The sequence below is a fragment of the Cupriavidus nantongensis genome (assembly GCF_001598055.1).
GTDB classification, from domain to species: domain Bacteria; phylum Pseudomonadota; class Gammaproteobacteria; order Burkholderiales; family Burkholderiaceae; genus Cupriavidus; species Cupriavidus nantongensis.
In genome coordinates this window covers 565,567-1,468,296 of the sequence record NZ_CP014844.1, presented here as the reverse complement: position 1 = coordinate 1,468,296, position 902,730 = coordinate 565,567, and the positions used below count along the sequence as shown (strand labels likewise).

The following is a 902,730-nucleotide window of genomic DNA, read 5'->3' as shown; positions in this document are numbered from 1 at the left end:
CTTCAGGTAGCTCAGCAGCATGTCGATGTGCAGTTCGGCAAAGCGCTCGTGCTCCTGCTGCGACGCCACGTCGCGGCCGATCACGGCGCTGATGGTGTAGCGGTTCGACAGCACGTAGTAGCCCAGCGCGGAAATCGTCAGGTAGAACTGCGGCACGTCGATCTGGTCGCGGAACAGTCCCTGCTGCTGGCCGCGCCGGATCACGTCGGCGAGCACGTCGACCACCGGGTTGATCAGCTGCTGCAGTTGCGACGACTTCTTCAGGTGCCGCGCCTCGTGCAGGTTCTCGCTGTTGACCAGGCGGATGAACTCGGGGTGCTCGTAGTACCAGTCCCAGACGAAGCGGGCCAGCGTGCGCACGCCCTCGACCGGGTCTTCGTCGACCAGGTGCAGCTGCTCTTCGGCGGCGCGGAAGTTGGCGTATTGCTTCTCCAGCACCGCCAGGAACAGGCCCTCCTTGCTGCCGTAGTAGTAATACAGCATGCGCTCGTTGGTTTCCGCGCGCCGGGCAATCTGGTCGACGCGGGCGCCGGCCAGACCACCCTTGGCGAATTCCTCGGTGGCCGCAGCGAGGATGCGTCGGCGCGTCCCTTCCGGGTCGCGTTTGGTCTTGGGCTCTGTTGACATGAGGTGTGGTCGATCGTTGCGCGGATTATGGCACAGGCCGGAATGCGGCAATCCGGCCGCGCGACGCGCATCATCGCCGTTTCTGTCCGCCGGCGAAATCGGGGATAATCCTTGCGGCGCGAAAACCGCAGGGTCCGCAGAGACCCCGGTGCGGAAGGTGCCGAAGGGGGTCGCCAGCACATTGTCCGCCCCGTAAGGGCCGCCGTTATGTCGCCAACCGCTCACAGCATCGCGCAAATTTCGTGCTTTGCCCGAGGCCGCGCCGCGCCGTGAAGCGCTGGCGCTGGTTTTTGACCCCGCTCTTGTCCCCCTGAATTGCTGTCCGTTGTCGTGAATCCCGCCGTCAAGTCCCTCGCTGACCGTCTCGAGGCGCTGCTGCCGCAGACCCAGTGCACCAAGTGCGGCTTCAGCGGCTGCCGCCCTTATGCCGAGGCCATGGCCAGCGGCGCGGCCGCCTGCAACCGTTGTCCGCCCGGCGGCGCGCAGGGCATCGCGCGCCTGGCCGCGCTGCTCGGCACCGAACCGCTGCCGCTCGACCCGGAGCGCGGCAGCGAGCAGCCGCGCGCGCTCGCCCGCATCGACGAGAGCCTGTGCATCGGCTGCACGCTCTGCATCCAGGCCTGCCCGGTCGACGCCATCGCCGGCGCCGCCAAGCAGATGCATACCGTGATCCCCGAGCTGTGCACCGGCTGCGACCTGTGCGTGCCGCCCTGCCCGGTCGACTGCATCGACATGGTCCCCGTCACCGGCACGCGCACCGGCTGGGACGCGTGGTCGCAGACGCAGGCCGATGCCGCGCAGGCGCGCTACCTGGCGCGCAACGCGCGGCTGGTGCGCGAGCGCGAGGAAAACGATGCGCGCCTGGCCGCCAAGGCCGCCGCCAAGCTCGCCGCGGTCCAGGCCGAGGCACCGGAGAACGACGCCGAGCGCGCCGCGCAGGAACGCAAGCGCGCCATCATCCAGGCCGCGATCGAACGCGCGCGGCAGAAGCAGCAGGCCGCACGGCCGCGCAATACCGACAACGTGTCGGCCGCGGTGCAGGCGCAGATCGACGCCGCCGAAGCGCGCCGCGCGCGCGCCGGGCTGACGCCGCAGGCCGATCCCGATACCGCGCAGGACCCGGCCATCGACCCGAAAAAAGCATCATGAACGCTGCCAAGTGCCGTGCCATCTTCGAGACGCTGCGCGAAGTCAATCCGGCCCCGACCACGGAACTGGAGTACAGCTCGCCGTTCGAGCTGCTGATCGCCGTGCTGCTGTCGGCGCAGGCCACCGACGTGGGCGTGAACAAGGCCACGCGCCGGCTGTTCCCGGTCGCGCATACCCCGCAGCAGATGCTGGAACTGGGCGAAGCCGGGCTGAGCGAATACATCAAGACCATCGGCCTTTACAAGACCAAGGCCAGGCATGTGATCGAGACCTGCCGCATCCTGGTCGAGCGCCATGGCGGCAAGGTGCCGGCGGAGCGCGAAGCGCTGGAGGCGCTGCCGGGCGTGGGCCGCAAGACCGCCAACGTGGTGCTCAATACCGCGTTCGGCCAGCCCACCATCGCGGTCGACACGCATATCTTTCGCGTCTCCAACCGCACCGGCCTGGCGCCGGGCAAGAACGTCGACATCGTCGAGCAGAAGCTGCTCAAGTGCGTGCCGCATGAGTTCCTGCACGACGCCCATCACTGGCTGATCCTGCACGGCCGCTACGTGTGCAAGGCGCGCAAGCCGGAATGCTGGCACTGCGCGATTGAAACGCTGTGCGAGTTCAGGGAGAAAACCCCGGCGCCGCAGCTGTAGCCGCTGCCAGGTCAGGTGCCGGGTCGGGCGCCGGGTCGGACGGATGCGCCAGCACCAGCGCCAGTTGCAGCGCGGTGCGCGCGACCACGTCGACATCGGGGCTGTAGCCGTGGCGGATCCAGCGCACCGCAAGGTGGACCACGCCGCCCGCGACGCCCGCCGTCAGCAGCGGATCGCGCTCGCGTCCCGGCGGCAGCAGCGCCTGCGCCAGCAACCCGCCGAATTCATCCAGCGAATCGGCCAGCGCGCCGTCGACCAGCTTGCTGACGCCGCGGATTTCCACCAGGAACACCCGCGCCGAGCGCGGTTCGCGCTGCAGCGCGCCGAAGTAGGCGCGCAGCATCGCCAGCGCCCGTTGCGCGCCGTCGTTGCCGGCGGCCTCGCCCGCCTGCGCCAGGGTGTGCAGCAGGCGCTGCGTCACCGTTTGAAACGATGCCAGCAGCAAGGCCTCGCTGTTGGCGAATGACTCGTAGAAATAGCGCTCGGTCAGGCCCGCGGCCTCGCACACTGCCTTGACGGTGGCGTTCTGGTAACCGCGCTCGCCGTAGACCTGCACGGCCGCGGCAATCAGTTGCGCGCGGCGCTGGGCACGGCGCTCTTCGGCTTCGGCGCCACGATAGCGGCGCGCGGGGGTCAGCTCGGGGGTCATGCGCGCCATTATGGCATTCCCTATGGTCACGAAACTTGCCGGATCGCTTCTGACAATCTATGTTGTCAGAAGTGTCACTGACCGGATGCCCCCCATGCGCGATGCCAGTTCCGATGACGCAGTTCTCGATGTGCTGATCGTGGGCGCCGGCCTGTCCGGCATCGGCGCGGCGCGCCAGCTGCAACGGCGCTGCCCCGGCAAGCGCTACGCCATCCTCGAGGCGCGCGACGCCATCGGCGGCACCTGGGACCTGTTCCGCTACCCCGGCATCCGCTCGGACTCGGACATGTACACGCTGGGCTACCGCTTCAAGCCCTGGCGCGGCGCCAGGGCCATCGCCGACGGTCCGTCGATCCGCGCCTATATCCGCGAGACCGCCACGGAAGCCGGCATCACGCGCCAGATCCGCTTCGGCCACCGCGTGGTCAGTGCGGCGTGGGACAGCGCCGACGCATGCTGGACCGTCGAAGCCGACCGCAGCGCCGACGGCAGCCGGGTGCGGCTGCGCGCGCGCCTGCTCTATGTCTGCGCCGGCTACTACAGCTATGCCGAGGGGCATCGTCCCGCGTTCGACGGCGAGGACCGTTTTCGCGGCCGCATCGTGCATCCGCAGTTCTGGGACGAGTCGCTGGACTACGCCGGCAAGCGCGTGGTGGTGATCGGCAGCGGCGCCACCGCGGTCACGCTGGTGCCGGCGATGGCCGGCCGCGCGGCGCACGTGACCATGCTGCAGCGCTCGCCCACCTATATCGTGTCGCGCCCCGGCGAAGACGCCATTGCGCGCACCCTGCGGCGCGTGCTGCCGGAGCGGCTGGCCTACACCGCCACGCGCTGGAAGAACGTGCTGCTCGGCATGACCTTCTTCCAGCTGGCGCGGCGCCGGCCGGAACGCGTCAAGGCGCGCCTGGTCGGCATGGCCGCCGCGCAGCTGCCGGCGGGCTTCGACGTGGCGACGCATTTCACGCCGCGCTACAAGCCCTGGGACCAGCGTCTGTGCCTGGTGCCCGACGGCGACCTGTTCCGCGCGCTGCGCGACGGCCGCGCCTCGGTGGTGACCGACACCATCAGGCGCTTCACCGAACACGGCATCGAGCTGGCCAGCGGCAAGTCGCTCGACGCGGACATCGTGGTGACAGCCACCGGGCTGAAGCTGAACATGCTGGGCGACATTGCGCTCACCGTCGATGGCCAGCTGCGCCGCCCCGCCGACTGCCTGGCCTACAAGGGCATGATGCTCAGCGACGTGCCCAACCTGGTGCTGGCGTTCGGCTACACCAACGCCTCGTGGACGCTCAAGGCCGACCTGACCGCCGAATACGTCTGCCGCCTGCTGCGCCACATGGACCGCCATGGCCATCGCATCGCGGTGCCGCGCGCGCCCGCCGCGGTGCAGCCGACGCCGTTCCTCGATTTCACCTCGGGCTATGTGCAGCGCGCCGCCGGCGTGCTGCCGCGCCAGGGCGACCGCAAGCCGTGGCGCGTGCACCAGAACTACCTGAAAGACCTACTGACGATACGGCACGGACGCATCGCCGATGGCGTGCTGCAGTTCGGCGCGCCACTGCCGCTGCGCGAGCCGCGCAACGCGCACGAGGCAACCGGCGCCAACACCGTCGCAGCGGTCGCCGCCAGCGAGGTGCAGCCATGACTGTCGCGCTCATCGCGCTCGCCGTGCTGCTGGCGCTGCTCCTGCTGTCCGGCATCGCACTATGGCTGTACACGTGGCGCACCGCCCGGCGCATCGAAGCCGCGATGCCGCCGCCGGGCCGCTTTGTGGACGTGCCCGGCGCGCGGCTGCATGTGGTCGAGCGCGGGCAAGGCCCGGCGCTGCTGCTGGTGCACGGCCTGTCGGGCCAGCTCGAGAACTTCGGCTACGGCATGATCGCGCCGCTGGCCGAGAGCTTCCGCGTCATCGCCGTCGACCGTCCCGGCGCTGGCCATTCCACGCGCACGCCGGGCAGCGCCGCCGACCTGCCCGCGCAGGCCGACGCGCTCGCCGCGCTGTGCGACCGGCTGGGCCTGGAACGGCCACTGGTGGTGGGCCATTCGCTGGGCGGCGCCATCGCGCTGGCACTGGCGATCCGGCACCCGGAACGCGTCGGCGGCCTGGCGCTGATCGCGCCGCTGACGCATCCGCCCAGGGAGATCTCGCCGGTGTTCAGGGCCATGACCGTGCCGCGCGCATGGCAGCGCTGGCTGCTGGCGTGGACCCTGGTGGTGCCGATGTCGATCCGCCATCGCGCCGAGGTCATGGACATCGTATTCGGCCCCGACCCGGTGCCGGACGACTTCCCGACCCGCGGCGGCGGCCTGCTGGCCTTGCGCCCGCGCCATTTCCTGGCGGCGTCGGAAGACCTGATCGGCGCCGCGCACAGCCTGCCGGCGCTGCTGCCCAACTACGGCACGCTGCGCGTGCCGGTCAGCGTGCTGTTCGGCCGCGACGACCGCATCCTGGACTTTGCCGAACATGGCGAAGCGCTGGTGGCCAGGGTGCCGGGCGCCACGCTGACGCTGGTCAACGGCGGGCATATGCTGCCGGTGACCGCGATCGATACCACTGTCGACTTCGTGCGTGCCGCCGCGGCGCAGATGCAAGTGCCCTCGCCGCGGCCGCGTCAATTCGCTTGATCCAGGGAGACCGCCCATGACCACCGCGACCGCTTCCAACCCCTACAAGCAGGATCTCTTCGCCGCATTGCGCGCCGTGCGCAAGCTGATGGCGGACGGCAACGACACCGAGCAGGTATTCCGCATCATGCGCGCGCTCAACGGCCCGTCGATGCCGCGCAACTTCAGCCGCCTGCTGGCCACGCACGACGGGCGCCGCATGGTCTACCAGCGCATCGAACTCGCCGAACGCCTGTCCGATCCCGCTTACGTGGCGCGCTTCGCGCCGGGCACGGTCGGCGCCGCCTATCGCGCCTTTCTCGAACAGACCGGATACAGCGCGGACGGCCTGGCCAAGGTGTCGAACCTGGACCAGGAGCCGGTGCTCGAGGACGCCTACCTGTGGTTCGGCCGGCGCACGCGCGATATCCACGATATCTGGCACGTGCTGACCGGCTACCGCGCCGACGAAAGCCTGGGCGAAGCCGCGCTGGTGGCGTTCAGCTATGCGCAGACGGGCGGCAGGGGCTGGGCCATCATCGCCATCGCGGCGTCGCTGAAGAGCCTGCGCGTGACCGGCAGCCTGGCCTTTGCGCGCGCCGTGCTGGAGGGCTACCGGCTGGGCCGCCGCGCCAGCTGGCTGCTGGGCGAGGATTACGAGAAGCTGCTGCACGAACCGATCGACGCGGCGCGCGCACGGCTCGGCATCGGCGAGCCGCGCCGCTATCTGGCCTGCAACCCCATGCAGGAATGGACCGCCTGATCGCTGCGCCAGGCAAGGCTCAAAAAAAAAAGCGACCACCGCGGGTCGCTTTTTTTGTTCGCTGGCAAGCAGCGCGCTCAGACGATGCGGCAGGCTTCGTCGAACGACAGCCGCGGGCCGCGCGGGAACAGCTTGTCGGCCACGCCATAGCCCAGGTTGCACAGGAAGTTGACCTGCCACTTGCCGTCCGGGAAGAACGCCGCGTTGACCTTGTCGGCATCGAAGCCGCCCATCGGGCCGCAGTCCAGGCCCAGCGCGCGTGCCGCGAGGATAAAGTAGCCGCCCTGCAGCGAGCTGTTCATCAGCGCGTCGCGGGCGATCTTGGCGTCGTTGCCGGCGTACCAGGAGCGGGCGTCGGCGTGCGGGAACAGCTTGGGCAGCTGGTCGTGGAAGGCAGTGTCGAAGGCGATGATCGCGGTCACCGGCGCCGAGCGCGTCTTGTCGACGTTGCCGGCCGACACGCACTCCACCAGGCGCGCCTTCTCGGCGGCGCTCTTGACGAACACGATGCGCGCGGGGCTGCTGTTGGCAGCGGTCGGGCCGAACTTCATCGCTTCATAGATCTGGTGCAGCACGGCGTCATCCACATGGCGGTCCTGCCACACATTGTGCGTGCGGGCCTCGGTGAACAGTTGCGCCAGCGCGGCTTGGTCGATCTGGGACATGCGCGTCCTTTCTGAACGAGAGGTGGAAGAAGGCAGCGATTGTACCCAAGCGCCGGTGCGCCCCACGCCAGCGCCTTTGAGCAACCTGTTCAATTCTCTTGCATGTCCGCCCGCGCCGGCGCCGGGGCGCTGCCGCGACGGGTCAGCCACAGCACGCCCGCCAGGATCAGGCCGCCGCCCAGCGCCTGCGCCGCGCCCAGCCGCTGCAGCCCGGCAAAGAAGGTCAGGATCGCCAGCACCGTCGACAACAGCGCGATCCCCGCCAGCGCCAGCCAGCCGCCAGCATCGGCCGGGAACTGCGGCGGCGTGCCCGCGCCGGCGCGCAGCGCGCCGACGACGCCGTAGACCACTGCCGCCGCGGTGCAGATCACGGTGGTGGTAGCGATCGGGTTGACGCCGGCGGTCAGGCGCGCGCCGACGATGATGTAGACGGAATAGATCACCGCCGCCGCCAGCCCCAGCGCGATCCCCAGCGGCGAGCCGGCGCCGCCGCCGACGGTCAGCCCGGCACCCACCGAGCACAGCACCAGCGCCACCACCGCGGCGGTGGTCAGCCGCTCTTTCAGGAAGACGGCGGCGAGGATGGTCACGAACAGCGGGTACAGGTACAGCAGCAGCGCCACCAGGCTGGCCTGCGCATGGTTGAGCGCGCTGAAGAAGCAGAACGACTGGCCGACATAGCCGATGCCGCCCATCGCCGCCAGCGCCAGCACGCGCCGCCACGGCGGCAGCGCGATGCCGCGCGTGCGCATCACCCACGCCAGCGCCGCGGCGGCCAGCAGGAAGCGCACCAGCAGCAGGCCGTACACGTCCGCGCCGGCGGCGTAGGCAAAGCGGGCGAAGATGGCCATGGCGCCGAAGGCGCTGGCCGAGACCGCGATCAGCAGCACGCCGGCCAGCTTGTCGCGGGCAGCGGTCGGGGCGGTGGGGGCGCTGGGGGCGGCAGGGCTCATCGGGCAGGCAGGAAGTCGGCGATCCCGCATTCTACTTGGGACCATCGCCGTCATTTCGGCCACCGGTCGGGCCGCCGGCAAGGGTCGCCCCCGTCGTCTACAATGGCGCCACCATGTTCAATCCCTCACGAGAAGAAGTCCGCCGGTTCTTCTGCGATGCCTGGCAGAAGCAGATCGCAGGCGGCGTGCTGACCCCGCTGGAAGCCATCGCCGTCGACTGGATCGGCGAGCACCCCGAGTACCACGAGCTGTTGCGCGACACCGAAGGCGCACTGGCGCAGGACTACACACCCGAGCAAGGCCAGACCAATCCCTTCCTGCACCTGGCAATGCACCTGTCGATTTCGGAGCAGGTCTCGGTCGACCAGCCGCGCGGCATCCGCCAGGCCTACGAGGCGCTGGCGCGCCGGCTCGATTCCCCGCACGAAGCCCAGCACCAGGTGATGGAATGCCTGGGCGAGATGCTGTGGCAGGCGCAGCGCAGCGGCCAGCCGCCGGACGGCGACCACTACGTCGACTGCGTCAGGCGCCGCGCCAACCGCTGACGGCGCACCACGGGTACGCGCAAAAGTGCAGCGTACAATTCCTCACAACCCTTTTGGGCGTGCGTGGTAGGCTTTGGGCTCCGAGTTTTCCCCTAGTTGCGTTGCCATCACCCGGCAACGTCGCGCATCTTCATGCCCCCTACTGCATTTTTCTCGCGGCAGCGCCTGGCGCCAGCCAGCCGCGCCGTCGCCCCCCTCTGCCTGTCGCTGATGCTGGCCTGGCCGCTGTCCGGCCATGCCGGCGTGGCACTGCTGCAGCCGCCGCGCGTGATCGACGGCAACCAGCCGCTGACGCTGACCCTGGTGGTGTCGGCCGACACCGCCACGCGCCGCTACCGTATTCCCGACACACTCGAGGTGACCGCCTCCGGCGACCTGCTGGCGCCAGTGCGCCTGGTGCTGTGGCGCGAAGTCTCCGGCCCCGCCGTGGTCAACCTGCGCCGTGGCGAGCATCGCGCCATCCGCTACACCGTGACACTGCCGCCGGTGCTGCGCGGCCAGGTGCGGCTCGATGCCACCGGCATCGACGCCGCGCCGGTGCTGGTCACGCTGAACCGGCTGCCGCAGCCGGGCGAAGCGGCCACGTCGACGCCACCGGTGGCCAGCCAGGCGCCGGCCGCGGCAGACACTCCCGACGCCGCCGACAGCGCGCCCGTGCCGGTGACCGGGATCACCACGGCCGAAGCCACGGCCCCTGCCCCGGCCGACCTGCGCGACAGCGCCCGGCTGTCGTTCCACGACCCGATGTACTTCATGGTCGGTGCGAACGGCGGCGCCAACGCAAAATTCCAGTTCAGCTTCAAGTACCGCATCTTCGAGGGCGAGGACCCTGCCTCGAAGCGCCTGTTCGACAACCTCTACTTCAGCTACACCCAGTTCTCGCTGTGGGACCTGAACGAGGATTCGGCGCCGTTCCGCGACACCAACTACCGGCCCAGCCTGTTCTACTACCTGTCGGATACCGGCGTGCGCAACAGCGTGATCAGCCGGATGTCACTGGCCACCGGACTGGAGCATGAATCCAACGGCCGCAACGGCGTGGAGTCGCGCAGCATCAATACGGTGTTCGTCAAGCCGACCTTCTATTTCGGCGACCAGAACGACTGGCACTGGCGCGTCGCGCCCAAGCTCTACGCCTATGTGGAAAAGGCCGACAACCCGGACATCGCCCACTACCGCGGCTTCATGGACCTGGGCATCGCCTATGGGCGGCCGGATTCATGGGAGTTTTCGGCGACGCTGCGCAAGGGCACGCGCAAGTGGTATGGCAGCGTCGACGCGCAGCTGACCTACCCGATGGCGCGGCTGATCCCCGGCACGGCCGGGTACCTGATGGCGGGATATTTCGTCGGCTATGGCGAGAGCCTGCTCGACTACAACCACAAGCTGCCGTGGCAGTTCCGCATCGGCTATGCGCTGACGCGCTGATGCGCTGATGCAATGAGACGCGGCCCGCGCTAGCCCGCCAGCGGCTTGCCGCTGGCCTTCAGGCGCGCATTGGCCACGGCCGCGGCAAACTCCCCGTGGCCGTGCCAGCCGGTGGCGCGGCCGAGCTTCTTGCCGTTCTGGAAGAACATGAACACCGGGATGCCGTGCAGGCCGAAGCGCCGCCCCAGTTCCGGGTGCGCATAGACGTTGGCGTGCAGCCAGTGCAACTCCAGCGCGCGCACCGGCCCGGGATTGGCCAGCATGGCCTTCTTCGCCATTTCGCAGTTGAAGCAGTCCACGCCCCAGAAGAACACGCACACCAGCGCATCGCCGGCCGCGGCGATGGCGCCGTCGATGGAGGCGTCGTCGACCTCGCGCATGGCAAAGGCGTCAAAGGCGCGGTGGTCCAGATGCGGGGCCGCGGACGGGTCCGGCGCGCCGGCTTGCGGTTCGGTGCTCATGGTTGGCTCCTGATGCGGTTCGGCCCGGATGCGGCGCTCGCCGATGACGAACGCCCGGGGCTGCAAGCACCGGGCGTCGCGTCGTGACGGGACGGCGTTGGCGGCGGCTTACTTCGGCGCCGCCACCGTGACCAGCGCCGGGCGCAGCACGCGGTCGGCAATGGTGTAGCCGCGCTGGAGCACGGTCACCACGGTATTGGGCTCCTGCTCCGCCGGCACCATCGAGATGGCCTGGTGGCGGTGCGGGTCGAACTTCTCGCCTACCGGGTTGAGCTCGACGATCTTGCCGCGCTCGAAGGCGGCGGCCAGCTGGCGCGCGGTCAGTTCCACGCCTTCGCGCAGCTTGGCGATATCGCCGGAGCCGTCGGCCAGCGCGGCCTGCAGGCTGTCCATCACCGGCAGCAGGTTGTCGGCAAAGTTCTCGATCGCGAACTTGTGCGCCTTGGCGACATCTTCCTGGGCCCGGCGGCGGATATTCTCGCCTTCGGCCACGGCGCGCATGTACAGGTCGTAATGCTCGCTGGCCTTGGCTTCCAGGGCGGCCAGCTGGGCCCCCACGTCGTCCGCGGCGGTCGCCGCAGTGTCGGGCGCGCCGGTCTCCGGGCTGGCGGTGGCGGCGTTGGTGGCATTGGCCGCCTCATCGCCCGCAGGCGTCGCAGTCTGGTTGGATGGCGTCTGCTTCTGGTCTTCCATGTCGATCCGTATCAATGCAGTGTCGCGGCCCGCCGAGGGGCTGGCCGCGGGTGGTAAATCGGCGTGTGCCCGACACAGGTGGTGGCAGCCCGCCGCATTTCAAGAGTGGCGCCGGCGCGACGCCGAAACACACGGTTACAAAGCGTCGCCTGTTGCAATCGACGCCTTATTGCTTTGCGTCAGCGCGCTCACTAAGATTCTTAGTAAGAAAAATGACAAAAATGGCGAGGGCCCAGGAGATGGTTCATTTTTGTGCCGCTTCCGAAAGGTTGGCCATGCATAAGCTCCCAGTCGTGACGCTGTGCCTCGTGGCCGCACTGGCGGTCATGACCGCCTTTATCTGCCTGTCCGGCGCCTTCACCCCGCGCGATACGGAGTATGGCAGCGGCAAGGCGGTGTTCAAGCACTACATCGTTCCCTTCGTCAGCCCGGGCGTGGCGCAGGAATAAGCTGTCCCCAACTGGCTGTCCATCGCGCGGCGGCACCGGCAACGGTACCGCCGCGCTGCCGTCTCAGCCGTTGAAGTCGTCGATGCGGCGGCGGTCGCGCTTGGTCGGCCGGCCCTGGATCTGGGCCGATGGCTCCGGCTGCAGGCGCCGGCGCTCGGCGTCGGCGGCCCGGCGCGACTGGCTCTCGGCACTTTCCTGGTACAGCGTCTGCGCCACCGGCGCCGGCCCGCGCGCCGCGGCGATGCCCTTCACTTCCAGTTCCCAGCGCTGCTGGTGTGCCTCCAGCGCAACCTTGTCGCCGGGCTTGACCTCGCGCGAGTTCTTGCACAGCTGGCCATTGACCGTGACCTTGCCGCGCTCCACCGCTTCGGCCGCGAGCGAGCGCGTCTTGAAGAAACGCGCGCACCACAGCCATTTGTCGATGCGCTGGCGCGCATCCGCGTCGAAATCCACGTTCATGCCGCCGCTCCCCGCGCCTGCGCACGCGTGCGCCGCGCTTCCAGTTCATGCGCATGCGGCGTGGCCAGCGGCCAGCCCTGCAGGTGCTGCAGCGCGATCTCCGCCATCGCCGCTACCCACGGCGCGGCATCGTTCATGCATGGAATGAAATGGAAATCCTTGCCGCCCGCGACCTTGAACTCAGTCTGGCCTTCCATGGCGATTTCTTCCAGCGTTTCGATGCAGTCGGCCGGAAAGCCCGGGCAGAACACGTCGACGCGCCCGGCGCCGACCTTGCCCAGTTCCGCCAGCGTGGGCGCGGTATAGGGCTGCAGCCACTCGGCCTTGCCGAAGCGCGACTGGAACGTCACCTGGTACTGCCCCGGCTGCAGGCCCAGTGCCTCGCCCAGCAGGCGGCCGGTCTTCACGCACTCGCAGTGGTAGGGATCGCCCAGTTCCAGCGTGCGCCGCGGCACGCCGTGGAACGACAGGATCAGCTTGTCGCCCCGGCCGAAATCCGGCATGCCATGCTGGGCCCAGTACGCGCCGACCTGCTGCTGCAGCGCCGCGATATACGCTGGATGGTCATGGAAATGCTTGACCAGCCGCAGCTCCGGCTGGTTGCGCCACTGGCCCATCACCCGGAACACTTCGTCGAAAGCGGTGGCCGTGGTGGTGCCCGAGTACTGCGGATACATCGGCAGCACCAGCACCTGCTCGCAACCCTGGCGGCGCAGCGCTTCCATCACCGAGGCGATCGACGGGTTGCCGTAGCGCATCGCGCACGCCACCGTCACGTCGTGGCCGTTCTGGTGCAGCAGCCGCTGCAGCGCGTGCGCCTGGCGCTCGCTGTAGACCAGCAGCGGCGAGCCCGTCATATGGGCCTCGCGCAGCCAGATCGATTCGTACTTGAGCGCCGACGCGCGCGAGCGCAGCGGCAGGATCACGCCGTACAGCAGCGGCAGCCACGCCGCGCGCGGGATCTCGACCACGCGCGGATCGGACAGGAATTGCTTCAGGTAGCGCCCCACCGCCTTGGGCGTGGGGGCATCGGGGGTGCCCAGGTTGACCAGCAGGATCGCCGTGCGCGGCGCCTGGCCGTGCTGGTAGGCCGGTTCGGGAGAAAACGTCATGTCGCTTCCGGGGTGGCGCGATGCCGGGACGGGGCGGGCCCGGCGGGGATGGTGCCGCCGCTCAGAGCGGAACGCCGGACCACTAGTTCTGGCTCAGCGCGCTCGACAGCAGCCGCGCGGTAATGTCGACGATCGGGATCACGCGCTCGTAGGCCATGCGCGTGGGGCCGATCACCCCCAGCGTGCCGACGATCTGCCCGTCGACCTCGTACGGCGCGGTGATCACCGCCATGTCTTCGATCGGCACCAGCTGGCTTTCGCCGCCGATAAAGATCTGCACGCCCTGCGCATGGCTGGACACGTCCAGCAGCTGCAGCAGGCTGGTCTTGTGCTCGAACACGTCGAACAGCCTCCGCAGCTTGTCCATGCTCGAAGCCAGGTCGTCGACTTCGAGCAGCTTGCGCTCGCCGCTGATATAGACGTGGTCGTCGTCCTCGTCCTCGGCGGTGCTGCCGGCCTCGACCGCGGCCTGCATCAGCTGCGACATGTCGCGGCGCAGGTCCTGCAGCTCAAGCCGCAAGTGGCTGCGCACGGTGTCGAAGCTCATGCCGGCATAGTGCGAGTTGAAGAAATTGGCGGCCTCGATCAGCTGCGCCGGCGTGTAGGGGAGTTCGGTCTGGATGATGCGGTTCTGCACGTCGCCCTCGGGGCTGACGATGATCAGCAGGATGCGCTTGTCCGACAGCCGCATGAACTCGATCTGCCGGAACGCCTGCGCGCGGCGCGGCGTCATCACCACGCCGGCAAAGTGCGACAGGTTGGACAGCGTGCGCGCCGCCGCGGTGATCATCCGCTGCGGGCCCAGCTGCTGGCCGCCCAGCTGGTCCTGGATCTGCCCGGTCAGCTCGGCCAGGTCGGCGTTGCGCTCGAGCGGCTTGGCGGTCAGCATCGAGTCGACGAACAGCCGGTAGCCGCGCGGCGTCGGGATGCGGCCTGCCGACGTGTGCGGGCTGGCGATAAAACCCATTTCCTCGAGATCGGACATCACATTGCGTATCGTCGCCGGCGACAGGTCCAGCCCCGAGTACTTGGACAGGGTGCGGGAACCGACCGGCTGGCCCTCGGCAATGTAGCGCTCGATCAGGGTCTTGAGCAGCGTTTTGGAACGTTCATCCATGATGCCCCGATTTTACGCAAGTTTTGGACCTTCTGGCGGACCGGCCCGATGTGCCGCCAGATGGGCTGTCGGATGGGCCGCCGGCGCCTGCTGACAACGGTCACGGCGGTATGGTCTAATCCCGGCATGTCCGCCCCAGCCAAAGCCAGCGCCGTGCGCACTCCATTCAAGACCGTCGCCCTGGTGGGCAGGTACTCCACCGCCGGCATCGAAGGGCCGCTGGAAGAGATCGCCTCCTATATCCTGCGCAACGGCCAGGATGTGGTGTTCGAGCGCGAGACCGCGCTGGCCACCGGGCTGACCGCCTACCCCGCCCTGTCCGCCGAAGAGATCGGCACGCAGGCCGACGTCGCCGTGGTGCTGGGCGGCGACGGCACGCTGCTGGGCATCGCGCGCCAGCTGGCCGGTTATGACGTGCCCCTGATCGGCGTCAACCACGGGCGGCTCGGCTTCATGACCGATATCGCGCTGGAAGACGCGCACACCGTGCTGCCCGACATGCTCGACGGCCGCTACGAGTCCGAGACCAGGCTGCTGCTGGCCTCGCGCGTGGTGCGCGACGACATGGACATCTTCTCCGCGCTTGCGCTTAACGATGTGGTGGTGAACCGCTCCGGCATCTCCGGCATGGTCGAGCTGGCGGTTTCGGTCGACGGCCACTTCATGTACAACCAGCGTTCCGACGGCCTGATCGTGTCGACCGCGACGGGCTCGACGGCCTACGCGCTGTCGGCCGGCGGGCCGATCCTGCATCCCACGCTGTCGGGCGTGGTGCTGGTGCCGATCGCCCCGCATGCGCTGTCGAACCGGCCGATCGTGCTGCCGCACGACGCCGAGGTCACGATCGAGGTGGCGAGCGCGCGCGACGCCAGCGTCAACTTCGACATGCAGTCGCTGACCTCGCTGCTGCCGGGCGACCGCATCGTGGTGCGGCGCTCGCACAAGACCATCAACCTGCTGCACCCGGTGGGCTACAACTACTACGCCACGCTGCGCAAGAAGCTGCACTGGCACGAATACCCGTCCGAAGACAACCGCCTCTGAGCGCCATCCAGCCGCCCCTCAGCCCGAGCCCGACCGTTCATCGGACCGACCACCCTTCTCCGCCACGATGCTGCGCAGCCTGTCCATCCGTGATTTCGTCATCGTCGACACCCTCGACCTGGACTTCGCCTCCGGCTTTACCGTGTTCACCGGCGAGACCGGCGCCGGCAAGTCGATCCTGATCGACGCCCTGGCGCTGGTGCTGGGCGAGCGCGCCGATGCCGGCGTGGTGCGCGAAGGCGCGCCGCGCGCCAGCGTCAGCGCCACCTTCTCGACCCATCCCGCGCTCGATGCCTGGCTGGCCGAGCGCGAGCTCAACAGCGAAGAAGACGGCGGCGTGCCGACCGTGCTGCTGCGACGTACCGTCGATGCGGGCGGCCGCAGCAAGGCCTTTATCAACGGCGCCGCCGCCACCCTGGCGCAGCTGCGCGAAGTCGGCGACCAGCTGGTCGACATCCATGGCCAGCATGCGCACCAGCAGCTGCTGCGCCCCGATGCGCAGCGGCTGCTGTTCGACGCCCACGCCGGCCTGACCCAGCAGGCCGCCGCGGTGGCCGAGGCCTGGCGCGCCTGGCGTGCCTGCGTGCGCCAGCGCGAAGCGGTCGAGCACCAGTCGCGCGAGATGCAGCTCGAGCGCGAGCGGCTTGAATGGCAGGTGGGCGAGCTCGACAAGCTCAATCCGCAGCCCGGCGAATGGGACGAGATCCAGTCGGAGTACAACCGGCTCTCGCACGCCGCCGGCCTGATCGACGGCAGCCGCGCCGCGCTCGACGCGCTGTCCGAGGCCGACGGCTCGGTGCTGTCGGCGCTCAACGGCATCGTGCACCGGCTGCAGCAGCTGGCCGATGTCGACCCCGCGCTGCGCGACGTGCTGGCCGCGCTCGAGCCGGCGCAGGTGCAGGCCGAGGAAGCCGCGCATTCGCTGACGCGCTATGTCGACCGGCTCGAGCTCGACCCCGAGCGGCTGCAGGTGGTGGAAGAGCGCATGCAGGCGCTGCACGCGACCGCGCGCAAGTACCGCCTGCCGCCCGAGCAGCTCGCCGACGAGCTGGTCGCGCGCCGCCAGCAGCTCGACGACCTGCAGGCCGCGCAGGACCTGAACAAGGTGATGGCGCGCGAGGCCGCGGCCAAGGCCGCCTACCTGACGCTGGCGCAGCATCTCAGCCATGCCCGCAAGCAAGCCGCGCAGGCGCTGTCGGGCGCGGTCACGGACGCGATGCAAGGCCTGTCGATGGCCGGCGGCAGCTTTGTCGCGGCGCTCAATGCGCTCGACGAAGGCCAGAGCTACGGCCTCGAGCAGGTCGAGTTCCTGGTGGCGGGCCACGCCGGCGTCAGCGCGCGCCCGCTGGCCCGGGTCGCGTCCGGCGGCGAACTGGCGCGCATCAGCCTGGCGATCTCGGTGATCACCAGCGAAGCCTCGCCCACGCCGACGCTGATCTTCGACGAGGTCGACACCGGCATCGGCGGCGCGGTCGCCGAGGTGGTCGGCCGGCGCCTGCAGGAACTCGGCCGCGCGCGCCAGGTGCTGTGCGTGACCCACCTGCCGCAAGTGGCGGCGCAGGCCGGCACGCACCTGCTGGTCAGCAAGGAAACCACGGCCGAGGCCGACGCCTCGGTGACGCGCTCGCGCATCCGCGTGCTCGACCCGGCCGGCCGCGTGGTCGAGACCGCGCGCATGCTGGGCGGCGCCACCGTCACCGCCACCACGCTGCAACATGCCGAGGAGATGCTGGCGCAGGGCATGGCCGACAGCGGCGCCGGCCAGCCCGCGCGCGCGGGCAAGGACGGCAAGCGCAGCCGCCGCGCGGCCGCCGGCTGAGGCTCGCGCCACCTTGCGTGGCATCGCGCTAATTTACTTATCGACAGGAGCTTCCCATGACCCGCCCAGTGCCGCATACCGGCCACCGCCCGCGCGCCTCGCTGCGCGCGGTGCTGGCCATTGCCACCGCCGCCTCGGCCGCACTGCTGGCGCTGTCCGCCTGCCAGGCGCAGCACAGCGCTTCGGCACCGCCGCCCGGCAGCATCAGCGACGACCGTGCGCTGGGCGACATCATGGTCCGCTTCAAGCCGCCCGCGGTGGACATGTCCGAAGACGCGGGCAAGCTGCTGGCCGAGATCAAGGGCCCGATCCGCTACGTGGTCAAGCGGCCGATGTCGGGCGGGGTCTGGCTGGTCACGGCGATCTCGCCGTCTGCCGACGCCACCATAGACCAGGCCGTCGACACGCTGCGCGCGACGCCGCGCATCGAGACCGCCGAACCCGACCGGCTGCTCAAGCCCAGCCGCAATATCCCCACCAGCCGCGACATGCCGGCGCGCTAGCGTGGGGCCGAATCTGTACGGAATGCCGCATTAACGAACGCGAACGATGCCAAAGCCGCCCTTGCACAAGCCGGCGGCATCGTATTCGCTACATAACATGCCCACGCGCCGGCCCGGCCCGCGCGCGCTACGCCCCAGGGAGGAGAAATCCATGCCGCACTCCGCGCTGTCCGCGCTGTCCGCGTTGTCCGTTCCTTGCCGCAGCTTCGCGGCCCGCCGCTGGCGGGTCATCGCCCTGGCCGCCGCCGCTGCATGCGGCGCGGTCCCGACCGGCACGGCGCTGGCAGCCGGCGTGCAGTCCGCACCGGCCTATACCGGCCATATCATCGTGCGCTGGCGCGATGGCAGCACCGCGGTCGACGGCAGCGGCAAGTCGCCCGCCGCCGCCGAGGCCCTCAAGCAGCTGAGCGAACGCACCGGCATCGCCTTGTCGCAACGCCGGGCCATGGGCGGCAACCTGCAGCTGCTGCAGGTCGCCGACGCCCTTGCCGCCGACCCCGAAGCCGCAGCGGCGCGGCTGCGCCAGGACCCGCGCGTGGCCGACGCCGTGCCCGACCGCTGGCTGCGCCTGCACGACACCCTGCCCGACGATCCCGAGTTCCAGGTCAACCAGCCGTACCTGAAGGGCACCGGCACCGCGGTCGGCGGCGTCAACCTGCCGCGCGCATGGGACCGCACCCGTGGCAGCACAGGCATGGTGGTGGCGGTGGTGGACACCGGCATCCTGCCCCATCCCGATCTGCAGGGCCGGCTGCTGTCCGGCTTCGACTTCATCAGCACCACCACGGTTTCCAATGACGGCACGGCCGCGACGGCGATCCGACCGATGCCGGCGACGGCCTGCCGGCTGGCTTCACCTGCCCGGGCAGCAGCACATCCACGCCCGAGCCCACCAATAACAGCTGGCATGGCACGCGCGTGGCCGGCGTGCTGGGCGCAGCGACCAACAACGCGCGCGACATCGCGGGCGTCGACTGGAATGCGCGCATCCTGCCGGTACGGGTCTCGGGACGCTGCGGCGCGCTGCTGTCCGACACCGTCGACGGCATGCGTTGGGCCGGCGGCCTGCCGGTGCCCAACGTGCCGGACAACCCGAACCCGGCGCGCGTGGTCAATATCAGCCTGGGCGGCGGCACCTGCAGCAGCATCGAACAGCAAGCCGTCAACGACCTGAATGCGCGCGGTGTGGTGGTGTTGGCCGCGGCCGGCAACAACCGCGGCGCGGTCGAAGCGCCGGCCGACTGCAACGGCGTGATCGCGGTCACCGCGCACGCCAACGACGGCGAGAACGCGAGCTATGCCAACGTCGGTCCGCAGGTGGCGATCAGCGCGCCGGGCGGCGGCTGCGGCAACTCCCAGGTGGTCGACGGCTCCCCACCCCGCTGCACGGTCACGCCTTCGGTGATCCGCACGCTCAGCAACGACGGCAAGACATCGCTGGGCAACTACGTGGTGGCGTCGTCGGCAGGCACCAGCTTCGCCACGCCAATGGTCTCGGGCGTGGTGTCGATGATGTTCGCGCTCAACGGCTCGCTGACGCCCGCGCAGGTCACCGCGGCGCTGAAGAGTTCGGCGCGCCCGCATCCCTCCGGGACGTTCTGCACCACCAATCCCGGTGTGTGCGGCGCGGGCCTGCTCGATGCCGACGGCGCGCTGCTGGCCGCGCTGGCCATGCCGCCGGCCCCGGCCGCGCCGGCACCGGCTGCGGATGGCGGCGGTGGCGGCGGCGCGGTGCCGCTGTGGAGCGCGTTGCTGCTGGCGGTAGCGGGACTGTTCAGCTTCGCACTGCGCCGTCGCGGCTAGCGGCCACGGTGATAATCAGGCGGCGGCGTCGTTATCGCCCGCCGGCCGCCGCGCCAGCCACCACTCCTGCAACACCCAGCACAGCAGGCCGGCCACGGCGCCGGCCGCATGCGCCACGCGCACCACGCCGAAGCCCCACGCCGGATCGAACACCACCGGCGCCAGCCACGACTGTTCCACCCAGACCTTGGCCAGCACGCCCAGGCACAGCAGCACGCCGGTGATGCGCGCCAGTCCCGGCGCGCGCAGCAGCCCCAGCGCGCCCCACAGCGCCAGCCCGTGCAGCGCGCCCGAGAGCCCGCCGTACCAGGCAATCGCCGGCACGCGCAGCAGCACCAGCTGCACCGCAATGCCGCACGCCACCAGCACCAGCAGCAGGCTGCGCACCCGCGCCACGCGCGCGCAGATCGCCAGCACGCCGGTGGCGGCAAGCATGTCGGCCAGCCAGTGATGGCCGTCCAGGTGCACCCACATCGCCGTGGCCAGGCGCCACCACTGGCCGTCCGCCCGCACCGCATCGCGCAGGTACAGGCCATGCGCGTGCCACCACGGCAGGAAGGTGAACGCCGCCGACAGCGCCCATACCAGCGCCACCGCCGCCAGCAGCCCCGGCCACGATGCGCCGGCCGGTGCCGGCGGCGCCGCGGCGTCAGTCCTCACCGAACACGGCCCGCCACAGCGTGCCCACCGCCGCGACCTGCGCGGCCATCGACGCCGGCGCCACGCGCGCATGGACCTGGCCGTCGAGGCGCAGCTGGTGCTGGCGCGCGCGGAACAGCCGGTAGGCGTCGCCCACCGCCAGCGCCAGCGTGGCATCGATCAGGCCCAGCTCGCCGGCCTCGCGCAGCAGCGCGATATTGCCGGCGTTGCGCGTCAGCTGCGGATGCGCGCGGCTGTGCAGCAGCACCAGGTACTGCACCGTGAATTCGATATCGACCATGCCGCCGCGATCGTGCTTCAGGTCGAACAGCTCGGTGGGGTTGGGATGGCCTTCGGCCACCTTGCGGCGCATCTGCGCGATCTCGGCGCGCAGCGCCGCGGCGTCGCGCTCCTGGCACAGCACCTCGCCGCGCAGCGCCTCGAAGCGCGCGCCGATGGCGGCGTCGCCGGCGCAGAAGCGCGCGCGCGTCAGCGCCTGGTGTTCCCACACCCACGCGGTGTTGTCGCCTTCGCGCAGCTGGTAGCGGCGGAACGCGTCGAAGCTGGTCACCAGCAGGCCGGCCGCACCATTGGGGCGCAGCCGCGTGTCGACGTCGAACAGCGCGCCGGCCGCGGTATGGCTGGTAAGCCAGGTGATCAGGCGGCGCGCATAGGCGGCATAGACCTCGGGCGCGCGCTCGTGCTCGTCGTCGTAGAGGAAGATGATGTCGAGGTCCGAGGCATAGCCCAGCTCCTTGCCGCCCAGCCGGCCATAGGCGATCACGGCGAAGCGCGGCACCTCGCGGTGGCGCGTGGCGAGCTGGCGCCACACCGTTTCCAGGGTCGCGTCGAGCATGGCGTCGGCCAGGTCCGACAGGCGGTCGGCCACCTGCTCGACGGTCAGCATGCCCTGCAGGTCCTGCAGCAGAACGCGGAAGGTCTCGGCATGGTGCTCGCGGCGCAGGATGTCCATCTGCTGCTCGACCTGCCCTTCCGCAGCCAGCAGCCGCTCATGCAGGCGCTTGCGGAACGCGGCCCAGTCGGGCGCGCCGGCGAGCGCGTCGCTGTCGAGCAGCTCGTCCAGCAGTTGCGGATGGCGCGTCAGGTAGGCCGCGGCCCAGCGCGAGGCGTGCAGCGTCTGCGCGACGCGGTCCATCGCCTGCGGGTATTCGGACAGCAGCGACAGGTAGGAGGCGCGCCGGCTGATCGCCTCGAGGAAATCGATAAAGCGCCCGATGGTGCTGTCGGGATCGTCCTGGCGCGCGGCCAGGTCGAGCGCGCGGTTGACCAGCTGGTCGAAGCGCGCGCGGCTGGCTTCGGACAGCGCGCGATAGCGCAGCGACGCGGCGATCGCGCGCAGCCGGTCCAGAAGCGCGTTGCAGTCGGTAAAGCCGGCAGCCTGCAGCCGCGCGCACGGCACCGCGCTGTCGTCCGCGCTGTCGGCCGCACCCTGCGACGGGTCCTGCCGCGGGTTGTCCTGCGCACGCGCGGCGCTGTGTTCCATGACGATGTCCGGCCACAGCGCCTCGCACGGGCCGGCGTCGGGGTCGGAGAAGGTGGCTTCGAACTGCTGCGCGACCGGCTCCTGCAGCTCGGCCAGCCGCGCCAGCAAGGCCGCCCAGTCGGCGCAGCCCATCATCTGCGCCACCGCGCGCTGCTCGTCGGGTGAGGTCGGCAGGTGATGGGTCTGGGCGTCGTCGCGGTATTGCAGCCGGTGTTCGAGCTGGCGCAGGAAGCGGTAGGCGTCGCCCAGCTGGGCCGCCTGGCCGGCTGGCAGCAGGCCGCGCTCGACCGCCACCGCCAGCACCTCGAGCGTCGGCCGGATGCGCAGCGCGGGATCCTGGCCGCCGCGGATCAGCTGGAACACCTGCGCCATGAATTCGATCTCGCGAATGCCGCCCCGGCCCAGCTTGATATTGAACGAGCGCTGGTTGACCCCATGCCCGGGCAGGCCGCCGCTGCGCTTGGCGGCCTCGCTGCGGATCTGCGCATGCAGCGAGCGGATCGCCGCGATCACGCCGTAGTCAAGGTAGCGCCGGAACACGAACGGCGAGGTCAGCCGCGCCAGCAGCCCGGCGGTGCGCTGCGCGTGGGGCGAGTCCAGCGCCGACACCACGCGGCCCTTGATCCAGGCATAGCGCTCCCACTCACGGCCCTGCACCACCAGGTATTCCTCGAGCATGCCCAGGCTGCAGGCCAGCGGCCCGGCATCGCCGTTGGGACGCAGCCGCATGTCGACGCGGAACACGTAGCCATCGGCGGTCACGTCGGCGAGCAGGTTGATCAGCCGGCGGCCGAGGCGGATGAAGTACTCGTGGTTGGACACGGTGCGCGGGCCGCCCTGGGTCTCGCCATCTTCGTCGTAGAGGAAGATCAGGTCGATATCGGACGAGACATTGAGCTCGCGCCCGCCCAGCTTGCCCATGCCCACCACCACCAGCTCCTGCACCTCGCCACTGTGGGCGCCGACCGGGCGGCCGAAGGTGGCGGCCAGATCATCGCCCAGCACCGCGAGGCCGTGCTGGATCGCCAGTTCGGCCAGGTCGGTCATGGCGCCGGTGACCTCGCCCAGCGTGGCCAGGCCGCGCAGGTCGCGCTCGATCACCGCGCACATGACCTCGGCGCGCAGCCGGCGCAGCGCGCGCTTGGCGGCATCTTCGACGTCGGCCGACGGTGCGTGCAGCGCCTGCAGCCGGGTTTCCATCCAGGCGCGCGTGAGCGGCTGCGTCACCGCGGCGGCGAGGATTTCCGGCAAGTCCGGGCGCGCCTGCAGCACGCGCCGCGCGTAGTGCGAGTACGCGGCCGAGTACAATACGTCGCCGCCTGCCCGGGCGCCTGCGCCATCCGGCTGCAGCGCCTGCGCCGCGGTGACGGCAAAGGTGCCGGCAGACATGGTGCCGGGGCCCTGCCCCGGTGCGACCGGCGCCGCCTGGGCGGGTTCCGGTGTGGCGCGCGCGCCACGTTGGTCAGCGGCGTCGCCGGCGGCGGAACTCGTCGGATCAGAGGCAGTCATTCCAGTATTTGAAATGCGAGCAAAAGTGCGAAAGGTGCGGCCAGGGGTACCCCGCCGCGGTGCGCGCAGCTTGCATTTCTTGTTTTAGCCGGCCGGGCACCAGATTGGAGAGCGGCTAGTATTGTCGGATAATCTGCGCATGTCCAGCCGCGCCCCACAACCCGCTGACGGTTCTCCCCCCAATGGCGGCGCGGGCGGGCACGAGGCCGCCACCACGCTGCCCGCCACCCCCGCCGGTTCCCTTGGCATTGACACCCCTGACGCCCCCCGGCGGAACTCCGCGTGGGCGCGCGCCGGGGCGCTCGGCCGCGCCACCGCGCGCGCCGCCGCGGCGGCGGTGCGCCACCCGTTCTGGCGCGGCCTGGCGCGCGCGCTGGTGCGCGTGGCGCTGGTGCTGGCGGTGCTGGCGCTGGCGGCGGGGCTGCTGATCCGCTTCGTGCTGTGGCCGCAGGCCTCGGCCGCGCGCGAGTGGCTGGAACAGCGTGGCTCGCAGGCGCTGTCGGCGCAGGTCAGGATCGGCTCGCTCGATACCTATTGGGACGGCTGGCACCCCGCCTTCCGCGCGCGCGGCCTGAGCGCGGTGGACGGCCAGCAGCGCGCGCTGGTGTCGGCGGCCACGCTCGACGGCAAGCTGGCGTGGCGCTCGCTGGTCAGCATGAACCTGCAGTTCGTCAGCCTCAGCGCCAGCGGCACCGACATCCTGGTGCGCCGCACACCCGAGGGCCGGCTGCTGGTCGCCGGCATGGTGGTCGATGCCACCGGCGGCCAGCAGGACGACGACCGCTTCCTGGGCTGGCTGATGTCGCAGGGGCGCGTGGCACTGTCCGACGGCAAGCTGCGCTGGCTCGATGAAAAGGCGCGGCTGCCGCAGCTCGACATCGGCGAGATCCGCCTCGACACGCGCCGCGACGGCGCGCGCCACAGCTTCCACCTGGAAGCGCGCTCGCCGGCACTGGGCCCGCGCCCGCTCGAGGTGAACTCGACCTTCCGCGACGACTACCTGCACAGCGCCGGCAACTGGCGCCACTGGACCGGCCAGGCCAGCTGGGACCTCGGCCAGCTGCAGCTGCCGGTGCTGCAGCGCTACCTGGCGATGTTCGAGCGCGTCGCCAGCGGCACCTTCAGCACCGACGGCAGCATCGAATTCCGCGACGGGCGCATCGTGCGCAGCCAGACCCGGCTGCGCGCCAGCGGCGTCGACCTGCAACTGGCCGGCGCCGCCGCGCCGCTGCGGCTGGCCAATGCGCAGGCGCTGCTGCTGCACCGGACCGAGCGCGACGGCAGTAACCTGCTGACGGTCGACACGCTGCTGTGGCAGCCGCTGCAGCCTCAGCAGCCGGCGCTGCCCGACGCCGCCAACGCGCCCACGGCGGCCGACGGCAGCTGGCGCGAAGGCATGCGCAAGGTCGCCATCGGCTGGGCCCGAGCCAGGGACGGCACGCTGAGCAAGTTCTCGCTGAAGGCGCCGTCGCTGGACCTGAACACGGTGCGCGCGCTGGCCACCTCGATGCCGATCGATACCGCGGTGCTGCGCCAGCTGCGCGCGCTGCAGCCGGCGGGCCATATCGACAACCTCAACGTCAGCTGGACCCGCGCGCGCACCGGCATGCTCGAGCGCGGCGGCGGCAAGCCCCACTACAGCATCCAGGGCACGCTGCGCGAGGTCTCGGTCAACGGCCAGCCCGCGGTGCCGGCGCTCGACGCCGCCGGGCATCCGCGCCTGGGCACGCCGGGCTTCTCGCGCCTGTCCGGCACCTTCAGCCTCGACGACCAGCAGGGCACGGCGCGCTTCGAGGGCAACGACGCGGCGCTGGTGCTGCCGGGGCTGTTCGAAGACCCGCGCCTGCCGTTCGACCAGATCGCCGGCGACGTGCGCTGGCAGCACCGCGACGGCAAGCTCGCGGTGACGCTGGACGGCGTGCGCTTTGCCAATGCCGACGCCGCCGGCTCGGTGCGCGGCACCTGGCGCGAAGGCGGCGACGGCGTCTCGGGCATCGCCAACCTGGCCGGCGAGATGAGCCGCGCCAGCGTCGCGCGCGTGCCGCGCTACCTGCCGCTGAGCATTCCCGCCGCGACCCGCCATTACCTGTCCGGCGCGCTTGCCGGCGGCGAAGCCGCCGGGGTCAGCTTCGTGCTGCGCGGCGACCTCGCGCACTTCCCGTTCCACGCGCCGCACGAGAAGGCGGGCGAGTTCCGCGTCGAGGTGCCGATCGAACGCGTCAGCTACCAGATCGCGCCGCACGACGCGGGCCACGCGCCGGCCCACGCGCCAGCCCACGGCGCCAGCGCATCGTCGTGGCCGGTGTTCACCGACATCGCCGGGCGCGTGGTGTTCGACCGCGGCGGCATGACCTTCCTGGCGCGACGCGCCACGGTGCAGGACATTGCCGGCGTCACGCTGCACGATGTCAGCGGCCGCATCGACGACCTGAGCCCGCGCGGCAAGCTCGCCATCGACGGCAGCGCCACCGGACCGGTGCAAGGCTTCGTGCGCTACATCAACGCGTCGCCGGTGCGCGAATGGACCGGGCACGTCGCCGACGCGGCCCGGGCCGGCGGCAATGGCGACCTGAAGCTCAAACTCGAGATGCCGCTGGAGCACGCCGACGCCGCCAGGGTCGATGGCCGCTTCCGCTTTCCCGGCAACGATGTCGTGCTGAGCCCGCAGCTGCCGCCGCTGGGCAATGCCAGCGGCGTCATCACCTTCAACGAGCGTGGCTTCGGGCTCGAGAACCTGCGCGCGCGCTTTCTTGGCGGCGAGCTGCGCCTTGCCGGCGGCACGCAGCCGGACGGCGCCACACGCGTGAGCGCCACCGGCCAGGCCTCGGCCACGGGGCTGCGCGAGGCCGCCGCGGGCACGGCGCTGGCGCCGCTGGCGGCGCGGCTGGAAGGCGCCACCGGCTACAGCGCGGTGATCGGCGTGCGCGAACGGCAGTTGCAGATCCAGCTGAACTCTGACCTCAACGGCATGGCGCTGCAGCTGCCGGCGCCGCTGACCAAGGCCGCCGCGCCGTCATTGCCGCTGCGCGTGGAGCTGCGCCCGGCCGCGCATGGGGCGAATACCGCCGGCAGCGCGCGCGCCGGCACCGACGAGCTGGCCGTGCAAGTGGGCAATGTGCTGAACGCCCGCTACCTGCTGCGCCGCGATGGCGGCGGTAACAGCAGTAGCGCCAGCAACGGCTTCGAAGTGCTGGCAGGCGGCATCGGCGTGCAGCAGGCGCCGCCGCCGCCGGCGGCCGGCGTCAGCGCCGCGGCCACCTTCGACCGGCTCGATATCGATGCCTGGCGCGCGGCCTTCGCCCTTGGCGGCGGCAGCACGGCTGGCGCGGGCGCGGGTGCCGACGAGGCGCCCTCGCCATTCCTGCCCAACCGCATCGCGCTGCGCGCGCGCACGCTGCACGGCATGGGCCGCACGCTGGACGAGGTCGCGCTCGATGCCAGCCGCGAGGCCGACGGCTGGAACGCCAGGATCGAGTCGCGCCAGGTGGCCGGCGCGGTGCAATGGCGCCCGGGCGCGACGGCTGCCGCCGGTTCGCTGCGCCTGCGCCTGGCGCGGCTGAACGTGCCCGATGCCAACGACGAGCACAACGTGGTCGATGCGCTCGCCAGCAGCATCGACACCTTGCCCGCGATCGACCTGGTCGCCGACCAGTTCATGCTGCGCGGCCACGACTTCGGCAAGCTCGAAGTCAGGGCGCATACCGAGACCGGCGCCGGCGGCACCGATCCGGTCTGGACCCTGGACAAGCTGCAGATCGAACAGCCCGGCGCCACCCTGACCGGCAACGGCAGCTGGCGCGTGCCGCGCCGCCTGCGCGCCGACGCCAGCGCCGAGCGCCGCACGCTGCTGTCGTTCGCCATCGACGTGCGCGATGCCGGCGCGACGCTGGACCGGCTGGGGCTGCCGCATACGCTCAGCGACGGCAAGGGCAAGCTCGAGGGCCGCGTGGCGTGGCGCGGCTCGCCGCTGTCGATCGACTACCCGACGCTGACCGGCAAGCTGTCGCTGGACCTGGAAAACGGCCAGATCCTCAGCGTCGAGCCGGGCGCGGCGCGCCTGCTGGGCGTGCTCAGCCTGCAGGGCCTGCTGCGCTTTGCCACGCTGGACTTCCGCACGCTCTCGGGGCGCGGGCTGCTGTTCGACAGCATCGCCGGTACCGGCACCATCGAGAACGGCGTCGGCACGATCCAGGACTTCAGGCTGCGCAGCCCGCAGATCATCGCCAGCATGAGCGGCACCGCCAACCTGCTGCGCGAGACCCAGGACCTGCACGTGGCGGTGGTGCCGCGCATCAACGCCACCACCACGTCGATCGCCGCGGCCTTTATCAACCCGGCGCTGGGCATCGGCACGCTCGCGGCGCAGCTGCTGTTCGCCGACGAGTTCTCCAAGATGTTCACCCAGCACTACCGGATCTCGGGCAGCTGGGCCAACCCACAGGTCGGCAAAGTGGAGGACAATAAGGCGCAAGGCCCGACCTTCCAGAACCGCGCGGACCCGGCCTTCCCGCGCTAGAAGAAGATGCCGCCCCCCATGACGCCTGCCACTCCACCCAGCCCTGCCCCGTTCCGCGTTGCCGCCGTGCAGACCGTGACCGGCACTTCGCTCGACGCCAACCTGGCGCGCGCCGAGGCGCGCATCGCCGAGGCCGCCGCCGGCGGCGCCGAGCTGGTGCTGCTGCCCGAGTACTTCTGCATCATGGGCCGCGCCGAATCCGACAAGGTCGCGGTGCGCGAGCACGACGGCGACGGCCCGGTGCAGCAGTTCCTGGCCGACGCGGCACGCCGCCATGGCATCTGGCTGGTCGGCGGCACGCTGCCGATGTGGTGCGACGACCCGCAGCGCGTGTACAACACCTCGCTCGCCTTCAACCCGCGCGGCGAGCGCATCGCGCGCTACGACAAGATCCACCTGTTCGGCTTTACCCGCGGCACCGAAAGCTATGACGAATCGCGCACCATCCTGGCCGGGCGCACGCCGGTCAGCTTCGACGCGCCGTGCGGCCGGGTGGCGATGTCGGTGTGCTACGACCTGCGCTTTCCGGAGCTGTACCGCGGCCTGGCCGCCGACGGCGGCACCAGCCTGATCCTGATGCCGGCCGCCTTCACCTACACCACCGGGCAGGCCCACTGGGAAATCCTGCTGCGCGCCCGCGCCATCGAGAACCAATGCTATGTGCTGGCGGCGGCGCAGGGCGGCAAGCACGAGAACGGCCGGCGCACCTGGGGCCATTCGATGCTGGTCGACCCGTGGGGCGAAGTGCTGGCGATGCTGCCCGAAGGCGAAGGCGTGGTCGGCGGCGTGATCGACCCGGCGCGGCTGGAGGAAGTCCGGCAGAACCTGCCGGCATTGCGGCACCGGGTGCTGTAGCATGTACGCAACTGCGGGGGCCGATGGCGCCCCCGCCAACAGGATCGATTGCCGCGCCGGCCAGCCCGCGCGGCCCAAGGAAAAAAAGGACCTCTCATGAACGCCGGCGATCTCGGAATCCGCAACCTGGCCACCGCGCAGCAACTGCTGCTGGCACCGTACGGCCTGGACGAAGCCAGGCTCCAGCGCGTGCTGGCCGATATCTTCACGCACAAGGTCGACTACGCCGACCTGTACTTCCAGTACACCCGCAACGAGGCCTGGAGCCTGGAAGAAGGCATCGTCAAGTCGGGCAGCTTCAGCATCGACCAGGGCGTGGGCGTACGCGCGGTCTCGGGCGACCGCACCGCGTTCGCGTATTCGGATGAGATCAGCCTGCCCGCGCTGTCGCAGGCGGCAGCCGCCACGCGCACCATCGGCCGTGCCGGCAGCGGCCGCGTCAAGGTTGCCGGCCAGCTGGCCACGCATGCGGGCCGCAACCTGTACACGCCCAACGACCCGCTCGACTCGATGAGCGCGGCGGAAAAGGTGGCGCTGCTGGAGCGCATCGAGCGCATGGCGCGCGCCAAGGATCCGCGCGTGGTGCAGGTGATGGCGGGCCTGGCCGGCGAGTACGACGTGGTGCTGGTGGCGCGCAGCGACGGCGTGATCGCCGCCGACGTGCGCCCGCTGGTGCGGGTCTCGGTCACGGTGATCGCCGAACAGGGCGGGCGCCGCGAGATCGGTTCGTCCGGCGGCGGCGGCCGCTATGCCTACGGCTATTTCACCGACGACCTGCTGCAGCAGTACGTGGACGAGGCGGTGTCGTCGGCGCTGGTCAACCTGGATGCGCGCCCGGCCCCGGCCGGCGCCATGACGGTGGTGCTGGGCCCGGGCTGGCCCGGCGTGCTGCTGCACGAGGCGGTCGGCCACGGGCTGGAAGGCGACTTCAACCGCAAGGGCTCGTCGGCGTTCGCCGGGCGCATGGGCGAACGCGTCGCGGCCAAGGGGGTGACCGTGGTCGACGACGGCACGCTGGCCAACCGCCGCGGCTCGCTCAACCTCGACGACGAAGGCAACCCGACCCAGTGCACCACGCTGATCGAGGACGGCATCCTGCGCGGCTATATCCAGGACACGCTCAACGCGCGCCTGATGAAGATGCCGGTCACCGGCAACGCGCGCCGCGAAAGCTATGCCGCGCTGCCGATGCCGCGCATGACCAACACCTACATGCTCAACGGCGACAAGGATCCGCAGGAGATCATCGCCAGCGTCAAGCGCGGCCTGTATGCGGTCAACTTTGGCGGCGGCCAGGTCGACATCACCAACGGCAAGTTCGTGTTCTCGGCGAGCGAGGCCTACATGATCGAGGACGGCAAGATCACCTACCCGGTCAAGGGCGCGACGCTGGTCGGCAACGGCCCCGAATCGCTCAAGGACGTGACCATGATCGGCAACGACATGCGGCTCGATTCGGGCGTGGGCGTGTGCGGCAAGGAAGGCCAGAGCGTGCCGGTGGGCGTGGGCCAGCCGACGCTGCGCATCGAGAATATGACGGTGGGCGGGACCGCCTGAGGCCGCTGGCGAGCTCCCTGTCGCGCTTGCGCGAGAGGGAATGGCCCAGCAGCGGGCAAGACCGCCGCACGTCCTGCCATGGCTGCGGCGACACTTGCCAACCCTGGCAAAAGGCGCTATAAAGATGCTTCGTCGCGCGGCCAGCAGCCAATGCGCAATGAAAATTACCGAAGCGCCGCGCAATTTCCTGCCTTTCTGCCACGCAGTGCAGCATAAATCCGGCGCCCGCGAAGTAAATCGTTTCAAGCTGACCCAAGCCAACGCCTTTTCCCGCCATGTCCGCTAAGTTTTACTTTTACTTTTTTGGCGATCTCACACCGCTGGCGGATAGGGAGGGATGGCTGTAAGCAGCGCCCCGAATACAAAAAAAACCGCCAGCGACCCTGGCGGTTTTTTTATGCCCTTTGTTTTCCCACACCCTCACGACCTCACAAGAATCCTGGAGCCATCATGCTGAAGAACACCGACGACCTGCGCATCCGCGAACTCAAGGAGCTGCTGCCGCCCGCGCACCTGATCCGCGAGTTCGGCTGCTCCGAACAGGCTTCGGACGTCATCTACGGCGCGCGCCAGGCCATGCATCGCATCCTGCACGGCATGGATGACCGGCTGATCGTCATCATCGGCCCGTGCTCGATCCACGATACCCGCGCCGCGCTCGAATACGCCAAGCTGCTCAAGGTGCAGCGCGAGCGCTTCGCCGGCGAGCTCGAGGTGGTGATGCGGGTGTATTTCGAAAAGCCGCGCACCACGGTGGGCTGGAAGGGTCTGATCAACGACCCGCACATGGACGGCAGCTTCAAGATCAACGACGGCCTGCGCACCGCGCGCGAGCTGCTGCTGACCATCAGCGAAATGGGCGTGCCGACCGGCACCGAGTACCTCGACATGATCAGCCCGCAATACATCGCCGACCTGGTCAGCTGGGGCGCGATCGGCGCGCGCACCACCGAGTCGCAGGTGCACCGCGAGCTGGCGTCGGGACTGTCGTGCCCGGTCGGCTTCAAGAACGGCACCGACGGCAACGTCAAGATCGCGGTCGACGCGATCAAGGCCGCGTCGCAGCCGCACCATTTCCTGTCGGTGACCAAGGGCGGGCACTCGGCGATCGTGTCGACCTCGGGTAACGAGGACTGCCACGTGATCCTGCGCGGCGGCAAGGCGCCCAACTACGATGCCGCCAGCGTGCAGGAAGCGTGCGACGCCATCGCCAAGGCCGGCCTGGCCTCGCGCCTGATGATCGACGCCTCGCACGCCAACAGCAGCAAGAAGCACGAGAACCAGATCCCGGTGTGCGCCGAGATCGGCCGCCAGATTGCCGCCGGCGACCAGCGCATCATCGGCGTGATGGTCGAATCGCACCTGGTGGCCGGGCGCCAGGACCACGTGCAGGGCCAGCCGGTCGAAGAGCTGACCTACGGCCAGTCCGTCACCGATGCCTGCATCGGCTGGGACGACTCGGTCAAGGTGCTCGAGGGCCTGGCCGAATCGGTGCGCCAGCGCCGGCTGGTGTCGGGCAGCGGCAACTGAGTCGCCATTGCAGTCACGACGGCGGGCACCCGGCCCGCCGTGCTACATCCGGCTGTCGTGCATCGCGCCGCCGCTGAGGTCGGCCAGTTCCGGCGTCACCTCGGCGTAGCGCAGCAGTTTCCCGCCATGGCGGGCAGCGAAGGCGGCTGCATCGCTTTCCGTCCTGAAGCTCGCCAGCGTCGGCCCCATCGCGCCGTGGCGCCGGCTGCCGGCGACGTAGATGCCAGTGGTGGCGTCGAACCAGTGGCCGCGCGGCTGCTCCCAGTCGGCGCGCGCCATGTCCTGCACGAACGCCGCGCGCACCGGCCGCAGCTGTTCCGGCCGCAGCAGCGCGTGGAACATCTCTACCGGATCGCAGAACCAGTGCGGGCGCGCCTCGCCCGCATAGAACACCTGCGCCTTGGGCCCGGCGTAATCGGCCAGCAGCATGCCGTCCAATGCGCAGGCGGTGGCGGCGTCGAATTCCTGCGGCTGTGCCGGGGCCTCCGGCTCGCGGCCGCAGCCGGCGAGCAGCACGGCGCCGCCGGCAAGGGTCAGCAACAGGTGGCGGCGATGCCATGAGAACTGGGAACACAGCGGGGTACACATTAGCGGAAACTCCTGGCGGCAAGGCCCAGCGGCACGGCGATCCACGCCAGCAGCGCCGCGCCGGTCGGCCACGGGCTGGCCAGCGCGGGCGGCACGATGCTGGCAACGCCCCCGGCGCTGCGCAGCTGGTCCAGTGAAAAGGCATTGACGATGCGAAACAGGTCGGCGGGGTTGAGCAGCAGCAGCCACGCGATCCAGTCGGTGGCGGCATGCTGCGCGTCCGCGCCGCTGCCGGCGACCAGCATGCCGAGCAGCAGCAGGTCGAACACCAGCACGAAGAAGAACCACAGCCCGATCGCCAGCCCCGACGCCTGCGCGCGGTCGCGGCTCAGCACCGACAGCCACAGCGCCAGGCTCAGGAACGCCAGCCCGAGCAGCACCGCGCTGGCGACAAAGCCGAAGTAGTGATACAGGCCCGCCCAGCCGAACTGGCGCGCCAGCAGCAGCGCCATCAGCGCAAAGCCGCCGGCCGTGGCCAGCACCAGCGCGGCGGCCAGGCCGAGGTACTTGCCCAGCAGCAGCTCGCCGCGCGTCAGCGGCAGCGACAGCAGCAGGTCGAGCGAGCCGCGCTCGCGCTCGCCCACCACGGCGTCGAAGCCGAGCAGCAGCGCGATCATCGGCACCAGGTAGATCACCAGGCTGGCCAGGCTGGTGATGACGAACTCCAGCGAGCGCGGGCCCAGCACGCCCTGCTCGGCCCCACCGAAATAGCCGATCGCCAGCGACAGCGCGGTGAACACCGCCGCCACCGCCAGCACCCAGCGGTTGCGCATGCGGTCGCGGAATTCCCTGCCGGCCAGCGTGGCCACCTGCCGCGCGTCGAACCAGTCGCCCATGCCTACCCCTTCATTCCGAGAAAAAGATCCTCGAGCGACGGCTCGTGGATCTCCAGGTCCAGCAGCCGGCCGGCGAGCGGCTGCAGCGCGGCCAGCACCGCCATCTTGGCGGCGGGCGCACAACGCACGGTCAGCGCGCCGGGCGGTGCATCGTCGATATACAGCGGGGGCAGCGCAGGCAGCGCGCGCAACCGGCGCAGCGCCTCGTCGCGCGCGCCGGCCTCGGTCCGCAGCACCAGCGTCAGCGGCAGGCCGGCCCGGGCGCGCAGCGCCTCGAGGCTGCCGGCGGCCTGCAGGCGGCCTGCGGACAGGATGGCGAAGCGGTCGATGCGCTGCTGCAGCTCGGCCAGGATGTGCGAGGTGATGACGATGGTGACGCCACGTTCGCGCAGCGTGTTCAGCATGGCGTAGAAGTCGCGGATCGCGGCGGGGTCGAGGCCGTTGGTCGGCTCATCGAGGAACAGCACGCGCGGCGTGCCCAGCAGCGCCTGCGCAAAGCCCAGCCGCTGGCGCATGCCTTTCGAATACTCGCGCACCGGGCGCGCGGCGGCAGCGCACAGGCCCACCTGCTCGAGCATCGGCGCGCACGCTTGCGCCTGCACGCCCTTCAGTCGCGCAAAGAAGCGCAGCGTCTCCAGGCCGCTCAGGTTGTCGTGCAGCACCAGGTGTTCGGGCAGGTAGCCGATGCCGCGGCGTGCCGCACGAAAGGCGCGGCTGCCCACGTCGGCACCCGCCACGCGCAAGGTGCCGTGCGTCGGCGGCAGCAGGCCCAGCATCATCCGGAACAGCGTGCTCTTGCCCGCGCCGTTATGGCCGATCAGCCCGAGCAGCTCGCCCTGCCCCACGCTCAGGCTGACATCGTCGACGGCGCGCAGCGCGCCGAAGTGCTTGCTGACGCCGGACAGCACGATCGCATCCATGGCCGGATCAGCGGCTGGTGTCGGCGGGCTCATGCCATTGCCTCCAGTTGGCGCGGGCCGGACGCATGCGCGGATATTCGTCGACTACCCCGGGCGCCCGGATCACCGGAAACTGGCGCCCGGCCAGCCGCAGCGCCTGCAGCGCGGGGCTGCCCAGCAGCAGCGTCACGCCCGGATAGCGCCAGCTGAGCCGGTCGACCAGGTCGTTGGCCCGGTACGGGATATCGCCCACGCCATCGGCATCGCGGTCCCAGCCCAGGTAGTTGCTCCAGTAGTTTCCCAGCTGCTTTTCAGCCGGACTGCGTCCGCCCCAGGCCTCGTCGCGCGCGCCGACATAGCGCACCGGCTCGCGATTGCCGATGAAGTCGTTGCCCTGCACCACGTTGCGCGTCGATCCCGCCGACAGGTGCACGCCGATGGCGTTGCCGAGCACCAGGTTGCCGCGCAACTGCGCATACTCGACATCGTAGATAAAGAAGCCGCGCTGGTTGTGCGCGACCACATTGCCTTCGATCACCGAGTCCTGCAGCGTGCGCAGCATGATGCCGTGGTCGGCATTGGCCCAGGTGCGGTTGTTGCGCACCACCTGGTCGCGCACTTCCATCAGCGCCAGTCCGCCGCGGTTGCGGTAGCTGTCGTTGTGCTCCCACAGGTTGTGGTACGAGTTCATGTAATGGGTGCCGTAGCGGCTGTGGTGCAGCCGGTTGCCGCGGAACACGGCATGGTGCGAGACATCGACGTAGAGCGCATCGCGCACGAAGCTGATGTGGTTGTCGAGAATGCGCGCGCCGCGCGTGTTGTAGAGCTGCACGCCGTTGCCGCGCTGCGCCGAGTTGTAGTCGCGCTTGCCGGTGATGGTGTTGGCCTCGACGCGGACCTCGTCGGCCTTTTCGATCCACAGGCCGAACAGGTTGTAGGTCAGCTCGCAGTGCCGCACTACCGCGCGATGCGCGCCGGGCTGGATGTAGATGCCGGCGTTCTGGTCCTTCAGGCTGTCGCCGGAGTCGCGCACGATCAGTCCCTCGACGGTCACGTCGGGCGCCGCGATGCGCAGCGTATCGCCACGCAGCGCGCCGCTGAGCGTGGGCCGCGCGATGCCGCGCAGCACCAGCGGCCTGGCGACGGTGAAGTTGCCGGTGTAGTGGCCGCGCGCGATCTCGATGGTGTCGCCGGCGGCCGCCGCATCGATCGCCGCCTGCAGCGACTGGCCGGGCTGCACGCGCCACGTCGCGGCCGCCGCGCCGGTCATGCCGCAGATCAGCCATAGCAACGGGATACCGCACTGCAGCCTCATGCGCCCAGCATCCCCATCGCCTTCAGCGCCAGGAACAGCGCGGCACCGATCAGCAGGTTCTTGAAGCCGACATAGCTGAGCATGTCCATCACGGTGGCGCGCCGATGGCGACCGCGCCACCATGGGCCATCCTTGACATAGCGCTTGGCCGACAGGCGGATCAGCACTTCGTAGAGGCTCCAGCCCAGCCACCAGCCGATCACCGCGCCGGCGCGCAGCTGCCCGCTGGCTGCCAGCGCCCACGCCACGGTTGCCGCCAGTGCCACCGCCACGCCCGCCAGCTGCAACGCCGCGGCGGAGCGCCAGCCCTGGCCGCTCCAGGGCCACAGGTGGTCCCACAGCTCGGCGAAGCAGCGCGCGGCGCCCGTGGTGGCGGCGTAGGGCGGCGTCACGGGATCGGTCGGCAGGCGCGGATCGGGGCCCGACGGCTGTGCCGCGGCGGCCGCCACCGGCACCAGCGGAATGAAATACCCGTCGCGCCCCACCGGCGTCAGCGGCAGCCCGTCGCGCTCGCGCCGCTTGCGCTCGCGCGCCAGCGGCGGGCAGCCGTGCGTATCGGTGTAGAGCACCATGCAGTCGAGGCAATGCAGGCATTCGCGCTGGTCGATGCGGCCATCGGCATCGATCGCCTGCGCGCCGCAGCCCGCCGCGCATGCCTTGCAGCGGTTGCAGTCGGGCTTGCGCCGCAGGCCAAACCAGCGGAACGTGCTCGGCATGGCCAGCGCCGCGCCGAGCGGGCACAGGTACTTGCAGTAAGGCCGTTCTATCAACAGCGACAACCCCAGCAGCGCGCACGCGAACAGGCCGTAGGGCCACGCGCGGTTCGCGATGCCGACCAGGAAGGTGGTCTTGAACGGCTCGATCTCCGCCAGCCGCTCGGCCAGCCCCATCGAGAACACCGACACCGTCAGCAGCGCGAAGAACACGCCATATTTGACCCACTTGAGCCGGTCGTGCCAGCGCCGCGGCAACTGCCGCTGCCAGCGCTTCAGCCCGATCAAGCCGCCGAGCTTGTAGATCGCCTCGGACAGCGAGCCGAACGGGCACAGCCAGCCGCAGAACAGCCCGCGCCCGAACAGCAGCACCGTGACGATGATGAAGATCCAGAAGCAGAAGATAAAGGGATCGCTCAGGAACAAGGCCCAGTCCCAGCGCAGCAGCAACGCATGGAACCACGTCAGCACCTGCGTCACCGAAGGCTGCGCCATCGCGCCAAACCCGACGAAGACGATGCTGATGGCCCAGACCGTGTACTTGAACGCATTGACCGGCCACTTGCGCTTGTGGGTGGCGCGCCGCGTCAGGCGGTCGCGCAGCGCGTAGACCAGCGTGACCGCGCCCAGCAGCGCCACGAACAGCGCGATGGCGCCGGCCTGCCGGCGCCACACCTTGCGCCACGGCGCCTCGGGCACGTCGAGATGGGGGCGGCCGCCCTGCAGCAGCGCCGCCGGCAGCCAGTACGGCGCGTCGAAGCTGGCAAAGCTGCGCGTGCCGGTGGCGCGGTCGACCCGGTTGCCGAGGAACGACAGCTTCCACGGATACGCCGCCGAAAACGCCGGCGAACGGATCACGAAGATCGCCGACTCGGTCGGCGCCGGCGCGCCCGCCGCGGCCACGCCATAGAGGTTCAGGTAGTCGAGGTCGCGGAAGGTGAAGGCGTCGGCGTCCTGGCGCACCTGCACCCGGTCATAGATGCCGCCACGCACGAAGCCCGAGCCCTTGAACGACTCGTTGCCGGCGGTGCGGATCACGAAGATGGCGTGCTCGCCTGGCCGCAGTTGCGCGCGCAGGCCCTGCCAGCCGGCATCGCCGAGCACGCTGCGCGCGATATCGGGATGATTGAGGTCGCCGAACCACAGCTCGATAAACGGCCCGCCGCCGCCCGGCAGGCCGACCTGCGCAGGCTGCACCAGCAGGCGCTGCACCGCGCCCATCGCCACCAGTTGCGACCAGCTGTAGTGCGTGCCGCTTTCAACGTAGCGCGCCGGCGCGCGCTGCGTCGGCGCCAGGATGCCGACCTGCCGCGCCACCGCCGCACCCGCCGTGGTCAGCACCTGGTTCTGCGCGATCACCGTCACCGTGGCGCCGGAAATCGCATCGACGCCGACCACGCCTTCGTCGGGTCGCGACTGCCCCACTTCGATCTTGTCGGCGACCGACTTGCCGACGTACTGCCGGTTGAAATCGAGCAGCGCCGACTCCGGAATGCCCAGCAGCAGGATCGGCTCCGAATGCTTCAGCACCTTGACGCCGGCATAGCGGCCCTGCGTGTCCATGCCGATCAGCGTCACCACCGGCTTGCCCGAATATGCCGGCGTGTCGGTGATGTCGGTCGACAGCATGACGTAGCCGAGCAGCTCGCGCTTGCCGCCGGAGCCGGTGCGGTAGCCCTCGACATAGGGCGGCTGGCCCATGCGCTGCGAGAATTCGGTGGCGCCGGGCAGCACCTGCGCGCATGGCACCAGTGCGCACAGGTCGGCAGCCGTGGCCAGTTGCGGCGGCAGCTCGGCCTCGTAGGCGCCCGCATGCGCCGGCGCGACCAGGCCAAGCGCGAGCAGCCACGCGGCCACGATCGCGACCAGTCCTTTGAAGATTGCGTCCATCATGGAAAGGCAGCAGGCATGGCGTCGCGCGCGGCCGATGCGCCGCGCGCAACGCTACGCCAGGCCGGCTCAGGCCTCGACGATCATGCGACTGCGCATCTCGAGATGCAGCGCGTGGCAGAAGTGGGTGCAATAGCACCAGAACACGCCGGGCTTGTCGGCAACGAAGGTCACCGACGCGGTCTCCTGCGGATTGACGATGAAGTTGATGTTGTACTTCGGGATGGCAAAGCCGTGCGTCAGGTCCTCGATCTTGTCGAGGTTGGTCAGGACCAGCGTGACCTCGTCGCCCCGCTTCAGCTTGATCTCGCGCAGGCTGAACACCGGCGCCTGCGAGGTGAGCTTCACCGTCACCTTGCGGCCGTTGCGGAACACGCCCGATTGCTGCGCATCCTTGATTGCCAGCGGGAAATCGTCGAGCGCGTAGACCTGCTTCGGCCGCAGCAACTCGCGCCGGAAGATGATGAAATCGTGCGGTTCGCTGTGCACGGGATGGTCCGCCAGCAGCACCATCTTGTCGCCGGAGATATCGATCAGCTGCTCGTTCTCGGCGTGCAGCGGGCCCACGGGCAGGAAGCGGTCCTTCGAGAACTTGCAACCCACCGCCAGCAGTTTGCCGTCGGCGGCGACGGTCTCGGATTGCGAGGCATTGAGGTGGCCGGGCTGGTATTGCACGTCGAGCCGGTCGACCACGTACTTGGCGCTCTTGTCGCCACGGTGGAAGCGGATCGCCGCGTCGATATTCCACTTGACCACCTGGCTGTCCAGGAACAGCGTGGTGTAGGCATTGCCGCGGCCGTCGAAGGCGGTATGCAGCGGCCCCAGGCCCAGTTCGACTTCCGCGACGATGGCGTCGTCCAGCTTTGCCAGCTTGCCGTCGAACCAGTCGAGCACCCTGGCCAGCTCGATCACCGTGGCGGTCGGCGACAGCTTGCCGGCGCAGACGAAGTACTTCTGGTCGGGGCTGGCGTTGACCCCGTGCGGGTTCTTCGGCACCGACACATAGGCGGTCAGCGCCGTGGCCGGGTCCTGGTTGGCGGCATGCGTGCCGTCGACAACCGGCACCTTGGAATCGCCGATGGTCCTGAACTTGCCGGCCTTCACGGCTTCTTCGATGCGGGCGATGTTGAAGAACAGGCAGGCATCGCGCTCGGCCGACATCATGTCCTCGAAGCGCACGCCCATTTCCACGTTGTACTGGTTGGTCGCGGCCAGCTTGCCATCGTACGAGGTCGCCACCAGGTCGCAGTTGCCGTCGATCAGCACCTGCCAGCGCACCGCCATGGTCTCGGCGTCGACGCAGGTGAACAGCGAGCGGTACTTGCTGCCGTCCTCGGTCGGCGTATTGGGCAGCGGCACGCCGAACTCGGCGCCGCAGAACACGCGCGTGGTGTAGTTGATGCTGGCGTCGACCGGATCGCGCTTGTCCGGGAAGATGCCGTGGAAGCCCTGCACATTGGGCAGCTCGGTGATCTTGTCGCAGATGAAGTAGTCGAGCCGGATGCGCGCCAGCCGGGCATTGATCTTGTCGTTGATCCAGGCGTAGCGGCCGTCGTAGTTGCCGTCCTTGTACGAGGCATGCACGTGATGGGTATCGCCGACGGTGTACTGCAGGTGGCCGTCGGCGCGCGTGCCCATCACGCGCTTCGATTCATTGGTGATGCCCCACCCCGTCAGCGCGTCCGGCACGAAGCACGGAATCCGGTGCAGCTCGCGCCCGGACGGCAGGCCCAGCACGCGCATGTCGCCGGCATGGCCGCCGCTCCACAGCCCGTAGTAGGTGTCGAGCTCGCCGGGCTTCAGGTGCACCGTGGTGGCCGTGGTGGCCGTGTTGCCGGCATGGCCGGCATGGCCGGCGTGGGCACCGGCGCCGCTGGCGGCCGTGGGCGCGACCGGCGCGCCGCCGTTGTCGGTGCACGCCGCCACGCCGGCAAGGCCGGCGAGCGCCGCGGTATTGATAAAGCGCCGCCGTCCGGGCGCGGCCGGTGCATCGTGGGGTGGCAGGGGATGCTGCGTGTGCCTGGTCATCTTCGTTCCTCGAACCGTCATGGCAAAGGCGGAGTCCGCTCCGCCGGCTTGCTGCTTGCTTTGTGTTGTGGTGGCTTGCTGCTGCCGGCTACAGATGGTCGAAGCAGATGGCGCGATCGAGCTTGATGATCGTCATGGTTCTTTTAAATATTCATTATCGATGCATGTTTTTCTCCGGCGGCGCGGACAGAATGGCGGCACGGCAAGGCTCACCGCCGCTTTCGCGATCGATACCCTCCTCGTCATGCGCTTCAAGACCCTACTGCCTGCACAGTCTTCCCTCCACCCCATCGACCACAGGCGCCGCGCGCTCGTCCGCGGCGCCGCGAGCGTGCCGCTGCTCGCCACCGCAATGTTCGTGCGGCCGGCGCTGGCCGATCCCTCGGTCACGCGTGCATCGCGCCGCCTGCTGGGCACGCGCGTCGACATCGTCGTGCAGGACAGCTGCCACGCTGCGGCGCAAGCCGCCATGTCGGCAGCCTTTGCCGAGATGGCGCGGCTGGAACGGTTGATGAGCCGCTATCGACCCGACAGCCAGGTCAACGCGCTGCAGCGCGCGGCCGGCCGCCACGCGCTGCACGTGGCGCCGGAACTGATGGCGGTGCTGCAGGCCGCCGCGGCGGTTTCGGCTCGATCGCGCGGTGCCTTCGATATCACCGTCGGCGCGTTCGCCGGCTGGCGCTTCGGCGCGGATGGCAACCGCTTGCCCGACGCCGCCGAACTGGCGCGCGAGCGCCCGCTGGTGGACTACCGGCAGGTGCGGCTCGACGCCCGGCGCGGCACGGCCATGCTGGCCCGCCCGGGCATGCGGCTGGACCTCGGCGGCATCGCCAAGCTGCCGATCCTCGATGCGGGGATGCAGGTGCTGCGGCGGCACGGGCTGGCCAACGCGATGATCAACGGCGGCGGCGATGTGCTGGCGATGGGCCAGTTGCAGGGGCGCGACTGGCGCATCGGCCTGCGCGATCCGCTCGCGCCGGCGCGGCTGCAGGGCGTGCTGCAGGTGCGCGATGCCGTGGTGGCGTCGTCAGGCGACTACGAGCGCTGCTTTGTCTCTGGAGGGCGGCGCTATCACCATGTGCTCGATCCCGCCACCGGCCTGCCGTCGGCCGGGCCGCACGGGATCACGCTGGTGGCACCCACCGTGGCCGCGGTCAACGGACTGGGCGCCGCGCTGATGGTGGCCGGCCAGGCGGCGTGGGCACGGCTGGCCGGCGGCAGCGCCGGCATCGACGGGCTGATCGTGGGCGACGGCGGCCGATGGATGTCCGCCGGCATGGCGCAACGGCTGCGGCAGGCCTGAGCGCGCGCGCCGCGGGCGAAAAAAAACCGCTTCGGGCGAAGCGGCTTCGTTGCCTGCAGGCGGCCTGGCCGCCGGCGGTTACTTCTTCAGCACCAGGTCGCCCGGCAGCGACTCGATGTAGGCGGCCATGTCCTTCAGTTCCTTGCGCGTGAACGGACGCGGCTTGCCGTCCTTGTCGGTGACCGCCGGGTTGGCGTTGACCTGGCCGGCCATGATCGCGTTGGAGCGGCCCACCAGCGCATTGCCCGACACCTGGTAGGACATCAGCGCGTGATACAGGTAGTCGGCATGCTGGCCGGCCAGCTTGGGGTAGTCGGGAGAGATCGGCTTGTTCATGCCGGCGCCATGGCAGGCCACGCAGTTGCCCTTTTCGACCAGGGTCTTGCCGTTGGCAAGGTCGGCGGCAAAGGCCGGCATGGCGGCAGCACCCAGCACGAGTGCGCCGAGCGCGAACGAAAGCGTCTTGAGCGTCTTCATGTGGGGTCTCTTACTTGAGGGAATTGTTCTGCGTGCCGGCGTTCTGCTGCGAGTAGTAGGCCGCCACGTTGGCGATGTCCTGCTCGGTCAGCGTCGCGGCGATGCTGCGCATGGTGGGGTGCTTGCGCTCGCCCTTCTGGTAGGCCTTCAGCGCGTTCTCGATGTACTTGGCGCTCTGGCCGCCCAGCAGCGGCACTTCATAGATCTCGGGGAAGGACGCACGGTAGCCCGGAATGCCGTGGCACCCGATGCACATTGCAACCTTGTCCTTGGCAGCGTCTCCATTGCCCTTGACTTCCTGTGCCTGCACGGCCGTTGCAGCCGCGCCCAGCACCACCATCGTGAGGAGCTTTTTCATTGTCTTTGCGGATTGGAAGTTAAACCGTGTGACCTGCCCTGCCGGGCGGAGACGGTTTCAGAATGCTTCTGCGGAGCAACCAGGGCGGCCGGTCGGTTGGCCGGGGTGCAACCCGCCAGAGATGTCGCATCCGGTCGGTTTGCCGGGGAGTGGAACACCATTCTGGAACCACCTCGCGCAATCGCCGCGACCCGGAAGGGCCGCTGGGACTTCTGAACGCGGACTGCCGGATACTGGAGAACTGGACGTGGGGGCGCGTCAAACCGCCGCATTGTACCGCAGCCGGCACCTGCCAGTCCAGCCAGCGGCCGGTGCCGGCGGAACCCTGTCGGCGCGCCCCAACACGAACCGCAAAGGTCTTTTATACTGGCCCATTCCGGGAATCCGCACGACCGTTCGCGAACGCTGCGCCAGCGGCACGCGGGCACCCGCCAGGAATCCTGTTTTCCATAACGAAAGCGCGCATCACAGCGCGAAGAGACCGCGCCCAGCACGCCAACCCGGCCCTCTCCCGCGAGCGGCCGCCACCTCAGGTTGCCTCATGTCAAACACCGCCAACGCCCAAGCCTCCTCCCAGCCGGTCCGCTTCGAAGGCAGCGACCAGTATGTTGCCACCGACGACCTCAAGCTCGCCGTCAATGCCGCGCGCACGCTGCAGCGCCCGCTGCTGATCAAGGGCGAGCCCGGCACCGGCAAGACCATGCTGGCCGAGGAAGTCGCCGCCGCGCTGGGCATGCCGCTGCTGCAATGGCATATCAAGTCGACCACCAAGGCGCAGCAGGGCCTGTACGAGTACGACGCCGTGTCGCGCCTGCGCGATTCCCAGCTGGGCGACGACCGCGTCCACGACATCCGCAACTACATCGTCAAGGGCGTGCTGTGGCAGGCCTTCGAGGCCGATGAGCAGGTCGTGCTGCTGATCGACGAGATCGACAAGGCCGACATCGAATTTCCCAACGACCTGCTGCGCGAACTCGACCGCATGGAGTTCTATGTCTACGAGACCCGCGAGCTGGTCAAGGCCAAACACCGGCCGCTGGTGATCATCACCTCGAACAACGAGAAGGAGTTGCCCGACGCCTTCCTGCGCCGCTGCTTCTTCCACTACATCAAGTTCCCCGATGCCGAGACCATGCAGCAGATCGTCGACGTGCACTACCCCGGCATCAAGCGCGAGCTGGTCGCCGCCGCGCTGGAATCGTTCTACGAGATGCGCAACCTGCCGGGCCTGAAGAAGAAGCCGTCGACGTCCGAGCTGATCGACTGGCTCAAGCTGCTGATGGCCGAGGACATCCCGCCCGAGGCGCTGAAGAGCCCGGACAAGAAGGCCGCGATCCCGCCGCTGCACGGCGCGCTGCTGAAGAACGAGCAGGACGTGCACCTGTTCGAGCGCCTGGTGTTCATGAACCGCGCCAACCGCTGAGCGCACGGCCAAGCCCGATGACCGACACGACCACCACCCCCGCATTGGCCCAACCCGTGACCCTGGTGGGCCGGCATGCCACGCTGGAACCGCTGCGCCCCGAGCACGCCGACGGCCTGCGCGCCGCCTGCGCCGATGGCGAGCTGTGGAAGCTCTGGTACACCAGCGTGCCGGCGCCCGAGCGCATGGAGGCCGAGATCGCGCGGCGCCTGGACCTGCAGCAGCGCGGCACCATGCTGCCGTTCGCGGTGCGCGACGCGGCCGGCGAGCTGGCCGGCATGACCACCTACATGAATATCGACGCGGCCAACCGGCGCGTCGAGATCGGCTCGACCTGGTATGCGCGCCGGGTCCAGCGCACGCCGCTGAACACCGAGTGCAAGCTGATGCTGCTGGGCCATGCCTTCGACCATCTCGACTGCATCGCGGTGGAATTCCGCACGCACTGGATGAACCAGCAAAGCCGCGCCGCGATCGCCCGCCTGGGTGCGCGGCAGGACGGCGTGCTGCGCAACCACATGCGCATGCCCGACGGCACGCTGCGCGACACCGTGGTGTTCTCGATCATCGCCAGCGAATGGCCGGCGGTGCGGCAACACCTGCAATTCCAGCTCGAGCGCCCGCGCTGACGCGGCGCGCCGACTGAAAGCGAGGCACCATGCTGATCGATTTCTTCTTCTCGCTGCGCCACGCCAAGCTGCCGGTATCGGTCAAGGAATACCTGACCATGCTGGAAGCGCTCAAGGCGCAGGTCATCACGCCCTCCATCGACGAGTTCTACTACCTGTCGCGGATGACGCTGGTGAAGGACGAGAAGCACTTCGACAAGTTCGACCAGACCTTCGCCGCCTACTTCAAGGGCGTGGAGAGCCTGGTCGACTGGAAGTCCGACATCCCGCTCGACTGGCTGCAGAAGACGCTGGAGCGCGAGCTGTCGCCCGAGGAAAAGGCGAAGATCGAGGCCATGGGCGGCCTCGACAAGCTGATGGAGCGCCTCAGGCAGCTGCTCGAGGAACAGAAGGAAAAGCACGAGGGCGGCAACAAGTGGATCGGCACCGGCGGCACCTCGCCGTTCGGCCATGGCGGCTACAACCCCGAGGGCATCCGCATCGGCGGCCCGTCCAAGGGCAACCGCACCGCGATCAAGGTGTGGGAGGCGCGCACCTACAAGGACTATGACGACCAGGTCGAACTGGGCACGCGCAACATCAAGGTCGCGCTGCGCCGGCTGCGCCGCTTTGCCCGCGAAGGCGCCGACACCGAACTGGACCTCGACGACACCATCCACTCCACCGCGGCCAACGCCGGCCTGCTCGACATCAAGCTGCGGCCCGAGCGCCACAACAAGGTCAAGGTGCTGATGCTGATGGACGTGGGCGGCTCGATGGACGACCACATCAAGCGCGTCGAGGAACTGTTCTCGGCCACCAAGACCGAGTTCAAGCACCTGGAGTACTACTACTTCCACAACTGCCTGTACGACTACGTGTGGAAGAACAACCGCCGCCGCCACGCCGAGAAGCTGGCAACCTGGGACCTGCTGCACAAGTACACGCCCGACTACAAGATCATCTTCGTCGGCGACGCCACCATGAGTCCGTACGAGATCCTGCAGCCCGGCGGCTCGGTCGAGTACAACAACGCCGAGGCCGGCGCGGTGTGGCTGAACCGGATGACCGAGCAGTTCCCGCACTTCGTCTGGCTCAACCCCGAACCGGAAGGACTGTGGCAGTACCGGCAGTCGATCACCGTGATCAACCAGCTGATGAAGGGACGGATGTTCCCGGTCACGCTGGCGGGGCTGGAGCAGGCGATGAAGGTGTTGTCGAAGTAGGGCTGGTCACTGCCAGCGCCTGCCGGTTTTGCTCCCTCTCCCGCTTGCGGGAGAGGGAGCACCCCAGCGCAATTCGAATTCCCTGGTTGTTCTCTTCTCGCCTCAGTCCACCGAAATCCCAGCCTGCCGGATGAACTTGCCATAGCGCGCACGATCCGCATTCTGCCGCTCGGCAAACGCCTGGATGCTCAGCGGCGCCACGGCGCCACCCAGCTTGTTGACGTTTTCCTGCAGCTGCGCGCCGGCGAGGGTGCGGTTGATCTCGCGGTTCATGCGCTCGACGATCTCCGGCGGCGTGCCGGCGGGCGCATAGACGCCGAAGGTCGAGTCGCCGTCCACCTCCGGCAGGCCGGCTTCAGCCAGCGTCGGCACGTCCGGGTATTGCGCCGCGCGCTTCGCGCTGGCCACCGCCAGCAGCCTGAGCTTGCCGCTGGCCACGTGCTGCAGGCCAGGGCCGGGATCGAACATGAACTGCACCTGTCCCGCCAGCAGGTCACTCAATGCCGGCGCGGCGCCCTTGTACGGCACGTGCACGGCGTCGAGCTTGCCGGCGCGCTTGAACATCTCGGCAGCGATATGCGGCGTGCTGCCGTTGCCGGCCGAGCCGTAGCTGAGCTTGCCCGGATGCGCCCGCAGATAGGCGATGAACGCGTCCAGCGTCTTGGCCGGCACCGACGGATGCACCAGCAGGTAGACCCGCACCAGCGCCACCGACGCGACCGGGGTCAGGTCCGCGAGCGGGTCGTACGGCATCTTCTTGTAGAGGAAGGGGTCGATGGCCACCGCTCCGCCCGAGGTCAGCAGGAAGGTATAGCCATTGGCCGGCGCCTTGGCCACGGCATCGCCGCCAACGATGCCGTTGGCGCCGGGGCGGTTGTCGATCACCACCGGGCGCTTCAGCGCCTGCGACAGACCGGGCGCGATGCCGCGCGCCAGCGTATCCGCGGCGCCGCCGGCCGGGAAGTTGACGACCAGCCGGATCGGCTTGTCCGGCCACGCCTGCGCAGCGGCCGGCGCGCTCGCGCCAGCCAGCAGGCCCAGCGCGCACGGTGCGGCGCAAAGGGCGCGCGCAATACGGTGGGGGAATCGCATGATGGTTGTCTCCTGTCTTCTGTTTTCTTTTCTGTGCTGCCTGCCCGTGCGCCCTGCGGCGATCCTCAGAACGGATACTGCCGGGGCGTGGTCTGCACCGTGATCCAGCGCAGCTCGGTGAAGGCATCGATGCCAGCCTTGCCGCCAAAGCGGCCATAGCCGCTCGCCTTGACGCCGCCGAACGGCATCTGCGCCTCGTCGTGCACGGTCGGGCCATTGACGTGGCAGATGCCCGATTCGATGCGGCCGGCCACCCGCAGCGCGCGCGCCACATCGGCGCCGAACACGGCCGCCGACAGCCCGTAGGCCGAATCGTTGGCGCAGGCAATGGCCGCTTCCACGCCGTCCACGCGCACGACTGCCTTGACCGGCCCGAACGATTCCTCGCGATAGATCTCCATCTCCGGGGTCACGTGATCCAGCACCGTGGCCCGCATCAGCGTGCCGGTCGCCTTGCCGCCGCACACCAGGCGCGCGCCCTTGGCCAGCGCGTCGTCGATCATCGCGTTGCAGCGCTCGACGGTGCTGATGTCGACCACCGAGCCCAGCACCGCCGGGCCGGTGCGCGGATCCGCCAGCGGCAGGGCGTCGGCGCGCGCGGCAAAGCGCGCCACGAAGGCGTCCGCGATGCTGGCATCGACCACGATGCGCTCGGTGGACATGCAGATCTGGCCCGAGTTGGCAAAGGCGCCGAAGATGGCGCCGTCGACCGCGGCCTCGAGGTCGGCATCGTCCAGCACCACCAGCGGGGCCTTGCCGCCCAGTTCCAGCACCGCGGGCTTCAGGTGCCGCGCGCAGGTCTGCGCGATCAGCCTCCCCACGCGGGTCGAGCCGGTAAAGTTGACGCGGCGCACGCCCGGGTGGGCGATGATGGTTTCGACCACCGCGGCGGCATCGGCCGGGGCGTTGGTGACAAAGTTGACCACGCCTGGCGGAAAACCCGCTTCCGCCAGCGCATCGACGATCAGGCCATGCGTGGCCGGACAGACCTCCGAACCCTTCAGGATGACGGTATTGCCGCAGGCCAGCGCCGTGGCCACGGCGCGCACGCCGAGGATCACCGGTGCGTTCCATGGCGCGATGCCCAGCACCACGCCCGCGCCCTGCCGCACCGCCATGGCCAGGCTGCCCGGCACGTCAGAGGGGATCACCTCGCCGTTGATCTGCGTGGTCAGCGCGGCGGCCTCCTGCAGCATGCCGACGGCAAGGTGCACATTGAAGCCGGCCCACATCGCCGACGCGCCGGTCTCTGCCGCCATCGCGGCGGCGAGCGCTTCGGCCTTGCCTTCGAGCGCCTGCGCGGCGGCCATCAGCAAGTCGCGCCGTTGGCCCGGACCGGTGTCGCGCCAGGCCGGGAAGGCGCGCGCGGCAGCGTCGGCTGCGGCCAGCGCATCGGCGGCCGTGGCGGCCGGCGCCCGCGTGGCCACGCTGTGATCGAGCGGGTTGCGGCGCTCGAAGGTGGCGCCGTCGGCGGCCTGGCTGCGCTCGCCGTTGATCAGCATGGTGATGCTTTGCATCGTCTCGTCTCCTGGAAGGGGTACTTGGTCTGTCGTCCGGTGCCGCGGCTCAGGCCACCTCGATTTCCACCACGGTCGGCACACGCATCCGCAGGGCCGCCGCCAGCGTTTCTCGCAATGCGGCGGCGTCGGTCACCCGTGCCGCCTCGCAACCATGCCCGAGCGCGATCGACACGAAATCCAGCTCGGGCAAGGCCGTGCCGACCAGCGCAGCGCCGCTGCCAAAGCCAAAGCTCGGCGCAAATTCCTGCAGGGCGGCATAGCGCCGGTTGTTGAGCACGACGAACGTGATCGGCAGGCCGAGTTGCGCGGCACTCCACAGCGCCTGGATCGAATACATGCTGGAGCCGTCGCCGACCAGGCCGATCACCTTGCGCCCCGGCTTGCCCAGCGCGACGCCGACTGCCGCGGGCAGGCCGTAGCCAAGCCCGCCGCTGCACATCGTATAGAAGGTCTCGCTGCGCAGGATGGGCAGGTGGCGTTGCATCACCGGGCGCGCGCTGGGCGCTTCCTCGACCACGATGGAATCGGGCCCGCGCAGTTCGGCCAGGGTCTGCAGGGCATAGGCGACGCTGATCGGCGCGCCGCGCGCCCCGGGCTCGGCGCGCGGGGCCGGCACGCGCGGGCGCGGGGCTTCGCGCCGCGGCGGCGCGGGGCGCGCCAGCAGGTCGGCCACGCCCTGGCGGATGCTGCCGACTGCGGCAGTGCCCACCGGCGCCCATGCGGCGATATTCGGATCGTCAATCAGTTGCACCACCTGCGCCCCCGCTGGCGCATGGGGGCCAAACCCCTCGACGTGATAGGTGAAGGCCGGCGCGCCCAGCGCGAACACGAGGTCGTGGCCCGTCAGCAGCCCGACGATCTTCTCGCGCATCGCCGGCAGGAAGCCGGCAAACAGCGGATGGTCTTCCGGAAAGCCGCAGCGCCCCGACATCGGCGCCACCCACACCGCCGCCTGGTGCCGTTCCGCCAGGCGCACCACATCGTCCCAGGCGCCATCGCGGTCCACCGCGGCGCCCACCACGAACGCCGGCCGGCGGCTGGCATCCAGGGCCGCGCCGATCTGCGCCAGCAGCCCGGGCTGTACGCGGCTTTCCGTGCTGACCGTGCGCGGCTGCACCGGCTCGCATGGACGGGCCCAGTCATCGACGGGAATCGAGATCAGCACCGGCCCGCGCGGCGGCTGCATGGCGATGTAGTAGCCGCGGGCAATGGCCAGCGGCACGTCTTCGGCACGCGCCGGCTCGCAACTCCACTTCACATAGGGCTTGGGCAGCTCGGTGGCCTGGGCCGAGAACAGGAAGGGCTCGAACGGCAGGATCGAGCGCGCCTGCTGCCCGGCCGTGATCACCATCGGGGTGCGGTTCTTGTGCGCGGTGAAGATGCTGCCCATGGCATGGCCGACACCGGCCGCCGAGTGCAGGTTGACGAAGGCCGCATTGCGGGTGGCCTGCGCATAGCCGTCGGCCATGCCCACCACCACGGATTCCTGCAGGCCAAGGATGTAGCGGAAGTCGTCGGGGAAATCGAGGAACAGCGGCAACTCGGTGGAGCCGGGATTGCCGAAGATGGTGGTCATGCCGAACGCGCGCAGCAGGTCCAGCACCGCGGTCCGCACGGTGGTGGCTGCGGCGCAGGTGGCAGGCAAGGCGGAACTGTTCATGGTGGCGGAAGCTCCAGTGCGGATCAGGAAACAAGGCTTGCCGGCCAGTATGGACAATCAACCCTTGCCCTGTAATTGCCGTTTTGGGGCAAAGTCATTACGATTCGGCATGACCCTCGATCTGCGCCAGCTCCTCGCCTTTCTCGCGGTGTGCGAACACGGCAGCCTGGGCCGCGCCGCCGCCCAGCTGAACGTGACCCAGCCGGCCCTGAGCCGTACCATCCAGCGGCTGGAAGCCCAGCTGGATGCGCCGCTGTTCGAGCGCTATGCCACCGGCATGGTGCTGACAGCCTATGGCGAAGCGCTGCTGCCGCATGCCAACCTCTTGCGCCACGAGGCCGAGCACGCCACCGAGGCCGTGCGCGCGCTGCGCGGGCTGGCCGCCGGCACCATCCGCGTGGGCGCCGTGGCCAGCGTCGCCAGCGTGGTGCTGCCGGAGGCGATCGAGGCGGTGCTGGCACGCTGGCCGGGGCTGCGCGTGCGCATCGTCGAAGGGGTGGGAGACTTCCTGGCCGATGCGCTGCTGCGGCGCGAGATCGACCTGGCCATCGGCATCGCCCTGCCGGAAAACGAGGAAATCTGCGCCGTGGCGGATGTGGCCTGGAGCGACAGCAGCTTCGTGGTCGCCGCCGCCGGGCATGCACTGATGGCCCGGCCGGCGCTGCGGCTCGCGGATACGGCCGGTTGCCGCTGGGTCATGCCGCCGCGCGGCACCGCGCCGTTCGACGAACTGCAGCGGCTGTTCGCGCGGGCCGGGCTGGCGCCGCCGGACATCGTCGCCGAAACCCGCTCGATCATTGCGCTCAAGGCGCTGGTGGCACGCGCGGGCTTCCTCAGCTGGATGGCCGCGCCAATGTACGAGGCCGAGCAAAAGGCCGGCATGATCCTGCCGCTGCCCATCGAAGGCGCCCGGGCCCCGCGCCGGCTGGCAGTGTACCGGCGACGCCACGGCATCCTGCCGGCGCCGGCAGCGAAGCTGCTGGAGCAGTTGCGCCGGCTGACCTCGGATGTGGACTGACGTTCAGGCGGGCCGCGCCAGGTCCGCCCCCTCCATCACCCACGCCCTGAACGTGCGCAGCGCCGGCAGGTGCTGCTTCTGCTCCGGATAGCAAAGGTAATAGCCCTTCTTGGCCAGCACCTGCGCGGGATGCGCCACCACCAGCGCGCCGCTGGCCAGCTCTGCCTCGATCAGGCAGCGCGGGATCAGCGCGATGCCCAGCCCCGACAGCGCCGCCTGCGTCAGCAGCGAGAACTGGTCGAAGCGCGCCCCGCTCCACGCGTCGCGCGTGGGCAGGCCGAGCGTGGCGAACCAGTCGGGCCAGGCCTCGGGCACGGTGGTGTGGTGCAGCAGCGGATAGCGCAGCAACGCCGCCGGCGTCGGCGCGACGCCATCGGGCTCGGCCGCCAGCAGGCCGGGCCGGCATACCGGCAACACCTCGCGGCCGGTCATGTAGTCGGCCAGGCTGCCGGGCCAGACGCCATCGCCGAAGCGGATCGCGGCATCGAGCTCCGGCTCGGAAAAATCGTAGCCTTGCGCATGCGGCACGAACTCCAGCGTCACCTCCGGATGGCGCGCGAAGAACTGCGGCAGGCGCGGGATCAGCCACTTGGCGCCCAGCGTCGGCATGCTGGCGATATGCAGCACGCCGCCCCGCCCCTGCCCCGCCATCAGCTCCACCGTGGCGGCTTCCAGCTCGTTCAGGCTGGGCCCGATGCGCTCGAGGTAGCGCTCGCCCGCGGGGGTCAGCACCAGCCGCTGGCGCACCCGCTGGAACAGCTCGACCCCAAGGTAGGCCTCGAGGCTGCGCACCTGCTTGCTGACCGCGCCCTGCGTGACATGCAGCTCGCGGGCGGCTACGGTAAAGCTGTTGTGTCGCGCCGCCGCCTCGAAGGCGTGCAACTCGGTCAGCGACGGACATAGGCGTCGCATAAATCACCTCTACTTCACGACCAAATGGAATGAGCTAGGGATTTTATTTCGTTTGCGAGGGTCGTGCTTGCACGAGCAGAATCGTGAAAACGCCTTTGTCTCTTACTTGATACCTTTCGCCACAAAGACCATGCAACGTCGCCACCTGCTCCGCGTCCTGGCCGCCGCCTCGGCCACCCTTGCCACCGGCCTGTCGTTCAGCGCCGCCGCCCAGTCCGGCTACCCGACCAAGCCGATCACGCTGGTGGTGCCGTTCCCCGCCGGCGGCACCACCGACATCGTCGCGCGCATCGTCGCCGACAAGCTCGGCCAGCAGCTGGGCCAGGCCGTGGTGGTCGACAACCGCGGCGGCGCCGGCGGCAGCATCGGCACCACCTTCCTGTCCAAGGCCGCGCCGGACGGCTATACGCTGGGCATCGCCACGGCCTCGACCCACGGCATCAACCCGGCGGTGTACCCACGCCTGTCCTACGATGCCACCAAGGACTTCACCACCATCACCAACCTCGCCTCGGTGCCGAACGTGATGAGCATCCACCCGTCGGTCAAGGCCACCGACATGAAGGCCTTCATCGCGCTGGCGCAGGCGCAGCCCGGCAAGCTGGCCTATGGCTCGGCCGGCAACGGCAGCGTTTCACACATGATGGGCGAGCTGTTCAAGCTGAGCAGCAAGACCGACCTGCTGCACGTGCCGTACAAGGGCGTGGGCCCGGCGCTGAACGACGCGCTGGCCGGCCAGGTGCAGGTGCTGTTCGACAACCTGCCGTCGTCGCTGCCGTTTATCGAGGGCGGCAAGCTGCGCGCGCTCGCGGTGGCCGCACCCAAGCGCGTGGCCGCGCTGCCCAATGTGCCGACCTTTGCCGAACTCGGCCTGGGCGAAGTCAACGACGCCGCCTGGTTCGGCCTGATCGCGCCGGCCAACCTGCCGGCCGACCTGCAGAACAAGCTGCATGCCGCCGCGGTCAAGGTGCTGGCACTGCCGGAAGTCAAGGCCAAGCTGGAGAAGCTCGGCGCCACGCCGGTGGGCGACACCCCGGCGCACTTTGCCGCGCAGATCAAGAGCGAAGTGGCCAAGAACAAGCGCGTCGCCGCCGCCGCCAAGATCTCGCTCGACTGAACGCACCGCACACCATGACCGACACCGACCGAACCAGCGCGGACAGTCCGTTCTGCCTGTACCAGCCCGAGGGCGAGCCCGCGGCGCTTTTCCTGGACTCGCCGCACAGCGCGACCACCTACCCGACGGACTTCCGCCCCGATCCCGCGCTGCCGCTGCCGCTGCTGCGCCAGGCCGAGGACACCTTTGTCGACGAGCTCTACGCCGGCGCCCCGGCGCGCGGCATCCCGCTGCTGTGCGCGGGCTTTCCGCGCAGCTACCTCGACGCCAACCGCGCGCTCGAGGAAATCGACGAAGCGCTGCTCGACGCGCCCTGGCCCGGTGCGAAACAGGAGACGGCCAAGACCCGGCTGGGCAAGGGCCTGGTCTGGCGCGTGCTCGACACCGGCGAAGCGATCTACGACCGCAAGCTGAGCGTGGCCGAGGTGCAGGCGCGCATCGAGCGCTGCTACCTGCCCTACTACGCGCAGCTGCAGAAGCTGGCCGAGCGTGCCGTCGCCAGCCATGGCAGCGCCTGGCATATCAACTGCCACTCGATGCCCAGCCACGCCGCGCCGTTCGCGACCGAATTCCCCGGACTGGAGCATCCGGATTTCGTCGTCGGCGACCGCGACGGCACCACCTGCGACAAGCGCTTTACCGACCGGGTCGAGGGGCTGCTCAAGGAGATGGGCTACGAGGTCTGGCGCAACCACCCGTACAAGGGCGTCGAGATCGTGCGCGTGGTCGGACAGCCGCAGGCCGGCCGCCACAGCCTGCAGCTGGAGGTCAACCGCAAGCTCTACATGGACGAGGCCGGCCTCACGCATACCGCCGGCTTTGCCAAGCTGCGGCACGACCTGAACAGCCTGCTCGACGAACTGCTGCGCTTTACGCGCGCGATGCCGTCGCGCGTGGCCTGAAACCGCCGCGGCCTCGGGCACGGCTTCGCCGCCGGAGCCCGGGTCAGAACATTCCTGCGCGCGCCGGGATCACTTCGCGCAGGCGGTGGCGTGTCGGCCGGGCTTTAGAAGAATGGGTAACAAGATTTAGGAACTTTGGCAGATGGGTTTCCTCTATCATGGCAATCCTTTGCGAACCCATCCTGGCTGCCGGCCCCTGGCGCCGGCAGGCAATCCCAGGCAAGCCCACACGCTCACAACGCTAACACCGTGATCCGACGAATCTCCGCAATGCTCGGCAGCCGGCTGCGCATGGTGGCCGCCGCCGTAGCCGGTGCGATCGCGCTGGCAGGCTGCGCCAACCTGCCGGACGAAGCCGCCGGCACCGCCGCCACCCCGGCGCCCGCTCCTGCAACCGCCACACCCGCACCGGTCCCAGCCCGCCCCGCCGCTGTCCCCGCCCCGGCAGCCTCCGCTTCGCCTCCCACCAAGACCATCAACCTGCCCGACCGCGGCCGCGTCAGCCTGTCCGAGTACCGCGCGCGCATGCGCGAACAGCTGATGAAGACCGAGAACGCCAGCAGCGACGTGGCCGACTGCGCCGCGCACGCCAGCTGGGTGGTGCCGCGCTCGGCCACCTACGATGCGCTGAAGATCCCCACCGGCGCGCTCGCCGCCGGGCAAGCCACCACCGAACCCTGGAGCGGGCGTTTCTCGCCGGGCAAGCAGGCGGTGCCGGTCAGCTCGGTGGTCACCTTCGCCGCCACCGCGCACAAGCGCAAGGGCAGCGACGACTGGCAGCCGGTCAAGGTGCGCTGCGGCTATGACGACGGCATGATGCTGGCGTACGAGCTGCTCGACAGCAGCGGCGCCACCATCAGCGAGCCCGCCGCCGCACCGGCGGTGCCCACCGCCACGCGCACCTCGGCCAGCAAGAGCCGCAAGGCGGCCAAGGGCAAAAGCACGGCGTCGAAGTCGGGCAAGGCTTCGGCATCGAAGTCGGTGAAGTCCTCTTCGACCAAGTCGACATCGGCGAAGGCGGGCAGCAAGAGCAAGAAGAAGCAGTAGGGCCTCCGTGCAAGCGCATCATGCTTGCCATGCGCCTGCCCTCACCCCCTGCCCCTCTCCCGCAAGCGGGAGAGCAACTGTGTTTAAAGTCAAGGTTTGACGGACGGCATAGCATGCTTAGTCGGGTCCCACACTGCGCCGTCTCTGGCCATCGCATTCAGGATGGTAAGGAGCTTGCGCATGCAGGCAACGATGGCAACTTTCTTGGCCTTGCCGGCCGCCAGCAGGCGCTGGTAGAACGAAGCAATAGCCGGGTTATAGCGCTTGGCCGACAGCGTAGCCATGTACAGCACCGCGCGCACTTCGCCACGTCCGCCCCAGATGCGGCGTGGACCTTGCCGTTTGCCAGAGTCATTGGCCAGCGGAGCAACACCGACGAGCTTGCCGATGGCCCTTCGCCCCAGCTTGCCCAACTCCGGCAGTGCCGCCAACAACGTCATGGTGGTCACCGCGCCGACACCTTTGACCGCTTCAAGCAGCGCACGCTGGTCTTTGAAGTGCTTTTCGATGTGCCAGTCCACATCCTTGTCGATTTGGCCTATCTGTTTGTCCAGCGTGCGAATCACCGCCCGGATGCTGCGTGCTGCCTCTGGCGACGCCTTTTCCAAGCGATTGCCTTCGGCCACACGCATCTCCAGCAACTGCCTGCGGCGCGTCATCAGCGATGTCAGTTGCTCGCGATGCGCTTCCAACCGGGCTGTGACGTACTTTTGGCGGTCCTGATGGCGCGCCAGCACGTTGGCGAAGTCTCGCAAACACCGGGCGTCCACCTGGTCGGTCTTGGCCAACATGCCCATCGACTTGGCAAAGTCGCGGGCCTGGCGCGGATTCACGCGCGCAACTTCAAGACCGGCCTGCTGGAGCGTACAAACCAGCCCACGCTCATAACCACCGGTGGCCTCAATCACCACCAGATCAACTTCGGACGCTTTGAATTTCCCGGCCAGCTCGTTCCATCCCGAGGCGTCATTGCTCAAGCGCAGACACTGATCGTTCCAGGAAGCATCGAGATGCTCTTTGGATACGTCAATTCCAGCGTTGGGCCGTGGTCCTTGGTTCGATTCCCTGCCTTGCGGATGCATACTCGGTATTGCCAACTGTTCGGGTTACACGAATTGGATAGAACGGGCCGGTGCGTTGACCAAGTGCTCTCCCACGAGCTGCGAACTCTGAGGGGTTTCAGGTTTGGCGCACCAACCACGAAAAACAAGCAATCCTACATTGACGACTCTGCCGGTCGCTACTCTTCTTGAATGCCTTCAGAACAACGTTCCGAGAACATACAAGGGGAGAAAACCACCAGCAAGCCGATGCCTCAGCCCAGGTAATCCAATATCGCCTGCAGCATCGCCGTTCCCAGCAGCGCGCTGCGCGCGCCATTCCATCCCACCGCCGGATCCGGCAGGTCGGCGTTGTCCTTGAACGGCATCTCCAGCGTCAGCGCCAGGCAGCCGTAGGTATGGCCGATGTACTTCGACGCCAGCTTGAGCGCGTCGGCGTTGTACTTGCTGGCCGCATAGCCATGCACGTCCTGGAAATCCGGCGAGGCCCGCTTGAAGGCCTCGATAAAGCGCTGCTGCTCGCGCCGGCGCGCTTCGGTGAAGCCCGGCAGCATCTCGCTGCCGGCGACGAAGTTGTACGGCAGGCCCTCGTCGCCGTGGATATCGAAGAACATGTCGCAGCCGCTGGCCTCGATCGCGCGGCGCACGTGGTAGACCTCGGGGCTGGACTCCGGGCTCGGCGCCATCCACTCGCGGTTCAGGTTGGCACCGGCGCCGTTGGTGCGCAGGTTGCCGCGCGCCGAGCCGTCGGGGTTCATGTTCGGCACGATATGGAACACCGCGCGCTCGAGCAGCTTGCGCGCGACCGGGTCGCCCGCCCACATGCCGGTGCCGGTCAGCCGCTGCAGCACGCCTTCGACGAACCACTCGGCCATGCTCTCGCCCGGGTGCTGGCGCGCGATCATCCAGATGGTGGACTTGCCCGGACCGGGTTCGCCGATGGTGACGCGCGTCATGTCGCGGCCGTCGACGGTGCTGCCCAGGTGCGACAGCCGCGCCAGCGGCGAGCGCTGGCAGCTTGCCAGCAACGACAGGTGGCGCTCATCCGGATACGGCTCGAAATACGCGAACCAGATGCTGTCGTGCTCGGGCGTGACTTCCACGGTCATCACCTGGCCGTCGAAACGCGTCGGCACGCGGAACCAGTTGGCGCGGTCGTACGACGCCACCGCGCGGTAGTCGCGCCAGCCGTCCGGATAGGTGCAGTCGCCCGCGTTCAGGAAATGCATGCGGCAGGCCTGCCCGGCCGCGCCCTGCAAACGGAAGTGGAACCACTGGCGGAAGTCGGCATGCGAATCGGCACGGATGCGCAGGCGGATATCGTCGGCGCGGTCGAGCGCCTCGACCTCGATGGCTCCGGAATCGAAATGCGAAGAGATATGCAGCATGGCTGGCGGTCTCGTGGCGATGGGTTCAGGACCCGTGGTCAGTCTTCGAGGCGACGGCGGAACACCCAGCGGGTCGCGTCCGAGGCCGCCTGGTCGAAGGCATAGCCATCTTCGGCGAAGCGCTTGAGCTTGTCCGGCTCGGTCACGCGGTGCGTCACGGCGTAGCGCGCCATGGTGCCGCGCGCCCGCTTGGCGTGGAACGAAATGATCTTGTAGCGGCCGCCCTTCCAGTCCTCGAACACCGGCGTGACGATGCGCGCCTGCAGCACCTTGGGCCGCACCACCTTGAAATACTCTTCCGAGGCCAGGTTGACCAGCACCGGCGCGCCTTCCTGCTTGAGCTGCGCCATGTCGGCGTTGAGCAGCTGCGTGACGTCGTCGCCCCAGAACGCGTACAGGTCCTTGCCGGCGGCATTGTCCAGGCGCGTGCCCATTTCGAGCCGGTACGGCTGCATCCAGTCGAGCGGGCGCAGCACGCCGTACAGGCCGGACAGGATGCGCAGGTGCTTCTGCGCAAAGCCAAGCTCGTCGGCCGACAGCGATTTCGCGTCGAGGCCGTCGTAGACATCGCCGTTGAAGGCCAGCACCGCCTGCTTGCTGTTGGCCGCGGTGAAGTTCGGCGACCAGTCGGCGTAGCGCGTCACGTTGAGCACCGCGAGCTTGTCGGAGATGTCCATCAGCGCGCCCACGTCCTGCGGCGCGAGCCGGCGCAGGCGCTCGATCAGCGCGGCGGAACGGTCGATAAAGCGCGGCAGCGTGTGGGACTTGATGCGGGCGGGAGTCTCGTAGTCCAGCGACTTGGCGGGAGACAAAACGATGAGCATGGCAAAATCGCGGCAGTAGCCAAGGACAAACAAGCCCAGATTGTAGCGAATGCGCCTCGACACCACCGCAACCATCCCGCCCGCCGGCACTGCCGGGGACGCCGGCCGCCCCGCCGGCATCACATCCGCGCCGCGCGTGGTGCTCGACTCCAATATCTGGGTGGACCTGCTGGTGTTCCAGGACCCGCATGTCGAGCCGATCCGCGCCGCGCTGGAAGCCGGCACCATCGCCCCGGTGATCCGCGCCGACTGCCGCGAGGAACTGCGCCGGGTGCTGGCCTATCCGCAATTTGCCCGTTTTGAAGTCGATATCGGCGCCGCGCTGGCCACCGTCGACCGCCTCGCCAGTCTCGAAGCGCCGCCGCCGCAGGCCGACTGCGATGCGATCCGCCTGCCGCGCTGCAAGGACACGGATGACCAGAAGTTCGTCGAGCTGGCCCACTTTGCCGGCGCCGCCTGCCTGGTGTCGAAGGACAAGGCCGTGCTCAAGCTGCGCAGCCGCCTGCGCCGCAGCAGCGGCGTGGAAGTGATGACGCCGCCGGCATTCGGCGCCTGGCTGGCCGCGCTGGGCCCGGCCACGGCCGCCGATCCGCTTTAGAATGGCGGCTCGCGGCGCCGCCCTGCGCCGCCGCACGCCTGACCGCCTACCGTTCCCACTGCATTGACTCGCGCTCTATGTCCGCAGACACCACGCTCGCCCCACTGACGCCGCCGCCGTCGCGCCTGCCCAACGTCGGCACCACCATCTTCACCGTGATGTCGGCGCTCGCCGCCGAAAAGAACGCGGTCAACCTGGGCCAGGGCTTCCCGGACTTCGACTGCGACCCGAGCATCGTCGATGCCGTGGCCGCTGCCATGCGCGCCGGCCATAACCAGTACCCGCCGATGGCGGGCGTGCCGCGGCTGCGCCAGGCCATCGCCGCCAAGATCGCCAGCCTGTATGGCCACCAGTACAGCTGGGACACCGAGATCACTGTCACCGCTGGCGCCACGCAAGGCATCCTGACCGCGATCCTGTGCGCGGTGCATCCGGGCGACGAAGTGATCGTGCTGGAGCCGTGCTACGACAGCTACCTGCCGGCGATCGAACTGGCCGGTGCCACCGCGGTGCCGGTCGCGCTGGAAGCGCCGGCGTTCCGCGTGCCCTTCGACAAGCTCGCCGCCGCGATCACGCCGCGCACGCGCATGATCCTCGTCAACACGCCGCACAACCCTACCGGCACGATCTGGCGCGCGGGCGACATGGACCAGCTGGCGCAGATCCTGGCCGGCACCGACATCCTGCTGCTGTCGGACGAGGTCTACGAGCATATGGTCTACGATGGCCAGCAGCATCAATCGGTGTCGCGCCATCCCGAGCTGGCGCGCCGCAGCTTCGTCATCTCGAGCTTCGGCAAGACCTATCACGTGACCGGCTGGAAGGTCGGCTACGTCGCCGCGCCCGCCGCGCTGATGGCCGAGTTCCGCAAGGTGCACCAGTTCAACGTGTTCACGGTGAATACGCCGGTGCAGCACGGCCTCGCCGACTATATGGCCGACGCCGCGCCCTACCTGCAGCTGTCGGCGTTCTACCAGGCCAAGCGCGATTTCTTCCGCGCCGGGCTGGCGGGCTCGCGCTTCAAGCTGCTGCCGTCGGACGGCACGTATTTCCAGTGCGTCGATTATTCCGCGATCTCGGACCTGAGCGAGGCCGACTTCGCCATGTGGCTGACGCGCGAGATCGGCGTGGCCGCGATTCCGGTCTCGGCCTTCTACTCGCAGCCGCGCGAATCGGGCGTGGTGCGGTTCTGCTTTGCGAAGAAGGAAGAAACACTGGCGCTGGCGCTGGAGCGGCTGGCGAAGCTTTGAAGTGAAACTAAAACGCCCGCTGACCGCGGGCGTCTTTGCAGCTGAGGGCTTTCGCCCAGCAGGCGGTTTGCTCCCCTCTCCCGCTTGCGGGAGAGGGGCCGGGGGAGAGGGCAGGCGTACGCCAAGCACGACGCGCCTGACTTCGTGGAAGCTCCGGCCCTCTCCCCCACCCCTCTCCCGCGCGCGGGAGAGGGGAGCTTCCACTACGGACCGTGGCTCTTGCCATCGCTGGCGCAACGCTAGCCGCCTGCGCTTACTTCCTCCGACTCATCATCAATTCCGTATTCGCCTTGCGGTCCGCATTGACCTTCTGCACCGACTCGCGCTGCGACAGCGTCTTCAGGTAGTCCTTGACCGGCAGGTCCGCCAGCATGTCGGTGCCGTAGATAATCTTGGTGCACGACGACACCAGCGGCAGGTGCACCGCGGCAGCGCAATCGGCCAGCGTGAAGCGGTCGCCGGCGATGTACGGCGAGAACTTCGCCAGGCTGGCGAAGGCGGGGATATAGCGGCTCAGCAGCTTGTGCTGGCGCTCCTTGACGCCGTCGCTGACCTTGCCGCCGAAGAAAGCCTCCGGGTACAGCTCGCGCGCGGTCAGCTCCAGGTAGAGCTCCAGGAACACGATGATTTCGCGCACCTTGGCCGCCTGGTACGGGTCAGCCGGCAGCAGCGGCGTCTGCGGATAGGCCGCTTCGACGTATTCGGCGATGGCCTCGGACTCGCACAGCGGGCCGGATTCGGTGATGATGTAGGGCACCTTGCCCGCGGGCGTGGCCGCCGGGTCGGTCTCGCCGATCCAGGCCAGTACCTCTTCGAACGGCACGTTCTTTTCCAGCAGCGCCAGCTTCACTTTGTTGTAGTAGTTGCTGGCGGCAAATCCGCAGAGCTTCAGCATGTCGTCTGTCTCCGTTATGGGAAGGGTCCCCGCATCGCATCGCGTGGAACGGGGGATTGTGGACCATCCGGCGTCTGCAGAGAACCGGCTGGCCGATCAGCGCACGCCGCCTGCCCTGCCGGTCTGTCGCGGAAGGTGCAATAAACGTACGATCGTGCTAATTTAACCACAACTTTTGGGACCAATGATGAGCACTTTCACCATCGACACGCTGGGTATCGTCGGCACCGGCGCCATGGGCCGGGGCATCGCGCAGATCGCCGCGCAGGCAGGCCTGACCGTCAACCTGTACGACGCCAACCCGCAGGCGGTGGAAGCCGCGCGCAAGTACCTGCAGGACACGCTGGCCAGGCTCGCCGACAAGGGCAAGCTCAGCGCCGCCGACGCCGAGGCCACGCTGGCCCGCGTCAAGCCGTGCGGCGCGCTGGAAGACCTGGCCGGCTGCGACATGGTGCTCGAAGCCATCGTCGAGAAGCTCGAGGTCAAGCGCGATCTGATCGCCAAGCTGGAAGCGATCGTGCGCGAGGACGCCATCATCGCCTCGAACACGTCGTCGCTTTCGATCACCGCGATCGCGGTCGGCTCGAAGCACCCCGGCCGCATCGCCGGCTATCACTTCTTCAACCCGGTGCCGCTGATGAAGGTGGTCGAGGTCATCGACGGCCTGTCGGGCAATCCGGCGGTGGGCGACGCGCTGATGGCGCTGTCGCGCCGCATGGGCCATACACCGGTGCGCTGCAAGGACATGCCGGGCTTTATCGTCAACCATGCCGGCCGCGGCATGAATATCGAAGGTCTGAAGGTCGCGCAGGAAGGCGTGGCCGGGTTCGCCGACATCGACAACATCATGCGCGAGCAGGCCGGCTTCCGCATGGGCCCGTTCGAGCTGATGGACCTGACCGGGCTGGACGTGTCGCACCCGGTGATGGAATCGATCTACAACCAGTTCTACCAGGAGCCGCGCTACCGTCCGTCGCCGATCACCGCGATCCGCGCGGTCGGCGGGCTGATCGGGCGCAAGGCCGGCGCCGGCTTCTACGCCTACGCCGATGGCCAGAAGCAGGTGCCGGCCGCCGCCGCGGTGCCGGCCGCGCGCCCGTCGAGCGTGTGGGTCAGCCACGTCAGCGAGCGCGGCCATGCCATGGTGACCAAGCTGCTGGGCGCACTCGGCGTGACCCCGGAAGGCGGCAACCAGCCGTCGGCCGAGGCGCTGATCATCGTCACGCCGCTGGGCCTGGACGCCACCACCAGCGCGCTGCAGCAGGGCCTGGACCCGGCCCGCACCGTTGCCATCGACACGCTGCTGCCGTTCGAGGCCACCAAGCGCCGCACGCTGATGACCACGCCGGCCACCAGCGCCGCCGCGCGCGACGCCGCGCACGGCCTGTTTGCCAGCGACGGCGTGCCGGTCACGGTGATCCGCGACTCGGCCGGCTTCGTGGCCCAGCGCGTGCTCTGCTGCATCATCAATATCGCCAGCGATATCGCGCAGCAGCGCATCGCGACACCGTCGGATATCGATCTCGCCGTGAACCTCGGCCTCGGCTATCCGAAGGGCCCGCTGGCACTGGGCGACGCCGTCGGCCCGCAACTGGTGCTGGAGACGCTGCGCAACATGGAAGCGCTGACCGGCGACATGCGCTACCGCCCGAGCCCGTGGCTGTGGCGCCGTGCCGGCCTGGGCCTGTCGCTGCTGGCCGAAGAGCAGTAACCGGTCCGCCATCCTGGCTTCCCGGCCTCAACGCCCGCCCCCACCAAGCCCCCGCCATGCCCGCACAGCTCCTTTCCCGCCGCGTCGATTCGACGCTGGTGCTGACCATCTCGAACCCCGAGGCGCGCAACGCGCTGCACCCGGACATCTACGCGGCCTCGCAGCAGGCGCTGGCGCAGGCCGCTACGGATGACTCGCTGCGCGCGGTCATCATCACCGGTGCCGACGGCGTGTTCTGCGCCGGCGGCAACCTGAACCGGCTGCTCGGCAACCGCAGCCAGCCGCCCGAGGTGCAGGCCGCCAGCATCGCGCTGCTGAATGGCTGGATCGAGTCGCTGCACGCCTTTCCCAAGCCGATCATCGCGGCAGTGGAAGGCGCGGCCGCGGGCGCGGGCTTCTCGGTGGTGCTGGCGTGCGACTTCGTGGTCGCGGCCAGCGATGCGAAGTTCGTGATGGCCTACGTCTCGGTGGGCCTGACGCCCGACGGCGGCGGCTCGTACGAGATCGCGCGCGCGCTGCCGCGGCCGCTGGCCAGCGAACTGATGATGGAAGGTCAGCCGGTCGACGCCGCCCGGCTGGCGCAGTTCGGGCTGGTCAACCGCGTCACCGAGCCCGGCCAGGCGCTGGACGAAGCGCTGCGCCTGGCAGCCGGCCTGGCGCGGCAGTCGCCGCACGCGGTCGGCCGCATCAAGGCGCTGATCAACCATGCCGCCACCGCGTCGCGCGCCGAGCACCTGCTGGCCGAGCGCGACAGCTTCGTCGCCGCGCTGCACCACCCCGACGGCGGCGAAGGCATCAGTGCCTTCCTGGAGAAGCGCAAGCCGCAATACCGCTGATCCGCGCGGGCGGATCACCAACACGGCGAGCCCGCGCAGACGGGCATGCCGGCACAATGCAAGGAGACCACGCATGGAATTGCCGCCGTCGTCGCGTCGCCGCATCTACCTGATGCGGCATGGTGCGGTTTCCTATTTCGACGACGCCGGGCGCCGCACCGCCCTGCCCGAGCTGGTGCCGCTGAACGAGACCGGCCGCATGCAGGCCAGCGCCGCCGGCCGCGCCTTTGCCGCCGAGCAGATCCGCTTCGACCGCGTCATCGTCAGCGGGCTGCCGCGTACCGTGGAGACCGCGCAACGCGTGCTGGCCGAGCTGCCGGAGATGGACGGCATCGTCCCCGAAGTCTGGCCGGAACTGCAGGAAATCCGCGGCGGCGACCTGTCCGCGATTGCCGATGAAAACCTGCGTGACGCCTTTGTCGGCGCCTTCGAAGGCGAGGTGCCGGAACACAAGCGCTTTCTCAACGGCGAGACCGTCGGCGCCTTCCTCGACCGGGTGCTGCCCGCGCTGGCGCGGCTGCGCGACGACCCCGACTGGGATACGGTGCTGATGGTGCTGCATGGCGGCACCAACCGCGCCATCCTGTCGCAGGCCATCAGCTGCGGGCGGCGCGTGTTCTTCGGCTCGCTGCTGCAGACCGCCGGCTGCATCAATGTGCTCGACATGGGCGACGGCCCGCTCGACTGGGTGGTGCGGATGACCAACTACTCGCCGCCCACGCCCGTGCACAGCGGCTCGCGCCACACCACCATGGAAGTGCTGCTGCACCAGTATTTGCGCGGACGCCAGCCGCCCGGCTGAGGGTCCCCGTCCCGATTCCCTTATCGAACCCGAACAGAAAACCAACGGAGACAGCATGACCAGCAACGTATCGCACTTCGAAGGCACGCGCCCGGTGGCCGACCAGCAGCGTTTCGACACCGCCGCGCTCGAGGCCTGGATGCGCCAGCACGTGGAGGGCTTTGCCGGCCCGCTGACCGTGGAGCAGTTCAAGGGTGGCCAGTCCAACCCGACCTTCAAGCTGGTCACGCCGGGACAGACCTACGTGATGCGCGCCAAGCCCGGGCCCAAGAGCAAGCTGCTGCCGTCGGCGCACGCGATCGAGCGCGAGTACCGCGTGATGGCCGCGCTGGCCGGCACCGATGTGCCGGTGGCACGCATGTATGCGCTGTGCGAGGACGAATCCGTGATCGGGCGCGCCTTCTACATCATGGAGTTCGTCGCCGGCCGCGTGCTGTGGGACCAGTCGCTGCCCGGCATGGGCACCGCCGAGCGCAGCGCGATCTACGACGAGATGAACCGCGTCATCGCCGCGCTGCACTCGGTCGACTACAACGCCATCGGCCTGGGCGACTACGGCAAGCCCGGCAACTACTTCCAGCGCCAGATCGAACGCTGGACCAAGCAGTACAAGCTGTCCGAGACCGAATCGATCCCGGCCATGGATGCGCTGATGGACTGGCTGCCGCAGCATATCCCGCAGGAAGACGCCGACCTGACCTCGATCGTCCATGGCGACTACCGGCTCGACAACCTGATGTTCCACCCGACCGAGCCGCGCGTGCTGGCGGTGCTGGACTGGGAGCTGTCGACGCTGGGCCACCCGATGGCCGACTTCAGCTACCACTGCATGAGCTGGCATATCGCCCCGGGCCAGTTCCGCGGCATCGCCGGCCTCGACTTCGCCGCGCTCGGCATCCCCGATGAAGCCAGCTACCGCCGCCTGTACGAGCAGCGCACCGGCCGCCCCATCACCGGCGACTGGAACTTCTACCTGGCCTTCAGCATGTTCCGCATCGCCGGCATCCTGCAGGGCATCATGAAGCGGGTGGTCGACGGCACCGCCTCGTCGGCGCAGGCCACCGACGCGGGCAAGCGCGCGCGGCCGATGGCAGAGATGGGGTGGGAGTATGCGAAGAAGGCGAAGGGCTGAGGCTAAAGGCTAGAGCCTAACGGCTTGCCGACGGTTTGCTCCCCTCGCCCGCTTGCGGGAGAGGGGCCGGGGGTGAGGGCAGGCGGTGGCAATAGCGACGGCTTTTACTTCGTTGATATTCCGCGCCCTCACCCCAACCCTCTCCCGCAAGCGGGAGAGGGAGTACACAGTCGGCATCTGGCAGACCGAGCTGCGCATAGCACGCCGCCAGTCTCAATCCCCCAGCGCCACCCCCTCCCGCCGCGGATCCGCCCCGCCAGCCCAAACCATCTTCCCATCCGGCCCCTGGCGGCGCACGATGGCCTGCGTGCCGCTGGTCATCTCGATCGCCGTCACCTGGTGGCCGCGCGCCTGCAGTGCCTGCACCAGCCCCGGCGACACCAGGCCCTGCTCGACTTCGGTCGGGCCGTTGCGGCTGCCGAAGTTGCCCATGCCGATCGCCGCCTGCGGGTCCAGGTTCCAGTCGAGCATGCCGACCAGCGCCTTGGATACGTACTCGATGATCTGCGAGCCGCCCGGCGAACCGACCGTTGCCACCAGCTGGCCGCTCTGGCGGTCGAACACCAGCGTCGGCGCCATCGATGACCGCGGGCGCTTGCCCGGCTGCACGCGGTTGGCCACGGGCTTGCCGTTTTCGCTGGGCACGAAGGAGAAATCGGTGAGCTGGTTGTTGAGCATGAAGCCGCGCACCATCAGATGCGAGCCGAAGTACGACTCGATCGTGGTGGTCATCGAGATGGCGCCGCCGCGGTCGTCGACCGCGACGATCTGCGAGGTCGAAACGCGCGGCGGCGAGCGGTCCGGCGCGTAGGCCAGCGTGGCGCCCGGCGGCGTGCCCGGCTGGGCCTTGCCCATGCTCTGCTCGCCGATCAGTTCGGCGCGCGCGGCAAGGTAGGACGGGTTGACCATGCCGCTGACATCGACCGGCACGAAGTCCGCATCGGCAACGTACAGGCCCCGGTCGGCATAAGCCAGGCGGTCGGCCTCGGCAATCGCATGGACTGCGTCGGGATGGGCTTCCAGCTGCGCCGGCGTGTTCACGGGCTGCGGCTTGAGCGCCGCGAGCGCGTACCTGGGATTTTTGCTTTCCAGCGCCTGCAGCGTGCCGAGGATCTGCGCGATGGCGATACCGCCCGACGACGGCGGCGGCATGCCGCAGACCTTGTAGCGCTTGTAGTCGGTACACACCGGCACGCGCTGCTTGGCGCGGTAGCTGCCCAGGTCGGCCAGCGACAGCGAGCCGGCATTGCTGCCGCTGTTGACCTTGGCCACGATATCGCGCGCGATCGGGCCGCCGTAGAGCACGCCCGCGCCGCGCCGGGCGATGTCGCGCAGCGTCTGCGCCAGCTTCGGGTTCTTCAGCACCGTGCCGGCCGGCTTGGGCTTGCCCTGGGCATCGAGGAAATAGGCGGCCATCTCCGGCGAATTGGCCAGGAACTTGTCGGCCGCCACCTGCGTATAGAGCCGCTGCGAGATCGGGAAGCCCTTTTCCGCCAGCTCGATGGCGGGCTGGAACAGCCGGGCCCAGGGCAGGCGGCCGTGCTTGCGGTGGACCATCTCCAGCGCGCGCATCACGCCCGGCGTGCCGACCGAGCGCCCGCCGATCTGGGCCTCGCTGAACGACATCGGCTTGCCATCCGGGCGCATGAACAGGTTTTCGGTGGCGCCGGCGGGCGCGGTCTCGCGGCCGTCGAAGGCCTGCACGTTCTTGCCGTCCCAGTACATGATGAAGGCGCCGCCGCCGATGCCGGTGGCCTGCGGCTCGACCAGCGTCAGCACCGCCTGCATGGCGATGGCGGCATCGATGGCCGAGCCGCCCTGGCGCAGCATGGCGCGGCCCGCCTCGGTGGCAAGCGGATTGGCCGCGGCTGCCATATGGCGCTGCGCGTAGACCGTGGCCATGCCGGGTCGGTAACCCGACGCCACCTCCGGCGCCGGCGGCATCGCCGCGGGCGGAGTCGCTGCTGCCGGCGCAGCAGAGGCGTCCGGGGCGGCAGTGCTTCCGCCCGGGGTACCGCAGGCACCGAGCAGCGCCGACAGGGCCAGCGCCAGCGCACCGCGCCACGCCATCGAAGTGAGGTCAGGGATAGCCATGCGAGATCTCCGGCAGAAGGATCCAACGATTGTAGTGGCGATCCGGGCATCCCGCGAGGACGGAAGTCTGGCGTGCGCCACACCCGGCGCTGGCATCGGATGCGATGCAGGCCGATCCCACGCTGGCCTTGGCCAAGTGAGGATCAAACTGCGGGGAGAGTTGCCGCCGGGCGCGCCGCGATGGCGGCGCCCGGTGCATGACTGCCAGCGCAAGCGCTGGCGTGAAAATCAGCGCGTCGTAAACGACCAGCTCAGGTCCACCGGCTGCGCGCCGAGCCGGCCCGTGACCCGCACGGTATAGCGCTGCTGGCTGGCCAGCGGCGCCATCGGCGTGCACACCGCCAGGCCGCGCGCGGCGCTGCTCAGGCCCGAGGAACGGCTGTCGACCTTGATGCAGTCGACGGTGCCGCCTTGCGCATCGGTGATGACGAAGTTGTCGGCATCGAACTGCAGCGAGGTATTGATCGCCTGCAGCGACACCGGATAGCCCATGGTGCGGTTTTCATAGCCCGGCGCCGGATTGGGGCTTTCGGTGTTGACCCAGTTCACCGGCACGTCGTTCTGGCCGTCGAACGGATAGGCCACCATCTGGTTGTCGCTGCCGCCCTTGACCCGGTCGGCAAGGTCGACGGTCTGGTAGTAGCTGGCCGAGGTGCCGCTGCCGTTGGCGCCCACGCGCTCGGCAAAGCCGCTGCCGGCCGAGCCATAGCTGCCCAGCAGCGCGGCGCGGTGGAACGGCGCGTCGACCAGGTCCGACACCAGTGCGTCCTTGGGAGACATCGACAGCTGCGCGTTGGCCACCGAGGTCCAGCGATTGGCGCCGGCCACCACTTCGGCGGTGGCGTCGGTCGGATAGGCTGCCTGGATGCGGTCGTGGGCGGTGGCGCCGGTGTAGCCCGGATTGCCGCTGCTTTCGTCGTGCGTCAGCGTGGCATTGGCCAGCATGTAGTCGGTATGCGCCTGCGCGGCGGCATTGAGCGGGTCGCGCGCCGCCAGCGGCGGCAGGCCCACCTGCTCGCGACGATAGTTGGCGTAGCACAGGCCGGCGGTGCGCGGCTCTTCCAGCACGCGGTAGTTGCTGACCGCGCTGCCGCGCGCCGGCAGCAGCGAGATGCCGCTGCCCGGCGCGGCGGCCGGCGCGGGACCGCTGACGGTGTAGCAGGCCCCGGCCGTGGTAGTGGTGGCGGAGCCGGTTGGCGAGGTCGGAGAGGTCGGCGAGGACGGGGACGTGGCTGCGCCCTGGCCGCCGGAAGGCGCGCTGCCTTGCGCACCGGCCGGGGCCGAGCCGCCGGGCGCGGCACTGGCCGTCGTGCCACCGTCGCCGCCATCGCCGCCGCAGGCAGCCAGCGCCAGCGCGGCGGCGGTACAGAGCGTGGTCAGCGCCAGTGTGGTGTGCCGCGCGCGGCGCGGCGGCATGGAAGTGCAATCGGCAGGCAAGCGTTTCCCAATCATCGGTCTGAGTCGTCGTGGTGGAGTTCGGCGGATTGTTCTGCCCGGGGTCTGCCCGGGGGATCCGCGATTGCGGACAGCCGGCGCGTCTACCATCGCGGGCGCCGTGCAGCACGGGCTCGCGGAGGCTTTGCCGGGGGCAGAAAGACCGGACGATGGTATGGGCCGCGACCGCGAGGGTCTAGCCCGCGAACAATTGCTTACGTGTGACCCGCGCGCGCCGCACCTGAATGAATGCGAACGGAATTCGCGCTGCGGCAGCGCGGGTTGAGCCCCGTCAGCCCGCTGCGGCCACGTCGGCCATGCCGCTGCCAAGCGAAGCCATCACCGCCATCAGCTGCTCGCGCAGCCAGCGGTTGGCGCCGTCGTTCTCGCCGCCCGCATGCCAGTACAGGTGAAGCTCCAGCGACGGCACCTTGAACGGCAGCGACAGCAGCCGGTTGGCATAGGGCTCGTTGGCGATGCGCGCATAGCGCAGCGGCAGCGTGGCCAGCAGGTCGGTGCAGCTGACCACGCGGCACGCCGCGGCGTAGTGCTGGCAGCGCAGCCGCACGCGCCGCGTCAGGCCCATGCGATGCAAGGCCTGGTCCTCCAGTCCGGCGCCGCGGCGGCGCGACGACACATGCACGTGCTCGGCCGCGAGGTAGCGCTCCAGCGTCAGCTCCTTCTTCACCAGCGGATGGTCGCGCCGGGCCAGCACCACCATCGGGTCGGCCATGAACGGCGCATGGTGGATCGCCGGCGACACCGGCAGCAGGATGTCGAGCGCGGCGTCGAGCGTGCCGGCCAGCAGTTCCGATTCCATCTCGCGCCGGTCGAAGCGGATCGCGGCAATCTCCACCTGCGGCGCCACCGCGGTGACGCGGCTCATCAGCGGCGGCAGCAGCGTCGACTCGAGCGCGTCGCGCATGCCGATGGTGAAGCGGCGCACGGTGTTGGTGGGATCGAAGTGCGGCGTGTCCTGCAGCGTGCGCGCGAACGACTGCAGCGCGCTGCGTACCTCGGCCGCCAGCGAGCGGGCCAGCGGCGTGGGCGCCATGCCCTGCCCGCGCCGCTCGAACAGCGGATCGTCGAACAGCGTGCGCAGCCGCCCCAGCGCGTGGCTGACCGCCGGCTGCGTCAGGTTGAGCTGGCGCGCGGCCGCGGTGATGCTGCCTTCGCTGTAGATGGCGTCGAACACGACGAAGAGGTTGAGGTCGATGCGGGAGAGCTGCATGCTGGGGATTCTGGCATGGAATGCAGGGAATTGATACTGGCAAATCCAGAAAATTCATTTTTCTAATTACCAGCTTTCAGATAGAGTGCATTCCATCGGCAAGGGATTTGCCTTGAAGACCCAGCCAACCGGCGCCGGCGGCAGCCCGCGCCCACCGATCCCGTAGCGAGGAGACCACATGGATTTCGAGTACAGCCCGAAGGTCAAGGAGATGCAGGCCAAGCTGCTGGCCTTCTTCGACCAGCACATCTATCCGAACGAAAAGCGCTTCGCCGAGGAGATCGACGCCAACCGCCGCGCCGGCAATGCCTGGATCCCGACCAAGGTGATCGAGGAACTGAAGCCGCTGGCGCGCGAAGCCGGCCTGTGGAACCTGTTCCTGCCGCGCTCGCCGCGCGCGCCGCAAGGCCTGTCGAACCTGGAATACGCCACGCTGTGCGAGATCATGGGCCGGGTGCCCTGGTCGGCCGAGGTCTTCAACTGCGCCGCCCCCGACACCGGCAACATGGAGACGCTGGAGCGCTACGCGTCGGAAGAGCTGAAGGACCAGTGGCTGGAGCCGCTGCTGGCCGGCGAGATCCGCTCGGCCTTCCTGATGACCGAGCCGGCGGTGGCCTCGTCGGACGCGACCAATATCGAATGCCGCATCGAGCGCGATGGCGACCACTACGTGATCAACGGCACCAAGTGGTGGTCGTCGGGCGCCGGCGACCCGCGCTGCAAGGTCTATATCGTGATGGGCAAGACCGATCCCGAGGCCGGCCGCCATGAGCAGCAGTCGATGATCGTGGTGCCGGCCGATACCCCGGGCATCACCATCAAGCGCTTCCTGCCGGTGTTCGGCTACGACGACGCGCCGCACGGCCATATGGAGATCGAGCTGAAGAACGTGCGCGTGCCGGTCTCGAACATCCTGCTGGGCGAAGGCCGCGGCTTCGAGATCGCGCAGGGCCGCCTCGGCCCGGGCCGCATCCACCACTGCATGCGCAGCATCGGCGTGGCCGAACGCGCGCTGGAACTGCTGTGCAAGCGCGCGCTGTCGCGGGTGGCGTTCGGCAAGCCGGTGTCGGCCCAGGGCGTGACGCAGGAGCGTATCGCCGAGGCCCGCTGCGAGATCGAGATGGCGCGCCTGCTGACGCTCAAGGCCGCGTACATGATGGACACGGTCGGCAACAAGGTGGCCAAGGCCGAGATCGCCATGATCAAGGTGGTGGCCCCGAACGTGGCGCTGAAGGTGATCGACTGGGCCATCCAGGTCCACGGCGCCGCCGGCGTTTCCAGCGACTTCCCGCTGGCCAACTGGTGGGCGCATCAGCGCACGCTGCGCCTGGCCGACGGTCCGGACGAGGTGCACCGCAACGCCATCGCCAAGCTGGAGCTGGCCAAGCACATGAACGTCAACCCGGACACCATCAAGATGCCGGTGGCGCGCGGCTTCTGAGTGTCCCGGGGCACCCGGTAGCGCCGGCGGGGGGCCGCCCCTGCCGGCATTGTGGAAAACGCGCAGCCGGCCTGCGCGTTTTTTTCTTCTGTGCTTAAATCGCGCGGTTCGCCACGTCGGTGGTTGATGTGGCCGTTCCCATGAATGCAGCCAGGAGATCCCTGCAATGATCGACGTCTACAGCTGGGCCACGCCCAATGGCCACAAAGTCCACATCATGCTGGAGGAATGCGGACTGGAATACCAGGTCCATCCGATCAACATCGGCGCCGGCGACCAGTTCGGCGAGGACTTCCTGAAGATCAGCCCCAACAACAAGATTCCCGCCATCGTCGACCCCGACGGGCCCGACGGCAAGCCGATCTCGCTGTTCGAATCGGGCGCGATCCTGCTCTACCTGGCCGGCAAGACCGGCAAGTTCCTGCCCGAGGACGTGCGCGGCAAGTACGAGACCCTGCAGTGGCTGATGTTCCAGATGGGCGGCGTGGGCCCGATGCTTGGCCAGGCGCACCACTTCCGCATCTATGCGCCCGAGCAGATCGAGTACGCCGTCAACCGCTACACCAATGAGGCCAGGCGCTTGTACGGCGTGATCGACACGCAGCTGTCGAAGCACGAATGGCTGGCCGGCGACCAGTACACCATCGCCGACATCGCCACCTTCCCGTGGCTGCGCAGCTGGCAGAACCAGGGCGTGGACCTGGACGACTACCCGCACCTGAAGCGCTGGTTCAACCAGATCGCCGAGCGTCCCGCGGTCAAGCGCGGCGTGGAGGTGCTGGCCAGCGCGCGCAAGGCGCTGCAGGACGACAAGGCGCGCGAAGTGCTGTTCGGCGCCACGCAGTACCAGCGCCACTGAAAGACGCGCGGCGGCCACGGCGCCCCCGTCCGCGGCCGCGGCCCTCAGGCCAGCGCCAGCGCAGCGCGCGCCACGGCGTGTCCATCCGCGCGCCGGCCGCCACAGGTGGCCACGCCATCCTGCGGGGCATCGCCCGCGCCGAAGCAGCACAGCAGCCCGGTGCCCGGCACCAGCACGTCGAGCCGGCATGACTCGTGCGCATCCGGCGCGTAGAGCGCGCCGGGCTGCAGGAAGGCCATGTCACCGCCGCTGCGCACCAGCGCGCCATGCCAGTGCAGCGCCAGCGCGCCCCGGTAGCACAGCGCCCAGCGCAGCCCGCGCGCCTGCAGGTGCCGGCCCCAGTCATCCATCGAGCCATCCAGCTGGACAAACTCCGGGCGCATGCCCGGCTGCGCCTGCCAGTCATCCGCTGCCAACGCGTCCGCCGGCGCATGCGGCGCGGCCACGCCGTCGGCATCGGCCCCGGCACCGACGGGGGCAATGGCGCCCAGCCCGCACTGCCACGCGCCCGCGGGCATGGCCACGGGTCGCGAGGCCTCGGCCGGGCCTTGCGGCACCGCGCGCACCAGGATGGTATCGGCCACCGCCTGCACCTGCATCGGCACGCGGGGCGCGGGCGCGAACAGTTCGCCGCCCCCCACCAGCAAGCTGCCGCGGCCGGGCGAAGACAGCCGCAGGCCACCGCGCAGGCAACCCCACCATTCATGGCAATCCGCTGAAAATTCGGGCTGGCGCTCGCCGGCGCAGAGGAAGATGTAATCGCAAGTGCAGCCGAGACCGGCAGCGGCGGCAAGCACGCGTGGCTGGAATCCGGGAAGGAAATCCGACGGCGCTTGCCGGTCGGCATCGATGGCGCGCATGCGCGCGTCGAACAGCGTGAAGATCTGCATGGCTATCCCCCTGCAGGGCGACAGGCGCGCTGCGCCTGCCAGCGCAGCCGGCGCACGCGTGGCAGCGTGACGCACGGTCTTGCGCAATAACCCGTCTGGCACGGCGCTGCGATGCAGCCCGCCCGGTTGATGCCATCGTGCCGCGCCATTGCCTGGCGCGCCCCTCAATTTGCGGATCGGACACCGATAGTGAGGATGAGGATAAGTTGTCGTGGCCTCAAGGTCAAACCCTTAGCCTCAGACCACTCCGAACTTTTGTTGATCCCATGACCTCTCGAAATCTCAGACTTTTCGGATTGCATCTCGCCTGGCTACGCAAACAACGAGGCTGGTCCCAGGAGACGCTTTCGCTCGAAAGCGGGCTGTCGCGCTCCTACCTGAGCGGCATTGAAAGCGGCAAGCGCAACCTCGCGCTGGCCAACATCTGCAGGCTGGCCGAGACGCTGGCCGTACCTACCGCCGAGATGCTCGACTTCAGCCGCCACGATGCCAGCCAGCTGCAGGTCGAGCAATCGCGCGCGCCGTTCGGCAACCGCCAGCGCGCGGCGATCGAAGCCACGGTGCACCATATGGCGGAGCTGAGCGAGCCCGAGCTCAACCTGGTGGCCGCGGTGGCGCGGGCGCTGGCAGGCAAGGGCAGCTTCCGCCCGGCGCTCGGGCACGGCAGCTCCGGCACCAGGCCGGCACCCGATGCCGACGCTGCACCTGAAGGCTAGAGCCCCAGCATGCCCTGCCGTTCGATGAAGCCGATCACCTGGTCCAGCCCCTGCCCGGACTTGACGCTGCCCATCACGAACGGCCGGCTGCCGCGCATCTTGCGCGCATCGCTTTCCATCACCGGCAGCGATGCGCCCACATACGGCGCGAGGTCTGTCTTGTTGATCACCAGCAGGTCGGACTTGGTGATGCCCGGCCCGCCCTTCCTAGGAATCTTCTCGCCCCCGGCGACGTCGATCACGTAGATCGTAAGATCAGAAAGTTCTGGGCTGAAGGTCGCGGCCAGGTTGTCGCCGCCGGACTCGATGAAAACCACGTCGGCATCCGGGAAGCGCGCCAGCATGCGATCGACCGCTTCCAGATTGATCGATGCATCCTCTCGGATCGCGGTGTGCGGACAGCCGCCGGTTTCCACGCCCAGGATGCGCTCGGCCGGCAGCGCGCCGGAGATGGTCAGCAGGCGCTGGTCTTCCTTGGTGTAGATGTCGTTGGTGATCGCCACCAGGTCATAGCGGTCGCGCATCGCCTTGCACAGCATTTCCAGCAACGTGGTCTTGCCGGAGCCGACTGGGCCGCCGACGCCAACGCGCAGCGGAGGGTTTTTCTTGGTACGGGCGTGGGTCATGGTGCGGTATCGGTTCAGGATCGGAACAGCCGGGAGTATTGGGTTTCGTGGCGTGCGCACAGCAGTCCCAGCATCGGGGAAAACGTCGACAGTTGCGGCGGCGTGGCTTCGGCGCGGCGTTCGGCTTCATCGACGGCATCGAGCACGGCGCCATGCAGTCGGCGCAGCATGTGCTGCCCCGCCACCTGCCCCAGCGGCACCGCCTTGATCGCCGCGGCCACCTGGTTCTCGGCCCAGTTGAAGCAGTAGGCCGCCAGGCCATCGCGCGCACCGATCTGCAGCGCCACGCAGGCCGCGGTGAACGCGGTCGGCAGGCACACCGGCGCCAGCGCGGCCAGCGTGCCGCGCAACGCCGGCGTGCCCCATTCCATCTGCGCGATCAGCCGGGCCAGCGACCAGCCCATCTGCTCGGTCTCCAGCCGCAGTTCCGAAGTCTCGCGGGTGGCGTGGAACCAGTCGTTCCAGGTTCGGACCTGCGCGGCATCGCCCGCCTGCCAGTGGCGATGCAACACCAGCCACAACGGCGCCTCGCATTGCGCCTGGACATGCCGCAGGTTGTCGTGAATCCAGCGCTCGGCGGTCTGCGCATCATGCACGCCGACGCATTCGATCGCGGCCTCGAGGCCTTGCGAGTAGCTGAACCCGCCGATGGGCAGCGATGGCGAGGCGAGGTGCAGCAGGGAGATGAGTTGGTGGAGGTGGGTCATCACACCACGCCTCGCCTTGCGATGGTTTGCTCCCCTCGCCCGCTTGCGGGACAGGGGAGCGCGGTGTCGGTATTGGTAAGGTTCTTTGCCAGACTCACAATCGCGCCTTCATGTCTTAAGCATCATTGGCAATCAATGCTTATGCATGCAGCCTGCATCGTCAACATGATGCACGTCGCCATGCCCATGCCCATGATGCTCATGAAACACCGCCTGCGCCGCCGCATAATCCTCCGCGAAGGTCGCGTCGTGCCCGTGCTTGTGCCCGCCGCCATAAGCGCCCGCCTCCGGCTCGAACGGCAGTTCAGCGGGTTCTGCCTGTACGCCCAGCCGCCGCAGCATGTCGGCCAGCACCGCGTCATATTCGAGCCGCAGGTAGTCGCGTCCGATCTCCACCGGCGTGTGGCGGTTGCCAAGGTGGTAGGCCGCGCGCATCAGCGCGTGCGGGTCTTGTGCGCGCACTTCCAGCACGGACTCGGCGGCGGCCTGGACCTCGATGAAAGTGCCGTCTTCGGCCACCAGCAGGTCGCCTCCGCGCAGCACGGTGCCGCGCGGCAGGAACAGCGCGGCGTCGGTGCCGTTGTCGAGCACGGCGCGCAGGCGGCTCTTGCTGCGGTCGGCGAACGGCAGCACCAGCTTGGGTGCGCGGCGCACCAGCACGCTGGCGATGCCGTGTGGCGCGGTCAGGTGTTTGTCGATCTTCAGCATGGCAATTCCGCACCCATCAAAACAGGAAATAGCGCTGCGCCATCGGCAGCTCGGTGGCGGGCTCGCAGGTCAGCAGCTGGCCGTCGGCGACGACCTGGTAGGTCTCGGGATCGACCGTGACGTGCGGCTGCCAGTCGTTGTGGACCATGTCGCGCTTGCTGACGGTGCGGGTGCCGTGCACCGCGGCAAGGGTCTTGGCCAGCCCGTAGCGTTCGCCGATGCCGGCCGCCAGCGCCGCCTGCGAGACGAAGGTCAGCGACGAACGATGCAGCGCGCCGCCGGCCGCGGCGAACATGGGCCGGTAGTGCACCGGCTGCGGCGTCGGGATCGAGGCATTGGGATCGCCCATCGCGGCCGCGGCGATCATGCCGCCCTTCAGGATCAGGCTGGGCTTGACGCCGAAGAATGCGGGCCGCCACAGCACCAGGTCGGCCCACTTGCCGACTTCGACCGAGCCCACTTCATGCGCGATGCCATGGGTCAGCGCCGGGTTGATGGTGTACTTGGCGACATAGCGCCGCACGCGGAAGTTGTCGTGCCCGCCGCGCGCATCGTGCGGATCGCCCGGCAGCTTGCCGCGTTGCGCCGCCATCTTGTGCGCGGTCTGCCAGGTCCGGATGATCACTTCGCCGACGCGCCCCATCGCCTGCGAATCGCTCGAGATCATCGAGAACGCGCCGAGGTCGTGCAGGATGTCCTCGGCGGCGATGGTCTCGCGGCGGATGCGGCTTTCGGCGAAGGCGATGTCCTCGGCGATCGACGGGTCCAGGTGGTGGCACACCATCAGCATGTCGAGATGCTCGTCCAGCGTGTTGACGGTGTACGGGCGCGTCGGGTTGGTCGACGACGGCAGCACGTTGGCCTCGCCGCACACCTTGATGATGTCCGGCGCATGGCCGCCGCCGGCGCCTTCGGTGTGGTAGGTATGGATGGTGCGGCCCTTGAACGCGGCGATGGTCGCCTCGACGAAACCGGCCTCGTTGAGCGTATCGGTGTGGATCGCCACCTGGGTGTCGGTCGCGTCGGCCACCGACAGGCAGGTGTCGATCGCCGCCGGCGTGGTGCCCCAGTCCTCATGCAGCTTGAGGCCGATGGCGCCGGCTTGCACCTGCTCCAGGATCGGCCCCGGCTGGCTGGCGTTGCCCTTGCCCAGCAGCCCGATATTCATCGGGTAGGCATCGGCCGCCTGCAGCATGCGCTCCATGTACCAGGGCCCCGGCGTCACGGTGGTGGCGAAGGTGCCGGTGGCGGGCCCGGTGCCGCCGCCGATCATGGTGGTGACGCCACTCATCAGCGCCTCGTCGATCTGCTGCGGGCAGATGAAGTGGATATGGCTGTCGATGCCACCGGCGGTGACGATCATGCTCTCGGCCGCGATCACCTCGGTGCCGGGGCCGACCACGATGGTGACGCCGGGCTGGATGTCGGGATTGCCGGCCTTGCCGATCGCCGCGATGCGCCCGTGCTTGAGCCCGATATCGGCCTTGACGATGCCCCAGTGGTCGACGATCAGCGCATTGGTGATCACGGTGTCGACGCAGTCCTGCGCCATGCGCTGGCTCTGCCCCATGCCGTCGCGGATCACCTTGCCGCCGCCGAACTTGACCTCCTCGCCGTAGACGGTGAAGTCCTTCTCGACTTCGATGATCAGCCCGGTATCGGCCAGCCGCAGGCGGTCGCCGGTGGTGGGGCCGAACATCTCGGCATAGGCCTGCCTGGAGATCGATGCCATCACAGCGCTCCCATGATCTTGCCGTTGAAGCCGTAGACGATGCGGTCGCCCGCCAGCGCCACCAGTTCAACGGTGCGGGTCTGCCCGGGCTCGAACCGCACCGCAGTGCCCGCGGCGATGTTCAGGCGAAAGCCGCGCGCGGCCTCGCGCTCGAACGCCAGTGCCGCGTTGGTCTCGTAGAAGTGGAAGTGCGAGCCGACCTGGATCGGCCGGTCGCCGGTATTGGCCACCGTCACGCTGACGGTGGCGCGGCCGACATTGAGCGCGATCTCGCCGTCGGCGGGCATCAGTTCACCGGGGATCATGGCGCTCCTCCTCAGGCCACCAGCAGGCCGGCGCCGTACAGCGCCACGCCCGCGCCGGCCGCGCGCGCGAGCCAGCCGGCGCGGCGGCGCAGCAGCGTGCCGGCGCCAATGCCCAGCAGGTGCAGCGCCATGGTGGCCGCGGCAAACCCGCCCACGTAGGCCAGCACCGCCGGCAGCGCGCCCGCGCTGGCGGGCAGTTCCGCGCCATGCGCATAGCCGTGGAACACGGCGAAGCCGCCCACCAGCAGCGTGCCGGCCCATGCCGGCAGCTGTGCGCGCAGCGCCAGCAGCAAGCCGATCGCCAGCAGCGAGGCCGCGATCATCGGCTCCACCGCAGGCAGCGCCATGCCGGCAAGGCCGAGCGCGGCGCCTACCAGCATCAAGCCCACGAAGGCCAGCGGCAGGCGCAGCGTATCGGCGGCGGAGCGCGCCACCAGTGCGCTCCATACGCCCACCGCGGCCATCGCCAGCAGGTGGTCGGCACCGGTGAACGGATGCGCCAGGCCGGCCCACAGGCTGGCGCCGACGGTGGCGGCATCGTGGCCGGGATGCGCCAGCGCGGCGCCGGCGGCAACGGTCAGGGAAGCGCCCAGGGCAAGGCGCAGGCAAGCGGTACGGGTGTTCGTCGTCATTGGATTGGCGCCATGTTGGCTTCGGTGGTCAATGCGTTTCAGACAATGGGATGGTGGACGGTGACCAGCTTGGTGCCGTCCGGAAAAGTAGCCTCGACCTGGATCTCGGGAATCATTTCGGCGACGCCATCCATGACGTCCTCGCAGCTCAGCACGGTGGTGCCCTCATGCATCAGCTCGGCCACGGTGCGGCCGTCGCGCGCGCCCTCCATGATCGCGGCGGTGATCAGCGCCACCGCTTCCGGGTAGTTCAGCTTCAGGCCGCGGGCCTTGCGCCGCTCGGCCAGCAGCGCGGCGGTGAAGATCAGCAGCTTGTCTTTCTCGCGCGGCGTCAGTTCCATCTGTCGTTCCTGTTTGGTGTTCGATTGCGTATTGGCGGGCTACGTCGCCCACAGCCGCAGCGGCCGCGCCGCGACACCATGGAGCGGCAGGCGCAACGCCTGCCAGGTGTCGGTCATGACCTGGCGCACCGCTTCCATGTGCCGGCCCAGCACACGCAGCAGCAGCATCGACTGCCCGTGGGCGGCGAGGCAGGTCACGCCGGCGCGCAACGCCGGCGTATAGGGCAGCTGCTCGGCCAGCGTTTCGGCAAGGTCTTGCGTGGCGCCTGCGCCGACGGCCCACAACGTGCCCAGCACGTTCAGCCCGTCCAGCCCGGGCACGGCATGGCGCAGCGGCGATGCCGCGTCGATCCGCGCTTGTTCGATCCACAGCGCGCGCTCGCCGGCGCCGATGCGCGTATCCAGCCACAGCGCACCGCGCGCCCACTGCTCGCCCGATGCCTGGCGGCCCAGCACCACGGCATCCCAGCCGATCGCGCTGCCGCCCGGCGCGACCTCGAGTACGGTGGCAATCCGCGCGCGCGCGTCGTCGAAGACGATGTTCTCCTGCGGCAGCCAGTCCAGCCGCGCGCCCTCGCCCACCGCCAGCCGCACCCGCTGAGCCGCGTCGCGGCCGAGCGACTTGTACCACTTGGTGGCGCCCGGCGTGGCCAGCACCGCGTGCGCGCCGGCCTCAACCGTCACGTCGATCTCCAGGCTGTCGCCACCGGCCACGCCGGCCGGCGGATGCAGGATCACCGCGTGGCAGATGCCACCTTCCGGGTACAGCGCCTTCTGCACCAGCAGCGGCCCCTGGTGGCGCCGCCCGGCCAGCACGGTGCGCTCGCCGCGCGGCGCAAAGCGCAGCTGCAGCGTGGCCTGCCAGGCCGCCGGCATGGCGAGAGACGAAGGGAAATCGGGGTGGCGCATCGATGCGAACGGACCTGCGCGTGCTACACGGCGATCAGCTCGCGCACGCCGTCCTGCTCCATGCTGGCGCCGGCGCCGCGCGCTACCACTTCGCCGCGGCTCATCACCACATAGTGGTCGGCAATATGGCGCGCGAATTCGTAGTACTGCTCGACCAGCAGCACCGTCATGCCGAACTCGTCGACCAGCAGCCGCAATGCGCGGCCGATGTCCTGGATGATCGAGGGCTGGATGCCCTCGGTCGGCTCGTCGAGGATCAGCAGTTGCGGCTCGCTCATCAGCGCGCGGCCGATCGCCAGTTGCTGCTGCTGGCCGCCGGACAGGTCGCCGCCGCGCCGCAGCCGCATGGTGCGCAGTACCGGGAACAGCTGGTAGATGCGCTCCGGCACGCCTGCCGGCCGCGCGCGGCTGGCAGCGCCGATCAGCAGGTTCTCCTCGACCGTCAGCCGCGGGAAGATCTCGCGCCCCTGCGGCACATAGGCCAGGCCGGCCGCGACGCGCTCGTACGGCGCCTTCTTCTCCAGCGGCTTGCCGTCCCAGTGGATGCTGCCGCTGCGCGTCGGCACCACGCCCATCAGGCATTTCAGCAGCGTGCTCTTGCCGACGCCGTTGCGGCCGAGCAGCGTGGTCAGCTTGCCCGCCGGCACCTCGAAGCTGACGTTGCGCAGGATATGGCTGCCGCCGTAGTACTGGTTCAGTGCATTGACCTGCAGCATGCCTATCTCCCCAGGTAGGATTCGATCACGCGTTCGTCGCGCTTGACGTTGTCGAGCGTGCCTTCGGCCAGCACGCTGCCCTCGGCCAGCACCGTGACCTTGCCGGCGGCGCCCGCCAGCGCGGCGACGAACTCCATGTCGTGTTCCACCACCATCATCGAGCAGCTGCCGCGCAGGCCATTGAGCAGGCTGGCGAGCTGCATGGTCTCTTCATCGGCCATGCCGGCGACGGGCTCGTCGAGCAGCAGCAGTTGTGGCTGCTGCATCAGCAGCATGCCGATCTCGAGCCGCTGCTTCTGCCCGTGCGACAGCAGCCCGGCGGGCCGGTAGGCCTCGGCCTCGAGGCCGGTCAGCGCCAGCGTTTCCTCGATGCGGCGATGCCCGGCCGCGGTCAGCCGCGCACGCAGCGACGACCACCAGCGCTTGTCGGCCTTCATCGCCAGCTCCAGGTTTTCCCACACCGCGTGCTGCTCGAACACGGTGGGCTTCTGGAACTTGCGGCCGATCCCGACCTGCGCGATGCGCGGCTCGGTCATCCGCATCAGGTCGATGGTCTGGCCGAGGAACACGCGCCCGCTGACATTGGCGTTACGCGGCCCGGTCTTGCCGGTGATGACATCCATCATGGTGGTCTTGCCGGCGCCGTTGGGGCCGATCACGCAGCGCAGCTCGCCGTGGTCGATCGACAGGTTCAGCTGGTTCAGCGCGCGGAAGCCGTCGAACTGCACGGTGACGTCTTCGAGGTAAAGGATCGGGCCGTGCGACACATCGATGGTGCCCGGCTCGACGATGCGGCCCAGGCCGGTGGCGTCGCCGCTTTCGGCCTGGCCGTGTTCGAGTGCGGCGTTCATGCTTCACCTCCGCTGCGGCCGGCAACCGCCGGCGTGGCCACCGGCTCCTGCGCGGCCGGGCGCGCGCGGCGCTCGCGCCAGCGCTGCCACAGGCCGGTCACGCCGTCGGGCAGGTACAGCGTCACCAGCACGAACATCGCGCCCAGCAGGAACAGCCAGTATTCGGCGAAGTGCGCGGTGAACAGCGTCTTGGCGCCATTGACCAGGAACGCACCGATCACCGGCCCGACCAGCGTGCCGCGCCCGCCCACGGCCACCCACACCGCCATCTCGATCGAATTGCCGGGCGACATCTCGCCCGGGTTAATGATGCCGACCTGCGGCACGTACAGCGCGCCGGCGATGCCGCACAGCACCGCCGAGAAGGTCCACACGAACAGCTTGTAGCCGAGCGGGTTGTAGCCCGAGAACATCACGCGCATCTCGGCATCGCGCACCGCCGTGACCACGCGGCCGAGCTTGGAGGTGACGATGTAGCGGCAGGCGATGAAGCCGGCCAGCAGCGCCAGGAAGGTCAGCACGAACAACGCCGTGCGCGTCTGCGGCGCGGCGATGGCAAAGCCGGCGATGCGCTTGAAGTCGGTAAAGCCGTTGTTGCCGCCGAAGCCGGTCTCGTTGCGGAAGAACAGCAGCATCGCCGCATACGTCATCGCCTGCGTGATGATCGACAGGTACACACCCTTGATGCGCGAGCGGAAGGCAAAGAAGCCGAACAGCCACGCCAGCACGCCCGGCACCAGCACCACCAGCAGCAGCGCATAGCCGAGGTGATCGGTGCCATGCCAGAACCACGGCAGCTCCTTCCAGTCGAGGAACACCATGAAGTCCGGCAGGTCGCTCTGGTACACGCCTTCGCGCCCGATCGAACGCATCAGGTACATGCCCATGGCATAGCCGCCCAGCGCGAAGAACAGCCCATGGCCGAGGCTGAGGATGCCGCAGTAGCCCCACACCAGGTCGAGCGCGATCGCCGCCAGCGCGAAGCACATGATCTTTCCGACCAGCGTCAGCGCATACGCCGACAGGTGCAGCGGATGGCCCTCCGGCAGCAGCAGCGCGCACACCGGCACGCCGATGCCGACGATTGCGGTCAGCGCCAGCAGCGCGATCCAGCCGCGCGGCGAGAACAGCGACTGGCGTTCGGGCACGGCCAGCCGGAACGGTGCCGCGGAAGAGTTCGGTTGGAATCGCTGCATCATGCCTCCGCGCTGCGCCCCTTGAGCGCGAACAGTCCCTGCGGCCGCTTCTGGATAAACAGCACAATCAGCACCAGGACCAGGATCTTGGCCAGCACCGCGCCATAGAAGGGTTCGATGAACTTGTTGAGGATGCCCAGCCCGAACGCACCGACGATGGTGCCGGCCAGTTGCCCCACCCCGCCCAGCACCACCACCATGAACGAATCGATGATGTAGGCCTGGCCCAGGTCGGGACCGACATTGCCGATCTGCGACAGCGCGCAGCCGCCAAGCCCGGCGATGCCGGCACCGAAGGCAAAGGCATAGCTGTCGACCTGCCAGGTGCGCACGCCCACGCACGCGGCCATGGTGCGGTTCTGCGTGGTGGCGCGCACGAACAGGCCCAGCCGGGTGCGGTTGAGCACCGCCCATGCGATGGCCACCACCGCCAGCGCGAACAGCACGATGACGATGCGGTTGTAGGGAATCACCAGCCCCGGCATCCACTCGAAGCCGCCGCTCATCCATCCGGGGTTGGACACTTCCACGTTCTGCGCACCGAACAGCGTGCGCACCGCCTGCATCAGCAGCAGGCTCACGCCGAAGGTGGCCAGCAGCGTTTCCAGCGGGCGCCCGTACAGGTGGCGCAGCACCAGCCGTTCCAGCACGAAGCCGACCACCGCGGCAGCCAGGAACGAAGCCGGCAGCGCCGCGGGCAGATACCAGTCGAGCGCGCCCGGCGCATAGGCACGGAACAGCGACTGCACCACGTAGGTGGCATAGGCGCCGATCATCAGGAATTCGCCGTGCGCCATGTTGATCACGCCGATCAGGCCATAGGTGATGGCGAGTCCTAGCGCGGCCAGCAGCAGCACGCTGCCCAGGCTCAGCCCGGCGAACAGGTTGCCGATCACTTCGGCGCGGCGCTGGTCGCGCTGCAGCGTGTCCAGCGCCTGCTGCGCGGCCAGCCGCACGCTGCCGTCGGGCTCGCGGTAGCGGCCGGCGCTGTCGCGCTCGACCAGCGGCGCCAGCTTCTGGCGGTTCTGCGGGTTGCTGTCGCTGGCCAGGATGCGGATGGCTTCGAGCCGCGCCTCGCGCGCGGCAGGCTCCGGCGTCTCGCCCAGCACCAGGTTGGCCCAGATCACGTCGAGGCTGGCGCGCAGTCCGGCATCGGCCTCGGTCTTGCGCGCGGCCTCCACCGCGGCCAGCGACGCGCTTTCGGGCTGGTCGCGCAGCGTGGCCACCGCCTGCGCGCGCACCGCGATCTCGGGCGACTGCAGCAGCAGGCTGCTGGCGGCGCTGTCGACCAGCGCGCGCAGGCTGTTGTTCAGGGTCAGCGCTTCGAGTTCGTCGGCGTTGACCGAGACCGGCTTGCCGGTGATCGCATCGACCAGCCTGTCGCCGTCCTGCCGCACCATGCCGACCGACGGCGCGTATTGCAGGGCGTCGTCCTGCAGCGCTTTCAGGATCGGGCCGGCCTCGGCGGGCGCTGCCTTGGCCAGCGCAGACAGCGCGGCGGTTTTGGCGTCGAAGTCGTCCCCGGCGAGTGGCTTCAGGTCGGCCTGCGTCAGTGCGCTGGCCCATGACGCCGCGGCCAGCAGCAGAGCTGCCAGCAAGGCACGCAGCCAGGACCTGGCGGGAAAGGATATCGAATGGCGCATGAGGGCTGGCAGTGACGAAAGTGAATGACCAAGCTGCGGATGTGCTCCCCTCTCCCACACAGTAGGAGAGGGGAGAAAACCAGCGGTAGGCGACCGTTCCTTACATCGCCTTGTCCGGCTTCCCTTCATTGCCCGCGATGAACGGGCTCCACGGCTGCGCGCGCACCGCCTTCGGCGTCTTCCACACCACCGCGAACTGGCCGTCGGCCTTGACCTCGCCGATCATCACCGGCTTGTACAGGTGGTGGTTCTCGCCCATGGTCAGGGTGAAGCCGTCCGGCGCCTTGAAGGTCTGGCCGTACATGGCCGCGCGCACCTTGGCGGTGTCGGTGCTGCCGGCCTTCTTCACCGCCTGCGCCCACATATGGATGCCGACGTAGGTGGCTTCCATCGGGTCGTTGGTCACGCGCTTGTCGCCGCCGGGCAGGTTGTTGGCCTTGACCCAGGCTGCCCACTGCTTGCGGAAAGCGTCGTTCTCGGGATTCTTGACCGACATGAAGTAGTTCCACGCGGCCAGGTGGCCCACCAGCGGCTTGGTGTCGATGCCGCGCAGCTCTTCCTCGCCGACCGAGAACGCCACCACCGGCACGTCCTTGGCCTTGAGCCCGGCGTTGCCCAGCTCCTTGTAGAACGGCACGTTGGAATCGCCGTTGATGGTGGAGATCACCGCGGTCTTGCCGCCCTGCGAGAACTTCTTGATATTGGCGACGATGGTCTGGTAGTCGCTGTGGCCGAACGGGGTGTAGACCTCTTCAATGTCCTTGTCGGCCACGCCCTTGCTCTTCAGGAACGCGCGCAGGATCTTGTTGGTGGTGCGCGGGTAGACGTAGTCGGTGCCGAGCAGGAAGAAACGCTTGGCGCCGCCGCCCTCCTTGCTCATCAGGTATTCGACCGCGGGGATGGCCTGCTGGTTGGGCGCCGCGCCGGTGTAGAAGACGTTCTTCGACATCTCCTCGCCTTCATACTGCACCGGGTAGAACAGCAGCGAGTTGAGCTCTTCGTAGACCGGCAGCACCGACTTGCGCGACACCGAGGTCCAGCAGCCGAAGGTCACCGCCACCTTGTCCTTGCTGACCAGCTGGCGCGCCTTCTCGGCGAACAGCGGCCAGTTCGATGCCGGGTCCACCACCACCGGCTCCAGCTTGCGCCCGAGCACGCCGCCGCTCTTGTTGATCTCGTCGATGGTCATCAGGGCCACGTCCTTCAGCGACGTTTCCGAGATTGCCATGGTGCCGGACAGCGAATGCAGGATGCCGACCTTGATCGGCTCCTTGGACTGCGCCAGCGCCAGCGGGCTGGTACCGATCATTGCCGCGGCGGCTATCGCCGACAGCTTCAGCATGTCACGTCGTTGCATTTGCAGCTCCCGTTTATGGTGTTGGTCAGGGACTACGCTCCCCGGGGTGATGCATCTGCAACTAGCGTGCCACGGCGATATCGCGCGCGCGGCGCGGCCACACGCGGCGCGTGCGGCGGATCGTTGCCCGCCGGGCGCGCTCGCACCATCGCCGTGCAACGCCGGCCCGCACTGACTCAGTGCGTATCTGCCGCCGCGGGCGATGACGGTGCATGGCGCCCGCATCGGGGCATCGCGCTCGCGGTTTGCGCCACGGTGGCGCCGGCTGGAGTAACGGCACTGTGGCGCGCACCGTTTAAGCGAACGCTTAAACCCGGATTCGAATGCATGTAAATCCGTACATTCAATGATTAAGGCCGGCGCGCCGCGGCACTACGGTGAAAGATGGCCGCGGTCCCACCCGACGACCCGGCCCTGGCATTTCCCGGACCCCCATAAAAGGAAGGAGAAACCATGCCGTACGCTGCCGACCCCCATGCATCCCCCGCCGAGCCGCAGCCGCAGCCGCGCGCCACCCCGTACTGGCGCCCGCGCCGCGGCAAGCTGGCGCTGGCGGCGCTGGCGCTGACCCTGGGTGCCTGCGGCGGCGGCGACGATCCCCCGCCTCCGCCACCGCCCCCGCCGGTCACGCCGACCGCAGGCTGCGAGCTCGACGGCAGCACCGGCGGCCAGGCCGTGGTGCTGCCGGGCGACCCCAACGCGCCGGAACAGGCAACCGGCTATGCGCCCAAGGTCACGGTCTACAGCAAGACCTATATGGCGGTGACCAACAACCCGGTCTCGACCAAGGCGGCATGCGACGTGCTGAAGGCCGGCGGCACCGCGATCGACGCCGCGGTGGCGGCGCAGATGGTGCTGAACCTGGTCGAGCCGCAATCGTCCGGCATCGGCGGCGGCGCCTTTATCCTGCATTTCGATGCGGCGACGCGCCAGCTGACCGCCTACGACGGCCGCGAGACCGCGCCGGCCGCGGCCGACGAGAACTACCTGCGCTGGAAGTCAGCAAGCGACCAGACCACGCCGCTGCCCAATCCCCAGCGCAGCGGCCGCTCCATCGGCACCCCGGGCACGCTGCGCGTGCTCGAGATGGCCCACCGCGACTACGGCAAGACCGCGTGGAAGGAACTGTTCGCGCCGGCAATCAAGCTGGCCACCGACGGCTTCGCGATCCCGCCGCGCATGGCCGCGGCGATTTCCGACAGCGCCACCGTCGCCAATATCAAGCGCGATCCGGAAATGGCCGCCTACTTCCTCAATCCCGACGGCACGCCGCGCGCGGTCAACACGGTGCTGCGCAATCCCGCGCTGGCGGCGGTCTTCAGCGCCGTCGCCGCGGACGGCGCCGACGCCTTCTACAAGAACGGGCCGATCGCGCAGGCCATCGTCGCCAAGATCCAGACCACCTACGACGGCAATACCACGCCTGGCGTGACCACGCTCGACGACCTGGCCAACTACCAGGCCAGGAAGCGCACGCCGGTGTGCACCACCTACCGGCAGTACGAGGTGTGCGGCATGCCGCCGCCGTCGTCCGGCGGGATCGCGGTGGCGCAGATCCTGGGCATCGTCGAGAACTTCGACATGGCGGCGCACAAGCCCACGCTGGTCGACCAGAACGGCGGCCGGCCGAGCGTGCTGGGCGCCCACCTGATGGGCGAAGCCGGGCACCTGGCCTATGCCGACCGCAACAAGTACGTGGCCGACACCGATTTCGTTCCGTTGCCCGGCGGCACCTGGGACACCATGCTGAACAAGCCCTACCTGAGCCAGCGCGCCGGCCTGATCAGCACCACCGGCTCGATGGTCACGCCGGTGGCGGCGGGCAACCTCGGCGAGGTGCCGCTGGCGCCGTCGATGGTGCAGGAGCGCGGCACCACGCACCTGTCGCTGCATGACAAGTACGGCAACGTGGTGGCGATGACCACCACGATCGAGGCCGGCCTGGGCTCGTACCACATGACCAACGGCTTCCTGCTCAACAACGAGCTGACCGACTTCAATGCCGATCCCGCGCCGGGCGGCGTGCTGGTGGCCAACCGGCTGCAGCCGGGCAAGCGTCCGCGCAGCTCGATGGCGCCAACGGTGGTGTTCCGGCGCAACAGCGACGGCTCGCGCGGCGAGTTCTACATGACCACCGGCTCGCCGGGCGGCGCCACCATCATCCAGTTCGTCGCCAAGACCCTGGTGGCTTCGCTGGACTGGGGCCTGGATGCGCAGCAGGCGGTGTCGATGATCGACTTCGGTGGCAATAACGCGAGCGCGGGATCGCCCATGATCGTCGGCGGCGAGCATCCCAACGTCGACACCAGCACGCCGGCCGGCGGCCTGCCGGGCGACAACGACCCGCTGGTCAGGGGCCTGCGCAACCTCGGCCACACCGTCAACACCGCGGCGCAGTCGAGCGGGCTGAGCGCCATCATCCGCACCACCATCGGCGGCTCGGCGGTGCTGGTGGGCGGCGCCGACCCGCGGCGCGAGGGCGTGGTGCTGGGGGATACGTTCAAGCCCTGAGCAAGCCGCGGCAAAAAAGAAAGGGGCCCCGCGGGGCCCCTTCTTTTCGATGCCAGGACGCCGGTCCTTACATCACCATCATGTTGGCGTTCAGGTTGTGCATGATCCACAGCGAACCCGCCACCACGATCACCAGGATCAGCGCCGTGAACAGCAGCGCGATCACGTTGCTGCGCTGTTCGGACGACGAGTCCAGGTGCAGGAAGTACTTCAGGTGCACGATCATCTGGACCACGGCCATGCCGAGGATGGTCCACAGGATGGTGGCCTTGTCCATGGTGCCGTCCATCACGATCTTGAACGGGATCACGGTCAGGATCACGGCCAGGATGAAGCCGATCGCGTAGCCCTTGAAGCTGGCGTGGCCGCCAGCGTGGCTGTCATGCGCGTGCGAGTCGTGGGCGCCGTGCGCCGCCGGTGCGTTGTGTTGTGCCATCACAGATGTCCCATCAGGTAGACCACGGTAAACACGCCGATCCAGACCACGTCCAGGAAGTGCCAGAACAGCGACAGGCACATCAGGCGCTTGGTGAGCGTCGGGGTGATGCCCTTCTTGCCGAGCTGCCACATCAGCACGATCATCCACAGCATGCCGCTGGCGACGTGCAGGCCGTGGGTGCCGACCAGCGTGAAGAACGACGACAGGAACGCGCTGCGGCCCGGGCCGGCGCCTTCGGCGATCAGGTGGTGGAACTCGTTGATTTCCATCGCCATGAAGGCCAGGCCCAGCAGGAAGGTGATGCCGAGCCAGGTCTGCACGTGCTTGAGGCTGCGGTTCTGCAGCGAGATCATCGCCATGCCGTACGTGATCGACGAGAACAGCAGGATGAAGGTCTCCACCAGCACGTAGTTGAGCTCGAACAGCTCCTTCGCCGACGGGCCGCCTGCCACTTCGCCGCGCAGCACGGCGAAGGCCGCGAACAGTCCGGCGAAGATGATGCAGTCGCTCATCAGGTAGATCCAGAAGCCATACACCGTATTGGCACTGGTATCGTGGTGCGCATGGTCATGGCCGTGGCCGTGCGCGCCGGCGTGAGCCGGGGCGCCTGCCTGCGCGGGGATGCGGTCTAGGACTTGAGTCGACATGGTTCTCAGGCTTGCGAAGCAATGCGCTGCAGATGGCGCGTTTCGATCTGCTCGACCTCGGTGGCCGGCACGTAGTAGTCGATGTGGTCGTCGTTGCTGCGGTGGATGAACGCCCAGATCATACCCACCAGGCCAACGATGGCCAGCCACCAGATGTGCCAGGTCAGGGCGAAGCCGAACACCAGGCTGAAGGCGCCGATGATGAAGCCCGCGCCCGTGTTCTTGGGCATGTGGATCTTCTCGTAGCCTTCGGTCGGCAGGGTCTCGCCGCGCGCCTTCATGTCGGCGAACGCGTCCAGGTCACGCACCACCGGGGTGTGCGCGAAGTTGTAGAACGGCGGCGGCGACGAGGTGGCCCACTCCAGCGTGCGGCCGCCCCACGGGTCGCCAGTGACGTCGGCCAGCTTCTTGCGGTCGCGGATCGACACCACGATCTGCAGCACCTGGAAGAAGATGCCCAGCGCGACGAACACCACGCCCACCACGGCCAGGTACAGCCACGGCGTCCAGGCCGGGTTGTCGGTGTGGTTCAGGCGGCGGGTCATGCCCATCAGGCCCAGCACGTACAGCGGCATGAAGGCGAAGTAGAAGCCCACCAGCCAGCACCAGAACGAAGCCTTGCCCAGGCGCTCGTTCAGCTTGAAGCCGAACGCCTTCGGCCACCAGTAGGTGATGCCGGCCAGGTAGCCGAACAGCACGCCGCCGATGATCACGTTGTGGAAGTGGGCGATCAGGAACAGGCTGTTGTGCAGCACGAAGTCGGCCGCCGGCACCGCCATCAGCACGCCGGTCATGCCGCCGATCACGAAGGTGATCATGAAGCCCAGGGTCCACAGCACCGGCGAGGTCATCTGCACGCGGCCGCGGTACATGGTGAACAGCCAGTTGAAGATCTTCACCCCGGTCGGGATGGAGATGATCATGGTGGTGATGCCGAAGAACGCGTTGACGTTGGCGCCCGAGCCCATCGTGAAGAAGTGGTGCAGCCACACGATGAACGACAGCACCATGATCGCGGCGGTCGCGTACACCATGCCCTTGTAGCCGAACAGCTTCTTGCCCGAGAACGTGGCGATGACTTCAGAGAAGATGCCGAATGCCGGCAGGATCAGGATGTACACCTCGGGGTGGCCCCAGATCCAGATCAGGTTCACGTACATCATGGCGTTGCCGCCACCGTCGTTCGTGAAGAAGTGCATGCCGAGGTAGCGGTCCAGGCCCAGCAGCGCCAGGGTCACGGTCAGCACCGGGAAGGCGGCAACGATCAGCACGTTGGTGCACAGCGCGGTCCAGGTGAACACCGGCATGCGCATCAGCGTCATGCCAGGCGCGCGCATGCGCAGGATCGTCACCAGGAAGTTCACGCCGGTCAGCAGCGTGCCCAGCCCTGAGATCTGCAAGCTCCAGAGGTAATAGTCCACCCCTACGCCCGGGCTGTAGTCGATTCCCGACAGCGGCGGGTAGGCCAGCCAGCCGGTCTTGGCGAACTCACCGACGCCCAGCGAGATGTTGACCAGCATGGCGCCCGCCACGAACAGCCAGAACGACAGCGTGTTCAGGAACGGGAACGCCACGTCGCGCGCGCCGATCTGCAGCGGCACGACCAGGTTCATCAGGCCGGTCATCAGCGGCATGGCCACGAAGAAGATCATGATCACGCCGTGGGCGGTGAAGATCTGGTCGTAGTGCTCGGGCGGCAGCACGCCGGTGGCGCCGTTGGTGGCCAGCGCCAGCTGGGTGCGCATCATGACCGCGTCGGCAAAGCCGCGCAGCAGCATGATCAGCGCCACCAGGCAGTACATCACGCCGATCTTCTTGTGATCGACCGAGGTGAACCACTCGTTCCAGAGATAGCCCCACTTCTTGAAATAGGTGATCGCGCCCAGCAGCGCGGCACCGCCCACGGCGACACCGGCCAGCACGACCATGATGATCGGCTCATGAAACGGAATCGCCGACAAACTCAACTTGCCAAACATCATTGCTCCCAGGATTACGCGCCTGCCGGCTGCGCGGCCGGCGTGGTCAAGGACAGCTGCTCTTCACCGAGGGTGTTGCGCGACGTGCAGATCGGGCCGCCCTTGAACCCGTCGGCGGCCAGTGCGGCGCCGCCGTGGCCCATGTACTTGTGCAGGATGTGGCGGAACAGCTGGTCTTCCACCTTGCCGTAGTACGCGACCGGCTCCTTCTCGCTGGGTTGCGCCAGCGTCTGGTAGCCTTCGACGCCCAGTTCGGTCGACGAGGCGCGAACCTTGGCCACCCACTGGTCGAAGTCGTAGTTCGACATGGCGATGGCCTTGAACTTCATGCCCGAGAAGCCGCCGCCGCTGTAGTTGGCGGACACGCCGTCATAGCTGCCGGCTTCGTTGGCGATCAGGTGGAGCTTGGTTTCCATCCCGGCCATGGCGTACACCTGGCTGCCCAGTTGCGGGATGAAGAACGAATTCATGATCGAATCCGAGGTGATCTTGAAGTTCACCGGGGTGTCGACCGGGAAGGCGATCTGGTTGACGGTGGCGATGTTCAGTTCCGGATAGATGAACAGCCACTTCCAGTTCAGCGCCACCACTTCGACCGTGACCGGCTTCTTGCTCGATTCCAGCGGCTTGTACGGGTCGAGGTCGTGCGAGGACTTCCAGGTGATGATGCCCAGCGCGATGATGATCAGGCAGGGGATCAGCCACACCACCACTTCGATCGCGGTCGAGTGCGACCAGTCGGGTTCATAGCGTGCCGAGGTATTGCTGGCGCGGTACTTCCAGGCGAACACCAGCGTCAGCACGATCACCGGCACCACCACCAGCAGCATCAGCCAGGTGGCGATCAGGATGATGCCTTTGATGTCGACGCCGACCTGCCCTTTCGGGTCGAGCAGCGTCATGTTGCAGCCGGCGAGCAGGAGCAGGCCAAGGCAAGGCAGGAACCGCGTCCACCGCGGCAGTATGGGTTTCTTCATGTCACGACTGGTTTGGTTACACCGCGCTTCGGGCAAAAGCGTGGCTAAACCGCCTGATGCTTGCGCAAGAGGCGTGGGGCTATGGGAAAACCGGAAGGACGTGTCCTTAGCTGGCGTTGCGGTCGGGCGGCGGATCTAACGCCGGAGGACCATGCGGCCTTGCAACGCCATGAACACGGAAGGACAACTGACTGCGCGCGCTGCAGGCCCTGTGGGACCTTGCCGGCGCTGCGGCACCTGATGGCCGAAACCGCGAACGGTCCCGGCTGAATACTGCGGCCGGGTAGCGTTGGAATACGAGGCTTTTGCGCCTCCCGACAGACCTGCCGTCATGACAGGCGCGGTTTTCGGCCGGGGAGCGCAACACGTAAAACATCGTGGGCGCGACTGTACCGCAACGCAACATTAGGGGTAAACCCAACGCTACGGAACACACTGTTCATTTAAACGGACAATCAGCACATTGGTGCACTGCGCAGTCTTTGATCCACATCAACATCACAAAAACGCACCTAAATATGCAGAAAGCCGCGCTTTGCGCGGCTCTCAGGGGTGCGTCAGGGGTGCGACACCGCGCTGTGGCATATTGTCGCAGTGCCGCATGCGACGCTGCAATTCAGCCCGCAGGTCAACCGTAACGGCGGGTGATCGACTCGGCGATGCACACCGGGCGCTCGCTGCCCTCACGTTCCACCGTGACCTCCCAGGTGGACTGCGCGCCGACCAGCTCGGGCGATTTCGGCAGCGGATCCAGGCGCTCGACCTTGAGCAGCTTGATGCGCGCGCGCAGCTTGCTGCCGACCGGCACCGGTGCGGTAAAGCGCACCCGGTTGAGCCCGTAGTTGACGCCGATCTTGGACGGCATGCTGAGCGCGTTGTGCATGAACTTGGGCAGCAGCGACAGCGTCAGGAAGCCGTGCGCGATCGGGCCGCCATAGGGCGATTCTTTTTTCGCGCGCTCCACGTCGATGTGGATCCACTGGTGGTCGCCGGTGGCCTCGGCAAACTGGTTGACCTGCTGCTGGGTCACCTCGATCCAGTCGCTGACTGCGACTTCCTGGCCCTGCAGCCCTTCCAGTTCTTCCAGCGTTGCGATGGTACGCATGTCGATCGTCTCCTCGTGACGGTTAAGTGTTGTTACGCCGGCCGGCGGCCGTACATGCCCATGCCCTTGACGGTGCACACCAGCTCGCCGCGCTGGTTGGTCGCCTCCCACTGGGTATGGACCACGCCGCGATCCGGCTTGGACTGCGACGGCCGGCTGTCGAGCACGTTCAGCACCACGGTGAGCGTGTCGCCGGCATAGACCGGCTTGAGCCAGCGGATCTCGTCGACGCCGGGCGAGCCCATGCTGGCCGACTTGCCGGTGGTGCTCAGCACCAGCAGCCGCATCATGATCGAGCACGTCATCCAGCCGCTCGAGATCAGGCCGCCGTAGATGCTGTTGCTGGCGGCTTCCTTGTCGATATGGAACGGCTGCGGATCGTACTGGCGGGCGAAGCTCAGGATCTCTTCCTCGGTGACGAGGTAGGAGCCCAGTTCACGGCGGCTGCCGACTTCAAAATCCTCGAAATACAGCATGGGGCGTCTCCGTTGTGGATGCGGTTGACTGGTTCGCACTGATGATCGCATGGCGGGCGGGCGCGCGCGTCCGTATTTGCCGAACCCGCCCCTAACAGCGCGCAAAGAAAAAAACCGCGCCTGGACTGCAGCGCGGTTTTGACTGGACTAGCCGGATCAGGCAGCTTCCTGGAATCCGGGCTGGGCGGCGAACCGGCCCAGGTGATGGTCCACGTCGCCGAAGGTAGTGTTGATCATGGTCAGCCGCTTGAACATATGCGCGGCCGGCAGTTCGTTGGTCACGCCCATGCCGCCGTGGATCTGCACCGCCTCCTGGCCGACCGTGCGCGCGGCCTGGCCCACGCGCGCCTTGGCGGCGGAGACGTAGCGGCGCCGCTGTTCCGGCGTGGCCTCCTCGAAGCGCGCCGCGGCCAGCAGCGTGATCGAGCGCGACTGCTCGGCGTGGATGAACATCTCGACCATGCGGTGCTGCAACGCCTGGAAGCGCGCGATCGGCACGCCGAACTGCTGGCGCGTCTTGGCGTACTCCAGCGTCGCGGCATTGAGCGTGTCCATCACGCCCACGGCCTCGGCACACAGCAGCACCGCGGCGTAGTCGGCCGCCTGCTCGACCAGCGCGAAGCCCTTGCCGGCTTCGCCCAGCAATTGCGCGGGCGCGTCCTGGAAGGTGATATCGGCGGCGCGCAGGTTGTCGATGGTGCGGTAGTCCTTGATGCTGACGCCCGCGCCCCTGGCATCGACCAGGAACAGCGAGATGCCGTCCCGGTCGGCATCGGCGCCGCTGCTGCGCGCCGACACGATCAGCTGGTCGGCCTGGCCGCCGTGCACCACCACGGTCTTGCGGCCGTTGAGCTTGCCGTCGCGCGCGGCAACGCGCACGTTGTTCAGCTCATAGCGCGCCTGCGGCTCGTTGAATGCCACCGCCAGCTTCAGCCCGCCGCCGGCGACCTGCTCCAGCAGCGCGTCCTGGCCGCCAGCCAGGCCCAGCGCGTAGGCGCCCACCACGGTGGCCAGGTAGGGCTCGACGATCAGGCCGCGGCCCAGTTCCTGCTGCACCACCATCATGTCCAGCGCCTTGCCGGCAAAGCCGCCCTGCGCTTCGGGCACCGGCAGCGCGGTCAGGCCGAGCTCGGCCAATGCGCCCCATGCGGTGTCGCCGTAGCCGGCGGCGCTTTCGTAGCGCTTCTTGCGCTCCTCGAAACCGTAGTCCTTGTCGATGAAACGGCGGACGGCGTCGGCCAGCTGCTTCTGTTCGTCGCTGAGATTGAAGTTCATGATGCGTGTCTCCTCACAGCCCCAGAATCATCTGGCTGATGATGTTCTTCTGAATTTCGTTGGACCCGCCGTAGATGGAGGTCTTGCGATAGTTGAAGTAGTACGCGGCCAGCGGCGCGGCGTCGTCGTAGCCGGTCACGGCGTGCTCGGTCTCGCACTCCAGGTAGGCGGTGTCGAACGGCTGCGCGTACGGGCCGACGGCCTCGACCATCAGCTCGGTCAGCAGTTGCTGGATCTCGGTGCCCTTGATCTTCAGCATCGAGGCCTCGGGGCCGGGGCCCTTGCCCGCCGCTTCGCTCGACACCACGCGCAGCACGGTGATCTCCAGCGCCATCAGCTCGATTTCCAGCGCGGCCACCTTGGCGCCGAACACCGGATCTTCCAGCAGCGGCTTGCCGTTCTTCTGCTGCTGGCGCGCCACGCGCTTGAGGAAGCCCAGCTCGCGCTTGGAATTGCCGACGCGGGCAATGCCGGTGCGCTCATGACCGAGCAGGTACTTGGCGTAGGTCCAGCCCTTGTTCTCTTCGCCGACGCGGTTCTCGACCGGCACCTTGACGTTGTCGAAGAAGACTTCGTTCACCTCGTGCTCTTCGTCGAGCATGATGATCGGGCGCACCGTGATGCCCGGGGTCTTCATGTCGATCAGCAGGAACGAGATGCCCTCCTGCTTCTTGGCTTCGGGGTCGGTGCGCACCAGGCAGAAGATCATGTCGGCGTGCTGGCCGAGCGTGGTCCAGGTCTTCTGGCCGTTGACGATGTAGTGCTTGCCGTCGGAGGTCAGTTCGGCGCGGGTCTTCAGCGAGGCCAGGTCCGAACCCGAGCCCGGTTCCGAATAGCCCTGGCACCACCAGTCGGTGCAGTCGAGGATGCGCGGCAGGTAGTACGACTTCTGCTGCTCGTTGCCGTACTTCATGATCACCGGCGCGACCATGGCCACGCCGAACGGCAGCACGCCGGGCGCGCCGACGCGGGCATTCTCTTCGTCCCAGATATGGCGCTGGGTGGCGTTCCAGCCGGTGCCGCCGTACTGCACCGGCCAGTGCGGCGCCGACCAGCCCTTGCCGGCCAGAATCTTGTGCCAGCGCACCAGGTCGTCGCGGTTCGGACGGCGGTGGTTGAGAATCTTGCTGCGGATGTCCGCCGGCAAGTTGGCTTCGAGCCAGCTACGCACTTCCTCGCGGAAGGCATCGTCGGACGCCGAGTAGTTGAGATCCATGCCCGTCTCCAGTGGTGCCGGCATGGCGCGGGCCGCCGGCGGTTTGTTCTGCCTGCGCGTCATGCGCCGACAGCAACGGGCACAGGACGCAATTCAGTGAGCCGTCTGCTTCAGCGCATCCGGCACCACGAGCGGAAAGGTCTCGATGCCCTCCTCGGCCAGCGCCTGCACCTCCTCCGGCGAGGCCGAACCGCGGATGCCGCGTTCCGGCGCCTCGTCATAGTGCATGCGCCTTGCCTCCTCGGCAAAGCGGTCGCCAACGTCCTCGGTCTGCGCCAGCACCTGCTTCACTGCCTTCATATAGAGCGCTTGCAGTGTCACCGGTGCGGCTGCCGGCGGCGCCGGCCTGGCCTTGCCCTCGCGCGCGGTCGCACCCGACAGGTTCAGGCGCGGCGCGCTGGGCAGCCGGGTCACGGCGTGGTCGCCACAGACCGGGCATTGGACCAGGTCACGCGAGATTTGCGACTGCGCCTCTTCCTCCGAGGCAAACCAGCCCTCGAAACGATGGTCATGCGCGCAGCGCAGGTCGAGCACCTTCATGATCTTTCCAGCCCGTCAAAAGCTATATTATCCGCGAATCGAAATTTTGTGAACGGTCGTGCTAAATTTTCTCGAACGACCGTTCGGAACGATGCTGCGGCGCCTTCGCCGCGCCGCTCACCGTTGTGCCGCCCCATACGCCGGCATGGGCTGTTCCCCCGGCTGCCAGGCTCCGGAGATCACTTTTTCCAGCCAGAATGCGCCGATGATGGTCTTCACGTCGGTGATGCGGCCGCTCCGCACCCAGTCTATGACTTGCCCGGCCGGCGCGATGAAGGTTTCCAGGAATTCACCGTCGTCCAGCTGCGCCTCGCCATGCGTCAGGTCTCGCGCCAGCAGGATATCGATGAACTCGGTCGAATACGAAATCACCGGATGGATGCGCGTCAGGTAGTCCCAGCGCGCGGCGCGGTAGCCGGTTTCCTCGAGCAGCTCGCGTTCGCCGCAACGCTGCGCGCCCTCTTCGGGATCGAGCTTGCCTGCGGGGAATTCCAGCATCACCTCTCCTATCGGATAGCGGAACTGGCGCTCCAGCAGCACGCTGCCATCATCGAACAGCGGGATCATCATCACCGCGCCGGGATGGACCACGTACTCGCGCCCGGTCTGCTTGCCGTCGGGCAGCCTGACGATGTCCTGCTTCAGGGTAAGGAACTTGCCGCGATGGACCGTGGCCGACGCCACGCACACTTCCTTCAGTGCGTCGTCGTTCTCGGACAGTCCGGGGGATGTGGCGGGAAGTTGGGTACCGCGTTGGGTCTTGTCGGTCATGGACGCTCCGGATCAGGCAGGGCCCGGCGCCGACAAGACCGGCTTCAGGCCGTGCGGTGTTTGACGAGGTATTGCCAGGTGAAGCCGGGGAAGGCAAACACCAGCATCATGCAGGCGGTGATGGCGTAGAACTGCCAGCCCTGCGTAAATGTGCCGCCCAGGTTGGCTTCCACCGCAAAGCCCGCTGCGCCGGCCACGCCGAACCAGACGATCAGTTCGAGCAGGCGCAGCCACAGCGGCTTGCGCGCCTGCCGCAGCGGAATCACCACGAACAGGCGCTGGTTGACGAACGGTAGGTTCGCACAGACCAGTGCCAGCAGGATGACAAACCAGCCGCTTGCGGAGGCGCTCATATTGCGTGCCGGATCAGGAACCCAGCGACGAGCGGATGGCCTGGTAGCACAGGTTCATCAGCGCGGCCGGGAACAGGCCCAGCAGGATCACCGCGGCGCCGTTGACGCTCAGCATCGAACGCAGGCCGAAGGTGGCTTCCAGTTGCTCTTCGCCGGCGGGCGCGTCGAAGTACATCAGCTTGACGATGCGCAGGTAGTAGAACGCGCCGATCAGCGAGAACAGCACCGCCACCACCGCCAGCCAGGTCATGCCGGCCTTGACCACCGCGTCGAGCACCGCCAGCTTGGCGTAGAAGCCCACGGTCGGCGGGATGCCCGCCAGCGAGAACATCATCACCAGCATCAGGAAGGCAAACCACGGGTTGCGGCGCGACATGCCCTTCAGGTCTTCCAGGGTCTCGGCCTCGAAGCCCTTGCTGGTGCGCAGCAGGATGATGCCGAAGGTGCCCAGCGTGGTCAGCAGGTAGGTGACCGAGTAGAACATCGCCGAGCTGTAGGCATCGGCGGCGCCGTCGGCCTTGTTGGCGACCACGCCCGACAGCAGGCCCAGCAGCACGAAGCCCATGTGCGAGATGGTCGAGTACGCCAGCATCCGCTTCAGGTTGCTCTGCACGATCGCGGTCAGGTTGCCGATCGCCAGCGAGATGATCGACAGCACCACCAGCATCATCTGCCAGTCGCTGGCCAGCGGCAGCAGGCCTTCGACCAGCACGCGGATGAACAGCGCGAACGCCGCCACCTTCGGGCCGCCGGCGATCAGCAGCGTCACCGCGGTCGGCGAGCCCTGGTAGATATCCGGAATCCACATGTGGAACGGCGCGGCGCCCAGCTTGAACGACAGGCCGGCGACGATGAAGACCACGCCGAAGGCCAGCATGGTGGTGTTGATGCGGCCGGACTCGACCGCGCGGAACACCTCGCCCAGGTTCAGCGAACCGGTGGCGCCGTACATCATCGAGATGCCGTACAGCAGGAAGCCCGAAGCCAGCGCGCCCAGCACGAAGTACTTCATGGCCGATTCGGAGGTCACGCGCGACTCGCGGCGCAGCGCCACCAGCGCGTACGACGACAGCGACAGCAGTTCCAGGCCCAGGTACAGGGTCAGGAAGTTGTTGCCGGTGATCATCACGATCTGGCCGCCCAGCGTGAACAGCGCCAGCATGTAGAACTCGCCGGCGAACATGTCGCGCTCGGCCAGGTAGCGGCGCGTATAGACCAGCGTGACGAACAGGCCGGCGGCGCAGAATGCCGACAGCACGTTGGCCATCGGGTCGATCACGACCAGGTTGGCGAACGCGTAGTGGGTCTCGCCAGTGGCGGCGTTGATGCCGAACCAGGCGGTCAGCACCAGCGTGGTCAGCAGCGACAGCGGATACGCCACGCTCTGCTTGCCCTTGCCGCGGGCCAGGTCGATCCAGTTGATCGCGGCGATGGCGATCGCCAGGAAGATGATCGGCGCCACGGGGGCGAGTGTCGAGGACGGTTGCATGTTGATATCTCTCCCCGATTACAGCTTGGACTGCGCCGCGTGCTGCAGCAGGTTGACCACGGACGGGTGCATCACGTCGGTAAAGGGCTTCGGGTGCAGGCCCATGTACAGCGTCATGATGGCCAGCAGGCCGAGCATGACGAACTCACGCTTGTTCAGGTCGGCCAGCTCGCGCACGTGCTGGTGCACGACGTCGCCGAAGATGACGCGCTTGACCATCCACAGCGAGTAGGCGGCGCCCAGGATCAGCGCGGTGGCGGCCAGCAGGCCGATCCAGAAGTTGAACTTGACCGCGCCCAGGATCACCATGAATTCGCCGACGAAACCGGAGGTGGCCGGCAGGCCGCAGTTGGCCATGGCGAAGAACACCGACAGCGCCGCGAACTTGGGCATGGTGTTGACCACGCCGCCGTAGTCGGCGATCTGGCGCGAGTGCACGCGGTCGTACAGCACGCCGATGCACAGGAACATCGCGCCCGAGATAAAGCCGTGCGAGATCATCTGCACGATGCCGCCTTCGACGCCGATGTCGCTGAAGATAAAGAAGCCCAGCGTGACGAAGCCCATGTGGGCGATCGACGAGTACGCCACCAGCTTCTTCATGTCGGCCTGCACCAGTGCCACCAGGCCGATGTAGATCACCGCGATCAGCGAGATGGTGATGATGAACGGGGCCAGGTAGTGGCTGGCGTCAGGCGCGATCGGCAGCGAGAAGCGCAGGAAGCCGTAGGCGCCCAGCTTCAGCATGATCGCGGCCAGCACCACCGAGCCGCCGGTCGGCGCCTCGACGTGGGCGTCGGGCAGCCAGGTGTGCACCGGCCACATCGGCACCTTGACCGCGAAGGCGACGAAGAAGGCCAGGAACAGCGCGATCTGCTCGTTCATCGACAGCTTGGCCTGGTGCCACTGCAGGATCTCGAAGGTGCCGGTCTTGTTGTACAGGTACAGCAGCGCGACCAGCGTCAGCAGCGAGCCCAGCAGCGTGTACAGGAAGAACTTGAAGGCCGCGTAGACACGGTTCGGGCCGCCCCAGACGCCGATGATGATGTACATCGGGATCAGCGTGGCTTCGAAGAACACGTAGAACAGCATGCCGTCGAGCGCGCAGAACACGCCCACCATGAGGCCCGACAGGATCAGGAACGACGCCATGTACTCGGCCACGCGCTCGGTGATCACTTCCCAGGCCGAGATCACCACGATCACCGTGATGAAGGCGGTCAGCACCACGAACCACATCGACAGGCCGTCAACGCCCAGCAGGTAGTGGATGTTGAAGCGCTCGATCCAGTTCGCCTTCTCGACGAACTGCATCGCCGCGGTGGCGCGGTCGAAGTTGAACACCAGCGGCAGCGTGACGACGAAGCTGGCGATCGAGCCGAACAGCGACATCCAGCGCACGAAGCCGGGGCTGCGGTCCGAGCCGAAGGCCAGGATCAGCAGGCCGAAGAAGACAGGCAGCCAGATTGAGAAAGACAGAACCATTTCTATGTTTTCCTTACTTGGTGCCTATCACTTGGTGCCGATCACGCCCGTGATCGTCAGCGTCAGCAGCACCAGCATGCCGACGATCATCGCGAACGCGTAGTGGTAGATATAGCCCGACTGCAGGTAGCGGCTGGCCGAAGCGAACGATGCCACCACGCGTGCCGCGCCGTTGACGAACAGGCCGTCGATCAGGCTCTGGTCGCCGCCCTTCCACAGGCCGGTACCGAGCAGGCGTGCGCCGCGGGCGAACACGGCCTGGTTGATGGCGTCCATGTAGTACTTGTTGTCGAGCAGCTTGTACAGGCCCGAGAAGCGGTTCTTGATCGCTTCCGGAATATCCGGGCGCTTCATGTAGAAGAACCACGACAGCACCACCCCGGCGATGGCCAGCCACAGCACGGGCGTGGTCAGCGAGTGCTGCGCCATCGCCACCCAGCCGTGGAACGCTTCCTTCAGCTCAGCCATGGCGTGGTGGTTCTCGCCGACGAAGATCACTTCCTTGAAGGCGATGCCGTTCTTGAAGAAGTCGCCGAACAGCATCGGCTCGATCGCGATCGCACCGATCACCACCGACGGGATCGCCAGCAGCACCAGCGGCAGCGTCACCACCCACGGCGACTCGTGCGGCTTCTCGCCGGCGGCCAGGCCGTGATGATGGTCGTGCGAGACTTCCTCGTCCTCGTGGTCGCCCTCATGGTGCTGGTGCGCGTGGTTCTGGCCCCAGCGCGACTTGCCATGGAACACCAGGAAGTACATGCGGAACGAGTAGAACGCGGTGACGAACACGCCCGCCAGCACGGCGAAGTAGGCAAAGCCCGAACCGGCGATATGCGACTCGGCCACGGCCTCGATGATCGAGTCCTTGGAGTAGAAGCCCGAGAAGAACGGCGTGCCGATCAGCGCCAGCGAACCCACCAGCGAGGTGATCCAGGTGATCGGCATGTACTTGCGCAGGCCGCCCATGTTGCGGATGTCCTGGTCGTGGTGCATGCCGATGATGACCGAGCCCGCGCCCAGGAACAGCAGCGCCTTGAAGAACGCGTGCGTCATCAGGTGGAACACCGCCACCGAGTAGGCCGAAGCGCCCAGCGCCACGGTCATGTAGCCCAGCTGCGACAGCGTCGAGTACGCGACCACGCGCTTGATGTCGTTCTGGATGATGCCCAGGAAGCCCATGAACAGCGCGGTGATGGCGCCGATCACCAGCACGAACGACAGCGCGGTGTCCGACAGCTCGAACAGCGGCGACATGCGCGCGACCATGAAGATGCCGGCGGTCACCATGGTGGCCGCGTGGATCAGCGCCGAGATCGGGGTCGGGCCTTCCATCGAGTCGGGCAGCCACACGTGCAGCGGGAACTGCGCCGACTTGCCCATCGCGCCGATGAACAGGCAGATGCACGCGACGGTGATCATCATCCAGTCGGTGCCCGGGAAGATCACGGTGGCGAGCTGGTCGCGCGCGGCGAACACTTCGGTGTAGTTCATGCTGCCGGCGTAGGCCAGCAGCAGGCCGATGCCCAGGATGAAGCCGAAGTCGCCGACGCGGTTGACCAGGAACGCCTTCAGGTTGGCGAAGATCGCCGTCGGACGGGTGTACCAGAAGCCGATCAGCAGGTACGACACCAGGCCCACCGCTTCCCAGCCGAAGAACAGCTGCAGGAAGTTGTTGCTCATCACCAGCATCAGCATCGAGAAGGTGAACAGCGAGATGTAGGCGAAGAAGCGGTTGTAGCCGGGGTCCCCGTCCATGTAGCCGACGGTGTAGATATGCACCATCAGCGAGACGAAGGTCACCACGACCATCATCATCGCGGTCAGCGAGTCGACCAGGAAGCCGACCTCCATCTTCAGGCTGCCGATCGCCATCCACTCGTAGACGGTGCCGTTGTAGCCCGCGCCGTTCATCACGTCGAGCAGCACCATCACCGACAGCACGCAGGCAATGGCCACGCCTAGGATGGTCGAGGTGTGGGCCAAGATCCGGCCGCCGCGCGACTCCGAGGAAAACAGGCCAAAGAACTTGGTACCGAACAGGCCGGCGATCGCGGAGCCGACTAGCGGCGCCAGCGGGATCGCAAGCAGCAGGTTGGGGTTGAGCGTGGTTGCCATAGGACGCTTAGTGGTGTGCGGTCGGTGAGTCTTGGGTATCTACGTAGTGCGCCACGGCTCAGCCCTTGAGGGTGTCCAGGTCGTCCACGTTGATCGTATCCAGGTTGCGGAACAGCACAACCAGGATGGCGAGACCGATTGCCGACTCGGCGGCGGCCACCGTGAGGATGAAGAAAACGAAAACCTGTCCTGCCAGGTCGCCCAGGTAATGCGAGAAGGCGACGAAGTTGATGTTCACCGCGAGCAGCATCAGTTCGAGCGCCATCAGCAGCACGATCACGTTCTTGCGGTTCAGGAAGATGCCGACGATGCTGATCGCAAACAGGATCGCACCGAGCACGAGGAAATGAGCGAGAGAGAGCACAGCGATTTCTCCGGGCTTTAGTTCTTATTGGCGGCAGCCGCGGCTTCCGTCTGCTGGGTCTGGTCTTCGGCGGCCATCGGCACCAGGCGCACGCGCTCGTCGCGGCGGGTGCGCAGCTGTGCCGACACGTCCTGGGCCTTGACGTCCTTGCGGCGGCGCAGCGTCAGTGCCACGGCGGCAATGATCGCCACCAGCAGGATGATGCCGGCCACTTCGAAGGCGTAGATGTAGTCGGTGTAGATCAGCTTGCCCAGCGCGGCGGTGTTCGAGTAGCCCGGCTCCTGCGAGCCGCTCGGCGCCACCGGCGTGGTGGTGCCGATGAAGTTGCGCACCAGCACGATCGCCATCTCGGCGATGATCAGCGCGCCTACGATCGAAGCCATCGGCACGTAGGTCCAGAAATCGCGGCGCAGGTGCTCGATATCGATATCGATCATCATCACCACGAACAGGAACAGCACCATCACCGCGCCGACGTAGACCAGCACCAGCAGGATGGCGAGGAATTCCGCCTGCAGCAGCATCCAGATCGCCGCGGCCGTGAAGAACGACAGCACGAGGAACAGTGCGGAGTGCACCGGGTTCTTCGCGGTGATGACTTTCAGTGCGGAGAGCACCAGCACCAGCGCAAAGACGTAGAAGATGGTGGTCGTGAGTTCCATGGTCCCTATCGGATCCTCTCTGGGCCGTCCGGCACAAGCCAACCCCTCGGGTGGCCCGCTCCTGCGGCATCCTTGCATTGGCCCCTGACATTGCAGGGACCGCATTTCGATTCGGTGGCGGCGGCTGCCAGGTCTGCTGCTTGCGGCAGCCGCCAACCGGCGTTACGTCGGCGGCCGAAACTTCCGGCCGCTGTCCGGCTGAGTGTTGCTGGCTTAGCGGTACTTCGCGTCGGCCGCCTTGGCCGCGGCAATCTGCGGCTCGTAGCGGTCGCCCACGGCCAGCAGCATGTCCTTGGTGAAGTACAGGTCGCCGCGCTTTTCGCCGTGGTATTCCAGGATCTGCGTCTCGACGATGGCGTCGACCGGGCAGGCCTCTTCGCAGAAACCGCAGAAGATGCACTTGGTCAGGTCGATGTCATAGCGCGTGGTGCGGCGCGTGCCGTCGGCGCGCGCGTCGGACTCGATCGTGATGGCCAGCGCCGGGCACACCGCCTCGCACAGCTTGCAGGCGATGCAGCGCTCTTCCCCGTTGGGGTAGCGGCGCAGCGCGTGCAGCCCGCGGAAGCGCGGCGAGATCGGCGTCTTCTCTTCCGGGAACTGGACCGTGATCTTGCGCGCGAAGAGATAGCGGCCGGTCAGGGCCATGCCCTTGAAGAGTTCCTTCAGGAGCAGGCTGTTGAAGAAGTCCTTGATGGCGAGCAGCATGATGCTTCCTAGTATTTCCACACGGCGCGCGCCCTGCCGGGCAGGCGCACCGTCGTTTGGCCGTTCAGTGCCAGATGTTCCACGGCGACTTGATCCAGATCGCCACGATGATCAGCCAGGCCACGGTCAGGGGAATGAACACCTTCCAGCCCAGGCGCATGATCTGGTCATAGCGGTAGCGCGGGAACGAGGCACGGATCCAGATGAACACCGACAGCAGCAGGAAAACCTTGATCAGCAGCCAGAAGAAGCCCGGGATCGCGTTGGTCACCACGCTCTCGAACGGAGGCGCCCAGCCGCCCAGGAACATCAGCGCGGTCATCGTCGAGATGACGATCATGTTGATGTACTCGGCCAGGAAGAACAGCGCGAAGCCCATGCCCGAGTATTCGATCATGTGGCCGGCGACGATTTCCGATTCGCCTTCGACCACGTCGAACGGGTGGCGGTTGGTTTCGGCCACGCCCGAGATGAAGTACACGCCGAACATCGGCAGCAGCGGCAGCCAGTTCCACGACAGGATGTTGATGCCCATGTCGGCGAAGTAGCCGGTGTTCTGGCCGTTGACGATGGCCGACAGGTTCAGGCTGCCGGCAACCATCAGCACCGTCACCAGGGCAAAGCCCATGGCGATTTCATACGACACCATCTGCGCCGCGGCGCGCATCGCGCCGATGAAGGCGTACTTGGAGTTCGAGGCCCAGCCGGCCAGGATCACGCCGTACACGCCGACCGAGCTGATCGCCATCACGTACAGCAGGCCGGCGTTGACGTCGGCCATCACCACCTCGGCCTGGAACGGAATCACCGCCCAGATCGCCACCGCCGGCATCAGCACCATCAGCGGGGCGATCAGGTACATGCCCCGGCTGACCTGCGTGGGCATCATGACTTCCTTGAGCAGCAGCTTCAGCACGTCGGCGATCGGCTGCAGCAGGCCGAGCGGGCCGACGCGGTTCGGGCCGATGCGCACGTGCATCCAGCCGATCAGCTTGCGCTCCCACAGGATCAGGTAAGCCACGCACAGCAGCAGCGGCACCACGATGATCACGGCGCGGATCAGGATCCACAGCGGCGTCCAGTACGCGCCCAGTACGCCCTGCCCTTGCGAGGTAATCCAGTCAATCATGTCTTGTTCTCGCTCTTGTTCTTACGCCGTGGCCACGGCGCCGGTGGCCGGCGCCAGGTCAATGGCCTTCTCTACGGTGACGGTGCCGAACATCGCGCCCAGGCTCATCGCCGCCGGCGTTGCCGCCGGCACGCGCACGGTGTTGGCAGGCAGCGTCGCCTCGAGCACGGCCGGCAGCACCACGCTGCCCTGCCCTTGCGTGACCCGCACCGGATCGCCGGACTGGATGCCCAGGCTAGCGAACAGGTCGGCCGGCAGCGCGATCTGCATCGCGCGACGCGCGGCGGCGCTCAGCTGCAGCGACTCGGCGCGGCGCACGATCGGGTCGGCATGGTAGATCGGCACGTCGGCGATGCGCTCGATGCCGTTGCCGGCAGCGGCGGCCACGCGGATCGGCGCGTCGGTGGCGTTGTCCAGCTGCGCGTCGACCGGGGCCGACAGCACTTCGGCGCGCACCGCCTCGGCGGTGTCGTAGTCGAAACCGGCCACGTCCAGCAGGTTGCCCAGCACGCGCAGCACCTTCCAGCCCGGGCGCGCTTCGCCCAGTGCGCGCACCACGCCGTTGAAGCTCTGCGGCTTGCCTTCGCAGTTGACGAAGGTGCCGGCGGTTTCGGTGAACGGCGTCACCGGCAGGATCACGTCGGCGTACTGCATCGCCGCTTCCGAGCGGAACGGCGACAGCACCACCACGGTGCCGGCCTGGGCCAGCGCGGCCAGCGCCAGGCGCGGGTCGGCGGCGTCGAACTCGGGTTCGGTGTTCAGCAGGATGTAGGCCTTGCGCGGCGTCTCCAGCATGGCCTGCGCATTGGCGCCGCCCTGCTTCGGCAGCGCGCCGGCGATATAGCCGCCGACGGTGTTGGCCGCTTCGGTCAGGAAGCCCAGCGTGGCGCCGGTTTCGGTGGCGATCCACTGTGCCAGCGCATGCAGCGCCGAGAACTGCGGATGACGCACGGCCTCGTTGCCGAGGAATACGGCACGGCGCTCGCCCGACAGCAGCGACTCGGCGGCCTTGGCAGCGGTGTCGCCACCGTCGAAGCCGTCGGTGCCGGCCGGGGCGGCCACGCCCTTGGCTGCAGCCACGGCACGGGCCACGCCGGCCAGCGCGGCGGTCCAGCCCGACGGGGCCACGTCGATACGGGTGGCGGGCATCAGCAGGTCTTCACCACCGGCACCCAGCACGGTCACGCGGGCGCCCTTCTTGGCCGCCTGGCGCAGGCGCGAGGCCAGCAGCGGATGGTCCTTGCGCAGCGACGAGCCGATCACCAGCGCGCGTTGCAGCGTGGTCACGTCGGCCACCGGCATGCCCAGCCAGGGCGTGCCCTTCAGCGCGGCCGAGAAATCGGTCTGGCGCAGGCGGAAGTCGACGTTGTCGCTGCCCAGGCCGCGCATCAGCTTGCCCAGCAGGAACAGCTCTTCCAGCGTGCTGTGCGGGCTGGCCAGCGCGGCGATCTGGTCGGCGCCGTGTTCGCGCTTGATGCCGGCCAGGCCATTGGCCACGTATTCCAGCGCGGTCTGCCAGTCGGTTTCCATCCACTCGCCGCCCTGCTTCAGCAGCGGGCGGGTCAGGCGGTCGGCGCTGTTCAGGCCTTCATACGAGAAGCGGTCCTTGTCGGAAATCCAGCACTCGTTGATGTCTTCGTTTTCCAGCGGCAGCACGCGCATCACGCGCTGGTTCTTGGTCTGCACCACCAGGTTCGCGCCGAGGCCGTCGTGCGGCGACACCGACTTGCGGCGCGCCAGTTCCCAGGTGCGGGCCGAGTAGCGGAACGGCTTGCTGGTCAGCGCGCCGACCGGGCACAGGTCGATCATGTTGCCCGACAGTTCCGAGTCGACGGTCTTGCCGACGAAGGTGGTGATTTCGGAGTGCTCGCCGCGGTTGAGCATGCCCAGCTCCATCACGCCGGCCACTTCCTGGCCGAAGCGCACGCAGCGGGTGCAATGGATGCAGCGGGTCATCTCCTCCATGGAGATCAGCGGGCCCACGTTCTTGTGGAACACCACGCGCTTTTCTTCCTTGTAGCGCGACTCCGAGGCACCGTAGCCCACGGCCAGGTCCTGCAGCTGGCACTCGCCGCCCTGATCGCAGATCGGGCAATCCAGCGGGTGGTTGATCAGCAGGAATTCCATCACCGACTTCTGCGCCTTGACCGCCTTCTCCGAATTGGTGAAGACCTTCATGCCGGGGGTCACCGGCGTGGCGCAGGCAGGCAGCGCCTTCGGGGCCTTCTCGACCTCGACCAGGCACATGCGGCAGTTGGCCGCGATGGACAGTTTGCGGTGGTAGCAGAAGTGCGGGATGTAGGTGCCCAGCTTGCGGGCGGCTTCCATCACCAGGCTGCCCTCAGCAACCTCAACCTTCTTGCCGTCGATCTCTAGTTCAACCATGTTCTGCCACGCTTAGATGTAGGCCGGAACCATGCACTGCTTGTGTTCGACGTGATATTCGAACTCTTTCCAGTAGTGCTTGAGCATGCCGCGGACCGGCATCGCCGCGGCATCGCCGAGCGCGCAGATGGTGCGGCCCATGATGTTTTCCGCGACGTTGTTGAGCAGGTCCAGGTCTTCCTGGCGCCCTTCTCCGTGTTCGATGCGATTGACCATGCGGTACAGCCAGCCGGTGCCTTCGCGGCACGGCGTGCACTGGCCGCACGATTCCTCAAAGTAGAAGTACGACAGGCGCAGCAGCGAGCGGACCATGCAGCGCGTCTCGTCCATCACGATCACCGCGCCCGAGCCCAGCATCGAGCCGGCCTTGGCGATCGAGTCGTAGTCCATGTCGGACGCCATCATCAGGTCGCCCGGCACCACCGGCGCCGACGAGCCGCCCGGGATCACCGCCTTGATGCGCTTGCCGCCGCGCATGCCGCCGGCCAGTTCCAGCAGCTTGGCGAACGGCGTGCCCAGCGGGATCTCGTAGTTGCCGGGACGCTCGACGTCGCCCGAGATCGAGAAGATCTTGGTGCCGCCGTTGTTCGGCTTGCCCATCTTCAGGTAGTTCTCGGGGCCGACCGCCAGCAGGAACGGCACCGCGGCGAAGGTCTCGGTGTTGTTGATGGTGGTCGGCTTGCCGTACAGGCCGAAGCTGGCCGGGAACGGCGGCTTGAAGCGCGGCTGGCCCTTCTTGCCTTCCAGCGATTCGAGCAGCGCGGTTTCCTCGCCGCAGATGTAGGCGCCGTAGCCGTGGTGGGCATGCAGCTGGAAGCTGAAGCCCGAGCCCAGGATGTTGTCGCCGAGGAAGCCGGCGGCGCGCGCCTCTTCCAGTGCCTGCTCGAAGATCTTGTATTCGTTCCAGATCTCGCCGTGGATGTAGTTGTAGCCCACGGTGATGCCCATCGCGTACGCGCCGATGGCCATGCCCTCGATCAGCGCATGCGGGTTGTAGCGGATGATGTCGCGATCCTTGAACGTGCCGGGCTCGCCCTCATCGGTGTTGCACACCAGGTATTTCTGACCCGGGAACGTGCGCGGCATGAAGCTCCACTTCAGGCCGGTCGGGAAGCCCGCACCGCCGCGGCCGCGCAGGCCCGAGGCCTTGACGTCGGCGATCACCTGCTCGGGCGGGATCTTCTCGGTCAGGATGCGCTTCAGCTGCTGGTAGCCGCCACGCTTGACGTAGTCTTCCAGGTGCCAGTTGTTGCCGTCCAGGCCGGCCAGGATCAGCGGCTGGATATGGCGATCATGCAGACAGGTCATGTTACTTGCCCCCCTTGGCAGCCTCGGCCTTGAGCTCTTCGACCAGGGCGTCGAGCTTGTCGTCGCTCATCCAGCTGCACATGCGGGTGTTGTTGACGATCATCACCGGGGCGTCGCCGCAGGCGCCCATGCACTCGCCTTCCTTCAGCGTGAAGCAGCCGTCCGCGGTGGTTTCGTTGTAGTCGATGCCGAGCTTGCGCTTCAGGTAATCGCCAGCCCGCTCGCCGCCCGACAGGGCGCACGGCAGGTTGGTGCAGACGGTGAGCTTGTACTTGCCCACCGGCTTGGTGTCGTACATGTTGTAGAAGGTCGCCACCTCTTCCACCCACACGGGCGGCATCTCGAGGTAGTTGGCGACGAACTGCATGACTTCGGGGGAAACCCAGCCCACCTCGCCCTGCGCCACGGCAAGCGCCGCCATCACGGCCGACTGCTTCTGGTCGGCCGGATACTTCGCGATCGCGCGATCGATTTCCTTGAGAGCTTCTGCTGATAGCATGGTCATTGCAGTAAAACGCCGGAGACAGCGCCACCGGGCGTCTCTCCGCAGGTTTGCAGCCGTCGCTGCCGTTCCGCCGGCGGGCCTGAGGCCGTGCCGGTCCGCCGCGGGTCTTCCGGGCCGCTCCGCACAGCAGAGCTCCTCGGAAAGCGCCCGGATCGTCGTCCGGGCCGGCGGTCCGTGATTAGCGGTCGATCTCGCCGAAGACGATGTCTTGCGTGCCGATGATCGTTACCGCGTCAGCAATCATGTGTCCCTTGGCCATTTCGTCCAGCGCGGCCAGGTGGGCAAAGCCGGGAGCACGGATCTTCAGGCGGTACGGCTTGTTCGCGCCGTCCGAGATCGCGTAGATGCCGAACTCGCCCTTGGGGTGTTCCACCGCTGCGTACGCCTCGCCTTCGGGCACGTGGATGCCTTCGGTGAAGAGCTTGAAGTGGTGGATCAGTTCTTCCATGTTGGACTTCATGTCCACGCGCGAGGGCGGCGCCACCTTGTGGTTCTCGGTGATCACCGGACCGGGGTTGCGGCGCAGCCATTCCACGCACTGCCTGATGATGCGGTTGGACTGGCGCATCTCTTCCACGCGCACCAGGTAGCGCGCGTAGCAGTCGCCGCCCACGCCCACCGGCACGTCGAAGTCCAGCTTGTCGTACACCTCGTACGGCTGCTTCTTGCGCAGGTCCCAGGCAATGCCCGAGCCGCGCAGCATCGGGCCGGTAAAGCCCATCTGCAGCGCGCGTTCCGGACTGACCACGCCGATGTCCACCAGGCGCTGCTTCCAGATCCGGTTGTCGGTCAGCAGCGTCTCGTATTCGTCGACGTACTTCGGGAACCGGTTGGTGAAGTCCTCGATGAAATCCAGCAGCGAGCCCGAACGGGCTTCGTTCATGGCCTTGATGGCGCGCTCGTTGTGTACCTTGGACGCGCGATATTGCGGCATCGTGTCAGGCAGGTCGCGGTACACGCCGCCCGGACGGTAGTAGGCCGCGTGCATGCGCGCGCCCGACACCGCCTCGTACATGTCGAACATGTCCTCGCGCTCGCGGAACGCGTACAGGAACACCGCCATCGCGCCCACGTCGAGCGCGTGCGAGCCGATCCACATCAGGTGGTTCAGCAGGCGGGTGATCTCGTCGAACATCACGCGGATGTACTGCGCGCGCACCGGCACCTCGAGGCCCAGCAGCCGCTCGATCGCCATCACGTAGGCGTGCTCGTTGACCATCATCGACACGTAGTCGAGGCGGTCCATGTACGGCACGCTCTGGATCCAGGTCTTCTGCTCGGCCAGCTTCTCGGTGGCACGGTGCAGCAGGCCGATATGCGGGTCGGCGCGCTGGATGACTTCGCCGTCCAGTTCCAGCACCAGGCGCAGCACGCCGTGCGCGGCCGGGTGCTGCGGGCCGAAGTTCAGGGTGTAATTCTTGATATCTGCCATGACGCGTTCTCAGTACTCCACGCCGCCGTACTTGTCCTCGCGGATCACGCGCGGCGTGAGTTCGCGCGGCTCGATCGTGACCGGCTGGTAGATGACCCGCTTCTGCTCGGGGTCGTAGCGCATCTCGACAAAGCCGGAAACCGGGAAGTCCTTGCGGAACGGATGGCCGACGAAACCGTAGTCGGTCAGGATGCGGCGCAGGTCCGGATGGCCGTCGAACACGATGCCGTAGAAATCGAAGGCTTCGCGCTCGAACCAGTTGACCGAGTTCCACACGTTGATCAGCGACGGCAGCACCGGGAAATCATCGTCGCTGGCGAACGCGCGCAGGCGCAGGCGCCAGTTGTGCGTGACCGACAGCAGCTGCGACACCGCGGCAAAGCGCAGGCCGTCCCAGGCGCCGTCGCCGTACTCGGAATAATCCACGCCGCACAGGTCGATCAGCTGCTCGAAGCGCAGCGACGGATCGTCGCGCAGCATCTGCGCGACTTCGAGGTAGTCGTCGGCCTTGACCACCAGCGTCAGTTCGCCGGTCGCCTCGACCAGTTTCTGCACACGCTTGCCGAGAACTTTCTCGAGCGCGGCCTTCAGGGTATCGAGCTTCGCCATTTCAGCCCTTGCGCGCGATGGTGTTGGTACGCTTGATCTTGTTCTGCAGCTGGATCACGCCGTAGATCAGCGCCTCGGCCGTCGGCGGGCAGCCCGGCACGTAGATATCCACCGGCACGATGCGGTCGCAGCCGCGCACCACCGAATATGAATAGTGGTAGTAGCCGCCGCCGTTGGCGCACGAGCCCATCGAGATCACCCAGCGCGGTTCCGCCATCTGGTCGTAGACCTTGCGCAGCGCGGGGGCCATCTTGTTGCACAGCGTGCCGGCCACGATCATCACGTCCGACTGGCGCGGCGACGGGCGGAAGATCACGCCGAAGCGGTCCATGTCGTAGCGCGCGGCGCCGGCATGCATCATTTCCACGGCACAGCAGGCCAGGCCGAAGGTCATCGGCCACAGCGACCCGGTGCGGGTCCAGTTGATCAGCTTGTCAGCGGTAGTCGTGACGAAGCCTTCGTTGAGAACGCCTTCGATTGCCATTTCACATCACTCCCAATCGAGCGCGCCCTTTTTCCAGATGTAGACGAAGCCCACGATGAATTCCAGCAGAAACACGCCCATGGCGATGAAACCCGGCCAGCCGATATCCTTCAGGGCAACACCCCACGGAAACAGGAAGGCGGTTTCGAGATCGAACAGGATAAACAGGATGGCGATGAGGTAGTAGCGCACGTCGAACTTCATGCGCGCGTCCTCGAACGCTTCGAAGCCGCACTCGTACGGAGACAGCTTCGCGGGATCGGGCTTGTTCGGACCGAGGATCCGACCGATCGACATCAGTGCCACGCCAAGCACGACACCGAAGATGATGAAGATGAGAACGGGGAAGTAGGCTTCGAGATTCAAGGTACGGCCAGCCTTATCTGGAATGTTGTCAACAGCACCAGCTGAAGCGGCGTCCTGTTGCCCACCCCAGGCGCTAAGCCACGAGAATCATGGCGCGCCGCCTTGCGGACTGCCGGAGCCCCATGCGCGGGTGCATTGCCCGGCCAGGGACTCCGATCAAGTTGTTTGGTGCCGACGGCGAGACTCGAACTCGCACAGCTTTCGCCACTACCCCCTCAAGATAGCGTGTCTACCAATTTCACCACGTCGGCTGGGGGAGAAACAATATTGCCTGGCGCCGGGTTTTCAGGCCCTTCAGGTCCGTTACAAAGGCTTTCGTCTTTGCGCGGAACCCATCGCTGGGGAATCGTTTCAAGCCTTGCATTCTAACCCAAATTTCTTGCTTTGTTCAACGCACAACTGCAAAAAAACTCAGGAATCCGCCGCAAGGCAATCGGATTATTTCGGTACCGCAGGGGCTGCCGGCGCCGAAGCGTCCGCGGCAGCGGCCGGGGCTGCTGCGGCGGGTGCCGAAGCACCGGCCACGGCGGGCGCCGATGCCGGCGCCGCGCCCATCACGCCCAGCGACGCCGCGGGCTTGTAATTGCCCAGCAGCGTCAGCGCCAGCGTGCAGACGAAGAACAGCGTAGCCAGCACGGCGGTGGTGCGCGACAGGAAGTTGGCCGAGCCGGTGGCGCCGAACAGGCTGCCGGAGGCGCCCGAGCCGAAGGCCGCGCCCACATCGGCGCCCTTGCCATGCTGGATCAGCACCAGGCCGATTACGCCCAGCGCCGACAACACCTGCAGCACCACCAACAAAGTCTTGAAGATTGCCATTTGATTTAAATAAGCTTACTTGCCTGATCGGTCGATCGGAACGGCCGGCATTCAGGCGTTGCCGATCGCGAGAAAATCTTCCGACTTGAGCGAGGCGCCGCCGATCAGGCCCCCGTCGATATCGGTCATCGAAAACAGTTCGGCCGCATTGTCGGGCTTGACGCTGCCGCCGTACAGGATCGCCATGCGCCCGGCCACGCCCGCATCGCGCGCGGCAACCTGGCCGCGCAGGAAGGCATGCACCGCCTGCGCCTGCGCGCTGGTGGCGGTCTTGCCGGTGCCGATGGCCCACACCGGCTCATAGGCCAGCACCACGCGGCCCAGCTGCTCCACCGTCAGCGCCTCCAGCACCGCCTGCAGCTGCCGGCCGACCACGGCCTCGGTCTCGCCAGCCTCGCGCTGGGCCAGGGTCTCGCCCACGCACACCACTGGGACGATGCCGAACTCGAGCGCCCGCAGCGCCTTGGCCGCGACCGCCTGGTCGGTCTCGCCATGGTAGGTACGGCGCTCGGAGTGGCCGACCAGCACATAGGTGCAGCCGAACTCGCCCAGCATGGAAGCCGCCACTTCGCCGGTGAAGGCGCCGCGCGCCTCCGCCGACACGTCTTGTGCACCCCAGGCCACCTTGGAGCCGTTCAGCAGCGCCTGGCATTGTGCAAGATAGGGGAACGGCGCGCAGACCGCCAGCGTCGCGCCGGTCACACCAGCGCCAGCCTGAATGCCTTCCAGCAGTGCCGCGTTGGCAGCCAGGCTGCCGTGCATCTTCCAATTGCCGATGACGAGCTTGTGTCTCACGAGGTGCCCCTCCCAAATCAAACCCGCTATTGTAGCGTGTGGCAGGGGCAAGGCGCTATGCCCGCCGGTATACCGGCCGCTACGTCCGCCGATTTACCAGGTCAGCACGATCTTGCCGATATGCTCGCTCGACTCCATCAGCCGGTGCGCGTCGGCCGCCTGCGCGGCCGGGAACACCTGGTGGATCACCGGCTTGATCTTGCCTGCCGCCAGCAGCGGCCACACCTGCTCGTGCAGCGCCGCGGCGATCTTGCCCTTGAACGACGCCGGGCGCGGACGCAGCGTCGAGCCGGTCACCGTGATGCGTCGGCGCAGGATGTCGCCCAGCGGAATCTCGGCCTTGGCGCCGCCCAGCAGCGCAATGATGACGATGCGGCCATCGTCGGCGATGCACTTGAGCTCGCGCGCCAGGTACGGGCCGGCGACCATGTCGAGGATCACGTCGACGCCCTTGCCGCCGGTCAGCGCAGCAACTTCGGCAACGAAGTCCTGAGTCTTGTAGTTGATGGCGCGATCGGCGCCGAGGTCTTCGCAGGCCTTGCACTTGTCGTCGGTACCGGCGGTGACGAAGACCTTGAAGCCCAGCGCCTTGGCGATCTGGATCGCGGTGGTGCCGATGCCGCTGGAGCCGCCCTGGATCAGCAGGGTTTCGTCCTTGCCGCGCGGGCCCTGGCCCAGGTAGCCGCGATCGAACACATTGCTCCACACCGTGAAGAAGGTCTCCGGCAGCGCCGCGGCCTCGATATCGCTCAGGCCCTGCGGCGCGGGCAGGACCTGCGCCAGCGGCGCGGTGCACAGCTGCGCGTAGCCGCCGCCCTGCACCAGCGCGCAAACGCGGTCGCCCGCCTTCAGGCCGAAGCGGTTGTCGGCATGGCCGAGGTCGCCGCCCACCACCACGCCCGCCACTTCCAGCCCGGGCAGGTCGGACGCGCCCGGCGGCACGGGGTAGTTGCCGGTGCGCTGGAACACGTCGGGACGGTTGACGCCGGCGGCAGCCACGCGGATCAGGACTTCCCCCGCGCCCGGCACAGGGTCGGGGCGCTCGGTCAGCTGGAGGACTTCGGGGGCGCCGTATTCGCGGATCTCGATGGCTTGCATGCTTGCTGCTCCTTGTCTGCTGTCAGGTCGGTGTGAGCTTGCGCTCGTCAGGGTTGCCCGGCAGTGTAAACAAAAAAACGGCCGGACATGGTCCAGCCGTTTTGTGGTGGCGCCCCCGTTCCCGGAGGCGCCGGCGGGCACGACTGCCCGTGGCGTTACTGCTGTTCCGAGCCACCGGCCGGCGCTGCCGGCGCGGCGCTTTCGCCGGCGTTGATCGGGCTGATGCTGCCGCCCTCTTCCGCCAGCGCGGCCTTCAGCGACAGGCGCAGGCGGCCCTTCTCGTCGGCCTGGATCAGCTTGACGCGGACCTGCTGGCCTTCCTTCAGCCAGTCCTTGATGTCCTTGACACGCTCGTTGACGATTTCCGAGATATGCAGCAGGCCGTCCTTGCCCGGCAGGATGTTGACGATGGCGCCGAAGTCGAGCAGCTTCAGCACGGTGCCGGCGTAGATCTTGCCCACTTCGGCTTCCGCGGTGATGCCCTCGATGCGGCGCTTGGCTTCGGCCATGCCTTCGGTCGAGGTCGAGGCGATGGTGATGGTGCCGTCTTCCTGGATGTCGATGGTGGTGCCGGTTTCCTTGGTCAGCGCCTGGATGGTCGAACCGCCCTTGCCGATCACTTCGCGGATCTTGTCCGGGTGGATCTTCATGGTGATCATGCGCGGGGCGTGTGCCGACAGCTCGGTGCGGGCGTGGCCCATCGCTTCCTGCATGTTCGACAGGATATGCAAGCGGCCCTCCTTGGCCTGCGCCAGCGCGACCTGCATGATCTCCTTGGTGATGCCCTGGACCTTGATGTCCATCTGCAGCGCGGTGATGCCGCTGTCGGTGCCGGCCACCTTGAAGTCCATGTCGCCCAGGTGGTCTTCATCGCCCAGGATATCGGTCAGCACCGCGAACTTGTTGCCTTCCAGGATCAGGCCCATGGCCACGCCGGCCACGTGCGCCTTGACCGGAACGCCGGCGTCCATCAGCGCCAGGCAGCCGCCGCAGACCGAAGCCATCGACGACGAGCCGTTGGACTCGGTGATTTCCGAAACCAGGCGGATGGTGTAGGCGAATTCGTCGTCCTTCGGCAGCACCGGGATCAGCGCGCGCTTGGCCAGGCGGCCATGGCCGATTTCGCGGCGCTTGGGGCTGCCCACGCGGCCGGTCTCGCCGGTGGCGAACGGGGGCATGTTGTAGTGGAGCATGAAGCGGTCGCGGTACTCGCCGGCGAGCGCGTCGATGATCTGCTCGTCGCTCTTGGTGCCCAGCGTGGCCACCACCAGCGCCTGGGTCTCGCCGCGGGTGAACAGCGCCGAGCCGTGCGCGCGCGGCAGCACCGACGAACGGATCTCGATCGGGCGCACGGTGCGGGTGTCGCGGCCGTCGATGCGCGGCTCGCCGTTCAGGATCTGGCCGCGCACGATCTTCGCTTCCAGGTCGAACATGATATTGCCGACTTCCACCTTGTCGGCTTCGACGCCGGCCTCGGCCAGCGCCGCGGCGACGTTGGCCGACACTTCCTTCAGCTTCTGGCTGCGCGCCGACTTCTGGCGCAGCTGGTAGGCTTCCTGCAGCAGCGGCAGCGCGACTTCGGTGACCTTGGCGATCAGCGGCTCGTTCTTGGCCGCCTGGGCCCAGTCCCACTCCGGCTTGCCGCCTTCGCGCACCAGTTCATGGATGGCATTGATGGCGGTCTGCATCTGCTCGTGGCCATAGACCACGGCGCCCAGCATCACGTCTTCCGACAGCTGGTTGGCTTCCGATTCGACCATCAGCACGGCGCGCTCGGTGCCGGCGACCACCAGGTCGAGGTCCGAGGTGGCGATCTGCGAGCGGGTCGGGTTCAGCAGGTACTGGCCGTCCTTGTAGCCGACGCGCGCGGCGCCGACCGGGCCGCTGAACGGGATGCCCGACACGGCCAGCGCGGCCGAGGCGCCGATCAGCGCCGGGATGTCGGCGGGGACTTCCGGGTTCAGCGACACCACGTGCACCACCACCTGGACTTCGTTGTAGAAGCCTTCCGGGAACAGCGGACGCAGCGGACGATCGATCAGGCGCGAGGTCAGGGTCTCGTTTTCCGACGGACGGCCTTCACGCTTGAAGAAGCCGCCGGGGATCTTGCCGGCGGCGTAGGTCTTCTCGATGTAGTCGACCGTCAGCGGGAAGAAGTCCTGGCCCGGCTTCGGGTTCTTGGCGGCGACCACGGTCGCCAGCACCACGGTGTCTTCCACATCGACCAGCACGGCACCGCCGGCCTGGCGGGCGATTTCGCCGGTTTCCATGCGGACCGTGTGCTGGCCCCACTGGAATTCCTTGACGACCTTGTTGAACATGGACATATGCATTCCTTGACTTGCGTGCTGGCCGCGCAATCTGCGCAATGACACGCGCGCGGCCGGCGACGCCTGCGTTCTCAGCCGCAGGCAAACTGCCGGGTTGCCGGTCGCGGTCGCAGGGAAGTGCTATGCCATTCCAGCGCGGCACCGGCGTTGCCGATGCCGTGCTGGAATGACACAAAGCCCTCACAAAGCCCTGTTTCCTTGCCCGATCCGGGTGTTGGATAAAAAGAACAACTTACTCCGTTGCGCCGCTTGCCGCAACGGCGCCCGCGCCATCGACATGGCCGGGCGGCGTGAAGCGAAAATCACTGCATTCACAGTCTGCACCCTGGCGGCACGGAATCGCCCCGCCAGAAATGCAAAATGCCTGCCCAGCAGTGCTGAAGCAGGCATCGAGGCCTCACGCGAAACCGTGCAAACCCAGGAATCGCGCTGCCATCGGACGCAACCTTACTTGCGCAGGCCCAGCTTTTCGATCAGGGCGCGGTAGCGGTCGGCATCGTTGGACTTGAGGTAGTCCAGCAGGCGGCGACGGCGGCTCACCATGCGCAGCAGACCGCGGCGGCTGTGGTGGTCCTTCATGTTGGCCTTGAAGTGCGGGGTCAGTTCGTTGATGCGGGTGGTCAGCAGGGCCACTTGCACTTCGGGGCTGCCAGTGTCGTTGGCGCCACGTGCGAATTGCTTGATGACTTCGGACTTGTTGATATCGGCGACTGCCATGATGATTTCCTTTCACTTGCGAACGCCACAGCGCGGGATGCGCCGCATGCGTCGTGCCATGTATTTGACTGGCTGCTGCCGCCACCGGGCCGGGGCCAGGTAACGACAGCCGCGGATTATAGCCGAAAAGCCGGCGCAGGAGTACCCGGCGCCCGGCCGCTCATGGACGTTCCATCACGGACGCTCCATCCGGCAGGTGGTCGGCAGCGTGGTCTGCGCCGCCTTGAGCTTGCGCACGGTGCGGAAGCCATAGCCCGAGCCCTCGTTGTCGAAGCGCACCGCGCCGCCCTGGCGCTCCATCACCGATACGTACAGCGGCTGCAGCACCTGGTGGTCGTCGGCCCGCACCGTGGCTTCGTGGAAGTCGTTGACGTAGCGCATGTGCTCGAGCGCGCGCGCCACCTTGACCGCGTCGGTGGAGCCGGCCTGCGTGATCGCGCGCGCCAGCATCTCGACCATCATCTGCATGCGCAGGTGGACGTAGTCGTCCTTCGGCTCCGGATAGCGCGCGCGGAATTCCTGGTAGAACGCGTCGGATGCCGCCCCGCCCACATTGGGATGCCATTCGGCCACCGCCAGCACGCGCCCGACCCCGGCATCGCCCATCGCCGCCGGCGCGCCCAGGCCATTTCCGTAGAAGGTGTAGAACTTGGCCCGCAGCCCGCCCTCGCGCGCGGCCTTGACCATCAGCGTCAGGTCGTTGCCCCAGTTGCCGGTGATGACCGCATCGGCGCCACTAGCCTTGATCTTGGCGATATACGGCGCGAAGTCCTTGATCTTGCCGATCGGGTGGAACTCGTCGCCGACGATCTGGATATCGGGCCGGCGCGCCGCCAGCATCTCGCGCGCCGAGCGCGCCACCTGGTGGCCGAAGCTGTAGTCCTGGTCGATCAGATAGACGCGGCGCACCGCCTGGTCCTGGCGGATGACCTCGGTCAGCGCCTGCATGCGCATGTCGGCGCTGGCATCGAAGCGGAAATGCCAGAAGCTGCAGTTCTCATTGGTCAGGCTGGGATCGACCGCCGAGTAGTTCAGGAACAGCACGCGCGCATCCGGCTGGCGCGCGTTATGGCGGTTGATGGCCGCCACCAGCGCCCCGGCCACCGCCGAGCTGTTGCCCTGCAAGACAAAGGGGATGCGCTTGTCGGTCAGCGCGCGCAGCTGGATCAGGCTTTCATCGACATTGCCCTTGCTGTCGAAGGTGACCAGCTCGAGCGGGCGCGCGCCTTCGGCGGTCTTGACGCCGCCGCGCGCATTGATGCGCTCGATCGCCAGGCGCAGGTTGCGCGCCACCGCTTCGCCGGCATTGGCGAACGGGCCGGACAGGCCGTCGATCATGCCCAGCCGGATCGGCTCCTGCGCCGACGCGCCCGCCGCTGCCGCCAGCAACAACCCGCCCAGCCATCCCCGCCACCGTGCCGCAACCGTCATTCGTCTCTCCTGGAAAGCGCTGGATAGTACGGCAGCGTCCCGCTGCGGGCAAATGCCGGCGCGGTCCGCATCCGCGCCACAAATTCCGGGCAGAACCGGCACGATTAGCGGCAGATCCGCACAAAAGCAGCGCCGAATGCACACACCGCCCGCCACCGCACTACACTGGCGGTATCTACAGTCCAAACATCGATCGAGGACCAGCCATGCATTCCGTCATCGCCAAGGGCGCGCGCCGTCTCGTGCTGGCGCTGGGCGTCGCCATGCTGTCGGCCTGCGCCACGCTGATGCCGGAGCAGGAAGGGAGCCGGCTGGTGGGCCAGCCGCAGGCCGCGGTGCAGGCCATGTTCGGGCCGCCCACCGACGTATTCCCGCTGCGCGACGGCACCACGCGCTGGATCTACTCGAAGCAGCCGATGGGCCAGTATGCCTATGGCGCCGACTTCGACCGCAACGGCAACCTGACCGCGTTCCGCAACATGCTGTCGACGCCCGAGCTGTACAAGGCGCAGGTCAACACCTGGACCAAGCGCGACGTGGCCGAGCACTTCGGCATGACGCGGCTGCCGGTCAGCTACTTCCCGCGCATGCGCAACGAGGTCTGGTCCTACCGCTTCCGCCACGAAGACGTATGGCCGTCGCTGTTCCACTTCTATTTCGACGATGCCGGCGTGCTGCGCCGGACCCAGATCACGCCCGACCCGCTCTACGATCCCGACGAGCGCCGCCTGTTCTGACCGTGCCCATGAAAAAGCCCGCCATCCCCGGGTCGGGAATGGCGGGCCTGGTCCGTACGTTCGGGCCGGGTAGGCCTTCCGCCGTCAGCGCAGGAATCCAGATCAGATCTGCGGGTTGATCTTCTGCACGGCCTTGTCGTGCAGCTTGTTCAGCGCGGCAAGGTAGGCCTTGGCCGAGGCCGCGACGATATCCGGGTCGGTGCCCACGCCGTTGACGATGCGGCCGGCCTTGGACAGGCGCACGGTCACTTCGCCCTGGGCCTCGGTGCCGCCGGTGATGGCGTTGACCGAATACAGCACCATCTCGGCGCCGCTGCCCACGCGCGACTCGATCGCATGCAGGGTGGCGTCGACCGGGCCGTTGCCCTCGCCCTCGCCGCTCTGCTCCTGGCCGTCCATGCTGAACACCACGCGCGCGTGCGGACGCTCGCCGGTCTCGGAGCGCTGCGACAGCGAGATAAAGCGGAAGTGTTCGTTGGCATCGTGCTGGGCCTCGTTCGAGACGATGGCCATGATGTCTTCGTCGAAGATCTCGGCCTTCTGGTCGGCCAGCTCCTTGAAGCGGGCAAAGGCGGCGTTGACCTCGCTCTCGCTGTCGAGCTCGATGCCCAGCTCCTGCAGGCGCTGCTTGAAGGCGTTGCGGCCCGACAGCTTGCCCAGCACGATCTTGTTGGCGGTCCAGCCCACGTCTTCCGCGCGCATGATCTCGTAGGTGTCGCGCGCCTTGAGCACGCCATCCTGGTGGATGCCCGAGGCATGCGCGAAGGCATTGGCGCCGACCACGGCCTTGTTCGGCTGCACCGCGAAGCCGGTGATCTGCGACACCAGCTTCGAAGCCGGCACGATCTGCGTGGTATCGACGCCGACGTCGAGGTTGAAGTAGTCGCGGCGCGTCTTCACCGCCATCACCACTTCTTCCAGGCTGGTGTTGCCGGCACGCTCGCCGAGGCCGTTGATGGTGCATTCGATCTGGCGCGCGCCGCCGAGCTTGACCGCCGCCAGCGAGTTGGCCACGGCCATGCCGAGGTCGTTATGGCAGTGCACCGACCAGACCGCCTTGTCCGAGTTGGGAATGCGCTCGCGCACCGAGCGGATCAGCGCGGCATAGCCTTCCGGCACGGCGTAGCCGACGGTATCGGGCAGGTTGATGGTGGTGGCGCCCTCGGCGATCACGCCTTCGAGCACGCGGCACAGGAAGTCCATGTCCGAGCGGCTGCCGTCTTCCGGCGAGAACTCGATATCGTCGGTGAACTGGCGCGCAAAGCGCACCGCCAGGCGCGCCTGCTCGTACACCTGGTCCGGCGTCATGCGCAGCTTCTTCTCCATGTGCAGCGCGGAGGTGGCGATGAAGGTGTGGATGCGGAACGAGTTGGCAGGCTTGAGTGCCTCCGCCGCGCGGGCGATGTCCTTGTCGTTGGCGCGCGCCAGCGAGCAGATGGTGGAGTCCTTGACCACCTGCGCGATCGAGCGGATCGCCTCGAAGTCGCCGTTGGAGCTCGCGGCGAAACCGGCCTCGATCACGTCGACCTTCAGGCGTTCCAGCTGGCGCGCGATGCGGATCTTTTCCTCGCGCGTCATCGAGGCGCCGGGCGATTGCTCGCCGTCACGCAAGGTGGTGTCGAAAATGATCAGTTTGTCAGACATGGTGTGGAGCTCCTGATTGCTTGTCGTGTGCTGTCCCCGGCATGCTGCGTCCGGGGCTTTACCGCCTGTTCCGCGCTCCACGGCTGTGGAATGCAAAACGCCCCGGCGTGCATGGAGCAGGCCGGGGCGTTGGAAAATTCCTTGCGGATTCCGCGCTAAGGGGTAAGTCCGTCCTTAGCGCGCGCGCGTCCCGACCTGATGGCCTAGTAGGCCACCTAGGGTGGTGCGGGCGATTAGGACTTGGCGCGAAATCATGGCTGCGACTATAGCCGACTTGGCGCGCACGCGCAACACAGGGTTTTGCCGCACGCGCCCCCCTGCAGAAGTCTCAGCCCTTGGGCGGGATGCGCAGCTTCTGGCCCGGGTAGATCTTGTCCGGATGGCTCAGCATCGGCTTGTTGGCTTCGAAGATCTTGTTGTACTCGGCACCGTTGCCATAGGCGGCCTGCGCGATCGCCCACAGTGTGTCGCCCTTGACCACGGTATGCCATTGCGACTCGGCGGACTCGACGTTGACCGACATCTTGTCCTCGACCTTGTCGACGCCCTCGACATTGCCGGCGCACAGGATGATCTTCTCGCGCGTGGCCTGGTCGGGTGCCACGCCGAACACGGTGACGAGACCCTGCGAGCCGTCGACCTGCACCATCAGCCCGGTCGCGTCCAGCCCCATCTTCCTGATATACGCCTCGATCGCGTCGCCCGCGGCGCGATTGGCGGCATCGACCTTCTCCGCCGATGCATCCGCCGCGGCCGCTGCCTGCGCGGCCTTGGCCTCGCCGGTGCCGAACAGCTTTTCTCCCGCTTCCTTGATGAAGTCGAACATGCCCATGACATCCTCCTGACGGTGGGTGGAAAACACTGCAGAGTGCCACGCCCGGATGGCCGCGGCATGAAAACAATTGTGAATCCAGCAATGCATGAAGGGCGCCTGAGCGCCCTTCTGCGATTTATTCGCGCGGCTTCTTCTCGATCGCCGGCTTGCCATGGATGGCCCGCCAGGCCCACAGCACGTAGCCCGAAATCGCGTAGGCCACGAACAGCCCGAACAGCGCCACCGGCGGATCGGTCGAGACCACCACGAACAGCACCAGGACCAGCACCATCATGCCGAACGGCACACGGTAGCGCACGTCGAGCGCCTTGCCGCTGTAGAACGGCGCGTTGGACACCATCGACAGCCCCGCGTACAGCGTGATGCCGAACGCCACCCACGGCATCCACAGTTCCTTGACCGGCAGCTTGTTGTCGATCACCAGCCAGACGAAGCCGGCCACCAGCGCCGCCGCGGCCGGGCTCGGCAGGCCCTGGAAGAAGCGCTTGTCGATGACGCCGATATTGGCGTTGAAGCGCGCCAGCCGCAGCGCCGCACAGGTGCAGTAGACGAACGCCGCGATCCAGCCCCACTTGCCCAGGTCATGCAGGATCCATTCGTACATCACCAGCGCCGGCGCGACGCCGAACGAGGTCATGTCCGAGAGCGAGTCATACTGCTCGCCGAACGCGCTCTGCGTATTGGTGATGCGGGCCACGCGCCCGTCCATGCCGTCGAGCACCATGGCCGCGAAGATGGCGATGGCGGCGGCGTCGAAGCGCATGTTCATCGCCTGCACGATGGCGAAGAAGCCGGCAAACAGCGCCGCCGTGGTGAAGGCGTTGGGCAGCAGGTAGATGCCGCGCCGGCGCGGACGCTGGTAGGCGATATCGTGGTCGTCGACGGCTTCGTCGTCGAAGTCGTCGTCGGCGCCGCGCAGCTGGTTGTGGCGGAACGGCCGCAGGTGGGTCACGTTGCCGCTGCCGCTGCGCTTGTTACGTCGATGGAAGGCAACCATCACTGTGCTCCGGTCAGGCCGCCGCTCACTGCACGTCGAGTTCGGCGAGGATGGTCGACGAGGCCGACACCTTCTCGCCGATGGTCACGCGCGGGCGTGCGTCGAGCGGCAGGTACACGTCGACGCGCGAGCCGAAGCGGATAAAGCCGTAGCGCTGGCCGCGCGAGAGGTTGTCGCCGGGCTTGGTGTAGCACAGGATGCGGCGCGCCACCAGGCCCGCCACCTGCACCAGCGTCACCAGCTGGCCGTCGGCCGAGCGCCGGATCAGCACGGCGTTGCGCTCGTTTTCGGTCGAGGCCTTGTCAAGGTCGGCATTGACGAACTTGCCGGGAAAGTATTCGACCTTCTCCACCGCGCCGTCGACCGAGACGCGGTTCGAGTGCACGTTGAAGACGTTCATGAAGACGCTGATCTTCAGCGCCTCGCGCTGGGCGTACGGGTCCATGGTCTTCTCGACCACGACGATGCGGCCGTCGGCCGGGGCCAGCACGGCATTGGGCTGCGACGGGATCGGACGCGGCGGGTCGCGGAAGAACTGCAGCACGAACACCGTGATGATCCACAGCGGCAGCGCCCACCAGAAGCCCGCGCTGGCATGCACCAGCAGCGAGATGACAAAGGCGCCGGCCAGGAACGGCCAGCCTTCACGGGCGATCAGCGGATGAGGATAGTTCATGCAGTACGTGTTTCGGTGGATACAGGCCAGGGCAAGGCGGCCTGGCCGCGGCACGCAAGTGCCGCGCGCCCTGCCGGCCGCCGCGGGGAGCAGCATCCGGCACGCCTTGCCCGAAAAGTTCGACAAGGATAACAAAAAGCCGTTCAGGTCCCGGCAATCCCCTTCCGATGATAGAAGGGCAAGGCACGGAACGCTGAACGGCTTCGGCCCGCCGCCGTGCGGCGCGGGCCATCAGGCAGCGCTGCTAGATCAGTTCTTCGACTGGTCGACCATCTTGTTCTTGGCGATCCACGGCATCATCGCGCGCAGCTTCTCGCCCACCACTTCGATTTCGTGCTCGGCGTTCAGGCGGCGGCGCGAGATCAGGGTCGGGGCGCCGGCCTTGTTCTCCAGCAGGAAGCTCTTGGCGTATTCGCCGGTCTGGATGTCCTTCAGGCACTGCTTCATCGCCTTCTTGGTCTCCTCGGTCACCACGCGCGGGCCGGTGACGTATTCACCATATTCGGCGTTATTGGAGATCGAGTAGTTCATGTTGGCGATGCCGCCTTCGTAGATCAGGTCGACGATCAGCTTCAGTTCATGCAGGCACTCGAAGTAGGCCATTTCCGGCGCGTAGCCGGCTTCCACCAGGGTCTCGAAGCCGGCCTTGATCAGCTCGACGGTACCGCCGCACAGCACGGCCTGCTCGCCGAACAGGTCGGTCTCGGTTTCTTCGCGGAAGTTGGTCTCGATGATGCCGGCACGGCCGCCGCCGTTGGCGGTGGCGTAAGACAGCGCGATGTCACGGGCGGCGCCGGACTTGTTCTGGTGCACGGCGATCAGGTGCGGCACGCCGCCACCTTGCGTGTAGGTGGCGCGCACGGTGTGGCCCGGGGCCTTCGGCGCGATCATGATCACGTCGAGGTCGGCGCGCGGGATCACGGCACCGTAGTGCACGTTGAAGCCGTGGGCGAAGGCCAGCGCAGCGCCTTCCTTGATGTTGGCGTGCACTTCGTTCTTGTACACGTCGGCGATCTGCTCGTCCGGCAGCAGGATCATGACCACGTCGGCGTTCTTGACGGCCTCGGCCACTTCCTTGACCTGCAGGCCGGCGTTGACGGCCTTGTTCCACGACGCGCCGCTCTTGCGCAGGCCGACCGTCACGTTGACGCCCGAATCCTTCAGGTTCAGCGCGTGGGCATGGCCCTGCGAGCCGTAGCCGATGATAGTGACGTTCTTGCCCTTGATCAGGGAGAGGTCGGCGTCCTTGTCGTAAAACACTTTCATGATGATTCCTTCAATCTCTGTCTTTTGTATGAGAGGAGCGGCATCCTCGCGCGCATCGTGTGCGCCCGGATCGCGCCGCCCCGGGGATACTGCGTGAAGCCGTCGGGTGAGCCGGGGCCGGGTCAGACCTTCAGGATGCGCTCGCCGCGGCCGATGCCCGAGCCGCCGGTACGGACGGTCTCGAGGATGGCGGTACGGTCGATCGCGTCCAGGAACGCATCGAGCTTGACGCCGTTGCCGGTCAGCTCGATGGTGTAGGTCTTCTCGGTGACATCGATGATGCGGCCGCGGAAGATGTCGGCGGTGCGCTTCATTTCCTCGCGCTCCTTGCCCACCGCGCGCACCTTGACGAGCATCAGCTCGCGTTCGATGTGCGCGCCTTCGGTCAGGTCGACCACCTTGACCACTTCCACCAGCCGGTTCAGGTGCTTGGTGATCTGTTCGATCACGTCGTCCGAGCCGGTGGTGACGATGGTCATGCGCGACAGCGAGGCATCCTCGGTGGGTGCCACGGTCAGCGTCTCGATGTTGTAGCCACGGGCCGAGAACAGGCCCACCACGCGCGACAGCGCACCGGCTTCGTTTTCCAGCAGGACCGAAATGATGTGTCGCATTACAGGTCCTCCGCGCCGAGCAGCATTTCGGAAATGCCCTTGCCAGCCTGGACCATCGGCCAGACGTTTTCGGTGGGATCGGTCTGGAAGTCCAGGAACACGGTACGGTCCTTCAGGCGGAACGCCTCGCGCAGCGCCGGCTCGACGTCCGAGGTCTTCTCGACGCGCATGCCGACGTGGCCATAGGCCTCGGCCAGCTTGACGAAATCAGGCAGCGCATCCATGTACGAGTGCGAGTAGCGGTTGTCGTACTCGATCTCCTGCCACTGGCGCACCATGCCCAGGTAGCCATTGTTGAGCGAGCAGATCTTCACCGGGGTGTCGTACTGCAGGCAGGTCGACAGCTCCTGGATGCACATCTGGATCGAGCCTTCGCCGGTGATGGTGACGACTTCCTTCTCGGGGAAGGCCTTCTTGATGCCCATCGCGTACGGCAGGCCCACGCCCATCGTGCCCAGGCCGCCGGAGTTGATCCAGCGGCGTGGCTCGTTGAACTTGTAGAACTGCGCGGCCCACATCTGGTGCTGGCCGACGTCGGAGCAGATGAAGGCGTCGCCGTGGGTCAGTTCCCAGATCTTTTCCACCACGTATTGCGGCTTGATGATCTCGGAACTGCGGTCGTACTTCAGGCAGTCGACCGAGCGCCATTGCTCGATCTGCTCCCACCACTTTGCCAGCGCTTCGCGCTTGGGCTTGATGTCGCTGGCCTTGATCTGGGCGATCAGTTCCTGCAGCACGTCCTTGACGTTGCCGACGATGGGGATATCGACCTTGACGCGCTTGGAAATCGACGACGGATCGATGTCGATATGGATGATCTTGCGCGCCTGCGAGGTGAAGTGCGACGGGTTGCCGATCACGCGGTCGTCGAAGCGGGCGCCGATGGCAATCAGCACGTCGCAGTTCTGCATGGCCATATTGGCTTCATACGTGCCGTGCATGCCGAGCATGCCGACGAACTGCTTGCTGGTGCCGGGAAACGCGCCCAGGCCCATCAGCGTGTTGGTCACCGGGTGGCCGGTCATCGCCGCCAGCTGGCGCAGCTCGTCGCTGGCATTGGCCAGCACCACGCCGCCGCCGGTGTAGATGTACGGGCGCTCGGCGTTCTGCAGCAGCGCCACGGCCTTGCGGATCTGGCCCGAGTGACCCTTGTTGACCGGGTTGTACGAGCGCATGTCGATCGACTTGGGGTACTCGTACTTGCAGGCATTGCGCGAGACATCCTTGGGGATGTCGACCACCACCGGGCCGGGACGGCCGGTCGAGGCGATGAAGAACGCCTTCTTGATGGTCGCGGCGAGGTCGCGCACGTCCTTCACCAGGAAGTTGTGCTTGACGATCGGGCGGGTGATGCCGACAGTGTCGCACTCCTGGAAGGCGTCCTGGCCGATGGCGTGGGTCGGCACGTTGCCGGTGATCACCACCATCGGGATCGAGTCGAGGTACGCGGTGGCGATGCCGGTGACGGCATTGGTCACGCCGGGACCGGAGGTCACCAGGGCAACGCCCACCTTGCCGGTGGCGCGTGCGTAGCCGTCCGCGGCATGGACCGCGGCCTGCTCGTGGCGCACCAGGATGTGCTCGAACTTGGTTTGCTTGTGGAGCTCGTCGTAGATATACAGCACTGCGCCGCCGGGATAGCCCCAGACGTACTCGACGCCTTCTTCGGCAAGTGCGTGAACGAGAATTTCCGCCCCGATCATTTCGGGTGCGGCAGATGAATTGCTGTCGGCGTGGGAGAATTCCGCGCTGGGCATGTTCATTTCAGTCCTTTGCAATTTTCGGCAAAAAATTGTTTGGATGCTCTCTGCCGAACTTGTGGCTCGGGTTCAAGCGATGCGCGTCTGCATGGAAGACCGCCTCATAAGCGGCCGGATGAGACAACCACTGATGTCGTGTGAACCGTCGATGATACTGCAATGCACCAGCGCGGTCTACGGTTGTTTACGCCGCCGGCGTCGGCAAGTTCCCCGGATTTGCAAAAACTTTTGCGCAGCGCCATGTATGTCCCGCCATACAAAACGGTACAGCGCGGCCAAATTTTGCTAGCATCCCACCACCTTGGGGCGCCGCGCGCCCCCGGCAGCACATTCACCAGAACCGGGCCCGGGTCCCGGCGCAACAAGCCCCAACCGCCTGAATGGCCACCGACCAGGAACTGTCCGCCTTTCTTGCCAGCGTCGAGCGGCGCGCCTTCAAGCAGGCCGTGTTCGCCGTCCGCGACGACGAGGCCGCGCTGGACATCGTCCAGGACGCCATGATCAAGCTGGCCGAAAAATATGGCGACAAGAGCGCCGCGGAACTCGCGCCGCTGTTCCAGCGCATCCTGCAGAACACCATCCATGACTGGTTCCGGCGCCAGAAGGTGCGCAATACCTGGGTCTCGCTGTTTTCCAGCCTGCGCGACGACCGCGACGGCGGCGACGACAGCGACCTGCTGGAGACGCTAGAGGCGCAGGCCGGCTCCGAATCGGCCGAAAGCAGCGCCGACAAGGTCGAGCGGGCCCAGGTCATGCACATCATCGAGCAGGAGATCCAGCGCCTGCCCACGCGTCAACGCCAGGCATTCCTGATGCGTTACTGGGAAGATATGGACGTCGCCGAAACCGCGGCCGTGATGGGCTGTTCCGAAGGCAGCGTCAAGACGCACTGTTCCCGTGCCACGCACACGCTTGCGCAGGCCCTGCGCGCACGGGGGGTTCGACTATGAGCAGAAACGACAAAGAAATCCGCGAGCGCCGGTTTGCGCATGAGGTTCGCGCGGCACTCGACGCCGGCGCCGATGCCCTGCCGGCCGACATTTCCGAACGGCTCGCCGCCGCGCGCCGGATGGCGGTCGCCCGCAAGAAGGCCGAGGCGCCCGTGCTGGTGCCGCAACTGGCCATGCCGGGCGCGCACGCGCCGCTGTTCGACGACGACGCCTCGCCGCTGCACCGCGCGGGCGCCTGGCTGCGCCGGCTGGGACTGGTCTGGACGCTGGTTGCGCTGGGCGCCGGCCTGGTGGGCATCTACCACTGGCAGGAGCAGAAGCGCATCGAGGAACTGGCCGATATCGACGCCGCCATGCTGCTCGACGACCTGCCGCCCACGGCCTATGCCGACGAGGGCTTCCACGTGTTCCTGAAGCACGGGCAATAGCATGGCGCCCCCGCTGCCCTACCCCGACGCCCCGCGCCGCCGGCTGGTCGCCCTGCTGGCCGGCGCGGCCGCCTGCTGGGCGCTGCTCTCCGCCCCGGCGCAGGCACAGGGAGCTTCCGCGGTGGCCGGAGCCGCGCCCACCCATCCGGCCCGTCCGGCCCAGCCCGCCAGCGCCAAACCGGCCTGGGCCGACCTGAGCCCCGTCAACCAGCGCATCCTGGCGCCGCTGCAGCCGCTGTGGGATACCCTGCCGGAGCTGAACCGCCAAAAGTGGTTGCGCATCGCCGCGCGCTATCCGAAGTATTCGCCGGCCGAGCAGGCCCGGCTGCAGGCACGCATGACGGAGTGGGTCAGGATGACGCCGCAGCAACGCCGGCTGGCGCGCGAAAACTACCAGATCACCCGCTCGCTCCCCACCGAGAAGAAGGCCGAAGCCTGGGACAAATACCAGCAGTTGCCCGAAGAGCAGAAGAAGAAGCTGGCCGCCGCCGACCAGGTGCCGCGCCGGCCCGGCGCCGTCAGCGCGCTGCCCAGCGGCAAGCGCCTGCCCAGCGACACCAGCCGCCAGCTGCGCCATGAACACAAGGCGGGCGCGAGCCACGCTGCCCATCCGGCCCATCCAGCCCATCCAGCCCATCCGGCCCCTCCGGCGCCGGCCAGCGACGGCGCGGCGCTGCCCGTGGCTTCCGCAGCTGCCGTCGAGGCGGCGTCCGCCCCCGCCGCTGCCACTGCGGCAACGCCAGCGAGCGCAGCACTCCCCGCGTCCGCGGCTGCCCCCGGCCCCGCCGAAGCGACGGCCGCGGCGTCCGACGCCACCGTGCGCCAGTAATTCCAAGGCCATTTGGCATAATGGCCGTTTGCGGCCGGCCAGCACACGCGGGCCGGCCTTGCCAGGCCCGCGCCGGCATCTGACTGCCGCGCGCCGGCGCACTGCTCCGATCGCCATCCATGCCCGCTGCCACCCTCGACCCCGTGCCCCCCGCCGCCGCCACGCCGCCGGCCGCGCCGCCGCTGCGCCGCCGCATCGCCTGCATGCTTTATGAAGGCGTGCTGCTGTTCGGCGTGCTGAGCGCCTCGACCGCCGCCTACCTGCTGCTGCGGCCGCTGCTGCAGAAGCTGGGCGTGGACGGGCCGCTGGCGATCCAGCTGTGGAGCTTCCTGGTGATGGGGCTGTACTTCACCTGGTTCTGGCAGCGCAACGGCCAGACCCTGGCGATGCAGACCTGGCGCATGCGCGTCGAAAACTCTGCCGGCGTGCCGCCGCGCTGGCCGCAGGCGGCGCTGCGCTACGTGCTGGCGTGGCTGTGGCTGCCGCCATCGGCCGCGGTCGGCCATCTGCTCGGGCTGGTCAAGGGGCCGTTCGTCGGCGTGCTGTGCGCCGGCCTGCTGATCTGGATCCTGCTGGCCTGGCTGGACCCGCGCCGCCAGTTCCTGCATGACCGCCTGGCAGGCACGCGCCTGACCGACCTGCGCCCCAAGCCATGAGCCTGGGCGCCGCCGGCATCCGCCGCGTCGCGGTGACCGTGCAGGCGGCCGCAGCGCTGGGCATTGCCGCGGCGCTGGTACGCACCGCCGCCTGGCCGTGGCCCGGCGCGCTTGCCGCCGGCGCGGGGCTGATCCTGGGCGGCTTCGCCTGCGGCATTGCCATCGCCTTCGCGCTGAGCGGGCGCGGCCTGTGGGTCGCACGCGGCGACCACCCGCCCGCGCCGCCCGCCGAACTTGCCGCCACGCGCAGGCCGCTGCGGCCGGCGGAGGCGTTGCGCTGCTACGCAACTGAATGCCTGGCGGTGCTGCGCATGTTCGACTGGCTGCAGCCCTTCCGCGCGCGCGCACCGTTCGCGCCGGCCGACCCTGCACGGCCCGGCCGCGATGCCCCGCCGGTGCTGCTGGTCCATGGCTACGCCTGCGGCCAGGCGATCTGGCTCGACATGCAGCCGGCGCTGGCCGCCGCCGGCTACCGTTGCCACGGCATCGACCTGGAACCCGTGTTCGGCGACATCGACGACTACGCGCACGCGCTGCTGGCCGCGATGCGGCGCATCCGCGCCGAAAGCGGACGCGCGCCGCTGCTGCTCTGCCACAGCATGGGCGGGCTGGCCGCGCGCGCCGCGCTGCAGCTGGCCGGCGACGAAGACCTCTGCGCCGGCATCGTGACGCTTGGCAGCCCCCACCACGGCAGCGCGCTGGCGCGCTTTGGCGGCGGCCACAATGCGCGCCAGATGCGCTGCGGCAGCCCCTGGCTGCGCGCGCTCGCGGCCGCCGAAACACCGCGGCTGCGCGCGCGCATGATCTCGATCTTCAGCTGGCACGATTCGATCGCGGGGCCGCCCTGCACCGGGTGGCTCGACGGCGCCGGCCATATCCCGCTGTCCGGCATCGGCCATGTGTCGCTGCTGCGCCATCCCGCCGCGGTGCGTGCGGCACTCGACGCACTGGCAGAGCTGTCCGCGCGCGGCCGCTGAACCGGTCGCGAGCGGGCCCATGCAGCGGCTGTCCCGCGGCCGCAACGATTCACATGTCAGTCATGTTTTCGTCACCGTCGCGTCATTGCTGGCTGGCTGAATGCAGCCATCGCCGCAACCGGGACTGGCATGGTGCAAGCAATCCGATCTGCCCGCGGGTATCTGTCGAAGGCCTCGCAACTGGCGCCATGGCTGCGCCGCAGCGCTGACAGCGGCCCCGCCGCGCCGGTGACCGCCTTCATGGCGCCGGCCATCGATGGCGCCGCGCTGGCGCCGCCGCGCGAAACGCAGGAAACCTATCCCCCCGAGCCGCACCCGATCCAGCGCTACCGCGCCATCTGGCTGTCTGACATCCACCTGGGCACGCCCGGCTGCCAGGCCGACTACCTGCTCGATTTCCTCAAGCACAACGAATCCGACCAGCTCTACCTGGTCGGCGACATCATCGATGGCTGGCAGCTGCGCCGCGGCTGGTACTGGCCGCAAAGCCACAACGACGTGGTGCAGAAGCTGCTGCGCAAGGCGCGCAAGGGCACCGAGGTGATCTATGTGCCCGGCAACCACGACGAAGCCGCGCGCCAGTTCGACGGCATGGCCTTCGGCGACATCACCGTGCGCGAAGAGGCGATCCACGTCACCGCCAGCGGACGCCGCCTGTGGGTGGTGCACGGCGACCTGTTCGACGGCGTGGTGCAGCACGCGCGCTGGCTGGCCTACCTGGGCGATTCGCTCTACACCATGATCCTGGCGCTCAACCGGCACTTCAACCGGCTGCGCGCGCGCCTGGGCTTTCCGTACTGGTCGCTGTCGCAGTACCTGAAGCACCAGGTCAAGAACGCGGTCAACTACATCGGCGCGTTCGAGAGCGCGATGGTCGACGAGGCGCGCCGCCGCGGCTGCGACGGCGTGGTCTGCGGCCATATCCACAAGGCCGAGATCCGCGAGGTCAACGGCCAGCTCTACTGCAATGACGGCGACTGGGTCGAAAGCCTGTCGGCGCTGGTCGAAACCCTGGAGGGCGAACTCAAGATCGTCTACTGGACCACGCTGCTCGACGCGCCCGCGCCCGCCGTGCGCCGCCGGCGCCGCGCTGCCGTGGCCGGCTGAGCCGCACCGGTCCCGCTTTTCCGCATGGCCCGGTCCGCCCGGCGCCGTCTGCACTGCCCTTCCACCGCGCCCAAGGAGGCTGCATGAAGATCCTGATCGTCACCGATGCCTGGGAACCGCAGGTCAATGGCGTGGTGCGCACGCTCAAGTCCACGCGCCGCGAACTGGAGGCGATGGGCCACACGGTCGACATGATCACGCCGCTGGAATTCCGCACGGTGCCGTGCCCGACCTACCCCGAGATCCGGCTGTCGCTGCTGCCGGGCGCGCGCGTGCGGCGGCGCATCGAGGCCTTCGGCCCCGACGCCCTGCACATCGCCACCGAAGGCCCGCTGGGGCTGGCCGCGCGCAGCCATGCGCTGCGCCGCAAGCTGCCCTTCACCACCGCCTACCACACCCGCTTTCCGGAATACGTGCAGGCCCGCTTCGGCATTCCGCTGGCGTGGACCTACCGTTTCCTGGGCTGGTTCCACAAGCCCGCGCAGGCGGTGATGGCGCCCACGCCGGTGGTGCTGGACGACCTGCGCCGCTACGGCATCACCAACGCCGTGCTGTGGACGCGCGGCGTGGACCTGGACGTGTTCACGCCGCAGCGCGCCAATGTGCTCAACACCGCCCACCCGATCTTCCTGTACGTCGGCCGCGTGGCGGTGGAGAAGAACGTCGAGGCATTCCTGGCGCTGGACCTGCCCGGCTCCAAATGGGTGGTCGGCGACGGCCCGGCGCTGCCGGCGCTGCGCGCGCGCTATCCCGGCGCCAACTACCTGGGCGTGCTGAGCCAGCCCGAGCTGGCGCGGGTGTATGCTTCCGCTGACGTGTTCGTGTTCCCGAGCCGCACCGACACCTTCGGGCTGGTGCTGCTGGAAGCGCTGGCCAGTGGCCTGCCGGTGGCAGCGTATCCGGTCACGGGCCCGATCGACGTGCTCGGCGACAGCCCCGCCGGCGTGATGCACGAAGACCTGCGCGAGGCCTGCCTGGAAGCGCTGCGGATCGACCGCGCCACGGCCCGGGCCCACGCCGAGCGCTTCTCCTGGCGCGCCGCGTCCGAGCAGTTTCTGGCCCACCTGCGGCCGTTCGCCGCTGCCAGGCCAGGCCGGGGCGGCGCAGCGGCCTCACCCGCCACAGCCCAGCCTTCCGCCCCGCACACCCATGCCGAAACCGCATCCGGAACTGCCGTCCGACCCGCCAATGCAGAGGCCGCCGCCCACAATGCAGAGCGCTGACTACTCCGTCGACCAGAATCCGCACAAGGGCAACCGGGGCCTGGCGCGCGCCTGGCATGCGGCCATCAATTCGCTGTCGGGGCTGCGCTATGCGGTGCTGGAGGAGAGCGCGTTCCGCCAGGAGCTGACCCTGGTGGTGATCCTGACGCCGTGCGCCTTGCTGCTGCCGGTGACGGCGGTCGAGCGCATCCTGCTGCTGGGCACGCTGCTGGTGGTGCTGATCGTGGAGCTGCTCAACTCCAGCGTCGAGGCCGCGGTCGACCGCATCTCGCTGGAGCGGCACAGCCTGTCCAAGCGCGCCAAGGACTTCGGCAGCGCCGCGGTGATGCTGGCGCTGGTGCTGTGCGGCGGCACCTGGATCACCATCGCCGGGCCGCATGTGGTGCGGTGGGTGCAGGCGCTGGCGGGCTGATCCGGCCGGGACAGGCGCGGGGGGCGCGGCGGGGGCGCAGCATGGGCAAGGCAGGCCGATTGCTTATAATCGCTACCCTGCCCCCGACTTACCGATCGCACCGATCGCCCGGACGCCCATGGAACCGAAACCGCAAACCGGACCCCGCCGCACCAGGGACCGCATCCTCGACGTCTCGCTGCGCCTGTTCAACGAAGTCGGCGAGCCCAACGTCACCACCACCACGATCGCGGAAGCGATGGAGATCAGCCCCGGCAATCTCTACTACCACTTCCGCAACAAGGACGACATCATCAACTCGATCTTCGTGCGCTTCGAGCAGGAGATGGAGCGCCGCCTGAAGATGCCGGACGACCACAAGGCCACGCTCGACGAAAGCTGGGGCTACCTGCAGTACATGTCCGAGTTCCTGTGGAACTACCGCTTCCTGTACCGCGACATCAACGACCTGCTGGCGCGCAACCGGATGCTGGAGACCAACTTCAAGCGCATCGTCGAGCAGAAGCAGCGCTTTGCGCACGAGATCTGCCGCCAGTTCATCGAGGACGGCGAGATGGAAGCCACGCCCGAGCAGGTCGAGGCCATCTGCACCAACATGGTGGTGGTCGCCACCTACTGGCTGTCGTTCCAGTTCGTGCAGCATCCGCGCCAGTACAACGATCCCGAGCAGATCCGCGGCTACCTGCACGGTTCGAGCTACCACATCTTCTCGATCCTGGCGCCCTACCTGCGCGGCCGGGCACGGGAGGCATTCGACCAGCTGGCGCGCGACTACGCGGCAGCCAAGGCCGCCGGCGCGGCAAAGGAAACGAAGTGAAATCCGTCTGCGTGTATTGCGGGTCCAGCCCCGGCAACCGTCCCGAATACGCCGAGGGCGCGCGCCTGCTCGGCCGCACCCTGGCCGAAAACGACCTGACGCTGGTGTACGGCGGCGGCAAGGTGGGCCTGATGGGCATCGTCGCCGATGCCGTGCTGGAACATGGCGGCCGTGCCATCGGCATCATCCCGGAAGCGCTGATGCAGAAGGAAGTCGGCCACCGCGGACTGACCGAGCTGCACGTGGTGCGCAACATGCACGAGCGCAAGCAGATGATGGCCGACCGCGCCGACGCCTTTGTCGCCATGCCCGGTGGCGTGGGCACCTTCGAGGAACTGTTCGAGACCTTCACCTGGCTGCAGCTGGGCTACCACGCCAAGCCGGTGGGCCTGCTGAACCTGGCCGGGTTCTACGACGGCATGCTGGGCTTCCTGTCGCACGCGGTGCGCGAAGGCTTCCTGAAGCAGGTGCACGCCGACCTGCTGCACGTGGGCGACACGCCCGCCGGCCTGCTGGCGCAACTGGCGGCCGCGCCGCACGTGCGCGTCGACAAGTGGCAGCAGGCGCGCGACCAGACCTGAGCGCGCGCCGGCTTCCGGGCCGGGTTCAGAACGAAGAGCCCGGCTGCTGCAGGAATGCCTGTTCCTCGGCCGTGCTGTGCCGGCCCAGCACCGCATTGCGGTGCGGGAAGCGGCCAAAGCGCGCGATGATGACGCGATGCTTCTCGGCCCACTCCACCACGTCGACCACGCCACCGCTGGCCTCGCGCAGCTGCGTCATCAGGCGCACCGCCTGGTCCTGGTCTTCCAGTGCCTCGGAATGCTCGAACGGCATGTAGCAGAACATGCGGTGATAGTCAGTTGGCAGCGCGCGGTCCATGCCAGTGGCGACGATGCGCCTCGCCAGTGCCAGCGCCTGCGCATCGGTGCCGAAGCTGCGCGGGTCGTTGCGGAACATGTTGCGCGGGAACTGGTCCAGCAGCACCACGCGCGCGCAGGCGCCCTCGGGCGTGACCGACCAGTCATCAGGCGCCCCGTCGCAGGCCACCTGCCAGGCGGACAGGAAGTTCGCGCGAATCTGCGCATCGAATGCATCCGACTTGGTGAACCACTGCGGGCGCGCCGTATTCCAGGCGGCCGAACCGGGCTGGTCGAACCAGAAATCCAGCACACGCAGGGCGTCTTCAGGCAGTTGGGCTGTCATCGGCGGGGCAACCTTTCGAGGTAGAAACGGGCGCGTTGGCGCCTCAGCGCGCCACGTTGCGCATCCAGTCGGCGGTCTGGAAGAAGGCCTGCATCAGCCGCAGCTGCAGGTCTTCGGGCAGGCCGATGTCCTGCATCGCCAGCGCCATGCAGCGCATCCACTGGTCGCGCTCGCTGATGCCGATCTCGAACGGCATATGGCGCGCGCGCAGGCGCGGATGGCCGAAGCGCTCGATAAAGTGGTTGGGGCCGCCCAGCCAGCCGCACAGGAACCAGAACAGCTTGTCGCGCGAGCCCTCCAGCGACGGCGGGTGCAGCGCGCGCAGCCCGGCGAACTGCGGCTCCAGGTCCATCAGGTCGTAGAAGCGGTCGACCAGTTCGCGCACGCGCGCCTCGCCGCCCACCAGTTCAAAGGCAGTGACCTCGGCATTGCCGGGCTTGTCATCGGATTCAGTACTCATCACACACTCGGTCTGGGGCGGCGCCGGCACGCGCGCTCAGGCATCGCGCAAGGTCGCCAGCGCGGGCTGGCGCAGCACTTCGCGCAGGCCCAGCCAGCCGCCGGCAAAAGCGCACAGCATGCCAGAAACCACGCCGACCGGCACGATCCACGCATTGAAGCGGTACGGGAAGTCGAACACGAACTGCGACAGCCCCCAGCCCACCGCGATCGCGCCGAGGCTGGCCAGCAGGCCGGCGAGCCCGCCCACCACCAGGAACTCGGCATACTGGGTCTGCCGCACCAGCGCGGCCGAAGCGCCCAGCGCCTTGAGCAGGCCCGCGTCGCGCATGCGCTCGTCGCGCGCACCCGACAACGCCGCGTACAGCACCGTCACCCCCGCGGCCAGCGTGAACACGAACAGGAACTCCACCGCCGCGATCACCTGGTCCAGGATGTCCTGGATCTGGCGCAGGATCATGTCGGTGTTGACCACGGTGATGTTGGGAAACGCCGCGATCAGCCGGTTGCCCAGCGCGGCGCTGGCGGGCGGCAGGTGGAACGAGGTGATGTAGGTCTCGGGCATGCCCTGCATCGCCCGCGGCGGCAGGATCACGAAGAAGTTGACCCGCATCGAGCCCCAGTCGAGCTTGCGCAGCGAGGTCACGCGCGCCTGCACCGGCTGGCCCGCCACGTCGAAGCGCAGTGTGTCGCCGAGCCGGATGCCCAGGGTCTTGGCGATGCCCTCTTCCACCGACGCGCCCGCCTCGGCGCCGTCGGACCCGTTCGACCAGCGTCCGGCGATCACGCGGTTGCCCTCCGGCAGCGCATCGGTATAGGACAGGTTGAACTCGCGCTCGACCAGGTTGCGCGCGCGCCCGTCCTCGAAGCTGTCGCCGCGGATGGTGCGCTCGCCGATATGGGTCAGGCGTCCGCGCACCATCGGGTAAAGCAGGTCGGTGATGCCGGCGCCGGCCAGCATCTGGCGCAGCGGCTCGCGCTGGTCCGGCTGGATATTGATGATGAAGCGGTTGGGCGCGTCGGCCGGCGTGGCGCTGCGCCAGGAATCGACCAGGTCATTGCGGGTCATGCCGAGCAGCAGCAGCGCCATCAACCCCACCGCCAGCGCCACGGTCTGCAGCACCGTGACCGTGCGGCGGCGCTCGAGCACCGCCAGCGCGAAGCGCCACCCCATCGCCGTGCGCCCGCGCAGGCGTCCGCGCAGCAGCCGCGACAGCAAGGTCAGCAGGCCCAATGCCAGCACGCCGAACACCACGCCCGCGGCGACAAAGCCGCCGGCGGTGGTCAGTCCCAGCCGCAGGTCGCGCGCCGCCACCAGCAGCAGCGCGACAAAGGCGCCCAACCCGAGCGCGTAGGCCACCCACGCCGACACCGGCGGCAGCCCGATATCGCGCCGCAGCACCCGCAGCGGCGCCACCCGCGTCAGCGCCAGCAGCGGCGGCAGCGCAAACCCGGCCAGCAGCACCAGCCCGGCCAGCACGCCCACCAGCGCCGGCAGCAGCGACGGCTGCGGCAGCGACACCTTGAGCAGCCCGCCCAGCGACAGCAGCAGGCCATAGTGCGCCAGGTAGCCGAGCAGCACGCCGGCCAGCGCGCCGGCCGCGCCGACCAGCAGGAATTCAAACCCGAAGGCGCGCAGGATCTGACCGCGCGACAGCCCCAGGCACTTGTAGACCGCGCAGGCATCGGTGTGGCGCTGCATATAGCGGCGCGCCGACATCGCGATCGCCACCGCCGCGATCATCGACGACAGCACCGCCACCAGCGACAGGAAGCGCTCGGCGCGGTCGAGCGTGGCGCGCATCTGCGGCTGGCCGGATTCGAGCGACTCGACCCTCGTATTGCGCAGCTGGCGGCGTTCGATCTCGTCCTGCGCCCATTTCTGGAAGGCCGCGCCGGCGGCGTCGGGGCCGGCCACCAGCAGCCGGTAGGTAACGCGGCTGCCCCAGCCGATCAGCCCGGTGCTATCCAGTTCCGACAGCGGCATCAGCACGCGCGGCGCGAAGTTCATGAAGCCGGTGCCTCGGTCGAGTTCCTGCGTGATGATGCGGTCGATGCGGAAGCTGCGGCTGCCCAGCCGCAGGCTGTCGCCCACCGCTACGCCCAGCGCGCCCAGCAGCGCCTCGTCGACCCATACCGTGCCCGGCGCGGGAATCCCGTCCGCGGGCGCGTCCGGCGCGCCCGGCGCGCCGGTCACCCTGAGCCGGCCGCGCAGCGGATAGCCGTCGGTGACCGCCTTGAGCGCCGCCAGCTGGCTGGGCGGCTCGGCGCCGGCCTGGGCCTTGCCCTCGGCGGTGGCCATGCTCGGGAAGGTGACGGTCTGCGCCACCGCCAGGCCGGCGGCGCGGGCGCGCTGTGCGAACGCGGCGTCGAAGGGCTGGTCGGCCACCAGCAGCACGTCGGACGCAATCATCTGGCGCGCGTCGCGCTCCAGGCCCAGCCGCATGCGGTCGGCCATAAATCCCACGCTGGTCAGCGCGGCCACTGCCAGCACCAGCGCAAACAGCAGCAGGTAGAGCTCGCCTGCCAGCCAGTCGCGTCGGGCCATGCGCAGCGCCTGGCGCCAGGCGGAGAATTTGCCGCCGGTGGCGGCATGCAATCCTGTGGGTTGGGCGGTAGTCGCAGGGACGTCGATGGCGGACTCGGAGGGCATCGGTTGCTTGGTTCTTGGTTGCTGGCGCCGTTGCGCCTCGGGTCACTCAGTAATGCAAAAAAAAGCTGGCCGCGCCGCTAGCGCGGCACATCATGCCGGGTTCCGCCGCGCAGGCTGGCATGGAGCCGGCGCACGCCGCGCCACAACTTCGGCAGCAGCCACACCGCGCCCACCAGGAACACCGCCAGCAGCACCAGGAACAGCACCGGCACGAAGAACGCCAGCAGCAGGCTGCCGGTGGCGGTCAGGTCCTCAGTGAATGAGGCCGTCCAGTTGGAAAACGGTTCCGGCGACACGTTGATCAGCGCGCGCGTGCCGGCCTTGACCGCATGCGCGGTGCCGGCCAGCGTACCGCCGATCAGGCCCGCCGCCACCACCCATTGCGGATCGAGCTGGCCGAACGCGGCGGCCGCCAGGATCGCCCCGGCCGGAATGCGGATAAAGGTATGGATGCCGTCCCAGACGGTGTCGAAGGCAGGCACCTTGTCGGCGACGAACTCGGCCACCGCCAGCACCGCGGCCACGCCGATCACCCACCACGACTCCAGCGGCTGCAGCCCGGGCGGCAGCTCCAGCCAGCCCAGCCGCGCCAGCACCCCGGCGGTCAGCACGGCAAGATACAGGCGAAAACCGCTGGCCCAGGACATGCCCGCGGCCAGCGCGGCGGTTTCCAGCATGGCGCTCCTTGCAAGGGTCCGGCGCGGGACGGTGCGGAGACCGGCGCGCCCTGGCTGGGAGTGTAATACGGACCAGGCCGGCCGGTCCGGGACCGGCCCCGCCGTGGCTCAGCTGCCTTCCTTGCCGTCCGGGCCGAACCACGGCAGCGCCTCCTGCGGGGTCAGGATGCCCGCCGGCTCGGCCATGGTATAGCCGGGCAGCGCCTCGACGCGCCGCGCAAAGGCCGGATCGGCCAGCAGGGCCAGCAGCGCGGCCATCCAGCCGGCGGTCTGGTCGTTCTTGCGCAGCGCCAGGTAATAGGCTTCGCGCGTCAGCGGCACGAACGCCAGCCCGTGGGCCTCGGCGTTCATGCGCAGCCCGAAACCGGCCTGGGCGCGGCCGCTGTGCACGGCTTCCGCCACTTTTTCATTGCTGAACTCGGTCTCGTCGTAGCCGTTGACCAGGTCGGGATACAGGCCCTCGGCGGCCAGCAGCTGGTCGAACAGCATGCGCGTGCCCGAGCTGCGCTGCCGGTTGACGAAGCGCGCCTGGCTGCGCGCCAGGCCGCGCAGGTCGTGCACCTCGCGCGCCAGCTCCGGCGCCAGGATCAGGCCCTGCTCGCGCCACGCCAGCCGCAGCAGCCGCACGGCGCCGGGCCGCAGCCACTTGCGCAGGGTCACATGCGCCACCGAGCCCGCGGTCTGCACCGGCGACACATAGAACCCGGCCAGCTCCGACTGGCGCTCCTGCAGGCAGATCAGCCCTTCGACGCTGCCGCAGAACACGGTGTCGAGCTGCAGCGGACTGCCGGCCCTGCCCAGCGCGGCGGCCAGCACTTCCACCGCCGGGTCATGGCTGCCGGTGAAATGCACGCACGACTGCGGCTGCTGGGCGTCGTCCAGGTCGGCGATGAACTCCGCCATGGCGCGCTGCACCGCCGGCTCGATCGACTCGCGCAGGCGCAACTCGGCGCGCAGCAGGCGCTCGCCGAAGCGCGTCAGCGAGGCGCCGCGCCCGCGTTCCATATCCAGCATGCTGCGGCCGAGCATCTCTTCCCACGACCGCATCACGCCCCAGGCGTGGCGGTACGACAGCCCGATCTCGCGCGCGGCGCGGTGCAGCGAGCCGGTTTCGCGCACCGCCTTGAGCAGCTGGAACACCTTGGCATTGGCGCGCGGATTGTCGTCGGAGGCGATCACCGGAAACAGGTCGAAGCGGAACGTCATAGGTTCCCCGCTACATATTTACTTGCCGATCTGGGCTGGACCACAATGAATACCCCATTCTTATGTTGTTTTGCCGGATTCTCCCCGAGATCCGAAGGCAAAATCAATTATGTCCGTAAGAACATAACATCGAGGAGACTGCCCATGCCCCGCCGTGCCCAGGTTTTGCGCCACCGCGCGCGCCACCTCGTCGTGTCCATCGTGCCGCTGCTGTGCCTCGGCCTGCTGCCGGCCGCGCAGGCCGGCGAGATCAGGCTCGCCACCACCACCAGTACCGAGAACTCCGGCCTGCTGAAGCACCTGCTGCCGCGTTTCGAGCAGAAGTCAGGCGTCAAGGTAAAAGTCATCGCCGTCGGCTCGGGCAAGGCCATGAAGATGGGCGAGATGGGCGATGTCGACGTGCTGCTGGTGCACGCGCGCAAGATGGAAGACGCCTTCGTCGCCGCCGGCTACGGCGTCAACCGGCGCGACGTGATGTACAACGATTTCATCGTGGTTGGACCGGCCAGCGACCCGGCCGGGATCAAGGGCGGCAAGGACGTGCTGGCCGGGTTCCGAAAGCTTGCCGCCAGCGGCAGCAAGTTCATCTCGCGCGGCGACAATTCCGGCACCGACGTGATGGAGAAGGACTACTGGAAGCAGCTCGGCATCGAGCCCAAGGGCCAGCCGTGGTACGTCAACGCCGGCCTGGGCATGGGCGAGGTGCTGACCATGGCGGCGCAGATGCCGGCCTACACGCTGTCGGACCGCGCCACCTACGGCGCCTACCGCGCCAAGACCGGGCTGGCGATCGCCATCGAGGGCGATCCGAAGATGTTCAACCCGTACGGGATCATCGCGGTCAACCCCGCCAGGCATCCGGGCATCAACTACAAGGATGCGATGAAGATGGTGGAGTGGATCACGTCAAAGGAAGGACAGGACGCGATCGCGGGGTACAAGGTCGAGGGCGAACAGCTGTTCTTCCCCACTGCCCACGCAAAGTAGAGTCGCGGCCGCACTGGCCCGGGCTCAACCTGCCTCGGCCTCGAGCCGGGGCAACTGCGGCAGATCCGCCGCCACCTCCGCGATCATGCGCCGGATCCACATCACGTCCGGCGCGGCATGGCAGCGCTCGTGCCAGAGCTGGTAGAAGCGCATACGCGGGAACGACACCGGCGACGGCACCATGCGGATCGGCAGGTACTGGGCGTAGTGCGCGGCGAACTGCCGGCCGGTGGTGAAGACCATGTCGGTCTTCATCAGCACATAGGGCACCAGCCCGAAATACGGCAGCGTGACCTGGATATTGCGCTTGTAGCCCTGCTCGGCAAGCGCCTGGTCGATCATGCTGCGCTGCATCGACGCGTAGGGCGCCGGCGCCAGGTGCGGCATTTCCAGGTAGTGCTTGAGCGTCAGTCCCTTGCGCGCCAGCGGGTGCTGCGCGCCCAGCATGCATACCACCTCGTCGTCGAACAGCGGCGAGATATGCAGGTGTTCCGGCGGCGACAGCCAGTTGCCGACCACGATATCCAGCTGTCCCTGCTCGAGGTCGTCGAGGAAGTCCGACGACGACGTCATCGGGTGCACGAACAGCTTGGCGCCCGGCGCCAGCCGGCGCACGCGCTCGACGATATTGGGCAGGAAGAACGCGTCCAGGTAGTCGGGCGCGCCGAGGTGGAAGGTGCGCGTGGTGGTGGCCGGGTCGAACTGCTGCGGCGGCCGCGCGATGCGGTCCATCGCCGCCAGGCTCTGCTCGGCCAGCGCCAGCAGTTCGCGGCCGCGCTCGGTGGGCACCATGCCGTTTTTGCCCCGCACCAAAATGGCGTCGCCGGTGATCTCGCGCAGGCGCTTCAGGGTGTTGCTGATGGCGGGCTGGGACTGGCCTAGACGCACGGCGGTGCGGGTCACGCTCTGCTCGGTGAGCAGGGTGTGGAGCACCCGCAGCAAATAGGTATCGAGATGGTCGCGTCCGTGCATGGCGATGGCGGCCCTCCGGCGCGGCCGGATGGGTGGCGTGGGGGATGGGAACGGCGCATAGTGTATGACAGGCACCCCACAATCGGTCAAATCACCCTCTGCCGAGGGGCGCCGGCTGGTGCGGCGGCGCACGTCCGGTGGCGCCCGCTGATGGGGCATATCACTTGGGCCGAATATTGCTGGAAAGGCCCGGGTGCTATGTTTCCGCCATCACCAAGAGAGAGAAGACCATGGAGACGCAAACCATCCGCTTTTTCCACCGCGGCCAGGTCAAGGAAGTATCCGACGCCCCCATTACCCGCACCGTGCTGCAGTACCTGCGTGAAGACGCGCGCTGCACCGGCACCAAGGAAGGCTGCGCCGAAGGCGACTGCGGCGCCTGCACCGTCGTGGTCGGCGAGCTGCAGGACGGCGGCGACGTCGAATTCAAGGCAGTCAACGCCTGCATCCAGTTCCTGCCCACGCTCGACGGCAAGGCCCTGATCACGGTCGAGGACCTGCGCCAGGCCGACGGCACCCTGCACCCGGTGCAGGAAGCCATGGTCGAGTGCCACGGCTCGCAGTGCGGCTTCTGCACCCCGGGCTTCGTGATGTCGCTGTGGGCGCTGTACCAGCAGCACACCCCGGGCGGCGCGGCCCCGTCGCGCCAGACCATCTGCGACGCGCTGACCGGCAACCTGTGCCGCTGCACCGGCTACCGCCCGATCATCGACGCCGGCGAACGCATGATGGCCCTGCCCGCCCCCAGCGCGGACAAGCTCGACCCGCGCCAGATCGCCGACGCGCTGCGCAACCTCAAGCGCGGCGAAACCTTCCGCTACCGCGCGCAGGGGCAGGAGTTCTTCGCCCCGCGCACCGCGGCCGAGTTCGGCGCGATCAAGGCGGCGCAGCCCGAGATCCGCATCCTGGCCGGCAGCACCGACGTCGGCCTGTGGGTCACCAAGCAGTTCCGCGAGCTCGGCAACCTGCTCTACGTGGGCCAGGTCGAGGACCTGAACCAGATCGAGCAGCGCGACGGCATGATCGAGATCGGCGCCGCCGTGACGCTGGAAAAGGCCTACGCCGCACTCAACGCGGCGCACCCGGAGCTGGAAGAACTGTGGAAGCGCTTCGCCTCGCTGCCGATCCGCAATGCCGGCACGCTGGGCGGCAATATCGCCAACGGCTCGCCGATCGGCGACTCGATGCCGGCATTGATCGCGCTGGGCGCGGAAGTGGTGCTGCAGCACGGCGAGACGCGCCGCACGCTGCCGCTGGAAGACCTGTACCTGGCCTACCAGAAGACCGCGATGCAGCCGGGCGAGTTCGTCGCCGCGCTGCGCGTGCCGGTGGCCGGCCCGCAGCACTTCCGCACCTACAAGCTGTCCAAACGCTTTGACGAGGATATTTCCGCCGTGTGTGCCGCGTTCGGCATCACCGTGCAGGACGGCATCGTCACGCAGGCCCGCATCGCCTTCGGCGGCATGGCCGCGACGCCCAAGCGCGCCGCCGCCACCGAGGCGGCGCTGACCGGCCAGCCGTGGAACGAAGCCACCGCGCGCGCCGGCATGGCCGCGCTGGCACAGGACTACACGCCGCTCACCGACATGCGCGCGACCGCGTCGTACCGCAGCCGCGGCGCCGCCAACCTGCTGTACCGGTTCTGGCTGGAAACCAACGCCGACGCGCTGCCCGCCGCAGCCGTCAATGTCCGCGCCCCCGGCGCCGGCATCAAGGCCATCGCAACCGCAACCGCCACGGCCTGAGCCGGAGAACAAGGAACGAAATCGGCATGAACAAGCAAACCGAACCCTTCCTGCTCGACGCCGCCGCCGAACAGGTACCGCAGGTCGGCATCTCGCGTCCGCACGAATCCGCCCACCTGCACGTTGCCGGCACCGCGACCTACACCGACGACATCCCCGAGCTGGCCGGCACGCTGCACGCCGCGCTCGGCATGAGCACCCGCGCGCACGCGCGCATCAAGTCGGTCTCGCTCGACCAGGTGCGTGCCGCGCCGGGCGTGGTCGACGTGCTGACGGTGGACGACATCCCCGGCACCAACGACTGCGGCCCGATCATCCATGACGACCCGATCCTGGCGCGTGGCGTGGTGCAGTTTATCGGCCAGCCGGTCTTTATCGTGGTGGCGACCTCGCATGACGCCGCCCGCCGCGCCGCCCGCCTCGGCGTGATCGACTATGAAGACCTGCCGCCGGTGCTGTCGCCGCAGGCCGCGCACCAGGCCGGCAGCTACGTGCTGCCGCCGATGCACCTGACACGCGGCGAACCGGCCGCGCGCATTGCGGGCGCGGTCCATCAGGACAGCGGCACGATCCACCTCGGCGGCCAGGAGCAGTTCTATCTCGAAGGCCAGATCTCGTACGCCGCGCCGCGCGAGAACGACGGCATGCACGTGTGGTGCTCGACCCAGCACCCGACCGAGATGCAGCACGCGGTCGCGCATATGCTGGGCTGGCATGCACACCAGGTGCTGGTCGAATGCCGCCGCATGGGCGGCGGCTTCGGCGGCAAGGAGTCGCAGTCGGCGCTGTTTGCCTGCTGCGCCGCGCTGGCGGCGTGGAAGCTGATGTGCCCGGTCAAGCTGCGCCCGGACCGCGACGACGACATGATGATCACCGGCAAGCGCCATGACTTCGTGTTCGACTACAGCGTCGGCCACGACGACGAAGGCCATATCGAAGGCGTCAAGGTCGAGATGGTGTCGCGCGCCGGCTTCTCGGCCGACCTGTCGGGCCCGGTGATGACCCGCGCCATCTGCCACTTCGACAACGCCTACTGGCTGCCGAACGTGCAGATCGACGGCTACTGCGGCAAGACCAACACGCAGAGCAACACTGCCTTCCGCGGCTTCGGCGGCCCGCAGGGCGCGTTCGCGGTCGAGTACATCCTCGACAATATCGCCCGCACCGTCGGCAAGGATGCGCTCGACGTGCGCCGCGCCAACTTCTACGGCAAGGGCGAGAACAACGTCACCCCCTACGGCCAGACCGTGGAAGACAACGTCATCCACGAGCTGATCGACGAACTGGTGGCCAGCAGCGAATACCGCGCCCGCCGCGAGGCCACGCGCGCGTTCAACGCCAGCAGCCCGGTGCTGAAGAAGGGTATCGCCATCACCCCGGTGAAGTTCGGCATCTCGTTCAACGTGGCCCACTACAACCAGGCCGGCGCGCTGGTGCACGTCTACAACGACGGCTCGGTGCTGGTGAACCACGGCGGCACCGAAATGGGCCAGGGCCTGAACACCAAGGTGGCGATGGTGGTGGCGCACGAGCTCGGCATCCGCATGGAGCGCGTGCGCGTGACCGCGACGGATACCAGCAAGGTGGCCAATACCTCGGCCACCGCGGCATCGACCGGCGCCGACCTGAACGGCAAGGCCGCGCAGGACGCGGCGCGGCAGATCCGCGAGCGCCTGACCGCGTTTGCCGCGCGCAAGGCCGGCGTGGAGCCGTCCGAGGTGCGCTTCAACGATGACCTGGTCAGCGCCGGCGAGCTGCGCCTGTCGTTCGGCGAGCTGGCGCGCGAAGCCTACGTGGCGCGCGTGCAGTTGTGGTCCGACGGCTTCTACACCACGCCCAAGCTGCACTGGGACCAGAAGACGCTGCAGGGCCGCCCGTTCTACTACTTCGCCTACGGCGCCGCGTGCTCCGAGGTGCTGGTGGACACGCTCACCGGCGAATGGAAGCTGCTGCGCGCCGATGCGCTGCACGACGCCGGCCGCTCGCTGAACCCGGCGATCGACATCGGCCAGGTCGAAGGCGCCTTTATCCAAGGCATGGGCTGGCTGACTACCGAGGAACTGTGGTGGAACAAGGACGGCAAGCTGATGACGCACGCGCCGTCCACCTACAAGATCCCGACGGTCAACGACTGCCCCGAGGAATTCAACGTGCGCCTGTTCCAGAATCGCAACGTCGAGGACAGCATCCACCGCTCCAAGGCGGTGGGCGAGCCGCCGCTGCTGCTGCCGTTCTCGGTGTTCTTCGCGATCCGCGACGCCGTGGCGGCGCTGGGCGACTACCGCATCAACCCGCCGCTGAAGGCGCCGGCCACCAGCGAGGCGATTCTCGACGCCGTCGATGCGGTGCGCGCGGCGGCGGCGCAAGGGGCTGCTCGGGTGGCTGCTCCCGGGGCCTGAAACGGTGGCAAGGAAGCGCGCGCCTGCAGACGCCCCGGACTTTCCCCCCTCGACTGCGTTGACAGGCGAGGGGCCGGCGGAAGAAGCAGGCGCGCGCCACCACTGACGCAAGCGATACCCCAAGCCATACCACGCATCACACGCATCACACGCATCACCACGAGGCCCCCGACCATGCAGGACGCACCGCTCAAACCCTTCCGCTTCGCCGACGCCGCCCGCATGGTGCGTGCCGGCGTGCCGGTGGCGATGGTCACCATCGTCGAGGTCAAGGGCTCGGCGCCGCGCGAGGCCGGTATCCGCATGCTGGTCAGCGCCGACGACCTGGTCGGCACCATCGGCGGCGGCCACCTGGAATGGCGCGGCATGGACATCGCGCGCGAGATGCTGGTGCGCGGTGAGCCGCGCCGGATCGAGCGCATTCCGCTGGGCCCGGCGCTGGGGCAGTGCTGCGGCGGCGTGGTGCAGCTTGCGTTCGAGGTGCTGGGCCCGGCCGACCTGGCTTGGCTCGATGCGGTCGAGCGCAATTTCGCCGCGCAGCGCGCGCTGCAGCGGCAGGTGCCGGCCCGTGGCGCGGTGACTTTTTGCGACAGCCGCGCGGTGCTCGCCGGCGTGGAGCTGCAAGCGGACGGCAGCTGGATCGACACGCTGGTGCCTGACACCATGCACGTGGTGCTGTTCGGCGCCGGCCATGTCGGCCATGCGCTGGTCAAGGTGCTGGCCACGCTGCCGTGCCGCGTGCACTGGGTCGACGAGCGCGACACGCTGTTTCCGGGCGGCCTGCCCGACAACGTCGAGGCCGAGGCCAGCGACACGCCCGAGGCCGTGGTTGCGCAGGCGCCGGCGGGCAGCTATTTCCTGGTGATGACGCACAGCCATGCGCTCGACCAGACCCTGTGCGAGGAAATCCTCAAGCGCACCGATTTCGCCTACTTCGGCCTGATCGGTTCCAAGACCAAGCGCGCGCGCTTTGAACACCGCATGGCCGAGCACGGCATCGACCCGGCCCGGTTTGCGGAAATGACATGCCCCATGGGGGTTCCCGGGATCACCGACAAGGCTCCGGCTATGATTGCGGTTGCCATCGTCGCCCAGCTGCTCCAGGTCCGCGAACAGCGCCTTGCCGCGCTGCGTGCTGGCCGCACGGAGACGGTGCATCCCTGAACCCGTGCCGCCGGTGCTGCCGGCCGGCACAGAAAAGCCCAGAAACGAGGCCCCCATGACCATCGATGCCGCGCTCGCGGAACAGATCCGCCGCACCCCCAAGGCCGAACTGCATGTGCATATCGAAGGCACGCTTGAGCCGGAACTGATCTTCCGGCTGGCGCAGCGCAACCAGGTGGCGCTGCCCTACCCCAGCGTCGACGCGCTGCGCGCCGCCTACGCCTTCACCGACCTGCAGTCGTTCCTGGACATCTACTACGCCGGCGCCAGCGTGCTGCTGACCGAGGAAGATTTCTTCGACATGACCATGGACTACGTCAAGCGCGCCGTCGCCGACAACGTCCGCCACGCCGAGATCTTCTTCGATCCGCAGACCCATACCGCGCGCGGCGTGCCGATCGGCGTGGTGATCGACGGCATTGCCGATGCGCTGGCGCAGGCGCGCACCGAGTACGACTTCTCCAGCAGCCTGATCCTGTGCTTCCTGCGCCATCTGTCGGAGGAAGACGCGTTCGCCACGCTGGAAGCGGCGCTGCCCTATCGCGACCGCTTCGTCGGCGTCGGGCTCGATTCGTCGGAGAAAGGCAATCCGCCCGAGAAATTCGCGCGCGTGTTCGCGCGGGCGCGCGAGCTGGGCCTGCACCTGGTGGCGCACGCGGGCGAGGAAGGCCCGGCGCAATACGTGACCGATGCGCTCGACATCCTGAAGGCGGAGCGCATCGACCACGGCGTGCGCGCCATCGACGATGCCGCGCTGGTCGAGCGCCTGGCGCGCGAGCGCGTGGCGCTGACGGTGTGCCCGCTGTCGAACGTCAAGCTCAAGGTCTATCCCGACCTGCGCGACCACCCGCTCAAGCGCATGCTGGATGCGGGCGTGGCAATCACCCTGCATTCGGACGATCCGGCCTATTTCGGCGGCTATATGAATGCGAACTGGGAAGCCACCTTCGACGCGCTGCCGCTGGACGCGGCCGACGCGCACAAGCTGGCCCGCAACAGTTTTGAAGCGGCTTTCCTGCCTGCCATGCAGAAGGCCGAGTTCCTGGCGGAAGTCGACCACTTCTGGTCCGCTCCGCCCAAGTCCCCGCCCGCGACGGCCCCCGCGGCCTGAGCCCGGCGCATGCCAATAGCCCGGCCTGCTGCTTGCACCATGCGGTGCCGCGCGGGCCGGCCACGAGAGACAAACCATGACGACCCACCCCACCACTGACTCCCGTACCCGCGCCATTCGCGGCCGCGTGCTGCATTTCCTGCGCGACCCGCAATTCCATGAGGACGCGTATCAGTATTGGGACGACGGGGTGCTGATCGTCACCGACGGGCGCATCGCCGCCGCCGGCGACTACGCGCAACTGGCCGCACGCATCCCGGCCGGCGCCGAGGTCATCGACCACCGCGGCAAGCTGATCGTGCCCGGCTTTATCGATACCCACGTGCACTTCCCGCAGACCGACATGATCGCGTCGCCGTCGCCGGGCCTGCTGCACTGGCTCGACACCTACACCTTCCCCGAGGAGCGCCGCTTCGCCGATCCCGACTACGCACGCGGCGTCGCCGGCTTCTTCACCGAGGAACTGCTGCGCAACGGCACCACCAGCGCGGTGGTCTGGAGCACGGTGCACAAGGCTTCGGCCGACGCCCTCTTCGCCGAAAGCGAGGCGCGCAACCTGCGCATGGTCACCGGCAAGGTGATGATGGACCGCAACTGCCCCGAATTCCTGCGCGACACCGCCGAAAGCGGCGCCCGGGATTCCGCCGACCTGCTGTCGCGCTGGCATAACAAGGGGCGGCTGTCGTACGCGATCACGCCGCGCTTCGCCCCGACCTCGACCGAGGCGCAGCTGGCCGCCTGCGGCGAGCTGGCACGCGCCTATCCGGACGCGTTTATCCAGACCCACGTGGCGGAGAACCGCGACGAGGTCAAATGGGTGGCCGAGCTGTTCCCGAACGCGCGCAGCTACCTGGATGTCTACGACCGCTATGGCCTGCTGCGTCCCGGCGCGATGTACGGCCACGCCATCTACCTGGACCAGGACGACCGCCGCCGGCTGGCCGACAGCGGCGCCGCGGTGGCGCACTGCCCGACTTCCAACCTGTTCCTCGGTAGCGGCTTCTACGACTTCCACCAGTCCGATGCCAACCGCCTGAACGTGACGCTGGCCACCGACGTCGGCGGCGGCACCTCGTTCTCGATGTTCCGCACCATGAACGCCGCGCACAAGGTGGCGCGCATGGGCGGCTACTACCTGACCGCGCTGCGCATGTTCTACCTGGCCACCCGCGCCGCGGCCGAGGCGCTGGGCTGGACCGGCCGCGTCGGCAGCTTCAGCGAAGGCTGCGAGGCCGACTTCATCGTGCTGGATCCGAAGGCGACGCCGCTGATCGCCCGCCGCAGCAACCGCTCGGAAACGCTGGAAGAAGAGCTGTTCGCCTTTGCCATGCTGGGCGACGACCGCGTGATCGACAGCGTCTACGTGATGGGCGAGCCGGCCAGCATCCCGGCAGCCTGATCCGCCACACTTCCCGCACCCCTGACCCGCCGCACTTGCGGCGGGCGCGCCCTTACCGCTTCCGCCGTCCCACCGGCTTGACGACCGTCAAGACTGCCTTCGACAAAGCCTTCTAACCTTGCGGTTCCGCCGCGGCCACGCTGTTTTGCCGCGCACGCATACCCATCGACCGCAATCAGAAGGTTCTGCATGACCGCTTACCACACCGCAGATTCGCCCGCCGAGCATGCCGCCGCGCATGCCCGCGCGCGCCCCCAGGCACCGCATCACGCCCCGCTGCCCGAACCGATCGCGCCGGACGCGCCGCTGCCGTCGCGCAAGATCATCCGCGGCTGGCTGATCCCGCTGGGCCAGCGCAGCACGCCGCGCGCGCTGATGCTGTTCGTATTCGATTACCTGCTGTTCGGCGCCGTGCTGGCCGGCGTGGTGCTGTCGCCGCACTGGGCCGCCAAGCTCGCGCTGGGCGTGCTGGCGGGGCTGGTGATCGCGCGCCTGTTTATCATCGGCCACGATGCCTGCCACCAGAGCCTGACCCCGCGCCGCGGCCTGAACAAGTGGCTGGGCCGGCTGACCTTCCTGCCCTCGCTGACGCCGTACAGCCTGTGGGAAGTCGGCCATAACGTGGTCCATCACGGCTACACCAACCTGAAGGGCTTCGACTTCGTCTGGGCGCCGTATTCGCTCGAGGAATTCAACGCGCTGCCGCGCTGGCGCCGCGTGATGGAGCGCATCTACCGCACCGGCTTCGGCCCGGGGCTGTATTACCTGGTCGAGATCTGGTGGTGCAAGCTGTTCTTCCCCAGCAAGCGCCAGATGGCCACGCGCCGGCCGATCTTTACCGGCGACTGCGTGCTGGTGGCGGCGTTCGGGCTGGCCTGGATCGGCGCGCTGGTCGGCCTGGCGCTGGCGACGCAGCAGTCGGTGTGGATGCTGGTCGGCGCCGGCTTCGTGCTGCCCTTCCTGGTGTGGAACGTCACCGTCGGCTTCGTGCTGTACGTGCACCATACCCACACCAGCGTCGCCTGGTACGACACCAAGACGATGTGGGCCCGCGCCCAGCCCTTCGTCTCGACCACCGTGCACCTGCGCTTCCGCCATGGCATCGGCGCGGCACTGCACCACATCATGGAACACACCGCGCACCACGTCGACATGAGCGTGCCGCTGTACCGCCTCAAGCGCGCGCAGGCGCTGCTGGAGCACGCCCTGCCGGGCCGCATCATTATCGAGAACTTCTCGTGGCGCTGGTATTTCGACACCGCGCGCCGCTGCAAGCTCTATGACTTCAAGGCGCTGTGCTGGACCGACTTCCGCGGCCGCCAGACCAGCGACAACGCGCCGGTGCCGGCCTGAGCGCCGTGCCGGCCGCCAGCGGCGGTGGACAAGCCACCGCCGCCGCGGTTATAATCGCCGCTTCCATTGGGGAGTAGCCGCCCTGCTCTCGCCGCGCCGCGCAATGCGGACTCCGGCAGACAGGGGCGTACGTCAACAGACTTGACCGCTTGCGGTTATGGCGTGCGCAGCTCCGGACCCGCCTGGCCAGACCGGCCCAGGCAGCGTCCATGCCTGGCGAGACCGATGACCATCCCTTTCTGGCCGGGCCGGGAAAGGGTTGCGTCATTGGCATCTCGCGATGCATTGCGGCCCGGTTACCCCACAAGACCAATATGGAAGCCTTCCTCGTCTCCACAGGCATCGTCGCCCTCGCAGAAATGGGCGACAAGACGCAGCTGCTGTCGCTGGTACTGGCCGCGCGCTACCGCAAGCCGGTGCCGATCATCCTCGGCATCCTGATCGCCACGCTGTTCAACCACGGCTTTGCCGGCGCGCTCGGCGGCTGGATCACCCACGTGGTCGGTGAAAGCCTGCTGCGCTGGATCCTGGGCCTGGGCTTTATCGCCATGGCCGCGTGGATGCTGATCCCCGACAAGCTCGACGACGCCGAGCAGTCCAGGCCGGTCAAGGGTTTCATCGGCATCCTCGGCACCACCCTGGTCGCCTTCTTCTTTGCCGAGATGGGCGACAAGACCCAGATCGCCACGGTCGCGCTGGCGGCGCGCTTCAGCGACGCCGTGCTGGCGGTGGTCATGGGCACCACCTTCGGCATGATGATCGCCAATGCACCGGCCGTATTGCTGGGCGACCGGTTCGCCAACAAGATGCCGATCGGGCTGGTGCACAAGGTTGCGGCTGGGATCTTCCTGGTGCTGGGGGTGCTGGCGCTGCTGAATATCGGCGGATAAGCGCCAGGCAATCGGCATAGGGGGCAGCCCATCAGGGCTGCATCCCCTGCCACACCACCCGGCATGCGGGTCCGCACCGGGCGGTTCGAGAGGTTGAGGTCAGACGAGACGGGGCAGGCCCAGGCTATCGAAGTAGGCAGTGGTCAGCACCCGATGAATCGCCGATAGGCTGTTGTGCCACCAGCGACGGCTTAACGCCGCCACCGACTGCGCCACCGGTAGTGAGGCCCCCAGGCGAAGCAGTTCACGGTGGATAGTCTTGCCCCTGCGCCACTGTTTGAGTTGCAAGGCCCGAAGCCGCCGCCTTATCCAGCTATCTAGCTCGCGCCAGATTCTGGAGGTCTGCGCCAGCCCGAAGTAGGCTTTCCAGCCCAGCAGGTAGGAGCGCAACTGATCGACCACGGCCTGGAGGCTGCGCCCACCATTGCGCCGCGTCAGGTTCCTGACACGCTGTTTGAACGCCGCCATCGGCTTGGTAGCCACTACACGCTTAATCGCGCCGTCCGGTGCTTGCCATAGGGCATACCCTAGGAACTTACGACCAAACACAAGCGCCACCGCGCTTTTGGTTTCGTTGACTTTCAGCCTGAGGCGGTCATAGAGCCTTCGTAGCAGAACCATCACCCGCTCACCTGCATGACGACTGCCAACGTAGATGTTGCAGTCGTCGGCATATCGTGCAAAGCAATGGCCCCGCTTCTCTAACTCCTTATCCACCTCGTCTAGCAGGACGTTGGCCAGCAGCGGCGACAGAGGGCCACCTTGCGGCGTTCCCTGATGCCGTTCCATGACCACCCCGCCATCCATGATTCCCGCGTTCAGGTAGGCTCGTATCAGCCGGATGATCCCGGCGTCGGCGATGCGTTTCCTTAGGCGGTCGATCAGGATGTCGTGGTTGACTCGGTCGAAGAACTTCTCCAAGTCCACATCCACCACCACATGCCGGCCCGACTGCACGAACGACTGAGCGGCTAGCACCGCATCATGTGCTCGCCGTCCAGGCCGAAATCCGTAGCTATGCTTGCTGAAGGTCGGGTCAAGCAGCGGTTGCAGGACTTGCAACAGCGCCTGCTGGATCAGCCGATCCGTCACCGTCGGGATGCCAAGCTCGCGCTCGCCACCTGCCGCCTTCGGGATCATCACCCTTCGTACCGGACTGGGCCGGTACGTCCCCCGCAGCAGTTCCTCGCGGATACGGGGCCACTCGGACACCAGTTTGCGCGACGTCTGGTCAATGTCCAGCCCGTCCACACCCGCCGATCCCTTGTTCGCCCGCACCCGTTTGAATGCCTGCCGCAAGTTCTCGCGCGTCAGCGCCGCTTCCAGCAGCGCCGACCCTGTGCCGTCCGCTTCATGCCGCGGGATTTCGGCTTCGCCACGGCCCACTCCAGCCGGGGCTTCACCCCTGGCTTCGGTGTCCCGCCCCGCTCGCACGGGCTTCTGGCGCCTGGCCTCCATCATCGTCATGGCTTCCGACACTTCCTCTCGTTCGGCCCTTCGCCAATAGCTCCAACCTTGCCGGTCTGTCCTCTGGCTACTACAGCCTCTGCTGACTCCTCACTCCGGCTCGACGCCGTTACCCTTTCAGGATTGAGGTGAGGTCTCCCCAGGTAAGAACGCACTCCTTCATCGCACAGCCGCCACATTTACGCTGCCTCGCCTTGATCACAAGAGCTTCGCGGTTTCTCGCCCGCTCGCCCTGCTCAGCCGCGCCTTCTATGTGGTTCTTGTTCATCGGCTCACGATTTACGCTCTACGCTTCCTCCCCACGCTCGGTCGCCCTCACGCAGTTGCGCTTCGCTTCGTTCGCTGTGATCAACTTACGGTGGGACTTGCACCCACAAGAGTGCGCCCATGCTGGGCGCACAAAAAAACGGGGCACAAGGCCCCGTTCAAACCCTCGCCGGTCCGGTACTGACGGTTGCCAACCGCTCAACCCTCCGGACCGTCGATCACCGATGCTCGGATTTCGCGGGCTGGCTCTGCACGCGCCAGCCCCAATGCTTCCCGGTTCAGACCACGTTAGTTCGTAGTCTTGGCACCGCCTTCGAACCACTGCCCCAGCAGCGCGCGTTCGTCGTCGGTAATCTGCGTCACGTTGCCCAGCGGCATCGCCTTCTGCTGCACCGCCTGCTGGTAGATCAGCTGGGCGTGGGCCTTGATGTCCTCGGGCGTCTCGAGCTTGATGCCCTTGGCCGCGGTCGGCATCATCTTCGGCTGCTCGGCGTGGCACTGCACGCAGCGCGCGTTCATCACTTCCTGCACCTTGGCGAAGCTGACCGCCGTGGCGGCCTCGCCGTCGGCCTTGGCCACGGCCGGGCGCGGCTGCGGCGCGATCATCACGGCGACCACGCCCAGCGCGGCGACGCCGGCGGCAGGCCACAGCACGTTGATCTTGCCCTTGTGCTTCAGGATGAAGAACTGGCGGATCAGCACGCCCGACAGCATGATCAGGATCAGCACCACCCAGTTGTACTTGTGGGCGTAGGTCATGCTGTAGTGGTTCGACAGCATCGCGAACAGCACCGGCAGCGTGAAGTAGGTGTTGTGCACGCTGCGCTGCTTGCCGCGCTTGCCGTGGATCGGGTCCACCGGCTGGCCGGCCTTCAGTGCCGCGACCACCTTGCGCTGGCCCGGGATGATCCACGCCAGCACGTTCGCGCTCATGATCGTCGCGATCATCGCGCCGGTCAGCAGGAACGCCGCGCGGCCCGAGAAGATATGGCACGCGACGTAGGCGGCGGCGGCGATGTAGATCGCCACCAGGATGCCGACCAGGCGGTCGTTCTTGTTGAACAGGCGGCAGATGCTGTCATAGACGATCCAGCCGATCAGCAGGTACGACACCGCGAAGCCGACCGCCGCGCCGGGCGACATGTCGTACACGTTCTTGTCGATCAGGAACGTGCTGGCATTGAACAGGTACAGCACCACCAGCAGCGCAAAGCCGCTCATCCAGGTCGAATACGACTCCCAGTAGAACCAGTGCAGGTTCTCCGGCAACTGCTTGGGCGCGGTCAGGTACTTCTGCGGGTTGTAGAAGCCGCCGCCGTGCACGGCCCACAGTTCGCCGTCGACACCCTTCTCCTTCAGGTCCGGCGCGGTGGGCTTGGTCAGGCTGTTGTCCAGCCACACGAAATAGAACGAAGAGCCGATCCATGCGATGGCGGTGATGACGTGCACCCACCGCAGCAGCATATTGGCCCAGTCGAGGATATAGCCTTCCATGTCTTGTCTCCTGTTTCCCTATGCCACCGCTTCAGCTGCCGCGGTAGGTCGAGTACGACCAGGGCGAAACCAGGAGGGGCACGTGATAGTGCGCGTTGACGTCGGCAATGCCGAAGCGCAGCGGCACCACGTCCAGGAAGGCCGGCTCGGGCAGCTTCACGCCCTGCGCGCGGAAATAATCGCCGGCGGCGAATTCCAGTTCGTACACGCCCGCGGCGAGGTCGGCGCCTTCCAGCAGCGGCTGGTCGCAGCGGCCGTCGTGGTTGGTGACCACGGTCTTCAGGGTTTCGCGACGATTCTCGACAATTTTATGGAGAGTAATCGACATGCCCTGCCCGGGCGTGCCCGCAGCGGTGTCGAGAACATGGGTGGTCAAGCGTCCCATCGTATTTGTCCTTTTGCGATTGGGTTGTGAGGGGCGCCGCTGCCTTCACTAGCACCATGTGTGGGAATGGTGCCCGCTCGGTACGTCTGGTAACGCATCCCGGCGCTGGGTTGGTGCGTGGCGACAATGCGCCTGCACTTCCCCGTTGGCAATTCAGGGATTACCCTGAGTTGTCGAAAACCTGAGTTGGTTTTGTTGACAATATTGAGGCCGTAACCAAATAATTGTCAACAATTTTTGGATCACCGTACCCTGATACGCAGGATTTACGGTGCCCTGCCTGACCTGCCGGTGCCACGATGTCCAAGAGCCTGAAGCTGATTGCCGCCAACGCCGAATCCAAGGCCGAATCCAAGGCCGAATCCAAGGCCCACCGCGAGGCCGGCGACCCGACCGAGATCCCGGGCAAGCCCGCCAGGCCTGCGCGCAAGGGCTCGGTCGAGGAGCGCATGTACCACGAGATCTACGACGCGATCATGGAGCACCGGCTGCCGCCGCGCACCAAGCTCACCGAGCATTCGCTTTGCGAGATCTATGCCACCGCGCGCCACACCGTGCGCAAGGTGCTGTCGCACCTGGCGGCGGACGGCATGGTCGACCTCGAGCCCAACCGCGGCGCCTTTATCGCCAGCCCGTCGACCGACGAGGCGCACGACATGTTCGAGCTGCGCCAGATGCTGGAGCGCGCGGTGCTGGAAAAGCTGGCCGCCATGCCCGACGTCAAGGCCGTGATCGCGCCGCTGCGCCAGATGGTCGCCAGCGAGCGCCAGGCCTTCCTGACGCACGACCGCCCGAAGTGGATCCGCCTGTCCGCCGAATTCCACACCGCGCTGGCGGAACTGTCGGGCAATGCGCTGCTGGTCAACATGATGCGGCGCCTGGTGTCGCGCACCACGCTGATGATCGCCAGCGTGGAAGCGCCGGGCAACAACGCCTGCTCGTTCGACGAGCACGAAGAAATCCTCGACGCCCTCGAACAGGGCAACGCCGCACTGGCCCAGTCGCGCATGGCGCACCACCTTGGCGCCTGCGCCGACCGCGTGCAGCCGGACGAACCGGGCAGCTTCGATCTTCGCAGCGTACTAGGCCGCTCCACCTAGCACGGTGTTCCCGTCACGCCCCCGCAAGAAGAAGGCAGCAGGCCCGTCGTCAGTACCGCGCCCAGGCAGTGCAAACGAGAGCGCGGCAACGGCGGGCCCATAACAACACCATTCAACTGCCGGCACGGACGTGGCGTTCCCATCAAACCAAAGGAGAGGAGACGCACCAATGAATTCCGCAAGCACCACGGTCCCGACGGACCTCACCAACGAGCGTTTGCCTTCCGGGCGCCTGCTCGCGCTCGGGTTGCAGCACGTTCTGGTGATGTACGCCGGCACGGTTGCCGTGCCACTGATCGTGGGTGGCGCGCTCAAGCTGCCCAAGGACCAGCTGGCCTTCCTGATCAACGCCGACCTGTTCGCCGCCGGCCTGGCCACGCTGATCCAGGCGATCGGCTTCTGGAAGTTCGGCATCCGCCTGCCGGTGATGATGGGCGTGACCTTCGCCTCGGTGGCGCCGATGATCGCCATCGGCACCGACCCCAATGTCGGCCTGCTCGGCATCTACGGCGCGGTGATCGCGTCAGGGATCTTCGGCATCCTGATCGCGCCGCTGATGGGACGCATGCTGGGATTGTTCCCGCCGGTGGTGACCGGCACCGTGATCACGCTGATCGGCGTGTCGCTGATGCGCGTGGCCATCAACTGGTCGGCCGGGGGCCAGCCCACCACGCGCGCCGTCATCGACGGCGTCGTCAAGGAAGTGCCGAACCTGGCCTATGGCGACCTGGCCAACCTTGGCATCGCCGGCCTGACGCTGGTCATCATCCTGCTGCTGACCAAGTACGGCCGCGGCCTGGTCGCCAACTGCGCGGTGCTGCTCGGCATCATCATCGGCACGCTGGTGGCGATGGGCCTGGGCAAGGTGTCGTTCGACGGCCTGGACGAAGCCAGCTTCGTCGCCGTGATCACGCCGCTGCATTTCGGCATGCCGACCTTCCAGCTGACCGCGATCCTGTCGATGTGCATCGTCATGCTGATCACGCTGGTGGAGTCGACCGGCATGTTCCTGGCGCTGTCGGACATCACCGGCAAGAAGCTGAGCAACGAGGACCTGACCCGCGGCCTGCGCGCCGACGGCCTGGGCACGGTGATCGGCGGCATCTTCAACACCTTCCCCTACACCTCGTTCTCGCAGAACGTGGGCCTGGTCACGGTGACTGGCGTGCGCTCGCGCTATGTGGCGGCGGCCGGCGGCATCATCCTGATCGCCTTCGGCCTGTTTCCGAAGATGGCCCACGTGGTGGCCTCGGTGCCGCAGTTCGTGCTGGGCGGCGCCGGCATCGTGATGTTCGGCATGGTCGCCGCGACCGGCATCCGCATCCTGGGCTCGTGCGATTTCAACCGCAACCGCCACAACCTGTTTATCGTCGCGATCTCGATCGGCTTCGGCATGATCCCGACGCTGGCGCCGACGTTCTTCCAGTACCTGCCCAAGTGGACCGACCCGTTCACGCACAGCGGCATCGTGCTCGGCACCATCGTCGCGGTGGCGCTGAACCTGTTCTACAACGGCATCCAGTCGCGCGAGGAGGCCATGCGCAACGCCGCGGCCAACTCGCACGGCACCGAGTAATCGAAGTACCGGCAACGCAGGGCCGGCCCGCAAGGATCCGGCCCTGGATGCAGACCGGCGCCGCCGCCGGCACGACTGGCATGTTCATTGCATGACGATCGGCGCCTGCGGCGGGACGGCGGTGCCGGGTGGTTTCCCTGAAGCAAGCAACGACACATGACAAACGATAACTATCCACGCGATCTCATCGGTTACGGCGCCCGCCCGCCGCACGCCCGTTGGCCGGGCGGCGCGCGCGTGGCGCTGCAGTTCGTGCTCAACTACGAAGAAGGCGGCGAGAACTGCGTACTACACGGCGACGCCGCTTCCGAGCAGTTCCTGTCCGAGATCGTCGGCGCCGCGGCCTACCCCGACCGCCACATGAGCATGGAGGGCATCTATGAATACGGCTCGCGCGCCGGCGTCTGGCGCATCCTGCGCGAGTTCGAAAAGCGCGGCCTGCCGCTGACGATCTTCGGCGTATCGATGGCGCTGCAGCGCCATCCGGAACTGACCCGCGCCTTCGTCGAGCTGGGCCACGAGATCGCCTGCCACGGCTGGCGCTGGATCCACTACCAGAACATCGACGAAGCCACCGAGCGCGAGCACATGCGCATCGGCATGCAGATCATCAAGGAACTGACCGGCGAACTGCCGCTGGGCTGGTACACCGGCCGCGACAGCCCCAACACGCGCCGCCTGGTGGTCGAGCACGGCGGCTTCCTGTACGACTCCGACTACTACGGCGACGACCTGCCGTTCTGGACCGAGGTCGAGGTTACCGGCGGCGAGAAGAAGCCGCACCTGGTGGTGCCGTACACGCTGGATTCGAACGACATGCGCTTCGCCACGCCGCAGGGCTTCAATACAGGCGAGCAGTTCTTCCAGTATCTGAAGGACGCCTTCGACGTGCTGTACGACGAAGGCGACCCGAGCGGCCAGGACAGCCCCAAGATGCTGTCGATCGGCATGCACTGCCGCCTGCTCGGCCGCCCGGGCCGTTTCCGCGCGCTGCAGCGCTTCCTCGACTACGTGCAAGGGCACGACAAGGTGTGGATCTGCCGCCGTGTCGATATCGCCCGGCACTGGGCCGCCACCCATCCCTACACTCCCCGGAACAAAGCATGAGCCAGACCTACACCATCGCCCAACTCAACACCATGCCGGTCGCCGAATTCGTGCAGGTGCTGGGCGGCATCTATGAACATTCGCCGTGGTTTGCCGAGGCCGCCGCTGCGCAGCGGCCCTTCGCCGACGGCGCCGCGCTGGCGCAGGCGCTGCGCCAGGCCGTCGATCAAGCCGGCGAGGCGGCGCAGCTGAAGCTGGTGCGCGCCCACCCGGAGCTGGCCGGCAAGGCCGCCGTGCGCGGCGAGCTGACTGCCGAGTCGACGCGCGAGCAAAGCGGTGCCGGCCTGAACCTGTGCACGCCCGAGGAGTTCGACCGCCTGCAGTCGCTCAACGCGGCGTACAACCAGAAATTCGGCTTCCCGTTCATCCTGGCGGTGCGCGGCTACGACCGCCACGGCATCATCGCCGAGTTCGCGCGCCGCATCGAAAACACGCCGCAGCAAGAGTTGCAAACTTGCATCAACCAGATCCATCGCATTGCACAGTTCCGTCTTGACGACTTAGTATCCGCCTGAGCAAAAAAGCGTCACCTGTATAACAAAAAACGCTGTACCCCGATGCCGCCGGCCTCCCTTGCAACACACACCGAGCCCTGGCCAGGCGGCACGAATAAAAGCGCAAAGACATGACAAGAACCCGTCAGGGACCCAGTACACAACGTTCCAAGCAGGATCAAAACCACGGAGGTCTAACAATGCAGAAGCAGTACAAGCCGGCGCTCAAGCTGGCGGCGGTAGCGGCTACCCTTTTTTCCGGCGCGGCCATGGCCCAGTCCAGCGTCACGCTGTACGGCCAGGCTGACATGTTCGTCGGCGGCGTGAAGAGCCCGGGCTCGGGCGAGCGCGCCTGGGTAGCCAATTCGGGCGGCATGCAGACGTCTTACTGGGGCATCAAGGGCACCGAAGACCTGGGCGGCGGCACCAAGGCCATCTTCGACCTGAACGGCTTCTTCCGCACCGACGCCGGCCGCAGCGGCCGCTTCGAAGGCGACTCGATGTTCAGCCGCAACGCCTATGTCGGCCTGCAGAACGACAAGGCCGGCACCATCAAGCTGGGCCGCAACACCACGCCGTACTTCATTTCGACCATCCTGTTCAACCCGCTGGTCGACTCGTACGTGTTCTCGCCGACGATCTTCCACACCTACTTCGGCGCGGTCAGCGGCGCCGTCGCCGATCCCGGCATCATCGGCGATTCGGGCTGGAACAACTCGGTGGTGTACAGCACGCCGAACTTCGGCGGCCTGACCGCCAACTTCATCTACGGCTTCGGCGAGCAGCCGGGCGCCGCGGGCAAGCAGAAGTTCGGCGGCAACGTGCTGTACTTCAACGGCCCGTTCGCCGCGACCGTGGCCTACCAGCAGGTGCGCTTCAACAGCGTGCCGACCGACATGTCCGACATCGGCCTGTCGCGCCAGGACGCCGCGCAGATCGGCCTGTCCTATGACTTCAAGGTGGTCAAGCTGTTCGCGCAGGGCCAGTACATCAAGACCCGCGCCACCACCGCGCCGTCGGGCGACATCAAGCACATCGACGGCCAGTTCGGCGCCTCGGTGCCGATCGGTGCCGGCAACCTGCTGGCGTCGTACGCCTACGGCAAGGTCGACAACTCGCTGGGAGACTTCAAGCGCAATACCTTTGCCGTCGCCTACGACTACAACCTGTCCAAGCGCACCGACGTGTACGCCGCCTACTACTACGACAAGATCACCGGCATCGAGCACGGCGATACCTTCGGCGTGGGCGTGCGCCACAAGTTCTGATGCGCTGAGCGCGTCACCGCAGCACTGGAGCCCGCCTTTCCGGCGGGCTTTTTCATGGCAAGACAGGCGCCGCGCGCGTCACGCCAGCCGCCTGGCAATGCTGCGCTGCGCCACGCCGAACCCGGCCCCGCGCCAGATGGAAAGCTGCCGCTCCATAGGCGGATTCAATTGGCTTGGCCCCGGCGCGCTTCCTAGATTGGTGTTCCAAGCCTCATAAACCCATGACAGCGAGGTGACACATGCGGCGCTACGCGAAGACCCGGTCTGAACTGATGGCCATCCTGAACCAGTGCCTCGACAACAACCCCGAGTGCGGCGAATGCGAACTGCACGCGGTGCGAATGCACCAGCCTGACCATACCGGATGCAACTGGAGCGCCGAGGTCGATTTCCCGCAGGAGTCCGTCGACAACCTGGGCCACCAGCTGGCCGCGGCAAAATCCATAATCGTGGTCATGCGCGAGCAGTACAACGTGCTGCAATAAGCACCACCCCAACCGCCCCTGGCCGCGCGAATGCGGCGGGGCAACAAACAAAAAGGCCGGGTCATCGCGACCCGGCCTTTTGCTTGGCGGACACTACGCAGCGGATCAGCGCACCGCGTTGCACTCGGCCACGGCAACGGCCGTCATATTGACGATCCGTCGCGTGGTGGCCTGCGGGTTCAGGATGTGCACCGGCTTGGCCGCGCCCAGCAGGATCGGGCCCACCGTCACGCCTTGGCCGCCCGTGATCTTGAGCAGGTTGAAGGCAATGTTGGCGGCGTCCAGCGTCGGCATCACCAGCAGGTTGGCGCTGCCGGCCAGCTTGGTCGACGGCAGGAAGTGGCGGCGCACGTCCTCGACCAGCGCGGCATCGCCCTGCATCTCGCCTTCGACTTCCAGGTGCGGCGCCTCGCGTTCGAGGATCTGCGCGGCCTCGCGCATCTTGCGCGCCGACGGCCGCGTCGACGAGCCGAACATCGAGTGCGACATCAGCGCCACCTTGGGCTGCAGGCCGAAGCGCGCGATCTCTTCCGCGGCCAGCTGGGTGATCGCCGCCAGCTGTTCCGCGCTGGGGTCGTCATTGACGAAGGTGTCGGTGATGAACAGCGTGTACTTCTCCAGCATCAGCGCGTTCATCGCGGCGAACACATGCGCGCCCGGCGCCAGGCCGATCACGTCGCGCACGTGCTCGAGGTGGGCCTCGAAGCGGCCCACGGTGCCGCACAGCAGCGCGTCGGCATCGCCCATATGCATCAGCATGGTGCCGATCAGCGTGTTGGAGCGGCGCAGCGCCACCTTGGCCATGTCCGGGGTCACGCCATCGCGGCCGCGCAGCGCGTGGTAGGCCTCGTGGTAGGCGCGGTAGCGCGGATCGTCCTCGGGGTTGATCAGCTCGAAGTCCACGCCCGGCTTCAGGCGCAGGCCGGCCTTGTCGATGCGCATCTGGATCACGTGCGGGCGGCCGATCAGGATCGGACGCGCCAGGCCTTCGTCGACCACCGACTGCACCGCGCGCAGCACGCGCTCTTCCTCGCCCTCGGCATAGGCCACGCGCTTGGGCGCGGCCTTGGCGGCCGAGAACACCGGCTTCATGATCAGGCCGGTGTGGTAGACGTAGGTCGACAGCTGCTGGCGGTACGCCTCCAGGTCCTTGATCGGGCGCGTGGCCACGCCGGATTCTTCGGCGGCCTTGGCGACCGCGGGGGCGATCTTCTCGATCAGGCGCTGGTCGAACGGCGTCGGGATGATGTAGTCGGGGCCGAACTTCAGCTCGCGGCCGCCGTAGGCCGCGGCCACGGCATCGTTCAGCTCGGCTTCGGCCAGCTCGGCGATGGCCTTGACGCAGGCCAGCTTCATCGCTTCCGTGATCTTGGTCGCGCCGCAATCGAGCGCGCCGCGGAAGATGTACGGGAAGCACAGCACGTTGTTGACCTGGTTCGGGTAGTCCGAACGGCCGGTGGCGATGATGCAGTCCGGGCGCGCGGCCTTGGCCACTTCCGGGCGGATCTCGGGCTCGGGGTTGGCCAGCGCCAGGATGATCGGCTGGTCGGCCATGGTCTTGACCATCTCGCCGGTCAGCACGCCGGCGGTCGAGCAGCCCAGGAAGACGTCGGCGCCCTTGACGATATCGGCCAGCGTGCGCGCCGAGGTGTCTTGCGCGTAGCGGGCCTTGTTGGCTTCCATGTTGGCGTCGCGGCCCACATAGATCACGCCCTTGGAATCGACCACCGAGATGTTCTCGCGCTTCACGCCGAGGCTGACCATGGTGTCCAGGCAGGCGATCGCGGCAGCGCCTGCGCCCGACACCGCCATCTTCACCTTGGCGATATCCTTGCCGACCACCTTCAGGCCGTTCAGCAGCGCTGCCGCCGAGATGATCGCGGTGCCGTGCTGGTCGTCATGGAACACCGGAATATTCATGCGCTCGCGCAGCTTCTGCTCGATGTAGAAGCACTCGGGCGCCTTGATGTCTTCCAGGTTGACGCCGCCCAGCGTGGGCTCGAGCGCGGCGACGATCTCGACGATCTTGTCCGGGTCGCGCGCGTCGAGCTCGATGTCGAACACGTCGATGCCGGCGAACTTCTTGAACAGGCAGCCCTTGCCCTCCATCACCGGCTTGCCGGCCAGCGGGCCGATGTCGCCCAGGCCGAGCACGGCGGTGCCGTTGGTGACCACGGCTACCAGGTTGGCGCGCGAAGTGTACTCGGCGGCGGTGGCGGGATCCTTGGCGATTTCCTCGCAGGCGTAGGCTACGCCCGGCGAGTAGGCCAGCGACAGGTCGCGCTGGTTGGACAGCGCCTTGGTCGCGGTGACCTGGATCTTGCCCTTGGTCGGGCTGCGGTGGTATTCCAGCGCGGCGAGGCGCAGCTGCGCTTCAGGACTGTTCGGGGCATGTTGCGGTGCATCACCGCTGGTCTTGCTGCTCATTGGCTCGTCCGGAAAATGGCCCGGACCGGAAGCGCCCCTCTCCCGCCATGGTTCGGCCCGGCTCAAGCGACAAGCCGGCAGCGAAGGACAAGCTCTGGCAGCGAAACTGACGACTCCGGCAGCCAGGCCGGAAAAATCGAGCAGCTATTCTAGCCCACGCGCCCGCGCAAAGTACCACCGCGGCACGCCCGCAGGCCGCATTTTGCGCGGTTTCTGCCCGTTAAACAGCTTTTACCATTGGGTATGCAATGGCGGTGCAGAAGCATGCTCCTGCATGCATCCGCACGCATTGCACTGCCGGGCCTGGGACGGCCGGTGACGGCTGATGGCGGTCGCGCTACTTGGCGTTCTTCTCCACCTCCAGCGTCACGCGGCGCGGACGGCCGCTGTCGGAAGGAAAGTCGGTGAAGGCGCTGCGGATCAGGTACGGCATCATCGTCGGCAGGCTGGCGTTCTCGGCCTGGTTCTGCGCGGTGACCTGGTAAACCCGCTTGCCGCTGGCCGCATCCTTGAAATACACCCGCAGGCTGGAGAATGTCACCGGCACGTCGCGCACCACCGTCTGCGGCGGCCAGTAGCCCGGACCCCACGGGCCCCATGGCCCCCAGGGACCCCATGGCCGGTAGTAGCCCGGGCCCCAGTACGGGCCCCAGGGGCCGTACCACGGGTCCGGATAGACCGTCTCGGCCACGCGCACCAGCCCCGGTGCGGAGTCATAGTCCATGCTGACCAGATAGCGCGCCTGCCGGGCCGGCACCTGCTCGAAGCCGACGCCCGCCAGCGCCGCCGCCAGCCACTGCTCATAGGTCTGCCGGTCGAGCTGCGCGGCCTGCTCGGCGCTGCGCTCGAAGCTGTAGGTGCGCGGCGCATCGTTTTGCCAGCCGGGCTGGCGGAACGCCGTGACATCGGTGGTCACGGTGGTGGCGCACCCCGTCAACAACAGCCCTGCCAGCAACGCCAGCGCGCCCCATACCCTGCGCAGCCCGGCCCACCGGCCCGCTGCCCCTTCATCGTCGACACCGCCTGCGCGCTGCCACATAGTGCTACCTCGCTCTTCTGTCTACTGAAACCCTGCGTGTCTCTGAGACCACGCCGGCGCCGCGGAATTCCCCGCGCCCGCTTGGTGCGGCGCCCGCCAGACCGCGCCCCGACCCCTTGGCTACAATGAGGACTTCAGCGCCATGCTTTGCCTGCACGCGCGTGGCCGCCCCGGCCGTCCCTTTTCCTAACGGTCTTCCGAAGACAGGATCCCTCATGCTGCGCACCGACACGCCCGTTACCGTCTATCGCAAGGACTATACCCCGCCGCCGTTCGCCATCGACCACGCCGCGCTGGTGCTCGAGCTCGATCCCCAGCGCACCGTGGTCACCAGCACGCTGCGCTTCGCGCGCACCGCCGGCGCGCCCGACGCGCCGCTGGTGCTGGCCGGCGAAGAACTCGAACTGATCGGCGTCAGCCTGGACGGCAAGCCGGTGGCCAACGCCACCCAGGACGGCGGCACGCTGACGCTGCCCGGCCTGCCGGCGCAGGGCACGCTGGAGATCACCACCGCGTGCCAGCCTGCGGCCAACACCACGCTGTCGGGGCTCTATGTCTCCAACGGCAACTTCTTCACCCAGTGCGAGGCCGAAGGGTTCCGCCGCATCACCTATTTCCTCGACCGCCCCGACGTGATGGCGACCTACCGCGTCACGCTGCGCGCCGACCGCGCCGCCTATCCGGTGCTGCTGTCCAACGGCAACCTGGTAAGCCAGCGCGAACTGCCCGACGGCCGCCACGAGGCCGTGTGGGAAGACCCGTTCCCCAAGCCGTCGTACCTGTTCGCGCTGGTCGCGGGCAAGCTCGAATGCATCGAGCAACGGATCCAGTCCGCCTCCGGCAAGGACAAGCTGCTGCAGGTGTGGGGCGAGCCGCGCGACCTCGACAAGACCCGCCACGCGATGGATTCGCTGGTCCATTCGATCCGCTGGGACGAGCAGCGCTTCGGCCTGGAGCTCGATCTCGACCGCTTCATGATCGTCGCCGTCGGCGACTTCAACATGGGCGCGATGGAGAACAAGGGCCTGAACATCTTCAATACCAAGTACGTGCTGGCCAACGCGGAAACCGCGACCGACACCGACTTCGCCAATATCGAGGCGGTGGTCGGCCACGAGTACTTCCACAACTGGACCGGCAATCGCGTGACCTGCCGCGACTGGTTCCAGCTGTCGCTGAAGGAAGGCCTGACGGTGTTCCGCGACCAGGAGTTCTCGGCCGACATGATGGGCTCGGAATCGGGCCGCGCGGTCAAGCGCATCGAGGACGTGCGCGTGCTGCGCCAGGTGCAGTTCCCCGAGGACGCCGGCCCGATGGCGCATCCGGTGCGCCCCGACAGCTACGAAGAGATCAACAACTTCTACACCGTCACCGTGTATGAGAAAGGCGCCGAGGTGGTGCGCATGTACCAGACCCTGCTGGGCCGCGAAGGCTTCCGCAAGGGCATGGACCTGTACTTCCAGCGCCACGACGGCCAGGCCGTGACCTGCGACGACTTCCGCGCCGCCATGGCCGATGCCAACGGCCGCGACCTGAGCCAGTTCGGGCTGTGGTACAGCCAGGCCGGCACGCCGGTGGTGACCGCGCGCACTGCGTGGAACGGCGACGACGGCAGCCTGACGCTGACGCTGACGCAACGCTGCCCCAAGGTCGGCATCGAGACCCGCGCCGGCACGCCCGACAAGCAGCCCTTCCATATCCCGTTCGCACTCGGCCTGCTGGGCGCCGACGGCAACGACCTGCCGCTGCAGCTCGAAGGCGAAAGCGCGCCCGCCGGCACCACGCGCGTGCTCGACTTCACGCAGGCCGAGCAGAGCTTCCGCTTCATCAACCTGCCGCGCGGCGCCGAGGCCCCGCTGCCGTCGCTGCTGCGCAATTTCTCCGCGCCGGTGATCGTCGATGCCGAGTACACCGACGCGCAGCTGACCTTCCAGCTGTCGCACGACAGCGACGCCTTCAACCGCTGGGAAGCCGGCCAGCGCCTGGCCACGCGCGCGCTGCTGCAGCTGGTCGCCGACGTGCAGGCCGGGCGCGAGCTCAGGCTCGATCCGGCGCTGGTCCGCGCCATGCGCGCGGTGCTGACCGACGACACGCTCAACCCCGCCTTCCGCGAGCAGGCGCTGGTACTGCCGGCCGAGGCCTACCTGGCCGAGCGCATGGGCGTGGCCGATCCCGCCGCCATCCACCGCGCCCGCCAGTTCATGCGCGAAGGCCTGGCGCGCGCGCTGCAGGCAGACTGGCTGGCCGCCTACGAAGCCAATGCCACGCCCGGCCCGTATTCGCCCGATGCCGCCTCGGCGGCGAAGCGCGCGCTGCGCAACCTCGCGCTCGGCTACCTGGCCGACAGCGGCGACCCCGCGATGCAGGCGCTGGCCGACCAGCAGTACCAGAATGCCGACAACATGACCGACCGCTTCGCCGCGCTGTCGGCGCTGGTCAACAGCTTCGCGCCCGGCCGCGAGCATGCGCTGGCGGACTTCTACCAGCGCTTCGAAGACGACGCGCTGGTGATCGACAAATGGTTCTCGCTGCAGGGCATGCAGCGGGGCGAGGTGGGCCCGCACGCCGGCAAGCGCACCATCGACACCGTGCGCGCACTGATGGAGCATCCCGCCTTCAACCTGCGCAACCCCAACCGCGCGCGCTCGCTGATCTTCAGCTTCTGCTCCGGCAACCCGGCGCAGTTCCACGCCGAAGACGGCTCGGGCTACCGCTTCTGGGCCGACCAGGTGCTGGCGCTCGACGCCATCAACCCGCAGGTGGCGGCGCGCCTGGCGCGGGTGATGGACCGCTGGCAGAAGTACGAACTGGCGTTGCGCGACCGCATGCGCGCCGAGCTGGAACGCGTCGCCGCGTGCAGCACGCTGTCGCGCGACGTGCGCGAGATCGTCGGCAAGGCGCTGGCCGGCTGAGCGCGACCGGCCCACGCCCCCGATGCCCGGCCCCGGCGCGGCCGGGCATGTAGAATTGCGGCCATCCAAGGAGAACCAACCATGACTCGCATCAGCCTGACCCGCTACCTGGTCGAGGAACAGCGCAAGCACAACACCATCCAGCCCGAACTGCGGCTGCTGATCGAAGTGGTCGCGCGCGCCTGCAAGGCCATTTCCAACGCCGTCAGCAAGGGCGCCCTCGCCGGCGTGCTGGGCTCGGCCGGCACCGGCAACGTCCAGGGCGAAACCCAGCAGAAGCTGGACGTGATCGCCAATGAAGTGCTGCTCGACGCCAACGAATGGGGCGGCCACCTGGCCGCGATGGCGTCGGAAGAAATGGAATCGTTCTACGAGATTCCCAACCGCTACCCGAAGGGCGAATACCTGCTGATGTTCGACCCGCTCGACGGCTCGTCGAACATCGACGTCAACGTCTCGATCGGTACCATCTTCTCGGTGCTGCACATGCCCAAGCCCGGCCAGACCGTGACCGAGGCCGACTTCCTGCAGCCCGGCACGCACCAGGTCGCCGCCGGCTATGCCGTGTACGGCCCGCAGACCACGCTGGTGCTGACGGTCGGCAACGGCGTGCACATGTTCACGCTCGACCGCGAGGCCGGCAGCTTCGTGCTGACCCAGTCCAACGTCACGATTCCGGAAGACACCAAGGAATTCGCCATCAACATGTCGAACATGCGCCACTGGGCCCCGCCGGTGCGCAAGTACATCGACGAGTGCCTGGCCGGCGACGAAGGCCCGCGCGGCAAGAACTTCAACATGCGCTGGGTGGCATCGATGGTCGCCGACGTGCACCGCATCCTGACCCGCGGCGGCATCTTCATGTACCCGTGGGACAAGCGCGAGCCGGAAAAGCCCGGCAAGCTGCGCCTGATGTACGAAGCCAACCCGATGGCGATGCTGGTCGAGCAGGCCGGCGGCGCCGCCACCAACGGCGAGCAGCGCATCCTCGACGTGCAGCCGACCAAGCTGCACCAGCGCGTGTCGGTGATCCTGGGCTCGAAGAACGAGGTGGAGCGCGTCACGCGCTACCACCAGGAAGCGCAAGCCAAGGCCTGATCGCAGCCGGACTTGCCTGAAACGGGGTGCCCCGCGCCCCGTTTTTCGTGCCGGCGCCGGATGGCACCGGCGACACAAAAGGGCTTCACAAGGCCGGAAAACGCTGCTACTATTGCGGGCTGTTCCAGATCGCCGGAACATGTTGCCGAAGTAGCTCAGTCGGTAGAGCAGCTCATTCGTAATGAGAAGGTCGGGGGTTCGATTCCTCTCTTCGGCACCATCGCCTAATTTCCCTTGGTTCAACCAAGTACAGAAACCCGCTATAGCTCAAGGCTTGGCGGGTTTTTTGTTTTCCAATCAAGTACCATCGGATGCACCCGGATCCAAACAATTCTGGGGGCACATCTGGTGGCCTATTCCGCCGGCCCGAGATCGATGCCCCCAAAGGTCGATCGAACGATGCCGTTGACGGACGCAGAGGCCCGCAAGGCCGCCCCCAGGGAAAAACCATATCGGCTGGCCGATGCGGCAGGCATGTACTTGGAGGTGACCCCCTCCGGCTCGAAATACTGGCGGCTCAAGTATCGGTTTGCCGGCAAGGAAAAAAAGCTCGCCCTGGGTGTTTATCCCACCGTGTCCTTGGCCGAAGCACGCCGCAAACGTGATGATGCTCGACAGAAGCTGGCCGCCGGCATTGATCCAGGCGAAGCACGGAAGGCTGAGAAGCGGACCTTGCTGTTAAACGCGGAAAACAGCTTCGAGGCAGTGGCTCGAGAATGGCATGCACGGTATGCCCCGACCTGGTCGACTGGCTATGCCGAGAAGATCTTGCGGCGCCTGGTCCTTTATGCATTCCCGTGGCTCGGCCCAAAACCTATCATCCGACTGCAGCCCGTCGACGTGCTGGCCATCCTGCGTCGGGTAGAAACTCGCGGCAAGTTGGAGACGGCCCATCGCCTTCGAGAAAACGTTGGCCAGGTAATGCGGTACGCGGTGGCGACTGGCCGCGCAGAGCGAGACATTACTGCGGACCTCCGTGGCGCGCTTGCGCCAGTTCAAAAGCAGCATTTCGCAGCCATTACGGACCCCACTGCCGTTGGGGAGCTGCTCCGCGCCATCGACGGCTACACGGGCACCTTTCCAGTACTGTGTGCCCTGAGACTGTCGCCGCTCGTATTCCAGCGCCCAGGCGAACTACGCTTGGCCGAATGGAGCGAGTTCGACTTCGACGGGGGCATGTGGGCAATTCCCGCCGCTCGTATGAAGCGAACGAAAGCAGCAAAAGCTGCAGGGGCAGACCACCTCGTGCCGCTTTCCTCACAAGCCATTTCCATCCTGCGCGAACTACAGGCGCTGACCGGCCGCGGCCGATACCTCTTCCCAAGCGTCCGGACCTCAGCTCGCCCGATGAGCGACAACACGGTCAACGCCGCGCTGCGCAGGCTCGGATACGACAACGAGACTATGACCGGTCACGGCTTCCGTGCGATGGCACGAACAATCCTTGATGAGGTGCTCAGCGTGCCCGCGCACATCATCGAGGCGCAGCTCGCGCACACGGTCAGAGATCCGCTAGGTCGGGCCTACAACCGAACCACCCACCTGCCACAACGCAAGGAGATGATGCAGCGCTGGGCGGACTACCTGGACGGCTTGCGACATCTCGCCGACCACGAGGTTGACCGGCAGCCCCTTCCGATCGCGCAGAACGCAGCTTGATCTTTACGCAGAGTCGAGGCGTCGCGCCCCTTGCCTCCGCAAAAAAGAGGCCACACCCAAACGCTGTGTGGCCGACGTCGCAGACCGGATCGCTAAGGGAAGCCAGCCGGTCAGCGAAAACTCTGGCAGGAAAGACCGGTGGCGTGAATCACCCGAATGAGGGAAATCGGGCAACGGCGTTGCCTCTGCTGCGCGGCTGCCGACTGCAGCCGGCGGCCGCGCATGGCATGGAGTCAGAAGTGGTAGGAACACGAGCGAAATATGCTGCTCAATTCACAATCCCGCCCTCATGGCAAAAATAAAGTTGGCCTCCGGAAAAAGGTAATCTTGGTAATCTGTATCGCAGAATCGCCCGGAAACCGTTGTGGGACAAGGCTTTGCGGGTTTCGAGCAAAAGGTAATTTTTGGGTAACCAAAAGGTGATGTGGTTACCTTTGTGAAAGGTGATTTCGCCTCTTTGTCGATCCCTTATAAATCAATGACTTAGCAGGAAATTACCTTTTGGATTACCCTAGATTACCTTTTATGGGTAATTTTTTTGTCATTTAAAATCAATCACTTACGACCGATTTCTGGGCCCAGTTACCCAGATTACCTTTTTCCGGAGGCCGCCTGGGAAAACAGTCGCCAGCCCTGCCCTCTCCGCCGCCGCTTCCATCTGCCCCGCGCCGGACCCGCTTGCCACTGGCCACAGCGCGCAGAACTTGGCAAATCTCGTCAGATTCTTCATCGCGCCGATCGCCAGCGGCCCCAGGCCGGGCCTAGCCCGGCCGCATCCTGGCAGACCTGGCAAAAGAGACCCTTTTAGCCCGCAGGCGCGGCGGGGTCGTGTCTGCGCGCCAGCATCTTGTGTGTGATGTTTTGGGCATTTTTGCCTATTTTTTGAGCATAAGCGTCAAAATTGCGCTTATGTTCGGAGCGCTTCGGTGGATGGGCGCAGGCTGCGTGCCGCGGGGCTGGCGGGCGTCGTCCGCAAGGCGGAACGGGGGGATGACTGCGGGGGAAGTGGTTGCGAGGGGTCAGTCGGCTATTTCTGCCGGCGGACGCCGCCGACAAGAAAGCCGCCCGGAGGCGGCTGGGATTGGTACAGGGCGGCAGGCTCAGACCATGCCGATCGGCGGGGCCTCCTGGCTGACACCCACCTCATAGGGCTCGAAGTCGACCACCATCTGGCCCAGCCAATCGTTGATCTCGCGGAAGCGGTCCTGCAGTGGCTGGATCTCATTGCGAGCGAAAACCTGGGCGGCCGGCACCACGGCGCCAAAGCCGCCGGTATTACTCGGCACCACGCCGAGCAGCTGCGGCGGGATCCGGTGGGCTGCCAGCACGTCGTCGCGGCTCGCCCCCTTGATGTTGAAGAAATCGTCCTTGGCAGCCACCTCGGACACGGGGATCAGCTGCACCCCGTCCTTCTTGCCATTGGGCGAGTACAGGAACAGGTTACGGAAATTTCCCGGCCCCTTGGCTCCTTTCAGCGCTGTACGGATATTGCTAATGTCCTCTTCGTTTTGTGCCGGATCGCAGATGTACAGGATGAAACCGGCATGGCTCCCGTTGTTGTAGTACTTGCGCCGGAATAGGGTTGCGGACTCATTTAGCCAGGCTGCCTGCAGCGCGCTCATGTATTCCGGCACGCCGTAGATTTCCTGGTTGATGTCGGGCTCACGCAGATGGAACACCTGGCCAGGCGGGAACTGGTGCTCGTCTCGCCAGCCACGCACAAACCAATAGGTATCCAGGTCGGCCCCTCGCCTGGTGTACTTGGCCAGGGAATGCAGCAACGGCAGTGTGCGGCCAGTTGCGCTGGTACGTCGCTCCAGGTAGCCGTTGCCGAAGGTGAGATAGTCCAGCGCCATGGCCCCGAAGACCCCGCGCGGCAGCAGCGGGTGCGGGATGAAGGTCGACGCTAGGATGTTGCGTTTGAAGTAGATCGATGAGCTGTGGTGCGGGCTGGCGCGGAACGACTTCGCCAGGCCGTCCAGGCTGACCGGTGTCTCGTACCACTTCCCGTTATTCCAGCACTCGATGTAGTCGAGGATCTCGCGCTTGTCCATCACCGGCTCGGGATCGCCAAAGGTGAAGGCTTCCATGCGACCGGTCGCCGCGCCAGCGCCCTCCGGTGCGGTATCGATTGCGGGTTCCATCACATGATCTCCATAATGCCGCGATTCTGCGGCGTGGCGCCCTCCAGGGGCTCGTTGTCCAGTGCGTGCATCACCGCCCACGCCAGGTCAGCATGGCCAGTGACTTCAGTGCGGCTAGCGTCATAGGTGACATTGCGGCCGCTCGCGGTAAGCGTCTTGCGGATAGTCAGAAAGGCATGCGCGATCTCGGTTGCACCGGCATCGAATTCAAGGCGTCCTTTCGCGATTACGTCCTTTGCCTTAAGCACGAGGCGCGTCTTCACATCCACCGAGTACTGGTACTCGCGCACGGCCGGGAAGAACTGCCGCACCAGCTGCAGCACGCCCTGCCCCATCCCTGTCGAGTCGATCCCGATGTACGCCACGTTATAGCGCTCAGTCAGTTTCTGGATGGCGTCCGCCTGGGCTGCAAAGTCCATGCCGCGGAACTGGTGATGCTCCAGGATCCGGAACTTGCCGCCGGGCCTTGTCGGTGGCGCCACGACCACGCAGCCGGCCGTGTCACCGGTATAGGATGGGTCGTACCCAATCCATACGGGGCGATTGCCATAGGGCCGCCGTGCGTACGGCTTGATGTCTGTCCAGGTCTCCCATGAATCGACCATGCAGCGCTGCAGCTCGGCCAGCGGGAAGATCGACGCCGTGTCGTCGATGAACTCGCACATGAACAGATTGGCGAACTCTTCCGGGGTGTACTCAAACCGCAGCTCATCGATGTCGAAGAGGTCGCAGCCGCCGCGCTCTGCATCCAACAGGTTGCAGATCAAGCGCCAGATCTTGTCCTCGCCTGTGAAGCCGCTCGACAGACGCTTGTGCGAGAGATCCAGCTCGATGCGCTGATCCTTCGGACGCTTCTTATTGAAGCGCTCGCCGCTCCACAAGGCGTACGCCTGGTGCTGCATGCTCGATGGCGTCGAGAAATAGGTCTTGCGGTACTGCTTTTGCGACGCCATCGCCGACGCGACCTTGTTGAGCGCCTCAAATTGGTGCGTCCAGAAGAACTCGTCGAAGTAGAAGTTTCCGTGGTAGCCCTGCGCCGTCAGCGCATTCGTGCCGAGGAAATTCAGCTCGGCACCGTTGGCCAAGACGATGGGATCTCCCGAGAGCTTCACCCCCGTCGCCTCAAAGGCGAAGCGGGTGATGTAGTTCTTAAAGACGTGTGCCTGCTTCTTGCTGGCCGACAGGAAGATCTGGTTGCGCCCCGTCTTGATGGCATCGAGCAGCGCCTCGCGTGCGAAGTACCAGGTTGCACCGATCTGCCGCGACTTAACGATGATGCGCGTGCGCTTCTCACCGTTGCGAAACCACACCTTCTGGTATTCAAAGAGCGAGTCATTGAACGCCTCTTCCAGCTTCTCGACCTGCTCTTCCGTGAAGTCATTGCGCAGCGGCCGGCGTTTCGGCCCCGCGTTGCGCGCGTCAATGTTCGGATTGAGATCCGCCTCTCTGCCGGAGTCCGAATACTTGTGAACGCGGGCAATGCGCTCGATCTGCCGGCCTAGCAGATCAATTTCTTTGAAGTCACCACCCGTCTTCGCGTCCTTCGAGATCAACTGCACCAGGCGCGCTTCCAGTGCAGATTCCACACGGTGGATCGGGGTCGCCTTATCCCACTCTTCTGCATCCTTCCACGCCTGAACCGTGGAGCGGGCAATACCCAAGTGCTTGGCGATATAGGACACCCGCCAGCCCTGCCAGTACAGGCTGCGCGCTTGGGCCTTGGCGGACAACCTCGGGTCTAGGGTCGGGACTTCGTCGGCGGTGTCGAGCATGCCGAGAGGGTAAGCGTCCCTCGCGCGCGGGCGAGACCAGCTGAGGTTTGCTCGCCCCCAGCAAACCTATGGCTCATTGAACGATGCTTGGCACACGCCGACCATGAGCGCATTCCATTGTTCCGCCAACGACCCAGAGGCCAAGATGACGAAGAAATTCAAGAGCAAATCCTTCCGCGTTGCAACCGAGGGCGCAACGACCGATGGCCGCAACATCGAACGCAGCTGGATCGAGCAGATGGCCAAGAACTTCGACCCCAAGAAGTATGGCGCGCGCATCTGGCTCGAACACCTGCGCGGCATCCATCCGGAAAGCTCCTTCCGAGCCTACGGCGATGTGGTCGCGGTCGAATCCCGCAAGGTTGAAGACAACAAGCTGGCCCTCTTCGCTAGCATCGAACCGACCGACGATCTGATCGCCATGAACAAGGCGCGCCAGAAGATCTATACCTCGATCGAGATCGACACGAACTTTGCGAAGACCGGCGAGGCATATCTGATCGGCCTGGGTGTCACCGACTCGCCCGCCAGCCTGGGCACCGAGGTGCTGTCATTCGCGGCGAAGCAACCCGACGCCAGCCCGTTTGCCTCGCGCAAGCAGTCCAAGGAAAACCTCTTCTCTGTCGCTGTCGAAACTGACCTGGAGTTCGAAGAGGTCGATGACAGCGATGGGGACCGCGAAGCTTTTAAGACTGGCATCCTCGACAAGGTTAAGCAGATGTTCGGTCGCAAGAGCCGCTCCGACGATGCTCGCACCGGCGAGCTGACGGAAGCCATCGAACTCGTCGTCGAGGAGTTCAGCAAACAGGCAAAGACCACCGACGCATCACTTGCCAAGCTGCAAAAGCAGTACTCCGACCTGGAGGCCCAGCACAAGACCACCGCCGACGATCTCAAGGCGCTGCGCGACACGCTTGACAAGACCGACGCCAACAAGCACTCCAAGCGCCCGCCTGCGACCGGGGGCGATGGCGCCGAGAAAACCGACTGCTGATTCCGGTCAGCCCGCCCCACCCAATCAGCATCGATCGAGGAACCACCATGCAGAACGATACCCGCGTTGCCTACAACGAACTCACGGCACGCATCGCCGAACTGAACAGCGTACCGAGCGCCGCGAAGACTTTTAGCGTCACGCCGACCGTCCAGCAAACGCTGGAGACCCGCATCCAGGAATCGAGCGATTTCCTTGGGCGCATCAACATCATCGGTGTCACCGAGCAGGAGAGCGAAAAACTTGGCCTGGGCATCTCGGGCCCGATCGCGAGCCGAACTAACACGGACAATGCCGATCGCCAGCCACGGGATCTGATCGGCCTGTCGCCGGATCGGTATCGTTGCGAGAAGACCAACTACGACACGTCCATCAAGTACGCAACGCTTGATGCCTGGGCCAAGTTTAAGGACTTCCAGGCCCGCGTACGCGACATCATCATCAAGCGCCAGGCGTTGGATCGCATCGTCGTCGGCTTCAACGGCACGAGTGTCGCGCAAACCACGAACCCGGCCACGAACCCGCTGCTGCAGGATGTCAACATCGGCTGGCTGCAGAAGATGCGCACGCACGCACCGGATCGCGTGATGGACGAAGGCAGCGTGGCCGGCAAGGTACGCATCGGTGCAGCGGGAGATTACAAAAACCTCGACGCCGCTGTCTTCGACGCCGTGCAGTTGCTAGACCCTTGGTACCGCAACGACACGGCTCTCGTTGCCATCGTCGGGCGGAATCTGCTGCATGACAAATATTTCCCGTTGGTCAACGACACGACCGCGCCAACCGAGAAGCTGGCGAGCGACATCATCATCAGTACCAAGCGCGTCGGCGGCCTGCCTGCGGCCACCGTGCCCTACTTCCCCGAGAACGCGGTGCTCATTACCCGCTATGACAATCTGTCGATCTACTGGCAGACGGGTGCGCGCCGCCGCATGATTGAAGACAACCCGAAGCGCGATCGCATCGAGAACTACGAGTCCTCGAACGATGCCTATGTGGTCGAGGACTACGGTCTGTCCGCGATGATCGACAACATCGAAGCCGTCTGACGGGAAGCGACCGACTATGTCGAAACTGAGCCCCGCACTGCGCCATCAGGCCCGCGTGCGCGCAGAACTCGCTGCTGCGCACGCCGAGCCCGAATCCGAGATGGAAGGCAGTGCCTACGACCTGATGATGGCGCAGCTCATCGAGCATCGCCGCCGCCTGAAGGCAATCCAGTCGATCGAGCAAAAGATCAAGGTCAAGCGCGAGATCCTGCCGGTCTATGACGAGTGGGTCAACGGCGTGCTGGCCGCCGGCAACGGCGCCCAGGACAACGTGCTCACCACGGTGTTGGTGTGGTACATCGACGTCGGCGACTTCGCCCGCGCGCTGGACATTGCTGCCTACGCGCTGCGGCACAACCTGAAGCTGCCCGACCAGTACGACCGCAACCTGGCCACGATGCTGCTCGACGAGATTCCCGGCGCCTACTTGGCCGGCAAGATCCCGGCAGAGCCAGCGCCCGAGATCCTCGCGAAGGTCGGCGAGCTGACGCAGGACTTCGACGCGCCCGACCAGGCGCGCGCCAAGCTCTTCAAGGCATTCGGCTACGCGCAGCTCGGCAAGGTGAACGGCGGCGACACCGACATCAGCCAGGTGGCCCTGGACCGTGCCGAGATTGCTATCGTGGCGCTGCGCCGCGCCCTGGAGCTATTCGAGGGCGTCGGCGTGAAGAAGGACATCGAGCGGCTGGAGCGCCGGTTGAAGGACAGCAAGCCGGCCGACATCGGCCCGGAAAGCCCGCCCGAAGGCAACGCTGCGCCGGCGGGCGAAGCTGGCTCGACCGACACCGAGAAACAGGATTCCAGCCCGCCCGGCTGACCCGAGCACCACCCCGGCGCACGGCGGCCCGAGCGGATTGTGATGGGTTTCCTTTCCCTCCCACATGACGCTCGGCCACCGCCGTCTTTTCCAGGACCGCCATGAGCTTTGTATCCCTCGCCCCTTCTTCCACGCCCGCGGCTGATACCAGGGTCGAGAACGATGGCTGGTTTCCGGACATCGATCTCGACAAGGCCCGCAAGGCAGTTCGCCTCGACGGCTCCATCACGCCGGAGCGCTTGCTGCACGCCGCCATCAACGCGGTGATCGCTGTCAATGCCGAGCTGGCCGAGTGGAAGGCGCTGCAGCTGGCGCAGGAGCGGCCATCGCTCGGCGACGTGCCCGCGTCCAAGGTCAACGGAGAGAGCGTCCAGGTGGCTCGCTACCTGCGTGCGGTCTACAGCTTCATCAAGGCCGAGCTGGCCGAGCGGTACCGGGACTTCGACACCACCGGGGCCGGCGAACGCAAGGCGGACAACCTGGTCGAGACCGCCGATGACTACCGGCGCGACGGGCGCTGGGCCATCCGGGACATGCTGGGCGTCGGCCGCACCACGGTGGAGTTGATCTGATGCAGGTCCGCGCCGAACAGGGCGACACGCTCGATCTGCTGTGCTACCGGCACCTCGGCCACACGACCGGCGTGGTGGAGGCAGCGCTGGCGCTCAATCCCGGCATCGCGGCCCATGGCCCGATCCTGCCGCACGGATTGCCGGTCGAGCTGCCCGAGTCGAGCGCTGCGCCTGTCATCGTCCCGACCATCAAGCTATGGGATTAACGCGACCATCATGAGTCTCGAATTCGAAAAGAAGATCACCTTGGGCAACGTCCTCACGATGGCGTCGATGCTGGTCGCCACCGCGGTGGCGTATGCCAACTATCGCGCCGACATCACGGCGCACGAGGTCCGCATCGACGCGCTGGAAAAGAGCCGCACGTCGAGCGACCAGCGCATCGATCAGCATCGCGCGGAGTTCCTTGCGCAGCTGCGCGACACCCGAGCGGAAGTCAAGGAAGTCAACCATAAGCTCGATCGCCTGATCGAGCGCGGCGACAACAGGAGGTAACACGTGGAACACATCAAGAACCGTCTACGAGCCACCATTGACGCTGGTGCGTGGTATCTCATCCTGATCGGCATGGTGCTCTTCACCGTCCGGATCCCGCTCAACGCCTGGGCCGCGATCAACCTGCCGGTCGCGGTGTCGGCGCTGCAGATCGGTGGCTTCATGTTCGTGCTGGGCGGCCTCCAGACCATCATCAGCATGGTCGTCTGGCCGCAGGTCAGTCTGCGCGAGCTGATCTACGAAGCCACGCACGGGCGGAACATGGGCGCGGCACTGACGATTGTCGGCCTGATGCTCTACAACGGCCTGGGCATGCTCGCCATTGCCGTGTGGGTGTCGGGCGGCATGGGCTTCGCCGCGGGCGGCCGATGATCCCCGCCCACGCGCCGGCCGTGCTCGCGCAGCTGCTGGCGATCCTGCCCGCCTACTGGCCGGACATGCCGCTGCCGAGCTTTCTCGCCGCGCAGATCGAGCAGGAGACCTGCATCACGCTGCAGCACGGCAAGTGCTTTTCCGAACGCGCCGAGCTGAAGACCAGCCGCGAGTACGGCTTCGGGTTGGGCCAGCTGACCATCACCGCGCGCTTCAACGCCTTCCAGGAAGTGAAGGCGCTCCACCCGGATCTGCGCGACTGGCCCTTCGAGGCGCGCTACGACCGACGGATGCAGCTGATCGCCCTGGTGGTGAAGGATCGGCATCACTATCGCGGCTGCGCACCGCTGATGGCCACCGCGCGCGACACGCTCGCCTGCGTGGCCGCGCAGTACAACGGCGGCACTGGTGGCTTCCTGGCCGACCGCCGCTTGTGCGCCAACACGGCCGGATGCGATCCGCGCGTGTGGTTCGGCCACATCGAGCACACCAGCCTGAAGGCCAGGCGGCTGGCCTCCGGCTACGGCAAGAGCTTCTTCGAGATCAACCGGGAGTATGTGCGCAACGTGCTCCTGGTGCGCCGCCCGAAGTACGCGGCCCTGATGGATGACGTCAGGGGGAACCGATGAACCCGCTCACCAAGGTACTCGCCGCGGCGCTGGCCGTCCTCGCCATCCTTGGCGCCTTCTATGTCCAGCACCAGCAGCTGCAGGAAGCCACCACCCTGGCCGCCGATGAAAAGCGGCGCGCTGACAGCGCCGAGCGCATTGCCAAGGACCGCAAGACCGATACGGTGGTCGTGACCGAGTATGTGGATCGCGTCCAGGTCGTGAAAGAGCGCGGCCGGGACATCATTGTGAAGGTGCCCGTCTATGTCCCCAAAGAAGCCGATGATCGCTGCATTGTCAACGCTGGCTTTGTGCGCGTGCACGACGCCGCCGCCGCCAACGTGCAACTGGGAGATCCCGGAGACGCTGATGCGGCCCCCTCGGGCATTGCACTCTCTACCGTCGCCGCCACCGTCGCCGGCAACTACACCGCCGCTCACGAGACCGCCGAGCAGCTGATCGCGCTGCAGACGCTGCTCAGACGCCGCCAGGAAAACCATGCTCAAGCCGAATAGCCTGCGCGCCCACCTAACCGGCGCTAATCCCGACCTGCAGGCCAATCCCGACAAGCTGTCGGTCTTCATCGACCAGGGCCGCTTGGTCAGCACCGGCACCGCCTCGCTGTCCTGCGAATACCGCTACACGGTCAACCTGGTGCTGCAGGACTACGCTGGCACGGCCGATGCCGTCATGCTGCCGATCCTGGCCTGGGTCAAGGTGCACCAGGCGGATCTGCTGGCCAACCAGCAGTCGCGCGAAAAGGGCATCCGCTTCCTGGTCGACGTACTCGCCAACGACAGGTGCGACTTGAGCATCGAGATCGACCTGACCGAGCGCGTGATCGTCAAGCCCGGGACAGGGGCCAATGCCAACCGGCTTGAGGTCAAGCATGCGGCCGAGCCGCAGCTGGCCGCGCCCTACGCCGACGAGGCGACCTGGGCGCTATATTCGGGCGACAACCTGCTGGCGGAGTGGCAGGTGCCGAAGGTGCTCGGCTGATGGAAGACCTGCAGGCGCTCGCGACCTGGCTCGCGCCGCAGCTGGCTGCGCTCACGCCGCAGGAGCGCCGCGGCCTCGCGCGCCAGGTTGCCCAGGACATGCGCCGCGCCAACCAGGCGCGCATCAAGGCCCAAGCCGATCCCGACGGTGCCGCGTTCGTGCCGCGCAAGATCCCGCGCGCACCGATCCGCGGCAAGGCCGGGCGGATCCGGCGGGCGATGTTCGAGAAGCTGCGCACGGCGCGCTTCATGAAGGCGAAGGGCGAGGACGCCGCGGCCGTGGTCGACTTCGCCGGCTCGGCCGGGCGCCTCGCGCACGTGCACCACTTCGGCCTGCGCGATCGCGTGAACCGCAGCGGCGGGCCGGAGTACTCCTACCCCTCCCGCCGCCTGCTGGGCTTCGCGCCGGAAGACATCGAGCGCGTCACCGACCTGCTGTTGGATCACCTGGCGAGGTAGCCTGAAGGCGCTCGGTTGCCACCAAGTAGTAGTGCGGATTCAGCTCGGCGCCGATCCAGTTGAGACCCGCCTCCTTCGCGGCGACCAGGAACGTGCCGGAACCCGCGAAGAGATCGCACACGGTGCCCTCGGGCCGCACCAGCCTCACCACTTCGCGGGCCAGCTCGAGCGGCTTCACGGTCAGGTGGATCTTGTCCCGGTGCAGGCGCACCGGGAAGACGCCGGGCAGGTATACCGCCTGCGCCTCCATCTTGCCGCGGCTGGCCCACACGATGAACTCGGCTTGCTGCGTGAAGCCGCCCTTGCGCGGCCTGGCGCCGCCCGCCGTCTTGTCCCACACCGCCACGCCGCGGATGGTGAAGCCTGCCGCCTGCACGGCATCGGTCAGCGCCGGCAGCTGGCGCCAGTCGATGAAGCACACCAGGTAGCCACCAGGACGTGCCGCGCGATGGGCGGCAGACAGCCACGTCGTGCACCAGAACACCCAGGATCGCTGATCCATGTTGTCGTGGTCGAAGTCCTCATAGGTCACGGACTTGCCGGCGCTGTACTTGCTGACCGGCGCTTGCTGGCGCGTGCCGGCGTGCAGGCCACCCGACGAGTACGGCGGATCCGTGAAGAACATGTCGATCGAAGCGGGCGGCAACGCGCGCACGAGCTCGAGCGCGTCAATCTTGTGCAGGGCGTTGAGGTGAAGGGTTTTGGGGTGTTTCTTCGCGGGCATGAGCGTCCTCTGCGTTGGACGCTCGGTGGCGTGCGGATGAGGGGCGCGTGGCCCTCAAGCTGTTGATCGTGCCGCAGCGCGGGCACTTGATGACGAGGTGGACGTAGACGCCCACCCCGAGTTTGCGCGAACACTGTCCGCAGCGGATCTCCTGCATCGGGGTACCTTCCGACATGTGATAGCCTTGTGCCGCCTGTGCACAGGTGGCGCGGCCTCGGCCAAACTGCAGGATCCTCTGCGGTGCGGTGGCGTGCCCGGTGTTCCACCACCGGACACGTCGCCGCGTCTTAAATCGCACTGTCTCATGGGTCGCGCGCGCGCGACATGACGCGCAAGTTTGTCCGCATCCGGCAAACTTCCCTCTACGTGCGTCGCACGTAGGCTCCCGGCACCATCGCTGCATGGAGCCGATCACCGACCTTCTCGAACTTTCCCGCCTGCTGCACAACCTGGTGCGCCTCGGCACGGTCGCCGAGATCGACCCGGCCCGCCCTAAGCGCGTGCGCGTGCAAAGCGGCACGCTGCTCACCAACTGGCTGCGCTGGATCACGCCACGCGCGGGCGACACGCGTGACTGGGATCCGCCGACCCGTGGCGAGCAGGTGATTCTGTTCTCTCCGAGCGGTGATATCGCCGCCGCCCTGGTGCTGCCCGCCGTCTACTGCGACGAGCATGACGCCCCGACGCTCGATCGCAACAAGACCTTGCGCCGCTTCCCCGACGGCGCCGAGGTGGAGTACGACCACGTCGAGCACGCAATGCGCATCACGTTGCCCGATGGCGGCACGGTGGCGGTGATCGCGCCGATCAAGATCACGCTCGACACGCCGCTCGTGCACTGCACAGGCAACGTGCGCGTCGATGGCGATGTCATCGCGGGCGAGGAAGGCGTGAGCCAGCTTCACCACAAGCACGACGAGGTGCGCCGCGGTACCGAAGTCAGCGGGGAGCCCGTCGTATGAGCGGCATGCACGCCAGCACCGGCCGCGCGTTATCTGGCGTTGCCCACATCGAGCAGTCGGTCGCGGACATCATCACCACGCCGATCGGCACGCGCGTCGAGCGCCGCGACTACGGCAGCAACGTGCCCTTCCTGATCGACCAGCCGAACAACGGCGCCACCGCCGTGCGCGTCTACGCGGCCACCGTGGCCGCGCTGTGGCGCTGGGAGCCGCGCGTGCGCGTGGCCCGGCTGAACCTGACCCGCGACATGGATGGCAGCGCCGCCCTGACGCTCGACGGCTCTGTCATCGATCGCGCCGGCCGCCAGGTGCCGCTACGCCTCGATGTCCCACTCACGGCGGCGCCATGAACGCGATTGATCTCGACCGCCTCCCTGCGCCCAAGGTTATCGAGGAGCTCGATTTCGAGGTGCTGCTGGCCGCGCTGATCGCCAAGGCCATTGCCCGGTATCCCGAGTTTGCCGACGTGATCGGCCTCGAGTCCGAGCCTGCACGCAAGTTGCTGGAAGTCGCGGCCTACCGTGACATGCTGCACCGCGAGCGCATCAACGATGCTGCGCGCGCGCTGCTGCTCGCCTACGCCATGGATTCGGACCTCGACCACCTCGGCGCCCGCGTCGATGTGGAGCGCCTCCCCGGCGAAAAGGACGAGCGGTTCAAGCCGCGCGTCAAGGCCGGCAACTCGCTGCTGGCCGCGGCCGGACCCAGCAATGCCTACCGCGCCCACGTGATGCGCGTCTCGACCGATATCGTCGACGTCAACGTCGACTCGCCGATCGACGGCCAGGTCGCGGTCGCCGTGCTGGCGCGCGAGCGCGTGCCTGTGTCCGAGGCCACCGAGGTGGAGATCCGCCACGGCCGCGCGGCTTTCCCGGATCAGCCGGAAGACGAGACCCTGGTCGACATCATTGCGCGCAGCGGCTCACGCGTCATGAACGCCGTGCGGCGCGCACTCAACGCTGAGGAAGTCCGTCCGCTGACCGACTGGCTGGTCGTGGCGCCGCCGAGCGTCATCGAGTACCAAACGCACGCCACGCTGACCCTCTACCCAGGCACCGAGCCAGACCTCGTTGTGGTCGAGGCCCAGCGGCGCTGGGCGACCTACCGCGACAGCACTCGCAAGATCGGCTACGACGTGACGCGCGCCGGCATTACGGGCGCCGCTGCTGCGCCAGGCGTGCAGAACGTGCTTCTGTCCGCCCCGGCGGCGGACGTGGTGACCAGCCCGCTGCAGCTCGCGCTGTGCACGGCCGAGCAGATCCTGCCCGGAGACACCCGTGTCTGAGCGCGTCGCGTCGCTGCTGCCGCCCAACGCCACGCCGCTGGAGCGCGCCATCGAGCAGGTCACGGTCACCGAGCCGGATCCGGGCATCCTGCGTCTGCTGTACCAGCCTCACGCCATTCCCTTTCGGCTACTGCCGTGGCTGGCCTGGGCCGAGGACGTTCCCATCTGGCCGAAGCGCGACAACGCGGCCGCCGACGAGGCGATCAAGCGCGACCTGGTCGCCAACAGCTGGCGCCTGCATCGGCTGCAGGGCACGCTGGCCGGTCTGCGCCGCATGGCGCATTACGCGGGCGCGCGCATCGTCGGCGTCTTCACGCCACCGTCAAAGAACTTCCTCGCGCCAGCCCTGACGAACGCCGAGCGCGCCGCCTTCCGGGCGCTCTACCCGCAGCTGCGGATCTACCGCTATCGCACCATCGGCCAGCGCCAGGGTGCGATGCTGCACGGCGCCCACCTGGGCCACGGCGTGTTCCCGCTGATCTCCGATGCGATCGCACGCATCGCCCCCCGCGCGTACCTCTACCGCGACGGCGTGGAATCCGAACTGGCCATTCTGCAGCGCTCCAGCACCACCAGCACGCGCACCGCCATCACGGAGGTCGAGGTGCGCGCGCCAGGCGTACGCCGGCACGTGTCCTTCATCGCTGGGCATCCTCGGTACCTGGCAACCAGCGACGCGCGCCAGCGGATCTACAACCTGCAGCTGGCCGATGCCTACCAGCAGACCGACGACGCGCTGTCCTACACCACGATCACCCCGTCACTCACGCCGATCGACGTGCGCTTCGACAACGTGGCGGAGATCGGGCACGCGCGGGGCGTCTTTCTCGGCGCGGCGCAGCTCGGGCAGTCCTACCGGGTGCTGGCGCTCAGTACAGCCCGCGACCGGCTGTACCAGCGGCTGGCCGTCTTCGACCCAGACATCGAGGTCTCGCGCGTGCGCGCCGCCCTGCATTTTGGCGGCCAGCACCGGCTCGGCTTCCCCGCCCACAACGCCGAGCTGCGCGTCGAGATCCGCGGCCGGCGCACGCTGCGGCACGCCGGCCGCTTCGTCGTCGGCCACACCGTCACATCCGACCAGCGACCGCTTTCCGAGGCGCTGGCGGCCATGCGCTGGGCCAAACGCCTGTCCGATCGGATCGCGATCGATACCGCGATCCGACGCCCCGAGGCCGCAGGCGCGCACCTGGTCGCTGGCGATGTCATCGCAGGCGAGTGGAACGAACGCTAGTCACCCAACACCGGAGCCACCATGGAAAAGAAAGTCCTCTTCCGCGACCGACAGGAGTTGCAACAGTCGGATCTGAACAACATCGAAACCTATGCGGCCGACTCCATCCGGCACATCGTCGCGGACGGCATCGCCGCCGGCCTGCGCTTTACCGGCGGCGCCGTCACCAGCACCGCGGCGACCGAGGTGACCGTCGCCCCGCTGCGGCTGTACGCCGATGGCCAGGTCTACGTGTCGGAGCAGGAGGAAACGCTCAACCTCTTCCAGTACCTGCCGCTGGTGGCAAAGCGCATTGTCACGGTGGTCGTGTTCGGCACGCCCGTGGAGACCCTCGTCGAGCCGCGCGACTTCCTGATCGACCTGACCTCGGGCGCCACGCAGCCGCAGGCCGTCGCCATGCAGCAGCTGCACAAGGCCAACGTCAACCTGCTCGCCGGTGCCGAGTCCGCTGATCCGCAGGCGCCTGCGCTGCAATCCGGCACGCTGGCGATCGCCGATATCGTACTAATCCCCACCGGCGTCGAGCGCATCGACGTGCGCGTCGCCGCGCGCCTGCCGAACCTGGCGGAGCAGGCATCCCGTGTGCGGGATCTCGAAACGTGGCGCGCGCGCACCGACCCGCGTGTGTCGAGCATCGCCACCGATCTGGCTGCGCTGTCGACCAAGACCGAAGGGCTGGCACAGCAACGCCAGGTGGTGGAGCTGGCCGCCGAGCTGGCTCGCGTGCGCGGCAAACTGAATCTGCCGGCCACCTTCATGGCGGCCGATAGCGACTTCTTTGAAGACGACGGCCACACCGACACCGCGGCAACCGGGCAGACCGCCATCGTGCAGGCCGGGCTGCAGTTCCCGCTCGCAGCCAGCTACCAGGTTGCCATCGCGCTCTTCAACCCTTTCGAGCCGGCCGTCAGCCGCTCGGCCAGCGACCAGGTGCTACCGGCGTATCAGGAAGCCGTGCGGATCGCCACGACCGGCTACGCGGGCGATATCAGCTTGTCGCAGTACCAGGTCCAGACTCACACGCTGCGCGAGTACACCACCACGCGGTGGGAATACCGCTACGGCTGGCACTGGAACTACTACGCGAACTGGTACCTCAGCCGGTACTACAAGGCGCGCGGGGACTATCGATACCTGTTCCGCCATGACGAGCCGAAGCGCTATGGCTATTACGTCGAGCGCAAGGAGACCAACTACGAGCTGGAGACCAGCACCACGAACTACAACGGCGTGTTGCTGGCGCAGACCGTGCTGGTCGCCAATGCGATGTGGCTCACCAAGGTGGGCCTGTACTTCACCCAGGTGGCCGCTGCCGGCGACGTGCACCTGGTCGTCTGCGAAACCGAGGGCGGCAAGCCGGATCTGGGCAAGGTTGTCAGTCGCGTCACGGTGCCGGCGGCAAACCTGAAGCGCTACCCCGTCGAGACCACCATTCCGGTCGAGCCGGCGCTGCTGGAAGCCGGCAAGCGTTACGCCATCGTCCTCATCACCCAGGGTGACCATCGCGCGGCCGTCGTCTCGGGCAACAACTACACGCAAGGCACGCTCTTCTTCGGCACGGACGGCGACTACTTCACGGGCGACATCACCAAAGACCTGATGTTCTCGCTCTACTCCGCCGTCTTCCGCCAGCCACGCACCGAGGTTTCCCTCCAGGCGATCTCCCTGGCGGGCGGCATCAGCGATCTGACCCTGCAACCCAACCAGGTGGTCCCGGAAGGCACGTCGCTGCACTACGAGATCCAGGTGGGCGGCAAGTGGTACCGGCTCGATGACGACACCGCCAATCGGCTGGCCGATGCACCGGACATCGTGCCGCTGCGCGTGGTCATGATCGGCACGTCGGACCTCGCGCCCGCCCTGGTGCTACGTGCCAACGCGGTGCGCGGCTCGCGCGCGGCCACGGCCTTCACGCACTGGAGCAAGCTGCGGACGCTGGCCGCGCCCAGCACCACGATCCAGGTGCAGGTAGTCGTGGCGCAGTGGGATGCGGCGAACCACACCCTTTCGGCGCAAATCAAGAGCGGCGCGACCACCTACAACCCGACCGCAACCGCCACCAAGGACGAACCGGATGGCAAGGCCAAGCGCATCACCTTCACCTTTGCGCCGAACCCTGGCATCACCGAGTACCAGATCAAGCTGGCCGGCTCGCGCAACGCGGCATCGGCCCCATTCGTCGTCGTCGAGCGCACCGACGTGGCGCTGTGATCGCCTAGCCCTGACAGGAGAAACCCATGGCAACCAAAACGACCCCCAAGCCAGCGCCGGCTCCCTCCCAGTTCGCCGACCTCGACGACGCAGGCCAGTACCGCGTCACGCTGTCCGACCGCCTGCCGGTGTTCGGCCAGGTCTTCTATCCGGGGCAGGACCTGGTGCTGCGCGGCGATGTCGTGAAACAGCACGCGGACGTGATTCTGACCGCGGAATCGGCCTCTACCGAAGCGAACTGACATGCCGCGCAACTTCGACCGGTACCGGATGATTGACGGGCGGACCCGGCTGGGCGCCGCCTACTTCAATGCGATCTGGACGGACATCGACCTTCGCCTGGCCGAGCTCGAGCAGATCGAGATCACTTGGGAAGATGCGGTGCGCCAAGTCTCCGAGTTCGGACTGGTCCGCATCAACCAGGTGCTGGCTGGTCCGATCCAGGAGATCAATACGGAGATGGGAAAGCTGCGCACGGCGCTGGCCGGCTTGCCGTACGCGGTGACGTCGGCCGAGCTGGCGACCGCGCTGCAGCAGCAGGACCAGGCGCGCGCACAGCTGGCCAGCACGATCAATGCGGCGATCGCCGAGATCAATACCGACCTGGCGCAGCTCGGCGGCCCGCAGCTGCCGCTGCTCCCGACCGGCGTCGACGCCGGCATCTACGGCGGCGCCGCGGCGATCCCCGTGCTGCAGATCGGTCCGGACGGGCGCGTGGTGCATGCCGAGAACATCGCCATCGAGGTGCAGTCGAGCGTCGTCGTGTCGGTCCCGCAGGTGAGCGCACCAGCGGTTGCCGGTGCCGGCTACCCGCACACCATCACCGCCTCCGCGCAGAGCCTGCTGGCCGCCCCGACTGCGATCGCCAGCTTCGACTTTGTGTTGCCAGACGGCAGCGTCGTGAATCGCCCGGCCGCCAGCGGCAGCGCGACCTGCATCTTCACGGTAACCGCCGCGGTGGGGTCGACCATCACGATGAAGGCACGCGCGATCGACACGCTGGGCAACCGCTCCGCTCCCGCGCAGACCACCAGCTCGGTGGTCAGTGCCGGTGTGCAGCAGCCGGCGATCACGGCGCCGGCATCGGGCGCCACGACCAACCTGACGCCGTCCGTCACATCCAACGCCTTCACGCCCGTCGGGCTGTCTGACACGCACGAGATGTCCGACTGGGAGATCCGCAACGCCCCGAACGGCGGCGGCGCCGTGGTGGTCAGCAGCTCGAGCAGCACGGCGAACAAGACCACCTGGACAGTTCCTGCCGGCAATCTCGCCGATGGCGTCACCTACTACGCGCGCGTGCGCCACAAAGGCACAAATCTCGGCTGGTCGAGCTGGTCGGCCGATCTATCCTTTGTCGCGCGCGTACCCAGCGTTGCCAAGCCCTCGATCGTTGCTCCGGTGGACGGCGCCACGGGCGTGGGCCGGAAACCGACCATTACGTGCAGCGCATTCTCGGTAATCGCTGGCACCGATACGCACGCGGCGACCGAATGGGAATTGGTAGAGACGTTGGGCGGCACCAATTACCTGTCGGGTTCGACGGCAGCCGTAACCAGCGTCGCTCTCTCCATGACCGGCCTGAAGTTTGAGACGACTTACAGTGCGCGCGTCCGCCACAAGGGCGCCAGTCTTGGCTATTCGGAGTGGTCAGACTATGTCAGCTTCACCACGCTCGCCGACCCATATCCGGACAGCATGATCGGGACGGCAATGCTGGGTGGGTATTTGGCAGGCAAGCGGACCTACGGGACCGACCTGTACGCAGTCATCGTCGCCCCCAAGTCGACCGAGGTCTCGCGACAGTACTTCAGCAGCGGAACGGACAACAGCAACACCACCGCTACCGGCTGGATCGATGGCCTCACCAACTCCAACGCGATCAATGACTCATCCCACCCTGCCGCGCAGTACTGCCGCAGCCTGAGCACTGGGGGCTACAACGACTGGTATCTGCCGGCGCGGGCAGAGCTGTCGTATGTCTTTACCCAGTTCAAGCCATCCACCACGCAGAACTACGATCAGCGGCCATATCGCAACACCACCTATTTCTCCGCTGGCAACGGTTTGGATGGCGGCGGAAACGGTCAGGAGAACACGTTCGGCGTGAATCCCTATTCGACGACTGACCCCGCGCAGACAGGGATTGCGGCGTTCAAGAGCGGCGGCGCGCAAGCCTACGGGACTGGCACGTACATCGCATCAAACAGCCACACGACCAGCAATTGTTGGGGGCAGCAGTTCAGCGATGGGAAGCAGGTTTCCGTTTCCAAGACGACCTCGTCGACGGTCCGTGCGATCCGGAGGGTTCTCGTATGAGCCTGCACGTTCGCTACACCTACATCGACCGCGACAGCGGCCTGGACGGTGCCAGCGGCCCCGTCGCAATCCCAACCGAGCCGGCGTTGCCAGGCCTGCAGTTCGTCTTCGCGAGGGAAAGCCAGTACCCGGCCGTCGTGCCCGAGCTGTTTGGCACCTGCGACGCGGCGCCGGCCGATACGCCTGGGCTGCTCGCCGTATTGTCAGAGGCGGAGTTCGAAGCCGCGCTTGCCGCCGAGCTCGCGGCGCGGCTGGCAGTCGCCCAGGCCCGCTTGATCGAGCAGATCGAGATCGAGCGGCGCACGGCCGAACGGCGCCCCTTCGCCTTCCGGGGTGTCCTGGTCGACGCGGACCCCGCGTCAGCGCTGCGCATTCTGGCTCGCGCGGAAGCCGCGCGGGCGGCCCTGGTCGCGGCCGAGCCGTTCGCCGTGCGCTGGGAAGCCAGCGGCACCACGCTCGACCTGGACGCCGCCGGCGTGCAGGACATGGCCGTCGCGCTCGCCGCCCACCACGAGGCCGCGCACGCCAACGCACGCGCGCTGAAAGCGGCCGTGCGCGCCATCACCGACCCCGCCGATATCGACCACCTCACCGACATCGACGTCTTTGCCGGCTGGCCCGGCGCCGCTTCGTAATTCCCTTCCACCACTGGAGCACAGCACCATGCCCACCCAATACCATCACGGCGTCCGCGTCATCGAGCTGAACGAAGGCACGCGGCCCATCCGCACGATCGAAACGGCTGTTATCGGCCTAGTGGCCACCGCTGACGATGCCGATGCCGTCACCTTCCCGCTGAACAAGCCCGTGCTGCTGACCAACGTGCACACTGCGGCCGGCAAGGCCGGCGACACGGGTACGCTGGCGCGCACGCTGGAAGCGATCGGGAACCAGGCCAAGCCTCTTACGGTCGTCGTGCGCGTCGACGAAGGCGCCGACGAAGCCGAGACCACCAACAATGTCATCGGCGGCGCCACGGCGAACGGCGAATACACCGGCATCAAGGCGCTGCTGGCGGCCCAGGCGAAGCTCGGCGTGAAGCCGCGCATTCTCGGCGCACCGGGCCTGGATACGAAGGCCGTCACGAACGCCATGGTATCGGCCGCCCAGCAGCTGCGTGCCTTTGCCTACGCGAGCACCTGGGGTGCCAAGACGAAGGAAGAGGCCACCGCCTACCGCACGGAGTTCGGTCAGCGTGAGTTGATGCTGCTCTGGCCGGACTTCCTGGGCTGGGATACCGACGCCGCGGCCGAGAAGACCATTCCGGCCACCGCCTACGCGCTCGGCTTGCGCGCCAAGCTCGACGAGGAGATCGGCTGGCACAAGACGCTCTCCAACATGGTGGTCAATGGCCCCACGGGAATCTCGCGCGACGTGTTCTGGGATCTGCAGGATCCGGCCTCCGACGCAGGGTACTTGAACGGCCGCGAAGTCACCACGCTGATCCGCAACGGCGGCTATCGCTTCTGGGGGTCGCGCACCACCGACAAGGACGGGTTCTTCTTCTTCGAGAACTACACCCGCACCGCGCAGGTGCTGGCCGACACGATTGCCGAAGCGCATTTCGCCTTCGTCGACAAGCCGCTTCACCCATCGCTCGCGCGTGACCTGATCGAGAGCATCAACGCCAAGTTCAGCGACTTGCGATCGAAGGGCTACATCCTCGGTGGCAGCGCCTGGTACGACGAAGAAGCCAACAGCAAGGAGACCCTCAAGGACGGCCAGTTCTGGGTGGACTACGACTACACGCCGGTCCCGCCGCTGGAGAACCTGAATTTCCGCCAGCGCCTCACCGACCGCTACCTGGCCGACTTCGGCGCGCGTATCGCGGCTTCGGTCTGATCGCTGCCCGCTACCCAACACACTAGGAGCCAACATGGGACTGCCCAGAAAACTGAAAGACTTCAACCTGTTCAACGACGGCGAGTCGTATGCCGGCGATGTGCCGGAGCTGACCTTGCCGAAGCTGTCGCGCAAGATGGAGGAATACCGCGCCGGCGGCATGCCTGGACCCATCGAGATCGACTTCGGCAACGAGCTGATCGTGCTCGAATGGACCGCTGGCGGCGTGCTGGAAAGCGCGCTGAAGCAGTATGGACTGGCGACCCACAACGGCGCACTGCTGCGCTTCTCGGGCGCCTACCAAAGCGAGGACAGCGAAGAGGTCGATTCCGTCGATGTGGTCGTACGCGGCCGTCACAAGGAAATCGACTTTGGCAACGCGAAGCCGGCCGAAGACACCCAGCACAAGTACACGACCACCTGCAGCTACTACAAGCTGACTGTCAACGGCGAGACGCTGATCGAGATCGACATTCCGAACCGGATCGTTATGGTCGGCGGCGTCGACCGCTACGCGCGCATCCGCAAGGCCATTGGCCTGTAACTCGCGGGGCGCGTTGTTCGCGCCCCTTCCTTCCCTCACCTATCAGGATCACATCATGGCTACCCCTGTTACCGAAACCATTGCCCTCGACGAGCCGATCAAGCGCGGCGAGCAAGTCATCGAGTCGCTCACCGTGCGCAAGCCGCTTGCCGGCGCGCTGCGAGGCGTGTCGCTGGTCGCACTGTGCAACATGGACGTCGTGGCGCTGCAGACCGTGCTGCCGCGCATCACCACACCCACGCTGACGGCCGCCGATGTGGCGAACATGGACCCGGCGGATCTGCTCGAGGTCGGCACGGCGGTGGCCGGTTTTTTCGCGCGGAAGGCAGAGCGGCCTCCGGTGCCCGACTCTGCGACCGCGTCGAAGACGCCTTCGCCGACATCGCTGTGATCTTCCATTGGCCGCCCGCGGCCATGGATGAGATGGAGCTGGTTGACCTGATGGCTTGGCGCGAGCGCGCCAGGGTGCGCAGCGAAGCGGAATAGCATGGCAAGCGAACGCGAACTCAAACTCAAGGTAGTCCTCGACACGATCGACCGTGCCACCGCGCCGCTGCGCAAGATCTCCGCCACCAGCGCGGAGACGGCTCGCGCGCTCAAGGCAACCCGTGACCGGCTGAAGTCGCTCAACGAGCAGCAGCGTGTGGTTGATGACTTCAGCAGCACGCGCGGCGCGCTCAAGCAAACGGCTGCCGACCTGTCCACCGCCCAGCAGCGGGTGCGCCAGCTCGCCCAGCAGCTCGACGCTGCAGGCGTGCCCACGCGTGCGCTGCAGCGCGAATTCCAGGCGGCCCAGCGGGACGCCAAGACCCTGGCGATGCAGCACGACAGCCAGGCCATCAAGCTGCAGGGCTTACGCGACAAGCTGTCTGCCGCCGGCATCAGCACGTCTGACCTCGCCTCCCACCAGCGTCAGCTGCGCTCCAGCATCGCCAGCGCGACGCAGCAGATGGAGGCGCAGAAACAGCAGGCAGCGGCTCTCGCGGTGAAACATCGCAAGTGGGCCGCCGCCACGCGGCAGTACCAGGACACGCAGCAGATCGCGTCGCGCACCGCCGCGGCGGGCGCGGCGACCACCGGGGCCGGCGCGGCGCTGGGCCTGCCGGTGGTCAAGGTGGTCCGCGACTTCTCCTCCCTGGAGACGGCGACCACCGACCTGCACGCCTCGATGATGGACAAGGGCGGCAAGGTCGGTGCCGAGTTCGACAACATCCGCCTGCGCGCCAAGCAGCTCGGCGACAAGCTGCCGGGCACGACGCGTGATTTCATGGAAGCCGCCGAAGCGCTTGTCTCCCAGGGCATGGACCACAAGAGCATCGCCAACGGCGGCCTGGACGCCTCGGCATACCTCGCCGTGCTGCTCAAGCTGGACAAGGCTCGGTCGGCCGAGTTCATCGCCAAGGCCCGCGAGGCGCACGGCCTGAAGGATGAGCAGTTGCCGCTGGCGGCCGACATGATCCAGCGCGCGCGCTACGGCTTCGGCCTGAAGGTCGACGACATCTACGAATCGATGAAGTACGCGTCGACCGACATCAACATCAAGGGCCAGGTCGGCGACATCGGCAAGATGCGCGAGTACATGGCCCTGCAGGGCATGGCCGCCCAGGTCGGCCTCGAGGGCAGTTCCTTCGGTACGAACTTCTCGCACATGCTCAAGGCGATGGCCTCGCTCGGCAACAAGCTGGAGGGCGCCAAGAGCGAGGAAGGCAAGTACGTCAACAGCCTGCTGGAGGGCAAGGGCGTCGAGCTGCAGTTCTTCAACAGCAAGGGCGAGTTCGCCGGCTTCAAGCACATGATGCAGGAGCTGGAGAAGCTGCGCGTGTTCACGCCGCAGGAGCAGGAGCGGATCCTCAAGAAGATGTTTGACACCGAGGGCGGCCGGCCCGCCTCCATCTTCCTGCAGCGTGGCGTTGCCGGCTTCGAGGAAGCGCTCAAGCGCATGGAAGACCAGGCCAGCTTGCAGCAGCGCGTCGACGATGTGCTGGGCACCCTGAAAAACCGCTGGGACGCGCTCGGCGGCACGGCCACCAACCTCTCCACCACCCTGGGCGAGACGCTGCGCCCGCAGCTCGTCGACGTGATGGACACCGCCGGCCGCGTGATCGAGCGCACGACGGCCTGGGTCGAGCGCAACCCGATCCTGGCCGGTACGCTGGTCAAGATCGCCGCCGCGCTTGCGATCGTGCTGACCGTCATGGGCACGTTCACGATCGCGCTGGCGGCCCTGATCGGCCCCTTCGCCATCCTGCGCTATGGCATGGCGCTGGTCGGCCTCAACGGCGGGATCCTGGCCACAGTGTTGGGCGGACTGGGCGCCGTGCTGCGCGGCTTCGCCGGGCTGCTGTTCGGCCCCGTCGCCAAAGCGATCGGCCTGGTCGGCAACGTGCTGCTGTGGCTCGGCCGCGCGCTGATGCTGAACCCGATCGGCCTGGTGGTCACCGGCATCGCGGCAGGCGCCTACCTGATCTGGAGCAACTGGGAGACGCTCGGCCCCAGGTTCGCCGCCTTGTGGGCGTCGATTCAGGGCTTCACGGCCAGTGCCTGGGGCCAGGTCGTTGCGACGCTCGGCGGCATGTGGGCGCAGATCCAGGCCGCGACGGCGGGTGGTATCGGCAAGGTGTCCGCGCTGATCCTGGACTGGTCGCCGCTGGGCCTGTTCTACCGTGCCTTTGCTGGCGTGCTGAGCTGGTTTGGCATCGAACTGCCCAGCCGGTTCTCCGAGTTCGGGGCGAACATCATCCGCGGCCTGGCTAACGGCATCACGGGTGCCCTGGGCTCCGTCAAGGCGGCGATCTCTGGCGCGGCCGACGCGGCGATGACCTGGTTCCGCGAGAAGCTGGGCATCCGCAGCCCGAGCCGCGTATTTGCCGGGTACGGCGGCGACATCTCCGAGGGCACGGCCCTGGGCATCGCCCGTAATGAGGCACTGCCGGCGAACGCCGCGCGCCGCATGGCCGCAGCCGTCGCCACGGCCGGCGCGCTGGCGCCGCTATCGGTGGCCGCCGGTCAGCCGCCGCAGGCTATCCCCTCGCCCAGCGTGCCCGCAGCCAGTCAGCGCCCCGCCCTGGCCGCGCTGGCCCCCCTGGCGGCGCGAATTGATCTGCCGGCATTTACAGCGCCCGAGCCGATCAAGGCGGACACGAGACCGCCGATCGTGCCGCGTCAGCAGCGAGCCGTGGTGGTGGACAGCCACGACACGGTGCAGATCAACCTGCATTTCGCCGCGGGCGCCGACGAGCAGGCCATCACGCAAGCGATCCGGGCAGAACTCGACCGGCGCGAGCGCGAGAAGGCTACTCGCCTGCGCAGCCAAATGGCCGACTATCACCACTGAGCCACGATCATGATGATGTGCCTTGGCAGCTTCGTTTTTTCGCTGCCCACCCTCGCCCACCACGAGCTGCAGCGCCAGGCGGAATGGAAGCACCCGAACGTGTCGCGCGTCGGCACCCGGGACGCTCACCAGTACACCGGCCCCGGCGACGAGACCATCACGCTTCCCGGCTGGATTGCGCCCGACGAAGGGTTCGCGGGTAGCCCGATCTCCCTCGATATCCTGCGCTACATGGCCGACGCAGGCGACGCCTATGCCCTGGTGGAAGGCTCCGGCCGCATCTACGGCGCGTTCGTCATCACCACCATGAGCGAGACGCGCAGCTATCTCAACGAGGATGGCTCGTCCAAGCGTATCGAGTTCTCCATTTCCCTCAAGCGCGTCGACGAGAACCTGGTCGGCGTCCTCGGACTATTCTGATGGCACACCCTCGCCCGGCCGTGCGCGTGACGCTCGACGGCCTCGACATCACCAGCAAGGTCATGCCGCGCCTGGTCAGCCTCACGCTGACCGATTGTCGCGAGAACGAAAGCGACCAGCTCGACCTGACCATCAGCGATCACGACGGGCGGCTGGAGATCCCACCGCGCGGTGCCGAGATCACGCTCGCGATCGGCTGGCAAAGCACACCACTGGCGGGCTTCCCTCCCGGCTTTCCGGCAGGCGTGATCGACAAAGGCAAGTACATCGTCGATGAGGTGGAGCACAGCGGCGCGCCAGATGTCCTGGTCGTGCATGCACGCGCATCGAACCTGCTGCATGAGTATCGAGAGCTGAAGGAGCGCAGCTGGCATAAGACAACGGTCGGCAAGATCGTGGAGGCGATCGCCGCCGAGCACGGCCTCACCGCGCGCGTGGCGGCCGGGATCGGCAGCCGCCCGATCGACCACGCGGACCAGACCAACGAGAGCAACGCGAACTTCCTGCGCCGCCTGGGCAAGCAGTTCGACGCGGTGGCCACCGTTAAGGCCGGCGTGCTGCTCTTCCTGCCGGCATCCGAGGCACGTGCAGCCAGCGGGAGGGATCTGCCGGCGCTGCACATCGTGCGGCGGGATGGAGACGGGCACCGCTACCACACCGCCGACCGGGACAGCTATACGGGCGTACGTGCCTTCTGGCACGACCCCAAGCAAGCGAAGCGCCGCAGCGTCGTAGCAGGCGTCAGCGGCAACGCGAAGCGGCTGCGCACGACCTATGCCAGCGAGAAGGACGCGCTTTACGCAGCACGGTCGGAATGGCAGCGGATCCGGCGCGGCATCTTTTCGTTCGAGTACACCTTGGCCTATGGCCGCGCCGACATTGCGCCACAGACTCCCGTCACCGTCAGCGGCCTAAAGCCGCAGATCGACGCCACTGACTGGCTTGTCTACCGCGTGCGGCATTCGCTGAGCAAGACCGGCTTCACCACAGCGCTGGAGCTGGAAACGAAGCAGGAAGAGGCGGACGAAGGCGACCAGGGCAGCGACGTGCTGGCCGGCGACTGAGCGCACACGCCGGCAATTTCCCTTGCCATTTATACAAGTATTTGTATAATTCAACTCATGGCACACGACGACATCAAACCGGTTGAATTCCTCGGCACCTCGCTGGACGATCTGCGGGAGTTCCCGACGACCGCTAAGCGCCAAGCCGGCCTGCAGCTGGACCGCGTGCAACGCGGTTTCGAGCCGGACGATTGGAAGCCGATGGCGACCGTTGGCGCTGGCGTGAAAGAGATCCGTGTCAGCGACGCCGCCGGCATCTTTCGCGTGATGTACGTCGCCAAGTTCGACGATGCGGTCTACGTGCTGCACTGCTTCCAAAAGAAGACGCAGCAGACCGCCAAGCGCGATATCGATCTGGCAGCAGCGCGCTACAAGGAACTGCTCAAGGAGTTGAAGAAATGACCAGCAAGAAACGATTTGACAGCGTGTGGGATGCGCTGGAGGACACCCCTGGCGAGGCCGCTAACATGAAGGCCCGTGCGTCGCTCATGATCGCCATCGCAGAGCGGATCAAGGCCGAGGGACTCACTCAGGCCGAGGCCGCAAAGCGGCTCGGTGTCACGCAGCCGCGCGTTTCCGATCTGATGCGCGGCAAGATCGACCTCTTCAGCTTAGACATGCTGGTCAACATGCTCGCGCAGGCTGGTCTGCGCGTCGATATCAGCGTGCACGAAGGCGCTGCCGCGTAGCTGCGCCCTTTCCATTGCCACCACCCGGCGCACAAAAATTACCAGATGCCGGATGGTGGTCCGCCGAGCTATACGGCCAATTTCAAACTACGTCTAGCTTGCGCTAGCTACTCGCGAGATCCATAGTCTAAGCACGCGAGAATCGGGGCGAATCAGCCACCGACAGTCATCTTAATGCCGAGGCTTAGGGCTTCTTTCACGGCGGCACGCATGACCTCTTTGCCTCCCGCTTTGGTCGCACCCAGCATGCGCTCCCCAAGTGTTGGCGAGTTCGTCAGGCTGCCCGGCACCGCCTTCAGCACCTCCAAGCCTTTGGGCGTAAGGATGATGTCGTGCGGCCGCGGCTCACGCTCCTTCGAGACTCCCTGGATGTAGCCCGCTGCAGTTAGCCAAACTATGGTCGACTCAAAGAAGTCGCCCTCTTTGGTTCGCAAATGCAGGCCAGTTCGCTCCTGCACGAAGTAAGCAGCATCGAAGCCGCCTTCAACAAATTCCTTGGCGTCTAGCTTTCGTGCCACGGGGAAACTCTCATAGAGGGCGGCAAATATCTTGCCGGCAATCTCGTCAAACTTTTCAATATTCTGAGGTGTCATGTCTAAGCAAATCGGATTGAGCGCGGAACAGACGCGCGAAGAAAATCTGCGGATCTTGATCCAGGTACTCGAGCGTCAAATTCGTGGCGACATCGATACCATGCGGGCGAGGGCTTCGTGGGAGTACATGCTGAAATCCATGCCGCACGACGATATCGCCGAAGCACTATCCATGACCCTTACGCACCACAACTACCAGGAAGCGTCACCGCGCTGCTGCTGCGGATGCCGGCATACTGCCGTCAATGCAACGTGACGGGCTCGACCAGCTCGAGCAGCTCGCGCAGCGGCTCAACCTGGTCGACGATCAAATCGTCAATCTCCACGTGCATCGTTCCATCGGCGAGCTGCTCCCACGATTCCACAATGGGAACGCGTTGGGCAGTGCCATCCGACGCGACGTAGTGGTATGCACCAGAGGCCAACTGTCGAACGGCAGCGAGCAGCTGCGCCGCTGACTCGTCGGTCGACGGGCAGAAGATGAACTTCATGGGACTTCCTTGTGATGGCGGCCGCTGTCGCGACCTGGTTGCGCACTACTAGAGCCAGGCCATAGCTCGCCCGGCGAAGCTGTTCTCGCCAAACACCTCTTCAAAGCGAAGCGGTGCCTCAATGGCGTACAGCCAGATGTCGGTCTCGTTAGCCGACTTTCTTTCCCATTTCCTTTGGCTGCGCGAGCGCATCAAGCACTTTTCGCGCCGCCGCCTGTCCTTCCGCGCCTGCGTGCTTGTAGTTGTCCAGCAGAGCACGCTCTTCGGCCGTGATCGTTGCCGCGGGCGTCCTATTACCAGTCAGGACATAAAGCACGTCGACCCCGATGCCGCCGATCGCGGCGAGATACACCGCGTCCGGGCTTCTCTCGTCGGACTCATAGCGCATCTGTGCAAGGCGTTTCACTCCCCCAACTTCGCCGAGTTGTTCCTGGCTCATGCCGAGCCGAACCCGCTCCTCTTTGAGCCGCCCCCCGATAGTTTCCATTTGGATGCACAAATCTCTTGACGAGTATCCGTTCGGATACTATATTCACTACACACACAACCGACGACAAATCATAACTTATGACTACTTTCCGCCCCGGGGCTCCCCGCGGCAAGCAGACGCAGCCACTTGCGTTGCGCTTGACCCCGGAAGAGGTCGCAAAGGCCGACAGATATGCATCCGAAGACTCTCGCTCTCGGGCTGCTTTTGTCCGTCTGATGTTTCTGCGCGGCATGCAGGAATATGAGCGCGAACGCTCCCACGCCTAACGGCGCCAGCACCACCAGGAGCCACCATGTACCCCGACCCCAAGCGTGTCCGCCGCTACCGTCTCACGTTGAGCCTGGACCAATACGAGCACGACCTGCTCGTTGCCTTGGCGAACTACCAGGGCGAACAGTTGGCACCGATGGCTCGGATGCTCGCTGTTGCCGAAGCAGAACAGCGCCTCGGCATGGAAAGCAGTGTGGCCCAACAGACGGCATAAAGACAGGCGCTTAGTAGCGGCTTTTGAGCTGCTCAAAAGTTGCTCATCAGCCGACAGATCGATGCCCGACGAAACCATCACCATCAGCGAGCAGGAATACGAGATGTTCGAGCGCATCCGGCAACAGCAAGGTCTGGACACCATCGAGCAGACCGTCGAGTGGCTGGCAAAGGCCAGGATTCAGCGCCTAGCTAAGCAGGCCGGCGGGAAGCGGCGTGCTCTGGCCCTGGTGCAGAGGCAAGACCAATGAGGCTCTCCATCAAATGCCCGCATTGCCGTGCGCGCGCTGCATTCGTGAAGAGCCGCGAGATGTCCCTGACCATGCGCGAGGTTACCTATCGATGCACGAACGAGTACTGCGGCCATGTGTATGTGGCCAATCTAGAAGTCTGCCGCACGTTGTCGCCTTCCTCGATCCCGGATCCGCAGGTGCACATCCCCTTATCGCGCCACGTGCGCCGCGATCGCCTGCACGCCGTCCTCGAGGGGGCAGCTGCTGCTCCCGACAACGATGCAGCGGCGGGCAGGCAGCTGGCGCAGCTTGATATCGAATTTGATTCCCCTATCGGAGGCACCTCCGAAACGATCGACCAAGACTGAAGGAGCGACCGATGATGAACAACCACACTTCGCAAGATGTCCACTATGCCGCGCTCGCTTTTCTCGCCGGCCAGGACGCGCTGCACGCGGATCGGCGCGCGATGATCGATCAGGCCATCTCGCACCTACAGGAGCGCTTCAGCATGTCCGAAGCACGGGCAGAGATCGCCGTCCTGCAGGCGCTCGGCGAGCACGACAGCTGCCGGCGGCAGGAGTACATCGACCTAAGCCTGTCCACCAGCTTTTTGCTGGTGATCGTGGACCCCGTCAGCGGCCGGAAGCGGGGCATTACCCTCGCGACTCTGATGGGCCTAATGAAGACCCCGGCGCTGTCCGCCGAGCCCCTGCCGAGTACGCGGCACCTCCTAGCCACGGGCCAACTAGTCTGCTCGGCAGAGACGCAGCACTAAACCTCCCCTAACGCTGCAAACCGAATGCACTACCGCCCCTGCGGGCGGTAGCGGGATTCCTTTTGCCCATTTTTCTTGTGTCAATGATGAATCGAATGAACTGGTATGCGCTGCTGGGTCACGCCCTCCAGGCGCTGACATTGGACCGTAGGTACCCGCAGCTCTCGACTCCGATGCAGACAGCCACTGCGGGTAAAGCTGCGGCCTCCAGCCTGGTGCAGCTCGGCGGCCTAATGGGGGAATGGTGATGTCAAGCGTAACGAGCTTTGTTGATAAGGAAACGCAGATGCTGGTGTTGCATAACCAGGGGTCTTCGTCGATCGCGAAGTATGACGCTCTGGTCGAGGCCGGCAAGGAAGCAGCGAAGCTGGCCGATGAGTTGAAAGGCGCGGCTTCGCGCAAGGTGCGAGATTTTTCCTACGCGCTGCACGAGCAGGCCTCGGCTGCCTACCAGGACTACCGGCGGTCGTACGATCGGGTCCGTTTGGATAGCTGGCTGAGCACCAGGGACGCGGACTATTTCTCTCGTGTTGACGAGGCACTGGTGGCCACGATAGCGGCTCTGGGCGGCTTGATGGGGGAATGGTGATGGCTCAGCAAATCTATGCGCGGATCAAGCGCACCAGCAAGTATTACGGGCAAACCGAGAAAGGTGCCATGTTTCCTGTCCAGCTCGATCCGCATAAGGGCAAGTCGGAGTACGTGGTGCACGGCAACAGCAATGACTACAGGCTGGCTGACGTGCAACTGTTCATCGTCGGTGGCGATGGCACAGAACTTCGGATTGCCTGACGTGATGGGGGAATGGTGATGGAAACCATCGAGACTAAGCGCGCGGTGTTCTCCAAGGTGCTGGAGTGGCATCAGGCGGGGCAAACTGCGTATGAACTTTGCGGGCGCATGTATCCATGGGATGGTCGGCTTGCGTGCGCCAAGTCGCTTGATGATCTCGGCGGCTTGATGGGGGAATGGTAATGGCTGCCGCCCGCGCTAACGCCAACCACCGCCGCTGCCTGCTGCAGGATCTGGCCTCACGCCAGCACGCGCAGAAGATGCGCAGCCGTCGCAACGTCAGCTATCAGGCATGGACCGTGGCCAGCTGTGCCGAGACCATGCTCGACGCTCGCTTGAGGGCCAACATTGATTGGCTCGGCGGCCTGATGGGGGACTGGTGATGTGCACAAGTTGGTTTTCCGATGCGAGGTACAGCAGTCCGAATCCTGAGCTAAACGATGCCGATGGCGATATCGATGGCTTCAAGTATTCGCTGCATTGCCGCGATCACGGCATCTGGTTCGATGACTGCCTGGCTCAGATCCTGGATGCTCGTGGCGGTCTGATGGGGCAATGGTGATGGTAACCGCCGCGCCCCGCAGACCCTATCCCCACGACGTGAGCCGCGAAGACCTGGAGCGGGTGCACCGCGAGATGGGTATCACAGTCCCGCTCGACCAGGCCTCGCCACTACTGCTCGCCACTCTCGCCGTGGTTGCCCATTGTTGGCTACCCAAGGAACGAAAGTTCGCTGCCGAACCGGCCCACACCTTTAGAAACCTGAATGTCCCCGCTCGACGCCGCTCGGGCGCGGACCTCAAACGACTCGCCGCCAATGACTTCGATTGACTCAACCACAATGCCTGCAAAAGACTCCGTATTCACGCGAGAGCGCCTCGTCGTCGTCACAATGGGCGACCGCGCGCGCTTCGATGTCATCGGAATACCCGCAAAAGAGAATGTATCCCTGCTGACAGGCGAGACGTATCTCTCAAAGAGCGTCGAAGAGGGCGAGATGCTCGTTCTCTTTATCCACAATCTCGCAGGTACAGCGGCACGATGACGCCCGACCTGCACCAGGACGTTACATCGCGTCTGCTCGCCGAGTTCTCATTCAAAGAGAAAACATCAGGCGGTAGCCGATGGCTGCGTGAAGGCGTTTGCCCTTCTTGCCAAAAGAAGGAGCTGTACACGAATGCAGATCATCCCTGGGTGATCCGGTGCGGCCGGCTCAACAATTGCGGCTTCGAAGCGCACGTCAAGGATCTATACAAGGATCTCTTTGAGCGCTGGAGCGACCGCTATGTCGCCGCGCCGTCGAACCCAAACGCTGCAGCCGATGCCTATCTGCAGCACGCGCGCGGTTTCGATCTCGACCGGATCCGCGGCTGGTACTCCCAAGAGACCTTCTTCGACCACCATGCCGATGGTGGCAAGGGCGCTGCAAGCGCAACGGTGCGCTTCCCCTTTGGTGTCGCGTGGTGGGAGCGCTTGATCGATCAGCCGAAGCGCTTCGGCAAGATGAAGGCTCGCTTCAAGCCTGGCAGCGGCTATGCCGGCATGTGGTGGCAGCCGCCCTCCCTGGACGTGACGACAGTGAAGGAGATCTGGATCACCGAGGGGATCTTCAACGCGATCGCGCTGATACATCACGACATCGCCGCCGTGTCGGCCATGTCGAGCAACAACTACCCCGAGCAGGCGCTGGACGCCCTGCTCGCCGCGCGCGGCGGCAAGCGCTGCAAACTGGTGTGGGCGCTCGACTCCGACAACGCCGGCCGCAGTTTCACGCGAAAATGGGCCGCGCGCGCTAAAGAAGCCGGCTGGGAGTACGAGGCGGCGCAGGTGCCGGTACGCGGCAACGTCGCGCTCGACTGGAACGACATGCATCAGCGCGATGCCTTCAAGCCTGACGACTTGAAGGAATACCGCTACCAGGGTGCCCTGCTGCTCGCGGAGAGCGCCAACGAGAAGGGCTTGCTCATCTACCGCCACAGCGGCGGCAAGCGGCTGGAATTCGACTTCGAGTTCGGCAAGAACCTGTACTGGTTCAAGCTGGATCTGGACCGTTACAACCGCGCCTATGCGGAGATCGAGCGCAACGACGAGACACACAGCCTGACCGCCGACGAGCTGCGCGACCAGGCACTGGACAAGGCGAGCACGATCCGTTCGATCGCCAACTGCGTGCCGCGCCCGCTCTATTTCCAGGAGAACAAGCTCACCGACGAGAGCTGGTACTACTTCCGCGTCGAGTTTCCGCACGATGCGTCGCCGGTCAAGAACACTTTCTCCAGCGGCCAGCTGACCGCAGCCAGCGAGTTCAAGAAGCGTCTGCTCGGCATCGCCCCAGGTGCAATGTTCTCCGGCACCAGCCAGATGCTGGAACGGATGATGGAGCGTCAGCTCTACAACATCAAGCGCGTGGAGACGGTCGATTTCATCGGCTACAGCCGCGACCATGGCTGCTATGTCCTCGGCGACTTCGCGGTAAAGGACGGCGCGATCTTCAACATCAACAAAGAGGACTACTTCGATGTCGGGAATCTCGCAGTTAAATCCCTCAACCAGTCCGTCCACCTGACGATCAACCGCGACGAATCGGCCTACCGGCGCGACTGGGTGAACCTGCTCTGGCTGTGCTTTGGCGCCAAGGGCTTGGCCGCGCTGACCTTCTGGCTCGGGACGCTGTTCGCCGAGCAGATCCGCGCGACACAGAAATCGTATCCGTTCCTCGAGGTGGTCGGCGAAGGCGGCTCGGGTAAATCGACCTTGATCGAGTTCCTCTGGAAGCTGTTCGGCCGCAGTGACTACGAAGGTTTCGACCCATCGAAGTCTTCCCTGGCGGCTCGGGCGCGGAACTTCGCTCAGGTTTCCGGCCTGCCGGTCGTACTGATCGAGTCCGACCGCGAACGCATCGGCGAGGACAAGACACACGTTAAGTCTTTCGATTGGGATGAGCTCAAGACCGCCTACAACGGCCGCAGCGTGCGCGCGCGCGGCGTGGCCACGGGTGGCAACGAGACCTACGAGCCCCCCTTTCGTGGCGCGATCGTCATCAGCCAGAACAACGAGGTCAACGCGTCAAATCCAATTCTGCAGCGGATTGTCCATCTCACTTTCGACAAATCGACGCATACGCGCGAAAGCTACGCCGCTGCGCGCGAGCTGGAGAGCGTTCCGACCGAACAGGTCTCAGGATTCGTCCTGCAGGCCGCCCGGCGAGAGAAGGCCATCCTGGCGACCGTGGAGGCGCGTATCGCGCACCACGAGCAGTTCCTGTTGGCCCAGCCCCAGGTGAAGTCGACACGGATCGCGAAGAACCACGCGCAGTTGCTGGCGCTGGGCGAGGCGCTGCGCGACCTGGTGGGCCTATCCGTTGAGCAATCCGAAGCCCTCGAAGAGCAGATCGTCACGATGGCTTTTGAGCGCCAGGAGGCGATCAACAGCGATCACCCGATCGTCACCGAGTTCTGGGAAGCCTTCGAATACTTGGACGGTCAGGACCAGCCCGTGCTGAACCATTCCCGCGACGAGAACCTGATCGCGGTCAACCTCAATCACTTCATCCAGGTCGCCACCGACCGCCGGCAGCAGGTACCCCTGCTGCGCGACCTCAAGCGCGTGCTCAAAGCCAGCCGCCGGCACAAATTCCTCGAGATCAAACCAGTCAACAGCGCCATTCGCGGCATCGAGCTGACGAAGGGCTCCACGGTCAAGTGCTGGGTCTTCCAGCGCGGCAAATAACTTTTCACCACCCAAAGGAGATCCACATGGAAAACCAACCCCAAAAGCAGTACGCCATCATCGAACTGTTCGGCCACGCTCGCATTGCAGGCCAGATCAGTGAACAGACCTTCGGAGGCACAACGTTTGTTCGCATCGACGTGCCAGAGATCACGTACTGCGTCTCGGGTCAGAAAGGCGACGAGCGCGCCGTTATCCCGGCCCACACCGTCACCTTCGGACCAGGCTCGATCTACGCGATCAACTGGTGCGATGAGGCCGCCTCCGTATTGGCCGCGCACAGCATTCGCCGCGAACCGCTTTATCTCTACGCCCTCCAGGATGCCCTGCGGCGCATGCCCGAGCAGTCGCGCGCGCCGATTCTTGAGGGCATTGATTCCGACGACATTCCGTATTGAGGTGCCGCCGTGCTGACCTTTATCCAGATCTTGATTTTCCTGACCAGCGTGTCAGCCGTGTACCTGCTGACCGGCCGACCAGCCCAGCACCGCTGGGGTGCTCTGGTAGGGCTGATCGGCCAGCCGCTATGGCTATACGTCACCATCCGCGCGGAAACCTGGGGCATCGTCGCTGTGAGCGCGTGGTTCCTGGTCTGCTACGCGCGCGGTGTCTACCTCGGTTTCTTCCGCGACGCTGCGGCTAAGACTCGCTGATCGGGGGAATCGAATGAAGGATCTGCACAGCAAGAATCCCGGCCAGCGCGCACGCGAGATCCCATCGTTTGGCTTCATCAGGCTTCCCCAAGTCCTAGCAGTCTTTCCGGTCTCGAGGACCACCTGGCTGAACGGTGTCAAGTCGGGGAAATTCCCCAAGCCGGTACGTTTGGGACCGGCTACAGTCGCGTGGCGAGTCGAGGACATTCGTGCCCTGATCGATTCCGTCTCGCAGGCCGGCGGGCAAAGTGGGGGCTCTTCTGGGGGCACCGACCGCACGTGACGAGAGAATTTCCTGATGAAATAATGACTTACGTCGATTTTACGATTCCTCTCTTCGGCACCAAAAGCATTCCAAAGTTTGACCAGCATTGCCCAGAAACCCGCTCAGCGTAAAGCTCTGCGGGTTTTTTGTTGCCCACGGTTGCCCATCGTCACCTAACGATAACCACACTTTTTCGGGGTATGGTTGGGGGTATGGGGTATATTTTTGGGGGTATGGACTTCTGATGGCCCGAAATGCCGAAGCGAATCCTTCCCCTGACCGATGCGGACTGCAGGCAAACCAAGTACGACAAGGAGGGCAGCAACCGTCTTCGTGATGGCGGCGGCCTATATCTGGAACTCCTCCCTTCTGGCGCCAAGAAATGGCGCATGAAGTACAAGCGCCCCGGCACAAAGCAGGAGAACCTGCTGTCCTTCGGCGATTACCTCCCGAACTCCCGCGGCGTCAGCCTGGCTGAAGCCCGAGAAAAGCGGGCCGAAGCCAAGAAACTGCTTGCCAGCGGGATCGATCCGGCCCTGCACCGCGACATGGAGCGGGAGAAAGCCAAAGTCGCTGCCCTCAACACCTTCGAAGCCGTCGCCGAGGACTGGCTCAGCACCAAGCGCAAAGGCTGGAGCGCCAGCCACGACAAGCGCGTGACAGCCATCCTCAAGAACGACATCTACCCACAGATCGGGAAACGGCCGTTCTCAGAGATCAGCGGCCCCCTCATCCTGGCCGTGCTGCGCAAGATCGAGCAACGAGGGGCGCACCACATTGCCCTCAAGGCACTGGAGGCCTGCGGGGGTATTTGCCGGCGCGCGAGTGCAATCGGCGCGGCCGACCGCGACCCGAGCGTCGGGCTACGCGAACACCTGGCCCCCAAACCCCCGACGAAGAACTATCCGCGCGTCACGGAAGCCGAACTCCCTCACCTCTTGGAGTTAGTCAGCGGCTACAAGGGAGCGCCGGAAACGCGCCTGGCCATCAAACTGATGATCCTGACGTTTCTTCGCACCAATGAATTTCGCTGGGGCCGCTGGGATGAGATCGACTGGGAAGCGCAGGAATGGCACGTCCCCGCGGCGAGGATGAAAGGCAGCCTTGAGCAGAAGGCATCGGACGACACCCATGTAGTACCGCTGTGCACCCAGGCCATTGCCATCCTGAAGGAATTGCGCGAGCTGACCGGCCGCTATGCCCTGCTCTTCCCCGGCACCAAAGACCCCGGGAAGGTGCCCATCTCAGCGGAGACCATCAACAAAGCGCTGAAGAGCCTGGGCTTCGAAGGCAAGCAGACTGGCCACGGCTTCCGCGGACTGGCGTCCACCATCCTGAACGAGCGCAGCGGGTTTGATCACCGGGCAATCGAGTTGCAGCTAAGCCATGCGATCGGCAACAAAGTCAGCCGCGCCTACGACCACTCCGAGCGGTTGGAAGAGCGCCATCGGCTTATGCAGTGGTGGGGAAACTATATCGACCAAAAGAGCGGCGCGAATGTGGTGCCTATTCAGCGATCAGCATAAAAGTCCTTTCCCCTACAGTCGTCACTAGCTCGGTCTTCGTCACCGACCAGGGACGACAGCGCATCGCAGCTATGCTCATAGCTTCTTGACCAATTACGCGAATACAACATGCCCTTACTGAGACAGCTCATCCCAGAAGCTGACGCACTTCTGGCCTTGGAGATTCCCGATCTTGCTGGATACATGCTCGAGACGTTGCTGCCGGTGACAAATGACAATCGAGGCAACTGGAATCGGCACAACTTCTGCTTAAACGCGATGCGCGAATATAGCGACAACGGCCAGCAGCGCAACGACATTGGCATAGCCTGCTCGACTGCCTGGTCGTGGCTGGAGGCCAATGGACTGATTTGTCACGCCCCCGAACAAGAACACTGGTACGTACCGACGCGACGCGCAGAACAAATCGGGAATTACCGCGGCATCCGTCAGATGATCAGCCAACGCGAACTGCCGCCCGAATTTCTGCACCCATCGATGCTGGAAAATGTTCGACCGCTTTTCCTGCAAGGCAAGTTCGATACCGCGGTCTTCGAAGCGTTCAAGGCGTTAGAAGTTGCGATCCGTTCGGCCTGCGGTTTCGGTGCAGACCAGATTGGCGTCCAACTGGCAAGCAAGGCCTTCCACCCGGAGAGCGGGCCGCTGACTGATCAAGACCAAGAGAAGGGGGAAAGGGTCGCCCTTATGAATTTGATGACGGGCGCATTGGGAAGCTATAAAAATCCGGTCTCACATCGACATGTTCAACTCGGCGCCGAAGAAGCGCGCGAGATGGTCATGCTGGCGTCGCATTTGCGCAAGATCGTGGATGCACGGGCGGGCAAGCTGTTCGAAACGACGTTCGCAGCGATAGAAGATCAGCCCTCCTAGCACCGCCCCTCGACGTCTGGACAATAGACGGAAATAGAGGGATCGCGAAACCCGCCACCAGCTTGGGTTTGACGGCCATTCTGCGCAACGAATTGCAATAGACAGCATCGCCTAAATTTTCCGTGCGGCAGGAAAACAACGCTTCGTGACACCAATGTCTCTTAGCTTCTGTCCCCAGAAAAAATAGGTGAAGGGACTTGCATCGCGCTCGAAAGGCCGTGCCTAGAATCGCCGCAGGTTGTGAGAGACCAGTCCTCGCTACCCGCACCGCCCGCGCCACTAGACGCGGTCCTCCCACGATTCTCGACCGTGAATGCCGAAGCTGAACACGATCTACACCTCCTCTGGCCCCATCCTCACCACGAAGCAGAGGCCGGCGCGGCGCGCTGCCGCCGCAGCGCATGGCCGTCAAACCCAAGAAGCGGTATCAGAGCGCCAGCAGGTGCCGGCACTTGAAGGCACTCAGCCCCAGACCTTGCCACGCGATGGCTACTCCCGTTTCAAACAGCTTCAGCCCTTCCTGCCGGTCAGCCGCGAAAAGTGGCGGCAGTTGACGCGCGATGGCCGGGCGCCTGCACCGGTCCGTCTGGGCGCTCGATGCACGGTCTGGAAGAACAGCGACGTGCATCAGTGGCTTGCTGACCCGCTGAACTACAAGGCAGTGGACTAGCCTCAGGCAGCAGCTATTGGTCAACGCTTGCAAATACTTGTAAACCGCGGCCAATTAGATATACTGCAGTTGTCTTCGAGACAAAGAAGACCGGGTTTGGCGACCTGAATTACCTACGGCGGACTGCCGCTCTTGCGGCTTTTTTTGTCCGTGCATGCGCTCGCGCGCGCCTCTCCAATGGCGGGCCGGGTGGGGCAGCCTTCGGGCTGGCCGGTTTCCGTAGGTACCGGTTCGCCAACCCCGCCGTCCGGCCCGCCGCCTCACTACTGCGCTCAACAGGCTGCAGGCCTTGTACCCCAAATTGGAGGTTGCAATGCCCAAAGTCACTCAAATCACCGACCCTACCCAACCAGCGGTATCGATGGATATCGATCGCCTGGATCGCATTGAGACGGCCTCGATGCAGTTGCATTCCCTGCTCGCCCCGATCTCGGGCGAACTCTCAAGCCTTGTTGGGAGCAAGCAATGAACCCGCATGCGACGCGCAATGTTGTCAGCCTTGTCGAGTACCGTGCCCAGAGGGCACCAGAGCCTCTGACAACGATCAGCATCAACCTCAACCCCGACGGGACGGTTGGTTACAGCCACAGCAATCTTCGAGACGAGGATGCATTCAGAGCTTTGGTCGGTTGTTACTGCTTGATGGGCCAATTCATGAAGCAACTCAGGGACAAGCTGGAAATCGAAGCCTGAGCAATCCATCTGAAGACCACGCTCTTGAAACACACAACATAACCCGCGATTCGCGCTCCCCCATTGCCGGGCGCGCCTTTCTCTTGGAGCTGACCATGAGGCTCGAGCAATTTCATACTCGCGATAGGTCCTATGGGGCCTGGCATCGGGCGCCGTCTATCCAACGTTTCATCGCGCCGAACGAGGCAGAAGCGCTGACGATGGTGGACCTGGACTCTGTCGTGTTCACCGAGTATGAGGATCGCGGGAAAGTGCCGCTGGTGCTAGTGGAAGTTGCCCGAGATATCGGCCAGGACAAGCCGGCGGGTGTGCTCCAGGGCCTGGCACGGCTGGCCGATGTGCCCGCATACGTCGCCCTCTACACCCCATCCGACCTACCAAACCCCGCGAATCCGAACTGGTCGGACATCGATCATTTTCGAGTTCGAAGACTATGGCCACACCCTGAGCATCGCTGGCGGGAACTCACTCCGACGGAATGGGCGCGAGCACTGCTGCAGATTCGTGGGTGGCAACTCCAGCGATTCGCCCAGCGCAGCGCAGCCAACGATGACCACTACTAGGAAACGACATGGAACAGTCAAACGAAGCAGTGAGACCATCGGCGTCTACCCTCCGATGGCTCGGCGACAACATCTCCTTCGATGCCAGCAGGCCAGCCACAATCGAATTCGAGGACGCCAATGGCAAGCCTTTGTACCTGAGCCTTGCTGAAGCATTGGCACGCGCCGAGGAGGTCGACAACTACGGCCTGGGCCGGATCGTCGCCGGCGCCGGCTTCGCCGCCGAGCGCGGCTACCTGTGCACGGCCGACGCCGAATCGTGGCGACGCTGGCGGTTACACGCGCGCAACTAGGTAGCCAAGCAACGAGGAATGCCGGCGGAATGCCGGCTTCCACAAGGAAGGACCATGAGTGAGACCAGTGACCAGAAGCCGCGAGCCGACACCGCCGAGAGCAATGGCGAATCACCTTACGACCAATATCTCAGGGCGAAGGAGAAACGCCTGGAGACCGGCGCCTTCTCCCGTGACATTGTCCGTACGATGCAGCAAGCCTTTGCGCGCGCGCTCAAGTCAGGCGAGCCCATACCGGAAGAAATGCTGGTCGAGCTCCGCTTTGCCTTCGAGGACCTTTGCACCGGGATCAAGCCCGATCTCTTCTCTGTCATCGCGGCGGGCGGCGCAGAGCCTCCGATTGCTAAATACCTGCAACAGGATGGCCTGCGGTATATCGAGTGGGCGCAAGACGGGCGCATCGACGACGCCACACCGGTAGCGACCGTCGCAAAGGCCTATGGCGTCACCCAGAAAACGGTTCGTAAGTGGCGACAGAAGCAGCAGGAAGACGGAATCGCATTGCCAAAACTCGTGTTCGACAACGCCGAGCATGTGCGCCGGATGCTAAAGATCGCATCGGACCAGTACAAGGCGCGGATACCCAAGCGAGGCCGACAACCCACCTGACGAACTCTAGTCGCCCATATTAAGTTCCCTGCCAACAGCCAAGAATGCTTCCACCGCCAACAAACTACGGCAAGTGAGGAAGCAAGATGGCAAAGAAGAAAGACCAGAGCCAAACCCCCACCATCCTTCCCAAGGACGGGGTCTCGCGGTTCGGACAGATCGCTCCCTTCATCCCGTTCTCCCGGGAAACCTGGCGAAAGCTCGTGCAGGCTGGCAAGGCACCGCAGCCAATCAAAATGGGCGACCGCTGCACTGTCTATCGCAATGCGGAAGTGCATGCTTGGCTCGCTGATCCGGTGAACTACCGCGCCGCCCAGTGAGGTCGGCCATGAACGCGATCTCGACCAGCGCCAGCCGGCATCAGCCCGGCCAGCGCTCGCCCCAAGCTCAATCCACCCCTCGCCGCTTCGGTGGCCCAGGGTGGCCACCGGTACGTCGTACGCAAATCCGCGGCGAATGGCGGGTCACCAAGGACATGATCTGGCCGGCAGTCGTCTGGAACGACGGGTACTGCTGGGCCTACTTCCACGATCTCACTCCGGACACCCTGCAGTGGGTGATGGACATGCTGCGCGAAGCCGAGTTTGACCGGCATCCGCCGGGCATTGTCAGGTGGGGAGGGGAATGATGGCGACTACTTCCGAACAGCAAGCAGCACCGCGCGCTCGCTATCGCAAGATTGAAGTGCGAATGTGGGGCGATGAGAAATTCCGCGCGCTGAGCCCGTTGCAGCCGTCCGCCCAGGCGCTGTGGGTCTTCCTCCTGACTGGCCCACACACGGGCCCCATCCCGGGTTTGTTCCGCGCCGGACGCGCCGCGCTCGCCGAGGAACTGGATTGGCCGGTGGAAGCCTTCGACGAAGCCTTCCGGGAAGTCTTTCGGGAAGGCATGGCGAAAGCCGACTGGAAGGCCAAAGTTGTGTGGATCCCAAACGCCCTGAAATGCAATAAGCCCGAGTCGCCAAACGTGGTGAAGTCGTGGGCTTCGGAATGGTCACAAATCCCGGAATGCGCACTCAAGCGAGAGGCCTTTGAATCCCTGAAAGCCAATACCTGCGCGCTTTCCGAGGCTTTCGGGAAGGCTTTCGCTGAGGCTTTCGGTATGGCTTCCGGAAAGGCTAGCGGGAAGGCATGCGGTAATCAGGAACAGGAACAGGAACAGGAACAGGAACAGGACAACTCTGGCGACCCTGCCGGGTCACCTGCCGGCAGCAAGACTGCCAGCCTGCAGAAGCCGGCATGCCCTCATTCCGAAATCGTGGAGCTATACCACGAGATTCTGCCGATGTGCCCAAGCATCCGTGACTGGACGAAAGCACGGCAAACCAACCTGCGCGCGCGTTGGAACGAAGAAGCCAAGCGCCAGAACCTCGACTATTGGCAGCGGTTTTTCACCTACATCGCAGAGTCCGACTTTCTCACCGGCAGGTCCAAGACCCAGGAGGGGCGCAAACCCTTCGTTGCCAGCCTGGACTGGATCGTCAAGCCCGAGAACTTCACGAAGATCCGTGAGGGGCGCTATCACCACGAGGACGCTTCAGCATGACCACACCAGACGATTTCCCGCAGACGAGGGCGCTGTACAGCCTGGAAGCCGAGCAGGCAGTCCTTGGGGGCCTTCTGCTCGACAACAACGCCGTGGACCGCATCAACGGCCTGGAGCCGGCGCACTTCTACCGCGACGACCACCGCGAGGTCTTCGGAGCGATCTACCGCCTGGTGGTTGCCAATCGACCTGCCGACATCGTGACGGTGTTCGAGATGCTTCAGTCGCAGGGCAAGGCCGAGCGCGTTGGCGGGCTGGGCTATCTAACCGAACTGGCTCACCGCACTCCCAGCACCGCGAACATTGCCCGATATGCAGAGAGCGTGCGCGAGCGCGCCCTGCTCCGCGAGACGCTGGCAGTGGCGCGGAAGGTGCAGGAAATGGTCGAGACGCCGGGGCCGATGAAGGGCCCCGAGATCCTCGATCGCGCACAGGGCATGCTGGCCAAACTGGCCCAGATCGGCGTGCGCAAGGAGCCGAAGATGCTTCGCGAGCTGCTGGCCGAGTTTTGCGACACCGTGGACGCCCGAGCGCACGGCTCCGGGGAAATGGCAATCCGGACGGGTTTGGAACCGATGGACAAGGCTCTGAACGGTGGCCTGCGCCGCGGCAATCTGGTGATCGTCGCCGGTCGACCGTCGATGGGTAAGACTGCCCTGACCACTGACATTGGGCTGAATATCGCCTCCAGCCACAGCGTCCTGCTCCTGTCGATGGAGATGTCAGACCAAGAGATCGTCGCGCGCGCCGTCGCAAACCGTGGCGGGCCGTCGCTGGCCAAGCTACTCGGCCAGCTCGATCCGGGCGATACGGCTGCCTGGCAGCGGTTCACCCAATCGGTGCAGCACGTCGACGGCCTCAACTTCGCAGTGGACGACTCGCCAGCCCTGACGCTGCTCGAGGTGCGCATGAAGGCCAAGGCCCACCAGCGCAAGCACGGCCTGGACATGCTGATTGTCGACTACCTCGGCCTGATGACTGGCGGCGAAGAAAAGATGCGCACCCAGCAGATCGGCGCCTACTCGCGCGGCCTGAAGGCGCTGGCGAAAGAGCTGAACGTCCCTGTGGTGGCTCTGGTGTTGACGGCGGTGTAAAAGCGACAGTAAATGGCGGCGTATGGTTGGGTCAGAAGGTCAACAGCAAGGGGCCGCATGCGGCCCCTTGCTGTTTGGGTTGGATGGTGCAGGCTAGAACGGATCGTCGAGGCTTTTCTCGGGGGGCGAGCGCTGCTCACGCAGCAGGTCATGCAGTGCGAGCTGGTAGTGCGCGCAGATTCGCTCGCGTAGATCGTCGATGAGTTCGACGACGGCGAGGGCCTGTTCTGGGGACCAGTTGTCTGGGATCAGGAAGTCCAGCCCGTTGGTGATTCCTGAAGGCAGGTGCAGATGCGTCATGATGGCTTTTTCTCCGCCCGGGCCACGCTGCGTTTCTTTGCTCGCTGATCGGCCCGCTCACGCGCTTCCTTGACGCGATACGACTCGCCCTCGATCGCGATGACTTCGGCACGATGCACCAGTCGGTCAACCAGCGAGACGACGCAGGCGGCGTTCGGGAACACCTCCGACCATTCGGCGAATGGTCTGTTTGTTGTAACCACCGTACTGGTGGCGCCATATCGGCGACTGATGAGCTCGAACAGCAGATCGGCATGTCGGTTCGAGTACGACAGGTAGCCGACCTCGTCGATGACCAGAACGTCCGGCGAGGCATAGCGGTGCAGGCGTCGACGCAAGGCCGAATCGCTGTCGAGGGCGGCCAGCTCGCCGAGCATCTGGCCGGCGGTGGTGAACAGCGCTGTGTGCCCTTGGACGAGCGCCTGATAGGCCAGATTCAGCGCCAGGGTCGATTTGCCGACGCCGTTCGGGCCGATCAGCACGACGTTGGCCGAGTCCTTGACGAACTCCAGCGACATCAATTCTTCGACGGCGGCCCGGTCGCAGCGCGTCGGCCAGGCCCAGTCGAAGTCGCACAAGGGCTTGAAGTTGCCCAGTCGGGCATCCCGGATGCGTCGCTCCAGCGAGCGGCGCGAGCGCTCCTCTTCTTCCCATTGCAGCAGCGGCGCCACCCAGCCGGCGTCGGCGACCTCCGGCCAGTGTGCCAGTAGCCCATGCAGGCGCAAGGCGTTCGCACGGCTTTGCAGGTTCTCAGGCGTGTTCATTGGCATCTCCCGTGAGCTGATCGTAGATGTCGAGGCGGTGGGGTATCACCAGCTTGTCCTTGTGCCGGACGTGTTCAGGTAGATGGATACCCACGGGCGGCGGTGCCTGGCGCGCCTCGCGCCGGCGCTCCAGCGCCAGGCGCACCGGATTCTGGTGAGGCGCCGCATCGCTGGCGAGGATTTCCTCGATCGCCGCTTGCAATTCAGCGGCGCCATAGCGGTCGAGCAGCCGCAGCAGGTGGGTGGTGATGTTGCCCAGATTGCCGCCCCGTTCCGCTGCGCGCTGCAGCAGCGCCTGGCTGGCCGGCGCCGCCCGAGCCAGATGGTCAAGTCCGCGATGGTGGCGGGCTTCGCGTTTGCGTTCGACCAAGGCATTGATGTGCGCGGCAATCTCTATCTGCGCGCCGCGATCGTAACTGCGCTCATGAGTGGCGAGCAGTTCCGTGCCATCGAGGATGCGTACCTGCCGGGGACTGGCCCGCACCGTGAGCGTGCGTCGCACATGCGTATGCGGGATCGTGTAGTCATTCAGATCGAAGCGCACATACGGTGTCTTGCCGACCTTGACAGCCAGTTGCAGTTCGCATGGATAGGGATTCTCCGGCAAGGCGAGCAGGCTGGGCTGCTCGCGGGAGAACGCCTCGCGTACGCTGATCGTCGGTTCTTCCCGGCAGGGACGATCGGCCGCAAGTCCCGCACACCAATGGGCGGCTTGGGCGTTGAGCTCATCGAGGTCGGTCACGGTGCGTCCGGCGAAGAAGCTCTCGCGTACATAGCGGATGGCGCGCTCGACGCGCCCCTTCTCGTTGCCACGGGCGACGGCAACCGGCCGGGGCTCGTAGCGGTGATGCGCCGCGAACGCGAGCAGTGTCGGATGGAAACGGATCGCATCGCCCTGGCGTTCCAGCACGGCACTCTTCAGGTTGTCGTAGAGCAGGACCCTGGGAAGGCCGGACCAGGCTTCGAAGGCACCGGCATGGCCGGCCAGGAAGCTGTCCATGCGTGCATCAAGGTAGAAGCGCAGATAGATCTGCCGCGACCATGACAGCACCATCACGAAGGCCATCAGCGGCCGGCGTGCGCGGCCGATCTGCAGATGGCCGAAGTGACCCCAATCGACTTGCCCTTGTTCGCCCGGCAAGGTACGCAGACGCAGATAGGCTTCCGGCTGTGGGCGCGGCCGGTGCAGCGCGATCATGTGCCGGAAGTGGTGCTGGCTCCCGCGGTAGCCGCGTTCGGTCACCATCGCATACAGGCGGCTGGCCGTGAGCGACGGGAACTTCTTCAACGTCTCATGGATGAATGGCAGGTAGGCGTCGATCTGCGACGGCCGCTGCACGCTGCCAATCCTGGGCAGGCCGGCCTGCGCCAGCACACGCTGGACGGTGTCGCGGTGCACATGCAACTGGCGCGCGATGGTGCCGGCGCGCCATTTCTCGACGTGGTAGTAACGCAGGATCTGGGCTTCAAGTTCTACTCCAATGGTCATGGGTCGTGTCCTGTGCGGTCAGTCGTACGAACATCACGGAAGACCCGACGACGCAGTGGTCCGAGGCGGACAAAGCCCGAATATGTGCAACGGCAGAAGTGGCAATGCTCAGGCACCGGTGTTGAGGCGCCAGCGGGCGCCGGTGCTCTGGCCGGCGTCGTCAAGGTCAGCGGCAGTAGAGCATCGGCGGCCTGCGCGGCGGAACCCTGATGCGTCACTTTCTTTTGGCGACAGCGGTAGCGGCGCATCCGCTCCGCGTGCGCCAAGCGGCCGCGGCGGCTGCGTTGATAGCGCTGAGCGGCCTCGCGCAGGCTGGCGCGACGCGCTGCTTGCGAGCAGCCGCCATTGCAGTAGATCTGACCGCGGTCGCAGCGGCGGCAAACAACGACCTGCGCCCGGCAATGGGCGCACACAAAGAGGCGGCCCGTGGCCGGCATCGGCGATCCCCCAGTCATGCCGAAACGGCCTCGACGGGATGGACGAGCCGTGCCATACTGGCTCGGCACGCGCGCCCTTGGCACGAGTGGGGCACGACATCGGGATGAACTTGGCGGTTTGGACCGGTGTCGTGCCTGTTTCTTTTCGGCGGTAAAGCCAACCTTTTTACCGCATCCCCACTGCGACGTCACCACCTTGCGGAATGCCCATCACCGGGCGCGTCTGCACTCGCCCTACGGGCTCGCTCCGACGCGCCCGGTGGCCACCTTCAATATCGAATCAGAAGACCTCGAGACAATCCTGCAATGCAGGAGTTGCTCCGCATCTTTAAGCCGCGCCGCCGTTTAGTGCCGGTTTTAGACAGCCATTCACATCTGGCGCAGCTCAGCCGCAAGAACGAAGACCGCCCAGACCGCAAGCCGATCCTGTCCGACCTGCGCGACTCGGGCGACATAGAGCAAGACGCGGACGTGGTGATGTTCGTGCACCGGCCGGAGATGTACGAACCGAACAAGGCGGATCTGAAAGGGTATGCCGAGGTGCTGATCCGCAAGCAGCGCAACGGCGCACTCGGCGACATCCCGCTGCGCTACCGCGGTTCCGTGACCAGGTTCGAGCCGTGGACCGGACCTACGCCCATCGCTCACGGCGGAAGCCCCGCTCGCCGGCGCGGCATCGCCGCCGAACTCTGACAAATCCGATACTGGATGAACCGATGATCCGCCCCGCAACGCTCGAAGATCTTTCCGCAGTGCTGGCGCTTGGCGAAATGCTGCATGCCGAGTCGCCGCGTTGGTCCCGACTGTCGTTCAACCGAACCAAGGTCCTTACCCTGATGCAGTACCTCGTAGATAGCCCTGACGGCCTCCTGCTCGTAGCTGAGAGTAATGGCGAGGTCCTTGGTGGCATCGCCGCCCTTTCCTTTTCCCACTGGTCGAGCGATGACCTGGTTGCAGAGGAAATCAGTTTCTTCCTGCACCCCAAGATCCGGGGGAGCTTTGCTGCCACCCGCCTCATCTGCGCGATGCAGGCATGGGCCCGAATCCGCGGCGCCAAATCGCTCATCGTGGGCGCCTCCACTGGGATTTCTACCGAAGACACCGCACGCCTGTATGAGCGCTTGGGCTTTCGGCGATGTGCCATCGGCCTCGAAGTCACTTTCCAACATTGAAAAGGAGCAATAGATGGGTTTCGATCCTCTGACCATCGGTATCGGGCTGGCAGCCGCCGGCTCCGTACTTGGTGCTGGCGCGGCCATCGTCCAAGGCCGGCAGCAAAAAGCGCAAGCAGAAACGCAAGCGGAATTGACGCGACGCGACGCGGCGCAGCAGCAGGATGCAGCGCTCGCGCAGGCCGAGAAGATCCGCCGCGCTGGCAGGCAGCAGCAGGCCGAGACCACAGCCAACCTTGCGGCATCCGGTGTCTCCATCGGCGCCGGCACGCCGCTGCGTATCAGCAACGAGATCTACCGCACGTCGGAGCAGGACGCCTATCAGACGATCCTGAGCGGCCGGCGCGCGCAGACAGCGGGGGATATTCAGGCCGGCATGCTCAACGCCTCAGGAAACAACGCGATGACCACCGGCATGCTGAGCGCGGGTGGCTCTCTGCTGAGCGGCGCGGCGTCTGCCTACAAGTCGGGCTGGCGCACTAAGGGCGCGCCGGTGACTGACCTCAGCACATATTCGGGGATCCGCCAATGAAGATCAGCCTCGGGAACTTCGGGAATGCCGTCGCGCGGCCGGGGCCGCAGCCGGATGTTCCGGCCGGCGCCTTTGGCGTGGGCATTGCGCAGGCTGCTGGCCGGATCGGCGAGGGCATTGCCGACGTCGGCCGCACCATCCAGGCGAACGACGAGGCCAAGCGCCGCGCCGACGCCGCGGTGTCGCTGGCGCAGCTGGACAACGAGGTGCGCGACCTGCACGACACCATCGGGCGAGACGTCGAGGCCGGAAAGATCAAGGCCGGCGACGCGATCACCACCTACCGCGACCAGGTCGGCAAGCTGCAGAACGACCGGCTCGGCCAGATGGACGCCGACACCCGCCGGCTGATCGAGGCCAACGTCATCCGCACCACCGGCGCCATGGAGCGCAACCTGCAGGGGGTGGTGGTCAAGCGCCAGCAGTCGGAGATCGGCGCGAGCCTGGGCCAGTTGGGCGAGCAGTTCCAGCGCAACGCGATGCGCGACCTGCCGGGGTCGATCGCCACCTACCATGGCGCCGTCGATGAGCTGGGCCCGCAAGCAGGCTGGTCGCCGGAGCAGATCACCAAGGCGAAGCAGGCATTCACCGAGGGCGCGACCTTCAACTTCGCCAATGCCACGCTGGAGGGTGCCGCGCAGTCTGGCAATGTCGACCTGATCAAGGCCGCCATGGGCAAGATCAGCGGGCCGGAGGGCGAGGCCATCGACCCGGCCAAGCGCACCGCTCTGATGACCAAGGGCTACGGCTACATCAACGGCATCGAGGCGGCGAACGTGCGCGCGGCCGAGAAGGCAGAGCGCGAGCAGCTGGCGCGCGAGAATCAGGCGGTGGACGCCTACAACAAGGTCTTCGACCTGTCGGCGCAGGGCCGCTATCTGTCGCAGGAGGCCATCAACGACCTGGCCGTCGCTACCGCGGGCACCGCCATGGCCGGGCCGGCGCAGGAACTGGTGAAGTCGCAGGCGAAGGTGGCCGGCTTCGCCAGCATGTCGCTGCCGCAGCAGCAGGCAGAGCTGGAGCGCCAGCGCGCCGCCGGCTCCGACCCGAAGATCGGTGTTACCCCGGTCCAGCAGCAGGTCTACAAGCAGATGGACAGCATCTACACCGCCGGGGTGCGCGCCTACAAGGAGAATCCGTGGCAGGCGGCGCAGGAGCGCGGCGTGATCCGCGATGCTCCCACCATCACCCTGAACACCGTGCAGGACGCGCAGAACGTCATCGGCCAGCGTATGGCTCAGATCGGACAGGTCGAGGTGGCCGCCGGACGCAAGATCAGCCCGCTGCAGCCCGAGGAAGCCCAGACCATCGGCCGCCTGGTGCGCGCGCTGCCGCCGGAGCAGCAGGCCAGCGCACTGGCCGGGTTCGGCAACGGCTCTGGCGCCGCCGACCGCGCTCATGAGCCGCTGGCCCAGCCATCCAACGTCATCCCATTCCGTGCCGAGGAGGAGTAACCCTATGGACAAGGCTCGGCTGCGCAAATACGAAGCGGACCGCAAGGAAGCCGGATTCCGTGAGATTCGGCCGTGTGTGCACGAGGACTTCCTTGCGAAGATCAAGGAATTGCGGCGGCCAGGAGAATGCATGGGCCGCACGCTCGAGCGGTTGATCCTCGGCGAGGCGGTACCGCGCCCGCCCTTCTGGACACCGGAGGAAGCGGCCCAAAGGGCTGCGAAGAAAGCCGCAAAGCCTCCCAGGACGAATGCTGTCAAAGCAGAGAAGCCACCGTTCGGAGGCTTCCGCCATGCTGAAGTTGCGGCGGCAATCGCCCGCCTGAAACAGGTCGAGTAGCCCCCATATCGCGTGCGCGTGCGAAATACACGCGCGCACGCGAGGAAATGCACGTGGCCTAGTGGGATATTTTCAGAAAGGGCTTGGCTCGCCTCTTCAATTCGTCACCTTGAGCAAGGAACCACTGACGAAGCCGCTTTCGTTCCTCGCTTTGCTGGGCCTTCGCTTCCGGCTTCCCGTACAAGGCTTCACTTGGCGCCAGAAGAGACGCAAGAACGGACGCGTTGCTGTACAGCGATTCGAGATATTCGGCAAAATCCTCGTCAAATAGCCACACAGCAAGCCTCGTATCGTCCAGGAACTTGAACATGGCTTCGTCCGTCGGCCTCGCTTGCGCTATCACATGACCGATGAGAGTGCCGGCGGCCTCGTACACAGCCAAGCGGCGCTCAAAGCGATCCAATTTCAGCTTGTTCCGATTGGTCTCCCACTGCTTCCAGGCTATGTAGCCGGCGATGAGACCGATCACCAGCGTCGCCACGGCGGCGAACAGTGGAGCAAGCGCCTTCACGACCTCCAGCCAATAGGGCAAAACTGGCCCGTTCGGGCTCGACGCGGCGTCGGTCAGGCGATAGGCAGTCTGGGAAAGGATCGGGGCGCAAAATTGCTCCCAGGCGGGACTCTCAATCATGGGCAATCGGCAAGGCTGGTGCGAGGCGAGAATTATGCCTTTGCCAGGCGCTGAAGCACCGCGGCGTGCATCGCGGAGCGCACCGTCACAAACCCATCTTCGCGAAGCCTCGTTGGCCGGGCCCGCTCCGAATTTATCCGCGCCGCCGAAAACTCCATCCGCATCATCGGTAGATCTGCCCGGTTCTTCCCAGTGACCTGGGACCAGAAGGCAATCATGCGTTCGCCGTCCGGGTGCCGCGGTTGTGCGCCGTGGTTCTTCCAGCCAAGGAACGTGCTGCGACTCACGTTTGAGCCTGCGGCGATCTTGCTCGTGCTCTGGCCGGCGCGCTGCAATTGAATGAGCAACGCGTGCCAGTCCACCACCAATTCAGCGCTTTGCATCGCCGTCTCCCCGAGCCAACTGCCGGCTTTATATCAAAAAGGCGAGGACACGGGTACGACCTTATTACCATTGGTCATGACTTCAGCACCGCGCACGCCGTCTCCGGGTTTCGCCAACGTTGCCCACTGCCGCCTACAATGAGCAGCAATGTGACGCCAAGAGGGGCAAAGGCATGAGTTTCATGACCGCGATCTTTCGCTATTTCGACCGCCGGACGGACCGCGCGCATGCTGCGCAGCTCGAGTCGTTCCTCGGCGGGCTGGCCCGGATGACAGACGAAGAGATTGCCGAGCTCGTCGTCTTCGCGACGCACGTCCGCCACGGGTTAGAGGCGGCGGGGACAACGGTGCTCGACCCGTTCACCCTGATGGTCAAGAAGCCTGGCGCCGAAACCCAACTGACGGCGCTGGCCATCAATCTGCAGAGGCAGGGCAACACCACGGCCTATGCGGCCACGGCGGTCTGGGTGCATTCGCTTCGCGCTGCCAACCGTCAAACCCTGCGGCCGCTGGTAGCGCAGATGTGGCGAGAGTTGCGCCGTGGCTTCCCCCTCGTCGCCCAAGCCAGAGACAGCATTCGCGCTCGGGTCGGCACCGAGGTGGAGATATCCGACGCAACAGCGCTGCCGCTTGGCCTCGCGGCCTGATTCTGGTGCTCCCTTTGGGGGTACTGAAAAAGTTTGGGGGTATGCAAGGTGGTACGAATCCCGCAGATTTGGACCGAGGCCATGCTGGTAGCCGATTAGGAGGAAGTTTCCGATTCCTCTCTTCACCACAAGAATTCCAGGGCCCAGCCCGCACAAACCCGGACAGCGTCACGCTCTCCGGGTTTTTTGTTGCCTGCGGTCTTGCGATGACGGCGGTGTGCAGGGGGGCAGCGGCAATGCCACTGGCTGGCGCCCCAGCCGTTGCGCCCACCAGTAGCGGAAGGGGTGATCCAGATCGGGATAGAGCACCGGCTGGCTGAAGCAGCCGGCACGCTTCATCAGGAGATAGGCGGCAAGCATGGCCGCCCAGAAAGCTAGCAGTTCCACGATCACGGCCGCCGCGGATGTCGGGGTGGCCGTTTTCATTATAGGTAGCCGCTGCGGCATGGGGCCGATGGCGCACCCCGTGGATACCCTAGGCGCCGGGCATCGCTCAGTACACCTCCGGCACGATCATTTCCTTCGGCACCGGCTGGCGCACGTAGTCCTCATGGCGCTCGCGGCCGGGCAGCACCACCGTGGGGGTTTCCACTTCGGCATACGGCACCAGGCTCAGCAAGTGATGGATGCAGTTCAGCCGCGCGCGCTTCTTGTCGTCGGCCTGCACCACCCACCACGGCGCCTCCGGGATATGGGTTCGCTCGAGCATGATTTCCTTGGCGCGCGTGTAGTCTTCCCAGCGGCGCTGCGATTCCAGGTCCATCGGGCTGAGCTTCCACTGCTTGAGCGGGTCATGGATGCGGCTGAGGAAGCGCAGGCGCTGCTCGTCGTGCGTGATCGAGAACCAGTACTTGATCACCTGGATGCCGGAACGCACCAGCATCTTCTCGAATTCGGGCACCGAGCGGAAGAACTCTTCGTACTGGTCGTCGGTACAGAAGCCCATCACGCGCTCGACGCCGGCGCGGTTGTACCAGCTGCGGTCGAACAGCACGATCTCGCCGGCGGCGGGCAGGTGCGCGACGTAGCGCTGGAAGTACCACTGGGTGCGTTCGCGGTCGTTGGGCGCGGGCAGCGCAGCGACGCGGCAGACGCGCGGGTTCAGCCGCTGGGTGATGCGCTTGATCACGCCGCCCTTGCCGGCGGCGTCGCGCCCCTCGAACAGGATCACGACCTTGTGCCCGGTGGCGGCGACCCAGCTTTGCAGCCGCACCAGTTCGCCCTGCAGCCGGAACAGCTCGCGGAAATATTTCCGGCGGCTGTCCTGCTCGGCCTGGTCGTCGAGGTGCACGGGATCGCCAAAGGCTTCGCTGGCCTCGCGGTCGTCCAGTTCCAGTTCGATCTCTTCGTCGTAGTAGTCGGCCACTTCGTTGTGGATGCGCCGCACCAGCTCTGCTTCACCCGGTCTCATCTGCTTGCTCTCCCTATGGATACAACGCGGTCGCGGCGATGCTGGCATGGCCGTATTGCAGCCGCGTGAAGGCGGAGCAGGTTGCCCTGCCCCGCCCCGCGCGTGATACGCCTTTCAGCCCGCGGGATTGATGTTGTGGTTATGGCGGAACAGGTTGTCGGGATCGTAGTGCCGCTTCACTTCCACCAGCCGCTCGTAGTTGGGCCCATAGGCGGCACCGACGCGGTCGACTTCCTCTTGCGTCAGGAAGTTGACATAGACGCTGCCGAGCGCGTACGGCGCCGCCGCGCGGAACACCTCGCGCGCCCAGCCGATGCAGCGGTCGTCGTCCGCGGGGCTGTCCCAGCGCCCGTGCAGGTTCATGATGAACTTGGCGTCGCGGTTGGCGTAGGCGGTCGCGTCGGGCGCGACGCGGTTGGTCTGCCCGCCCATCGCGCCGATAAAGACCTCGCATTGCGGCGACGGCAGCTTGCCGATCTGCTCGATCAGCATCGTGATCAGCCCATCGTCGAGGCCCGCGAAGTTATGCGACTTCCAGTAGTTGCGCGCGCCCGGCGTCAGCAGCGGATCGAAGGCCTGCTGCCACGCGGTCAGCGGCATCGGCCCCAGGTGCTCGCCATAGGGCGTACCGAGCTGGCGCAAGGGCTCGACCAGCTGCGGCCCCTGCTCAGGCGGACCGATATAGCAGATCGCCAGCGCCGCCACCGGCTTGCCGTGCGCCTCGGGCGGCAGGAACGGCAGCGGCGGCGCCTGGCGCAGCACCACCCATACCGTCAGCTCGTCGGGCATCGATTCATACAGCTCGCGATAGGCCGGCAGCACGCTCGCGGCCTGTTCCAGCGGATAGACGATCAGTCCGCCATAGACCTGCGGACCCACCGGATGCAGCCGGAACTCGAACATCGTCACCACGCCGAAGTTGCCGCCGCCGCCGCGCAGGGCCCAGAACAGGTCGGCGTTCTCGTCGCTGCTGGCGCGCACCAGCTTGCCGTCGGCGGTGACGACCTGCGCCGACACCAGGTTGTCGACCGTGGTGCCGAACTTGCGGCTGAGCCAGCCGAAGCCGCCGCCCAGCGTCAGCCCGGCCACGCCGGTGGTGGAGTTGATGCCGAGCGGCGTGGCCAGGCCCTGCGCCTGCGCTTCGTGGTCGAAGTCGCGCAGCGTGGCGCCCGGCTCTACCCACGCGCGTTGCGCGTGGGGATCGATGCGCACCGAGCGCATCGGCGACAGGTCCAGCACCATGCCGCCCTCGCAGATCGCCAGTCCGCCGATGTTGTGGCCGCCGCCGCGTACCGACAGCAGCACGCCGTGCTCGCGCGCGAAGTTCACCGCCGCCGCAACGTCGGCCGCGCCCGCGGCCTGCACGATCCACTGCGGATGGCGGTCGATCATCGCGTTCCAGATCCGGCGCGCGTCGTCATAGCCGTCGTCGCCCGGCTGCAGCAAGCGCCCGCGCAGCTGCGCCTTGAGTGCTTCAATATGTTCCTGCGATGGCTGGGCCATGATCTGCCTCCCGATGCTGGTTGGAAACATCGGACGACACGCGGCGTCACGAACAAAAAAATGGCCACGAGGACCGATGACTCCCTCATTTAAGGCAGGCACCGCGCGAATGTAAATGCGCGATGTGCGCGGCGCATTGCGCGGGTGCGGCGCAAATCCTGCCTCAGCCATGCGGCCTATCATGGAGGCACAGCCGCGCGGTGCCCGCGCGCCGTGTGCCTGCGCCATGGACCCTGCCAGCCAAGCTCCTCCCCTGTTCCTGTGCGGCGATGTGATGACCGGTCGCGGCATCGACCAGATCCTGGCGCATCCCAGCCAGCCGCTGCTGCATGAATCGTATGTGCATTCCGCGCTCGACTACGTGCGCCTGGCGGAGCGCAAGGCCGGCCCGATCGCGCGGCCCGCCGCGCCGGACTATCCGTGGGGCGATGCGCTGGCGGAACTGGCAAGTCGCGCCGCGCGGCCGCGCATCGTCAACCTGGAGACCGCCATCACCACCAGCGACGATGCCTGGCCCGGCAAGTCCGTGCACTACCGCATGCATCCGCGCAATGTCGATTGCCTGCAGGCCGCCGGCATCGACTGCGCGGTCCTTGCCAACAACCATGTGCTCGACTGGGGCCGCGCGGGCCTGGCCGATACGCTGGACGCGCTGGACGGCGCGCAGATCGCGCATGCCGGCGCCGGTCCAGACGAGGCCAGTGCGGCACGCGCCGCGCTGCTGGCGCGGCCCGGCGGCGGTCGCGTGGTGGTGCTTGCCTTCGCCATGCCAAATGCCGGCACACCGGCGGCGTGGCGTGCCACCGCGGGGCACTCGGGTGTGAACCTGCTGGACGACTGGTCCGCGGCTGCGCAGCAACGCATTACCGCGCAAGTCCATCAACTGCGGCGCCCTGGCGATGTGATGGTGCTGTCGATCCACTGGGGCCCGAACTGGGGCTACCACATCGATCCCGCGCAGCGCGCCTTCGCGCGAGCGATGGTCGAGCACGCCGGCATCGACATCGTGCACGGGCATTCGTCGCATCACCCGCTCGGCATCGAGCTGCATGCCGGCAAGCCGATCCTGTATGGCTGCGGCGATTTCATCAACGATTACGAGGGCATTGGCGGATACGACAGCTACCGCCCTGACCTGGCGCTGATGGCATTCGTCAGCTTCGATGGCGGCAGCGCGGACCTGCGGCTGGTGCCCTTGCGGCGCAGCCACTTCCGGCTGGCGTATGCGCGCGAAGTCGACATGGCCTGGCTGCAAGCCATGTTCGAAGCACAGGGAAGCGCGCTTGGCACACGCGTGGCGCGCAGCGGATTGCATGAGTTGCGGCTGTGGGCGGCATAGGCCGCAAGCCGTCCCTGCCACGATTGCGGTACTTGCCGGTACTTGTGAAACGGCCAGCGCAAAAACAGAAAGGCCAGCGCGATGGCTGGCCTTCCCGTTCATTCAAGTGCCACGTGTGTCGGTTCGGTGTAACGCTTCCACAGAGTGCTGATCCGCTTCTGCATTCATTGCCCAACACTAGCTCGATCGCCCATCCTGCGGCACCCCAGGACATACCTGCAGCATAGTACAAATCCCCCCGGATCAAAGCGGGATCAACGAAGTGCGCGATTCAGCCGACGGTGATGCGGTCATCGAGCAGCCGGATCTGGCCGCCGGGCTTGTCTTCCATCACTTTGAGCACGCGGCTGCCCACCTGCAGCGTGACCCCGCCATGGATGCGCCGCGGGGCGTCGATGACGGCCTCGGCCGCGGGCTGCATCTGCTGTCCCAGCTCGGTCAGGCGCGCCTCCAGCTCGAACAGGTCGCGCGACAGCTTGAACAGCGTCGCACGCGCCTTTTCGCGCAGGTCGCCGACGGCACGCTCGGGATGCTTGGCAAAGAAGTCCACCAGTTGCCTGACCTTGTTCTGCTCCTCCAGCATGCGCCGGCGCTCGCCCTCGAGCGCGGCACGCTGCGCGTCGGCATAGGGATTGAGGCCCACCTGGATGCTGGTGGCGGTGCCGGCCGGCGCGCCCAGCACCGCGGCGCGCACCGCCAGCAAGGCGCGGCTGCGGCCGCCGCTGATGCTGCCCTGCACGCCGGTGCCGCCCACCACGATGCGCTGGCCCGCCGCGACATCGCTCTGGCGGATGCCGCTGTCGACGGTGACTTCGGTGCCGGCCTCGACCACCGCATTCTCGATAAAGCGCGCCTTCACCGCGCCCTTGCAGCGCACGCTGGCGCGGCTGATGCCGCCTTCGGCATGGGTACTTTCGGACTTGCCGATAATGCCGCCCTTGACGATGACGTTGCCGCCGGCCTCGACGCTGGCGGCTTCGATGGTGCCTTCGACCACCACGTCGCCGCTGACATTGACCGACATGCCGGTGCGGATGTCGCCCGACACGCGCAGCGTGCCGTCGAAGGCCACGTTGCCCGAGTGCAGGTCCACCGATTCGACCTGCACCACCGGACTGACGGCGATGCCGTAGACGCCCACCACCGGCGATCCGGCAATCACCGCGCGCAGCAGCCCGGGGTCGTCCGCATCCGCTGCCGCGCCGGTCAGGCCCTCGGCAAACGGCGGGTCGTCGACCGCGTCGGCGGCAATCGGCTTCCCGAACACATCGACGCCGGCATGGCCCGGCACCGCCGCAATACGGCGCATCAGCGGCGTGCCGGGGCTGACCAGCAGCAGGTTGCCCAGCTCGCGCAGGTCGACCTTGCCGGCATCGTCGTCGCTGTGCGCCGGCTTGCGCGGCTCCAGCAGGTTGATGAAGCGCGCCGGCTCGCCCTGCCGTGGCGCAATCCCGGCGGCGATGGTGCGCAATTCGCAGCTGCCCTCGGCCAGTGCGGCGTCCAGTGCGAGCGACTGGATCGGCGCCACCACGCCGCGCTCCGCCACGGCGCGGCGGATCTCGTCCGCGCTCACCGGCCGGCCGCCTTCCGGCGGCATCAGCGTCAGCCGCACCGCCAGGCCGTCGGCAGTGATGTCGAGTTCGAACGCGCCATCGACCAGCGCGCCGATGGTGGCATCGATCTCATGCTCGGCGCGCTGGCATTGCGCCAGGAACTGCGCCACCGCGCGCGCATCCAGCCGCGCGCCGGACCAGCCCAGCCCCTCCAGGCACTGCTGCAGCGTGGCCGGGTCCGGCGGCAGCCGGCCCGGCTGCGGCGTGTAGCATGCATGCACCTGCTTGCCCGGCTCGGCAAGCTCCAGGCGCAGTCCCGATTCATGCGTCATGCGTCCCCTGAATCGTCTGGCGACGGCGGCTGCCGGCGCTCTGCTTGTTATCGATACATCACCAACGGCAGGCGCGCCGGGAACTTTAGCGCTCAACAGTGCGCGGCGGGTACCGCGCGACTTTTCGGTAAACTGTCGCCATTCCGGGGCGCGCCGCGCCCCGCCGCCTGTGCAGTCCCCTCCATGTCAAATACCCACGAAATCCGCCCCGGCCAGTCCATCGAGCTGCTCAAGGAACTCCATATCCTGACGCGCGACGGCAAGATGAACCAGGACAGCCGGCGCAAGCTCAAGCAGGTCTACCACCTGTTCCAGTTCATCGAACCGCTGCTGCAGGAGGTCAAGGGCGCGCGCGGCCGCGTCACGCTGGTCGACCACGGCGCCGGCAAGTCCTATCTCGGTTTCATCCTGTATGACCTGTTCTTCAAGGCCCTGCAGGACGACTCGCACATCTACGGCATCGAGACCCGTGAAGAACTGGTGAAGACCTCGCAGGCGCTGGCGGCGCGGCTGGGCTTTGCGGGGATGTCGTTCCTGAACCTGTCGGTGGCGGACTCGATCACCTCGCCGCAGCTGCCGCCCACCGTCGACGTGGTCACCGCTCTGCATGCGTGCAATACCGCCACCGACGACGCCATCCGCTTCGCGCTGGCCAAGCGCGCGCAGCACATCGTGCTGGTGCCCTGCTGCCAGGCCGAGGTGGCGAGCGTGCTGCGCAAGCACAAGGGCAAGCTGCTGGCGGGCAATCCGCTGACCGAGATCTGGCGCCATCCGCTGCATACGCGCGAGTTCGGCAGCCAGGTGACCAACGTGCTGCGCTGCCTGCAGCTGGAGGCGCACGGCTACCAGGTCAGCGTCACCGAGCTGGTGGGCTGGGAACACTCGATGAAAAACGAACTGATCATCGCGCAGTACAAGGACCTGCCGCGCCGCCGCCCGGCCGAGCGGCTGGAAGAAGTGCTGGGGCGGCTGGGCCTGGAAGAGCTGCGCGAGCGCTTCTTCACCGAGCCGGTAGCGGTGGCGTAACTACGCCTTCCCGGCCCCGGACACGGGCTCATCGTCGCCCGCCATCCAGCGTTGCCAGCCCTCGTGGCCGAGGCGGCGCATCACTGCCTGGTTGCGCTCGTAGATATCCGCTGAATCGGGGAAAGCCGCCACCGCGCGCGCGATCGAATCCTCACGCAGCAAATGCAGGATGGGGTAAGGGGCGCGGTTGGTGTAGTTCTCGATATCGTCCGGCTCGGTCCCGGCAAACTGGTAGTGCGGATGGAAGCTGGCGATCTGCAGCGTGCCTTCCAGTCCCAGGCTGGCGAGCAGGCGCTCGGCGAAGTACAGCAGGTCGTTGAAGTCGAGGAAATCCGCCACCGCGTGCGGCAGGATCAGCAGGGTGGTGTCGATCTGCGCGGGGTCGGCATCGGCCAGCAGGCGCAGTTCGCGCTCGAGGTCATCCATCACATCGGGTGCCTCGGTGACGGGGCTGACCACATAGCGCACCTGTTCCTTCACGTACACGCTCTTGGCGAACGGGCACAGGTTGAGTCCGATCACCGCGCGCTCGAGCCAATGGCGGGTGGCGGCAATGACGGTATCGTCGGGCTGGCTGGCGGAGTGCGTGGCGGAAGACATGATGGCAAGGTGCGGCAAACCGTCATTCTAGCGCTGCCGCAGGCTCTATAATCCGCGGCGGAAACACCCCTGCCCTGCCGAGCCCCGCCGATGCCCTCTACCGCCACGCCCGCCCGCGACCATGCCACCCATGCCATTCCCGACGTCGCCGTCATCGGCGGCGGCCCGGCCGGGCTGATGGCGGCCGAAGTGCTGGCGGCGCAGGGCGCCAGCGTAGCGGTCTATGACGCGATGCCGTCGGTCGGGCGCAAGTTCCTGATGGCCGGCAAGGGCGGCATGAACCTGACCCATGCCGAGCCGGAGCCGGCCTTCCTGGGCCGCTACGGAGCGCGCACCGGGCAACTCGCGCCGATGCTGGCGGACTTCGGCGCGCAGGCGCTGCGCGACTGGGTCCATGGGCTGGGCATCGAGACCTTCGTCGGCAGTTCCGGCCGCGTCTTCCCGACCGACATGAAAGCCGCGCCGATGCTGCGCGCGTGGCTGCACCGGCTGCGCGAGTCGGGCGTGCAGTTCCATATGCGGCATCGCTGGCTGGGCTGGGACGATGAAGACGGCGATGACGGCGATGACGGCGCCCGGCATGCGCTGCGCTTTGCCACGCCGCACGGCGACACGGTCGTGCGCGCACGCGCGGTGGTGCTGGCGCTGGGCGGTGCCAGCTGGGCCAGGCTGGGCTCCGATGGCGCATGGGTGCCGCACCTGGCCGAGCGCGGCGTCGAGATCGCGCCGCTGCGTCCGGCAAACTGCGGGTTCGACGTGGCATGGAGCGAGGACTTTGCCGCGCGCTTTGCCGGCGCGCCGGTCAAGCCGGTGGCCATCGCGCTGAATGACCGTGACGGACACGCACACTACCGCCAGGGCGAATTCGTGATCAGCCGCGACGGCATCGAAGGCAGCCTGGTCTACGCGCTGTCGGCCCCGATCCGCGACCGCATCGAAGCCGATGGCGAAGCCACCATCCACCTCGACCTGCTGCCGTCGCACAGCGCCGAACAGGTCAGCGCGCAGGTCGAGCATCCACGCGGCTCGCGTTCTTTGTCGAGCCACCTGCAGAGCCGCCTCGGCATCACCGGCGTCAAGGCCGGCCTGCTGCGCGAATGCCTGTCGCGCGACGCCATGCTCGATCCCGGCACGTTGGCCGTGTCGCTGAAGGCGCTGCCGTTGCGCGTGCTGCGTCCGCGCCCGATCGACGAGGTCATCAGCAGCGCCGGCGGCGTGCGCTTCGAAGCGATGGATGCCAGCCTGATGCTGCGCGCCCTGCCCGGCGTGTTCTGCGCGGGCGAGATGCTGGACTGGGAAGCACCCACCGGCGGCTACCTGCTGACGGCCTGCTTCGCCAGCGGCCGCACCGCGGCGCTGGGGGCCGCGGCTTATCTGCAGCAACCGGCTTAGGCGGCCCTGCCGCCGACAATGCTGAGCGCCACCGCCTCGGCCACTTCGATGCCATCGATCGCCGCGGAATAGATGCCGCCGGCATAGCCCGCGCCCTCGCCCGCCGGATACAGGCCCTTGACGTTGATGCTCTGGTAGTCGTCGTTGTTGCGGCGGATGCGCAGCGGCGACGAGGTACGGGTCTCGACCCCGGTCAGCACCGCGTCGTGCAGCGCGAAGCCGGGCAGCTTCTTGTCGATCTCGGGAATGCCTTCGCGGATCGCCTCGATCACGTAGTCGGGCAGCGAGGTGCTCAGGTCTGTCGGGGTCACGCCCGGCTTGTAGGAAGGCTCGACCGAACCCAGCGAGGTCGACGCACGGCCGGCGATAAAGTCGCCGACCAGCTGGCCCGGCGCGTTGTAGTTGCGCCCGCCCAGCTCGAACGCGCGCTCTTCCCACTTGCGCTGGAACTCGATGCCGGCCAGCGGGCCGCCCGGATAATCTTCCGGCGTGATGCCGACCACGATGCCGGCATTGGCGTTGCGCTCGGCGCGCTTGTACTGGCTCATGCCGTTGGTCACCACGCGGCCCGGCTCCGATGCTGCCGCCACCACGGTGCCGCCCGGGCACATGCAGAAGCTGTACACCGAACGGCCATTGCTGCAGTGGTGCACCACCTTGTAGTCCGCCGCGCCCAGCAGCTTGTTGCCGGCGAACTTGCCGAAGCGGCTGCGGTTGATCAGTCCCTGCGGATGCTCGATGCGGAAGCCCAGCGAGAACGGCTTGGCCTCCATGAACACGCCGCGGTCATGCAGCATCTGGAAGGTGTCGCGCGCGCTGTGGCCCACCGCCATGATGACGTGGTCGGCCTCGAGATACTCGCCGTTGGACAGCTTCAGGCCGCGCATCCGGCCGCCGTCGATATCGATGTCGTCGACACGGGTCTCGAAGCGGATCTCTCCGCCCAGCTCGATGATCTCGGCGCGCATCTTCTCGACCATGCTGACCAGGCGGAAGGTGCCGATATGCGGGCGTGCCTTGAACAGGATGTCTTCCGGCGCGCCGGCGCGCACGAACTCGTTCAGCACCTTGCGGCCATAGTGCTTCGGGTCCTTGATCTGGCTGTACAGCTTGCCGTCAGAGAAGGTGCCGGCGCCGCCTTCGCCGAACTGCACGTTCGACTCGGGATTGAGAACACTCTTGCGCCACAGGCCGAAGGTGTCCTTGGTGCGCTCACGCACTTCCTTGCCGCGCTCGAGGATGATGGGGCGGAAGCCGGACTGCGCCAGGATCAGCCCGGCCAGCAGGCCGCACGGGCCCATGCCGATCACCAACGGGCGCGGGTGCGTGCCGCCTTGCGGCGCGCGCGCGACGAAGTGGTACGCCATGTCGGGCGTCACGCTCCAGTTCGGCTTGCCGGCCATGCGGCGGATGGCCGCGGCCTCGTCGCGCACCTCGATATCGATGATGTAGGTCAGCTTGATATCCGAGCGCTTGCGCGCATCGTGGGCACGGCGGAATACGGTATAGCCGATCAGGCCGTCTCCCTTGACGCCGATCTGCGCGGCACCGGCGCGCACGGCGGCGTCGAGGTCGCTTTCGGTATGGTCGAGCGGGAGTTTGACTTCACTTAGACGTAGCATGGGGAACCCGGGAACTGCGGCCGGGGGGTTGGGCACACCAATGTGCCAGGCCGGCCGGAGCGCAATTTTATCGCCTTTGGCGCGCCGGGTCGGGAATCGGCAGCGGGACCGGCCGGGCGGCTGGACGCGGACGGTGCCAAGGCCGCGCCAGCCGCGCCCGCAACCGTGCCAGCCAACCCGGCGGCACCGTGACCGACAAGGCGCCGCCCCGGAGCGCCGACACCGTCAGCCAGCCGCGCGTTGGCACGACCCAGGTATTGCCCGTAAGCAGGCGCTGTTGCGGCATGTGGCAGTGGCCGGCGAGCCATTGCATCGGCCCGGCCAGCACCATCTCGCCGGCGGCGGCGTGCAGCACGGTGCCGGCCGCCACATGCAGCCGCAGGGCCTGGCCGGCCGGCAGTGGCATCACGGTCGGGGTGTGGTCGAGATCGCTTGGCATGGCAGGACTCCGGTAGCTGGCACAGGACTCCAGCCTATCGACCGCCGCGCGCGCGCGGCAGGCACAAGGCCGCATCGCGGCGACCGGAACAGCAGCCAGGATTTCCGCCTGTTACGATACAGCGCCCCCGCCTCTGTATCTGTACCGATGCGGCCCGCCACGCCACCATGCCGCCATGGAAACCACCCCGCTCTATCGCCAGCTTGCCGGCCATTACCGCCGCGCCATCGACTCCGGCACGCTCGCCGCCGGCGACCGCATGCCGTCCGTGCGCGCGCTGATGGCGCTGCACAGCGTAAGCCTGTCGACGGCGCTGCAGGCCTGCCGGCAACTGGAGAGTGACGGCCTGCTCGAAGCGCGGCCGCGCTCGGGCTACTTCGTGGCCGCGCCGCGGCGCGCCGCGCTGGCGGCGCTGTCCGAGCCCGCCGCCGCGCTGCCCGACCCGGCCCAGTACGTCGGCATCCACCAGCGCATTTCCGGCCTGCTCGCGCGCGGCCAGCACGAGCACGTGCACACCAACCTGGGCGGCGCCTACTGCGCGCCCTCGCTGTACCCGACCGAGGCGCTGCGCAGCGCCGCGGCGCGCGCGCTGCGCCGGCATCCGCAGCTGTTCGGCGAGGGCGTCGAGCCCGATGGCTACCAGCCGTTGCGCGCCGCGATTGCGCGGCAGGCGCTGCACAACCGCGTGCAGCTGGCCCCGGAGCAGATCGTCATCACCAACGGCTGCACCGAGGCGCTGAACCTGGCGCTGCGCGCGGTGGCGGGCCCGGGCGATGTGATCGCGGTGGAGTCCCCCACCTACTATGGCCTGCTGCAGATCCTGGAAAGCCTGGGCATGCGCGCGCTGGAAATCCCGTGCAGCCCGCAGACCGGCATCTCGCTCGAGGCGCTGGAGCTGGCCGCGCAGCACTACGACAACATCCGCGCGGTCGCGGTGGTCCCGAACCTGCAGAACCCGCTCGGCTGCATCATGCCCGACGCGCACAAGGCGCGGCTGGTGCAGTGGTGCGAGGCGCGCGGCATCGCGCTGATCGAGGACGACTGCTTTTCCGCCACCGCCGACAGCGACGCGCCGCCGGCCGCGGCCAAGGCCTGGGACGGCAGCGGCAACGTGATCCACTGCGCGTCGCTGCACAAGGTGCTCGCGCCCGGCATGCGGCTGGGCTGGATCGCCGCGGGCAAATGGCAGGCGCGCGTCGAGATGCTGAAGTTCGGGCTGTCGCGGCCCAACGAGATGCTGTCGCAGATGGCCGCGGCCGATTTCCTGGCATCGGGCGCGCATGAGCGCCACCTGCGCCGGCTGCGCACGCGGCTGCGCGCGCAGCGCGAATGGTTCACGCAGGCCATCGCCGCCGGCTTTCCCGCCGGCACGCGGCTGGGCGCGCCGCGCGGCGGCATGCACCTGTGGGTGGAGCTGCCCGCGCAGGTCTCGTCCGAGGCGGTGTTCGACCAGGCGCTGCAGGCCGGCATCCGCGTGATGCCAGGCGTGATGTTCTCCAACGCCGGGCGCTTCGACCACTGCCTGCGCATCAACTGCGGCGCGCCACGCTCGGCGCAGATCGAGCGCGCGCTCGGCACGCTTGCCGCGATCGTGCAGCGGCTGGCGGGCTGAGCGATGCCGATGCCAGCGCCGGGGTTCGCACCGGTGCCGCGCCGATTTGCAACAACCCTCCCTTTTTGCCGGCGCCTCGCCTATCCTAGTGCGCTGGTGTGCACGCGCCCGTCCGGCTGGTCCCCGGAGACCCGGTCGCATCGGTTGCCACGGCGGCCGCGCACCTCCACGACAAGAACAAGGAGAATGGCCTTGACCAGTACATCCGTGGCGCCGTCAGCCCAAGGTAGCGCCGACCCCGCCCCCACCCTTCCCGACGATTACCAGGCCCTGTTCCAGCTGGCGCCGGTGTCGCTGTGGCTGGAAGACTTCAGCGCGGTGCGCGAGTGCTTCGCGCAATGGCGGCAGCAGGGCATCACCGACCTGCGCGCGCACCTGCGCGACGACCCGCGGCGGGTGGCGCAGTGTTCGGCGCTGATCCGCGTGATCGCGGTGAACCGGCGCACGCTGGAGCTGTTCCGCGCCGCCGACCTCGACGACCTGGTCGCCAACCTCGACACCGTGTTCCGCGACGACATGTTCGAGCAGCATGTCGAAGAACTCGGCCAGCTGTGGGACGGCGCCAACGGCTTTGCCAGCCAGACCGTCAACTACGCGCTGGACGGCACGCGGCTCGACATCCAGCTGGAAGCCACGGTGATGCCGGGCCACGAACAGACCTGGGAACGCGTGCTGCTGTCGATCAAGGACATCACCCCGCGCCTGCGCACCGAGCGCGAGCTGCGCCGCAGCGAGCAGTATGCGCTGGGCCTGTTCGAGCATTCGCCGGTGTCGCTGTGGGTCGAGGACTTCAGCGCGGTCAAGGTGCTGATCGACGAGGTGCGCGCCGCCGGTATCACGGACTTCCGCACCTTCCTCAACGTCCATCCCGACTTTGTCTCGCGCTGCATGCAGGAAATCCGCGTGCTCGACGTCAACCAGCAGACCCTGCTGATGTTCGGCGCCGACAGCAAGGCGACGCTGCTGTCGCGGCTCGGCGACGTGTTCCGCGACGACATGCGCGTGCATTTCGCAGAGCAGCTGATCGACCTGTGGCATGGCCGGCTGTGGCAGCAGCGCGAGGTCATCAACTACGCGCTCGATGGCCGCGCCGTCGACGTGTTCATGCAGTGGTCGGTGTTCCCCGGGCGCGAGGCGGACTGGGACCAGGTGCTGGTGTCGCTGACCGATATCACGGCGCGCAAGAAGGCCGAGGCCTATGTCGAGTTCCTTGGCAAGCACGACGTGCTGACCAAGCTGTATAACCGCGCCTACTATGAGGACGAACTGGCGCGGCTGGGCCGCAAGGGGCCGTGGCCGGTAAGCGTGGTGGCGGTCGACCTGAACGGGCTCAAGGTCGTCAACGACCAGTTCGGCCACGCCGACGGCGACAGCCTGCTGCGCCGCACTGGCGAAGTGCTGAAGAAAGCGGTGGGCGAGCAGGCGTGCGTGGCGCGCACCGGCGGCGACGAGTTCATGGTGCTGCTGCCCGGCCGCGACGAGCGCGGCGCCGCCACCGTGGTCGAGCAGATCGACAAGGTGGTGGAGCTGAACAACCAGTTCTACCCGGGCACGCGGCTAAGCCTCTCCATCGGCCACGCCACCTGCCAGCAAGGCGAGCGCCTCAGCGACCTCGTCAAGCTGGCCGACAGCCGCATGTACCAGGCCAAGCGCGATCACTACGCCGCGCTCGCCGCCGAACGCCGTCGCGACTGAAGGCCGGGCACTACTGCGCCACGCCTCAGCCCGGCGTGCACTCGCCGCGCATCAGCGCCCATTCCTCGCACTGCTTGCCCGACGGGAAGGTGCAGATGCCGGTCTGGCCCGCCGGCGTCGACACGATCTGCAGCTTGCCGCCGCGCTGCGCGCAGTTGACCGAGGCAGGGTTGGCCATGCCGATGGCGGCGCCGGTGCTGGCGGGGCGCCCGGCGGGCGTGGTGGTGCAGGCGGCCGCGGCAAGGCTGGCGGCCAGCCCTAAGGCTACGGGAACAATGCGCATCGGCATCTCCGGCAGGAGGCAAGTCCATAAAGCAAGAGAGCCGGCTGGCGCCGGCTCTCTTGCTGCTTACAGGTAGACGATCAAACCCACGCCCAGCACGATCAGGCCAAACTTTGTCACGTAATAGAGCTGGCGGTTCCAGGCCTTGAAGCGGCGGCGATACTGGCCACCCAGCCAGACAAAGCGGAACAGCCGGTTGATCATGCCGGTCTGGTCGTGCTCGTCGTTGGGCGAGCTGGCCGCGGTCATGACCTTGCGGCCCATCCAGTGGTTGAATTTCGCGGCCCAGCCGTAGCGCATCGGGCGCTCGATATCGCAGAACAGGATCAGCCGGTTGGCGTCGCTGCGGTTCTCGGCCCAGTGCAGGTAGGTCTCGTCGAACACCACGCCCTCGCCGTCGCGCCAGCTGTGGCGCTCGCCGTCGACCTCGATAAAGCAGCGGTCATCGTTCGGCGTCGCCAGCCCCAGGTGATAGCGCAGCGAGCCGGCAAACGGGTCGCGGTGCGGATTGAGCTTGCCGCCCGGCGGCAGCTCGGCAAACATCGCCGCCTTGACCGTGGGCAGCTCGCGCAGCAGCGCCACGGTCTTGGGGCACAGCTGCTCGGCCGACGGGTGCTGGGCTTCGTACCACTTCAGGTAGAAGCGTTTCCAGCCGTACTTGAAGAAGGAGTTGAAGCCGGCGTCGTCGTTCTTGTCGGCAGCCTTGATCTTGCGCATCGCCGCCAGCGCCAGGCCTTCATCGCGGATCTCCGGCCAGGCGGCGCGCAGCTTTTCCAGGTCGGGGAAATTGTCGACCGGGATATACGGGGTGCGGGGCACGCCCGAGAACGCGTACATAAAGCAGTTGATCGGGGCCACCAGGGCCGAATGGTCCAGCAGCTGGCGCCACAGGCGCAGGCGCACCTTGCCGCGGAAGTGCACATACAGGATGGCACCGAGGTAGCCCGCGACGATTATCCACTTGATCACCGAAATCCTCCTGGTCAGCCGTCTCCGCCGCATGGCGCGGCCCGGCTGGGCGAAAACCCGTATTTTAGCGAAACGGCGGGGGCACCGCAGCTTGCGCCGGCTGCGGCACATGCGGGACCGGGACAGCGCCGGTTGTCAGCGCCGGATAGCAGCGACTCAGGCGTCGCCGCGCGACTGGCGGGCGATGCGCTCGATCAGCGCGCGCGCGTCGTCGGGCTGGCCCTGCAGCGTCAGCAGGCGCGCGTTCAGGACCAGGTTCTCCAGCACCAGCTTGGCGGTCGAGGCCCACATCGTGGCCAGCAGCGCCTCCACCGGCAGGCCGGACGCTTCCAGCTCGCTGGAGCGTTCGGCGATCAGGCGGCAGGCCAGCTGGCGCAGCGCGGCGTCGTCGAACGGCAGGTCGGCGTAGTCGATCGGGTCTTCCTTCTCGACTTCCGTCATCAGTTGCAGCAGGGTGTCTTCGGTCATGGGCAGACTCCTGGCGAGGCACGGCAGACTACATGAGGCGTAGCCATGGACGTAGCCTACCATCCCCTCGGCACGCAAGCGCGCACCCGCAACGCCCACCGATGCCATGTGAAGGATCTGCAACAAGGCTAAAGCCTACAGGCCCCTGGAGCTGGCCGCCCCACGAAGGCGGCCAATACGCAGCCGATCAGAGCGCCGGCGGCTGGCGACGGAAGCCGACGCCGAAGCGGTTCCAGGCGTTGATGGCCGAGATCAGCAGCGTCAGGTCGGCCATCTCTTTTTCCGAGAACTGCTCGCGCAGGGCCTGGTAGTCCGCATCCGGCGCCTGGCTTTGCGGCAGCAGCGTCAGCGCCTCGGTCCACGCCAGCGCGGCGCGCTCGCGCGGGGTGAACCAGCTCACTTCGCGCCAGGCCGGCAGCAGGCTCAGGCGGCGCTCGCTTTCGCCGTGCTTGCGCGCGTCGGTGATGTGCATGTCCAGGCAGAAGGCGCAGCCGTTGATCTGCGAGGCGCGGATCTTGACCAGCTCCTTCAGCGTGGTTTCCAGCGAGCAGCGCGCCAGGTAGACCTCGACGCCGACCATTGCCTTGTAGGCGTCGGGGGCCACGTCTTGCCAGTTCATCCGTTCTTCCATGATCGATCTCCGGTTGGGTTCAGTTAAATTCAGCGGGCGCTGGGGCGGCGCCCGACGGAATGAAAGATAGACGCCTGCATTGGCCCCGTACACTGCCAATTCTTGGCAGAATCAGTAGACCAATCGACATCGCCGCCACCCGCCATGGAACTGCATCTGGTCCTCGACCACGCCAGCGACCTGACCGCGCAGATCGTCCACCACATCCGCGACGCGATCCAGGCCGGCCGGCTTGAAGCCGGCGCGCGCATGCCGCCGTCGCGCCTGCTCGGCACGCAGCTGGGCGTGGCGCGCAAGACCGTGACCACCGCCTACGAGCGGCTGGTGGCCGAAGGCTGGCTGCATGCGCGCGTCGGCGACGGCACCTATGTCGCGCAGGGGCTGGCGCGGCCGGCGGTGCGCATCGCCGCGGCGCCGGTGCTGCCGCCTGCGGTGCAGCGCTGGCTGGCCGTGCCGACCCCGTTCCTGGGGCCGATAGGCGGCGCCCGCTATGCCTTCCAGCCCGGGCAGGCCGATACCACCCGCTTTCCGCACGAAGCGTGGTCGCGCTGCGTGCGCGCCGCGCTCGCGGCCGAGCGCACGCGTGCGCCCGGCCCGGCCGATGCCGCCGGCGAGATGCCGCTGCGCCAGGCGATCGCGCGCCATATCGCCTTTACCCGCGGCGTGCAGAGCGCGCCGACCGACATCCTCGTCACCAGCGGCGCGCAGCAGGGCATCGACCTGCTGGCGCGGCTGCTGCTCGGGCCGGGCGCGGTGGTGGCGATGGAGGATCCCGGCTATCCGATGGCACGCGCCTTGTTCCAGGGCCTTGGCGCGCGGGTGGTGCCGGTGCCGGTCGACGACGAAGGCCTGGTGGTGGGCGAACTGCCCAATGACGCCACGCTGATCTATGTCACGCCCTCGCACCAGTCGCCGCTGGGCGTGCCGATGAGCCTGGCGCGGCGCCAGGCCCTGCTCGACTGGGCCGCACGCCGCCATGCGGTGATCCTGGAGGACGACTACGACAGCGAGTTCCGCTACGGCGGCCAGGCGCTGGATGCGCTGCAGACGCTCGACCGGCACGGCCGCGTGGTCTACCTGGGCACGTTCTCCAAGACCCTGGCGGCCAACCTGCGCGGCGGCTATCTGGTAGTGCCGCCGTGGCTGATGCCGGCGGCGCGCAAGGTCAAGCACCTGATGGACTGGTACACGCCGACGCTGCTGCAGCAGGCGCTGGCGCGCTTCCTGTCGGAAGGCCACCTGCTGCGCCATATCCGGCGTTCGCATGCGCGCCATGCCCAGCGCCGCGCGCGCTTGCTGGCGCGGCTGCAGGGCGACCTGTCGCCGTGGCTGGAGCCGCTGCCGGCGGTGGCCGGCTTCCACCTGGCGGCACGGCTGCGGGTGCCGGTGGCCACCGAGGCGCTGGTGTCGATGGCGCGGCTGGCGGATCTGGAACTGGCCACGCTGGATCCCTGCTATGCCAGTCCGCCACCCAATTGCGCGGGGCTGCTGCTGGGCTTCGGCGCGATCGATCTACTGGATATCGACCCTGCCCTGGACCGGCTGGCGATGGTACTCTCTGCCTTGGCTCCCGCCCCGCCGCACCCTGCGTGATGCGGCCGGCACCGGAGCGTGCCAGCCGCGCACGGCAAGCAGGTGACACACCTTCGACATGGCGCCTCAGCCATACTTGCCGGGCGAATTTGCTGTGAACAAAACGGATGTACGAAAGTCTCATTCGCACTTCCAAACAACCCGAGTCGCGTTCATGACCAAGCGTTTGTTGTCCGCCATGCGTCAGTACGCATGGTTTGCAGGGGTGAAGCATCATGTCGTGCAGGGCGTCGAAGCCCTGGCCGAGCTGCTCAAGTCCCCTTCCGCCGCGGCGCGCGCCGTCGCGGCCATCGTTGCCGAAACCGAGCAGGGCGTACAGGTCTGGGTCTCGTACTTCGGCAAGCCGCTGGACCCGCACACCAACTATGTGCTGTGGCCGAACCGGGCGCTGCGTCCGGCGCGGCGGCGCATCCAGCCTTCTCCCATCGAGTTGCTGCAGCATCAGCGACGGCGCGACGACTAGTCGCCCTGCCCATCCCCGCTAATCCAATGCCGCGCGCCCGCACGGGCGCCGGCAGGGCTCAGGCGTCGGCCCAGCGCCGCAGCAGGTTGTGATAGACGCCGGTCAGGCCGATCACCGATTCGTGCGCCTGGCCGAGCTGCTGCGCCACCTGGCGGATGCGTCCGTCGAGCTCGAACAGCATCGCGCGCTGGCCGTCGTCGCGGACCATGCTCTGGATCCAGAAGAACGACGACACCCGCGCCCCCCGCGTGACTGGCGTCACGTGGTGGATGCTGGTGGCCGGGTACAGCACCATGTGCCCGGCCGGCAGTTTCACGCGCTGCTGCCCGTAGGTGTCCTCGATCACCAGTTCGCCGCCGTCGTAGTCTTCCGGTTCGGTCAGGAACAGCGTCGCCGACAGGTCGCTGCGAATGCGGAAGCTGGTGCCGCGCAGGTAGCGGATCGCGTTGTCGACATGGTTGGCAAAGGTATGCCCGCCCTCATAGCGGTTGAACAGCGGCGGATAGACCTTCAGCGGCAGCGCCGCCGAGAAGAACAATGCATGGTTGCCCAGTGCGTCCTGGATCAGGTCGCCGACCTGCCGCGCCGCCGGCGAGCCCTCGGGCAGCTGCAGGTTGCGCTTGGCCAGCGCCGACTGGTAGCCCGAGGTTTCGTTGCCATCGGTCCAGGACGCCGCGTCGATGATCTCGCGCACCTGCGCGACCTGGGCCTTGGTCAATACGTCGGGGATCTGCAGCATCATGATGGCTTCTACGTCGGGATAAATCGGCAGGCGCCCATTGTAGGGGAAGCCCGCACCGGCCCCGAACAAGAATCATTATTGTTTGATCCCGTGCAGGCGGCGCCTTCACTACAATGGTTGGGGTATGCCGTCATCGACAAGGAGCAGACATGTCCGAACCGCTACACGACGAAGCGCTGGTCAATCTCTACCTGGAACGCATCTCGGCCCTTTCGGTCAGCGCCTTCGACGGCGCCGACGTCAGCGGCGAAGTCGATGCGGTGATGCGCGAAGCCGTGACCAAATGCCAGGCCTCCGGCGGGCCGCAGGCACAGGGAACGCTGACGGTGCTCGCCGCGCGCTTGCGCGATCGTGCCAACGCGGCCGAACGCGAAGACCAGCCGCTGGTGCGCGACACCTTCAGGCTGGCAGCGGAACGCGTGCCGGCCTGACGTTGATGCGTTGCGAGTCCGTGCATGCGTGCAATGGCCGCATCGGCATCGATGTCAAATCACTAAGGGGAGTTGGCCGGTTGGCCTGAGGAACAACGCTTGAGAGACTGCGGCGGTTGCCGCGGCTGGCTGATTGCCAGGGTGTTGGTTGCGGGGGCAGGACTTGAACCTGCGACCTTCGGGTTATGAGCCCGACGAGCTGCCAACTGCTCCACCCCGCGTCTGAAGGAGATGGATTATGGGTGATCCGCCGGCGCATGGCAAGCACTATTTGCGTCTGCACGGCAAATCGTTCGCAACCGCGGGCAAGGCAATACATCACAACGTGATATAAACCGCTGCGCGCGCGATGGCGCTATGGCTTGCCGCGTTTATTCGGCAGGTCCCAGCAGGCGATCGACCAGCGCATAGCCGGCGCCGAACGCAGCCACCTCGGCCGCATGGCGCGTGGAGAACTGCTGTGGCCCGCTGGCGAGCAGTTCGGTATCGCCGGCATCGGCCGGATCGGCACCTTCCTGCGATACGCGCACCTCGTAACCCCAACGGCCGATGCTGCCCTGCCCCTGCGGCGACACCAGGACGTAGACGTCCATGCCGCGATATGCCTCGACGCGCCAGTCAGCGTTGTCCATGCGTACGACTCCCGGTTCAGTGATGATGCTTCGAGACTAGGAGGCGCCACGCGCGACTGCAAGGCACGGCGAACAGCAAAGACAGACGCAGCAAACAAAAAGGGCTTCCGTTTCCGGAAGCCCTTTTCTTTCTGCATAGGTGGCGCGGCTGGCAGGATTCGAACCCACGACCCCTTGGTTCGTAGCCAAGTACTCTATCCAACTGAGCTACAGCCGCACGCGAGAAAAAGATTATAACCCAGTTTTCGTTTTTGGGAAGCCCCCTTCCAACTTTTTTGTGATCTTTATCGCGGCGGGTCGAGGCAGGCCCGCCCTGGCGCGGCCTGCCAGCGGGCTTTTCCTATAATGGCAGACTGAAGAAGTGATGCGGACCATGAACAAGGCATTTGTCAAAGAGTCCTCGGGCGACGAGGACGACGATCTCCCCGAAGGCGCAGCACCGCTGCCACCCGGCACCAAGAACTACATCACCGCGCAAGGCTATGCGCGCCTGCGCGATGAACTGATGCACCTGATCGATGTCGAGCGGCCCGACGTGGTGCAGATCGTGTCGTGGGCGGCGTCGAATGGCGACCGCTCCGAGAACGGCGACTATCTCTATGGCAAGAAGCGCCTGCGCGAGATCGACCGCCGCATCCGCTTCCTCACGCGCCGCCTCGACAAGGCCGAAGTGGTCGACCCGTCCCTGCAGGGCGACAACGACCAGATCTTCTTTGGCGCCACCGTCACCTACGCGCATGCGTCGGGCGAAGAGACCACCATCACCATCGTCGGCATGGACGAGGTCGATCTCGACCACAACCACGTCAGCTGGATTTCGCCAATCGCCAAGGCGCTGCTCAAGGCGCGCGAAGGCGACACCGTGGCGTTGCGCACGCCGGCCGGCGTCGAGCAGATCGATATCCTGGAAGTCCGCTATCCGGCGCCCAAGCAGTAAGCCGGCGCCGGCGCTTTAGTTATCGTTGCGATCGCGGAAGATGCGGATCACGTCGGGGTTGCGGCGCAGCCCGCGCATCACGTTGGCCAGGTGCAGGCGGTTCTGCACCTGGATGATGAACTGCATGTAGGTGGCTTCCTGCTGGCCGGCGTCCTGCTGCTCCATCGCCACGTGGGCAACGTTGGCGTCGGCCGCGGTCAGGTCCGCCGCGACGCGCGCGACGATGCCCTTGACGTTGCGCACCATCACCTTGATCGACACATCGAAGGCGCGCGTGGTCTTCTTGGCCCACATCACGTCGATCCAGTGCTCGGGATCCTTGCTGTGCAGGCGCTTGGCGATCTTGCAGTCCTGCACGTGGATCTGCAGCCCCTCGCCCTTGCCCAGGTAGCCGACGATGGAATCGCCGGGGATCGGGCGGCAGCATGCCGAGAAGATCATCGACATGCCTTCGTCGCCGGTGATCGGCACCGCGGGCGCTTCCTCGCCGGCAAAGGTCTGTACCGCCGCCAGCAGCGCGCTGTCGACATCGCCGGACAGCTCCTGCAGCAGGATCTCCATGCGCTTGGCCACCACCGCCGGCACGCGACGGCCCAGCGCCAGGTCGGCGAAGATGTCTTCGCGCTGCTTGTTGCCGGTCCACTGGATCATGCGGTCCCACACCGACTGCGGCACCGCCTTCAGCTCGATGCCGAGCTGGCGCGCCGACTGCTCCAGCAGCCGCTCGCCCAGCTGGATCGCCTCGTCCAGCTTGGTGGTCTTCAGGTAGTGGCGGATCGCCGCGCGCGCCTTGCCGGTGCGGACGAACGACAGCCACGCCGGATTGGGCTTGGAGTACGGGGCCGTCACCACCTCGACGATGTCGCCGCTCTTCAGCTCGGTGCGCAGCGGCAGCATCTCGTTGTTGATCTTGACCGCGACGCACTGGTTGCCCAGGTCGCTGTGCACCGCGTAGGCAAAGTCCAGCGCGGTGGCGCCGCGCGGCAGCGCGCGGATATGGCCCTTGGGCGTGAACACGTAGACCGCGTCCGGGAACAGGTCGATCTTGACGTGCTCGAGGAATTCCTGCGAATCGCCGGTCTGGCTCTGGATATCGAGCAGCGACTGCAGCCACTGGTGCGCCTGCTGCTGGATATCGTTGGCGTGGTCGGCCTGGTGCTTGTACATCCAGTGCGCGGCCACGCCGGCCTCGGCGATCTGGTGCATGTCGCGCGTGCGGATCTGGAACTCCACCGGCGTGCCGAACGGCCCCACCAGCGTGGTGTGCAGCGACTGGTAGCCGTTGATCTTGGGGATCGCGATGTAGTCCTTGAACTTGCCGGGCATCGGCTTGTACAGGCCGTGCAGCGCGCCCATCGCCATGTAGCAGTGCATCTGCGTTTCCACCACCACGCGGAAACCGTACACGTCCAGCACCTGCGAGAACGACAGCTGCTTGTCGTGCATCTTGCGATAGATGCTGTACAGCGTCTTCTCGCGCCCGGACAGCTCGGCGACGATGCCGGCATCGGCCAGCGCCTTCTGCGCGGCCTCGAGGATGCGCTTGACCACCTCGCGCCGGTTGCCGCGCGCGGCCTTGACCGCTTTTTCGAGCGTGGCGTAGCGGAACGGCGAGCCGACCTTGAACGACAGTTCCTGCAGCTCGCGGTAGATCGTGTTGAGACCGAGACGGTGCGCGATCGGCGCATAGATCTCCATGGTCTCGAGCGCGATGCGGCGGCGCTTCTCCGGCGGCACGAAGTCGAGCGTGCGCATGTTGTGCGTACGGTCGGCCAGCTTCACCAGGATCACGCGCACGTCGCGCGCCATCGCCAGCAGCATCTTGCGGAAGCTTTCCGCCTGCGCCTGCTCGCGGCTCTGGAATTCGAGCTTGTCCAGCTTGGTCAGGCCATCGACCAGTTCGGCGACCTTGGGGCCGAATTTCTCGGCCAGCTCGCTCTTGGTGATGCCCTGGTCTTCCATCACGTCGTGCAGCAGCGCCGCCATGATGGACTGCACGTCCAGCTTCCAGTCCGCGCACAGCTCGGCCACCGCCACCGGATGGGTGATATAGGGCTCGCCGCTCTGGCGGTACTGGCCCAGGTGGGCCTCGTCGGAAAACTGGAAGGCCTCGCGCACGCGCGCCAGGTCTGGTGCCTTCAGGTACGCGAGCTTCTCCATCAGCCGGGTGATGGAGATGACCTGCTGGCGCGGCGGCACCGCCGGCTGCGAGGTCGGGCCGAAGAAGTGCCGGTATGACTGCGCCAGCACCGCATCGATAAACAGGCTGTCGGCTGCCGGCGGCGCCACTTGCTGCGCCGCGGCCAGTTCATCCGGCACCGCCGCGCCGCGCGCCTTGCCCGGTGCCAGCGCTGGCGCGACGGCGCGCTCGCCGACGACATCGTCGCCGAGCGGATCGGGAAGATTGGGAGCGCCGGTGCGCGCGTTCACGGAAGACTGGCCCGGAATGGTGCGCTTACGCGCGGCGGGCGGGGCCGCATCGCCAGGCGCCGGCGCGACGGCGGTCGGCGACGGCTGCGATGGAGGCTTGGAGGGCGGATGCGGCGAAGGCATGGCGGCGGCCCGGGGAATCCGGCTGGGTAGCCTGGAACTGTGCTGGCACGATGCAGGGATGAGCCATGGGCCGCCTGGTCGATCAGGTCGGGACCTTTTTCAGCATCTCGATGCCGACCTGGCCCGACGCGATCTCGCGCAGTGCCACCACGGTCGGCTTGTCCTTCGCTTCGACCTTGGGCGTGTGGCCCTGCACCAGCTGGCGCGCACGATACGTGGCCGCCAGCGCGAGCTCGAAACGATTCGGAATGTGTTTCAGACAATCTTCGACGGTAATACGCGCCATATCAAATCCACCTTGGGACAAAACCTTACGTTGGGTTGCCATTTTACAGCACGCGGCGGAAAACGCCGGCGGCGCTCCGAGCGGCTGTCATCGGCAGGCATCGTTTCAGTGGATGCCGAGCTCGATGAACAGCTCCGCATGCCGCGCCTTCTGCGACGAAAAGCGCAGCCGCGTGGCGCTGACGACGTTGCGCAACTGCTCCAGCGCATCGTCGAACACCTCGTTGATGATCACGTAGTCCGACTCCGAGGCGTGGGCCATTTCGCTGCCCGCGGCCAGCAGGCGGCGCACGATCACGTTGGGCTCGTCCTGGCCGCGCTTTTTCAGGCGCTCTTCCAGCGCGGTCAGCGACGGCGGCAGGATGAAGATCTCGACCGCGTTGGAAAAGCGCTGGTGCACCTGCTGCGCGCCCTGCCAGTCGATCTCGAGCAGCACGTCGTTGCCTTGCGCCATCTGCTGCTCGATCCACACGCGCGAGGTCGCGTAGTAGTTGCCGTGCACCTCGGCCCATTCCAGGAAGTCGCCGCGGTCGCGCGCGCTGCGGAACGCGTCGACCGTGACGAAGTGGTACTCGCGGCCGTCCTCCTCGCCCGGACGCGGCGCGCGCGTGGTGTGCGAGATCGACAGGCGGATGGCGGGGTCCTGCGCCAGCAGCGCGTTGACCAGCGTCGACTTGCCCGCGCCCGAGGGCGCCACCACCATGAAGAGGTTGCCGGGGTAGGCGGTGTCGATGGCGGTGTGCGAGATCGGAGCGGAGGCCGATGGAGAAGTTGAGCTCATGATGATTCGGTGACTGACTGACTTACTCTAGATTCTGGACCTGCTCGCGCATCTGCTCGATCAGCAGCTTGAGCTCCATCGAGGCATCCGCCAGCTCCTTGGCGGCGGCCTTGGAGCCCAGCGTGTTGGCCTCGCGGTTGAGCTCCTGCATCATGAAGTCGAGGCGCTTGCCGACCTGGCCGCCCTTCTTCAGGATATGGCGCGTTTCGTTCAGGTGCGCCTGCAGCCGCGACAGCTCTTCGGCGATGTCGATGCGGATGCCGTAGACGGTGGCTTCCTGGCGGATGCGCTCGGCAATCTCGTCGCGGCTCATCGCCGGCATGCCGTTGGGCGCGGCCAGGTTGAAGGCTTCCTGCAGGCGCTCGGTCAGCTTTTCCTGGTGATGCGCGATCAGCTGCGGGATGGTCGGGGTCAGGCGCTCGACGATCGCCAGCATGGCGTCGATGCGCTCGGTCAGCGTGGCCTTGAGCGCGTCGCCCTCGCGGCGGCGCGCTTCCAGCAGCTGGTCGAGTGCCTCGCGCGCGGCGCCGAGCACGGCCTCGCGCAGCGACTCCTGCGACAGCTCCGGTTCGACCAGCACGCCGGGCCAGCGCAGGATCTCGCCCATGCGCAGGGTGCCGGCGCTGCTGAAGGTGGCGGCCACGGTGGTTTCGAGCGCGCGAATCTGCGCCAGCAGCCCGTCGTTCAGCGCCAGCGTGGCGCCGCCGGCATCGGTGCGCTGCAGGTTGATGCGGCACTCCAGCTTGCCGCGCGACAGCTCGGCCATCAGCATCTCGCGCAACGCCGGCTCGAACGCGCGGCATTCTTCGGGGGCCCGGAACAACAGGTCGAGGAAACGCGAATTGACAGTGCGGAATTCCACCGAGACGGACGCGGTGCGGCCGCTGGGCTCGCCCTGCGCGTTGGTCAATGGCGCCTGGCGCGTCGCCAGGCCGTAGCCTGTCATGCTGTGGATCATTGGTTGTTCTCGTGATTGGCGCCGCACCAGGCCGAAGCGGCCGCGGCCTGCCGGCGGACACCCGCCCGGCAGCTGCGCGGCGCAGCCTGAGGGGGCGCCCTCAAAACGTTGAAAGGCGGGCAATAACGCCCGTATTTGTGTTCTTTACAAGTGACCGATTAGCCCGGACAATCCTGTGGCAAATCCGCGGGGGCAACTCCGGTCCTATTCCCATGACAGAGCCAAAGGGCACGCCACAACCGAAGAGTGCACCGCTGCCCGTCGGCACGCTGCTGTCCAACTATCGTATTGTAAAGAAGTTGGCCAGCGGGGGGTTCAGTTTCGTCTACCTGGCCACCGACGAAACCGGCGCGCCGGTCGCCATCAAGGAGTACCTGCCGTCGTCGCTGGCGCGGCGCAACCCGGGCGAACTGATCCCGGTGGTGCCCGAGGAAAACGCCGCGGCGTTCCGGCTGGGCCTGAAGTACTTCTTCGAAGAGGGCCGCTCGCTGGCCCGCATTTCCCATCCCAGCGTGGTGCGCGTGGTGAACTTCTTCCGCGAGAACGCCACCGTCTACATGGTGATGAACTACGAGCTGGGCAAGACGCTGCAGGAGCATGTGCTGGCGGCCCGGCAGCAAGGCCGCGCCAAGGTGCTGCGCGAGCATTTCATCCGCAAGGTCTTCCACGACCTGATGAGCGGCCTGCGCGAAGTGCATATCCACAAGCTGCTGCACCTGGACATCAAGCCCGGCAACATCTACCTGCGCGAAGACGAGTCCCCCATCCTGCTCGATTTCGGCGCCGCGCGGCAGACCCTGACGATGGAGGCGGCGCGCTTCCAGCCGATGTACACGCCCGGCTTCGCCGCGCCGGAACTGTACGGCAAGCACACCGACCTGGGCCCGTGGACCGACGTCTACAGCCTGGGCGCGACGCTCTACGCCTGCATGGCCGGACTGCCGCCGCAGGAAGCCAACCAGCGCGAGAAAGACGACCGCATGGGCGAGGCGCTGATGCGGCTGCGCAGCAGCTACACCAACGGCCTGGTCGACCTGGTCGAGTGGTGCCTGCGGCTGGAGCCGTCGGGCCGCCCGCAGAGCGTGTTCCGGCTGCAGAAGGAATTGCGCGAGCAGACCAACGCGCTGGGCGAGCAGGCGCTGGCGCCCGCGACCCAGGCGCCGGCACCCGCCCCCCTGCCGCCGGAAAAAGCGCCCGCGACCTCGCGCTTTTTGACGCTGCTGCGCCGGCGCGATGAGCCCGCACCCGGCGCGAGCGTCGACTGAATCACAAAACCGGCCGCGACGCCTGTGCGCGCGCGTCCGACCCATCGAACCCCAGGAAAGCCAACCAGCCAACATGCGATTCTCTGTCTACCAGGAAAGCAGGAAAGGCGGCCGCCGCATCAACCAGGACCGCATGGGCTACTGCTTCACGCGCGACGCGCTGCTGATGGTGCTGGCCGACGGCCTGGGCGGGCACGCCCACGGCGAAGTCGCCGCGCAGCAGGCGCTGCAGACGCTGGCGCGCCAGTTCCAGCTGCAGGCGCGGCCCGCGGTGCGCAACCCGGCCGAGTTCCTGCAGGACACCATCATGCTGGCGCACCGCGAGATCCACCGCTATGCCGAGGCCAACCAGATGGCTGACGTGCCCCGCACCACGGTGGTCTGCTGCCTGGTGCAGCACGGCCAGATCCACTGGGCCCATGCCGGCGATTCGCGCTATTACCTGCTGCGCAAGGGCCGGCTGCTGACGCGCACGCGCGACCACTCCAAGATCGAGAACCTGCTGCAGCAGGAGCGCGTGCTGCCGATGGAGGTGGCCAACCACCCCGAGCGCAACAAGCTCTACAACTGCCTGGGCTCGCCCAACCTGCCGCTGATCGACCTGGGCGGGCCGGTGCGGCTGGAACCGGGCGACGTCGCCCTGCTCTGCTCCGACGGCCTGTGGGGCCCGCTCGACGAGCCGGTGCTGGTCGACAAGCTGTCGCGGCTTTCGGTGGTGCAGGCGGTGCCGGCGCTGATCGACCAGGCGCTGCAGCAGGCTGGCGAAGGTGCCGACAACACCACCGGCATCGCCATGATGTGGGAGCTGGACACCAACACCGCCGGCCAGGATGCGGTGATGACCGACACCCTGCCGCTCAACGCCTTCACCACCTCGATCCTCGAGCGCAACGGCACCGACAGCGACCTGCTGTCCGAGGAAGAGATCGAGCGCTCGATCGCCGAGATCCGCGCCGCCATCGACAAGACCAGCAACTTGATGCGGTGATGGCACCCGCAGGGGACCGTCCGGGGCGGCGCGCCAGCGCACACCGGCCGGCAGCGGTAGAATCGCGGTCTCTCCTCTCTACCCCTTGCGGACAGACCATCTCATGCGACCCAGCGGCCGCGCAGCCGATGCGCTGCGTTCCATCAGCCTTACCCGCCACTACACCCGCCACGCCGAAGGCTCGGTCCTGTGCGCCTTTGGCGATACCAAGGTGCTGTGCACCGCCAGCGTGCTGGCCAGGGTGCCGCCGCACAAGAAGGGCAGCGGCGAAGGCTGGGTCACGGCCGAATACGGCATGCTGCCGCGCGCCACCCATACGCGTTCCGACCGCGAGGCCGCGCGCGGCAAGCAGACCGGCCGCACCCAGGAAATCCAGCGCCTGATCGGCCGCGCCATGCGCTCGGTGTTCGACCTGGCGGCGCTGGGCGAATACACCCTGCATCTCGACTGCGACGTGCTGCAGGCCGACGGCGGCACCCGCACCGCAGCCATCACCGGCGCCTTTGTCGCCGTCCACGACGCGGTCGCGACCATGCTGCGCGACGGCCTGATCGCCGCCAGCCCGATCCGCGACCATGTCGCCGCGGTCTCGGTCGGCATGGTCGACGGCGTGCCGGTGCTGGACCTCGACTACGCCGAGGACAGCAACTGCGACACCGACATGAACGTGGTCATGACCGGAAGCGGCGGCTTTGTCGAAGTGCAGGGCACCGCCGAGGGCGCGCCCTTCAGCCGCGCCGATCTCGACGCCATGACGCGCCTGGCCGAAGCCGGCATCGCCCGCCTGGTGCAGCTCCAGCGCGAAGCGCTGGGCCTGGCCTGAGCCACGGAGCCCGCGATGCAACGCCTGGTACTGGCCTCCAACAATCCCGGCAAGCTGCGCGAATTCGGCGCGCTGCTGGCCCCGCTCGGCTTTGACGTGGTAACGCAGGGCGAGCTCGGCATCCCAGAAGCCGAAGAACCCTTTGCCACCTTCGTCGAGAACGCGCTGACCAAGGCCCGCCATGCCAGCCGGCTCGCCGGCCTGCCCGCGCTGGCCGATGACTCCGGCATCTGCGCGCAGGCGCTGGGCGGCGCGCCCGGGGTCTATTCCGCGCGCTATGCGCAGATGGCGGGACAGGCCAGGTCGGACTCGGCCAACAACGCCTACCTGGTCTCGCAGCTGGCCGGCAAGCTCAACCGCCACGCTTACTACTACTGCGTGCTGGTGTTCGTGCGCCATGCCGATGACCCGTGCCCGATCATCGCCGAAGGCGTGTGGCATGGCGAGGTCGTCGACGCGCCGCGCGGTGCGGGCGGCTTCGGCTACGACCCGCACTTCCTGCTGCCGGAGCTGGGCAAGACCGCGGCCGAGCTGCCGCCGGAAGAGAAGAACCGCGTCAGCCACCGCGCCCAGGCGCTGCGCGCACTGGTGGCCCGGCTGCAGGCCGAGGCCGCGGAGCCTGCCCCCCGATGATCCCGATCGTACCGGCCTCGGCGTCCGTGCCCGTCGACAGCAAGCAGCTGTGGCTCAAGCCCGGGCAGATCAGCCTGCCCGGCTCGCCGCCGCTGTCGCTGTACGTGCATATCCCGTGGTGCGTGCGCAAGTGTCCGTATTGCGATTTCAACTCGCACGCCGCGCCCGGCGCCGACAACCACGAGATCCCGGAAGACCTGTACCTGGACGCGCTGCGCGCGGACCTGGAGCAGTCGCTGCCGCTGGTATGGGGCCGGCCGGTGCATACCGTCTTTATCGGCGGCGGCACCCCGAGCCTGCTGTCGGCGGCGGGCATGGACCGGCTGCTGTCGGATATCCGCGCGCTGCTGCCGCTCGACGCCGATGCCGAGATCACGATGGAGGCCAATCCCGGCACCTTCGAAGCCGACAAGTTCGCCAGCTACCGCGCCAGCGGCATCAACCGGCTGTCGATCGGCATCCAGAGCTTCAATGACCGGCACCTGCAGGCACTGGGCCGCATCCACGGCGGCACCGAAGCGCGCCGCGCCATCGACATCGCCCAGGCCAGCTTCGACAACATCAACCTGGACCTGATGTACGCGCTGCCCGGCCAGACCCTGCAGGAATGCCAGGCCGACGTCGAGGCCGCGCTGGCCTACGGCACCACGCACCTGTCGCTGTACCACCTGACGCTGGAGCCGAACACGTTGTTCGCGAAGTTCCCGCCGGCGCTGCCCGACGACGACAGCGCATACGAGATGCAGGACTGGATCGAAGCGCGCACCGCCGCGGCAGGCTATCGGCACTACGAGACCTCGGCGTATGCGAAGCCGCATCGCGAGGCGCGCCACAACCTGAACTACTGGCACTTCGGCGATTACCTCGGCATCGGCGCCGGCGCGCACGGCAAGCTGTCGTTCCCGCAGCGCGTGCTGCGCCAGATGCGGCACAAGCATCCGGCAACCTACATCGCCCAAGCCATGGCCGGCAACGCGGTGCAGGAAGCGCGCGACGTCGGCGCCGACGAGCTGCCGTTCGAGTTCATGCTCAACGCGCTGCGCCTGACCGACGGCGTGCCGGCGTCGAGCTTCCACGACTACACCGGGCTGCCGCTCCACACCATCAGCAAGCAGCTGGCCGAGGCGGAGAAAAAAGGCTTGCTGGAAGCCGACCTGACCACGATCCGACCCACCGAGCTGGGCCGGCGCTTCCTCAATGACTTGCAGGAGATGTTCCTGAAGGACTGAGCGGCGCGCAGTCCGGCAGCGATAAAAAAAGGCCACGCAAGCGCGTGGCCTTTTGCCTTCCGGCAAACGTCAGCCTGGCAGGTCAGTACGGCGTGGCCATGTCGTTGGCCACGCGCGCGCGCATGCCCACCTGCAGGCTGCCCAGGTTGGACTGCGTCACCGTGGCGAGGCGGCCGTCATCGAGCCGCACGTTGACGCGATAGACCGTCTGCGTATTGCTGCCCGCGCGCTTCTCGATCTGGTTGCCGGCCACGGCGCCGACCACGGCACCGCCGATGGTCGCCGCGGTCTGGCCGCGCCCACCGCCGATCTGGTGGCCCAGCAGGCCGCCCGCGGCGCCGCCGATCACGGTGCCCAGCAGGCCCGAGCTGCCTTGCGTGGTGGTGACCGGCTCGATCGATTCCACGCGGCCGTAGTAGACCGCGCCGGCCGGCGCTTGCGAGGTGTGGGGGTTCTGGTAACCCGGCGGCGGCGCGTTGTAGCCGGTGTTGTAGCCCTGGTCGTAGCCACTGCCGTACGGCGCCGCACAACCGGCCAGCGCGGCCGCGGCGGCCACCGGAACGATCAGCCATGTCTTGCTAGGGGTTCGCATTTTGCGCATTTTGAGTTCTCCTCTGTTGCCAGGCGAAAGCCGGGGATGCGGCACACACCGCAGTGCCCGGTACGACAATATGAGCGATGGCGCGATGTGAAGGTTCCGCCTTGTCAGACGGAACCTGACAGCGCGGCAGAGGATGTGGCAGGAAATTTACGCTCGCCGCCCAAGCCGCGGCGCAAGTCCCCATCAAGCCGCGCGGGGCTTGTATAATGCGCGGCCAGACCGTGGCGTCTGCATGCGGCAATGCGCCGGAGGGCCTGCCCTTTCGCGCTACAATGCCCGCACTTTTCCGGAAGCGTGGCCGAGTGGTTTAAGGCAGCAGTCTTGAAAACTGCCGATGGGGTGACCCATCCGTGAGTTCGAATCTCACCGCTTCCGCCAGTTTGCTGCGAGGGACAGGGCCGCTTCGGTCAGCGCAGTTCCAGCGCCTTCTCGATCGACCTGACCATGGCCACCAGCCGCGGACCGATGTCCGCTGTCAGCTGGCCCTGCCGCAGCAGGTAATCCGGCATGCTGCAGTTGAATACCAGGATCTCGCCGTCAGGCAGGGGACGCATCGGCACGGCGACGGCATGGGTCCGCGGCTGCCAGTCGCCCAGCGAACAACAAAACCCGCGCGCCTCAAACGCCCGAAGATTCGCCTCGATGGCCGCCCGATACCTGGCCCACTGCTCAGGCAATTTGACCCGCAACTCATTGATCAGCGCCGTGCGTTCGCCGGGTGCATAAGCGGCAAGCAATGCCCGTCCCATTGCCGTGCGGGCGATGGGAAAGCTCAGGCCGGCGTCGGCAGGGTTGGGGAGCTGTGCCCCGCCCAGGCTGCTTTCGACATACATGACATTGAGCCGGTCGCGCATGCCAAGCGCGACGGTACCGCCGACAGCATCCGCCAGCGCCTTCATGAAGGGCCGGGCGGCTTGCCTGACATTCAAACTCGCCAGCAGCGGATAGCCGATCGAGAGCACCGCCGAGCCCAGCTGGTACTTGCCGTTGATGCGGTTGGCGCGAAGATAGCCCATCCGCACCAGCGTGTACGTGAAGCGTGAAATGGTGGCCTTGGGCATGCCGGTGCGCGCCGCCAGCTCGGCATTGCTCAGCTGCGAATCGCGCGACGTAAAGCAGTGGAGTACGGCAAAGCCGCGCGCCAGCGTCATCGCGAACTGCCGGTCGTCTTCGAACGCATCGAGCGTGACATGCGCAGACGCCAGCACCGGCTCGGGGCCGGGCCAGCGATCGGTTTGCCGGGCCGGTTCGCCCTGCCCCGGCGGCTCGGCTGCATCCCGTCTGCATGGGAACGGCTGCGGCATCCTTCGCTCCAGGAATGAATATGGACAGTCATGGCCCCGGCAGTGTGACAGGATCGGGCAGCGCGGGCGCAGCGATTCCCGCCAGACGTGCGCAGCCGTTTCCGCCGCGCATGCGGAAACGGCTGCGCAACCACCCAAGCGCTGGAAACTGCGCCGCGACGATTCAACGCCTAGTTGAACTTCACGCCGGTCGCCTTGACGAGGCCTGCCCACGTCCTGGTTTCGATGCGCATCTGCTCGGCGAACGCCGCCCGCCCGATCTGGGTATCGTGCAGGCCGAACTCCGCCACCCTGGCCTTCATGGCGGGGTCGGCGGCGGCTGCATGCGCGGCCTGTTCGAGCAAATCGACGATCGGCTCAGGTGTGTGCGCCGGGGCGAACAGGCCGAACCAGATATCGAGCTTCAGCGGGATGCCGCATTCGGCGAACGTCGGGATATCCGGCAATGCCGGCGAGCGCTCGGCGCCACTGACCGCGAGCGGCCGCAGCTTGCCGGCCCGGATCAGCGACAGCGCGGTGGTGGTGTCGGACATCCCGATCGGCAAGGTGCCGCCCATCACGTCGGCCAGCACGGGGCTGGCGCCCTTGTACGGGACATGACGGAGCTGGATCCCAGCCGCGACGTTGATGCTGGTTACCGCCAGATGGCCGCCGGAACCTTCGCCCCAGGAACCGTAGGCAATGTCCGCGCCGGGCTTTTTCGCCATCGCAATCAGCTCCGGCAGGCTGTGCGCGGCAAAGCCCGGATTGGCGACCAGCACGTTGCCGCCGTAGGCAATGCGGGAGACGGGAACGAAGTCCCGCAGCGGATCATAGGGCAGGCGCGGGAAGGTCGACGGGGCGATGACATGCGTGCCCGAGACGCCGAGCAGCAAGGTATAGCCGTCCGGAGCGGCGCGTGCCACCTTGTGCGCGCCAATGGTGCCGCTTGCCCCGGGGACATTCTCGACCACGATGGGCTGCTTCAGGATAGCGCTCATGCGGGCGGCAACCACGCGCGCGAGCACGTCGCCGCCACCGCCGGCCGTATAGGGCACGACCAGGCGGATGGGCTTGTCGGGATACGCCGCGTGCGCCGTTGCCGACGTTGTCGACGTTGCCATCGCCAGCATCGATGCGGCGAGCCCCAGGCATGCGCTGGCGAGGCTTTTCAATTGCTGTCTCCTGTCTTGTTTTCGGCATCCGATGCCGCCCTTGGGCTGGCCGGCTATCCCGCAGCGGCATCGCAAGGCTTTGAGCGACTTTAGCAATGCGGACAGCGGCGCGAAATCACTGTTTCGCAGAGTCGAACGCAACGCATGCGCCCGCAAAAGAAAACGGCCCGCACCAGTCACTGGTGCGGGCCGTCGTCTCCTTCGGCGGCGTCGTGCAGGCCTTGCTTCAGCAGCCGGTAGGCCTCGGCCTCGGAGATCCGCAGCCGGTATTTCGTCGCCAGCACGCGCGCCAGCCCGCGGGCCGCGCCCGGCGGGCTGTGGCGCAGCTGCTCGCGGTAGGCCTCGACCTCATAGCGCAGGCGCCAGCGCCGGCTGGCCAGGTAGAGCACGCCCATCAGCCCCCAGCTGCGCCAGAACTGGCGCACGTGGACCTTCTCATGCTCGATCAGCGCCTGGGGGGCGCCGGGACGCAGCAGGATCAGCGGGCCGGGCGTGAAGCCGTCAAACCCGCGCGGGATCAGCCAGCGGGTTTCGATGACCAGACACAGGGGCGAGCGGCAATAGCGGAGCATGCCTCTAGCATAGCGCGGCCGGCCGCGTCGTGGCGTGGGCGTCCGGTTGCCCGCTCAGGCGGCCGCGCGCAGCGGCGCCGCGGGTGCCGCCGGGGTCGCCGGCACGCCGGCCTGGCCGCGCGATCGGCCGGAGCTCAGGTAGCCGGCGATCGATTCCTGCGTGACCTCGCCCAGGTAGGCGCCGTCGGCGCCCATCACCGGCAGCCAGCTGGTGTTGTGCTGGTACATGCGCGACAGCACGATGCGCAGGTGCTCGTCGAACGCCGCGGTGGCCGCGAACGGGCGCATCACGTCGCTGCACGTGCCCTGGCCCGAGCGCGCGTCGCGGCGCGTGACGTAGCCCAGCGCGACCTGCGCGTCGTCGACCACCGGCAGGTGGCGCACGTCGGCGTCGTCCATCACGCCCAGCGCCTCGGCCAGCGGCATGTCCGGGCGGCAGCTCGGCGGCATGGTGGCGGCATCGCCGGCGCGCACCAGCAGCAGGCGCTTGAGCGTGTTGTCGTGGCCGACGAAGGCCTGCACGAACTCATCGGCCGGATGCGCCAGCAGCGCGTCGGGATGGTCGAACTGCACCAGCTTGCCGCGGCGGAACACTGCGACCTTGTCGGCCAGCTTGATGGCCTCGTCGATATCGTGCGAGACCATGATCACGGTCTTGCCGAGCTGGCGCTGCATCTGCAGGAATTCGTTCTGGATGCTCTCGCGGTTGATCGGGTCGACCGCGCCGAAGGGCTCGTCCATCAGCAGCAGCGGCGCGTCGGCCGCCAGTGCGCGGATCACGCCGATGCGCTGCTGCTGGCCGCCGGACAGCTCGCGCGGATAGCGCGCCAGCAGCCGGTTGGGATCGAGCTGCACCATCGCCATCAGCTCGCGCGCGCGCTCGCGGCACTGCTTCTTGTCCCAGCCCAGCAGGCGCGGCACCACCATGATGTTCTCTTCGATGGTCATGTTGGGGAACAGGCCGATCTGCTGGATCACGTAGCCGATCTTGCGGCGCAGCGTCACGCCATCGAGTCCGCGCGTGTCCTCGCCTTCGATGCGCACCGTGCCCGAGGTCGGCTCGATCAGCCGGTTGATCATCTTCAGCGTGGTGGTCTTGCCGCAGCCCGACGGGCCCAGGAAGACGCAGATCTCGCCGCGCGGCACCGTCAGCGACACGGCGTCGACGGCGCGCGTTTCCGTGCCGTCTTTCTGCGGGAAGGACTTGGTGAGTTGGTCGAGTTCGATCATAGACGGATCCCCTTCGGCGTCAGCGCCCGCTGCAACCCCTGCAGCAAGGCGTCCGCCACGATGGCGAGCAGGCTGACCAGGACCGCGCCCACGGCCAGCTTGCTCATGTTGCTCTGGCTGATCGCCTGCAGGATCAGCACCCCAAGGCCACCCGCGCCGATGATGGCGGCAATGGTGGCAACCCCGATATTCATCACCACGGCGGTGCGCACGCCGCCGAGGATCACCGGCACCGCCAGCGGCAGGTCGACCAGCCGCATCCGTTGCCAGGTGGTCATGCCGATGCCGCGGCCCGCTTCCTGGATGCCGGGATCGACATTGGCGAGCGCGGTGTAGGTGTTGCGCATGATCGGCAGCAGCGAGTACAGGAACACCGCCGTCACCGCGGGCACGTAGCCGAGCGCATGGCCGAAGCGCGCGAAGATCGGGATCATCAGCCCGAACAGCGCGATCGACGGCAGCGTCAGCACGATCGTCGCCAGCGCCAGCAGCGGCGTCGCCAGCGCGCGGAAACGCGTGATCAGGATGCCCAGCGGCACCCCGATCAGGATCGCCAGCCCCACCGCCGAGCCCACCAGCGCCAGATGCTCGCCGGTCAGCTTCAGCAGCGTGGGCCAGCTGTGTTGCAGGTATGCGAACAAGTCCATGCGGCCCTCCTCAGATCAGTCCGTGGCCGCGCAGGAAGTCCTCCGCCACCTTGTCCACCGGCTGCTGGCCGATGTCCACCTTGTAGTTCATCTCGGTCATGCTGTCGTTGTCGAGCTTCGCCGCGAGCGCGTTGAGCAGGCCCGCCAGTTCCGGATGCTGGTCGAGCACGGGCTTGCGCACCACCGGCGCCGCGTTGTACGGCGGGAAGAAGTGCTGGTCGTCTTCCAGCAGCACCAGGTCGAAGCCCTTGACGCGGCCGTCGGTCGCATACACCAGCCCTAGTTCGACCTGGTTGTTCTTCAGCGCGGTGTAGACCAGGCCCGGATCGAGTTGGATCACGTCGCGGCGCGAGAACGGCAGCTGGTACAGCGCCTTGAGCGGCTCCAGCCCGTCCGGGCGCGCGGCGAATTCCATGTCGACGGCGAACGGATGGCTGGCGTCGGCGCCGGCCTTGCGCATGCGCTCCGCAAAGGCCGACAGCGTGGTCACGCCGCTGGCCGCCGCGCGCTCCTTCGGCATGGCCAGCGCATAGGTGTTGTTGATGCCCGAGGGGTCCAGCCACACCAGCCCGCGCGCACCGTCCATCTGCTTGACGCGCGCATAGCTTTGCTGCGCATCGAGCTTCTCCTCGACCTTGTTGAACACGATCAGCGCGGTGCCGGTGTAGTCCCACACCACGTCGAGCTGGTCGTTCTCCATCGCCTGGCGCATCAGCGTGCTGCCCAGGCCTGCGGTCAACTCGGCGTCGAAGCCCTTGGCGCGCAGGTACTTGGTGGTCATCGACGACAGCAGCAGCTGTTCGGTGAAGTTCTTGCCGCCCACGCGGATCGGCGCGGACTCGGCGCGCGCTTCGGGCGCGGTGGCCAGCGCCAGCCCCGCCGCGAACGCGGTAACGGCTGCCACCAGCATGGCGGCGCGGCGCGCGCGGCGGCGGATAAATTGCATCGGATCTTTCATATCGGCCCCTTGGTTCAGCGTGCCAGGCCGCGGCGGCGCAGGTATAGCTGGCCGGCGGCGGCGAACAGTGCATCGAGCGCCAGCGCCAGCAGCGCGGTGGCGGCAGCGCCCAGCAGCAGCAGCGGCTGGTTGTTCAGGTAGATGCCCGGGAAAATCAGCTCGCCCAGGCTGTTGGCGCCGATCAGAAACGACAGCGGCACGGTGCCGACGTTGATCACCAGCGCGATGCGGATGCCGGCCAGCATCACCGGCAGCGCGTTGGGCAGCTCCACCCGCACCAGGCGCTGCGCCGGCGTCATGCCGATGCCGCGCGCCGCTTCCAGCAGCGTCGGCGAGACATTGCGCAGGCCCTCGTAGGTATTGCGCACGATCGGCAGCAGCGAGGCCAGCCACAGCGCCAGGATGGCGGGCCGCTCGCCGATGCCGAGCACGGCCAGCGCCAGCGCCAGCACCGCCAGCGACGGCACGGTATTGCCGACATTGAAGACCTGCATCAGCCGGTCGGCCCAGCGCCGCATGCACGGGCGGCTCAGCGCGATGCCCGCCGGGATGCCGGTGGCCAGCGCCAGCGCCATCGACAGCACCACCAGCCGCAGGTGGTCGACGACGTCGTAGAGCAGGCGTTCCTGGTACTGGCGAATCACATCGACGCCGATCCACGCCACCAGCGCAGCCAGCGCGGCAAGCGTCAGTCCTGCCCAGGCCAGTGCCCGTGCCGGTTGCTTTGACATACTCTCCCCTTCTCCGGCCCAAAAAAGCGCGCAGCGCGCCACTTTCCGGCGACGGAAAACAATATGGGCTGGTGCGTGCGGAGATGGGCGCCACCAGTCCCGGTTCAGATTGCCTTGCCGCCATGACCGGCACGATTGCCGGCGGACGGTCTGTGGATTCGTCCGCCGCGGGCGGGGAATCTCGATTGACGGGATGCCGTGTGGGCGGTCCCTGAAGCGGCGCAACCGGCGGTGCAAGCACAGCGCGAACGGTTGGCCAGTGGCAGCGCAAGTATTGAAGTTTTCCGACGCGCCGCCGGTCCATCGGCCGTTGACTGGCAAGAGCTGGCGGGACTTTCCCCACCCTGCTTCTCGCATCAACGGATGACAAAGAGAGCGCTATTATAGCGATCTTCATCGATCTTGTCATCTTTGGGCTTTCCGGCGGCGATCTGACAGCGATTTCCGGGCTTCCTGCCGCCGCTGTGCGAGGCTCCGCACGCGCCACACGCCGCGCCGCGATCGTTCCGGAATCGAACCAGCGAGCCACTGGACTTGAGTCACTGGCAGAACAATCTGTTGCCCTTGCGCCCTCTACTCTTTCCCCGCCAAACCACTAAATTGACGAGGTAGCTGAAACGACGGACCGGCCGGCCATCGCCCCGCCGGACCGCCACACAGGAGCAAGACATGGATACCCGTACCCTCGCCACCATTCCCGCCGCCGCCGCGGAAAGCGTGCAGCGCTCGCGCACCGTCGACCGCGTGGTGCGCGGCATCGCCACCTCCGACGGCGCCGGCGTCAAGCTGACGCGCGTGCTGACGCAGAACCTGCAGCGCCGGCTCGATCCGTTCCTGATGCTCGATGCCTTCGGCACCGACAGCAAGGACGACTACATCGGCGGCTTCCCCGATCATCCGCACCGCGGCTTCGAGACCATCACCTACATGCTGGCCGGACGCATGCGCCATCGCGACAGCGCCGGCAACGAGGGCCTGCTGCAGGGCGGCGGCGCGCAGTGGATGGTGGCCGGCGCCGGCGTCGTCCACTCGGAAATGCCCGAACAGGAAGACGGCCGCATGGAAGGCTTCCAGCTGTGGCTGAACCTGCCGGCCGCCGACAAGATGACGGCGCCGTGGTATCGCGACCTGCCCGCCGCCGAGATCCCGACGGTGGCGCTGGAGCATGGCGCCACGGTGCGCGTGCTGGCCGGCGCCAGCCATGGCGTGGCCGGCGCGATCACGCGCCCGGTGACCGAGCCGGTCTACCTCGACGTCGAGCTGTCGGCCGGTCAGGACTTCGCGCAGGCGCTGCCGGCCGGGCATAACGCCTTTATCTACGTGTACCGGGGCGAAGTCTCGGTCGGCGCGGGCGACGACCGCGCCGTGGTCGAGGCGCAGCGCATGGGCGTACTGGACAACGCCGGCCAGGCTGACGGCGTCATCGTGCGGGCCGAGGCCGACGCGCGCTTCCTGCTGATCGCCGGCCGCCCGCTGAACGAGCCGATCGCGCAGTACGGCCCGTTCGTGATGAACACGCAGGAGCAGATCTACCAGACCCTGGCGGATTTCCGGGATGGGAGGTTTGCGACGGCTACGGGCGGGTAATCCGCCGCCCGATCTGCTCGCCAGCGTTACAAGACCGCCGCCTCCGGCAAGAAGGCGGCGTTTTTTTTGTGCTTGCGCCGGCATGCGACTTGCAACCACCCGCCAACCGTTGCACAGACTGGACACCGGCCCGATTCAAGCCTTCCAGCCCGTGCACACTTATATAATTCGTCACCAATATCCGGCATCACGAATCCATGATGAATGCTGCAATGCGTCGCGGCGATGCTGCGCCACGCACTGCCGCGCTTTGACGCATCCCCGTTGCTGCCACAACAACAACCCGAGCCGCCTCAGTGACATCACAACTCCCTCCCCGGCTGGCGCTGGCCCATATCAGCAAGCGCTACCCGGGCGTCGTCGCCAACGACGACGTCAGCCTCAGCGTCGCGCCCGGCGAGATCCATGCCGTGCTGGGTGAAAACGGCGCCGGCAAGTCCACCCTGATGAAGATCATTTTCGGCGCGGTCCGTCCGGATGCCGGCGAGATGCACTTCAACGGGGCGCCGGTCAGCATCGGCAGCCCGCACGACGCCCGCAACCTGGGCATCGCCATGGTGTTCCAGCATTTCTCGCTGTTCGACACGCTGACCGTGGCGGAGAACATCGCGCTGGGCCTGCCGGCCGCGCAACAGGGCAATATGAAGCAGCTGGCCGGGCGCATCCGCGCCACCGCCGAACGCTACGGCCTGCCGCTGGAGCCGAGCCGCCATGTGCATACGCTGTCGGTGGGCGAGCGCCAGCGCGTCGAGATCGTGCGCGCGCTGCTGGCCAGCCCGCAGTTGCTGATCCTGGACGAGCCCACCTCGGTGCTGACGCCGCAGGCAGTGGAAACGCTGTTCGTCACGCTGCGCCAGCTGGCCGCCGAAGGCACCAGCATCCTCTACATCAGCCACAAGCTCGACGAGATCCGCGCGCTGTGCCATCACGCCACCGTGATGCGCATGGGCAAGGTCACCGGCGTGTGCGATCCGCGCCAGGAAACCGCGGCGTCGCTGTCGCGCCTGATGATCGGCGGCGAACCGCCGCGCGAGGCGCGCGTTGCGGCCGAACGCGGGCCGGTGCGGCTTAGCGTGCAGGGCCTGTCGCTGCCGCGCGCGCATGCGTTCGCGACCGAGCTGAGCCAGGTTGCGCTCGATGTGCACGCGGGCGAGATCGTCGGCATCGCCGGGGTTTCGGGCAACGGCCAGCAGGAATTGCTGGCCGCGCTGTCCGGCGAGGACACGCGCGCCGACGCCACCTCGGTGCAGCTCGATGGCAAGCCCGCGGGCCGCCTCGATGCGCGCCAGCGCCGCCGCGCCGGACTGGCCTTCGTGCCGGAAGAGCGCCTGGGCCGCGGCGCGGTGCCGGGCATGAGCCTGGCCACCAATATCCTGCTGTCGCACCAGACCCCGCCCTATGTCCGGCAAGGCATGATCTCGCCTGGCGCCGCCAGCGGGCTGGCGTCGGCGGTGATCAACCGCTTCCGCGTCAAGGCCAGCGGGCCGCAGGCGCTGGCGCGCAGCCTGTCGGGCGGCAACCTGCAGAAATTCATTGTCGGCCGCGAGATCGAAAGCGGCCCGAAGGTGCTGATCGTGGCGCAACCGACCTGGGGTGTGGACGTCGGCGCCGCGGCGCAGATCCACAACGAGATCCTGGCGCTGAAGGCCACCGGCTGCGCCATCCTGGTGGTGTCGGAAGAGCTCGACGAGCTGTTCGCGATCTGCGACCGGCTGCACGTGATTGCCAAGGGCCGGCTGTCGCCGTCGCTGGCGACCGAGGCCGCCACGCGCGAGCAGGTCGGGCTGTGGATGAGCGGTCTGTGGGATGGCGGTCCGGCCCGGGCCAACGCCGGCGGGGAGGTGGCAAGCCATGGCTGATATGCGCCCCCTGATGCCCCGTTCCCCGCTGACGCTGGCGCCGCGCGGTGTGCCCTCGCGCGCGATGGCCTACGCCTCGCCGGTGCTGGCGCTGGCGCTGACGCTGCTGTTCGGCGCGCTGCTGTTCCTGGCGCTCGGCAAGGACCCCGTGGCCGCGCTCAAGGTGTTCCTGGCCGATCCGCTGCGCGACAAACGTGCGATCGGCGAGGTGCTGCTCAAGACCGTGCCGCTGGTGCTGTGCGCGCTGGGCCTGTCGGTATGCTACCGCGCCAACGTGTGGAATATCGGCGCCGACGGCCAGCTGATTGCCGGCGGCATCTGCGCCGGCGCGGCGGTGCTGTACTTCGATGTGCCGGGACAAACGATGAACGGCACCGTGGTGCTGGTGCTGGCGTCGCTGGCCGGCATTGCCGGCGGCATGGCGTGGGCCTCGCTCACCGCGCTGCTCAAGGACCGCTTCAACGCCAACGAGATCCTGGTCTCGCTGATGCTGACCTATATCGCGCAGCAGCTGCTGCTGTGGGTGGTCAACGGGCCGCTGAAGGATCCCGACGGCATGAACTTCCCGCAATCCAAGGTGTTCTCTTCCGACTACCTGCTGCCGAACCTGATGTCGGGCTCGCGGCTGCATGCCGGCTTTGTCGTGATGCTGGTGCTGGTGGCGGTGATGACGGTGTTCGTGTTCCGCAGCTTCGCCGGCTACCGGCTGCAGGTCGGCGGCACCGCGCCGGCGGCGGCGCGCTATGCGGGCTTCTCGGCGCGCAGCGCGCTGTGGAGCGCGCTGCTGATCTCGGGCGCCACCGCGGGGCTGGCGGGCGCGTTCGAAGTGGTCGGGCCGATCGGGCAGCTGCTGCCGTCGATCTCGCCGGGCTATGGCTTCACCGCCATCATCGTCGCCTTTATCGGCCGGCTGCATCCGGTCGGCACCGTGTTCGGCGGCATCATGATGTCGCTGTTCTATATCGGCGGCGAGATGGCGCAGTCGCGCCTGGGCCTGCCTTCGGCCATCGGCTGGGTGTTCCAGGGCATGCTGCTGTTCTTCCTGCTGGCGTGCGACACGCTGATCGACAACCGCCTGCGCTGGCGCGCGGCCACGGCCTGAGCGGAGCACACCAACAACATGGAACAACTCGCCCCCCTCATCGCCACCGCCATCAACGCCGGCACGCCGCTGCTGCTGGCGGCGCTGGGCCTGCTGATCAACGAACGCTCGGGCGTGCTCAACCTGGGCGCCGAAGGCATGATGCTGGTCGCCGCGGTGGCCGGGTTCATGGTCGGCTACCAGACCCAGTCGCCGCTGCTCGGCTTTGCCGCCGGCGCGCTGGCCGGCATGCTGATGGCCACGCTGTTCTCGTGGCTGGCGCTGGTGCTGGCCACCAACCAGGTCGCCACCGGACTGGCGCTGTCGATCTTCGGCACCGGCCTGTCGGCCTTCATGGGCCAGCGCTTCGTCGGTTATGCCATGCCGGCGCAGGCCAAGGCCGTGCCGGGACTGGCCGACCTGCCCTTCGTCGGTCCGGCGTTCTTCCAGCATCACTGGATGGTGTATTTCAGCCTGCTGCTGTGCTTCGCCATCATGTGGTTCCTGTTCCGCACGCGCGCGGGGCTGACGCTGCGCGCGATCGGCGAATCGCCGGAATCCGCGCATGCGCTGGGCTACCCGGTGCGCACCATCCGCTTCGGCGCGCTGCTGTTCGGCGGCGCCTGCTGCGGGCTGGCGGGCGCCTACCTGTCGCTGGTCTACACCCCGATGTGGGTCGAGAACCTGGTGGCGGGCCGCGGCTGGATCGCGCTGGCGCTGACGACCTTTGCCACCTGGCGTCCGGGCCGCGTGCTGGTGGGCGCGTGGCTGTTCGGCGCCGTGACCATCCTGCAGTTCTATCTGCAAGGCGTAGGCGTGTCGGTGCCGTCGCAGTTCCTGTCGATGCTGCCCTATGCCGCCACCATCGTGGTGCTGGCGCTGATCTCGCGCAATCCGGCATGGATACGCCTGAACATGCCGGCGTCGCTGGGCAAGCCGTTCCGCCCCGGCAACGCCTGATCGTTTTTTCTGACGGAAATCCCCGAGCCATCAACGATTCACACAAGGAGAAATCATGATCGTCACGCGCAGGAAGACCCTGGCGGCGCTGGCCGCCACCGCCGTGCTGGCCCTGGCCGGCTGCGGCAAGAAAGAAGCCGACAAGCCCGCCGAGACGCCTGCACCGGGCGCCGCGCCTGCTGCCGAGCAGAAGGCCGAGCCGCTCAAGGTCGCCTTCGTCTATATCGGCCCGGTCGGCGACGCCGGCTGGACCTTCGCGCATGACAACGGCCGCAAGGCGGTCGAAGAGAAGTTCGGCAACAAGGTCAAGACCACCTTCGTCGAGAACGTGCCCGAATCCGCCGCCGACGCCGAGCGCGTGTTCCGCGACCTGGCCAGCCAGGGCAACAAGCTGATCTTCGGCACCACCTTCGGCTACATGGAGTCGATGCTCAAGGTGGCGAAGGAATTCCCGGACGTGAAGTTCGAGCACGCCACCGGCTTCAAGACCGCCGACAACCTGGCCCAGTATGACGTGCGCACCTATGAAGGCGCCTACCTGGCGGGCGTGGTCGCCGGCAAGATGAGCAAGACCGGCAAGATGGGCGTGGTGGCGTCGGTGCCCATCCCCGAGGTGATCCGCAATATCGACTCGTTCACGCTGGGCGCGCGCAGCGTCAACCCGAACGCCACGGTCAAGGTGGTGTGGGTCAACAAGTGGTTCGATCCGGGCAAGGAACGCGAAGCCGCGACCACGCTGATCGGCCAGGGCGTCGACATGCTGATGCAGAACACCGACTCCGCCGCCGTGGTGCAGACCGCGCAGGAAAAAGGCGTGCATGCCTTCGGCTGGGACAGCGACATGACCAAGTTCGGCGACAAGGCGCACCTGGCCGCGTCGGTGATCTCGTGGGGCGTCTACTACAACAAGGTGGTCGAAGACGTGCTGAACAACCAGTGGAAGAACAGCACCACGTGGTGGGGCCTGAAGGAAGGCATGATCGACCTGAAGAGCTACAACGCGGACGTGCCGGCCGAGGTCAAGGCCCTGGTCGACGAGCGCAAGAAGGGCATCATCGACGGCACCGCGCCGATCTGGAAGGGACCGATCAAGGACAACACCGGCAAGGAACAGCTGGCCAGGGACCAGGTCGCCGACGACAAATTCCTGCACGGCGTGAAGTTCTACGTCGAGGGCGTGGAAGGGAAAATCCCGGGTTGAGCATCCGCGCGCACCTCCGGAACTTGAAGCCCGCGAGACCGGCCCAACCTCTCTGCGTATACGCCGGTGTCAGGCGCCCGCCATGTGAAGGAGGCCTCTCATGTTGAAGCGTTTTTCGGCCCTGTGGACGCTGGTTCGCCGCGACGGCCGCCTGTTCTGGTATGCGCTGCGCCATCCGGACGCCCCGGCATGGCTGAAACCGGCGGCGATCGGGCTGCTGCTGTACGCGATCTCGCCGATCGATCTGGTACCTGACGTGGTCGCGGGCCTCGGCATCATCGACGACGTGGTGCTGATCCCGCTGGCGGTCCACCTGATCCTGAAGCGCCTGCCACCGCATATCCTGCGCCAGGCGCAGGCGCGCGCCACCGCCACCACGGTACGGCCGCACTGACGCCGCCACCAAAAAATCCCCGGGACACCGAGTGTCCCGGGGATTTTTCATGCCTGCGCAAAACCGCTTTCAGTGCGGCAGCAGGATGGTCGAGCCGGTGGTCTTGCGCGCTTCCAGGTCGCGGTGCGCCTGCGCCACTTCGGACAGCGCGTAGCGCTGGCGGATATCGACCTTGATCTTGCCGGTGGTGACGGCGTCGAACAGGTCGGCCACCATCGGCTCGAGCAGTTCGCGGTGTACCACGTAGGTCATCAGCGTCGGCCGCGTCAGCCGCAGCGAGCCCTTGCTGCCCAGCACCGACAGGTCGAACGGCGGCACCGGACCCGAGGCGTTGCCGAAGCTGACCATGGTGCCGCGCGGCGCCAGGCAGTCGAGCGAGCCCTGGAAGGTGTCCTTGCCGATCGAGTCATAGACCGCCGGCACGCCCTTGCCGTTGGTGATCTCCCTGACCCGTTCGACGAACGATTCGCGCGTATAGACGATGGTGTGGGCGCAGCCGTTGGCGCGCGCCAGTTCGGCCTTTTCGTCGCTGCCGACGGTGCCGATCACGGTCACGCCCAGCGCCTTCAGCCACTGGCACGCGATCAGGCCGACGCCGCCCGCGGCCGCGTGCAGCAGCACGGTGTCGCCGGGCTGCACCTTGTAGCTGTCGCGGATCAGGTATTGCGCGGTCAGCCCCTGCAGCATCATCGCCGCGGCGGTGTCGAACGGGATCGCATCGGGCAGCCGCACCACGATATCGGCCGGCATCACCCGCACCTGCGCATAGGCGCCGGTGGGACGGCCGGCATAGGCGACGCGGTCGCCCACGGCGACGTGGCGCACGCCCTCGCCCACCGCCTCGACCACGCCGGCGCCTTCCATGCCGAGCCCGCCCGGCAGCGGCTGCTTGTACAGCCCGGTGCGGAAATAGACATCGATGTAGTTCAGGCCCACTGCTTCATGGCGCACGCGCACTTCGCCGGGGCCGGGGTCGCCCACCTGTACATCGACCCACTGCATGACTTCGGGACCGCCGGTCTGCTCGATCCGGATGGCTTTGCTCATCTGCGTCGCTCCTTGTTTTGGTGAGGCATCGATCGGGAATGCGGGGAAATCAGCCGGCCTGCGCCGCGCCGTTCTCGCGCGCAAGCCCGGCCAGCAGCAGCTCGGCGCTGGCCACGTTGGTCGCGCACGGCACGTTGTGCACGTCGCAGGCGCGCACCAGCGCGTTGATATCGGGTTCGTGCGGCTGCGGCGTCATCGGGTCGCGCAGGAACACCACCGCGCTGACTCGGCCTTCGGCCAGCTGCGCGCCGATCTGCAGGTCGCCGCCCCACGGCCCCGACAGCATGCGCATGACGTCGAGCCCGACTTCGTCGATCAGGCGCCCGCCGGTGGTGCCGGTGGCAAGCAGTTCGCACTGCGACAGGAAGGCGCGATGGCGCGCGGCGAAGGCGACGATGTCGTCCTTCTTGTGGTCATGGGCGATCAGCGCGATACGAGGCCGGTTCATCAGGGCTTCCTTGTGGCGGAGTACGGTAAAGGGCGGGAAACTGCAACTCAGAACGTGCCAGGGAAGGCGCCGCCGTCGAGCAGGATGTTCTGGCCGGTGATGTAGCCGGCATGGCGGCTGCACAGGAAGGCGCAGGTGGCGCCGAACTCGGCCGGCTCGCCGAAGCGGCGCGACGGGTTGGCCGCGGCGCGGCGCTGCGCCACTTCCTCGACGCTCAGGCCGGCCTTCTTCGCGCCGCCTTCCATGGTCTTGAACAGCCGGTCGGTATTGAACGGGCCCGGCAGCAGGTTGTTGATGGTGACGCCGTGCTGCGCCACTTCGCGCGCGACGCCGGCAACGAAGCCGGTCAGCCCGGAGCGCGCGCCGTTGGACAGGCCCAGCACATCGATCGGCGCCTTGACCGCGCCGCTGGTGATATTGATGATGCGGCCCCACTTGCGCGCGATCATGCCGTCGACGGTGGCCTTGATCAGCTCGATCGGGGTCAGCATGTTGGCGTCGAGCGCGGCCAGCCAGTCGCTGCGCTCCCAGTCGCGGAAATTGCCCGGCGGCGGGCCGCCGGCGTTGTTGACCAGGATGTCGAGATCGCCCAGCTTGGCGGCGGCGTCGAGCGCCGCCGTGCGGCCCTCGGGCGTGGTGATGTCGGTCGCCACCGCGATCACGCGGCGGCCATGGCGCGCGCGCAGGTCGGCCGCGGCCTTTTCCAGCGCCTCGGCGCCGCGCGCCACGATCACCACGTCGACGCCTTCGGCCGCCAGCGCGTCGGCGCAGGCAAAGCCCAGGCCCTTGCTGGCGCCGCATACCAGCGCATGCTTGCCGCGCAGTCCCAGATCCATGTGTTTTCTCCCTAGTCTGTTGTCCATGACGGACCCGCGCCGGGCGGGCCCGCGAATCAGTTTTTCCTTGCCGACAGCAAATACATGCCGCCCAGCACCAGCGCGCTGCCGGCCAGCTGCACGCCGCTGACGGGCTCGCCAAGCAGCCAGAACGCCAGCAACAGCGTCGACACCGGCCCGATCATGCCGGCCTGCGACGCCATCGGCGCGCCGATGCGCGCCACTGCGACCATGGTCAGCGACACCGGCAGCACGGTGCAGAACACCGCGTTGACCAGCGACAGCCACATCACCGGCGCCGGCTGCGCCAGCTCCGCCAGCGGCCGGCCCAGCACCAGGTACTGGATCACGCAGCACGCGGTCGACACGCACATGGCATACGCCACCAGCCGCAGCGAGCCGATGCGCCGCACCAGCTCGCCGCTCAGGATCAGGTAGATACCATAGGTGATGGCGCTGCCCAGCACCAGCGCGCCGCCCAGCCACACCTGGCTGCCGCTGACATCGAGGTCATGCGCGAACACCAGCACGATGCCGGCATAGGCCAGCAGCAGCGACAGCCACTGGTGCCTGCCGATCGGCCGGCGCAACAGCAGCGCAGTGGCCAGCAGCACGAACGACGGCGTCAGGAACAGGATCAGCCGCTCCAGCCCGGCAGTGATGTACTGCAGGCCGACGAAGTCCAGGAAGCTGGACAGGTAGTAGCCGATAAAGCCGAGAAACACCACCCGGCCACGGTCCGCCCACGACAGCGGCGCCAGCCGGCGCGACTGCCACCAGCCGATCGCCATGAACAGCGGTACCGCGAACAGCATGCGCAGCGTGATCACCATCACGGCATCGACGTTGTAGCGGTACATCAGCTTGGCGACGATCGCCTTGGCCGAGAACAGCACCGCGCCCACCGCGGCGATGACAAGGCCCGAGCGCTGCGGCGACGGCAGCGCGGCGGGCACGGCGGGAGACGTGTGGGAGGCGGGCACGAAGAATACGGGGAAAGCGGACCGGCACGGCGGCCCCGCAAAACGACCCGACGATTGTATTCGAAAAGGCGCGAGGGCATCGGACGCCGCCCCGGCCGCGCGCACGCCCTGTTGCGCGGCCTTCCTCGGTATACTCTCGGTCACCTCCAGCCACCGCGCCTGCTTCGTGCCCCAGCCCGCCGACACGCCTTCCGGCAAGCCCGCCGCCGACTATGACTTCACCGAGCAGGTGGGCCATCTGCTGCGCCGCGCCTACCAGCGCCATGTCGCGATCTTCCAGCAGACCATCCCCGATTCGCAGCTGACCGCGGCGCAGTTCGTGGTGCTGTGCGCGGTGCGTGATCGGCAACCCTGCTCGATGAACGAGGTGGTGCGCGCCACCGCGATCGACCAGGCCACGGTGCGCGGCATCATCGACCGGCTCAAGTCGCGCAAGCTGATCGCGGTCTCGCATGACCCCAACGACCGGCGCAAGGTCGTGGTAACGGTCACGCCCGCCGGGCTGGCGCTGATCGACCAGACCGTGCCGTTCGCGAAGGAGATCTCGGAGCAGACCTTCGGCAGCCTGAATCCGGCCGAGCGCGTGGCGGTGACTTACCTGCTGCGCAAGATGAGCGAGATCGATGAGGGGAATGGCGGCTAGCTAGCACGCTGCAGACTCCCAGATTCTCGCTTGTTTTCTCCCCTCTCCCGCATGCGGGATGTATAGACCGGGGACATGGTGGACGCATGTGCGAGGACATGGTGGACACATTGTAGACGTCAAGGGGTTACGTCCCTAGGTGATGCTTGTGGCCTGCACGCCGCTACGGCGTGCAGGCTAATTTCGCCGATTTCAAAGCGGCTGAACCATATGGCCAACACGCCGTCGCGCCGGGTCGGGCGTAGCGCGATCCACTGGCCGATGAACGCCTTGCCGATCTTGATGCGCCGGTTGCCAACCATGATCCGTGCGCTGCTGTCGACCTTGTAGACACGGTCGCCGCTCTGGTACTGCACCTCCGGCAGCGCCTCCGGGTAGGCCACGTTGCTCACGCGATAGCGTTGGGCCGGCACCTGCATTCCCAGGGCCTGATGGGGTCGCTCGTGGTTGTACACGTACCGATATCGATCGAAGACCTGCTGCGCCTCGGTGTTGTCCACGAAGCGGCGGTGCTGCAGGACTTCGGCCTTCAGGGTGCGGTGGAACCGCTCGTCCTTGCCCTGTGTTTGTGGGTGATAGGGCCGTGAATGGCTGACCCGGATCCCTAGTTGCATTAACCAGACCGTCAGCCTGGTGTAGCCCAGCCCCTCTTCGTCGCCGCCTCCCCATGGAGGGCCGTTATCCATGGTGATGCGCCGGGGCAGGCCGTAGCGGCGGAAGGCCCCGATCAGCTGCTGCTGCACCGTCTGGCGGCGCTGGTCCGCGCAGGCTGCCAGGCACAGGTTGAAGCGGGAATGGTCGTCGATCAGCGTGAGCGGAAAGCAGACGCCCTGCTCATTGGGCACCTGACCCTTGAAGTCCATCTGCAGCAGCTCGTTGGGTTCGTCGTGCTCGAACCGCCGCCAGGGGGTGGCCTGGGCGCTGGCCTGCGGATCGATCAGACCATGTCGATGCAGGATCGAGGTCACCGTGCTGGGCGCAGGCACCTCGGCGTGGCCCAGGTCGGACAGCCTGCGGCTGATCTTGCGCCCACCCCAGGTCGGGTGTTCGCGGCGCAGCATCAGCACCAGTTCCTCCACGAAATCAGCGGTGCGCTCGGGGCTGTGGTGCGGCCGCCTGGGCCGGTCGGCCAAGCCCGCGGCGCCTTCCTGCCGATGCCGGGCCAGCCACTTATAAGCGGTTTGCGGACTGATCGAGAACCGTCGGCACAGCTCCCGACGGTTGCATCCCGGCTGGGAAGCCAGGGCAATGAACTCCAGGCGAAGGCTCATGGTGTCTCGGGCGCTCCACGGCATGGTTCGTTCTCCCGGGCAGATATCTGCCCGGGAGTGTCAACCATGTCCTCGCACACCTGTCACCTATGTCCCCGGTCCATACAGCGGGAGAGGGGCCGGGGGTGAGGGCCCGGCGCTGGCAATAGCGACAGGCTTCGCTTCGTGGATGCTCCCCGCCCTCACCCCAACCCTCTCCCGCAAGCGGAAGAGGGAGTACACAGTCAGCCCTTGGTCGATGCCGTCGATGCCATCGCCGCCAGCACCGTCTCCGGCACGAACGGCGGCCGGCGCAGGCGCACTCCCAGCGCATCGAACAACGCATTGGCAATCGCCGGCGCGCCCGGCAGCGAGGCCGATTCGCCGGCGCCCAGCGGTGGCTCTGACTGGCGCGGCATCAGCACCACCTCGATCGGCGGGATTTCCGGGAAGGTCAGCAGCGGATAGCTGCCCCATTCACGGCTGGCGACGCCGTCGGCATCGAAGCGGACCTGCTCCTTCAGCACGCGGCTGAGGGTCTGCACCACATTGCCGTGGATCTGGTGGCGCACGCCGTCGGGATTGACGACCATGCCGGTGTCCTGGCCCACCACTACCTTGTCGATGGTGATGCGGCCCGTGGCCGCGTCCACCGACAGGTCCACCACCCACGCGGCCCAGGCCGCGCCGAAGCCGGGGAAACGGCTGTGGATGTAGCGCGCGTAGGCCACGCCCCGGCCGCGCAGCCGGCCGTCGGCATCCGGCACGCCGCGCGCTCCGGCCGTGCCGCGCTGCCAGCCGGCCGATTCGGCAACGGCCCGCAGCAAATCCGCCGCGCGTTCATCCGGCAGGTGGCGCAGGCGGAATTCCACCGGATCGGCGCCCGCCTCCGCTGCCAGCTCGTCGATCACGCACTCGTGCGCGAACGCATTGGGCAGCGCCGACACGCCGCGCAGCCATGACGCACGCACGATCGCCGGCGTGTCGTCGCAGCCGATGCGGCGCGCGGCATAGGCGTAGGGCGGCACCGCGGTGCGGTCGCCCATCTCCAGCGTGCGCGGCGCGTTGGACACGGCGCCGGTCAGCACCAGCGCCAGCGTGGGCGCATCGTTGGACGGATAGCGGCTGGTGAAGTCATAGCCGAGCAGCGCGCCATCGGCGCCGAGCGTGGCGCTGACATCCATCAGCTGGGCCGCGCCCTTGGGCTCCCACAAGTGCTCCTGCTCGCGCGACAGCTGCACGCGCACCGGCCGCCCCACCGCGCGCGACAGCAGCGCCGCGTCGGCGCAGACGTCGTCGGCGCAATTGCGGCCGTAGCAGCCGGCGGCCTCCATGCGCACGATCTCGATGCGGTCCTCGCCCAGCCCGCACAGCCGGGACAGGTCGATGCGCAGCATGTGCGGGTTCTGCGTGCCGGACCACACCGTCAGGCCCTCTTCGTGCCAGTCGGCCACGGCACAGGACGGGCCGATGGAGCCGTGCATCTGGTACGGCCACACGTAGCGCCGCTGCAGTACCGTGCCGGCGCCGCCGGCGGGCAGCTCGCCATCGCTCAGCAATTCGCGCCGCGTGGCCGGGTTGGCGCGCAGCGCCGGCTCCGGATCGTCCAGCGCGGGCAACGGCGGCACCTGCTTCCACTGCAAGCGCAGCCGGCGCGCGGCCTGCACCGCATACTCCTCGCGCTCCGCCACCACGCCGACGAAATCGCCCTGCACCACCACCTCGACCAGGCCGGTCACGTCGCGCACCGAATCGCGGTCGATCGCCAGCAGGCTGTTGCCGACGAAGGCGCCGCTGTCGCGCCCCGCATACGGCGGGCGCACCACGCGGCCGTGCAGCATGCCGGGCACGCGCACGTCGTGGACGAAGGTCAGTGCGCCGCGCGCTTTGTCGGGGATATCGACGCGCCGCGCCGCGCGGCCGACGACGCGGTAGGACTCGACCGGCTTGACCGGCACGTCGTCGGCCAGCGGCAGTTCCACGTGCTCGCCGGCCACCAGCGCCGCGTAGCGGATGCTGGCCTGGGTGCCGCGCACGCGGAATACGCCGTTCTCCGCTTCCAGCGCGGAGGCGTCGACGCCAAGCTGCAGCGCCGCGCGCGCCTGCAGCCACGCGCGCGCCTGCGCCGCGGCGCGGCGCAGCGGCAACGCCGAGATCTGGATCGAGGCGCTGGCGATGGTCGGGCCCTGGTTGGGCGTGGCCTCGGTATGGCCCAGCACCATCCGCACGCTGTCGAGCGGCACATCGATTTCCTCGGCGACGATCTGCGCCAGCGCGGTGCGGATGCCGGTGCCCAGGTCGACGTGGCCGTTGAAGGCCAGCACCTCGCCGTTGTCGCGCACGGCGATAAACAGGTCCGGCAGCGCCGGCACATAGTCCGACGCCGCGCCGGGCTGGCCCGGCGCCGGGCGCGCGGCCGCCTGCGGGGCGCGCGTGACCAGCAGCACGCCGGTGGCCTGCAGCAGCGCCAGCCGCAGCGCGCGCGGCGTGGGGGCGTCGGCCTGGGCCGGGGGTTGCAGCTGGGTTGCCGTCATCGTTTCATCCTTTCCTTCACCGGTCGCCGATCGGGCCACCGTTATACTGCCAGCCAACAGGCACACGGCACGAACACTCACCATGACCACCAAGACTGCGGCCGCGCCCGCCACCCGTCGGGCGGCAGCCGGCACCCGGGCCCGGCAGGCGCAGGACAGCCGCGAGCGCATCCTGAGGGCTGCCATCAAGGTCTTCGCCCAGCGCGGCTACGACGGCGGCCGCATCGAACGCATCTCGTCGCTGGCCAAGACCTACGACCGGATGATCTACTACTACTTCGGCAGCAAGGAGAAGCTGTTCGTCGAAGTGCTGGAGACCATCTACCTGCAGCTCAACCAGGCCGAGCAGCAGCTCGAGCATGAGCTCGACGCCGCCGACCCGGTGCGCGCGCTGTCGCAGCTGATCGACTTCATCTGGCAGTATTACCTGGACCATCCCGAGTTCGTCGCCATCCTGACCAGCGAGAACATGAGCCAGGGCAAGCACGCGAAGAAATCGGTGCGGCTGCGCGAGATCTCAAGCTACGCGCTGTCGGTGCTCGACGGCATCCTCGCGCGCGGCAAGGCCGCCGGGCTGTTCCGCGCGGACGCCGGCGCGCGCGACGTCTACATGGTGATCGCCTCGCTTGGCTACTTCTACAACTCCAACCATCATACGCTCAGCGCCTTCCTGGGCGAGCCCATGATGAGCCCGCCGGCGCTGGCGCACTGGCGCGATGTGATCCAGCAGACCGTGCTGCGCACGGTGGCCGTGCCCGGCGCCATGCCGGAGGCGCATGTGCCACCCGCCGCCGCGCCGCGCAAGGCGGCACGCGGCAAGCGCGCGGCGGCTGGCTAAGGCTGGCACGGGCGCCATCGGGCAGGCTCAGGCGGCAACGTGCACGCCTGCCACTTGCTCCAGCGCCTCATCCCGCGTCAGCACCGTGGCGTACTTCTGCGCCATGTCGAACAGGTTGGCATCATGCGGCCCGAGCGCGCGGTCGCCCACGCAATCCGATATCACCAGCGGGCGGAACCCGAGCGACATCGCATCGACCACGCTGGCGCGCACGCAGCCGCTGGTGACGCAGCCGGCCACCAGCAGCGTCTGCACGCCGCGCTGCGTCAGCCATGCCGCCAGCGAGGTGCCGAAGAACGCCGACGGCACCGTCTTGCGCACCACCAGCTCGCCCGCGGCGGGCGCCAGCTCGGGCACGATCTGGCTGTTGTGGCCGTCTTCCTTCAGCGTCAGCATGCCCGGCACCTTCAGTGTGAAGATGTTGTGGTCGCTGTCGTCGTCGGCGAACACGATGCGGCTGTGCGCCACCGGCCAGCCGTGCTCGCGCGCGGCGCGCAGCAGCGGCTGGGTGTTGCGGATGGCCTCGGGGATATTGCCGCCGCCGAACACCGCCGGATCGGCAAAGCCGTTGACGAAGTCGATGATCAGCAGCCCGTACGGCGCCTTCGGTTCCAGCGCCGCGCCGAAGCCCTGGCGCTGGTAAGTCTGCACTGCGTCATCCATGGCGCGAGTCCTTGTCTGCCTGGTAGAGCGAGGCGGCCGGGGCATGGTGCCCGTCCATCACCTTGCCGCGCACCACCACCGGCTCGCCGTCGAGGCTGACGGTGCAGTGGCGCACGGGGATATCGATATGGCAGGCGGTGGTGCGGCTGCCGCCGGCTTCGTTGTTGGGGCCGAACGAGCACAGGAAGTTGCCCTCGTAGGCGCGCGCATCCATGCCGATGGTGGCCTCGCGGTCGTACATCGCCAGCGCCGACCAGCTCGCGCGCGGCTGCAGGCCCCAGCCGATATGCGACATGGCATACGCTTCCGGATCGTTGAACGAGGCCATGTAGTCGGCCAGCAGCTCGGCATCGACGCCGCCTTCGATGCGGCGCACATAGCCGGCCTCGACCGTGATGCGGATCGGCGCCTGCAGATAGGACTTCATCGGCAGCAGGATGTCGCCGCGGTCCAGCACGATGGTGCCGTCGGTGCCAGCCTCGTCGGGCCAGGTCAGCACGAAGCCGCTCGGCCAGTGGTCCCAGCGCCCGGGCTCGTCGACAAAGCCGTACTCGCTGATCGCGGGGAATTCGCCCAGGCGGCAGCGCAGGTCCATGCCGGCGTCGGACACGATATGCATCTCGCGCGCCTTGCTTAGCCGTTGGTTGGCGGCCTTGACGCGCGCGCGGTCGGCCTCGGTCGGCACCAGCCGCGCCAGCACCTCTGGCGGCTCCACCGCCAGCAGGATCTTGGTGCCGCCGGACAGGATCTCGTGCTGCTCGGGCGAGAACAGCAGCGTCATCAGGTCCAGCACCAGGTCGCTCGCCTTCAGCGCAGCGATCGCCGCCGGATTGCCGGTCAGCGGCGTGGTGCCCAGGTAGGCCAGCGCATCGCGGCTCAGCGCTTTCTCGCCGTTGACCGGCGGCAGGTCGAGCCGGTTGACGATGGCGCCCATCGACTGCGCCGCCACCATGGCCGTGCGCAGCGTCTGCGGATGCGTGGCGGCGCCGGTCAGCACGGTGACGGTCTGTCCCGGCTGCAGCTTCGACAGCGTCAGCACCTGCTGCCACGCTGCCGTCAGGTCGTAATCGCTTACGGGCATGTTCGCTCCATTCAGTTCAGCGGCGCGCCGAGGAAATCGCCGAAGGCGCGGTAGAAGCCGGCCTCGTCGTCCCACGGGATCATGTGGCCGGCATTGGCAACGTGCGCGACCAGCAAGGCCGGCAGCAGCGTGCGCATCTCCTGCACGTCTTCGGCGCGGATCACGTCGCCGCGGCCGGCGGTCATCAGCAGCGCCGGCACGGCCACCTGCGGCAGGTCGGCGTGGATATCGTCTTCATGAAAGCCGTTGAAGCTGGCCAGGATCGCGCGCTCGTCGCAGGTATGCAGCCATTGCGCGCGCAGGCGCAGCTGGTCCTCGGTCCAGGTCGGGCAGAACGCGCGCATGCCTTCGGCGTCGATACCCTGCTGCGCCAGCCGGATCGAATCGATGTACCACGGCAGTTGCGACGGATAGGCGCGGCGCCCCGGGCCCGACACAGGCGGATCGACCAGCACCAGCCGCGTCAGGCCGGCGGGCCTGGCGCGCGCCGCGCGGATGCCGATGCGCGCGCCCATCGAATGGCCGACCACGGCGTAGCGCTGCAGTCCCAGCGCCGCGGCAAACGCGACCACGTCGGCGGCCTGCGCATCGAGGCTGTAGTCCAGCTCCGGGCCGGCCTGCGACAGGCCGCGGCCGCGCACGTCGAGCACATAGGTATCGAACTGCTGCCCGAAGCGTTCGCCGACAAAGCCCCAGGTCACCGCGGGGCTGGTGATGCCCGGCACGATGATCACGGCATCGCGCTGCGCGCGCGCGCCCTGCTGTCCGCCATAGCGCAGATAGTGCTGGCGGATACCGTTGGCGTGGACGTGGGCGCCGTAGAGAAAGGTGCTGTCTGCCATGGCCCGCCCCTTCAGTACGCGCCCGACAGCAGCGCGCCGGCGCCCGGCACCACCGGCTCCAGCCCCAGGCGCTTGAGCAGCGCGTAGGTGGTGGCCACCGCGGCGGTGACGACCGGCTTGCCGGTCATGGCCTCGACCTTCGCGATCGCAGGCAGCGACGGCATCTGCACGCAGGCCGACAGCACGATCACGTCGGCATCGGCGGTGTTCATCTGCGCGACGATCTCCGGCAGCCTGGCCGGGTCATGGCGGCCGACGTCGAGGTTGTCGGGAATCTCCAGCGCACGGTAGTCGACCACCTCGTAGCCTTCGTTGCGGATGTAGTCGACCACCAGCTCGGTCAGCGGCTTCATGTACGGCGCCACCACCGCGATGCGCTTTGCGCCCATCACCTTGAGCGCATCGACCAGCGCGCCGGCGCTGGTAATCACCGGCGCGTCGCCGCCGTTCTCGGCGGTATGCGCCTGCAGGCGCTGTTCGGAGACGCGGTGGTAGCCGTGGCCCATCGCCATGATCGCCACCAGGCAGGCGTAGCCGAGCACGTCGACGCGGGCGTCGCTCAGTTCCACCGCGCAGCGGTCGGATTCCGCATCCATCGCGGCCAGCTCTTCCTTGACCACCTTCTTCATCCGCATCCGGCTCGAATGGAAGGTGAAGCGCTCCGGGCGCACCAGCTGGCGCGCGGCCAGCATCGCCGGGATCTCGGTTTCCATGGTGGTGTTGGAGCTCGGCACGATCTGGCCGATTCGGAAAACTTTCTGCACTGTCGACTCCGTCATCTGTTTGTCTGCCCTTGCTTGCGCTTTGGTCGCGCTCTCGGTCTGCCTGCAGCGGCCCAGGGCCTGCATGCTGCGAACGATTGTAGTGTACACACTTTATCTACGCAAACAGATTCTGCACCGGCCGCGATTCACTCGTTCAGTGCACACTGAATCCATGAATCCCTGTTTTTGCGCATGATTTCGCCATTGCAGCGCATCATTGCCAAGCCATCACATCGTTATCAGGGTTTTCCATAGGTCCAGCTGATTTCGCCTTTACCTCGATATTTTGAGTGTGTACACTCGTTTTCAACGGTCGGCCGCGTGGCCGCCCCAGCCCCCATCGACCTTGTGTCATTGCCAGGAGAAATAACGTGCAAGGCAAACCGCGTATCGCAGTTGTCGGCGCCGGACTCGGAGGGACGGCCGCGGCCGCCCTGCTGCAGCGAGCCGGCTTCCAAGTCAGGCTGTATGAGCAGGCACCGGCGTTCTCGCGCCTGGGCGCGGGCATCCATGTCGGGCCCAACGTGATGAAGATCATGCGGCGCATCGGCATCGAGGACGCGCTCAACGACATGGGCTGCCACCCCGACTACTGGTACAGCCGCGACGGCCTCACCGGCGAGGTGATCGCGCAGATCCCGCTGGGCGACTACGCGGTGCGCCACTACGGCGCCAGCTACCTGACCGTGCATCGCGGCGACTTCCACAAGCTGCTGACCGACGCCGTCGCCCCGGGCACGCTGTTCTTCAACAAGAAGCTGGAAAGCGTCACCGACCAGGGCGATGTGGTGCAACTGCGCTTCACCGACGGCACGGTCGAAGAGGCCGATATCGTGATCGGCGCCGACGGCGTCAACTCGCGCATCCGCGAGACCCTGCTTGGCGCCGAGCCGCCCAAGTACACCGGCTACGTTGCGCACCGCGCGGTGTTCCCGATCTCGCGCGTCAAGGGCTTCACGCACGAGCGCTGCACCAAGTGGTGGACCGATGACCGCCACATGATGGTCTACTTCGACACCAGCAAGCTCGACGAGATCTACTACGTCACGGGCGTGCCCGAACCCGAGTGGGACATGAGCAAGAGCTGGGTGCCGAGCAGCATCGAAGAGATGCGCGCGGCCTTCGACGGCTGGCACGAAGGCGTGCAATCGCTGATCGAAGGCACGGTCGAAGTGACCAAGTGGCCGCTGCTCGAGCGCGACCCGCTGCCGCTGTGGAGCCGGGGCCGCCTGGTGCTGCTGGGCGATGCCTGCCACCCGATGAAGCCGCACATGGCGCAGGGCGCCGCGATGGCGATCGAGGATGCCGCCATGCTGACGCGCTGCTTTACCGAGGCCGGCACCGACGACTACTCCGCCGCCTTCGCGCTGTATGAAGCCAACCGCGCCGAGCGCGCCGGCAAAGTCCAGCTGGTTTCGCACAACAACACCTGGCTGCGCAGCAACGAGAACCCGGACTGGTGTTTCGGCTACGATGTGTTCAACGTGCCGCTGGTGTCGGCCGGGAGCAAGCCGCTGTCCGAAGCCGCCTGACCGCCTGACCGCCCTGCCCGCCGCCGCCCCTCGCCAGAATGGGGCGCGGCGCCGCGATGCGTGATGTTCAAACCGCCCCCAGCCCCCGATGAACACGCCCCGCCCCCTGACCCTGCAGGTCAACCACGCCGAGCACACGCTCGAGGTGGCGCCTGACACGCCGCTGCTCTACATCCTGCGCAACGACCTGTGCTGCAACGGGCCCAAGTACGGTTGCGGCCTGGGCCAGTGCGGCGCCTGCACGGTGCTGGTGGACGGCCTGCCGGCGCGTTCGTGCGTGCTGCCGGTCAGGGCCGTGGTGGGCCACGCGGTGACCACGCTCGAAGGCCTGGGCACGGCACAGCATCCGGACCCCGTGCAGCAGGCGTTTATCGAAGAACAGGCCGCGCAATGCGGCTACTGCCTGAACGGCATGATCATGACCGCCAAGGCGCTGCTGGCGCAGAACCCCGATCCCGACGAAGCGCAGATCCGCGAAGCCTTGCGCTTCAACCTGTGCCGTTGCGGCACGCATGTGGAAATCGTGCGCGCGGTCAGGCGGGCCGCGGTGCTGCAGCGGCAGGCCGCACAAGGGGCGGCGTCGTGAGCGCCGGCATCGTGCAAGCGACCACGCCGGCCACGGCACTGGCCGCCGGCGTGCCGCCGGGCGCCGCCGATTGCCTGGTGGCCCATGTACTGACACCGCCGGGCCTGCGCTGGGTCGGCGGCGAGCCGCTCGCGGCGCGCCTGCTACACGCCGGGCGCGACGCCGCGCTGGCGCTGCCAGGCATCCGCGCGGTGGTGGTCCGCAACAACTTTGCCGGCGTGGCCGCGGTCTCGGCCGCGCAGGCCGCCGACGCGGCGCGAGCCCTGCGGGCGCGCTGGTCTGGTCCGCCGCGCGCCGACGCCACCCCTGCGGCGCGCCACACACTGGCGCAACGCGGCGATGCCGCCGAGGCGCTCGAACACGCCCGCGCACACCACACGCAAAATTACCGGTGGCCGCTCGCGGGCACCCGCGACGATGCCTGCTGCACCGTTGTCGCCGACTGGCGCGACGGCACGCTGACCGTATGGCTGCCCGCCACGCGCCCCGGCGCACTGCGCGCCGAACTTGCTGCGCTGCTGGACATCGCGCCAACGCAAGTGCAGATGGTCTGCTGGCAAGATCCGGACGACCGCGCCGATCCCGCGCTGCTGGCACCGCACGCTGCCGCCGACGCGGCGCTGCTGGCGCACGCCAGCGGGCAGCCGGTGGTGCGCCGGCTGCGTGCCGCCGACGTCGGCCTGGCCGATGCCGAGTTCGATATCCGCGTCGATAGCGCGCGCACCGGCGCCACCGTCGACGCCTACGCCGCCACGCTGTCCGGCGCCACGGCCCCGGTTTCACCGCTGGCGCTGTGGCTGACGCATACGCCGGCGCCGGTGACGGACAGCATCGATGCGGGCCATGGCGGCGACGCTGCGCTGCCGCCGTATCGCATCCCGCATGTCGAACTCGCCGTGTCCGGCGACCCGGCGGCATTCGCAGCCGCGCCGCTGACGGCAGCGCGCGCGCAGGTGTTCGCGCGCGAATCCCATCTTGACGAGCTTGCCGCCGCCAGCGACGCCGACCCGGTGGCGCTGCGCCTCGCGCACCTGGACGACCCGCGCGGCTCCGCGCTGGTGCGGCAGGTCGCCGAGCGCGCCGGCTGGAACCCAGCAACACCACGCGCCCACTCCGCCGCCGGCAATGTACGGCGTGGCCGCGGCTTTGCCTACGCCCACACCATCGACCACGACGCCGGCCAGAGCTGGTCGGCGTGGGTCGCGGAAGTCGAGGTCGACGGCACCACCGGCGAGCTGGCGGTCACGCGCGTCACGGTCGGGCATGACAGCGAATCGCTGCCACTACCGCAAGCCGCCGCGATGACGCGCTCGATGCCGCGCTCGATGCCGCGCTCGATGCCGCGCTCGATGCCGCGTTCGATCGAGCAGGACGTCGCAGCCGCCGCGCTGCAGCTGACCACCGCCACGCCGGCGTTCGACACCTGGCCGGCGGACGCGCGTGTTGCCGGCGAACACTTGCCGGCCATGCCGGCACAGGCGCTGCCGGAAGTGCGGCTGGCCGGCACGCTGGCCACGCACGACGCGCTCGCGGCCGGTCCCACCGATTCGCTGCCGGCCGCCGCCGCGGTGGCCAATGCCATCTACGACGCCACCGGCGTGCGCCTGCGCAAGCCACCGTTCAGCGCCGAACGCATCCGTCTGGCACTGGCCGAGGCCAATCCCGGCAACCAACGCAAGAAGCGCGGCTGGATCGCGGCGGCAGCCGCCGCGGCGGCCGGCGTGTGCGCCACGCTGTTGCCGTGGCGCGCGCCGATCGCGCCGGTGGCGCCGCCCGAGCCCGGCTTCTATTCCGCCGCCACGCTCGAGCGCGGCCGACTGGTGGCCGCCGCCGGCGACTGCGCGGTGTGCCATACCGCGCCCGGCGGCGCGAAGAACGCCGGCGGCCTGCCGCTGGAAACGCCGTTCGGCACGGTCTACAGCACCAACATCACGCCCGATGTGCAGACCGGCATCGGCAACTGGTCGTTCGCCGCCTTCGAGCGCGCCATGCGCGAAGGCATCCACCGCGACGGGCGGCGCCTGTATCCGGCGTTCCCGTACACCGCCTTCGCCAGGATCAGCGACGGCGACATGCAGGCGCTGTACGGCTACCTGATGTCGGCCGAGCCGGTGACCTCCGCGGTGCCGCAGACGCAGCTCGCCTTCCCCTTCAACCTGCGCCCGCTGCTGGCCGGCTGGAACCTGCTGTTCCATCGCAACGAACGCTTTACACCGGACCCGTCGCGCTCGGCGCAATGGAATCGCGGCGCCTACCTGGCCGAGGGGCTGGGCCACTGCAGCGCCTGCCATTCGCCGCGCAACGCGCTCGGCGCCGAGCAAGGCGGGCGCCGCTACCTGACCGGCGGCAGCGCCGAAGGCTGGGAAGCGCCGGCGCTGACCGCGCTGTCGCAGGCGCCGGTGCCGTGGACCGAGGCTGCGCTGTTCACTTACCTTCGCGGCGGCTATGCGCCGCACCATGGCGCCGCCGCGGGACCGATGGCGCCGGTGGTGGAAGAGCTCGCGCAACTGCCCGAGGACGACGTGCGCGCGATCGCGCATTACGTGGCCTCGTTCGGCGCGCCCGCACCGGCACCGTCGGTACTGGCGGCGCAGGCGGTGCAGGTCGAACAACGCAGCCGGACCGCCGCGCGCACGCTCGGCGGTCCGGCCGAACGCCTGTACCAGAGCGCCTGCGCGGTCTGCCACCAGTCGGACCAGGGCATCGCGCAGTTCGGCGTGAAGCCGTCGCTGGCGCTCAACACCAACCTGCACAGCAAGCTGCCGGACAACGTGATCCAGGTGCTGCTGCGCGGCATGCCGGCACCGCCCAACAGCGAACTGGGCGCGATGCCGGGCTATGCCGACACGCTCGACGACCAGCAGATCGCGCAGCTGGCGCAGTACCTGCGCGCGCGCTTTGCCCCCGACAAACCCGCCTGGCAGGACCTGGAGAACACCGTCGCGCGGCTGCGCGCGGCGCCAGCCCACTGAACCACCGGAGCACCATGCACCACGCTGGCGAGCCTTGAGCATCGGCGCCGTGCGCGCGGGAAAACCCCGAGGAGAGAAACGCAATTCGGCCTTGCCCGCCAGTTTCATGTAGCTTACGCTGAACGATCATGTAGTGCGCACTACATGAGTGCCAGCGGGCACGCTGCGGTGCCTCCCCGCACAAGGACGGCGCGCCGCACGCGGCGGACCAGAACACAAAAACATAAAACCGGCCCGATAGATCACCGGACGCGCTGGCGCGGGGCTTGCATAGTTCCGCCAGACACCGGGGCGCCGGGCCAGACCAAACCAAGGGTAGACAACCAGGAGTGACTATGTCGTATCAGTACCAGGAAGCTGTTGCAGGCGTGCTACCGGGCTAGTTCCAGCGTCGCCAGGTGGAAGCCGCAGCCCCCGCCGCCGCCGCTGCCCCCGCTGCATTCGGCAGCAGCCGGCATCACGTGCCGGCCTGCTTCTGGCCACGCGTGCTTCCGAGTTCCAGAACCAGCCTATAAAGACAGGTAGACAAACATGTCGTCATCCATTTCATCCATGGCCACCACGACTATCCCGGACGCCACGCTAGGCTCGGCCCCGCAGCCCAGCGCGCGCGCAGCGTCGTCGCCACCCATCACGATCGAGCAAGGCATCCGCGCGGCCGGCGTCGGCCGCTTCCAGTACCGGCTGTTCGTCATCTTCGGCCTGGTGTGGCTTGCCGACGCCATGCAGGTGCTGTCGATCGGCTTCACCGCGCCGTCGATCGCAGCGACCTTCGGCATTCCGGTGCCGACCGCGCTGCAGACCGGCACCATGTTCTTCGTCGGCATGCTGATCGGCGCGTTCGTGTTCGGCCGGCTGGCCGACCGCATCGGCCGCCGCCCGGTGCTGATGATGGCGGTGGTCATCGATGCCATCTGCGGCGTCGCCTCGGCCTTCGCGCCAGACTTCCAGTGGCTGCTGCTGTTGCGCTTCCTGACCGGCATCGGCGTCGGCGGCACCCTGCCGGTCGACTACACCATGATGGCCGAGTTCCTGCCGTCGGACCGGCGCGGCCGCTGGCTGGTGCTGCTGGAGTCGTTCTGGGCGGTCGGCACCATCCTGCTGGCGATCCTGGCGCTGATCGCGGTGTCGCGCGGCAATGATGCGTGGCGGCTGATCTTCCTGGTCACCGGCATCCCGGCGCTGGTGGGCGTGGTGTTCCGCTTCTTCGTGCCCGAGTCGCCGCTCTACCTCAATAAATCAGGGCGCTCGGACGAGGCCCGCGCGGTGCTGCAGCGAGTGGCGGCAGCCAACCGCGTGTCGGTGGAGATCGGCGCGCTGCAGCCGCAGAAGATGGAGCGCAAATCGGTGTTCGCGCTGTTCGCCGCCGGTTGCCGGCGCCGCACCATCTGCCTTCTGGCGGCGTGGATGCTGATCTCGATCGCCTATTACGGGGTCTTCGTCTACCTGCCGGTCAAGCTGGCGGGCCAGGGCTTCGGCTTCATGCGTGGCCAGGTGTTCCTGATCGTGCTGGCGCTGGTGCAGCTGCCCGGCTTCGCGCTGGCCGCGCATGGGGTCGAGCGCTGGGGCCGCAAGCCGACGCTGATCGGCTTCCTGCTGCTGAGCGCGGCGGGCTGCATGCTGTACAGCCTGGGCCAGTCGCCGGCGCTGGTGATCGGCTCGACCCTGCTGATGAGCTTCTCGCTGCTCGGCACCTGGGGCGCGCTGTACGCCTTCACGCCCGAGGTGTACCCGACCGACCTGCGCGCCAGCGGCATGGGCACCGCGGGGGCAATGGCGCGCTTCGGCGGCCTGTTCGCCCCGTCGATCGTCGCGCCGATCATGGCCAGCCAGTTCACGCTGGCGCTGGCGCTGCTGTCCTCGTTCCTGGCCGTGGCGGCGCTGGCCATCTTCCTGGTCGATATCGAGTCGAAGGACCGCGCGCTCGACTAGCCGAAGGCGCTACGGGGCAACCGCAGGGCAACCACGGGGCAACCGCGGGGCCGCTGCCGGGCGCGGCGGCCCGCTTCCATTACAATCCGGCTGCAACGGCGCGGCGCGCGAGCCCCAACCGGCCTCGCGCGCCCGCTTCACTCGCCATCCCGCCGAGCCCTCGCCGCCAGCCATGAAACAAGACCCGCGCTTTCCCAACCTCTTCATCCTCGACCACCCGCTGATCCAGCACAAGCTCTCGCACATGCGCGACAAGGAAACGTCGACGCGCACGTTCCGCGAGCTGCTGCGCGAGATCACGCTGCTGATGGGCTACGAGATCACCCGCAACCTGCCGCTGACCACGCGCCGCATCGAGACCCCGCTGGTCGAGCTGGACGCGCCGGTAATCGCCGGCAAGAAGCTGACCATCGTGCCGGTGCTGCGCGCGGGCGTGGGCATGAGCGACGGCCTGGTCGAGCTGATTCCGTCGGCGCGCATCGGCCATATCGGCGTGTACCGCGACGAGCAGCACCGCCCGGTGGAATACCTGGTGCGCCTGCCGGCGCTGGAAGATCGCAGCTTTATCCTGTGCGATCCCATGGTCGCCACCGGCTATTCGGCGGCGCACGCGGTGGAGGTGCTCAAGCGCCGCGGCGTCAAGGACGAGGCCATCACCTTCGTCGCGCTGGTGGCCGCGCCCGAGGGCGTGGAAGTGTTCCAGAAGGCGCACCCGGGGGTGAAGCTGTTCGTCGCCTCGCTCGACAGCCACCTGGATGCCGATGCGTATATCGTGCCCGGGCTGGGCGATGCCGGCGACCGGCTGTTCGGCACCAAGAACTGACGGCACGGACGCGGGCTGGCCGGCGCTTGACCGGCCTCAATAGCCCGCCCGATGCGGCTCCCTACACTGGCGGCAAGCGCCGGCGAGACCTCGCCGCGCGCCAGCGTCCACACATAAAGGGAGCCACGCATGGAAGCCTTCAAGATCCTGTTCAGTACCAGCACCGGGCTGATGAGCCTGGGCGTGATCGTCTTCATCATCGGCATGGGCTGGTTCTTCGCCCGCATGTTCGCGCGCAAGATGCGCGAGGATGCTGAAGCGGCGAAGGCGCGCGACGCGGCGCAGCGGCGCTGACGCCCATGCATGACCGCCGGTGTACTCCCTCTCCCGCCTGCGGGAGAGGTGAGCAAACCGCGGGCAAGCTTGAACCGCCCTTACTTCTTCTTCCCCAACAAACTCCCCAGCACGCCCCGAATCAACTCGCGCCCGACCTGCGAGCCGACCGTGCGCGCGGCCGACTTGGCCATCGATTCCAGGATCGAATCGCCGCGGCCGCTCTTGCCGGTGCCCTTGGTCAGCGTGCCGAAGATTTCGCCGGCGGTGCCCAGCCAGCCGCTGTCCTGTTCGCCCGCGGGCTGGCCGGCCGGCGCGCCGGCCTTGCCGCCATTCGCCACCGTCGGCACGCTGCCGCGCAGCTTTTCATAGGCGGATTCGCGGTCGACGGTCTTCTCATAAGTGCCGGCCACCAGCGAGTTGGCGATCAGCTGCTTGCGCTCGTCCTCCGTCGCCGGGCCGATGCGGCTGCCGGGCGCCAGCACCCAGGCGCGCTCGGTCACGCACGGCGTGCCTTTGGCGTCGAGGAACGACACCAGCGCCTCGCCCACGCCCAGCTCGCCGATGGCGGTTTCCAGGTCCAGCTTGGGGTTGGCGCGCATGGTCGTGGCCGCCACCTTGACCGCCTTCTGGTCGCGCGGGGTGAAGGCGCGCAGCGCGTGCTGCACGCGGTTGCCCAGCTGCCCCAGCACCGTGTCCGGAATATCGACCGGGTTCTGCGTGACGAAGTACACGCCCACGCCCTTGGAGCGCACCAGCCGCACCACCTGCTCGATCTTGTCGAGCAGCGCCTTGGGCGCGTCGTTGAACAGCAGGTGGGCCTCGTCGAAGAAGAACACCAGCTTGGGCTTGTCGAGGTCGCCGGCCTCCGGCAGCTTCTCGAACAGTTCGGACAGCATCCACAGCAGGAAGGTCGCGTACAGCCGCGGCGAGTTCATCAGCTTGTCGGCGGCCAGGATATTGACCACGCCCTGGCCCTTGTCGGTCTGGATGAAGTCTTCCAGGTTCAGCATGGGCTCGCCGAAGAAGACGTCGCCGCCCTGCGATTCCAGCGCGATCAGCCCGCGCTGGATCGCGCCGACCGAGGCCGCCGAGATATTGCCGTATTCGGTGGTGAACTGGCTGGCGTTGTCGCCGACGTACTGCAGCATCGCGCGCAGGTCCTTGGCGTCGAGCAGCAGCAGGCCGTTGGCGTCGGCAATGCGGAACACCAGGTTCAGCACGCCCTGCTGGGTGTCGTTCAGCTCCAGCATGCGCGACAGCAGCAGCGGCCCCATGTGCGAGACCGTGGCGCGCACCGGGTGGCCCTTCTCGCCGAACACGTCCCACAGCGCGGTCGGGCAGCCGCCCCAGACCGGCTCGGGCAGGTTCAGGTCGGCGAGCCGCTGCTTGAGCTTGTCCGACGGCTGGCCGGGCTGCGAAATGCCGGTCAGGTCACCTTTGACATCCGCCATGAACACCGGCACCCCCAGGCGCGAGAACCCCTGCGCCAGCGTCTGCAGCGTGACAGTCTTGCCGGTGCCGGTGGCGCCGGTGATCAGCCCGTGCCGGTTGCCCATCTGCGGCAGCAGCACCAGTTCATGTTCGGCATTCTTGGCGATGAGGATGGGGTCGGCCATGATGTTCCTGGATTGCGTGAGGGTCGATTGGGACTCGATTGGGACTCGATTGGGAGTCGAGTGGGAGTCGAGTGGGTCCGGGCGGCGCGGGCAGGCCCGCGTGATAAAATCCTGGGCTGATTATAGCCAGCCGCCAGGCATATCCGTCACCTGGCGCGCGCCGCGCGGCCACCTTTTCGAGGCAGCCGCGGCGCGCCTGGCGACCCCGCACAACATCACCGCAGATCACCGCATTCCGCTTCGGAGAGAATCATGGCCGGTCACTCGAAATGGGCCAATATCAAACACAAGAAAGCCGCCGCAGACGCCAAGCGCGGCAAGATCTGGACCCGCCTGATCAAGGAAATCACCGTGGCCGCCAAGCTCGGCGGCGGTGATCCCGACTCCAACCCGCGCCTGCGCCTGTCGATGGACAAGGCCATGGACGCCAACATGCCCAAGGACAACATCCAGCGCGCGATCCAGCGCGGCGTGGGTGGCCTGGAAGGCGTGAACTACGAGGAAATCCGCTACGAAGGCTACGGCCTGAGCGGCGCCGCGATCATCGTCGACTGCCTCACCGACAACCGCACCCGCACCGTGGCCGAAGTGCGCCACGCGTTTTCCAAGCACGGCGGCAACATGGGCACCGAGGGTTCGGTGGCGTTCATGTTCACCCACTGCGGCCAGTTCCTGTTCGCACCCGGCACGCCGGAAGACAAGCTGATGGAAGCCGCGCTCGAAGCCGGCGCCGACGATGTCGTCACCAACGACGACGGCTCGATCGAAGTCACCTGCCCGCCCAACGATTTTTCCGCGGTCAAGGCCGCGCTGGAAGCCGCCGGCTTCAAGGCCGAAGTTGCCGACGTGGTGATGAAGCCGCAGAACGAAGTCAGCTTCAGCGGCGACGACGCGGTCAAGATGCAGAAACTGCTCGACGCCCTGGAAAACCTGGACGACGTGCAGGAAGTCTTCACCAACGCGGTAATCGAAGACTAAAACGGTAACAAGCTCCCCAACGGCGGCAGCCCGGCTTTCAGGACCCAGCTGCCGCCTTTTTGCATGCGTTTCTTTTCTGGCAGTGGATCATGAAAGTATTGGTTGTCGGCTCGGGTGGACGTGAACACGCGCTGGCCTGGAAATTGGCCCAGTCGCCCAAGGTGCAGGTGGTGTACGTCGCGCCGGGAAACGGCGGAACCGCGCTCGACAAGCGCCTGCAGAATGTTCCGCTGACCGATCCCGAGGTCATCGCGGCGTTTGCCGAGCGCGAAGGCGTGGCCTTTACCGTGGTCGGCCCCGAGGCCCCGCTGGCCGCCGGCATCGTCGACATCTTCCGCGCCAAGGGGCTGCGCATCTTCGGCCCGACCCAGGCCGCCGCGCAGCTGGAGTCGTCCAAGGATTTCGCCAAGGCCTTCATGCAGCGCCACGGCATTCCCACCGCCGCCTACCAGACCTTCGCCGACGCCGCCCAGGCGCACGCCTACATCGACGCGCAGGGCGCGCCGATCGTGATCAAGGCCGACGGCCTGGCCGCGGGCAAGGGCGTGGTGGTGGCGATGACGCTGGAAGAAGCGCACCAGGCCGTCGACATGATGCTGGAGGGCAACAAGCTGGGCGACGCCGGCGCGCGCGTGGTGATCGAAGAGTTCCTGGAAGGCGAGGAAGCCAGCTTTATCGTGCTGGTAGACGGCAAGAACGTGCTGGCGCTGGCCACCAGCCAGGACCACAAGCGCCTGCTCGACGCCGACGCCGGCCCCAACACCGGCGGCATGGGCGCGTACTCGCCGGCGCCGGTGGTCACGCCGGCGCTGCATGCGCGCGCGCTGCGCGAGATCATCCTGCCGACGGTGCGCGGCATGGAAAAGGACGGCATCCCGTACACCGGCTTCCTGTACGCCGGCCTGATGATCGACCAGGATGGCAACCCCAAGACGCTGGAATTCAACTGCCGCATGGGCGATCCGGAAACCCAGCCGATCCTGGCGCGCCTGAAGACCGACCTGGTCGACGTGATGGAAGCCGCCGTCTCGGGCAAGCTCGACAGCATCGAGCTGGACTGGGACCGGCGCACCGCGCTGGGCGTGGTGATGGCCGCCCACGGCTATCCCGACGACCCGCGCAAGGGCGATGCCATCACCGGCATCCCCGCCGAAACCGACGACAGCGTGACCTTCCACGCCGGCACCACGCTCAAGGACGGCACCCTGCTGACCTCGGGCGGGCGCGTGCTGTGCGTGGTCGGCCTGGCCGACACCGTCAAGGCCGCGCAGCGCGCCGCCTATGCCGCGGTCGAGCAGATCCGCTTCGACGGCATGCAGTACCGCACCGACATCGGCTACCGCGCCATCAAGCGCTGACGCGCCGCCCGCGGCGGCCGTGGCGACCGCTTCCGGCGACCAACAGGCCGCCCAGCCGGTACAATCGTGACAATGCTGTGACGCAACCGGCAGCCGACTGGCTGCCGGCGTGCCATCCGGCCGGTCCATTCGTCGGTTTATCCGATTCAGCCCACCATGATCGATTCCCAGGCAGTCCGTGCCTATCTGCTCGGTCTGCAAGACCGCATCACCGATGCCATCGGTGCCATCGACGGCCAGCCGTTCCTGACCGACGCCTGGGAGAAACCGCCCACCGAACGCCTGCGCGGCAGCGGCCGCACCCGCATCCTCGAAGGCGGCGCGGTGATGGAGCGCGCCGGCGTGGGCTTCTCGCATGTCAGCGGCGACACCCTGCCGCCGTCGGCCACGGCCAACCGGCCGGAACTGGCCGGGCGTAGCTTCGAAGCCATGGGCGTGTCGCTGGTGTTCCATCCGCGCAATCCCCATGTGCCGACGGTGCATATGAACGTGCGCTGCTTCCTCGCGCTCAAGCCGGGGGCGGAGCCGGTCTGGTGGTTCGGCGGCGGCATGGACCTGACGCCCTACTACGGCAACGCCGGCGACTGCAGCCACTTCCACCGCACCTGCCAGCAGGCGCTGGCGCCGTTCGGCGACGAACTGTATCCGCGCTTCAAGCAGTGGTGCGACGAGTATTTCTTCCTGAAGCACCGCAACGAAGCGCGCGGCGTCGGCGGCATCTTCTTCGACGACTTCTCCGCGCTCGGCTTCGAGCGCAGCTTCGCCATGATGCAGGCGGTCGGCGACGCCTTCCTGGAGGCCTACCTGCCGATCCTGCAGTCGCGCAAGGACACCCCCTACGGCGAGCGCGAACGCGCCTTCCAGGCCTACCGGCGCGGGCGCTACGTCGAGTTCAACCTGGTGTTCGACCGCGGCACGCTGTTCGGCCTCCAATCGGGCGGACGAGCCGAATCCATCCTGATGTCGATGCCGCCGCTGGCGGCCTGGCGCTATGACTGGCAACCGGAGCCGGGCAGCCCCGAAGCGGCGCTGTACACCGATTTCCTGCCGGCGCGCGACTGGGCCTGACGGCTGACCCATGGCCCATCCCGCAAAATCCAGCAAGCCCGGCGCCGCCCGCCCCTACCGCCTGGGTATCCTGGGCGGCACCTTCGATCCGCCCCATGTCGGCCACCTGGCGCTGGCGCGGCTGTGCATCGACCATCTCGGGCTGGACGAGCTGGTGTGGATTCCCACCGGCCAGTCTTGGCAGAAGGGTGACGACGTGACCCCGGCCGCCGACCGCCTGGCGATGACCGAGCTGGCCGCCGCCGCGCTCGGCGACAGTGGCGCCAGGGTCCGCGTCAGCCGCATGGAAGTGGACCGCGCCGGCCCCAGCTACACCATCGACACGGTGCGCCAGCTGCGCGACGAATACGGTCCCGAGGCCTCGCTGTGCTGGCTGATGGGTGCCGACCAGCTGCTGCGCCTGCACACCTGGCATGGCTGGCAGGAACTGTTCGCGCACGTGCACTTGTGCACCGCGACACGGCCGCGCTTTGCGCTGGAGGCGCTGGAGGGTCCGGTGCTGGCCGCGCTGGCCGAGCGCCAGGCCGACACGCACCTGATACAATGCACGCCCTCCGGCCGGATGTGGATCGACCAGACGCTCGCCGTCGACCTCTCTTCCACCCATCTGCGCCAGCGGCTGGCGGCCGGCCAGCCGGCAGATGACCAACTGCCGCCCGGCGTGGCACACTACATTGCCAGCCACGGGCTGTACCGCAACGCCCCGGCCCGGGCCTGACCAGGGTCGCACCGACCCCGGCGCCCACCCCCAAACCGATCTGAGCTGAACAAGAAGACACCCATGGATATTCGTAAACTGCAACGCGCCATCGTCGACGGCCTCGAGGATGTCAAAGCGCAGGACATCAAGGTGTACGACACCAGCCACCTGACGGAACTGTTCGACCGGGTGGTGATTGCCAGCGGGACATCCAACCGGCAGACCAAGGCGCTGGCAGCGTCGGTGCGGGATACGGTGAAGGAAGCGGGCGGCCATATCGTGGCGGTCGAGGGCCTGGAAACCGGCGAATGGGTGCTGGTCGACTGCGGCGACGCCGTGGTCCACATCCTGCAGCCGCAGCTGCGGCTGTACTACAACCTGGAAGAGATCTGGGGCGACAAGCCGGTGCGGATGAAGCTGGCCAGCGGTGCGCGCAGCCTGGCCAAGGCCAGCGAGCCGATCGACGAAGACGAAGATGAGAACGAGGTCCCGGTGCGCACCGTGCGCCGTGCCAGCAACCTGCGTCCGGCGCTGGCGCGCCTGCCCGAAGGCATGAAGGAGCCGTCGCCGCCGATGGGCCACGAGGACACCGACGCGGACGCCATCGCCACCATCCGCAAGCCGGCCCGCAAGACCGCCACCAAGACCACGGCCAGCAAGACCGCCGGCACCCGCGCCGCCGCGCCGCGCAAGACCGCCGCCGGCACTACCGCACGCAAGACCGCGACCAAGACGGCCACCAAGACGGCAACCAAGACCGCTGCAAAGAAGGCACCCGCCAAGACCGCCGCGGCCAAGCCGGCCGCGCGCAAGCGCGCCACTCGCTCGGCCTGAGTCCGGTGCGCGGCCGTCGGGCGTCAGTCCGGCGGCCGCACTGCCCTTGCCCACCCCATCGCCTGCCCCATGCAACTGGTGATCGTCGCCGTCGGCCACAAGATGCCCGGCTGGATCGAAACCGGCTTCAGCGAGTACGCCAAGCGCATGCCGCCCGAGCTGCGCATCGAGCTGCGCGAGGTCAAGCCCGAGACCCGCTCGTCTAGCAATAACGCCGCCACCGTGATGCAGCGCGAAGCCGCGCGCATCGAGACGGTGCTGGGCAGCCTGTCGAAGCAATGCCGCATCGTCGCGCTGGACGAGCGCGGCCGCGACTTCACCACGGTGCAACTGGCCGCGCAGCTGACTGACTGGCAGCGCGAGGGCGGCGACGTGGCCTTCCTGATCGGCGGCGCCGACGGGCTCGATCCCGCGCTCAAGGCCCGCGCCAGCACGCTGATCCGGCTCTCCAGCCTGACCCTGCCGCACGGCATGGTACGCGTGCTGCTGGCCGAGCAGCTGTACCGCGCGTGGTCCGTCACGCAGAACCACCCCTACCATCGGGCCTGATTCCACTGAATTCAGGCCATCGCCGGAAGGCCCCTGCCGCGATGCCCGACACCCTGCACGCCCCCCTGCACGACTACCTCTACCTCGCCTCGCAAAGCCCGCGCCGGCGCGAGCTGCTGACCCAGCTCGGCGTGCGCTACGAACTGCTGCTGGCCGACGACGACGAAGACGCCGAAGCGCTCGAAGCCGTGCTGCCCGGCGAGAGCCCCGACGACTATGTCCAGCGCGTGTGCGCGCTCAAGGCCGAGGCCGCGCTGCGCCGCCGCGAACGCCGCGCGCTGCCCGATGCGCCGGTGCTGACCTCGGACACCACGGTCTGCCTCGGCGGCCGCATCCTTGGCAAACCCGCCGACGGCGCCGACGCCGCGGCCATGCTGGGCGCGCTGGCGGGCACCACCCACCGCGTGCTGACCGCGGTGACGGTGGTGTCGGCCACCGGCATGCGCCATGCGCTGTCGGTGTCGGAGGTCACCTTCCGCCCGCTGCAGCCCGCCGAGATCGAGCGCTATGTCGCCAGCGGCGAGCCGCTGGGCAAGGCCGGTGCCTATGGCATCCAGGGCCGCGCGGCCGAGTTCGTGGCGCGGATTGCAGGCAGCTATTCAGGTATCATGGGCTTGCCCTTGTTTGAGACGGCCGCGTTACTTCGCGAGGCTCGCCTGCGCTTCTGAGCAGCGGCCTCCGTGCCCAGACAAGACCCGGCCCCGCGCCGGGCCACCCTCTAAAGCCGGGCCAGCCGGCGACGCGTTTCACCCGCTATGACTGAAGACATACTCGTCAACATCACGCCCCAGGAGACCCGCGTCGCCATCGTGCAGCAGGCCGCGGTCCAGGAACTGCATGTCGAACGCACGCTCACGCGCGGGCTGGTCGGCAACATCTACCTGGGCAAGGTGGTGCGCGTGCTGCCCGGCATGCAGTCGGCCTTTATCGACATCGGCCTGGAGCGCGCCGCCTTCCTGCACGTGGCCGACATCTGGCACCCGCGCGACCCGGACCGCAACAACACCACCCCGCAGCTCGCCATCGAGAAGACCCTGTTCGAGGGCCAGGCGCTGATGGTGCAGGTGATCAAGGACCCGATCGGCACCAAGGGCGCGCGGCTGTCGACCCAGGTCAGCATCGCCGGGCGCACGCTGGTGTACCTGCCGCAGGACCCGCATATCGGCATCTCGCAGCGCATCGAGGGCGAGATCGACCGCGAGGCGCTGCGCAGCCGCGTGCAGGGGCTGGTGCCCGCCGACGAGCGCGGCGGCTTTATCGTGCGCACCATCGCCGAGGAAGCGACCGACGAGGAACTCGGCAACGATATCGCCTACCTGCGCAAGATCTGGGGCGCGATCCGCCAGAACGCCACCACCCTGCCCGCGCCCAGCCTGCTCTACCAGGACCTGAACCTGGCCCAGCGCGTGCTGCGCGACTTCATCAACGACGCCACCGGCGTGATCCAGATCGACTCGCGCGAGAACTACCAGATGCTGCTGGAGTTCGCCAAGGAATACACGCCGGCGGTGCTGCCGCGGCTGTCGCACTACACCGGCGAGCGGCCGATCTTCGACCTGTTCAATATCGACGCCGAGATCGAGAAGGCGCTGTCGCGCCGGGTCGACCTGAAGTCGGGCGGCTACCTGATGATCGACCAGACCGAGGCGATGACGACCATCGACGTCAACACCGGCGGCTACGTGGGCGCGCGCAACTTCGACGACACCATCTTCAAGACCAACCTGGAGGCGGCCCACACCATCGCGCGCCAGCTGCGGCTGCGCAACCTCGGCGGCATCATCATCATCGACTTCATCGACATGGAGAACGCCGAGCACCGCGACGCGGTGCTGTCCGAGCTCAAGCGCGCGCTGTCGCGCGACCGCACCCGCATCACCGTCAACAGCTTCTCGCAGCTGGGCCTGGTCGAGATGACGCGCAAGCGCACGCGCGAATCGCTGGCGCATGTGCTGTGCGAACAATGCCCGGTGTGCCAGGGCAAGGGCCAGGTCAAGACCCCGCGCACGGTCTGCTACGACATCCTGCGCGAGATCATGCGCGAATCGCGCCAGTTCAACCCGCGCGAGTTCCGCATCCTGGCCTCGCAGGAAGTGATCGACCTGTTCCTGGAAGAGGAAAGCCAGCACCTGGCGATGCTGGGCGACTTCATCGGCAAGCCGATTTCGCTGCAGGTGGAATCGACCTTCCACCAGGAGCAGTACGACATCATCCTGATGTGAAGCGGCCGGCGCGCTTTTTTCGCCGCGTTTTCCGCCACCATAAAGCAAGACAGCCCGCCAACTGGCGGGCTGTCTTGCTTTACGGCCGGATCACCACGTGCGGGCTGATCACCAGCGCCGGTTCGGGCTGGTAATACACCGGCGGGGGCGGCGGCGCCTGGTACACGACCGGGCGGTCCTTGCACTTGCGCTCTTCCTTGTACTCGCCGTTGCCCTTCCACTTGCGCTTGATCTTGCAGTTGCCGACCCAGAATTCTTCCTTGTAGTCGTCGCCCTTGTAGTAGCGGCCATGGTGCCGCCCGTAGTAGCGGTCGTCGTCGTCCCAGTCGTCGTCGGCATGGGCGGTGGCACAGAAGGCGCCGAGGAGCACGGGCAGGACCACGAGGGATACCAGGAGACGGGGCTTCATGTCGGAACGGGCAAGAACTGATTGGGGCGAGGCTAGCACGCGCGCGCGCACTGCAGTGTTTCAAGCTGTTTAATTACGTAACCGCGAACGTAACTGCGAACCTAAGCGCGAACGTAAGCGCGACGCATCGACAACGCTTGTCCGATGGCTGGCGCACGCGCGATTCCGGACTCGGTAATGGCCCTAGCCCACTTCCGTTTGCCATCCGCTATAACTAAACGAAGGCAGTCAGCGGCCTGCGCAAGCAGGCCGCGCCCGGTTGTCCGCGCCAGCTGTTCCGGTGCGGCACGGCCGGTCGGCAAGCAAGGAGTCCGGCATGAACGCCACGAACCATGGGGCCTGTGTGCTGGCCCTCCTGTTGTCGGTCGCGTGCGCGCCATTGCCGATCGCCAGGCGCGCGCCGGCGCCGCCGCCCCAGGCCAGGGTCGAAGTCCCCGAGGCGCCCAAGGAGCGCGCCACGCCGATCGCGCCCAAGGTCATCAACATTGCCGCGGCCTGCAAGCGCACCGAGGAAGACGGCTTCCGCGAAGACGCGCTGATGGACGTCACCGCCAACGAGGTGCGCGCGCTGAAATGGAAGCTGTGGGTATCGCGGCGCGGCAGTTGCGAATTCAACCTGGTGCAGTTCCGCCAGGTCCGCGCGACCCCGCATATCGAGCTGCAGGCGATCGACGGCAGCCAGTGCAAGCTGCTGGTCTGGCAGGATCCGCGCCGCGTCACGCTGGCGCATAACCGCTGCGAGAAGTACTGCACGCCCGGCATCTACGAGCAGGCGTGGCCGGTGCTGTTCGATCCCAAGAGCGGTGCCTGCGCCGAAGTGCGCTGAGCGAAGTACGCTGAACCGCGCGGCGCCGCTACTTCGCCTTCGGCACCCGGCCCATCAGGTAGAACTCGTCGTTCGGGCGCATGCCGATGGTATTGGCCATGCGGTTGGACAGCCCGAAGAACGCCGTGATCGCGGCAATATCCCAGGCATCCTCGTCGGAAAATCCGTGTGCGCGCAGCGCGTCGAAATCGGCCTCGCCGACTTCATGCGAAGCGGTGCAGACCTTCATGGCGAAGTCGAGCATGGCGCGCTGGCGCGGCGGGATGTCGGCCTTCAGGTAGTTCACCGCGACCTGGTCCGCGACCAGCGGCTTCTTCTCGTAGATGCGCAGGATCGCGCCATGCGCCACCACGCAGTACAGGCACTGATTGGCGGCGGACGTGGCCACCACGATCATCTCGCGCTCGCCCTTGGTCAGGCCGCCGTCCTTCAGCATCAGCGCATCGTGATAGGCAAAGAAGGCGCGGAACTCGTCGGGACGGTGCGCCAGCGCCAGGAACACGTTGGGAACGAAGCCGGCTTTCTCCTGGACTTCCAGGATGCGCGCGCGGATATCGTCGGGGAGCTCGGCCAGCGGCGGGATGGCGTAGCGGCTGATCGGGAATGCCGTGTCTGACATGGTGGTCTCCGGTTGGAATTGGCGTCATCGTCGTGAGGCTTCTGCCACCAATACTACCGGATCGCGCGCAAGCCGGCGGACCGCATGTCGCCCATGCATCGCACGGACAGATGCCGGCCGGATCAGGCATACTACGCACCTTCCGAACCAGGCGGGCCCCTGACCGCGCTACTGTTCCCGATGAAACGCATTCTCATCGTCAAGCTGACCTCGCTCGGCGACATGGTGTTCACCCAGCCGCTGGTGGCTGACCTGCAGCGCGCCTTTCCCGGCGTCAAGATCGACTGGATCGCCGACTCCTACTGCGCCGACGTGCCGCGCTGGAACCCCAATATCGATCGCGTGATCGCCGCGCCGCTGCGCGGCTTCAAGAAAAAGCGCAGCTGGGCCGGCCTGCGCGAGATCTTCGCTGCCCTGCGCGCCTTGCGCCGTGAAAAATACGATGCGGTGCTGGACGTCCACGGCGTCTACAAGAGCGCCATCGTCACCTTCCTCGCCCGCACGCGCCGTCGATATGGCCTGCCGGTCCAGGAACTGGGCGAGAGCGGCGCGCGCTTCGCCTACAACCATGTATTCCAGCCCTTCGTGGAAGAGGATTGCGCGCGCAACCGCATGCGCCGCGCCGTCAGCCGCGCGCTCGGCTACGAAATGACCCGCGAGATGGAATACGGCCTGAAAATGCCGGCCGACACGCCCGCTGCCGCCGCCAGGGGCCCGTACGCAATGCTGTTCCACGCCACTTCGAGCGAGGAAAAGAAGTGGCCGGTGGCCGACTGGATCAGCGTCGGCAGCGCCATCTCGGCGCGCGGCCTGCGCGTGCTGGTGCCCTGGGGCAATGACGCCGAGCGCCTGGAAGCCGAGACCATCGCCGCCAGCGTGCCCGGCGCCGAGGTGATGCCGCGCCTGAGCATCACCGGCGTGGCGCAGATGGTGGGCAAGGCGTCGCTGGTGGTCGGCATGGACACCGGCTTCGTGCATATTGCCGATGCGCTGCGCCGGCCGACGGTGATCCTGTTCACCACCACCTCGCGCCACCTGTACGGCGTCGATGCGCCGGGCCGAGCGGTGTCGCTGGGCGGCGGCGGCGTGGTGCCGCAACGCGCCGAGGTGCTGGCAGCCATCGACGAAGTGATGCCGCGGGTCGCTTCCACCAACTGAACACTCCAGCACGGAAACAAAAAGGGCCGGCGCAGACGCGCCGGCCCTTTTGCTTGATGCGCCCGCCGCCTACTGGCTGGCGAACTGGATCCGGTGCAGTCCGGCGTACAGTCCGTTGGCCGCGAGCAGCTGCGCGTGGGTGCCGGTCTCGGCGACGCGGCCGTGGTCGAGCACGGCGATGCGGTCGGCATTCTCGATGGTCGACAGCCGGTGCGCGATCACCAGCGTGGTGCGGCCCTTCATCAGTTCCTCCAGCGCCGCCTGCACCTGCCGCTCCGATTCCGAGTCCAGCGCCGAGGTGGCCTCGTCCAGGATCAGGATCGGCGCATCCTTGTACAGCGCGCGCGCGATCGCCAGGCGCTGGCGCTGGCCGCCGGACAGCTTCATGCCGTTGTCGCCGATATTGGTCTGCACGCCCTCCGGCAGACCCTTCACAGTTTCAGTCAGGTAGGCCGCCGCCAGCGCACGCTCGACGCGGGCCATGTCGATCTCGCTGCCGGGCTGCGCGCCATAGGCCACATTGGCCGCGACCGTGTCGTTGAACAGCACCACGTCCTGGCTGACAAAGGCGATCTGGTTGCGCAGGTCCTTCAGCGCCAGCTCGGTCAGCGGCACGCCGTCGAGCAGGATGCGCCCCGAAGTCGGATCGAAGAAGCGCGGCACCAGGTTGACCAGCGTGGTCTTGCCGCTCCCTGACGGGCCCACCAGCGCCACCACCTCGCCCGGGCTGACGCGCAGGTCGATGCCCTCCAGCGCGGCGCGCGGCGCCTCGCCATAGCGGAAGCCGACCTGTTCGAAGGCCAGTTCGCCTCGGGCGCGCGCGAGCGGCTTGCCGCCATCCTGCGGCTCGACCGGCTCGTCGATCAGCCGGAAGATCATCTCGGCGGCGGTGATGCCGCGCGTCAGCGGCTGGTTGATGTCGGTCAGGTGCTTGAGCGGCGAGATCAGCAGCAGCATCGCCATCACGAAGCCGGTAAAGCCGCCCACCGTGGTCTGGTTGGCCTGCGCCTGCACCATCGCGATGGTGATGATCACCGACAGCGCCAGCGCCGCCAGGAACGCCGTGACCGGCTGGTTCAGCCCGCCCGCGACCGCCATGCGCATCGAGTAATTCTTGAGCCGCTCGGCCACGGTACGGAAGCGCCGCAGTTCATAGGCCTCGCCGCCATGCAGCTTGACCACCTTGTAGCCGCCCACGGCCTCTTCGACCACATAGGCGGCATTGTTGGTATAGGTCTGGTGATCGCGATTGAGCTTGCGCAGCCGGCGGTTGATCTTGGACATCAGGTAGCCGATCACCGGCAGGATCACCGCGACGATCAGCGTCAGGCGCCAGTTGGTATAGAACAGGTAGATCAGCAGCGCGACCACGGTCAGCGAATCGCGCACCAGCGTGATGAACACGCTGGTCAGGATCTGCAGCACCTGGTTGACCTCGAAGATCACCGCATTGATCAGCGACGCGGCGGTATTGCGGTGGTAGAACGATGCCGGCGCCTGCAGCAGGCGCTCGAACATCTGCAGCCGCATCTTCAGCAGCACGCGGTTCGAGATCAGGTTAAGCAGGTAGCCCGAGGCAAACTGCGCCACGCCGCGGATCAGCGCCACGCCGGTCAGGATCGCCGGCACATGCCACAGCGTGCCGGCGTAGTCGCCGCCGAAGCCCTTGTCGAGCAGGTCGTTGACGACCTTGGGGATCACCCCTTCGCTGGCGGCCACCACCGCCATCGCAAGGATGGCGCCGATAAAGATGCGCAGCTCGGGGCGCAGGTAAGACCAGAGCCGGCTGGCCATGCTGGACGGCACGGCGGCACCTGGCGAGATGGGCGGTTTGGATGTGGTCACTGGGTTTTCTTCTGGGTGATGGCGGCGTTGCGGCACCAGGGCGCGGCGCTAGCCCGGCCGCTTCTGGCGCGCGACGCGCAAAAAGGGCCTGACGAAGACCTGGAACAGGAAGCGCTGGTAGACATAGCGGCGCAGATAATAGCCGACACTGCGGCGCGCCTTGTCGGTGGCGTCGAGGTCGGCGCGGTGCGTTTCCAGCGACGAGGCCTCGGCCAGCTCGGTCAGGCCGATGCAATACGGGACCACGGCACGGACCGACACCAGCCCGCGCCGCTCGAACGCGGACCAGTAGTCGGCGGCGCACCAGGTCGGCTGCAACCCCGCCACCAGCCGCTCTGCGGCGGCACGGGTGACGACATAGCCATGCGCGCGCCACCATTCGCCATAGCGCCGGACCAGCTTGCGGCGCTGGCCGAGCGGCCTGATGCCCCAGCGGGTGAACTTGTCGACATGCGACAGCAGCACGACCTCCGGGCGGCTTGGGTCCAGCTGCGACGCCAGCGCATCGAGCACCGCCGGCACGTCATCGCCCAGCAATGCATCGTCTTCCAGCACCAGCGCCAGGCTGGCGCCGTCCTCGAGCATCTTGCGGTAGACCCCCAGATGGCTCAGCGCGCAGCCGATCTCGCCGCGGCTCATCGGCCGGTAGCTGGTGCTGGCGGCCTCCGCGTCGTAGCGGCGCGCGAGCTCGTCCTCGGGCAGCGCGCGTCCGTTCACCGCGGCAAAAACCTGGAACGGCACACCCAGGCGCGTCAGCTGGCTGGCGATGCGCTGGCGGCGGTCCCCGGCGCTTTCGAGATTGATCACATAGGCGCCGATCATGCCGCAACCGTCCGTGCATGCTGGCCGATCCGGCGTGAAAGGAAGATCGATGCAGCGGCGATCGATGCGGCACATGCCACCAGGGATAAAACCGTTTCCATCCCTGTGAATCGGGACCAATGTGCTCGTGTCATCAATTTGGCAACTGAGATTGGGGCTTCGGCGCGCGCGGCGCGCACCGGCAAATCGAAGGCAGGCGGCCGCGGGGCCACTGCGCCGGTGCGGTAGAATACGCGCTCTTCCATCAGCGCCCGGCTGGCGGCGACGCCGGCGGCTGGCCGGCCTGGCCCGGACGGGGCGCGCCCCTACGTTCCATGAAAGTCTCCGCCGTCATCATTACCAGGAATGAAGCTCACAATATCGGGCCATGCCTTGAAAGCGTGTCCTGGTGCGAAGAGGCGATTATAGTGGATTGGGCCAGCACGGACGACACGGTGGCGCTCGCGCGTGCCGCCGGCGCCACCGTGATCCAGACCGACGACTGGCCCGGCTTCGGCCCGCAGAAAAACCGCGCGGTCCAGGCCGCCAGCGGCGACTGGATCCTCAGCCTGGACGCCGATGAACGCGTCACCCCCGCGCTGCGCGACGAAATCCTGAACCAACTGCAGCAGAGCGACGCCCGCGCGCTGGCGCTGCCGCGCCTGTCCGCTTTCTGCGGCACCTTCGTGCGCCATGCCGGCTGGTATCCGGACTACGTCACCCGGGTGTTCCGCAAGGGCCGCGGCCGCTTCACCGACGACCTGGTGCACGAACACCTGAAGGTGGACGACCCGGTCACGCGGCTGCGCGAGCCGCTGATCCACTACAGCTACCGCTCGCTGTCCGACGTGCTGCGCAAGATCGACAGCTACTCCAGCGCCGGCGCGCAGCAGGCCTATGCCCGCGGCAAGCGCAGCTCGGTCGCGTCGGCGGCGGGCCACGGCCTGTGGGCGTTCGTGCGCACCTACCTGCTCAAGCGCGGCTTCCTCGACGGCGGCGCCGGCTTCGGCGTCGCGCTGATGAATGCGCAGGCCAGCTACTACAAGTACGCCAAGCTGGCGCAGCTGCACGCCGCGGCCGAAAACAAGGCCGCCGGCTGAAGCGCCCGACGCGGCTGCGCGCCGTCCCACCCTTACCTTCTCGATCGATGAAAGTTGGCATCTCCTGCAATCGCTTCGGCGCCGGCGGCGGCCTGGAGCGCTACGCGCTCGACATCAGCCGGGCCATGGCGAAGCGCGCCGGTACCGAAGTCTCGGTCTACGCGCGCCGCTTCGACGCCGGCGTGGCGGCTTCCGCCGGCGTTGCCGCGCATCGGATCGTGGTGTCGTGGCTGCCGGGCAAGCTGCGCGACCGCTATTTCTCGTGGCGGCTGCAGGAACTGCGCGATGCCGGCGAAGTGCTGATCGGCTGCAACCGCGTGCGCGGTTCCGATCTCGCCATCTGCGGCGGCACCCATCGCGGCTATCTCGCCGCGCGCGGCACGCCGGCGCGGCGCTCGGACCAGTGGCAGATCGATCTCGAAAGCGCGCAATATGCCGGCGCGCACCGCGTGGTGGCGCATTCCGCGCTGATGCGGCGCGAAGTGATCGAGCTGTACGGCATTGCGCCCGAGCGCGTCGAGCTGGTCTACCCGCCGGTCGACACGCAGCGCTTCACGCCGGTCGATGACGGTGCGCGCGCGGCGCTGCGGCGCGAATTCGGCTTCGGCGACGAAGAGATCGTGTTCCTGTTCCCGTCGTCGGGCCATGCGCGCAAGGGCTTCGATCTGCTCGCCGATTATTTCTCGCGCTCGGACCTGCCGATCACGCTGGCGGTGGCCGGGCGCCCGGTCGGGCGCACCATCGCGCGCGTGCGCGAACTGGGCTACAGCAGCCGCATCGACGCGCTCTACCGCGCCGCCGATTTCACCATCCTGGCGTCGGGCTATGAGCCGTTCGGGCTGGTGGGGGTGGAATCGGTGCTGTGCGGCACGCCGCTGGTGTTTGCCGACAATATCGCCTGCCTGGAAGTGATCCGGCCGCAGGCGGTGCATGCGTTCTCGCGCGAACGCAGCGAGACCCTGGACCATGCCATCCGCGCCGCGGTGGCGTCGGTGCGCAGCGGCCAGGCGCGGCTGGCGAACCCGCTGGCGCTGCTCGACTACGATCCGGATATCGAGGTCCATGTCGACACCCTGCTGCGGCTTGCTTCCGACGCACGCGCCGCCCGGCGCGCCGCCTGAAGCGGCGTCGGCCGGCAAATCAGGCGAGTTTATTCGTACACAGTGCTGACGGCGTCCGCCGACAGCACCTGGCGCAGCGCGGTCAGCGCCTCGTCGGAAGGCACCACCTGCCAGTCGGGGCCGAGCATGGCTTCGCAGCTGGCCGACTTCGCCTCGTAGCGGATCCGCACCGGCAGGCCCTGCGCGCCGCTGGCACGCGCGAGGTGGGGCATCAGCAGCTCGCGCAGCATGCCGGTCGAGGAATTGCCGTTCATCGACAGCCGCACCGCGCTGGCAAACCGCACCCGCGCGGCAACCAGGTCCATCACAGATTCGGCGGTAAAGCGAACGCCGCCGGTGAAGGTATCGTGGCGCGCATTGCCGGTGGCGATCAGCAGTTCGTCCTCGCGGAACATCTGCCGGTTGGAGTCGAATACCTCGTTGAACACGGTCATCTCGACCAGGCCGGTGCCGTCGTCGAGCGTGACGATCAGCATCTTGCCGCGCTGGGTCATTTGCGTGCGCATGCCGCTGATCACGCCGGCAATGGTCTTGCCGCGCACGTCGCGGCCGAAGCCGCCGCCGTTGCCCTGCACTTCCTTTTCCAGTCCGGCCAGCGTGCCCTTGTTGAAGCGGCGCACCTCGTCGCGGTAGGCGTCGAACAGGTGGCCCGAGAAGTAGTAGCCGAGCGCCTGCTTTTCTTCCTGCAGCGTGCGCTTGGGGCTCCAGCGCGGCTCGTCGAGCAGCTCCGGCCGGTGCGCGTCGCCGGCGTCGCCCATCAGGTCGAACAGCGACACCTGGTTGGCCGATTCGGCCTTCTGCTCGGCGGCTTCCATCGCGATCGGCACCGACGCGAGCAGCTGCGCGCGGTTGTCGTTGAGGCTGTCGAAGGCGCCGGCGCGGATCAGCGCCTCGATGGTGCGGCGATTGACCTGGCGGCGGTCGACCCGCTCGCAGAAATCGAACAGGTCGGTGAACGGCCGCTCCTCGCGCGCGCGCAGGATGTCTTCGATCGCGCCCTGCCCGCTGCCCTTGATGCCGCCCAGGCCGTAGCGGATGGTCTTCGGGTCGGTCGGCGCGAAGCGGTATTCGCTGGCGTTGACGTCCGGCGGCAGCACCGCGATCTTGTTGAGCTTGCAGTCCTCGTAGAGGATCTTGACCTTGTCGGTGTCGTCCATGGCCAGCGACATGTTGGCTGCCATGAATTCGGCCGGATGGTGGGCCTTGAGCCACGCGGTGTAGTACGCCAGCAGCGCGTAGGCGGCGGCGTGCGACTTGTTGAAGCCGTAGCCCGCGAACTTCTCCATCAGGTCGAAGATGTCGTCGGCCTGCTGCGCGGACAGCCCGTTCTTGTCGGCGCCCTCGCGGAACATGACGCGGTGCTGCGCCATTTCCTCGGGCTTCTTCTTGCCCATCGCGCGGCGCAGCAGGTCGGCGCCGCCGAGCGAGTAGCCGCCGATGATCTGCGCCATCTGCATCACCTGCTCCTGGTAGACCATGATGCCGTAGGTCTCTTTCAGGACGGGCTCGACGCGCGGGTCGGGATACTCGACCTTCTCGCGGCCGTGCTTGCGCGCGCAGAAGCTGGGGATCAGGTCCATCGGGCCGGGACGGTACAGCGCCACCAGCGCGATGATGTCCTCGAAGCGGTCAGGCTTGGCATCCTTGAGCATGCCTTGCATGCCGCGGCTTTCCAGCTGGAACACGGCGACCGTGTTGGCAGTCTTGAGGATGTCGAAGGCGGGGCCGTCGTCGAGCGGGATATGGCTGCAGTTCCAGTCGGCCTTGCTCGGGTCCAGGCGGCGGATATAGCGCTCGGCCCAGTCCAGGATGGTCAGCGTGGTCAGGCCCAAAAAGTCGAACTTGACCAGGCCGGCGGCCTCCACGTCGTCCTTGTCGTACTGGCTGACCACGCCGCTCATGCCGTCGTTCTGCGCGCCCTGCGTGTACAACGGGCAGAAATCGGTCAACCTGCCCGGCGCGATCAGCACGCCGCCGGCGTGCATGCCGACGTTGCGGGTCATGCCCTCGACGCGCTGCGCCAGCTCCAGCAGCTGGCGCACTTCTTCCTCGTTGCGCTCGCGCTCGGTCAGCAGCGGCTCTTCCTTCTTGGCCTCTTCGATGGTGACCAGCTTGCCGGGCTTGAACGGGATCAGCTTGGCGATGCCATCGACAAAGCCGTAGCCGAGGTCGAGCACGCGGCCCACGTCGCGCACCGCGGCCTTGGCCGCCATGGTGCCGAAGGTGGCGATCTGCGACACCGCGTCCTTGCCGTACTTCTCCTTCACGTAGGTGATCACGCGATCGCGGCCGTGCTGGCAGAAGTCGATGTCGAAGTCGGGCATCGACACCCGTTCCGGGTTCAGGAAACGCTCGAACAGCAGCGCGTACTTGAGCGGGTCGAGGTCGGTAATGCCGAGCGCATACGCCACCAGCGAACCGGCACCCGAGCCGCGGCCCGGGCCCACCGGCACGCCGTTGTTCTTGGCCCAGTTGATAAAGTCCGCCACGATCAGGAAGTAGCCGGGGAAGCCCATCTTGATGATGGTGCCGGTCTCGAACTCCAGCCGCGCGTAGTATTCCGGGCGCCTGGCCTCGCGCACCGCCTCGTCGGGGAACAGCACCGCCAGGCGCTTCTCCAGGCCTTCCTTGGCCATGAACACGAGGTAGTCGTCGAGCGACATGCCGTCCGGCGTCGGGAACAGCGGCAGGCGCGGCTTGCCCAGTTCCAGCGTCAGGTTGCAGCGGCGCGCGATCTCGACCGCGTTCTCCAGCGCCGACGGGATGTCGGCGAACAGCGCGCACATCTCGTCCTGGGTCTTGAAGTACTGGTCGGTGGTGAAGCGCCGGGTGCGGCGCGGATTGGCCAGCAGCTCGCCCTCGGCAATGCACACGCGCGCCTCGTGCGCGGTGTAGTCGTCCGGCGTCATGAACTGCACCGGATGCGTCGCCACCACCGGCAGCTGCAGTGCCGCCGCCAGCTGCACCGCCTGCTGCACGTAGGCGTCGGTGCCGGCATGGCCGGCGCGCTGCAGCTCGATGTAGAAGCGCTGCGGGAACACCGCGGCCCAGTGCTGCGCGGCGCGGCGCGCGCCGTCGGCATTGCCGTTGGCGAGCGCCATGCCGATATCGCCGCCCATCGCGCCCGACAGCGCGATCAGGCCGGTGGCCAGCGGCATGTCGTCCTCGCCCGGCTCCAGGAACCACGACGGATCGATCTCGGCGCGGCCGCGATGCTGGTTGCCCAGCCACGCGCGCGACAGCAGCATGCACAGGTTCAGGTAGCCGCGCCGGTCCTGCACCAGCAGCAGCAGGCGCGCGGGCTTGTCGCGGTCCTCGGCGTTGGTCAGCCAGACGTCGGCGCCGACCACCGGCTTCACGCCCTTGCCGCGCGCTTCCTTGTAGTAGCGGATCAGGCCGAAGGCGTTGGCAAGGTCCGTCAGGGCGAGCGCGCCCATGCCATCGGCGGCGGCGGCCTTGACGGCATCATCGAGGCGGACTATGCCGTCAACGATGGAGTATTCGGAATGCAGGCGGAGGTGTACGAAGCGGGGTGCAGACATGGGCGACATTGTACCGGCTCGGCCCGCCCGCATGCCGCCAATGTTGCGTGCCACGAAAGCCGGCGCGCCCGCGCGCATAGCTGATCGGCGCGCTGGGGAATGCGACGCGCCAGGCGTGCGCGCACGCTATAATTTCGCCTTTCCAATCAGGCAGTTATCGCAGGCTGTCGGCGCCCCCCGGGACGCCGCGGCGGCGGCGCAGGATTCCATGCAGATCGTCAATATTTCCGCTTACAAGTTTGTCTCGCTGGACGACATCGAGACCCTGCGCCCGGCCATGCGCGAGCGCTGCGAGGCGGCGGGCCTGAAGGGCACGATCCTGCTCGCGCCGGAAGGCATCAACCTGTTCCTGGCCGGCCCGCGCGCAGCGATCGACGGCTTCATGGCTTGGCTGCATGCCGATGCGCGCTTTGCCGATATCGCGCCCAAGGAAAGCCTGTCGGACCACCAGCCCTTCAAGCGCATGCTGGTGCGCGCCAAGAAGGAAATCATCACCATGAAGATGCCGCTGATCCGCCCCGAGGCGGGCCGCGCGCCGTCGGTGCGGCCGGTGGACCTGAAGCGCTGGCTGGACCAGGGGCACGACGACGAAGGCCGTCCGGTGGTGATGCTCGATACGCGCAATGATTTCGAGGTGGCGGTCGGCACCTTCGACAACGCGGTCGAGTACGACATCGCCAAGTTCAGCGAATTTCCCGACGCCGTCGCCGCGCACAAGGCCGAGCTGGAAGGCAAGACCGTGGTCTCGTTCTGCACCGGCGGCATCCGCTGCGAGAAGGCCGCGATCCATATGCAGGAAGTCGGCATCGAGCGCGTCTACCAGCTCGAGGGTGGCATCCTGAAGTACTTCGAGGAGGTCGGCGGCAGCCACTATCGCGGCGACTGCTTCGTCTTCGACTACCGCACCGCGCTGAACCCCAGCCTGGAACCGGCCGGGCCCAAGCAGTGCTTTGCCTGCCGCGCCGTGGTCACGCCCGAGCAGCAGCAAAGCCCGCACTATGTGGTCGGCAAGAACTGCCCGCACTGCATCGGCGGCAAGGACCGGGCCGCCGCCTGAGGGCTTTCCGCCCGCGCGGCTCAGGCCGCCAGCAGGTGGTAGAGGTTGCGCAGCATGCCGGCGGTGGCGCCCCAGATAAAGCGCTGGCCGCCGTTCTCGCGCGGATAGGGCATGGCGTAGAACATGCGTTCGCCGTCGACCCAGCGGAACAGGCGCCGCTGATGGTGCGACGGGTCCATCAGGAAGGCCAGCGGCACTTCGAACACGTCGGCCACTTCCGAAGCGTCGGGGCGCAGCGTGAAACCGTCGCGCACCAGCCCAACCACCGGGCTCACATGGAAGCCGGTGCCGGTGATGTAGTCCGGCAGCGCGCCCAGCACCTCGACATAGTCGCGCGCCAGCCCCACTTCCTCTTCGGTCTCGCGCAGCGCGGTGTCGATGCGGTTGACGTCCCACGATTCCTGCCGCCCGCCGGGAAAGCTGATCTGCCCGGCATGCGCGCTGAGGTTGGCATTGCGCTGCGTCAGCAGCACCGTCAGGCCATCGCTGCGCTCGACCAGCGGCACCAGCACCGCGGCATCGCGCAGCCCGCGGCTGCGATCGTAGACCCGCGATTCGTCGGTCAGCTCGGGCGCCCATGCCGGCGGCGCCTGGAAGCGGTGCCGGATAAAGTCGACCTGCAGGCGCGGCGCGCTCAGCGCGCTGTTGCGCAGGTCGGTATCGATGACGGGAAGGGTTTCGGGATCGAAGGCGGGACGCATAACATCGCAAGTATGACAGAAGCGCGCCATCTGGCGCCGCAGCAAAGCTGGCGCGGCAGGACCTGCGCGGCCATGCAAAAAGGGCACCCTGGGGTGCCCTTCCTGAGGAAACGCTGGCCGGGTCGCCCCTGCCGGCACGTCCGGCTTACTCCGCGGCCTTGGCAGCGGCGGCAGCCTTCGACACCAGCTTTTCCTTGATACGTGCGGACTTGCCCGAACGCTGGCGCAGGTAGTACAGCTTGGCGCGACGCACGTCGCCGCGGCGCTTCACTTCGATGCCGGCGATCAGCGGCGAGTACAGCTGGAACGTACGCTCCACGCCTTCACCCGACGAGATCTTGCGCACGATGAAGGACGAGTTCAGGCCGCGGTTGCGCTTGGCAATCACGACGCCTTCGTAGGCCTGCACGCGCTTGCGGTTACCTTCGACCACGTTGACGCTGACGACGACGGTGTCGCCGGGCGCGAATGCGGGGATGGTCTTGTTCGCGGTCAGGCGCGCGATCTCTTCCTTCTCGATCTGTTCGATGAGGTTCATCGTTTTTTCTCCGTAACCATCGTGCCGGCGTTGTATGCCCCAGGATGTCCCGGGCCCCGGCAGAGGATGGGGTTTTACCTGGCGGGAGTTTCCCCCCGCCCTTCCTTCGCCGCCCATTCCGACAGGAATTTCTCGTCGGCGCGGGTCAGCAAACCTTGTGCGCGCGCCGCCTCGATCAGGTCGGGGCGCTTGCGTGCGGTATTGGCCAGCGCCTGCTGGCGCCGCCATTTTTCAATCTCGGCATGATGGCCCCCGAGCAGGATGTCGGGAACCCGCACGCCTTCATATTCTTCCGGCCGGGTGTAGTGCGGGCAATCCAGCAGGCCGTTGACAAAGCTGTCCTGCACCGCCGACTGCGCATCGCCCAGCACGCCGGGCAGGTGGCGCACCACCGCGTCGATCAGCGCCATCGCCGGCAGTTCGCCGCCCGACAGCACGAAATCGCCGAGGCTGACTTCCTCGTCCACGCGGCGGTCGATCAGCCTCTGGTCGATCGCCTCGTACCTGCCGCACAGCAACACCAGGCCCGGCCGCTGCGCCAGCTCCATGACCTTGGCATGGGTCAGCGTCTGGCCCTGCGGCGACATCAGCACCACATGCGGCCTCGGCACGCCGGCCTGCGCCTGCGCCGCCACCGCGGCATCGATGGCATCGTCCAGCGGCTTGGCCAGCATCACCATGCCGGGACCGCCGCCATAGGGCCGGTCATCGATGGTGCGGTAGTTGTCGACGGTGAAATCGCGCGGATTCCAGCTGCGCAACGCATACCGCTGTTGCTTGGCTGCCCGGCTGGTAATACCCCAGTCGGTCAGCGCGCGAAACATTTCGGGAAACAGCGTGATCACGTCGAACTGCATCCGCTCTCTCCCTTCATTGATTCGCACCTGCGCAGCCACTGCTCAGTAATCGAGCCCCCAGTCCACCACGATGCGCTTGCCCGCGGTATCCACCGTGCGCAGGAACGCGTCGACAAATGGAATCAGCCGTTCGCCGGCCTTGCCGTCGGGCTGCACGAAGGCAACCTGCAGGATCTGGTGGGCACCGTTGTCGATCAGCCCGGACACCTCGCCCAGCAACTCGCCTTGCTCGTTGCTGACGCTGCAGCCGATCAGGTCGACCCAGTAGAACTCATCTTCTTCCGGCGCCGGAAAATCCGCGCGCCGGATCCACACGCGACGGCCACGCAGCGCTTCCGCAAGATTGCGGTCGGCCACGCCGGCAGCCTGCGCCACCACGGTGCCGCTGTGCTCGCGCGACTGCGCGATCTTCACGCAGAGGGGCTCGGCCTGCGCAGCGCCGGCCGCCACCAGCCCCGCCTGCGGCGGGCTCAGCAGCCACCAGCGGCGGGCATGCAGCAGCGCCGACGCATCGTCGGCATGCGGCTGGACCTTGATCCAGCCACGGATGCCATAGGCAGCGCTGACATAGCCGACTTCCACCAGGTCTGCGGGCAGCGGATCGGCATACAGCAGCGCCGCGGGCAGCCTGAGCGCCTTGGCGGGCTCGGCCTGCGGCCGGTTCAGCGGCGGTTTCGACGGCCGCTGGTCGCCCTGCTTTCGCTCAGTCACGTGTGCGCGTGTTCCAATGCAAACGCGCCCCGCCGGTTACGGCAGGGCGCGTTGCAAGAAGGCAATCAGGCAGCAGCCTTGGCGCCTTGCTTGACCAGGCGGGCAACGGTCGGCGACAGCTGCGCGCCGACGCCTTGCCAGTAGGCCAGGCGGTCTTGCGACAGGCGCAGGCCTTCTTCACCTTCGGCTGCCAGCGGGTTGTAGAAACCAACGCGCTCAATGAAACGACCATCGCGACGGTTGCGCGAGTCGGTGGCGACGATGTTGAAGAACGGGCGCTTCTTGCTGCCGCCGCGAGCCAGACGGATAACGACCATGGAATGATTCCTCAGAAAACGGGGTGTTCAAGGGCGTTCGAACACGAAACGCAAGAGTATAGCCCAATTCCCGAGGCCAAACAAACACTTAGGTGGTTGACGCGTGAACGCGGCGCAGGCATCGTGGCAAAAACCGCGACAGGAGGCCATACATGCGCCCCGCTCTGCACTTCATGGTCGGCATGGTACCGCGTACGCTGCTGGCGCTGACGGTACTGATGGTACTGGCGACGAGCCAGTCCGCGCTGGCCGCGCTGCCGCTGGACCAGCTGCGCCTGCCGCCCGGCTTCCGCATCGAGGTGCTGACCGACGACGTGCCGGGCGCGCGCGCCATGGCGATGTCGCCGTCAGGCACGCTCTTCGTGGGATCGCGCAGCGAAAAGGTCTATGCGGTCAGCGATGCGCTCGGCACGCGCCCGCGGGTGCGCACCATCGCCACCGGCTTGCGCAATCCGCTCGGCGTGGCCTTCCATGACGGCAGCCTGTACGCGTCCTCGGTCTCCAGGATCGTGCGGCTCGACCAGATCGAGTCGCGCCTGGACCAGCCGCCCGCGCCCAGGGTGGTGAGCGACCGCTTCCCGTCCGACAGCCACCACGGCGGCAAATTCATCGGCTTCGGCCCGGATGGCTACCTGTACGTCGCCACCGGCGCCCCGTGCAATGTGTGCGAGCCCGACGAAACCCGCTATGCCAACATCGTCCGGATGAAGCCCGACGGCAGCGGCCTGCAGGTGGTCGCGCGCGGCGTGCGCAACACCGTCGGCTTCGACTGGCATCCCGCCACGCGCGAACTGTGGTTCACCGACAACGGCCGTGACCGCATGGGCGACGACGTGCCCGACGACGAACTGAACCGCGTCACCGCGCCCGGCCAGCATTTTGGCTACCCCTACTGCCACGCCGGCAACGTCGCCGACCCGGAATACGGCGGCAAGCGCCCGTGCTCCGAATTCGTGCCGCCGGTGGCGCGCCTGGGCGCGCATGTCGCCGCGCTGGGCATGCGCTTCTACACCGGCACGCAGTTTCCGCCGGACTACCGCAACAACGTCCTGATCGCCCAACACGGCAGCTGGGACCGCAGCGAGCCTTCCGGCTACCGCGTGGTGCGCGTGGTGCTGGACGGCGCCGGCAAGGCCGTGCGCCAGGAGGTGTTCGCGCAGGGCTGGCTGCGCGGCGGCAGGGCCTGGGGCCGTCCCGCCGATGTCCTGGTCGCGCCGGACGGTTCGCTGCTGGTCAGCGACGACCACGCAGGGGCGATTTACCGCATCCGCTACCAGCCCTGAATCCGGCTGAAACCCCCGCCCGGCGCGGCTTTGTGCAGGCGAAACAATCCGTTACACCGGTAACGGGATTGGCATAGGCGCCCCGATGCCCCATGCGTACCATGAACCCATCTTCCAACAGCAACACAGCGCGACAGGACCCTGGGAATCCGCATGCTCACCCGCTCTCTCCTGCGCGACCTGGTGGCTGGCATCCTGGTGGCCTCGAGCCTGGTCGGCGCGGTAGCCGCCAGCCATGCCCAGGGCGCGTTCTGGCAACAAATCCGTTCCGATGGCCGGCCCGCCCGGATCCAGTCCGGCGACGGCTGGCAGATGGCCAGCGTGCGCGCCGAAAGCCGTGAACACGTGCAGGCGCAGATCGACCGGATGGAGGCGCGCGCCCGCGCCGACGACCGCCTCAGCGGCCGCCGCGCCGCGCTCGCCGGCGCTCGCGACGACAACCGCGGCCGCGGCCCCGAGCGCAATCCCCCCAATGAGGCCCGCAACGAGCCGCGCCAGGGCCAGATCGGCCCTGGCTGGCAGGCGCGCGGCCGCGACAACGGCCGCTGATCGCCGCCGGCGCCGCTTCCCTGGCGGCTGCTCGCTGCCGAATACCGCGCCCCGCCGCTCGCTGCGGAACTCCGCCCCCGCCCGGCCTGTCTCTACTTAAGTGTGTGCCCCGTTTCCGGGCGCGCGCACAGGCTGCCGCCCGGCGCTGTCCGGGGCTCACAGCGTGCCGTCATGTGCGGACGGCAATCGAACTGACCTGCCTCTGCCCGACACCTCCTGCCGGGACCCGACCAAGACGGCCCGGGCGCAGCCTCCAGAATGACAATAATTCTGTGAGGTTTGTCATGTCACCCCTGCTTAGCGACCTGGCCGAACACGCGGGCCAGCTATCGCTGTCGATCCTGTTCATGGGCATCCTGACCCTGGTTCTCTACAGCGAAACCCATATCAGCGAACACGCCTCGGCGTTTATCCGCGGCCTGATCGCCGGCGGCTGGCATTAGCGCCGCTGGCGCCTTTTGACGCACTTCCCTTCCTTGCGCTGACTGCCGGCGTACAATGTGGGCCGGCCGGTACCCTTGCGCCGCCACTTCCGTGCCGGCGCAACGCCGGCCTGCATCCCAGGCCTGAACCTCTCCTTCCGACCATGCCCGCAGCCACGCCAGCCCGCCACGCCTCTCCGCTCGCCACGCCGTCCGCGCGCGGCAAATCGAAGCTACTGACCGTGGCGCTGGCGTTCCTGTTCGGCAGCCTGGGCGCGCACCGCTTCTACCTCGGCGGCCTGCGCGACCTGTATGGCTGGGCGCATCTGCTGGCGCTGCTGGCCGGCGCCATCGGCGTGGCCTCGATGGCCACCGGCGCGGGCAGCCCGGCCCTGAACTGGACCTTTGCCGTGGCCGGCGGCATTTCCGTCATCAGCGCCTTCCTGGCGGCGATCGTCTACGGGCTGCGCCCGGACGACAAATGGGATGCCCGCTTCAACCCGCACGGCAAACCCACGCGTTCGGGCTGGCCGGTGGTGATCCTGGTGATCCTGTCGCTGCTGATCGGTACCGGCCTGCTTATGGCGGGGCTGGCGATCAGCTTCCAGACCTTCTTCGAGTCGCAGGTCGAGGCCGCGCGCGAACTGTCGCAGTAGGCGCCTGCGCACGGCTAACACTGGCGCAGCGCTTGTGCGCGGTCAATGCGGCCGCAAACGCCGGTTTCCCTTTCTGCCAATTCGCCCATACTGGTAGAGCCGTCCGATCCTGGCGGCGCGACGACGCGCGGCGAGGCCATGCCCCGGCAGCGCAAAGGAGCAAGAATCGACATGCCAAGCTATGAGGAAGGACGCCTGGCGGCGATCGCCGTCAGGCTGGCGCTGTCCTCGGGACTGCCGCCATCGAGCGCCAAGGCCGCGCTGGAACTCGCCAGCAGCATGATCGGCGACCAGCAGGCCACCGCAGCCGCTCTGAAGGCTCAGAACAGTGAACCCTGCGGATCGTCCTTGCCGCTGGGTGCCGCCGCCGGCGGGCGAAAACGCGAAGTATCCAGTTCAAACCGGTTGTAGCGGAAGCCGAGCCGTTCGGCGGCCTTGTAGAAGCGCTGGCGCAGCAAGTCCGCCCACACGCCGGTCCCGCGCATGCGCGTGGCAAAGTTCGCATCGTAGGCTTTGCCTTCGCGCATGTCCCGCACGCGGTTCATGACCCGCTCGGCCCGGTCGGGGAAGTGTGCCTGCAGCCATTCCTCGAACAGCGGCCGCACTTCCCACGGCAATCGCAGCACGATGTAGTTCGCATACACGGCGCCCGCCTCGCGCGCCGCTTCCAGCACGCGCTCCAGGTCCGGTTCGGTGATGAAGGGAATCACCGGGGCGATGCTGACCCCGACCGGGATGCCGGCGTCGGTCAGCGTGCGGATGGTGCGCAGCCGCCGCGACGGCGTCGCCGCGCGCGGCTCGAGCGTGCGGGCAATGCCGGCGTCGAGCGTGGTGATGGTCAGTGCCGCCACCGCCAGCCGCTTGGCCGCCATCGGCGCGAGCAGGTCGATATCGCGCTCGATCAGTGAAGATTTGGTGATCAGCGCCACCGGGTGGTCGCATTCGTGCAGCACTTCCAGCAGGCTGCGCGTGATGCGCTGCTCACGCTCGATCGGCTGGTAGGCGTCGGTGTTGACGCCCAGCGCGATGGTCTCGCAGCGGTACGACGGCCGCGCCAGCGTTTCGCGCAGGCGCTCGGCGGCATTGGTCTTGGCGTAGAGCTGGGTTTCGAAGTCCAGCCCCGGCGACAGGTCCAGGTAGGCGTGCGTCGGCCGGGCGAAGCAATAGATGCAGCCGTGCTCGCAACCGCGGTAGGGATTGAGCGAAACGTCGAACGGAACATCCGGCGAGGCATTGCGCGTCAGCACGGAGCGGGCGCGCTCCAGATGGACTTCGGTGCGCAGCGGCGGCAGCGGCGCGTCGTCCGCGCCCGCGATGGCTTCGGGCGCCGCAGCGGTGTCTTCCGGCCCCGGCCCCCAGCCATCGTCGAACGCCTCGCGCTGGTCGCGCTCGAAACGCCCCTGCAGGTTGCTGACGGCGCCGCGGCCCTTGCGCGCCACCGGCGGACGCGCGCCGGCCGGCGGCGCCTGCGCGTCGGGGTCGGCCTCGCGCCGCGTCGCGCTGGCGGGGGGCCTGGCGGGGAATTTGGGTTTAGGCGGGGGGCGCTCCATGCTGGCCTTCGTTACGCGGCCTGGCTCTTCTCCTCTACCGAGATGGCCAGTGTCTCCTTGATCTCTTCCATCACCACATAGCTCTTCGACTGCGCCGCGCCCGGCAGCTGCAGCAGGATGTCGCCCAGCAGCCGGCGGTATTCGCCGATCTCGCGGATGCGCGCCTTGATCAGGTAGTCGAAATCGCCCGACACCAGGTGGCATTCCAGCACTTCCGGAATCCGCAGCACCTCGCGGCGGAACTGCTCGAACATATTGCCCGACTTGTTCCCGAGCGAGATCTCGACGAACACCAGCAGCGCGCTGCCCAACAGGGCCGGGTTGAGCCGTGCGTAGTAGCCCATGATGACACCATCGCGCTCCAGGCGCTTGACGCGCTCGATGCACGGCGTGATGGTCAGCCCGACCGCCTCGGCCAGGTCTTTCATCGACATCCTGCCGTCGCTCTGCAGCGCGGTCAGGATCTTGCGGTCGAGCCGGTCGAGCGTGCGCTGGGGCTGGCGACTCGTTCTCATGAGTTTTTCCTGTTTTCCTGAGAAATTCGGTAACTATGACTGGAATGCATTCAATAGTATAGAGACAAATCCTCTATACCGTAGTCATCGCAGTTGGAGCCCCCGAAATGCGCGTTCTCGTACTTGGCAGTGGCGTGATTGGCGTCACCAGTGCGTGGTACCTGGCCAGGGCCGGTCATGAAGTGACCGTGGTCGACCGCGAGGCCGGCCCCGCGCTCGGCACCAGCTTTGCCAATGCGGGCCAGATCTCGCCCGGCTACGCGTCGCCGTGGGCCGCGCCCGGCGTGCCGCTGAAGGCGATCAAATGGATGTTCCAGGAGCACGCGCCGCTCAGCATCCGTCCGGACGGCACGCTGTTCCAGCTGCAATGGATGTGGCAGATGCTGCTGAACTGCAGCGCCGGCCGCTATGCCGTCAACAAGGAGCGCATGGTGCGGCTGGCCGAGTACAGCCGCGACTGCATCCGCGCGCTGCGCGCGGAAACCGGCATTGCCTACGAAGGCCGCCAGCAAGGCACGTTGCAGGTGTTCCGCACCGACGAGCAGCTGCACGGCGCGGCCAAGGACATCGCGGTGCTGGAGCAGGCCGGAGTCCCCTACCAGTTGCTTTCGCGCGAAGAACTCGCCGCGAGCGAACCGGCGCTGGCCGCCGTCCGCCACAAGCTGGCCGGCGGCCTGCGCCTTCCCAATGACGAAACCGGCGACTGCGCGCTGTTCACGCAGCGCCTGGCCAGCATGGCCGGCACGCTCGGCGTGCGCTTCCTGTACAACCGCTCGATCGACGGACTGATGAGCCAGGGCGATGCCGTCACCGGTGCCGTGGTCGATGGCGAGCCGATCGCGGCGGACCTAGTGGTGGTGGCGCTGGGCAGCTGGTCGACGCAGCTGGTCAAACCCTTCCTGCGCGGCATGTCCAACCTGCCGGTGTATCCGCTCAAGGGCTTCTCGATCACCGTGCCGCTCAGCGATGCCTCGCGCGGGCCGGTCTCGACGGTGCTCGACGAGACCTACAAGGTGGCGCTGACCCGCTTCGACGACCGCATCCGTGTCGGCGGCATGGCGCAGATCGTCGGCTATGACCGCAGCCTGGACCCGGCCAAGCGCCGCACGCTCGAGCATGTTGTGACCGACCTGTTCCCGGGCGCCGGCGATGTCAGCCAGGCCACCTTCTGGACCGGCCTGCGCCCGATGACCCCGGACGGCACGCCCATTGTCGGCCCGACCCAGGTGCGCGGCCTGTGGCTGAATACCGGCCACGGCACGCTCGGCTGGACCATGGCCTGCGGCTCGGGCCAGTTGCTGTCGGACCTGGTCTCGGGCAAGTCGCCGGCGATCCGTGCCGACGACCTGTCGGTCGGCCGCTACCTGAAGCCGGCGCGCCATCACCTGGCGCCGCGTCCGGCAGCCGCCTGATACAAGACCGACTTCCCAAAGCAAAAAAGGGCGACCTCGCGGGTCGCCCTTTTTCTATCCGCGCGCCGCGCGCATCGCTCAGAACTGCTCGGCGCTCAGCGCATTGGCCGGCGCCCCGCCGCCGACCACGGCATCGCGCAGCGCCGATGCCTGCGACAGGATGTGCTCGGCAAAGAAATGCGCGGTGGCGATCTTGGCTTCGTGGAAGGCCGGATCGTCGGCCCGTTTCGCGTCAGCGGCCAGCATGGCGCGCCCGAACTGCCAGCCGGAGAACACGATGCCGCACAGCTTCAGGTAAGGCACGCTGCCGGCGAACACCGCGTTCGGGTCCGACTTGGCGTTGGCGACGACGAACTCGATCACGGCTTCCAGCGCGGCGCGGCCCCTGGCCAGCTGCGCCTGCACCGCGGTGAAGGCAGCGCCGCCGTGCCGGCCGAGCGCGGCCTCGGTCTCGGCGATCTGCGTGCAGATCGCGCGCGCCACGGCACCGCCGTCGCGCACGGTCTTGCGGCCGACCAGGTCATTGGCCTGGATCGCCGTGGTGCCCTCGTAGATCGGCAGGATGCGCGCGTCGCGGTAGTGCTGTGCCGCGCCGGTTTCCTCGATAAAGCCCATGCCGCCGTGCACCTGCACGCCCAGGCTGGTGACATCGATCGACAGCTCGGTGCTCCAGCCCTTCACCACCGGCACCATGAACTCGTAGAACGCCTGGCTCTGCTTGCGCACGGCTTCGTCGGGATGCTGGTGCGCCGTGTCGCTGGCGGCCGCGGCCACGTACGCCACCGCGCGCGCGCCTTCGGTCAGCGCGCGCATGGTCATCAGCATGCGCTTGACGTCGGGATGGTGGATGATGGTCACCGCCTCGCGCGCCGAGCCATCGACCGGGCGGCTCTGCACGCGCTCGCGCGCATACGCCACCGCCTGCTGGTAGGCGCGCTCGGACACCGCGATCCCTTGCATGCCGACCGAGAAACGCGCCGAGTTCATCATGATGAACATGTACTCGAGGCCGCGGTTTTCTTCGCCGACCAGCGTGCCGATCGCGCCGCCATGGTCGCCGAACTGCAGCACCGCCGTGGGGCTGGCCTTGATGCCCAGCTTGTGTTCGATCGAGACGCAATGCACGTCGTTGCGCGCGCCGGTGCTGCCATCGTCATTGACCAGGAACTTGGGCACGATGAACAGCGAGATGCCCTTGACGCCTTCGGGCGCGTTGGGCGTGCGGGCCAGCACGAGATGCACGATGTTCTGCGCCATGTCGTGCTCGCCGTAGGTGATGAAGATCTTGGTGCCGAACACCTTGTAGGTGCCGTCGCCCTGCGGCTCGGCGCGGGTGCGCACCGCAGCCAGGTCCGAGCCGGCCTGCGGCTCGGTCAGGTTCATGGTGCCGGTCCACTCGCCCGAGATCAGCCTGGGCAGGAAGGTGGCCTTCTGGGCGTCGGAACCTGCCGTCAGCAGCGCCTCGATGGCGCCGTCGGTCAGCAGCGGGCACAGCGCGAACGACAGGTTCGCGGTGTTCAGCATCTCGTTGCACGCCGTGGCGATCAGCTTGGGCAGGCCCTGGCCGCCGAATTCCTGCGGATGCAGCACGCCCTGCCAGCCGCCCTCGCCGAACTGGCGGAAGGCTTCCCTGAAGCCGGGCGTGGTGGTGACCACGCCGTCCTTCCAGCTGCTCGGATCGAGGTCGCCGGCGCGGTTCAGCGGCGCCACCACCTGCTCGTTGAACTTGGCGGCCTCGTCGAGCACGGCCTCGGCGGTTTCGGGGGTGGCTTCCTCGAAGCCGGGCAGCTGGCTGACGGCCTCAAGGCCGGCCAGCTCGTTCATGACGAACAGCATGTCCTTGATCGGCGCACGGTAGGTCATCGATGTCTCCCAACATGTATAAAAAAGCCGTTCGCGGGTCGCCCCCGGAACGGCTCGTTACTTGCTGCCTGCTGTTGTCCGTGCCGGCCGCAATGCGGCCGGCACGGCCGGCGCGGCATCAGCCCAGTGCTGCCACCAGCTCCGGCACCACGGTGTTCAGGTCGCCCACCAGGCCGTAGTCGGCCACCGAGAAGATCGGGGCCTCGGCATCCTTGTTGATCGCGACGATCACCTTGGAGTCCTTCATGCCGGCCAGGTGCTGGATCGCGCCCGAGATACCGACGGCGATATACAGCTGCGGCGCGACGATCTTGCCGGTCTGGCCGACCTGGTAGTCGTTCGGCACGAAGCCGGCGTCCACCGCGGCGCGCGAGGCGCCCAGCGCGGCGTTGAGCTTGTCGGCCAGCGGCGTCAGCACCTTGGTGTAGTTCTCGCCCGAGCCCACGCCACGGCCACCCGAGACGATGATCTTGGCGGCGGTCAGTTCCGGACGGTCGCTCTTGGCCACTTCGCGCGAAACGAATTGCGAAACGCCAGCGTCGGCCACGGCCGGCAGGGTCTCGACGGCGGCCGAGCCACCTTCGGCTGCGGCGGCATCGAACGCGGTGCCGCGCACGGTGATGACCTTGATCTTGTCTTCCGACTTGACCGTGGCGATGGCGTTGCCGGCGTAGATCGGGCGCTCGAAGGTGTCCGGGGCGTCGACCTTGGAGATTTCCGAGATCTGGGCCACGTCCAGCTTGGCGGCCACGCGCGGCAGGATGTTCTTGCCGTACGGGGTGGCCGGGGCCAGGATGTGCGAGTAGTCGTTGGCGATGGCCAGTGCCTGCTCGGCCACGTTCTCTGCCAGGCCGTCGCCAAAGTACGGAGCGTCGGCCAGCAGGACCTTGGTCACGCCGGCGATCTTGGCGGCGGCATCGGCCGCGGCCTTGGCGTTGGCGCCGGCCACCAGCACGTGCACGTCGCCGCCGCACTGGGCTGCGGCGGTCACGGTGTTGAGCGTGGCGCCCTTGATCGATTGATTGTCGTGTTCAGCAATGACGAGTGCAGTCATGTTATTTCTCCCCCGCGCTCTCAGATAACCTTGGCTTCGTTCTTCAGCTTCTGCACCAGCGTCGCGACGTCCGGCACCATCACACCCGCGCTGCGCTTGGGCGGCTCGACCACTTTCAGGGTCGACAGGCGCGGCTTGACGTCGACGCCGAGGTCTTCCGGCTTGACGGTGTCGAGCGGCTTCTTCTTCGCCTTCATGATGTTCGGCAGCGTGACGTAGCGCGGCTCGTTCAGGCGCAGGTCGGTGGTCACCACCGCCGGCAGGCTCAGCGACAGCGTTTCCAGGCCGCCGTCGACTTCACGCGTGACCGACGCCTTGCCATCGGCCACTACCACCTTCGAGGCGAACGTGGCTTGCGGCAGGTTGGCCAGCGCGGCGACCATCTGGCCGGTCTGGTTGGAGTCGTCGTCGATGGCCTGCTTGCCCAGGATCACCAGTTGCGGCTGTTCCTTGTCGATCAGCGCCTTCAGCAGCTTGGCCACGGCCAGCGGTTGCAGGTCTTCGTTCGATTCCACCAGGATGCCGCGGTCGGCACCGATGGCCATCGCGGTGCGCAGGGTTTCCTGGCACTGCGTGACACCGCACGACACCGCGACCACTTCGGTGGCAACGCCGGCTTCCTTCAGGCGCACGGCCTCTTCCACGGCGATTTCGTCGAAGGGGTTCATGCTCATCTTGACGTTGGCCAGATCGACGCCCGAACCGTCCGCCTTGACGCGGACCTTGACGTTGTAATCCACCACCCGCTTGACTGCGACGAGTACTTTCATGCGCTCACTCCACTGATAGCTGATAGTCAGAAATTTTGTTCGCTCGTCATTATAACCACCGGGTTGGCGGCTCTCCTATTTTTCGAACGATCGTACTATTTTATCGGCAAAATGATGCCGGGCATAGGCCCGGCACCTGTTTACCGGTCACGCGATTGTGCCGCAAAGCCGCGCCGGCAGGCCTCGTCCGATTGGATGAAACCCTCGAGTGACGCCGGCTCATCAGGAAATTACCAGGCCGTGATGACCGATTCCTTGAAGGTCGAAGTGACGTATTGCTTGATTTCCGGCGAATGGTAGGCCTTCACCAGCTTGGCCACCCAGGGCTTGCCCTTGTCGGCGTCGCGGATTGCGATCAGGTTGGCGTACGGCCCCTTCGGGCCTTCCATGGCGATCGCGTCCTTGGTCGGCGACAGGCCCGCGGACTCGGCATAGTTGCCGTTGATCGCGGCGGCATCCAGGTCATCCAGCGAACGCGGCAGCTGCGCGGCGTCGAGCTCGACGATGCGGATCTTCTTCGGGTTCTCCGCGATATCGAGCGGCGTCGCCTTCAGGCCCGCGTTGGGCTTGAGCTTGATCACGCCCTTGCTTTGCAACAGCAACAGGCCGCGGCCGCCGTTGGTGGGGTCGTTGGGCACGCCCACGCGCGCGCCCTGCTTGAGCTGGTCGAGCGACTTGATCTTCTTCGAGTACACGCCCATCGGGAACGTCACCGTGTAGGCGATATGCGTGAACTTGTAGCCGCGGTCCTTGATCTGCGCTTCCAGGTACGGCAGATGCTGGTAGCTGTTGGCATCCAGGTCGCCGGCGGCCAGCGCGGCGTTGGGCTGGATGTAGTCGCTGAACTCGACCACCTGGATATTGAGGCCGTCCTTCGCGGCGACCTTCTTCACCTGTTCCATGATCTGGGCGTGCGGGCCGCCGGTGACGCCGATCCGGATCGGCTTGTCCTGGGCGAGCGCGCCGGTAGTCAGCGTGGCGCCGAGGGCGGCGCCGACAATCCATTGCATCAGGTTGCGACGTTGCATGATGTGCGTTCCTATCTCGATAAAGTCTTGGGTTCAGCGATGGCTGATGCGGCGGACCAGCCAGTCGCCGAAGCTCTGCACCGCCTGCACGAACACGATCAGGATCACCACCACCGCCACCATCACCTCGGTGATGTAGCGCTGGTAGCCATACCGGATGCCGAGGTCGCCGAGGCCGCCGCCGCCGATCGCGCCGGCCATGGCCGAATAGCCGACCAGGCTGACGAAGGTGATGGTCAGGCCGGCGACGATGCCGGGCATGGCCTCGGGCAACAGCACTTTCCACACGATCTGGCGCGTGGTGGCGCCCATCGACTGCGCCGCCTCGACCAGGCCCTTGTCGACCTCGCGCAGCGCGCTTTCGACCAGGCGCGCGATAAACGGGATCGCCGCGATGGTCAGCGGCACGATCGCCGCGGTGGTGCCGATCGACGAGCCGACGATAAAGCGCGTGAACGGGATCACCACCACCAGCAGGATGATGAACGGGATCGAGCGCACCGCGTTGACCACCACGCCGATGGTGCGGTTGAACAGCGGGTGCGACAGCACGCCGCCGCGGTTGGTCAGGTGCAGCAGCACGCCCAGCGGCACGCCCAGCAGCGCGCCGACCACGCCCGAGATCGCCACCATCAGCAGGGTCTCGTTGAGCGAGGTCAGGAACAGGTCAAACATTTCAGACCACATGCTCGAACTCCTCCACCACGACGCCTTGCGCCTGCAGGTATTCCATTGCCGCCTTCACATCGGCCAGCTCGCCGGTGGCCATGATTGCCAGCGAGCCGAAGGCCTGGCCCTGGATCTCGTCGATATGGCCATGCAGGATGTTGAAGTCCAGCCCGTAGCGGCGGATCGCCTGCGCCAGCACCGGCTGGTCGACGCCCTCGCCGGTGAAGGCGAGGCGGTAGACGTGGTCGCGCCCGTTGCCGAGCCGGCTTTCGACGCGCTTGAGCACGCTCGCCGGCAGCTCCTGCGAGATGACGTCGCCGATCATGGCGCGCGTGACCTCGTGCTGCGGACGCAGGAATACGTCGATCACGCGGCCGGTCTCGACTACCTGGCCGGCCTCGAGCACGGCCACGCGGTCGCACACCTGCTTGATGACTTCCATCTGGTGCGTGATCATCACGATGGTCAGGCCCAGCTCGCGGTTGATCTGCTTGAGCAGCTCGAGGATGGAACGGGTGGTTTCCGGATCCAGCGCCGACGTGGCCTCGTCGGACAGCAGCACCTTGGGCTTGCTCGCCAGCGCGCGCGCAATGCCCACGCGCTGCTTCTGCCCGCCGCTGATCTGCGCCGGGTAGCGGTCCTTCAGCGCCGACAGCCCGACCAGCTCCAGCAGCGGCAGCACGGTGGCGGCAATGTCAGCTTTGGGCTTGCCGGCCAGCTCCAGCGGCAGCGCCACGTTGTCGTAGACGGTGCGCGACGACAGCAGGTTGAAGTGCTGGAAGATCATGCCGATCTCGCGCCGCGCCAGGCGCAGCGCACCTTTGTCGAGCGCGGTCAGGTCCTGGCCGGCGACGACGACGCGGCCGCTGGTGGGCCGGTTCAGCAGGTTGATGGCGCGCACCAGCGTGCTCTTGCCGGCGCCGCTGCGGCCGATGATGCCGAAGACTTCGCCCGCCGCAATCGACAGGCTGACGTCCCGCAATGCATGCACGTCGCCAGACGCGCCCGGGAAGCGCTGCGACAGTCCTTGCAGTTCGATCATGGAAAAGGTGACCAAAAGAAAACGGCAACAGGCGAGGGATCTCCAGCGCTGTTGCCGCTCGTTATTTTTCTGAAGCGCGTATTTTATGCGATTCGCTTCATACCATAAACGACTTTTTGCCGATGTCTTTATGCGTTCCCGGCATATAAAGACCCGGCAAGTCGATCAGGAGGCACGCCAGGACGGCGGGCGCTTGTCGATAAAGGCTTGTACCCCCTCCAGCGCCGACTCGTCCATCATGTTGCAGGCCATGGTCTGCCCGGCCAGCTGGTAGGCGGCCTCGATGCCCATCTCGAGCTGGCGGTAGAACAGCCCCTTGCCGGCGGCGACCGCGGCGGCCGGCTTGGCGCAGATGCTGGCGGCCAGCCGCGCCACTTCGGCGTCGAGTTCGCCGGCCGGCACCACCCGGTTGACCAGGCCGCGCTCGCGCGCCCCTTCGGCGTCGACCATGTCGCCGGTCAGCAGCATCTCCATGGCCTGCTTGCGGTGCAGGTTGCGCGACAGCGCCACGCCCGGGGTCGAACAGAACAGACCCAGGTTGACGCCCGACACGGCAAAGCGGGCATCGTCGGCGGCCACCGCCAAGTCGCACATCGCCACCAGCTGGCAGCCGGCCGCGGTGGCAATGCCGTGGACCCGCGCGATCACCGGCTGCGGCATCTGCTGGATCGCCATCATCATGCGCGTGCAGCGGTCGAACAGGCGCCGATAGTATTCGTGCGACGGCGCCGCGCGCATCTCGCGCAGGTCGTGGCCGGCGCAGAAGGCCTTGCCGGCGCCCGCCAGCACCACCACGCGCACGCTGTCGTCGGCGGCGAGCCGGCGCAGCGCATCGGTAAGCGCATCGAGCAGCCCCTCGGACAAGGCGTTGAAGGCCTGCGGCCGGTTCATGGTCAGGCGCGCCACGCCGGCGGCGTCGCGCGATTCGGTCAGCAGCGGCGCGTCGACGCGCGCATCGTTCTCGGCCATGGCGGCGGTCTCCTAATGTTCCAGCAGCACCTTCAGGTGGGCCAGCACGCTGCGGCCCAGCGCGCTGAGGTTGTAGCCGCCCTCGAGGCAGCTGACGATACGGCCCTGCGCATGGGTGCGCGCGACATCGACCAGCTGGCCGGTGATCCAGGCGTAGTCCTGCTCGACCAGGCCCATCTGGCCCAGGTCGTCCTCGCGGTGCGCGTCGAAGCCGGCCGAAATGAACAGCATCTGCGGACGGAATTCATTGAGGCGCGGCAGCCAGATGGTCTCGACCACTTCACGTACCGCCATGCCGTTGCTGTAGGCCGGCAGCGGGATGTTGACCATGTTCGGCGCCAGGTGCTCGGTGCCGCTGTAGGGATAGAACGGGTGCTGGAAGATGCTGCACATCATTACGCGCTCGTCGCCGCGGAACGCCGCCTCGGTGCCGTTGCCGTGATGGACGTCGAAGTCGATGATCGCCACGCGCTCCAGCCCGTGCGCCTGCAGCGCATGGCGCGCGGCGATGGCCACGTTGTTGTAGAAGCAGAAGCCCATGGCGCGATCGGGTTCGGCGTGGTGGCCGGGCGGGCGCACGCAGCAGAACGCGTTTTCGAACTCGCCGGCGATCACCGCATCGGTGGCCGCCACCGCAGCGCCCGCGGCCAGCGTCGCGGCAGCGAGCGTGTGCGCGTTCATCGAGGTGTCCGGGTCGATCGCGTGGTAGCCGCTCGACGGGCTGGCGCTTTCGAGCGCGTCGACGTGCTCGGGCCGGTGCACGCGCTCGAGCTGCTCGCGCGTGGCGGGCGGCGCCTCGCGGCGCTCCAGCAGCCCGTCCAGGCCATGCGAAATCAGGTGATCCTCGATCGCCTGCAGGCGCTCCGGACACTCGGGGTGGAAGTGCCCCATCTCGTGCCGCTGGAACTCGGGGTGCGTGTAATAGCCTGTCGGCATCTCTTATCGTCGCAATGGGTTGCAATGCGTCGCCATGTTGTCTCCAAACGTTACGTTAGCACACGCCACGCCTGGCCACCCGGCAGCGCCGGCGCGCCATGCCGCACCCGCCCCGCCGCGGCTGCCGCGGTGGCATCCGCTATACTCGGTGCGACTTGCAAAGGACACCATGACCGACACCCAGCGCTCACTGCGACGCCCCCTGCTGGGCGCCGCGCTTTCCGCTGCCGCACTCGGACTCTGCGGCCTCTCCCCCAGCCTGCTTGCCGCCGGCAAACGCCGTGTCAGCGTGCGCGAGGAAGAAATCGAACCCGGCCGCTACCGCGACAACCCGCAAGCACGTGCCTTTATCGACGAGATGGTGGCGCGCCACGGCTTTGACCGCGGCATGCTGCAGGACTGGTTCGGGCAGGCGGTCTACTCGGCCACCGTGGTACGGCTGATCATGCCGCCCGCCACCACCGGGCGCAAAAGCTGGCGCACCTACCGCTCGCGCTTTATCGAGCCGATCCGCATCAATGCCGGCGTGCGCTTCTGGCAGGACAACCGCGACACGCTGCGCCGCGCCGAGGCCGAATTCGGCGTGCCGGCCTCGGTCATCGTCGGCATCATCGGCGTCGAAACCATCTACGGCCGCGACATGGGCTCGTTCCGCGTGCTCGATTCGCTGTCGACGCTGGCGTTCGACTACCCGGCCACGCCCAACCGCGAAGCCCGCACCACGCTGTTCCGCAACCAGCTGGCCGACTACCTGCTGTGGTGCCGCGACACCCGCACCGACGTCTACTCGGTGCTGGGCTCGTATGCCGGCGCCATCGGCATTCCGCAGTTCATGCCGACCAGCCTGCGCGAGTACGCCCTCGACTACGACAACAACGGCCACGTCGACCTGCGCAACAGTCCCACCGATGCCATCGGCAGCGTGGCGCGCTTCCTGCAGCTGCATGGCTGGGAGCCGGGCCGCCCGGTGGTGTGGCGCATCGCCCCCGACGCCGGCAGCCTGGGCATCGCCACCGCGGCGGCCGATGGCGAGCCGTGGCCGACCCGCACCCTCGACCAGCTGACCCGCGCCGGGCTGCGCGTGGACGAACCCATCAACCTGGCGCGCGAAGGCCAAACCGGCGTGCTGGTGGTGGACCTGCCCACCCCCGACCAGCCCACCGAGTACCTGCTGGGACTGCGCAACTTCTATGTGCTGACGCGGTACAACCGCAGCTTCTTCTATGCGCTGGCGGTGTACCAGCTGGGCGAGGCGGTCAAGGCGGCGATGGGCTGAGGCGGCACGGCCAAAGCAAGAAAGGCCTCGCATCGGCGAGGCCTTTCTTGTTTGCGGCGCTGCGGATCAGGCCGGGAACACGCCGGTCGACAGGTAGCGATCGCCGCGGTCGCACACCACGAAGACGATGGTGGCGTTCTCGACTTCCTCGGCGACGCGCAAGGCCACGCACAGCGCGCCGGCGGCGGAAATGCCGCAAAAGATGCCCTCTTCCGATGCCATGCGGCGCGCCATGTGCTCGGCATCACCTTGGCTCACCGGCTCGGTGCGGTCGATGAACTTGGGATCGTAGATCTTGGGCAGATACGCTTCCGGCCACTTGCGGATGCCCGGGATGCGCGAGCCTTCGGCCGGCTGCGCGCCGACGATCTGGATCTCGGGATTCTGCTCCTTGAGGTAGCGCGACACGCCGGTGATGGTGCCGGTGGTGCCCATCGCCGAAACGAAATGGGTGATGCGGCCGTCGGTATCGCGCCAGATCTCGGGGCCGGTGCCCTCGTAGTGCGCCTGCGGGTTGTCGGGGTTGGCGAACTGGTCGAGGATCACGCCCTTGCCGTCGCGCTCCATCGAATCGGCCAGGTCGCGCGCATACTCCATGCCGCCCTTGACCGGCGTCAGGATGATCTCGGCGCCGTAGGCCGCCATGCTCTGGCGGCGCTCGAGGCTGAGGTCCTCGGGCATGATCAGCACCATCTTGTAGCCGCGGATGGCGGCCGCCATGGCCAGCGCGATGCCGGTATTGCCCGAGGTCGCCTCGATCAGCGTATCGCCCGGCTTGATGCGCCCGCGCGCTTCGGCCCGGGCGATCATCGACACCGCCGGGCGGTCCTTGACCGAACCGGCCGGATTGTTGCCTTCGAGCTTGCCGAGGATCACATTGCCGCGCGCGTCGTTGGCGGCGCCGGGGATGCGCTGCAGTCTGACCAGCGGCGTATTGCCGATGGTGTCTTCAATTGTCTTGTAGGCCATGGGGCGAAGGAAGGTCGCAATCGGGGGAATCGGGGGATGCCAGGGGATTCCAGTTCGCCGGCCATTGTAATCCAGACCCCTATCCCCTCGCCGGCAGGCGGGATTTGCCCCGCCTGCCGGCATCGGTCGTGGCTCAGGCCTCTTCGCGGTTGCCTTCGCCCAGCAGGTGGTACAGCAGGATGCAGCCGAAGGTGGCGGTGCCGATGCCGCCCAGCGTCATGCCACCCAGCTTCAGCGTCAGGTCGCCGGCCGCCACCGTCAGCGTCGCACCCACCGTGATCAGGTTGCGCGAGCTGGAGAAATCCACGTGGTTCTGCACCCAGATGCGGCCCGCGGTGGCCGCGATCAGGCCGAACACGACGATGGTCAGGCCGCCGATCACCGGCCCCGGGATGGTCAGGATCAGCGCGCCGAACTTGGGCGAGAAGCCCAGCAGGATGGCCACCGCGGCCGCCACCACGAAGATCAGCGTCGAATAGATCTTGGTGACCGCCATCACCCCCATGTTCTCGGCATAGGTGGTCACGCCGGTGCCGCCGCCGCTGGCCGAAAGCATGGTGGCGATGCCGTCGCCGATAAAGGCGCGGCCGATGTACGGATCCAGGTTGCGGCCGGTCATCACGCCGATGGCCTTGATATGGCCGAGGTTCTCGGCCACCAGCACGATCGCCACCGGCGCGATCAGCAGCATGGCGTTGAGTTCGAAGGTTGGGGCGGTGAACGCCGGCAGGCCGAACCAGCTGGCCGCGGCCACGCCGGAGAAATCGATCGGCTTGCCCAGCCCCATCACATTGGTGCCCACGTAATAGGCAACGTAGCCGGCCAGCCCGCCGATCAGCACCGGCAGGCGCCCGATCATGCCGGGCGCGCGCACCGCCACCAGCCCCACCGCGACCACGGTCAGCAACCCCACCCAGGTATCGAGTGCCGCGCCGCTGACCGCCTTGACCGCCACCGGGGCCAGGTTCAGCCCGATCGCCGCGACGATGGCGCCGGTCACCACCGGCGGCATCAGCTTTTCCACCCAGGCGTAGCCCGCCGCCTGCACCACCAGGCCGATCACGGTGTATAGCGCACCGGCGGCAATGATGCCGCCCAGCGCCACCGGGATATTGAGGTTGGGGCCGCTGCCGGCATAGCCGGTGGCGGCAATCACCACCGCGATGAAGGCGAAGCTGGAGCCCAGGTAGCTGGGCACCCGGCCGCGCACGCACAGGAAGAAGATCAGCGTGCCGATGCCGGAAAACAGGATGGCGATATTCGGGTTGAAGCCCATCAGGATCGGCGCGATGGCGGTCGAGCCGAACATCGCCACCACGTGCTGGATCCCGGCCAGCAGTGTCTGCCCCGCGGGCAGCCGCTCATCGGGGCCGATCACGCCCTCGGTCTTGAGCCGCCATTGCGGCAGGAATCCCGCGTCCTCGCCATTCGCCATATTGTCTTGCTCCCTGTGGTCCGGGCTGGCCGCCGGATCGGCGGCCGCCGCGCTTGTGCCTGCTTGTTAGGTTGTGGAATGCCGGTCGGCAGCCGCGCGGCAGGTCCTGCCGGCGCGGCGTCCGCATGATACTCCGCCGCCACGGGGGCTGCGAAGCCGGCAAGCTTTAGCACAACGCATACCAGCCACAACGCACCCGGCCGCAGCACGACCGGGCACAGGGCAGCAGTGGCGATGCTAGCGGGCCGGCTTGGCCGGTGCAGGCGTCGCCTTCGCCCCCTTGGCGGGCGCTGGCGTGGCCGCCGGCGCAGCGGATGGCGTGGCGGTGGCCGCCGCCTTGCCGGCGATGGTGAGGCCGGCGTCCTGCAGCTTGGCCACGGACTTCGGCCCGATGCCGCTGACGCGCTCGGCCAGGTCGGCGGCGTCCTTGTACGGCCCGCGCTTGTTGCGCTCTTCGACGATGTGGCGGGCCGTCGCCGGCCCCACGCCCTTGACCGAGGTCAGCGCCGCCTCGTCCGCGGTGTTAACGTCGACCGCGGCATGCGCGGTGCCGCCGGCAAGCAGGCACAAGGTTGCCGCGAGGGAGATCAGGGAAAAACGCCGGGCAAGTTGCCGGATCCAGTGCATGGCCATGAAGGCTCTCCTTTCCTGTGGATGGTCTGAGGTACCACCCCCGCCAGGGCGGCGAGGTCAGGTCAGGATAGGGGCGCGCCGCGAGCGCGGCGCATGCGGCAACAAAAGTTGACACCGGCCGCACGAAAGCGTGTCGGCCGGCTTGAAGCAGGAACGCTGCAGGTTCAGCCGTTGCGCTCGAGCAGCCAGCGGCAGTAGCGCGCCACGCCTTCCTCCACGGTCAGGAAGCGTTCGCTGTAGCCCGCGCCACGCAGCTTGGACACGTCCGACTGCGTAAAGCACTGGTACTTGCCGCGCAGCGCGTCGGGAAACTTGACGTACTCGACCAGCCCTTCCTGCACCAGGTCGTCCAGCGACAGCGGCGGCTTGCCCTCGGCCTCGCGCAGCGTGTTGACCACGGTCGCGGCGATGTCGTTGAACGGCTGGGCGCGGCCGGTGCCCAGGTTGAAGATGCCCGACTTCTCCGGATGGTCGAAGAAGAACAGGTTGACCTTGACCACGTCCTCGACCGAGATGAAATCGCGGCTCTGCATGCCCGGGCCATAGCCGCCGTATTCGCCGAACAGCTTCACCGTGCCGTCGGCGCGGAACTGGTTGAAGTTGTGGAACGCCACCGAGGCCATGCGGCCCTTGTGCGTTTCGCGCGGGCCGTACACGTTGAAGTAGCGGAAGCCGACGATCTGCGACAGCGCCGACGGCAGCCGGCGCCGCACGATCTGGTCGAACAGGAACTTGGAGTAGCCGTACACGTTGAGCGGACGCTCGAACTCGCGGTCTTCGCGGAACACCTGCGAGGCGCCGTAGGTCGCCGCCGACGATGCGTACAGGAACTGCGTGCCCTGCTCCAGGCAACTCTCCATCAGCGACAGCGTGTAGCGGTAATTGTTCTCCATCATATAGCGGCCGTCGGTCTCCATGGTGTCGGAGCAGGCGCCTTCATGGAACACCGCACGGACCTTGCCGAACTCGCCGCGGGCAAAGCGCGCGAGGAAGTCCTGCTTGTCCAGGTAATCGGAGATCTCGCAGTCGACCAGGTTGTGGAACTTGTCGGCGCGGGTCAGGTTGTCGACGGCGATGACGTTGGTCTCGCCGCGTTCGTTCAGGCCCTTGACGAGATTGCTGCCGATAAAACCCGCGGCGCCGGTGACGATGATGGTCATGGTCGGATCAGGATGGGGCGCCGCGCCTCAGGCAGCGGCGCCGAACAATTCGGGATAAGTGACGACGGCGGTGCCCAGCTTGCCGACCACGATGCCGCCGGCGCGATTGGCATGCTGCACGGCTTCCTTGAGCGGCACGCCGGCACCCATCATGGTGGCGAGCGTGGCGATCACGGTGTCGCCGGCACCGGATACATCATAGACCTCGCGCGCCTGGGCCGAGACGTGCAGCACTTCGGCTTCGGTATAGAGCGTCATGCCCTCTTCCGAGCGCGTCAGCAGCAGCGCTTCGAGTTGCAGCGCGCGGCGCAGGTTCTGTGCGCGGATGGTCAGGTCGGCCTCGGTCTTCCAGGCGCCGACCACCGCACGCATCTCGGCGCGGTTGGGGGTGATCAGCGTGGCACCGCGGTAGCGCGAGTAATCGTCGCCCTTGGGGTCGACCAGCACCTTGCGGCCGGCCGCGCGGCCGGCGTCGATCATGCGCGTGACATGGGTCAGCCCGCCCTTGCCGTAGTCGGACAGCACCAGCACCTGGTAATCGTTGACCAGGCCCTGGAACTTGTCCTGTACCGCGAGCAGCACTTCATGCGCAGGCGTGTTCTCGAAATCCACACGCAGCAGCTGCTGCTGGTGCGCCACCACGCGCAGCTTGATGGTGGTGTTGATCTTGGCATCGCGGTGCAGGTAGGGCTGCACGTGGCTCTCGGCCAGCAGCGCCTCGAGCGTGCGCGCCGGCTCGTCGTCGCCGACCACGCCCAGCATGCCGACGCGTGCGCCCAGCGCCGCGGCGTTGCGGGCCACGTTGGCGGCGCCGCCCAGGCGCTCGTCGCTGCGCTTGACCTGCACCACCGGCACCGGCGCTTCGGGCGAAATGCGCTCGACGTCGCCGAACCAATAGCGGTCCAGCATCATGTCGCCGACCACCAGGATATGGGACTGCCGGATCTGCTCCTGCGGAATGACGGTCTTGTTCATGAAGATCCTTGGCAATAAACGCGGCGGCAGCGGCCGCCGCGCTAGCTTATCGGTTGATGAGTCCGTTGACCGGCCAGCGCCTTATTCGTTCGACGCCGGCGCAGCCTTGCGGGTCGGGCGGCCGATGGCGTGGTATTCCACGCCGGTCTCGCGCATCGCCTCGGGCTCATACAGATTGCGTCCATCGAAGATCACCGGCGACTTCAGCCGCCGCTTGATCTGCCCGAAGTCGGGGCTGCGGAACACCTTCCATTCGGTCACGATCGCCAGCGCGTCGGCGCCGTCGAGCGCATCCATCTGGTGCTGGTGGAAGCTCACGCGTGCGGCGCCGCCCGGCACGTCGGCCAGGTCGGCCTCCAGCACGCGGCGTGCCTCGGCCATCGAGACCGGGTCATGCACCCGCAGCGACGCGCCGCGCGACACCAGCTCGCGCGCCAGCACGCGCGACGGCGCCTCGCGCATGTCGTCGGTATTCGGTTTGAAAGCGAGGCCCCAGACCGCGAACACGCGGCCGCTCAGGTCGTCGCCGAAGCGGCGCACGATCTTCTCGCCGAGCACGCGCTTCTGCGCGCCGTTGACGGCTTCCACCGCCTCCAGCACGCGCATCGGCTTGCCGTGGTCGGCAGCGGTGCGCATCAGCGCCTGCACGTCCTTGGGAAAGCACGATCCGCCATAGCCGGCGCCGGCATAGAGGAAACTGTAGCCGATGCGCGGATCCGAGCCGATGCCCATGCGCACCAGCTCGATATCGGCGCCGACCTCGTCGGCCAGGTTGGCGAGCTCGTTCATGAACGAGATGCGGGTGGCCAGCATCGAGTTGGCGGCGTACTTGGTGAACTCGGCCGAGCGCACGTCCATGTAGAAGGTGCGCTCATGATGGCGGTTGAACGGCGCGTACAACTGGCGCATGGTGGCCTGCGCGTGGCGGCCGGCGGCGTCGGCGTTGCAGCCCAGCACGATGCGGTCGGGGCGCATGAAGTCTTCGACCGCGGCGCCCTCCTTCAGGAACTCGGGGTTCGACACCACCGAGAACTGCAGGTCTTCCAGCCCGCGCGCGATCAGTTCCTCGCGGATGGCGGCGGTGACGCGGTCGCCGGTGCCCACCGGCACGGTCGACTTGTCGACCACCACCTTGAAGCCGGTCATATGGCGGCCGATATTGCGCGCCGCCGCCAGCACGTACTTGAGGTCGGCCGAGCCGTCCTCGTCCGGCGGCGTGCCCACGGCGATGAACTGCACGTCGGCATGTTCGACGCTGGCTGCCACGTCGGTGGAAAAGGTCAGGCGGCCGGCTTCGCGGTTACGCTGGATCAGTTCCTGCAGGCCCGGTTCGTAGATCGGCACGCCGCCCGCGTTGAGCAGCGCGATCTTCTGCTCGTCCAGGTCCAGGCAGAACACGTCGTTGCCCTGCTCCGCCAGGCAGGCGCCGGTGACGAGACCGACGTAGCCGCTGCCGATAATGGTGACTTTCATAGCTTCAATTCAGATCCGTTGCACGGCCACCGGGAATCAGCCCAGCGTTTCGGAACGCCGCGGGGCATAGGTCTCCCAGCGGTTGCAACCCGGGCACTGCCAATAGAACAGCCGCGCACGGAAACCGCATTCGCGGCAGGTATAGCGCGCCAGGTTGCGCGTGCGCAGTTGCAGCAGGTCGCGGATGGCGGTGGTTTCCCTGGCCTCGTCGCCGTCTTCGGCAACTTCGTCGCCGTGGGCCTGGCCAGCGGCCTCGACCACCGCGGCCTGTGTGGACTGAGCAGCGGGCGCGGCGGCCACCGCCGCCTGCGCCTCGAAATACTTGGTCAGCGCCAGCAGCGTGGGCTGGCGGCGCAGCTGGTCGCGCATCAGGCGTGCCGCGGCTTCGGGGCCGTTCACTTCCAGTTCGGCCTTGTAGGCGGTGTCGAGCACCTCGGGCGCGAGCTTGCCCTTGAGCAGGCCGCGCAGCCATTCCAGCGCCAGGCCCTGTTCGTTGAGCGCGGCATAGGCCTTGACCACGCGCTCGGCCACCAGCGGCAGGAAAGAAGCGTCCTGGCGCTCGATGCCAAGCCAGTGGCCCAGCGCCGCGCGCGCATCGCCCGCCGCCGCGGCGACGTCGCCAAGCAGGATCGGCGCGCGCACGTTGGCGGGATTCTCGGCCACGGCCTGGTTCAGCCATTTCACCGCGTCTTCGGGGCGCTTGCGCTGCAGCGCGTCCTGCGCCAGCTCGCAGCAGAACTGCGCGATCTGCAGGCTGTAGCTCTTTTGCTCCAGCGTCTGCAGCTCACGCGCGGCATCGATCGCCTTCTGCCACTCCTTTTCGACCTCGTAGAGTTCGAGCAGCACGCGCTTGGCCGACGCCGCGTAAGGGCCCGACATCAGCCGGCGCAGCGATTCCTCGGCACGGTCGAGCAGGCCCGCGCGCAGGTAGTCTTCGCCCAGCTCGAACAGCGCGTGCTCGCGTTCGGGCTCGGGCAGGTCGGGGCGCGTGGCCAGGTTCTGGTGCACACGGATGGCGCGCTCGGTTTCGCCGCGGCGCCGGAACAGCGCGCCCAGCGCAAAGTGCAGCTCGGTGGTTTCAGGGTCCAGCCGGGCGACTTCGACAAAGGCGTCGATGGCCTTGTCGGGCTGCTCGTTGAGCAGGAAATTGAGTCCCTTGAAGTAGGAGCGCGGCAAGGCGCCCTGCTCGCTGATCATCTGGCGCACGTCGAAGCGCGCCGCCATCCAGCCAAGGCCAAAGACAAGTGGCAGCACCAACAGCCACCAGGTTTCAAACATCATGGATCAGACTTTCGGGCCGACTACGTTATAGGGAGACTTGCCGTCGCGCGGCACCGGCGCGGCGCCTGCCGCTGCCGCCGAAGGCGCCGCCGTCGACGCCCGTGCGTCCGCGGCCGCGCGCCGCAGCCTGGCCAGTTCCACGCGCTGCCGCATCAGCCCCGGCGCCACCGAGGCCAGCGCCGCCACCGCGCCCAGCGCGAACGCGGCAAACAGGATCAGGATCAGCGGCGCATGCCAGACGGCATTGAAGAACAGCTGCAGCGAGGCTTCTGCGGTATTGCGCAGGGCCAGCACGAACAGCAGCACGAATACGACGATGCGGACGATCCAGGCAAACAGTTTCATGCGGGTAGGCGGCGAGGCAGCATGGCGTTGGGGCGGGCAGACGCGGAGTTAGCGCTAACAGGACGCTCCGTGCAAGGCCCGGCAAAGACCCCGGCATTGTAACGGAATCACTTCACGGATTCGGTAACGTGGCGGTAACGGCGTGCCGGCGCGCGCTCGCAGCTGTCGGCGCGCAGTGTCGGCGCCCTGCCTTGCAGGCGCTGCAGCGTGCCGCCCCGGCCCGCATCGGCCAAAAAAAAGCGCCCCAAGGGGCGCTTTTTTTACAACTCAGTAGCAGGCAGTGCCAGTCGAAGTCAGGAGCGGATGAAATCCAGTCCGCTCTCGTGCAACCCCGTGGGCGCGGCGGATGCTGCGCCCTGGCCTGCCTTTCCCGGCAAGGCTTGCGCCGTGCCGCCGGAATGGCCGTTGCCGTTGGTGCCCGCAGGCGCCGGCTGGCTACGGTCAACCCGTTCGCGCAATTCCTTGCCCGCCTTGAAGTGCGGCACCCGTTTTTCAGGTACCAGCACCCGTTCGCCGGACTTGGGATTGCGCCCCACGCGAGGCGGACGCCGGTTCAGACCAAAACTGCCGAATCCGCGGATCTCGATGCGGTGGCCGTCGGCCAGCGCTTCGGACATCGCGTCGAGTATCGTTTTCACCGAGATGTCCGCATCCCGCAGCAGCAGCTGGGGGAAGCGGGCAGCCAGTTTTTCGACAAGCTCCGACTTGGTCATGGGCATACGCGCAAGCGCGGGGGCCTGCGATTACTGGTTGTCCTGGCCGAGCTTGGCCTTCAGCAGGGCGCCGAGGTTGGTCGTGCCAGCCGTGCCGGTGTCGGCCTGGAACTTCTGCATCGCTTCCTGCTGCTCTGCGCTGTCCTTGGCCTTGATCGACAGGTTGATGTTGCGCGACTTGCGGTCGACGTTCACCACCAGGGCGGTGATCTGCTCGCCTTCCTTCAGCACGTTGCGGGCATCTTCCACGCGGTCGGCGGAGATTTCCGAGGCGCGCAGGTAGCCTTCGACGTCGTCGGCCAGCTGGACCACGGCACCCTTGGCGTCAACGGCCTTGATCGTGCCCTGAACCAGCGAACCCTTGTCGTTGGCCGAGATGAAGTTGTTGAACGGATCGCCCGACAGCTGCTTGATGCCCAGCGAGATGCGTTCCTTGTCGACGTCGATGCCCAGCACCACGGCTTCGACTTCGTCGCCCTTCTTGTACTTGCGCACGGCCTCTTCGCCGGACTCTTGCCAGGACAGGTCGGACAGGTGCACCAGGCCGTCGATGCCGCCCGGCAGGCCGATGAACACGCCGAAGTCGGTGATCGACTTGATCTGGCCGGCGAGCTTGTCGCCCTTCTTGTGGTTGCGCGAGAAATCGTCCCACGGGTTGGCCTTGCACTGCTTCATGCCCAGGCTGATACGACGCTTGTCTTCGTCGATATCCAGCACCATGACTTCGACCTCGTCGCCCAGCTGGACCACCTTGGACGGGGCCACGTTCTTGTTGGTCCAGTCCATTTCCGACACGTGCACCAGGCCTTCGATGCCGGCTTCGATCTCGACGAACGCGCCGTAGTCGGTCAGGTTGGTGACCTTGCCGAACAGGCGGGTGCCTTGCGGGTAGCGGCGCGAGATGCCGACCCACGGATCTTCGCCCAGCTGCTTCACGCCCAGCGAGACGCGGTTCTTTTCCTGGTCGAACTTGAGGATCTTGGCGGTGATTTCCTGGCCAACCGACAGCACTTCGCTCGGGTGGCGGACACGGCGCCAGGCCAGGTCGGTGATGTGCAGCAGGCCGTCGATGCCGCCCAGGTCAACGAACGCACCGTAGTCGGTGATGTTCTTGACGATACCGTTGACGATGGCGCCTTCCTTCAGGGTTTCCATCAGCTTCTGGCGCTCTTCGCCCAGCGTGGCTTCGACCACGGCGCGGCGCGACAGCACAACGTTGTTGCGCTTGCGGTCCAGCTTGATGACCTTGAATTCCAGGGTCTTGCCTTCGTACGGAGTGGTGTCCTTGATCGGACGCACGTCAACCAGCGAACCCGGCAGGAACGCGCGGATGCCGTTGACCATCACCGTCAGGCCGCCCTTGACCTTGCCGGTCACGGTACCCGAGATGATTTCGCCGTCTTCCAGTGCCTTCTCGAGGTTCAGCCACGAGGCCAGGCGCTTGGCCTTGTCGCGCGAGAGGATGGTGTCGCCATAGCCGTTCTCGAGTGCGTCGATGGCCACGGAGACGTAGTCGCCGGCCTGCACTTCGAGTTCGCCCTGGTCGTTCAGGAACTCCTCCACCGGCACAAATGCCTCGGACTTGAGGCCGGCGTTGACGACCACGAAGTTGTGGTCGATGCGCACGACTTCAGCGGAGATCACTTCGCCAGCCTTCATATTGGAGCGGGCGATCGATTCCTCGAACAGTGCGGCAAAGGATTCGTTAGTTTGCAGGTCGGACATAAACGTAAGGTGAAATCCGCAGTACGCTGGCCGGCGCGACGATCGCGCTCAGTCTGCCAGGGCAGCGGGGTCAGGTTTGACAAAAGCCAGCCAGGGCACGGGCCCGGACTGACGCCATCGGGTACGGAAGGGGCGCGCCGCTTCTACGGATGCGCCCGCTGCATGTCATGCATCGGGCCGCACAGCGGCAAACCACTCCAGCACCTGCGCCACTGCCTGATCCACCGTCATGTCGGAGGTATCGAGCAGCTTTGCATCCTCGGCGGGACGCAGCGGCGCGGCGGCGCGGGTGCGATCCCGCGCGTCGCGCGCCTCGAGGTCACGCAAAAGGTCTTCGATATTAGCAGAAATTCCCTTATCAATCAATTGTTTATAGCGCCTGCGCGCGCGCGCCTCGACACTCGCGGTCAGGAACACCTTGAGCTGCGCGTCCGGGAAGATCACCGTGCCCATGTCGCGGCCGTCGGCCACCAGCCCGGGCAGCTTGCGGAAGCTGCGCTGCAGCTGGGTCAGCGCGTCGCGCACCGGCTGGTGCACGGCGATGGCCGAGGCGCGGTTGCCGATCGCCTCGGCGCGGATCGCCAGGCTGACCTCCTCGCCTTGCAGCCAGACGCGGTCCGGCCCGAACTTCACATCCAGGCGCGAAGCAATCCGCGCCAGGGCGTCCATGTCGGCCAGGTCAACACCCACGCGGTCGCTGGCCAGCGCTACCAGCCGGTACAGCGCGCCGCTGTCGAGCAGATGGAAGCCCACCGCGTCGGCAACCTTGTGCGCAACCGTGCCCTTGCCGGAGGCGGTCGGTCCGTCAATGGTGATGACGTTGACGATAGTCATTGCTTATGGCACCCAGTGAAACGATTGATTGTTAATTCTATTGAGAATCATTATCATTTGATCCATGGCATCGCGCCGCGACAAGCGCGGCGCATCCCTCAGTATTGGTCGCGAGGCAATCTACCATGGCAAAAACCCTGACGTTCGGCATCATGCACCTCGGTATCGCGTTCAGCGTGACCTATGCGCTGACCGGCAGCCTGGCCGTGAGCGGTGCCGTCACCTTTATCGAACCGGCCATCAATACCGTGGCCCACTACTTTTTCGACAAGTACTGGGACAAGCGCAAGCACCGCCACGCGCCGGCCACTGGCGACAGCGCCGCAGCCCCCGCCGGCAACGGTGCCGACGCCAGCCTGGTCAGCGCGTGACGCCGGCAAATACGCTGAAATAGTCCGGGAACGTCTTCGCCACGCAGCCCGGCTCGTTGATCCGCACCGGCAACGGGCCGAACGCCGCCAGCGAGAAACACATCGCCATGCGATGGTCATCATAGGTGCCAATGCCGTCGGCCGGGGTCTGCCAAGGCTGCGGCGGCGTCACGCGCAGGTAGTCCGGGCCTTCCTCGACCACGGCGCCCAGCTTGCGCAGTTCCGTCGCCATCGCGGTGATGCGGTCGGTTTCCTTGACGCGCCAGCTGGCGATATTGGTCAGCGTGGTCGTGCCTTCGGCAAACAGCGCCGCCACCGCCAGCGTCATCGCCGCGTCGGGGATATGGTTGCAGTCCAGCTCGATGCCGTGCAGGCGCCCGTCGTCGCGCTCGGTGCCGCGCACCTCGATCCAGTTGTCGCCCGCCATCACGTTGGCGCCCATGCGGTTGAGCGCATCGGCAAAGCGGACATCGCCCTGGATGCTGGCCATGCCGACGCCTTCCACGCGCACCGGGCCGCCACCGATCGCGCCGGCGGCCAGGAAGTACGACGCCGACGACGCGTCGCCCTCGACAAAGATCTCTCCCGGCGAGCGGTAAGCCGCCCCCGCGGGCAGGATGAAGCGCTCCCAGCCCTGCCGCTCCACCTCGATGCCGAAACGCGCCAGCAGGTTCAGCGTGATCTCGATATACGGCTTCGAGATCAGCTCGCCCACGACTTCGATCTCGATGCGGCCGCTGGCCGACTGCGCCAGCGGCAGGCTCATCAGCAGCGCGGTCAGGAACTGGCTGGAAACATCGCCACGCACGCGGATCGGCGCGTCGATGCGCAGGCTGGGCGGCTGGATATGCAGCGGCGGGAAACCTTCGTTGCCAAGGTAGTCGATCACCGCGCCGACCTGGCGCAGGCCATCGACGAGATCGCCGATCGGCCGCTCATGCATGCGCGGCACGCCGGACAGCTTGTAGCTGCCGCCCTGCAGCGCCAGCGCGGCGGTCAGCGGACGGATCGCGGTGCCGGCATTGCCCATGAACAGCTCGGCCGACTTGTTGGGGAAGTCGCCACCGGCGCCGGTGACGATGTAGTCGGCGCCCTCCTGGCGCCAGGCCACGCCCAGCGTGCGCAGCGCCTGCAGCATCACGCGGGTATCGTCGGAATCGAGCAGGTCGCGCACGCGGGTCTCGCCGTTGGCGAGCGCGGCCAGCAGCAGCACGCGGTTGGAGATGCTCTTCGAGCCCGGCAGCCGGACGGTGCCGTGGGCGCGGGTCAGGGGGCCTAGCGTCAGGTGTTCCATGGATGTCATGGGCGCCGGGGCGCCGCGTTCAGGCGATGGGCCAGGGCCATCAGGGTTCGATATGGTGGTTGCCCGCGGCACGCTCGGCGCCCCAGGCCAGCCGGGTCTTGCTGGCGCGCGTGAAGATGCGTTCGAGCGCGTCGCCGTCGCCTTTCTCGATCAGCGTCTTCAGGTGCGCCAGCACCGACTGGTAGGTATTCAGTTCGCGCAGCAGCGCGTCGCGGTTGGCAACGCAGATGTCGCGCCACATTTCCGGCGACGAGGCTGCGATCCGCGTGAAATCGCGGAAACCGCCGCCGGCAAAGTCCAGCTTCAGCGCCGCATCCTCGGCATTGGCCACCTGCGCCACCAGCGCGTACGACAGCACGTGAGGCAGATGGCTGACCGCGGCAAACACCGCGTCGTGCTGCACCGCCGACATCACGTGGCAATGCGCGCCGGCGCTTTCCCACATGGCGCGCACCGCGGCAACATCGGCGCGCGCGTTTTCCTGCAGCGGACACAGCACGGTCTTCTTGCCGTCGTACAGGTCCGGCAGCGCGGCCTCGACGCCGTTGAGCTCGCGCCCGGCGATCGGGTGGGCGGGCACGAACTGCGCGGCCTTGTCGCCCAGCGCGGTCTTGGCGGCGATGATCACGTCGGACTTGGTGCTGCCGGCATCGGTGACGATGGTGCCGGGCTGCAGGTGCGGCTCGAGCGCATGCAGCAGCGCAAAGTTCTGCGCCACCGGCGCGCACAGCACGATCACGCTGGCGCCGCGCGCGGCATCGGCCAGCGTCGCGGCCTCGTCGATCACGCCCAGGTCCAGCGCCTTCTGCAACGAAGCCGCTGAGCGCCCCACCCCGACCACCGTGCCCACCACGCCGGCGCGCTTGAGCGCCAGCGCGAGCGAGCCGCCGATCAGGCCGACGCCGACAATGACAACACGGGAAAAATGCAATGCACTCACAATCACAGGCCGCAAGCGGCGGTAGTTCGGTTCAGACCGAGGTCAATCATTGGGCTCAATCGGCAGTAGGACCAGCGGCGTTTGCGGCGTCCGGCCTCAGGCCAGCGCCCGCTCCAGCGCCGCGATAAACGCCGCGTTCTCTTCCGGCAAGCCGACGGTCACGCGCAGCCATTGCGGCAGGTTGTAGTTACCCACCGGGCGCACGATCACGCCCTGCCGCAGCAAGGCCAGGTTCACGCGCGCGCCGGCGCCGTCATCGTCGCCCACGCGCACCAGCACGAAGTTGCCGGACGACGGCACGTATTCCAGGCCGAGCCGGTCGAATGCTTCGGTCAGCTGCCGCTTGCCGTCGCGGTTCAGCTCCGCGCTGCGGCGCAGGAAATCGGTATCGGCGAGCGCGGCGATGGCCGCGGCCTGCGCCACGCTGTTGACGTTGAACGGCTGGCGGATGCGGTTCAGCAGGTCGGTCAGTTCCGGCTGCGCCACCGCGTAGCCGATGCGCAGGCCCGCCAGGCCATAGGCCTTGGAGAACGTGCGCGACACCATCAGGTTGGGGTAGCGGCGCACCCAGGCAATCGCGTCGTATTGCTGGTCGGCATCGAGGTATTCGTTGTAGGCCTCGTCCAATACCACCACGACATGGCGCGGCACCTGCTGCAGGAACGCCTCGATCTGCGCCGCCGGCAGGAAGGTGCCGGTCGGGTTGTTGGGGTTGGCGATAAAGACCAGGCGCGTATCCGGCGCAATCGCCGCCGCCATCGCGTCGAGGTCGTGGCCGTAATCGCGTGCTGGCACTTCGATGGCGCGCGCGCCGATCTCCTGCGTGGCCAGCGCATACACCGCGAACGAGTATTCGGCATAGACGATCGACTGGCCCGGCTCCACCAGCGCATGCGCGGCCAGTTCCAGGATGTCGTTGCTGCCGTTGCCCAGCGTCAGCCAGTCGGCGGGCACGCCGAAGCGTGCCGACAGCGCGCCCTTCAGCGCAAAGCCGTTGGCATCGGGATAGCGGCCCAGCTCGGCCACGGCAGCGGCCACCGCTTTGCGGGCCGATTCCGGCATGCCCAGCGGGTTCTCGTTGGAGGCGAGCTTGACGATGCCGGCCTCATCCAGGCCGAACTCGCGCGCGACTTCGGCGATCGGCTTGCCCGCCACGTATGGCGAAATCGCCCGCACATAATCCGGGCCGAAACCCGCTGCGCCGCCCTGCTTGCCCTGCTCTGCCATCTTGTCTCCTTGTGCGTTCCGGCTGCCTTACTTGCTCGACGGATACGAGCCCAGCACCTTCAGGTAGGCCGCATTGCGGCGCAGCTCTTCGATCGCGCGCGCCACCGCCGGCTCATGCTGGTGCCCTTCCACGTCGACGTAGAAGTAGTATTCCCACGCGCCGCTGCGCGCCGGGCGCGACTCGAAGCGGCACATCGACACGCCGTTCGCGGCCAGCGGCGCCAGCAGCTGGTACACCGCGCCGGCCTTGTTGGGCACCGACAGGATCAGCGAGGTCTGGTCGCTGCCCGAGGGCTCGGTCTCGTAGCGGCCGATCACGGCAAAGCGCGTGCGGTTGTGCGGATCGTCCTGGATATGCGTGCGCACCAGGTGCAGGTGATAGCGGTTGGCGGCGGATTCGCCCGCAATCGCGGCCACGGTCGGGTCTTCGCTGGCCATGCGCGCCGCTTCGGCATTGCTCGACACCGCCTGGCGTTCGAGGTGCGGGTAGTTGGCGGTCAGCCAGTGCTGGCACTGCGCCAGCGCCTGCGCATGCGCGCGCACCACCGTGACGCCGTTCATGTCAGGCGTCGATGCCATCAGGTTGTGGTGCACCTTGAGCGCAATCTCGCCGCTGATCTTCAGCGAGGTCTGCAGGAACAGGTCGAGCGTGCGCGACACCGCGCCCTCGGTGGAGTTCTCGACCGGCACCACGCCGTATTCGACCGTGCCCGCCTCGACCGCGCGGAACACCTCGTCGATGCTGGGGCAAGGCACGCCCGACACCTCGTGGCCGAAATGCGCGTACAGCGCCTGCTCCGAGAACGTGCCGGCCGGCCCCAGGAACGCCACTTCCAGCGGCTTCTCCAGGCCGCGGCAGGCGGACATCACCTCGCGCCAGATTGCCGCCACGCTTTCGCCCAGCAGCGGGCCCGGGTTGGCGCCCTGCACCTTGCGGATGACCTGCAGCTCGCGCTCCGGACGGAACACCGGTGCGCCGTACTTCTTCTTGACCTCGCCCACCTCGAGCGCGAGCCTGGCGCGGCGGTTCAGCATCGCCAGCAGCTCGCGGTCGACGGTATCGATCTGCTCGCGCAGCGGCCCCAGCTCGACCGACAGCTGGCGCTCGGCATCACTCAGGTGGCTGTCGCCGTTCTGCGGCGCATTGGGCGGCGTCTCCTCGCGCGCGGGGGTGCGGTCTTGGCTTGTCATGTTGTATCGATCCGGTGGGCCGCCGGGCGCGGCGGCCAGAAAACTGCCCGCGCGGGCCGGCATGCCGTCGCTGGCATGCGCTGACCCGACAGCGGGAATGCGCGTCAGGCGGAGGTCCGCTCGAACTCGCGCATGAATTCGATCAGCGCCATCACGCCTTCCAGCGGCATGGCGTTGTAGATGCTGGCGCGCATGCCGCCCACGGTCTTGTGCCCCTTCAGCTGCACCAGGCCGTTGGCCCGGGCCTGCTGCAGGAAGGCCTCGTTGCGCGATTCGTCGCCCAGGAAGAAGGGTACGTTCATGCGCGAGCGGCAGCTGGGATGGATTTCGTTGCGATAGAAATCGCTCTGGTCGAGGTAGTCGTACAGCGCCGACGCCTTGGCGATATTGCGCTGTTCGATCGCGGGCACGCCGCCCTGGCGCTTGAGCCACTGGAACACCAGGCCGGCGATATAGATCGCATAGGTCGGCGGCGTGTTGTACATCGAGTTGTGCTCGGCCACCAGGCGCCAGTTGAATGCCGACGGGCACAGCGGATGGGCATGGCCGAGCAAGTCCTCACGCACGATCACGATGGTGACGCCGGCCGGGCCGATATTCTTCTGCGCGCCGCCGTAGACCACCTGCACGCGCGACCAGTCGATCGGGCGCGACAGGATGTGGCTGGAGGCGTCCGCCACCACCACGCGGTCGCCCTTGACCTGGCCGATATCGGGGATGTCCTGGAACTCCACGCCGACGATGGTCTCGTTGGTGCACAGGTGCACGTAGCCGGCGTCGTCGGACAGCTTCCAGTCGGCCACGTCCGGAATGCGGTGGTATTTCTGCGCCTCGCTGCTGGCGGCGATATTGACCGCGCCGTAGCGGCGGGCCTCCTGCTCGGTCTTGACCGACCAGGTGCCGGTGACGACGAAGTCGGCCTTGGGCGCGTCGGCATGGCGCAGGCGCATCAGGTTCAGCGGCACGATGCCGTTTTCGCCGATGGCACCGCCCTGCAGAAACAGCACGCGGTAGTTGGCGGGAATATGCAGCAGCTCGCGCAGGTCGGCGATGGCCTGGTTGTGGATGCCTTCGAACTCGCGGCTGCGGTGGCTCATCTCCATCACCGAGACCCCGGTCCCGCGCCAGGACAGCATCTCCTCGGCCGCCTGTTGCAGCACTTCGGCGGGCAGCGCCGCCGGGCCGGGCGAGAAGTTGTAGACGCGTTCGGCCAATGCACGCTGCATCATGCCGGCAAGAGCGGGATTCTGGGGATCGTTCATGAGACGGGGGGAATGGAAAAATGGCTGCCGGTGTTACCCAAGCAGCCATTATCCCTCAAACCCGCGCCCCGTTGGGCGCCCGGGGCTCAGCCCCGGGTTGCCGCGCCCGACCGAACGCTGTCGGCCGGGTGGCGGGCGGATCCGTTGCGGATCACGCCGGCATCACTTCGAAGCGGCGGTGATTTCCTTCTCGGCGGCGTCGCGCATCGACTTGCCGACCTGCGGGCCGTACTTCTGCATCATCGAGCCCCAGATTTCCTGCGTTGCCTTGCCCTGGTTGGCCATGAACTTCTGGCCGGTCGGCGACTTCAGGAAAGTGGTCAGGTCCTTCAGTTCCTGCGTCGAGTAGTACTTGCCGAAGGCATCGTAGTGCGCCTGGATCGCGTCCTTGCGGAACGCATCGGTAGTGAACGCCGTGCCGGCGCCATCCACGACACGCTGGACCGCACCGTTCTTCTTCAGCTTTTCAACCGCGGCCTGCTTCTGCTTGTCGCTGAGGGTCTTGTTTTCGACCAGCACCTGCTCGAGGACCAGCGGCGCTTCCTGCTTGGCGCCTTGCTGCCAGTTCTCTGCCTGGCCCTTCACAGCCTGGTCTGCCTGCATGACGGAAAGCAGTTCCTTGATGGCTGCCGTCTTTTCCGCGTCCTGTGCGTGGGCATGCTGCGCCATCATGAAGGTCGGGACAAAAGCAGCCAGAACAGCGATACGTCGATAGGTTTTGAGCATTGTGACTCCCTGGTAAATACGTCCGTTTTAGTCCGGACAGCCGCGAGGCGAGTTCCGGCTGGCGTCCTATTGTTGCAACAATTTACGTTTGGTCTTAAGGATTCGCGTCGGCGTCCGCACCTGCGGCACCTTCGGCACCCTCGGCCTCGTCCGGCTCCTCACCGTTGCCGCCGTTGTCGGCATCGCTTTCGACGATGCGCTGCAGCCCGGACAGCTTGGTGCCCTCGTCCACGTTGATCAGCGTGACGCCCTGGGTGGCGCGGCCCATTTCGCGGATTTCCGCCACCCGGGTACGGATCAGCACGCCGCCAGTGGTGATCAGCATGATCTCGTCCTCGGGCGAAACCAGTGCAGCCGCCACCACACGGCCGTTGCGCTCGCTCGTCTGGATCGCAATCATGCCCTTGGTGCCGCGGCCGTGTCGAGTGTACTCGGCGATGGGCGTGCGCTTGCCGTAGCCGTTCTCGGTCGCGGTCAGCACGCTGCCGCGCACGCACGCATCGGCCGCCTCTTCAGCGGTCTCGGCCGGCGCCACCAGCATCGCGATCACGGCCTGGCCGTCTTCGAGGTTCATGCCGCGCACGCCGCGGGCCTGGCGGCCCATCGGACGCACGTCGTTCTCGTCGAAGCGCACGGCCTTGCCGGCGTCGGAGAACAGCATCACGTCGTGCTGGCCGTCGGTCACCGCCGCACCGATCAGGTAGTCGCCTTCGTCGAGGTCGACCGCAATGATGCCGGCCTTGCGCGGGTTGGAGAATTCGGTCAGCGCGGTCTTCTTGACCGTGCCGCGCGCGGTCGCCATGAAGATGAAGTGCTCGGCGTCGAACTGCCGCACCGGCAGGATGACGTTGATCTTCTCGCCCTCCGACAACGGGAACATGTTGACGATCGGCCGCCCGCGCGAGTTGCGCGAGCCCTGCGGCACCTCGTAGACCTTCAGCCAGTACAGCCGGCCCCGATTGGAGAAGCACAGGATGTAGTCGTGGGTGTTGGCCACGAACAGCGTATCGATCCAGTCGTCTTCCTTGGTCGCGGTCGCCAGCTTGCCCCGGCCGCCACGCTTCTGCGCCCGGTATTCGGAGATCGGCTGGCTCTTCATATAGCCGCTGTGCGACAGCGTGACCACCATGTCCTGCGGAGTGATCAGGTCCTCGGTATCCAGCTCGGTCGCGTTCAGTTCGATTTGCGAGCGGCGCTCATCGCCGAATTCGGCACGGATCGCCGTCAGTTCGTCGATGATGATGGTAGTAATCCGCTCGGGGCGCGCCAGGATATCGAGCAGGTCGGCGATTTCCGCCATGATGTCGCGATATTCCTGGACGATCTTGTCTTGTTCCAGCCCGGTGAGGCGTTGCAGGCGCATTTGCAGGATTTCCTGCGCCTGGCCGTCGGACAGTCGATACAGGCCGTCGGCCTGCATGCCGAACACCGCCGGCAGCCCGTCCGGCCGGTACGACGCGCGCCCGCCCGGAGTTTCGCCCTCGGCGCGGGCCAGCATTTCGCGCACCAGCGCGGAATCCCAGGCCTTGCTCATCAGCTCCTGCTTGGCCACCGGCGGCGTCGGGGCGGCCTTGATGATGGCGATGAACTCGTCGATATTGGCCAGCGCCACCGCCAGGCCTTCCAGCACATGGCCGCGCTCGCGCGCCTTGCGCAGTTCGAACACCGTGCGGCGGGTCACGACCTCGCGCCGATGCGCCAGGAAGTACTCCAGCATCTGGCGCAGGTTCAGCAGGCGCGGCTGGCGGTCGACCAGCGCCACCATGTTCATGCCGAAGGTGTCCTGCAGCTGGGTGTTCTTATATAGGTTGTTGAGGACGACCTCGGGCACCTCGTTGCGCTTGAGCTCGATTACCACCCGCATGCCGGACTTGTCCGACTCGTCGCGGATGTCCGAAATGCCTTCGATCTTCTTCTCGGTGACCAGCTCGGCGATGCGCTCGAGCAGGGTGCGCTTGTTGACCTGATACGGCAGCTCGTCGACGATGATGGCCTGGCGCTGGCCGCGGTCGATATCCTCGAAGTGCGTCTTGGCGCGCATCACCACGCGGCCCCGGCCGGTGCGGTAGCCTTCGCGGACGCCCTGAATGCCATAGATAATGCCGGCGGTCGGAAAATCCGGAGCCGGAATCAATTCAATCAGCTCGTCCACCGTCGCCTGCGGGTTGCGCAGCAGATGCAGGCAGCCATCGACGATTTCATTCAGGTTATGCGGAGGGATATTGGTGGCCATGCCCACCGCAATACCCGACGAACCATTGATTAGCAGATTGGGAATACGCGCCGGCAGAATCGAGGGCTCTTTTTCAGAGCCGTCGTAGTTGCTGTCGAAATCGACGGTTTCCTTGTCGATGTCGTGCAGCATCTCGTGGGCGATTTTCGACAGGCGGATTTCGGTATAACGCATGGCCGCGGCGTTATCACCGTCCACCGAACCGAAATTCCCCTGGCCGTCGACCAGCATGTAGCGCAGCGAGAAGTCCTGCGCCATGCGCACGATGGTGTCGTAGACCGCGGTATCGCCGTGCGGGTGGTACTTACCGATCACATCCCCAACGATACGGGCCGACTTCTTGTAGGCGCGGTTCCAGTCGTTGTTGAGTTCGTGCATCGCATACAGCACGCGCCGGTGCACCGGTTTCAGGCCATCCCGGACATCGGGAAGCGCGCGCCCGACGATCACGCTCATGGCGTAATCGAGGTAGGAGCGGCGCATTTCCTCTTCTAGGGAGACCGGAAGGGTTTCTTTTGCGAATGGATCCATTGCGGCGTGGTTTATGCGGCAGGTTTAAGCAAATGACAGGCCTTTGGCGCGCGGCGCCGGTGGGCGCCTGACGGCTGGGCAACGTGCCATTCTAACATGCCGGCACCCCCTGCCCGGCGCTCTCCGGACAGGCCCCGCGGGAGCCCGCGGAGGCCGCTGCCGAAACCCGGAATCCCTGATGCCACAAGGCTTTGCGGGCGATACAAGACCCATGTTGCACAAACACCACAGGCCCAAAACCCATGCGGCGAATCGAATATATTTACTTCTTAGGAAACGACCCTTGTGGCACAATTCCCCAGCGAAGAGCCAGACATTGTTCGAAGTGGAGCATCCGCCACATCGAGAATGTTATACTCCGAAGAATGTATGACTTGTTTTCGTCCATTTGCTCGCAGTAACCCTGCGGTGATCTCATCCTGAGAGGAGAAATATGAAAAAATTTGCCAAGCTCGCGCTCGTTGCAGCTACCGCAGTAATGGCTGCATCCGCTCAAGCTCAGTCCGTCCCTTATGAAAAGAAGGCAGTGAACGACAACTGGGGCAACGGTACGAGCGAGTACGTGTGGAAGAATGGCACGAACGAGCTCTGCTGGCGCGACAGCTCCTGGACCCCGGCCACGGCCAACGCGCTGTGCGACGGCGCCCTGGCCCCGGCCGTAGCAGCCCCGGCTCCGGCTCCGGTGGCTCCGCCGGTTGTCTCGAGCGAGAAGGTCACTTTCGCTGCTGACACGCTGTTCGACTTCGACAAGGCTGTGCTGAAGCCCGAAGGCAAGGCCAAGCTGGACGACCTGGTCTCGAAGCTGCAAGGCATCACCCTGGAAGTCATCATCGCCGTTGGCCACACCGACTCCTTCGGCTCGGACAAGTACAACGATCGCCTGTCGATCCGCCGCGCTGAATCGGTCAAGGCTTACCTGGTGAGCAAGGGCGTCGAAGCCAACCGCGTCTACACCGAAGGCAAGGGCAAGCGCCAGCTGAAGGTTGACCCGAAGTCGTGCAAGGGCAACCGCAAGGCGCAGATCGCCTGCCAGCAGCCGAACCGCCGCGTGGAAGTCGAAGTGGTCGGCACCCGCAGCGCACGTTAATCGGAACCCTTCCGATCCAAGAAGCCCAGCGCAAGCTGGGCTTTTTTTTTGGTACAGTTGCCCGGACTGTCCCCTTCCTCCACCCGCGGCGGCCAGCGCCGCCGGACCCGCATACGATGACGTTGCAATCGCACACCCTCCACGCAGCCGACGCCGCCAGCCAGCACCCGCCGCGCCGGAATGCCGACCCCAAGGAAATCGACAAGTTCAGCGAACTGGCCCACCGCTGGTGGGATCCGCAGAGCGAGTTCAAGCCGCTGCATGAGCTGAACCCGCTGCGCCTGGGCTGGATCGATGGCATCGCCGCACTGGCGGGCAAGCGGGTGGTCGACGTGGGCTGTGGCGGCGGCATCCTGTCCGAGAGCATGGCGCGCCTCGGCGCCACCGTGCGCGGCATCGATCTCTCCAGCAAGGCGCTGAAGGTGGCCGACCTGCACAGCCTCGAGTCCGGCGTTGCCGTGACCTACGAGGAGATCGCCGCCGAAGCGCTGGCCGCGCGCGAGCCGGCCAGCGTGGATGTGGTCACTTGCATGGAGATGCTGGAACACGTGCCGGACCCGGCTTCGATCGTGCACGCGTGCGCGACGCTGGTCCGTCCGGGCGGCCATGTGTTCTTCTCGACCATCAACCGCAACCTGAAGGCCTACCTGCTGGCCATCGTCGGCGCCGAATACGTGCTCAACATGCTGCCGCGCGGCACCCACGACTACGAGAAGTTCATCACGCCCTCGGAGCTGGCCCGCTTCGGGCGCCAGGCCGGGCTGGACCTGGCCGAGATGCGCGGCATGACCTACAACCCGCTGTCGCAGGTCTATAGCCTGGGCCGCGACACGGACGTGAACTACCTGATGGCATTCCGCCGGGTGGCCGCATGAGCGCGGCCATCGCAGGAGTTTTCTTCGACCTCGACGGCACCCTGGCCGACACCGCGCCGGACCTGGCCGCGGCGGCGAACCGGCTGGTGGTCGAGCGCGGCCGCCCGCCGGTGGCCTATGACAAGCTGCGCCCCGTGGCCTCGCATGGCGCGCGCGGACTGCTCGGCGCCGCGTTCGGCTTGCGCCCGGAGGACGCCGAATTTCCGGCCCTGCGCGATATCTTCCTGGATTACTACGAGGCCGACATCGCGGTGCACACGCGCCTGTTCGACGGCATGCCGCAGGTGCTGGCCGCGCTCGAGGCGGCGGGCATCCCGTGGGGCATCGTCACCAACAAGATCGCGCGCTTCACGGTACCGCTGGTCGCCGCGATCGGCCTGGCGCCCCGCGCCAGCGCCGTGGTCAGCGGCGACACCACGCCGCACGCCAAGCCCCACCCCGCCCCGCTGCTGCATGCTGCCGCAAGTGCAGGGGTCGACCCGAGCCGCTGCGTCTATGTCGGCGACGACCTGCGCGACATCCAGGCCGGCAAGGCCGCCGGCATGATCACCGTGACCGCCGCCTATGGCTACTGCGGCGACGGCGACCCGCCCGAGGCCTGGGGCGCCGACCACCTGATCCGCCACCCGGCGGAGCTGATCCCGCTGCTGGTGCCCGCCGCGATCGCCTGAAAGTGCGCTGGCAGTATCCGGGGACCCGGCCTGGAACTACCCAAGACAGCTTGCGTCCAACCGGGTACAATCCAGCTTCCTCACTGGGGCCGACCTGGTTTCGACGTGGGTTACAAAGCAGTGGAGGGCATACCGAGGACCCGTCACCTCGTTAATCAATGGGAATGCAATAACTGCTAACGACGAACGTTACGCACTGGCAGCCTAAGGGCCGCCGTCCTCGCACTGGCTCGCTGACGGGCTAGGGTCGCAAGACCACGCGAGGTCATTTACGTCAGATAAGCTCCGGAAGGGTCACGAAGCCGGGGACGAAAACCTAGTGACTCGCCGTCGTAGAGCGTGTTCGTCCGCGCTGCGCCGGTTAAATCAAATGACAGAACTAAGTATGTAGAACTCTCTGTGGAGGGCTTGCGGACGCGGGTTCGATTCCCGCCGGCTCCACCAGTATTCAGTCCGATGCAGTACCAGCAGGACCAGCAACCCGCGACAGCCCAGGCTGCGCGGGTTTTTCTTTGCCCGGCGCCGCCAGCGGCATGCGCCGGGAAAAAACAACATCCCCAGATTTGGGGATGCCGGGCGCGCCACACAGGCCCATGATGCGATGCGGGCGATCCGCGACTCGTCCGCTGCCACTTCGAGCCCTCGTCCACCCGGCCGAGGGCTTTTTCTTGTTCTGCGACGGCCAGGGACGGGAAAATTTCCGACCCCAAAATAGGCCAAGCCTTATCGCTTCACTAGGGTGCCGGTCCTATCGTAGCAAGGACTTTCACTGGCATGCCGCTGGTTGTCATAAACCAGTGCCCCGCGCTGCGGGACTTTGACGAGGCAAGCCGCATCCCTGACCCCGCTATGAACCGAACCCGACTGTTCCATCTCCTGCGCCGCTTGCTGGTCGTGGTGGCGTGCTTCGTGGCACCGCACCTGGCCCATGCGAAGTGCACCGCCACGCCGTCGCTGCCCTATGACCAGACCCTCGACAGCATGGCCATCGCAGTCAACCTTGCCGAGGGCAGCACGATTCCCGGAACGGTGCGCAGCTATCAGTTCAGCGGCAGCTGCACCAACGTGGAGCCCTGGGTGGTGCCTGGCGCCCCGATCGTCTCCTGCTACTACGGCTCCGGTACCGAAGTGAAGCCAGGTGTCTATTCCACCGGCGTTGCGGGCGTCGGCATCCGTCTGCGCAATGCCGCCGGCCAGCCGATGACCAATGCGGTGGGCGTCTGGTGCGACACCCGCGCGGCCAACCTGGGCCACCTCAATGCCGACCTGACCTATTCCGTGTCGGTGACGGTCGAGTTCGTCAAGACCGGACCGATTTCGACCGGCAACCTCGACCCCGCGCAGACCCGCTTTGGCTTCGGCGTCTATAACGGGTCGCTGGATGGCGCGCTGAGCGGCACGGGCAACCGCGACAACTACATCGGCTTTTCCGGCACCATCGCAACGCGCGAAATCTCCTGCAGTGTGTTCGCGCCCCCCACCGTAAGCCTGCCTGCGGTCAGCGCCAAGACGCTTGCCACGCAAGGCTCCGGCGGCAACACGCCGTTCGCCATCCAGCTGAGCTGCAACAGCGCGGCCATCGTCGGTATCACGCTCGACGCTGCCTCCGGCACGCCGGTGATGTCGGCCGCGTCCGGCATCCTCGGCCTGAGCAACGCCGGCGCCTCGGACGCGGCGGGCAACACGGGCGTGCAGATCATGAATGCCAGCGGCACCGCGCCGGTGCCGCTGCAGGTGCGCAATGCCATGGGCAGCATCCAGGCCAACGTACCCGCCACCTATCGGTTCGGCGCCCGCTATGCCCGCTTTGGCGGCACCCCTGCGCCGGGTAACGTCAGCAGTTCGATGGTGTTTACGCTGGACTACCAGTAAGGGCCAGCGCGGCAGTGACGTAGCGGAAGCATGGTTCATCGCTACATCGCGGAACCGAAGGACTACAATAGCCCGCTGCAGTCCTTCAAGGCTTTCGCGATGTCCGACCATCCCCGCTTTACCATCAACCGCTCCATGATCGCCCTGGTGCCGGAACAGCCGTTCCTGGACTGGATCCAGGCGGTCGATCCCCAGCCCGTGGCCGGCCTCACGCTGGAGCAGGTGCGCGAAGACCAGAGCGTGTTCCTGCTGCCCGAGGAGCTGGCGGACACGCACGAGAACGCCGTCCACTGGGTCGAAAAGCGCTGGCAGGATTTCTTCGAATTCATGCTCGGCGAATGGTTCGACGACTCGGCATGGCCCGAGGAACTGTCGCTGAAGATGTTTCGCGAGTGGTTCAGCGTGCGCTATCACTCGATGGTGTTCGACATGGCACCGGACGTACCGGTGATGCACGACGACTGGGACGACGAGGACGATTCGTCCGAGCTGCTGCACTGACCTCCCGGCTGCCCCTCAAAGGAAGCGGTCGAGGATCTTGCGGCTGTGCTTGTCCAGCGCCATCAGGTCGCGGATCAGGTAGTGGATGCCGTGCGTGTCCGAGATCAGCAGCGTACTGCCGGCCAGGCGCCGGATCGCTTCTTCGCCGCGCAGCACCAGGTCGGTCTGGCCGCGGTCGGTCTTTACCGTCCACACGCTGGGCGTGGCGTAGGTCGACACACTGACGATGCGCTCGATCTCCGGCATGAACTCGCGCGAGGCCAGCTCCGCCTCGATCATGTCGCGCTCGGCGATCGGCAGGTCTTCCAGCCGCGGAATCCATACCACCTCGTGCCCGTCGACGCTCATCATGCCGATGCCGCCCTGCGGCGCCGAGATCGGGAAGGCGCGCACCGGCACCACGCCTTCATGGACGGTGCCGTCCTCGGCGATCAGCACCAGGCGGCCGAACGGATTGCGGTCCAGCGTGAACACCGGGGTCGGCGCCGCGGCGGCAATGTCATTGGGCATGGGCGGTCTCCGGGATCTGGATGGCCTGTTCGGTGTCGTCGTCTTCGGTATCGACATTGCGCGCCTGCGCCTGGTAAAGCTTGTAGTACGCGCCTTCGCGCAGCAGCAGTTCGTCGTGGCTGCCCACTTCGACGATCTGGCCGCGGTCCATCACCACCAGCCGGTCGGCCTTGCGCAGCGTCGACAGGCGGTGCGCGATGGCAATGGTGGTGCGGCCCTGCACCAGGTTGTCGAGCGCCTTCTGGATTTCCTTCTCGGTGGCGGTGTCGACCGACGAGGTGGCCTCGTCCATGATCAGGATGCGCGGGTTGATCAGCAGCGCGCGCGCGATCGAGATGCGCTGGCGCTCGCCGCCCGACAGCGCCTGGCCGCGCTCACCCACCAGCGAGTCATAGCCGTGCGGCAGCCGCAGGATGAACTCGTGCGCATGCGCGGCGCGCGCCGCGGCAATGATCTCGTCGCGCGTGGCGTCCGGCTTGCCGTAGGCGATGTTGTCGGCAATCGTGCCGAAGAACAGGAACGGCTCCTGCAGCACCAGGCCGATATGGCGGCGGTACTCAGAAACCGGCAGCGAGCGGATATCGACCCCGTCGACCCGGATCGCGCCCTCGGAGACGTCATAGAAGCGGCAGATCAGGTTGACCAGCGTGCTCTTGCCGGAGCCGCTGTGGCCCACCAGCCCGATCATCTCGCCCGGCGCGATCGACAGGTTCAGCCCGCGGATCACCGCGCGGTTGCCGTAGCGGAAGCCCAGGTCGCTCATGTCGATGGCGCCCTCGACCCGGTCCAGCCGGGCCGGCCGCGCCGGCTCCGGCACGCTCGACACATGGTCGAGGATGTCGAAAATGCGCTTGGCGCCGGCAGCGGCCTTCTGCGTTACCGAGACGATGCGGCTCATCGAATCCAGCCGCGTATAGAAGCGGCTGATATAGGTCAGGAACGCCACCAGCACACCCACCGTGATGGCGCTGTGCGACACCTGCCAGATGCCGAACACCCACACGATCAACAGCCCGATCTCGGTCAGCAGCGTCACCGTTGGCGTGAACAGCGACCACACCGCGTTGACGCGGTCGTTGATCGCCAGGTTGTGCTTGTTGGCCTCGCGGAACCGCGTGACTTCGCGCTTTTCCTGCGCAAACGCCTTGACCACGCGGATGCCGGGGATAGTGTCGGCCAGCACGTTGGTGATCTCCGACCAGATCCGGTCGATCTTCTCGAAGCCGTGGCGCAGGCGGTCGCGCACCAGGTGGATCATCCACGCGATAAACGGCAACGGCACCAGCGTCACCAGCGCCAGCCACGGGTTGATCGAGACCAGGATCACCGCGGTCATCAGGATCATCAGCACGTCGGTGGCGAAATCGAGCAGATGCAGTGACAGGAACACGCAGATGCGGTCGCTTTCCGAGCCGATGCGCGCCATCAGGTCGCCGGTGCGCTTGCCGCCAAAATACTCGAGCGACAGCTTTAGCAAATGTTCATACGTTGTCGTGCGCAGATCCGCGCCGATGCGCTCGGATACCCGCGCCAGCAGGTAAGTTCGCGCCCATCCCAGCGACCACGCCACCAGCGCAGCGCCGAGCAGCCCAGCCAGGTAAAGCCGCACCAGCCCATAGTCGATCGGCACGCCGTTCTGGAACGGGATCAGGACCCGGTCCATCAGCGGCATGGTCAGGTAAGGCGGCACCAGCGTGGCGGCGGTCGACAGCAGCGTCAGGATGAAGCCGCCCAGCAGTTGCCAGCGGTATGGGCGCGCAAAGCGCCATAACCGCAACAGCGCCCAGGTCGACGGCGGCGTTTCCAGCTCGCGGCTGCATTGCGGGCACTGTTCCTCGTCCGGCGGCAGCGGCGCCTTGCAGGTCGGGCACAACACCTCGCCAGCCACGGTGGCCGGGCGCGAAGCGGCGGCGTCGCGCTGGGCCTCGAACTGGTCCGCCAGCCGCAACGCGGCGGGATTGTAACCAAGCGTATATCGCCAGGTGGCGAGCCGGCCGGCGGGGCCGGTCAGTTCCAGCGTGCCCACCCCCGCGTGGTCGGTATGCGAGAGGCGCAGCGCCGGGGCGATGTTCCATTCCCGCACATTTTTTTCGCCGGGGGCGCGGGCAACGATGCGCTGGTCGGTCACAACCAGCCACCCTTGGGTAAAATGCAGCCTCGCGTCGAGGTCCAGTGCCAGTCCGGCCAGCACAGTCTCGCCGGGTCGGAGCCACGATCCGGCTTCAGCCCGCCAGGGTTCATCGGCGGCGGTGGCGGTAGGGACAGGCAGGGAGGACTGGGTCATGGATGGCGCGGCGTGCGTCCAGGGGTTGCGGACATAACTTGAAACAATTTAGGCCGGGCACGCGCTGGCGGCCCGCGAATTCGCCCGCAGTATACATAACGACGAACGCGCGGGTAGCCCTGATGCATTGCACAATCACTTTTACACCAAGAAAGTCAACCCGCTCCGAGCTGTAACGTTACTGAAAGGTTAGGCTTCCATTTCTCGGGCGGTTCCGCCCACTGCCTCAAGCTAATTCAATGAAAAAGAAGGACATTGAGATTTTCGATGTCATGTCGCTGCGCGGCCCGAATATGTGGACATATCGGCCCGTGCTGGAGGCATGGGTCGATATCGGGGAACTGGAGGACTTTCCCTCCAACACGATTCCGGGGTTTTACGAGCGCCTGTCGGCCTGGCTGCCGTCGCTGATCGAGCATCGCTGCAGCATCGGCGAACGCGGCGGCTTCCTGCAGCGGCTGAAGGAAGGCACCTGGCCGGGCCATATCCTGGAACACGTGACGCTTGAGCTGCAAAACCTGGCGGGCATGCCGGGCGGCTTCGGCAAGGCGCGCGAAACGCCGGTGCGCGGCGTGTACAAGGTGATCGTGCGCGCCTGGCACGAGGAAGTGACCCGCGCCGCCCTGTTCGCCGCGCGCGACCTGGTCATGGCCGCGATCGAGGACCGCCCCTACGACGTGCCGGCCACGGTGGAGCACCTGCGCCGCCTGGTCGACAAGCATTGCCTGGGCCCCAGCACCGCCTGCATCGTCGATGCCGCGGACGACCGCGACATCCCGGCGATCCGCCTGTCGGACGGCAACCTGGTGCAGCTGGGCTACGGCGCGCGCCAGCGCCGCATCTGGACCGCCGAGACCGACCGCACCAGCGCCATCGCCGAAAGCATCTCGCGCGACAAGGACCTGACCAAGAGCCTGCTCGAATCCTGCGGCGTACCGGTGCCGGAAGGCCGCCTGGTCGAATCGCCGGAAGACGCCTGGGATGCCGCCGAGGACATCGGCGTGCCGGTGGTGGTGAAGCCCTATGACGGCAACCATGGCCGCGGCGTGTTCACCAACCTGATGACGCGCGAGGAAGTCGAAACCGCCTATGGCGTCGCCATCGACGAAGGCAGCGGCGTCATCGTCGAGCGCTTTATCCCCGGCAACGAGCACCGCCTGCTGGTGGTGGGCGGCCGCCTGGTAGCCGCCGCCATGGGCGAGAGCGCCAGCGTGGTCGGCGACGGCAAGTCCACCATCGACGAGCTGATCGAGCTGCAGATCAATTCCGACCCGCGCCGCGGCAGCACCGAGGATCACCCGCTCAACCGCGTGCGGCTCGACTCCGCCGCGCGGCTGGAACTGAAGCGCCAGGGCATGGACGGCAGTTCGGTGCCGCCGGAAGGCCGTACCGTGCTGATCCAGCGCAACGGCAACGTCGCCTTCGACGTCACCGACCGCGTGCACCCCAGCGTTGCCGCGCATGCCGCGCTGGCCGCGCGCGTGGTGGGGCTGGATATCGCCGGCGTGGACCTGGTGGCCGAGGACATCTCGCGCCCGCTGCACGAACAGCGCGGCGCCATCGTCGAAGTCAACGCCGGCCCCGGCCTGCTGATGCATATCAAGCCGGCCGAGGGCACGCCGCGCCCGGTGGGGCGCGCCATCGTCAACCACCTGTTCCCCGAGTCGGAAGACGACCAGGGGCGCATCCCGGTGGTGGGCGTGACCGGCACCAACGGCAAGACCGTGGTGGCACGGCTGGTAGCGCGCCTGCTGCAGCTGTCGGGCAAGCATACCGGCCTGGCCTGCAGCGACGGCCTGTTCCTCGACCGCCGCCAGGTCGAAAGCGGCGACCGCGCCAACTGGGAAGCCGGCCACCGCATCCTGATGAACCGCGCGGTGGAGGCCGCCGTGTTCGAGAACGACAGCGGCAGCATCCTGTCCGAGGGCCTGGCCTATGACCGCTGCCAGGTCGGCGTGGTCACCAACTTCGACCAGCCCGACCATCTCGGCGACTATTACGTCGAAGACGAAGACCGCATGTACAACGTGCTGCGCACGCAGGTCGACGTGGTGCTGCAGAACGGCGCCGCCGTGCTCAACGCGCGCGACGAGCGCCTGGTCGAGATGGCCGGGCTGTGCGACGGCGACGTGATCTTCTTCGGCCTGACCCCGGAGCTCCCGGCGATCATGTCGCACCGCGCCGCGGGCAAGCGCGCGGTGTACGTGCGCGAAGGCAAGGTCGTGCTGGCCACCGGCAACAGCGAGACCGCGCTGGTGGATGTGGCCGCGGTGCCGCTGACCTACGCCGGCCGTGTCGCCTTCCAGATCGAGAACGTGCTGGCCGCGGTTGCCGCCGGCTGGGCGCTGGGCATCTCCAATGACCTGATCCGCGCCGGCGTGGTGACCTTCGATGTCGGCCAGGTCGACGTGCCGGGCCGCTTCACGCTGTTCGAGCGCAACGGCGCCACGGTGGTGGTCGACGACGCCCACAACGCCCCCGCGCTGGAAGCGCTGGCGACCGCGCTGGAGCGCTTCCCGGCCGAGCGCCGCATGGTGGTCTACGGCGCCGGCGTGCAGCGCCGCGACCACGACCTGGTGCGCCAGGGCAAGGTCCTGGGCCAGCATTTCGACCGCGTGTTCCTGTGCGAGGACCGCAGCGTCAAGCGCGCCCTGCCCGACGCCGAGGCGCGCGCCCTGCTCAAGCAAGGCCTTTACGAAGGCCGGCGCGTGACCAAGATCATCGACGAAGGCACGCGCGCCAGCGCCATCGAAGCCGCCCTGAGCCAGCTGGTGCCGGGCGACCTGCTGGTCTTGCAGTGCGACGAGGCCGCCACCGGCGCCACCGTCGACCTGGTGCACCACTGGATGGGCCAGCCTGCCCGCCGCGCCTGACGCCCCCAGCCCAACCGCGCATAGAAGACACGGAAACCGTTCTATGGAAGTCTCCCGTATCCGGGCCCTGCGGGGCCCGAACCTGTGGTGCCGCCACACCGCCATCGAGGCGATCGTGGCCTGCCAGGACACCGCCAACATGCTGTCGGCGCTGCCCGGCTTCGAAGACCGGCTGCGCGCCCGCTTTCCCGAGATCGGGCCGCTGCGCCCGGACGAGGACTCGGTCGAGCTGTCGCTGGCCCACGTGCTGGAAGTGACCGCGCTGCGCCTGCAGGCCGCCGCCGGCTGCCCGGTGACGTTCAGCCGCACCGCGCAGACGGTCGAGCCCGGCATCTACCAGGTGATCGTGCAATACAGCGAAGAGGAAGTCGGCCGGCTCGCCTTCGAACTGGCCGAGGCGCTGTGCCACGCCGCGCGCCACGACACCCCGTTCGACCTCGCCGACGCGCTGCACCGGCTGCGCGAGCTGGACGAGGACGTGCGCCTCGGGCCGAGCACCGGCTCGATCGTCTACGCCGCGGTCGCGCGCGGCATCCCGTACCGGCGCCTGACGCAGGGCTCGATGGTGCAGTTCGGCTGGGGCAGCAAGCAGCGCCGCATCCAGGCCGCCGAGACCGACCGCACCAGCGCCGTGGCCGAATCCATCGCGCAGGACAAGGAACTGACCAAGACCCTGCTGCACGCCGCCGGCGTGCCGGTGCCGCTGGGCCGCTCGGTGCGCAGCGCCGACGAAGCCTGGGCCGCGGCGCAGGAAATCGACGCGCCGGTGGTGGTCAAGCCGCGCGACGGCAACCAGGGCAAGGGCGTGGCGGTGCGCATCCGCACCCGCGAGGAAGTGATGAACGCCTATGAGGTCGCCTCGGACATCAGCTCCGACGTGATCGTCGAGCGCTATATCCCCGGCCATGATTTCCGCCTGCTGGTGGTCGGCAAGCAGCTGGTCGCGGCCGCGCGCCGCGATCCGCCGCAGGTGATCGGCGACGGCGTGCATACGGTGCGCCAGCTGGTCGACGAAGTGAACCGCGACCCGCGCCGCGGCGAAGGGCACGCCACCTCGCTGACCAAGATCCGCTTCGACGATATCGCGCTGGCGACGCTGGCCAAGCAGAACCTGACTGCCGACTCAGTACCGGCCGCCGGCACCCGCGTGGTACTGCGCAACAATGCCAACCTGTCCACCGGCGGCAGCGCCACCGACGTGACCGACGACGTCCATCCCGACATCGCCGCGCGCGCGGTGGCGGCGGCGCAGATGGTGGGCCTGGACATCGCCGGCGTCGACGCGGTCTGCGAGACCATGCTCAAGCCGTTCGAGGAGCAGGCCGGCGGCATCGTCGAGGTCAATGCCGCGCCGGGGCTGCGCATGCACCTGCAGCCGTCGTACGGCAAGGGCCGCGCGGTCGGCGAAGCCATCGTCTCGACCATGTTTGCCGACGGCGACGACGGCCGCATCCCGGTGGTGGCGGTGTCGGGCACCAATGGCAAGACCACCACGGTCCGCCTGATCACCCACATCATGGCCAGCAGCGGCCTGCGCATGGGCATGACCGGCACCGACGGCGTCTATATCCAGGGCGAGCGCATCGACACCGGCGACTGCAGCGGCCCGCGCAGCGCGCGCAACGTGCTGCTGCACCCCGACGTCGACGCCGCCGTGTTCGAAACCGCGCGCGGCGGCCTGCTGCGCGAAGGGCTGGCCTTCGACCGCTGCGACGTGGCGGTGGTGACCAACGTCGGCGAAGGCGACCACCTGGGCCTGTCCTACATCAATTCGGTGGAAGACCTGGCGGTGCTCAAGAGCGTGATCGTGCAGAACGTCGCGCCGCACGGCATGGCCGTGCTCAACGCCGCCGACCCGATGGTGGTGCGCATGGCCGACGCCTGCCCGGGCAGCGTCACGTACTTCGCGCACGATCCCGACCAGCCGGCGATGGCCACGCACCGCGCGCAGGGCAAGCGCGTGGTGTTCGTCGACGGCGCCGACATCGTCGCCGCGGAAGGCGATGCCGAAGTCCGCATCGCGCTGGCGGAGATCCCGCTGACGCGCAACGGCACCATCGGCTTCCAGGTCGAGAACGCGATGTCGTCGATCGCCGCGGCGTGGGCGCTGGGCATCGACTGGTCGGTGATCCGCCGCGGGCTGGCCACCTTCGTCAACGATGCGCAGACCGCGCCCGGACGCTTCAATGTGTTCGACTACCGCGGCGCCACGCTGATCGCCGACTACGGCCACAACCCGGATGCGATCCTGGCGCTGTGCAACGCGATCGAGTCCATCCCGGCCCGTCGGCGGGTAGTGGTGATCAGCGGCGCGGGCGACCGCCGCGACGAAGACATCCGCCGCCAGACCCAGATCCTGGGCGGCGTGTTCGATGAGGTCGTGCTGTACCAGGACCAGTGCCAGCGCGGCCGCGCCGACGGCGAGGTGCTGGCGCTGCTGCGCGAAGGCCTGCAGGGCGCGCAACGCACCAGCCAGGTCGAAGAAATCCGCGGCGAGTTCCTGGCCATCGACACCGCGCTGTCGCACCTGCAGCCGGGCGACCTGTGCCTGATCCTGGTGGACCAGGTGGAAGAGGCGCTGGGGCATATCGCCGGGCGCATCGCGCAGGGCTGAACGGTCCGCTGATGCACAAAGGCCAGCTCCGCGGAGCTGGCCTTTTGCTTTGGCGCGAATCTCAATGCCGCCCGGGCAACGACAACCTGCGCTCCAGCCGATGCTGCAGACCGGACAAGCTCGTGCTCAGCACCCAGTAGATCGCCGCCACCGCCAGATACAGCGGCAACGGCTGGTAAGTGGCGGCGATCACCTCCTGCGCGGTGCGCAGCAGCTCGGTCACGGTGATGACCGATACCAGCGAGGTATCCTTGATCAGGCTGATCAGGCTGTTCGACAGGCTCGGCACCGCCAGTCGCAGCGCCTGCGGGCCCACCACGTAGCGCAGCGCCTGCGCCGGCGTCAGGCCCAGGCTGTAGGCAGCCAGCCACTGCCCGCGCGCCACGCCCAGGATGGCGCCGCGCATGCTCTCCGACAAATATGCGCCGACGTTCAGGCTCAGCGTCAGCACGCCCGCCGGCGTCGGCTCCAGCGCGATGCCGATGCCGGGCAGCCCGTAGTAGACCACGAAGATCTGCACCAGCAGCGGCGTGCCGCGCATGATGCTGACATAGCCGCGCGCCACCGCCTTGAGCACGCCGCTATGGCTGATGCCCATCAGCGCCACCACTGTGCCCAGCATCAACCCGAACACCATCGACCACAGCGCGAACTTGATGGTCAGCAGCGTGCCCTGCAGCAGCACGGGCAGGGAGTCGATGACGAGCTGGAGAGCGGGCATGGCGTGGCGGCGGGAAAGGGATCAGCAATAAAGGGCACAAAGCAAAGCGGCGCGGCAGCCATGCAGGCCGCCGCGCCGCGACATGATAACGCCTGCCGGCCGGCTTACTTGACCGGCTTGCCGGCGGGCTTGGTCACATCGGTGCCGAACCACTTCACCGACAGCTTGCCGAGCGTGCCGTCCTTGGCCAGGTCCTCCAGCGCATGGTTGATCGCCTGGGCGAACTTTGGATTGTCCTTGCGGAACGGGATCGCCACCTGCGTGGTGGCGCCGGCCACGATCGCGCCCGGCCGCAGCGGCAGGTTGGCGGTCTTGACCAGGTACGCGACCATCAGCCGGTCGTTCAGCGCGGCGTCGACGCGCTGCGCCGCCAGGTCGCGCAGGTACTCGGGTGCGCCGGGATAGGTCTTGACCTCGATGCCGGCCACGGACTTGGCCAGGTCGTTGTAGTTGCTGCCCAGGCTGACGCCCAGCTTGTGGCCCTTCAGGTCTTCCAGCGACTTGAACTGGCGCTTGTCATCCTTGCGCTGGATCAGCTGCGCATCCGAGTAGACGTAGGGCGTGGAGAAATCCAGCACCTGCTGGCGCTGCGGCGTGACGTTGACCTGGTTGACGATGATGTCGAACTTGCCCGCCTGCAGGCCGGCGATGATGCCGCTCCATTCGGTGGTGACGAACTCCGGCTTGACGCCGAGCTTGCCCGCCACCGCGCGCGCCACGTCGACATCGAAGCCTTCCAGCTCGTTCTTCGCGCCACGGAAGCCGAACGGGGGATAGGTGCCCTCCAGCCCGATCTTCAGCACGCCGGCCTGCTTGACGGTGTCGAGCAGGTCGGCGGCATGGGCCGCGGTGGCCGCCAGGCCGGCGCCGGCCACCAGGGAAGCGGCCAGCAGGGATTTGAACCAGCCAGTACGAAGCGATCGCATATGTTCTCCAGTCGATGCGGATAAGCAGTGTGGGGCAGCGCCGGCCGGCCTCTTTTGGAGCGCCGCCGGCTGTTGTGCTGCTATGAGCCTATATCGGGCTCAACACTACCGCAAACACTATCGAATGCTAAATATCGATTCATCATGGCTAAATAACCGCGGGGCCCGGTTCCGCTCCCGCAGCTCGCCCCGCCCCGCCTCGGCCTACTGGTAGGCCTTGTCGTTGGGCGCCGCGAACAGCGCCTTCATGTCGGCCGACAGCGGGTAGTTCATGTTGATGCCGCGCGGCGGGATCGGCGACATAAACCACTTGTTGTACAGCTTCTCGGCGCGGCCGCTGGTCTGCAGGTCGGCGATCACGCCGTCGGCCAGCTTCTTGAACGAGGGATCGTCCTTGCGGAACATGCAGGCGTAGTTCTCGGTCTGCAGCGGCGCGCCCACCACCACCCAGTCGGCCGCATTCTTGGCCTTGGTGCGCTCGCCGTACAGCAGCGGCTCGTCCATCACGAACGCGGCGGCCCGGCCGGTTTCCAGGATCAGGAAGGACTGGCCGTGGTCCTTGGTGCTGATCAGGTTCATGTTCATGGCCTTCTCGCCGTTCATCTTGACCAGCAGGCGCTCGCCGGTGGTGCCGGCGGTGGTGACCACGTTGCGGTCCTTCAGGTCGGCAAACTCCTTCACGCCCGAATCCTTCTTGGTCAGCATCTTGATGCCGTAGACGAACAGGCTGTTGGAGAACGCGACCTGCTTCTGCCGCTCGAGGTTGTTGGTGGTGCTGCCGCATTCGATGTCGATGGTGCCGTTCTGCACCAGCGGGATCCGGTTCTGCGAGGTGATCGGCGTCAGGCGCACCTGCAGGTTGGGCATCTTCAGCTCGCTTTTCACCTTGTCGACGATCTGCAACAGGATCTCATGCGAGTAGCCCATGACCTCCTTGCCGTCGGTGTACGAGAACGGGATCGACGATTCGCGGTAGCCGAGCGAGATCACGCCGCTGTCCTTGATCTTCTTCAGCGTGTCGCCGTCGGCGGCATGGGCGGCGCCGGCGGCGAGCAGCAGCGTGGCTGCCGCAAGCGCGCGGCGGGTGGCGGATCGGTGGGGGTGCAGCGTTTGCATGTGGCGCTCCTTGTAGTGGGGCTTGGTCATTGAGGCATGTTTCATGGACAGCTTCAGGTACTGCAGACTTACCGGTACGGCAACAACCCATGCTCGGCCGCGGCGCTAGGCGCGCGCGGCGTCGAAATCTTCTGCGTCGATGGCGGGACTGCGCCCCGCCAGGCGGTCGGCCAGCAGGCCGGCACTGCCCATCGCCAGCGTAAACCCCAGCGCGCCGTGGCCCAGGTTGAGCCACAGCCCCGACACCCGCGACGGCCCCACCAGCGGCAGGCCGTCCGGCGTGGCCGGTCGCAGCCCGGCCCACGGCTGCAGCTGCGCCAGCGGCTGGTCCGGCACGGCGCCGGGAAACAGCGCGCGGGTCTGGGCCACCAGCGTGCCGACCCGTTCCGGGTCGATACGGGTGCCGCCGCGCACCAGGTCGGCCATGCCCGCCACCCGCAGTGTATTGCCGATCCGGGCATAAACGATCTTGTTAGCGAAATCCGTCACGCTGATATGCGGCGCCTGCGCGCCGCCGGCCAGCGGCACCGTGATGCTGTAGCCCTTGAGCGGCCACAGCAGCGGCCGTACCCCGAGCGGGCGCAGCAACGGCACGCTGCCGATGCCGCCGGAGACAATCACCACGTCGGCAGGCACCACCCCCGCCGGCGTGCGCACCCCGGTGACGCGCCCGCCCTGCTGCACCAGCCCTTGCACGACGGTGCCAAAGCGCAACGACACGCCCGCGTACGCGCCATCTTGCAGCAAGCGTGCCAGCGACAGGCAGAAGCGATGGCAGTCGCCCACCTCCTCGCTCGGGGTATGGATGGCGCCGGCAATGTCGTCGCGGATGCCGGCCAGCGCCGGTTCCAGCGCCACGCAGGCAGTGCGGTCCAGCGCCTGCTGCTCGCAGCCCAGGCTGGCCTGGTAGTCCAGCAGCCGGCAGGCCGAATCGAACGCCGCCGCGTCGCGGTGCACCACCAGCTTGCCGCGCCGCGCAAAATCGAAGCCGGCGCCGCCGTCGTCATGCTGGTGCCGGGCGACGAAGGCCTGCATCAGGTCGCGAGAATAGAAGCCCAGCCGCAGCAGCTTGCGCGTGGTCGCCTCGCTGGTGGCGGCGTTGCAGGCGGACATGAAGGCCGCCAGCCAGCGCCATTGCGCCGGGTCCGCCGCCGGGCGAAAACGCATCGGCGAATCGCGCCGCAACAGCCAGCCCGGCACCTTGGCCATCACGCCCGGTCCCGCCAGCGGCGCCACGTAGCTGTAGCTGAGCTGCCCGCCATTGGCAAAGCTGGTTTCCTCGCCGGGGCCGTGGTGACGCTCGAGCACCGTCACCTGGTGGCCATCCTCGGCCAGGCGCCATGCCGTCGTCATCCCCACCACGCCCGCGCCCACGATCACCACCTGCATTGCCTGTCCTTTGCTTGCATCCATCAGGCAGAGCGTAGTGCAAGCGCGACGGCTTGCCCAATGCGAATACGTGCCAGAATATGTCTTCAGGCTATGGGTGCAATCGCCGCCCTGCCACGTCCTTTCCACCACGCCCGAGATGCCATGCGCCTGCGCCAGATCGAAGTGTTCCGCGCCGTGATGCTGACCGGCACCGTCAGCGAGGCCGCGCGCCTGCTGCACGTGTCGCAGCCGGTGGTCACGCGCGTGCTGCAGCATGCCGAGGCCTCGCTCGGCTTCCGGCTGTTCGAGCGGGTGCGCGGACGGCTGCAGGCCACGCCCGAGGCCAACGCGCTGTATGGCGATGTCGAAAGGCTATATGGCGAGATCGAACGCGTGCGCCGGGTCTCGGAAAGCCTGCGCCACAAGGGCGCGGGCCGGCTGCGCGTCGCCGCCACGCCGAGCCTGGCCAATCCGCTGCTGGCGCCGGCGGTGCGCAGCTTCTGCGCGCGCCACCCGGACACCCAGGTGCAGGTGTTGACGCACCATACCGACGAGATCGTCGGCGCGCTGCTGGCCAACCAGATCGACCTGGGCTTTGCCTTCGCCCCGCCCCGCCACGAGGCGATCTCGAGCGAGCCGGTGGCGAGCGGCCGCATGCTGCTGGCGGTGCCGCGCGCGCAGCCGCTGCCCGCCGGCGGACGCCGCCGCGTGGTGCCGATGCAGCGGCTGGTGGAGCGCCCCTTTATCGGCTATGACGACAACAGCTCGCTCGGCCTGCTGGTGCGCCAGACCCTGGCGCGGCACGCGCTGGAACCGCGCTCGACGCTGGAGGTGCAGACCTACTCGCTGGCGCTGGCGCTGGTCGACGCCGGCCTGGGCATGACGCTGCTGGACCAGTACACCGCGCTCAGCGCCAGCGCGGAGCGCGTCGCGCTGCATGACGTGGCGCCGGTGCTGCCGTTCGAGATCCAGATGCTGCGCGCCAGCCACCGCGCCGGCTCGAGCCTGGCCGACGACCTGCGCGACCAGTTCGCGCAGGCCGCCGCGGCGCTGGCGGCAACGCTGCCGCAGCGGCTGGAAGCGCCGACGGCAAGCTTCGACGCCGCCCCCGCCAGGCGCCGCGACTGACCGGAGCACAGATTGACAGCCGCGCGCGCCGTGCACCATCATCAAGCCGCCTGCAGGCACAACCTGCCAGCGCAATCCTGCCTATGTTCGTCCTGACCCTGATCCTGCTCGTCCTCATCAGCGCCTTTTTCTCGATCTCCGAGATCGCGCTGACCGCTGCCCGCCGCACCAAGCTGCAAGTGCTGTCCGAACGCGGCGACGGCCGCGCCACGCGCGTGCTGCTGCTCAAGGAAGAGCCCGGGAATTTCTTCACCATCGTGCAGATCGGGGTCAACAGCGTCGCCATCCTGGCCGGTATCCTGGGCGAGAAGCACGTGTCCGACCTGCTGCTCGAAACGCTGTCGCCCTACATGCAGGTAGTGCACGCGCAGCGCGTTGCCAATATCGGCTCGTTCCTGATCGTGACGCTGCTGTTCATCCAGTTCGCCGACCTGATCCCCAAGCGCATCGCCATGACCTTTCCCGAGGCCTGCGCGCTGGCGGTGATCGACCCGATGCTGACGCTGCTGCGCGTGCTCAGGCCGCTGGTGTGGATCTTCAACGCTGCCGCCGATGCCATGCTGCGGCTGCTGCGGCTGCCGACCAAGCCGGTCGACCAGATCACCACCGAGGATATCGCCGCGATGGTCGATGCCGGCGCCGAAGCCGGCGTGCTGCACAAGCATGAGCTGCATCTGATCGAGAACGTGTTCGAGCTCGACTTCAAGGGCATCACCGCGATCATGACGCCGCGCGACGAAGTGGTCTACCTGAGCCTGGACGAGCCGGCCGACAGCGTGCGCCGCAAGCTGGTCAACCAGCCGCACGCGCAATACCCGGTGTGCGGGCACGATCTGGACGACGTGCAGGGCTATATCGATTCCAAGGACATCCTGCAGCTGCTGCTGGCCGATGAGAGCGCCGCGGTGATGGGCAATATCGGCCGCTACCACGACAAGAACGTGCTGGTGATCCCCGACACGCTGACCCTGTCGGAATCGCTGACGCGCTTCCGCGAAATGCACCAGAGCTTTGCCGTGGTCATGAACGAATACGGGCTGGTGGTGGGCATCGTCACGCTGGACGACATCGTCGGCGCGCTGATGGGCGACATCCTCTATTCGAGCGAAGACGAGCAAATCGTGCGGCGCGACGACAGCTCGTGGCTGGTCGATGGCCTGACGCCGCTGGTCGACCTGAAGAAAGCGCTGGAACTGGATACGCTGCCCGGAGAGGACTACGTCGATACCGCGGCCGGGCTGGTGATCTATGCGCTCAAGCGCATCCCGAAGAAATCGGAGTCGATCACCGTGGCGGGCTATCGCTTCGAGGTGCTGGACATCGACCATCACAAGATCGACCAGCTGCTGGTGTCGCGCCTGCCGCCAGCACCCGAGGCAGGAGCGGCGCCGACGCCAGCGTAGCCGCGCCGGCCTGTCGGTAGCGCTCGAGCGTGTCCGGCAGCCGGAACCACGCCACGTAGCCGAACGCCGCCACCACCGCTACCGCCGCCACCACGCCGAGCCGCGACGGCGCCACCGAGCCCTGCGGGGCGGGACCGTGCAGCGTGCGGTAGGCCGTGCCCAGCAGCGCGATCCACGCCAGCCCGAGCGCATAGCCCGCGGCCACGTCGGACAGCCAGTGCATGCCGAGGTACAGCCGCGACACGCCGATCGCCGCCACCGCCACCACGGTCAGCGCCAGCACCGGAATGCGCACGCGCCACGGCTGGCGCAGGCACATCAGGAAGGCCAGGAAGCCGTAGGTGACCATGCTGCTGGTGGCGTGGCCGCTGGGGAAGGAGTACGACTCGAGGCCGCTGTAGATGCTGGCCGGACGCACCCGCGCCATGCCGAGCTTTAACGCCATCACGCAGGCGCGCGCGCCGAGCAGCGCGGCCGCCCAGTACAGCGACACGATCCAGGCCCGGCGCCAGCACAGCCACGCGAACACCGCCACGCCCACCGCGACGGAAATGCGCCCGCCGCCGAGCTCGGTCACGGCCACCATCGCCAGGTCGAGCCAGTCGCTGCGCAAGGCGCGCAGGCCCGCGTACACCTGCTGGTCGAGGCGCACCACCTCGGCGTTTTCGGCAATCTCGCCGGCCAGCCAGAACAGCGCGCTGCCGCAGGCCAGCAGCACGGCGCCGGCCAGCAGCACCAGCAGCAGCTCGGCCACGTCGCGCTCGAGCACGCGCAGCGTCAGCGCGTCCAGCCGCCGCGGCCGCGCCGCCACGCGCGCCGACAGCGCGCCCGCACCCCAAACGCGCCAGCGGTCCAGCCAGCGCACCACGGGCCGCAACAGCGCCACCAGCAGCGGCACCAGCCCCAGCAGCAGCAACGTCACCAGCGCGAACAACGCAAGCAGCCCCAGCGCCGTGCCCGGCGTAAGCCAGGCCTGCAGCAGGGCGCCCACGCGCGCCGGCGCGTCAGCCACCGGCGGCCTCCGCGGTGCCGGCGCTGCCGCCGATCCTGGCGAGATTGGCGCGGGCCGGGGCCTCGCAATCGGCGAACGCCGCGGTCAGGAACAGTCGCGGGCGCTGCGCCAGGTGGCCCAGGAATGCCGCGCGGCGGCGCATGAACTCGGCCCACAGCGCATCGCCCTGCAAGCCGGTGCGCGCGGCCAGCAAGGCGCGGTTCTCGGCGAAGACGTCGAGGCTGTGGGCGTCGAACAGGTCCGGCGGCGCGGCCAGCCTGAGCAGGTCGAGATCGAGCACGGTGTCGGCGCCCGCGCAGCTGGGTCGATGGTCGCGCGTATCGAGCACGATCCGCGCGGCACGCTCCAGCACCGCGCGGGCTTCCGCTGGCGCAACCGATTCGATCATGGCGGCCGAGGCGGCTTCGTTGTGCTCGCAGCCCGGCACATAGACCGCGTCATGGCACAGCACCGCCAGCGCCTGCGCCCGGTCCAGCGCCACGCCGCGCGCATGGGCGGCCTCGAACATTTCCAGGATATGGCGGCGGTCGTGGTAGCGGCGGTAGGGCGAGTCGTGCAGGGCCAGCACGTCGAGCACCGCCTGGCGCGGCAAGAAATCCAGGCAGGCCAGCGCCGCAGGCCAGTCCGGCGCGAAGCGCGGCACCTCGCCCTGCGGCGTCGCCACCGGCTCGCTGAACACATCGGCGCGCCGCACCCACAGCAGCGACGGATCGCGCATGGCGCGGTAGACCACCACCGGCGCCAGGTCGGCCTCGAAGCGGCCGATCCCTACCGCCGAATAGGCGCCGCCCTTGTAGTGCCGGTACGGCATGCCGTAGACCAGGTCGGGATCGGCCGGCAGTTCGGACGGATCGCCGTGAAAGACCTGTGCGGCGCGTGCTTGGTCGGGGGGCTGGGTCATGGTGCGGCATCCTGCGTTGCGGATCGCCATGATAGTGCACCGGCCGGCGCCTATGACCGGTATCGATGCGGCAGCGCCAAACCGGCCGCGGAAAAAACAAAACCGACGCGCACTTTCGTGGGCGTCGGCCTGAGTTTTACTACGCTGTTGTTGCCTGCCGGTGGTCGATGCCGACAGCTTCTTGTTTTGGCGGAGAGGGTGGGATTCGAACCCACGGTACCGTCGCCGGTACGCCTGATTTCGAGTCAGGTACATTCGACCACTCTGCCACCTCTCCGGTAACTTGTTGCCGTGTGGCGAAACCGAGATTATAGCCACGCTCTGCCAGCCGATGCAAGAGGCTGGCGGCAGTTTTTTTCGGCGCCCTATTGCCCTATTGCCGTGCCTTAGAGTTCCGGCTCCAGGCGGGTGATGCCGCCCATGTACGGCTGCAGCGCGGCCGGCACCGTGACCGAGCCGTCGGCGTTCTGGTAGTTCTCCAGGATCGCCACCAGCGTGCGGCCGACGGCCAGGCCCGAGCCGTTCAGCGTGTGCACCAGCTCCGGCTTGCCCTGCCCTGTGCGCATGCGCGCCTGCATCCGGCGCGCCTGGAAATCGCCCATGTTGGAGCACGAGCTGATCTCGCGATAGGTATTCTGCGCGGGGATCCACACTTCCAGGTCGTAGGTCTTGGTGCTGCCGAAGCCCATGTCGCCGGTGCACAGCACGATGGTGCGGAACGGCAGCTCCAGCTTCTTCAGGATCGCCTCGGCGTGGCCGGTCAGCTGCTCGAGCGCGTCGAAGGACTGGTCGGCGGGCACCACCTGGACCAGCTCGACCTTGTCGAACTGGTGCTGGCGGATCATGCCGCGGGTGTCCTTGCCGTACGAGCCGGCTTCCGAGCGGAAGCACGGCGTATGCGCGACGAAGCGCAGCGGCAGCTTCTCGCCGGCGACGATGGCGTCGCGCACGATATTGGTCAGCGGCACCTCGGCGGTGGGGATCAGGTAGAAGTTCTCGATGCGCTCGCCTTCCTCGCTACCGACCTTGCGCGGCACCTTGAACAGGTCTTCCTCGAACTTGGGCAGCTGGCCGGTGCCGCGCATCGACGCGGCATTGACGATGTACGGCACATACATCTCGGTGTAGCCGTGCTCCTGCGTATGGGTGTCGAGCATCAGCTGCACCAGCGCGCGGTGCAGGCGCGCCATGCCGCCGCGCAGCATCGAGAAGCGCGCCCCGGTGACCTTGACCGCGGTGTCGAAATCCAGCCCCAGCTTGTCGCCCACATCGACGTGGTCGCGCACGGCAAAGTCGAACTGGCGCGGCTCGCCGACGCGGCGCACCTCGACGTTCTGGGTTTCGTCGTTGCCCACCGGCACGCTGTCGTGCGGCAGGTTCGGGATCGACAGCATCAGCTCGGCCAGGTGCGCCTGGATCTCGTCCAGCCGCGCGGCCGAGGCCTTGAGCGTGTCGCCGATGCCGCCCACTTCCGCCATCACGGCCGAGGCATCCTCGCCCTTGCCCTTGAGCATGCCGATCTGCTTGGACAGGCTGTTGCGGCGCGCCTGCAGTTCCTCGGTCTGGGTCTGCAGTTGCTTGCGTTCGGCCTCGAGTGCCTGGAACGCCGCCACGTCGAGTTGGAAGCCGCGCGTGGCAAGGCGTTGCGCCACGGCGTCGATGTCTTTGCGGAACAGCTGGATGTCGAGCATGTTGCTAAGGTGAAGTGCAGGGCCAGCGACATGCCGGCGGACCCGCCATTTTACTGCACACACGTTAGCAAGCCGTCAAACCTGTTCGCCCGACTTGCCGCCCTTGCCGCCGTCCTTCGACCCGTCCTTCGCCTTTGCGGCGCGCTGTTCGCGATGCCAGGCCTGGTCCAGCTCGCGCAGGTGGCGCAGCTTCTCGGCAATCTTGCCTTCCAGCCCGCGCGGCACCGGCTGGTACCAGCCCTGCGCCTTGAGGTCGTCCGGGAAGTAGTGCTCGCCGGCGGCATAGGCTTCGGGCTCGTCGTGCGCGTAGCGGTAGGCGTGGCCGTAGCCCAGCTCCTTCATCAGCCGGGTCGGCGCGTTGCGCAGGTGCACCGGCACCGCGCGCGACTTGTCCTTGGCGACGAAGGCGCGCGCGGCGTTGTAGGCGTTGTAGCCGGCGTTGGACTTGGGCGCGACCGCCAGGTAGATCAGCGCCTGCCCCAGCGCCAGCTCGCCCTCGGGCGAGCCCAGCCGCTCGTAGGTCTCGGCCGCGTCCAGCGTGATGCGCGCGGCGCGCGGATCGGCCAGGCCGATATCCTCCCACGCCATGCGCACGATGCGGCGCGCCAGGTAGCGCGGGTCGGCGCCGCCGTCGATCATGCGGCAGAACCAGTACAGCGCGGCGTCGGGGTCCGAGCCGCGCACCGACTTGTGCAGCGCGCTGATCTGGTCGTAGAAGGCATCGCCGCCCTTGTCGAAGCGACGCAGGTTCTCCGACAGCGCACTGCCCAGCAGCGCGGTATCGATCTGCGCGGCGCCGGCAGTGCGCGCGGCGCGCGCGACGATCTCGATATTGTTCAGCAGCTTGCGGCCGTCGCCGTCGGCCGAGGCGACGATCAGCTGCAGCGCTTCGTCCTGCCAGCTGATGCCGCCCAGCTCCTCGGAGGCGCGCAGCGCCAACTGGGTCAGCTCGGCATCGTCCAGGCTCTTGAGCACGTAGACCGCCGCGCGCGACAGCAAGGCGCCGTTGACCTCGAACGACGGGTTCTCGGTAGTGGCGCCGATAAAGGTGAACAGGCCGCTTTCCACGTGGGGCAGGAACGCATCCTGCTGGCTCTTGTTGAAGCGGTGCACCTCGTCGACGAACACCAGCGTGCGCCGGCCATGGGCACGGAACTGTTCGGCGCGCTCGACCGCCTCGCGGATGTCCTTGACCCCCGACAGCACCGCCGACAGCGCGATGAATTCGGCGTCGAACGCATCCGCCATCAGCCGCGCCAGCGTGGTCTTGCCCACCCCGGGCGGGCCCCACAGGATCATCGAATGCGGCTCGCCCGACTCGAACGCCACGCGCAGCGGCTTGCCCGCGCCAAGCAGGTGCTGCTGGCCGATCACCTCATCGATGGTGCGCGGGCGCAGGCGCTCCGCCAGCGGTTGCCGGGAACGGTCGGGAGATTCGGAAAACAGCGTGTCCGCCACGGTAGTCAGGCCCTGTCAGTGCGCAAGATGCAGAACGCCACAGTGTAGACCATCGGCGCCTGCCGCTTGCGCGCGCGCTCAGGCGGCAAACGCCACCACGTCCTCGATCTCGACGCGGATGCCGATGCGCTCGCCCACGGCGTGGTTGTGGTGCGAGGGCACCAGCGCCAGCACGCGCCCGCCGCTGGCCAGGCGCAGCGTGTACAGGATCTCGGCGCCGCGGAAGGCCTTGTGCACGACCTCGGCGCGCATCGGGCTGGCGTCGTCGTGGATGATGTCGTCGGGGCGCACCAGCACGTCGACCGCCGCGCCGGCCGGCAGGTCCAGCGGCACCGCCGGGCGCAGCAGGCCCAGTTCCAGTTCGATCTGCGCGGCATCGCGCATGCGCCCCGCCATCAGCACGCCCTGGCCGATAAAGCCGGCGACGAAGCGCGACGCCGGGCGGTGGTACAGATCGTGCGCGCTGCCCCATTGCTCGATCACGCCGTCGTGCATCACGCCGATCTCGTCGGCCATGGCGAAGGCTTCGTGCTGGTCGTGCGTGACCAGGATCGCGGTGGTGCCCTGCGCCTTCAGGATCGCACGCACCTCCAGGCTCAGGCGTTCGCGCAGGTCAACGTCGAGGTTGGAGAACGGCTCGTCGAGCAGCATCAATTCCGGGCGCGGCGCCAGCGCGCGTGCCAGCGCGACGCGCTGCTGCTGGCCGCCGGACAGTTCATGCGGGTACTGGCGGCCGGCGCCGTCCAGGCCCACCAGCTGCAACACCTCGTCGACCCGCGCCGCGCGCTCGGCCCGGCTCGCGCGCGTCAGGCCGAAGCCGACGTTGGCCGCCACGTCCAGGTGCGGAAACAGCGCGTAGTCCTGGAATACCATGCCGATGCGGCGCTGCTCCGGCGCCAGCAGCGTGCCCGACGACGACACGGTCTGCCCGTCCAGCACGATGCGCCCGTCCTGCAGCGGCTCGAAGCCCGCGATCGCGCGCAGCACCGTGGTCTTGCCGCAGCCGCTGGGCCCCAGCAGGCAGGCGATATGGCCGCGCGCCACCGAGAACGACAGGCCCTTGACCACGGCATGGCGGCCGAAGGCGTGACGGATACGCTCCACCTCGATAACGGCCGGAACGGCGACGGCCGCATCCGGAGCATCGGCACGGGTAGCCGGCCGAGTGCGGGCCTGGGCGCCGGGCAGGCGTGAATAGGAATCGGTTCGCATGTGCGCATTATAGGGACCTGCCGGCCCGTGCGGCCGGTGTCCCGGCCTCGCCCGGCACGCCGACGCCGCCGGCATTGCTAGAATGCGTCAGCCCGCACACCGCGCCGCCAGGCACGGGTCCGGCGGGCGGCACTTTGCTCACCGTTCCCGCGCATGCTCCTGTCCAGCCGCCGCCGCTTCCATCCCCTGACCCTGGCCACCGTGGCGATGGCGCTGCTGATCGCCGTGCCGGTGCTGGTGATCGCCTCGGCCGTGCTGCTGCCCGCCGGCGAAACCTGGCGCCACCTGATCGACACGGTGCTGGCCGAATACGTGCTCAATACCGTCTGGCTGCTGTGCGGCGTCGCCGCGGGCGTGCTGCTGCTGGGCGTGACCACCGCGTGGCTGGTCTCGACCTACCGCTTCCCCGGCCACGCCGTGATGGAATGGGCGCTGGTGCTGCCGATGGCGATGCCGGCCTATGTGATCGCCTACGCCTACACCGATGCGCTGCAGTTCGCCGGCCCGGTGCAGGGCTGGCTGCGCGAGCTGACCGGCTGGCGCGCGCGCGATTACTGGTTTCCGGAAATCCGCTCGCTCGGCGGCGCGATCGCGCTGTTCTCGCTGGTGCTGTACCCGTACGTCTACCTGACCGCGCGCGCCGCCTTCCTGCAGCAGACGCAGAACACGCTCGAGGCCGCGCGCCTGCTCGGCCATGGCGCCTGGAGCCGGCTCTGGCGCGTGGTGCTGCCGCTGGCGCGACCGGGCATCGTCGCCGGCACCGCGCTGGCGATGATGGAAACGCTGGCGGACTTCGGCACCGTCGCCTATTTCGCCATTCCGACCTTCTCCACCGGCATCTACCGCGCCTGGTTCTCGCTGGGCGACAAGAACGCCGCGGCGCAGCTGTCGGCCTGCATGCTGCTGTTCGTCGCCGCGATCCTGCTGATGGAGCGCGCCAGCCGCGGCCGCGCGCAGGTGTTCGGCAACCAGCGCCGCGCCGCGGCCTGGACGCTGGACGGCGCGCGCGGCTGGCTGGCGCTGGCGGCGTGCCTGGTGCCGGTGCTGCTGGGCTTCATGGTGCCCGCGCTGATGCTGTGCCGCATGGCCTTGACCGATGGCGACGCGCAGTTCGGCCCGCGCTTTGTCGGCCTGGTGCGCAACAGTTTCCTGCTCGCCAGCGCCACCGCGCTGGCGGCGGTGGCGGTCGCGCTGGCGGTGGGCTATGCCGCGCGCGCGGTCAACGGCAAGCGCAGCTGGCTGATGCGCGGGCTGACGCGGGTGTGCGGCATGGGCTATGCGCTGCCCGGCTCGGTCATTGCGGTCGGGGTGCTGGTGCCGGTGGCGCGGCTGGACAACGCGCTGTCGGCCTGGCTGCAACAGCAGTTGGGGATCTCGGTGGGGCTGCTGCTGACCGGCGGCATCGCCGCGCTGGTCTATGCGCTGCTGGTGCGCTTCCTGGGGGTTGCACTGCAGACCGTCAACGCCGGGCTGGGCAAGATCACGCCCAGCATGGACGCCGCCGCGCGCAGCCTGGGCCATGGCCCCGGCGCCACGCTGCGGCGCGTGCATTTGCCGATGCTGCGCAGCAGCCTGCTGACCGCCGCGCTGATCGTCTTTGTCGACGTGATGAAGGAATTGCCGGCGACCTTCGTGATGCGGCCGTTCAATTTCGACACGCTGGCGGTGCAGGCCTACAACCTGGCCGCCGACGAGCGCCTGACCGAGGCCGCCACCGCCTCGCTGGTGATCGTGGCGGTCGGGCTGCTGCCGGTGATCGTGCTGTCGCGCACGATCCGCCGCCAGGCCCAGCGCTGAGCCGCCCCCATCGCGCTAAAGTCGCGCGAGCCCCGCGCCGATAGCCTCTTATGGCCCGGCATCCGCCCGGGCGCGACCCGCGGCATGCCCGCCGCGCAAGAGCCTATGCTGCGATATCACATCCTGCTGTTCAAGTTGAACCGGCTCAGCCGCAACAAGCTGAGCGGCGTGGAAGAAGTCTCGCTGGCCGGACAGCTGGCCGAGATGATCGGCTCGGCCGACACCGCCGCGCGCGTGATCGACGACCTGTTCGACCATGCCAACCCGCAGGTACGCCGCATCGCCCTCAATGCGGTCCGCCGCGCGCGGCAGTTTTCCGCACCCGCGCTGCAGCCGGCGCTGGTCCGCCGCATGGCCGATGCCGAGGCGGCGGTGCGCCACGACGCCGTATGGATCGTGCAGGAAACCCGCATGGACGGCGCCGAACTGCGCGCCGCGCTGCGCCGGCTGGCCGGCAAGGTGCAACTGCCGTGGGATGCCGAGCGCGCCCGCGCCAATCCGGGCGATACCGCGCTGGCGGCACAGGTGCGCGCGCGCATGGCGCTGGACAAGCTGCTGGAGAAGAGCGCCGCGGAGCGCAACCAGGCGCTGGCGGCGATGGCGCTGGGCTCGACCTCGGACCAGCCCTATGCCGAAGGCACGGTCGGCCACAAGGGACTGCTGCACCGGGCGCTGGTGCGGCGGCAGGCCGGACGGCGGCTCAACAGCAGCGTCAAGCTGACGTTCCGCAAGGTCGAGCCGACGCAGGTGACGGGGAACAAGCGGTTCTTGCTGTAATCCGTAGGTCGGGTCGCAAGCAGATACCGCAGCCCTTTTCTATCCCGACTGTGTACTCCCTCTCCCGCTTGCGGGAGAGGGGAACAACCCAACGGCAAGCAAGCGCCAAGACTTACTTGAACCCCGCCCGATCCACCAGCTTCTGCGCCTGCGGCTGGTACTTGCCCAGCTCGGCCACATTGATGGCATCGGACTTGAACTCGCCCAGCGCTTCCAGCACGGGGTTGTTGACCTTCACACCCTTGACCACCGGCCATTCGTTGTTGCCGTCGGCAAAGTAGCGCTGTGCCTCGTCGCTGGCCAGGTATTCCAGGAACTTGACCGCGGCTTCCTTGTTCGGCGCGTGCTTGAGCATGCCGCCGCCGGAGACGTTCATGTGCACGCCCTGGCTCGACTGGTTGGGCCACACCACGCCCAGCTTTTCGGCCACGGCCTTGTCTTCGGGCTTGGTCGACTTCAGCAGGCGCGCGATGTAGTAGGTGTTGGCGATGGCCACGTCGCACTCGCCGGCGGCGACCGCCTTGAGCTGGTCGGTGTCGCCGCCCTTGGGCACGCGTGCCAGGTTGGCGGCCACGCCGCGCGCCCATTGCTCGGTGCGGGCCTCGCCGTCGTGGGCGATCAGGCTGGAGATCAGCGACAGGTTGTAGACATGGCCGCTGGAACGCGTGCAGACCTTGCCCTTCCACTTGGGATCGGCCAGGTCTTCATAGTTGGCGATGTCGCCAGCCTTGACCGCGGCCTTGTTGTACGCGATCACGCGGCCGCGTGCCGAAAAGCCGAACCACTCGCCGTTGGGATCGCGGTAGTTGGCGGGGATGCGCGACTCCAGCACCTTCGACTTCACCGGCGCGAACACGCCGGCCTGCTGGGCGCGCCACAGACGCCCGATATCCACCGTGATGAACACGTCCGCCGGGCTGTTGGCGCCTTCATTGCGGATGCGCTCCAGCAGCGGATCTTCCTGGCCTTCGATGCGGTTGATCTTGATGCCGGTCTGCTTGGTGAAGTTGGCGTACAGCGACTCGTCGGTCTGGTAGTGCCGCGCGGTGTAGAGGTTGAGCACCTTTTCCTGCGCCGCTGCGGCAAGCGGCAGCGTCAGCAAGGCCAGTGCCGCGGCGCGCGGCAGCAAGGTTCGGATGGTGGTTTTCACGCGGTTGGCTCCCCAGCATGGTTTCGGGCAGCCGCCGGGCACCCCCAAGGCCGCCCGGTGTTTGGATTCCGGTCAGCGGAAAACAATATTGATTCTTGTTCAGGCGGTCAAATTACATTTCTGTCATGTTGTTCGGCGCTTGCGCCGGGCCAAGATGACCCGTCAACAGCGGCACGAATGCTGCCTCAGCCGCGGCGCACCCACACCACCTTGCCGGCCTTGATGCCGAGCGTGCGCCGCTGCGGGTTGTAGTCCATGGTGCCGGGAAACTGCTGGCCGTCGCGTTCGCCCAGGCGCCACGCGCAGCCTTGCAGCAGGCCGATGGCCTCGGCCTCGGGCTTGCCGACCAGGGCATCGTCGGCCAGTTTGTCGGCAGCGCAGCCGGCCGGCGAGCCGAGCGAACCTTGCGGGCCCGGCGCCGGAGCGGGCGCCGCCGGCTCCGGCGGAGTTGCCGCGCAGCCGGCCAGCAACGCGCCGCCCGCGGCCAGCCACAGCAGTTGATGGGTCCGGCCGCGCAGCATGGCAAGCATCGTGATCATTGGGAGCTCCTGTCAGGATTGGCAAGTCAGAGGATTCTGAGCCACATGGTGCCGTATCGCGTTCAGTTTCTTCTTATCCAGATCTGAAACTTTTGCCGAATTGGCGCAGCCACGGCGTTTTCGCTGTCTGGTCCGGGCTTGACCTGGATAAAGCAGCCTATAACCCATGGGTGCTATCAAGGAATCAGGCAGGCCCGGCGACGGCCGGGCCCATTAATCCTACCCGTACCTCCGTACCCACTGGGAGAAAAGCATGACCGCAATGATGAAAGCCGCCATCTTTGTCGAGCCCGGCCGGATCGAACTGGCCGACAAACCCATTCCCGATGTCGGCCCCAACGATGCGCTGGTCCGCATCACCACCACCACGATCTGTGGCACCGACGTGCATATCCTCAAGGGTGAATATCCCGTCGCCCGGGGCCTGACGGTGGGCCACGAGCCGGTCGGCGTGATCGAGAAGCTGGGCAGCGCGGTGGCCGGCTACCGCGAAGGCCAGCGCGTCATTGCCGGCGCGATCTGCCCCAACTTCAATTCCTACGCCGCGCAGGACGGCGTGGCGTCGCAGGACGGCAGCTACCTGGAACCGCAGGGACTGTGCGGCTGCCATGGCTACAAGGCCACCGCGGGCTGGCGCTTCGGCAACCTGATCGACGGCACGCAGGCGGAATACGTGCTGGTGCCCGATGCGCAGGCCAACCTGGCACCGATCCCGGACGGGCTCACCGATGAACAGGTGCTGATGTGCCCCGACATCATGTCGACCGGCTTCAAGGGCGCGGAGAATGCCAATATCCGCATCGGCGACACCGTCGCGGTGTTCGCCCAGGGCCCGATCGGCCTGTGCGCGACCGCCGGTGCGCGGCTCTGCGGCGCGACCACCATCATCGCCATCGACGGCAACGACCACCGGCTCGAAATCGCGCGCAAGATGGGCGCTGACGTCGCGCTCAATTTCCGCAACTGCGACGTGGTGGATGAAATCATGAAGCTGACCGGCGGCCGCGGCGTCGATGCCTCGATCGAGGCGCTCGGCACCCAGTCGACCTTCGAGCAGGCGCTGCGCGTGCTCAAGCCCGGCGGCACGCTGTCCAGCCTGGGCGTGTATTCCAGCGACCTGACCATCCCGCTGTCGGCGTTTGCCGCCGGCCTGGGCGACCACAAGATCAACACGGCGCTGTGCCCCGGCGGCAAGGAACGCATGCGCCGGCTGGTCAATGTGATCGAGTCGGGCCGCGTCGACCTGGGCTTGCTGGTGACCCACCACTATCCGCTCGAGGACATCGTCGCGGCGTACGACCTGTTCGCCAACCAGCGCGACGGCGTGCTGAAGATCGCCATCAAGCCGCACTAAGCAGCGGCTCTCAGCCGGCTCAGCCCCTGGCGCGGTTGGCCAGGGTCTTCATCGCATCGGCGGGCAGCGGGCCGTGGCAGGTACGTTCGCCGCCGGCCTCGCTGACTACCAGCCATACCTGGCCGGCCTTGTCTTTCGGATGCAGCAGCCAGGCCGGGCCCTGCGCGTTGCTGCTCGGCGGCAAGTCTTCCAGCACGCCGGTGCTGGTCGATTGCAGCATCACCGCGCATTCGTTGGCGGGCACGCGGGTGGCCGCGAGGAAGGCCGGATTGCCGACCACCTCGGGCAACGCCGAATCCGGCGCGCGCAGGAAGGCATCGACATCGAACTTGCTGGCGCCACCGCCACTGCTGGCGCACGCCGCCAGCGCCAGCACGCCGGCCCCGGCCAGCAACGCCGCGCCACCGCGGCGAACCGTTCCGACCGATCCTGCCGGCCCTTCGTGCGCATCGATCATGGCGGCCCTCATTGCTTCATCACGTCGGCGCCCTTGGGCACCGTGAACCGGAACGCATCGGCCGCCAGCGGCGGGTTCTTCTGCATGCCGGTGAAGGTCAGCAGCGTGGTGTTGCCGAACGCGTCGCGCAGCTCCATCGCCTCGAGATTGCCGCCCTTGAAGCCGATGCCGATGCGCTCGAACTGTGTGTCCTTGGCCTTGGGCGTCAGCTCCAGCCATTCCACGCCATCGCGCGTCGGCCCGTTCCTGACCACGAAGTTCTTGTCGAGGTCATTGCTGCCGAACAGGATCGCCGCCGGGCTGGAACCCAGCGCGCCGTCGAGCTTGCGTTCGGTGACCTGGTTCAGGTCCTTGTCATAGATGTACAGGGTCTGCCCGTCGGCCTGCAGCAGCTGCTCGTAGGGCTTGGTATAGCGCCAGGTGAACTTGCCCGGGCGCGAGAACACGAAGGTGCCGCTGGAGGTGCCGGTTACCTTGACGTTGGCGCCCTGCCCCTTGACCTGGCGCTGCGTGAATTCGCCGCGCGCGCTCTTCACGCCGGTGACGAAGCTCTGCAGCTGGTCGGTGGCGGCGGCATGGGCCGGCGCCTGCATGGCGAACATCGCCAGCGCGGCGCAGGCCGACACGAGGATGCGGTTGCGCATGATCTGGATCCTGGTTGTTATCGGATGCGTTGCCACGGTGCGGCGCCTGCTCAGGCAGCCCGCTGTATGGTCAACGTCTGGTTAGAGCAGGCAACTGGTGCGGGATTCCGCGCCGCGGGTAACCGGATATTACGGCAGATGGTGCGCGAACTGCGCCGGTTCGGGCACGAAAACTCTCAATTTGCGGTAAAGGGGCGAGTCAGGCGAAATTCGTATCGAGACGAAACACATCCTTACCTGCCGTGGAAGACAATGCCAAGCATGCACGTAGAGCACTCGCCACGCTGCCTCTTGCCTGTTGCTTCGCCGGGAGGCGGCCAGACACACTGGGCCGGCAATATGACCACAAGCAAACCTACGGCCGGGCGTCAGCCATTCCGGCACGACGCCCGGCGCCTTGACCGCGACGAGATGAAGCGGATCGCGACGCGCCAGGTCAGGATCGAACTCGAAGCCCGGCAGGAAAAGAACGCTGCCAAGCCTGTAAATCCTGCCATGGTAGTCACGGGCATTCTGGCCGGTATAGCGTTCGTCTTTTCCGTGATGTCGTGGCTGAATGAGAGCACCCAGGACAAGATCGACAAGGCCACTGGTCCGCTCGCCTCCGGGATAACGGAGATGGATCGCCGCCTCACGGGTCGCCTCGATGCTGTCGATGCACGCATCGACCGCCTGGAGGTGCGGGTCGAAAAGGAGTTTGAAAACGTCAACGCCAAATTAGAGAGCGTCAATGCGAAGGTCGACAACGTCAACACGAAGGTCGAGAACCTCAACGCGAAGGTCGAGAACCTCAACGCGAAGGTCGAGAACATCAACGCGAAGCTCGATTTGGTGCTCAAGCGCCGCTAGCACACAGGCTGGGCAATCTACGGCTAGCCGGGATGCCCGCCTCTGCTAGTCACTCATCATCCCGCGCGGCAGCACCGCCCTGTACCAGAATGTCGCGGTTGCCGTTGCCCGACATCGCCGAAACCAGCCCGGCCTTCTCCATGTCCTCGAGCAGCCGCGCGGCGCGGTTGTAGCCGATGCGCAGGTGGCGCTGCACCAGCGAGATCGACGCGCGCCGGTTCTTCAGCACCACCTCGACCGCCTGGTCGTACAGCGGATCCGCTTCGCCGCCACCGCCGCCGATGCCGGCACCGCCGCCAAAGCCGTCGCCACCGCCGCCGTCATCGGTCAGCCCGCCTTCCAGGATGCCTTCGATGTAGTTGGCCTCGCCGGATTCCTTGAGCTTTTCCACCACCCGGTGGACTTCGTCGTCCGAGACGAAGGCGCCGTGCACGCGCACCGGCAGCCCGGTGCCCGGGGCGAGGTAGAGCATGTCGCCCATGCCCAGCAGGGTTTCGGCGCCCTGCTGGTCGAGGATGGTGCGCGAATCGATCTTGCTGCTGACCTGGAACGCGATCCGGGTCGGCACGTTGGCCTTGATCAGGCCGGTGATCACGTCCACCGACGGGCGCTGCGTGGCCAGCACCAGGTGCAGGCCGGCGGCGCGCGCCTTCTGCGCGATGCGGGCGATCAGTTCTTCCACCTTCTTGCCGACCACCATCATCAGGTCGGCCAGCTCGTCGATAACGATGACGATGGTGGGCAGCTTTTCCAGCGGTTCCGGTGCGTCCGGGGTCAGGCTGAACGGGTTCGGGATCTTCTCTTCCTTCGCCGCGGCCTCGTCGATCTTCTTGTTGTAGCCGGCCAGGTTGCGCACGCCCAGCTTGCTCATCAGCTTGTAGCGGCGCTCCATTTCGCCGACCGCCCAGTTGAGCGCGTTGCCGGCCTGGCGCATGTCGGTCACCACCGGGCACAGCAGGTGCGGGATGCCCTCGTAGACGCTCATTTCGAGCATCTTCGGGTCGATCAGGATCAGGCGCACGCTTTCCGGCTTGGCCTTGTACAGCAGCGACAGGATCATCGCGTTGATGCCGACCGACTTGCCCGAGCCGGTGGTGCCCGCCACCATGCAGTGCGGCATGCGCGCCAGGTCGGCCACCATCGGCTTGCCGGCAATGTCCTTGCCCAGCGCCATGGTCAGGCTGGACGCGCTCTCGTTGTAGACCTGCGAGCCCAGGATTTCCGACAGGCGCACGGTCTGGCGCTTCGGGTTGGGCAACTCCAGCCCCATGTAGTTCTTGCCGGGAATGGTCTCGACCACGCGGATCGACACCAGCGACAGCGAACGCGCCAGGTCGCGCGCAAGGTTCACCACCTGGCTGCCCTTGACCCCGGTGGCGGGCTCGATCTCGTACCGGGTGATGACCGGGCCCGGATAGGCCGCCACCACCTTGACCTCGACGCCGAAGTCCTTGAGCTTTTTCTCGATCAGGCGCGAGGTGAATTCGAGGGTTTCGGCGCTGACGGTTTCCTGGTGCGGCGGGATCGGGTCCAGCAGCGACAGCGGCGGCAGGTCCGAGTCCTGGATGTCGGCGAACAGCGGCTGCTGCTTCTCGCGCTCGACACGCTCGTGCTTGGGCACCGCCTGCGGACGCACGATCTGCACCGGCGCCGCTTCTTCGATGCGCACGCGCTGGACCTCGACGGTTTCCTTGCGCTCGGTCTTGGCGGCCTCGCCGATGATGCGGTCCTGCTTGCTCTCGCGGCGGGCCTTGAAGCCGAGGAACAGGGTCTCGACAAAGCCGCCGATCTGCTCGGCCACGCTCAGCCACGAGAAATGGAAGAACAGCGACAGCCCGATCGCCAGCAGCAGCAACAGCAGCAGGGTCGCGCCGGTAAAGCCCAGCGCCGCCTGCAGCCAGCCGCCGAGCAGGTCGCCCAGCACCCCGCCGGGCGCACGCGGCAGCGCGGCGCGCAGCGGATACATCCGGATTGCCTCCAGGCCCATGCTGGAGAACAGCGTCAGCACGAAGCCGATCCAGCTGACGGTGACACCCTGGCGGTGCAGGCTGTGGTCGGTGCGTTCCGGCAGCTCGGCGGTCAGCGTGCGCCAGCCGCGCCAGCAGCGGCGCACCAGCAGCACCGCCAGCCAGTAGGCGGAAAAGCCGAAAATGAAAAACAGCACATCCGCCACCCAGGCGCCTACGCGGCCGCCCAGGTTATGGATATCGGCGACCTGGTTGGCATGTGACCAGCCGGGATCGGTCTTGCTGTAGCTGGCCAGCACGCACAGGAAACCCAGCGTGACCGCCAGCAGCAGGAACCAGCGGACTTCGCCCAGCAGTTTGCCGATGCGGGATGGCAAGGCTGAGGGATCGGTGCGGGTGGTCGTGGTAGCTCGGGCCATGCCTGGTTGAAACTCGCGTGTTAGGGATTCCGGATGGGGTTCGGACCGATACCGCCAGTGGCCGGCGCTCGCGCGCCAGGTGACTGGCAGGCATCGTGGCGGCCATTTTAACGTGGCCCGAGACTATCGCACCCATTGGAATTTGCAACAGTGAGCAAATGCGGCTCCTCTTATAATGTCGCTTTCGAGCAATGCCGGTGGGCACCATGCCGCACCGGCCACAGGAACGCATCATGGCAAAACACGCAAAAGTGCTGATTCTCGGTTCCGGTCCCGCCGGCTACACCGCCGCCGTCTACGCGGCCCGCGCCAACCTGGAACCGGTGCTGATCACCGGCCTGGCCCAGGGCGGCCAGCTGATGACCACCACCGACGTCGAGAACTGGCCGGGTGATGCCAAGGGCGTCCAGGGTCCCGAACTGATGCAGCGCCTGCTGGCGCATGCCGAGGAATTCAAGACCGAAATCATCTTCGACCACATCCACACCGCGAAGCTGGTCGACGAGCACGGCCAGCCGGCCCGCCCCTTCACGCTGATCGGCGACGCCGGCGAGTACACCTGCGACGCGCTGATCATCGCCACCGGCGCTTCGGCCCAGTACCTGGGCCTGCCGTCGGAAGAATCGTTCATGGGCCGCGGCGTATCGGCCTGCGCTACCTGCGACGGCTTCTTCTACAAGAACCAGGAAGTGGCCGTGGTCGGCGGCGGCAATACCGCGGTCGAAGAAGCGCTGTACCTGTCGCATATCGCCAGCAAGGTCACCGTGATCCACCGCCGCGACAGCTTCCGCGCCGAGCCGATCCTGGTCGACCGCCTGCTGCAGCGTGAAAAGGAAGGCCGCGTGGTGATCCGCTACGACAGCGTGCTCGACGAAGTGCTGGGCGACGACTCCGGCGTGACCGGCATCCGCGTGCGCGGCACCAAGACCGGCCAGGCCGAAGAGCTGAAGCTGGCCGGCGTCTTTATCGCCATCGGCCACAAGCCCAACACCGACCTGTTCACCGGCCAGCTGGCCATGGAAAACGGCTACCTGGTGACCAAGTCGGGCCTGCAGGGCGACGCCACCGCCACCAGCGTGCCGGGCGTGTTCGCCGCCGGCGACGTGCAGGACCACGTGTACCGCCAGGCGATCACCAGCGCCGGCACCGGCTGCATGGCCGCGCTGGACGCGCAGCGCTTTATCGAAGCCCTGAAGTAAGCAACTCCCCCGCCGGCGGCCATCAATGCCGCCGGCGCGTCACACGGGTGCAGGCACGGCCGCGGCCCCGCCAGTCGCCCGGCCGGTCCTCCCGCCAGTCGATATAATCGGCGCCGAGCCTCCGGAGATTTTTTCAATGACGCACGGCGCCCGCAAACCCGACCGACCGCCCCAACGCCTCGGCCTGAACGACCTTGCCAGGCTGCGCGACACCCTCAAGGCCGACACCGAGCGCCGCGAAGCCGAGCGCCTCGCCGCCGAGCAGGCGGCGGCGCGCGCCCGCGCCGAAGCCGATGTGTTCCGCACCAGCGTGGGCCAGGTCAGCCAGCTGCGCGACCGCAACCGCGCCCACCATCCCCCCAGCAAGCCCGCGCCCGTGCCGGTGCAGTCGCAGCGCAACGACCAGGCGGTGCTGCAGGCGTCGCTGTCGGACGAGTTCGATGTCGAAAGCCTGCTCGAGACCGACGAGACGCTGTCGTTCCGCCGGCCCGGCATCGGCATGGACGTGGTGCGCAAGCTGCGCCGCGGCGAATGGGTGCCGCAGGACAAGGTCGACCTGCACGGCCTGCGCAGCGACGAGGCGCGCGAGGCGCTGGCCGAGTTCCTGCGCCGCTCGGTGCGCAACGGCGTGCGCTGCGTGCGCGTGATCCACGGCAAGGGCCTGGGCTCGCCCGACAAGCTTCCAGTGCTCAAGGGCAAGGTGCGCAGCTGGCTGGTGCAGAAAGAGGAAGTGCTGGCCTTCGTGCAGGCGCGCGAGGCCGAAGGCGGTGCCGGCGCGCTGATGGTGCTGCTGCGCCAGCCGCGCGCCTGACTTGACCACCACAGACGCCGCGCCCGGATGCATGTTCCGCTCGAGTTGCTGATGGGGCGGCTGCCCCTGATCCTCCACATCATGGAGGTGATCGGCGTACTCGCGTTCGCGGTCTCGGGGGTGGTCGACGCACGCAAGCAGCGCCTGGACGTGGTCGGTACCTTCGTGGTGGCCTTTGCCACCGCCTTCGGCGGCGGCACCGTGCGCGACGTGCTGCTTGACCGGCGCCCGTTCTACTGGGTCGACCATGAAGGCTACGTGCTGCTGATCTTCGCGATGTCGTTCGGCGCGTCGTTCGTGCTGCGCGTGGTCAGCCGGGTGGCCTCGGACCGGGCCATGATCGTGGCCGACGCCATCGGGCTCGGGCTGTTCTCGGTGACCGGCGCCTCGCTCGCGCTGGTGGCGCAGATGACGCCCACCGTGGCGGTCATGATGGGCATCATCTCGGCCGTATTCGGCGGCGTGGTGCGCGACGTGCTGTGCAATGAAGTGCCGATGATCCTGCGCGACCGCTCGCCCTATGCCACCTGCTCGTTTATCGGCTGCTGGATCTATATCGGCCTGACCTGGGTCGAGGTGCACCAGGAGGCGGCGCTGCTGACCGGCGCGCTCGCGATCATCGCCATGCGGCTGGCGTCGGTGCGCTATGGCTGGAAGCTGCCCAGCTGAGCGGCGGCGGGAGGGTGGAGGCTGGAGCGTACCCGCCAATCAAAACGCCGCCCTGCGAGGCGGCGTTTTGATTGGATCGGGGCGATGACTCAGACCGCGGCTTCGTCCTGCTCGCCGGTGCGGATGCGGATCACACGCTCGATCTCGGTGACGAAGATCTTGCCGTCGCCGATCTTGCCGGTGTGGGCGGCCTTGACGATAGCGTCCAGCACGGTATCGAGCTGGTTTTCGGCCACCACCACTTCGATCTTGATCTTGGGCAGGAAGTCGACCACGTACTCGGCGCCGCGGTACAGCTCGGTATGCCCTTTCTGGCGGCCAAATCCCTTTACTTCGGTCACCGTCAGCCCGGTCACGCCGACGTCAGCCAGCGCTTCACGCACCTCGTCGAGCTTGAACGGTTTGATGATGGCGGTAATCTGCTTCATGACTGGCCCCTGTTTATCGTTTGTTCACGCGCCTGGCGGCGCATCGCCGCGGACGCGGCGCTCTCCGGAGGGCATTTTAACAGCCCTTGCGCGCTTGCATTTCCGCCAGCGCCACGGCCGGCGCGCCTGCTGCGTGGGCTGGCGCGCATCCGGCGCAGTCCACGCCTGTGGATAACCCTGTGGGCAAGCCGCTGGAGAACCTGTGTATAAACCGGCACCCCAGCGTCACTTACAAGGCCCCTGCGCTCAGTCCGGCACCTTCTCCAGGTCCGCCAGCCACACCACCGACTCCGAGTCGCTGGGCGCGCGCCAGTCGCCGCGCGGCGACAGCGATCCGCCCGACCCGACCTTGGGCGCATTCGGCACGCACGAGCGCTTGAACTGGCTGGTGCGGAAGAAGCGGTCCAGGAAGATCGCCAGGTTGCGCTTGATGTCGGGCAGGCCGTACTGGTTGCGCACCACGTGCGGCCCGTTGGGCCAGATGCCGCGCTCGCGGTCGCCCCAGGCATGCTGCGCCAGGAAGGCGATCTTGGACGGGGTGAAGCCGAAGCGAAGCGTGTAGTAGAGGTTGAAGTCCTGCAGCTCGTACGGGCCGATGGTGCTCTCGGTCTTCTGCTCGGGGCCGTGGTTGCTGTCGCCGGGAATCAGCTCGGGGCTGATGTCGGTATCGAGCACGGCCAGCAGCACGTCCGAGCCGCCCTCGCCCACCTGCCCGGTCTCGGCGACCCAGCGCACCAGGTGCGAGATCAGCGTCTTGGGCACGCTGGCGTTGACGTTGTAGTGCGACATGTGGTCGCCCACGCCATAGGTGCACCAGCCCAGCGCCAGCTCGCTCAGGTCGCCGGTGCCGATCACGATGGCATGGTTGTGGTTGGCCAGCCGGAACAGGTGGTTGGTGCGCTCGCCCGCCTGCACGTTCTCGAAGGTCACGTCGTAGACCTTTTCGCCGGCGGCGTAGGGGTGGCCCAGGTCCTTCAGCATCGCCAGGCACGACGGCCGGATATCGATCTCGGTCGCAGTGCAGCCCACCACCTGCATCAGCTGGCGCGCCTGCTGCAGCGTGCGCCCGCTGGTGGCAAAGCCGGGCATGGTGTAGGCCAGGATATTGGCGCGCGGCAGGCCCAGCCGGTCCATCGCCTTGGCGCACACCAGCAGCGCATGGGTGGAATCGAGCCCGCCTGAGACGCCGATCACCACCTTGCTGATCTTGCTCGCCGACAGCCGCTGCACCAGCGCCTGCACCTGGATGTTGTAGACCTCCATGCAGCGTTCGTCGCGCTGGCGCGGATCGGCCGGCACGTACGGGAAGCGCGCCACGTTGCGCTCCAGCGGCAGCGACTTTTCCAGCGTCAGGTCGAGCGGGAAGCGGACCACGCGGAACCGGTCCACCTCGGCCTTGTGCCGCCGCACCGAGTGGCCGAAGGTGACCTGGTGCATGCGCTCGCGCGACAGCCGCTCGACGTCGATATCGGCAAACAGCAGGTGCGAGGTGTCGGCAAAGCGCTCGGACTCGGCCAGCAGCTCGCCGTTCTCGCAGATCAGCGCCTGGCCGTCCCAGGCGAGGTCGGTGGTCGACTCGCCCTTGCCGGCCGAGGTGTACAGGTAGGCCGCCAGGCAACGCGCCGACTGCTGCGACACCAGCTGGTGCCGGTAGCCCGACTTGCCGACCACGATATTCGATGCCGACAGGTTGACCAGCACCGTGGCCCCGGCCAGCGCCGCGAACGACGACGGCGGGATCGGCACCCATACGTCTTCGCAGATTTCGGCGTGGAAGCGGAAGTCGGGGATGTCCTCGAGCTCGAACAGCAGGCCGGCGCCGAACGGCACCTGCTGGCCCAGCAGCTCGATCGAATCGACCGCGGCGTTGTCGGCGGCGCTGAACTGGCGCGCCTCGTAGAACTCCCAGTAGTTGGGCAGGTAGGTCTTGGGCACCACGCCCTGGATGCGTCCGCGCGCCACCACCACCGCGCAGTTGAACAGCTGGTGTTCGACCCGCAGCGGCATGCCCACCACCAGCGCCGCCGGCAGCTTGCGCGAGGCCTCGACGATGGTCGCCAGCGCCGCCTGGCAGGCATCCAGCAGCGCGCGCTGGTGGAACAGATCGTCGCAGGTGTAGGCCGACAGCCCCAGCTCCGGGAACGCCACCAGCACGGCGCCGCGCTGCGCCGCCTGCGTTGCCAGGGCAATGGTCTCGTTGGCGTTGAAGGCCGGGTCGGCCACGCGGCAGACCGGCACGCCCACCGCGACGCGCGCAAAGCCGTGCGAATACAGGTTGAAAAACAGGTTTTTCATATCGGGCCTTGGTGATGGGAGTGGTGCGGCGGCCCATTGGACCAGCCGCCAGCGTGCGGGTCGCCCGCAGCATCCGTGGATGCCTGGGAAAGCACTATTGACCAGGATGCTCCATTTTACGACGCCGGCTCCGGCGCCGGGTTTCCGGTAGACTCGACCGGTCCACAGAGGGAACTGGTGCAATGCAGTCTGAACCATGCGTGCCCGGCCAGGGCGAGCCGGCACGGGAATCGCACGACCGGGCCGGCGCTGCCGCCGCGCAATACCGTACCGAGATCGTCTCCGACCTGGGCCAGGTCGATGCCGCGGCCTGGGACGCCCTGGTCGCTCGCCACACCGACGCCACGCCCTTCCTCAAGCACGCCTTCCTGCATGCGCTGCACGCCAGCGGCAGCGCATGCCCGGACACCGGATGGCATCCGCGTTACCTGACGTTATGGGCGCCGCCCGCGGCGGGCCGCCCGCAACGGCTGGCCGCCGCCATGCCGCTGTACGCCAAGGCGCATTCCTATGGCGAGTATGTGTTCGACTGGGCCTGGGCCGACGCCTATGCGCGCAACGGCATCGAGTACTACCCCAAGTGGCTGGCTGCGATCCCGTTCACGCCGGTGCGCGGCGCGCGGCTGCTGGCCGAAGACGCCGAGGCGCGCCGGCTGCTGCTGCAGGTGGCGCTGGCGCTCGCTGCCGACAGCCAGATGTCGTCGCTGCACATCCTGTTTCCGGACGAGGCCGAGGCCGCACTGATGGCGCAGGCCGGCATGCTGATGCGGCACGGCGTGCAGTTCCACTGGACCAATGACGGCTACGGCAGCTTCGACGACTTCCTCGCCACGCTGTCGCAGAAGAAGCGCAAGAACATCCGCGCCGAGCGCAGGCAGGTGGCGCAGGCCGGCATCACCTTCCGCCGGCTGCGCGGTGCCGAGATCGACGACGACGCGTGGAAGTTCTTCAACCGCTGCTATCGCCAGACCTACCGCGAGCACCATTCCAGCCCTTACCTGAACCTGGACTTCTTCCGCCGCATCGGCGCCGCCATGCCGCAGCACCTGCTGCTGGTGATCGCCGAGCGCGCGGGCCAGCCGATCGCCAGTTCGCTGGTGGTGTATGACGACGATCCTGCGGTCAGCACGCTCTACGGGCGCTACTGGGGCGCGCTGGAATACCACCCCTGCCTGCATTTCGAGACCGCGTATTACCAGCCGCTCGAGTTCTGCATCGAACACGGCATCGGCACCTTCGAGGGCGGCGCGCAGGGCGAGCACAAGATGGCACGCGGCTTCCTGCCGGTGGCCACGCGCTCGGCCCACTGGCTGGCGCACCCGGCCTTCGCCGATGCCGTCGAGCGCTTCCTGGCGCGCGAGCGCCAGGGCATCGACGCCTACCTGGACGAGCTGGGCGAGCGCAATCCATTCGCGCGCGCCTGAAGGCCGGCTTGTCGGCGCTCAGCGCCACATGCGCCGCAGCGTGTTGTCGCCCAGCATGTAGTGGTGGAACAGCGCCGCCATCGCGTGCAGCCCGATCACCAGGTAGAACGCGGTGCCCAGGGTTTCGTGGAGCTCCTTGACGCTGTCCTTCAGCGCCGGATCGGGTGCGACCAGTGCCGGCACTTCGATGCCCAGCGCCGGCAGCGCCAGCAGATGGCCGCCGGCATTCATCGCCAGCAAGCCCAGCAGCGGCTGCGCCAGGATGTACAGGTACAGCACCCAGTGCATGGCCTCACCGGCCAGTTGCATCCAGCGCGCGCCCGGCTCGGGCGCGGGCGCGCCGCGCAGCAGGCGCCACAGCAGGCGCGGCACGGCCAGCAGCAGCACCAGCGCGCCGGCCCATTCATGTACCGCCATGGCCAGCGCGCGCGGCGGCGTGCCCTTGGCGAAGTTGCCCTTCAGCTCGATCGCGGCATAGGCCAGTGCCACCAGTACGAACACCGTCCAATGGAAGCAGACCGCCAGGCCGTCATAGCGGCGCGACGACGGCAGGGTCTGCGGTGATGCCTGGATTTCGGTAATGGGATGCATGGGGACTCCTCTTTGTGAATACCCGCCTAGCGTAGCCCAGGCCACTTTGCCGGGTGCTAACGGGGATCAAGCGCCCGGCAATAAAAAAACCCCGCCGGAGCGGGGTCGGTTCAGCGGGCGTTCAGCTTACTTCTTGTAGTTGGCCACGCCGTCGGTGATTTCCTTGTGGGCTTCCTCGATGCCGGCCCAGCCTTCGACCTTGACCCACTTGCCGGCTTCCAGTGCCTTGTAGTGCTCAAAGAAGTGCTTGATCTGGTCGAGCAGGTTTTGCGGCACGTCGGACAGGCCCTTCATGTAGGCGGTGGCCGGCGACAGCTTGTCGACCGGCACGGCGACCAGCTTGGCGTCGACGCCGGACTCGTCGGTCATCTTCAGCATGCCGAGTGCGCGGCAGCGCACCACCGCGCCGGCCAGGATCGGGAACGGCGACAGCACCAGCACGTCGACCGGGTCGCCATCGCCCGACAGCGTCTGCGGGATATAGCCGTAGTTGGCCGGGTAGCGCATGCCGGTGCCGATGAAGCGGTCGACGAACAGCAGGCCGGTTTCCTTGTCGGCCTCGTACTTCACCGGATCGCTCTGGGCCGAGATCTCGATGATGACGTTGAAATCGTTGGGGATGTCCTTGCCCGGGGATACGAGGTTGAAGCTCATGCGGTTCTCCAGATGCCTGCGCTGTGTTGTCGGATGGCGGGCATTATAGCGGCTCGCGCCTGACCGGTTGCTGACAAGCGGTCTCCCCGTTTCCGATGTCCCTGCCCCGCTGCAACGCGTTGCAGCGACGCCGGCGTCGGCGATAATGGCGCATTCTTCAGCCGACACTGAATAGCCGCAGCCCTTATGCTGCCCCAACGCCGCCCAATGCTGCCCCGGAGCCACCCATGCACGCCCAGCACTTCGTCGCCAACCGCCTGATCGCGCCCGACAACGGCCTGCGCATCAAGGTCTTCGATCCGTCCAACGGCGAGCCCTTCGCCGAGATCGCGCGCGGCAACGCCACCGATATCAATGTCGCCGTCCATGCGGCGCGCCAGGCCGCCGACGGCGCCTGGGGCCAGATGGCCCCGGCCGAGCGGGTGCGCCTGCTCAACCGCGTCGCCGTGGCGCTGATCGCCCACGAGGAAGAACTGGCCGCGCTCGAGGCCCGCGACACCGGCAAGCCGCTGCGCCAGGCGCGCGCCGATGCGCGCGCGGTGGCGCGCTACTTCGAGTTCTACGCCGGCGCGGTCGACAAGCTGCACGGCCAGACCATTCCCTACAACCCCGGCTACACCGTGCTGACGGTGCGCGAGCCGCACGGCGTGACCGGCCACATCATCCCGTGGAACTACCCGCTGCAGATCTTCGGGCGCAGCGTCGGCGCCGCGCTGGCCGCCGGCAACGCCTGCGTGGTCAAGCCGGCCGAGGATGCCTGCTTGTCGCTGCTGCGCGTGGCCGAGATCGCCGCCGAGGCCGGCTTGCCCGAAGGCGCGCTCAACCTCGTCACCGGCTACGGCCACGAGGCCGGCGCCGCGCTGGCACGCCACCCCGGCATCCAGCACATCTCGTTCACCGGCTCGCCGCAGACCGGCAAGCTGGTGTCGCAACTGGCCGCCGAGAACCACGTGCCGGTCACGCTGGAACTGGGCGGCAAGTCGCCGCAGATCGTGTTTGCCGATGCCGACCTCGACGCGCTGGTGCCGGTGGTGGTCAACGGCATCGTGCAGAACGCCGGCCAGACCTGCTCGGCCGGCAGCCGCCTGCTGGTGGAGCGCCCGGTCTACGACGGGCTGCTGGACCGGCTCGCGTCGGTATTCGAATCGCTGCGCGTGGGCCCGTCGGAACTCGACCTGGAATGCGGCCCGCTGATCAGCCGCAAGCAGCAGCAGCGCGTGTGGGACTTCGTCTCCGACGCACAGCACGCCGGCGTGGCGGTGATGGCGCAGGGCCAGATCGTGGCCGAGGCGCCCGAGGCCGGCTACTACCAGGTGCCGATGCTGTTCCGCGACGTGCCGCCCGCGCACCGGCTGGCGCAGGAAGAAGTGTTCGGCCCGCTGCTGGCAGCAATGCCGTTCGACACCGAGGCCGAGGCCATCGCCCTGGCCAACGGCACGCCCTACGGGCTCGTCGCCGGGGTCTGGACCCGCGACGGCGGCCGCCAGCTGCGCCTGGCGCACAAGCTGCGCGCGGGCCAGGTCTTTATCAACAACTACGGCGCCGGCGGCGGCGTGGAGCTGCCTTTCGGCGGCAGCGGCCAGTCCGGCTACGGCCGCGAAAAGGGCTTCGAGGCCCTGTACGGATTCACCACCCTGAAAACCATCGCCATTCAACATGGGTAACATCAATTTCCTGTCGGTCGCCTTTGCCATCTTCTTTTTCTGGATGGCCTGGCATGTGCGGAACAAGCGCGCCACCAATCCTTCCGGCATGCCGCGGCTGCAGGTGTTCAAGCGCAAGTGGGGCGACGTGGTCGGCGACCGCGTGCACTGGTGCCTGTATGTGGCGCTGCCGTTCCTGCTGGCGCTGATGATGGTGGCGAATGCCCTGAGGGGGCGCGGGCCGTTTTCGCACTAGCCCCGCCCTGCACCGAACATCACCAAGACACTGAGGAGACAAGCGATGAGACTGGCCAACAAGGTAGCGATCGTCACCGGCGGCGGTTCCGGCTTTGGCGAAGGCATTGCCCATACCTTTGCGCGAGAAGGCGCCAACGTGGTGGTGGCCGACCTGCGCGAGGATGCCGCCGAGCGCGTCGCCGCGGCAATCCGCGACGCCGGCGGGCGCGCCCGCGCGGTGCGCGCCGATGTCTCGCGCGAAGCCGACACCGAGTCCATGCGCGAAGCCGCCCTTGCGGTCTTCGGCGATGTGCATATCGTCGTCAACAACGCCGGCACCACCCATCGCAACAAGCCCATCCTGGAAGTCACCGAAGACGAGTTCGACCGCGTCTACGCCGTCAACGTCAAGAGCATCTACTGGTCGGCGCGCGCGTTCATCCCGCACTTCCGACGGCGCGGCGGCGGCGTGTTCGTCAATATCGCTTCCACCGCCGGCATCCGGCCGCGGCCGGGGCTGGTCTGGTACAACGGCAGCAAGGGCGCGGTGATCACCGCCAGCAAGGCCATGGCCGCTGAGCTGGGCCCGGACAATATCCGCGTCAACTGCGTCAACCCGGTGATCGGCGCCACCGCGCTGCTCGAGGAATTCATGGGCATGCCCGACACGCCCGAGAACCGCGCGCGCTTCCTCGCCACCATCCCGATGGGCCGCATGTCGACGCCGCAGGACGTGGCCAACGCCTGCCTGTACCTGGCCTCGGACGAAGCCGCCTTCATCACCGGCACCTGCATCGAAGTGGACGGCGGCCGCTGCGTCTGAGGCCGCACCGCCAGCTTTTCTGCCTGCCCAGTCTTTCTGCTTGCCCAGTCGTACCGTAGCTGTAAGAACGCGTCACACAGAAACGCATTTCCTCAGGAGACAGCATGACAACGACCGCAGTGAACCCCGGCGTCAGCGACGCCGCCTTTGAAGACGCCACCTACCGCAAGGTCAGCTGGCGCCTGGTGCCCTTCCTGCTGCTGTGCTACGTGGTGGCCTACCTTGACCGCGTCAACGTGGGCTTCGCCAAGCTGCAGATGCTGAACGACCTGAAGTTCAGCGAGACCGTCTACGGCCTCGGCGCCGGCATCTTCTTCATCGGCTACTTCCTGTTCGAGGTGCCGAGCAATGTGATCCTGCACAAGGTGGGCGCGCGCATCTGGATCGCGCGCATCATGATCACCTGGGGCGCGATCTCGGCGGCGATGATGTTCGTCACCACGCCGACCATGTTCTACGTGCTGCGCTTCCTGCTCGGCATTGCCGAGGCCGGCTTCTTCCCCGGCATCATCCTGTACCTGACCTACTGGTACCCGGCCAACCGGCGCGGGCGCACCACCACCTTCTTCATGACCGCGATCGCGCTGTCGGGCGTGATCGGCGGGCCGCTGTCGGGCTGGATCATGCAGTCATTCGACGGCCACAACGGCTGGGCCGGCTGGCAGTGGATGTTCCTGCTGGAAGGCATTCCGTCGATCCTGGTGGGGCTGTGGGTGCTGGCCTACCTGGATGACCGCATCGCCCACGCCAAATGGCTGTCGGCCGAAGAGAAAGCGCTGCTGGAGCGCAATATCGCCAGCGAGAACGCGCACAAGGAAGACCCGCCGATCCGCACCGTGTTGGCCAGCCCGCGCGTCTGGCTGATGAGCGCGATCTACTTCTGCTTCGTCATGGGCCTGTACGGCGTCAGCTTCTGGCTGCCGACCATCATCAAGCAGACCGGCGTCAAGGGCGCGCTCGATATCGGCCTGCTGACCGCCATCCCTTATGGCTGCGCGGTGGTCGGCATGGTACTGGTGGCCTACAGCGCCGACCGCAGCGGCGAGCGCCGCTGGCATATCGCGGTGCCGGCGCTGGCCGGCGCGCTCGGGCTGCTGCTGTCGGTGCAATGGCACGGCGACACCACGCTGGCGATGGTGGCGCTGACGCTGGCGACGATCGGCATCCTGACCACGCTACCGCTGTTCTGGAGCCTGCCGACGGCGTTCCTGGCCGGCACCGGCGCGGCCGCGGGCATTGCGCTGATCAACTCGCTCGGCAACCTCGCCGGCTTTCTCAGCCCGTATGCGGTGGGCTGGCTCAAGGACCTGACCCACAGCACCGATTCCGGCATGTACCTGCTGGCCGCGTGCCTGGTGGTCGGCGCGGCGCTGACGTTGTCGGTACCGAAGCGGCTGGTGAGCCGGAAGTGAAGTCGCGCGCGCGCCGCTTGCCGGCGCGAATGCGCCGTCGGCTGACGCGGATGTAGGACCACGCCCGGCAGTGTCGCCAGTTCCTGAGCCCTAGCATGGAAAAGAGACACCCGGAGTGATCCCGACGGGGTCCTCCGGGGCATCTGATTCCCAAGCTTGCCAAGGAGGCCACGATGCCGCAATTGCTCCCGTTTGCCCCTACCCGTTCGCTGAAAGTCATCGAAGCGCGCCTGGCGCGCCGCTCGCGCGTGAAGCGCCTGGTGCTCGCGCTCAGCGCCGGCGTGGTCGCGCTGCTGGCCCTGGTGCCAGCCGCCAGCCATGCGCAGGCACCCGTGGTCGACGCCAACCCCGCACCGGCAACCCCGGCCGCGCCAGCGACTGCCGCACCGGCCCCTGCGCCGGGCACCATGGCACCGACGCCGGGCGTCACCACGCCACCCGCCACCACCGTGCCGCCCTCCACCACGGTGCCGCCGGCGGCCACCATGCCGCCTGCCACCCAGCCTGCACCCGGGATAGCAGCGCCTGCGACGGCCGCACCGCCGCCGACGGCTTCCCCGATGCCCGCACCCACCGGCACGCCGCCCGCGGTGCCCGCGCCGCCGCCGGTGGCAGCCCCGGCGCAGCCCCGGCCGCCGTTGACCGTGCCGCCCCCGCCGCCGCCGCGTGACGCGATGGTGCAGCGCCAGGCCGGCCCGGTCGCCTACATCTGCGGCGGCGTGGCCGAGGACGAGCAGGTCGCGCTGCAATCGCAGGCGCGCAAGTACAACATGAGCCTGCTGTTCACGCAGGGCGCGCGCGGCGAGTACCTTTCGGATGTCGACGTCAAGCTGATGCGCGGCGGCAAGGAAGTCGCCAGCTTTGTCGCCGACGGGCCGCGTTGCCTGCTGAAGGCGCCGTCGGGCACCTACAACGTACGCGCGACGTACCAGGGGCGGACCAAGACCATGACGGTCAGCACCAACAGCAAGAATGCGCAGATGCGGTGGTAAGTAGGCGCTGCAACGACACGCTTGCAATTACCGATGGCGGGCTCCCTCTCCCGCTTGCGGGAGAGGGTTGGGGAGAGGGCCGGTGCGTCGACGAAGTACAGCGCGTCGGTATGCCAGGGCCTGCCCTCTCCCCCGCCCCTCTCCCGCAAGCGGGAGAGGGGAGCAAACACGCGGAGAACGGAACCGTATGCGGCAATAAAATCCGCCTTCACCCCGCCTGCCCATCCCCCAGCATCTGCGCCACCGACCCCGCCGTCCCCGCCGCGCGCTCACCCAGCAAGCGGTGCAGCGTCCCCAGCAGTTCATCCTCGTTATACGGCTTGCCCAGATACACGTTGACGCCGATTTCCTCGGCGTAGCGGCGGTGCTTGTCGGCGGTGCGGGAGGTGATCATCACCAGCGGCAGGTGCGCGGTGCGCGCATCGGAGCGCACGTTGCGGGTCAGGTCGAAGCCGTCCATGTGCGGCATTTCGATATCGACCAGCATCGCGTCCGGCATCACGTCCTGCAGCTGCTTGAGCGCGTCGACGCCGTCGCGCGCCAGCACCACGTGGTAGCCGGCGCGGCCCAGCAGGCGCTGGGTGGCCTTGCGCACGGTCAGGGAATCGTCGACCACCATCACGGTGGGCTGCGCCGCCAGCCCGGCCACGGGCTCGGCGGTGCCGTCGCGCGCCATTTCCGCGACCGCGCCCGGTTGCGGCGCGACGGACGGCTGCTGCGTCGATTGCGGCAGTGCCGGCGAATCGAGCGGCAGCGAGCGGCCGCGCTCGCGCACGAAGCGCTGCGCCAGCACCACGGGGTTGTAGATCAGCACGATCTCGCCATCGCCCAGCGTGGTCGCGCCGGCGATGCCCTCCAGCCGCGCCAGGTGCGGGCCGATGTGCTTGACCACCACTTCGCGGTTGCCAACCACGTCGTCGACATGCACGGCGACGCGCTCAGCGCCGCTGCGCACCACCACCACCGGCGAGTACTTGCGCCCCGCGGGCGCGGCCTCGCCCTGTTCCAGCAGCGCGCCAAAGTAGAAAAACGGCACCTCGGCGCCGGCCACCGCCAGGCGGCCGTGGTTGTACGCATCCAGCAGCGCCGGCGCGCGCAGCTGCTGCACCTGGTCGATCATGCCGCTGGGCACCGCAAAGCGGCGCGCGCCCAGCGCGATCACCAGCACCTGCGTGATGGCGGTGGTCAGCGGCAGGTGCACGGTGAAGGTGGTGCCCTGCCCCGGCTGCGACGCCAGCGTGATGCGACCACCGAGCGCCACGGTCTCGGCGCGCACCACGTCCATGCCCACGCCGCGGCCGGCCAGTTCGGACACCGCCTCCGCGGTGGAAAAGCCGGGAGTGAAGATCATCTCGGTCAGGCGCGCCTCGCTGGCATCGTCGTCCGGGGCCAGCAGCCGGCGCTCGACCGCGCGGGCGCGGATGCGCGCCAGGTCCAGCCCGCCGCCGTCGTCGATGAAATGCAGCACCACCTCGTTGCCTTCCTGCTGCACTTCCAGCGTCAGTGCGCCGGTGGCGGGCTTGCCCGCGGCGCGGCGCTGCGCGGCGGGCTCGATGCCGTGCGCCACCGCGTTGCGGATCAGGTGCTCGATCGGGCCGGCCATGCGGTCCAGCACCGAGCGGTCGATCTCGACCGTGCCGCCCTTGATCAGCAGCCGCACTTCCTTGCCGGTCTCGGCCGCGGCCTGTCGCGCCACGCGGTAGAGCCGCTCGGCCAGCGCGTCGAACTGCACCATGCGCGCCTGCATCAGGCCGCGCTGCAGGCCGCGCGTCAGCCGTGCCTGCGCCGCCAGGTCGCCGGCGGCGCGGTCGAAGCCCCGCTGCAGGTTCTGCTCGACGGTGGCGACGTCGTTGACCGACTCGGCCATCATCCGCGTCAGCTCCTGGAAGCGCGTAAAGCGGTCGAACTCGAGCGGATCGAATTCCTGCTTGTGCTGCGCATCGGCAATGCGCGATGCCATCTGCGATTCGGCCTGGATCTCGATCTCGCGCAGCTGGCCGCGCAGGCGCGCGACGTTGTCGTTCAGTTCGCCCAGGTAGGCGCGCATCGCCTCGAGCTCGCTGTCCAGGCGCGCGCGCGTGGCGCCGACCTCGCCGGCCTCGTTGATCAGCGTGTCGAGCGCACGCGCCTGCACGCGCACCAGCGCACGCTGCGGCTCGGCCGATGCCAGCGGTGCAAGCGGAGCCAGCGGAGCGGCCGGCGGCATCGGCACCATCACGTCGGAAGGCCCCGGCACTAAGGGCAGTTCAGGCAGAGGCGCCTCTGCGGGCGATGCGCCCGGAGCTTCGGCGCCTTCAGGCTCGCGCACGGCGGCGTCGGCCGCTTGCCCGGGATCGGCCAGCCCGTTGACCACATCGGCATCGTCGGCCGGCAGCAGCCGGCCGGCCTGCAGGGCCTCGGCATGCGCCAGGATGCGGTCGTACCAGGCGTAGAGCCGCTCGAACACCTTCGGCGCAACCGGCTGCTGCCCCTGCCCGCGCAGCGTGCTGTCGAGCAGCGTCTCCATCTCGTGCGCGGCCTGCCCCAGTGCCATCGCGCCAGCCATGCGCGCGCTGCCCTTGAGCGTATGCAGCGCGCGCAGCACCAGCCCGCCATGGCGCGCGTCGTCGGGCGCGGCCTCCCAGCCGCGCAACAGCTTGCCCAGCTCGGGCAGCGAGCCCTGCGCCTCTTCCAGGAAGATCTGCACCAGCGCCGGGTCGGGTGCGGTGCCGGCGTCGGCGTCGGCGTCGGCGTCGGCGTCGGCGGCCGGCGTGTCGGACGCGCGCGGCAGCGTCGGCAGCGCGATCACCACCGCATCGTGCGCGGAGACAGGCGGCGCTGCAGGGGCTTCATCAGCTGCTTCGGCTTCGGCCGCCGGCGGCAGCCGGCCAAACACTTGCGCCATCGCGTCATCGGCCTCGGCCGGCGGCGGCGCGGGCAGCGCCACGCGCGGACGCAGCAGCGCGCGCTCGCCGAACTCGGCCAGGCTGCGGCGCAATGCGGCATCGGCCTGCGGCCAGATGCCGGCGGCAAACTGGTGCAGCATGCCGCGCATGCGCTCGGCGGCCTGCTCGAGCAGGCGGAAATCGCCCGCATGCATCGCCACCGGATGCGAGCCCAGCTGCAGCAGCAATGCCTCCAGCGCCTCGGCGATCTCGCGCACCGGCTCCAGGCCCACGGTCGACGCGCTGCCCTGCAGCGTGTGGGCGACGCGCAGCGCCAGCTCGCTCGGGCACGGATGGGCTTCGTGCCGCCATTCGGAGATATCGGTGGCGAACTGGCGCAGCAGGCCATCGGCCTCCTGCAGGTAGACGTTGTACAGCGCCAGGCCGATGCGCACCGGGCCGATGACCTTGTAATGGTCGTCCTCGTCCGACAGGCCGCCGGCCAGCCGGAACGGGATCACGTTGTGGTCGGGCGTGCCGGTGTCGGCAGCGGCGTCGGTATCGGTGTCCGTATCGGTGTCCGTATCGGCTTCCGATTCGGCTGCGTCCGGATGCTCGTTCGGCGCATCCTCTGCAACCACGTCGGGCGCAGCCTGCGCCATGTCAGCGGCGGTGCCGGCATCGCGCACCGCCTCGGCGGCCGCGACCAGTGGTGCGATGTCGTGCCACGCCGCGGCGTCGCCGTGCAGCCGCGCCACCCATGCCGACAGCTCGGCATGCGCGCGGCGCAGCAGCGCCAGCAGCGCCGGCGCCGGCTCGCGCGCCTCGGCCAGCCACAGGTTCATCACCTGCTCCACCGCCCATGCCGCCTCGCCGTAGCGATGCAGGCCGACCATGCGGCTGGAGCCCTTGAGCGTGTGGAACGCGCGCCGCACCCGGCTGAGCATGTCGGCATCGCGCAGCGCCTCGACACCGGCGCCAAGGTCGCCGGCGATGCCGCCCAGCACCTCGTCGGCCTCGTTGAGGAAGATGTCGAGCAGCTCGGCATCGATGGCGGCGTGGTCGCCGGCCGCGGGCATGGACGGCGTGGGCGGCGTGGCTGAGCCGGCCGGCACCGGCGCGGGCTCCGCCGGGATCGCGGCGAGCGCCATCACCAGGCGCGCGCCGGCGTCGTCGCTGCCGGCAAGCCAGGCGTTGCACTGCGTGACGGCGTCGGCGGCCTGGCGGCGCAGCGCGGCGTCGTCGTCGATCGCGGCCTGGTCGGCCAGCGCCTGCAGCGCGGCGCGCAGCCGCTGCACCGCCGGCGCGTCGGCAACGGCGCCGGCACGCAGCGCTTCGTCGGCGGCGGCGCGCGCCGCGTCGAGCGGATCCTGCGGCGCATGCGCGTCGCCCGCGGCAGCAACCTCCGGCAAGAGCTCGGCGTGGCGGGCACGGCCGAATTCGAGCGCATCGGCGAACGCATGGACCACGCCCAGTTCCGCCGCCACCGTACGCAACAGCGCCGCGCGCGAGCCGGCGTCGGCAAGCTCGCCCTCATCGGCAAGGCGGGTCCTGACCGCCTCCACGGCCGCGCCGGCCTGCGCGGCCTCGCCGGCCAGCGCGCCCGGCAGCGCCGACGAAGCCCGCAGCTGCGCCAGCGTTCCCGCCAGCGCGGCAAAGGCCTGGCGCGCGTCGCGCAGGTGCGCGACGCCGTCGGCGCGCGCCGCATTGCGGTCATAGCTGTCGAGCCACGCTTCGCCGCTGTCGAGTTGCGCGCGCAGTTGCGCCACGGCTTCGCTGCGCTGCGCCTGGGCGCGCGCCTCGTCGACCATGCGCGCCAGCCAGGCCGGCGCGGCAGCGGCAGGGTCCGCCAGGCAGGCGGCGAGCGCGTCGCACTGCGCGGCGAAGAATGCCGCGGCCGGATGGGCGGATTGTCCGTGCACGCGCCACGGCAGCGCCAGCGCGCGCGACAGGAACAGCGCGATGCCGGCGGCGCCGAGCGCATCGCCGGCATCGCGTTGGCGCCCCAGCATCGCGGCCTGCGCCAGGCAACGCTGCAGCGCCGGCTGCGCCAGCGGCTGCGCGGCCTCGGCCAGTGCGGCCAGCGCGATCTCCCACGCGGCTTGGTCCGTGGCGGCGGCGCGTTCCAGCCCGGCCGCGGCCTGCTGCAGGTTGCGCGTGTCGATCGGGTCGAGCCAGCCGTAGTAGCGCAGCCGGAAATCGGCATGGGCCTGCGCGTGGGCGGCATCGAGGCGGAACGCCGCCAGCGTGCGCGCGATGTCGGCGCGCAGCGCCGCCGCGTCGGCATCGTCGCGCTCGTCGCGCTCGTCGCCATCGCCGCCCCCGGCCAGCCCGGTGCAGACCAGCAGGAACACCGCGTCGTTCAGCAGCGCCTGCGGCACGCGCACATGGCCCTGCTGGTACTGGCGCAGCAGCAGGTTGGCGCGGCCGGCAAAGCGCTTGGCCAGCAGGTCCGACGTCAGCAGGCGCAGCGCCAGCGCGCGGCACACCAGCCCGAGCACATGCCAGACGCCGCGGTCGGGATGGTCGGCGGCGCGGCGCGCTTCCTGCTCGTTGGCGCGCAGTTCCTCCAACGCAGCGTGCAGCGGCAGCCAGGCTTCGCGCAGCAGCGCCGCGTCGGCGCATGGCGTCGGCAGGCGCAGCGCCTTGAGCAGCGCCGATTCGAACTGCTGGCGCGCGCGCGTGACCGCGGCCGGCCCCTTCGGCGGCAGCAGCATGCCGGGCAGCATCTGCAGCTCGTCGAGCCACAGGTCGGCCGGATGCACGCGTTCCTCGCCCAGCCGGGCAAGCACGGCCGCATAGGGCTGGAACAGGCGCAGCGGGGCCTCGTCGTCGCCGGCCATCAGGTCGTCGACATACTCGGCCAGCGCCTGCACGCCGGCGCGGAACACCGCCAGCGCCTCCGGGCCGGCGGCCACGGTGCCGGCGTCGATGGCATCGAGCAGCCGGCGCAGCGCCTGGCAATACGGATCGGTCCCGCGCAGCCCGACGATATGCACCGCGCCGGCAGCCTGGTGCAAGTGCTGGCCGGCCAGCCGCAGCGAGGTGGTATCGCGCGCGCCCAGCGCCTCGGGCGCCTGGCGCACTTCGTCGACATAGTGGCCCAGCTCCGCGGCGGCGTCTTCGAGCGCGCTGCGCAGGCTGGGCGCCAGCCACGCCAGGCCGGACAGGTCGCGCGCGGTGCCGCCGTCGGGCGACGGCTGCGCGCTGGCCGGCAACGGGGCGGGTTCTGGTTCAGGCTGGACGTCGGGGCCTTCCGGCTCGCGCGGGATCGGGGAATTCAGGGACATGACGGCTTCCCGCTCAGGCGATCTTGAAGCGCGACACCGAGTTGCGCAACTCCTCGCTCAGCAGCGTCAGCTGGCGCACCGACTGCGCGGTCTGCCGCGTGCCGGTGGTGGTCTGCTCGGTGACCTGCAGGATGCGTTCGATATGGCGCGCCACGGTGGTGGCCAGGTCGGCCTCGTGCGAGGTGGACTGCGAGATCTGCTCGATCAGTTCGGCGAGCTGGCGCGACACGCGCCCGATCTCGACCAGCGCGGCACCGGCGTGGTCCGACAGCCGCGCGCCTTCGACCACGCCCTGGGTGCTGCGCTCCATCGCGTGCACCGCGTCCTGGGTATCGGTCTGGATGGTGCGGATCAGCGCGCCGATCTGCTTGGTGGCCTCGCCGGAGCGTTCGGCCAGCCGCTGCACTTCTTCGGCCACCACCGAGAAGCCGCGCCCGGCCTCGCCCGCCGACGCCGCCTGGATGGCGGCGTTCAGCGCCAGCACGTTGGTCTGCTCGGTAATGTCCGAGATCAGCTCGACGATTTCACCGATCTCCTGCGACGACTCGCCCAGCCGCTTGATGCGCTTGGAGGTTTCCTGGATCTGCTCGCGGATGTCGTTCATGCCGGCAATCGCGTTCTGCACTGCCTGCTGGCCCTGTTCCGCCGCGGACAGCGAGGCGCGCGCGACGTTGGCGGACTCGGCCGCGCCGCGCGATACCTGCGTGATGCGGTCGGCCATCTCCACCACCGACTCGCCGGTCTGGCGGATCTGGCGCGACTGCTCTTCGGTGGTCGACACCAGCTGGGTCGAGGTGGCCTGCACCTGCCCCGAGGCCTGCGTCACCTCGCCCGCGGTCTGCTGCACCCGGCCGACCAGCTCGCGCAGTTCTTCCACGGTGTAGTTGACCGAGTCGGCGATGGCGCCGGTGATGTCCTCGGTCACGGTGGCCTGGCGCGTCAGGTCGCCGTCGGCGATGTCCTGCAGCTCGTTCATCAGCTGCAGAATCGCCTTCTGGGTATTGTCGTTGTTGCGCTTTTCGTCGAGCCGGCGGGCCTCGGCCTCGCGCTCGCGCGCTTCGGCTTCGAGCGCGCGCATGCGCGAATCGCGCAGGTACAGCGCGGCCAGGCCGACCAGGCACAGCAGCGTCAGCGCCGCCGACACCACGGTCGCGCCCAGTGTCACCGGACGGCTGCGCGCCGACTCCGCGTAGGCGCGCTGCAGCGCCGACAGTTCGGCACGCAGGGCCTCGTTGTCGTTGAAGATCTGCTGCTGCGCGCGCTTGGCCGCGATCAGCCCGGGCAGGTTCTGCAGGATGGTCTGGGTGGTCTTCTGCACCGCCTCGAAGCGCTGCGACAGCTGCTGCAGGTAGCCGCGCGTTTCCTCGTCGGTGGCGGCGGACAGCCGCAGCGCCTCGCTGCCGTTGAGCAGGCCGTCCAGGGTCTCGCGGAAGGTGTTGGTGTCCTTGCCCAGCAGGAACGCGGTCTCGGGGTTGACGCCTTCGCCGGCCAGGAACTCGTTCAGGTTCTTGCCCAGGCGCTGCGTCAGCATCACCAGCTGCGCCGAGGCCGCCACCTCGCGCGCATTGGCGCCGGACTGCAGCTTGATCGCGGCCACCTGTTCGGCCGCTTCGAGCAGTTCGGGGTTGGAGGCGTTGAAAATCTGCAGGGTCTGGCCGATGGTGGTCAGCACCGGCTGCTGCGCCAGCACGTCGGCCGCGCTTTTCTCGGAACGCAACCAGGACTGCATGGCGGTCTGCAGCAGCGGCTCGGCCGCGCCGGTGGTGGCGCGCACGCGCTTTTCGTCGCTGCCCTGCTGCAGCGCCTTCAGGTCGCCCGACAGGGCGTCCCGGGACTGGCGCAGCTGGGTGAAGGCCTGCGCATTGCCGAGCAGCGCGACCGGCACCGCCTTGCCCAGGCGCTGCGAGTGCATCAGCATGTCGCCGGCCACCTCGATCTGCGCGGCGGCATTGTTGGCGATGCGGTTATCCAGGTACACCGAGCCCAGCAGCGCCACCAGCGACACCACCACGCCCACGGTCAGCAGCCGCTGCTGCGAGGCGAACGGCATGCGCCCGAGCCAGCGGCCGAGGTGCTCCAGCGGGGTCGCGCCCAGCCCTGCGGCGGCGGGCGGCACGGGCGCGGGTTCGGGGCCTGTGGCATAGGCCAGGTCGGGCCCGTCCGGAGCACCGGCGAGGCTGGTGGCAGCGTCGGCTGCCGGCGTGCGCCGGCCCAGGCTGAAATTCTTGAAACCCATGGCACCCTCTTCCGTTTTATCGTTGTCATCCCCGGCGGCTCGTGCCGGGTGCGGCAGGCTCTGGCCTGCGCGCCGTCATTGTCTGTGCCTGGCGTGAGCGGCCGCGCGCGTCAGGCGGCGGCCCGGCCCGCCTGCAGGAAGGCGGGCGCATCCAGCAGCGCGCGCACGTCCAGCACCTGCCAGTCGCGCCCCTCGCGGTCGGCATAGCGCTGCCCTTCCCAGGCCGGCGCCGGCTCGGGTCCGGCGGCAGCGGCATCGCCGTGCGGCAAACCCAGGTCGGCGGCATGGCGCAGCCCGGCCACGCGCGTGGCCAGGATCGCGCAGGCGCGTTCGGCGTCGCGCGACAGCACCACGATCTTGCTGCCCGGCTGCAGCGGCGTCGGCGCGCCGCCGCAGAACAGGCTGAAGTCGATCACCCCCAGCAGGCTGCCGCGCGCGTTGACCAGGCCGCTGTACCAAGGCTGCGTCAGCGGCACCGGGCTGGGCTGGCGCATATCCAGCACCTCGCCGGCATCGGCCAGCGGCAGCAGCCAGTGGCGCGCGCCCACCTGCAGCGCCAGGTAGCTGTCAGCGGCCGGCAAGCTGCGCGCCTCGCGCAGCCGGCGGGCCAGCATGGCCTGGTAGTCCTGCAGGCGGGTGTGGCGGGCGCGGAGGTCTTGGCGTGGCGCGTTCATGGCGGTCCCCGGAACTGGTGGCAGTGGTGTGCCGTGCGGCCGGCGCGGGCGGCGCGGGTGGGCTCAGTGCGCCAGCGCGGCGATCTTGCCCAGCAGCTCTTCGCCGTCGACGGGCTTGACGATGTAGTCCGACGCCCCCTGGCGCATGCCCCAGATGCGGTCGGTGTCCAGGCCCTTGCTGGTGCACATGATCACGGGGATGTCCTTGAAGCGGTCGTCGCGCTTGATCGCGCGGGTGGCCTGGTAGCCGTTCTGGCCGGGCATCACCACGTCCATCAGGATCAGGTCGAAAGCTTCGGCCTGCAGCCGGGCGAAAGCCTGCTCGCTGTTGCTGGCAACCGCGACCTTGAAGCCGCGCTTGCCGAGCAGGTCGGACATGAACAGGGCTTCGGTCGGGGAGTCGTCGACGATCAGGATCTTGTGAATGGCGGTCATGGGGTTTCCTTCGATTCGTACACGGCGTGCCTGCGGTTCAGGCCGGCAACGCCTCGCCCGCGGGCTGGCTCGGCAGGCAGGCCTGCACCGCCTGCAGCAGCGCGTCGCGGGTAAATGGCTTGGCCAGGTGGTCATGCGCGCCGACCAGGCGGCCGCGCGAGCGGTCGAACACGCCGTCGCGCGAGGACAGCATGATCACGGGGATGGCGTGGAAACGCGGACTCTTCTTGATCAGCGAACAGGTCTGGTAGCCGTCCAGCCGGGGCATCAGGATGTCGCAGAAGACCAGGTCGGGATGCAGCTCGCCCACCTTGGCCAGCGCCTCGAAGCCGTCCTCGGCCAGCATTACCTGGTACCCGGCCTGTGCCAGGAAGATTTCCGCGGTACGGCGGATGGTGCTGGAATCGTCGATGACCAGCACCTTGCGGCGCGGCGGTGGAGCGATTCCGGGCTTGAGGTCCTGCTTGATGTCCGGCGCGGTACCCGGAACAGGAACGCCGGGCGCCGCACCCTGGGCGCCGGCGGTATTGACCCGCTGGTTTTCTTCTAGATGAGCGACCCGCATGTTGTTCCCGCGACCAGCGGCTCCTGGCGGAGTGCCGGCAAGCACCAGAGAACACCCGTGCGGAGCAGCGCGACCCATGCGCGCCCCGACGGACCCCCGAAATTCTTTTATTTCCCTTCCAAGGCCGGGCTGAGCCCGGCAGTGGCGATGCGTGATCCCCGCATCTGCCCGCCGCCCTCCCCGCCGCGGGCGGAGGGACAGCCAGTCATTTTTGCAACAGAGTGTGACAAGACGCCGGGGGGCCGTCAATCCGGTGCGGCCAGCCCCCGGCGGCGTTCTGTCGCATCGGCGCGACGGGTACGCCGGCCGTTTTGTCGTTCTTCTAAATAGTGGCCGCTCAGATCGCGACCATCTCGAAATCTTCCTTGCGCGCGCCGCATTCCGGGCAGGTCCAGTTGATCGGCACGTCTTCCCAGCGGGTGCCGGGGGCGATGCCGTCTTCCGGCGCGCCTGCGGCTTCGTCGTAGATCCAGCCGCAGATCAGGCACATCCAAGTCTTGTATTCCATAACAGGCTCTGGCCACTCTCCATTAAAATCCAGCGCAGATGGTACCGAAACCGTGCCGCCGGCGCCAGCCGCGCGAGGGCCGGAATCGGGCCAGTTCCGCCGTGTTCGCTCCCGTTAGCGGCTCGTTAGCGCCGGATTGGCAGGCAATTGCAGCGAACTTCCGCTGTTTTTGCCGCATGTCAACGCCCGGGCCCAGGCCCGCCGAGCACGATCCCTGCAGTCCTGTCCTCACCTCAACGCCATGTCCCGTAATCAGCAGCTTTTCGACCGCGCCCAGCAGACCATTCCCGGGGGCGTCAATTCGCCCGTGCGCGCCTTCCGTTCGGTGGGCGGCACGCCGCGCTTCATCACGCGCGCCGAGGGCGCGTATATGTGGGACGCGGACGGCCAGCGCTATATCGACTACATCGGCTCGTGGGGCCCGATGATCGTCGGCCATGCCCATCCGGAGGTGGTGCGCGCGGTCCGGGAAACCGCCGCGCACAGCTTCTCGTTCGGCGCCCCGACCGAGGCCGAGATCACCATGGCCGAGGAAATCTGCAAGCTGGTGCCGTCGATCGAGCAGGTGCGCCTGGTCTCTTCCGGCACCGAAGCCACCATGAGCGCGCTGCGCCTGGCGCGCGGCTTTACCGGCCGCGACCTGATCATCAAGTTCGAAGGCTGCTACCACGGCCACGCCGACAGCCTGCTGGTCAAGGCCGGTTCCGGCCTGCTGACCTTTGCCGACACCACCCGCAATGCGCCGTCGTCGGCCGGCGTGCCGGCCGACGTGACGCGCCACACCATGGTGCTGGAGTACAACAACGTCGAGCAGCTGGAACAGGCCTTCGCCAAGCATGCCGGCGAGATCGCCGCGGTGATCGTCGAGCCGGTGGCCGGCAACATGAACCTGGTGCGCGCCAGCGCTGCCTTCCTGCAGGCCATGCGCGAACTGTGCAGCCGCGATGGCGCGGTGCTGATCTTCGATGAAGTCATGACCGGCTTCCGCGTGGCGCTGGGCGGCGCGCAGGCGCACTACGGCATCCGCCCCGACATGACCTGCCTGGGCAAGGTCATCGGCGGTGGCATGCCGGCGGCGGCCTTCGGCGGACGGCGCGACATCATGGCCAGCCTGGCGCCGCTGGGTGGCGTGTACCAGGCCGGCACGCTGTCGGGCAACCCGCTGGCGGTGGCGGCGGGGCTGACCACGCTCAAGCTGATCCAGGCGCCCGGCTTCTATGACCGCCTGGCCGCGCAAACGCGCAAGCTGGCCGATGGCCTGGCCGAAGCCGCCCGGGCCGCGGGCGTGCCGTTCGCCGCGGATGCGGTCGGCGGCATGTTCGGCCTCTATTTCCGCGACGGCGTGCCCGGCAGCTTTGCCGAAGTCACGCAGAGCGACACCGCGCGTTTCAACCGCTTCTTCCACGCCATGCTGGAGCACGGCGTCTACCTGGCGCCGTCGGCATTCGAAGCCGGCTTTGTCTCCGCCCAGCACGACGACGCCATCCTGGACGCCACCTTCGACGCCGCGCGCAAGGCCTTCACGGCGGCCTGACGCCATGCGGCCCGCCCGGCGCCAGGTTGCGCCGGCGGCCCACGCGTGACGGCAAGGGCGGTGCGCTACACTTGGAGTTCGTCCAATCGCCGGAGCCTCCGATGCGCGCATCCTCGTCCTCTTCGCTGACCACCCGCTCGCCGCTGTCCGTGTTGCGCTGGCTGGTGCTGGCGGTCATGGCCAGCCTGCTGTCGGCCTGCGGCTACAACGACTTCCAGGCCAAGGACGAGGCGGTCAAGGCGGCCTGGGGCGAAGTCATCAACCAGTACCAGCGCCGCGCCGACCTGATTCCCAACCTGGTCAATACCGTCAAGGGCTACGCCTCGCACGAGCGCGAAACGCTGGAAGCCGTGACCAAGGCACGCGCCGCCGCCACCAGCATCCAGGTCTCGCCCGAAACCCTGAACGACCCCGAAGCCTTCAAGCGCTTCCAGCAGGCGCAGGGCGAACTGTCCGGCGCGCTGTCGCGGCTGCTGGCAGTGTCCGAGAACTACCCGCAGCTCAAGGCCGATGCCTCGTTCCGCGACCTGCAATCGCAACTTGAAGGCACCGAGAACCGCATCACCGTGGCGCGCCAGCGCTATATCGCCGCCGTGCAGCAGTACAACGTGCTGGCGCGCAGCTTCCCGACCAACCTGACGGCGATGATCTTCAAGTACCCGGTCAAGCCTTCGTTCACCGTGGAAAACGAGAAGGCCATCTCCACGCCGCCCGCGGTCAAGTTCTGACCGGCATGGCAGCGATGCGCCACCCCCGGCGTTGGTTCCACGTGCACGGCTGGCTCGCCGCCGCCCTGTTGTGGCTGGCGGCCCTGCTGGGCGGCCCGGCGCTGGCGGCCGACGGTTTCGTCGCGGTGCCACCGCTGACCCAGCGCGTCACCGACCTGACCGGCACGCTGACGCCCCAGCAGCGCGGCGCGCTGGAGAACGTGCTGGCCGAATACGAGCAACAGCGCGGCAGCCAGATCTTCGTGCTGATGGTGCCCACCACCGATCCGGAGCCGATCGACGCCTACAGCATACGCGTGGCCGACGCCTGGCGCGCCGGGCGCCAGGGCATCGACGACGGCGTGATCGTGCTGATCGCCAAGGACAATCCGCCCGGCCTACGCAAGATGCGGCTGGAGGTGGGCCGGGGCGTGCAGGGCTCGCTGACCGACGCCATGTCCAAGCGCATCCTGCAGGATGTGATGGCGCCCCACTTCCGCCAGAACGACTTCTACGGCGGGCTCGCGGCCGGCATCTCGGCGATCCAGGCCACCATCGACAAGGAGGGCCTGGCGGCGCCGCAGCGCAAGGCGCAGCAAGCCTCGGCGCTGGATGAATGGCTGCCGGCGCTGCTGCCGCTGGCGATCATCGTGTTCTTCTTCCTGAGCGCCATCCTGCGCCGGCGCGGGCCGCAGATCGTCACCACCCGGCGCGGCCGCGACGTGATCGCCGGCGGCCTCGGCGGGCTGGGCGGCTATACCATCGGGCACGACTGGGGCCGGCGCAGCGGCGGCTGGGGCGGCGGCTTTGGCGGCGGCGGTGGCAGCGGCGGAGGCTTCGGTGGCTTTGGCGGCGGGGGCGGCGGCGGCTTCGACGGCGGCGGCGCGTCCGGCAACTGGTGACAGCACGAGGAACGACGACCATGCCGCATCTCAAACGCGCCCTGCACCATATCGCCACCACCGCCGGCACCGCGCGCAGGCACTTTCCGCCCGAAGCGCAACAGCAGCTGCACCACGCAGTGCACGCCGGCGAATCCAGCCACCGCGGCGAGATCCGCGTGGTGATCGAGGCCAGCCTGCCGGTCGGCGACGCCTGGGCCGGCGTCACGCCGCGCGAGCGCGCGCGCTTCCTGTTCGGCGCGCTCGAAGTCTGGAACACCGCGGACAAGACCGGCGTGCTGCTCTACATCAACCTGGCCGACCACGCCGTCGAACTGCTGGCCGACCGCGGCATCGACGCCAGCGTGGGGCCCGCCACCTGGCGCGAACTGTGCGACGAACTGGCACAGGGGCTCAGGCAGGACCTGTCGGTGCGGCCGGTGCTGGTCACGGTGGCGCGCATCCATGGCCTGCTGGCCACGCACTTCCCGTCGGATGGCGGGCATAACCCGAACGAGCTGGATGATCGGCCGGTGTTTTTGTAATCCGTAGCACCCCGGATCAGCTTGCGGCAGCCGCCTCGCGGCGAGCGCGCCGCCCGCCCAGCGCATACCACACCGCCGCCAGCGCCTGCAGCGTCACCAGTCCGGCCCACGCCGCCAGGTGCGCCGCCTTCGGGTAATGGCCGCCGCTGGCAGGCCACAGGTCCAGCACGAAGCCAACGCCCACCTGGCAGGCAAAGGTGGAGAGAAACACGGTGAGCGTCAGCGCCGTGGTAGCGCGCCCGATCAGCGCATCCGGGAAGCTGCGCGCCAGCACCGCATAGGTCAGGATGCCGCTCGAGCCGAACACGCCATAGGCTGCCCACAGCAGCACCGGCGGCAGCGGCACCTGCGCCATCAGCAGCAGCTGGACCACGATAAAGCCGGTCATGCCGGCGCCGGCAAAGGCATAGAGGCTGACGCCCAGGCGCTCCAGGTAGCGCGCGGCCCAGCCCGAGCCGACGCAGCCGGCCATCATGGCAAAGCCGATCACCGATACCAGCCGCGCGCTGGTGCCCGCATCGTAGCCCGGCACATCGCGCAGGAAGGCGCCCACCCACAGCGTCTGCACCGCCAGGAATACGCCCTGGTTGAGCAGCGTCAGCGGCACCACGCGCCAGAAGCGTTCGCTGCCCAGGATCTGGCGCGTGCCGCGCAGCTGCTCGCGCAGGCTTTCCTTGCCGACGCGGGGCTTGTCGGGCGCGCTGAACCACAGCAGCGCCGCCATCGCCAGCGACACGCCGGCCAGGCCGATGCTGACCGTGCGCCAGTCGGTCAGCGACAGCAGCCACGACAGCGGCGTGCCGACCAGCACCGCACCCAGGCCTCCGATAGCCATCACCACACCGTTGAGCAAAGGCATGCGCGACAGCGGGAACCACATCGACAGCGCCTGGATCGCGGCGCCCAGGCACACCGACACGCCCACGCCGATCAGCAGCCGGCCCGCGGCCAGCCCGGCCATGCCGGGCGCGAGCGCGAACACCAGCGAGCCGGCCACCGCCACCAGCAGCATCGCCGCCTCGGTGCGGCGCGGGCCGTAGCGGTCCAGCAGGATGCCCGCCGGCAGCTGGGCGCAGGCAAAGCCAAGGAAATAGAAACTGGTGAGCAGGCCCAGGTCGCCGGCATTGAGGCCGAGTTCGCGCGTCAGGTGCGGCGCAAAGCCCAGGTTGACGCCGCGGAACACATAGGACACCAGGAAGCCCAGCGAAAACACCACCAGCACGCGCCAGCGCGCGCTGGCCGCCGCGCCGGCGGCCGGTTGCTGGTGCGAGGGCTGCGAGGGCACGGAAGACAAGTTGGAAGTCGAAGTCGTCATGATGGCATGCATTGTCTTCCCCATCCCGGTGCAAAGCCAACGAAAGATACCCGCGGCAATTGTGAGTAAAATTTGACGGCCATGGCCAAAGCCCCCGCCAGACCCGCCCCGCGTCCCGCCCGTCACCCCGTCCACCTGCCGCCGCTGCAAGCGCTGCGAGCACTGGAGGCCGCCGCGCGCCATCGCAGCTTCTCGCGCGCGGCCGAGGAGCTGGCCCTGACCCACAGCGCCATCAGCCACCATGTCCGCGCGCTGGAAGCCAGCCTGGGCACCAAGCTGTTCCAGCGCAGCGGAAGCCAGATGGCGCCCACCAGCGTGGGCGCGCGGCTGGCCGAACAGGTGCGCGGCGCGCTCGACGACATCGAAAGCGCGTTGCGCGAGGCCGGCAACAGTGCGGCGCCGCCGGTGATCCGGCTGCAGGTCAGCGTGATGGCCGACCTCGCCAATGCCTGGCTGATCCGCCGCCTGCCCAGCCTGCACGCCCAGGTGCCGTCGCTAGACCTGCACCTGCGGCTGCACGCCGAGATCACGCCGCCGGACCCGTACAGCGTCGACGTCGGCATCTGGCACCAGCGCATCGACCTGCCCGGCTTCGAGTGCCACAACCTGATCGAAGACCACGTGATCGCGGTGGCCAGCCCGGCGCTGCTGGCGCGCTATCCGGGCTTTACGCTGGCCGACGTGCCGCGCCTGCCGATGCTGCGCTTTGCCCTGCGCCCCTGGCGCGACTGGCTCGAGGCCGCCGGCCTGCCCGGCGACGAACCGGAGCGCGGCCCGATCTTCCAGGACGCCGGCCTGATGCTGCAGTCCGCCGTGGCCGGCCTGGGCGTGGCGACGGCGCGCGCGCAGCTGGCGCACGACTACCTGGCCAGCGGCGAGCTGGTGCAGATCGGCCCCACCCGGATCCCGTCGAGCCTGCATTACTGGGTGACCTGGCGCGAGGGCAACCCGCGCGAAAAGGCCATCCAGCAGTTCCATGCCTGGCTGCAGGAACAGGTGCGGCTCGAAGGCGCACAGGCGCCTGCCGTCGTCTCCGGCAATGCCGGGCAGTTTCATCCGTGAAATTGTTTGGCGCGGCCAAGTTGGCAATACGAATCATTTTCGTCTAGCCCAGCCAGATCAAGGGCTTGGCGCCTGCACAAGCCGAACCGCCGCCTGCAAATCGAGCGCGTCGGCACGACGGGCGAGTTTCACCGATGCAACCATTCGGTTCAGCGTGCCCGCCACAATGAAAAACTTGCACGCCCCATCCAAACAGATGAGAAGCGGGTGAGCCGCCTCGTCGCGATTCGTTCGAAGGCTTGTCAACGGGCCCGTAGCCTCCATCCCGCCGCGCCTGCCGGCGCGTGCCCGGCACCAAAAGGTTGAGGTCCGTGGTGCCGCCCCATGTCAGCGGAAGATGTATGCCCTTTAAATCCTTGTATCGGAAATGAAACTGTTTCGAGGGGTGTCGAGGTGCAGTATCGGAGCCCTTCATCGTGAGCATTTCGAATTTTGCACTCCCTCATTCAGGTGGGCATGGCGCAGGAAAAATGCCTCGGCGTCCACCGGCGGCTCGGATCAGGTGTCTGATACATCCCTTTGTCATTTGGAAGTTTTTTGCGATGCAACACGCGGATGGCGCGCTGCGTATCAAGAGCGGAACGTTTTCGTTTGCGCCGATCCCGCGGTGCGCCGTTCACAACAACAAGTTCCCTTTATTTTCAATGACTTATCCCGCCATGGCACATTCGTCGCAGATATGTCGGCGCGAACAGAAGCCCGGAACAAAGGGGAAGTCTGAAACGAGAGCGGCAAACATACTGGCACGCGTTCGCCGAGGATCAGTTTCAGGACGACCCCGCAACCCAGGGCGGGAATTGGACTGGCGCTGTAAGCGGGGGCCACGCGGCAGGAACTGGCCCGCATCGGCACCCGCCATGACATGGGGGTCGACAAGATAAGGCGGAGGTCATTCAGGCGCACGGGCCGTGAGCACAAGCAAGCGGTCCGTGCCACCTGAATCCCGCGGCAAGCCGGCATGCCGGTGTGCCCGGACAAGAACGGGGTGGAACAACAGAAATTGGGGAGCGCGCCGCGCCGCATCGCCACGATGCGCCGGCGCAAGCCTTAGAGCCAACGGAACGAGCGGCCGGCCGTGCCGGCCGCCAGTTCCGCAAAAAACAAGAATCCGGGGAAATCTCATGAGCGCGTACGCCAACCGCCCGCTGCTGTACCTGTCGCAGCACCATGACGCCACACTGTGCCGGCTGTTCGCCCAGCGCGGCTGGAAAATCATCTTCGCGTCGAACCTGCAGGACCTGCAGGCCCTGCCGCAAAGCAACCAGCCGCTGGCCGCGCTGCTGGACCTGCAAGGCGCTTTCAGCGATGTCGAACTGGAAGCCTTCGAGCCCTGGCTGGCGCAGCGGCATATCGGCTGGATCGGCATCGTCGCCGGCCAGCATGCACTGAGCGAGACCGCGCGCCGCCTGCTCGGCCTGTATTTCGTCGACTACCACACCGCCCCGCTCGATCACTCGCGCCTGGCGGAAGCCCTCGGCCACGCACTCGGCATGGCCCGCCTGCGTCCCGGCGCCCAGCATGAGGCCCCGCGCACGGCACGCCCTGACGGCATGATCGGCAGCTGCCCGGCGATGCAGTCGCTGTTCCGCGGCATCGAGAAGGTATCGCGCTGGGACACGCCGGTGCTGATCTCGGGCGAGTCCGGCACCGGCAAGGAACTCGCCGCGCAGGCCATCCACCGCGCCTCGGCGCGGGCCTCGCGCCCGTTCATCGCGGTCAACTGCGCGGCGATCCCGCCCACGCTGCTGATGTCGGAACTGTTCGGCTACGAGCGCGGCGCCTTCACCGGCGCCACCAAGCGCAAGCCCGGCCGTATCGAGATGGCGCAGGGCGGCACGCTGTTTCTCGATGAAATCGGCGACATGCCGATCGAAAGCCAGACCAGCCTGCTGCGCTTTCTGGAGACCGGGCGCATCGAGCGGCTCGGCGGCACCGAATCGGTCGAGGTCGATGTGCGCATCATCTCCGCCACCCACGTCGACCTGGAAGCCGCGATCGCGGCCGAGCGTTTCCGCGGCGACCTGTACCATCGGCTGTGCGTGCTGCGCGTGCGCCAGCCCCCGCTGCGCGAGCGCGGCAGCGACATCCTGCTGATCGCCGAACACGTGCTCGAGACCGTGCGCAAGCAGTCGCCGGCGCGCATCCGCGGCTTCTCGCCGCTGGCGCTGCGCGCGATCCAGCTGCACACCTGGCCCGGCAATGTGCGCGAGCTGATCAACCGCATCCGCCACGCCGCGGCGATGTGCGAAGACGGCGTGATCCAGCCCGAAGATCTGGAGCTGGCCACACCCGCCGACGACCGCCCGCTGACGCTGGCCGCGATCCGCGAGGCCGCCGAACAGAACGCCATCGTCGAAGCGCTGCAGCGGCACCACGAACGGCTGATCGACGTGGCCGCCGAACTCGGGATCTCGCGGGTGACGCTGTTCCGGCTGATGCGCGACTACAAGCTGCAGGTGAAGAAGGGAGACCTGGGGTTGATCTGCGTGCAGGGCTAGCATCGATTTATCCCACCGAAGGATCGCCCCATGTCCCCTGACGCCTACCTCGAGATGGCCGACACCGAGGCCAGCCACTGGTGGTTCCGTGGCCGGCGCGAGATCGTCGCCACCATCCTCTCCGGCCTGGCCTTGCCGCGCCACGCGGCTATCCTCGAGATCGGCGCAGGCACCGGCGGCAACCTGGCGATGCTGTCGCAGTTCGGCAGGGTCAGCGCGGTGGAAATGGACGACACCGCGCTGCGCCTGGCACGAGAAAAAGCCGGCGACACCTGCGACCTGCGCCACGGCAAGTGCCCCGACCAGATGCCGTTCGCCGAGCGCAGCTTCGACCTGGTCTGCCTGCTCGACTGCCTCGAACATATCGCCGACGATGCCGGCTCGCTCGACTGCGCGGCCAGGCTGATGAAGGCGGGCGGCGCGGTCTTCATTACCGTGCCCGCCTACCAGTGGCTATGGAGCGCGCACGACGTCTTCCTGCATCACCAGCGCCGCTACAGCAAGCGCGCGCTGCACGCGCTGGCCAGCCGTTGCGGGCTGCACGTGGAGCGGATGTCGTATTTCAACACGATGCTGTTCCCGCTGGCCGTCGCCGCGCGCATGGGCGACCGGCTGCGTGGCAGCTGCCACGCGACCGGCGCCGGCCTGCCGGCCGCGCCGGTCAACCACGTGCTGCACCGCGTATTCCGCACCGAGCGCCACTGGCTCGCGCACGGGTCGCTGCCATTCGGCATTTCGCTGATGGCCGTGCTGCGCGCATCGTGAACGCCGGCGGCACCGCGCCGGGACTGCGCCAATTCACGCGGTTCCTGTTTTCCGGCGCCACCTCGACCGGCGTGCATGTCGCCATCACGGCCACGCTGATCAACGCGCTCGATGCTTCGCCCGTGGTGGCCAACTGCGTCGCCTTCGTCTGCGCGACGGCGTGCTCGTACCTGCTCAACACCTTGTGGAGTTTTTCTTCACGCTTGCGCCACCGCACCCTGCGACGCTTTGCGGGCGTCTCGCTGCTGGGCCTGGCGTTGACCGTGGGTATCTCTTGGACCGCGCAACGGCTCGGCGCCAGCTATTGGGCGGGGCTGGCGGGTGTGGTGCTGACCGTGCCGGTGTTCACCTACCTGCTGCACCGGGTCTGGACCTACCGCGATTGATTCGCGGCAGGGTCTCGGCGGCGGTGGCATTGAGCTTCAGCGGCCGTTACTGACTTGCCCGCGATCGATGCGGATCACGCGCCGTGCCGACGTCATGCTCCGGCTTTGCCCCGTCTCCTGGTAGCGGCGCCGCACCAGGTAGATCGGCCGGCCCTTGGCCTCGTCGTAGATGCGGCCGACATACTCGCCCACCACCCCCAGGCCGATCAGCTGGATGCCGCCGAGAAACAGCAGCGCCGACAGCAGCGACGCATAGCCCGGCACATCGATGCCCAGCACCAGCGTGCGCGCCACGATAAAGGCACCGTAGCCGAATGCTCCCAGGGCGATCGCCACGCCGATATAGGTCCAGCTGCGCAGCGGCATGGTGCTGAAGCTGGTGATGCCCTCGAGCGCGAAGTTCCACAGGCGCCAGCCGGAGAACTTGGAATGCCCGGCGCTGCGGGGCTCGCGCTCATAGGGCACGATCACGGTGCGGTAGCCGACCCAGGCGAACAGGCCTTTCATGAAGCGGCGGCGCTCCGGCATCTGCTTGAGGGCGTTGACCACGACCCGGTCCATCAGTCGGAAATCCCCTACATTCACCGGCAGCTTCTGGTCCGACAGCCGGTTATGGACGCGGTAGTAGGCACCTGCCGTCACGCGCTTGAGCCATGAATCGCAGGCGCGACTGCTGCGCTGCGCCAGCACCACCTCGGCGCCTTCGCGCCAGCGCCTGACCAGTTCGGGGATCAGCGCGGGCGGATCCTGCAGGTCGGCGTCGATGGGAATCACCGCATCGCCCAGGGCCTCGTCAAGGCCCGCGGTCAGGGCCGCCTCCTTGCCGAAGTTCCGCGTCAGGTCCACCACGCGCACGCGCGGGTCGCGGTGCGAATGGGCGATCAGTTGGTCCAGCGTGTCGTCGGTGCTGCCGTCGTTCACCAGCACGATCTCGAAGCGGAGGGCGTCGAGGGATTCGAGTACCGGCATCACGCTGGCGAAGAATTGGTCGATGCTCTCGGATTCGTTGTAGCAGGGCACTACAAGAGACAGCAGCCTGCTTTCGTATGGACCCGACATGATGTTCTCCCCGGACGGCGTGGCGCAGGTGGATGTCTTCGTGCCTGCGCTGTCCTGCGCTTGGTCTTGTTATCGACTTGGCTGCCGGGTGGCATTGCACGTTGTGTAATGCCCGTCCTGCCGAGCCCTGCTATCGGCGGCGTTGCATCCGGAAATGCAGCGGCGACGCATCGATGCATAGCTTCATTCTGGTCAGCCAACCAGCGATATACAAGCGCTGCCGACGTCCGCTGATCAACAGCACAAATCCGCCTTGCGCGAGCGTTTCCAGCTTGAATCACGACCCGATTCGAGTGCGGGCCCGCATGACCTTTAGGTTCACGCGGGTCTCGAGCGACGTCTGCCATGCCAGCGCCATCCGTGCGCGTTTCTCGCCTGAAACGCCGCGTGCGGGCCCGCCTTGGCCTGGCAAAGCCCGATGCGCCATGACGAAGCCACTTCTTTTCGTGGTCAGCTCGGCCAAAGGCACAGTGTGCAGCGCGATCCGGCTCATCCTTTCGGCACAGAAGCGGCGGCACATCGCCATCTCCGTTCACAGTCCGTCGTTCAACAAGAAATTAAGCACGATTCGAAGAGGAAACGATGGTCACGATCTATCGCCATCAAGCCGAACCGGCCCTGCGCGCCAACCTCAAAAACCACGGAGAACCAAGGCCTCTCCGCCAATGGCGCACTCCTTGCAACCAGGTAACGCGCCCGCGGGCCGCATTGGGGAAGTGCGCGCCGGACGGACGGGAACGGCCAATCATCGAAGCCATCGCGAGACACCATGAAAGCCAATATCACTTCGATCGGGGCAACTGGCACGGACACCCTGCTCCAGCAGTGCGCCAGGCAGCAGTGGTTCTGGCCCGCGCTCTACGGCCTCAGCGTGTTCTCGCTCATCTCATTCGCCGGCGCCCGCCTGCTGGTGGACGCGGATACGTTCTGGCACATCGCCGCCGGCAAATGGATGCTTGCCAACCTGGCAGTGCCATCCACCGATCCATTCTCCTTCTCGTTTCACGGTGCCAAGTGGGTCCCACATGAATGGCTGGCCGAAGTCATCCTTGCCGCCTCCCATGCCTGGCTCGGCTGGGCCGGGCCGGTGCTGGTCACCGCGCTGGCGACCGCCATCACGCTGACCGTACTGTTGCGGTTCCTGTTGCGCTATATCGAACCGCTGCACGGGTTCAGTGGAACCCTGCTCGCCTTCCTGACGCTGGCCCAGCACCTGGTCGCCCGCCCCCACGCAATGGCCTGGCCGCTGATGGTGATCTGGACCGCGCAGCTGGTGATGGCGCGCCAGCAAAACAGGCGGCCGAGCCTGTGGCTGCTGCTAGTCATGCTGGCGTGGGCCAACCTGCATGGCAGTTTCCTGCTCGGCATCGGCCTGGCAGCCGCCCTCGCCGCCGAAGCCGTCCTCACCGAAAGGCAACCGCTCCAGAGCGCAAAGGCGTGGACGCCCTTTCTCGCAGGGACCGTCGTCGCTGGTCTGCTGACACCGCACGGCGTGGATGGCCTGCTATTTCCGTTCCACGTCTCCGGCATGAGCTATACGCTCAGCGTGATCGGCGAATGGAAGGCACCTGACTTCCGGCTGGTGCAGCCGGTCGAGCTGTGGCTTGGCTTTGTGCTGTTCGGCGCGCTCTATTTCGGCTTCCGGCTCCCTGCGATGCGGATCGTGATGTGCTTCGGGCTGGTCCACCTGGCGCTGACCGCGGCACGCTATGCCGAACTGCTCGGGCTGCTTGCCCCGCTGTTGCTGATGCCGAGCGTCGGGCCCCAGTTGCGCGCGGCGATCCGTCCGGAGATCAAGCTGCGCCTCTCGGCACCGTTGCTTCGGATCGTGACCGCGTTGTGCCTGGCATTGTTCATGGTCAGTATCATCCTGCTTGCCAAAGGCATCGAACACGACCATCGGCGCATACAGCCGCGCGAGGCCGTCTCCGCGGCCATGGCGGCCGGCGGAGGCGGGCCGGTCTTCAACAGCTACAACTTCGGTGGCTACCTTATTTTCTCCGGCATTCCTCCGCTCATCGACGGCCGCGCCGACCTCTACGGCGACGACTTCGTGCGAAGGTATATGGCGGCCTATTCCGGCGATGCCAGCGTCCTGCAGGCCATGTTCGACCGATACCAGATCCGTTGGGCAGTTCTGGAACCCGGTAGTCCTGCGGCCAAGTGGCTCGATGGTCTGCCAGCGTGGCGCAAGGTCCATCAGGATGATGTCGCAGTCGCCTACGTCCGCGCACGTTAGGGCAGTCTTCAGCATGCTCCTGCGCGTATCCCGCTAGCTGGATACGCGGCCCCCGGTTCGGCACGGCCAAGGCCGCCATGGCCCACGCTGTCGCGTCATGCTTCGCCGTCCACAACAGGCAGCGTTGCCGGCGACCCGGCCGCGCTCGGAGCAGGCACTACGCATTCCGCGCGGCACTGCACCGCCCTCTGCATCTTGCAGGTCCCGCAGCTCTGCAGCGGAGCATCTGTGTTCAACTGCTTCCCCTTCGATTCCGCCTGTCCCCCTGCATTGGCTCACAGGCGCCTGCATGCATGTCCCGGGATTGCAGCCACGAACCGCCATCGCGCCTCGTGTTTCCAAGCTGAATCAAGCGGCCGCTCCGGGCTGTAGGCCTTGTCGCACAAGGATTCCGAAGACATGTCCGCGAAATTTGCCGGCCATCTCGCATCCCCTTTCCCATTCGCAACGTTTCGATCCGGAAACGCAGCCCCTTCAAAGAACGTCCTCATCCCTCAGTCTGGCCCGCAGCGGCGCGGGGCGTCAGGGTAGGCAGGAAGACTACGGCTTGTGATGCATGCCGCCCCTGCGCGCGACCGCCTTTTCATGCTTATGGATGAAGATGCCGACCCGCTCGCATCAGCCCTGCGCACACGAGCACGTTGGGCGATCGCGGGCGTCCGTGGCGGGGCTTCGAATGGTTTGCCAGTGTCGCGTTTCCGCCCAGCAACGAAGCCTTGCCGGAATGCCGCCTGCGGGCCCGCCGAACCCGCGGCGGCCGCGTAGCGCTACCCGCAAACCCTTGTGTCACAACGGTTTGCGCTGCCCTGGCCCGCCGTTTGCCTATGCCAGGCATCCGGCAGCGCAGTCCTGGCTGCCGCGATGCCGGCGCAACGATCGCCGGCATCGAACCAAGAACGATACGGGGAGCTTCACCATGCCAGTCGTGCGCCCACCTGCGATGTCACACCGGAAGACCGGCCACGCTGCTGCCGCCAGAGGCACCGGCAGCGCGCCATTCCGTTGTATGGCTCGCTCGGGCCACGTACAGCGCGCCGCGCGTTGCATGCATGCGTCGGCGCTACGCCGGCTGCAGTCACGCAACCCGCGCATCGAGCACGGCGGTCCCGGCCGGTGGCCGTTCCATGCCTGCACAATCTGCGCCCGCCCTGCTGCCGGGTTTCCAGGCGCTGATATCCGGTGCCATCCAGAGCCCTATCGCAGTTCCGTAGTCCTGCAGTGCTTGTTCCCAACCAAAGGAGTCTGTCATGCAAAACCTGACCACCATGCTGAAGCAATTCATCCGTGACGAAGACGGCGTGACCGCCATCGAATACGGCCTGATTGCAGCGCTTATCGCCGTCGTGATCATCGTTTCGGTCCGTCTGATCGGCACGAACCTGAACATCATCTTCGACTTCATCGGCGACACCCTCACCAACGCTCTGCCGGCCTGATAGCTGGCGAGCCCGCATGGCTGCCCGGCTCCGGGCGGTCATGCGGCACGCAGGCCAACCCACACATACAACGGAGACGCCAAATGTCGACGCTTATCGCCAGAGCACCAGCCTTTCTGCGCGACGACCACGGTGTCACGTCCATTGAATATGCGTTGCTCGGCAGCCTGATCGCCATGGCCATTGTCGGCACCGTGGTGACGCTCGGCGAAACCGTGCAAGGCATGTACGAGCGCATCGCCGGCAAGATGCCCTGAGAGAACCGCATCCGGATCCGCGTCCAGCCGGCTCATACCTGACGACAACCCAGCTCCAGCGCCCATCACCATGCAAGCCGCCACCGCCCTCGCGCCCTTCATCGGCCCCGCCACGATCGGCATCGTGCTCACTGCCGCGGCGATCGACCTGAACCGGCGGCGCATTCCCAACTGGCTGACCTTCGGCGCGTGGATCGCCGCGCTGCCCGTGATGGTAGCCATGCATGGACTGAGTGCCGGCGCACTGGCCTGGCTGTCGGGCTGGATGGTGGGCCTGGTACTGTTCCTGCCCTTCTACATGCTGCGCGGCATGGCCGCCGGCGACGTCAAGCTGATGGCTGCCGTGGGCGCCTGGCTGGGCGCCGGCATGGCACTGAAGATCGCGCTGGCCACTTTCGTGATCGGCGGGCTGTGGGCGCTGATCCAGGTGTTTGCGACCGGACAAGGGCGCACCACGCTCGCCCGCGTGGGACACATGCTGAAAGCCTCGGTGGCGCCTGGCTCCCGGTCCACACCACCACAGGCCGGCGCGTCCGCCGGCTCCATGCCCTACGGCGTGGCGATCGCCGCGGGAACGCTCACCGTGCTCTTCGCAGGCACATGACATAAGCGAGGCGGCGCACCGCAGCAGCAGCGCCTTCCGCAAAAGAACGAACTGACAGGGAACGGGGGACGGCAATGAACGAGCATCACGACACAGGTCATGCACCAAGGCTCCTCGAGCCCGTGGCGACCGGCAGGAATGTGCGTGCCGAACATGGCACGATGCCGCTGCCGCCGTGGCACGTGCTGCCGCGCACGATTGCCGATACCGGGCTTGAGGTCGCGCAGTTGCTCGGGCTGCTGATGAAGGCCGCCTACCAGCACCGCACCGTCACGCTCGCGGTACTGACCGACACGCTCAAGCTGCCGGCACTGGTGGTCAATGAAATCGCCGCCGTCGCCGTGCGCGAGCGCCTGCTGGAAGTCGCGCACCGTGGCGCCAGCGATCTGGACGTGCGCTTCCGCCTGACCGATGCCGGCTACGCACGCGCTGCCGAAGCCGCGGCGCGCTGCAGCTATGTCGGCACGGCGCCGGTCACGCTGGACGCCTACCTCGATGCCGTCAGGCATCACTCGGTCAGCCACGCGAGCGTGACCAAGGCGGACGTCACCGCGGCCTTCCATGACCTGGTGATTCCGGTCCATCTGCTGGATTCGATCGGCATGGCGCTGAACACTTGCCGCGCGCTGATGATCTACGGCCCGGCCGGCAGCGGCAAGACCTACCTGGCGCAACGGCTCGGTACGCTGCTGCCCGGCGCGGTGCCCGTGCCACACGCCATCACCGTGGGCGGCGAAATCATCCAGGTGTTCGACCCGCTTGTCCATGTTCCTTTCGACGACAGCGAGACGTCTCTGGCGCACCGCTCGCTGGATCGGCGCTGGACGCTGTGCCATCGCCCGGTGGTGCTTTCCGGCGGCGAGCTGACGCTGTCGATGCTGGATCTGCGCTATGACCGCACGTCGGGCTTCTACCAGGCGCCCCCCCACATGAAGGCCAACAACGGCATCTACATCGTCGATGACCTGGGCCGCCAGCTGGTCGGTGTCACCGATCTGCTCAACCGCTGGATCGTGCCTCTGGACCGGTCCGTCGACATGTTCACGCTGAACACGGGCGTGCGCTTCTCCGTGCCGTTCGATGTCTGGCCGGTGTTTTCGACCAATCTCGAGCCGACGGCGCTGGGCGACGATGCCTTCCTGCGCCGGCTGGGCAGCAAACTTTATGTGGGGCCGTTGTCGGTGGACGATTACCGCGAGGTGTATCACCGCACCATCGCCGAGTTCGGGCTGACCAGCACCGACGCGGTCTTCGACTTCCTGGTCGACAACCTGCACTACGCCAGCGATACGCCCTTGCTTGCCTGCATCCCGCGTGACCTGCTGCGCCTGGTGGATTCAGGCGTGCGGTACCACGGCCACGCCGCGCAGGTGACCGAGGCCGGCCTGCTGTCCGCCTGGCAGAGCTACTACGGGTTGCGCACCGCGGTCGCCCCGATGCCGCCTCCGGACACGACGCACCGATGGGCGGGCGATCACCGCGCCGCCAGCTGAACTGCACTACCAAATACTCGGGACAACTGTAGGGGAGAGTCATCATGAAGAACACACGCGCAATCCTGATGCTGCTGATCGCCCTGGTCGCCGGCGTGGCGGCAGTGGTATCGGCGTCGCGATGGCTGGTCCAGCAGTCCTCCGGCTCGGTCAAACAGGTGGTGGTGGCGGCCAACGACCTCAATCTGGGCCAGCCGCTCAACGGCGCCCAGCTGCGCATGGTCAGCTGGCCGGCGGGCAGCGTGCCGCCCGGCGCCTTCACTGACCTGAAGGCGCTGGAAGGACGCGTGGTCCGCACCAGCCTGCAACGCGGCGAACCCGTTCTCGACGCCAAGCTGGCACCGGTCGGCACCAAGGGCGGGCTGTCGGCGGTGATCAACGATGGCAAGCGCGCCATCACGGTTCGCGTCAACGATGTAGTCGGCGTGGCCGGCTTCGCGCTGCCGGGCAACTACGTCGACGTGATCGTCAACACCAACGAAGAAGCGAAGACCAACCAGAACAGCAGCATCTCGAAGATCGTGCTCGAGAAGATCCTGGTGCTGGCGGTCGCGCAGCAGGTCAGCCGCGACGAGACCCAGCCCAAGGTAGTCAACGCCGTGACGCTGGAAGTCACGCCCGAGCAGGCCGAGAAGCTCGACGTGGCGCGCAGCGTGGGCACGCTCTCGCTGGTGCTGCGCAACCAGCTGGACGTGGCCGACATCAGCACCGGCGGCGCCACCAAGGGCACGCTGCTGGGCAAGGCACCGGAGGCGCCGGCCAAGGTCGTGACCAAGACCGAGACCCGCACCGTGGTCAAGACGCGCACGGTGGCGGCAGCCCCCGCGCGCGGCACCTGCATCGGCGTGCTGGCAGGCATGCAGGGCGGCGTCGAGTGCTTCTGAACGCCGGCACCATGGCATCCGAGAAATCCTGAGCTGCAACCCAGCCTCTCCGGGGGGAGATTCAAAATGAACCAGACACGAACCGACGCCGCAGGCGGCACCCGCATCCTGGTGCTGGCCGCCATCCTGTGCACGCCCGTGGCCGCCGCGGCCCAGGCGGCCGTCGAGGCCGGCAACCTGACCAAGGCCACCGCACCGGCCGCCGCCAGGGCGCCGCAGGGCCCGATGCAGATGACCATCAGCATGACGCCCGGCGCCGCCGCGCCGGCCGCGCAGGCCCCGGCCGCGACTTCGGCGGAGGCGCGCGGCCCCAACTGCACCGGCGCCATCCGCAGTGAATCGAGCGTGGTGGTTCCGGTGGGCAAGTCGCAGCTGATCACGCTGCAGGAGCCGGTACGCAACCGCACGCTGGGCAACCCGGGCGTGGTGCAGGCCACCATGGTGTCGCCGCAGACGCTCTATGTGCTGGGCCGCACCGTGGGCACCACCAACATGATCGTGCAGGGCCGCAGCGGCAGCTGCAGCATCATCAACGTGGTGGTCAACGCCGATGCCGGCGGGCTGCAGACCTCGCTCGGCCAGTTGCTGCCGGGCGAGCCCGGCATCCGCGTGACCACCGCTGCCGACAACCTCGTGCTGACCGGCAGTGTCACCAACGCGCAAGCCGCGCAGCAGGCCATGGAGATCGCGCAGGCCTACGCCAACGCGGCGCAGGGCGGCGACGGCAACAAGAAGGGCAGCGTGCTGAACATGCTGTCGGTCGACACGCCGCAGCAGGTGATGCTGGAAGTGAAGGTGGCCGAGGTCTCCAAGACGCTGCTGAACCAGCTCGGTTCCGCGGTGAATCTGCAAGGCGGTTTCGGCTCCTGGAGCGGTGGGCTCGTGACTTCGCTGCTGACCGGGGCGTCCACGGCCATCTTCGGCAGCAAGGCCAACAATCGGCCGTTCGAGTTCGCCATCGACGCGCAGAAGAACGACAGCCTGGTCAAGATACTGGCAGAGCCAAACCTCGTCACCATCAGCGGCCAGGAAGCAAGCTTCCTGGCGGGCGGCAAGATCTATATCCCGGTGGCGCAGGCCAACGTGCTGAACGGGGCCGGCACCGTCACGCTGCAGGAAGAAGAGTTCGGCGTGGGCCTGAAGTTCACGCCCACGGTGCTGGCCAACGGACGCATCCACCTGAAGGTTGCGCCAGAAGTTTCCGAACTCTCGCCCACGGGCGCCACCATTCGCGGCGGCACGCTGTCCGGCCAGACCATCCTGCCGGTGATCACCACCCGCCGCGCCTCCACCACGGTGCAGATGCGCGATGGCGAAAGCTTCGCCATCGGCGGCCTGCTGACCGACAGCGCACGCGGCTCGCTCAAGGCGCTGCCGGGTGCCGGCGAAGTGCCGGTGCTGGGCACGCTGTTCCGCAGCACGCAATACCAGCAGGACCTGTCCGAGCTGGTGTTCATCATCACGCCGCGCCTGGTCAAGCCGATGCAGACCAGCAACTACCCGCTGCCGACCGACAGCTTCTCCACGCCCAACCCGCTGTCGCTGTACTTCATGGGCAATATGGAAGGCGACGGCAAGCGTCCGACCCAACCCGCGCCGGCGCCGTCGCAGCCCGCCGCGCCGGCCGCAGTGCCCGCCGCACCGCCGGCAGCACCGCGCAGCGAAGGCGCGCCGGCCACCGCGGTCTCGGCCGTGCCCACCGGCAGGCCGCTGGACGAGGCGGCGCCGGCCACAGCGCAGCCTGCTGCGGCCGCCAGCCCGCGCCCGTCCCTGCCCGCACCGACGCCCCACGCGCGCAGCAGTGCGGCGGCGCCGGCACCAGCTGAAGACACCGCCGCGCGCATTGCCCGCATCGAGGCTACCGCTGCCCGGCTAGCGCAGGCCAGGGCCGCGGCCAGCGCCAGCCGCACCGCATCGGGCGGCAACTGACCCCGCGTCAATCGCAGAACCGGAGAACGACCATGAACGAGATCCTGAAGCTTACGCGCGGCGCCACCGTCGTGGCGCTGGGCGGCCTGGCCTGCCTGGGCTTGTCGGGCTGCATGACGACTACGCCCGTATGGGACGGCCAGCGCGGCGTGGCGCTGGCCACCGTCACGCAGATGCAGATCATCAATCCCGACGCGCCGGCGGGCCTGCCGACCGTCACCGGTACCGACGGCAAGACCGCCGTGGCTGCGATGAAGAACTTCGACCGTTCCCTGTCGAAAGGCCAGCAAGGCGGGACGCCATCGATGACCATCGATTTCGGCGCCGGCGGCTATGGCGGCGTGGGCATGGGTGGCGGCGGCCGCTGAGCACCGGAACCGCGGGAGGCGATCATGTCTGCATCGGGCTTCGCACGACCCACGCTGACGCGCCGCAGGCGCCAGCGTGGCGCAGTGGCCATCATCGTGGGGCTGTCATTGGCCGTGCTGATCGGCTTTGTCGGACTGGCGCTCGACCTGGGCAAGCTTTATGTGACCAAGAGCGAGCTGCAGAACAGCGTCGATGCCTGCGCGCTGGCGGCCGCGCGCGATGTAACGGGGGCCACGCCCCTGCTCGTGTCCGAGGCCGCCGGCCTGACCACTGGCACCAGCAACGCCGCCCTGTTCCAGGGCAAGGCCGTGGAAATGTTCGAGAACCTCAACGTCTCGTACAGCGATACTCCTGACAACACCTTCTATACCAAGGACAAGGTTCCCTACGCGCTCGACAAGATCAAGTACGTCAAATGCACGGCCGAGCGCACGGGCATTGCGCACTGGTTCATCCAGGTCCTCAATGCGCTGCCAGGGATGAATATCCAGCCCAGCACCGTCAACGCCATGGCGGTCGCCACCACCACCAGCGCACAGACCGCCTGTGCCATTCCGGTCTACGTCTGCACGCCGCAAACGGCGAACCCGGTCAGGACCGCATACAACCGCGGCGACTGGATCAGATCGAAGGACGAGAAGGATCCATACGGTCCCGGCAGCTTTGGCTGGGCCGACCTGTCGCCCCCCGGAGGCGGTGCCTCCGAGCTGGCGGATCTGCTTGCAGGCTCCGGACAGTGCGATATGCCGGTGGTGGGGTCCAAGGTCGGACAGCCGGGCAGCATCTCGTCACTGATACCCGCATGGAATACCCGCTTCGGGCTCTATGCCGGATCTTACAAGGGACCGGAGCATGGTGCCCCCGACTTCACTGGCTATGCCTACAGCGTCAATTCATGGAACCCGCCCAACGGCGGCAACGCCTATCCGGATTTCATCCAGAAGCGCGCCGCCAACGAGCCGTACCAGACCGATGCCAACGCCGGACTGGTCACCAAGGGCACGCCGTCGACCAGGCAGGTCCACCAGGCTGGCGCCGACCGCAGGCTGGTACAGGTGCCGGTAGTGGACTGCAACGAGCTGGCCTCGTCCAAGCAGGCCACAGTGGCCTCCTGGGCCTGCATGCTGCTGGTGCAGCCGATGCAGGAACCCAGCGCAAAGGACGTGACCTACATCGAGTATCTCGGCGATTCGAAGGACCCGACCAGCCCTTGCGCGACCCAGGGTGTGCCCGGTTCCAGCACGGGCAATGGCCCGCGCGTGCCGGTGCTGGTGCAATAGGAGCCGATCATGAAGCGATGCTCGCAACGCAGGTGCAAGCGACGCGGCGCGGTCGCCGTGGAGTTCGCGCTGGTGCTGGTGCCCTTGCTGATGCTGGTGACCGGCGTGGCCGAGTTCGGGCGCGCCATCTACCAGTACAACGCCCTGGCCAAGGCCACGCGCGACGCGGCGCGCTTCCTGTCGCAATACGCGCCCAGCGAGCCGAATTACCCGGTGGAGCAGGCGAAATGTGTCGCCGTGTATGGCAAGACCACTTGCGGGGGCACGGTACTGGTGAAAGGCCTCAGCACGTCCATGGTGGTGGTCTGCGACCGCGTCGACTCCACCGGTTGCGCCGGCAAGCAGTTTGCCAACGTTGCGATCTACGAAGGCGGGGGCAGCTCCGGCACGCCGGCGGGAACCATTAATCTGGTGGAAGTGAAGATCTCGGGCTTCACCTACTCGCCCATGCAGAGCTATCTCAATGTGGGGGCGCTGGCGTTCTCCGATATCGCAACGGTAATGAGGCAGGTGCTATGAACCCGATCCGCCCACCCCGCTTGCGTTCGCGCCAGGGCGGCGCAGCCGCGATCGAATTCGCCCTGGTCGCAAGCATCTTCTTCATGCTGCTGATCGGCATCGCCGAGTTTTCGCGCGTGCTGTTCTACTGGAACACCGCCGGCGAAGCCACACGGCTGGGTGCGCGCATCGCGGTGGTGTGCGACGTAACCGACACCGCCATCAAGGACCGGATGACGCACCTGATGCCCTTGCTGAAGTCCAGCAACATACAGGTCGCCTTCGAACCCAGCGGTTGCGACGCTGACGACGATTCGGCGCGCAATACCTGCCGCTCGGTCACTGTCAGCGTAACCGACGTCACAGTCAAGACCTTTATTCCGGTGGTGCCGATCACGGTGTCGCTGCCTCCGTTCTCGACCACGCTGCCACGGGAGAGCCTCGACTCCTCCACCGGCGGCAAGATCTGCAACTAGCGCGCATGAACCAGGAGCACACCATGCTCAGAATTCTGATCGTTTCCGAAGACGCCGACCGGCTGGCCGAGATCCACCGGGTCAGCGCCGCGGTGGGCAACTTCCAGGTCCTGACGCTGCAGGAGGGACTGGGCCGCTTTCCCGTGCATGCCAGCCGGCTGCGCATGGCCGACCTGCTGATACTGGAGCTGCCCGTCATCGGCGCTCAGCAGATGCAGGCGGTCGAGCTGCTGCGCCAGCAGCATCCCGAGTTGCCGTGCATCCTGGTCACGCCGGCGCCCAGTTCGGAGGTGCTGATCAAGGCGATGCGCGCCGGTATCCGCGACGTCCTGCCATGGCCGCTGGACAAGGCGCAGCTGGCCGAGGCACTCAGGCGCGTCGAAGCCACGCACGTGCCGCGCGCGCAGGACAACGGGCAGGTGATTTCCGTGATCTCGTGCAAGGGCGGCTCCGGCACCAGCTTCATCGCAGCCAACCTGGGCGACGCGCTGGCGCGGCATCTGGGCAAGCGCGTGCTGGTGGTCGACCTGAACCGGCACTTCGGCGACCTGACCTATATCGTCAGCGACAAGATCCCGCCCTCGACGCTGCCCGAGATCTGCAGTCAGATCGACCGCATGGACAGCGCCTTCCTCGAGGCCTGCCTGGTGCATGTCGACAACAACTTCGACATGCTGGCGGGCGCGTCCGACCCGGTCAAGGCCAGCCAGATCCAGAAGGACAAGCTCGAGTGGATCCTCTCGGTGGTGCAGCCAGCCTACGACTTCGTGATCTTCGACCTGGGCCAGAGCATCGACCCGCTGTCGATCGCTGTGCTGGACCACAGCGACCGCATCTGCGTGGTGGCTGAACCCGCCATCTCCTTCGGCCGTCCGGGACGCAGGCTGCTCGATATCCTGAGCGCCCTGCACTACCCCGCCGACAAGGTCCGCCTGGTGCTCAACCGCACCGGCCGCAAGCACGAGATGCCGCGCGCGACCATGGAAGAGATCTTCGGCATGAAGGCCGCGTTCACGCTGCCTGACGACCCGGCCGCGGTGGACGAGGCCATCAGCCACGGCGAGCCGGTGGCCAAGCTGAGCCGGCGCAGCGCCATAACGCGCGCGCTGCAGTCGATGGCCACGCAGCTGTGCACGCCGGCCGAGGCCGAGCGGCGCAGCCGTACCGAAACCGCATCGCCGCTGCGCCGCCTGATGCTGCGCGCGAAGAGCACCTGATTTCGCCGCTTGCAGCCGACCGGCCACGGTCATCCGCGCACGCCAACGAGGAGTCCATCATGTCGATCCGAGAACAACTGGCCAATGCCGAGCCAGCCTTCACCGTCAACGGTCACGCTGCGATCCAGTTTGCGACCTCGGCAGCCTCCGTATCGGGCGGCTACCACCAACTCAAGCGCGACGTGCACGAAACGGTGCTCGACCGCGTCGAGCTGGAGCGCCTGGCACGCTATCCGCAGGAGCAGGTGCGCCAGGAGATCACAGCGCTGGTCAACCTGATCGTCGACGAACAGAAGGTGCTGCTAAACGACAATGAGCGCCGCCAGCTGACAGTCGAGATCTACGACGAGATGTTCGGCTTCGGCCCGCTCGAGCCGCTGCTGAAGGATCCGACGGTGTCGGACATCCTGGTCAACACCGCGCGCCAGACCTACGTGGAACGACGCGGCAAGCTGGAGCTGACCGACGTCCTGTTCTACGACGACGCACACCTGATGAAGGTGATCGAAAAAATCGTGTCGCGCGTCGGGCGCCGCATCGACGAGACCAGCCCGATGGTCGACGCGCGCCTGCCGGACGGCTCGCGCGTCAACGCCATCATCCCGCCCTCGGCCATCGACGGCCCGCTGCTGTCGATCCGCCGCTTTGCTGTGAACCCGCTGCAGGTGGCGGACCTGGTCAACCTGCGCAGCCTGACGCCGCCGATGGCGCAGCTGCTGCAGGCGCTGTCGCAGGCGAAGGTCAACGTGCTGGTGTCGGGCGGCACCGGCAGCGGCAAGACCACGCTGCTGAACATACTGTCGGGCTTTATCCCGGAAGACGAGCGCGTGGTCACGATCGAGGATGCCGCCGAGCTGCAGCTGCGCCAGCCCCACGTGCTGCGCCTGGAAACGCGCCCGCCCAACATCGAAGGCAAGGGCGAGATCACGCAGCGCGCGCTGGTGCGCAACGCGCTGCGCATGCGCCCGGACCGCATCATCCTGGGCGAAGTGCGCGGCGGCGAGGCGCTGGACATGCTCAATGCGATGAACACCGGCCACGAAGGCTCGCTCACCACCATCCACGCCAACACGCCGCGCGATGCGCTCACACGGCTGGAAAACATGGTCAGCATGGCGGGCCTGACCATGCCGGCCAAGGCCATGCGGCAGCAGATCGCCTCGGCCATCACGGTGATCGTGCAGGCCGCGCGCATGACCGATGGCCGCCGCAAGATCATCAGCATCCAGGAGATCACCGGCATGGAGGGCGACATCATCAACATGCAGGAGATCTTCACGTTCCAGCGCACCGGGGTGGACAAGGACGGCACCGTGCGCGGCAACTTCCGCGCCACCGGGGTCTATCCCAAGTTTGCCGAGCGCCTGCGCGTGTTCGGCGTGGGACTGCCGGACGATACCTACGACCCGGCCAAGCGCTACGAAGTCTGATTGGCCTGGGCACATACCAATACGATCCATCCGGGGGAGCTACACATGAGCACGATCTTCTACGCCTTCGGCATCCTGCTGTTCGTCGCCGTGGTGCTTTGCGTCGAGGGCGTCTACCTGTGGTGGAACAATGCCCATGGTCCCGCGGCCAAGCGCATCGAAGCGCGGCTGCGAGCGCTGTCGGCAGGCGGGCACGTCGGGGCCGAGCAACTCTCGATCCTGAAGAAACGCATGCTGGCCGACTCGCCGCGCATGCAGCAGTGGCTGATGCGGGTGCCGCGCATCGGCGCCCTCGACCGCTGGCTCGAGCAGTCCGGCAGCACATGGTCGGTGGCGCAGTTGCTGGGATATTGCGCAATGGTGGTGCTGTGCACGGTCGCGCTGATTCCGCTGCTGCCGCTGCCTGCTTCAATGGTGCTGCTGGGCGCGGTGCTGACCGCCATGCTGCCGCTGCTGCATGTCATGCGCCTGCGCGCCAAACGGCTCAAGCAGCTGGAGGCGCAGTTGCCCGATGCAGTCGACATGATCAGCCGCGCCCTGCGTGCCGGACACTCGTTCAGCGGGGCGCTCAGCATGGTCGGGCAGGAGATGAAGGCACCGATCGGTCCGGAGTTCCGCACCACCTTCGAAGAAATCAACTACGGCGTGGCGCTGGACGAAGCCATGACCAACCTGGCGATGCGCGTGCCGGTGGCCGACCTGCGCTACTTTGTCATCGCGGTACTGATTCAGCGCGAAAGCGGCGGCAACCTTGCCGAGATCCTCGACACGATCGGCACCATGGTGCGCGAACGCCTGAAGCTGTTCGACAAGATCCGCGTGCTGTCGGCCGAAGGCAAGATGTCGGCATGGGTGCTGGGACTGCTGCCCTTCTGCACCGCGGGCCTGATCCTGGTAGTCAATCCGGGCTTCATGAATGTGCTGTGGGAAGACCCGCTGGGCTTGCGCATGATCGGCGGAGCACTGGTGTCGATGAGCTTCGGCGCGCTGTGGATGCGCAAGATCATCCGGATCCGGGTCTGAGACGCCGACTGCGATTGCCTCATTGCAGCACCAGAAGAAGCAGGGCTTGGACAGCCATACTGACGGGAGTCCATCATGCAAGAGATTTTCCAGGGGTTCCAGGGCGACCAGATGATCGTGCTCGTGCTGATCTTCGTGGCCGCGTTCGGCACGGTGTTCGGCGTGCTCTATGTACTTGCGCCCCACCGGCTGCGTGGTCGGGCCGAGCAGATCGCCGGCCAGGCCGGGCCATTCCAGCCCGACTCGGGTCGCCAGCAGGCACTGATCGAACAGCTGGTGAAGTGGGCGCAGCCGGTATCGCGGCTGTCGCTGCCCAAGGAAGGCTGGGAGAACTCACAGCTGCGCGTGCGTTTCATGAATGCCGGCTGGCGCAGTGCAAGCGCGGCGCCGCTGTACTTCGGCGCCAAGACGGTACTGGCCGTCGGCCTGCCGATGCTTGGACTGCTGGCCGTCAGCAGCCAGCCCGGCCAGCAAAGCCAGCAGCTGATGTTCGTGCTGCTGGCGGTGCTGGGCGCGATTGGCTATTACCTGCCGAATCTAGTCCTCGCCCGCAAAGTCTCCCAACGCCAGCGCACGGTCTTCGAAGAATTCCCCGACGTGATCGACCTGCTGACCGTCTGCGTCGAAGCCGGTCTCGGCCTGGACGCGGCGCTGATGCGCGTGGCCGACGAGCTGGCGCTGCGCTGCCCGGTGCTGGCCGATGAACTGCAGCTGATGCTGCTGGAACTGCGCTCGGGTTTTTCGAAGGAGAAGGCGCTGACCAACCTGTCGCTGCGTACTGGCGTGGAGGACGTGGACAAGTTTGCGTCGATGCTGGTCCAGGCCGACCGTTTCGGCACCAGCCTGGGCGAGTCGCTGCGCGTGCTCTCCGACATGCTGCGCACCAAGCGCCGCATGCGTGCCGAGGAGCAGGCCGCCAAGATTGCGCTGAAGCTGCTGTTCCCGCTGATCTTCACCATTTTCCCGTCCTTGCTGCTGGTGTTGCTGGGGCCGGCCTTTATCCAGATCTATCGCGTGCTGCTGCCGACCATGGCGGGACAAGGAGGATAAACCCCCGGGGAACCGCGACAGTTTCCCCCGGCTGTCTCCCGGTGCAATGCCGGCAAGACAGTCACTTGCCCGGAACCAGGTTCCGGGCTTTTTTGCTTTGCCGGGCCAATCCCCGGGGCTTGACCGGACGGTCTGGCTTCTGAAGAATGCAGGCAATCCCCCTTGCGGCGCCTTGCCATTGCAGCGCGCGCCCTACCCGCCTGGAGTCCCGATGAAGCTACGCATCCTGAGCGACCTCCACATCGAACACAACCTGCCGCAGTCCGTGCCCGCATGCGATGCCGACCTGGTGATCCTGGCCGGCGACATCGCCAACGGCCGCGACGGCATCGACTGGGCCGTCGGCACCTTCAGCCAGCCGGTGGTCTATGTGCCGGGCAACCACGAGTACTACGAGAGCAATTTCGACACCGTGGACCAGCAGATGGCCGAGGCGGCGGCAGCGCATCCGCGGGTGCGGCTGCTCAATGGCGAGGTGGCGGAGTTCGACGGCGTGCGCATCATCGGCGCGACGTGGTGGACCGACTACACGCTGTTCGGCACCGACCGGCGCGACGAGGCGATGCAGGCGTGCGCGAAAGCGATGTACGACCACCGGCTGATCGAGATCCGCGGCGACGACGGCCACATGCGCCAGTTCACGCCGCAGGACGCCTTGGCACGCCACCGGGCCGCGTCCGAATGGCTGCAGGCGCAGCTCGCGCTGCCCTACGCCGGCAAGACGGTGGTGGTCACGCACCACGGCCCGGACCTCGGCAGCCTGGATCCGCGCTTCTCGCACGACCTGGTCTCCGGCGGCTTCCTGTCGCGCCGGCCCGACCTGGTGGCGCAGGCGGACCTGTGGATCCACGGCCATACCCACACCAGCTTCGACTACTGCGTCGACAACTCGCGCGTGGTGTGCAACCCGCGCGGCTATGTCAGCCGCCGTACCGGCGAGCTGGAGAACAAGTCGTTCGACTGGTGCTGCGTGGTTGAAGTCTGACGCGGCCACGCGTTTGTGTCGTCATGGGTGCCTGCGCACGCGGCGCCCCTCCCCTTGGCTGCGCCAGCGGCACTGATGGGTCAGCAGATCGGGTCGGATTCCACTCAACTTAGTTGATAACGATTCGCATTTGCAATACCATTTTGCGGCGCACACGGAATGCGCGCCCGCCACCCGCTCCCTGAGCTCCAGATTTACAAAAGAGGTTTTGCCATGCTGGTCACTGACCACCGGGGGCGCGTGCGCGCTGCCCTTGCCCGTCTCGCTTTGCCGCGCCACCCACGCAGCTGCCGGCCGTTGGCGCCGTCGCACTGGTTGATGGGTGTGCTGGCTACCTTCCAGCTGCACACGGTCAGCGCGCAGGAGTCAGGCGCAGCCGACGGTGTCACCGCACACCGGCCCCCAGCGCCGACCCTGCCGCAGGTGACCGTCAGCGCCAGCGCCGAACCAGACCAGGCCCCGCCGCCGTATGCCGGCGGCCAGGTCGCCCGCGGCGGCAGGCTCGGCATGCTCGGCGACACCACCATCATGAAGGCGCCCTTCAACCTGACCAGCTACACCGCCGAGCTGATCGAGAACCAGCAGTCCGCCACCGTGGCCGAGGCGCTCAGCAAGGACCCGTCGGTGCGCGCCACCGGACTGGCCGGGGCCAATATCGACACGTTCTACATCCGCGGCTTTCCGATCAATGAATCCAACTCGGGGGAAATTGCCTTCAACGGCCTGTATGGCATTGCGCCCAGCTACCGCGTGTTCACCGACTACGCCGAACGCGTCGAGGTGCTGAAGGGCCCTGCCGCGCTGCTGTACGGCATGTCGCCCAACAGCGGCGTCGGCGGCGTGATCAACATCGTGCCCAAGCGCGCCGGCGAAGACCTGACCCGGTTCACCGCCAGCTACGCTTCCGACACGCAGTTCGGCGGCCACCTGGACGTGGCACGCCGCTTCGGCGAGGACCGCGAATGGGGCATCCGTGCCAACGGCAGCTACTACAACGGCGACACCACCGCCGACAACCAGTCGCGCAAGGCGCCGGTGGGCGCGCTCGCGCTGGACTATCGCGGCAAGCAGTTGCGCGCGTCGCTGGACGTGCTGGCGCAGCAGGAGCGCATCGATGCGCCGGGGCGGCCGCTGATGATTTCGCCCGGATTGCAGGTTCCGGGCGCGTCTGACGGCCGGCGCAATGTCACGCAGCCGTGGGAGTACTCCAAGGGCCGCGAGGAAGCGGTGCTGTTCCATGCCGAGTACGACCTCAACGATTCACTGACGGCGTTCGCCAGCGCCGGCGGCGGGTGGAGCCGCGTCGACCGGGTCTTCGGCACCACGCCGATGATCACCAATGCGCAGGGCGATACCCTGAGCACGCCCACCTTCTACAAATTCAAGGTCGACCGCGGCACCTTCGACGGCGGCGTGCGCGCACGCTTTGCGACGGGTGCGGTCAAGCATGCGGTCACGCTGCAGGCCAGCGCCTATACCGAGCGCTTCGACCGCGCCTTCACCTCGGGCACGCCGGTGGCCTCCAACATCTACGATCCGGTGACGCAGCCGGCGCAGAACCTGCAGGCGCCTTCGACGGTGCCGCGCTTCACCGCCACCGACCTGAGCGGCGTGGCGCTGTCCGACACCATGTCTTTCCTCGACGAACGCGTGCTGCTGACGCTGGGCCTGCGCCAGCAACGCGTCAGGACACGCAACTACAACCAGACTAGCGGTGCGGTCTCGACCTACTACGACGAAAGCGCCACCACGCCGATGGTGGGCCTGGTGGTGCAGCCGGTGCAGCGCTGGTCGGTCTACGCCAACTACATCCAGGGCCTGAGCCGCGGCGACGTGGCGCCGCCCACCGCCAGCAACGCCGGTGAAGCCTTTGCGCCATACAAGGCGGACCAGTACGAGATCGGCACCAAGCTCGACTTCGGCCGCTTCACCACCACGCTGGCGGCCTTCCAGATCGCCAAGCCCACCGGGCAGCTCGATAACAACGTGTTCTCCGTCAATGGCGAGCAGCGCAACCGCGGGCTGGAGTTCAACGTGTTCGGCGAAGTGGTGCCGCGCGTGCGCCTGCTTGGCGGCGTCATGCTGATCGACGGCGAGATCACCAGGTCCCCCGTCGTCGCCAATGTCGGCAAGACCGCCATCGGCGTGCCCGACATGCAGGCCAACCTCGGTGCCGAGTGGGACCTGCCGTGGGTACCGGGACTGACGCTGACCGGCGCCATGCTCTACACCGGCCGGCAGTACGTGAACCAGGCCAACACCGCCAGCCTGCCGGCCTGGACGCGCTTTGACTTCGGCGCGCGCTACACCACCAGGATCGGCGGCAAGGCCACCACGTTCCGCGCCAACGTGCTCAATGTGTTCGACCGCGACTACTGGGCGGGCGTGACCTCGTGGGGAGGCTTTTCACTGGCGGCGCCGCGCACGGTGCTGATGTCCGCGACGGTCGACTTCTGACCGCTGCGCGCGCGCCAAACAAAAACCCCCGCGGACTCGCGCCCGCTGGGGTTTTTTCATCGCAGCCTGCCCTGACGGGCAGTGGGCTGGGAATGGATTACATCATGCCTTCCATGCCGCCCATGCCGCCCATGCCGCCCGGCATTGCCGGAGCCGACTCTTCCTTCGGCGTTTCGGCCACGGCGCAGTCGGTGGTCAGCATCAGCGAAGCCACCGAAGCGGCGTTCTGCAGTGCGGTGCGGGTGACCTTGGTCGGGTCCAGCACGCCCATTTCGACCAGGTCGCCGTACTCGCCCGAAGCGGCGTTGTAGCCGTAGTTGCCCTTGCCTTCGATCACCTTGGCAACGACCACCGAAGCTTCTTCACCGGCGTTCAGCACGATCTGGCGCAGCGGCTCTTCCATCGCGCGCAGCACGATCTTGATACCGGCGTTCTGGTCGGCGTTGTCGCCTTGCAGGGCCGAGATCGCGGCGCGGGCGCGCAGCAGGGCAACACCACCGCCGGGGACGATGCCTTCTTCCACCGCAGCGCGGGTGGCGTGCAGGGCGTCTTCCACGCGGGCCTTCTTTTCCTTCATTTCGACTTCGGTGGCAGCACCAACCTTGATCACGGCAACACCGCCGGCCAGCTTGGCCACGCGCTCTTGCAGCTTTTCACGGTCGTAGTCCGAGGTCGCTTCTTCGATCTGGGCGCGGATCTGCTTCACGCGGCCTTCGATGCCAGCAGCGTCACCGGCGCCATCGATGATGATGGTGTTTTCCTTGCCGATCTCGATGCGCTTGGCCTGGCCCAGGTCGTTCAGGGTCGCCTTTTCCAGCGTCAGGCCGACTTCCTCGGCGATCACGGTGCCGCCGGTCAGGATGGCGATGTCTTCCAGCATGGCCTTGCGGCGGTCGCCGAAGCCCGGGGCCTTGACGGCGGCGGTCTTCAGGATGCCACGGATGTTGTTGACCACCAAGGTCGCCAGGGCTTCGCCCTCGACGTCTTCAGCGATGATCAGCAGCGGACGGCCGGCCTTGGCCACTTGCTCCAGCACCGGCAGCAGGTCGCGGATGTTGCTGATCTTCTTGTCGAACAGCAGCACGAACGGGTTGTCCAGGGCAACAACCTGCTTTTCCGGGTTGTTGATGAAGTACGGCGACAGGTAGCCGCGGTCGAACTGCATGCCTTCCACGACTTCCAGCTCGTCGGCCAGCGACTTGCCGTCTTCGACGGTGATCACGCCTTCCTTGCCGACCTTGTCCATGGCTTCGGCGATGCGCTCGCCGATCGAGGCGTCGCTGTTGGCCGAGATCGCGCCAACCTGGGCGATTTCCTTGCTGGTGGTGGTGGGCTTGCTGATCTTCTTCAGCTCTTCTACGGCGGCGCCGACAGCCTTGTCGATGCCGCGCTTCAGGTCCATCGGGTTCATGCCGGCGGCAACGAACTTCATGCCTTCGCGCACGATCGACTGGGCCAGCACGGTTGCGGTGGTGGTACCGTCACCGGCGTTGTCGCTGGTCTTGGAAGCCACTTCCTTGACCATCTGGGCGCCCATGTTCTGCAACTTGTCCTTCAGCTCGATTTCCTTGGCCACGGACACGCCGTCCTTGGTCACGGTCGGGCCGCCGAAGCTGCGCTCCAGCACCACGTTGCGGCCCTTCGGGCCCAGCGTCACCTTGACTGCGTTGGCGAGGATGTTCACGCCTTCGACCATCTTGGCACGGGCGGCGTCGCCGAACACTACGTCTTTTGCTGCCATGTTCTGAATCTCCTGAAATCTGTACGGGTGGGGCTACAAGTAACGGATTACTTGTTGACCACGGCCATGATGTCTTCTTCGCGCATGACCAGCAGTTCCTGGCCATCCACCTTCACGCCCTGGCCGGCATACTTGCCGAACAGCACGCGATCGCCGACCTTGACGTCCAGGGCGATGTTGTTGCCCTTGTCATCCTTCTTGCCGGGACCGATTGCCAGCACTTCGCCTTGATCGGGCTTCTCGGCAGCGTTGTCGGGAATCACGATACCGGACGCGGTCTTGGTTTCGTTGTCCAGACGCTTCACGATCACGCGGTCGTGCAGAGGACGCAGATTCATACGGACTCCTAGATACAAAGTGAGTTTTTGATCACAAATCGGCCGGCTACCGAGGCAACGGCCGTCAGAAATGTTCAGGTGTCGCAGAGGCTGTTAGCACTCACCCCTGACGAGTGCTAATTATAGGGACGGGGTAGGGGCATTTCAAGACTGGCGCTGGATGCGGGTTTTCCCGGAGGACGGGCGCAGCGCACATGGAGATCCGGCGCCGAGGATGGCGCCGGTTGCCGATGGCTGGCGTGATGCTATTTGGCGCTCTTCACCGTCGTGTACGCGGTAATCAGGTTCCGGTAGTCGGGAATATGGTTGGAGAACAAGGTCCCCAGCCCCTCGATGTCGTTGCGCCAGTCGCGATGAAGCTCGCAGGCAACGCCGAACCAAGTCATCAGCTGGGCGCCGGCCTCGGCCATGCGGTGCCACGCGGATTCGCGCGTCACCTCATTGAAGGTACCGGATGCATCGGTCACCACGAACACATCGTAGCCCTCTTCGATCGCCGACAATGCCGGAAACGCCACGCAGACTTCTGTCACCACCCCGGCGATCAGCAGTTGCTTCTTGCCGGTTGCCTTCACCGCCTTGACGAAGTCTTCGTTGTCCCACGCATTGATCTGCCCGGGGCGCGGAATAAACGGCGCATCGGGGAACATGGCCTTGAGCTCCGGCACCAGCGGCCCGTTGGGTCCGTCCTCGAAGCTGGTGGTCAGGATCGTCGGCAGCTTGAAATACTTGGCCAGATCCGCCATGGCGAGAACGTTGTTCTTGAACTTGTCCGGCTCGATGTCGCGCACCAGCGACAGCAGGCCGGCCTGATGATCCACCATCAGCACCGCTGCCTGGCTCTTGTCCAGACGCTTGTAGGTCTTGCTCATCTTCCGCTCCTGTGAATGCGCGTCCGGTTTCGTTGGACACGCGTGGTGAAAATCCTGTGCAATCGGCATTGCCTACGGGCTCCTACTCGACCTTTACCCCCGACAACGCCACCACCTTGCGCATCTGCTGCGTCTGCGTTTCGATATAGCGGGCAAACTGTTCCGGAGTCAGCTTCATCGGCACCATTCCCTGCGCCGCAAAGTGCTTCTCCACGAAATCCTGTTCGTCGAGGATCTCGCGGATGGTGGCATTGAGCTTGTCGACCACTGCGCGCGGCACCTTGGCCGGCGCCAGCACGCCGTAGACCGCCGAGATGTTCATCTCCTTGTAGCCGGCCTCTTCGAAGGTCGGAACCTGCGGCAATGCGCGCGTGCGCTTGTCGCCGCTGACTGCCAGCACCTTGAGTTTCTTCGCCGCGACGAAGCTCTGGATTGTCGGCAGCGCCGGGAAGGTCATCAGGATCTGCCCGCCGACCACATCGGCCACCGCGGGCGCCGAGCCCTTGTACGGCACGTGCACGAGGTCCGTGCCGGCCAGCTTGTTGAACAGCGCGCCCATCAGGTGCGGCTGGCTGCCGGCGCCGAACGATCCGTAGCTGAGCGCCTGCGGGCGGGCCTTGGCATAGGCCGCCAGGTCCTTGACGCTGTCCACCGGCAGGCTGCCCGATACCGCCATCACCAGCGGCACATAGCCGATCGCCGCCACCGGCGCGAAATCGCGCGCGACGTTGTACGACACCGAAGGCAGTACCACCGGATTGAGCACGAAGGTGGCGTCGTTGGTCAGCAGCAGCGTGTAGCCGTCGGGCTGCGCCTTGGCCACCGCGTCGGCGCCGATCACGGTGTTGGCGCCGCTCTTGTTCTCCACCACCACCGGCTGGCGCAGCTTCTCGGACATGCGCTGGGCCAGTTGCCTGGCGATGATGTCGGTCGTGCCGCCGGGCGCATAGGGCACCACCATGCGGATCGGCTGTGCGGGATAGGCCTGTGCCAGGGCGGTACCTGCGCCGGCGAAGCAAGCCAGGCCGACTACGGCGGCGCACAGCCCGCGAAGGGTGTGAGTGTTCCGGTCCATCATGTCTCCATCTATCGTTGTGAGGTTTTCCGGCTCGGGCGGCCGGATCCCCGTTCAGTTGAATAACCAGGGTTCGCGCTGCCGCCGCACCTGCTCGTAGGCGTCGATCTGCGCAGCGTGGCGCAGCGCCAGCGCGATATCGTCCAGCCCGTTGAGCAGGCAATGCCGCTTGAACGGCTCGAGCGTGAAAGCGATCACCTCCCCGGCCGGCGTGACCACCTGCTGGGCGGCCAGGTCCACCTGCAGCCGGTAGCCCGGCGTGGCGGCCACGTCGGCAAACAGGCGGCCGACCACCTCCGGCGCCGCCACGATCGGCAGCAGGCCGTTCTTCAGGCAGTTGTTGTAGAAGATGTCCGCAAAACTCGGCGCGATCAGCGCGCGCAGGCCGAAGTCTTCCAGCGCCCACGGCGCATGCTCGCGCGAAGAGCCGCAGCCGAAGTTCTCGCGCGCCAGCAGGATCGACGCGCCGCGGTAGCGCGGCTGGTTCAGCACGAAGTCCGGGTTCAGCGGCCGCGTGCTGCAGTCCTGCCCGGGCTCGCCGTGGTCAAGGTAGCGCCATTCGTCGAACAGGTAAGGGCCGAAGCCGCTGCGCCGGATGGATTTCAGGAACTGCTTGGGCAGGATGGCATCGGTATCGACATTGGCGCGGTCCAGCGGCGCGACCAGGCCATCCAGGGTGGTAAAGGCTTTCATTGCTCGGCTTCCTCTGCTGTTACAATGCGCGGACATCGACGAAGTGCCCCGCGACGGCCGCGGCGGCTGCCATCTGCGGGCTCACCAGGTGGGTGCGCCCGCCCGGCCCCTGCCTGCCTTCGAAATTGCGGTTGGATGTTGATGCGCAGCGTTCGCCCGCGACAAGGCGGTCGTCGTTCATGCCCAGGCACATCGAGCAGCCAGGCTCGCGCCATTCGAAGCCGGCCGCGATGAACACCTGGTCAAGCCCCTCGGCCTCGGCCTGGGACTTGACCAGCCCCGAGCCCGGCACCACCAGTGCCTGCCGGATGCGCGGCGACACATGCCGGCCGCGCACGACCTCCGCTGCGGCGCGCAGGTCTTCGATGCGCGCGTTGGTGCATGACCCGATAAAGACCTTGTCGACCCCGACCGCTTCGATCGGCGTGTTCGGCAGCAGGCCCATGTAGTGCAGCGCCGCCTCGATGCTCTTGCGCCGCACCGGGTCGCGCTCGTCGCGCGGATCGGGAATGCGCTCGCCGACGGGAACCACCATCTCCGGCGACGTCCCCCAGGTCACGTGCGGCCTGATGGTGGCGGCGTCGAGGTCCACCACGGCGTCGAAGGCCGCGTCCGGGTCGCTGCGCAGCGTGCGCCAGTATTCGACGGCCGCGTCCCACATCCGGCCCTGCGGGGCCTGCGGCCGTCCGGCCAGGTAGGCCAGCGTGGTCTCGTCCACGGCAACCATGCCGGTGCGCGCGCCGGCCTCGATCGCCATGTTGCACACGGTCATGCGCGCTTCCATGCTCAGGCCGAGGATGGTGCTGCCGGCGAACTCGATCACATGGCCGGTCGCGCCGGCCGTGCCGATGCGACCTATCAGCGCCAGTGCAATGTCCTTGGCAGCAACGCCCTTGTTCAGCTCGCCCTCCACGCGTACCAGCATCGACCTGGGTTTCTTCATCCACAGGCATTGCGCGGCCAGCACCTGCTCCACTTCCGAGGTGCCGATGCCGAACGCGAACGCCGCGAACGCGCCATGCGTGGAGGTATGCGAATCGCCGCAGGCAATGGTCATGCCGGGCAAGGTTGCGCCGCGCTCCGGCCCTACCACATGCAGGACGCCCTGGCGCGGATCGTCCACGCCGAAGTTGACGATGCCGTTCTCTTCGCAGTTGCGGTCGAGCGCATCCACCTGCGCGCGGCTCACCGGATCGGCGATGCCCTGGGTGCGCGCGGTGGTGGGCACGTTGTGGTCGGCGGTGGCCAGCACCGAGGCGGCGCGCCACACCTTGCGCCCGTTCAGGCGCAAGCCTTCGAAGGCCTGCGGGCTGGTCACCTCGTTGACGAGGTGGCGGTCGATATAGACCAGTGCGGGGCCGCCGGCTTCCTGGTGGATCACGTGGCTGGCCCAGAGCTTGTCGAGCAGGCTCGCGGGGCGGTTAGGGTCGGTCATGATGTCTCCTTGCTGGTCCTCAATTCATTGCTGCGGATAGAATGCGTGCATGACTTCCGCTGCCAAACCCACCGCCCCCGTCGACCACGACTCTCCGCGCAAGCTCGAAGAAGGCCACCGCGACTACGTTGCGGCGCTGGCGCGCGGACTGGCGGTGATCCAGGCGTTTACCGACGCCACGCCGGAAATGACGCTCAGCGAAGTCGCCCAGGCCACCGGCATGACGCCCGCCAGCGCGCGCCGCGCCCTGCTGACGCTGCAGGCACTGGGCTACATCGGCGCCAACGGGCGGCGCTTCGTGCTGCTGCCCAAGGTGCTGTCGCTGGGTGCCGCCTTCCTCAGCTCGATGAACCTGCGCGACATCGTCCAGCCCTTCCTGCAGGAAGTGGCCGAGCGCTTCCGCGACTCGGTCTCGCTCGCCATCCTCGACGGCGACAGCGTGGTCTACCTGGCGCATGTGCCCAGCCAGCGCCGCATCGCGTTCCGCGCCTCGGTCGGCTACCGGCTGCCGGTGCATTGCACCTCGCTCGGCCTTGCCTTGCTGGCCCATGCGCCCAAGGCCCAGCAGAACAAGGTCCTGGACCAGGCACCGTTCCAGAAATTCACGCCGAAGACGCTCAGCGATGCCGATGCGCTGCGCGCCGCGCTGGCACGCACGCTCGAACAGGGCTATGCGGTCCAGGAAGGCCAGCTCGAACTCAACGTCCTGTCGATCGCCGTGCCCGTGCGCGATCCGCAGCAGCGCGTGATCGCCGCCATCAACTGCTCCACCGAGACCGAGCGCACCAGCCCCGAAGAGCTGGTCGCGACACGGCTGCCGGCACTGCGCGAAGCAGCCGCGATGATCGAGGCCGCGATCCGGCGGGCACCCACGCTGGCGCATTCGATCCTGGCGGCTTCCTGAGCGACGCGCGCCTCAGGCCACCACCTCAGGCCACCACCTCTGGCTCGATCGCCACATCCAGCGTCAGCAACTGGTACCCGTCACGCTGCGGATGGGGCCCCACCTCGACGATATGGTCATTAATGGTCGAGAAGATGCAGTCGACCGGGTTGGCGGGGTCGCCCTTGAAATAGATCTGCGACGTCAGCGTGCGGTATCCCGGCTGCACCACCCGGTAATGGATATGCGGTGCGCGCTGGCGGTTGCGGCCCAGGCGCCGCATCAGCACGCCGACCTCGGTGTCCTCGCGCCCGATGATGTATCCGCCCGGCCGCACCGTGAAGATCCGGAAGCCGCCCTCGGCATCGCAGCGCAGCTTGCCGCGCAGGTTGTCTTCGGACTGGGAGTCGTCTTCGTTCTCATAGCGTCCAAACTGGTTGGGCTGCCACACGATCAGCGTCGCGCCCGGCACCGGCTGGCCCGTGCGCGCATCCAGCACGCGGCCGCGCACCTCGAGCCGCTGCCCGGGCTCCTCCGCCGTCGCCAGGTGGCAGGGGTTGCTGCCTTCGGCGACCTGGTCCTTGGGGAACGGGCCGGTGACGTTCTGCGGCGTGGCTTGCGCACCGGTGCGCGCCAGGTCCAGCGCGCGCATGGTCAGGCCCATCATGTCGCACAGCATGATCAGCTCATCCTGCGCGGCCACCCGGCCCAGCCAGGCGGCAATGCGATAGAGCTGCGCATCGGTCAGCTGCAGCTCGTCGAGCATGGCGTGGAAATGCCGCAGCGCCACGCCGAATTGCGCCTGCAGGGCAGCGTCGGAGCCGGGCGCGCCGCTGCACATGGCGTCCAGCGCGCGCTGCAGGGTGTAGTTGTCCTGGGTGCTCATGGTTGTCTCGTTGGTTCGCGCTTATTGGGCCGTGGCCGACAGGTCAACCGCGCGCGCCAGCAGCGTCCGGTCGGCCTTCAGCTTGTGCTTGGCAGGTTTGTGCGTCGGTGTGTGGGGGATCGCCTCGACGGTGGCGATATAACGCGGCAGCTTGTGCACGGCCAGCCGGCCGCGCGCCCAGGCAAGCAGCTCCGCCGCATCGGCCGCCTGGCCCGTCCGAAACTGCACGGCCAGCAGGATTTCTTCTTCGCCAAGTTCCGCCGGCACGCCGATGGCCGCCGCTTCTTCCACTGCCGGGTGTTCGCCGAAGATGCGGTCGAGCTCGGCACCCGACACGTTCTCGCCCTTGCGCCGGATCACATCCTTCTTGCGAGCGACAAAGACGTAGTAGCCGTCCTCGTCCTGGCGCACCAGGTCGCCGGTGGCGAACCAGCCGTCGCGGAACGCCGCCTCGGTCTGCACCGGGTCGCGGTAGTAACCTTGCATCAGCGTGGGCGTGCGGATCAGCAATTCGCCCTCGCCGCCGGGAGCCACTTCGCCGCCCTCGTCATCTACGATGCGGGCCTGCGGCAGCGGCACCGCCGGATCCGGATGCGGCGAGATCAGGCCCATGGTGCCGAGCTTGTGCGGGCCGTCGAACGGATTGGCGATCACGCCCGGGATTTCCGTCATGCCGTAGCATTCGATCAGGCGCGGCACGTGGAACTCGTGCTTCATCACGCGCACCATTTCCTCGGTCTGCGGCGCGATAAACATCTTGGTGATGCGGTGGCCGGGCACGAACTCGGCCCGCGGGCGCCGGGCCAGGATGCTGCCGGCCGCGGCCACCAGGTTCACCTCGGTCGCGCCGGTCTCGGCGGCAAAGCGCCAGAACGACGACGCCGAGAACCTGCGCATCAGCACCAGGCAGCCGCCGCATGCCAGCGCCCCGCCCACCGAATACATCAGCGCATTGATATGGAACAGCGGCATCACGCACATCACGCGCTCGTCGGGCTGCAGCTGCAGCCGGCCGACGAAGGCTTCGGCGGTCAGCACGTAGCCGCGGTGGCTGTGCATCGCGCCCTTGGGAAAGCCCGTGGTGCCGGAGGTGTAGATGATCAGCGCGGTGTCCCGGTCGCTGCCGTGGTCGGCAAGTTCGTCGGCAAACTCACCGGTGTCCGCCGCCATCGACTGCGCCAACGTCGGCACGCCATGGTCGCCGGGCTCGTTGGCGCACAGCCAGACTTCGCCGCCGAGCGCGCGGGCGATGGCCGCGCCGGTTTCCAGCGTGGCCGGCGCGCACACCAGCCCGCACACCTGCGCATGCTCGAACACGTACAGCGCCTCGTCCAGGCGGTATTCCGGGTTGGCCGGCACCATGGTCGCGCCGAGGCGCGCCAGCGCGAACATCAGCACGACCGTGGACGGATGGTTGGCGGACAGCACGCCGACGCGGTCGCCGCGGCGCACGTGCATGGCCTGCGCCAGCCATCGCGCGGCTCGCGCGATCCGCGCATCGAGCTCGCGATAGCTCCAGGTGTGGCCCTCGAACAGCAATGCCGGCTTGTCCGGATGCGTCGCCACGCGGACCGCGAGGAAACCGGTCAGCGTGAAGCCGTGCGCCGGGTACTGCCTGAGCACGTCGAGCGGCGCCATCGTGCCGATGTGGTTGGCGGGCGCATTCATGATGCTTGCGCCGGCGCGGCGCTGTAGGCGATGGCGTGTTCGGCGGCATCGGCCAGGATGAAGCCGATGGGCTGGCGGCGTTCCTCCTGCAAGTGGGCGATCAGGCTGGCCACGCGCGCCAGCAGCGGCACGCCCTTGAGCGCGGTGGCGGGATAGCCGGCGTCCAGCAGCACGGCGGGGATCGCGCCCGAAACATTGAGCGGGAGGGGCTTGCTGTAGTGCTCCGGCACGGCGGCGGCTACCGCTTCCAGCGCGGCCACATGGTCGCCGGCGATATCCAGCTCACGCGCGATGGCCAGCAGCCGATGCGCGCGCGGATCCCCCAGCTTGTGCGTTGGATGGCCAAAGCCGGGCAGCGGCTTGCGCGCCTGGCGCACGGCCCGGACCACGGAGTTGGCGCTTTCGGCCAGCGTGCCGTGTTCCCGGCCGGCAAGCACTTCCGCGAGCAGCTGGCCCGCGCTTTCCGATGCGCCCAGGATCACCGAGCCGCAACCCAGCACACCAGCCGCGACCGCGCCCTGCAACGCATCCGGCGCGGCTGCCAGCGTCATGCGCGCGGCCTGCACCGAGGGGACCAGGCCATGCTCGGCGATTGCGACGAGGCAGGCATCGGTGATCGCCACCAGCTTGGCGTCAGGCTCGCGGCCGGTCAGCAGGAACAGGAAATAGGCGGTGAAGCCGGTCTTGCCTATCAGGGCCTCGCTCAGGTCTTTGCCATGTACCGACACGCCATGGACGTCCACATGCGCGATGCTGGTCTGCCCGGCTGCCCGGGGGTGTTTCGTCTCCGCCACGTTCGTCTCCGTTTTTGCGCTACGCGCAACACAATGCGATATGCGAATTATTTTAGGTGGAGGTGCAGGACTCCGCAAGAACGGTAAACCCGCACCCGCCATCGTCACGTGCGACCGGCACTGCCCTTCGCCATGCAGGGCCGGCTTGCCGTTCAGGCGCCATCCGTGAACGGGTCTGCGCTGCCGATCCTTGCGAGGGCGCTGTCGGTGAACAAATCCACCTGGCGCACTGCGCCGTCGGTGAACGGATCCATTTGCCGCGCACCATCCGTGAACGGATCTGCCTTACGTACGGCAATCCGGCGAAACTGCTCCTCAGCCAGGCGGCCCGACTGCGAACGCCGCAGTGCCTCGACATGCCCGCCGTTCGTGTAGACCTCGGGGGCACGCACCGCGGCTTGCGCCCCGGCCGCCACCACCGTGATCAGTGCTGCGCCAATCGATGCTTTTTTCATCACATACTCCTTTTCCATTGAGAAGAACTCGTGGCAGCGGGGCACCTTCCTCTCGCCTTCCACGACTCGAATATACTTAAACCGTACCGTACGGTACTAAAATAGTTAGAGAATATTTATCAAATTCTTTGAAGAAGTCGGCGGCGGCTTGGCGGTCGCTTGGATGGCGCACGCATTTGGTAGACTGCGCGGGGCGCCAGCGCCCGCCCTTTGTCACCCCCGGCTACCCGATGGCATCACCCGCAAGCAATACCGCCACCCCTTCGCACCGCCCGCCCCAACGCATGACGCGCCGTGGCGAAGAGAAGCGTGCCCTGATCCTGAGCACGGCCGCCGACATGTTTCTCGAGCACGGCTACGACGGCGTCAGCCTGGACGACATCGTCAAGGCGTGCGGGGGCTCCAAGACCAACGTCTACAGCTTTTTCGGCGGCAAGGACGGTTTGTTCGTGGCGGTGGTGGAGCGGCTGTGCGACCGCTTCCTGGAAAAGACGGAGAAGGGTGTCGATGTGTCGCACTGTGATGCGGCGCAGGGGCTCGACAAGATCGCACACAGCTTCCTCCAGTCATTGCTGGAAGAACGCCACCTGGCGTTCCTGCGGCTGATCTTCGCGGAATCGCGGCGCTTTCCCGCGTTGGGGAAGGCCTGGTATACGCGCGGGCCGGCGGCGACCTGCGCCTATGTGGCGGCGTTCCTTGGCAGCCAGCAGGCCAAAGGCACGCGGCTCTCGGCCAGCCCCGAGGTCAGCGCCCGGCTGTTCCATGGCATGGTGCTGGCCAGCGTGCTGCACCGTACGCTGGCCACCGGCATCCGTCCGGACGACTCGGAGATCGATGCGCTGGTCCGTGACGCCGTTGCGGTGATCGTGCCGGCCATTGATGCCGGCGCGCCGTCGGCTGTACCCCGAAAGCGATAGCCCCGGCGCTGCCGGGACAGGCGCGCAGCGCTAGAAACTCGCGGCCAGGCCAAACGACACGCCCGAGACGTTGTTGCCGAAGACATAGCGCACCACCGCGCGGATCCGGGTCACGAACACTTCGTGGGCGCTGGTGTCGAGTTCCAGGCCGGTGCCCAGCGTGGTGAGGTAGTTGAACCCGAGCGCCCCGGCCTGGTTGCCGAAGTAATGCGAGTGCGACAGCTCCAGCACGTAGCGCACCGGCCGGTCGAGCGCGCGCATGCCGGTCGGGGCGCGCCAGCGCGCGTACAGGCTGGCGGTCTGCGCGGCAGACGAAGCCTCTACGCCCGACGAGGTGCCGAAGCTGCGCAGGTAGATGTTGGTATAGCGCAGCTCGACGTCGATATCGCGGTTGTCGCCGTGGCTTTCCCAGTCGAGCATCACCGATCCGCCCAGGCCATAGGCATTCATCGCGCCGTCGTCGAGGAAGGCGATGTCGCGGTCGGTCTTGTGCTCGACCGCGAACCGGGCGATGGACAGGTCGCTGGCGACGCGGCCGATCGAGGCGTTGAAGATCGGGCGGAACACCAGTTCCTTGCTGGGGATCAGCGGAAAATCCCAGCCGATGCCAACGGTGCCGGCGAAGGTGTTCCACTTGGCCTGCAGCCTGCGGGATTCCAGCCCGTGGGAGACGACAAAGGCGGGGTCGTAGCGGTTGTAGGCGATCGACCCTTCCAGATAGAGCGGAAACGACTGGCTCAGCGTAAAGCCCCCGCCGAGCTGCCGCAGGGTCAGGTCGGGGTTGTCGGTGCTGGCACTGCTGATCAAAAGCGAACTGGAAGCCAGGTCCGGCACGACCGCGAACGACATCAGCGTCAGCACCGCACTGGCGCCGCGGCGTCACGCTTTCGTGGGGGCCATGGTGGCGGAAGTGCCGCGTCGGCAGAAGTGAATCTTCTTGCCGCTGAATTAAAGGAAATGCAAGGCAGCTGAAACGGTGTGCCGGCGCGGCCATGGCGGAGCTTGCAGGAGCGTCTTGTAGGAGCAATTCCGGCGCCTCATCGGCGCCAGCCCGACAGCGCGAAGCCCGGCCGCTGCCTAGACTGGCCTTGTCGCCGCCGGGCCCGCCAGGCAGGCATGTGCGGCAAACGTTGCGCCGGACCCACCGGCCGGCGCTTCCGACCCTAACCCTGGAGGTATTCCATGGATCCGAAACAACCCGCTCGCCATACCCGAATCGCCAGCGTGATTGCGGCAGGCCTGGCAGGCCTCAGCTGCGCCGCGGCCATCGCACAGACCGCCACGCCCGCCACCCCGGCCACCCCCGCCGCGCAGGGCATGCCGGCCACGCCTGCCGTGCCCGCCACCGCGGCCAGCCCCGCCGGCACCGGCGTCGCGCCCGGCGTGACGCAGATCCAGCCGCCGAAGGATCCGCTGGTCGAGCGCCGCGAAGCACGCGCGCAGGCTGCCGCCGAATACAAGGGGAAGAAAAAGGCCGCCAAGGGCGAGTACAAGGACGAAGTCGGCGCTGCCAAACAGGAACGCAAGGTCGAGAACAAGGCGGCGGATGCAGCGGCACGCCAGGAGATGGCTGCGCCCAAGCAGTGACGCAGCGGTCGCGGCGCACACTGCCGCGCAATGCAAACGGGCCCCGCGGGGCCCGTTTTGCCGTGTCAGTCGGCCAGTCCGCTGGCGTCGATATAGCCCAGCGCTTCGGTGACGGCGCGCCGCGCCTTCAGCACGTAGCAGACCCGCCGCTCCTGGATCGACAGCGCCAGCACGTCGGCCTGTACCAGCTCCGAGAACACATGGCCGGCGCGCCCCAGGCTCAGTTGCGCCACCTGCGCCAGGTCGGTGGCCGGCAGGCCGGCCTCGCCGGCTTCGAGCAGCGCGCGGCAGATGCGGATGCGCGCGGGCTGGGTCATCAGCGCCAGCGTCAGGGTACTTTCCTGGGTCTCCATGATCACACCTCGGTCTCCGGGCACGGCACCCGGGCAGCGCGATACGCGGCGGCGGGGGCGATGCGGGGGTTCTTGCCGCGCAGCCTGGCGCGCGCGGTTTTACCCGTTCTACGCGGCTCGCCCCGCAAAGGCAATAGGGTGCTGCCACGGCCGGGCGGGCACGGGCGCGATTACAACAGCGCCAGTGCCGCCCGTCCGCCTGCCCTGCCGCGCTCAGGCCATCACAAACGGCAGTTGCCGCTGGCGCTTGCCGGTCAGCGTGAACAGCGCATTGGCCACCGCCGGCGCAATCGGCGGCACGCCGGGTTCACCCAGCCCGGTCGGGTTGTCCTGCGACGGCACGAAGAACACGTCGACCACCGGCGCGTCGGTGATGCGCGGCGGCGGAAAGTCCGTGAAGTTGCTGTTCTTCACCGCGCCGTTCTCGATCTCGATGGCAAACCCCGGCCGCGTCATGGCCAGCCCGAACACGCACGCACCCTGGATCTGGGCTTCGGCCGACAACGGATTGACCACGCGGTTGGCATGCACGCCGGCGGTGACGCGATGCACGCGCGGCTCGCCCTTGACCAGCGAGACGTCGACCACATAGGCCACCACGGTGCTGAACGACTCATGCACCGCCACGCCCCAGGCATGCCCCTTGGGCAGCTTGCGCTTGCCGTAGCCGGACTTCTCCACCGCCAGCTGCAGCGCGGCGCGATGGCGCGCGTGCTTCTTCTCGTCGAGCCGCGCCAGGCGGAACGCCACCGGGTCCTGCTTCGCGGCGGCGGCCATCTCGTCGGCCAGCGTTTCCTTGACGAAGGCGGTGTGCGTATTGCCGACCGAGCGCCACCACAGCACCGGCACGTCCACCTGCGGGTGGTGCACCGACATCTGCAGCGGCAGGTCGTAGTCGTTCTCGACAATGCCTTCGGTCATGGTGGCGTCGACGCCGTTCTTGACCATGAAGGGCTCGAACGGCGTGCCCTTCAGGATCGACTGGCCGACGATGGTGTGCTGCCAGCCCACCACCTTGCCCTGCGCATCCAGGCCGATGCGGGCGCGGTGCAGGTGCAGCGGGCGGTAGTAGCCGCCGCGGATATCGTCCTCGCGGCTCCACACCACCTTGAGCGGCTCGGTGTGCCCCGCGGCGACCCAGGCCTTGAGCACGTTGGCCGCTTCGACGATGTAGTCGGAGCTCGGCACCGCGCGCCGGCCGAAGCCGCCGCCGGCCATCATGGTGTTGAGCACCACCTTGTCCGGCGCCAGCCCGAGCGTACGCGCCACCGCGGCCTGGTCTACGGTCTGGAACTGCGAGCCCACCCAGACCCTGACCGACTGCACCTTGCCGCCGGCCACCTCGGGCTGCAGCGTGCAGTTCAGCGGCTCCATCGGCGCGTGCGCCAGGTAGGGGAAGCGGAAATCGGCCTCGATCTTGCGCGGCGCACCGCTGATGGCAGCGGCGATATTGCCCTCGCCCGCGCGCGCGACCGTGCCGGGCTGGCCGGCCAGCTTCGCGTATTCATCGAACAGGGCCTGCGACGAGACCTTAGAGCCAGCATCTTCCCACTGGACCTCGAGCGCATCGCGGCCCATCTTGGCCGGCCAGTAGCCGCTGGCGATCACGGCCACGCCGCTGCCGCCGCGGTCGACCGGCACCTGCAGCACGCCGCGCACGCCCGGCACCGCACGCGCCTTGTCGGCGCTGAAGCTCTTGACCTTGCCACCGAAGCGCGGCGGACGCGCCACCACCGCCACCACCATGCCCTTGAGCTGGGTGTCGATGCCGAACGGCGTGGTCGCCTCCATCTTGCCGCGCGCATCCAGCCGCGGCGTGGGCTTGCCGACGATGCGGAACTGCGCCGGGTCTTTCAGCTTGACCTGCTGCGGCACCGGCATCTCCATCGCCGCCGGCGCCAGTTCGCCGAAGGTGGCGCGCTGGCTGCCGGAGGTGATCACGCCCTGCTCGACCTGGCAGCTGGCCGGATCGACCTTCCAGCGCTGCGCCGCGGCCGCGACCAGCATCGCGCGGGCGCGCGCGCCCAGTTCGCGGTACTGCTGGAACGAGTGGTTCAGCGCGGTGGAGCCGCCGGTCATCTGCATGCCGAAGCCGGGGTCCTTGTACGGATCGCCCGCCGGGGCCAGCGCCGCGCGCACGTTGCGCCAGTCCGCATCCAGCTCTTCGGCCAGCGCCATCGGCAGCGCGGTATGCACGCCCTGGCCGAATTCGAGCCGGTTCACGGCCACGGTCACGGTGTTGTCCGGCGCGATGATCAGGAACGCCTGCGGCGCCGCCGGCGGCGCCTTGGGCTTGCCGCCCTCCTGCGCCTGCGCCAGCGGTGCCACGCCCAGCGCCAGCCCGCCGCCGGCCAGGCCGGTCAGCTTGAGAAAACTGCGGCGGTCGAGCGTCGCCATGCCGGCGTCGGCACGCGCTTCGCCGCTGTTGCCTGCCTGGCCGCCGGCCAGGGCTTCGATGCCTCGGATACGCATATCGGTTCGCTCCCGCTCAGGCCAGCGCACGGGCGGCGTCTTTGATCGCCGCGCGGATGCGCTGGTACGTGCCGCAGCGGCACAGGTTGCCGGCCATGGCCTGGTCGATGTCGGCATCGGTGGGCCGCGGCTTGCTGCGCAGCAGGCCGACGGCGCTCATCACCTGGCCGTTCTGGCAGTAGCCGCACTGGGCGACATCGTGCTTGATCCAGGCGTCCATCACGGCGCGCCCGACGCGGTCGCTGCCGATGCCTTCGATGGTGGTGATGCGCGCGCCGGCGACCGCGGAGGCCGGCGTCACGCAGCTGCGCGTGGCCTGGCCGTTGACGTGCACGGTGCAGGCACCGCACGCGGCCATGCCGCAGCCGAACTTGGTGCCGGTCATTTCGAGGTTGTCGCGCAGCGCCCACAGCAGCGGCGTGGATGGGTCCACGTCGACTTCACGGGTCTTGCCGTTGACGTTGATGGAGAGGGTGGTCATGTGGGGGACACTCCTTGGGTACGTTGCCCGCTGGTCATTGCCTGTGCGCCGCAGCCCGGCGCAACGGACAAGTGAGGATAGTGCAATTTGCGGCACCTTGCCGGACGCTTTGCGCACTACCGTGCCCGTCAGCGCCGGTCGCACGAACTTTGTGCAACGAACGGCTGTCCCTCATGGATTGCCTTTCGATCCGGCCGGAATCCTGGTGTGCTTCGGTTCCTGCCGCTGAAACAGTGCCATCGACTATTCCAGAAAATTCGTTTCCCGCAGCAGGCACGGCCTCGGCTCCGAACACCGCTGCCGCGCCCGGCACGGCCGTCTCCTCCGAAGCCCGCGTCCGCGCCGCATCGTCACCTTCGATAGCGCGGCTCGACAGCATCCAGGCCCTGCGCGGCCTGGCCGCCGCCATGGTGGTGGTCTACCACTCCGGGCTCACGCTGGGCGGCGCCAATGCGCCGGTGTTGAACTGGCTGACCCACAACGTGATCAAGCGCGGCCATGTCGGCGTCGATGTGTTCTTCGTCATCAGCGGCTTCATCATCGCCTGGGTCGCGGTGCTGGCCAGGCCCCGGCCGGAGCGCCCGCTCAGCTTCATGATCCGGCGCCTGTGCCGGCTGGCGCCGCCGTACTGGACCATGTCGGCCATCCACGCGCTGCTGCTCAATCCGGTCACGCCGGCACTGTTCGCCGCGTCGCTGGCGTTCCTGCCCACATCCACAAGCCATGCGCCCTACTACGGCTATCCCGCGCTGTACGTGGGCTGGTCGCTCAACTACGAGCTGGCGTTCTACGCGGTGTTTGCGCTCGGGCTGCTGCTGGCCGGGCGGCGCGCGCTGCTGGTGGTGCTGGGGGTGTTCGCGCTGTTCACGCTGGTGCTGCCGTGGTGGCGCTTCGGCACGCTGGTGGCCGATCCCGCCCAGGGCTATGCGTTCGCTTCACCGTGGCTGGCCATGGCCAGCAATCCGCTGGTGCTCGAGTTCCTGCTGGGCTGCGCGCTGGCATGGGCCTATGCGCGCTGGCGCCACTTGCTGACGCCGGCGTCCGCGCTCGCGCTGCTGGCGCTCGGCACCGCGTCGTTTGTGCTGTCGCTGCCGATGGTCGGGCCGGATTTCAGCCTTGCGGGACGCGGCTTGCCCGCCGCGCTGCTGGTGGCCGGCGTGGTCGCCGCCGAGCACACCGGCATGCTGCGCGTGCCGCGCGCGCTGATCTGGCTGGGCGAGCTGTCCTACGCCCTCTACCTGACCCATCCCACCGTGATCGAAGCGGTCAAGCGCCTGATGCCCGAGCTGGGCGCGCACCAGACCGCGATGCAGCTGCTGCGCTTTGCCATCGACGCCGGCCTGGCACTGGCGCTGGCCTGGCTGCTGCACCGCTGGGTCGAGCTGCCCGGTATCGCCGCCGGGCGGCGGCTGGCACGCGCCTAGCGTTGCGGCAGGCCGGCCAGGAACAGATACAGGGCGGTCAGCTCGGTATCGTTCATGCGCCCGAAGGAATCGAACGGCATCACGCGGCTGAGCGCGCTGCCGTCGGGCCGCTTGCCGCTGCGCATCATCTCGATGAACGCCGCGGGCTGGCCATAGCGCGCCATCGCGCCGCCCGGCACGGGGCGCAGGTCCGCCGCCGGCGGCCAATCGGGCGGCGCGCCCGGGATCTTGCCGCCGCGGAACCCCGGCCCGTGGCATCCCAGGCAAACATTGGCCACGTAGGCGCCATAGCGGGGCGTCGGCTCGGGCGCCAGCGCAGCCTGCGCCGGCAGGCTGTGGTCGATCTTGGACGCGGCGTCCTGCACCACCCCCACGCCATACAGCGCGCGCACCAGCCACGGCATGGTGATCTCGGCGGGCGCGCCCATCGCCGCGGGCAGGCTGCGCAGGTAGCCGATCAGCGCGCCGAGGTCCTCGTCGCTGAGCCGGTTGTAGTCTTCGCTGGGCATGATCAGCAGCGGGCGCAGCGAGGGCGCCACGCCATGGCGGATGCTGCGTACCCAGTCCACTGGCTCGTAGGCGGCAATGGCCGGGTTGGCGCGGGTCAGGTCCGGCGCGCGCACGCGCAGGCCGCCGGGGTCGTCGATCACCTGCTTGCCGCCGCCACCGGCGCCATGGCATTCCATGCAGCCGCGCGATTCGTACAGGTACTTGCCGTGGGCGATGGCGGCGGGATCATCGCGGATGGCAACAGGCGCGACCGGAACGTCGACCAGACGCTGCGCCTTGCGCTCGCCCACCCATGCCGCGCCGTACGCCGCCGCGGCCGCGACCACGGCCGTGCCGGCAAGCCCCCATGCCGCCCTCCGCAGAATCCGCGCCATTTGCCTTCCCCTGTTCGCCGCACTGGATGCCGCAGCTTGCGGCCAGTGCCCCGGGGGCTGTCGGTGGGCAAGGCAACATAGCGCAGCGCCGGCCGCGCTCAGGCCAGCCCGGCCGGGGCGCGGTCGATAAAGCCGGTCATGCGCGCCAGCCGGCCATCGGCCGACACCGTGGCAAAGTCGGTGCCGACCACCAGCGCGGCTTCGCCCGCGGGCCCAAGCTCCCAGGTAAAGCGCAGGTGCTCGCCGTGTGCATCCACGGGGCTCACGCGGGTGAAGCGGAAACCGGGAAACTTCGCCTGCACCGCGGCGATCATCGCGTCGATACCGGCATGGCCGTCGCCCCTCATCAGCGGATCCACATAGCAGGCCGTTTCCGTCCACGCCGCCGCAATCAGCTCGCGCCGGCGCGCGGCATCGGTCTCGTTCCAGGCGGCGAGGTAGCGGTCGGCGAGGGTGGCGGCGTGGTCCATCTGGGGGGACTGGGCGGCAGCGGACATGGCTTTCTCCTTGAGGGTTGGGTGGTCTGGCTCTCGGGGCCTGGCGTCAGGCCATGGCTGCATGATCGGCGCGGGGGCGTGGGGGTGCGATTACCGGGGAGGTTATCGGCTCGTGGTCCGGGGATCCGCATGAGACGGCATTCTGAAAAGAGCCGGCGGAGAACTATCAGAGATTAGTTGGCCGATCAGTTACCTTCCTGCTTGGATGACCCCGGCTCGACGCGGCAAAGCTCGAAGCCGGTTTTCCGGAATAGTTGCAGCGATGCGTTGTTGCCGGGCGAAATTTTGGCCCGACAATTTGGAAAGCCCTCAATAGCAAGCGCCTGGAGTGAGCGACGTAGCAGGTAGGACCCAACGCCCTTATCTTGGATGCTGGGGGACACCGCAATCAATGCGATAACGGGCGCTCGATAGAGCGCAAAATCGGTGGCCATGACCGCGCCAGCCAATTGGCCAGATGGAGCCTCTGCGACGAACGACGCGGACGACAGAAAGCGGCCGTACTGATCGCCGAAGATTGACGAAAGTTTGCGCCTCCAACTATCCAGCGGCGCGCCATCGACACTAGGTAAGAACGCTGCGTGGACCATGGGAACAAGCTGCTCAAAATCGCTGTCACGCAAATCCCGAATCACAAGGCTGCAAGAACCAAGGGTAACCCCGGAGCAAGCACGCTCCCACAGCAGCCCAACATCTCCGGGAGGAATTGACTCGAATGCATTTGAAGACAAGATCTTTTTCTCCGAAAGGAATGGAATCTCTAGACTGAAGCTTCCTGTTTTCTTGCCACGATGGTAAAAAAATGCCACCACCGGGACGGATCTCTATGACCGTAGCCTTGGAATTCGTCCCAATGTTCAATCTTCCAGTCAGCAAAGAGTTTTACCAGCACCTCGAACGGAAACACCGAGAACCGGTCATCTTCAGCAAACTGATCACATTCGCCAAAAAAATGTCCTGCAAATACCCCATCAGGCGATAGCGCCACAGAGATTTTCGACCACAACTCACCGAATCGCTCGGGACAGGCATGGTGCAACGCGTATCCCGCATGAATCAAGGAGACGCTAGGAAAGATCATCGTACTAAAATCTTCGCAAACAATTGACAACGCTTCGTCATTGCGGCTTTTTTTACGAAGTCTGAGACGAGCCAGCGCCCTGGGATCTCGGTCCACGGCAATTACGTGCCAGCCTCGCCTCAAAAGATAGAACGGCACCCCTTCACTACCGCAGCCCAGATCTAAGGCAGTGTTCGGCACCCCCGGACGCCAAGCGAGATCAGCAGCTGCAGCAACGTATTCTCGAACACGCTCCAGTTTTTGCATTTCGGTTCAGGCTGATTCACGCTCTAATGATTCGAAGAAAGAAAAAAATTCCTTGCGTGTCGATAGGAATATCGGATATGAAGTCATCATTAATGAGCACACCAAAAATAAAATTCTCGTATCGCCGCCCAGCGCGTCTAAAGCAATGCCGCCAACCAAAGAAGCAAGTGGCATCATCCCACCCGACAGCAATCCATATAATGCATATACCCTTCCCAATTCATTTCTCGAAATTGATCTTTGCAGTGCAGTTTCGAAAAATATACTCCAATACCCGTTTGCAATGCCAGCAGCAACGAGCAGAACGCAAGCGACCGCAAAACTACGTATTTGGCTGAACAATAAGAAACACCCGCACATAAAAATCACAATGTACAGCACGCTATGCGTTTGTTTGATTTTAGGCATCGGAACCTTCGCCGCCATCGTGTAACCCGTCAACACACCCACCGAGAGCATCGCCATGAGGAAACCATACATCGATGCATCCACCCGCAACACACCGGAAGCATGAAAGGGCATCAAGACAAAGATCGGGGTGGCGAAGAAGTTGATCACCAGTGCCATGCTTAGGAAAAGCCGCCCCCCTGGAAGCCTACAGAGGGTTCCTGCGCCGTGATAAAACTCCGTCAGCAAACCAAGAATCCCAATCCCAAATTTCGCAGTTCGATGCTGCGGAACAAACAGTTCGCTCGGCCTGGCGCGTGACACGCACTGCACCGCCAGAAGATAAGAAAGCGAGTTCGCTAGGAATAAGGCACCGGGACCGACGAGCCCATAGACCCACCCACCCACAAGGTTACCGAGGAGTTCACCACAGCGCGCTCCGGCCTTATAGAGAGCATTTGCCGGCGCCAGCGCCACTTTTGGAACAAGGTCAGGCAGCATAGCTGCGAAGGCTGGCCTGAAGAATGCCGACGAAACAGCAATCACAAGGCCGCAAAGTACTGCCAGCACCGGAAGTAATCCTCCCTGAGTCGCTGAGCCCCAGTGGAATACGCAAGCCAAAGCAAGTGTCGCGCACGCGCCCACGGTGTCGCAGCATATTACGATCGATCTTCTGTTCATGCGATCTGCAATCACACCGGACAGCGGCAAGACCAACAAAGCGGCAATGCCACAAAAAAAAATTCCAGCACCAACAAAGGATCCGGATTGCGTTGCTTCCTTCAAGAAGAAAGAGATTGCAATGGTATGTGCAGAACTTCCAATTAAGCTGACGAACTGGCCGACCCAAACCACGCGGAAGTTTTCATAGCGCAATGGAAATCTGGCTTTCGTCAAGCTCGGCTCCTTGTCGAGTTACAGCGTGTGTAACATATACCTAGGGAATCATCTGTATGGGAACGATACGATGCCGCTGTTGCTTAGTCGCGAGGTGTTCAGGGTCACCCGGACGGGGACCGCCCTGCAGCGACGCACGAAAATTGTCCTGAAGACTTTTCGGAAGGAGCGGGAGTATTTCGTCTTCAACAAACGGCGCTAGAATGCAACAGATCGGATCCGCGTCCCAAATACGCCCAAGATATGCATAGCTGTTTGCTCTACAGCCACCATGAAACAATTTCCCATACCGGCAATCTTTGCACGGCAGATCCTTAATTGACTTGGATAAAAAATCCTTGAATTCACTGCATCCATATGCAGCCTCAACCGAGCCGGCAACTGAGATAGATTGAATACCCCCGTCGCGCAGGGACGGACAAAAACGGATCCGATCGCCCTGCTCCACGATCATGGAGCCAAAGTGATATGAACAAGGGTGTTCATCCAGGCTCGACGCTGGAGAGAATCCGTAGAATAGATTGTCGTATCGAAACACCTGCACTACTTCGAGGCGCCAATCCGGTATTTTTGGATACTCTTTGAGATAATTTTCTATTATATATCTATATCCCGCCTTCGCATCTTCCAGCCAATCGAGCTTGCTGACCGAAAGCCCGCTCTGCCTGAATCTCCCCGCAAGATAAGCTTGGTCAATCTGCCAACGATCAATCCCAATCCGACTGAGAATTTCGTCCATTTCCGGGAGCTCCAGCGCCGATACTTTGTTTGTTATCGTTGTGTTTACCGTAACATGCAACCCATATTGCACCGCCAGTGCGATACGATCGATCAATTGCTTAGCACTAACGCCGACGCCAGCATCATTTTTGCGCACCAACGCATTACCATCCAACCCATCCAAACTAATTGCAACTCCTATTTCAACAGGAGAATTCGCAAAAACCGATCGACGCCAACCTCTCAATGACCGCGCAGCGCGTTCCTTAGCCATCCACTCTAATTTCTTTCGGGTAAGCAAAAGACCGTTGGTGATAAAATATAGGTTATCGCATATTTCGAGTGATTTAGAAAAAATTTCCTTCCAGTCTGGACGAGTCAAGACCTCGCCACCAGTTAATGTAATTTTCCGCACCCCAAGACGGGCGGCCTCTTGGAGCGAGCGATCAATCAATTCTCTTGAGTGATGCGGTTCGGCACTAGAAGACTCCGGATAACAATGCTCGCAGCGAAGGTTGCAGTGATTGGTAGTTTCCAGGTGTAGACGGTATGGCTTCTTGCATATGTCTAGTCGTTTTTCGACCCGATTTCGCAAATCAGGCCAGAATTCGGAGGGCGCCGGCATATGAAACTCCATCTCGTAGATCCGTAGAGTTTCCTCGTACGCATTGACGTGAGTTTCGAGCGCCTCCGGGGACGAAACTGGTATACCGTTGGTGTGTTCGATGAAGAAGCCGAAAGCATGATCGCAGTAATCTCTATAGAGACTGGTACTGAGAATCAACGCATGCCAGTACTCGTCCACGAGTTCAGACGGCACAAGCGGCCTCTGTGTCTTTGCACTTAACCAAAGAAAACGGCGTGCTTCTCGCTCGAGTTCCTCTGCCTTAGACCCATATGGACTCTTGAGCCGAAATCGCTCAGTGACAACCGAAAGGTCGAAGTCACGCCAAATCGTTGACGTCGTGAGATTTGGTCTCAGAGCCATTTTGTTTCTCCAGCTGGAAGTATCAGCCGATAATGCACGCCGAGCGACTAGAATATCGTCGCCACCAAATTAGGTGTTGCTATTACAGGAATCCACGAGATGACCCGCATAGGTGGAGTGATAGCCGAAATGTTTGCGATGACCCGCGCACCGCTTGAAGATTTTCGACAGCACGACATATACCTTTGACATTTCATGCTCCTTTCAAGTATGCCAACATTGGCGTTGGCGTTACGGATCGCCACTACAACGATCCCCCATCCCTTCCGCAAAACGCGGAGTTAGGACTCAATGACGAGAGCGATTGTCTTTAAAAAAAGCCTGACATCGACTTAGAGATGAGTCAGAACGAGTCACCATTACTAAAGCGGTTTATCTTTAGAGTGGTTCCTCGTTGCGGACTTGTAAGTAAGATATTTCCGATCATCCCTGGCGAAAATTCCCGTCGCTCGCGACGAAAATTCCAGATCGTCCAGGGGTCGTGGTAGCAATTGGGTGTCTGCAGTCGGGGCGAGCTTAAGTGCCGAGCCAGTGCCGAGCCAGTGCCGTAGCTGTGCGGAGCCGGCGCGAATGCACGAAGTCCCACCTTATAGGATTGCAAGTTTCCGCAGTCGCTGGGAGGCTTTGCCGATTTGGTGCAGCGTGACATCATTCCAACAGACGGCCGCCCTACCAAAAAATCGCCCCCAACACCAGAGGCAAGTAACCCCCAACCTGCCCCCTGTCCTGCCGATGGCCACGCGCCTATCCTCGCTACATTGCCCCTACGCTGGGCGGCAGTCTGTCCGGGCGTTTCGGGGGCATGCCGCCGGGGCGCGCCGGTCACGCCGCCTCCTTCCCACCCGCATCGCACCGCCTTTGCCCCACTCTCGTCCATGACGCCCGACACGGCCCCGCCGAGCCCTCCGGCCGCTCCAGCCCCTTCCGCCGCGCCGCGCCGCTGGCTGCCCTTGTTGCTGGCCGGCGCCTGCTACTTCGTGCTGGCGGCGGCGGCGCTGTGGCTGGCGCGGCTGCCCGGTACCGTGGCCTCGGTATGGCTGCCCAACGCATTCGGGCTGGGCCTGCTGTTGCACCGGCCGCGAGCGGAGAGCCCGTGGCTGATGGCCGGCATGCTGGTTGCCTGCGTGCTGGCCAACTACTGTGCCGGCGACAGCGTCGGCACCGCGCTGATGCTGACGGGTGCGAACGTGGCGGAGATGCTGTCCGCGCTGCTGCTGTTGCGCCTGCTGGACCGGCATGGAGTGACCGGGCGCCACGGTCCGCTGGCCGCATTCGCGGTGATGCTGGCGGTCGGCGGCATCCTGGCGCCGATGGTGGGCGCCACCGCCGGCGCGGCGGCCATCGCCGCGGTCGAGGGCAGCCGCTTCGCGCCGGTGTGGTGGACCTGGTGGCAGGCCAGCGCGCTGGGCATGGCGCTGCTGCTGCCGCTGATGCTGTCGATGACCGCGGTGCGCGTGCGCGCCGCCGCGGCGCGGCCGATGCTGGCGCCGCAGGCGGGCGCGCTGGCGCTGAGCCTGGCCATCGGCGCGCTGGCGCAGTGGCAGGGGCACGACCCGTTCGCGGCGATGTCGCTGCCGCTGGTGCTGCTGGCGCTGGCCGGCAATCCGTTTGCCACCGCGCTGCTGGCGCTGGTGGCGACGCTGTGCCTGCAGGCGCTGATGCTGCTGTCGCACCGCCATGAAGCGGTGCCGCTGTCGGCCGCGGTGATCATGGTGCTGCCGGTCTGCATCGCCTACCTTACCGAGCAGAACCGGCACGGCCGCGCCAGCCTGCGCAGCAGCGACAAGCGCTTTCGCCAGGCGATGGAGCATTCGGCGATCGGCATGGCGCTGGTCGACATGGACGGCCGCTGGCAGACCGTCAACCGCGCCATGACCGAGCTGCTCGGCTACAGCGCGGCGGAGCTGCGCGAGCTGAGCTACCAGCAGCTGACCCACCCCGACGACCTGACCGGCGACCTGCGCCAGGTCGCCAACCTGTTGTCGGGCAAGGTCGAGGCCTATCGCCTGGAAAAGCGCTACCGCCACAAGGACGGCCACTACCGCTGGGTGCTGCTGGCGGTTTCGCTGGTGCGCGACGAACAGACCGGCGAGCCGCAGCACTTCATCACGCAGGTGGAAGACATCCACGCGCGCAAGCTGGCGCAGCAAGAGCTGGAACGGCTGTCGCGGCGCATCCAGCTGGCGGTCGAGGCCGGCGGCGTGGGTATCTGGGAATGGGACCTGGCCAGCGCCGGCATCACCTGGGATGCGCGCATGCATGCGCTGCACGGCACCGACCCTGCCGGCGGCGCGCCGCTGGCGGAGCAATGGATCGCGCTGCTGCATCCCGACGACATCAGCCGCGTGCGCGGCGAGATGCGCCGCGCCATCCGCGGCGAGGCCGCGTTCGACACCGAATACCGTATCGTGCGCCCCGGCGGCGAGGTGCGCCACGTACGCGCCATGGCGATGGTGGCGCGCACCCCCGACGGCGCCGCCCATGCGCTGGTGGGCACCAACTGGGACACCACCGAGCAGCGCCGGCTGACCGAGGCGCTGTTCGAGGAGAAGGAGCGCCTGCATATCACGCTGCGCTCGATCGGCGATGCGGTGATCTGCACCGACGCCACCATGCACGTGACCTTCATGAACCCGATCGCGGAACAGCTGACCGGCTGGACCATGGCCGCCGCCACGGGCCTGCCGCTGGAACGGGTCTTCCGCATCGTCGACGAGACCACCGGCGAGCCCATCCCGAGCCCGGTCGAGGCCTGCCTGCGTACGCTGACGCCGGCCTACCTGCAGGAAGGCGCGGTGCTGCAGAGCCTGACCGGCGAGCGCCACGACGTGCAGGACTCGGCCGCGCCGGTGCTGACCGCGCGCGGCGAGGTGCTGGGCGCGGTGCTGGTATTCCAGGACATCACCGCCGCGCGCGCGCTGCAGCGCGAGCTGGCGCGCTCGGCCATGCACGATGCGCTGACCGGCCTGCCCAACCGCACCTGGTTCGAGAAGCGGCTGCGCGAGTCGTGCGACGCGGCGCGGCTGCACGGCCATCGCGCCGCGCTGTGCTTTATCGACCTGGACCGCTTCAAGATCGTCAACGACACCGCCGGCCACGGCGCCGGCGACGTGCTGCTGCGCGAGCTCGGCTACCTGATCCGCAATCATGTGCGCCCCGACGACGTACTGGCGCGCCTGGGCGGCGACGAGTTCGCGCTGCTGCTCAAGGACTGCACCGTCGACCAGGCCGAGCAGGTGTGCCAGGGCGTGATCGACGCCATCCGCGGGCGCCGCTTCCCGTGGGAAGGGCGCGTGTACGACGTCGGCGCCAGCATCGGCATCGCCGCCATCGACCTGGACGTGCCGCCGGTCAGTGAGCTGATGAGCCGCGCCGACGTGGCCTGCTATGCGGCCAAGGCGGCGGGCCGCAGCCGGGTCTCGGTGTACCGCCGCGACGAAAGCGACGCGCGCCGCCACCACCGCGAGCTGGAAGTCGCCGCCGGCATCCACTCGGCGCTCGAGGCCAACCGCTTCCGCCTGTTCGCGCAGGAAATCCGCGCGCTGCAGCCGGAACAGAACCAGGATGGCAGCGCCCATCGCCATATCGAGATCCTGGTGCGCATGGTCGACGAGCATGGCGAGCTGATCCTGCCCGGCGCCTTCATTCCCGCCGCCGAGCGCTACGACCTGATGGGCCATGTCGACCGCTGGGTCATCCGCAACGTGCTGCGCGGCTACGGCGAACGGCTGGGCGCGGTGCCGGGGCTGTCGGTGTCGATCAACCTGTCGGCCAACTCGCTCGGCGAGCCCTTCCTGCTGCCGTTCCTGCACGCCGAGCTGGAAGCCAGCGCCCTGCCCGCCAGCCGCATCCGGCTGGAGATCACCGAGACCGCGCTGATCAACAACATGGCCGCGGCCAACCGCCTGGTGGCGGAGATGCGGCGCGCCGGCTGCACAGTGTCCTTGGACGACTTCGGCTCGGGCCTGTCGTCGTTCGCCTACCTGAAGCAGTTTCCGGTGGATTACCTGAAGATCGACGGCAGCTTTATCCGGCAGCTGGCCGACAACGCGGTGGACCGCGAGATCGTCAGCTCGATCAACGACATCGGCCACCGGCTGGGCGTGCGCACGGTGGCGGAGTGGGTCGAGGACGAACGCACCCTCGACGCGCTGCGCGCGATTGGCGTCGATTACGCGCAGGGCTATGCGATCGGGCGGCCGGTGGCGCTGGACGTGTTCCTCGCCGGCTGCGCGCAGCGCAACGCGCAGGCCTCGTAGCTCGCTGGCCGGTCCGCCCGACCGTGATACATTCGGCGCCTGTCCGCGCGGCCACCTGGCCGCATGGTCGCATCCAAGGGGAACCCGTTGTCGCTCGTGTCCGACCCGATGCCGGCGCCGCTGTATGCGCGCGTCAAGCAGCACATCAGCAGCCGGATTGCTGACGGCAGCTGGCCGCCCCATCACCGCGTGCCGTCCGAGACCGAGCTGGTCGAGGCGCTCGGCGTCAGCCGCATGACCGTGCACCGCGCGCTGCGCGAGCTGACCGCCGAGGGCATGCTGGTGCGGCTGCAGGGCGTCGGCACCTTCGTCGCCGAGCCCAAGCGGCGCACCGCGCTGTATGCGGTCAACAATATCGCCGACGACATCGCTTCGCGCGGACACCGCCATCGCGCCCGCGTGATCAGCGTGGAAGCCGAGCGCGCCGGCCCGGCGCAGGCCGCGGCGCTGGAGGTCGCGCTGGAAGCGATGGTGTTCCATTCGGTGATCGTCCACTACGAGGACGACGTCGCCATCCAGCTCGAAGACCGCTATGTCAATGCCGCGGTCGCGCCGGACTACCTTGCGCAGGACTTCAGCAGCGAAACCCCTTACCAGTACCTGTCGCGCATCGCCCCGCTGACCGAGGGCGAGCACGTGGTCGAGGCCGTGCTGGCGCTGCCGGAAGAGTGCGAGCTGCTCGCCATCGAGCGCGGCGAACCGTGCCTGCTGATCCGCCGCCGCACCTGGTCCGCCGGGCGCGTGGTGACGTCGGTGCGGCTGGTGCATCCGGGTTCGCTGCATCGGCTGGAAGGCCGGTTCACGTCCTAGGCCCGGTGCCGCCAGCGGAACCTTCCCGGAATTTGTAACGAAGGCGGCGCATCCTGCCGCCCCGCCCTACGGGATTACCCCGATTCATCCGTACTTGTATATACAGGAATATACATGCCTATGCGTTGACCCAAGCGCGCGTTCCAGACCGCAAGACCGAAGGAGTTTCCCGTGACCCAGACCCCCACCCAACCCACGCGTTTCCGCGACACCGAAATTCGCGCCCCCCGTGGCACCAAGCTCACCGCCAAGAGCTGGCTGACCGAAGCGCCGCTGCGCATGCTGATGAACAACCTCGATCCCGAGGTCGCGGAGAACCCGAAGGAACTGGTGGTCTACGGCGGCATCGGCCGCGCCGCGCGCAACTGGGAATGCTATGACCGCATCGTCGAGGCCCTGACGCGGCTGGAACACGACCAGACCCTGCTGGTGCAGTCGGGCAAGCCGGTCGGCGTGTTCCGCACCCACCGCGACGCCCCGCGCGTGCTGATCGCCAACTCCAACCTGGTGCCGCACTGGGCCAACTGGGAGCATTTCAACGAACTCGACGCCAGGGGCCTGGCCATGTATGGCCAGATGACCGCCGGCAGCTGGATCTACATCGGCAGCCAGGGCATCGTGCAGGGCACGTATGAAACCTTCGTCGAAGCCGGCCGCCAGCACTACGGTGGCGAGCTGAAGGGCCGCTGGGTGCTGACCGCGGGCCTGGGTGGCATGGGCGGCGCGCAGCCGCTGGCGGCGACGCTGGCCGGCGCGTGCTCGCTGAACATCGAATGCCAGCAGAGCCGCATCGACTTCCGCCTGAAGACCCGCTATGTCGACGAGCAGGCCACCGACCTCGATGACGCGCTGGCCCGCATCGACCGCTACACCGCGCAAGGCAAGGCGATCTCGATCGCGCTGTGCGCCAATGCCGCCGAGGTGCTGCCCGAGCTGGTGCGCCGCGGCGTGCGCCCGGACATGGTCACCGACCAGACCAGCGCGCACGACCCGCTCAACGGCTACCTGCCCGCCGGCTGGAGCTGGGACGAATACCGCGAGCGCGCGCAGCGCGAGCCGGCCGTGGTGGTGAAGGCCGCCAAGGCGTCGATGGCCGCGCACGTGCGTGCCATGCTGGACTTCCAGAAGCTGGGCGTGCCGACCTTCGACTACGGCAACAACATCCGCCAGATGGCCAAGGAAGAAGGCGTGGCCAACGCCTTCGACTTCCCCGGCTTCGTGCCCGCCTATATCCGCCCGCTGTTCTGCCGCGGCATCGGCCCGTTCCGCTGGGCCGCGCTGTCGGGCGATCCGCAGGACATCTACAAGACCGACGCCAAGGTCAAGGAACTGATCCCCGACGACGCGCACCTGCACCGCTGGCTCGACATGGCGCGCGAGCGCATCAGCTTCCAGGGCCTGCCGGCTCGGATCTGCTGGGTCGGCCTGGGCCTGCGGGCCAAGCTGGGGCTGGCGTTCAACGAGATGGTGCGCAGCGGCGAGCTGTCGGCGCCGGTCGTGATCGGCCGCGACCACCTCGACTCGGGCTCGGTCGCCAGCCCCAACCGCGAGACCGAGGCCATGCAGGACGGCTCCGACGCGGTGTCCGACTGGCCGCTGCTGAACGCGCTGCTGAATACCGCCAGCGGCGCGACCTGGGTCTCGCTGCACCACGGCGGCGGCGTGGGCATGGGCTTCTCGCAGCATTCCGGCGTGGTGATCGTCTGCGACGGCACCGATGAAGCCGCCGCGCGCATCGCCCGCGTGCTGCACAACGACCCCGCCACCGGCGTGATGCGCCATGCCGACGCCGGCTACCAGATCGCCGTCGACTGCGCGCGCGAGCAGGGCCTGGACCTGCCGATGCTGCGCGACTGATCGACGCTCACGCACCCAGTGTTTGCTCCCCTCTCCCGCTTGCGGGAGAGGGGCGGGGGAGAGGGCGGGCGTGTGCAATAGCGACACGCTTTCCACATGGAGACGCCGGCCCTCTCCCCCGGCCCCTCTCCCACTGACGTGGGAGAGGGGAGCAAACCCACGCATTCCACCGGAGACAACCGCATGCCACCCAATATCACTGCGCCCGCCTACGACGGTGCAGCCGGCGCCCACACCCCAGCGCTCTCGCGCACCCGCGCCATTGCCGCCATCACCATCGGCAACGGCCTCGAGTTCTACGATTTTGTCGTCTACAGCTTTTTTGCCACGCTGATCGGCCGCCTTTATTTCCCCGTCGACAACCCCACCGGCCAGCTGCTGATGTCGTTCGCCACCTTCGGCGTCGGCTTCCTGATGCGTCCGCTCGGCGGCCTGCTGATCGGCATGTACGCCGACCGCGCCGGGCGCAAGCCGGCGGTGGCGCTGACGCTGTGGCTGATGGGCCTGAGCTCGCTGATCTTCGTGGTGACGCCGCCGTACGCGCAGATCGGCATCCTCGCGCCGGTCATGGTGGTGATCGCCCGGCTGGTGCAGGGCTTCGCCATCGGCGGCGAGATGGGCGCATCGACCGCGCTGCTGCTGGAATACGCCGACGACCGCACGCGCGGCTTCTATACCGCCTGGCAGCCGTTCAGCCAGGGCCTGGCGGCGCTGCTGGGCGCCATCACCGGGCTGGTGCTGAGCACCCTGCTGGCACCGGCCGAGCTCGAAGCATGGGGCTGGCGCCTGGCCTTCCTGATCGGCATCCTGGTGATCCCGGTCGGCCTGCTGATCCGCCGCCGCCTGGAAGAGACCGCCACGCCCGCGCACCACGGCGAGCACGCCGCGCAATGGCCGCTGCTGCGCCAGCATGCGCGCGAGGTCTTTGCCAGCATCCTGCTAATGATCGGCCTGGCCTCTTCCACCTATATCGTCGTCTACTACCTCAGCAACTACGCGGTCAGCGTGCTGAAGATGCCGCTGTCGCTGGGCATCTGGGCCGGCTGCGTCGCCGCGGCGGTGCAGGTCGTGCTGTCGCCGTTCGCCGGCTGGCTGGCCGACCGCGTCGGCCGCAAGGCCGTGGTGCTGTGGTCGCGCGTGGCGCTGCTGGCGATGGTCTACCCGGCGTTCGTGCTGATCAATGCCGAACCCTCGCTGGCGCGGCTGCTGGTGGTGGTGGCGTGCCTGTCGGTGCCGATGTCGATGACCGCGCCGGCGTCGATGGTGCTGGTCAGCGAGGTGCTGCCCAGGCGCCTGCGCGCCACCGGCCTGTCGATCGCCTACTGCGTCGCCATCGCCATCTTCGGCGGCTTTGCGCAGTACTTCTCGACCCGGCTGATCCAGGCCACCGGCAACGCCAACGCCCCGGCGCTGTACGTGATCGGCTGCGGCGTGGTGTCGCTGCTCGGCCTGCTGATGGTGCCCGAGACGCTGGGGCGCCGGCTGAAATGAGCGACCTGGCAGAGTTCGCGCGAGCGACTGACGCCGACCACGATACGGTCTGGCGCGGCCGCCGCGATACCGGCGAGGCCGGCGACACCCGGCGATTGTTCGATATCGTCGCCGGCCCTGCCACGCCGCGCACGCCCGGCGTGCCGGTGCTGCTGGGCTTCTGCTGCGACGCCGGCGTGGTGCGCAACCAGGGCCGCCCCGGCGCCGCCGCGGGGCCGCGCGAGATCCGCCGCGCGCTGGCCGGCGTGCCGGCGCACGGCATCGGCCGGCTGATCGACGGCGGCGACATCCACTGCGAAGGCGATGCGCTGGAGGCCGCGCAGCAGCGCCTCGCACAGGCCGTGGCCGCCGAACTGGCGGTCGGCGCCTGGCCGCTGGTGCTGGGCGGCGGGCACGAAGTGGCCTGGGGCACGTGGCAAGGCCTGCGCATGCACCTGGACGCGCACGGCGACCGCGGCCGCGTGCTGATCGTCAACCTCGACGCGCATTTCGACCTGCGTGCCAGCCGCCCCGGCAGCTCCGGCACGCCCTTCGACCAGATCGCCGCCGATTGCCGCCGGCGCGGCCTGCCGTTCGACTACGCCTGCCTGGGCGTGAGCCGGCTGGCCAATACCGCCGCGCTGTTCGCGCGCGCGCATGCGCTGGGCGTGCGCCATGTCGAGGACACCGAGATGCAGGAGCGCCACCTAGACGCGCGCCTGGCCGAACTGGAGCGCTGGGTCGCCGATGCCGACCACGTCTACCTGACCATCGACCTCGACGTGCTGCCGGCCGCGGTCATGCCCGGGGTGTCGGCGCCGGCCGCCTACGGCGTGCCGCTGGCAGTGGTCGAGGCCATCGCTACGCTGCTGCGCGACAGCGGCAAGCTGCGCGTGGCGGACCTTGCCGAGTTCAACCCGCGGTACGACCGCGACGGCTGCGGCGCGCGGGTGGCGGCAAGGTTGTGCTACCGCCTCCTCGGCGGCTGAAACGCCGCCACTGACGGCAAACCATCCCCCTCCGTACACCCACAAAACCTCGGGTTTACACCTAGAACGCCGTTCGGAATCCCGAACGGCGCTCCTCCCACCTGATCCGGTTTCCCGAACCAGGCGCCGGAATCACATCATTTTCCCCTTTGTATTCAACGGCTTGCATAGCCCCGGCGAACCCTTCGCGCTGGCACGGCACGTGCAATATAGGCCGCCGCTCACAGCGCCCAACAGGTACGCCGGCACGCTCCCAGCGTCCCGGCCGATGCCGAAAAAACAAAGGAGGACACACCCATGACCGACCCTGCCTTGCCCACCCCCGCCGCCATCCCGGCGCACCCCCGGCACCTGTTGCCGCGCTGAACCCTGACACGGCCGGCCCGGCGCCCCGACGTCGCCCAGCCTTCCTGCAATACAGTCGCCCGTCCCTTCCCGGGAACGGTCGCACAGGCCTGATCCACGATGAAACTGAATCGACTGCCCACCCTGATCTTCATTGCGATGCTGCTAGGCGTGCTGGCCGGCACCGCCGCGCACAACCTGGCGCCGGACGCCGACACCGCCAAATCGATTGCCAACCACCTGTCCATCCTGACCGACATCTTCCTGCGGATGATCAAGATGATCATCGGCCCGCTGGTGTTCGCGACGCTGGTAGCCGGCATCGCCAGCATGGGCGACGGCCGCGCCGTCGGCCGCATCGGCATGAAGGCGATGATGTGGTTCATCGGCGCCTCGGTCACCTCGCTGCTGCTCGGCCTGGTCATGGCCAACCTGCTGCAGCCCGGTCACGGCATGAACCTGGCGCTGCCCGCGGCGGACGCCAGCTCGAACCTGAAGACCGGGGCGCTGAACCTGCGCGATTTCATCGCGCACATGTTCCCCAAGAGCTTCGTCGAGGCGATGGCGAACAACGAGATCCTGCAGATCGTGGTGTTCTCGCTGTTCTTCGGCTTTGCGCTGGGCACCGTCAAGGACGGCGTCGGCAAGCCGGTGCTGCAGGGCATCGAGGGCCTGGCCGACGTGATGCTGAAGGTCACCAACTACGTGATGGCGTTCGCCCCGGTGGGCGTGTTCGGCGCGATCGCGGCGGTGATCACCGCGCAGGGCCTGGGCGTGCTGGTGGTCTACGCCAAGCTGCTGGGCAGCCTGTACCTGGCGCTGGCGCTGCTGTGGGTGGCGCTGATCGCCGGCGGCTACTGCTTCCTGGGCCGTGACGTGTTCCGCCTGCTCAAGCTGATGCGCGCGCCGCTGATGATCGGCTTCGCCACCGCCAGCAGCGAATCGGCCTACCCCAAGGTGATCGACCAGCTGACCCGCTTCGGCGTCAAGGAGCGCATCACCAACTTCGTGCTGCCGCTGGGCTACTCGTTCAACCTGGACGGTTCGATCATGTACACCTCGTTTGCCGCGCTGTTCGTGGCGCAGGTGTACGGCATCGAGCTGTCGCTGACCCAGCAGATCACCATGCTGCTGGTGCTGCTGGTCACCAGCAAGGGCATCGCCGGCGTGCCGCGCGCCTCGCTGGTGGTGGTCGCCGCCGTGCTGCCGATGTTCGGCCTGCCCGAGGCCGGCATCCTGCTGGTGCTGGGCATCGACCACGTACTCGACATGGGTCGCACCGTGACCAATGTGCTTGGCAATGCGATTGCCACCGCCGTCGTCGCCAAAAGCGAAGGCGCCATCGGCGCGCCGGTACCGTCCGAGGAGGATGAACCCGCCGCGGATACCACCACCGGCCTGGCACCTGCCCAGGTCCTGGCGGCCAAGTAACACCGTCCGCCAGGCGTGCCAGGGCCCGGTTGCCGATCAGGCGGCCGGGCCTTTTTGCATGGTGGCGGCCGGCACCCCCCGTTGGTGTGGTAAAAGTAGGCTCCCGCGCCCGGCTGCAGCCATTGCCGGCGCGGCGGCTATGCCACCTGCCTCGCCCAACACCTGATGACCGGCCCGCTACACCCTCCCGGCGATACCCCCCGCGCCACCGCCGCCAGCCACGCGCTTTCGGCCACACCCGCGGCCACCCCCGCTGCCCCTGCCGCGGCCAATGGATCGCGCCTGCCCCACGGCCTGCGCGGCGCCGCGCCGCTGCTGGCGCTGCTGGCCCTGGCAGTGCTGGTGGGACTGGCCGGCGCGCTCGGCTACCGCTACACCTACGACACCGCGCTGGCGCGCCAGGCCGAACGCGGCCAGGTGCAGCTGCGGCTGTACACGCAGGCGCTGGAAAGCGAGCTGGCGCACTACGACTACGTGCCCGGCCTGCTGTCGCTCGACGAACGCATCGCCGCGCTGCTGCTGCGCCCCGACGACGCCACCCGCACCGCGCGCGCCAACGAATACCTGAGCGCCCTCAATACCCGCGCCGGCACGCGCGTGATCTATGTGCTGGATGCGCACGGCAAGGTGCTGGCCACCAGCAACTGGCAGCGACCGGACAGCTATCTCGGCGAAGACCTGAGCTTCCGCCCGTATTTCCGCGCGGCGATGGAGGGCCAGCTGGGCCGCTTCTACGGCGTCGGCACCACCCGCAGCGAATCCGGCTACTACCTGTCGGCGCCGCTGGGCGAGCGCGACAACCCGGTCGGCGTGGCGGTGGTCAAGATCGGCCTGGAGCCGCTGGAAAACCGCTGGCAGGGTGCCGACAGCCAGATGCTGCTGAGCGACGAGAACGGCGTGGTGATCCTGGCGTCGGACCCGTCATGGAAGCTGGCCGCGCTGCGCCCGCTGTCGGCCGAGGCGCGCGAGCGCCTGGCGCGCAGCCTGCAGTACAACCGCGCGCCGCTGCCGCAGCTGCCGCTGACCCGGGTGCGCAAGCTCGACAATGGCAATGGCAGCAGCGTCGCTATCACCAGCGACGAGCTGGTACGGCTGCGGCGCGGCCCGCCGATGCTGGCCCAGCATGCCGCGCTGCCCGGCACCGACTGGCAGCTGACGCTGCTGACCAATACCTCGCAGGCGCGCGTGGCCGCGCTCAACACCGCGGCGCTGGCCGGCGTGCTGACCGCCTTCGTGCTGCTGCTGGGCGCGGCCTGGAACGTGCGCCGGCGCATCATCAATGAGCGCCTGGCGGCGCGCGCGGCGCTGGAGGCGGCCAACAGCGAACTCGAGCGCAAGGTGGCCGAGCGCACCGCCGACCTGTCCACCAGCAACCAGCGCCTGCAGGCCGAGGTCACCGAACGCATCCGCGCCGAGACCGTGCTGCGCCAGGCGCAGGACGGGCTGCTGCAGGCCGGCAAGCTGGCCGCGGTCGGGCAGATGTCGACCGGCATCGCGCACGAGCTGAACCAGCCGCTGGCGGCGCTGCGCACCATCTCCGGCAATACCGGCAAGTTCCTCGAGCGCGGCGACTACGCCACGGTGCGCGCCAACCTCGACACCATCATCGGCCTGGTCGAGCGCATGGGCCGCATCACCGGCGCGCTCAAGTCGTTCGCGCGCAAGCCCGGCAACGGCAGGCGCCAGGCGAACCTGGCCGAGGCGGTCGACAACGCGCTGTTCCTGCTGCAGACCCGCGTCGACGCGGTGCAGCCGGCGCTGCAGCGCGATGTCGACCCGGCGCTGGCGGTGGTGTGCGACCCCAACCGGCTGGAACAGGTGCTGGTCAACCTGCTCGGCAACGCGCTCGACGCAGTGGCCGGCAAGCCCGGCCCGCGCATCGCGCTGCATGCGCACGTCGCCGGCGGCATGGTCCACCTGACCGTGCGCGACAACGGCGCCGGCCTGTCCGAGGAAGTCTTCGCGCGGCTGTTCGAACCGTTCTTCACCACCAAGCCCGCGGGCCAGGGGCTGGGGCTGGGGCTGACGCTGTCGGCCGGCATCCTCAACGAGAACGGCGGCAGCCTGTCCGCCACCAACCATCCGGACGGCGGCGCCTGCTTCACGCTGGTGCTGCCGCTGGCGCTGGAATCCCATTCACAGGATGCCGAACATGCCGGCTGATCTGACCGTACTGGTGGTCGAAGACGATGCCGACGTGCGCCTGGGCTGCGAGCAGGCACTGCGGCTGGAAGGCATTGCCACGCGCGGCGTGGGCAGCGCCGAGGCCGCGCTGCGCGAGGCCGGCCCGGGCTATGCCGGCGTGGTGGTCAGCGACATCCGCCTGCCCGGCCAGGACGGCATGGCGCTGCTGGCGCAACTGCGCGCGCGCGACCCCGCGCTGCCGGTGATCATGATCACCGGCCACGGCGATGTCGGGCTGGCGGTGCAGGCGATGAAGCAAGGCGCCTACGACTTCCTGGAAAAGCCGTTCTCGCCCGAGCAGCTGGTCGATGCCACCCGCCGCGCGCTCGAGCAGCGCCGGCTCGCGCTGGAAGTATCAGAACTGCGAGAACGGCTGGCCGGCCGCGAAAAGCTCGAAACCCGGCTGATCGGCCATTCGCCCGCGGTCGAGCGGTTGCGACGCCTGATCGCCGACCTGGCCGGCACCGACGCCAACGTGCTGATCCACGGCGAGACCGGCACCGGCAAGGAGCTGGTCGCGCGCTGCCTGCACGAGGCCAGCCAGCGCCATGCGCGCAACTTTGTCGCGATCAACTGCGGCGGCCTGCCCGAGCAGCTGTTCGAAAGCGAGATCTTCGGGCATGAAGCGGGCTCGTTCACCGGCGCCGCGCGCCGCCGCATCGGCAAGATCGAGCATGCCGAAGGCGGCACGCTGTTTCTCGACGAGATCGAGAGCATGCCGATGCCGCTGCAGATCAAGCTGCTGCGCGTGCTGCAGGAGCGCGTGGTGGAACGGCTCGGCTCGAACCAGCCGGTACCCGTCAACACCCGCGTGGTGGCCGCCACCAAGGCCGACCTGCGCGCGCTGTCCGATGCCGGCCAGTTCCGCGCCGACCTGTACTACCGGCTGAACGTGATCACGCTGGAGTTGCCGCCGCTGCGCGAGCGGCGCGAGGACGTGCCGGCATTGTTTGAACATTTCGTCGCGCAGGCCGCGTTGCGCTTCGAGCGCGACGCGGTGCCGGCCACGCCGGCGGAACTGTCGGCGCTGGTGGCCTACCCGTGGCCGGGCAATGTGCGCGAGCTGCGCAACCTTGCCGAGCGCCATGTGCTGGGCCTCGGCTGCAACCCCGGTCACGGCGCCACCGCACCCGGGGCGATGCCGCTCGCGCAGGCCGTCGAACAGTTCGAGCGCGCGCTGATCGCCGACGCCATGCGCCGCCACGACGGCAACCTCAGCCGCGCCAGCGAAGCGCTGGGCGTGGCCAAGACCACGCTGTTCGACAAGGTGCGCAAGTACGGACTGTGAAACACACGGTAACGCGTGTTTGAAGCGGTACCGCTGAACGGAACCTGGGAGCGGAACCATGAAGCGGAACCAGGCGGCGGTACCGTTAAATGGAACCGGCAAGCGGACCCGTCATGCGGAACTGTGAAGCGCCCGCTGAATTCAGCACGCGCTGACATTGCCGGTCATGGGAACCATGGCGACGCGAGCGGGTCTGCACTGACACTCCTGTTGTCATCACAATGCGCTCAATGTGCGTTATGAAACAAAAGCCCCCCAGATTTATGTTTTTTCCTACAGATACTTTGTCGTTTGCGGCATATTATTAGGTTCCAGCAAATCCAGCATAGAGACATTCCAATACATTGGGATCGCGCTGCGCTTGCTGGAAATGCATAAAAGATCAAAACAACCACAAAAAGCAGCCTGGCCAGCGGGGGAGCGGGCCGGGCACACAGGGTCAGTCAACTGTTGGCAGTGACAAACGCGCGGCGCCAGTGCCAGGGGCCGCGTGCGCCATGACGGCGCGACTGCCTATGGACTACGGGTGATGGGATGAAACTTGATCCGGCACTGGCTGAAAAGCCTTACTACAGCACGCGGACAGCGGCAAAACTGCTCAACGTCTCACTGGGCACCGTCCAGAAGATGGTCGAGCGCGGCGAACTGGGGGCCTGGAAGACCAACGGCGGCCACCGGCGCATCCACAAGGAAACCGTGCATCGCCTGCTGGCGACGCGCATCGGGCCCGAGTCAGCGTCGCCGCACGGGCTCGACCTGGTGGTGTTCCACCCCAACCACCAGGAGGCGCAGCGCATCCACAGCCAGCTCGCCAAGTGGGGCCTGCCGCTCAAGAGCGTGGTGGTGGACGATGTGCTCGACACCGTCATCACCTCGGTCAGCGAGCATCCGCGCGTGGTGCTCTACTACGTCGACGAGCTCAACGATGCCGAGTCGGCCACGGTCGAGAAGCTGCAGAACTTCTTTGCCAGCCAGCACGTGATCTTTGCCGTCATCACCAACCGCCAGGCCTATGACGGCGTGGCCGATGCCCTGCAGCACTGGGGCATCATGGTGTTCCTGAAGACGCCCTCGCTCGAAGAGGTCAAGGGCTTCCTGCGCGCGCAGCTGATGATGGGCCGCGCCAGCTGAGCCTTCAGGCCACACTCCGGTGATGCTTCAGGCCACGGCCGCCGGCCGTGGCGCTGTCCGCCCGGCGCCGCCGCCTTCGGCCTGCGCCAGCATCCAGCCGTACAGGTTGCGCGGATCGGGCGGCATCGCCACCAGTTCCACCGCGGTGCCGGCGCGATTCGCCTGCGCAGCGGCGTAGAGCCAGCGCAGCGCGGCATAGTCTTCCAGCGCAAACCCCACCGAATCGAATACGGTCACCTCGTCCGCTGCGGCGCGGCCCGTGGCCTGGCCGGCTAGCACCTGCCACAGCTCGGTCACGGGCGTGTCGGCGGGCAGTTGCTGGATCTCGCCCTCGATGCGGGTCTGCGGTTCGTACTCCACCACGATGCGCGCGCGGCGCAGGATCTCGGCATGCAGCTCGGTCTTGCCGGGGCAGTCGCCGCCGACCGCGTTCAGGTGCATGCCGGGCCGCACCATGGCCGGCGTCAGGATGGTGGCACGGGTCTTGTCGGCGGTGACGGTCGAGACGATATCGGCGCCGGCCAGCGCGGCCCCGATCGAATCGGCACGCCGGATCGCCAGGCCGGGCACCGCGGCAAGATTGCGCATCAGCCGTGCAGTGGCGGCGGGATCGATGTCATAGGCAGCGATTTCGCGCACGCCCAGCATCGCGTGGAACGCCAGCACCTGGAACTCCGCCTGCGCGCCATTGCCGATCAGCGCCATGGTCGCCGCGCCCGGCCGCGCCATGGCGCGCGCCGCCAGCGCCGAGGTGGCCGCGGTGCGCAGCGCGGTGGCCAGTGTCAGGTCCGCCAGCAGCAGCGGGAAGCCGGTTTCCACCTCGGCCAGCAGGCCGCATGCCATCACCGTGGGCATGCCGTGCTGCGCATTGCGCGGATGGCCGTTGACGTACTTGAACGCATACTGGCTGCCGTCGCTGACCGGCATCAGCTCGATCACGCCGCGCGCCGAATGGCTGGCCAGCCGCGCCGACTTGTCGAAATCGGCCCAGCGCGCAAAGGCCTGGCGCACCTGCGCGGCCAGGTCGACGATGGCCGCCTGCGGGCCGATTGCGGCCACCAGCCGGGCGACGTCGGTAGCGTCGAGAAACAAGGTGCGGACAGTGTTCTTCATGACCCTCTCCCCGCGTTCAGGCCGCCGCCGCGGCGACGCCGCCTCCGCTGCTGCGGTCCAGCCGCAGCGTCATGCAATAGGCGCCGCCGCCCGACAGCATGAACGGCGACAGGTCGACCTCATGCAGCTGGTAGCCGCGCCGTCCCAGCTCGCTGCGCAGGTGCGGCGTGGTACGCGTCATCACCACCTGGTCATCGAGGTTGACCGCGTTGACGCTGAAATGGCGCAGGTCGTCGGCGCTGGCCTCGATGCGCAGCCGCGCCGGCACGCGCGCGCGCAGCTCGCGCAGCGCCACTGCGCTGAACGCCGGCGGGTAGTACAGCACCTCGCCGCCCGACAGCGGGCAGAAGCATACGTCGAGGTGATAGCTCTGCTCGGTGGCCAACTCCAGCGCCACCACGTCCTTGCCGAAATAGCGCGACACCGCCTGCGCCGCCTGGTGCGACGAACGCGGGCCGAAGCCGGCCCAGAAATGGCCGCGCCCCGCGTCCCAGATGCAATCGCCGGCGCCTTCCTGGTAGCACCCTTCCGGCAGCAGCGCGACTTCGTCGAGCAGGCCGCGCTCGCGCAGCTTGCCGAAGATGTCGGCGAACGGCGCTTCCTCGCCGCGCCGCTGCGGATAGCGGAAGCGCGCCAGCAGTGCGCGCCCGTCCAGCACCACGGCGGCGTTGGCGGGGAACACCATGTCGGGCAGCCCCGGCGCGCCGGGCGCCAGCTCCACCGCGAAGCCCGCGCGCCCGAGCGCGTCGCGCAGCGCATGGAACGACTGCATCGCATTGCGATGCATGCCGTGCGGATCGCGCGCCCAGGCGGCCGGGTCCATCCACGGATTGATGCTGTACGACACATCGTAGTAGGTCGGCTCGACCAGCAAGATGGTGGGGGTCTGGATCACGGCGGCTCCTGGTTGGCATGGCGGGTTCGACGGCATCCCGTCAGGGAAATCCATCCGTCGACTGAATTCTGGTGCAGGCACGCGTTAGCCAATAGCCAGCAAACTGGCCGGTTTGCGCCTACCATTGAGCAAAACGCCAGACCACGCTGCCGTTTTGCCAAATCGCCCACCCTGCGCCCTACCGCCCCATGGATGCCACCGACCAGCAGCTGATAGCCCTCCTGCGCGACAACGCGCGCACGCCGGTGACGGCACTGGCGCAGGCGCTGCGCGTATCGCGCGCCACCGTGCAGAACCGCATCGACAAACTGGAACAGGAAGGGCTGATCGTCGGCTACACCGTGCGCCTGCGGCCCGAAGCCGAGGCGCACCGCATCCGCGCCTGGATGACGGTCGCGGTCGACGGCAACAAGACCCGCGCCGTGCTGCAGGCGCTGCGCGGCGAGCCCAACGTGCAGGCGCTGCATACCACCAACGGCCGCTGGGACATCATCGCCGAGCTGCGCGCCGACACGCTCGAGGCCTTCGATCGCGCGCTCGACCGGATCCGGCTGATCGACGGCATCAGCGCCACCGAGACCAGCATCCTGCTGTCGACCTACAAGTAAGAAGGCCGCCCGGGCCCCGCCGCCTCAGGCGGCGGCGCGGCCGCGCAGGCGCTCGCGGCGCGACTCCTCATGGAATACATGGCCGCTCGGGCGCAGCAGGTCGCGCAGCGACACGATGCCCGCCAGGCGCATGGTTTCCACGCTTTCCACCACCGGCAGGCGCGCCACGCTCAGCGCCGCCATGCTGCCGGCGGCGGCGCGCGCGGTCTGGCCCGGCAGCAGTACATGCACGGGGGCGCCGAGCAGGTCGCGGCAGCGCAGGCCGGGCGGCACTTCGCCGGCGGCCAGGCCCCGAATGGCGGCACGCTCGAGCATGCCCAGCACGCGCCCATCGGCCACCACCGGGTAGGCGCGATGCGCGGCGTGTTCGCCGAAATAGCGCACCATGGCGTCCGCGACCGGCAGGTCGGCGTCGATCGCCACCACCTCGCGCGTCATCAGTTCGTCGACATGGGCGCGCTCGAGCGGATCGACACTGTATTCGCGGTAGATATGCAGGCCGCGCCGGGCGATCTTTTCGGTCATGATCGAGCGCTTCATTGCCAGCACCGAGAAGCCGTACGCCACCGCGGTGGTCAGCAGCAGCGGCAACAGCGCCTCGGTGTCATGGGTGAGCCCGAAGGCGAACACGATCGCGGTCAGCGGCGCGCCCAGCACGCTGCCCAGCACCCCTGCCATGCACACCAGCGCCCACAGCTGCGGCGAACCGCCGGGCAGCCACGGCGCCAGCACCACGCCCAGCCCCGCGCCCAGCATCAGCAGCGGCGCCAGCACGCCGCCCGAGGTGCCCGAGCCCAGCGCCGCGATCCAGATCACGGCCTTGACCGCCAGCAGCGCCAGCGCGATCTCGATGGCGATGCGGTTGTTGAGCAGGTCGCCGATCACGTCATAGCCGACGCCCAGCGCGCGCGGCTCGAAATAGCCGCCGATGCCGACCACCAGCCCGCCCAGCGCCGGCCACCACATCCAGTGCAGCGGCAGGCGCGCGAACGCATCCTCGGTGCGGTACAGCGCCAGCGTCAGCGCCGCGCCCAGCACGCCGCACAGCAGGCCGGCCAGCACGCACGACAGCAGCGCCGGGGTACCCGCCGCCGCGGTCTGCAGCGGGAACAGCGGTCCGGCCTCGAACACCAGCGGTCGCAGGAAACCCGCCACCGCGCATGCCAGCGCCACTGGCAGCAGGCTGCGGGGGCGCAGCTCGAACAGCAGCAGCTCCACCGCCAGCAGCACCGCCGCCACCGGGGTGCCGAAGATCGCCGTCATGCCGGCGCACGCGCCCGCGACCAGCAGCGCCTTGCGCTCGCCCGCGGTCAGGTGCAGGTACTGGGCCAGCAGCGACGCCAGCGAGCCCCCGGTCATGATGATCGGCCCTTCGGCACCGAACGGACCGCCGCTGCCGATCACGATGCCCGACGACAGCGGCTTGAGCACCGCCACCCGCGGCGACATCCTGCTCTTGCCGAACAACACCGCCTCGATCGCCTCGGGGATGCCGTGGCCGCGGATCTTGTCGCTGCCATAGCGGGCCATCAGGCCGACCACCAGGCCGCCCACCACCGGCACCGCGATCACCCACGCGCCCAGTGCATGGCCCGCCGGCGAGCGCTCCGCCAGCGACAGCGTCTGGTAGAAAAACAGGTTGGTGAAAAACCGGATCAGGTTCACCAGCACATCCGCGGCCACGGTGCTGAGCGCGCCGATCCCCAGCGCGATCACCGACAGCAGCAGCAGGCGGCGGTTGACGGCATAGTCGCGTTTCTCGACCGGCATGACAGACGACATCTCGGGGGCTCCTTGCAGTTCTATGCTCTGGTGCGGTGCGACATGCCCCATCACCGGGATTGCGCTGCACCAAAGGCGGCCAAATATATCACCCCGTGATATATTACGCGCACCATTCCAAAGCGCCCCCCGTCACAAGAATGCCAACCGCCCCCGTCTCCGCCCTGGCGCATAACGCCCGTGCCTGGCTGCGCACCTTTGTTCCGTTGCCCGTTGCCGCCAGCCGCAAGGAGCGCCTCAAGAGTTGCTTCGGCGCGCTGCTGGGCCTGCTCTGCACCGAATGGATCAGCCACCAGACGCTGGGCGGCTTCAACCCCTGGTTTGTCGCGCCAATGGGCGCCTCGGCGGTGCTGCTGTTCGCGGTGCCGGCATCACCGCTGGCGCAGCCGTGGTCGATCATCGGCGGCAACCTGATCGCCGGGGTCGTCGGCGTGGCCTGCGCGCGCTGGATTCCCGATCCCGGCCTCGCCGCCGCCGTCGCGGTGGCCGTCGCCATCGCGCTGATGTTCCAGTTCCATTGCGTGCATCCGCCCAGCGGTGCGGTGGCCATCACCGCCGTGTTCGGCGGGCCGGCGGTCAGTGCGCTGGGCTTCGGCTTCGTGGCGGTGCCGGTGCTGTTCAACTCGATGCTGCTGCTGATGATGGCGCTGGCCTTCAACAACCTGTCGCGGCGGCGCTACCCCCATCGTCCACCCGAGCCCGCGGTGCAGCATGGCACCCGGGACGTACCACCCACCCAGCGCGTCGGCGTAACCCGAGCGGACCTGGATGCGGCCCTGAAGGTACGCGGCGAATTCCTGGATATCGAGGAAGACGACCTCGAGCAGATCCTGGTGGCGGCGCAGCTGCGCGCGTATCGCCGTCATTTCGGCAACGTGCTGTGCGGCGAAATCATGTCGCGGGACGTGATCACGGTGACACCCGACCAGCCCGCCCATGAGGCCGGGCACCTGCTGTCGCGGCACCGCATCAAGGCGCTGCCGGTGGTCGATGCGACGCGCAAGCTGGTGGGGATCGTCACGCAGAGCGATTTTTTTGCGGCGCAGCGCGATACCGGCGCGCGGCGCCTGGCCGGCACCGTGCGCAACCTGATGACGCATGCCGTGGTCACGGCGCGGCCCGAGCAGCCGATGGTGGAACTGGCGCAGGCCTTCTCCGACGGCGGACTGCATCATGCGCCGGTGATCGATGACCAGCGGCGCGTAGTGGGGATGGTGACGCAGTCTGACCTGGTGGCGGCGTTGCTGAAGAGTGGGGTGATGGCGGTACCGGATTGAGGTTGGTTCCTGGATTCGGAGGCCTGACTGCGTTGATACGCCCGGCCCTCACCCCCGCCTCTCTCCCGCGAGCGCGAGGGGAGAAAACAAGCGGAAGGGGAAAGTCCTTTGGGCTCGCCAGCGATAGCGTGTGCGAGCGCAGCGACGCACTCCGTGCCAGAGCAGCAGACCTGAGATAGGGCGCGCGCGCAGCGCAGCCGAAGGCGTCCCACCAATAGCGCCGTTAGTAGGCTGCCACCGACCTAAAGTCGGGTTCGTCCATCCGACCCCGAACGCCAGGCACCTCCAGGTAGCGTCAGCAGGGTGGAACCACCAAGCGCCTGACCGCAAGTCACCACCATTGGAACCGCCAGCGCCGCCTTAGCCAGCCGCTTAGGCGACGCGCTCTTTGCCTCCTTTCTGTCGCTCGGAATCGAGTAGGGTGAGGGGTTACCCCCTCAGCCCTCTCACACCACCGTACATGCGGGTCCGCATACGGCGGTTCACGAACGAGACTGCAGGCGCCGCTGTGTATCCAGCAGCGAGATCAACCCCATGGCATCGAAGTAGCGTTTAGGGAAGGCTTCGCGCATGGGTGGGGCTCCGGCGTTCCACCATGGTCCGCGCCCGTTCAGCGCAGTCCTGGCTGCCCGCTTGGCCTCCAGCCCCTGGCGCCGCATAAGCGCCAGTCGCGTTCGCCATGCTTTGGCTTGCCGCCATATCAGACAGCGTAGCCGTCGGCGCACCCATCCGTCCAAGTTCTCCAGTGGCCGCTTGCTCTGCGTGTATTGGAAGTACCCAATCCACCCGCGCAGCACCGGATTCAGCACCGCGATCGTGTGAGCCAGGCTTCTTCCTCGACCTTTGCGCACCACGTCCTTGATGCGTCCAATCAGCCTCTGCAGGCTTTCCGGAGCGATGCGCAGCTTCGCCTGATGATGAGAGGACAGGCTGTAGCCCAGGAACTTGCGCTTCCACGGCCGCTCGCATGCGCTCTTGGCCTCGTTGACCCGTAGCTTCAAGCGCTCCGCAAGGAACGCCGTCATCCCGGCCAACAGCCATTGCCCCGCCGTTCTGCTTCGGACGTAGATATTGCAGTCGTCGGCATAACGGCAGAACGCCAGCCCCCGCTTCTCCAGTTCGCGGTCCCAATCCGTCAGCAGGATGTTCGACAGCAGCGGCGACAGCGGCCCGCCTTGCGGCGTGCCCTGCCTCCTCGCCTCGACCACCCCGCCGCGCATCAGCCCCGCTTCCAGATACCGCCGGATCAGCTTGAGCACCCGGGCGTCCTTCACCTGCCGGGCCACCCGCGACATCAGGATGTCGTGGTTGACCCGATCGAAGAACTTCTCCAGATCGATATCCACCACCCAGCGCCGGCCTTCCTGCACGTACCGCTGTGCCTGCAAGACCGCCTGCTGAGCGCTGCGCCCCGGCCTGAAGCCGTAGCTCGACTCGGAGAACCCCGTTTCGTAGAGCGGTTGGAGTACCTGCAGCAGCGCCTGCTGGATCAGCCTGTCCACCACCGTCGGGATGCCCAGTGTCCTTATCCCGCCCGCAGGCTTGGGGATGTCCACCGCGCGCACCGCCTGCGGGATGTACTGGCCGGCCAGCAACGCCGCCCTGACGCTTGGCCAACTCACCTTCAGCCAGTCGCGCAACGCCGTCACCTCCAGGGCATCCACCCCAGCGGCGCCGCCATTGCCGACCACCCTCCGGTACGCCAGCCACATGTTGCTTCTCTCAACCACCGCCTCCATCAGCGATGGCGCCTGCGCTTTCGTTTGCCCGACAGCCGCCGTGCCATCCTCCGCACCCCCATCGGCGCCAAGCAGGTTCCGCCCGCCTTCCTCCGCTGTGGGCTGCACTCGTTCGTGCATTTGGGCTTCGTCGGTAAGCATCGAGGTCTGTCGTCCTAATCGCGCTCGTTCATGTTCGGCCCTTCAGTGCCAACCGCGCACCTACTATGGCCTCTGCTGACTTCTGCACCGCCATCCCGACGCCTCTCGACGTCAGTAGCACCATGGCAGCGATGCAGATCTCCCCGGGTATGACGCACTCACCTTCACGCTTATGCCTGTCGGATTTACGCCGCATCGTTCCGTGCAAGTACTGGGCTTTGGCTACTCTGGCCGCCTCACCCCGATGCGTCGCCTCATATCCGCTTCCTGTTCGTCAGGCCAGCGCTTTGCCTCGGACTTCCTTCAGACTCCCAGTCGCCCGGGAAACCCTTGTCTTTGGCTAACACTTCCCCTTGCCGGGTGTGTAGGGGACTTGCACCCCCAAGTAAGTGCGCCCTGCCGGGCGCACCAGAAAGGAGGTCGCCGGCTACGCCGGCGAAACAGCCACGCCCGCCAAGCACGACACCACCCCAAACACCCCCTTTCAAAGCCCCCACCCGTCCATAAGCTATATTTACGCCGTCCCCGTCACACCCAACCCCCCAGGGGACAAAACGGAGACCCACCATGAGTTCCGGCCAGTTGATCGAGAAAATCGCCGCCGTGTTCGCGCTGATCGTGCTGATCGGCGGCTCGCTGCTGGTCCTGGCGCCGTTTACCACGGCGCTGCTGTGGGGCGCGATCCTGGCGTTCAGCTCGTGGCACCCCTACACCGTGCTGTCGCGCTGGCTCGGCAACCGCCGCGGGCTGGCCGCGCTGATCTGCGTGCTGCTGGCGACGGTGATCGTGCTGGGCCCGTTCGTCTATGCCGGCGCCAGCTTCTCCGCGCACCTGGATGACCTCGCCGCGCTGGTCGATCGCTATATGGAGCACGGCCTGCCGCAGCTGCCGCTGTGGCTGAGCAGCCTGCCCTATGTCGGCGGCTACCTGCAAAGCTCGTGGGACAGCCTGATCAATGCCGATTCCGAGATGGTCGCCAACCTGCGCAAGCTGATCGCGCCGGTCGGCCACGTGCTGCTGGGCGCGGGGCTGTCGATCGGTGCCGGGCTGGGACAGCTGGCGCTGTCGATCATCCTGGCGTTCTTCTTCTACACCGGCGGCGAGTTCGCCATTGCCTGGCTGCGCGCCGGCATGCGCCGCATCGCCGGCGAGCGCGCCGACCACCTGCTGGAGCTGGCGGGCAGCACCGTCAAGGGCGTGGTCTACGGCGTGCTGGGCACCGCCTTCATCCAGGCCGTGCTGGCCGGCATCGGCCTGTGGATCGCCGGCGTGCCCGGCGCCGCCATCCTCGGCTTCGTCACCTTCTTCCTGTCGGTGGTGCCGGTCGGGCCGCCGCTGGTGTGGCTGCCGGCGGCGCTGTGGCTGTACCACACCGGCGCCACCGGCTGGGCCATCTTCCTGGTGGTGTGGGGCGTGGGCGTGGTCAGCATGGCCGACAACATCGTCAAGCCGCTGCTGATCAGCAAGGGCACCGGCATGCCGCTGATATGGATCATGCTGGGCGTGCTCGGCGGCGCGCTGGCGTTCGGCTTCCTGGGCGTGTTTATCGGCCCGACGCTGCTGGCGGTGGCCTATGCGCTGCTGCGCGACTGGACCATCGGCTCGCAGGGCGAGCTGCAGCGCGACCTGCAGCAGGGCGCGGCGCTGGCATCCGCATCCACACCCGCCCCGGCCCCCGCCGTGGTCGACAACCCCGATGTGCCGCCGGCGGCCACCGGCAAGCGATCCGGCTGATGGCGGCACACGACGTACCCCCGGCCGCGCCGGACACCGCGCTGCCCGACACCTCGCCGGCCGCGCTGCACCGGCTGGTGGCGTGCGAATACTGCGACGCCGTCTACGAGCGCACGCCGATCTCGCCCGGCGAGCGCGCGCTGTGCCTGCGCTGCGGCGGCCAGCTCTACCGCGAGAGCCGGCGCCACTACCACCGGCTGCTGCCGCTGGTGATCACCGCGCTGATCCTGTTCCTGATCTCCAACGCCTACCCCATCGTCGAGATGGACCTGAAAGGGGTGCGCACCCAGACCACGCTGCTGGGCGCGGTGCAGGCGCTGTATGCGGACCAGATGGCGCTGGTGGCGGCGCTGGTGTTCGCCACCACCATCCTGTTCCCGCTGTCCGAATTGCTGATGATGATCTACCTGCTGGTGCCGATGGCGCGGCACCGCATGCCGGCCGGCTTCGACCGCATCGTGCGCGGCATCCGCCAGACCCGCCCGTGGGGCATGATCGAGGTCTTCATGATCGGCGTGCTGGTGACGCTGGTGAAGCTCTCGACCATGGCGCGCGTGCTGCCCGGCATTGCGCTGTGGTCGTTCGCCGCGCTGGTGATCGTGCTGGCGGCGATGCTGTCGTTCGATCCGCGCGACCTGTGGCGCCACCTGGAAACGCCCGATGACCAGGCCGCCGCGGCCGACGGGGAGCGCCGATGACGCCGCAGCAACCGCAGCGACCGCCCCAGCCCGCCGGCCGCCTGGCCCGTCCGCGCCAGCTCGCGCGCGAGCTGGTCGCAGAACTGACCGACGACGACGAAAACACCCCGCTGCCGCAGGTGCCCACCGCCAGCCGACTCGGGCTGGTGTCGTGCCACGCGTGCGACCTGGTCAGCCCGCGCACGCTGGAAGGCACGCCCTGCCCCCGCTGCGGCGCCACCCTGCACCATCGCAAGCCCGACAGCCTGGCGCGCACCTGGGCCTTCCTGCTGGCCGCGTACATCCTCTATATTCCTGCCAACCTGCTGCCGGTGATGGTGACCCAGTCCATCCTCGGCACGCAGCAGGACACCATCCTGTCGGGCGTGATCTACCTGTGGCTGTCCGGCTCGCACATGCTGGCCGTGCTGGTGCTGATCGCCAGCATCGTGGTGCCGCTGCTGAAGATGGTGATCCTGACCTTCCTGCTGCTGTCGGTGCATCTCCGCTCGAGCTGGCGGATCCGGCAGCAGACCCGGCTGTACGGCCTGGTCGAGGTGATCGGCCGCTGGTCGATGCTCGATATTTTCGTGGTGGCGCTGCTGGCCTCGCTGGTGCGGGCCGGGGCGCTGGCCACCATCATCCCCGGCGGCGGCGCGCTCGCCTTCGGCGCGGTCGTGGTGCTGACCATGCTGGCCTCGCTCAGCTTCGATCCGCGCCTGCTGTGGGATTCGCTGGAACCTGACAATGCCCGACACTGACAACCAAGCCCCGGCGGGTGCCATGCCGCCCTCTCCACCGCCCTCGCCGCCCTCTCCGCCCGCTCCGCCTTCGCCCCCTCCGTCCGGCCTGCCCCGCCCCGAACGCCGGCGCCGCGCGCGCTGGCTGCCGTCGCTGGTATGGCTGATCCCGATCGTCGCCGCGGTGGTCGGGATCTCGCTGCTGATGCACACGCTGGCCTCGCGCGGGCCCGAGATCACCGTCAGCTTCCGCACCGCCGAAGGCCTGATCCCGGGCAAGACCGCGGTGCGCTACAAGGACGTCGACATCGGCCTGGTCAAGTCGGTGCGCCTGGCGCGCGACCGCTCGCACGTGGTGGCGTCGATCGACCTGACCAAGGACGCCGAGAACTTCGCCGTCGCCGACACCCGTTTCTGGGTGGTGCGCCCGCGTTTCGCGGCCAGCGGCGTGTCGGGGCTGGAAACGCTGCTGTCCGGCGCCTATATCGGCGTCGACGCGGGCAAGTCGAAGGAATCCGCGCGCGAGTTCAAGGGCCTGGAAGTGCCGCCGGTGGTGACCACCGACGCTTCCGGCAAGCAGTTCGTGCTGCGCGCGTCAGAGCTGGGTTCGCTCGATATCGGCTCGCCGGTCTACTACCGGCGCGTGCTGGTCGGCCAGGTGGTGGCCTACCAGCTCGACCCCAACGGCCGCGACATCACGCTGCGCGTGTTCGTCAACAAGCCCTACGACAAGCTGGTCACCGCCGACACGCGCTTCTGGCATGCCAGCGGGGTCGACCTCAAGCTCGATGCCGGCGGCCTCAAACTGTCGACGCAATCGCTGGTGACGGTGCTGCTGGGCGGCGTCGCGTTCCAGGCGCCGGACCACACCACCGCCACCGACGCCGCCGCCGAGAACACGCAGTTCCTGCTGGCCGGCGACCAGACCGAGGCGATGAAGGAGCCGGAAGAACTGGCGCCGACGCTGGCGGTGCTGAATTTCGACCAGTCCGTGCGCGGGCTGTCGCCGGGCGCGCCGGTGGACTTCCGCGGCGTGGTGGTGGGCCAGGTGCGCTCGATCGGCATCGAGTTCCAGCGCGAGAAGCGCGCCTTCCGCATGCCGGTGGTGGTCGAGCTGTACCCGTCGCGCATGGGTTTCCGCGAACGCGACATCCAGGACCGCGAACGCGCACGCAAGATCATCGAGGGCCTGCTGCAGCGGGGCATGCGCGCGCAGCTGCGCACCGGCAACCTGCTCACCGGCCAGCTGTACGTGGCGCTCGACTTCTTCCCCAAGGCGGCGCCGGTCAAGGTCGATCTGGACGCGCCGATTCCGGAATTCGCCACCACGCCGGGCACCTTCGACCAGTTGCAGGCGCAGGTGGGCGACATCGTCAACCGCATCGACAAGGTGCCGTTCGACCAGATCGGCCAGGACCTGCGCACCACGGTGGCAAGCCTGAACAAGACCCTGGCCACCGCCGACAAGCTGGTGCAGCAGCTCAACGGCGATGTCGCGCCGCAGGTGCTGGCCGCGCTGCAGGACGCGCGCAAGACCCTGACCGCGGCCAACGGCACGCTGGCGTCGGACGCGCCGCTGCAGCAGGACACGCGCCGCATGCTGCAGGAGCTGACGCGCACCGCCACGTCGCTGCGCACGCTGACCGACTACCTTGAACGCCACCCCGAAGCGCTGCTGCGCGGCAAGCCGGAGAAAGAATGATGAAGCGCCTTCTGCTCACCCTGGTCTGCGCCAGCGCCGCCGCGGCGGTGCTGGCAGGCTGCGCCTCGCCCGAGCCGCGCTACTACACGTTGGCGCAGGGCCCGGGCGCCGTAGCCGCGCCGGCGCCGGCAGCGGCGCCGTCGACGGATACGCTATGGCTGGAAGTCGCCCCGGTGCGCGTGCCGGAGCGCCTCAACCGGCCGCAGCTGGTGGTGCGCGATGGCCGCAGCGGCAACGACGGCGGCAGCGATGCCGGCGTGCGCCTGCTCGACCTGTCGCGCTGGTCGTCGCCGCTGCCGGACGAGCTGCGCGATGCGCTGTCGCAGCGCCTGCAGGCCACGCTGGGCGCGGTCGACACCTACCAGCAGGGGCTGTCCGACGTGCAGCCGCTGTACCGCATCACCACCGAAGTGCTGCGCCTGGACGCCGACGTCGGCCAGCGTGCCGGCGCCACCATCAACTGGACCGTGCGCCGGCTGCCCGATGGCAAGGTGGTCAGCGGCAGGACCCAGGCCGAGCTGCCGGCGCCGGGCGAGGTCGACGGCGTGGTCGCGGCGTATCGCCAGATCGTCGCGAGTACCGCCAACGATATCGCGGCCGGGGTGCAGGCGCTGCGGCGCTAGCCGCCGCTGCGGGCAGCCGCGTCGATCTCTTGCCTGGCGGCCGCCATGGCCGCCAGGCATTCGGCCGCCCCACCCTGCACCAGCCGCACCGCGCACGCCAGCATCAGGTTCTTGCCCAGCCCGAAGTCCTCGACGGTAAAGCCGCGCGCATCCAGCGGCGTGCCGTCGGCATCGGTGGCCACGGTGACGCGTTCGCGCAGCGTGCCGGCATCGGCGCTGTAGGCCCACACGGGCTTGCCCAGCGCCACCGCAAAGCCGACCTCGAACGCCGTGCCGGAATCCGCTTCGCCGGGGCCGCGGAAGTCATCCAGGTTGGCCATTACCAGGTCGGCGCGCCGCAGCAGCGCGATGTTGGCGTCATAGATCCAGCGTGCGGTGTCGGGGCCGGACAGGCCCTCGGGCGCGGACTGGTCGAGCGGATACAGGCCGGTGAAGCCGTGCGCGGCGCACAGCGCCTTGAGCTGCTCGCCCCAGGCCCGCGCGTCCTTGCGGAACACGTCGAAGCCGGCGAGGTAGATGGTGGTCATGGCTCGTGGAAGCAGTGGCGCGGCGCCGGGCCGCGAGGCTTGCAGCATAACCCGCCGCCCGAACATCGCACAGCTTGCGCGCCCGCGTCCGGCCGGGCGCCGGCGCGGGGCCGGCCCTTGCGCTAACATTGCCGGTCACGCCTCGACCTCCTCATCCCCATGTCCGCTCCCCAGATCGTCCAGGTCGGTCCGCTCGCGCCGCAGACCAATGCCACCCTGCAGCAACAATACGGCGCCGCGCCGCTGTGGCAGCAGGCCGATGCGCTGGCCTGGGCGCGCAGCGAGGGCCAGCAGGTGCGCGTGGTGGTGACCTCGGCGCGCCACGGCTGCAGTGCCGCGCTGATCGATGCGCTGCCGCGCCTCGAAGCCATCGTCAGCTTTGGCGTCGGCTACGACGCGATCGCGCTGGACGCCGCCCGCGCGCGCCGCATCCAGGTCAGCAACACCCCCGACGTGCTCAACGACTGCGTCGCCGACCTCGCCTTCGGGCTGCTGCTCGACGCGGCACGCGGCATCGCCCATGGCGACCGCTTCGTGCGCGCCGGGCGCTGGCCGCAGGGCGGCTTCCCGCTGACCACGCGCGTCTCCGGCAAGAAGCTGGGCATCGTCGGCCTGGGCCGCATCGGCGAGATCGTGGCGCGGCGCGCGCAGGGCTTCGACATGGAGATCGCCTACCACAACCGCCGTCCGCGCGAAGGTGCGCCGTGGCGCTTCGAAGCCGACCTGAAGGCGCTGGCAACGTGGGCGGATTTCCTGGTGGTGGCCACCGTCGGCGGGCCCTCGACCGCGGGGCTGGTGTCGCGCGAGACCCTCGATGCGCTGGGCCCGCGCGGGATCCTGGTCAACGTCTCGCGCGGCAGCGTGGTCGACGAGGCGGCGCTGGTCGCCGCCTTGACCGAAGGCCGGCTGGGCGGCGCGGGGCTCGACGTGTTCCAGCATGAGCCCAACGTGCCGCCGGCGCTGCTGGCGATGGACCAAGTCGTGCTGGCGCCGCACATGGCCAGCGGCACGCACGAGACGCGCGCCGCCATGACCGCGCTGACGCTGCAGAACCTCGACGCGTTCCTGGCCGGCGGCAAGGTGCTGACGCCGGTGCTCTAGGGCAACAACCGCCAAGGACCGCGTGCCTATACTGGAGGCACCGGCTCCAGCCCAGCCTGCGGGCCGGCGTCAGGAGGCATCATGGCACGCAAGTTTATCGATTGCCGCGAGTTCCCGAGCGACACCCACTGCACTGTCGCGCTGAGCGCCGACAGCGAGGACGAACTGCTCGAAGCCGCGGTCCAGCACGCGGTGGCGGTGCACAAGCATCAGGACACGCCTGAGCTGCGCAGCCAGCTGAAATCCATGTTCAAGGAAGGCACGCCGCCGGCCTGAAGCCGGCAGGGCTGGCGCCGCGCAGGCGCCAGCCGTTTCCCGCCCGAGGGCTCATTCGCAGCCCCTGATACAGCACTTATGCCGGTTGGAATACCCCTGACGCCCGTCATGGCGCATCATTGACGCCGCGCTATATACAGACGTATATTGCGCCTGACAGTCCACCCGCTCCGGCCGTGCCGCGCGTGCCCTTGCATGCCGGCGGCCGCTTCCCGAGGATTCCGATGCCTGCCTTCCGTTCCCGCCGCCGCGGGCTGCTGCTGGCCGCCGCCACGGTGCTGGCGCTGGCCACCCCGCCCGCCTTCGCCGCCGACCTGGTGGTGTCCGCCGCAGCCAGCCTGACCAACGCCTTCAAGGCGCTGGCCGAATCCTACGAGCGCGCCCACCCCGGCACGCACGTGGTGCTGAACTTCGGCGCCTCGGACGTGCTGATGCAGCAGATCGTCAAGGGTGCGCCGGCCGATGTGTTCGCCTCGGCCGACCAGGAGGCGATGAACAAGGCCGAGGCCGAGAAGGTGATCGCGCCGGCCTCGCGCCGCAACTTCGCCGCCAACCAGGTGGTGCTGATCGTGCCGGCCGACAGCAAGCTGCCGATCGCCTCGCTGCAGGACCTGACGCGACCGGAAGTCCGGCGCATCGCCTACGGCAATCCGGTCTCGGTGCCGGTGGGCCGCTATACCCGCGGCGCGCTGGAAGCGGCGGGGCTGTGGGACGCGGTCGCCGCCAAGGGCGTGCCGGCGCAGAACGTGCGCCAGAGCCTGGACTACGTCGCGCGCGGCGAGGTCGAGGCCGGCTTCGTCTTCGCCACCGACGCCACCGTGATGCCCGACAAGGTCAAGGTGGCGGTGCGCGTGCCCAGCCGCACGCCGGTGACCTACCCGATCGCTATCACCAATCAGGCGCGCCAGCCGAAGGAAGCGGCGCAGTTCGTCGACTATGTCGCCTCGCCGGACGGCCAGGCGATCCTGTCGCGCTTCGGCTTTCACAAGCCCTGAGGCCCCGCCCCCAAACCCCCGCACGCCATGGATGCCGTCTGGGTACCGCTGCTGCTGTCGCTGAAGGTCGCGGGCTGGGCCACCGCGCTGAACGCCGTGCTCGGCGTCGGCGCGGCCTGGGCGCTGGCGCGCTGGCGCTCGCCGCTGCGCGACGTGGTCGATGCGGTGCTGACGCTGCCGCTGGTGCTGCCGCCGACGGTGCTGGGCTATTACCTGCTGGTGCTGGTGGGGCGCCGTGGCGTGTTCGGCGAGTGGCTGGCACGACTGGGCATCGAACTGGTCTTTACCTGGCAGGGCGCGGTGCTGGCCTCGACCATCGTCGCCTTCCCGCTGGTGCTGAAGTCCGCGCGCGCTGCCTTTGAAGGCGTCGATCACCAGCTGGAAAACGCCGCGCGCGTGCTGGGCGTGCCCGAGGCCGGCATTTTCTTCCGCGTCACGCTGCCGCTTGCGGCGCGCGGCATCATCGCCGGCGTGCTGCTGGCGTTTGCGCGCGCGCTGGGCGAATTCGGCGCCACGCTGATGATCGCGGGCAACCTGCCCGGGCGCACACAGACGCTGTCGGTGGCCATCTACGAGGCGGTCCAGGCCGGCGACGACAATACCGCCAACCTGCTGGTGCTGGTGACCTCCGTCACCTGCGTGCTGCTGCTGGTGATCGCCGGACGCCTGGTGCCGGCGGCCGCGCGCAATCCCGCTGAACTCTACGAACGCCGGCGCTTGCGTCCGCGCGTCCGCTAACGCCTGGGCCACGCATATCGCCATGAGCATGCACGTCAGCATCCGCAAGCAGATGGTCTCGGCCGACCGCCACTTCGCGCTGGATATCGAATTTGATTCGGCCAGCCGGCGCATTGCGTTGTTCGGCCCCTCGGGCGCGGGCAAAAGCCTGACGCTGCGCGCCATCGCCGGCCTGCTGACCCCGGACAGCGGCCGCATCGTGCTGAACGGCCGCACCCTGTTCGACGCGGATGCCGGCATCGACGTGCGCCCGCAGCAGCGCCGGGTGGCCTACCTGTTCCAGGAATATGCGCTGTTCCCGCACCTGACCGTGGGCCAGAACATCGGCTTCGGCCTGGCGCGCGGCTGGCGCAATCCGCGCCGCGGCGCGGTGCATCCGCAGGCGCAGCGCTGGATCGATGCCTTCGGCCTGGCCGATATCGCCGGCAATTACCCGGCGGAGATTTCCGGCGGCCAGAAACAGCGCGTGGCGCTGGCGCGCGCACTGGTGGCGCAGCCCGACATCGTGCTGCTGGACGAACCGTTCTCGGCGCTGGACCCCGCGCTGCGCGCGCGCATGCGGGCAGAGCTGCGCACGCTGCAGGCCAGCCTCGACGTGCCGATGCTGGTGATCTCGCACGACCCCGCCGATGTCGAGGCGCTAGGCGACCACGTGCTCGAAATCCGCGAAGGCCGCATCTTCGGCAGCGGCACCAGCCGCCACCACCCGCCGGTCTACGCGCCGGTGCCGGCGCGCGTGGCCTGAGCCGCGCGCAGCAGGTCGACGTACGCGCCTTCGATCAGCGCGGACGCGGGAACGCCGAGGCGGGCCAGCAGCGCGTGGGCCTCGGCCACGCCGTCCGCCACGCTCTCCGCATCGGCCAGCACCACTTCGAGCTCCAGGAAATCGCCGAGCGCCTCGACCCGGTCCAGGTGCACGCGCGTGCGTCCGGCCAGGTACAGCGTGCGCAGCTTGCGCACCCGGCCGCCCTCGCCGTGCGCGGCGGCCAGCGCGGCACGCAGCGTGCCGGGCGAAGGCGTCGGCGACAGGATGTAGAAGCTCTCCTTCGGCCCGGCCTCGTCGGCGCGCGCATAGAAGATCAGTTCGCCGCGGTCCGGCGCGAACTCGCGCAGCTTGAGCCGCCCGTTGGCGCAGCGGAAAAAGGTATCGTCCTGGCGGATGTATTCGGGCCCGTGGTCGGCCAGCGCGGCGGCGCGCGGCAGCAGCGCCTCGACGCTGTCGATACGGGCCTTGATCTCGACGTTTCTCGGCATCGGTGCTCCTTCGGTTCAAGCCATCAGCAAACGCGCGGCGATCACCCACATGGTGATGCCGATCACCACCTCCAGCACCTGCCACGCCCGCGGCCGCGCAAACACCGGCCGCAGCAGCGCCGCGCCATAGCCCAGCGCGAAGAAGAACAGGAACGAGGCAGTCATGGCGCCCGCGGCGAATTCACGCGCGTGGTCGGCGAACTGGGTCGATACCGAGCCGATCAGCATCACCGTGTCGAGATACACATGCGGATTGAGCCAGGTGAAGGCCAGGCATACGGCGAGCGTCGGCGCCAGCGGGCGCGGCGCGGCATCGCTCGGATCGAGCACCGCGTTCGAGCGCCACGCCGCGATGAAGCTGCGCGCGCCATACCAGACCAGGAAGGCAGCGCCGCCATAGCGCATCGCCTCGCCCAGCCACGGCAGCGTGCGGATCATCACGGCAAAGCCGGACACGCCCAGCAGGATCAGCAGCGCGTCCGACAGCGCGCATACCAGGCAGACACAGAACACATGCTCGCGCCGCAGGCCTTGCCGCAGCACGAAGGCATTCTGGGAACCGATGGCAAGAATCAGGGAAAGACCGAGGGAAAAACCAGCCAGCGCGGCGTGCATTGCGGGGGGAACGACATGCTTTGGGGGCGGCTATTATTGCACGCCGCGGCAATCATCCCACCACGCCAAGGATCACGCTCGAGGCCTTGAATATCGCCACCGCAGCCACGCCGGCCTGCAGCCCCAGCGCCTCGACGCTGCCGTTGGTGACAATGGCGGCCACCGTGCCGCCGCCGTCGAGTTCGATCACCACTTCGGCGTTCACCGCGCCGGGCATCACGCGCGCGACCACGCCCGCCAGCTGGTTGCGCGCCGACAGCCGCAAGCCCGGCTCGGGCAGCCCCACCAGCACCGACGACGCCTTGATCAGTGCAAACGCCTCCACGCCCTCGGCCAGTTCCAGCGTCTCGACGCTCTCGTGCGTGATGGTGGCGACGATGCGCTGCCCGCCGGCCAGTTCCAGCTCGACCTCGTCATTGACCGCGCCGCCCTTGACGCTGGCCACGCGTCCGAACAGTTTGTTGCGCGCACTGGTCTTGATCATCATTCGCCTCATCAGGTGGATATCGTCGGCCACGCCCTCGCCCAGCCGCGACAGCTGCGCGACAAAGCGCCGGTGCTCGTCCTCGAGCGCGCGATAGGTGCGGATCAGCTGTTCGCCGCGCGCGGTCAGGCGCGTGCCGCCGCCGCCCTTGCCGCCCGCGGCGCGCACCACCAGCGGCTCGCCGGCGCTGTTGTTCATCGCGTCGATGGCGTCCCACGCCGCCTTGTAGCTGATGCCGACGGCGCGCGCGGCGGCCGTGATCGAGCCGTGCGCGCCGATGGCGGCGAGCAGCGCGATGCGGTCCTTGCCGCCCCAGTCCTGCGAGCCGGAGCGGAACCAGATGGCTCCCTGGAGTTCAAGCATTGGGGGTCGGGCGCCGCTGGCCGGCACCGCAATGAAGTCCGAAACGCGGTTATGGTAATCCGATTTCCGGCTCCGCCCCGCCACCGGGCTGTTCTGCCTCCGGCGCATCGCCCGTGCCCAGGATCTGCGCGACCTCGCGATAGCGCGCCAGCCGCTCGCCCGCCAGCGGGCCGCTGACGGTCATCACGCGATGCGCCGCCGCCATCAGCTTGCGCCGGGTCTCGCGGTCCGGCACCAGCGCCGGCAGGGCCCGGATCGCGCGCTGCGGGTCGAGCCTGACGATAAAGCTCTGCTGGCGCACCGCGGTCTTGAACGCGGCCAGGTCGGCATGGGCGCCGTTGGTTTCGGTGGCCTGCTGCTGCTCGCGCGCGATACGACGCAGCAGGTTGAAGGGCCGCTCCTCGATCGCGCTGGACCGTTCCGCGACATAGGCCAGCACGCGCACGAAGGCTTCGAGCGTGCCGCCCTGCGCGATCGACGCCTCGGCATCGCGCAGGCGCCGCGCAGCCAGTTCCCGGCGCAGCGCCACCGTGACGGGCGATTCCACGTTGGCCGGCGCTTGCGCCTGCAGCCCGACCAGCGCTGCCATCGCGGGCGCCTGGTAGATCGCCTCGAACACCTGCTCGTACCAGGCATCGCGCCAGTCGCGGAACTGGTCGAGCGCGCGGATGATCTGCGCCGAGGCCGCCTGCTCCAGCGTCAGCAGCGGATTGTCCGGCGCGACCGGCGCGCGATGCTCGCGCACCCATGGCGCGAGCGCGCCGATCCACGCCATCCACGGGTTCATGTCGGTCGCCAGCGTGCGTTCCAGCCGCGCGGGATGCAGCGCGCGCAACCATTGCGCGCTGAACTCGCTGGAAACGGCGCGCACCCACGGCGAGGCGAAGGTATCGTAGATGTGCTGGTTGATCTCGGCCACGCGCCGCACCACCTCGAAGGCGCACTCGTCGTCGCGGCCATCGTCCAGCGCCAGGATGTCGGCGATGCCGCGGCGCTCGAAGCGCACCAGGTAGCGCCCTTCGACCAGCTCGCGATGCGGCAGGTCCGGGGCGATGTCTTCGATCCTGGCCTCGTACAGCCCCGGCGGCAGCACGTCGATCAAATCCAGCGCGCAGAACAGTTCGCTGTGCTCGCGGTTAGCCACGCCGGCGGAGACGAAGATGCCCAGGTGGCCCACGGTCGGGTGCAGGCAGTAGACGATGACCTGGTCGTTGGCGACCAGTTCGTCGTCGCTCGCATACAGGTCCGGGATCCAGTTCAGCGCCTGCTGCGGCGGCGTGATGTTGTCCCCCCACGAGGCAAAGATGATCACCGGCGAGCGCACGTTGCGCAGGTCCACCACGGTGTTGCCGTCGCTGCTGCGCACCGCGCCCGCCGTGAGCCGGTTGCCGACAAACAGCTGCTGCACGATCCAGTCGATCTCGGCACGGTTCATCAGGAAATGGCCGCCCCACCAGCGCTCGAAGTCAAGGAAGCGCGGGCCTTCGGTGTCGACGCGCGCATAGACGTCGTAGAGCTTCTTCCACAGCGTGTTGGCGGGATTGAGCTGCTCGAAGTTCTGCACCAGCCAGGCCCCGTCGAACCTGCCATTGCCCAGGTCGGCCGCCAGCGATGCCAGCCACGAACCGCCCAGCAGCCCGCCGCTGTAGCGCATCGGGTTGCGCCCGCGCACGCCGGACCAGTACGCCAGCGGCGCGCCGGCCAGCAGCAGCGGGCCGGTGCGCTCGGGCGCCACCGCGGCCAGCATCATCAGCGCCCAGCCGGCCTGGCAGTTGCCGATGACGAAGGGCTTGCCGGGCGCATCCGGATGCCGCTCGCCGACGATGCGCAGGAACGCGGCCTCGGCGCGCGCCACGGCCTCGATGGTCTGGCCGGGGCAGGGCTCGTGGAAGAAGGTGATGAAGTAGCACGGATGGCCGGTGCGCAGCGCGATGCCGATCTCGCTGTCGGCCTTGAAGCCGCCGATGCCGGGGCCATGGCCGGCGCGCGGATCGATCACGACGAAGGGGCGCTTGGCGGGATCGGTCGGGCTGCCGGTGGGCGGCACGATGCGCAGCAGCGCGTAGTTGGCGGGCTCCGGCAACTGGCGGCCATCGGCCAGCAATTCATGCTCGAACACCAGCACCGGGGGCATGCCCTCGCGCTCATGCTCGGCCGACAGGTTGCCGCGCTGGCGCAGGATGTCGAGCAGCAGCACGTGGCGCTGCCAGGCGTCATGGGCGTACTCGAGAAATGGCTGGGCCAGTGCGCCGATCGGGTCTGCATATTGATCGACGTTGGAAGCCAGCCCGCGCGTTGGCGTGTCAGGCGCGGAACTCGAGGTGGCAGTGCCGTCCTGCGGCAGGACGGCGCGTTCGCGTGCGGTCATGGCGATCCCCTGGTGGGCGCCATGCCGGGATTCCGCGCGCGTGGCGCGCGGCCGGCGTGACGCTTGTTGCCCTGCAACAAAAACAAGCCTAGCAGCGGCGGCGGCACGGTGCAACCCGCGGGGGGTCGGGACGGACGGCCGCGCCGCCGGCGCCCTCGCCGTTCATCGGCCTGCCTCAATTCGCGCCTATACTGGGGCACGGCGCCTTGCGCATTGCAGCAACCGGCGTCCACGCAAGCACCGGCGCGGGCTCGACGCCTGCCCGCAAGGCCGGTACCCTGACCGCTGCGCCAGCCACGAACCATCGCACAGAACATCGCACGGAACATCGTCATGACTGCTGCCTCGCCTGCCATGTCCGCCATGTCCGCCATGTCCGACCTTGCCGCGCCTGCCGCGCCGGCGCCGGACAAATACGCCACGCTGCTGGCGCGCTGCGCCGGGCTGCCGCCGATCCCGACCGCGGTGGCGCATCCGTGCGATGCGGCGTCGCTGGGCGGCGCGCTGCAGGCCGCGCAGCTCGGCCTGATCGTGCCGATCCTGGTCGGCCCCGCGGCGCGCATTCGGCAGGTCGCGGCGGAGCACGGCATGGCGCTGGGCGACACCGTCATCATCGACACGCCGCACAGCCATGCCTCGGCCGCACGCGCGGTCGAGGCAGTGCGCGCCGGCGAGGCCGAACTGCTGATGAAAGGCAGCCTGCATACCGACGAGCTGCTGCACGAGGTCACCGCGTCGGCCAGCGGGCTGCGCACCGGGCGGCGCCTGTCGCATGTGTTCGCGATGGACGTGCCGCGCTACCACAAGCCGCTGTTCATCACCGACGCCGCGGTCAACATCTTCCCCACGCTGAACGAGAAGGCCGATATCTGCCGCAACGCCATCGACCTGCTGCGCACGCTCGGGATCGAGCGGCCCAAGGTGGCGATCCTGTCCGCGGTCGAGACCGTCACCGACAAGATCCCTTCGACCATCGACGCCGCCGCGCTGTGCACCATGGCGCGGCGCGGGCAGATCACCGGCGGCGTGCTCGACGGCCCGCTCGCCTTCGACAACGCCATCAGCCGCGAGGCCGCGCTCACCAAGGGCATCGATTCGGACGTCGCCGGCGACCCCGACATCCTGCTGGTGCCGGACCTGGAAGCCGGCAACATGCTGGCCAAGCAGCTGACCTTCCTGGCCGGGGCCGAAGCCGCCGGCATCGTGCTGGGCGCGCGCGTGCCCGTGATCCTGACCAGCCGGGCCGACAGCGTGCGCGCGCGCATCGGCAGCTGCGCCATCGCCGTGCTGCTGGCGCACGCGCGCCGCGGCGCCGAAGCCGCGGCGCAGGTCTGACCGGCCCGCCCCCTCTGCACTGACAACGGAGCTTTCCCGCGTGACCCCCCTCCACACCGCCGCGCCCGCCGTCATCCTCGTCGTCAACGCGGGCTCGTCCAGCGTCAAGGTCTCGGTCTACGCCGTGCCCGAGGCCGCGCACGGCAATGCCGACATCAACCCGGTGCTGAGCGCGCACGGCCAGATCGAAGGCATCGGTGTCGCGCCGCGGCTGCGCGCCACCATGGCCGACGGCCGCGTGGTGGCCGACGAGACCTTCCCGCAGGCGCAGGTGGCCGACCACGATGCCGCCTTCCGCCTGGTGCGGCTGGTGCTGAGCGTGGGCCTGCGCGACCATCCGCCGGTGGCGATCGGCCATCGCGTGGTGCATGGCGGTGCGGCCTACGCGCAAGCGGTCTGCATCGACGACACCGTGCTGGAAAACCTGGAAGCACTGGTGCCGCTGGCGCCGCTGCACCAGCCGCACAACCTGACCGCGATCCGCGCGGTGCGCCAGGCCATGCCGGAGCTGCTGCAGGTGGCGTGCTTCGACACCGCCTTCCACGCCGGCCACGACGTGCTGGCGCAGCTGATGGCGCTGCCCTATGCGTATTTCGAGCGCGGCATCCGGCGCTATGGCTTCCATGGGCTGTCTTACGAGTACATCGCGCGCCGGCTGCGCCAGGTCGCGCCCGACCTGGCCGAAGGCCGCGTGGTGGTGGCGCACCTGGGCAACGGCGCCAGCCTGTGCGCCATGCGCGACGGGCGCAGCGTCGACAGCACCATGGGCCTGACCGCGCTCGATGGCCTGCCGATGGGCACGCGCTGCGGCGCGGTCGATCCGGGCGCGCTGCTGTGGCTGGCGCAGCAAGGCATGAGCGCCGCCGAAATCCAGGCGATGCTGTACCAGGAATCGGGGCTGAAGGGACTGTCCGGCGTCAGCAGCGACATGCGCGCGCTGCTGGCCAGCGATGCGCCGCGCGCGCGGCTGGCGGTGGATTTCTACGCCTATCGCGCCGCGCAGGAAATCGGCAAGCTCGCCACCACGCTGGGCGGCCTCGATGCGCTGGTATTCACCGCGGGCATCGGCGCCAATTCGCCGCCGGTGCGCGCGCGCATCTGCGAACACCTGGCGGGCCTGTTCGGCATCACGCTCGATGCCGGCGCCAACGGCAACAACAGCCAGCGCATCAGCCGCGACGACAGCCGCGTGCCGGTGCTGGTGCTGCCGACCGATGAAGAAGGGATGATCGCACTCAGCACCGCGCGCATCCTGCGCGACAGCGGCAAGCTGTAGATCAATCGGCCAGGTAGTGCGCGCGCAGCTGCGCGACGTCGACCTGCAGTGCGTCGCGCAGGTAGTTGCCGACGCTGCCCCAGCCCGCGTCGATGGCCTGCATCGACGCCTCGAGATAGCTGGCCCGGACTTCCAGCAGCGGCATCATCACCGCGGCATCGATGCCAAGCCCGCGCATCTGCGCCAGCGCGGCCGCATTGAACTGCGCGTTGCGCTGGTTCGATTCCAGGTAGTTGGCGAGGATATCGTCCTGCCCCACACCCAGCGCCGCCAGCAGCAGCAGCGCGGCAAAGCCGGTGCGGTCCTTGCCCGCGGTGCAGTGGAACAGCAGCGTCTGGCCGCCCTGCACGGTCTGCATGAAGCCGCCGAAGGCGGCGCGATAGCGCACCGGGAAATCGCGGTAGACCTCGAGCATGAAGGCATCCATCTGCGCCGGCGTGCTGGCGCGCAGGCGCGGCATCAGCACATCCATCGCCATGCTGCCTTCCAGCACCGGCACCGCCTGCCAGCGGAAGCGCTGGCCGAAGGCCGCTTCGTCCGGCGACTTCTCGCCGGGCGAGCGGAAGTCCACCACCATGTCGAGCCCCAGCGCCTGCAGCCGCTGCAGGTCGGCATCGCTCGCCAGCGCCGGGTTGCCGCTGCGGTAGAGCCTGCCGTGGCGCACGCGGCGCCCTTCCGCGCCCACCAGTCCGCCCAGGTCGCGCGCATTGCTGATGCGCTCGAACACCAGGTTTGGCACGTCTTGCATGTCCGGCGCGGGACCGGTCGCCGCCGGCGTTGGCGGCATGGCCGCGAGGGCATGCGGGCATGCCGCGCGTTGAAGCCACTTGAGCATTGTTCTTTCCAGTTTGTCGTTGGCAGGCGCGCCGGTGCCGGTGCGGCGCTTCAGCGCTCGCGATACGCCGGCACGTGCCAGCGCAGGTGGCAGCCGGCGATATAGCGCCGGTCCAGCCGCGCCACCAGCTTCCATACCGTCAGTGCGCCGGCGTCGATATCGACCCACGCCCAGGGATGCGCGGGGTCGCCTTCCTTCACCAGTTCCACCGAACGGATCTTCGCATACCGTGCCAGCGCGTTGCGCAGCGCCGCCGGCTCCAGCCCGGCCTTGAGACCGCGTACTAAAACCTTCATGGTCGGCTCCAATTATTTCAGATCACTCCGGCTCGTGCCTCATGCGGCCCGGCGCGGCGCCGATATCGGATCATGCGGACTGCTGCCCAGGCCTTGTGTGGCGAGCCTCTCACTGGTATGACGCGCGCGGCGGCCGGAGAATCCGGCGATCTGCCATTGCCTTGATCTTGCGCATGACGGGCGTAACTATCCCTTCGCCGTCCTCGACATCGCCCGCTGCGCGCCGGAAAATTTAAGACAGGTCGAACTACAAGGAATGTCGGCAATGCCAGAACTTCCCGCCTCCCAGCCGCCCGCCCCTGCCACCCCTGCCGTGGCCACACCAGCTGGCACACCAGTGCCCACACCAGCACCCGCCGCCACACCCAGGCTGACCCTGCACTGGGGCCTGTTCGCAGCCGCCGCCGCGCTGATCGCGGTGCTGGCGATGCCGCAGCCCGACGGCCTCACCATTGCCGGCCAGCGCATGCTGGCGATCCTGGCGTTCGCCATCGTGGTGTGGATCACCGAGGCGGTGTCGTACGAAACCAGCGCCATCATGATCACCTCGCTGATGGCCGGGCTGATCGGCTTTGCGCCGACCGTGAATGACCCCTCGGTGCAATACGGCACGTCGAAGGCACTGGGCATGGCGCTGGCCGGATTCTCCAACACCGCGCTGGCGCTGGTTGCGGCGGCGCTGTTTATTTCCGCGGCGATGACAGTGACCGGACTCGACCGGCGCATCGCGCTGGTGACGCTGTCGGCAATCGGCACCAGCACGCGCCGCATCCTGATCGGCACCATCGCCGTCACCATCGCGCTGAGCCTGGTGGTGCCGAGCGCCACCGCGCGCAGCGCCTGCGTGGTGCCGATCATGATGGGCGTGATCGCAGCGTTCGGCGTCGACAAGAAGTCCAATATCGCCGCCGGCATCATGATCACGGTGGCGCAGGCCACCAGCATCTGGAACGTCGGCATCCAGACCGCCGCCGCGCAGAACCTGCTGACGGTCGGCTTCATGGACAAGCTGCTGGGCGAGCGCGTCACCTGGCTGCAATGGCTGATCGCGGGCGCGCCATGGGCGGTGGCGATGTCGGTGGTGCTCTATGTGCTGGTGCGCTGGCTGCTGCCGGCCGAGACCGAGGCCATTCCCGGCGGCAAGGAGGCGGTGCAGCGCGAGCTGTCGGCGCTCGGCCCGATGAGCGGCCCGCAGAAGCGGCTGGCCGCGGTGTCGCTGGGCCTGCTGCTGTTCTGGGCCACCGAGGGCAAGCTGCACAGCTTCGACACCGCCACCGTGACCTTCGTCGGTCTGGTGAGCCTGATGCTGCCGCGCCTCGGCGTGATGGACTGGAAGACCATGCAGCAGCGCACGCCGTGGGGCACGCTGATCGTGTTCGGGGTGGGCATCAGCCTGGGCACCGCGCTGCTGTCGACCCAGGCCGGACAGTGGCTGGGCCAGTTCGTGGTCACGCATTCGGGGCTGGCGGCGCACGGGGCGCTGCTGGTGTTTGCGATCCTGTCGGCCTTCCTGATCCTGATCCACCTGGGCTTTGCCAGCGCCACCGCGCTGACCGCGGCGCTGCTGCCGATCCTGATCTCGGTGCTGCAGACCCTGCCCGGCGACATCAACCGCGTCGGCATCACCATGCTGCTGGGCTTTACCGTCAGCTTCGGCTTTATCCTGCCGATCAACGCCCCGCAGAACATGGTGTGCCTGGGCACCGAGACCTTCAACGGGCGGCAGTTCGCGCGCATCGGCATCCCGGTCACGATCGTCGGCTACGCCATGATGCTGCTGTTCGCCGCGACCTACTGGCGCTGGCTGGGCTGGATATAGGCAAAACCCGCGGGCTCGCGCGGGGCGCGCGGCGGCTGGCACAATACGCGCCATGAAACGCCTGTGCTCCGCCCTGCTCAAGCTGCTGCTGCTCGCCGCGATCGGCGGCGCGCTGCTGGCCGCCATCGCCATCCTCGCCGCCAACCGGCAGCTGCCGTCGCTCGACGCGCTCACCGCCTTTCGCAATACGCCGGACTACGTGCCCATCGAAAGGATGCCGCGCGCGCTGACCGAGGCGGTGGTGGCGATCGAGGACGAACGCTTCTACCTGCATGACGGCATCGACTATGTCGGCGTGATCCGCGCCGGCGTAGCCAACCTGTCGGACGAACTGTCGCAGGGGGCTTCGACCATCACCATGCAGGTCGCGCGCAATTTCTACCTGTCGCGCGAGAAGACCTACACGCGCAAGCTGTACGAGGTATTGCTGTCCTACCGCATCGAAAAGGCCCTGAGCAAGGACGAGATCCTCGAGCTGTACCTGAACAAGATCTACCTGGGACAGGGCGCCTACGGCTTTGCCGATGCCGCGCGGACCTACTTCGGCAAGCGGCTGGACCAGCTGACGCTGGCCGAGTGCGCGATGCTGGCGGGCCTGCCGAAGGCACCGTCGGCGAACAACCCGGTGGCGAATCCCCGGCGCGCGCGCCAGCGGCAGGTGTATATCCTGCAACGGATGCTGGAACTGGGGCGGATTTCGCGGGGCGAGTATGACGGGGCGTTGCTGGAGCCGTTGCGGCTGCGCTGAGCGACGCCGGCAAGCTCGCCTGCTACTCCAGCATGGCCCGGTGCCGGCCCAGCGCCTCCCGCACGATCTCCAGCAGCCCGCTGCCGGCCTCGGCATCGAAATGCCCCAGCAACGCCCGGCGCATGCGCGGTTCCCAGAACCGCTTGATATGCCCGGCGATATCCGAAACGGCTTCCTCGCGATCCGGCATGGCTTCGAAGAAGCTGCCGATCTGGTTGGCCATGGTGACGAGGTTGTCGATCTTCATGCCAGGCTCTCCTGGGTGCTGCCGTGCTGCAGTCGTTGGGGGTGGGCGTAGACCACGTGCGCGCCGGCGCGCACGAAGCCTGCCAGCGTGATATTGGCCTGTTCGGCGAGCCGCACGGCCAGCGCGGTCGGTGCTGAAACGGCCGCGAGCACGCCCGCGCCGATCGCGGCGGTTTTCAGCACCATTTCATAGCTGGCGCGGCTGGTTACCAGCACCGCGCCGCCGGCGATGTCCTCACCACTGCGGGCCAGCGCGCCGGCCAGCTTGTCGAGCGCGTTGTGGCGGCCCACGTCCTCGCGCACCAGCGACACATGGCCGTCGGCGCGCAGCCAGGCGGCGGCGTGGGTCGCGCCGGTATGGCGCTGCAGGGCCTGGCGCAGCTGCAGCTGGACGAAGGCGGCCTGGATCACGTCGGTATGGAAGCTCGCGGTGCTGTGTACCGGCGCGGGGGTCCGCATCACCTGTTCCAGCGATTCGGTGCCGCACAAGCCGCAGCCGGTGCGCCCCGCTAGCGCGCGACGCCGGCCCTTGAGCCGCATGAAGGCTTCCGATGCAATCTCGAGCTGCACCGCGATGCCGTGCTCGCGCGCGTCGATCTCGATGTCATAGACTTCGCCCGCGCTGCCGACGATGCCTTCGCTCAGGCTGAAGCCGAGCGCGAAGTCTTCCAGGTCGGCCGGCGTCGCCAGCATCACCGCATGCGAGATGCCGTTGTACTCTAGCGCCACCGGCACCTCCTCGGCCACTTCGTCGGGCCCCAGCATCAGCTCGCCGCCGCGCCAGCGGTTGACGGCGAAGGTGCTGTGGGTCACGGTTGCGGCGTCCTCGGCCGCGGCCGGATCGCGTTGCGGCGACTGCATGCAGCGCATCATCGCGTGGCCCTCCGCTCAGCCCGCGGCCTGCGCCGGGTCGGCGCTGGCCGCCTCCAGCAGCCGCAGCTGCGTGGCGTTGAAGTCCTGGTACTGGCGCTGCCATGCCGACGGCTGCGCCACCGGCAGCACCTGCACCGCGGTGACCTTGTACTCGGGGCAGTTGGTGGCCCAGTCGGAGTTGTCGGTGGTGATCACGTTGGCGCCCGACTCGGGGAAGTGGAATGTGGTGTAGACCACGCCCGGCTGCATGCGCTCGCTGACGATGGCGCGCAGCACGGTGTCGCCGGCGCGGCTCTGCACCCCGACCCAGTCGCCGTCCTTGATGCCGCGCTCTTCGGCGTCGTGCGGATGGATCTCGAGCCGGTCCTCGGCATGCCAGTGGACGTTGTCGGTGCGCCGCGTCTGCGCGCCGACGTTGTACTGCGACAGGATGCGACCGGTGGTCAGGATCAGCGGGAAGGCGCGCGTGACCTTCTCGGTGGTGGGCACGTATTTGGTGATGATGAACTTGCCCTTGCCGCGCACGAAGGCGTCGATATGCATGGTCGGCGTGCCTTCGGGCGCGTCGGCATTGCACGGCCACTGGATGCTGCCCAACTCCTCCAGGCGCTGGTAGCTGACGCCGGCGAAGGTCGGCGTCAGCCGCGCGATCTCGTCCATGATCTCGGACGGATGCTGGTAGTCCATCGGATAGCCGAGCGCATTGGCCAGCAGCATGGTGGCCTCCCAGTCGGCATAGCGCGCCTTGGGCGGCATTACCTTGCGCACGCGCGAGATGCGGCGCTCGGCGTTGGTAAAGGTGCCGTCCTTTTCCAGGAAGGATGAGCCCGGCAGGAACACGTGCGCGTACTTGGCGGTCTCGTTCAGGAAGATGTCCTGCACCACGATGCATTCCATCGACGACAGCGCCTCGGACACGTGCTGCGTGTTCGGGTCCGACTGCACGATGTCCTCGCCCTGGCAGTACAGGCCCTTGAAGCTGCCCGCCAGCGCGGCCTCGAACATGTTGGGAATGCGCAGGCCAGGCTCGGGGCTGATCTCGACCTTCCAGGCATCTTCGAACAGGCCGCGCACGGTCGAGTCCGACACATGGCGATAGCCCGGCAGTTCATGCGGGAACGAGCCGATATCGCACGAGCCCTGCACATTGTTCTGCCCGCGCAGCGGGTTCACGCCCACGCCCTCGCGGCCGATATTGCCGGTGGCCATGGCGAGGTTGGCGATGCCCATCACGGTGGTCGAGCCTTGCGCATGCTCGGTCACGCCCAGGCCGTAGTAGATCGCGGCGTTGCCGCCGGTCGCGTACAGGCGCGCTGCGCCGCGCAGCTGGTCGGCGGGAATGCCCGTCACGCTCTCCATGGCCTCGGGCGAGTTCTCCGGCAGCGCGACAAAGTCGCGCCACTGCCCGAACGCGCGGTCCTCGCAGCGCTCGGCGATAAAGCCTTCGTTGAGCAGCCCTTCGGTGACGATCACGTGCGCCAGCGACGTCACCAGCGCGACGTTGGTGCCGGGGCGCAGCTGCAGGTGGAAGTCGGCGCGGATATGCGGCGAATCGACCAGGTCGATGCGGCGCGGGTCGACCACGATCAGCCTGGCGCCCGCGCGCAGGCGCTTCTTCATGCGCGAGGCAAAGACCGGGTGGCCGTCGGTCGGGTTGGCGCCGATCACCATGATCACGTCGGCCTTCTCGACCGACTTGAAGGTCTGCGTGCCGGCCGATTCGCCCAGGGTCTGCTTCAGCCCGTAGCCGGTCGGCGAATGGCACACGCGCGCGCAGGTGTCGACGTTGTTGTTGCCGAACGCGGCGCGCACCAGCTTCTGCACCAGGTAGCCTTCTTCGTTGGTGCAGCGCGACGACACGATGCCGCCGATCGAGTCCTTGCCGTGCTGTGCCTGGATGCGCTTGAATTCGGACGCGGCATAGTCGATCGCCTCTTCCCACGACACCTCGCGCCACGGGTCGGTGATCTTCGCCCGGATCATCGGCTTGAGGATGCGGTCCTTGTGCGTGGCGTAGCCCCAGGCAAAGCGGCCCTTGACGCAGGCGTGGCCCTCGTTGGCCTTGCCGTCCTTGTACGGCACCATGCGCACCACTTCATTGCCCTTCATCTCGGCCTTGAACGAACAGCCCACGCCGCAATAGGCGCAGGTGGTCACGGTGCTGTGCGAGGGCTGGCCCAGCCTGATGACGGAAGTCTCGGTCAGCGTCGCGGTCGGGCAGGCCTGCACGCAGGCGCCGCACGAGACGCAGTCCGACTCCATGAACGGCTGGCTGGTGCCGGGCGAGACGCGCGAATCGAAGCCGCGTCCACTGATGGTCAGCGCGAAGGTGCCCTGGGTTTCCTCGCAGGCGCGCACGCAGCGGTTGCAGACGATGCACTTGGAGGGATCGTAGGTGAAGTAAGGATTGGACTCGTCCTTCTCCATCCGCGTGTGCGTCGCGGTCGGCACGCTCGATGCGGCCTGCGGGCCGCCGTCGTTGTAGCGCACCTCGCGCAGGCCGACCACGCCGGCCATGTCCTGCAGCTCGCAATTGCCGTTGGTGGGGCAGGTCAGGCAATCGAGCGGGTGGTCGGAGATATACAGCTCCATCACGCCGCGGCGCAGGTCGGCGAGCTTGTCGCTCTGGGTCTTGACCTTCATGCCGGCTTCCACCGGCGTGGTGCACGAGGCCGGATAGCCGCGCCGCCCCTCGATCTCGACCAGGCACAGCCGGCACGAGCCGAAGGCTTCCAGGCTGTCGGTGGCGCACAGCTTGGGCACGGCGATCTGCGCCTCCATCGCGGCGCGCATCACCGAGGTGCCGGCCGGCACGGTAACGCTGACGCCGTCGACCTCCAGGGTGACCAGTTCGGCCGATGGGCTGGCGGGTGTGCCGAAATCAATCTCGTTGCGGGCATTCATGGCGCTTTGTCTCCCGTGTCTGTGCTGGACCTGGCTCAGGCGGCCCTGGCCGGATTGGATGCGAGGCCGAAGTCCTCGGGGAATTCGTTCAGCGCGGACAGCACCGGGTACGGCGTCATGCCGCCCATCGCGCACAGCGAGCCGTTGAGCATGGTGTCGCACAGGTCGCGCACCAGCTGCACATGCCGCACCGGCTGCTCGCCGGCGATGATGCGGTCCATCACTTCGACGCCGCGGGTCGAGCCGATCCGGCACGGCGTGCATTTGCCGCACGATTCGATCGCGCAGAACTCCATCGCGTAGCGCGCCTGCTTCGCCATGTCGACGGTCTCGTCGAACACCACGATGCCGCCGTGGCCGACCACGCCGCCGAACGCGGCATAGGCTTCGTAGTCCAGCGGCACGTCGAAGCGCGACTCGGGCAGGTAGGCGCCCAGCGGCCCGCCCACCTGCACCGCGCGGATCGCGCGGCCGCTGCGGGTGCCGCCGCCGTAGTCGACCAGCAGCTCGCGCAGCGTGACGCCGAACGCTTTCTCCACCAGCCCGCCACGCTTGATGTTGCCGGCCAGCTGGAACGGCAGCGTGCCGCGCGAGCGGCCCATGCCGAAGTCGCGGTAGTACTGCGCGCCGCGCGCCAGGATCACCGGCACCGTGGCCAGCGAGATCACGTTGTTGATCACCGTGGGCTGGCCGAACAGGCCCTTCAGCGCCGGCAGCGGCGGCTTGGCGCGCACCACGCCGCGCCGGCCTTCCAGGCTCTCCAGCAGCGCGGTTTCCTCGCCGCAGACATAGGCGCCGGCGCCCTTGCGCACTTTGAGATGAAAGCGCCGGCCGCTGCCGCGGATGTCGTCGCCGAGCCAGCCCGCGGCGCTGGCGATGCCGATCGCGCTTTCCAGCACGGCGATCGCATGCGGGTACTCGGAGCGGCAGTAGATGTAGCCCTGCTCCGCACCCACCGCCAGGCCGGCGATGGTCATGCCTTCGATCAGCATGAAGGGATCGTCTTCCATCACCATGCGGTCGGAGAACGTGCCGGAGTCGCCTTCGTCGGCGTTGCAGACGATGTACTTGGTTGCGGACCGGGCACCGAGCACGGTCTTCCACTTGATGCCGGTCGGGAACGCCGCGCCGCCGCGGCCGCGCAGGCCGGAGTCGGTGACCTCCTGCACGATCGCGGCGGGCGGCATCGCCAGCGCGCGTTCCAGGCCGGCGTAGCCCTCGTGCGCGCGGTAGTCGTCCAGCGACAGCGGGTCGGTGATGCCGACGCGGGCGAAGGTCAGGCGCTCCTGCCGCTGCAGGAACGGGATCTCGTCGGTCGGGCCGTGCGCCAGCGCGTGCGCGCCGCCCTGCAGCAGGCCGGCATCGAACAGCCCCGGCACGTCGGCCGCGCCGACCGGACCATAGGCCACGCGGCCGGCATCGGTCTGCACCTCGACCAGCGGCTCGAGCCAGAACATGCCGCGCGAACCGTTGCGCACGATGCGCACGGCTTCGCCGCGCGCGGCGGCTTCGCTGGCGATCGCGCGCGCGACCTCGTCTGCGCCCAGCGCCAGCGCGGTGGAATCGCGCGGCACGAAGAGAGTGGTGACCTTGCTCATGCCTGCGCCTCCGTTTCTGCCGGGGTGGCCGGGGTGGCCGGGTTGGGCGACGCGCGCAGCGCGCGCACCAGCGCGTCGAAGCGCGCCGCATCGACATAGCCGTGCAGTTGCTCGCCGACCATCACTGCCGGGCCGCAGGCGCACTGGCCCAGGCAATAGACCGGCTCCAGCGTCACCTGCCCGTCCGCGCTGGTTTCATGGAAGCCGCAGCCCAGCGCGCGCTGCGCGTGCTCGGCCAGCGCCTCGGCGCCGACCGCCTGGCACGCCTCGGCGCGGCACACCTGCACCACGTGGCGGCCGGCGGGCTGCTGGCGGAAGTGATGGTAGAAGGTGATCACGCCATGCACCTCGGCGCGCGACAGGTTCAGCGCGCGCGCGATCACGGGCACGGCGGTGTCGGGAATAAAGCCCTGGGTGTCCTGGATCTCGTGCAGGATCGGCAGCAAGGCGCCCGGCATGTGCTGGCGTGCCGCGACGATGGCGGCGATGTGCGCGGCATCGGGCGATGCCGCGGCACCGGAGGCACGGGGTGCGTGGGGGGCGATGTCTGGCATGGCGTCTCCTGTGAGGGCTCGCCAGGACCGGCCAAAGTGCCTGCCGGGTCCCGCTTATATGCTATTTTTTTCCTATTTCCGGGCTACCGCTTCGCCGTTTTGCCCGTTAGGCGGACTATATGAGAGTGACAGCGGCCCTTCAATAAGCTATTTTCTACATATGATCCGCATCTCGATCCAACCCCACCTGCAGATCCGGGACGACGCCCGGCCGGGCGCCGAGTCGCTGGACGTGTCGCGCCTGGTGGCCCTGCTCGGCCATATCGGCGAATCCGGCAGCATCAGCCAGTCGGCCCAGGCGGTGTCGCTGTCGTACCGCTATGCCTGGGGCATCCTGCGCGATGCCGAGGCGCTGTTCGGCGGCCCGCTGATCGACAAGACCCGCGGGCGCGGCAGCGCGCTGACGCCGCTGGCGCAGCAGCTGGTGTGGGCCAGCAAGCGGATCGGCGCGCGGCTGTCGCCGACACTGGACAGCCTGGCGTCCGAGCTGGAGATCGAGCTGAAGAAGCTGATGGCGCAGCCCGAGGCCACGGCGCGGCTGCATGCCAGCCACGGCTTCGCGGTGGCGGCGCTGCGCGACTTCCTCGACGAGCAGCAGGTGCGGCACGACCTGAAGTACTGCGGCAGCGTCGAGGCCGTGGCGGCGCTGGCCGAAGGCGCCTGCGACATCGCCGGCTTCCATGTGCCGGTGGGCGAGTTCGAGCACGGCATGTGGCGCCACTTCACCACCTGGCTCAAGCCCGAGACCCACTGCCTGGTGCATCTCGCGGTGCGCAGCCAGGGACTGTTCGTGCGGCCGGGCAACCCGCTCGGCATCCACACGCTCGAGGACCTGACCCGGCGCGAAGTGCGCTTCGTCAACCGGCAGGTCGGCTCCGGCACGCGGCTGCTGCTGGACCTGATGCTGGCGGCGCGCGGCATCGACGGCGCGCGCATCGAGGGCTACAGCAACGGGGAATTCACCCACGCGGCGGTGGCGGCCTATATCGGCAGCGGCATGGCCGACGTCGGCTTCGGCGTCGAGACCGCGGCGCGCCGCTTCGGGCTGGCCTTCGTGCCGGTAATCAAGGAGCGCTACTTCTTTGCGATCGAGCGCGCCAAGCTGCGCAGCGCAGCGCTCGCCGGTGCGGTCGGCGCGCTGACCAGCGAGGCCTTCCGCCAGCGCGTCAATGCGCTGCCCGGCTATGACGGCACCCTGACCGGCACCGTGCAGACCCTGGCCGAAGCCTTCCCGGACTACCGCGACACGCCGCCGCGCTAGCGTTGCAGCAACGACAGGCGGTCAGCGTGGCCGGCCCACTGCTGGTGGTCCGGCAGCGGTCCCTTCGCCTTCGTCAGCGGCAGCCAGTCCGGCCGCCGCGACAGCTCGGCGTTGAGCGCAAGGAAATGGCGCTGTTCCTCGGGCAGGTCATGCTCGGAATAGATTGCGCCGACCGGGCACAACGGCACGCACATCGAGCAGTCGATGCACTGGTCGGGATCGATGGCCAGGAAGTTCGGCCCTTCGTGGAAACACGACATCGGGCAGACTTCGACGCAGTCGGTATGGCGGCACTGGATGCAGGCATCCGTCACGACAAAGGTCATGGGGCAGTCACGGCACGGCAGGGAAACGGTGCGTGATGGTAACGGCCGGCCGGGGCGCGTGGTGCACCCCGGCTTGTGCGACTTCTTCAAATCCGCTGAAGCGGCGGGGCGCCGCGCACGCCCCGCGCCGCCGCAGTACCGCAGCCTTAAGCGGTCTCGCGCATCAACTCTTCCTTGCGCGCAGCCATGGTCTGCGCCACGTCGCGCAGCTCGACCTTTTCCTTGATCACGTTCTTGAACAGCTCGCCTTCCTCTTCCTCGACGTGATGGGAAACATATTCCGACAGCACCGTGAAATTGGCCTCGAGCATGTCGCCGGCGGGATCTTCCTCGATCGCGGCGATCAGGTCCTTGGCGACCTGGTGCTCGACCTGGGCCTCGTCCAGCATGCTGTCGATCTCATCGCTGACGCCGCGCAACGCCGGATAGAAGATTTCTTCCTCGATGGTGGCGTGCACCGTGAGCTGGTGGCACACGTCGAGCGCAATCGATTCCTTCTCGTCGCGGTCGTCGGTGTCCTTGAACGCCTTGAATTGCTTCTTGACGGCGCGATGGTCGTCCATCAAGGCACCGAGTGCCTCGGCCTGGTCTGCGGGGATCTTGGATTTGTCCACGGTTCTCTCCTGGTGGGGGAGCCGGCACTCCGGCTTCGCCTCGCAAGGCAGGCAGGTTCCGTGCCCGCACCGCATCAGGCGCCGTGGCGCGCGCGCGGCGGGGCGGCCTGCGACGCATTGCAATTCCTGCGCGAAGTCTTGTAATTGTGCCCGCGGCGGCGCGTGGGGCCGTGCATGGCGTGCGCGCATCGTCTTTGCGCACAGGTATAACGTTGCGCCGCTTTGATGGGGAGACGAAGGGCAGGCCGGCCGCGCGGCATGAAAGTTGCGGCAGCCACGGTAACCGTTGCGTGATCGCGCAACCCGCCGGAACAGAATCCACTGTCCGGAGCGCTCTCCCAAATGCGTGCGGCGCGCGCGCCGTCCGACCCCATCATGCCGACCACCTTCCTCTACTCCAATTGCGCCGATGCCGCATCGGCGGTCCAGGATGAACTGCAGGCCGCCAGCGCCGCCGGCTATGGCGTCGACCCGCAACACGTGTACTGGGAGGCCGCGCCCGCCTCGGTGCCGGCACTGCAGCGCCCGCGCCTGCGCGCGCTGCAGCACCAGGTGCAGCCGGGCGACGCGGTGGTTGCGCTGCGGTTGTGCAGCCTGGGCTGGAGCGTGCCCGAAGTGCTGGCCACGGTCCGGCGCTTTCGCCTGCTGGGCGTGGCGCTGTACTGCGTGCAGCTGTCGCGCGCTGACCTTGCCAGCGCGACGCCGCCCGAAGCGGTCGAGGTATTGCGCGCGGTCGCCGCGCTCGAAGGCGCCACCCGCAGCGTGCGCGTGCGCGAGAGCCTGGCCGCGGCCAAGGCCATGGGGCGCCAGGTGGGCCGTCCGCCCAAGCACTCGCCCGAGCAGCGCCACGCCATCCTGAGCGCGCTGTCGGCAGGCTATTCGGTCAGCGAGACCGCGCGGCGCTTCAACACGTCGCGCCAGACCGTGCTGCGCATCCGTGCCGCCGAGCCACTGGCGCAGCGCGCAGCCGCCATCGCCCTGGCCGACGCCGAAGAATCCGCCACCGAAACGGCGACGGAATGAAACCCGCCGCCGCCACGCGAGGCACGCTCGTGCCGCGCCCGTCCAGATCCGGCTGGCTGCCATGACCGATCGCCCGCCCAACGCCGCCGACCTGCCCGCGGCACTGGTCGATGCCAGCGGATCGCCCGACGCCACGGCGCTGCCCGCGCGCGTTGCCCGGCCCACGCTGCTGCTCGAAACGCTGCTGGCGACGCGGCTGGAATTGCTCAGCCGCGACCACGGCTGGCCGCCGCATACGCTGGCGCAGCGCCGTGCGGTGCTGATGCGGCTATGGGAGCAGCGCGCGCCGGGGCTATTCGAGCAGGACGGCACCGCCGACAGCATCGAACGCTGCCTGCAGGCAGCGTTTGCCGAAGCCGCCGCCGGACGCCGGCTGGAAGCGGCGCTGCAGTTCAAGCGCGCCTACTACCTGGTGTGCTGCACGGCGTCGTCGGGTAGCCGCGCGCGCCTGCGCGGCAACGGCGGGCCGGGCTAGCGCGGGCGTTGTGCGGTCACGCACAGACCGCGCGCAGGGTCTCGTCCCACTCCGCCACGAAGCGGCCGATGCCGAAGCGCTCGCGCGCCACCCGGCAGCCGCGCTCGCCCCAGGCGCGCGCCAGTTCCGGATCGTCCAGCAGCTCGCGCATCACGCTGACCAGCACCTCGACGCGCGTATCGACATAGCCGTTGTTGCCGCTCTGGATCACCGTGGCCAGTTCGGTGGTGGCCAGGCCGACCACCGGCACCCCCAGCATCATCGCCTCCACCACCGCCAGCCCCAGGCTGGTGTAACGGATCGGGTTGAAGAAGAAGCGGTAGCGCGCGACGAACGCCGCCAGTTGCGGGTTGGGTATCTCGCCCAGTCCGCCCGCCTCTTGCGCCGCCATGCCGACCAGGTCGAGCGGCACCTGCTCGCGCACGCGCGCGAACAGGTCGGCGCCGAGCCGGCGGCCGCGCCGCGACAGGTGGTTGACCACGCTGATGCCGCGCGCCAGTTCGCCGCTGTAGCGCACCGCCTCGTCGACCAGCACGCCGTGCTCGATCACGCGGCACGGCGTGACCCCGCTGTCCCACATCAGCGCGTTGAACGGCGTCACGTGCACCAGCAGCATCGACGGATCCTGCACCGGATGGCGCGTGTTGGTCGGGTGTTCCTGCGGCGGATCGTGTTCCAGGTAGATCGCCGGCAGCGCGCGCTGCGCCGCGCTGAGCAGGTCGACGCGGTCATGCTCGTAATGGTGCCGGTGCTGGTACAGCACGCAGTCGAAGCGGCCGGCCGGGACCGCGTCGTAGGGCACCTCGTGCACGTTGGCGCCCCACGGCAACGCGCCGCCGACGCCGGCATAGCCGGGCGTGCCGTCAGCGCGCGTGACCAGGTACAGCTCGTGCGGGATCTGCGACAGGTAATACAGGTAGTTCCCGTGCACGTGCCAGGTCAGGATGCGCAGCCGCCTAGCCATGGCCGCGCTCCCGGGCCGCCAGCGCCAGCGCGGCCTCCACCACGCTGGCCACGCTGATATTCGACGCGCACGGATGACCGGCCAGCGGGCAGCGCTGGTGCATGCATGGGCGGCATGGCGGCTGGTCCGCAAGCACGCGATGCAGCGTGGTGTCGAGCGGCGCCCAGCGCGCGCTGTCGCTGCCGCACGAGACCACCACGCTGGGCGTGCCCACCGCCGCGGCAATATGCGAGGCGCCGGTGTCATTGCACAGCAGCAGGCGCGCGTCACGGATCAGTGCGGCCAGCGTGCCCAGCGCGGTCTGCCCGCACAGGTTGACCACCGGCTTGCCCAGGCGCCGCGCCAGCTGCGCCACCAGCGCGGCCTCGTCGCGGCTACCGGTCAGCACCACCTTCCAGTGGCGCCGCAGCGCGCGCCCGGCCTCGGCAAAGCGCTCCACCGGCCAGCGCCGCGACAGCATGCGCGCGCCCGCGTGCAGGCACACGTATTCGCCGGCAACCAATCCATGCTCGGCGGCCAGCATCCGCCAGCTGGCGTGGTCGAGCGGGCGCAGCGGAAACGCCAGGCTGCGGTCCGCGCACGGATAGCCCAGCGCCTGCATCAGCGCCAGCAGCCGCTCGACCTCGTGGCCCTGCGGCCACGGCACCAGCACGCCGGCGCGGCTGCAGCGCGCCGCGGCGGGGTCCGGACAGAAGCCGGCCATGCGCCGGGCGCCCAGCCGCTGCACCACGGCGTTGGTGAGCGCGCCGCTGCCGTGCAGCTGGATCGCCAGGTCAAAGCGCGCCGCGTGCGCCGCGGCGTAGAACGGGCCCGCGGCGGCCTCGGTGCAAGGTTGTTCCGGCATACCCGGTGCGCCGGGAAACACCATCAAATCGTCCACCAGCGCGCTGAAGCGTGACACGAACTCCTGCGCCCACGGCAGGCCGATCAGCGTGATGCGGGCCTCGGGCTCGCCCGCGCGCAACGCCCGCAGCGCCGGCACCGCGCACAGCATGTCGCCGAGCTGCAGCGCGCGGAACACCGCAATGCGCCGCACGCGCACCGGCGCCGCACGGCGTCGCGCCGCTTGCTGCGGATGCCGGGCGAGGGGCAAGGCCGTGAGCGGCTCGACGCGTGCGTTCATAGGAACACCACCCGGAACGCCAGCGCGCCGCGCAGCCGCCAGTACAGCGACAGCGGCGGGATCAGCATCGAGGTGAACGCCATCTCGGCCACATGGGCCGGCGTCAGCGCCGCGCCGCGCAGGCGCCGCGCGCAGAATGCCGCGGTCAGTCCGAGCCACAGCAGGCCCGCCGCCGCGGCCACCACCGGCGCGCCCGCCAACCATGCGATCGGCGTGGCCAGCAGCGCCAGCACCGTCACGTAGTAATGCCAGGGCGGCACGCGGCGGATGCGCTGCCGGTACAGGCGCGGATGCTTCTTGTACAGCAGCGCGTCGAAGTACACCTTAGCCTGCGCCGCGACGCTGCTGCCCCATGCGGCCGGACGGACCGGATGCGCCACCACGGCCGCGGGCGCGCGCCCCACCGGGCAGACCTGCTGCATCAGCCGGAACTGCAGGTCCGAATCCTCGCGCCACGCGCGCGTAAAGCGCTCGTCGAAGCCGCCGATGCGCAGCAGCGCGTCGCGCCGGACAAAGCAGTTGGCGGTGACGAACTCGGCGTGCGCCAGGCCGCCGGTATCGCGCTCGTGGTCGGTCGGCCGCGCCGGCAGCGGCACGTGCACGGTGCCGGCCACGGCGCAGCATTCCGGCTGCGCCGCGAGCGCGGCGCAGCCGGCTTCGAGCCAGCTCGGATCGGGCACGGTGTCGTCGTCGGTAAAGGCAATCACGGACGCGCGCGCGCGGCGCCAGCCCGCATTGCGCGCGCCCGACGGCCCCTGCGTGCCCGGCACCGGCACATAGCGCAGCGCATGGTGCGGATGCTGCGCGGCCATCAGCGCCACCAGCCGTTCGATGCGAGCCTCGCAGCCATCGTCGGCAACGATGATCTCGTATGCCTGCGCGGGCAGGCGTTGCGCGCACAGCGCCTGCAGGCAGCGCGCCAGCAGCGCCGGCCGGCGCCAGGTGGGCACCACCACCGCGACCCTGGGCTCAGCCCTGTCCATGGGCGCCTCCCGTCTGTCCCTGGGCGCCTGCGGCGCCGGGTTTCTCCAGCAGGAACGGGCCGATCACCAGCGCGTCCAGCGGCGAGGTCCAGAAGCACTCGACCGCATCGCGCGGCGTGCACACGATGGGCTCGCCGCGCGTGTTGAACGAGGTGTTGACCAGGATCGGCACGCCGGTGCGGCGCTCGAACGCGGCCAGCAAATCGTAGTAGGCGGGGTTCTGCTCGCGGCGCACGGTCTGCACGCGCGCGGTGCCGTCGACGTGGCAGACCGCGGGGATGCGGGCCGCCTGCTCGGGACGAACGTCGTAGATGAACAGCATGAACGGCGCTTCGCCGCGGCCGGGCCTGGCCGCGCTGAACCACTCCGGCGCGCGCTCCTGCATCACCACCGGCGCCACCGGGCGGAAGTCTTCGCGGTCCTTGATCTGGTTCAGCCGCTGCTGCATGCCGGGATCGATCGGCGAGGCCAGGATCGAGCGCGCGCCCAGCGCGCGCGGGCCGAACTCCATGCGGCCCTGGAACCAGCCGATGATCTTGTTCTGCGCCAGCAGCTCGGCGGTCTGCCCGGCCAGGTCGTCGAGCCGGCGGTAAGGCAGCTTGGCCCAGTCAAGGAAGGCCGCGATCTCGTCTTCGCCATACGCCGGCCCCAGGTAGGCGTGTTCCATCGACCATTGCCGCGCCGGGCGTCCGCGCTGCAGGAAGTCGATCCACAGCGCCGCGCCCAGCGCGGTGCCGGCGTCGCCCGCAGCCGGTTGCACCCAGACCTCGTCGAACGGGCTCTGGTCGCGCACGCGCGCGTTCATCACGCAGTTCAGCGCCACGCCGCCGGCCATGGCCAGCTGCCGTTCGCCGGTGGCCTCGGCCAGCCAGGTGGTCATGCCGACCACGGTTTCCTCCAGCACCTCCTGCAGCGAGCGCGCGATATCGAAATGCGCGGCGCCGAAGGCCTCGCCGCGCTGCCGCGGCGGCCCAAGCAACGCTTCCAGGTCGGGCTGCGCCACGCGGTAGCCGCCTTCGGCATCGCGCCGGACCATGTCGCGGAACACGCCAAGGTGCGCAGGCTTGCCGTACGAGGCCAGCGCCATCACCTTGTACTCGTCCGACGAATGCAGGAAGCCCAGGTGGCGCGTAACGCGTTCGTACAGCAGGCCGAGCGAGTCCGGCAGGTCGATCTGCTTGATGCGCCGGTACTCCTTGCCGTCGAACACGCCGTAGCTGGTGGTGGCGCGCTCGCCGCGGCCGTCCATGGTCAGCACCGCGCAGCGCGCGAACGGCGCCGCCAGGAAGGCGCTGGCTTCATGCCCCATGTGGTGCTCGACGAAATGCCAGCGGAACGGCCCGTCGTGGCGCACGCCGCGAAAGCGCGCGGCGAGGTGGTGCGGCGCGCCGCTGGCCAGTTGCCGCGGCGCGTTGACCACGTACGACAGGAACAGCGGATCCCACGGCGACTCGTGCCCACTGGCGGCGCCGTGCGCCGACGGCTCCAGCGGCAGCGTCACGGTGGCGTCATGCCGGCGCGCGCCCAGCATCAGCGCGGGGTCGAACGCATAGGCGACATGGTCGACATCGCGCAGCGCGATGCCGGCCTCGCCCAGGCAATAGTCGATGGCGTGGAACGGCAGCTCCCACGCCGTGAACGGCACCGGGCGCTTGCCGTGCTTGATATGGGTGAAGCGCTCGTCCTCCGCCGCGGCGATGACCTCGCCATCGCGCACCAGGCAGGCGGCTGAGTCATGGTAGGCGGCGTTAATGCCAAGGGTGTACATGGTCGGCCTCGTCGTGTGGGAGGTGGCGGGTTGCACCGTCGTCCGGCATCGCCGGCAGGGCATCGAACCCGGCTGGCGCCGCTGCGGCCGCGCCCGCGCCCGGCCACGGCAGTTCGACCGCGGGCAGGCTGTCGGGCGTGCTGCCCAGCAGCGCCAGCGCGGCCTGCACCGCGTGGGCGGCCGGCACGTCTTCCAGGCAGCGATGGTGTCCCTGCGGGCACATGCTCTTGTAGCAATAGCGGCACGGCACATCGGCGAACAGGGTGCGGTGCGGCACCTGCCACGGCGTGTGCTGCGGGTTGGTCAGCGCGTACAGGTCGACCACCGGCGTGCCCAGCGCGGCGGCCAGGTGGACCGGCCCGGTGTTGTTCGACACCAGCAGGTCGGCGGCTTCCAGCAGCGCGCCCATTTCGCCCAGGCGCAAGGCGCCGGCGAGCGGTACCACGCACGCGTGGCCGGCGGCGGCGCAGACCGCGCGCACGATGTCGTGCTCGGCGGCATCGCCGGTCACCAGCACGTGCGCGCCGGCCTTCACCGCGAGCGCGTGCGCCACCTGGGCAAAACGCGCCGGCGGCCAGCGCCGCGACGGCGCGCTGGCGCCGGGATGCACCACCACCACCGGCCCGCTGCGGCCGCCGCGGATCGCGGCCAGGCGCCCGGCAACCGCGCCGCGGTCCGACGCCAGCACGCGAAAACGCAGGCGCGTATCGCGTGGCATCGCTCCCACCTGCGCCACCAGGTCGAGCTGGCGCTGCGCCTCGTGGCGCGGACGCTGGCCAGGCTGCGTGCCGGGCTCGGTATCCGGCACCCAGTCGCTCAGCAGCGTGTAGGGGTTCTCGCGGCAGCAGGCCAGCCGCAGCGGAATGCCCGCCAGCGCGCACAGCACCGCGGCGGGCAAGGGGCTCTGGCTGTAGACGGTAAAGATCACCGCCGCGTCGAAACGAAAGCGCGCCAGCCAGCGCGCGCACGCGGCAATCTCCGGCCCGGGCGCCGGTGCCGCGTGGGACTCGGCGTGCTTTGCCCAGGGCGCGTCCCAGGCCAGCACGCGGCTGACCATCGGCAGGTGCGGCGCCAGTGCCGCCGCGCTGTGCGAAGTCAGCAGCGTCAGCCGGCGGCCGGGCAGCGCATCGGCCAGCGCCTGCATCGCCGGCGTGCTCATCAGCACGTCGCCCATATTGTCGAGGCGCACGCACAGCACGCTGCGCGCGGATTGCCAGTTCATGGCGCCTCCGCATGGCATGGTGATGCGGCCGTCGATGCTGCTGCGCCGGCCTGCTGCGCGGCCCGGATGCGCGCAACCACCAGGCGCGCGGCAGCGTCCAGCGCGGGCACCACGTAGTCGGCCTGGCGCGCAGGCGACAGCTGCCATTCGGTCTCGTTGCCGCAGTCGACCAGCACGGTGGTACAGCCCGCGCGGTTGCCGGCCTCGACGTCATTGAGGATGTCGCCGATCATCCAGCACCGCGCCAGGTCGAGCCGCCACGCCACAGCCGCCTGCAGCAGCAGGCCGGGCATGGGCTTGCGGCACAGGCACGCGCGCGCGTAGGGCGCCACTTTCCCCTCGGGATGGTGCGGGCAGTACAGGAAGCCGCTCAGCGTAGCGCCATGCTCGGCAAACATCGCCGCCAGCCGTTCGCGCACCGGCACCAGTTCGGCCTCGGTATGCAGGCCATGAGCCACCCCGGGCTGGTTCGTCACCACCACCAGCGGCAGGCCCAGGCCGCCCAGCAGCCGCAGCGCGGCGGCGGCGCCTGGCGCAAGCCGCATGCGCGCCGGATCGACGTTGTAGGGGACGTCGTCCAGCACCGTGCCGTCCTTGTCCAGCAGCACGGCCGCGCGTAGCGGGGGTGCGGGGCTCATGGCCACGAGGTCTCCTTCATCGGCAGAACCATCACCTCGGGGATCACGGTTTCTTCCGGCTGCGTCAGCACGAAGCGCACCGCGTTGGCGACATTGGCCGGATCCTGCAGGTTGCCCTGGTCGATATCGGGAAAGCGGTCGAGCAGGAACGGCGTGCGCATGCCGCCCGCGACGATCGCCGACACCTTGATACCGTGCGGCCGCAGTTCCGCATGCAGCGCATGCGAGAAGCCCAGCAGGCCCCACTTGGTGGCGTGGTAGGCCGAGGCATTGGGCCATGCGCGCTTGGACGCGGTCGAGGCGATGTTGACGATATGCCCCCCGCCCTGCGCCTTCAGCACCGGCACGGCGGCATGCGCCATCAGGTAGGGGCCGTACAGGTTGACCATCAGCACCTTGCGCCAGGTCTCCGCATCGACCTCGTCCACCGGCAGCGTGATGTCGATGGCGGCGTTGTTGACGATGCCGTCAAGGCGCGTGCCGCGCGCGCGCACGGCTTCGAAGGCGGCGCGCACGGAAGCGGGGTCGGAGACATCCAGGTGCAGCGGCCACGCCTGCGCGCCGGCCTCGGCCAGCACGCCGGCGCTGTCGCGCGCAAGCTTGTCGTCGATATCGGCCACGATCACGGCGGCGCCGGCTGCGCCCAGCGTGCGGCAGATGGCTGCGCCCAGGCCCCGGCCCGCGCCGCTGACGAGATAGGTGCGGTGCTGCAGCAGCGTGGCGGCTTCGGTATGCGCGGCGCGTCGTGGCGAATGCGAAGTAGGCATGGTGGTTCCCTGGCGATCGGTGTGTGATGGACTGTGGTTCGGACGATGAATCGGACAACGAATCGGACAACGAATCGGACATCGGTGCCGGCACCCTGTCGGCTGCGGCAACCCGCGATCAGCGCGAGCATTGCCGGGTGCGCAGGCTTGCTTCCGGTGCGAAATGTGTGCCAACAGTCAGGCGAGCGCGCGGCGGCCGGCATCAGCCGGCCGGCTGCGCACGCATGCAGGACCCCTGCGCCACGGCCCGCAGCAGCATCGCCACGCAGCCGGCAAAGGCCTCGTCGTACCACGCGTTGGCGCCGCTGACGGCGACGACGATGCCATCCACCACGACCGCGCCGCCGAGCAGGGTGTCGTCGCTGCGCAGCCGGTGCGGGCTGCAGTGCACCACCTGCGCGCTGGCCATGCCGGTGCGCCAGCTCAGGCTGGCCTTGGCGCGCGCATAGCGGCTGTAGTCGGCATCCCAGGCCTCGCGCGACGGCAGCGAATGCTCATAGAGGATCGCCTCCTCGAAGGCGCAATCGCCCGGCTGCAGCGTCGGATCCATCACGACCACATGCATGCAGCCGCTTTCGCCGACGGCCTTGTCGCGCAGCGAGGCCTGCAGCATCGGCAGCGCCAGCTCGACCGCGCGCCGCGCCGCGGCGGGATCGCTGAAGCGGCTGGCGCCGGCATGGGAGGCGCGGGGCGGCTGGCCCGCATCGGGGGTCATGGGCATGGGCAACTCCATCGATGGTTGAAGGGCAGGCCGCCACCGGAACGCGCGCAGCGCGTGCAGCAAGACCTGCATGGGCGCCATCGACACAGCAAACATCGGGCCGGTTGCAACGCTGCGCAATGCAGGACGGCAAATGAAAGATCGGTAAGCGCAAATTACAAAGGGGCGGCGTAAGAATGACCAAACTGCATGCCGGCGCACCCGGTGCGTCTTCTGCGCTATGCGGTGATGCATGCAGGGCGAGAACCGCTATATCGCTTCTCCATCGGTTCCGTGTGCACGGAAACGAAGTGTGTGGCGGCGACGCCTGCATTGGCACGCTAGCTGCAGGGGCCACCACCTCCCGGCCCCTGTCCGCGTTGCGGGCACGGCCACAAAAATACCGGAGCCCACCATGCGCAAGATCGCGCTGATCAGCGAACATGCCTCGCCACTCGCCAGTGTCGGCAGCACCGATTGCGGCGGCCAGAACATCTATGTGGCGCATCTTGCGAGGCAGCTTGGCAGCCGCGGCTACCAGGTCGATGTCTTCACCCGGCGCGACAAGGCGCTGTTGCCCGAGGTGGTGTCGTTCGCGCCCAATGTGCGCGTGATCCACGTTACCGCCGGGCCGCCGGTGCAGATCCCCAAGGAACAGCTGCTGCCGTATATGGAGGACTTCGGCGCGTTCCTGGCCGACTTCGTGCGCGGCGATGCCACCGGCTACGACGTGCTCCATGCCAACTTCTTCATGTCCGGGCTGGCCGCGCTGCGCGCGCGCCACACCCTCGGCATCCCGCTGGTGATGACCTTCCATGCGCTGGGCAAGGTGCGCCGGTTGCACCAGGGCAGCACCGACGGCTTCCCCGACGACCGCTTCGGCATCGAGGACACGCTGGTGCGCGAGGCCGACTGTGTGGTGGCGGAGTGCCCGCAGGACCTGGACGACCTGGTCAACCTGTACAGCGCCGATCCCGCGCGCGTGCAGACCGTGCCGTGCGGCTTCGACGCGGACGAGTTCGCGCCGGTGCCGCGCGATGCGGCGCGGCGCGCACTGGGCTGGCCGCAGCATGGCTTCCGCGTGCTGCAGCTGGGCCGGCTGGTGCCGCGCAAGGGCATCGACAACGTGATCCGTGCGCTGGGCTGCCTGCGCCGCGACACCGGCCTCGACGCCACCCTGTACGTGGTCGGCGGCAACTCGGAACAGCCCAGCGTGCAGGCCACGCCGGAAATCGGCCGGCTGCAGGACGTGGCCAGCGCCGAGGGCGTGGCCGAACGCGTGGTGTTTACCGGCCGGCGCGGGCGCGACACGTTGCGGCTGTTCTACAGCGCCGCCGATGTCTTCGTGACCACGCCGTGGTACGAGCCCTTCGGCATCACGCCGGTGGAGGCGATGGCGTGCGGCGCGCCAGTGATCGGCGCCGACGTCGGCGGCATCCGCTCCACCGTGGTGGACGGGCACACCGGCTTCCTGGTGCCGCCCAAGGCGCCGGCGGCGCTGGCGGCGCGGCTGGCGCAGCTGGCGGCCAATCCGGCGCTGGCGCGCAGGCTGGGCGAAGCGGGCCGGCGCCGTGCGCAGGCGCATTTCACGTGGGCCGGCGTGGCGCGGCAGATGGAGGCGGTCTATGCGCGCGTCTGCGCCGGCGCGCCCGTGCTGCAGGCCGGGGCCCGCCGCGCCGCGGCCTGATGTAGACACGAGCGGCGGACACGACCGGCCCGCATGAGCAAGCAATGCAAGGAGAGCAGAAATGAAGGAAAGCGATCGCAAGCGCATCCTGGTCACCGGCGGCGCGGGATTCCTCGGCTCGCACCTGTGCGAGCGGCTGGTGCGCGCCGGGCAGGACGTGCTGTGCGTGGACAACTTCTACACGGGCACCAAGGAGAACATCGCGCACCTGCTGGGCCGGACCAATTTCGAGCTGCTGCGGCACGACGTCACCTTCCCGCTGTATGTGGAAGTCGACGAGATCTACAACCTCGCATGCCCGGCCTCGCCGGTGCACTACCAGCACGACCCGGTGCAGACCACCAAGACCAGCGTCAACGGCGCCATCAACATGCTGGGACTGGCCAAGCGGCTCAGGGCGCGCATCCTGCAGGCCTCGACCAGCGAAGTCTATGGCGACCCCGAGCACCATCCGCAGCAGGAAGGCTACTGGGGCCACGTCAATCCGGTAGGCATCCGCTCCTGCTATGACGAAGGCAAGCGCTGCGCCGAGACCCTGTTCATGGACTACCATCGCCAGCACGGGCTGGACGTGCGCATCGCGCGCATCTTCAACACCTATGGGCCGCGCATGCACCCGGCCGACGGCCGCGTGGTCTCGAACTTCATCACCCAGGCGCTGGCCGGCCAACCGCTGACGGTCTACGGCAACGGTTCGCAGACGCGCGCCTTCTGCTATGTCGACGACATGGTCGACGCGCTGGTCCGGCTGATGGAAGCTCCCGCGGGCGGCACCCCGGTCAACCTGGGGAACCCCTGCGAGACCACCATGCTCGAGATCGCGCAGGCGGTGCTGCGCGCCACCGGCTCGCGATCGCGCATCGAGATGCGCCCGCTGCCAGCCGACGACCCGCACCAGCGCTGCCCCGACATCACGCTGGCGCGCCAGCTGCTGGGCTGGGAGCCGCACACCGCGCTCGAAGACGGCCTGCGCCGCACCGTCGATTACTTTGCCGCGCGGCTGGCCGCGCAGGCGCATGCCGAAGGCGCGCCCGGCAATGTGGTGCCGGTGTCCGCCACCGCGCGCGAAGCGCGTGCCGCGCTCAGTTGACGGCGTGCCAGCGCGCGAGGGGGCGGCATGGGCACGGCGATGGTGGTCGATCTCGCCGCTGCGGTGACCGTGATCTCGCCGCACCTGGACGATGGCGTGTTCAGCTGCGGCGGGCTGATCGCGGCCGCGCGCGCGGCGCGGGTGGTGACCGTGTTCGCGGGCGTGCCGCCGGCCGACATGCCGGCCCCGGACTGGGACCAGGCCGCCGGCTTCGCCAGTGCCGAGCAGGCGGTGCTGTCGCGCCGGCGCGAGGACAACCACGCGCTGACCATGCTGGGCGCGCACGCGGTGTGGCTGGACTTCTGGGACAGCCAGTACGGGCGCCGCTACACCGCGCAGCAGCTTGCCGACGCGCTGCACACCGTGCTGCTGACGCAGACCGACGGCGTGGTCGTAGCCCCGCTCGGTCTGTTCCATTCCGACCATGCGCTGGTGCATGACGCCTGCCGGCTGCTGATGCTGGCCGCGCACGCGCGCGGCGCCGCCTGGAGCGCGCCGCATGCCGTCGCAGCCACAGCCGCACCCCCGCCCGTGCAGTGGCTCTACTACGAAGACGCGATCTACCGCCGCATGCCGGGCCTGCTGCAGCAGCGGCTGGTGCAATGCCGGGACAGCGGCCTGCGCGCCACGCCCGTCAACCTGCCGGTGGCGCAGTACCTGACGCAGAAGAGCTATGCGCTCAACGCCTACCAGAGCCAGCTGCAGCTGTTCAGCGAAGACCGGCTGTGCGACCTGTGCGCGCCCGAGCGCTACTGGATGCTGCAGCCGGCCGACGCCGGCGCTGCCTGATTCATGCCCATCCCCATGCCGATATCAACCACCGCTTACGTTCCCCGACCTTCTGCGCGCACCCGCGCTTGCGACATCAGCGTGGTGGTGCTGACGCACAACCGGCGCGATTCGGTGCGCACCGCGCTGGCGCGCCTGAGTGCGCTGCCGGAACGCCCGCCCATCGCCGTGGTCGACAACGCCTCGGACGACGGCACCGCCGCCATGGTGCGCAGCGAATTCCCGCACGCCGCGCTGCTGCGCAGCGCGCGCAACCTCGGCGCCGCCGGCCGCAACCTGGGCGCGGACTGGGCCCGCACCCGCTACGTCGCCTTCTGCGACGACGACTGCTGGTGGGCGCCCGGTTCGCTGTCGGCGGCGTGCGCCATGTTCGAGCGCCATCCGCGCGTGGCCGCGCTGACGGCGCGCATCCTGGTCGGCGAGCACCGCGGCGAAGACCCGACCTGCACGCGCATGGCGGCCAGCCCGCTGCCCTCGGCGATGCTGCCCGGCCGTGCGATCCTGGGCCTGATGGCGGGCGCCACCGCGTTCCGCACCGATGCCTTCCGCCAGGCCGGCGGCTACCATCCGCGCTTCTTCCTCGGCGGCGAGGAAACGCTGCTGGCGCTGGACCTGGCCGCGCATGGATGGCAGCTGGTGTACGCGCCGCAGCTGGTGGTGCATCACCATCCCAGTCCGCTGCGCAATCCCGCGCAGCGCCGCTCGCTGCTGGCGCGCAATGCGATCTGGTCGGCCTGGCTGAGGTTGCCATGGCATGTGGCGCTGGGCGAGACCGCCGCGGCATTGCCGCAGCTGTGGCGCTGCCAGGGATGGCGCGGCCTGGCCGAAGTGCTGGGCGGCATGCCATGGGTATGGCAGGAGCGGCGCGTGATCCCGCCGGAAGTGCTGATGCTGCGCCGCAGGCTGCGCGAGCCGCGCGCCTGAGGCGCTGCCGCTGCGGTCAATGTGGCCGCGCTACGCTTGCTGCGCGTCCGGCGTGGAGCGCACCGCCAGCGAACGGATCGCCGCCACCAGCTCGCCCACCCGCACCGGCTTGGACAGGTGCAGCTGGAATCCCGCCATCAGCGCGCGCATCCGGTCCTGCGGCTCGGCGTGCCCGGACAGCGCGATCGCCGTCATGCGCTTGCCCAGCGGCACCTGCATCTGCGCCTCGAGCCGCCGCACCCGGCGCAGCACGGTGTAGCCGTCCTCCTCCTCGAGCGCGAGGTCGCACAGCAGCACCTGCGGCCATTGCCCGGGATGCGTGCCGGCCAGCAGCGCAATCACGTCGTCGCCGCGCTGCTGCGCGATGGCGTGGGCGCCATAGTCTTCGAGCGAGGCGCTCAGCACCTCGCGCGTGGGCTCGTCGTCGTCCAGCAGCAGCACGCGCAGGCCCTTGAGCGCCTGCGCATCGGGCGCCTCGGGCGCCTCGGCCGCCTCCGCTACGGGCCCGGCGCCTGGCGCGGCACCCGCGGCGGCGGCCGCGCCAGCGCCCGGCGCGCGGCGCGGCTCGGGTTCCTGCACGGCGCGCATCGGCATCAGCAGCTGATAGGCGTGCGCGGGTCCGTCGGCGCTCAGCGTAACGCCGTGCTCGGCCAGCCATTCGTGCAGGCCCTGCACATCCGGCAACGGCAGGTCGCCCGGCGTGGCGGACAGCCGCAGGCCGGCCTGGCCGTCCAGCCGCTCGAGCCGCAGTTCCAGCCGCCCGCCCGGCTCGATGGTGGCGATCATGTGCTGGCACAGCTCCCAGATCGCCTTCTGCAGCACGCCCGGATCGCCGGTGACGCGCAGCTCCGACTCGCTCTGCACCGTGAACAGGTTGATATGCCGCTCGGCGATCAGCTCGCGCAGCCCGTCGACCACGCTGGCCAGCAGGATCTCGAGGCGCACCGGCTGCAGCGCCAGGCGCCGTTCGGCGCGTTCCAGCTCGCGCTGCTGCTGCTGCAACTGCCACATCTGGGTGTAGATGCCGCCGCGCTCGAGCAGCGTGGCGTGGTTGCCGTCTTCGACGATGCGGCCGTGCTCCATCACCAGGATGCGGTCGGCATCGACGATGGTCGAGAGCCGGTGCGCGATGATCAGTGCGGTGCGCCCGCGCGCGACTGCGGACAGCTCCTGCTGGATCGCGCGCTCCGAGCGCGTGTCCAGCGCCGAGGTGGCCTCGTCGAAGACCACGATGGGCGGGCGCTTCAGCATCGCGCGCGCAATCGCCACGCGCTGGCGCTCGCCGCCCGACAGCCGCACGCCGCGCTCGCCCACCTGGGTTTCGTAGCCGTCGGGCAGGCGGTCGATAAAGGCGTCGAGCTGCGCCGCGCGCGCCGCGGCGACGATGTCGGCGCGGGTGGCGCCTTCCCGGCCATAGCCGATGTTGTAGGCGATGGTGTCGTTGAACAGGATGGTGTCCTGCGGCACGATGCCGATCAGTTCGCGCAGGCTGCGCTGCGTCACCAGGCGCAGGTCCTGGCCGTCGATGCTGATGCTGCCGCTGTCGGGCTGGTACAGCCGGAACAGCAGCCGCGCCAGCGTCGACTTGCCCGAGCCGCTGCCGCCCACCACCGCCACGGTCTGGCCGGCGCCGGCGCGGAAGCTGACGTCCCACAGGGTCTGGTGGCTGGGGTCGTAGCTGAAGTTGACACGGTCGAACACGATTTCGCCGCGGCTTACGCGCAACGGGCGCGCGGCCGGCGCGTCGCGGTCCTCGCCGGGCTTGCCATGCGCGTCGAGCAGCGCGAACAGCCGCTCGACATTGGTCATGGCGTCGTTCGATTCGCGGAAGATAAAGCCCAGCGTGTTGAGCGGCAGCACCACCTGGATGATGTAAGCGTTGATCAGCACCAGGTCGCCCACCGACAGCGAGCCCTGGATCACCCGCTGCGTGGCCAGCAGCATCACCGCGCCGACCCCCACCGCGATGCACACGCTCTGCCCGATATGCAGCGCCGACAGCGCATACTGGTTTTCCACGCTGATGCCGACCCAGCGCTGCAGCATCTCGGACAGGCGCCGGGTCTCGAACGACTCGCGCGCGAAGAACTTGACGGTGTCGTAGTTGAGCAGGCTGTCGACCACCTTGCTGTTGGTGGTGGCCTCGACCGCATTGACCTGGCGCTGCACGCGCATGCGCCGCTGCGTAAAGACATAGGTAAAGCCGGCGTACAGCACGAACACGCCCAGGATGATCGCGGCGAAGGCGGCGCCATAGGCGCCGATCATGATCGCCAGCACCGACACGATCTCCATCAGCGTCGGCACGATGGTAAAGACCGCCACGCCCAGCAGGAAGCCGATCGCCGCGGTGCCCTTCTCCAGGTCGCGGATCACGCTGCCGGTGGCGCGCTGCGCGTGGAAGCGCGCGCCCAGCGCATGCAGGTGCGCGAAGGCGCGTTCCATGAAGGCCGCCACCGTGCTCTGCGTCACATAGGCAAAGACCACGTCGCGCAGCTCGCTGAAGGCGTTGCCGAGCAGCCGCAGGATGGCATAGGCCAGTACCAGGAACACCGGCATCGCCACCAGCCCCAGGCGCGCGGCATCGGTGCCGGCCGCGGCGGGCGTGACCTCGTCGACCACCAGCTTGAGCATCAGCGGCACCGCCACGGCACAGGCCTTGGCCAGCAGCAGCAAGGACACCGCGACCAGCACGCGCGCGCGGAAGCGCCAGATCGCGCGGAACAGTTCGGCGGCGATGCGGCGGCGGGAGGCGGGACGGATGGTCTGGGGCATGCGCGCGGTTCAGGCGTCAGTCGTTGGGTGTGGCAGGGCAAGCCGCGCGGTGGCGTGGCCGGCGCGCGGTCATGGAAGGAGGCAAATTCCATACCGATGGCAACGCGGCGCCATGGCGCGAAACCTGCAGCAGATCGGCAGCAGCACCTGCGCGCGCTGCGCCACCGTCAACCGCCATGCCCGAGCGCAACAAGCCGCCTGTCAGCCGCGGCGAACTGAATGAATGCCGGCGCTGCCCGTTGTGGCGCAACGCCACCCAGGGCGTGCCCGGCGCCGGCGCGGCACACGCGCGCATCATGCTGGTGGGCGAGCAGCCCGGTTCGCAGGAAGACCTGCAAGGCTCGCCCTTTGTCGGGCCGGCCGGGCATCTGCTCGATGAAGCGCTGCAGGCCGCGGGCCTGGACCGCGACAAGCTCTTCATGACCAACGCGGTCAAGCATTTCAAGTTCGAGTGGCGCGGCAAGCGCCGGCTGCACAAATCGCCGGCGCAGCAGGAGATCGAGGCCTGCAACCTGTGGCTGGAGCGGGAGCTGGAAAAAGTGCACCCGACGGTGGTGGTCGCGCTCGGTGCCACCGCGGCGCGCGCGGTGCTGGGCCGCAAGAGCGTGACGCTGGCGGGCATGATGGAGACGCCGGTCGAGCACGAGGGACGGCTGGTGATCGCCACCTACCACCCCTCGTTTGCCCTGCGCCAGCGCAGCGACGAGGCGCGTGCCGCGGCCTTCGACCGCATCGTGCGCAGCCTGCAGGCGGCCGCGCGGCTGGCGCGCGGCGCGAAGGACTGACCGGTCAGGAACGGTTTACGGTCGGCGGCGCATCGGGATCGCGGCTGCCGGGATCGTGCAGGTCACGCGAGCCCACGCCTGGCGGCATCTCGCCCTTGCCGGCCTGGCCCGGCTTGCGCCCCTTCTCCGCGTCCTTGCGGTGTGATGCCGCATGCTCCCAATCGGCACGGGCGCGCGCTCGCGCGCGCTGGTTGTCCGCGGCGTTTTCCTTCAGTTCACGGTCATCCAGGCCCTGGCGCCGGTCCAGCGCCGGATCGTTCGACGTGTCGTGCTTGCTGTGCTTCATGACGCCTCCGCTGAGGTGGGCCGCCATCGCTGGCCAACGCTGAAGTGCGCGCAACTTCCGTTCCCGCGGCACTGTCGGCGGCCGCGGCCCGAGCATGCCGGCATCGCAGCGCCTGTCGCCGCCGCGTCCTTGTAACAACCACCGGCGCTTGTAGAAAGTGCGCTGCGCCGGGGCGCCGCCCGGCCCCGCGCCGCAGCAAGCGAGATGGCCCGGCAAATGCTTTTGCCGTACCAGCATGCTCGCGCTAATCAGGAGAACCCAGATGCGATCCATCCTCCCTCGCGCCGCGGCCGTCGCGCTGCTGTGCGCGCTCGCCGGCGGCACCCTGGCGCAGCCGCCCGAAACCGGCGTGCGTACCGACAAGGGCCCCAAGGGCAGCCAGACCATACCGCCGCCCGGGGCCAGCGTGGCGCCGGCAAGCACGCCGGGCGCCACCCCGACCAACCCCGGCGGCCTCGCCAGGGATCTCGGCGACGTGCCCAAGGAGCCGCACACCGCAGGCGGCCTGCCCGGCCGAGACAAACCCAAGCCCGCCTCGGAAAGCGCCGGCAAGGTCGACCGCGACGGCCTGCACGGCAAGCCGCGCACGGGCAGCGGCGGGGCCTCGATCGACCAGACCCGCGTGCCGGACTCCAAGGCGCGCTGATCGTCTTCAGGGCATCAGCACGAAGCGCTGGCGCGCGCCCTGCGCCTGCGCCGCCCACACGCGGCCGACCGCTTCCAGCGGCTCGGCGAGGATATCGATCTCCATGCGCCCGGCAGCGGTATGCCGGCACAGTTCGGCATAGGCCTGCGCCTGCGCCTCGATGGGCGCGTGGTAGTAGGCAAAGCCCATGATGTCGAAGCACGCCTGGCGCGCGGCGGCGCCGGCAAAGGTGATGGTGGGCGCGACCGTGGTGCCGATATGGACCAGCCGGCCGCCGTGGCCCAGCGCCAGCAACGCGGCTTCGGCGGGCGCGCCGCACAGGTAGTCGAGCACGATATCGACGTTGCCGTCGGCTGCGTTGCGGTACGCGGCGACCAGGTCGCCGGGCTGGTCGAGCGGCACCACCGCGTCCGCGCCCAGCCGGCGCGCGCGCTGCAGTGCGCGTACGTCGCGCCCGGCGGCAATGACCCGGCCGGCGCCGAGCAGCTTGGCAGCGGCCACCGCGAGCAGTCCGGAAATGCCGGTCGCGCCAAGCACCAGTACGGTCTCGCCCGGCTGCATGCGTGCGCGCCACGACAGCGGCAGCCATGCCGCCAGGCCGGCGTTGCCCAGCGCGGCCGCGCGGGCGTCGTCGATGCCGTCCGGCACGGGGAAGGTCAGCGCCGGGTCGACCAGCGCGCGCTGCGCCATCGAGCCGTACGGCGCGCGCGGCGCATTGACGTTGAAGTAGACCCGCTGCCCGTCGGCGAGCCGCCCCACGCCCTCGCGCCCCACCACGAACCTGCCCGCGCCCGGCTTGATGTAGTGGCGGCCTTCGGCAATTGCCATGTCGAGCCGCGTCAGCGCAGACGCGGCAACCTTGACCACCACCTTGCCGGGTTCGGCGACCGGGTCGTCGAACTCCTGGTACACCGGCGCCTGGCCGGCGAGCGATACCGCTGCTTTCATCTCTGTCTCTCCTGTTGCTGGCCCGGGGCCGGCTGCGCTTGGCATTGCCGTCCGGGCAGATTACAATGCAATCGATTGCACGACAAGCGCAAGGCCTGGTGGCATCCGGGCCGATTGTAGGAAGTGCCGCGGCCTTGCGTCCAATCCACTTTTTGCCGGTATTCCGATAACCAGGAGGTATGGCGTGGCGCCTGCCGCACGCTTGCAGCAAGCGATGAGCAAACCCACCATCAAGCAGATTGCCCAGGCGCTCGACGTGCATCCGTCGACGGTATCGCGCGTGCTCAACCCGCAGACCCGCCACCGCATCGGCGACGAACTGGTGGCGCGCGTGCTGAAGGCGGCGCAGGACCTGCACTACTCGCCCAACCGCATTGCCGCGGCGCTGCGCACGCGGCGCTCCGGCACCATCGGCGTGGTGGTGCCGGATATCGGCAGCCCGGTATTTCCGCCGATCGTGCTCGGCATCGAGAACGCGCTGGCGCGGCACCGCTATATCCCGATCGTCGCCAATGCCGGCGGCGACAAGGCGCGCCAGACCTTTATCGTCGACCAGCTGCTGGCGCGGCAGGTCGACGGCCTGATCCTCGCCACCGCCGAGCGCAACGACCCGGTGGTGGAGCATTGCCTGGCGCAGGGCGTGCCGCTGGTGATGGTCAATCGCAGCGACGATGCCGGGCGCGTTTCCAGCATCGTCGGCGACCACCGCCAGGCGATGGCGCTTGCCGTCGGCCACCTGCACGCGCTGGGCCACCGGCGCATCGGCCATGTGGCCGGGCCGACCAATCTCTCGACCGGCCACGAACGCGAAGCGGGCTTCCTGCAGGCAGTGGCGGAGCTGGGCCTGGCTGCTTCGGACTGCCCGGTGGTGCGCGCGCCGGCCTATACGGAAGCGGCGGGCCAGGCCGCGTGCGCGCAGCTGCTGTCGCGCCACAAGCGCATCACCGCGGTGGTGGCCGCCAATGACTTCCTGGCGCTGGGCTGCTATGCGGCCGTCAACGCGGCGGGCGGCAGTTGCCCGTCGGACCTGTCGGTGGTGGGACACAACGACATGCTGCTGATGCATGCGGTGGCGCCCGCGCTGACCACCATCCGCGTGCCGTTCTACGAGATGGGCACGCGCGCCGCCGCGCTGATGCTGGGTGCGCTGGATGGCAGCACCACCACCACGGCGCGGACCCTGCTGGCGCCCGAACTGGTGGTGCGGGCTTCGACCCGGCCCGTGTAAGGCGGTCGCCCCGAGGGCGCCGTTTTTTTTGAAGTTTTTGTGCAATCGATTGCGCACGTTCACCGCAGTAGAGCTACGCCATGGACCTCCGACAACTTCGCTACTTCAAGGTGCTGGCCACGCTGCAGCACTTCGGCCGCGCCTCGGCGGCGCTGCATATCGCGCAGCCCGCGCTCAGCCGCCAGATCCGGCTGCTCGAGGAAGAGCTGGGCGTGCGCCTGCTGGAGCGCCACGTGCGCGGCGCCACGCCCACGCCCGAGGGCCTGGTGTTGCTGGACCGCGCGTCCTTCCTGCTGCGCTACGCCGACCAGGTCAAGGTGGACATCGCCGACCTCGCCGCGTCGCCGCGCGGGCTGGTGGCGCTGGGACTGACGCCGGCGCTGGCGCCGCTGCTGTTCATCCCGCTGGCCGAAGCGCTGCGCGAGCAGTATCCGGAGATCCGCCTGCGCCTGGTGGAAAACTTTGCGCCCGCGCTGCAGGATGCGCTGCTGCAAGGCACGCTCGACGTCGCGCTGCTGAGCGGGCCGGTGTCGAGCCCCGGGGTTTCGGCGGTGCCGCTGGTGGCGGAGAGCCTGTGTGCGATCGGCCCGTGGGAAGACGCATCGCTGGGCGATGGGCCGGTGGAGATCGAACAGCTGCAGGGCCTGCCGCTGATCCTGACCGGCGTGCCCAAGTCAGGCGTGCGGCTGGCGCTCGAAGCGCTGGCCGCGCGCCAGGGGCTGGAGCTGCAGGTCACGATGGAGGTGGAATCGATCGAGGTAGCCCGCCGCCTGGTAGCGCGCGGGTTCGGCTGGACCGTGCATTTTGCCGCGGCGATACGGGATGAGCTGCAGGCGCAGCGGCTGCAGGCGGTGCCGATCCGTGGGCTGGAGCTGCATCGGATGATCGGCTACGCGGCCGCGCGGCCGCCGTCGCGGGCTTCGCTGGCGGTGATGGAGACGCTCAGGCGGGTGGCGAGGGAGCTGGCGGTGGAGGGGGATTGGCCGAATAGCCGGGTGTTGGGGGAGATTGGGGATGGGTTTTCGGCGGCGTAGGTGCACGGGCATCACCCCAAACCCCTACCCCAGCGAAACAGCAGCGTCAGCCAGGAACGAAAACCGACCGCATAACGCCATCCCAGACCGCCCCCTTAAAACACGTGCTTTACCCCCACCATCGTCCCAAGCTGGGACCCACCCGCCCTGGGATTGGACCCGGCCGCCCCGGCGCTCACTGACTGGGCCAGCTGCCCCCCGTTATCGATAAATCCCGCCGTGGCATAAACCGAAGTCCGCTTGGAGAACGCATAGGCACCACGCACCGCGTAGAGCATGGCCTTGTTGGGGCTGTCGTGGAACCTGAGGTAATAGACCTGCCCGGCCAGCGTGAAGGCCGGCGTGATGTCGTAAGCCATGCCGCCGTACCAGAGCTCGCTGCGCGGTGTCGCGCTGCCTTCGTTGTCGCGGCGGATCACGCCCACCCCCAGCTTGGCGCGCGACAACAGCACGTAGCCGCTCAGCGACAGGCGATCATCGCTCAGCGACTTGTTGCCAAGCCCGCCGAAGGCACCCGGCCCGCCGCGCAGCGAGTCATAGGCAGCGGTGACGCCCCAGCCCTTGTGCTCATACTGGATCAGCGCCGACCATTCGCGGCAGGCAGACTTGCTGGCCGGGTTTTCGCCCGGGCAGTTGGTGCCGGCCGGGCTGGGGCCGGCGTTGACCGCATCGCGCCCGAAGCTGTAGGTGGCGCCGAGGGTCAGGCCGCCGAAGGTGCCCTTGTAGGCCATCGCGTTGTCGGCTCGCGTATTCGGCAGGTAGCTGTCGAGCGATGCCGCGCCGTACACGTTGGGGCCGAGGATGTCCGAGTCCAGGTTGGCCCAGAACAGCATGGTGTACTGCCGCCCCAGCGACAGCTGGCCCCACTTGCCGCTCAGCCCAACCAGCGCCTGCCGCCCGAACAGCCGACCGCCCTGGTTGGCACCGCCCGTATCCGGGGCGAAGCCTGACTCCAGCACGAACACGCTCTTGAGCCCGCCGCCCAGGTCCTCGGTGCCGCGCAGGCCCCATCGCGACGGCACGGTGCCGGTCAGGGTCGGCATGCGCACCAGGCTGTCGCCGCCCGCGCCGACCCTGTTCACGTATTCCACGCCGGTATCGATCACGCCGTACATCGTCACGGACTGCGCTGTGGCCAGCGTCGGGGTCAACGCAAGCAGCGCCGCCCCAATGGTTCCGAACTTCATTTGCTGTCTCCTCAGGGGGGCGGTCTTGTCGTTGTGGTGGTATGCGGCCGCCGCCCTATGCGGCCGTGGTGCTGTAGCGCTGGTGAATGTTGTTGAGACTCCGGTAGGCCCCGGCAAACTCGCGCAGTTCCAGCGACAACGCCAGGTAGCGGCGCCGGTATGGCTCGGCGAAATGCGCGGTCAGGGTATCGAACAGGGCGCTGACGGTGCGGTCGAGCACGTCTTGCGAGCGCCCCGCCGCGACCGCCAGCGTCACATGGACGAAGGCATCGTCGCCGCTGCCGTCGGCCATGCGGTAGAACTCCAGGCACACCGCGCGCGCACGGATGCCGCCTGGCGCAAACGCCGCGCCCTGCGCAAGCAGGACCGCGCTCAGTCCCGCCAGCAGGGCATCGATGCGCGCAACCGGCGCAAGGTTGCGGGTGTATTCGACGGTCAGGTGGGGCATGCTGATTCCCTCCGCTGCGCTGGCGGGGCGGCTGCCTAGCGTGGCTTGCGCGCGGCGAAGGCGCCGTCGGCATGCACCACTTTCCCGTCGACCATCGTCAGCACCGAACGGATGCGATGGATGTCTTCAACCGGCACGGTCAGGTAGGGCTTGTCGAGCACCGCCAGGTCGGCCAGCTTGCCCGCCTCGAGCGTGCCGCGCGAACTCTCGTCGAACGAAATCCAGGCCGCATTGGCGGTGTACAGCCGCAGCGCTTCCAGCCGCGAGAGCCGGAAGTCCTCCTTGCGCCGGATTTCCTTGCCGATCGAATAGCCGCCGACGTGGAACTCCAGCGCGCGCCAGACGCCGGGGATGCCGATGCGCGTGGCATCGGTGCCGCCGGCCACTTTCAGCCCGTGCTGCAGCGCCAGCCGCACCGGCGGCGCGGCCTCGGCCACATGGTGATCGTTGGCGTGGCCGATGGCGCCGGCCTCGAAGTACGGCCCCATCTGCACCGTGTAGGCCAGCCCGAGCGCCTTCATGCGGCGGAACGTTTCCGGCTTGCCGGTGTTCAGGTGGGCCATGGCCCAGCGCAGCTTGCCCAGGTCATGGTGTTTCGCCACTTCCTCGAACACGTCGAGGATGGCGTTGGCGGCATCGTCGGTATAAGCGTGGATTTCCACCGGATAGCCGCGGCTGGCGGCGAAGGTGGCAACCTTCAGCAGTTCCTCGCGGTCCTTCGCCGACGGCTGGAATCCGGGCCCCATCTTGACGCCGTCGTCCATGCCGAACACCAGCATTTCGCCCGGCCCGAGGAAACGCAGCTTGCCGTCGCCCATGCGCGGCGGCAGGTAGGCCAGCGTGTTGCGGAACCACTCGGCCTCGTTGCCAGCGACCAGCGTAGGGATGCGGTAGCCGACCCGCAGCGAGAGCCGGTCTTCGCGCCACAGCGCGAACAGCGGATCGTACGCGGCGCCCGGCCCGGCGGTGGGGTCGATCAGAGCGGTCACGCCCAGGCTGTTCAGCCGGCCGAAGAAGGCCTGCAGGCTGACCTTGGCATCGACATCGCTCTGCGCCAGGATGCGCCCGAACAGCGCCGACAGCGGCCGTATCGCGCCGAGGATGCGGCCGGTGAGACGGCCATCGCCGTCGCGCTCCATGCGGATGCCGGGCGGCAGCGCATCGGGCTGGTCGAGCCTGAGCACCTCGATCGCCTTGGCGTTGACCAGCGCGTAGTCGTACAGGTACTGCACGTAGGCGGGATTGTCGGGCAGCAGCGCGGTCAGCTCGGCCGGCGTCGGCGCGCGTTTCTCGGTGAACTGGTCGGGGTGCCACGACCCGGTCACGGCCACCCATTTGCCCGGGCCGCGCGCCAGCGCGGTCTTGCGCAGCTGCTCCAGCCCCGCAGCCAGGCTGGTGGTTTCGCCTTCGTACCAGTAGGTCTCGAAGGCATAGCTCTGGCCGCCGCGAATGGCGTGGATATGGGTGTCGATCAGGCCCGGAATCACCGTGCGGCCGCCCAGGTCGATGATCTCGGTGGCCGGGCCGGCCAGGCGGCGGATCTTCGGGTTGGCGCCCACTGCAACGATGCGCTCGCCGCGGATGGCGATGGCCTGCGCCACCGTATCGGCGGCGTCCATGGTCAGCACCGTGCCGTTGACCAGGATCCGGTCCGCGGGCGCGGCGGCGGCCTGCGCCTGCGCTCCTCCGGCCGCAATCACGCAAGCCGCCGCCATGGCATGCGCCAGGCCCCGTGCAATCCAACGCATAGCGATGTTTCCTTTGGTTTGAATGAGGCGGCGCCCGGATGATGCACCGGGCGCCATCAGTGCAGCGTTACTGGCCCGGCTGCGCGCCCGAGCGCTTGACGATAGGCTCGAGCTTGGCGATGTCGGCGGCGATCAGCTTGTCGAACGCGGCCGGGGTCGAGGTCTTGGCCTCGGCGCCCTGCGCCATCAGCTTCTCCTTCGTCGCCGGCGCGCTCAGCGCCTGCTGCATCGCCGTGTTCAGGCGCGCCACGATTTCCTTGGGCGTGCCCGCCGGCGCCAGCACGCCGAACCAGGCGTCGAACAGATAGCCCGGCACGCCCGCTTCGGCGATGGTGGGCACGTCCGGCAGCGACGGCACCCGCGCCGCCGTGGCCACTCCCAGGATGCGCAGCTTGCCGTCCTTGACGTACTGCAACGCGGTGATGGACGGGGCGAAGAACATGTCGACGCGTCCGCTCATCACATCGGTGATGGCCGCCGGCGCGCCCTTGTACGGGATATGCCGGGTCTGCACGCCCGCGGTCACGTTGAACAGCTCGCCGCTCAGGTGCGACGAGCTGCCGCTGCCCGCCGAGCTGTAGGTCACCGAATCCGGCCTGGCGCGCGCGGCGGCCAGCAGGTCCTTGAGCGTCCGGTACGGGCTGGAGGCACTGACCACCAGCAGGTAGGGCATGGTCGCCACCGTGGAGATGCCCTTCAGGTCGCGCGTGGTGTCGTACGGCAGCTTGGGGTAGAGCGTGGGGTTGACCGCATGGCCGGCGGACGTCAGCAGCAGCGTGTAGCCGTCGGCGGGCGCCTTGGCCACCACCGCGGTGCCGATGGTGCCGCCCGCGCCGGGGCGGTTGTCCACCACCACCTGCATGTTCGAACTGGTGCTCATGCCCGCGCTGACGATGCGCGCCAGCAGGTCGGTGGCGCTGCCGGCGGCGAACGGCACGACCAGGCGGATCGGCTTGTCGGGATAGTTGTCGGCGTGCGCCGCGCCGGGCAGCAGCGGCAGGCACAGTGCGGCGGCCAGCGCCGCGCGCAGCATGTGGCGGAATTTCATGTGGGGTCTCCTTGATCTTGGGTAATGGCCTGGGGCGGGCCTTGTTCAGAACACGTGACGCATGCCCAGCGCAAAGGTCTGCGGATCGGCGCCGGCGGAAATGCCGAGCTCGTTGATCGCAAAGTCGTAGGTGGCGTTCTTCTTGTTGAAGATGCGGCTGTAGAAGCCGAACACCGAAGTGCGCTTCGACAGCGGGTATTCGTAGCCCACCGTGGCCTGCACCGCGCCGGTACCCGGACCGCTGCGGAAGAAGCCGACGGTCTCGGTGGCGCTGCCGCGGCCGTTGTCGGCAAAGCCGACGCCGGCGCGCAGGCTGCCGGTCCACAGCTTCTGCACCACCGAGGCGTAATACGCATCGCGCTTCAGGTCGCCGGTGGCGGTGCGGTAGTGCAGCCGCTCGTAGATCGCAGAGACCTTGGTGGTCGGGAACTGGTATGACACGCCGACCTTCATGCCTTCGTCGTCGCGGCCCGCGGCCTGGTAGTTGTTGTGGCGCTCGTAGGCCAGCACCACGTTGAGCGGGCCGTTGTCATAGGCGCCGGCAAACGACCACAGGCTGGGATTGCGCGGCACCGTGGTGCGCTCTTCATTGATGCCCCAGGTCACGCCGCCACTGAAACCGTTCCACTTCGGGCTGCGGTAGTGCAAGCTGTTCTTCTGGCGGCGGTCGAAGGCGCTGGTGTCCTGGATGTTGTCGGAGGTCGGGGTCGAGCCGTTGCCGATCAGCGCCATATAGCCGGCCGTGGTCGGATAGAACGGATCGTAGGACGACGTGGCTTCCAGGTAAGGTGTGGTCCAGTTGCCCATGAAGAAGCTGCCGGCTGAACCAGCCAGGCCAAGGCGGGTATTGCGGCTGGCCAGTTGCCCGCTGCCCGTATCCAGCGAGATATTGCTCTCGATCTGCCAGATTGCCTTGACGCTGCCCACCAGCGCTTCCTCACCGCGCATGCCGAACACCGAGCGGTTGTTGGTAAGCCGGCCGGTGCCGCCGAGCCTGGTGCCGTCGGACGCGGTAGACGCGTCCGAATACTCCATCGACGTATTCAGCCGGCCATACAGCATCACGTGGTTCTGCGCCGAAGCGACGGTACAGCAGGCCGCGAGCGCCGCAAAGGTGGCGCCCGCAAGGGGGTTGTTCATGTTGTCTCCAGTGTCGTCTTGCGCCTGTCCGAATCGATACGGGGATGCCTGCCCCGCCCCGTGCACGGAATCGCGGGCAGCAGCAACCCCTGCCCGGACTACGGCATCAGCAATTTGTGGATTCTTGATTGCGCTATCTCATGCGGCGGATGTACGCGGCGATGCAGCGTGAAGGGGATTCTAGAAATCGGGTATCGCAGCGTCCATTCGCATTTTCTTTTGGTCACCATATCGATTTGTTATCGTGATGGCGGACCACGCTGGCATGGACATTCGCAGCTTAGGGCGCGGGCGCGTAGCGCGGTAGTTGGCGATGGTGTGTCGCTGTGTTCCAGCCATGGGACGACGTGGACACAGGAAGTGCGGAAAAGTGCGGCGTGTGCGGGACTACGGAATGGCGGGGCAACAAAAAAGGGCCTGGCGGCCCTTTTTTGATTAATGCGGTGCGGACGATGCGTCGATCAGCCAGCGAAATTCTTGCCGGCGAAGTCCCAGTTCACGACATTCCAGAATGCCTCGACGTACTTCGGACGGGCATTGCGGTAGTCGATGTAGTAGGCGTGCTCCCACACGTCGCAGGTCAGCAGCGGCTTGGCGTCGGTGGTCAGCGGCGTGGCGGCGTTGGAGGTGGACACCAGGTCCAGCGAGCCATCGGCCTTCTTGACCAGCCAGGCCCAGCCCGAACCGAAGGTGCCGACGGCAACCTTGGTGAACTCTTCCTTGAACTTGTCGAACGAGCCCCACTTGGCGTTGATGGCATCGGCCAGTGCGCCGGTCGGCTGGCCGCCGCCGTTGGGCTTCAGCGAATCCCAGTAGAAGGTGTGGTTCCACACCTGGGCGGCGTTGTTGAAGATGCCGCCCGACGACTTCTTGACGATCTCTTCCAGGGTCGCGTTCTCGAACTCGGTGCCCTTGATGAGGTTGTTCAGGTTGGTGACGTAGGTCTGGTGATGCTTGTCATGATGGAACTCCAGCGTCTCCTTGGAGATGTGCGGAGCCAGGGCATCATGCGCGTACGGAAGCGGGGGGAGCTTGTGTTCCATTGTTCTGTCTCTGTGGGTTGGGGTTGTTGGGTCCGGAATTGCCGATTGTAGGGGACTTGCAAGACCCACGCAAACCGCGGCGCAAAGCCCCCTGCTCCGATGTTAGTTTGTCCGCGCGCGGCTTTCCGGGAGATTTCGGCGCGCTCTTTCCGAGCTGTGCCGCACGCGAATGGGAGGCGTTCCCGGCGCCGCGCAACGGCTCAGAATTCCGGCAGCTTGGCCTGCACGCCGGCGATCGCCAGGTCGGCCACGCCCTCGGCCAGGTGCGCTTCGACCACGCTGCCGGCGCGGATCTCGGCGGGGGCACGCAGCGCGCGTCCGCGCTGGTCGAGCAGCACCGCATAGCCGCGCTCCAGCGTGCGCTGCGGCGCCAGCAGCTCGAGCGCGCCGGCGCTGCGCGCCAGGCGCTGGCCGGCGCGCTCGTGCTGGCGCAGCGCGGCTGCCTGCAGCCGCTGCCACAGGCGCGCCACGTCGGCGTGGGCCGCGGCGGCGTCGGGGCGGCAGGCGCGCCAGCGCATCGCCAGCAACTGGTGGCGATGGCGCTGCGACACCACGGTGTCACGCAATGCCGCCCGCAAATGTCGCGCCAGATTGTCGACTTGCGCGCGGCGCTCCTGCAGCTGCGCCTGCGGGCTGCGCACGCGCCGCGCCAGCCAGTCGAGGTGCTGCGCGCGCAGGTCCAGCCCGCGGCGCAGGCATTGCCGCAGCGCATCGCGCGCGCGCAGCGTCTGCGCGAGCAGGTGCGCGCGATCGGGGCTGACCAGTTCGGCCGCGCCGGTAGGCGTAGGCGCGCGCACGTCGGCGACAAAATCGGCAATGGTGAAATCGGTCTCGTGGCCGACGCCGGAGACCACCGGCAGCGTGCAGCGCGCGATCGCCTGCGCCACCACCTCTTCATTGAACGACCACAGGTCTTCGATGCTGCCGCCGCCGCGGCACAGGATCAGCACGTCGCATTCGGCGCGCGCGGCCGCCATGTCGAGCATGTCCGCGATCTTCTGTGCCGCGCCAGTGCCCTGCACCGGCACCGGATAGACCACCACCGGCACATGCGGCGCACGCCGCCGCAGCGTGCTCAGCACATCGCGCAGCGCCGCGGCCTGCAATGACGTGACCACGCCGATGGTGCGCGGCTGTGCCGGCACCGGGCGCTTGCGCTCCGGCGCGAACAGCCCCGCCTGCGACAGTTTTTCCTTGAGCCGCAGGAATGCTTCATAGAGGTTGCCGAGGCCGGCGCGGCGCATCGCCTCGACTCCCAGCTGCAGCTCGCCGCGCGCCTCGTACATCGAGACCACGGCGCGCACCTCGACCGCCTCGCCCTCGCGCGGCTGGAACTCGACATGCTGGTTGCGCCCGCGGAACATCACGCAGCGGATCTGCGCGCGCGCGTCCTTCAGCGAGAAATACCAGTGCCCGCTGGCGGCGCGCGTGAAGTTTGAGATTTCGCCCCGTACCCAGGCGAGCGGGAAACTGCGTTCGAGCACGCGCGCGATCGCGTGGTTGAGTTCGCCGACCGGGATCACCTCGCGGCCGCTGCGCGGCGTGGTGGCGGAAGGGTCACGCGAAAAATTCGGCAAGTCAGACATGGCGAAGCCGCTGGCAAGCGGCGTGGATCAGACATGTCCACAGCATAACTGCAATGTCAAGGGGGTAGCATTGATGCCCGGGGCCTACCCTGGAAGCCGCATGGGTTCGTGCAAGCCTTTGATTCTTATGCGGTTTATGAGCACAACAAAAATTAGGCAATATAACCATTTTTCTTTTGCATCAACCACTTACATGCCGGGCCAAGGGCTTGTTCACAAAGTTATCCACAGCTTCTCTGGATAAAATGCGATCCACCAAACACTTTTCCCGGCCGCGTGGCGGGTAGCCCGCTTATCCGATTCGCCAAGCGCCGGGGCAGGCGCTCCGCCAGCGCAGTCCTGAATGGAGTGTCGTTATCCCAGGGTTCTGCTGCGCCTGCACATTTTCTCGGCAGCGACTAAAAACCTGTTGTGTTTCAATGGCTTGGCCTTCTTCTCCCGGATTTGTCCACAGGCCTTCCACAGTCCTCTCCCTCGTCGCTGTGGACAAACCCCGTTTTTGCCAGCCACCGGCCGCTGCAGCGCCGCTCCGAAGGGAATAAGCCTGACTGCCTAATTTTTAAGCAGCAGACAGGAGTGCCTTTCGAATCAATGGCTTATGAAATCTCTCAGTCACCTTTCCACAAGCCCTCCACAGTACTGTCCCGCTGCTTTGTGGAAAGTCGTGCGCTTGCGCACAGAAGCCGGCCCGAAACCGCGGCAGCCGTCGCCGCGGCACGTGCCGGATGCGCCGCAGCCGCTGGGTAGCGCAATTGCACAAAATTTAAGCAGCACCTGCTTTACCTTTTCTGATCAATGAGTTAGCTATCTTGTCCGGCGACTTTCCACAATCGATCCACAACACTGTCCCTGCCGGCTGTGGAAAGCGGCAGCCTGCGCGGCAGTGACACGATGCGCGCCGGAGACAGGCGCGCTTCGTCCCTTGCCGCGCGCCAGGCCGCGGGTTAGAGTGGCGCCTGTTTTTTCAGAGCAATGCCGGAGCGCGCAGCAAGGCACCATGCCCGCGCGGCTCAAGGCATGCCGGCTGGTGGTTTGGGGTTTCGTTATTCGGTTGTCGATCCCGGGGGTCCAATTGTTTTCCATCATTCAAGCGGCCGGCTGGCCGATCTGGCCGCTGTTGCTCGCCTCGGTCATCGCGCTGGCGCTGATCGTCGAACGCTTCCTGTCGCTCAAGCGCAGCAAGGTGCTGCCCGCCAAGCTCTATGAAGAGGCGCTGGCCGCCGCGCAGCAGCGCCGCGCCACGCCGGAAGTGGTCAACACGCTGGAGCAGAATTCACCGCTGGGCCGCGTGCTGGCCGCAGGACTGCGCCACGTGGTGCTGCAGCCGCATACCTCGCGCGATGCCGCCAAGGACGTGGTCGAGGAAGCCGGCCGCGTGGTCGCGCATGAGCTCGAGCGCTACCTGAACGCGCTCGGCACGATCGCCTCGGTGGCGCCGCTGATGGGGCTGCTGGGCACGGTGATCGGCATGATCGAGATCTTCGGCAGCCAGGGCGGCACCGGCACCAGCCCCGAACAACTGGCGCACGGCATCTCGGTGGCGCTGTACAACACCGCCTTTGGCCTGATCGTGGCGATCCCGGCACTGATCTTCTGGCGCTACTTCCGCCGCCGCGTCGACGACTACGTGGCCGAGCTGGAATTCCGCGCCACCTCGTTCCTCGACGCCATCCTGCCGCAGCGCCGCGCTTGAGCGCGGCACGCCCACCCGAACGCCATGCACTTCCGTTCCCGCCAGCGGCGCGAAGAGCCCGAGATCAACCTGATCCCGCTGATCGACGTGCTGCTCGTGATCCTGATCTTCCTGATGATCACGACCACGTACTCGCGCTTTACCGAGCTGCAGATCCAGCTGCCCACCGCCGATGCCGAGCGCGCGCGCCAGCAGCCGCAGGAGATCGTGGTGTCGGTGTCCGCGCGCGGGGTCTACTCGGTCAACAAGCAGGTGATGGAGCACAAGGACGTCACCAGCCTGGCCGACCAGCTGCGCACGGTCGCGGGCACCGGCGGCCAGCCGCCGGTGGTGATCGTCAATGCCGACGCGCAGGCCACGCACCAGGCCGTGGTCAACGTGATGGAGGCCGCGCGGCTGGCCGGGCTGTCGCGCCTGACCTTCGCCACGCAGAGCGCGCAACCGCGCTGACCCCGGCGCTGACCCCGGCGCTGACCCCGGCCGGGCCTGCGCGCCAGCGTGCGCCGATGGCGGGCGGGCTTGCCCCATGCGCACGGCAATGCCCATAATGGTTGGGCCGCCCCGAGGGGCGTAGCCGCGAGCGCACTACAATCGCATCCCGACCATCGACTCTCGCCCGCCGCGTCCATGCCCGTTCCCCGCCATGCCCTTGCCGACTTCGTGACCGCCCAGTGGCAACGCCGCGGCTGGTTCGCGTGGCTGATGCTGCCGTTCTCGCTGCTGTTCGGGCTGGTCGCGCGGGTGCGCCGCCATGGCTACCAGCGCGGCTGGTTCAAGTCGACGCGGCTGCCGATGCCGGTGGTGGTGGTCGGCAACGTCACCGTGGGCGGCACCGGCAAGACCCCGGCGGTGATCGCGCTGGCGCATGCGCTGACCGAGGCCGGACTGCGGCCCGGCGTGGTCTCGCGCGGCTACGGCGTGCAGCTGAAGCACCCGCGCCGGGTCAAGCCCACTTCGCAGGCGGCCGACGTCGGCGATGAACCGCTATTGATCGCGCGCGCCACCGACGTGCCGGTCTGGGTCTACCCCGACCGCGCGCTGTGCGCGCAGGCCATGCTGGTGTCGCACCCCGGCATCAACGTGCTGCTGCTCGACGACGGCCTGCAGCACTACAAGCTGCAGCGCGATTTCGAGATCGTGATGTTCGACGCGCGCATGGGCGGCAACGGCCTGATGCTGCCGGCCGGCCCGCTGCGCGAGCCGCTCTCGCGCCCGCGCGACGCCACCCTGATCAACGACCCCAACTTCCGCGCCACCCCCGACCGCCCCGGCGTGTACGGCATGCGCCTGGAACTGGATGACGCCTGGCAGCTTGCCGACCCCACCATGGCGCGGCCGCTCAGCGCCTTTGCCGGCCGGCGCGTGCTGGCCGCAGCCGGCATCGGCAACCCCGAGCGCTTCTTCGCCAGCCTGCGTGGCGCGGGCCTGGCGCCGAAGACGCTGCCGCTGCCGGACCACTATGACTTCGTCGCCGACCCGTTCGTCGACCATCCCGATGCGCTCGATGCCGACGTGATCCTGATCACCGAGAAGGATGCCGTAAAATGCGAGCGCTTCGACGACCCGCGCATCTGGGTCGTGCCCACCAGGCCCGTGATCGACGCGGGCCTGATCGATAAAATCCGCCGCGCCGTGCAGGCGCAAATCCAACCCGCGCCGACCGCGCCGGCCGCCGCAAGCGGCACCGCCGGGCGCAACGAGGAACACCGAGATGGACAACCGGCTGCTTGAAATCCTGGTCTGCCCGCTATGCAAGGGCAAGCTGGAATACGACCGCGCCGCGCAGGAGCTGATCTGCCACGCCGACAAGCTGGCCTACCCGATCCGCGACGGCATCCCCGTGATGCTGGCCGACGAGGCCCGCCAGTCGGTGCCGGGCCGCGTGATCGAGCCGGACGCGCCGGCGGGCAACTGAGCAGCGCGGCCATGACCCTCCCCGCGTTTACCGTCGTCATTCCCGCGCGGCTGGCTTCGACCCGGCTGCCCGACAAGCCTTTGGCCGATATCGGCGGACGCCCGATGGTGGTGCGCGTGGCCGAGCGCGCGCACGCGTCGTCGGCACAGCGCACCGTGGTTGCCACCGACGCGCCCGCGGTGGCGCAGGCCTGCGCCGCGCACGGCATCGAAGCCGTGCTGACGCGCGCCGACCACCCGTCCGGCACTGACCGCCTGGCCGAGGTCGCCGCGCAACTGGGCCTGGCCGACGACGCCATCGTCGTCAACGTGCAGGGCGACGAGCCGCTGATCGAGCCGGCGCTGATCGACGAAGTCGCGCTGCACCTGGCGCACCACGCCGACTGCGCCATCGCCACCGCGGCGCATCCGCTGCACGACAGCGCCGAGGTCTTCAACCCCAACGTGGTCAAGGTGGTGTGCGACGCCGCCGGGCGCGCGCTGTATTTCTCGCGCGCGCCGATCCCATGGGCGCGCGACGCGTGGTCCGGCGTGCCGTCCATGCCCGCCGCGTCGGCCCGGGTGCCGCTGCCGGACATGCCGGTGCTGCGCCATATCGGCCTGTACGCCTATCGCGCCGGCTTCCTGCGCCGCTTCCCGACGCTGGCCGCGGCGCCGCTGGAGCAGGCCGAGGCGCTGGAGCAACTGCGCGCGATGTGGCACGGCGAGCGCATCGCCGTGATGCAGACCGCCGCCGCGCCCGCGCCGGGCGTCGACACCCAGGCCGACCTCGAACGGGTGCGCGCGCTGTGGGCGCAGTCGATGGCCCAGGAAGGGCCCTGACCGCCATCCCCGGCATCACCGCCGGCGCCGGCAGGGCCACCGCGCCGGTTGCCTGCCCGCTCAGGTCGATTCTGCTGCAACCGAACCGGGGGGCCGATTTCGGGCCGAATCCCCGCTGCCTCATGGCATAATGCTTGCCGATACAGAGCCGCCCCGCTGGCGCGAGCATTCGCGCCGCCGGCCAAGGCTCGGTGGGGAGATAAAGATAGAGCCCGTCCGGTGCGCCGCGCCGCCATCCCGCTGGCAGCCGCCGCCGGCCGTACGCGTGGGTACGCCTGAGCCGTGCCCGCGCTGAACGCAGTCAGCGCGCACCGGGACCGCAGTCAGTCTCGCGTCAAGTTACGGCGTTACCCTCCTTCTGATCTCCCGCCATACCGGATTAAAAACTCTGAGGACCCGTAAATGCGTTTGATCCTGTTGGGCGCGCCTGGCGCCGGCAAAGGCACGCAAGCCAAGTTCATCTGCGAGAAGTTCGGCATTCCGCAAATCTCCACCGGCGACATGCTGCGCGCCGCGGTGAAGGCGGGCACGCCGCTGGGCGTGGAAGCCAAGAAGGTCATGGACGCGGGCGGACTGGTGTCGGACGACATCATCATCGGCCTGGTGAAGGACCGCCTGAAGCAGGACGACTGCAAGAGCGGCTACCTGTTCGACGGCTTCCCGCGCACCATTCCGCAAGCCGAGGCGATGAAGGACGCGGGCGTGGCGATCGACTATGTGCTCGAGATCGACGTGCCGTTCGACGCCATCATCGAACGCATGAGCGGGCGCCGCGTGCACGTGGCATCGGGCCGCACCTACCACCTCAAGTACAACCCGCCCAAGGCGGAAGGCGTCGACGACGAGACCGGCGAGCCGCTGATCCAGCGCGACGACGACAAGGAAGAAACCGTCAAGAAGCGGCTCGACGTCTACTCGCAGCAGACCCGTCCGCTGGTCGACTACTATTCGGCCTGGGCCGCAAACGGCGACGCCGCGGCCAAGGTGGCGCCGCCGAAGTACCGCAAGATCCTGGGCGTCGGCAACGTCGACGAGATCACGGCGCGGGTGTTCGAGGCGCTGAAGTAATTATCTCGCTGGACACTGCAGAAAGATGAAAGCGGCCTTCGGGCCGCTTTTTTTTATTGAACGCGCACCCCTTGCACATCGGCCCCGCCTCCGTACAATGCTTAACGTTTACGTAAACGGAAACCATACCGAGGAGACACCATCGTGGACATCAAGGACAACGTCTTCATCATCACCGGCGGCGCCTCCGGCCTTGGCGCCGGCACCGCCCGGCTGCTTGCCGAAGCCGGCGCCAGGGTTGTCATTGCCGACCTGAACGAGGCCGCCGGGCAGGCGCTGGCGGCCGAGACCGGCGGCCGCTTCGTGCGCTGCGACGTCACCTCGGAAGCCGATGGCCAGGCCGCGGTCGCGGCGGCGCAGTCGCTTGGCCGCCTGGCCGGGCTGGTCAATTGCGCCGGCATTGCCACCGCCAACAAGACGGTCGGCAAGAACGGTCCGCATCCGCTCGATGCCTTCGACAAGACCATCCGCATCAACCTGATCGGCACCTTCAATATGATCCGCCTGGCCGCAGCGGCGATGGTGCAGAACGCCCCCGACAGCGAGGGCGAGCGCGGCGTGATCATCAATACCGCCTCGGTGGCGGCCTTCGACGGCCAGATCGGGCAGGCCGCCTATGCCGCGTCCAAGGGCGGCGTGGTCGGCATGACGCTGGCGATCGCGCGCGACCTGGCGCGCGACGGCGTGCGCTGCATGACCATCGCCCCGGGGCTGTTCGAGACCCCGATGCTGCTGGGCATGCCGCAGGAGGTGCAGGACGCGCTCGGCAAGATGGTGCCGTTCCCGTCGCGGCTGGGCCGGCCTGCCGAATATGCGAAGCTGGCCCGCTCGATCATCGAGAACCCCATGCTCAATGGCGAGGTGATCCGCCTGGACGGCGCGATCCGGATGCAGCCCAAGTAAGCTATGGCTGCTGCCCGCTCAGCCGGGCAGCAGCATCACCAGCATCAGGCCCGGCGCCGCCGCCGGCACCAGCGTCAGCTGCTCGAACTGCAGCGCGCCCTGGCGCGGATGGCGAAAGCCGCGGCGCCCGCCCTCGCGCTCTTCCACGTCCTGCGACAGCCAGGCGGCGCGGAAGTCGGCGCTCTCCGCCATCAATCCCTCGATCAATGCCCGCGTCGGCGCCGCATCGGCGTGGCGGATGCTGTGCGCGCGGAATTCGGCCACCAGCCGTGCGGCGCGGTGCGGCCAGTCCTGCACCAGTGCCTGCAGCGCCGGCGACAGGAACATCGCGCGCAGCAGGTTGCGCTCGGTGGCAGCGGCGTCGAGCCAGCCGGTGAACAGGTCCGCGGCCGCGGCGTTCCAGGCCAGCGCGGTCCATTGGCGGTCGAGCAGGTACGCCGGGCCGTCGATCGCATGCACGCTGGCCAGCACCGCGGGCGGCACCGGCTCGCCGCCGGCGTGCTGCGGATCGCGCCGGCCGGCCAGCTCGAACAGGTAGGCACGCTCGGCGCGCGACAGCCGCAGCGCCGTGGCCAGGCTGGCCAGCGCCCGCGCCGACAGCGCCACCGGCCGGCCCTGCTCCAGCCACGTCACCCAGGTTGTGCTCAGGCCCGCCAGCTGCGCGACTTCCTCCCGGCGCAGCCCGGGCGTGCGCCGGCGCTGGCCGGGCGCCAGCCCCACGTCCGCCGGCGTCAGGCGTTCGCGGTGGGCGCGCAGGAAGGCGCCGAGCACGGCTTCGCGCGAAGCTGGCGAGGATGGCGAAGCTGAAGGAGCGGCAGGCGGGGCGAGTGGCGGCATGGCAGGCTGGTGGCGCTTATACCAGGATAAAGCGGTGACTTGTACCGGGAAAACGGCCCGCCTACAGTATGCCGAACCCGCCTCGCGGGCAAGTCCCCTCCCCGACAACAACAGCACCCGCCCGGCTTGGCTCGGCCGCGGCTTGAAGGAGCACCACCATGCAGCAGCAGGAACTCGTCGCCGCCCAGTTCGGCGCCACCGCCAGCGCCTATCTCACCAGCGCGGTCCACGCCAGCGGCGCGGACCTGCAGCAACTGAAGGACGAACTGGCCGCGCTGATTCCCGCGGCCAACCGCGCGCGCAGCCGCGTGCTCGACCTGGGCTGCGGCGCCGGCCATGCCAGCTTTGCCGCCGCCGCGGTGGCGGGCGAGGTCACCGCCTACGATCTGTCGGCCGACATGCTGGCGGTGGTCGATGCCGCCGCGCGCGAGCGCGGGCTGGCCAACGTACGCACCCGCCAGGGCGCCGCCGAGCATCTGCCGTTCGACGATGCCAGCTTCTGCGCGGTGGTGTCGCGCATGAGCGCGCACCACTGGCGCGACGTGCCGGCCGCGCTGGCCGAGATCCGCCGCGTGCTCAAGCCCGGCGGCAAGGTGGTGATGATCGACATCGCCGGCGCGCCGGACCCGCTGCGCGATACCTGGCTGCAATCGGTCGAGTTGCTGCGCGACCCCTCGCACGTGCGCGACTACACCCCGGCGGCCTGGCGCGCGATGTTCGAAGCCGCGGGCTTTGCCGCGGATGCCATCGCCGTCTCGGCGACCTGGCGCATCGGCATCGGGTTCGACAGCTGGGTGCAGCGCATGCGCACGCCGGCGGTGGCGGTGGACGCGATCCGGCACCTGTGGCAGGTGGCACCCGCGGAAGTGCGCGAGCACTATCGCGTGCAGGCAGACGGCAGCTTCGAGCTGGAAGCGGTGATGGTCAGCGCGCGCTGACAGGCGCAAGCCCGCTCAGGCCGCGGCGCTGATCGTCGGCGCCTCGGCGCGCACGGTCAGGCGCCGCACCAGGTCCCACACCGCCGCCGCTGCCGGCGACAAGGAGCGGTCCTCGCGCCGCACCATGACGATGCTGCGCTCCTCGCGCGGCACCAGCGGGCGCCACACCAGCGGCGACGCCGCCGGCAGCGGCAGCGAGAACGACGGCAGCACCGACGCGCCGATGCCGGCCTCGACCATGCCGAACACGCTCGCCGAATGGCCCAGCTCCTGCACCACCTGCGGCACCACGCCGTGGCGGCCGAACACGCGGTCGATCAGCGGCCGGCTGCCGGAGGCAAAGTCCAGCAGCACCAGCCGCATCCCATGCAGCGCCGACCACGGCACCGATTCCGCCTGCGCCAGCGGATGGTCGCGCCGGCACACGAAGCAGAACGGGTCGGTCGCGACCGGGTCCACCAGCAGCCCGTCGCGCACCAGCGGGTCGATCAGCACGCCGAAGTCCACCGCGCCGGCGCGGACCTGCTCCAGCCCGTCGGCCTGGACGTTGTCGCGCACGGTCAGGCGGATTTCCGGATATTGCGCGGCGCAGGCGGCCACGTAGAGCGGCATCAGCCGGGCGGAGATGGTCGGTGCCCCGGCTATCACTACGCGGCCGCGATAGCGCTCACCTAGCTGCCGCGTTTCTTCGAGGGTGTCATCCAGTTGCCCGAGCAGCCGCTCCAGCGCCGGCGCCAGTGCATGGCCGGCTTCGGTCAGCACCACCTCGCGCGTGGTGCGGTCCAGCAGGCGCACGCCGAGCGCATCTTCCAGCTCGGCGACGCCGCGGCTGACGGCCGGCTGGGTCAGTCCGACGGCGTCCGCGGCCCGGCTGAAGCCGCCGCTGCTGGCCACGGCCAGAAACACGCGCAACTGCCGCAATGTGTAATTCATGCAACAACCGGATAAATAGATTCTATAAATGAATTTGCATTCTAGACCGGGCTAGCGTCCAATACTAGGCAAAACCCTAACATCGCAGGATTACACCCGCAGTCATGTCCCGTATTGTCCGCAATCTCAAGAAGCTCTATGACCTGATCGACGGCTTTGTGCTCGTCATGCTAACGGCCATCGCCATCGCGCTGGCCGCGCCCGAGCTCGGCACCGGCGACGGTCCGCTGCACCTCGGCGTGGTCACCAGCCTGGGCGTGGCGCTGGTGTTCTTCCTGCACGGCGCGGCGCTGTCGCGCGACAAGCTGGTGGCGGGCGCCAAGCACTGGCGCCTGCATGTGTTCGTGCAGGTCTTCACCTATGTGGTGTTCCCGGTGGTGGGCGCGCTGCTGATGCTGTCGCTGCGCAATACGCTGCCGGCCGACCTGCTGCTGGGCGTGTTCTTCCTGTGCGCGCTGCCGTCGACGGTGTCGTCGTCGGTGGCGATGACCTCGATGGCGCGCGGCAATGTCTCGGGCGCGATCTTCAACGCCACCATCTCGGGCCTGATCGGCATGCTGGTGACGCCGCTGCTGATGGGGCTGGTGATCAGCGCCAGCGGCGCGTCGATGCCGCTGGGCAAGGCGCTGACCGGCGTGGCGCTGCAGCTGCTGCTGCCGTTCGCGCTGGGGCAGCTGCTGCGCCCTCTGATCGGCAGCTGGCTGGCAAAGAAAAAGCACATCACCAACAAGATCGACCGCGGCGTGATCGTGCTGATCGTCTACTCGTCGTTCTGCGACGCCACCGCCGAAGGCCTGTGGCACCAGTACCAGTGGCAGACCATCGGCGCGGTGATGGGCATCGCCGCGGTGCTGCTGTTCGTGGTGCTGGGCTTCACCACGCTGACCGCGCGCCGCCTGGGCTTTTCCGTTGAGGACGAGATCACCGCGGTGTTCTGCGGCTCGAAGAAGAGCCTGGCCAACGGCATCCCGATGGCCAAGATCCTGTTTGCCGGCCATCCGGCGCTGGGCCTGCTGGTGCTGCCGCTGATGGTCTACCACCAGCTGCAGCTGATCGTCTGCTCGGTGATCGCGTCGCGCTATGCCAACCGCGATGCGCTGCTGGAGGACCAGGCCACGGCGCGCGCCTGAAGCCTGCCATCATGAAAAAACCGGGGCATGCCCCGGTTTTTTTTGCGGCTGCCGCGTGCACGGCGGCTCAGACCGACGGATTCTTCGACAGCGGCGGATTGCGCGCGAAGTACGAGCGGATGCCCTTCAGGATGGCATTGGCCAGCTGTTCCTGGTGCGCGTTGTCGTTGAGCTTGCGCTCTTCTTCCGGGTTGCTGATGAAGGCGGTCTCGATCAGGATCGACGGGATGTCCGGCGCCTTCAGCACCGCAAACCCGGCCTGTTCGACGCGGGCCTTGTGCAGCTTGTTGATGCCGCCGATTTCGCCCAGCACCGCCTTGCCCACCAGCAGGCTGTCGTTGATCTGCGCGGTGGTCGACAGGTCCAGCAGCACGCGCGCCACCTGCGCATCCTTGTTGCCCATGTTGGCGCCGCCGATCAGGTCGGAGGCGTTTTCCTTGTTGGCCAGCCAGCGCGCCGCGGTACTGGACGCGCCGCGCTCGGACAGCGCGAACACCGACGCGCCGCGCGCCTCGGGCGACAGGAAGGCATCGGCGTGGATCGACACGAACAGGTCCGCCTGCACCCGGCGCGCCTTCTGCACGCGCACGTTCAGCGGCACGAAGAAATCGGCGTCGCGCGTCATCATCGCGCGCATATTGGGCTGGGCGTCGATCTTGGCGCGCAGCCGGTGCGCGATCTGCAGCACCACGTCCTTCTCGCGCGAGCCGGCCGCGCCGATCGCGCCCGGGTCTTCGCCGCCATGGCCGGGGTCGATCGCCACGGTCAGAAGGCGGCGCATCTTGAACGGACGCTCGGCGGTGGGATTGTCGCGCGCGACCGGCGGCACCACCGGGGCATTCGGGGCCGGCACCGGCGGCACCGGTGCCGTGGACGGTGTCGATGGCCGCGGCCGGGCTGCGGCCACCGGCGGCGGCAGCGGCGCGGTGGTGGGCGGCACCTCGCCCTTCTCGTCGAAGCGGCGCACCAGCGCGCCGATGGCGTCTTCCTCGGCGCCGGCGGGGGCTCCGGCGATGCCTTCGGCGCCCGGCGCCGGGTCCGAGGTGGCAAAGCGGCGCTGCTTTTCCTCGGTGTCACGCACCAGCTTCCACAGCGGGTCGGGCGGGTTGACCGGGTACAGGTCGAACACCAGCCGGTTGCGGTAGCTGCCGATGGGCGCCAGCGTGAACACCTGCGGCGCGACGTTTTCCTTCAGGTCGAACACCATGCGGACCACGCGCGGGCGGTTCTGGCCGACGCGCACGGTCTGGATATACGGGTCGTTCGGCGTGATCTTGGCCACCAGCTCGCGCAGCGTGGGCGACAGGTCGAGGCCGTCGATGTCCACCACCAGCCGATCGGGGTCGCGGATCATCTGGTGCACCGCGGCCAGCGGCGCATCCGATTCGATGGTGACGCGGGTGTAGTCCTCGGCCGGCCACACGCGCACCGCGACGATGCCGGCGCCGAACGCGATCTGCGGACCGGCCAGCGTCAGCACGGCGGTGCCGGCGCCCAGCTTCAGCGCCTGCGCCATCCATTTGCGGCGCGCCTGCATGAGGCCGTCGGGTCCATCGGGGCGGTCGGTGGCAAGTCGCTTGATCAGCATGCGTTCAGCAAGGTAAGTCCAGTGGGAGTATAGGCGCGCAAGGTCGCGATCCGCCGCTCGCCGGTGTCATCGGCGCCGGCCATGTCCGATTGGAGCAACACGTGCAGGTCGGGTTCCCCCAGCAGGCGCCCGGCCTTCTCCGGCCACTCGACCAGGTTGAAGGCCGGTTCGGCGAAGCAGTCGCGAAACCCCGCGTCGAGCCACTCTTCGGGATCGGCAAAGCGGTACAGGTCGAAGTGGTAGACCGTCAGCGGCGAGCCGTCGGCACGGGCGACGTCATAGGGCTCGCACAGCGTATAGGTGGGGCTGCGGACCTTGCCCGCATGGCCCAGCGCGCGCAGCACGGCGCGCGACAGCGTGGTCTTGCCGGCGCCCAGGTCGCCGGACAGCTGCACATGCACCGTGCGCGGCGGCATCGCCTGCACGGCGGCCGCCAGCGCAGCGCCCAGGCGCGCGGTGGCGGCTTCGTCGGGCAGCGTCAGGGTGCGTTGTTCGAGCAAGGGCATTGCGTACAATTCAGGAATGATCGACCGAGTCGCCCCCGGGCAGGCGGATGCGCCGCCCATACCAGTACCAGACACCAGCGGCCACGCGGCCGCGGGCCCGGGGGAGCTTGCGGCGCTGGCCGCGTCGATCCGCGCATGGGGCGCGGCGCTGGGCTTTGCCTCGGTGCGCATCGCCGATGTCGACCTCGCGCACGCCGAGCCCGGACTGCTGGCCTGGCTGGCGCAGGGCTACCACGGCGACATGGATTATATGGCCAACCACGGCCTGCGGCGCGCCCGTCCGGCCGAACTGGTGCCCGGCACGGTACGCGCGATCGTGGCGCGCATGCCCTATGTCCCGGCCGCCGGCGCGCACGCGCAGGCCGCCGACTGGCGCCGCCACGAGCTCGCGCGGCTCGACGACCCGGCCACCGCGGTGGTATCGCTGTACGCACGCGGACGCGACTACCACAAGGTGCTGCGCAGCCGCCTGCAGCAGCTGGCCAGCCGCATCGAGGCCGAGATCGGCAGGTTCGGCTACCGCGTCTTTACCGATTCGGCCCCGGTGATGGAAGTGGCGCTGGCCAGCCAGGGCGGACTGGGCTGGCGCGGCAAGCATACGTTGCTGCTGGACCGCGACGGCGGCTCGATGTTCTTCCTCGGCGAGATCCTGGTCGACATCCCGTTGCCTGCCGATCCGCCCGAGTCGGGCCATTGCGGCAGCTGCCACCGCTGCCTGGACATCTGCCCGACACGCGCCATCGTCGCACCGTACCGGCTGGATGCGCGCCGCTGCATTTCCTATCTCACCATCGAGCACAAGGGCGCGATCCCGGTGGAATTCCGCGCGCCGATGGGCAACCGCGTCTACGGCTGCGACGACTGCCAGCTGGCGTGCCCGTGGAACAAGTTCGCGCACGTGGCCACGGTGCCGGACTTCGACGTGCGCAATGGCCTGGACGCGCCCGACATGGTGGCGCTGTTCCAATGGACCGAAGCGGAATTCAACCAGCGCCTCGAAGGCAGCCCGATCCGCCGCATCGGCCATGAGCGCTGGCTGCGCAACCTGGCGGTGGGGCTGGGCAACAGCCTGCGCGCGGCATTGTCGGGCACGCGCGCCGAGGACGCGGCGCTGGCCGCGCGCATCCGCGCGGCATTGCTGGCGCGGCGCGAGACCGCCACCCCCATGGTGCAGGAACATATCGACTGGGCCCTGGCGCAGGGCGGCCCGCCGGTGCAACGGGCCGGCTGATCGCCAGCCTCCCCGTTCAAGTCAGCTCACCAGCGCCAGCCACAGCGGCGTGGTGACGATCGCCGCCACCGTCATCAGCGAGATCGTCGCCGCCACCATCGGCCCGTTACCGCCCATGCGCACGGCCAGGATGTAGGCGCTGGAGGCGGTCGGCAGCGAGGCGTACAGCACCACGATCTGGTACTGCAGCGCGGTCAGCGGCAGGTGCCGCCCCACCAGCCAGGCCACGCACGGCATCGCCAGCAGCTTGACGCCGGTCCACCACGCCACCGGCCCGGCGGTGCCGGTGGCGCCGCTCATCTGCAGCCCGGCGCCCACGGTCATCAGGCCCAGCGCGGTCGACGCCGAGCCCAGCCGGTTCAGCGTCATGCCCAGCACCTCGGGCGCGTGCAGCCCCATCAGATTGGTCGCCAGGCCGCCGGCGGTGGCCAGGATCAGCGGGTTGCGCGCCAGTTCCTTCCACAGCGCGGCCTGGCCATGGCGGGCCAGCGCCCAAACCGCGGCCACGTTGCACAGCGGCACGGTGCAGCCGACGATCACCGCCATCAACGCCAGCCCTTCGGAGCCGCCCAGCCGCGACGCCAGCGCCAGCCCGATATAGGAATTGAAGCGGAACGCGGTCTGCAGCCCCGAGGCAAAGCTGACCGGGTCCGGGCGCAGCACCCATTTGACGGCGTAGCCGCCGGCCAGGCCGGTGGCCAGCACCAGCAGCGCCAGCCCCAGCATGGCCGAGGTCGACGAGAAATCGAGCACCGCGGTATTGGTCGACTGCAGCAGCAGCGCCGGGAACAGCACGAAGTAGACCAGCCGCTCCACCCCGCCCCAGAAGGCGCGGTCGAACGGGGAATAGCGCACCAGCAGCCAGCCGATCAGGATCAGGCTGAAGTCCGGGACCAGCAGGAGGGCGGAAGACATCTAGGGTTGTTGTTGTGGTGGCAGTGGCATGGCGCGGCACTGCCCGGGCAGCCGCCGCACCGAAACCGCGGCGGGAAGAGATAACGGCAAAAAAGCCGGAATGTGCAGACTAGGGCAGATACGGATAGGTATTCTTCCAGATTTCGGGCAGCATGGCATGCCAAGTTGTACGCCTGCCGCCATGTTGTCCCGCATCCGTTCCGCGCGCCTGCGCGTGGACACCCTCCTCCGCTCCCGCTTTTGCCTTGGCTTCTGCCTTGGCTTGCGCCCTGGCTTCCGGCCGGGCCGCCGCCTGCGCCTGGCCGTCGTGCTGGCGGCGCTCGGCGCCGCGGCCGCGGTGCATGCCGTGCCGGGGCCGGCGCGCGCGGTAGAGATCGAAGGCATGCGCTTCGATGACGCGGCGCGCGTGGGCGGCAAGGTACTGCAGCTCAATGGCGCGGCGCTGCGCACCGGCTTCCTGACCAAGGGCTACGTGGCCGCGCTGTACCTGGAGGAAAAGGCCCGCAACGCGGCCGTGGTACTGGGCACGCCCGGCGCCAAGCGGCTACAGTTACGCATCCTGCGCGAGACCGAGCCGCCGGCGGTGGTGCGTGCGATCCGCCAGGGCATGCGCGACAACCACAGCGAGGCGCAGATGCAGGGGCTGGCGGCGCGGCTGGTACAGTTCGAGCGCACCCTGGGCGAGATCGGCACCGCGCACAAGGGCGATGTCATCAACCTGGATTTTTCCCCGCAAACGGGGACGGTCGTCGCCATCAACGGCACGCCGCGCGGCCGGCCGATTCCCGGCGAAGACTTTTACCAGGCGCTGCTGCGGGTGTTCCTGGGCGAACGCCCGGTCGACGCCGGCGTCAAGCGCGGCCTGCTGGGCGGCTGACCCAGATTACGCTGCCGGCGCACCGCCCGACCTGTGGCACTGCGACGGTTTTTTTGCTTCCGGGCGGCACCCTGCCCGGATTTCTGACGGGAGACATGATCTCATGCAAGCTGGCAAACTCGCACTGACCCTGGCCCTGGCGGCCGCCGCCACCGCGGCGCAAGCCCAGAGCTACCCCACCAAGCCGATCCGCCTGATCATTCCGTTCGCCCCCGGCGGCACCACCGACATCGTCGGCCGTGGCGCGGCGGACCAGATGAGCCGCATCCTGGGCCAGCCGGTGGTGGTGGAAAACCGCGCCGGCGGGGGCGGTTCGATCGGCGCCGACGCCATCGCCAAGGCCGCGCCGGACGGCTACACCATCGGCATCTCGACGGTCTCGACCATGGCCGTGAACCCGGCCTGCAACCCCAAGCTGTCGTACGACCCGATCAAGGACTTCAAGCCCATCACCAACCTGGCCAACGTCGCCAACGTGATCGCGGTGAACCCGAGCTTCCCGGCCAAGGACTACAAGGAGTTCCTGGCCGTGCTGAAGGCCAACCCGGGCAAGTATTCCTACGCGTCGTCGGGCACCTGCGGCTTCGGCCACATGCTGGGCGAGCAGTTCAAGGTCTCGACCAAGACCTTCATGGTCCATATCCCCTACCGCGGAGCGGGCCCGGCACTGAACGACGTGCTCGCCGGCCAGGTGCCGATCATGGTCGACAACCTGCCGTCGTCGATGCCGTACATCAAGGCCGGCAAGCTGCGTCCGATCGTGGTGGCCTGGAACAAGCGCCTGGAGTCGCTGCCCAATGTGCCGACCTTCGGCGAAATGGGCCTGAAGGAGCCGAACGATCCGGCCTGGTACGGCCTGGTGGCGCCGGCCGGCACGCCTGACGAAGTCATCAAGAAGCTCAACGAAGCTGCGGTCAAGGCCCTGCAGGACAAGGACTTCCAGCAGCGCCTGCGCACTGCCGGCGCCGAGCCGTCGGGCAACACGCCGGCGCAGCACGCGGCCGAGATCAAGAAGGAATTCGACAAGATGAAGAACCTGGTCAAGGTGCAGAACATCAAGCTGGAGCAGTAATCCGGCCGGTGTGACGCCAACCGCCAAAGGCCGCCGCAAGGCGGCCTTTTTTCTAGCCCCGCCAAAAAGCACTAAAATCCAGCATTCGCCCCAGCCTGACCGCCATGCCCGCACCCTACGACGCCATCCTTACCGCCCCGTTCGGCAAGATCGGCGTGCGCACGGACGGCGCGCGCATCCGGGCCATCGTGTACCTTCCCGGGCACGTCGAGGCGCAGGCTCCGGCCGATGCGCTGACGCAGCGGCTCGCGGCGCAGCTGGCGGCCTATTACGATGATCCCGATGCTGCCTTCGACGTGCCGCTGGCCACCGCCGGCAGCGCCTTCCAGCAGCGCGTGTGGCAGGCCATCTGCGCCGTGCCGCGCGGCGCCACCACCACCTACGGCACCATCGCCGAAGCCATCGGCGCGATGCCGCGCGCGGTCGGCCAGGCGTGCGGGCAGAACCCGTTCCCGATCCTGGTGCCCTGCCATCGCGTGGTCTCGGCGCGCGGCATCGGCGGGTTCTCGCACCATGCCGAAGACGGCTTTTACCTCGACGTCAAACGCTGGCTGCTGCGCCATGAGGGCGCCATGCTGATATGAGCGGCGCCCCGGCGGCAGCCGAGCTCACCGCCGTCGCCAGCGCTGCCGACGTGGCCCTGGTCAGCCGCTTCTGCGACGCGCTGTGGCTGGAAGACGGGCTCTCGCGCAATACCATCGATGCCTACCGGCGCGACCTGACGCTGCTGGCGCGCTGGCTGCAGCACGAGCAGCGCGGCGAGCTGCTCGGCGCCGACGACGGCGCGCTGTCCGCGTACTTCAGCGCGCGCCATACGCAGACCCGCGCGTCGTCGGCCAACCGGCGCCTGGCGGTGTTCCGCCGCTTCTACCAGTGGGCCCTGCGCGAGCACCTGGTGCAGGTCGACCCCTGCCTGCTGCTGCGCCCGGCCAAGCAGCCGCCGCGCTACCCCAAGACCCTGACCGAGGCCCAGGTCGACGCGCTGCTGGAAGCGCCCGACACCGCCACGCCGCTGGGCCTGCGCGACCGCACCATGCTCGAGCTGATGTACGCCAGCGGGCTGCGCGTATCGGAGCTGACCCAGATGAAGACGGTCGAGATCGGCCTGAACGAGGGCGTCGCGCGCGTGGTCGGCGGCAAGGGCGACAAGGAGCGGCTGGTGCCGTTCGGCCAGCAGGCCGGCGACTGGCTGCGGCGCTACCTGGCCAGCGCGCGTCCGGTGCTGCTGGCGGGGCGCGCCTGCGACGCGCTGTTCGTCACGCAGCGCGGCGAGGGCATGACGCGGCAGGCGTTCTGGCACCTGATCAAGCGCCATGCGCGCGACGCCGGCGTGCATGCCCCGCTGTCGCCGCACACGCTGCGGCATGCGTTTGCCACGCACCTGCTCAACCACGGCGCAGACCTGCGCGTGGTGCAGCTGCTGCTGGGACACGCCGATATCTCCACCACCCAGATCTATACCCACGTCGCGCGCGAGCGCCTGCGCGAGCTGCACCAGCAGCACCATCCGCGCGGCTGAGCGGCACACCGCGATCGCCATGAGCAAGACCAAGCACGTCTCCGAAACCCCGGCCACCCAGTTCCTGCGCAAGCAAGGCGTGGCCTTCGGCGAGCACCCCTATGACTACGTCGAGCACGGCGGCACCGGCGAATCGGCGCGGCAGCTGGGCGTGCCCGAGCATGACGTGGTCAAGACCCTGATCATGGAAGACGAGCGCGCGCAGCCGCTGGTGGTGCTGATGCACGGCGACTGCTCGGTCTCGACCAAGAACCTGGCGCGCCAGACCGGGCGCAAGAGCGTGCAGCCGTGCAAGCCCGAGGTGGCGCAGCGGCACAGCGGCTACCTGGTCGGCGGCACCTCGCCGTTCGGCACCAGGAAGCGCATGCCGGTGTATGTGGAAGCGACCGTGCTGGAACTGGCGCGCATCTATATCAACGGCGGGCGCCGCGGCTACCTGGTCAGCCTGGACCCGAAGCTGCTGCCCGCACTGCTCGACGCCCAGCCGGTGCAGTGCGCGCTGCCGGACTGAACCTGCCGGCCGCGTAGCGCCGCTCCAGACCGAAGCAAGCCTCCACGCCAATCCGGGTAGTCACGGTCGTGGCCAGGCCCCTGCCGCGCTACAATCGCGCCAGCCTGAAAACATCCCACTCCACATGGCCAATCTGCTTTTTGCCCTTGCCGCCTACCTGATCGGCTCCGTTTCCTTCGCTGTGGTCGTCAGCAAGCTGATGGGGCTGCCGGACCCGCATTCCTACGGCTCGGGCAACCCCGGTGCCACCAACGTGCTGCGCACCGGCAACAAGAAGGCGGCAGTCCTGACGCTGATCGGCGATGCCCTGAAGGGCTGGCTGGCGGTCTGGCTGGCGGCGCGCTTCGGCCCGGCGTACGGCCTCACCGACACCGGACTGGCCATGGTGGCGCTGGCGGTGTTCCTGGGCCACCTGTTCCCCGTATTCCACCGCTTCGCCGGCGGCAAGGGCGTGGCCACCGCGGCCGGCATCCTGCTGGCGATCAATCCCATCCTGGGCCTGGGCACGCTGGCCACCTGGCTGATCATCGCCTTCTTCTTCCGCTATTCGTCGCTGGCGGCGCTGGTGGCGGCGATCTTCGCGCCGTTCTTCCATGTGCTGATGAACGGCGTCGACATGATGGCCGGCGCGATCTTTGTCATCAGCGTGCTGCTGATCGCGCGGCACCGGCAGAACATCGCCAAGCTGCTGGCGGGGAAGGAAAGCCGGATCGGGGAGAAGAAGAAGGTTTGAAGGCGTGAACGCAAACTGCTGAGAGCGTCCGACCGCTGCTGGTTTGCTCCCCTCGCCCGCTTGCGGGAGAGGGGAGCCTTTGCCAGGGGTGGTGGCAAGCCCCAGCCGTACCGCACTACACGGTTTTTCCCAAACGGTCACTAGACCGTAGCCGCCCCAAACACCATCTCCACCCGCAGCCCGCCCCCTTCGGCATTCACCAGGTTGAGCTTGCCGCCCGCCTGCCGCACCAGCCGGTCGACGATCGCCAGCCCCAGCCCGGAATGGGCATTGCCGCCGCGCGCCGGATCGAGCCGCACGAACGGCAGCGTGGCGCGTTCCTTGTCATGGTCGGGAATGCCGTCGCCCTGGTCTTCCACCACCAGCATGTAGCCGTCCGGCGTGCGCGAGGTCGCGATGCAGACCGGCGGCTTGCCATAGGCGTAGGCGTTGTCGACCAGGTTGCCGACGATGCGGTCCAGCTGCGTGGCGATCATGCGGAAGCCCTCGCCCGCGCCCAGCGACAGCACCACCTGGCGCTCCTGCTCGGCCAGCGAGGCGGCCAGCTCGTTGACGCGCCGGTCCACCGGCACCGGCCGCGCGGTCGGCTCGCTGGTCTGCGCGAAGCTCAGGAACTGCTCGACGATGGCCGCCATCGAATCGACATCGCGCGTGACCCCCGCGGCGGCCTTGGGATCGGCCAGCATCTCGGCGCGCAGGCGCAGCCGCGCCAGCGGCGTCTTCAGGTCGTGGGCGATGCCGGCCAGCATGGTGTTGCGTTCCTGGTCGATGCGCGCGAGGTCGGCCACCATGCGGTTGAAACGCTCGATCAGCTGGCGCAGCTCGTGCGGGCCGCGCTCGCGCAGCGGCGGCACGGCGTGCTGGCGCGACAGCAGCGCGGCCGCGTTGGCCATGTCGCGCACCGGCCGCTGGATCTGCCACGCGATCAGCACTGCGAACACGATCGCCACGCCCACCACCAGCATCACCCCCGGCACCAGCCGGTTGTCCGGCGGCGGGTTGTGGACCCACAGGATCGGCATCGCGATCCAGTCGGCGCGGCTCGGCAGCTTGATCCAGATGCGCGGCGTGGTCTCGTCCTCGAGCCGGATCTCGGTGCCTTGCGGCAGGCGGCTGATGAACTGCTCCACCAGCCGGCGCGAGCGCCCGCCCTTGGGCGCGGTGGCGTGTTCGTCGGCATCGGCGGTGTTGGCGGTTTCCACCAGGCTGGGCAGCTTCGCCGGGGGCCGCGCATCGAGCGCGCGCTCGATACTGTCGAGCTGGAACAGCATCTGCTCCACCGAATAGTCGACCTGCTGCTGGCGCCGGTCCATGCGCAGGATCGCCAGCCACGAGAAATGGCTGATCACCAGCACCGCGGCGATCAGCAGCGCAATGCGCCCGAACAGGGTATCGATACGTCGCAACTTCATCGGAAAGCAGTCCTGGCGGCGCCGGCTTATTCGGGGAGGCCCGCGGGAATCTCTTCCGCTTCGTCGGGCACGAAGGTGTAGCCGCGGCCGCGCACGGTCTGGATATAGCGCGGGCGCTGCGCGTCCTCGTCCAGCAGCCGGCGCAGGCGCCAGATCTGCACGTCGATGCCGCGGTCGCTGATGCCGCTGGCGCTGCCGTACATCAGCTCGACGATGCGCTCGCGCGACAGCACTTCGAGCGGATGCATCAGCAGCAGCTTGAGCAGCGCGAACTCGGTATCGCTGATCGACAGCGCCTGGCCGGCACGCGTCAGCGTGCGCTGGCGGAAGTTGACGCGGAACGGCCCGAACGCGACCGACTCGCGGTCCTCGGGCGCCGCTGCCGGGCGCGCCAGCTTGCGCCGCAGCACGGCGTTGATGCGCGCCAGCAGCTCGCGCGGCGAGAACGGCTTGCCGAGATAGTCGTCGGCGCCGATCTCGAGGCCGACGATGCGGTCGATCTCGTCGCTGCGGGCGGTGAGCAGGATCACCGGGATATCGTCGTTGCGGGCGCGCAGGTTGCGCAGCGCGGTCAGGCCGTCGACCTTGGGCATCATCAGGTCCAGCACGATCAGCGCCGGCCGCTCACGCTCCAGGCGCGCCTGCAGGCCGTCGCCGTCATGCATTACCGCGACCGCGAAGCCCTGCTGGGTCAGGTACTCGCGCAGCAGGTCGCGCAGTTCGGGGTCGTCGTCGACGACAAGGATCTGGGTAGGCTGGTTCGTTCGCATAGGCACATGATAGTCAGCCCGGGCGGCGCACACGCCGGATCGGCCGGGCGGTATTGTTTCCGGAGGTTACACCCGGGCCGCTGGTAATCCTCTGTAATAAAAGCGCCGGGCGCCGAAATACGGGCGTCCGCGCCCGCACATTATCCTTGCCGCATGAATTGCCGTCAGCGCCGCACGGCGCGCGCCGCCAGGCCGCCGGCGCCCATGGCGATGCGGCATACTGCGGCATCGTCACTTGCAGCAGAACACGACGGTGCGCCGCGCGCACCGTTCCCAGGATTGCGGAAATGTCCAACCCCGAACAAGGCCGACCCAACCCCTCCCCCTCCCCGTCCTCACGCCCGCCGCGCCGGAACCGGCGCCGGCTCTATGCCGGGCTGCTGGTGCTGCTGCTGGCCGGGAGCGGCTGGTACTGGTATGCGCAGCGCAGCGACGCCGCCAAAGGCACCGCGGCGGGCCCCGGCGGTGCCAGCAGACCCGCCGCGGCAGGACCGGGAGGTCCGGGCGGCCCCGGCGGTGGTCCGGGCATGCCGCGCTCGCCGGTGGTGGTCGCCACCGTGGTCCAGCGCGACATGGACGTGGTCCTGAACGGGCTCGGCAACGTGACCCCGGTCTCCAACGTGACCGTGCGCGCGCAGGTGTCCGGACCGCTGCTCAAGGTGCTGTTCAGGGAAGGCCAGATGGTCAAGGCCGGCGACGTGCTGGCCGAGATCGACCCGCGCCCGTTCCAGGCCGCGCTCGACCAGGCCGTCGGCCAGCTGGCGCGCGACCAGGCGCTGCTGCAGAACGCGCGGCTGGACCAGCAGCGCTACCGCACGCTGCTGGGCCAGGATTCGATCTCCAAGCAGCAGGTCGATACCCAGGACGCGCTGGTGCGCCAGTATGAAGGCGTGGTCAAGACCGATCAGGGCAATGTCGCCAACGCGCGCCTGCAGCTGGGCTACACCAGGATCGTGGCGCCGGTGTCGGGCCGCATCGGCCTGCGCCAGGTCGATCCCGGCAATATCGTCAATACCAGCGACACCAACGGCATCGCGCTGATCACGCAGATCCAGCCGATCGCGGTGATGTACACCATCCCCGAGGACAACCTGCCGTCGGTGCTGAAGAAGCTCAACGCCGGCGAAAAGCTGCCGGTGCAGGCCTGGGACCGCCAGGTGCGCAACCAGCTGGGCGAAGGCACGCTGCTGACCACCGACAACCAGATCGACACCACCACCGGCACGGTCAAGCTCAAGGCGGTGTTCCCCAATGCCGACGGCATGCTGTTTCCCAACCAGTTCGTCAACGTGCGCACGCGCGTCGACACGCTGCGCGACGCCACCGTGATCCCGGTGGCGGCGATCCAGCGGGGCCAGCAGGGCACCTTCGTCTATACCGTCGACGAAGCCAGCCAGGTCAAGGTGCAGGTGGTCGAGCTGGGCCCCGGCGACGGCACCCGCACCGCGGTGCTCAAGGGCCTGCAGCCCGGCCAGCGCGTGGTGGTTGACGGCGCCGACCGGCTCAAGGAAGGCATGACGGTCGAAACCGTCGACCCGGCCGCGCGCGCCGCCGCGGTGGTGCCGGCCAGCCAGCCGCGCGCGCGCGGGCGGCGCCATCGCGATGGTGCGGGCGGTGCCGGCGGCGCCAGCGGCGCGCAGGCCGATGCCGCCCCGGCAGGCGCTTCGGCGCCGCAAGGCGAACGCCGCCGCCAGCGCGAAGCCGGCGCCAGCGCACCGGCCGCGCGTGCACCGCAGCCGTAAGGACGCCGCATGAACCCGTCCCGCCTCTTCATCGAGCGCCCGGTCGCCACGGCGCTGCTGATGCTGGCCATCCTGCTGTCCGGGCTGGTGGCCTACCGGCTGCTGCCGCTGTCGGCGCTGCCCGAGGTCGACTATCCCACCATCCAGGTCACCACGCTCTACCCCGGCGCCAGCCCGGACGTGATGACCTCGTCGGTGACCGCGCCGCTGGAACGCCAGTTCGGCCAGATGCCGGGGCTGAAGCAGATGTCGTCGTCTTCGTCAGGGGGGGCGTCGGTGATCACGCTGCAGTTCGAGCTGACCCTGCCGCTCGATGTAGCCGAGCAGGAGGTGCAGGCCGCCATCAACGCCGGCAGCAACCTGCTGCCGTCGGACCTGCCGATGCCGCCGGTCTACAGCAAGGTCAACCCGGCCGACGCGCCGATCATGACCATCGCCATGACCTCCGACACCATGCCGCTGCCCAAGCTGCAGGACATGGTCGACACGCGCGTGGCGCAGAAGATCTCGCAGATCCAGGGCGTGGGCCTGGTCACCATCAGCGGCGGCCAGCGCCCGGCGGTGCGGATCCAGGCCAACCCGGCCGCGCTGGCGTCGCTGGGCATGTCGATCGACGACCTGCGCACCGCCATCGGCGCTTCCAACGTCAACGGCGCCAAGGGCAGCTTCGACGGCCCGCAGCGCGCCTCGACCATCGATGCCAACGACCAGCTGCGCTCGGCTGACGAGTACCGCCAGATCATCCTGGGCTACAAGAACGGCGCGCCGATCCGCATCACCGACGTGGCCGAGATCGTCGACGGCCCCGAGAACAGCCGGCTGGCCGCCTGGGCCAACGACAAGCCCGCGATCGTGCTGAACATCCAGCGCCAGCCCGGCGCCAACGTGATCGAGGTGGTCGACCGCATCAAGGCGCTGCTGCCGCAGCTGCAGAACGCGCTGCCGGCGTCGGTGCACGTGCAGCTGCTGACAGACCGCACCACCACCATCCGTGCTTCGGTCGAGGACGTGCAGTTCGAGCTGCTGCTGGCGATCGCGCTGGTGGTGCTGGTGATCTTCCTGTTCCTGCGCAATATCCCCGCCACCATCATCCCGGGCGTGGCGGTGCCGCTGTCGCTGGTCGGCACTTTCGGCGTGATGTACCTGGCCGGCTTCTCGATCAACAACCTGACGCTGATGGCGCTGACCATCGCCACCGGCTTCGTCGTCGATGACGCGATCGTGATGATCGAGAACATCATGCGCTACATCGAAAAGGGCGACTCGCCGATGCAGGCGGCGCTGAAGGGGTCGAAGCAGATTGGCTTCACCATCATCTCGCTGACCTTCTCGCTGGTGGCGGTGCTGATCCCGCTGCTGTTCATGGGCGACGTGGTCGGGCGCCTGTTCCGCGAGTTCGCGATCACGCTGGCGGTGTCGATCCTGATCTCGGCGGTGGTGTCGCTGACGCTGACGCCGATGATGTGCGCGCGCCTGCTGCACCATGTGCCGGAGGAAAAGCTGTCGCGCTTCCACCGCGCCACCGGCCGCTTCTTCGACAACGTGATCGAGCGCTACGGCCGCGGGCTGGAGTGGGTGCTGGACCGCCAGAAGGCCACGCTGGTGGTGGCGGTGGCCACGCTGGCGCTGACCGTGCTGCTGTACCTGCTGGTGCCCAAGGGCTTCTTCCCGGTGCAGGACACCGGCGTGATCCAGGGCATCACCGAGGCCGCGCAGACCACCTCGTTCAGCGCCATGGCGCGCAAGCAGGAGGCGGTGGCCAAGGTGGTGATGCAGGACCCGGCGGTGGCGAGCCTGTCGTCGTTCATCGGCGTCGACGGCACCAACGCCACGCTCAATGCCGGGCGCATGCTGATCAACCTCAAGCCCAAGGACGAGCGCGATCCGATCGACGTGGTGACGCAGCGGCTGCAGCAGGCGGTGCACGACCTCGGCGGCGTGTCGCTGTTCACGCAGCCGGTGCAGGACCTGACCATCGAGGACAAGGTCTCGCGCACGCAGTACCAGTTCACGGTGGAAGACCCCGATCCCGCGACGCTGGCGACGTGGGTGCCGAAGCTGGTCGAGCGCCTGCGCCAGGAGCCGGAGCTGCGCGATGTCACCAGCGACCAGCAGAACAACGGCCTGCGCGCCTATGTCGATATCGACCGCGACGCCGCGGCGCGCTTCGGCATCACCACCGCGGTGATCGACAGCGCGCTGTACAGCGCCTTCGGCCAGCGGCTGGTGTCGACCATCTTCACGCAGTCGAGCCAGTACCGCGTGGTGCTCGAGACCATGCCGGAATTCCGCACCAGCCCGCAATCGCTGGCCGACCTGCGCCTGCCCTCCTCGTCCGGCGGGCAGGTGCCGCTGGGCGCGTTCGCGCGCATCACCGAGCGCACCGGGCCGCTGGTGATCAACCACCAGGGGCAGTTCCCGGCGGCGACGATCTCGTTCAACCTCGCGCCGGGCGAATCGCTCGGCGCGGCGGTCGACAAGATCACCAGGGTCGAGCAGGAACTGGGGCTGCCGATCTCGATGCAGACCAGCTTCCAGGGCGCGGCGCTGGCGTTCCGCGCGTCGCTGTCGAACACGCTGTGGCTGATCCTGGCCGCGGTGGTGACCATGTATATCGTGCTGGGCGTGCTGTATGAAAGCACCATCCACCCGGTCACGATCCTGTCGACGCTGCCGTCGGCCGGTGTCGGCGCGCTGCTGGCGCTGCTGGTGGCGGGGCAGGACCTGGGCATCATCGCCATCATCGGCATCATCCTGCTGATCGGCATCGTCAAGAAGAACGCGATCATGATGATCGACTTCGCGCTCGAGGCCGAGCGCGAGCAGGGCATGTCGCCGCGCGACGCGATCTTCCAGGCCTGCCTGCTGCGCTTCCGCCCGATCCTGATGACCACCATGGCGGCGCTGCTGGCGGCGCTGCCGCTGATGCTGGGCTCGGGCATCGGCAGCGAGCTGCGCCGGCCGCTGGGCGTGACCATGGTCGGCGGCCTGCTGGTGAGCCAGGTGCTGACGCTGTTCACCACGCCGGTGATCTACCTGGCCTTCGACCGCGTGGCGACGCGCGTCAAGGGCTGGCGCAAGCGCCGCTTCGGTGATCCGGAGGAAGGCGGCACGGGCGAGGAGCCGGCGCAGGAATCCACCCCGTCATGAATCTCTCGGCCGCCTTCATCCACCGCCCAGTCGCGACCGCGCTGCTGACGCTCGGCATCCTGCTGGCGGGGCTGGCGGCGCTGCGGCTGCTGCCGGTGTCGCCGCTGCCGCAGGTGGACTTTCCCACCATCTCGGTGTCGGCGTCGCTGCCCGGCGCCAGCCCGGAAACCATGGCCGCCACCGTGGCCACGCCGCTGGAGCGCGCGCTCGGCACCATCGCCGGCGTGACCGAGATCACCTCGAGCAGCTCGCTGGGCTCGACCCGGGTGACGCTGCAGTTCGACCTGTCGCGCAATATCGACGGCGCCGCGCGCGACGTGCAGGCCGCCATCAACGCCTCGCGCGCGACGCTGCCGACCAGCCTGCCCAACAACCCGACCTACCGCAAGGTCAACCCGGCCGACGCGCCGATCATGATCATCGCGCTGACCTCGCCGACCATGACGCGCGGGCAGCTGTACGACGCGGCCTCGACCATCCTGGCGCAGAAGCTGTCGCAGGTCGAGGGCGTGGGCCAGGTCACCATCGGCGGCGCGTCGCTGCCGGCGGTGCGGGTCGAACTGAACCCGACCGCGCTGAACAACTACGGCATCTCGCTCGAGGACGTGCGCAATACCATCAGCGCGACCAATGCCAACCGGCCGCTGGGCACGCTCGAGAACGCCAGCAACAACTGGCAGGTCTACGCCAACGACCAGGCGATGAAGGCGGAAGACTACATGCCGCTGATCATCCGCTACGCCACGCCGGGCACGTACTCGTCGGCCTCGGCGGGCGCGCTGATCGCCAGCACCGCCAATGCCACCGCCAGCGGCGGCGTCAGCACCAAGGTGGTCAACGGCGTCACCGTGACCACGCTGACCACCAGCAGCGGCACCACCACCATCACCAGCGGTGCCACCGGCGGCACCAGCGCCACCAGCGGCCCCAATTCGTTCGCGGTGCCGGTGCGGCTGCGCGACGTCGCCAACGTGGTCGATTCGGTGCAGGACATCCGCAATGCCGGCTCGGCCAACGGCAAGCCGTCGGTGCTGCTGGTGCTGAACCGCTCGCCCGGCGCCAACATCATCGAGACCGTCGACCGCGTCAACGAAATACTGCCGCAGCTGCAGAAGATGATCCCCGCGGCGATCTCGATGGACGTGATGATGGACCGCACCCCCACCATCCGCGCCTCGCTGCGCGAGGTCGAGCACACGCTGATGATCTCGGTGGCGCTGGTGATCATGGTGGTGTTCGTGTTCCTGCGCAACGTGCGCGCCACCCTGATTCCCAGCGTGGCGGTGCCGGTATCGCTGATCGGCACGTTCTCGGTGATGTACCTGGCCGGGTTCTCGCTGAACAACCTGTCGCTGATGGCGCTGACCATCGCCACCGGCTTCGTCGTCGACGATGCCATCGTGGTGCTGGAGAACATCTCGCGCCATATCGAGGACGGCATGAAGCCGCTGGCGGCGGCGCTGCGCGGCGCGCGCGAGGTCGGGTTCACGGTGCTGTCGATGAGCCTGTCGCTGATCGCGGTGTTCATCCCGCTGCTGATGATGGGCGGCATCGTCGGCCGGCTGTTCCAGGAATTCGCGATCACGCTGTCGGTGGCGATCCTGGTGTCGCTGGTGGTCTCGCTGACCACCACGCCGATGATGTGCGCGCGCATGCTGCGGCCGGTGGAACCGGAACAACAGGGACGCTTCTTCCGCGCCACCGAGCGCATGTTCCAGTGGCTGCATGACGGCTATGCGCGTTCGCTGTCGACCGCGCTGCGGCTGAGTCCGCTGGTATGGCTGGTGCTGCTCGCCACCATCGCGCTCAACGTCTACCTGTATGTGATCGTGCCCAAGGGCTTTTTCCCGCAGCAGGACACCGGGCGGCTGATCGGCTTTATCCGCGCCGACCAGGCGACCTCGTTCCAGGCCATGCGCGGCAAGCTCGACAGCTTCATCAAGATCGTCCAGTCCGACCCCGCGGTGGAGAACGTGACCGGCTTTACCGGCGGCTCGCAGCGCAATACCGGGCAGATGTTCGTCACGCTCAAGCCACTGGCGCAGCGCGAATCGGCCGACACCATCATTGCGCGGCTGCGCGACAAGCTGGCCAAGGAACCGGGCGCGAGGCTGTTCCTGCAATCGGTGCAGGACATCCGCGTCGGCGGGCGCCAGAGCAGCTCGCAGTACCAGTTCACGCTGCAGTCCGACGACCTGGAGGTGCTGCGCACGTGGGAGCCCAAGGTGCGCGCGGCGCTGTCCAACCTCAAGGGGCTGGAGGACATCGATACCGACACCAACGACAAGGGCCTGCAGACCTCGGTCATCATCGACCGCGATACGGCCTCGCGCCTGGGCGTGACCGCGCAGCAGGTGGATGCCGTGCTGAACAACGCCTTTGGCCAGCGGCTGGTATCGACCATCTACCACCCGCTCAACCAGTACCGCGTGGTGATGGAGTTGAGCCCGGAATACCTGCAGGGCCCGGATGCGCTCAAGGACATCTACGTGGTCACCGGCAACGGCAACCGCGTGCCGCTGTCCGCGTTCGCGCGCGTGGTGCCGACCAGCACGCCGCTGGGCGTGAACCACCAGGGCCAGTTCGCGGCCTCGACGATCTCGTTCAACCTGGCCGAAGGCACTTCGCTGTCGCAGGCGACCGATGCCATCCACCGCGAGATGGCGCGCATCGGCGCCCCGGAGACCCTGCGCGCCAACTTCCAGGGCGGTGCCAAGGCGTTCCAGGACTCGCTCAAGAGCCAGCCGATCCTGATCCTGGCGGCGCTGATCACGATCTATATCGTGCTGGGCGTGCTGTACGAGAGCTACGTGCACCCGCTGACGATCCTGTCGACGCTGCCATCGGCCGGCGTAGGTGCGCTGCTGGCGCTGCTGGCCTCGAACACCGACTTCAGCATCATCGCGCTGATCGGCGTGATCCTGCTGATCGGCATCGTCAAGAAGAACGCGATCATGATGATCGACTTCGCCATCGACGCCGAGCGGCGCGAGGGGCTGTCGCCGCGCGACGCGATCTACCGCGCCTGCCTGCTGCGCTTCCGCCCGATCCTGATGACCACCATGGCCGCGCTGCTGGGCGCGGTGCCGCTGGCGCTGGGCCGCGGCGACGGCGCCGAGCTGCGCGCGCCGCTGGGCATTTCCATTGTCGGCGGGCTGGTGGTGAGCCAGCTGCTGACGCTGTACACCACGCCGGTGGTCTACCTGACGCTGGACCGCTGGCGCCTGAAGGTCAAGGCGTGGCGCCAGCGCCGCCGTGGTACCGGCACGCCGGACCAGCCGGCCGCCGTCTAGATTTGCGAAGACTCGACATGAATGCCTTTACCCGTTTCCTGACCCATGGCCTGCCGGTACCACTGGCATGTGCGCTGCTGCTGGCCGGCTGCGCCGTCGGCCCCGACTACCAGCGTCCCGACGCGCCGGTGTCCGAGGCCTTCAAGGAAGCCGACGCCGCGACGCCCGCCTGGACCGGCGACTGGAAGCCCGCCGAGCCGCAGGACGCGCTGGCGCGCCCCGACTGGTGGACCGTGTTCGGCGATGCCCAGCTCGACGCGCTGATGGCCGAGGTGCAGATCTCGAACCAGAACATCAAGGCCGCCGAGGCCCAGTACCGCCAGGCGGTGGCATCGCTGCAGGCGGCACGCGCCGGCTTTTTCCCGCTGGTCGATGCGCAGGCCGGCGCCTCGCGCGCGCACAACGCCAGCGGCAACACGCTCAACGGACAGAGCGCCACGCTGGGCGCGACCTGGGAGCTCGACGTCTGGGGCCGGGTGCGGCGCCAGGTCGAAAGCAGCGAAGCCAGCGCGCAGGCGAGCGAGGCCGACCTGGCCTCGACCTTGCTGTCGACGCAGGCCACGCTGGCGCAGAGCTACTTCCTGCTGCGCGTGGCCGATGCGCAGAAGGCGCTGCTGGACCGCACCGTGGCCGACTACCAGAAGTCGCTGCAGCTGGTGCAGAACCAGTACGCGGCAGGCACCGCGCAACGCTCCGACGTGCTGCAGTCTGAGACCCAGCTCAAGAGCGCGCAGGCGCAGCAGATCGACATCCAGATCACGCGCGCGCAGCTGGAGCACGCCATCGCCGTGCTGGTGGGCAAGCCGCCGGCGGCGCTGTCGCTGGCCGCCGACGCCTTCCGCGCCGCGCCGCCGCGCGTGCCGGCGGCGGTGCCGTCGCAACTGCTCGAGCGCCGCCCCGACATCGGCGCGGCCGAGCGGCGCATGGCGTCGGCCAATGCGCAGATCGGCGTGGCGCAGGCGGCCTACTACCCGACCCTGTCGCTGTCGGCCAGCGGCGGGCTGACTGCCAGCACGCTGGCGCGCTGGATGTCGCTGCCGGACCGGATCTGGTCGATCGGGGGCGGCCTGGCCGGCACGCTGTTCGACGGCGGCGCGCGCCGCGCGGCCAAGGCGCAGGCGGTGGCGGCCTACGACCAGACCGTGGCCAACTACCGCCAGACCGTGCTGGGCGCGTTCCAGGAAGTCGAGGACAACCTCGCCGCGCAGCGGCTGCTGGAACAGGAGGCGGCGGTGCAGAACGATGCGCTGCGCTCGGCGCGCGAGGCGCTGGCGCTGGTCAACAACCGCTACCGCGCCGGCACCGCCGGCCTGCTCGACGTGCTGACGGCGCAGACCAGCGCCTACACCGCCGAACGCACCGCGCTGTCGATCACCGGCCGCCAGTACACCGCGGCGGTGGTGCTGATCAAGGCGCTGGGCGGCGGCTGGCACGCGCAGCCTGCAGGTGCTAGCGGCAGCGCAAGTACTAGCGAGGGAACCGCCGCGCCCGCCACCGTCGGGCAGCGCTAGGCGCCGCGCTGCGGCGCGCTCGGCAGCGGTTGCGCGCAGATGCGCTCGCGCAGCCAGGTGGCGGCCTTGCCCAGCGGCCGCTGCTTGTGCCACACCAGTTCCATCGCCACCGGCCAGTCCTGCTGCTGGAACGCCAGCGGCGGCGACACCAGTTGCGCCGCCGCCGGCGAATTGGCCACCACGTGCCATGGCACGAAGGCCCAGCCCAGCCCGCGCTTGACCAGCTCGACGATCACCCACTGGCTTTCCACCCACCACACATCGGCGGCCACACGCAGGCGCATCTTTTCCTCGCTGTCGGTGCGGGTCGCGACCATCAGCTGGCGGTAGCGCTTGAGCTCTTCCCAGTCCACCCGCTGCGACGCCAGCGGATGGTCGGGCGCGCACAGGATCTGCATCGGCATCCAGCCGAGCGCATGGAAGCCCAGCTCCGGCGGCAGCACCTCCTGGCGCCACATGATGCCGAGGTCGGCGCCACCCTCCAGCACCAGCCGGCTGACATCCTCCATCAGCGGGAACAGCAGTTCCAGCTCCACCGCCGGGAAGCGCCCGGAAAACTCCACCAGCAGCGCGCCCAGCGTCTCTTCCGGATAGAGCTCGTCGACCGCCAGCACCAACCGCGTCTCGACGCCCTCACCCAGGCTCTTGGCCACGCCGCGGAAATGCTCGCACCGCTCCAGGATCACGCGCGCCTCGGCCAGCAGGCGCTCGCCGGCCGGGGTCAGCACCGGGTAGCGGCCGCTGCGATCGAACAGCGCGTTGCCGGCATCGATCTCGAGGTTGGACACGGCCGCGCTGACCACCGACTGGGCCTTGCCGAGCCGGCGAGCGGCGGCGGAGAACGAGCCCGTGTCGGCCGCCGCGACAAAGGCCTGCAATTGCTCCAGCGAGAGACTCATTGTTAACTCCAGCGCTTCATCTATCTGTTAAGGCGATAGTATCCAACTTGGCAATCCCTGCCCAGCAGATAGACTAGGCCCCATCGAGTTTGCCCCCGCAAGGAGAAACCATGCGCAAAACCTGGGACCGGATCCGCCATGCCGTCGGCTTCGAGGTGGTCGGCCTGCTGATCTTCGCCCCGCTGGCGAGCTGGGCCTTCGGCTATGAACTGCACCAGATGGGGCTGATCGGCGCGGTCGCCTCGCTGATCGCCACCGGCTGGAACTACCTGTACAACGTGCTGTTCGACAAGGGCATGCTGCGTTTCACCGGCCAGCTGCGCAAGTCGGTGCCGGTGCGGGTGCTGCACGCGCTGCTGTTCGAACTGGGCCTGCTGGTGGTGTTCCTGCCGTCGGTGGCTTGGTATCTCGATATCAGCCTGCTCGACGCGCTCATCATGGACATCGCCGTGGCCGGCTTCTACATGGTCTACGCGCTGGTCTACAACTGGCTGTACGACATCGTGTTCCCGGTGCCGGCGCTCAAGGCTCAGGCCACGGCCGAAGCCAAGCCGGAAGGCGCCGCGCTGGGCTAAGCGCGGGTTTTTCCGGACCCCGGGCGCCGTGCGCCGGGGTCTTTCCCGTCTTGCCGCAAGCGGCCGAATCGTTATACTCCATAACAAATTCGGTTCGCCCGGGCGCGGCGCCGCACGCGCGGCCCCGGCGCGACCTGCACGCGGGGAGACAACCATGAAAATCGCAATCGCCGGGGGCGGCATCGGCGGGCTGACGCTGGCGCTGCTGTGCCACCGCCACGGCATCGAGGCCGAGGTGTGGGAAGCCAGCGAAACGCTGCGCCCGCTGGGCGTTGGCATCAACCTGCTGCCGCACGCGGTGCGCGTGCTGTCGGAGCTGGGCCTGCGCGATGCGCTCGCCGATATCGCGGTCGAGACCTCGTCGCTGTCGTACTACAACAAGCTGGGCCAGCGCATCTGGCATGAGCCGCGCGGGCTGGCCGCCGGCTATGACTGGCCGCAGTTCTCGATCCATCGCGGCGAATTCCAGATGCTGCTGCACCGCACCGTGGTCGAGCGCCTCGGGGCCGGCGCGGTCCATACCGGCCACAGCTTCGAGTCCGTGCTGGACACCGGCGCGCGCGGCCAGGCGCGCTTCGTGCTGCGCCGCCGCGGCGACAATGCCGCGGTCGAGTCCGGCGCCGACGTGCTGGTCGGCGCCGACGGCATCCATTCGGCGGTGCGCCGCCATTTCTATCCCGCCGGCGACCTGCCGCGCTTCTCGCGCCGGCTGCTGTGGCGCGCGGTCACCGAGGCGCCGCCTTACCTGGACGGCCGCTCGATGTTCATGGCCGGGCACCAGGACCAGAAGTTCGTCGCCTACCCCATCTCGGAACCGCTGCGCCGCCAGGGCCGCTCGCTGGTCAACTGGATTGCCGAGCTGCGCGTGCCCGACAGCGTGTCCGACACCCCGCCGCGCAGCGACTGGAACAAGCAGGTCGACAAGTCCGTGTTCCGCGCCGCGTTTGCCGGCTGGCGCTGGGACTGGATCGACATCCCCGCGCTGATCGACGGCGCCGGCGCCATCTACGAATTCCCGATGGTCGACAAGGACCCGCTGCCGCGCTGGACCTTCGACCGCGTCACGCTGCTCGGCGACGCCGCGCACCCGATGTACCCGATCGGCTCGAACGGCAGCGCCCAGGCCATCCTCGACGCGCGCTACCTGGTCGACAGCCTGCTCGGCACCCGCGACACCGGCTACGCGCTGCGCGAATACGAGGCCGAGCGCCTGCCGCGCACCGCCGGCATCGTGCTGCGCAACCGCATGAACGGGCCCGAGCAGGTGATGCAGCTGGCGGAGGAACGCGCGCCGCAGGGGTTCAGCGACATCGAGCAGGTGATCCCGCGCGCGGAGCTGGAAGCGATTTCGCTGCGCTACAAGCAGCTTGCGGGTTTCGACCGGCAGTCGATGCAGGGCAAGGTTTAGCGATACGTTTACTTCTGCCGAGGGTGTTTCCCTCTCCCCTCATGGGGAGAGGGCAGGGTGAGGGGTGGTTTGGCAAGGCACCACGCATCGAGAGCCTCCCTGCCCTCACCCCCGGCCCCTCTCCCGCATGCGGGAGAGGGGAGCAAACCAGCGGGATGGAAAACGCATAAGATCATTCAGACCGAGGAGACAACCATGGCATCCCGAACCCCGACCGACCTCACACGCCTCGCGCTGGCCGTCCTGCTGGCCTTCACCGCCACCACCGCCCTCGCCGACATCACCGTCGGCGTCAGCCTGTCGACCACCGGCCCGTCCGCTTCGCTCGGCATCCCGCAGAAAAACTCGCTGGCCTACCTGCCGCAGCGGATCGGCGGCGAGCCGGTGCGCTACATCGTGCTGGACGATGCCTCCGATCCGACCCAGGGCGCCAAGGCGGCGCGCCGCTTCGTCGCCGAGGACAAGGTCGACATCATCCTGGGCTCGTCCGCGGTGGCGCCGTCGATCGCGATTGCCGAGGTCGCCGACGAAGCCCAGACCGTGCAGCTGGCGTTTTCGCCGATCGAACTGAAGCCCGGGCGCGGCGCATGGACCTTCCGGCTGGCGCAGCCGGTGCGGCTGATGGCCAATGCGGTGGCGGCCACCGCCAAGAACCAGGGCGTCAAGACCATCGGTTTTATCGGCTTTGCCGATGCCTATGGCGAGACCTGGCTGAAGGATTTCACCGCCGCCGCCGGCGCCAACGGCATCCGCCTGATCGCCACCGAGCGCTACGGCCGCGCCGACACCAGCGTGACCGCGCAGGCGCTCAAGCTGATCGCTGCCAGGCCCGATGCCATCCTGATCGCCGGCGCCGGCACCGGCGCGGCGCTGCCGCATACCACGCTGCGCGAGCGCGGCTATGGCGGCACCCTCTACCAGACCCACGGCGCGGCCACCAGGGACCTGATCCGCATCGGCGGACGCCTGGTCAACGGCGCGATCCTGCCCGCCGGCCCGGTGATCGTGCCGGAGCAGCTGCCCGCCGGCGACCCGGTGCGCAAGCCCGGGCTGGACTACGTCACCCGCTATGAAAAGCAGTACGGGGCCGAGACCCGCACGCAGTTCGGCGCCCATGCCTACGATGCCGGGCTGGTGCTGGAGCGCATCGTGCCGGTGGCGCTGAGGCAGGCCCGCCCCGGCACGCCGGCCTTCCGCCAGGCGCTGCGCCACGCGCTGGAAACCGAGCGCGACATCGTGGTCTCGCACGGGGTGCTGAACTTCAGTGCGCAAGACCACTATGGCTTTGACCAGCGTGGCCGGGTTATGGTGACAATAGAGAACGGCAACTGGAAACTGCTCAAATGATTCCCGACGCATCCGCCACACCGCCCGCCACCCCCGCGCGGCGGGCCCGCACCGCCGCAGCCCCCGCGCGGCGCAGGACGCGCGATGCGCTGGCGCCCGACCCGGCCGCCGGCGACGGTGCCGATGGCGGCTTCGACCCGCATGTGCCGAACATCGACTACGGCGTGCTCGACAACCTGGTCGGCTACGCCATCCGCCGCGCGCAGATCCGCATCTACGAAGACTTCGTGCAATCGCTGGCGCAGTGGCAGATCACCCCGCCGCGCTTTTCGGCGCTGGTGATCATCTCGCGCAACCCGCACCTGAAGCTGACCGAGCTGGCGCAGATCCTGGGCATCGCGCGCTCGGGCGCGGTGCTGCTGGTGGATGCGCTCGAAGCGATGAAGCTGGTGGCGCGGCGCCCCGCCGCGGGCGACCGGCGCGCCTACAGCCTGGTGCTGACCCCGGCCGGACGGCGCACGCTGGAAGCCGCGACGCAGGCGGTGCAGGCGCACGACGCCCACGTCAGCTCGGCGCTCAGCGATGCCGAACAGGCCACGCTGAAAGCGCTGCTGGCACGGCTGGGCCCGCCGCGCGCCGGCTGAACCGCCGCGCCGTCGCAACTGTCATCCGCTTGCGGGCGGCCATGCGTTAACATGGCCGCCATGCCAAGAACCCTCGCCGCGCCCACCGCAGCGCGACCCGGCGCGCTGCTGCGCCGCCTGTCGCCGCTGCTCTCGCCCCTCCTTGCCGCCGTGCTGCTGGCCGGCGGCCCGGCACTGACACCGGCCTACGCCAAGCCGCCCGCCAAGGCGGCCAAGGCGGCCAAGGCGACCAAGCCCGCCAAAGCGCCGAAAGCCGGCAAAGTGGCCAAGGCCACGACCAAAGCCACCGCCGATCCGGCGCTGCTCAGCGCCGGCGTGCCTGCCCCGGTGGCCGCGGCGCTGCGCCGCGCCGGGGTGCCGGCCGCGGCGGCCAGCTTCTACGTGGTGCGGCTGGGCGACAGCACCGCGCGCGCGAGCTGGAACGCGCAGCTGCCGATGAACCCGGCGTCGACCATGAAGCTGGTCACCACCTTCGCCGGCCTGCAGCTGCTCGGGCCTGACTACCGCTGGCAGACCTCGCTCTACGCCGACGCGCAGCCCGGCTTCGACGGCACCGTCAACGGCAACGTCTACCTGCGCGGCCATGGCGATCCCAAGCTGGTGCCCGAGGAAATGGCCAAGCTGGTGGCGCGGGCGCGCGCCGCTGGCGCCAATACCATCAACGGCGACCTGGTGCTGGACCGCAGCTACTTCGCCGATGGCCTGGACAGCAACGGCACCATCGACGGCGAGGTGCAGCGTGCCTACAACGTCGGCCCCGATGCGCTGCTGTACGCGTTCAAGACGCTGTCGTTCACGCTGACGCCGGACCCGGCCTCGCAGACCGTGGCGGTCAGCGTCACGCCGGAACTGGCGCAGCTGAAGCTGGACAACCGCCTCACGCTGACCAACGGCCGCTGCGGCGACTGGCAGAGCAGCGCCAGCCCGACCGTGCTGCCGCAGGCCGACGGCACCGTGCTGGCCTCGTTCTCGGGCGACTATTCCAGCGACTGCGGCGAGCACGTGCTCAATATCGCCACGCTGTCGCATGCGGAATTCACCTGGGGCGGCTTTGTCGCCGAGTGGCAGCGCGCCGGCGGGCGCTTTGCCCGGCTGCCGGCGCTGCGCAGCGGCAAGGTGCCGCGCGGCGCGGTGCTGCTGGCGCGCCATTACGGCCTGCCGCTGGCCGACATCGTGCGCGACATCAACAAGTTCTCGAACAACGTGATGGCGCGGCAGCTGTTCCTGACCGTCGGCGCCGAGATCGACCGCGGCGGACCCGCCAGCACCGGGCGCTCGATCCGCGTGGTGCAGCGCTGGCTGGCGCGGCAGGGGCTGGACATGCCGGGGCTGGTGCTCGACAACGGCTCGGGCCTGTCGCGCGCGGAACGCATCAGCGCCTATGACATGGCGCGGCTGCTGCAGCAGGCCGCGGCCAGCCCGGTCGGGCCGGTGCTGATCGACTCGCTGCCGGTGCTGGGCGTCGACGGCACGCTGCGCAACCGCCTGACCCGCGCCAGCGCGGCCGGCAGCGGCTACCTGAAGACCGGCACGCTGGCCGATGTGCGTGCGCTGGCCGGCTACGTCGATGCCGCCGAGGGCGGCCGCTACGTGGTGGTCAGCATGATCAACCATGCCAACGCCGCGCAGGCGCAGGAGGCGCACGACGCGCTGCTGCAGTGGGTGTACCGCGGGGCGCACTGATGCCGATGCGGCCGCTGCGGCCGTTCCGCGGCGCGGCGCCGTGGCCTGCCGCCAACGCCGCGGCGGCATTTTGTTAAGCGCTCGCTTACCAGGCCGCCATCCCACCCTATAATGCCAGGGTGCCGGCCGCGTCCTGCGGCGGCAGCCTTCCGGGCCGGCCTGCGGCCCCGGGCCGCATCGCCCCCGCTTCCTCTGACATGACTTCCCGACAACCCCCGGTGTGGTTGCGCCTCTGGCATCGCTTCGCACCGGCCGAACGCGCCGGCTTTATCGACGGCGCGCGCCGCTTTGCCCCGTCCCTGCCCGCGGTATTTTCCTGGGGCCTGGTCACCGGCGTGGCCATGAGCAAATCCGTGCTGACCGTGCCCGAGGCCATCGGCATGTCGCTGCTGGTCTACGCCGGCTCGGCGCAGCTGGCGGTGCTGCCGCTGTTCGCCGCGGGGCTGCCGCTGTGGACCATCTGGCTGACCGCGGCCATGGTCAACCTGCGCTTCGTCATCTTCAGCGCTGGCATGCAGCCGCATTTCAGCTACCTGACGCTGGCGCGGCGCACGGTGCTGGGCTTCTTCAACGGCGACCTGCACTTCGTCTACTTCCTGCAGAAGTACAGCACGCCCGGCTATGAGCCTGGCAAGGAAGGCTACTTCTGGGGCATGGCGCTGACCAACTTCTGCATGTGGCAGGTGTCGTCGATCATCGGCATCGTGCTGGCCAGCCTGTTCCCCGACAGCTGGGGCCTGGGGCTGGCCGGCACCATGGCGCTGATCCCGGTGATGATCGCCACCATCAACTCGCGCTCGACGCTGATGGCGGTGGTGATCTCCGCGGTGCTGGCGCTGCTGTGCTTCGACCTGCCGTACCGGCTCGGGCTGGTAGTGGCCGTGGTCGGCGCGATCGCCGCCGGCATGGCCAGCGACGAACTGGCCGCGCGCGCGGCGCTGCGCGGCATCCAGCGGCGCAAGCAGGCGCCGCTGCCCAAGCCGGGGGCCGAGCCTGCCGACCTTCCGGGAGACCGCGCATGAGCCATACCGAAGTCTGGATCGCGCTCGTCGGCATGGCGGTGGTCACTGTGATCACGCGCGCGCTGTTTCTGATGGCGGGCGAACACATCACCGTGCCGGACCGCATCCAGCGCGCGCTGCGCTATGCGCCGGCAGCGGCGCTGGCCGCCATCATCCTGCCGGACCTGATGACCTGGCAGGGGCATTTCACCGTGGCGTTGTCGAACTACAAGCTGATGGCGGGCGTGGCCGCGACGGTGTTCTACCTGGTGACCAGGAAGATGGTGGGGATGATTGCGGTGGGGATGGCGGTGTATACGGCGTTGCGGTTGTTGGGGGGGTAATGTTGACGCAGGCGTGCTTGGCACACGCCGGCCCTCTCCCCCGACCCCTCTCCCGCAGGCGGGAGAGGGGAGCAAAACGCTGGTATGCGAGAGCGTTGGAGCTTGCCGACATCCCTCGCAATCGCTCCCCTCGCCCGCTTGCGGGAGAGGGGTGGGGGAGAGGGCCGAAGCTTCAACGAAGTAATCCCCCAAGCAAACCACCGTCCCGCCCTACCCCCCAAACGCCGCCGCCGCCCGCTCCAGCCGGTCCCTTACCCCGGCCCAGTCCTGCCCCTCCGGCAACACCTCGAACACCAGCTGCGTATACCCCTGCCGGTCGAGCTTGCGCAGCAGCCTATACAGCTCCTGCGCATAGGCTGCGGCATCGCCAGGCGCCTGCACCCAGGTGCAGCGCTGGTCCGCCAGCGGCGCGCGCCCGACCCATGCCACGCGGGCATCCGCCGGCAGCGCCTCCAGGCGCGCGGCGGCGGCCTGGGCATCGGCCAGCAGCAGCGGCGTGTGCGGTGCGTAGTGGGCCTTCAGCGTGCCCGATGCGCGCGGCGCGGCGGCGTCCGGCGGCAGCGGGGCCTCGCCCAGCACCTGCGCCAGCATTCCCACCGTGACCGCGCCCGGGCGCAGCAGCACCGGGCCGACGCCCTGGTCCAGCCGCGACAGGTCGACGATGGTCGATTCGATGCCGACCTCGACGCCATCGCCCTCCAGCACGTAGACCGCGTCGCCGAATTCCTCGCGCACATGCTGCGCGGTGGTCGGGCTGACCTGGCCGAACTTGTTGGCGGAAGGCGCGGCGATGCCGCCACGGCCGCGCTTGAAGCGCGACAGCAGCGCCTGCGCCACCGGATGCGACGGGCAGCGCAGGCCGATGCTGTCCTGCCCGCCGGCGACGGCGGCGTCGATATGCGCGGCGCGCTTCAGGATCAGCGTCAGCGGGCCGGGCCAGAACGCGTCGATCAGCTGCTGCGCGGCCGCGGGCACGTCGTCGGTCCAGTAGCCGATGTCGGCACCGTCGACCACGTGCACGATCACCGGATGGTTCGACGGCCGGCCCTTGAGCGCGAAGATGCGGCCGACCGCCGCGGGGTTCTCGGCATCGGCGCCAAGGCCGTAGACGGTCTCGGTCGGGAAGGCGACCAGTTGCCCGGCCTCGAGCAGGCGGACGGCTTCATCCAGTTCGGCGGCCGTGGGCGTGCGCGGCGACATGGTGTTCCTTGGGTCCACTCAGAGCGGGATATGCAGCGCCTGCGCGGCCGCGGTGAAGGCCGCGTCGGCGGCCTCGGCATGCTCGCCGATACAGTTGACGTGCCCCATCTTGCGCGACGGGCGCGCATCGCTCTTGCCGTACAGGTGCAGCTTGGCGCCGGGTTGCGCCACCACCTCGTCCCAGGCCGGGGTGCGTTCCAGGCCGAATTCGAACCACACGTCGCCCAGCAGGTTCAGCATCTTGCCGGCCGAATGCTGGCGCGTACTGCCCAGCGGCAGCCGCGCCATGGCGCGCACCTGCTGCTCGAACTGGCTGGTCTCGCACGCGTCCATGGTGATATGGCCGGAATTGTGCGGGCGCGGCGCCATTTCGTTGGCGACCAGCGAGCCATCGGTCAGCACGAAGAACTCGATGCACAGCACGCCGACATAGCCCATCTCGGTGGCGATGGCGGCGGCGGCGGCGCGGGCGCGCTCGGCGATCTCGGGCGAGACGCTGGTAGACGGCATCTGGGTCGAGAACAGGATGCCGTCGCGGTGCACGTTCTCGGCCAGCGGCCAGGTCGCGGTGGCGCCGTCCGCGCCGCGCGCGGCCAGCACCGACACCTCGTACGCCAGCGGCAGCATCCGCTCCAGCACGCACGGCACGTGCTGCATCGCCTTCCACGCGGCGCGCACGTCGTCGCGCGTCTTCACGCGCGCCTGGCCCTTGCCGTCGTAGCCCATGCGCGCGGTCTTGAGGATGCCGGGCAGCACGTGGTCGGGCAGCTGGTCGACGTCGGCGTCGTGCTGGATCACCCAGTGCGGCGCCGTCGGCACGCCGGTGCGCTCGGCGCAGGCGGCAAAGAATTTCTTCTCGCCGATGCGGTTCTGCGCGATCGACACGCAGTAGCCGCGTGGCGCGACGAACGCGCCCAGCTGCTCGAGCCGGTCCAGCGACAGCGACGGCACGTTCTCGAACTCGGTGCTGACCGCCTGGCACAGCTTGCCCATCTCGGCCAGCGCGGCCTCGTCGGTGTACTGGGCGCAGATATGCTTGTCGGCGACCACGCCCGCCGGGCTGTCCTGGTCCGGGTCGAGCACGCACACGCGATAGCCCATCGCCTGCGCCGCATGCGTGAACATGCGGCCGAGCTGGCCGCCGCCCAGCATGCCCAGCCACGCGCCGGGCAGGATGGGCGCGTCGGGACGGTCGACGCCGAATTCGGCGCGCGATTCCGGCGTGTGGGCTTCGGAGAGGTGGGGATGGATATCGGTAGGCATTGCTCGGTTCCGTGTGGGTCCGGAGGGTTACAGCGGCGGCATTACAGCGGCAAGGTCATCGCGCGCGCGGCTTCGGTCTGCTTCGCGCGGAACGCTTCCAGCGCGGCAGCCAGCGCGTCGTCGGTAGCGGCCAGCGTGGCGATCGCATGTAGCGCGGCGTTGGCCGCGCCCGCTTCGCCGATGGCGAAGGTGGCCACCGGCACGCCCTTGGGCATCTGCACGATCGACAGCAGCGAGTCCTCGCCGCGCAGGTACTTCGACGGCACCGGCACGCCGAACACCGGCACGATGGTCTTGGCGGCGATCATGCCGGGCAGGTGCGCGGCTCCGCCGGCACCGGCGATGATGGCACGCAGGCCGCGGCTGCGCGCGCTTTCGGCATAGCGGAACATGTCGTCGGCCATGCGGTGCGCGGACACCACCTGGGCTTCGAACGGCACGCCGAAATCCTTCAGCATCGCCACGGCGTGCTGCATCACGTCCCAGTCGGAGCTGCTGCCCATGACGACGCCGACCAATGGCTTATCTTGCTTGCTCACGTTTGATCCTTGCTGGTTTGCTCCCCTCTCCCGCTGGCGGGAGAGGGGTGGGGGTGAGGGCCTGGCGGCTCTCGACGCGTGGTGCCTTGCCAAACCACCCCTCACCCTGCCCTCTCCCCATGAGGGGAGAGGGGAACACCGTTGGCTGTTGAAAGCCAGTGGCAACGAAATTACTTCAACTCTTCACCCGTCAGCCGCGTCAGCGCCTCGCGGTACTTCGCCGCGGTCTTCTCGATCACGTCGTCCGGCAGCTGCGGCGCCGGCGCGGTCTTGGGCCACGGCTTGCCGTCGATGCGCACGGCTTCGAGCCAGTCGCGCACGAACTGCTTGTCGAACGACGGCGGGTTGGTGCCCACCTGGTACGAATCGGCCGGCCAGAAGCGCGACGAGTCGGCAGTCAGCACTTCGTCCATCAGCGTCAGCACGCCGTTGTCGTCCAGGCCGAACTCGAACTTGGTGTCGGCGATGATAATGCCGCGCGTGGCGGCGAACTCGGCCGCTTCCTTGTACAGGCGGATCGAGATCTCGCGCATCTGGCGCGCCAGCGGGATGCCGATGCGCGCCTCGACCTCGGCGAACGAGATGTTCTCGTCGTGCTCGCCCATCTCGGCCTTGGCCGCCGGCGTGAAGATCGGCTCGGGCAGCTTCTGCGCGTTCTGCAGGCCCGGCGGCAGCTCGATGCCGCACACCTTGCCGGTGGCCTGGTAGTCCTTCCAGCCGCTGCCGGCAAGATAGCCGCGCACCACCGCCTCGACCAGGATCGGCTTCAGGCGCTTGACCACCACCGCACGGCCCCAGACCTGCTCCACCTCGTCCGCGGCGACCACGGTCTCGGGCGCGATGCCGGTCTCGTGGTTCGGCACGATGTGGGCGAGCTTCTTGAACCAGAAGTTTGCCATCTGGTTCAGCACGCGGCCCTTGTCGGGGATCGGCTCGCCCATGATGACGTCGAACGCCGACAGGCGGTCGGTGGTGACGATCAGCAGCTTGTCGTTGCCGACGGCGTAGTTGTCGCGCACCTTGCCGTGGCCCAGCAGCGGCAGCGAGTTGATGGAGGACTGGTAGAGAGCGTTGGTCATGATGGTTCCGATCGAACGGAGGTAAAGCACAGCGTCCGCAAAAAACACTGACGCTTAAAAATGCGTCGTCCCCGCGGAGGCGGGGACCCAGTGACTTTTGCCTTTGGTCAGCGCCGCGTGAAAGACGCTGGGTTCCCGCCTGCGCGGGAACGACGGTTGAGACTTACTGCACGACCTGCGCCAGCTTGCCCGACTTGTACTGCTGCGCGATCTCGCTCAGCGCCACCGGCTTGATCTTGCCGGCCTGGCCTTCGCAGCCGAACGCCAGGTAGCGCGCCTTGCACACCTGCTTGGCGGCTTCGCGGGCCGGCTTCAGGTATTCGCGCGGGTCGAACTTGCTCGGGTTCTCGACGAAGAAGCGGCGGATCGCGCCGGTCATGGCCAGGCGGATGTCGGTGTCGATATTGATCTTGCGCACGCCGTACTTGATCGCTTCCTGGATTTCCTCGACCGGCACGCCGTAGGTTTCCTTCATGTCGCCGCCGAACTTGCGGATCTCTTCCAGCAGTTCCTGCGGCACCGACGACGAGCCGTGCATCACCAGGTGGGTGTTGGGGATGCGCGCGTGGATTTCCTTGATGCGGTTGATCGCCAAGATATCGCCGGTGGGCTTGCGGGTGAACTTGTAGGCGCCGTGCGAGGTGCCGATGGCAATGGCCAGCGCGTCGAGCTGGGTGGCCTTGACGAAGTCGGCGGCCTGCTCGGGGTCGGTCAGCAGCATCGAGTGGTCCAGCTTGCCTTCGGCGCCGATGCCGTCTTCCTCGCCGGCTTCACCGGTTTCGAGCGAACCCAGGCAGCCCAGCTCGCCCTCGACGGTCACGCCGATGGCGTGCGACAGCTGCACCACCTTGCGCGTCACGTCGACGTTGTATTCGTAGTCGGCCGGGGTCTTGCCGTCTTCGCGCAGCGAGCCGTCCATCATCACCGACGAGAAGCCCAGGTCGATCGCGGCCTGGCAGATCGCCGGCGACTGGCCGTGGTCCTGGTGCATCACCACCGGGATATGCGGATAGGCTTCGACCGCGGCTTCGATCAGGTGGCGCAGGAAGTGCTCGCCGGCGTATTTGCGGGCGCCGGCCGAGGCTTGCATGATCACCGGAGCGTTGACCTCGTCGGCCGCCTGCATGATGGCCTGCACTTGCTCGAGGTTGTTCACGTTGAAGGCCGGCAGGCCGTAGCTGTTCTCGGCTGCGTGGTCCAGCAGCTGGCGCATCGAAACGAGTGGCATGTCTAACTCCTAAATGAAAATGGGGTGTCTCGGTATTCTTCTGTCGGCGCTCAATGTCCCACCCTGACGATCTTCAGGGTGTTGGTACCGCCCGGCTGCCCCATCGGCTCGCCGATGGTCAGCACGATGAAATCGCCCCGCTGCACCACGCCCTGCGCCAGCAGCAGCTCCTCGGCCTGCTCCAGCGCGGTATCGCGGTCGGTGCTCGACTGCAGCGGCAGCGGCACCACGTTGCGGTACAGCTGCATCTTGCGCTGCGACGCCAGGTTGGGCGTCATCGCGTAAATCGGTACATGGATGCGGTGCCGGCTCATCCACAGCGCGGTCGCGCCGGAATCGGTCAGCGCCGCGATCGCCTTCACCTGCAAATGATAGGCGGTGAACAGCGCCCCCATCGCCACCGACTGGTCGATGCGCGAGAAGGTCTGGTTCAGGAAATCGGTGTCGAGCTGCACCACCTCGGACTTCTCGGCCTCGATGCAGACCGCGGCCATGGCCTCGACGGTCTCGACCGGATAGCGGCCGGCGGCGGTCTCGGCCGACAGCATCACGGCGTCGGTGCCGTCGAGCACGGCGTTGGCCACGTCCGAGACCTCGGCGCGGGTCGGCACCGGGTTGACGATCATGCTTTCCATCATCTGCGTCGCGGTGATGGTGAGCTTGTTGGCCTCGCGCGCCAGCCTGATCATGCGCTTCTGCAGCGCCGGCACGGCGGCATTGCCGACTTCCACGGCGAGGTCGCCGCGCGCCACCATGATGCCGTCGGAGGCCTGCAGGATTTCCTCCAGCACGCCCGGATGGATGGCCTCGGCGCGCTCGATCTTGGCGATCATGCGGGCCCGGTGGCCGTGCGGCTGGCCGGCCACGGCGGCCAGCTGGCGCGCCATTTCCATGTCGGTGGCGTTCTTGGGGAAGCTCACCGCAAGGTAGTCCGCGCCCAGGGCCATGGCGGTCTTGATGTCGTCCATGTCCTTGGCGGTCAGCGCCGGCGCCGACAGCCCGCCGCCCTGGCGGTTGATGCCCTTGTTGTTGGACAGCTCGCCGCCCACGCGCACGGTGGTGAAAATCTCGTTGCCCAGCACGCGGTCGACCACCAGCACGATCAGGCCGTCGTTGAGCAGCAGCAGGTCGCCCGGGCCGACGTCGCGCGGCAGGTCCTGGTAGTCCAGGCCGGCGCGCTCTTCGTTGCCGAGCTTGCAGTTGGAATCGAGGATAAAGGGCGCGCCCGCCTTGAGCAGCACCTTGCCGTGCTCGAACTTGCCCACGCGGATCTTGGGGCCCTGCAGGTCGGCCATGATGGCGACCTCGCGCCCGCACGCCTGCGCCGCCTCGCGCACCAGCCGGGCGCGGTCGAGGTGGTCCTGGGCGGTGCCGTGCGAAAAGTTCAGCCGCACCACGTCGACCCCCGCCGCGATCATGCGCGTCAGGATTTCCAGCGTGCTGGAGGCGGGGCCGATGGTGGCGACGATCTTGGTGGAACGGGTCATGCGGGGGGTTTCCTGGTTTCAGCGCTCGATGGCCCGGCGGCCGGTGTTGCGCGCCCGGCGGGCCGACGGCCCTGCCAGGCGCGGGGCGGATGCGTCAGCCTGCGGCGCGCTGCTCCAGCACTTCGAAGGCGGGCAGCTTCTTGCCTTCCAGGAATTCCAGGAACGCGCCGCCGCCGGTCGAGATATAGCCCACGCGGTCGGCAATGCCGTACTTGGCGATGGCGGCGAGCGTGTCGCCGCCGCCGGCGATCGAGAACCCCTTCGATTCGGCGATGGCCTCGGCCAGCACCCGGGTGCCGTTGCCGAACTGGTCGAACTCGAACACGCCCACCGGGCCGTTCCAGACGATGGTGCCGGCGGCCTTCAGTTGATCGGCCAGCATCGCCGCGGTCTTCGGACCGATGTCGAGGATCATGTCGTCGTCGGCGACGTCCTTGACGTCCTTGACGGTAGCCGCGGCGGTCGCGCTGAATTCCTTGGCGCAGACCACGTCGACGGGAATCGGCACCGAGGCGCCGCGTTTGGCCATGATATCGATGATGGCCTTGGCGTCGCCGACCAGGTCGGCTTCGGCCAGCGACTTGCCGATCTTCAGTCCGGCGGCCAGCATGAAGGTGTTGGCGATGCCGCCGCCAACCACCAGGTTGTCGACCTTGTCGGCCAGCGACTTCAGGATGGTCAGCTTGGTCGAGACCTTGGAGCCGGCGACGATCGCCACCAGCGGGCGCGCCGGCTGGCCCAGCGCCTTGCCCAGCGCGTCGATCTCGGCGGCCAGCAGCGGGCCGGCGCAGGCGATCGGGGCGTATTTGGCGATGCCGTGGGTGGTGGCCTCGGCGCGGTGCGCGGTGCCGAAGGCATCGTTGACGTAGATGTCGCAGAGTTTGGCCATCTTCTGCGCCAGCTCGTCGCTGTTCTTCTTCTCGCCCTTGTTGACGCGGCAGTTTTCCAGCAGCACCACCTGGCCGGGCGCCACCTCGACGCCGTCGACCCAGTTCTGCACCAGCTTGACCGGCTTGCCAAGCAGTTCGGACAGGCGCGCGGCGATCGGCGCCAGCGAGTCTTCGGGCTTGAACTCGCCCTCGGTCGGGCGGCCCAGGTGGGACGTGACCATCACCGCGGCGCCGGCGCCCAGGCAGGCCTCGATGGCGGGCACGGAGGCGCGGATGCGGGTGTCTTCGGTGATATTGCCGGCGTCATCCTGCGGCACGTTCAGGTCGGCACGGATGAACACACGCTTGCCGGAAAGTTTGCCTTGGGAGATCAGATCGGAAAGACGCAGGACAGAGGTCATGACGGTGGATGGCGCGAGATTTCGCTGCGGACTCGGGGAAACCGGCATTTTACCTGAACGCGATGGGGGCTTTGCCGAATCCGGACCGTGGCGCACCATGATGCGCCCCGCAAGGCACAAACGGTCCGCCAGCCAGCGCCAATGGGTGCTGCGCCTGACCCGACTCCCCACCAAAGAAGGGGCGCTCGCGTTTTCCGCGAGACCCCCAAGTGCGGTAATGTACGCAACGTCTGCTACATCAGACACACAATCACGCCAGAGCCGGTCTACAAACGGCCAAGACAAGCGGCGGCCGACAAGAGGCTAACCATACGGCCCACTGCAAGCAGCCAGAACAACAAAGCATGCCGGGGTGCGAGCGGACGCACCACCGGCGCCGCGCATTACTTTGTCGCGAATGCAAGGGGTAAGTCAGATGAATGAAGCCGACATGCACGGAGCCATCCGCGGCTTGTACGAGGGCATTCTGGATCCCGGGGCCTGGCAGGACAGCCTGCGCACCCTGACCGGACTGGCGGGGGCGGCGCATGCCTCGATGATGGTCTGGGACACGGTACGCGACCAGATCAGCGTCAACGAGATCGTCAACCCGGTGGTCGAGCTGTTCACCGAATACGAATCGGATTACCAGGCGATCGACCCGGCCAAGCAGTTCGCGCCGCGCATGCAGCCGGGCGACTGGTATATCGATGCGCGCGAGCTGGGCGAAGGCACCATGGCGCGCCATCCGTTCTACCGCGACTTCTTCCACCGCTATGGCCTGCGCTCCTACGTGGCCTGCCTGGTCGAGCGCCAGCCCCATTACGAAGTCTATTTCTCGATGCAGCGCGCGCGCCGGCAGCCGCTGTTCTCGAGCATCGACACCGGCGGCCTGGACTGGATCATCCCGCATATGCGCAGCGCCATGGCGATGCGCGACCGCACCCTCGGGCTGACGGTGCTGGCGCGGCTGTCGACGCAGCTGGTGGAGCGGCTCAATTTCGCCCTGCTGGTGTTTTCGCCGCAGCGCCACGTGCTGTTGTGCAACCGCGCCGGCGAACGCTGGGCGCGGCGGCTGGACCCGGCCGGCAAGGTGTCGGAGTGGAGCCTGTCGCGCCCGTTCGCCGACATGGTCCAGGCCGCGTGCGACCCGCGCCAGGCCGTGGCCGCGCAGGCGGCGCGCGCCACCAGCGGCGACGCCTGCGCGCAGGTGATCGTGCTGCCGCTGCCGCCGTCGCACGCCTTTGCCGCGCAGTGGCAGGAACCGGCCGCGCTGGTGATCGTGCACGAGCAGGACCGCGCGCCGCTGCTGCTCGGCCCCGTGCTGCGCGACCTCTACGGGCTGACGCCGGCCGAGACCCGGCTGAGCGTGCAGCTGGCGCACGGCCAGGGCCTGCCCGAAGCCAGCCAGCAGCTCGGCATCCGCCACGAAACCGCGCGCACGCAGCTCAAGGCGGTCTTCCACAAGACCGGCTGCAACAGCCAGGCCCAGCTCACGCACCTGCTCTCGCGCCTGGGCGCGGCGCTGGAACAGGGCTGAACGACAGGGCCGAACGACAGGGCTGAACCCGCAAGCCGTGCCACACGCCGGCGCCGTGCCGGCGGCACGCGCTCTGCCACGCGGGTAAAGTGCTAAAAGTACAAGAAGTAAAAAAGAAGGGAAGCCATGAGCGATACACAGATGCACGACACCATTCGCGCGCTGTACGAGGGGATTTTCGACGCCGATGCCTGGCAGCGCAGCCTGAGCGCGCTGTGCCAGGCCAGCGGCAGCAGCCACGCCCACCTGCTCGTGCTCGACACCGTGCATGAGCGCGTGCTGGTACACCAGGAGGTCAACCCGATGCCCGAGGCGGTGGCCGCCTACCGCGACCAGTTCGCCGCGATCGACCCGGCGCTGCCGTTCGCACGGCGCATGGCGGTGGGCAGCTGGTATATCGATTCGCGCGAACTGGGCCCGCAGGTCATGCGGCAGTCGCCCTTCTACGGCGAGTTCCTGCGGCCGATCGAGCAGTCGTCGGTGATGGCCTGCCTGATCGAGCGCCAGCCGCACTACGACGTGTTCCTGTCGCTGCAGCGCCCGCATGGCCACGAGCATTACTCGCCCGAGGACGCGCGCGCGCTCGACTGGGCCATCCCGCACGTGCGCCAGGCCATGGCGCTGCGCGAGCGCACCCACCAGGTATCGGCGCTGGCGCATGCGTCGTCGCAACTGATGGAGCGGCTGCCGTTCGGCGTGATCGTGTTCCGCGACGACGGCAAGGCGCTGATGGCCAACAGCATCGGCGAAACCTGGGTGCGCCGGCTGCTGCCGGCGGTGTCGATCGAAACCAGCGTCGCGGCGCCGCTGGCTGCCACGCGCGACGATGGCGGCTGGACCCTGTCGCGTCCGTTCGCCGACGCGCTGCGCGCGGTGGGCAACCCGGCCAGCGCGCAGCCGGCGCAGGCGCTGCGCGCGGTCGACAGCGCCGGCCGGCAGGCGCAGGTGATCCTGCTGCCGCTGCCGCCGGCGCATCACCTGGCGCTGGACTGGCAGCGCCCCAGCGTGCTGGTGGCCATTCACGAACCGGGCGCCGCACCGATGACGCTGCCGACCGTGTTGCGCGACCTCTACGGCCTGACGCCGGCGGAGATCCGGCTGGCGCTGCAATTGTCTTCGGGCATCGGCCTGCCCGAGGCGTGCGAACTGATCGGCATCCGGCGCGAGACCGGGCGCACCCAGCTCAAGGCGATCTTCACCAAGACCGGCACCGGCACCCAGGCGCAGCTGGCGCACCTGCTGACGCGGCTGGGGGTACGGGCCTAGCCGCGCCCGCAGCCAGCCTTGGGGGCACGCATCAGTCGATCGAAGCGCCCACGGTCTTGACCACGCCCGCCCACTTCTGGCGGTCGGCCTTCACCGTGGCCTTGAACTGGTCCACGGTCTCGACCCGCGGCGTGTTGCCGGCATCGATCAGCTTCTGGCGGATCGCCGGCGTTTCCAGCGCCACCCTGACCGCGTCATTGACCTTGCGCGCGATCTTCGGGTCCAGCCCCCTGGGCCCGAACAGGCCGAACCAGATGGTGCTGTTGAAGCCGGGCAGGCCGCTTTCGGCAATGGTCGGCACATCGGGAATCACCTGCACGCGCTGCTTGGTGGTCACGCCCAGCAGGCGCACCTTGCCGGCGCGGAACTGCGGCAGCACGCTCTGCACCTGGTTGAAGATGCAGCAGACCTCGCCCTTCACCACCGCCTGCAGCGCATCGGGGCCGCCCTTGTAGGGCACGTGCACCATGTCCAGACCGGCGCGCGCGTTGAACTCGGCAAACGCCAGGTGCGTGCCGGTGCCGTTGCCGGTGGAGGCAAAGTTGTACTTGCCCGGATTGGCCTTGACCTTCTCGATGAATTCCCTGACCGACTTGACGTCGAGCACCGCCGGGTTGACGGTCAGCACGTTGGAGACCTCGACCAGCGGCGCGATCGGGGTGAAATCGGCGTCGGCATCGAACGGCAGGGTCTTGTACAGCGCCGGGTTGATGCCGTGCGTGGCAGCGGTGCCGAGCAGCAGCGTGTAGCCGTCCGGCTTGGCGTGCGCCACCACCTCGGAGGCGACGTTGCCGCCGGCGCCCGGCCGGTAGTCATAGACGATGGTGGTCTTCAGCGACTTCTGCAGCGATTCCTGCAGCGTGCGGCCGACGATGTCGACGCCCGAGCCGGCGGTGAAGCCCATCAGGATCGTCACCGGCTGCGTCGGCCATTCGCCCTGCGCGTGGGCGGGCAGGCTGGCCGTGCCGATGGCGGCGGCGCACAGCGCGGCCACGCTGGCGGCGGAACGGAAGGACAAGCGCGGAAGCAGGCGGGACGAGTTGGGCATGGGGGCACCGTCGGTGAATGTCACAGGAAGCGGCCCGGCGCGGCGGACTTCGCGGCGGACCTGCACGATGGCCGGGATCTGAGCCCCGGGCCAGCGCAACAAGATAGCAAGGTTCCTGCCAAAACCAAACGACTGAGTTTGCCTGAAGGTATGCCGAGCGGGCATATGGCGATGCACCGTTTGGGCACGCCTCGGCGCGGCCTGCGCTTCAGCGCCGCAGCAGCCCCACCAGTTCGTCGACATCCGGCAGCGGCGCGCCGATACCCGCGGCGTGGTCGTCGTCGGCCTCCAGCAGGCCGTCGGCGAGCGCGCGCTTGTCGCGGTGCAGCTCGACGATGCGCTCCTCGATGGTGCCCGCATTGATCAGCCGGTACACCGTAACCGGGCGCTGCTGGCCGATGCGGTGCGCGCGGCCCATGGCCTGGTCTTCGGCGGCGGGGTTCCACCACGGGTCGGCGATGATCACGTAGTCGGCCGCGGTCAGGTTCAGGCCGTAGCCGCCGGCCTTCAGGCTGATCAGGAAGACATCGCCCGCGCCCGCCTGGAACGCCGCCACGCGGCGCGTGCGCTCGGCCGCGGGCGTGGCGCCGTCCAGGTATTGCAGCGCCAGCCCGGCGCGCTCCAGCCCCTGGCGCAGCAGCTGCAGGAAATCGACGAACTGGCTGAACACCAGGGTCTTGTGGCCGCTGGCGGCCAGCCCGCTGGCCAGCTCGACGAAGGCCCGCACCTTGGCGCCTTCGCTCAGTTGCCCACTCACTTCAGGCGTGACCAGGCGCGGATCGCAGGCGGCGCGGCGCAGCCGCATCAGCTGCGCCAGCACGTGCAGGCGCGCCTGCGCCTGGTGCTGGGCCTGCGCCAGCGCGCGCGCCCTGGCGCCGGCGGGCGCATCGCGGGTGGCCTTGCGCGCGGCTTCGACGCGCGCCAGCGCGGCCTCGGCCTCGGTCTGCGCCTGGCGGCGCAGCGCCTCGTAGTGTGCGGCTTCGACCGGCTCGGGCTCGACCCGGATCACCAGCTCGGTACGCGGCGGCAGTTCGTCCAGCACCTGCGCCTTGGTCCGGCGCAGCACGAACGGCGCGATCATGCGGCGCAGCCGCAGGCGCGCCTCGCGGCTGCCGGCGCGTTCGATCGGGTTGGCGAAATGCTCGTTGAAGCGCGCCAGCGAACCCAGCAGGCCCGGATTGCAGAACCGCATCACCGACCACAGCTCCGCCAGCCGGTTTTCTACCGGGGTGCCGGTCAGCGCCATGCGGAAGTCCGACGGCAGCGCGAACATCGCCTGCGCCCGCCGCGTGACTGCGTTCTTGAAGGCCTGGGCCTCGTCGGCCACCACGGTATGCCAGGCGCGCGCGCAGAAGTCGCGGCTGGCCTGCTGCAGCAGCGTGTACGAGACGATCACCAGGTCATGCGGCCCGGCCTGCGCCAGCAGCGCGTCGCGATCGCCCTCGGCATAGACGTGGACGTTGAGCGTGGGTGCGAAGCGCCGCGCCTCGGCGGCCCAGTTGCCGCACACCGAGGTCGGCGCGATCACCAGCGCCGCGCCGCCGCCGGCGCGCGCCACCAGCAGCGCCAGCGCCTGCAGGGTCTTGCCCAGGCCCATGTCGTCGGCCAGGCAGGCGCCCAGGCCGGAAGCGGCCAGCGTCATGGCCCAGCGGTAGCCGGCTTCCTGGTAGGGGCGCAGCTCGGCCGCCAGCGTGGCCGGCAGCGCGATTTCGCTCTCCCGCGCGGCGCGCAGCCGGGCGATACGCGTGCGGAAGTGCGCGTCGGGATCGACGCCGGCGCCGGCCAGCACGTCGTCCAGCCACGGCGTGGCCATCTGCGGCACGCGGATGCCGTCAGGCACCCGTTCGCCCACGCCGGCAAGATCGCGCAGCCGGCCGCGCAGCACCTGCGTCAGCGCCACGTAGACGCCCTGCCCCATCGGCACGAAGCGCCCGGCATGGCTGCCGGTCCAGTCGATCAGCTTGCCCAGTTCCAGCACCAGCCCCTCGGCCACGCGCAGCTCGCCCGCCAGCTTGTACCAGGCGCCCCGGCTTTCGATCTGCACCCCCAGCTGCGGCAGGTCGGCGGGCAGCACGCGCAATTCCTTGCCGCGCGGCCATTCGACCGCCTGCACCGCGGGCAGCGCCGGCAGCGCCTCGACCACCGCGAGCGCATCCTCGGGATCGTCCAGCGTCCAGGTGTACTCGCCGCCCGGCGGCGACAGCGCCACCAGCTGCGGCAGCGCGGCGAAGACTTCGGCCACGCTGGCGAGCTCCGCGTCGAGGTCGCGCTGCGTGGACAGGGTTTCGCCGCGCACCGTCGCCATCAGCCGTTCGCGCCCGGCACCGGGCGCCAGCCGCGGCCCGAGCGGGCCCAGCGGCGTCACCACCAGCCGCAGCGAGATGCCGCGCCCCACCGGCGCCACTTCGGCGCGCAGCCGGGCCTCGGCCTCGACCGCACGCGAGCCGGCCGCGGCATCGGCCTGGATCTGGAACTGGCCGGCCAGCGCGCGCAGGGTCTGGTCGAGCCGGGCGTGGCCCTCCTCGGGAACGGCCAGGCCGTTGCCGATCAGCCGCGCTGCCTCGAACTGCGCCGGGGTATAGCGGACCAGCCGCAGCCGGTGCGGGCCGTCGCGCAGCAGCGTGAACTGGCGCAGCGCCTCGGCCTCCTGCCGCGCGGCGGCGGGCAACAGTCCCTCCAGCGCCGGCGCCTCGCGCACCGGCGGGAACAGCCGCAGCACGTAGCGGCCGGCACTGCGCACGGCCTCCAGCGCGGGCGCGTCCTCGACCACGTCCAATGTCTGCGTGGGCGCATGGGTCAGCACCACGCCCGGGTGCCCGGCCAGCGCCATCAGCGCCATGGCGCGGTCGAGCACGTAGCGGCGGTGATGCGAGGCATCGCGGCGGATGGCGCGCGCCACGCGCGCATCCCATGGCTCGAGCCGCTCGTCCTCGGCGATGCGCGCCAGCGGCACCGGGCGGGGCTTGCCCCAGCCCTTGGGGCCGCGCACCTGCTCGAGCGGCTCGATCGTGCCGGGCGCGCCGTCGGCGTCCAGGGTCAGGGCCCACAGCAAGCGCCGGGTCGGTGCCGCCGCACCTTGCGCGGTGGCCGGGTCGGTGCCGGCAAGGGCGCGCAGCGCATCCAGCGCCTGCCGCCAGTCTGCCTCCGGCGTGCCAGGGGCGTCCGGTGGTGCGTCGGGCTGACGATCGGGGCTGGAATGTGGGCTCGAAGGCACGGCTTGCAGGAAGGTCGACTGGCGGCACGCCTCCGCCAATGCAGCGACAATGCGGCGACAATGCCGGGAAAAAGCGCATTCTAGACCGCCGCGGCGCCCGCGCCGCGTTGTGACCCATGCCCCCCGGGCTTACAATATCGTTTTTGCTATTTCCTCGGCGCAGGGAGAACAGACATGTCGATGGCGGATCGCGACGGCAAGATTTGGATGGACGGCAAGCTGATCGAGTGGCGCGACGCCAAGATCCACGTGCTGACGCATACGCTGCACTACGGCATGGGCGTGTTCGAGGGCGTGCGCGCCTACAAGACCCCGGAAGGCACCGCCATCTTCCGCCTGAAGGAGCACACCCGCCGCCTGTTCAATTCGGCCAAGATCTTCCAGATGGCGATGCCGTTCGACGAGGCCACGTTGGAAGCCGCCACCCGCGAAGTGGTGCGCGCCAACAACCTGGAATCCTGCTACATCCGCCCGATCGTGTGGATCGGCTCGGAAAAGCTGGGCGTCTCGGCCAAGGGCAACACCATCCACGTCGCCATCGCCGCGTGGCCGTGGGGCGCCTACCTGGGCGAGGAAGGCATGGAGCGCGGCATCCGCGTGAAGACCTCTTCGTTCACCCGCCACCACGTCAACGTGTCGCTGGTGCGCGCCAAGGCCAGCGGCTACTACATCAACTCGATCCTGGCCAACCAGGAGGCGACCGGCCTGGGCTACGACGAAGCGCTGCTGCTCGACACCGACGGCTACGTCAGCGAAGGCTCGGGCGAGAACGTCTTCATCGTGCGCAACGGCGTGATCTACACCCCGGACCTGGCCTCGTGCCTGGACGGCATCACCCGCGACGCCACCCTGACCATCGCGCGCGACCTGGGCATCGAAGTGCGCGAGAAGCGCATCACCCGCGACGAGATGTACTGCGCCGACGAAGCCTTCTTCACCGGCACCGCCGCCGAGGTCACGCCGATCCGCGAGCTGGACGACCGCATCATCGGCGAAGGGCGCCGCGGCCCGGTGACCAAGCAGATCCAGGACGCCTTCTTTGCCGCCGTCGGCGGCACCGACGAAAAGTACAAGAAGTGGCTGACGCTGGTGTGAGCACCGGCCGGCAGCCCAAGTGTCCGGCGCCCGCTTCTGCGGGCACGGCACGTTCCTTGTTTTGACGAACAATAAGTTTTATTCCCTGCAACACCATGACGCAAACCGCGACCATCATCGAAATCGGCGCCGAAGACATTCCGCTGCACTGCCCGACCGCCAACACCCCGGCCTGGAACTACCATCCGCGCGTGTTTCTCGACGTGGCCGACACCGGCGAAGCCAAGTGCCCGTACTGCGGCACCGTGTACAAGCTCAAGCCGGGCACCGTGCTGAAGGGCCACCACTGACCCGAGCCGCCTGCCATCGCACCCCCCTGACGCTCCGGGCCGCCCACTGGCGCCCCGGAGCGTTGGCGTTGCCGGCGCCCGCGCCGCTGCGCCCGTGCCGGCTCCTTGCGCCCCTTCCATGAAGAAAGCCCTCGTCATCGCCCCCAACTGGATCGGCGACGCCCTGATGGCGCAGCCGCTGTTCGCGCTGCTCAAGGCGCGCCATCCGCGCCTGGTCATCGACGCCCTCGCGCCCAAGTGGGTCGCGCCGGTGCTCGCGCGCATGCCGGAAATCGGCCGCGTGTTCCCGTCGGACCTTGCGCACGGCAAGCTGCAGCTGTCGGCGCGGCTGATGTTCGCGCAGCAGCTGAAGAACGAAGGCTATGACCTCGCCTACGTGCTGCCGAACTCGCTCAAGTCGGCACTGATCCCGTGGCTGGCCGGCATTCCGCTGCGCATCGGCTACCGCGGCGAAGCGCGCTTCGGCATGCTCAACGTGCGCCACGCCAATCCGCCGCGCGACCACCGCCCGCCGATGGTGGAGCACTACGCGCGCCTGGCGCTCAAGCCCGGCGCGCGCCTGCCCGAGAACCTGTCCGAGCCGCGCCTGCGCGTGGACGCGGCGCGCGTGGCCGCCACCGCCGAGCGCTTTGGCCTGGCGCCGCACACGCGCGTGATCGCGTTCTGCCCGGGCGCCGAGTTCGGCCCGGCCAAGCGCTGGCCCGCGGCGCATTTCGCCAGACTGGCGCAGATGCTGCGGCGCTCGTATCCGTACGCGCAGATGATCACGCTGGGCTCGGCCAAGGATGCCGAGATCGCCGCCGAGATCGTCAGCGAGGCGCCGTTCGTGCGCAACCTGTGCGGCCAGACCTCGCTCGACGACGCGGTCGACCTGCTGGCGCTGTCCGAAGCCGCGGTCTGCAACGATTCGGGCCTGATGCACGTGACCGCGGCACTGGGCCGGCCCCAGGTGGCGGTGTACGGCTCGAGCGATCCCCGCCACACGCCGCCGCTGTCACAGGCAGCGAGTATCATGTGGCTGCAGCTGGAGTGCAGTCCGTGCTTCAAGCGCGAGTGCCCGCTGGGCCACCTGCGCTGCCTGAAAGAGATCGAACCGGAAATGGTGTTCGTCGAGCTGCGCAAGCTGCTGCACCGGCCCTGACCTCCCTGACGTCCCTGATGTCCCTGCCGCCCCTGCCCTAGCCACGTCCATTGCCACCATGCCTCGCTTTGCCCGCCTGTTCGATTCCGCCGAAGACATCGTCGACGCTTTCCGCGAAGCGCTGAAGCTGCGCGACGCCGAAGGCGCGCTGCGCCTGTGGCTGGACGAAGACTCGATCACCTGCGTGCTGCCCGACGGGCAGCGCCTGATCGGCCACGAGCAGCTGCGCCAGGCCTTCTCGCAGCTGCTGGAAGAACAGCCGGTGCTGGTCGACGCCATCGAAACCAGCAGCCATGCGTCGATGGCCGTGTCGATCTTCGACGTGACCGAGGCGCTGCGCTTTGGCAGCGACCGCGTCGAGGCCGACCTGTACGTGCACACCACCTACGTGCTGATGCAGAACCACGAAGGCTGGCGCCTGGCCCACATCCATTGCAGCCCGGCCAACGCGGTGCAGGTTGCCGCCGTGGCCGCCACGCCGGGCCAGGCGCTGCACTGAACCCGCGGCCGCGCAGCGGCCCGCTGCAATACAAGCCGGCATGACGCAGCTTCCGCACCACCGCCTGCCCTACGCGATCCAGGCAGATCCCGACAGCGCGCACGGCTATGGCGAGGGCACGCCGATGCCCTGGTGGCTGCGCGGCGGCCACGCCCAGACCATCATCCCCGCGCGCTTCACGCGCCGCCCGCCGCGCGTCGGCTTTCGCCGCGAACGCTGGGCCACGCCCGACCAGGACTTCATCGACCTCGACTGGACCACCCACGCGGTGCAGGCGGATACGCCGCTGGTGGTGATGTTCCACGGCCTCGAGGGCGACTCCGGCAGCCACTACGCGCAGGCGCTGATGCATGCGCTGTCGCTGCGCGGCTGGCAGGGCGTGATCCCGCATTTCCGCGGCTGCTCGGGCGAACTCAACCTGGCGCCGCGCTTCTACCACTCCGGCGATTCGGCCGAGATCCGCTGGGTGCTCGAGCGCATGCGCCAGCACCACTGCGCCGGCGGCCGCAAGCTGCTGGTGGTGGGGATCTCGCTCGGCGGCAATGCGTTGCTGCGCATGCTGGGCGAAGACGGCAGCGGTGCCGCTTACGTGCACGCGGCCGCGGCGATTTCCGCACCGCTGGACCTGGCTGCCGGCGGCGCGGCGCTGTCGGCCGGCTTCAACCTGGTCTACACGCGCATGTTCCTGCAGACGCTCAAGCGCAAGTCGCTGGCCAAGCTGGAGCAGTTCCCGGGCCTGTTCGACCGCGACGCCATGCTGGCCAGCCGCGACCTGTACGCCTTCGACAACGTCGTCACCGCCCCGCTGCACGGCTTTGCCGATACCGACGACTACTGGCGCCGCGCCGCCAGCAAACCCGTGCTGCGCGACATTGCCGTGCCCACGCTGGTGCTGAACGCGCGCAACGATCCCTTCCTGCCGGCGCGGCACCTGCCCGGCCCCGCCGACGCCAGCGCGCAGGTCTGGCTGGAACAGCCCGAGCACGGCGGCCATGTCGGCTTCATGACGCCGCCCGCGGGCTGGCGCCGACACCTGCCGCTGCAGGCCGACGGCCGCTTCGGCGGCCATATCGAATGGCTGCCGGCACGGATCCTGAAATTCTTCGACAGCATGATGTAAGGCGGGCACCGGTCCCGACAGCCCGCCGGGGAGACAGAGATGGACGACATCGTCAGGCAGGCCATGGCACGCTGGCCCAACGTGCCCAATGCCTATGGCTGGCTCACGCTGGACCGCCGCGGGCAGTGGCGCCTGCGCAATGAATACGCGCAGCAGCACGGGCTCTCGGGCGACCCCATCCGCCATGAGGCGCTGATCGGCTTTATCGAGCGCAACTACCAGTGCGACGAGCGCGGCTGCTGGTATTTCCAGAACGGGCCGCAGCGCGTGTTCGTGACGCTGGGCTATGCGCCGTGGATCGTGCGGCTGCACCAGGGCGCGCTGCAGACCACCACGGGACAGGCCTTCACGCTGCAGGCCTGCTTTGCCGACGAGCACGGCAACGTGGTGCTGGCGGGGACCGTCGCCGGCATGGCGCCGGGCACCGCGCCGGCCTTGCAGGCGGCGCTGCTGCACGACCACGACCTGGAGCAGTTCAGCGGCGCCAGCACCTGGCATGGCGAAGCCTGCGGCGCCGACCTGGGCGTGTTCCACCACGACGGCCGCGACCTGCCGATCGAGCCGATTGCCGAGAGCGAGGTGCCGAAGCGCTTCGGCTTCGTGCGCCAGCCGGCGGCGCCGGCCGGCTGAGCCGCACGAACCTGAGAGCTCAGTTCGGCATGCCCTTGTTGTCCTGCTTGTCCTCGCGGTACTGGCGCTCCAGCTGGTGCAGGCGCGCGTCGACCTCGGACAGCGTATAGAAATCGCCGTCGCCGGCCTTGCGCGCGATCTGCAGCTGTTCGATGGCGGCCTGGTAGGCGCCGTCCATCGCATACTTTTCGGCCAGCGCCTGGTGCTGCTGCAGCCGCTTGCCCTGGCCGGCGTAGGCGCGCGCCAGCATCTCCCACCATTCGCTGCGGCCGGTCTCCTGGCGCGTGCGCTCGCGCAGGAAGCGCACCGCTTCGTCATGGCGGCCGGAGCCGATCAGGGTCTCGGCATAGACCACCGCCACCGCGTGCGACAGCGGGAAGGCCTTCATCGACGCGCTGGCCTGCGCCAGCGCCTCGGGCACGCGGCCCTGCGCGCGCGCCAGTTCCACCGCCATCACGTCGAGCATCGGGCTGCCCGAGCTGGCGCCGGGGATGTTGCCGTACAGCCGGCGGGCTTCGGCCAGTTCCTGTTCGGCGGCCGGATAGCGGCGCAGGCGCTGCTCGACGAACGCCAGCGCGTAGTGCACCGCCGGCGCGCGCAGCGCCGACGCCCCGGCCAGCTGCGTGCGCAGCGCCGCGCGCAGGTTCTGCAGGTCGCTCGGCGACGCTTCCTGGATCACGCGGGCGCGCATGCGCGCGAACTCGTATTCGGGCGTGTTGGGCACCTTGCGCTGGCTGGCGTGGCTGACGCGGTCCTGCATGTCGGCGATGCGCTCGGAGGTCAGCGGGTGGGTGCGCACATAGGACGGCACCGAGTTCTCGGCGGTGCCCGCGGCGCGCTGCAGCCGCATGAAGAAATCGGGCATGCCCTGCGGATCGAAGCCCGCCGCGGTCAGGATCTGGAAGCCGACACGGTCGGCCTCGCGCTCGGCGCCGCGCGAGAACGACAGCTGGTTGGCGATGGCGGCGCCCTGCCCGCCCATCGCCAGCGCCGCCGCCGCATCCGGGCTGCGCGTCGCGGCCAGCCCCGCCAGCACCATCGACGCCAGCGCGATCCACATCGACTGGTCCTGCTGGGTGATGCCGCGCGCGATATGTCGCTGCATCACGTGGCCGATTTCATGGCCCAGCACCGAGGCCAGCTCGGATTCGGTATCGGACTGCACCAGCAGCCCGGTATGCACGCCGATATAGCCGCCCGGCAGCGCAAAGGCGTTGATGCTGCGGTCGCGCACCGCGAACAGGTCGAAGCCGGTGGCGAAGGTGCCGGCGCCGGTCGAGCCGGAGATGTTCTGCCGCCGCGCCGCCTGCACCAGCCGGTAGCCGAGCGCGTTCAGGTAGTCGGACAGCAGCGGATCCGGCACGTACAGCGGATCGCGCCGGATATCGCGCATGATGCGGTCACCCAGGCGTTTTTCCATGTCGGGCGACAGCGACGCGGTCGACGGGTCGCCGAGGTCAGGTAGCTGCACGCCGCCGGCCTCCACCACCGCGTTGTTGGTGCGCAGGCCGAACTCGGATTTCTGGCCCGCCTTCACGCTGCGGTTCAGGTTGTCGTAAACCTGGTCCGCGGCCTCGGCCGAGCTGGCGGGCGCCGGCGCACGGGGCGCTGCCACCGGCGTCGCTGGCGCCGATGCCGGGCGCGGCGTACCCTGTGGCCACGCCGGTGCCGCGAACGTCAGCGCCAGCAGCGCCGCCAGCGGCCGCCGCCATGGCGCCCAGGCGCCGCCGGCGCGGCGGTGGCTGCCGGCTTCGCGATGTGACGCGGAACCGGCAGGAACGGCATCCGCCACGGCGCCACGGCCAGATGCGGCAGAGCTGCGAAGCGATGGGTGTTTTGGCATGTTGCTATGATAGCGGCCTCCCGTGGCCGTTCCCATCGGACGCGTCGGTCGGGCCTTTCGGGGCGACACTGGCGGCACCGGCGGCCCCATGCATGCAGTTCGCCCCAAGCTCTCGATCATGACCCAGCTCACCCATTTCGACACCGCCGGACAAGCCCACATGGTCGACGTCGGCGACAAGGCCAGCACCCATCGCGTCGCGGTCGCCACCGGCACCATCACCATGCAGCCCGCCACCTTCGCGCTGGTGCGCGACGGCAGCGCCAAGAAGGGGGACGTGATCGGCATCGCCCGCGTGGCAGCGATCATGGCCACCAAGCGCACCGCCGACCTGATCCCGCTGTGCCACCCCATCGGCCTGACCAAGGTGGCGGTCGAGTTCGCGCTGGACGAGGCCAGCGCCACCATCGCCTGCACCGTGCGCACCGAGACCCGCGGCCAGACCGGCGTGGAAATGGAGGCCCTGACCGGCGTGCAGGTCGCGCTGCTGACGATCTACGACATGTGCAAGGCGGTGGACCGGGGGATGGTGATCGGCAATGTGAAGCTGCTGGAAAAGCATGGCGGCAAGTCGGGCGACTGGGTGGCGGCGGGCTGATCGCGACCCTCGCGACAGGGCGTACGTGACGCTCGAAGTACGCCGCGCCAGGGTGGACGCGGCCTCTTCTTACGCCATATTCCTTCCCTGGTAATAAAGGTAACGCCGCATTTCCACGCGCGCCGTCGCCGCCATCCCCGCGCGACAATTTGGTATTCAATATGATTGCGGGCCGCCCGGGATCGCGGCCGGCTGACCCTGTCCGCGGCACGCGCGGGGATGAGGTGGATACCATGAACGGGCGCATGCTCTGCCAGATCGCCCTGGCACTCGCGGCCACGGCCGCCAGCGGCGCCGCCCTTGCCGGGCGGGCCGATCTCCACGATGCCGGCTGGCATGGCGGCAATGTGCGCGACGGCATGGTGAAGACGCGCACCCGCGTGGGCGTTGGCATCTATCTTGGGCCCGGCGCGTTCTACGGTGGCTATCCCTACGGCTACCCCGCTCCATACTACTATCCGCCCGCCGTGGTCGCGGTGCCCGCCGTGCCCGCGGCACCGCCGCAGTACATCGAGCAAGGCCCGAACGGCCCGGTGCCGGCCCCCGGCCCGGACGGCGTCATGCCGCAGCAGGGCTGGTGGTACCACTGCAGCCAGCCGGAAGGCTACTACCCTTACGTCGCATCCTGTCCCGGCGGCTGGCAACGCGTGCCGGCACAGCCGCCAGCCAATTCCTGACACGGGGTGACACCATGCATGCCCTGATCCGCGCCACGCTGGCCGTGGCCACCCTCGCCCTCGGCGCCTGCGCCGTGCTGCCGTCCGGACCCAGCGTGATGGCGCTGCCGGGCACCGGCAAGAACTTCGACCAGTTCCGCGCCGACGACTACAACTGCCGGCAATTCGCCTTCGGACGCGTCGGCGGGGTGTCTTCGGCCCAGGCGGCCAACAATGCCGCGCTAGGGAGCGCCGCGGTCGGCACCGCGCTGGGCGCCGCGGCGGGCGCGGCTTTCAACGGTGGCTCGGGCGCTGCCGTGGGCGCTGGCATCGGCCTGCTGACGGGCGCGGCAGTCGGCGCCGGCAATGCGCAATACGCCGGCTATGGCACGCAGCAGCAGTACGACGCTGCCTACGTGCAGTGCATGTACGCCAGCGGCAATCGCGTGCCCGTGCCGGGGCGCGTGGCCGCAGTCCCGGCGCCGGCGCCGCGGTACTACTACTATCCGCCGCCTCCGCCGCCTGTCTACTACAGCCCGTATCCGTACTACTAGGTCAGTTCCGGCCCAGTTCCGCAAGCCGCCGCGAGCGGTCGACCACCCAGCCGCAGAACGCCTGCGGGCGCTGGTCCGCGGTCACGCCGCGGCACGCCTGCGCGATCGTCGCGTACTGCGCGGCTTCGTCGCCCATGTAGTACCAGCCCAGGCGCTCCATCCACTGCCGGCCTTGCGCGGCATCGCCCGTCAGCGCCAGCAGCCATGCCGTGCGCGCGATCATGGCCGGTGTCGGCAGCAGGTGCACCGCCGCGACATGCGCGGGCAACAGTGCCGCGGCATTCTCCGGCGTGATCGCGGCCTGCCCCGCCGCATCGGCCTGCGCATGCTGGCGGAACCAGAAGCGCGGCATCGGCAACGCCTGACGGCCTTCGCTGCTGGCATATTCGCGCGCTTCGGCGCGGCGATAGTCCTGCCACATGGAGCCCAGCACCACTGCGGCCACCGCGACAAACGCGAGCATCAGCCCGCGCGCCACCGGCAACGGCACACGCCAGCGGGCAAAGCCCGACGGCTCCAGCCACCCCAGCATGAAGCAGAACGGCAGGAAGAAATACAGGTAATGCAGCGGGTATTCCAGCATCGAATGCGCGCACAGCATCGCCAGCCAGGCCAGCACCAGCACCGTCTGCCTGCGCTCTTCGGCATCGCCCTGCCACAAGCGCACCCGCACCACCCGCCACAGCCACGCCAGCAAAATCACGCCGACGCCGGCGGTGCCGACGATGCCGGTCTTGGCCAGCAAATCGAGGATCGCGTTGTGGGCGTGCAGCGACATCTCGACCTTCACGCCGACCTGATCGAGTTGCTGGAATTGCGCCCAGCCGAACTCGCCCCAGCCGACACCGAACCACGGATGGGCGCGGAACATGGCGATGGCGTGCGCCCACAGCGCGCCCCGCGCAGAGATCTGGTCTTCGGCTTCGAGCTGGGCGATGGTGTCGAACAGGCGCCAGTCGAAGGCCTGCCCTGCGGCCTTGATCGTGGGTTGCAGTATCAAGAGCATCGCCACCATGGCAACGGCAGCGACGACCAGTCCAACCGGGCGCTGCATCGGATCCGGACCGCGGCGCTCGCCTCGGGCCAGCCATGCCGCGATCAACGCGTAGCACGCGGCAAGGCCCACATGCAGCACGCCGGTACGCGAGCCGGACAGCACGATGCCGCTTTCCAGCAAGGCCACCGCAGCGAGCCACATCGGGAAACGCAAACGTCCGCGCGACGCCAGCCACACCGACGCGACCAGCGCCAGGCCGTGGACGGTGGCCTGGTGGTTGGGCTGGTTCAGGTTGCCCCAGAGGCGGCGGTTGGTGTCGTAGAAGTAGGTGGAGACGAGGCCGAAGGAGCGGGGTTCCAGGTGGAACAACTGCACCCATTGCGACACGGTACCCAGCAGGCCCGCGATCAGCAGCGCAATGGCAAGGGCGTCACCAGTATCCGATTCGCTGCCAGACTGCGTGCGGCGGTACCACCATGCCCCGGATGCCACGGCGGCGCCGAGCGACAGCGTCAGGACCGTCATCAGGCGGCTGCCGGAAAAGTCGGCGTGTCCCAGGCTCGCGAAGATCAGGCTGACGAGGACAAGCCACAAGAAAAGCTGTGAAATTAGCGGTAGCGATGCGGATGACGTCGCGGTCGTCGTCACCGGCCTGCGGGTTGCTTGAAATGCAACGGCAGCAACCGCGGCAATGCCGCACAGCGCAGCGGCCCATTCACCGTAAAACGTGGCTAGCGGCAGCGTGTGTCTGGAGACCAGCAGCGGGATGACGATTGCTGCGATGAGGGCAGCCGACGGGAGGGTTATCCGGGACGGCGGCATTGAGGCGCCTGGTTTGGGGAAAGGCGCATGATAGCTTGGGCGCGAGGCAAAGAAAAAGCGCCCGAAGGCGCTTTCGTTACAGCATCTAGAGAATTTAGATACCGGTCTGGGCACGCGTGCAGGTTGCTCCCGTCGTCGCCCCAGTCCAAACGATCGAGTTCGCGTTGCTGGTGCCGGTAAGAGTTACTACACAACCGTTTGCTGCACCCAAGTTGTTTGCCGTCGCGGTCAACTCAATAGTAGTCGTGGTCGCGGTTGGGGCAGTCGGCGCACCCGCGCCAAACAGCAGAGTAACACCAGCCGGAGCCGGTACAGCCGGGTAACCGGTCGCAGCGGTAAGCTGGGCAAGCGTTCCACATGCGGTCAAGTTACCACCGGACACTTGTGCACATTGTGCAATTGCTTGCTTCAGCGGGGCAATTTCCGTGAGCGGGCTCGACCAGCGCGACCGCGTCACATAGTCCTGATACTGCGGAATCGCAATCGCCGCCAAGATACCAATGATCGCCACCACGATCATCAGTTCAATCAGCGTAAAACCCTTCTGGACGCGGCGGCCCAGCTTCTTCAGTTTTTGTACCCGTTGCATGATTTGACCCCTCGAAGAGATTTTGGTTAAGCGTTGCACGTCTTCGGTTTCGTGACGCGGGGACGATTGAGCAGCAAGCGTGCCAGGCGCATCCCCCATCGGTAGGGGGTCAAAAGCGACAAATTTCGTCACCCGTCGGGGTGACGCTTGCCGCTTGCGCCAAAAATTGTCACCTGGGACCGCTACCACAGGCAAGCGCGACAAAAAGTGCGATCACTCACATGAGTTAGTTGGCAGGGGCACCGACACACGCGGCGCTCCGCTCAACGAAAAAGGGCGGCCAGCAGGCCGCCCTTCCGTTCCATGCTGACTCTCGTCAGGCCGTCTGTGCCGACCGGCGGCTCAGCAGCTTACCGATGATCACCACCAGGATCGCGCCGGCGGCGCCGAAGACCAGGTGGGCGTGCGGCACGTGGACTTCGAACCAGGCGGCGTCGACCGGGTCGCTGACCAGCATCTCGCCGGCGAGATAGCCGAGCAGCGCGGCGCCCAGCACGATGATGACCGGGAAGCGCTCCATCACCTTGAGCAGGATGGTGCTGCCGAACACGATCAGCGGAATCGACAGGCCCAGGCCGACGATCAGCAGCAGCAGCTGGCTGCCTTCCGGCCCCTTCTGCGCGGCGGCGGCCACGGCGACCACGTTGTCGAGCGACATCACCAGGTCGGCGATCAGGATGGTGCGGATCGCGGCCCAGATATTGTCCTTGGCGTCATGGCCGTCTTCGTCGTCCTCGCCGGTCAGCAGCTGCACGCCGATGTAGACCAGCAGCACGGCGCCGATGATCTTCAGGTAAGGCAGGCTCAGCAGCTTGACCGCGGCCACGGTCAGCACCACGCGCATGATGATGGCGGCGGCGCTGCCCCAGAAGATGGCTTTCTTCTGCTGGGCGGGCGGCAGGTTGCGCGAGGCGAGCGCGATCACCACCGCGTTGTCGCCGGACAGGACGATATTGGTCAGGATGATCGATCCCAACGCAATCCAGAAAGTGGTGGAAGACAGCAGTTCCACGGGGAGGCTCCTCGAGTTCTATGTGGTGGTGCGCCCCGTCATCTGACGGGTTTTCGGATGTCTGAAGGCGCAGACATGACTGTTTAACCGATGAACCTTTCGATTAGATTTCAATCTTGTAATGTTCAGGGCCATCATGGCGCGTGAATCACTTCCCCGCAAAAGACAAAGCCCCCGCCGAAGCGGGGGCATTGCTGGAACGGTCGATCCCGCTGTCGCGGGAAAGTCGGCCAGGGGCTTACAGCATTGCCTTCAGCAGGCGGCCCATTTCCGACGGGTTCTTGGTCACCTTGATACCGCAGGCTTCCATGATTTCCAGCTTGGCCTGGGCGGTATCGGCACCGCCCGAGATCAGCGCGCCGGCGTGGCCCATGCGCTTGCCCGGAGGCGCGGTCACGCCAGCGATGAAGCCGACCACCGGCTTCTTCATGTTGTCCTTGATCCAGTTGGCCGCGTTGGCCTCGTCCGGACCGCCGATCTCACCGATCATGACCACGGCGTCCGTTTCCGGATCGTCGTTGAACATCTTCATCACGTCGATGTGCTTCAGGCCGTTGATGGGGTCGCCACCGATGCCGACGGCCGACGACTGGCCCAGGCCCAGCGCGGTCAGCTGGCCCACGGCTTCGTACGTCAGCGTGCCCGAGCGCGACACCACGCCGATGCGGCCCTTCTTGTGGATGTGGCCCGGCATGATGCCGATCTTGATTTCGTCCGGCGTGATCAGGCCCGGGCAGTTCGGCCCCAGCAGCAGGGTCTTCTTGTTTTCGCGGCGCATGCGGTCCTTGACTTCCATCATGTCGCGCACGGGGATGCCTTCGGTGATGCAGACCACCAGGTCCAGGTCGGCGTCAACGGCTTCCCAGATCGCGGCAGCGGCGCCTGCGGGCGGCACGTAGATGACCGACACGGTGGCGCCGGTCTGGGCCTTGGCGTCCTTGACGCTGGCGTAGATGGGAATGCCTTCGAAGTCTTCGCCGGCCTTCTTCGGGTTCACGCCGGCGACGAAGGCGTTCTTGCCGTTGGCGTAGTCGCGGCAGCCACGGGTGTGGAACTGGCCGGTCTTGCCGGTGATGCCCTGGGTAATGACTTTGGTGTCTTTGTTGATCAGAATCGACATGCTTTCGTCCTTTGCTTGACTCTGGCAGCGCGGGCAAAGGCCACGCGCGCTGCCGAAGTTCGCTTGTATTGGGTAACGGCGCCTCGGCTTACTTGCCGGCGGCGGCAGCCACGACCTTCTGGGCGGCTTCTTCCATCGTGTCGGCCGAGATGATCGGCAGGCCCGAGTCAGCCAGCATCTTGCGGCCCAGCTCTTCGTTGGTGCCCTTCATGCGCACGACCAGCGGCACGTTCAGCGACACGGCCTTCGACGCCGAGATCACGCCTTCGGCGATCACGTCGCAACGCATGATGCCGCCGAAGATGTTGACCAGGATGGCCTGCACGTTCGGGTTCTTCAGCATCAGCTTGAAGGCTTCGGTCACCTTCTCGGTGGTGGCACCGCCGCCCACGTCGAGGAAGTTGGCCGGCTCGCCGCCGAACAGCTTGATGGTGTCCATGGTGGCCATGGCCAGGCCGGCGCCGTTCACCAGGCAGCCGATGTTGCCGTCCAGCGAGATGTAGGCCAGGTCGAACTTCGAGGCTTCGATTTCGTTGGCGTCTTCTTCATCCAGGTCGCGGTAGGCGACGATTTCCGGATGACGGAACAGCGCGTTCGAGTCGAAGTTGAACTTGGCGTCGAGCGCGATCACCTTGCCGTCGCCGGTCAGGATCAGCGGGTTGATTTCGGCCAGCGAGGCGTCGGTTTCGTAGAACGCCTTGTACAGGCCTTGCAGGGCCTGGCGGGCTTGCGCCACGCTCGCGTCGGGCACGCCGATCTTGCGGGCGATGTCGTCGGCGTCAGCGTCGGTCAGGCCGGTCGACGGCTCGACGATCAGGGTGTGGATCTTTTCCGGGGAGTGGGCAGCGACTTCCTCGATGTCCATGCCGCCTTCGCTCGACGCCATCAGGGCGATCTTCTGCGACACGCGGTCCACCACCAGCGAAACGTACAGTTCCTTCTTGATGTCGGCGCCTTCTTCGATCAGCAGGCGGTTGACCTTCTTGCCTTCCGGACCGGTCTGGTGCGTGACCAGCTGCATGCCGAGAATGTTGGACGCGTAGGTCTTGACCTCGTCCATGCTCTTGGCAACCTTGACGCCGCCGCCCTTGCCGCGGCCACCCGCGTGGATCTGCGCCTTGACAACCCACACCGGGCCGCCGAGCTGTTCTGCGGCCTTCAGGGCCTCGTCAACCGAGAACGCGGGGATGCCGCGCGGAACCGGCACATTGTATTTGCGCAGGATTTCCTTGCCTTGATACTCATGGATATTCATGCGTGTTTCCTTTCGGGTAGGCGTAAAAGGTAGAAGGGAAGAATCTGAAAGAAGACGAACTCTCTCGTCGGGGCTGGCCGATCCTGAGAATCAGCCGGAGGTGCCGGTCGGCCGGTCGGCCGGGACAGCGTCGTTGCCGTCGATTGCGTGACCACCGCGGTCGCCATTGGCCGCGGGCTGCTGCGCCTGGGGCGCGGATGCGACGGCAGGCGCGGCCTCGGCCCTTGCCTTGGGCGTCGGCTGGTGACCATACCAGCGCGGGTAAAACTGACGAACCACCTCGCCGTCGAAACGCAGGGCGTGGCAGCCGTTCAACTGATAGGGCGGTTCCGGATTCGGATCGTCCTCGCCGTTGTCGCGGATACTGATGACCTCGCCGGCAAAGGCCTGGATCGCGGTGCTGGGCAGCACGCCGGCGGCTTCGGTCAGGTGGGAACAGCCGCCGACCCCGCCCAGGCGCTCGCGCACGGCCTTGCGGAAACCCTTGCGCAGGTTCAGTCCGATCAGCTTGCGGTAGGCCGGACCGATGGTGTCGCACTGCGACGGGTAAGGCACCCAGTCGGAACAGGCTTCGGCATCCAGCACCGTCATTTGCTCATCGATCGTGATGCGCAGCCACAGGTCGTGCAGCGGCTGGCCTTGCGGGCGGATGCGGTCGCCGGCCAGTTCGATGTCGCGGGGCTTGGTGTCGGTCAGGCGCACCTCGATGTCCCACAGGCCGTCCTCCCTCTGGTACGCCTCGGCCGCGATGGCGCGACGGTGACGCAGGGAGCGGTTGACGGGCTGGGACAGAGGCATGGCCAGGCTGGAGATACGGAAGATTCGGAGAATACGGGGGGCTGGGGCACCGTGGTGCCGCGGCACCGAATAACCCGGGGAGTTTAACATGCCATGCCGCGTTGGCCGGGAACATCCTTGTGCGCCAACTGTCGCGCCCGGATTGTCGGCCGACCATGGCAGCGTGGCAGCCCGGGCCGCCTTGCCGCAATGCACCAGCAGGCACCGGCTTCCCGGCCGCGACAAAGCTCAGGCGCCGGCAGGGCGCGATGACGCAACGCAGCGAAATACACATGATGGCAATGCAGGTAATTGCCTGCGCTGCCACGCCGCGCGGCTCAGTCCGCGTCGCCGTAGTCCTCGTCCGCGCCCTGGATGATCTTGCCGACCACCGCGCGCGAAAAGCCGCGCGCCACCATGAAGCGGATCTGCCTGGCGCGCGCCTCGGGCGTGTCGGGCGGCGTGCCGAAGCGCTTGCGCCAGACCTCGCGCGCGCGCTCGGCCTCGGTGGCGCGCAGGCGCTCCTGCAGTTCGCCCAGCTGTTCGCTGTCGAGCTTGTGGGTCTTGGCCTCCTGCATCACGCGCGCGGTGCCGTAGCGGGCGCCGCGGCGATGCACGAGGCTGTCGGCAAAGCGCTGGTTCGACAGCCAGTTCTCGCGCTCCAGCGCGTCCAGCAGCTGTTCCAGCTGCTCCGGCGATTCTGCATGCGGCGCCAGCTTGCGCGCCAGCTCGGCGCGGCTGTGCTCGCGGCGCGACAGGTAGCCGACGGCGCGGGCCTTCAGCGACAGCGGGGGACGGGTTGCCATGGGTGACCGGGATCAGCGGTTGGGAAGACGGCGCCGCCCGCCAAGCAAAAAGGCCGGGGCATCGGCGATGCCCCGGCCTTCCCGGATGGCGCGACGGCCGCCGGTGCGGTCAGTCTTCGACCGTTGCCGCCGCGGCTGCGGCGGTGGGGTTCATGGCCACCACGCCCAGCGCCGCGCGCACCTTGTTTTCGATCTCGGCTGCAATGTCCGGGTTCTCGCGCAGGTATTCACGGGCGTTGTCCTTGCCCTGGCCGATCTTCTCGCCGTTGTAGCTGTACCAGGCGCCGGACTTCTCGACGATCTTGGCATCGACGCCCAGGTCGATGATCTCGCCCTGGCGCGAGATGCCCTGGCCGTAGAGGATGTCGAAGAAGGCCTCGCGGAACGGCGGCGACACCTTGTTCTTGACCACCTTGACCTTGGTCTCGTTGCCGATCACGTCGTCGCCCTTCTTGATCGAGCCGATGCGGCGGATGTCCAGGCGCACCGAGGCGTAGAACTTCAGCGCGTTGCCGCCGGTGGTGGTTTCGGGCGAGCCGAACATCACGCCGATCTTCATGCGGATCTGGTTGATGAAAATCACCAGGCAGTTGGTGCGCTTGATGGTGCCGGTCAGCTTGCGCAGCGCCTGGCTCATCAGGCGGGCCTGCAGGCCGGGCAGAGAATCGCCCATTTCGCCTTCGATTTCGGCCTTGGGCACCAGCGCCGCGACCGAGTCGATGATGATCAGGTCGATCGAGCCCGAGCGCACCAGCGCGTCGGTGATTTCGAGGGCCTGCTCGCCGGTGTCGGGCTGCGAGATCAGCAGGTCGCCGACATTGACGCCGAGCTTGGAGGCGTAGTTGACGTCCAGCGCGTGCTCGGCGTCGATAAAGGCGCAGGTGCCGCCCAGCTTCTGCATCTCGGCCACCACCTGCAGCGTCAGCGTGGTCTTGCCCGACGATTCCGGCCCGTAGATCTCGACCACGCGGCCGCGCGGCAGGCCACCGACGCCAAGCGCGATGTCCAGGCCGAGCGAACCGGTGGAAACCACCTGGATGTCCTTTTCGACCTCGCCGTCGCCCAGGCGCATGATCGAGCCCTTGCCGAACTGCTTCTCGATCTGGGAGAGCGCGGCGGCAAGCGCCTTCTGCTTCTCGGCGCTCACGCCGGCACCTGCCTTCTTGTCGTCCATGGTCGTCCTTGAATCAAATGGTGTATAAATAGGCCGCATGTGGCGCGGCACCGGCATTTGCCGGCATCAGCGCCGGCCCGGCTGTCTGCGCGGCCGCACTCCAGGGGGTCTCCCCGGGCGGCCCCAGCGGAACGTGCGGGTACTGTATAAAAAGACAGTATGCTTGGCAAGCCCCTTCGCGCCCCCGTGCCCGTTGCGCACCGGTGCCGGCTATGCCGGCCAGGGTGGAGACAACCATGCGCATTCTGATCGCCGAAGATGACGACGTGCTGGCCGACGGCCTGACCCGTTCGCTACGCCACTCGGGCTACGCCGTCGACCATGTCGCCAATGGCCTGGAAGCCGACTCGGCGCTGTCGACCCAGACCTTCGACCTGCTGATCCTCGACCTGGGCCTGCCGCGCATGTCCGGGCTGGAGGTGCTCAAGCGCCTGCGCGCGCGCGGCGCGATGCTGCCGGTGCTGATCCTGACCGCCGCCGACAGCGTCGACGAGCGCGTCAAGGGCCTGGACCTCGGCGCCGACGACTACATGGCCAAACCCTTCGCGCTGTCCGAGCTGGAAGCGCGCGTGCGCGCGCTGGTGCGGCGCGGCGCCGGCGGCGGTGCCACGCTGATGCGGCACGGGCCGCTGGCGTACGACCAGGTCGGGCGCATCGCCTATCTCAATGACCAGATGCTGGAGCTGTCCGCGCGCGAGATCGGCCTGCTCGAGATCCTGCTCACGCGCAGCGGCCGCCTGGTATCGAAGGAACAGCTGGTGGACCACCTGTGCGAATGGGGCGAGGAAGTCAGCAACAATGCCATCGAAGTCTATGTGCACCGCCTGCGCAAGAAGATCGAGGTCGGCGGCATCCGCATCGCCACCGTGCGCGGGCTGGGCTACTGCCTGGAGAAATTCCAGCCGGCGGTGGCCACGCCGCATTGATCCTCACTGATCCCATTACCGCAGGCCACGCGACCGACCTGAGCGCAACCTCGCCGACATGAGCCTGCTGCGACTGCCCTGGCGGCGCGTGCCGCGCGCCACGCCCCCTCCCCCCTCCACGCCGGACGCTACCGACCAGGACCTGGCCGACGCGCTGCCGCACCTGGAGGAAAGCACCGCCCACCCCGCGCCGCGCTCGCTGTTCGGCGAGATCCTCGACTGGATGCTGGCGCCGCTGCTGCTGCTCTGGCCGATGAGCATCGCGGTGACCTACCTGGTGGCCAAGTCGATCGCCAATGGTCCGTTCGACCGCGCGCTCGAAGCCAGCGCCATCGTGCTGTCGCAGCAGGTGCGCGAGGTCAACGGCCGCGTCACGCTGCAGCTGCCGCTGTCGGCGCGCGAGATCCTGCGCGCCGACGAGACCGACAATATCTACTACCAGGTGGTCGGCAAGCGCGGCGAGTACATCGCCGGCGACCAGGACCTGCCGCTGCCTTCCGAGGAAGACCAGGGCCACGCCGGGCTGGTGTCGCTGCGCGATGACCGCGTCGCCGGCAACGACGTGCGCGTGGCCTACACCTATATCGAGCTGAAGCAGGTCAGCGGCACCCAGCCGGTGCTGGTGCAGGTGGCCGAAACGCTGGACAAGCGCGCGCGGCTGGCCAACGAGATCATCAAGGGCGTGATCCTGCCGCAGTTCGTGATCCTGCCGCTGGCGGTGGTGCTGGTGTGGTTCGGGCTGTCCCGCGGGCTGGCGCCGCTGACCGCGATCCAGCAGCGCATCCGCGCACGCAACCCGGGCGATACCAGCCCCATCGACGAACGCGCCGCGCCGCAGGAGATCACGCCGCTGGTGGGCTCGTTCAACGACCTGCTGGCGCGGCTGGACCAGTCGGTGCAGACCCAGAAGCGCTTTATCGCCGATGCCGCGCACCAGATGAAGACCCCGCTGGCGGGCCTGCGCATGCAGGCCGAGCTGGCGCAGCGCGAGCAGTCGCCGGAAGAACTGCGGCGCTCGCTGGCGCAGATCGCGGGCAGCTCGGAACGCACCGCGCACCTGGTGACGCAGCTGCTGTCGCTGGCGCGCATGGAAAACCTGGCCGGCACCGGCGGCATGGCCGCGCTCGACCTGGCGGCGCTGGCGCGCGAAGTGGTCAAGGACTGGCTGCCGCGGGCATGGGCGCGCGACATCGACCTGGGCCTGGATGCCGACGACCATCCGGTGATGGTCCAGGGCAATCGCCTGATGCTGACCGAGATGCTGAACAACCTGCTCGACAACGCCATCCGCTACACGCCGCGCGGCGGCCGCGCCACGGTGCGGGTCAGCGCCGACGCCTTCGAACCGTTCGCCTATCTGGACGTGGAAGACACCGGCCCGGGCATTGCGCCGTCGGAGCGAGAGCGCGTGATGGAGCGCTTCTACCGCGTGCTCGGCACCAACACCGAAGGCAGCGGCCTGGGCCTGGCGATCGTGCGTGAAATCGTGCAGCAGCACGGCGGCGACGTGCAGATCTCGGACCACGTCTACCAGCAATCGCCACGGCTGGCCGGCGCGCATTTCCGCGTGACGCTGCGCCGTCCCGAAAACTTTCCGTCCGCATGAACGACACCCCTGCCCCCGGCAGCGCCGACGCGCGCCATCGCCTCGCCTGGCATCGCAACCTGCGCTGGATCGGCGGCCTGCTCGCGGTCTGGTTCACGGTCACCTTCGTGGTGGCGTGGTTTGCACGCGACCTGCGCTTCGACTTCTTCGGCTGGCCGTTCTCGTTCTGGGTCGGCGCGCAGGGCGCGCTGGTGGTCTATGTGCTGATGGCCGCGCTCTACGCCTGGCGCATGAACCATGACGATGCCGAAGCCGAAGCCCACCGCGCCGGGCCGCCGCCGGCGGCAATGCCATCGCAAGGCGCGTCGCGCGGGCCCGGCGCGGATGCTGCATAGCCGCACGCCTGCAACGCGCATAACCGTGCGGAGCGCACGTGCCGAAGGCCCGCAGCGCAGCATCCACGGACCCGTGCGCGCCTAGCGTATACCCCGACGTTTTTTGCTGGCGGCACGCCGGAATCTGTCAGAACGCAGTAAGTTTCGCCACCCACAATCCTCTGCAACTCTGGGCATAGGGCCAGCCGCGCGGCGCTTTCCGCGCGCCACGCCCGCCCCGGGATCCATTCCAGACGGAGGAGACAATGGCAAACGTGCAAAACGTTGCGGTGCCCGGAGGGGGCGCGCAGAACGCACCGATGACTGCCGAAGAGCGCAAGGTGATCTTTGCCTCGTCGCTGGGCACGGTGTTCGAGTGGTACGACTTTTACCTGTATGGCTCGCTGGCGGCGATCATCGCCAAGCAGTTCTTTGCCGGGCTGGACCCGACCTCGGCCTTCATCTTCGCGCTGCTCGCGTTTGCCGCCGGCTTTATCGTGCGGCCGTTCGGCGCGCTGGTGTTCGGCCGCCTCGGCGACATGATCGGGCGCAAGTACACCTTCCTGGTGACGATCCTGATCATGGGCGTGTCGACCTTCATCGTCGGCCTGCTGCCCGGCTACGCCACCATCGGCTGGGCCGCGCCGATCATCCTGATCGCGCTGCGCATGCTGCAGGGCCTGGCGCTGGGCGGCGAGTACGGCGGTGCCGCGACCTACGTGGCCGAACACGCCCCGCACGGCAAGCGCGGTGCGTACACCTCGTGGATCCAGACCACCGCCACGCTCGGCCTGTTCCTGTCGCTGATCGTGATCCTGCTGTGCCGCGAGGCGACCGGTCCCAACTTCGAGACCTGGGGCTGGCGCATCCCGTTCCTGCTGTCGATCCTGCTGCTGGGCGTGTCGGTCTATATCCGGCTGTCGATGAATGAATCGCCGGCGTTCCAGCGCATGAAGGCCGAGGGCAAGACCTCCAAGGCACCGCTGACCGAATCGTTCGGCCAATGGCGCAACCTGAAGATCGTGATCCTGGCGCTGCTGGGCCTGACCGCCGGCCAGGCCGTGGTCTGGTACACCGGCCAGTTCTACGCGCTGTTCTTCCTGACCCAGGTGCTCAAGGTCGATGCCAAGACGGCCAACCTGCTGATCGCCGGCGCACTGGTGATCGGCACGCCGTTCTTCATCTTCTTCGGCGCGCTGTCGGACAAGATCGGCCGCAAGTGGATCATCATGGCGGGCTGCGCGCTGGCCGTGCTGACCTACTTCCCGCTGTTCAAGGCCCTGACCCACTACGCCAACCCGGCGCTGGAGCGCGCCCAGCAAAGCGCCCAGATCGTGGTGACCGCGGATCCGAAGCAGTGCTCGTTCCAGGGCAGCCCGATCGCCCGCGAGATCGACTTCCGCAGCTCGTGCGACATCGCCAAGCGTACCCTGGCGCAGGCCTCGGCAAGCTATGAAGTGGTCGAGGCCCCGGCCGGTACCGTGGCCAGCGTCAAGATCGGCGACAAGGAGATCAAGGCCTTCGATGCCAAGCTGGTGAACGGCCACAGCTTCGACGACGCCAGCAAGCAGCAGATCGCGGCGTTCAAGAAGGAAGTGGGCAGCTCGATGGCCGCGGCCGGTTACCCGACCAAGGCCGACCCGGCGCAGATGAACACGATCATGGTGCTGGTGATCCTGGTCATCCTGGTGATCTACGTCACCATGGTGTACGGCCCGATTGCCGCCATGCTGGTGGAACTGTTCCCGACCCGCATCCGCTACACCTCGATGTCGCTGCCCTACCATATCGGCAACGGCTGGTTCGGCGGCCTGCTGCCCACCATCTCGTTCGCGCTGGTGGCCCAGAACGGCAACATCTACTACGGCCTCTGGTACCCGATCATCATCGCCGCACTCACCTTCGTGGTCGGCGCGCTGTTTATCCGCGAGACCAAGGACGTGAACATCTACGCCAACGACTGAGCGGTCGTGCGGCATTAAGCAGACGGCAGGCCCGCGAGCCTGCCGTTTTTTTATGCAGCGAAGCGTCGTGCAAAATCTTCGCCGGAAGGTGTTGACAGGCACGAAAGCCCAGGTATAATCTCAGTCTTCGTTGGCGAATTAGCTCAGTCGGTTAGAGCGACGGAATCATAATCCGCAGGTCCGGGGTTCGAGTCCCTGATTCGCCACCATCTATTTGAAAAGCCGCGGTCCCGCAAGGGTTCGCGGCTTTTTGCTTTGGTGCTCGAGGACAGGCGTTCGTGGCAACGACACAAGGCCGTCCACGCCGGACGGCCCCGCGGGCAATGCTTACCAGTAGCGCACGCGCCCGGTGTCGAGATGCACGAACTGGTCGGACTCGTAGTAGCCGACGCCGCCGCGCTGCAATGACTTGGCGGCATCGCGCACATCGGCCAGCGACACGCCGGCCAAACGAATGTCGATCGCCTTGCCGTCCATATGCAGGCTGTGCTTGGCCACCCCGCCGCCGCGCGAGTTGCGCAGGCGCGAATTGGTGGCCGGGCTGCGGTAGCCGGAAATGACCTGGAACGGCTTGTCGGTGCCGAGTTCGCGGCGCACCTGGAACAACAGGTCGAACAGCTGCGGATCGATGGTGCCGACCTTGCCAGAATAATGGTCGCGCAGGAAACCGTTGAGCGTGGTCAGCGCCTCGGGCACGAAACGCTCGCCCACGGCATAGACCAGCGACACGCGCTCGCCGGTGTGGGTGTGATCGAAAGCCAGCGTGCGGGCATCCGGCAGGCCGGCCAGCGCCTGGTTGGCGGGCAGATTCCCGGGCAGATTCGCAGGCAAATTCCCGGGCACGCTGGCCAGCGCACCGCGCGGCGCCAGCGGCATCAGGCCGGCGGCGAGCGCCAGGGTTCCGGTGGTATGAAGAAAGCGGCGGCGTGCCTTGCGCGTCGCGTCAGTCATGGTACTCCTCTGAATGTGCGGGGTGCGGCGCCTGAGACGCCTCAAGGGGCGACGCCGGAGGCGCTTGCCACAGCGCGCGGCTGGGGGCGGCCGTTGCGTTGCCGCAGCGCCTTGTCCAGCAATTTGTCGTGACCGTAGATGTCAGGCAGGAAGGATACACGACCATCGGCGCGCGCGATGACCGTGCCGTAAGCCAGCACCACCGGCAACGGCTGCTGCAGGCGCACCGTGTTCGACTTGCCCCGTGCCATCGCCTCGCGGATCCGGGCTTCGTTCCATTCCGGCATATCGTGCAATACGAATTGCGCCAGCGCTACTGGGGCTTCCACGCGGATGCAGCCGTGGCTGAAGTCGCGCCGGTCGCGCTTGAACAGCTGCGGCGACGGGGTGTGGTGCAGGTAGATGTTCTCGTTGTTGGGGAATACGAACTTGATGTCGCCCAGCGCGTTGAGCGGGCCGGGCCGCTGGCGGATGCGCAGGCTGCCGTTCAGCACCGCCTCCAGGTTTTCCTCGGACAAGGTGGTCACGGCCTTGCCGTCGCCGCCAACGAACTCCAGCCCCTGCCGGTTGAAATAGCCCGGATCGCGGCGCAGCCGCGGCACCGTTTCGCGGCGCGCGATCGACGGCGGGATGTTCCAGTAAGGGCTGAATTCGATATAGCGCATGTCCTCTTCGAACAGCGGCGTGCGCGTATCGAGAGCCTTGCCGACGATCACCTTCATCTCCAGCTTGATGTCGAGCTTGCCGTCGCGGATTTCATAGGCGCGCAGCATGAATTCCGGCACGTTGACCACAATCATGCGCGGACCGTCCAGCGGGGTCCAGCGCAGGCGCTCCATGGTCAGTTCGATCTGCCGCACGCGCTCGGCGATGGGCAGGTTCAGCTGCGCCAGCGTGGCCGCGCCGATCACGCCGTCGGGCTGCAAGCCATGGCGCGACTGGAAGGCCTTGACGCCATCGACCAGCACACCCTCGTAGCGCGGCGGCGCCTGCGTGCCGGCCGGCAGGTCGCCCAGCACCACCAGGCGCGCGGTCAGCGCCGCGGCGCCGGTCCACGGCTGGCCCGGCGTCAGCTTGCCGGCCGGCAGCGGCGGCAGCGGCTGTTGCCACACCGGCTGCCGCGCAATGTCGCGGTAGCGGGCCAGGGCCTGGCGCAGCGTGCCGTACAGCGGAAACGTGGGTGCCGCCAGGCGGATGGCCTCGGGCAGGCGATGCTGGGCAACGGCATCGCGCAGCCAGGTGGCCGGATCGAAAGGCCGTTCGGCCGACGGCGCGAAATTGGCATGGACCGCGCGCGGGTTGATGCGGCCGCCGTGCAGGTCGGACAGCATCCGCTCCATGGCGGCGCTCAGCGCCGCATCCAGCCGCGCCGCGGCATCGGGCGGCAGCGCCGGGCCGTGGGCGGCCTGGGTTACCGCCTGGCGCAGCGCTTCGGCATCGTAGTCGCGCGGATCGAGGCCATCGGCGGCCACCGCGGCCAGCGCATCCACTGCCTGGCGCGCCTCCGGCACTGGCCTGCCCTGCAAGAACCACATCGGCTCGTTGGCGAAGGCGGGAACGGCGAGCCACGTGGCACAGGCAATGACGACGGCGCCAAGGCGGCGCACGGCAGCATTCAGGGTCTGGGGCATCGGGCGGATAGCTCGGATTCGTCACAGATGCCCACAGTCTACCCGCGATGGCCGACGGGCGCGGCAAGGGCGCGGCAGTAGGCGCATGCCGCGGCAAACCCGCCAGGTGACGTTCACCACACCAGCTGGTGCCGGCGCGCGTAGTCCACCATCTCGACCAGCGAACCCACGTGCAGCTTGGCCATGATATTGGCCTTGTGCGTGCTGACGGTCTTGCTGCTGATCAGCAGCTGCGCCGCGATCGACTTGTTGGAATGCCCGCGCGCCAGGTATTGCAGGATGGTGATCTCGCGGTTGCTCAGCCGCGGCAGGCCCGCCTGTTGCTGCTCGCCGAGCTGGCGCACGGTCTCAAGCGTCTGCAGCGGAAACACCAGATAGCCGCTCAGCACGCCGCGCACGGCCTGCATCACTTCCTCGACACCGCGCTGCTTGACCACGAAGCCGTGCGCGCCGGCGCGCAGGGCCCGTACCGGCGCCTGGGCGGTGTCGTTGCCGGACAGCACCAGCAGCGGCACGCCGGGCAGCGTGGCCACCACCCTGCGGACAAAGTCGATGCCGGGATTGCCGAAGCGTTCGACGTCGACCAGCACCAGGCCGGGCCGGTGCTCGCGGGCAAGGCGGTAGCCCTCGCGGACTCCATCCGTTTCCAGGACCTCGTCGGTGTCAAACTCGGCGGCGAGTTCGGCGCATAACAAGGTGCGGAACCTCGAGGGTTCGTCGACGATCAGCGTTGGGGGCAATTCAAGGCTCCTTAACAACTGGCGGGGAATCGGCCAGGGGACTGGCTATGCCAAGGTTAAGGGCCCTGAGGAGCCTTGATGCGCCGAATTCTCACTGCGCGGACGCAGCAGATTCTGCACGAGAGTCAGGCTTTTCCTTCGATGACGCGGCTGGCGACAAATGGCTGCAGCGCCGGCCATTCCGTCGCGGTTGTTGCGCCCCGGTCATTCGGTCCCGGCCGGCAGGAAGCGCGGCGCGGGCGCGGAGCGCGGCACCTCGCGCTCGCCCTGCTGATACAGCCGGTACGTGCCGCGCGCCTGGTTGTGCGGATGGCGCGCGGCCTCGTCCAGCGTCAGCACGCGCGCGAAGCATACGTCGGTGCCGCCCAGCACGGACTCCCAATGCGTGCTCGGCCTGGCGGCAATCGCCGCGGCGATGCGGGCCTTGACCGCCGGCCACTGGGCGCGGTCGTACTGCGCGGCCGGGTCGATATCGGTCAGTTCCAGGCGCTCGAGCAGTTCGCGGTAGAACTGCGGTTCGAGCGCACCGAGCGTGATAGCGCGCCCGTCCGCGCACGGGAACACGTCATAGAACGGCGAGTCATGGAACGGGCTCGGTTGCGGGCCGCCCAGCGTGCCGGCCGCGCGCGACACCTGCACCAGCGAGCCGAGCATGGCGACGATGTCGGTGATGGCGGCATCGACCACGCAGCCCTCGCCGCTGGCGCGCGCGCTGAGGATGGCGCTGGTGATGCCGAACGCCAGCCCGAGCGCGCCGGTGGCGTCGCCCATCACGGTCGGCGGCACCATCGGCAGGCTGCCTTCGCGCGCGGCCATCGACAGCAGGCCGGTCAGCGCGATGTAGTTGAGGTCATGTCCGGCGCTCTGCGACAGCGGGCCGGTCTGGCCCCAGCCGGTCATGCGGCCGTAGACCAGGCGCGGATTGCGCGCATGGCAGGCCTTGGGGCCCAGCCCCAGGCGCTCCATCGCGCCGGGACGCAGGCCCTCGATCAGCGCGTCGGCGCAGGCGACCAGGCCGAGCGCGGCGGCCACGTCCGCGGGCGCCTTCAGGTTCAGCTGCACCACGCGCTTGCCGTGTTCCAGCTCCATCTCGGCCGGCACCGGCTGGCCGCGCAGGATGCGGCGCGCGTCGGGCGCCACCGGGCGCGTCACCAGCGTGACCTCGGCGCCGAGGCCGGCCAGCATGGCGCCGCACAACGGGCCGGGGCCGATGCCTTCGAATTCCACGACCTTGATACCGCGCAGGGGCTGCAGGTTGCCGCGCTCACTCATGATGGTTGTCTCCGGTTCGCCGCCTGCGCGCGCCGTGGCGGGAGGCGGCTGGTATTGGTGGTTGGATCGTCTGCCCGTTGCCGCACGGGCGGGCCATGCGGGCCCTGGGGCTCGGGAGCATGCTACGCGCCGCCGTGTTGACGAGGCAATGGCCAAATGCATCAGCCGCAATGACGGATTAAATCAACGAAGCGGCTGACCGGTGATCGCACCACGAAATCGGACAATTCCGATCCGACTTGATCTGAATCGCATCCTGGCGGGACACTAGGGGGCATGATGGTTCCAGATGGCGTTGCGGCCACATGGTCGCGGCGCTTCCGACAGCCCCCATCCAGGAGATCCCGCCATGACCAATATCGTCCTCGCCACCGACGGCTCGGCCTTCAGCGACGCCGCGGCGCGCTTTATCGCGCAAGGCAAGCTGCTGCAGGACGGCTTCACCGTGCATGTCGTGCATGTCGCGCCCGAAGTCAGCGGCCAGGTACGCGCTTTCGTCAGCAAGGAAACCATCGACGACTGGCACAAGGAAGCCAGCGACAAGGCCATGGCGGGGGTCTGCGATATCCTCGCCGCGGCCAATGTGCCGTTCGAGCGGCACCCGCTGCACGGCTTCGCGCCCGAGCGCATCGTCGCCTACGCGAACTCGGTCGACGCCGCGGCCATCGTGATGGGCACGCATGGGCGCGGGTCGTTCTTCGATGCCGTAATTGGTTCGGTGGCGGGCCGGGTGCTGGCCCAGGCGGACTGTCCGGTGGTGCTGGTCAAGGCCCCGGAAAAGAAGGGTTAAGTGCCCGACTGACCGGCGGTGCCGCAACGGCCCCGCCTCGCGGCTGGCTTCAGGCGGCTTCAGGCGGCTTCAGGCGGCTTCAGGCGCCCCACAGGGGCGCTTCGTCCATCAGCGCGACCTGTTCGCGCAATTCCAGGATCCGGTCCTGCCAGTAGCGCGCGGTGCCGAACCACGGGAAGGCGGCCGGAAACGCCGGGTCGGCCCAGCGGCTGGCGAGCCACGCGCTGTAGTGCAGCAGCCGCAGCGTGCGCAGCGCTTCCACCAGCCACAGCTCGCGCGTGTGGAACTCCGCGAAATCCTCGTAGCCCGCAACGATATCGGCAAGCTGGCCTTGCATCGCCGCGCGGTCGCCCTCGAGCAGCATCCAGATGTCCTGGATCGCCGGGGCCATGCGGCTGTCGTCGAAGTCGACAAAATGCGGGCCCGGCTCGCCATGGACGCCGCCGCGGGCGTCGTCCTCGTCGATCCACAGCACATTGCCGCGATGGCAGTCGCCATGGACGCGCAGCAGCCGCACGTCGCCGGCGCGCTCATAGCAGCGCTGCACGCCGTCCAGCGCCAGCTGCGCCACCGACTGCCAGGCCGGCAGCAGGTCGGCCGGAATGCAGCCGCTGGCGAGCAGCCAGTCGCGCGGGGCAATGCCGAAGGTGTCGAGATCCAGCGCCGGGCGCGCCTGGTAGGGCTGGGCCGCGCCCAGCGCATGGATGCGGCCGATGAAGCGGCCCAGCCAGGTCAGCGTATCGGCGCGGTCCAGCGCCGGCTCGCGCCCGCCGCAGCGGGGGAAGACCGCAAAGCGGAAGCCCGCGTGATGCCGCAGCGTGCCGGCCTCGCCCGGTGCCAGCGCCATGGCCGGCACGGCGGGAATCTCGGCATCGGCCAGCTGCTGCACGAACGCGTGCTCTTCCAGGATGGCCGCATCGGTCCAGCGGCCCGGGCGGTAGAACTTGGCGATGACCGGCGCGGCGTCCTCGATGCCCACCTGCCAGACCCGGTTCTCGTAGCTGTTGAGCGCCAGCAGGCGCCCGTCGGGGCGCAGGCCGGCGCCCTCGAGCGCGTCCAGCATCAACTCCGGCGTCAAGCCGGCATATGGGACACCGGAGGGAACACCAGAGTCGGCGGGGGCGTCGGACGCGTGCATGGTGCCGGCCGGTTCCGCGTTAGCGCGCCGGCTTGCGGTTGCCGCCCAGCAGCGCCGCCTGCGGCGCCGGACGGCGGTTGCGCGCCGGTGCCGGTGCGGCGTCATTGGGCTGGCTCGCGGGCTGGCGTACGGGCTGGGCCGTGGCGCGTTGCGGGCGTGCCTGCTCCTGGCCGTCGCGGCGCGGCGCGGGGTTGCGCGCGCCGGCGGGCTGGGCGGCCCGGTTGCCGTTAGCGGCGCCGTTGCCGCGCTGGCCCTGGCCCTGCCCCTGGCGCGCGGGACGCTGGCGCTGCGCGCCTTCGCCATCGCCGGCCGGACGCGCCTCGGCCCGTCCGCGGCCCTGGCCCTGGCCGCCACCGCCACGTTGCTGGCGGCCCTTCTGGATCGGCTCGGGCGCGATGCTGGGGTCGACTTCGAAGCCCGGCAGCACGGTCTGTTCGAGCTTGCGCTTGATCAGGCGTTCGATATCGCGCAGCAGCCCCAGCTCGTCCACGCACACCAGCGAGATCGCCTCGCCCTCGGCGCCGGCGCGGCCGGTGCGGCCGATGCGGTGGACGTAGTCCTCGGGCACGTTGGGCAGGTCGAAGTTGACCACGTGCGGCAGCTGGTCGATGTCGATGCCGCGCGCGGCGATATCTGTCGCCACCAGCAGCCGCAGCGTGCCGGCCTTGAATTCGGTCAGTGCGCGGGTGCGTGCCGACTGGCTCTTGTTGCCGTGGATCGCCAGCGCCGACAGGCCGTCCTTGGTCAGCTGCTCGGCCAGCCGGTTGGCGCCATGCTTGGTGCGCGTGAATACCAGCACCTGGTGCCAGTCGTGCTGGCGCACCAGGTGGGCCAGCAGTTCGCGCTTGCGTTCGCGGTCGACCGGGTAGACGCGCTGGTCCACGGTCTCGGCGGTGGTGTTGCGCCGCGCGACCTCGATCGACGCGGGGTTGTTCAGCAGGCGGTCGGCCAGCGCGCGGATATCGTCCGAGAACGTCGCCGAGAACAGCAGGTTCTGGCGCTTGGCCGGCAGCACGTTGAGGATCTTGCGGATATCGTGGATGAAGCCCATGTCGAGCATGCGGTCGGCTTCATCGAGCACCAGCAGTTCCACCTGCGACAGGTCGATGGTGCGCTGTGACACGTGGTCCAGCAGGCGGCCCGGCGTGGCCACGACGATCTCCACGCCGCGCTTGAGCTGCTCGATCTGCGGGTTGATGCCGACCCCGCCGAACATCACCATCGAGCGCACGCGCAGGTACTTGCCGTAGTTGCGCACGCTCTCCTCAACCTGCGCCGCCAGCTCGCGCGTCGGAGTCAGCACCAGCGCGCGCACCGCCACGCGGCCGCCGCGCGGGGCGCCGCCGGCCTGGCGGGCGGCGGTTTCGGACAGCAGCTGCAGCATCGGCAGGGTAAAGCCGGCGGTCTTGCCGGTGCCGGTCTGCGCGCCGGCGAGCAGGTCGCCGCCCTTGAGGATGGCGGGAATTGCCTGGGCCTGGATGGGAGTCGGGGTGGTGTAGCCCTGTTCGGCTACGGCACGCACAATCTTTTCGGACAAGCCGAGTTCGGAAAAAGACATGAATTGCTGCTTGGGCCATCGCTGCGCGCGCAGAGCGCCAGACGCCGGATGGCTCCTTGTAATCGATCGGAATCGGAACGCGAACGCCGGGAAGCCGGCGTGGCAGGCCACCGGCCCGCCCGCGAAGGAAAGAGCGGTAGTGTACCAGTCCGGCGCGGGCGGGTTATGCACCCCAACCCGCAACCGACTGGCCACGGATGCGCGCCGGCGCACATAGCGTCGGCGCGGGTGGCGCTGCGCTATCATGACGGCCTCGGGCCGCCCGGCCGCCTCCGCCGGCACGTCGCCCCGCCTGCCCGGAAAGCCGCCATGCGCTTGCGTTTCCTCGAAGACCAGGAAGTCACACTGCTCGCGGCCATCCCGGTCGGGATCGTCGCCGCCATCGCCACCACGCTGTTCAAGGAAGCGCTGGACGGCGCGGGCTTGGTACTGTTTTCCAGCCATGCCGACGTGGTCACGGTATTCGCGACGCTGGCGCTGGCGTGGCGCGTGGTGGTGCCGGCGGTCGGCGGCGCGCTCGCGGGCGGCCTGCTGGTGCTGGCCAACCGCCTGGCCAGCACCCATCCCGGCGCCACCGACTATATGGAAGCGGTCGCCAACGGCAGCGGCCGGCTGCCGGTGCGGATCACGCTGCTGCGCTCGCTGTCTTCGTTCTTCTCGATCGTCAGCGGCAGCTCGGTCGGCAAGGAGGGCGCGATGATCCAGCTGGCGGCGCTGTGCGGGTCGCTGTTCCCGTCGACCCGGATCGAGCGCGGCGCCGGCTCCAACATGCGCCGCATGCTGACCGCCTGCGGCGCCGCGGCGGGCCTGGCCACCGTCTACCACACGCCGTTTTCTGCCGCCGTCTTTGTCGCTGAAGTGGTGTTCGGCGCGCTCGCGGTGCAGCGCCTGATGCCGCTGTTCCTGGCCTCGGTCGCCGGCGCCATGGTCAGCCAGTGGCACGGCGGGCTGCAGCCGCTCTATCCCGGCCTCGATATCGCCCCGGACCTGCGCCCGCAGATATTGCTGGCCGCGGCGGCGCTGGGCGTGGCCGCCGGCATCGCGGGCGCGCTGTTCCTGCGCGCGGCCGGCTTCGCGCGCAGCCGCTTCGCGGCGCTGCCGGGCGGGCCGGTGGCGCGGCTGGCGCTGGGTGGCGCGCTGGTCGGCGTGCTGGCGATGGCGGTGCCGGAGGTGGTCGGCAACGGCTTTTCCACCATCCAGACCCTGCTGCAGGAGCAGCCGCTGAGCGTGCCGGTGGCCGCCGTGCTGCTGGCCAAGCTGGCAGCGACGGTGATCAGCATGGGCTCGGGCGCGGTCGGCGGCGTGTTCACGCCGTCCCTGTTCGTCGGCGCGGCGCTGGGCCAGCTGCTGGCGCTGGGCATGCAGGGCACGGCGGCGGGCGCGGCGCCGCTGCTGCCGCTGGTGGGCATGAGCGCATTCCTGGCGGCGACCAGCCAGGCGCCGCTGATGTCGGTGCTGATGGTGTTCGAGATGACGCTGGCGCCGGCGCTGCTGCTGCCGTCGATGATCGGCGCGGTGGCGGCGTACTACACCGCGTCGCGCTGCCAGACGCTGTCGCTGTACAGCGTGATCTCCGAGCGCGCGCAGGCGTCGGCGGCCGCCGAGCATGCCCGCACGCTGACGCTGGCCGGCCTGTGCGACCCGACCGACACCGTGCTCGACCCCGGCGCCACGCTGGCCGCCGCCGCCGACAAGTTTGCCGAGACCGGCACGCGCTACCTCTACCTGGTGCAGGCCGACGGCCGCCTGCTGGGCGCGCTGTCGATCCATGCCTTGCAGCGCGCGCTGCGCGAGGGCGCGCCCGACGATGTGCTGGCGCTGGCCGAGCGCGACTTCCCGGCGCTGACGCCGGACTCGCGGCTGCGCGACGCCCTGGCGGTATTCGCCGAGCACGGCATCAACCGGATCCCGCTGGTGCGCGACCCGGCCGGGCGCGAACTGATGGGCACGGTGTCCAAGCAGCGCGTGCTGCAAGAGGCATCCTGCCTGTTCTGACGCCGCCTGCCTGCCGAACCGCCTGCCACACCAAGCCGGCGCCGGCGAGGTAAAATGCGCGGTTGCCCGCCGTTCGGCCACGGCCCGCGGGCCATCCACCCACCGCACCGCCCTATTTGCCGGAGTTCCCCATGCCAGCAGGTCGTGATACGCGCCGCGAGGCGCCGGAGACCATGACATCCAGCCGCCTGCGCAAGCGTTGGGCCGGACTGGCGTGCGGCGCGGTGCTGCTGCTCGGCGCGGCGGTCGCCGCGGCCCAGCCGGTGCGCGCAATTCCGGCCGATGCGGCGGCCGCCAGGCTGGTCATCGACGCGCCGTCGGCCGGCGCGCCGCAGACCGCCACGCTCGACGGCAAGCGCGTAGGCGTGGCGCCGGGCCTGCGTCTGTTCGGCGCCGACAACCAGTTGCTGGCCAGCGCCGCGGTGGCGGGCCGGAAGCTGCTGGTGCGGTACAAGCTGGACCTGTACGGCCAGCTGCTGACCGCGTGGGTGCTGAGCGAAGCCGAACAGCAGGCGCTGAAAAAATAACCCACCCCGAAGTGCGACCGGCGTGCCCCACGCGCCGGCCGTGTTGTTGCAACACCCTGATGCCCCCAGGTCAACCACTGAGATCGGCATATGAAGAAAGTTTTCGTCAAGACGTACGGCTGCCAGATGAACGAGTACGACTCGGACAAGATGGTCGACGTCCTCAACGCCAGCCAGGGGCTGGAGCCCACCGACAACGTCGAAGACGCCGACGTGATCCTGTTCAACACCTGCTCGGTGCGCGAGAAGGCGCAGGAGAAGGTGTTCTCCGAGCTGGGCCGGATGAAGGCGCTCAAGGCCGCCAAGCCCGACCTCGTGATCGGCGTGGGCGGCTGCGTCGCCAGCCAGGAAGGCGCCAGCATCGTCTCGCGCGCGCCCTATGTCGACGTGGTGTTCGGCCCGCAGACGCTGCACCGCCTGCCTGAGCTGATCGCGCGCCGCCAGCGCACCGGCCAGTCGCAGGTCGACATCTCCTTCCCCGAGATCGAGAAGTTCGACCATCTGCCGCCCGCGCGTGTCGAGGGCCCGAGCGCGTTCGTGTCGATCATGGAAGGCTGCTCCAAGTACTGCAGCTACTGCGTGGTGCCGTACACGCGCGGCGAGGAAGTGTCGCGCCCGTTCGAGGACGTGCTGGCCGAGGTCGCCGGCCTGGCCGACCAGGGCGTGCGCGAAGTCACGCTGCTGGGGCAGAACGTCAATGCCTACCGCGGCAAGATGGGCGACACCAGCGAGATCGCCGACTTCGCGCTGCTGATCGAGTACGTGGCCGAGATCCCCGGCATCGAGCGCATCCGCTACACCACCAGCCATCCCAAGGAATTCACCTCGCGCCTGGTCGAGCTGTACGGCCGCTGCGACAAACTGGTCAACCACCTGCACCTGCCGGTGCAGCATGCGTCCGACCGCATCCTGATGGCGATGAAGCGCGGCTACAGCGTGCTGGAATACAAGAGCATCATCCGCCGGCTGCGCGCGCTGCGCCCGGACATGTCGATGTCGTCGGACTTTATCGTCGGCTTCCCCGGCGAGACCGATGCCGACTTCGACAAGCTGATGGCGATGATCGAGGAGATCGGCTACGACACCTCGTTCTCGTTCATCTTCAGCCCGCGCCCGGGCACGCCCGCGGCCAACCTGCACGACGACACCCCGCGCGAGGTCAAGCTTCAGCGCCTGCAGCGGCTGCAGGCCACGATCGAGGAAAACGTGCAGCGCATCAGCCGGAACATGGTCGGCACGGTGCAGCGCATCCTGGTCGAGGGCCCGGCGCGCAAAGACCCGACCGAGCTGCATGGCCGCACCGAGAACAACCGCGTGGTCAACTTCGCGCTGCCCGGGGTGCCGCAGGCCGGCCGCGACCGGCTGGTCGGCCAGCTGGTCGATGTCAGCATCACGCAGGCGTTTCCGCACTCGCTGCGCGGCGAGATCGTGGTGCGCCAGTAACGCACCAGCAACCGAGGCCATCGCCCACCGATGAAAATCCCTTCCGCAGAATTTGTCGCCCCGCGGGACGACAACACCCGGCTGCAGAACCTGTGCGGCCCGCTCGACGAGAACCTGCGCCAGATCGAGCAGGCGCTGGACGTGACCATCCAGCGCCGCGGCCACCGCATGACCATCCGCGGCACCCACGCGCAGGATGCCGCGCTGGCGCTGGAGCGCTTCTACAACCAGGCGCGCACGCCGCTGTCGATCGACGACGTGCAGCTGGGCCTGGTCGAGACCCGCCAGCTGAGCGCGCATGGCAGCTACCTGCCCGGCAACGGCAACGGCGATGACGACGAGGCCGAGCGCGAGGAAGGCGACGAATCGCCGGTGCTGCATACCCGCCGCACCGGCCTGCAGGGCCGCACCGTGGCGCAGCGCGACTACCTGCGCAATATCCTGTCGCACGACCTGACCATGGGCATTGGCCCGGCCGGCACCGGCAAGACCTACCTGGCGGTGGCGTGCGCGGTCGACGCGCTCGAGCGCGACGCGGTCAAGCGCATCGTGCTGACGCGCCCCGCGGTGGAAGCCGGCGAACGGCTCGGCTTCCTGCCCGGCGACCTGGCGCAGAAGGTCGACCCCTACCTGCGCCCGCTGTACGACGCGCTGTACGACCTGCTCGGCTTCGACCGCACGCAGAAGATGTTCGAGCGGCAGATGATCGAGATCGCGCCGCTGGCGTACATGCGCGGGCGCACGCTGAACCATGCCTTCATCATCCTGGACGAGGCGCAGAACACCACGCCCGAGCAGATGAAGATGTTCCTGACCCGCATCGGCTTCGGCTCCAAGGCGGTGATCACCGGCGACACCACCCAGATCGACCTGCCCAAGGGCCAGAAGAGCGGCCTGGTCGAAGCGCAGCACGTGCTGCGCGACGTGCGCGGCATCGCCTGCACCCGCTTTACCAGCATCGACGTGGTGCGCCATCCGCTGGTGGCGCGCATCGTCGATGCCTATGACGAATATCACGCCCAGCACAAGGACGCTTAATTGAAATCGCAGAAATCCCAGTCTTCCGGCGTCAGCCTGACCCTGTTCGACGGCGAAGGCCGCGCGCGCAAGAGCGCCGCGCACGCGCTGCGGGTGCAGCTGCCCGACGGCCGCAGCCTGACGCTGGACCTGACCCAGGCCGCCGACGGCGTGGTCGCGCTGCTGGCCGAGCACACCGATACCAGGCAGCAGGCCGGCCTGCTGGTGCGCCCGGACAACCATGACGCGCTGTCGGTGGCGGTGACCGCCACGCCGCTAACCACCACCACCGGCACTCCGGCCACGCCGCCGGCGCTGGAGCTGGAAGTCCAGCACGGCGACGGCATCGGCAAGGGCAACGGCCTGCCGGCGCGGCGCAAGCTGGAGACCTGGGTCAAGTCGGCGCTGTACGCCGACGCCGCGCTGACCATCCGCTTCGTCGGCGAGGAAGAGGGGCGCACGCTGAACCGCACTTATCGCGGCAAGGACTACGCCACCAATGTGCTGACCTTTGCCTACGCCGAGCGCGAGGAAGACCCGGTCAGCGGCGACATCGTGCTGTGCTGCCCGGTGGTGGAGGCCGAGGCGCGCGCCCAGCGCAAGCCGCTCGAGGCGCACTACGCCCACCTGGTCGTGCATGGCGTGCTGCACGCGCAAGGCTACGAGCACGAGGACGACGCCGAGGCCGAGGAAATGGAAGCGATCGAGACCGAGACGCTGCAGGCGCTCGGCTATGCCGATCCGTACCGGGCGGAGAAGGCCGACCGGGCCGCGTGATGCGGCTGCCGCAGGGGGCGCCGGCGAGCGTCTCCTGCCGCACATATAAAGCCCGGCCACGGCCCGCCGTCACGGGACCGACGGGCTTTTAGTGTATCCTTCAGACGATCTCCACCACGCGCTCGCCGCGAAATGAACGACCCCTATCCCAGTTCGAAGCCCGCTTACCTGAAGCAGGCCGATCGGCCCAGATCGCTGCTCGAACGCCTGTCAGACCTGATCTCCCCCGAGCCGGACACCCGCGCGGAATTGCTTGAAGTGCTCCAGGAAGCGCACGAGCGCAGCCTGATCGATGCCGATTCCCTGTCGATGATCGAGGGCGTGTTCCAGGTTTCCGAACTGACCGCCGCCGACATCATGGTGCCGCGCGCGCAGATGGATATGGTCAATATCGCCGACGCGCCCGAGACCTTCATCCCCTTCATGCAGCAGACCGCGCACTCGCGCTTCCCGGTCTATGAAGGCAGCCGCGACAACATCATCGGCATCCTGCTGGCCAAGGACCTGCTGCGCTACTACACCGACCCCGCCTTCGACCTGCGCGAGACCCTGCGCCCGGCGGTGTTCATCCCCGAATCCAAGCGCCTGAACATCCTGCTGCGCGAGTTCCGCATCAACCGCAACCACATTGCCATGGTCGTCGACGAATACGGCGGCGTGGCCGGGCTGGTGACGATCGAGGACGTGCTGGAACAGATCGTCGGCGATATCGAGGACGAGTTCGACCTCGACGAGGACCAGGACAATATCCTGCCGATGCCCGACGGCAGCTGGCGCGTGCACGGCCTGACCGAGATCGCGCAGTTCAACGAGGCCTTCGGCACGGGCTTCTCCGACCACGATGTCGACACGGTCGGCGGGCTGCTGTCGAACCACGTGGGCCACGTGCCCCATCGCGGCGAGGTCATCACGCTGCCGCCGATCCGCTTCGAAGTGCTGCGCGCCGACGCGCGTCAGGTGCACCTGCTGCAGGTGCATCGCGAAGCCAACGCCGACAGCGCCAGCGCGGCCAGCGCATGAAGCTTCCCGCCCCGCTCCCCGACGGCGCCGCTGCCGACGCCGGCGCCACCGGCGTGCCCGGCACGCGCGCACGCTCGCGCGCCGCGACGCTGGCGCGGCTGCTGCTGGCCGGCGTGCTCGGCATCGCCCATACCCAGGCCTTCGCCCCGCATGACTGGTGGTGGCTGCAGATCCTGTCGCTGGCCGGACTGGCCGCGCTGATCGCCGACGCGCCGCGCGCACGCGTGGCCGGCGCGATCGGCTATGCCTTCGGGCTGGGCTGGTTCCTGTCCGGGATCTGGTGGCTCTATATCAGCATGCACGTGTACGGCGAGATGCCGTCGTGGATGGCCGCGCTGGCGGTGGTGCTGTTCTCGGGCTTCCTGTCGCTCTACCCCGCGCTGGCCGGCGCGCTCTGGCACCGGCTCACTGCGCGCCTGCCCGCGGGCACGCTGATCGCGCCGCTGGCGTTCGGCGCGGCGTGGGGCCTGACTGAATGGCTGCGCGGCGTGGTGTTCACCGGCTTCCCGTGGCTGTCGGGCGGCTATGCGCATGCCGACGGCCCGCTGGCGGGCTTTGCGCCGGTGCTGGGGGTGTATGGCATCGGCGCGCTGGCCGCGGCGGTGGCGGCACTGCTGACCGCCGCGGTGCGCGGGCTCGGCCGTGGCGAACGGCGGCGCGCGCTGGGTGCGCTGGCGCTGGCCCTGCTGGTGCCCGCCGCCGGCGCGGCGCTGGCGCAGGTGGCGTGGACCACGCCCGCCGGCAAGCCGCTGACGGTGCGGCTGCTGCAAGGCAACGTGGCGCAGGACATCAAGTTCGAGCCCGCCGGCATCCAGCGCTCGATCGAGCTGTACCGCGACATGATCACGGCGGCGCCGGCCGACCTGGTGGTGACGCCAGAAACCGCGTTCCCGGTGATCCTGCAGGAATTGCCGGTCGACGTCGCCATCGCCGTGCGCGACTTCACGCTGCAAAGCGGCACCACGGTGCTGTTCGGCGCCGCCGGCGCCGATTCCCCGGTCGACTTCACCAACAGCGTGTTCGGCCTGGGCCCGGAAACCGAGCGCCTGTACCGCTACAACAAGCATCACCTGGTGCCGTTCGGCGAATTCATCCCGCTCGGCTTCCGCTGGTTCGTCGACATGATGAAGATGCCGCTGGGCGACTTCCGCCGCGGCGGGCTGGACCAGGCCTCGCTGCCGGTGCGGGGCGTGCGCGTGGCGCCGAACATCTGCTACGAGGATTTGTTCGGCGAAGAGATCGCGCAGACGCTGCGCCAGCAGCCGGCGCCGGCCAACCTGCTGGCCAACCTGACCAACCTGGCGTGGTTCGGCGACACCATCGCGCTGGACCAGCACCTGCAGATCTCGCGCATGCGGGCGCTGGAAACGCGCCGGCCGATGCTGCGCTCGACCAATACCGGCATGACCGCGGTGGTGCGCCCGGACGGCTCGGTGCAGCAACGCCTGCCCACCTTCACCGTCGGCACGCTGACGGCCGAGGTGCAGGGCATGCAGGGGCTGACGCCCTATATCCGCTGGGGCAACGCGCCGGTGCTGGCGCTGATGGCGCTGGTGCTGGGGCTGGCGGCGTGGCGCGTGCGCCGGGCAGGCAGGGGCGACTGAAAGCGCAAGGCCAGCCAGGCGCCCGGCGCCGCGGCGCACTGCGGCAGGCCCGGTGCCACGGGCGCGTCAGTGGCGCGCCGGCAGGTTCAGTTCACCAGCCCGGTCACCACGGACACGGTGGCCGCGGCGATCATGACCGCGATGGCGACCAGATAAGGTTTGCGAGAAAGAAGTGCCATGATCGGAATGTCCCCATCGATAATCAGTTCCTGACATACGGCTGCCGCGGCGGGGCCTGGCGGCCGCCGTGCCTGCATACCGGCACGGACTGTCAATCGCAACGCTCTGAAACGGGTTGCTTACTCATACTGTATACAAAAACGTTATCGGCAAGCAGCGGCGCGACTTGAAATCCGGCTCAGTATTTTCCCGATGCGTTGCGCAGGGCCGACATCGGCTGGCCTGCCCGGCCATCGGTGCGTGCCCTATGCAGCCCTGCCAAACGGGGCGCCGCGCTAAAAAGCCGATAGAATTCAGGGTTTGGCAAAATCCGTATGCGGCGGCTCGCGCACGCGCTGCCCGGGCTCCGCTTGCCTCTACCTAGTCTTCCTATGCTGACCTTCCAACAAATGATTCTGACCCTGCAGGCCTACTGGGACCGGCAGGGCTGCGCGCTGTTGCAACCCATCGATCTGGAGGTCGGCGCCGGCACTTCCCACGTACACACCTTCCTGCGCGCGATCGGCCCCGAGCCGTGGCGGGCCGCCTACGTGCAGCCGTCGCGGCGCCCCAAGGACGGCCGCTACGGCGAGAACCCGAACCGGCTGCAGCACTACTACCAGTACCAGGTGGTGCTCAAGCCCGCGCCGGAGAACATCCTGGAGCTGTACCTGGGCTCGCTCGAGGCGCTCGGCCTGGACCTGAAGCAGAACGACATCCGCTTCGTCGAGGACGACTGGGAAAACCCCACGCTGGGCGCCTGGGGCCTGGGCTGGGAAGTCTGGCTCAACGGCATGGAGGTGACCCAGTTCACCTACTTCCAGCAGGTGGGCGGCATCGACTGCAAGCCCATCACCGGCGAAATCACCTACGGCATCGAACGCCTGGCGATGTACCTGCAGAAGGTCGAGAACGTCTACGACCTGGTCTGGACCGAGTGGGTCGAGAACGGCGAGACGCGCCGCCTGACCTATGGCGACGTGTACCACCAGAACGAGGTGGAGCAATCCACCTACAACTTCGAGCACAGCAACACCGAAATCCTGTTCCGCCATTTCGCCGAGCACGAGGGCGAGGCCAGGCGGCTGATGGGCACTGGCGACGGCGCTGAGCCCGGCCAGGACACCGGCACGCGCCTGGCGCTGCCGGCCTACGAACAGGTGCTCAAGGCCGCGCACACCTTCAACCTGCTCGATGCGCGCGGCGCGATCTCGGTCACCGAGCGCGCGGCGTATATCGGCCGCATCCGCAACCTGTCGCGCCAGGTGGCGCAGGCCTACTACGACTCGCGCGAAGCGCTCGGCTTCCCGATGTGCGGCCAGCGCGACGGAGCGCGGGCATGAGGCTGCTGGCGCGCAGCGCGCTGGGCTGCGCCCTGGCCCTCGCCACGCTGGCCGCGGCGGGCAATGCCGCCGGTGCGCGCGCGCAGGCCGCTCCCAGCGCGCAGGTGCTGATGCTGCCGGCCGAACTGAGCAATGTGTGCGAGGCCGACGCGCAGGCGCTGCAGCTGGCGATGGCGCGCCAGTGGCGGCCGTCGCTGAACGCGCTGGACCAGTGGACGCAGCTGGTGCGCTCGTTCTCGTGCGACCTGTCGGGCCAGCGCGACCTGGGCTGGCACCGGGTGCCGCTGCGCGCCTATGAAAGCGCGATCCGCTACCCGCTGACCTGGGTCGAGACGGAAACCCACAACGGCCGCACCCGGCGCAAGGTCAAGACCTATTACTCGGCCTCGCAACTGCCGCCGAAGATCGATTTCTGGGTCGGCGGGCGCATCGACGAAATCCGCTACGACAAGCGCCTGCGCCGCATCGACGCGCGCTTCCCGGCCGCGGGCAGCCGCGGTGGCAGCAATGGCGCCGCCAGCGCCGCCGCCGCCGCAGCCGCCGCGCAATGCGCCTATACCACGCTGCAATTCCGGCAACAGAACGGCCTGTGGCTGCTGTCCGGAGTCGAACCTAATCTTTCGCCGCGCTGCTGAGCCAGGCTGCGCGCGCTACAACCTGTTGGATACGATTCATGTCGCAACCCATGACCGACTCGCTGCTGATCGAACTGTTCACCGAAGAGCTGCCCCCCAAGGCGCTGGCGCGCCTGGGCGACGCCTTCGCGCAGGGCCTGTTCGCCGGCCTGGGCGAGCGCGACCTGCTCGAGCCGGGCGCCACCGTGACGCCGTTCGCCACCCCGCGCCGGCTGGCGGCGCTGGTCAGCGGCGTGCGCCGCAATGCGCCGGACCGCGAGCAGCGCGAGAAGGTCCTGCCGCTGTCGGTGGCGCTTGGCGCCAACGGCGAGCCGACCGCCCCGCTGGCCAAGAAGCTGGCCGCGCTGGCCAAGTCGGTCGGCGTTGCCGAGATCGACTGGCAGTCGCTCGAGCGCGCCTCCGACGGCAAGGCCGAGGCCTTCTTCTACCGCTATACCGCGCGCGGCGCCGAGCTGGCCGCGGGGCTGCAGGCCACGCTGGAAGACACCGTGGCGAAGCTGCCGATCCCCAAGGTCATGAGCTACCAGCGCCCGGACGGCAGCACGGTGCATTTCGTGCGCCCGGCGCACAGCCTGATCGCGCTGTTCGGCGCCGAGATCCTGCCGGTGACGCTGCTGGGGCTGCAGGCCAGCAACCTGACCCAGGGCCACCGCTTCCTGTCGCATGGCGCGATCGAGATCCGCCATGCCAACGACTATGCGCAGCAGCTGGAATCCGCCGGCCGCGTGGTCGCCAGCTATGCCGAGCGCCGCGAGCGCATGCGCAGCGCGCTGCTGCAGGAAGCCGGCGCCGACCAGGTGATCATGCCCGAGGCGCTGCTCGATGAAGTCAACTCGCTGGTGGAATGGCCGGTGGTGTACGCCTGCCATTTCGAGGAAGCTTTCCTGGCGGTGCCGCAGGAATGCCTGATCCTGACCATGCAGACCAACCAGAAGTACTTCGCGCTGACCGATGCCGACGGCCACCTGCGCAACCGCTTCCTGATCGTGTCGAACCTGGCCACCGAGACGCCGCAATCGATCATCAGCGGCAACGAGCGCGTGGTGCGCCCGCGCCTGGCCGACGCCAAGTTCTTCTTCGACCAGGACCGCAAGAAGACCCTGGCCTCGCGCGTGCCGCAGCTGGCCAGCGTGGTCTACCACAACAAGATCGGCACGCAGCTGGACCGCGTGCAGCGCCTGCAGCAGATCGCCGGCCATGTCGCCGATGCGCTCAACGCCGCCGGCGTGGCCACCGACAAGGCCGCGGCGATGCGCGGTGCCGAACTGGCCAAGGCCGACCTGCTGACCGACATGGTGGGCGAGTTCCCCGAGCTGCAAGGCACCATGGGCACCTACTACGCCCGCCACGACGACGAAGCCGAGGACGTGGCGCTGGCCTGCTCCGAACACTACCGCCCGCGCTTCGCCGGCGATGCGCTGCCGGCAAACGCGGTCAGCACCGCGGTGGCGCTGGCCGACAAGCTCGAGACCCTGGTCGGGATCTGGGGCATCGGCCTGCAGCCCACCGGCGAGAAGGACCCGTTCGCGCTGCGCCGCCACGCGCTCGGCATCCTGCGCATGCTGATCGAAAAGCCGCTGGCGCTGTCGCTGTCGTCGCTGCTGGCGCAGACCCAGCAGGCCTTTGCCGGCATCGCCGCGGTCAAGCCGGCGCCCGACGCCATCCTCGACTTCCTGTACGACCGCGTGCGCGGCTACCTGAAGGACAAGGGCTACACCACCAACGAAGTCGAGGCCGTGGTCAGCCTGCGCCCGGACCAGCTGCATGACATCCTGGGCCGCATGGAAGCGGTGCGCACCTTCGCCGCGCTGCCCGAGGCCGAAGCCCTGGCCGCCGCCAACAAGCGCATCACCAACATCCTGCGCAAGAACACCGAGCCGGTCGGCGCGGTGAACCCGGCGCTGTTCCAGGAAGGCGCCGAAGGCGCGCTGCACGCCGCGATCGAGCGCGTGCGCCCGGCGGTCGAGGCCGCCTTTGCCAGCGGCGACTTCACCGCCGCGCTGCGCGACCTGGCCCAGCTGCGCGACGCCGTCGACCAGTTCTTCAACGACGTGATGGTGATGGCCGAGGACGCGCAGTTGCGCGCCAACCGGCTGGCGCTGCTGGCCTCGCTGCATGCGCTGGCCAACCGCGTCGCCGACATCTCCAAGCTGGCCGCCTGAGCGGTTGCCTTAGCCACGCCCCCCCAGCAAGCGCCGGAGCCGCACATGCCGCAGACACCGCCCAAGTTTGTCATCCTCGACCGCGACGGGGTGGTCAACCTCGACAGCGACCAGTTCATCAAGACGCCCGATGAATGGGTGCCGATCGACGGCAGCCTGGAGGCCATCGCCGCGCTCAACCAGGCAGGCTACCGCGTGGTCATCGCCAGCAACCAGTCCGGCATCGGCCGCGGGCTGTTCGAGATGAGCGCGCTCAACGCCATGCACGAGAAGATGCATACGGCGCTGGCGCGGCTGGGCGGCCGCGTCGAGGCGGTGTTCTTCTGCCCCCATACCGCCGCGGACGGCTGCGAATGCCGCAAGCCGCGCTCGGGCATGCTGGAGCAGATCAGCGAGCGCTTCGGCATCGAGCTGCGCGGCGTGCCGATCGTCGGCGATTCGCTGCGCGACCTCGAAGCCGGCGTCGCGGTCGGCTGCGCGCCGCACCTGGTGCGCAGCGGCAAGGGCCTGAAGACGCTCGACAAGGGCGGGCTGCCGCCCGGCACGCAGGTGCACGACGACCTGCGCGCCTTTGCCCGCTGGCTGACCGGCAACGACGGCGGCCAGCGCCAGCCGGCCCAGAGCAGCCAGAGCAGCCAGAGCGGCCCGAGCAGCCCGAGCGGCCACGGCGCCGCCGGCTGACCGTGCCTGCGGCCCATCGCCCGCACCCATTCCCTATTTGCGCCCCCCGCATGACGTTCCTTCGTTCCCTGTTGTTCGCGCTGTACCTGCTGGTGCTGACGCCGCCCTACGCCTGCGCCTGCTTCGTGGTGTTCCCGTTCATGAATGCCGACCAGCGCTTCCGCTTCGTGCGCGGCTGGCCGCGGCTGGTGATCGGCGCCGCGCGCATCATCTGCGGCATCGACTACCGCATCGAGGGCCATGAGCACATGGACGGCATGCTCGACAAGCCGGTGGTGCTGCTGTCCAAGCACCAGTCGGCCTGGGAAACCGTGGCCTATGTCGCGCTGATGCCCAAGCCGCTGTGCTTCGTGTTCAAGCGCGAGCTGCTGCTGGTGCCGTTCTTCGGCTGGGCGCTGGGCATGCTGAAAATGGTCCATATCAACCGCAAGGAAGGCACGCGCGCGTTCGCCTCGGCCGCGCGCCAGGGCCGCGAGCGGCTGGCCGAAGGCGCCTGGATCATCATGTTCCCGGAAGGCACGCGCACCCCGTCGGGCCTGGTAAAGACGCGCTACAAGAGCGGCGGCGCGCGCCTGGCGGTGGAAACCGGCGCCTGGGTGCTGCCGATGGCGGTCAACTCGGGCCGGGTCTGGCCGCGCAATTCCTTCATGAAATATCCCGGCATGGTGACAATCTCGGTCGGCCCGCCGATCGCCTCGGCCAACAAGACCGCCGACCAGCTCAACCAGGAAGTGGCCGACTGGATCGAACGCGACATGCGCCGCATCGACCCTGAAAGCTACCAGGCTGCGCAGCGCAGCGAGTCGACCGCATGAAGCTGCTGCGCCCCGCCGCGGACGCCGACGGCGCGCAGCTGGAGCTGCCGCTGGCGGAAGCCGCCCACGCGCCGCAGCCGGCGGCGCCGCTGGCATCGGAGCCGCCGCAACCGCAGCAGGCACCGGCCTGGCCGGTGCCTCAGCCCAATGCGCGCCTGCTGCAGATCGGCGAGCGGCCGCTGCACTACACCCTCAAGCGCTCCGCGCGCCGCACCATCGGCTTCACCATCGACGACCGCGGCCTGTCGATCACCGCGCCGCGCTGGGTCACGCTGGCCGATATCGAGGCGGCGATCCTGGAAAAGCAGCGCTGGATCTTCAACAAGCTGGGCGAGTGGCGCCACCGCGAAGCGCGCCGCGTGCTGCCGACGGTGCAGTGGCGCGAGGGCGCGGCCCTGCCCTTCCTCGGCCAGCCGCTGACGCTGGCGCTGGAGTCGCCGATCGGCGCGCTGCTGTTCGATGCCGACCGCCGCGTGCTGCACCTGGCGCTGCCGGCCCATGCCGACGAGCAGCAGATCAAGGACCGCGTGCAGGGCTGGCTGCAGCAGCAGGCGCGCCGCCTGCTGGCCGAGCGGCTGGACCTCTATGCCGCCCGGCTGGGCGTGCGCCACACCGGCTTCGCGCTGACCTCGGCCGCGACGCGCTGGGGCAGCTGCACCGCCGACGGCAAGATCCGGCTGAACTGGCGCCTGATGCATTTCCCGCTGTCGATGATCGACTATGTCGCCGCGCATGAACTGGCGCACCTGAAGGAAATGAACCACGGCCCGCGCTTCTGGGAAACCGTCGAGTCGATCTTTCCCGAGTTCCGCGACGCCCGCGCGCAATTGCGCGCGCACCCGCCCGAGCTGCTGCCGACGTTCTGAGGGCCGCTACCGGTACCGGGACTGGTCCCGGTGGGATTCGGCCAAAGGCACTAAAATGGCGCCTTCCTATACCGATAACAGTTGAAGGCCCTCCCATGCGACTCCTCCACACCATGCTGCGCGTCGGCGACATGCAGCGCTCCATCGATTTCTACACCCGCGTGCTCGGCATGCAGCTGCTGCGCCAGAGCGACAACCCCGAGTACAAGTACCGCCTCGCCTTCGTCGGCTACGGCCCCGAGAGCGAAACCGCCGTGCTGGAGCTGACCTACAACTACGGCGTCGACAGCTACGACCTCGGCACCGCCTACGGCCACATCGCGCTGGAGACCGACGATGCCGCGGCCGCCTGCGAGCGCATCCGCGCCGCCGGCGGCAAGGTCACGCGCGAAGCCGGCCCGGTCAAGGGCGGCACCACCGTGATCGCCTTCGTCGAAGACCCGGACGGCTACAAGATCGAGCTGATCGAGCGCCATTCCACCCGCGACGCCAGCCGTCCCTGAAGGCCTGCGCCGTGAGCACGCAGAGCATCGCGCGCCAGCCGCTCGACGCCACCGCCATCGGCCTGATGGTGGTGCTGTGCGCGGCCTGGGGACTGCAGCAGGTGGTGATCAAGGTAACCGCGCCGCTGATGGGCGCGGTGCTGCAGGCCGGCGTGCGCTCGGCGGTGGCGGCGCTGCTGGTGTTCGGCTTCGCGGCGTGGCGCGGCACCCCGCTGTGGCGGCGCGACGGCACGCTCAACGCCGGCCTGCTGGCGGGGCTGCTGTTCGGCGCGGAATTCTTCTGCATCTTCGTCGGCCTGGGGCATACCACGGCCTCGCGCATGGCGGTGTTCCTGTACACCGCGCCGATCTTCACCGCGCTGGGGCTGCATATGGTGGTGCCGGGCGAACGGCTGCGTCCCGGCCAGTGGCTGGGCGTGGCGCTGGCGTTCGCGGGCATGGCGCTGGCCTTTGCCGATGGCATCGCCGCGCCGTCATCTCAGGGCAGCACGCTGCTGGGCGATGCGCTCGGCATCCTCGCGGGCGCGCTGTGGGCGGCCACCACCGTGGTAGTGCGCGCCAGCCCGCTGGCCGGCGCGCCGGCCAGCAAGACCCTGCTGTATCAGCTGGCTGTATCCGCGGTGATGCTGCTGGGCATGGCGCTCGCCGGCGGCCAGACCGCCACCGTGCAGATCGACGGCGTGGTGCTGGCCAGCCTGTTCTACCAGTCGGTGCTGATCGCCTTTGCCAGCTACCTGACCTGGTTCTGGCTGCTGCAGCGCTACCTGGCGTCGCGGCTGTCGGTGTTTTCCTTCCTGACGCCGCTGTTCGGGGTCGCCTTCGGCGTGGTGCTGATGCACGACGCCGTGGGACCGCGCTTCGCGGTGGCGGCGGTGCTGGTGCTGGCGGGGATCGTGCTGGTGAACCGGCGGGGGTGAGGGGCTGAACGCTTTGCGTTAAAACCCGTTGGCCTTGCTTGGCGTGGTGCCTTGCTAGCCCACCCCTCACCCCGGTCCCTCTCCCCCTGAGGGGAGAGGGAGAACACCTTGCTTAGGCTAGCTCAGGCGGCTTTGGAGCACCCAACACCGCTCTCCTCTTCCGCGCGGCGCGGATTTACCGCCGTGCCTCGAACGAGAACATGCCCAGCGCGTCGCGCACTTCTTCCAGCGTCTGCTGGGTCAGCGCGCGCGCCTTCGCGGTGCCCTGGCGCAGGATGTCGAAGACATAGTCCGGATCCTTGGCCAGTGCTTCGCGGCGCTCGCGGATCGGGGCCAGCATGTCCTGCAGCACGCCCTCGATGCGGCGCTTGAGCACCATGTCGCCGAGGCCGCCGCGCTGGTAGTGTTCCTTCAGCGCCTGGACTTCCTCGGTGTTCGGATCGAACGCATCCAGATACGTGAACACCACGTTGCCCTCGACCTGGCCGGGATCGGACACGCGCAGGTGGTTGGGGTCGGTGTACATGCTGTGAACCGCGGCCTTGATCTGCTCGGGCGCGGCCCCCAGCGCGATTGCATTGCCCATCGACTTGCTCATCTTGGCCTTGCCGTCGACGCCGGGCAGGCGGCCGAACTGCGGAATCATCGCCTTGCACTCGGGCAGCACGTCGCGGCCGACCTGGTGGTTGATGCGGCGCACGATCTCGTTGGTCTGCTCGATCAGCGGTGCCTGGTCCTCGCCCACCGGCACCACCTCGGCCTTGAAGCCGGTGATGTCGGCGGCCTGCGAGGCCGGATAGCACAGGAAGCCGGCCGGGATGTCACGGCCGAAGCCGCGTGCCTGGATCTCTTCCTTGATGGTCGGGTTGCGCTCCAGCCGCGCCACCGTGACGAAGTTCAGGTACATCAGCGTCAGTTCGGCCAGCGCGGGCAGGTGCGACTGCACCGTGATGGTGGTCTTGGCCGGGTCGATGCCGACCGCCAGGTAGTCCAGCGCCACCTCCAGCACGTTGCGGCGCACCTTGTCGGGATCGTGCGCGTTGTCGGTCATGGCCTGGGTGTCGGCCAGCAGCAGGTATTGCTCGTGCGAATCCTGCAGCGCCACGCGGCTCTTGAGCGAGCCGACGAAGTGGCCGAGGTGCAGCGGGCCGGTGGGACGGTCGCCGGTCAGGATCACGGGACGCCGGTTGGTTTGGCTGGTTTGGGCTGTCATGGGACGGTCTTGCACGGAAATAGTCGCGGGAGAATCGGGATGCTTTGGGAATGCGGGAATTCGGCTGCCGCGCTCAGGCGGCCTGGCCCGAGGCCTTGTCGCCCAGGCGCCGGGCCAGCTCGACATACTCGCCGACCGGCACTTCCTCGGCGCGCCGGCCCAGGTCGAAGCCCATGGCCTCGAAATCGACCTGGTCGCGCAGGAACGACAGCGTGTTGCGCAGCACCTTGCGCCGCTGCGAGAACGCCGCCGTGACCACGTCGCCGAGCACGGTGATGTCGCAATCGGCATGCGGCGAACGCAGCCGGCCGTCGCCGTGGCGCGGCCACGGGATCATGCGGACCACCGCGGAATCGACCTTGGGCGGCGGGTTGAAGGCGCCCGGCGGCACGTCCAGCACGTGCTCCATGTAGTAGCGCACCTGCAGCATGATCGACAAGCGCCCGAAGGCCTTGCTGCCGGGCTCGGCGACCATGCGCTCGACCACCTCTTTCTGCAGCATGAAATGCTGGTCGTGGACGTGGTCGGCGAACTCCATCAGGTGGAACAGCAGCGGGCTCGAAATGTTGTACGGCAGGTTGCCGACGATGCGCAGCGGTCGGCCCGGCACGGCCAGCTTGTCGAAGTCGAAGTCGAGCGCGTCGCCGGCGTGGACCTGCAGGCGGTCGCCATAGCGGCGGCGCAGCCGCTCGACCAGGTCGCGGTCCAGTTCGACCACCTGCATCTGCGGGATCCGCTCGAGCAGCGGGTCGGTCAGCGCGCCCAGGCCCGGCCCGATCTCGACCAGCACGTCGCCGGGCTGGGGGCTGATGGCATTGACGATGCCGTGGATGATGGTGTCGTCGACCAGGAAGTTCTGCCCGAATCGTTTGCGGGCCACATGGCCCTGGTGCACGTTAGAACGCATGATGGTTTAGTCCGGCGTCAGCATGGCGGCTGCGTGCCGGAAGGGGTATGGCCCGCGGCACCGCCGCCGGGGCGCCGGCCGTTGGCATGGCCAGACATGATAACCGCCGTGCGGATGGCCTCGATCATGCTGCCGTGCTCGGCCTGGCCGGTGCCGGCGAGGTCGAGCGCGGTGCCATGGTCCACCGACGTGCGGATGAAGGGCAGCCCCAGCGTGATGTTGACGCCGTGGCCGAAGGTGCCGTACTTGAGCGGCGCCAGCCCCTGGTCATGGTACATCGCCAGCACGCAGTCGGCATCGCGCAGGTGGCGCGGCTGGAACAGCGTGTCGGCCGGGAACGGCCCGCGCGCATCGATGCCGGCATCCCTGGCCTGCGCCAGCGCGGGCGCGATGATGTCGATCTCTTCGCGGCCCATATGGCCGCTTTCGCCGGCGTGCGGGTTCAGGCCCGTGACCAGGATGCGCGGCCGCGCGATGCCGAAGCAGCGGCGCAGGTCGGCATCGATGATCGCCAGCGTCTGCACCAGCAGCGGCACCGACAGCGCATCGGGCACCGCGCGCAGCGGCAGGTGGGTGGTGGCCAGCGCCACGCGCAGCATGGCGTGGTCGTGCGCCGGCTGCGGGCCGGCCAGCATCATCACCACGCGCGGCACGCCGGCGCTTTCGGCAAGGTATTCGGTATGGCCGGTGAAGGGCACGCCGGCGTCGTTGATGGTGCTTTTCTGCACCGGCGCCGTCACCATCGCGGCATAGCGCGGCGCGGCACTGCCGTGCGCGCGGCAGCCGTCGATGGCGGCATCGAGCAGCTTCAGCACATAGCGGCCGTTGCGCGCGTCGAGCCGTCGGGCCTCGCACGCCACCGCCAGCGCGATGTCCTCGACCACCACGCCGCCGTCGGCAAGGCGCCGCTCCCAGGCATGGGTGACGCCCAGCGCCTCGGCCCGTTCGGCCAGCAGGCGGGCATCGCCCAGCACATGGAAGCGGTAAGCCGCGCCCTCGCCGCCATGGTTGGCGCCCGCCAGCTGCAGCAGCGCCCCGATGGTGATATCGGGGCCGATGCCGGCGGGTTCTCCGGTGGAAATGGCCAGGGCTAGCGGGTCGGGCATGTCGGTGAGCGCTGAGAGTCTGACGGGGGCCGGCGCGTCAGCGCTGCCGGTTGACCCGGTACTCCACGTACGCCTGCGAGCGCAGCTGGCGCACCCAGTCATCATAGGCGGCGCGCAGCTTCTGTTCGCGCACTTCGGCACGGGCGAAGTCGCGCTGCTTCTCCGGCGACAGCTCGGTCTCGCGGCGGTTCAGCACCTGGATCAGGTGCACGCCGAACTGCGTGACCACCGGCTCGGAGATCTCGTTGGGGCGCAGCCGGCTCATGGCCTGCTCGAACTCGGGCACCAGCTCGCCCGGCGACACCCAGCCCAGGTCGCCGCCGTTCTGCGCCGAGCCGTCCTGCGAGAAGCGCCTGGCCGCATCGGCAAAGTCGCCGCCATGGGTGATGCGGTCGCGCAGCGTGCCGAGCTGGCGGCGCGCCTCGGCCTCGGGCATGTTGGGGCCGGTGCGGATCAGGATATGGCGCACCTGGGTCTGCGTGATCTTGCCGGCCGCGGCCGGGCCCGAGGCCGGCGCTGCGCGCTTGGCCACCAGCTTGATCACGTGGAAGCCGGCGGCGCTTTCGACCACCTGCGGCGCCACCGCGCCGGGCTGCAGGTCGACCACGGCATTGGCGAACAGCGCCGGCAGGCGGCCGATTTCGCGGAAGCCCATGGCGCCGCCCTGGGCCGCTTCCGGGCCTTCGGAGCTGGCCTGCGCCAGCTGCGCGAAGTCGGCACCGCCCTGGGCCTGCTTGAGCAGCCCCTCGGCCTTGGTGCGCAATTCCTGCTTCTGCGCGTCCGAGGCATTCTCGGGCACGCGCACCAGGATCTGCGCCATGTTGTATTCGGTCGGGCCGCCGGCCGCGCCCTGGCCGCCGCGTGCCGCCAGGTAGTTGTCGATCTCGCCGTCGTAGACTTGCACCTTGGAGTCGACCTCGCGCTCGCGCAGGCGGATCACCTGCACCTGCTTGCGCAGCTCGTCGCGGTACTTGGTCCAGGTCATGCCGCTGCCCTCGACCCGGCGGCGCAGCTCGGCCGCGTTCATCTGGTTCTGCTGCGCCACCGATTCGATCGCGCGGTCGACTTCCTGGTCGGTCACGCGGATGCCGGCGTCCTGCGCGGCCTGGGTCTGCACGCGCTCCATCACCAGGCGCTCGAGCACCTCGCCCAGCAGGTCGGCGCGCGCGGGCACCGGACGGCCGCTGGCACGCAGCTGGCTCTCGATCTCGTCGGCGCGGTCAAGCAGTTCGCGCCGCGTGATCACGCTGTTGTTGACCACCGCCACCACTTCGTCGATCAGCTGCGAGCGCTTCTGCCCGCCGGCCTGCGGCACGCCCAGCTTGGGCTGGCTGGACGGCGCGGTGACGTCGGACGCCTGTGGCACGAAGATGCCGCTGGTGCGCGGCGTCCCCGGCGCCTTCAGTTGGGCGGCGGCGGGCACCGCGATCGCGGCCAGCACGGCCGGCAGCAGCAGCCGGTGCCAGGACGTCAGCAAAAAGGAAAACACGGCGAATTCTTGACGTTTCATCGTAATCCGTCATTCATAGTGATCGAACTGGGTCGTCGGCACCGGCTTGGCCGAGACCGGCTCGTAGCCCGGCACGTTCAGCCGCAGGATGTTCAACGGGTTGGACCCGATCTTGGAAAGGCCACGGAACTCCACCTGCAGGAAGACCCGCCCGGTGTAGCCCTGGGTGGTGTTGCGGAAACGCTGGTAGACCACGCGGCCGACCCAGCAGTCCGCGGCGTACTCGACGCCGGCGAGCGCATCGACCATCTGGCTGGCGGTCAGGTCGAAGGCGAAGCGCGCGATGCCGTAGGCACGGCGCGTGATCGGCCACTGGCTCGACAGCTCGAACTGGTCGATCGCGGTGTTGTCGGTCACCGAGGTCGGCCGGCGGTAGCGGTAGCCGGCGTTGAACACCTTGCGCGACTCGGGGCGGTACGTGAACGCCACGTTGCCGTAGTTGACGCGGTCCGAATCGGGGTTGTACTGCACCCCCGCATCCAGATAGTAGCCGCGGAACAGCTGGATGGTGGTGGCGGCCAGCAGGTCCGACGAGCCCGACTTGGGATCGGCCAGCGTGCCGTTGAGCTGCACGCGCTGCCCGGTGAAGTCATAGCGCTGGGCGATGGTGCCGCGGAAGCGCTCGATGCCGGTATCGGACTCGATCAGGCGCGTGGTCACGCCGCCGGTCAGCTTGTTGTTGTCGGCGATGCGGTCGTAGCCGGTGAACGGGTTCTCGCTGAAGATCTGCCCGTAGCCGAAGTCGGACTGCACCGTGTCGAACAGCGGGAACTGGCTCTGGTCGCGGAACGGCGTGTACACATAGAACAGGCGCGGCTCGAGCGTCTGCACGTAGTTGACCCCGAACAGGCGGCTGATGGTCGGCGCGTCGCGCTCGAAGGTCATGCCCGAATCCAGGCTGACGGTCGGGATCGCGCGCGACAGGTTGTTCTGCGCGGTCGGCGTGTTGGTGGCCGCTTCCATCTGGTACTGCGCGGCGTTGAACGACACCTTGGGCGTCACGTACCAGCCCGCACGCACGATCGGGTAGCTGATGCTGGGCTGGAAATACATGCGCTCGCCCTGCGGCTGCTGGAAGCCGGTCGACGTCAGCGGGATGCGGAAGCGGGTGTAGTCGGCTTCCATCTGCACGTCGAAGCCGCCCAGGTCATAGCGCAGGTACTTGCCGTTCAGCTGCGGCACGCGCTCGTACGACGGCTCGCTGGGGCGCAGCGTCTGGAACTTCTGCACCCGCGCCAGCAGGGTGAAGTCCTGCCAGTTGTAGGTGACCCCACCCTCCTGCGTGTACTGCCGCAGCGTCGATTGCGACACGCTGCGGTTGAAGTCGTCCGGGTAGCGGTCGTCGGACACCCGGTTCAGGTTCAGGTACGCGGCCAGCCCCGGCGCCAGCCGCTGGGTATGCTGCACCGAATAGGCCCAGCGGTTCGAGTTGGTCTTCCTGTCGTCCGGCAGGAACTCGGCCCGCACGCGCCCGGAGTAGGTCTCGCCCAGGTAGCGGTATTCGCCGCCGAGCTGCAGGCCGCGCTCGGTCATCAGCCGCGGGTAGATGGTCAGGTCGCGGTTGGGCGCGATATTGACGTAGTACGGCGCGGTCAGGTCGAAACCCGACTTCGAGCTGTAGCCCATCAGCGGCGGCAGGAAGCCGCTGCGGCGGTCGTCGTTCAGCGGAAAGCTGAACGCGGGCGCGGCCGCCACCGGCACGCCGAAGAAGTTCAGCACGCCGCCGTAGGCCACGCCCACCTGGCGGTCGCTGTCCAGGTCGATCCGGTTGGCGCTGAAATACCAGTCGGCATTGTCGGGCGAGCAGGTGGTGTACGACGCCTGCCGGGCCGTGCTGCGGTTCTGGTCGAGGAAATCGATGCGCTCTGCCTTGCCGGTGCCGCCGGTCTGCTGGAAGTAGTAGTCCGGCGACAGCATGTAGCCTTCGTTGGCCTCGACCTTGAGCCGCGCCTCCGGGCCCACCGCCAGCGCGCCGCCGCGCGACATGCGCACATTGCCCTGGGCGAAGGCCTCGTCGGTGTCCTGGTCGTAGCTCAGCTTGTCGCCCTTGATGACGCCGCCGTCGCGGCGCAGCTCGGCATGGCCTTCCAGTTCGACGCCGCGTTCGCTGTAGCCGGTCATGCGGTCGGCTTCGATAAAGGTGGGGGCGTCGGGATCGGACTCGCCCCTGGCGGCCGGCTCGGCCAGGCGCGGCACCAGTTCGCCGGACTCCACCGGCAGCGGCGGCGCTGGCGGCGCGGCTTCGAACACCGGCTCGACCTGGTCGAGGTCGGGGATCGCCGAGCCGGTGATCTGCGCATGGGCGCCGGCCGACAGGCCGGCCATGGCCAGCACCAGCGGGCGCAGCGCGCCCGCGTGCAGGCGCCCGGCGCGCCTGGCACGAGCCAGGGCGCGGGGTAAGGCAGGCGAAGGCAAGGCCCTGTTGTTCGGTGATCGTTGTGATTCGGTCATTCGCACGGGTGGTCAGTCTCGGCACGGGCAGCGGCTCGCCTGCAGGCCGCCAGGCCCCGCCGGGGCAGGCTGCGGGGCAACGCGGCCCCTCCCGGAGGCCACCGGCGCCCCGGTCTGGTCGGGTATTATACGGGGCAACCCGGGGTGCTCTTGACGCTTACTTTCGGTTTCATTTCCGGTTGCATTTCCGGTGTCATCGAGGGCATTCACTTTCGTTCCGCCCCCGCGCCCCATCCCCACACGTGCCTCCGACAAGTACCTGTATGGCAGCTCTTCCCCACGACCCGCGCCTGGACCAGCTCAAGGCCTGGGTGGCCGGACTCGGACCGGCATGGTCCGCCGATCCCGATTCCTGCGTCCCGGCTTCGGCCGATGCCAGCTTCCGCCGCTATTTCCGCGTCCGCACCGGCCATCGCGCGCATCCCACCGCGATCGTGATGGACGCCCCGCCCGCGCACGAGGACTGCCGCCCGTTCATCCACGTGTGCGGGCTGTTCGGCGCCGCCGGCGTGACCGTGCCGACGGTGCTGGCGCAGGACCTGGACCAGGGCTTCCTGCTGCTGGCCGACCTTGGCAGCCAGACCTACCTGTCGAAGCTGGACGATACCTCCGCGCACGGCCTGTACACCGACGCCGCCGCCGCGCTGGTCCGCATCCAGGCCGCCACGCGCCCCGGCGAACTGCCCGCCTACGACCGCGCGCTGCTGCAGCGCGAACTCGACCTGTTCCCGCAGTGGTACGTGGCCAGGCACCTCGGCGCCACGCTGTCCGAGGCGCAGCAGGCCGACTGGCACGAAGTGACGGAAGCGCTGCTTGCCAATAACCTCGCCCAGCCCCAGGTCTACGTGCACCGCGACTTCCACTCGCGCAACCTGATGGTGCTCGAGGGCACCACCAACCCGGGCGTGCTCGATTTCCAGGACGCGGTGACCGGCCCGATCACCTACGATGCGGTGTCGCTGTGGCGCGACGCCTATATCGAATGGGATGAAGAGCAGCAGCTCGACTGGCTGATCCGCTACTGGGAACGCGCGCGCAAGGCCGCGCTGCCGGTCAACCCGGACTTCGGCGAGTTCTACCGCGACTTCGAGTGGATGGGGCTGCAGCGCCATCTCAAGGTGCTGGGCATCTTCGCGCGCCTGTACCACCGCGACGGCAAGGACGGCTACCTCGCCAACCTGCCGCTGGTGATGAAGTACACGCGCCAGGTGGCCGGGCGCTATACCGAACTGCGCAAGCTGATCCGCCTGCTCGACGCCCTCGAAGGCGTGGCCAGCCCGGCCGGCTATACGTTCTGACGGCATGCGCGCCGACGATCCGGGTCCGGACCAGCGGCCTGCGCCCGCCATCACTGCGGCCGGCGAATGGCTGGCGGGTGCGCGCGCGCTCGCGCCGATGCTGCTGGGCGTGGTGCCGTTCGGGCTGATCTACGGCGTGCTGGCGGTCGGCGCCGGCATGCCCGCGTGGCTGGCCTGCGCCATGAGCGCGATCGTGTTCGGCGGCGCCTCGCAGATGATCCTGACCCAGCTGTGGACCGCCGGCACGCCGGCGGTGGTGATCACGCTGACGGTGGCGATGGTCAACCTGCGCCACGCGCTGTACTCGGCCACCATCGCGCCGAGCCTGGCGCACCTGCCGCGGCGCTGGAAGGCGCTGATCGCCTACCTGCTGACCGACGAGGCCTTTGCCGCGATGACACACCGGCTGGGCGACACCGGCCCACGCGCCCGCTACCGCCACTGGTATTACTTTGGCGGCGGCTTCGCGCTGTGGGCCAGCTGGCAGCTGTCGACGCTGGCCGGCGTGCTGGTCGGCGCCCAGGTGCCGCGCGACTGGCCGCTGGATTTCTTCCTGCCGCTGACCTTTATCGGCATCATCGTGCCGGGCCTCAAACACCGCTCGCATGTCGCCGCGGCGCTGGCGGCCAGCGCGCTCGCAGTGGCCTGCTACGGCCTGCCGCACAAGCTCGGCCTGATGGTGGCGGCGCTGGGCGGCATCGCCGTCGGCATGCTGGTGCTGGGACGCGGCAACCGCCCCGGACCCCGTGCCGCCAGCCGCGGCGCCGATGCCGACACTGCCAGCCCTGCCGGCACCGCCGGCAAGGAGGCCGCATGAGCGCGCTGACGCTGCTGTGGGTATTCCTGGCCGCGGGCCTGGCCACCTTCCTGATCCGGCTGTCGTTCATCGCCGTCGAAGGCCGGGTGCGGCTGCCGTCGTGGTTCCGCACCGCGCTGCAGTTCGTGCCGGCCGCGATGCTGTCGGCACTGATCGCGCCCGACCTGCTGATGCAGCAGGGCGAACTCGCCCTGACCCCGACCAACGCCAGGCTGGTGGCCGGCGTGGTCGCCATCCTGATTGCCGCACGTACCCGCAGCGTGGGCTGGACCATTGCCGGCGGCATGGCCACGCTGCTTGCCCTGGAGGCCCTGTTCCGATGAAGGTGATGATTTTTGCCGCCGGCCGCGGCGACCGCATGCGTCCGCTGACCGATGCCTGCCCCAAGCCGCTGCTGGCGGTGGGCGGCAAGCCGCTGATCGTCTGGAAGATCGAAGCGCTGGCGCGCGCCGGGCTGCGCGACATCGTCATCAACCACGCCTGGCTGGGCGCGCAGATCGAGGCGGCGCTGGGCGACGGCAGCCGCTTCGGCGTGCGCATCGCCTACTCGGCCGAGGGCGAGGCGCTGGAGACCGCCGGCGGCATCGCCAAGGCCCTGCCGCTGCTGTCGCACGACCCGGTCCGCGGCGAGATCTTCCTGGCGGTGTCCGGCGACATCTTCTGCGACTACGATTTCCGCGCGCTGCTGCCGCGCGCGCAGGCGCTGGCCGGCGCGGCCGCGCCGCACATGCACCTGGTGATGGTGCCGAACCCGCCGTTCCATCCGCGCGGGGATTTCGCGCTGGACGATCACGGCCGGCTCTCGCTCGAGGCCGAGCCGGCCAGCGGCGAGCGCCTGACCTTCGGCAATATCGGGCTGTATGACACCCGGCTGTTTACCGATATCGTGCCGGGCACGCGGCTGGCGATGACGCCGATCTACCATGCCGGCATCGCCGCCGGCACCGCCACCGGCGAGCGCTTCGACGGGCGCTGGGAGAACGTCGGCACGCCGGCGCAGCTGGCCGGACTGGACGCGATGCTGTCGGCCGCACCAGGGCGCTAGCGCGCGCGACTTTGGCGCCACTGGCGCAGCGGCGCCGCCAGCGGCGGTAGAATCGGCCTGATCCTCCTTATCAGGCCAGACCAATGTCCGCACCCGATCACGCCCACCTCGCCGCCCTCCTCGCCGCCTGCCGCGAACGCCGCGCCCGAGTGCTGCAGCACCTGCGCGCCGGCGGCGGCGGCGTGGCGATCCTGCCCACTGCGCCGGAAGCCATGCGCAACCGCGACAGCGACTATCCGTACCGGCACGACAGCTATTTCTATTACCTGAGCGGCTTCACCGAGCCCGAAGCGGTGCTGGTGCTGGTGGCCGGAGCGCCCGGCGAGCCGGCCGAGGCCGACCGCAGCATCCTGTTCTGCCGCCCCAAGCACGAAGAGCGCGAGATCTGGGACGGCTTCCGCTTCGGTCCGGAAGGCGCGCGCGCCGCGTTCGGCTTCGACGAGGCGCATTCGGTCGAAGAGATCGACGCCACGCTGCCGCCGCTGCTGGCCAACCGCGCGCAGGTGGCCTACCCGCTGGCCGATTCGATCCGCACCGACATGCAGATGCGGCGCTGGCTCGACGCCGTGCGCATGCAGGGACGCGCCGGCGTGGCCGCGCCGTCGGTGGCGCTCGACATCCGCACGCTGCTGGACGAAATGCGGCTGTTCAAGGATGCCGGCGAGCTGGCGATCATGCGCCGCGCCGCGGCGATTTCCGCCGGCGCCCATGTGCGCGCGATGCAGGCCACCCGCGCCGGCCTGCGCGAGTACCACCTCGAGGCCGAGCTGCTCTATGAATTCCGCCGCCATGGCGCGCAGAGCGTGGCCTACAACTCGATCGTCGCCGCCGGCCCCAACGCCTGCGTGCTGCACTACCGCGCCGGCCCGGCCGAGCTGAAGGACGGCGACCTGTGCCTGATCGACGCCGGCTGCGAGCTCGATGGCTACGCCTCGGACATCACCCGCACCTTCCCGGTCTCGGGCCGCTTTTCGCCGGCGCAGCGCGAGCTGTATGACCTGGTGGTGGCGGCGCAGCAGGCCGCCATCAACGAGACCCGCGCCGGCGTGCCCTACAACGTGCCGCATGACGCCGCCGTGCGCGTGCTGGCCCAGGGCATGCTCGACACCGGCCTGCTCGACCGCAACAAGGAAGGCACGCTCGACGACGTGCTGGCCAGCGGCAGCTATCGCCGCTTCTACATGCACCGCACCGGCCACTGGCTCGGCATGGATGTCCATGACGTGGGCGAGTACCGCGTCGCCAGCCACAGCGGCGAGGGCGAGCGGCCGTGGCGGCCGCTGCAGCCCGGCATGGTGCTGACCATCGAGCCCGGCATCTACGTGCGCCCGGCCGAGGACGTGCCCGAGCGCTACTGGCATATCGGCATCCGTATCGAGGACGACGCCGTGGTCACCGACGGCGACTGCGAGCTGATCACGCGCGGCGTGCCGGTGCTGGCCGACGAGATCGAAGCGCTGATGCGCGACCGCGCCCCCGCCGGAGGCCAGCGATGATCAGCTGGCTGCGCAGGATATTGCCGGGCCAGGGCGGCGCCCGCGACCAGGCCGGCAGTGCCCGGCGCCCCGATCCGTCCGAACCGTTCATCGTCAACCTGTACGACGACCGCGTGGTGGTGCACCGCCCCGACGGCCAGCGCGAGGAGCTCGCCTGGAACGTGCTCGAGCGCGTGGTGGTGCGGGTCTCCGACCGCGCGCCCTGGGCCGGCAAGGCCTGGCTGATCCTGATCGGCGCGCCGGAGTCGGGCCAGGGCTGCGTGGTGCCGTTCGATGCCGCCAACCATGCCGCGCTGCTGGAACAGCTGCGCGCGCTGCCGGGCTTCGACCAGCAAAAGCTCGACAAGGCGCTGCGCGACGCCGCGGCCGGCAAGTCGCGCTCGGATGCGATCTGCTGGAAGCGCGGCGCGCCGGACCAGGCAGGAGACCCCGACAATGCCGGCCCCGCAGCCTGATTTCGGCGGCCCCGCCGATATCGCCATCGTCGGCGGCGGCCCGGTCGGGCTGGCGCTGGCCTGCCAGCTGTTGCGCACCACCGGCTGGCGCATCGTGCTGGTCGACGCCGCCACGCCGGCGCGCGCGGCGCGCGACCCGCGCGCGATCGCGCTGTCGCACGGCAGCCGCCAGCTGCTGGAGCAGATCGGCGCGTGGCCGGTGCCGGGCAGCCCGATCGAGCATATCCATGTGTCGCAGCGCGGCCGCTTCGGCCATGTCCGCCTGCACCATGACGACTACGGCGTGCCCGCGCTCGGCTACGTGGTGCGCTACGGCGAGCTGTGCAACGTGCTCGAGCGGGCGCTGGCACAGGCTACGCAGGCGGCCGGCGAAGGCCGGCTGCGGCGCGTCTTCGAGACCCGTATCGAGCGGATCGAGCAGGATCCGGTGCCGCGGGGCGCAGACGTGGCCGACGCCGGCATCGTCCACCTGGAAGGAACGGGCCACGACGGCCAGGCGGCACGGTTCGCCGCGCGCCTGGCAGTGCAGGCCGAGGGCGGGCTGTTCCATGAACAGGCCGCGCACCAGGGCCGCGGCGCGCGCACGCGCGACTATCGCCAGACCGCGGTGATCGCCCATGTCACCTGCTCGCGCCCGCAGCCCGGCTGGGCCTGGGAGCGCTTTACCGAGGAAGGCCCGCTGGCGCTGCTGCCGCACGAGGAACACGGCACGCCCGGCTATGCGCTGGTGTGGTGCTGCCCGCCGGAACAGGCCGCGCGCCGCATCGCGCTGCCCGACGCGCAGTTTGCCGCGGAGCTGGGCCAGGCCTTCGGCGACCGCATGGGCCAGTTCACGCTGGCGGGCAAGCGCCATGCCTTCCCGCTGGGGCTGAACGCCGCGCCGGTCACGGTCAACGGGCGCGTGGTCGCGGTCGGCAATGCCGCGCAGACGCTGCATCCGGTGGCCGGACAGGGGCTGAACCTGGGCCTGCGCGATGCCTTTGCGCTGGCCGACTCGCTGCGCGGCGCCTGTACCCCGCAAGCGCTGCAGGCGTTTGCCGCCCGCCACCGCCTCGACCGCGCCGTCACCATCGGCGTGACCGACCTGCTGCCGCGCGTGTTCGGCGTGGCCTACCCGCTCGCGGCCCATGCCCGCGGCGCGTCGCTGGCGGCGCTGGCATGCCTGCCGCCGCTGCGGCACGCGCTGGCGCGCCACATGATGTTCGGCATGCGCCGTTGACCCCGATTGCCCGCTTCCAGTGGCGCTTGCGCCACTGGCGGTGCGGCATGGCGCCACAGTCCCCGCCGCCCTGTGCTCGGGATGCTCAAATCTTGGGCAATGGCGACCGATTGGCGGTAGAATCCTGCCCTCGCACATGTCCCGATCCACCGCCGGCAGCAGTTTCGGCAGGGGCATGTTTTTCCGTTTCGTCTCTGTTTCCTTCCCGCCCCGCACAGACTGTCCCGCTCCGTCGCGGCGCAAGTCGTGCGGCGACGCCGGGGCCACCGGGACGGGCCACCAGAATCGCCGCTTCACCGCCACAACCGCCACCACCGCCGTGCAGATCGGACCTCACCAACTCCGCAACAACCTGTTTGTCGCCCCGATGGCGGGCGTGACGGACCGGCCCTTCCGCCAGCTGTGCAAGCAGCTGGGCGCGGGCTACGCGGTGTCGGAAATGGTCGCCTCCAACGCCCAGCTGTGGAAGAGCGAGAAGACCATGCGCCGCGCCAACCACGCCGGCGAGGTCGAGCCGATCGCGGTGCAGATCGCCGGCGCCGAGCCGTCGATGATGGCCGAGGCGGCGCGCTACAACGTCGACCGCGGCGCGCAGATCATCGACATCAATATGGGCTGCCCGGCCAAGAAGGTGTGCAACGTCGCCGCCGGCTCGGCCCTGCTGCAGAACGAGCCGCTGGTGGTGCGCATCGTCGAGGCGGTGGTCGCCGCGGTCGGCGAGCGCGTGCCGGTGACGCTGAAGATCCGCACCGGCTGGAACCGCGAAAACCGCAATGCGCTGCGCATCGCGCGCATGGTCGAGGACGCCGGCATCAGCATGCTGACGATCCACGGCCGCACCCGCGCCGACCTGTACCACGGCGACGCCGAGTACGAGACCATTGCCGCGGTCAAGGCGGAGCTGTCGATCCCGGTGGTCGCCAACGGCGACATCACCACGCCGCAGAAAGCCAAGGAGGTGCTGGCGCTGACCGGCGCCGACGCGCTCATGATCGGCCGCGCGGCGCAGGGCCGGCCCTGGCTGTTCCGCGAGATCGAGCACTTCCTGAAGACCGGCGAGATGCTGCCGTCGCCGGAAGTGGCCGAGATCCGCGCCATCATGAACGCGCACCTGGAAGACCACTACGCCTTCTACGGCGAGTTCACCGGCGTGCGCACCGCGCGCAAGCACATTGCCTGGTACACGCGCGGGCTGCGCGGCGCCAACCTGTTCCGCCACCGCATGAACACGCTGGAAAGCACCGCCGAGCAGCTGGCGGCGGTCAATGCGTTCTTCGACGAGCAGGCGCAGATTTCCGACCGGCTGGTGTATGTCGACGACGCGGCGCAAGACAAAGACGAAGCGAACAACAACAAAAACGGGGAGTTGCTTGCCGCATGAGCCGCAACGCTATCGACCAGTGCATCCGGGAAAGCCTGGATACGTACTTTCGCGACCTGGACGGCGAGGAGCCGTCGAACATGTACAACATGGTGCTCGAGGCGGTCGAACGGCCGCTGCTGGAAGCCGTGATGGTGCGCGCCGAGCGCAACCAGTCGCTGGCGGCCGCCTATCTGGGCATCAATCGCAATACGCTGCGCAAGAAGCTGCAGCAGCACGGTTTACTTTGAATTTGAAGCGTTTCCCACTGCCATGATCAAGCAAGCCCTACTCTCCGTTTCCGACAAGACCGGCATCGTCGAATTCGCGCGCGAACTGAACGCGCTCGGCGTCACGCTGCTTTCCACCGGCGGCACCGCCAAGCTGCTGGCCGACAGCGGCCTGCCCGTGACGGAGGTGGCCGACTACACCGGCTTCCCGGAAATGCTCGACGGCCGCGTCAAGACGCTGCACCCCAAGGTCCACGGCGGCATCCTGGCGCGCCGCGACCTGCCCGAGCACATGGCCGCGCTGGCCGAACACGATATCCCGACCATCGACCTGCTGGTGGTGAACCTGTACCCGTTCCAGCAGACCGTGGCCAAGGATGACTGCACGCTGCCGGACGCGATCGAGAACATCGACATCGGCGGCCCGACCATGCTGCGCTCGGCGGCCAAGAACCACCGCGACGTGACCGTGATCGTCGACCCGGCCGACTACGCCGTGGTGCTCGGCGAAATGCGCGCCAACGGCAACAGCGTCGGCTACGACACCAACTTCCGCCTGGCCACCAAGGTGTTCGCGCACACCGCGCAGTACGACGGCGCCATCACCAACTACCTGACCAGCCTCGGTGCCGACAAGTCGCACCAGGCACGCAGCGCCTACCCGCAGACGCTGAACCTGGCCTTCGACAAGGTCCAGGAAATGCGCTACGGCGAGAACCCGCACCAGTCGGCGGCGTTCTACCGCGACCTGAAAGCGGTCGACGGCGCGCTCGCCAACTACGTGCAGCTGCAGGGCAAGGAGCTGTCGTACAACAATATCGCCGACGCCGATGCCGCGTGGGAGTGCGTGAAGTCGTTCGACGCCGCCAGCGGTGCTGCCTGCGTCATCATCAAGCACGCCAACCCGTGCGGCGTGGCGCTGGGCGCCAGCGCGCTGGAAGCGTATGACAAGGCCTTCAAGACCGACTCGACCTCGGCCTTCGGCGGCATCATCGCCTTCAACGTGGAACTGGACGAAGCCGCCGCGCAGGCCGTGGCCAAGCAGTTCGTCGAAGTGCTGATCGCGCCGTCGTTCAGCGCCGCCGCGCGCGCGGTGTTCGCGGCCAAGCAGAACGTGCGCCTGCTGGAGATTCCGCTGGGCAAGGGCATCAACCAGTATGACTTCAAGCGCGTCGGCGGCGGCCTGCTGGTGCAGAGCCCGGATGCCAGGAACGTGCAGCCGTCCGAGTTGCGCGTGGTGACGCGCCGCCATCCGACGCCGAAGGAAATGGACGATCTGATGTTCGCCTGGCGCGTGGCCAAGTTCGTCAAGTCCAATGCCATCGTGTTCTGCGGCGGCGGCATGACGCTGGGCGTGGGCGCCGGCCAGATGAGCCGCGTCGATTCGGCCCGCATCGCCAGCATCAAGGCGCAGAACGCCGGCCTGACCCTGGCCGGCTCGGCGGTGGCATCGGACGCGTTCTTCCCGTTCCGCGACGGCCTCGACGTGGTGGTCGATGCCGGCGCGACCTGCGTGATCCAGCCGGGCGGCTCGGTGCGCGACGATGAAGTGATCGCCGCCGCCGACGAGCGCGGCATTGCGATGGTGCTGACCGGCACGCGGCATTTCCGGCATTAAGCAAGCGGCGTCTCTCCCGCTTGTTTGCTCCCCTCTTCCGCGCGCGCGGGAGAGGGAGCACGCAACAGGTTGTGCCAACGCCAACGGGCATTTCCTGCATTTCCCTCCTTTGATGCCGCACCTTGCGCAACCCCCCGCGCAAAAAGCAATACACTAGTCGGCGTCCTCCCTACCCCATCCCCATGCGAATCCTAGGCATCGACCCCGGCCTGCGCACCACCGGCTTCGGCGTGATCGAGAAGCAGGGCAACAAGCTTGCCTACATCGCCTCGGGCACCATCAAGAGCGACGGCAATGCCAACCTGCCGGAGCGGCTGAAGACGCTGTACGACGGCATCAGCGAGGTGTCGCGGACCTATGCGCCCGACTGCGCGGCGATCGAGAAGGTCTTCGTCAACGTCAACCCGCAGTCCACGCTGCTGCTCGGCCAGGCCCGCGGCGCGGCGATCTGCGGGCTGGTCGGCTATGGCCTGCCGGTGTTCGAATACACCGCGCTGCAGCTCAAGGTGGCGGTGGTCGGCTATGGCCGCGCCAACAAGGCGCAGGTGCAGGAGATGGTGACGCGGCTGCTGATGCTGCCCGGCCAGCCCGGCAGCGATGCGGCCGATGCGCTGGGCGTGGCGATCTGCCATGCCAACGGCGGCGATACCCTGGGCACGCTCGCCGGCCTGGCGCCGGACCTGGTACGCAAGGGCATGCGCGTGCGGCGCGGCCGCCTGGTCGGCTGAGCGCGACGCGTCTTTTACAATCGGGGCCTGGTCCCACCACAGGAATGCTGCATGCCTAGCCAGTCCCGCCTGCGCGCGCCGCGCCCGCGCGCCAGCCTTGCCCGTGTTGTTGCCGCCTGCCGCCGCTGGCTGTTGCCGACCGTTGCCGCAGCGGCGTGCGCGGCGCTGGCTGCCGGCTGCGCCACGGCGCCGCGTCCCAAGCGCGCCGCAGCGCCGGCTGCGCCGGCGCCGGCGCCCGCCGCGAGTGCTCCGGCCGCGGCGGCAGCGCCGCAACCGAAGCCGCTGGTGATCGCGCACCGCGGTGCCAGCGCGCTGCGCCCGGAACATACGCTGGCTGCCTATGCCAAGGCGATCGAGGACGGCGCCGACGCGATCGAGCCCGACCTGGTCATGACCCGCGACGGCGTGCTGGTGGCGCGCCACGAGAACGACATCACCGGCACCACCAACGTGGCCGAACTGCCGCAGTTCGCCGAGCGCAAGCGCACCAAGGTGATCGACGGCGAGCGCCTGACCGGCTGGTTCACCGAGGACTTCACGCTGGCCGAGCTGAAGACGCTGCGCGCGCGCGAGCGCATCCCGCGCCTGCGCCCGGCCAATGCGCGCCTGAACGACCAGTTCGAGGTACCGTCCTTCGACGAGATCGTGCGCCTGGCCGAGCAGGCCGCGCTGCGCACCGGCAAACCCGTCGGCATCTACGCGGAACTGAAGCACCCCAGCTATTTCCGCGGCATCGGCCTGCCGCTCGAGGACAAGCTCGCCGCGGCGCTGCGGGTGCAGCCCTATCTGCGCAATGCGCCAGTGTTCATCCAGTGTTTCGAGAGCGGCAGCCTGCGCGCGCTGCGGCGCACGCTCGGCAACGGCTTGCCCAACGTCAGGCTGGTTCAGCTGATCGGCAACCCGCGCAAGGGCCCGGCCGACTGGAAGCTTGCCGGCGATGCCCGCACCTATGGCGACATGCTGAGCACGACCGGCCTGCGCGAAGTCGCCGCCTACGCCGACGGCATCGGCCCCGAGAAAAGCAGCGTGGTGCCGCGCGATGCGCAGGGTGCCCTCGGCGCACCGACTGCGGTGGTGCAGCAGGCCCATGCCGCCGGACTGTTCGTGCATCCGTACACCTTCCGCCCGGAAAACAGCTTCCTGCCCAAGGCGCTGCAGAGCGGCGGCGACGAGGCCACGCGCAGCCCGGCCGGCATGGAGCGCGAGGTGCAGGCCTTCGTCGCGGCCGGCGTCGACGGCTTCTTCACCGACGACCCGGCGCTGGGGCGGCGCGCCGTCGATACACCGGCGCGCTGAGCCGGCCGGGCGGCCGCCGCGCTACACTGGCGGCCGCCTCTTTCCTGACCTCCTGTTTTCTCCCCCACCATGATCGGACGCATCGCCGGCACCCTTATCGAGAAGAATCCCCCGCACCTGCTGGTCGACTGCCACGGCGTCGGCTACGAGGTCGACGTGCCGATGAGCACCTTCTACAACCTGCCCGCGGTGGGCCAGCCGGTAACGCTGCTGACGCAGCTGATCGTGCGCGAGGATGCGCACCTGCTGTACGGCTTCGGCAGCGCGGCCGAGCGCAACACCTTTCGCGAGCTGATCAAGATCACCGGCATCGGCGCGCGCATGGCGCTGGCGGTGCTGTCGGGCATGTCCGTGCCGGAGCTGGCGCAGGCGATCACGCTGCAGGAAGCCGGGCGCCTGACGCGCATCCCCGGCATCGGCAAGAAAACCGCCGAGCGCCTGCTGCTTGAGCTCAAGGGCAAGCTGGGCGCGGAACTGGGCCACGCGCCCGGCGCACCGGCGGTGCCCGACAGTGCCGTAGACGTGCTCAATGCGCTGCTGGCGCTGGGCTACTCGGAGAAGGAAGCCGCAGCCGCGATCAAGCAGGTGCCGGCCGGCACCGGCGTGTCCGAGGGCATCAAGCTGGCACTGAAGGCGCTGTCGAAGGCTTGAGCTCCGGATTGGCGCGTAGAATGGCGCTTTGTTGCCGCAGTCCGGGCCCCTGACCACCATGATCGAAACCGACAAGCTTGCCGCCCCCTCCCGCGTGATCGCCGCCACCCCCGCCTCGTCGCAGGAGGAGGCGTTCGAGCGCGCACTGCGGCCCAAGCTGCTGGACGAGTATGTCGGCCAGGAAAAGGTGCGCGGGCAGCTGGACATCTTCATGCATGCGGCGCGCAAGCGCCGCGAGGCGCTCGACCACGTGCTGCTGTTCGGCCCGCCGGGGCTGGGCAAGACCACGCTGGCCCACATCATCGCGCGCGAGATGGGGGTCAGCCTGCGCCAGACCTCGGGTCCGGTGCTGGAGCGCCCCGGCGACCTCGCCGCGCTGCTGACCAACCTCGAAGCCAACGACGTCCTCTTTATCGACGAGATCCACCGGCTCTCGCCGGTGGTCGAGGAAATCCTGTACCCGGCGCTCGAGGACTACCAGATCGACATCATGATCGGCGAGGGCCCGGCGGCGCGCTCGGTCAAGCTCGACCTGCAGCCGTTCACGCTGGTGGGCGCGACCACGCGCGCCGGCATGCTGACCAACCCGTTGCGCGACCGCTTCGGCATCGTCGCGCGGCTGGAGTTCTACACCGCCGAGGAACTGGCGCGCATCGTCAGCCGCTCGGCCCAGCTGCTGCAGGCCCGCATCGATCCGCAAGGCGCGCTCGAAATCGCCCGGCGCGCGCGCGGCACGCCCCGCATCGCCAACCGGCTGCTGCGCCGGGTGCGCGACTATGCCGAGGTCAAGGGCGACGGCACCATCACGCGCGAAATGGCGGATGCCGCACTGGCCATGCTCGATGTCGACCGCGTCGGCTTCGACCTGATGGACCGCAAGCTGCTCGAGGCGGTGCTGCACAAGTTCGGCGGCGGCCCGGTCGGCGTTGACAACCTCGCCGCCGCCATCGGCGAAGAGCGCGACACCATCGAGGACGTGCTCGAGCCCTACCTGATCCAGCAGGGCTACCTGCAGCGCACCCCGCGCGGGCGCGTCGCCACCGCGGCGGCCTACCGGCATTTCGGCCTGGCCAGCCCGCAAGGCATGGCAGGCGGCGCCGACCAACTGTTCGGCGACGCTTGAACCTGCGCTGGCGTGACGTGTGCCATGGCGCACACGCCGCGATCAATTAAACGTTTTAAAATCGCACCCCAAATTTTTTCGAAGTGGATTGCTGGCCGGTGGCCGATTGTCCACAATGGCTTCATCGGCACCTGCCCGGTGCCATGACGGCTGTGTCCGCCGGGGCACGGTTCCTTCGCAAACCTGTCAAGGAAAGCCATGATCCGCCAGAGTTCCAGCCTGCTCGCCGCATTTCTCGCCCTGGCCGCGTTCAGCGCCGGCAGCGCCAACGCCCAGCGCCCGCCGGCGCCGGTCGGCGTGGCCGAAGAAGCGGTCGTCAGCGGCAAGATCGTCGATATCGATCCCGAAACCAAGGCGGTGCTGGTGCAGGGCCCGCGCGGCAATGTAGTCGAGCTGGTGGGCGGCGACGAAGTCCGCAATTTCGGCCAGATCCGCAAGGGCGACATCGTGACCGTGGCGCGCGGCGCCGCCTTGGTCGCGGCGCTTGAGCCGGTCGACAGCAAGGCGACGGCCCTGGCTGAATCGGTCGACCGCACCACGCGCGCGGCCGAGGGCGGCAAGCCCGGCATCATGCGCGAGATCACCACCACGGTGACCGGCCAGATCACCAAGGTCGACCCGGCCAGGCGCCAGCTCACCTTCCGCGGCCCGCGCGAGACGCTGCGCACGGTCAAGGTGCAAGACCCCGCCATCGACCTGAATGGCATCAAGCAGGGCCAGATGGCCAAGATCGTCTACCGTGAAGTCGTGGCCATTACGGTCAGGGCGCCAGCGGCAGCCGCAGCAAACTGAGCCACTGAATCAGGCGCGGTACTTTTCCCATCAGGAGGTTACCCATGAATCGTCGCCACTTTGTCACCCGCGTTGCCGGGTCGGGCCTGCTCGTCGCCACCGTGATGGCCGCGGGCTGCACCACCACCGGCACCAGCGCCTCGAACGATCCGGCCGCCAAGCGCAAGGAAATCGATGCCGGCGTCGATGGCGCGCTGAACCGGCTGTACTCGTCGGTCAACGGCTCGCGCGAGCTGGCCCAGCGCGCGCAGGGCATCCTGGTGTTCCCGCGCGTGATCGCGGCCGGCCTGGTGGTCGGCGGCGAGTATGGCGAAGGCGCGCTGCGCTCGCGGGGTTCGACGGTGGGCTACTACAGCACCGCGCAGGCGTCGGTCGGCCTGACCGCCGGCGGCCAGTCGAAGTCGATGGTGATCATGTTCATGACGCCCGAGGCGTACAACAAGTTCGTCAGCAGCAGCGGCTGGACCGCCGGCGTCGACGCCAACGTGGCGCTGGCCAAGGTCGGCGCCAATGGCCAGCTCGATACGCTGACCACGCAGCAGCCGGTGGTGGGCTTCGTGCAGACCAACGCCGGGCTGATGTTCGACGTCTCGGTGAACGGCTCCAAGATCACCAAGCTGAATATCTGACGCGGCCGCGGCAGGGCCGCGTTGCCTCTCACCATGCTTGCGATTCCCGGCTTCGGCCGGGAATTCTCGTTTACGGACGGCAGGCGCGGCGGAATGCCTGGCCCGCTGGCATAATCGCGCCCAAAACATGGCGCGCCAGCGCCTCCGACCGGGAGCCCCCATGTCCGCCGTCCCCGCCAGCACGACCCAACCGGGCCGCGTCTACCGCTACTACGACTTCGTCATGGTGGCCTTCGTCACCGTGCTGCTGTGCTCGAACCTGATCGGCGCGGCCAAGGCGGCGCAGGTCACGCTGCCACTGGTCGGCACGGTGACCTTCGGCGCGGGCGTGCTGTTCTTCCCGATCTCATACATCTTCGGCGACGTGCTGACCGAGGTCTACGGCTATGGCCGCGACCGGCGCGTGGTCTGGGCCGGCTTTGCCGCGCTGGCCTTCGCCACCTTCATGAGCCTGGTGGTGCTGAACATGCCGGTCGCGCCGTTCATGGCGGACTACCAGAAGAGCCTGCAGGATGTGTTCGGCAATACCTGGCGCATCGCGCTCGGTTCGCTGCTTGCGTTCTGCTGTGGCAGCTTCACCAACAGCTATGTGCTGGCCAAGATGAAGCTGTGGACCGGTGGCCGCTGGCTGTGGACGCGCACCATCGGCTCGACGCTGGCGGGCGAGCTGGTGGACTCGTCGCTGTTCTACGTGATCGCCTTCTACGGCATCTGGCCGCTCGAGCAGGTGGTCCAGGTGGCGGTGGCGCAGTACGTGCTGAAGACCGGCTGGGAGGTGGTGATGACGCCGGTCACGTACAAGGTGGTGGGCTTCCTGAAGCGCGCCGAGAACGAAGACTACTTCGACCGGCATACCAACTTCACCCCGTTCCGCGTCCGGGTCTAGCGTGGCGCTACGGCACGCGGCGGTCGACCTCGTCCAGCGCCAGGTTCTCGAGGTGGCTGACGTCGCCCCACTGGGCCAGCGTCAGGTGGGTGCTGTCGCTGCGCAGGCGGTTGACGCTGGCATTGAGCAGTTCGTGCTGGCGTGGCGCTTCCAGCGTCATGCCGGTGGCCTCGCGGTAAAGACAGTCGAGCACGCCGCCGTGCGCGACCAGCGCGATGCGCTCGCCCGGATGCCGGCGCGACAGCGCCAGCACCGCGTCGACCGCGCGTTCGTGGAAGCCCAGCAGCGACTCGCCCTCGGGCGGCGCGTAATCGGGCACGCGCGCCTGCCAGCGGGCAAAGTCCTCCGGCAGGTGCTCGGCCACCTCGGCGTAGGTCTTGCCCTGCAGCGCGCCGTAGCTGCGCTCGCGCAGCCGCGCATCGGCACGCACCTGCAGCCCCAGCGCCTCGGCCAGCGGCGCGGCGGTTTCCATTGCGCGCGACAGGTCGCTGGAATACACCGCATCGATCGGCTCGCCCGCCAGCGCATTGGCCAGCGCGCGTGCCTGCGCATGGCCGGTCTGGTTCAGCGGAATATCGAGCTGGCCCTGCAGCCGGCGCTCCCGGTTCCAGGCCGTTTCGCCGTGGCGGATCACGATCAGGTGGGTAAAGGCCAGCGAATGCGGCCCGGGGCTTTGCGACATGCCGATTTCCTTCGGGGTTGCTGCGGGTGCTTGCTTGGCGCCGTGCGGGCCCGGCACCGCGCGGGACGCGGCACCGGCCCGGCTTCAGGCCGCCGGTGACTTGGCCAGCTTGGGGTTCAGCGTATAGGTGCCGGTCAGGCTGGCCTGCGCCAGCACATGGCCCTGGATCGCCTCGCGCACCTGGGTGCCGGTAAAGGTGCCTTCCAGCGGCAGCCGGTCGAGGTCGAGCGCATACAGCGTGAACACGTAGTGGTGCAGCAGCGCGTCGTTCCACGGCGGGCACGGGCCGTCATAGCCGTAGTAGTCGCCCTTCATGTCGGCATCGCCGGCAAACCAGCCGGTGTAGTCGTTGATGCCGTGGCGCAGGCCGCCCGCGGTAGCGGTGCCGCCGGTGGCTTCAGGGCCCGGCTTGCCGCGCGCGATCACGCCGTCGCTGTGCGAGCCCGCGGCGATCGAGGTCAGTCCCGGCGGGATGTCGACCAGCACCCAGTGGAAGAAGTCCACGCGCGGCAGCGAGGCCGGCACTTCGCGGCCTTCCTGGTTGACGTCGTCGCCCTTGCTGGGGACGTCGCGGTCGTGGCAGATCAGCACGAACGAGCGCGTCTCGGCCGGCGCGTCTTCCCAGTGCAGGTCGGGGTTGCGGTTGTTCGACAGGGCCACGTGGGCGGCGGCGTCGGGCACGCAGAAGGCGAACTCGCCGGGGATCGGCGCGTTGTCGTTGAAGGACTTGCTCCAGAGTTTCATTTGTCTCTCCTGTCTTGATGCCGCGCCGTGGACGCGGCAGCTTCGAATCGGTTCAGGACGGTGCCACGCGCAGCCAGAACGTGACCGGACCATCGTTGACCAGGCTGACCTGCATCATCGCGCCGAACTCGCCGGTCTGCACCTGCGGATGCGCCGCGCGCGCCCGCGCGACGAAATGCTCGTACAGGCGCCGGCCGTCCTCGGGCGGGGCCGCGGGGGTGAAGCTGGGCCGTGTGCCGCTGTTGGTATCGGCGGCCAGCGTGAACTGCGACACCACCAGCAGCCCGCCCGGATTGCCGTTGCCGTCGATGTTCTGCACCGGCAGGTTCATCTTGCCGTCCGCATCGGAAAACACCCGGTACGACAGCAGCTTGGCCAAGAGCCGCTCGGCCTGCGCCTCGGTGTCGCCGCGCTCGGCGCAGACCAGGGCCAGCAGGCCGGCGCCGATTTCGCCGGTGGTGCGGCCTGCAACCGTGACGCGGGCCTGGGCCACCCGCTGGATCAGCGCGATCATCGCCGCCTCAGGCCAGCGTCACGCGCGCGAAGCGGCGCTTGCCGACCTGCACGACATAGGTGCCCGCGGCCACCCTGGTGGCCTTGTCGCTGACGGTGGCGCCGTCGATCTTGACGCCGCCCTGCTCGATATTGCGGTTGGCTTCCGAGGTCGACGGCACCAGGTTGGCCTGCTTGAGCAGCTGCGCGATGCCCAGCGGCGCGCCCGTCAGGCTGACCGCCGGGATATCGTCCGGCACGCCGCCGCGGGCGCGGTGGTTGAAATCTTCCAGCGCCTTCTCGGCATCGGCCTGGCTGTGGAAGCGCGCCACGATCTCCTGCGCCAGCAGCACCTTGCAGTCGCGCGGGTTGCGGCCGGCGGCGATCTCCTGCTTCATCAGGTCGATCTCGCTCATCGGGCGGAACGACAGCAGCGTGAAGTACTGCCACATCAGGTCGTCCGAGATGCTCATCAGCTTGCCGAACATCTCGTTCGGGGCCTCGGTCACGCCCACGTAGTTGCCCTTGGACTTGGACATCTTCTCGACCCCGTCCAGGCCCACCAGCAGCGGCATGGTCAGGATGCACTGCGGCTCCTGGCCGTATTCCTTCTGCAGCTCGCGCCCCACCAGCAGGTTGAACTTCTGGTCGGTGCCGCCCAGCTCCAGGTCGGACTTCAGCGCCACCGAGTCGTAGCCCTGCATCAGCGGGTAGAGGAACTCGTGCACGGAGATCGGAATCCCGGAGCGGAAGCGCTTGGTGAAGTCATCGCGCTCCATCATGCGCGCCACGGTGTACTTGGCCGCGAGCTGGATCATGCCGCGCGCGCCGAGCGGATCGCACCACTCGCTGTTGTAGCGGATCTCGGTGCGGGCCGGGTCGAGCACCAGGCTGGCCTGGCGGTAGTAGGTCTGGGCGTTGGCCTCGATCTGCTCGCGCGTGAGCGGCGGGCGCGTGCTGTTGCGGCCCGACGGGTCGCCGATGGTCGAGGTGAAGTCGCCGATCAGGAAGATCACCTGGTGGCCGAGGTCCTGCAGCTGGCGCAGCTTGTTCAGCACCACGGTGTGGCCGATATGGATGTCGGGCGCGGTCGGGTCCAGGCCCAGCTTGATGCGCAGCGGCACGCCGGTGGCCTCGCTGCGCGCCAGCTTCTGCGCCCACTCCGCTTCGATCAGCAGCTCGTCGCAGCCGCGCTTGGAGATCTCCAGGGCCTGCATCACCGAGGGCGTCAGGGGGTATTTGGCCGGTGCGGCCGAGGCAACTTCAGTCATCACGTAAGTCTTTGAAATACTTGAAATTTTAGGAAATCTGCCGACAGCCGCCAGGGCCGGATTTTGGTATAATCCGCGTTTCCGGGCGCCTGCGGAAGCCTTTCCGGTGCGCCACCCGTCACTTTGCCCAGCACTCCGCACTGGAGTTGCACAGCAAGGCAGGCGGCCAAAATTACTGAATACTGACAGCACGCGCCGCACCTCGGGGGAGGAAGGCAGACGAGACACATCGTCCCCGGCAGCGGGCTCAGACCAAGGTTGAATTTTACGTGATGTGGTCCAGACTCCGCGAAGTTTTCGCGCGTGAGCTGGTGGTGCTGGTCGATCCGACCAACCCCCAGCATGCGCGGCGGCGCAAACAACTGACGGCCTCGGTCGGTGCGATCTTCACGCTCGGCATGGCCGCGGCCATGGGTGTCGCCCCCCGCAGCGCCTACGACGATCCGCGCGCGCCCCGCACCCAGCAGGCCCTGCGCATGCCCGACGTGCGCGAACAGCTCGAGCAGCTCACCGACAGCCAGGCCGTGTACGTGCGCGAAGAGCGCATGCAGCGCGGCGACACCATTGCCAGCCTGCTCAAGCGGCTGGGCGTGGACGATGCCGACGCGCAGGCGTTCATCGTCAAGAACCCGACCGCGCGCGGCCTGTTCAACCTGAACCCGGGCCAGGCGGTGCAGGCGGAAATCGACGAGAGCAACACGCTGGTGTCGCTGCAGGCCAATCTCGGCGGCGACGCCGCGGCCTCGCGCGAGCTGGTGATCGAGCGCGTGCGCGCCGCCAGCGGCGACAGCGCCGCCGCGTACAAGGCCAAGGTGCAGCGCGTCGACAACGACGTCCACTACGAAATGGCCTCGGGCGCGATTTCCTCCGGCGGCTTCTTCAAGGCCATGGACGCGGCCAACGTGCCCGACGAAGTGGTGCAGCAGATGCTGTCGATCTTCTCCGGCGTGATCGACTTCCACCACGACATCGCCGCCGGCGACCGCTTCCGCATCATCTATGAAGCGGGCTTCCGCGATGGCACCTTCGTGCGCAACGGCCGCGTGGTCGCGGTCGAGCTGATCAACCGCAACCAGCTGCACCAGGCGCTGTGGTTTGCGCCCGAGGGCAGCAAGGACGGCGGCGCCTATTACACCTTCGACGGGCGCAGCATGAAGCGGCCGTTCCTGCGTTCGCCGGTGGAGTTCTCGCGCGTGTCGTCGGGCTTCGGCGGCCGCGAGCATCCGCTGCATCACGACTGGGCCCAGCACAAGGGCGTCGACTTCGCCGCCCCCACCGGCACCAAGGTGCTGGCCACCGGCGACGGCGTGGTAGAGTTCGTCGGCCAGCAGAACGGCTACGGCAACATCGTCATCCTGTCGCATCCCAACGGCTACTCCACCTACTACGCGCACCTGTCGGGCTTTGCCGGCATGCGCCAGGGGCAGACCGTGCGCCAAGGCCAGCTGATCGGCTATGTCGGCGCGACCGGCTGGGCCACCGGCCCGCACCTGCACTACGAGTTCCGCTTCAACGACGTGCCGCAGAACCCGCTGACCATCACGCTGATGGAATCGCCGGCGCTGACCGGCAAGTCGCGCCAGGAATTCCTGACCTACACCAGCGGGCTGCTCAGCCGCATCAACGCGCTGCGCACCTACAACGTGCTGACCGCCGCCAACTGAGCGCGTCCACCGTGATCCCCGTGCCCGGCAGCGAACGCTATATCGGCATCATGTCCGGCACCAGCATGGACGGTGCCGACGCGGTACTGGTCGATTTCAGCGGCGCGCGTCCCACGGTGCTGGCGGCCGCGAGCCAGCCCTTCCCCGACACGCTGCGCGCCGCCTTCGGCGCCCTGCAGCAGCCGGGCGAGGACGAAATCCACCGCGAGGCGCTGGCGGCCAACGCGCTGGCGCAGGTCTACGCCGACTGCGTCGCCGCGCTGTTGCGCGAGGCGCGCGTCGAGGCCGCCGCGATCGCCGCCATCGGCGCCCACGGCCAGACCATCCGCCACCGGCCCGGCCTCTACGACGGCATCGGCTATACCCGCCAGAGCCAGCATCCGGCGCGGCTGGCAGAGCTGGCCGGCATCGACGTGGTGGCGGACTTCCGCAGCCGCGACCTCGCCGCCGGCGGACAGGGCGCACCGCTGGTGCCGGCGCTGCACCACGCGCTGTTCGGCAGCAGCACCGAGACCCGCGTGGCCTGCAATATCGGCGGCATCTCCAACATCAGCATCCTGCCGGCAGCGGGGCCCATCAGCGGCTTCGACTGCGGCCCGGGCAATGCGCTGCTCGACTACTGGATCGGCCGCCACCGCGGCCTGGCCTTCGACCACAACGGCGACTGGGCCGCCACCGGGCGCGTCGACGCCGCGCTGCTGGCGCAGTGCCTGGCCGAGCCGTATTTCAGCGCGCCGCCGCCCAAGAGCACCGGGCGCGACCTGTTCCACCCCGGCTGGCTGGAAGCGCAGCTGGCGGCGTTCCCGCAGCTTGCGCCGGCCGACGTGCAGGCCACCCTGGCGGCGCTGACCGCCGAGGCCATCGCGCGCGACGTGCGCGCCAGCGCGCCCGCTGCGCGGCGGCTGATCGTCTGCGGCGGCGGCGCGCGCAATGCCTTCGTGCTGGCGCGGCTGGCGCAGGCCCTGCCTGGTGTGGCCATCGAGACCTCCGACGACTACGGCGTGCCGGTGTCGCAGGTCGAAGCCATCGCCTTTGCCTGGCTCGCGCGCCAGTGCCTGCTGCGCCTGCCCGGCAACGTCCCCACCGTGACCGGCGCCGCCGGGCCGCGCGTGCTGGGCGCGATCTACCCGCGCTGAGCCCCGGCACGGTCCTCCCCTGCATCGACCCGCAATCCATTAACGCCTGCGCCGGCGGCGACGAGGCGCCCGAGCTGGCGGAAGGCGAAGGGGATCATGATTTCCTATTTCCCAACATAGGAAACATATGGCTTGTCCCATCTTTTCCTGTCCCCCGCACATGGCGATACTGAGCCTGTCGCCCCTCACACCTATCGCCATGGACATCACCCCGGAACAGATCGACACCTACCAGCGCGACGGCGTGCTGGTCTTGCGCGGCGCCTTTACCGACTGGGTCGAGCGCCTGCGCGAAGGCTTCGCGCAGAACCTGGCCGAGCCCGGCCCCTTCGCCATCGAGAACGTACGCGCCGGCGAGAGCGGGCGCTTTTTCGAGGACTATTGCAACTGGCAGCGCATCGCCCCGTTCGCGGCTTTTATCCGCGAGTCGGCGGCGGCCGGGATCGCCGGACGGATCATGCAGTCGCAGGCGGTGCAGGTATTCCACGAGCACATCCTGGTCAAGGAGCCCGGCACCGCCAAGCCGACGCCATGGCACCAGGACCTGCCCTACTACTGCGTCGACGGCACCCAGACCGCGAGCTACTGGATCCCGCTGGACCCGGTCACGCAGGCCAATACGCTGCGCGTGGTGGCCGGCTCGCATCGCTGGCCGCGCCTGGTGCGGCCCAAGCGCTGGGCCAGCAACGAGAATTTCTATGGCGGCGACGACGCCTTCATGGAGATGCCGGACGTGGAGGATGGCAGCCACACCTTGCTGGCTCCCGAGCTGGAGCCGGGCGATGCGGTGGTGTTCGACTTCCGCACCGTGCACGGTGCCGCCGGCAATACCGGCACCGGACGGCGGCGGGCATTCTCGGCCCGCTTCGTCGGCGACGACGTGCGCTTCATGCAGCGGCCCGGGCGGACCTCGCCGCCGTTCCCCGGCATCGGCCAGCAGACTGGCGAGCGCCTGCGCGAAGACTGGTTTCCGGTGGTCTGGCGCGCCGTGCAGTAAGCCGGCGCGGCAAAGAAAAAACGCACCCGAGGGTGCGTTTTTTTGCGCGAGCGGGATCGCTCAGACCGAGAACGACGAGCCGCAACCGCAGGTGGTCGAGGCATTCGGGTTCTTGATCACGAACTGGGCGCCGTTGATGTCTTCCTTGTAGTCGATCTCGGCGCCGACCAGGTACTGGTAGCTCATCGAGTCGATCAGCAGGGTGACGCCGTTCTTGACCATGGTGGTGTCGTCTTCGTTGACTTCCTCGTCGAAGGTAAAGCCGTACTGGAAGCCGGAGCAGCCGCCGCCCTGCACGAACACGCGCAGTTTCAGCTCGGCATTGCCCTCTTCCTCGATCAACTGCTTGACCTTGTCGGCGGCGCTGTCGGTAAAGACGAACGGTGCCGGCACGTCCTCGGTAACGGGTGCCTCTGCGACTGCGTTCATGGGGTGTTCTCCTGTTTAGATACGCCTGTATTCTAAGCGCTACTGGAAAATCGTGCCGAAACCTTGTGTTTTCAAGGGGTTCCCGGCATCGAAGTCGCCGCTATGCGGCCTTTTCAGTGGGACTGGCCGCGGCGGCGGGAGTTTCGGCTGCGGTGGCAGCGTCGCTATCGGCCGCTTCGGTCACTTCGGCCGCCGACGCCGCCTCGACCAGGTTCGGCAACGCCTTGACCTCGGCCTGCACCAGCGGCATCAGGCGGCCCTCGACCAGCGCGCCCTGGTGCATTTCCAGCGCGGCATAGCGCACGTCGCCCAGCACCCGCGCCTGCGGCTGCAACTCCAGCAGGTCGCCGGCGTGCACCGGGCCCTTGACGGTGCCGTTCAGTACCAGGTGGCCGACGCTGATTGCCCTCGACCATGCCCTTCTCGCTGATCACCAGCATGCTGGGCTTGCCCGGCGCCGCGGTCACATTGCCGCGCACGCGTCCGTCCAGGCGCAGGCCGCCGGCAAACACCAGGTCGCCGTCGATGGCGGTGTCTTCGCCAATCAGCGTGTCGATCGAAAGGCCCTTCTTCTTGGAAAACAGCATGACTCTCACTCCTCTCTCGTTCGTGCCAGGCTGGCCTGCCCGTGGCGCAAGCGCGGCGGCAAGCCGCACTTGCCGTCGGCGACAGGGCGTGATTGTAGCCGCGTGCGGCCGGATACCCCACAAAAGTATGGCGGCCTGCTCACTATGACGGCAGCACCGCGCCGGTTCCGTAGGCCGCGGGCGAAAAAAAACCGCACGGCCAGCGTGCGGTTTTTCTGGTCTCGCAAGATCCGGCCGGGCCGGACCCGCGAAAACGCATCAGCGCTTCGAGAACTGCTTGCGACGACGCGCCTTGTGGAAGCCGACCTTCTTACGCTCGACTTCACGTGCATCGCGCGTGACGTAGCCAGCCTTCGACAGGGCCGACTTCAGGGTCGCATCGTAGTCGATCAGGGCGCGGGTGATGCCGTGGCGCACTGCACCGGCCTGGCCGGTTTCGCCGCCGCCGGTGACGTTGACCTTGATGTCGAACGTTTCAGCGTGAGCGGTCAGTTCCAGCGGCTGGCGCACGATCATCAGCGAGGTTTCGCGAGCGAAATACTCTTTGATGGGCTTGCCGTTGACGACGATGTCGCCCTTGCCCGACTTGATGAAGACACGTGCCACAGCGCTCTTGCGGCGGCCAGTACCGTAATTCCAGTTACCGATCATGGATTGGCCTCCTTAGATTTCCAGCGCCTTGGGCTGCTGCGCTTCGTGCGGATGCTCGGCTTCGGCGTAAACCTTCAGCTTCTTGATCATCGCGTAGCCCAGCGGACCCTTCGGCAGCATGCCCTTGACAGCCTTTTCCAGGGCACGGCCCGGGAAACGCTGCTGCATCTTGCCGAACGTCGTTTCGTAGATACCGCCCGGGTAGCCCGAATGGCGATAGTACTTCTTGTCCGTTTCCTTGGTACCCGTGACACGCAGCTTGGCTGCATTGACGATGATGATGTAATCGCCGGTGTCGACGTGCGGAGTAAATTCCGGCTTGTGCTTGCCGCGCAGACGGCGTGCCACTTCGCTGGCAACACGGCCGAGGACTTTGTCCGTCGCGTCAATCACGTACCAGTCGCGCTTTACCTCATGAGGCTTGGCGGAAAAGGTCTTCATGATTTTTCCTGACTATTGGTTCGTGCCCGTAATCCGACTCGCGAAGGCTTGTGCTCGCCCCTGCAAGTCTTGTGGCCGCCGCGGGGGTGGCCGGGTGCTGCTGCCTTCTTCCGCGGGCATGACGGAAAAGCCCTCGATTATACTGGCGGCCGTAGCGAGCGCACAAGCAAAGACTGAAGTTTTCGTCAAGATCGACGCCGATGGGCAGCGGTTCCGGGGCGACCACCGCACTTGCCGGTCCGGCGCGCTTTGTTCAGGCGAAAAAAAACCCAAGCGTTTGAGCTTGGGTTTGAATCCACCAAAGGAGGAGGGTGGAGGAGACACCTGGAGATCGACGGAGGGACCTGCGGGCGGTGCGGAGGGCTTGGCCGGGGCTTCGCTTTCGCACTCTGGCGCGCTGTCTGCGCCGTCGTTCAATGATTGGAATTATACCTAGGGTTTGCCCGGATGCAAGGGAAATTTGCACTGCGAAATGTGATTTCGTATTGCGAAACGTTACAGACCCCTGCGTGCCTGGACTACATTCCTTAAAAATCAATAATTTAACGAATCGATCAAGGTGTCATCGCAACGACATACTAGAGGAAACCCTCAGGTTTTCTAAGGTTATCGGCTTCGATGCCCCGAACTTGACCTTGCCATATACTGGGAAAAGCAAGATTCGGGATCACGCGCTTGTGATCGCAAACCGACAAAACAAAGCACAGGAACGAACAAAATGGAATGCAAAGTAACATGGATGGGCGCCGACGGCATGAGCTTCGTCGCCCAGACCGGCAGCGGCCATATCGTTGCCATGGACGGCGCCCCTGAAGGTGGCGGCCACAACCTGGCCCCGCGGCCCATGGAAATGGTGCTGGTCGGCACCGGCGGCTGCACCGCCTATGACGTGGTGCTGATCCTCAAGCGCGGCCGCCAGGACGTTACCGGCTGCAGCGTGCAGCTGCAGGCCGAACGCGCCGGCGAAGATCCCAAGGTGTTCACCCGCATCAACTTCCATTTTGTGGTGACCGGCAAGAATCTCAACCCCGCCACGGTCGAGCGCGCGATCAAGCTGTCGCACGAGAAGTACTGCTCGGCGTCGATCATGCTGGCCAAGACGGCCGAGATCACGCACACGCTGGAAATCGTCGAAGGCTGATGGAGGTTTGGCCGGCCCGGTGCGCCGCGCGGGCGCCGGGTCGTGCCGATGACTGAAGCAAAGCAGGCCGATAAGCCGGATTCTGTGCGCCCCGCCCGCCTTGCGGCGCGCGGCGCGTGACAACCATTCCTCTAGGCCGGCTGTTGCCAGCCGGCTCCAGCTCCCTACCCGCAGGCTCAGCGGGCCGCTTCATCGCCTGCCTATTTGGGATTGCTCCAGGTGGAGGTTACCGCGTTTCACCCTTGCCGCCGGGCGAACCCGGCGGCAAGACTCGTCTCTGTGGCCCTATTCCGCACGTTGCCGTGGATGGCTGTTAGCCAACACCCTGCCCTGTGGAGTCCGGACTTTCCTCCCCCTGCACCTTGCGGTGCAGGCAGCGGTTGCCTGGCCTGCTTTGCGGCCAGCAGTCTAACACCGATTGCTGCCGCCGGCCGGGGCGGAATACGGTGGCATCGGCGTAGAAGTCCGGGTCCGCGTTGTCCTCGCACCAGCCCGGGATGCCCATCACCGGCAGCGGCGCAAAGCTGCGTCCACCCCGCAACGCGCCGGCATCGGCGGCGGATTGCAGTGACCTGGCAAGCACCGCATCGGGCGCGGGATCGCCGGGCACGAGCGGCAGTGTCCACGCATGCGCCGTCACCGACTTGTACGGCTGCACCAGCTTTTCGAGCAGGGCGTGGCCGAACGGCACCACCGCGCAGTCGCTCTCCCATCGGGCGCGACCCTCGACGAACAGCCGCCCCCACGCAAACCCCCTAAGCGCAGCGGTCATGCCGTCGTCGTTGCTGAGGAACAGCACCGCGTTCTCGTCGAACAGCGTCGCCGCATCGCGCACGCCACCGCGCGTGGTCTGTACGCCCTCGCGGGCGATGACCTCGGCCTGGATCTGGTTCAGCACGCGCTTGGTCTGCGGGAAATGCAGCCAGACCAGCGCGTTGAAGAAATCGTGGAGATTGTCGCGGGTAGGGACCGCGCCGGTGGCGTCGATATGCGCTTCATAGGCGCTGCCGTGCGGCAAGGCGTGCTGGGCGATGAAGCGCAGCGGCAGCCCGCGCGCATTGCGCAGGTCCAGCGACGCGGCGCGGGCATCGAGCGCGCTGCGCAGGTCCGCACCGCCCTGCACTGCCGCCGCCAGCGCGGCGCCGTGCGTGGCAAAAGGGCGGAACCACGGCCGGGACCAGTCGATCCCGGCCAGCGCGGCGGCGAAGGGCTCGCCGGCCGCGGTCTGCTGCGTGCGCAAGGCTTCAGCGTGCCTTCCAGCGCAGCGTCTCGCCGCCGCGCAGCGGCACCAGCGTGGTATCGCCGTAGGGCAGCTCGGCCGGCAGTTCCCAGTCCTCGCGCTCCAGCGTCAGCGTGCCGGCGTTGCGCGGCAGGCCGTAGAAAGCCGGGCCATTGAAGCTGGCGAAGGCTTCCAGCTTGTCGAGCGCGCCGGCGGCGTCGAAGGCTTCGGCATACAGCTCCATCGCATGCAGCGCGGTATAGCAGCCGGCGCAGCCGCAGGCATGTTCCTTCAGGCCGCGCGCGTGCGGCGCGCTGTCGGTGCCCAGGAAGAAGCGCTCGCTGCCCGAGGTGGCGGCGGCCACCAGCGCCTCGCGGTGGGTTTCGCGCTTGAGCACCGGCAGGCAGTAGTAGTGCGGGCGGATGCCACCGGTGAAGATGGCGTTGCGGTTGTAGAGCAGGTGGTGCGCAGTGATGGTGGCGCCGACCGGGCCGCTCGCGTCGCGCACGTACTGTGCCGCATCCTTGGTGGTGATGTGCTCGAACACCACCTTCAGCTCGGGCATGTCGCGGCGCAGCGGCGTCATCACCTGCTCGATGAACACGGCCTCGCGGTCGAAGATGTCGATGGCCGGGTCGGTCACTTCGCCGTGCACCAGCAGCGGCAGGCCTTCGCGCTGCATCGCTTCCAGCGCGGGATAGCAGCGGCGGATATCGGTCACGCCGGCGTCGCTGTTGGTGGTGGCGCCGGCCGGGTACAGCTTGACGCCGTGCACGAAGCCGCTGGCCTTGGCCGCGGCGATTTCCTCGGGGCTGGTGTTGTCCGTCAGGTACAGCGTCATCAGCGGCTCGAACTGCATGCCGGCCGGCAGCGCCGCCAGGATGCGGGCGCGATACGCCTGCGCCTGCGCCACCGTGGTCACCGGCGGCTTCAGGTTGGGCATGACGATGGCGCGGGCGAACTGGCGGGCGGTGTCGGGCAGCACGGCGGCCAGCGCCGCGCCGTCGCGCAGGTGCAGGTGCCAGTCGTCCGGGCGGGTGATGGTGAGCTTCTGGGTCATGGCTAGCTTGGGGCCGGCCGCGGGCGGCGGCCGGCGTTCGTCGAAATCAGAGAATCAGGATGGCGCGGTAGTCGTTGACGTTGGTGCGCGTGGGGCCGGTGACCACCAGGTCGCCGATCGCATCGAACAGGCCCCAGGCGTCGTGGGCGTCCAGCTGGCGCTGGCCCGGCATGCCGGCGGCCTCGGCGCGCGCCAGCGTGGTCGGGTCGGCCAGCGCGCCGGCGTTGTCTTCCGAGCCGTCGATACCGTCGGTGTCGGCGGCGATCGCATACACATCGGGCATGCCTGCCAGTTCGACCGCCAGCGACAGCAGGAACTCCGAGCAGCGCCCGCCGCGCGCCTTGCTGGCGCCGCCGCCGGCGGGCAAAGTGACCGTGCACTCACCTCCGGAAATCAGCGCCACGGGCGTGGCGAACGGCGCATTGTACGCGCGAATCTCGCGCACCAGCGCGGCATAGACGCGGGCCACCTCGCGCGCCTCGCCGGTGACCGTGTCGCCCAGCACAACCGGCGTGATGCCGCGCTGGCGGAACAGCGCGGCGGCGGCCTCGAGGCTGCCGTGCGCGGTCGCGATCATAATGTTGTCGACGCGGTCGAACAAGGGATCGCCGGGCTTGGGCGTCTCCGCCACCTCGCCGCGCGCGCCGCGCTCCAGGTGCGACTGCACGCTGGCAGGCACCTCGGCCCCATAGCGGCGCAGGATCTGCAGTGCGTCCTCGAACGTGCTCGGGTCGGCCACGGTCGGGCCCGAGGCAATCGCGCTGGGATCGTCGCCGGCCACGTCCGAGACGATCAGCGTGGTCACCGGCGCCTGGCTGGCCTGCGCCAGCCGGCCGCCCTGGATGCGCGAGATATGCTTGCGCACGATGTTCATGTCGGTGATCGGCGCGCCACAGCGCAGCAATTCCCGCGTGGTCGCCTTCAGGTCGGCCATCGGAATGCCCTTGGCCGGCAGCGACAGCAGGCTCGAGCCGCCGCCCGAGACCAGCACCAGCAGCCGGTCCTGCGGCGTCAGCGACTGCACCGCGGCCAGGATCTCGGCCGCGGCCTGCTCGCCCGACTCGTCGGGCACCGGATGGCCGGCCTCGATCACGCGGATATGGTCGGTCGGCATGCCGTGCGCGTAGCGCGTGACCACCAGTCCTTCCAGCGTGGCCTTGCCGGCGTAGGCGCGCTCGACCGCCGCGGCCATCGACGCCGCGGCCTTGCCCGCGCCCACCACCAGCGTGCGGCCGCCGGCGTGCGGCGGCGGCAGGTGCCGCGCGACGATCTGCAGCGGGTCGGCCGCCGCCACCGCGGCGTGGAAGGTCTCGATCAGCAGTGCGCGGGCGTCCCCCGCGAAGCCGGCGCTCACAGCGCCTCCGCGATGGCGCGGCCCAGGTCGGCGGTACCGGCCTTGCCGCCGATGTCGCGTGTCAGCGGCGCGTGCTCCGGCCCGGCGGCCAGCACCTGCTCGATCGCGCCCAGCACGGCGGCGCCGGCCTCGTCATGGCCCAGGTGCTCCAGCATCATGGCGCCGCACCAGATCTGCCCGATCGGGTTGGCCACGCCGCGCCCGGCGATATCCGGGGCCGAGCCGTGCACCGGCTCGAACAGGCTGGGGAAGGTGCGGTCCGGATTGATATTGCCCGACGGCGCGATGCCGATGGTGCCGGTGCAGGCCGGGCCCAGGTCGGACAGGATGTCGCCGAACAGGTTGCTCGCCACCACCACGTCGAACCAGTCCGGATGCTGGACGAAATGCGCGGTCAGGATGTCGATGTGGTACTTGTCGACCTTGATGCCGGGGTAATGCGCCGCCATTGCCTCGACCCGCTCGTCCCAGTACGGCATGGTGATCGAGATGCCGTTCGACTTGGTCGCCGAGGTCAGGTGCTTTTTCGGACGCTTCTGGGCCAGCTCAAAGGCGAACTTCAGGATGCGGTCGACGCCGGTGCGGCTCATCACCGTTTCCTGCACCACGATCTCGCGCTCGGTGCCGGGGAACATGCGGCCGCCGATGCTGGAGTATTCGCCCTCGGTGTTCTCGCGCACCACGTAGAAATCGATGTCGCCTGGCTGGCGGCCGGCGAGCGGGCTGCGGATGCCGGGCATCAGCCGCACCGGGCGCAGGTTGACGTACTGGTCGAACGAGCGGCGGAACTGCAGCAGCGAGCCCCACAGCGAGACATGGTCGGGCACCGTGTCCGGCCAGCCGACCGCGCCGAAATAGATGGCGTCGTACTTGACCAGCGTGTCGAACCAGTCGTCCGGCAGCATCTTGCCATGGCGGGCGTAGTAGTCGCAGCTGGAAAAATCGAAGTGATCCCACTGGAAGTCGATGCCGAAGCGGCGCGCCGCGGCGTCCATCACGCGGATGCCCTCGGGCATGACTTCCGTGCCGATTCCGTCTCCGGGAATTACGGCAATCTTGTATTGGCTCATCGTTCTCGGGATTGCTAGCAGGTATGGTGGCGCCATGGCTGGCGTCATTGGCACCGCGGGGGAGCGTCCGCGCTTGCTTGGCAGCGGCGCGGGCGCGCGGGATAATGCCTGCATTCTATTGCAAAGCGGCAGCCCCCTGCCGACCGGTGCCCCGACATGTGCCAGCTGCTAGGCATGAACTGCGCCACGCCGACCGACGTGACGTTCTCCTTCACCGGCTTTGCCGCGCGCGGAGGCCTGACCGACCACCACGCCGACGGCTTCGGTGTCGCCTTCTTCGAAGACAAGGCCTGCCGCCTGTTCATCGACAACCAGTCCGCCGGCACCTCGCCGGTGGCCGACCTGATCAAGCGCTATCCGATCAAGTCCAAGAACGTCATCTCGCATATCCGCAAGGCCACGCAGGGCACCGTGCTGCTGGAGAACTGCCACCCCTTCATGCGCGAGCTGTGGGGCCGGCACTGGATCTTCGCCCACAACGGCGACCTGCACGGCTTCACCCCGTTCCTGTCCGGCGTCTACCAGCCGGTGGGCGACACCGACAGCGAACTGGCCTTCTGCACGCTGATGCAGGGGCTGCGCAAGCGCTTCCCGGGCTCGCAGCCGCCGCTGAACGAACTCGGCCACGCGCTGGCCGACATCACCCGCGAGATCACGCTGCACGGCGTGTTCAACTACCTGCTGTGCAACGGGCAGGCGCTGTTCGCGCACTGCTCGACCCGCCTCTACTACATCGTGCGGCAATGGCCGTTCTCGACCGCGCACCTGATCGACGCCGACCTGTCGATCGACTTCGCGCAGGTCACCACGCCCGACGACCGCGTCGCCGTGATCGCCACCGCGCCGCTGACCGACAACGAGACCTGGACCCAGTTCGCCCCGGGCGAGCTGATCATGTTCGAGCACGGGCGCCCGACCATGACGCTGACCGTGCCGATCCCGCCCGAAGTGCAAGCCAAGAACGCGGCCAATACGGCCTGTACCTGAGCGCTTCCGGCGCAAAGAAAAAAGGGACGCCGCGGCGTCCCTTTTTTCCATGGTTCGAAAGTCCGCTCAGTGATGCAGGATCTTCGACAGGAACTGGCGCGCGCGCTCCGAACGCGCGTCGATATTGCCGAAGAACTCTTCCTTGTCGGCGTCCTCGACGATCTTGCCCTGGTCCATGAAGATCACGCGGTTGGCGACCTTGCGCGCGAAGCCCATCTCGTGGGTCACGCACATCATGGTCATGCCTTCCTGCGCCAGCTGCACCATCACGTCCAGCACTTCGTTGACCATCTCCGGGTCCAGCGCCGAGGTGGGCTCGTCGAACAGCATGCAGATCGGGTCCATCGACAGCGCGCGCGCGATCGCCACGCGCTGCTGCTGGCCGCCCGACAGCTGGCCGGGGTACTTGTCGGCCTGGCTCTTCAGCCCCACGCGCTCCAGGTATTTCATGCCCTTGGCCATGGCCTCGTCCTTGGAGCGGCCCAGCACCTTCATCTGCGCAATGGTCAGGTTCTCGGTGATCGACAGGTGCGGGAACAGCTCGAAGTTCTGGAACACCATGCCGACGCGCGAGCGCAGCTTGGGCAGGTTGGTCTTGGGATTGCCCACCGAGGTGCCGTCGACCAGGATGTCGCCCTTCTGGAACGGCTCGAGCGCATTGACGGTCTTGATCAGCGTGGATTTGCCCGAACCCGAGGGTCCGCACACCACCACCACTTCACCCTTGGCAACCTTGGTGGTGCAGTCGGTCAGCACCTGGAACGAGCCGTACCACTTGGAAACGTTATTAATTTCGATCATACAGCCACCTTTTTCTGATAACGCTTGACCAGCAGCGAAGCGGAGAAACAAATAATGAAGTACACCAGCCCGGCGAACAGCAGCATCTCGACGATGCGGCCATCACGCTCGCCGATGCCGTAGGCCTGGCCGAAGAAGTCCGCCAGCGCGCTCACGTACACCAGCGACGTATCCTGGAACAGGATGATGCCCTGGGTCAGCAGCAGCGGCACCATGTTGCGGAACGCCTGCGGCAGGATCACCAGCCGCATCGACTGCCCGTAGGTCATGCCCAGCGCCTGCGCGGCATACATCTGCCCGCGCGACACGCTCTGGATCCCCGCCCGGATGATCTCGGAGTAGTACGCCGCCTCGAACAGCGCGAACGCCACCAGCGCCGAGGTCATGCGCAGGTCGGTCGCCGGCGACAGGTTGAAGATGCCCTGCAATACCTGCGGGATGATCAGGAAGAACCACAACAGCACCATCACCAGCGGGATCGAGCGGAAGATGGTCACGTACCCCTGCGCGAACCAGTTCAGCAGCCGGAACGACGACAGCCGCATCATCGCCAGGATGGTGCCCCAGATGATGCCGACCACCACCGCGGTGGCAGTGATCTTCAGCGAAACCATCATGCCCTCGCCCAGCACATGCAGCGTGGCCGGGTTGATCGAGGTGAAATCGAAGGAATAAGCCATGGCGCCCCCTTACTTGCCGCCGATGAAGCCGGGCACGCGCGTGCGGGCCTCGACCCAGCGCATCACCAGCATCACGGTGACGTTGATCAGCGCGTACATCAGCGTGACCGCGATGAACGATTCATACGGACGCGCGGTGTAGTCCACCAGCTGGCGCCCCTGCGCGGCCAGCTCGAGCAGGCCGATGGTCGACGCCACCGCCGAGTTCTTGAAGATATTCAGGAACTCGGAGGTCAGCGGCGGCACGATCACGCGGAACGCCATCGGCAGCAGTACGTGGCGGTAGGTCTGCGGCAGCGTGAAGCCCATCGCCAGGCCGGCGTTCTTCTGCCCGCGCGCCAGCGAGTTGATGCCCGAACGCACCTGCTCGCAGACCCGCGCGGCGGTGAACGTCCCCAGGCACAGCATGGCGGCGAGGAACTGCTGCGCGAACGGGTTCATCTGCTTGATGGTCTCGCCGCCGGGCAGCAGCTCGGGCGCGACGAAGTACCAGATAAACAGCTGCACCAGCAGCGGGATGTTGCGGAAAATCTCGACATAGGTGGCGGCAAAGCCCGACAGCCATTTGTTCGGCACCGTGCGCAGCACGCCGAGCACCGAGCCGATGACCAGGGCAATGACCCAGGACGAAAGCCCCAGCGCGAGCGTGACTTTCAGGCCGGAGATCATCCAGTCCAGGTAAGTCTCGTTCTGGGCGGCCTGTTCGAGGAAAACTCCCCAATGCCAGTTGTAGTTCATGTTGCGTCCTCAAAAAGAAACGGAAGGACGAGCCTTCCGTTTCGCAGTGCTGTCAACGGCAGGTCAGTCCAGCGCCTTGTCGTTAGGCGCCTTGATCAGCGTCTTCATGTCTTCGGACAGCGGGAAGTCCAGGTTCAGGCCCTTGGGCGGAACCGGTTGCATGAACCACTTGGTGTACAGGGTGTTGACCGAGCCGTCCTTCATCATGCCGGCGATGACGGTGTCGGACAGCTTCTTGAACTGCGGATCGTCCTTGCGGATCATGCAGCCGTAGGACTCGCGCGATTGCGGCTTGCCCACCACGATCCAGTCGGCCGGGTTCTTGGCCTTGGCGCGCTCGCCGTACAGCAGCGCGTCGTCCATCATGAACGCAGCCGCGCGGCCCGATTCCAGCGTCAGGAACGACTGGCCGTGGTCCTTGGTGCTGATGATGTTCATGCCCAGCTTCTGCTCGTCGTTCATCTTGCGCAGCAGGCGCTCCGACGTGGTGCCGGCGGTGGTGACGACGTTCTTGCCCTTCAGGTCGGCCCAGTCCTTGATGCCGGCGTCCTTCTTCACCATGATGCGCGTGCCGATGATGAAGATGGAGTTGGTGAAGGCGACCTGCTTCTGGCGTTCCAGGTTATTGGTGGTCGAGCCGCACTCGATATCGATGGTGCCGTTCTGCAGCAGGGTGATGCGGTTCTGCGAGGTGATCGGGATTTCCTTGACCTGCAGGTTCGGCAGCTTCAGCTGGTCCTTGATGGCTTCCACGATCTTCATGTTGATATCGTAGGAATAGCCGACCTGGCGCACGCCGCCGAGGTTGTAGTTGAACGGAATCGACGATTCGCGCACGCCGAGCGTGATGACGCCGGTGTCCTTGATCTTTTTCAGCGTGCCCGTCAGTTGTTCGGCTGCCTGTGCCGTCCCGCACATTACGCCCCCGGCAATCATCAGGGCAGCCAACTTGGCGAAATTCATAACATCTCCTTGACCATGAAGAGAAAGCGGGATTCTAAGAATAAAAACCCCCACTGGTGAAACAGTATTGCGCAGCATCCGCCGCAATACAACTGGGTTTTCTCCTAGAACCCCACTTCAGGGCAATCCGTGCGCAGCGCATCCGGATACGACAACGCGGCCTCCGGCGCTTGCCGGAGACCGCGTCTGACGGTCATGAAGCCGCGGTCCGGGACGGTTATTGCACTGCACCATGCCAGTGCCCCGCCCCGGGCCGTGCCCCGATCAGGGGTACAGGCCGCGCATTTCGCGCGCCTGCAGGATCCGCGTACAGGCCACGATGAACGCCGCCGTGCGCAGCGTCACCTTGTTTTCCTGTGCCACTTGCCAGATTGCCCGGAAGGCTTCTTGCATGATCCGTACCAGGCGCTGGTTGATCTCTTCCTCGGTCCAGAAGAAGCTGGAGAAGTCCTGCACCCATTCGAAGTAGGACACGGTCACGCCGCCGGCGTTGGCGATCACGTCCGGGCAGACCAGGATATTGCGCTCGCGCAGGATGTCATCGGCCTGCGGCGTAGTCGGGCCGTTGGCGCCCTCGATCACCAGCTTTGCCGTGATCTTCGGCGCGTTTTCAGGGGTGATCTGGCCTTCCAGCGCGGCCGGGATCAGGATGTCGCAATCGACTTCCCAGAACTGCTCGCTGCGCAGGACTTCGCCGCGGAAGCCGTCGATGGTGCCGCTGTGCGAGGCGTGTTCCATCATCGCCGGCACGTCCAGGCCGGCCGGGTCGAACAGCGTGGTGCGGTGGTCCTGCACCGCCACCACCTTGGCGCCGGCCTCATGGAACAGCTTGGCGGCGACCGCGCCGACATTGCCGAAGCCCTGCACCGCCACGCGCGCGCCCTTGACTTCCAGGCCGATATTGCGCGCAGCCTCGGAGCCGACCACGAACACGCCGCGGCCGGTGGCCTCGTGGCGGCCCAGCGAGCCGCCCAGCGAGATCGGCTTGCCGGTCACGACGCCGGTCGAGGTGCTGCCCGAGTTCATCGAATAGGTGTCCATCATCCACGCCATCACCTGTGCGTTGGTATTGACGTCGGGCGCCGGGATGTCCTTGCTCGGCCCGATGATGATGTTGATTTCGCTGGTGTAGCGGCGCGTCAGGCGTTCCAGCTCGGCGTGCGACAGCGTGCGCGGGTCGACGCGGATGCCGCCCTTGGCGCCGCCGTACGGCACGTTGACCGCGGCGTTCTTCACCGACATCCAGGCCGACAGCGCCATCACCTCGGACAGCGTCACGTCCTGGTGGAAGCGCACGCCGCCCTTGCCCGGGCCGCGCGACAGGTTGTGCTGCACCCGGTAGCCCTCGAAATGGGCGATGGTGCCGTTGTCGAGTTCGATCGGCACGTCGACGATCAGGGCGCGCTTGGGGCGCTTCAGGGTTTCGACCCAGCGCGCCAGCGAGCCCAGGTAGGGCGTGACGCGGTCGACTTGCTGCAGGTAGATGCCCCAGGGGCCGAGGTTGTCGGCGTTGAGGTAGGACGGAAGTGCGTGCTTTTGGCCAGCAGTGTTGGTCGGTGCTGCGGAAGACATCGGGGTGGGTTCCGGGGTGGAAGATGGCCGCAAGCTTAGGCTTGGCGGCCGCCCGGAATCCAATGCCGTTTGCTCATCGGGTTATGCAACACGCGCATAACCTTGGAGCGAACCATCGCTACCCCGAGGTCAGCGTCCCCCATACCTGGTCCACCAGCTGCCGCTTGCGCCGCGCCCCGGCGCGCCGCTCGCCGCCGTTCTCGCCCGGCTTCTCCCGGTACAGCCGGATTTCCATGTCGATCGACAGCGGCAGGCCGCGCGCCGACTCGGCCCGCACCAGGCGCCCCGCCGCGACGTCGTCGCGCACCGCGCTTTCGGGCAGGAAGGCCATGCCGTGGCCGGACAGCGCCATCACCTTGAGCGCCTCCGCCATGTCGGTCTCGTAGCATTTGTCCAGCTTGAGCGCCTCGGCGGTTTCGGCCAGCAGCAGGTCGACCATGCGGCCGAGGAAGGCATTGGGCGTATAGCTGAGGAACGGCACCGGTTTCTTGTCGGTGCCCGGCAGCCGGAACAGGGGCTTGCCGGCGGCATCCGGCACGCTGTAAGGCGAGAGCCGTTCGGTGCCGAGCACCAGCATGTCGTACCGCGCCGGATCGAGCTGGATCGCCTGGCGCGCGTGGTGGTAGACCATCACCAGGTCGCAGCCGCCCTCGACCAGCATCAGCACCGCGTCATGGACGTTGAGCGCACGCAGCCGGCACGGCAGCGTGCCGAGCTTGCGCTCCAGCGCCTTGAGCCATTCCGGGAAGAAGGTCAGCGACAGCGTGTGCGGCACCGCGAATTCCAGCACCTGCGCGTTGGCCGAGCGCTGGCCGCGCATCAGCGCGCGGGTCTCGCTGACCTGCGCCAGCATCGCCAGCGCCTGCTCGTAGAACACCTTGCCGGCCGGGGTCAGGCTGGTGGGATAGCTGGAGCGGTCGATCAGCTCGGTGCCGACCCACGCCTCCAGCGACTGGATCCGGCGCGAGAACGCCGGCTGCGTGACGTGGCGCAGTTCGGCCGAGCGCGAGAAGCTGTGCGTCTCGGCCAGGCTGACGAAGTCTTCAAGCCATTTGATTTCCATGACGCGGATTATCCACCGGCGCGCGGGTGTCCGTCACCTGACACCGGTGGTTGCCGCCGCTACGCCGCTCCGCCCTTGCCCTGGTGCCGCTGGCGCAGCCAGGGATAGCGCCCGACATCCTGCCCGCCATAGTCGGGATCCAGGTAGACGTAGCAGCGCTGGATGCGGAAGCTGCGGATCTCGAACACGTCGCACCAGCGCCCGGCATGGCCGACGTCCGCGCGCCAGGTTTCGCCGCTGACGAGGCTGCCGGCAGACGTGCCTTCCACCACCAGAAGGTCGCCCTGCTGGATAAAGTTGGCGTAGGCGATATCGTGGCGCACCGATGCCACGATCCCCATCAGATCGCCGAACAGCTGCTCGATCTGCGCGCGCCCGCGTGCCACGCCCCATTTGGGAAAGCAGAACTCGGCGTGCTCGTCGAAGAGATCGATCACGCTCTCGCCCCGGTCCATGCGCCTGAAGTACTCCAGCGCCACCGCCTTGCGCTGCTCATCCGTCATTGTCTTGATTTCCATGATCCTCCTCGCCCGGACCAGCCCGCCGCGCGCAGGCCGGGCCCGGGAAACGCGCGGTCGTGCCGCGCCCGTGAATGCCGCTACTTGGCGATGGACTCCAGCGCGCTGTAGTTCATGTCGGCCTCCTTGATCTTCGCCTCGTTGAGCTTGTAGCCGCGGAACAGGTAGATCGAGGCGTGGCGTGCCTTGAAGTCGATGATGTCGCCCTGGATCGAGGAAGAATATTTGGTGCCGTCCTCGCCGGTCGACGGCGTCATATGGAAGTTGATGAACTTCCAGAATTCGCCCTTCTTGTCATAGGCCTCGCCCATGTAGATGCGCGGATAGTTCACGTCCATGTAGACCACCTTCTTGCCGTAGGGGTGCTCGCCCGGCGGCGTGCCTTCGATCACCCACACCTCGCGCGGCTGCCAGGTCTGCACCGGGTTCCAGTACGGCGCATTCTTCAGGTCCACGGTCTTCCACTCGTCCGGCGTGCCCTTCTTCGACGGCGTATAGCCCAGCTTCGCGTCCGAGATCGCCAGGATCCAGCGCTTGCCCACCAGCCGGATCTTCGGATACCACGACGGCCGCGCGTTCCAGACATAGATGTCGTCGTTGAGCACGTCCAGCCCGCCCACCGGGTCCATCCATGCACCGCCCGACAGCCGCCGCGTGCGCCGCGCCGACTTGATATAGGCCCAGCTGTCTTCCAGCTTGGGGCTGTCGTAGCGGATGGTGAAGGTGCCCAGCCCGCGGATATCCTCCGGCGCGGTCGCGGCGAACAGGGTCTTGCTCAGCACGCTGCCGTCGCCCAGCACCGGCTTGTCGCCGCTGAGCCGGCCCTTCATGTAATAGCGCTGGAACACCCAGTCCTGCGTCGACTCCAGGCCCTTGTCGCCGCTGATCATCAGGAAGGTGACCTTGTTGTTGATGACGTCGCCTTCCGGCGAGGCGTAATAGAAATTCCAGATCAGCTTGTCGCCGGCAAAGGGATCGTTCTGGCTGACCTGCGGGAACGGGATGCCGGCCTCCCAGCCGGTCACCTCGCGGGTCTTCTCGTCGAACTGCGCCTTGCCGGCGTTCTTGCGCGTCGCCTCCAGGTACTTGGGATCGAGCTGCACCGGCTTGGCGTGGGCCAGCGGAATCTTCAGGCCGGTATTGCGGATCTGCCACTCCAGCTTCTCGGTAAGCAGGCTGGCGATGGTGTGGCCGTCGAAGGTGTCGCCCTTGACCTTATCGAGGTTGTCCTTGTCGATCACGGTGCCGGCCGGCAATTCGGCGGCCAGGCTGGCGGCGCTGGCGCTGCCCAGCACCGCCAGCAGGCATAGCGCGATGGTCTTGCGGATGCGAATCATGTTGTGTCTCCTCACTTGGGATGCATCAGAACTGGCGCGTCAGCCGCGCCAGGAACTGACTGTTGTTGGCAAAGGTGCCGAACAGGCGCGTGGACCCTTCCACCTGGCCGGCGTTGCGCTTGTTCTTGGCAAAGAACAGGTCCGCCTCCAGCACCAGGCGCCAGTGGTCGCCGTAGACGAATTCCACGCTCGGGATCAGGAAGCCGCCGCGGCCCTGCAGGTCCACGCCCGCCGCCAGCTGGGGATTGATCTTGTCGTTGCGGTAGTTCAGCCCGAGGATCACCGTGGCGATGGTGGAATGCTCCTTGGCCGCGGCGCCGTAGCCGACCAGATTGACGATGTCGTCGGAGCGCCTGAAGTTCTGGATCCACTTGTCGAACACCTGCACCGAGAAGAACGACGGCCGGCTGGTCCCGAGCAGGCGGCTCAGGTTCAGGTTCTTGTCCATGCGGAACATGGTGGTGACCACGTCCTTCCTGATGATGCCGCCGAAGCCCGGCAACGCGCCGCCAAAGAAATTGGTGCCGATGTTGTAGGGCGCGTTGCGCGTATAGACCAGCTCCGTGCTCAGCACCGCGTCGATGGCCGGGACATAGCCGCTGGCGGTCGCGCCGAACAGGTCGATCTTGGGGAAGATAAAGTCGCCCAGCGTGCCGGTCGGCGCCTGTCCCGACGGCGCGAAGGCCGAGTTCACCACCGGGTCGTTGCTGAACGTCTTCAGGTAGGCCAGCGAATAGTTGACCGGTCCCGCGATGCCCTCCCAGCGCACGCCGCCGGTCTGGTCGCTGACATTGGCGCCGGGCTGGCGGTAGTTGTAGTTGAGCGCGCCGGGCGCGAGGAAGTCGACGCCCTTGTACGGCTGGCCCGCCCAGCGGCCGCCGTACAGGTCGTAGCTGTTGCCGATGTCCCGGTTGCGGTCGAGGCCCGGCCGGTACAGCAGCTGCAGGCTGCCGTCGGCTTCGGGCACGTTGATCTTGGCCTTGACCAGGAACAGCGGCTTGCGCAGCTCGTCGCCCTCGCGCTCCAGGAACGAGCGCCAGCGGTAATCGAAGCCATGCACCAGGTCGAGGGCGCGGAAGAAGTCGGTCTCGCCCCAGACCACCTGCTGCTTGCCGATGCGCAGGTTGACCCGCTCCACCGGCGAGAAGTCCATGTAGTACTCGCGCAGGTCGGCGTTGTCGTACTGGTCCATCAGCCGGCTGCCCGGGCCGCCCGGCGTATTGGTGCGGTTCAGTTGCTCGAGGTCCTTCAGGTAGCGGGTCTTGTATTCGCCGTCGGCCCGGCCGACCACCTTCCATGTCACCGGTCCGGTCTTGGCGTCGGCATTGAGCAGCAGCGAGCCGCGCAGCATCGACGGCGCAAACCTGTCGTCACGGCCGGTCTCGGGCGGGTTCTGCAGGTTGAACGAGGCCCAGGTGCGCGCATAGCCGCCCACGCGGAAGCTGAAGTCCTCGCCTTTGGCGTCGCTGCCGGCATCCTGCGCGTCGGCCGCCGACGGTTCCCCGGCCTCCGCGGCCAGCAACTGCGGCGTCACCGCCAGCAGCGCCAGCGCCAGGCCCGCGGCGCTGGTGCGCTGGCGCCGCCTCTTCCAAGCATGCTTTGTCATGGTCTCCTCCTGTTGGTCTTTTATCTGGCTCTTGTCGATACCCGGCCGCTACGCCTCCGGCACCGGATGCATTGCGATGTCGCGCTCACCGGCCGCACTGCCCGCGCCCGCCCGCTTCACGATGAACGCCGGCCGGAACACCAGCACCATCGCCGGCATGATGAACAGCGCGCTCAGTGCCGACACGAACAGCCAGATCGCCATCAGCACGCCCATGTCGGCCTGGAAGCGCAGCGACGAGGCGCACCACAGCACCACGCTGGTGGTCAGCGTCAGCGCCGTCACCACCACGCCGCGGCCCGCGCCCAGCAGCGATGCCACCGTGGCCATGCGCAGGTCCTTGCCTTCGGCGATCTTTTCCTTGATGCCGTCGACGATGTAGAAGGCGTAGTCGACGCCCAGGCCGATGCCCAGCGCCGCCACCGGCAGCGTGCTGAGGTTCATGCCGATGCCCTTCCACGCCATGTAGCTGAAGGTGATGGTGTTGGACAGGATCACCGGCACCATGAAGAAGATGCCGGCCGTGACCGAGCGGTATGCGACCGCGCAGCACAGCACCAGCACCAGCAGCGCCAGCGCGATGCTCTCGATCTGGCCGGCGAGGATCACCTCGTTGACCGCGGCCAGCACGCCCACCAGCCCGCCGGCCAGCTGGTACGTGCCCTGCGCCAGCGGATGCGCGTCGACGTATTCCTTGAGGCGCGCCATCGCGGTGCGGATGCTGTCGCCCTGGTGGTCGCGGAAGTAGAACGTCACCGAGGCATTGCGCGCCTGCGCATCGGTGAAGCGGGCCATGTCGCCGGGATCGGAGCCCGACACGAACATGTACATCAGCTCGCCGTTCTCCTGCGCAGTGCCGCCGAGCTCCTGGTAGCGCGGGTTGTTCTCGTTGAGCACGCGCCGGACCATCGGGATCACGTCGGCGATCGAACTGCTGCCGCCGATCTCCGGCTGCGCCGCCATATAGCGCTGCATGCCCGCCATGCTCGCCAGCACTTCGGGCGACTTCACCGCATTGGGCTGGTGTCCCGCAAACACCGCGTAAAGACGATCGGCACCCTGGAACTGGCGGTTGATCGCGGCGGCATCCTGGTTGTAGGTGGAATCGGGCCAAAGGATCGGCGAGCCCGGCTGCGCGTCGCCGACCTGGATCCGGGTCGCGTACCAGGCCGAGACCGCGAACACCGCCACCGCGCCGGCCAGCACCGCATAGCGCCAGTGCGACGTCGCGCTGCGCACGCACACGCCGAGGATGCGGTCGAGCGCCGGGCCCAGGTCCAGCCGGTGCGCGTGGCCGCGCGGATCGCGCACCCACGACAGCAGCACCGGCGTCATCACGCACGCGCTCAGCGCGATGGTCATCACCCAGATCGTGCCGATGATCGACACCTTGTGCATCAGCGGGATCGGCGTCAGCACCACCACCACCATGCAGCCGGCGTCGGCGACCACGCCCAGCATGCCGGGCTTGAACAGCTGCAGCATGCTGGCCCGCGCCGCCGCGCGCGGGGTGTCGGCGCCCGCGGCGAGCTCCTCGTCGAAGCGCGACACCAGCTGCACCGAATGCGAGATCGCGCGCGCGGTGATCAGGAATGCAATCACGATCACCAGCGGGTCGAGGTTGTAGCCGAGCAGCCGCGCCGCGCCCAGCGCCCAGATCGCGCTGCTCAGCCCCGCCAGCAACGGCAGCAGCGTGCCGCGCCAGGTACGCGCGACGATAAACAGCAGCAGCACCAGGCAGCCGACCGTCAGCACGAAGATGTGCAGCGTCTCGGGCAGGAAGTGGCTGACCCAGCCATACAGGATGGGCTCGCCGGTCACGCGCACGCGCACGCCGTCGCCGCGCGCGGCATCGGCGATCGCCTGCACCTGCGGGAAGATCTTGTTGTAGTCGGCCGAGCCCTCGTAGAAGTCGACGGTGACCAGCGCGGCGCGCAGGTCCTTCGAGACATAGGCGCCGTAGACCAGCGGGTTGTTGAGCACGGCCTGCTTCAGCGCGTTCAGCCCGGCCGCGTCCTGCGGCACGTCCGGCCACATCAGCGGCGACGAATCGATGGCCTCGGTGGAGCCGCGAATGTCCTTGAGCTTGCGCGACGCCAGCGAGACGATCTGGAACTGGTTGGCGCCATCGACGCGCTGCAGCGCCGACGTGACCGTCTTGACCTTGTTCAGGAAGGCGGTGTTGAAGATATCGCCCTGTTCGGCCTCGAGCACCAGGCTGACCACGTTGGAGCCGCCGAAGGCGTGCTTGTACTGCTCGTGGACCTGGATATACGGATGGCTGCGCGGCAGCAGGTCGTCGAAGACGGTCCTGACCTCGACCCGCAGCGCGGCCACCAGCATCAATGCGGTGACCAGCAGGAATATGCCTGTCACATAGGCCCGCCGCCGTATGCAGGCCTCGGCAAAGCGTTCGAGCCTGCCCGGTTGTGTTGTGTTCATGATCTCCTCCAGATTCTTCTTGTGCGCGCCGCCGGGCCGTCCCGGTGCTTACAGCGCCCTGGCCGCGCCGGCCGCCAGCCGCGAGCCCGCGGCGTAGTACTTGCCGCCATGCGCGAGCACGCGCGTGTACCAGCCGCGGTCCGTCGCATCGAAGCGCGTCGCGCGCCAGGCGGCGCCGTCCGCGCCGCCCAGCAGCACCACGCCCTTGTCGCCCACGGCGACCCACTGGCTGCCGTCCCAGGTCACGTCGAACAGGTCTTCCTGCGTGGCGCTGGCGACGGATTTCCAGCTGGTGCCCGCATCGCTGCTGACCAGCACGGTGCCGCGCAGGCCCACCGCGACCGCGTGGCCGTCGTCGCGCATGCGCACCGACATCAGGCTCTGCCGGGCCGGGCTGGTGACAGTGGTCCAGTGTTCGCCGGCATCGCGCGTCACGCGGATGCGGCCGAACTCGCCGACCACGCAGCCGCGAGGGCCGTCGAAGGCAACGCCGTTCCAGGCGGTGTCTTCGACCGGCGCGGCGGACTCCCAGGTGTTGCCGTAATCGAGCGAGCGCAGCAGCACGCCGCCGCTGCCGACCGCCCAGGCACGTCCATCGTGGCTCGCCTGCACCCGCATCAGCTTGTTGCTGATCGACGAGCGCGGCGCGCGCGCGGCCTGCCAGTTCATGCCGCCGTCGGCGGTGGCCAGGATGACGCCGTCGTTGCCGACCGCGACCGCACGGCGCGCGTCCCACGCGGCGATGTCCTGCAGGGTTGCGCGCTGCGTGGTGCGCTGCAGGCGCCAGGCCTGTCCGGCGTCGTCGCTGTGCAGGATCTTGCCGTTGGTGCCGACGGCCCACATGCGCCCGTCGGGCAGCACGGCCATGCCGTAGAAGGCGTCGCCGCGTTCCACCAGCGGCTGCGGCAGCGCCTTGCCGGCCGGCTTCGGCTTGATGAACAGGCCCGCGTAGAGCAGGCCGCCGATCACGGCCACGGCCGAACCGGTCAGCAGGTAGCGTTTGATGCGTTGCATGTTGTGGTCTTCCTTGGAATGTCGCGCTGCGCCGGCCGCGGGCGCACGGCGCCCTGCAGGGTTTCACTGCGAGCCAGGTTCAGGCTGGGGCTTGCCGGCTGCCGCCGGCGGCTTTATGTGGCGGCTGCGGCGGCGCTTTGCAGTGCCCGCTCCAGTTCCTCTTCGAGCAGGCGCGGGTTGGCGTGCGGCACGAACTGCAGATAGGGCTCGGTCTCGACGCGCTCGAACAGGCCGGCGCGGTGGTACGGATCGGATTCAATCAGCGCGCGCGCCTGCGCGCTGTCGCCCTGCACGGCAAGGAACAGCCCCCGCGGCGCCTTCGCGTCATCGCACAGGGCGCCGGCACAGACGATCTCCGGCAGGTGCGCGGCGATGTGGCGGATATGGTCCGGACGGTGCTGCAGGCGCGCGGCGGCGATGCCGGTGCGGAAGTAGGCGCGAATGACTGTTGGCATGATGGGGTCTCGTTGGCAGGAACCTCTACCGTTGCGGCGCGCGCTCACGCGGGCGCGGCACCGTCGTAGGCGCGCTGCAGCAGGTCGCGGACCGCTGCGCGCTCGAGCGGACGCGGATTCGGATACGGTGCCGCCACCACCAGGTCGGCCGCATGGTCGAGGCCATGCGCCGGCATGCCGATCTCGCGCAGCGAGCGCGGCACGCCGAGCGCGGCGCCGAGCTCGCGCAGTCCCTCAGGCGCGCTGGCGCTGCCCAGCGCGCGCGCAATGCGCACCATCGCCTGCGGCGCCGCTGCCGCGTTGTAGGCCATGGCATAGGGCAGCACCACGGTGTGGACTTCCGCATGCGGCAGGTTGAAGCTGCCGCCCAGGGTATGGCACAGCTTGTGGTGGATGCCCATCTGCAGGTTGCCCAGCACCATGCCGCACAGCCAGGCGCCGTACAGCGCATCGCCGCGCGCCTCGGCGTGGCAGGCGTCGCGCTTCAGGCATCGCAGCGCGCCGGCCAGCGCGCGGATGCCTTCCTCGGCCATCAGCGCATAGACCGGGTTGCCGTCGCCGGCGTAGAGGCCTTCGGCCGCGTGCGCGATCGCATTCATGCCGCTGGTCATGGCCAGGCCCGGCGGCAGCGACAGCGTCAGCTCGGGGTCATAGATCACGGTGCGCGGTGCCACGCGCCAGTCACGGCCGGTGTGCTTGAGGCCGCCTTCGGTGATGGCGTACAGCGGCGTCATCTCGGAGCCGGCGTAGGTGGTCGGCACGGCGATGAACGGCAGCCCGGCCTCGAGCGCGATGGCCTTGGCCAGGCCCATGGTCGAGCCGCCGCCGGCCGCCACGCAGCCATCGGCGCCGGCGCGCCGCACCGCTTCGACCGCGTTTTTCACCACATCGACCGGTACATGCATCACGGCATGGCTGTAGACGCCGGCGCTGCGCTCGCCGATCAGCTCGGCCATCTGCCGGCCCAGCGCGACCTGCTCGGGCGAGGTCAGCACCAGCACGCGCCGCAGGCCGAGCTGTTCCACCTCGCGCAGCAGATGCGCGCGCATCCCGTTGCCGAACACAATGCGCGATTGGCGCGTCTCATGGATAAAGGGCTGCATGCCGCAAGACTCCTTGGCGTTCAACTGGCATCTGGCACGCAGGCGGCCAGGAAGTGATTGGCGTAAGCGATCTCGCGGTCGCGGATGCCGTGCTCGGTGCCCGGCTCGACCCGGATGCTGACGTCGGCGCCGGCGGCGCGGAACCACTGCGCCGACTCGCGCACGCTGTCGGCGGGCACATGCGGGTCTTCATCCCATGTTGACAGCAGCACCGGCATGCCGGCCAGCCACGGCCGCGCGCAGTCGCGCGGCGCGCCGGGGGGGCCGATCAGCCCGCCGGTAAAGGCGATCAGCCCAGCGTACCGGCGCCGCTGGCGCCAGAGGAATTCACTGCACAGGCAGGCGCCCTGCGAGAACCCCACCAGCACCTGCGAGGTGTAGGGAAAGCCCATCGCCAGCAACGCCTCGGACAGCACCTCGAGGCGCGCCAGCGCGTGCGACAGGCGCGGCTCGTTGGCCTCGATTGGAGCGATGAAGCGCTCCGGGTACCAGGTATTTTCCGCGGCCAGCGGCGCGAACCACGCCACCTCGGGACAGTCGAGCCGGTCGACCAGCAGTTCGCGCATCAGCGCCGGCGACTGGCCGCGGCCATGGACCAGGATCGCCGCCAGCCGGGCATTGCCCGCCGGCGCGTCGAACACGCTCAGCGGCGTGTGCAGGTGGGGATTGAGGACAGGCATGAGGTTTCCGCAGTGCGACGCGCGCCCGCTTCAGTAGTGCAGGCTTTCCAGCGATTGCAGGATGGTTGCGCGCTGGCTCTCGAACTGCGGCGCGATCTGCAGCGTCGAGCCCAGGCTTTCATAGGGCTCGTCGACCAGGAACGCCTGCGGCTTCGACACGGTGGCCTCGAACATTGCGCCGCTGGGGGTACGCACGTAGATCGATTCGAAGTAGCCGCGATCCTTGCGTTCGGAGGTGTCGGTCAGGCCCAGCCCCTCGAGCCGCGCCTTGACCATGTCCTGCACCACGCGGTCCTCGACCTGGAACGCGCAGTGGTGCACGGTGCCCTCGCCGTAGGTCCAGCTGGCCTGCGGCAGGTCGGGTTCGAGCGCAAAGTCGACCAGCTTGCCGGAGGCGCCGTCGCCGAAGGCGTAGCGCAGGTACTTGCCATCACGCCCGACTTCGCGCCCCGACCATCCTTCCTGCATGAATTGCTGCGACGACTCCATCTCGCGCACGTTCACCGCGATGGTATGCAGGCCGCGGATCGCGAACTCCGCCGGCACCTCGCCGTTGGAGTAAGGCGTGCGCGCATCGTCGGCGATGCCGATCAGCTCGTACTCGACCCCGCACGGATGGGCAAAGGCCAGCACCACCTCGCCGAAGCGTTCGGTGCGGCGCACGTCGAAGCCGTGGTCGGCCAGGCGCCGGTGCCAGAACGGAATCGCCGAGACCGGCACCGACAGCGCCAGGCTGCCGATCTGGCCGGTCCCGCGCTGGCCCTTGCGGCCGAAGTGCGCGACCGGGAAGCAGGTGATCAGCGTGCTTTCCTCGCCCAGGTCGTTGCCGTAGTACAGGTGATAGAACGGCGTGCCGCCGTCGTAGATCAGGGTCTTCTTGACGCTTTTCAGCGAGAGCACCCTGGTATGGAAGTCATAGTCCTGCTGCGCGGTCCCCACGCTGAGCGTGATGTGATGGTGCCGCTGGATGGCTCGGTCGGCTGCTGTCATGGTGTCTCCTTCTGATTTTCTGATTGTCTGTTTGCGGCGGTGGTCAGCCCACCCCGCTGCCGCCGCGGGCGGGTGCCATGGCCTCGTCGACGAGGCCCCACACGAAGCGTCCCGAGGGTTCGCGCTGTTCCTCGGCGATATGGGCAATCAGCCCCGCGGCGCGGCTCAGCACGGCAAAGCCGCGCATCAGCCGGGCCGGGATGCCGATGTCGCCCAGCACCGCCGCCACCGCACCGGTGGCGTTGATGGTGATATGGCGGCCGGCGGCGGCGTCGACTTCAGCGCCCAGCTGCTCCAGCGCGGCGCAGCGCGCGCCATGGGTGCCCAGCTCGCGCGCCAGCGCCAGCAGCGCCAGCGCGCGCGGATCGTCGGGCCGGTGCAGGTGATGGCCGAAGCCGGGCACGGGCTCGCGCCGCGCACGGTATTCGCGCGCGATGCGCCGCGCCTCGGCCGGGCCGTCGGCACCGGCCGCCGCGATCTGGTCGAGCAGCCCGGCCGCCGGTTCCATGGTGCCGATGAACTGGCTGGCCACCGCCAGCAGGCCCGCCGCGACGCCGGCCTGCAGGTTTTCCGGCGAACTCGAATAGATCATGCGCGTGGCGATCGCGCTCGGCGTCATGCCATGCTCCATCAGCGTCACCAGTACCGCTTCGGCGATGCGGCGCTGCGCCGGGCCGGGCACGCTGCCGAAGGTCTGCTTCATGAAGACGTCGATAAAGCTGGCCTGGCCGAGCAGGTCCGCCACCAGGTCGTCCTCGCCGTAATAGACCGCTTGCTCGGTGTAGCGGCACAGCCGCGTGCTCGGCGTGGCGGAGGTATTCATGTCGCGCTCCAGGTCGACAGGATCGATTCGCGTACCGCCGGCTTCAGCACCTTGCCGACCGCGCTGCGCGGCAACGCGTCGAACACGTGGATATGCTTGGGCGTCTTGACCGAGCCCAGCTCGTGCTTGACCAGCGCGATCAGCTCGTCGGCGGCGACCTGCATGCCGGGGCGCAGCTGCACCGCGGCATGCACGGCCTCGCCCCACTTGGCGTCGGGGATGCCGACCACCGAGCAGTCGGCCACCGCGGGATGGGCGGACAGCACCACCTCGACGTCGCCGGGATAGACGTTGAAGCCACCGGTGATGATCACATCGCGGATGCGGTCGCGCAGGAACAGGAAGCCGTGCTCGTCGAAGACGCCGGCATCGCCGGTGCGCAACCAGCCGTCGACCAGCGTCTTGCGGGTTTCAGTCTCGGCCTTCAGGTAGCCGCTCATGACCAGGTCGCCGCGCACCGCGATCTCGCCTTCTTCGCCGGCGCCGAGCACGTTGCCGGCCTTGTCGACGATGGCCACCCGGGTCAGCAGCGACGGCCTGCCGACCGAAGCGAGCCGCTCGCCATGCATCTCGCCCGGCGGCAGGAAGGTGATGATCTGCGGCGCTTCGGTCTGGCCGAACGAGGTGCACAGCACCGGGCCGAACACCGCCTGCGCGTCGCGGATCTGCTCCGGGCGCATCGGCGCGCCGCCGTAGACCAGGTAGCGCAGCGCCGGCAACGCGCGCGGCGCGCGCCGCTGCTCTTCGACCAGTGCCAGGATCAGCGTCGGCGGCGCGAAGAACAGCGTCGCGCCGTGGGCCTGGGCCGCATCGAGCAGGCCCGCCGGCCTTGCCGATTCCGGGAATACCAGCGCCCCGCCGGCACCGAGCAGCGGCAGCATGTAGGTGGAGGTTCCATGCGTGATCGGCGCCGCCACCAGGTAGCGGTCCGCCGGCGTCAGGCCAAGTTCGTGGATCTGGGTTGCGATATTGGCGTTCCATGCCCGCAGCGGCTGGATCACGCCCTTGGGAGCACCGGTCGAACCGCCGGTGAACTTGACCGCCTGCGCCGCTTCCAGCGGCACGCCGCCGCGGCCGCGCGGGCCCATCACCACCGCAGCGGGATCGCCGCCATCGGCGCCCAGATCGGACAGCAGGCGCAACGGCGGCGCGATACCGCCGAGGCGCTCGGCCATGCCGGCATCGGCCAGCACCAGCGAGGGCTCGACGAAGTCGACGATGCGGCGCAGCTCGGGATCGCCGTTGCGTGGATTCAGCGGCACCCACACCTTGCCGGCGGCCAGGATCGCCAGGATCGCCACCAGGTGGTCGACCGTGTTGGCGGCGCCGACGCAGACGCGGCTGCGCGGCAACGGATCGAGCGCCACCAGGGCCGCGGCGCGGCGCAGCACCGTGTCGGCAAGCACCCGGTACGACAGCTGACCGTCGGGACTGAAGATGGCGGTGCGCTCGGGATGGCGATGGGCGGCGCGCCACAGGAAATCAATGGGATACATGCGGGAGGCTTCTCCGGAATCGAGGAACGGATGCGTGGTCGCCGGATGCGGGCAGCGCGGCAGGTCAGGCATCGGCATGGCTCGAACTATAGGAATTTGTTCGAACATTCGAATATTAGGAAAAACCCTGCGCGCAATGCTAAGATCGACCCCGCGCGTCGCGGCGGATGTCACGGCATCGGCGGCGGCGCCGACGCCGTTGCTGCTGACCTTCCCACCCCATGCAAAGAGACATCGACCCCGTTTCCGCCGCCCTGGGCGCGACCTCGCCGCGCCATCTCGACCTGGCGCGCACGCTGATGCAGGAAATCGTCAACGGCAACCCGCCGGTCGGCGCGCTGCTGCCGACCGAGGCGGAGTTGTGCGAAACCTGGAACCTGAGCCGGTACGCGGTGCGCCAGGCGGTGCAGAAGCTGACCAACCTGGGCATGGTGTCGCGCCAGGCCGGCGTCGGCACGCGCGTGATTTCGGACCGCCCGCAAAGCCGCTTCACGCAGCTGATGGACTCGCCTGCCGATCTGGTCAGCTATGCCAAGGGAACCACGTTGCGCACCTCGGCGTTCGGCATGATGGAGGCCGATGACACGCTGGCGGCATTGCTGCGCTGCGCGCCCGGCGCGCGCTGGCTGCATATCCGCGGCACACGCTTCGACAGTGCGCCCGGGCACGAGCCGATCGGGCTGGTCGACATCTATGTCGACAGCGCTTACGGCGAGCTGTCCCCGCCCGGCGAGACGCTCGACGTGCCGGTGTACACGATGGTGGAGAAGCAGTACGGGATCAAGATCACCCGCGTGGAGCAGGAGGTGCAGGGGTGGCTGGTCGAAGGCGCGCAGGCCGCTGCCTTGCAGGTGCCGGACAAGTCGGCGGGCCTGCGCATCATCCGCACCTATTTCCTGCGCGACCAGGCGATCGTCGTGACCACCGGCGTGCATCCGGCCAGCCGCTTCAGCTACTGCTCGACTTACCAGCTGCAGCAGGCCGGCAGCTAGTGCGGCGCTGAGCCCGCCTCAGCCCCGGTGGGCCCAGCCGGTCATGCGCTTCTCGACCACCGCGAACAGCTCGTACATCGCCATCGCCATCACCGCGATCACCACCAGCCCGGCGAACGCCAGCGGCATCTTCATGGCGGAGCCGGCCGACACCAGCAGGTAGCCGATGCCTTCGTTGGCGGCGTTCATCTCCGACACCGTGGTGCCGACAAAGGCCAGCGTGATCGCGACCTTCAGCGACGCGAAGAAATACGGCAGCGCGCGCGGCAGGCCGACCTTGAACAGCACGTCGCGCCGCTTCGCGCCGAGCACGCGCAGCACGTCTTCCAGTTCCGGCTCGAGCGTGGCCAGCCCGGTGGCGATATTGACCATGATCGGGAAGAACGAGATCAAAAACGCGGTCAGGATCGCCGGCCCGGCGCCGAGCCCGAACCACACCACCAGGATCGGCACGAAGGCAGCCTTGGGCAGCGCGTTGAAGGCGGTCATCAGCGGGTAGCTGGCGGCGTAGAGCAGCCGCGACGAGCCCATCGCCAGCCCGAGCAGCACGCCCACGCCGATGGCCACGGCAAACCCCACCATGGTGGTCCAGAAGGTGCGCCAGGCATGGCCGGCGATCACGTCCGCGTAGTCGACCAGCGCGGCCACGATCGCGGACGGCGTCGGCAGGATGAAGTCGGAGACATCGAAAGCCATGCACGCGCCCTGCCACAGCAGCAGCACCGCGGCCAGCAGCAGCCACGGCGCCACGCGCTGCACGCGGCGCTCCTGAGCGGAAGTCAAGGTCATCATCATCGTCAGGGTCTCAGTGTTGGGCTCATTGTTCGGCTCAGTGTTGGCGCACATGGCCGATCTTCTCGCGCAGCGCGTGCACCAGCTCGGCGAAAGGCTCGGTATAGGTCAGCTCGAGATCGCGCGGGCGCGGCAGGCCGATCTCCTTGCGCATCACGATGCGGCCGGGGCGCTGGCTCATGACATAGACCGTGTCGGCGAGGAACACCGCCTCGCGCAGGTCGTGCGTGACCAGGATCACGTTGAAGCGCTGCGCCTGCCACAGGTCGCGCAGCACGCACCACAGTTCCTCGCGGGTGAAGGCGTCGAGCGCGCCGAAGGGCTCGTCGAGCAGCAGCATGCGCGGCTGGTGTATCAGCGCGCGGCAGATCGATGCGCGCTGCTGCATGCCGCCGGACAGCTGCCACGGGTATTTGTCCTCGTAGCCGCCCAGGCCGACGGTATGCAGCAGCCGGCGGGCACGGTCGACGTACTCGTCGCGGCGCGCGCGCAGGGTCGAGCGGTAGGGCTCGACGATCTCCAGCGGCAGCATCACATTGTCGAGCGTGGTGCGCCACGGCAGCAGCGTCGGCGCCTGGAACGCCATGCCCACCTGCTTGAGCGGCCCGCTCACCTTCTCCCCGGCAATCCTGACGATGCCCCGCGTGGCAGGCCTCAGGCCGGTGGCCAGTTTCATGAAGGTGGACTTGCCGCAGCCGGACGGGCCGACGATGGCGATAAACTCGCCCGGCGCTGCCTGCAGCGACAGGTCTTCGACCGCGAACTCGCCCTGGCGCGCCAGCGTGTCGTCATAGGCCAGCCAGACCCGGTTGAAATCGACGAAGGGCTCGACGGGCGCGGTCGCGGCATTCGCGGCAGTCGCGCCGGTCGCGGCCTCCGGCATGGATTCGGCCAGGCGCGCCATCATCGCAGCACATCCAGTTCGGCCGCGCCTGGCAGGTAAGCGTCGGTCCACAGCGCATCGGCGTTGATCCGGCCCTTGGTGCCGAAGGCATCGGCCACCTGCGAGGCCATCAGCGACAGGCGCGGCTTGCTGATGCGGCCAAAGCCCTCGGCCCTGGCATCGGGCGAGCGGACCACGCTGTCCAGCGCCAGCTTCAGCCGGCGCGTTTCCAGCTTCTCGTCGATGATGCCGTCGCGCGCCTTGAGCGCGCGGATGCCCTCTTCCGGACGGGCGATCACGTCGCGCGCCGACTTGCTGAAGGCGCGCAGGAACGCCTTCACCGCCTCCGGGTTCTTCCTGATGAATTCCTCCGACGCGATCACGGCATTGCCGTACAGCTTCACGCCGAACTGCGGGTACGGCAGCACCACGATGTCTTCGTCCTTCACGCCGCGCGCATTCAGGTTCAGGATCGACGTGAACGAAAAGCCGGTGATGGCATCGAGATCGCCGCGCACCAGCATGGTCTCGCGCAGCGTCGGGTCCATCGCCTGCCAGTTGAACGACGAGGCCTGCAGGCCGTTGGCCTTGGCGAAGATCGGGAAGGCGCGGCGGCCGGCGTCGAATACCGGCGCGCCCAGGCGCTTGCCGGCCAGGTCCTTCGGCGCGCGGATGCCGGACTTCTTCAGCGCCAGGATGGCCGCGGGCGTGTTGTTGTAGACCATCATCACCGCTACCGGCTTGTTCTTCGCGTCGGGATTGTTGCCGTAGAACTCCATCACCGACGACATGTCGGCGAAGCCCATGTCATAGGTGCCCGAGGCCACGCGGTTGACCACGTTGCCCGAGCCGTTGCCGGCATCGATCGAGACCTCGAGCTTTTCGGCCTTGTAGTAGCCCTTCTGCTCGCCGAGCAGGAACAGCGCCGCCGGCCCTTCGAAGCGCCAGTCGAGCTGGAACCTGACCTTGGTGGCCGCGGCCTGCGCGTGGGCGGTGCCGGCGAATTGTGTCGACAGCACCAGGCTGGTGCCGAGCATGGCGCCGAGCTTCAGCAGGCGGCGGCGTGCCGTGTGGGATTGGGGCATGGCATCTCTCCGTGGATAGTGATTTCGGAGGGATCCGTCCGCAAGGGACATGCCAGCCTTGCAGGCCCCGTTTCAGGGCGTGCCCGCGCGTGATTGTCGAACCAGAAATGGGCGCGGCGATTGCCGCGGCAGCATCGTCGGCAGCGATTGCCGACAATCCGCGCCGCGCTCTGGTGCGAACCGGCGCCCCGGATAGCCGCTCAGGCGTCCTGGGTGGCGTCGCCCACGTCGAGCGCAAGCGCGTCCGCACCGACGGCATCGCCGCCGCTGGCGGCAGCGCGCGCCTGGATGTCCCACATCTCGGCATAGCGCCCGCCCGCGCGCATCAGCTGCGCATGGGTGCCGCGCTCGACGATGCGGCCGTGGTCCATCACCAGGATCTGGTCGGCATGGACCACGGTGGAGAGCCGGTGCGCGATCAGCAGCGTGGTGCGGTTCTGCGCCAGGCGCATCAGCTCGGCCTGGATCGCCTGCTCGGTGCGCGAATCCAGCGCCGAGGTCGCTTCGTCGAACACCAGCACCGGTGGGTTCTTCAGCAGCGTGCGCGCGATCGCCACGCGCTGCTTCTCGCCGCCGGACAGCTTCAGGCCGCGCTCGCCCACGGGCGTGTCGTAGCCCTGCGGCAGTTCGCGAATAAAGGCGTCGATCTGCGCCGCCTGCGCCGCGGCGATGACTTCGTCGCGGGTCGCGTCGGGGCGGCCGTAGGCGATGTTGTAGTAGATGCTGTCGTTGAACAGCACGGTGTCCTGCGGCACGATGCCGATGGCGCGGCGCAGGCTGTCCTGGGTGATGGCGCGAATGTCCTGGCCGTCGATCTCGATCGCGCCGCCGCCGACGTCATAGAAGCGGAACAGCAGCCGCGCCAGCGTCGACTTGCCCGAGCCGCTATGCCCCACCACCGCGGTGGTGGTACCAGCGGCGATAGTGAAGTCGACCCCGTCCAGGATGGTGCGGTCCGACTCGTAGCCGAAACGCACGTCGCGGAAGCGCACCTGTGCGCCGCCGACCCGCAGCGCCGGCGCGCCCGGCGCGTCGGCCACCTCCTGGTGCGTGCCCAGCAGCACGAACATGCGGTCCATGTCGGTGGTGGCCTGCTTGATCTCGCGGTAGATCACGCCGAGGAAGTTCAGCGGGATATACAGCTGGATCATCAGCGTGTTGACCAGCACCAGGTCGCCCAGCGTCAGCTTGCCGTCGACCACCCCCACCGTGGCGCGCCACAGGATCAGGATCAGACCGATGGCGATGATGGCCTGCTGGCCGAAGTTGAGGAACGACAGCGAGTTCTGCGAGCGGATCGCCGCGGTGCGGTACTTGCGCAGGTTCTCGTCGTAGCGCTGCGCCTCGTAGGCTTCGTTGCCGAAGTACTTGACGGTTTCGAAGTTCAACAGCGAATCGATCGCCTTCTGGTTGGCGCGCGAATCGAGTTCGTTCATGCGCCGGCGGAAGTGCGTGCGCCATTCCGTCACCACGATGGTGAAGACGATATAGCCCACCAGCGCGCAGCCGGTGATGGCGGCGAACCAGATGTCGTAGTGCAGCACGAAGAAGCCGATCACCAGCGCCATTTCCACCAGCGTGGGCAGGATGCTGTACAGCGAATACGAAATCAGCGACTGGATGCCGCGCGTGCCGCGCTCGATGTCGCGGCTCATGCCGCCGGTCTGGCGGTCCAGATGGAAGCGCAGCGACAGCGCATGCAGGTGCCGGAACACCTGCAGCGCGATCTCGCGCACGGCGCTCTGCGTGACCTTGGAAAAGAGGATCTCCCGCAACTCGGTGAACAGCGTCGCGGACAGGCGCAGCATGCCGTAGGCGACGATCAGCCCGACCGGCACCGCCAGCAGCGCGCGCGGGTCGCCGGCGGCGATATTCATGCTGTCGATCAGCCGCTTCATCAGCACCGGCACGCCCAGGTTGGCGACCTTGGCCGCCACCAGGCAGGCCAGCGCCAGCATCACGCGCCACTTGTAGTGCCAGACGTAGGGCAGCAGGTTGCGCACGGTCTGCCAGTCGCTGCGGGGGGCGCGCTGGCCGGGAAAGAGCTTGACCGAGGCAGTGTCGGGGGCCTGCTCGGCGGTCGTGGAATAGCGGCGCATACGTTAGAATTCGGGCCAATGCGCGATTGTCGCAGGATTCGCATATCGCGGCAGGCGAAGGGTTTTTTCGTCGCGCCGCCCTCTTCCGTTGTCCACCATACCGCCTCATGAACGCTCCCCACACCGTCCCCGCCCTGCCCGCCGGCAAGAATCCCGCGCTGCGCGTGGTACCGATGCCCGCGGACGCCAACGTCCATGGCGACGTGTTCGGCGGCTGGATCATGTCGCAGGTGGATATCGCCGGCTCGATCCCGGCGGTCGAGCGCGCGCAGGGGCGCGTGGCCACCGTCGCGGTCAATTCCTTCCTGTTCAAGCACCCGGTGTTCGTCGGCGACCTGGTGAGTTTCTACGCCGATATCGTCAAGACCGGACGGACCTCGATCACGGTCGAGGTCGAGGTCTATGCGCAGCGCATGCGCCACAGCAACGAGATCGTCAAGGTGACCGAGGCCACGCTGACTTATGTGGCGACCGACGAGTCGCGGCAGCCGCGGGTGTTGCCGACGGCTTGAGGGGGCGGTCGAGCCCCCTCGGCCCCCCTCGGCCCCCTCATGGCCCCTCACGCAAACTTCATAAAATCCGGCTTCCGCTTCTCGAAGAACGCGCTGAACGCCTCCTTCGCCTCCGGCGCCACCAGCATGCGCCGGAACACCGCGCCCTCGTCGGCCATCTGCTTCTCCACTTCCGCCATCGCGCCCGCCTTCATCAGGCGCTTGGTCTCGCGCAGCGACGATGCCGGCAAGGCCGCCAGCTTGCGTGCCTGCGCCAGGGCGAAGTCATGCAGCTCGGCCACCGGCAGCACCCGCGTCACCAGCCCGATCTCCAGTGCCTCCTGCGCGCTGAAGGCTTCGCCCAGCAGCAGCTTCTCGGCGGCGCGCTGGTAGCCGACCACGCGCGGCAGCAGCAGGCTGCTCGCGGCCTCCGGGCACAGCCCCAGCTGCACGAACGGCAGCGACAGCTTGGCGGTGTCGGACGCATAGACCAGGTCGCAGTGCAGCAGCAGGGTGGTGCCCACGCCCACCGCCGCGCCGCTGACCGCTGCCACCACCGGCTTGCTGGCATGGCTGATCTGGTACAGGAACTGGAACACCGGCGCCGCTTCGGCGCCCTCGCCCGCGCTGGGCGGGCGCTGCATGAAATCCTCGAGGTCGTTGCCGGCGGTGAAGACTTCGGGCTTGCCGCGCAGCAGGATGGCGCGTACGGCGGGATCGGTGTCGGCCGCGCGCAGCGCGTCGGCCAGCGACTGGTACATCGCCGCGGTGATGGCGTTCTTCTTGTCGATGCGGTCGAATTCGAGCGTCAGGATGCCCTGCTCGATGCTGGTACGGATGCTCATGGTGTCCTCGTCAGTTGGGGGTTATTCGAAAGGCGGCGGCGATTCGGCAAGATAGCTGAGCCCGAACGCGCGCGCGCCGACATTCAGCGCCACCGTCAGGCTCATCGGCGCCAGCATCAGCTCGACGCCGTGGCTGCGCGCGGTACGCGCCAGCGACTGGTAGGCCGGCATCGCGCGCACCTCGTCCAGCGGGCCCGCGTAGCACGCCGAGAGCGCCGGCACCAGCAGCTCGCCGGCGCGCACGCATTGCTCGGCATGCTGCAGCACGCGGCGCCTGCCTTCTTCGGAGCCGCGCGCCCTGGCGACGGCTTCGGTCTGGCCACGGTGCATATGCACCACGGGGCGGAGGTTGAAAGCGCTGCCCATTACGTAGCGGCTCCAGGTGATGCTGCCCTCGCCCTTCTGCCGTGCGCGGGTGTACAGGTAGAGCAGTTCGTCGGGCACCAGGAACATGTGGGCGGCATCGCGCAGGCGCGTTTCCACGGCCTCGCGTACGGCTTGCGGGCTGGCACCGTCCAGCGCCATGCGCGCGGCTTCGCGCACGATCAGCGCCTGGCCCGGGCCGATGGCGCCGGTGTCGACCACGGTCAGGTCGAACAGCCCCGAACGGCCCGCCTGCTTGCGCAGTCGCACGCTGCGCGTGACAGTGCCGATCACCGCGCCGCTTGCATGCGCATACAGCTTGCTGCGCGTGCTGGCGATGGTGAACAGGATGGCGCGATCGCACTGCGCGACCACGTTGCGCAGCAGGTGCTCCTCCAGCTCGCGCTCGACCATCGGCACCGATTCGGCATAGTGGTCCTGGCGGCCGACAAGGTATTGCTGGTACAGCCGCGGCAGCGCGTCTTCATCGCGCGTGTCGGCGACGAAGTGCTCGCCGGCGCGGATGCGGAACGGAATGGTGTGGACCTTCAGCGCGGCCATGACGTCGCGTGGCAAGTCGCACGCGGCATCCGCCAGGATGGCTGTCTCCTGCATATTGTGTCTCCTCCCCTGCTGGTGACCCGCGTCGCGGGCGGCAGCCCCCGGTACTGCTTTCTTCACCTGATGCGGAAAGGGCGGGATGGCGCCGGGGCCATCCCGCAGGCGCGTTTATACGCGCTCGAAGATGCCGGCGGCGCCCATGCCCGTGCCGACGCACATGGTGACCATGCCGTACTTCAGGTTATGGCGGCGCAGCGCGTGCACCACCGTGGCCGAGCGGATCGCACCGGTGGCCCCGAGCGGGTGGCCCAGCGCGATCGCGCCGCCCATGCGGTTGACCCGCGCGGGATCCAGCTGCAGGTCGCGCATCACCGCCAGCGATTGCGCGGCGAAGGCTTCGTTCAGCTCGATCCAGTCCAGCTGGTCCTGGCTCAGGCCCGCCGCCTTCAGCGCCGCCGGGATCGCCTCCTTGGGGCCGATGCCCATGATCTCGGGCGGCACGCCGCGCACCGCGAACGACACGAAGCGCGCCAGCGGCACCAGGTTGAACTGCTTCAGGATCTTCTCCGAGACCAGGATCAGCGCACCGGCGCCGTCGGAGGTCTGCGAGCTGTTGCCGGCGGTGACGCTGCCCTTGTTGGCAAACACCGGGCGCAGCTTGCCCAGGCCCTCGAGCGAGGTATCCGGGCGCGGGCCTTCGTCCAGCGCGATGGTGCGGGTCTTCACGCTGACCTGGCCGCTGGCCAGGTCCGGGAAGCGCTCGATGGTCTCGACCGGGGTGATCTCGTCGCGGAACTCGCCCGCCTGCTGCGCGGCGATGGCCTTCTGGTGCGACGCCAGCGAAAACGCGTCCTGGTCCTCGCGGCTGACCTGCCACTGCTGCGCGACCTTCTCGGCGGTCAGGCCCATGCCGTAGGCAATGCCGATGTTCTCGTCGCAGGTGAAGATCTCCGGCGACATCGACGGCGTGTTGCCCATCATCGGCACCATGCTCATCGATTCCACGCCGGCGGCGATCATCACGTCGGACTCGCCCACGCGGATGCGGTCGGCGGCCATCGCCACCGCGCTCAGGCCCGAGGCGCAGAAGCGGTTGACGGTGATGCCGCCGACGGTGTTGGGCAGCCCCGACAGCAGCGCGCCGATGCGGGCCACGTTCAGGCCCTGCTGGGCCTCGGGGATGGCGCAGCCGACGATGGCGTCTTCGATCAGCTTCGGATCCAGGTCGGGCACCTGTGCCACCGCGGCCTTCAGGATGGTGGCCAGCAGGTCGTCGGGGCGCGTGTGTTTGAACGCGCCCTTGGGGGCCTTGCCGATCGGCGAGCGGGTGGCCGCAACGATGTATGCGTCTTGCAGTTGTTTCATGATGTCGGTTCCTCGCTTGCCCTGTTAGTTGCGCACCGGCTTGCCGGTCTGCAGCATGCCCATGATGCGCTCCTGCGTCTTGCCGGTACCCAGCAGGTCGACGAAGGCCTTGCGCTCCAGCGCCAGCAGCCATTCCTCGCTGACCAGCGCGCCGGCGTCGACGTCGCCGCCGCACACCACTTCGGCGATGCGGGTGGCGATCAGGAAATCGTGCGCCGAGATAAAGCCGCCGTCGCGCATATTGACCAGCGACGCCTTGATGGTGGCCACGCCCGAACGGCCGGCCACCGGGATCAGCGTCGGCAGCGGCGCGCGGTAGCCGGCGTCGGCGAGCGCGCGCACGGCGTTCTGCGCCACGTACAGCAGTTCATGCACGTTGAAGACGATCTGGTCGGACGGCTGCAGGTAGCCCATCTGGCGCGCTTCCAGCGCCGAGCCCGAGACCTTGGCCATGGCCGCGCTCTGGAAGCGGCTGGTCAGGAACTGCAGGTAGTTGGTGCTGCCCGCGGCCTGCGCCGCGCGCGCGGCCGCGAGCGCCGCTTCCTTCAAACCGCCGCCGGCCGGCACCAGGCCCACGCCCACTTCGACCAGGCCGATATAGGTTTCCAGCGCCGCCACGCGTGCGGCCGAGTGCAGCATCAGTTCGCAGCCGCCACCGAGCGCAATGCCCGACGCCGCCGACACCACCGGCACCGCGGCGTACTTCACGCGCATCATGCCGTCCTGGAATTTCTTCACGAACGGCTCGATGCCCTTGGCGCCGCCCATCATGAAGGCGGGCATCGCCGCTTCCAGGTTGGCGCCGGCCGAGAACGGGCCGCCCGGCGCGCCCAGCTGCAGCGAGGTCGGCTGCCACACCACCAGGCCCTTGTAGCCGGCCTCGGCAAGGTCGATGGCGCGGGTCAGGCCGTCGATCACGTCGGGCCCGATGGTGTTCATCTTGCTCTTGAACGAGACCACCAGCACGTCGTCCTGGCCCTCGCCCACCCAGATGCGCACCGCGTCGTTCTCTTCGACGGTGCGGCCGGCCTTGCGCGGATCGGCCGCGGCGGTGCCCTGCAGCGCGGCGCGGAAGGCCTGGCGCTGGTACACCGGCAGCGTGCTGCGCGCGACGAACGACTGCGTTGCGGGCGACCACGAACCGGCCGCTGCGTGCACACCCTGGTTGTCGGCAACCGGGCCGGTGAACACCCACGCCGGCAGCGGCGCGCCCGACAGCGCCTTGCCGCCCTCGACGTCTTGCTTGACCCACTCGGCCACCTGCTTCCAGCCGGCCGCCTGCCAGTCCTCGAACGGGCCCGAGTTCCAGCCGAAGCCCCAGCGGATCGCCAAGTCGATATCGGCAGCCGAGCCGGCGATCTGCTCCAGGTACACGGCGATGTAATGGAACACGTCGCGGAACACCGCCCACAGGAACTGCGCCTGCGGGTTGGTCGACTCGCGCAGCAGCCGGATGCGCTCGGCCGGTTCCTTCTTCAGCATGCGCACCACGATCTCGTCGGCCTTCTTGCCGGCATCGACATACTGGCCGGTGCTGGCGTCGAGCACCTTGATCGCCTTGCCTTCCTTCTTGTAGAAGCCGGCGCCGGTCTTCTGCCCGAGCGCGCCCGCATCGACCAGGCCCTTGAGCACGGCCGGGGTCTGGTACACCGGCGCGAACGGGTCGTCGTGCAGGTTGTCCTGCATGGTCTTGATCACGTGCGCCATGGTGTCGAGGCCGACCACGTCCGCGGTGCGGAAGGTGGCGGACTTGGCGCGGCCCAGCTTGGAGCCGGTCAGGTCGTCGACCACGTCGAACGGGATACCGAACTTCTGCGCCTCGGCGAACACCGCCAGGATCGAGAAGATGCCGACGCGGTTGGCGATGAAGTTGGGCGTGTCCTTGGCGCGCACCACGCCCTTGCCGAGCGTGGTGGTCAGGAAGGCTTCCAGCTGGTCGAGGATCTGCGGCTGCGTGGTCGCGGTCGGGATCAGTTCGACCAGGTGCATGTAGCGCGGCGGGTTGAAGAAGTGGACGCCGCAGAAGCGCGACTTCAGATCCGCATCAAACCCGTCGGACAGCGCGGTGATCGACAGGCCCGAGGTGTTGGTGGCGAAGATCGCGTGCGAGGCCAGGTGCGGCGCGACCTTCTTGTACAGGTCGTGCTTCCAGTCCATGCGCTCGGCGATCGCCTCGATCACCAGGTCGCATTCCTTGAGCAGGGCGATATCGTCTTCGTAGTTGGCCGCCTGGATCAGGCCGGCCTCTTCCTTCAGGCCCAGCGGCGCGGGCGACAGCTTCTTCAGGTTGTCGATGGCGCGCAGCGCGATGCCGTTCTTCGGACCTTCTTTTGCGGGAAGGTCGAACAGCACCACCGGCACGCGCGCGTTGATCAGGTGGGCGGCAATCTGCGCGCCCATGACGCCGGCACCCAGCACGGCGACTTTCTTGACGATGAAATTGGACATGCTCGCTCCTGAATTAGTGAGCGTTGAGGTGAGAGTTTCTTCGGGCGCTTCTTTTGCTGCGGGCCTGCTCCCCTCTCCCATTTATGGGAGAGGGGTTGGGGGAGAGGGCAGGCGCTTCGACGAAGTGCCTCGGCATATCGACCTCCTGCCCTCTCCCCCGGCCCCTCTCCCGCAAGCGGGAGAGGGGAGCAAGCCGGCGCCAAAGGAAGCCGCCTGGGCAGATCAGAACAAATCCGCGTCCAGCGCCATCAGCGACGCCGAACCCGCGCGCGCCTTGCGGATCTCGCCGGCGGTTTCCGGCAGCAGCTTGGCAAAGTAGAAGCGCGCGGTGGCCAGCTTGGCGGTGTAGAACTTGTCGCCGCTGCCCTGCTTCTCCAGCGCGACCTTGGCCATGCGGGCCCAGAAGTACGCGAACACCAGGTGGCCCACCACGCGCAGGTACGGCACCGCGGCGGCGCCGACTTCGTCGGCATTGCCCATCGCCTTCATGCCGATTTCCATGGTCAGCTTCTGCACCTTGTCGCCCAGGTCGGCCAGCGGGTTGACGAACTCCTGCATGGCTTCATTGGTGCCTTCGGCCTCGACGAATTCCTGCACGATCTTGCCGAAGGCCTTCATCTTCGCGCCCATGTCGCCCAGGATCTTGCGGCCCAGCAGGTCCAGCGCCTGGATCGTGTTGGTGCCTTCGTAGATCATGTTGATGCGGGCGTCGCGCACGTATTGCTCCATGCCCCATTCGGAGATGTAGCCATGGCCGCCGAACACCTGCATGCCCTCGTTGGTGGCGGTGAAGGCGTTGTCGGTCAGGAACGCCTTGATCACCGGCGTCAGCAGCGCGACCAGGTCGCCGGCCTGCTTGCGCACGGCTTCGTCCGGGTGCGACAGCTCGCGGTCGATCTGCAGCGCGGTCCAGTAGCTGAAGGCGCGGCCGCCTTCGGCGTAGGCGCGCTGGGTCAGCAGCATGCGGCGCACGTCGGGATGCACGATGATCGGGTCGGCGGCCTTCTCGGGTGCCTTGGGGCCGGTCAGCGCGCGCATCTGCAGGCGGTCCTTGGCGTAGGCGACCGAGTTCTGGTACGCCACCTCGGTCAGCCCCAGGCCCTGCGCACCGACGCCCAGGCGCGCCGCGTTCATCATCACGAACATGGCGTTCAGGCCCTTGTTGGGCTCGCCCACCATCCAGCCGCGCGCGCCGTCCAGGTTCATCACGCAGGTGGCGTTGCCGTGGATGCCCATCTTGTGCTCGATCGAGCCGCACTGGATGCCATTGCGTTCACCCGGGTTGCCGCTGGCATCGGGGATGAACTTGGGCACCACGAACAGCGAGATGCCCTTGGTGCCGGCGGGCGCGTCCGGCAGGCGCGCCAGCACCAGGTGGATGATGTTCTCGGCCAGGTCGTGCTCGCCGGCGGAGATGAAGATCTTGGTGCCGGTGATCAGGTAGGAACCGTCGGCCTGGGGCTCGGCCTTGCTGCGCAGGATGCCCAGGTCGGTGCCGCAATGCGGCTCGGTCAGGCACATGGTGCCGGTCCACACGCCGGACACCAGCTTGGGCAGGTAGGTCTGCTGCAGTTCGGGGGTGCCGTGTGCGTGCAGGGCCTCATAGGCGCCGTGCGACAGGCCCGGGTACATGGTCCAGGCCTGGTTGGCCGAGTTCAGCATCTCGTAGACCACGTTGTTGACCACGATCGGCAGGCCCTGGCCGCCGAAGGCGGGATCGCACGCCAGTGCCGGCCAGCCGGCCTCGACATACTGCTGGTAGGCTTCCTTGAAGCCGGTGGGCGCCTTGACCACGCCGTCGCCGACGTAGGTGCAGCCTTCGCGGTCGCCCACCTGGTTGAGCGGGAACACCACGTCCGCGCAGAACTTGCCGGCTTCCTCGATGACCTGGTTGATGGTGTCCGCGTCGATGTCCGCGTGCGGCGGCATCGCCTTGAGTTCGGCTTCGGCGCCGAGCAGTTCATGGAGCACGAACTGCATGTCGCGCAACGGTGCGGTGTACTGGCCCATCAGAGACTCCTTGGAGTTATGCGATGCCGCCACGCCGCCCGTCCCGCTTGCGCGCGACGGCCCGACCGGGCGACCTCAGGTACGGTAAGACTGAATCAGTTTGTTGAGCGCGACCATGGCAAGCTCGGCGCTGTCGGGCAGGCGCAGGAAACGGGCGTCATGATGCAAGCCTAGTTCAAGGCTGTACATCTCGAACAGCATCAGGCGCGGATCGCAGTCCGCGCGCAGGTGCCCCTCTTCCTTGGCCTGGTTGATGGCGCGGTTCAGCGCTGCCCGCCAGATGGTGACGCTCTTGACCAGCTCGTCACGCACCAGGCTGCCGGCGCGGTCGTCGTACTCGACCGCGCCGCTGATGTAGATGCATCCCGTCGTCACTTCCTGGATGCGCTTCTCCATCCAGCGCCGCACCATCGACCACAGCCGCGGCAGTCCGCGCGGCTCCTGCAGCGAGGGATAGAACACCTCCTGCTCGAACCGGCGGTGATACTCCCGCACCACCTCCACCTGCAGGTCCTCGCGCGAACCGAAATGCGCGAAGACGCCGCTCTTGCTCATCTGCATGCGTTCCGCGAGCAGCCCGATGGTCAGACCTTCGAGCCCGTCGCGGGACGACAATTCCAGTGCGGCATCCAGAATCGCCACGCGCGTCATCTCGCCCTTGCGCATGGGCGAGGGCGACGAGGCGGCGGATTCGAGACGGGCTGACTGGTGTCGCATGTTTTTTCTCCGTTCTGCGGGGCCTGTCGCGGCTCCGCGTATGACCCTGACGTTGCATTCATTGCTTGCGGGCGGCCGGCGGATTTGCCGGTGCATACCGCGAATGCACGCAGTCTAAGCCAAAAAAGAACGGTCGTTCAGATTATTCTGGCGCGGCACCTGCCCATCAAGCTTTTAATTAGACCGCTGTTTCTAAACGGACTGCAATGCAGCATGTCCGCCAGCCGCGATGCTGCAACCGGTTTCAGCGTGGGCGTTGCCGCATGGCAGCAAACGCACACGACCACACCGTTCAGTAGCGGCCGGTGACGCCGGCGATGATCACGCCCAGCCGCAGCAGCATATAGGCCGCCCAGTTGGCCAGCCGGTGCAGCGGCGAGCGCCGCGCATGCGCGTCGGGCAGCACGCGCACGCTGCGGTGCGCAATGGCACGCTCCAGCGCTTCGCGCAGTTCGGCGGCGAAGGCCGCATCATAAACGGCAACGTTGGCCTCGCGCGCGAGCAGCAGGCTGAACGGGTCCATGTTGCTCGACCCGACCGTGGCCCAGGCCTCGTCGACCACGCCGACCTTGGCGTGCAGGAAGCTCTCGGCGTACTCGTAGATCTCGACGCCGGCCTCGAGCAACGAGGCATAGAGCGCATGGGTGGCGTAGTGCTGCAGCCGGTATTCGACCATGCCCTGCAGCAGCAGCCGCACGCGCACGCCGCGCTCGCGGCAGGCCAGCAACGCGCGCCGCATCTTGTGGCCGGGCAGGAAGTAGGCGTTGGCGAGGATCACGTCGTGGCGCGCGGCGCCCAGCGCGCGCAGGTATTCGCGCTCGATGGTGCGGCGGTTGCGCAGGTTGTCGCGCAGCAGCAGCGTGGCGCGGATGCCGCCGGTGACTTCAGGGCGCGGCGGCAGGTCGGTCACCAGCGGGTAGTCGGCGACCGCCGCGGCACGCTCGCTGCCGCGCGCCTCGCGCAGCGACAGCCGCCACCACAGCCGCTCCGACGACAGCGCGATGCGGTCCACCAGCGGACCGCTGACCTGCACCGCGAAGTCATAGCGCGGCCCCAGGTTGGCGCCTTCGAAAGGCCCGTGGTTGTGGTCGTCGATGATGTTGATGCCGCCGACAAAGGCCACATGGCGGTCGATCACGGCGAGCTTGCGGTGCAGCCGGCGCAGGTGGCGCCGCGCCAGGCGGAAGCCGCGCAAGGCGCGGTAGACGCGCAGGCGCACGCCGCCCGCGCGCAGCCGCTCGGCCAGTTCGGCGGGCATGTCGCCGGCGCCGAAGCCGTCCACCGTCACGCGCACCGCGACCCCGCGCGCGGCGGCGCGGATCAGCGCATCGGCAACGGCGCGGCCGACCTCGTCGTCGGCATAGATGTAGGTTTCCAGCATGACCTGGAACGCGGCCTGGTCGATCGCGGCGATCAGCGCCGGAAAGAAGTCGTGGCCGCCGTGCAGCAGCCGCACCGTGTTGCCGGAGGTGGGCCTGCCGCGGCGCCAGGCCCAGCGCAGCATGTGGTGGCGATAGGCGGGCTCGCCGGTGGTGGCGGTGTCGTGCGCCGGGGCGTCCTCGGCCTGGGCGGAGTGGGAGATCCGTGACATGCCGTGATTATCGGACAGTTTGCGGCGTGCAAGGCGCCGCCTGCACATTGGCGCGCCGAACTCTGCTATCGTCGATGCCGATGCGCTGCGCGCCGATGCCGGCGCGCGCGCAGACTCCCGACGCCCCTACGGAAACCATGGTGAAGGTATTCGGCATTACCGGCTCGTCCGGCAGCGGCAAGACCACGCTGCTGGACCAGCTCATCCCCTGCTTCGTCGGCGCCGGCCTGCGCGTGGCCGGCGTCAAGCACACCCACCACGGCTTCGATCCCGACACGCCCGGCAAGGATTCGTGGCGCATGCGCGCGGCCGGCTGCGCCAACGTCGTGCTGGTCGGCGCGCGCCACCTGACGCTGATGCGCCATTACCCCGAGGCCGTGCCTTCGCCGGAGCTCGACGATGCGCTCGCGGTGCTGCCGCCCGACACCGACCTGGTGCTGGTGGAAGGCTACAAGCGCAGCGATTTTCCCAAGCTGGAGGTGTTCCGTCCCGCGCTGGGCCGTGCGCCGCTGTGGGACGAGGTGCCTGGCGTGGTGGCGGTCGCGAGCGACGATCCTGCCGCCGTCGCCGCCATGACCACGCTGCCGGTGCTTGACCTGAACGATGCGCAGGCGGTGTTCGCGTTTATCCGCGACTATCCCCTGCCCGGCCCCGAGAGCGGCGCGGCTGACCTCACGTAGCCGCAGGCGTCCTCACGCGGCCTTGTCGGCGGGCGCGTCCCGCTCCACCATTTCGCCCAGCGGATGGCCGAGCTCCGCCACCAGTGGCACGTGGTCGGAGCGTTGCGCCCAGTCGCGGCCGGTCAGCGCGTGGGCGCGCTCGATCTCGTAGCCGCGCACATAGATGCGGTCGAGCTGCCACCACGGCATATGGCTGGGAAAGGTATGCAGCCGCGCGCCGCGCGCGTGCGAGGCCTCGACCGCGCCCAGGGTATTGCAGATCTGCGCGTCGAGCCGGTGGTTCCAGTCGTTGAAGTCGCCGGCGATTACCAGCGGCACGCCCGCCGGCACCACGTTCTGCACCCGCTCCACCAGCGCCTCGGCCTGGCGCGCGCGGCTGCGCGCGAACAGGCCGAAATGCACGCAGATCAGGTGGGTCTCGACGCCGTGCACGTCCGCCACCGCGTGCAGCAGCCCGCGCTGCTCGAAGCGGTGATCGGAAATATCGAGGTTCTCGGACATCAGGATCGGATGGCGCGACAGGATCGCGTTGCCGTGATGGCCGTAGTCGTAGACCGCATTGCGGCCGTAGACCGAATGCGGATAGGCGTCGGTGGCCAGGTAGTTGAGCTGGGTGTGTTCGGGGTCGAACAGCGCCGCCGCCACCAGGCGGTCGTTGCGGTCCTGCACTTCCTGCAGGAAGACGATGTCCGCGTCCATCGCATGCAGGCCGGCACGCACGTTCTGGATGCGCGGGCGCCGCGCGATGCCGGTCACTCCCTTGTGGATGTTGTAGGTGACCACGCGCAGCTTCATGGCTGCCCTCCGACGGCGGCGTGGCGGCTGGCATCGCCTTCCTGCGCGTGCGCACCTACCGCACGCCACGCCAGCTGGCGGATGGCGTCGGCATTGCTGCTGGAAAAGCATTGCTGCGCCGCCTGTTGCCATGGCAGCCACTTGTATTGCAGGTGTTCGCGTGGCGCCAGCGTCACCGGCAGCGCCTCGGCCACGCGCAGGCCGAACCAGTGCTCGGTATTGCGCGTGACCCCTTCGGCGTAGCGGTGGCGCCACTGCGGGTAGATGTCGTACTGGATGGCGTGGCCCCAGTCGGTCAGCTGGTGCTCGCCGGCGATGATGCCGGTTTCCTCGGCGACTTCGCGCGCGGCGGTCAGGGCCAGGGGTTCGTCCAGGGTGTCGAGGCTGCCGGTGACGGACTGCCAGAACCCGGGGCGATCGGCGCGTTCCAGCAGCAAGACTTGAAGATCTGGCGTGTAAATCACCACCAGCACGGATTCCGGGATCTTGTATGACATGGGTCTGGGCCAAAGGACAAACCCAAGGATAGCGCAGGCGCGCGCGCTTGCCACGGGAAAGCGCCGCGGCGCCTATGCGCTGGCGCCGCAAATTCTGTACCGATCAGGCGGCGCTGCGCGCGCCCTGCATGCCGTGCGGGGCCAGGTAGGGTTCGGTGCTGCCGTGGCGCTGCCAGGTGTCGAACACCTGCGGCGATTCGCCATGGCCCCAGGCCGCGCGCAGCTGCTCCATCAGCGGCGCCAGCGCGTGGCGGTAGCGCCTGGAGGCGGCATGCGCGTGGGTGGCGAGGGTCTCGGCGCGCTGGCGCGCTTCGCCCTGCAGCCGCGTGCGTTCCTGCGCGATTTCCTTCTCGCGCTGGCCCAGCGTGTTGTACTTCTGGATCAGGAAGCGCTGGTAATCGCCGCCATCCATGCCCTGCGCCGCCTGCGCGTTGACCTGCTCGAAGCGCAGCACGATGCTGCCGGTTTCCTGCTCGATATGGGCAGCCTCGGCGTCCAGCGCCTGCAGCGCCTCGTGCACGCGCTGGGCGTCGCGGCGCAGCGCCTGCACCTGCGCGGCCTCGTCCTCGAACACGCGCTGCGCATCGAGGTAGGCCTGCACCACCGGTTGCGGCGCCACCACCAGCAGCGGATCGGCGCCGTCGGCGCGCTGGCCGGCAAGCAAGGCATCGTCGGCCAGGCGCAGGTTGCCGAGCTCGTCGAGCCAGCGTCCGCGCGTCATCACCACGCCGACGGTGTCCAGCGCCAGCCGCCGCAGGGCCTCGGCGCGCTGCATCTCGACCGGCTCGGCCACCGCCTGGGGCGACGCTGCCTGCACCGCGTGGGCGATGTCCGGCACGCACGCGGCCACCGTGGTCGCCACCGATTCGGACATGGCCTGCGCCGCGCGGCGCTGGGCGCGGCGCAGCTCGAAGCGTGCCAGCAGCATCATGATCAGCCCCGCTGCCAGCCAGGTCAGGATGGTCTCCTGGTGGGCCAGCAGGAACTGGCGGATCAGTTCGGTATCCAGGTTCAGGTTCACGAATTTCCTCCCGAGTGCCGGGAACCTTCATCACGGGGCCCCTCGGCAAATTGCGTGTCGAATTGCGGATCAAAGGGAGAAGACCGGCCCGCCGCCGGCTTCGTTCCGACCGGTAACAAATCGAAACCAATGCGCCGCTGCGCCGGCATTGCGCAGACAGAAAAAAAGCCGCGCATTCGCGCGGCTTTCTTGCGGATCGAACCGGTCCCGGTCAGGCGTTGGGCTTGGGCTCGGCGGTGCGCAGGCGGATATGCAGCTCGCGCAGCTGCTTCTCGTCGACCGAGCTCGGCGCCTGCGTCAGCAGGTCCTGGGCGCGCTGGGTCTTGGGGAAGGCGATCACGTCGCGGATCGAGTCGGCGCCGGCCATCATGGTGACGATGCGGTCCAGGCCGAAGGCCAGGCCGCCGTGCGGGGGCGCGCCGTACTGCAGCGCGTCGAGCAGGTAGCCGAACTTGGCGCGGGCTTCCTCGTCGTTGATCTTGAGCGCACGGAACACCTTGCTCTGGATGTCCGAGCGGAAGATCCGCACCGAGCCGCCGCCCATTTCCCAGCCGTTCAGCACCATGTCGTAGGCCTTGGCCAGGCACTTGCCCGGGTCGGTCTCGAGGTATTCCAGGTGCTCGTCCTTGGGGCTGGTGAACGGGTGGTGCATGGCCACCCAGCGCGCGTCTTCCTCGTCGTACTCGAACATCGGGAAGTCCACCACCCACAGCGGCTTCCAGGCGTCCTCGAACAGGCCGTTGGCCTTGCCGAAGTCCGAATGGCCGATCTTCAGGCGCAGCGCGCCGATCGAGTCGTTGACCACCTTGGCCTTGTCGGCGCCGAAGAAGATGATGTCGCCGTCCTGCGCGCCGGTGCGCTTCAGGATCTCGGCAATGGCGGCGTCGTGCAGGTTCTTGACGATCGGCGACTGCAGCCCGTCGCGGCCCTTGGCGACTTCGTTGACCTTGATCCAGGCCAGGCCCTTGGCGCCGTAGATGCCGACGAACTGGGTGTAGGCATCGATCTCGCCGCGCGAGATGGCGCCGCCGCCCGGCACGCGCAGTCCGACCACGCGGCCGTTGTCGCTGTTGGCCGGGCCCGAGAACACCTTGAAGTCGACGTCCTTCATCACCTCGGTCAGCTCGGTGAATTCCAGCTTGACGCGCAGGTCAGGCTTGTCCGAGCCGAAGCGCGCCATGGCCTCGCGGAACTCCATCACCGGGAATTTGGCGTCGAGGTCGACGTCGATGGCGTTCTTAAACACCGTGCGCATCATGTCCTCGAACAGGTCGCGGATCTCCTGCTCGGTCAGGAACGAGGTCTCGCAGTCGATCTGCGTGAATTCGGGCTGGCGGTCGGCGCGCAGGTCTTCGTCGCGGAAGCACTTGGTGATCTGGTAGTAGCGGTCGAAGCCCGACACCATCAGCATCTGCTTGAAGATCTGCGGCGATTGCGGCAGCGCGAAGAAGTGGCCCGGGTTCACCCGCGACGGCACCAGGTAGTCGCGCGCGCCTTCGGGCGTGCTCTTGCCCAGCATCGGCGTCTCGATGTCGATGAAGCCCTGCGCGTCCAGGAACTTGCGCACTTCCATCGCCACCTTGTAGCGCAGGCGCAGGTTGTACTGCATCTGCGGGCGGCGCAGGTCGAGCACGCGGTGCGTCAGGCGCGTGGTTTCCGACAGGTTGTCGTCGTCGAGCTGGAACGGCGGCGTGACCGACGGGTTCAGCACGGTCAGCTCGTGGCACAGCACCTCGATCTTGCCCGAGGTCAGGTTGGCGTTCTCGGTGCCGGCCGGGCGCGCGCGCACCTTGCCGGTGACGCGGATGCAGAACTCGTTGCGGATCTCTTCCGCGGCCTTGAACATCTCCGGGCGATCCGGATCGCACACCACCTGCACCAGGCCCTCGCGGTCGCGCAGGTCGATGAAGATCACGCCGCCATGGTCGCGGCGGCGCTGGACCCAGCCGGTCAGGGCCACTTCCTGGCCCGAGAATTGTTCGGTCACCAGACCGCAGTAGTGAGTACGCATGGAGGACATAAGGAGATTCCCGGTAAAACGCGGCTGCCCGATTGCATCGCGCAGCCCGTGATCAGTTTGGAGGCTCAAGGATCGGTGGTCTGGACCGGTTCCTCGCTGCTGGACCTGCCGGCCGCGCCGGCCGCGCTGGACGGGGCCGCCGGCCGGGGCGCGCTGCCGTTCTTGCGCGGCAATTCGGCCGGTGCCACCACGCCCATCGAGACGATGTACTTGAGCGCGGCGTCGACGGTCATGTCGAGTTCGATGGTGTCGGCCTTGGGCATCATCAGGAAGAAGCCCGAGGTCGGATTGGGGGTGGTCGGCACGTAGACGCTGACGTACTCGCCCTGCAGGTGGTTCTGCACGTCGCCGCCGGGGCGCCCGGTCAGGAAGGCGATGGTCCACGAGCCCTCGCGCGGATACTGCACCAGCAGCGCCTTGCGGAAGGCATTGCCCGACGACGACAGCAGCGTGTCCGAAACCTGCTTGACGCTGGTGTAGATCGGGCCCACCACCGGGATATGGCCCAGCAGCGCTTCCCACCAGCGCACCAGGCGCTGGCCGATGAAGTTATGCGCCAGCAGCCCGACCAGCAGGATGAACAGCAGCGTCAGGATCGCGCCGAGGCCGGTCACGCGCTTGCCGAACATCAGCCGGTCCGGCCGCCAGGCTTCCGGCAGCAGCGCCAGGCTCTGGTCCATCGTGCCGATGATCAGGCTCAGCACCCACAGCGTGATGCCCAGCGGCACCAGCACCAGCAGCCCGGTCAGGAACCAGGTCTTGAGGGCGGAAGTCTTCTTGGCTACCACTTGGCGGGTCCGGCTCAGTGGCAGGCGCAGGCGCTGCCGCAACCGCCGGCGGCCGGGGCCGCCGCGGCGGTGCCGCCCGACGACGTTTCAGCCGCCGCCGGCGCGCTGGCCGCAGCCGCGGTGCCGCCGGCTGCGCCGGTGGCCGCGGGCGCGCTGGCGCCACCGCTGCCACCGCGGAAGTCGGTCACGTACCAGCCCGAGCCCTTGAGCTGGAAGCCGGCAGCGGTCAGCTGCTTCTTGAACGCGCCGGCGGCGCCGCACGACGGGCAGTCCGTCAGCGGGGCATCGCTCATTTTCTGCAGCACATCGCGCCCGTGTCCGCAGGCGTCGCAACGGTAGGCATAGATCGGCATGGTGTTATTTCGCGAGAAAACTTGGGAATCGGTACCAGGACGGGCATCGCCGCCGGCCGGGGCGGCCGCGGAAATCCTCCCGCGCGGCGATGCAAAGCCTTGAATTATAAACCGTTCCGGGGCTGCCTGACCGGCGGAAATAAGGGGGTGGGCGCCCCCGCGCGGTCAGGCGATATGGACTTCCTTGACCGGCGCGTGATCTGCAATCCACTGCGGCAGCAGCGAGCCGATCACCATGCCGCTGACCGAGAACAGCAGGCCGACCATCTGCGGCGGCACCACGGCATCGGCAAAGGCGATCTCGCAGGTCAGCCAGGACGACAGCCCCAGCAGGATCGCGGCCAGCCCGCCCTGGCGGGTGGCGTGCTTCCAGAACATGCCGAAGGCCAGCGGCACGAACGACGACACCAGCGTGACCTTGTAGGCATTTTCGACCATATGGAAGATCGACAGGTGCGAGTTCAGCGCGAACAGCGTCACCAGCGTGGTGAACACCAGCACCACGGTCTGCATCACGCGCAGGAACTGCTTGTCGTCGAGATGGCGGAAGTACGGCCGCAGGATGTTTTCGGCAAAGGTCACCGACGGCGCCAGCAGCGTCGCCGAGGCGCAGCTCTTGATTGCCGACAGCAGCGCGCCGAAGAACATCACCTGTGCGAACATCGGCGCGTGCTGCAGGATCAGCTGCGGCAGGATCAGCTGTGAATCGGTGTCGATGTACTTGGCCACCATGCCGGGGTCGATCAGCGTGGCCGAGTACGCCAGGAACATCGGGATAAAGGCGAAGCAGAAGTACAGCACGCCGCCCAGCACCGACGCGCGCCCGGCGATCTGCTCGGTGCGCGACGAGGTCACCCGCTGGAACACGTCCTGCTGCGGGATCGAGCCCAGCATCATGGTGAACAGCGCCGCCGCGAAGCCGATGATCTGCACGAAATCCAGCGCCGGCCAGAACTCGAACTTGCCGGCCGCGGCCGCATGCGACACCACCGCCGTCACGCCGCCGGCCTGGCCGCTGACCTCGTAGCCGATATACATCATGCCGATCACGATGATGATCATCTGGATGAAGTCGGTGATCGCCACCGACCACATGCCGCCGAACAGCGTATAGACCAGCACGCTGGCGGCGCCGATCATCATGCCGGCCTCCTGCGACAGCGCGCCGTCCGACACGGTATAGAACACCAGCCCCAGCGCCTTGATCTGCGCCGCGACCCAGCCCAGGTAGGAGACCACGATGCACAGCGTGGTCAGCACCTCGGCCAGCCGACCGTAGCGGTTATGGTAGTAGTCGCCGATGGTCAGCAGGTTCATCCGGTACAGCGGCCGGGCAAAGAACAGGCCCACCAGGATCAGGCACAGCGACGACCCGAACGGGTCCGACACCACGCCCGACAGGCCTTCCTTCAGGAACACGGCGGGAATGCCCAGCACGGTCTCCGAGCCGAACCAGGTGGCGAAGACGGTGGCGGTGACGATATGGAACGGCAGGCTGCGCCCGGCGACGGCGAAATCGGTGGTGTTGCGCACGCGCAGCGCCGCCCACAGGCCGATGCCGACCGAGATTACCCAGTAGATGATGACAAACCAGATCAGCATGCCGCTGCCCTATGCAGAAGGTGCCCTTGTGGCGAGAAACCGAATGCCGGGCGGCTGGGCGCGGGTGCGCGCGCGGGGCCCGGAGTCCAATTCATCGGTCGGGGCCGCATATCGGGGTGCCTGGCGCGTCCCGACGAGGCGGGCAACGCGGCGGGGGCCCGCGGTCGTAGCCGAATCAAAACGCGGATTATAGCGACGCAGACCGGCGCGGGCGAAAAAAATTCCCCGCTGGCGCGAATGCGCCACGCGGGAACCCGCCTGCGACACAGGGAAGCCGGCAGTCGGCGGGTTCAGGCGCCGCGCCGGCGCCATACCTGCCAGCGCTCCTGCCCCTGGAACACCGGCAGCGGCGCGGCCGAGGGTCGGTCCTCGATGCGCTCGAAGGCCGGCGCCAGCAGCGCATCGAGCTCCGCCTGGGGCATCGCGAACGGCGGTCCGCCGCGGTTCTCGCCCAGGTAGAAGTAGCCCGCCAGCAGCCCGCCCGGCGGCAGCAGCTCGGCCACGCGGGCGCCATAGGCCGCGCGCAGCGCCGGCGGCAGCGCGCACAGGAAGGCGCGCTCGTAGATCAGCTCGCACGCCGGCTGCGGCGTGAAGGCGAAGAAATCGCCCTGCTGCACCACCGCGCCGGCCGGTCCGAGCGCGCGCCGCGCCGACGCCACCGCCTGCGGCGAGAAGTCGATCGCCGTCACCGGCCAGCCGCGCTCGAACAGCCACGCCGCCTCCCAGCCGTTGCCGCAGCCCGGCACCAGCGTCGGACACGGCTGGCGGCCCTCGATAAAGCTGCGGAATTCGCCGGGTACGCCGCCCAGGTCCCAGGGCGTGAAGCCTTCCTTGAAGCGCTCGTCCCAGAACGCCGGGTCGCCGGCATTGCGCGTGGTGAAGCCCGGCACTGGCTTGCTGGTATCGCCCATGGGTCTGTCTCCGTCCCTTCTATCTTTTAGTATTGGCCTGCGCCTACCAGTAGCCGGCCCAGCCCAGCACGTGCGTCAGCACGATGCCGGCGACGAAGCCGCCCACCAGCAGCACCGCGGTGCCGAGCAGCCGGTTGGTGCGGCGCTGCTCCAGCACCAGCATCGCCAGCAGCTTGTCCTGCTCGCCGTTGCTGGTAAGCGCGCGCCGCTCCAGGAACTGGTGCGCCAGGCGCGGGAAGTCGGGCAGCATCTTGGCCCACTGCGGCGCCTCGACCTTGATCCGCTCCCACGCGCCCTGCCAGCCCACCTGCTCGTGCATCCAGCGCTCCAGGAACGGCTTGGCGGTCTTCCACAGGTCCAGGTCGGGGTCGAGCTGGCGGCCCAGCCCTTCGATATTGAGCAGGGTCTTCTGCAGCAGCACCAGCTGCGGCTGGATCTCGACGTTGAAGCGGCGCGAGGTCTGGAACAGCCGCATCAGCACCATGCCCAGCGAGATTTCCTTGAGCGGCTTGTCGAAGTACGGCTCGCAGCAGGCCCGCACCGCGCTTTCCAGTTCCTCGACGCGGGTCTCGGGCGGGACCCAGCCGGATTCCACGTGCAGCAGCGCCACGCGGTGGTAGTCGCGGCGGAAGAAGGCAATGAAGTTCTGCGCCAGGTAGTTCTTGTCGAATTCCGACAGCGCGCCGACGATGCCGAAGTCCAGCGCGATATAGCGGCCGAAGGTCTCGGGCTGCACCGACACCAGGATGTTGCCCGGGTGCATGTCGGCATGGAAGAAGCCGTCGCGGAACACCTGGGTGAAGAAGATCTCGACGCCCTCTTCGGCCAGCTGGTGCATGTCGACGCCGGCGGCCTTGAGCGAGTCGGTGCGCGAGATCGGGATGCCGTGCATGCGCTCCATCACGAACACCGTGCTGCTGCACCAGTCCCAGAACACCTCGGGCACCAGCAGCAGGTTGGTATCGGCAAAGTTGCGGCGCAGCTGGCTGGCGTTGGCCGCCTCGATCATCAGGTCGAGCTCGTCGTGCAGGTACTTGTCGAACTCGGCCACCACCTCGCGCGGCTTCAGGCGCTTGCCGTCGGCCCAGAAGCGCTCGAGCCAGGTCGCCATGTCGCGCATCAGCGCCAGGTCGCTGTCGATCACCGGCAGCATGCCGGGGCGCAGCACCTTCACCGCGACCTCGCGCCCGTGGCTGGGACCGCCCCTGAGCGTGGCGAAGTGGACCTGCGCGATCGACGCACTTGCCACCGGCTGATGTTCGAAGGTCTCGAACAGCTGCTCCAGCGGGCGCCCGAGCGAGCGCTCGATGATCCTGACCGCCACCGCCGAATCGAACGGCGGCACCTGGTCCTGCAGCTTGGCCAGCTCGTCGGCAATGTCCGGCGGCATCAGGTCGCGCCGGGTCGACAGCACCTGGCCGAACTTGACGAAGATCGGGCCCAGCCGCGTCAGCGCCAGCCGCAGCCGCACGCCGCGCGGCATGTCGAGCTTGCGGCCGATGGTAATGACCCGTACCAGGAAGCGGATCCTGCGGCTGCTAAAGCCCGAGAGCACCAGCTCGTCCAGGCCGTAGTAGAGGATGACGAAAAGGATCTTGCCAAGGCGCAGGAGGCGGGTCATTCGGGAGTCTTCACGGGGCCGGGCAGGCAGTCAGTGGATAGTGGGAAGGAGGCGTGGCCGGGCCGGCTCAGCGGTGCGGCGACGGCAGCTTGCCGGAGGGGCCAGGCTGGCCCGGCGCGGGCGGCGTGCCGCCGCGCTGGGGCCGGTCCTGCCGGCCCTGCCGGTCCTGCCGGTCCAGTCGCTCCAGCCGCTTCTCCAGCCGCGCCAGCCGGTCGCGCAGCCGGCCCACGTCGGCGCCGAACTCGTCCAGCGCGGCGTGGCGCACCAGCGTCGGCTGCTCGTCGAGCAGGTAGTCGGTGACATTGTCGACCAGCGCGCGGCCCACGCGCGTGGCCTGCTCATGCACCTGGCGCGCGCCGTCGACCACGCGCTGCGCCACGCTGTCGCTGACCGGCCCGCCCAGGATGCCGCGCAGCGCGCGCGACAGGTCCTCGGCGGCATCCCAGCGCAGGTTGCGCGCCAGCGTCGACACCGTGTTGGCCAGCTCGGCGTCGCCCTCGATGCGCACATGGCGCATGGCGGCGGCCTGGCCGCCTTCGGCCACGTCGGCGGCCACCAGCGGCCACTGCTGCACCGGCACGCGCAGCGTCACCGCGGGCGCCTCGGCCGCCGGCGCCAGCTCGGTGCAGCCGTGCTCGGTCACCTTGAGCGACAGCTCGAAGGCGGCGGCATCGAAACGGATCACGCGTCCGGCAAACGGCGCCAGCTGGTTGCGGGCCCACGGCTCCTGCTCGAGCAGGTGGTTCAGTGCCGAGACGGCAGGCGTGGCCAGGGCGGAAGGCAGAGTATTCATGGCGGCGCGGATGGCGGGCAGGCGGCGACGCGCGGGACCGGCGTCGCAAACAAAAAGGCCCACGCTTTCGCGTGGGCCTCCATTCTAAGCTACTCCCCCCGGCGCATCACCGCCGCGGGTGCGGCATCAGGACTCCTGCTGGATCCCGGCCAGCAGCCAGCCGCCGCTGCCGGAAACCGGCTTGGCCAGGTTCCAGACCTCGCCGAACGGCTGCGCCGCCTCGCCCGCCTTCTCGCGGATCATGCCCGAGAAACGCACGCTGGCCAGGTGCTGGGCCGGCGACGACTCGATGCCGAGCAGCTGGGCTTCGAGCGTGACCACGTCGGTCTTGTTGACCTCGGCGCCGCGCTCGGCCAGGTCCATCTTGATCTCGGCGAACATTTCCGGCGTGGTGAACTCGCGGATATCGTCCAGGTTGCCGGCATCCCAGGCGGCCTGCAGGCGCACGAAGTGGACCTTGGCGTTGCGCAGGAAGGAGTCGGTATCGAAGTCGGCCGGCACGCCCCACGGCTGCTGCGCCACGGCACCAGCGGCAGCGGCGCCAGCGGCGGCACCGGCAGCGGGCAGAACCGGGTTGCCCGACACCGGCGGCGTCGGCTCGCCGCGGAACATCGGCTCGGCGTCGCGGCCCAGGTTGGGCGCATGGCCGGCACCGGCGTAGGCCGGCTGCGCGGTGCGCTTGCTGCCGCCGCGGAACTTGCGGATCAGCCAGATCGCGGCGAATGCCACCAGCGCGATCAGGATCAGGTTGGACAGGAAGGTCAGCGCCGCGCCGCCCAGGCCGAAGTGCGACAGCAGCCAGCCGATACCCAGGCCGGCGGCGATGCCGCCCAGGATGCCGCCCCAGTTACGCTTGGGCGCCGCGGTCGCGGCCGCGCCGGCTGCCCCGGCGGTGGCCGGTGCCGCCTGCTGTACGGGTTGCTGCGCCTGCTGCGTGGGCGAAGTGGGCTGGGTCTGCTGGCGCTGGGTCACCGACTCGGACTGCTTGCCGATGCTGCGCGAGCCACCCATGCGCTTGGCCTCGGCGTCGAAGGCCATGCCGACGGCCAGCGCCGTGACCAGCGACCCCACCAGGAATTTTCCACGAATTGACGACATATGCTGTTATCATCCCCTGTCAGTTCCGCCCATATCCGGGCGAGCATGGCGATTTCAAGTGTTCTTTCAAGTGTTCTCAATACTTGCGTCCGACATGGAGCGCCACCACTCCGGCCGTCAGATTGAAGTATTCGACATTCTCCAGGCCCGCATGTTCCATTAAGCGTACAAGTGAAACCTGGTCTGGATGCATTCTGATCGATTCCGCGAGATAGCGATAGCTCGGGGCATCCCCAGCCACGCGCTGGCCCAGCCACGGCAGCACCTTGAAAGAATAGACGTCGTAGGCTTTCTCCAGCGGTTTCCACACCTTGGAGAACTCCAGCACCATGACCTTGCCGCCCGGCTTGACCACGCGGCGCATCTCGGCCAGCGCGGCCTCCTTGTGCGTCATGTTGCGCAGGCCGAAGGCGACCGTGACCAGGTCGAAGTAGTTGTCGGGGAACGGGATCTTCTCGGCGTCGCACAGCGCCACCGGCGTGACGATGCCCTTGTTGAGCAGCCGGTCGCGCCCCACGCGCAGCATCGACTCGTTGATATCGGTCAGCCAGACCTGCCCGGTCGGGCCGGCCTGCTTGGCGAACGCCTTGGCCAGGTCGCCGGTGCCGCCGGCGATGTCCAGCACCTTGTGGCCCGGGCGCACCCCCGCCTGCGCGATGGTGAACATCTTCCACAGCCGGTGCATGCCGCCCGACATCAGGTCGTTCATCACGTCGTACTTGCTGGCCACCGAATGGAACACGCCGGCAACCTTGCCGGCCTTTTCCGTTTCGTCGACCTTTTCGAACCCGAAGTGGGTTTCACTCATCTTTCAAGACTCCAGGATTGTCGGGGGCGGCTCAGTGATGGCCGCAGCCGTGCCCGCCGCCGGCGGCGGGCATCGGGGTGTCGCGATCGGCGCCGGCCGCTGCCAGGCGCTGCAGGTAGTCCTGCCACAACGCGTCCTGGTTGTCGCCCAGGCGGTACAGCAGGTCCCACGAATAGATGCCGGTGTCGTGGCCGTCGGAGAAGCGGATCTGGATCGCGTAGTTGCCGACCGGCTCGACCGCGTCGACGCCGACCTCGCGCTTGCCGGTCTGCAGCACCTCCTGCCCCGGGCCATGGCCCTGGACTTCGGCGGAGGGCGAATACACGCGCAGCAGCTCGAACGGCAGCCGGAAGCTGCGGCCGTTGTCGAAGCCGATCTCGAGCACGCGCGATTGCGTGTGCACCGTCAGCGCGGTGGGATGGGGGGTGTCTTTTTCCAGGCCTGCCATGGTGATCGCGGCCCGCTGACGGGCGCTTGTGAGGGTGATTGCCGCATGATGCCGCGCCGGCTGCCGCGGCAGCCCCGCATCACGCTTCGCATACGACCCGATAGCTTACCCCAGGCTCGCCGGCTTGCGCAGCCCGGGCCGCTTCGCCGTCCTGCGGCACATAGCGCAGCCGGCGCTGGTGGAAGGCCGCCACGGTGCTGCGGTGCGCAATGCTGACGATGGCCGTGTGCGGCAGCTGCTCCACCATCAGCTGGTACATGGCGCGCTCGGTGTCTTCGTCGAGCGCGCTGGTGGCCTCGTCGAGAAACAGGTAATCCGGCTTCTGCAGCAGCGCGCGCGCAAAGGCCAGGCGCTGCTGCTCGCCCGGCGACAGCCGCAGCGACCAGTTGTCGAACACGTCGAGCTGGTCCGCCAGCGCGGCCAGGCGGGTCTGGCGCAGCGCCGCCTGCAGCACGTCCTTGCCGTGTTCGGTGCCGGCGTCCGGGTAGGCCAGCGCATCGGCGAGCGTGCCGATCGGCAGGTAGCTGCGCTGCGGCAGGAACAGCCGGCGCGCGCCCTCGGGCATGGTCACGGTGCCGCTGCCGTACGGCCAGATTCCGGCCAGCGCGCGGAACAGCACGCTCTTGCCGCAGCCCGACGGGCCGCTCACCAGCCAGCGCTCGCCCGGCGCCACCGCCAGCGAGAACGGCGCCACCAGCGGCCGCTGGCCCACCGCCGCGCCGCGCGCGGCGCGCACCGGCAAGGCCAGCGCCAGGCTGTCGATATCGATGCCGTCTTGCGGCTTGCCGTGGTACGCCACCTCGATATCGCGGCTGCCGTCCTGCGACGCATCCTGCCGCTCGGCCACGCGGATCGCTTCCTGGAAATCGATCAGGCGGTTGGCCGCCGCCTTCCAGCCCACCAGCGTGGCATAGCTGTCGACGAACCACGACAGCGCGCCCTGCACCTGCCCGAATGCCGAGCTGGTCTGCATCAGACCGCCCAGCGTCATCTTGCCGGCGAAGTAGCGCGGCGCCGCCACCAGGATCGGGAAGATGATGGCGAACTGCGCATAGCCGGAACTGACGAAGGTCAGCCGCCGCGTATAGCGCATCAGCTGGTTCCAGTTGGCGCGGATGCGGTCGAAGCGCGCGCGCAGGCCGGCCTGCTCGGTCGGCTCGCCGCGGTACAGCGCCACCGGCTCGCTGTTCTCGCGCAGGCGCACCAGCGTGAAGCGGAAGTCGGCTTCGTATTGCTCCTGCTGGAAGTTCAGCCCGATCAGCGGGCGGCCGACCACGTGCGCCACCAGCGAGCCGATCACCGCATAGCCGGCCGCGAACCACACCATGTAGCCGGGGATGGTCCATTCGGTGCCGCCCAGGGCAAAGCTGATCGGGCCCGACACGGTCCACAGGATGCCGACGAAGGACAGCAGCGTCACCACCGAGTTGAGCAGCCCCAGCGACAGCGACAGCGCGCCGTCGGTGAACAGCCGCAGGTCATCGGCGATCCGCTGGTCGGGGTTGTCGGTGGCGTGGGTCTGTTCGATGCGGTAGTAGGCCTGGTGCCCGAGCCAGTGCCCCATGAAGCGGCCGGTCATCCAGGTACGCCAGCGCATCTGCAGCATCATGGTGTAGTACTGGCGCGAGATCGCCGCGACGATAAAGAACGCCGCGATCCACGAGAAGCGCAGCAGCAGCACCTTGAACGACGCGTAATCGCGCTGCTCCAGCGCGTTGTAGAACACGCGGTTCCATTCGTTGAGCAGCACGTTGATATAGACGATGCCCAGGTTGAGCACCACCACCAGCGCCAGCAACCCTAGCCCGGCGAGGCGGTCTTCGGATTTCCAGTAGGGCTTGATCAGCGCCCAGGTCGCGGCCATGCGCAGCCGGCTCTGGATCTTGAGGGCCCGGGCGGGAACGGCCGGGCCCGGTACGGTGACGGAAGTCGGAGTGGAGGACATAGCGGCAGCGCTTGGCCCGCCAGCGCAGCCGGCCGGGCTTGTTGTTCTGGATACCGTGGCGGGCCACGGCGGCAACAGCATTCAGACGGTCGCGGCCGTGCGCGGGTTCCGCGCGTGCGGCTTGCGGCTGGCCGCCTGCCTCAGGCGTCGCCCGCCTCGACCAGCGCAAGCGCCGTACGCAGCGCCGGCAGCCGGCTGGCCAGTTCCTGCACGCGCACGGGGTCGGCCGCGCGCTGCGGCGCCGCCCAGATCGCCTCGGGAAAATGCGTGTCCCAGCGGTAGCGCGGGATGATATGCCAGTGCAGGTGCGGCACCATGTTGCCGAACGCCGCCAGGTTGACCTTGTCCGGCGCCATCACCTCGCGCACCACGCGCTCGACGCGCGCCACCAGCCGCATCAGCCAGGCCTGGTCACCCTCGTCCAGGTCGCTCAGCTCGGCCACATGGTCGTTCCAGACGATGCGGCAGAAGCCGGGAAAGCGGTCATGCTCGACCAGGATCAGGCGGGCGCGGTCGCCCATCCAGACCAGTTCGCCGCCATCGGTTTCGCAGAGGGGGCAGTTGGGGCTCTTGATCATGCGGCGCGTTACCTTTCGTGCTGCCTCAGCTTTTACACCAGCACCCGCTCGATCCCGCCCGCATTGGCCTTCGCCACATACTCCGGCATCCAGTTCTCGCCCAGCAGGTGCTTGGCCATCTCGATCACGATGTAGTCCGCCTGCACCGACGCGTCTTCCTTGTAGCGCGACAGGCCCTGCAGGCACGACGGGCAGCTGGTCAGGATCTTGACGTCGCCGGTGAAGCCGTCGGCGCGCAGCTTGTCGGCGCCTTTGGTCATCTCTTCTTCCTTGCGGAAGCGGACCTGGGTCGAGACGTCCGGGCGGGTTACCGCCAGCGTGCCGGACTCGCCGCAGCAGCGCTCGTTCTTCTCGATCTTGCCCAGGCCGGCGTTGCCGCCCATCAGGTCGTTGACCAGCTTGGTCGGATCCACCGTCTTGATCGGCGTGTGGCAGGGGTCGTGGTACATGTAGCGCGTACCGGTCACGCCTTCCAGCTTGACGCCCTTCTCGAGCAGGTACTCGTGGATGTCGATGATGCGGCAGCCCGGGAAGATCTTGTCGAATTCATAGCCGGCGAGCTGGTCGTAGCAGGTGCCGCAGCTGACCACCACGGTCTTGATGTCGAGGTAGTTCAGCGTGTTGGCGACGCGGTGGAACAGCACGCGGTTATCGGTGACGATCTTCTCGGCCTTGTCGTACTGGCCGTTGCCGCGCTGCGGATAGCCGCAGCACAGGTAGCCCGGCGGCAGCACGGTCTGCACGCCGACGTGCCACAGCATCGCCTGCGTCGCCAGCCCCACCTGCGAGAACAGCCGCTCCGAGCCGCAGCCCGGGAAGTAGAACACCGCTTCCGTTTCCGGCGTGGTCGCCTTGGGGTCGCGGATGATCGGCACGATCTCGTTGTCTTCGATGTCGAGCAGCGCGCGCGCGGTCTTCTTGGGCAGGTTGCCCGGCATCTTCTTGTTGATGAAGTGGATCACCTGCTCGCGCACCGGCGGCTTGCCCACGGTCGCGGGCGGATGCGCGGTCTGCTTCTTCGCGATCTTCTTCAGTACGTCGTTGCCCAGGCGCTGCGCCTTGTAGCCCCAGTCGATCATGACCTTGCGGGTCAGGTTGATGGTCTCGGGACTGGTGGCGTTGAGGAAGAACATCGACGCCGCGGTGCCGGGGTTGAACTTCTTCTGCCCCATCTTGCGCAGCAGGTTGCGCATGTTCATCGACACGTCGCCGAAGTCGATCTTGACCGGGCACGGCGTCACGCACTTGTGGCACACGGTGCAGTGGTCGGCCACGTCGGAGAACTCGTCCCAGTGCTTGACCGAGATGCCGCGGCGGGTCTGCTCTTCGTACAGGAAGGCCTCGACCAGCAGCGAAGTCGCCAGGATCTTGTTGCGCGGGCTGTACAGCAGGTTGGCGCGCGGCACGTGGGTGGCGCACACCGGCTTGCACTTGCCGCAGCGCAGGCAGTCCTTGACGCTCTCGGCAATGGCGCCGATGTCGCTCTGCTGCATGATGATCGACTCGTGCCCCATCAGCCCGAACGACGGCGTGTAGGCATTGCGCAGGTCGGCGCCGGGCAGCAGCTTGCCCTTGTTGAAGCGGCCCTGCGGATCGACCTTCTGCTTGTAGGCGCGGAAGTCGCCGATCTCGGCCTCGGTCAGGAACTCCAGCTTGGTGATGCCGATGCCGTGCTCGCCCGAGATCACGCCGTCGAGCGAACGCGCCAGGTCCATGATGCGGGCCACCGCGCGGTGCGCGTCCTGCAGCATGTCGTAGTCGTCCGAATTGACCGGGATGTTGGTGTGCACGTTGCCGTCGCCGGCATGCATGTGCAGCGCGACGAAGACGCGGCCGCGCAGCACCTGCTTGTGGATCTTCTGGGCTTCGTCGAGGATCGGCTTGAACTCGCCGCCGTTGAAGATCTTGCGCAGCTCGGCGCGGATCTCGGTCTTCCACGAGACGCGGATGGTGCGGTCCTGCAGCAGGTGGAACACGGTCGCGTCCGGCTGCTGCTGCAGCCGCGCCTCGAACTCCTGCCCCAGCAGGCCCAGCCCGTGCCCGATCAGCGAGGCCCTGGCCTGCGCCAGCGGCGTATCGAGATGGCCTTGCAGGTAGCGCCAGCGCGCGCGGATCTCGCGCAGCAGCGTCAGCGCGTGCTGCACGCGGTCTTCCAGCAGTTCGGCGCTGGGGATCTCGTTGGCGTCGTCGCTGCGGCCCAGCGGCAGGTTGCCGCGCGCGAAGAACGCTTCGAGCGTGTCGACCAGCTGCAGCTTGCTCTTGATCGACAGCTCGATATTGATGCGCTCGATGCCGTCGGTGTACTCGCCCATGCGGTTCAGCGGGATCACCACGTCTTCGTTGATCTTGAAGGCGTTGGTGTGCTTCGCAATCGCGGCGGTGCGCGAGCGGTCCAGCCAGAACTTCTTGCGCGCCTCGGGGCTGACGGCGATAAAGCCTTCGCCGCTCTTGCCGTTGGCCATGCGGATCACTTCCGAGGTGGCGCGCGCGACGGCGTCTTCATCGTCGCCGACGATATCGCCGATCAGCACCATCTTCGGGAAGGCGTTGCGCTTGCTCTTGGTGGCGTAGCCGACCGCGCGCAGGTAGCGCTCGTCCAGGTGCTCGAGGCCGGCCAGGATGGCGCCGCCGGGCTTTTTGGTCTCGGCGTCGAGGTAGTCCTTGATCTCGACGATGCTGGGGATGGCGTCGCGCGCCTGGCCGAAGAACTCCAGGCACACGGTGCGGATGTGCTTGGGCATGCGATGCAGGATCCAGCGCGCGCTGGTGATGATGCCGTCGCAGCCTTCCTTCTGCACGCCGGGCAGGCCGGCCAGGAACTTGTCGGTGACGTCCTTGCCCAGGCCTTCCTTGCGGAACTTGCGGCCCTCGATCGCCAGGGTCTCGGTGCGCAGCACCTTCTCGCCCGGGGCGCGGTTGCCGTCCGACCACTTCAGCTCGAAGGTGGCCACCGGCACGTCGTGGATCTTGCCCAGGTTGTGGTCCAGCCGGGTGATTTCCAGCCAGTTGCCTTCCGGGTCCACCATGCGCCACCACGCCAGGTTGTCGAGCGCGGTGCCCCACAGCACGGCCTTCTTGCCGCCGGCGTTCATGGCGACATTGCCGCCGATGCACGAGGCGTCGATCGAGGTCGGGTCGACCGCGAACACCAGGCCGGCCCGGTCGGCCGCGTCGGCGACGCGGCGCGTCACCACGCCGGCGCCGGAGAAGATGGTCGCGACCTTGTGCGACACGCCCGGCAGGTCGGTCTGCTCGACCGGCCCGAGCTGCTCCAGCTTCTCGGTATTGATCACCGCGCTCATCGGCGTCAGCGGCACGGCGCCGCCGGTGTAGCCGGTGCCGCCCCCGCGCGGGATGATGGTCAGACCCAGCTCGAAGCAGCCCTTGACCAGGCCGGCGATCTCTTCCTCGGTATCGGGCGTCAGCACCACGAACGGGTATTCGACGCGCCAGTCGGTGGCGTCGGTCACGTGCGACACGCGCGACAGCCCGTCGAACTTGATGTTGTCCTTCTGCGTGACGCGGCCCAGCACGCGCTGCGCGCGCTTGCGCAGGTCGTAGGCGGCGGCGAATTCGTTCTTGAAGTCCTCGATCGCCTGCTTGGCGAACGCGACCAGCTGCTCGACGCGGTGCGAACGGTCCTCGGCGGCGGGCTCGGCGTGCTCGGCACGGTCGGCAGCGCGGCGCTTCTCGATCTCGTTCAGGCGGTGGTGCAGCGCGCTCACCAGCATCTGGCGGCGCTTGGGATTTTCGAGCAGGTCGTCCTGCAGGTAGGGGTTGCGGCGCACCACCCAGATATCGCCCAGCACCTCGTACAGCATGCGGGCCGAGCGGCCGGTGCGGCGCTCGCCGCGTAGCTCGTCCAGGATGCGCCAGGCTTCCTCGCCGAGCAGCCGGATGACAATCTCGCGGTCCGAGAAGGACGTGTAGTTATAGGGGATTTCACGCAGGCGCGGCGGGGCGTCCTGCGCGGCGAGCTTGGCGTCGAGCACGAGTGGGGCGTTCATGGGGGGACCGCTTCCTGCTGCGCACGGGGACAGTGCGCGAATCGTTCAGTAAAGGGCGATTGTACTGCAAGCCCTGCTTTCGCCGCACCGCAACATGACGGAATCCTTGTCGGAACAAGGGATTAGCGCCTGTCCGGGGCGCCGGATGCACCCCGCAAAACGGCCCCGGCGCCCTCCTGACTCAGAACCAGGCCTTCACCGTGTGCGCAATGTTCTGCCAGAAAGTGTCCGGAATCCACATCAGCGCGGCGGTCATGACCAGGTAGCGCAGGAACTTGCCGACCGCCATCCATGCCAGGCTGGGCCAGAACGACAGCCGCAGCCAGCCCGCCAGGGTGCACAATGGATCACCCACGCCGGGCAGCCACGACAGCAGCAGCGTGGGCGGGCCCAGCCGGCGCATCCAGCGGAAGTAACGGACATCGAGCTTGGGCTTGGGCGGCTTGCGCGCGTGCGCGCGGTGCTCCAGGTGCTCGGCCTCGTGCTCCCGCGCACGGCGCCGCTTGTGGTAGCGCACCAGCGCCAGCTTGGCGGCGTAGCCCAGCCACCAGTCGATCGCACCGCCGACGGTGTTGCCGGCGGTGGCCACCAGGATCGCCGGCCAGAACATCTGCGGATTGAGCTTGACGTAGCCGAACACGGCGGGCTCGGAGCCGAGCGGCAGCAAGGTCGCCGACACCAGGCTGACCACGAAGATCGCGGGCAGGCCTACCTTGGGCAAGGCAATGGTTTCGAACAGCCAGTCGAAGAAGGCTTCCATGTAAGGGGACAGGGCCGGTGGCGCGGCTCATTCTAGCGGCCCGTGCCCCAAACGGGGCGCGGGCAAACCACATGGCACCTGTGCGGGATTTGTGATTAACTGTTAGAGCCTGTCGCGGCCAAACGTTCGCTGGCCGTGCCGATGCGCCCGCCGCAAGGTTCGCTGGCGCACCAACAGCAGTTGCAGCGGCAGCACCAATATCACGAATTAGCCGTCCTATAGCCGTCTTAAGCGGCAGTACCGCGTCGTGGCCAGTCCCGCGCAGTTTCTTTGGGGATCTCGGTATTGGTCATGCGCGTCCACCCCACATGGAGACAAGCATGGCGATTCCGATCCGCCTGACGGTCAACGGCAAGCCCGTTGACGCGCAGGTAGAACCCAACACCCTCCTGGTCCAGTTCCTGCGCGAACAGCTGCGCCTGACCGGCACCCACGTCGGCTGCGACACCGCGCAGTGCGGCGCCTGCACCGTCCACCTGGACGGCCGCGCGGTCAAGTCGTGCAACCTGCTGGCGCTGCAGGCGGACGGCGCCACCGTGACCACCATCGAAGGGCTCGCCGGGACCAGCGCCGCAGACAAGGCCGGCAACGGCCTGCACCCGATGCAGGAAGCCTTCCGCGAATGCCACGGCCTGCAATGCGGCTTCTGCACGCCCGGCATGGTGATGAGCGCCACCGCACTGGTCCAGGAACATCCCGGCGCCGACGCCGCCACCATCCGCAAGCACCTGGAGGGCAACCTGTGCCGCTGCACCGGCTACCACAATATCGTGCGCGCGGTGCAGCAGGGCCAGGCGGCCATGCAGGGCACGGCCGCGAGCGCTGAATAAAGGGGAGACGCCATGAACGCACCCGACAACCAGCGCCTGGTGGGCGCCTCCGTCAAGCGCAAGGAAGACTATCGCTACCTGACCGGCAACGGCCAGTACACCGACGACATCGTGCTGCCGCAGCAGAGCTACGGTTACTTCCTGCGCTCGCCGCACGCGCACGCGCGCATCCGCGCCATCGACAAGAGCGCGGCAGAGGCCGCGCCCGGCGTGATCGCCGTGCTGACCGGCGCCGAGCTTGCCGCCGACAAGGTCGGCGGCCTGCCCTGCGGCTGGCTGATCCACAGCATCGACGGCACGCCGATGAAAGAGCCGCCGCACCCGGTGATCGCCCACGACAAGGTGCGCCACGTCGGCGACCAGGTGGCGCTGGTGATCGCCGAAACCCTGCAGCAGGCGCGCGACGCCGCCGAGCAGATCGACGTCGACTACGAAGAGCTGCCGGCCGTGGTCGGCGCAGCCGAGGCCGCATCGGCGTCGACGCTGGTGCATGACGAGGTGCCGGCCAACACCTGCTACACCTGGGGCCACGGCGACAAGGCCGCCACCGACGCCGCCTTCGCCAAGGCCGCGCACGTGACCACGCTGGAGATTGTCAACAACCGGCTGATCCCGAATGCGATCGAGCCGCGCGCGGTAAACGCCAGCTATGCGCGCCAGGACGACAGCTACACCGTCTACGTCGCCAGCCAGAACCCGCATGTCGAGCGCCTGCTGATGGGCGCGTTCGTGCTGGGGCTGCCGGAATCGCGGCTGCGCATCATCGCGCCCGACGTCGGCGGCGGTTTCGGCTCCAAGATCTTCCTGTACCCGGAGGACGTGGCGCTGACGTGGGCCTCGAAGAAGGTGGGGCGGCCGGTCAAGTGGACTGCGGACCGCAGCGAATCCTTCCTGACCGACGCGCATGGCCGTGACCATGTCACCAGGGCCGAGCTGGCGCTCGACGCCGACGGCAAGTTCCTGGCGATGCGGGTACATACCGTCGCCAATATGGGCGCCTACCTGTCGACCTTCGCCAGCAGCGTGCCGACCATCCTCTATGCGACGCTGCTGGCCGGCCAGTACGCCACCCCGGCGATCTATGCGGAGGTCAAGGCGGTGTTCACCAACACCGCGCCGGTCGATGCCTACCGCGGCGCGGGCCGGCCCGAAGCGACCTTCGTGGTCGAACGCCTGGTCGAGACCGCCGCGCGCGAGCTGAACCTCGATCCGGCCGAGCTGCGCCGCAAGAACTTTATCCGCCAGTTCCCGTACGCGACTCCGGTGGGCCTGACCTACGACACCGGCGACTACGAGCCGTGCCTGGCGCGCGCGCAGGAACTGGCCGACGTCAAGGGCTTCCCGGCGCGGCGCGACGAGGCGAAGCAGCGCGGCAAGCTGCGCGGCCTCGGTTATTCCTGCTATATCGAAGCCTGCGGGCTGGCGCCTTCCAATATCGCCGGCGCGCTCGGCGCGCGCGCCGGCCTGTTCGAGGTGGGCGAGATCCGCGTGCACCCGACCGGCACGGTGACGGTCTTCACCGGCTCGCACAGCCATGGCCAGGGGCACGAGACCACCTTCGCGCAGGTGGTGGCGGACCGCCTCGGGCTGCAGCTCGACCAGGTCGAGATCGTGCACGGCGACACCGGGCGCGTGCCGTTCGGCATGGGTACCTACGGCTCGCGCTCGCTGGCGGTGGGTGGCTCGGCCATCGTCAAGGCGCTCGACAAGATCGAGGCCAAGGCCAAGAAGATCGCCGCACACCTGCTGGAGGCGTCGGACAGCGACATCGAGTTCAGCAACGGCGTGTTCCGCGTGGCCGGCACCGACCGCACCAAGACCTTTGGCGAGGTCGCGCTGAGCGCCTACGTGCCGCACAACTACCCTCTCGACAAGCTCGAGCCGGGCCTGAACGAAAACGCGTTCTACGACCCGACCAACTTCACCTACCCGTCCGGCGCCTATGTGTGCGAGGTGGAGGTCGACCCCGACACCGGCGCGTCGCAGGTGGTCAAGTTCACCGCGGTCGACGACTTCGGCAACATCATCAACCCGATGATCGTCGAAGGTCAGGTGCATGGCGGCATCGGCCAGGGCTTGGGCCAGGCCATGCTGGAGCAATGCGTCTACGACAACGACAGCGGCCAGCTGCTGACCGGCTCGTACATGGACTACGCCATGCCGCGCGCCGGCGACCTGCCCGACTTCACCGTCGAGACCGCCAGCGGCACGCCGTGCACGCACAACCCGCTGGGCGTGAAGGGCTGCGGCGAGGCCGGCGCGATCGGCTCGCCGCCGGCGTTCATCAACGCGCTGGTCGATGCGCTGTCGCCGCTGGGCGTGAAGGACGTGCAGATGCCCGCCACGCCGCATCGCGTGTGGCAGGCGATCCAGGCCGCGCAGCCTCAGCCTTGATCCACCATCCGCAAAGGAAACCGACATGTACGCATTCAACTTTGAACGCGCCGCGGATGCCAAGGCGGCGGTCGAAAAACTCAAGGCCGATCCCGACGCCAAGTTCCTCGGCGGCGGCCAGAGCCTGCTGGCGGCGATGAAGCTGCGGCTGGCATCGCCATCGACGCTGGTCGACGTGGCGCGCATCCCCGGCATGGCCGAGATCCGCGTCGAAGGCAACGAGATCGTCATCGGCGCCGCCGCGCGCCATGCCGACGTCGAAGCCAACGCCGAGGTGCGCCAGCGCATCCCGGCGCTGGCGACGCTGGCCGGCGGCATCGGCGACCGGCAGGTGCGCGCGATGGGCACCATCGGCGGCGCGCTGGCCAATGACGATCCCGCTGCAGACTACCCGGCCGGCGTGCTGGGACTGGGCGCGACCGTGGTCACCGACCGCCGCAGCATCGCGGCCGACGACTTCTTCAAGGGCCTCTACGAGACCGCGCTGGAAGCCGACGAGCTGATCACCGCGGTACGCTTCCCGATCCCGGACCAGGCCGCCTACGCCAAGTTTGCCAACCCGGCGTCGCGCTTCGCGCTGGTGGGCGTGCTGGTGGCGCGCACCGGCAACACGGTGCGCGTCGCGGTCACGGGCGCGGCGGACAGCGTGTTCCGTTGCCAGCCGCTGGAGCAGGCGCTGTCGGCCAACTTCACCGCGCAGGCGGCGCGCGGGGCGAAGGTCGATGCGGCACGGCTGAACAGCGACCTGCATGGGTCGGCGGAGTACCGGGCGCATCTGATTCCGGTGCTGGCGGCGAGGGCGGTGGAGGCGGCGCTGAAGGGTTAGTGCTTGTCCATTGCTGCATGTTGTCTCCCCTCTCCCGCGCGCGGGAGAGGGGTTGGGGGAGAGGGCCGGCGCTTGCTGCATGCGTGATCGCTGGCGAACCTCCTGCCCTCTCCCCCGCCCCTCTCCCGCAAGCGGGCGAGGGGAGCAAACCGCAGGCGCGCCAGGCGCGTCGGCAAACAAGAACGTCCATGCTCCCCACCTCCATCGACGACACCCTCGCCCAGCTCGCCCGCCAGCAGTACTTCGCCGACCGCGAAACCGCCACGGTGCTCTACCTAGCGCTGCGCATGCAGCGCCCGTTGTTCCTCGAGGGCGAGCCGGGCGTCGGCAAGACCGCGCTGGCGCAGGCGATGGCGGGCGTGCTCGGCACGCGGCTGCTGCGGTTGCAATGCTACGAAGGCCTCGATGCCGCCAGCGCGCTCTACGAATGGGACTATCCACGCCAGATCATGGCGCTGCGACTGGCAGAGGCGCGCGGCGAGCGGCCCGAAGCGCAATCGCTGTACCACGACGACTACCTGCTCAAGCGCCCGCTGCTCGAGGCGCTGCTGCCCGATCCCGCCGCGCCCGACGTGCCGCGCGTGCTGCTGATCGACGAGATCGACCGCGCCGACGAACCGTTCGAGGCCTTCCTGCTGGAGATCCTGTCCGAATTCCAGGTGTCGATCCCGGAGATCGGCGTGATCCGCGCCGAGCGCCCGCCGCTGATCGTGATCACCTCCAACCGCACGCGCGAGGTCCATGACGCGCTCAAGCGCCGCTGCCTGTACCAGTGGGTCGGCTATCCGGAGCGCGAGCGCGAACTGCAGATCGTCGCGGCGCGCGCGCCCGAGGCGGCCGCCGCACTGCAGGAGCAGGCGATCGATTTCGTGCACCGGCTGCGCGGCATCGACCTGTTCAAGGCGCCCGGCATCGCCGAGGCGATCGACTGGTGCCGTGCGCTGGCCGCGCTGGGCACCACCGAGCTCGATCCGCAGTCCGTGCGCGATACGCTGGGCGTGCTGCTCAAATACCAGGACGACCTGGCGCGCGTCGACGGCCCCACCGTGGCGGAATTGCTGGCGGGCGCCACGCCGGGAGGCTGAGCCGTGCCGATGCTGCACGCCGGCGCGCGCAGCGGCGGTCCGCAGGCCGGACTGCCGGTGCTGGCGCGCAACGTTACCCACTTCATGCGGCTGCTGCGCGATGGCGGCTTTGCGCTGTCGCCGGCGCACGCGGTCGATGCGCTGGCCGCGCTGCGGCTGGTCGATATCGGCCAGCGCGACGAGGTGCGCGCCGCGCTGGCGGCGCTGGTGCTGTCCGGCCCCGACCAGCGCCCGCTGTTCGACGCCGCCTTCGACCTGTTCTGGCGCGATCCCGACTGGGAAGGCAAGCTGCGTGCGCTGCTGCTGCCGCGCGTCGACGCGGGCGCGCCGCCGCCCAAGCGCAGCAACCGGCTGGCAGATGCGCTGGCCGCGCGCCAGCCCGACATGCCGTCGCGCCCGGCACAGACCGAAGCCGAGCGCATCCACGTGCCGCTGACCTTTTCCGACCAGGAGCGCCTGGCGCAGCGCGATTTCGAGACCCTGACCGCGCAGGAATGGCGCGCGCTGCAGCACCTGGTGCGCACCCGCCGCGCCCATCTGGCGCTGCAGCGCACGCGCCGGCTGCGCGCCGCCGCCTGCGGCACCCACGCCGACCTGCGCGCGAGCGCGCGCCTGGCGGTGCGCCAGCACGGCGAGTGGCTGCGCTGGAAATTCCGCAGGCATGCCGAGCGCAAGCCGCCGCTGGTGCTGCTGCTCGATATCTCCGGCTCGATGAGCCAGTACTCGCGCGCGGTGCTGTACTTTTGCCACGCGCTGATGCAGTCGCGCGAGCGGCTGGCGGTGTTCCTGTTCGGCACCCGGCTGACCAACATCACCCGCTCGCTGCGCGAACGCGACCCGGACGAGGCCGTCGCCGTCATCACCGGCCAGCTGCGCGACTGGGCCGGCGGCACCCGCATCGGCGCCGCGCTGGCGAGCTTCAACCGCCACTGGGCGCGGCGCACGCTGTCCGGGCGCGCCACCGTGCTGCTGGTCACCGACGGCCTCGACCACGAGCAGATCGAACTGCTGGGCGAAGAGATGGCGCGGCTGCGCCGCTTTGCCCACCGCATCGTCTGGCTCAATCCGCTGCTGCGCTACCCCGGCTTCACGCCGCAGGCGCGTGGCGTGCAGGCCATCCTGCCGCACGTCGACGCGCTGCGCCCGGCCCATAACCTGGACAGCCTGCTGGCGCTCGAGACACTGCTGTCCGACCACGGCGGCCCGGCCCGGGCCGCCAGATCCGCCACTCCCGCCACGCCCCACAAGGAAGCCCCGCCATGGAAATGAACCAGAGCCAGCGCCTACCGGTCCCGCAGCAGGTGGCATGGGAAGCGCTCAACGACACCGAGCTGCTCAAGCAATGCATCCCCGGATGTGAGAGTATCGAGCCCGACGGCGACCACGCCTACCTGCTGGCCATGACGGCCGCGGTGGGCCCGGTCAAGGCGCGCTTCAAGGGCCGCATGGCGCTGGAAGACATCCAGGCGCCCGACAGCTACACCATCCGTTTCGACGGCCAGGGTGGCGCGGCGGGCTTCGGCAAGGGCAGCGCCCGGGTCCGGCTGGAACCAGACGGCGATGAAACTGTCCTGACCTATACCGTCAACGCCCAGGTGGGGGGCAAGATCGCCCAGATCGGCTCGCGGCTGGTGGACGCCGCGGCACGCAAGATGGCTGACACCTTCTTTGCGCGCTTCACCGAGGCCGTCACCCCTGACGCCACAGACAGCACGCCAGCGGCCGAGGGCGCCCCCGCCGCAGCCGCCGGCGATCACTCCGATAACGAACCGACAGAACAAGCGAAGCGGAAACGATCATGGACAGCGTGGATCTCGAAGTCCTGAAGAACAGCGTGCAATGGCAGCAGCAAGGCCATCGCGTGCTGCTGGTGACGGTGGTACGGACCTGGGGCTCGTCGCCCCGGCCCGAGGGCGCGATGCTGGCGGTGCGCGACGACGGCCTGGTGGTGGGCTCGGTCTCGGGCGGCTGCATCGAGGACGACATCATCGACCGCGTGCGCCGGCAAGGCATCATCTCGGACCGCCCGGAAGCGATCAAGTACGGCATCAGCGCCGAGGAGGCGCACCGCTTTGGCCTGCCGTGCGGCGGCACCATCGAGCTGGTCGCCGAGCCGCTCAAGCCGGCCAGCGGCATTGCCGAACTGCTCGACGCCGTGGAAAACGGACGCCTGGTCGCGCGCACGCTGGACATGGCCACGGGCGTGGCCACGCTGGGCCCGGCCAATGCCACCGACGGGCTGGCGTTCGACGGCAAGACCCTGCTGACTATCCACGGCCCGCGCTACCGCATGCTGGTGATCGGTGCCGGGCAGTTGTCCAAATACCTGTGCCAGATCGCCGTCGGCCTGGGCTTCCAGGTCACCGTGTGCGACCCGCGCGAGGAATACACCGAGACCTGGGACATCCCCGGCGTCACCATGGTGCGCACCATGCCGGACGACACCGTCACCGACATGAAGCTGGACGAGCGCTGCGCGGTGATCGCGCTGACGCACGACCCCAAGCTGGACGACCTGGCGCTGATGGAGGCGCTGCGCACGCGCGCCTTCTATGTGGGCGCGCTGGGTTCGCGCCGCAACAACCAGGCGCGCCGCGAACGGCTCAAGGAATTCGACCTGACCGAGCTGCAGCTGGCACGGCTGCACGGCCCGGTGGGGATCTATATCGGCAGCCGCACGCCGCCGGAGATCGCGATCTCGATCCTGGCCGAGGTGATTGCGGCCAAGAACCACGTGTCGCTGCCCGACATCCTGCAGGTGGAAGGCGCCAAGGCCGCGCGCGAAATGGCTGCCAGCACCGGCAGCAGCTGCGACGTGGCGCCCGATCCTGCCTGACGACCCGCGAGTGCCGCCATGACCGCCGCCCCCAACGCTCCCCTGCTCCGCACCGACCTGCCCACCGGCATCCTGCTGGCGGCGGGCTTCGGCCGCCGCTTCGATGCCGCCGGCCAGCGCAACAAGCTGCTCGAGCTGCTGCCGGGCGGGCGCTCCGTCGCCTGGCGCAGCGCCCGCACGCTGGCCGCGGCGCTGCCGGAATCGATCGCCGTGATCCGCCCCGGCAACCCGGCGCTGGCGCAAGAACTGCGCCGCGGCGGCTGCCGCGTGCTGGAAGCGCCCGAGGCCCAGGCCGGCATGGGCGCGGCGCTGCGCGCCGCCGTGGCGGCAACGCCGGAAGCGCGCGGCTGGGTGGTGGCGCTGGCCGACATGCCGTGGCTGCCGATGGAGCTGATCCGCGCGGTGGCGCTGACCATCACCACGCCCGACACCATCGCCGCACCGTGGCGCAACGGACAACGCGGCCATCCGGTGGGCTTTGGCGCGGCCTGGCGCGACGCGCTGCTGGCGCTGGACGGCGACGAAGGCGCGCGCGCGCTGCTGAAGGACAAGCCGGTGACGCGGATCCTGACGGAGGACGAGGGCGCGTTCCGGGATATCGATACGCCGGGGGATTTGCGCTGAGCCGCGCGTATATGGCTGTTGCGCTTCGCTGTTCCGCAGGTGTGCTCCCCTCTCCCGCAAGCGGGAGAGGGGCCGGGGGAGAGGGCCGGCGCTGGCAATAGCGACGGCCTTCGCTTCGTTGATGCTCCCGCCCTCTCCCTAACCCTCTCCCGCAAGCGGGAGAGGGGACCGGCTTGCGGTGGTTCAAGCGCTAACGCCGCGCGCCGTCGTGCAAACAGCGTTGGCCTCAGCCGCCTTGCTGCCCCTCCGCCATCTCGCTCGTCTTCACCGCCATGATGAAATCATTGCGGTGCAAGCCCTTGATCTTCTTGGTGCGCCACGACACCGTCGCATGCCCCCAGCCAAAACTGATCTCGGGATGATGCCCCTGCGCCTCGGCCAGCTGGCCGACGCCGGTCACGAAGGCCAGCGCCTGCGCGAAATTGCCGAAGGTGAAACGCCGCTCGAGCCGCGTCGCGCCATCGGCCAGTTCCCAGCCAGGCGCCTGCTGCAGCAGGGCCTCGGCCTCGGCGGGCGTCAGCGGCGGCACGCCGCCGCGGCAAGGCGTGCACGATTGCGCTGCCAGGTTTTCTTCGCTCATGGTCTTGCTCCCCGACCGCAGCGCGTCGTCGCTATGCGCCTTCGGTCTCGGTCAATGCGCGCAGGTACTCACGGCTCCACCAGTGCACATCCTGCGCGCGGATGCGCTCCAGCAGTTTCTGGTGGCGCTGCTGGCGCTCGGCCAGCGGCATGTGCAACGCCTGCTGGATCGCCTGCGCGGTGGCGCGCGTGTCGTAGGGATTGACCAGCAACGCCTCGCGCAGCTGCTCGGCCGCACCGGCAAAGCGCGACAGCACCAGCACGCCCGGATCCTCCGGGTCCTGCGCGGCGATGAATTCCTTGGCCACCAGGTTCATGCCGTCGCGCAGCGGCGTCACCAGCGCCACGCGGCTGGCGCGGCACAGCCCGGGCAGCCGCTTGCGCGCGGTGGTGCGATGGATATAGCGCACCGGCATCCAGTCGAGCTCGCCGAATTCGCCGTTGATCGAGCCGCTCAGCTGCTCCATCTCGCGGCGCAGGTCGACGTAGGCGTCGACAGATTCGCGCGAGGGCGCGGCGATCTGCACCAGCGTCGCGCTCGAGCGGTTCTCGGGGTACTCGGCCAGCAGCCGGTAGAACGCCTTGAGCCGCTGCGGCAGGCCCTTGGAATAGTCGAGCCGGTCGATGCCCAGCAGCAGCCGGCGGCGCGCATATTGCGCGCACATCATTTCGTAGGTTTCCTGCGCTTCCTCGCCGCGGCCCAGTTCCATGAACTCGTCGACGTCGATGCCGATCGGGAACGCCTGCGCCCGCACCGTGCGGTGGAAGGCGCGGTAGCGGTGCTCGCCCATCGGCTCGGCCTGCGCTTCGGCCTGCACGTAGCGCGAGAAATGCTCGACATCGGCATGGCTCTGGAAACCGAGCAGGTCGTAGGCAAAGAGCGCGCGCATCAGCCACTCGTGCTGCGGGATCGCCGCCAGGATCAGCGGCGGTGGCAGCGGCACGTGCAGGAAGAAGCCGATCTTCTGCCCGCAGCCGATCGCGCGCAGCTCGGACGCCAGCGGGATCAGGTGGTAGTCGTGGATCCAGATGATGTCGTCAGGCTGCAGCAGCGGCGCCAGCTTGCGCGCGAACAGCTGGTTCACGCGCCGGTAGCCGTTGAGGAAGTTGGAATCGAAATCGGCCAGGTCGAGCCGGTAGTGGAACACCGGCCACAGCACGCCGTTGCTGTAGCCCAGGTAGTAGGCGTCGTGGTCCTCGCGGCTCAGGTCGACGGTCGCCAGCGTGACATTGCCGGCCTGCTGCAGATGCAGGTCGCCTTCGCCGGGCGTGCCACCCTGGGCGGTTTCCAGCGCCTTGCCGCTCCAGCCGAACCACAGCCCGCCGGTCTGCCGCAGGGCCTCGGACAGCGCGACGGCCAGGCCGCCCGCGGCGACGTTGCGTGGATCTGCGACCCGGTTGGATACCGCTACAAGTCTTGGCATAGATGTTTTTCTTCAGTTCCTTGTTTTTGGTGCCTGCACCGCCCGCCGTTCGCTGTTCAGATCACCGTATCCCACGGCGCCGACAGCCGCATGGCGCCATTGATCAGGCCGACCATCGAATAGGTCTGCGGAAAATTGCCCCACATCTCGCCGGTCACCGGATGGGTATCCTCCGACAGCAGCCCGAGCGGATTGCGCGCGGCCAGCATGGCCTCGAAGATTTCGCGGGCCTCGTCGCGGCGGCCGATGCGCGCGAGCGCGTCGATGCGCCAGAAGGTACAGATATTGAAGGCGGTCTCGGGCTTGCCGAAATCGTCCGGGGCCTCGTAGCGGCGCATATAGGGGCCATCGCACAGCGAGGTCTCGAGCGCCTTGACGGTGGCGATAAAGCGCGGGTCGCGCGGGTCGATGAAATTGACCTCGGCCATCAGCAGCACGCTCGCGTCGAGCTCGCGCCCGCCGAAGCTTTCGGCGAAGGCCTGGCGCGACTCGCTCCACGACTCGGCCAGGATGCGTTCCTTCATGCGCCCGGCGTGGCCGTGCCAGTAGGCGGCGCGCTCGGGCAGCACCAGCTTCTCGGCCACCTTGGCGAGCCGGTCGCACGCGGCCCAGCTCATCAACGCCGAAGAGGTATGCACGCGCGCCCGCGTGCGCAGCTCCCACATGCCGGCGTCGGGCGTGCCGAACACCCGCACCGCCTGCTCGCCGACCGCTTCGAGGCGGCCGAACTCGGCGGGGCCGCCGCGATGCAGCAGCCGGTGGTCATGGAAGGCCTGCGCCGCCCCCAGCACCACGTTGCCATAGACGTCATGCTGGAAGTGCTCCTGCGCCTGGTTGCCGACGCGCACCGGACCCATGCCGCGGTAGCCGGGCAGGTGGTCGAGCATGCTTTCGGGCAGCTCGCGCTCCAGGCCGATGCCGTACAGCGGCTGGATATGCCCGTCCTGCGACTGCATCACCACGTTGGAGAGCCAGCGCAGGTAGTCCTCCATGGTGCCGACCTCGGACAGGCTGTTGAGCGCGCGCACCACGAAGAAGGCATCGCGCAGCCAGCAGAAGCGGTAGTCCCAGTTGCGGCCGCTGCCCGGCGCTTCCGGAATGCTGGTGGTCATGGCCGCGACGATGGCGCCGGTTTCTTCGTACAGCGACATCTTCAGCGTGATGGCGGCGCGGATCACCGCGTCCTGCCATTCGCGCGGCACCGCCAGCCGGCGGCTCCACAGCCGCCAGTACGCGGTGGTCTCCTGCTCGAAGTCGCGCGCGGTCTCTTCCACGCCGTGCGCCAGGGTCTCGTCCGGGCCCAGGATGAAGTTATGCCCGCGCGTGACGAGGAACGGCGTGTGCGACAGCACGTAGGCAAGCGGCGCGTCGGTGGTCATGCGCAGGGTCATGTCGTCGCCGATGTAGCGCACGTGGCTGCTGCCGCGCGTAATTTGCGGCGCCTTGCGGCCCCATTCGAAGCGCGGCGCCACCACCACGCGCACGCGCGGCGCGCCGCGCACCGGGCGCATGCGGCGGATCAGCGTGGTCGGGCGGAAATAGCGCCCGAGCCGGAAAAAGCGCGGGGCGAAGTCGGTGATCTCGAGGCAGTTGCCGTGAATGTCCGTCAGCCGCGTGCGCAGCACCGCGGTATTGGGCTCGTACCACTGCCGCGACGAATGGAAATCCTCGATCTCGATCGAGAAATGGCCGGCGTTCTCGCTCGGGTCCAGCAGCGCATTGAACACCGGGTCGCCGTCGAAGCGCGGCAGGCAGGACCAGACGATGCGTCCGCGGCAATCGACCAGCGCCGAGATGGCGCAGTTGCCGATCATGCCTAGCGACAGCGACGGGTTGGCGAAGCGCGTGCCGCCGTCGACGGTTCGATTCACGCCTTCGCTAGGCGGCTTGCCCAGCTCGGCCGGGCTGCTCGGGTTGGTCACGGCAGGTTCTCCGTTACGATGTCGTGGGGCGCCGGCCCCGGCCTGGCCCGGCTTCGTGGGACACGGCGCGCGGTGCGCCGGCGCTTGCGGATGACTCCAGCGCATGCGCCGAGCGGTGCAGCCAGCTGCGCAGCGCCGCCGGGCCGGGCACGCTCACCGCGGCGACGGTCTCGCGCTGGCCCACCAGCACGCCCAGCCCGCCCAGCTTGCGCACCGCGGCGAAGCCGGGTTCGTCGGTCATATCGTCGCCGGCAAAGAGCGGCACGCGCTCGGCAAACGGCGCGGCCTTCATGAAGGCCACGATGGCATCGCCCTTGTCGACGCCGGCCGGCTTGATCTCGACCACCATCTTGCCGGGCAGCGCTTCCAGGCCGACGGCATGGCGCAATACGTCAGTGACCGCGGCATCGACGATGCCGGCGAGCTCGGGCGCCTGCCGGTAGTGGATGGCGACCGCGACCGACTTGCGCTCCAGTCGCAGCGCCGGATAGGCGCGCACCAGCGCTTCCAGGTGGGGAATCAGCGGTTCGAGCCCGGGGGCGTGGGTCTTGGACACCATGCCGCCGTCGGTGCGGAATTCGGCGCCGTGGATGCCGGCCGCGGGCAATTGCAGCGGCTGCAGGAAGTGGTCGAGTTCGATGATCGGCCGCCCGGAGATGACGGCCAGCGCGCCGTCCAGCCGCTGGTACAGCGTGCGCAGCGTGCCGACCAGTTCTGGTTCGACCTGCACCAGTTCGGGCCGCGGGGCCAGGTCGGCCAGCGTGCCGTCGAAGTCGAGAAACAGGGCGGTATTGGGTTCGATTAGCGGTAGCTGTGGCATCGCGTGAAACCGTAACACGTCGTTTTGACCGGCGTCCACCGGGCGCCGTCCTACATGGCGCAAGCGCAACCCGGCGCCCATGCAAGCCCGGCGCCGGGCCGGCGGTACGCCGTGCCATGCCCGAGTGAATGCCGATCCACTCCAACGGCAAGGCATGCGCGCCGCGCCACTGCCGCCAGGCGGCGGCTGCGTCGCCCCGCCCGGGTGCGCCAGGCCGGCATCCTTTATCATTGACGGTTTCCGCCAGAATTTCCCGGCTTTTTTGCGCGCCTCTCTGCGCGCGCGCCGGCCAGCCCCGAGACCATGACCCGCCAGTCCGCCGCCAGACCCGATTACTTGAAGAAGATCCTGACCGCCAAGGTCTATGACGTGGCGCAGGAAACCGAACTGACCTACGCGCACCAGCTGTCGGCCCGCACCGGCAACTCGGTCTGGTTCAAGCGCGAGGATACCCAGCCGGTCTTCTCCTTCAAGCTGCGCGGCGCGTACAACAAGATGGCCTCGCTGTCGCCGGAAGAACTCAAGCGCGGCGTGATCGCCGCGTCGGCCGGCAACCACGCGCAGGGGGTGGCGCTGGCCGCGGCCCGGCTGCAATGCAAGGCCATCATTGCCATGCCGGTGACCACGCCGCAGGTGAAGATCGACGCCGTGCGCGAGCGCGGCGGCCAGTGGGTCGAGATCGTGCTGCACGGCGAGTCCTACAGCGACGCCTACAACCATGCCGCGGTGCTGGAGAAGAAGCACAAGCTGACCTTCATCCACCCGTTCGACGACCCCGAGGTGATCGCCGGCCAGGGCACCATCGCCATGGAAATCCTGCGCCAGCACCCGGGCCCGATCCATGCCGTGTTCGTCGCCATCGGCGGCGGCGGGCTGATCTCCGGCGTCGCCGCGTACATCAAGGCGGTGCGCCCCGAGATCAAGGTCATCGGCGTGCAGACCGTCGATTCGGACGCGATGAAGCGCTCGGTCGATGCCGGCAAGCGCATCGAGCTGAAGGAAGTGGGCCTGTTCTCGGACGGCACCGCAGTCCGGCTGGTCGGCAAGGAGACCTTCCGCATCACGCGCGAACTGGTCGACGACATCATCCTGTGCGATACCGACGCAATCTGCGCGGGCGTGAAGGACGTGTTCCAGGACACCCGCAGCATCCTCGAGCCGGCCGGCGCGCTGGCGGTGGCGGGCCTGAAGGCGTACGCCGAGCGCGAGAAGCTCAAGGGCGAGCACCTGGTGGCGATCGCCTGCGGCGCCAACATGAACTTCGACCGCCTGCGCTTCGTCGCCGAACGCGCCGAGGTGGGCGAGGCGCGCGAAGGCGTGTTCGCCGTGACCATCCCGGAAGAGCGCGGCAGCTTCAAGCGCTTCTGCGAGCTGGTGGGCACGCGCAACGTGACCGAGTTCAATTACCGCATCGCCGACACCAGCATGGCGCATATCTTCGTCGGCGTGCAGATCGCCAGCCGCGCCGAGAACGACAAGATCGCCGCCAGCTTCCGCAAGCACGGCTTCGACACGCTCGACCTGTCCAACGACGAACTGGCCAAGCAGCATATCCGCTACATGGTGGGCGGGCGCTCGGCGCTGGCGCATGACGAGCTGCTGTACCGCTTCGAGTTCCCCGAGCGCCCGGGCGCGCTGATGAAGTTCCTGTCGAGCATGAGCCCGAACTGGAACATCAGCCTGTTCCACTACCGCAACCAGGGCGCCGACACCTCCAACATCCTGGTCGGCATCCAGGTGCCTAAGAACGAGAAGCGCGCCTTCCGCGCCTTCCTTTCGACGCTGGGTTACGTACACTGGGACGAGACCGACAACCCGGTGTACAAGCTGTTCCTGGCCTGATTGCTTCCGATTTCCGCCGAGCGCCCCATGAGCCTCCCCGAACACTCGCCGCTGGGCAAGCCCTCGGCCTACAAGGCCGAGTACGACGCCACCCTGCTGTTCCCGATCCCGCGCCAGCCCAAGCGCACCGAGATCGGCTTGCCCGAGGGCAGGCCGGTGCCGTTCTTCGGCGTCGACATCTGGAACGCGTACGAGCTGTCGTGGCTGAACCTGAAGGGCAAGCCGCAGGTGGCGCTGGCCACCTTCATCATCCCGTCGGACACGCCCAACATCATCGAGTCCAAGTCGTTCAAGCTCTACCTGAACTCGTTCAACCAGACCCGGATCGCTTCGCCCGAAGCGCTGCAACAGCTGCTGCACCACGACCTGTCCGAAGCCACCGGCGGCACCGTGCAGGTGCGGCTGGTGACCGAAGCGGACCTCGGCACGCAGAAGATGGGCGAGCTCGACGGCCTGCTGCTCGACCGCCTCGACATCGAGGTGGACCGCTACGAGCCCGCGCCGGAACTGCTCAGCGCCGACCAGCAAGAAACACCGGTGGAAGAAACGCTGGTGTCGCACCTGCTCAAGTCCAACTGCCTGGTGACCGGCCAGCCGGACTGGGGCAGCGTGCAGATCCGCTACGTCGGCGCGCCGATCAACCAGGAAGGGCTGCTCAAGTACCTGATCTCGTTCCGCAACCACAACGAGTTCCACGAGCAATGCGTCGAGCGCATCTTCATGGACGTGATGCGCCAGTGCAAGCCGGTCAAGCTGGCGGTGTATGCGCGCTACACGCGCCGTGGCGGGCTGGATATCAATCCGTTCCGCACCAACTTCAATACAGCGTGGCCGGATAACAAGAGGAATGCGCGGCAGTAGGCCGGCGTTTTCCGGTAGGTCTCGACCGTAGTTCTGCTTGGTAGTTCGCGGCGGTAGCTCTCTACCGCGCCGGTTTGCTCCCCTCTCCCGCTCGCGGGAGAGGGGCCGGGGGAGAGGGCAGGCGCTTGCCTCGCGATAAGCGGCCTGAGCTGCGACGCGCCGGCCCTCACCCTAACCCTCTCCCGCAAGCGGGAGAAGGGACCGGCATGCGGTGTTTGGGGCGGCAACATTGCTTGCTGGCCCTGTTAAAAAATCCCCAGATACAGCACCCCTGACAACGCCGGCCATCCGTCCGCGCCCGAAGTTGTAACCGTCCTTGAATTAATTAACGCAAAAATTAATATGAACTGAACACCCAATTCCACCAGACCAACCGCCATGCCTCGCAAACCCGCCTCTCCCAAGCCCCCCAGGCGCAGCCCGGGCCGCCCGGCGGCGGGCCAGCCCGGCCAGCGCGAGCGCATCCTCGACGCGGCCACCGAGCTGTTTTCGCGGCAGGGCGTGGCCGGCACGCCGGTCAAGGCAATCGCGGCGCTGGCCGGCGTTACCCCGGCGCTGGTGCACTACTACTTCAGCGACCGCGACCTGCTGCTCGATGCGGTGATCGAAGAGAAAGTGCAGCCGCTGGTGGCCCGCTTCTTTGCCGGCAGCGAGCCCGGCGACGAGCCGCTGGCGATGCTGGTCGGCATCGCCACCCGGTTGATCCGCGCCGTCGCCGATGCCCCGTGGTTTCCGGGCCTGTGGATCCGCGAAGTGGCCAGCGACGACGGCGCGCTGCGCGAGCGCGTGCTCAAGCGCTTTGCGCTGGAACGCGCCGGCGCGCTGATGGCGCCGCTGGCGGCGGCGATTGCGCGCGGCCAGCTTAATCCCGGCCTGCAACCGGCGCTGGTGGTGCCGTCGCTGATCGGGCTGACGCTGCTGCCGCTGGCCACCACGCATATCTGGCGCCGGCTGCCCGGCGCGGAAGCGGTCGATACCGACGCGCTGGTGCGCCATGTCACGGCGCTGCTGACGCATGGGCTGTCGGCCGCACCGGCAACGGCGCAGCCGAACACGCCCGCAGCCGCCGCCAGACGGAAGGGCCGCACGGCCCGGCATTCTCCGGAGTCCGCATGAACCACGCTGCTTCCATCCATCGTCCGCGCCTGCGCACAGTGCTGCGCGGTACCGCCCTGCTCGGCGCCGCGCTGCTTGCCGCCGCTTGCGGCAACGACCGCACCGACAGCTGGCAAGGCTACGTCGAAGGCGAATTCGTCAGCGTGGCCTCGCCCTTCGCCGGGCGCCTCGACGCGCTCTCGGTGCAGCGCGGCCAGCAGGTCGGCCAGGGCGCCGCGCTGTTCGCGCTGGAAGCCGACGACGAGCGCGCCGCGCGCCAGCAGGCCGAGGACCAGCTGCGCGCCGCCGAAGCCACGCTGCAGGACCTGAAGACCGGCAAGCGCCCGCTCGAAGTCGAGGTCAGCCGGGCCCAGCTCGCGCAGGCGCAGGCCCAGGCCCAGCGCAGCGCCGCGGCCTTGCGGCGCGACCAGCGCCAGTACGAGATCGGCGGCATCGCCCAGGCACAGCTCGACGAAGCGCGCGCGCAGGCCAGCAGCGACGCCGCGCGCGTGCGCGAACTACAGCGCGATATCGACGTGGCGCGGCTGCCGGGACGCGACGCGCAGCAGGCGGCCCAGGCCGCGCAGGTGGCGGCCGCGCGCGCCGCGCTGGCGCAGGCGCAGTGGAAGCTGTCGCGCAAGACCGTGGCCGCGACGCAGGCCGGGCTGGTCTACGACGTGCCCTACCGCCTGGGCGAATGGGTGCCCGCGGGCAGCCCGGTGGTACGCATGCTGCCGCCGGGCAACGTCAAGGTGCGCTTCTATGTGCCGGAAACCGTGGTCGGCGCGCTGCGCAATGGCCAGGCGCTGCAGGTGCGCTGCGATGGCTGCGCCGCGCCGGTGGCCGCCACCATCAGCTATGTCGCCAACGAGGCCGAATACACGCCGCCGGTGATCTACAGCAACGAGACCCGGCGCAAGCTGGTATTCCTGGTCGAGGCGCGCCCGTCTGCCGCCGATGCCCCCAAGCTGCGGCCGGGCCAGCCGGTGGAAGTGGTGCGGCGATGAACACGACCGCCAACGGCAACAACCTCGGCCTCGCCATCGACGTGCGCGGCCTGAACAAGCACTTCGGCGACAAGCATGTCGTCAACGACCTCAGCATGCAGGTGGCGCGTGGCGAGATCTTCGGCTTCCTCGGCCCCAACGGCAGCGGCAAGACCACCTCGATCCGCATGATGTGCGGGCTGCTGACGCCCGACTCCGGCACGGGCACCTGCCTGGGCTTCGACATCCTGACCGAATCCGACCAGATCAAGCGCCGCGTCGGCTATATGACGCAGAAGTTCTCGTACTGGGACGACCTGTCGATCCGCGAGAACCTGGACTTCGTCGCGCGCGTGTACGGCATGCCCAACCGGCGCGAGGCGGTCGAGCGCGCGCTCGAAGAGCTGGGCCTGGCGACGCGCTCGGCGCAGCTGGCCGGTGCGCTGTCGGGCGGCTGGAAGCAGCGCCTGGCGCTGGCGGCCTGCCTGCTGCACGAGCCCGAGCTGCTGCTGCTCGACGAGCCCACCGCCGGCGTCGACCCCAAGGCTCGGCGCGATTTCTGGGAGCAGCTGCACCAGCTGGCCGCGCGCGGCATCTCGGTGCTGGTCAGCACGCACTACATGGACGAGGCCGAGCGCTGCCACAAGCTGGCCTATATCGCCTACGGCAAGCTGCTGGCGCAGGGCACCGCCGATGAAGTGGTGGCAAGCCAGCAGTTGTCGACGTGGAGCGTGGAGGGCGACGACCTCGCGGCGCTGTCGGCGCAGCTGCAGGGCGCGCCGGGCGTGGAGCAGACCGTCGCCTTCGGCACCGCGCTGCACGTGACCGGGCGCGATGAGCAGGCGCTGGCCGACACCCTCGCGCGCCTGGCCGGTCCGGGCCGGCGCATCGAACAGGCCCAGACCAGCCTGGAAGACGTGTTCATCCACATGATGAGCGGCGCCGAGGACAACATGGCGCGCAAGAAGAAGGAGGCGTCATGACGCCTGCCGCTTCGTCAACCTCGGCGCGCTTTTCGCTGCAGCGCTGGTGGAGCATCGTGCTGAAGGAATTCCTGCAGCTGCGCCGCGACCGTGTCACCTTCGGCATGATCGTCGGCCTGCCGATCATGCAGCTGCTGCTGTTCGGCTTTGCCATCAACACCGATCCGCGCCAGCTGCCGACCGCGGTGATCGCCGCCGACCAGAGCGAGTTCACGCGCACGTTCGTCGCCAGCATGGCGCAATCGACCTACTTCAGGGTGGTCGGCACGCTGCCCGACGAGCGCGCCGGGCGCGAGGCGCTGATGAAGGGCGAGGTCCAGTTCGTGCTGACCATCCCGCCCGACTTCACGCGCCGGCTGCTGCGCGGCGAGCGGCCGGCGCTGCTGGTCGAGGCCGATGCCACCGACCCGGGCGCCACCGGCCAGGCCATCGCCGCGCTGGCACAGCTGCCCTACCGCGTCGCCGCGCACGACCTGAAGGGAGCGCTGGCGCCGCTGGCCGGAGGCAAGCCGCCGTTCGAGGTGCAGGTGCAGCGGCTCTACAACCCCGAGGGCATCACCCAGTACAACATCATCCCCGGGCTGATGGGCGTGATCCTGTCGATGACCATGGTGATGATGACCGGGCTGGCGATGACGCGCGAGCGCGAGCGCGGCACCATGGAGAACCTGCTGGCCACGCCGGTGCGGCCGATCGAGGTGATGACCGGCAAGATCGTGCCGTACATCTTCATCGGCCTGATCCAGTCGACCATCGTGCTGCTGGCCGCGCGCTGGATCTTCAGCGTGCCCTTTGTCGGCTCGGTGCTGGCGGTGTACCTGGCGGCGCTGCTGTTCATCGCCGCCAACCTGACCGTGGGCATCACGCTGTCGTCGCTGGCGCAGAACCAACTGCAGGCAATGCAGCTGACCTTCTTCTACTTCCTGCCCAACATCCTGCTGTCCGGCTTCATGTTCCCGTTTGCCGGCATGCCGGGCTGGGCGCAGGCGATCGGCAACATCCTGCCGATGACCTACTTCCACCGCATGGTGCGCGGCATCCTGCTCAAGGGCAACGGCTGGTTCGAGCTGTGGCCCAATGTGTGGCCGATGGCGCTGTTTATCGTGGTGGTGATGGCGATCGCGGTGCGCTTCTACCGGCGCACGCTCGATTGAAGGAGCCGGCCATGCAACGTCTCACCTCCCTGTTCGCCGCCGCGCTGCTGTGCGGGTGCGCGGTCGGCCCCGATTTCCGCGTGCCCGCGCCGCCCGACGACGCCGGCTACGTGCCGGGTCCGCAGCCGGTGGCGACCGTTGCGGCGGACGGTGCCGACGCTGCGGGGCAGGCCCACGCGCAGACGCTGGCCGCGGGCGCCGATGTCCCGGCGCAGTGGTGGACGCTGTTCCGCAACCCGGCGCTGGACGCCACCATCCGCGCCGCGCTCGCCGCCAGCCCGACGCTGGCGCAGGCGCGCGCGCGGCTGCTGGAAGCGCAGGAGAACCTGGCCGCCCGCACCGGCGCGACGCGCTGGCCGGCCATCGACGCGAAGCTGGACACCGCGCGCCAGCAGGTCGATTTCCAGTCGATGGGCATCACCGCCATCCCCAGCCCCGGCCCGTTCACGCTGTACGGCGCGACGGTGCAGGTGTCCTATGCGCTCGACCTGTTCGGCGGCCAGCGGCGCGAGCTGGAAGCCCTGCAGGCCGTCGTCGACTACCAGCGCTACGAACTCGAGGCCGCGCGCCTGGCGCTGGCCGCCAACGTCGCCACCACTGCCATCCGCGAAGCCGGCCTGCGCGCGCAGCTGGCCGACACCGCCGCGATGGCGGCGGCGCAGCAGCGCCAGCTTGGCATCACCGAGGCCCGCCTGCGCGCGGGCGGCGTGGCTCGCGTCGAAGTGCAGCGCCGGCGCGCGGAGCTGGCGCAAACCCAGGCGCTGGTGCCGGCGCTGCAGCGTCAGCTCGATGCCACCCGGCACCAGCTCGCGGTCTACACCGGCCAGACCCCGGCCGCGGCCGCGCTGCCGGAATTCCATCTCGACGCGCTGCACCTGCCCGACACGCTGCCGCTGAGCCTGCCCGCCACGCTGGCGCGGCGCCGGCCCGATATCCGCGCGGCCGAGGCACTGCTGCACCAGGCCTCGGCCAATATCGGCGTGGCTACCGCCAACCTCTATCCGCAGGTCACGCTGAGCGCCAGCGGCGGCACGCAGGCCACCGCGGCGCGCGACCTGTTCAGCAGCCTCAACGTGTGGAGCCTGGCCGCCGGCCTGGTGCAACCGGTATTCCGCGGCGGCGAGCTGCAGGCGCGCAAGCGCGCCGCGGAAGCCGCGTACGAACAATCGCTGGCCGCATACCGGCAAGCGGTGCTGCAGGGCCTGCAGAATGTCGCCGACGCGCTGCGCGCGCTCGAGGCCGACGCCGCCGCGCTGCGCGAACGCGCCGACAGCGCGCGGCAGGCGCGCGATACGCTGGCGGTGGTATCGGAACAGTATCGTCTCGGCGGCGTCAGCCAGCTGGCGCTGCTGGACGCCGAACGGCAGTCGCGCCAGGCCGCGCTGGAACTGGCGCAGGCGCGCGCCGACCGGCTGGCGGATTCGGCGGCGCTGCTGCAGGCGTTGGGGGGTGGGTGGTGGCAGGAAGACGCCGCGATGGCGGCGGCGCCGCGGTAGCGGCGCTCGAGTCAACAGACTCAGGTCTTGTCGCTCTGCGTGTACCAGTAAGTGCGCTTGCGCTTGCCGGCGCTGGCGGGCTTTACTTCCTGGCCGCCCAGCGAAGACTTGTCGTCGCCGCCGCTGCCGCCCGCCTTGCCGCCGCCGATCAGCACCGGCACTAGCCGGCTCGAGCCATCGGTCTGCGTGACCGACACCATGCCGAATACCGGAGACGGCGGCAGCCCGCCGTTGTCGAAGATGACATAGCGCGGCCCGTTGTTCATGCCGAGCCCGGTCAGGAACGACACCGCATAGCCCCGCGCCTCGCCGAGGTCGGGGTAGCAGGCGCCGGCCTCGATCTTGGAAGGCGTGTTGGTGCCGAAGTAGGTGTAGCCCGCCACCGTCAGCGGCGCATTGACCGCCTTCTCGCCGGGGGCCAGCGACAGGTAGAAGCCGCTCGCCACCCCGCTATCGCGGTAGGCCACGCTGGTCGCATCGACCAGATCGGCCTCCCTGATCGCGGCCCACGTTGACGGCAGCCCGCCGTCGACGTTCGGGTCCTTGATCATGTAGAAGCGGTTGCGCACATTCTGCGCCGCGCCGGGGGTCTGGCTCAGCGAATACAGCGGCTTCTCGCGGTCGCCCGAGGCGATCATCACGGCATCGTACTTGCCGGTGGCGACCACGTCGGGCGGATAGAGGAACTTGCGCGCGTCATTGGTGTTCACCGCCCCGCCCAGCTGCGCCAGCTTGCCGATGGTCCATTTCGACGGCACGTCGGTTTCCAGCGCGCCGAAGTCGATGCGCCAGACATTGCCGCCCACGTCGCCGACGTAGGCCTTGTCGGCATAGCCATCGCCATTGCGGTCGACCACCGCAACGTCCGAAGGAATCGCGCGGCTGTCGATGGTGACGCAGGTGCCGGTGGTAATGCCGGCGCAGCTGCCCAGCGCAGCCCAGACCACATCGCCGGTCGTGGCGTTGAGCACGATCACGCCGCGGCCCTGCTTGTTGCTCGCGGTGGCATCGCCTGCGAACGCCGGGTCGGCGTCTTCGCCGTCCGGGTCGTAACCCGCCCCCATGATCAGCACCGGCGTCGAGTAGCCGCGCACGCGCATCACGCGCGGCTGCGACCAGGTCTGGCCCAGCTCCGGGATGTCGGCACTGGTCTTGCTCCACAGGTACTTGGGCTGCGCCGGATCGCTGACGTCGAGCGCATACACCAGGCGGCCGCCGCGTCGCGCGGTCAGGTAGATGATTACCTGCGGCGCGGCCGGGTTGCTCAGGTTCTGGTAGACCGTGGTGGTGCCGTCGAAGAAGTAGTCGCGCGGCTTGAACTGGACCTCGGCGGTGTCCTGCGGACTGCCCGTCAGCCGCACCTCGGGCGCGTTGTTGTAGAGGCGCGCGAGCTTGCCATAGAACTCGGGCGCGATAAAGCCCCACAGTTCGCCGCCCGCACGCACCTGGCCAGCAGTGGTAGAAATGGCGCCGGTGCGGTTGCCGTTGACGGCATGGAACACGCCGTCATTGGCGCCGTAGAACACCACCACGCCGGTGCTGCCGCCGTAGTCGACCACCACCGGGCGCGAATGCAGCACGTCGCCGTGGATCGAGCCGCGCACCGTGACGTTGCCGCCGGGGCCGGGCTCCGCCTCCTTCTTCGGGTCGGTGCCGGTCAACGCGGCAAAGACGTCCTTGCCGCGCACCCAGTCGATCATGTTGGCCACGTCCGCGGCGGTGGTCTTCAGCAGCGACGGGCCGCTGCCCTCGGTGAGGGCCTTGTTGGCGGCATTGAAGTTCGCCAGCGCCGTTCCCTTGCTGCATTTCGCGTCGGCGCAGGTCAGCAGCCGGCGCGCGGCCTGGCTGGTCAGGTAGTCGGCGCGCAGCATTTCGCCCGCTCCGCCCTTCTCGACGACCTCGCCGTCGGGCGAATCCTTGGCGTTGCGCAATTGCGCCGAGGCGTTCTTCCAGAAGCCGTCGGCGGGCCAGTCCGTGACAACGCTGGAGCTGCCCAACTGCTTTGGCGGATCCTCGGTCCAGTAACTGCGCGCATTGGGCGAGATAAAGCCGGTGCTGGCATTGCTTATCGCATTCTTCGAGGTCTGCTCGCTGCCGCCCGGCGTGCCGGCGTCGAGCAACACCAGGTTGCCATTGGCGTCGTAGCCCAGCTTGTATTGCTTGAGGTTGCCGACCCAGCGCGGGCGTGCCTTGCCATCGGGGCGGAACATGCCGATGTAGACCTGGTTCAGGTACGAGCCCTGCCCGTTCACGCTGACCGGCAGGCTGACCGAGGCAAACACGTTGTTGACGGCCTGCATCTCGTTGAAGATGTCCTTCAGCGCCTTGGCCAGCGCGTCGTCGTCGCCGGCACGCACCGTGAAGTTGCCGCCGCCGCCCTTGCTGGCCATGCTGCCGACGAACTCCAGGTAGTCCTGGCTCTGCTTGCTGCCGTCGGTAACGCCAATGGTGTAGGTGATGATGTTCTGGCGCGTCGCCGTGGCCGAGCCCGCGTTGTTGGCCGCGTTCAGGTCCATGCCGTTGAGGAAGCGCGCCCACTCGTCGCCCCAGTTGTCGATGGTATTGCCCCGGGACAGCGGGATCGGCGTCAGCTGCGCAGCGGTGGCGCCCGCCTCCCTGAGCTTGTTGTAGGCGTCCTGCCCGGTGTCCTGCGGCTTGCCGTTATTGAGTGCGTTGGCGATGTAGATGATGAAGTTCTTCTGGCACGGATTGCTGATCGGCGACTTGTAGGTGGTGCCGGACAGGCCCGTCTTGCCGGAAAAGAACGCCCACGCTTCCTGCATCGCGCCGCCGACCTGCGAGTTGTTGGAGCTGTCCTTGGTGCGGTCGATGCTCTTGATGAATGCCAGCATCTGCTCGCCGCCCGCCTGGTCGAGGAGCACCAGACCAGAAGGCGCGGTCGGCGGCGTGACGCTCGGGAAGCGGAACTGGGCGCCGGTGTTGTTGCTGCCGCCGAACATCATCACGCCAAGGTTGATCTTGCCGGTGGTGTTGGGGTCGCTGATCAGGTCGGACACCGCCTTGTACAGCGCGCACTGCTCGGCGCCGACGTTGCTGTTCGCGTTGTTCGGCGCCACCACACCCGGCGTCTCGCACTCGACCAGCGCATTGGCGTTCCATGCCGAGGCGTTGTCCAGGATCAGCAGCACGTTCGGGCGCGCGCCGGCGTTGCTCTGCAGGCCGGTGAACAGATCGATGTCTTCGGCCTGCGCCGCGGGTGCTGCCGCCAGTCCGGCCAGGGCTGTGGCACAAGCGGCATAGGCGCGAAGCCGGCGAGCGAACATGGGCATGCTGGTCTTCCTTTCAGGATCTTGTCGCGCCCTTGGCAATCAGGGGCAGGTGGAGCCATACAGCGTGCGCACGGCCACGCCCTGGTGCACCGTCGCGACGGTGCCGGTGTTGGCGTCATTGACAGTGGCGGCGACGTCCCACTGCGTATCGTTGCAAAGCGAGCTGACCACGTTGGCGCCGCCTGGGCCCACCACCAGATTGCCGTTGCCGGTGCTGCTGCCGAGGGTGCATTCGGCATCCTCGGGGTGCTTCTCCGGATCGATCACCTTGGCGACCGGCTTGCTGGTCACGCAGGTCGGCGCGGCCACCTGCGCCACGTAGTCGGCCGTGCCGTCGCCGGTTACGTCCACCGGCACGTCCACCGCCACCGGCGCCTTGGTGAAGTCGTCACTGATCACCTGCTCGATGGCCTGCTGCGCCACGTCGCGCGCCTCGGCGCTGTGCTGCTGGTTGGCCGCCACCTTGACGTTGATCAGGCCGGAATTGACCATGGCCACCGCGATCATCAGGAACATCACCATGAACACCAGCGTCACCACCAGCGTGACCCCGGATTGATTGCGGCGCAGCGTGCCGCCGGTTGACTTCATCATGGCTCTCATCGGTGTGTGTGCCGGTACGGCGTCATTGCTCGCGCAACCCGGCGACGTTGACCAGCCGCGCCACCTGGGCATAGACATGGCGCTTGTAGGCGTCGTTGAACGGACCCGCGGCGGCCGCGCGGCCGATGTCGTAGGTGCGGTTGTCGGTATGGCCGCCGGAGGGCTTCAGCGTGCGCGCCAGCAAGTGCACGCGCACGGTGGTGACATTGGCCAGGTTGTTGATCACCACGCCCCAGTCGTAGCCGGGCACGGCGGTGCACACCGCGCTGTTGTCGGCGCGCGGATCGGTCACATAGCAGTCGGCCGAGCCGTTGCTGTCCTGGTCCACGCCGTACTGCACATGCATGTCCTGCACGCCCTGCGCCACCGAGCGCGACTGGAACGCGCCGTTGACCAGCTCGGCCATCTTCAGCGTGGGAATGCCGTCGCCGCCGTTGCTGCAACGGTCGCAGCCTGCCAGGTAAAAGATGCGCACCATGGCCCGGCGCAATTCGGCCGGCTGTGCCGCATCGCAGGCCTTGGTGCGCAGCGCGAAGGCCGCCGCACCGCTGGCATCGAAGACGAAGTTCTGCGAGTCCTGCGAACACGCCGAGACCTGCAGGTAAGCCGACCCCGGCGCCGGCGCCGCTACCGGCGTGGTCGACACGCGGCGCACCACCAGCACCTCCGAGGTCGCTGCCAGATCCGGCAGGCACGGGGCCACCACGCCCGGCCCATAGCCGGTCAGTGCCAACGGCACGGTTTCGGCAGTGAACGAGAAGCCCAAAGCAGCCGGGTCGGTCGCGCACAGCGCCGGCTCCGCGGCCTTGTTGCCCCGCGCGATATTGCCCACACCAAAGAACCCCGCCAGCTCCACCTCGCGCCGGATCTGCTCCAGCGCATAGCGCCCGTTCTCCACCTGTTCCGCCGATTTGGCGAACTCGGTGCGCGACAGGCTGTTGGCGTAGTACAGCCCGGCCAGCGCGGTCAGCAGCACCAGGCCGATGGTGATGCCGATCATCAGCTCGATCAGCGAGATGCCGCGCTGGCGGCGCAGGCGCACGGCGCGGGCCCGCGATGCAGGCACAGAGGAATGCGGCGCGGTCATGACACGGTCCCGAGGGTGCCGATGCGGATCTGGGTGCTGACCGCGCGGCGATAGGCGTCGTTGCCGTACTGGTCCTTGCCGCAGCCGAGCGCCGGCGCGCCCGTGGTGGCCAGGCCCTGCCACGCCACGGTGATGCGGTAGACCTGGTTGACCGCGTCGACGGTCTCGATGCAGCCGCGCGCGCCGATCATCGCGCCCACCGCTTGCGCGGGATCGACCGAACTGGCGCCCGGGCGCATCTCGGCGCTGCCGAGCAAGGCCGCGTTCCAGGCCTGCAGGTCGGCGTTGGCGGTGGCGTTCTGCGCGGCGCTGCCCTGTGTGCATGCGGCCGGCGGCGCGGCCGCGCTGCCCAGCTGCATGCCGGCGGCGCCGTTGGCATAGCATGCTGCCACCTGGCGGTTGGCGTTCAGGCGCGCGGCCATGTCCTGCAGCAGCGCCAGCGCCTGCACGCGCTGGTAGGACTCCATCTCGGTCTGGCCCGAGCGCGCCACCAGTCCGGCGGTGCCCAGCAGCGCGACCAGCAGGATCACCACCGCCACCAGCACTTCGATCAGCAGGAAGCCGGCCTGCGCGCGGCGCGCCGGCAGGCGCCGCCGTGGCTTCGTGATGCGCGTCATGTGCAGGCTCCGTTGGTGGAGGCAATGCGGCCGGTCTCGCTGACCTGCACGCACACGCGCGTGGTGGCCGCGGTATCGCCGCCGGGCGCGAACTCGAAGCTCATCGCCGCGCCAGTCAGCCGGCCGTCGTTGCCGACTGCCAGGCCACCGGCCGCGCTGGGCGTGATGGCCAGCCCGCCATAGGGCCCGAACGAACGTACCGTCTCGGCGCCCACGCTCACGGCCCATCCTGCGGTCCAGGCGGCGCCGGCCGGGGCCAGCGACACCGTGGCATTGCGCTTGACCGCTTCGCTGCGCGCCAGCACCAGCGCCGACGCCAGGTCCAGCGAGGCGCTGCGCACGCGCTGGCCGGCGATCAGCGCGGCAAAGGAAGGCGCCGCCGCGACCGCCAGGATCGCCAGCACCGACAATGCGCACAGCAACTCGATCAGCGTAAAGCCGCGGCACGCCGGCCGCCGGCGATCGTTCGCGCGGGAAAGATCGGGCCGCATGGTCAGTTCCAGCAGTCGGTACCCGCACCCGACGCGGACTTGGCGCCGGCGCTGGTCAGCGTCAGCGTGCCGCAATCGGTGTCGCTGAGCTGGCTGCCCTTGGGCGTGGCGACGATGCTGTAGCGCGGCGGCGGCGCCGCGCCCGGTGTCACCGTAACGTCGTAGCGCGTGGCCAGCCCGGCCGGCACCGACATGGCGAGCGCGCCGAGGCTGGCGGCATAGGCCCGGTTGTCGACCAGGAAGCGCTCCTGCGCGTTCGAGACCTCCAGCATGAAGGACTCGATCGCCGCGCGGTTCGAGCGCACGACGTAACGGCTGTAGTTGGGAATGGCGACGGCGGCAAGAATGGCGATGACCGCCACGGTGATCATCACTTCTATCAGCGTGAAGCCATGCGGCGGCCTGCCCCGGCATGGCATGCCGGCAGCCCCCTGAGTCCCGCCAGCCCGGATTCCTGCGTAGGATCCGACCCCCGGGATGACCCTGAATATGACCCGAAACGGCGGGTTGACCCTCCCACCGTGTCGCACTGCCGGGCTTCTGTGTCCCATGCTCGCGCTCCGCTACTCATTATGTTCCGGACGACCGATTTTCCGGAGGTTATGGCGCGGAGTGTAAGTCACGATGCGTTAAGCGGGTAAGGAAAATACGATGCGGATGAACCGGCGTTGTAGCGAAGTGACAGTGGTGTGGCCGCGTGTCATCAGGGGTAAAGATTCCGGCCGGCGCGGTCGTTAATCCGTCCACCATGGCGCCGACGCGGTGCGCAGGCGGCCGCACCTGTGCAACAATCGTTACACCTTGAAGCCGGAGCCACCATGCCGTCCGATCCAGCGCCGCCCTCACCATCCTTGCCGCCCTCTTCGTCAGCGCCGCCCCATGACCTCGAGGCACTGCTGGAACAGTTGCGCCGCGGCTTTCCCGCCCTCAGCACGCAGTTCCAGGGCGGTGCCCGCTACCTGCTCGACCATCCGCAGGACGTGCCGGTGCTGTCGATGCGCAAGATCGCGGCCAGCGCCGGGGTGCAGCCCGCCACCCTGGTGCGGCTGTCGCAGCATCTGGGCTTCGAGGGCTGGCAGGCCATGCGCGAGCTGTTTGTCGACGCGCTGCGCGGCGGCACCCAGCCGTATGCGCGGCGTGCGCGCAAGGTAGTGCGCGAAAGCAGCGCCAGCCGCATGCTGGGCGAGATGCTGGAGGCGCAGCACCAGAACCTGGACCGGATCGCCGCCAGCAACGAGAAGGCGCTGCCGCAAGCCGCCGAGCTGCTGTCGCACGCGGCCTGCGTGCATGTGGCGGGCTTCCGCGCATGCTTCCCGATCGCCTTTACCTTCCACTATGTCTACCGGCTGTTCCGCAGCACCGTGCATCTGATCCGCGCCGATGCCGGCACGCTCGAGATGGAATTGCGCGGGCTGGCGCCCAAAGATGCGGTGGTGGTGGTCAGCTTCGCGCCGTACTCGCAGGAGAGCATCCGCGTGGCCGAGGCCGCGCGCGAGTGCGGCTGCAAGGTGATTGCGCTGACCGACAGCACGGTCGCGCCGATCGCGCTGGCCGCGGACTGCACACTGCTGTTCTCGGTCGAAAGCCCGTCGTTCTTTCCGTCGATCACGGCCGGCGTGGCCGTGGTCGAGGCGCTGGTCGAGCAACTGCTGGCGCGCAAGGGCAAGGGCGCCATCCGCGCGCTGGAGCAGGCCGAGGGCGAATTGCATCGCACCGGGGCGTATGTGCCGGCCGGACGCAGCTGAGCCGGCCCGCCGCACTTAATCGAACGCCGCGTCGTTGGGGTTGGCGTAGGCCTTCTTCAGCGGTTCGCTCATCGGCAGCTCGAAGTTCACCTGCCTGGGTGGCACCGGCGCGGCAAACCACCTGGCGTAGAGCTTGTTGATCTCGCCGCTGCGGATCAGCCCTGTGATGGCGCCGTCGACCACCTGCTTGAAGCCGGGATCGTCCTTGCGCATCATGAACGCGTAGGCCTCGAACGACTGCGGCGTGCCCACCACCACCCAGTCAGCGGGATTGGGGGCCAACGTGCGCGCGCCGGACAACAGCACGTCATCCATCATGAATGCCGTCACCCGCCCGGACTGCAGGATCAGGAAGGACTCGCCATAGTCCTTGGCGCTCTGGATGGTGATATTGGCCTGCTTCTCGTCGTTGAGCCGGCGCAGGATGCGCTCGGAGGTGGTGCCCGCGTTGGTCACCACCGCCTTGCCGGACAGGTCGGCAAAGTCGCGCACCGGGCTGCCTTTCTTCACCAGCAAGCGCGTGCCCGCAACAAAGAAGGTGGTTGAGAACGCCACCTGCTGCTGGCGCGACTTCAGGTTGGTGGTGACGCCGCATTCCAGGTCGACGGTGCCGTTCTGCACCAGCGAGATCCGGTTCTGCGAGGTCACCGGCACCATGCGCACCTGCAGGCCGGGCACACCGGTCTCGCGCTTCACCGCATCGACGACACGGTCGCAGATGTCCTGCGAGAAGCCGATCACCTTCTGGCTGGCGTCGTAGTACGAAAACGGGATCGACGAGGTGCGGTGGCCGATGGCGATCGTGCCCGACGACTTGATCTTGCTGAGCGTCGGGCTGGCCGCCACGTCGGCGGCACCTGCCGTGCCCGCAAACAACGCCAGTACGGCGGCGGCAAGCGGCGCCGCCAGGGGGCGCCGGGCACTGCGCGGACAGGTGTCTTGTGTTGCATTCATATCAGGCTTCTCCATGGGTAGCGTTCACGCGATGCGCGCTTGCATCGGCATGCTAGGCAAATAGCAACAAGTGTTCCATCATGGATAACCATGAAACAAATGTATTTTTACCCGTCTCGGTGAAACAGGCGGGCCCGGCGGCAGGCGGGTGCGTGGCCATGGGGCAGCCATGCGCCGCGCAGGTGCATGGGGAACGATCGGTATTGGAGAAAGGCGGGCCGGAACGGCCGGAGCAAGGCGGAAAAAGCAGCGGGCGGCTGTGGTGCCGCCCGCGATGTGTGTTGCCAGCTATCGCCGGCTGTGGTTGGCCATGGCCTGCCGCGGCCGACCCGGTGCCGGCTCAGGTGCACTTCTCCCGGTACGCCCGCTGCAGCGCCTTCTTCGGCCGGTCACGCTCCAGTTCCGGCACCTTGCGGCCCTGGGCAGTTTCGATGGACGGCTGCGTGGCACGGTACTCGCGCTTGGGCGCCTGCGCGATCTGCTCGGCCAAGGCGCGGCACTCGTCCGACTGGATGCTGCCCGGCGTCGCCGAAGGGTCGGGCCGGTAGGGGTTGGTGCCTTGCTGCACGGCTTCATTGATGGCGGCGGCGGCACCGCCCTGGTCCGGCGTCTGCGCATGCGCGCCGCATGCCACCGCGACGGTGGCAAGGGCGGCAATGCGGATCAGGATTCGCTGGCGTGTTGGCATGATGCGATGTCTCCTCTGGCTCCACGGTTTCAGGAAAATACCGCGAGCTTAATCGTTCCCGCGCGGCCTGGCACTACCGGCACTACCGGCACTGCCGGCATTACCGGCATTTGCAGCACTTGCGACATTGCCGGCCTGCGCGCCCTGCCCGGCTTCGGCGCGCTGTGCGGCCTCACGCCAGTCCTGGCGCTGGCGCCGCATCTGTCCCAGCGCCATGCGCGTCATGCTGGCCCACCCGGACGGCCGCGGATCGGCCAGCATGCTGAGCGCGCGGGCGTAGTCCAGCGTCAGGCCCGGAGTCCAGGCCATGGTCTTGGCGCGCTTGCGGATCTGCGCCGCCACCCATAGCTCGGGCGTGGCGAGCAGGCGCCACAGCGGGCGCCAGCCGCGCACCTGGCGCCAGACCCGGGCCGATGCGCCTTCCAGCGCCGCTTCGAGCGCGTGCGAGACCGTGCTGGAGCAATTGCGGTAGGTCAGGTTGTAGGTGGTGTCCTGCCGGTACGCGTCCCAGAAGCGGCGCAGGCGCCCGGGGTCGTAGTTGCGGATGCGCACCTGTACCGTCGACGGGCACCAGGCGGCCGCTTCGGTCTGGTAGTCGGGCTGGAACTTGCCGGCCACGTCGTTCTCGCGCGTGGCGCGCAGGATGCGGGTGAATTCGTCGGGCGAGCGGTCGATCTCTTCGGCCGGGTACAGGCTGATGTAGATGCCCTCGGGCGATTCCAGCGCGGCGTGGCCGGTGGAGATCACGCCGTCGCGGTCGACCGCGGCGATATAGCGGTCCACCAGCGGCTGGCGGCGTGCTTCGCCGCGGGCGGAACCGACCGGGGTCCAGACATGCACCGTCAGCGCATGCTCGTCGGGCCCGGGCGGGCCGTCCCACAGCTTCAGGTCGGGCGCGTCGCTGGCCGGGTGGAGCGTCGGCGCGGTAGCGGCCGGCACCGCATCGGCCGCGTCCATGCCGGGGTTATGGTCGAGCCGGCGCAGGCGCGAGGCCAGCAGCAACAGGTTCCAGCCGCCGAAGATCAGTCCCAGGCCCAGGCAATACGGCACGGTGCCGACATAGTGGGTTGGGTACGGCTGGTAGAAGAAGATCGCGACCAGGATCTCGAAGACGCCCACGGCCATCGCCAGGCGCCAGGTGCGGAAGCGCACCACCCGCGCCGACACGATCTGCAGCAGCCCGTCGGCCAGGAACAGCGTGGCGAAGATCATCGACAGCACGAAGTGGCCGTGATGGTGGCCGGCCAGGATCAGCAACGCGGCAAAGCAGAACGACACGCCCTTGACCTGGCGCAGCGTGCGCTGCCCGCCGATGCCGCTGCGTGCCACCACCAGCGTGGCCAGCCCTTCGAGCAGCAGCACCAGCGCGAACGGCGTCATCGGGAAGTAGATGGCGTTGTCCAGGGCATCGACGAACGCCACCACGCCCAGCACCACGCTCACCCAGCCCAGCCACAACAGGCCGCGCCAGCGCGTGCGCAGGTAGTCGACGCCCAGCAGGATCATTACCAGTCTTGCCATGTCCGCGTATCCCCTTTTTGTTGTGGGCCGCCCATTGTTGCCGGGGGCGCGGCCGGTGGTTCGAGCACAGACGCAATGCGCTGAGGAAGCCGGAACGATGCCGTCAGGCGCTAGCCGCGGCGACGCTCGCCGCCCTCCTCGCGCTCCAGTTCCCAGTCGCGGCGCATCATGACATAGGTGAACGAGGTGGACCAGCCGATCAGGATCAGGCCGACCAGCGGCTCGATACTGGCGATCAGGCGGCTGGCGCCCACCGGCACGATATCGCCCAGGCTCTGGGTGGTAAAGGTCTCCAGCGCGAAGTAGGCGTAGACCAGCACGCCCGGTGCGGGCGCGGCCTCGACCCCGGGCACCGCGACCCCGGCCAGTCCGCCCAGCCCCAGCACGCGGTCGGCAAACCAGAAACCCGCGGCGAACACCAGCGCCTCGAGGCAATGGACCAGGATGATGCAGACGATCAGCACGCCGATATTCATGCGCCCGCTCCAGCGCCGCGGATGCATCCCGGACAGCAGGCGCAGCGCCTCGTAGTGGATGCCAACCACCGTCACGGTCAGCACGGCGGTGCACAGCAGGGCCAGCGAATAATGTTCGGCGGAGGTTTCCATGCGCAGGGGGCGCTCCCGTATGGCGTCAGTGCAATCGGGATGGTACGGATCGGGCCGGGCAAAAACATGACGCCCTTGAAAATAACACCGGAAGGCGCCGCGGAAAACCGGCACGCGCTACGTGAGGCAGTGCCATGCACTATGCTGAAGACTCCAACCGTCCTGCGTGGAGGCCACTGTGCGCAAGTACCTTCCCATCGTCACGGCCATCGTGCTGTGCGGCGCCACCGGCATGGCATACGCCCATAACTGTCCCAACGAGATGAAGGCCATCGATGCCAAGCTGTCGACCAACCCCAAGCTCTCGACCGAGGACGCCGCCAGGGTCTCCAAGCTGCGCGCCGACGGCGAGGCCTATCACAAGGCCGGCAAGCATGATGAATCGATGAAGTCGCTGCTCGAGGCGAAGAAGATCCTGGGTATCTGACCGCCGCTGCCGGCCGCAAGAAAACCGCCACGCGGCGAGGGCGTGGCGGTTTTCAGTTTTTCCGGCCTCAGGAGCCCGACCCGACCTGCTGGATCACGCCGTTGGGCGCCACCAGGTAATACTCGGCGCCGATCCCGACCCAGCGCGTGCCCTTGCGCGGCGCAGGCAGGTTGTACTGCTTGTAGTCGTCGATCACATACTGGCGGTCCCGGAACTCGGTGGGCAGCCGGTCACCCTTCTTCCACTGCTGCACCTGCATATAAGGCGAGCTTTGCGCCATCGGCGCGGACGCGGGCATGGGTTCGGTCATCGGCCTGGACCTGGCACCGCCCTGCGCCATCGCGAACGGCGCCGCCAGCACGCTTGCCGCCAGCACCAACACTGGCATCGCTTTCTTGGTCTTCATCGTGATCTCCTTGCGTACGGGAAAACCGAACTGCCGGAGGATCCGACAGCATCTACCAGATTAGTCACAAATGCTGCCAAGCGGGCATCCGGCGCCGCGGCGCCTTGCCCGGGAGCAAATGCCGGCGCGCTTGTTCACAATTGTTTGCCGGTCCGGCCCCCATTCGGGGGGGCGCCTCAGGCGCCACCCGTGTCTAGAATGCTGACACAGAAACAATTTGTTACCAGCAGTTGCCGCCCGGCTCATTGACTGCCCCGGCCGCACTGCAAGCCCCGCCCACGGCGCGACGCCGCGCCCGCGCGGGCGCATGCCGCTTTCCATGTTCACTGGCTTGCGCATTTTCACGCGCATCGCACCGCGGGCCTCATTCCCTGCCAGAGAACACCAAGACAGGGGACTTTCCGTGTTGCACGATGCCGGTCTATTCCTGGCACTGGTCAATCCCGCCATTGCCTTGCTGCTTGCCCTCTGCTTCGTGTTTGCGTGGCATCACGAGCGCACGCGGCCCCACCTGCTGCAGATGGGCGCCTGCTACCTGCTGGCGGCAGCGGCCATCGGCCTGCAGGTCCTGTGGCCGCCGCGCGGCGGCGGCGGCACCGCCACCGTCACCGGCGCGCTCTACCTGGGCAGCGCGGTGCTGCTGCTGCGCGGCATGCTGGCCCGCATCGGCGCGCGCCCCGACCGCTGCGCGGCGGTGGCGCTGCCGCTCGCCCTGTTCGGCATGGTGGCGTGGTTCGACCTGGTGTATCCGAGCCTGGTCGCGCGCATCTACGTCATGAACGTCGGCATCGCGCTGATCCTGCTGACGGGGGTCGCGCCGCTGGCGCGGCTGCGCACCGGCCGCACCGTCGACCGGGTGCTGTTCTGGCTGTACCTGGTGTTCGCGCTGCAGTTCCTGCCGCGCACGCTGCTGGCGCTGGCGCCTGCGGCGGCGCACGATGCCGCCGCGCTGCCGCCCGTCGCCTACTGGCTATGGCTGCAGGCCACGCTGGCCCTGCTGCTGCTGGCGCTGGGGCTGGCATTGCTGGCGGCGACCGCGCAGGACGTGATCGACGACCTGCGCCACGAACGCGATACCGACCCGCTGACCCAGCTGCACACGCGCCGCAGCCTCGAGACCCTGGCCGCGCGCCAGATCCCGCCGCGCCCGGGCGAGGCGCTGAGCGTGCTGCTGTGCGACCTGGACTTCTTCAAGTTCATCAACGACAACTACGGCCACAGCGCCGGCGATGCGGTGCTGGCGCAGGTCGGCCGCATCATCGCCGCGGGCATCCGCCGCCGCGATATCGCCGCACGCCTGGGCGGCGAGGAATTCGTCGTGCTGTTGCCCGACACCCCGCACGAAGCGGCGCTGCAGCTGGCCGAGCGCCTGCGCGAAACGCTCGAGCAGACCAGCATGGAGGCCCTGCCAGGCATGCGCAACGTCACCGCCAGCTTCGGCGTGGCCACGCTGCGGCCGGGCGAAGACCTGGAAGCGCTGCTGATGCGCGCGGACAACGTGCTGTACGCGGCCAAGAACAACGGTCGCAACTGCGTCGAGTGGGAGCGTGAGGCCGGCTTGCCGGCGCTGGTGTGAAGCGGCGATGCAAAAAAGAACGCCCCGCTCGGTGGCGGGGCGGATTGCTACGGGTATTGACGACTCGGGATCAGAACGGAATATCGTCGTCCATATCCTCGAAGCCATTCGACGCCGGCTGCTGCGGACGACGTGCCGCGCCGCCCTGCTGGCCACCGCCCTGGGCACCACGGCCGCCGCCGTAGCCGCCGCCCGACGCTTCGCGGCTGTAACCACCGCCGCCGCCACCGTAACCGCCTTCATCACCGCCACCACCACCGCTGCCCTGGCGCGAACCCAGCATCTGCATCTGGTCGGCAACGATCTCGGTGGAGTACTTGTCCTGGCCGGACTGGTCCTGCCACTTGCGGGTGCGGATGCGGCCTTCGATATAGACCGACGAGCCCTTGCGCAGGTACTGGGCGGCGATTTCGGCCAGCTTGCCGAACATCGCCACGCGGTGCCATTCGGTGGCTTCCTTCATCTCGCCGGACTGCTTGTCCTTGTAGCGGTCGGTGGTGGCCAGGCGCAGGTTGGTGACGGCGTCGCCGCTGGGCATGTAGCGCGTTTCGGGGTCTGCGCCGAGGTTGCCGACGAGAATGACTTTGTTGACCGATGCCATGTGAATGTTCTCCAAAAGCCACGCGCGGTGTTGAAAAGCGTGGCAATACGATGACGGTGAAAGCGGGTTGCAGGGTAACGCTGTAGTTTGATCCGATACGGCGGCGACGTAAACGAACATCGCGCCCCCGCCAGGATGCCGGGTGGCGCGATGATACTAGGCCGCTTTCCAGCCCAAATGCTTTACCAAATGATGCGAAACCAGGCGCCGGCTCAGGCCGCGGTCGCCGGTGCGGCTTCCTGCCCGCGCGCCGGCGGCGCCTTCATGCTCCAGGCGATTATAAGCCACAGCAACAGCACCGCCGCGCAGCCGACGAACACGGCACTGCGGCCCTCGTGCTGGAGCAGCCAGCCGCCCGCGGCACCGCCCAGGAACAGGCCCAGCGCCTGGGTGGTGTTGTAGACCCCGAGCGCCGCGCCGCGCGCGGCCGCGGCGTAGCGCGACACCAGCGAAGGCTGCATCGCCTCCAGCACGTTGAAGGCGACGAAGAACAGCAGCAAGACCCCGACGATCGCCCACAGCCCGTGGACGGCGGCAAACAGCAGCTGCACCGCGGTCATCAGCGCGACCGCGCCCAGCAGCACCGGGCGCACGCGGCCGTAGCGCTCGGCCGCCATCATCGGTCCCAGCATCAGCACGAACGACACCAGCACCACCGGCAGGTAGACCTTCCAGTGCTGGTTCAGCGGCATGCCGGCGTCGGCCAGCATCGCCGGCACCACCATGAACATCGCCACCTGCGACGCGTGCAGCGCCAGCACGCCGACATTGAGCCGCGCCAGGTCGCCGTTGAGCAGCACCTTGCGGAACGGCAGCCGCACCGGGTGCGGCGGCGGCGGGGTCGGCACCAGGAACACGGTGACGCCGATGGCGACCAGCCCCAGCACCGACATCAGCCCGAAGATGCCGGACATGCCGATGCTGTGCAGCAGCGGCGAGGCAATCACCAGCGACAGCGCAAAGGTCAGCCCGATGCTGCCGCCCACCATCGCCATGGCCTTGGTGCGATGGCGCTCGCGGGTCAGGTCGGCGATGCAGGCGGTGATGGCGGCGGAGATCGCGCCCATGCCCTGCAGCGCACGCCCGGCGATGATGCCGGACAGCGTGTCGGAAAACGCCGCCACCAGGCCGCCGGCGATAAACAGCAGCAGCCCGCCCACCATCACCGGCTTGCGCCCGACGCGGTCCGACAGCCAGCCCAGCGGGATGTGCAGGAACGCCTGCATCAGGCCGTAGATGCCCATGGCCAGGCCAACGCGCTGGGCATCCTGCCCATCGGGCAGGCTGCGGGCGTATTCGGCAAAGACCGGCAGGATCAGGAACAGGCCCAGCATGCGCAGCGCAAAGATGCTGGCCAGCGACACCGCGGCGCGCAGTTCGGCGCGCGTCATGCGTTCGCGCGCGGGGGCCTGGGGTGTGTCGGCGGCACCCCTTTCCGGGGAAGTGTCCGGGGAAGTTTCCGGGGCAGAAGAAGGGATCGACGGCATTGCGATCGTGGGATCGTGTGGGATTCGGGGTCGGGCTGGTTGCCGTTGGGCGGCAATGGTCGGGTCCGCTGGTGGCCGGACAACCCCGGAAACCGAAGTTGGGTATATTAACAGGTTTGCTCCTTCGCGCTTCCCGGGTCACCTGGCCATGCCGGCTGCCCCCGAGAGGTGCGCCCGGGCGCGCATTCCGGCCGGGGCGGCCCGCCTGGCGACGACTTTTCGGCATATGGAAGAAATCAAGATCCGTGGGGCGCGTACCCACAACCTGAAGAACATCAATCTCGACCTGCCGCGCAACCGGCTGATCGTGATCACGGGCCTGTCCGGTTCGGGCAAGTCCTCGCTGGCCTTCGACACGCTCTATGCCGAGGGCCAGCGCCGCTACGTGGAATCGCTGTCCGCCTACGCGCGCCAGTTCCTGCAGCTGATGGAGAAGCCCGATGTCGACCTGATCGAAGGGCTGTCGCCGGCGATTTCGATCGAGCAGAAGGCCACCAGCCACAACCCGCGCTCCACCGTCGGCACCGTCACCGAGATCCACGACTACCTGCGCCTGCTGTATGCGCGCGCCGGCACCCCCTACTGCCCCGACCACAACCTGCCGCTGCAGGCGCAAAGCGTGTCGCAGATGGTCGACGCGGCGCTGGCGCTGCCGGAAGACACCAAGCTGATGATCCTGGCGCCGGTGGTGGTCGACCGCAAAGGCGAGCACTCGGACCTGTTCGACAGCATGCAGGCGCAGGGCTTCGTGCGCTTTCGCATCCGCTCGGGCGGCGGCACCGCGCACGAGGCGCAGGCCCGGGTCTATGAGGTCGACGCGCTGCCCAAGCTGAAGAAGACCGAGAAACACAGCATCGACGTGGTGGTCGACCGGGTCAAGGTGCGCGCCGACATCAAGCAGCGCCTGGCCGAGTCGTTCGAGACCGCGCTGCGGCTGGCCGACGGCCGCGCGCTGGCGCTGGAGATGGACAGCGGCAAGGAGCACACCTTCAGCTCGCGCTTTGCCTGCCCGATCTGCTCGTATTCGCTGCAGGAACTGGAGCCGCGGCTGTTCTCGTTCAACAACCCGATGGGCGCCTGCCCGAGCTGCGACGGTCTCGGGCAGATCACGTTCTTCGATCCGAAGCGGGTGGTGGCCTTCCCCAACCTGTCGCTGGCGTCGGGCGCGATCAAGGGCTGGGACCGGCGCAACCAGTTCTACTTCCAGATGCTGCAAAGCCTGGCGGCGTACTATGACTTCGACACCGAGACCGCGTTCGAGGCCCTGCCCGAGAACGTGCAGCAAGTGGTGCTGCACGGCTCGGGCGAGCAGGAAATCCCCTTTACCTATATCAACGAACGCGGCCGCACCACGGTGCGCGAGCATGTGTTCGAAGGGATCATCCCCAACCTGGAACGCCGCTACCGCGAGACCGATTCGGTCGCGGTGCGCGAGGAACTGGCCAAGTACCAGAACAACCAGCCCTGCCCGGCCTGCCACGGCACCCGGCTGCGCACCGAGGCGCGCCACGTCAAGCTCGGCGACGGCGAACAGGCGCGCGCGATCTATGAGATCAACGGCTGGCCGCTGCGCGATGCGCTGACCTACTTCCTGACGCTGGACATGCACGGCGCCAAGCGCGAGATCGCCGACAAGATCGTCAAGGAGATCACCGCGCGGCTGAACTTCCTCAACAACGTCGGGCTGGACTACCTGTCGCTGGAGCGCAGCGCCGATACGCTGTCGGGCGGCGAGGCCCAGCGCATCCGGCTGGCGTCGCAGATCGGTTCCGGCCTGACTGGCGTGATGTACGTGCTGGACGAGCCCTCGATCGGCCTGCACCAGCGCGACAACGACCGCCTGATCGGCACGCTCAAGCACCTGCGCGATATCGGCAACTCGGTGCTGGTGGTCGAGCATGACGAGGACATGATCCGCGCCTGCGACTACGTGGTCGATATCGGGCCCGGCGCCGGCGTGCACGGCGGCATGATCGTGGCCGAGGGCACGCCGCGGCAGATCGAGGCATCGCCCGCTTCGCTGACCGGTCAGTACCTGTCCGGCCAGCGCCGCATCGAAGTGCCGAAGCAGCGCACCGCGCCCGACGACGAGCGGCTGCTGCGCATCGTCAACGCCAGCGGCAACAACCTGCGCAACGTCACCGCCGAAGTGCCGGTGGGCCTGCTGACCTGCATCACCGGCGTGTCCGGCTCGGGCAAGTCGACGCTGATCAACGACACGCTCTACCACGCGGTGGCGCGCCACCTGTACGGCTCGACCCCGGAACCGGCGGCGCACGACCGCATTGAGGGGCTGGAGCATTTCGACAAGGTCATCAACGTCGACCAGAGCCCGATCGGCCGCACCCCGCGCTCCAACCCGGCCACCTACACCGGCCTGTTCACGCCGATCCGCGAGCTGTTCGCCGGCGTGCCGTCGGCCAAGGAACGCGGCTACGATCCGGGCCGCTTCTCGTTCAACGTCAAGGGCGGGCGCTGCGAGTCATGCCAGGGCGACGGCGTGCTCAAGGTCGAGATGCACTTCCTGCCCGACGTGTACGTGCCCTGCGACGTGTGCCACGGCAAGCGCTACAACCGCGAGACGCTGGAGGTGCTGTACAAGGGCAAGAATATCTCCGAGGTGCTCGACCTGACCGTCGAGCAGGCGCACGAGTTCTTCAGCGCGGTGCCGGTGGTGCGGCGCAAGCTGCAGACGCTGCTCGACGTGGGCCTGGGCTATATCCGGCTGGGACAGTCGGCGACCACGCTATCCGGCGGCGAGGCGCAGCGCGTGAAACTGTCGCTGGAGCTGTCCAAGCGCGATACCGGACGCACGCTCTACATCCTGGACGAACCCACCACCGGCCTGCACTTCCACGATATCGAACTGCTGCTCAGGGTCATCCACAAGCTGCGCGACCAGGGCAATACCGTCGTCATCATCGAGCACAACCTCGATGTCATCAAGACCGCCGACTGGCTGATCGACATGGGCCCCGAAGGCGGCGCCGGCGGCGGCCAGGTAATCGCGCGCGGCACGCCGGAGGCGGTGGCGAAGAGCAAGGCGAGTTTTACGGGGAAGTATCTGAAGCCGTTGTTGGCGCGGTAGGGCCTTCGGAATTTTCGGTGAGGCGCGGGGAAGAATCGTGGCGACTTGCCTGCATCAGTGGTTGTCTTAGTTGCCTTGCATCAAGCTGTGGTTAAGTTGATGGCTTCCGCGCAGGCGCCCTCTCCTAACGTAGATCATGGACGTGACCACCACGTCCTTCTTCTACTGAGCGACGAGGAGACGCCGATGCCAAGACGAATGCGGCATGCGATCCGGACCACCGCGCTTGCGGTCGCGGCAAGCATGGGCCCTGCCCTTGCGCAGAATGCGCCCGACAATGCGATCCACAATGCAGATGGCTCGCGGACCATCTTGCGATCGCAACAACTGCCTGAAGCCAATGAGCGCCACGCGCGCTGGTGCCAGCTGCACGGTGCGGTGGACATTACCAACGAAGGCGATGTGACGCTAGGCCCAAAGACATTCGACGGGATCGTCTGTAGTTCTATCGATCCTTCCACGCCGGGCTTCTCTGGCGCGTACATTCCAAAGGATCAGAGCCTGCGCATCCTCTCTCCCGACACCGAGCTGGAGAAGGCCCCCTCCCTTATCCCGCAGAGGCGGAGCGTGGCACCGGGTGAGACCAACGCTGTCCCACATTAGTCCAGCCCAGCGGCCGGGAGCACCCGCGTGCGCCGAGCCGTTTGGCCCTGCGGCAACTCGATCACCACGCCACCACCGCTGTCGGCACCGTGCCCGGTCAGCGCGGTGATAACCACCTGGTGCGTGACCATCAGGTAAGGCCCGCCGCGGGGGTCGAGACCGTCGATCAGCCGCGACAGCTGCGCGACCTGCGCGTCGCGGCGCTGCGCATCGGCGCCGAAGAATGAGTTGAGCAGCGGCTGCACCTGCACCGGTCCCAGCCCGATCAGACGCGCGGTGTCCTGGCAGCGGCACCAGGCGCTGCTCCACACCTGCGTCGGCCGGAAGCCGGCCGCCTTCCAGCCCGCGCCCAGCCGCACCGCCTGCTCGCGCCCGCGCGCGTCGAGATTGCGCTGGGTGGCGCAATCCGCCAGCCGGAAGCCGGGCGGGTCGCCCACGCCCGGCGCGCTGGCATGGCGCAAGACCACCACGACATTGGGGTGCCGCAGCTCGGTCAGCGCGGCCTCGCGCTGTGATGCCGGAGCGACCTGCGCGGCAGCAAGCGTCGGGACGATGGCAAGCACGGCAAGCCATCTGCAAAAGGCTGGCATGGGCGGCTCCGGTGGTGGGCCAACCCATCCGGTATAGCAGGCGCCGGCTTGCTTTCGCTACCTCGCGCCCTACCATGAAGCGGACAGCGACACCCATCGCACAGGAGCCACGCCATGGAACTGACGGTCGTACCGGTTACCAAGCCGGAAGCCACCAACTTTATCTTCGGCCAGTCGCACTTCATCAAGACCGTGGAAGACCTGCACGAGGCGCTGGTCGGCACGGTGCCCGGCATCCGCTTCGGGCTGGCGTTCTGCGAGGCGTCGGGCAAGCGGCTGGTGCGCTGGTCGGGCACCGACGAGCACCTGATCGACATGGCCTGCGAAAACGCGCGCGCCATCGGCGCCGGGCACAGCTTCCTGATCTTCCTCGGCGACGGCTTCTTCCCGGTGAACGTGCTGGGCGCGGTGCGCGCCGTGCCGGAGGTTTGCCGGATCTATTGCGCCACCGCGAACCCGACCCAAGTGATCATCGCGCAGACCGATGCCGGCCGCGGCGTGGTGGCAGTGATCGACGGCGCCTCGCCGGTGGGGATCGAGACCGAGGCCGATGTGGCAGAACGAAAGGCGTTGCTGCGGAAGTTTGGCTACAAGCTGTAGCCGCTTCTTTCAGGGCCGCGCCGCCTGCACGGTCGAGACCGGCGTCACATCATCTTCCTTCATGCGGCTGCGGTTGAGCACGCCGGCCTGCTCCAGCACCGGATAGGCGGTAGCGCAGAACAGCGAGTTCAGCCGCTTCAGTTCGCTGATCACGTCCAGGTGCAGCGAGCTGGTCTCGATGCTCTCCGCGGTCTGGACCGCCACGCGCTGCAAATGGGTGCGTGCGTACTTGCGCTCCAGTTCGCGGAAGTTGGCCTTCTCCGCCATCAGCGCCTGCGCGCTCTTCAGGTCGCCATTGAGAAACACCGACAAACCCAGCCGCAGGTTGGCGACCAGGCGCGCGTGCATCTCGGCGATCTCCTGCATGCCGGCCTCGGAGAACATCAGGTTGTGGGCGATCTTCTTGTCCTTGGTATCGAGCAGGATGCGCTCGATGATATCGCCCGCGTGTTCGAGGTTGATGGTGAGCGAGATGATCTCGGTCCAGCGCTGGCCGTCGCGCTCGTCCAGCGCTTCCAGGCTGATGCGGGTCAGGTAGAGCTTGATCGCGGTGTAGAGGTCGTCGACCTCGTTGTCGATGCGGCAGGTGGCGGTGGCCAGCTTGGCGTCGTTGGTACGCAGCACGCGCAGCATGTTGTCGAGCATCTGCTCGATGCGGTCGCCGATGCGCAGCACCTCGCGCGCGGCGTTGGACAGCGCCAGCGTGGGCGTCGACAGCGCGGCGGTATCGAGATGGCGCGGCGTGACCTGGCTGTCGCCGGTATTGCGCCCGGGCAGCACCTTTTCGCACAGGCGCGCCAGCGGCGCGGTGGCGCCGAGCAGCAGCACCGCCAGCGCGACGTTGAACAGCAGGTGGAAGTTGACGATCAGCCGTTGCGGCTCATGGTCGACCAGCGCCAGCAGTTCCTCGGCCTGGCCCAGCAGCGGCAGCGCGATCAGGCAGCCCAGCAGGCGCGACAGCAGGTTGCCAAGCGTCACGCGCTTGCCCGGCTGGTTGTTGCCCGAGGTGGTCAGCAGCGCCGACACGCCCGAGCCCAGGTTGGCGCCCAGCACCAGCGCCAGCGCCACGTGGATCGACACCACCCCGGCCGACGCAAGCGCGCCGCAGAACAGCACCACGGCCAGGCTGGAATAGCACAGGATGGTCAGGAACGCGCCCACCAGCATGTCCAGCCCCGAATCGCCGGTCAGCGAGGCGAACAGCACCTTGACCCCGGCGGCCTGCACCACCGGCCGGGTCGCGATCGAGATCAGTTCCAGCGCCAGCGTGATCAGCCCCAGGCCGATCAGCACGCGGCCGACGTGGCCGGGCTTGCTACCCTTCCAGGTCAGGTGGCAGATCACGCCGACGAAGATCAGCAGCGGCGACAGCCACGACAGGTCCAGCGAGAACACCTGCACCATCAGCGCGGTGCCGACGTTGGCGCCCAGCATGATCGCCAGCGCCGGCGCCACGGCGATCAGGCCCTGGCCGACGAAGGAACTGACGATGACCGCGGTGGCGTTGCTGCTCTGGACCAGCCCGGTCACGCCCAGGCCGGCAAGGAAGGCGGTGAAGCGGTTGGAGACGCTGGTCGACAGCACGTGGCGCAAATTGGCGCCATAGACGCGCAGGATGCCGACCTTGACGATGTTGGTGCCCCAGACGAGCAGGGCCACGCCCGATAACAGGTGAAGGAGAACGCCCATGGTGCGCCTTTGTGTGACCGGTGCCGAATACTGACTGGAGGCTCCGCCCGGTCATCGTGTCGTTGTCAAGGGCTCATTATGCGCCCGGCCCCCGGCACCGGCAACGGCATGGGGCCTGGTCAGCGACAACTCAAGGCAGCGCGACCTTGATGCCGAGCCCGACGAAGATGGCCCCGGCTGCGCGGTCCAGCCAGCGCCCGGTGGCCGGCCGCCGGCGCAGCCAGGCGCCCAGCCAGCCCGCGCACAGCCCGAACAGCGAGAACACCACCGCGGTCTGCAGCATGAAGACCACGCCCAGCAGCAGGAACTGCAGGCCGGGATGCGCGGCATCGGCGCGCACGAACTGCGGCAGGAACACCAGGAAGAACAGCGTCACCTTGGGGTTCAGCATGTTGCCCAGCACGCTCTGTCGGAATACGCGCGCCAGCGGCACCGCATCGACCTCGGCGCCCTGCGCCAGCCCGCCCTTCGCACGCAGCGCCTGGATGCCGATCCAGATCAGGTAGGCGGCGCCGGCGTACTTGATCAGCTGGAACGCCAGCGGCGAGGAACGCAGCACCGCGGCCAGCCCCACCGCGGCGATCACGGTATGGAACAGGCAGCCGACCGAAAAGCCCAATGCCGCCACCAGCCCGGCACGGCGCCCCTGCGCCATGCCGCGCGCCAGCACCTGCAGGTTGTCGGGCCCGGGAGCCACGGTAACGGCGACGGAGGTCAGCAGGAACAGCAGCAGGTCAGGCATGGAGACTCCTTGCGTGGATCTTGACGCGGGCGCGCATGGCTCAGTGCCCCTCGAACCTGCACACGGTGAACAGCGGCAGCCCGGCGCCGTGCAGCAGCTTCGACCCGCCCAGCTCGGGCAGGTCGACGATGGCGGCGCCCTCGACCACGGTCGCGCCCAGGCGCTCCAGCAGCTTGCGCCCCGCCATCATGGTGCCGCCGGTGGCGATCAGGTCGTCGACCAGCAGCACGCGGTCGCCGGCCTTGCAGGCGTCGGCGTGGATCTCGACCGTGGCGCTGCCGTATTCCAGTTCGTATTCCTCGGCCACGGTCTGGAACGGCAGCTTGCCCTTCTTGCGGATCGGCACGAAGCCGAGGTTCAGCTCGTAAGCGACGATCGCGCCCAGGATAAAGCCGCGCGCATCGATGCCGGCGACCAGGTCCAGCTGCGCGTCCATATAGCGGTGCACGAACACGTCGATCAGCACGCGCAGGGTCTTGGGGTCCTGCAGCAGCGGCGTGATGTCGCGGAACATCACGCCGGGCTGGGGCCAGTCCGGCACGGTCCGGATGCGCTCGCGCAGGTAGCCGGTGACGTCGCCGAGATCGGGGGACTGGATCATGGAATCTGCCATAGGGATCGGGAAGATGGGCGCGCGGCGCGCCGTCAGAAAGCGGAGGCAGCGGCATGCGGGGGCCAGGTAATCGGCGCGGTAACCGACGCAGTAACCGGCGCGGTAACCCAATACCACCCGCGCCACCGGGGTGCCCAGCACAATGGCCCTGCCGGCCGGACGGGCTGCCCGTGCCGGCTTGCCGCGTCCGGCACCCGCCGGACACCCGTAACCATACAGGAGACCACGATGGCAAAAAAGATTCTGATGCTGGTGGGCGACTACGCCGAAGATTACGAAACCATGGTGCCGTTCCAGGCGCTGCAGATGGTCGGCCATACCGTGCATGCCATCTGTCCCGACAAGCGCGCGGGCGACGCGTGCGCCACCGCGATCCATGATTTCGAGGGCGACCAGACCTACAGCGAGAAGCGCGGCCACAACTTCACCCTCAATGCCACCTTTGCCGAGATCGACCCGGCCGGCTACGACGCGCTGGTCATCCCGGGCGGGCGCGCCCCCGAATACCTGCGCCTGAACGCGCGCGTGCTGGAGATCGTGCGGCACTTCGCCCAGGCCGGCAAGCCGATTGCCGCGGTGTGCCACGGCGCCCAGCTGCTGGCGGCCGCGGGCGTGCTGGAAGGCAAGACCTGCTCCGCCTACCCGGCCTGCGCGCCGGAAGTGAAGCTGGCCGGCGGCACCTATGCCGAGATCGCGGTCGACCAGGCCCACACCGACGGCAACCTCGTCACCGCCCCGGCGTGGCCGGCGCATCCGGCCTGGCTGGCGCAGTTTCTTGCGGTGCTGGGCACGCGGATCGTACATTAGTGCTTTCCGCATGCGGCGCCCCACGCGTGCTGCATGGCCTGCCGAAGCCGGCCATGCACAGCCTGCCGGCCGCGCCGCCCGCCAGGGAGCCCTTGATGTGTGAGATCTTTATCCGCGCCAATCCGGCGTCTTACCAGAGCCAGTCGCGCTCGCTGCGCCTGCACGGCGCGGCCACCAGCATCCGGCTGGAAAGCCTGTTCTGGGAAGTGCTGGAAGAACTGGCGCAGCGCGACGGCATGACCGTCAACCAGCTGATCACGCGCCTGCATGACGAGCTGACCGAACACCGCGGCAGCGAAGCCGTGGCGGGCAATTTCTCGTCCTTCCTGCGGGTGTGCTGCCTGCGCTACCTGATGCTGCAGGGCGAGGGCCGCATCCCGGCCGATCGCGACGTGCCGATCCGCTCGCTGGATCCGCGCGCGGTGCTCGACAACCTGCCGGAATCCTGGGTCGAGCCGCGGCCGCACTAAAGCATGCTGCAGCGCCGGTTCCGGCGCTCAGCCATTCAGGATGCGCGTCTCCGCGGCCTCCAGCGCCTCGGGCGGCCCGCGCAGCACGACGATATCGCCGGGCTCGAGCACGGTCTCCGGCTGCGGGTCGAAGGCGCGGATGCCGCGCCGGCGCACCGCGGTCACCTCGACCCCGATGCGCTCCAGCCCCAGCACGCCCAGGCGCCTGCCCACCGCGGTCGACTGCGGGCCGAGCGACACTGAATGCAGCCGCACCGAGTCGCGCTCGACCATGTCCTCTTCGTCGTCGCGCCCGTGGAAATAGCCACGCAGCAGGCTGTAGCGCGCGTCGCGCGCCTGCTGCACGCCGCGCACCACGCGGCGCATCGGCACGCCCAGCAGCACCAGTGCGTGCGACGCCAGCATCAGGCTGCCTTCGATGATCTCGGGCACCACCTCGGTGGCGCCGGCCTTCTGCAGCGTGTCCAGCTCCGAATCATCGACCGTGCGCACGATCACCGGCAGCGCCGGCGCCAGCTCCTGCACGTGGTGCAGCACCTTCAGCGCCGATTGCGTGTTGGCATAGGTCACGATCACCGCGGCGGCGCGGTGCAGGCCCGCGGCGATCAGCGCCTCGCGCCGGCCGGCGTCGCCGTAGACCACGGTATCGCCAGCTGCCGCGGCCTCGCGCACGCGGTCGGGGTCCAGGTCGAGCGCCACGTAGTTGATGCCCTCGCGCTCCAGCATATGCGCCAGGTTCTGCCCGCTGCGGCCGAAGCCGCAGATGATGGCGTGCTTCTCGGTCTGCAGGCTCTGCGCGGCGATGCGGGTCATGTTGAGCGACTGCATCAGCCATTCGTTGGCGGCAAAGCGCAGCACGATGGCGTCGCTGTACTGGATCAGGAAAGGCGCCGCCAGCATCGACAGCAGCATCGACGCCAGGATCACCTGGATCAGCACCGGGTCGACCAGGTTCAGGCCGTCGATCTGGTTCAGCAGCACGAAGCCGAACTCGCCCGCCTGCGCCAGCCCCAGCCCGGTGCGGATGGCCACGCCCTGGCGCGAGCCGAACACGCGCGCCAGCGCCGCGATCAGCACCAGCTTGAACAGCACCGGCACCACCAGCAGTGCCAGCACCAGCCAGATATGGTCGAGCACCACGCGGATATTGAGCAGCATGCCGATGGTGACGAAGAACAGCCCCAGGAGCACGTCGCGGAACGGCTTGATGTCTTCCTCCACCTGGTGGCGGTAGGGCGTCTCGGAGATCAGCATGCCCGCCATGAAGGCGCCCAGCGCCATCGACAGGCCCAGCCGCTCGGTCAGCGCCGCCATGCCCAGCGTGACCAGCAGCAGGTTCAGCATGAACAGTTCCTGCGAGCGGCGCGCCGCCACCACATGGAACCAGCGGCTCATCAGGCGCTGCCCCAGGAAGAAGATCGCGCCCAGCGCCACCACAATCTTGAGCGTGGCCAGGCCGAGCGCCATCACCAGGTCGCCCGGATCGCGCGACAGCGCCGGAATCACGATCAGCAGCGGCACCACCGCCAGGTCCTGGAACAGCAGGATGCTGATGATGTTGCGCCCGTGCTCGCTTTCCAGCTCCATGCGCTCGGACAGCATCTTGGACACGATCGCGGTGGAAGACATGGCCAGGGCCCCGCCCAGCGCCACCGAAGCCTGCCACGACAACGGAAACAGCCAGTTGAAGGCCCAGCTGGCCGGCACCACCGCCAGCATCGACAGCACCACCTGCGAGCCGCCCAGGCCGAACACCAGCCGCTTCATCGCGCGCAGCTTGGACAGGCTGAATTCGAGCCCGATCGAGAACATCAGGAAGACCACGCCGAATTCGGCCAGGTACTTGGTCTGCGCGGTATCGCTGGCCAGCCCCAGCGCATGCGGCCCGATCAGGATGCCGACGGCAAGGTAGCCCAGCATCGGCGGCAGCTGCAGCATGCGGAACGCGACCACGCCGAACACGGCGGCGGCCAGCAGCACCAGGGTCAGTTCCAGCGGAGAATGCATCAGGCGGTCAGGGTGACCGGCAAGGCGCGCGGCCGACCCGGCACGGGCACCCTGCCGGCGGAAATACGGCGAGCACGGGCGAGCGCGACGCGCGCCGTGGGTCGGCCCAGGTGCGGTCGCATTCGTTGGTATACTTCGTCGCCATGATAGCTAATTTCGATGCGGATCGAGCACTCCGGCTCGCCCGCGACACGCTCCAGACCGAAGCCGATGCGGTTTCCGCACTTTCCGGCCGCCTCAACGGCGACTTTGCCCATGCCGTGCAGCTGATCCTGCAATGCACCGGGCGCGTGGTCGTTTCCGGCATCGGCAAGTCCGGCCATATCGGCCGCAAGGTCGCGGCCACGCTGGCCTCGACCGGCACCCCCGCGTTCTTCGTGCACCCGGCCGAAGCCAGCCATGGCGACCTCGGCATGGTCACGCGCGACGACGTGCTGATCGCGTTTTCCAATTCCGGCGAGACCGGCGAGCTGCTGTCGATCATCCCGATCGTCAAGCGCATCGGCGCGCGCCTGATCTCGGTCACCGGCAACCCGGAATCGAACCTCGCCAAGCTGGCCGACGTCCACCTGGACGCGGCGGTCGAGAAGGAAGCCTGCCCGCTGAACCTGGCCCCGACCGCCAGCACCACCGCCGCGCTGGCGCTGGGCGACGCGCTCGCGGTGGCGGTGCTCGATGCGCGCGGCTTCGGCGAGGAAGACTTTGCCCGCTCGCACCCCGGCGGGGCGCTCGGGCGCAAGCTGCTGACCCATGTGCGCGACGTGATGCGCACCGGCAACGCCGTGCCCGAGGTGCGCGAAAGCACGCCGCTGGCCCAGGCGCTGATGGAAATCACGCGCAAGGGCATGGCCATGACCGCGGTGGTGGATCCCGACGGGCGCGCCATCGGCGTGTTCACCGACGGCGACCTGCGCCGCCTGCTGGAAACCCCGCGCGACTGGAAGACCGTGCCGATCGGCGAGGTCATGCACCGCAACCCGCATGTGGTCAACCAGGACCAGCTGGCGGTGGAAGCCGTGCAGGTGATGGAAGCCAACCGCATCAACCAGCTGCTGGTGGTGGACAACGACGGGCGCCTGACCGGCGCGCTGCATATCCACGACCTGACCCGCGCCAAGGTCATCTGAGCCGGCGCGCCACCGACGGTACCAGCAGCACAACGCCAAGGACACCATGCAGGCACTCCTCGCCTCCCTCAGCGGCATCGTCATGCGGCTGCTGCCGCTGCTGCTGATGGCCATCGTGGCGGGCAGCACGTTCTGGCTGGTCCAGATCAACTCCCCCAAGGAAGACCAGGCCGCACAAACCACCAAGAAGCACGAGCCGGATTACTTCATGGACCGCTTCTCGGCCACCGAGCTGGCGCCCGACGGCAGCACCAAGATCCGCTTCACCGGCGAGCGCATGGTCCATTTCGAGGACGACCAGACCTACGAGGTCACGCGTCCCGCGATGCGCGCCTACGAGCCGGACCGCCCGCCGGTGACCGCGCGCGCCGACATCGGCCGCATGAACGCCGAAGGCACGGTGATCGATTTGTACGGCAACGGCTACGTGCTGCGCCAGCAGGGCAAGGATCCGTCCAAGGACCCGCAGCTGACCGCGGCGTCGAGCTATTTCCAGCTGCTGGTCAATGACGACATCGTCAAGACCGACAAGCCCGTCAAGCTGACACGCGGCCCGTCGGTGATGACCGCCAACGGCCTGATCTTCAACAACGTCACCCGCGAAGTACAATTGCTCGGCAATGTACGCGGCACCATCATCACCGGACCGTCCCCGGGCCGTGCGCCGGGATCCTGACTCCCGGTCCGGCGCAGCCGCGCACGCAACGCCGGCCGTCACGGCCCGGCAGCGCGCGCCGATTGCCGCGCAAACCGCACCATCACGCATCCGACGCCCCTCAAGCAACCCTGCCAACATGACCGCTTCCCTGACGACATCGTCCCGTCGACGCACCGCCCCGGCCCTGCTCGCGCTGGCCCTGGCCTTCGGCCTGCTGGCCCAGCCTGCCCTAGCCGAGCGCGCGGACCGCGACAAGCCGATGGTGCTCGAGGCGGACAATGCCAGCTATGACGACGTCAAGCAGATCTATACGCTGACCGGCAACGTGGTGCTGACCAAGGGCACCATGATCCTGAAGTCCGACGCCGCCGAGCTGCGCACCGACCCCGAGGGCTACCAGTTCGCCGTGGCAACCTCGAAGCCGGGCAAGCAGGCTTATATCCGCCAGAAGCGCGAGGGCGTCGACGAATACATCGACGGCTGGGGCGACCGCATCGAATACGACGGCAAGCAGGAATTCTCCAAGCTGATCGGCAATGCCCGCATGGCGCGGCTGCAGGGCGCCAAGCTGCTCGACGAGATCCGCGGCGCGGTGCTGACCTACGACAGCCGCAAGGAACTCTATACCGCTGCCGGCGGCGGCAGCGGCGATGCCGCGGCGGCGAACCCGTCCGGCCGCGTGCGCGCGGTGCTGTCGCCCCGCCAGGACCAGAAGTCCGGCACCGCGGGCGGCTCGCCGCTGGACCTGAAGTCGGCGCCCGCGCCCGCCAACAAACCCTGACCGTACCCATGACCGATACCGCCACCATTGCCGACAAGCCTGTCGTCGAAGCCAACTCCGTCCTGCCCGGCGGCAGCACGCTGGTCGTGCGCCACCTGAAGAAGCGCTATGGCTCGCGCACGGTGGTCAAGGACGTCTCGCTCGACGTCAAGAGCGGCGAGGTGGTCGGACTGCTCGGCCCCAACGGCGCGGGCAAGACCACGTCGTTCTACATGATCGTCGGCCTGGTGGCGCTGGACGAAGGCGACATCGTGCTCGACGGCGACCACATCAGCGGCCTGCCGATTCACGAGCGCGCGCGCATGGGGCTGTCGTACCTGCCGCAGGAAGCCTCGGTGTTCCGCAAGCTCAACGTCGAGGAAAACATCCGCGCAGTGCTCGAGCTGCAGATCGACAAGGGCAAGCCGCTGGCCAAGGCCGAGATCGAGCGCCGCCTCGATGCGCTGCTCGACGACCTGCAGATCGCGCACCTGCGCAACAACCCGGCGCTGTCGCTGTCCGGCGGCGAGCGCCGCCGCGTCGAAATCGCGCGCGCGCTGGCGTCGTCGCCGCGCTTCATCCTGCTCGACGAACCGTTCGCCGGCGTCGATCCGATCGCGGTGGGCGAGATCCAGCGCATCGTCAGCTTCCTGAAGGCGCGCAATATCGGCGTGCTGATCACCGACCACAACGTGCGCGAGACGCTCGGCATCTGCGACCACGCCTACATCATCAGCGAAGGCACGGTGCTGGCCGCGGGCCAGCCCGAAGAGATCATCGCCAACGACGCCGTGCGGCGCGTCTACCTGGGCGAGAACTTCCGCATGTGACAAGCTGGCGGCCCGGCGCGGGCCGCCATGGCTGCATGGCAGGGAGAGCCAGCGGCGATCACGGCGCATCAGCGATAGCAATTTCCGTTCCAACATCGGAAAGATGCGCATAAAATAGGTCGCATGAAACCGTCGCTACAGCTCCGCCTCTCCCAGCACCTGGCCCTGACCCCGCAGCTGCAACAGTCGATCCGGCTGCTGCAGCTTTCCACGCTGGAACTGCAGCAGGAAGTCGAACAGGCGCTGACGGAAAACCCGCTGCTCGAGCGGGAGAACGACTGGATCGAAAGCCCGCTGCGCGTGGCCGCCGACGGCTCGGTCAACTTGCAAAGCGCGCCCGCGCCCGCCCCCGCCGAGCCCCAGGGCAATGGCGACGCCCGCACCGAAGGCGCCGCCGATGACGGCTACGGCGACAACAGCAGCGGCGACGACTACAGCAACGGCGACTGGAGCCTGGACGACTTCGCCCGCCGCCCGCAAGGCGACGAGGACGAAAAGACGCCGATGCAGCTGCGCGATGCCGAGCCCACGCTGCGCGAATACCTGATGGAGCAGTTGACGCCGCTGAAGATCTCGGCGCGCGACAAGGGGCTCGCCATCTTCCTGATCGAATCGCTCGACGACGATGGCTACCTGAGCGCATCGCTCGAAGAGATCTGCGCGGAGCTGCCCGAAGAACTCGAGTTCGACCCCGACGAAGTCCACGCCATCCTGACGCTGCTGCAGAGCTTCGATCCGCCCGGCGTGGGCGCGCGCAACGCGGCCGAATGCCTGGCGCTGCAATTGCGCCGCCTGACGCACCCGCAGCGCGAACTGGCGCTGACCATCGTCACCCATCACCTGGAACTTCTTGCGGTACGCGACTACACGCGGCTGAAGAAGGCCCTGCAGGTCGATGAAGTCGCGCTCAAGGCCGCGCATGACCTGATCCGCTCGCTGGCGCCCTACCCGGGCCACGCGTACAGCCGCCCCGAGGCCGACTTCGTCGTGCCCGATGTGTTCGTGCGCAAGAGCGGTGGCGGCTGGATCGCGCAGCTCAATCCGGATGTGATGCCGAGGCTGCGCATCAATGATATGTATGCCCAGATCCTGCGTGGCGCCAAGGGCGAAACCGGCACCGCGGGGCTGCAGCAGAAGCTGCAGGAGGCGCGCTGGCTGATCAAGAACATCCAGCAAAGGTTCGACACGATCCTGCGGGTTTCGCAGGCCATTGTCGAGCGTCAAAAGAACTTTTTCACCCACGGTGAAATCGCCATGCGCCCCTTGGTTTTGCGGGAGATTGCCGATACACTGGGTTTACACGAGTCAACCATCTCCCGGGTGACGACCAATAAATACATGGCCACGCCGATGGGTACTTTCGAACTGAAGTACTTCTTCGGCAGCCACGTGTCCACCGAGACCGGTGGCGCGGCTTCATCAACGGCCATCCGCGCCTTGATCAAGCAACTGATAGGAGCCGAAGACCCGAGGAATCCCCTTTCCGACAGTCGCATCGCCGAACTGCTGGGCGAACAGGGCTTCGTTGTCGCGCGCCGCACCGTCGCCAAGTATCGTGAAGCCTTGAAAATCCCCGCAGTCAATCTCCGCAAGTCTTTGTAGCCGAGCCCACCGCCTGCCTGGTGAGGCTCTTTCAGAAGGAGAAGCGCTATGAACTTCAAGATCAGTGGACACCACCTGGACATCACGCCGCCTCTGCGTGAGTACGTGGAAACGAAGCTGGAGCGAATCGTCAGGCATTTCGATCAAGTCATTGGCGTTAGCGTGCTGCTCTCTGTCGACAATCACAAGGAAAAGGACCGGCGTCAGTACGCGGAAATCAATCTGCATCTCAAGGGCAAGGACATCTTTGTCGAAGCGCATCATGAAGACCTGTATGCGGCGATCGACGCACTCGTCGACAAGCTGGACCGTCAGGTGATTCGCTACAAGGATCGCGTGCAAGGCCACGACCGCGAAGCGGTCAAGTACCAGATGGCCGCAGCGCAAATGCAGCAATAAACCCGTGCCCGGCAGCCCCGCAGAGGGCTGCTGAACCAGGATTCCACAGGCAAGCCGCGCCGCGAAGCGCGGCTTTTTTGCGCCCCGGGGGCGGTGCCGGCTGTGGCAGCGGAGCAAACCTTGTCACGCATGGGAGCCCGAAATGTTCGCAAGCGCAGCGCCAAGGTGTATGCTGCGCCATACAAAGAGAGAGAAATCGTGGCCGCATCCGCTGGCGCTGCACCGCACAAGGCAGGGGTAGCCGCTGCTCTATAATGGGCCGGACGTCCCCCCGCCCGCAGCGGCAGGGAGCCAGCCGCTGCCCGGCGGAACGATCCGCCCGCTAACTGAAATCCTGCGCATCGCCCATGAATCGTTTGGCCAAATTGCTGCCACCCGGCAACATCACCCTCGACGTCAGCGTCACCAGCAAGAAACGTGTGTTCGAGCAGGCCGGGCTCCTCTTCGAGAACAACCATGGCGTGGCGCGCGCCATCGTCACCGACAACCTGTTCGCGCGCGAGTCGCTGGGCTCGACCGGACTGGGCGCCGGCGTGGCGATCCCGCACGGGCGCATCAAGGGCCTGAAGCAGCCGCTGGCCGCGTTCATGCGCCTGGCCGAGCCGATTCCGTTCGAATCGCCGGACGGCAAGCCGGTTTCGCTGCTGATCTTTCTTCTGGTGCCGGAACAGGCCACGCAGCAACACCTGGAAATCTTGTCCGAGATCGCGCAGCTGCTGTCGGATCGCGACATGCGCGAGGGCCTGGCGACCCTGCCCACGCCCGATGCCGTGCACGAACTGCTGATCGCATGGCATCCCTGATCCACTGATTCCCCTTTAGCGGGCCGGCACCAGACCGGGCAGGCGCCACGCGCTTCGAACACCGCCTTACCAGCCATACCGCATGGAACTCACCGGCGTCACCTCCCAGTCCATCTTCGACGACAACGCAGCCGACCTCAAACTCTCGTGGGTCGCTGGCCTGGAGGGCGCGGACCGCGCCTTTGACGTGGAATTCGCCCGCGAAGCGACCTCCGCCGCGGACCTGGTGGGCCACCTCAACCTGATCCACCCGAACCGGATCCAGGTCCTCGGCAAGCCCGAGATCACGTACTACCAGCGGCTCGACGACGAGACCCGCAAGCGCCAGATGGGCGAGCTGATCCTGCTGGAGCCGCCGTTCCTGGTGATCGCCGACGGCATGGAGCCGCCGCCGGACCTGGAATTGCGCTGCACGCGCTCGTCGACGCCGCTGTTCACCACGCCGGTGTCGTCGGCCGCGGTGATCGACCACCTGCGCCTGTACCTGTCGCGCATCTCGGCGCCGCGCGTGACCATGCACGGCGTGTTCCTCGACATCCTCGGCATGGGCGTGCTGATCATGGGCGAATCGGGCCTGGGCAAGAGCGAGCTGGGCCTGGAACTGATCTCGCGCGGCCACGGGCTGGTGGCCGACGACGCCGTCGATTTCGTCCGGCTGGGGCCGGATTTCATCGAGGGCCGCTGCCCGCCGCTGCTGCAGAACCTGCTGGAAGTGCGCGGCCTGGGGCTGCTCGATATCAAGACCATCTTTGGCGAGACCGCGGTGCGGCGGAAGATGAAGATCAAGCTGGTGGTGCAGCTGGTGCGGCGCAACGATGGCGAGTTCGAGCGGCTGCCGCTGGATTCGCAGTACCTGGACGTGCTCGGGCTGCCCATCCACATGGTCAAGATCCAGGTGGCGGCCGGCCGCAACCTTGCGGTGCTGGTCGAAGCCGCCGTGCGCAACACCATCCTGCGCCTGCGCGGCATCGACACGCTGCGGGATTTCATGGACCGCCAGCGCGCCGCGATGCAGGCCGATGCGGTCTCGCGCGGCCAGGGCCGGCTGCTCTAAGCCACCGTCGGCCGCGGTTTTCAATTGCTTACAACGGCGTGGCAAGCGCTCGTCAACGTTTCTCAGGCGTGCTCCGTTTTGTGCTGTAATGGGCATCACGCCCGTTACGGAAGCTGCAACGCCGACTCCGGCGCGCGGCGATAAGGTTGTCCACCCCCGAGGAGAGCAAGCATGAAGACCCTGATTGCAGTGTGCGCGCTGGTGACCCCGCTGTTCGCAGCCAGCGCCTTTGCGCAGACCGCCACGCCGGCCACCCCTGCGACGCCGGCCAAGCCGTCGGCCGCGGCCCCGGCAACGCCTGCCGTGCCGGCCTCGCCTGCTACCCCCGCCAATCCGGACAAGCCCGCGGCCAACACCCAGCAAGACAAGATGAAGGCCTGTAACGCGCAGGCTTCCGGCAAGAAGGGCGACGAACGCAAGGCGTTCATGAAGGAATGCCTGTCGAAGTCCGGCGCGCCCAAGACCCAGCAGGAAAAGATGGCGGCCTGCAGCAAGTCGGGCAAGGGCAAGAAGGGCGACGAATACAAGGCCTACATGAAGGAATGCCTGTCGAAGGCAGCCTGAGCAGCACCACTTGCAAACGAGATGGCGAACCGCGAGGTTCGCCATTTTTGCTGCTGTCAAACAGCTGTCATGACGCAGCCGGCACCTGATGCTATGCTTCAGTTGCTATGCGCATCATCCTCATCACCGGCATATCCGGTTCCGGCAAGTCCGTCGCACTGAACGTCCTCGAAGATGCAGGCTATTACTGCGTGGACAACCTGCCGGCGCAGTTCATCCCTGAACTGACCCGCTATCTCGACAGCCAGGGCTACACGCACCTGGGCGTGGCTACCGACATCCGCAGCCGCGAGTCGCTCGACCAGCTACCCGACACCGTGCGCGCGCTCGCCGCCGAGCACCAGGTCGAGGTGATTTTCCTGACCGCCAGCACCGATGCCCTGGTGCAGCGCTACTCCGAGACGCGCCGCCGCCATCCGCTGTCGGCCCGCACCGACAGCGTGGCCGGCGGCGGCGGCGCCTTCAACGACACGGCGCTGATGGAAGCGATCGAGATGGAGCGCGCGCTGCTGAGCCCGCTCGCCGAGGCCGCGCACCGGATCGACACCAGCAATGTGCGCACCAATACCCTGCGCAGTTGGATCAAGGAACTGATCCGCGACGACAGCCAGCGCCTGACGCTGCTGTTCGAGTCGTTCGGCTTCAAGCACGGCGTGCCCAGCGATGCCGACATGGTGTTCGACGTGCGCTCGCTGCCCAACCCGTACTACGACCTGGAACTGCGGCCGCTGACCGGCCGCGACACGCCGGTCATCGACTTCCTGCAAGGGCAGCCGATGGTGCTTGCGATGGCCGAGGATATCCGCGCCTACGTGGAAAAGTGGCTGCCAAGCTTCATTGCCGACAACCGCAGCTACCTGACCGTGGCGATCGGCTGCACCGGCGGCCAGCATCGCTCGGTCTATATTGCCGAAAGGCTCGCCAACTATTTCCGGGCACATGGTAATGTGCTGGTCAGACACCGAGAGCTCGCACCGGCGGGCTGACGCACGCGGCATGGCACCCCGGGCAGCCAGGGGCCTCTGAGCGCGGCGTCGGCCTGGCGGCCCAATGCTGCGCGACCCCAAGCCTGCACCGCATGTCCTCGACCGACCTCTACCGTCCGGCAGGATCCGAAGACCCGCCCCGGACGCTCGAAAACCTGCCGCTGTTCCCCCTGCACACGGTGCTGTTTCCCGGTGGACGGCTGCCGTTGCGCGTGTTCGAGGCGCGCTATGTCGACATGGTGCGCAACTGCCTGCGCGACAGCGCGCCGTTCGGCGTCTGCCTGATCGCCAGCGGCGAGGAAGTGGCCCGGCCCAACCAGCCCACCGTGCCCGAACTGGTCGGCTGCCTGGCCGAAATCGTCGACTGCAACATGGAGCAGCTGGGCGTGCTGCTGATCCGCGCGCGCGGCCGCGAGCGCTTCCATATCATCAGCCATGAAACCCGCGACGACGGCCTGCTGGTGGCGCGCGCCGACGTGCTTGCCCCCGACATCATCGACTGCAAGCTGGAATTGCTGGGCGAATGCCTGGACGCGCTGCGCCGCATCGTCACGCGGCTGCACGCCGAACAGCCCGACCGGCTGCCGTTCGACGAGCCCTACCTGTGGGACGACCCAAGCTGGGTCGCCAACCGGCTGTGCGAATTGCTGCCGGTGCCGCTGAAGGCCAAGCAGATGCTGATGGCCTTGCCCGACGCGGGCATGCGCATCGAGATCGTGCACCGCTACATGCGGCAGAACCACATGCTGTAGGCGGTCTTTCGTACCGCGCCCTACTATCGCTTCAGAACAAGCCCACCCGTGCCTGGTCCTCAAGCAGCCGGCGCACCGGCGCGGGCGTGCCCAGCGCATCGAGATCGTCGAGCGACAGCCAGCGCTGCCCGGCCGGCGTCGCGCCGTCCTGCCGCAACTCGTTCGCCTCCGCGTCGAGGTCGACCCGGATGGCGCGGATCAGCAGCCGGAAATGCGTGAACACATGGGTCAGCTCGCCGGCCAGCACGGCGCGCGCGGGCGTGCCGAAAGCGCGCGCGTAGTCGAGCGCGCGGGCCTCGGCGTCTTCCGCGTCGAAGGGCACGGTGTCGACCGGCATTTCGGGCAGGCTCCACAGGCCGCCCCAGATGCCGCTGTCCGGACGCAGGCGCAGCAACACTTCACGCTCGCGCCGCAGCAGCAGCATCACCGTGCTGCGCTCGGGGATCGCCGCGCGCGGCTTGGGCGCGGGCAGCACGCCGGTCAGCCCGTCGCGACGCGCGACGCAATCGGCGGACAGCGGACACGCCGCGGCATCGGCCAGGCAGGCGGGCTTGCCGCGCGAACACACCGTCGCGCCCAGGTCCATCAGCCCCTGCGTATAGGCGACCATGTCGTCGGCCTGCCGCGGGCCGGGCGCAGGCAAGGCCTGTTCCGCCAGCTGCCACATGCGCGTTTCCACCGCGCGCTCGCCCGGATGGCCATGGATGCCGAAGCAGCGTGCGAACACGCGCTTGACGTTGCCGTCCAGGATCGGCGAACGCACCCCCGCGCTGAACGCGGCAATGGCCGCCGCGGTGGAGCGGCCGATGCCCGGCAACGTGACCAGCACCGCGGGGTCGGTGGGGAAGCGCCCGCCATGCTCGCTGACCACTTGCATGGCGCAGCGATGCAGGTTGCGTGCGCGCGAGTAATAGCCAAGCCCGGCCCACAGCGCCATCACCTGGTCGGCAGGCGCGGCCGCCAGGTGCTGCACCGTGGGCAATGCGGTAACAAAGCGCTGGAAGTAGTCGATCACCGCGCTGACCTGGGTCTGCTGCAGCATGATCTCCGACAACCAGATGCGGTAGGCGTCGCGCGTGTTCTGCCACGGCAGGTCGTGCCGGCCATGCTGGCGCTGCCACGTAACGACGCGCGCGCCGAAGTCGTGCGGCACGTGGATGTCGTCGGCAATGGCTGGAGCGGTGCGGGGGACAGACTTGCGGGGCATTGGGTAAAGCGGGTGTAGAACTGTAAGCCCCGGCAAAAACAAGGGCGCCGCGGCAGAGCGGCGCCACATGATATACCGGCTTCGGGATCGCGCTACGCTACCGCCAGGCTGGCACTGTGCGCATCCGCCGCAGGCCGCATCAGCCGCTGGGCAAAGCCTTCGATCCGTCCGCTGCGTTCGTCCAGCCCGTTCAGCACTTCCTCCAGCTGGGCGATGCGGCTTTCCAGCGTGTCGGTGGCCTCATGGATGCGCTCGATCGAATCGACACGCCGGCGCAGCTGCTTCTGATGCTCGCGCACCTGCGCTTCCAGCGGCGTCATCACCGACTTGAGCCAGACCTCGATATCGCGGTTGAGGCCGCGGAAATTCTCCAGCACGCGGCTGGCCATGGTGTTGAACGCGCTTTGCACCAGCTGCGGGCGCGAGCGCGTCAGCATGCTGACCGTGCCGAAATGCGCCTGCACCAGCCGCAGCGTCTCCTGCAGTTCGGCCAGGTAGCGCTCGGCGGTGAACTGCATCGGCGCGGGCAGCGTAAAGCCGTGCTCGGCATTGAAGCGCCGGTACATGCTTTCGATCAGCTGGTGCAGCTGGCCGATCTTGTTGTCGGCATCGCTGACCAGCCCGCTCAGCTGCGCGAACAAGGCGTCCATGTCCTCGCGCAGGCCGCGCGAAAAGAAGCGCTCCTTCATCTGCTCGCGCGCGCTGCGCATGGTGCGGCGCACGTCGCGCAACTGCAGGCTCTTGATGATGTCGGCGCTGTGCCGGCCAAAGACCAGGCGCAGCGCCTGGAACTTGCTGATGCTCTGCTCGAACTCGTCCTTCTCGGCCTGCACCCGCATCAGCATGTGCTTGACCATCGCATGGTTCTTGCCGCGCAGGCCGCGCAACTCGAACAGCTGCTCGACGATATCGCGGCGGCGGCTCTGCAGCATTTGCTGCGCGGCGCGCGCCATGTCCTGCACCAGCCGGTAGACCTGGTCCGAGACGATCTCGCGCCGGCGCGGAATCAGCTGGTCCGACAGCATGTGCTCGAACTCCGGCAGGCCGCTGCGCGCGAGCAGGGTGTCGTCGTGCGTGACCTTGGCCACCAGCCCCTTCTGCGCCGACACCGGATACACGCGCGACTGCTCGATACCCAGCACCTGCGCGGTGGTCGACACCTGCCGCGCGATTTCCTGCGCGATCTCGCCGGGCTGCCGCAGCGGATCCCACAGGCCATCGATCTTGTTGAGCACCGCCAGGCAGCCGCGCCGGTGCCCGGCGCCGACATGGCTGCGCCACAGCTCGAGGTCGCTCTTGGTCACGCCGGCGTCGGCGGCCAGCACGAACACCACCACGTGCGCATCCGGGATCAGCCGCAGCGTCAGCTCGGGCTCGGTGCCAATCGCGTTCAGGCCCGGCGTGTCGAGGATCACCAGGCCCTGGCGCAGCAGCGGATGCGGGAAATTGATGACGGCGTGGCGCCAGCGCGAGATCTCGACCATGCCCTCGGCATCGACCGCATAGGCGGCATCGGGGTCGTTCTCGTGGTACAGCCCGAGCGCCTCGGCCTGCTCGGGCGGCACGCGCATGGTCTGCACCACGTGCTGGAACGCCTCCAGCATGCCCTCGGGCGACGACGGGTCCAGCGGCACCGAATGCCAGTGCGATGCCGAAGTGCCGGCCTCGAGGAAGTCGGCGGTGGAGGCGTCCTGCAGGCGCGTCTCGATCGGCAGCAGGCGGATGCTGGGCGGCTCGGCCTCGTCGTAGCGCAGCTCGGTCGGGCACATGGTGGTGCGCCCCGCCGACGACGGCAGGATGCGGCGCCCGTAGTCGGCAAAGAAGATGGCGTTGATCAGCTCGCTCTTGCCGCGCGAGAACTCGGCGATAAAGGCGACCTTGAGCCGGTCGCTTCGCAGTACGCTCTGGATGCGCTGCACGCGCTCGTCGGCCTGCGCATCGTACAGGTCGTGCTGCTGCAGCCAGGACTGGAATTCGGCCAGTGACTGGAGGACCCCGGTTCTCCAGGCGCCGTATTGTTCGAATTGGTGGGCGAGCGTTGTCATGGACCTGTTGGGCTGACGTGGTTTTACCTCGGGGCCCGCCACCGTGTGGGGCATGCCCGTGTTCACGCAATGCCGGTCCGCCCCCCTGCCATTCACACGCGGCCGGTCATTTTGTAACTTTTTATGACTGCGCACACGATACAGGTTTCCACCGCGCTTTTGTGGAATTCGCGTCCCTTGGATGGCAGTGACATCGCCAGTGTTGCGCCGACCCATCGGCCCGCCGCGGCGGGCGGTCCCCGCAGCACTCCGCCATCCGATCAGTGCTGGCAGTTGGTGCAATAGAAGGTGGAACGCTGGCCCTGCACGATCTGGCGCACCGGTTTGGCGCACACCTTGCACGGCAGGCCGGCGCGGTCGTAGACAAAGCAATCGAGCTGGAAGTAGCCGCTGGCACCGTCGCTGCCGACGAAGTCGCGCAGCGTGCTGCCGCCGCGCTCGATCGCCTGCGCCAGGGTGTCGCGCACCGCCTGCGCCAGCCGATCGCAACGCGCCCGACTCAGGCGCCCGGCCGGGGTGGTCGGGTGGATGCCGGCGCGGAACAGGCTTTCGGACGCGTAGATATTGCCCACGCCGACCACGATCGCGCCGGACAGCAGCACGGTCTTGATCGCCGCGCTGCGGCCGCGCGTATGGCGGTACAGCCAGGCGCCGTCGAAGGCGGGATCGAAGGGCTCGATGCCGAGGGTGCTCAGCAGCGGATGCGAGGGCAGTTCCGCCTCCGGCAGCGTGGTCCAGAGGATGGCGCCGAAGCGGCGCGGATCGCGGAAGCGCAGCACGATGGTGCCTGGCTGCTGGCCTGGCATTGCTGCCGACGCTGCGCCTGGCCCGGCGTCGAGCACCAGGTCGAAGTGGTCGTGCACGCCCGGCGGCGGTGCCTCGGGCAGCACCCGCAGCGTGCCGGTCATGCCCAGATGCACCAGCAGCCAGCCGACCGGCTGCGCCGCGTCGGCGCTGACGCATTCCAGCAGCAGATACTTGCCGCGGCGCTCGATGCGGCGCACCAGGCGCTGGGCCAGGCAGGTTTCGAGTCCGGGGTCGACCGGCCAGCGCAGGCCGCGGTGACGTACCGTGACCGCGGCGATGCGCCGCCCCACCACATGCGGCAGCAAGCCGCGCCGGGTCACCTCGACCTCGGGCAATTCAGGCATCGAACCTCTCCGTTGGTTACCGCTCAAAACTGCTGCAGCGCCTGGCGGCGCCGGCCTGCGGCGCCAAGCAGCGCATTGTAGCGGCAGGCTACAATGCCCTTATCCATTACCAATGGCAATGCGCAATCCCCATCCTTCGCCAGCGCGCGCCGGAGCACTCAATACATGTCGGACCTGATGCCGGACCTGATGCCGGACTCCACGTTGCAAGCCACCGCGGGCGGCGGCCTGACCACATCGCCGGGCGCCGGCTCGCGCACGGCGCGCCGTGCCGGCACCCTTGCCCGCTGGTGGCAGGCGCCGCGGCGCCATGTGCGCGCACTGGCCGCCGGCGCGCTGCTGGCAGCGGCGGCGGGCGCCAGCCACGCCGCGCCGCCGGTCGGCGCCGGTTCGCTGCCGATGCTGCAACTGGCTGCGGCGGACACCCCGGCGGCCAAGCCCGCGCGGCCGGCATTGCCGTCGCTGGAGCTGACCGACGATATCGTCTATATGGTGCTGGCCGCCGAGATTTCCATCCAGCGCGGCCTGGTCGGCCCGGCCTACCGCACCTACCTGGAACTGGCGCGCCAGACCCGCGACCCGCGCTTCGCCCAGCGTGCCACCGAGATCGCCTTCAACGCGCGCATCCCGCAGCAGGCGCTTGACGCCGCGCGCCTGTGGAAGGAAATCTCCCCGTCCTCGCCGGCGGCCGGCCAGGTGCTGTCGACGCTGCTGGTGCTCAACGGCCGCTGGGACGACGCCCGCCCGCTGCTGCAGCAGCAACTGGCTGCGGTGCCGGCCAGCCAGCGCGGCGATGCCATCCTGCAGCTGCAGCAGCAGCTGTCGCGCACCAGCGATCCGGCCGGCGCGGCCACGCTGCTGCAGGACCTGACCCGCAATGAAGTCAAATTGCCCGAGACCCAGCTGGCGCTGGCGCGCGCGCGCGAAGTCGCAGGCGACGAGCCGGGTGCGCTGGCCGCACTCGACCAGGCCTTGCGGCTGCGGCCCGGCTATGAAGCGGCGGCGCTGATGTCGGCCGAGCTGCGCGCCGAGAAGCAGCCCGACGAAGCCGTGGCGGTGCTCAAGCGCTTCTTGGAAAAGTCGCCCGAATCGGTCAACGGTCATATCACGCTGGCGCGGCTGTACCTGCTGAAGAACGACATGCCGGCGGCCCGCCAGGAATTCGAGACGCTGCGCAAGGTGGCTCCCGCCGACCCGCGCGTGCCGCTGGCGCTGGGCCTGACCAGCCTGCAGGCGAAGAACTTCGGCGAGGCCGAGCAGTACCTGCAGGAATACCTGCAGCTGGTCGAAAAGCAGCCCAGCGCCAATCCCGATATCGCCTACCAGTACCTGGCGCAGATCGCCGAGGAGCGCAAGGACTACGCCGGCGCGATCCGCTGGCTCGACCGCATCGAGGACATCCGCCTGGCACCCGCGGCCACCGCCAAGCGCGCCCAGCTGCTGGCGCGCCTGGGCAAGCTCGACGACGCCCAGGCGCTGTTCGGCGAGATGCTCAGCGACGCCGAGGAGATCCCCGATCCCGGCCAGCGCTCGCAACGCGTGACCGCCATCCGCCAGGCCGAAGTGGCCACGCTGATGGAGAGCAAGGCCTACGACCGCGCCCGCAAGGTGCTGAACGACCGCATCGCGGCGGAGCCCGACAACGCCGACTGGATCTACGAGCTGGCCATGCTCGACGAGCGCCAGAAGCGCTACGCCAGCATGGAGAGCGGGCTGCGCCGCGTGATTGCGCTGCAGCCGCAGCAGAAGCAGGGCTACAACGCGCTCGGCTATTCGCTGGCGGACCGCAACGAGCGCCTGCCCGAGGCGCTCCAGCTGCTGGAGCGTGCCTCCGAGCTGGGGCCGGACGATCCGTACATCATGGACAGCCTGGCCTGGGTCAAATTCCGCATGGGCGAGCTGCAGCCCGCGGCAGCGCTGCTGCGCAACGCCTATGCCAAGGCCCCCGAGGCCGAGATCGGCGCGCACCTCGGCGAAGTGCTGTGGCAGCTCGGCGAACACGACGAGGCTCGCAAGACGTGGACCGAGGCCGTGCGCATCGATCCCGAGAACGAGACCCTGATCGACACGCTGCGCCGCTACAAGGTCGACGTGCAGCCGTCCAGGTAAGCCCGTGCGCCGCGGCCGGCAAGCCGGTCCGCGGCGCCGGATTCCCGTCAGCCCGGCGGCCGCCGCGCCGCCGTCCTCACGACCATGCCCATGAACCGATCCCGACGCCTGGCGCTGCTTTGGCTTGGCGCGCCGCTGCTGCTGCAGGCGTGCGCCAGCGTGGCGCCGTCGCGCAGCTTCGATGTCGACCAGGACGCAACGAACCAGCAGTACACCGGCCGCTTTTCCGCCAGCTACGTGCGCTACGGGCGCGACGAGGGCGTGCAGGGCAGCTTCCGCTGGGAAGAGCAGGGCCGCAACGTGCGGCTCGACCTGGTCTCGCCGCTCGGCCAGACCCTGGCCGTGGTCACCGCCACGCCGTCTGGCGCCACGCTCGACCTGCCCAACCAGCCGCCGCGCAACGCGCCCGAAGTCGATACCCTGATGGAGGAAGCGCTGGGCTTTGCCTTGCCGGTGGCCGGCATGCGCGACTGGCTGCACGGGCGTCCCACCCAGGGCACGCCGGCGCGCGCCACGCGCGACGAGCAGGGCCGGCTGGCGACGCTGGCGCAGAACGGTTGGACCGTGCGCTACGTCGCCTGGCAGGAGACAACAGCCGCCGGGACCGCTGCCACCCAGGTGCCACGTCGCATCGACCTGGCCCGCGACGCCGGCAGCAATCCACTGTCGGTGCGCCTCGTGATCGATCCCCAGACACCATAACGGCCGCCAACCGGGCCATCACCGCGCCATCACCGCACCATGCCACGCAGCCATCCCATGCCCCCGCCCGAACTGCGCGACTGCCCCGCGCCGGCCAAGCTCAACCTGTTCCTGCACGTGACCGGCCGCCGCGCCGACGGCTACCACACGCTGCAGACCGTGTTCCAGCTGGTCGACTGGTGCGACACGCTGCATTTCCGCCGTCGCGACGACGGCGTGGTCGCGCGCGTCACCGAGGTGCCCGGCGTGCCGGCCGAGACCGACCTGGTGGTGCGCGCGGCGCGCGCGCTGCAGGCCGCCAGCGGCACCGCCTTCGGCGCAGACATCGCCATCGACAAGGTGCTGCCGATGGGCGGTGGCATCGGCGGCGGCTCTTCGGATGCCGCCACCACGCTGCTGGCGCTGAACCACCTGTGGGGCCTGGGGCTGACGCGCGCCGAGCTGATGCGGATCGGGCTGACGCTGGGCGCCGACGTGCCGGTATTCGTGCTGGGGCAGAACGCCTTTGCGCAGGGCATCGGCGAGGAGCTCACACCGGTCGAGCTGCCCGACAGCTGGTTCGTGATCATCCACCCGAAGCAGCACGTGCCGACCGCTGAAATTTTTTCGGACGAGTGCTTGACAAGGGATACACCCGTCTCCATAATTGCGGTCTTCGCTGCTCGCACAAACAAATTCGATTTCGGTCGCAACGACCTGGAACCGATAGCAACAGCGAAGTTCGGCGAAGTCGCCCGAGCCCTGGCATGGCTGAAGCAACACAATCAGCATGCCCGGATGACCGGTTCCGGAGCCTGCGTGTTTGCGCGTTTTCCTGACGCAAAAACAGCGCAGCAGGTTTTGGAAGGGTTGCCTCCCGAATGGGATGGCAGGTGTGTGAGAAGTCTGGCACATCACCCGCTCGCGACGTTCGCATAGCAAGTTATCGTTCGGCGCGGTACGGCAGGTTGGTACCACGAAGAACGGCCCGGTTGTGTAGGGGAGTCGCCAAGTTGGTCAAGGCACCGGATTTTGATTCCGGCATTCGAAGGTTCGAATCCTTCTTCCCCTGCCATTACTTCCTATAGTGTCCTAACGGAACACGATATCTCCAAGTCACCGGCTTCGCCGGTGACACCAAGCTCCCCCAGCAGCAAGACAGGTGCCCCGAATGAGCAGCGAAGGCTTGATGGTATTTACCGGCAACGCCAACCCCAAACTCGCGGAGGCTGTCGTACAGCACCTCGGCATTCCGCTGGGCAAGGCTCAGGTTGGCCGTTTCTCCGACGGTGAAGTCCAGGTCGAAATCCAGGAAAACGTTCGCGGCAAGCACGTCATCGTGCTGCAGTCCACCTGCGCGCCGACCAACGACAACCTGATGGAACTGATGGTGATGGTCGATGCGCTCAAGCGCGCCTCGGCACGCAGCATCACCGCCGCCATGCCCTACTTCGGCTATGCCCGCCAGGACCGCCGCCCGCGTTCGGCGCGCGTGGCGATCTCGGCCAAGGTGGTCGCCAACATGCTGGAAGTCGCCGGCGTCGAGCGCGTGCTGACGATGGACCTGCACGCCGACCAGATCCAGGGCTTCTTCGATATCCCGGTCGACAACATCTACGCTTCGCCGGTACTGCTGGGCGACCTGCGCGAGAAGAACTACGGCGACCTGCTGGTGGTCTCGCCGGACGTCGGCGGCGTGGTCCGTGCCCGCGCGCTGGCCAAGGAACTGAACTGCGACCTGGCCATCATCGACAAGCGCCGCCCCAAGGCCAACGTGGCCGAGGTGATGAACATCATCGGTGAAGTCGAAGGCCGCAACTGCGTCATCATGGACGACATGATCGACACCGGCGGCACGCTGTGCAAGGCCGCCCAGGTGCTGAAGGAGCGCGGCGCGCTGAAGGTCTTCGCCTACTGCACGCACCCCGTGCTGTCGGGCGGCGCGGCGGCCCGCATCGCGGATTCGGCGCTGGACGAAGTGGTGGTGTGCGACACCATCCCGCTGTCCGAAGAGGCCGCCAAGTGCACCAAGATCCGCCAGCTCTCGACCGCCCCGCTGCTGGCCGAGACCTTTACCCGCATCGTCAAGGGCGACTCGATCATGTCGCTGTTCGCGGGTTCCTGATAGAATTTAGGGCTTTGCTGCGTTGGTCGTCGTTGTCTGGCGATCAACGTGACTGGATCGGCGCATATTTTTGTCTTTGCGCCGCAACGAGGCTGTCTGGTCGCGGACAGCCTTCTTACTTTTGGAGTCATCATGAAAGTTGTCGCTTTCGAGCGTAGCGTACAGGGAACGGGTGCGAGCCGCCGCCTGCGCAATTCGGGCAAGACCCCCGGCATCATCTACGGCGGCGCCGCCGAGCCGAAGATGATCGAACTGGATCACAACGCCCTGTGGCACGCCCTGAAGAAGGAAGCGTTCCACTCGTCGATCCTCGACCTGGAAGTCGCCGGCAAGTCGGAAAAGGCGCTGCTGCGCGCATTCCAGATGCACCCGTTCAAGCCGCTGGTGCTGCACGTCGATTTCCAGCGCGTGTCGGCCAACGACAAGATCCACGTCAAGGTGCCGCTGCACTTCATGAACCAGGAAACCGCTCCTGGCGTGAAGCTGGGCCACGGCCTGGTCAACCACATCGTCAACGACCTGGAAGTGTCGTGCCTGCCGGCCGACCTGCCCGAGTTCATCGAAGTGGACGTCGGCGCGATGGAACTGGGCCAGACCCTGCACCTGTCGGACCTGAAGCTGCCGAAGGGCGTGACCGTGATCACCCACGGTGACGACAACCCGGCCATCGCCAGCATCTCGCAACCGGCTGGTGCCGTGTCGGAAGCTGCCGAAGGCGGCGAAGCCGCTGGCGAAACCCCGGCCGCCTAAGCTGCCGCAGCGGTGGCGGCCCGCGGGCCGCGCCACGAAGAAACCGCCGCTCCTGCGGCGGTTTTTTTTCGCCCGGCAGCGGACTGCCGGTTTTTCGGTATCCTTGGCGCCTGTGGCGCAGTCCCGCGCGCCAACGACACAGTCACACGCATGATCAAGCTTATCGTCGGCCTCGGCAATCCCGGTGCGGAGTACGAGGCCACCCGACACAACGCCGGCTTCTGGCTGGTGGACCAGCTGGCCCGCATGGGCGGCGCCACGCTGCGCGTCGAGGGCCGCTTCCATGGGCTGGCCGCGCGCGCGCGGCTCTGGGACCAGGAGGTCTGGCTGCTCAAGCCGTCGACCTTCATGAACCGCTCCGGCCTGGCGGTGGTGTCGCTGGCGCGCTTCTACAAGGTCCTGCCCGACGAGATCGTGGTCGTGCATGACGAGATGGACCTGCCGGCCGGCGCCGCCAAGCTCAAGCGCGGCGGCGGCGCGGGCGGCCACAACGGCCTGAAGGACATTTCGGCCCACCTGGGCACGCAGGACTACTGGCGCCTGCGCCTGGGCGTGGGCCATCCGCGCAATGCGCCCGGCGGTGCCGGCGCGGGCCGCGAGGACGTGGTCAACTTCGTGCTCAAGCCGCCGCGGCGCGAGGAGCAGGAAGCCATCGATGCCGCGATCGACCGCTGCATCGAGCCGCTCGGCCTGCTGGCCCGCGGCGATGCCGAGCGCGCCATGGCGCAGCTGCATACCGCGCGCTGAGCGCCGCACGCCAGGCAGGCATATTCCTGCGACAACAGCATGAAAACGGGCCGCATCGCGGCCCGTTTTCATTTGGCCGTGGTTTGGCCGCACCGGTCTGCAGTTGCAGACATAGTGTCATCAAAGTGCCATGGGCACCACCTAAATTGCGGGGTTTCCAATCGCGTCGGTATCGCATGGTTGCCGATGCGCATGACATCCCACAGGAGGAAAGCCCATGTCGTACCTGACCGACGAAGCGCGCGCCGCAAGCCGCGCCGCCAAGCCCGATGTTGACGTGCCCGGCCAGATGCTCGAGGACATCGTCGCCGCCAACCCGGCCCGCCGCCGGGTGCTGCGCGGCGGCCTGGGCCTGTCGCTGGTGTCGGCATTCGGCAGCGGCCTGCTGGCCGCCTGCGGCGGCGATGACGATCCCGCTCCGGCTCCGGCGCCCGCACCGGCCCCGGCACCCGCCCCGGCCCCGTCCCCGGCACCCGTCACGCCGAGCTACGAGGTCACCTTCGAGCCGATCGCCAAGTCCACCGCCGATACCGTGGTGGTGCCCAATGGCTACAGCGTCGACGTGCTGTTCTCCGCCGGCGACCCGGTCGAAGCCGGCGCCACCGGCTATGCCGGCGCCTTCCAGTCGTCGGCCGAGACCGAGCGCCAGGCCGGCGGCAACCACGACGGCATGCACTACTTCGCGCTGCCTGGCGTCGATCCGCAGAAGGGCGGCCTGCTGGCGATCAACCACGAGTTGCCCGACTACAACATCCTGTTCCCGACCGCATACAACGCGGCCACCGCGAGCCCGGAGCAGAAGCGCATCGCGCTGTCGGCCGTCGGTATTTCCGTGATCGAAGTGGAACTGGCCGCCAGCGGCAAGTGGCAGGTCAAGCGCGACTCGATCTACAACAAGCGCTACACCGGCAACACGCTGTACCGCGTCGGCGGCCCGGCCGCATCGGTGGTCGGCGCAACCGTGGTCGGCATGCTCAACAACTGCTCGAGCGGCCACACCCCGTGGGGCACCTACCTGACCTGCGAGGAAAGCACCGACAACTACATCGACCCGACCCAGGCCGAAAACGGCTACGGCTGGGTGGTGGAGATCGACCCGTACGGCACGCTGGGCGCGCCGGCCAAGCGCACCGCGATGGGCCGCTTCGACCACGAGAACGTCGCCTTCCTGACCGACGCCAACAACCGGGTCGCCTTCTACATGGGCGACGACGGCACCCCGGGCTGCATCTACAAGTTCGTGCCGAGCCAGGCGTTCGATCCGAACAACCGCGCCGCCAATGCCAACCTGCTCGACGCCGGCACGCTCTACGTGGCGAAGTTCAACGCCGACGGCAGCGGCCAGTGGATCGAGCTGACCCAGGGCAAGAACGGCCTGACGGTCGGCGCCTCGGACCCGGGCAACTGGACCCAGTCGGCGGTGTCGCCGGCGCCGACCACGGTCGACTTCGCCACCCAGGCAGACGTGCTGATCAATACCAAGGCGGCCGCGCGCGTGGCTGGCGGCACGCTGATGGACCGCCCCGAGTGGATCACCGCGGCACCGGACAACACGCTCTACTGCACGCTGACCAACAACAGCGGCCGCCAGCAGACCGACGCCGCCAACCCGCGCAAGAACAACCTGCACGGCCATATCATCCAGTGGAAGGAAGCCGGCAATTCGCCGCTGGCCACCACCTTCACCTGGAGCATCCTGCTGCAGGCCGGCGACCCGTCGCTGGCCACGGACAACCTGAAGGGCAACATCAACGGCGATACGTTCTCGAGCCCGGACGGCTTGCGCGTCGATCCCAAGGGCCGCCTGTGGGTGCAGACCGATTCGAGCACCAGCGCAACCTACACCGGCACCTTCGGCAACAACAGCATGTACTACATCTCGCCGACGGGCCAATCGAAGCGCTTCCTGGTCGGCCCCGTCGGCTGCGAGATCACCGGCATCGCCTACACCCCGGACCTGACCACCTGCTTCATCAACATCCAGCACCCGACCGGCAAGTGGCCGGACGCCGCCAAGCCGCCGCGCTCGTCCACCATCGTGGTGCGCCGTGCCGATGGCAAGCCGATCGGTGCCTGACCAGTGCAGTAGGCAGTAACCGCAGTAATTGGGGAAAGGTTAAGCCCCCGTCACCTTGCGGTGCCGGGGGCTTTTTTTGGACTGCCGAAGCGGGGGTAACCGAGACTGGATAGCGAGTGTTATCAGGCCGCGTGCCGGGCCGCCGTCAGCAGCCGGTACCGCTGCATCAGGACCTCGTGGGTCTCGACGCGGTTCGGATCCTTGGGAATGCACGCGACGGGGCAGACCTGCTGGCATTGCGGCTCGTCGAAGTGCCCGACGCACTCGGTGCACTTGTTGGGGTCGATTTCATAGATCTCGGGCCCCATCGAAATGGCTTCGTTCGGGCACTCGGGTTCACAAACGTCGCAGTTGATGCAGTCGTCGGTGATCATCAGCGCCATGGTGTTTCCTTCCTGCGGACACGCCCGCGCCCGACTGGCCGCGGTCTGACGTGTCTGAAGCCGTATTTTATTCCGCTTTGCCGATTTTCTCTTGCAGCCAGCGTTCCACCGACGGGAACACGAACTTGCTGACGTCGCCGCCCAGCACCGCGATCTCGCGCACGAAGGTGCCGGAGATGAACTGGTACTGGTCCGACGGGGTCAGGAACATGGTCTCGACGTCGGGCAGCAGGTAGCGGTTCATGCCCGCCATCTGGAATTCGTACTCGAAGTCGGACACCGCGCGCAGGCCGCGCACGATCACGCGCGCATTGTTCTTGCGGACAAAGTCCTTGAGCAGTCCGGAGAAGCCCTCGACGCGCACGTTGGGATAGTGCCCGAGCACTTCGCGGGCAATGCTGATGCGCTCTTCGAGCGAAAAAAACGGGCGCTTGTTGGGGCTGTGCGCCACGCCGACCACCAGTTCGTCGAAGATATTCGACGCACGGCGGACCAGATCCTCGTGTCCCCGGGTCATTGGATCGAAGGTACCGGGATAGACCGCGCTGACCATACTTCCTCCTTGATCTGCCCGCTGCCGGCCGTGGAGGGGCCGCCTCTTGCGCCGGCCGGGCCGGCGTGGGTGCTGCGTCGCGAGCGTTGTGACAGCGGCGTAGTGTAACCCTAAATGCCCCGCTTGGAAGTCGCCAGCGGCACCGTTTTGCGGCAGTGCACCCAGGAATCGGTTTCGCAATCAGGAAGGGTCCCTTCCCCGTTCCGGAACCGCCGCGCCACCGACCCCCGCGGGTCAGCCGGCGCCGTTGGCCGGCACGCGGTGCTGCAGCAGGTGGAAATGCACTGCCCCGGCGCGCGCGTGCCGCACGATCTCGAGCGCGGCCGGCACCGGCGCGTCGACGCCGGTCAGCGGGTGGTCGGTCTCGACATAGACCGCTCCGCCCGGCCGCGACAGCCGCGCCGCGTGCGCCAGCGACGGGCCGATCCAGTCCTCGGCGAACGGTGGATCCAGGAACACCACGTCGAAGCTGGCATCCGGCAGCTGCGCGGCAATGGCGAAGGCGTCGCCTTGCAGCACGCGCACCTGCCCGGCATCGAGCCGGGTCACGTTGTCGCGCAACTGCCTCGCCACGCGCGCATTGGACTCGACCAGCGTCACCGCGGCCGCGCCGCGCGAGGCGGCCTCGAAGCCGAGGGCGCCGGAGCCGGCGAACAAATCCAGGCATTCCAGCCCGGACAGGTCCTGGCCCAGCCAGTTGAACAGGGTCTCGCGCACGCGGTCGGGAGTCGGGCGCAGGCCCTGGGCATCGGGCACCGGCAGCAGCGTGCGCTTCCAGCGTCCGCCGATGATGCGGACCTGCGCGGGTGCCTGGCGCGGCACGGGAGAGACGGGAGATCGCCCGCGAGGCGCGGGCGAGGGCAATCGGGAACGCGAATTCATGCCGTGATTGTAGAGCCTGCGGCGGGGTCCGCCGCGGGCGATGCCGCCGTCACCGCCGACAACATCGCCGGCATCACTGCCGCGAAGCCGTGGGCGCGCTGCCCACCGGCCCGCCGACGATCACCGTGGCCATGTTGTCCGGGTGCACGTGGCGCTGGAACGCCGCCCTGACCTGCTCGCGCGTGACCTTGCCGATCTGCGCGGTCCAGGTATCGAGGTAATCGAGCGGCAGCCCGTACCAGCCGATATTGGCGACGTTGGTCAGCAGCTTGCGGTTGTTGTCGATGCGCAGCGGGAAGCCGTTGACCAGGTTGTCCTTGGCCGCGCGCAGCTCTTTCTCGCTCGGTCCCTCGGCGACAAAGCGCGCCAGCACCTGGCGCACCAGCGCCAGCGCCTCGTCGGTCTGGGCCTTCTTGGTCTGCAGGCTGATGCCGAACGGCCCCGGCTGCTTGGACGGCGCGAAATAGCTGTCCACGCCGTAGGTCAGGCCGCGCTTCTCGCGCACTTCATCGGTCAGGCGCGAGCTGAAGCCGCCGCCACCGAGTACATAGTTGCCCACCAGCAGCGCGAAATAGTCGGGGTCGCCGCGCGCGATCGCCGGCTGGCCCAACGCCACGCTGGATTGCTGCGCCGGGTGCGGCAGGCGCTGTTCGCTGGGCGCGATCTTCAGTTTCACCTGCGGCAGCGTGGGCGCGGCGCGGCCGGGCGGCAGACCGCGCGTCAGCTGCTCGGCGATGGCCTCGGCCTGCTTGCGGTCGACCGCGCCGATCAGCGTTACCACCGCGCGCTGCGCGCCGTAGTTGTCGCGCCAGAAGCCGACGATGTCGTCGCGCGTGATCGACGCCACGCTTTCGGGGGTCGCGGCAACGCCGTAGGGATGGTCCGGATACATGGCCCGCGCCAGCGCCTTGTCGGCGATCACGCCGGGCTTGGTGTCGGCTTCGCGGATGGCGGTGATCAGGCGCTGCTTCTCGCGCCCGACCACGGCATCCGGATAGGTCGGCGCCTTGATCAGCTGCGCCGCCAGCGCGACCGACTGGTCCAGCTCCGGCTGTGCGGTCAGCGTGCGCAGCCCGATGCCGCCGCGGTCGCCGCCGGCGGCGCCGCCAAACGCGGCACCGGTATCGGCAAAGGCATCGGCGATCTTCGCCTCGTCGCGCGCCGGCTGGCCGTCCTGCGCGGCGGCGCCCTTGTCCAGCAGGGCCGCGGTCAGCGTGGCCAGCCCGGCCTTGCCCGGCGGGTCATAGCGGCTGCCGGCGTCGAAGTCGATATTGATATCGAGCATCGGGATCGACGGGCTGTGCACGAAGAAGACGCGCGCGCCGGTCGACGCGGTCCAGTGCTCGATCGGGATCGCTGCCTGCGCTAGCTGCGCGGCCAGCAGCACCACGGCGCCCAACGCGGCGCCGGCCAGTTTGCGCAGCGGGCGCGGCGCGGAAGTGACGGACTGGGTCATCGCCTTGTTCTCAGTGGCGCAGGCCCGACGGGGCCTGCGACTTGGGCTTGTTCGGATCGATCGGCTGCGGCACCAGGGTGGCCACGGTCAGGTTGTCGTCGTTGAAATACTTCGCGGCGACGGCCTGCACCTGCGCCGGCGTGACGGCCTTGATCTTGTCGAGCATGCGGTCGATCTGGCGCCAGGAGATCTCGGAGATCTCGGACACGCCGATCTCCATGCCCTGCCCGAACACCGAATCGCGCTTGTAGATCTGGCCGGCCACCACCTGCGCCTTGACGCGCTTGAGCTCTTCCGGCGACACGCCCTCGCGGGCGATGCGCTGGATCTCCGCGCGCAGCGCGCGCTCGATCTCGTCGGTGTTGTGCCCCGCCGCCGGCGTGCCGTCTAGCACGAACAGCGACTCGCCGCGGTTGATGCTGTCGTAGCCGACATTGACGTCGTCGGCCAGGCGCTGCTCGCGCACCAGTTCGCGGGTCAGGCGCGCGTTGTCGTAGCCGTTGAGCACGGCCGCCAGCACCTCGAGCGCATAGGGGTCGACGTCTTTCTCGACATCGCGCAGGCGCGGCACCTTGTAGGCCATCACCATGTACTGGTTCTCGGCGGGCGCCTTGACCCAGATGCGCTTGATGCCCTTCTGCGCCGGCTCTTCCTGGTCCTTGCGCACCGGCAGCGCGCGCGGCTTGAGCTTGCCGTAGTAGCGCTCGGCCAAGGCGCGCACCTCGTCGGCCTTGACGTCGCCGGTGACGATCACGGTGGCGTTGTTGGGCACATACCAGCGGCGATACCAGTCCTTGACGTCGTCGACGCGCATATTGACCAGGTCGTCCATCCAGCCGATCACCGGGTGGCGGTAGGCGGCGGCGGTGTAGACCGTGGCCAGCAACTGCTCATAGACCGTGCCGCGCGCGGAGTCGTCGGTGCGCAGGCGGCGTTCTTCCATCACCACCTTCATCTCGCGCTCGAACTCGTCCTTGGTGATGACCAGGTTGGCCATGCGGTCGGCTTCCAGCTCCATCATCTTGGGCAGGTACTGCTTGCCGATCTGCTGGTAGTACATGGTGAAGTCGCGGTTGGTCATGGCGTTCTCGCGCCCGCCCAGGGCCGCCACCTGCTTCGAGAATTCGCCCACGCCGACCTTGGGCGTGCCCTTGAACATCATGTGTTCCAGCATGTGGGCCACGCCGGTGGTGCCGCTGACCTCGTCGATGCCGCCGACGCGGTACCAGACCTGGTGCGCCACGGTCGGGGCGCGGTGGTCTTCCTTGACGATCAGCCGCAGCCCGTTGGACAGGCGGTATTCGGTCGTGCCGTGGGCGGTGGCGCCGGCCGGCGCGGTCTGCGCCGCCGGCATCGGCGAGGCCACCACGCCCTGCGCCGCCGCGGGCAGCGCCCACGGCAGCAGCGCCAGCAGCAGCGCGGGGATGGCCCGCCGCGCCAGCCGCGCGGCGCGTACGGAAGGTGCCTGCAACGGCGGTGCGTGGCGTTGGATGCGCGCTTGGGCGGTGGCGTTGCTGCCTGGCGTGCCCGGTGCGCCCGTTGCGGTCATGACAGCGCAATGGTTCATGCGACCCCGTCTGCTAAAATTTTGCCGATCGATCCGCGTGCGCGACGCAGCGCGCGAATCTGCCATGTAGTGAACTCATGTAGCGAACTATACGCAATCGCCGGCCGGGACCACAACGGTTTCTCCCCCGCCATCGCGAAGCCTGCGTAACCCATTGATTAATCACCGGTTGCCTGCGGCAGTGGCTGCCGCCAGGGTTTCGGCCCCGGTATTGACCCCGTTCCCCAATGTTTAGTTTCTGGAAGAAGCGCAAGGCCGAGCCGGCGCCCGTCGAGGCCCCGGTCGAGGCGCCCGCGCCAGCCCCGGCCCCCGCGCCGGAGGTGCCCGCACCCGCCCCGGCACCGTCCCCGACGCCCACGCCCACGCCCGCGCCTGCCCCCGCGCCCGTGCCGGTTCCCGTGCCCGTCCCGGTGCCGGCGCAAGTGCCACCGCCCGCCCCCGCGCCGGTGGCCGCCGAGGCGCTGGAACTGGTGCCGCCGCCCGCCCCCAGCGCCGAAGCCCGACAGGGCTGGATGCAGCGCCTGCGCACCGGCCTGTCCAAGACCAGCCGCAACCTCGGCACGCTGTTCGTCGGCGTCAAGGTCGACGAAGACCTGTTCGAGGAACTGGAAACCGCGCTGCTGATGGCCGACGCCGGCGTCGAGGCCACCGAATACCTGCTGGGCGAACTGCGCAAGCGCGTCAGGTCCGAACGCATCGAGACCGCCGAAGGCGTCAAGGCGGCGCTGCGCGAGCTGTTGACGCAGTTGCTGCGCCCGCTCGAAAAGACCATGGCGCTGGGCCGCGAGCAGCCGCTGGTGATGATGATCGCGGGCGTCAACGGCGCCGGCAAGACCACCAGCATCGGCAAGCTGTGCAAGCACTTCCAGCGCTATGACCAGAAGGTGCTGCTGGCCGCGGGCGATACCTTCCGCGCCGCCGCGCGCGAGCAGCTGGCGATCTGGGGCGAGCGCAACAACGTCACCGTGGTGGCCCAGGAAAGCGGCGACCCCGCGGCGGTGATCTTCGACGCCGTCAACGCCGCCAAGGCGCGCGGCATCGACATCGTCATGGCCGACACCGCCGGGCGCCTGCCGACGCAGCTGCACCTGATGGAAGAGCTGAAGAAGGTCAAGCGCGTGATCAGCAAGGCCATGCCGAGCGCGCCGCACGAGGTGCTGCTGGTGATCGACGCCAATACCGGCCAGAACGCCCTGCAGCAAACCCGTGCCTTCGACGACGCGCTCGGGCTTACCGGCCTGATCGTGACCAAGCTCGACGGCACCGCCAAGGGCGGCATCCTGGCGGCGATCGCGCGCCAGCGCCCGGTACCGGTCTACTTCATCGGCGTCGGCGAGAAGGTGGAAGACCTGCAGCCGTTCAAGGCGGAAGAGTTCGCCGAGGCGCTGCTGGGTTAAATCGCGCCGTACTGCAAGACAAAACGCCCCGGCAGTGCCGGGGCGTTTGTGCTTTGCCGGGTCGAAAAACTATTCCGCATCAGGCTGCGACTTCGGCTCCGCCTTCTGGAACGCCGGCAGTGCCATGCAGTTTTCATAGATCTTCGCGATCGCCGGATAGCGCGCCACGTCGATATTGAAACGCTGGGCGTTGAACACCTGCGGCACCAGGCACAGGTCGGCCAGCGTGGGCGTGTCGCCAAAACAGAACCGTCCGGCCTTGCCGCTGCGCTCGAGGTTGGCTTGCAGCGAGGCGAAGCCAAGCTCGATCCAGTGGCGGTACCAGGCGTCCTTGACCTCGTCGGTCACGCCCACCGTGTGCTTCAGGTACTTGAGCACGCGCAGGTTGTTCAGCGGATGGATCTCGCAGGCGATCTCCTGCGCCAGGCCGCGCACATAGGCGCGGTCCAGCGCCGTGCCGGGCAGCAGCCTGGGCTCGGGGTGGACCTCGTCGAGGTACTCGACGATGGCCAGCGATTGCTGCAGCACGTGCTCGCCATCGACCAGCGCCGGCACCAGGCCGTCGGGGTTCACCGCGCGGAACTCCGGCTTGAGCTGCTGGCCGCCTTCCTTGAGCAGGTGCACCGGCACGTAGTCATAGGACAGGCCTTTCAGTTCCAGCGCGATACGCACGCGGAACGAGGCCGAACTGCGGAAATAGCTGTAAAGCTTGAGCATCGGTTCAGACTACCTTGATGGTGAGATCGCCCACGCCGCCGACGTGGCACTGCATGACATCGCCCCGGACCACCGGGCCCACGCCCTCAGGCGTGCCGCTGAAGATCAGGTCGCCGGGCTGCAGCTCGAACAGCTTCGACAGGTACGACACCATCTCGGGCACCGACCAGATCAGGTCGGACAGGTCGCCGCGCTGCTTTTCCACGCCGTTGACCGACAGCGTGACCTCGCCCTTCTCCGGGTGGCCGATGGCCGCGACCGGCACGATCGGGCCGATCGGCGCGGAGCGGTCGAAGGCCTTGCCGGTCTCCCACGGGCGGCCGGTCTTCTTCGATTCGTTCTGCAGGTCGCGGCGCGTCATGTCCAGGCCCACGGCATAGCCGAACACATGGCCGGCGGCCTGCTCGACCGGGATGTCGCGGCCGCCCTTGCCGATCGCCACCACCAGCTCCACTTCATAGTGGCAGTTGCTGGTGCCGGGCGGGTACGGGAAGGCGCCCTCGGTACCGTCGGCGACGTAGCTGACCGCATCGGACGGCTTGCAGAAGAAGAACGGCGGCTCGCGGTCGGGGTCCGAACCCATTTCCCGGGCATGGGCGGCATAGTTGCGGCCGACGCAGTACACGCGCCGGACCGGAAAGCTGGCGTGGCTGCCGCGCACCGGCACGCCGACGGGCGCGGGCGGGGCGAACACGAATTCGGTCATGCATCTCTCCAGATAGGTCTGATCGGTGCTGCGACGGGGCCCGGTGCCGGGCGCAGCAGGGCAACAGGATACACCGGGGGCCGGGGCCTGCGTACGGCCGCATACAATGAACGCAGGCACGCTCGCAGCGCCGCCGCACCGGACTGGGGCGTCCTCCCTGGCGCTGCCGGCGCGAATCTTGCATGGCGCACTGCAACAGAGCCAGCCATGACACGACGCCATCCGCCCCCCACGCCCACGCCGGCGACCGCGGCGCCCCCCAGCCGGGTGCTGCGCATCCTGCTCGTGCGCGACCCGCTCGATGCCGATCCCCTCAACGTCGAGACCATCCGCAGCGGGCTGGTGAACGCTGGCTTCACCGAGATCCAGATCGTCGACGCCGACCTGCGGCTGCCCGAAGTGATCACCGCCAGCCAGCCCGACATGCTGATCATCGCGTCCGAGTCGGCCGCGCGCGACACCATCGAGCACGTGTGCGTGTCGACCCAGCATGCACCGCGCCCGATCGTGCTGTTCACCGACAACGACGACAGCCAGCGCATCAAGGCCGCACTGAGCGCGGGCATTACCGCCTATATCGTCGACGGCCTGCGCGCGGAGCGCGTCAAGACCGTGCTCGACGTTGCCTATGCGCGCTTCGAGCTGGACCAGCAGCTGCGCGCCGAACTCGACGCCACGCGGCTGAAGCTGGCCGAGCGCAAGGTGGTGGAGCGCGCCAAGGGCCTGCTGATGCAGGCGCGCGGGCTCAGCGAGGAAGACGCCTACAAGCGCCTGCGCAGCATGGCGATGGAGCGCGGGCTTAAGCTGGTCGATGCCGCGCAGCGCGTGATCGACGTGATGGGCTGAGCGCGACCCCGACGCGCTTGCCGCCGCGGTGCAACGCCGCACGCGGCTGGTGCGCTGCACGTTCGTGGCGCGACGCCATTTCCGCCTCGCTCGCCCATTGCCGCCGGCACTGCGCCGGCTGTGTCCGGACCGCGTCACGTACGCACCGCGCTAGCCCATTTCATCCCTCTTTTGCCCCGTTCCGGCTCCGCGCTCCCCGAAATGCTGCACCGCACAGTGCTGGCATACGCCTTGCGTTGTGCAGGCATCGGCCAACGGCGGCCGATCGACAATTCAGGCGGACATGGCCAACGCTGGCCGCGTCACGCCACGGACAACGGCGTCCCCGCAGCGCACCGGTCTTCTGGCGAAGCCGGCTGTGCCAGGGGACGCTTTTTTCTTGGAGCCACGCAATGCCCTCTCGCCTCAGCCATGCCAGGCCGCTGCACCCGGCCGTCCAGCACTCCGACGCCGCTGCCGCCGCCGACGCGGTACCGGCCAGCAGCGGCCGGCGCCGTGCGCTGGCCACCATCGCCGGCGCCAGCGTGATGACGCTGGTCGATCCGCTGGTGCGCGCCGGCGCCTGGGCCGCGGGCTCCGACGCGCCGGAGAAGTCCGAGGTGCGCATCGGCTTTATCCCGCTGACCGACTGCGCCTCGGTAGTAATGGCGGCCACGCTCGGGCTCGACAAGAAGTACGGCATCAAGATCACGCCGACCAAGGAAGCCTCGTGGGCGGGCGTGCGCGACAAGCTGGTCAATGGCGAGCTGGACGCGGCCCACGTGCTCTACGGCCTGGTCTATGGCGTGCAGCTCGGCATCGGCGGGCCGAAGAAGGACATGGCCGTGCTGATGAGCCTGAACCACAACGGCCAGGCCATCACGCTGTCGTCCAAGCTGGCCGACAAAGGCGTGCGCGACGGTGCCAGCCTGAAGGCGCTGATGACGAAGGAAAAGCGCGACTACACCTTCGCCCAGACCTTCCCGACCGGCACGCATGCGATGTGGCTGTACTACTGGCTGGCGGCCAACGGCATCAACCCGATGCAGGACGCCAAGGCCATCACGGTGCCGCCGCCGCAGATGGTGGCCAACATGCGCGTGGGCAACATGGATGGCTTTTGCGTGGGCGAGCCCTGGGGCGCGCGCGCGATTGCCGACAAGATCGGCTTCACCGCCGAGACCACGCAGGCAATCTGGAAGAACCATCCGGAAAAGACGCTGGGCACCACCGCCGAGTTCGTGCAGAAGCATCCCAACACGGCGCGCGCGATGGTGGCGGCGGTGCTGGAGGCGTCGAAGTTCATCGATGCATCGGCCTCCAACCGCCGCAAGACCGCCGAAACCATCGCCGCCAAGTCCTACGTCAATACCGACATGGACATCATCCTCGACCGCATGCTGGGCCGCTACACCAACGGGCTGGGCAAGACCTGGGACGACCCCGACGCGATGAAGTTCTACCAGGACGGCAACGCGAACTTCCCGTTCCTGTCCGACGGCATGTGGTTCCTGACGCAGCACAAGCGCTGGGGCCTGCTCAAGACCCACCCGGATTACCTCGCCGTGGCCAGGCAGGTCAACCGCATCGACATCTACAAGCAGGCCGCCACCGCCGCGCAGGTCCCTCTGCCAAAGAGCGACATGCGCAGCTCGAAGCTGATCGACGGCGTGGTCTGGGACGGCAAGGACCCGAAAGCCTATGCCGACGGTTTCAAGATCAAGGCCGCCGGCGCGCCTGCCGCCTGATCCGCAGTGCCCCTGACCAAAGGAGCCCGACGTGAATGCCATAGCCTCCACCACGCCCGATGCCGCAGCCGATCCCGACACCAAGGAACGGAGCCGCCGGCGCGAACAGGAAATCGCCGCGCAGGCCCGGCGCACGGCACGCCGCGAGGCCGCCGCCGCGCTGGTGCTCAAGGCGGTGCCGCCGCTGCTGGGCTTCGCCCTGTTCGTGCTGGCCTGGCACGGCATCGCCACCATGATCCCGGCCATCCCCACCCCGGGCGCGACCTGGAACGCCGCGGTGCCGCTGTTTGCCGATCCGTTCTATCGCAACGGGCCCAATGACCAGGGCATCGGCTGGAATGTGCTGGCGTCGCTGGCGCGCGTGGCGGCGGGCTTCGGCCTGGCCGCGCTGGTCGGCATCCCGGCCGGTTTCGTGATCGGGCGCTTTGCGTTCCTGAACGCGATGACTGCGCCGGTGATCAGCCTGCTGCGTCCGGTCTCGCCGCTGGCGTGGCTGCCGATCGGGCTGCTGCTGTTCAAGGCCGCCAATCCCGCCGCGATCTGGGCGATCTTTATCTGCTCGATCTGGCCGATGGTGATCAACACCGCGGTGGGCGTCACGCGCGTGCCGCAGGACTACCTGAACGTGGCGCGCGTGCTCGACCTGTCCGAGTGGAAGGTGTTCACGCGCGTGCTGTTGCCCGCGGTGCTGCCCTACATGCTGACCGGCGTGCGGCTGTCGATCGGCACGGCCTGGCTGGTGATCGTCGCGGCCGAGATGCTGACCGGCGGCACCGGCATCGGCTTCTGGCTGTGGGACGAGTGGAACAACCTGAAGGTCGAGCACATCGTGATCGCCATCTTCGTTATCGGCCTGATCGGCCTGCTGCTGGAACATGCGCTGCTGGCGCTGGCCCGGCGCTTCAGCTACGGCACCCATTGATCCGACCGGGAGAAACGCCATGGACAAGTTCGTCAGCATCGAAAACGTCGGCCAGACCTTCAAGACCCGCAAGGGCCCGTTCGTCGCGCTGCGCGACATCCAGCTGCAGATCGCCGAGGGCGAGTTCATCACGCTGATCGGCCACTCCGGCTGCGGCAAGTCCACGCTGCTGAACCTGCTGGCGGGGCTGGCCACACCCACCACTGGCGCGCTGATCTGCGCCGGGCGCGAAATCGCCGGGCCCGGGCCGGAGCGCGCGGTGGTGTTCCAGAACCATTCGCTGCTGCCGTGGCTCACCTGTTTCGACAACGTCTACCTCGGCGTCGAGCGCGTGTTCGCGGCCAGCGAGGACAAGGCGCAGCTCAGGGCGCGCACGCACGACACACTGGCGCTGGTGGGCCTGAGCCACGCCGAAGGCAAGTATCCGCACGAAATCTCCGGCGGCATGAAGCAGCGCGTGGGCATTGCCCGTGCGCTGGCGATGGCGCCCAAGGTGCTGCTGATGGACGAGCCCTTCGGCGCGCTCGATGCGCTCACGCGCGCGCACCTGCAGGACGAACTGATCAAGATCGTCGCGCGCACGCGCAGCACGGTGGTGATGGTGACGCACGATGTCGACGAGGCGGTGCTGCTGGCCGACCGCATCGTGATGATGACCAACGGCCCGGCCGCCACCATCGGCGAGATCCTGACGGTGGACCTGCCGCGCCCGCGCGACCGCGTGGCGCTGGCGGACGACCCGGCCTACCACGGCTGCCGCACCGCGGTGCTGGACTTCCTCTACCGCAAGCAGCGCAATCCGGCGCTGCAGGAAGCGGCTTAGCCGCGAGGCCGCGAGGCCGCGAGGCCGCGAGGTCGCGAGGTCGCGAGGTCGCGTTAGGGGCGCGCCAGGCGGCCATGGGCGCGGCCGCCGCGCTCCGCTATCATGAACCCAGAACAGACTACCCCACGCCGCCATGACCACCACCGCCGCCCCTTTCCCCGCCGCCCGCTATATCAAGGAGATCGGCCGCGGCGTCAACGGCGCGCGCGCGCTGCCGCGCGAGGACGCGCAGGCCCTGTTCGATGCCATGCTGGCGGGCCGCGTGTCCGACCTGGAGCTGGGCGCGATCCTGATGGCCTATCGCATCAAGGGTGAGGCCCCGCACGAGCTGGCCGGCATGCTGGAGGCCGCCCATGCGCATTGCCAGCCGCTGCCGGCGCCGCCGGACCGGCAGGTGGTGGTGATCCCCAGCTACAACGGTGCGCGCAAGCAGCCCAACCTGGTGCCGCTGCTGGCGCTGCTGCTGGCCCGCGAAGGCATTCCGGTGCTGGTGCACGGCACGCGCGTGTTCGAGGGCCGCGTGACCAGCATGGCGCTGTTCGAGGCGCTGGGCGTGCCCCTGTGCGCGAGCACCGCCGAAGCGTCGGCCCAGCTGCGCAAGAGCGATGGGGACGGCCCGCTGGCGGTGCTGCCGGTCGACGTGCTGTCGCCCGGGCTGTCGCGGCTGCTGGAGCGGCGCACGGTGATCGGCCTGCGCAATTCGTCGCATACGGTGGCCAAGATGCTGCAGCCGGTGGGCGAGCACACGCCCGCCGAAGGCCTGCGGCTGTACAGCTACACGCACCCCGAATACCGCGAGACGCTGACCGACTACTTCTCGCACGAGCCCGCCAACGTGCTGCTGGCGCGCGGCACCGAGGGCGAGGTGGTGGCCGACGCCCGGCGCAGCGGCCGCATCGACTGGCTGCATGAAGGCCACCAGCAGACGCTGGTGGGCCAGGCCGGAGGCTCGATCGGCGACGTGCCGGAGCTGCCGCCGGGCAGCGATGCCGGCCTGACCGTGGCCTGGATCCGGCGCGTGCTCGATGGCGCGGTGCCGGTGCCGGCGCCCATCACCATCCAGATCGAGGCCATCCGCGAATGCCTGCGCCAGGGCACGCGCGTGACCTGGGCCAGCCCGGTCTGAGCCGGCCTGGCGACAACCGTCAGGGCTTGCGCGGGGGCAGCGGAATGCGCTCGGTCTCGCCCGGCACGTGCGGGAACTGGTCGTCCTCCCAGCGCTGGGCCGCGGCCTCGATCGCCAGCTTGCTGCTGGCGACGAAATTCCAGTAGATAAAGCGGTGGCCGTCGGTCGGGTCGCCGCCCAGCAGCATCACCCGCGACGGCGCCGTCGCCGTCAGCGTTGCCGGCTGGCCCGGCGTCAGCACCACCATGTGCTCGGCCGGCAGCGGCTCGCCGTCGAGCGAGACCGCGCCGTCGACCGGATAGATGCCGCGCTCGGCGTGGTCGGCGGGAATCTCCACGCTGGCGCCCGCGTCCAGCTCGATCGCCACGTACAGCGTGCGGCTGAAGACCTTGACCGGCGAGGTCTGGCCGAACGCATCGCCGGCAATCACCACCATGCGCAGGCCGGGCCGCTCGATACGCGGCAGCGTCGCCGCGGGATGGTGGAAGAACGACGGCTCGGCGCCCTCGTGCTGCTGCGGCAGCGCGACCCAGGTCTGGATGCCATGCAGGCGCGCGCCCTCCGGGCGCACATGCTGGGGCGAACGCTCCGAGTGCACGATGCCATGGCCGGCGGTCATCCAGTTGACGTCGCCGGGGCGGATCGCCTGGTCGCTGCCAAGGCTGTCGCGATGGATGATCTCGCCCTCGAACAGGTAGGTGACCGTGGCCAGGCCGATATGAGGATGCGGGCGCACATCGGCGCCCTGGCCGGGCGGCAGCTGCACCGGTCCCATATGGTCAAAGAAGATAAACGGCCCGACGGTCTGGGTTGCCGCGGCCGGCAGCAGCCGGCGCACGGTGAAATCGCCCAGGTCGCGCACATGCGGCTTGAGCAAGTGTTCGATAGCAGACATAAATCCTCCGATCCGATAAGAGAGGCTCGCAAGCATGCCAGTGCGCCGCCCGCCGGTCGAGTGTAGCCGCTGCTGGAACAGAGCATTGCAGCGCCGGGCAGAACCCCGGTGGCAGCCTGCGCTCTAACTACAGTGCCCGGTGGCAGCGGTATCGTTGCCGTCTCTTTACGATCTCCCTGGCTATTCGATTAGATGAAGCGATACCCGGGAACTATCAAGGCCATCGGAACTCCAATTAGCACTCACCCGGCCAGAGTGCTAAGATGTGTTGCAGTGCCGCCGATTCCCCAGGGACCGCGGCGCACCGGCAACCAAACCGCCGGACGCGAAAGGAGCCATTGAGTGAACGCAGTCTTGTCTGCCGACCAAACCCTGAATAACCGTCTGCCGACGGTGCCCCGGAACACGGGCAGCTTTGCGCTGACCTTTCCGGCGACCGTGGGCAACCTCGACAGCTATATCCAGGCTGTCCACCGTATTCCGCTGCTGACCGCAGAGGAAGAGCAACGCCTCGCGCGCGAACTGCGCGACCACGATTCCGTCGACGCGGCGCGCCGCCTGGTGATGTCGCACCTGCGGCTGGTGGTGTCGATCGCCCGCCAGTACCTCGGCTACGGCCTGCCCCACGCCGACCTGATCCAGGAAGGCAATATCGGGCTGATGAAGGCGGTGAAGCGTTTCGATCCGGACCAGGGCGTGCGGCTGGTGTCGTACGCGATGCACTGGATCAAGGCCGAAATCCATGAATACGTGCTGAAGAACTGGCGCATGGTCAAGGTGGCCACCACCAAGGCCCAGCGCAAGCTGTTCTTCAACCTGCGCAGCCACAAGCAGGGCGGCCACACCTTTACGCCGGAACAGGTCGAGGCCGTCGCGCGCGAGCTGAACGTCAAGCCCGAAGAAGTGATGGAGATGGAAACCCGCCTGTCGGGCGGCGACCTGGCGCTCGAAGGGCAGGTCGACGACGGCGAAGAGGAATTCGCCCCCATCGCCTACCTGGCCGACAACCACAACGAGCCGACCCGCGTGATGGAAGCCAAGCGCCACGACCGGATGCAGGTCGAGGGGCTGGAAGAAGCGCTGGGCAAGCTCGACGAACGCAGCCGCCGCATCATCGAGGCACGCTGGCTCAACGTCGAGGACGACGGCTCGGGCGGCGCCACGCTGCATGAGCTGGCCGACGAGTTCGGCGTGTCGGCCGAGCGCATCCGCCAGATCGAGGCGGCGGCGATGAAGAAGATGAAGGGCGCGCTGCAGGCATTCGCCTGATCCTCACCGCAACCATGCAAAAGGCCGGTCCATGGACCGGCCTTTTTTGTTGCCCGCGGAGCGTTGGTGCGACGTTATGCCGCACCCTTCGCCCCGGCTGCATCAGGACAACAGCTGTTTCAGGTCGTGCGCGATGGGCTCCGGACCCTGGCCGTGGCGGATAAACAGCCGCAGCTTGCCCTGCGGATCGAACACATAGCTGCCGGCCGAGTGATCGACGGTGTAGTTGTTGGGTGAGCTGCCCGGCACCTTGGCGTAGAACACCTTGAAGTCCTTGGCCAGCTTCTGCAGCGCGGCCTCGTCGGCCGGGCGCAGCCCGACGAAGCGGGGATCGAAGGCAGGCACGTATTGCGCCAGCAGCGCCTGCGTATCGCGTTCCGGGTCGACCGTGACGAACAGCACCTGCACGCGGTCCGCGTCCGGCCCCAGCTTCTCCATCACCGCTTTCAGCTCGGCCATGGTGGTGGGGCAGACGTCCGGGCAGTGGGTGTAGCCGAAGAACATCACCACCGCCTTGCCCTTGTAGTCGGCCAGCGTGCGCACCTTGCCGGTATGGTCGGTCAGCGAGAAGTCCTTGCCGAAGTCGGCGGCGCCGGTGATATCGACATTGCGGAACGACGCCTTCTGCTGTCCGCACGCGGCGACGGCCAGGGCCAGCGCGGCCAGCAGGGAAAAGCGGCGGAAGGCGGCAAACAGGCCGGAAGCGGAGCTGAGGCGTGGCATGCAGGGGACGGGTCGGGAATGGGAAGGAAACAGCATGCAGTATCGCCGATCATGCTGCCGGGCTCGCGCCGGCGCGGCAAGATGCCGCAGCCGGGGCGCGCGCAAGGCGCAGGTCAGACCTGCGGCACGAACTTGAAGTAATGGTCGATCAGCAGCGCCGCGAACAGCAGCGACAGGTACAGGATCGAGAAACGGAAGGTGCGCTGCGCCAGTTCGTCCGAATAGTTGCGGTAGAGCTTCCAGGCATAGGCCAGGAAGCCCGCGCCCAGCGCCAGCGCGGCCGCCAGGTAGATGTAGCCGCTCATGCCGTAGACGAAGGGCAGCAGCGTCGCCGCGATCATCACCAGCGTGTACAGCAGGATATGTAGCAGCGTGTAGCGCTCGCCGTGCGTGACCGGCAGCATCGGCAGGCCGGACTTGGCGTAGTCGGCGCGGCGGTACAGCGCCAGCGCCCAGAAGTGCGGCGGGGTCCAGGTGAAGATGATCAGCACCAGGAACCAGGCCTCGGCCGGCACCTCGCCCGCGACCGCGGCCCAGCCCAGCGCCGGCGGCATCGCTCCGGACAGGCCGCCGATGACGATGTTCTGCGGCGTGGCTGGCTTGAGCAGGATGGTGTAGACCACCGCGTAGCCCAGGAAGGTGGCGAAGGTCAGCCACATGGTCAGGTCGTTGGCGTAGACATGCAGCAGCCACATGCCCGCGCCGCCCAGGATGGCGGAGAACACCAGCGTCTGGCGCGTGGTGATCTCGCCGGTGGCGGACGGGCGCCAGGCGGTGCGGCGCATCAGCGCATCGATCTTCTGCTCGACCAGGCAGTTGATGGCAAAGGCCGCGCCGGCCAGCAGCCAGATGCCGGCGGCGCCGCCGATCAGCACCGGCCACGGCACCATGCCGGGGGTGGCGAGGAACATGCCGATGATGGCGCAGAACACGGCCAGCTGCGTTACGCGCGGCTTGGTCAGGGCGGCATATTGGCGGGCCAGGTGCCGCATGCGGCTCAACTTGCCCAGGGAATGGGAGTGGGTAGCGGTAACCACGGAAGGGGTCTTGTCTTTCATGTGGCGCGGGCGGCAGTCGGCACGGCAGCGGGGGCGCCGGCGGCCCGGGTCGTCAGCCCGATATTGTAGTGGAGACGGACCAGCAGCAGCAGCAGCACCGCGGCGCCGCCGTTATGCGCGACCGCCGCCACCAGCGGCCAGTCGAACACGATATTCGACAGCCCGGTGGCCAGTTGCAGCACCAGCGCCGCCAGCAGCCAGCCGGCCGCGCGGCCGAGGCCTTCGAGCCGGCGCGCGCGCAGGCCGAACCAGGCCAGGTAGCCCAGCACGATCACGGCAAAGCCGCGATGCACCCAGTGGATCGCCACCAGCGCCGCGTGCGGGATGTAGTCGCCGTCCGCGGTCATGCCCAGCTGGCGCCACAGCGTAAAGCCGTGGCGGAAGTCCATCTCGGGCACCAGCTGGCCGTTGCACAGCGGGAAGTCGGTACAGGCCAGCACCGCGTAGTTGGTGCTGACCCAGCCGCCCAGGAAGATCTGGATCACCAGCAGCAGCAGGCCGATGCGCACCGGCCAGCGCAGCCGCGCCGCCTGCGGCGCGACCGGGTGCGGCGGGTCGTTGCGCGAGCCCAGCTGGATCAGCACCGCCAGCAGCGCCATGCCCAGCATCAGGTGCGTGACGACGATGATCGGCTGCAGCTTCAGCGTCACGGTAAAGGCGCCGAAGGCGCCCTGCACGCACACCAGCAGCAGCACGCCGGTGGCGAACCACGGCGACTGCTTCAGCTCGCGCCGCTTGACCCACGCCAGCACCATCAGCGTAATGATCAGCACGCCGACGGCCATGGCGAAGTAGCGGTGGATCATCTCGATCCACGCCTTGGCCAGCGTCACCGGCCCGCTCGGCATCGCGGTCTCGGCCGCGCGGATCGGCTCCAGCGCGGCATGCGGGTTGGAATGCCCGTAGCAGCCAGGCCAGTCCGGGCAGCCCAGCCCGGAGTCGGTCAGCCGCGTGAAGCTGCCGAACATGATCAGGTCCAGCGTCAGGAACGCCGTGATCCAGGCAAGCTTGCGGTACTTGTTGCGGTCGCCCTTCACCATCACGTAGGACAGCGGGAACAGCGCGATCAGGATGCCGATGATGGCCAGTTGCAGCAGCATGCCGTCCCCTCAACCGATGCGCGAGACCTTGAGCAGCTTCTTCAGGTCGCCGCTCATCTTCTTGGGATCCGGGTCGTGCGGGAAGCGCATCATCAGGTTGCCCAGCGGGTCGACCAGGAACAGCGTGTCCTCGGCGCGCTTGCCCGGCTCGGCCGGCAGCCACTGCTGCGCGGCCTGGCGGTCCATGCGCAGGAAGCGCACCCCGGCGTAGGGCTCGTTGTAGGCGGAAACCAGGCGCTCGTCGATCTTGCCGTCGTCGGTGACCAGCCATACCGGCACGATGCGCAGGCGGTCCTGGCCCTGCCCGGCGCGGATCTGACGGATGGTGAAGAGCTTTTTGGCGCAGGCCTCGTCACAGGCCGACGGATCGGCGCTGACCAGCAGCCACTTGCCGCGGAACTGCTCCAGCGGCACGGCCTGGCCCTGCTCGTCGGTGACGCGCACCGGCGGCATCGGCCGCTGCGGGTCGACCAGCGCCCCGTAGTTGGTGGCGCCGCCGCGCGGCTTGATCACGTAGTAGGTGAAGTAGGAGGCAATCACCGGCGACGCGCACACCAGCAGCAGCATCAGCATCTGCAGGCGGCCACGGCGCGTGCGCGCGTCGATGCGGGGGTCGCGCGGCGGGGCCGCGGCGGCCGGAGCGGAGTCTTGCTGTGCCATGGAGTACGTCTGTCCTTTGTCTTCGGCGGGCCCATGCACCGGTACGCGGCGCAAGGGCGGTCAATTCATTCGATCAGGGTGCGGCCAGCCGCCGTGCGCGGCGCCAGCCCAGCACGACCACCAGCACCACCGTCAGCGCGGCCAGCCCGAACCACTGGAAGGCATAGCCATAGTGGCGCTCGGCACCGACGTCGGCAGGCGGCCAGTCGCGCGCCAGGCCGTCGCCGCTGTCGTTGCGCTGCTCGATCACCAGCGGGTGCAGGGCCAGCCCGGTTTCGGCGGCATACGGCGCGATCTCGAGGTTCTGGCGGATCCTGCTGCCGGCGGCCTCCTGGCCCAGGCTATAGACCCGCGGCACACCGGCGAGTGCCGTGCCGGTGATGGTGACCTCGCCTTCGGGCGTCGGGAACGGCGCGATCTGGGTGCGGTCCCCGGCATCGCGCGGCAGCCAGCCGCGCAGCACCAGCACCGCACGCATGGCGCCGGCCCCATCCGGCGCCGCGCCGATCACCAGCGGCGTCACCACCAGGAAGCCCGCGCGGCTGTCGCCGCTGCGACCGCCCGTGCCGTGGGGGCGATTATCCAGCAATACGGTGCGCGCTGCGTCGAAGCGCCCGCTCACGCGCACCGCGCGGTCGGTCACAACTTGTGACAGCGGCGCCGTGCCCAGCACCACCGGCGGCTGGGTTGCGAGCGCCTGCAGCCGTGCCGCGCGCGCTTCTTTCTCATGCGCGCGATCGAGCTGCCAGTTGCCGAGCGCACCAGTCACCGCGATCACGACCAGCGCGGCGGCCAGCGGCAACGGGCTGGCGAAGCGGCGCCAGCTCATCGTCCCTGCGGCACAGCGAAGCGCGCCCCGGTGCGATAATGGGCCTGTGCGCCGCACGTCGCGCCGCGCCTGCCCCCAACCCGCCCCGCCATGCGCTTTGTCATCATCATTGCCTTCATCCTGATCATTGCCAGCCTGGCCTCGGCCCTGTTCTTCATGATGCGCGACCGCGGCAAGACGCCCAACATGATGCGCTCGCTGATGCTGCGCGTGGGCTTCTCGGTGGCGCTGTTCCTGTTCATCCTGTTCTCGAGCTGGATGGGCTGGATCCACAGCACCGGCATCCGCATGGCGCCCTGAACCGGCGCGCCGCGGCCCGCAAAAGACAAACGCCGCAGGCTGGCCAGGCCCCTGCGGCGTTTCTCTTTTGCGTTGGCGCCGGCGGACCCGGTCACCCCGGGGCCCGCCGGCGGGTACGGCAGCCGGTTACAGCCAGTACACCACGATGTAGAGGAACAGCCACACCACGTCAACGAAGTGCCAGTACCAGGCCGCGCCTTCGAAAGCGAAGTGGTGCTCGGGGGTGAAGTGGCCCTTCAGCACGCGGACCAGCACCACCGCCAGCATGATCGCGCCCATGGTCACGTGGAAACCGTGGAAGCCGGTCAGCAGGAAGAAGGTCGAGCCGTAGATGCCCGAACTCAGCTTCAGGTTCAGGTCCGAGTAGGCGTGCATGTACTCGTACACCTGGAAGCCCATGAAGATCGCGCCCAGCAGGATGGTCAGCGCCAGGCCCTGGATCAGCTGGCTGCGCTTGTTGGCCAGCAGCGCGTGGTGCGCCCAGGTCAGCGTCACGCCCGACATCAGCAGCAGCGCGGTGTTGATGGTCGGGATCGGCCACGGGCCCATGGTCTGGAAGTTTTCCACCACGCCGGCCGGGCCGGTGTTGGGCCATACCGCGGCAAAGTCGGGCCACAGGATCTTGTTGTTCAGGTCGCCCAGCCACGGCATGGCGATGGCGCGGGCGTAGAACAGCGCGCCGAAGAACGCGGCGAAGAACATCACCTCGGAGAAGATGAACCAGCCCATCGACCAGCGGAACGACAGGTCGATGTTCTTGCCGTACATGCCGCCTTCGGACTCGCTGATGGCGTCGCCAAACCAGCTCTTGAGCACGAACAGGAACCACAGCAGGCCGAAGCCGCACAGGTACGGCGCCCAGGGCTGCCCGTTTACCCAACCGGCGGCGCCGGCACCCGTCATCAGCAGGCCGAAGCTTGCGGTGATGGGGTGGCGCGACGGGCCCGGTACGAAGTAGTACGGAGCGTTTGCGCGATTCGCACTCATTCTTTTATCTCCAGCTCAGAGTCTTTGATTCAGTATTCGTTGTCCCCGCCTTGGCACTGCAGGCCGCCCGCCTCCTCTGGGCAGCCCCCGCCGCCGCGGTTGCTTTGTTCTGCGACTGCTTTTGTTGTCTACCCTTCCTGCCCTGCTACGCCGCCGCCTGGCTGACCACCATGCGCACGATCACGACCAGGACCGCGATGAATACCGCCGCCGCGATCAGCCCGGCGATCACCACATGGACCGGGTTCAGCCGGGCCATGTCGCGCTCGTGCTCGGCGCCCTTGCGCAGGCCGATGAACGACCACAGCACCGCGCGCATGGTCTGCGCAAACGACAGCTTGCGCTTGACCGCGTCCTTCATCTCGTCCATCGCCCGTCCTCCGCCTGACCGGCCTGCAGCCGGCTTCCGCCGCGGTCCGCTTCAGATGCCCTTGCCGGCCGGCGCGGGCTGCGGCGCCAGCTGGCCTTCGGGCGCCTGCGCCACCGGCGTGCCCACCTCGAAAAAGGTGTATGACAGCGTAATGCTCTTTACATCCTTGGGCAGCGCGGGGTCGATCACGAACACCACCGGCATCTCGCGCGCCTCGTTCGCCTTGAGCGTCTGCTGCTTGAAGCAGAAGCACTCCAGCTTCATGAAATACTGGGTCGCCTGCTTGGGCGCGTAGCTCGGGATCGCCTGCGCCGAGATATCGCGCGGCTGTCCGTTGGCCACCTCGTAGACGATCGTCGCCATCTCGCCGGGATGCACTTCCATGCTGTTCTTCACCGGCCGGAAGGCGAAGGGCCCGCGCGCGTTGGAGTCGAACTCCACCGTGATGGTGCGGCTCTTGTCGATCTGCGTGTTCTTGACCGCGCCGTGCAGCTCGCGCGTGGTGATCACGTTGATGCCGGTGATCTCGCAGATCTTCTTGTACAGCGGCACCAGCGCGTAGCCAAAGCCGAACATCACGGCAACGATCACGACCAGCCGCAGCATCATGCCGCGGTTGAACCGCTTGTCCGCTTCCTGGTTCGCTTCCCTGCCTGACTGCTGCTCGATGCTCATCTCGCTACCCTGCCGCCTCAGTTGCCGCCTCAGCCAAGGAATTTCATCTTGGCGAAGAACCCCAGAAAGAAAACCACCACGATCGACAACAGGATCAGGCCAAGGCGCCGGTTGGCGGCCTTGTGGTCCGGGCGTGACGGGCTTTTGTCTGGAGACTGCATAACGGTCTTGATACCTGCCGGCGCGCAAGGGGCGGACGCTGCCGCCCCTTGCGCGGCCTGGTTACGCGGGTGCCGCCTTAGCGGACCTGCGGCGGAACTTCAAAGGTGTGGAACGGCGCCGGCGACGGCACGGTCCACTCCAGGCCCTCGGCGCCATCCCAGGGCTTGTCCGAGGCCTGCTGGCCGCCGCGGTACGACGGCAGCACCACGAAGAAGAAGAAATACACCTGCATCAGGCCGAAGCCGAGCGCACCGATCGACGCGATCGCGTTGAAGTCGGCGAACTGGGTCGGGTAGTCGGCATAGCGGCGCGGCATGCCGGCCAGGCCCAGGAAGTGCATCGGGAAGAAGGTCACGTTGAAGAAGATCAGCGAACCCCAGAAGTGGATCTGGCCGCGCGTCTCGTTGTACATGAACCCGCTCCACTTCGGACCCCAGTAGTAGAAGCCCGCGAACAGCGCGAACAGCGAGCCGGCCACCAGCACATAGTGGAAGTGCGCGACGATGAAGTAGGTGTCCTGCAGCTGGATGTCGATCGGCGCCACCGCCGGCATCAGGCCGGTGAAGCCGCCGATGGTGAACACGAAGATAAAGCCGATCGCGAACAGCATCGGGGTCTCGAAGGTCATCGAGCCGCGCCACATGGTGGCGATCCAGTTGAAGATCTTCACCGCGGTCGGCACCGCGATCAGCATGGTCGCGTACATGAAGAACAGCTGGCCGGTCACCGGCATGCCGGTCGTGAACATGTGGTGGGCCCACACGATGAACGACAGGATGGCGATCGAGGCGGTGGCGTACACCATCGAGCTGTAGCCGAACAGGCGCTTGCGTGCGAACGCCGGCACCACGTGCGAGATGATCCCGAACGCCGGCAGGATCATGATGTAGACCTCGGGATGGCCGAAGAACCAGAAGATATGCTGGTACATCACCGGGTCGCCGCCGCCGGCGGCCGAGAAGAAGCTGGTGCCGAAGTGGCGGTCGGTCAGCACCATGGTGATGGCGCCTGCCAGCACCGGCATCACGGCGATCAGCAGGTAGGCGGTGATCAGCCAGGTCCAGCAGAACATCGGCATCTTCATCAGCGTCATGCCGGGGGCGCGCATGTTGAGGATGGTCACGATGATGTTGATCGAGCCCATGATCGACGACGCGCCCATGATGTGCATGGCGAAGATGGCCATGTCCATGCCCGGGCCCATCTGCACCGACAGCGGCGCGTACAGGGTCCAGCCCGCGGCGGTGGCGCCGCCCGGCACGAAGAACGAGCCGGCCAGCAGCAGTGCGGCCGGCGGCATCAGCCAGAAGCTGAAGTTGTTCATGCGCGCGAACGCCATGTCGGAGGCGCCGATCTGCAGCGGGATCATCCAGTTGGCGAAACCGACGAAGGCCGGCATGATCGCGCCGAACACCATCACCAGGCCGTGCATGGTGGTGAACTGGTTGAACAGCTCGGGGCGGAAGAACTGCAGGCCCGGCTCGAACAGTTCCAGGCGGATCAACAGTGCCAGCACGCCGCCCGACAGCAGCATGATGAACGAGAACAGCAGGTACAGCGTACCGATGTCCTTGTGGTTGGTGGCGAACAGCCAGCGGCGCCAGCCATGCGGGTGATCGTGCGCGTGGTCGTCATGCGCATGATCGTGCGGATGGGCGAGTGCGTCCGGGGTAGCAGTACTCATCGCAAATGCTCCTCTAATCCTGTTCTGTCTTCAGCGGGTCAGCCGGCGACGCGGTTGCCCGCGAGACTGGCCTGCTTGTCAGCCTGCTTGTCGGCCTGACCGTCAGCCGGCTTGGCCTCGGCCTTCGGCGCTTCGCCGCCGGCCGCGCCGCCGCCTTCGGGGAATTTGCCGGCGCGGGCGCCCACGAATTCGCTTGGCTGGATCACTTCACCCGTCTTGTTGCCCCAGGCGTTGCGCGTATAGGTCATGACCGTGGCCAGCTCGGTGTCGGACAGCTGCTTCCACGACGGCATGCCGCCCTTGCCTTCCAGCAGCATGTGCATCTGGCCGGCCTTCGGGCCGTTCACGATCTTGGAACCGTCCAGCGCCGGGAACGCGCCGCCGCCCTTGCCGTTGGGCTGGTGGCAGACCGCGCAGTTGGCCGCGTAGATCTTCTCGCCGCGCACCTTGGCTTCGTCCAGGGTCCAGGTCTTGTTGGGATCGTCGGCCTTGGCCGCCAGCTCCTTCTTCTTGCCGTCGACCCACTTGGTGTAGTCGGCGTCGGAGACCACGCGCACCACGATCGGCATGAAGGCGTGTTCCTTGCCGCACAGCTCGGCGCACTGGCCGCGGTACACGCCGATCTTCTCGGCCTTGAACCAGGTGTCGCGCACGAAGCCCGGGATCGCATCCTGCTTGACGCCGAAGGCCGGGATCATCCAGGCATGGATCACGTCGTTGGCGGTGGTGACGATGCGGATCTTCTTGTTGACCGGCACCACCAGCTCGTTGTCCACCTCCATCAGGTAGGTGTTCGACTTGGCCTGCTCGTTGTTGATCTGCTCGCGCGGGGTGGTCAGGGTCGACACGAAGGAGATGCCCTCGCCTTCGCCCTTCAGGTAGTCATAGCCCCACTTCCACTGGTAGCCGGTGGCCTTGATGGTGACGTCGGAGTTGGTGGTGTCCTTCATCGCGACCACGGTCTTGGTGGCCGGCAGGGCCATCGCGATCACGATCAGGAACGGGACGATGGTCCACACCACCTCGACGGTGATGCTTTCGTGGAAGGAGGCCGGCTTGGCGCCCTTGGCCTTGCGGTGCGTGAAGATGGAATAGAACATCACGCTGAACACCGCGATGAAGATCACCGTGCAGATGATCAGCATCATCCAGTTCAGCCAGTGAATCTGTTCGGCGATCTTGGTAACCGGCTCGGTCAGGTTGAGCTGGCGCACGGCGGGGCCGCCCGGCATGTCGCTGACCGCGGACGCCGCCTGGCTGGCAAGCAGGGACACGCCGGCCAGACAAACTGCGGATGCCTTCTTCCACATTTTCATTTGTTATCTACCCAATTTACAGATTCAAATCTGTCCCCGCCGCCGCTTCGGCCGCCTCTCAGAGGCGGCGCAAGGCCGCTGCGAGCTCCTGCGCGAACTTGCGTCGCCGGTACGGGTCCACGTAACACCCCACCTGTACCGCACGCCTGCCCGAGCGCAGTATCACCAGCGCGCGGAACGATTCACCCAGTTCGATCCGCACCCAGCACGGATTGAATTCCTGGCGCGTCACCCGTCCGGCGCTGGCTGTCTCCACGACCAGCGTGCCGTCGGTGATGCTGACGCGCTCATAGTCTGTCGCATGGCGCGCATACACAAGCAGGGCGATGCCCAGCCCGATCAGCTCGATGCTGGCAAACGGCAGCACGAGCCACGACCCTTGCCAGGCGAAAAACAGCGCGATGGCAAGCGAAACCGTGAGGATCGAGAGGTAAAACCAGCCGACCTGGCGGGGACTCAGCGAGCAATTGCGCTTCATCAGCCAGTCGTGGGGCGAGGAGGAAGGTCCGTCGAGATTTCCGCCGGAGTCACCACCTGCCGTCTGGAATGCGATACCCAAGTCTTGCATCGCCAACCACTCTGCATCGGATGCACACCCGGGACGATGGCGTCCGGACCGCACAGTGCGTGCAAACCAGGACGTTCTTGTGCCAGGGGACCACTGCGACAAACTGGCGCATTATAGGGCGCTTCCCATACACGGACAAGGGCGCGACTTGACCGCAAGGCTTGCGCGCCGCCTGATTCTGTGCATGGGCCGAAATACTGCCATCGCCCTGCCCGCCGCGCCGGCACTATGTTTGCGGCAATCCGCCACCGGCGCAAGTTAACTCAGTTTTAACCTGCGCGACGCGGTTTTGCACGGCCGATCTGGTCCAGCGGCACCACCGCGCGGCCTTCGCCGTCACGCGCCTGCGCGCCGCGCGGCGCCAGCTTCCAGGCGTGGCCGTAGACGATCTCGAAACTCAGCGGGATCACGCCGTCAGCGTTGCGCCGCCGCTCCAGCGCCTGCGTCAGCGCCTGGTACCAGCCGCGGCCGCGCAGGCCCCGCGGCGGCGCCCCGGCCGGCACGCGCAGGCCGCCGAAAGCCTGCACCTCGCGCAGCAGCGTGGCGGGCGACTCGTAGGTCACGGTCAGGGTTTCCATGTCCATCACCGGCGTCGACCAGCCGCTGTGAACGAGCATGTCGCCGATGTCATGCATGTCGACAAAGCGCAACGTATGGGTCGCGTCGTCGACCTCGGCAAAGGCCACGCGCAGCTCCTTCAGCGTATCCGGGCCGAACAGCGAGAACAGCACCAGCCCTTCGTCGCGCGTGACCCGGTGCCACTCCGGGAACACGCGGTGCGGCTCCGGATGCCAGTGCAGGGCCAGGTTGGACCACAGCAGGTCGAAGCTCGCGGGCGCAAAAGGCAGTGTGGCAAGATCGCCCTGGACCAGGTCGAACAGCGGCCGCTTGCCCAGCATGCGGCCGATCCAGCCGGGGCGGCGCTGCGGATCGCGCTGGCCGGCCTCGGCCAGCATTGCGCCGGAGATATCCAGGCCGGCGATCTGCGCATCCGGAAAGCGCGCGCGCAGCCCGGCCAGCCCCTGGCCGTGGCCGCAGCCGATATCCAGCGCGCGCTGTGGCGCCAGGCGGATCACCTCCATGCGCTCCTGCATGCGGCGGCCGATCTCGCCCAGCAGGAAGTCGAGCTGGCCGAAGCCGCGGCTGCGCCGGTCGAAGGCGAGCCGGGTCAGGCGCGCGGGCGGCAGGAAGGCATCGGGAGAATCGGCGGCATGCAGGGACACGGGCAGACAGGGCAGCAAGGACAACAGGAACCGGCGCGCGGGCAGGCTCTGCCCAAGGCGCCGGACGAACAAGGCCGCCGCGCCCGATGGGCCGCGACCGGACGGCAAGTATACGCGCGCGCCGCGCAGGCTGCCGGCGCCGCCGGCCGCGCCTGGTCCGGTGCGCGCGAACAGTTGCTGCCGAGCGCCTGCGCGCTGTGCGGGGCGGTGCAGCGGCAGGTGGTGTGCGCGCCCTGCGCCGCCGACCTGCTGCGCCCGGTGCGGCGCTGCCCGGTGTGCGCGTTGGCGCTGGGGCGGCATTTACACTGCCCGGCCTGCGGCGCCTCGCCGCGCGCCTTCGACCACGCCCATACGCTGGGCGACTACGCCTCGCCGCAGGACCAGCTGGTGCTGGCGTTAAAGTTCGGCCACGCCCTGCCGCTGGCGGCGTGGCTCGCCGCCAGGCTGGCGGATGGCCTGCCCGGGGCCTGGGCCGCGGCCCGGCATGCCGCACCCGACCTGATCGTGCCGGTGCCGCTGTCGCCGCAACGGCTGGCCGCGCGCGGCTTCAACCAGGCGTGGGAAATCGCGCGGCCGCTGGCGCGCCGCCTGGGCCTGCGCGCCGACCCGGTGCTGCTGCAGCGCCAGCGCGACACCGGCAGCCAGCGCGCGCTGGACCTGGCCGCGCGGCAGGTGAACCTGCGCGGCGCGTTCGCGCCGACCCGCGCCACGCGGCTCGACGGCCTGCACGTGGCGCTGGTGGACGATGTAATGACTTCCGGCGCAACCCTGCACGAGGCTGCCGCCGTGCTCAAGGCACGGGGCGCGGTCCGGGTCAGCGTGATCGTTGCGCTGCGCACGCCATAGCGGGCGGGATGACAGGGGCACGGGCGCGCGGTAAGCTGCGCACCGTTCTGACGAAGGGCGCCCGCGCGCCCGCCCTCGCCCCGCATCATGTTCCACGTCGTCCTGGTCGAACCGGAAATCCCGCCCAATACCGGCAATGTGATCCGCCTGTGTGCCAACACCGGCGCGCAGCTGCATCTGGTCAAACCGCTGGGATTCCCGCTGGAAGACGCGCGCATGCGCCGCGCGGGGCTGGATTACCACGAGTACGCCACCATGCGCGTGCACGACAGCTGGGACGCGCTGATGGCCAGCGAACAGCCGGACCCGACGCGCATGTTCGCGCTGACCACGCGCGGCTCCACGCCGTTCGGCCAGGTGGCGTTCCGGCCGGGCGACTGGTTCGTGTTCGGCTCCGAGACGCGCGGCCTGTCGCCCGAGCGCCGCGAGTGGTTTCCGCCCGCGCAGCGCATCCGGCTGCCGATGCGGCCGGACAACCGCAGCCTGAACCTGTCGAACACGGTCGCGGTGGTGGTGTTCGAAGCCTGGCGGCAGAACGGCTTCGCGGGCGGCAGCTGAAGCCTGCCGCGGCGCCTTACTCCGGCTGCACGCCGGCTGCCCGGATCACCTTGTCCCAGCGCGCCTTCTCGCTCGCCATGGTCTGCCGCAGCGATGCCGGCGCGGTGCCGGCCGGCACGAAATACTGCGCGCGCATCCTGTCGCGCACGTCAGCGCTGCCGATGATCGCCACCAGTTCGCGGTAGAGCCGGTCGATCACCGCCTGCGGCGTACCCGCGGGCGCCAGCACGGCCTGCCACGAAATCGCCTCGAAACCGGGGTAGCCCGACTCCGCCACCGTAGGCACCGACGGCAGTACCGCGGTGCGCCCGGTGGTGGTCACCGCCAGCACGCGCAGCTTGCCGGCGTTGACCTGCGGCATCGCGATCGCCGGCACCATGAAGGCCGCCTGCACCTGCCCGCCGACCATCGCCGCGGTGATCTGCGGAAAGCCGGGATACGGCACGTGCTGCAGGTCGACGCCCGCCATCGCCTTCAGCTGCTCCATCGCCAGGTGCGAGGCGCTGCCATTGCCGGGCGAGCCATAGTTCAGTTCCCCCGCCCGGGACCGCGCCAGCGCGACGAACTCGCGCAGGTTGTGCACCGGCAGCCTTGCATCGACCACCAGCACGTTGGGCGAGGTCGCTACCAGCGTGACCGGCGCCAGCTGGCGGAACGGGTCGTAGTTGAGGTTGCGCGACAGCGTGGGCGCGGTCACCAGCGGGCCGTTGATGGTGAACAGCAGCGTGTAGCCGTCCGGCGCGGCGCGCGCGACGATGCCGGTGCCGATATTGCCGCCGGCGCCGGGGCGGTTTTCCACCACCACCGGCTGGCCCAGCGCTGCGGCCAGCTTTTCGGTCAGGATGCGCGCGATCAGGTCGGGCGACGAGCCCGGCGGGAACGGCACCACCATGCGCAGCGGCCGCGCCGGCCACGGTTGGGCGAAAGCGCTGCCGGAGGCGCCGGCGGCGCAGGCGGCAGCGAGCGCGATCAGCGCCTGGCGTCGTGTTGACATGCGATGCGTAGACTCAGAAACAGGTGGAAAGGGGGGGCGCTCATTCGTCGCGCGCGTCGCGCTGCAGCAGCTGCGCCACTGCGTCGGCGGCGCTGAGGCCGTCGAACAGCACCGCGCAGACCGCGCGCGCGATCGGCATCTCGATGCCGTGCGTGGCGGCCAGCTCGGCCACCGCCTGGGCACAGCGCACGCCTTCGGCAACGTGCCCCAGCCCGGCCAGGATCTGTTCCAGGCTCTGCCCCGCCGCCAGCTGCTGGCCGACCTTGCGGTTGCGCGACAGGTCGCCGGTGGCGGTCAGGATCAGGTCGCCGACGCCGGCCAGGCCCATGAAGGTCTCGACCCGGCCGCCCAGCGCCAGTCCCAGCCGCGTCATCTCGGCCAGCCCGCGCGTCACCAGCGCGGCGCGCGCGTTCAGCCCCAGCCCCAGCCCGTCGCTGGCGCCGGTGGCGATCGCCAGCACGTTCTTGACCGCGCCGCCGACTTCCACGCCGGTCAGGTCATCGCTGCCATAGATGCGCATGGCGTGATGGTGGAAGGCCGCCTGGGCGCGGTCCGCCAGCGACGGCTCGGTGCCGGCCACGGTCAGTGCGCACGGCAGCCCCAGCGCCACCTCGCGGGCAAAGCTGGGGCCGGTCAGCACGCCATAGGCAAAGCCCTTGGTGCGCCCGGCGGCATCGAGTTCGGCCCGCACCATCTGGTGCGGCAGCAGATGGGTGCCGGCCTCGAAGCCCTTGCACAGCCACAGCATCGACACCGGCTTCGCGCCGCGCGCGGCCAGCCGGCGCGTCATCTCGCGCAGGCCCGCCACCGGCGTCGCCACCACCACGATGCCGTCCGCATCGTCGGCAGCGTGCGCGACCGCCTGCTCGAAATCCGCCTGCACCGCCAGCCGTTCGGACAGTGTCACGCCGGGCAGGTAGGCGGCGTTCTCGCGCGTGGCCGCGAGCGCCGCGAGCTGCGCCGGGTCGCGTCCCCACAACACCACGTCATTGGTGGCCGCGGCATGGCTGGCGAGGGCGGTGCCCCACGCCCCGGCACCGAGGAAGGTCAGTTTCATGGCAGCTCGAACAGTGGTTGGCGTCGCAAGCGCTTGGGCCGCTTGCGCCAACGATGGTAGCCCAAAGGCAAAACGGGGCCGCAGCCCCGTTTCAGTGGATGGCGCAGAACGCCGGGATCAGTGGCGGGCCTGGCTGCCGTCGGGCATCACGATGCCGCTGTTGCCGCCTTCGGCACCACCCTGCGCCTCTTCCATGGCGGCCTGCAGGCGTTGCTCGTACAGCGCCTGGAAGTTGATTTCCGACAGGTGGATGGCCTGGAAGCCGGCGCGCGTGATCACGTCGGCGATATTGCCGCGCAGGTACGGGTAGAGGATGGTGGGGCAGGCAATGCCCAGCAGCGGATCGAGCTGCTCGACCGGCACGTTGCGGATATCGAAGATACCGGCCTGGTGCGCTTCAACCAGGAAGGCGACCTTGTCCTGCACCTTGGTCGTCACGGTGCCGGTCACCACCACTTCGAAGATGCCTTCCTGCAGCTGCGAAGCGCCGACGTTGACCTGCACTTCGACCGACGGGGCTTCCGATTCCAGGAAGATCGCCGGCGAGTTGGGCTGCTCCAGCGACATATCCTTCAGGTAGACGCGCTGGATGTTGAAGAAAGGTTGATCGTCCTGCTGGGTGTTTTGCTGGTCGCTCATGAAAGGCTTCCGGGAGGATGGGCTGGATGCGTGTCGGGGACGGCGGCGGCAGCGCCTGCGTCGTGCAGGGCCGGCCGGTTCCCGGTTGGAAAACGCATATGGTACATGACGCGAGTGGCGAATTCACCCGCGCCGGAGGGGATGGCGGAACCAGCCCGCGCGAAATCAGACGATTCTGCGCAAGGGCCGTCTCAAGGCGCCGGCTCAGGCGGCCAGCAGCGGCACCAGCCCGCCCTGGCGGTCGAGCGCCGAGAGGTCGTCGAAGCCGCCCACGTGGGTGTCGTCGATGTAGATCTGCGGCACGGTGCGGCGGCCGGTGCGGGTCATCATCTCTTCACGCTTGCCCGGTTCGCGGTCGATCAGGATCTTCTCGATCGTTTCCACGCCGCGGGACTTGAGCAGGCGTTCAGCCATGACGCAATACGGGCACACCATGGTGCTGTACATGACGACGCGGGCCATGTGGGGTCTCCTTGAATGCAATGTGCGCGCCCGGCCTGGCCGGGGCACGCCGTGACGGTTACGACAGGTTGCCGGGCTTACTTCACCAGCGGCAGGCCCGCCTGCTGCCAGGCGGCAATGCCGCCCTCGAGCGCGTAGATCTCACTGTAACCGGCTTCCTTCAGCGCTGCCTGGGCCTTGCCCGAGCGCTGGCCGGTCTGGCATACGACGATGATGGGGGCGGCCTTGTCCTTTGCAAGCCCGGCCGCGCGCGAGGCCAGCTCGGCCAGCGGCGCGCTCTTGGCCTGCGGCAGGTGGCCCTTGGCGTACTCCGCGGGCTCGCGGATGTCGACCACGACCGCGCCGCGCTTGTTGATCATCTGGGTCGCGGTGGCCGTATTGACCGACTTGCCGCCCGCGCTGCGCGAGATCGCGGGCCAGGCCAGCAGGCCGCCCGACACCACGGCGAGGGCGATCAGGGCGAGGTTGTTATAGTCGGCGAAGAAATTCACGTTGGCTTTCCGGTAGGTTGGGTCGGCGGCATTATAAAATACGCGGTTTGGCGTCCAGGCCCTGCCGCTGCACGGCCATCCGCCATTGTCGCCTGTCCGAGACATGGGATGTTTACCGAATCCCGTCATGGCCCGTTTCACGGCTACTCCAGGTGACGGCGCGGACGCATGCAGGTTATCTACTCTCTGGAAGCAGCAGCATGTACAAGCTCGTCCTCATCCGCCACGGCGAATCCACGTGGAACCTCGAAAACCGCTTCACCGGCTGGGTCGACGTCGACCTGACCGAAACCGGCGCCGACCAGGCGCGCCAGGCCGGCAAGCTGCTCAAGGAAGCCGGCATGGGCTTCGACGTGGCCTACACCTCGGTGCTCAAGCGCGCCATCCGCACGCTCTGGCACGTGCAGGATGAAATGGACCTGATGTGGATTCCGGTGCGCAACGAATGGCGCCTGAACGAGCGCCACTACGGCGCCCTGGCCGGCCTGAACAAGTCCGAGACCGCCGCCAAGTTCGGCGACGAACAGGTGCTGGTCTGGCGCCGCAGCTACGACACGCCGCCGCCGGCGCTGGAGCCGACCGATCCGCGCGCCTCGTACGACGATCCGCGCTACGCCAATGTGCCGCGCAACGAAATCCCGCTGACCGAGTGCCTGAAGGACACCGTGGCCCGCGTGATGCCCCTGTGGAACGAATCCATCGCCCCCGACATCCAATCCGGCAAGCGCGTGGTGATCGCCGCCCATGGCAACAGCATCCGCGCGCTGGTGAAATACCTGGACCAGATTTCGGATGACGACATCGTCGGCCTCAATATTCCCAACGGCACCCCCCTCGTCTACGAGCTCGACGCCGACCTGCGCCCCCTGCGCCACTACTACCTGGGCGACCAGGAAGCCATCGCCGCCTCGCTGGCGGCCGTGGCCAGCCAGGGCAAGGCACGCTGAGATCCGCCCGGGTGGCCGCGCCAGGATGTGCGGCCGCCCACCCTGAGCCGGGACGGGACAGGCCCATTTCTCCACTCGCACTTATACTGTCGGACAAACCGCCCGGCGCCGGGCGGCCGCAGCCGGCATAATCCCCATACCGTACACCCGTACTTCGCGTACAAGTTCAGGCAGCCCTCATGCGCAAGACGCTCAAGAACATCAGCCTAGTTTCTGTCGGCCTCGTCGCCGGCGTGCTCGCCACGCTGCAGATTTCGGCGACCGCGCAGAATTCATCGGGGCCCCTGCCGCTGGACCAGTTGCGGCTGATGGCCGATATCTTCGGGCAGATCAAGCGCGAGTACGTGGAACCGGTCGATGACAAGAAGCTGCTGACCGAAGCCATCAAGGGCATGGTCGCCAGCCTCGACCCGCATTCGTCCTACCTCGACGAGAAGGATTTCAAGGAACTGCAGGAAGGCACGCGCGGGCGCTTTGCCGGCCTGGGCATCGAGATCTCGCAGGAAGAAGGCCTGGTCAAGGTGATCAACCCGATCGAGGACACGCCCGCCTTCCGCGCCGGCATCCAGCCCGGCGACCTGATCACCCGTATCGACGACAAGCCCGTGCGCGGCCTGCCGCTGGAGCAGGCGGTCAAGCGCATGCGTGGCGAGCCCGGCACCAAGGTCACGCTGACGATCTACCGCAAGAGCGAGGAACGCACCTTCCCGGTCTCGATCACGCGCGCCGAGATCCGCGTGCAGTCGGTCAAGGCCAAGATGCTGGACAACAATATCGGCTGGATCCGCCTGACCAGCTTCCAGGAACGCACCATTTCCGACCTGGCGCGCAAGCTCACCGAGCTGGCGCAGAAGAACCCCAACATGAAGGGCCTGGTGCTGGACCTGCGCAACAACGGCGGCGGCGTGCTGCAGGGCGCGGTCGGCGTGGCCGCGGCGTTCCTGCCGGAAGACGCCACGGTGGTGTCGACCAACGGCCAGGTGCCCGATGCCAAGCGCGTGTACAAGGCAACGTACAACAACTACCGCCTGTCGTCGCTGGAAGATGATCCGCTCAAGGACCTGCCCGCGCTGTACAAGAAGATCCCGATGGTGGTGCTGACCAACGCCTACTCCGCCTCGGCCTCCGAGATCGTCGCCGGCGCGCTGCAGGACCACCACCGCGCCCAGATCATGGGCAAGACCACCTTCGGCAAGGGCTCGGTGCAGACCGTGCGCCCGCTTACCAACGATACCGGCATCAAGCTGACCATCGCGTACTACTACACGCCGAGCGGCAAGTCGATCCAGGCCAAGGGCATCCGCCCCGATATCCCGGTCGACCAGAACCCCGAAGGCGATCCGGACGACGCGCTGATCACGCGCGAGATCGACACCGAGCGTCACCTGCACAACAAGCAGGAATCGGAAGAGCCCGAAATGACCGAGCGCGAGCAGCGCCGCGTCGAGGAACTGCGCCGCCTGGAAGAAGAGAACGCCAAGAAGACCCCGGAAGAGCGCGAAAAAGAGCGCCGCAAGAAGCCGGTGGAATTCGGCTCGGCCGACGACTTCATGCTGCAGCAGGCGATCGCCCAGCTCAACGGCCAGCCGGTCAAGCGCTCCAAGTCGAAGCTGGAAACGAACCCGCCGGCCGACAACGGCAAGGCCGCCAAGCCCACGGGCAAGAGCGGCGCCAAGGGCGCCAGCGTACCGGCCGCCAAGCCGGCGGCGCCGGCCCCCGGCAAGCAGCCGCCCGCCAGCGCGCCGATCGGCGAGCCGCTGGGCACGCCGACCGGCAAGGCACCGTAAATTCCACAGGCCTTTCAGTGAGGCTGCCGGCATGAGCGACGCGACCCACGCAGGCCCGCAGGACGACCCGTCCGACGGCCTCGACGACGAACAGCTGCTGCGCTATTCGCGCCATATCCTGCTCGACGAGCTGGGCATCGAAGGCCAGCGTCGCTTGCTGGCCGGCCACGCGGTGGTGATCGGCGCCGGTGGCCTCGGCGCCGCCGCCCTGCCCTTCCTGGCCTCGGCCGGCGTCGGCCGCATCACCGTGGTTGACAACGACGAGGTCGACCTGACCAACCTGCAGCGCCAGATCATCCACACCACCGCCAACGTGGGCCGGCCCAAGGTCGACTCCGCCCGCGAAGGCATGCTGCGCATCAACCCCGGCCTGGACATCGTCACGGTGCCGGCGCGCGTGGGCGATGCCGAACTGGACCAGTTGGTGGCGTCGGCCAGCGTGGTGCTCGACTGCTGCGACAACTTCGCCACGCGCCAGGCCGTCAACCGCGCCTGCGTGCACCACAAGGTCCCGCTGGTATCCGGCGCCGCGCTGCGCTTCGACGGCCAGATCAGCGTCTTCGACCGCCGCCAGCCCGACGCGCCGTGCTACGCCTGCCTGTTCCCGCCGGCCGAGCCCGCGCCGGAAGTCGCCTGCGCCACCATGGGCGTGTTCGCACCACTGGTCGGCATGGTCGGCACCGTGCAGGCAGCCGAGGCCCTCAAGCTGCTTGCCGACGTGGGCGACAGCCTCGCCGGCCGGCTGCTGATGGTCAATGCGCTGTCGATGGAATGGACCACCATGCGGCTGGCGCGCACGCCGGATTGCCCGGTTTGCGGCGGCCACTGAGCCCGGCACTTCGCCGCTGAACGATGCGGCCGGCGCAGCCAGGCGCCAGCGTGGCCCCGAATAATCTCCCGTTTCTTCCTATCCCCCTGCCCTCACGGCGATCGTGCATGCGGCAGGCGCGGCGGCTGCATACGCAGAATTTTCCGCTGCCCGGCATTAGCGCGCGGCTCTAGAATACTGCGAACTATTTTTGACATATTTGCCATTTATTCTGATGGCACGATGTGTTGCGATGGACGCAAGGAATTCGGAAAGCGAATGGATGCAGCCACCCTTTACCAGCAGCTCTTCAGCGCGGCCCATCGCTTGTTTGCACTCGAAGGCGAGGGTGTTATCCGCGAACTAGCGGTCGAAGCCTGGATCGGCCGCGATGCCATCTCGGCGCTGTTCGAATGGCGCGTCGTTGCGGTCAGCGCCAATGTCGATATCGCGCTGGACAGTCTGATGGGGCAGCGCGTCACGTTGCTAACCACGCTTGCCGGCGGTGGCCAGTCACGCCGCACCGGCCTGATCCGGCAGGCCGAGAAGCTTAGTGCCGACGGCAGCCTCGCGCGCTATCGCCTGACCGTGATCCCTTGGCTGTGGCTGACCACGCAGCAGCGCCACAGCCAGGTGTTCCAGAAGCGCACGCTCGACAGCATCATCGAAGCCGTTCTTCAGGACTATGCGCCGTATGCACACTGGCGTTACGCCGCCGGAGCCGAAGCCCGCATCGCCGCGTTCGGTGAACGCGACCACATCGCGCAATTCCGCGAGACCGACTACCAATTCTTGTCGCGCCTGCTGGCTGAGGCCGGTCTCGGATATACCGTGGTGGAAGACGACGAATCTCCCTTCGGCCATGCCGTGGTGATCTTCGCCGACAGCGCGGAATTGCCGGAAGACCCCGAATCTGCGGCCGGCGGCGGCATCCGCTACCACCGTGCGCATAGCCAGGAATCGGCCGATGCGATCCAGCAGTTGATCTGTGAGACGCGTGCCGCGGTCGGCGGCGTGGCGGTCAGTGCCTGGGACCCCGAAGCCAAGCGCGCGATCCGTGGGCATGCGCCGTCGCGCTACGGCGTTTTTTCCGGCCGTGCCGTAAGTCCGGATCCCTATTTTTCAGTGAGCCTGTCGCTGGCGCCGGACGCGGCCAGCGCGCAGCGTGTCGCCGAACAGGTGATGGAAGCGATCGAAGCCCGCGCGCTGGTCTTCACCGGCAGCGGCTCCGTACGCACGCTGCGCAGCGGCACGCGCCTGACCGTCACGGATTGCCCGCATCTGCCGCCCCAACCGGACGATACGGCGGGGTACCCGCTGCTGCTCGATGCGGTAGAACACTGCGGCATCAATAATCTCGCCGTGGAAACGCGTGCCGCGCTCGCCGACCGGATCGGGCCGCTGGAAGCGGCATTGTGCTTCGACACGCCGCCGCCGGCTCCAGATGCCGTGGCAACCACCGCCGGCCTGATGAACAGCTTCTTCGACGACGCCGCCGAGCGGCTGGTACCGGCCGACTCCCTGCCCACGGCCGCACGGGAACACGGCTATGCGGCGCTTTTCCGCGCCTTCGATGCGCGCCGCCCATGGCGCGCGGCCGTGCTGGAGGGCGATTGTCCGCGCCTCTATAGCCGGGCTACTCCGCTTGGTGCCCATACCGCAATCGTGGTCGGCCCGGACGGGCAGACGCAGGCCGATGGCAACGCCGAACACCACGCCAGCCCGCGCGGGCAGATCCGCGTGCGCTTCCCCTGGCAGCGCGGCGAGCGCGCCGACGACCGCGGCAGCCGCTGGATCCGCGTCGCGCAGCGCCAGGCCGGCGCCGGCATGGGCTGGCAATGGCTGCCGCGTATCGGCCAGGAGGTGCTGGTCAAGTTCACGGACAACGACATCGACCAGCCGTTCGTGATCGGTGCGCTGTACAACGGCCAGGGCGAAGCCGGCATCGCCCCCACGCCGGGCGGCAGGTCCATGAGTGGCACCACGTTCGCCCAGCCCTATGACGCCAGCGGCATCTATGCAATGGGCTCCGACAGCCAGCCCAGCGCGCAGGGCAACCTTGCCGGCGGCAACAGCCCGGCGTGGCACGGCATGAGCACGGACCCGGAAGGCCATCGCAACGACGCCGCGCTGACCGGCTTCAAGAGCCAGGAGCACGGCGGCAAGGGCTACAACCAGCTGGTGTTCGACGACACGGATGAGCAACTGCGCACGCAACTCGCCACGACCGAACAAGCCACCCAGCTCAATCTCGGCCACGTGATTCACCAGCAGGACAACCGCCGCGGCAGTTTCAGGGGCCAAGGGTTCGAGCTGCGTACCGATGGCTACGCCGCGGTCCGTGGCCGGGCTGGGCTGCTGTTGACGACCTATCGCGATGCCGTCACGGGCCACGTACTGCCGACCGGCGACAACGCTGCCGGTATCGCACTGCTGCGGCAGGCGGGCGATCTGGTCAAGACGCTCAGCGATGGCGCGACTACGCACCAGACCCAAGCCCTGTCGACCGGCAAGGGTGTCGATTCGCCGCTTGCGAAGCAAGCCAAAGCAGCAGCCGGCATGGTCGATGGGCAATCGCTGGAAGCGGCAAAGGAGGATGCGGCTGGCGGCAATACCTGCACACCGGGCAAGGTGCCGCACCAAAGCGAGCCAATGGTCCACCTCAACGGCAGGGCTGGCGTCGCTATGGTGGCAGGCCAGGACTTGCAAATCGCCAGTGGGGAAAGCGTCGTGCTCGCCAGCGGCCAGGACAACAATGTTGCCGTGGCGGGACAGGCACGCCTTCATGCTGGACAGGCGATTGGCGTGGCCGCAGGACTGTCTTCGGCCGGCGACGGCAACGTCGGCCTGCAACTGACGGCAGGCCAAGGCGATATCGATCTCCAGGCGCAGCACGATTTGCTGAAGCTGGCGGCGCGGGAGGACCTGACCATTGTGTCGGCCAACATGAATGTGGACTTTGCCGCGGCCAAGCGCATTCGCATCGCGACCGCGGGCGGGGCAGCCATCACGATTGAGGGCGGGAATATCACCTTCGAGTGTCCCGGCCCGATTATCTATAAGGCGGCGCAGAGGAAGTTCGAAGGGCCGACCCATGCCTCAAGAGAGATGAATACGTGGCCCCAAACGCCGTTCGATGACGCCTACCTTCTGAGGGACGAAATCACCGGAGAGCCGCTGAGAAACGTGCAAGTTGAACTGCGCCGGAACGATGGCGCACGCATCAAGCTTGTGACAGACAGCGAGGGCCGCTTGCCGAAACAGCGAGGCATTTCGATGGAGCATGTTCAGTTGCGCGTACTTGGAAAGTACACGCGTGACCAAAAGGGCTGAGGAGGCAATGCAAAACGAGCGCAATTCGTCCGATCCAGAAGTCGTGATATCCCGCACGCGCGATATCGATGGGCGACCGGTCTTTGACACACACCTGACACCCACCGAGGACACACGAACCAAGGTTATCGAGACCAAGCTGCCCGCAGTGATCCCGATCGTGTTCCTGCCCGGCATCATGGGAACCAACCTGAAGAACAAAAAGACAGGCAATGCTGTCTGGCGGCCACCGAATATGAGCCTGAACCTGGCCGACATACTCGGCGTCGTCGCCGCCTTGGCGACATGGGGCATACGAGGACCAAAGCAACGGCAGCAAATCCTGAAAGCGGAAGATTTGACTGTGGACGACGGAGGCTCTATTGACGTCGGGGAATCGGGACTCGCAAAGGAAACCGCGCGCAAGCGAGGCTGGGGCAGCGTGCTGCGCACCTCCTATAACCCGGTCATGGGGTTACTGGAGGCGCGCACCAGCCGCATCGTTGCAAACCGCACGCTGCAAGGATGGTGGTCGACTGAAGGCCTGCGCCCGCCCGGTGACTATGGTGAGGAAACCGGACAGCCGCCTTTGACGGAACCGGAACTCATGAAAGCAGCACGCTATGACTTCGATGTCTGGTGCGCCGGCTACAACTGGCTTCAATCCAACCGAAAGTCTGCCGAAGACGTCAGGCAATACATCGAAAACACGGTGCTGAGGCATTACCGCGAACAGAAGCCGCCCGTCCCAGCCGACAAGGTCATCCTGGTTACGCATTCCATGGGCGGGCTCGTTGCGCGCGCGCTTACGAATCTTGTCGGCTATGAGAAGGTGCTAGGTGTGGTCCATGGCGTGCTGCCGGCGACAGGGGCGCCGGCGATTTACCATCACATGCGTGCGGGCTACGAGGGGCCTGAACAGTTGATTCTGGGCTCCAATGCTGGGGAGGTTACCGCTGTCGTGGCAAATTCAGCTGGAGCGCTTGAGCTTTGCCCGAGCTTCGATCACCACGATGGAAAACCATGGCTGTTTCTACAAGACAACGATGGAAACGTTGGTGCAGATGAAGGGGGCTTTGCATCCGCATACCCGCGCGCAGGTGATCCATACAGAGAGATTTACTGCAATCCCGCATGGTATGGACTAGTGCCGGACCATAACTCCAAATTTCTCGATCTGACAGAGGACGCGAGCATTGTTCCGCTAGGTCCTCGCGACCGCTTCAATGAGCTCATTGGGAAAATCGAGGATTTTCATCGGGAGATCGCCGGCGCGTATTGTCCAGAGACCTATGTACATTACGGCGCCGACGGCAGCAAGTCGATGCACAGTTGGCAGCACATTGTCTGGCGCGGAAATAGTCAACCAAGCAAGACGAGGTGGGATGATGGCAATGGGAGCTATCGCAAGGCGGCAATGGGCGATGCTCCCACCCTCACCGTAGCACCAGGAAAGGGAGACGGTACTGTCTCTGCGTACTCTGGAGAAGCGCCTCGTGATGCCGGTGCCCTCGCAGGAGTAAAGGCGAGCTTCCGACACGGTTCCGATGGAAGTGGTGCCGCCAATATTGCCCGCAAGGGCTATGATCACCAAGGCAGCTATAACGACCCGAGATCACAGTGGGCTAGCTTGTTTGGCATCATTAAAATTGCCCAGTCGGCAAATTGGCATCCTAGCGAACCATCATGACGCACCGCTTTCTCCTAACTGCTATGGCTGCGTGTATGGCGACGGTAATCTTAAGCACCGGTCATGCCAAAACGCCGAGGAATATTCTGATGGATAAATCGGGATGGAAAACTCACTGCTTTGGGCGCTACCTTGTCGACTTGCCGCCACAAGCGGAAGTCCGTGCCGCGTACAAATTGTGGGGCACCGAAATCGAGCGCTTACCAGGCATCAACGCCCCATCGCTTCAAGACAAAGTAGACAAACGCGCCATTGCTTTGCAGTCAATGAGCCATGACACGGCCGGAAGCATGCTGGTGCGCCGTATCGATCATGGCAATGGCTCGACAAGCTTGCTTTCCTGGAGCAGCCCACGGCGCACCATACTGATGTATGAGGAAGCTTATCTGGCAACTACCAGCCCATGGCAAGCGTTCAAGTACAGCGGGGACATCTCGGCTAGCAGGCAAGCCATGGCGGTCGCGTTCCTGAACACGCTCGCCGCCAATATCCGCTCCCGCGCCGATGATGAAATCCCCACGGGCCCCGGCTTCTGCATCGACAAGGGATTCATCGCCGGCAACGACTACGGTTCCGAGAGCGTGCAGGTCGGCATCACGCTGCCCCAACATCCCAACGCATTCATCAGCTTTGATGCCAGCACTGGCGCCGAGGAGGACCGGTTGCTCGAACGCGTTGACAACTTCCTGGCCAAGGCAGTAGCCGGCCCACTCGCGGGCCTCAAGGTATTGCGCAAGCGCGAGCGGAATGTCGGCACTATTCCTGCCGAAGAGTACGCAACAGCCGCGACAGGTAATGGCCAGCGTGTCTATGTATTCGCGTGGGAATCCCAAGGGAAGAACAAGTCCTTGTCCGAGCAAAACGTGTCGGCCGGCCTGCGCGTGCTCGAGCAACCGGTGGTTAGCCCCCAGACACCATATCAGCCGGCGTTCCAGTCCGATGATGAGGCGCTACAGCTGTGGGATGCCATCATCGATTCCATTCGCCTGCGCCCCGGCGCAGTTTAGGCGCCCTTTTGAGCAAAAAAAATGCGGCGTGTCCCAACGTTCCACCGTCTGGCCAGATACTGGTGTCTTGCAACGGCTGCCTGCACTCTTGCATTGCAAGCCTCAATGGTTGAAGCACACACGGCGGTGAATCAATCCACCATCGGAAAGGCTGGCTGGAACACCCATTGTTTTGGTCGCTACCTTGTCGATCTGCCCCCGCAAGCCGCCATACGCACTATCTACAAGATCTGGGGCGACGAAATCGCACCGATGCCCGGACAGACCCCAGGCACGCTTCGGTCAATGATCGACCAGCGGGAAAAGGACTTGAAGGCCGCACATCACGAGACGCAGGGCTCCATGTTTGTCAGCAGAACGATGGTTGGCACCGAATCTGAGGTCTTACTGTCATGGTCATTGCCATACAGCAAGGCTATGCTGCGTGACGATACATACCTTGTCGCAGCGAGTCCGTGGCGCGTTTTTCATTATGGCGGGGGTGTCTCCCCTGGTAGAGAGGCGATAGCCCTCCGACTTGCGAAGACCTTGGCCGACAACATCCGTTCGCGTTCCGAAACCGAAATCCCCACCGGCCCCGGCTTCTGCATCGACCAAGGCTTTATCGCCGGCAACGACTACCGTTCCGAGAGCGTGCAGGTCGGCATCACGCTGCCCCAGCACCCCAACGCCTTCATCAGCTTTGACGCCAGCACTGGCGCCGAAGAAGACCGTCTGCTCGAACGCGTTGACAACTTCCTGACCAAGGCAGTACTCGGTCCGCTCGCCGGCCTAAAGGTATTGCGCAAGCGCGAACGCAATGTCGGTGCGATTCCCGCGGAAGAGTATGCAACCGCCGCGACGGGCAATGGCCAGCGTGTTTATGTATTCGCCTGGGAATCCCAAGGAAAAAACAAGTCCCTATCCGAGCAAAACGTGACGGCTGGCCTGCACGTGCTCGAGCAGCCGGTGGACAGTCCGCAGACACCGTATCAGCCGGCATTCCAGTCAGATGATGAGGCGCTGCAGCTATGGGACGCCATCATCGACTCTATTCGGCTACGACCCGGCGCAGCCTAGCGCCGCCCTATTCCCCTCGCCGCGCCGTGTGCGCCAGCAGCCAGTCCGTCACGGCATCGCGGTCGCCGCGGAAGACGATGCGGGCCTCGCGCTGGGCGCGCTGGTAGTCATACATCGGGTCGTAGTAATCGCGCAGCAGCACTTCGATCCAGCCGCGGTGCAGCGCTACCTCGCCGGATTCGGCCTGGCGCGCCAGCGCCTGGTCCAGCAGTGCCGACAGCTTGCCGTAGCGGGCGCCGCCGAGCCTTGGCGCGATCGCGGACATCGCTTCGCGCAGGCGGGTGGCGTAGGCGACGAAGCCTTGCGCGCTGCCCTTGGTGTCGATGAATTCCGCCGCCAGTCCCTGCACGTAGTCGCGCAGCACGCGTTCGACACGGGCGTCGAACGGTGCTTCCAGCCACACCAGCGGACTGGCCTGCATGCGCTGCGACAGCGCCTGCGGCACGTCGCGGCTGCCGATGAAGCGGCCTTCGTCTTCCACCACCAGCGCGCGCCAGCCGGCGTCGAGATGACGCAGCACGTCGATGGCAAGGGCGTTCTCGAAATCGATCTGCGGCGGCTGCGGCAGCGCGCGGCGGCCGAAGGCGGAGCCACGGTGGCGCGCGTGGCCTTCCAGGTCGATCGACGCGGGCACGTCGGCCAGCACGTCGGTCTTGCCACTGCCGGTCAGCCCGCCCACCACGAACCAGGGCTGCGTAGCCGCCGCGGTATCGATGGTTTCGATCAGGAAGCCGCGCATCGCCTTGTAACCGCCGGTCACGCGCGGATAGTCGACGCCCGCGTCGCGCAGCCACTGCTGCACCAGCTGCGAGCGCAGGCCGCCGCGGAAGCAATACAAGTAGCCATCCGGATGCGCGCGTGCAAATTCAACCCAGGCAGCGACGCGCGCCGCCTTGCGCTGGCCGGACACAAGCTGATGACCGAGTTCGATCGCCGCCTGCTGGCCCTTCTGCGCATAGCACAGGCCAACCTCGTGGCGCTCGGCATCGTCCATCAGCGGCAGGTTGACCGCGCCCGGGAAGGCCCCGCGCGCGAATTCCTGCGGCGCGCGCACGTCAAGCATGGCGACGCCACTGAGAAACAGTTCGCGGAAGTCAGAGGTATCTGGACGCATCAGCGGATCTCTACGGCCAGTGCGGCGCGCGCCACCATCTCGCCGATCGGGGCGAGCGCCAGCCCCAGGCGCTGGCATTCGGCCAGGAACGCGCCTTCGCCGGCGGGCTCGACCGCGACCAGCAGGCCGCCGCTGGTCTGGGGATCGCACAGCAGCGCGCGTTGCGCCTCGGTAAGCGGCGCGATGCGGTGGCCGTAGCTGTCGAAGTTGCGCTGGGTGCCGCCCGGCACGCAGCCCTGGCCGATGTAGTCGGCCACGTCATCGAGCACCGGCACCGCGGCATAGTCGAGGCGCGCGGTCAGGCCGCTGCCGTCGGCCATTTCGACCAGATGGCCGAGCAGGCCGAAGCCGGTGACGTCGGTCATCGCGCGCACGCCGGGCAGGCGCCCGAAGGCGCTGCCGGGCCGGTTCAGCACGCACATCCAGTCGCGCGCCAGATGGCGGTTGTCGTCGCGCAGCAGTCCCTTCTTCTCGGCCGTGGTCAGCACGCCGATGCCGAGCGGCTTGGTCAGGTAGAGCCGGCAGCCGGGCGTGGCGGTGTCGTTGCGCTTCATGTGTGCGCGCTCGACCAGTCCCGTCACCGCCAGGCCGAAGATGGGCTCGGGCGCGTCGATCGAATGACCGCCCGCCAGCGGAATGCCGGCGTCGTCGCAGGCGCGGCGCCCGCCCGCCACCACCTCGCGCGCCACCTCGGGCGGCAGCACGTTGACCGGCCAGCCCAGGATGGCGATGGCCATCAGCGGGTCGCCGCCCATGGCGTAGATGTCGCTGATCGCATTGGTGGCCGCGATGCGGCCAAAGTCGAACGGATCGTCGACGATGGGCATGAAGAAGTCGGTGGTGGACACCACGCCGCGCTGGCCATCGGCGCCATCCAGCGCATACACCGCCGCGTCATCGCGCGAGGCATTGCCGACCCACAGGCGCGGGTCCAGGTGCTGCGCGCCGCTGCCGGCCAGGATCACGTCGAGCACCTTGGGAGAAATCTTGCAGCCGCAGCCGGCACCGTGGCTGTACTGCGTCAGGCGGATGGGACCGGTCATGAACGTGGACTCCGCGCGGTGTGCCGGCGGGTCAGGAGCCTTGGCCCCGCCGGCGACGCCTGGATGAAGAGAGGAATTGGAATGAGAAGGGTTACTGCAAGCTGGCGAGCAACCAGGCGGCGCCGATCGGCGCCGCGCGCTGGGGCGGGCCGCCCGTCGGAGCGGCCTCGCCGAAGACGGCGGCTTATTGCTCGCCCGGCTCCATCTGCGACTGCAGGTAGTTCTGCAGCCCGACCTTGTCGATCAGGTCGAGCTGCGTTTCCAGATATTCGATATGTTCCTCGGTATCCGTGAGGATATCGACAAGAATTTCGCGGCTGACGTAATCGCCGACCGACTCGCAATAGGCGATGCCTTCCTTGACGGTGGTGTGCGCGGTCTGTTCCAGCTTCAGGTCGCACTTGAGCATCTCGGGCGTGTCTTCGCCGAGCAGCAGCTTGTGCAGGTCCTGCAGGTTGGGCAGGCCGTCCAGCATCAGGATGCGGTCGATCAGGCGGTCGGCGTGCTTCATCTCGCCGATCGATTCCTTGTACTCCACATCGCCGAGCTTCTTCAGGCCCCAGTGGCGATACATGCGGGCGTGCAGGAAATACTGGTTGATCGCGGTCAGCTCGTTCTTGAGCTGGGCGTTCAGATGCTGGATGACCTTCTTGTCACCTTTCATTGGCGGCTCCTGTTGCATCGGGCCCGCGCAAAAATACGAAACGGCGCCAATGGCGCCGTGCAGTCAAAAAAAAGGAATGCGCAAAAACGCGCCGTGAACTGAACTTTCAGTTCATGGGCGCGTTCAGGCCACCAGCGCCTTGCGCTGGTCGTTCGCGACTGCCGGGTCCCGAGTGTCCATTATGGTACATGGGCCCGAAGCGGAACAGGAAGAAATCTCCACAACCTGGATGCTGGCGAGGGTCGCCACCGTGACATTGCGTACCGCGGCCACGCCTTCCTGCAACACCTGCTGCGCGCACTCGCGGCAACGGCCGCAGCACGTGCCGACGCCGAGCGTTTCGGCCAGTTCGTCGAGGGTCTCGACGCCCAGGTGCGCGGCACCGTGAATCTCACGATCGGTGATCTGGTTGCAGATGCAGACGTACACAAGTCCCTCCGTTGGGGCGCGGGACACCGGCATGTCCCTGCGAATGAACGTCAGAATATCAGAGATCAATAATGATAACAATTCCCATTAAGCCACATCGACGAAGGTCGGCAAGGCGTCACAGGACGTAAAAAGAAGGCGGCTGGCGCGGCACTTTTCCAGGTTCGAAAGTGCCGCGCCAGCCGCCTTTTTGCGTCGGAAAACCCTGGTCCCGTCAGGGTCGTGCGATCTGCCGCAGCACCGCAGCCTGCTCCTCGGGATCGTATGCCTGCAGCAGCTGGTCGACCAGCGGTTCCAGCCGTTCGCAGTTGGCGTGCAGGATTTCCTGCTTGACCCGCAGCAGCTGCGACGGGTGCATGGAGAATTCGCGCAACCCCATGCCCAGCAGCAGCCGCGTCATCGACGGATCGCCCGCCATCTCGCCGCACACCGCCACCGGCACGCCGGCGCGGTTGGCTTCGCGAATGGTGCGCGCCACCAGTTGCAGCACCGCCGGATGCAGCGGGTCGAACAGGTGCGCCACGGCGTTGTCGGCGCGGTCGATCGCCAGCGTGTACTGGATCAGGTCGTTGGTGCCGATGGACAGGAAATCCATCTTGCGCAGGAACAGCGGCAGCAGCAGCACCGCCGCCGGGATCTCGATCATGGCCCCGACCTTCATGCCGGGATCGTAGGGTTCGCCGCGCTCGTCGAGCTGGCGCTTGGCCTTGGCGATCAGCGCCAGGGTCTGGTCGATCTCGCTGGCATGCGCCAGCATCGGCACCAGCAGCCGCACCGGGCCAAAGGCCGAGGCACGCAGCAGCGCGCGCAGCTGGGTCAGGAACATGCCGGGCTCCGACAGCGACCAGCGGATCGCGCGCAGGCCCAGCGCCGGGTTCAGCGCGGTCTCGAAGTCGTCGGCGCGGCCGTCGCCGCGGGCATCGAGCGGCTTGTCGGCGCCGATATCGATGGTGCGGATCGTCACCGGCAACCCGTGCATGGCGTCGACCGCGCCGCGGTACGCCTGGAACTGCTCTTCCTCGCCCGGCAGCTCGTCGCGCCGGTTCATGAACAGGAACTCGGAGCGGAACAGGCCGACGCCGACCGCGCCGGCGGCGAGCGCGGCACCGGCGTCTTCGGCCATCTCGATATTGGCCAGCAGCTCGATCTCGATCCCGTCCAGCGTCACCGCCGGCGTATGGCGCAGGCGCTGCAGGCGCTTCTTCTCCAGCACGCGCTCGCTTTGCCGGTGGCGGTATTCCTCGAGGATGATGGCGGTGGGGTCGACGATCACCAGGCCGGCGTCGCCGTCGATGATGATCCAGTCGTCCTGGCGGATCAGCTCGCTCGCGCTCTGCACGCCGACCGCGGCCGGGATGTCGAGGCTGCGCGCGACGATCGCGGTATGCGAGGTGCGCCCGCCCAGGTCGGTGACAAAGCCATGGAACACGGTGTGGCGGAACTGCAGCATGTCGGCCGGCGCGATGTCGTGGGCCACCACGATCACGCCGGGCGCGGGCTCGCCGTCGGCAGCCAGCGCTGGCACCGGCGCCGGCACCAGCACCGGGGCGCCGGCCAGCGCTTTCAGGATGCGCTCCACCACCTGCTGGATGTCGGCCTTGCGCTCGCGCAGGTATTCGTCCTCGATCTCGTCGAACTGGCGCATCAGCTCTTCGAGGCGCGTGGTCAGGGCCCATTCGGCGTTGTAGCGCCGGCCCCGGATCAGCGCCTCGGGCTCGCGCGCCAGCGCCTCGTCGTCGAGGATCATCGCGTGCACGTCGAGGAAGGCGCCCATCTCTTCGGGCGCGTCGCGAGGCAGGTCGCGCTTGAGCGCGGCCAGTTCGGCGCGCACCGCGGCGCGCGCGGCACGCAGCCGTTCCACCTCGGCGTCGAGCTGCTCTTCATCGACCAGGTAGTGCGACACGTCCAGCGCCGCGGGCGCAAGCAGGTGCGCGCGCCCGATGGCGACGCCGCGCGAGACCGGGATGCCGTGCAAGGCGAAAGGCATGTACCGCTCCGTCAGGAACGTTTATCAATTCGGGTCAAGGCCGCCGGCCTCACTCCCCTTCACCAAAACGGTTGGCGATCAGTGCCAGCAGCGCGTCCATCGCCTCTTGTTCGTCGGGACCCTCGGTTTCGATGGTGATGGTCGAGCCGATCCCGGCGGCGAGCATCATCACGCCCATGATGCTCTTGGCATCGACCTGGCGTCCGTTGCGGGACATCTTGACCTGGCTGACAAAGCTGCCGGCGAGCTGGGTCAGCTTGGCGGACGCGCGTGCATGCAGTCCGAGTTTATTGATGATGGTGGTGTCCCTCTGCAGCATATTTGTCGGGATGATTGGCGGTTTGATTCTGGACGGTGGTGGTGCCGACCTGCAGCACGCCCTGCGAGCCGCCGGCCAGCGCCTTGGTGGCAAGCTGGTCCAGCTTCTCGGCCCGGTAGCAGATGGCACGGACCAGCATGGGAAGGTTGACGCCGGCCAGCACGCGCACACGGCCCGGCTCGGCCAGGCGCGCGGCGATATTGGCGGGAGTGGCGCCGAAGATGTCGGTCAGGACCAGCGCGCCGTTGTCTTCGCAGATGGCATCCAGGCGGCGCCTGGCCTCGGCCAGCACGGCGGCGGGATCGGCATCGGGAAGGACGTCGATGGCTTCCAGCCGCTGCGGCTGGCCACAGTAGACGTGGGCGGCGCAATCGCGCAGGGCTGACGCCAGCGGGGTGTGCGCGATGATCAGGATGCCTGCCATGATGGTGAATCCGTTGGATTGCCCCGATTGTAGCAGGCGCCCCCCGGCGCTCCCGCTGCCCGCCCGGGCGGGTCGGGCCTAGCTGCCGGCAGCGCCGACCGCGTGCTCGAGCGCGTCGATGAACATCGCCGCGACATGGAAGCCGGTCTGCTGCGTGATCTCCTGGAAACAGGTCGGGCTCGTCACATTGACCTCGGTCAGGTAGTCGCCGATGACGTCCAGGCCGACCAGCAGCAGGCCCTGCTCCCACAGCCCCGGCGCCAGCGCCTCGGCGATCTCGCGGTCGCGCCGGCTCAACTCCTGGGCACGGCCAGTGCCGCCCGCGGCGAGGTTGCCGCGCACTTCGCCGGCCATCGGCACGCGCGCCAGCGAATACGGCACGGGCACGCCGCCGATCAGCAGCACGCGCTTGTCGCCGTCCTTGATCGCCGGGATATAGCGCTGCACCATCAGCGAGCGGGCGCCGTCCTGGCCCAGCGTCTCGACGATCGCGGCCAGGTTCATGCCGTCCGCGCCGACCCGGAACACGCCCATGCCGCCCATGCCGTCGAGCGGCTTGACGATGATGTCGCGATGCTCGGCGTGGAAATCGCGGATACGCGCCAGGTCGCGCGTGACCAGCGTCGGCGTGATGAATTCCGGGTACTGCGCGATCGCCAGCTTCTCGGAATGGTCGCGGATCGCCCTCGGCTTGTTGAAGACGCGCGCGCCCTGCGCCTCAGCCAGCTCCAGCAGCCAGGTGCTGGTCACGTATTCCATGTCGAAGGGCGGGTCCTTGCGCATCAGCACCGCGTCGAAGGCCGACAGCGGCTCGAGCGCGCTGTTGCCCTCGCGGTACCAGGCGCCGTGTTCGCCGCCATCGTCGCCGGTCAGGTGCAGGCGCGTGGCCACGGTCTCGACCGTGCGCCCCGACAGCGCCAGTTGCGGCTGCAGGCACCAGTACAGCTCGTGGCCGCGCGCGGCGGCCTCGGCCATCATGGCGTAGGTGGAGTCCTTGTAGGTCTTGAAGGTCTCCAGCGGATCGGTGATGAAGAGGATGCGCATGGCGGCGTTCAGATGATCGGGTTGGGGTCGGTCTTCTCGAGCTCCAGCGACGCCGCCAACAAGGCCAGCCGCGCCACCACGCCATACATGTAGAAGCGGTTCGGCACCGCCGCGCCAGGCTTGGCGTGGCTGTCCGGGATGCCGTTGGGCGCAAACGCCAGCGGCACGAAATGCATGCCCGGCGCGTTCAGGTTCTCGTCGTTGCCGCGGCCGGTATGCACGCGGTAGAAGCCGCCCACCACGTAGCGGTCGATCATGTAGACCACCGGCTCGGCCACCGCCTCGTTGACCTTCTCGAAGGTGTGCACGCCCTCCTGGATGATGACGTCGCTGACCTCCAGGCCCTCCTTGACCACGCTCATCTTGTTGCGCTCTTTCCGGTTCAGGCCCTTGATCTCGGACGGATCGCGCACGGTCATGATGCCCATGCCATAGGTGCCGGCATCGGCCTTGACCACCACGTACGGCGTTTCCTTGATGCCGTACTCGCGGTACTTCTTGGCGATCTTCTTCAGCACGCCTTCGACCGCGTCGGCCAGTTCCTCCTCGCCCACGCGCTCGTGGAAATTCACGCCGGTGGTACGGGCGAAGTACGGGTTGACCATCCACGGGTCGATGTCGATCAGCTTGGCGAACTTCTTCGCCACCTCGTCATAGGCGGAAAAGTGGCTGCTCTTGCGGCGCGTGGACCAGCCCGCGTGCAGCGGCGGCAGCAGGTACTGCTCGTTGATGTTTTCCAGGATCGGCGGAATGCCGGCCGACAGGTCGTTGTTGAGCAGGATCGAACAGGGGTCGAAGTCCTTCAGCCCCAGCCGGCGGCCCTTGGTGCCCAGGCGCGCCAGCGGCTCGACCACCAGGGTCTGGCCGTCGGGCAGCTCGATCGGGGTCGGTTCGGTGATTTCCTCGGAAAGCGAACCCAGGCGCACGTTCAGCCCGGCCTGGCGCATGATCAGCGACAGCCGCGCCACGTTCTGCAGGTAGAACATATTGCGGGTGTGGCGCTCGGGGATCAGCAGCAGGTTCTTGGCATCCGGGCAGATCTTCTCGATCGCCGCCATCGCCGCCTGCACCGCCAGCGGCAGCATCTCCGGGGCCAGGTTGTTGAAGCCGCCCGGGAACAGGTTGGTATCGACCGGCGCCAGCTTGAAGCCGGCGTTGCGCAGGTCCACCGAGCAATAGAACGGGGGCGTATGCTCCTGCCATTCCAGCCTGAACCAGCGCTCGATGGACGGGGTCGCGTCCAGGATCTTCTTTTCCAGTTCGAGCAGCGGACCGTTCAGCGCGGTGATGAGATGCGGGACCATATCCATCCTATAGATCGTCTTAATCGTTCGCCCCGATTGTAGAGGAACGGCCAACCAGGCGCTGGCGCGCCCTTTATAAGGATATGCAGCGCCTGGCATCAGGGATAACCATATGGGGATGGGCGGCGCGAAATAAAGAGGCCGCGCCGGCGCCGGCGGCCGCGGCAAAAAAAAAGCGCGGCGATGCCGCGCTTTTAAATGGCCTGACAGATACGGGGAGCGTTCTGCAGGTGGAGGAAACTGCCTCAATGGCAATGTATGTGCGCCGCACATTAAAGACAATTGAAGCTTTTTAAGATCGGAGTTAAGCACTTTGCGAAAAGCCCGCGCGCGGCGCGCGGGATTGCCCGCTTGCCCGCGCCGGCATTGGGTTGGCGGGTTCCGATGGTGCTCCGGGCAGGCGTCGCGATGGTCTTGTCCACGTCACCGCGCGTAATGGCAGCCGCCTTAATGTCTGCAACCCCGCTCAACGCGACAAAATCGGCATAGGGGGCAGCCCATCAGGGCTGCATCCCCTGCCACACCACCCGGCATGCGGGTCCGCACCGGGCGGTTCGAGAGGTTGAGGTCAGACGAGACGGGGCAGGCCCAGGCTATCGAAGTAGGCAGTGGTCAGCACCCGATGAATCGCCGATAGGCTGTTGTGCCACCAGCGACGGCTTAACGCCGCCACCGACTGCGCCACCGGTAGTGAGGCCCCCAGGCGAAGCAGTTCACGGTGGATAGTCTTGCCCCTGCGCCACTGTTTGAGTTGCAAGGCCCGAAGCCGCCGCCTTATCCAGCTATCTAGCTCGCGCCAGATTCTGGAGGTCTGCGCCAGCCCGAAGTAGGCTTTCCAGCCCAGCAGGTAGGAGCGCAACTGATCGACCACGGCCTGGAGGCTGCGCCCACCATTGCGCCGCGTCAGGTTCCTGACACGCTGTTTGAACGCCGCCATCGGCTTGGTAGCCACTACGCGCTTAATCGCGCCGTCCGGTGCTTGCCATAGGGCATACCCTAGGAACTTACGACCAAACACAAGCGCCACCGCGCTTTTGGTTTCGTTGACTTTCAGCCTGAGGCGGTCATAGAGCCTTCGTAGCAGAACCATCACCCGCTCACCTGCATGACGACTGCCAACGTAGATGTTGCAGTCGTCGGCATATCGTGCAAAGCAATGGCCCCGCTTCTCTAACTCCTTATCCACCTCGTCTAGCAGGACGTTGGCCAGCAGCGGCGACAGAGGGCCACCTTGCGGCGTTCCCTGATGCCGTTCCATGACCACCCCGCCATCCATGATTCCCGCGTTCAGGTAGGCTCGTATCAGCCGGATGATCCCGGCGTCGGCGATGCGTTTCCTTAGGCGGTCGATCAGGATGTCGTGGTTGACTCGGTCGAAGAACTTCTCCAAGTCCACATCCACCACCACATGCCGGCCCGACTGCACGAACGACTGAGCGGCTAGCACCGCATCATGTGCTCGCCGTCCAGGCCGAAATCCGTAGCTATGCTTGCTGAAGGTCGGGTCAAGCAGCGGTTGCAGGACTTGCAACAGCGCCTGCTGGATCAGCCGATCCGTCACCGTCGGGATGCCAAGCTCGCGCTCGCCACCTGCCGCCTTCGGGATCATCACCCTTCGTACCGGACTGGGCCGGTACGTCCCCCGCAGCAGTTCCTCGCGGATACGGGGCCACTCGGACACCAGTTTGCGCGACGTCTGGTCAATGTCCAGCCCGTCCACACCCGCCGATCCCTTGTTCGCCCGCACCCGTTTGAATGCCTGCCGCAAGTTCTCGCGCGTCAGCGCCGCTTCCAGCAGCGCCGACCCTGTGCCGTCCGCTTCATGCCGCGGGATTTCGGCTTCGCCACGGCCCACTCCAGCCGGGGCTTCACCCCTGGCTTCGGTGTCCCGCCCCGCTCGCACGGGCTTCTGGCGCCTGGCCTCCATCATCGTCATGGCTTCCGACACTTCCTCTCGTTCGGCCCTTCGCCAATAGCTCCAACCTTGCCGGTCTGTCCTCTGGCTACTACAGCCTCTGCTGACTCCTCACTCCGGCTCGACGCCGTTACCCTTTCAGGATTGAGGTGAGGTCTCCCCAGGTAAGAACGCACTCCTTCATCGCACAGCCGCCACATTTACGCTGCCTCGCCTTGATCACAAGAGCTTCGCGGTTTCTCGCCCGCTCGCCCTGCTCAGCCGCGCCTTCTATGTGGTTCTTGTTCATCGGCTCACGATTTACGCTCTACGGTTCCTCCCCACGCTCGGTCGCCCTCACGCAGTTGCGCTTCGCTTCGTTCGCTGTGATCAACTTACGGTGGGACTTGCACCCACAAGAGTGCGCCCATGCTGGGCGCACGAAAAAAGCCCGGCACGCAGCCGGGCAAAACTCCTGAGAGCAGATTCCCAATCAGCTCTCCAGCACAACACCTTTGCGATCAGCCTTCGTACGCGGTCTCGCCGTGCGAGGTGATATCCAGGCCTTCGCGCTCTTCGTCTTCCGGCACGCGCAGCCCGATCAGCATGTCCACCAGCTTGTAGGCGACGAAGGCCACCACGCCGGACCACACCACGGTGGTCAGCACGCCTTCGAACTGCACCCACAGCTGGCCGGCGATGGAGTAGTCGTCGGCCACCTTGTTGGCGACGTAGTCGTAGATGCCGGTGCCGCCCAGGCTGGGCGCGGCGAACACGCCGGTCAGCAGCGCGCCGACGATGCCGCCCACGCCATGCACGCCGAACACGTCGAGCGAGTCGTCCATGCCCAGCATGCGTTTCAGTCCGGTCACGCCCCACAGGCACAGCAGGCCGGCCACCAGGCCCATCACGATCGAGCCCATCGGGCCGACGAAGCCTGCGGCCGGAGTGATCGCCACCAGGCCGGCGACCGCGCCCGAGGCGCCGCCCAGCATCGACGGCTTGCCCTTGCCGATCCACTCGCCGAAGGTCCACGACAGCACCGCGGCGCAGGTCGCCAGCAGCGTGTTGACGAAGGCCAGCGCGGCCGAGCCGTTGGCTTCCAGCGCCGAACCGGCGTTGAAGCCGAACCAGCCGAACCACAGCAGCGAGGCACCCACCATGGTGAAGGTCAGGCTGTGCGGACGGATCGCCTCGCGGCCGAAGCCGATGCGCTTGCCGAACATGAAGGCACCTACCAGGCCCGCGACCGCGGCATTGATGTGCACCACGGTGCCGCCGGCGAAGTCCAGCGCGCCCTTCTGGAACAGCCAGCCGGCCTTGGCCGTTGCGGCGGTGCCGGCGGCGGCGTCGGTGTAGGCGTCAGGGCCCGGCCAGAACCACACCATGTGGGCGATCGGCAGGTAGGCGAAGGTGAACCACAGCACCACGAACACCAGCACCGCCGAGAAGCGCGCGCGCTCGGCGAAGGCGCCGATGATCAGGCCGCAGGTGATGCAGGCGAAGGCGCACTGGAAGGCAAAGTAGCCCAGTTCCGGCAGCACCACGCCCTTGCTGAAGGTGGCGGCCACGGCGTCGACCGTCAGCCCCTTCATGAACAGCCGGTCGGTGCCGCCGAAGAAGGCATTGCCCTCGGTGAAGGCGAAGCTGTAGCCGTAGATGGCCCACAGCAGCGCCACCAGCGAGAAGATCACCAGGCACTGCATCAGCACCGACAACATGTTCTTGGAGCGCACCAGGCCGCCATAGAACAGCGCCAGGCCAGGCAGCGTCATCAGGATCACGAACGCGGTCGAGACCAGCAGCCACGCGGTGTCGCCCTTGTTGGGCACCGGCGCGGCCGGCGCGGCGGCCGCTTCAGCCGGTGCCGCGGCGGGGGCTGCTGCAGGGGCGGCTGCGGGGGCCGCAGCGGGGGCTGCCGCAGCCGCTGCGGCGGCCGGCGCCGAAGTGGCGGCGGCCGAAGCCTCGGCGGCCGGCTTGTCCTGCGCGGCGGCCGGGGCCGACATGCCGACGCCGGCCGTGCCGACGGCCAGCGCCATCGCGCCCGCCGCCAGGAATCGCTTGATCCAGGTTTTCATGGAATTCACCTTTGTCTCTATGCTGTCTTGGGTCACAGGGCATCGCCGCCGGTCTCGCCGGTGCGGATGCGGATGACCTGCTCGATCGGGGCCACGAAGATCTTGCCGTCGCCGATCTTGCCGGTGCGGGCCGATTTCTCGACCGCCTCGATGGCGCGCTCGACCACGTCGTCGGGCACCGCCACCTCGATCTTAACCTTGGGCAGGAAGTCGACGATGTATTCGGCGCCGCGGTACAGCTCGGTATGGCCCTTCTGGCGGCCGAAGCCTTTCACTTCGGTCACGGTGATGCCGGACACGCCCACGTCCGACAGCGCTTCGCGCACCTCGTCGAGCTTGAACGGCTTGATGACTGCGATGATGAGTTTCATCAGGATTCTCCTGGGAGCGGACCGGCATCAGCCCGCCCGGGCTGCGTCAGAATTAAAAGGTCTTGGTGATCGAGGCCCACGCCGCGGCCTTGCCCAGGTAGCGGCCGCGGTTGGCGCTGGTGTAGGCCACTTCCTTGGCGTTGGTGTCGACATAGGCGACCGCCAGCGCAAAGCCCTTGCCCAGGTCCTTGGTCAGGCCGATCTTCCAGTCGGTGTACGAGGCGTCGCTGTTGTGCTTCACGCCCTGGTAGCCGACGTGCGCGTTCAGCGTCAGGTCCCAGAAATTGAGCGGCACGTTGGCGCTCAGGTCGACGTAGTAGCTGTTCTTGCTGTCGGCCCAGCCAAACAGGTTGGTGACCGAGTGCGAGTACTTCAGGAACACCGGACCCCAGCCAACCCCGGCATACAACTCGGTGGTGTACGGCCGCGGGTTGTTGTAGCCGCCCGGGTAGTAGTACTCGAGCACGCCCAGGTCATAGGCGAATTCGGTGCCGGCCACCTTGAAGGTGTTCTTGAAGCCGCCGTAGAAGTCCATCTCGACCGGCGCCGACACCGCCGGGTTGGCGTCTTCGAGCCAGCTGATGCTGGAGTTCCAGTTACCCAGGTAGAAGCCGCTTTCGTGCGCGTAGTCGAAACCGCCCTGGATCGCCGGGCGCAGGTTGGTCTGGCTGATGCCGCGGTAGCGGTAGTCCGTGACCAGCGACACGTTGGCCGTGAACGTATGCGGCGAGGCCGGCTCGGCAGCCGGGGCCGCGGCGTCGGTGCTCTGCGCCAGGGCGCCGCCGGCGGCACTGGCCAGGATCACCGCGCTGACTGCAAGGGCCAACTTCTTCATGGGATTTTTCTCCTTTTCCTGATGGCTCGGATTTCGTTGTGTTGGATTCCGGTAAAGCTTTGAGGCAGCTCGGCATCACTACTGCAACTGCCGTGCCAACTTGCGGATGCGCAGGTCGATGCGCGACCCGCGCGCGCCTGCCAGCATCGCGGGCAGGCTTGAATCGGCCCCGCGGCGACGCCAGATCGGGTTAAAAGGTGTGAACGGCGCGGCGCCGGAGCTTTCGCCGGCGTGCCGCAGGGGCGATAATCGAGATCTGACGGTGGCTGCGTAGGGCCAGCGCGCACGGGAACCGCCCGCATTCAGGGCGCCCAATTCCTGTGCGAAAGCGCGCCATACGCCAGATGCCCAACCGGATTGGCACCAGTCAGGTGCGCAAAGGAGAAACCATGAAACCGACCGACCTCTTCAACGACCTGCAGAACAAGGTCAGCGAGGCGCTGCGCAATTCGCCGGCAAGGGACATCGAGAAAAACGTGCGCAGCATGATGACCCAGGGCTTTGCCCGGCTGGACCTGGTCACGCGCGAGGAATTCGACGTCCAGTCGCAGGTGCTGGCGCGCACCCGCGCCCGCCTGGAAGAACTGGAAGGCCGCGTGGCCGAGCTGGAGCGCCGTGCCGGCATCCCGCCCGGCGCCGGCTCGGTGGACTCGACCGGGGGCGCATGAGCACGCCGGTCCCGCCGCCATCCCCCAGCCTGCCTGAAGGCCGCCATTGCTGGCGGCCTTTTTCGTTAACAGTTCCGTGCGGTTCGATGCCATGAGCCTTGCCGTCCTACGCAGCCGGGCCCTGACCGGCATCGCCGCGCCGCCGGTGCGGGTCGAGACCCACCTGGCCAACGGCCTGCCGGCCTTCACCATCGTCGGGCTGGCCGACACCGGCGTGCGCGAAAGCCGCGAGCGCGTGCGCGCCGCCATCCTCAACAGCGGCTACGAGTTTCCCAACCGCCGCATCACCGTCAACCTGGCGCCGGCGGACCTGCCGAAGGAATCCGGCCGCTTCGACCTGGCCATCGCGCTGGGCATCCTGGCCGCCAGCGGCCAGATCCCGGCCGACGCGCTCGACGCGCATGAATTTGCCGCCGAGCTGTCGCTGTCCGGCGAACTGCGTCCGGTGCGCGGCGCGCTCGCCATGGCGATGGGGCTGGCGCGCGACAATGCCGAGCGCGCCGCCGCGGGCGAGGCGCCGCGCGCCTTCCTGGTCGCCGCGGGCAACGGCGCCGAAGCCGCGCTGATCGAAGACCTGCCGGTGCACGCCGCCGCCACGCTGCGCCAGGCCTGCGGCCACCTGGGCCCCGTGGCCGAGGCCCGGCTGCCGCGCGCGATGCCGGCCCTGTTGCCCGCCACCGCCGAGCGCGGCCCCGACATGCGCGATGTGCGCGGCCAGGCGCAGGCGCGCCGCGCCATGGAGGTGGCCGCGGCAGGCCAGCATTCCGTGCTGCTGGTGGGCCCGCCCGGCACCGGCAAGTCGATGCTGGCGCAGCGCCTGCCCGGCCTGCTGCCGCCGATGTCGCTGCAGCAGGCGCTGGAAGCCGCCGCGGTGATGAGCCTGACCCCGGGCGGATTCCGCGCCGAGGCCTGGGGCCTGCGCCCGTGCCGCGCGCCGCACCACACCGCGTCGGGGCCGGCCATGGTCGGCGGCGGCGGCAATCCGCGCCCGGGCGAGATCTCGCTCGCGCACCACGGCGTGCTGTTCCTGGACGAGCTGCCCGAATTCGACCGGCGCGTGCTCGAAGTCCTGCGCGAGCCGCTGGAATCGGGCCGCATCACCATCGCCCGCGCCAACGGCCACGCCGACTTCCCCGCCTGCTTCCAGTTCGTCGCGGCGATGAACCCCTGCCCGTGCGGCTACCTCGGCCACCCCGACCGGCCGTGCCGCTGCACCCCCGACCAGGTGCGGCGCTACCAGTCGCGGATTTCCGGCCCGATGCTGGACCGCATCGACCTGCAGGTCGAAGTGCCCGCGCAGGACCAGGGCGAAATGCTCGACGGCCCGCCCGGCGAAGCCAGCGCCGCGGTGCGCGCGCGCGTGCTGGCCGCGCGCGAACGGCAACTGGCCCGCCAGGGCAAGCCCAACAATGAACTGGGCGGGCGCGAGATCGAGCAGCACTGCGCCATGGACCCGCAGGCGCAGGCCTTGCTGCGCGGCGCGATGACGCGGCTGGCCTGGTCGGCGCGCTCGTACTTCCGCGTACTGAAGGTGGCGCGCACCATTGCCGACCTGGCCGGAGCCGAGGTGCTGGACGCCGCGCACGTGGGCGAGGCGATCCAGTATCGGCGCGCGCTGCGCATGGCCGGCTAGGGCGAACCGTGCCTCACGCCTCTTCCGACCACTGCACGCCTTCGCGCGCCATGAACGCCGACGAGGCCGCCGGCCCCCAGGTGCCGGCGGTATAGGGCCGCGGGCCCTCGTCCTGCGCCCGCCACGCCTCCAGGATCGGGTCGACCCAGGTCCACGCGGCCTGCAGTTCGTCGCGACGCACGAACAGCGCCAGCCGGCCGCGGATGACATCGAGCAGCAGGCGCTCGTAGGCCTCGGCGCGGCGCGTGGTGAAGGCCGAATCCAGGTTCAGCGCCAGGCTCAGCGGCTTGAGCTTCATGCCTTCGCCCGGCTGCTTCACCATCAGCGTCAGCCGTACCGATTCCTCCGGCTGCAGCCGGATCACCATGCGGTTGGGCTGCAGCGTGCTGCCTGCATCGAAGATCGAATGCGGCACCTCGGCAAAGTGGATCACCACCTCGGTCACGCGCTCCTGCATGCGCTTGCCGGTGCGCAGGTAGAACGGCACCTGGTTCCAGCGCCAGGTGCCAAGCTCGGCCCGCATCGCGACAAAGGTCTCGGTGCGGCTGTCGGGCGGAATCCCCTCTTCCTGCAGGTAGCCGCGCACCAGTTCGCCACCGATGGCGCCGGCGGTGTACTGGCCGCGCACAGTGTTGCGGCGCACGTCCTCGGGCGACATCGGCCGCAGCGAGCGCAGCACCTTGAGCTTTTCATCGCGCACGGCGTCGGAGTCGAGCGATGCCGGCGGCTCCATCGCCAGGATGCTGACCAGCTGCAGCAGGTGGTTCTGCACCATGTCGCGCATGGCGCCGGCCTCGTCGTAGAAGCCGCCGCGCGTGCCCACGCCCACGGTCTCGGCCACCGTGATCTGCACGCTGCGCACGAATGGCGTGCGCCACAGCGGCTCGAAGATCGAATTGCCGAAGCGCAGCGCCATCAGGTTCTGCACCGTCTCCTTGCCGAGGTAGTGGTCGATCCGGTAGGTGCGGTCCTCGCTGAAATAGCGGCTGACCACCTCGCCGATATCGATCGCCGAGGCCAGGTCCACGCCCAGCGGTTTTTCCAGCACCAGCCGGGTATCGGCGGCAATCAGGCCATGGCTGGCAAGGTTGTCGCAGGTGGCGGCGAACAGCCCGGGCGGCATCGCCATGTAGTAGATGCGCAGCGCGTCGCTGCGCAACTGCGCCGCCAGCGCGGGATAGTCGCCCGCCTGCGCGGCGTCGACGTGCACGAAGTCCAGCCGCTGCAGGAAGCCCTGCCATTTGGCCGGCTCGAGATAGCGCGCATCGACAAACGGTTGTGCGCTGGCGTCGGCAAAATTCACAAAGGCCTCGCGGTCCCAGCGGTGGCGGCCCACGCCGATGATGCGGGTGCCGTCGGGCAGGTTGCCGTCGCGGTGGCACATGTAGAGCGATGGCAGCAGCTTGCGCGCCGACAGGTCGCCGGCGCCGCCGAAGATGACGAGGTCGAGCGGCCGGGCGTCGGCGGTGCCGAAGGCGGAGACGGTGCGGGTGGTTGGCATGACGGGCTCCTTGCGTGCCGAGGGGGCGTGGATGTCGGGCGGAGGGCCGGCGGGGGACAGGGGTCAGCCGGCAGTTGCTTGCGGTCTTCGGACAGTCTGCCGGATCAGCGCGTCTCGGTCACCTTGCGCAGGTATTGCGGCTGGTCTGGATTGCGCCCGCGCGCCAGCGCCAGCGCGTGCGCGGCGACATAGAAACTCTGGATCGCGCAGACCGGGTCCAGCAGCGGCGCATCGGCCGGCACCAGCGGCAACGCCACCGGACCACCCGCATCATTCGTGCCAGCGGGCGCGGCCAGCAGCACGCGCGCGCCGCGTGCACGCATCTCGGCGGCCAGCGCCAGCAGCCCGGCCTGTTCCGGCCCACGCGGCGCGAATACCAGCAGCGGATAGCCGCTGCCGATGAGCTCCATCGGGCCGTGCCGGACTTCGGCGCCGGAAAACGCTTCGGCCTGGATGCCGGCGGTTTCCTTGAGCTTGAGCGCCGCTTCCTGCGCGATCGCCAGGCCGGCGCCGCGGCCCAGCACCATCATGCGCTGCGCGTCGCGCAGCGCCGGCACCAGCGCGGACCAGTCCTGCGCCGCGGCCGCGGCCAGCGCGGCGGGCAAGCCGGCGCAGGCATCGAGCAACACGCGCCCGCCGCCGCGCGCGGCCTCGATATGCCCGACCAGCAGCGCCGACAGCGACAGCATGGCGATATAGCTCTTGGTCGCGGCCACGCTGTGCTCGGGTCCGGCGTGCAGCGGCAAAGCATGCGCGCACGCCTGCGCCAGCGGCGAAGCCGGCGCGTTGACCAGCGCCACGGTGGCGGCGCCGCCGGCGCGCAGTGCCTGCATGGTCTCGACCAGGTCCGGGCTGCGGCCCGACTGCGAGAACGCCAGCGCCAGTTGGCCGGCCACGCGCAGCGCGCCGTCATTCAGCGTCACCGTCGACATCGGCAGCGACGCCACCGGCACGCCCAGCCGGCGCGTGGCCAGCGCGGCGAAATAGCTGGCGGCGTGGTCCGAGCTGCCACGCGCCACCGTCAGCAGCGCGGGCCAGTCGTGCGCGGCCAGTTGCGCGGCCAGCGCCGCCACGCGCGGTGCGTCGGCCAGCTGCGCGGCCACCACGGCGGGCGCGCTCAGGGCTTCTTCAAGCATTCGCGACACAGCACTCTCCTTCGACATGCACGCGGCGCACCGACAGCGCGCGGTCCAGTTCCACCACGTCGGCCCAGCAGCCCTCGGCCAGCATGCCGCGGTCGGCAAGGCCCAGGTACTGCGCCGGGTACAGCGACACGCGCCGCGAGGCGTCGGCCAGGTCCAGCCCGATCGCGACGAAGTTGCGCAGCGCCTGGTCCATGGTCAGCACGCTGCCGGCCAGCGTGCCGTCGGCCAGCCGTACGCTGCCATGGGCCTTGTAGACGGTCTGGCTGCCGAGGTGGTACGTGCCGTCGGGCATGCCCGCGGCGGCGGTGGCATCGGTGACCGCATACAAGCGCGGGATCGCGCGCAGCGCGGCGCGGATCGCGCCGGGATGCACGTGCAGCAGGTCCGGGATCAGCTCGGCGAACTCGGCATGCGCCAGCGCCGCCGCGACCATGCCCGGCGCGCGGTGGCGCAGCGGCGTCATGGCGTTGAACAGGTGCGTAAAGCCGCTGGCGCCGGCCTCGAGCGCGGCCACCGCGTCTTCATAGGTGCCCAGGGTGTGGCCCAGCTGCACGCGCACGCCGCGCGCGGCGAGCTGGCGGATGATGTCCAGGTGGCCGGGCAGTTCGGGCGCCAGCGTTACCACCTTCAGCGGCGCCGCGTCGAGGTACTGCGCCAGGTCTTGCGGCGTGGCGATGGCCGGGGCGTCCGGCTGCGCGCCCAGCTTGCCGGGGCTGATATAAGGGCCTTCCAGGTGTACGCCCAGCAGCCGCGCCGCGCCGGCCGGGCGCGCGGCACAGGCGCGGCCAAGTGCCTGCACCGCGGGCAGCAGCGCAGCGTGCGGCGCGGTCATGGTGGTGGCCAGCAGGCTGGTGGTGCCGAAGCGCACATGCGCGCGCAGCACCACCGGCACCGCGGCCTCGCCATCCATGAAGTCCATGCCGCCGCCGCCGTGGTTGAGCAGGTCGACAAACCCCGGCAGCAGGTACGGCGCATCGTTGCCCCCGGGTGCGACCGGCACGCCTTCGATGCGCGCGATGCGGCCGTCGGCGCCGGCATGGATCTCGCCCAGGATCCAGCCGGCCGGCGTCAGGATGTTCCCCTTCATGGCAATGCTCTCCAGATCAAAGGCTGCGGCATCAGGCGCATGGTCAGAACAGGTGGATGATGCCGGCATACGCACCCTGCTGGTTCGCCCCCGCGCGCGGCATGGTCTCCGGCGAGGCCTCGACCGAGAACGTGGCGTTGCGCGAGTTGAACACCGAGGCGACGGTGCCATACAGCGAGGTGCGCTTCGACAAGTCATACTTTGCGCCCAGTGTGACCAGCGTGCCATGCCCCCCATGCTGGTTCAGGGTGGCGTAGTAGACGCCGGACAGCAGCGTCAGCGCCGGCAGCACGCGGTAGTTGGCGCCCACCCAGGCCATCTGGCTGCGCGTGGCGGCATACGGGTTTTCCGGCGTGGCCACGGTGGCGCCCGACGACACGGTCAGGTTGTAGCCGGCAAACAGGCGCAGGTCGTCGAGCGCATAGCTGCCGCCCAGCGTGTACTGGCGCGAGCTGGCGTACAGGTTGTCCATGCGGCCCTGCGCGTCGCGCAGCTCTTCATAGATGCCGGTCAGGCTGAGATTGCCCCGGGCGTACTTGATGGCCGCGCTCAGCTGCCGGCCGCGGCTGAAGCTGCCCGCCACGCCATCGCTGCCCGCCTGCGCGCGCAGGCTCAGCCCGTCCCACACGGGCGAGTTGTAGGTCACGGCGTTGGGGCGCGAGCCCCAGTTGCGGCCGTAGACCAGCGTCGCGATCGAGCTGGCCTGCAGCCCCATCGGATCGATTGCGCCGCTCTCGTCGTCGGTCAGGCTCATGGCGCGGCCCAGCAGCAGCGCGCCCCAGTCGTTGCCGGCCAGCCCTGCCTGCGCGCGGCGGCCGAACAGCGGATCGGAGCGGCCGGTGCCGGAGGTGACCATGCCCTCGAGATTGAACACCCCGCGCAGGCCGCCGCCCAGGTCTTCGGCGCCGCGCAGGCCCCAGAAGCTGACGCCGTACTGGTTGCTGCCGAAGCGCAGGGTGTCGGCAGCGCCGCCGCCGCGGGCGATGCCGTTGACATAGTCGAGGCCGGCCACGGCGCGGCCGTACAGGGTGATGCCGGTGCCGGCCGCTTGCGCGCAGGCGCTGCCGGCCGACGCCGCGAGCAGCGTCGTCAATGCAATGCGTTTCACGATCAATGACTCCTGGATAGGCAATCGGATGCCACCGGCGCGGCAGTCATGGCTGCCGCCGTCGCGTTCTGGCCGGTGGCGGGATCGACCGCAGCCGCACGGCTGCGGCGGCGGGGGTCAGTCGGGCCGGGCTTGCAGGGCCCCCTGCAGCGCGGCCGCGTAGCCGTCTGCCGCATGGCCGAAGGCGATATGCGCGGTGTCGTCGTCCACCCACATCAGCGGGCTGCCTTCCAGGCGCGCGGCCTGCACCCGGGCGCGCTCGCGCACCACCACGCGCAGCCGCGTCAGCGCCACCACGCTGACCGCGGCGATATTGGCCGCGCCGCCGAGCGCGTCGATCCACCAGCCGGGATCGAAGCCGCCGGCCGCGGCGGCCGGGGCTTGCGCGGCGTGCTGCAGCACGTCCCGGATCTCGCCCGCCACCTGCTCGGCCTGCGGGCCGATCACCACCTGCACCACGTTGGGCGGGCGCCTGAGCACGCCGCGCACGCCCAGCGCCTTGAGCTGCGGCTCGGACACCGCGCCGATATCGGCCACGTTCAGCCGCAGCCGCGTGGTGCAGGCATCGACCACGACCAGGTTGGCGGCGCCGCCGAGCGCCTCGACATAGCGTTGCGCCACGCTGGCGCCGGCGCGCTGCGCCGCGGCGTCGGCCGGCGCCGCGGGCGCGGCCTCGTCGCGGCCCGGGGTCGGCAGGTTGAAGCGGCGGATGAAACAGCGGAACAGGCCGTAGTAGACCAGCGCATACGCCAGCCCCAGCGGCAGAGCCAGCCAGCCGCGGCTGGACAGGCCATAGCCCAGCACGTAGTCGATCGCGCCCGCCGAGAAGGTGAAGCCCAGACGGATATCGAGCAGGTGGCACAGCGCCATCGACAGGCCGGTCAGCAGCGCATGCAGCGCGTACAGCATCGGCGCCAGGAACATAAAGCTGAACTCGATCGGCTCGGTGATGCCGGTCAGGAACGAGGTCAGCGCCATCGAGAACAGCATGCCGCCCACCAGTGCGCGCCGCGGCCGCGGGGTCTCGTGGTACATCGCCAGGCAGGCCGCCGGCAGGCCGAACATCATCACCGGGAAAAAGCCGGTCATGAACAGGCCCGCGCCGGGGTCGCCGGCGAAATAGCGGTGCAGGTCGCCCGCCACCATCGCGCCGGTGGCGGGGTCGGCATAGTTGCCGAACACGAACCACGCCAGCGTATTGATCAGGTGGTGCAGCCCGGTCACCAGCAACAGCCGGTTCAGCAGCCCGAACACGAACGCGCCGGCGGAACCGGCAGTGGTCAGCCACGCCCCGGCAAGGTTGATGCCGGCCTGCACCGGCGCCCACGCATAGGCCAGCACGATGCCCAGCAGCAGGCACGCCAGCGCGGTGGCGATGGGCACGAAGCGCTTGCCGGCAAAGAAGCCCAGGTAAGGCGGCAGCGTGATGCCGCGGTAGCGGTTGTAGAGGCTGCCGGCGAGCGCGCCGGCGACGATGCCGGCCAGCACGCCCATGTCGAGCGACGCGTCGGCAGTTTTCATCACCGTGGTCAGCACCAGGTAGCCGATGGCGCCGGCGAGCGCCGCGGCGCCGTTGTTGTCGCGCGCAAAGCCCACCGCCACGCCGATCGCGAACAGCAGCGGCAGGTTGGCAAAGACCGCGTTGCCGGCCTCGGCCATCACGCGGATGTCGAAAACGTCGGGCTGGCCCAGGCGCAGCAGCAGGCCCGCCACCGGCAGCACGGCGATCGGCAGCATCAGCGTGGCGCCCAGGCGTTGCACCCTGGGCAGCAGGTCGATCTTCATTGGCGTTCTCCTCGAAGCGGTGCGTGCATCGCACGCGTGGGTCGGGTGGATCGGGTCGGGTGGATCGGGTCGGGGTGGGCGGCCGGGGGCGCTCAGGCCGGCCAGTACTGCCGGCACGCGTCGCGCACCGCCGCGGCCGAAGGCAGCCGCAGCAGGCCGGCGGCGCGCTGGCGGCAGTCCGCATGCGCCAGCGTGCGGACCCGCGCCTTGGTGGCCGGCACCAGCCCGGCGTCGACCGACAGCTCGGTCACACCCAGCCCCAGCAGCACCGGCACCGCCAGCGGATCGCCCGCGAGCGCGCCGCACACGCCCACCCAACGCCCGTGGCACGCGGCGCCCTCGGTGGTGGCGGCAATCAGGCGCAGCACCGCGGGATGCAGCCCGTCCATGCGCGCCGCCAGTTCCGGCTGGCAGCGGTCCATCGCCAGCGTGTACTGGGTCAGGTCGTTGGTGCCGATCGAGAAGAAGTCGGCGTGCTCGGCCAGCTGCCCGGCCAGCAGCGCGGCGGCCGGCACCTCGATCATCACGCCGACCTCGATGCCGGCATCGGCACCGGCTTCGGCCGCGAGCGTGCGGATGCGCGCGCGCCAGTGCAGCAGCTCGCCGACCTCGCTGACCATCGGCAGCAGGATGCGCAGCGGCGCCTGCGTGCGCACCGCCAGCAGGCCGCGCAACTGGTCGTCCAGCAGTTGCGGGCAGGCCTGCGCCAGGCGCACGCCGCGCAGCCCCAGCGCGGGGTTGTCCTCGGCCGGCAGGCGCAGCCAGGCGGCCTCCTTGTCGCCGCCGATATCCAGCGTGCGCACGATCGCGCTGCGGCCATCCAGCGCATCGACGACGGCCTGGCAGCTGGCGGTGTGGTCGGCGACGGTGGGCGCGGCGGCGCCATGCAGGAACAGCAGTTCGGTGCGCAGCAGGCCCACCGCGTCGGCGCCATGCGCGACTGCCTGGCGCGCGTCGTCGACGCTGCCGATATTGGCCGCCACTTCGATGTGCACGCCGTCGCGCGTGCCGGCCGGCGCGTGCGCGGCGCGCAGCTCGGCCTGGCGCTGGTGCGCGCGCAGCCTGGCGCTGCTGGCGGCGGCGGCGAGCAGCGCTTGATCCGGGTTGGCTTGCAGGCGCGCGCGGTCGCCGTCGGCGATGACCGGCGTGCCATCGGGCAGGCGCTCCAGCGCGCTGCCCAGCGCCACCAGGCACGGGATGCCCGCCTGGCGCGCCAGGATGGCGGCGTGCGAGGTCGGGCCGCCGCGCACCATCGCCAGCGCGGCGACGCGGCTGCGCTCCAGCCCGGCCAGGTCGGAAGGGGTGAATTCGTCGGCGGCGAGCACCACCGGTTGCCCGCCGTCGGCTGGCGGCAAGCCAGCGGCCGCGCCGGCCGCGCGCTCGGCGCCACCATGATTGCCGGCCAGCACGCGCAGCACGCGCTTGCCCAGGTCGAGCACGTCGGCGGCACGGTCGGCGGCGCGGCGGTCGGCCATGGCGGACAGCGTCGCGGCTTCGGCGCGGGTGGCTTCGCGCCAGGCAAAGCCGGCGCTGTTGCCGGCGTCGACCAGGGCATCGGCCGCGGCCCGCAGCGCCGGGTCTTCCAGCAGCGCGCGGTGCATGGCGAAAATGCCGGCCCCGGCGGGATCCTGGCGCGCACTGGCGGCCGCGCTGTCGCGCGCCAGCTGCGCATCGACCGCGGCCAGCGCGGCACGCAGGGCGGCGCGCTCCGCGGCCACGCCCTGGCCGGCCGGGTCCGGCTCGGGCGCCGCGTCGCGCCACCAATGCAGCGGGCCGATGGCGATGCCCGGCGCGGCGGCCACGCCGGCGATGCAGCCAGGCGGCAGTTCGCCGTCCGGCGCAGCCGCCGCCGGCGCCGCGCCGACGGGGAACACCGCGTGCGCTTCGCCGGCATCGGTGCGCTGCAGCTCGCGCGCCACCGCATCCAGCGCGGCGCCGGCATCGCGCCCGCTGGCGGCCAGCTCCACCGTCGCGCCTTCGTCGGCGGACAGCGCCAGCAGCGCCACCAGGCTCGCCAGGCTGGCCTGGCGACCGCCATAGTGCAGCGTCACCGTGGCATCCAGCCCGTGCATGGCCGCGCGCGCGCGTGCGGCCGGGCGCGCATGCAGGCCGCCGGCGCAGGCCAGCGTAAGCGTGCGCCGCAGCGTGGCCGCGGGGGTGACATTGGGGACGTCGGGGACATCGGCTTGCGGAGCAGGCGTGGCGGCTTGCGCCGGGCCCGCCGCGCGCACCCGCAGCACCACGGTGCGGCCCGCCTCGGCCAGGCCGGCATCGGTGCGGTCGGCAACGGCGAAGCCAATGCCGTGGGCCACTGCCATCACCGTCACCAGGCTGCGTGCCTGGCGCGCCACGCGATCGGCATCGAAGCGGATCAGCGGGTCGCCCTGGCGCACCACGGTGCCCTGCGCCACGCAAGGCGCAAAGCCTTCGCCGCGCAACGACACGGTGTCGATGCCGACATGCAGCAGCACCTGCGCGCCGCACGGCGCCTGCAGCGTCAGCGCGTGCCCGGTCGCGGCCAGGTGCAGCACCACGCCGTCGCAGGGCGCCACGAGGGTATCGCCCAGCGGATCGATGGCCACGCCTTCGCCAAACAAGCCTTCGGCAAAGACCGGATCGGGCACCGCCGCAAGCGGCAGCAGCACGCCGCGCAACGGCGCCAGCAGCAACAGGGTTTCGCTCGTCTCAGCCATTCTGCTTCCAGATTCGCGGCCGGTTGCGGAATGCGCCGGCGCCAGGTCAGGGGAAAGATAAACGGCTCAAGACAACATTAAAACCAGTACAAACCAATACAAGTATAAGGTATCTAATTGGTATCCATCGAGCGCGCGCACGCAGTATCACACGGCGCTGTCAGGCAGAAGTTTGATTCATCGCAGAAGCCGTGAAAAATGGGCTTTTTCAGCAATTCGTGCGGCTAGTGCAGGCGCTCTACCAGTGCCAACCTTTGCAATACCAATTGACGGAAACCGTGCGCATAGCGTCTGCATCACCCGGGCCATCCGCTTGACCCGCAAGGCCGCCAGATGTCCTAAAGTGGTATCATCGACACCAAATTTTGGTACCTACGAGGATTCGCATGGATCAACGGCTGCAGGCCCTCAGGCCGGATGAGGCGGACGCCACGCCGATCTACCTGCAGGTGGCGCGCAAGCTCACCGCCGCCATCCAGGCGGGGCAATGGCGCGTGGGCGATGCGCTGCCGTCGGAGCGCACGCTGGTCGATTCGCTGGGGATTTCACGCGTCACCGCGCGGCGCGCGCTGCAGGTGCTGGCCGACGAAGGCACCATCACGCGCAGCCGCGGCGCGGGCACCTTTATCGCCCCGCGCACCGAGCCCCGGCCGGCGCGGCTGGACAACTTCAGCGAGCTGGCGCGCCGCCGCGGCATGACGCCGGCAAGCGAGCTGGTGGCATTCGAGCGGCGCCGCGCCACCGCGCAGGAAAGCGCGGAACTGGCGCTGCCCGAAGGCGACGAGATCGTCAGGCTGACGCGGCTGCGCAAGGCTGACGGGCAGATCTACTGGATGGATGTGACCACGCTGGCGCTGGCCGTGCTGCCCGACGCCAGCGCCATCGGCGAATCGCTCTACGCCTACCTGGAGCGGATCGGCAAGCCGGTGCTGCGCGTCACCGAGACGCTGCGCGCGGTGGTTGCCAACGCGGAACTGGCCGCGCGCCTGGGCATCGGGCCGGGCGAGCCGCTGCTGCATATCCGCCGCACCGGCTACACCCATGGCGACAAGCCGGTCGAGCTGACCGACGCCTACTGCCTGAACGACTTCTACGAGCTGAAGCAATAGCGCCCGCCGGCGCCGGCCACCGGCGGTTCCACCGGCGGCGGGGGCGGATCGTCCTCGGGCGACAGCGGCAGGTCGGGCGGCACGCCCGGCGGCGCGGGCTCTTCCACCGGGGGCACGGTATGGCGCGGCAGCAGGCGCGCACCGGCAATCGGGTTCAGCGAGGCAGACATGCGGGGACTCCGTGGCGGGGTTTCCTCCTCATTGAAGCAAACCCCGCCCGCGCATGCCAGTGCGGGTGCCGTGCCGCTCAGGCGTGCTGGCGGCGCACGAAGAACAGCGCCGCGCCCACCGCCATCAGCACGCTGCCGAAAAACCGGTTCTGCCACAGCACCGCGCGCGCATTGCGGAACAGCCCCTGCATGCGCGACGCCAGCAGCGCGTAGCCATGCATCACCACCAGGTCGACGCAGCACATGGTGGCGGCCAGGATGGCCAGTTGAAGCGCCAGCGGCCGGTTCGGGTCGATGAACTGCGGCAGCACCGCGACCATGAAGATGATGCCCTTGGGGTTGGTCACATTGGTCAGCAGGCCAGTGGCGAAGCGTCGGCGCCGGCTCATCACGGCCACGCGCGCCGGCCCGCCATCGTGCTCGGCACTCGGTTCAACCCTGGCACGCCATTGCTGGATGCCGAGATAGATCAGGTACAGCGCGCCGACCTTCTTGACCACCATGAAGGCCTGCTCCGACGCCAGCAGCAGCGCGCCCAGCCCGCCGCCGGCCACCAGCAGCACGATCACCAGCCCGGCCTGTAGGCCGAAGATGGTGGTGGTGGTCCGGCGCAGCCCGTACGACAGGCCATGGCTCATCGACAGCACCGCGCCCGATCCCGGCGACACCGCGATCACCCAGCACGCGGCGAAATAGGCCAACCAGACTTCCCAACGCATTGCGATTCTCCTTTGACTGCAACCATGCGGGACGGCGCATCGCCCCGGCATCTGTGATTCATTGCGGCGCCGCGGCGCGTCAGAGCGGGTGGAACCCGCCCAGGAACTGCTCGACCTGTTCGGCCTGGCGCGCATCACGCGCGGCCTCGCCGGATTCCAGCACCACCGCCTGGAAGGCGCGCGTGCCCACCGCCACCAGCCGCGCGCTGAGCCGGCGCGGCGACTGGTCCTGCGGCGACACGCCGCTGGCCTGCAGCTCCAGTCCGGCGAGCGGGCGGCCCGGCCGCTCCGCGCTCATGATGGTGACCGGCCGCGTGCGCGGCTCGCCCGACAGCGTGCCCAGGTTGGCCAGCAAGCCCGCCTGCATCGCCGCCAGCGCCTCGCGCCGCAGCGCTTCATCATCGGCGGGCAGGGTCACCACGCCGACGGCGAAGAGCGTGTCGTCGACGCGCGCGGCCTCCATCGTCATCGGCAGCTTGCGTCCGGCAATGGTCACGTCGCGCGCGGCGCTGGTCGGCTTGCCGGGATAGAGCGCGGCGTAGCCGCCCTCGCCCGACTGGATGGTGCGCCAGTCATAGCGCGGCGAACACGCGCACAGGGCCAGCGCAAGCAGCGCGGCACAGCATGTCAGGGACCAGCGGGGCGCGGCAGCGGGGCTCGGCGGGGGCGGCACGGGACGCATGGAAAACGGGATGGAAGCACAGGCTCGGGACGGCGCGCGCGAGCGCGGTCGCCGGCGCGCGGAAACCGGTATTATCCCGGAAGCAGCGCGCCAGTGCTTGCCGCGCCGCCTGTCCCACCTGTGCCGCCCCACATCTGCCATGCCTGTATCCCGCCTCGCCCGAACCGCTGCCGCCTGCACCCGTCTGCACTGGCTGGCCGCGGGCGCGCTATTGGCGGCGATGGCCGGCGTCGCCGGCGTGTGCGCCGCCAGCCCTGCGCACCTGCCGCCGGCCACCGATCTCGCCGCCCACGGCGCCGACGCCGCGCGCCGCGGCGAGCCGCTGGTGGTGCTGGTGTCGATGCCGGGCTGCGGCTATTGCGACGCGGTGCGCCGCAACTACCTGGGCCCGCAGGCGGCCGCCGGCGAGATCGCCGTGCGCGAGCTCGACATGACCGCCGACACCCCGCTGCGCGATGCCGATGGCAACCCCACCACCGCGCGCGCCTGGGCCCGCGCGCACCAGGTCAGGGTGGCGCCGACGGTGCTGTTCCTGGACCGCCACGGCCGCGCCGCAGCCGGCCCGCTGCGCGGCATGCAGCCCGACTTCTACGGCGCCTACCTGGAACAGGCGCTGGCGCAGGCGCGCGCCGCCGTCGCCGCGCGCAAGTGACGGAACAGTTCCAGCGCATGGCCGCAAGGCGGTACCGCACAGCGCGCGAACGCCTGCCGCATTAGAATGTCCCACTGCTGACCGGCCCTGTCCGGTTCTACCTGCACGAATAAAGCGGCTTCAGCCGGACTCCGATGACCACTACCCCTGCCTCCAAGACTTCCCGCAAGCCCTGGCCCATCGTCGCCGCCGTGGTGGTGCTGGCGCTGCTGGGCTGGTTCGGCTACCGCGCGCTGTCGCCGTCCGGTACCGCGCCGGCCGCCACCTTCACGCTGCTGTCCGGCGAAAAGGTCAGCACCGCCGACCTCAAGGGCAAGGTCTACCTGGTCAACTTCTGGGCCACCAGCTGCGCCACCTGCATCAAGGAGATGCCGGACATGGTCAAGACCTACGAGCAGTTCAAGGGCAAGGGGCTGGAATTCGTTGCGGTGGCGATGAACTACGACCCGCCCATGTATGTGATGAACTTTGCCAAGACCCGCGGGCTGCCGTTCAAGGTGGCGATGGACAGCGACGGCAGCGCGGCCAAGGCCTTCGGCAATGTGGGGCTGACGCCGACCACCTTCGTGATCGACAAGGAAGGCCGCATCCTGAAGCGCTATGTCGGCGAGCCCGAATGGGACGCGCTGCACAAGCTGCTCGACGGCGCGCTGGCAAAGTCTGTGTAACATCCGCGCTGCGAACAGACGACAAAAGGTGCTCATCGAGCACCTTTTTTTTCTTTGCTGACGCGATCCTGCGCGCGGCGGGTTGCGCCGGCGGGCTGTATGGATATACAGTTGGCGCCAGTCATTTCCGAGCCTTTCCTGCCCGCCCCCGCCCGTGACCCTGGACCTTGCCCCCGCCGCCGAAGCCGCCGAAGCCATCCCACCTGACGCCGCAGCGCTCCCCGCCTACCTGTCCCGGCTCAACCCGGAGCAGCGCGCCGCGGTCGAGCACGGCAGCGAGGCGCCGCTGCTGATCATTGCCGGCGCCGGCTCGGGCAAGACCAATACGCTGGCGCACCGGGTCGCGCACCTGGTGCTGGGCGGCGCCGATCCGCGCCGCATCCTGCTGCTGACGTTCTCGCGCCGCGCCGCCGCCGAGATGGGCCGGCGCGTCGAACGCATCGTCGACCAGGCGCTCGGTACCAGTACCGGCGCGGGGCGCGCCGCGCTGCAGTGGTCCGGCACCTTCCACGCCATCGGCGCGCGCCTGCTGCGCGAATATGCCGAGACCCTTGGCCTGTCGCCGGCCTTCACCATCAGCGACCGCGGCGATTCCGCCGACCTGATGCACGTGGTGCGCCACGACCTGGGCCTGTCCGAGACCGCCAGCCGCTTCCCGAAGAAGGAAACCTGCCTGTCGATCTATTCGCGCGTGGTCAACACCCAGGCGCCGCTGGAAGACGTGCTCAGGCAGCAGTTCCCACGCTATGCGATGTGGGCCGACGCGCTGCGCACGCTGTTCGCCGGCTATGTCGAGGCCAAGCAGAAGCAGCACGTGCTCGACTACGACGACCTGCTGCTGTACTGGGCGCAGGCCATGGCCGAGCCCGCCATCGCGCAGGACATGGGCGCGCGCTTCGACCATATCCTGGTCGACGAATACCAGGACACCAACGCGCTGCAGGCGTCGATCCTGCTGGCAATGCGGCCCGATGGCCGCGGCCTGACCGTGGTCGGCGACGACGCGCAGTCGATCTACGCCTTTCGCGGCGCGACCGTGCGCAATATCCTCGATTTCCCCGCGCAGTTCACGCCAGCGGCGCAGCAGGTCACGCTGTCGCAGAACTACCGTTCGACCCAGCCGATCCTGCAGGCCGCCAACGCGGTGATCGGACTCGCGGCAGAGCGCTATACCAAGGACCTGTGGTCCGAGCGCCAGTCGGCCGAAAAACCGGGCGTGATCGTGGTCAACGACGAGGCCGACCAGGCCCGCTACGTGGTCGAGCAGGTGCTGGCGCGGCGCGAGGCCGGCCTGGCGCTGATGGCGCAGGCGGTGCTGTTCCGCGCCGCCGACCACAGCGCGCAGCTGGAGATCGAGCTGGCGCGGCGCAATATCCCGTTCGTGAAATTCGGCGGCCTCAAGTTCCTGGAATCGACCCACGTCAAGGACGTGCTGGCGGTGGTGCGCTGGCTGGAGAACCCGCGCGACCGCATGGCAGGCTTCCGCACGCTGCAGCTGCTGCCCGGCATCGGCCCCAAGACCGCGGCGCGCGTGCTCGATGCCATGGCGCTGGCGACCGAGCCGCTGTTCTCGCTGCAGGAATTCGAGCCGCCGCCGGCCGCCGCGCCGGCATGGGCCGACCTGCTGGGGCTGGCGCGCGCGCTGATGGCGCCGACCTCGCCGTGGCCGTCGGAATTCGAGCAGGTGCTGGCCTGGTACACGCCGCACCTCGAACGCCTGCACGACGATGCCCCCGCGCGCCAGGCCGACCTGCAGCAGCTCGAGCGCATCGCCGCCACCTATGGCGCGCGCGAGCGCTTCCTGACCGAGCTGACGCTGGACCCGCCCAGTGCCTCGAGCGATGAATCCGGCGTGCCGTCGCGCGACGAGGACTACCTGATCCTGTCGACCATCCATTCGGCCAAGGGCCAGGAGTGGAAGGCGGTGTACGTGCTGAATGCCGTCGACGGCTGCATGCCGAGCGACCTGGCCACCGGCACCACCGAAGAGATCGAGGAAGAGCGGCGGCTGCTGTATGTGGCGATGACGCGAGCGAAGGACCACCTCGACGTGATCGTGCCGCAGCGGTTCTATGTGCACCAGCAGGTGGGCTTCGGCGACCGGCATGTGTATGCATCGCGCACGCGGTTCTTGCCGAACAAGGTGATGCCCAACTTCTACAGCCGCTCGTGGCCGCCGCCGCCGATGCCGGGGGAAGGGCCGGTCAAACCGGCGTTGGCGCCGGTGGATCTGGCTGGGCGGATGCGGAATATGTGGCGGTGAGGTGCAACGTTCCCGCGGTGTGCTCCCCTCTCCCGCGCGCGGGAGAGGGGTTGGGGGAGAGGGCCGGCGTGTGGCAAGCACGATAGGTCTGACTCCGTGGGGGCTCCTGCCCTCACCCCCGCCCCTCTCCCGCAAGCGGGAGAGGGGAGCAAACAAGCGGTTGGCTTTAGCTCATCGCCGCTCGTTTGCTTCAGCTCAGGCCACCTTCTCCAGCAGCAACCCTTTCAAATACTCCCCTTCCGGAAACGCCGCCAGCATCGGATGATCCGTGCCCGCCGACAGCCTGCGAAGGATGCGCGCATCCGCCCGCGCATCGGTCACCGCCCCCGCCACGATCTTCTGGAACAGTTCCATGCTGATCGCCCCCGAGCATGAGTACGTGAACAGCAGCCCGCCCGGCCGCAGCAGCTGCGTGCCGACGAGGTTGATTTCCTTGTACGCGCGCGCGGCGCGGTCGATATGCTGCGCCGACGGCGCGAACTTGGGCGGGTCCAGCACGATCAGGTCGAACTGGCGGCCCTCGGCGCGGAATTCGCGCAGCGTCTTGAATACGTCGGCGTCGAGCCAGGCCGCGCGCTCCGGATCGAAGCCGTTCAGCGTGACGTTGCCCGCGGCGATCTTCAGCGCCTCGCCGGACGAATCGATCGACGTCACCGCTTTGGCACCGCCGCGCAGCGCGGCTAGCGAAAAGCCGCCGGTATAGCAGAAGCAGTTCAGCACCTCGCGCCCTTCGGCGAGATCGCCGACCAGCTTGCGGTTGTCGCGCTGGTCGACATAAAAGCCGGTCTTGTGCCCGTTGCGCACGTCGACGTAATAGCGCACGCCGTGCTCGGTCACCGACAGCGCCGGGTCGGGCTCGGCGCCGGCGAGCACGCCGGTCACCAGCTCCAGCCCCTCGCGCTGGCGCACCGCGGCGTCGGAGCGCTCATAGACGTTGGGGCAGCCGGTCTCCTTGACCAGCGCCTGGACGATCGCGGTCTTCCAGTGCTCGACCCCGGCGGAATTGAACTGGCACACCAGCTGGCCCGTGGCACCGTTGCCGTAGTAATCGACGATCAGGCCCGGCAGCCGGTCCGATTCGCCGAAGATCAGCCGCACCGCGTCGCTGTCTTGCACCCACTGGCGCCGGTAGGCAATGGCCGCGGCCACGCGGCGCTTGAACAGGGCGTGGTCGACCGGCTCGTTCTCGTCGAAGGTCCACACGCGCGCGCGGATCTGCGATTCGGGGCTGTAGGCAGCCTTGGCCAGGAAACGGCCGTCGGCGGCGCGCACGATCACGGTGGCGCCCGGCTCGCAGCGGCCTTCGGTGGTGGCAATGCCGGTGGCATAGATCCACGGGTGGCGGCGCAGCAGGGATTTTTCCTTGCCGGGTTTCAGGGTGATGGTGTTCATGTTGGTATGGGAATTGGCATGCCACAGCGGAAACGTTGCCAGGGCTGCGGAAGCTCCCCTCTCCCGCCTGCGGGAGAGGGGTTGGGGGAGAGGGCAGAAGCTTCAGACGGAGTGAAGCGCGTCAGTATGCGCGCGCCTGCCCTCTCCCCCGGCCCCTCTCCCGCGCGCGGGAGAGGGGAGCAAACAGAGCGGGGAACAAACGCCGGCGCGTTACAGCACCACCTTCACCATCGGATGCGAAGTCAGCGCCCGGTACAGGTCGTCGAGCTGCTCGCGGCTGGTGACCCATACCGTCACGGTCAGGCCCAGGTAGTTGCCCTTGCTCGACGGGCGCATTTCCATCTTGCCGGCGTGGAAGTCGGGATCGAACTCCTGCACCAGCGTGACGATGGCCTCGGCAAAGCCGTCCTGCATCGCGCCCATCACCTTGATCGGGAAATGGCTCGGGTATTCGATCAGCGACTGTTCCGGCGGGATCGCGCCGGGCTTGTTGCCGCTGCCTTGGTTGTCGGTCGTCATCTCGGATTCTCCGGCGCGAGGCCGGCGCGCCGCGGGGCGCACCGGCTCGCGCGCATTCAGGTCACTTGCGCTTGAACCACAGGCGGATGGTGTCCCACAGGCGGCCGAAGAAGCCGGCCTCGGGCACCTCTTCCAGCGCCACCACCGGGAATTCGGCCACCTTGTTGTTGCCGTCCATCAGCTTGACCATGCCCACCTGCTGGCCCGCCGAGATCGGCGCGATCAGCAGTTCCTGGCGCTCCAGCACCGGCTTCAGGCGCCCGCCGGTGCCCTTGGGCACGGTGACGAAGGTCTCGTTCTGCACGCCGATCTTGACCGTGCCGCTCTTGCCCTTGTAGATGTCCGGCGTGGCCAGCACCTGGCCCTTGTCGTACAGGCGCAGCGTGTCGAAGAACTGGAAGCCGTAGTTGAGGATCTTCAGGCTTTCCTGGGTGCGCACCTGTTCGGTGGTGGTGCCGATCACGATCGAGATCAGCCGGCGCGAGCCGTCCGGCACGTTGGCCAGCGGCCGCTTGGCCGACGAGATCAGGCAATAGCCGGCGGACTTGGTATGGCCGGTCTTGACGCCGTCGACGGTCGAGTCGATGTACAGCAGGCGGTTGCGGTTGGGCTGCCTGATCTTGTTATAGGTGAACTCCTTCTGCGAGTACATGCTGTAGTACTCGGGGAAGTCCTTGATCAGGCGCGTGGTCAGCGTCGCCAGGTCGACCGCGGTGGTGTAGTGGTTGGGGTCGGGGATGCCGTCGGTATTGGTGAAGTGGGTGTTCTTCATGCCCATGCGCTGGGCCTCGCGGTTCATCATCGCGACGAAGCCCTCTTCCGAGCCGCCGACGGCCTCGGCCAGCGCCAGCGCGGCGTCGTTGCCCGACTGCACGATCAGGCCCAGCAGCAAGTCCTGCACCGTGACCGGCTTGTTGGGCTCGATGAACATGCGCGACTCGTCGCTTTTGACCTTCAGCACCAGGTTGGTCGGCACCACCGCCTGGTCCAGCGTCAGGCGCTTTTCCTTGAGTGCCTCGAACGCCAGGTAGGCGGTCATCAGCTTGGTCAGCGAGGCCGGCTCGATGCGCGCATCGGCGTTCTGCGAGGCCAGGGCCTGGCCGCTGGTGACGTCATACAGCATCCACGACTTGGCGGCGACCTGCGGCATCGGCACGCCCTGCGCCAGCACGGCGGCAGGCGCGGTAGCCAGCACGATGGCGGCGGCGATGGCGGCGGGAGCAAAGGCGGACGAAAGGCGTGTCGTGGCTCGATTCAGCATGTTTCTGTTTTCCGACGGTAAGAAGGTGGCGCGGGAAGTTCCGGGATGGCGGGCGTGCCGGCCTTACCGGTCCCACGCATTGACGACGAGCTGCTTGATCAGGTGCAGCTTGCGGTGAAAGAAATGGTCGGCGCCGGGGATCACGATCACCGGCAGCTCTTGCGGGCGGGCCCAGTCGAACACGCTCGCCAGCGGCACGGTGTCGTCCTGCTCGCCATGGATGACGATGGTGTCGGCCGGCACCTGCGCGACTTCCCAGCGGCTGGCGGCGGTGCCGACCAGCACCAGGCGCTGCACGGGTGTGCCGGCCTCGGCCAGGCGCCGCGCCACATGGGTGCTGACGAAGCTGCCGAACGAGAACCCGCCCAGCGCCAGCGGCAGCGTCGCGGCCTGCGCCGACCACGCGGTCTGCTGGCGCATCCACGCTGCCACCGCGAGCAGGTCGTCCTGTTCGCCGATGCCGTTGTCATGCTCGCCGGCGGTCGCGCCGACGCCGCGGAAGTTGGGGCGCACGGTGGCATAGCCCAGCTGCACGAAGGCACGTGCCAGCGTCTGCGCGACCTTGTTGTCCTTGGTGCCGCCGAACAGCGGATGCGGGTGCGCCACCAGCGCCAGGCCGCGGGGCTCGCCTTGCGGCAGGTCCACCGACACGTCGATCGCGCCGACGGGGCCGGCGATGGAAAGTACCTGGGTATGCGCGTTCATAGGGCGTCAGGATGGCGATGAACCGGCTGGCTCAGGCCCGGAAATCCCGGGACAAAAAATGAAAAAACCGTCCGGCGTGCGGGCGGCGGGGTCTGGCATCGGCGCTGCGGCATCGGCAGCGCCGCGGACTTCGTTCTCGTTCAGCGGTCCACCATCAGCGATCCACCATCAGCCGCTCGACCGGCTTGCCCTTGAGCAGGTGGCTGTCGATGATTTCATCGATGTCATGCTCGTCGACATAGGTGTACCAGATGGCCTCGGGGTAGACCACCAGCACCGGGCCGAGTTCACAGCGGTTCAGGCAGCCCGCCTTGTTGATGCGCACGCGGCCTTCGCCGCCGGCGATGCCCAGTTCCTTGCAGCGCTTCTTGGCGTATTCCTGCATCGCCTTGGCGTTGTAGTTGGCGCAGCAGTTCTCGCCGGCCTCGCGCTGGTTCAGGCAGAAAAAGACGTGGTGCTGGTAGTAGCTGCGCATGCGTACGGTGTGAAGACGGCCCCGGACGGCGGCACGGCCCGGACGGCATTGAACGGAAGCTCGGAATTATACGGCGTTGCGAGGGCCCGGCCGCGATATGCGGCAGCCTTGCGCGCACCGCCGTCCACCTCATGCCGCTGGCAGGTGGCGCCTCGCGCACCCTATCCCCGCCGCCGATTCCGGATCGCCGGAGCCGCGCCGTCCGGGATTCCGGAATCCCGGAGCCCCGCGCGCGCCGGCCGCCACCCCTTTCCTTGTGAATCAACCAGTTAGCAATACCGGTTGGACTGGCATGCCGGTTGCGAATTCCCGCCCCTGAACGCGCCGCAACCGTGACGGCGCGCGCCCGCGCGGACCCGCCCGGGTACGGTCAACACCGAGGACGACATCATGAGGAAACCCTTCTACAAGATCCTGTACGTGCAGGTCCTGTGCGCCATCTGCATCGGCATCCTGCTCGGCCACTTCTGGCCCGACACCGGCGTCGCCATGAAGCCGCTGGGCGATGGCTTCATCAAGCTGATCAAGATGATCATCGGCCCGATCATCTTCTGTACCGTGGTCACCGGCATTGCCGGCATGAGCGACATGAAGAAGGTCGGCCGGGTCGGCGGCAAGGCGCTGCTGTACTTCGAGGTGGTGTCGACCTTCGCGCTGCTGATCGGGCTGGGCGCCGCGCACCTGCTCAAGCCGGGCGTGGGCTTCAATATCGACCCCGCCACGCTCGACACCAAGGCCATCGCCCAGTACGTGTCGAAGGCGCACGGCCAGAGCACGGTCGAGTTCCTGATGCACATCATCCCCGACACCGTGTTCAGCGCCTTCGCCAACGGCGACATCCTGCAGATCCTGCTGGTGTCGCTGTTCTTCGGCGCCGCGCTGGCCGTGCTGGGCGAACGCGCCCGCATCGTGGTGCAGCTGATCGAGCAGGTCTCGAAGGTGTTCTTCCACATCGTCCATGTGATCACCAAGGTGGCCCCGATCGGCGCCTTCGGCGCGATGGCGTTCACCATCGGCAAGTACGGCCTGGGCTCGCTGGTGCCGCTGCTCAAGCTGATCGGCACCTTCTACTTCACCGCCATCGTGTTCGTGCTGGTGGTGCTGGGCACGATCGCACGCATGACCGGCTTCAGCATCGTGCGCTTTATCTCGTACATCAAGGAAGAGCTGCTGATCGTGCTGGGCACGAGCTCGTCCGAGGCGGCGCTGCCGCACATGATGGAAAAGCTGGAGAAGCTCGGCTGCTCCAAGTCGGTGGTGGGCCTGGTGGTGCCGACCGGCTACTCGTTCAACCTCGATGGCACCAACATCTACATGACCATGGCGGTGATCTTCATCGCGCAGGCCACCGGCATCGAGCTGACGCTGATGCAGCAGCTGACCATCCTGGCGGTGGCGATGATCACCTCCAAGGGCGCCAGCGGCGTGACCGGCTCGGGCTTCATCACGCTGGCGGCGACGCTGGCGGTGGTGCCGACCATCCCGGTCGCGGGCATGGTGCTGATCCTGGGCATCGACCGCTTTATGAGCGAGTGCCGCGCGCTGACCAATATCATCGGCAACGGCGTCGCCACGGTGGTGGTGTCGGCGTGGGAACGCGAGCTGGACCGCAAGCGCCTGGCGCGCGTGCTGCAGCACGGTGCCGGCGACAATGCCGAAGACCTTGCCGAAGCGGGCCAGGGCGCCGTCTGACTGGGCCGCGCCCGCGCGGGCGGCTGCCCTGGCCGCCCGCCAGCGGGTATCATCGGCGCGACACCCCTCGCGCGCGCCGATGCCACACTCTGACGACTTTCTCGCCGTGCATGATCCCGCCGCCACCCGCCCGGTGCACGCGCCGGCGGCCGGCAGCGGGCGCTGGTGGGGCTTTGCCGTCGCCCTCGCCACGGGCCTGCTGCTGCTGTGCGCGCTGACCTGGCTGGTCTCGGTCCAGCGCGGCCTGGCCAGCCTGCAGCAAGGCACCGCGACGCGCGCCGACCGCTACGCCGCCACGCTCGAAAGCACGCTCGACCGCTACGAGTTCCTGCCCGCGCTGGTGTCGCTGCATCCGTTCGTGCGCGGGCTGCTCGCCGCCCCCGACGACGCGCAGCGCGTCGCCGCCGCCAACCAGTACCTGGCCGAGGTCAACCGGCGCGCGCATGCGTCGGCCACCTACGTGATCGCCGCCAACGGCATCGCGCTGGCGGCCAGCAACCACGGCCAGCCCGGCAGCTTCGTCGGCACCGACTACCGCTTCCGCCCCTACTTCCAGACCGCCGCGGGCGGCAAGATGGGGCGCTTCTACGCCATCGGCATCACCAGCGACGAGCCCGGCTACTACATCGCGCAGCCGATCGAGTCGGGCGGCAAGGTCATCGGCGTGACCGTGGTCAAGCTCAACCTGGAGTGGTTCCAGCGCGCCGGCAGCGGCGCCGAACCGCTGATGGTCAGCGACGACCACGGCGTGATCTTCCTGTCGTCGGTGTCGGCGTGGCAGTACCGCACGCTGCGCCAGCTGCCGGCGGCGCTGCGCGCGGAGATCGAGCAGACCCGCCAGTACCACGGCCGCGCGGTGACGCCGCTGCCGCTGGAGCCGCTGGCGTCGCCGCTCACGCGCTGGCTGGCCGACACCACGCTGGCGCACGGCGCGCGCCTGGTGCGCGTGCGCGACGAGGCCGCCGCCGGCCGCACCACCTTTGCGCCCGACGGCGCCGAACGCGCCGACCGCTACCTGGAGCTGAACCGCACCGTGGGCCCGGCCGGCTGGACCATGCAGGTGATGGCGCCGCTGGAGCCAGTGCTGGCCAACGCCCGCAACGCCACCGTGGCCGCGGCGCTGGCCTATGCCTGCATCTGCCTGCTGCTGGTCAACTGGCGCCAGCGCCGCCAGCGCGCGCGCGACATGCAGTACAGCCGCCGTTTGCTCGAGGCCGCGTACGACCAGCTGGAGCGCCGCGTCGAAGCCCGCACTGCCGACCTGATGGCGATCAACGAGAAGCTGGAAGACGAAGTGGCCGAACGCACCCGTGCCGAAAGCGAGCTGCGCGCGGCGCAGGACGAGCTGGTGCAGGCCAGCAAGCTGGCCGCGCTCGGGCAGATGGCGGCCGGCATCACGCATGAGCTGAACCAGCCGCTGGCGGCGCTGCGCACGTTTTCGGACAACACCCGCGTGCTGCTGGCGCGCGGCCAGCTGGACGCGGCCGAAGGCAACCTGACGGCGATCGCCGACCTGACCGAGCGCATGGGCAAGATCACCGGCCAGCTCAAGCTGTTTGCCGGCAAGGCGCGCCCGGTGCAGCGGCCGGTGGCGCTGCGCGCGGCGGTCGACCATGTGCTGGCGCTGCTGGCGCCGCGGCTGGGCGCGGTCACGATCCACGTCACCGGCCTGGATGCCGTGCCCGGCCTCGCCGTGCGCGCCGACGAGCTGAAGCTGGAACAGGTGCTGCTGAACCTGCTCGGCAATGCGCTCGATGCCATCGCGGCGGCCGCGCCGCCCGCACCGGCACAAGGCCGCATCGACCTGGAAGTGCAGGCCGGCGAGCACGCCGTCACCATCGTCGTGCGCGACAACGGCACCGGCATCGCGCCGGAAGCGCTGCCGCGCCTGTTCGAACCTTTTTTCACCACCAAGGAAACCGGCCAGGGCCTGGGCCTGGGGCTGGCGATCTCGTCGTCGATCGTGCGCGAGTTCGGCGGCCAGCTCAGCGTCGCCAACGTACCCGGCGGCGGCGCGCAGTTCACGCTGGTGCTGGCGCGCGCGCCTGCCATCGATGCCGCGCCCTCGGTTTCCGCGTCACCATGAGTACTGCCATGCAAGACGGTCTGCGTGTCCTGTTTGTCGAAGACGAGCCGCTGGTGCGGCAGGCCACCGCGCAAAGCCTGGAGCTGGCCGGCTTCCGCGTGCTGGCGCTGCCCTCGGCCGAGGCCGCGATCCCGCATCTGCACGGCGCCTTTGCCGGCGTGGTGGTGACCGACGTGCGCCTGCCCGGCGCCAGCGGGCTGGACCTGCTGCAGCACTGCCGCAATGCCGCGCCCGGCGTGCCGGTGATCCTGGTCACCGGCCACGGCGACATCACCATGGCGGTGCAGGCGATGCGCGAAGGCGCCTATGACTTCATCGAAAAGCCGTTCGGCGCCGATCGCCTTACCGACACCGTGCGCCGCGCGCTCGAACGGCGCGCGCTGGAACTGGAAAACCAGGCGCTGCGCCGCGAACTGGCCGGGCCCGCCGCCGGCACGCGCATCATCGGCCGCTCGCCCGCGATCGAGCAGGTGCGCGCGCTGGTGGCCAATGTCGCGCCCACCGACGTGCCGGTGATGATCAACGGTGAGACCGGCACCGGCAAGGAACTGGTCGCGCGCAGCCTGCACGCGCTGTCCGGGCGCGCCGAAGGCCCTTTTATCGCACTGAACTGCGGCGCGGTGCCCGAGGCCATCTTCGAAAGCGAGATGTTCGGGCACGAGGCCGGGGCCTTCACCGGTGCCGGCAAGCGCCGCATCGGCAAGCTCGAGCATGCGTCGGGCGGCACGCTGTTTCTCGACGAAATCGAAAGCATGCCGCTGGCGCTGCAGGTCAAGCTGCTGCGCGTGCTGCAGGAAGGCTCGCTGGAGCGGCTGGGGTCGAATGCCTCGGTGAAGATCGACGTGCGCATCGTCGCCGCGGCCAAGGGCGACATGGATGCGCTGGTGGCGCAAGGCACGTTCCGCGAAGACCTGTATTACCGGCTCAATGTCGTCACCATCGCGCTGCCGCCGCTGCGCGAGCGGCGCGAGGACATCGTGCCGCTGTTCGAGCATTTCTCGCTGGTGTCCGCGGTGCGCTACCAGCGGCCCGCGCCGATCCTGTCCGAGGCGCAGCGCCAGGCGCTGGCCCAGCGCCCGTGGCCGGGCAACGTGCGCGAGCTGCGCAATGCCGCCGACCGCATGGTGCTGGGCGTGCCCGAGGGCGGCCAGGCCGGCGCGCAGGCGGCGGGCCCCGACGAGGGCGCGCCGCTGCGCGAGCGCATGGAGCACTTCGAGCGCGCCGTGATTGCCGACGCGCTGGCGCGCACCGGCGGCGCGGTCAGCCAGGCCGCGGACCTGCTGCAGGTGGGCAAGGCCACGCTCTACGACAAGATCAAGCGCTACGGGCTCTGATGTCATGCGCGCTTCATCGCGCTGCCACGGCGCCGTCACATTGGCAGCCTATGCTTCGTATGCGGCTGCGGCATTGGCAGGTGCCCGCCGTGTGTATCAGTCTTCGTGGTAATTGATGGCCCCGCGCATGCGGGGCGTTTTTTTGCTGCGTCGAGTTCGGATGCAGCGCCGCCGCGCCGCTTCACACCCGCCACACATTGCCCTCACCCCGGCTGGCCAGACTGGAGCCCTTCGCTCTCCGGAAACCGCCATGCCCTCCTTCGACTACGACATCGTCATCGCCGGCGCCAGCTTTGCCGGTGCCGCCTGCGCCCTGGCTGCCGCGCGCGCCGGGCTGCGCGTGCTGGTGCTGGAACGCAAGACCGATCCGGGCGACAAGCTCCACACCACCGGCATCCTGGTCAGGGAAGCGATCGAGCAGACCTGGCTGGGCCAGGCGCCGGCCGACTGCGTGCATCGCGTCGAGCAGGTGAAGCTGTACTCGCCGCGGCTGCGCAGCCTTGAGCTGAGCGCGCCGGGCTACTACTTCCATACCACCGACACGCCGCGCCTGATGCGCTGGCTGGCCGCGGAGCTGGTGCGCCACCGGGTCGAGCTGCGGCTGGGCCAGGCCTTCGTCGGCGCGGTGCCGCGCCACGGCGGCTGGCATGTCACCGGCGTGGGCCACACGCGCTATCTGGTCGGCGCGGACGGCGCGCAGTCGCGCGTGGCGCAATGCGCCGGGCTCGGGCGCGTGCACAGCTTCCTGTACGGCGTGGAGTATGAGTTCCCCGGACTGGCGCTGCCCGAGCCGGACGCGCTGCACTGCTTCATCACGCGCCGCTTCGCGCCCGGCTATATCGGCTGGATCGCGCAGAACCCCACCGGCGTGCAGGCCGGGCTGGCGCTGCGCTACCGGCCGCGGCACGGCCGCGCGCCGGACCTGGGCGGGCTGCTGGCGCATGTGCGGGAGCGCGCCGGCCTGCCGCAGCTGACGCGGCCGGCGGCGACGCGCGCGGGGCTGATCCCATGCGGCGGCCCGGTGTTGCCGCTGGCGCGCGACGGCGTGATCCTGACCGGCGATGCCGCGGGCATCGTGTCGCCGCTGACCGCGGGCGGCATCCACTATGCCTTTGCCCACGGCGAGTCGGTCGGCGAAGCCGTGGCCGCGCACCTGCTGCACCGCGGCCCGGCGCCGGAAGCCGTGGCCAGCGCCAGCGCGCCGCGTTTTCGCGCCAAGCGCGCGCTGCGCTGGATGTTCGAGCGTTTCCAGTGCGACTGGCCGTTCGACCTGATGCTGTATTCGCCGCCGCTGCGCCGGGCCGCGGAGCAGATCTATTTCCACCGGCGCGGAGGCGAACCGTCAGCGCCGGCGCGCGCGGCGGCCAGCGCCTGACGGGCTAGAATGCCGGGCATGGAACAACCGCGCATCCTGGTGGTGGAAGACGAGCAGGCCATCGCCGACACCATCCTCTATGCCCTGCGCACCGACGGCATGCTGGCCCAGCACTGCACGCTGGGCGGCGACGCGCTCGCGTGCCTGCGCGCCGCGCAGGCCGACCTGGTGATCCTGGACGTGGGGCTGCCGGACCTGAGCGGCTTCGAGGTCTGCCGCACGCTGCGCACCTTCAGCGATGCGCCGGTGATCTTCCTGACCGCGCGCCACGAAGAGATCGACCGCATCGTCGGGCTGGAGATCGGCGCCGACGACTACGTGGTCAAGCCGTTCTCGCCGCGCGAGCTGGCCGCGCGCGTGCGCGCGATCCTGCGCCGGGCCCGCGGCGGCGCCACGGCAAGAGCCGGCGAGGCGGCCGGCTTCACCCACGACCAGGACGGCGCCCGGCTGGCCTACCACGGCCACTGGCTGGCGCTGACGCGCTACGAATACCTGCTGCTGGCCTGGCTGGTGGCGCATCCCGGGCGGATCTACTCGCGCGCGCAGTTGATGGACGCGGTGTGGGCGGGCGCGCTCGACACCAGCGACCGCACCGTCGACACCCATATCAAGACCCTGCGCGCCAAGCTGCGCGAGGTGTCCGCCGAGGGCGCCGAGCGCATCCGCACCCATCGCGGCATGGGCTATTCGCTCGAGCCCTGAGCGTGCGCCATGCATATCGGCCTGCGCATCTTCTTCGGTTTCTTCCTGATCGTGGGCCTGGCCACGGTGCTGACGCTGCGCGTGTTCGTGCAGGAGGTCAAGCCGGGCGTGCGCCAGGCCATGGAAGACACGCTGATCGATACCGCGCACGTGCTGGCCGCGCTGGCCGCCGACGACCTCAAGGCCGGCCGCATCGCCGACGGCGCTTTCGCGCGGCATATGGCGGCGCTGCGCGAGGTGCCGGTCAATGCCGAGGTCTCGGGGCTGCACAAGGACAGCATCGGCTACCGCGTCTACGTGACCGATGCCAGCGGCATCGTGCGCTTCGACTCCACCGGCACCGACGTGGGCCGCGACTATTCGCGCTGGAACGACGTCTACCTGACGCTGCGCGGCAAGTACGGCGCGCGCAGCACGCGCGCCGACCCCGCCGACGAGGCCAGCACGGTGATGCACGTGGCCGCGCCGGTGCGTGACGTCGACAGCAATGGCAAGCGCATCATCGGCGTGCTGACCGTGGCCAAGCCCAATGCGGCGATGGCGCCGTTTATCGCGCGCAGCCAGCGCAAGATCCTGCTCTACGGCGGCCTGCTGATAGGCACCGCGTGCGTGATCGGGCTGGCCTGCACGCTGTGGCTGATGCATGGGCTGAGCCGCCTGCGCGGCTACGCGCGCGCGGTCGCGGCCGGCGAGCGTGCCGAGATGCCGCTACGCGGCGCGGGCGAACTGGCCGAGCTGGGGCGCGCGGTGCAGGGCATGCGCGAGCGGCTGGAAGACAAGCAGTATGTCGAGCACTACATCCACACGCTGACGCACGAGATGAAGAGCCCGCTGGCCGCCATCGGCGGCGCGGCGGAGTTGCTGCAGGAAGAGATGCCGGCGGCCGACCGCCAGCGCTTCGTCGCCAATATCCGCACCCAGTCCGGACGGCTGGAAACCATGATCCGCAAGCTGCTGGCGCTGGCCGAGGTGGAACAGCGCCAGCGCCTGGAAGTGCGCGAGCCGGTGGCGCTGGCGCCGCTACTGGCGCAGCTGTGCGCCGAGCTGGAGCCGCGCGCGCGGCAGCGCGGCGTCGCGCTGCAGTGCGCCGCCGGGGACGGCCCTGGCCACGTCGCCGGCGACCCGTTCCTGCTACGCCAGGCCATCGCCAACCTGCTCGACAACGCCATCGATTTCGCCCCGCCCGGTACCGCGGTCACGGTGCGGCTGGAGCGGCGCGGCGACGCGCTGGCCATTGCGGTCTTCGACCAGGGGCCCGGCATTCCGGACTACGCGCTGCCGCGCGTGTTCGAGCGCTTCTACTCGCTGCCGCGCCCGCATGGTGCGGACAAGAGCACCGGCCTGGGCCTGTGCTTTGCGCGCGAGGTGGCAACGTTGCATCATGGCGACGTGACGCTGGCCAACCGCCCGGGCGGCGGCGCGCTGGCCGAGCTGGTGCTGCCGGCGGCCTAGCGCCCCGCGCCGGCCGGACCGGCATAGACTTGGGCTTCTAACGTGACCGCGCTGAAACTCCCTATAATCGAACGACCGTTCATTTAGGGCGCTTCCAAGTGCCCGCCCGTAGTCCAGGAGACACCATGCCCGCCGCCAAGCAACTGCCCCAGGCCCTGCAGAACCTGGCCCTGCCCGTGATTGCCTCGCCCATGTTTATCGTCAGCTACCCGGAACTGGTGCTGGCGCAGTGCAAGGCCGGCATCGTCGGCTCTTTTCCCGCGCTCAATGCGCGCCCGGCCGAGCTGCTCGACGAATGGCTGACCAAGATCGGGGACGAACTGGCCGCGTTCAAGGCCGCCAACCCCGGCGCACCGGTGGGCCCGGTCGCGGTCAACCAGATCGTGCACGCCTCCAACGCGCGCCTGGAGCATGACATCAAGGTCTGCGTCGAACACAAGGTGCCGATCTTCATCACCTCGCTGCGGGCGCCGCCCAAGGAGCTGATCGACGCCGTGCACAGCTACGGCGGCATCGTGCTGCACGACGTGATCAGCCTGCGCCATGCCGAGAAGGCGATCGAATCGGGCGTCGACGGCCTGATCCTGGTCGCGGCGGGCGCCGGCGGCCATGCCGGCATGCTGTCGCCGTTCGCGCTGGTGGGCGAGGTGCGCAAGATCTTCGACGGCCCGATCGCGCTGTCGGGCTCGATCGCCACCGGCGAGGCGGTGCTGGCCGCGCAGGCCATGGGCGCCGACTTTGCCTACGTCGGCACGCGCTTTATCGCCTCGCAGGAGGCGCACGCGGCCGAGTCGTACAAGCAGTCGATCACGAGCTCGGCCGCCGCCGATATCGTCTACACCAACCTGTTCACCGGCGTGCACGGCAACTACATCCGCGAAAGCATCAGCAACGCGGGCCTGGACCCGGACAACCTGCCGGTGGCCGACAAGAGCAAGATGGACTTTTCCAGCGGCAGCTCCAAGGCCAAGGCGTGGAAGGATATCTGGGGCGCCGGCCAGGGCGTGGGCCAGATCCACGACATCCCCAGCGCCGGCGAGATCGTCGCGCGCATGAAGTCGGAGTACGATGCCGCCAAGGCGCGGCTGGGGATTGCGCGCTGACCGATCCCGCGGGCCGATCCCGCGGGCCGCTCCCTTAGCGGGCCGCATGGCGGCCCTTTGTCCGACCCTTGCCCCCTTCCAACTCCGACCTTTCGCCCGATCCTGACGCTGTGCCGAGCCACCGCCAGCGCGTGCTGCGCGCCGCCTGGGTGGCGCTGGGCGGGCTGTGCCTGCTGCTCGGCGTGATCGGCATCTTCCTGCCGGTGCTGCCGACCACGCCCTTCGTGCTGCTGGCCGCGGCCTGCTTCGCGCGCGGCTCGCGGCGCTTCCACGAATGGCTGCTGGGGCATCCGCGTTTCGGTCCGCTGGTCGGCGACTGGCAGCGGCACCGCAGCATCCCGTTCAAGGCGAAATGCCTGGCGCTGTCGATGATGTGGCTGTCGATGGGAACCACGGCGTGGCTGCTGCGCGGGCGG

At 67.9% G+C, this 902,730-nt stretch carries 847 protein-coding genes, 8 tRNA genes, 2 other RNA genes, 4 pseudogenes and 1 riboswitch (2 of these 862 cut by a window edge); of the genes and pseudogenes, 419 read left to right on the top strand and 442 right to left on the bottom strand.

Features of this window, described 5'->3' with window-relative positions; all coding sequences use genetic code 11:
* On the bottom strand, positions 1-627 hold the 5' portion of the coding sequence (locus A2G96_RS06770; protein WP_062797951.1) for a TetR/AcrR family transcriptional regulator. 9 nt of this gene lie to the left of the window's left edge; only the first 627 of its 636 coding nucleotides appear in the window; the start codon lies at positions 625-627; its stop codon lies off the left edge, out of view.
* A 330-nt stretch (positions 628-957) separates the two neighbouring features.
* Here A2G96_RS06770 and rsxB point away from each other — a divergent pair, with 330 nt between their 5' ends.
* Together rsxB and nth are read left to right on the top strand one after the other, a co-directional pair.
* Positions 958-1,776, top strand: a complete 819-nt coding sequence (gene rsxB / locus A2G96_RS06765) for an electron transport complex subunit RsxB (RefSeq protein ID WP_174549295.1) — start codon at positions 958-960, stop codon at positions 1,774-1,776.
* Complete coding sequence (gene nth / locus A2G96_RS06760; protein WP_062797947.1) at positions 1,773-2,417, top strand: endonuclease III; 645 nt, start codon at positions 1,773-1,775, stop codon at positions 2,415-2,417. The genes rsxB and nth overlap by 4 nt, the downstream gene beginning before the upstream one ends.
* On the opposite strand, the gene A2G96_RS06755 is transcribed toward nth, so the two are convergent.
* Positions 2,386-3,075, bottom strand: coding sequence for a TetR/AcrR family transcriptional regulator (locus tag A2G96_RS06755; protein WP_062797945.1), 690 nt, complete (start codon positions 3,073-3,075; stop codon positions 2,386-2,388). The two genes, nth and A2G96_RS06755, sit on opposite strands and share 32 nt — an antisense overlap.
* A gap of 85 nt (positions 3,076-3,160) precedes the next feature.
* On the opposite strand from A2G96_RS06755, the gene A2G96_RS06750 reads away from it, so the two are divergent.
* Genes A2G96_RS06750 through A2G96_RS06740 form a run of 3 tightly spaced genes read left to right on the top strand, consistent with a single transcriptional unit; the run spans position 3,161 to position 6,436 of the window.
* Positions 3,161-4,714 (top strand): flavin-containing monooxygenase, encoded by a 1,554-nt coding sequence (locus A2G96_RS06750; protein WP_062797943.1) that lies wholly within the window; start codon positions 3,161-3,163, stop codon positions 4,712-4,714.
* A complete protein-coding gene (locus tag A2G96_RS06745; RefSeq protein ID WP_062797939.1) occupies positions 4,711-5,694 on the top strand; it encodes an alpha/beta fold hydrolase in 984 nt (327 codons plus the stop codon). The genes A2G96_RS06750 and A2G96_RS06745 overlap by 4 nt, the downstream gene beginning before the upstream one ends.
* Positions 5,695-5,710: 16 nt before the next feature.
* Positions 5,711-6,436, top strand: coding sequence for a Coq4 family protein (locus A2G96_RS06740; RefSeq protein ID WP_062797936.1), 726 nt, complete (start codon positions 5,711-5,713; stop codon positions 6,434-6,436).
* A gap of 77 nt (positions 6,437-6,513) precedes the next feature.
* Here A2G96_RS06740 and A2G96_RS06735 read toward each other — a convergent pair whose 3' ends face one another.
* Entirely contained in the window at positions 6,514-7,101 is a 588-nt protein-coding gene (locus tag A2G96_RS06735; protein WP_062797934.1) for a malonic semialdehyde reductase, read from the bottom strand.
* An 89-nt stretch (positions 7,102-7,190) separates the two neighbouring features.
* Entirely contained in the window at positions 7,191-8,054 is an 864-nt protein-coding gene (locus A2G96_RS06730; RefSeq protein ID WP_062797932.1) for a DMT family transporter, read from the bottom strand.
* A 113-nt stretch (positions 8,055-8,167) separates the two neighbouring features.
* On the opposite strand from A2G96_RS06730, the gene A2G96_RS06725 reads away from it, so the two are divergent.
* A complete protein-coding gene (locus A2G96_RS06725; protein WP_062797930.1) occupies positions 8,168-8,599 on the top strand; it encodes a DUF1841 family protein in 432 nt (143 codons plus the stop codon).
* 132 nt (positions 8,600-8,731) lie between these two features.
* Complete coding sequence (locus tag A2G96_RS06720; protein ID WP_062797928.1) at positions 8,732-10,027, top strand: phospholipase A; 1,296 nt, start codon at positions 8,732-8,734, stop codon at positions 10,025-10,027.
* Positions 10,028-10,056: 29 nt separating this feature from the next.
* Here the strand turns inward: A2G96_RS06720 and A2G96_RS06715 are convergent, their stop codons facing one another.
* Positions 10,057-10,488: a thioredoxin family protein gene (locus A2G96_RS06715; protein WP_062797925.1), complete on the bottom strand. Its 432-nt coding sequence runs from the start codon at positions 10,486-10,488 to the stop codon at positions 10,057-10,059.
* A gap of 108 nt (positions 10,489-10,596) precedes the next feature.
* Positions 10,597-11,181, bottom strand: a complete 585-nt coding sequence (gene grpE, locus A2G96_RS06710; protein WP_062797923.1) for a nucleotide exchange factor GrpE — start codon at positions 11,179-11,181, stop codon at positions 10,597-10,599.
* Positions 11,182-11,456: 275 nt separating this feature from the next.
* On the opposite strand from grpE, the gene A2G96_RS33800 reads away from it, so the two are divergent.
* Entirely contained in the window at positions 11,457-11,630 is a 174-nt protein-coding gene (locus A2G96_RS33800; protein WP_167354348.1) for a hypothetical protein, read from the top strand.
* A gap of 63 nt (positions 11,631-11,693) precedes the next feature.
* On the opposite strand, the gene A2G96_RS06700 is transcribed toward A2G96_RS33800, so the two are convergent.
* The 3 genes from A2G96_RS06700 to hrcA all read right to left on the bottom strand — a co-directional run bounded on the left by A2G96_RS06700 (position 11,694) and on the right by hrcA (position 14,318).
* Entirely contained in the window at positions 11,694-12,089 is a 396-nt protein-coding gene (locus A2G96_RS06700) for an RNA-binding S4 domain-containing protein (RefSeq protein WP_062797919.1), read from the bottom strand.
* Positions 12,086-13,201, bottom strand: a complete 1,116-nt coding sequence (hemH, locus tag A2G96_RS06695; protein WP_062797916.1) for a ferrochelatase — start codon at positions 13,199-13,201, stop codon at positions 12,086-12,088. The genes A2G96_RS06700 and hemH overlap by 4 nt, the downstream gene beginning before the upstream one ends.
* Positions 13,202-13,283: 82 nt before the next feature.
* A complete protein-coding gene (hrcA, locus tag A2G96_RS06690) occupies positions 13,284-14,318 on the bottom strand; it encodes a heat-inducible transcriptional repressor HrcA (protein WP_012352407.1) in 1,035 nt (344 codons plus the stop codon).
* Between the two features lie 126 nt (positions 14,319-14,444).
* On the opposite strand from hrcA, the gene A2G96_RS06685 reads away from it, so the two are divergent.
* The 4 genes and pseudogenes from A2G96_RS06685 to mprA all read left to right on the top strand — a co-directional run bounded on the left by A2G96_RS06685 (position 14,445) and on the right by mprA (position 19,487).
* Positions 14,445-15,362: an NAD kinase gene (locus A2G96_RS06685; protein WP_062797914.1), complete on the top strand. Its 918-nt coding sequence runs from the start codon at positions 14,445-14,447 to the stop codon at positions 15,360-15,362.
* Between the two features lie 67 nt (positions 15,363-15,429).
* Complete coding sequence (gene recN / locus A2G96_RS06680; protein WP_062797912.1) at positions 15,430-17,181, top strand: DNA repair protein RecN; 1,752 nt, start codon at positions 15,430-15,432, stop codon at positions 17,179-17,181.
* A gap of 56 nt (positions 17,182-17,237) precedes the next feature.
* Positions 17,238-17,684: a hypothetical protein gene (locus tag A2G96_RS06675; RefSeq protein WP_062797910.1), complete on the top strand. Its 447-nt coding sequence runs from the start codon at positions 17,238-17,240 to the stop codon at positions 17,682-17,684.
* A gap of 151 nt (positions 17,685-17,835) precedes the next feature.
* Positions 17,836-19,487: pseudogene (gene mprA / locus A2G96_RS06670) on the top strand (MprA protease, GlyGly-CTERM protein-sorting domain-containing form).
* Between the two features lie 15 nt (positions 19,488-19,502).
* Here the strand turns inward: mprA and rrtA are convergent.
* Together rrtA and glnE are read right to left on the bottom strand one after the other, a co-directional pair.
* The gene (rrtA, locus tag A2G96_RS06665) at positions 19,503-20,147 is read right to left on the bottom strand and encodes a rhombosortase (protein WP_062797908.1); all 645 of its coding nucleotides are present in this window, start codon (positions 20,145-20,147) and stop codon (positions 19,503-19,505) included.
* The gene (gene glnE / locus A2G96_RS06660) at positions 20,137-23,019 is read right to left on the bottom strand and encodes a bifunctional [glutamate--ammonia ligase]-adenylyl-L-tyrosine phosphorylase/[glutamate--ammonia-ligase] adenylyltransferase (protein ID WP_470290491.1); all 2,883 of its coding nucleotides are present in this window, start codon (positions 23,017-23,019) and stop codon (positions 20,137-20,139) included. Before glnE ends, rrtA begins: the two co-directional genes overlap by 11 nt.
* A 259-nt stretch (positions 23,020-23,278) precedes the next feature.
* Between glnE and A2G96_RS06655 the strand changes: the two genes are divergently transcribed.
* The 5 genes from A2G96_RS06655 to aroG all read left to right on the top strand — a co-directional run bounded on the left by A2G96_RS06655 (position 23,279) and on the right by aroG (position 31,597).
* On the top strand, positions 23,279-27,655 hold the full coding sequence (locus A2G96_RS06655) for a YhdP family protein (RefSeq protein WP_174549294.1): 4,377 nt from the start codon (positions 23,279-23,281) through the stop codon (positions 27,653-27,655).
* An 18-nt stretch (positions 27,656-27,673) separates the two neighbouring features.
* Positions 27,674-28,510 (top strand): carbon-nitrogen hydrolase family protein, encoded by an 837-nt coding sequence (locus tag A2G96_RS06650; RefSeq protein WP_062797903.1) that lies wholly within the window; start codon positions 27,674-27,676, stop codon positions 28,508-28,510.
* A 96-nt stretch (positions 28,511-28,606) separates the two neighbouring features.
* Positions 28,607-30,067, top strand: coding sequence for a metalloprotease TldD (gene tldD, locus A2G96_RS06645; RefSeq protein ID WP_062797901.1), 1,461 nt, complete (start codon positions 28,607-28,609; stop codon positions 30,065-30,067).
* Between the two features lie 157 nt (positions 30,068-30,224).
* Complete coding sequence (locus tag A2G96_RS34245) at positions 30,225-30,353, top strand: hypothetical protein (protein ID WP_257733209.1); 129 nt, start codon at positions 30,225-30,227, stop codon at positions 30,351-30,353.
* 164 nt (positions 30,354-30,517) lie between these two features.
* Entirely contained in the window at positions 30,518-31,597 is a 1,080-nt protein-coding gene (gene aroG / locus A2G96_RS06640; RefSeq protein ID WP_062797899.1) for a 3-deoxy-7-phosphoheptulonate synthase AroG, read from the top strand.
* Between the two features lie 42 nt (positions 31,598-31,639).
* On the opposite strand, the gene A2G96_RS06635 is transcribed toward aroG, so the two are convergent.
* The 6 genes from A2G96_RS06635 to nosZ all read right to left on the bottom strand — a co-directional run bounded on the left by A2G96_RS06635 (position 31,640) and on the right by nosZ (position 39,866).
* Positions 31,640-32,185 carry a nitrous oxide reductase accessory protein NosL gene (locus A2G96_RS06635; RefSeq protein ID WP_062797897.1) on the bottom strand — a complete coding sequence of 182 codons (546 nt, stop codon included), beginning with the start codon at positions 32,183-32,185 and terminating at the stop codon, positions 31,640-31,642.
* Entirely contained in the window at positions 32,185-33,021 is an 837-nt protein-coding gene (locus A2G96_RS06630; RefSeq protein WP_062797895.1) for an ABC transporter permease, read from the bottom strand. The genes A2G96_RS06635 and A2G96_RS06630 overlap by 1 nt, the downstream gene beginning before the upstream one ends.
* Before the next feature lie 2 nt (positions 33,022-33,023).
* Complete coding sequence (locus A2G96_RS06625; RefSeq protein ID WP_062797893.1) at positions 33,024-33,974, bottom strand: ABC transporter ATP-binding protein; 951 nt, start codon at positions 33,972-33,974, stop codon at positions 33,024-33,026.
* Positions 33,949-35,235, bottom strand: coding sequence for a nitrous oxide reductase family maturation protein NosD (locus tag A2G96_RS06620; protein ID WP_062797890.1), 1,287 nt, complete (start codon positions 35,233-35,235; stop codon positions 33,949-33,951). Before A2G96_RS06620 ends, A2G96_RS06625 begins: the two co-directional genes overlap by 26 nt.
* A complete protein-coding gene (locus A2G96_RS06615) occupies positions 35,232-37,838 on the bottom strand; it encodes a 4Fe-4S binding protein (protein WP_062802092.1) in 2,607 nt (868 codons plus the stop codon). Before A2G96_RS06615 ends, A2G96_RS06620 begins: the two co-directional genes overlap by 4 nt.
* A 69-nt stretch (positions 37,839-37,907) precedes the next feature.
* On the bottom strand, positions 37,908-39,866 hold the full coding sequence (nosZ, locus tag A2G96_RS06610) for a TAT-dependent nitrous-oxide reductase (protein WP_062797888.1): 1,959 nt from the start codon (positions 39,864-39,866) through the stop codon (positions 37,908-37,910).
* A gap of 244 nt (positions 39,867-40,110) precedes the next feature.
* Between nosZ and A2G96_RS06605 the strand changes: the two genes are divergently transcribed.
* Positions 40,111-41,169: an FAD:protein FMN transferase gene (locus tag A2G96_RS06605; RefSeq protein WP_062797886.1), complete on the top strand. Its 1,059-nt coding sequence runs from the start codon at positions 40,111-40,113 to the stop codon at positions 41,167-41,169.
* A gap of 78 nt (positions 41,170-41,247) precedes the next feature.
* Here the strand turns inward: A2G96_RS06605 and A2G96_RS06600 are convergent, their stop codons facing one another.
* Both A2G96_RS06600 and A2G96_RS06595 read right to left on the bottom strand, forming a co-directional pair.
* Positions 41,248-41,646 carry a c-type cytochrome gene (locus tag A2G96_RS06600; RefSeq protein ID WP_062797884.1) on the bottom strand — a complete coding sequence of 133 codons (399 nt, stop codon included), beginning with the start codon at positions 41,644-41,646 and terminating at the stop codon, positions 41,248-41,250.
* A gap of 10 nt (positions 41,647-41,656) precedes the next feature.
* Positions 41,657-42,004, bottom strand: a complete 348-nt coding sequence (locus A2G96_RS06595; RefSeq protein WP_012352394.1) for a c-type cytochrome — start codon at positions 42,002-42,004, stop codon at positions 41,657-41,659.
* A 541-nt stretch (positions 42,005-42,545) separates the two neighbouring features.
* On the opposite strand from A2G96_RS06595, the gene A2G96_RS06590 reads away from it, so the two are divergent.
* Genes A2G96_RS06590 through A2G96_RS06580 form a run of 3 tightly spaced genes read left to right on the top strand, consistent with a single transcriptional unit; the run spans position 42,546 to position 45,261 of the window.
* A complete protein-coding gene (locus A2G96_RS06590; RefSeq protein ID WP_062797882.1) occupies positions 42,546-43,427 on the top strand; it encodes an AAA family ATPase in 882 nt (293 codons plus the stop codon).
* Positions 43,428-43,444: 17 nt separating this feature from the next.
* Entirely contained in the window at positions 43,445-44,056 is a 612-nt protein-coding gene (locus A2G96_RS06585; RefSeq protein WP_062797879.1) for a GNAT family N-acetyltransferase, read from the top strand.
* A 29-nt stretch (positions 44,057-44,085) separates the two neighbouring features.
* Positions 44,086-45,261: a vWA domain-containing protein gene (locus tag A2G96_RS06580; protein ID WP_062797877.1), complete on the top strand. Its 1,176-nt coding sequence runs from the start codon at positions 44,086-44,088 to the stop codon at positions 45,259-45,261.
* A gap of 102 nt (positions 45,262-45,363) precedes the next feature.
* Here A2G96_RS06580 and A2G96_RS06575 read toward each other — a convergent pair whose 3' ends face one another.
* From A2G96_RS06575 to mdlC, 3 genes are all read right to left on the bottom strand, one after another.
* The gene (locus A2G96_RS06575) at positions 45,364-46,353 is read right to left on the bottom strand and encodes a Bug family tripartite tricarboxylate transporter substrate binding protein (protein WP_062797875.1); all 990 of its coding nucleotides are present in this window, start codon (positions 46,351-46,353) and stop codon (positions 45,364-45,366) included.
* Between the two features lie 65 nt (positions 46,354-46,418).
* On the bottom strand, positions 46,419-47,870 hold the full coding sequence (locus A2G96_RS06570; RefSeq protein WP_062797872.1) for an aldehyde dehydrogenase: 1,452 nt from the start codon (positions 47,868-47,870) through the stop codon (positions 46,419-46,421).
* A gap of 49 nt (positions 47,871-47,919) precedes the next feature.
* A complete protein-coding gene (gene mdlC / locus A2G96_RS06565) occupies positions 47,920-49,533 on the bottom strand; it encodes a benzoylformate decarboxylase (RefSeq protein WP_062797870.1) in 1,614 nt (537 codons plus the stop codon).
* A gap of 109 nt (positions 49,534-49,642) precedes the next feature.
* Here mdlC and A2G96_RS06560 point away from each other — a divergent pair, with 109 nt between their 5' ends.
* Positions 49,643-50,551 carry a LysR family transcriptional regulator gene (locus tag A2G96_RS06560; protein WP_269465677.1) on the top strand — a complete coding sequence of 303 codons (909 nt, stop codon included), beginning with the start codon at positions 49,643-49,645 and terminating at the stop codon, positions 50,549-50,551.
* 3 nt (positions 50,552-50,554) lie between these two features.
* Here the strand turns inward: A2G96_RS06560 and A2G96_RS06555 are convergent, their stop codons facing one another.
* A complete protein-coding gene (locus tag A2G96_RS06555) occupies positions 50,555-51,463 on the bottom strand; it encodes a LysR substrate-binding domain-containing protein (RefSeq protein ID WP_062797866.1) in 909 nt (302 codons plus the stop codon).
* Between the two features lie 130 nt (positions 51,464-51,593).
* Here A2G96_RS06555 and A2G96_RS06550 point away from each other — a divergent pair, with 130 nt between their 5' ends.
* From A2G96_RS06550 to A2G96_RS06540, 3 genes are all read left to right on the top strand, one after another.
* A complete protein-coding gene (locus A2G96_RS06550) occupies positions 51,594-52,580 on the top strand; it encodes a tripartite tricarboxylate transporter substrate binding protein BugE (RefSeq protein ID WP_062797864.1) in 987 nt (328 codons plus the stop codon).
* A 14-nt stretch (positions 52,581-52,594) separates the two neighbouring features.
* Complete coding sequence (locus A2G96_RS06545) at positions 52,595-53,482, top strand: N-formylglutamate amidohydrolase (protein ID WP_062797862.1); 888 nt, start codon at positions 52,595-52,597, stop codon at positions 53,480-53,482.
* Positions 53,483-53,731: 249 nt separating this feature from the next.
* Entirely contained in the window at positions 53,732-54,529 is a 798-nt protein-coding gene (locus A2G96_RS06540) for a BspC domain-containing protein (RefSeq protein WP_368013934.1), read from the top strand.
* 89 nt (positions 54,530-54,618) lie between these two features.
* Here A2G96_RS06540 and A2G96_RS06535 read toward each other — a convergent pair whose 3' ends face one another.
* The 3 genes from A2G96_RS06535 to yaaA all read right to left on the bottom strand — a co-directional run bounded on the left by A2G96_RS06535 (position 54,619) and on the right by yaaA (position 57,802).
* On the bottom strand, positions 54,619-55,611 hold the full coding sequence (locus tag A2G96_RS06535) for an IS110 family RNA-guided transposase (RefSeq protein WP_062797860.1): 993 nt from the start codon (positions 55,609-55,611) through the stop codon (positions 54,619-54,621).
* A gap of 233 nt (positions 55,612-55,844) precedes the next feature.
* Positions 55,845-56,978, bottom strand: a complete 1,134-nt coding sequence (locus A2G96_RS06530) for a M14 family metallopeptidase (protein ID WP_062797858.1) — start codon at positions 56,976-56,978, stop codon at positions 55,845-55,847.
* A 38-nt stretch (positions 56,979-57,016) separates the two neighbouring features.
* Complete coding sequence (gene yaaA / locus A2G96_RS06525) at positions 57,017-57,802, bottom strand: peroxide stress protein YaaA (RefSeq protein WP_062802090.1); 786 nt, start codon at positions 57,800-57,802, stop codon at positions 57,017-57,019.
* A 49-nt stretch (positions 57,803-57,851) separates the two neighbouring features.
* On the opposite strand from yaaA, the gene A2G96_RS06520 reads away from it, so the two are divergent.
* Positions 57,852-58,400 (top strand): PIN domain-containing protein, encoded by a 549-nt coding sequence (locus A2G96_RS06520; RefSeq protein WP_062797856.1) that lies wholly within the window; start codon positions 57,852-57,854, stop codon positions 58,398-58,400.
* 77 nt (positions 58,401-58,477) lie between these two features.
* Positions 58,478-59,650: a pyridoxal phosphate-dependent aminotransferase gene (locus A2G96_RS06515; protein ID WP_062797854.1), complete on the top strand. Its 1,173-nt coding sequence runs from the start codon at positions 58,478-58,480 to the stop codon at positions 59,648-59,650.
* A 253-nt stretch (positions 59,651-59,903) separates the two neighbouring features.
* Here A2G96_RS06515 and A2G96_RS06510 read toward each other — a convergent pair whose 3' ends face one another.
* A complete protein-coding gene (locus tag A2G96_RS06510; protein WP_062797852.1) occupies positions 59,904-60,545 on the bottom strand; it encodes a glutathione S-transferase in 642 nt (213 codons plus the stop codon).
* Between the two features lie 187 nt (positions 60,546-60,732).
* On the opposite strand from A2G96_RS06510, the gene A2G96_RS06505 reads away from it, so the two are divergent.
* The 4 genes from A2G96_RS06505 to A2G96_RS06490 all read left to right on the top strand — a co-directional run bounded on the left by A2G96_RS06505 (position 60,733) and on the right by A2G96_RS06490 (position 65,026).
* A complete protein-coding gene (locus A2G96_RS06505; RefSeq protein ID WP_062797850.1) occupies positions 60,733-62,256 on the top strand; it encodes a 3-hydroxyacyl-CoA dehydrogenase in 1,524 nt (507 codons plus the stop codon).
* A 56-nt stretch (positions 62,257-62,312) separates the two neighbouring features.
* A complete protein-coding gene (locus A2G96_RS06500; protein WP_062797848.1) occupies positions 62,313-63,092 on the top strand; it encodes an oxepin-CoA hydrolase, alternative type in 780 nt (259 codons plus the stop codon).
* 73 nt (positions 63,093-63,165) lie between these two features.
* Positions 63,166-63,894, top strand: a complete 729-nt coding sequence (locus tag A2G96_RS06495; RefSeq protein ID WP_062797845.1) for a histidine phosphatase family protein — start codon at positions 63,166-63,168, stop codon at positions 63,892-63,894.
* A 55-nt stretch (positions 63,895-63,949) separates the two neighbouring features.
* A complete protein-coding gene (locus tag A2G96_RS06490; protein WP_062797843.1) occupies positions 63,950-65,026 on the top strand; it encodes a phosphotransferase in 1,077 nt (358 codons plus the stop codon).
* A gap of 213 nt (positions 65,027-65,239) precedes the next feature.
* On the opposite strand, the gene ggt is transcribed toward A2G96_RS06490, so the two are convergent.
* The 3 genes from ggt to A2G96_RS06475 all read right to left on the bottom strand — a co-directional run bounded on the left by ggt (position 65,240) and on the right by A2G96_RS06475 (position 69,785).
* Positions 65,240-67,120 (bottom strand): gamma-glutamyltransferase, encoded by a 1,881-nt coding sequence (gene ggt / locus A2G96_RS06485; RefSeq protein WP_062797841.1) that lies wholly within the window; start codon positions 67,118-67,120, stop codon positions 65,240-65,242.
* A gap of 228 nt (positions 67,121-67,348) precedes the next feature.
* Positions 67,349-68,536, bottom strand: a complete 1,188-nt coding sequence (locus A2G96_RS06480) for a CAP domain-containing protein (protein WP_231909621.1) — start codon at positions 68,534-68,536, stop codon at positions 67,349-67,351.
* 310 nt (positions 68,537-68,846) lie between these two features.
* Positions 68,847-69,785: a LysR family transcriptional regulator gene (locus tag A2G96_RS06475; protein ID WP_062797837.1), complete on the bottom strand. Its 939-nt coding sequence runs from the start codon at positions 69,783-69,785 to the stop codon at positions 68,847-68,849.
* Positions 69,786-69,963: 178 nt separating this feature from the next.
* Here A2G96_RS06475 and A2G96_RS06470 point away from each other — a divergent pair, with 178 nt between their 5' ends.
* Both A2G96_RS06470 and A2G96_RS06465 read left to right on the top strand, forming a co-directional pair.
* Positions 69,964-71,226 carry an acyl-CoA dehydrogenase family protein gene (locus A2G96_RS06470; RefSeq protein ID WP_062797836.1) on the top strand — a complete coding sequence of 421 codons (1,263 nt, stop codon included), beginning with the start codon at positions 69,964-69,966 and terminating at the stop codon, positions 71,224-71,226.
* 166 nt (positions 71,227-71,392) lie between these two features.
* Positions 71,393-72,085 carry a glutathione binding-like protein gene (locus A2G96_RS06465; protein WP_062797834.1) on the top strand — a complete coding sequence of 231 codons (693 nt, stop codon included), beginning with the start codon at positions 71,393-71,395 and terminating at the stop codon, positions 72,083-72,085.
* Between the two features lie 44 nt (positions 72,086-72,129).
* Here the strand turns inward: A2G96_RS06465 and A2G96_RS06460 are convergent, their stop codons facing one another.
* Positions 72,130-72,975 (bottom strand): hypothetical protein, encoded by an 846-nt coding sequence (locus tag A2G96_RS06460; RefSeq protein WP_062797832.1) that lies wholly within the window; start codon positions 72,973-72,975, stop codon positions 72,130-72,132.
* 296 nt (positions 72,976-73,271) lie between these two features.
* On the opposite strand from A2G96_RS06460, the gene A2G96_RS06455 reads away from it, so the two are divergent.
* Positions 73,272-73,691 carry a helix-turn-helix domain-containing protein gene (locus tag A2G96_RS06455; protein WP_231909620.1) on the top strand — a complete coding sequence of 140 codons (420 nt, stop codon included), beginning with the start codon at positions 73,272-73,274 and terminating at the stop codon, positions 73,689-73,691.
* On the opposite strand, the gene ureG is transcribed toward A2G96_RS06455, so the two are convergent.
* From ureG to urtA, 13 genes are all read right to left on the bottom strand, one after another.
* Positions 73,688-74,317, bottom strand: a complete 630-nt coding sequence (gene ureG, locus A2G96_RS06450) for an urease accessory protein UreG (protein ID WP_062797828.1) — start codon at positions 74,315-74,317, stop codon at positions 73,688-73,690. The genes A2G96_RS06455 and ureG overlap by 4 nt on opposite strands.
* A gap of 14 nt (positions 74,318-74,331) precedes the next feature.
* Positions 74,332-75,024 (bottom strand): urease accessory protein UreF, encoded by a 693-nt coding sequence (locus tag A2G96_RS06445; RefSeq protein WP_062797826.1) that lies wholly within the window; start codon positions 75,022-75,024, stop codon positions 74,332-74,334.
* Positions 75,025-75,156: 132 nt separating this feature from the next.
* Complete coding sequence (gene ureE / locus A2G96_RS06440) at positions 75,157-75,732, bottom strand: urease accessory protein UreE (RefSeq protein WP_062797824.1); 576 nt, start codon at positions 75,730-75,732, stop codon at positions 75,157-75,159.
* 16 nt (positions 75,733-75,748) lie between these two features.
* Positions 75,749-77,464: an urease subunit alpha gene (ureC, locus tag A2G96_RS06435; protein WP_062797822.1), complete on the bottom strand. Its 1,716-nt coding sequence runs from the start codon at positions 77,462-77,464 to the stop codon at positions 75,749-75,751.
* Positions 77,464-77,769, bottom strand: coding sequence for an urease subunit beta (locus tag A2G96_RS06430; protein WP_062797820.1), 306 nt, complete (start codon positions 77,767-77,769; stop codon positions 77,464-77,466). The genes ureC and A2G96_RS06430 overlap by 1 nt, the downstream gene beginning before the upstream one ends.
* Before the next feature lie 11 nt (positions 77,770-77,780).
* Positions 77,781-78,401, bottom strand: a complete 621-nt coding sequence (locus tag A2G96_RS06425; protein WP_062797818.1) for a HupE/UreJ family protein — start codon at positions 78,399-78,401, stop codon at positions 77,781-77,783.
* A 38-nt stretch (positions 78,402-78,439) separates the two neighbouring features.
* Complete coding sequence (gene ureA / locus A2G96_RS06420; protein WP_062797816.1) at positions 78,440-78,742, bottom strand: urease subunit gamma; 303 nt, start codon at positions 78,740-78,742, stop codon at positions 78,440-78,442.
* A 39-nt stretch (positions 78,743-78,781) separates the two neighbouring features.
* Positions 78,782-79,651, bottom strand: coding sequence for an urease accessory protein UreD (locus tag A2G96_RS06415; protein WP_062797813.1), 870 nt, complete (start codon positions 79,649-79,651; stop codon positions 78,782-78,784).
* Positions 79,652-79,674: 23 nt separating this feature from the next.
* Positions 79,675-80,367, bottom strand: a complete 693-nt coding sequence (urtE, locus tag A2G96_RS06410) for an urea ABC transporter ATP-binding subunit UrtE (protein WP_062797811.1) — start codon at positions 80,365-80,367, stop codon at positions 79,675-79,677.
* A gap of 2 nt (positions 80,368-80,369) precedes the next feature.
* Positions 80,370-81,218: an urea ABC transporter ATP-binding protein UrtD gene (urtD, locus tag A2G96_RS06405; RefSeq protein WP_062797809.1), complete on the bottom strand. Its 849-nt coding sequence runs from the start codon at positions 81,216-81,218 to the stop codon at positions 80,370-80,372.
* A complete protein-coding gene (urtC, locus tag A2G96_RS06400) occupies positions 81,215-82,414 on the bottom strand; it encodes an urea ABC transporter permease subunit UrtC (RefSeq protein ID WP_062797807.1) in 1,200 nt (399 codons plus the stop codon). Before urtC ends, urtD begins: the two co-directional genes overlap by 4 nt.
* Positions 82,414-84,057, bottom strand: a complete 1,644-nt coding sequence (urtB, locus tag A2G96_RS06395) for an urea ABC transporter permease subunit UrtB (RefSeq protein ID WP_062797804.1) — start codon at positions 84,055-84,057, stop codon at positions 82,414-82,416. Before urtB ends, urtC begins: the two co-directional genes overlap by 1 nt.
* Positions 84,058-84,157: 100 nt before the next feature.
* A complete protein-coding gene (gene urtA / locus A2G96_RS06390; RefSeq protein WP_062797802.1) occupies positions 84,158-85,414 on the bottom strand; it encodes an urea ABC transporter substrate-binding protein in 1,257 nt (418 codons plus the stop codon).
* A gap of 453 nt (positions 85,415-85,867) precedes the next feature.
* Here urtA and A2G96_RS06385 point away from each other — a divergent pair, with 453 nt between their 5' ends.
* Positions 85,868-87,925 (top strand): gamma-glutamyltransferase family protein, encoded by a 2,058-nt coding sequence (locus A2G96_RS06385; protein ID WP_062797800.1) that lies wholly within the window; start codon positions 85,868-85,870, stop codon positions 87,923-87,925.
* A 67-nt stretch (positions 87,926-87,992) separates the two neighbouring features.
* On the opposite strand, the gene cyoD is transcribed toward A2G96_RS06385, so the two are convergent.
* The 32 genes from cyoD to A2G96_RS06225 all read right to left on the bottom strand — a co-directional run bounded on the left by cyoD (position 87,993) and on the right by A2G96_RS06225 (position 119,928).
* Positions 87,993-88,361: a cytochrome o ubiquinol oxidase subunit IV gene (gene cyoD / locus A2G96_RS06380; RefSeq protein ID WP_018005464.1), complete on the bottom strand. Its 369-nt coding sequence runs from the start codon at positions 88,359-88,361 to the stop codon at positions 87,993-87,995.
* Positions 88,361-89,011: a cytochrome o ubiquinol oxidase subunit III gene (cyoC, locus tag A2G96_RS06375; RefSeq protein ID WP_062797798.1), complete on the bottom strand. Its 651-nt coding sequence runs from the start codon at positions 89,009-89,011 to the stop codon at positions 88,361-88,363. Before cyoC ends, cyoD begins: the two co-directional genes overlap by 1 nt.
* 5 nt (positions 89,012-89,016) lie before the next feature.
* Positions 89,017-90,990 carry a cytochrome o ubiquinol oxidase subunit I gene (cyoB, locus tag A2G96_RS06370; RefSeq protein ID WP_062802089.1) on the bottom strand — a complete coding sequence of 658 codons (1,974 nt, stop codon included), beginning with the start codon at positions 90,988-90,990 and terminating at the stop codon, positions 89,017-89,019.
* A 14-nt stretch (positions 90,991-91,004) separates the two neighbouring features.
* A complete protein-coding gene (gene cyoA, locus A2G96_RS06365) occupies positions 91,005-91,967 on the bottom strand; it encodes a ubiquinol oxidase subunit II (protein ID WP_062797796.1) in 963 nt (320 codons plus the stop codon).
* A gap of 628 nt (positions 91,968-92,595) precedes the next feature.
* Complete coding sequence (locus tag A2G96_RS06360) at positions 92,596-93,072, bottom strand: MaoC family dehydratase (RefSeq protein WP_062797794.1); 477 nt, start codon at positions 93,070-93,072, stop codon at positions 92,596-92,598.
* A gap of 32 nt (positions 93,073-93,104) precedes the next feature.
* Positions 93,105-93,548 carry a MaoC family dehydratase gene (locus tag A2G96_RS06355; RefSeq protein WP_062797790.1) on the bottom strand — a complete coding sequence of 148 codons (444 nt, stop codon included), beginning with the start codon at positions 93,546-93,548 and terminating at the stop codon, positions 93,105-93,107.
* Between the two features lie 156 nt (positions 93,549-93,704).
* A complete protein-coding gene (locus A2G96_RS06350; protein ID WP_062797788.1) occupies positions 93,705-94,823 on the bottom strand; it encodes an acyl-CoA dehydrogenase family protein in 1,119 nt (372 codons plus the stop codon).
* 13 nt (positions 94,824-94,836) lie between these two features.
* Positions 94,837-96,039 (bottom strand): acyl-CoA dehydrogenase family protein, encoded by a 1,203-nt coding sequence (locus A2G96_RS06345; RefSeq protein ID WP_062797783.1) that lies wholly within the window; start codon positions 96,037-96,039, stop codon positions 94,837-94,839.
* Between the two features lie 93 nt (positions 96,040-96,132).
* Positions 96,133-96,579 (bottom strand): DUF1178 family protein, encoded by a 447-nt coding sequence (locus A2G96_RS06340; protein ID WP_062797781.1) that lies wholly within the window; start codon positions 96,577-96,579, stop codon positions 96,133-96,135.
* A gap of 117 nt (positions 96,580-96,696) precedes the next feature.
* Positions 96,697-97,350, bottom strand: coding sequence for an NUDIX domain-containing protein (locus A2G96_RS06335; RefSeq protein WP_062797780.1), 654 nt, complete (start codon positions 97,348-97,350; stop codon positions 96,697-96,699).
* A 44-nt stretch (positions 97,351-97,394) separates the two neighbouring features.
* The gene (locus A2G96_RS06330; RefSeq protein ID WP_062797778.1) at positions 97,395-97,703 is read right to left on the bottom strand and encodes a DUF2818 family protein; all 309 of its coding nucleotides are present in this window, start codon (positions 97,701-97,703) and stop codon (positions 97,395-97,397) included.
* Positions 97,704-97,716: 13 nt separating this feature from the next.
* Entirely contained in the window at positions 97,717-99,192 is a 1,476-nt protein-coding gene (nuoN, locus tag A2G96_RS06325) for an NADH-quinone oxidoreductase subunit NuoN (protein WP_062797776.1), read from the bottom strand.
* A gap of 18 nt (positions 99,193-99,210) precedes the next feature.
* Positions 99,211-100,677, bottom strand: coding sequence for an NADH-quinone oxidoreductase subunit M (locus A2G96_RS06320; RefSeq protein WP_062797774.1), 1,467 nt, complete (start codon positions 100,675-100,677; stop codon positions 99,211-99,213).
* Between the two features lie 27 nt (positions 100,678-100,704).
* Positions 100,705-102,792 (bottom strand): NADH-quinone oxidoreductase subunit L, encoded by a 2,088-nt coding sequence (nuoL, locus tag A2G96_RS06315; protein WP_062797773.1) that lies wholly within the window; start codon positions 102,790-102,792, stop codon positions 100,705-100,707.
* 58 nt (positions 102,793-102,850) lie between these two features.
* On the bottom strand, positions 102,851-103,156 hold the full coding sequence (gene nuoK, locus A2G96_RS06310) for an NADH-quinone oxidoreductase subunit NuoK (protein WP_018005450.1): 306 nt from the start codon (positions 103,154-103,156) through the stop codon (positions 102,851-102,853).
* Between the two features lie 17 nt (positions 103,157-103,173).
* Positions 103,174-103,818, bottom strand: a complete 645-nt coding sequence (locus A2G96_RS06305; RefSeq protein WP_062797772.1) for an NADH-quinone oxidoreductase subunit J — start codon at positions 103,816-103,818, stop codon at positions 103,174-103,176.
* 213 nt (positions 103,819-104,031) lie between these two features.
* Positions 104,032-104,523, bottom strand: coding sequence for an NADH-quinone oxidoreductase subunit NuoI (gene nuoI, locus A2G96_RS06300; RefSeq protein WP_010809124.1), 492 nt, complete (start codon positions 104,521-104,523; stop codon positions 104,032-104,034).
* Between the two features lie 64 nt (positions 104,524-104,587).
* A complete protein-coding gene (gene nuoH / locus A2G96_RS06295) occupies positions 104,588-105,652 on the bottom strand; it encodes an NADH-quinone oxidoreductase subunit NuoH (protein WP_062797764.1) in 1,065 nt (354 codons plus the stop codon).
* Positions 105,653-105,673: 21 nt separating this feature from the next.
* Positions 105,674-108,037, bottom strand: coding sequence for an NADH-quinone oxidoreductase subunit NuoG (nuoG, locus tag A2G96_RS06290; RefSeq protein WP_062797762.1), 2,364 nt, complete (start codon positions 108,035-108,037; stop codon positions 105,674-105,676).
* 12 nt (positions 108,038-108,049) lie between these two features.
* A complete protein-coding gene (gene nuoF, locus A2G96_RS06285; RefSeq protein ID WP_062797760.1) occupies positions 108,050-109,345 on the bottom strand; it encodes an NADH-quinone oxidoreductase subunit NuoF in 1,296 nt (431 codons plus the stop codon).
* Position 109,346: 1 nt separating this feature from the next.
* On the bottom strand, positions 109,347-109,844 hold the full coding sequence (gene nuoE, locus A2G96_RS06280) for an NADH-quinone oxidoreductase subunit NuoE (protein ID WP_026164101.1): 498 nt from the start codon (positions 109,842-109,844) through the stop codon (positions 109,347-109,349).
* Positions 109,845-110,028: 184 nt separating this feature from the next.
* Positions 110,029-111,282: an NADH-quinone oxidoreductase subunit D gene (locus A2G96_RS06275; protein ID WP_062797759.1), complete on the bottom strand. Its 1,254-nt coding sequence runs from the start codon at positions 111,280-111,282 to the stop codon at positions 110,029-110,031.
* A 9-nt stretch (positions 111,283-111,291) separates the two neighbouring features.
* Positions 111,292-111,891, bottom strand: a complete 600-nt coding sequence (locus A2G96_RS06270; protein WP_062797758.1) for an NADH-quinone oxidoreductase subunit C — start codon at positions 111,889-111,891, stop codon at positions 111,292-111,294.
* A gap of 1 nt (position 111,892) precedes the next feature.
* Entirely contained in the window at positions 111,893-112,375 is a 483-nt protein-coding gene (locus tag A2G96_RS06265; RefSeq protein WP_008643342.1) for a NuoB/complex I 20 kDa subunit family protein, read from the bottom strand.
* A gap of 6 nt (positions 112,376-112,381) precedes the next feature.
* On the bottom strand, positions 112,382-112,741 hold the full coding sequence (locus A2G96_RS06260) for an NADH-quinone oxidoreductase subunit A (protein ID WP_012352330.1): 360 nt from the start codon (positions 112,739-112,741) through the stop codon (positions 112,382-112,384).
* Positions 112,742-112,907: 166 nt separating this feature from the next.
* Positions 112,908-112,992 (bottom strand) — tRNA-Leu (locus A2G96_RS06255).
* 187 nt (positions 112,993-113,179) lie between these two features.
* Positions 113,180-113,557 (bottom strand): preprotein translocase subunit SecG, encoded by a 378-nt coding sequence (secG, locus tag A2G96_RS06250; protein ID WP_062797757.1) that lies wholly within the window; start codon positions 113,555-113,557, stop codon positions 113,180-113,182.
* A gap of 51 nt (positions 113,558-113,608) precedes the next feature.
* On the bottom strand, positions 113,609-114,352 hold the full coding sequence (gene tpiA / locus A2G96_RS06245; RefSeq protein ID WP_082818864.1) for a triose-phosphate isomerase: 744 nt from the start codon (positions 114,350-114,352) through the stop codon (positions 113,609-113,611).
* Between the two features lie 93 nt (positions 114,353-114,445).
* Positions 114,446-115,450 carry an NAD(P)H-quinone oxidoreductase gene (locus A2G96_RS06240; protein WP_062797752.1) on the bottom strand — a complete coding sequence of 335 codons (1,005 nt, stop codon included), beginning with the start codon at positions 115,448-115,450 and terminating at the stop codon, positions 114,446-114,448.
* A gap of 155 nt (positions 115,451-115,605) precedes the next feature.
* Positions 115,606-117,777: a polyribonucleotide nucleotidyltransferase gene (gene pnp, locus A2G96_RS06235; RefSeq protein ID WP_062797750.1), complete on the bottom strand. Its 2,172-nt coding sequence runs from the start codon at positions 117,775-117,777 to the stop codon at positions 115,606-115,608.
* 450 nt (positions 117,778-118,227) lie between these two features.
* The gene (gene rpsO, locus A2G96_RS06230) at positions 118,228-118,497 is read right to left on the bottom strand and encodes a 30S ribosomal protein S15 (protein WP_010809136.1); all 270 of its coding nucleotides are present in this window, start codon (positions 118,495-118,497) and stop codon (positions 118,228-118,230) included.
* Positions 118,498-118,671: 174 nt separating this feature from the next.
* A complete protein-coding gene (locus A2G96_RS06225; protein ID WP_062797748.1) occupies positions 118,672-119,928 on the bottom strand; it encodes a branched-chain amino acid ABC transporter substrate-binding protein in 1,257 nt (418 codons plus the stop codon).
* Positions 119,929-120,134: 206 nt separating this feature from the next.
* Here A2G96_RS06225 and A2G96_RS06220 point away from each other — a divergent pair, with 206 nt between their 5' ends.
* Positions 120,135-120,665, top strand: coding sequence for a hypothetical protein (locus tag A2G96_RS06220; RefSeq protein WP_062797746.1), 531 nt, complete (start codon positions 120,135-120,137; stop codon positions 120,663-120,665).
* A 102-nt stretch (positions 120,666-120,767) separates the two neighbouring features.
* Here the strand turns inward: A2G96_RS06220 and A2G96_RS06215 are convergent, their stop codons facing one another.
* From A2G96_RS06215 to A2G96_RS06185, 7 genes are all read right to left on the bottom strand, one after another.
* Positions 120,768-122,309 (bottom strand): 2-isopropylmalate synthase, encoded by a 1,542-nt coding sequence (locus A2G96_RS06215; protein ID WP_062797743.1) that lies wholly within the window; start codon positions 122,307-122,309, stop codon positions 120,768-120,770.
* A gap of 328 nt (positions 122,310-122,637) precedes the next feature.
* Positions 122,638-123,141, bottom strand: a complete 504-nt coding sequence (gene lysM / locus A2G96_RS06210; RefSeq protein WP_062797740.1) for a peptidoglycan-binding protein LysM — start codon at positions 123,139-123,141, stop codon at positions 122,638-122,640.
* Positions 123,142-123,259: 118 nt separating this feature from the next.
* Entirely contained in the window at positions 123,260-124,141 is an 882-nt protein-coding gene (gene pssA, locus A2G96_RS06205; RefSeq protein ID WP_062797738.1) for a CDP-diacylglycerol--serine O-phosphatidyltransferase, read from the bottom strand.
* Between the two features lie 25 nt (positions 124,142-124,166).
* Entirely contained in the window at positions 124,167-124,817 is a 651-nt protein-coding gene (locus tag A2G96_RS06200) for a phosphatidylserine decarboxylase (RefSeq protein ID WP_062797736.1), read from the bottom strand.
* Between the two features lie 249 nt (positions 124,818-125,066).
* The gene (ilvC, locus tag A2G96_RS06195; protein WP_012352318.1) at positions 125,067-126,083 is read right to left on the bottom strand and encodes a ketol-acid reductoisomerase; all 1,017 of its coding nucleotides are present in this window, start codon (positions 126,081-126,083) and stop codon (positions 125,067-125,069) included.
* 122 nt (positions 126,084-126,205) lie between these two features.
* Complete coding sequence (ilvN, locus tag A2G96_RS06190; protein WP_029044782.1) at positions 126,206-126,697, bottom strand: acetolactate synthase small subunit; 492 nt, start codon at positions 126,695-126,697, stop codon at positions 126,206-126,208.
* Positions 126,697-128,460, bottom strand: a complete 1,764-nt coding sequence (locus A2G96_RS06185) for an acetolactate synthase 3 catalytic subunit (protein ID WP_062797735.1) — start codon at positions 128,458-128,460, stop codon at positions 126,697-126,699. The genes ilvN and A2G96_RS06185 overlap by 1 nt, the downstream gene beginning before the upstream one ends.
* Before the next feature lie 377 nt (positions 128,461-128,837).
* On the opposite strand from A2G96_RS06185, the gene A2G96_RS06180 reads away from it, so the two are divergent.
* The 10 genes from A2G96_RS06180 to A2G96_RS06135 all read left to right on the top strand — a co-directional run bounded on the left by A2G96_RS06180 (position 128,838) and on the right by A2G96_RS06135 (position 136,437).
* Entirely contained in the window at positions 128,838-129,407 is a 570-nt protein-coding gene (locus tag A2G96_RS06180) for an RNA polymerase sigma factor (RefSeq protein ID WP_062797734.1), read from the top strand.
* A complete protein-coding gene (locus A2G96_RS06175) occupies positions 129,404-129,835 on the top strand; it encodes a DUF3619 family protein (RefSeq protein WP_062797732.1) in 432 nt (143 codons plus the stop codon). Before A2G96_RS06180 ends, A2G96_RS06175 begins: the two co-directional genes overlap by 4 nt.
* 1 nt (position 129,836) lies before the next feature.
* Complete coding sequence (locus A2G96_RS06170; RefSeq protein ID WP_062797730.1) at positions 129,837-130,664, top strand: DUF3106 domain-containing protein; 828 nt, start codon at positions 129,837-129,839, stop codon at positions 130,662-130,664.
* Positions 130,665-130,783: 119 nt separating this feature from the next.
* Complete coding sequence (locus tag A2G96_RS06165; protein ID WP_062797728.1) at positions 130,784-131,320, top strand: RDD family protein; 537 nt, start codon at positions 130,784-130,786, stop codon at positions 131,318-131,320.
* On the top strand, positions 131,317-132,297 hold the full coding sequence (locus tag A2G96_RS06160) for an esterase/lipase family protein (protein WP_062797726.1): 981 nt from the start codon (positions 131,317-131,319) through the stop codon (positions 132,295-132,297). The genes A2G96_RS06165 and A2G96_RS06160 overlap by 4 nt, the downstream gene beginning before the upstream one ends.
* Positions 132,298-132,426: 129 nt before the next feature.
* Entirely contained in the window at positions 132,427-133,404 is a 978-nt protein-coding gene (locus A2G96_RS06155; protein WP_062797724.1) for a UDP-2,3-diacylglucosamine diphosphatase, read from the top strand.
* A gap of 83 nt (positions 133,405-133,487) precedes the next feature.
* Complete coding sequence (locus A2G96_RS06150; protein WP_062797722.1) at positions 133,488-134,627, top strand: glycosyltransferase family 4 protein; 1,140 nt, start codon at positions 133,488-133,490, stop codon at positions 134,625-134,627.
* Positions 134,554-135,039 carry a diacylglycerol kinase gene (locus tag A2G96_RS06145; RefSeq protein ID WP_082818863.1) on the top strand — a complete coding sequence of 162 codons (486 nt, stop codon included), beginning with the start codon at positions 134,554-134,556 and terminating at the stop codon, positions 135,037-135,039. Before A2G96_RS06150 ends, A2G96_RS06145 begins: the two co-directional genes overlap by 74 nt.
* A gap of 118 nt (positions 135,040-135,157) precedes the next feature.
* Complete coding sequence (locus A2G96_RS06140) at positions 135,158-135,856, top strand: TetR/AcrR family transcriptional regulator (RefSeq protein WP_018005421.1); 699 nt, start codon at positions 135,158-135,160, stop codon at positions 135,854-135,856.
* Positions 135,853-136,437, top strand: coding sequence for an LOG family protein (locus A2G96_RS06135; protein ID WP_062797720.1), 585 nt, complete (start codon positions 135,853-135,855; stop codon positions 136,435-136,437). Before A2G96_RS06140 ends, A2G96_RS06135 begins: the two co-directional genes overlap by 4 nt.
* Before the next feature lie 25 nt (positions 136,438-136,462).
* Here the strand turns inward: A2G96_RS06135 and A2G96_RS06130 are convergent, their stop codons facing one another.
* The 5 genes from A2G96_RS06130 to A2G96_RS06110 form a co-directional block, all read right to left on the bottom strand.
* On the bottom strand, positions 136,463-137,059 hold the full coding sequence (locus tag A2G96_RS06130) for a DUF924 family protein (protein ID WP_062797718.1): 597 nt from the start codon (positions 137,057-137,059) through the stop codon (positions 136,463-136,465).
* 43 nt (positions 137,060-137,102) lie between these two features.
* The gene (locus A2G96_RS06125) at positions 137,103-137,519 is read right to left on the bottom strand and encodes a group II truncated hemoglobin (protein ID WP_062797716.1); all 417 of its coding nucleotides are present in this window, start codon (positions 137,517-137,519) and stop codon (positions 137,103-137,105) included.
* Positions 137,520-137,555: 36 nt separating this feature from the next.
* Complete coding sequence (locus A2G96_RS06120; protein ID WP_062797714.1) at positions 137,556-140,171, bottom strand: ABC transporter permease; 2,616 nt, start codon at positions 140,169-140,171, stop codon at positions 137,556-137,558.
* A 77-nt stretch (positions 140,172-140,248) separates the two neighbouring features.
* Positions 140,249-140,848: a DUF4126 domain-containing protein gene (locus tag A2G96_RS06115; protein ID WP_062797711.1), complete on the bottom strand. Its 600-nt coding sequence runs from the start codon at positions 140,846-140,848 to the stop codon at positions 140,249-140,251.
* 108 nt (positions 140,849-140,956) lie between these two features.
* The gene (locus tag A2G96_RS06110) at positions 140,957-142,054 is read right to left on the bottom strand and encodes a substrate-binding domain-containing protein (RefSeq protein ID WP_062797709.1); all 1,098 of its coding nucleotides are present in this window, start codon (positions 142,052-142,054) and stop codon (positions 140,957-140,959) included.
* A gap of 144 nt (positions 142,055-142,198) precedes the next feature.
* On the opposite strand from A2G96_RS06110, the gene A2G96_RS06105 reads away from it, so the two are divergent.
* Positions 142,199-143,041: an ABC transporter substrate-binding protein gene (locus A2G96_RS06105; RefSeq protein WP_174549293.1), complete on the top strand. Its 843-nt coding sequence runs from the start codon at positions 142,199-142,201 to the stop codon at positions 143,039-143,041.
* A gap of 24 nt (positions 143,042-143,065) precedes the next feature.
* On the opposite strand, the gene A2G96_RS06100 is transcribed toward A2G96_RS06105, so the two are convergent.
* Entirely contained in the window at positions 143,066-144,013 is a 948-nt protein-coding gene (locus A2G96_RS06100) for a LysR substrate-binding domain-containing protein (protein ID WP_010809162.1), read from the bottom strand.
* 230 nt (positions 144,014-144,243) lie between these two features.
* Between A2G96_RS06100 and xdhA the strand changes: the two genes are divergently transcribed.
* The 7 genes from xdhA to A2G96_RS06065 all read left to right on the top strand — a co-directional run bounded on the left by xdhA (position 144,244) and on the right by A2G96_RS06065 (position 154,074).
* On the top strand, positions 144,244-145,758 hold the full coding sequence (xdhA, locus tag A2G96_RS06095) for a xanthine dehydrogenase small subunit (protein WP_062797706.1): 1,515 nt from the start codon (positions 144,244-144,246) through the stop codon (positions 145,756-145,758).
* A 26-nt stretch (positions 145,759-145,784) separates the two neighbouring features.
* Positions 145,785-148,157 carry a xanthine dehydrogenase molybdopterin binding subunit gene (xdhB, locus tag A2G96_RS06090; RefSeq protein ID WP_062797704.1) on the top strand — a complete coding sequence of 791 codons (2,373 nt, stop codon included), beginning with the start codon at positions 145,785-145,787 and terminating at the stop codon, positions 148,155-148,157.
* Positions 148,158-148,331: 174 nt separating this feature from the next.
* Entirely contained in the window at positions 148,332-149,321 is a 990-nt protein-coding gene (gene xdhC, locus A2G96_RS06085) for a xanthine dehydrogenase accessory protein XdhC (RefSeq protein ID WP_062797702.1), read from the top strand.
* 55 nt (positions 149,322-149,376) lie between these two features.
* Positions 149,377-150,432, top strand: a complete 1,056-nt coding sequence (locus A2G96_RS06080; RefSeq protein ID WP_062797700.1) for an adenosine deaminase — start codon at positions 149,377-149,379, stop codon at positions 150,430-150,432.
* Between the two features lie 76 nt (positions 150,433-150,508).
* Positions 150,509-151,831 carry a guanine deaminase gene (gene guaD, locus A2G96_RS06075; RefSeq protein WP_062797697.1) on the top strand — a complete coding sequence of 441 codons (1,323 nt, stop codon included), beginning with the start codon at positions 150,509-150,511 and terminating at the stop codon, positions 151,829-151,831.
* 189 nt (positions 151,832-152,020) lie between these two features.
* A complete protein-coding gene (locus A2G96_RS06070) occupies positions 152,021-153,184 on the top strand; it encodes a fatty acid desaturase (RefSeq protein WP_062797695.1) in 1,164 nt (387 codons plus the stop codon).
* A 50-nt stretch (positions 153,185-153,234) separates the two neighbouring features.
* Positions 153,235-153,471, top strand: a riboswitch (yybP-ykoY riboswitch).
* Between the two features lie 27 nt (positions 153,472-153,498).
* Positions 153,499-154,074 (top strand): TMEM165/GDT1 family protein, encoded by a 576-nt coding sequence (locus tag A2G96_RS06065; protein ID WP_062797692.1) that lies wholly within the window; start codon positions 153,499-153,501, stop codon positions 154,072-154,074.
* Positions 154,075-154,173: 99 nt separating this feature from the next.
* Here A2G96_RS06065 and ltrA (A2G96_RS06060) read toward each other — a convergent pair whose 3' ends face one another.
* The 3 genes from ltrA (A2G96_RS06060) to uraH all read right to left on the bottom strand — a co-directional run bounded on the left by ltrA (A2G96_RS06060) (position 154,174) and on the right by uraH (position 157,687).
* Positions 154,174-155,541, bottom strand: a complete 1,368-nt coding sequence (gene ltrA / locus A2G96_RS06060) for a group II intron reverse transcriptase/maturase (RefSeq protein ID WP_062796547.1) — start codon at positions 155,539-155,541, stop codon at positions 154,174-154,176.
* Positions 155,542-156,096: 555 nt separating this feature from the next.
* A complete protein-coding gene (locus A2G96_RS06050; protein ID WP_062797689.1) occupies positions 156,097-157,302 on the bottom strand; it encodes a urate hydroxylase PuuD in 1,206 nt (401 codons plus the stop codon).
* A 31-nt stretch (positions 157,303-157,333) separates the two neighbouring features.
* Positions 157,334-157,687 carry a hydroxyisourate hydrolase gene (uraH, locus tag A2G96_RS06045; RefSeq protein ID WP_062797687.1) on the bottom strand — a complete coding sequence of 118 codons (354 nt, stop codon included), beginning with the start codon at positions 157,685-157,687 and terminating at the stop codon, positions 157,334-157,336.
* Between the two features lie 299 nt (positions 157,688-157,986).
* On the opposite strand from uraH, the gene A2G96_RS06040 reads away from it, so the two are divergent.
* The 6 genes from A2G96_RS06040 to A2G96_RS06015 all read left to right on the top strand — a co-directional run bounded on the left by A2G96_RS06040 (position 157,987) and on the right by A2G96_RS06015 (position 163,717).
* Positions 157,987-158,787: a GntR family transcriptional regulator gene (locus A2G96_RS06040; RefSeq protein WP_062797685.1), complete on the top strand. Its 801-nt coding sequence runs from the start codon at positions 157,987-157,989 to the stop codon at positions 158,785-158,787.
* A gap of 169 nt (positions 158,788-158,956) precedes the next feature.
* Complete coding sequence (locus A2G96_RS06035; protein WP_062797683.1) at positions 158,957-160,363, top strand: nucleobase:cation symporter-2 family protein; 1,407 nt, start codon at positions 158,957-158,959, stop codon at positions 160,361-160,363.
* A 156-nt stretch (positions 160,364-160,519) separates the two neighbouring features.
* Entirely contained in the window at positions 160,520-161,470 is a 951-nt protein-coding gene (gene puuE, locus A2G96_RS06030; protein WP_062797681.1) for an allantoinase PuuE, read from the top strand.
* Positions 161,467-161,985: a 2-oxo-4-hydroxy-4-carboxy-5-ureidoimidazoline decarboxylase gene (gene uraD, locus A2G96_RS06025; RefSeq protein ID WP_062797679.1), complete on the top strand. Its 519-nt coding sequence runs from the start codon at positions 161,467-161,469 to the stop codon at positions 161,983-161,985. The genes puuE and uraD overlap by 4 nt, the downstream gene beginning before the upstream one ends.
* 179 nt (positions 161,986-162,164) lie before the next feature.
* Complete coding sequence (locus tag A2G96_RS06020) at positions 162,165-163,232, top strand: porin (RefSeq protein ID WP_062797676.1); 1,068 nt, start codon at positions 162,165-162,167, stop codon at positions 163,230-163,232.
* Positions 163,233-163,471: 239 nt separating this feature from the next.
* The gene (locus A2G96_RS06015; RefSeq protein WP_012352285.1) at positions 163,472-163,717 is read left to right on the top strand and encodes a hypothetical protein; all 246 of its coding nucleotides are present in this window, start codon (positions 163,472-163,474) and stop codon (positions 163,715-163,717) included.
* Positions 163,718-163,822: 105 nt separating this feature from the next.
* On the opposite strand, the gene A2G96_RS06010 is transcribed toward A2G96_RS06015, so the two are convergent.
* Both A2G96_RS06010 and A2G96_RS06005 read right to left on the bottom strand, forming a co-directional pair.
* Positions 163,823-166,144 carry an NADP-dependent malic enzyme gene (locus A2G96_RS06010; protein ID WP_062797674.1) on the bottom strand — a complete coding sequence of 774 codons (2,322 nt, stop codon included), beginning with the start codon at positions 166,142-166,144 and terminating at the stop codon, positions 163,823-163,825.
* A gap of 337 nt (positions 166,145-166,481) precedes the next feature.
* A complete protein-coding gene (locus A2G96_RS06005) occupies positions 166,482-167,105 on the bottom strand; it encodes a DUF4136 domain-containing protein (RefSeq protein ID WP_062802087.1) in 624 nt (207 codons plus the stop codon).
* Between the two features lie 293 nt (positions 167,106-167,398).
* Between A2G96_RS06005 and pepN the strand changes: the two genes are divergently transcribed.
* From pepN to A2G96_RS05985, 4 genes are all read left to right on the top strand, one after another.
* Positions 167,399-170,095 (top strand): aminopeptidase N, encoded by a 2,697-nt coding sequence (gene pepN / locus A2G96_RS06000; protein WP_062797672.1) that lies wholly within the window; start codon positions 167,399-167,401, stop codon positions 170,093-170,095.
* An 81-nt stretch (positions 170,096-170,176) separates the two neighbouring features.
* Positions 170,177-171,193: a class 1 fructose-bisphosphatase gene (locus tag A2G96_RS05995; RefSeq protein WP_018006958.1), complete on the top strand. Its 1,017-nt coding sequence runs from the start codon at positions 170,177-170,179 to the stop codon at positions 171,191-171,193.
* 144 nt (positions 171,194-171,337) lie between these two features.
* Positions 171,338-171,413 (top strand) — tRNA-Thr (locus tag A2G96_RS05990).
* Between the two features lie 179 nt (positions 171,414-171,592).
* Positions 171,593-172,852: a tyrosine-type recombinase/integrase gene (locus A2G96_RS05985; RefSeq protein WP_062797669.1), complete on the top strand. Its 1,260-nt coding sequence runs from the start codon at positions 171,593-171,595 to the stop codon at positions 172,850-172,852.
* Positions 172,853-173,952: 1,100 nt separating this feature from the next.
* On the opposite strand, the gene A2G96_RS05980 is transcribed toward A2G96_RS05985, so the two are convergent.
* Positions 173,953-174,996 carry a phage portal protein gene (locus tag A2G96_RS05980; RefSeq protein WP_062797667.1) on the bottom strand — a complete coding sequence of 348 codons (1,044 nt, stop codon included), beginning with the start codon at positions 174,994-174,996 and terminating at the stop codon, positions 173,953-173,955.
* Positions 174,996-176,768 (bottom strand): terminase large subunit domain-containing protein, encoded by a 1,773-nt coding sequence (locus A2G96_RS05975; RefSeq protein ID WP_062797665.1) that lies wholly within the window; start codon positions 176,766-176,768, stop codon positions 174,996-174,998. The genes A2G96_RS05980 and A2G96_RS05975 overlap by 1 nt, the downstream gene beginning before the upstream one ends.
* Positions 176,769-176,913: 145 nt before the next feature.
* Between A2G96_RS05975 and A2G96_RS05970 the strand changes: the two genes are divergently transcribed.
* From A2G96_RS05970 to A2G96_RS05920, 11 genes are all read left to right on the top strand, one after another.
* On the top strand, positions 176,914-177,762 hold the full coding sequence (locus A2G96_RS05970) for a GPO family capsid scaffolding protein (RefSeq protein WP_197672300.1): 849 nt from the start codon (positions 176,914-176,916) through the stop codon (positions 177,760-177,762).
* Positions 177,763-177,809: 47 nt separating this feature from the next.
* Positions 177,810-178,811, top strand: a complete 1,002-nt coding sequence (locus A2G96_RS05965) for a phage major capsid protein, P2 family (RefSeq protein WP_062797663.1) — start codon at positions 177,810-177,812, stop codon at positions 178,809-178,811.
* Between the two features lie 16 nt (positions 178,812-178,827).
* Positions 178,828-179,628: a phage terminase small subunit gene (gene gpM, locus A2G96_RS05960; RefSeq protein WP_082818862.1), complete on the top strand. Its 801-nt coding sequence runs from the start codon at positions 178,828-178,830 to the stop codon at positions 179,626-179,628.
* Between the two features lie 101 nt (positions 179,629-179,729).
* Entirely contained in the window at positions 179,730-180,200 is a 471-nt protein-coding gene (locus A2G96_RS05955) for a head completion/stabilization protein (protein WP_062797661.1), read from the top strand.
* Complete coding sequence (locus tag A2G96_RS05950; RefSeq protein ID WP_062797658.1) at positions 180,200-180,406, top strand: tail protein X; 207 nt, start codon at positions 180,200-180,202, stop codon at positions 180,404-180,406. The genes A2G96_RS05955 and A2G96_RS05950 overlap by 1 nt, the downstream gene beginning before the upstream one ends.
* 10 nt (positions 180,407-180,416) lie before the next feature.
* Positions 180,417-180,695, top strand: coding sequence for a hypothetical protein (locus A2G96_RS05945; protein ID WP_062797655.1), 279 nt, complete (start codon positions 180,417-180,419; stop codon positions 180,693-180,695).
* 3 nt (positions 180,696-180,698) lie between these two features.
* Entirely contained in the window at positions 180,699-181,067 is a 369-nt protein-coding gene (locus A2G96_RS05940; protein WP_062797653.1) for a hypothetical protein, read from the top strand.
* Positions 181,064-181,696: a hypothetical protein gene (locus tag A2G96_RS05935; RefSeq protein WP_062797651.1), complete on the top strand. Its 633-nt coding sequence runs from the start codon at positions 181,064-181,066 to the stop codon at positions 181,694-181,696. The genes A2G96_RS05940 and A2G96_RS05935 overlap by 4 nt, the downstream gene beginning before the upstream one ends.
* Positions 181,693-182,190 (top strand): hypothetical protein, encoded by a 498-nt coding sequence (locus A2G96_RS05930; RefSeq protein WP_062797649.1) that lies wholly within the window; start codon positions 181,693-181,695, stop codon positions 182,188-182,190. The genes A2G96_RS05935 and A2G96_RS05930 overlap by 4 nt, the downstream gene beginning before the upstream one ends.
* Positions 182,174-182,674, top strand: coding sequence for a phage tail protein (locus tag A2G96_RS05925; protein ID WP_062797647.1), 501 nt, complete (start codon positions 182,174-182,176; stop codon positions 182,672-182,674). The genes A2G96_RS05930 and A2G96_RS05925 overlap by 17 nt, the downstream gene beginning before the upstream one ends.
* Positions 182,674-183,132, top strand: coding sequence for a phage virion morphogenesis protein (locus A2G96_RS05920; protein WP_062797645.1), 459 nt, complete (start codon positions 182,674-182,676; stop codon positions 183,130-183,132). Before A2G96_RS05925 ends, A2G96_RS05920 begins: the two co-directional genes overlap by 1 nt.
* Here A2G96_RS05920 and A2G96_RS05915 read toward each other — a convergent pair.
* Positions 183,098-183,856, bottom strand: a complete 759-nt coding sequence (locus tag A2G96_RS05915; RefSeq protein WP_062797642.1) for a DNA-methyltransferase — start codon at positions 183,854-183,856, stop codon at positions 183,098-183,100. The two genes, A2G96_RS05920 and A2G96_RS05915, sit on opposite strands and share 35 nt — an antisense overlap.
* The gene (locus A2G96_RS32245) at positions 183,801-184,013 is read right to left on the bottom strand and encodes a Com family DNA-binding transcriptional regulator (protein WP_082818861.1); all 213 of its coding nucleotides are present in this window, start codon (positions 184,011-184,013) and stop codon (positions 183,801-183,803) included. The genes A2G96_RS05915 and A2G96_RS32245 overlap by 56 nt, the downstream gene beginning before the upstream one ends.
* 244 nt (positions 184,014-184,257) lie before the next feature.
* Here A2G96_RS32245 and A2G96_RS05910 point away from each other — a divergent pair, with 244 nt between their 5' ends.
* From A2G96_RS05910 to A2G96_RS05835, 17 genes are read left to right on the top strand one after another with little or no spacing between them, the layout of a single operon-like run.
* Complete coding sequence (locus A2G96_RS05910) at positions 184,258-184,818, top strand: phage baseplate assembly protein V (protein ID WP_062797638.1); 561 nt, start codon at positions 184,258-184,260, stop codon at positions 184,816-184,818.
* Complete coding sequence (locus tag A2G96_RS05905) at positions 184,815-185,168, top strand: GPW/gp25 family protein (protein ID WP_062797636.1); 354 nt, start codon at positions 184,815-184,817, stop codon at positions 185,166-185,168. The genes A2G96_RS05910 and A2G96_RS05905 overlap by 4 nt, the downstream gene beginning before the upstream one ends.
* Positions 185,165-186,103 (top strand): baseplate assembly protein, encoded by a 939-nt coding sequence (locus A2G96_RS05900; protein ID WP_062797634.1) that lies wholly within the window; start codon positions 185,165-185,167, stop codon positions 186,101-186,103. The genes A2G96_RS05905 and A2G96_RS05900 overlap by 4 nt, the downstream gene beginning before the upstream one ends.
* Positions 186,096-187,334, top strand: a complete 1,239-nt coding sequence (locus A2G96_RS05895) for a phage tail protein I (protein ID WP_062797631.1) — start codon at positions 186,096-186,098, stop codon at positions 187,332-187,334. The genes A2G96_RS05900 and A2G96_RS05895 overlap by 8 nt, the downstream gene beginning before the upstream one ends.
* A 21-nt stretch (positions 187,335-187,355) precedes the next feature.
* Positions 187,356-189,545, top strand: a complete 2,190-nt coding sequence (locus A2G96_RS05890; RefSeq protein WP_062797628.1) for a hypothetical protein — start codon at positions 187,356-187,358, stop codon at positions 189,543-189,545.
* Positions 189,546-189,571: 26 nt separating this feature from the next.
* Positions 189,572-189,787: a hypothetical protein gene (locus A2G96_RS05885; protein WP_062797619.1), complete on the top strand. Its 216-nt coding sequence runs from the start codon at positions 189,572-189,574 to the stop codon at positions 189,785-189,787.
* A 1-nt stretch (position 189,788) separates the two neighbouring features.
* On the top strand, positions 189,789-191,864 hold the full coding sequence (locus A2G96_RS05880) for a phage tail protein (RefSeq protein WP_062797617.1): 2,076 nt from the start codon (positions 189,789-189,791) through the stop codon (positions 191,862-191,864).
* Positions 191,861-192,499: a DUF4376 domain-containing protein gene (locus tag A2G96_RS05875; protein WP_062797614.1), complete on the top strand. Its 639-nt coding sequence runs from the start codon at positions 191,861-191,863 to the stop codon at positions 192,497-192,499. Before A2G96_RS05880 ends, A2G96_RS05875 begins: the two co-directional genes overlap by 4 nt.
* Before the next feature lie 28 nt (positions 192,500-192,527).
* Positions 192,528-193,706: a phage tail sheath protein gene (locus tag A2G96_RS05870; RefSeq protein ID WP_062797611.1), complete on the top strand. Its 1,179-nt coding sequence runs from the start codon at positions 192,528-192,530 to the stop codon at positions 193,704-193,706.
* Positions 193,707-193,740: 34 nt separating this feature from the next.
* Positions 193,741-194,250, top strand: coding sequence for a phage major tail tube protein (locus tag A2G96_RS05865; RefSeq protein ID WP_062797608.1), 510 nt, complete (start codon positions 193,741-193,743; stop codon positions 194,248-194,250).
* Between the two features lie 55 nt (positions 194,251-194,305).
* Positions 194,306-194,641, top strand: a complete 336-nt coding sequence (locus A2G96_RS05860; protein WP_062797606.1) for a phage tail assembly protein — start codon at positions 194,306-194,308, stop codon at positions 194,639-194,641.
* A 23-nt stretch (positions 194,642-194,664) separates the two neighbouring features.
* The gene (locus tag A2G96_RS32240) at positions 194,665-194,736 is read left to right on the top strand and encodes a GpE family phage tail protein (RefSeq protein WP_082819034.1); all 72 of its coding nucleotides are present in this window, start codon (positions 194,665-194,667) and stop codon (positions 194,734-194,736) included.
* Between the two features lies 1 nt (position 194,737).
* Positions 194,738-197,584 (top strand): phage tail tape measure protein, encoded by a 2,847-nt coding sequence (locus A2G96_RS05855; protein ID WP_062797604.1) that lies wholly within the window; start codon positions 194,738-194,740, stop codon positions 197,582-197,584.
* 9 nt (positions 197,585-197,593) lie between these two features.
* The gene (locus A2G96_RS05850; protein ID WP_062797601.1) at positions 197,594-198,004 is read left to right on the top strand and encodes a phage tail protein; all 411 of its coding nucleotides are present in this window, start codon (positions 197,594-197,596) and stop codon (positions 198,002-198,004) included.
* The gene (locus A2G96_RS05845; RefSeq protein ID WP_062797599.1) at positions 198,004-199,068 is read left to right on the top strand and encodes a phage late control D family protein; all 1,065 of its coding nucleotides are present in this window, start codon (positions 198,004-198,006) and stop codon (positions 199,066-199,068) included. The genes A2G96_RS05850 and A2G96_RS05845 overlap by 1 nt, the downstream gene beginning before the upstream one ends.
* A gap of 57 nt (positions 199,069-199,125) precedes the next feature.
* Entirely contained in the window at positions 199,126-199,470 is a 345-nt protein-coding gene (locus tag A2G96_RS05840; RefSeq protein ID WP_062797596.1) for a type II toxin-antitoxin system RelE/ParE family toxin, read from the top strand.
* Positions 199,467-199,757 carry a helix-turn-helix domain-containing protein gene (locus A2G96_RS05835; protein WP_062797594.1) on the top strand — a complete coding sequence of 97 codons (291 nt, stop codon included), beginning with the start codon at positions 199,467-199,469 and terminating at the stop codon, positions 199,755-199,757. The genes A2G96_RS05840 and A2G96_RS05835 overlap by 4 nt, the downstream gene beginning before the upstream one ends.
* A 152-nt stretch (positions 199,758-199,909) precedes the next feature.
* Here the strand turns inward: A2G96_RS05835 and A2G96_RS05830 are convergent, their stop codons facing one another.
* Positions 199,910-200,350, bottom strand: coding sequence for a hypothetical protein (locus A2G96_RS05830; RefSeq protein WP_062797592.1), 441 nt, complete (start codon positions 200,348-200,350; stop codon positions 199,910-199,912).
* On the opposite strand from A2G96_RS05830, the gene A2G96_RS33070 reads away from it, so the two are divergent.
* Positions 200,349-200,606, top strand: coding sequence for a hypothetical protein (locus A2G96_RS33070; RefSeq protein ID WP_150124061.1), 258 nt, complete (start codon positions 200,349-200,351; stop codon positions 200,604-200,606). The genes A2G96_RS05830 and A2G96_RS33070 overlap by 2 nt on opposite strands.
* Here A2G96_RS33070 and A2G96_RS05825 read toward each other — a convergent pair.
* Together A2G96_RS05825 and A2G96_RS05820 are read right to left on the bottom strand one after the other, a co-directional pair.
* Entirely contained in the window at positions 200,593-200,841 is a 249-nt protein-coding gene (locus tag A2G96_RS05825) for a hypothetical protein (RefSeq protein ID WP_062797590.1), read from the bottom strand. The genes A2G96_RS33070 and A2G96_RS05825 overlap by 14 nt on opposite strands.
* A 148-nt stretch (positions 200,842-200,989) precedes the next feature.
* Positions 200,990-201,280, bottom strand: coding sequence for a hypothetical protein (locus A2G96_RS05820; protein WP_197672299.1), 291 nt, complete (start codon positions 201,278-201,280; stop codon positions 200,990-200,992).
* Between the two features lie 343 nt (positions 201,281-201,623).
* Between A2G96_RS05820 and A2G96_RS05815 the strand changes: the two genes are divergently transcribed.
* The 25 genes from A2G96_RS05815 (at position 201,624) to A2G96_RS05715 (ending at position 216,127) form a co-directional block, all read left to right on the top strand.
* Positions 201,624-201,815: a hypothetical protein gene (locus tag A2G96_RS05815; RefSeq protein WP_062797585.1), complete on the top strand. Its 192-nt coding sequence runs from the start codon at positions 201,624-201,626 to the stop codon at positions 201,813-201,815.
* 61 nt (positions 201,816-201,876) lie between these two features.
* The gene (locus A2G96_RS05810) at positions 201,877-202,065 is read left to right on the top strand and encodes a hypothetical protein (RefSeq protein WP_062797583.1); all 189 of its coding nucleotides are present in this window, start codon (positions 201,877-201,879) and stop codon (positions 202,063-202,065) included.
* The gene (locus A2G96_RS05805) at positions 202,062-202,415 is read left to right on the top strand and encodes an Ogr/Delta-like zinc finger protein (protein WP_082818860.1); all 354 of its coding nucleotides are present in this window, start codon (positions 202,062-202,064) and stop codon (positions 202,413-202,415) included. The genes A2G96_RS05810 and A2G96_RS05805 overlap by 4 nt, the downstream gene beginning before the upstream one ends.
* A gap of 11 nt (positions 202,416-202,426) precedes the next feature.
* Positions 202,427-202,825, top strand: a complete 399-nt coding sequence (locus A2G96_RS05800) for a hypothetical protein (RefSeq protein ID WP_062797580.1) — start codon at positions 202,427-202,429, stop codon at positions 202,823-202,825.
* Positions 202,826-203,111: 286 nt separating this feature from the next.
* Positions 203,112-203,414 (top strand): hypothetical protein, encoded by a 303-nt coding sequence (locus tag A2G96_RS05795; protein WP_062797577.1) that lies wholly within the window; start codon positions 203,112-203,114, stop codon positions 203,412-203,414.
* Positions 203,414-203,617 (top strand): hypothetical protein, encoded by a 204-nt coding sequence (locus A2G96_RS05790; RefSeq protein WP_062802085.1) that lies wholly within the window; start codon positions 203,414-203,416, stop codon positions 203,615-203,617. The genes A2G96_RS05795 and A2G96_RS05790 overlap by 1 nt, the downstream gene beginning before the upstream one ends.
* A gap of 18 nt (positions 203,618-203,635) precedes the next feature.
* Positions 203,636-203,800 (top strand): hypothetical protein, encoded by a 165-nt coding sequence (locus A2G96_RS33680; RefSeq protein ID WP_154676076.1) that lies wholly within the window; start codon positions 203,636-203,638, stop codon positions 203,798-203,800.
* Positions 203,800-204,000 carry a hypothetical protein gene (locus A2G96_RS05785; protein ID WP_062797575.1) on the top strand — a complete coding sequence of 67 codons (201 nt, stop codon included), beginning with the start codon at positions 203,800-203,802 and terminating at the stop codon, positions 203,998-204,000. Before A2G96_RS33680 ends, A2G96_RS05785 begins: the two co-directional genes overlap by 1 nt.
* Before the next feature lie 383 nt (positions 204,001-204,383).
* Complete coding sequence (locus tag A2G96_RS33060; RefSeq protein WP_150124059.1) at positions 204,384-204,662, top strand: hypothetical protein; 279 nt, start codon at positions 204,384-204,386, stop codon at positions 204,660-204,662.
* Complete coding sequence (locus A2G96_RS05775) at positions 204,659-207,346, top strand: toprim domain-containing protein (RefSeq protein ID WP_062797570.1); 2,688 nt, start codon at positions 204,659-204,661, stop codon at positions 207,344-207,346. The genes A2G96_RS33060 and A2G96_RS05775 overlap by 4 nt, the downstream gene beginning before the upstream one ends.
* 26 nt (positions 207,347-207,372) lie before the next feature.
* A complete protein-coding gene (locus A2G96_RS05770; RefSeq protein WP_062797568.1) occupies positions 207,373-207,744 on the top strand; it encodes a hypothetical protein in 372 nt (123 codons plus the stop codon).
* 9 nt (positions 207,745-207,753) lie between these two features.
* Positions 207,754-207,999: a hypothetical protein gene (locus tag A2G96_RS05765; protein ID WP_062797565.1), complete on the top strand. Its 246-nt coding sequence runs from the start codon at positions 207,754-207,756 to the stop codon at positions 207,997-207,999.
* A 13-nt stretch (positions 208,000-208,012) separates the two neighbouring features.
* Positions 208,013-208,282, top strand: coding sequence for a helix-turn-helix transcriptional regulator (locus A2G96_RS32235; RefSeq protein WP_082818859.1), 270 nt, complete (start codon positions 208,013-208,015; stop codon positions 208,280-208,282).
* A gap of 236 nt (positions 208,283-208,518) precedes the next feature.
* The gene (locus A2G96_RS05760; protein WP_062797563.1) at positions 208,519-209,790 is read left to right on the top strand and encodes a tyrosine-type recombinase/integrase; all 1,272 of its coding nucleotides are present in this window, start codon (positions 208,519-208,521) and stop codon (positions 209,788-209,790) included.
* 108 nt (positions 209,791-209,898) lie between these two features.
* Positions 209,899-210,660, top strand: coding sequence for a TIGR02391 family protein (locus A2G96_RS05755; protein WP_062797561.1), 762 nt, complete (start codon positions 209,899-209,901; stop codon positions 210,658-210,660).
* Positions 210,661-210,973: 313 nt separating this feature from the next.
* Positions 210,974-211,330, top strand: coding sequence for a helix-turn-helix transcriptional regulator (locus tag A2G96_RS32230; protein WP_082818858.1), 357 nt, complete (start codon positions 210,974-210,976; stop codon positions 211,328-211,330).
* Positions 211,331-211,643: 313 nt separating this feature from the next.
* A complete protein-coding gene (locus tag A2G96_RS33675) occupies positions 211,644-211,799 on the top strand; it encodes a hypothetical protein (protein WP_154676075.1) in 156 nt (51 codons plus the stop codon).
* Positions 211,796-212,023 (top strand): hypothetical protein, encoded by a 228-nt coding sequence (locus A2G96_RS05745; protein WP_062797556.1) that lies wholly within the window; start codon positions 211,796-211,798, stop codon positions 212,021-212,023. The genes A2G96_RS33675 and A2G96_RS05745 overlap by 4 nt, the downstream gene beginning before the upstream one ends.
* 95 nt (positions 212,024-212,118) lie before the next feature.
* Positions 212,119-212,586 carry a hypothetical protein gene (locus A2G96_RS05740; RefSeq protein WP_062797553.1) on the top strand — a complete coding sequence of 156 codons (468 nt, stop codon included), beginning with the start codon at positions 212,119-212,121 and terminating at the stop codon, positions 212,584-212,586.
* 8 nt (positions 212,587-212,594) lie between these two features.
* The gene (locus A2G96_RS05735; RefSeq protein ID WP_062797552.1) at positions 212,595-212,879 is read left to right on the top strand and encodes a hypothetical protein; all 285 of its coding nucleotides are present in this window, start codon (positions 212,595-212,597) and stop codon (positions 212,877-212,879) included.
* A 54-nt stretch (positions 212,880-212,933) separates the two neighbouring features.
* Positions 212,934-213,488, top strand: coding sequence for a hypothetical protein (locus A2G96_RS05730; RefSeq protein ID WP_062797550.1), 555 nt, complete (start codon positions 212,934-212,936; stop codon positions 213,486-213,488).
* An 86-nt stretch (positions 213,489-213,574) separates the two neighbouring features.
* Complete coding sequence (locus A2G96_RS05725) at positions 213,575-213,808, top strand: helix-turn-helix transcriptional regulator (protein WP_062797548.1); 234 nt, start codon at positions 213,575-213,577, stop codon at positions 213,806-213,808.
* Positions 213,809-213,816: 8 nt separating this feature from the next.
* Positions 213,817-214,116 carry a hypothetical protein gene (locus A2G96_RS33055; protein ID WP_150124058.1) on the top strand — a complete coding sequence of 100 codons (300 nt, stop codon included), beginning with the start codon at positions 213,817-213,819 and terminating at the stop codon, positions 214,114-214,116.
* Positions 214,113-215,033, top strand: a complete 921-nt coding sequence (locus tag A2G96_RS05720) for a hypothetical protein (RefSeq protein WP_231909618.1) — start codon at positions 214,113-214,115, stop codon at positions 215,031-215,033. Before A2G96_RS33055 ends, A2G96_RS05720 begins: the two co-directional genes overlap by 4 nt.
* Positions 215,030-216,127: a replicative DNA helicase gene (locus A2G96_RS05715; protein WP_062797545.1), complete on the top strand. Its 1,098-nt coding sequence runs from the start codon at positions 215,030-215,032 to the stop codon at positions 216,125-216,127. Before A2G96_RS05720 ends, A2G96_RS05715 begins: the two co-directional genes overlap by 4 nt.
* A 93-nt stretch (positions 216,128-216,220) precedes the next feature.
* On the opposite strand, the gene A2G96_RS05710 is transcribed toward A2G96_RS05715, so the two are convergent.
* Genes A2G96_RS05710 through istA form a run of 3 tightly spaced genes read right to left on the bottom strand, consistent with a single transcriptional unit; the run spans position 216,221 to position 218,680 of the window.
* A complete protein-coding gene (locus A2G96_RS05710) occupies positions 216,221-216,427 on the bottom strand; it encodes a hypothetical protein (RefSeq protein ID WP_062797544.1) in 207 nt (68 codons plus the stop codon).
* Entirely contained in the window at positions 216,424-217,191 is a 768-nt protein-coding gene (gene istB, locus A2G96_RS05705) for an IS21-like element helper ATPase IstB (protein WP_062797542.1), read from the bottom strand. The genes A2G96_RS05710 and istB overlap by 4 nt, the downstream gene beginning before the upstream one ends.
* Positions 217,178-218,680, bottom strand: a complete 1,503-nt coding sequence (gene istA / locus A2G96_RS05700) for an IS21 family transposase (protein WP_062797539.1) — start codon at positions 218,678-218,680, stop codon at positions 217,178-217,180. The genes istB and istA overlap by 14 nt, the downstream gene beginning before the upstream one ends.
* A gap of 743 nt (positions 218,681-219,423) precedes the next feature.
* Between istA and A2G96_RS05695 the strand changes: the two genes are divergently transcribed.
* The 5 genes from A2G96_RS05695 to A2G96_RS05675 are packed head-to-tail and all read left to right on the top strand — an operon-like array spanning position 219,424 to position 222,612.
* The gene (locus A2G96_RS05695) at positions 219,424-219,810 is read left to right on the top strand and encodes a DnaB-like helicase C-terminal domain-containing protein (RefSeq protein ID WP_082818857.1); all 387 of its coding nucleotides are present in this window, start codon (positions 219,424-219,426) and stop codon (positions 219,808-219,810) included.
* A gap of 23 nt (positions 219,811-219,833) precedes the next feature.
* Positions 219,834-220,289, top strand: a complete 456-nt coding sequence (locus A2G96_RS05690; RefSeq protein ID WP_062797534.1) for a GNAT family N-acetyltransferase — start codon at positions 219,834-219,836, stop codon at positions 220,287-220,289.
* 13 nt (positions 220,290-220,302) lie between these two features.
* On the top strand, positions 220,303-220,821 hold the full coding sequence (locus A2G96_RS05685; RefSeq protein ID WP_062797532.1) for a hypothetical protein: 519 nt from the start codon (positions 220,303-220,305) through the stop codon (positions 220,819-220,821).
* A complete protein-coding gene (locus A2G96_RS05680; protein WP_062797530.1) occupies positions 220,818-222,275 on the top strand; it encodes a hypothetical protein in 1,458 nt (485 codons plus the stop codon). Before A2G96_RS05685 ends, A2G96_RS05680 begins: the two co-directional genes overlap by 4 nt.
* A gap of 4 nt (positions 222,276-222,279) precedes the next feature.
* On the top strand, positions 222,280-222,612 hold the full coding sequence (locus A2G96_RS05675; RefSeq protein ID WP_062797527.1) for a hypothetical protein: 333 nt from the start codon (positions 222,280-222,282) through the stop codon (positions 222,610-222,612).
* A gap of 58 nt (positions 222,613-222,670) precedes the next feature.
* Here the strand turns inward: A2G96_RS05675 and A2G96_RS05670 are convergent, their stop codons facing one another.
* Together A2G96_RS05670 and A2G96_RS05665 are read right to left on the bottom strand one after the other, a co-directional pair.
* Positions 222,671-223,243, bottom strand: a complete 573-nt coding sequence (locus A2G96_RS05670; RefSeq protein WP_062797525.1) for a hypothetical protein — start codon at positions 223,241-223,243, stop codon at positions 222,671-222,673.
* A 32-nt stretch (positions 223,244-223,275) separates the two neighbouring features.
* Positions 223,276-223,626 (bottom strand): hypothetical protein, encoded by a 351-nt coding sequence (locus tag A2G96_RS05665; RefSeq protein ID WP_062797522.1) that lies wholly within the window; start codon positions 223,624-223,626, stop codon positions 223,276-223,278.
* 173 nt (positions 223,627-223,799) lie between these two features.
* On the opposite strand from A2G96_RS05665, the gene A2G96_RS05660 reads away from it, so the two are divergent.
* Positions 223,800-224,273 carry a hypothetical protein gene (locus tag A2G96_RS05660; RefSeq protein WP_062797520.1) on the top strand — a complete coding sequence of 158 codons (474 nt, stop codon included), beginning with the start codon at positions 223,800-223,802 and terminating at the stop codon, positions 224,271-224,273.
* Positions 224,274-224,441: 168 nt separating this feature from the next.
* Here the strand turns inward: A2G96_RS05660 and A2G96_RS32225 are convergent, their stop codons facing one another.
* The 3 genes from A2G96_RS32225 to A2G96_RS05650 all read right to left on the bottom strand — a co-directional run bounded on the left by A2G96_RS32225 (position 224,442) and on the right by A2G96_RS05650 (position 227,187).
* Positions 224,442-224,699 (bottom strand): hypothetical protein, encoded by a 258-nt coding sequence (locus tag A2G96_RS32225; protein WP_082818856.1) that lies wholly within the window; start codon positions 224,697-224,699, stop codon positions 224,442-224,444.
* A 67-nt stretch (positions 224,700-224,766) separates the two neighbouring features.
* Positions 224,767-225,684 (bottom strand): polyphosphate kinase 2, encoded by a 918-nt coding sequence (ppk2, locus tag A2G96_RS05655; protein WP_062797518.1) that lies wholly within the window; start codon positions 225,682-225,684, stop codon positions 224,767-224,769.
* A 114-nt stretch (positions 225,685-225,798) separates the two neighbouring features.
* Positions 225,799-227,187: an FAD-binding oxidoreductase gene (locus A2G96_RS05650; protein WP_062797515.1), complete on the bottom strand. Its 1,389-nt coding sequence runs from the start codon at positions 227,185-227,187 to the stop codon at positions 225,799-225,801.
* Between the two features lie 226 nt (positions 227,188-227,413).
* Here A2G96_RS05650 and A2G96_RS05645 point away from each other — a divergent pair, with 226 nt between their 5' ends.
* Entirely contained in the window at positions 227,414-228,526 is a 1,113-nt protein-coding gene (locus A2G96_RS05645) for a CapA family protein (RefSeq protein ID WP_062802083.1), read from the top strand.
* Positions 228,527-228,797: 271 nt separating this feature from the next.
* On the opposite strand, the gene A2G96_RS05640 is transcribed toward A2G96_RS05645, so the two are convergent.
* Positions 228,798-230,411, bottom strand: coding sequence for a DUF342 domain-containing protein (locus tag A2G96_RS05640; RefSeq protein ID WP_062797513.1), 1,614 nt, complete (start codon positions 230,409-230,411; stop codon positions 228,798-228,800).
* 183 nt (positions 230,412-230,594) lie between these two features.
* On the opposite strand from A2G96_RS05640, the gene A2G96_RS05635 reads away from it, so the two are divergent.
* Complete coding sequence (locus tag A2G96_RS05635; RefSeq protein ID WP_062797511.1) at positions 230,595-231,437, top strand: class I SAM-dependent methyltransferase; 843 nt, start codon at positions 230,595-230,597, stop codon at positions 231,435-231,437.
* Here A2G96_RS05635 and A2G96_RS05630 read toward each other — a convergent pair whose 3' ends face one another.
* Positions 231,438-232,037, bottom strand: coding sequence for a DUF1415 domain-containing protein (locus tag A2G96_RS05630; RefSeq protein WP_062802082.1), 600 nt, complete (start codon positions 232,035-232,037; stop codon positions 231,438-231,440). It lies immediately after the preceding gene.
* A gap of 90 nt (positions 232,038-232,127) precedes the next feature.
* On the opposite strand from A2G96_RS05630, the gene A2G96_RS05625 reads away from it, so the two are divergent.
* Positions 232,128-233,429: a TIGR03862 family flavoprotein gene (locus A2G96_RS05625; RefSeq protein ID WP_062797509.1), complete on the top strand. Its 1,302-nt coding sequence runs from the start codon at positions 232,128-232,130 to the stop codon at positions 233,427-233,429.
* Here the strand turns inward: A2G96_RS05625 and A2G96_RS05620 are convergent.
* Positions 233,426-235,051 carry an NAD(P)/FAD-dependent oxidoreductase gene (locus tag A2G96_RS05620; protein WP_062797507.1) on the bottom strand — a complete coding sequence of 542 codons (1,626 nt, stop codon included), beginning with the start codon at positions 235,049-235,051 and terminating at the stop codon, positions 233,426-233,428. The genes A2G96_RS05625 and A2G96_RS05620 overlap by 4 nt on opposite strands.
* 67 nt (positions 235,052-235,118) lie before the next feature.
* Positions 235,119-235,490: a hypothetical protein gene (locus tag A2G96_RS05615; protein ID WP_062797505.1), complete on the bottom strand. Its 372-nt coding sequence runs from the start codon at positions 235,488-235,490 to the stop codon at positions 235,119-235,121.
* A gap of 175 nt (positions 235,491-235,665) precedes the next feature.
* Between A2G96_RS05615 and A2G96_RS05610 the strand changes: the two genes are divergently transcribed.
* Both A2G96_RS05610 and A2G96_RS05605 read left to right on the top strand, forming a co-directional pair.
* Positions 235,666-237,102: an aminotransferase-like domain-containing protein gene (locus tag A2G96_RS05610; RefSeq protein ID WP_062797503.1), complete on the top strand. Its 1,437-nt coding sequence runs from the start codon at positions 235,666-235,668 to the stop codon at positions 237,100-237,102.
* Between the two features lie 186 nt (positions 237,103-237,288).
* Entirely contained in the window at positions 237,289-238,797 is a 1,509-nt protein-coding gene (locus tag A2G96_RS05605) for a sensor domain-containing diguanylate cyclase (RefSeq protein ID WP_062797502.1), read from the top strand.
* 25 nt (positions 238,798-238,822) lie between these two features.
* On the opposite strand, the gene A2G96_RS05600 is transcribed toward A2G96_RS05605, so the two are convergent.
* The 4 genes from A2G96_RS05600 to A2G96_RS05585 all read right to left on the bottom strand — a co-directional run bounded on the left by A2G96_RS05600 (position 238,823) and on the right by A2G96_RS05585 (position 241,148).
* Positions 238,823-239,080, bottom strand: a complete 258-nt coding sequence (locus A2G96_RS05600) for a putative hemolysin (protein WP_062797499.1) — start codon at positions 239,078-239,080, stop codon at positions 238,823-238,825.
* Between the two features lie 66 nt (positions 239,081-239,146).
* Positions 239,147-240,049 carry a lipid A hydroxylase LpxO gene (gene lpxO, locus A2G96_RS05595; RefSeq protein WP_012352260.1) on the bottom strand — a complete coding sequence of 301 codons (903 nt, stop codon included), beginning with the start codon at positions 240,047-240,049 and terminating at the stop codon, positions 239,147-239,149.
* A 156-nt stretch (positions 240,050-240,205) separates the two neighbouring features.
* The gene (locus A2G96_RS05590; RefSeq protein WP_062797496.1) at positions 240,206-240,517 is read right to left on the bottom strand and encodes a hypothetical protein; all 312 of its coding nucleotides are present in this window, start codon (positions 240,515-240,517) and stop codon (positions 240,206-240,208) included.
* Positions 240,518-240,704: 187 nt separating this feature from the next.
* Positions 240,705-241,148 (bottom strand): carboxymuconolactone decarboxylase family protein, encoded by a 444-nt coding sequence (locus A2G96_RS05585; RefSeq protein ID WP_062797494.1) that lies wholly within the window; start codon positions 241,146-241,148, stop codon positions 240,705-240,707.
* A gap of 144 nt (positions 241,149-241,292) precedes the next feature.
* Between A2G96_RS05585 and pdxR the strand changes: the two genes are divergently transcribed.
* Positions 241,293-242,741, top strand: coding sequence for a MocR-like pyridoxine biosynthesis transcription factor PdxR (gene pdxR / locus A2G96_RS05580; protein WP_062797492.1), 1,449 nt, complete (start codon positions 241,293-241,295; stop codon positions 242,739-242,741).
* 154 nt (positions 242,742-242,895) lie between these two features.
* On the top strand, positions 242,896-243,204 hold the full coding sequence (locus tag A2G96_RS05575; protein WP_062797490.1) for a hypothetical protein: 309 nt from the start codon (positions 242,896-242,898) through the stop codon (positions 243,202-243,204).
* A gap of 58 nt (positions 243,205-243,262) precedes the next feature.
* On the opposite strand, the gene A2G96_RS05570 is transcribed toward A2G96_RS05575, so the two are convergent.
* Positions 243,263-243,946, bottom strand: coding sequence for a Fe2+-dependent dioxygenase (locus tag A2G96_RS05570; RefSeq protein WP_062802081.1), 684 nt, complete (start codon positions 243,944-243,946; stop codon positions 243,263-243,265).
* Between the two features lie 149 nt (positions 243,947-244,095).
* Between A2G96_RS05570 and A2G96_RS05565 the strand changes: the two genes are divergently transcribed.
* Complete coding sequence (locus A2G96_RS05565; protein ID WP_062797487.1) at positions 244,096-244,377, top strand: hypothetical protein; 282 nt, start codon at positions 244,096-244,098, stop codon at positions 244,375-244,377.
* 145 nt (positions 244,378-244,522) lie between these two features.
* Here the strand turns inward: A2G96_RS05565 and A2G96_RS05560 are convergent.
* From A2G96_RS05560 to A2G96_RS05550, 3 genes are all read right to left on the bottom strand, one after another.
* Positions 244,523-244,598, bottom strand: a tRNA-Met gene (locus A2G96_RS05560).
* Between the two features lie 150 nt (positions 244,599-244,748).
* Entirely contained in the window at positions 244,749-245,009 is a 261-nt protein-coding gene (locus A2G96_RS05555; RefSeq protein WP_062797485.1) for a hypothetical protein, read from the bottom strand.
* Positions 245,010-245,149: 140 nt separating this feature from the next.
* Positions 245,150-245,226: transfer RNA gene (locus A2G96_RS05550), tRNA-Arg, on the bottom strand.
* Positions 245,227-245,382: 156 nt separating this feature from the next.
* Here A2G96_RS05550 and greB point away from each other — a divergent pair.
* Positions 245,383-245,946 (top strand): transcription elongation factor GreB, encoded by a 564-nt coding sequence (gene greB / locus A2G96_RS05545; RefSeq protein WP_062802080.1) that lies wholly within the window; start codon positions 245,383-245,385, stop codon positions 245,944-245,946.
* Between the two features lie 15 nt (positions 245,947-245,961).
* Here greB and A2G96_RS05540 read toward each other — a convergent pair whose 3' ends face one another.
* From A2G96_RS05540 to A2G96_RS05525, 4 genes are all read right to left on the bottom strand, one after another.
* Positions 245,962-248,376, bottom strand: coding sequence for a RelA/SpoT family protein (locus A2G96_RS05540; RefSeq protein ID WP_062802079.1), 2,415 nt, complete (start codon positions 248,374-248,376; stop codon positions 245,962-245,964).
* A 205-nt stretch (positions 248,377-248,581) separates the two neighbouring features.
* Entirely contained in the window at positions 248,582-248,785 is a 204-nt protein-coding gene (gene rpoZ, locus A2G96_RS05535; protein ID WP_006578656.1) for a DNA-directed RNA polymerase subunit omega, read from the bottom strand.
* Between the two features lie 105 nt (positions 248,786-248,890).
* A complete protein-coding gene (gene gmk / locus A2G96_RS05530; RefSeq protein WP_265919393.1) occupies positions 248,891-249,487 on the bottom strand; it encodes a guanylate kinase in 597 nt (198 codons plus the stop codon).
* Positions 249,488-249,587: 100 nt separating this feature from the next.
* Positions 249,588-250,523, bottom strand: a complete 936-nt coding sequence (locus A2G96_RS05525) for a YicC/YloC family endoribonuclease (RefSeq protein WP_062797481.1) — start codon at positions 250,521-250,523, stop codon at positions 249,588-249,590.
* A gap of 212 nt (positions 250,524-250,735) precedes the next feature.
* Here A2G96_RS05525 and A2G96_RS05520 point away from each other — a divergent pair, with 212 nt between their 5' ends.
* The 5 genes from A2G96_RS05520 (at position 250,736) to hemW (ending at position 255,461) form a co-directional block, all read left to right on the top strand.
* Complete coding sequence (locus A2G96_RS05520) at positions 250,736-251,788, top strand: serine/threonine protein kinase (RefSeq protein ID WP_062797479.1); 1,053 nt, start codon at positions 250,736-250,738, stop codon at positions 251,786-251,788.
* Positions 251,789-251,861: 73 nt separating this feature from the next.
* A complete protein-coding gene (locus A2G96_RS05515) occupies positions 251,862-252,776 on the top strand; it encodes a PP2C family protein-serine/threonine phosphatase (RefSeq protein ID WP_062797477.1) in 915 nt (304 codons plus the stop codon).
* A 103-nt stretch (positions 252,777-252,879) separates the two neighbouring features.
* Positions 252,880-253,599 (top strand): ribonuclease PH, encoded by a 720-nt coding sequence (rph, locus tag A2G96_RS05510; protein ID WP_062797474.1) that lies wholly within the window; start codon positions 252,880-252,882, stop codon positions 253,597-253,599.
* Between the two features lie 15 nt (positions 253,600-253,614).
* The gene (rdgB, locus tag A2G96_RS05505; RefSeq protein WP_062797472.1) at positions 253,615-254,232 is read left to right on the top strand and encodes an RdgB/HAM1 family non-canonical purine NTP pyrophosphatase; all 618 of its coding nucleotides are present in this window, start codon (positions 253,615-253,617) and stop codon (positions 254,230-254,232) included.
* Entirely contained in the window at positions 254,229-255,461 is a 1,233-nt protein-coding gene (gene hemW, locus A2G96_RS05500) for a radical SAM family heme chaperone HemW (RefSeq protein WP_062797469.1), read from the top strand. The genes rdgB and hemW overlap by 4 nt, the downstream gene beginning before the upstream one ends.
* A gap of 82 nt (positions 255,462-255,543) precedes the next feature.
* Here hemW and A2G96_RS05495 read toward each other — a convergent pair whose 3' ends face one another.
* The gene (locus A2G96_RS05495; RefSeq protein WP_062802078.1) at positions 255,544-256,053 is read right to left on the bottom strand and encodes an outer membrane lipoprotein; all 510 of its coding nucleotides are present in this window, start codon (positions 256,051-256,053) and stop codon (positions 255,544-255,546) included.
* Positions 256,054-256,350: 297 nt separating this feature from the next.
* Here A2G96_RS05495 and A2G96_RS05490 point away from each other — a divergent pair.
* A tRNA-Ser gene (locus tag A2G96_RS05490) sits at positions 256,351-256,440 on the top strand.
* 29 nt (positions 256,441-256,469) lie between these two features.
* Here A2G96_RS05490 and A2G96_RS05485 read toward each other — a convergent pair.
* The 7 genes from A2G96_RS05485 to A2G96_RS05455 all read right to left on the bottom strand — a co-directional run bounded on the left by A2G96_RS05485 (position 256,470) and on the right by A2G96_RS05455 (position 262,658).
* Positions 256,470-257,579, bottom strand: coding sequence for an IclR family transcriptional regulator (locus A2G96_RS05485; RefSeq protein WP_231909617.1), 1,110 nt, complete (start codon positions 257,577-257,579; stop codon positions 256,470-256,472).
* Positions 257,537-258,520, bottom strand: a complete 984-nt coding sequence (locus A2G96_RS05480) for a Bug family tripartite tricarboxylate transporter substrate binding protein (RefSeq protein ID WP_231909616.1) — start codon at positions 258,518-258,520, stop codon at positions 257,537-257,539. Before A2G96_RS05480 ends, A2G96_RS05485 begins: the two co-directional genes overlap by 43 nt.
* Before the next feature lie 176 nt (positions 258,521-258,696).
* Positions 258,697-259,092: a hypothetical protein gene (locus A2G96_RS05475; RefSeq protein WP_062797467.1), complete on the bottom strand. Its 396-nt coding sequence runs from the start codon at positions 259,090-259,092 to the stop codon at positions 258,697-258,699.
* A 54-nt stretch (positions 259,093-259,146) separates the two neighbouring features.
* The gene (locus A2G96_RS05470; RefSeq protein ID WP_062797465.1) at positions 259,147-260,322 is read right to left on the bottom strand and encodes an osmoprotectant ABC transporter ATP-binding protein OsmV; all 1,176 of its coding nucleotides are present in this window, start codon (positions 260,320-260,322) and stop codon (positions 259,147-259,149) included.
* A complete protein-coding gene (locus tag A2G96_RS05465) occupies positions 260,319-260,969 on the bottom strand; it encodes an ABC transporter permease (protein ID WP_062797462.1) in 651 nt (216 codons plus the stop codon). The genes A2G96_RS05470 and A2G96_RS05465 overlap by 4 nt, the downstream gene beginning before the upstream one ends.
* 10 nt (positions 260,970-260,979) lie before the next feature.
* Positions 260,980-261,915, bottom strand: coding sequence for a glycine betaine ABC transporter substrate-binding protein (locus tag A2G96_RS05460; RefSeq protein WP_062797460.1), 936 nt, complete (start codon positions 261,913-261,915; stop codon positions 260,980-260,982).
* A 26-nt stretch (positions 261,916-261,941) separates the two neighbouring features.
* Positions 261,942-262,658 (bottom strand): ABC transporter permease, encoded by a 717-nt coding sequence (locus A2G96_RS05455; RefSeq protein WP_025582549.1) that lies wholly within the window; start codon positions 262,656-262,658, stop codon positions 261,942-261,944.
* A 669-nt stretch (positions 262,659-263,327) separates the two neighbouring features.
* Between A2G96_RS05455 and A2G96_RS05450 the strand changes: the two genes are divergently transcribed.
* From A2G96_RS05450 to A2G96_RS05425, 6 genes are all read left to right on the top strand, one after another.
* Positions 263,328-264,245: a pirin family protein gene (locus A2G96_RS05450; protein WP_062797458.1), complete on the top strand. Its 918-nt coding sequence runs from the start codon at positions 263,328-263,330 to the stop codon at positions 264,243-264,245.
* Positions 264,246-264,541: 296 nt separating this feature from the next.
* Positions 264,542-266,104: an ABC transporter ATP-binding protein gene (locus A2G96_RS05445; protein ID WP_062797456.1), complete on the top strand. Its 1,563-nt coding sequence runs from the start codon at positions 264,542-264,544 to the stop codon at positions 266,102-266,104.
* Positions 266,097-267,206 carry an ABC transporter permease gene (locus tag A2G96_RS05440; RefSeq protein WP_082818853.1) on the top strand — a complete coding sequence of 370 codons (1,110 nt, stop codon included), beginning with the start codon at positions 266,097-266,099 and terminating at the stop codon, positions 267,204-267,206. The genes A2G96_RS05445 and A2G96_RS05440 overlap by 8 nt, the downstream gene beginning before the upstream one ends.
* An 18-nt stretch (positions 267,207-267,224) precedes the next feature.
* Positions 267,225-268,145 carry an ABC transporter permease gene (locus tag A2G96_RS05435; RefSeq protein WP_062797452.1) on the top strand — a complete coding sequence of 307 codons (921 nt, stop codon included), beginning with the start codon at positions 267,225-267,227 and terminating at the stop codon, positions 268,143-268,145.
* 55 nt (positions 268,146-268,200) lie between these two features.
* Complete coding sequence (locus A2G96_RS05430) at positions 268,201-269,346, top strand: BMP family ABC transporter substrate-binding protein (protein WP_062797451.1); 1,146 nt, start codon at positions 268,201-268,203, stop codon at positions 269,344-269,346.
* A gap of 100 nt (positions 269,347-269,446) precedes the next feature.
* Positions 269,447-269,740 carry a YkvA family protein gene (locus tag A2G96_RS05425; RefSeq protein WP_062797448.1) on the top strand — a complete coding sequence of 98 codons (294 nt, stop codon included), beginning with the start codon at positions 269,447-269,449 and terminating at the stop codon, positions 269,738-269,740.
* A 69-nt stretch (positions 269,741-269,809) separates the two neighbouring features.
* Here A2G96_RS05425 and A2G96_RS05420 read toward each other — a convergent pair whose 3' ends face one another.
* From A2G96_RS05420 to A2G96_RS05405, 4 genes are read right to left on the bottom strand one after another with little or no spacing between them, the layout of a single operon-like run.
* Entirely contained in the window at positions 269,810-270,787 is a 978-nt protein-coding gene (locus A2G96_RS05420; RefSeq protein WP_062797446.1) for a quinone oxidoreductase family protein, read from the bottom strand.
* Positions 270,788-270,836: 49 nt separating this feature from the next.
* Positions 270,837-271,238 (bottom strand): methylglyoxal synthase, encoded by a 402-nt coding sequence (locus tag A2G96_RS05415; protein ID WP_174549311.1) that lies wholly within the window; start codon positions 271,236-271,238, stop codon positions 270,837-270,839.
* A gap of 44 nt (positions 271,239-271,282) precedes the next feature.
* Positions 271,283-272,071, bottom strand: a complete 789-nt coding sequence (locus A2G96_RS05410) for an SDR family oxidoreductase (protein ID WP_062797442.1) — start codon at positions 272,069-272,071, stop codon at positions 271,283-271,285.
* A 56-nt stretch (positions 272,072-272,127) separates the two neighbouring features.
* Entirely contained in the window at positions 272,128-273,015 is an 888-nt protein-coding gene (locus A2G96_RS05405) for a DMT family transporter (protein ID WP_062802075.1), read from the bottom strand.
* Positions 273,016-273,220: 205 nt separating this feature from the next.
* Between A2G96_RS05405 and A2G96_RS05400 the strand changes: the two genes are divergently transcribed.
* Positions 273,221-273,697, top strand: a complete 477-nt coding sequence (locus tag A2G96_RS05400; RefSeq protein WP_062797440.1) for a MarR family winged helix-turn-helix transcriptional regulator — start codon at positions 273,221-273,223, stop codon at positions 273,695-273,697.
* A gap of 119 nt (positions 273,698-273,816) precedes the next feature.
* Here the strand turns inward: A2G96_RS05400 and A2G96_RS05395 are convergent, their stop codons facing one another.
* Together A2G96_RS05395 and A2G96_RS05390 are read right to left on the bottom strand one after the other, a co-directional pair.
* The gene (locus A2G96_RS05395) at positions 273,817-274,992 is read right to left on the bottom strand and encodes an IS481 family transposase (RefSeq protein ID WP_062797439.1); all 1,176 of its coding nucleotides are present in this window, start codon (positions 274,990-274,992) and stop codon (positions 273,817-273,819) included.
* A gap of 200 nt (positions 274,993-275,192) precedes the next feature.
* Positions 275,193-277,481 carry a xanthine dehydrogenase family protein molybdopterin-binding subunit gene (locus A2G96_RS05390; RefSeq protein ID WP_062797436.1) on the bottom strand — a complete coding sequence of 763 codons (2,289 nt, stop codon included), beginning with the start codon at positions 277,479-277,481 and terminating at the stop codon, positions 275,193-275,195.
* A gap of 82 nt (positions 277,482-277,563) precedes the next feature.
* Between A2G96_RS05390 and A2G96_RS05385 the strand changes: the two genes are divergently transcribed.
* Positions 277,564-278,319, top strand: a complete 756-nt coding sequence (locus tag A2G96_RS05385; RefSeq protein ID WP_062797434.1) for a TetR/AcrR family transcriptional regulator — start codon at positions 277,564-277,566, stop codon at positions 278,317-278,319.
* A 27-nt stretch (positions 278,320-278,346) separates the two neighbouring features.
* Here A2G96_RS05385 and A2G96_RS05380 read toward each other — a convergent pair whose 3' ends face one another.
* The 4 genes from A2G96_RS05380 to A2G96_RS05365 are packed head-to-tail and all read right to left on the bottom strand — an operon-like array spanning position 278,347 to position 281,669.
* Positions 278,347-278,982 carry an N-carbamoylsarcosine amidohydrolase gene (locus A2G96_RS05380; protein WP_062797432.1) on the bottom strand — a complete coding sequence of 212 codons (636 nt, stop codon included), beginning with the start codon at positions 278,980-278,982 and terminating at the stop codon, positions 278,347-278,349.
* Complete coding sequence (locus A2G96_RS05375) at positions 278,975-280,063, bottom strand: 2,5-dihydroxypyridine 5,6-dioxygenase NicX family protein (RefSeq protein WP_062797430.1); 1,089 nt, start codon at positions 280,061-280,063, stop codon at positions 278,975-278,977. Before A2G96_RS05375 ends, A2G96_RS05380 begins: the two co-directional genes overlap by 8 nt.
* Positions 280,064-280,074: 11 nt before the next feature.
* Entirely contained in the window at positions 280,075-280,905 is an 831-nt protein-coding gene (locus A2G96_RS05370; RefSeq protein ID WP_062797428.1) for an alpha/beta fold hydrolase, read from the bottom strand.
* Positions 280,906-280,916: 11 nt separating this feature from the next.
* Entirely contained in the window at positions 280,917-281,669 is a 753-nt protein-coding gene (locus A2G96_RS05365) for a maleate cis-trans isomerase family protein (protein WP_062797424.1), read from the bottom strand.
* A gap of 371 nt (positions 281,670-282,040) precedes the next feature.
* Between A2G96_RS05365 and A2G96_RS05360 the strand changes: the two genes are divergently transcribed.
* From A2G96_RS05360 to A2G96_RS32220, 6 genes are all read left to right on the top strand, one after another.
* On the top strand, positions 282,041-283,201 hold the full coding sequence (locus tag A2G96_RS05360; RefSeq protein ID WP_062797422.1) for an FAD-dependent monooxygenase: 1,161 nt from the start codon (positions 282,041-282,043) through the stop codon (positions 283,199-283,201).
* Positions 283,202-283,289: 88 nt separating this feature from the next.
* Positions 283,290-283,787: a (2Fe-2S)-binding protein gene (locus tag A2G96_RS05355; RefSeq protein WP_062797420.1), complete on the top strand. Its 498-nt coding sequence runs from the start codon at positions 283,290-283,292 to the stop codon at positions 283,785-283,787.
* Entirely contained in the window at positions 283,784-286,759 is a 2,976-nt protein-coding gene (locus A2G96_RS05350) for a c-type cytochrome (protein WP_062797417.1), read from the top strand. Before A2G96_RS05355 ends, A2G96_RS05350 begins: the two co-directional genes overlap by 4 nt.
* Positions 286,760-287,290: 531 nt before the next feature.
* Positions 287,291-288,691, top strand: coding sequence for an MFS transporter (locus A2G96_RS05345; protein WP_231909615.1), 1,401 nt, complete (start codon positions 287,291-287,293; stop codon positions 288,689-288,691).
* Positions 288,692-288,863: 172 nt separating this feature from the next.
* Positions 288,864-289,514 carry a uracil phosphoribosyltransferase gene (gene upp / locus A2G96_RS05340; protein WP_012352165.1) on the top strand — a complete coding sequence of 217 codons (651 nt, stop codon included), beginning with the start codon at positions 288,864-288,866 and terminating at the stop codon, positions 289,512-289,514.
* A 129-nt stretch (positions 289,515-289,643) separates the two neighbouring features.
* A complete protein-coding gene (locus A2G96_RS32220; RefSeq protein ID WP_082818852.1) occupies positions 289,644-289,808 on the top strand; it encodes a DUF3149 domain-containing protein in 165 nt (54 codons plus the stop codon).
* An 80-nt stretch (positions 289,809-289,888) separates the two neighbouring features.
* Here A2G96_RS32220 and A2G96_RS05335 read toward each other — a convergent pair whose 3' ends face one another.
* Positions 289,889-291,406: a helicase HerA-like C-terminal domain-containing protein gene (locus A2G96_RS05335; RefSeq protein ID WP_062797415.1), complete on the bottom strand. Its 1,518-nt coding sequence runs from the start codon at positions 291,404-291,406 to the stop codon at positions 289,889-289,891.
* Positions 291,407-291,658: 252 nt separating this feature from the next.
* Between A2G96_RS05335 and A2G96_RS05330 the strand changes: the two genes are divergently transcribed.
* From A2G96_RS05330 to rng, 8 genes are all read left to right on the top strand, one after another.
* On the top strand, positions 291,659-292,384 hold the full coding sequence (locus tag A2G96_RS05330) for a YebC/PmpR family DNA-binding transcriptional regulator (RefSeq protein WP_062797414.1): 726 nt from the start codon (positions 291,659-291,661) through the stop codon (positions 292,382-292,384).
* 89 nt (positions 292,385-292,473) lie between these two features.
* Positions 292,474-293,742, top strand: coding sequence for a phosphoribosylamine--glycine ligase (gene purD, locus A2G96_RS05325; protein WP_062797413.1), 1,269 nt, complete (start codon positions 292,474-292,476; stop codon positions 293,740-293,742).
* A 156-nt stretch (positions 293,743-293,898) separates the two neighbouring features.
* The gene (gene hemF, locus A2G96_RS05320; RefSeq protein ID WP_062797412.1) at positions 293,899-294,810 is read left to right on the top strand and encodes an oxygen-dependent coproporphyrinogen oxidase; all 912 of its coding nucleotides are present in this window, start codon (positions 293,899-293,901) and stop codon (positions 294,808-294,810) included.
* Positions 294,811-294,820: 10 nt separating this feature from the next.
* The gene (locus A2G96_RS05315; protein ID WP_062797411.1) at positions 294,821-295,528 is read left to right on the top strand and encodes a nicotinate-nucleotide adenylyltransferase; all 708 of its coding nucleotides are present in this window, start codon (positions 294,821-294,823) and stop codon (positions 295,526-295,528) included.
* Positions 295,529-295,591: 63 nt separating this feature from the next.
* On the top strand, positions 295,592-296,344 hold the full coding sequence (gene rsfS, locus A2G96_RS05310) for a ribosome silencing factor (RefSeq protein WP_062797410.1): 753 nt from the start codon (positions 295,592-295,594) through the stop codon (positions 296,342-296,344).
* A 69-nt stretch (positions 296,345-296,413) separates the two neighbouring features.
* Entirely contained in the window at positions 296,414-296,893 is a 480-nt protein-coding gene (gene rlmH, locus A2G96_RS05305) for a 23S rRNA (pseudouridine(1915)-N(3))-methyltransferase RlmH (RefSeq protein WP_022533932.1), read from the top strand.
* 41 nt (positions 296,894-296,934) lie between these two features.
* Entirely contained in the window at positions 296,935-297,561 is a 627-nt protein-coding gene (locus A2G96_RS05300) for a Maf family protein (RefSeq protein ID WP_062797409.1), read from the top strand.
* A gap of 87 nt (positions 297,562-297,648) precedes the next feature.
* Positions 297,649-299,115, top strand: coding sequence for a ribonuclease G (gene rng / locus A2G96_RS05295; RefSeq protein WP_062797408.1), 1,467 nt, complete (start codon positions 297,649-297,651; stop codon positions 299,113-299,115).
* 79 nt (positions 299,116-299,194) lie between these two features.
* Here the strand turns inward: rng and A2G96_RS05290 are convergent, their stop codons facing one another.
* Positions 299,195-299,524, bottom strand: a complete 330-nt coding sequence (locus A2G96_RS05290) for a hypothetical protein (RefSeq protein ID WP_062797406.1) — start codon at positions 299,522-299,524, stop codon at positions 299,195-299,197.
* Between the two features lie 316 nt (positions 299,525-299,840).
* Here A2G96_RS05290 and A2G96_RS05285 point away from each other — a divergent pair, with 316 nt between their 5' ends.
* Complete coding sequence (locus A2G96_RS05285; RefSeq protein ID WP_062797404.1) at positions 299,841-300,350, top strand: hypothetical protein; 510 nt, start codon at positions 299,841-299,843, stop codon at positions 300,348-300,350.
* A 28-nt stretch (positions 300,351-300,378) separates the two neighbouring features.
* Here the strand turns inward: A2G96_RS05285 and A2G96_RS05280 are convergent, their stop codons facing one another.
* Positions 300,379-300,969 (bottom strand): peroxidase-related enzyme, encoded by a 591-nt coding sequence (locus A2G96_RS05280; RefSeq protein ID WP_062797402.1) that lies wholly within the window; start codon positions 300,967-300,969, stop codon positions 300,379-300,381.
* A 180-nt stretch (positions 300,970-301,149) separates the two neighbouring features.
* Here A2G96_RS05280 and waaC point away from each other — a divergent pair, with 180 nt between their 5' ends.
* Positions 301,150-302,127 carry a lipopolysaccharide heptosyltransferase I gene (gene waaC, locus A2G96_RS05275; RefSeq protein WP_062797400.1) on the top strand — a complete coding sequence of 326 codons (978 nt, stop codon included), beginning with the start codon at positions 301,150-301,152 and terminating at the stop codon, positions 302,125-302,127.
* Between the two features lie 69 nt (positions 302,128-302,196).
* Here waaC and msbA read toward each other — a convergent pair whose 3' ends face one another.
* The 3 genes from msbA to A2G96_RS33050 all read right to left on the bottom strand — a co-directional run bounded on the left by msbA (position 302,197) and on the right by A2G96_RS33050 (position 305,039).
* Positions 302,197-303,921 (bottom strand): lipid A export permease/ATP-binding protein MsbA, encoded by a 1,725-nt coding sequence (gene msbA, locus A2G96_RS05270; protein WP_174549309.1) that lies wholly within the window; start codon positions 303,919-303,921, stop codon positions 302,197-302,199.
* A gap of 99 nt (positions 303,922-304,020) precedes the next feature.
* Entirely contained in the window at positions 304,021-304,794 is a 774-nt protein-coding gene (locus A2G96_RS05265) for a glycosyltransferase family 25 protein (RefSeq protein ID WP_062802073.1), read from the bottom strand.
* Positions 304,791-305,039 carry a hypothetical protein gene (locus A2G96_RS33050; protein ID WP_150124056.1) on the bottom strand — a complete coding sequence of 83 codons (249 nt, stop codon included), beginning with the start codon at positions 305,037-305,039 and terminating at the stop codon, positions 304,791-304,793. The genes A2G96_RS05265 and A2G96_RS33050 overlap by 4 nt, the downstream gene beginning before the upstream one ends.
* A gap of 69 nt (positions 305,040-305,108) precedes the next feature.
* On the opposite strand from A2G96_RS33050, the gene A2G96_RS05260 reads away from it, so the two are divergent.
* Together A2G96_RS05260 and A2G96_RS05255 are read left to right on the top strand one after the other, a co-directional pair.
* Positions 305,109-305,873: a glycosyltransferase family 2 protein gene (locus A2G96_RS05260; RefSeq protein ID WP_062797396.1), complete on the top strand. Its 765-nt coding sequence runs from the start codon at positions 305,109-305,111 to the stop codon at positions 305,871-305,873.
* Between the two features lie 47 nt (positions 305,874-305,920).
* Positions 305,921-306,994 carry a glycosyltransferase family 4 protein gene (locus A2G96_RS05255; protein WP_062797394.1) on the top strand — a complete coding sequence of 358 codons (1,074 nt, stop codon included), beginning with the start codon at positions 305,921-305,923 and terminating at the stop codon, positions 306,992-306,994.
* A gap of 29 nt (positions 306,995-307,023) precedes the next feature.
* Here A2G96_RS05255 and dnaE read toward each other — a convergent pair whose 3' ends face one another.
* Positions 307,024-310,536 (bottom strand): DNA polymerase III subunit alpha, encoded by a 3,513-nt coding sequence (dnaE, locus tag A2G96_RS05250; RefSeq protein ID WP_062802072.1) that lies wholly within the window; start codon positions 310,534-310,536, stop codon positions 307,024-307,026.
* A 208-nt stretch (positions 310,537-310,744) separates the two neighbouring features.
* Between dnaE and A2G96_RS05245 the strand changes: the two genes are divergently transcribed.
* Positions 310,745-311,593 carry a sulfurtransferase gene (locus A2G96_RS05245; protein WP_062797392.1) on the top strand — a complete coding sequence of 283 codons (849 nt, stop codon included), beginning with the start codon at positions 310,745-310,747 and terminating at the stop codon, positions 311,591-311,593.
* A gap of 20 nt (positions 311,594-311,613) precedes the next feature.
* Here A2G96_RS05245 and A2G96_RS05240 read toward each other — a convergent pair whose 3' ends face one another.
* From A2G96_RS05240 to rpsP, 5 genes are all read right to left on the bottom strand, one after another.
* The gene (locus A2G96_RS05240) at positions 311,614-312,294 is read right to left on the bottom strand and encodes a CoA pyrophosphatase (RefSeq protein WP_062797390.1); all 681 of its coding nucleotides are present in this window, start codon (positions 312,292-312,294) and stop codon (positions 311,614-311,616) included.
* Between the two features lie 145 nt (positions 312,295-312,439).
* Positions 312,440-312,832, bottom strand: a complete 393-nt coding sequence (gene rplS / locus A2G96_RS05235; RefSeq protein ID WP_012352117.1) for a 50S ribosomal protein L19 — start codon at positions 312,830-312,832, stop codon at positions 312,440-312,442.
* A 74-nt stretch (positions 312,833-312,906) separates the two neighbouring features.
* Positions 312,907-313,689: a tRNA (guanosine(37)-N1)-methyltransferase TrmD gene (trmD, locus tag A2G96_RS05230; RefSeq protein ID WP_062797388.1), complete on the bottom strand. Its 783-nt coding sequence runs from the start codon at positions 313,687-313,689 to the stop codon at positions 312,907-312,909.
* 42 nt (positions 313,690-313,731) lie between these two features.
* Complete coding sequence (rimM, locus tag A2G96_RS05225; protein ID WP_062802071.1) at positions 313,732-314,355, bottom strand: ribosome maturation factor RimM; 624 nt, start codon at positions 314,353-314,355, stop codon at positions 313,732-313,734.
* Between the two features lie 110 nt (positions 314,356-314,465).
* On the bottom strand, positions 314,466-314,717 hold the full coding sequence (gene rpsP / locus A2G96_RS05220) for a 30S ribosomal protein S16 (protein WP_018007036.1): 252 nt from the start codon (positions 314,715-314,717) through the stop codon (positions 314,466-314,468).
* Positions 314,718-314,869: 152 nt separating this feature from the next.
* Between rpsP and A2G96_RS05215 the strand changes: the two genes are divergently transcribed.
* The 4 genes from A2G96_RS05215 to A2G96_RS05205 all read left to right on the top strand — a co-directional run bounded on the left by A2G96_RS05215 (position 314,870) and on the right by A2G96_RS05205 (position 317,627).
* Complete coding sequence (locus tag A2G96_RS05215; protein ID WP_062797385.1) at positions 314,870-316,000, top strand: PQQ-dependent sugar dehydrogenase; 1,131 nt, start codon at positions 314,870-314,872, stop codon at positions 315,998-316,000.
* A 153-nt stretch (positions 316,001-316,153) separates the two neighbouring features.
* Positions 316,154-316,549: a hypothetical protein gene (locus tag A2G96_RS05210; protein ID WP_062797384.1), complete on the top strand. Its 396-nt coding sequence runs from the start codon at positions 316,154-316,156 to the stop codon at positions 316,547-316,549.
* Between the two features lie 284 nt (positions 316,550-316,833).
* On the top strand, positions 316,834-316,992 hold the full coding sequence (locus tag A2G96_RS33790) for a hypothetical protein (protein ID WP_165835196.1): 159 nt from the start codon (positions 316,834-316,836) through the stop codon (positions 316,990-316,992).
* A 143-nt stretch (positions 316,993-317,135) separates the two neighbouring features.
* Positions 317,136-317,627: an NINE protein gene (locus tag A2G96_RS05205; RefSeq protein WP_062797382.1), complete on the top strand. Its 492-nt coding sequence runs from the start codon at positions 317,136-317,138 to the stop codon at positions 317,625-317,627.
* Positions 317,628-317,947: 320 nt separating this feature from the next.
* Here A2G96_RS05205 and A2G96_RS05200 read toward each other — a convergent pair whose 3' ends face one another.
* Together A2G96_RS05200 and A2G96_RS05195 are read right to left on the bottom strand one after the other, a co-directional pair.
* Complete coding sequence (locus tag A2G96_RS05200) at positions 317,948-319,177, bottom strand: PA0069 family radical SAM protein (protein WP_231909614.1); 1,230 nt, start codon at positions 319,175-319,177, stop codon at positions 317,948-317,950.
* Between the two features lie 11 nt (positions 319,178-319,188).
* On the bottom strand, positions 319,189-319,692 hold the full coding sequence (locus tag A2G96_RS05195) for an Lrp/AsnC ligand binding domain-containing protein (protein WP_012352108.1): 504 nt from the start codon (positions 319,690-319,692) through the stop codon (positions 319,189-319,191).
* 107 nt (positions 319,693-319,799) lie between these two features.
* On the opposite strand from A2G96_RS05195, the gene A2G96_RS05190 reads away from it, so the two are divergent.
* Entirely contained in the window at positions 319,800-321,104 is a 1,305-nt protein-coding gene (locus A2G96_RS05190; protein ID WP_062797380.1) for a D-amino acid dehydrogenase, read from the top strand.
* Between the two features lie 78 nt (positions 321,105-321,182).
* Here the strand turns inward: A2G96_RS05190 and A2G96_RS05185 are convergent, their stop codons facing one another.
* From A2G96_RS05185 to A2G96_RS05150, 8 genes are all read right to left on the bottom strand, one after another.
* Positions 321,183-322,967 carry an acyl-CoA dehydrogenase gene (locus tag A2G96_RS05185; protein WP_062797379.1) on the bottom strand — a complete coding sequence of 595 codons (1,785 nt, stop codon included), beginning with the start codon at positions 322,965-322,967 and terminating at the stop codon, positions 321,183-321,185.
* Between the two features lie 118 nt (positions 322,968-323,085).
* The gene (locus A2G96_RS05180; protein ID WP_062797377.1) at positions 323,086-324,021 is read right to left on the bottom strand and encodes an electron transfer flavoprotein subunit alpha/FixB family protein; all 936 of its coding nucleotides are present in this window, start codon (positions 324,019-324,021) and stop codon (positions 323,086-323,088) included.
* A 20-nt stretch (positions 324,022-324,041) separates the two neighbouring features.
* Positions 324,042-324,791, bottom strand: coding sequence for an electron transfer flavoprotein subunit beta/FixA family protein (locus A2G96_RS05175; protein ID WP_062797375.1), 750 nt, complete (start codon positions 324,789-324,791; stop codon positions 324,042-324,044).
* Between the two features lie 230 nt (positions 324,792-325,021).
* Positions 325,022-325,819: a MetQ/NlpA family ABC transporter substrate-binding protein gene (locus A2G96_RS05170; RefSeq protein ID WP_062797373.1), complete on the bottom strand. Its 798-nt coding sequence runs from the start codon at positions 325,817-325,819 to the stop codon at positions 325,022-325,024.
* Positions 325,820-325,852: 33 nt separating this feature from the next.
* Positions 325,853-326,506, bottom strand: coding sequence for a methionine ABC transporter permease (locus tag A2G96_RS05165; protein ID WP_062797370.1), 654 nt, complete (start codon positions 326,504-326,506; stop codon positions 325,853-325,855).
* The gene (locus A2G96_RS05160; RefSeq protein ID WP_062802069.1) at positions 326,496-327,530 is read right to left on the bottom strand and encodes a methionine ABC transporter ATP-binding protein; all 1,035 of its coding nucleotides are present in this window, start codon (positions 327,528-327,530) and stop codon (positions 326,496-326,498) included. The genes A2G96_RS05165 and A2G96_RS05160 overlap by 11 nt, the downstream gene beginning before the upstream one ends.
* 165 nt (positions 327,531-327,695) lie before the next feature.
* Positions 327,696-328,499 (bottom strand): enoyl-CoA hydratase, encoded by an 804-nt coding sequence (locus A2G96_RS05155; protein WP_062797368.1) that lies wholly within the window; start codon positions 328,497-328,499, stop codon positions 327,696-327,698.
* A gap of 12 nt (positions 328,500-328,511) precedes the next feature.
* Positions 328,512-329,435, bottom strand: a complete 924-nt coding sequence (locus tag A2G96_RS05150) for a histone deacetylase family protein (protein WP_062797365.1) — start codon at positions 329,433-329,435, stop codon at positions 328,512-328,514.
* A gap of 169 nt (positions 329,436-329,604) precedes the next feature.
* Here A2G96_RS05150 and mltB point away from each other — a divergent pair, with 169 nt between their 5' ends.
* Complete coding sequence (gene mltB / locus A2G96_RS05145) at positions 329,605-330,711, top strand: lytic murein transglycosylase B (protein WP_062797362.1); 1,107 nt, start codon at positions 329,605-329,607, stop codon at positions 330,709-330,711.
* 66 nt (positions 330,712-330,777) lie between these two features.
* On the opposite strand, the gene cysM is transcribed toward mltB, so the two are convergent.
* The 11 genes from cysM to cmk all read right to left on the bottom strand — a co-directional run bounded on the left by cysM (position 330,778) and on the right by cmk (position 342,254).
* Positions 330,778-331,680 carry a cysteine synthase CysM gene (cysM, locus tag A2G96_RS05140; RefSeq protein WP_062797360.1) on the bottom strand — a complete coding sequence of 301 codons (903 nt, stop codon included), beginning with the start codon at positions 331,678-331,680 and terminating at the stop codon, positions 330,778-330,780.
* Positions 331,681-331,813: 133 nt separating this feature from the next.
* A complete protein-coding gene (locus tag A2G96_RS05135; RefSeq protein ID WP_062797358.1) occupies positions 331,814-333,115 on the bottom strand; it encodes a solute carrier family 23 protein in 1,302 nt (433 codons plus the stop codon).
* Positions 333,116-333,352: 237 nt separating this feature from the next.
* On the bottom strand, positions 333,353-333,748 hold the full coding sequence (locus A2G96_RS05130) for a ComEA family DNA-binding protein (RefSeq protein ID WP_062797356.1): 396 nt from the start codon (positions 333,746-333,748) through the stop codon (positions 333,353-333,355).
* Between the two features lie 164 nt (positions 333,749-333,912).
* Positions 333,913-334,908, bottom strand: a complete 996-nt coding sequence (rfaD, locus tag A2G96_RS05125; RefSeq protein WP_062797354.1) for an ADP-glyceromanno-heptose 6-epimerase — start codon at positions 334,906-334,908, stop codon at positions 333,913-333,915.
* A 27-nt stretch (positions 334,909-334,935) separates the two neighbouring features.
* A complete protein-coding gene (gene rfaE1 / locus A2G96_RS05120; protein WP_062797352.1) occupies positions 334,936-335,883 on the bottom strand; it encodes a D-glycero-beta-D-manno-heptose-7-phosphate kinase in 948 nt (315 codons plus the stop codon).
* Positions 335,884-335,964: 81 nt separating this feature from the next.
* Positions 335,965-337,356 carry a UDP-glucose dehydrogenase family protein gene (locus A2G96_RS05115; protein ID WP_062797350.1) on the bottom strand — a complete coding sequence of 464 codons (1,392 nt, stop codon included), beginning with the start codon at positions 337,354-337,356 and terminating at the stop codon, positions 335,965-335,967.
* 36 nt (positions 337,357-337,392) lie between these two features.
* Positions 337,393-338,637, bottom strand: a complete 1,245-nt coding sequence (lapB, locus tag A2G96_RS05110; RefSeq protein WP_062797348.1) for a lipopolysaccharide assembly protein LapB — start codon at positions 338,635-338,637, stop codon at positions 337,393-337,395.
* Between the two features lie 3 nt (positions 338,638-338,640).
* Entirely contained in the window at positions 338,641-338,982 is a 342-nt protein-coding gene (locus A2G96_RS05105) for a lipopolysaccharide assembly protein LapA domain-containing protein (RefSeq protein ID WP_062797347.1), read from the bottom strand.
* Between the two features lie 293 nt (positions 338,983-339,275).
* Positions 339,276-339,695 carry an integration host factor subunit beta gene (locus A2G96_RS05100; protein ID WP_062802068.1) on the bottom strand — a complete coding sequence of 140 codons (420 nt, stop codon included), beginning with the start codon at positions 339,693-339,695 and terminating at the stop codon, positions 339,276-339,278.
* Positions 339,696-339,725: 30 nt separating this feature from the next.
* Complete coding sequence (gene rpsA, locus A2G96_RS05095) at positions 339,726-341,420, bottom strand: 30S ribosomal protein S1 (protein WP_062797346.1); 1,695 nt, start codon at positions 341,418-341,420, stop codon at positions 339,726-339,728.
* 165 nt (positions 341,421-341,585) lie between these two features.
* On the bottom strand, positions 341,586-342,254 hold the full coding sequence (gene cmk, locus A2G96_RS05090; RefSeq protein ID WP_062797345.1) for a (d)CMP kinase: 669 nt from the start codon (positions 342,252-342,254) through the stop codon (positions 341,586-341,588).
* Between the two features lie 125 nt (positions 342,255-342,379).
* On the opposite strand from cmk, the gene A2G96_RS05085 reads away from it, so the two are divergent.
* Positions 342,380-342,625 (top strand): DUF2061 domain-containing protein, encoded by a 246-nt coding sequence (locus tag A2G96_RS05085; protein WP_062797344.1) that lies wholly within the window; start codon positions 342,380-342,382, stop codon positions 342,623-342,625.
* Here A2G96_RS05085 and aroA read toward each other — a convergent pair.
* The 7 genes from aroA to gyrA form a co-directional block, all read right to left on the bottom strand.
* Positions 342,615-343,919 (bottom strand): 3-phosphoshikimate 1-carboxyvinyltransferase, encoded by a 1,305-nt coding sequence (aroA, locus tag A2G96_RS05080; RefSeq protein WP_062797343.1) that lies wholly within the window; start codon positions 343,917-343,919, stop codon positions 342,615-342,617. The two genes, A2G96_RS05085 and aroA, sit on opposite strands and share 11 nt — an antisense overlap.
* A 49-nt stretch (positions 343,920-343,968) precedes the next feature.
* Positions 343,969-344,868, bottom strand: a complete 900-nt coding sequence (locus A2G96_RS05075; protein WP_150124053.1) for a prephenate dehydrogenase — start codon at positions 344,866-344,868, stop codon at positions 343,969-343,971.
* A gap of 96 nt (positions 344,869-344,964) precedes the next feature.
* Entirely contained in the window at positions 344,965-346,095 is a 1,131-nt protein-coding gene (hisC, locus tag A2G96_RS05070; protein WP_062797341.1) for a histidinol-phosphate transaminase, read from the bottom strand.
* 27 nt (positions 346,096-346,122) lie between these two features.
* Positions 346,123-347,286 carry a prephenate dehydratase gene (gene pheA / locus A2G96_RS05065; RefSeq protein WP_062802066.1) on the bottom strand — a complete coding sequence of 388 codons (1,164 nt, stop codon included), beginning with the start codon at positions 347,284-347,286 and terminating at the stop codon, positions 346,123-346,125.
* A gap of 104 nt (positions 347,287-347,390) precedes the next feature.
* Entirely contained in the window at positions 347,391-348,548 is a 1,158-nt protein-coding gene (gene serC, locus A2G96_RS05060) for a 3-phosphoserine/phosphohydroxythreonine transaminase (RefSeq protein ID WP_062797339.1), read from the bottom strand.
* Positions 348,549-348,710: 162 nt separating this feature from the next.
* A complete protein-coding gene (locus A2G96_RS05055; RefSeq protein WP_062797337.1) occupies positions 348,711-349,274 on the bottom strand; it encodes a DUF2059 domain-containing protein in 564 nt (187 codons plus the stop codon).
* Between the two features lie 94 nt (positions 349,275-349,368).
* The gene (gene gyrA / locus A2G96_RS05050) at positions 349,369-352,038 is read right to left on the bottom strand and encodes a DNA gyrase subunit A (protein WP_062797335.1); all 2,670 of its coding nucleotides are present in this window, start codon (positions 352,036-352,038) and stop codon (positions 349,369-349,371) included.
* 433 nt (positions 352,039-352,471) lie between these two features.
* Between gyrA and ompA the strand changes: the two genes are divergently transcribed.
* The 6 genes from ompA (at position 352,472) to A2G96_RS05020 (ending at position 357,044) form a co-directional block, all read left to right on the top strand.
* Complete coding sequence (gene ompA / locus A2G96_RS05045; protein ID WP_062797334.1) at positions 352,472-353,125, top strand: outer membrane protein OmpA; 654 nt, start codon at positions 352,472-352,474, stop codon at positions 353,123-353,125.
* A 116-nt stretch (positions 353,126-353,241) separates the two neighbouring features.
* The gene (ubiG, locus tag A2G96_RS05040; RefSeq protein WP_062797332.1) at positions 353,242-354,000 is read left to right on the top strand and encodes a bifunctional 2-polyprenyl-6-hydroxyphenol methylase/3-demethylubiquinol 3-O-methyltransferase UbiG; all 759 of its coding nucleotides are present in this window, start codon (positions 353,242-353,244) and stop codon (positions 353,998-354,000) included.
* Positions 353,997-354,671 carry a phosphoglycolate phosphatase gene (gene gph / locus A2G96_RS05035; protein ID WP_062797330.1) on the top strand — a complete coding sequence of 225 codons (675 nt, stop codon included), beginning with the start codon at positions 353,997-353,999 and terminating at the stop codon, positions 354,669-354,671. Before ubiG ends, gph begins: the two co-directional genes overlap by 4 nt.
* An 85-nt stretch (positions 354,672-354,756) precedes the next feature.
* Positions 354,757-355,115: a transfer-messenger RNA gene (gene ssrA, locus A2G96_RS05030) on the top strand.
* Positions 355,116-355,520: 405 nt separating this feature from the next.
* Entirely contained in the window at positions 355,521-356,543 is a 1,023-nt protein-coding gene (locus tag A2G96_RS05025; RefSeq protein WP_062797328.1) for a fimbrial protein, read from the top strand.
* Between the two features lie 99 nt (positions 356,544-356,642).
* Positions 356,643-357,044 carry a hypothetical protein gene (locus tag A2G96_RS05020; RefSeq protein ID WP_062802065.1) on the top strand — a complete coding sequence of 134 codons (402 nt, stop codon included), beginning with the start codon at positions 356,643-356,645 and terminating at the stop codon, positions 357,042-357,044.
* A gap of 15 nt (positions 357,045-357,059) precedes the next feature.
* Here A2G96_RS05020 and A2G96_RS05015 read toward each other — a convergent pair whose 3' ends face one another.
* Both A2G96_RS05015 and A2G96_RS05010 read right to left on the bottom strand, forming a co-directional pair.
* A complete protein-coding gene (locus A2G96_RS05015; RefSeq protein ID WP_062797327.1) occupies positions 357,060-357,554 on the bottom strand; it encodes a cyanophycin metabolism-associated DUF1854 family protein in 495 nt (164 codons plus the stop codon).
* Positions 357,544-359,838, bottom strand: coding sequence for a cyanophycin metabolism-associated ABC transporter (locus A2G96_RS05010; protein ID WP_062797325.1), 2,295 nt, complete (start codon positions 359,836-359,838; stop codon positions 357,544-357,546). The genes A2G96_RS05015 and A2G96_RS05010 overlap by 11 nt, the downstream gene beginning before the upstream one ends.
* Before the next feature lie 239 nt (positions 359,839-360,077).
* Between A2G96_RS05010 and cphA (A2G96_RS05005) the strand changes: the two genes are divergently transcribed.
* Together cphA (A2G96_RS05005) and cphA (A2G96_RS05000) are read left to right on the top strand one after the other, a co-directional pair.
* Positions 360,078-362,711: a cyanophycin synthetase gene (gene cphA / locus A2G96_RS05005; protein WP_062797323.1), complete on the top strand. Its 2,634-nt coding sequence runs from the start codon at positions 360,078-360,080 to the stop codon at positions 362,709-362,711.
* 43 nt (positions 362,712-362,754) lie between these two features.
* Positions 362,755-365,325, top strand: coding sequence for a cyanophycin synthetase (cphA, locus tag A2G96_RS05000; protein ID WP_062797321.1), 2,571 nt, complete (start codon positions 362,755-362,757; stop codon positions 365,323-365,325).
* A 61-nt stretch (positions 365,326-365,386) separates the two neighbouring features.
* On the opposite strand, the gene A2G96_RS04995 is transcribed toward cphA (A2G96_RS05000), so the two are convergent.
* From A2G96_RS04995 to A2G96_RS04980, 4 genes are all read right to left on the bottom strand, one after another.
* Positions 365,387-366,046, bottom strand: a complete 660-nt coding sequence (locus A2G96_RS04995) for an amino acid ABC transporter permease (protein ID WP_062797319.1) — start codon at positions 366,044-366,046, stop codon at positions 365,387-365,389.
* Between the two features lie 104 nt (positions 366,047-366,150).
* A complete protein-coding gene (locus A2G96_RS04990; RefSeq protein WP_062797317.1) occupies positions 366,151-366,972 on the bottom strand; it encodes a transporter substrate-binding domain-containing protein in 822 nt (273 codons plus the stop codon).
* 204 nt (positions 366,973-367,176) lie between these two features.
* Positions 367,177-368,088, bottom strand: coding sequence for a glutamate/aspartate ABC transporter substrate-binding protein (locus A2G96_RS04985; RefSeq protein ID WP_062802064.1), 912 nt, complete (start codon positions 368,086-368,088; stop codon positions 367,177-367,179).
* Positions 368,089-368,193: 105 nt separating this feature from the next.
* Positions 368,194-369,477, bottom strand: a complete 1,284-nt coding sequence (locus A2G96_RS04980) for a D-amino acid dehydrogenase (protein WP_062797315.1) — start codon at positions 369,475-369,477, stop codon at positions 368,194-368,196.
* 144 nt (positions 369,478-369,621) lie between these two features.
* Here A2G96_RS04980 and A2G96_RS04975 point away from each other — a divergent pair, with 144 nt between their 5' ends.
* Positions 369,622-370,587, top strand: a complete 966-nt coding sequence (locus A2G96_RS04975; protein ID WP_062797312.1) for a LysR family transcriptional regulator — start codon at positions 369,622-369,624, stop codon at positions 370,585-370,587.
* 83 nt (positions 370,588-370,670) lie between these two features.
* The gene (paeA, locus tag A2G96_RS04970) at positions 370,671-371,990 is read left to right on the top strand and encodes a polyamine export protein PaeA (protein ID WP_062797310.1); all 1,320 of its coding nucleotides are present in this window, start codon (positions 370,671-370,673) and stop codon (positions 371,988-371,990) included.
* Here paeA and A2G96_RS32215 read toward each other — a convergent pair.
* From A2G96_RS32215 to A2G96_RS04945, 6 genes are all read right to left on the bottom strand, one after another.
* Positions 371,872-373,002, bottom strand: a complete 1,131-nt coding sequence (locus tag A2G96_RS32215; protein ID WP_082818851.1) for a phosphatase PAP2 family protein — start codon at positions 373,000-373,002, stop codon at positions 371,872-371,874. The genes paeA and A2G96_RS32215 overlap by 119 nt on opposite strands.
* A complete protein-coding gene (locus tag A2G96_RS04965) occupies positions 372,995-373,933 on the bottom strand; it encodes a DUF1653 domain-containing protein (protein ID WP_062797307.1) in 939 nt (312 codons plus the stop codon). The genes A2G96_RS32215 and A2G96_RS04965 overlap by 8 nt, the downstream gene beginning before the upstream one ends.
* Before the next feature lie 157 nt (positions 373,934-374,090).
* A tRNA-Ser gene (locus A2G96_RS04960) sits at positions 374,091-374,180 on the bottom strand.
* 109 nt (positions 374,181-374,289) lie between these two features.
* Complete coding sequence (gene serS / locus A2G96_RS04955) at positions 374,290-375,594, bottom strand: serine--tRNA ligase (protein WP_062797305.1); 1,305 nt, start codon at positions 375,592-375,594, stop codon at positions 374,290-374,292.
* A gap of 75 nt (positions 375,595-375,669) precedes the next feature.
* Positions 375,670-377,052: a replication-associated recombination protein A gene (locus tag A2G96_RS04950; RefSeq protein WP_062797303.1), complete on the bottom strand. Its 1,383-nt coding sequence runs from the start codon at positions 377,050-377,052 to the stop codon at positions 375,670-375,672.
* A gap of 78 nt (positions 377,053-377,130) precedes the next feature.
* A complete protein-coding gene (locus A2G96_RS04945) occupies positions 377,131-378,264 on the bottom strand; it encodes an ABC transporter ATP-binding protein (RefSeq protein WP_082818850.1) in 1,134 nt (377 codons plus the stop codon).
* Between the two features lie 153 nt (positions 378,265-378,417).
* Here A2G96_RS04945 and A2G96_RS04940 point away from each other — a divergent pair, with 153 nt between their 5' ends.
* Both A2G96_RS04940 and A2G96_RS04935 read left to right on the top strand, forming a co-directional pair.
* Entirely contained in the window at positions 378,418-380,061 is a 1,644-nt protein-coding gene (locus A2G96_RS04940) for an ABC transporter permease (RefSeq protein ID WP_062797302.1), read from the top strand.
* Positions 380,062-380,166: 105 nt separating this feature from the next.
* Positions 380,167-380,838, top strand: a complete 672-nt coding sequence (locus tag A2G96_RS04935; protein WP_062797299.1) for a hypothetical protein — start codon at positions 380,167-380,169, stop codon at positions 380,836-380,838.
* Between the two features lie 112 nt (positions 380,839-380,950).
* On the opposite strand, the gene A2G96_RS04930 is transcribed toward A2G96_RS04935, so the two are convergent.
* Complete coding sequence (locus tag A2G96_RS04930) at positions 380,951-381,988, bottom strand: Fe(3+) ABC transporter substrate-binding protein (RefSeq protein WP_062797296.1); 1,038 nt, start codon at positions 381,986-381,988, stop codon at positions 380,951-380,953.
* A gap of 185 nt (positions 381,989-382,173) precedes the next feature.
* The gene (locus A2G96_RS04925; protein ID WP_062797294.1) at positions 382,174-382,527 is read right to left on the bottom strand and encodes a hypothetical protein; all 354 of its coding nucleotides are present in this window, start codon (positions 382,525-382,527) and stop codon (positions 382,174-382,176) included.
* A 253-nt stretch (positions 382,528-382,780) separates the two neighbouring features.
* On the opposite strand from A2G96_RS04925, the gene A2G96_RS04920 reads away from it, so the two are divergent.
* A complete protein-coding gene (locus A2G96_RS04920) occupies positions 382,781-383,881 on the top strand; it encodes an NAD(P)-dependent alcohol dehydrogenase (RefSeq protein WP_062797292.1) in 1,101 nt (366 codons plus the stop codon).
* Between the two features lie 19 nt (positions 383,882-383,900).
* Here A2G96_RS04920 and A2G96_RS04915 read toward each other — a convergent pair whose 3' ends face one another.
* Positions 383,901-384,338, bottom strand: a complete 438-nt coding sequence (locus A2G96_RS04915; RefSeq protein WP_062797290.1) for a hypothetical protein — start codon at positions 384,336-384,338, stop codon at positions 383,901-383,903.
* Positions 384,339-384,346: 8 nt separating this feature from the next.
* Positions 384,347-384,982 (bottom strand): outer membrane lipoprotein chaperone LolA, encoded by a 636-nt coding sequence (gene lolA / locus A2G96_RS04910; RefSeq protein ID WP_062797288.1) that lies wholly within the window; start codon positions 384,980-384,982, stop codon positions 384,347-384,349.
* Between the two features lie 66 nt (positions 384,983-385,048).
* On the opposite strand from lolA, the gene A2G96_RS04905 reads away from it, so the two are divergent.
* The gene (locus A2G96_RS04905; protein WP_150124052.1) at positions 385,049-385,831 is read left to right on the top strand and encodes a coiled-coil domain-containing protein; all 783 of its coding nucleotides are present in this window, start codon (positions 385,049-385,051) and stop codon (positions 385,829-385,831) included.
* A gap of 49 nt (positions 385,832-385,880) precedes the next feature.
* Here the strand turns inward: A2G96_RS04905 and A2G96_RS04900 are convergent, their stop codons facing one another.
* Positions 385,881-388,217: a DNA translocase FtsK gene (locus tag A2G96_RS04900; RefSeq protein ID WP_062797283.1), complete on the bottom strand. Its 2,337-nt coding sequence runs from the start codon at positions 388,215-388,217 to the stop codon at positions 385,881-385,883.
* Between the two features lie 233 nt (positions 388,218-388,450).
* On the opposite strand from A2G96_RS04900, the gene trxB reads away from it, so the two are divergent.
* From trxB to A2G96_RS04885, 3 genes are all read left to right on the top strand, one after another.
* Positions 388,451-389,416, top strand: a complete 966-nt coding sequence (gene trxB / locus A2G96_RS04895; RefSeq protein ID WP_062802062.1) for a thioredoxin-disulfide reductase — start codon at positions 388,451-388,453, stop codon at positions 389,414-389,416.
* Positions 389,417-389,552: 136 nt separating this feature from the next.
* On the top strand, positions 389,553-390,227 hold the full coding sequence (locus A2G96_RS04890; RefSeq protein ID WP_018007100.1) for a Smr/MutS family protein: 675 nt from the start codon (positions 389,553-389,555) through the stop codon (positions 390,225-390,227).
* A 27-nt stretch (positions 390,228-390,254) separates the two neighbouring features.
* Complete coding sequence (locus A2G96_RS04885; protein WP_062797281.1) at positions 390,255-390,896, top strand: trimeric intracellular cation channel family protein; 642 nt, start codon at positions 390,255-390,257, stop codon at positions 390,894-390,896.
* A gap of 89 nt (positions 390,897-390,985) precedes the next feature.
* Here A2G96_RS04885 and glnK read toward each other — a convergent pair whose 3' ends face one another.
* Together glnK and A2G96_RS04875 are read right to left on the bottom strand one after the other, a co-directional pair.
* Positions 390,986-391,324, bottom strand: a complete 339-nt coding sequence (gene glnK, locus A2G96_RS04880) for a P-II family nitrogen regulator (protein ID WP_006162803.1) — start codon at positions 391,322-391,324, stop codon at positions 390,986-390,988.
* A gap of 246 nt (positions 391,325-391,570) precedes the next feature.
* Entirely contained in the window at positions 391,571-393,619 is a 2,049-nt protein-coding gene (locus A2G96_RS04875) for an NAD(+) synthase (RefSeq protein WP_062797279.1), read from the bottom strand.
* A 182-nt stretch (positions 393,620-393,801) separates the two neighbouring features.
* On the opposite strand from A2G96_RS04875, the gene A2G96_RS04870 reads away from it, so the two are divergent.
* On the top strand, positions 393,802-395,043 hold the full coding sequence (locus A2G96_RS04870; protein WP_062797276.1) for a GNAT family N-acetyltransferase: 1,242 nt from the start codon (positions 393,802-393,804) through the stop codon (positions 395,041-395,043).
* An 18-nt stretch (positions 395,044-395,061) separates the two neighbouring features.
* Here the strand turns inward: A2G96_RS04870 and A2G96_RS04865 are convergent, their stop codons facing one another.
* Both A2G96_RS04865 and ppa read right to left on the bottom strand, forming a co-directional pair.
* On the bottom strand, positions 395,062-395,634 hold the full coding sequence (locus A2G96_RS04865) for a cytochrome b (RefSeq protein WP_062797274.1): 573 nt from the start codon (positions 395,632-395,634) through the stop codon (positions 395,062-395,064).
* Positions 395,635-395,760: 126 nt separating this feature from the next.
* A complete protein-coding gene (gene ppa / locus A2G96_RS04860; RefSeq protein WP_012352043.1) occupies positions 395,761-396,288 on the bottom strand; it encodes an inorganic diphosphatase in 528 nt (175 codons plus the stop codon).
* A gap of 227 nt (positions 396,289-396,515) precedes the next feature.
* On the opposite strand from ppa, the gene A2G96_RS04855 reads away from it, so the two are divergent.
* From A2G96_RS04855 to A2G96_RS34360, 5 genes are all read left to right on the top strand, one after another.
* A complete protein-coding gene (locus A2G96_RS04855) occupies positions 396,516-397,952 on the top strand; it encodes an aldehyde dehydrogenase family protein (protein ID WP_062797271.1) in 1,437 nt (478 codons plus the stop codon).
* On the top strand, positions 397,945-398,187 hold the full coding sequence (locus tag A2G96_RS04850; RefSeq protein ID WP_010813008.1) for a hypothetical protein: 243 nt from the start codon (positions 397,945-397,947) through the stop codon (positions 398,185-398,187). The genes A2G96_RS04855 and A2G96_RS04850 overlap by 8 nt, the downstream gene beginning before the upstream one ends.
* 45 nt (positions 398,188-398,232) lie before the next feature.
* Positions 398,233-398,991, top strand: a complete 759-nt coding sequence (locus A2G96_RS04845) for an SDR family oxidoreductase (RefSeq protein ID WP_062797269.1) — start codon at positions 398,233-398,235, stop codon at positions 398,989-398,991.
* Positions 398,992-399,095: 104 nt separating this feature from the next.
* Positions 399,096-400,403: an MFS transporter gene (locus A2G96_RS04840; RefSeq protein ID WP_062797267.1), complete on the top strand. Its 1,308-nt coding sequence runs from the start codon at positions 399,096-399,098 to the stop codon at positions 400,401-400,403.
* A 560-nt stretch (positions 400,404-400,963) separates the two neighbouring features.
* The gene (locus tag A2G96_RS34360; protein ID WP_417926430.1) at positions 400,964-401,395 is read left to right on the top strand and encodes a hypothetical protein; all 432 of its coding nucleotides are present in this window, start codon (positions 400,964-400,966) and stop codon (positions 401,393-401,395) included.
* 208 nt (positions 401,396-401,603) lie between these two features.
* On the opposite strand, the gene A2G96_RS04830 is transcribed toward A2G96_RS34360, so the two are convergent.
* The 6 genes from A2G96_RS04830 to A2G96_RS04805 form a co-directional block, all read right to left on the bottom strand.
* Positions 401,604-407,549, bottom strand: coding sequence for a hybrid sensor histidine kinase/response regulator (locus tag A2G96_RS04830; RefSeq protein WP_062797263.1), 5,946 nt, complete (start codon positions 407,547-407,549; stop codon positions 401,604-401,606).
* Between the two features lie 13 nt (positions 407,550-407,562).
* Positions 407,563-409,785, bottom strand: coding sequence for a methyl-accepting chemotaxis protein (locus A2G96_RS04825; RefSeq protein WP_062797261.1), 2,223 nt, complete (start codon positions 409,783-409,785; stop codon positions 407,563-407,565).
* 110 nt (positions 409,786-409,895) lie between these two features.
* Positions 409,896-410,459: a chemotaxis protein CheW gene (locus A2G96_RS04820; protein ID WP_062797259.1), complete on the bottom strand. Its 564-nt coding sequence runs from the start codon at positions 410,457-410,459 to the stop codon at positions 409,896-409,898.
* Positions 410,460-410,522: 63 nt separating this feature from the next.
* Complete coding sequence (locus A2G96_RS04815; RefSeq protein WP_012352035.1) at positions 410,523-410,894, bottom strand: response regulator; 372 nt, start codon at positions 410,892-410,894, stop codon at positions 410,523-410,525.
* Positions 410,895-410,931: 37 nt separating this feature from the next.
* Positions 410,932-411,459, bottom strand: a complete 528-nt coding sequence (locus A2G96_RS04810; protein WP_062797258.1) for a response regulator — start codon at positions 411,457-411,459, stop codon at positions 410,932-410,934.
* 337 nt (positions 411,460-411,796) lie between these two features.
* The gene (locus tag A2G96_RS04805) at positions 411,797-411,967 is read right to left on the bottom strand and encodes a rubredoxin (RefSeq protein WP_010813017.1); all 171 of its coding nucleotides are present in this window, start codon (positions 411,965-411,967) and stop codon (positions 411,797-411,799) included.
* 241 nt (positions 411,968-412,208) lie between these two features.
* Here A2G96_RS04805 and hemL point away from each other — a divergent pair, with 241 nt between their 5' ends.
* The 4 genes from hemL (at position 412,209) to A2G96_RS04785 (ending at position 415,634) form a co-directional block, all read left to right on the top strand.
* Complete coding sequence (gene hemL, locus A2G96_RS04800) at positions 412,209-413,501, top strand: glutamate-1-semialdehyde 2,1-aminomutase (RefSeq protein ID WP_062797257.1); 1,293 nt, start codon at positions 412,209-412,211, stop codon at positions 413,499-413,501.
* A 101-nt stretch (positions 413,502-413,602) separates the two neighbouring features.
* A complete protein-coding gene (locus tag A2G96_RS04795) occupies positions 413,603-414,229 on the top strand; it encodes a LemA family protein (protein WP_062797256.1) in 627 nt (208 codons plus the stop codon).
* A gap of 14 nt (positions 414,230-414,243) precedes the next feature.
* Positions 414,244-415,110 carry a TPM domain-containing protein gene (locus A2G96_RS04790; RefSeq protein ID WP_062797255.1) on the top strand — a complete coding sequence of 289 codons (867 nt, stop codon included), beginning with the start codon at positions 414,244-414,246 and terminating at the stop codon, positions 415,108-415,110.
* A 20-nt stretch (positions 415,111-415,130) separates the two neighbouring features.
* Positions 415,131-415,634, top strand: a complete 504-nt coding sequence (locus tag A2G96_RS04785) for a TPM domain-containing protein (RefSeq protein WP_062797253.1) — start codon at positions 415,131-415,133, stop codon at positions 415,632-415,634.
* A gap of 16 nt (positions 415,635-415,650) precedes the next feature.
* Here the strand turns inward: A2G96_RS04785 and A2G96_RS04780 are convergent, their stop codons facing one another.
* A complete protein-coding gene (locus A2G96_RS04780) occupies positions 415,651-416,949 on the bottom strand; it encodes an MFS transporter (RefSeq protein WP_062802061.1) in 1,299 nt (432 codons plus the stop codon).
* Between the two features lie 81 nt (positions 416,950-417,030).
* Between A2G96_RS04780 and A2G96_RS04775 the strand changes: the two genes are divergently transcribed.
* The 4 genes from A2G96_RS04775 to A2G96_RS04755 all read left to right on the top strand — a co-directional run bounded on the left by A2G96_RS04775 (position 417,031) and on the right by A2G96_RS04755 (position 421,660).
* Positions 417,031-418,011, top strand: a complete 981-nt coding sequence (locus A2G96_RS04775; protein WP_062797251.1) for a LysR substrate-binding domain-containing protein — start codon at positions 417,031-417,033, stop codon at positions 418,009-418,011.
* 1,121 nt (positions 418,012-419,132) lie between these two features.
* Entirely contained in the window at positions 419,133-420,509 is a 1,377-nt protein-coding gene (locus tag A2G96_RS04765; protein ID WP_062797247.1) for a sigma-54 dependent transcriptional regulator, read from the top strand.
* 30 nt (positions 420,510-420,539) lie between these two features.
* Complete coding sequence (locus tag A2G96_RS04760; RefSeq protein WP_062797245.1) at positions 420,540-421,274, top strand: class I SAM-dependent methyltransferase; 735 nt, start codon at positions 420,540-420,542, stop codon at positions 421,272-421,274.
* A complete protein-coding gene (locus tag A2G96_RS04755; protein WP_062797243.1) occupies positions 421,271-421,660 on the top strand; it encodes a GtrA family protein in 390 nt (129 codons plus the stop codon). The genes A2G96_RS04760 and A2G96_RS04755 overlap by 4 nt, the downstream gene beginning before the upstream one ends.
* A 36-nt stretch (positions 421,661-421,696) precedes the next feature.
* On the opposite strand, the gene A2G96_RS04750 is transcribed toward A2G96_RS04755, so the two are convergent.
* Positions 421,697-422,719: a glycosyltransferase family 2 protein gene (locus A2G96_RS04750; protein WP_062797240.1), complete on the bottom strand. Its 1,023-nt coding sequence runs from the start codon at positions 422,717-422,719 to the stop codon at positions 421,697-421,699.
* A gap of 769 nt (positions 422,720-423,488) precedes the next feature.
* Here A2G96_RS04750 and A2G96_RS04740 point away from each other — a divergent pair.
* From A2G96_RS04740 to A2G96_RS04660, 17 genes are all read left to right on the top strand, one after another.
* Entirely contained in the window at positions 423,489-424,958 is a 1,470-nt protein-coding gene (locus A2G96_RS04740; RefSeq protein ID WP_062797234.1) for a hypothetical protein, read from the top strand.
* Between the two features lie 1,247 nt (positions 424,959-426,205).
* Positions 426,206-426,394, top strand: a complete 189-nt coding sequence (locus A2G96_RS04735; protein WP_062797232.1) for a Flp family type IVb pilin — start codon at positions 426,206-426,208, stop codon at positions 426,392-426,394.
* Positions 426,395-426,477: 83 nt separating this feature from the next.
* A complete protein-coding gene (locus A2G96_RS04730) occupies positions 426,478-426,651 on the top strand; it encodes a Flp family type IVb pilin (RefSeq protein WP_062797230.1) in 174 nt (57 codons plus the stop codon).
* Positions 426,652-426,721: 70 nt separating this feature from the next.
* A complete protein-coding gene (locus A2G96_RS04725) occupies positions 426,722-427,255 on the top strand; it encodes an A24 family peptidase (protein WP_062797228.1) in 534 nt (177 codons plus the stop codon).
* Positions 427,256-427,329: 74 nt separating this feature from the next.
* Positions 427,330-428,748: a P-loop NTPase family protein gene (locus A2G96_RS04720; protein WP_062797226.1), complete on the top strand. Its 1,419-nt coding sequence runs from the start codon at positions 427,330-427,332 to the stop codon at positions 428,746-428,748.
* Between the two features lie 44 nt (positions 428,749-428,792).
* Complete coding sequence (gene cpaB / locus A2G96_RS04715) at positions 428,793-429,632, top strand: Flp pilus assembly protein CpaB (RefSeq protein WP_062797224.1); 840 nt, start codon at positions 428,793-428,795, stop codon at positions 429,630-429,632.
* A gap of 66 nt (positions 429,633-429,698) precedes the next feature.
* A complete protein-coding gene (locus A2G96_RS04710) occupies positions 429,699-431,561 on the top strand; it encodes a type II and III secretion system protein family protein (RefSeq protein WP_062797222.1) in 1,863 nt (620 codons plus the stop codon).
* A 32-nt stretch (positions 431,562-431,593) separates the two neighbouring features.
* The gene (locus tag A2G96_RS04705; RefSeq protein WP_062797219.1) at positions 431,594-431,929 is read left to right on the top strand and encodes a hypothetical protein; all 336 of its coding nucleotides are present in this window, start codon (positions 431,594-431,596) and stop codon (positions 431,927-431,929) included.
* Between the two features lie 24 nt (positions 431,930-431,953).
* Positions 431,954-433,210 carry a pilus assembly protein TadG-related protein gene (locus A2G96_RS04700; protein ID WP_062797217.1) on the top strand — a complete coding sequence of 419 codons (1,257 nt, stop codon included), beginning with the start codon at positions 431,954-431,956 and terminating at the stop codon, positions 433,208-433,210.
* Positions 433,211-433,219: 9 nt separating this feature from the next.
* Entirely contained in the window at positions 433,220-433,729 is a 510-nt protein-coding gene (locus A2G96_RS04695; RefSeq protein WP_062797215.1) for a TadE/TadG family type IV pilus assembly protein, read from the top strand.
* On the top strand, positions 433,726-434,184 hold the full coding sequence (locus A2G96_RS04690; RefSeq protein WP_062797213.1) for a TadE/TadG family type IV pilus assembly protein: 459 nt from the start codon (positions 433,726-433,728) through the stop codon (positions 434,182-434,184). The genes A2G96_RS04695 and A2G96_RS04690 overlap by 4 nt, the downstream gene beginning before the upstream one ends.
* A 23-nt stretch (positions 434,185-434,207) precedes the next feature.
* Positions 434,208-435,401: a CpaE/TadZ family protein gene (locus A2G96_RS04685; protein ID WP_062802060.1), complete on the top strand. Its 1,194-nt coding sequence runs from the start codon at positions 434,208-434,210 to the stop codon at positions 435,399-435,401.
* Positions 435,402-435,460: 59 nt separating this feature from the next.
* Positions 435,461-436,831 (top strand): TadA family conjugal transfer-associated ATPase, encoded by a 1,371-nt coding sequence (locus A2G96_RS04680; protein WP_062797211.1) that lies wholly within the window; start codon positions 435,461-435,463, stop codon positions 436,829-436,831.
* Between the two features lie 45 nt (positions 436,832-436,876).
* Positions 436,877-437,854, top strand: coding sequence for a type II secretion system F family protein (locus A2G96_RS04675; RefSeq protein ID WP_062797209.1), 978 nt, complete (start codon positions 436,877-436,879; stop codon positions 437,852-437,854).
* A gap of 75 nt (positions 437,855-437,929) precedes the next feature.
* Positions 437,930-438,904: a type II secretion system F family protein gene (locus A2G96_RS04670; protein ID WP_062797207.1), complete on the top strand. Its 975-nt coding sequence runs from the start codon at positions 437,930-437,932 to the stop codon at positions 438,902-438,904.
* Positions 438,905-439,115: 211 nt separating this feature from the next.
* Positions 439,116-439,889, top strand: a complete 774-nt coding sequence (locus tag A2G96_RS04665) for a metallophosphoesterase (protein ID WP_062797205.1) — start codon at positions 439,116-439,118, stop codon at positions 439,887-439,889.
* Positions 439,890-440,207: 318 nt separating this feature from the next.
* Positions 440,208-442,346, top strand: coding sequence for a TonB-dependent receptor (locus A2G96_RS04660; protein WP_062797204.1), 2,139 nt, complete (start codon positions 440,208-440,210; stop codon positions 442,344-442,346).
* A 97-nt stretch (positions 442,347-442,443) separates the two neighbouring features.
* On the opposite strand, the gene groL is transcribed toward A2G96_RS04660, so the two are convergent.
* The 6 genes from groL to leuC form a co-directional block, all read right to left on the bottom strand.
* Positions 442,444-444,087 (bottom strand): chaperonin GroEL, encoded by a 1,644-nt coding sequence (gene groL / locus A2G96_RS04655; RefSeq protein ID WP_012352004.1) that lies wholly within the window; start codon positions 444,085-444,087, stop codon positions 442,444-442,446.
* A gap of 47 nt (positions 444,088-444,134) precedes the next feature.
* On the bottom strand, positions 444,135-444,425 hold the full coding sequence (gene groES, locus A2G96_RS04650; protein ID WP_008644494.1) for a co-chaperone GroES: 291 nt from the start codon (positions 444,423-444,425) through the stop codon (positions 444,135-444,137).
* A 245-nt stretch (positions 444,426-444,670) separates the two neighbouring features.
* On the bottom strand, positions 444,671-445,297 hold the full coding sequence (gene ycaC / locus A2G96_RS04645) for an isochorismate family cysteine hydrolase YcaC (protein ID WP_062797203.1): 627 nt from the start codon (positions 445,295-445,297) through the stop codon (positions 444,671-444,673).
* An 82-nt stretch (positions 445,298-445,379) separates the two neighbouring features.
* On the bottom strand, positions 445,380-446,372 hold the full coding sequence (locus tag A2G96_RS04640; RefSeq protein ID WP_062797201.1) for a Bug family tripartite tricarboxylate transporter substrate binding protein: 993 nt from the start codon (positions 446,370-446,372) through the stop codon (positions 445,380-445,382).
* Between the two features lie 54 nt (positions 446,373-446,426).
* Entirely contained in the window at positions 446,427-447,065 is a 639-nt protein-coding gene (leuD, locus tag A2G96_RS04635; RefSeq protein ID WP_062797198.1) for a 3-isopropylmalate dehydratase small subunit, read from the bottom strand.
* Between the two features lie 19 nt (positions 447,066-447,084).
* Positions 447,085-448,500, bottom strand: coding sequence for a 3-isopropylmalate dehydratase large subunit (gene leuC, locus A2G96_RS04630; RefSeq protein ID WP_062797196.1), 1,416 nt, complete (start codon positions 448,498-448,500; stop codon positions 447,085-447,087).
* 49 nt (positions 448,501-448,549) lie between these two features.
* Here leuC and A2G96_RS04625 point away from each other — a divergent pair, with 49 nt between their 5' ends.
* The gene (locus A2G96_RS04625) at positions 448,550-449,404 is read left to right on the top strand and encodes an IclR family transcriptional regulator domain-containing protein (RefSeq protein WP_062797194.1); all 855 of its coding nucleotides are present in this window, start codon (positions 448,550-448,552) and stop codon (positions 449,402-449,404) included.
* Positions 449,405-449,429: 25 nt separating this feature from the next.
* On the opposite strand, the gene A2G96_RS04620 is transcribed toward A2G96_RS04625, so the two are convergent.
* From A2G96_RS04620 to A2G96_RS04605, 4 genes are all read right to left on the bottom strand, one after another.
* Positions 449,430-450,269, bottom strand: a complete 840-nt coding sequence (locus A2G96_RS04620; protein ID WP_062797192.1) for a dioxygenase family protein — start codon at positions 450,267-450,269, stop codon at positions 449,430-449,432.
* 21 nt (positions 450,270-450,290) lie between these two features.
* On the bottom strand, positions 450,291-451,937 hold the full coding sequence (locus tag A2G96_RS04615) for a class I adenylate-forming enzyme family protein (protein WP_062797190.1): 1,647 nt from the start codon (positions 451,935-451,937) through the stop codon (positions 450,291-450,293).
* On the bottom strand, positions 451,934-452,731 hold the full coding sequence (locus tag A2G96_RS04610) for a citryl-CoA lyase (RefSeq protein ID WP_062797188.1): 798 nt from the start codon (positions 452,729-452,731) through the stop codon (positions 451,934-451,936). Before A2G96_RS04610 ends, A2G96_RS04615 begins: the two co-directional genes overlap by 4 nt.
* A gap of 152 nt (positions 452,732-452,883) precedes the next feature.
* Positions 452,884-453,186, bottom strand: a complete 303-nt coding sequence (locus A2G96_RS04605; RefSeq protein ID WP_062802059.1) for a hypothetical protein — start codon at positions 453,184-453,186, stop codon at positions 452,884-452,886.
* Positions 453,187-453,416: 230 nt separating this feature from the next.
* On the opposite strand from A2G96_RS04605, the gene A2G96_RS04600 reads away from it, so the two are divergent.
* Positions 453,417-454,103 (top strand): TetR/AcrR family transcriptional regulator, encoded by a 687-nt coding sequence (locus tag A2G96_RS04600; RefSeq protein WP_062797186.1) that lies wholly within the window; start codon positions 453,417-453,419, stop codon positions 454,101-454,103.
* Positions 454,104-454,133: 30 nt separating this feature from the next.
* On the opposite strand, the pseudogene A2G96_RS04595 reads toward A2G96_RS04600, so the two are convergent.
* A pseudogene (locus A2G96_RS04595) lies at positions 454,134-454,982 on the bottom strand (hypothetical protein); the annotation flags it as partial.
* A 303-nt stretch (positions 454,983-455,285) separates the two neighbouring features.
* Between A2G96_RS04595 and A2G96_RS04590 the strand changes: the two are divergent.
* Entirely contained in the window at positions 455,286-455,690 is a 405-nt protein-coding gene (locus tag A2G96_RS04590) for a hypothetical protein (protein WP_062797184.1), read from the top strand.
* Positions 455,691-455,755: 65 nt separating this feature from the next.
* Here the strand turns inward: A2G96_RS04590 and A2G96_RS04585 are convergent, their stop codons facing one another.
* From A2G96_RS04585 to A2G96_RS04575, 3 genes are all read right to left on the bottom strand, one after another.
* Entirely contained in the window at positions 455,756-456,043 is a 288-nt protein-coding gene (locus tag A2G96_RS04585) for a helix-turn-helix domain-containing protein (RefSeq protein WP_062802058.1), read from the bottom strand.
* Positions 456,044-456,256: 213 nt separating this feature from the next.
* Positions 456,257-458,515, bottom strand: coding sequence for a xanthine dehydrogenase family protein molybdopterin-binding subunit (locus A2G96_RS04580; RefSeq protein WP_062797182.1), 2,259 nt, complete (start codon positions 458,513-458,515; stop codon positions 456,257-456,259).
* A gap of 16 nt (positions 458,516-458,531) precedes the next feature.
* A complete protein-coding gene (locus A2G96_RS04575) occupies positions 458,532-458,996 on the bottom strand; it encodes a (2Fe-2S)-binding protein (protein WP_062797180.1) in 465 nt (154 codons plus the stop codon).
* A 359-nt stretch (positions 458,997-459,355) separates the two neighbouring features.
* Here A2G96_RS04575 and A2G96_RS04570 point away from each other — a divergent pair, with 359 nt between their 5' ends.
* Complete coding sequence (locus A2G96_RS04570; RefSeq protein WP_062802057.1) at positions 459,356-460,420, top strand: acyltransferase family protein; 1,065 nt, start codon at positions 459,356-459,358, stop codon at positions 460,418-460,420.
* On the opposite strand, the gene A2G96_RS04565 is transcribed toward A2G96_RS04570, so the two are convergent.
* From A2G96_RS04565 to A2G96_RS32195, 6 genes are all read right to left on the bottom strand, one after another.
* A complete protein-coding gene (locus A2G96_RS04565) occupies positions 460,417-461,304 on the bottom strand; it encodes a c-type cytochrome (protein ID WP_062797178.1) in 888 nt (295 codons plus the stop codon). The genes A2G96_RS04570 and A2G96_RS04565 overlap by 4 nt on opposite strands.
* Positions 461,305-461,402: 98 nt before the next feature.
* Positions 461,403-461,801, bottom strand: coding sequence for a nuclear transport factor 2 family protein (locus A2G96_RS04560; protein WP_062797176.1), 399 nt, complete (start codon positions 461,799-461,801; stop codon positions 461,403-461,405).
* A 185-nt stretch (positions 461,802-461,986) separates the two neighbouring features.
* Positions 461,987-462,610, bottom strand: a complete 624-nt coding sequence (locus tag A2G96_RS33040; protein WP_150124050.1) for a GNAT family N-acetyltransferase — start codon at positions 462,608-462,610, stop codon at positions 461,987-461,989.
* On the bottom strand, positions 462,562-463,128 hold the full coding sequence (locus tag A2G96_RS32205) for a class I SAM-dependent methyltransferase (protein ID WP_082818848.1): 567 nt from the start codon (positions 463,126-463,128) through the stop codon (positions 462,562-462,564). The genes A2G96_RS33040 and A2G96_RS32205 overlap by 49 nt, the downstream gene beginning before the upstream one ends.
* Positions 463,129-463,134: 6 nt before the next feature.
* On the bottom strand, positions 463,135-464,412 hold the full coding sequence (locus A2G96_RS32200) for an MFS transporter (protein ID WP_082818847.1): 1,278 nt from the start codon (positions 464,410-464,412) through the stop codon (positions 463,135-463,137).
* A 40-nt stretch (positions 464,413-464,452) separates the two neighbouring features.
* Complete coding sequence (locus A2G96_RS32195; RefSeq protein WP_082818846.1) at positions 464,453-466,120, bottom strand: radical SAM protein; 1,668 nt, start codon at positions 466,118-466,120, stop codon at positions 464,453-464,455.
* Positions 466,121-466,995: 875 nt separating this feature from the next.
* On the opposite strand from A2G96_RS32195, the gene A2G96_RS04555 reads away from it, so the two are divergent.
* The 9 genes from A2G96_RS04555 to A2G96_RS04515 all read left to right on the top strand — a co-directional run bounded on the left by A2G96_RS04555 (position 466,996) and on the right by A2G96_RS04515 (position 481,884).
* On the top strand, positions 466,996-470,379 hold the full coding sequence (locus tag A2G96_RS04555; RefSeq protein ID WP_062797174.1) for a diguanylate cyclase: 3,384 nt from the start codon (positions 466,996-466,998) through the stop codon (positions 470,377-470,379).
* 63 nt (positions 470,380-470,442) lie between these two features.
* Complete coding sequence (gene hutC / locus A2G96_RS04550; protein ID WP_062797171.1) at positions 470,443-471,189, top strand: histidine utilization repressor; 747 nt, start codon at positions 470,443-470,445, stop codon at positions 471,187-471,189.
* A gap of 171 nt (positions 471,190-471,360) precedes the next feature.
* Positions 471,361-473,046 carry a urocanate hydratase gene (gene hutU / locus A2G96_RS04545; RefSeq protein WP_062797168.1) on the top strand — a complete coding sequence of 562 codons (1,686 nt, stop codon included), beginning with the start codon at positions 471,361-471,363 and terminating at the stop codon, positions 473,044-473,046.
* A gap of 183 nt (positions 473,047-473,229) precedes the next feature.
* Positions 473,230-474,537: an MFS transporter gene (locus A2G96_RS04540; RefSeq protein ID WP_062797166.1), complete on the top strand. Its 1,308-nt coding sequence runs from the start codon at positions 473,230-473,232 to the stop codon at positions 474,535-474,537.
* A complete protein-coding gene (gene hutG, locus A2G96_RS04535) occupies positions 474,534-475,505 on the top strand; it encodes a formimidoylglutamase (RefSeq protein WP_062797164.1) in 972 nt (323 codons plus the stop codon). Before A2G96_RS04540 ends, hutG begins: the two co-directional genes overlap by 4 nt.
* Positions 475,506-475,970: 465 nt before the next feature.
* Positions 475,971-477,281: a dicarboxylate/amino acid:cation symporter gene (locus A2G96_RS04530; protein WP_062797162.1), complete on the top strand. Its 1,311-nt coding sequence runs from the start codon at positions 475,971-475,973 to the stop codon at positions 477,279-477,281.
* Positions 477,282-477,446: 165 nt separating this feature from the next.
* Positions 477,447-479,444, top strand: coding sequence for a sensor histidine kinase (locus A2G96_RS04525; RefSeq protein ID WP_082818845.1), 1,998 nt, complete (start codon positions 477,447-477,449; stop codon positions 479,442-479,444).
* Positions 479,434-480,753, top strand: a complete 1,320-nt coding sequence (locus A2G96_RS04520) for a sigma-54-dependent transcriptional regulator (protein WP_062802055.1) — start codon at positions 479,434-479,436, stop codon at positions 480,751-480,753. The genes A2G96_RS04525 and A2G96_RS04520 overlap by 11 nt, the downstream gene beginning before the upstream one ends.
* Positions 480,754-481,287: 534 nt before the next feature.
* Complete coding sequence (locus tag A2G96_RS04515) at positions 481,288-481,884, top strand: helix-turn-helix domain-containing protein (protein ID WP_062797159.1); 597 nt, start codon at positions 481,288-481,290, stop codon at positions 481,882-481,884.
* A 27-nt stretch (positions 481,885-481,911) separates the two neighbouring features.
* On the opposite strand, the gene A2G96_RS04510 is transcribed toward A2G96_RS04515, so the two are convergent.
* A complete protein-coding gene (locus A2G96_RS04510) occupies positions 481,912-482,997 on the bottom strand; it encodes an ornithine cyclodeaminase (protein WP_062797157.1) in 1,086 nt (361 codons plus the stop codon).
* A gap of 16 nt (positions 482,998-483,013) precedes the next feature.
* On the bottom strand, positions 483,014-483,892 hold the full coding sequence (locus A2G96_RS04505; protein WP_150124048.1) for a dimethylarginine dimethylaminohydrolase family protein: 879 nt from the start codon (positions 483,890-483,892) through the stop codon (positions 483,014-483,016).
* A gap of 188 nt (positions 483,893-484,080) precedes the next feature.
* Between A2G96_RS04505 and A2G96_RS04500 the strand changes: the two genes are divergently transcribed.
* The gene (locus A2G96_RS04500; RefSeq protein ID WP_062797152.1) at positions 484,081-484,500 is read left to right on the top strand and encodes an Lrp/AsnC family transcriptional regulator; all 420 of its coding nucleotides are present in this window, start codon (positions 484,081-484,083) and stop codon (positions 484,498-484,500) included.
* Between the two features lie 24 nt (positions 484,501-484,524).
* On the opposite strand, the gene A2G96_RS04495 is transcribed toward A2G96_RS04500, so the two are convergent.
* On the bottom strand, positions 484,525-486,282 hold the full coding sequence (locus A2G96_RS04495; protein WP_062797150.1) for a chloride channel protein: 1,758 nt from the start codon (positions 486,280-486,282) through the stop codon (positions 484,525-484,527).
* Between the two features lie 140 nt (positions 486,283-486,422).
* Between A2G96_RS04495 and A2G96_RS04490 the strand changes: the two genes are divergently transcribed.
* Complete coding sequence (locus A2G96_RS04490; RefSeq protein ID WP_062797148.1) at positions 486,423-487,559, top strand: HPP family protein; 1,137 nt, start codon at positions 486,423-486,425, stop codon at positions 487,557-487,559.
* Positions 487,560-488,041: 482 nt separating this feature from the next.
* On the opposite strand, the gene ltrA (A2G96_RS04485) is transcribed toward A2G96_RS04490, so the two are convergent.
* The gene (gene ltrA, locus A2G96_RS04485; RefSeq protein WP_062797146.1) at positions 488,042-489,439 is read right to left on the bottom strand and encodes a group II intron reverse transcriptase/maturase; all 1,398 of its coding nucleotides are present in this window, start codon (positions 489,437-489,439) and stop codon (positions 488,042-488,044) included.
* A gap of 567 nt (positions 489,440-490,006) precedes the next feature.
* Between ltrA (A2G96_RS04485) and A2G96_RS04480 the strand changes: the two genes are divergently transcribed.
* From A2G96_RS04480 to A2G96_RS04460, 5 genes are read left to right on the top strand one after another with little or no spacing between them, the layout of a single operon-like run.
* On the top strand, positions 490,007-491,173 hold the full coding sequence (locus A2G96_RS04480; protein ID WP_062797143.1) for an AI-2E family transporter: 1,167 nt from the start codon (positions 490,007-490,009) through the stop codon (positions 491,171-491,173).
* The gene (locus A2G96_RS04475) at positions 491,173-491,871 is read left to right on the top strand and encodes a paraquat-inducible protein A (protein ID WP_062797141.1); all 699 of its coding nucleotides are present in this window, start codon (positions 491,173-491,175) and stop codon (positions 491,869-491,871) included. Before A2G96_RS04480 ends, A2G96_RS04475 begins: the two co-directional genes overlap by 1 nt.
* Entirely contained in the window at positions 491,868-492,611 is a 744-nt protein-coding gene (locus A2G96_RS04470; protein ID WP_062797139.1) for a paraquat-inducible protein A, read from the top strand. Before A2G96_RS04475 ends, A2G96_RS04470 begins: the two co-directional genes overlap by 4 nt.
* Entirely contained in the window at positions 492,598-494,292 is a 1,695-nt protein-coding gene (locus A2G96_RS04465) for a PqiB family protein (RefSeq protein ID WP_062797137.1), read from the top strand. The genes A2G96_RS04470 and A2G96_RS04465 overlap by 14 nt, the downstream gene beginning before the upstream one ends.
* Positions 494,289-494,915 carry a PqiC family protein gene (locus tag A2G96_RS04460; protein ID WP_062797135.1) on the top strand — a complete coding sequence of 209 codons (627 nt, stop codon included), beginning with the start codon at positions 494,289-494,291 and terminating at the stop codon, positions 494,913-494,915. Before A2G96_RS04465 ends, A2G96_RS04460 begins: the two co-directional genes overlap by 4 nt.
* On the opposite strand, the gene A2G96_RS04455 is transcribed toward A2G96_RS04460, so the two are convergent.
* Entirely contained in the window at positions 494,912-495,442 is a 531-nt protein-coding gene (locus A2G96_RS04455) for a nucleoside 2-deoxyribosyltransferase (RefSeq protein ID WP_062797133.1), read from the bottom strand. The two genes, A2G96_RS04460 and A2G96_RS04455, sit on opposite strands and share 4 nt — an antisense overlap.
* Positions 495,443-495,601: 159 nt before the next feature.
* Here A2G96_RS04455 and A2G96_RS04450 point away from each other — a divergent pair, with 159 nt between their 5' ends.
* The 5 genes from A2G96_RS04450 to A2G96_RS04430 all read left to right on the top strand — a co-directional run bounded on the left by A2G96_RS04450 (position 495,602) and on the right by A2G96_RS04430 (position 499,297).
* Entirely contained in the window at positions 495,602-496,543 is a 942-nt protein-coding gene (locus tag A2G96_RS04450; RefSeq protein ID WP_062797131.1) for a 2-hydroxyacid dehydrogenase, read from the top strand.
* Between the two features lie 81 nt (positions 496,544-496,624).
* On the top strand, positions 496,625-496,819 hold the full coding sequence (locus A2G96_RS04445) for a DUF1059 domain-containing protein (RefSeq protein ID WP_062797129.1): 195 nt from the start codon (positions 496,625-496,627) through the stop codon (positions 496,817-496,819).
* Between the two features lie 224 nt (positions 496,820-497,043).
* Positions 497,044-497,814 (top strand): molybdate ABC transporter substrate-binding protein, encoded by a 771-nt coding sequence (gene modA / locus A2G96_RS04440; protein ID WP_062797127.1) that lies wholly within the window; start codon positions 497,044-497,046, stop codon positions 497,812-497,814.
* A gap of 27 nt (positions 497,815-497,841) precedes the next feature.
* Complete coding sequence (gene modB / locus A2G96_RS04435; protein ID WP_062797125.1) at positions 497,842-498,552, top strand: molybdate ABC transporter permease subunit; 711 nt, start codon at positions 497,842-497,844, stop codon at positions 498,550-498,552.
* A 22-nt stretch (positions 498,553-498,574) separates the two neighbouring features.
* Positions 498,575-499,297, top strand: coding sequence for an ATP-binding cassette domain-containing protein (locus A2G96_RS04430; RefSeq protein WP_062797123.1), 723 nt, complete (start codon positions 498,575-498,577; stop codon positions 499,295-499,297).
* Here A2G96_RS04430 and A2G96_RS04425 read toward each other — a convergent pair.
* From A2G96_RS04425 to A2G96_RS04410, 4 genes are read right to left on the bottom strand one after another with little or no spacing between them, the layout of a single operon-like run.
* Positions 499,267-499,806, bottom strand: a complete 540-nt coding sequence (locus tag A2G96_RS04425) for a class IV adenylate cyclase (RefSeq protein WP_062797118.1) — start codon at positions 499,804-499,806, stop codon at positions 499,267-499,269. The two genes, A2G96_RS04430 and A2G96_RS04425, sit on opposite strands and share 31 nt — an antisense overlap.
* A gap of 15 nt (positions 499,807-499,821) precedes the next feature.
* Positions 499,822-500,421 carry a LysE/ArgO family amino acid transporter gene (locus tag A2G96_RS04420; protein ID WP_062797116.1) on the bottom strand — a complete coding sequence of 200 codons (600 nt, stop codon included), beginning with the start codon at positions 500,419-500,421 and terminating at the stop codon, positions 499,822-499,824.
* A gap of 52 nt (positions 500,422-500,473) precedes the next feature.
* Positions 500,474-501,268, bottom strand: a complete 795-nt coding sequence (locus A2G96_RS04415) for a TOBE domain-containing protein (RefSeq protein ID WP_062797114.1) — start codon at positions 501,266-501,268, stop codon at positions 500,474-500,476.
* A gap of 49 nt (positions 501,269-501,317) precedes the next feature.
* Entirely contained in the window at positions 501,318-503,636 is a 2,319-nt protein-coding gene (locus A2G96_RS04410; protein WP_082818842.1) for a DUF3141 domain-containing protein, read from the bottom strand.
* Positions 503,637-503,969: 333 nt separating this feature from the next.
* On the opposite strand from A2G96_RS04410, the gene A2G96_RS04405 reads away from it, so the two are divergent.
* Both A2G96_RS04405 and A2G96_RS04400 read left to right on the top strand, forming a co-directional pair.
* Positions 503,970-504,971 carry a phosphate acetyltransferase gene (locus A2G96_RS04405; protein ID WP_082818841.1) on the top strand — a complete coding sequence of 334 codons (1,002 nt, stop codon included), beginning with the start codon at positions 503,970-503,972 and terminating at the stop codon, positions 504,969-504,971.
* A gap of 40 nt (positions 504,972-505,011) precedes the next feature.
* Positions 505,012-506,247: an acetate/propionate family kinase gene (locus tag A2G96_RS04400; protein ID WP_062797112.1), complete on the top strand. Its 1,236-nt coding sequence runs from the start codon at positions 505,012-505,014 to the stop codon at positions 506,245-506,247.
* Between the two features lies 1 nt (position 506,248).
* Here A2G96_RS04400 and A2G96_RS04395 read toward each other — a convergent pair whose 3' ends face one another.
* Positions 506,249-507,082 carry a tyrosine-protein phosphatase gene (locus tag A2G96_RS04395; protein WP_062797110.1) on the bottom strand — a complete coding sequence of 278 codons (834 nt, stop codon included), beginning with the start codon at positions 507,080-507,082 and terminating at the stop codon, positions 506,249-506,251.
* Between the two features lie 50 nt (positions 507,083-507,132).
* A complete protein-coding gene (locus A2G96_RS04390) occupies positions 507,133-507,378 on the bottom strand; it encodes a hypothetical protein (RefSeq protein WP_062797108.1) in 246 nt (81 codons plus the stop codon).
* Positions 507,379-507,643: 265 nt separating this feature from the next.
* Here A2G96_RS04390 and A2G96_RS04385 point away from each other — a divergent pair, with 265 nt between their 5' ends.
* Both A2G96_RS04385 and A2G96_RS04380 read left to right on the top strand, forming a co-directional pair.
* Positions 507,644-509,197, top strand: coding sequence for a DASS family sodium-coupled anion symporter (locus A2G96_RS04385; protein ID WP_174549291.1), 1,554 nt, complete (start codon positions 507,644-507,646; stop codon positions 509,195-509,197).
* Between the two features lie 52 nt (positions 509,198-509,249).
* A complete protein-coding gene (locus A2G96_RS04380) occupies positions 509,250-509,945 on the top strand; it encodes a transglycosylase domain-containing protein (protein WP_062797104.1) in 696 nt (231 codons plus the stop codon).
* A 22-nt stretch (positions 509,946-509,967) separates the two neighbouring features.
* On the opposite strand, the gene A2G96_RS04375 is transcribed toward A2G96_RS04380, so the two are convergent.
* The 5 genes from A2G96_RS04375 to A2G96_RS04355 are packed head-to-tail and all read right to left on the bottom strand — an operon-like array spanning position 509,968 to position 516,120.
* Complete coding sequence (locus A2G96_RS04375) at positions 509,968-510,192, bottom strand: formate dehydrogenase subunit delta (RefSeq protein ID WP_062797103.1); 225 nt, start codon at positions 510,190-510,192, stop codon at positions 509,968-509,970.
* Positions 510,189-511,064 (bottom strand): formate dehydrogenase accessory sulfurtransferase FdhD, encoded by an 876-nt coding sequence (gene fdhD, locus A2G96_RS04370; protein ID WP_062797101.1) that lies wholly within the window; start codon positions 511,062-511,064, stop codon positions 510,189-510,191. The genes A2G96_RS04375 and fdhD overlap by 4 nt, the downstream gene beginning before the upstream one ends.
* A 15-nt stretch (positions 511,065-511,079) precedes the next feature.
* On the bottom strand, positions 511,080-513,968 hold the full coding sequence (gene fdhF, locus A2G96_RS04365; protein ID WP_062797099.1) for a formate dehydrogenase subunit alpha: 2,889 nt from the start codon (positions 513,966-513,968) through the stop codon (positions 511,080-511,082).
* Positions 513,969-514,003: 35 nt separating this feature from the next.
* Positions 514,004-515,566 (bottom strand): formate dehydrogenase beta subunit, encoded by a 1,563-nt coding sequence (locus tag A2G96_RS04360; protein ID WP_062797097.1) that lies wholly within the window; start codon positions 515,564-515,566, stop codon positions 514,004-514,006.
* Complete coding sequence (locus A2G96_RS04355) at positions 515,563-516,120, bottom strand: formate dehydrogenase subunit gamma (protein ID WP_062797095.1); 558 nt, start codon at positions 516,118-516,120, stop codon at positions 515,563-515,565. The genes A2G96_RS04360 and A2G96_RS04355 overlap by 4 nt, the downstream gene beginning before the upstream one ends.
* Positions 516,121-516,280: 160 nt before the next feature.
* Here A2G96_RS04355 and A2G96_RS04350 point away from each other — a divergent pair, with 160 nt between their 5' ends.
* Positions 516,281-517,381: a substrate-binding domain-containing protein gene (locus tag A2G96_RS04350; RefSeq protein WP_062797093.1), complete on the top strand. Its 1,101-nt coding sequence runs from the start codon at positions 516,281-516,283 to the stop codon at positions 517,379-517,381.
* Here A2G96_RS04350 and fdxA read toward each other — a convergent pair.
* Positions 517,378-517,707, bottom strand: a complete 330-nt coding sequence (gene fdxA, locus A2G96_RS04345; RefSeq protein WP_062797090.1) for a ferredoxin FdxA — start codon at positions 517,705-517,707, stop codon at positions 517,378-517,380. The two genes, A2G96_RS04350 and fdxA, sit on opposite strands and share 4 nt — an antisense overlap.
* Before the next feature lie 146 nt (positions 517,708-517,853).
* Positions 517,854-518,321, bottom strand: coding sequence for a hemerythrin domain-containing protein (locus A2G96_RS04340; RefSeq protein ID WP_062797088.1), 468 nt, complete (start codon positions 518,319-518,321; stop codon positions 517,854-517,856).
* 375 nt (positions 518,322-518,696) lie between these two features.
* Between A2G96_RS04340 and A2G96_RS04335 the strand changes: the two genes are divergently transcribed.
* Both A2G96_RS04335 and A2G96_RS04330 read left to right on the top strand, forming a co-directional pair.
* Complete coding sequence (locus tag A2G96_RS04335; RefSeq protein ID WP_062802052.1) at positions 518,697-519,344, top strand: recombinase family protein; 648 nt, start codon at positions 518,697-518,699, stop codon at positions 519,342-519,344.
* A gap of 61 nt (positions 519,345-519,405) precedes the next feature.
* Positions 519,406-519,819 (top strand): hypothetical protein, encoded by a 414-nt coding sequence (locus tag A2G96_RS04330; protein WP_062797086.1) that lies wholly within the window; start codon positions 519,406-519,408, stop codon positions 519,817-519,819.
* Positions 519,820-519,835: 16 nt separating this feature from the next.
* On the opposite strand, the gene A2G96_RS04325 is transcribed toward A2G96_RS04330, so the two are convergent.
* The 8 genes from A2G96_RS04325 to A2G96_RS04290 form a co-directional block, all read right to left on the bottom strand.
* Positions 519,836-520,783: a glycosyltransferase family 4 protein gene (locus tag A2G96_RS04325; RefSeq protein WP_062797084.1), complete on the bottom strand. Its 948-nt coding sequence runs from the start codon at positions 520,781-520,783 to the stop codon at positions 519,836-519,838.
* On the bottom strand, positions 520,776-521,777 hold the full coding sequence (locus A2G96_RS04320; RefSeq protein ID WP_231909651.1) for a glycosyltransferase family 9 protein: 1,002 nt from the start codon (positions 521,775-521,777) through the stop codon (positions 520,776-520,778). Before A2G96_RS04320 ends, A2G96_RS04325 begins: the two co-directional genes overlap by 8 nt.
* Positions 521,778-521,902: 125 nt before the next feature.
* On the bottom strand, positions 521,903-522,889 hold the full coding sequence (locus A2G96_RS04315) for a glycosyltransferase family 2 protein (RefSeq protein WP_062797082.1): 987 nt from the start codon (positions 522,887-522,889) through the stop codon (positions 521,903-521,905).
* Positions 522,876-524,657, bottom strand: a complete 1,782-nt coding sequence (locus A2G96_RS04310; RefSeq protein WP_062797080.1) for a carbamoyltransferase family protein — start codon at positions 524,655-524,657, stop codon at positions 522,876-522,878. The genes A2G96_RS04315 and A2G96_RS04310 overlap by 14 nt, the downstream gene beginning before the upstream one ends.
* Positions 524,638-525,879 (bottom strand): glycosyltransferase family 9 protein, encoded by a 1,242-nt coding sequence (locus A2G96_RS04305; RefSeq protein ID WP_062797078.1) that lies wholly within the window; start codon positions 525,877-525,879, stop codon positions 524,638-524,640. The genes A2G96_RS04310 and A2G96_RS04305 overlap by 20 nt, the downstream gene beginning before the upstream one ends.
* Positions 525,876-526,517, bottom strand: a complete 642-nt coding sequence (locus tag A2G96_RS04300; protein WP_082818840.1) for a D-glycero-alpha-D-manno-heptose-1,7-bisphosphate 7-phosphatase — start codon at positions 526,515-526,517, stop codon at positions 525,876-525,878. The genes A2G96_RS04305 and A2G96_RS04300 overlap by 4 nt, the downstream gene beginning before the upstream one ends.
* A complete protein-coding gene (locus tag A2G96_RS04295) occupies positions 526,514-527,284 on the bottom strand; it encodes an SDR family oxidoreductase (protein WP_150124047.1) in 771 nt (256 codons plus the stop codon). The genes A2G96_RS04300 and A2G96_RS04295 overlap by 4 nt, the downstream gene beginning before the upstream one ends.
* A gap of 202 nt (positions 527,285-527,486) precedes the next feature.
* Positions 527,487-527,999 (bottom strand): hypothetical protein, encoded by a 513-nt coding sequence (locus A2G96_RS04290; RefSeq protein ID WP_062802049.1) that lies wholly within the window; start codon positions 527,997-527,999, stop codon positions 527,487-527,489.
* 400 nt (positions 528,000-528,399) lie between these two features.
* On the opposite strand from A2G96_RS04290, the gene A2G96_RS04285 reads away from it, so the two are divergent.
* The 4 genes from A2G96_RS04285 (at position 528,400) to A2G96_RS04270 (ending at position 532,474) form a co-directional block, all read left to right on the top strand.
* Positions 528,400-529,671 carry a glycosyltransferase family 4 protein gene (locus A2G96_RS04285; protein WP_062797074.1) on the top strand — a complete coding sequence of 424 codons (1,272 nt, stop codon included), beginning with the start codon at positions 528,400-528,402 and terminating at the stop codon, positions 529,669-529,671.
* A 61-nt stretch (positions 529,672-529,732) separates the two neighbouring features.
* Positions 529,733-530,761 (top strand): UDP-glucuronic acid decarboxylase family protein, encoded by a 1,029-nt coding sequence (locus A2G96_RS04280; protein WP_062797072.1) that lies wholly within the window; start codon positions 529,733-529,735, stop codon positions 530,759-530,761.
* Positions 530,762-530,788: 27 nt separating this feature from the next.
* On the top strand, positions 530,789-531,550 hold the full coding sequence (locus A2G96_RS04275; RefSeq protein ID WP_062797070.1) for a PIG-L deacetylase family protein: 762 nt from the start codon (positions 530,789-530,791) through the stop codon (positions 531,548-531,550).
* 3 nt (positions 531,551-531,553) lie between these two features.
* Positions 531,554-532,474 (top strand): glycosyltransferase family 2 protein, encoded by a 921-nt coding sequence (locus A2G96_RS04270; protein ID WP_417926424.1) that lies wholly within the window; start codon positions 531,554-531,556, stop codon positions 532,472-532,474.
* Between the two features lie 30 nt (positions 532,475-532,504).
* Here the strand turns inward: A2G96_RS04270 and A2G96_RS04265 are convergent, their stop codons facing one another.
* Positions 532,505-535,249: an ABC transporter transmembrane domain-containing protein gene (locus tag A2G96_RS04265; RefSeq protein WP_062797068.1), complete on the bottom strand. Its 2,745-nt coding sequence runs from the start codon at positions 535,247-535,249 to the stop codon at positions 532,505-532,507.
* A gap of 176 nt (positions 535,250-535,425) precedes the next feature.
* On the opposite strand from A2G96_RS04265, the gene A2G96_RS04260 reads away from it, so the two are divergent.
* Positions 535,426-536,034, top strand: a complete 609-nt coding sequence (locus A2G96_RS04260; RefSeq protein ID WP_062797066.1) for a UdgX family uracil-DNA binding protein — start codon at positions 535,426-535,428, stop codon at positions 536,032-536,034.
* A gap of 4 nt (positions 536,035-536,038) precedes the next feature.
* On the opposite strand, the gene A2G96_RS04255 is transcribed toward A2G96_RS04260, so the two are convergent.
* Positions 536,039-536,320: a hypothetical protein gene (locus A2G96_RS04255; RefSeq protein ID WP_062797064.1), complete on the bottom strand. Its 282-nt coding sequence runs from the start codon at positions 536,318-536,320 to the stop codon at positions 536,039-536,041.
* Positions 536,321-536,582: 262 nt separating this feature from the next.
* Here A2G96_RS04255 and A2G96_RS04250 point away from each other — a divergent pair, with 262 nt between their 5' ends.
* Positions 536,583-536,966 (top strand): hypothetical protein, encoded by a 384-nt coding sequence (locus A2G96_RS04250; protein WP_062797062.1) that lies wholly within the window; start codon positions 536,583-536,585, stop codon positions 536,964-536,966.
* Positions 536,967-536,972: 6 nt separating this feature from the next.
* Here A2G96_RS04250 and A2G96_RS04245 read toward each other — a convergent pair whose 3' ends face one another.
* A complete protein-coding gene (locus tag A2G96_RS04245; protein ID WP_062797060.1) occupies positions 536,973-537,914 on the bottom strand; it encodes a zinc-binding dehydrogenase in 942 nt (313 codons plus the stop codon).
* Positions 537,915-538,128: 214 nt separating this feature from the next.
* On the opposite strand from A2G96_RS04245, the gene A2G96_RS04240 reads away from it, so the two are divergent.
* Positions 538,129-539,142, top strand: coding sequence for a LacI family DNA-binding transcriptional regulator (locus A2G96_RS04240; protein WP_062797058.1), 1,014 nt, complete (start codon positions 538,129-538,131; stop codon positions 539,140-539,142).
* A gap of 80 nt (positions 539,143-539,222) precedes the next feature.
* Positions 539,223-540,176, top strand: a complete 954-nt coding sequence (locus tag A2G96_RS04235) for a LysR family transcriptional regulator (protein ID WP_062797056.1) — start codon at positions 539,223-539,225, stop codon at positions 540,174-540,176.
* Between the two features lie 95 nt (positions 540,177-540,271).
* Here the strand turns inward: A2G96_RS04235 and A2G96_RS04230 are convergent, their stop codons facing one another.
* From A2G96_RS04230 to xseA, 7 genes are all read right to left on the bottom strand, one after another.
* On the bottom strand, positions 540,272-541,363 hold the full coding sequence (locus tag A2G96_RS04230) for a porin (RefSeq protein WP_062797054.1): 1,092 nt from the start codon (positions 541,361-541,363) through the stop codon (positions 540,272-540,274).
* A 55-nt stretch (positions 541,364-541,418) separates the two neighbouring features.
* Positions 541,419-541,811 carry a 5-carboxymethyl-2-hydroxymuconate Delta-isomerase gene (locus tag A2G96_RS04225; protein ID WP_062797052.1) on the bottom strand — a complete coding sequence of 131 codons (393 nt, stop codon included), beginning with the start codon at positions 541,809-541,811 and terminating at the stop codon, positions 541,419-541,421.
* Between the two features lie 35 nt (positions 541,812-541,846).
* Entirely contained in the window at positions 541,847-543,559 is a 1,713-nt protein-coding gene (locus A2G96_RS04220; protein ID WP_062797050.1) for an amidohydrolase, read from the bottom strand.
* A 67-nt stretch (positions 543,560-543,626) separates the two neighbouring features.
* On the bottom strand, positions 543,627-544,607 hold the full coding sequence (locus tag A2G96_RS04215; RefSeq protein ID WP_082818839.1) for a tripartite tricarboxylate transporter substrate binding protein: 981 nt from the start codon (positions 544,605-544,607) through the stop codon (positions 543,627-543,629).
* A gap of 45 nt (positions 544,608-544,652) precedes the next feature.
* Entirely contained in the window at positions 544,653-545,747 is a 1,095-nt protein-coding gene (locus A2G96_RS04210; RefSeq protein ID WP_062797048.1) for a porin, read from the bottom strand.
* Positions 545,748-546,208: 461 nt separating this feature from the next.
* Positions 546,209-546,790: a superoxide dismutase [Fe] gene (sodB, locus tag A2G96_RS04205; protein ID WP_012351891.1), complete on the bottom strand. Its 582-nt coding sequence runs from the start codon at positions 546,788-546,790 to the stop codon at positions 546,209-546,211.
* Between the two features lie 200 nt (positions 546,791-546,990).
* Positions 546,991-548,376, bottom strand: coding sequence for an exodeoxyribonuclease VII large subunit (gene xseA / locus A2G96_RS04200; RefSeq protein ID WP_062797046.1), 1,386 nt, complete (start codon positions 548,374-548,376; stop codon positions 546,991-546,993).
* A 1,072-nt stretch (positions 548,377-549,448) separates the two neighbouring features.
* On the opposite strand from xseA, the gene A2G96_RS04195 reads away from it, so the two are divergent.
* From A2G96_RS04195 to A2G96_RS04165, 7 genes are all read left to right on the top strand, one after another.
* On the top strand, positions 549,449-550,069 hold the full coding sequence (locus A2G96_RS04195; RefSeq protein ID WP_026164567.1) for a MotA/TolQ/ExbB proton channel family protein: 621 nt from the start codon (positions 549,449-549,451) through the stop codon (positions 550,067-550,069).
* Between the two features lie 24 nt (positions 550,070-550,093).
* Entirely contained in the window at positions 550,094-550,519 is a 426-nt protein-coding gene (locus A2G96_RS04190; RefSeq protein WP_062797044.1) for an ExbD/TolR family protein, read from the top strand.
* 177 nt (positions 550,520-550,696) lie between these two features.
* Positions 550,697-551,800, top strand: coding sequence for a tetraacyldisaccharide 4'-kinase (gene lpxK, locus A2G96_RS04185; RefSeq protein WP_062797042.1), 1,104 nt, complete (start codon positions 550,697-550,699; stop codon positions 551,798-551,800).
* A complete protein-coding gene (locus A2G96_RS04180) occupies positions 551,781-551,984 on the top strand; it encodes a Trm112 family protein (protein ID WP_012351886.1) in 204 nt (67 codons plus the stop codon). The genes lpxK and A2G96_RS04180 overlap by 20 nt, the downstream gene beginning before the upstream one ends.
* Before the next feature lie 11 nt (positions 551,985-551,995).
* The gene (gene kdsB / locus A2G96_RS04175) at positions 551,996-552,805 is read left to right on the top strand and encodes a 3-deoxy-manno-octulosonate cytidylyltransferase (protein WP_062797040.1); all 810 of its coding nucleotides are present in this window, start codon (positions 551,996-551,998) and stop codon (positions 552,803-552,805) included.
* Positions 552,806-553,207: 402 nt separating this feature from the next.
* Positions 553,208-553,873 (top strand): adenylate kinase, encoded by a 666-nt coding sequence (adk, locus tag A2G96_RS04170; RefSeq protein ID WP_018008913.1) that lies wholly within the window; start codon positions 553,208-553,210, stop codon positions 553,871-553,873.
* A gap of 144 nt (positions 553,874-554,017) precedes the next feature.
* Complete coding sequence (locus A2G96_RS04165) at positions 554,018-554,776, top strand: 3-hydroxyacyl-CoA dehydrogenase (protein ID WP_062797038.1); 759 nt, start codon at positions 554,018-554,020, stop codon at positions 554,774-554,776.
* An 18-nt stretch (positions 554,777-554,794) separates the two neighbouring features.
* Here the strand turns inward: A2G96_RS04165 and A2G96_RS04160 are convergent, their stop codons facing one another.
* Positions 554,795-555,613: a helix-turn-helix transcriptional regulator gene (locus A2G96_RS04160; RefSeq protein ID WP_062797036.1), complete on the bottom strand. Its 819-nt coding sequence runs from the start codon at positions 555,611-555,613 to the stop codon at positions 554,795-554,797.
* Positions 555,614-555,771: 158 nt separating this feature from the next.
* Between A2G96_RS04160 and A2G96_RS04155 the strand changes: the two genes are divergently transcribed.
* The gene (locus A2G96_RS04155; protein WP_062797034.1) at positions 555,772-556,551 is read left to right on the top strand and encodes a class I SAM-dependent methyltransferase; all 780 of its coding nucleotides are present in this window, start codon (positions 555,772-555,774) and stop codon (positions 556,549-556,551) included.
* 15 nt (positions 556,552-556,566) lie between these two features.
* Here the strand turns inward: A2G96_RS04155 and A2G96_RS04150 are convergent, their stop codons facing one another.
* Positions 556,567-557,484 (bottom strand): LysR family transcriptional regulator, encoded by a 918-nt coding sequence (locus A2G96_RS04150; protein ID WP_062797032.1) that lies wholly within the window; start codon positions 557,482-557,484, stop codon positions 556,567-556,569.
* Between the two features lie 104 nt (positions 557,485-557,588).
* On the opposite strand from A2G96_RS04150, the gene A2G96_RS04145 reads away from it, so the two are divergent.
* Positions 557,589-558,614 (top strand): bile acid:sodium symporter family protein, encoded by a 1,026-nt coding sequence (locus A2G96_RS04145; RefSeq protein WP_062797028.1) that lies wholly within the window; start codon positions 557,589-557,591, stop codon positions 558,612-558,614.
* A gap of 67 nt (positions 558,615-558,681) precedes the next feature.
* On the opposite strand, the gene A2G96_RS04140 is transcribed toward A2G96_RS04145, so the two are convergent.
* Entirely contained in the window at positions 558,682-560,202 is a 1,521-nt protein-coding gene (locus tag A2G96_RS04140) for an N-acetylmuramoyl-L-alanine amidase (protein ID WP_062797026.1), read from the bottom strand.
* Positions 560,196-560,708, bottom strand: a complete 513-nt coding sequence (gene tsaE, locus A2G96_RS04135; RefSeq protein ID WP_062797024.1) for a tRNA (adenosine(37)-N6)-threonylcarbamoyltransferase complex ATPase subunit type 1 TsaE — start codon at positions 560,706-560,708, stop codon at positions 560,196-560,198. Before tsaE ends, A2G96_RS04140 begins: the two co-directional genes overlap by 7 nt.
* Before the next feature lie 16 nt (positions 560,709-560,724).
* Here tsaE and queG point away from each other — a divergent pair, with 16 nt between their 5' ends.
* Positions 560,725-561,939, top strand: a complete 1,215-nt coding sequence (gene queG / locus A2G96_RS04130; protein ID WP_062797022.1) for a tRNA epoxyqueuosine(34) reductase QueG — start codon at positions 560,725-560,727, stop codon at positions 561,937-561,939.
* A 21-nt stretch (positions 561,940-561,960) separates the two neighbouring features.
* Here queG and A2G96_RS04125 read toward each other — a convergent pair whose 3' ends face one another.
* Positions 561,961-562,854 (bottom strand): AEC family transporter, encoded by an 894-nt coding sequence (locus A2G96_RS04125; protein WP_062797020.1) that lies wholly within the window; start codon positions 562,852-562,854, stop codon positions 561,961-561,963.
* Between the two features lie 181 nt (positions 562,855-563,035).
* Here A2G96_RS04125 and A2G96_RS04120 point away from each other — a divergent pair, with 181 nt between their 5' ends.
* The 6 genes from A2G96_RS04120 (at position 563,036) to plsY (ending at position 567,566) form a co-directional block, all read left to right on the top strand.
* Positions 563,036-563,731, top strand: coding sequence for a chalcone isomerase family protein (locus A2G96_RS04120; RefSeq protein ID WP_417926423.1), 696 nt, complete (start codon positions 563,036-563,038; stop codon positions 563,729-563,731).
* 103 nt (positions 563,732-563,834) lie between these two features.
* Entirely contained in the window at positions 563,835-564,803 is a 969-nt protein-coding gene (locus A2G96_RS04115; protein WP_062797017.1) for a tripartite tricarboxylate transporter substrate binding protein BugE, read from the top strand.
* Between the two features lie 104 nt (positions 564,804-564,907).
* Entirely contained in the window at positions 564,908-565,387 is a 480-nt protein-coding gene (locus A2G96_RS04110; RefSeq protein ID WP_062797015.1) for a methylated-DNA--[protein]-cysteine S-methyltransferase, read from the top strand.
* The gene (xerD, locus tag A2G96_RS04105) at positions 565,384-566,322 is read left to right on the top strand and encodes a site-specific tyrosine recombinase XerD (RefSeq protein ID WP_062797013.1); all 939 of its coding nucleotides are present in this window, start codon (positions 565,384-565,386) and stop codon (positions 566,320-566,322) included. Before A2G96_RS04110 ends, xerD begins: the two co-directional genes overlap by 4 nt.
* 19 nt (positions 566,323-566,341) lie before the next feature.
* On the top strand, positions 566,342-566,833 hold the full coding sequence (locus A2G96_RS04100; protein ID WP_062797010.1) for an aminoacyl-tRNA deacylase: 492 nt from the start codon (positions 566,342-566,344) through the stop codon (positions 566,831-566,833).
* A gap of 124 nt (positions 566,834-566,957) precedes the next feature.
* Entirely contained in the window at positions 566,958-567,566 is a 609-nt protein-coding gene (gene plsY, locus A2G96_RS04095) for a glycerol-3-phosphate 1-O-acyltransferase PlsY (RefSeq protein WP_062797007.1), read from the top strand.
* Between the two features lie 140 nt (positions 567,567-567,706).
* Here the strand turns inward: plsY and A2G96_RS04090 are convergent, their stop codons facing one another.
* Together A2G96_RS04090 and A2G96_RS04085 are read right to left on the bottom strand one after the other, a co-directional pair.
* On the bottom strand, positions 567,707-568,978 hold the full coding sequence (locus A2G96_RS04090) for an ATP-binding protein (RefSeq protein ID WP_062797006.1): 1,272 nt from the start codon (positions 568,976-568,978) through the stop codon (positions 567,707-567,709).
* A 26-nt stretch (positions 568,979-569,004) separates the two neighbouring features.
* A complete protein-coding gene (locus A2G96_RS04085; RefSeq protein WP_062797004.1) occupies positions 569,005-569,748 on the bottom strand; it encodes a response regulator in 744 nt (247 codons plus the stop codon).
* A gap of 287 nt (positions 569,749-570,035) precedes the next feature.
* Here A2G96_RS04085 and A2G96_RS04080 point away from each other — a divergent pair, with 287 nt between their 5' ends.
* The 4 genes from A2G96_RS04080 to A2G96_RS04065 are packed head-to-tail and all read left to right on the top strand — an operon-like array spanning position 570,036 to position 579,444.
* Positions 570,036-571,490, top strand: a complete 1,455-nt coding sequence (locus tag A2G96_RS04080) for an MdtA/MuxA family multidrug efflux RND transporter periplasmic adaptor subunit (protein ID WP_062797002.1) — start codon at positions 570,036-570,038, stop codon at positions 571,488-571,490.
* Between the two features lie 9 nt (positions 571,491-571,499).
* Complete coding sequence (locus A2G96_RS04075) at positions 571,500-574,640, top strand: MdtB/MuxB family multidrug efflux RND transporter permease subunit (protein WP_062797000.1); 3,141 nt, start codon at positions 571,500-571,502, stop codon at positions 574,638-574,640.
* Complete coding sequence (locus A2G96_RS04070) at positions 574,637-577,933, top strand: efflux RND transporter permease subunit (RefSeq protein WP_062796998.1); 3,297 nt, start codon at positions 574,637-574,639, stop codon at positions 577,931-577,933. Before A2G96_RS04075 ends, A2G96_RS04070 begins: the two co-directional genes overlap by 4 nt.
* A 17-nt stretch (positions 577,934-577,950) precedes the next feature.
* Complete coding sequence (locus A2G96_RS04065; RefSeq protein ID WP_062796996.1) at positions 577,951-579,444, top strand: efflux transporter outer membrane subunit; 1,494 nt, start codon at positions 577,951-577,953, stop codon at positions 579,442-579,444.
* Here A2G96_RS04065 and A2G96_RS04060 read toward each other — a convergent pair.
* On the bottom strand, positions 579,441-580,343 hold the full coding sequence (locus A2G96_RS04060) for a LysR family transcriptional regulator (RefSeq protein WP_018008891.1): 903 nt from the start codon (positions 580,341-580,343) through the stop codon (positions 579,441-579,443). The two genes, A2G96_RS04065 and A2G96_RS04060, sit on opposite strands and share 4 nt — an antisense overlap.
* 110 nt (positions 580,344-580,453) lie before the next feature.
* On the opposite strand from A2G96_RS04060, the gene A2G96_RS04055 reads away from it, so the two are divergent.
* The 7 genes from A2G96_RS04055 (at position 580,454) to A2G96_RS04025 (ending at position 587,285) form a co-directional block, all read left to right on the top strand.
* Positions 580,454-580,918, top strand: coding sequence for a PACE efflux transporter (locus tag A2G96_RS04055; RefSeq protein WP_062796993.1), 465 nt, complete (start codon positions 580,454-580,456; stop codon positions 580,916-580,918).
* A gap of 154 nt (positions 580,919-581,072) precedes the next feature.
* A complete protein-coding gene (locus tag A2G96_RS04050; RefSeq protein WP_062796991.1) occupies positions 581,073-582,326 on the top strand; it encodes a flavin-dependent oxidoreductase in 1,254 nt (417 codons plus the stop codon).
* Positions 582,327-582,521: 195 nt separating this feature from the next.
* Positions 582,522-583,673: an ABC transporter substrate-binding protein gene (locus A2G96_RS04045; protein WP_062796989.1), complete on the top strand. Its 1,152-nt coding sequence runs from the start codon at positions 582,522-582,524 to the stop codon at positions 583,671-583,673.
* Positions 583,670-584,257 (top strand): MarR family winged helix-turn-helix transcriptional regulator, encoded by a 588-nt coding sequence (locus tag A2G96_RS04040; protein ID WP_062796987.1) that lies wholly within the window; start codon positions 583,670-583,672, stop codon positions 584,255-584,257. The genes A2G96_RS04045 and A2G96_RS04040 overlap by 4 nt, the downstream gene beginning before the upstream one ends.
* 51 nt (positions 584,258-584,308) lie before the next feature.
* Complete coding sequence (dacB, locus tag A2G96_RS04035) at positions 584,309-585,940, top strand: D-alanyl-D-alanine carboxypeptidase/D-alanyl-D-alanine endopeptidase (protein ID WP_062796984.1); 1,632 nt, start codon at positions 584,309-584,311, stop codon at positions 585,938-585,940.
* Positions 585,941-586,137: 197 nt separating this feature from the next.
* On the top strand, positions 586,138-586,962 hold the full coding sequence (locus A2G96_RS04030; protein ID WP_062796982.1) for an AzlC family ABC transporter permease: 825 nt from the start codon (positions 586,138-586,140) through the stop codon (positions 586,960-586,962).
* Positions 586,959-587,285 carry an AzlD domain-containing protein gene (locus A2G96_RS04025; RefSeq protein ID WP_062796980.1) on the top strand — a complete coding sequence of 109 codons (327 nt, stop codon included), beginning with the start codon at positions 586,959-586,961 and terminating at the stop codon, positions 587,283-587,285. The genes A2G96_RS04030 and A2G96_RS04025 overlap by 4 nt, the downstream gene beginning before the upstream one ends.
* A gap of 210 nt (positions 587,286-587,495) precedes the next feature.
* On the opposite strand, the gene A2G96_RS04020 is transcribed toward A2G96_RS04025, so the two are convergent.
* From A2G96_RS04020 to A2G96_RS03990, 7 genes are all read right to left on the bottom strand, one after another.
* Positions 587,496-588,485, bottom strand: a complete 990-nt coding sequence (locus A2G96_RS04020) for an L-threonylcarbamoyladenylate synthase (protein ID WP_062796978.1) — start codon at positions 588,483-588,485, stop codon at positions 587,496-587,498.
* 18 nt (positions 588,486-588,503) lie between these two features.
* On the bottom strand, positions 588,504-589,748 hold the full coding sequence (locus A2G96_RS04015) for a 5-(carboxyamino)imidazole ribonucleotide synthase (protein WP_062796976.1): 1,245 nt from the start codon (positions 589,746-589,748) through the stop codon (positions 588,504-588,506).
* A 41-nt stretch (positions 589,749-589,789) separates the two neighbouring features.
* Positions 589,790-590,287 carry a 5-(carboxyamino)imidazole ribonucleotide mutase gene (gene purE / locus A2G96_RS04010; protein WP_062796974.1) on the bottom strand — a complete coding sequence of 166 codons (498 nt, stop codon included), beginning with the start codon at positions 590,285-590,287 and terminating at the stop codon, positions 589,790-589,792.
* Positions 590,288-590,457: 170 nt separating this feature from the next.
* Positions 590,458-591,366: a phosphoribosylaminoimidazolesuccinocarboxamide synthase gene (locus A2G96_RS04005; RefSeq protein ID WP_062796971.1), complete on the bottom strand. Its 909-nt coding sequence runs from the start codon at positions 591,364-591,366 to the stop codon at positions 590,458-590,460.
* Between the two features lie 163 nt (positions 591,367-591,529).
* The gene (fba, locus tag A2G96_RS04000) at positions 591,530-592,594 is read right to left on the bottom strand and encodes a class II fructose-bisphosphate aldolase (protein ID WP_018008879.1); all 1,065 of its coding nucleotides are present in this window, start codon (positions 592,592-592,594) and stop codon (positions 591,530-591,532) included.
* A gap of 50 nt (positions 592,595-592,644) precedes the next feature.
* Positions 592,645-594,081 (bottom strand): pyruvate kinase, encoded by a 1,437-nt coding sequence (gene pyk, locus A2G96_RS03995; RefSeq protein WP_062796969.1) that lies wholly within the window; start codon positions 594,079-594,081, stop codon positions 592,645-592,647.
* Positions 594,082-594,175: 94 nt separating this feature from the next.
* Complete coding sequence (locus tag A2G96_RS03990) at positions 594,176-595,372, bottom strand: phosphoglycerate kinase (RefSeq protein ID WP_062796967.1); 1,197 nt, start codon at positions 595,370-595,372, stop codon at positions 594,176-594,178.
* Between the two features lie 415 nt (positions 595,373-595,787).
* Between A2G96_RS03990 and A2G96_RS03985 the strand changes: the two genes are divergently transcribed.
* Positions 595,788-596,891: a helix-turn-helix transcriptional regulator gene (locus A2G96_RS03985; protein ID WP_062796965.1), complete on the top strand. Its 1,104-nt coding sequence runs from the start codon at positions 595,788-595,790 to the stop codon at positions 596,889-596,891.
* A 126-nt stretch (positions 596,892-597,017) separates the two neighbouring features.
* Complete coding sequence (locus A2G96_RS03980; protein ID WP_062796963.1) at positions 597,018-598,157, top strand: helix-turn-helix transcriptional regulator; 1,140 nt, start codon at positions 597,018-597,020, stop codon at positions 598,155-598,157.
* Positions 598,158-598,188: 31 nt separating this feature from the next.
* Here A2G96_RS03980 and A2G96_RS03975 read toward each other — a convergent pair whose 3' ends face one another.
* Both A2G96_RS03975 and A2G96_RS03970 read right to left on the bottom strand, forming a co-directional pair.
* Complete coding sequence (locus A2G96_RS03975) at positions 598,189-599,205, bottom strand: Bug family tripartite tricarboxylate transporter substrate binding protein (protein WP_062802045.1); 1,017 nt, start codon at positions 599,203-599,205, stop codon at positions 598,189-598,191.
* A 208-nt stretch (positions 599,206-599,413) separates the two neighbouring features.
* Positions 599,414-602,419 (bottom strand): DEAD/DEAH box helicase, encoded by a 3,006-nt coding sequence (locus tag A2G96_RS03970; protein ID WP_062802044.1) that lies wholly within the window; start codon positions 602,417-602,419, stop codon positions 599,414-599,416.
* Positions 602,420-602,593: 174 nt separating this feature from the next.
* Here A2G96_RS03970 and A2G96_RS03965 point away from each other — a divergent pair, with 174 nt between their 5' ends.
* The 6 genes from A2G96_RS03965 (at position 602,594) to A2G96_RS03940 (ending at position 607,194) form a co-directional block, all read left to right on the top strand.
* A complete protein-coding gene (locus A2G96_RS03965; RefSeq protein ID WP_062796961.1) occupies positions 602,594-603,514 on the top strand; it encodes a branched-chain amino acid transaminase in 921 nt (306 codons plus the stop codon).
* A gap of 95 nt (positions 603,515-603,609) precedes the next feature.
* On the top strand, positions 603,610-603,804 hold the full coding sequence (locus A2G96_RS03960; protein ID WP_010812205.1) for a zinc-finger domain-containing protein: 195 nt from the start codon (positions 603,610-603,612) through the stop codon (positions 603,802-603,804).
* A 118-nt stretch (positions 603,805-603,922) separates the two neighbouring features.
* The gene (gene waaF / locus A2G96_RS03955; RefSeq protein ID WP_062796958.1) at positions 603,923-604,945 is read left to right on the top strand and encodes a lipopolysaccharide heptosyltransferase II; all 1,023 of its coding nucleotides are present in this window, start codon (positions 603,923-603,925) and stop codon (positions 604,943-604,945) included.
* 58 nt (positions 604,946-605,003) lie between these two features.
* The gene (locus tag A2G96_RS03950) at positions 605,004-605,444 is read left to right on the top strand and encodes a YybH family protein (protein ID WP_012351840.1); all 441 of its coding nucleotides are present in this window, start codon (positions 605,004-605,006) and stop codon (positions 605,442-605,444) included.
* Positions 605,445-605,484: 40 nt separating this feature from the next.
* Positions 605,485-606,564: a YheT family hydrolase gene (locus tag A2G96_RS03945; protein WP_062796956.1), complete on the top strand. Its 1,080-nt coding sequence runs from the start codon at positions 605,485-605,487 to the stop codon at positions 606,562-606,564.
* Positions 606,565-606,603: 39 nt separating this feature from the next.
* On the top strand, positions 606,604-607,194 hold the full coding sequence (locus tag A2G96_RS03940; RefSeq protein WP_062796954.1) for a DUF2946 family protein: 591 nt from the start codon (positions 606,604-606,606) through the stop codon (positions 607,192-607,194).
* Positions 607,195-607,213: 19 nt separating this feature from the next.
* Here the strand turns inward: A2G96_RS03940 and A2G96_RS03935 are convergent, their stop codons facing one another.
* Positions 607,214-609,037, bottom strand: coding sequence for a beta-barrel assembly-enhancing protease (locus tag A2G96_RS03935; protein ID WP_062796952.1), 1,824 nt, complete (start codon positions 609,035-609,037; stop codon positions 607,214-607,216).
* Between the two features lie 118 nt (positions 609,038-609,155).
* Here A2G96_RS03935 and moaC point away from each other — a divergent pair, with 118 nt between their 5' ends.
* The 3 genes from moaC (at position 609,156) to A2G96_RS03920 (ending at position 610,845) form a co-directional block, all read left to right on the top strand.
* The gene (gene moaC, locus A2G96_RS03930) at positions 609,156-609,635 is read left to right on the top strand and encodes a cyclic pyranopterin monophosphate synthase MoaC (RefSeq protein ID WP_062796950.1); all 480 of its coding nucleotides are present in this window, start codon (positions 609,156-609,158) and stop codon (positions 609,633-609,635) included.
* A 233-nt stretch (positions 609,636-609,868) separates the two neighbouring features.
* Positions 609,869-610,312 carry a hypothetical protein gene (locus A2G96_RS03925; RefSeq protein ID WP_062796948.1) on the top strand — a complete coding sequence of 148 codons (444 nt, stop codon included), beginning with the start codon at positions 609,869-609,871 and terminating at the stop codon, positions 610,310-610,312.
* A 14-nt stretch (positions 610,313-610,326) separates the two neighbouring features.
* On the top strand, positions 610,327-610,845 hold the full coding sequence (locus A2G96_RS03920) for a glycine zipper family protein (protein WP_062796946.1): 519 nt from the start codon (positions 610,327-610,329) through the stop codon (positions 610,843-610,845).
* A 1-nt stretch (position 610,846) separates the two neighbouring features.
* Here A2G96_RS03920 and A2G96_RS03915 read toward each other — a convergent pair whose 3' ends face one another.
* The 8 genes from A2G96_RS03915 to recA all read right to left on the bottom strand — a co-directional run bounded on the left by A2G96_RS03915 (position 610,847) and on the right by recA (position 619,397).
* Entirely contained in the window at positions 610,847-612,664 is a 1,818-nt protein-coding gene (locus A2G96_RS03915) for a PglL family O-oligosaccharyltransferase (RefSeq protein WP_062796944.1), read from the bottom strand.
* 94 nt (positions 612,665-612,758) lie between these two features.
* Positions 612,759-613,253 (bottom strand): pilin, encoded by a 495-nt coding sequence (locus A2G96_RS32185; protein ID WP_082818836.1) that lies wholly within the window; start codon positions 613,251-613,253, stop codon positions 612,759-612,761.
* A gap of 316 nt (positions 613,254-613,569) precedes the next feature.
* The gene (locus A2G96_RS03910; protein WP_062796942.1) at positions 613,570-614,265 is read right to left on the bottom strand and encodes a TerC family protein; all 696 of its coding nucleotides are present in this window, start codon (positions 614,263-614,265) and stop codon (positions 613,570-613,572) included.
* 238 nt (positions 614,266-614,503) lie between these two features.
* Complete coding sequence (sucD, locus tag A2G96_RS03905; protein ID WP_062796940.1) at positions 614,504-615,385, bottom strand: succinate--CoA ligase subunit alpha; 882 nt, start codon at positions 615,383-615,385, stop codon at positions 614,504-614,506.
* 88 nt (positions 615,386-615,473) lie between these two features.
* Positions 615,474-616,640, bottom strand: a complete 1,167-nt coding sequence (gene sucC / locus A2G96_RS03900) for an ADP-forming succinate--CoA ligase subunit beta (protein ID WP_062796938.1) — start codon at positions 616,638-616,640, stop codon at positions 615,474-615,476.
* A gap of 90 nt (positions 616,641-616,730) precedes the next feature.
* Entirely contained in the window at positions 616,731-617,438 is a 708-nt protein-coding gene (locus A2G96_RS03895; RefSeq protein ID WP_062796936.1) for a DUF2889 domain-containing protein, read from the bottom strand.
* 317 nt (positions 617,439-617,755) lie between these two features.
* Complete coding sequence (gene recX, locus A2G96_RS03890) at positions 617,756-618,223, bottom strand: recombination regulator RecX (RefSeq protein WP_062796934.1); 468 nt, start codon at positions 618,221-618,223, stop codon at positions 617,756-617,758.
* Between the two features lie 109 nt (positions 618,224-618,332).
* Positions 618,333-619,397 carry a recombinase RecA gene (gene recA, locus A2G96_RS03885; RefSeq protein WP_018008856.1) on the bottom strand — a complete coding sequence of 355 codons (1,065 nt, stop codon included), beginning with the start codon at positions 619,395-619,397 and terminating at the stop codon, positions 618,333-618,335.
* Positions 619,398-619,633: 236 nt separating this feature from the next.
* Between recA and A2G96_RS03880 the strand changes: the two genes are divergently transcribed.
* From A2G96_RS03880 to A2G96_RS03860, 5 genes are all read left to right on the top strand, one after another.
* Complete coding sequence (locus A2G96_RS03880; RefSeq protein WP_062796932.1) at positions 619,634-620,323, top strand: response regulator; 690 nt, start codon at positions 619,634-619,636, stop codon at positions 620,321-620,323.
* 58 nt (positions 620,324-620,381) lie between these two features.
* Complete coding sequence (locus A2G96_RS03875) at positions 620,382-621,929, top strand: sensor histidine kinase (RefSeq protein ID WP_062796930.1); 1,548 nt, start codon at positions 620,382-620,384, stop codon at positions 621,927-621,929.
* Entirely contained in the window at positions 621,926-622,264 is a 339-nt protein-coding gene (locus tag A2G96_RS03870) for a DUF4212 domain-containing protein (protein WP_062796927.1), read from the top strand. Before A2G96_RS03875 ends, A2G96_RS03870 begins: the two co-directional genes overlap by 4 nt.
* A 245-nt stretch (positions 622,265-622,509) precedes the next feature.
* Entirely contained in the window at positions 622,510-624,207 is a 1,698-nt protein-coding gene (locus A2G96_RS03865) for an MFS transporter (protein WP_062796925.1), read from the top strand.
* A gap of 132 nt (positions 624,208-624,339) precedes the next feature.
* A tRNA-Met gene (locus A2G96_RS03860) sits at positions 624,340-624,416 on the top strand.
* 118 nt (positions 624,417-624,534) lie between these two features.
* On the opposite strand, the gene mepK is transcribed toward A2G96_RS03860, so the two are convergent.
* The 4 genes from mepK to A2G96_RS03840 form a co-directional block, all read right to left on the bottom strand.
* Positions 624,535-625,158 carry a peptidoglycan L,D-endopeptidase MepK gene (mepK, locus tag A2G96_RS03855; protein WP_062796923.1) on the bottom strand — a complete coding sequence of 208 codons (624 nt, stop codon included), beginning with the start codon at positions 625,156-625,158 and terminating at the stop codon, positions 624,535-624,537.
* Positions 625,159-625,199: 41 nt separating this feature from the next.
* Complete coding sequence (locus A2G96_RS03850) at positions 625,200-626,789, bottom strand: L,D-transpeptidase family protein (RefSeq protein WP_062796921.1); 1,590 nt, start codon at positions 626,787-626,789, stop codon at positions 625,200-625,202.
* 113 nt (positions 626,790-626,902) lie between these two features.
* Positions 626,903-627,529, bottom strand: coding sequence for a response regulator transcription factor (locus tag A2G96_RS03845; protein WP_062796919.1), 627 nt, complete (start codon positions 627,527-627,529; stop codon positions 626,903-626,905).
* 204 nt (positions 627,530-627,733) lie between these two features.
* Positions 627,734-628,801: a CaiB/BaiF CoA transferase family protein gene (locus A2G96_RS03840; protein WP_062796917.1), complete on the bottom strand. Its 1,068-nt coding sequence runs from the start codon at positions 628,799-628,801 to the stop codon at positions 627,734-627,736.
* Between the two features lie 349 nt (positions 628,802-629,150).
* Between A2G96_RS03840 and A2G96_RS03835 the strand changes: the two genes are divergently transcribed.
* A complete protein-coding gene (locus tag A2G96_RS03835) occupies positions 629,151-629,591 on the top strand; it encodes a universal stress protein (RefSeq protein WP_062796914.1) in 441 nt (146 codons plus the stop codon).
* A 79-nt stretch (positions 629,592-629,670) separates the two neighbouring features.
* On the opposite strand, the gene A2G96_RS03830 is transcribed toward A2G96_RS03835, so the two are convergent.
* Both A2G96_RS03830 and A2G96_RS03825 read right to left on the bottom strand, forming a co-directional pair.
* Positions 629,671-630,729: a serine/threonine protein kinase gene (locus A2G96_RS03830; RefSeq protein WP_062802043.1), complete on the bottom strand. Its 1,059-nt coding sequence runs from the start codon at positions 630,727-630,729 to the stop codon at positions 629,671-629,673.
* A gap of 19 nt (positions 630,730-630,748) precedes the next feature.
* Positions 630,749-632,287, bottom strand: a complete 1,539-nt coding sequence (locus A2G96_RS03825; RefSeq protein WP_062796912.1) for a DEAD/DEAH box helicase — start codon at positions 632,285-632,287, stop codon at positions 630,749-630,751.
* Between the two features lie 309 nt (positions 632,288-632,596).
* On the opposite strand from A2G96_RS03825, the gene A2G96_RS03820 reads away from it, so the two are divergent.
* The 15 genes from A2G96_RS03820 (at position 632,597) to A2G96_RS03750 (ending at position 648,751) form a co-directional block, all read left to right on the top strand.
* Complete coding sequence (locus A2G96_RS03820; protein WP_062796910.1) at positions 632,597-634,282, top strand: ClcB-like voltage-gated chloride channel protein; 1,686 nt, start codon at positions 632,597-632,599, stop codon at positions 634,280-634,282.
* 131 nt (positions 634,283-634,413) lie between these two features.
* Positions 634,414-634,809, top strand: coding sequence for a hypothetical protein (locus tag A2G96_RS03815; RefSeq protein ID WP_062796908.1), 396 nt, complete (start codon positions 634,414-634,416; stop codon positions 634,807-634,809).
* Between the two features lie 90 nt (positions 634,810-634,899).
* Complete coding sequence (gene miaB, locus A2G96_RS03810) at positions 634,900-636,252, top strand: tRNA (N6-isopentenyl adenosine(37)-C2)-methylthiotransferase MiaB (protein ID WP_062796905.1); 1,353 nt, start codon at positions 634,900-634,902, stop codon at positions 636,250-636,252.
* Between the two features lie 30 nt (positions 636,253-636,282).
* Positions 636,283-637,290, top strand: a complete 1,008-nt coding sequence (locus A2G96_RS03805; protein ID WP_062796903.1) for a PhoH family protein — start codon at positions 636,283-636,285, stop codon at positions 637,288-637,290.
* Positions 637,291-638,046, top strand: coding sequence for an rRNA maturation RNase YbeY (gene ybeY, locus A2G96_RS03800; RefSeq protein ID WP_062796900.1), 756 nt, complete (start codon positions 637,291-637,293; stop codon positions 638,044-638,046).
* Between the two features lie 132 nt (positions 638,047-638,178).
* Positions 638,179-639,066: an HlyC/CorC family transporter gene (locus A2G96_RS03795; protein WP_062796898.1), complete on the top strand. Its 888-nt coding sequence runs from the start codon at positions 638,179-638,181 to the stop codon at positions 639,064-639,066.
* The gene (lnt, locus tag A2G96_RS03790; protein WP_062796895.1) at positions 639,063-640,670 is read left to right on the top strand and encodes an apolipoprotein N-acyltransferase; all 1,608 of its coding nucleotides are present in this window, start codon (positions 639,063-639,065) and stop codon (positions 640,668-640,670) included. The genes A2G96_RS03795 and lnt overlap by 4 nt, the downstream gene beginning before the upstream one ends.
* 551 nt (positions 640,671-641,221) lie before the next feature.
* Complete coding sequence (glyQ, locus tag A2G96_RS03785) at positions 641,222-642,172, top strand: glycine--tRNA ligase subunit alpha (RefSeq protein WP_062796893.1); 951 nt, start codon at positions 641,222-641,224, stop codon at positions 642,170-642,172.
* Positions 642,169-642,807 (top strand): hypothetical protein, encoded by a 639-nt coding sequence (locus tag A2G96_RS03780; protein WP_062796891.1) that lies wholly within the window; start codon positions 642,169-642,171, stop codon positions 642,805-642,807. Before glyQ ends, A2G96_RS03780 begins: the two co-directional genes overlap by 4 nt.
* 38 nt (positions 642,808-642,845) lie before the next feature.
* On the top strand, positions 642,846-644,969 hold the full coding sequence (gene glyS / locus A2G96_RS03775; RefSeq protein ID WP_062796889.1) for a glycine--tRNA ligase subunit beta: 2,124 nt from the start codon (positions 642,846-642,848) through the stop codon (positions 644,967-644,969).
* Positions 644,970-645,014: 45 nt separating this feature from the next.
* Entirely contained in the window at positions 645,015-645,650 is a 636-nt protein-coding gene (gene gmhB / locus A2G96_RS03770) for a D-glycero-beta-D-manno-heptose 1,7-bisphosphate 7-phosphatase (RefSeq protein ID WP_062796887.1), read from the top strand.
* Between the two features lie 50 nt (positions 645,651-645,700).
* Positions 645,701-646,465 (top strand): lysophospholipid acyltransferase family protein, encoded by a 765-nt coding sequence (locus A2G96_RS03765; RefSeq protein WP_062796884.1) that lies wholly within the window; start codon positions 645,701-645,703, stop codon positions 646,463-646,465.
* Positions 646,462-647,331: a M48 family metallopeptidase gene (locus tag A2G96_RS03760; RefSeq protein WP_062796880.1), complete on the top strand. Its 870-nt coding sequence runs from the start codon at positions 646,462-646,464 to the stop codon at positions 647,329-647,331. Before A2G96_RS03765 ends, A2G96_RS03760 begins: the two co-directional genes overlap by 4 nt.
* A gap of 95 nt (positions 647,332-647,426) precedes the next feature.
* The gene (gene gloA, locus A2G96_RS03755) at positions 647,427-647,834 is read left to right on the top strand and encodes a lactoylglutathione lyase (protein ID WP_018008824.1); all 408 of its coding nucleotides are present in this window, start codon (positions 647,427-647,429) and stop codon (positions 647,832-647,834) included.
* Between the two features lie 65 nt (positions 647,835-647,899).
* Positions 647,900-648,751, top strand: coding sequence for a DMT family transporter (locus A2G96_RS03750; RefSeq protein ID WP_062802042.1), 852 nt, complete (start codon positions 647,900-647,902; stop codon positions 648,749-648,751).
* Between the two features lie 175 nt (positions 648,752-648,926).
* Here the strand turns inward: A2G96_RS03750 and trpS are convergent, their stop codons facing one another.
* The 5 genes from trpS to A2G96_RS03725 form a co-directional block, all read right to left on the bottom strand.
* Positions 648,927-649,964 carry a tryptophan--tRNA ligase gene (gene trpS, locus A2G96_RS03745; RefSeq protein ID WP_062796878.1) on the bottom strand — a complete coding sequence of 346 codons (1,038 nt, stop codon included), beginning with the start codon at positions 649,962-649,964 and terminating at the stop codon, positions 648,927-648,929.
* A gap of 73 nt (positions 649,965-650,037) precedes the next feature.
* Positions 650,038-650,871 (bottom strand): 16S rRNA (adenine(1518)-N(6)/adenine(1519)-N(6))-dimethyltransferase RsmA, encoded by an 834-nt coding sequence (gene rsmA, locus A2G96_RS03740; RefSeq protein ID WP_062796876.1) that lies wholly within the window; start codon positions 650,869-650,871, stop codon positions 650,038-650,040.
* Positions 650,872-650,888: 17 nt separating this feature from the next.
* A complete protein-coding gene (gene pdxA, locus A2G96_RS03735) occupies positions 650,889-651,977 on the bottom strand; it encodes a 4-hydroxythreonine-4-phosphate dehydrogenase PdxA (protein ID WP_062796874.1) in 1,089 nt (362 codons plus the stop codon).
* Positions 651,978-652,014: 37 nt separating this feature from the next.
* Positions 652,015-653,487 carry a peptidylprolyl isomerase gene (locus A2G96_RS03730; RefSeq protein ID WP_062796872.1) on the bottom strand — a complete coding sequence of 491 codons (1,473 nt, stop codon included), beginning with the start codon at positions 653,485-653,487 and terminating at the stop codon, positions 652,015-652,017.
* A 9-nt stretch (positions 653,488-653,496) separates the two neighbouring features.
* Positions 653,497-655,938: an LPS-assembly protein LptD gene (locus tag A2G96_RS03725; RefSeq protein WP_062796870.1), complete on the bottom strand. Its 2,442-nt coding sequence runs from the start codon at positions 655,936-655,938 to the stop codon at positions 653,497-653,499.
* 263 nt (positions 655,939-656,201) lie between these two features.
* Between A2G96_RS03725 and A2G96_RS03720 the strand changes: the two genes are divergently transcribed.
* The 17 genes from A2G96_RS03720 (at position 656,202) to A2G96_RS03640 (ending at position 671,581) form a co-directional block, all read left to right on the top strand.
* A complete protein-coding gene (locus A2G96_RS03720; protein ID WP_062796868.1) occupies positions 656,202-657,236 on the top strand; it encodes an aminoglycoside phosphotransferase family protein in 1,035 nt (344 codons plus the stop codon).
* A 4-nt stretch (positions 657,237-657,240) separates the two neighbouring features.
* On the top strand, positions 657,241-658,053 hold the full coding sequence (locus A2G96_RS03715; RefSeq protein WP_062796866.1) for an AzlC family ABC transporter permease: 813 nt from the start codon (positions 657,241-657,243) through the stop codon (positions 658,051-658,053).
* Positions 658,050-658,376 (top strand): AzlD domain-containing protein, encoded by a 327-nt coding sequence (locus A2G96_RS03710; protein WP_012351792.1) that lies wholly within the window; start codon positions 658,050-658,052, stop codon positions 658,374-658,376. The genes A2G96_RS03715 and A2G96_RS03710 overlap by 4 nt, the downstream gene beginning before the upstream one ends.
* On the top strand, positions 658,373-659,098 hold the full coding sequence (gene murU / locus A2G96_RS03705; protein WP_062796864.1) for an N-acetylmuramate alpha-1-phosphate uridylyltransferase MurU: 726 nt from the start codon (positions 658,373-658,375) through the stop codon (positions 659,096-659,098). The genes A2G96_RS03710 and murU overlap by 4 nt, the downstream gene beginning before the upstream one ends.
* Before the next feature lie 83 nt (positions 659,099-659,181).
* Positions 659,182-660,594 (top strand): aminopeptidase P N-terminal domain-containing protein, encoded by a 1,413-nt coding sequence (locus tag A2G96_RS03700; protein WP_062796862.1) that lies wholly within the window; start codon positions 659,182-659,184, stop codon positions 660,592-660,594.
* The gene (locus tag A2G96_RS03695) at positions 660,591-661,049 is read left to right on the top strand and encodes a hypothetical protein (RefSeq protein WP_062796860.1); all 459 of its coding nucleotides are present in this window, start codon (positions 660,591-660,593) and stop codon (positions 661,047-661,049) included. The genes A2G96_RS03700 and A2G96_RS03695 overlap by 4 nt, the downstream gene beginning before the upstream one ends.
* Positions 661,030-662,268: a UbiH/UbiF/VisC/COQ6 family ubiquinone biosynthesis hydroxylase gene (locus A2G96_RS03690; RefSeq protein WP_062796858.1), complete on the top strand. Its 1,239-nt coding sequence runs from the start codon at positions 661,030-661,032 to the stop codon at positions 662,266-662,268. The genes A2G96_RS03695 and A2G96_RS03690 overlap by 20 nt, the downstream gene beginning before the upstream one ends.
* Before the next feature lie 319 nt (positions 662,269-662,587).
* Positions 662,588-663,649, top strand: a complete 1,062-nt coding sequence (gene dusB / locus A2G96_RS03685; protein ID WP_062802041.1) for a tRNA dihydrouridine synthase DusB — start codon at positions 662,588-662,590, stop codon at positions 663,647-663,649.
* Positions 663,646-663,879: a Fis family transcriptional regulator gene (locus A2G96_RS03680; RefSeq protein WP_010813887.1), complete on the top strand. Its 234-nt coding sequence runs from the start codon at positions 663,646-663,648 to the stop codon at positions 663,877-663,879. Before dusB ends, A2G96_RS03680 begins: the two co-directional genes overlap by 4 nt.
* Before the next feature lie 22 nt (positions 663,880-663,901).
* Entirely contained in the window at positions 663,902-665,476 is a 1,575-nt protein-coding gene (purH, locus tag A2G96_RS03675) for a bifunctional phosphoribosylaminoimidazolecarboxamide formyltransferase/IMP cyclohydrolase (RefSeq protein ID WP_062796856.1), read from the top strand.
* Positions 665,477-665,658: 182 nt separating this feature from the next.
* Entirely contained in the window at positions 665,659-666,204 is a 546-nt protein-coding gene (ruvC, locus tag A2G96_RS03670; protein WP_012351785.1) for a crossover junction endodeoxyribonuclease RuvC, read from the top strand.
* 51 nt (positions 666,205-666,255) lie between these two features.
* Positions 666,256-667,500 (top strand): glycerophosphodiester phosphodiesterase, encoded by a 1,245-nt coding sequence (locus A2G96_RS03665; protein ID WP_082818834.1) that lies wholly within the window; start codon positions 666,256-666,258, stop codon positions 667,498-667,500.
* Between the two features lie 69 nt (positions 667,501-667,569).
* Positions 667,570-668,151 carry a Holliday junction branch migration protein RuvA gene (gene ruvA, locus A2G96_RS03660; RefSeq protein ID WP_062796853.1) on the top strand — a complete coding sequence of 194 codons (582 nt, stop codon included), beginning with the start codon at positions 667,570-667,572 and terminating at the stop codon, positions 668,149-668,151.
* Positions 668,152-668,209: 58 nt separating this feature from the next.
* Positions 668,210-669,274 (top strand): Holliday junction branch migration DNA helicase RuvB, encoded by a 1,065-nt coding sequence (ruvB, locus tag A2G96_RS03655; protein ID WP_062796851.1) that lies wholly within the window; start codon positions 668,210-668,212, stop codon positions 669,272-669,274.
* Positions 669,275-669,472: 198 nt separating this feature from the next.
* A complete protein-coding gene (locus A2G96_RS03650) occupies positions 669,473-670,066 on the top strand; it encodes a hypothetical protein (protein ID WP_062796849.1) in 594 nt (197 codons plus the stop codon).
* A 44-nt stretch (positions 670,067-670,110) separates the two neighbouring features.
* Entirely contained in the window at positions 670,111-670,695 is a 585-nt protein-coding gene (locus A2G96_RS03645; protein WP_062796847.1) for a BPSL1445 family SYLF domain-containing lipoprotein, read from the top strand.
* A gap of 160 nt (positions 670,696-670,855) precedes the next feature.
* Positions 670,856-671,581: a queuosine precursor transporter gene (locus tag A2G96_RS03640; RefSeq protein ID WP_062796845.1), complete on the top strand. Its 726-nt coding sequence runs from the start codon at positions 670,856-670,858 to the stop codon at positions 671,579-671,581.
* A 7-nt stretch (positions 671,582-671,588) separates the two neighbouring features.
* Here the strand turns inward: A2G96_RS03640 and A2G96_RS03635 are convergent, their stop codons facing one another.
* The 4 genes from A2G96_RS03635 to tyrS form a co-directional block, all read right to left on the bottom strand.
* On the bottom strand, positions 671,589-672,263 hold the full coding sequence (locus tag A2G96_RS03635; protein WP_062796843.1) for a histidine phosphatase family protein: 675 nt from the start codon (positions 672,261-672,263) through the stop codon (positions 671,589-671,591).
* An 84-nt stretch (positions 672,264-672,347) separates the two neighbouring features.
* Positions 672,348-673,007 (bottom strand): YbhB/YbcL family Raf kinase inhibitor-like protein, encoded by a 660-nt coding sequence (locus A2G96_RS03630; protein WP_062796840.1) that lies wholly within the window; start codon positions 673,005-673,007, stop codon positions 672,348-672,350.
* 52 nt (positions 673,008-673,059) lie between these two features.
* The gene (gene dtd, locus A2G96_RS03625; RefSeq protein ID WP_062796838.1) at positions 673,060-673,521 is read right to left on the bottom strand and encodes a D-aminoacyl-tRNA deacylase; all 462 of its coding nucleotides are present in this window, start codon (positions 673,519-673,521) and stop codon (positions 673,060-673,062) included.
* A 7-nt stretch (positions 673,522-673,528) separates the two neighbouring features.
* Complete coding sequence (tyrS, locus tag A2G96_RS03620) at positions 673,529-674,770, bottom strand: tyrosine--tRNA ligase (protein WP_062796835.1); 1,242 nt, start codon at positions 674,768-674,770, stop codon at positions 673,529-673,531.
* Positions 674,771-675,042: 272 nt separating this feature from the next.
* Between tyrS and A2G96_RS03615 the strand changes: the two genes are divergently transcribed.
* The 3 genes from A2G96_RS03615 (at position 675,043) to A2G96_RS03605 (ending at position 678,567) form a co-directional block, all read left to right on the top strand.
* Positions 675,043-676,434 carry a M23 family metallopeptidase gene (locus A2G96_RS03615; protein ID WP_062796833.1) on the top strand — a complete coding sequence of 464 codons (1,392 nt, stop codon included), beginning with the start codon at positions 675,043-675,045 and terminating at the stop codon, positions 676,432-676,434.
* 11 nt (positions 676,435-676,445) lie between these two features.
* Positions 676,446-677,570, top strand: a complete 1,125-nt coding sequence (locus tag A2G96_RS03610) for an anhydro-N-acetylmuramic acid kinase (protein WP_082818833.1) — start codon at positions 676,446-676,448, stop codon at positions 677,568-677,570.
* A gap of 199 nt (positions 677,571-677,769) precedes the next feature.
* Positions 677,770-678,567, top strand: coding sequence for a phytanoyl-CoA dioxygenase family protein (locus A2G96_RS03605; RefSeq protein ID WP_062796831.1), 798 nt, complete (start codon positions 677,770-677,772; stop codon positions 678,565-678,567).
* A 60-nt stretch (positions 678,568-678,627) separates the two neighbouring features.
* Here the strand turns inward: A2G96_RS03605 and erpA are convergent, their stop codons facing one another.
* From erpA to rplM, 4 genes and pseudogenes are all read right to left on the bottom strand, one after another.
* Positions 678,628-678,996, bottom strand: a complete 369-nt coding sequence (gene erpA, locus A2G96_RS03600) for an iron-sulfur cluster insertion protein ErpA (RefSeq protein WP_010813904.1) — start codon at positions 678,994-678,996, stop codon at positions 678,628-678,630.
* A 100-nt stretch (positions 678,997-679,096) separates the two neighbouring features.
* Positions 679,097-679,583, bottom strand: a pseudogene (locus A2G96_RS03595) (bactofilin family protein).
* Between the two features lie 258 nt (positions 679,584-679,841).
* The gene (rpsI, locus tag A2G96_RS03590) at positions 679,842-680,234 is read right to left on the bottom strand and encodes a 30S ribosomal protein S9 (protein WP_012351769.1); all 393 of its coding nucleotides are present in this window, start codon (positions 680,232-680,234) and stop codon (positions 679,842-679,844) included.
* Positions 680,235-680,246: 12 nt separating this feature from the next.
* Entirely contained in the window at positions 680,247-680,675 is a 429-nt protein-coding gene (gene rplM / locus A2G96_RS03585) for a 50S ribosomal protein L13 (protein WP_010813907.1), read from the bottom strand.
* Positions 680,676-681,393: 718 nt separating this feature from the next.
* Here rplM and A2G96_RS03580 point away from each other — a divergent pair.
* Positions 681,394-681,816: an OsmC family protein gene (locus tag A2G96_RS03580; RefSeq protein ID WP_062796829.1), complete on the top strand. Its 423-nt coding sequence runs from the start codon at positions 681,394-681,396 to the stop codon at positions 681,814-681,816.
* Between the two features lie 55 nt (positions 681,817-681,871).
* Here the strand turns inward: A2G96_RS03580 and rnpB are convergent.
* The 5 genes and pseudogenes from rnpB to A2G96_RS03555 all read right to left on the bottom strand — a co-directional run bounded on the left by rnpB (position 681,872) and on the right by A2G96_RS03555 (position 686,519).
* An RNA gene (gene rnpB / locus A2G96_RS03575) (RNase P RNA component class A) lies at positions 681,872-682,212 on the bottom strand.
* A gap of 28 nt (positions 682,213-682,240) precedes the next feature.
* Positions 682,241-683,056: pseudogene (locus tag A2G96_RS03570) on the bottom strand (DUF3025 domain-containing protein); the annotation flags it as partial.
* A 4-nt stretch (positions 683,057-683,060) separates the two neighbouring features.
* A complete protein-coding gene (gene pyrC / locus A2G96_RS03565; RefSeq protein ID WP_062796826.1) occupies positions 683,061-684,095 on the bottom strand; it encodes a dihydroorotase in 1,035 nt (344 codons plus the stop codon).
* A gap of 46 nt (positions 684,096-684,141) precedes the next feature.
* Positions 684,142-685,449, bottom strand: coding sequence for a glycerate kinase type-2 family protein (locus A2G96_RS03560; RefSeq protein ID WP_062796824.1), 1,308 nt, complete (start codon positions 685,447-685,449; stop codon positions 684,142-684,144).
* Positions 685,446-686,519 carry a tartrate dehydrogenase gene (locus tag A2G96_RS03555; protein WP_062796822.1) on the bottom strand — a complete coding sequence of 358 codons (1,074 nt, stop codon included), beginning with the start codon at positions 686,517-686,519 and terminating at the stop codon, positions 685,446-685,448. Before A2G96_RS03555 ends, A2G96_RS03560 begins: the two co-directional genes overlap by 4 nt.
* 156 nt (positions 686,520-686,675) lie before the next feature.
* Here A2G96_RS03555 and A2G96_RS03550 point away from each other — a divergent pair, with 156 nt between their 5' ends.
* Positions 686,676-687,506 (top strand): class II glutamine amidotransferase, encoded by an 831-nt coding sequence (locus A2G96_RS03550; protein ID WP_062796820.1) that lies wholly within the window; start codon positions 686,676-686,678, stop codon positions 687,504-687,506.
* A gap of 66 nt (positions 687,507-687,572) precedes the next feature.
* On the opposite strand, the gene A2G96_RS03545 is transcribed toward A2G96_RS03550, so the two are convergent.
* The 17 genes from A2G96_RS03545 to A2G96_RS03465 form a co-directional block, all read right to left on the bottom strand.
* The gene (locus tag A2G96_RS03545; protein WP_062796818.1) at positions 687,573-688,307 is read right to left on the bottom strand and encodes an amino acid ABC transporter ATP-binding protein; all 735 of its coding nucleotides are present in this window, start codon (positions 688,305-688,307) and stop codon (positions 687,573-687,575) included.
* On the bottom strand, positions 688,304-688,987 hold the full coding sequence (gene gltK, locus A2G96_RS03540; RefSeq protein WP_062796816.1) for a glutamate/aspartate ABC transporter permease GltK: 684 nt from the start codon (positions 688,985-688,987) through the stop codon (positions 688,304-688,306). Before gltK ends, A2G96_RS03545 begins: the two co-directional genes overlap by 4 nt.
* A gap of 9 nt (positions 688,988-688,996) precedes the next feature.
* Positions 688,997-689,725: an amino acid ABC transporter permease gene (locus tag A2G96_RS03535; protein ID WP_062796814.1), complete on the bottom strand. Its 729-nt coding sequence runs from the start codon at positions 689,723-689,725 to the stop codon at positions 688,997-688,999.
* A gap of 63 nt (positions 689,726-689,788) precedes the next feature.
* Entirely contained in the window at positions 689,789-690,688 is a 900-nt protein-coding gene (locus A2G96_RS03530) for a glutamate/aspartate ABC transporter substrate-binding protein (protein ID WP_062796812.1), read from the bottom strand.
* A gap of 264 nt (positions 690,689-690,952) precedes the next feature.
* Positions 690,953-692,260, bottom strand: coding sequence for a Glu/Leu/Phe/Val family dehydrogenase (locus A2G96_RS03525; RefSeq protein WP_062796811.1), 1,308 nt, complete (start codon positions 692,258-692,260; stop codon positions 690,953-690,955).
* Positions 692,261-692,378: 118 nt separating this feature from the next.
* The gene (locus tag A2G96_RS03520; protein WP_062796809.1) at positions 692,379-693,323 is read right to left on the bottom strand and encodes a LysR family transcriptional regulator; all 945 of its coding nucleotides are present in this window, start codon (positions 693,321-693,323) and stop codon (positions 692,379-692,381) included.
* 59 nt (positions 693,324-693,382) lie between these two features.
* Positions 693,383-693,841, bottom strand: coding sequence for a nuclear transport factor 2 family protein (locus A2G96_RS03515; RefSeq protein WP_062796807.1), 459 nt, complete (start codon positions 693,839-693,841; stop codon positions 693,383-693,385).
* A gap of 80 nt (positions 693,842-693,921) precedes the next feature.
* Positions 693,922-695,178: a DUF1329 domain-containing protein gene (locus A2G96_RS03510; protein WP_062796805.1), complete on the bottom strand. Its 1,257-nt coding sequence runs from the start codon at positions 695,176-695,178 to the stop codon at positions 693,922-693,924.
* 25 nt (positions 695,179-695,203) lie between these two features.
* Positions 695,204-696,784: a DUF1302 family protein gene (locus A2G96_RS03505; RefSeq protein ID WP_082818832.1), complete on the bottom strand. Its 1,581-nt coding sequence runs from the start codon at positions 696,782-696,784 to the stop codon at positions 695,204-695,206.
* 48 nt (positions 696,785-696,832) lie between these two features.
* A complete protein-coding gene (locus A2G96_RS03500) occupies positions 696,833-699,226 on the bottom strand; it encodes an efflux RND transporter permease subunit (RefSeq protein WP_062796803.1) in 2,394 nt (797 codons plus the stop codon).
* 48 nt (positions 699,227-699,274) lie between these two features.
* The gene (locus A2G96_RS03495) at positions 699,275-700,240 is read right to left on the bottom strand and encodes a WD40/YVTN/BNR-like repeat-containing protein (RefSeq protein ID WP_062796802.1); all 966 of its coding nucleotides are present in this window, start codon (positions 700,238-700,240) and stop codon (positions 699,275-699,277) included.
* A 113-nt stretch (positions 700,241-700,353) separates the two neighbouring features.
* On the bottom strand, positions 700,354-700,695 hold the full coding sequence (locus tag A2G96_RS03490) for a YciI family protein (protein ID WP_062796800.1): 342 nt from the start codon (positions 700,693-700,695) through the stop codon (positions 700,354-700,356).
* A gap of 44 nt (positions 700,696-700,739) precedes the next feature.
* Positions 700,740-701,798, bottom strand: coding sequence for a maleylacetate reductase (locus A2G96_RS03485; RefSeq protein ID WP_062796798.1), 1,059 nt, complete (start codon positions 701,796-701,798; stop codon positions 700,740-700,742).
* Between the two features lie 20 nt (positions 701,799-701,818).
* Positions 701,819-702,478: an alpha/beta hydrolase gene (locus tag A2G96_RS03480; protein WP_062796796.1), complete on the bottom strand. Its 660-nt coding sequence runs from the start codon at positions 702,476-702,478 to the stop codon at positions 701,819-701,821.
* Positions 702,479-702,508: 30 nt separating this feature from the next.
* Positions 702,509-703,468 (bottom strand): VOC family protein, encoded by a 960-nt coding sequence (locus A2G96_RS03475; protein WP_062796794.1) that lies wholly within the window; start codon positions 703,466-703,468, stop codon positions 702,509-702,511.
* Positions 703,469-703,511: 43 nt separating this feature from the next.
* The gene (locus A2G96_RS03470) at positions 703,512-704,291 is read right to left on the bottom strand and encodes a citryl-CoA lyase (RefSeq protein ID WP_062796792.1); all 780 of its coding nucleotides are present in this window, start codon (positions 704,289-704,291) and stop codon (positions 703,512-703,514) included.
* Entirely contained in the window at positions 704,288-705,787 is a 1,500-nt protein-coding gene (locus A2G96_RS03465) for a class I adenylate-forming enzyme family protein (RefSeq protein WP_062796790.1), read from the bottom strand. The genes A2G96_RS03470 and A2G96_RS03465 overlap by 4 nt, the downstream gene beginning before the upstream one ends.
* A gap of 221 nt (positions 705,788-706,008) precedes the next feature.
* On the opposite strand from A2G96_RS03465, the gene A2G96_RS03460 reads away from it, so the two are divergent.
* Positions 706,009-706,779 carry a GntR family transcriptional regulator gene (locus A2G96_RS03460; RefSeq protein WP_062796788.1) on the top strand — a complete coding sequence of 257 codons (771 nt, stop codon included), beginning with the start codon at positions 706,009-706,011 and terminating at the stop codon, positions 706,777-706,779.
* Positions 706,780-706,797: 18 nt separating this feature from the next.
* Here the strand turns inward: A2G96_RS03460 and A2G96_RS03455 are convergent, their stop codons facing one another.
* The 4 genes from A2G96_RS03455 to A2G96_RS03440 form a co-directional block, all read right to left on the bottom strand.
* The gene (locus A2G96_RS03455; RefSeq protein WP_174549307.1) at positions 706,798-707,571 is read right to left on the bottom strand and encodes an ABC transporter permease; all 774 of its coding nucleotides are present in this window, start codon (positions 707,569-707,571) and stop codon (positions 706,798-706,800) included.
* 37 nt (positions 707,572-707,608) lie between these two features.
* A complete protein-coding gene (locus A2G96_RS03450) occupies positions 707,609-708,478 on the bottom strand; it encodes an ABC transporter ATP-binding protein (protein WP_150124046.1) in 870 nt (289 codons plus the stop codon).
* Positions 708,475-709,539: an ABC transporter substrate-binding protein gene (locus tag A2G96_RS03445; protein ID WP_062796786.1), complete on the bottom strand. Its 1,065-nt coding sequence runs from the start codon at positions 709,537-709,539 to the stop codon at positions 708,475-708,477. Before A2G96_RS03445 ends, A2G96_RS03450 begins: the two co-directional genes overlap by 4 nt.
* A gap of 200 nt (positions 709,540-709,739) precedes the next feature.
* The gene (locus A2G96_RS03440; protein ID WP_062796784.1) at positions 709,740-711,638 is read right to left on the bottom strand and encodes an ABCB family ABC transporter ATP-binding protein/permease; all 1,899 of its coding nucleotides are present in this window, start codon (positions 711,636-711,638) and stop codon (positions 709,740-709,742) included.
* A gap of 107 nt (positions 711,639-711,745) precedes the next feature.
* Here A2G96_RS03440 and A2G96_RS03435 point away from each other — a divergent pair, with 107 nt between their 5' ends.
* A complete protein-coding gene (locus A2G96_RS03435; RefSeq protein ID WP_062796782.1) occupies positions 711,746-712,150 on the top strand; it encodes an acyl-CoA thioesterase in 405 nt (134 codons plus the stop codon).
* Between the two features lie 47 nt (positions 712,151-712,197).
* Here A2G96_RS03435 and A2G96_RS03430 read toward each other — a convergent pair whose 3' ends face one another.
* From A2G96_RS03430 to clsB, 7 genes are all read right to left on the bottom strand, one after another.
* On the bottom strand, positions 712,198-712,974 hold the full coding sequence (locus A2G96_RS03430) for an enoyl-CoA hydratase (protein ID WP_062796780.1): 777 nt from the start codon (positions 712,972-712,974) through the stop codon (positions 712,198-712,200).
* A 21-nt stretch (positions 712,975-712,995) separates the two neighbouring features.
* Positions 712,996-713,952, bottom strand: coding sequence for a DegV family protein (locus A2G96_RS03425; RefSeq protein WP_062796778.1), 957 nt, complete (start codon positions 713,950-713,952; stop codon positions 712,996-712,998).
* Between the two features lie 114 nt (positions 713,953-714,066).
* Complete coding sequence (locus tag A2G96_RS03420) at positions 714,067-715,266, bottom strand: acetyl-CoA C-acyltransferase (RefSeq protein ID WP_062796776.1); 1,200 nt, start codon at positions 715,264-715,266, stop codon at positions 714,067-714,069.
* A 21-nt stretch (positions 715,267-715,287) separates the two neighbouring features.
* Positions 715,288-717,711 carry a 3-hydroxyacyl-CoA dehydrogenase/enoyl-CoA hydratase family protein gene (locus A2G96_RS03415; RefSeq protein WP_062796774.1) on the bottom strand — a complete coding sequence of 808 codons (2,424 nt, stop codon included), beginning with the start codon at positions 717,709-717,711 and terminating at the stop codon, positions 715,288-715,290.
* A 222-nt stretch (positions 717,712-717,933) separates the two neighbouring features.
* Positions 717,934-719,721 (bottom strand): acyl-CoA dehydrogenase C-terminal domain-containing protein, encoded by a 1,788-nt coding sequence (locus tag A2G96_RS03410; protein WP_062796772.1) that lies wholly within the window; start codon positions 719,719-719,721, stop codon positions 717,934-717,936.
* A 75-nt stretch (positions 719,722-719,796) separates the two neighbouring features.
* Positions 719,797-720,387, bottom strand: a complete 591-nt coding sequence (locus A2G96_RS03405) for a TetR/AcrR family transcriptional regulator (RefSeq protein WP_062796770.1) — start codon at positions 720,385-720,387, stop codon at positions 719,797-719,799.
* 343 nt (positions 720,388-720,730) lie between these two features.
* Positions 720,731-722,077 (bottom strand): cardiolipin synthase ClsB, encoded by a 1,347-nt coding sequence (gene clsB, locus A2G96_RS03400; RefSeq protein WP_062796768.1) that lies wholly within the window; start codon positions 722,075-722,077, stop codon positions 720,731-720,733.
* Positions 722,078-722,169: 92 nt separating this feature from the next.
* Between clsB and mobB the strand changes: the two genes are divergently transcribed.
* Positions 722,170-722,709, top strand: coding sequence for a molybdopterin-guanine dinucleotide biosynthesis protein B (gene mobB / locus A2G96_RS03395; protein WP_062802035.1), 540 nt, complete (start codon positions 722,170-722,172; stop codon positions 722,707-722,709).
* 12 nt (positions 722,710-722,721) lie between these two features.
* Here the strand turns inward: mobB and A2G96_RS03390 are convergent, their stop codons facing one another.
* From A2G96_RS03390 to A2G96_RS03310, 17 genes are all read right to left on the bottom strand, one after another.
* A complete protein-coding gene (locus A2G96_RS03390) occupies positions 722,722-723,504 on the bottom strand; it encodes an endonuclease/exonuclease/phosphatase family protein (protein WP_062796766.1) in 783 nt (260 codons plus the stop codon).
* A complete protein-coding gene (gene nudB, locus A2G96_RS03385) occupies positions 723,501-724,001 on the bottom strand; it encodes a dihydroneopterin triphosphate diphosphatase (RefSeq protein WP_062796764.1) in 501 nt (166 codons plus the stop codon). The genes A2G96_RS03390 and nudB overlap by 4 nt, the downstream gene beginning before the upstream one ends.
* Before the next feature lie 103 nt (positions 724,002-724,104).
* Positions 724,105-725,016 carry a hypothetical protein gene (locus tag A2G96_RS03380; protein WP_062802034.1) on the bottom strand — a complete coding sequence of 304 codons (912 nt, stop codon included), beginning with the start codon at positions 725,014-725,016 and terminating at the stop codon, positions 724,105-724,107.
* A gap of 217 nt (positions 725,017-725,233) precedes the next feature.
* Positions 725,234-727,042 carry an aspartate--tRNA ligase gene (gene aspS, locus A2G96_RS03375; protein ID WP_062796762.1) on the bottom strand — a complete coding sequence of 603 codons (1,809 nt, stop codon included), beginning with the start codon at positions 727,040-727,042 and terminating at the stop codon, positions 725,234-725,236.
* A 65-nt stretch (positions 727,043-727,107) separates the two neighbouring features.
* Complete coding sequence (locus tag A2G96_RS03370; protein ID WP_062802033.1) at positions 727,108-727,830, bottom strand: DUF502 domain-containing protein; 723 nt, start codon at positions 727,828-727,830, stop codon at positions 727,108-727,110.
* Between the two features lie 14 nt (positions 727,831-727,844).
* On the bottom strand, positions 727,845-728,183 hold the full coding sequence (locus A2G96_RS03365; protein ID WP_062796760.1) for an FmdB family zinc ribbon protein: 339 nt from the start codon (positions 728,181-728,183) through the stop codon (positions 727,845-727,847).
* 165 nt (positions 728,184-728,348) lie between these two features.
* The gene (locus tag A2G96_RS03360; RefSeq protein ID WP_062796758.1) at positions 728,349-729,785 is read right to left on the bottom strand and encodes a high affinity choline transporter 1; all 1,437 of its coding nucleotides are present in this window, start codon (positions 729,783-729,785) and stop codon (positions 728,349-728,351) included.
* Positions 729,786-730,075: 290 nt separating this feature from the next.
* Positions 730,076-730,696: a methyltransferase domain-containing protein gene (locus A2G96_RS03355; protein ID WP_062796756.1), complete on the bottom strand. Its 621-nt coding sequence runs from the start codon at positions 730,694-730,696 to the stop codon at positions 730,076-730,078.
* A gap of 43 nt (positions 730,697-730,739) precedes the next feature.
* Positions 730,740-732,317 (bottom strand): ubiquinone biosynthesis regulatory protein kinase UbiB, encoded by a 1,578-nt coding sequence (gene ubiB, locus A2G96_RS03350; RefSeq protein ID WP_062796754.1) that lies wholly within the window; start codon positions 732,315-732,317, stop codon positions 730,740-730,742.
* A gap of 67 nt (positions 732,318-732,384) precedes the next feature.
* Positions 732,385-733,110 (bottom strand): ubiquinone biosynthesis accessory factor UbiJ, encoded by a 726-nt coding sequence (locus A2G96_RS03345; protein WP_062796752.1) that lies wholly within the window; start codon positions 733,108-733,110, stop codon positions 732,385-732,387.
* 126 nt (positions 733,111-733,236) lie between these two features.
* Positions 733,237-734,208, bottom strand: a complete 972-nt coding sequence (locus A2G96_RS03340; RefSeq protein WP_062796750.1) for a Tim44 domain-containing protein — start codon at positions 734,206-734,208, stop codon at positions 733,237-733,239.
* A gap of 76 nt (positions 734,209-734,284) precedes the next feature.
* Entirely contained in the window at positions 734,285-735,016 is a 732-nt protein-coding gene (gene ubiE / locus A2G96_RS03335) for a bifunctional demethylmenaquinone methyltransferase/2-methoxy-6-polyprenyl-1,4-benzoquinol methylase UbiE (protein WP_012351721.1), read from the bottom strand.
* 31 nt (positions 735,017-735,047) lie between these two features.
* Positions 735,048-735,464 (bottom strand): gamma-butyrobetaine hydroxylase family protein, encoded by a 417-nt coding sequence (locus tag A2G96_RS03330; RefSeq protein WP_062796748.1) that lies wholly within the window; start codon positions 735,462-735,464, stop codon positions 735,048-735,050.
* Between the two features lie 79 nt (positions 735,465-735,543).
* The gene (locus tag A2G96_RS03325; protein ID WP_062796746.1) at positions 735,544-737,409 is read right to left on the bottom strand and encodes an ABC transporter ATP-binding protein/permease; all 1,866 of its coding nucleotides are present in this window, start codon (positions 737,407-737,409) and stop codon (positions 735,544-735,546) included.
* Between the two features lie 140 nt (positions 737,410-737,549).
* Entirely contained in the window at positions 737,550-737,987 is a 438-nt protein-coding gene (locus A2G96_RS03320; RefSeq protein WP_062796744.1) for an HIT family protein, read from the bottom strand.
* Between the two features lie 32 nt (positions 737,988-738,019).
* Entirely contained in the window at positions 738,020-741,994 is a 3,975-nt protein-coding gene (locus A2G96_RS03315) for a DUF3683 domain-containing protein (protein WP_062796742.1), read from the bottom strand.
* A 181-nt stretch (positions 741,995-742,175) separates the two neighbouring features.
* The gene (locus tag A2G96_RS03310; RefSeq protein ID WP_062796740.1) at positions 742,176-742,754 is read right to left on the bottom strand and encodes a YqaA family protein; all 579 of its coding nucleotides are present in this window, start codon (positions 742,752-742,754) and stop codon (positions 742,176-742,178) included.
* A 320-nt stretch (positions 742,755-743,074) separates the two neighbouring features.
* Between A2G96_RS03310 and A2G96_RS03305 the strand changes: the two genes are divergently transcribed.
* From A2G96_RS03305 to A2G96_RS03270, 8 genes are all read left to right on the top strand, one after another.
* Entirely contained in the window at positions 743,075-743,584 is a 510-nt protein-coding gene (locus tag A2G96_RS03305) for a (2Fe-2S)-binding protein (RefSeq protein WP_062796738.1), read from the top strand.
* A 12-nt stretch (positions 743,585-743,596) separates the two neighbouring features.
* The gene (locus tag A2G96_RS03300) at positions 743,597-745,978 is read left to right on the top strand and encodes a xanthine dehydrogenase family protein molybdopterin-binding subunit (protein WP_062796736.1); all 2,382 of its coding nucleotides are present in this window, start codon (positions 743,597-743,599) and stop codon (positions 745,976-745,978) included.
* 25 nt (positions 745,979-746,003) lie between these two features.
* Positions 746,004-746,804 (top strand): FAD binding domain-containing protein, encoded by an 801-nt coding sequence (locus A2G96_RS03295; RefSeq protein WP_062796734.1) that lies wholly within the window; start codon positions 746,004-746,006, stop codon positions 746,802-746,804.
* A gap of 188 nt (positions 746,805-746,992) precedes the next feature.
* The gene (locus tag A2G96_RS03290; RefSeq protein ID WP_062796732.1) at positions 746,993-747,889 is read left to right on the top strand and encodes an AAA family ATPase; all 897 of its coding nucleotides are present in this window, start codon (positions 746,993-746,995) and stop codon (positions 747,887-747,889) included.
* A gap of 9 nt (positions 747,890-747,898) precedes the next feature.
* Entirely contained in the window at positions 747,899-749,158 is a 1,260-nt protein-coding gene (locus A2G96_RS03285; protein WP_062796730.1) for a vWA domain-containing protein, read from the top strand.
* Positions 749,149-749,715 carry a CoxG family protein gene (locus A2G96_RS03280; RefSeq protein WP_062796728.1) on the top strand — a complete coding sequence of 189 codons (567 nt, stop codon included), beginning with the start codon at positions 749,149-749,151 and terminating at the stop codon, positions 749,713-749,715. The genes A2G96_RS03285 and A2G96_RS03280 overlap by 10 nt, the downstream gene beginning before the upstream one ends.
* The gene (locus A2G96_RS03275; protein ID WP_062796726.1) at positions 749,688-750,725 is read left to right on the top strand and encodes an XdhC family protein; all 1,038 of its coding nucleotides are present in this window, start codon (positions 749,688-749,690) and stop codon (positions 750,723-750,725) included. The genes A2G96_RS03280 and A2G96_RS03275 overlap by 28 nt, the downstream gene beginning before the upstream one ends.
* Before the next feature lie 18 nt (positions 750,726-750,743).
* Positions 750,744-751,349: a nucleotidyltransferase family protein gene (locus A2G96_RS03270; protein WP_062796724.1), complete on the top strand. Its 606-nt coding sequence runs from the start codon at positions 750,744-750,746 to the stop codon at positions 751,347-751,349.
* Positions 751,350-751,575: 226 nt separating this feature from the next.
* Here the strand turns inward: A2G96_RS03270 and A2G96_RS03265 are convergent, their stop codons facing one another.
* Genes A2G96_RS03265 through otsB form a run of 4 tightly spaced genes read right to left on the bottom strand, consistent with a single transcriptional unit; the run spans position 751,576 to position 756,094 of the window.
* Entirely contained in the window at positions 751,576-751,929 is a 354-nt protein-coding gene (locus tag A2G96_RS03265) for a 4a-hydroxytetrahydrobiopterin dehydratase (protein ID WP_062796722.1), read from the bottom strand.
* 31 nt (positions 751,930-751,960) lie between these two features.
* Entirely contained in the window at positions 751,961-753,352 is a 1,392-nt protein-coding gene (otsA, locus tag A2G96_RS03260; RefSeq protein ID WP_018008747.1) for an alpha,alpha-trehalose-phosphate synthase (UDP-forming), read from the bottom strand.
* Positions 753,353-753,408: 56 nt separating this feature from the next.
* Positions 753,409-755,274, bottom strand: coding sequence for a glycoside hydrolase family 15 protein (locus A2G96_RS03255; RefSeq protein WP_062796720.1), 1,866 nt, complete (start codon positions 755,272-755,274; stop codon positions 753,409-753,411).
* 13 nt (positions 755,275-755,287) lie between these two features.
* Positions 755,288-756,094 (bottom strand): trehalose-phosphatase, encoded by an 807-nt coding sequence (gene otsB, locus A2G96_RS03250; protein ID WP_062796718.1) that lies wholly within the window; start codon positions 756,092-756,094, stop codon positions 755,288-755,290.
* A gap of 303 nt (positions 756,095-756,397) precedes the next feature.
* Here otsB and ilvA point away from each other — a divergent pair, with 303 nt between their 5' ends.
* From ilvA to A2G96_RS03215, 7 genes are all read left to right on the top strand, one after another.
* Positions 756,398-757,936: a threonine ammonia-lyase, biosynthetic gene (gene ilvA, locus A2G96_RS03245; RefSeq protein WP_062796716.1), complete on the top strand. Its 1,539-nt coding sequence runs from the start codon at positions 756,398-756,400 to the stop codon at positions 757,934-757,936.
* A 27-nt stretch (positions 757,937-757,963) separates the two neighbouring features.
* Positions 757,964-758,797, top strand: coding sequence for an NADPH-dependent 7-cyano-7-deazaguanine reductase QueF (gene queF / locus A2G96_RS03240; protein WP_062796714.1), 834 nt, complete (start codon positions 757,964-757,966; stop codon positions 758,795-758,797).
* Between the two features lie 378 nt (positions 758,798-759,175).
* The gene (locus tag A2G96_RS03235) at positions 759,176-759,913 is read left to right on the top strand and encodes a TetR/AcrR family transcriptional regulator (RefSeq protein ID WP_062796712.1); all 738 of its coding nucleotides are present in this window, start codon (positions 759,176-759,178) and stop codon (positions 759,911-759,913) included.
* Positions 759,910-760,899: an HlyD family secretion protein gene (locus A2G96_RS03230; RefSeq protein ID WP_062796710.1), complete on the top strand. Its 990-nt coding sequence runs from the start codon at positions 759,910-759,912 to the stop codon at positions 760,897-760,899. The genes A2G96_RS03235 and A2G96_RS03230 overlap by 4 nt, the downstream gene beginning before the upstream one ends.
* Positions 760,896-761,861 (top strand): ABC transporter ATP-binding protein, encoded by a 966-nt coding sequence (locus A2G96_RS03225; RefSeq protein ID WP_062796708.1) that lies wholly within the window; start codon positions 760,896-760,898, stop codon positions 761,859-761,861. The genes A2G96_RS03230 and A2G96_RS03225 overlap by 4 nt, the downstream gene beginning before the upstream one ends.
* A complete protein-coding gene (locus tag A2G96_RS03220) occupies positions 761,858-763,015 on the top strand; it encodes an ABC transporter permease (protein WP_062796706.1) in 1,158 nt (385 codons plus the stop codon). Before A2G96_RS03225 ends, A2G96_RS03220 begins: the two co-directional genes overlap by 4 nt.
* Positions 763,016-763,026: 11 nt before the next feature.
* Positions 763,027-764,511, top strand: coding sequence for an efflux transporter outer membrane subunit (locus A2G96_RS03215; RefSeq protein WP_062796704.1), 1,485 nt, complete (start codon positions 763,027-763,029; stop codon positions 764,509-764,511).
* A 20-nt stretch (positions 764,512-764,531) separates the two neighbouring features.
* On the opposite strand, the gene A2G96_RS03210 is transcribed toward A2G96_RS03215, so the two are convergent.
* Genes A2G96_RS03210 through A2G96_RS03185 form a run of 6 tightly spaced genes read right to left on the bottom strand, consistent with a single transcriptional unit; the run spans position 764,532 to position 771,018 of the window.
* The gene (locus A2G96_RS03210; RefSeq protein WP_062796702.1) at positions 764,532-767,801 is read right to left on the bottom strand and encodes a pilus assembly protein; all 3,270 of its coding nucleotides are present in this window, start codon (positions 767,799-767,801) and stop codon (positions 764,532-764,534) included.
* 39 nt (positions 767,802-767,840) lie between these two features.
* Positions 767,841-768,395: a pilus assembly PilX family protein gene (locus tag A2G96_RS03205; protein WP_082818831.1), complete on the bottom strand. Its 555-nt coding sequence runs from the start codon at positions 768,393-768,395 to the stop codon at positions 767,841-767,843.
* A 31-nt stretch (positions 768,396-768,426) separates the two neighbouring features.
* Positions 768,427-769,491, bottom strand: coding sequence for a PilW family protein (locus A2G96_RS03200; protein ID WP_062796700.1), 1,065 nt, complete (start codon positions 769,489-769,491; stop codon positions 768,427-768,429).
* Positions 769,488-770,108: a type IV pilus modification protein PilV gene (gene pilV / locus A2G96_RS03195; protein ID WP_062796698.1), complete on the bottom strand. Its 621-nt coding sequence runs from the start codon at positions 770,106-770,108 to the stop codon at positions 769,488-769,490. The genes A2G96_RS03200 and pilV overlap by 4 nt, the downstream gene beginning before the upstream one ends.
* Positions 770,105-770,599 (bottom strand): GspH/FimT family pseudopilin, encoded by a 495-nt coding sequence (locus tag A2G96_RS03190; protein ID WP_062796696.1) that lies wholly within the window; start codon positions 770,597-770,599, stop codon positions 770,105-770,107. The genes pilV and A2G96_RS03190 overlap by 4 nt, the downstream gene beginning before the upstream one ends.
* 2 nt (positions 770,600-770,601) lie before the next feature.
* Positions 770,602-771,018: a type IV pilin protein gene (locus A2G96_RS03185; protein WP_062796694.1), complete on the bottom strand. Its 417-nt coding sequence runs from the start codon at positions 771,016-771,018 to the stop codon at positions 770,602-770,604.
* 399 nt (positions 771,019-771,417) lie between these two features.
* Between A2G96_RS03185 and A2G96_RS03180 the strand changes: the two genes are divergently transcribed.
* The gene (locus tag A2G96_RS03180) at positions 771,418-772,344 is read left to right on the top strand and encodes a MurR/RpiR family transcriptional regulator (RefSeq protein ID WP_231909612.1); all 927 of its coding nucleotides are present in this window, start codon (positions 771,418-771,420) and stop codon (positions 772,342-772,344) included.
* 15 nt (positions 772,345-772,359) lie between these two features.
* Here A2G96_RS03180 and A2G96_RS03175 read toward each other — a convergent pair whose 3' ends face one another.
* The 4 genes from A2G96_RS03175 to A2G96_RS03160 form a co-directional block, all read right to left on the bottom strand.
* Positions 772,360-773,298, bottom strand: a complete 939-nt coding sequence (locus A2G96_RS03175; RefSeq protein ID WP_062796690.1) for a glutamate/aspartate ABC transporter substrate-binding protein — start codon at positions 773,296-773,298, stop codon at positions 772,360-772,362.
* A 340-nt stretch (positions 773,299-773,638) separates the two neighbouring features.
* Entirely contained in the window at positions 773,639-773,986 is a 348-nt protein-coding gene (locus A2G96_RS03170; RefSeq protein WP_062796688.1) for a hypothetical protein, read from the bottom strand.
* Positions 773,987-774,034: 48 nt separating this feature from the next.
* Positions 774,035-775,507, bottom strand: coding sequence for an HdeD family acid-resistance protein (locus A2G96_RS03165; protein ID WP_062796686.1), 1,473 nt, complete (start codon positions 775,505-775,507; stop codon positions 774,035-774,037).
* Positions 775,508-775,617: 110 nt separating this feature from the next.
* Positions 775,618-776,115, bottom strand: a complete 498-nt coding sequence (locus A2G96_RS03160) for an ion channel (RefSeq protein ID WP_062796684.1) — start codon at positions 776,113-776,115, stop codon at positions 775,618-775,620.
* A 178-nt stretch (positions 776,116-776,293) separates the two neighbouring features.
* Between A2G96_RS03160 and A2G96_RS03155 the strand changes: the two genes are divergently transcribed.
* A complete protein-coding gene (locus A2G96_RS03155; RefSeq protein ID WP_062796682.1) occupies positions 776,294-776,542 on the top strand; it encodes a hypothetical protein in 249 nt (82 codons plus the stop codon).
* A gap of 67 nt (positions 776,543-776,609) precedes the next feature.
* Here the strand turns inward: A2G96_RS03155 and A2G96_RS03150 are convergent, their stop codons facing one another.
* Positions 776,610-776,948 (bottom strand): RcnB family protein, encoded by a 339-nt coding sequence (locus A2G96_RS03150; protein ID WP_062796680.1) that lies wholly within the window; start codon positions 776,946-776,948, stop codon positions 776,610-776,612.
* A 403-nt stretch (positions 776,949-777,351) separates the two neighbouring features.
* Between A2G96_RS03150 and A2G96_RS03145 the strand changes: the two genes are divergently transcribed.
* Positions 777,352-778,524: a GGDEF domain-containing protein gene (locus A2G96_RS03145; protein ID WP_062796678.1), complete on the top strand. Its 1,173-nt coding sequence runs from the start codon at positions 777,352-777,354 to the stop codon at positions 778,522-778,524.
* 70 nt (positions 778,525-778,594) lie between these two features.
* Here the strand turns inward: A2G96_RS03145 and A2G96_RS03140 are convergent, their stop codons facing one another.
* Both A2G96_RS03140 and A2G96_RS03135 read right to left on the bottom strand, forming a co-directional pair.
* Positions 778,595-779,125: a single-stranded DNA-binding protein gene (locus tag A2G96_RS03140; protein WP_062796676.1), complete on the bottom strand. Its 531-nt coding sequence runs from the start codon at positions 779,123-779,125 to the stop codon at positions 778,595-778,597.
* 212 nt (positions 779,126-779,337) lie between these two features.
* The gene (locus tag A2G96_RS03135) at positions 779,338-780,612 is read right to left on the bottom strand and encodes an MFS transporter (protein ID WP_062796675.1); all 1,275 of its coding nucleotides are present in this window, start codon (positions 780,610-780,612) and stop codon (positions 779,338-779,340) included.
* Positions 780,613-780,838: 226 nt separating this feature from the next.
* Between A2G96_RS03135 and uvrA the strand changes: the two genes are divergently transcribed.
* Both uvrA and A2G96_RS03125 read left to right on the top strand, forming a co-directional pair.
* Positions 780,839-783,700 (top strand): excinuclease ABC subunit UvrA, encoded by a 2,862-nt coding sequence (gene uvrA, locus A2G96_RS03130; RefSeq protein WP_062796673.1) that lies wholly within the window; start codon positions 780,839-780,841, stop codon positions 783,698-783,700.
* A gap of 186 nt (positions 783,701-783,886) precedes the next feature.
* Complete coding sequence (locus A2G96_RS03125; RefSeq protein WP_150124045.1) at positions 783,887-784,303, top strand: hypothetical protein; 417 nt, start codon at positions 783,887-783,889, stop codon at positions 784,301-784,303.
* Here the strand turns inward: A2G96_RS03125 and A2G96_RS03120 are convergent.
* Positions 784,300-784,866: a histidine phosphatase family protein gene (locus tag A2G96_RS03120; protein WP_231909611.1), complete on the bottom strand. Its 567-nt coding sequence runs from the start codon at positions 784,864-784,866 to the stop codon at positions 784,300-784,302. The two genes, A2G96_RS03125 and A2G96_RS03120, sit on opposite strands and share 4 nt — an antisense overlap.
* A gap of 141 nt (positions 784,867-785,007) precedes the next feature.
* Between A2G96_RS03120 and A2G96_RS03115 the strand changes: the two genes are divergently transcribed.
* Positions 785,008-785,493 (top strand): adenosine-specific kinase, encoded by a 486-nt coding sequence (locus tag A2G96_RS03115; RefSeq protein ID WP_062796667.1) that lies wholly within the window; start codon positions 785,008-785,010, stop codon positions 785,491-785,493.
* Positions 785,494-785,502: 9 nt separating this feature from the next.
* Here A2G96_RS03115 and A2G96_RS03110 read toward each other — a convergent pair whose 3' ends face one another.
* The 3 genes from A2G96_RS03110 to A2G96_RS03100 form a co-directional block, all read right to left on the bottom strand.
* Positions 785,503-787,182: a Na/Pi cotransporter family protein gene (locus A2G96_RS03110; RefSeq protein WP_062796665.1), complete on the bottom strand. Its 1,680-nt coding sequence runs from the start codon at positions 787,180-787,182 to the stop codon at positions 785,503-785,505.
* Positions 787,183-787,312: 130 nt separating this feature from the next.
* A complete protein-coding gene (locus A2G96_RS03105) occupies positions 787,313-787,924 on the bottom strand; it encodes a LysE family translocator (protein WP_062796663.1) in 612 nt (203 codons plus the stop codon).
* Between the two features lie 40 nt (positions 787,925-787,964).
* Positions 787,965-788,537 (bottom strand): adenine phosphoribosyltransferase, encoded by a 573-nt coding sequence (locus A2G96_RS03100; protein WP_062802031.1) that lies wholly within the window; start codon positions 788,535-788,537, stop codon positions 787,965-787,967.
* A gap of 228 nt (positions 788,538-788,765) precedes the next feature.
* On the opposite strand from A2G96_RS03100, the gene A2G96_RS03095 reads away from it, so the two are divergent.
* Complete coding sequence (locus A2G96_RS03095) at positions 788,766-789,344, top strand: DJ-1/PfpI family protein (RefSeq protein ID WP_062796661.1); 579 nt, start codon at positions 788,766-788,768, stop codon at positions 789,342-789,344.
* A gap of 95 nt (positions 789,345-789,439) precedes the next feature.
* The gene (locus tag A2G96_RS03090; RefSeq protein ID WP_062802030.1) at positions 789,440-789,814 is read left to right on the top strand and encodes a ribbon-helix-helix domain-containing protein; all 375 of its coding nucleotides are present in this window, start codon (positions 789,440-789,442) and stop codon (positions 789,812-789,814) included.
* Positions 789,815-789,841: 27 nt separating this feature from the next.
* Here A2G96_RS03090 and A2G96_RS03085 read toward each other — a convergent pair whose 3' ends face one another.
* Both A2G96_RS03085 and A2G96_RS33785 read right to left on the bottom strand, forming a co-directional pair.
* Positions 789,842-791,821: a monovalent cation:proton antiporter family protein gene (locus A2G96_RS03085; RefSeq protein WP_062796659.1), complete on the bottom strand. Its 1,980-nt coding sequence runs from the start codon at positions 791,819-791,821 to the stop codon at positions 789,842-789,844.
* Complete coding sequence (locus A2G96_RS33785; RefSeq protein WP_167354344.1) at positions 791,821-792,078, bottom strand: hypothetical protein; 258 nt, start codon at positions 792,076-792,078, stop codon at positions 791,821-791,823. The genes A2G96_RS03085 and A2G96_RS33785 overlap by 1 nt, the downstream gene beginning before the upstream one ends.
* On the opposite strand from A2G96_RS33785, the gene A2G96_RS03080 reads away from it, so the two are divergent.
* From A2G96_RS03080 to A2G96_RS03030, 11 genes are all read left to right on the top strand, one after another.
* Entirely contained in the window at positions 791,965-792,948 is a 984-nt protein-coding gene (locus A2G96_RS03080) for a KpsF/GutQ family sugar-phosphate isomerase (RefSeq protein ID WP_062802029.1), read from the top strand. The genes A2G96_RS33785 and A2G96_RS03080 overlap by 114 nt on opposite strands.
* A 46-nt stretch (positions 792,949-792,994) precedes the next feature.
* A complete protein-coding gene (lptC, locus tag A2G96_RS03075; protein WP_062796657.1) occupies positions 792,995-793,624 on the top strand; it encodes an LPS export ABC transporter periplasmic protein LptC in 630 nt (209 codons plus the stop codon).
* 118 nt (positions 793,625-793,742) lie between these two features.
* Positions 793,743-794,387 carry a lipopolysaccharide transport periplasmic protein LptA gene (gene lptA / locus A2G96_RS03070; protein WP_062796655.1) on the top strand — a complete coding sequence of 215 codons (645 nt, stop codon included), beginning with the start codon at positions 793,743-793,745 and terminating at the stop codon, positions 794,385-794,387.
* 8 nt (positions 794,388-794,395) lie between these two features.
* Complete coding sequence (lptB, locus tag A2G96_RS03065) at positions 794,396-795,196, top strand: LPS export ABC transporter ATP-binding protein (RefSeq protein WP_062796653.1); 801 nt, start codon at positions 794,396-794,398, stop codon at positions 795,194-795,196.
* A gap of 123 nt (positions 795,197-795,319) precedes the next feature.
* Complete coding sequence (locus A2G96_RS03060; protein ID WP_062796651.1) at positions 795,320-796,798, top strand: RNA polymerase factor sigma-54; 1,479 nt, start codon at positions 795,320-795,322, stop codon at positions 796,796-796,798.
* A 48-nt stretch (positions 796,799-796,846) separates the two neighbouring features.
* The gene (gene hpf / locus A2G96_RS03055; protein WP_010814386.1) at positions 796,847-797,197 is read left to right on the top strand and encodes a ribosome hibernation-promoting factor, HPF/YfiA family; all 351 of its coding nucleotides are present in this window, start codon (positions 796,847-796,849) and stop codon (positions 797,195-797,197) included.
* Between the two features lie 347 nt (positions 797,198-797,544).
* Positions 797,545-798,000: a PTS sugar transporter subunit IIA gene (locus A2G96_RS03050; protein ID WP_018008706.1), complete on the top strand. Its 456-nt coding sequence runs from the start codon at positions 797,545-797,547 to the stop codon at positions 797,998-798,000.
* An 82-nt stretch (positions 798,001-798,082) separates the two neighbouring features.
* Positions 798,083-799,054 carry an HPr(Ser) kinase/phosphatase gene (hprK, locus tag A2G96_RS03045; RefSeq protein ID WP_012351664.1) on the top strand — a complete coding sequence of 324 codons (972 nt, stop codon included), beginning with the start codon at positions 798,083-798,085 and terminating at the stop codon, positions 799,052-799,054.
* A gap of 171 nt (positions 799,055-799,225) precedes the next feature.
* On the top strand, positions 799,226-799,618 hold the full coding sequence (locus tag A2G96_RS03040; RefSeq protein ID WP_062796649.1) for a PsiF family protein: 393 nt from the start codon (positions 799,226-799,228) through the stop codon (positions 799,616-799,618).
* 107 nt (positions 799,619-799,725) lie between these two features.
* Positions 799,726-800,604: an RNase adapter RapZ gene (gene rapZ / locus A2G96_RS03035; protein ID WP_062796647.1), complete on the top strand. Its 879-nt coding sequence runs from the start codon at positions 799,726-799,728 to the stop codon at positions 800,602-800,604.
* 92 nt (positions 800,605-800,696) lie between these two features.
* Positions 800,697-801,356 carry an LON peptidase substrate-binding domain-containing protein gene (locus A2G96_RS03030; protein ID WP_062796645.1) on the top strand — a complete coding sequence of 220 codons (660 nt, stop codon included), beginning with the start codon at positions 800,697-800,699 and terminating at the stop codon, positions 801,354-801,356.
* 31 nt (positions 801,357-801,387) lie between these two features.
* Here A2G96_RS03030 and mutY read toward each other — a convergent pair whose 3' ends face one another.
* The 3 genes from mutY to mutM form a co-directional block, all read right to left on the bottom strand.
* Positions 801,388-802,563, bottom strand: coding sequence for an A/G-specific adenine glycosylase (mutY, locus tag A2G96_RS03025; protein WP_062796644.1), 1,176 nt, complete (start codon positions 802,561-802,563; stop codon positions 801,388-801,390).
* Between the two features lie 92 nt (positions 802,564-802,655).
* Positions 802,656-804,608 carry a dynamin family protein gene (locus A2G96_RS03020; protein ID WP_062796642.1) on the bottom strand — a complete coding sequence of 651 codons (1,953 nt, stop codon included), beginning with the start codon at positions 804,606-804,608 and terminating at the stop codon, positions 802,656-802,658.
* Positions 804,609-804,868: 260 nt separating this feature from the next.
* Positions 804,869-805,759, bottom strand: a complete 891-nt coding sequence (mutM, locus tag A2G96_RS03015) for a bifunctional DNA-formamidopyrimidine glycosylase/DNA-(apurinic or apyrimidinic site) lyase (RefSeq protein WP_062796640.1) — start codon at positions 805,757-805,759, stop codon at positions 804,869-804,871.
* 165 nt (positions 805,760-805,924) lie between these two features.
* On the opposite strand from mutM, the gene A2G96_RS03010 reads away from it, so the two are divergent.
* From A2G96_RS03010 to A2G96_RS02975, 8 genes are all read left to right on the top strand, one after another.
* Entirely contained in the window at positions 805,925-807,868 is a 1,944-nt protein-coding gene (locus A2G96_RS03010; protein ID WP_062796638.1) for a tetratricopeptide repeat protein, read from the top strand.
* A gap of 90 nt (positions 807,869-807,958) precedes the next feature.
* On the top strand, positions 807,959-808,570 hold the full coding sequence (gene lolB / locus A2G96_RS03005) for a lipoprotein insertase outer membrane protein LolB (RefSeq protein ID WP_062796636.1): 612 nt from the start codon (positions 807,959-807,961) through the stop codon (positions 808,568-808,570).
* Positions 808,571-808,609: 39 nt separating this feature from the next.
* Positions 808,610-809,488 carry a 4-(cytidine 5'-diphospho)-2-C-methyl-D-erythritol kinase gene (gene ispE, locus A2G96_RS03000; RefSeq protein ID WP_062796634.1) on the top strand — a complete coding sequence of 293 codons (879 nt, stop codon included), beginning with the start codon at positions 808,610-808,612 and terminating at the stop codon, positions 809,486-809,488.
* A 59-nt stretch (positions 809,489-809,547) separates the two neighbouring features.
* Positions 809,548-809,624, top strand: a tRNA-Gln gene (locus A2G96_RS02995).
* A gap of 96 nt (positions 809,625-809,720) precedes the next feature.
* Positions 809,721-810,674 carry a ribose-phosphate pyrophosphokinase gene (locus A2G96_RS02990; RefSeq protein ID WP_062796633.1) on the top strand — a complete coding sequence of 318 codons (954 nt, stop codon included), beginning with the start codon at positions 809,721-809,723 and terminating at the stop codon, positions 810,672-810,674.
* Between the two features lie 132 nt (positions 810,675-810,806).
* The gene (locus tag A2G96_RS02985) at positions 810,807-811,424 is read left to right on the top strand and encodes a 50S ribosomal protein L25/general stress protein Ctc (protein WP_012351653.1); all 618 of its coding nucleotides are present in this window, start codon (positions 810,807-810,809) and stop codon (positions 811,422-811,424) included.
* 150 nt (positions 811,425-811,574) lie between these two features.
* Positions 811,575-812,171, top strand: coding sequence for an aminoacyl-tRNA hydrolase (pth, locus tag A2G96_RS02980; protein WP_062796631.1), 597 nt, complete (start codon positions 811,575-811,577; stop codon positions 812,169-812,171).
* A 217-nt stretch (positions 812,172-812,388) separates the two neighbouring features.
* A complete protein-coding gene (locus A2G96_RS02975; RefSeq protein WP_062796629.1) occupies positions 812,389-814,248 on the top strand; it encodes a PhoX family protein in 1,860 nt (619 codons plus the stop codon).
* A 122-nt stretch (positions 814,249-814,370) separates the two neighbouring features.
* Here A2G96_RS02975 and A2G96_RS02970 read toward each other — a convergent pair whose 3' ends face one another.
* The 5 genes from A2G96_RS02970 to A2G96_RS02950 all read right to left on the bottom strand — a co-directional run bounded on the left by A2G96_RS02970 (position 814,371) and on the right by A2G96_RS02950 (position 819,089).
* Entirely contained in the window at positions 814,371-814,631 is a 261-nt protein-coding gene (locus A2G96_RS02970; protein WP_012351650.1) for a YfhL family 4Fe-4S dicluster ferredoxin, read from the bottom strand.
* Between the two features lie 67 nt (positions 814,632-814,698).
* The gene (gene coaD / locus A2G96_RS02965; RefSeq protein ID WP_062796627.1) at positions 814,699-815,184 is read right to left on the bottom strand and encodes a pantetheine-phosphate adenylyltransferase; all 486 of its coding nucleotides are present in this window, start codon (positions 815,182-815,184) and stop codon (positions 814,699-814,701) included.
* Positions 815,185-815,418: 234 nt separating this feature from the next.
* Positions 815,419-816,066: a 16S rRNA (guanine(966)-N(2))-methyltransferase RsmD gene (gene rsmD / locus A2G96_RS02960; RefSeq protein ID WP_174549290.1), complete on the bottom strand. Its 648-nt coding sequence runs from the start codon at positions 816,064-816,066 to the stop codon at positions 815,419-815,421.
* Between the two features lie 73 nt (positions 816,067-816,139).
* Entirely contained in the window at positions 816,140-817,522 is a 1,383-nt protein-coding gene (locus A2G96_RS02955) for a M16 family metallopeptidase (protein ID WP_062796623.1), read from the bottom strand.
* A gap of 10 nt (positions 817,523-817,532) precedes the next feature.
* Positions 817,533-819,089, bottom strand: coding sequence for a M16 family metallopeptidase (locus A2G96_RS02950; protein WP_082818829.1), 1,557 nt, complete (start codon positions 819,087-819,089; stop codon positions 817,533-817,535).
* Positions 819,090-819,316: 227 nt separating this feature from the next.
* Here A2G96_RS02950 and ftsY point away from each other — a divergent pair, with 227 nt between their 5' ends.
* A complete protein-coding gene (gene ftsY, locus A2G96_RS02945; protein WP_062796621.1) occupies positions 819,317-820,486 on the top strand; it encodes a signal recognition particle-docking protein FtsY in 1,170 nt (389 codons plus the stop codon).
* 69 nt (positions 820,487-820,555) lie between these two features.
* On the opposite strand, the gene maiA is transcribed toward ftsY, so the two are convergent.
* Both maiA and A2G96_RS02935 read right to left on the bottom strand, forming a co-directional pair.
* The gene (gene maiA, locus A2G96_RS02940) at positions 820,556-821,203 is read right to left on the bottom strand and encodes a maleylacetoacetate isomerase (RefSeq protein ID WP_062796619.1); all 648 of its coding nucleotides are present in this window, start codon (positions 821,201-821,203) and stop codon (positions 820,556-820,558) included.
* Positions 821,204-821,207: 4 nt separating this feature from the next.
* Entirely contained in the window at positions 821,208-821,909 is a 702-nt protein-coding gene (locus A2G96_RS02935; protein WP_018008688.1) for a fumarylacetoacetate hydrolase family protein, read from the bottom strand.
* 207 nt (positions 821,910-822,116) lie between these two features.
* Here A2G96_RS02935 and A2G96_RS02930 point away from each other — a divergent pair, with 207 nt between their 5' ends.
* The 5 genes from A2G96_RS02930 to ybiB all read left to right on the top strand — a co-directional run bounded on the left by A2G96_RS02930 (position 822,117) and on the right by ybiB (position 827,353).
* Positions 822,117-822,755 (top strand): ANTAR domain-containing response regulator, encoded by a 639-nt coding sequence (locus A2G96_RS02930; protein ID WP_062796616.1) that lies wholly within the window; start codon positions 822,117-822,119, stop codon positions 822,753-822,755.
* Between the two features lie 392 nt (positions 822,756-823,147).
* Positions 823,148-824,482: a CmpA/NrtA family ABC transporter substrate-binding protein gene (locus A2G96_RS02925; RefSeq protein WP_062796614.1), complete on the top strand. Its 1,335-nt coding sequence runs from the start codon at positions 823,148-823,150 to the stop codon at positions 824,480-824,482.
* Positions 824,483-824,513: 31 nt separating this feature from the next.
* The gene (gene ntrB / locus A2G96_RS02920; protein WP_062796612.1) at positions 824,514-825,404 is read left to right on the top strand and encodes a nitrate ABC transporter permease; all 891 of its coding nucleotides are present in this window, start codon (positions 824,514-824,516) and stop codon (positions 825,402-825,404) included.
* Between the two features lie 19 nt (positions 825,405-825,423).
* The gene (locus A2G96_RS02915; RefSeq protein WP_062796610.1) at positions 825,424-826,227 is read left to right on the top strand and encodes an ABC transporter ATP-binding protein; all 804 of its coding nucleotides are present in this window, start codon (positions 825,424-825,426) and stop codon (positions 826,225-826,227) included.
* A gap of 133 nt (positions 826,228-826,360) precedes the next feature.
* A complete protein-coding gene (gene ybiB, locus A2G96_RS02910) occupies positions 826,361-827,353 on the top strand; it encodes a DNA-binding protein YbiB (RefSeq protein WP_062796608.1) in 993 nt (330 codons plus the stop codon).
* A gap of 19 nt (positions 827,354-827,372) precedes the next feature.
* Here the strand turns inward: ybiB and A2G96_RS02905 are convergent, their stop codons facing one another.
* Positions 827,373-828,248: a pirin family protein gene (locus tag A2G96_RS02905; protein WP_062796606.1), complete on the bottom strand. Its 876-nt coding sequence runs from the start codon at positions 828,246-828,248 to the stop codon at positions 827,373-827,375.
* 342 nt (positions 828,249-828,590) lie between these two features.
* On the opposite strand from A2G96_RS02905, the gene rpoH reads away from it, so the two are divergent.
* Positions 828,591-829,517 (top strand): RNA polymerase sigma factor RpoH, encoded by a 927-nt coding sequence (gene rpoH / locus A2G96_RS02900; RefSeq protein WP_062796604.1) that lies wholly within the window; start codon positions 828,591-828,593, stop codon positions 829,515-829,517.
* 102 nt (positions 829,518-829,619) lie between these two features.
* Here rpoH and A2G96_RS02895 read toward each other — a convergent pair whose 3' ends face one another.
* The 5 genes from A2G96_RS02895 to A2G96_RS02875 form a co-directional block, all read right to left on the bottom strand.
* Positions 829,620-830,240, bottom strand: a complete 621-nt coding sequence (locus A2G96_RS02895) for an SCO family protein (protein WP_062796602.1) — start codon at positions 830,238-830,240, stop codon at positions 829,620-829,622.
* Between the two features lie 113 nt (positions 830,241-830,353).
* Positions 830,354-831,298 carry a heme o synthase gene (gene cyoE / locus A2G96_RS02890; protein ID WP_062796600.1) on the bottom strand — a complete coding sequence of 315 codons (945 nt, stop codon included), beginning with the start codon at positions 831,296-831,298 and terminating at the stop codon, positions 830,354-830,356.
* Positions 831,295-832,398 (bottom strand): COX15/CtaA family protein, encoded by a 1,104-nt coding sequence (locus A2G96_RS02885; RefSeq protein WP_062796598.1) that lies wholly within the window; start codon positions 832,396-832,398, stop codon positions 831,295-831,297. The genes cyoE and A2G96_RS02885 overlap by 4 nt, the downstream gene beginning before the upstream one ends.
* A gap of 9 nt (positions 832,399-832,407) precedes the next feature.
* Positions 832,408-833,058: an SCO family protein gene (locus A2G96_RS02880; protein ID WP_062796596.1), complete on the bottom strand. Its 651-nt coding sequence runs from the start codon at positions 833,056-833,058 to the stop codon at positions 832,408-832,410.
* Positions 833,059-833,131: 73 nt separating this feature from the next.
* Complete coding sequence (locus A2G96_RS02875; RefSeq protein WP_062796594.1) at positions 833,132-833,887, bottom strand: SURF1 family protein; 756 nt, start codon at positions 833,885-833,887, stop codon at positions 833,132-833,134.
* A gap of 90 nt (positions 833,888-833,977) precedes the next feature.
* Here A2G96_RS02875 and A2G96_RS02870 point away from each other — a divergent pair, with 90 nt between their 5' ends.
* The gene (locus tag A2G96_RS02870; RefSeq protein WP_012351630.1) at positions 833,978-834,187 is read left to right on the top strand and encodes a twin transmembrane helix small protein; all 210 of its coding nucleotides are present in this window, start codon (positions 833,978-833,980) and stop codon (positions 834,185-834,187) included.
* Positions 834,188-834,313: 126 nt separating this feature from the next.
* On the opposite strand, the gene A2G96_RS02865 is transcribed toward A2G96_RS02870, so the two are convergent.
* The 8 genes from A2G96_RS02865 to A2G96_RS02835 form a co-directional block, all read right to left on the bottom strand.
* A complete protein-coding gene (locus tag A2G96_RS02865) occupies positions 834,314-835,174 on the bottom strand; it encodes a cytochrome c oxidase subunit 3 (protein ID WP_062796592.1) in 861 nt (286 codons plus the stop codon).
* Between the two features lie 145 nt (positions 835,175-835,319).
* Positions 835,320-835,544 (bottom strand): DUF2970 domain-containing protein, encoded by a 225-nt coding sequence (locus A2G96_RS02860; RefSeq protein ID WP_062796590.1) that lies wholly within the window; start codon positions 835,542-835,544, stop codon positions 835,320-835,322.
* A gap of 51 nt (positions 835,545-835,595) precedes the next feature.
* Positions 835,596-836,219, bottom strand: coding sequence for a cytochrome c oxidase assembly protein (locus tag A2G96_RS02855; RefSeq protein WP_062796588.1), 624 nt, complete (start codon positions 836,217-836,219; stop codon positions 835,596-835,598).
* A gap of 29 nt (positions 836,220-836,248) precedes the next feature.
* On the bottom strand, positions 836,249-836,380 hold the full coding sequence (locus tag A2G96_RS34065) for a cytochrome oxidase small assembly protein (RefSeq protein WP_217449847.1): 132 nt from the start codon (positions 836,378-836,380) through the stop codon (positions 836,249-836,251).
* A gap of 77 nt (positions 836,381-836,457) precedes the next feature.
* Entirely contained in the window at positions 836,458-838,065 is a 1,608-nt protein-coding gene (gene ctaD, locus A2G96_RS02850) for a cytochrome c oxidase subunit I (protein ID WP_062796586.1), read from the bottom strand.
* Between the two features lie 38 nt (positions 838,066-838,103).
* Positions 838,104-839,381, bottom strand: a complete 1,278-nt coding sequence (coxB, locus tag A2G96_RS02845; RefSeq protein ID WP_062796584.1) for a cytochrome c oxidase subunit II — start codon at positions 839,379-839,381, stop codon at positions 838,104-838,106.
* 58 nt (positions 839,382-839,439) lie between these two features.
* A complete protein-coding gene (locus tag A2G96_RS02840) occupies positions 839,440-839,949 on the bottom strand; it encodes a DUF2244 domain-containing protein (protein ID WP_062796582.1) in 510 nt (169 codons plus the stop codon).
* A gap of 269 nt (positions 839,950-840,218) precedes the next feature.
* Positions 840,219-841,172, bottom strand: coding sequence for a methyltransferase domain-containing protein (locus tag A2G96_RS02835; protein WP_174549289.1), 954 nt, complete (start codon positions 841,170-841,172; stop codon positions 840,219-840,221).
* Here A2G96_RS02835 and A2G96_RS02830 point away from each other — a divergent pair.
* Positions 841,161-842,018, top strand: a complete 858-nt coding sequence (locus A2G96_RS02830) for a ComF family protein (protein ID WP_231909610.1) — start codon at positions 841,161-841,163, stop codon at positions 842,016-842,018. The genes A2G96_RS02835 and A2G96_RS02830 overlap by 12 nt on opposite strands.
* Positions 842,019-842,105: 87 nt before the next feature.
* Positions 842,106-842,576 carry a tRNA (uridine(34)/cytosine(34)/5-carboxymethylaminomethyluridine(34)-2'-O)-methyltransferase TrmL gene (gene trmL, locus A2G96_RS02825; RefSeq protein ID WP_018008667.1) on the top strand — a complete coding sequence of 157 codons (471 nt, stop codon included), beginning with the start codon at positions 842,106-842,108 and terminating at the stop codon, positions 842,574-842,576.
* A gap of 16 nt (positions 842,577-842,592) precedes the next feature.
* Here trmL and A2G96_RS02820 read toward each other — a convergent pair whose 3' ends face one another.
* The 5 genes from A2G96_RS02820 to A2G96_RS02800 all read right to left on the bottom strand — a co-directional run bounded on the left by A2G96_RS02820 (position 842,593) and on the right by A2G96_RS02800 (position 846,219).
* Positions 842,593-843,570 (bottom strand): Bug family tripartite tricarboxylate transporter substrate binding protein, encoded by a 978-nt coding sequence (locus A2G96_RS02820; RefSeq protein WP_062796578.1) that lies wholly within the window; start codon positions 843,568-843,570, stop codon positions 842,593-842,595.
* A gap of 40 nt (positions 843,571-843,610) precedes the next feature.
* The gene (locus tag A2G96_RS02815; protein ID WP_062796576.1) at positions 843,611-844,627 is read right to left on the bottom strand and encodes an NAD(P)H-dependent glycerol-3-phosphate dehydrogenase; all 1,017 of its coding nucleotides are present in this window, start codon (positions 844,625-844,627) and stop codon (positions 843,611-843,613) included.
* A gap of 117 nt (positions 844,628-844,744) precedes the next feature.
* Entirely contained in the window at positions 844,745-845,266 is a 522-nt protein-coding gene (gene secB, locus A2G96_RS02810) for a protein-export chaperone SecB (RefSeq protein ID WP_062796574.1), read from the bottom strand.
* A 204-nt stretch (positions 845,267-845,470) separates the two neighbouring features.
* On the bottom strand, positions 845,471-845,728 hold the full coding sequence (gene grxC, locus A2G96_RS02805) for a glutaredoxin 3 (protein ID WP_062796572.1): 258 nt from the start codon (positions 845,726-845,728) through the stop codon (positions 845,471-845,473).
* Positions 845,729-845,805: 77 nt separating this feature from the next.
* Positions 845,806-846,219, bottom strand: a complete 414-nt coding sequence (locus tag A2G96_RS02800; protein ID WP_062796570.1) for a rhodanese-like domain-containing protein — start codon at positions 846,217-846,219, stop codon at positions 845,806-845,808.
* 200 nt (positions 846,220-846,419) lie between these two features.
* On the opposite strand from A2G96_RS02800, the gene gpmA reads away from it, so the two are divergent.
* The 7 genes from gpmA (at position 846,420) to A2G96_RS02765 (ending at position 856,829) form a co-directional block, all read left to right on the top strand.
* On the top strand, positions 846,420-847,166 hold the full coding sequence (gene gpmA / locus A2G96_RS02795) for a 2,3-diphosphoglycerate-dependent phosphoglycerate mutase (RefSeq protein WP_062796568.1): 747 nt from the start codon (positions 846,420-846,422) through the stop codon (positions 847,164-847,166).
* 179 nt (positions 847,167-847,345) lie between these two features.
* Positions 847,346-848,953, top strand: coding sequence for a S41 family peptidase (locus A2G96_RS02790; RefSeq protein WP_062796566.1), 1,608 nt, complete (start codon positions 847,346-847,348; stop codon positions 848,951-848,953).
* 31 nt (positions 848,954-848,984) lie between these two features.
* Positions 848,985-849,782, top strand: a complete 798-nt coding sequence (locus A2G96_RS02785) for a HesA/MoeB/ThiF family protein (protein WP_062796564.1) — start codon at positions 848,985-848,987, stop codon at positions 849,780-849,782.
* A gap of 258 nt (positions 849,783-850,040) precedes the next feature.
* Positions 850,041-853,094, top strand: coding sequence for a type VI secretion system Vgr family protein (locus A2G96_RS02780; protein WP_062796562.1), 3,054 nt, complete (start codon positions 850,041-850,043; stop codon positions 853,092-853,094).
* Positions 853,095-853,101: 7 nt separating this feature from the next.
* Entirely contained in the window at positions 853,102-854,763 is a 1,662-nt protein-coding gene (locus A2G96_RS32180) for an esterase/lipase family protein (protein ID WP_082818828.1), read from the top strand.
* 89 nt (positions 854,764-854,852) lie between these two features.
* The gene (locus A2G96_RS33035) at positions 854,853-855,770 is read left to right on the top strand and encodes a T6SS immunity protein Tli4 family protein (protein ID WP_167354347.1); all 918 of its coding nucleotides are present in this window, start codon (positions 854,853-854,855) and stop codon (positions 855,768-855,770) included.
* Positions 855,771-855,875: 105 nt separating this feature from the next.
* Positions 855,876-856,829, top strand: coding sequence for a T6SS immunity protein Tli4 family protein (locus A2G96_RS02765; RefSeq protein WP_231909609.1), 954 nt, complete (start codon positions 855,876-855,878; stop codon positions 856,827-856,829).
* Between the two features lie 7 nt (positions 856,830-856,836).
* On the opposite strand, the gene mnmH is transcribed toward A2G96_RS02765, so the two are convergent.
* The 9 genes from mnmH to gshA all read right to left on the bottom strand — a co-directional run bounded on the left by mnmH (position 856,837) and on the right by gshA (position 865,157).
* Positions 856,837-857,943 (bottom strand): tRNA 2-selenouridine(34) synthase MnmH, encoded by a 1,107-nt coding sequence (mnmH, locus tag A2G96_RS02760; RefSeq protein ID WP_062796555.1) that lies wholly within the window; start codon positions 857,941-857,943, stop codon positions 856,837-856,839.
* The gene (gene selD / locus A2G96_RS02755) at positions 857,943-858,986 is read right to left on the bottom strand and encodes a selenide, water dikinase SelD (RefSeq protein WP_062796553.1); all 1,044 of its coding nucleotides are present in this window, start codon (positions 858,984-858,986) and stop codon (positions 857,943-857,945) included. The genes mnmH and selD overlap by 1 nt, the downstream gene beginning before the upstream one ends.
* A gap of 184 nt (positions 858,987-859,170) precedes the next feature.
* Positions 859,171-859,650, bottom strand: a complete 480-nt coding sequence (gene bfr, locus A2G96_RS02750; protein WP_012351604.1) for a bacterioferritin — start codon at positions 859,648-859,650, stop codon at positions 859,171-859,173.
* A 123-nt stretch (positions 859,651-859,773) separates the two neighbouring features.
* Positions 859,774-860,079, bottom strand: a complete 306-nt coding sequence (locus A2G96_RS02745; RefSeq protein WP_026164535.1) for a (2Fe-2S)-binding protein — start codon at positions 860,077-860,079, stop codon at positions 859,774-859,776.
* 214 nt (positions 860,080-860,293) lie between these two features.
* Positions 860,294-862,066 (bottom strand): phosphoenolpyruvate--protein phosphotransferase, encoded by a 1,773-nt coding sequence (gene ptsP, locus A2G96_RS02740; protein WP_062796551.1) that lies wholly within the window; start codon positions 862,064-862,066, stop codon positions 860,294-860,296.
* 49 nt (positions 862,067-862,115) lie between these two features.
* Positions 862,116-862,385, bottom strand: coding sequence for an HPr family phosphocarrier protein (locus A2G96_RS02735; protein WP_018008656.1), 270 nt, complete (start codon positions 862,383-862,385; stop codon positions 862,116-862,118).
* Entirely contained in the window at positions 862,354-862,809 is a 456-nt protein-coding gene (locus A2G96_RS02730; RefSeq protein ID WP_062796549.1) for a PTS sugar transporter subunit IIA, read from the bottom strand. The genes A2G96_RS02735 and A2G96_RS02730 overlap by 32 nt, the downstream gene beginning before the upstream one ends.
* Positions 862,810-862,887: 78 nt before the next feature.
* On the bottom strand, positions 862,888-863,853 hold the full coding sequence (gshB, locus tag A2G96_RS02725; protein ID WP_025583379.1) for a glutathione synthase: 966 nt from the start codon (positions 863,851-863,853) through the stop codon (positions 862,888-862,890).
* Between the two features lie 8 nt (positions 863,854-863,861).
* Entirely contained in the window at positions 863,862-865,157 is a 1,296-nt protein-coding gene (gene gshA / locus A2G96_RS02720) for a glutamate--cysteine ligase (RefSeq protein WP_062802025.1), read from the bottom strand.
* Between the two features lie 83 nt (positions 865,158-865,240).
* Between gshA and A2G96_RS33030 the strand changes: the two genes are divergently transcribed.
* Complete coding sequence (locus A2G96_RS33030; protein ID WP_150124043.1) at positions 865,241-865,453, top strand: hypothetical protein; 213 nt, start codon at positions 865,241-865,243, stop codon at positions 865,451-865,453.
* A gap of 272 nt (positions 865,454-865,725) precedes the next feature.
* Here A2G96_RS33030 and ltrA (A2G96_RS02715) read toward each other — a convergent pair whose 3' ends face one another.
* The 4 genes from ltrA (A2G96_RS02715) to A2G96_RS02695 form a co-directional block, all read right to left on the bottom strand.
* Positions 865,726-867,093 (bottom strand): group II intron reverse transcriptase/maturase, encoded by a 1,368-nt coding sequence (ltrA, locus tag A2G96_RS02715; protein ID WP_062796547.1) that lies wholly within the window; start codon positions 867,091-867,093, stop codon positions 865,726-865,728.
* Positions 867,094-867,572: 479 nt separating this feature from the next.
* Positions 867,573-869,129, bottom strand: a complete 1,557-nt coding sequence (amt, locus tag A2G96_RS02705; protein WP_062796545.1) for an ammonium transporter — start codon at positions 869,127-869,129, stop codon at positions 867,573-867,575.
* A 32-nt stretch (positions 869,130-869,161) separates the two neighbouring features.
* Positions 869,162-869,500 carry a P-II family nitrogen regulator gene (locus tag A2G96_RS02700; RefSeq protein ID WP_010814843.1) on the bottom strand — a complete coding sequence of 113 codons (339 nt, stop codon included), beginning with the start codon at positions 869,498-869,500 and terminating at the stop codon, positions 869,162-869,164.
* Positions 869,501-869,552: 52 nt separating this feature from the next.
* Positions 869,553-870,335, bottom strand: coding sequence for a TorF family putative porin (locus A2G96_RS02695; RefSeq protein WP_062796543.1), 783 nt, complete (start codon positions 870,333-870,335; stop codon positions 869,553-869,555).
* Positions 870,336-870,724: 389 nt separating this feature from the next.
* Between A2G96_RS02695 and A2G96_RS02690 the strand changes: the two genes are divergently transcribed.
* A complete protein-coding gene (locus tag A2G96_RS02690; RefSeq protein WP_018313129.1) occupies positions 870,725-871,003 on the top strand; it encodes an accessory factor UbiK family protein in 279 nt (92 codons plus the stop codon).
* 91 nt (positions 871,004-871,094) lie between these two features.
* Complete coding sequence (locus tag A2G96_RS02685) at positions 871,095-872,636, top strand: YifB family Mg chelatase-like AAA ATPase (RefSeq protein WP_062802024.1); 1,542 nt, start codon at positions 871,095-871,097, stop codon at positions 872,634-872,636.
* A 13-nt stretch (positions 872,637-872,649) separates the two neighbouring features.
* Here the strand turns inward: A2G96_RS02685 and zwf are convergent, their stop codons facing one another.
* From zwf to ptsP (A2G96_RS02655), 6 genes are all read right to left on the bottom strand, one after another.
* Complete coding sequence (gene zwf / locus A2G96_RS02680) at positions 872,650-874,137, bottom strand: glucose-6-phosphate dehydrogenase (protein ID WP_062796541.1); 1,488 nt, start codon at positions 874,135-874,137, stop codon at positions 872,650-872,652.
* A gap of 104 nt (positions 874,138-874,241) precedes the next feature.
* A complete protein-coding gene (locus A2G96_RS02675; protein WP_062796539.1) occupies positions 874,242-875,273 on the bottom strand; it encodes an SIS domain-containing protein in 1,032 nt (343 codons plus the stop codon).
* On the bottom strand, positions 875,266-876,369 hold the full coding sequence (gene nagA, locus A2G96_RS02670) for an N-acetylglucosamine-6-phosphate deacetylase (protein WP_062796537.1): 1,104 nt from the start codon (positions 876,367-876,369) through the stop codon (positions 875,266-875,268). Before nagA ends, A2G96_RS02675 begins: the two co-directional genes overlap by 8 nt.
* A gap of 43 nt (positions 876,370-876,412) precedes the next feature.
* A complete protein-coding gene (locus tag A2G96_RS02665) occupies positions 876,413-877,477 on the bottom strand; it encodes a porin (RefSeq protein WP_062802023.1) in 1,065 nt (354 codons plus the stop codon).
* A gap of 117 nt (positions 877,478-877,594) precedes the next feature.
* Positions 877,595-879,262, bottom strand: coding sequence for an N-acetylglucosamine-specific PTS transporter subunit IIBC (nagE, locus tag A2G96_RS02660; RefSeq protein ID WP_062796535.1), 1,668 nt, complete (start codon positions 879,260-879,262; stop codon positions 877,595-877,597).
* 92 nt (positions 879,263-879,354) lie between these two features.
* Entirely contained in the window at positions 879,355-881,955 is a 2,601-nt protein-coding gene (ptsP, locus tag A2G96_RS02655; RefSeq protein ID WP_062796533.1) for a phosphoenolpyruvate--protein phosphotransferase, read from the bottom strand.
* Between the two features lie 386 nt (positions 881,956-882,341).
* Between ptsP (A2G96_RS02655) and A2G96_RS02650 the strand changes: the two genes are divergently transcribed.
* Positions 882,342-883,064, top strand: coding sequence for a GntR family transcriptional regulator (locus tag A2G96_RS02650; protein ID WP_062796531.1), 723 nt, complete (start codon positions 882,342-882,344; stop codon positions 883,062-883,064).
* Here A2G96_RS02650 and A2G96_RS02645 read toward each other — a convergent pair.
* The 3 genes from A2G96_RS02645 to A2G96_RS02635 form a co-directional block, all read right to left on the bottom strand.
* Entirely contained in the window at positions 883,046-883,234 is a 189-nt protein-coding gene (locus tag A2G96_RS02645) for a hypothetical protein (protein WP_062796529.1), read from the bottom strand. The genes A2G96_RS02650 and A2G96_RS02645 overlap by 19 nt on opposite strands.
* A 77-nt stretch (positions 883,235-883,311) precedes the next feature.
* Positions 883,312-883,953: a LysE family transporter gene (locus A2G96_RS02640; RefSeq protein WP_062796527.1), complete on the bottom strand. Its 642-nt coding sequence runs from the start codon at positions 883,951-883,953 to the stop codon at positions 883,312-883,314.
* Between the two features lie 79 nt (positions 883,954-884,032).
* Complete coding sequence (locus tag A2G96_RS02635; protein ID WP_062796525.1) at positions 884,033-884,635, bottom strand: hypothetical protein; 603 nt, start codon at positions 884,633-884,635, stop codon at positions 884,033-884,035.
* Between the two features lie 139 nt (positions 884,636-884,774).
* Here A2G96_RS02635 and A2G96_RS02630 point away from each other — a divergent pair, with 139 nt between their 5' ends.
* The 3 genes from A2G96_RS02630 (at position 884,775) to A2G96_RS02620 (ending at position 888,218) form a co-directional block, all read left to right on the top strand.
* Complete coding sequence (locus A2G96_RS02630) at positions 884,775-885,287, top strand: thioredoxin fold domain-containing protein (protein WP_062802022.1); 513 nt, start codon at positions 884,775-884,777, stop codon at positions 885,285-885,287.
* Between the two features lie 134 nt (positions 885,288-885,421).
* Positions 885,422-885,955, top strand: coding sequence for a TlpA disulfide reductase family protein (locus A2G96_RS02625; protein ID WP_062796523.1), 534 nt, complete (start codon positions 885,422-885,424; stop codon positions 885,953-885,955).
* 154 nt (positions 885,956-886,109) lie between these two features.
* Positions 886,110-888,218 (top strand): ATP-dependent helicase, encoded by a 2,109-nt coding sequence (locus tag A2G96_RS02620; RefSeq protein WP_062796521.1) that lies wholly within the window; start codon positions 886,110-886,112, stop codon positions 888,216-888,218.
* A 195-nt stretch (positions 888,219-888,413) separates the two neighbouring features.
* Here the strand turns inward: A2G96_RS02620 and A2G96_RS02615 are convergent, their stop codons facing one another.
* From A2G96_RS02615 to A2G96_RS02595, 5 genes are all read right to left on the bottom strand, one after another.
* Positions 888,414-889,610, bottom strand: a complete 1,197-nt coding sequence (locus A2G96_RS02615) for a class I SAM-dependent rRNA methyltransferase (protein WP_062796519.1) — start codon at positions 889,608-889,610, stop codon at positions 888,414-888,416.
* Between the two features lie 210 nt (positions 889,611-889,820).
* A complete protein-coding gene (locus A2G96_RS02610) occupies positions 889,821-890,129 on the bottom strand; it encodes an HP0495 family protein (RefSeq protein ID WP_062796517.1) in 309 nt (102 codons plus the stop codon).
* A 61-nt stretch (positions 890,130-890,190) separates the two neighbouring features.
* Positions 890,191-891,390 carry a D-alanyl-D-alanine carboxypeptidase family protein gene (locus A2G96_RS02605; protein WP_062796514.1) on the bottom strand — a complete coding sequence of 400 codons (1,200 nt, stop codon included), beginning with the start codon at positions 891,388-891,390 and terminating at the stop codon, positions 890,191-890,193.
* Positions 891,391-891,453: 63 nt separating this feature from the next.
* Positions 891,454-892,095 (bottom strand): alpha/beta hydrolase, encoded by a 642-nt coding sequence (locus A2G96_RS02600; protein ID WP_012351581.1) that lies wholly within the window; start codon positions 892,093-892,095, stop codon positions 891,454-891,456.
* A 154-nt stretch (positions 892,096-892,249) separates the two neighbouring features.
* Positions 892,250-892,570, bottom strand: a complete 321-nt coding sequence (locus A2G96_RS02595) for a (2Fe-2S) ferredoxin domain-containing protein (protein ID WP_012351580.1) — start codon at positions 892,568-892,570, stop codon at positions 892,250-892,252.
* Between the two features lie 390 nt (positions 892,571-892,960).
* Here A2G96_RS02595 and A2G96_RS02590 point away from each other — a divergent pair, with 390 nt between their 5' ends.
* From A2G96_RS02590 to A2G96_RS02555, 8 genes are all read left to right on the top strand, one after another.
* Positions 892,961-894,262, top strand: a complete 1,302-nt coding sequence (locus tag A2G96_RS02590) for a dicarboxylate/amino acid:cation symporter (RefSeq protein WP_062796512.1) — start codon at positions 892,961-892,963, stop codon at positions 894,260-894,262.
* A gap of 79 nt (positions 894,263-894,341) precedes the next feature.
* Complete coding sequence (locus A2G96_RS02585; protein WP_062796509.1) at positions 894,342-896,348, top strand: sensor histidine kinase; 2,007 nt, start codon at positions 894,342-894,344, stop codon at positions 896,346-896,348.
* An 8-nt stretch (positions 896,349-896,356) separates the two neighbouring features.
* A complete protein-coding gene (locus tag A2G96_RS02580) occupies positions 896,357-897,682 on the top strand; it encodes a sigma-54-dependent transcriptional regulator (RefSeq protein ID WP_062796507.1) in 1,326 nt (441 codons plus the stop codon).
* Positions 897,683-897,932: 250 nt separating this feature from the next.
* Positions 897,933-899,057 (top strand): NAD(P)/FAD-dependent oxidoreductase, encoded by a 1,125-nt coding sequence (locus tag A2G96_RS02575; RefSeq protein ID WP_062796505.1) that lies wholly within the window; start codon positions 897,933-897,935, stop codon positions 899,055-899,057.
* Positions 899,058-899,066: 9 nt separating this feature from the next.
* Positions 899,067-899,759 (top strand): two-component system response regulator CreB, encoded by a 693-nt coding sequence (creB, locus tag A2G96_RS02570; protein ID WP_269465674.1) that lies wholly within the window; start codon positions 899,067-899,069, stop codon positions 899,757-899,759.
* A 9-nt stretch (positions 899,760-899,768) separates the two neighbouring features.
* Positions 899,769-901,211 (top strand): two-component system sensor histidine kinase CreC, encoded by a 1,443-nt coding sequence (gene creC, locus A2G96_RS02565; RefSeq protein ID WP_062796503.1) that lies wholly within the window; start codon positions 899,769-899,771, stop codon positions 901,209-901,211.
* A gap of 125 nt (positions 901,212-901,336) precedes the next feature.
* Positions 901,337-902,314, top strand: coding sequence for an NAD(P)H-dependent flavin oxidoreductase (locus A2G96_RS02560; RefSeq protein ID WP_062796500.1), 978 nt, complete (start codon positions 901,337-901,339; stop codon positions 902,312-902,314).
* Between the two features lie 110 nt (positions 902,315-902,424).
* Positions 902,425-902,730: the 5' portion of a YbaN family protein gene (locus A2G96_RS02555; RefSeq protein ID WP_062796495.1), read on the top strand. Its footprint extends 96 nt past the window's final position; only the first 306 of its 402 coding nucleotides appear in the window; its start codon is at positions 902,425-902,427; its stop codon lies off the right edge, out of view.

Bases quoted from the DNA above. Each gene is read 5' to 3' on its own strand.
- nth (WP_062797947.1), top strand. From the start codon at position 1,773: ATGAACGCTGCCAAGTGCCGTGCCATCTTCGAGACGCTGCGCGAAGTC.
- A2G96_RS06755 (WP_062797945.1), bottom strand. From the start codon at position 3,075: ATGGCGCGCATGACCCCCGAGCTGACCCCCGCGCGCCGCTATCGTGGC.
- A2G96_RS06750 (WP_062797943.1), top strand. From the start codon at position 3,161: ATGCGCGATGCCAGTTCCGATGACGCAGTTCTCGATGTGCTGATCGTG.
- A2G96_RS06745 (WP_062797939.1), top strand. From the start codon at position 4,711: ATGACTGTCGCGCTCATCGCGCTCGCCGTGCTGCTGGCGCTGCTCCTG.
- A2G96_RS06740 (WP_062797936.1), top strand. From the start codon at position 5,711: ATGACCACCGCGACCGCTTCCAACCCCTACAAGCAGGATCTCTTCGCC.
- A2G96_RS06735 (WP_062797934.1), bottom strand. From the start codon at position 7,101: ATGTCCCAGATCGACCAAGCCGCGCTGGCGCAACTGTTCACCGAGGCC.
- A2G96_RS06730 (WP_062797932.1), bottom strand. From the start codon at position 8,054: ATGAGCCCTGCCGCCCCCAGCGCCCCCACCGCCCCGACCGCTGCCCGC.
- A2G96_RS06725 (WP_062797930.1), top strand. From the start codon at position 8,168: ATGTTCAATCCCTCACGAGAAGAAGTCCGCCGGTTCTTCTGCGATGCC.
- A2G96_RS06720 (WP_062797928.1), top strand. From the start codon at position 8,732: ATGCCCCCTACTGCATTTTTCTCGCGGCAGCGCCTGGCGCCAGCCAGC.
- A2G96_RS06715 (WP_062797925.1), bottom strand. From the start codon at position 10,488: ATGAGCACCGAACCGCAAGCCGGCGCGCCGGACCCGTCCGCGGCCCCG.
- grpE (WP_062797923.1), bottom strand. From the start codon at position 11,181: ATGGAAGACCAGAAGCAGACGCCATCCAACCAGACTGCGACGCCTGCG.
- A2G96_RS33800 (WP_167354348.1), top strand. From the start codon at position 11,457: ATGCATAAGCTCCCAGTCGTGACGCTGTGCCTCGTGGCCGCACTGGCG.
- A2G96_RS06700 (WP_062797919.1), bottom strand. From the start codon at position 12,089: ATGAACGTGGATTTCGACGCGGATGCGCGCCAGCGCATCGACAAATGG.
- hemH (WP_062797916.1), bottom strand. From the start codon at position 13,201: ATGACGTTTTCTCCCGAACCGGCCTACCAGCACGGCCAGGCGCCGCGC.
- hrcA (WP_012352407.1), bottom strand. From the start codon at position 14,318: ATGGATGAACGTTCCAAAACGCTGCTCAAGACCCTGATCGAGCGCTAC.
- A2G96_RS06685 (WP_062797914.1), top strand. From the start codon at position 14,445: ATGTCCGCCCCAGCCAAAGCCAGCGCCGTGCGCACTCCATTCAAGACC.
- recN (WP_062797912.1), top strand. From the start codon at position 15,430: ATGCTGCGCAGCCTGTCCATCCGTGATTTCGTCATCGTCGACACCCTC.
- A2G96_RS06675 (WP_062797910.1), top strand. From the start codon at position 17,238: ATGACCCGCCCAGTGCCGCATACCGGCCACCGCCCGCGCGCCTCGCTG.
- glnE (WP_470290491.1), bottom strand. From the start codon at position 23,019: ATGTCTGCCGGCACCTTTGCCGTCACCGCGGCGCAGGCGCTGCAGCCG.
- A2G96_RS06655 (WP_174549294.1), top strand. From the start codon at position 23,279: ATGTCCAGCCGCGCCCCACAACCCGCTGACGGTTCTCCCCCCAATGGC.
- A2G96_RS06650 (WP_062797903.1), top strand. From the start codon at position 27,674: ATGACGCCTGCCACTCCACCCAGCCCTGCCCCGTTCCGCGTTGCCGCC.
- tldD (WP_062797901.1), top strand. From the start codon at position 28,607: ATGAACGCCGGCGATCTCGGAATCCGCAACCTGGCCACCGCGCAGCAA.
- A2G96_RS34245 (WP_257733209.1), top strand. From the start codon at position 30,225: ATGAAAATTACCGAAGCGCCGCGCAATTTCCTGCCTTTCTGCCACGCA.
- aroG (WP_062797899.1), top strand. From the start codon at position 30,518: ATGCTGAAGAACACCGACGACCTGCGCATCCGCGAACTCAAGGAGCTG.
- A2G96_RS06635 (WP_062797897.1), bottom strand. From the start codon at position 32,185: ATGTGTACCCCGCTGTGTTCCCAGTTCTCATGGCATCGCCGCCACCTG.
- A2G96_RS06630 (WP_062797895.1), bottom strand. From the start codon at position 33,021: ATGGGCGACTGGTTCGACGCGCGGCAGGTGGCCACGCTGGCCGGCAGG.
- A2G96_RS06625 (WP_062797893.1), bottom strand. From the start codon at position 33,974: ATGAGCCCGCCGACACCAGCCGCTGATCCGGCCATGGATGCGATCGTG.
- A2G96_RS06620 (WP_062797890.1), bottom strand. From the start codon at position 35,235: ATGAGGCTGCAGTGCGGTATCCCGTTGCTATGGCTGATCTGCGGCATG.
- A2G96_RS06615 (WP_062802092.1), bottom strand. From the start codon at position 37,838: ATGGACGCAATCTTCAAAGGACTGGTCGCGATCGTGGCCGCGTGGCTG.
- nosZ (WP_062797888.1), bottom strand. From the start codon at position 39,866: ATGACCAGGCACACGCAGCATCCCCTGCCACCCCACGATGCACCGGCC.
- A2G96_RS06605 (WP_062797886.1), top strand. From the start codon at position 40,111: ATGCGCTTCAAGACCCTACTGCCTGCACAGTCTTCCCTCCACCCCATC.
- A2G96_RS06600 (WP_062797884.1), bottom strand. From the start codon at position 41,646: ATGAAGACGCTCAAGACGCTTTCGTTCGCGCTCGGCGCACTCGTGCTG.
- A2G96_RS06595 (WP_012352394.1), bottom strand. From the start codon at position 42,004: ATGAAAAAGCTCCTCACGATGGTGGTGCTGGGCGCGGCTGCAACGGCC.
- A2G96_RS06590 (WP_062797882.1), top strand. From the start codon at position 42,546: ATGTCAAACACCGCCAACGCCCAAGCCTCCTCCCAGCCGGTCCGCTTC.
- A2G96_RS06585 (WP_062797879.1), top strand. From the start codon at position 43,445: ATGACCGACACGACCACCACCCCCGCATTGGCCCAACCCGTGACCCTG.
- A2G96_RS06580 (WP_062797877.1), top strand. From the start codon at position 44,086: ATGCTGATCGATTTCTTCTTCTCGCTGCGCCACGCCAAGCTGCCGGTA.
- A2G96_RS06575 (WP_062797875.1), bottom strand. From the start codon at position 46,353: ATGCGATTCCCCCACCGTATTGCGCGCGCCCTTTGCGCCGCACCGTGC.
- A2G96_RS06570 (WP_062797872.1), bottom strand. From the start codon at position 47,870: ATGCAAAGCATCACCATGCTGATCAACGGCGAGCGCAGCCAGGCCGCC.
- mdlC (WP_062797870.1), bottom strand. From the start codon at position 49,533: ATGAACAGTTCCGCCTTGCCTGCCACCTGCGCCGCAGCCACCACCGTG.
- A2G96_RS06560 (WP_269465677.1), top strand. From the start codon at position 49,643: ATGACCCTCGATCTGCGCCAGCTCCTCGCCTTTCTCGCGGTGTGCGAA.
- A2G96_RS06555 (WP_062797866.1), bottom strand. From the start codon at position 51,463: ATGCGACGCCTATGTCCGTCGCTGACCGAGTTGCACGCCTTCGAGGCG.
- A2G96_RS06550 (WP_062797864.1), top strand. From the start codon at position 51,594: ATGCAACGTCGCCACCTGCTCCGCGTCCTGGCCGCCGCCTCGGCCACC.
- A2G96_RS06545 (WP_062797862.1), top strand. From the start codon at position 52,595: ATGACCGACACCGACCGAACCAGCGCGGACAGTCCGTTCTGCCTGTAC.
- A2G96_RS06535 (WP_062797860.1), bottom strand. From the start codon at position 55,611: ATGCATCCGCAAGGCAGGGAATCGAACCAAGGACCACGGCCCAACGCT.
- A2G96_RS06530 (WP_062797858.1), bottom strand. From the start codon at position 56,978: ATGCTGCATATCTCTTCGCATTTCGATTCCGGAGCCATCGAGGTCGAG.
- yaaA (WP_062802090.1), bottom strand. From the start codon at position 57,802: ATGCTCATCGTTTTGTCTCCCGCCAAGTCGCTGGACTACGAGACTCCC.
- A2G96_RS06520 (WP_062797856.1), top strand. From the start codon at position 57,852: ATGCGCCTCGACACCACCGCAACCATCCCGCCCGCCGGCACTGCCGGG.
- A2G96_RS06515 (WP_062797854.1), top strand. From the start codon at position 58,478: ATGTCCGCAGACACCACGCTCGCCCCACTGACGCCGCCGCCGTCGCGC.
- A2G96_RS06510 (WP_062797852.1), bottom strand. From the start codon at position 60,545: ATGCTGAAGCTCTGCGGATTTGCCGCCAGCAACTACTACAACAAAGTG.
- A2G96_RS06505 (WP_062797850.1), top strand. From the start codon at position 60,733: ATGAGCACTTTCACCATCGACACGCTGGGTATCGTCGGCACCGGCGCC.
- A2G96_RS06500 (WP_062797848.1), top strand. From the start codon at position 62,313: ATGCCCGCACAGCTCCTTTCCCGCCGCGTCGATTCGACGCTGGTGCTG.
- A2G96_RS06495 (WP_062797845.1), top strand. From the start codon at position 63,166: ATGGAATTGCCGCCGTCGTCGCGTCGCCGCATCTACCTGATGCGGCAT.
- A2G96_RS06490 (WP_062797843.1), top strand. From the start codon at position 63,950: ATGACCAGCAACGTATCGCACTTCGAAGGCACGCGCCCGGTGGCCGAC.
- ggt (WP_062797841.1), bottom strand. From the start codon at position 67,120: ATGGCTATCCCTGACCTCACTTCGATGGCGTGGCGCGGTGCGCTGGCG.
- A2G96_RS06480 (WP_231909621.1), bottom strand. From the start codon at position 68,536: ATGCCGCCGCGCCGCGCGCGGCACACCACACTGGCGCTGACCACGCTC.
- A2G96_RS06475 (WP_062797837.1), bottom strand. From the start codon at position 69,785: ATGCAGCTCTCCCGCATCGACCTCAACCTCTTCGTCGTGTTCGACGCC.
- A2G96_RS06470 (WP_062797836.1), top strand. From the start codon at position 69,964: ATGGATTTCGAGTACAGCCCGAAGGTCAAGGAGATGCAGGCCAAGCTG.
- A2G96_RS06465 (WP_062797834.1), top strand. From the start codon at position 71,393: ATGATCGACGTCTACAGCTGGGCCACGCCCAATGGCCACAAAGTCCAC.
- A2G96_RS06460 (WP_062797832.1), bottom strand. From the start codon at position 72,975: ATGCAGATCTTCACGCTGTTCGACGCGCGCATGCGCGCCATCGATGCC.
- ureG (WP_062797828.1), bottom strand. From the start codon at position 74,317: ATGACCCACGCCCGTACCAAGAAAAACCCTCCGCTGCGCGTTGGCGTC.
- A2G96_RS06445 (WP_062797826.1), bottom strand. From the start codon at position 75,024: ATGACCCACCTCCACCAACTCATCTCCCTGCTGCACCTCGCCTCGCCA.
- ureE (WP_062797824.1), bottom strand. From the start codon at position 75,732: ATGCTGAAGATCGACAAACACCTGACCGCGCCACACGGCATCGCCAGC.
- ureC (WP_062797822.1), bottom strand. From the start codon at position 77,464: ATGGCATCGATCTCCAGGCAGGCCTATGCCGAGATGTTCGGCCCCACC.
- A2G96_RS06430 (WP_062797820.1), bottom strand. From the start codon at position 77,769: ATGATCCCCGGTGAACTGATGCCCGCCGACGGCGAGATCGCGCTCAAT.
- A2G96_RS06425 (WP_062797818.1), bottom strand. From the start codon at position 78,401: ATGACGACGAACACCCGTACCGCTTGCCTGCGCCTTGCCCTGGGCGCT.
- ureA (WP_062797816.1), bottom strand. From the start codon at position 78,742: ATGGAACTGACGCCGCGCGAGAAAGACAAGCTGCTGATCTTCACCGCC.
- A2G96_RS06415 (WP_062797813.1), bottom strand. From the start codon at position 79,651: ATGCGCCACCCCGATTTCCCTTCGTCTCTCGCCATGCCGGCGGCCTGG.
- urtE (WP_062797811.1), bottom strand. From the start codon at position 80,367: ATGCTGCAGGTCAATGCACTGAACCAGTACTACGGCGGCAGCCATATC.
- urtD (WP_062797809.1), bottom strand. From the start codon at position 81,218: ATGAACGCCGCACTCGAACACGGCCAGGCCGAAAGCGGCGACGCCACC.
- urtC (WP_062797807.1), bottom strand. From the start codon at position 82,414: ATGCAGCGATTCCAACCGAACTCTTCCGCGGCACCGTTCCGGCTGGCC.
- urtB (WP_062797804.1), bottom strand. From the start codon at position 84,057: ATGCGCCATTCGATATCCTTTCCCGCCAGGTCCTGGCTGCGTGCCTTG.
- urtA (WP_062797802.1), bottom strand. From the start codon at position 85,414: ATGCAACGACGTGACATGCTGAAGCTGTCGGCGATAGCCGCCGCGGCA.
- A2G96_RS06385 (WP_062797800.1), top strand. From the start codon at position 85,868: ATGCCGTACGCTGCCGACCCCCATGCATCCCCCGCCGAGCCGCAGCCG.
- cyoD (WP_018005464.1), bottom strand. From the start codon at position 88,361: ATGGCACAACACAACGCACCGGCGGCGCACGGCGCCCACGACTCGCAC.
- cyoC (WP_062797798.1), bottom strand. From the start codon at position 89,011: ATGTCGACTCAAGTCCTAGACCGCATCCCCGCGCAGGCAGGCGCCCCG.
- cyoB (WP_062802089.1), bottom strand. From the start codon at position 90,990: ATGTTTGGCAAGTTGAGTTTGTCGGCGATTCCGTTTCATGAGCCGATC.
- cyoA (WP_062797796.1), bottom strand. From the start codon at position 91,967: ATGAAGAAACCCATACTGCCGCGGTGGACGCGGTTCCTGCCTTGCCTT.
- A2G96_RS06360 (WP_062797794.1), bottom strand. From the start codon at position 93,072: ATGCGTACCATCGCAACGCTGGAAGAACTGGAAGGGCTGCAGGGCCAG.
- A2G96_RS06355 (WP_062797790.1), bottom strand. From the start codon at position 93,548: ATGCTGTATTTCGAGGATTTTGAAGTCGGCAGCCGCCGTGAACTGGGC.
- A2G96_RS06350 (WP_062797788.1), bottom strand. From the start codon at position 94,823: ATGAACTTCAATCTCAGCGACGAACAGAAGCAGCTGGCCGACGCCGTC.
- A2G96_RS06345 (WP_062797783.1), bottom strand. From the start codon at position 96,039: ATGGATCTCAACTACTCGGCGTCCGACGATGCCTTCCGCGAGGAAGTG.
- A2G96_RS06340 (WP_062797781.1), bottom strand. From the start codon at position 96,579: ATGAAGGTGCTCGACCTGCGCTGCGCGCATGACCATCGTTTCGAGGGC.
- A2G96_RS06335 (WP_062797780.1), bottom strand. From the start codon at position 97,350: ATGACCGACAAGACCCAACGCGGTACCCAACTTCCCGCCACATCCCCC.
- A2G96_RS06330 (WP_062797778.1), bottom strand. From the start codon at position 97,703: ATGAGCGCCTCCGCAAGCGGCTGGTTTGTCATCCTGCTGGCACTGGTC.
- nuoN (WP_062797776.1), bottom strand. From the start codon at position 99,192: ATGCAACCGTCCTCGACACTCGCCCCCGTGGCGCCGATCATCTTCCTG.
- A2G96_RS06320 (WP_062797774.1), bottom strand. From the start codon at position 100,677: ATGGTTCTGTCTTTCTCAATCTGGCTGCCTGTCTTCTTCGGCCTGCTG.
- nuoL (WP_062797773.1), bottom strand. From the start codon at position 102,792: ATGGCAACCACGCTCAACCCCAACCTGCTGCTTGCGATCCCGCTGGCG.
- A2G96_RS06305 (WP_062797772.1), bottom strand. From the start codon at position 103,818: ATGGAACTCACGACCACCATCTTCTACGTCTTTGCGCTGGTGCTGGTG.
- nuoI (WP_010809124.1), bottom strand. From the start codon at position 104,523: ATGCTGCTCGCCATCAAGGACTTCTTCAACAGCCTGCTCCTGAAGGAA.
- nuoH (WP_062797764.1), bottom strand. From the start codon at position 105,652: ATGATTGACTGGATTACCTCGCAAGGGCAGGGCGTACTGGGCGCGTAC.
- nuoG (WP_062797762.1), bottom strand. From the start codon at position 108,037: ATGGTTGAACTAGAGATCGACGGCAAGAAGGTTGAGGTTGCTGAGGGC.
- nuoF (WP_062797760.1), bottom strand. From the start codon at position 109,345: ATGACCTGTCTGCATGATCGCCATATCCAGCCGCTGATCCTGGCCGGC.
- nuoE (WP_026164101.1), bottom strand. From the start codon at position 109,844: ATGCTATCAGCAGAAGCTCTCAAGGAAATCGATCGCGCGATCGCGAAG.
- A2G96_RS06275 (WP_062797759.1), bottom strand. From the start codon at position 111,282: ATGGCAGATATCAAGAATTACACCCTGAACTTCGGCCCGCAGCACCCG.
- A2G96_RS06270 (WP_062797758.1), bottom strand. From the start codon at position 111,891: ATGGCGAAGCTCGATACCCTGAAGGCCGCGCTCGAGAAAGTTCTCGGC.
- A2G96_RS06265 (WP_008643342.1), bottom strand. From the start codon at position 112,375: ATGGCAATCGAAGGCGTTCTCAACGAAGGCTTCGTCACGACTACCGCT.
- secG (WP_062797757.1), bottom strand. From the start codon at position 113,557: ATGGCAATCTTCAAGACTTTGTTGGTGGTGCTGCAGGTGTTGTCGGCG.
- A2G96_RS06240 (WP_062797752.1), bottom strand. From the start codon at position 115,450: ATGCAAGCCATCGAGATCCGCGAATACGGCGCCCCCGAAGTCCTCCAG.
- pnp (WP_062797750.1), bottom strand. From the start codon at position 117,777: ATGTCCATGTTCAACAAGGTCGTCAAGGAATTCCAGTGGGGCCAGCAC.
- rpsO (WP_010809136.1), bottom strand. From the start codon at position 118,497: ATGGCAGTCGCCGATATCAACAAGTCCGAAGTCATCAAGCAATTCGCA.
- A2G96_RS06225 (WP_062797748.1), bottom strand. From the start codon at position 119,928: ATGACGGTTGCGGCACGGTGGCGGGGATGGCTGGGCGGGTTGTTGCTG.
- A2G96_RS06220 (WP_062797746.1), top strand. From the start codon at position 120,135: ATGCATTCCGTCATCGCCAAGGGCGCGCGCCGTCTCGTGCTGGCGCTG.
- A2G96_RS06215 (WP_062797743.1), bottom strand. From the start codon at position 122,309: ATGTCTGACAAACTGATCATTTTCGACACCACCTTGCGTGACGGCGAG.
- lysM (WP_062797740.1), bottom strand. From the start codon at position 123,141: ATGGGCATGTTCGACTTCATCAAGGAAGCGGGAGAAAAGCTGTTCGGC.
- pssA (WP_062797738.1), bottom strand. From the start codon at position 124,141: ATGGTTGCCTTCCATCGACGTAACAAGCGCAGCGGCAGCGGCAACGTG.
- A2G96_RS06200 (WP_062797736.1), bottom strand. From the start codon at position 124,817: ATGAACTATCCTCATCCGCTGATCGCCCGTGAAGGCTGGCCGTTCCTG.
- ilvC (WP_012352318.1), bottom strand. From the start codon at position 126,083: ATGAAAGTGTTTTACGACAAGGACGCCGACCTCTCCCTGATCAAGGGC.
- ilvN (WP_029044782.1), bottom strand. From the start codon at position 126,697: ATGCGACACATCATTTCGGTCCTGCTGGAAAACGAAGCCGGTGCGCTG.
- A2G96_RS06185 (WP_062797735.1), bottom strand. From the start codon at position 128,460: ATGAACATGCCCAGCGCGGAATTCTCCCACGCCGACAGCAATTCATCT.
- A2G96_RS06180 (WP_062797734.1), top strand. From the start codon at position 128,838: ATGGCCACCGACCAGGAACTGTCCGCCTTTCTTGCCAGCGTCGAGCGG.
- A2G96_RS06175 (WP_062797732.1), top strand. From the start codon at position 129,404: ATGAGCAGAAACGACAAAGAAATCCGCGAGCGCCGGTTTGCGCATGAG.
- A2G96_RS06170 (WP_062797730.1), top strand. From the start codon at position 129,837: ATGGCGCCCCCGCTGCCCTACCCCGACGCCCCGCGCCGCCGGCTGGTC.
- A2G96_RS06165 (WP_062797728.1), top strand. From the start codon at position 130,784: ATGCCCGCTGCCACCCTCGACCCCGTGCCCCCCGCCGCCGCCACGCCG.
- A2G96_RS06160 (WP_062797726.1), top strand. From the start codon at position 131,317: ATGAGCCTGGGCGCCGCCGGCATCCGCCGCGTCGCGGTGACCGTGCAG.
- A2G96_RS06155 (WP_062797724.1), top strand. From the start codon at position 132,427: ATGGTGCAAGCAATCCGATCTGCCCGCGGGTATCTGTCGAAGGCCTCG.
- A2G96_RS06150 (WP_062797722.1), top strand. From the start codon at position 133,488: ATGAAGATCCTGATCGTCACCGATGCCTGGGAACCGCAGGTCAATGGC.
- A2G96_RS06145 (WP_082818863.1), top strand. From the start codon at position 134,554: ATGCCGAAACCGCATCCGGAACTGCCGTCCGACCCGCCAATGCAGAGG.
- A2G96_RS06140 (WP_018005421.1), top strand. From the start codon at position 135,158: ATGGAACCGAAACCGCAAACCGGACCCCGCCGCACCAGGGACCGCATC.
- A2G96_RS06130 (WP_062797718.1), bottom strand. From the start codon at position 137,059: ATGACAGCCCAACTGCCTGAAGACGCCCTGCGTGTGCTGGATTTCTGG.
- A2G96_RS06125 (WP_062797716.1), bottom strand. From the start codon at position 137,519: ATGAGTACTGAATCCGATGACAAGCCCGGCAATGCCGAGGTCACTGCC.
- A2G96_RS06120 (WP_062797714.1), bottom strand. From the start codon at position 140,171: ATGCCCTCCGAGTCCGCCATCGACGTCCCTGCGACTACCGCCCAACCC.
- A2G96_RS06115 (WP_062797711.1), bottom strand. From the start codon at position 140,848: ATGCTGGAAACCGCCGCGCTGGCCGCGGGCATGTCCTGGGCCAGCGGT.
- A2G96_RS06110 (WP_062797709.1), bottom strand. From the start codon at position 142,054: ATGACGTTCCGCTTCGACCTGTTTCCGGTGATCGCCTCCGACGACAAT.
- A2G96_RS06105 (WP_174549293.1), top strand. From the start codon at position 142,199: ATGCCCCGCCGTGCCCAGGTTTTGCGCCACCGCGCGCGCCACCTCGTC.
- A2G96_RS06100 (WP_010809162.1), bottom strand. From the start codon at position 144,013: ATGCACGGACGCGACCATCTCGATACCTATTTGCTGCGGGTGCTCCAC.
- xdhA (WP_062797706.1), top strand. From the start codon at position 144,244: ATGGAGACGCAAACCATCCGCTTTTTCCACCGCGGCCAGGTCAAGGAA.
- xdhB (WP_062797704.1), top strand. From the start codon at position 145,785: ATGAACAAGCAAACCGAACCCTTCCTGCTCGACGCCGCCGCCGAACAG.
- xdhC (WP_062797702.1), top strand. From the start codon at position 148,332: ATGCAGGACGCACCGCTCAAACCCTTCCGCTTCGCCGACGCCGCCCGC.
- A2G96_RS06080 (WP_062797700.1), top strand. From the start codon at position 149,377: ATGACCATCGATGCCGCGCTCGCGGAACAGATCCGCCGCACCCCCAAG.
- guaD (WP_062797697.1), top strand. From the start codon at position 150,509: ATGACGACCCACCCCACCACTGACTCCCGTACCCGCGCCATTCGCGGC.
- A2G96_RS06070 (WP_062797695.1), top strand. From the start codon at position 152,021: ATGACCGCTTACCACACCGCAGATTCGCCCGCCGAGCATGCCGCCGCG.
- A2G96_RS06065 (WP_062797692.1), top strand. From the start codon at position 153,499: ATGGAAGCCTTCCTCGTCTCCACAGGCATCGTCGCCCTCGCAGAAATG.
- ltrA (WP_062796547.1), bottom strand. From the start codon at position 155,541: ATGACGATGATGGAGGCCAGGCGCCAGAAGCCCGTGCGAGCGGGGCGG.
- A2G96_RS06050 (WP_062797689.1), bottom strand. From the start codon at position 157,302: ATGGAAGGCTATATCCTCGACTGGGCCAATATGCTGCTGCGGTGGGTG.
- uraH (WP_062797687.1), bottom strand. From the start codon at position 157,687: ATGGGACGCTTGACCACCCATGTTCTCGACACCGCTGCGGGCACGCCC.
- A2G96_RS06040 (WP_062797685.1), top strand. From the start codon at position 157,987: ATGTCCAAGAGCCTGAAGCTGATTGCCGCCAACGCCGAATCCAAGGCC.
- A2G96_RS06035 (WP_062797683.1), top strand. From the start codon at position 158,957: ATGAATTCCGCAAGCACCACGGTCCCGACGGACCTCACCAACGAGCGT.
- puuE (WP_062797681.1), top strand. From the start codon at position 160,520: ATGACAAACGATAACTATCCACGCGATCTCATCGGTTACGGCGCCCGC.
- uraD (WP_062797679.1), top strand. From the start codon at position 161,467: ATGAGCCAGACCTACACCATCGCCCAACTCAACACCATGCCGGTCGCC.
- A2G96_RS06020 (WP_062797676.1), top strand. From the start codon at position 162,165: ATGCAGAAGCAGTACAAGCCGGCGCTCAAGCTGGCGGCGGTAGCGGCT.
- A2G96_RS06015 (WP_012352285.1), top strand. From the start codon at position 163,472: ATGCGGCGCTACGCGAAGACCCGGTCTGAACTGATGGCCATCCTGAAC.
- A2G96_RS06010 (WP_062797674.1), bottom strand. From the start codon at position 166,144: ATGAGCAGCAAGACCAGCGGTGATGCACCGCAACATGCCCCGAACAGT.
- pepN (WP_062797672.1), top strand. From the start codon at position 167,399: ATGCTGCGCACCGACACGCCCGTTACCGTCTATCGCAAGGACTATACC.
- A2G96_RS05995 (WP_018006958.1), top strand. From the start codon at position 170,177: ATGACTCGCATCAGCCTGACCCGCTACCTGGTCGAGGAACAGCGCAAG.
- A2G96_RS05985 (WP_062797669.1), top strand. From the start codon at position 171,593: ATGCCGTTGACGGACGCAGAGGCCCGCAAGGCCGCCCCCAGGGAAAAA.
- A2G96_RS05980 (WP_062797667.1), bottom strand. From the start codon at position 174,996: ATGGAACCCGCAATCGATACCGCACCGGAGGGCGCTGGCGCGGCGACC.
- A2G96_RS05975 (WP_062797665.1), bottom strand. From the start codon at position 176,768: ATGCTCGACACCGCCGACGAAGTCCCGACCCTAGACCCGAGGTTGTCC.
- A2G96_RS05970 (WP_197672300.1), top strand. From the start codon at position 176,914: ATGACGAAGAAATTCAAGAGCAAATCCTTCCGCGTTGCAACCGAGGGC.
- A2G96_RS05965 (WP_062797663.1), top strand. From the start codon at position 177,810: ATGCAGAACGATACCCGCGTTGCCTACAACGAACTCACGGCACGCATC.
- gpM (WP_082818862.1), top strand. From the start codon at position 178,828: ATGTCGAAACTGAGCCCCGCACTGCGCCATCAGGCCCGCGTGCGCGCA.
- A2G96_RS05955 (WP_062797661.1), top strand. From the start codon at position 179,730: ATGAGCTTTGTATCCCTCGCCCCTTCTTCCACGCCCGCGGCTGATACC.
- A2G96_RS05950 (WP_062797658.1), top strand. From the start codon at position 180,200: ATGCAGGTCCGCGCCGAACAGGGCGACACGCTCGATCTGCTGTGCTAC.
- A2G96_RS05945 (WP_062797655.1), top strand. From the start codon at position 180,417: ATGAGTCTCGAATTCGAAAAGAAGATCACCTTGGGCAACGTCCTCACG.
- A2G96_RS05935 (WP_062797651.1), top strand. From the start codon at position 181,064: ATGATCCCCGCCCACGCGCCGGCCGTGCTCGCGCAGCTGCTGGCGATC.
- A2G96_RS05930 (WP_062797649.1), top strand. From the start codon at position 181,693: ATGAACCCGCTCACCAAGGTACTCGCCGCGGCGCTGGCCGTCCTCGCC.
- A2G96_RS05925 (WP_062797647.1), top strand. From the start codon at position 182,174: ATGCTCAAGCCGAATAGCCTGCGCGCCCACCTAACCGGCGCTAATCCC.
- A2G96_RS05920 (WP_062797645.1), top strand. From the start codon at position 182,674: ATGGAAGACCTGCAGGCGCTCGCGACCTGGCTCGCGCCGCAGCTGGCT.
- A2G96_RS05915 (WP_062797642.1), bottom strand. From the start codon at position 183,856: ATGCCCGCGAAGAAACACCCCAAAACCCTTCACCTCAACGCCCTGCAC.
- A2G96_RS32245 (WP_082818861.1), bottom strand. From the start codon at position 184,013: ATGCAGGAGATCCGCTGCGGACAGTGTTCGCGCAAACTCGGGGTGGGC.
- A2G96_RS05910 (WP_062797638.1), top strand. From the start codon at position 184,258: ATGGAGCCGATCACCGACCTTCTCGAACTTTCCCGCCTGCTGCACAAC.
- A2G96_RS05905 (WP_062797636.1), top strand. From the start codon at position 184,815: ATGAGCGGCATGCACGCCAGCACCGGCCGCGCGTTATCTGGCGTTGCC.
- A2G96_RS05900 (WP_062797634.1), top strand. From the start codon at position 185,165: ATGAACGCGATTGATCTCGACCGCCTCCCTGCGCCCAAGGTTATCGAG.
- A2G96_RS05890 (WP_062797628.1), top strand. From the start codon at position 187,356: ATGGAAAAGAAAGTCCTCTTCCGCGACCGACAGGAGTTGCAACAGTCG.
- A2G96_RS05885 (WP_062797619.1), top strand. From the start codon at position 189,572: ATGGCAACCAAAACGACCCCCAAGCCAGCGCCGGCTCCCTCCCAGTTC.
- A2G96_RS05880 (WP_062797617.1), top strand. From the start codon at position 189,789: ATGCCGCGCAACTTCGACCGGTACCGGATGATTGACGGGCGGACCCGG.
- A2G96_RS05875 (WP_062797614.1), top strand. From the start codon at position 191,861: ATGAGCCTGCACGTTCGCTACACCTACATCGACCGCGACAGCGGCCTG.
- A2G96_RS05870 (WP_062797611.1), top strand. From the start codon at position 192,528: ATGCCCACCCAATACCATCACGGCGTCCGCGTCATCGAGCTGAACGAA.
- A2G96_RS05865 (WP_062797608.1), top strand. From the start codon at position 193,741: ATGGGACTGCCCAGAAAACTGAAAGACTTCAACCTGTTCAACGACGGC.
- A2G96_RS05860 (WP_062797606.1), top strand. From the start codon at position 194,306: ATGGCTACCCCTGTTACCGAAACCATTGCCCTCGACGAGCCGATCAAG.
- A2G96_RS05855 (WP_062797604.1), top strand. From the start codon at position 194,738: ATGGCAAGCGAACGCGAACTCAAACTCAAGGTAGTCCTCGACACGATC.
- A2G96_RS05850 (WP_062797601.1), top strand. From the start codon at position 197,594: ATGATGATGTGCCTTGGCAGCTTCGTTTTTTCGCTGCCCACCCTCGCC.
- A2G96_RS05845 (WP_062797599.1), top strand. From the start codon at position 198,004: ATGGCACACCCTCGCCCGGCCGTGCGCGTGACGCTCGACGGCCTCGAC.
- A2G96_RS05840 (WP_062797596.1), top strand. From the start codon at position 199,126: ATGGCACACGACGACATCAAACCGGTTGAATTCCTCGGCACCTCGCTG.
- A2G96_RS05835 (WP_062797594.1), top strand. From the start codon at position 199,467: ATGACCAGCAAGAAACGATTTGACAGCGTGTGGGATGCGCTGGAGGAC.
- A2G96_RS33070 (WP_150124061.1), top strand. From the start codon at position 200,349: ATGTCTAAGCAAATCGGATTGAGCGCGGAACAGACGCGCGAAGAAAAT.
- A2G96_RS05830 (WP_062797592.1), bottom strand. From the start codon at position 200,350: ATGACACCTCAGAATATTGAAAAGTTTGACGAGATTGCCGGCAAGATA.
- A2G96_RS05825 (WP_062797590.1), bottom strand. From the start codon at position 200,841: ATGAAGTTCATCTTCTGCCCGTCGACCGACGAGTCAGCGGCGCAGCTG.
- A2G96_RS05820 (WP_197672299.1), bottom strand. From the start codon at position 201,280: ATGAGCCAGGAACAACTCGGCGAAGTTGGGGGAGTGAAACGCCTTGCA.
- A2G96_RS05815 (WP_062797585.1), top strand. From the start codon at position 201,624: ATGTACCCCGACCCCAAGCGTGTCCGCCGCTACCGTCTCACGTTGAGC.
- A2G96_RS05810 (WP_062797583.1), top strand. From the start codon at position 201,877: ATGCCCGACGAAACCATCACCATCAGCGAGCAGGAATACGAGATGTTC.
- A2G96_RS05805 (WP_082818860.1), top strand. From the start codon at position 202,062: ATGAGGCTCTCCATCAAATGCCCGCATTGCCGTGCGCGCGCTGCATTC.
- A2G96_RS05800 (WP_062797580.1), top strand. From the start codon at position 202,427: ATGATGAACAACCACACTTCGCAAGATGTCCACTATGCCGCGCTCGCT.
- A2G96_RS05795 (WP_062797577.1), top strand. From the start codon at position 203,112: ATGCTGGTGTTGCATAACCAGGGGTCTTCGTCGATCGCGAAGTATGAC.
- A2G96_RS05790 (WP_062802085.1), top strand. From the start codon at position 203,414: ATGGCTCAGCAAATCTATGCGCGGATCAAGCGCACCAGCAAGTATTAC.
- A2G96_RS33680 (WP_154676076.1), top strand. From the start codon at position 203,636: ATGGAAACCATCGAGACTAAGCGCGCGGTGTTCTCCAAGGTGCTGGAG.
- A2G96_RS05785 (WP_062797575.1), top strand. From the start codon at position 203,800: ATGGCTGCCGCCCGCGCTAACGCCAACCACCGCCGCTGCCTGCTGCAG.
- A2G96_RS33060 (WP_150124059.1), top strand. From the start codon at position 204,384: ATGTCCCCGCTCGACGCCGCTCGGGCGCGGACCTCAAACGACTCGCCG.
- A2G96_RS05775 (WP_062797570.1), top strand. From the start codon at position 204,659: ATGACGCCCGACCTGCACCAGGACGTTACATCGCGTCTGCTCGCCGAG.
- A2G96_RS05770 (WP_062797568.1), top strand. From the start codon at position 207,373: ATGGAAAACCAACCCCAAAAGCAGTACGCCATCATCGAACTGTTCGGC.
- A2G96_RS32235 (WP_082818859.1), top strand. From the start codon at position 208,013: ATGAAGGATCTGCACAGCAAGAATCCCGGCCAGCGCGCACGCGAGATC.
- A2G96_RS05760 (WP_062797563.1), top strand. From the start codon at position 208,519: ATGCCGAAGCGAATCCTTCCCCTGACCGATGCGGACTGCAGGCAAACC.
- A2G96_RS05755 (WP_062797561.1), top strand. From the start codon at position 209,899: ATGCCCTTACTGAGACAGCTCATCCCAGAAGCTGACGCACTTCTGGCC.
- A2G96_RS32230 (WP_082818858.1), top strand. From the start codon at position 210,974: ATGCCGAAGCTGAACACGATCTACACCTCCTCTGGCCCCATCCTCACC.
- A2G96_RS33675 (WP_154676075.1), top strand. From the start codon at position 211,644: ATGCCCAAAGTCACTCAAATCACCGACCCTACCCAACCAGCGGTATCG.
- A2G96_RS05745 (WP_062797556.1), top strand. From the start codon at position 211,796: ATGAACCCGCATGCGACGCGCAATGTTGTCAGCCTTGTCGAGTACCGT.
- A2G96_RS05740 (WP_062797553.1), top strand. From the start codon at position 212,119: ATGAGGCTCGAGCAATTTCATACTCGCGATAGGTCCTATGGGGCCTGG.
- A2G96_RS05735 (WP_062797552.1), top strand. From the start codon at position 212,595: ATGGAACAGTCAAACGAAGCAGTGAGACCATCGGCGTCTACCCTCCGA.
- A2G96_RS05730 (WP_062797550.1), top strand. From the start codon at position 212,934: ATGAGTGAGACCAGTGACCAGAAGCCGCGAGCCGACACCGCCGAGAGC.
- A2G96_RS05725 (WP_062797548.1), top strand. From the start codon at position 213,575: ATGGCAAAGAAGAAAGACCAGAGCCAAACCCCCACCATCCTTCCCAAG.
- A2G96_RS33055 (WP_150124058.1), top strand. From the start codon at position 213,817: ATGAACGCGATCTCGACCAGCGCCAGCCGGCATCAGCCCGGCCAGCGC.
- A2G96_RS05720 (WP_231909618.1), top strand. From the start codon at position 214,113: ATGATGGCGACTACTTCCGAACAGCAAGCAGCACCGCGCGCTCGCTAT.
- A2G96_RS05715 (WP_062797545.1), top strand. From the start codon at position 215,030: ATGACCACACCAGACGATTTCCCGCAGACGAGGGCGCTGTACAGCCTG.
- A2G96_RS05710 (WP_062797544.1), bottom strand. From the start codon at position 216,427: ATGACGCATCTGCACCTGCCTTCAGGAATCACCAACGGGCTGGACTTC.
- istB (WP_062797542.1), bottom strand. From the start codon at position 217,191: ATGAACACGCCTGAGAACCTGCAAAGCCGTGCGAACGCCTTGCGCCTG.
- istA (WP_062797539.1), bottom strand. From the start codon at position 218,680: ATGACCATTGGAGTAGAACTTGAAGCCCAGATCCTGCGTTACTACCAC.
- A2G96_RS05695 (WP_082818857.1), top strand. From the start codon at position 219,424: ATGCAGGAGTTGCTCCGCATCTTTAAGCCGCGCCGCCGTTTAGTGCCG.
- A2G96_RS05690 (WP_062797534.1), top strand. From the start codon at position 219,834: ATGATCCGCCCCGCAACGCTCGAAGATCTTTCCGCAGTGCTGGCGCTT.
- A2G96_RS05685 (WP_062797532.1), top strand. From the start codon at position 220,303: ATGGGTTTCGATCCTCTGACCATCGGTATCGGGCTGGCAGCCGCCGGC.
- A2G96_RS05680 (WP_062797530.1), top strand. From the start codon at position 220,818: ATGAAGATCAGCCTCGGGAACTTCGGGAATGCCGTCGCGCGGCCGGGG.
- A2G96_RS05675 (WP_062797527.1), top strand. From the start codon at position 222,280: ATGGACAAGGCTCGGCTGCGCAAATACGAAGCGGACCGCAAGGAAGCC.
- A2G96_RS05670 (WP_062797525.1), bottom strand. From the start codon at position 223,243: ATGATTGAGAGTCCCGCCTGGGAGCAATTTTGCGCCCCGATCCTTTCC.
- A2G96_RS05665 (WP_062797522.1), bottom strand. From the start codon at position 223,626: ATGCAAAGCGCTGAATTGGTGGTGGACTGGCACGCGTTGCTCATTCAA.
- A2G96_RS05660 (WP_062797520.1), top strand. From the start codon at position 223,800: ATGAGTTTCATGACCGCGATCTTTCGCTATTTCGACCGCCGGACGGAC.
- A2G96_RS32225 (WP_082818856.1), bottom strand. From the start codon at position 224,699: ATGAAAACGGCCACCCCGACATCCGCGGCGGCCGTGATCGTGGAACTG.
- ppk2 (WP_062797518.1), bottom strand. From the start codon at position 225,684: ATGAGACCGGGTGAAGCAGAGCTGGTGCGGCGCATCCACAACGAAGTG.
- A2G96_RS05650 (WP_062797515.1), bottom strand. From the start codon at position 227,187: ATGGCCCAGCCATCGCAGGAACATATTGAAGCACTCAAGGCGCAGCTG.
- A2G96_RS05645 (WP_062802083.1), top strand. From the start codon at position 227,414: ATGGACCCTGCCAGCCAAGCTCCTCCCCTGTTCCTGTGCGGCGATGTG.
- A2G96_RS05640 (WP_062797513.1), bottom strand. From the start codon at position 230,411: ATGACGCATGAATCGGGACTGCGCCTGGAGCTTGCCGAGCCGGGCAAG.
- A2G96_RS05635 (WP_062797511.1), top strand. From the start codon at position 230,595: ATGTCAAATACCCACGAAATCCGCCCCGGCCAGTCCATCGAGCTGCTC.
- A2G96_RS05630 (WP_062802082.1), bottom strand. From the start codon at position 232,037: ATGTCTTCCGCCACGCACTCCGCCAGCCAGCCCGACGATACCGTCATT.
- A2G96_RS05625 (WP_062797509.1), top strand. From the start codon at position 232,128: ATGCCCTCTACCGCCACGCCCGCCCGCGACCATGCCACCCATGCCATT.
- A2G96_RS05620 (WP_062797507.1), bottom strand. From the start codon at position 235,051: ATGCTACGTCTAAGTGAAGTCAAACTCCCGCTCGACCATACCGAAAGC.
- A2G96_RS05615 (WP_062797505.1), bottom strand. From the start codon at position 235,490: ATGCCAAGCGATCTCGACCACACCCCGACCGTGATGCCACTGCCGGCC.
- A2G96_RS05610 (WP_062797503.1), top strand. From the start codon at position 235,666: ATGGAAACCACCCCGCTCTATCGCCAGCTTGCCGGCCATTACCGCCGC.
- A2G96_RS05605 (WP_062797502.1), top strand. From the start codon at position 237,289: ATGGCCTTGACCAGTACATCCGTGGCGCCGTCAGCCCAAGGTAGCGCC.
- A2G96_RS05600 (WP_062797499.1), bottom strand. From the start codon at position 239,080: ATGCGCATTGTTCCCGTAGCCTTAGGGCTGGCCGCCAGCCTTGCCGCG.
- A2G96_RS05590 (WP_062797496.1), bottom strand. From the start codon at position 240,517: ATGACCGAAGACACCCTGCTGCAACTGATGACGGAAGTCGAGAAGGAA.
- A2G96_RS05585 (WP_062797494.1), bottom strand. From the start codon at position 241,148: ATGGAAGAACGGATGAACTGGCAAGACGTGGCCCCCGACGCCTACAAG.
- pdxR (WP_062797492.1), top strand. From the start codon at position 241,293: ATGGAACTGCATCTGGTCCTCGACCACGCCAGCGACCTGACCGCGCAG.
- A2G96_RS05575 (WP_062797490.1), top strand. From the start codon at position 242,896: ATGACCAAGCGTTTGTTGTCCGCCATGCGTCAGTACGCATGGTTTGCA.
- A2G96_RS05570 (WP_062802081.1), bottom strand. From the start codon at position 243,946: ATGATGCTGCAGATCCCCGACGTATTGACCAAGGCCCAGGTCGCGCAG.
- A2G96_RS05565 (WP_062797487.1), top strand. From the start codon at position 244,096: ATGTCCGAACCGCTACACGACGAAGCGCTGGTCAATCTCTACCTGGAA.
- A2G96_RS05555 (WP_062797485.1), bottom strand. From the start codon at position 245,009: ATGGACAACGCTGACTGGCGCGTCGAGGCATATCGCGGCATGGACGTC.
- greB (WP_062802080.1), top strand. From the start codon at position 245,383: ATGAACAAGGCATTTGTCAAAGAGTCCTCGGGCGACGAGGACGACGAT.
- rpoZ (WP_006578656.1), bottom strand. From the start codon at position 248,785: ATGGCGCGTATTACCGTCGAAGATTGTCTGAAACACATTCCGAATCGT.
- gmk (WP_265919393.1), bottom strand. From the start codon at position 249,487: ATGGTGGTGGCGCCCTCGGGCGCGGGCAAGTCGACGCTGGTCAACGCG.
- A2G96_RS05525 (WP_062797481.1), bottom strand. From the start codon at position 250,523: ATGATCCACAGCATGACAGGCTACGGCCTGGCGACGCGCCAGGCGCCA.
- A2G96_RS05520 (WP_062797479.1), top strand. From the start codon at position 250,736: ATGACAGAGCCAAAGGGCACGCCACAACCGAAGAGTGCACCGCTGCCC.
- A2G96_RS05515 (WP_062797477.1), top strand. From the start codon at position 251,862: ATGCGATTCTCTGTCTACCAGGAAAGCAGGAAAGGCGGCCGCCGCATC.
- rph (WP_062797474.1), top strand. From the start codon at position 252,880: ATGCGACCCAGCGGCCGCGCAGCCGATGCGCTGCGTTCCATCAGCCTT.
- rdgB (WP_062797472.1), top strand. From the start codon at position 253,615: ATGCAACGCCTGGTACTGGCCTCCAACAATCCCGGCAAGCTGCGCGAA.
- hemW (WP_062797469.1), top strand. From the start codon at position 254,229: ATGATCCCGATCGTACCGGCCTCGGCGTCCGTGCCCGTCGACAGCAAG.
- A2G96_RS05495 (WP_062802078.1), bottom strand. From the start codon at position 256,053: ATGCGAACCCCTAGCAAGACATGGCTGATCGTTCCGGTGGCCGCCGCG.
- A2G96_RS05475 (WP_062797467.1), bottom strand. From the start codon at position 259,092: ATGCTCCGCTATTGCCGCTCGCCCCTGTGTCTGGTCATCGAAACCCGC.
- A2G96_RS05470 (WP_062797465.1), bottom strand. From the start codon at position 260,322: ATGATCGAACTCGACCAACTCACCAAGTCCTTCCCGCAGAAAGACGGC.
- A2G96_RS05465 (WP_062797462.1), bottom strand. From the start codon at position 260,969: ATGGACTTGTTCGCATACCTGCAACACAGCTGGCCCACGCTGCTGAAG.
- A2G96_RS05460 (WP_062797460.1), bottom strand. From the start codon at position 261,915: ATGCAATTTATCCGCCGCCGCGCGCGCCGCGCCGCCATGCTGGTGGCA.
- A2G96_RS05455 (WP_025582549.1), bottom strand. From the start codon at position 262,658: ATGTCAAAGCAACCGGCACGGGCACTGGCCTGGGCAGGACTGACGCTT.
- A2G96_RS05450 (WP_062797458.1), top strand. From the start codon at position 263,328: ATGGATACCCGTACCCTCGCCACCATTCCCGCCGCCGCCGCGGAAAGC.
- A2G96_RS05440 (WP_082818853.1), top strand. From the start codon at position 266,097: ATGGCTGATATGCGCCCCCTGATGCCCCGTTCCCCGCTGACGCTGGCG.
- A2G96_RS05435 (WP_062797452.1), top strand. From the start codon at position 267,225: ATGGAACAACTCGCCCCCCTCATCGCCACCGCCATCAACGCCGGCACG.
- A2G96_RS05430 (WP_062797451.1), top strand. From the start codon at position 268,201: ATGATCGTCACGCGCAGGAAGACCCTGGCGGCGCTGGCCGCCACCGCC.
- A2G96_RS05425 (WP_062797448.1), top strand. From the start codon at position 269,447: ATGTTGAAGCGTTTTTCGGCCCTGTGGACGCTGGTTCGCCGCGACGGC.
- A2G96_RS05420 (WP_062797446.1), bottom strand. From the start codon at position 270,787: ATGAGCAAAGCCATCCGGATCGAGCAGACCGGCGGTCCCGAAGTCATG.
- A2G96_RS05410 (WP_062797442.1), bottom strand. From the start codon at position 272,071: ATGGATCTGGGACTGCGCGGCAAGCATGCGCTGGTATGCGGCGCCAGC.
- A2G96_RS05395 (WP_062797439.1), bottom strand. From the start codon at position 274,992: ATGCCGTGGAGCGCCCGAGACACCATGAGCCTTCGCCTGGAGTTCATT.
- A2G96_RS05390 (WP_062797436.1), bottom strand. From the start codon at position 277,481: ATGACGGCAACCCAGCTGCAACCCCCGGCCCAGGCCGACGCCCCCACG.
- A2G96_RS05385 (WP_062797434.1), top strand. From the start codon at position 277,564: ATGACCACCAAGACTGCGGCCGCGCCCGCCACCCGTCGGGCGGCAGCC.
- A2G96_RS05380 (WP_062797432.1), bottom strand. From the start codon at position 278,982: ATGGATGACGCAGTGCAGACTTACCAGCGCCAGGGCTTCGGCGCGGCG.
- A2G96_RS05375 (WP_062797430.1), bottom strand. From the start codon at position 280,063: ATGCCCGTAAGCGATTACGACCTGACGGCAGCGTGGCAGCAGGTGCTG.
- A2G96_RS05370 (WP_062797428.1), bottom strand. From the start codon at position 280,905: ATGGCAGACAGCACCTTTCTCTACGGCGCCCACGTCCACGCCAACGGT.
- A2G96_RS05355 (WP_062797420.1), top strand. From the start codon at position 283,290: ATGAACACGCCCCGCCCCCTGACCCTGCAGGTCAACCACGCCGAGCAC.
- A2G96_RS05345 (WP_231909615.1), top strand. From the start codon at position 287,291: ATGTCGTCATCCATTTCATCCATGGCCACCACGACTATCCCGGACGCC.
- upp (WP_012352165.1), top strand. From the start codon at position 288,864: ATGAAACAAGACCCGCGCTTTCCCAACCTCTTCATCCTCGACCACCCG.
- A2G96_RS32220 (WP_082818852.1), top strand. From the start codon at position 289,644: ATGGAAGCCTTCAAGATCCTGTTCAGTACCAGCACCGGGCTGATGAGC.
- A2G96_RS05335 (WP_062797415.1), bottom strand. From the start codon at position 291,406: ATGGCCGACCCCATCCTCATCGCCAAGAATGCCGAACATGAACTGGTG.
- A2G96_RS05330 (WP_062797414.1), top strand. From the start codon at position 291,659: ATGGCCGGTCACTCGAAATGGGCCAATATCAAACACAAGAAAGCCGCC.
- purD (WP_062797413.1), top strand. From the start codon at position 292,474: ATGAAAGTATTGGTTGTCGGCTCGGGTGGACGTGAACACGCGCTGGCC.
- hemF (WP_062797412.1), top strand. From the start codon at position 293,899: ATGATCGATTCCCAGGCAGTCCGTGCCTATCTGCTCGGTCTGCAAGAC.
- A2G96_RS05315 (WP_062797411.1), top strand. From the start codon at position 294,821: ATGGCCCATCCCGCAAAATCCAGCAAGCCCGGCGCCGCCCGCCCCTAC.
- rsfS (WP_062797410.1), top strand. From the start codon at position 295,592: ATGGATATTCGTAAACTGCAACGCGCCATCGTCGACGGCCTCGAGGAT.
- rlmH (WP_022533932.1), top strand. From the start codon at position 296,414: ATGCAACTGGTGATCGTCGCCGTCGGCCACAAGATGCCCGGCTGGATC.
- A2G96_RS05300 (WP_062797409.1), top strand. From the start codon at position 296,935: ATGCCCGACACCCTGCACGCCCCCCTGCACGACTACCTCTACCTCGCC.
- rng (WP_062797408.1), top strand. From the start codon at position 297,649: ATGACTGAAGACATACTCGTCAACATCACGCCCCAGGAGACCCGCGTC.
- A2G96_RS05290 (WP_062797406.1), bottom strand. From the start codon at position 299,524: ATGAAGCCCCGTCTCCTGGTATCCCTCGTGGTCCTGCCCGTGCTCCTC.
- A2G96_RS05285 (WP_062797404.1), top strand. From the start codon at position 299,841: ATGAACGCCACGAACCATGGGGCCTGTGTGCTGGCCCTCCTGTTGTCG.
- A2G96_RS05280 (WP_062797402.1), bottom strand. From the start codon at position 300,969: ATGTCAGACACGGCATTCCCGATCAGCCGCTACGCCATCCCGCCGCTG.
- waaC (WP_062797400.1), top strand. From the start codon at position 301,150: ATGAAACGCATTCTCATCGTCAAGCTGACCTCGCTCGGCGACATGGTG.
- msbA (WP_174549309.1), bottom strand. From the start codon at position 303,921: ATGGCCAGCCGGCTCTGGTCTTACCTGCGCCCCGAGCTGCGCATCTTT.
- A2G96_RS05265 (WP_062802073.1), bottom strand. From the start codon at position 304,794: ATGATCGGCGCCTATGTGATCAATCTCGAAAGCGCCGGGGACCGCCGC.
- A2G96_RS33050 (WP_150124056.1), bottom strand. From the start codon at position 305,039: ATGGAAGAGCGCGTATTCTACCGCACCGGCGCAGTGGCCCCGCGGCCG.
- A2G96_RS05260 (WP_062797396.1), top strand. From the start codon at position 305,109: ATGAAAGTCTCCGCCGTCATCATTACCAGGAATGAAGCTCACAATATC.
- A2G96_RS05255 (WP_062797394.1), top strand. From the start codon at position 305,921: ATGAAAGTTGGCATCTCCTGCAATCGCTTCGGCGCCGGCGGCGGCCTG.
- dnaE (WP_062802072.1), bottom strand. From the start codon at position 310,536: ATGTCTGCACCCCGCTTCGTACACCTCCGCCTGCATTCCGAATACTCC.
- A2G96_RS05245 (WP_062797392.1), top strand. From the start codon at position 310,745: ATGCAGATCGTCAATATTTCCGCTTACAAGTTTGTCTCGCTGGACGAC.
- A2G96_RS05240 (WP_062797390.1), bottom strand. From the start codon at position 312,294: ATGCGTCCCGCCTTCGATCCCGAAACCCTTCCCGTCATCGATACCGAC.
- rplS (WP_012352117.1), bottom strand. From the start codon at position 312,832: ATGAACCTCATCGAACAGATCGAGAAGGAAGAGATCGCGCGCCTGACC.
- trmD (WP_062797388.1), bottom strand. From the start codon at position 313,689: ATGCAGTTCGACGTGATCACGCTGTTTCCCGAAATGTTTCGCGCGCTG.
- rpsP (WP_018007036.1), bottom strand. From the start codon at position 314,717: ATGGTCGTTATCCGTCTGGCTCGCGGCGGCAGCAAGAAGCGCCCGTTC.
- A2G96_RS05215 (WP_062797385.1), top strand. From the start codon at position 314,870: ATGCGCCCCGCTCTGCACTTCATGGTCGGCATGGTACCGCGTACGCTG.
- A2G96_RS05210 (WP_062797384.1), top strand. From the start codon at position 316,154: ATGCTCACCCGCTCTCTCCTGCGCGACCTGGTGGCTGGCATCCTGGTG.
- A2G96_RS33790 (WP_165835196.1), top strand. From the start codon at position 316,834: ATGTCACCCCTGCTTAGCGACCTGGCCGAACACGCGGGCCAGCTATCG.
- A2G96_RS05205 (WP_062797382.1), top strand. From the start codon at position 317,136: ATGCCCGCAGCCACGCCAGCCCGCCACGCCTCTCCGCTCGCCACGCCG.
- A2G96_RS05200 (WP_231909614.1), bottom strand. From the start codon at position 319,177: ATGGAGCGCCCCCCGCCTAAACCCAAATTCCCCGCCAGGCCCCCCGCC.
- A2G96_RS05195 (WP_012352108.1), bottom strand. From the start codon at position 319,692: ATGAGAACGAGTCGCCAGCCCCAGCGCACGCTCGACCGGCTCGACCGC.
- A2G96_RS05190 (WP_062797380.1), top strand. From the start codon at position 319,800: ATGCGCGTTCTCGTACTTGGCAGTGGCGTGATTGGCGTCACCAGTGCG.
- A2G96_RS05185 (WP_062797379.1), bottom strand. From the start codon at position 322,967: ATGACCTACCGTGCGCCGATCAAGGACATGCTGTTCGTCATGAACGAG.
- A2G96_RS05180 (WP_062797377.1), bottom strand. From the start codon at position 324,021: ATGACTGCACTCGTCATTGCTGAACACGACAATCAATCGATCAAGGGC.
- A2G96_RS05175 (WP_062797375.1), bottom strand. From the start codon at position 324,791: ATGAAAGTACTCGTCGCAGTCAAGCGGGTGGTGGATTACAACGTCAAG.
- A2G96_RS05170 (WP_062797373.1), bottom strand. From the start codon at position 325,819: ATGCAACGTCGCAACCTGATGCAATGGATTGTCGGCGCCGCCCTCGGC.
- A2G96_RS05165 (WP_062797370.1), bottom strand. From the start codon at position 326,506: ATGTGGTCTGAAATGTTTGACCTGTTCCTGACCTCGCTCAACGAGACC.
- A2G96_RS05160 (WP_062802069.1), bottom strand. From the start codon at position 327,530: ATGATCGAACTGCAAGGACTGTCGCAGCGCTTCCCGGGCGCGTCTGGC.
- A2G96_RS05155 (WP_062797368.1), bottom strand. From the start codon at position 328,499: ATGGCCGAGAACGATGCGCGCGTCGACGCGCCGCTGCTGACCGAATCG.
- A2G96_RS05150 (WP_062797365.1), bottom strand. From the start codon at position 329,435: ATGCCGACAGGCTATTACACGCACCCCGAGTTCCAGCGGCACGAGATG.
- mltB (WP_062797362.1), top strand. From the start codon at position 329,605: ATGACCGACACCCAGCGCTCACTGCGACGCCCCCTGCTGGGCGCCGCG.
- cysM (WP_062797360.1), bottom strand. From the start codon at position 331,680: ATGGCCTACAAGACAATTGAAGACACCATCGGCAATACGCCGCTGGTC.
- A2G96_RS05135 (WP_062797358.1), bottom strand. From the start codon at position 333,115: ATGGCGAATGGCGAGGACGCGGGATTCCTGCCGCAATGGCGGCTCAAG.
- A2G96_RS05130 (WP_062797356.1), bottom strand. From the start codon at position 333,748: ATGGCCATGCACTGGATCCGGCAACTTGCCCGGCGTTTTTCCCTGATC.
- rfaD (WP_062797354.1), bottom strand. From the start codon at position 334,908: ATGACCATCATCGTCACCGGCGCCGCGGGTTTTATCGGCAGCAATCTC.
- rfaE1 (WP_062797352.1), bottom strand. From the start codon at position 335,883: ATGAACAAGACCGTCATTCCGCAGGAGCAGATCCGGCAGTCCCATATC.
- A2G96_RS05115 (WP_062797350.1), bottom strand. From the start codon at position 337,356: ATGAAAGTCACCATTATCGGCAGCGGCTACGTCGGTCTCGTCACCGGC.
- lapB (WP_062797348.1), bottom strand. From the start codon at position 338,637: ATGATGTTTGAAACCTGGTGGCTGTTGGTGCTGCCACTTGTCTTTGGC.
- A2G96_RS05105 (WP_062797347.1), bottom strand. From the start codon at position 338,982: ATGAAACTGTTTGCCTGGATCGTCCGCATCGTCGTATTCGTGCTGCTG.
- A2G96_RS05100 (WP_062802068.1), bottom strand. From the start codon at position 339,695: ATGACCAAGTCGGAGCTTGTCGAAAAACTGGCTGCCCGCTTCCCCCAG.
- rpsA (WP_062797346.1), bottom strand. From the start codon at position 341,420: ATGTCCGACCTGCAAACTAACGAATCCTTTGCCGCACTGTTCGAGGAA.
- cmk (WP_062797345.1), bottom strand. From the start codon at position 342,254: ATGACTATCGTCAACGTCATCACCATTGACGGACCGACCGCCTCCGGC.
- A2G96_RS05085 (WP_062797344.1), top strand. From the start codon at position 342,380: ATGGCAAAAACCCTGACGTTCGGCATCATGCACCTCGGTATCGCGTTC.
- aroA (WP_062797343.1), bottom strand. From the start codon at position 343,919: ATGGAACACCTGACGCTAGGCCCCCTGACCCGCGCCCACGGCACCGTC.
- hisC (WP_062797341.1), bottom strand. From the start codon at position 346,095: ATGGCAGAGCAGGGCAAGCAGGGCGGCGCAGCGGGTTTCGGCCCGGAT.
- pheA (WP_062802066.1), bottom strand. From the start codon at position 347,286: ATGACAAGCCAAGACCGCACCCCCGCGCGCGAGGAGACGCCGCCCAAT.
- serC (WP_062797339.1), bottom strand. From the start codon at position 348,548: ATGAACGATCCCCAGAATCCCGCTCTTGCCGGCATGATGCAGCGTGCA.
- A2G96_RS05055 (WP_062797337.1), bottom strand. From the start codon at position 349,274: ATGCTCAAAACCTATCGACGTATCGCTGTTCTGGCTGCTTTTGTCCCG.
- gyrA (WP_062797335.1), bottom strand. From the start codon at position 352,038: ATGGATCCATTCGCAAAAGAAACCCTTCCGGTCTCCCTAGAAGAGGAA.
- ompA (WP_062797334.1), top strand. From the start codon at position 352,472: ATGAAAAAATTTGCCAAGCTCGCGCTCGTTGCAGCTACCGCAGTAATG.
- ubiG (WP_062797332.1), top strand. From the start codon at position 353,242: ATGACGTTGCAATCGCACACCCTCCACGCAGCCGACGCCGCCAGCCAG.
- gph (WP_062797330.1), top strand. From the start codon at position 353,997: ATGAGCGCGGCCATCGCAGGAGTTTTCTTCGACCTCGACGGCACCCTG.
- A2G96_RS05025 (WP_062797328.1), top strand. From the start codon at position 355,521: ATGAACCGAACCCGACTGTTCCATCTCCTGCGCCGCTTGCTGGTCGTG.
- A2G96_RS05020 (WP_062802065.1), top strand. From the start codon at position 356,643: ATGTCCGACCATCCCCGCTTTACCATCAACCGCTCCATGATCGCCCTG.
- A2G96_RS05015 (WP_062797327.1), bottom strand. From the start codon at position 357,554: ATGCCCAATGACATTGCCGCCGCGGCGCCGACCCCGGTGTTCACGCTG.
- A2G96_RS05010 (WP_062797325.1), bottom strand. From the start codon at position 359,838: ATGACCCAGTCCTCCCTGCCTGTCCCTACCGCCACCGCCGCCGATGAA.
- cphA (WP_062797323.1), top strand. From the start codon at position 360,078: ATGAAAAAGAAGGACATTGAGATTTTCGATGTCATGTCGCTGCGCGGC.
- cphA (WP_062797321.1), top strand. From the start codon at position 362,755: ATGGAAGTCTCCCGTATCCGGGCCCTGCGGGGCCCGAACCTGTGGTGC.
- A2G96_RS04995 (WP_062797319.1), bottom strand. From the start codon at position 366,046: ATGCCCGCTCTCCAGCTCGTCATCGACTCCCTGCCCGTGCTGCTGCAG.
- A2G96_RS04990 (WP_062797317.1), bottom strand. From the start codon at position 366,972: ATGCGATCGCTTCGTACTGGCTGGTTCAAATCCCTGCTGGCCGCTTCC.
- A2G96_RS04985 (WP_062802064.1), bottom strand. From the start codon at position 368,088: ATGCAAACGCTGCACCCCCACCGATCCGCCACCCGCCGCGCGCTTGCG.
- A2G96_RS04980 (WP_062797315.1), bottom strand. From the start codon at position 369,477: ATGCAGGTGGTGATCGTGGGCGCGGGCGTGGTGGGGATGACGACGGCA.
- A2G96_RS04975 (WP_062797312.1), top strand. From the start codon at position 369,622: ATGCGCCTGCGCCAGATCGAAGTGTTCCGCGCCGTGATGCTGACCGGC.
- paeA (WP_062797310.1), top strand. From the start codon at position 370,671: ATGTTCGTCCTGACCCTGATCCTGCTCGTCCTCATCAGCGCCTTTTTC.
- A2G96_RS04965 (WP_062797307.1), bottom strand. From the start codon at position 373,933: ATGGCGATCCGCAACGCAGGATGCCGCACCATGACCCAGCCCCCCGAC.
- serS (WP_062797305.1), bottom strand. From the start codon at position 375,594: ATGCTCGACATCCAGCTGTTCCGCAAAGACATCGACGCCGTGGCGCAA.
- A2G96_RS04945 (WP_082818850.1), bottom strand. From the start codon at position 378,264: ATGCGAACCGATTCCTATTCACGCCTGCCCGGCGCCCAGGCCCGCACT.
- A2G96_RS04940 (WP_062797302.1), top strand. From the start codon at position 378,418: ATGCTCCTGTCCAGCCGCCGCCGCTTCCATCCCCTGACCCTGGCCACC.
- A2G96_RS04935 (WP_062797299.1), top strand. From the start codon at position 380,167: ATGCTGCGATATCACATCCTGCTGTTCAAGTTGAACCGGCTCAGCCGC.
- A2G96_RS04925 (WP_062797294.1), bottom strand. From the start codon at position 382,527: ATGATCACGATGCTTGCCATGCTGCGCGGCCGGACCCATCAACTGCTG.
- A2G96_RS04920 (WP_062797292.1), top strand. From the start codon at position 382,781: ATGACCGCAATGATGAAAGCCGCCATCTTTGTCGAGCCCGGCCGGATC.
- A2G96_RS04915 (WP_062797290.1), bottom strand. From the start codon at position 384,338: ATGATCGATGCGCACGAAGGGCCGGCAGGATCGGTCGGAACGGTTCGC.
- lolA (WP_062797288.1), bottom strand. From the start codon at position 384,982: ATGCGCAACCGCATCCTCGTGTCGGCCTGCGCCGCGCTGGCGATGTTC.
- A2G96_RS04905 (WP_150124052.1), top strand. From the start codon at position 385,049: ATGGTCAACGTCTGGTTAGAGCAGGCAACTGGTGCGGGATTCCGCGCC.
- A2G96_RS04900 (WP_062797283.1), bottom strand. From the start codon at position 388,217: ATGGCCCGAGCTACCACGACCACCCGCACCGATCCCTCAGCCTTGCCA.
- trxB (WP_062802062.1), top strand. From the start codon at position 388,451: ATGGCAAAACACGCAAAAGTGCTGATTCTCGGTTCCGGTCCCGCCGGC.
- A2G96_RS04890 (WP_018007100.1), top strand. From the start codon at position 389,553: ATGACGCACGGCGCCCGCAAACCCGACCGACCGCCCCAACGCCTCGGC.
- A2G96_RS04885 (WP_062797281.1), top strand. From the start codon at position 390,255: ATGCATGTTCCGCTCGAGTTGCTGATGGGGCGGCTGCCCCTGATCCTC.
- glnK (WP_006162803.1), bottom strand. From the start codon at position 391,324: ATGAAGCAGATTACCGCCATCATCAAACCGTTCAAGCTCGACGAGGTG.
- A2G96_RS04875 (WP_062797279.1), bottom strand. From the start codon at position 393,619: ATGAAAAACCTGTTTTTCAACCTGTATTCGCACGGCTTTGCGCGCGTC.
- A2G96_RS04870 (WP_062797276.1), top strand. From the start codon at position 393,802: ATGCAGTCTGAACCATGCGTGCCCGGCCAGGGCGAGCCGGCACGGGAA.
- A2G96_RS04865 (WP_062797274.1), bottom strand. From the start codon at position 395,634: ATGCATCCCATTACCGAAATCCAGGCATCACCGCAGACCCTGCCGTCG.
- ppa (WP_012352043.1), bottom strand. From the start codon at position 396,288: ATGAGCTTCAACCTCGTATCCCCGGGCAAGGACATCCCCAACGATTTC.
- A2G96_RS04855 (WP_062797271.1), top strand. From the start codon at position 396,516: ATGCACGCCCAGCACTTCGTCGCCAACCGCCTGATCGCGCCCGACAAC.
- A2G96_RS04850 (WP_010813008.1), top strand. From the start codon at position 397,945: ATGGGTAACATCAATTTCCTGTCGGTCGCCTTTGCCATCTTCTTTTTC.
- A2G96_RS04845 (WP_062797269.1), top strand. From the start codon at position 398,233: ATGAGACTGGCCAACAAGGTAGCGATCGTCACCGGCGGCGGTTCCGGC.
- A2G96_RS04840 (WP_062797267.1), top strand. From the start codon at position 399,096: ATGACAACGACCGCAGTGAACCCCGGCGTCAGCGACGCCGCCTTTGAA.
- A2G96_RS34360 (WP_417926430.1), top strand. From the start codon at position 400,964: ATGCCCGCACCCACCGGCACGCCGCCCGCGGTGCCCGCGCCGCCGCCG.
- A2G96_RS04830 (WP_062797263.1), bottom strand. From the start codon at position 407,549: ATGTCCCTGAATTCCCCGATCCCGCGCGAGCCGGAAGGCCCCGACGTC.
- A2G96_RS04825 (WP_062797261.1), bottom strand. From the start codon at position 409,785: ATGGGTTTCAAGAATTTCAGCCTGGGCCGGCGCACGCCGGCAGCCGAC.
- A2G96_RS04820 (WP_062797259.1), bottom strand. From the start codon at position 410,459: ATGAACGCGCCACGCCAAGACCTCCGCGCCCGCCACACCCGCCTGCAG.
- A2G96_RS04815 (WP_012352035.1), bottom strand. From the start codon at position 410,894: ATGACCGCCATTCACAAGATCCTGATCGTCGACGACTCCCCGACCGAA.
- A2G96_RS04810 (WP_062797258.1), bottom strand. From the start codon at position 411,459: ATGCGGGTCGCTCATCTAGAAGAAAACCAGCGGGTCAATACCGCCGGC.
- A2G96_RS04805 (WP_010813017.1), bottom strand. From the start codon at position 411,967: ATGGAATACAAGACTTGGATGTGCCTGATCTGCGGCTGGATCTACGAC.
- hemL (WP_062797257.1), top strand. From the start codon at position 412,209: ATGTCCCGTAATCAGCAGCTTTTCGACCGCGCCCAGCAGACCATTCCC.
- A2G96_RS04795 (WP_062797256.1), top strand. From the start codon at position 413,603: ATGCGCGCATCCTCGTCCTCTTCGCTGACCACCCGCTCGCCGCTGTCC.
- A2G96_RS04790 (WP_062797255.1), top strand. From the start codon at position 414,244: ATGCGCCACCCCCGGCGTTGGTTCCACGTGCACGGCTGGCTCGCCGCC.
- A2G96_RS04785 (WP_062797253.1), top strand. From the start codon at position 415,131: ATGCCGCATCTCAAACGCGCCCTGCACCATATCGCCACCACCGCCGGC.
- A2G96_RS04780 (WP_062802061.1), bottom strand. From the start codon at position 416,949: ATGACGACTTCGACTTCCAACTTGTCTTCCGTGCCCTCGCAGCCCTCG.
- A2G96_RS04775 (WP_062797251.1), top strand. From the start codon at position 417,031: ATGGCCAAAGCCCCCGCCAGACCCGCCCCGCGTCCCGCCCGTCACCCC.
- A2G96_RS04765 (WP_062797247.1), top strand. From the start codon at position 419,133: ATGAGCGCGTACGCCAACCGCCCGCTGCTGTACCTGTCGCAGCACCAT.
- A2G96_RS04760 (WP_062797245.1), top strand. From the start codon at position 420,540: ATGTCCCCTGACGCCTACCTCGAGATGGCCGACACCGAGGCCAGCCAC.
- A2G96_RS04750 (WP_062797240.1), bottom strand. From the start codon at position 422,719: ATGTCGGGTCCATACGAAAGCAGGCTGCTGTCTCTTGTAGTGCCCTGC.
- A2G96_RS04740 (WP_062797234.1), top strand. From the start codon at position 423,489: ATGAAAGCCAATATCACTTCGATCGGGGCAACTGGCACGGACACCCTG.
- A2G96_RS04735 (WP_062797232.1), top strand. From the start codon at position 426,206: ATGCAAAACCTGACCACCATGCTGAAGCAATTCATCCGTGACGAAGAC.
- A2G96_RS04730 (WP_062797230.1), top strand. From the start codon at position 426,478: ATGTCGACGCTTATCGCCAGAGCACCAGCCTTTCTGCGCGACGACCAC.
- A2G96_RS04725 (WP_062797228.1), top strand. From the start codon at position 426,722: ATGCAAGCCGCCACCGCCCTCGCGCCCTTCATCGGCCCCGCCACGATC.
- A2G96_RS04720 (WP_062797226.1), top strand. From the start codon at position 427,330: ATGAACGAGCATCACGACACAGGTCATGCACCAAGGCTCCTCGAGCCC.
- cpaB (WP_062797224.1), top strand. From the start codon at position 428,793: ATGAAGAACACACGCGCAATCCTGATGCTGCTGATCGCCCTGGTCGCC.
- A2G96_RS04710 (WP_062797222.1), top strand. From the start codon at position 429,699: ATGAACCAGACACGAACCGACGCCGCAGGCGGCACCCGCATCCTGGTG.
- A2G96_RS04705 (WP_062797219.1), top strand. From the start codon at position 431,594: ATGAACGAGATCCTGAAGCTTACGCGCGGCGCCACCGTCGTGGCGCTG.
- A2G96_RS04700 (WP_062797217.1), top strand. From the start codon at position 431,954: ATGTCTGCATCGGGCTTCGCACGACCCACGCTGACGCGCCGCAGGCGC.
- A2G96_RS04695 (WP_062797215.1), top strand. From the start codon at position 433,220: ATGAAGCGATGCTCGCAACGCAGGTGCAAGCGACGCGGCGCGGTCGCC.
- A2G96_RS04690 (WP_062797213.1), top strand. From the start codon at position 433,726: ATGAACCCGATCCGCCCACCCCGCTTGCGTTCGCGCCAGGGCGGCGCA.
- A2G96_RS04685 (WP_062802060.1), top strand. From the start codon at position 434,208: ATGCTCAGAATTCTGATCGTTTCCGAAGACGCCGACCGGCTGGCCGAG.
- A2G96_RS04680 (WP_062797211.1), top strand. From the start codon at position 435,461: ATGTCGATCCGAGAACAACTGGCCAATGCCGAGCCAGCCTTCACCGTC.
- A2G96_RS04675 (WP_062797209.1), top strand. From the start codon at position 436,877: ATGAGCACGATCTTCTACGCCTTCGGCATCCTGCTGTTCGTCGCCGTG.
- A2G96_RS04670 (WP_062797207.1), top strand. From the start codon at position 437,930: ATGCAAGAGATTTTCCAGGGGTTCCAGGGCGACCAGATGATCGTGCTC.
- A2G96_RS04665 (WP_062797205.1), top strand. From the start codon at position 439,116: ATGAAGCTACGCATCCTGAGCGACCTCCACATCGAACACAACCTGCCG.
- A2G96_RS04660 (WP_062797204.1), top strand. From the start codon at position 440,208: ATGGGTGTGCTGGCTACCTTCCAGCTGCACACGGTCAGCGCGCAGGAG.
- groL (WP_012352004.1), bottom strand. From the start codon at position 444,087: ATGGCAGCAAAAGACGTAGTGTTCGGCGACGCCGCCCGTGCCAAGATG.
- groES (WP_008644494.1), bottom strand. From the start codon at position 444,425: ATGAATCTGCGTCCTCTGCACGACCGCGTGATCGTGAAGCGTCTGGAC.
- ycaC (WP_062797203.1), bottom strand. From the start codon at position 445,297: ATGAGCAAGACCTACAAGCGTCTGGACAAGAGCCAGGCAGCGGTGCTG.
- A2G96_RS04640 (WP_062797201.1), bottom strand. From the start codon at position 446,372: ATGGACCGGAACACTCACACCCTTCGCGGGCTGTGCGCCGCCGTAGTC.
- leuD (WP_062797198.1), bottom strand. From the start codon at position 447,065: ATGAAAGCCTTTACCACCCTGGATGGCCTGGTCGCGCCGCTGGACCGC.
- leuC (WP_062797196.1), bottom strand. From the start codon at position 448,500: ATGACCGACCCTAACCGCCCCGCGAGCCTGCTCGACAAGCTCTGGGCC.
- A2G96_RS04625 (WP_062797194.1), top strand. From the start codon at position 448,550: ATGACTTCCGCTGCCAAACCCACCGCCCCCGTCGACCACGACTCTCCG.
- A2G96_RS04620 (WP_062797192.1), bottom strand. From the start codon at position 450,269: ATGAGCACCCAGGACAACTACACCCTGCAGCGCGCGCTGGACGCCATG.
- A2G96_RS04615 (WP_062797190.1), bottom strand. From the start codon at position 451,937: ATGAATGCGCCCGCCAACCACATCGGCACGATGGCGCCGCTCGACGTG.
- A2G96_RS04605 (WP_062802059.1), bottom strand. From the start codon at position 453,186: ATGAAAAAAGCATCGATTGGCGCAGCACTGATCACGGTGGTGGCGGCC.
- A2G96_RS04600 (WP_062797186.1), top strand. From the start codon at position 453,417: ATGGCATCACCCGCAAGCAATACCGCCACCCCTTCGCACCGCCCGCCC.
- A2G96_RS04590 (WP_062797184.1), top strand. From the start codon at position 455,286: ATGGATCCGAAACAACCCGCTCGCCATACCCGAATCGCCAGCGTGATT.
- A2G96_RS04585 (WP_062802058.1), bottom strand. From the start codon at position 456,043: ATGGAGACCCAGGAAAGTACCCTGACGCTGGCGCTGATGACCCAGCCC.
- A2G96_RS04580 (WP_062797182.1), bottom strand. From the start codon at position 458,515: ATGCGTATCCGAGGCATCGAAGCCCTGGCCGGCGGCCAGGCAGGCAAC.
- A2G96_RS04575 (WP_062797180.1), bottom strand. From the start codon at position 458,996: ATGACCACCCTCTCCATCAACGTCAACGGCAAGACCCGTGAAGTCGAC.
- A2G96_RS04565 (WP_062797178.1), bottom strand. From the start codon at position 461,304: ATGGCGCGGATTCTGCGGAGGGCGGCATGGGGGCTTGCCGGCACGGCC.
- A2G96_RS04560 (WP_062797176.1), bottom strand. From the start codon at position 461,801: ATGTCCGCTGCCGCCCAGTCCCCCCAGATGGACCACGCCGCCACCCTC.
- A2G96_RS32205 (WP_082818848.1), bottom strand. From the start codon at position 463,128: ATGCAAAAACTGGAGCGTGTTCGAGAATACGTTGCTGCAGCTGCTGAT.
- A2G96_RS32195 (WP_082818846.1), bottom strand. From the start codon at position 466,120: ATGGCTCTGAGACCAAATCTCACGACGTCAACGATTTGGCGTGACTTC.
- A2G96_RS04555 (WP_062797174.1), top strand. From the start codon at position 466,996: ATGACGCCCGACACGGCCCCGCCGAGCCCTCCGGCCGCTCCAGCCCCT.
- hutC (WP_062797171.1), top strand. From the start codon at position 470,443: ATGGTCGCATCCAAGGGGAACCCGTTGTCGCTCGTGTCCGACCCGATG.
- A2G96_RS04540 (WP_062797166.1), top strand. From the start codon at position 473,230: ATGCCACCCAATATCACTGCGCCCGCCTACGACGGTGCAGCCGGCGCC.
- hutG (WP_062797164.1), top strand. From the start codon at position 474,534: ATGAGCGACCTGGCAGAGTTCGCGCGAGCGACTGACGCCGACCACGAT.
- A2G96_RS04530 (WP_062797162.1), top strand. From the start codon at position 475,971: ATGAAACTGAATCGACTGCCCACCCTGATCTTCATTGCGATGCTGCTA.
- A2G96_RS04525 (WP_082818845.1), top strand. From the start codon at position 477,447: ATGACCGGCCCGCTACACCCTCCCGGCGATACCCCCCGCGCCACCGCC.
- A2G96_RS04520 (WP_062802055.1), top strand. From the start codon at position 479,434: ATGCCGGCTGATCTGACCGTACTGGTGGTCGAAGACGATGCCGACGTG.
- A2G96_RS04515 (WP_062797159.1), top strand. From the start codon at position 481,288: ATGAAACTTGATCCGGCACTGGCTGAAAAGCCTTACTACAGCACGCGG.
- A2G96_RS04510 (WP_062797157.1), bottom strand. From the start codon at position 482,997: ATGAAGAACACTGTCCGCACCTTGTTTCTCGACGCTACCGACGTCGCC.
- A2G96_RS04500 (WP_062797152.1), top strand. From the start codon at position 484,081: ATGGATGCCACCGACCAGCAGCTGATAGCCCTCCTGCGCGACAACGCG.
- A2G96_RS04495 (WP_062797150.1), bottom strand. From the start codon at position 486,282: ATGTCGTCTGTCATGCCGGTCGAGAAACGCGACTATGCCGTCAACCGC.
- A2G96_RS04490 (WP_062797148.1), top strand. From the start codon at position 486,423: ATGCCAACCGCCCCCGTCTCCGCCCTGGCGCATAACGCCCGTGCCTGG.
- ltrA (WP_062797146.1), bottom strand. From the start codon at position 489,439: ATGCTTACCGACGAAGCCCAAATGCACGAACGAGTGCAGCCCACAGCG.
- A2G96_RS04480 (WP_062797143.1), top strand. From the start codon at position 490,007: ATGAGTTCCGGCCAGTTGATCGAGAAAATCGCCGCCGTGTTCGCGCTG.
- A2G96_RS04475 (WP_062797141.1), top strand. From the start codon at position 491,173: ATGGCGGCACACGACGTACCCCCGGCCGCGCCGGACACCGCGCTGCCC.
- A2G96_RS04470 (WP_062797139.1), top strand. From the start codon at position 491,868: ATGACGCCGCAGCAACCGCAGCGACCGCCCCAGCCCGCCGGCCGCCTG.
- A2G96_RS04465 (WP_062797137.1), top strand. From the start codon at position 492,598: ATGCCCGACACTGACAACCAAGCCCCGGCGGGTGCCATGCCGCCCTCT.
- A2G96_RS04460 (WP_062797135.1), top strand. From the start codon at position 494,289: ATGATGAAGCGCCTTCTGCTCACCCTGGTCTGCGCCAGCGCCGCCGCG.
- A2G96_RS04455 (WP_062797133.1), bottom strand. From the start codon at position 495,442: ATGACCACCATCTACCTCGCCGGCTTCGACGTGTTCCGCAAGGACGCG.
- A2G96_RS04450 (WP_062797131.1), top strand. From the start codon at position 495,602: ATGTCCGCTCCCCAGATCGTCCAGGTCGGTCCGCTCGCGCCGCAGACC.
- A2G96_RS04445 (WP_062797129.1), top strand. From the start codon at position 496,625: ATGGCACGCAAGTTTATCGATTGCCGCGAGTTCCCGAGCGACACCCAC.
- modA (WP_062797127.1), top strand. From the start codon at position 497,044: ATGCCTGCCTTCCGTTCCCGCCGCCGCGGGCTGCTGCTGGCCGCCGCC.
- modB (WP_062797125.1), top strand. From the start codon at position 497,842: ATGGATGCCGTCTGGGTACCGCTGCTGCTGTCGCTGAAGGTCGCGGGC.
- A2G96_RS04430 (WP_062797123.1), top strand. From the start codon at position 498,575: ATGAGCATGCACGTCAGCATCCGCAAGCAGATGGTCTCGGCCGACCGC.
- A2G96_RS04425 (WP_062797118.1), bottom strand. From the start codon at position 499,806: ATGCCGAGAAACGTCGAGATCAAGGCCCGTATCGACAGCGTCGAGGCG.
- A2G96_RS04420 (WP_062797116.1), bottom strand. From the start codon at position 500,421: ATGCACGCCGCGCTGGCTGGTTTTTCCCTCGGTCTTTCCCTGATTCTT.
- A2G96_RS04415 (WP_062797114.1), bottom strand. From the start codon at position 501,268: ATGCTTGAACTCCAGGGAGCCATCTGGTTCCGCTCCGGCTCGCAGGAC.
- A2G96_RS04410 (WP_082818842.1), bottom strand. From the start codon at position 503,636: ATGACCGCACGCGAACGCGCCGTCCTGCCGCAGGACGGCACTGCCACC.
- A2G96_RS04405 (WP_082818841.1), top strand. From the start codon at position 503,970: ATGACTGCTGCCTCGCCTGCCATGTCCGCCATGTCCGCCATGTCCGAC.
- A2G96_RS04395 (WP_062797110.1), bottom strand. From the start codon at position 507,082: ATGCTCAAGTGGCTTCAACGCGCGGCATGCCCGCATGCCCTCGCGGCC.
- A2G96_RS04390 (WP_062797108.1), bottom strand. From the start codon at position 507,378: ATGAAGGTTTTAGTACGCGGTCTCAAGGCCGGGCTGGAGCCGGCGGCG.
- A2G96_RS04385 (WP_174549291.1), top strand. From the start codon at position 507,644: ATGCCAGAACTTCCCGCCTCCCAGCCGCCCGCCCCTGCCACCCCTGCC.
- A2G96_RS04380 (WP_062797104.1), top strand. From the start codon at position 509,250: ATGAAACGCCTGTGCTCCGCCCTGCTCAAGCTGCTGCTGCTCGCCGCG.
- A2G96_RS04375 (WP_062797103.1), bottom strand. From the start codon at position 510,192: ATGAAGATCGACAACCTCGTCACCATGGCCAACCAGATCGGCAGCTTC.
- fdhD (WP_062797101.1), bottom strand. From the start codon at position 511,064: ATGATGCGCTGCATGCAGTCGCCGCAACGCGATCCGGCCGCGGCCGAG.
- fdhF (WP_062797099.1), bottom strand. From the start codon at position 513,968: ATGAATGCCCGCAACGAGATTGATTTCGGCACACCCGCCAGCCCATCG.
- A2G96_RS04360 (WP_062797097.1), bottom strand. From the start codon at position 515,566: ATGAGCAAGGTCACCACTCTCTTCGTGCCGCGCGATTCCACCGCGCTG.
- A2G96_RS04355 (WP_062797095.1), bottom strand. From the start codon at position 516,120: ATGCCAGACATCGCCCCCCACGCACCCCGTGCCTCCGGTGCCGCGGCA.
- A2G96_RS04350 (WP_062797093.1), top strand. From the start codon at position 516,281: ATGATCCGCATCTCGATCCAACCCCACCTGCAGATCCGGGACGACGCC.
- fdxA (WP_062797090.1), bottom strand. From the start codon at position 517,707: ATGACCTTTGTCGTGACGGATGCCTGCATCCAGTGCCGCCATACCGAC.
- A2G96_RS04335 (WP_062802052.1), top strand. From the start codon at position 518,697: ATGCCGACCACCTTCCTCTACTCCAATTGCGCCGATGCCGCATCGGCG.
- A2G96_RS04330 (WP_062797086.1), top strand. From the start codon at position 519,406: ATGACCGATCGCCCGCCCAACGCCGCCGACCTGCCCGCGGCACTGGTC.
- A2G96_RS04325 (WP_062797084.1), bottom strand. From the start codon at position 520,783: ATGGCTAGGCGGCTGCGCATCCTGACCTGGCACGTGCACGGGAACTAC.
- A2G96_RS04320 (WP_231909651.1), bottom strand. From the start codon at position 521,777: ATGCTGTGCGCGGTGCCGGCGCTGCGGGCGTTGCGCGCGGGCGAGCCC.
- A2G96_RS04315 (WP_062797082.1), bottom strand. From the start codon at position 522,889: ATGGACAGGGCTGAGCCCAGGGTCGCGGTGGTGGTGCCCACCTGGCGC.
- A2G96_RS04310 (WP_062797080.1), bottom strand. From the start codon at position 524,657: ATGTACACCCTTGGCATTAACGCCGCCTACCATGACTCAGCCGCCTGC.
- A2G96_RS04305 (WP_062797078.1), bottom strand. From the start codon at position 525,879: ATGAACTGGCAATCCGCGCGCAGCGTGCTGTGCGTGCGCCTCGACAAT.
- A2G96_RS04300 (WP_082818840.1), bottom strand. From the start codon at position 526,517: ATGAGCCCCGCACCCCCGCTACGCGCGGCCGTGCTGCTGGACAAGGAC.
- A2G96_RS04295 (WP_150124047.1), bottom strand. From the start codon at position 527,284: ATGCCTACTTCGCATTCGCCACGACGCGCCGCGCATACCGAAGCCGCC.
- A2G96_RS04290 (WP_062802049.1), bottom strand. From the start codon at position 527,999: ATGACCCCCGATGCGGGCCAGCCGCCCCGCGCCTCCCATGCCGGCGCC.
- A2G96_RS04285 (WP_062797074.1), top strand. From the start codon at position 528,400: ATGCGCAAGATCGCGCTGATCAGCGAACATGCCTCGCCACTCGCCAGT.
- A2G96_RS04280 (WP_062797072.1), top strand. From the start codon at position 529,733: ATGAAGGAAAGCGATCGCAAGCGCATCCTGGTCACCGGCGGCGCGGGA.
- A2G96_RS04275 (WP_062797070.1), top strand. From the start codon at position 530,789: ATGGGCACGGCGATGGTGGTCGATCTCGCCGCTGCGGTGACCGTGATC.
- A2G96_RS04270 (WP_417926424.1), top strand. From the start codon at position 531,554: ATGCCCATCCCCATGCCGATATCAACCACCGCTTACGTTCCCCGACCT.
- A2G96_RS04265 (WP_062797068.1), bottom strand. From the start codon at position 535,249: ATGCCCCAGACCATCCGTCCCGCCTCCCGCCGCCGCATCGCCGCCGAA.
- A2G96_RS04260 (WP_062797066.1), top strand. From the start codon at position 535,426: ATGCCCGAGCGCAACAAGCCGCCTGTCAGCCGCGGCGAACTGAATGAA.
- A2G96_RS04255 (WP_062797064.1), bottom strand. From the start codon at position 536,320: ATGAAGCACAGCAAGCACGACACGTCGAACGATCCGGCGCTGGACCGG.
- A2G96_RS04250 (WP_062797062.1), top strand. From the start codon at position 536,583: ATGCGATCCATCCTCCCTCGCGCCGCGGCCGTCGCGCTGCTGTGCGCG.
- A2G96_RS04245 (WP_062797060.1), bottom strand. From the start codon at position 537,914: ATGAAAGCAGCGGTATCGCTCGCCGGCCAGGCGCCGGTGTACCAGGAG.
- A2G96_RS04240 (WP_062797058.1), top strand. From the start codon at position 538,129: ATGAGCAAACCCACCATCAAGCAGATTGCCCAGGCGCTCGACGTGCAT.
- A2G96_RS04235 (WP_062797056.1), top strand. From the start codon at position 539,223: ATGGACCTCCGACAACTTCGCTACTTCAAGGTGCTGGCCACGCTGCAG.
- A2G96_RS04230 (WP_062797054.1), bottom strand. From the start codon at position 541,363: ATGAAGTTCGGAACCATTGGGGCGGCGCTGCTTGCGTTGACCCCGACG.
- A2G96_RS04225 (WP_062797052.1), bottom strand. From the start codon at position 541,811: ATGCCCCACCTGACCGTCGAATACACCCGCAACCTTGCGCCGGTTGCG.
- A2G96_RS04220 (WP_062797050.1), bottom strand. From the start codon at position 543,559: ATGCGTTGGATTGCACGGGGCCTGGCGCATGCCATGGCGGCGGCTTGC.
- A2G96_RS04215 (WP_082818839.1), bottom strand. From the start codon at position 544,607: ATGAAATTCCGCCACATGCTGCGCGCGGCGCTGGCCGCCGCACTGTGC.
- A2G96_RS04210 (WP_062797048.1), bottom strand. From the start codon at position 545,747: ATGAACAACCCCCTTGCGGGCGCCACCTTTGCGGCGCTCGCGGCCTGC.
- sodB (WP_012351891.1), bottom strand. From the start codon at position 546,790: ATGGAACACAAGCTCCCCCCGCTTCCGTACGCGCATGATGCCCTGGCT.
- xseA (WP_062797046.1), bottom strand. From the start codon at position 548,376: ATGTCTGACTTGCCGAATTTTTCGCGTGACCCTTCCGCCACCACGCCG.
- A2G96_RS04190 (WP_062797044.1), top strand. From the start codon at position 550,094: ATGCACTTCCGTTCCCGCCAGCGGCGCGAAGAGCCCGAGATCAACCTG.
- lpxK (WP_062797042.1), top strand. From the start codon at position 550,697: ATGCCCGTTCCCCGCCATGCCCTTGCCGACTTCGTGACCGCCCAGTGG.
- A2G96_RS04180 (WP_012351886.1), top strand. From the start codon at position 551,781: ATGGACAACCGGCTGCTTGAAATCCTGGTCTGCCCGCTATGCAAGGGC.
- kdsB (WP_062797040.1), top strand. From the start codon at position 551,996: ATGACCCTCCCCGCGTTTACCGTCGTCATTCCCGCGCGGCTGGCTTCG.
- adk (WP_018008913.1), top strand. From the start codon at position 553,208: ATGCGTTTGATCCTGTTGGGCGCGCCTGGCGCCGGCAAAGGCACGCAA.
- A2G96_RS04160 (WP_062797036.1), bottom strand. From the start codon at position 555,613: ATGCCGCCACTCGCCCCGCCTGCCGCTCCTTCAGCTTCGCCATCCTCG.
- A2G96_RS04155 (WP_062797034.1), top strand. From the start codon at position 555,772: ATGCAGCAGCAGGAACTCGTCGCCGCCCAGTTCGGCGCCACCGCCAGC.
- A2G96_RS04150 (WP_062797032.1), bottom strand. From the start codon at position 557,484: ATGAATTACACATTGCGGCAGTTGCGCGTGTTTCTGGCCGTGGCCAGC.
- A2G96_RS04145 (WP_062797028.1), top strand. From the start codon at position 557,589: ATGTCCCGTATTGTCCGCAATCTCAAGAAGCTCTATGACCTGATCGAC.
- A2G96_RS04140 (WP_062797026.1), bottom strand. From the start codon at position 560,202: ATGCTGATCAAGCGACTTGCCACCGACCGCCCCGATGGACCCGACGGC.
- tsaE (WP_062797024.1), bottom strand. From the start codon at position 560,708: ATGCCCTTGCTCGAACAACGCACCCTGACGCTGCCCGACGAAGCCGCC.
- queG (WP_062797022.1), top strand. From the start codon at position 560,725: ATGATCGACCGAGTCGCCCCCGGGCAGGCGGATGCGCCGCCCATACCA.
- A2G96_RS04125 (WP_062797020.1), bottom strand. From the start codon at position 562,854: ATGTCTTCCGCCCTCCTGCTGGTCCCGGACTTCAGCCTGATCCTGATC.
- A2G96_RS04120 (WP_417926423.1), top strand. From the start codon at position 563,036: ATGTTGTCCCGCATCCGTTCCGCGCGCCTGCGCGTGGACACCCTCCTC.
- A2G96_RS04115 (WP_062797017.1), top strand. From the start codon at position 563,835: ATGCAAGCTGGCAAACTCGCACTGACCCTGGCCCTGGCGGCCGCCGCC.
- A2G96_RS04110 (WP_062797015.1), top strand. From the start codon at position 564,908: ATGCCCGCACCCTACGACGCCATCCTTACCGCCCCGTTCGGCAAGATC.
- xerD (WP_062797013.1), top strand. From the start codon at position 565,384: ATGAGCGGCGCCCCGGCGGCAGCCGAGCTCACCGCCGTCGCCAGCGCT.
- A2G96_RS04100 (WP_062797010.1), top strand. From the start codon at position 566,342: ATGAGCAAGACCAAGCACGTCTCCGAAACCCCGGCCACCCAGTTCCTG.
- plsY (WP_062797007.1), top strand. From the start codon at position 566,958: ATGGCCAATCTGCTTTTTGCCCTTGCCGCCTACCTGATCGGCTCCGTT.
- A2G96_RS04090 (WP_062797006.1), bottom strand. From the start codon at position 568,978: ATGAAGTTGCGACGTATCGATACCCTGTTCGGGCGCATTGCGCTGCTG.
- A2G96_RS04085 (WP_062797004.1), bottom strand. From the start codon at position 569,748: ATGCGAACGAACCAGCCTACCCAGATCCTTGTCGTCGACGACGACCCC.
- A2G96_RS04080 (WP_062797002.1), top strand. From the start codon at position 570,036: ATGTCCAACCCCGAACAAGGCCGACCCAACCCCTCCCCCTCCCCGTCC.
- A2G96_RS04075 (WP_062797000.1), top strand. From the start codon at position 571,500: ATGAACCCGTCCCGCCTCTTCATCGAGCGCCCGGTCGCCACGGCGCTG.
- A2G96_RS04070 (WP_062796998.1), top strand. From the start codon at position 574,637: ATGAATCTCTCGGCCGCCTTCATCCACCGCCCAGTCGCGACCGCGCTG.
- A2G96_RS04065 (WP_062796996.1), top strand. From the start codon at position 577,951: ATGAATGCCTTTACCCGTTTCCTGACCCATGGCCTGCCGGTACCACTG.
- A2G96_RS04060 (WP_018008891.1), bottom strand. From the start codon at position 580,343: ATGAGTCTCTCGCTGGAGCAATTGCAGGCCTTTGTCGCGGCGGCCGAC.
- A2G96_RS04055 (WP_062796993.1), top strand. From the start codon at position 580,454: ATGCGCAAAACCTGGGACCGGATCCGCCATGCCGTCGGCTTCGAGGTG.
- A2G96_RS04050 (WP_062796991.1), top strand. From the start codon at position 581,073: ATGAAAATCGCAATCGCCGGGGGCGGCATCGGCGGGCTGACGCTGGCG.
- A2G96_RS04045 (WP_062796989.1), top strand. From the start codon at position 582,522: ATGGCATCCCGAACCCCGACCGACCTCACACGCCTCGCGCTGGCCGTC.
- A2G96_RS04040 (WP_062796987.1), top strand. From the start codon at position 583,670: ATGATTCCCGACGCATCCGCCACACCGCCCGCCACCCCCGCGCGGCGG.
- dacB (WP_062796984.1), top strand. From the start codon at position 584,309: ATGGCCGCCATGCCAAGAACCCTCGCCGCGCCCACCGCAGCGCGACCC.
- A2G96_RS04030 (WP_062796982.1), top strand. From the start codon at position 586,138: ATGACTTCCCGACAACCCCCGGTGTGGTTGCGCCTCTGGCATCGCTTC.
- A2G96_RS04025 (WP_062796980.1), top strand. From the start codon at position 586,959: ATGAGCCATACCGAAGTCTGGATCGCGCTCGTCGGCATGGCGGTGGTC.
- A2G96_RS04020 (WP_062796978.1), bottom strand. From the start codon at position 588,485: ATGTCGCCGCGCACGCCCACGGCCGCCGAACTGGATGAAGCCGTCCGC.
- A2G96_RS04015 (WP_062796976.1), bottom strand. From the start codon at position 589,748: ATGCCTACCGATATCCATCCCCACCTCTCCGAAGCCCACACGCCGGAA.
- A2G96_RS04005 (WP_062796971.1), bottom strand. From the start codon at position 591,366: ATGACCAACGCTCTCTACCAGTCCTCCATCAACTCGCTGCCGCTGCTG.
- fba (WP_018008879.1), bottom strand. From the start codon at position 592,594: ATGCCACTCGTTTCGATGCGCCAGCTGCTGGACCACGCAGCCGAGAAC.
- pyk (WP_062796969.1), bottom strand. From the start codon at position 594,081: ATGACCCGTTCCACCAAGATCGTCGCCACCATCGGCCCCGCCTCCAGC.
- A2G96_RS03990 (WP_062796967.1), bottom strand. From the start codon at position 595,372: ATGACCTCTGTCCTGCGTCTTTCCGATCTGATCTCCCAAGGCAAACTT.
- A2G96_RS03985 (WP_062796965.1), top strand. From the start codon at position 595,788: ATGAATGAAGCCGACATGCACGGAGCCATCCGCGGCTTGTACGAGGGC.
- A2G96_RS03980 (WP_062796963.1), top strand. From the start codon at position 597,018: ATGAGCGATACACAGATGCACGACACCATTCGCGCGCTGTACGAGGGG.
- A2G96_RS03975 (WP_062802045.1), bottom strand. From the start codon at position 599,205: ATGCCCAACTCGTCCCGCCTGCTTCCGCGCTTGTCCTTCCGTTCCGCC.
- A2G96_RS03965 (WP_062796961.1), top strand. From the start codon at position 602,594: ATGTCGATGGCGGATCGCGACGGCAAGATTTGGATGGACGGCAAGCTG.
- A2G96_RS03960 (WP_010812205.1), top strand. From the start codon at position 603,610: ATGACGCAAACCGCGACCATCATCGAAATCGGCGCCGAAGACATTCCG.
- waaF (WP_062796958.1), top strand. From the start codon at position 603,923: ATGAAGAAAGCCCTCGTCATCGCCCCCAACTGGATCGGCGACGCCCTG.
- A2G96_RS03950 (WP_012351840.1), top strand. From the start codon at position 605,004: ATGCCTCGCTTTGCCCGCCTGTTCGATTCCGCCGAAGACATCGTCGAC.
- A2G96_RS03945 (WP_062796956.1), top strand. From the start codon at position 605,485: ATGACGCAGCTTCCGCACCACCGCCTGCCCTACGCGATCCAGGCAGAT.
- A2G96_RS03940 (WP_062796954.1), top strand. From the start codon at position 606,604: ATGGACGACATCGTCAGGCAGGCCATGGCACGCTGGCCCAACGTGCCC.
- A2G96_RS03935 (WP_062796952.1), bottom strand. From the start codon at position 609,037: ATGCCAAAACACCCATCGCTTCGCAGCTCTGCCGCATCTGGCCGTGGC.
- moaC (WP_062796950.1), top strand. From the start codon at position 609,156: ATGACCCAGCTCACCCATTTCGACACCGCCGGACAAGCCCACATGGTC.
- A2G96_RS03925 (WP_062796948.1), top strand. From the start codon at position 609,869: ATGAACGGGCGCATGCTCTGCCAGATCGCCCTGGCACTCGCGGCCACG.
- A2G96_RS03920 (WP_062796946.1), top strand. From the start codon at position 610,327: ATGCATGCCCTGATCCGCGCCACGCTGGCCGTGGCCACCCTCGCCCTC.
- A2G96_RS03915 (WP_062796944.1), bottom strand. From the start codon at position 612,664: ATGCCGCCGTCCCGGATAACCCTCCCGTCGGCTGCCCTCATCGCAGCA.
- A2G96_RS32185 (WP_082818836.1), bottom strand. From the start codon at position 613,253: ATGCAACGGGTACAAAAACTGAAGAAGCTGGGCCGCCGCGTCCAGAAG.
- sucD (WP_062796940.1), bottom strand. From the start codon at position 615,385: ATGTCGATTCTGATCAACAAAGACACCAAAGTCATTACCCAGGGCATC.
- sucC (WP_062796938.1), bottom strand. From the start codon at position 616,640: ATGAATATCCATGAGTATCAAGGCAAGGAAATCCTGCGCAAATACAAT.
- A2G96_RS03895 (WP_062796936.1), bottom strand. From the start codon at position 617,438: ATGCCTCTGTCCCAGCCCGTCAACCGCTCCCTGCGTCACCGTCGCGCC.
- recX (WP_062796934.1), bottom strand. From the start codon at position 618,223: ATGGCAACCCGTCCCCCGCTGTCGCTGAAGGCCCGCGCCGTCGGCTAC.
- recA (WP_018008856.1), bottom strand. From the start codon at position 619,397: ATGGACGACAAGAAGGCAGGTGCCGGCGTGAGCGCCGAGAAGCAGAAG.
- A2G96_RS03880 (WP_062796932.1), top strand. From the start codon at position 619,634: ATGCGCATTCTGATCGCCGAAGATGACGACGTGCTGGCCGACGGCCTG.
- A2G96_RS03875 (WP_062796930.1), top strand. From the start codon at position 620,382: ATGAGCCTGCTGCGACTGCCCTGGCGGCGCGTGCCGCGCGCCACGCCC.
- A2G96_RS03870 (WP_062796927.1), top strand. From the start codon at position 621,926: ATGAACGACACCCCTGCCCCCGGCAGCGCCGACGCGCGCCATCGCCTC.
- A2G96_RS03865 (WP_062796925.1), top strand. From the start codon at position 622,510: ATGGCAAACGTGCAAAACGTTGCGGTGCCCGGAGGGGGCGCGCAGAAC.
- mepK (WP_062796923.1), bottom strand. From the start codon at position 625,158: ATGACTGACGCGACGCGCAAGGCACGCCGCCGCTTTCTTCATACCACC.
- A2G96_RS03850 (WP_062796921.1), bottom strand. From the start codon at position 626,789: ATGCCCCAGACCCTGAATGCTGCCGTGCGCCGCCTTGGCGCCGTCGTC.
- A2G96_RS03840 (WP_062796917.1), bottom strand. From the start codon at position 628,801: ATGAGTGAGCGCGGCAACCTGCAGCCCCTGCGCGGTATCAAGGTCGTG.
- A2G96_RS03835 (WP_062796914.1), top strand. From the start codon at position 629,151: ATGACCAATATCGTCCTCGCCACCGACGGCTCGGCCTTCAGCGACGCC.
- A2G96_RS03830 (WP_062802043.1), bottom strand. From the start codon at position 630,729: ATGCACGCGTCCGACGCCCCCGCCGACTCTGGTGTTCCCTCCGGTGTC.
- A2G96_RS03825 (WP_062796912.1), bottom strand. From the start codon at position 632,287: ATGTCTTTTTCCGAACTCGGCTTGTCCGAAAAGATTGTGCGTGCCGTA.
- A2G96_RS03820 (WP_062796910.1), top strand. From the start codon at position 632,597: ATGCGCTTGCGTTTCCTCGAAGACCAGGAAGTCACACTGCTCGCGGCC.
- A2G96_RS03815 (WP_062796908.1), top strand. From the start codon at position 634,414: ATGCCAGCAGGTCGTGATACGCGCCGCGAGGCGCCGGAGACCATGACA.
- miaB (WP_062796905.1), top strand. From the start codon at position 634,900: ATGAAGAAAGTTTTCGTCAAGACGTACGGCTGCCAGATGAACGAGTAC.
- A2G96_RS03805 (WP_062796903.1), top strand. From the start codon at position 636,283: ATGAAAATCCCTTCCGCAGAATTTGTCGCCCCGCGGGACGACAACACC.
- A2G96_RS03795 (WP_062796898.1), top strand. From the start codon at position 638,179: ATGAACGACCCCTATCCCAGTTCGAAGCCCGCTTACCTGAAGCAGGCC.
- lnt (WP_062796895.1), top strand. From the start codon at position 639,063: ATGAAGCTTCCCGCCCCGCTCCCCGACGGCGCCGCTGCCGACGCCGGC.
- glyQ (WP_062796893.1), top strand. From the start codon at position 641,222: ATGCTGACCTTCCAACAAATGATTCTGACCCTGCAGGCCTACTGGGAC.
- A2G96_RS03780 (WP_062796891.1), top strand. From the start codon at position 642,169: ATGAGGCTGCTGGCGCGCAGCGCGCTGGGCTGCGCCCTGGCCCTCGCC.
- glyS (WP_062796889.1), top strand. From the start codon at position 642,846: ATGTCGCAACCCATGACCGACTCGCTGCTGATCGAACTGTTCACCGAA.
- gmhB (WP_062796887.1), top strand. From the start codon at position 645,015: ATGCCGCAGACACCGCCCAAGTTTGTCATCCTCGACCGCGACGGGGTG.
- A2G96_RS03765 (WP_062796884.1), top strand. From the start codon at position 645,701: ATGACGTTCCTTCGTTCCCTGTTGTTCGCGCTGTACCTGCTGGTGCTG.
- A2G96_RS03760 (WP_062796880.1), top strand. From the start codon at position 646,462: ATGAAGCTGCTGCGCCCCGCCGCGGACGCCGACGGCGCGCAGCTGGAG.
- gloA (WP_018008824.1), top strand. From the start codon at position 647,427: ATGCGACTCCTCCACACCATGCTGCGCGTCGGCGACATGCAGCGCTCC.
- A2G96_RS03750 (WP_062802042.1), top strand. From the start codon at position 647,900: ATGGTGGTGCTGTGCGCGGCCTGGGGACTGCAGCAGGTGGTGATCAAG.
- trpS (WP_062796878.1), bottom strand. From the start codon at position 649,964: ATGACAGCCCAAACCAGCCAAACCAACCGGCGTCCCGTGATCCTGACC.
- rsmA (WP_062796876.1), bottom strand. From the start codon at position 650,871: ATGCGTTCTAACGTGCACCAGGGCCATGTGGCCCGCAAACGATTCGGG.
- pdxA (WP_062796874.1), bottom strand. From the start codon at position 651,977: ATGCCCGACCCGCTAGCCCTGGCCATTTCCACCGGAGAACCCGCCGGC.
- A2G96_RS03730 (WP_062796872.1), bottom strand. From the start codon at position 653,487: ATGAAACGTCAAGAATTCGCCGTGTTTTCCTTTTTGCTGACGTCCTGG.
- A2G96_RS03725 (WP_062796870.1), bottom strand. From the start codon at position 655,938: ATGACCGAATCACAACGATCACCGAACAACAGGGCCTTGCCTTCGCCT.
- A2G96_RS03720 (WP_062796868.1), top strand. From the start codon at position 656,202: ATGGCAGCTCTTCCCCACGACCCGCGCCTGGACCAGCTCAAGGCCTGG.
- A2G96_RS03715 (WP_062796866.1), top strand. From the start codon at position 657,241: ATGCGCGCCGACGATCCGGGTCCGGACCAGCGGCCTGCGCCCGCCATC.
- A2G96_RS03710 (WP_012351792.1), top strand. From the start codon at position 658,050: ATGAGCGCGCTGACGCTGCTGTGGGTATTCCTGGCCGCGGGCCTGGCC.
- murU (WP_062796864.1), top strand. From the start codon at position 658,373: ATGAAGGTGATGATTTTTGCCGCCGGCCGCGGCGACCGCATGCGTCCG.
- A2G96_RS03700 (WP_062796862.1), top strand. From the start codon at position 659,182: ATGTCCGCACCCGATCACGCCCACCTCGCCGCCCTCCTCGCCGCCTGC.
- A2G96_RS03695 (WP_062796860.1), top strand. From the start codon at position 660,591: ATGATCAGCTGGCTGCGCAGGATATTGCCGGGCCAGGGCGGCGCCCGC.
- A2G96_RS03690 (WP_062796858.1), top strand. From the start codon at position 661,030: ATGCCGGCCCCGCAGCCTGATTTCGGCGGCCCCGCCGATATCGCCATC.
- A2G96_RS03680 (WP_010813887.1), top strand. From the start codon at position 663,646: ATGAGCCGCAACGCTATCGACCAGTGCATCCGGGAAAGCCTGGATACG.
- purH (WP_062796856.1), top strand. From the start codon at position 663,902: ATGATCAAGCAAGCCCTACTCTCCGTTTCCGACAAGACCGGCATCGTC.
- ruvC (WP_012351785.1), top strand. From the start codon at position 665,659: ATGCGAATCCTAGGCATCGACCCCGGCCTGCGCACCACCGGCTTCGGC.
- A2G96_RS03665 (WP_082818834.1), top strand. From the start codon at position 666,256: ATGCCTAGCCAGTCCCGCCTGCGCGCGCCGCGCCCGCGCGCCAGCCTT.
- ruvA (WP_062796853.1), top strand. From the start codon at position 667,570: ATGATCGGACGCATCGCCGGCACCCTTATCGAGAAGAATCCCCCGCAC.
- ruvB (WP_062796851.1), top strand. From the start codon at position 668,210: ATGATCGAAACCGACAAGCTTGCCGCCCCCTCCCGCGTGATCGCCGCC.
- A2G96_RS03650 (WP_062796849.1), top strand. From the start codon at position 669,473: ATGATCCGCCAGAGTTCCAGCCTGCTCGCCGCATTTCTCGCCCTGGCC.
- A2G96_RS03645 (WP_062796847.1), top strand. From the start codon at position 670,111: ATGAATCGTCGCCACTTTGTCACCCGCGTTGCCGGGTCGGGCCTGCTC.
- A2G96_RS03640 (WP_062796845.1), top strand. From the start codon at position 670,856: ATGTCCGCCGTCCCCGCCAGCACGACCCAACCGGGCCGCGTCTACCGC.
- A2G96_RS03635 (WP_062796843.1), bottom strand. From the start codon at position 672,263: ATGTCGCAAAGCCCCGGGCCGCATTCGCTGGCCTTTACCCACCTGATC.
- A2G96_RS03630 (WP_062796840.1), bottom strand. From the start codon at position 673,007: ATGAAACTCTGGAGCAAGTCCTTCAACGACAACGCGCCGATCCCCGGC.
- dtd (WP_062796838.1), bottom strand. From the start codon at position 673,521: ATGATCGCGCTGATCCAGCGGGTGGCCCAGGCCCGCGTCACGGTTGCA.
- tyrS (WP_062796835.1), bottom strand. From the start codon at position 674,770: ATGACTGAAGTTGCCTCGGCCGCACCGGCCAAATACCCCCTGACGCCC.
- A2G96_RS03615 (WP_062796833.1), top strand. From the start codon at position 675,043: ATGTGGTCCAGACTCCGCGAAGTTTTCGCGCGTGAGCTGGTGGTGCTG.
- A2G96_RS03605 (WP_062796831.1), top strand. From the start codon at position 677,770: ATGGACATCACCCCGGAACAGATCGACACCTACCAGCGCGACGGCGTG.
- erpA (WP_010813904.1), bottom strand. From the start codon at position 678,996: ATGAACGCAGTCGCAGAGGCACCCGTTACCGAGGACGTGCCGGCACCG.
- rpsI (WP_012351769.1), bottom strand. From the start codon at position 680,234: ATGATCGGTAACTGGAATTACGGTACTGGCCGCCGCAAGAGCGCTGTG.
- rplM (WP_010813907.1), bottom strand. From the start codon at position 680,675: ATGAAGACCTTTTCCGCCAAGCCTCATGAGGTAAAGCGCGACTGGTAC.
- A2G96_RS03580 (WP_062796829.1), top strand. From the start codon at position 681,394: ATGGAATGCAAAGTAACATGGATGGGCGCCGACGGCATGAGCTTCGTC.
- pyrC (WP_062796826.1), bottom strand. From the start codon at position 684,095: ATGACCCAGAAGCTCACCATCACCCGCCCGGACGACTGGCACCTGCAC.
- A2G96_RS03555 (WP_062796822.1), bottom strand. From the start codon at position 686,519: ATGAGCCAATACAAGATTGCCGTAATTCCCGGAGACGGAATCGGCACG.
- A2G96_RS03550 (WP_062796820.1), top strand. From the start codon at position 686,676: ATGTGCCAGCTGCTAGGCATGAACTGCGCCACGCCGACCGACGTGACG.
- A2G96_RS03545 (WP_062796818.1), bottom strand. From the start codon at position 688,307: ATGATCGAAATTAATAACGTTTCCAAGTGGTACGGCTCGTTCCAGGTG.
- gltK (WP_062796816.1), bottom strand. From the start codon at position 688,987: ATGGCTTATTCCTTCGATTTCACCTCGATCAACCCGGCCACGCTGCAT.
- A2G96_RS03535 (WP_062796814.1), bottom strand. From the start codon at position 689,725: ATGAACTACAACTGGCATTGGGGAGTTTTCCTCGAACAGGCCGCCCAG.
- A2G96_RS03530 (WP_062796812.1), bottom strand. From the start codon at position 690,688: ATGAATTTCGCCAAGTTGGCTGCCCTGATGATTGCCGGGGGCGTAATG.
- A2G96_RS03525 (WP_062796811.1), bottom strand. From the start codon at position 692,260: ATGTCTTCCGCAGCACCGACCAACACTGCTGGCCAAAAGCACGCACTT.
- A2G96_RS03520 (WP_062796809.1), bottom strand. From the start codon at position 693,323: ATGGAAATCAAATGGCTTGAAGACTTCGTCAGCCTGGCCGAGACGCAC.
- A2G96_RS03515 (WP_062796807.1), bottom strand. From the start codon at position 693,841: ATGGAAATCAAGACAATGACGGATGAGCAGCGCAAGGCGGTGGCGCTG.
- A2G96_RS03510 (WP_062796805.1), bottom strand. From the start codon at position 695,178: ATGATTCGCATCCGCAAGACCATCGCGCTATGCCTGCTGGCGGTGCTG.
- A2G96_RS03505 (WP_082818832.1), bottom strand. From the start codon at position 696,784: ATGACAAAGCATGCTTGGAAGAGGCGGCGCCAGCGCACCAGCGCCGCG.
- A2G96_RS03500 (WP_062796803.1), bottom strand. From the start codon at position 699,226: ATGAACACAACACAACCGGGCAGGCTCGAACGCTTTGCCGAGGCCTGC.
- A2G96_RS03495 (WP_062796802.1), bottom strand. From the start codon at position 700,240: ATGCAACGCATCAAACGCTACCTGCTGACCGGTTCGGCCGTGGCCGTG.
- A2G96_RS03490 (WP_062796800.1), bottom strand. From the start codon at position 700,695: ATGCCAACAGTCATTCGCGCCTACTTCCGCACCGGCATCGCCGCCGCG.
- A2G96_RS03485 (WP_062796798.1), bottom strand. From the start codon at position 701,798: ATGCAGCCCTTTATCCATGAGACGCGCCAATCGCGCATTGTGTTCGGC.
- A2G96_RS03480 (WP_062796796.1), bottom strand. From the start codon at position 702,478: ATGCCTGTCCTCAATCCCCACCTGCACACGCCGCTGAGCGTGTTCGAC.
- A2G96_RS03475 (WP_062796794.1), bottom strand. From the start codon at position 703,468: ATGACAGCAGCCGACCGAGCCATCCAGCGGCACCATCACATCACGCTC.
- A2G96_RS03470 (WP_062796792.1), bottom strand. From the start codon at position 704,291: ATGAATACCTCCGCCACGCCGAGCACGCGGCTGTGCCGCTACACCGAG.
- A2G96_RS03465 (WP_062796790.1), bottom strand. From the start codon at position 705,787: ATGTATCCCATTGATTTCCTGTGGCGCGCCGCCCATCGCCATCCCGAG.
- A2G96_RS03460 (WP_062796788.1), top strand. From the start codon at position 706,009: ATGCAAAGAGACATCGACCCCGTTTCCGCCGCCCTGGGCGCGACCTCG.
- A2G96_RS03455 (WP_174549307.1), bottom strand. From the start codon at position 707,571: ATGATGACCTTGACTTCCGCTCAGGAGCGCCGCGTGCAGCGCGTGGCG.
- A2G96_RS03450 (WP_150124046.1), bottom strand. From the start codon at position 708,478: ATGATGGCGCGCCTGGCCGAATCCATGCCGGAGGCCGCGACCGGCGCG.
- A2G96_RS03445 (WP_062796786.1), bottom strand. From the start codon at position 709,539: ATGCCCCAATCCCACACGGCACGCCGCCGCCTGCTGAAGCTCGGCGCC.
- A2G96_RS03440 (WP_062796784.1), bottom strand. From the start codon at position 711,638: ATGCGCCGCTATTCCACGACCGCCGAGCAGGCCCCCGACACTGCCTCG.
- A2G96_RS03435 (WP_062796782.1), top strand. From the start codon at position 711,746: ATGAACGCTCCCCACACCGTCCCCGCCCTGCCCGCCGGCAAGAATCCC.
- A2G96_RS03430 (WP_062796780.1), bottom strand. From the start codon at position 712,974: ATGAGCATCCGTACCAGCATCGAGCAGGGCATCCTGACGCTCGAATTC.
- A2G96_RS03425 (WP_062796778.1), bottom strand. From the start codon at position 713,952: ATGCAGGAGACAGCCATCCTGGCGGATGCCGCGTGCGACTTGCCACGC.
- A2G96_RS03415 (WP_062796774.1), bottom strand. From the start codon at position 717,711: ATGTCCAATTTCATCGTCAAGAAAGTCGCCGTGCTGGGTGCCGGCGTC.
- A2G96_RS03410 (WP_062796772.1), bottom strand. From the start codon at position 719,721: ATGGGCCAGTACACCGCACCGTTGCGCGACATGCAGTTCGTGCTCCAT.
- A2G96_RS03405 (WP_062796770.1), bottom strand. From the start codon at position 720,387: ATGCGCAAGGGCGAGATGACGCGCGTGGCGATTCTGGATGCCGCACTG.
- clsB (WP_062796768.1), bottom strand. From the start codon at position 722,077: ATGTGCAGGCGGCGCCTTGCACGCCGCAAACTGTCCGATAATCACGGC.
- A2G96_RS03390 (WP_062796766.1), bottom strand. From the start codon at position 723,504: ATGAAGCTGCGCGTGGTCACCTACAACATCCACAAGGGAGTGACCGGC.
- nudB (WP_062796764.1), bottom strand. From the start codon at position 724,001: ATGTCATACAAGATCCCGGAATCCGTGCTGGTGGTGATTTACACGCCA.
- aspS (WP_062796762.1), bottom strand. From the start codon at position 727,042: ATGTCCTCCATGCGTACTCACTACTGCGGTCTGGTGACCGAACAATTC.
- A2G96_RS03365 (WP_062796760.1), bottom strand. From the start codon at position 728,183: ATGCCGATCTATGCCTACCGTTGCGACGCCTGCGGACACGGGCGCGAT.
- A2G96_RS03360 (WP_062796758.1), bottom strand. From the start codon at position 729,785: ATGCTGATCTGGTTTGTCATCATCTACTGGGTAATCTCGGTCGGCATC.
- A2G96_RS03355 (WP_062796756.1), bottom strand. From the start codon at position 730,696: ATGGGCGATACCAGCAAGCCAGTGCCGGGCTTCACCACGCGCAATGCC.
- ubiB (WP_062796754.1), bottom strand. From the start codon at position 732,317: ATGACCCGCCTCCTGCGCCTTGGCAAGATCCTTTTCGTCATCCTCTAC.
- A2G96_RS03345 (WP_062796752.1), bottom strand. From the start codon at position 733,110: ATGAATACTCTGCCTTCCGCCCTGGCCACGCCTGCCGTCTCGGCACTG.
- A2G96_RS03340 (WP_062796750.1), bottom strand. From the start codon at position 734,208: ATGTCGTCAATTCGTGGAAAATTCCTGGTGGGGTCGCTGGTCACGGCG.
- ubiE (WP_012351721.1), bottom strand. From the start codon at position 735,016: ATGAGTGAAACCCACTTCGGGTTCGAAAAGGTCGACGAAACGGAAAAG.
- A2G96_RS03330 (WP_062796748.1), bottom strand. From the start codon at position 735,464: ATGGCAGGCCTGGAAAAAGACACCCCCCATCCCACCGCGCTGACGGTG.
- A2G96_RS03325 (WP_062796746.1), bottom strand. From the start codon at position 737,409: ATGTCCTCCACTCCGACTTCCGTCACCGTACCGGGCCCGGCCGTTCCC.
- A2G96_RS03320 (WP_062796744.1), bottom strand. From the start codon at position 737,987: ATGATCAAGAGCCCCAACTGCCCCCTCTGCGAAACCGATGGCGGCGAA.
- A2G96_RS03315 (WP_062796742.1), bottom strand. From the start codon at position 741,994: ATGAACGCCCCACTCGTGCTCGACGCCAAGCTCGCCGCGCAGGACGCC.
- A2G96_RS03310 (WP_062796740.1), bottom strand. From the start codon at position 742,754: ATGGAAGCCTTCTTCGACTGGCTGTTCGAAACCATTGCCTTGCCCAAG.
- A2G96_RS03305 (WP_062796738.1), top strand. From the start codon at position 743,075: ATGGCGATTCCGATCCGCCTGACGGTCAACGGCAAGCCCGTTGACGCG.
- A2G96_RS03300 (WP_062796736.1), top strand. From the start codon at position 743,597: ATGAACGCACCCGACAACCAGCGCCTGGTGGGCGCCTCCGTCAAGCGC.
- A2G96_RS03295 (WP_062796734.1), top strand. From the start codon at position 746,004: ATGTACGCATTCAACTTTGAACGCGCCGCGGATGCCAAGGCGGCGGTC.
- A2G96_RS03290 (WP_062796732.1), top strand. From the start codon at position 746,993: ATGCTCCCCACCTCCATCGACGACACCCTCGCCCAGCTCGCCCGCCAG.
- A2G96_RS03285 (WP_062796730.1), top strand. From the start codon at position 747,899: ATGCTGCACGCCGGCGCGCGCAGCGGCGGTCCGCAGGCCGGACTGCCG.
- A2G96_RS03280 (WP_062796728.1), top strand. From the start codon at position 749,149: ATGGAAATGAACCAGAGCCAGCGCCTACCGGTCCCGCAGCAGGTGGCA.
- A2G96_RS03275 (WP_062796726.1), top strand. From the start codon at position 749,688: ATGGACAGCGTGGATCTCGAAGTCCTGAAGAACAGCGTGCAATGGCAG.
- A2G96_RS03270 (WP_062796724.1), top strand. From the start codon at position 750,744: ATGACCGCCGCCCCCAACGCTCCCCTGCTCCGCACCGACCTGCCCACC.
- A2G96_RS03265 (WP_062796722.1), bottom strand. From the start codon at position 751,929: ATGAGCGAAGAAAACCTGGCAGCGCAATCGTGCACGCCTTGCCGCGGC.
- otsA (WP_018008747.1), bottom strand. From the start codon at position 753,352: ATGCCAAGACTTGTAGCGGTATCCAACCGGGTCGCAGATCCACGCAAC.
- otsB (WP_062796718.1), bottom strand. From the start codon at position 756,094: ATGCCACAGCTACCGCTAATCGAACCCAATACCGCCCTGTTTCTCGAC.
- ilvA (WP_062796716.1), top strand. From the start codon at position 756,398: ATGACCCGCCAGTCCGCCGCCAGACCCGATTACTTGAAGAAGATCCTG.
- queF (WP_062796714.1), top strand. From the start codon at position 757,964: ATGAGCCTCCCCGAACACTCGCCGCTGGGCAAGCCCTCGGCCTACAAG.
- A2G96_RS03235 (WP_062796712.1), top strand. From the start codon at position 759,176: ATGCCTCGCAAACCCGCCTCTCCCAAGCCCCCCAGGCGCAGCCCGGGC.
- A2G96_RS03230 (WP_062796710.1), top strand. From the start codon at position 759,910: ATGAACCACGCTGCTTCCATCCATCGTCCGCGCCTGCGCACAGTGCTG.
- A2G96_RS03225 (WP_062796708.1), top strand. From the start codon at position 760,896: ATGAACACGACCGCCAACGGCAACAACCTCGGCCTCGCCATCGACGTG.
- A2G96_RS03220 (WP_062796706.1), top strand. From the start codon at position 761,858: ATGACGCCTGCCGCTTCGTCAACCTCGGCGCGCTTTTCGCTGCAGCGC.
- A2G96_RS03215 (WP_062796704.1), top strand. From the start codon at position 763,027: ATGCAACGTCTCACCTCCCTGTTCGCCGCCGCGCTGCTGTGCGGGTGC.
- A2G96_RS03210 (WP_062796702.1), bottom strand. From the start codon at position 767,801: ATGCCCATGTTCGCTCGCCGGCTTCGCGCCTATGCCGCTTGTGCCACA.
- A2G96_RS03205 (WP_082818831.1), bottom strand. From the start codon at position 768,395: ATGATGAAGTCAACCGGCGGCACGCTGCGCCGCAATCAATCCGGGGTC.
- A2G96_RS03200 (WP_062796700.1), bottom strand. From the start codon at position 769,491: ATGACCGCGCCGCATTCCTCTGTGCCTGCATCGCGGGCCCGCGCCGTG.
- pilV (WP_062796698.1), bottom strand. From the start codon at position 770,108: ATGACGCGCATCACGAAGCCACGGCGGCGCCTGCCGGCGCGCCGCGCG.
- A2G96_RS03190 (WP_062796696.1), bottom strand. From the start codon at position 770,599: ATGCGGCCCGATCTTTCCCGCGCGAACGATCGCCGGCGGCCGGCGTGC.
- A2G96_RS03185 (WP_062796694.1), bottom strand. From the start codon at position 771,018: ATGCCATGCCGGGGCAGGCCGCCGCATGGCTTCACGCTGATAGAAGTG.
- A2G96_RS03180 (WP_231909612.1), top strand. From the start codon at position 771,418: ATGCCGTCCGATCCAGCGCCGCCCTCACCATCCTTGCCGCCCTCTTCG.
- A2G96_RS03175 (WP_062796690.1), bottom strand. From the start codon at position 773,298: ATGAATGCAACACAAGACACCTGTCCGCGCAGTGCCCGGCGCCCCCTG.
- A2G96_RS03170 (WP_062796688.1), bottom strand. From the start codon at position 773,986: ATGCCAACACGCCAGCGAATCCTGATCCGCATTGCCGCCCTTGCCACC.
- A2G96_RS03165 (WP_062796686.1), bottom strand. From the start codon at position 775,507: ATGGCAAGACTGGTAATGATCCTGCTGGGCGTCGACTACCTGCGCACG.
- A2G96_RS03160 (WP_062796684.1), bottom strand. From the start codon at position 776,115: ATGGAAACCTCCGCCGAACATTATTCGCTGGCCCTGCTGTGCACCGCC.
- A2G96_RS03150 (WP_062796680.1), bottom strand. From the start codon at position 776,948: ATGAAGACCAAGAAAGCGATGCCAGTGTTGGTGCTGGCGGCAAGCGTG.
- A2G96_RS03140 (WP_062796676.1), bottom strand. From the start codon at position 779,125: ATGGCATCGGTCAACAAAGTCATTCTCGTCGGCAACCTCGGCGCAGAC.
- A2G96_RS03135 (WP_062796675.1), bottom strand. From the start codon at position 780,612: ATGCCGTCGATCCCTTCTTCTGCCCCGGAAACTTCCCCGGACACTTCC.
- uvrA (WP_062796673.1), top strand. From the start codon at position 780,839: ATGGAAGAAATCAAGATCCGTGGGGCGCGTACCCACAACCTGAAGAAC.
- A2G96_RS03125 (WP_150124045.1), top strand. From the start codon at position 783,887: ATGCCAAGACGAATGCGGCATGCGATCCGGACCACCGCGCTTGCGGTC.
- A2G96_RS03115 (WP_062796667.1), top strand. From the start codon at position 785,008: ATGGAACTGACGGTCGTACCGGTTACCAAGCCGGAAGCCACCAACTTT.
- A2G96_RS03110 (WP_062796665.1), bottom strand. From the start codon at position 787,182: ATGGGCGTTCTCCTTCACCTGTTATCGGGCGTGGCCCTGCTCGTCTGG.
- A2G96_RS03105 (WP_062796663.1), bottom strand. From the start codon at position 787,924: ATGCCTGACCTGCTGCTGTTCCTGCTGACCTCCGTCGCCGTTACCGTG.
- A2G96_RS03100 (WP_062802031.1), bottom strand. From the start codon at position 788,537: ATGGCAGATTCCATGATCCAGTCCCCCGATCTCGGCGACGTCACCGGC.
- A2G96_RS03095 (WP_062796661.1), top strand. From the start codon at position 788,766: ATGGCAAAAAAGATTCTGATGCTGGTGGGCGACTACGCCGAAGATTAC.
- A2G96_RS03090 (WP_062802030.1), top strand. From the start codon at position 789,440: ATGTGTGAGATCTTTATCCGCGCCAATCCGGCGTCTTACCAGAGCCAG.
- A2G96_RS03085 (WP_062796659.1), bottom strand. From the start codon at position 791,821: ATGCATTCTCCGCTGGAACTGACCCTGGTGCTGCTGGCCGCCGCCGTG.
- A2G96_RS03080 (WP_062802029.1), top strand. From the start codon at position 791,965: ATGATAGCTAATTTCGATGCGGATCGAGCACTCCGGCTCGCCCGCGAC.
- A2G96_RS33785 (WP_167354344.1), bottom strand. From the start codon at position 792,078: ATGGGCAAAGTCGCCGTTGAGGCGGCCGGAAAGTGCGGAAACCGCATC.
- lptC (WP_062796657.1), top strand. From the start codon at position 792,995: ATGCAGGCACTCCTCGCCTCCCTCAGCGGCATCGTCATGCGGCTGCTG.
- lptA (WP_062796655.1), top strand. From the start codon at position 793,743: ATGACCGCTTCCCTGACGACATCGTCCCGTCGACGCACCGCCCCGGCC.
- lptB (WP_062796653.1), top strand. From the start codon at position 794,396: ATGACCGATACCGCCACCATTGCCGACAAGCCTGTCGTCGAAGCCAAC.
- A2G96_RS03060 (WP_062796651.1), top strand. From the start codon at position 795,320: ATGAAACCGTCGCTACAGCTCCGCCTCTCCCAGCACCTGGCCCTGACC.
- hpf (WP_010814386.1), top strand. From the start codon at position 796,847: ATGAACTTCAAGATCAGTGGACACCACCTGGACATCACGCCGCCTCTG.
- A2G96_RS03050 (WP_018008706.1), top strand. From the start codon at position 797,545: ATGAATCGTTTGGCCAAATTGCTGCCACCCGGCAACATCACCCTCGAC.
- hprK (WP_012351664.1), top strand. From the start codon at position 798,083: ATGGAACTCACCGGCGTCACCTCCCAGTCCATCTTCGACGACAACGCA.
- A2G96_RS03040 (WP_062796649.1), top strand. From the start codon at position 799,226: ATGAAGACCCTGATTGCAGTGTGCGCGCTGGTGACCCCGCTGTTCGCA.
- rapZ (WP_062796647.1), top strand. From the start codon at position 799,726: ATGCGCATCATCCTCATCACCGGCATATCCGGTTCCGGCAAGTCCGTC.
- A2G96_RS03030 (WP_062796645.1), top strand. From the start codon at position 800,697: ATGTCCTCGACCGACCTCTACCGTCCGGCAGGATCCGAAGACCCGCCC.
- mutY (WP_062796644.1), bottom strand. From the start codon at position 802,563: ATGCCCCGCAAGTCTGTCCCCCGCACCGCTCCAGCCATTGCCGACGAC.
- A2G96_RS03020 (WP_062796642.1), bottom strand. From the start codon at position 804,608: ATGACAACGCTCGCCCACCAATTCGAACAATACGGCGCCTGGAGAACC.
- mutM (WP_062796640.1), bottom strand. From the start codon at position 805,759: ATGCCTGAATTGCCCGAGGTCGAGGTGACCCGGCGCGGCTTGCTGCCG.
- A2G96_RS03010 (WP_062796638.1), top strand. From the start codon at position 805,925: ATGTCGGACCTGATGCCGGACCTGATGCCGGACTCCACGTTGCAAGCC.
- lolB (WP_062796636.1), top strand. From the start codon at position 807,959: ATGAACCGATCCCGACGCCTGGCGCTGCTTTGGCTTGGCGCGCCGCTG.
- ispE (WP_062796634.1), top strand. From the start codon at position 808,610: ATGCCACGCAGCCATCCCATGCCCCCGCCCGAACTGCGCGACTGCCCC.
- A2G96_RS02990 (WP_062796633.1), top strand. From the start codon at position 809,721: ATGAGCAGCGAAGGCTTGATGGTATTTACCGGCAACGCCAACCCCAAA.
- A2G96_RS02985 (WP_012351653.1), top strand. From the start codon at position 810,807: ATGAAAGTTGTCGCTTTCGAGCGTAGCGTACAGGGAACGGGTGCGAGC.
- pth (WP_062796631.1), top strand. From the start codon at position 811,575: ATGATCAAGCTTATCGTCGGCCTCGGCAATCCCGGTGCGGAGTACGAG.
- A2G96_RS02975 (WP_062796629.1), top strand. From the start codon at position 812,389: ATGTCGTACCTGACCGACGAAGCGCGCGCCGCAAGCCGCGCCGCCAAG.
- A2G96_RS02970 (WP_012351650.1), bottom strand. From the start codon at position 814,631: ATGGCGCTGATGATCACCGACGACTGCATCAACTGCGACGTTTGTGAA.
- coaD (WP_062796627.1), bottom strand. From the start codon at position 815,184: ATGGTCAGCGCGGTCTATCCCGGTACCTTCGATCCAATGACCCGGGGA.
- rsmD (WP_174549290.1), bottom strand. From the start codon at position 816,066: ATGAATTCGCGTTCCCGATTGCCCTCGCCCGCGCCTCGCGGGCGATCT.
- A2G96_RS02955 (WP_062796623.1), bottom strand. From the start codon at position 817,522: ATGACCCAGTCCGTCACTTCCGCGCCGCGCCCGCTGCGCAAACTGGCC.
- A2G96_RS02950 (WP_082818829.1), bottom strand. From the start codon at position 819,089: ATGAACCATTGCGCTGTCATGACCGCAACGGGCGCACCGGGCACGCCA.
- ftsY (WP_062796621.1), top strand. From the start codon at position 819,317: ATGTTTAGTTTCTGGAAGAAGCGCAAGGCCGAGCCGGCGCCCGTCGAG.
- maiA (WP_062796619.1), bottom strand. From the start codon at position 821,203: ATGCTCAAGCTTTACAGCTATTTCCGCAGTTCGGCCTCGTTCCGCGTG.
- A2G96_RS02935 (WP_018008688.1), bottom strand. From the start codon at position 821,909: ATGACCGAATTCGTGTTCGCCCCGCCCGCGCCCGTCGGCGTGCCGGTG.
- A2G96_RS02930 (WP_062796616.1), top strand. From the start codon at position 822,117: ATGACACGACGCCATCCGCCCCCCACGCCCACGCCGGCGACCGCGGCG.
- A2G96_RS02925 (WP_062796614.1), top strand. From the start codon at position 823,148: ATGCCCTCTCGCCTCAGCCATGCCAGGCCGCTGCACCCGGCCGTCCAG.
- A2G96_RS02915 (WP_062796610.1), top strand. From the start codon at position 825,424: ATGGACAAGTTCGTCAGCATCGAAAACGTCGGCCAGACCTTCAAGACC.
- ybiB (WP_062796608.1), top strand. From the start codon at position 826,361: ATGACCACCACCGCCGCCCCTTTCCCCGCCGCCCGCTATATCAAGGAG.
- A2G96_RS02905 (WP_062796606.1), bottom strand. From the start codon at position 828,248: ATGTCTGCTATCGAACACTTGCTCAAGCCGCATGTGCGCGACCTGGGC.
- A2G96_RS02895 (WP_062796602.1), bottom strand. From the start codon at position 830,240: ATGCCACGCCTCAGCTCCGCTTCCGGCCTGTTTGCCGCCTTCCGCCGC.
- cyoE (WP_062796600.1), bottom strand. From the start codon at position 831,298: ATGAAAGACAAGACCCCTTCCGTGGTTACCGCTACCCACTCCCATTCC.
- A2G96_RS02885 (WP_062796598.1), bottom strand. From the start codon at position 832,398: ATGCTGCTGCAACTGGCCATCATCGGCATCCTGATCGCGCTGTTCCCG.
- A2G96_RS02880 (WP_062796596.1), bottom strand. From the start codon at position 833,058: ATGGCACAGCAAGACTCCGCTCCGGCCGCCGCGGCCCCGCCGCGCGAC.
- A2G96_RS02875 (WP_062796594.1), bottom strand. From the start codon at position 833,887: ATGAGCTGGCGCCGCTTCGCCAGCCCGTTGCCGCTGGCCGCCGCGCTG.
- A2G96_RS02870 (WP_012351630.1), top strand. From the start codon at position 833,978: ATGCGCTTTGTCATCATCATTGCCTTCATCCTGATCATTGCCAGCCTG.
- A2G96_RS02865 (WP_062796592.1), bottom strand. From the start codon at position 835,174: ATGAGTGCGAATCGCGCAAACGCTCCGTACTACTTCGTACCGGGCCCG.
- A2G96_RS02860 (WP_062796590.1), bottom strand. From the start codon at position 835,544: ATGGACGAGATGAAGGACGCGGTCAAGCGCAAGCTGTCGTTTGCGCAG.
- A2G96_RS02855 (WP_062796588.1), bottom strand. From the start codon at position 836,219: ATGAGCATCGAGCAGCAGTCAGGCAGGGAAGCGAACCAGGAAGCGGAC.
- A2G96_RS34065 (WP_217449847.1), bottom strand. From the start codon at position 836,380: ATGCAGTCTCCAGACAAAAGCCCGTCACGCCCGGACCACAAGGCCGCC.
- ctaD (WP_062796586.1), bottom strand. From the start codon at position 838,065: ATGAGTACTGCTACCCCGGACGCACTCGCCCATCCGCACGATCATGCG.
- coxB (WP_062796584.1), bottom strand. From the start codon at position 839,381: ATGAAAATGTGGAAGAAGGCATCCGCAGTTTGTCTGGCCGGCGTGTCC.
- A2G96_RS02840 (WP_062796582.1), bottom strand. From the start codon at position 839,949: ATGCAAGACTTGGGTATCGCATTCCAGACGGCAGGTGGTGACTCCGGC.
- A2G96_RS02830 (WP_231909610.1), top strand. From the start codon at position 841,161: ATGCAGGGACACGGGCAGACAGGGCAGCAAGGACAACAGGAACCGGCG.
- trmL (WP_018008667.1), top strand. From the start codon at position 842,106: ATGTTCCACGTCGTCCTGGTCGAACCGGAAATCCCGCCCAATACCGGC.
- A2G96_RS02820 (WP_062796578.1), bottom strand. From the start codon at position 843,570: ATGTCAACACGACGCCAGGCGCTGATCGCGCTCGCTGCCGCCTGCGCC.
- A2G96_RS02815 (WP_062796576.1), bottom strand. From the start codon at position 844,627: ATGAAACTGACCTTCCTCGGTGCCGGGGCGTGGGGCACCGCCCTCGCC.
- secB (WP_062796574.1), bottom strand. From the start codon at position 845,266: ATGAGCGACCAGCAAAACACCCAGCAGGACGATCAACCTTTCTTCAAC.
- grxC (WP_062796572.1), bottom strand. From the start codon at position 845,728: ATGGCCCGCGTCGTCATGTACAGCACCATGGTGTGCCCGTATTGCGTC.
- gpmA (WP_062796568.1), top strand. From the start codon at position 846,420: ATGTACAAGCTCGTCCTCATCCGCCACGGCGAATCCACGTGGAACCTC.
- A2G96_RS02790 (WP_062796566.1), top strand. From the start codon at position 847,346: ATGCGCAAGACGCTCAAGAACATCAGCCTAGTTTCTGTCGGCCTCGTC.
- A2G96_RS02785 (WP_062796564.1), top strand. From the start codon at position 848,985: ATGAGCGACGCGACCCACGCAGGCCCGCAGGACGACCCGTCCGACGGC.
- A2G96_RS02780 (WP_062796562.1), top strand. From the start codon at position 850,041: ATGGATGCAGCCACCCTTTACCAGCAGCTCTTCAGCGCGGCCCATCGC.
- A2G96_RS32180 (WP_082818828.1), top strand. From the start codon at position 853,102: ATGCAAAACGAGCGCAATTCGTCCGATCCAGAAGTCGTGATATCCCGC.
- A2G96_RS33035 (WP_167354347.1), top strand. From the start codon at position 854,853: ATGGATAAATCGGGATGGAAAACTCACTGCTTTGGGCGCTACCTTGTC.
- A2G96_RS02765 (WP_231909609.1), top strand. From the start codon at position 855,876: ATGGTTGAAGCACACACGGCGGTGAATCAATCCACCATCGGAAAGGCT.
- mnmH (WP_062796555.1), bottom strand. From the start codon at position 857,943: ATGCGTCCAGATACCTCTGACTTCCGCGAACTGTTTCTCAGTGGCGTC.
- selD (WP_062796553.1), bottom strand. From the start codon at position 858,986: ATGACCGGTCCCATCCGCCTGACGCAGTACAGCCACGGTGCCGGCTGC.
- bfr (WP_012351604.1), bottom strand. From the start codon at position 859,650: ATGAAAGGTGACAAGAAGGTCATCCAGCATCTGAACGCCCAGCTCAAG.
- ptsP (WP_062796551.1), bottom strand. From the start codon at position 862,066: ATGCCTTTCGCCTTGCACGGCATCCCGGTCTCGCGCGGCGTCGCCATC.
- A2G96_RS02735 (WP_018008656.1), bottom strand. From the start codon at position 862,385: ATGCTGCAGAGGGACACCACCATCATCAATAAACTCGGACTGCATGCA.
- A2G96_RS02730 (WP_062796549.1), bottom strand. From the start codon at position 862,809: ATGGCAGGCATCCTGATCATCGCGCACACCCCGCTGGCGTCAGCCCTG.
- gshB (WP_025583379.1), bottom strand. From the start codon at position 863,853: ATGCGCATCCTCTTCATCACCGATCCGCTGGAGACCTTCAAGACCTAC.
- gshA (WP_062802025.1), bottom strand. From the start codon at position 865,157: ATGGTCCCGCATCTCATCACCGCGCTGAACGGTCCGCTGCTCGAACTG.
- A2G96_RS33030 (WP_150124043.1), top strand. From the start codon at position 865,241: ATGCAGCGCCTGGCATCAGGGATAACCATATGGGGATGGGCGGCGCGA.
- ltrA (WP_062796547.1), bottom strand. From the start codon at position 867,093: ATGACGATGATGGAGGCCAGGCGCCAGAAGCCCGTGCGAGCGGGGCGG.
- amt (WP_062796545.1), bottom strand. From the start codon at position 869,129: ATGAAAACCTGGATCAAGCGATTCCTGGCGGCGGGCGCGATGGCGCTG.
- A2G96_RS02700 (WP_010814843.1), bottom strand. From the start codon at position 869,500: ATGAAACTCATCATCGCAGTCATCAAGCCGTTCAAGCTCGACGAGGTG.
- A2G96_RS02695 (WP_062796543.1), bottom strand. From the start codon at position 870,335: ATGAAGAAGTTGGCCCTTGCAGTCAGCGCGGTGATCCTGGCCAGTGCC.
- A2G96_RS02690 (WP_018313129.1), top strand. From the start codon at position 870,725: ATGAAACCGACCGACCTCTTCAACGACCTGCAGAACAAGGTCAGCGAG.
- A2G96_RS02685 (WP_062802024.1), top strand. From the start codon at position 871,095: ATGAGCCTTGCCGTCCTACGCAGCCGGGCCCTGACCGGCATCGCCGCG.
- zwf (WP_062796541.1), bottom strand. From the start codon at position 874,137: ATGCCAACCACCCGCACCGTCTCCGCCTTCGGCACCGCCGACGCCCGG.
- A2G96_RS02675 (WP_062796539.1), bottom strand. From the start codon at position 875,273: ATGCTTGAAGAAGCCCTGAGCGCGCCCGCCGTGGTGGCCGCGCAGCTG.
- nagA (WP_062796537.1), bottom strand. From the start codon at position 876,369: ATGAAGGGGAACATCCTGACGCCGGCCGGCTGGATCCTGGGCGAGATC.
- nagE (WP_062796535.1), bottom strand. From the start codon at position 879,262: ATGAAGATCGACCTGCTGCCCAGGGTGCAACGCCTGGGCGCCACGCTG.
- ptsP (WP_062796533.1), bottom strand. From the start codon at position 881,955: ATGGCTGAGACGAGCGAAACCCTGTTGCTGCTGGCGCCGTTGCGCGGC.
- A2G96_RS02650 (WP_062796531.1), top strand. From the start codon at position 882,342: ATGGATCAACGGCTGCAGGCCCTCAGGCCGGATGAGGCGGACGCCACG.
- A2G96_RS02645 (WP_062796529.1), bottom strand. From the start codon at position 883,234: ATGTCTGCCTCGCTGAACCCGATTGCCGGTGCGCGCCTGCTGCCGCGC.
- A2G96_RS02640 (WP_062796527.1), bottom strand. From the start codon at position 883,953: ATGCGTTGGGAAGTCTGGTTGGCCTATTTCGCCGCGTGCTGGGTGATC.
- A2G96_RS02635 (WP_062796525.1), bottom strand. From the start codon at position 884,635: ATGCGTCCCGTGCCGCCCCCGCCGAGCCCCGCTGCCGCGCCCCGCTGG.
- A2G96_RS02630 (WP_062802022.1), top strand. From the start codon at position 884,775: ATGCCTGTATCCCGCCTCGCCCGAACCGCTGCCGCCTGCACCCGTCTG.
- A2G96_RS02625 (WP_062796523.1), top strand. From the start codon at position 885,422: ATGACCACTACCCCTGCCTCCAAGACTTCCCGCAAGCCCTGGCCCATC.
- A2G96_RS02615 (WP_062796519.1), bottom strand. From the start codon at position 889,610: ATGAACACCATCACCCTGAAACCCGGCAAGGAAAAATCCCTGCTGCGC.
- A2G96_RS02610 (WP_062796517.1), bottom strand. From the start codon at position 890,129: ATGACGACCGACAACCAAGGCAGCGGCAACAAGCCCGGCGCGATCCCG.
- A2G96_RS02605 (WP_062796514.1), bottom strand. From the start codon at position 891,390: ATGCTGAATCGAGCCACGACACGCCTTTCGTCCGCCTTTGCTCCCGCC.
- A2G96_RS02600 (WP_012351581.1), bottom strand. From the start codon at position 892,095: ATGAACGCGCATACCCAGGTACTTTCCATCGCCGGCCCCGTCGGCGCG.
- A2G96_RS02595 (WP_012351580.1), bottom strand. From the start codon at position 892,570: ATGCGCAGCTACTACCAGCACCACGTCTTTTTCTGCCTGAACCAGCGC.
- A2G96_RS02590 (WP_062796512.1), top strand. From the start codon at position 892,961: ATGAGGAAACCCTTCTACAAGATCCTGTACGTGCAGGTCCTGTGCGCC.
- A2G96_RS02585 (WP_062796509.1), top strand. From the start codon at position 894,342: ATGCCACACTCTGACGACTTTCTCGCCGTGCATGATCCCGCCGCCACC.
- A2G96_RS02580 (WP_062796507.1), top strand. From the start codon at position 896,357: ATGCAAGACGGTCTGCGTGTCCTGTTTGTCGAAGACGAGCCGCTGGTG.
- A2G96_RS02575 (WP_062796505.1), top strand. From the start codon at position 897,933: ATGCCCTCCTTCGACTACGACATCGTCATCGCCGGCGCCAGCTTTGCC.
- creB (WP_269465674.1), top strand. From the start codon at position 899,067: ATGCCGGGCATGGAACAACCGCGCATCCTGGTGGTGGAAGACGAGCAG.
- creC (WP_062796503.1), top strand. From the start codon at position 899,769: ATGCATATCGGCCTGCGCATCTTCTTCGGTTTCTTCCTGATCGTGGGC.
- A2G96_RS02560 (WP_062796500.1), top strand. From the start codon at position 901,337: ATGCCCGCCGCCAAGCAACTGCCCCAGGCCCTGCAGAACCTGGCCCTG.